This is a genomic window from Bradyrhizobium sp. CCGE-LA001 (assembly GCF_000296215.2).
Taxonomy (GTDB): domain Bacteria; phylum Pseudomonadota; class Alphaproteobacteria; order Rhizobiales; family Xanthobacteraceae; genus Bradyrhizobium.
The window spans coordinates 3,518,216-4,410,490 of the sequence record NZ_CP013949.1 but is presented as its reverse complement, the minus strand read 5'-3'; the positions used below and the strand labels follow the sequence as shown (position 1 = coordinate 4,410,490).

Annotated in this window: 871 protein-coding genes, 8 tRNA genes and 11 pseudogenes (2 of these 890 only partly in view); 444 read left to right on the top strand and 446 right to left on the bottom strand. The window is 64.2% G+C overall.

Translation table 11 applies throughout. The features are described from left to right. The 16 genes from eno to BCCGELA001_RS20335 all read left to right on the top strand — a co-directional run. Positions 1-500: the end of a phosphopyruvate hydratase gene (eno, locus tag BCCGELA001_RS20410; protein WP_008547341.1), read on the top strand. It extends 784 nt beyond the left edge of the window; the window shows 500 of its 1,284 coding nt (coding positions 785-1,284); the start codon falls outside the window, past its left edge; the stop codon is at positions 498-500. A gap of 41 nt (positions 501-541) precedes the next feature. Then, positions 542-1,675, top strand: coding sequence for a zinc-binding dehydrogenase (locus BCCGELA001_RS20405; protein ID WP_060736162.1), 1,134 nt, complete (start codon positions 542-544; stop codon positions 1,673-1,675). A gap of 115 nt (positions 1,676-1,790) precedes the next feature. Beyond that, positions 1,791-2,789: an MBL fold metallo-hydrolase gene (locus tag BCCGELA001_RS20400; protein WP_008547338.1), complete on the top strand. Its 999-nt coding sequence runs from the start codon at positions 1,791-1,793 to the stop codon at positions 2,787-2,789. A gap of 182 nt (positions 2,790-2,971) precedes the next feature. Continuing rightward, on the top strand, positions 2,972-3,523 hold the full coding sequence (locus tag BCCGELA001_RS20395; protein WP_060736161.1) for an NADPH-dependent FMN reductase: 552 nt from the start codon (positions 2,972-2,974) through the stop codon (positions 3,521-3,523). Between the two features lie 177 nt (positions 3,524-3,700). After that, positions 3,701-4,018: an FtsB family cell division protein gene (locus BCCGELA001_RS20390; RefSeq protein WP_008567889.1), complete on the top strand. Its 318-nt coding sequence runs from the start codon at positions 3,701-3,703 to the stop codon at positions 4,016-4,018. Between the two features lie 215 nt (positions 4,019-4,233). Next, positions 4,234-5,193: a helix-turn-helix domain-containing protein gene (locus BCCGELA001_RS20385; RefSeq protein WP_060736160.1), complete on the top strand. Its 960-nt coding sequence runs from the start codon at positions 4,234-4,236 to the stop codon at positions 5,191-5,193. Between the two features lie 295 nt (positions 5,194-5,488). Continuing rightward, positions 5,489-7,006 (top strand): aldehyde dehydrogenase, encoded by a 1,518-nt coding sequence (gene adh / locus BCCGELA001_RS20380; RefSeq protein ID WP_008547335.1) that lies wholly within the window; start codon positions 5,489-5,491, stop codon positions 7,004-7,006. A 285-nt stretch (positions 7,007-7,291) separates the two neighbouring features. After that, positions 7,292-8,314, top strand: coding sequence for a pyruvate dehydrogenase (acetyl-transferring) E1 component subunit alpha (gene pdhA / locus BCCGELA001_RS20375; RefSeq protein WP_008547334.1), 1,023 nt, complete (start codon positions 7,292-7,294; stop codon positions 8,312-8,314). A gap of 28 nt (positions 8,315-8,342) precedes the next feature. After that, the gene (locus tag BCCGELA001_RS20370) at positions 8,343-9,731 is read left to right on the top strand and encodes a pyruvate dehydrogenase complex E1 component subunit beta (protein WP_008547333.1); all 1,389 of its coding nucleotides are present in this window, start codon (positions 8,343-8,345) and stop codon (positions 9,729-9,731) included. 4 nt (positions 9,732-9,735) lie between these two features. After that, complete coding sequence (locus BCCGELA001_RS20365; RefSeq protein ID WP_008547332.1) at positions 9,736-10,038, top strand: DUF5076 domain-containing protein; 303 nt, start codon at positions 9,736-9,738, stop codon at positions 10,036-10,038. Positions 10,039-10,040: 2 nt separating this feature from the next. Then, positions 10,041-10,493, top strand: a complete 453-nt coding sequence (locus BCCGELA001_RS20360) for a nucleoside deaminase (RefSeq protein WP_008547331.1) — start codon at positions 10,041-10,043, stop codon at positions 10,491-10,493. Between the two features lie 62 nt (positions 10,494-10,555). Then, positions 10,556-11,926: a pyruvate dehydrogenase complex dihydrolipoamide acetyltransferase gene (locus BCCGELA001_RS20355; protein ID WP_060736159.1), complete on the top strand. Its 1,371-nt coding sequence runs from the start codon at positions 10,556-10,558 to the stop codon at positions 11,924-11,926. Positions 11,927-11,948: 22 nt separating this feature from the next. After that, positions 11,949-12,185, top strand: coding sequence for a hypothetical protein (locus tag BCCGELA001_RS20350; protein WP_008547324.1), 237 nt, complete (start codon positions 11,949-11,951; stop codon positions 12,183-12,185). Between the two features lie 17 nt (positions 12,186-12,202). Then, a complete protein-coding gene (gene lpdA / locus BCCGELA001_RS20345; protein ID WP_008547322.1) occupies positions 12,203-13,624 on the top strand; it encodes a dihydrolipoyl dehydrogenase in 1,422 nt (473 codons plus the stop codon). A 139-nt stretch (positions 13,625-13,763) separates the two neighbouring features. Then, a complete protein-coding gene (locus BCCGELA001_RS20340; protein ID WP_008547320.1) occupies positions 13,764-15,005 on the top strand; it encodes a threonine synthase in 1,242 nt (413 codons plus the stop codon). Between the two features lie 81 nt (positions 15,006-15,086). Continuing rightward, on the top strand, positions 15,087-16,058 hold the full coding sequence (locus BCCGELA001_RS20335; RefSeq protein ID WP_008547319.1) for a tripartite tricarboxylate transporter substrate binding protein BugD: 972 nt from the start codon (positions 15,087-15,089) through the stop codon (positions 16,056-16,058). 140 nt (positions 16,059-16,198) lie between these two features. On the opposite strand, the gene BCCGELA001_RS20330 is transcribed toward BCCGELA001_RS20335, so the two are convergent. The 3 genes from BCCGELA001_RS20330 to BCCGELA001_RS20320 form a co-directional block, all read right to left on the bottom strand. After that, positions 16,199-16,585, bottom strand: a complete 387-nt coding sequence (locus tag BCCGELA001_RS20330) for a response regulator transcription factor (protein ID WP_060737748.1) — start codon at positions 16,583-16,585, stop codon at positions 16,199-16,201. Positions 16,586-16,681: 96 nt separating this feature from the next. Further along, positions 16,682-17,353 carry a response regulator transcription factor gene (locus BCCGELA001_RS20325; RefSeq protein ID WP_008547314.1) on the bottom strand — a complete coding sequence of 224 codons (672 nt, stop codon included), beginning with the start codon at positions 17,351-17,353 and terminating at the stop codon, positions 16,682-16,684. After that, positions 17,350-19,335, bottom strand: a complete 1,986-nt coding sequence (locus BCCGELA001_RS20320) for a PAS domain S-box protein (protein WP_008547312.1) — start codon at positions 19,333-19,335, stop codon at positions 17,350-17,352. The genes BCCGELA001_RS20325 and BCCGELA001_RS20320 overlap by 4 nt, the downstream gene beginning before the upstream one ends. An 800-nt stretch (positions 19,336-20,135) precedes the next feature. Between BCCGELA001_RS20320 and BCCGELA001_RS36070 the strand changes: the two genes are divergently transcribed. Genes BCCGELA001_RS36070 through BCCGELA001_RS20305 form a run of 3 tightly spaced genes read left to right on the top strand, consistent with a single transcriptional unit; the run spans position 20,136 to position 21,072 of the window. Continuing rightward, positions 20,136-20,528, top strand: a complete 393-nt coding sequence (locus BCCGELA001_RS36070) for a hypothetical protein (RefSeq protein WP_083543370.1) — start codon at positions 20,136-20,138, stop codon at positions 20,526-20,528. Then, positions 20,525-20,713 (top strand): hypothetical protein, encoded by a 189-nt coding sequence (locus BCCGELA001_RS20310; protein ID WP_008547309.1) that lies wholly within the window; start codon positions 20,525-20,527, stop codon positions 20,711-20,713. Before BCCGELA001_RS36070 ends, BCCGELA001_RS20310 begins: the two co-directional genes overlap by 4 nt. Further along, positions 20,710-21,072 (top strand): hypothetical protein, encoded by a 363-nt coding sequence (locus BCCGELA001_RS20305; protein ID WP_008547307.1) that lies wholly within the window; start codon positions 20,710-20,712, stop codon positions 21,070-21,072. Before BCCGELA001_RS20310 ends, BCCGELA001_RS20305 begins: the two co-directional genes overlap by 4 nt. Positions 21,073-21,147: 75 nt before the next feature. Here BCCGELA001_RS20305 and BCCGELA001_RS20300 read toward each other — a convergent pair whose 3' ends face one another. Then, positions 21,148-23,337, bottom strand: coding sequence for a lytic transglycosylase domain-containing protein (locus BCCGELA001_RS20300; protein WP_060736158.1), 2,190 nt, complete (start codon positions 23,335-23,337; stop codon positions 21,148-21,150). Positions 23,338-23,660: 323 nt separating this feature from the next. Here BCCGELA001_RS20300 and BCCGELA001_RS20295 point away from each other — a divergent pair, with 323 nt between their 5' ends. The 7 genes from BCCGELA001_RS20295 (at position 23,661) to BCCGELA001_RS20270 (ending at position 31,031) form a co-directional block, all read left to right on the top strand. Further along, positions 23,661-25,397: an adenylate/guanylate cyclase domain-containing protein gene (locus BCCGELA001_RS20295; RefSeq protein WP_060736157.1), complete on the top strand. Its 1,737-nt coding sequence runs from the start codon at positions 23,661-23,663 to the stop codon at positions 25,395-25,397. 126 nt (positions 25,398-25,523) lie between these two features. Next, positions 25,524-25,700 (top strand): hypothetical protein, encoded by a 177-nt coding sequence (locus tag BCCGELA001_RS38435; protein ID WP_008547284.1) that lies wholly within the window; start codon positions 25,524-25,526, stop codon positions 25,698-25,700. A 148-nt stretch (positions 25,701-25,848) separates the two neighbouring features. Further along, a complete protein-coding gene (locus BCCGELA001_RS20290; RefSeq protein ID WP_008547283.1) occupies positions 25,849-26,070 on the top strand; it encodes a hypothetical protein in 222 nt (73 codons plus the stop codon). A gap of 115 nt (positions 26,071-26,185) precedes the next feature. Continuing rightward, on the top strand, positions 26,186-26,443 hold the full coding sequence (locus tag BCCGELA001_RS20285; RefSeq protein WP_060736156.1) for a hypothetical protein: 258 nt from the start codon (positions 26,186-26,188) through the stop codon (positions 26,441-26,443). A gap of 108 nt (positions 26,444-26,551) precedes the next feature. After that, positions 26,552-27,133 (top strand): hypothetical protein, encoded by a 582-nt coding sequence (locus BCCGELA001_RS20280; protein ID WP_008547278.1) that lies wholly within the window; start codon positions 26,552-26,554, stop codon positions 27,131-27,133. 1,365 nt (positions 27,134-28,498) lie between these two features. Then, complete coding sequence (gene ilvD / locus BCCGELA001_RS20275) at positions 28,499-30,220, top strand: dihydroxy-acid dehydratase (protein ID WP_060736155.1); 1,722 nt, start codon at positions 28,499-28,501, stop codon at positions 30,218-30,220. After that, positions 30,207-31,031, top strand: coding sequence for a tetratricopeptide repeat protein (locus tag BCCGELA001_RS20270; protein ID WP_060736154.1), 825 nt, complete (start codon positions 30,207-30,209; stop codon positions 31,029-31,031). Before ilvD (BCCGELA001_RS20275) ends, BCCGELA001_RS20270 begins: the two co-directional genes overlap by 14 nt. 146 nt (positions 31,032-31,177) lie before the next feature. Here BCCGELA001_RS20270 and xth read toward each other — a convergent pair whose 3' ends face one another. After that, positions 31,178-31,975 (bottom strand): exodeoxyribonuclease III, encoded by a 798-nt coding sequence (xth, locus tag BCCGELA001_RS20265; RefSeq protein WP_060736153.1) that lies wholly within the window; start codon positions 31,973-31,975, stop codon positions 31,178-31,180. Between the two features lie 155 nt (positions 31,976-32,130). On the opposite strand from xth, the gene BCCGELA001_RS20260 reads away from it, so the two are divergent. Continuing rightward, the gene (locus BCCGELA001_RS20260) at positions 32,131-34,440 is read left to right on the top strand and encodes a hybrid sensor histidine kinase/response regulator (RefSeq protein ID WP_060736152.1); all 2,310 of its coding nucleotides are present in this window, start codon (positions 32,131-32,133) and stop codon (positions 34,438-34,440) included. A 12-nt stretch (positions 34,441-34,452) separates the two neighbouring features. Here the strand turns inward: BCCGELA001_RS20260 and erpA are convergent, their stop codons facing one another. After that, positions 34,453-34,782: an iron-sulfur cluster insertion protein ErpA gene (gene erpA, locus BCCGELA001_RS20255; protein WP_008547246.1), complete on the bottom strand. Its 330-nt coding sequence runs from the start codon at positions 34,780-34,782 to the stop codon at positions 34,453-34,455. 110 nt (positions 34,783-34,892) lie between these two features. Here erpA and BCCGELA001_RS20250 point away from each other — a divergent pair, with 110 nt between their 5' ends. The 12 genes from BCCGELA001_RS20250 to surE all read left to right on the top strand — a co-directional run bounded on the left by BCCGELA001_RS20250 (position 34,893) and on the right by surE (position 46,954). Next, positions 34,893-36,101, top strand: a complete 1,209-nt coding sequence (locus tag BCCGELA001_RS20250; protein WP_144441385.1) for a deoxyguanosinetriphosphate triphosphohydrolase — start codon at positions 34,893-34,895, stop codon at positions 36,099-36,101. Positions 36,102-36,110: 9 nt separating this feature from the next. Continuing rightward, on the top strand, positions 36,111-37,901 hold the full coding sequence (gene argS / locus BCCGELA001_RS20245) for an arginine--tRNA ligase (RefSeq protein WP_060736150.1): 1,791 nt from the start codon (positions 36,111-36,113) through the stop codon (positions 37,899-37,901). 139 nt (positions 37,902-38,040) lie between these two features. Next, the gene (locus BCCGELA001_RS20240; RefSeq protein WP_060737746.1) at positions 38,041-39,603 is read left to right on the top strand and encodes an SPOR domain-containing protein; all 1,563 of its coding nucleotides are present in this window, start codon (positions 38,041-38,043) and stop codon (positions 39,601-39,603) included. Positions 39,604-39,649: 46 nt separating this feature from the next. Beyond that, positions 39,650-40,678 carry a beta-N-acetylhexosaminidase gene (gene nagZ / locus BCCGELA001_RS20235; RefSeq protein ID WP_008547225.1) on the top strand — a complete coding sequence of 343 codons (1,029 nt, stop codon included), beginning with the start codon at positions 39,650-39,652 and terminating at the stop codon, positions 40,676-40,678. Beyond that, the gene (locus BCCGELA001_RS20230; RefSeq protein WP_060736149.1) at positions 40,675-41,514 is read left to right on the top strand and encodes a segregation and condensation protein A; all 840 of its coding nucleotides are present in this window, start codon (positions 40,675-40,677) and stop codon (positions 41,512-41,514) included. The genes nagZ and BCCGELA001_RS20230 overlap by 4 nt, the downstream gene beginning before the upstream one ends. 20 nt (positions 41,515-41,534) lie before the next feature. Further along, the gene (gene scpB / locus BCCGELA001_RS20225; protein ID WP_008547212.1) at positions 41,535-42,290 is read left to right on the top strand and encodes an SMC-Scp complex subunit ScpB; all 756 of its coding nucleotides are present in this window, start codon (positions 41,535-41,537) and stop codon (positions 42,288-42,290) included. Positions 42,291-42,456: 166 nt separating this feature from the next. Further along, positions 42,457-42,693 (top strand): twin-arginine translocase TatA/TatE family subunit, encoded by a 237-nt coding sequence (locus tag BCCGELA001_RS20220; RefSeq protein WP_008547211.1) that lies wholly within the window; start codon positions 42,457-42,459, stop codon positions 42,691-42,693. Between the two features lie 89 nt (positions 42,694-42,782). After that, positions 42,783-43,277, top strand: a complete 495-nt coding sequence (gene tatB, locus BCCGELA001_RS20215) for a Sec-independent protein translocase protein TatB (RefSeq protein WP_008547209.1) — start codon at positions 42,783-42,785, stop codon at positions 43,275-43,277. Continuing rightward, positions 43,274-44,086: a twin-arginine translocase subunit TatC gene (tatC, locus tag BCCGELA001_RS20210; RefSeq protein WP_008547207.1), complete on the top strand. Its 813-nt coding sequence runs from the start codon at positions 43,274-43,276 to the stop codon at positions 44,084-44,086. The genes tatB and tatC overlap by 4 nt, the downstream gene beginning before the upstream one ends. A 198-nt stretch (positions 44,087-44,284) precedes the next feature. Continuing rightward, positions 44,285-45,616, top strand: coding sequence for a serine--tRNA ligase (serS, locus tag BCCGELA001_RS20205; RefSeq protein ID WP_060736148.1), 1,332 nt, complete (start codon positions 44,285-44,287; stop codon positions 45,614-45,616). 117 nt (positions 45,617-45,733) lie between these two features. Further along, entirely contained in the window at positions 45,734-46,096 is a 363-nt protein-coding gene (locus BCCGELA001_RS20200) for a hypothetical protein (RefSeq protein WP_060736147.1), read from the top strand. A gap of 90 nt (positions 46,097-46,186) precedes the next feature. After that, positions 46,187-46,954: a 5'/3'-nucleotidase SurE gene (surE, locus tag BCCGELA001_RS20195; RefSeq protein WP_060736146.1), complete on the top strand. Its 768-nt coding sequence runs from the start codon at positions 46,187-46,189 to the stop codon at positions 46,952-46,954. A 3-nt stretch (positions 46,955-46,957) separates the two neighbouring features. Here the strand turns inward: surE and BCCGELA001_RS20190 are convergent, their stop codons facing one another. Next, entirely contained in the window at positions 46,958-47,329 is a 372-nt protein-coding gene (locus tag BCCGELA001_RS20190; protein WP_008547195.1) for a response regulator, read from the bottom strand. A 229-nt stretch (positions 47,330-47,558) separates the two neighbouring features. Between BCCGELA001_RS20190 and BCCGELA001_RS20185 the strand changes: the two genes are divergently transcribed. Beyond that, positions 47,559-48,209, top strand: coding sequence for a protein-L-isoaspartate(D-aspartate) O-methyltransferase (locus BCCGELA001_RS20185; RefSeq protein ID WP_144441383.1), 651 nt, complete (start codon positions 47,559-47,561; stop codon positions 48,207-48,209). A 109-nt stretch (positions 48,210-48,318) separates the two neighbouring features. After that, positions 48,319-49,707, top strand: a complete 1,389-nt coding sequence (locus tag BCCGELA001_RS20180) for a LysM peptidoglycan-binding domain-containing M23 family metallopeptidase (protein ID WP_060736145.1) — start codon at positions 48,319-48,321, stop codon at positions 49,705-49,707. A gap of 82 nt (positions 49,708-49,789) precedes the next feature. Here the strand turns inward: BCCGELA001_RS20180 and BCCGELA001_RS20175 are convergent, their stop codons facing one another. Next, positions 49,790-50,782, bottom strand: coding sequence for an ATP-binding protein (locus tag BCCGELA001_RS20175; protein ID WP_008547184.1), 993 nt, complete (start codon positions 50,780-50,782; stop codon positions 49,790-49,792). Positions 50,783-50,963: 181 nt separating this feature from the next. Here BCCGELA001_RS20175 and yajC point away from each other — a divergent pair, with 181 nt between their 5' ends. From yajC to BCCGELA001_RS20145, 6 genes are read left to right on the top strand one after another with little or no spacing between them, the layout of a single operon-like run. After that, a complete protein-coding gene (yajC, locus tag BCCGELA001_RS20170; RefSeq protein WP_008547182.1) occupies positions 50,964-51,338 on the top strand; it encodes a preprotein translocase subunit YajC in 375 nt (124 codons plus the stop codon). Between the two features lie 47 nt (positions 51,339-51,385). Beyond that, the gene (secD, locus tag BCCGELA001_RS20165; protein ID WP_008547181.1) at positions 51,386-52,990 is read left to right on the top strand and encodes a protein translocase subunit SecD; all 1,605 of its coding nucleotides are present in this window, start codon (positions 51,386-51,388) and stop codon (positions 52,988-52,990) included. Positions 52,991-53,000: 10 nt separating this feature from the next. Continuing rightward, positions 53,001-54,020, top strand: coding sequence for a protein translocase subunit SecF (gene secF, locus BCCGELA001_RS20160; RefSeq protein WP_008547179.1), 1,020 nt, complete (start codon positions 53,001-53,003; stop codon positions 54,018-54,020). A gap of 60 nt (positions 54,021-54,080) precedes the next feature. Then, complete coding sequence (locus tag BCCGELA001_RS20155; protein ID WP_008547177.1) at positions 54,081-54,464, top strand: Mth938-like domain-containing protein; 384 nt, start codon at positions 54,081-54,083, stop codon at positions 54,462-54,464. Then, the gene (locus BCCGELA001_RS20150; RefSeq protein ID WP_060736144.1) at positions 54,461-55,324 is read left to right on the top strand and encodes a phytoene/squalene synthase family protein; all 864 of its coding nucleotides are present in this window, start codon (positions 54,461-54,463) and stop codon (positions 55,322-55,324) included. The genes BCCGELA001_RS20155 and BCCGELA001_RS20150 overlap by 4 nt, the downstream gene beginning before the upstream one ends. Before the next feature lie 45 nt (positions 55,325-55,369). Continuing rightward, positions 55,370-56,614: a threonine ammonia-lyase gene (locus tag BCCGELA001_RS20145; protein WP_008547165.1), complete on the top strand. Its 1,245-nt coding sequence runs from the start codon at positions 55,370-55,372 to the stop codon at positions 56,612-56,614. Between the two features lie 7 nt (positions 56,615-56,621). Here BCCGELA001_RS20145 and BCCGELA001_RS20140 read toward each other — a convergent pair whose 3' ends face one another. Continuing rightward, a complete protein-coding gene (locus BCCGELA001_RS20140) occupies positions 56,622-57,800 on the bottom strand; it encodes an aminotransferase class V-fold PLP-dependent enzyme (protein ID WP_060736143.1) in 1,179 nt (392 codons plus the stop codon). A gap of 148 nt (positions 57,801-57,948) precedes the next feature. On the opposite strand from BCCGELA001_RS20140, the gene BCCGELA001_RS20135 reads away from it, so the two are divergent. Further along, on the top strand, positions 57,949-58,422 hold the full coding sequence (locus tag BCCGELA001_RS20135; RefSeq protein ID WP_008547150.1) for a VOC family protein: 474 nt from the start codon (positions 57,949-57,951) through the stop codon (positions 58,420-58,422). Positions 58,423-58,434: 12 nt separating this feature from the next. Here BCCGELA001_RS20135 and BCCGELA001_RS20130 read toward each other — a convergent pair whose 3' ends face one another. The 4 genes from BCCGELA001_RS20130 to BCCGELA001_RS36060 all read right to left on the bottom strand — a co-directional run bounded on the left by BCCGELA001_RS20130 (position 58,435) and on the right by BCCGELA001_RS36060 (position 61,890). After that, on the bottom strand, positions 58,435-59,007 hold the full coding sequence (locus BCCGELA001_RS20130; protein WP_144441382.1) for a CAP domain-containing protein: 573 nt from the start codon (positions 59,005-59,007) through the stop codon (positions 58,435-58,437). Between the two features lie 73 nt (positions 59,008-59,080). Beyond that, a complete protein-coding gene (locus BCCGELA001_RS20125) occupies positions 59,081-60,175 on the bottom strand; it encodes a serine/threonine protein kinase (RefSeq protein WP_060737744.1) in 1,095 nt (364 codons plus the stop codon). 8 nt (positions 60,176-60,183) lie between these two features. Beyond that, the gene (gene trmFO, locus BCCGELA001_RS20120; protein WP_060736142.1) at positions 60,184-61,611 is read right to left on the bottom strand and encodes a methylenetetrahydrofolate--tRNA-(uracil(54)-C(5))-methyltransferase (FADH(2)-oxidizing) TrmFO; all 1,428 of its coding nucleotides are present in this window, start codon (positions 61,609-61,611) and stop codon (positions 60,184-60,186) included. Between the two features lie 126 nt (positions 61,612-61,737). Then, the gene (locus BCCGELA001_RS36060) at positions 61,738-61,890 is read right to left on the bottom strand and encodes a DUF1127 domain-containing protein (protein ID WP_007590701.1); all 153 of its coding nucleotides are present in this window, start codon (positions 61,888-61,890) and stop codon (positions 61,738-61,740) included. Positions 61,891-62,435: 545 nt separating this feature from the next. Between BCCGELA001_RS36060 and BCCGELA001_RS20115 the strand changes: the two genes are divergently transcribed. Further along, positions 62,436-62,699, top strand: a complete 264-nt coding sequence (locus tag BCCGELA001_RS20115) for a hypothetical protein (RefSeq protein WP_008547129.1) — start codon at positions 62,436-62,438, stop codon at positions 62,697-62,699. A 71-nt stretch (positions 62,700-62,770) separates the two neighbouring features. Here BCCGELA001_RS20115 and BCCGELA001_RS20110 read toward each other — a convergent pair whose 3' ends face one another. After that, positions 62,771-63,595, bottom strand: a complete 825-nt coding sequence (locus tag BCCGELA001_RS20110; RefSeq protein WP_060736141.1) for a lytic murein transglycosylase — start codon at positions 63,593-63,595, stop codon at positions 62,771-62,773. A gap of 119 nt (positions 63,596-63,714) precedes the next feature. Further along, positions 63,715-64,623: a DUF2189 domain-containing protein gene (locus BCCGELA001_RS20105; protein WP_008547114.1), complete on the bottom strand. Its 909-nt coding sequence runs from the start codon at positions 64,621-64,623 to the stop codon at positions 63,715-63,717. A gap of 336 nt (positions 64,624-64,959) precedes the next feature. Here BCCGELA001_RS20105 and BCCGELA001_RS20100 point away from each other — a divergent pair, with 336 nt between their 5' ends. Then, positions 64,960-65,346, top strand: coding sequence for a DUF3597 domain-containing protein (locus BCCGELA001_RS20100; protein ID WP_060736140.1), 387 nt, complete (start codon positions 64,960-64,962; stop codon positions 65,344-65,346). Positions 65,347-65,400: 54 nt separating this feature from the next. Here the strand turns inward: BCCGELA001_RS20100 and BCCGELA001_RS20095 are convergent, their stop codons facing one another. After that, positions 65,401-65,676, bottom strand: a complete 276-nt coding sequence (locus tag BCCGELA001_RS20095; RefSeq protein ID WP_060736139.1) for a GNAT family N-acetyltransferase — start codon at positions 65,674-65,676, stop codon at positions 65,401-65,403. A gap of 317 nt (positions 65,677-65,993) precedes the next feature. On the opposite strand from BCCGELA001_RS20095, the gene BCCGELA001_RS20090 reads away from it, so the two are divergent. After that, a complete protein-coding gene (locus BCCGELA001_RS20090; protein ID WP_060736138.1) occupies positions 65,994-66,389 on the top strand; it encodes an SPW repeat protein in 396 nt (131 codons plus the stop codon). 43 nt (positions 66,390-66,432) lie between these two features. On the opposite strand, the gene BCCGELA001_RS20085 is transcribed toward BCCGELA001_RS20090, so the two are convergent. Both BCCGELA001_RS20085 and BCCGELA001_RS20080 read right to left on the bottom strand, forming a co-directional pair. After that, a complete protein-coding gene (locus BCCGELA001_RS20085; protein WP_060736137.1) occupies positions 66,433-66,708 on the bottom strand; it encodes a GNAT family N-acetyltransferase in 276 nt (91 codons plus the stop codon). An 85-nt stretch (positions 66,709-66,793) separates the two neighbouring features. After that, entirely contained in the window at positions 66,794-67,153 is a 360-nt protein-coding gene (locus BCCGELA001_RS20080; RefSeq protein ID WP_008566875.1) for a hypothetical protein, read from the bottom strand. A 94-nt stretch (positions 67,154-67,247) separates the two neighbouring features. Here BCCGELA001_RS20080 and BCCGELA001_RS20075 point away from each other — a divergent pair, with 94 nt between their 5' ends. The 6 genes from BCCGELA001_RS20075 (at position 67,248) to BCCGELA001_RS20050 (ending at position 73,095) form a co-directional block, all read left to right on the top strand. Then, positions 67,248-67,745, top strand: coding sequence for a hypothetical protein (locus BCCGELA001_RS20075; RefSeq protein ID WP_060736136.1), 498 nt, complete (start codon positions 67,248-67,250; stop codon positions 67,743-67,745). Between the two features lie 105 nt (positions 67,746-67,850). Continuing rightward, positions 67,851-69,458, top strand: a complete 1,608-nt coding sequence (locus BCCGELA001_RS20070; RefSeq protein ID WP_060736135.1) for an acyl-CoA synthetase — start codon at positions 67,851-67,853, stop codon at positions 69,456-69,458. A gap of 9 nt (positions 69,459-69,467) precedes the next feature. Next, entirely contained in the window at positions 69,468-70,328 is an 861-nt protein-coding gene (locus BCCGELA001_RS20065) for a PCC domain-containing protein (RefSeq protein ID WP_008564001.1), read from the top strand. A 97-nt stretch (positions 70,329-70,425) separates the two neighbouring features. Then, entirely contained in the window at positions 70,426-71,178 is a 753-nt protein-coding gene (locus BCCGELA001_RS20060) for an AAA family ATPase (protein WP_008563998.1), read from the top strand. A 412-nt stretch (positions 71,179-71,590) separates the two neighbouring features. Next, positions 71,591-72,154 carry an SRPBCC family protein gene (locus BCCGELA001_RS20055; RefSeq protein WP_060737743.1) on the top strand — a complete coding sequence of 188 codons (564 nt, stop codon included), beginning with the start codon at positions 71,591-71,593 and terminating at the stop codon, positions 72,152-72,154. Positions 72,155-72,156: 2 nt separating this feature from the next. After that, on the top strand, positions 72,157-73,095 hold the full coding sequence (locus tag BCCGELA001_RS20050) for a YVTN family beta-propeller repeat protein (RefSeq protein ID WP_008563994.1): 939 nt from the start codon (positions 72,157-72,159) through the stop codon (positions 73,093-73,095). A 30-nt stretch (positions 73,096-73,125) separates the two neighbouring features. Here BCCGELA001_RS20050 and BCCGELA001_RS20045 read toward each other — a convergent pair whose 3' ends face one another. After that, a complete protein-coding gene (locus BCCGELA001_RS20045; protein ID WP_083543369.1) occupies positions 73,126-74,157 on the bottom strand; it encodes an alpha/beta hydrolase family protein in 1,032 nt (343 codons plus the stop codon). A gap of 337 nt (positions 74,158-74,494) precedes the next feature. Here BCCGELA001_RS20045 and BCCGELA001_RS20040 point away from each other — a divergent pair, with 337 nt between their 5' ends. Next, positions 74,495-74,722, top strand: a complete 228-nt coding sequence (locus BCCGELA001_RS20040) for a hypothetical protein (protein ID WP_060737742.1) — start codon at positions 74,495-74,497, stop codon at positions 74,720-74,722. A gap of 93 nt (positions 74,723-74,815) precedes the next feature. Here BCCGELA001_RS20040 and BCCGELA001_RS20035 read toward each other — a convergent pair whose 3' ends face one another. Next, positions 74,816-75,448 (bottom strand): HAD family hydrolase, encoded by a 633-nt coding sequence (locus BCCGELA001_RS20035; protein ID WP_008563989.1) that lies wholly within the window; start codon positions 75,446-75,448, stop codon positions 74,816-74,818. A gap of 67 nt (positions 75,449-75,515) precedes the next feature. On the opposite strand from BCCGELA001_RS20035, the gene BCCGELA001_RS20030 reads away from it, so the two are divergent. The 4 genes and pseudogenes from BCCGELA001_RS20030 (at position 75,516) to BCCGELA001_RS38875 (ending at position 76,425) form a co-directional block, all read left to right on the top strand. After that, entirely contained in the window at positions 75,516-75,737 is a 222-nt protein-coding gene (locus BCCGELA001_RS20030) for a DUF433 domain-containing protein (protein WP_008563987.1), read from the top strand. A gap of 3 nt (positions 75,738-75,740) precedes the next feature. Beyond that, positions 75,741-75,881 (top strand): annotated as a pseudogene (locus BCCGELA001_RS38880) (DUF5615 family PIN-like protein); the annotation flags it as partial. Between the two features lie 74 nt (positions 75,882-75,955). Then, entirely contained in the window at positions 75,956-76,090 is a 135-nt protein-coding gene (locus BCCGELA001_RS39315; protein ID WP_257721969.1) for a hypothetical protein, read from the top strand. A gap of 47 nt (positions 76,091-76,137) precedes the next feature. Further along, entirely contained in the window at positions 76,138-76,425 is a 288-nt protein-coding gene (locus tag BCCGELA001_RS38875) for a hypothetical protein (protein ID WP_236840921.1), read from the top strand. 72 nt (positions 76,426-76,497) lie between these two features. Here BCCGELA001_RS38875 and BCCGELA001_RS20020 read toward each other — a convergent pair whose 3' ends face one another. From BCCGELA001_RS20020 to BCCGELA001_RS20000, 5 genes are all read right to left on the bottom strand, one after another. Next, entirely contained in the window at positions 76,498-77,061 is a 564-nt protein-coding gene (locus tag BCCGELA001_RS20020; protein ID WP_060736134.1) for a DinB family protein, read from the bottom strand. Between the two features lie 49 nt (positions 77,062-77,110). After that, the gene (uvrA, locus tag BCCGELA001_RS20015) at positions 77,111-80,089 is read right to left on the bottom strand and encodes an excinuclease ABC subunit UvrA (RefSeq protein ID WP_060736133.1); all 2,979 of its coding nucleotides are present in this window, start codon (positions 80,087-80,089) and stop codon (positions 77,111-77,113) included. Positions 80,090-80,354: 265 nt separating this feature from the next. After that, complete coding sequence (locus tag BCCGELA001_RS20010; RefSeq protein WP_060736132.1) at positions 80,355-81,110, bottom strand: outer membrane protein; 756 nt, start codon at positions 81,108-81,110, stop codon at positions 80,355-80,357. Between the two features lie 259 nt (positions 81,111-81,369). Further along, positions 81,370-82,065: an outer membrane protein gene (locus BCCGELA001_RS20005; RefSeq protein WP_060736131.1), complete on the bottom strand. Its 696-nt coding sequence runs from the start codon at positions 82,063-82,065 to the stop codon at positions 81,370-81,372. A 234-nt stretch (positions 82,066-82,299) separates the two neighbouring features. Next, on the bottom strand, positions 82,300-83,070 hold the full coding sequence (locus BCCGELA001_RS20000; protein ID WP_060736130.1) for an outer membrane protein: 771 nt from the start codon (positions 83,068-83,070) through the stop codon (positions 82,300-82,302). 449 nt (positions 83,071-83,519) lie between these two features. Here BCCGELA001_RS20000 and BCCGELA001_RS19995 point away from each other — a divergent pair, with 449 nt between their 5' ends. Next, entirely contained in the window at positions 83,520-84,014 is a 495-nt protein-coding gene (locus tag BCCGELA001_RS19995) for a single-stranded DNA-binding protein (RefSeq protein ID WP_008563972.1), read from the top strand. Between the two features lie 16 nt (positions 84,015-84,030). Here the strand turns inward: BCCGELA001_RS19995 and BCCGELA001_RS19990 are convergent. Further along, positions 84,031-84,361, bottom strand: a pseudogene (locus BCCGELA001_RS19990) (low molecular weight protein tyrosine phosphatase family protein). Positions 84,362-84,519: 158 nt separating this feature from the next. On the opposite strand from BCCGELA001_RS19990, the gene BCCGELA001_RS19985 reads away from it, so the two are divergent. Both BCCGELA001_RS19985 and gyrA read left to right on the top strand, forming a co-directional pair. Further along, the gene (locus tag BCCGELA001_RS19985; protein WP_060736129.1) at positions 84,520-84,918 is read left to right on the top strand and encodes a DUF2306 domain-containing protein; all 399 of its coding nucleotides are present in this window, start codon (positions 84,520-84,522) and stop codon (positions 84,916-84,918) included. 192 nt (positions 84,919-85,110) lie between these two features. Continuing rightward, the gene (gene gyrA, locus BCCGELA001_RS19980) at positions 85,111-87,843 is read left to right on the top strand and encodes a DNA gyrase subunit A (protein ID WP_060736128.1); all 2,733 of its coding nucleotides are present in this window, start codon (positions 85,111-85,113) and stop codon (positions 87,841-87,843) included. Between the two features lie 110 nt (positions 87,844-87,953). On the opposite strand, the gene BCCGELA001_RS19975 is transcribed toward gyrA, so the two are convergent. Beyond that, positions 87,954-88,211 (bottom strand): hypothetical protein, encoded by a 258-nt coding sequence (locus tag BCCGELA001_RS19975; RefSeq protein WP_060736127.1) that lies wholly within the window; start codon positions 88,209-88,211, stop codon positions 87,954-87,956. Positions 88,212-88,459: 248 nt separating this feature from the next. Between BCCGELA001_RS19975 and coaD the strand changes: the two genes are divergently transcribed. From coaD to queA, 5 genes are all read left to right on the top strand, one after another. Next, on the top strand, positions 88,460-88,954 hold the full coding sequence (coaD, locus tag BCCGELA001_RS19970; protein ID WP_060736126.1) for a pantetheine-phosphate adenylyltransferase: 495 nt from the start codon (positions 88,460-88,462) through the stop codon (positions 88,952-88,954). Between the two features lie 38 nt (positions 88,955-88,992). Further along, a complete protein-coding gene (locus tag BCCGELA001_RS19965; protein WP_060736125.1) occupies positions 88,993-89,556 on the top strand; it encodes a peptidylprolyl isomerase in 564 nt (187 codons plus the stop codon). A gap of 10 nt (positions 89,557-89,566) precedes the next feature. Next, entirely contained in the window at positions 89,567-89,992 is a 426-nt protein-coding gene (locus tag BCCGELA001_RS19960; protein WP_008563934.1) for a hypothetical protein, read from the top strand. Then, the gene (locus tag BCCGELA001_RS19955) at positions 89,989-90,453 is read left to right on the top strand and encodes a peptidylprolyl isomerase (protein WP_008563933.1); all 465 of its coding nucleotides are present in this window, start codon (positions 89,989-89,991) and stop codon (positions 90,451-90,453) included. Before BCCGELA001_RS19960 ends, BCCGELA001_RS19955 begins: the two co-directional genes overlap by 4 nt. 120 nt (positions 90,454-90,573) lie before the next feature. Then, on the top strand, positions 90,574-91,647 hold the full coding sequence (queA, locus tag BCCGELA001_RS19950) for a tRNA preQ1(34) S-adenosylmethionine ribosyltransferase-isomerase QueA (protein WP_060736124.1): 1,074 nt from the start codon (positions 90,574-90,576) through the stop codon (positions 91,645-91,647). A 112-nt stretch (positions 91,648-91,759) separates the two neighbouring features. On the opposite strand, the gene BCCGELA001_RS19945 is transcribed toward queA, so the two are convergent. The 4 genes from BCCGELA001_RS19945 to BCCGELA001_RS19930 all read right to left on the bottom strand — a co-directional run bounded on the left by BCCGELA001_RS19945 (position 91,760) and on the right by BCCGELA001_RS19930 (position 95,921). Next, positions 91,760-92,797: an aspartate-semialdehyde dehydrogenase gene (locus BCCGELA001_RS19945; RefSeq protein WP_008563919.1), complete on the bottom strand. Its 1,038-nt coding sequence runs from the start codon at positions 92,795-92,797 to the stop codon at positions 91,760-91,762. Between the two features lie 235 nt (positions 92,798-93,032). Then, positions 93,033-93,635 (bottom strand): PepSY domain-containing protein, encoded by a 603-nt coding sequence (locus BCCGELA001_RS19940; protein WP_008563917.1) that lies wholly within the window; start codon positions 93,633-93,635, stop codon positions 93,033-93,035. Between the two features lie 248 nt (positions 93,636-93,883). Then, on the bottom strand, positions 93,884-94,627 hold the full coding sequence (locus tag BCCGELA001_RS19935; RefSeq protein WP_060737740.1) for a TetR/AcrR family transcriptional regulator: 744 nt from the start codon (positions 94,625-94,627) through the stop codon (positions 93,884-93,886). A gap of 136 nt (positions 94,628-94,763) precedes the next feature. After that, positions 94,764-95,921, bottom strand: coding sequence for a patatin-like phospholipase family protein (locus tag BCCGELA001_RS19930; protein WP_083543368.1), 1,158 nt, complete (start codon positions 95,919-95,921; stop codon positions 94,764-94,766). Positions 95,922-96,164: 243 nt separating this feature from the next. Here BCCGELA001_RS19930 and tgt point away from each other — a divergent pair, with 243 nt between their 5' ends. Beyond that, the gene (gene tgt, locus BCCGELA001_RS19925; protein ID WP_060736123.1) at positions 96,165-97,310 is read left to right on the top strand and encodes a tRNA guanosine(34) transglycosylase Tgt; all 1,146 of its coding nucleotides are present in this window, start codon (positions 96,165-96,167) and stop codon (positions 97,308-97,310) included. Positions 97,311-97,320: 10 nt separating this feature from the next. On the opposite strand, the gene BCCGELA001_RS19920 is transcribed toward tgt, so the two are convergent. Then, positions 97,321-97,539 (bottom strand): hypothetical protein, encoded by a 219-nt coding sequence (locus tag BCCGELA001_RS19920; RefSeq protein ID WP_008563902.1) that lies wholly within the window; start codon positions 97,537-97,539, stop codon positions 97,321-97,323. A gap of 220 nt (positions 97,540-97,759) precedes the next feature. On the opposite strand from BCCGELA001_RS19920, the gene cysK reads away from it, so the two are divergent. Continuing rightward, entirely contained in the window at positions 97,760-98,749 is a 990-nt protein-coding gene (gene cysK / locus BCCGELA001_RS19915; RefSeq protein ID WP_060736122.1) for a cysteine synthase A, read from the top strand. A gap of 3 nt (positions 98,750-98,752) precedes the next feature. After that, a complete protein-coding gene (locus BCCGELA001_RS19910) occupies positions 98,753-98,992 on the top strand; it encodes a BrnA antitoxin family protein (protein ID WP_008563889.1) in 240 nt (79 codons plus the stop codon). A 73-nt stretch (positions 98,993-99,065) separates the two neighbouring features. On the opposite strand, the gene BCCGELA001_RS19905 is transcribed toward BCCGELA001_RS19910, so the two are convergent. Together BCCGELA001_RS19905 and BCCGELA001_RS19900 are read right to left on the bottom strand one after the other, a co-directional pair. Continuing rightward, positions 99,066-100,496 (bottom strand): caspase family protein, encoded by a 1,431-nt coding sequence (locus BCCGELA001_RS19905; protein ID WP_060736121.1) that lies wholly within the window; start codon positions 100,494-100,496, stop codon positions 99,066-99,068. 203 nt (positions 100,497-100,699) lie between these two features. Then, positions 100,700-101,575: a DMT family transporter gene (locus BCCGELA001_RS19900; RefSeq protein WP_060736120.1), complete on the bottom strand. Its 876-nt coding sequence runs from the start codon at positions 101,573-101,575 to the stop codon at positions 100,700-100,702. 146 nt (positions 101,576-101,721) lie between these two features. On the opposite strand from BCCGELA001_RS19900, the gene BCCGELA001_RS19895 reads away from it, so the two are divergent. After that, on the top strand, positions 101,722-102,120 hold the full coding sequence (locus BCCGELA001_RS19895) for a RidA family protein (protein ID WP_008569699.1): 399 nt from the start codon (positions 101,722-101,724) through the stop codon (positions 102,118-102,120). Between the two features lie 54 nt (positions 102,121-102,174). On the opposite strand, the gene BCCGELA001_RS19890 is transcribed toward BCCGELA001_RS19895, so the two are convergent. From BCCGELA001_RS19890 to BCCGELA001_RS19885, 3 genes are all read right to left on the bottom strand, one after another. Beyond that, positions 102,175-102,720 carry a hypothetical protein gene (locus BCCGELA001_RS19890; protein WP_060736119.1) on the bottom strand — a complete coding sequence of 182 codons (546 nt, stop codon included), beginning with the start codon at positions 102,718-102,720 and terminating at the stop codon, positions 102,175-102,177. Continuing rightward, the gene (locus BCCGELA001_RS36055; protein ID WP_083543367.1) at positions 102,665-103,015 is read right to left on the bottom strand and encodes a hypothetical protein; all 351 of its coding nucleotides are present in this window, start codon (positions 103,013-103,015) and stop codon (positions 102,665-102,667) included. Before BCCGELA001_RS36055 ends, BCCGELA001_RS19890 begins: the two co-directional genes overlap by 56 nt. A gap of 173 nt (positions 103,016-103,188) precedes the next feature. Beyond that, complete coding sequence (locus tag BCCGELA001_RS19885; protein WP_008563869.1) at positions 103,189-103,776, bottom strand: formyltransferase family protein; 588 nt, start codon at positions 103,774-103,776, stop codon at positions 103,189-103,191. A 497-nt stretch (positions 103,777-104,273) separates the two neighbouring features. Between BCCGELA001_RS19885 and BCCGELA001_RS19880 the strand changes: the two genes are divergently transcribed. Together BCCGELA001_RS19880 and BCCGELA001_RS19875 are read left to right on the top strand one after the other, a co-directional pair. Next, entirely contained in the window at positions 104,274-104,492 is a 219-nt protein-coding gene (locus BCCGELA001_RS19880) for a hypothetical protein (protein WP_060737739.1), read from the top strand. A gap of 155 nt (positions 104,493-104,647) precedes the next feature. Further along, positions 104,648-105,079: a hypothetical protein gene (locus tag BCCGELA001_RS19875; protein ID WP_008563867.1), complete on the top strand. Its 432-nt coding sequence runs from the start codon at positions 104,648-104,650 to the stop codon at positions 105,077-105,079. Positions 105,080-105,092: 13 nt separating this feature from the next. Here BCCGELA001_RS19875 and BCCGELA001_RS19870 read toward each other — a convergent pair whose 3' ends face one another. The 3 genes from BCCGELA001_RS19870 to BCCGELA001_RS19855 all read right to left on the bottom strand — a co-directional run bounded on the left by BCCGELA001_RS19870 (position 105,093) and on the right by BCCGELA001_RS19855 (position 108,334). After that, the gene (locus BCCGELA001_RS19870) at positions 105,093-105,395 is read right to left on the bottom strand and encodes a hypothetical protein (RefSeq protein WP_008563866.1); all 303 of its coding nucleotides are present in this window, start codon (positions 105,393-105,395) and stop codon (positions 105,093-105,095) included. Positions 105,396-105,825: 430 nt separating this feature from the next. After that, positions 105,826-107,874, bottom strand: a complete 2,049-nt coding sequence (locus tag BCCGELA001_RS19860; protein ID WP_008563864.1) for an acetoacetate--CoA ligase — start codon at positions 107,872-107,874, stop codon at positions 105,826-105,828. Between the two features lie 232 nt (positions 107,875-108,106). After that, positions 108,107-108,334: a hypothetical protein gene (locus BCCGELA001_RS19855; protein WP_008563863.1), complete on the bottom strand. Its 228-nt coding sequence runs from the start codon at positions 108,332-108,334 to the stop codon at positions 108,107-108,109. Positions 108,335-108,864: 530 nt separating this feature from the next. On the opposite strand from BCCGELA001_RS19855, the gene BCCGELA001_RS19845 reads away from it, so the two are divergent. Together BCCGELA001_RS19845 and BCCGELA001_RS19840 are read left to right on the top strand one after the other, a co-directional pair. Continuing rightward, the gene (locus tag BCCGELA001_RS19845; protein WP_008563857.1) at positions 108,865-109,956 is read left to right on the top strand and encodes an AI-2E family transporter; all 1,092 of its coding nucleotides are present in this window, start codon (positions 108,865-108,867) and stop codon (positions 109,954-109,956) included. An 88-nt stretch (positions 109,957-110,044) separates the two neighbouring features. Continuing rightward, positions 110,045-110,437 carry an NUDIX hydrolase gene (locus BCCGELA001_RS19840; protein WP_008563855.1) on the top strand — a complete coding sequence of 131 codons (393 nt, stop codon included), beginning with the start codon at positions 110,045-110,047 and terminating at the stop codon, positions 110,435-110,437. A 138-nt stretch (positions 110,438-110,575) separates the two neighbouring features. Here BCCGELA001_RS19840 and BCCGELA001_RS39310 read toward each other — a convergent pair whose 3' ends face one another. Continuing rightward, positions 110,576-110,710, bottom strand: coding sequence for a hypothetical protein (locus BCCGELA001_RS39310; RefSeq protein ID WP_257721911.1), 135 nt, complete (start codon positions 110,708-110,710; stop codon positions 110,576-110,578). Between the two features lie 663 nt (positions 110,711-111,373). Here BCCGELA001_RS39310 and BCCGELA001_RS19835 point away from each other — a divergent pair. Both BCCGELA001_RS19835 and BCCGELA001_RS19830 read left to right on the top strand, forming a co-directional pair. Further along, positions 111,374-114,481, top strand: a complete 3,108-nt coding sequence (locus tag BCCGELA001_RS19835; protein WP_060736116.1) for a DEAD/DEAH box helicase — start codon at positions 111,374-111,376, stop codon at positions 114,479-114,481. Positions 114,482-114,810: 329 nt separating this feature from the next. Continuing rightward, complete coding sequence (locus BCCGELA001_RS19830) at positions 114,811-115,473, top strand: hypothetical protein (protein WP_060737738.1); 663 nt, start codon at positions 114,811-114,813, stop codon at positions 115,471-115,473. A 754-nt stretch (positions 115,474-116,227) separates the two neighbouring features. Here the strand turns inward: BCCGELA001_RS19830 and BCCGELA001_RS37985 are convergent. Beyond that, positions 116,228-116,380 carry a hypothetical protein gene (locus tag BCCGELA001_RS37985; protein WP_158511632.1) on the bottom strand — a complete coding sequence of 51 codons (153 nt, stop codon included), beginning with the start codon at positions 116,378-116,380 and terminating at the stop codon, positions 116,228-116,230. Positions 116,381-116,513: 133 nt separating this feature from the next. Between BCCGELA001_RS37985 and BCCGELA001_RS19820 the strand changes: the two genes are divergently transcribed. Beyond that, positions 116,514-116,726 carry a hypothetical protein gene (locus BCCGELA001_RS19820; RefSeq protein ID WP_008563829.1) on the top strand — a complete coding sequence of 71 codons (213 nt, stop codon included), beginning with the start codon at positions 116,514-116,516 and terminating at the stop codon, positions 116,724-116,726. Positions 116,727-116,779: 53 nt separating this feature from the next. On the opposite strand, the gene BCCGELA001_RS38430 is transcribed toward BCCGELA001_RS19820, so the two are convergent. Further along, a complete protein-coding gene (locus tag BCCGELA001_RS38430; protein ID WP_008563828.1) occupies positions 116,780-116,950 on the bottom strand; it encodes a hypothetical protein in 171 nt (56 codons plus the stop codon). Between the two features lie 442 nt (positions 116,951-117,392). Here BCCGELA001_RS38430 and BCCGELA001_RS19815 point away from each other — a divergent pair, with 442 nt between their 5' ends. Then, positions 117,393-117,626 carry a hypothetical protein gene (locus BCCGELA001_RS19815; RefSeq protein ID WP_008563826.1) on the top strand — a complete coding sequence of 78 codons (234 nt, stop codon included), beginning with the start codon at positions 117,393-117,395 and terminating at the stop codon, positions 117,624-117,626. 906 nt (positions 117,627-118,532) lie between these two features. Further along, positions 118,533-118,976: a hypothetical protein gene (locus BCCGELA001_RS39455; RefSeq protein ID WP_144441374.1), complete on the top strand. Its 444-nt coding sequence runs from the start codon at positions 118,533-118,535 to the stop codon at positions 118,974-118,976. A 59-nt stretch (positions 118,977-119,035) separates the two neighbouring features. Here the strand turns inward: BCCGELA001_RS39455 and BCCGELA001_RS19810 are convergent, their stop codons facing one another. From BCCGELA001_RS19810 to BCCGELA001_RS19795, 5 genes are all read right to left on the bottom strand, one after another. Continuing rightward, on the bottom strand, positions 119,036-119,251 hold the full coding sequence (locus BCCGELA001_RS19810; protein WP_008563824.1) for a hypothetical protein: 216 nt from the start codon (positions 119,249-119,251) through the stop codon (positions 119,036-119,038). 69 nt (positions 119,252-119,320) lie between these two features. Further along, positions 119,321-119,467 carry a hypothetical protein gene (locus BCCGELA001_RS38165; RefSeq protein WP_162492956.1) on the bottom strand — a complete coding sequence of 49 codons (147 nt, stop codon included), beginning with the start codon at positions 119,465-119,467 and terminating at the stop codon, positions 119,321-119,323. 91 nt (positions 119,468-119,558) lie between these two features. Continuing rightward, positions 119,559-119,634, bottom strand: a tRNA-Lys gene (locus BCCGELA001_RS19805). Positions 119,635-120,056: 422 nt separating this feature from the next. Continuing rightward, positions 120,057-122,723: a glycosyltransferase gene (locus tag BCCGELA001_RS19800; protein WP_060736115.1), complete on the bottom strand. Its 2,667-nt coding sequence runs from the start codon at positions 122,721-122,723 to the stop codon at positions 120,057-120,059. Positions 122,724-122,939: 216 nt separating this feature from the next. After that, entirely contained in the window at positions 122,940-123,533 is a 594-nt protein-coding gene (locus BCCGELA001_RS19795; RefSeq protein WP_060736114.1) for a hypothetical protein, read from the bottom strand. 340 nt (positions 123,534-123,873) lie between these two features. Here BCCGELA001_RS19795 and BCCGELA001_RS19790 point away from each other — a divergent pair, with 340 nt between their 5' ends. Continuing rightward, positions 123,874-125,433 (top strand): glycoside hydrolase family 17 protein, encoded by a 1,560-nt coding sequence (locus tag BCCGELA001_RS19790; RefSeq protein ID WP_060737737.1) that lies wholly within the window; start codon positions 123,874-123,876, stop codon positions 125,431-125,433. Here the strand turns inward: BCCGELA001_RS19790 and BCCGELA001_RS19785 are convergent. Next, positions 125,393-125,773: a hypothetical protein gene (locus BCCGELA001_RS19785; RefSeq protein WP_060736113.1), complete on the bottom strand. Its 381-nt coding sequence runs from the start codon at positions 125,771-125,773 to the stop codon at positions 125,393-125,395. The two genes, BCCGELA001_RS19790 and BCCGELA001_RS19785, sit on opposite strands and share 41 nt — an antisense overlap. A 153-nt stretch (positions 125,774-125,926) precedes the next feature. On the opposite strand from BCCGELA001_RS19785, the gene BCCGELA001_RS37980 reads away from it, so the two are divergent. Further along, on the top strand, positions 125,927-126,073 hold the full coding sequence (locus BCCGELA001_RS37980; protein ID WP_156489614.1) for a hypothetical protein: 147 nt from the start codon (positions 125,927-125,929) through the stop codon (positions 126,071-126,073). A 46-nt stretch (positions 126,074-126,119) separates the two neighbouring features. Here BCCGELA001_RS37980 and BCCGELA001_RS19780 read toward each other — a convergent pair whose 3' ends face one another. Next, a complete protein-coding gene (locus BCCGELA001_RS19780) occupies positions 126,120-126,560 on the bottom strand; it encodes an MgtC/SapB family protein (RefSeq protein ID WP_008563786.1) in 441 nt (146 codons plus the stop codon). Positions 126,561-126,692: 132 nt separating this feature from the next. Next, positions 126,693-128,081, bottom strand: coding sequence for a hypothetical protein (locus tag BCCGELA001_RS19775; RefSeq protein WP_060736112.1), 1,389 nt, complete (start codon positions 128,079-128,081; stop codon positions 126,693-126,695). A gap of 158 nt (positions 128,082-128,239) precedes the next feature. On the opposite strand from BCCGELA001_RS19775, the gene glmU reads away from it, so the two are divergent. Continuing rightward, positions 128,240-129,595, top strand: a complete 1,356-nt coding sequence (gene glmU / locus BCCGELA001_RS19770; protein ID WP_060736111.1) for a bifunctional UDP-N-acetylglucosamine diphosphorylase/glucosamine-1-phosphate N-acetyltransferase GlmU — start codon at positions 128,240-128,242, stop codon at positions 129,593-129,595. A gap of 6 nt (positions 129,596-129,601) precedes the next feature. Here glmU and BCCGELA001_RS19765 read toward each other — a convergent pair whose 3' ends face one another. Continuing rightward, the gene (locus tag BCCGELA001_RS19765) at positions 129,602-129,832 is read right to left on the bottom strand and encodes a hypothetical protein (RefSeq protein WP_060736110.1); all 231 of its coding nucleotides are present in this window, start codon (positions 129,830-129,832) and stop codon (positions 129,602-129,604) included. Between the two features lie 222 nt (positions 129,833-130,054). Between BCCGELA001_RS19765 and glmS the strand changes: the two genes are divergently transcribed. The 4 genes from glmS (at position 130,055) to panE (ending at position 134,861) form a co-directional block, all read left to right on the top strand. After that, entirely contained in the window at positions 130,055-131,881 is a 1,827-nt protein-coding gene (gene glmS / locus BCCGELA001_RS19760) for a glutamine--fructose-6-phosphate transaminase (isomerizing) (RefSeq protein WP_060736109.1), read from the top strand. Positions 131,882-131,965: 84 nt separating this feature from the next. Then, entirely contained in the window at positions 131,966-132,736 is a 771-nt protein-coding gene (locus BCCGELA001_RS19755) for a DUF502 domain-containing protein (protein ID WP_008563750.1), read from the top strand. A 104-nt stretch (positions 132,737-132,840) separates the two neighbouring features. Continuing rightward, on the top strand, positions 132,841-133,710 hold the full coding sequence (locus BCCGELA001_RS19750) for an NAD(P)-dependent oxidoreductase (protein WP_060736108.1): 870 nt from the start codon (positions 132,841-132,843) through the stop codon (positions 133,708-133,710). 221 nt (positions 133,711-133,931) lie between these two features. Then, entirely contained in the window at positions 133,932-134,861 is a 930-nt protein-coding gene (panE, locus tag BCCGELA001_RS19745) for a 2-dehydropantoate 2-reductase (RefSeq protein WP_060736107.1), read from the top strand. Here the strand turns inward: panE and recG are convergent. After that, positions 134,858-136,966, bottom strand: coding sequence for an ATP-dependent DNA helicase RecG (gene recG / locus BCCGELA001_RS19740; protein WP_060736106.1), 2,109 nt, complete (start codon positions 136,964-136,966; stop codon positions 134,858-134,860). The genes panE and recG overlap by 4 nt on opposite strands. Positions 136,967-137,221: 255 nt before the next feature. Here recG and BCCGELA001_RS19735 point away from each other — a divergent pair, with 255 nt between their 5' ends. Continuing rightward, positions 137,222-137,512 carry an FAD assembly factor SdhE gene (locus BCCGELA001_RS19735; protein WP_008563723.1) on the top strand — a complete coding sequence of 97 codons (291 nt, stop codon included), beginning with the start codon at positions 137,222-137,224 and terminating at the stop codon, positions 137,510-137,512. Further along, a complete protein-coding gene (gene mfd, locus BCCGELA001_RS19730) occupies positions 137,509-141,027 on the top strand; it encodes a transcription-repair coupling factor (RefSeq protein WP_060736105.1) in 3,519 nt (1,172 codons plus the stop codon). Before BCCGELA001_RS19735 ends, mfd begins: the two co-directional genes overlap by 4 nt. A gap of 131 nt (positions 141,028-141,158) precedes the next feature. On the opposite strand, the gene BCCGELA001_RS19725 is transcribed toward mfd, so the two are convergent. The 3 genes from BCCGELA001_RS19725 to BCCGELA001_RS19715 all read right to left on the bottom strand — a co-directional run bounded on the left by BCCGELA001_RS19725 (position 141,159) and on the right by BCCGELA001_RS19715 (position 145,831). Then, complete coding sequence (locus BCCGELA001_RS19725; RefSeq protein WP_060736104.1) at positions 141,159-142,382, bottom strand: hypothetical protein; 1,224 nt, start codon at positions 142,380-142,382, stop codon at positions 141,159-141,161. Between the two features lie 85 nt (positions 142,383-142,467). Further along, on the bottom strand, positions 142,468-143,970 hold the full coding sequence (locus BCCGELA001_RS19720; RefSeq protein WP_060736103.1) for a class I adenylate-forming enzyme family protein: 1,503 nt from the start codon (positions 143,968-143,970) through the stop codon (positions 142,468-142,470). A gap of 4 nt (positions 143,971-143,974) precedes the next feature. Further along, on the bottom strand, positions 143,975-145,831 hold the full coding sequence (locus BCCGELA001_RS19715) for an extracellular solute-binding protein (protein ID WP_060736102.1): 1,857 nt from the start codon (positions 145,829-145,831) through the stop codon (positions 143,975-143,977). Positions 145,832-146,091: 260 nt separating this feature from the next. Between BCCGELA001_RS19715 and BCCGELA001_RS19710 the strand changes: the two genes are divergently transcribed. After that, entirely contained in the window at positions 146,092-146,916 is an 825-nt protein-coding gene (locus tag BCCGELA001_RS19710) for an invasion associated locus B family protein (protein WP_060736101.1), read from the top strand. A 75-nt stretch (positions 146,917-146,991) separates the two neighbouring features. Here the strand turns inward: BCCGELA001_RS19710 and hspQ are convergent, their stop codons facing one another. After that, positions 146,992-147,324, bottom strand: a complete 333-nt coding sequence (hspQ, locus tag BCCGELA001_RS19705; protein ID WP_008564941.1) for a heat shock protein HspQ — start codon at positions 147,322-147,324, stop codon at positions 146,992-146,994. A gap of 106 nt (positions 147,325-147,430) precedes the next feature. Between hspQ and BCCGELA001_RS19700 the strand changes: the two genes are divergently transcribed. Next, entirely contained in the window at positions 147,431-148,384 is a 954-nt protein-coding gene (locus tag BCCGELA001_RS19700; RefSeq protein WP_060736100.1) for an AEC family transporter, read from the top strand. 7 nt (positions 148,385-148,391) lie between these two features. Here the strand turns inward: BCCGELA001_RS19700 and BCCGELA001_RS19695 are convergent, their stop codons facing one another. Continuing rightward, positions 148,392-149,576: a UbiH/UbiF family hydroxylase gene (locus BCCGELA001_RS19695; protein ID WP_060736099.1), complete on the bottom strand. Its 1,185-nt coding sequence runs from the start codon at positions 149,574-149,576 to the stop codon at positions 148,392-148,394. Between the two features lie 86 nt (positions 149,577-149,662). Here BCCGELA001_RS19695 and pcsA point away from each other — a divergent pair, with 86 nt between their 5' ends. The 3 genes from pcsA to BCCGELA001_RS19680 all read left to right on the top strand — a co-directional run bounded on the left by pcsA (position 149,663) and on the right by BCCGELA001_RS19680 (position 152,215). Further along, positions 149,663-150,430, top strand: coding sequence for a phosphatidylcholine synthase (pcsA, locus tag BCCGELA001_RS19690; protein ID WP_008564933.1), 768 nt, complete (start codon positions 149,663-149,665; stop codon positions 150,428-150,430). Next, entirely contained in the window at positions 150,427-151,161 is a 735-nt protein-coding gene (locus tag BCCGELA001_RS19685) for a TerC family protein (protein WP_060736098.1), read from the top strand. The genes pcsA and BCCGELA001_RS19685 overlap by 4 nt, the downstream gene beginning before the upstream one ends. A 79-nt stretch (positions 151,162-151,240) precedes the next feature. Beyond that, positions 151,241-152,215: a quinone oxidoreductase family protein gene (locus BCCGELA001_RS19680; RefSeq protein ID WP_060736097.1), complete on the top strand. Its 975-nt coding sequence runs from the start codon at positions 151,241-151,243 to the stop codon at positions 152,213-152,215. A gap of 164 nt (positions 152,216-152,379) precedes the next feature. Here the strand turns inward: BCCGELA001_RS19680 and BCCGELA001_RS19675 are convergent, their stop codons facing one another. Beyond that, positions 152,380-153,576 carry an acetylornithine transaminase gene (locus BCCGELA001_RS19675; RefSeq protein ID WP_060736096.1) on the bottom strand — a complete coding sequence of 399 codons (1,197 nt, stop codon included), beginning with the start codon at positions 153,574-153,576 and terminating at the stop codon, positions 152,380-152,382. Positions 153,577-153,996: 420 nt separating this feature from the next. On the opposite strand from BCCGELA001_RS19675, the gene BCCGELA001_RS19670 reads away from it, so the two are divergent. After that, positions 153,997-154,932 (top strand): hypothetical protein, encoded by a 936-nt coding sequence (locus tag BCCGELA001_RS19670; RefSeq protein WP_060737736.1) that lies wholly within the window; start codon positions 153,997-153,999, stop codon positions 154,930-154,932. Positions 154,933-155,069: 137 nt separating this feature from the next. Here BCCGELA001_RS19670 and rimO read toward each other — a convergent pair whose 3' ends face one another. After that, positions 155,070-156,395, bottom strand: a complete 1,326-nt coding sequence (gene rimO, locus BCCGELA001_RS19665) for a 30S ribosomal protein S12 methylthiotransferase RimO (protein WP_060736095.1) — start codon at positions 156,393-156,395, stop codon at positions 155,070-155,072. Between the two features lie 110 nt (positions 156,396-156,505). On the opposite strand from rimO, the gene BCCGELA001_RS19660 reads away from it, so the two are divergent. The 5 genes from BCCGELA001_RS19660 to BCCGELA001_RS38420 all read left to right on the top strand — a co-directional run bounded on the left by BCCGELA001_RS19660 (position 156,506) and on the right by BCCGELA001_RS38420 (position 162,373). Next, positions 156,506-157,096: an ANTAR domain-containing response regulator gene (locus BCCGELA001_RS19660; protein WP_008564898.1), complete on the top strand. Its 591-nt coding sequence runs from the start codon at positions 156,506-156,508 to the stop codon at positions 157,094-157,096. Continuing rightward, the gene (locus BCCGELA001_RS19655; protein ID WP_008564896.1) at positions 157,093-158,256 is read left to right on the top strand and encodes a CmpA/NrtA family ABC transporter substrate-binding protein; all 1,164 of its coding nucleotides are present in this window, start codon (positions 157,093-157,095) and stop codon (positions 158,254-158,256) included. Before BCCGELA001_RS19660 ends, BCCGELA001_RS19655 begins: the two co-directional genes overlap by 4 nt. A gap of 337 nt (positions 158,257-158,593) precedes the next feature. Next, on the top strand, positions 158,594-160,378 hold the full coding sequence (locus BCCGELA001_RS19650) for a NirA family protein (RefSeq protein WP_060736094.1): 1,785 nt from the start codon (positions 158,594-158,596) through the stop codon (positions 160,376-160,378). After that, complete coding sequence (locus tag BCCGELA001_RS19645; RefSeq protein ID WP_060736093.1) at positions 160,375-161,985, top strand: sulfite reductase subunit alpha; 1,611 nt, start codon at positions 160,375-160,377, stop codon at positions 161,983-161,985. The genes BCCGELA001_RS19650 and BCCGELA001_RS19645 overlap by 4 nt, the downstream gene beginning before the upstream one ends. Positions 161,986-162,220: 235 nt before the next feature. Further along, on the top strand, positions 162,221-162,373 hold the full coding sequence (locus BCCGELA001_RS38420; RefSeq protein ID WP_008564887.1) for a hypothetical protein: 153 nt from the start codon (positions 162,221-162,223) through the stop codon (positions 162,371-162,373). Positions 162,374-162,481: 108 nt separating this feature from the next. On the opposite strand, the gene BCCGELA001_RS19635 is transcribed toward BCCGELA001_RS38420, so the two are convergent. From BCCGELA001_RS19635 to pxpB, 3 genes are read right to left on the bottom strand one after another with little or no spacing between them, the layout of a single operon-like run. Next, complete coding sequence (locus tag BCCGELA001_RS19635; RefSeq protein ID WP_060736092.1) at positions 162,482-163,249, bottom strand: LamB/YcsF family protein; 768 nt, start codon at positions 163,247-163,249, stop codon at positions 162,482-162,484. 31 nt (positions 163,250-163,280) lie between these two features. After that, positions 163,281-164,318 carry a biotin-dependent carboxyltransferase family protein gene (locus BCCGELA001_RS19630; RefSeq protein WP_060736091.1) on the bottom strand — a complete coding sequence of 346 codons (1,038 nt, stop codon included), beginning with the start codon at positions 164,316-164,318 and terminating at the stop codon, positions 163,281-163,283. Further along, positions 164,315-165,046, bottom strand: coding sequence for a 5-oxoprolinase subunit PxpB (gene pxpB, locus BCCGELA001_RS19625; RefSeq protein WP_060736090.1), 732 nt, complete (start codon positions 165,044-165,046; stop codon positions 164,315-164,317). The genes BCCGELA001_RS19630 and pxpB overlap by 4 nt, the downstream gene beginning before the upstream one ends. Positions 165,047-165,304: 258 nt before the next feature. Here pxpB and BCCGELA001_RS19620 point away from each other — a divergent pair, with 258 nt between their 5' ends. Next, the gene (locus BCCGELA001_RS19620) at positions 165,305-166,003 is read left to right on the top strand and encodes a ribonuclease activity regulator RraA (RefSeq protein WP_008564879.1); all 699 of its coding nucleotides are present in this window, start codon (positions 165,305-165,307) and stop codon (positions 166,001-166,003) included. A 17-nt stretch (positions 166,004-166,020) separates the two neighbouring features. Next, positions 166,021-166,425, top strand: coding sequence for a (R)-mandelonitrile lyase (locus tag BCCGELA001_RS19615; protein ID WP_008564877.1), 405 nt, complete (start codon positions 166,021-166,023; stop codon positions 166,423-166,425). Between the two features lie 145 nt (positions 166,426-166,570). Here the strand turns inward: BCCGELA001_RS19615 and BCCGELA001_RS19610 are convergent, their stop codons facing one another. From BCCGELA001_RS19610 to BCCGELA001_RS19595, 4 genes are all read right to left on the bottom strand, one after another. After that, the gene (locus BCCGELA001_RS19610) at positions 166,571-166,927 is read right to left on the bottom strand and encodes a hypothetical protein (RefSeq protein ID WP_008569513.1); all 357 of its coding nucleotides are present in this window, start codon (positions 166,925-166,927) and stop codon (positions 166,571-166,573) included. A 177-nt stretch (positions 166,928-167,104) separates the two neighbouring features. Continuing rightward, a complete protein-coding gene (locus BCCGELA001_RS19605) occupies positions 167,105-167,953 on the bottom strand; it encodes a DUF2147 domain-containing protein (RefSeq protein ID WP_060736089.1) in 849 nt (282 codons plus the stop codon). Positions 167,954-168,157: 204 nt separating this feature from the next. After that, complete coding sequence (locus BCCGELA001_RS19600; RefSeq protein ID WP_008564873.1) at positions 168,158-168,658, bottom strand: hypothetical protein; 501 nt, start codon at positions 168,656-168,658, stop codon at positions 168,158-168,160. A gap of 1 nt (position 168,659) precedes the next feature. After that, positions 168,660-169,442, bottom strand: a complete 783-nt coding sequence (locus BCCGELA001_RS19595) for a transporter substrate-binding domain-containing protein (RefSeq protein WP_060736088.1) — start codon at positions 169,440-169,442, stop codon at positions 168,660-168,662. 113 nt (positions 169,443-169,555) lie between these two features. Between BCCGELA001_RS19595 and BCCGELA001_RS19590 the strand changes: the two genes are divergently transcribed. Further along, positions 169,556-170,053 carry a DUF1993 domain-containing protein gene (locus tag BCCGELA001_RS19590; protein WP_060737735.1) on the top strand — a complete coding sequence of 166 codons (498 nt, stop codon included), beginning with the start codon at positions 169,556-169,558 and terminating at the stop codon, positions 170,051-170,053. A 211-nt stretch (positions 170,054-170,264) separates the two neighbouring features. On the opposite strand, the gene BCCGELA001_RS38160 is transcribed toward BCCGELA001_RS19590, so the two are convergent. From BCCGELA001_RS38160 to BCCGELA001_RS19560, 6 genes are all read right to left on the bottom strand, one after another. Further along, complete coding sequence (locus BCCGELA001_RS38160; protein WP_008565333.1) at positions 170,265-170,804, bottom strand: hypothetical protein; 540 nt, start codon at positions 170,802-170,804, stop codon at positions 170,265-170,267. A 177-nt stretch (positions 170,805-170,981) separates the two neighbouring features. Beyond that, positions 170,982-171,971: a hydroxyacid dehydrogenase gene (locus BCCGELA001_RS19580; RefSeq protein WP_060736087.1), complete on the bottom strand. Its 990-nt coding sequence runs from the start codon at positions 171,969-171,971 to the stop codon at positions 170,982-170,984. 34 nt (positions 171,972-172,005) lie between these two features. Next, positions 172,006-173,106 carry an ABC transporter ATP-binding protein gene (locus tag BCCGELA001_RS19575; RefSeq protein WP_008564859.1) on the bottom strand — a complete coding sequence of 367 codons (1,101 nt, stop codon included), beginning with the start codon at positions 173,104-173,106 and terminating at the stop codon, positions 172,006-172,008. A 6-nt stretch (positions 173,107-173,112) separates the two neighbouring features. Next, complete coding sequence (locus tag BCCGELA001_RS19570; RefSeq protein ID WP_060736086.1) at positions 173,113-174,024, bottom strand: carbohydrate ABC transporter permease; 912 nt, start codon at positions 174,022-174,024, stop codon at positions 173,113-173,115. Then, complete coding sequence (locus BCCGELA001_RS19565; RefSeq protein ID WP_060736085.1) at positions 174,024-174,962, bottom strand: carbohydrate ABC transporter permease; 939 nt, start codon at positions 174,960-174,962, stop codon at positions 174,024-174,026. Before BCCGELA001_RS19565 ends, BCCGELA001_RS19570 begins: the two co-directional genes overlap by 1 nt. A gap of 129 nt (positions 174,963-175,091) precedes the next feature. Next, positions 175,092-176,432 carry an ABC transporter substrate-binding protein gene (locus tag BCCGELA001_RS19560; RefSeq protein WP_060736084.1) on the bottom strand — a complete coding sequence of 447 codons (1,341 nt, stop codon included), beginning with the start codon at positions 176,430-176,432 and terminating at the stop codon, positions 175,092-175,094. 501 nt (positions 176,433-176,933) lie between these two features. Between BCCGELA001_RS19560 and BCCGELA001_RS19555 the strand changes: the two genes are divergently transcribed. Beyond that, a complete protein-coding gene (locus tag BCCGELA001_RS19555) occupies positions 176,934-177,758 on the top strand; it encodes a Spy/CpxP family protein refolding chaperone (RefSeq protein ID WP_060736083.1) in 825 nt (274 codons plus the stop codon). Positions 177,759-177,870: 112 nt separating this feature from the next. Beyond that, entirely contained in the window at positions 177,871-178,248 is a 378-nt protein-coding gene (locus BCCGELA001_RS19550; protein ID WP_008564831.1) for a response regulator, read from the top strand. Between the two features lie 91 nt (positions 178,249-178,339). On the opposite strand, the pseudogene BCCGELA001_RS36040 reads toward BCCGELA001_RS19550, so the two are convergent. Beyond that, a pseudogene (locus BCCGELA001_RS36040) lies at positions 178,340-178,537 on the bottom strand (hypothetical protein); the annotation flags it as partial. A gap of 142 nt (positions 178,538-178,679) precedes the next feature. Continuing rightward, positions 178,680-179,666 carry a glucokinase gene (glk, locus tag BCCGELA001_RS19545; protein ID WP_008564830.1) on the bottom strand — a complete coding sequence of 329 codons (987 nt, stop codon included), beginning with the start codon at positions 179,664-179,666 and terminating at the stop codon, positions 178,680-178,682. A gap of 269 nt (positions 179,667-179,935) precedes the next feature. On the opposite strand from glk, the gene pncA reads away from it, so the two are divergent. The 15 genes from pncA to BCCGELA001_RS19470 all read left to right on the top strand — a co-directional run bounded on the left by pncA (position 179,936) and on the right by BCCGELA001_RS19470 (position 196,264). After that, positions 179,936-180,562 carry a bifunctional nicotinamidase/pyrazinamidase gene (pncA, locus tag BCCGELA001_RS19540; RefSeq protein WP_008564828.1) on the top strand — a complete coding sequence of 209 codons (627 nt, stop codon included), beginning with the start codon at positions 179,936-179,938 and terminating at the stop codon, positions 180,560-180,562. A gap of 16 nt (positions 180,563-180,578) precedes the next feature. Continuing rightward, the gene (locus BCCGELA001_RS19535; RefSeq protein WP_060736082.1) at positions 180,579-181,697 is read left to right on the top strand and encodes an alpha/beta fold hydrolase; all 1,119 of its coding nucleotides are present in this window, start codon (positions 180,579-180,581) and stop codon (positions 181,695-181,697) included. Between the two features lie 133 nt (positions 181,698-181,830). Then, positions 181,831-183,864 carry an NAD(+) synthase gene (locus BCCGELA001_RS19530; protein WP_060736081.1) on the top strand — a complete coding sequence of 678 codons (2,034 nt, stop codon included), beginning with the start codon at positions 181,831-181,833 and terminating at the stop codon, positions 183,862-183,864. Positions 183,865-183,896: 32 nt separating this feature from the next. Continuing rightward, positions 183,897-184,280 (top strand): GrlR family regulatory protein, encoded by a 384-nt coding sequence (locus BCCGELA001_RS19525; RefSeq protein ID WP_060736080.1) that lies wholly within the window; start codon positions 183,897-183,899, stop codon positions 184,278-184,280. Positions 184,281-184,369: 89 nt separating this feature from the next. Beyond that, positions 184,370-185,617, top strand: a complete 1,248-nt coding sequence (locus BCCGELA001_RS19520) for a DUF1236 domain-containing protein (protein WP_060736079.1) — start codon at positions 184,370-184,372, stop codon at positions 185,615-185,617. Positions 185,618-186,066: 449 nt separating this feature from the next. Then, positions 186,067-186,882: a sugar phosphate isomerase/epimerase family protein gene (locus BCCGELA001_RS19515; protein ID WP_008564802.1), complete on the top strand. Its 816-nt coding sequence runs from the start codon at positions 186,067-186,069 to the stop codon at positions 186,880-186,882. Positions 186,883-186,910: 28 nt separating this feature from the next. Further along, complete coding sequence (locus tag BCCGELA001_RS19510) at positions 186,911-188,548, top strand: ABC transporter substrate-binding protein (RefSeq protein ID WP_008564800.1); 1,638 nt, start codon at positions 186,911-186,913, stop codon at positions 188,546-188,548. Between the two features lie 3 nt (positions 188,549-188,551). Continuing rightward, on the top strand, positions 188,552-189,535 hold the full coding sequence (locus tag BCCGELA001_RS19505) for an ABC transporter ATP-binding protein (protein WP_060736078.1): 984 nt from the start codon (positions 188,552-188,554) through the stop codon (positions 189,533-189,535). Next, a complete protein-coding gene (locus BCCGELA001_RS19500; RefSeq protein ID WP_060736077.1) occupies positions 189,532-190,518 on the top strand; it encodes an ABC transporter ATP-binding protein in 987 nt (328 codons plus the stop codon). Before BCCGELA001_RS19505 ends, BCCGELA001_RS19500 begins: the two co-directional genes overlap by 4 nt. Further along, entirely contained in the window at positions 190,518-191,447 is a 930-nt protein-coding gene (locus BCCGELA001_RS19495) for an ABC transporter permease (RefSeq protein WP_060736076.1), read from the top strand. The genes BCCGELA001_RS19500 and BCCGELA001_RS19495 overlap by 1 nt, the downstream gene beginning before the upstream one ends. After that, positions 191,444-192,304, top strand: coding sequence for an ABC transporter permease (locus BCCGELA001_RS19490; RefSeq protein WP_060736075.1), 861 nt, complete (start codon positions 191,444-191,446; stop codon positions 192,302-192,304). The genes BCCGELA001_RS19495 and BCCGELA001_RS19490 overlap by 4 nt, the downstream gene beginning before the upstream one ends. A gap of 278 nt (positions 192,305-192,582) precedes the next feature. Then, on the top strand, positions 192,583-194,433 hold the full coding sequence (gene ilvD, locus BCCGELA001_RS19485; RefSeq protein ID WP_060736074.1) for a dihydroxy-acid dehydratase: 1,851 nt from the start codon (positions 192,583-192,585) through the stop codon (positions 194,431-194,433). Positions 194,434-194,827: 394 nt separating this feature from the next. Further along, positions 194,828-195,145 carry a hypothetical protein gene (locus BCCGELA001_RS19480; protein ID WP_060736073.1) on the top strand — a complete coding sequence of 106 codons (318 nt, stop codon included), beginning with the start codon at positions 194,828-194,830 and terminating at the stop codon, positions 195,143-195,145. A gap of 330 nt (positions 195,146-195,475) precedes the next feature. Continuing rightward, positions 195,476-195,799 carry a hypothetical protein gene (locus tag BCCGELA001_RS19475; protein ID WP_060736072.1) on the top strand — a complete coding sequence of 108 codons (324 nt, stop codon included), beginning with the start codon at positions 195,476-195,478 and terminating at the stop codon, positions 195,797-195,799. 120 nt (positions 195,800-195,919) lie between these two features. Then, complete coding sequence (locus BCCGELA001_RS19470) at positions 195,920-196,264, top strand: hypothetical protein (protein WP_008559645.1); 345 nt, start codon at positions 195,920-195,922, stop codon at positions 196,262-196,264. A gap of 117 nt (positions 196,265-196,381) precedes the next feature. Here the strand turns inward: BCCGELA001_RS19470 and BCCGELA001_RS38415 are convergent, their stop codons facing one another. Further along, positions 196,382-196,537, bottom strand: a complete 156-nt coding sequence (locus tag BCCGELA001_RS38415; protein WP_193409728.1) for a hypothetical protein — start codon at positions 196,535-196,537, stop codon at positions 196,382-196,384. A 681-nt stretch (positions 196,538-197,218) separates the two neighbouring features. Between BCCGELA001_RS38415 and BCCGELA001_RS19465 the strand changes: the two genes are divergently transcribed. From BCCGELA001_RS19465 to BCCGELA001_RS19455, 3 genes are all read left to right on the top strand, one after another. Next, positions 197,219-197,308: transfer RNA gene (locus tag BCCGELA001_RS19465), tRNA-Ser, on the top strand. Between the two features lie 161 nt (positions 197,309-197,469). Continuing rightward, positions 197,470-198,132: a tyrosine-type recombinase/integrase gene (locus BCCGELA001_RS19460; protein ID WP_008559642.1), complete on the top strand. Its 663-nt coding sequence runs from the start codon at positions 197,470-197,472 to the stop codon at positions 198,130-198,132. Between the two features lie 225 nt (positions 198,133-198,357). Next, a complete protein-coding gene (locus BCCGELA001_RS19455) occupies positions 198,358-200,151 on the top strand; it encodes an adenylate/guanylate cyclase domain-containing protein (protein ID WP_063921107.1) in 1,794 nt (597 codons plus the stop codon). A gap of 4 nt (positions 200,152-200,155) precedes the next feature. Here BCCGELA001_RS19455 and BCCGELA001_RS19450 read toward each other — a convergent pair whose 3' ends face one another. Further along, positions 200,156-200,767 carry a 2-hydroxychromene-2-carboxylate isomerase gene (locus BCCGELA001_RS19450; protein ID WP_236840719.1) on the bottom strand — a complete coding sequence of 204 codons (612 nt, stop codon included), beginning with the start codon at positions 200,765-200,767 and terminating at the stop codon, positions 200,156-200,158. A gap of 261 nt (positions 200,768-201,028) precedes the next feature. Between BCCGELA001_RS19450 and BCCGELA001_RS19445 the strand changes: the two genes are divergently transcribed. Continuing rightward, positions 201,029-204,418, top strand: a complete 3,390-nt coding sequence (locus tag BCCGELA001_RS19445; protein WP_236840718.1) for an ATP-binding protein — start codon at positions 201,029-201,031, stop codon at positions 204,416-204,418. Positions 204,419-205,238: 820 nt separating this feature from the next. Here BCCGELA001_RS19445 and BCCGELA001_RS19440 read toward each other — a convergent pair. The 4 genes from BCCGELA001_RS19440 to BCCGELA001_RS19425 form a co-directional block, all read right to left on the bottom strand. Next, a complete protein-coding gene (locus tag BCCGELA001_RS19440) occupies positions 205,239-205,493 on the bottom strand; it encodes a tautomerase family protein (RefSeq protein ID WP_008559616.1) in 255 nt (84 codons plus the stop codon). A 21-nt stretch (positions 205,494-205,514) separates the two neighbouring features. Then, the gene (locus BCCGELA001_RS19435) at positions 205,515-206,225 is read right to left on the bottom strand and encodes an SDR family NAD(P)-dependent oxidoreductase (RefSeq protein WP_008559614.1); all 711 of its coding nucleotides are present in this window, start codon (positions 206,223-206,225) and stop codon (positions 205,515-205,517) included. A 105-nt stretch (positions 206,226-206,330) separates the two neighbouring features. Further along, on the bottom strand, positions 206,331-206,990 hold the full coding sequence (locus tag BCCGELA001_RS19430; protein ID WP_008559613.1) for an isochorismatase family cysteine hydrolase: 660 nt from the start codon (positions 206,988-206,990) through the stop codon (positions 206,331-206,333). Positions 206,991-207,043: 53 nt separating this feature from the next. Continuing rightward, complete coding sequence (locus BCCGELA001_RS19425) at positions 207,044-207,571, bottom strand: hypothetical protein (RefSeq protein WP_008559611.1); 528 nt, start codon at positions 207,569-207,571, stop codon at positions 207,044-207,046. 373 nt (positions 207,572-207,944) lie between these two features. Here BCCGELA001_RS19425 and BCCGELA001_RS19420 point away from each other — a divergent pair, with 373 nt between their 5' ends. From BCCGELA001_RS19420 to BCCGELA001_RS19405, 4 genes are all read left to right on the top strand, one after another. Then, the gene (locus BCCGELA001_RS19420; RefSeq protein WP_008559610.1) at positions 207,945-208,178 is read left to right on the top strand and encodes a hypothetical protein; all 234 of its coding nucleotides are present in this window, start codon (positions 207,945-207,947) and stop codon (positions 208,176-208,178) included. Positions 208,179-208,229: 51 nt separating this feature from the next. After that, on the top strand, positions 208,230-208,700 hold the full coding sequence (locus BCCGELA001_RS19415) for a (2Fe-2S)-binding protein (RefSeq protein WP_008559609.1): 471 nt from the start codon (positions 208,230-208,232) through the stop codon (positions 208,698-208,700). A 1-nt stretch (position 208,701) separates the two neighbouring features. Beyond that, a complete protein-coding gene (locus BCCGELA001_RS19410; protein ID WP_008559608.1) occupies positions 208,702-210,879 on the top strand; it encodes a xanthine dehydrogenase family protein molybdopterin-binding subunit in 2,178 nt (725 codons plus the stop codon). A gap of 566 nt (positions 210,880-211,445) precedes the next feature. Further along, positions 211,446-214,319, top strand: a complete 2,874-nt coding sequence (locus BCCGELA001_RS19405; protein WP_060736070.1) for an ATP-binding protein — start codon at positions 211,446-211,448, stop codon at positions 214,317-214,319. Positions 214,320-214,325: 6 nt separating this feature from the next. Here the strand turns inward: BCCGELA001_RS19405 and BCCGELA001_RS19400 are convergent, their stop codons facing one another. From BCCGELA001_RS19400 to BCCGELA001_RS19385, 4 genes are all read right to left on the bottom strand, one after another. Continuing rightward, a complete protein-coding gene (locus BCCGELA001_RS19400) occupies positions 214,326-215,045 on the bottom strand; it encodes a hypothetical protein (protein ID WP_008559589.1) in 720 nt (239 codons plus the stop codon). A gap of 104 nt (positions 215,046-215,149) precedes the next feature. Continuing rightward, entirely contained in the window at positions 215,150-216,196 is a 1,047-nt protein-coding gene (locus BCCGELA001_RS19395) for an alpha/beta fold hydrolase (protein WP_008559588.1), read from the bottom strand. A 64-nt stretch (positions 216,197-216,260) separates the two neighbouring features. Further along, positions 216,261-217,217 (bottom strand): alpha/beta fold hydrolase, encoded by a 957-nt coding sequence (locus tag BCCGELA001_RS19390; protein ID WP_060736069.1) that lies wholly within the window; start codon positions 217,215-217,217, stop codon positions 216,261-216,263. A 143-nt stretch (positions 217,218-217,360) separates the two neighbouring features. Continuing rightward, a complete protein-coding gene (locus BCCGELA001_RS19385; protein ID WP_060736068.1) occupies positions 217,361-218,062 on the bottom strand; it encodes a type 1 glutamine amidotransferase domain-containing protein in 702 nt (233 codons plus the stop codon). Between the two features lie 982 nt (positions 218,063-219,044). Between BCCGELA001_RS19385 and BCCGELA001_RS19380 the strand changes: the two genes are divergently transcribed. The 5 genes and pseudogenes from BCCGELA001_RS19380 to BCCGELA001_RS19360 all read left to right on the top strand — a co-directional run bounded on the left by BCCGELA001_RS19380 (position 219,045) and on the right by BCCGELA001_RS19360 (position 223,221). Continuing rightward, positions 219,045-219,743, top strand: coding sequence for a VOC family protein (locus tag BCCGELA001_RS19380; RefSeq protein ID WP_060736067.1), 699 nt, complete (start codon positions 219,045-219,047; stop codon positions 219,741-219,743). 252 nt (positions 219,744-219,995) lie between these two features. Next, positions 219,996-221,309: an epoxide hydrolase family protein gene (locus BCCGELA001_RS19375; protein WP_008559572.1), complete on the top strand. Its 1,314-nt coding sequence runs from the start codon at positions 219,996-219,998 to the stop codon at positions 221,307-221,309. 60 nt (positions 221,310-221,369) lie between these two features. Continuing rightward, complete coding sequence (locus tag BCCGELA001_RS19370) at positions 221,370-222,218, top strand: enoyl-CoA hydratase/isomerase family protein (RefSeq protein ID WP_008559571.1); 849 nt, start codon at positions 221,370-221,372, stop codon at positions 222,216-222,218. 108 nt (positions 222,219-222,326) lie between these two features. Further along, a pseudogene (locus BCCGELA001_RS19365) lies at positions 222,327-222,750 on the top strand (OsmC family protein). A 21-nt stretch (positions 222,751-222,771) separates the two neighbouring features. Beyond that, positions 222,772-223,221 (top strand): cupin domain-containing protein, encoded by a 450-nt coding sequence (locus tag BCCGELA001_RS19360; protein WP_060736066.1) that lies wholly within the window; start codon positions 222,772-222,774, stop codon positions 223,219-223,221. Between the two features lie 1,285 nt (positions 223,222-224,506). Here BCCGELA001_RS19360 and BCCGELA001_RS19355 read toward each other — a convergent pair. Continuing rightward, positions 224,507-225,058, bottom strand: a complete 552-nt coding sequence (locus BCCGELA001_RS19355) for a GNAT family N-acetyltransferase (protein WP_008559568.1) — start codon at positions 225,056-225,058, stop codon at positions 224,507-224,509. 99 nt (positions 225,059-225,157) lie between these two features. On the opposite strand from BCCGELA001_RS19355, the pseudogene BCCGELA001_RS19350 reads away from it, so the two are divergent. From BCCGELA001_RS19350 to fabI, 5 genes and pseudogenes are all read left to right on the top strand, one after another. Beyond that, positions 225,158-226,259 (top strand): annotated as a pseudogene (locus BCCGELA001_RS19350) (AI-2E family transporter). 63 nt (positions 226,260-226,322) lie between these two features. Continuing rightward, entirely contained in the window at positions 226,323-228,548 is a 2,226-nt protein-coding gene (locus BCCGELA001_RS19345) for a DUF3141 domain-containing protein (RefSeq protein WP_060736065.1), read from the top strand. Positions 228,549-228,577: 29 nt separating this feature from the next. After that, positions 228,578-229,540 (top strand): phosphate acetyltransferase, encoded by a 963-nt coding sequence (locus tag BCCGELA001_RS19340; protein ID WP_060737732.1) that lies wholly within the window; start codon positions 228,578-228,580, stop codon positions 229,538-229,540. 5 nt (positions 229,541-229,545) lie between these two features. Then, a pseudogene (locus tag BCCGELA001_RS19335) lies at positions 229,546-230,761 on the top strand (acetate/propionate family kinase). After that, the gene (gene fabI, locus BCCGELA001_RS19330; protein WP_008559536.1) at positions 230,758-231,546 is read left to right on the top strand and encodes an enoyl-ACP reductase FabI; all 789 of its coding nucleotides are present in this window, start codon (positions 230,758-230,760) and stop codon (positions 231,544-231,546) included. Before BCCGELA001_RS19335 ends, fabI begins: the two are co-directional and overlap by 4 nt. 8 nt (positions 231,547-231,554) lie before the next feature. Here fabI and BCCGELA001_RS19325 read toward each other — a convergent pair whose 3' ends face one another. From BCCGELA001_RS19325 to BCCGELA001_RS19305, 5 genes are all read right to left on the bottom strand, one after another. Then, a complete protein-coding gene (locus tag BCCGELA001_RS19325) occupies positions 231,555-232,013 on the bottom strand; it encodes a MaoC family dehydratase (protein ID WP_008559535.1) in 459 nt (152 codons plus the stop codon). A 12-nt stretch (positions 232,014-232,025) separates the two neighbouring features. Beyond that, on the bottom strand, positions 232,026-232,676 hold the full coding sequence (locus tag BCCGELA001_RS19320) for a 3-oxoacid CoA-transferase subunit B (protein WP_008559533.1): 651 nt from the start codon (positions 232,674-232,676) through the stop codon (positions 232,026-232,028). Between the two features lie 4 nt (positions 232,677-232,680). Beyond that, positions 232,681-233,328, bottom strand: coding sequence for a CoA transferase subunit A (locus BCCGELA001_RS19315; protein WP_060736063.1), 648 nt, complete (start codon positions 233,326-233,328; stop codon positions 232,681-232,683). A gap of 90 nt (positions 233,329-233,418) precedes the next feature. Then, complete coding sequence (locus tag BCCGELA001_RS19310; protein WP_236840717.1) at positions 233,419-233,901, bottom strand: hypothetical protein; 483 nt, start codon at positions 233,899-233,901, stop codon at positions 233,419-233,421. A 116-nt stretch (positions 233,902-234,017) separates the two neighbouring features. Continuing rightward, positions 234,018-234,944 (bottom strand): alpha/beta fold hydrolase, encoded by a 927-nt coding sequence (locus BCCGELA001_RS19305; RefSeq protein WP_008559527.1) that lies wholly within the window; start codon positions 234,942-234,944, stop codon positions 234,018-234,020. A gap of 127 nt (positions 234,945-235,071) precedes the next feature. On the opposite strand from BCCGELA001_RS19305, the gene BCCGELA001_RS19300 reads away from it, so the two are divergent. From BCCGELA001_RS19300 to BCCGELA001_RS38410, 5 genes are all read left to right on the top strand, one after another. Continuing rightward, on the top strand, positions 235,072-237,579 hold the full coding sequence (locus tag BCCGELA001_RS19300) for an alpha/beta hydrolase (RefSeq protein WP_060736062.1): 2,508 nt from the start codon (positions 235,072-235,074) through the stop codon (positions 237,577-237,579). An 8-nt stretch (positions 237,580-237,587) separates the two neighbouring features. Next, positions 237,588-238,460 (top strand): alpha/beta fold hydrolase, encoded by an 873-nt coding sequence (locus BCCGELA001_RS19295; protein WP_008559519.1) that lies wholly within the window; start codon positions 237,588-237,590, stop codon positions 238,458-238,460. 10 nt (positions 238,461-238,470) lie between these two features. Further along, positions 238,471-238,821, top strand: coding sequence for a phasin (locus BCCGELA001_RS19290; RefSeq protein WP_008559510.1), 351 nt, complete (start codon positions 238,471-238,473; stop codon positions 238,819-238,821). Between the two features lie 48 nt (positions 238,822-238,869). Next, complete coding sequence (locus tag BCCGELA001_RS38870; protein WP_008559509.1) at positions 238,870-239,202, top strand: hypothetical protein; 333 nt, start codon at positions 238,870-238,872, stop codon at positions 239,200-239,202. A gap of 223 nt (positions 239,203-239,425) precedes the next feature. Continuing rightward, the gene (locus BCCGELA001_RS38410) at positions 239,426-239,596 is read left to right on the top strand and encodes a hypothetical protein (protein WP_008559501.1); all 171 of its coding nucleotides are present in this window, start codon (positions 239,426-239,428) and stop codon (positions 239,594-239,596) included. A 1,405-nt stretch (positions 239,597-241,001) separates the two neighbouring features. On the opposite strand, the gene BCCGELA001_RS19280 is transcribed toward BCCGELA001_RS38410, so the two are convergent. Next, positions 241,002-241,322: an H-NS histone family protein gene (locus BCCGELA001_RS19280; RefSeq protein ID WP_008566147.1), complete on the bottom strand. Its 321-nt coding sequence runs from the start codon at positions 241,320-241,322 to the stop codon at positions 241,002-241,004. 343 nt (positions 241,323-241,665) lie between these two features. Between BCCGELA001_RS19280 and BCCGELA001_RS19275 the strand changes: the two genes are divergently transcribed. Both BCCGELA001_RS19275 and BCCGELA001_RS19270 read left to right on the top strand, forming a co-directional pair. Next, positions 241,666-242,382 carry a hypothetical protein gene (locus tag BCCGELA001_RS19275; protein WP_060736061.1) on the top strand — a complete coding sequence of 239 codons (717 nt, stop codon included), beginning with the start codon at positions 241,666-241,668 and terminating at the stop codon, positions 242,380-242,382. A gap of 174 nt (positions 242,383-242,556) precedes the next feature. Beyond that, entirely contained in the window at positions 242,557-242,760 is a 204-nt protein-coding gene (locus tag BCCGELA001_RS19270) for a hypothetical protein (RefSeq protein WP_008559494.1), read from the top strand. A 702-nt stretch (positions 242,761-243,462) separates the two neighbouring features. On the opposite strand, the gene BCCGELA001_RS19265 is transcribed toward BCCGELA001_RS19270, so the two are convergent. Then, positions 243,463-244,251, bottom strand: a complete 789-nt coding sequence (locus tag BCCGELA001_RS19265) for a hypothetical protein (RefSeq protein ID WP_060737731.1) — start codon at positions 244,249-244,251, stop codon at positions 243,463-243,465. A 488-nt stretch (positions 244,252-244,739) separates the two neighbouring features. Beyond that, the gene (locus BCCGELA001_RS19260; protein ID WP_060736060.1) at positions 244,740-245,402 is read right to left on the bottom strand and encodes a glutathione S-transferase; all 663 of its coding nucleotides are present in this window, start codon (positions 245,400-245,402) and stop codon (positions 244,740-244,742) included. Positions 245,403-245,513: 111 nt separating this feature from the next. Between BCCGELA001_RS19260 and BCCGELA001_RS19255 the strand changes: the two genes are divergently transcribed. From BCCGELA001_RS19255 to BCCGELA001_RS19230, 6 genes are all read left to right on the top strand, one after another. Next, entirely contained in the window at positions 245,514-246,077 is a 564-nt protein-coding gene (locus tag BCCGELA001_RS19255) for a TetR/AcrR family transcriptional regulator (RefSeq protein ID WP_008559473.1), read from the top strand. A 127-nt stretch (positions 246,078-246,204) separates the two neighbouring features. After that, a complete protein-coding gene (locus BCCGELA001_RS19250; RefSeq protein WP_008559470.1) occupies positions 246,205-246,876 on the top strand; it encodes a hypothetical protein in 672 nt (223 codons plus the stop codon). A 368-nt stretch (positions 246,877-247,244) separates the two neighbouring features. Then, complete coding sequence (locus BCCGELA001_RS19245; protein ID WP_008559469.1) at positions 247,245-247,541, top strand: hypothetical protein; 297 nt, start codon at positions 247,245-247,247, stop codon at positions 247,539-247,541. A 150-nt stretch (positions 247,542-247,691) separates the two neighbouring features. Continuing rightward, the gene (locus BCCGELA001_RS19240; protein WP_236840716.1) at positions 247,692-249,770 is read left to right on the top strand and encodes a VTT domain-containing protein; all 2,079 of its coding nucleotides are present in this window, start codon (positions 247,692-247,694) and stop codon (positions 249,768-249,770) included. After that, positions 249,770-250,459 carry an endonuclease/exonuclease/phosphatase family protein gene (locus tag BCCGELA001_RS19235; RefSeq protein WP_008559455.1) on the top strand — a complete coding sequence of 230 codons (690 nt, stop codon included), beginning with the start codon at positions 249,770-249,772 and terminating at the stop codon, positions 250,457-250,459. The genes BCCGELA001_RS19240 and BCCGELA001_RS19235 overlap by 1 nt, the downstream gene beginning before the upstream one ends. Positions 250,460-250,699: 240 nt before the next feature. After that, complete coding sequence (locus BCCGELA001_RS19230; RefSeq protein WP_008559453.1) at positions 250,700-250,891, top strand: hypothetical protein; 192 nt, start codon at positions 250,700-250,702, stop codon at positions 250,889-250,891. Positions 250,892-250,935: 44 nt separating this feature from the next. On the opposite strand, the gene BCCGELA001_RS19225 is transcribed toward BCCGELA001_RS19230, so the two are convergent. Continuing rightward, complete coding sequence (locus BCCGELA001_RS19225; protein ID WP_008559451.1) at positions 250,936-251,520, bottom strand: TIGR00645 family protein; 585 nt, start codon at positions 251,518-251,520, stop codon at positions 250,936-250,938. 145 nt (positions 251,521-251,665) lie between these two features. Between BCCGELA001_RS19225 and BCCGELA001_RS19220 the strand changes: the two genes are divergently transcribed. After that, entirely contained in the window at positions 251,666-251,956 is a 291-nt protein-coding gene (locus tag BCCGELA001_RS19220; RefSeq protein ID WP_060736059.1) for a hypothetical protein, read from the top strand. A 34-nt stretch (positions 251,957-251,990) separates the two neighbouring features. Here BCCGELA001_RS19220 and BCCGELA001_RS39305 read toward each other — a convergent pair whose 3' ends face one another. Beyond that, positions 251,991-252,119 carry a hypothetical protein gene (locus tag BCCGELA001_RS39305; RefSeq protein WP_257721910.1) on the bottom strand — a complete coding sequence of 43 codons (129 nt, stop codon included), beginning with the start codon at positions 252,117-252,119 and terminating at the stop codon, positions 251,991-251,993. Between the two features lie 802 nt (positions 252,120-252,921). Here BCCGELA001_RS39305 and BCCGELA001_RS19210 point away from each other — a divergent pair. Beyond that, on the top strand, positions 252,922-253,857 hold the full coding sequence (locus BCCGELA001_RS19210) for a septal ring lytic transglycosylase RlpA family protein (RefSeq protein WP_060736058.1): 936 nt from the start codon (positions 252,922-252,924) through the stop codon (positions 253,855-253,857). Here the strand turns inward: BCCGELA001_RS19210 and BCCGELA001_RS19205 are convergent. Continuing rightward, complete coding sequence (locus BCCGELA001_RS19205) at positions 253,851-254,807, bottom strand: alpha/beta fold hydrolase (RefSeq protein ID WP_060736057.1); 957 nt, start codon at positions 254,805-254,807, stop codon at positions 253,851-253,853. The genes BCCGELA001_RS19210 and BCCGELA001_RS19205 overlap by 7 nt on opposite strands. 155 nt (positions 254,808-254,962) lie before the next feature. On the opposite strand from BCCGELA001_RS19205, the gene BCCGELA001_RS19200 reads away from it, so the two are divergent. From BCCGELA001_RS19200 to BCCGELA001_RS19160, 9 genes are all read left to right on the top strand, one after another. Beyond that, positions 254,963-256,225, top strand: coding sequence for a D-alanyl-D-alanine carboxypeptidase family protein (locus tag BCCGELA001_RS19200; protein WP_008559439.1), 1,263 nt, complete (start codon positions 254,963-254,965; stop codon positions 256,223-256,225). A 2-nt stretch (positions 256,226-256,227) separates the two neighbouring features. Beyond that, entirely contained in the window at positions 256,228-256,914 is a 687-nt protein-coding gene (gene tmk / locus BCCGELA001_RS19195) for a dTMP kinase (RefSeq protein WP_060736056.1), read from the top strand. Further along, on the top strand, positions 256,911-257,957 hold the full coding sequence (locus BCCGELA001_RS19190; protein ID WP_008559428.1) for a DNA polymerase III subunit delta': 1,047 nt from the start codon (positions 256,911-256,913) through the stop codon (positions 257,955-257,957). The genes tmk and BCCGELA001_RS19190 overlap by 4 nt, the downstream gene beginning before the upstream one ends. Positions 257,958-258,004: 47 nt before the next feature. After that, positions 258,005-259,996, top strand: a complete 1,992-nt coding sequence (metG, locus tag BCCGELA001_RS19185; RefSeq protein WP_083543366.1) for a methionine--tRNA ligase — start codon at positions 258,005-258,007, stop codon at positions 259,994-259,996. Positions 259,997-260,009: 13 nt separating this feature from the next. Next, positions 260,010-260,798 (top strand): TatD family hydrolase, encoded by a 789-nt coding sequence (locus tag BCCGELA001_RS19180; RefSeq protein ID WP_060736055.1) that lies wholly within the window; start codon positions 260,010-260,012, stop codon positions 260,796-260,798. Next, complete coding sequence (locus BCCGELA001_RS19175; protein ID WP_008559421.1) at positions 260,795-261,592, top strand: MBL fold metallo-hydrolase; 798 nt, start codon at positions 260,795-260,797, stop codon at positions 261,590-261,592. Before BCCGELA001_RS19180 ends, BCCGELA001_RS19175 begins: the two co-directional genes overlap by 4 nt. A 166-nt stretch (positions 261,593-261,758) precedes the next feature. Beyond that, positions 261,759-262,352, top strand: a complete 594-nt coding sequence (locus BCCGELA001_RS19170; RefSeq protein ID WP_060737728.1) for a TRAP transporter small permease — start codon at positions 261,759-261,761, stop codon at positions 262,350-262,352. 2 nt (positions 262,353-262,354) lie between these two features. Then, on the top strand, positions 262,355-263,668 hold the full coding sequence (locus BCCGELA001_RS19165) for a TRAP transporter large permease (protein WP_060736054.1): 1,314 nt from the start codon (positions 262,355-262,357) through the stop codon (positions 263,666-263,668). A gap of 38 nt (positions 263,669-263,706) precedes the next feature. Continuing rightward, positions 263,707-264,684: a TRAP transporter substrate-binding protein gene (locus BCCGELA001_RS19160; RefSeq protein WP_060736053.1), complete on the top strand. Its 978-nt coding sequence runs from the start codon at positions 263,707-263,709 to the stop codon at positions 264,682-264,684. Positions 264,685-264,784: 100 nt separating this feature from the next. On the opposite strand, the gene BCCGELA001_RS19155 is transcribed toward BCCGELA001_RS19160, so the two are convergent. The 6 genes from BCCGELA001_RS19155 to BCCGELA001_RS19130 form a co-directional block, all read right to left on the bottom strand. Further along, positions 264,785-266,434 (bottom strand): acyl-CoA synthetase, encoded by a 1,650-nt coding sequence (locus BCCGELA001_RS19155; RefSeq protein ID WP_008559400.1) that lies wholly within the window; start codon positions 266,432-266,434, stop codon positions 264,785-264,787. 20 nt (positions 266,435-266,454) lie between these two features. Further along, positions 266,455-268,344 (bottom strand): TRAP transporter large permease, encoded by a 1,890-nt coding sequence (locus BCCGELA001_RS19150; RefSeq protein WP_060736052.1) that lies wholly within the window; start codon positions 268,342-268,344, stop codon positions 266,455-266,457. A gap of 15 nt (positions 268,345-268,359) precedes the next feature. Beyond that, positions 268,360-269,391 carry a TRAP transporter substrate-binding protein gene (locus BCCGELA001_RS19145; protein ID WP_008559394.1) on the bottom strand — a complete coding sequence of 344 codons (1,032 nt, stop codon included), beginning with the start codon at positions 269,389-269,391 and terminating at the stop codon, positions 268,360-268,362. Positions 269,392-269,900: 509 nt separating this feature from the next. Next, positions 269,901-270,440, bottom strand: coding sequence for a 4-hydroxylaminobenzoate lyase (locus BCCGELA001_RS19140; RefSeq protein ID WP_008559393.1), 540 nt, complete (start codon positions 270,438-270,440; stop codon positions 269,901-269,903). Beyond that, positions 270,419-271,189 (bottom strand): nitroreductase, encoded by a 771-nt coding sequence (locus BCCGELA001_RS19135; RefSeq protein WP_060737727.1) that lies wholly within the window; start codon positions 271,187-271,189, stop codon positions 270,419-270,421. The genes BCCGELA001_RS19140 and BCCGELA001_RS19135 overlap by 22 nt, the downstream gene beginning before the upstream one ends. After that, positions 271,165-272,373, bottom strand: coding sequence for an ABC transporter substrate-binding protein (locus tag BCCGELA001_RS19130; protein ID WP_060736051.1), 1,209 nt, complete (start codon positions 272,371-272,373; stop codon positions 271,165-271,167). The genes BCCGELA001_RS19135 and BCCGELA001_RS19130 overlap by 25 nt, the downstream gene beginning before the upstream one ends. Before the next feature lie 229 nt (positions 272,374-272,602). Here BCCGELA001_RS19130 and BCCGELA001_RS19125 point away from each other — a divergent pair, with 229 nt between their 5' ends. Next, positions 272,603-273,580, top strand: coding sequence for a LysR family transcriptional regulator (locus tag BCCGELA001_RS19125; RefSeq protein WP_060737726.1), 978 nt, complete (start codon positions 272,603-272,605; stop codon positions 273,578-273,580). 16 nt (positions 273,581-273,596) lie between these two features. On the opposite strand, the gene BCCGELA001_RS19120 is transcribed toward BCCGELA001_RS19125, so the two are convergent. Further along, complete coding sequence (locus tag BCCGELA001_RS19120; protein WP_236840715.1) at positions 273,597-274,436, bottom strand: helix-turn-helix domain-containing protein; 840 nt, start codon at positions 274,434-274,436, stop codon at positions 273,597-273,599. Positions 274,437-274,718: 282 nt separating this feature from the next. On the opposite strand from BCCGELA001_RS19120, the gene BCCGELA001_RS19115 reads away from it, so the two are divergent. The 5 genes from BCCGELA001_RS19115 to BCCGELA001_RS19095 are packed head-to-tail and all read left to right on the top strand — an operon-like array spanning position 274,719 to position 280,741. Further along, entirely contained in the window at positions 274,719-275,939 is a 1,221-nt protein-coding gene (locus BCCGELA001_RS19115; protein WP_060736049.1) for an amino acid ABC transporter substrate-binding protein, read from the top strand. Between the two features lie 58 nt (positions 275,940-275,997). Next, complete coding sequence (locus BCCGELA001_RS19110; RefSeq protein ID WP_060736048.1) at positions 275,998-276,873, top strand: branched-chain amino acid ABC transporter permease; 876 nt, start codon at positions 275,998-276,000, stop codon at positions 276,871-276,873. Next, the gene (locus BCCGELA001_RS19105; RefSeq protein ID WP_008559353.1) at positions 276,870-278,540 is read left to right on the top strand and encodes a branched-chain amino acid ABC transporter ATP-binding protein/permease; all 1,671 of its coding nucleotides are present in this window, start codon (positions 276,870-276,872) and stop codon (positions 278,538-278,540) included. The genes BCCGELA001_RS19110 and BCCGELA001_RS19105 overlap by 4 nt, the downstream gene beginning before the upstream one ends. Beyond that, positions 278,533-279,264, top strand: a complete 732-nt coding sequence (locus BCCGELA001_RS19100) for an ABC transporter ATP-binding protein (RefSeq protein ID WP_008559351.1) — start codon at positions 278,533-278,535, stop codon at positions 279,262-279,264. Before BCCGELA001_RS19105 ends, BCCGELA001_RS19100 begins: the two co-directional genes overlap by 8 nt. Before the next feature lie 25 nt (positions 279,265-279,289). Continuing rightward, entirely contained in the window at positions 279,290-280,741 is a 1,452-nt protein-coding gene (locus BCCGELA001_RS19095; protein ID WP_060737725.1) for an aldehyde dehydrogenase, read from the top strand. 14 nt (positions 280,742-280,755) lie between these two features. On the opposite strand, the gene BCCGELA001_RS19090 is transcribed toward BCCGELA001_RS19095, so the two are convergent. The 5 genes from BCCGELA001_RS19090 to BCCGELA001_RS19070 form a co-directional block, all read right to left on the bottom strand. After that, positions 280,756-281,571 carry a hypothetical protein gene (locus BCCGELA001_RS19090; RefSeq protein ID WP_060736047.1) on the bottom strand — a complete coding sequence of 272 codons (816 nt, stop codon included), beginning with the start codon at positions 281,569-281,571 and terminating at the stop codon, positions 280,756-280,758. Positions 281,572-281,657: 86 nt separating this feature from the next. Then, positions 281,658-282,950 carry a siderophore utilization protein FsrB gene (gene fsrB, locus BCCGELA001_RS19085; RefSeq protein WP_060736046.1) on the bottom strand — a complete coding sequence of 431 codons (1,293 nt, stop codon included), beginning with the start codon at positions 282,948-282,950 and terminating at the stop codon, positions 281,658-281,660. 61 nt (positions 282,951-283,011) lie between these two features. Next, positions 283,012-285,006 carry a TonB-dependent siderophore receptor gene (locus tag BCCGELA001_RS19080; protein ID WP_060737724.1) on the bottom strand — a complete coding sequence of 665 codons (1,995 nt, stop codon included), beginning with the start codon at positions 285,004-285,006 and terminating at the stop codon, positions 283,012-283,014. Positions 285,007-285,610: 604 nt separating this feature from the next. Next, positions 285,611-287,608, bottom strand: coding sequence for a primary-amine oxidase (locus BCCGELA001_RS19075; RefSeq protein WP_008559322.1), 1,998 nt, complete (start codon positions 287,606-287,608; stop codon positions 285,611-285,613). An 11-nt stretch (positions 287,609-287,619) separates the two neighbouring features. Then, the gene (locus BCCGELA001_RS19070) at positions 287,620-288,588 is read right to left on the bottom strand and encodes a serine hydrolase (RefSeq protein WP_008559319.1); all 969 of its coding nucleotides are present in this window, start codon (positions 288,586-288,588) and stop codon (positions 287,620-287,622) included. A 181-nt stretch (positions 288,589-288,769) separates the two neighbouring features. Here BCCGELA001_RS19070 and BCCGELA001_RS19065 point away from each other — a divergent pair, with 181 nt between their 5' ends. Then, positions 288,770-289,756: a helix-turn-helix domain-containing protein gene (locus BCCGELA001_RS19065; RefSeq protein ID WP_060736045.1), complete on the top strand. Its 987-nt coding sequence runs from the start codon at positions 288,770-288,772 to the stop codon at positions 289,754-289,756. A gap of 16 nt (positions 289,757-289,772) precedes the next feature. Here BCCGELA001_RS19065 and BCCGELA001_RS19060 read toward each other — a convergent pair whose 3' ends face one another. The 4 genes from BCCGELA001_RS19060 to BCCGELA001_RS19045 all read right to left on the bottom strand — a co-directional run bounded on the left by BCCGELA001_RS19060 (position 289,773) and on the right by BCCGELA001_RS19045 (position 293,411). Continuing rightward, on the bottom strand, positions 289,773-290,546 hold the full coding sequence (locus BCCGELA001_RS19060) for a MetQ/NlpA family ABC transporter substrate-binding protein (protein ID WP_060736044.1): 774 nt from the start codon (positions 290,544-290,546) through the stop codon (positions 289,773-289,775). A gap of 28 nt (positions 290,547-290,574) precedes the next feature. Further along, the gene (locus tag BCCGELA001_RS19055) at positions 290,575-291,240 is read right to left on the bottom strand and encodes a methionine ABC transporter permease (protein ID WP_060736043.1); all 666 of its coding nucleotides are present in this window, start codon (positions 291,238-291,240) and stop codon (positions 290,575-290,577) included. Beyond that, positions 291,230-292,369, bottom strand: coding sequence for a methionine ABC transporter ATP-binding protein (locus tag BCCGELA001_RS19050; RefSeq protein ID WP_193409727.1), 1,140 nt, complete (start codon positions 292,367-292,369; stop codon positions 291,230-291,232). The genes BCCGELA001_RS19055 and BCCGELA001_RS19050 overlap by 11 nt, the downstream gene beginning before the upstream one ends. A gap of 235 nt (positions 292,370-292,604) precedes the next feature. After that, positions 292,605-293,411: an enoyl-CoA hydratase/isomerase family protein gene (locus tag BCCGELA001_RS19045; RefSeq protein ID WP_008559291.1), complete on the bottom strand. Its 807-nt coding sequence runs from the start codon at positions 293,409-293,411 to the stop codon at positions 292,605-292,607. Between the two features lie 121 nt (positions 293,412-293,532). Between BCCGELA001_RS19045 and nthA the strand changes: the two genes are divergently transcribed. From nthA to BCCGELA001_RS19030, 3 genes are read left to right on the top strand one after another with little or no spacing between them, the layout of a single operon-like run. Then, the gene (gene nthA / locus BCCGELA001_RS19040) at positions 293,533-294,168 is read left to right on the top strand and encodes a nitrile hydratase subunit alpha (protein WP_008559289.1); all 636 of its coding nucleotides are present in this window, start codon (positions 293,533-293,535) and stop codon (positions 294,166-294,168) included. After that, entirely contained in the window at positions 294,165-294,824 is a 660-nt protein-coding gene (gene nthB, locus BCCGELA001_RS19035; protein WP_008559287.1) for a nitrile hydratase subunit beta, read from the top strand. The genes nthA and nthB overlap by 4 nt, the downstream gene beginning before the upstream one ends. Then, complete coding sequence (locus BCCGELA001_RS19030; protein WP_008559285.1) at positions 294,824-295,201, top strand: nitrile hydratase accessory protein; 378 nt, start codon at positions 294,824-294,826, stop codon at positions 295,199-295,201. Before nthB ends, BCCGELA001_RS19030 begins: the two co-directional genes overlap by 1 nt. A gap of 159 nt (positions 295,202-295,360) precedes the next feature. Here the strand turns inward: BCCGELA001_RS19030 and queC are convergent, their stop codons facing one another. Continuing rightward, positions 295,361-296,077, bottom strand: coding sequence for a 7-cyano-7-deazaguanine synthase QueC (gene queC / locus BCCGELA001_RS19025; protein WP_060736042.1), 717 nt, complete (start codon positions 296,075-296,077; stop codon positions 295,361-295,363). Between the two features lie 135 nt (positions 296,078-296,212). Between queC and BCCGELA001_RS19020 the strand changes: the two genes are divergently transcribed. From BCCGELA001_RS19020 to mazG, 3 genes are all read left to right on the top strand, one after another. Then, positions 296,213-296,746, top strand: coding sequence for a hypothetical protein (locus tag BCCGELA001_RS19020; protein WP_008559273.1), 534 nt, complete (start codon positions 296,213-296,215; stop codon positions 296,744-296,746). A gap of 162 nt (positions 296,747-296,908) precedes the next feature. After that, the gene (locus BCCGELA001_RS19015; protein WP_144441364.1) at positions 296,909-297,367 is read left to right on the top strand and encodes a hypothetical protein; all 459 of its coding nucleotides are present in this window, start codon (positions 296,909-296,911) and stop codon (positions 297,365-297,367) included. A gap of 54 nt (positions 297,368-297,421) precedes the next feature. Next, positions 297,422-298,276, top strand: coding sequence for a nucleoside triphosphate pyrophosphohydrolase (mazG, locus tag BCCGELA001_RS19010; protein ID WP_060737722.1), 855 nt, complete (start codon positions 297,422-297,424; stop codon positions 298,274-298,276). A 55-nt stretch (positions 298,277-298,331) separates the two neighbouring features. Here mazG and hflX read toward each other — a convergent pair whose 3' ends face one another. The 4 genes from hflX to BCCGELA001_RS18990 form a co-directional block, all read right to left on the bottom strand. Further along, entirely contained in the window at positions 298,332-299,717 is a 1,386-nt protein-coding gene (gene hflX / locus BCCGELA001_RS19005; RefSeq protein WP_060736041.1) for a GTPase HflX, read from the bottom strand. Between the two features lie 11 nt (positions 299,718-299,728). Continuing rightward, positions 299,729-299,977: an RNA chaperone Hfq gene (hfq, locus tag BCCGELA001_RS19000; RefSeq protein WP_007591126.1), complete on the bottom strand. Its 249-nt coding sequence runs from the start codon at positions 299,975-299,977 to the stop codon at positions 299,729-299,731. Positions 299,978-300,289: 312 nt separating this feature from the next. Then, positions 300,290-301,660, bottom strand: coding sequence for a nitrogen assimilation response regulator NtrX (gene ntrX, locus BCCGELA001_RS18995; protein ID WP_060736040.1), 1,371 nt, complete (start codon positions 301,658-301,660; stop codon positions 300,290-300,292). Between the two features lie 17 nt (positions 301,661-301,677). Beyond that, positions 301,678-304,056, bottom strand: coding sequence for a sensor histidine kinase NtrY-like (locus BCCGELA001_RS18990; protein WP_060736039.1), 2,379 nt, complete (start codon positions 304,054-304,056; stop codon positions 301,678-301,680). Between the two features lie 199 nt (positions 304,057-304,255). Here BCCGELA001_RS18990 and BCCGELA001_RS39300 point away from each other — a divergent pair, with 199 nt between their 5' ends. Next, positions 304,256-304,378 carry a hypothetical protein gene (locus BCCGELA001_RS39300; protein ID WP_008559244.1) on the top strand — a complete coding sequence of 41 codons (123 nt, stop codon included), beginning with the start codon at positions 304,256-304,258 and terminating at the stop codon, positions 304,376-304,378. A gap of 220 nt (positions 304,379-304,598) precedes the next feature. On the opposite strand, the gene ntrC is transcribed toward BCCGELA001_RS39300, so the two are convergent. The 3 genes from ntrC to dusB are packed head-to-tail and all read right to left on the bottom strand — an operon-like array spanning position 304,599 to position 308,218. Beyond that, positions 304,599-306,041 carry a nitrogen regulation protein NR(I) gene (ntrC, locus tag BCCGELA001_RS18985; protein ID WP_060736038.1) on the bottom strand — a complete coding sequence of 481 codons (1,443 nt, stop codon included), beginning with the start codon at positions 306,039-306,041 and terminating at the stop codon, positions 304,599-304,601. 9 nt (positions 306,042-306,050) lie between these two features. Next, entirely contained in the window at positions 306,051-307,220 is a 1,170-nt protein-coding gene (locus BCCGELA001_RS18980; protein ID WP_008559229.1) for a two-component system sensor histidine kinase NtrB, read from the bottom strand. Then, positions 307,217-308,218, bottom strand: a complete 1,002-nt coding sequence (gene dusB, locus BCCGELA001_RS18975) for a tRNA dihydrouridine synthase DusB (protein WP_193409785.1) — start codon at positions 308,216-308,218, stop codon at positions 307,217-307,219. Before dusB ends, BCCGELA001_RS18980 begins: the two co-directional genes overlap by 4 nt. A 283-nt stretch (positions 308,219-308,501) precedes the next feature. Here dusB and BCCGELA001_RS18970 point away from each other — a divergent pair, with 283 nt between their 5' ends. Together BCCGELA001_RS18970 and BCCGELA001_RS18965 are read left to right on the top strand one after the other, a co-directional pair. Continuing rightward, positions 308,502-309,683: a bifunctional 2-C-methyl-D-erythritol 4-phosphate cytidylyltransferase/2-C-methyl-D-erythritol 2,4-cyclodiphosphate synthase gene (locus BCCGELA001_RS18970; RefSeq protein ID WP_060736036.1), complete on the top strand. Its 1,182-nt coding sequence runs from the start codon at positions 308,502-308,504 to the stop codon at positions 309,681-309,683. Between the two features lie 3 nt (positions 309,684-309,686). Next, positions 309,687-310,295, top strand: coding sequence for a CinA family protein (locus BCCGELA001_RS18965; RefSeq protein WP_060736035.1), 609 nt, complete (start codon positions 309,687-309,689; stop codon positions 310,293-310,295). Positions 310,296-310,301: 6 nt separating this feature from the next. On the opposite strand, the gene BCCGELA001_RS18960 is transcribed toward BCCGELA001_RS18965, so the two are convergent. Next, entirely contained in the window at positions 310,302-311,078 is a 777-nt protein-coding gene (locus BCCGELA001_RS18960) for a mechanosensitive ion channel family protein (protein ID WP_060736034.1), read from the bottom strand. Between the two features lie 940 nt (positions 311,079-312,018). Here BCCGELA001_RS18960 and BCCGELA001_RS18955 point away from each other — a divergent pair. From BCCGELA001_RS18955 to BCCGELA001_RS18935, 6 genes are read left to right on the top strand one after another with little or no spacing between them, the layout of a single operon-like run. Continuing rightward, on the top strand, positions 312,019-312,726 hold the full coding sequence (locus BCCGELA001_RS18955; protein WP_008559186.1) for a c-type cytochrome: 708 nt from the start codon (positions 312,019-312,021) through the stop codon (positions 312,724-312,726). Between the two features lie 8 nt (positions 312,727-312,734). After that, positions 312,735-313,976, top strand: coding sequence for a cytochrome c (locus BCCGELA001_RS18950; RefSeq protein WP_144441363.1), 1,242 nt, complete (start codon positions 312,735-312,737; stop codon positions 313,974-313,976). Positions 313,977-313,983: 7 nt separating this feature from the next. After that, positions 313,984-314,160, top strand: coding sequence for a hypothetical protein (locus tag BCCGELA001_RS38405; RefSeq protein WP_008559196.1), 177 nt, complete (start codon positions 313,984-313,986; stop codon positions 314,158-314,160). Then, the gene (locus BCCGELA001_RS18945; protein WP_060736033.1) at positions 314,157-314,720 is read left to right on the top strand and encodes a cytochrome C oxidase subunit II; all 564 of its coding nucleotides are present in this window, start codon (positions 314,157-314,159) and stop codon (positions 314,718-314,720) included. Before BCCGELA001_RS38405 ends, BCCGELA001_RS18945 begins: the two co-directional genes overlap by 4 nt. Then, the gene (locus tag BCCGELA001_RS18940; protein WP_008559170.1) at positions 314,707-316,329 is read left to right on the top strand and encodes a b(o/a)3-type cytochrome-c oxidase subunit 1; all 1,623 of its coding nucleotides are present in this window, start codon (positions 314,707-314,709) and stop codon (positions 316,327-316,329) included. The genes BCCGELA001_RS18945 and BCCGELA001_RS18940 overlap by 14 nt, the downstream gene beginning before the upstream one ends. Next, the gene (locus tag BCCGELA001_RS18935; RefSeq protein ID WP_060736032.1) at positions 316,329-317,144 is read left to right on the top strand and encodes a c-type cytochrome; all 816 of its coding nucleotides are present in this window, start codon (positions 316,329-316,331) and stop codon (positions 317,142-317,144) included. The genes BCCGELA001_RS18940 and BCCGELA001_RS18935 overlap by 1 nt, the downstream gene beginning before the upstream one ends. 133 nt (positions 317,145-317,277) lie before the next feature. Here the strand turns inward: BCCGELA001_RS18935 and BCCGELA001_RS18930 are convergent, their stop codons facing one another. Both BCCGELA001_RS18930 and lipA read right to left on the bottom strand, forming a co-directional pair. After that, positions 317,278-317,748 (bottom strand): type II toxin-antitoxin system RatA family toxin, encoded by a 471-nt coding sequence (locus tag BCCGELA001_RS18930; protein ID WP_008559155.1) that lies wholly within the window; start codon positions 317,746-317,748, stop codon positions 317,278-317,280. Between the two features lie 6 nt (positions 317,749-317,754). Next, positions 317,755-318,711 (bottom strand): lipoyl synthase, encoded by a 957-nt coding sequence (gene lipA, locus BCCGELA001_RS18925; protein WP_008559153.1) that lies wholly within the window; start codon positions 318,709-318,711, stop codon positions 317,755-317,757. Positions 318,712-318,841: 130 nt separating this feature from the next. Between lipA and BCCGELA001_RS18920 the strand changes: the two genes are divergently transcribed. Further along, positions 318,842-319,444: a DNA-3-methyladenine glycosylase gene (locus tag BCCGELA001_RS18920; protein ID WP_008559151.1), complete on the top strand. Its 603-nt coding sequence runs from the start codon at positions 318,842-318,844 to the stop codon at positions 319,442-319,444. Positions 319,445-319,446: 2 nt separating this feature from the next. Here BCCGELA001_RS18920 and BCCGELA001_RS18915 read toward each other — a convergent pair whose 3' ends face one another. From BCCGELA001_RS18915 to BCCGELA001_RS18895, 5 genes are all read right to left on the bottom strand, one after another. Further along, positions 319,447-322,323 (bottom strand): valine--tRNA ligase, encoded by a 2,877-nt coding sequence (locus tag BCCGELA001_RS18915; RefSeq protein WP_060736031.1) that lies wholly within the window; start codon positions 322,321-322,323, stop codon positions 319,447-319,449. A 125-nt stretch (positions 322,324-322,448) separates the two neighbouring features. Continuing rightward, positions 322,449-323,216, bottom strand: coding sequence for a PopZ family protein (locus BCCGELA001_RS18910; protein WP_060736030.1), 768 nt, complete (start codon positions 323,214-323,216; stop codon positions 322,449-322,451). Between the two features lie 303 nt (positions 323,217-323,519). After that, a complete protein-coding gene (locus BCCGELA001_RS18905) occupies positions 323,520-324,905 on the bottom strand; it encodes a TolC family outer membrane protein (protein WP_008559134.1) in 1,386 nt (461 codons plus the stop codon). Between the two features lie 204 nt (positions 324,906-325,109). Further along, entirely contained in the window at positions 325,110-325,772 is a 663-nt protein-coding gene (locus tag BCCGELA001_RS18900; protein ID WP_008559132.1) for a protein-L-isoaspartate O-methyltransferase family protein, read from the bottom strand. Between the two features lie 140 nt (positions 325,773-325,912). Further along, entirely contained in the window at positions 325,913-326,092 is a 180-nt protein-coding gene (locus tag BCCGELA001_RS18895; protein ID WP_060736029.1) for a hypothetical protein, read from the bottom strand. 245 nt (positions 326,093-326,337) lie between these two features. On the opposite strand from BCCGELA001_RS18895, the gene BCCGELA001_RS18890 reads away from it, so the two are divergent. Beyond that, complete coding sequence (locus tag BCCGELA001_RS18890; RefSeq protein ID WP_144441361.1) at positions 326,338-327,447, top strand: putative sugar O-methyltransferase; 1,110 nt, start codon at positions 326,338-326,340, stop codon at positions 327,445-327,447. A 219-nt stretch (positions 327,448-327,666) separates the two neighbouring features. On the opposite strand, the gene BCCGELA001_RS18885 is transcribed toward BCCGELA001_RS18890, so the two are convergent. The 6 genes from BCCGELA001_RS18885 to BCCGELA001_RS18860 form a co-directional block, all read right to left on the bottom strand. Beyond that, a tRNA-Asn gene (locus BCCGELA001_RS18885) sits at positions 327,667-327,741 on the bottom strand. Positions 327,742-327,879: 138 nt separating this feature from the next. Next, positions 327,880-328,248 (bottom strand): hypothetical protein, encoded by a 369-nt coding sequence (locus BCCGELA001_RS18880; protein WP_008559123.1) that lies wholly within the window; start codon positions 328,246-328,248, stop codon positions 327,880-327,882. A 209-nt stretch (positions 328,249-328,457) separates the two neighbouring features. Beyond that, positions 328,458-330,155 (bottom strand): flotillin family protein, encoded by a 1,698-nt coding sequence (locus BCCGELA001_RS18875; RefSeq protein ID WP_008559121.1) that lies wholly within the window; start codon positions 330,153-330,155, stop codon positions 328,458-328,460. Positions 330,156-330,178: 23 nt separating this feature from the next. After that, a complete protein-coding gene (locus tag BCCGELA001_RS18870) occupies positions 330,179-330,838 on the bottom strand; it encodes an OB-fold-containig protein (protein WP_008559118.1) in 660 nt (219 codons plus the stop codon). A gap of 10 nt (positions 330,839-330,848) precedes the next feature. Next, a complete protein-coding gene (locus BCCGELA001_RS18865; RefSeq protein WP_060736028.1) occupies positions 330,849-332,012 on the bottom strand; it encodes a PspA/IM30 family protein in 1,164 nt (387 codons plus the stop codon). 375 nt (positions 332,013-332,387) lie between these two features. Continuing rightward, positions 332,388-332,648 carry a hypothetical protein gene (locus BCCGELA001_RS18860; RefSeq protein WP_008559108.1) on the bottom strand — a complete coding sequence of 87 codons (261 nt, stop codon included), beginning with the start codon at positions 332,646-332,648 and terminating at the stop codon, positions 332,388-332,390. A gap of 255 nt (positions 332,649-332,903) precedes the next feature. Here BCCGELA001_RS18860 and BCCGELA001_RS18855 point away from each other — a divergent pair, with 255 nt between their 5' ends. Continuing rightward, positions 332,904-333,110, top strand: a complete 207-nt coding sequence (locus BCCGELA001_RS18855) for a hypothetical protein (RefSeq protein WP_008559106.1) — start codon at positions 332,904-332,906, stop codon at positions 333,108-333,110. A gap of 71 nt (positions 333,111-333,181) precedes the next feature. On the opposite strand, the gene BCCGELA001_RS38400 is transcribed toward BCCGELA001_RS18855, so the two are convergent. From BCCGELA001_RS38400 to BCCGELA001_RS18825, 7 genes are all read right to left on the bottom strand, one after another. Next, positions 333,182-333,328, bottom strand: coding sequence for a hypothetical protein (locus BCCGELA001_RS38400; protein ID WP_008559105.1), 147 nt, complete (start codon positions 333,326-333,328; stop codon positions 333,182-333,184). Positions 333,329-333,509: 181 nt separating this feature from the next. Continuing rightward, positions 333,510-333,583 (bottom strand) — tRNA-Cys (locus BCCGELA001_RS18850). A gap of 69 nt (positions 333,584-333,652) precedes the next feature. Next, complete coding sequence (locus BCCGELA001_RS18845) at positions 333,653-334,390, bottom strand: tRNA-uridine aminocarboxypropyltransferase (protein WP_060736027.1); 738 nt, start codon at positions 334,388-334,390, stop codon at positions 333,653-333,655. A gap of 36 nt (positions 334,391-334,426) precedes the next feature. Next, positions 334,427-337,531: an efflux RND transporter permease subunit gene (locus BCCGELA001_RS18840; RefSeq protein ID WP_008559092.1), complete on the bottom strand. Its 3,105-nt coding sequence runs from the start codon at positions 337,529-337,531 to the stop codon at positions 334,427-334,429. After that, on the bottom strand, positions 337,531-340,683 hold the full coding sequence (locus tag BCCGELA001_RS18835; RefSeq protein ID WP_060736026.1) for an efflux RND transporter permease subunit: 3,153 nt from the start codon (positions 340,681-340,683) through the stop codon (positions 337,531-337,533). The genes BCCGELA001_RS18840 and BCCGELA001_RS18835 overlap by 1 nt, the downstream gene beginning before the upstream one ends. Positions 340,684-340,720: 37 nt before the next feature. Further along, positions 340,721-342,124, bottom strand: a complete 1,404-nt coding sequence (locus BCCGELA001_RS18830; protein WP_060736025.1) for an efflux RND transporter periplasmic adaptor subunit — start codon at positions 342,122-342,124, stop codon at positions 340,721-340,723. Further along, a complete protein-coding gene (locus tag BCCGELA001_RS18825) occupies positions 342,114-343,565 on the bottom strand; it encodes an efflux transporter outer membrane subunit (protein ID WP_236840901.1) in 1,452 nt (483 codons plus the stop codon). Before BCCGELA001_RS18825 ends, BCCGELA001_RS18830 begins: the two co-directional genes overlap by 11 nt. A gap of 762 nt (positions 343,566-344,327) precedes the next feature. On the opposite strand from BCCGELA001_RS18825, the gene BCCGELA001_RS18820 reads away from it, so the two are divergent. After that, positions 344,328-345,362, top strand: a complete 1,035-nt coding sequence (locus tag BCCGELA001_RS18820; RefSeq protein ID WP_060736024.1) for a cysteine synthase A — start codon at positions 344,328-344,330, stop codon at positions 345,360-345,362. A gap of 44 nt (positions 345,363-345,406) precedes the next feature. Here BCCGELA001_RS18820 and BCCGELA001_RS18815 read toward each other — a convergent pair whose 3' ends face one another. The 6 genes from BCCGELA001_RS18815 to BCCGELA001_RS18790 form a co-directional block, all read right to left on the bottom strand. After that, positions 345,407-347,644 carry an O-linked N-acetylglucosamine transferase, SPINDLY family protein gene (locus tag BCCGELA001_RS18815; RefSeq protein WP_060736023.1) on the bottom strand — a complete coding sequence of 746 codons (2,238 nt, stop codon included), beginning with the start codon at positions 347,642-347,644 and terminating at the stop codon, positions 345,407-345,409. 107 nt (positions 347,645-347,751) lie between these two features. Next, complete coding sequence (locus BCCGELA001_RS18810) at positions 347,752-350,025, bottom strand: O-linked N-acetylglucosamine transferase, SPINDLY family protein (RefSeq protein WP_008559051.1); 2,274 nt, start codon at positions 350,023-350,025, stop codon at positions 347,752-347,754. A gap of 97 nt (positions 350,026-350,122) precedes the next feature. Then, positions 350,123-350,860 carry an amino acid ABC transporter ATP-binding protein gene (locus BCCGELA001_RS18805; protein WP_008559049.1) on the bottom strand — a complete coding sequence of 246 codons (738 nt, stop codon included), beginning with the start codon at positions 350,858-350,860 and terminating at the stop codon, positions 350,123-350,125. Positions 350,861-350,871: 11 nt separating this feature from the next. Continuing rightward, complete coding sequence (locus BCCGELA001_RS18800; RefSeq protein WP_008559046.1) at positions 350,872-352,392, bottom strand: amino acid ABC transporter permease; 1,521 nt, start codon at positions 352,390-352,392, stop codon at positions 350,872-350,874. After that, positions 352,389-353,594, bottom strand: a complete 1,206-nt coding sequence (locus BCCGELA001_RS18795) for an amino acid ABC transporter permease (protein ID WP_060736022.1) — start codon at positions 353,592-353,594, stop codon at positions 352,389-352,391. The genes BCCGELA001_RS18800 and BCCGELA001_RS18795 overlap by 4 nt, the downstream gene beginning before the upstream one ends. Before the next feature lie 25 nt (positions 353,595-353,619). Then, on the bottom strand, positions 353,620-354,636 hold the full coding sequence (locus BCCGELA001_RS18790) for an amino acid ABC transporter substrate-binding protein (protein WP_008559035.1): 1,017 nt from the start codon (positions 354,634-354,636) through the stop codon (positions 353,620-353,622). 382 nt (positions 354,637-355,018) lie between these two features. Between BCCGELA001_RS18790 and metC the strand changes: the two genes are divergently transcribed. Next, complete coding sequence (gene metC / locus BCCGELA001_RS18785; protein WP_008559033.1) at positions 355,019-356,203, top strand: cystathionine beta-lyase; 1,185 nt, start codon at positions 355,019-355,021, stop codon at positions 356,201-356,203. A 174-nt stretch (positions 356,204-356,377) separates the two neighbouring features. Then, positions 356,378-358,069, top strand: a complete 1,692-nt coding sequence (locus BCCGELA001_RS18780) for a Na/Pi cotransporter family protein (protein ID WP_008559032.1) — start codon at positions 356,378-356,380, stop codon at positions 358,067-358,069. Between the two features lie 9 nt (positions 358,070-358,078). Here the strand turns inward: BCCGELA001_RS18780 and BCCGELA001_RS18775 are convergent, their stop codons facing one another. From BCCGELA001_RS18775 to BCCGELA001_RS18750, 6 genes are all read right to left on the bottom strand, one after another. Further along, entirely contained in the window at positions 358,079-358,417 is a 339-nt protein-coding gene (locus tag BCCGELA001_RS18775; protein ID WP_008559030.1) for a lipid-A-disaccharide synthase N-terminal domain-containing protein, read from the bottom strand. After that, positions 358,414-359,151 (bottom strand): glycosyltransferase family 2 protein, encoded by a 738-nt coding sequence (locus BCCGELA001_RS18770; protein ID WP_060736021.1) that lies wholly within the window; start codon positions 359,149-359,151, stop codon positions 358,414-358,416. The genes BCCGELA001_RS18775 and BCCGELA001_RS18770 overlap by 4 nt, the downstream gene beginning before the upstream one ends. A 62-nt stretch (positions 359,152-359,213) precedes the next feature. Next, a complete protein-coding gene (locus tag BCCGELA001_RS18765) occupies positions 359,214-360,047 on the bottom strand; it encodes a phosphatase PAP2 family protein (protein ID WP_008559027.1) in 834 nt (277 codons plus the stop codon). 1 nt (position 360,048) lies between these two features. Next, positions 360,049-361,791 (bottom strand): ArnT family glycosyltransferase, encoded by a 1,743-nt coding sequence (locus BCCGELA001_RS18760; RefSeq protein ID WP_060736020.1) that lies wholly within the window; start codon positions 361,789-361,791, stop codon positions 360,049-360,051. Between the two features lie 50 nt (positions 361,792-361,841). Then, positions 361,842-363,953 (bottom strand): penicillin-binding protein 1C, encoded by a 2,112-nt coding sequence (gene pbpC, locus BCCGELA001_RS18755; RefSeq protein ID WP_060737718.1) that lies wholly within the window; start codon positions 363,951-363,953, stop codon positions 361,842-361,844. 85 nt (positions 363,954-364,038) lie between these two features. Next, positions 364,039-369,240: an alpha-2-macroglobulin family protein gene (locus BCCGELA001_RS18750; RefSeq protein WP_060736019.1), complete on the bottom strand. Its 5,202-nt coding sequence runs from the start codon at positions 369,238-369,240 to the stop codon at positions 364,039-364,041. Positions 369,241-369,642: 402 nt separating this feature from the next. Between BCCGELA001_RS18750 and BCCGELA001_RS18745 the strand changes: the two genes are divergently transcribed. After that, positions 369,643-369,719 (top strand) — tRNA-Arg (locus BCCGELA001_RS18745). Positions 369,720-369,739: 20 nt separating this feature from the next. On the opposite strand, the gene BCCGELA001_RS18740 is transcribed toward BCCGELA001_RS18745, so the two are convergent. Next, complete coding sequence (locus tag BCCGELA001_RS18740; protein ID WP_008558999.1) at positions 369,740-371,047, bottom strand: hypothetical protein; 1,308 nt, start codon at positions 371,045-371,047, stop codon at positions 369,740-369,742. Between the two features lie 111 nt (positions 371,048-371,158). Here BCCGELA001_RS18740 and BCCGELA001_RS18735 point away from each other — a divergent pair, with 111 nt between their 5' ends. Further along, positions 371,159-371,386 carry a DUF2171 domain-containing protein gene (locus BCCGELA001_RS18735; RefSeq protein ID WP_060736018.1) on the top strand — a complete coding sequence of 76 codons (228 nt, stop codon included), beginning with the start codon at positions 371,159-371,161 and terminating at the stop codon, positions 371,384-371,386. 391 nt (positions 371,387-371,777) lie between these two features. Here the strand turns inward: BCCGELA001_RS18735 and BCCGELA001_RS18730 are convergent, their stop codons facing one another. Further along, positions 371,778-371,996 (bottom strand): hypothetical protein, encoded by a 219-nt coding sequence (locus BCCGELA001_RS18730; RefSeq protein WP_008558995.1) that lies wholly within the window; start codon positions 371,994-371,996, stop codon positions 371,778-371,780. A 670-nt stretch (positions 371,997-372,666) separates the two neighbouring features. Between BCCGELA001_RS18730 and BCCGELA001_RS38395 the strand changes: the two genes are divergently transcribed. Further along, a complete protein-coding gene (locus BCCGELA001_RS38395) occupies positions 372,667-372,828 on the top strand; it encodes a hypothetical protein (protein WP_060736017.1) in 162 nt (53 codons plus the stop codon). Between the two features lie 280 nt (positions 372,829-373,108). On the opposite strand, the gene BCCGELA001_RS18720 is transcribed toward BCCGELA001_RS38395, so the two are convergent. The 3 genes from BCCGELA001_RS18720 to BCCGELA001_RS18710 form a co-directional block, all read right to left on the bottom strand. Then, a complete protein-coding gene (locus BCCGELA001_RS18720; protein WP_060736016.1) occupies positions 373,109-373,882 on the bottom strand; it encodes a hypothetical protein in 774 nt (257 codons plus the stop codon). A gap of 171 nt (positions 373,883-374,053) precedes the next feature. Continuing rightward, positions 374,054-374,278 (bottom strand): hypothetical protein, encoded by a 225-nt coding sequence (locus BCCGELA001_RS18715; RefSeq protein ID WP_060736015.1) that lies wholly within the window; start codon positions 374,276-374,278, stop codon positions 374,054-374,056. A 75-nt stretch (positions 374,279-374,353) separates the two neighbouring features. Continuing rightward, complete coding sequence (locus BCCGELA001_RS18710) at positions 374,354-374,581, bottom strand: hypothetical protein (RefSeq protein WP_060736014.1); 228 nt, start codon at positions 374,579-374,581, stop codon at positions 374,354-374,356. Between the two features lie 266 nt (positions 374,582-374,847). Here BCCGELA001_RS18710 and BCCGELA001_RS18705 point away from each other — a divergent pair, with 266 nt between their 5' ends. Beyond that, positions 374,848-375,195: a DUF6481 family protein gene (locus BCCGELA001_RS18705; RefSeq protein ID WP_060736013.1), complete on the top strand. Its 348-nt coding sequence runs from the start codon at positions 374,848-374,850 to the stop codon at positions 375,193-375,195. Between the two features lie 127 nt (positions 375,196-375,322). On the opposite strand, the gene BCCGELA001_RS18700 is transcribed toward BCCGELA001_RS18705, so the two are convergent. Next, positions 375,323-375,565: a pentapeptide MXKDX repeat protein gene (locus BCCGELA001_RS18700; protein ID WP_008558976.1), complete on the bottom strand. Its 243-nt coding sequence runs from the start codon at positions 375,563-375,565 to the stop codon at positions 375,323-375,325. A gap of 296 nt (positions 375,566-375,861) precedes the next feature. Here BCCGELA001_RS18700 and BCCGELA001_RS18695 point away from each other — a divergent pair, with 296 nt between their 5' ends. The 3 genes from BCCGELA001_RS18695 to BCCGELA001_RS18685 are packed head-to-tail and all read left to right on the top strand — an operon-like array spanning position 375,862 to position 378,790. Further along, a complete protein-coding gene (locus BCCGELA001_RS18695; protein ID WP_008558974.1) occupies positions 375,862-376,884 on the top strand; it encodes a TRAP transporter substrate-binding protein in 1,023 nt (340 codons plus the stop codon). Continuing rightward, entirely contained in the window at positions 376,881-377,435 is a 555-nt protein-coding gene (locus tag BCCGELA001_RS18690; RefSeq protein WP_008558972.1) for a TRAP transporter small permease, read from the top strand. The genes BCCGELA001_RS18695 and BCCGELA001_RS18690 overlap by 4 nt, the downstream gene beginning before the upstream one ends. Beyond that, positions 377,432-378,790 (top strand): TRAP transporter large permease, encoded by a 1,359-nt coding sequence (locus BCCGELA001_RS18685; protein WP_008558970.1) that lies wholly within the window; start codon positions 377,432-377,434, stop codon positions 378,788-378,790. The genes BCCGELA001_RS18690 and BCCGELA001_RS18685 overlap by 4 nt, the downstream gene beginning before the upstream one ends. 130 nt (positions 378,791-378,920) lie before the next feature. Here BCCGELA001_RS18685 and BCCGELA001_RS18680 read toward each other — a convergent pair whose 3' ends face one another. Genes BCCGELA001_RS18680 through BCCGELA001_RS18665 form a run of 4 tightly spaced genes read right to left on the bottom strand, consistent with a single transcriptional unit; the run spans position 378,921 to position 384,599 of the window. After that, positions 378,921-379,832: a hydroxymethylglutaryl-CoA lyase gene (locus BCCGELA001_RS18680; protein ID WP_008558968.1), complete on the bottom strand. Its 912-nt coding sequence runs from the start codon at positions 379,830-379,832 to the stop codon at positions 378,921-378,923. Between the two features lies 1 nt (position 379,833). After that, positions 379,834-381,837 carry an acetyl-CoA carboxylase biotin carboxylase subunit gene (locus BCCGELA001_RS18675; RefSeq protein WP_060736012.1) on the bottom strand — a complete coding sequence of 668 codons (2,004 nt, stop codon included), beginning with the start codon at positions 381,835-381,837 and terminating at the stop codon, positions 379,834-379,836. A 4-nt stretch (positions 381,838-381,841) separates the two neighbouring features. Beyond that, positions 381,842-383,446, bottom strand: a complete 1,605-nt coding sequence (locus tag BCCGELA001_RS18670) for a carboxyl transferase domain-containing protein (RefSeq protein ID WP_060736011.1) — start codon at positions 383,444-383,446, stop codon at positions 381,842-381,844. A gap of 25 nt (positions 383,447-383,471) precedes the next feature. Next, complete coding sequence (locus tag BCCGELA001_RS18665) at positions 383,472-384,599, bottom strand: isovaleryl-CoA dehydrogenase (RefSeq protein ID WP_144441733.1); 1,128 nt, start codon at positions 384,597-384,599, stop codon at positions 383,472-383,474. A gap of 156 nt (positions 384,600-384,755) precedes the next feature. Here BCCGELA001_RS18665 and BCCGELA001_RS18660 point away from each other — a divergent pair, with 156 nt between their 5' ends. Next, entirely contained in the window at positions 384,756-385,784 is a 1,029-nt protein-coding gene (locus BCCGELA001_RS18660) for an AraC family transcriptional regulator (RefSeq protein WP_060736010.1), read from the top strand. A gap of 92 nt (positions 385,785-385,876) precedes the next feature. Here the strand turns inward: BCCGELA001_RS18660 and BCCGELA001_RS18655 are convergent, their stop codons facing one another. From BCCGELA001_RS18655 to BCCGELA001_RS18645, 3 genes are all read right to left on the bottom strand, one after another. Beyond that, entirely contained in the window at positions 385,877-386,176 is a 300-nt protein-coding gene (locus BCCGELA001_RS18655) for a DUF3551 domain-containing protein (protein ID WP_008558945.1), read from the bottom strand. A 210-nt stretch (positions 386,177-386,386) separates the two neighbouring features. Beyond that, on the bottom strand, positions 386,387-386,881 hold the full coding sequence (locus BCCGELA001_RS18650) for an Lrp/AsnC family transcriptional regulator (protein ID WP_008558942.1): 495 nt from the start codon (positions 386,879-386,881) through the stop codon (positions 386,387-386,389). Between the two features lie 231 nt (positions 386,882-387,112). After that, entirely contained in the window at positions 387,113-387,418 is a 306-nt protein-coding gene (locus BCCGELA001_RS18645; RefSeq protein ID WP_008567648.1) for an ETC complex I subunit, read from the bottom strand. A gap of 256 nt (positions 387,419-387,674) precedes the next feature. On the opposite strand from BCCGELA001_RS18645, the gene BCCGELA001_RS18640 reads away from it, so the two are divergent. Then, positions 387,675-388,847 carry an OpgC domain-containing protein gene (locus BCCGELA001_RS18640; RefSeq protein WP_060736009.1) on the top strand — a complete coding sequence of 391 codons (1,173 nt, stop codon included), beginning with the start codon at positions 387,675-387,677 and terminating at the stop codon, positions 388,845-388,847. Between the two features lie 42 nt (positions 388,848-388,889). Here BCCGELA001_RS18640 and BCCGELA001_RS18635 read toward each other — a convergent pair whose 3' ends face one another. Further along, positions 388,890-389,096: a hypothetical protein gene (locus BCCGELA001_RS18635; protein ID WP_008558931.1), complete on the bottom strand. Its 207-nt coding sequence runs from the start codon at positions 389,094-389,096 to the stop codon at positions 388,890-388,892. 304 nt (positions 389,097-389,400) lie between these two features. On the opposite strand from BCCGELA001_RS18635, the gene BCCGELA001_RS38390 reads away from it, so the two are divergent. Continuing rightward, positions 389,401-389,559 carry a hypothetical protein gene (locus BCCGELA001_RS38390; protein ID WP_193409726.1) on the top strand — a complete coding sequence of 53 codons (159 nt, stop codon included), beginning with the start codon at positions 389,401-389,403 and terminating at the stop codon, positions 389,557-389,559. 387 nt (positions 389,560-389,946) lie between these two features. Continuing rightward, positions 389,947-390,198 (top strand): hypothetical protein, encoded by a 252-nt coding sequence (locus BCCGELA001_RS18630; protein ID WP_060737717.1) that lies wholly within the window; start codon positions 389,947-389,949, stop codon positions 390,196-390,198. 52 nt (positions 390,199-390,250) lie between these two features. Here BCCGELA001_RS18630 and BCCGELA001_RS18625 read toward each other — a convergent pair. From BCCGELA001_RS18625 to BCCGELA001_RS18610, 4 genes are all read right to left on the bottom strand, one after another. Next, positions 390,251-390,327, bottom strand: a tRNA-Pro gene (locus tag BCCGELA001_RS18625). Between the two features lie 96 nt (positions 390,328-390,423). Beyond that, positions 390,424-390,906, bottom strand: coding sequence for a DUF192 domain-containing protein (locus BCCGELA001_RS18620; protein ID WP_008558919.1), 483 nt, complete (start codon positions 390,904-390,906; stop codon positions 390,424-390,426). Between the two features lie 119 nt (positions 390,907-391,025). Continuing rightward, entirely contained in the window at positions 391,026-391,688 is a 663-nt protein-coding gene (locus BCCGELA001_RS18615; RefSeq protein ID WP_060736008.1) for a cold-shock protein, read from the bottom strand. 198 nt (positions 391,689-391,886) lie between these two features. Further along, a complete protein-coding gene (locus tag BCCGELA001_RS18610) occupies positions 391,887-392,648 on the bottom strand; it encodes an SIR2 family NAD-dependent protein deacylase (protein ID WP_008558909.1) in 762 nt (253 codons plus the stop codon). A 261-nt stretch (positions 392,649-392,909) separates the two neighbouring features. On the opposite strand from BCCGELA001_RS18610, the gene BCCGELA001_RS38385 reads away from it, so the two are divergent. Beyond that, entirely contained in the window at positions 392,910-393,074 is a 165-nt protein-coding gene (locus BCCGELA001_RS38385) for a hypothetical protein (RefSeq protein WP_008558907.1), read from the top strand. Positions 393,075-393,137: 63 nt separating this feature from the next. Here BCCGELA001_RS38385 and BCCGELA001_RS18605 read toward each other — a convergent pair whose 3' ends face one another. Beyond that, positions 393,138-393,422 (bottom strand): hypothetical protein, encoded by a 285-nt coding sequence (locus BCCGELA001_RS18605; RefSeq protein WP_060736007.1) that lies wholly within the window; start codon positions 393,420-393,422, stop codon positions 393,138-393,140. 298 nt (positions 393,423-393,720) lie between these two features. Here BCCGELA001_RS18605 and BCCGELA001_RS18600 point away from each other — a divergent pair, with 298 nt between their 5' ends. Continuing rightward, positions 393,721-393,936: a hypothetical protein gene (locus BCCGELA001_RS18600; protein WP_008558903.1), complete on the top strand. Its 216-nt coding sequence runs from the start codon at positions 393,721-393,723 to the stop codon at positions 393,934-393,936. A 208-nt stretch (positions 393,937-394,144) separates the two neighbouring features. On the opposite strand, the gene BCCGELA001_RS18595 is transcribed toward BCCGELA001_RS18600, so the two are convergent. From BCCGELA001_RS18595 to BCCGELA001_RS18590, 4 genes are all read right to left on the bottom strand, one after another. Continuing rightward, positions 394,145-394,342: a hypothetical protein gene (locus BCCGELA001_RS18595; RefSeq protein ID WP_060736005.1), complete on the bottom strand. Its 198-nt coding sequence runs from the start codon at positions 394,340-394,342 to the stop codon at positions 394,145-394,147. Between the two features lie 483 nt (positions 394,343-394,825). Beyond that, entirely contained in the window at positions 394,826-394,990 is a 165-nt protein-coding gene (locus BCCGELA001_RS37975; RefSeq protein ID WP_158511631.1) for a hypothetical protein, read from the bottom strand. 79 nt (positions 394,991-395,069) lie between these two features. Continuing rightward, positions 395,070-395,207 carry a hypothetical protein gene (locus BCCGELA001_RS38380; RefSeq protein ID WP_008558897.1) on the bottom strand — a complete coding sequence of 46 codons (138 nt, stop codon included), beginning with the start codon at positions 395,205-395,207 and terminating at the stop codon, positions 395,070-395,072. Between the two features lie 361 nt (positions 395,208-395,568). Continuing rightward, positions 395,569-395,865 (bottom strand): HU family DNA-binding protein, encoded by a 297-nt coding sequence (locus BCCGELA001_RS18590; protein WP_008558895.1) that lies wholly within the window; start codon positions 395,863-395,865, stop codon positions 395,569-395,571. A gap of 351 nt (positions 395,866-396,216) precedes the next feature. Here BCCGELA001_RS18590 and BCCGELA001_RS18585 point away from each other — a divergent pair, with 351 nt between their 5' ends. Together BCCGELA001_RS18585 and BCCGELA001_RS18580 are read left to right on the top strand one after the other, a co-directional pair. Continuing rightward, positions 396,217-396,708: a hypothetical protein gene (locus BCCGELA001_RS18585; RefSeq protein WP_060736004.1), complete on the top strand. Its 492-nt coding sequence runs from the start codon at positions 396,217-396,219 to the stop codon at positions 396,706-396,708. Between the two features lie 116 nt (positions 396,709-396,824). Then, positions 396,825-397,127: a hypothetical protein gene (locus BCCGELA001_RS18580; protein ID WP_008558881.1), complete on the top strand. Its 303-nt coding sequence runs from the start codon at positions 396,825-396,827 to the stop codon at positions 397,125-397,127. A gap of 36 nt (positions 397,128-397,163) precedes the next feature. Here the strand turns inward: BCCGELA001_RS18580 and BCCGELA001_RS18575 are convergent, their stop codons facing one another. Further along, a complete protein-coding gene (locus BCCGELA001_RS18575) occupies positions 397,164-397,370 on the bottom strand; it encodes a hypothetical protein (protein ID WP_008558878.1) in 207 nt (68 codons plus the stop codon). Positions 397,371-397,569: 199 nt separating this feature from the next. Further along, positions 397,570-398,139: a hypothetical protein gene (locus BCCGELA001_RS18570; RefSeq protein ID WP_144441356.1), complete on the bottom strand. Its 570-nt coding sequence runs from the start codon at positions 398,137-398,139 to the stop codon at positions 397,570-397,572. Positions 398,140-398,325: 186 nt separating this feature from the next. Between BCCGELA001_RS18570 and BCCGELA001_RS38375 the strand changes: the two genes are divergently transcribed. Then, positions 398,326-398,499, top strand: a complete 174-nt coding sequence (locus BCCGELA001_RS38375) for a hypothetical protein (RefSeq protein ID WP_008558867.1) — start codon at positions 398,326-398,328, stop codon at positions 398,497-398,499. 66 nt (positions 398,500-398,565) lie between these two features. Here BCCGELA001_RS38375 and BCCGELA001_RS37970 read toward each other — a convergent pair whose 3' ends face one another. Further along, positions 398,566-398,730 carry a hypothetical protein gene (locus BCCGELA001_RS37970; RefSeq protein ID WP_158511630.1) on the bottom strand — a complete coding sequence of 55 codons (165 nt, stop codon included), beginning with the start codon at positions 398,728-398,730 and terminating at the stop codon, positions 398,566-398,568. 266 nt (positions 398,731-398,996) lie between these two features. Here BCCGELA001_RS37970 and BCCGELA001_RS37160 point away from each other — a divergent pair, with 266 nt between their 5' ends. Next, a complete protein-coding gene (locus tag BCCGELA001_RS37160; protein ID WP_144441355.1) occupies positions 398,997-399,230 on the top strand; it encodes a hypothetical protein in 234 nt (77 codons plus the stop codon). Between the two features lie 17 nt (positions 399,231-399,247). Here BCCGELA001_RS37160 and BCCGELA001_RS36020 read toward each other — a convergent pair whose 3' ends face one another. From BCCGELA001_RS36020 to BCCGELA001_RS18560, 3 genes are all read right to left on the bottom strand, one after another. Next, positions 399,248-399,460 carry a DUF2934 domain-containing protein gene (locus tag BCCGELA001_RS36020; protein WP_008558864.1) on the bottom strand — a complete coding sequence of 71 codons (213 nt, stop codon included), beginning with the start codon at positions 399,458-399,460 and terminating at the stop codon, positions 399,248-399,250. A gap of 212 nt (positions 399,461-399,672) precedes the next feature. After that, a complete protein-coding gene (locus tag BCCGELA001_RS18565; protein ID WP_008558862.1) occupies positions 399,673-399,900 on the bottom strand; it encodes a hypothetical protein in 228 nt (75 codons plus the stop codon). Continuing rightward, positions 399,894-400,127: a hypothetical protein gene (locus BCCGELA001_RS18560; protein ID WP_008558859.1), complete on the bottom strand. Its 234-nt coding sequence runs from the start codon at positions 400,125-400,127 to the stop codon at positions 399,894-399,896. Before BCCGELA001_RS18560 ends, BCCGELA001_RS18565 begins: the two co-directional genes overlap by 7 nt. A 97-nt stretch (positions 400,128-400,224) precedes the next feature. Between BCCGELA001_RS18560 and BCCGELA001_RS18555 the strand changes: the two genes are divergently transcribed. Genes BCCGELA001_RS18555 through BCCGELA001_RS37960 form a run of 3 tightly spaced genes read left to right on the top strand, consistent with a single transcriptional unit; the run spans position 400,225 to position 400,807 of the window. Next, a complete protein-coding gene (locus tag BCCGELA001_RS18555; RefSeq protein ID WP_008558856.1) occupies positions 400,225-400,416 on the top strand; it encodes a DUF3072 domain-containing protein in 192 nt (63 codons plus the stop codon). A gap of 58 nt (positions 400,417-400,474) precedes the next feature. Further along, entirely contained in the window at positions 400,475-400,627 is a 153-nt protein-coding gene (locus BCCGELA001_RS37965) for a hypothetical protein (protein ID WP_156489629.1), read from the top strand. A gap of 33 nt (positions 400,628-400,660) precedes the next feature. Beyond that, positions 400,661-400,807: a hypothetical protein gene (locus BCCGELA001_RS37960; protein WP_158511629.1), complete on the top strand. Its 147-nt coding sequence runs from the start codon at positions 400,661-400,663 to the stop codon at positions 400,805-400,807. Between the two features lie 356 nt (positions 400,808-401,163). On the opposite strand, the gene BCCGELA001_RS39295 is transcribed toward BCCGELA001_RS37960, so the two are convergent. Next, a complete protein-coding gene (locus BCCGELA001_RS39295) occupies positions 401,164-401,295 on the bottom strand; it encodes a hypothetical protein (RefSeq protein WP_257721909.1) in 132 nt (43 codons plus the stop codon). A gap of 684 nt (positions 401,296-401,979) precedes the next feature. Between BCCGELA001_RS39295 and BCCGELA001_RS18550 the strand changes: the two genes are divergently transcribed. From BCCGELA001_RS18550 to BCCGELA001_RS18535, 4 genes are all read left to right on the top strand, one after another. Then, positions 401,980-402,300: a hypothetical protein gene (locus BCCGELA001_RS18550; protein ID WP_335339422.1), complete on the top strand. Its 321-nt coding sequence runs from the start codon at positions 401,980-401,982 to the stop codon at positions 402,298-402,300. Positions 402,301-402,492: 192 nt separating this feature from the next. Next, a complete protein-coding gene (locus BCCGELA001_RS18545; protein ID WP_060736002.1) occupies positions 402,493-403,152 on the top strand; it encodes an oxidoreductase in 660 nt (219 codons plus the stop codon). A gap of 136 nt (positions 403,153-403,288) precedes the next feature. Continuing rightward, positions 403,289-403,741: a VOC family protein gene (locus tag BCCGELA001_RS18540; protein WP_008558841.1), complete on the top strand. Its 453-nt coding sequence runs from the start codon at positions 403,289-403,291 to the stop codon at positions 403,739-403,741. Positions 403,742-404,122: 381 nt separating this feature from the next. Beyond that, positions 404,123-404,761: a glutathione S-transferase family protein gene (locus BCCGELA001_RS18535; protein WP_008558839.1), complete on the top strand. Its 639-nt coding sequence runs from the start codon at positions 404,123-404,125 to the stop codon at positions 404,759-404,761. A gap of 231 nt (positions 404,762-404,992) precedes the next feature. Here the strand turns inward: BCCGELA001_RS18535 and BCCGELA001_RS38370 are convergent, their stop codons facing one another. The 3 genes from BCCGELA001_RS38370 to BCCGELA001_RS18520 are packed head-to-tail and all read right to left on the bottom strand — an operon-like array spanning position 404,993 to position 405,733. Further along, entirely contained in the window at positions 404,993-405,160 is a 168-nt protein-coding gene (locus BCCGELA001_RS38370; protein WP_008558837.1) for a hypothetical protein, read from the bottom strand. A 6-nt stretch (positions 405,161-405,166) separates the two neighbouring features. Beyond that, entirely contained in the window at positions 405,167-405,421 is a 255-nt protein-coding gene (locus BCCGELA001_RS18525; protein ID WP_060737716.1) for a hypothetical protein, read from the bottom strand. A 57-nt stretch (positions 405,422-405,478) separates the two neighbouring features. Next, on the bottom strand, positions 405,479-405,733 hold the full coding sequence (locus BCCGELA001_RS18520) for a PilZ domain-containing protein (protein WP_008558833.1): 255 nt from the start codon (positions 405,731-405,733) through the stop codon (positions 405,479-405,481). Between the two features lie 224 nt (positions 405,734-405,957). Between BCCGELA001_RS18520 and BCCGELA001_RS18515 the strand changes: the two genes are divergently transcribed. Together BCCGELA001_RS18515 and BCCGELA001_RS18510 are read left to right on the top strand one after the other, a co-directional pair. Beyond that, positions 405,958-406,032, top strand: a tRNA-Glu gene (locus BCCGELA001_RS18515). Between the two features lie 228 nt (positions 406,033-406,260). Next, positions 406,261-406,622 (top strand): annotated as a pseudogene (locus BCCGELA001_RS18510) (hypothetical protein); the annotation flags it as partial. Here the strand turns inward: BCCGELA001_RS18510 and BCCGELA001_RS39290 are convergent. Both BCCGELA001_RS39290 and BCCGELA001_RS18505 read right to left on the bottom strand, forming a co-directional pair. Beyond that, positions 406,566-406,688: a hypothetical protein gene (locus BCCGELA001_RS39290; RefSeq protein WP_257721968.1), complete on the bottom strand. Its 123-nt coding sequence runs from the start codon at positions 406,686-406,688 to the stop codon at positions 406,566-406,568. The pseudogene BCCGELA001_RS18510 and the gene BCCGELA001_RS39290 overlap by 57 nt on opposite strands. Positions 406,689-406,771: 83 nt before the next feature. Beyond that, positions 406,772-407,152, bottom strand: coding sequence for a hypothetical protein (locus BCCGELA001_RS18505; protein ID WP_008558822.1), 381 nt, complete (start codon positions 407,150-407,152; stop codon positions 406,772-406,774). 188 nt (positions 407,153-407,340) lie between these two features. Here BCCGELA001_RS18505 and BCCGELA001_RS18500 point away from each other — a divergent pair, with 188 nt between their 5' ends. The 5 genes from BCCGELA001_RS18500 to BCCGELA001_RS18485 all read left to right on the top strand — a co-directional run bounded on the left by BCCGELA001_RS18500 (position 407,341) and on the right by BCCGELA001_RS18485 (position 411,270). Then, entirely contained in the window at positions 407,341-408,027 is a 687-nt protein-coding gene (locus BCCGELA001_RS18500; protein WP_008558820.1) for a hypothetical protein, read from the top strand. A gap of 114 nt (positions 408,028-408,141) precedes the next feature. Further along, positions 408,142-408,594 (top strand): hypothetical protein, encoded by a 453-nt coding sequence (locus BCCGELA001_RS37150; protein WP_144441354.1) that lies wholly within the window; start codon positions 408,142-408,144, stop codon positions 408,592-408,594. A 243-nt stretch (positions 408,595-408,837) separates the two neighbouring features. Continuing rightward, the gene (locus BCCGELA001_RS18495; protein WP_008558819.1) at positions 408,838-409,134 is read left to right on the top strand and encodes a hypothetical protein; all 297 of its coding nucleotides are present in this window, start codon (positions 408,838-408,840) and stop codon (positions 409,132-409,134) included. Between the two features lie 593 nt (positions 409,135-409,727). Beyond that, a complete protein-coding gene (locus BCCGELA001_RS38595; RefSeq protein WP_008558817.1) occupies positions 409,728-410,537 on the top strand; it encodes an SEC-C metal-binding domain-containing protein in 810 nt (269 codons plus the stop codon). 31 nt (positions 410,538-410,568) lie between these two features. After that, the gene (locus BCCGELA001_RS18485; RefSeq protein ID WP_008558815.1) at positions 410,569-411,270 is read left to right on the top strand and encodes a hypothetical protein; all 702 of its coding nucleotides are present in this window, start codon (positions 410,569-410,571) and stop codon (positions 411,268-411,270) included. A 318-nt stretch (positions 411,271-411,588) separates the two neighbouring features. Here BCCGELA001_RS18485 and BCCGELA001_RS18480 read toward each other — a convergent pair whose 3' ends face one another. The 5 genes from BCCGELA001_RS18480 to BCCGELA001_RS18460 all read right to left on the bottom strand — a co-directional run bounded on the left by BCCGELA001_RS18480 (position 411,589) and on the right by BCCGELA001_RS18460 (position 415,870). Then, positions 411,589-412,134 (bottom strand): DUF2806 domain-containing protein, encoded by a 546-nt coding sequence (locus tag BCCGELA001_RS18480; RefSeq protein ID WP_158511628.1) that lies wholly within the window; start codon positions 412,132-412,134, stop codon positions 411,589-411,591. Between the two features lie 422 nt (positions 412,135-412,556). After that, complete coding sequence (locus tag BCCGELA001_RS18475; protein ID WP_060736000.1) at positions 412,557-413,063, bottom strand: permease prefix domain 2-containing transporter; 507 nt, start codon at positions 413,061-413,063, stop codon at positions 412,557-412,559. Then, on the bottom strand, positions 413,060-413,386 hold the full coding sequence (locus tag BCCGELA001_RS18470) for a PadR family transcriptional regulator (protein WP_060735999.1): 327 nt from the start codon (positions 413,384-413,386) through the stop codon (positions 413,060-413,062). Before BCCGELA001_RS18470 ends, BCCGELA001_RS18475 begins: the two co-directional genes overlap by 4 nt. Before the next feature lie 147 nt (positions 413,387-413,533). After that, positions 413,534-413,818 (bottom strand): hypothetical protein, encoded by a 285-nt coding sequence (locus tag BCCGELA001_RS18465; protein WP_008558795.1) that lies wholly within the window; start codon positions 413,816-413,818, stop codon positions 413,534-413,536. Between the two features lie 219 nt (positions 413,819-414,037). Then, entirely contained in the window at positions 414,038-415,870 is a 1,833-nt protein-coding gene (locus BCCGELA001_RS18460) for an acyltransferase family protein (RefSeq protein WP_008558792.1), read from the bottom strand. Positions 415,871-416,000: 130 nt separating this feature from the next. Here BCCGELA001_RS18460 and BCCGELA001_RS18455 point away from each other — a divergent pair, with 130 nt between their 5' ends. The 6 genes from BCCGELA001_RS18455 (at position 416,001) to BCCGELA001_RS18425 (ending at position 421,365) form a co-directional block, all read left to right on the top strand. After that, positions 416,001-416,690, top strand: a complete 690-nt coding sequence (locus tag BCCGELA001_RS18455) for a hypothetical protein (protein ID WP_236840714.1) — start codon at positions 416,001-416,003, stop codon at positions 416,688-416,690. A 173-nt stretch (positions 416,691-416,863) separates the two neighbouring features. After that, positions 416,864-417,490, top strand: a complete 627-nt coding sequence (locus tag BCCGELA001_RS18450; RefSeq protein ID WP_060735997.1) for a PilZ domain-containing protein — start codon at positions 416,864-416,866, stop codon at positions 417,488-417,490. Between the two features lie 79 nt (positions 417,491-417,569). Beyond that, on the top strand, positions 417,570-417,824 hold the full coding sequence (locus BCCGELA001_RS38155) for a hypothetical protein (protein WP_008558775.1): 255 nt from the start codon (positions 417,570-417,572) through the stop codon (positions 417,822-417,824). 532 nt (positions 417,825-418,356) lie between these two features. Beyond that, on the top strand, positions 418,357-419,397 hold the full coding sequence (locus BCCGELA001_RS18435) for a PrsW family glutamic-type intramembrane protease (protein WP_060735996.1): 1,041 nt from the start codon (positions 418,357-418,359) through the stop codon (positions 419,395-419,397). A gap of 69 nt (positions 419,398-419,466) precedes the next feature. Then, a complete protein-coding gene (locus BCCGELA001_RS18430; protein WP_008558760.1) occupies positions 419,467-420,045 on the top strand; it encodes an HdeD family acid-resistance protein in 579 nt (192 codons plus the stop codon). Between the two features lie 234 nt (positions 420,046-420,279). Beyond that, positions 420,280-421,365, top strand: coding sequence for a 3-deoxy-7-phosphoheptulonate synthase (locus tag BCCGELA001_RS18425; RefSeq protein WP_008558759.1), 1,086 nt, complete (start codon positions 420,280-420,282; stop codon positions 421,363-421,365). A gap of 54 nt (positions 421,366-421,419) precedes the next feature. Here the strand turns inward: BCCGELA001_RS18425 and BCCGELA001_RS18420 are convergent, their stop codons facing one another. From BCCGELA001_RS18420 to epmA, 3 genes are read right to left on the bottom strand one after another with little or no spacing between them, the layout of a single operon-like run. Then, a complete protein-coding gene (locus tag BCCGELA001_RS18420; RefSeq protein ID WP_060735995.1) occupies positions 421,420-421,674 on the bottom strand; it encodes a hypothetical protein in 255 nt (84 codons plus the stop codon). Positions 421,675-421,717: 43 nt separating this feature from the next. Further along, positions 421,718-422,812, bottom strand: a complete 1,095-nt coding sequence (locus BCCGELA001_RS18415) for a lysine-2,3-aminomutase-like protein (RefSeq protein ID WP_008558748.1) — start codon at positions 422,810-422,812, stop codon at positions 421,718-421,720. Then, positions 422,809-423,861, bottom strand: a complete 1,053-nt coding sequence (gene epmA / locus BCCGELA001_RS18410; protein ID WP_060735994.1) for an EF-P lysine aminoacylase EpmA — start codon at positions 423,859-423,861, stop codon at positions 422,809-422,811. The genes BCCGELA001_RS18415 and epmA overlap by 4 nt, the downstream gene beginning before the upstream one ends. 162 nt (positions 423,862-424,023) lie before the next feature. On the opposite strand from epmA, the gene efp reads away from it, so the two are divergent. From efp to BCCGELA001_RS18395, 3 genes are all read left to right on the top strand, one after another. Continuing rightward, entirely contained in the window at positions 424,024-424,590 is a 567-nt protein-coding gene (gene efp / locus BCCGELA001_RS18405; protein WP_008558737.1) for an elongation factor P, read from the top strand. Positions 424,591-424,634: 44 nt separating this feature from the next. Next, complete coding sequence (locus tag BCCGELA001_RS18400) at positions 424,635-426,236, top strand: DUF4397 domain-containing protein (RefSeq protein WP_193409725.1); 1,602 nt, start codon at positions 424,635-424,637, stop codon at positions 426,234-426,236. Between the two features lie 81 nt (positions 426,237-426,317). Then, positions 426,318-427,304 carry a DUF808 domain-containing protein gene (locus BCCGELA001_RS18395; RefSeq protein WP_008558733.1) on the top strand — a complete coding sequence of 329 codons (987 nt, stop codon included), beginning with the start codon at positions 426,318-426,320 and terminating at the stop codon, positions 427,302-427,304. A gap of 24 nt (positions 427,305-427,328) precedes the next feature. Here the strand turns inward: BCCGELA001_RS18395 and BCCGELA001_RS18390 are convergent, their stop codons facing one another. Both BCCGELA001_RS18390 and BCCGELA001_RS18385 read right to left on the bottom strand, forming a co-directional pair. Further along, positions 427,329-427,829 (bottom strand): cupin domain-containing protein, encoded by a 501-nt coding sequence (locus BCCGELA001_RS18390; protein WP_060735992.1) that lies wholly within the window; start codon positions 427,827-427,829, stop codon positions 427,329-427,331. Between the two features lie 21 nt (positions 427,830-427,850). After that, positions 427,851-428,330: a carboxymuconolactone decarboxylase family protein gene (locus BCCGELA001_RS18385; RefSeq protein WP_008558728.1), complete on the bottom strand. Its 480-nt coding sequence runs from the start codon at positions 428,328-428,330 to the stop codon at positions 427,851-427,853. Positions 428,331-428,384: 54 nt separating this feature from the next. Here BCCGELA001_RS18385 and BCCGELA001_RS18380 point away from each other — a divergent pair, with 54 nt between their 5' ends. After that, complete coding sequence (locus BCCGELA001_RS18380) at positions 428,385-428,906, top strand: MarR family winged helix-turn-helix transcriptional regulator (RefSeq protein ID WP_060735991.1); 522 nt, start codon at positions 428,385-428,387, stop codon at positions 428,904-428,906. Between the two features lie 28 nt (positions 428,907-428,934). Here the strand turns inward: BCCGELA001_RS18380 and BCCGELA001_RS18375 are convergent, their stop codons facing one another. Both BCCGELA001_RS18375 and BCCGELA001_RS18370 read right to left on the bottom strand, forming a co-directional pair. Further along, positions 428,935-429,186, bottom strand: coding sequence for a hypothetical protein (locus tag BCCGELA001_RS18375; protein ID WP_008558713.1), 252 nt, complete (start codon positions 429,184-429,186; stop codon positions 428,935-428,937). A 68-nt stretch (positions 429,187-429,254) separates the two neighbouring features. After that, on the bottom strand, positions 429,255-429,515 hold the full coding sequence (locus tag BCCGELA001_RS18370; protein ID WP_060735990.1) for a hypothetical protein: 261 nt from the start codon (positions 429,513-429,515) through the stop codon (positions 429,255-429,257). A 144-nt stretch (positions 429,516-429,659) separates the two neighbouring features. Here BCCGELA001_RS18370 and BCCGELA001_RS18365 point away from each other — a divergent pair, with 144 nt between their 5' ends. Then, positions 429,660-430,889: a lytic murein transglycosylase gene (locus tag BCCGELA001_RS18365; RefSeq protein ID WP_060735989.1), complete on the top strand. Its 1,230-nt coding sequence runs from the start codon at positions 429,660-429,662 to the stop codon at positions 430,887-430,889. 113 nt (positions 430,890-431,002) lie between these two features. Here the strand turns inward: BCCGELA001_RS18365 and BCCGELA001_RS18360 are convergent, their stop codons facing one another. The 3 genes from BCCGELA001_RS18360 to recJ all read right to left on the bottom strand — a co-directional run bounded on the left by BCCGELA001_RS18360 (position 431,003) and on the right by recJ (position 434,580). Next, positions 431,003-431,794 carry an aldolase gene (locus BCCGELA001_RS18360; protein WP_060735988.1) on the bottom strand — a complete coding sequence of 264 codons (792 nt, stop codon included), beginning with the start codon at positions 431,792-431,794 and terminating at the stop codon, positions 431,003-431,005. A 96-nt stretch (positions 431,795-431,890) separates the two neighbouring features. Further along, positions 431,891-432,700 (bottom strand): SDR family NAD(P)-dependent oxidoreductase, encoded by an 810-nt coding sequence (locus tag BCCGELA001_RS18355; RefSeq protein ID WP_008558697.1) that lies wholly within the window; start codon positions 432,698-432,700, stop codon positions 431,891-431,893. Positions 432,701-432,738: 38 nt separating this feature from the next. Then, positions 432,739-434,580 (bottom strand): single-stranded-DNA-specific exonuclease RecJ, encoded by a 1,842-nt coding sequence (gene recJ, locus BCCGELA001_RS18350; protein WP_060735987.1) that lies wholly within the window; start codon positions 434,578-434,580, stop codon positions 432,739-432,741. 271 nt (positions 434,581-434,851) lie between these two features. Between recJ and BCCGELA001_RS18345 the strand changes: the two genes are divergently transcribed. From BCCGELA001_RS18345 to BCCGELA001_RS18335, 3 genes are all read left to right on the top strand, one after another. Continuing rightward, a complete protein-coding gene (locus tag BCCGELA001_RS18345) occupies positions 434,852-435,928 on the top strand; it encodes a methyl-accepting chemotaxis protein (protein ID WP_008558694.1) in 1,077 nt (358 codons plus the stop codon). 364 nt (positions 435,929-436,292) lie between these two features. Further along, positions 436,293-437,036, top strand: coding sequence for an SDR family oxidoreductase (locus tag BCCGELA001_RS18340; RefSeq protein WP_060735986.1), 744 nt, complete (start codon positions 436,293-436,295; stop codon positions 437,034-437,036). A gap of 43 nt (positions 437,037-437,079) precedes the next feature. Then, positions 437,080-437,496, top strand: coding sequence for a cupin domain-containing protein (locus tag BCCGELA001_RS18335; protein WP_060735985.1), 417 nt, complete (start codon positions 437,080-437,082; stop codon positions 437,494-437,496). Between the two features lie 17 nt (positions 437,497-437,513). Here the strand turns inward: BCCGELA001_RS18335 and BCCGELA001_RS18330 are convergent, their stop codons facing one another. The 6 genes from BCCGELA001_RS18330 to BCCGELA001_RS18305 all read right to left on the bottom strand — a co-directional run bounded on the left by BCCGELA001_RS18330 (position 437,514) and on the right by BCCGELA001_RS18305 (position 443,724). Next, positions 437,514-438,518 carry a 4-hydroxythreonine-4-phosphate dehydrogenase PdxA gene (locus BCCGELA001_RS18330; RefSeq protein ID WP_060735984.1) on the bottom strand — a complete coding sequence of 335 codons (1,005 nt, stop codon included), beginning with the start codon at positions 438,516-438,518 and terminating at the stop codon, positions 437,514-437,516. Then, complete coding sequence (locus BCCGELA001_RS18325; protein WP_060735983.1) at positions 438,515-440,053, bottom strand: tripartite tricarboxylate transporter permease; 1,539 nt, start codon at positions 440,051-440,053, stop codon at positions 438,515-438,517. The genes BCCGELA001_RS18330 and BCCGELA001_RS18325 overlap by 4 nt, the downstream gene beginning before the upstream one ends. Positions 440,054-440,064: 11 nt before the next feature. Beyond that, entirely contained in the window at positions 440,065-440,547 is a 483-nt protein-coding gene (locus BCCGELA001_RS18320) for a tripartite tricarboxylate transporter TctB family protein (protein ID WP_060735982.1), read from the bottom strand. A 76-nt stretch (positions 440,548-440,623) separates the two neighbouring features. Beyond that, positions 440,624-441,616 carry a Bug family tripartite tricarboxylate transporter substrate binding protein gene (locus tag BCCGELA001_RS18315; RefSeq protein ID WP_060735981.1) on the bottom strand — a complete coding sequence of 331 codons (993 nt, stop codon included), beginning with the start codon at positions 441,614-441,616 and terminating at the stop codon, positions 440,624-440,626. A 50-nt stretch (positions 441,617-441,666) separates the two neighbouring features. Beyond that, entirely contained in the window at positions 441,667-442,920 is a 1,254-nt protein-coding gene (locus BCCGELA001_RS18310) for a CaiB/BaiF CoA transferase family protein (protein WP_060735980.1), read from the bottom strand. A 9-nt stretch (positions 442,921-442,929) separates the two neighbouring features. Then, positions 442,930-443,724, bottom strand: coding sequence for an enoyl-CoA hydratase/isomerase family protein (locus tag BCCGELA001_RS18305; RefSeq protein WP_060735979.1), 795 nt, complete (start codon positions 443,722-443,724; stop codon positions 442,930-442,932). 116 nt (positions 443,725-443,840) lie between these two features. On the opposite strand from BCCGELA001_RS18305, the gene BCCGELA001_RS18300 reads away from it, so the two are divergent. Both BCCGELA001_RS18300 and BCCGELA001_RS18295 read left to right on the top strand, forming a co-directional pair. Continuing rightward, entirely contained in the window at positions 443,841-444,506 is a 666-nt protein-coding gene (locus BCCGELA001_RS18300; RefSeq protein WP_144441351.1) for a GntR family transcriptional regulator, read from the top strand. A gap of 153 nt (positions 444,507-444,659) precedes the next feature. Further along, on the top strand, positions 444,660-445,631 hold the full coding sequence (locus tag BCCGELA001_RS18295) for an MBL fold metallo-hydrolase (RefSeq protein WP_060735977.1): 972 nt from the start codon (positions 444,660-444,662) through the stop codon (positions 445,629-445,631). Positions 445,632-445,676: 45 nt separating this feature from the next. Here BCCGELA001_RS18295 and BCCGELA001_RS18290 read toward each other — a convergent pair whose 3' ends face one another. From BCCGELA001_RS18290 to BCCGELA001_RS18265, 6 genes are all read right to left on the bottom strand, one after another. Beyond that, positions 445,677-446,108, bottom strand: a complete 432-nt coding sequence (locus BCCGELA001_RS18290) for an ASCH domain-containing protein (protein ID WP_008558688.1) — start codon at positions 446,106-446,108, stop codon at positions 445,677-445,679. A gap of 27 nt (positions 446,109-446,135) precedes the next feature. Further along, complete coding sequence (locus BCCGELA001_RS18285; protein WP_060735976.1) at positions 446,136-446,855, bottom strand: haloacid dehalogenase type II; 720 nt, start codon at positions 446,853-446,855, stop codon at positions 446,136-446,138. 160 nt (positions 446,856-447,015) lie between these two features. After that, a complete protein-coding gene (gene glpX, locus BCCGELA001_RS18280) occupies positions 447,016-448,017 on the bottom strand; it encodes a class II fructose-bisphosphatase (RefSeq protein WP_008558686.1) in 1,002 nt (333 codons plus the stop codon). Between the two features lie 144 nt (positions 448,018-448,161). Continuing rightward, positions 448,162-449,478, bottom strand: coding sequence for a homoserine dehydrogenase (locus BCCGELA001_RS18275; RefSeq protein ID WP_060735975.1), 1,317 nt, complete (start codon positions 449,476-449,478; stop codon positions 448,162-448,164). A gap of 29 nt (positions 449,479-449,507) precedes the next feature. Beyond that, entirely contained in the window at positions 449,508-450,728 is a 1,221-nt protein-coding gene (locus BCCGELA001_RS18270; RefSeq protein ID WP_060735974.1) for an LL-diaminopimelate aminotransferase, read from the bottom strand. A gap of 249 nt (positions 450,729-450,977) precedes the next feature. Then, complete coding sequence (locus BCCGELA001_RS18265) at positions 450,978-451,253, bottom strand: hypothetical protein (protein WP_060735973.1); 276 nt, start codon at positions 451,251-451,253, stop codon at positions 450,978-450,980. Between the two features lie 253 nt (positions 451,254-451,506). Between BCCGELA001_RS18265 and BCCGELA001_RS18260 the strand changes: the two genes are divergently transcribed. Further along, positions 451,507-453,327, top strand: a complete 1,821-nt coding sequence (locus BCCGELA001_RS18260) for a PHA/PHB synthase family protein (RefSeq protein ID WP_060735972.1) — start codon at positions 451,507-451,509, stop codon at positions 453,325-453,327. Between the two features lie 67 nt (positions 453,328-453,394). After that, positions 453,395-453,793: an MAPEG family protein gene (locus BCCGELA001_RS18255; RefSeq protein ID WP_008558658.1), complete on the top strand. Its 399-nt coding sequence runs from the start codon at positions 453,395-453,397 to the stop codon at positions 453,791-453,793. 128 nt (positions 453,794-453,921) lie between these two features. On the opposite strand, the gene argC is transcribed toward BCCGELA001_RS18255, so the two are convergent. Together argC and BCCGELA001_RS18245 are read right to left on the bottom strand one after the other, a co-directional pair. Beyond that, positions 453,922-454,905 carry an N-acetyl-gamma-glutamyl-phosphate reductase gene (argC, locus tag BCCGELA001_RS18250; protein WP_008558655.1) on the bottom strand — a complete coding sequence of 328 codons (984 nt, stop codon included), beginning with the start codon at positions 454,903-454,905 and terminating at the stop codon, positions 453,922-453,924. After that, the gene (locus BCCGELA001_RS18245; protein ID WP_060735971.1) at positions 454,902-455,567 is read right to left on the bottom strand and encodes an FMN-binding negative transcriptional regulator; all 666 of its coding nucleotides are present in this window, start codon (positions 455,565-455,567) and stop codon (positions 454,902-454,904) included. Before BCCGELA001_RS18245 ends, argC begins: the two co-directional genes overlap by 4 nt. A gap of 412 nt (positions 455,568-455,979) precedes the next feature. On the opposite strand from BCCGELA001_RS18245, the gene BCCGELA001_RS18240 reads away from it, so the two are divergent. Further along, on the top strand, positions 455,980-456,975 hold the full coding sequence (locus BCCGELA001_RS18240; protein WP_060735970.1) for an MBL fold metallo-hydrolase: 996 nt from the start codon (positions 455,980-455,982) through the stop codon (positions 456,973-456,975). 39 nt (positions 456,976-457,014) lie between these two features. Here the strand turns inward: BCCGELA001_RS18240 and BCCGELA001_RS18235 are convergent, their stop codons facing one another. Further along, positions 457,015-457,545 carry a DedA family protein gene (locus tag BCCGELA001_RS18235; RefSeq protein ID WP_008558630.1) on the bottom strand — a complete coding sequence of 177 codons (531 nt, stop codon included), beginning with the start codon at positions 457,543-457,545 and terminating at the stop codon, positions 457,015-457,017. Positions 457,546-457,817: 272 nt separating this feature from the next. Here BCCGELA001_RS18235 and parE point away from each other — a divergent pair, with 272 nt between their 5' ends. The 4 genes from parE (at position 457,818) to BCCGELA001_RS18215 (ending at position 462,327) form a co-directional block, all read left to right on the top strand. Continuing rightward, positions 457,818-459,866: a DNA topoisomerase IV subunit B gene (gene parE, locus BCCGELA001_RS18230; RefSeq protein WP_060735969.1), complete on the top strand. Its 2,049-nt coding sequence runs from the start codon at positions 457,818-457,820 to the stop codon at positions 459,864-459,866. A gap of 472 nt (positions 459,867-460,338) precedes the next feature. After that, positions 460,339-461,121, top strand: a complete 783-nt coding sequence (locus tag BCCGELA001_RS18225) for an outer membrane protein (RefSeq protein ID WP_008558618.1) — start codon at positions 460,339-460,341, stop codon at positions 461,119-461,121. Between the two features lie 228 nt (positions 461,122-461,349). Beyond that, positions 461,350-461,535 carry a hypothetical protein gene (locus tag BCCGELA001_RS18220; RefSeq protein ID WP_008558617.1) on the top strand — a complete coding sequence of 62 codons (186 nt, stop codon included), beginning with the start codon at positions 461,350-461,352 and terminating at the stop codon, positions 461,533-461,535. 21 nt (positions 461,536-461,556) lie between these two features. Further along, positions 461,557-462,327: an SDR family NAD(P)-dependent oxidoreductase gene (locus tag BCCGELA001_RS18215; RefSeq protein ID WP_060735968.1), complete on the top strand. Its 771-nt coding sequence runs from the start codon at positions 461,557-461,559 to the stop codon at positions 462,325-462,327. 109 nt (positions 462,328-462,436) lie between these two features. Here the strand turns inward: BCCGELA001_RS18215 and BCCGELA001_RS18210 are convergent, their stop codons facing one another. The 4 genes from BCCGELA001_RS18210 to BCCGELA001_RS18195 form a co-directional block, all read right to left on the bottom strand. Further along, a complete protein-coding gene (locus tag BCCGELA001_RS18210; protein ID WP_008558611.1) occupies positions 462,437-463,204 on the bottom strand; it encodes an outer membrane protein in 768 nt (255 codons plus the stop codon). 178 nt (positions 463,205-463,382) lie between these two features. Beyond that, positions 463,383-464,627, bottom strand: coding sequence for an FAD-dependent oxidoreductase (locus BCCGELA001_RS18205; protein WP_083543363.1), 1,245 nt, complete (start codon positions 464,625-464,627; stop codon positions 463,383-463,385). A gap of 179 nt (positions 464,628-464,806) precedes the next feature. Further along, positions 464,807-465,256, bottom strand: coding sequence for a hypothetical protein (locus tag BCCGELA001_RS37955; protein WP_158511627.1), 450 nt, complete (start codon positions 465,254-465,256; stop codon positions 464,807-464,809). Between the two features lie 88 nt (positions 465,257-465,344). Further along, a complete protein-coding gene (locus BCCGELA001_RS18195; RefSeq protein WP_060737715.1) occupies positions 465,345-466,859 on the bottom strand; it encodes a caspase family protein in 1,515 nt (504 codons plus the stop codon). A gap of 196 nt (positions 466,860-467,055) precedes the next feature. Between BCCGELA001_RS18195 and BCCGELA001_RS18190 the strand changes: the two genes are divergently transcribed. The 3 genes from BCCGELA001_RS18190 (at position 467,056) to BCCGELA001_RS18180 (ending at position 471,089) form a co-directional block, all read left to right on the top strand. Next, positions 467,056-468,030, top strand: coding sequence for a helix-turn-helix domain-containing protein (locus tag BCCGELA001_RS18190; RefSeq protein ID WP_060735967.1), 975 nt, complete (start codon positions 467,056-467,058; stop codon positions 468,028-468,030). A gap of 299 nt (positions 468,031-468,329) precedes the next feature. After that, positions 468,330-469,856, top strand: a complete 1,527-nt coding sequence (locus BCCGELA001_RS18185; protein WP_060735966.1) for a DEAD/DEAH box helicase — start codon at positions 468,330-468,332, stop codon at positions 469,854-469,856. Between the two features lie 165 nt (positions 469,857-470,021). Then, complete coding sequence (locus tag BCCGELA001_RS18180; protein WP_060735965.1) at positions 470,022-471,089, top strand: GGDEF domain-containing protein; 1,068 nt, start codon at positions 470,022-470,024, stop codon at positions 471,087-471,089. A gap of 71 nt (positions 471,090-471,160) precedes the next feature. On the opposite strand, the pseudogene BCCGELA001_RS18175 reads toward BCCGELA001_RS18180, so the two are convergent. From BCCGELA001_RS18175 to BCCGELA001_RS18130, 10 genes and pseudogenes are all read right to left on the bottom strand, one after another. Next, positions 471,161-471,605 (bottom strand): annotated as a pseudogene (locus BCCGELA001_RS18175) (TfoX/Sxy family protein). A 138-nt stretch (positions 471,606-471,743) separates the two neighbouring features. Then, positions 471,744-472,142, bottom strand: coding sequence for a HesB/IscA family protein (locus BCCGELA001_RS18170; RefSeq protein ID WP_083543362.1), 399 nt, complete (start codon positions 472,140-472,142; stop codon positions 471,744-471,746). A gap of 49 nt (positions 472,143-472,191) precedes the next feature. Next, positions 472,192-472,563: an SUF system Fe-S cluster assembly protein gene (locus BCCGELA001_RS18165; RefSeq protein WP_008558582.1), complete on the bottom strand. Its 372-nt coding sequence runs from the start codon at positions 472,561-472,563 to the stop codon at positions 472,192-472,194. Next, positions 472,560-473,807, bottom strand: coding sequence for a cysteine desulfurase (locus tag BCCGELA001_RS18160; protein WP_008558580.1), 1,248 nt, complete (start codon positions 473,805-473,807; stop codon positions 472,560-472,562). The genes BCCGELA001_RS18165 and BCCGELA001_RS18160 overlap by 4 nt, the downstream gene beginning before the upstream one ends. Then, positions 473,804-475,108: a Fe-S cluster assembly protein SufD gene (gene sufD, locus BCCGELA001_RS18155; RefSeq protein ID WP_060735963.1), complete on the bottom strand. Its 1,305-nt coding sequence runs from the start codon at positions 475,106-475,108 to the stop codon at positions 473,804-473,806. The genes BCCGELA001_RS18160 and sufD overlap by 4 nt, the downstream gene beginning before the upstream one ends. Before the next feature lie 12 nt (positions 475,109-475,120). Continuing rightward, complete coding sequence (sufC, locus tag BCCGELA001_RS18150; RefSeq protein WP_060737714.1) at positions 475,121-475,873, bottom strand: Fe-S cluster assembly ATPase SufC; 753 nt, start codon at positions 475,871-475,873, stop codon at positions 475,121-475,123. Then, positions 475,873-476,157, bottom strand: a complete 285-nt coding sequence (locus BCCGELA001_RS18145) for a hypothetical protein (RefSeq protein ID WP_008558565.1) — start codon at positions 476,155-476,157, stop codon at positions 475,873-475,875. Before BCCGELA001_RS18145 ends, sufC begins: the two co-directional genes overlap by 1 nt. A 4-nt stretch (positions 476,158-476,161) precedes the next feature. Beyond that, positions 476,162-477,658 carry a Fe-S cluster assembly protein SufB gene (gene sufB, locus BCCGELA001_RS18140; protein ID WP_060735962.1) on the bottom strand — a complete coding sequence of 499 codons (1,497 nt, stop codon included), beginning with the start codon at positions 477,656-477,658 and terminating at the stop codon, positions 476,162-476,164. 113 nt (positions 477,659-477,771) lie between these two features. Then, positions 477,772-478,911 (bottom strand): cysteine desulfurase family protein, encoded by a 1,140-nt coding sequence (locus BCCGELA001_RS18135; protein WP_060735961.1) that lies wholly within the window; start codon positions 478,909-478,911, stop codon positions 477,772-477,774. Between the two features lie 52 nt (positions 478,912-478,963). Next, positions 478,964-480,157, bottom strand: coding sequence for an acyltransferase family protein (locus BCCGELA001_RS18130; protein ID WP_060735960.1), 1,194 nt, complete (start codon positions 480,155-480,157; stop codon positions 478,964-478,966). A gap of 176 nt (positions 480,158-480,333) precedes the next feature. Here BCCGELA001_RS18130 and BCCGELA001_RS18125 point away from each other — a divergent pair, with 176 nt between their 5' ends. Further along, positions 480,334-481,194 (top strand): LytTR family DNA-binding domain-containing protein, encoded by an 861-nt coding sequence (locus BCCGELA001_RS18125; protein ID WP_236840712.1) that lies wholly within the window; start codon positions 480,334-480,336, stop codon positions 481,192-481,194. A gap of 337 nt (positions 481,195-481,531) precedes the next feature. Next, positions 481,532-482,179: an alpha/beta hydrolase gene (locus BCCGELA001_RS18120; RefSeq protein WP_014495555.1), complete on the top strand. Its 648-nt coding sequence runs from the start codon at positions 481,532-481,534 to the stop codon at positions 482,177-482,179. Between the two features lie 9 nt (positions 482,180-482,188). Here BCCGELA001_RS18120 and BCCGELA001_RS18115 read toward each other — a convergent pair whose 3' ends face one another. The 3 genes from BCCGELA001_RS18115 to BCCGELA001_RS18105 form a co-directional block, all read right to left on the bottom strand. Further along, the gene (locus tag BCCGELA001_RS18115; protein ID WP_008564574.1) at positions 482,189-482,512 is read right to left on the bottom strand and encodes a DMT family transporter; all 324 of its coding nucleotides are present in this window, start codon (positions 482,510-482,512) and stop codon (positions 482,189-482,191) included. Between the two features lie 10 nt (positions 482,513-482,522). Further along, complete coding sequence (locus tag BCCGELA001_RS18110; protein ID WP_060735958.1) at positions 482,523-483,200, bottom strand: glutathione S-transferase family protein; 678 nt, start codon at positions 483,198-483,200, stop codon at positions 482,523-482,525. A 93-nt stretch (positions 483,201-483,293) separates the two neighbouring features. Beyond that, on the bottom strand, positions 483,294-484,397 hold the full coding sequence (locus BCCGELA001_RS18105; protein WP_060735957.1) for an anhydro-N-acetylmuramic acid kinase: 1,104 nt from the start codon (positions 484,395-484,397) through the stop codon (positions 483,294-483,296). 163 nt (positions 484,398-484,560) lie between these two features. Between BCCGELA001_RS18105 and tyrS the strand changes: the two genes are divergently transcribed. The 4 genes from tyrS to BCCGELA001_RS18085 all read left to right on the top strand — a co-directional run bounded on the left by tyrS (position 484,561) and on the right by BCCGELA001_RS18085 (position 489,865). Further along, on the top strand, positions 484,561-485,814 hold the full coding sequence (tyrS, locus tag BCCGELA001_RS18100) for a tyrosine--tRNA ligase (protein WP_008564553.1): 1,254 nt from the start codon (positions 484,561-484,563) through the stop codon (positions 485,812-485,814). 57 nt (positions 485,815-485,871) lie between these two features. Then, positions 485,872-487,131, top strand: a complete 1,260-nt coding sequence (locus BCCGELA001_RS18095) for an MFS transporter (RefSeq protein WP_060735956.1) — start codon at positions 485,872-485,874, stop codon at positions 487,129-487,131. Between the two features lie 220 nt (positions 487,132-487,351). Further along, a complete protein-coding gene (locus BCCGELA001_RS18090) occupies positions 487,352-487,795 on the top strand; it encodes a DoxX family protein (RefSeq protein WP_008564538.1) in 444 nt (147 codons plus the stop codon). Positions 487,796-488,170: 375 nt separating this feature from the next. Next, complete coding sequence (locus BCCGELA001_RS18085) at positions 488,171-489,865, top strand: methyl-accepting chemotaxis protein (RefSeq protein WP_060735955.1); 1,695 nt, start codon at positions 488,171-488,173, stop codon at positions 489,863-489,865. A gap of 133 nt (positions 489,866-489,998) precedes the next feature. On the opposite strand, the gene BCCGELA001_RS18080 is transcribed toward BCCGELA001_RS18085, so the two are convergent. Continuing rightward, complete coding sequence (locus BCCGELA001_RS18080) at positions 489,999-493,808, bottom strand: YhdP family protein (RefSeq protein WP_060735954.1); 3,810 nt, start codon at positions 493,806-493,808, stop codon at positions 489,999-490,001. A gap of 195 nt (positions 493,809-494,003) precedes the next feature. On the opposite strand from BCCGELA001_RS18080, the gene BCCGELA001_RS18075 reads away from it, so the two are divergent. Together BCCGELA001_RS18075 and BCCGELA001_RS18070 are read left to right on the top strand one after the other, a co-directional pair. Beyond that, a complete protein-coding gene (locus BCCGELA001_RS18075) occupies positions 494,004-494,684 on the top strand; it encodes a peroxiredoxin (protein WP_008564510.1) in 681 nt (226 codons plus the stop codon). 110 nt (positions 494,685-494,794) lie between these two features. Further along, entirely contained in the window at positions 494,795-496,153 is a 1,359-nt protein-coding gene (locus BCCGELA001_RS18070) for a M23 family metallopeptidase (protein ID WP_008564508.1), read from the top strand. 57 nt (positions 496,154-496,210) lie between these two features. On the opposite strand, the gene BCCGELA001_RS18065 is transcribed toward BCCGELA001_RS18070, so the two are convergent. Next, positions 496,211-496,513: an SDR family oxidoreductase gene (locus BCCGELA001_RS18065; protein ID WP_236840882.1), complete on the bottom strand. Its 303-nt coding sequence runs from the start codon at positions 496,511-496,513 to the stop codon at positions 496,211-496,213. A 58-nt stretch (positions 496,514-496,571) separates the two neighbouring features. Between BCCGELA001_RS18065 and BCCGELA001_RS18060 the strand changes: the two genes are divergently transcribed. The 4 genes from BCCGELA001_RS18060 to BCCGELA001_RS37950 all read left to right on the top strand — a co-directional run bounded on the left by BCCGELA001_RS18060 (position 496,572) and on the right by BCCGELA001_RS37950 (position 500,168). Then, positions 496,572-496,766, top strand: a complete 195-nt coding sequence (locus tag BCCGELA001_RS18060) for a helix-turn-helix domain-containing protein (RefSeq protein WP_144441349.1) — start codon at positions 496,572-496,574, stop codon at positions 496,764-496,766. Positions 496,767-497,007: 241 nt separating this feature from the next. After that, the gene (locus BCCGELA001_RS18055; protein WP_008564494.1) at positions 497,008-498,432 is read left to right on the top strand and encodes an APC family permease; all 1,425 of its coding nucleotides are present in this window, start codon (positions 497,008-497,010) and stop codon (positions 498,430-498,432) included. A 339-nt stretch (positions 498,433-498,771) separates the two neighbouring features. After that, positions 498,772-499,044: a hypothetical protein gene (locus BCCGELA001_RS18050; protein ID WP_008564492.1), complete on the top strand. Its 273-nt coding sequence runs from the start codon at positions 498,772-498,774 to the stop codon at positions 499,042-499,044. Between the two features lie 950 nt (positions 499,045-499,994). Further along, positions 499,995-500,168 carry a hypothetical protein gene (locus BCCGELA001_RS37950; RefSeq protein WP_158511626.1) on the top strand — a complete coding sequence of 58 codons (174 nt, stop codon included), beginning with the start codon at positions 499,995-499,997 and terminating at the stop codon, positions 500,166-500,168. Between the two features lie 139 nt (positions 500,169-500,307). Here BCCGELA001_RS37950 and BCCGELA001_RS18040 read toward each other — a convergent pair whose 3' ends face one another. The 7 genes from BCCGELA001_RS18040 to BCCGELA001_RS18010 all read right to left on the bottom strand — a co-directional run bounded on the left by BCCGELA001_RS18040 (position 500,308) and on the right by BCCGELA001_RS18010 (position 509,806). Continuing rightward, complete coding sequence (locus BCCGELA001_RS18040; RefSeq protein ID WP_060735951.1) at positions 500,308-501,189, bottom strand: ABC transporter substrate-binding protein; 882 nt, start codon at positions 501,187-501,189, stop codon at positions 500,308-500,310. Between the two features lie 223 nt (positions 501,190-501,412). Further along, positions 501,413-501,976, bottom strand: a complete 564-nt coding sequence (locus BCCGELA001_RS18035; RefSeq protein ID WP_008564486.1) for a DUF2380 domain-containing protein — start codon at positions 501,974-501,976, stop codon at positions 501,413-501,415. A gap of 724 nt (positions 501,977-502,700) precedes the next feature. Beyond that, a complete protein-coding gene (locus BCCGELA001_RS18030; protein WP_060735950.1) occupies positions 502,701-503,303 on the bottom strand; it encodes a DUF4337 domain-containing protein in 603 nt (200 codons plus the stop codon). Positions 503,304-503,507: 204 nt separating this feature from the next. Continuing rightward, on the bottom strand, positions 503,508-504,392 hold the full coding sequence (locus tag BCCGELA001_RS18025; protein ID WP_060735949.1) for an NAD(P)-dependent oxidoreductase: 885 nt from the start codon (positions 504,390-504,392) through the stop codon (positions 503,508-503,510). A 2-nt stretch (positions 504,393-504,394) separates the two neighbouring features. Further along, a protein-coding gene (prfB, locus tag BCCGELA001_RS18020) for a peptide chain release factor 2 (RefSeq protein WP_144441348.1) occupies positions 504,395-505,526 on the bottom strand; the annotation gives its coding sequence in 2 pieces (ribosomal slippage) (positions 504,395-505,456 and positions 505,458-505,526; 1,131 coding nt in all). Between the two features lie 209 nt (positions 505,527-505,735). Further along, a complete protein-coding gene (locus tag BCCGELA001_RS18015; RefSeq protein WP_060735948.1) occupies positions 505,736-508,237 on the bottom strand; it encodes a penicillin-binding protein 1A in 2,502 nt (833 codons plus the stop codon). Positions 508,238-508,513: 276 nt separating this feature from the next. Beyond that, the gene (locus BCCGELA001_RS18010; RefSeq protein ID WP_060735947.1) at positions 508,514-509,806 is read right to left on the bottom strand and encodes an N-acetylmuramoyl-L-alanine amidase; all 1,293 of its coding nucleotides are present in this window, start codon (positions 509,804-509,806) and stop codon (positions 508,514-508,516) included. A 209-nt stretch (positions 509,807-510,015) separates the two neighbouring features. Between BCCGELA001_RS18010 and BCCGELA001_RS37945 the strand changes: the two genes are divergently transcribed. Then, positions 510,016-510,177 (top strand): hypothetical protein, encoded by a 162-nt coding sequence (locus BCCGELA001_RS37945; protein WP_158511625.1) that lies wholly within the window; start codon positions 510,016-510,018, stop codon positions 510,175-510,177. Positions 510,178-510,421: 244 nt separating this feature from the next. On the opposite strand, the gene BCCGELA001_RS39355 is transcribed toward BCCGELA001_RS37945, so the two are convergent. After that, entirely contained in the window at positions 510,422-511,171 is a 750-nt protein-coding gene (locus tag BCCGELA001_RS39355) for a hypothetical protein (protein ID WP_269465440.1), read from the bottom strand. A 117-nt stretch (positions 511,172-511,288) separates the two neighbouring features. Between BCCGELA001_RS39355 and BCCGELA001_RS18005 the strand changes: the two genes are divergently transcribed. The 3 genes from BCCGELA001_RS18005 to BCCGELA001_RS17995 all read left to right on the top strand — a co-directional run bounded on the left by BCCGELA001_RS18005 (position 511,289) and on the right by BCCGELA001_RS17995 (position 516,526). Next, complete coding sequence (locus tag BCCGELA001_RS18005) at positions 511,289-513,622, top strand: Rne/Rng family ribonuclease (RefSeq protein ID WP_269465439.1); 2,334 nt, start codon at positions 511,289-511,291, stop codon at positions 513,620-513,622. A gap of 149 nt (positions 513,623-513,771) precedes the next feature. Then, a complete protein-coding gene (locus tag BCCGELA001_RS18000; RefSeq protein WP_060735945.1) occupies positions 513,772-515,268 on the top strand; it encodes an amidase in 1,497 nt (498 codons plus the stop codon). Between the two features lie 25 nt (positions 515,269-515,293). Next, complete coding sequence (locus BCCGELA001_RS17995) at positions 515,294-516,526, top strand: NAD(P)/FAD-dependent oxidoreductase (protein WP_060735944.1); 1,233 nt, start codon at positions 515,294-515,296, stop codon at positions 516,524-516,526. A gap of 43 nt (positions 516,527-516,569) precedes the next feature. Here the strand turns inward: BCCGELA001_RS17995 and BCCGELA001_RS17990 are convergent, their stop codons facing one another. The 3 genes from BCCGELA001_RS17990 to BCCGELA001_RS17980 all read right to left on the bottom strand — a co-directional run bounded on the left by BCCGELA001_RS17990 (position 516,570) and on the right by BCCGELA001_RS17980 (position 519,822). Beyond that, positions 516,570-517,904: a dicarboxylate/amino acid:cation symporter gene (locus tag BCCGELA001_RS17990; protein ID WP_060735943.1), complete on the bottom strand. Its 1,335-nt coding sequence runs from the start codon at positions 517,902-517,904 to the stop codon at positions 516,570-516,572. A gap of 83 nt (positions 517,905-517,987) precedes the next feature. Then, positions 517,988-518,545, bottom strand: a complete 558-nt coding sequence (locus tag BCCGELA001_RS17985; protein WP_008564301.1) for a biotin transporter BioY — start codon at positions 518,543-518,545, stop codon at positions 517,988-517,990. Positions 518,546-518,634: 89 nt separating this feature from the next. Continuing rightward, a complete protein-coding gene (locus tag BCCGELA001_RS17980; RefSeq protein ID WP_060735942.1) occupies positions 518,635-519,822 on the bottom strand; it encodes a pyridoxal phosphate-dependent aminotransferase in 1,188 nt (395 codons plus the stop codon). Between the two features lie 203 nt (positions 519,823-520,025). On the opposite strand from BCCGELA001_RS17980, the gene BCCGELA001_RS17975 reads away from it, so the two are divergent. From BCCGELA001_RS17975 to aat, 10 genes are all read left to right on the top strand, one after another. Continuing rightward, on the top strand, positions 520,026-521,426 hold the full coding sequence (locus BCCGELA001_RS17975; protein WP_060735941.1) for a M48 family metalloprotease: 1,401 nt from the start codon (positions 520,026-520,028) through the stop codon (positions 521,424-521,426). A 97-nt stretch (positions 521,427-521,523) separates the two neighbouring features. Further along, the gene (locus tag BCCGELA001_RS17970; protein ID WP_008564298.1) at positions 521,524-522,291 is read left to right on the top strand and encodes a DsbA family protein; all 768 of its coding nucleotides are present in this window, start codon (positions 521,524-521,526) and stop codon (positions 522,289-522,291) included. A 206-nt stretch (positions 522,292-522,497) separates the two neighbouring features. Beyond that, entirely contained in the window at positions 522,498-523,361 is an 864-nt protein-coding gene (locus tag BCCGELA001_RS17965; protein ID WP_060735940.1) for a DUF1236 domain-containing protein, read from the top strand. Positions 523,362-523,587: 226 nt separating this feature from the next. Then, positions 523,588-524,055 carry a type II 3-dehydroquinate dehydratase gene (gene aroQ, locus BCCGELA001_RS17960; protein ID WP_008564296.1) on the top strand — a complete coding sequence of 156 codons (468 nt, stop codon included), beginning with the start codon at positions 523,588-523,590 and terminating at the stop codon, positions 524,053-524,055. Between the two features lie 35 nt (positions 524,056-524,090). After that, positions 524,091-524,582, top strand: coding sequence for an acetyl-CoA carboxylase biotin carboxyl carrier protein (accB, locus tag BCCGELA001_RS17955; RefSeq protein WP_008564295.1), 492 nt, complete (start codon positions 524,091-524,093; stop codon positions 524,580-524,582). Positions 524,583-524,663: 81 nt separating this feature from the next. Then, positions 524,664-526,022 carry an acetyl-CoA carboxylase biotin carboxylase subunit gene (accC, locus tag BCCGELA001_RS17950; protein WP_060735939.1) on the top strand — a complete coding sequence of 453 codons (1,359 nt, stop codon included), beginning with the start codon at positions 524,664-524,666 and terminating at the stop codon, positions 526,020-526,022. Positions 526,023-526,126: 104 nt separating this feature from the next. Continuing rightward, a complete protein-coding gene (locus BCCGELA001_RS17945; RefSeq protein WP_008564286.1) occupies positions 526,127-527,653 on the top strand; it encodes a sensor histidine kinase in 1,527 nt (508 codons plus the stop codon). Then, on the top strand, positions 527,650-528,090 hold the full coding sequence (locus BCCGELA001_RS17940) for a response regulator (RefSeq protein WP_008564273.1): 441 nt from the start codon (positions 527,650-527,652) through the stop codon (positions 528,088-528,090). The genes BCCGELA001_RS17945 and BCCGELA001_RS17940 overlap by 4 nt, the downstream gene beginning before the upstream one ends. Beyond that, positions 528,087-529,190 carry a sensor histidine kinase gene (locus BCCGELA001_RS17935; protein ID WP_060735938.1) on the top strand — a complete coding sequence of 368 codons (1,104 nt, stop codon included), beginning with the start codon at positions 528,087-528,089 and terminating at the stop codon, positions 529,188-529,190. Before BCCGELA001_RS17940 ends, BCCGELA001_RS17935 begins: the two co-directional genes overlap by 4 nt. 60 nt (positions 529,191-529,250) lie before the next feature. Continuing rightward, positions 529,251-529,928 carry a leucyl/phenylalanyl-tRNA--protein transferase gene (aat, locus tag BCCGELA001_RS17930; protein WP_060735937.1) on the top strand — a complete coding sequence of 226 codons (678 nt, stop codon included), beginning with the start codon at positions 529,251-529,253 and terminating at the stop codon, positions 529,926-529,928. Positions 529,929-529,937: 9 nt separating this feature from the next. Here the strand turns inward: aat and BCCGELA001_RS17925 are convergent, their stop codons facing one another. Next, positions 529,938-530,963 (bottom strand): DUF2155 domain-containing protein, encoded by a 1,026-nt coding sequence (locus BCCGELA001_RS17925; RefSeq protein WP_060735936.1) that lies wholly within the window; start codon positions 530,961-530,963, stop codon positions 529,938-529,940. A gap of 191 nt (positions 530,964-531,154) precedes the next feature. On the opposite strand from BCCGELA001_RS17925, the gene BCCGELA001_RS17920 reads away from it, so the two are divergent. Both BCCGELA001_RS17920 and BCCGELA001_RS17915 read left to right on the top strand, forming a co-directional pair. Beyond that, positions 531,155-532,102: an alpha/beta hydrolase gene (locus BCCGELA001_RS17920; protein WP_060735935.1), complete on the top strand. Its 948-nt coding sequence runs from the start codon at positions 531,155-531,157 to the stop codon at positions 532,100-532,102. A gap of 11 nt (positions 532,103-532,113) precedes the next feature. Continuing rightward, positions 532,114-533,121 (top strand): hypothetical protein, encoded by a 1,008-nt coding sequence (locus BCCGELA001_RS17915; RefSeq protein ID WP_060735934.1) that lies wholly within the window; start codon positions 532,114-532,116, stop codon positions 533,119-533,121. Positions 533,122-533,665: 544 nt separating this feature from the next. Here BCCGELA001_RS17915 and BCCGELA001_RS17905 read toward each other — a convergent pair. Next, a complete protein-coding gene (locus tag BCCGELA001_RS17905; RefSeq protein ID WP_060735933.1) occupies positions 533,666-534,604 on the bottom strand; it encodes a GlxA family transcriptional regulator in 939 nt (312 codons plus the stop codon). Positions 534,605-534,713: 109 nt separating this feature from the next. Between BCCGELA001_RS17905 and BCCGELA001_RS17900 the strand changes: the two genes are divergently transcribed. After that, a complete protein-coding gene (locus BCCGELA001_RS17900; RefSeq protein ID WP_060735932.1) occupies positions 534,714-535,400 on the top strand; it encodes a DJ-1/PfpI family protein in 687 nt (228 codons plus the stop codon). A gap of 456 nt (positions 535,401-535,856) precedes the next feature. Here BCCGELA001_RS17900 and BCCGELA001_RS17895 read toward each other — a convergent pair whose 3' ends face one another. Beyond that, positions 535,857-536,267, bottom strand: a complete 411-nt coding sequence (locus BCCGELA001_RS17895) for an NADH:ubiquinone oxidoreductase subunit NDUFA12 (RefSeq protein WP_008566003.1) — start codon at positions 536,265-536,267, stop codon at positions 535,857-535,859. 244 nt (positions 536,268-536,511) lie between these two features. On the opposite strand from BCCGELA001_RS17895, the gene BCCGELA001_RS17890 reads away from it, so the two are divergent. Next, a complete protein-coding gene (locus BCCGELA001_RS17890) occupies positions 536,512-537,264 on the top strand; it encodes a BA14K family protein (protein ID WP_060735931.1) in 753 nt (250 codons plus the stop codon). 286 nt (positions 537,265-537,550) lie between these two features. On the opposite strand, the gene BCCGELA001_RS17885 is transcribed toward BCCGELA001_RS17890, so the two are convergent. Further along, positions 537,551-537,889 carry a helix-turn-helix transcriptional regulator gene (locus BCCGELA001_RS17885; protein WP_008563088.1) on the bottom strand — a complete coding sequence of 113 codons (339 nt, stop codon included), beginning with the start codon at positions 537,887-537,889 and terminating at the stop codon, positions 537,551-537,553. A gap of 312 nt (positions 537,890-538,201) precedes the next feature. Between BCCGELA001_RS17885 and BCCGELA001_RS17880 the strand changes: the two genes are divergently transcribed. Continuing rightward, positions 538,202-538,624, top strand: a complete 423-nt coding sequence (locus BCCGELA001_RS17880; RefSeq protein WP_060735930.1) for a response regulator — start codon at positions 538,202-538,204, stop codon at positions 538,622-538,624. After that, the gene (locus BCCGELA001_RS17875) at positions 538,621-540,861 is read left to right on the top strand and encodes a CHASE3 domain-containing protein (protein WP_060735929.1); all 2,241 of its coding nucleotides are present in this window, start codon (positions 538,621-538,623) and stop codon (positions 540,859-540,861) included. The genes BCCGELA001_RS17880 and BCCGELA001_RS17875 overlap by 4 nt, the downstream gene beginning before the upstream one ends. Here BCCGELA001_RS17875 and BCCGELA001_RS17870 read toward each other — a convergent pair. After that, the gene (locus BCCGELA001_RS17870) at positions 540,858-541,757 is read right to left on the bottom strand and encodes a DMT family transporter (RefSeq protein ID WP_008563105.1); all 900 of its coding nucleotides are present in this window, start codon (positions 541,755-541,757) and stop codon (positions 540,858-540,860) included. The genes BCCGELA001_RS17875 and BCCGELA001_RS17870 overlap by 4 nt on opposite strands. A gap of 770 nt (positions 541,758-542,527) precedes the next feature. On the opposite strand from BCCGELA001_RS17870, the gene BCCGELA001_RS17865 reads away from it, so the two are divergent. From BCCGELA001_RS17865 to BCCGELA001_RS17850, 6 genes and pseudogenes are all read left to right on the top strand, one after another. Further along, complete coding sequence (locus tag BCCGELA001_RS17865) at positions 542,528-546,298, top strand: vitamin B12-dependent ribonucleotide reductase (protein WP_060735928.1); 3,771 nt, start codon at positions 542,528-542,530, stop codon at positions 546,296-546,298. 146 nt (positions 546,299-546,444) lie between these two features. Beyond that, the gene (locus BCCGELA001_RS37135) at positions 546,445-547,278 is read left to right on the top strand and encodes a DUF7946 domain-containing protein (protein ID WP_144441344.1); all 834 of its coding nucleotides are present in this window, start codon (positions 546,445-546,447) and stop codon (positions 547,276-547,278) included. Positions 547,279-547,288: 10 nt separating this feature from the next. Then, a pseudogene (locus tag BCCGELA001_RS38865) lies at positions 547,289-547,411 on the top strand (hypothetical protein); the annotation flags it as partial. Between the two features lie 96 nt (positions 547,412-547,507). Continuing rightward, positions 547,508-548,266, top strand: a complete 759-nt coding sequence (locus tag BCCGELA001_RS36000; protein ID WP_236840922.1) for a hypothetical protein — start codon at positions 547,508-547,510, stop codon at positions 548,264-548,266. A 158-nt stretch (positions 548,267-548,424) separates the two neighbouring features. Further along, a complete protein-coding gene (locus BCCGELA001_RS17855; RefSeq protein WP_060735927.1) occupies positions 548,425-548,940 on the top strand; it encodes a ParB N-terminal domain-containing protein in 516 nt (171 codons plus the stop codon). A 66-nt stretch (positions 548,941-549,006) separates the two neighbouring features. Beyond that, entirely contained in the window at positions 549,007-549,738 is a 732-nt protein-coding gene (locus BCCGELA001_RS17850; RefSeq protein ID WP_236840881.1) for a phasin family protein, read from the top strand. Positions 549,739-549,948: 210 nt separating this feature from the next. Here the strand turns inward: BCCGELA001_RS17850 and BCCGELA001_RS17845 are convergent, their stop codons facing one another. Continuing rightward, positions 549,949-550,215: a DUF2312 domain-containing protein gene (locus tag BCCGELA001_RS17845; protein WP_025575662.1), complete on the bottom strand. Its 267-nt coding sequence runs from the start codon at positions 550,213-550,215 to the stop codon at positions 549,949-549,951. Between the two features lie 403 nt (positions 550,216-550,618). Here BCCGELA001_RS17845 and BCCGELA001_RS17840 point away from each other — a divergent pair, with 403 nt between their 5' ends. Then, a complete protein-coding gene (locus BCCGELA001_RS17840; protein ID WP_008563130.1) occupies positions 550,619-551,647 on the top strand; it encodes a hypothetical protein in 1,029 nt (342 codons plus the stop codon). Positions 551,648-551,734: 87 nt separating this feature from the next. Here the strand turns inward: BCCGELA001_RS17840 and BCCGELA001_RS17835 are convergent, their stop codons facing one another. Further along, positions 551,735-552,769 (bottom strand): acyl-CoA desaturase, encoded by a 1,035-nt coding sequence (locus tag BCCGELA001_RS17835; RefSeq protein ID WP_008563133.1) that lies wholly within the window; start codon positions 552,767-552,769, stop codon positions 551,735-551,737. Between the two features lie 267 nt (positions 552,770-553,036). Here BCCGELA001_RS17835 and BCCGELA001_RS17830 point away from each other — a divergent pair, with 267 nt between their 5' ends. Beyond that, the gene (locus tag BCCGELA001_RS17830; protein WP_442855170.1) at positions 553,037-553,771 is read left to right on the top strand and encodes a transglycosylase SLT domain-containing protein; all 735 of its coding nucleotides are present in this window, start codon (positions 553,037-553,039) and stop codon (positions 553,769-553,771) included. A gap of 149 nt (positions 553,772-553,920) precedes the next feature. Here the strand turns inward: BCCGELA001_RS17830 and BCCGELA001_RS17825 are convergent, their stop codons facing one another. The 8 genes from BCCGELA001_RS17825 to BCCGELA001_RS17790 form a co-directional block, all read right to left on the bottom strand. Beyond that, entirely contained in the window at positions 553,921-554,427 is a 507-nt protein-coding gene (locus BCCGELA001_RS17825; protein WP_008563144.1) for a hypothetical protein, read from the bottom strand. Between the two features lie 339 nt (positions 554,428-554,766). Beyond that, the gene (locus tag BCCGELA001_RS17820) at positions 554,767-555,045 is read right to left on the bottom strand and encodes a hypothetical protein (protein WP_060737711.1); all 279 of its coding nucleotides are present in this window, start codon (positions 555,043-555,045) and stop codon (positions 554,767-554,769) included. Between the two features lie 283 nt (positions 555,046-555,328). After that, positions 555,329-555,622 (bottom strand): hypothetical protein, encoded by a 294-nt coding sequence (locus BCCGELA001_RS17815; protein WP_236840880.1) that lies wholly within the window; start codon positions 555,620-555,622, stop codon positions 555,329-555,331. 145 nt (positions 555,623-555,767) lie between these two features. Further along, entirely contained in the window at positions 555,768-556,412 is a 645-nt protein-coding gene (locus BCCGELA001_RS17810; RefSeq protein ID WP_060735924.1) for a hypothetical protein, read from the bottom strand. A 229-nt stretch (positions 556,413-556,641) separates the two neighbouring features. After that, complete coding sequence (locus BCCGELA001_RS17805) at positions 556,642-557,052, bottom strand: VOC family protein (RefSeq protein ID WP_008563160.1); 411 nt, start codon at positions 557,050-557,052, stop codon at positions 556,642-556,644. Between the two features lie 295 nt (positions 557,053-557,347). Then, on the bottom strand, positions 557,348-558,268 hold the full coding sequence (locus BCCGELA001_RS17800) for a DMT family transporter (RefSeq protein WP_060735923.1): 921 nt from the start codon (positions 558,266-558,268) through the stop codon (positions 557,348-557,350). Positions 558,269-558,481: 213 nt separating this feature from the next. Next, positions 558,482-558,736 carry a hypothetical protein gene (locus tag BCCGELA001_RS17795; protein WP_008563166.1) on the bottom strand — a complete coding sequence of 85 codons (255 nt, stop codon included), beginning with the start codon at positions 558,734-558,736 and terminating at the stop codon, positions 558,482-558,484. Positions 558,737-558,902: 166 nt separating this feature from the next. After that, positions 558,903-559,109, bottom strand: a complete 207-nt coding sequence (locus tag BCCGELA001_RS17790; RefSeq protein WP_060735922.1) for a hypothetical protein — start codon at positions 559,107-559,109, stop codon at positions 558,903-558,905. 228 nt (positions 559,110-559,337) lie between these two features. On the opposite strand from BCCGELA001_RS17790, the gene BCCGELA001_RS17785 reads away from it, so the two are divergent. Then, complete coding sequence (locus BCCGELA001_RS17785) at positions 559,338-560,639, top strand: hypothetical protein (protein ID WP_060735921.1); 1,302 nt, start codon at positions 559,338-559,340, stop codon at positions 560,637-560,639. Positions 560,640-560,644: 5 nt separating this feature from the next. Here BCCGELA001_RS17785 and pdxY read toward each other — a convergent pair whose 3' ends face one another. Together pdxY and BCCGELA001_RS17775 are read right to left on the bottom strand one after the other, a co-directional pair. Continuing rightward, the gene (gene pdxY / locus BCCGELA001_RS17780) at positions 560,645-561,457 is read right to left on the bottom strand and encodes a pyridoxal kinase (protein WP_008563180.1); all 813 of its coding nucleotides are present in this window, start codon (positions 561,455-561,457) and stop codon (positions 560,645-560,647) included. 40 nt (positions 561,458-561,497) lie between these two features. Further along, positions 561,498-562,139: an FMN-binding negative transcriptional regulator gene (locus BCCGELA001_RS17775; RefSeq protein WP_008563183.1), complete on the bottom strand. Its 642-nt coding sequence runs from the start codon at positions 562,137-562,139 to the stop codon at positions 561,498-561,500. Between the two features lie 301 nt (positions 562,140-562,440). Between BCCGELA001_RS17775 and BCCGELA001_RS17770 the strand changes: the two genes are divergently transcribed. Together BCCGELA001_RS17770 and BCCGELA001_RS17765 are read left to right on the top strand one after the other, a co-directional pair. Further along, entirely contained in the window at positions 562,441-562,785 is a 345-nt protein-coding gene (locus BCCGELA001_RS17770) for a DMT family transporter (RefSeq protein WP_060737710.1), read from the top strand. Continuing rightward, entirely contained in the window at positions 562,785-563,354 is a 570-nt protein-coding gene (locus BCCGELA001_RS17765; protein ID WP_060735920.1) for a TetR/AcrR family transcriptional regulator, read from the top strand. The genes BCCGELA001_RS17770 and BCCGELA001_RS17765 overlap by 1 nt, the downstream gene beginning before the upstream one ends. 105 nt (positions 563,355-563,459) lie before the next feature. Here BCCGELA001_RS17765 and BCCGELA001_RS38365 read toward each other — a convergent pair whose 3' ends face one another. From BCCGELA001_RS38365 to BCCGELA001_RS17745, 4 genes are all read right to left on the bottom strand, one after another. Then, positions 563,460-563,639, bottom strand: coding sequence for a hypothetical protein (locus BCCGELA001_RS38365; protein ID WP_060735919.1), 180 nt, complete (start codon positions 563,637-563,639; stop codon positions 563,460-563,462). A gap of 211 nt (positions 563,640-563,850) precedes the next feature. After that, a complete protein-coding gene (locus BCCGELA001_RS17755; RefSeq protein ID WP_231088380.1) occupies positions 563,851-564,078 on the bottom strand; it encodes a hypothetical protein in 228 nt (75 codons plus the stop codon). A 208-nt stretch (positions 564,079-564,286) separates the two neighbouring features. Then, complete coding sequence (locus tag BCCGELA001_RS17750; protein WP_060735918.1) at positions 564,287-565,258, bottom strand: SH3 domain-containing protein; 972 nt, start codon at positions 565,256-565,258, stop codon at positions 564,287-564,289. 151 nt (positions 565,259-565,409) lie between these two features. Beyond that, positions 565,410-567,332 (bottom strand): FAD-binding monooxygenase, encoded by a 1,923-nt coding sequence (locus BCCGELA001_RS17745; protein WP_060735917.1) that lies wholly within the window; start codon positions 567,330-567,332, stop codon positions 565,410-565,412. Between the two features lie 102 nt (positions 567,333-567,434). Here BCCGELA001_RS17745 and BCCGELA001_RS17740 point away from each other — a divergent pair, with 102 nt between their 5' ends. After that, complete coding sequence (locus tag BCCGELA001_RS17740; RefSeq protein WP_060737708.1) at positions 567,435-567,899, top strand: MarR family winged helix-turn-helix transcriptional regulator; 465 nt, start codon at positions 567,435-567,437, stop codon at positions 567,897-567,899. 116 nt (positions 567,900-568,015) lie between these two features. Further along, on the top strand, positions 568,016-568,447 hold the full coding sequence (locus BCCGELA001_RS17735; protein WP_060735916.1) for a COG4315 family predicted lipoprotein: 432 nt from the start codon (positions 568,016-568,018) through the stop codon (positions 568,445-568,447). 37 nt (positions 568,448-568,484) lie between these two features. Here BCCGELA001_RS17735 and BCCGELA001_RS17730 read toward each other — a convergent pair whose 3' ends face one another. Beyond that, positions 568,485-569,081: a L,D-transpeptidase gene (locus BCCGELA001_RS17730; RefSeq protein ID WP_060737707.1), complete on the bottom strand. Its 597-nt coding sequence runs from the start codon at positions 569,079-569,081 to the stop codon at positions 568,485-568,487. Positions 569,082-569,419: 338 nt separating this feature from the next. Here BCCGELA001_RS17730 and BCCGELA001_RS17725 point away from each other — a divergent pair, with 338 nt between their 5' ends. Together BCCGELA001_RS17725 and BCCGELA001_RS17720 are read left to right on the top strand one after the other, a co-directional pair. Next, positions 569,420-570,439, top strand: a complete 1,020-nt coding sequence (locus tag BCCGELA001_RS17725) for a hypothetical protein (protein WP_060735915.1) — start codon at positions 569,420-569,422, stop codon at positions 570,437-570,439. Positions 570,440-570,822: 383 nt separating this feature from the next. Next, a complete protein-coding gene (locus BCCGELA001_RS17720) occupies positions 570,823-571,053 on the top strand; it encodes a DUF6894 family protein (RefSeq protein WP_008563227.1) in 231 nt (76 codons plus the stop codon). Here the strand turns inward: BCCGELA001_RS17720 and BCCGELA001_RS17715 are convergent. After that, positions 571,050-571,838: an SDR family NAD(P)-dependent oxidoreductase gene (locus BCCGELA001_RS17715; protein WP_060735914.1), complete on the bottom strand. Its 789-nt coding sequence runs from the start codon at positions 571,836-571,838 to the stop codon at positions 571,050-571,052. The two genes, BCCGELA001_RS17720 and BCCGELA001_RS17715, sit on opposite strands and share 4 nt — an antisense overlap. Before the next feature lie 129 nt (positions 571,839-571,967). Here BCCGELA001_RS17715 and BCCGELA001_RS17710 point away from each other — a divergent pair, with 129 nt between their 5' ends. Then, positions 571,968-572,360, top strand: coding sequence for a hypothetical protein (locus BCCGELA001_RS17710; protein WP_060735913.1), 393 nt, complete (start codon positions 571,968-571,970; stop codon positions 572,358-572,360). Between the two features lie 106 nt (positions 572,361-572,466). Further along, entirely contained in the window at positions 572,467-572,715 is a 249-nt protein-coding gene (locus tag BCCGELA001_RS17705; protein WP_060735912.1) for a hypothetical protein, read from the top strand. A gap of 21 nt (positions 572,716-572,736) precedes the next feature. Here the strand turns inward: BCCGELA001_RS17705 and BCCGELA001_RS17700 are convergent, their stop codons facing one another. The 5 genes from BCCGELA001_RS17700 to BCCGELA001_RS17680 form a co-directional block, all read right to left on the bottom strand. Beyond that, a complete protein-coding gene (locus BCCGELA001_RS17700) occupies positions 572,737-572,922 on the bottom strand; it encodes a hypothetical protein (protein ID WP_060735911.1) in 186 nt (61 codons plus the stop codon). Between the two features lie 211 nt (positions 572,923-573,133). Beyond that, positions 573,134-573,415 (bottom strand): cell division topological specificity factor MinE, encoded by a 282-nt coding sequence (gene minE / locus BCCGELA001_RS17695; RefSeq protein WP_060735910.1) that lies wholly within the window; start codon positions 573,413-573,415, stop codon positions 573,134-573,136. Further along, positions 573,412-574,227 carry a septum site-determining protein MinD gene (gene minD / locus BCCGELA001_RS17690; RefSeq protein WP_008563240.1) on the bottom strand — a complete coding sequence of 272 codons (816 nt, stop codon included), beginning with the start codon at positions 574,225-574,227 and terminating at the stop codon, positions 573,412-573,414. Before minD ends, minE begins: the two co-directional genes overlap by 4 nt. 21 nt (positions 574,228-574,248) lie before the next feature. Beyond that, complete coding sequence (gene minC, locus BCCGELA001_RS17685) at positions 574,249-574,947, bottom strand: septum site-determining protein MinC (RefSeq protein WP_060735909.1); 699 nt, start codon at positions 574,945-574,947, stop codon at positions 574,249-574,251. A 312-nt stretch (positions 574,948-575,259) separates the two neighbouring features. After that, complete coding sequence (locus BCCGELA001_RS17680; RefSeq protein ID WP_008563244.1) at positions 575,260-576,264, bottom strand: ABC transporter substrate-binding protein; 1,005 nt, start codon at positions 576,262-576,264, stop codon at positions 575,260-575,262. A gap of 100 nt (positions 576,265-576,364) precedes the next feature. Here BCCGELA001_RS17680 and BCCGELA001_RS17675 point away from each other — a divergent pair, with 100 nt between their 5' ends. The 6 genes from BCCGELA001_RS17675 (at position 576,365) to BCCGELA001_RS17650 (ending at position 581,560) form a co-directional block, all read left to right on the top strand. Then, positions 576,365-577,012, top strand: coding sequence for a TetR family transcriptional regulator (locus BCCGELA001_RS17675; protein ID WP_060735908.1), 648 nt, complete (start codon positions 576,365-576,367; stop codon positions 577,010-577,012). 82 nt (positions 577,013-577,094) lie between these two features. After that, the gene (locus BCCGELA001_RS17670) at positions 577,095-577,865 is read left to right on the top strand and encodes an ABC transporter permease (protein WP_060735907.1); all 771 of its coding nucleotides are present in this window, start codon (positions 577,095-577,097) and stop codon (positions 577,863-577,865) included. 17 nt (positions 577,866-577,882) lie between these two features. Further along, the gene (locus BCCGELA001_RS17665; RefSeq protein ID WP_060735906.1) at positions 577,883-578,920 is read left to right on the top strand and encodes an NAD-dependent epimerase/dehydratase family protein; all 1,038 of its coding nucleotides are present in this window, start codon (positions 577,883-577,885) and stop codon (positions 578,918-578,920) included. Further along, positions 578,907-579,728: a GNAT family N-acetyltransferase gene (locus BCCGELA001_RS17660; protein ID WP_060735905.1), complete on the top strand. Its 822-nt coding sequence runs from the start codon at positions 578,907-578,909 to the stop codon at positions 579,726-579,728. The genes BCCGELA001_RS17665 and BCCGELA001_RS17660 overlap by 14 nt, the downstream gene beginning before the upstream one ends. A gap of 6 nt (positions 579,729-579,734) precedes the next feature. Then, positions 579,735-580,790 carry a dihydrodipicolinate synthase family protein gene (locus BCCGELA001_RS17655; RefSeq protein ID WP_060735904.1) on the top strand — a complete coding sequence of 352 codons (1,056 nt, stop codon included), beginning with the start codon at positions 579,735-579,737 and terminating at the stop codon, positions 580,788-580,790. Beyond that, complete coding sequence (locus BCCGELA001_RS17650) at positions 580,778-581,560, top strand: ABC transporter ATP-binding protein (RefSeq protein ID WP_060735903.1); 783 nt, start codon at positions 580,778-580,780, stop codon at positions 581,558-581,560. The genes BCCGELA001_RS17655 and BCCGELA001_RS17650 overlap by 13 nt, the downstream gene beginning before the upstream one ends. A gap of 147 nt (positions 581,561-581,707) precedes the next feature. On the opposite strand, the gene BCCGELA001_RS17645 is transcribed toward BCCGELA001_RS17650, so the two are convergent. The 4 genes from BCCGELA001_RS17645 to BCCGELA001_RS17630 all read right to left on the bottom strand — a co-directional run bounded on the left by BCCGELA001_RS17645 (position 581,708) and on the right by BCCGELA001_RS17630 (position 584,853). Next, positions 581,708-582,799: a TRAP transporter substrate-binding protein gene (locus tag BCCGELA001_RS17645; protein ID WP_060735902.1), complete on the bottom strand. Its 1,092-nt coding sequence runs from the start codon at positions 582,797-582,799 to the stop codon at positions 581,708-581,710. Positions 582,800-582,985: 186 nt separating this feature from the next. After that, positions 582,986-583,483: an SMI1/KNR4 family protein gene (locus BCCGELA001_RS17640; RefSeq protein WP_008563291.1), complete on the bottom strand. Its 498-nt coding sequence runs from the start codon at positions 583,481-583,483 to the stop codon at positions 582,986-582,988. Between the two features lie 95 nt (positions 583,484-583,578). Continuing rightward, entirely contained in the window at positions 583,579-583,836 is a 258-nt protein-coding gene (locus tag BCCGELA001_RS17635; protein ID WP_008563293.1) for a hypothetical protein, read from the bottom strand. A gap of 66 nt (positions 583,837-583,902) precedes the next feature. After that, the gene (locus tag BCCGELA001_RS17630; protein WP_060737706.1) at positions 583,903-584,853 is read right to left on the bottom strand and encodes a DUF2778 domain-containing protein; all 951 of its coding nucleotides are present in this window, start codon (positions 584,851-584,853) and stop codon (positions 583,903-583,905) included. A 201-nt stretch (positions 584,854-585,054) separates the two neighbouring features. On the opposite strand from BCCGELA001_RS17630, the gene BCCGELA001_RS17625 reads away from it, so the two are divergent. Beyond that, positions 585,055-585,492 carry a DUF1810 domain-containing protein gene (locus BCCGELA001_RS17625; RefSeq protein WP_008563295.1) on the top strand — a complete coding sequence of 146 codons (438 nt, stop codon included), beginning with the start codon at positions 585,055-585,057 and terminating at the stop codon, positions 585,490-585,492. A 102-nt stretch (positions 585,493-585,594) separates the two neighbouring features. Beyond that, positions 585,595-587,676, top strand: a complete 2,082-nt coding sequence (locus BCCGELA001_RS17620) for a methyl-accepting chemotaxis protein (RefSeq protein WP_008563296.1) — start codon at positions 585,595-585,597, stop codon at positions 587,674-587,676. A 6-nt stretch (positions 587,677-587,682) separates the two neighbouring features. Here BCCGELA001_RS17620 and BCCGELA001_RS17615 read toward each other — a convergent pair whose 3' ends face one another. Continuing rightward, positions 587,683-588,273 (bottom strand): NADPH-dependent FMN reductase, encoded by a 591-nt coding sequence (locus BCCGELA001_RS17615; protein WP_008563297.1) that lies wholly within the window; start codon positions 588,271-588,273, stop codon positions 587,683-587,685. A 45-nt stretch (positions 588,274-588,318) separates the two neighbouring features. After that, positions 588,319-589,268: pseudogene (locus tag BCCGELA001_RS39350) on the bottom strand (helix-turn-helix domain-containing protein). Between the two features lie 298 nt (positions 589,269-589,566). Here BCCGELA001_RS39350 and BCCGELA001_RS17605 point away from each other — a divergent pair. The 3 genes from BCCGELA001_RS17605 to BCCGELA001_RS17595 are packed head-to-tail and all read left to right on the top strand — an operon-like array spanning position 589,567 to position 592,172. Further along, positions 589,567-590,673, top strand: coding sequence for a DUF2336 domain-containing protein (locus tag BCCGELA001_RS17605; protein ID WP_008563299.1), 1,107 nt, complete (start codon positions 589,567-589,569; stop codon positions 590,671-590,673). After that, positions 590,670-590,999 (top strand): PilZ domain-containing protein, encoded by a 330-nt coding sequence (locus tag BCCGELA001_RS17600; protein ID WP_008563300.1) that lies wholly within the window; start codon positions 590,670-590,672, stop codon positions 590,997-590,999. Before BCCGELA001_RS17605 ends, BCCGELA001_RS17600 begins: the two co-directional genes overlap by 4 nt. A gap of 51 nt (positions 591,000-591,050) precedes the next feature. Next, entirely contained in the window at positions 591,051-592,172 is a 1,122-nt protein-coding gene (locus BCCGELA001_RS17595; RefSeq protein WP_060735901.1) for an HD-GYP domain-containing protein, read from the top strand. Between the two features lie 27 nt (positions 592,173-592,199). Here the strand turns inward: BCCGELA001_RS17595 and BCCGELA001_RS17590 are convergent, their stop codons facing one another. Further along, positions 592,200-592,403, bottom strand: coding sequence for a hypothetical protein (locus tag BCCGELA001_RS17590; protein WP_060735900.1), 204 nt, complete (start codon positions 592,401-592,403; stop codon positions 592,200-592,202). A 372-nt stretch (positions 592,404-592,775) separates the two neighbouring features. Between BCCGELA001_RS17590 and BCCGELA001_RS17580 the strand changes: the two genes are divergently transcribed. Beyond that, positions 592,776-593,738, top strand: a complete 963-nt coding sequence (locus BCCGELA001_RS17580) for an alpha/beta hydrolase (RefSeq protein WP_060737705.1) — start codon at positions 592,776-592,778, stop codon at positions 593,736-593,738. A gap of 6 nt (positions 593,739-593,744) precedes the next feature. Here the strand turns inward: BCCGELA001_RS17580 and BCCGELA001_RS17575 are convergent, their stop codons facing one another. After that, complete coding sequence (locus tag BCCGELA001_RS17575; RefSeq protein WP_008566846.1) at positions 593,745-594,209, bottom strand: cupin domain-containing protein; 465 nt, start codon at positions 594,207-594,209, stop codon at positions 593,745-593,747. A gap of 196 nt (positions 594,210-594,405) precedes the next feature. Here BCCGELA001_RS17575 and BCCGELA001_RS17570 point away from each other — a divergent pair, with 196 nt between their 5' ends. Continuing rightward, a complete protein-coding gene (locus BCCGELA001_RS17570) occupies positions 594,406-594,654 on the top strand; it encodes a hypothetical protein (protein WP_060735899.1) in 249 nt (82 codons plus the stop codon). A gap of 137 nt (positions 594,655-594,791) precedes the next feature. Here the strand turns inward: BCCGELA001_RS17570 and BCCGELA001_RS17565 are convergent, their stop codons facing one another. Next, entirely contained in the window at positions 594,792-595,667 is an 876-nt protein-coding gene (locus tag BCCGELA001_RS17565) for an MBL fold metallo-hydrolase (RefSeq protein WP_008563304.1), read from the bottom strand. Between the two features lie 72 nt (positions 595,668-595,739). Then, complete coding sequence (locus BCCGELA001_RS17560; RefSeq protein ID WP_008563305.1) at positions 595,740-597,362, bottom strand: ABC-F family ATP-binding cassette domain-containing protein; 1,623 nt, start codon at positions 597,360-597,362, stop codon at positions 595,740-595,742. 350 nt (positions 597,363-597,712) lie between these two features. On the opposite strand from BCCGELA001_RS17560, the gene BCCGELA001_RS17555 reads away from it, so the two are divergent. The 5 genes from BCCGELA001_RS17555 (at position 597,713) to BCCGELA001_RS37940 (ending at position 602,504) form a co-directional block, all read left to right on the top strand. Then, complete coding sequence (locus BCCGELA001_RS17555) at positions 597,713-598,840, top strand: TRAP transporter substrate-binding protein (protein ID WP_060735898.1); 1,128 nt, start codon at positions 597,713-597,715, stop codon at positions 598,838-598,840. Positions 598,841-598,956: 116 nt separating this feature from the next. After that, positions 598,957-599,559 carry a TRAP transporter small permease subunit gene (locus BCCGELA001_RS17550; RefSeq protein ID WP_060735897.1) on the top strand — a complete coding sequence of 201 codons (603 nt, stop codon included), beginning with the start codon at positions 598,957-598,959 and terminating at the stop codon, positions 599,557-599,559. Next, positions 599,556-600,905, top strand: coding sequence for a TRAP transporter large permease (locus BCCGELA001_RS17545; RefSeq protein ID WP_008563309.1), 1,350 nt, complete (start codon positions 599,556-599,558; stop codon positions 600,903-600,905). The genes BCCGELA001_RS17550 and BCCGELA001_RS17545 overlap by 4 nt, the downstream gene beginning before the upstream one ends. After that, complete coding sequence (locus tag BCCGELA001_RS17540) at positions 600,892-602,337, top strand: amidase (RefSeq protein ID WP_236840878.1); 1,446 nt, start codon at positions 600,892-600,894, stop codon at positions 602,335-602,337. The genes BCCGELA001_RS17545 and BCCGELA001_RS17540 overlap by 14 nt, the downstream gene beginning before the upstream one ends. Continuing rightward, entirely contained in the window at positions 602,334-602,504 is a 171-nt protein-coding gene (locus tag BCCGELA001_RS37940; protein WP_156489644.1) for a hypothetical protein, read from the top strand. The genes BCCGELA001_RS17540 and BCCGELA001_RS37940 overlap by 4 nt, the downstream gene beginning before the upstream one ends. Before the next feature lie 312 nt (positions 602,505-602,816). On the opposite strand, the gene BCCGELA001_RS17535 is transcribed toward BCCGELA001_RS37940, so the two are convergent. Then, a complete protein-coding gene (locus BCCGELA001_RS17535; protein WP_060735896.1) occupies positions 602,817-603,161 on the bottom strand; it encodes a nuclear transport factor 2 family protein in 345 nt (114 codons plus the stop codon). Positions 603,162-603,465: 304 nt separating this feature from the next. Here BCCGELA001_RS17535 and BCCGELA001_RS17530 point away from each other — a divergent pair, with 304 nt between their 5' ends. From BCCGELA001_RS17530 to BCCGELA001_RS17505, 5 genes are all read left to right on the top strand, one after another. Next, positions 603,466-603,648, top strand: a complete 183-nt coding sequence (locus tag BCCGELA001_RS17530; protein ID WP_008563312.1) for a hypothetical protein — start codon at positions 603,466-603,468, stop codon at positions 603,646-603,648. Between the two features lie 856 nt (positions 603,649-604,504). After that, the gene (locus BCCGELA001_RS38850; RefSeq protein ID WP_083543512.1) at positions 604,505-604,717 is read left to right on the top strand and encodes a hypothetical protein; all 213 of its coding nucleotides are present in this window, start codon (positions 604,505-604,507) and stop codon (positions 604,715-604,717) included. A gap of 175 nt (positions 604,718-604,892) precedes the next feature. After that, on the top strand, positions 604,893-605,102 hold the full coding sequence (locus BCCGELA001_RS17515) for a hypothetical protein (protein WP_008563315.1): 210 nt from the start codon (positions 604,893-604,895) through the stop codon (positions 605,100-605,102). Between the two features lie 201 nt (positions 605,103-605,303). Then, entirely contained in the window at positions 605,304-605,513 is a 210-nt protein-coding gene (locus tag BCCGELA001_RS17510) for a hypothetical protein (RefSeq protein ID WP_008563316.1), read from the top strand. Between the two features lie 132 nt (positions 605,514-605,645). Continuing rightward, positions 605,646-606,686: a glycosyltransferase family 4 protein gene (locus BCCGELA001_RS17505; protein ID WP_008563317.1), complete on the top strand. Its 1,041-nt coding sequence runs from the start codon at positions 605,646-605,648 to the stop codon at positions 606,684-606,686. Between the two features lie 85 nt (positions 606,687-606,771). On the opposite strand, the gene BCCGELA001_RS17500 is transcribed toward BCCGELA001_RS17505, so the two are convergent. Beyond that, on the bottom strand, positions 606,772-607,476 hold the full coding sequence (locus tag BCCGELA001_RS17500) for a hypothetical protein (RefSeq protein WP_008563318.1): 705 nt from the start codon (positions 607,474-607,476) through the stop codon (positions 606,772-606,774). Positions 607,477-607,812: 336 nt separating this feature from the next. On the opposite strand from BCCGELA001_RS17500, the gene BCCGELA001_RS17495 reads away from it, so the two are divergent. Continuing rightward, positions 607,813-608,271, top strand: a complete 459-nt coding sequence (locus BCCGELA001_RS17495; RefSeq protein WP_060737704.1) for a hypothetical protein — start codon at positions 607,813-607,815, stop codon at positions 608,269-608,271. On the opposite strand, the gene BCCGELA001_RS17490 is transcribed toward BCCGELA001_RS17495, so the two are convergent. The 4 genes from BCCGELA001_RS17490 to BCCGELA001_RS17475 form a co-directional block, all read right to left on the bottom strand. Next, positions 608,272-609,093, bottom strand: coding sequence for a tetratricopeptide repeat protein (locus BCCGELA001_RS17490; RefSeq protein WP_060735894.1), 822 nt, complete (start codon positions 609,091-609,093; stop codon positions 608,272-608,274). Positions 609,094-609,125: 32 nt separating this feature from the next. Continuing rightward, positions 609,126-609,809, bottom strand: a complete 684-nt coding sequence (locus BCCGELA001_RS17485; RefSeq protein ID WP_008563322.1) for a substrate-binding domain-containing protein — start codon at positions 609,807-609,809, stop codon at positions 609,126-609,128. Between the two features lie 18 nt (positions 609,810-609,827). After that, positions 609,828-610,529 carry a GrlR family regulatory protein gene (locus BCCGELA001_RS17480; protein WP_060735893.1) on the bottom strand — a complete coding sequence of 234 codons (702 nt, stop codon included), beginning with the start codon at positions 610,527-610,529 and terminating at the stop codon, positions 609,828-609,830. Positions 610,530-610,721: 192 nt separating this feature from the next. Further along, a complete protein-coding gene (locus BCCGELA001_RS17475; RefSeq protein ID WP_060735892.1) occupies positions 610,722-611,756 on the bottom strand; it encodes a glutamine synthetase beta-grasp domain-containing protein in 1,035 nt (344 codons plus the stop codon). Positions 611,757-612,295: 539 nt separating this feature from the next. On the opposite strand from BCCGELA001_RS17475, the gene BCCGELA001_RS17470 reads away from it, so the two are divergent. Further along, a complete protein-coding gene (locus tag BCCGELA001_RS17470) occupies positions 612,296-612,499 on the top strand; it encodes a DUF2735 domain-containing protein (RefSeq protein WP_008563326.1) in 204 nt (67 codons plus the stop codon). Positions 612,500-612,602: 103 nt separating this feature from the next. On the opposite strand, the gene BCCGELA001_RS17465 is transcribed toward BCCGELA001_RS17470, so the two are convergent. Further along, a complete protein-coding gene (locus BCCGELA001_RS17465) occupies positions 612,603-612,929 on the bottom strand; it encodes an MliC family protein (protein WP_060737703.1) in 327 nt (108 codons plus the stop codon). 82 nt (positions 612,930-613,011) lie between these two features. Between BCCGELA001_RS17465 and BCCGELA001_RS17460 the strand changes: the two genes are divergently transcribed. Continuing rightward, complete coding sequence (locus BCCGELA001_RS17460; RefSeq protein ID WP_060735891.1) at positions 613,012-613,755, top strand: tyrosine-protein phosphatase; 744 nt, start codon at positions 613,012-613,014, stop codon at positions 613,753-613,755. Here the strand turns inward: BCCGELA001_RS17460 and BCCGELA001_RS17455 are convergent, their stop codons facing one another. Further along, positions 613,756-614,493, bottom strand: coding sequence for an SGNH/GDSL hydrolase family protein (locus tag BCCGELA001_RS17455; protein ID WP_060735890.1), 738 nt, complete (start codon positions 614,491-614,493; stop codon positions 613,756-613,758). Positions 614,494-614,611: 118 nt separating this feature from the next. On the opposite strand from BCCGELA001_RS17455, the gene BCCGELA001_RS17450 reads away from it, so the two are divergent. The 3 genes from BCCGELA001_RS17450 (at position 614,612) to BCCGELA001_RS17440 (ending at position 616,478) form a co-directional block, all read left to right on the top strand. Then, the gene (locus BCCGELA001_RS17450) at positions 614,612-615,292 is read left to right on the top strand and encodes an SDR family oxidoreductase (RefSeq protein WP_008563330.1); all 681 of its coding nucleotides are present in this window, start codon (positions 614,612-614,614) and stop codon (positions 615,290-615,292) included. 97 nt (positions 615,293-615,389) lie between these two features. Continuing rightward, on the top strand, positions 615,390-616,076 hold the full coding sequence (locus tag BCCGELA001_RS17445; RefSeq protein WP_060735889.1) for a DUF2161 domain-containing phosphodiesterase: 687 nt from the start codon (positions 615,390-615,392) through the stop codon (positions 616,074-616,076). A 96-nt stretch (positions 616,077-616,172) separates the two neighbouring features. Beyond that, the gene (locus tag BCCGELA001_RS17440; RefSeq protein WP_008129897.1) at positions 616,173-616,478 is read left to right on the top strand and encodes a hypothetical protein; all 306 of its coding nucleotides are present in this window, start codon (positions 616,173-616,175) and stop codon (positions 616,476-616,478) included. Positions 616,479-616,540: 62 nt separating this feature from the next. Here BCCGELA001_RS17440 and BCCGELA001_RS17435 read toward each other — a convergent pair whose 3' ends face one another. Further along, positions 616,541-617,146 carry a GNAT family N-acetyltransferase gene (locus BCCGELA001_RS17435; RefSeq protein WP_008563332.1) on the bottom strand — a complete coding sequence of 202 codons (606 nt, stop codon included), beginning with the start codon at positions 617,144-617,146 and terminating at the stop codon, positions 616,541-616,543. Positions 617,147-617,298: 152 nt separating this feature from the next. After that, entirely contained in the window at positions 617,299-617,697 is a 399-nt protein-coding gene (locus BCCGELA001_RS17430; RefSeq protein WP_008563333.1) for a PaaI family thioesterase, read from the bottom strand. Positions 617,698-617,817: 120 nt separating this feature from the next. Here BCCGELA001_RS17430 and BCCGELA001_RS17425 point away from each other — a divergent pair, with 120 nt between their 5' ends. Beyond that, positions 617,818-618,606 (top strand): cobalamin-binding protein, encoded by a 789-nt coding sequence (locus BCCGELA001_RS17425; RefSeq protein ID WP_060735888.1) that lies wholly within the window; start codon positions 617,818-617,820, stop codon positions 618,604-618,606. Between the two features lie 110 nt (positions 618,607-618,716). On the opposite strand, the gene kynU is transcribed toward BCCGELA001_RS17425, so the two are convergent. The 5 genes from kynU to BCCGELA001_RS17400 form a co-directional block, all read right to left on the bottom strand. Beyond that, complete coding sequence (gene kynU / locus BCCGELA001_RS17420; RefSeq protein ID WP_060735887.1) at positions 618,717-619,919, bottom strand: kynureninase; 1,203 nt, start codon at positions 619,917-619,919, stop codon at positions 618,717-618,719. Positions 619,920-619,928: 9 nt separating this feature from the next. Continuing rightward, complete coding sequence (gene kynA, locus BCCGELA001_RS17415) at positions 619,929-620,768, bottom strand: tryptophan 2,3-dioxygenase (RefSeq protein WP_060735886.1); 840 nt, start codon at positions 620,766-620,768, stop codon at positions 619,929-619,931. 33 nt (positions 620,769-620,801) lie between these two features. Beyond that, entirely contained in the window at positions 620,802-621,611 is an 810-nt protein-coding gene (locus BCCGELA001_RS17410) for an alpha/beta hydrolase (RefSeq protein WP_060737702.1), read from the bottom strand. Positions 621,612-621,884: 273 nt separating this feature from the next. Then, entirely contained in the window at positions 621,885-623,162 is a 1,278-nt protein-coding gene (locus BCCGELA001_RS17405) for an ArgE/DapE family deacylase (RefSeq protein WP_060735885.1), read from the bottom strand. A 52-nt stretch (positions 623,163-623,214) separates the two neighbouring features. Next, on the bottom strand, positions 623,215-623,940 hold the full coding sequence (locus BCCGELA001_RS17400; protein WP_008563336.1) for a pyridoxamine 5'-phosphate oxidase family protein: 726 nt from the start codon (positions 623,938-623,940) through the stop codon (positions 623,215-623,217). 73 nt (positions 623,941-624,013) lie between these two features. Here BCCGELA001_RS17400 and pdxR point away from each other — a divergent pair, with 73 nt between their 5' ends. Both pdxR and BCCGELA001_RS17390 read left to right on the top strand, forming a co-directional pair. Next, a complete protein-coding gene (gene pdxR / locus BCCGELA001_RS17395; RefSeq protein WP_060735884.1) occupies positions 624,014-625,501 on the top strand; it encodes a MocR-like pyridoxine biosynthesis transcription factor PdxR in 1,488 nt (495 codons plus the stop codon). Between the two features lie 67 nt (positions 625,502-625,568). Continuing rightward, positions 625,569-625,814, top strand: a complete 246-nt coding sequence (locus tag BCCGELA001_RS17390; protein WP_060735883.1) for a DUF6719 family protein — start codon at positions 625,569-625,571, stop codon at positions 625,812-625,814. Between the two features lie 11 nt (positions 625,815-625,825). Here BCCGELA001_RS17390 and BCCGELA001_RS17385 read toward each other — a convergent pair whose 3' ends face one another. Together BCCGELA001_RS17385 and BCCGELA001_RS38360 are read right to left on the bottom strand one after the other, a co-directional pair. Next, positions 625,826-626,188 carry a hypothetical protein gene (locus tag BCCGELA001_RS17385; protein ID WP_060735882.1) on the bottom strand — a complete coding sequence of 121 codons (363 nt, stop codon included), beginning with the start codon at positions 626,186-626,188 and terminating at the stop codon, positions 625,826-625,828. A gap of 34 nt (positions 626,189-626,222) precedes the next feature. Next, on the bottom strand, positions 626,223-626,387 hold the full coding sequence (locus tag BCCGELA001_RS38360) for a hypothetical protein (RefSeq protein ID WP_008569450.1): 165 nt from the start codon (positions 626,385-626,387) through the stop codon (positions 626,223-626,225). Between the two features lie 417 nt (positions 626,388-626,804). Here BCCGELA001_RS38360 and BCCGELA001_RS17375 point away from each other — a divergent pair, with 417 nt between their 5' ends. Beyond that, positions 626,805-627,014: a hypothetical protein gene (locus tag BCCGELA001_RS17375; protein WP_060737701.1), complete on the top strand. Its 210-nt coding sequence runs from the start codon at positions 626,805-626,807 to the stop codon at positions 627,012-627,014. Here the strand turns inward: BCCGELA001_RS17375 and BCCGELA001_RS17370 are convergent. Further along, positions 627,004-627,552, bottom strand: a complete 549-nt coding sequence (locus BCCGELA001_RS17370; RefSeq protein ID WP_060735880.1) for a CreA family protein — start codon at positions 627,550-627,552, stop codon at positions 627,004-627,006. The two genes, BCCGELA001_RS17375 and BCCGELA001_RS17370, sit on opposite strands and share 11 nt — an antisense overlap. A 209-nt stretch (positions 627,553-627,761) precedes the next feature. On the opposite strand from BCCGELA001_RS17370, the gene BCCGELA001_RS17365 reads away from it, so the two are divergent. The 4 genes from BCCGELA001_RS17365 to BCCGELA001_RS17350 all read left to right on the top strand — a co-directional run bounded on the left by BCCGELA001_RS17365 (position 627,762) and on the right by BCCGELA001_RS17350 (position 631,719). Further along, positions 627,762-629,324: a L,D-transpeptidase gene (locus BCCGELA001_RS17365; RefSeq protein ID WP_060735879.1), complete on the top strand. Its 1,563-nt coding sequence runs from the start codon at positions 627,762-627,764 to the stop codon at positions 629,322-629,324. Between the two features lie 90 nt (positions 629,325-629,414). Continuing rightward, positions 629,415-629,984 carry a glutathione peroxidase gene (locus BCCGELA001_RS17360; RefSeq protein WP_060735878.1) on the top strand — a complete coding sequence of 190 codons (570 nt, stop codon included), beginning with the start codon at positions 629,415-629,417 and terminating at the stop codon, positions 629,982-629,984. Between the two features lie 162 nt (positions 629,985-630,146). Beyond that, a complete protein-coding gene (locus BCCGELA001_RS17355) occupies positions 630,147-631,160 on the top strand; it encodes a polysaccharide deacetylase family protein (RefSeq protein WP_060735877.1) in 1,014 nt (337 codons plus the stop codon). 7 nt (positions 631,161-631,167) lie between these two features. After that, complete coding sequence (locus BCCGELA001_RS17350; protein WP_008563356.1) at positions 631,168-631,719, top strand: hypothetical protein; 552 nt, start codon at positions 631,168-631,170, stop codon at positions 631,717-631,719. Positions 631,720-631,894: 175 nt separating this feature from the next. On the opposite strand, the gene BCCGELA001_RS17345 is transcribed toward BCCGELA001_RS17350, so the two are convergent. Both BCCGELA001_RS17345 and BCCGELA001_RS17340 read right to left on the bottom strand, forming a co-directional pair. Then, positions 631,895-632,347, bottom strand: coding sequence for a DoxX family protein (locus BCCGELA001_RS17345; RefSeq protein ID WP_008563358.1), 453 nt, complete (start codon positions 632,345-632,347; stop codon positions 631,895-631,897). Between the two features lie 302 nt (positions 632,348-632,649). Beyond that, positions 632,650-634,959: an NADP-dependent malic enzyme gene (locus BCCGELA001_RS17340; RefSeq protein ID WP_060735876.1), complete on the bottom strand. Its 2,310-nt coding sequence runs from the start codon at positions 634,957-634,959 to the stop codon at positions 632,650-632,652. Between the two features lie 249 nt (positions 634,960-635,208). On the opposite strand from BCCGELA001_RS17340, the gene BCCGELA001_RS17335 reads away from it, so the two are divergent. Then, the gene (locus BCCGELA001_RS17335; RefSeq protein WP_060735875.1) at positions 635,209-637,179 is read left to right on the top strand and encodes a hypothetical protein; all 1,971 of its coding nucleotides are present in this window, start codon (positions 635,209-635,211) and stop codon (positions 637,177-637,179) included. 157 nt (positions 637,180-637,336) lie between these two features. Here the strand turns inward: BCCGELA001_RS17335 and aspS are convergent, their stop codons facing one another. Then, positions 637,337-639,109, bottom strand: coding sequence for an aspartate--tRNA ligase (aspS, locus tag BCCGELA001_RS17330; RefSeq protein ID WP_008551568.1), 1,773 nt, complete (start codon positions 639,107-639,109; stop codon positions 637,337-637,339). Between the two features lie 197 nt (positions 639,110-639,306). Between aspS and BCCGELA001_RS17325 the strand changes: the two genes are divergently transcribed. The 5 genes from BCCGELA001_RS17325 to BCCGELA001_RS17305 all read left to right on the top strand — a co-directional run bounded on the left by BCCGELA001_RS17325 (position 639,307) and on the right by BCCGELA001_RS17305 (position 644,975). Next, entirely contained in the window at positions 639,307-640,779 is a 1,473-nt protein-coding gene (locus BCCGELA001_RS17325) for a protein adenylyltransferase SelO (RefSeq protein WP_060735874.1), read from the top strand. 200 nt (positions 640,780-640,979) lie between these two features. Beyond that, a complete protein-coding gene (locus BCCGELA001_RS17320) occupies positions 640,980-641,831 on the top strand; it encodes a phosphodiesterase (protein WP_008551581.1) in 852 nt (283 codons plus the stop codon). Continuing rightward, a complete protein-coding gene (locus BCCGELA001_RS17315; protein WP_008551583.1) occupies positions 641,828-642,778 on the top strand; it encodes a carbohydrate ABC transporter permease in 951 nt (316 codons plus the stop codon). Before BCCGELA001_RS17320 ends, BCCGELA001_RS17315 begins: the two co-directional genes overlap by 4 nt. Continuing rightward, positions 642,775-643,644: a carbohydrate ABC transporter permease gene (locus BCCGELA001_RS17310; RefSeq protein ID WP_060735873.1), complete on the top strand. Its 870-nt coding sequence runs from the start codon at positions 642,775-642,777 to the stop codon at positions 643,642-643,644. Before BCCGELA001_RS17315 ends, BCCGELA001_RS17310 begins: the two co-directional genes overlap by 4 nt. Before the next feature lie 11 nt (positions 643,645-643,655). Next, complete coding sequence (locus BCCGELA001_RS17305; protein ID WP_008551594.1) at positions 643,656-644,975, top strand: ABC transporter substrate-binding protein; 1,320 nt, start codon at positions 643,656-643,658, stop codon at positions 644,973-644,975. 77 nt (positions 644,976-645,052) lie between these two features. Here the strand turns inward: BCCGELA001_RS17305 and BCCGELA001_RS17300 are convergent, their stop codons facing one another. Beyond that, positions 645,053-646,042, bottom strand: coding sequence for a zinc-dependent alcohol dehydrogenase family protein (locus tag BCCGELA001_RS17300; protein WP_008551596.1), 990 nt, complete (start codon positions 646,040-646,042; stop codon positions 645,053-645,055). Between the two features lie 104 nt (positions 646,043-646,146). On the opposite strand from BCCGELA001_RS17300, the gene BCCGELA001_RS17295 reads away from it, so the two are divergent. Together BCCGELA001_RS17295 and rnd are read left to right on the top strand one after the other, a co-directional pair. Continuing rightward, positions 646,147-647,046, top strand: coding sequence for a LysR family transcriptional regulator (locus tag BCCGELA001_RS17295; protein ID WP_060735872.1), 900 nt, complete (start codon positions 646,147-646,149; stop codon positions 647,044-647,046). Between the two features lie 356 nt (positions 647,047-647,402). Further along, positions 647,403-648,551 carry a ribonuclease D gene (gene rnd, locus BCCGELA001_RS17290; RefSeq protein ID WP_008551610.1) on the top strand — a complete coding sequence of 383 codons (1,149 nt, stop codon included), beginning with the start codon at positions 647,403-647,405 and terminating at the stop codon, positions 648,549-648,551. A 163-nt stretch (positions 648,552-648,714) separates the two neighbouring features. On the opposite strand, the gene BCCGELA001_RS17285 is transcribed toward rnd, so the two are convergent. The 5 genes from BCCGELA001_RS17285 to BCCGELA001_RS17270 all read right to left on the bottom strand — a co-directional run bounded on the left by BCCGELA001_RS17285 (position 648,715) and on the right by BCCGELA001_RS17270 (position 652,285). Then, complete coding sequence (locus tag BCCGELA001_RS17285; RefSeq protein WP_060735871.1) at positions 648,715-650,097, bottom strand: aspartate aminotransferase family protein; 1,383 nt, start codon at positions 650,095-650,097, stop codon at positions 648,715-648,717. Positions 650,098-650,278: 181 nt separating this feature from the next. Further along, positions 650,279-650,446: a hypothetical protein gene (locus BCCGELA001_RS38355; protein WP_008551614.1), complete on the bottom strand. Its 168-nt coding sequence runs from the start codon at positions 650,444-650,446 to the stop codon at positions 650,279-650,281. Positions 650,447-650,477: 31 nt separating this feature from the next. Beyond that, complete coding sequence (locus BCCGELA001_RS17280) at positions 650,478-651,041, bottom strand: isochorismatase family protein (RefSeq protein ID WP_060735870.1); 564 nt, start codon at positions 651,039-651,041, stop codon at positions 650,478-650,480. Positions 651,042-651,066: 25 nt separating this feature from the next. After that, positions 651,067-651,687: a GNAT family N-acetyltransferase gene (locus BCCGELA001_RS17275; RefSeq protein WP_008551627.1), complete on the bottom strand. Its 621-nt coding sequence runs from the start codon at positions 651,685-651,687 to the stop codon at positions 651,067-651,069. Continuing rightward, positions 651,674-652,285, bottom strand: a complete 612-nt coding sequence (locus BCCGELA001_RS17270) for a hypothetical protein (protein ID WP_008551629.1) — start codon at positions 652,283-652,285, stop codon at positions 651,674-651,676. The genes BCCGELA001_RS17275 and BCCGELA001_RS17270 overlap by 14 nt, the downstream gene beginning before the upstream one ends. 77 nt (positions 652,286-652,362) lie before the next feature. Between BCCGELA001_RS17270 and BCCGELA001_RS17265 the strand changes: the two genes are divergently transcribed. Continuing rightward, a complete protein-coding gene (locus tag BCCGELA001_RS17265) occupies positions 652,363-653,403 on the top strand; it encodes a LysR family transcriptional regulator (protein ID WP_060735869.1) in 1,041 nt (346 codons plus the stop codon). 1 nt (position 653,404) lies between these two features. On the opposite strand, the gene BCCGELA001_RS17260 is transcribed toward BCCGELA001_RS17265, so the two are convergent. Continuing rightward, positions 653,405-654,526 carry an autotransporter outer membrane beta-barrel domain-containing protein gene (locus BCCGELA001_RS17260; protein WP_060737700.1) on the bottom strand — a complete coding sequence of 374 codons (1,122 nt, stop codon included), beginning with the start codon at positions 654,524-654,526 and terminating at the stop codon, positions 653,405-653,407. Positions 654,527-654,885: 359 nt separating this feature from the next. On the opposite strand from BCCGELA001_RS17260, the gene BCCGELA001_RS17255 reads away from it, so the two are divergent. Next, positions 654,886-655,092, top strand: a complete 207-nt coding sequence (locus BCCGELA001_RS17255) for a cold-shock protein (RefSeq protein ID WP_008551638.1) — start codon at positions 654,886-654,888, stop codon at positions 655,090-655,092. Positions 655,093-655,284: 192 nt separating this feature from the next. Then, positions 655,285-655,512 carry a hypothetical protein gene (locus BCCGELA001_RS39450; RefSeq protein ID WP_442855169.1) on the top strand — a complete coding sequence of 76 codons (228 nt, stop codon included), beginning with the start codon at positions 655,285-655,287 and terminating at the stop codon, positions 655,510-655,512. A gap of 16 nt (positions 655,513-655,528) precedes the next feature. Here BCCGELA001_RS39450 and purN read toward each other — a convergent pair whose 3' ends face one another. Both purN and purM read right to left on the bottom strand, forming a co-directional pair. Continuing rightward, positions 655,529-656,182 (bottom strand): phosphoribosylglycinamide formyltransferase, encoded by a 654-nt coding sequence (purN, locus tag BCCGELA001_RS17250; RefSeq protein WP_008551640.1) that lies wholly within the window; start codon positions 656,180-656,182, stop codon positions 655,529-655,531. A gap of 14 nt (positions 656,183-656,196) precedes the next feature. After that, positions 656,197-657,270, bottom strand: coding sequence for a phosphoribosylformylglycinamidine cyclo-ligase (gene purM, locus BCCGELA001_RS17245; RefSeq protein WP_060735868.1), 1,074 nt, complete (start codon positions 657,268-657,270; stop codon positions 656,197-656,199). A 154-nt stretch (positions 657,271-657,424) separates the two neighbouring features. On the opposite strand from purM, the gene BCCGELA001_RS17240 reads away from it, so the two are divergent. The 4 genes from BCCGELA001_RS17240 to ppx all read left to right on the top strand — a co-directional run bounded on the left by BCCGELA001_RS17240 (position 657,425) and on the right by ppx (position 662,594). Beyond that, positions 657,425-657,967, top strand: a complete 543-nt coding sequence (locus BCCGELA001_RS17240) for a CDP-alcohol phosphatidyltransferase family protein (protein WP_008551651.1) — start codon at positions 657,425-657,427, stop codon at positions 657,965-657,967. 92 nt (positions 657,968-658,059) lie between these two features. After that, positions 658,060-658,737 (top strand): DnaA ATPase domain-containing protein, encoded by a 678-nt coding sequence (locus BCCGELA001_RS17235; protein ID WP_008551653.1) that lies wholly within the window; start codon positions 658,060-658,062, stop codon positions 658,735-658,737. Positions 658,738-658,883: 146 nt separating this feature from the next. After that, positions 658,884-661,076 carry an RNA degradosome polyphosphate kinase gene (locus BCCGELA001_RS17230; RefSeq protein ID WP_060735867.1) on the top strand — a complete coding sequence of 731 codons (2,193 nt, stop codon included), beginning with the start codon at positions 658,884-658,886 and terminating at the stop codon, positions 661,074-661,076. A 15-nt stretch (positions 661,077-661,091) separates the two neighbouring features. Next, positions 661,092-662,594: an exopolyphosphatase gene (gene ppx / locus BCCGELA001_RS17225; RefSeq protein ID WP_060735866.1), complete on the top strand. Its 1,503-nt coding sequence runs from the start codon at positions 661,092-661,094 to the stop codon at positions 662,592-662,594. Between the two features lie 4 nt (positions 662,595-662,598). Here ppx and BCCGELA001_RS17220 read toward each other — a convergent pair whose 3' ends face one another. From BCCGELA001_RS17220 to ndk, 4 genes are all read right to left on the bottom strand, one after another. Then, the gene (locus tag BCCGELA001_RS17220; protein WP_008551682.1) at positions 662,599-663,723 is read right to left on the bottom strand and encodes a PepSY-associated TM helix domain-containing protein; all 1,125 of its coding nucleotides are present in this window, start codon (positions 663,721-663,723) and stop codon (positions 662,599-662,601) included. 117 nt (positions 663,724-663,840) lie between these two features. Further along, positions 663,841-666,195, bottom strand: a complete 2,355-nt coding sequence (locus tag BCCGELA001_RS17215; protein WP_236840877.1) for a TonB-dependent receptor — start codon at positions 666,193-666,195, stop codon at positions 663,841-663,843. A gap of 341 nt (positions 666,196-666,536) precedes the next feature. Next, positions 666,537-667,397 (bottom strand): TerC family protein, encoded by an 861-nt coding sequence (locus BCCGELA001_RS17210; protein WP_060735865.1) that lies wholly within the window; start codon positions 667,395-667,397, stop codon positions 666,537-666,539. Between the two features lie 44 nt (positions 667,398-667,441). Continuing rightward, positions 667,442-667,864, bottom strand: coding sequence for a nucleoside-diphosphate kinase (ndk, locus tag BCCGELA001_RS17205; protein ID WP_008551705.1), 423 nt, complete (start codon positions 667,862-667,864; stop codon positions 667,442-667,444). 240 nt (positions 667,865-668,104) lie between these two features. Between ndk and BCCGELA001_RS17200 the strand changes: the two genes are divergently transcribed. The 3 genes from BCCGELA001_RS17200 (at position 668,105) to BCCGELA001_RS17195 (ending at position 670,690) form a co-directional block, all read left to right on the top strand. Continuing rightward, positions 668,105-668,365 (top strand): hypothetical protein, encoded by a 261-nt coding sequence (locus BCCGELA001_RS17200; protein ID WP_008551707.1) that lies wholly within the window; start codon positions 668,105-668,107, stop codon positions 668,363-668,365. Between the two features lie 225 nt (positions 668,366-668,590). Beyond that, positions 668,591-668,764 carry a hypothetical protein gene (locus BCCGELA001_RS38350; protein WP_008551709.1) on the top strand — a complete coding sequence of 58 codons (174 nt, stop codon included), beginning with the start codon at positions 668,591-668,593 and terminating at the stop codon, positions 668,762-668,764. Positions 668,765-668,830: 66 nt separating this feature from the next. Further along, positions 668,831-670,690, top strand: a complete 1,860-nt coding sequence (locus BCCGELA001_RS17195; protein WP_060735864.1) for an ABC-F family ATP-binding cassette domain-containing protein — start codon at positions 668,831-668,833, stop codon at positions 670,688-670,690. 84 nt (positions 670,691-670,774) lie between these two features. On the opposite strand, the gene BCCGELA001_RS17190 is transcribed toward BCCGELA001_RS17195, so the two are convergent. Continuing rightward, positions 670,775-671,743 (bottom strand): tripartite tricarboxylate transporter substrate-binding protein, encoded by a 969-nt coding sequence (locus BCCGELA001_RS17190; protein WP_060737697.1) that lies wholly within the window; start codon positions 671,741-671,743, stop codon positions 670,775-670,777. A gap of 260 nt (positions 671,744-672,003) precedes the next feature. Continuing rightward, a complete protein-coding gene (locus BCCGELA001_RS17185) occupies positions 672,004-672,474 on the bottom strand; it encodes a MarR family winged helix-turn-helix transcriptional regulator (RefSeq protein WP_008551718.1) in 471 nt (156 codons plus the stop codon). Positions 672,475-672,572: 98 nt separating this feature from the next. Here BCCGELA001_RS17185 and BCCGELA001_RS17180 point away from each other — a divergent pair, with 98 nt between their 5' ends. After that, positions 672,573-672,941, top strand: coding sequence for an antibiotic biosynthesis monooxygenase family protein (locus tag BCCGELA001_RS17180; protein WP_008551720.1), 369 nt, complete (start codon positions 672,573-672,575; stop codon positions 672,939-672,941). Between the two features lie 23 nt (positions 672,942-672,964). Beyond that, positions 672,965-673,438 carry a hypothetical protein gene (locus BCCGELA001_RS17175; RefSeq protein WP_008551721.1) on the top strand — a complete coding sequence of 158 codons (474 nt, stop codon included), beginning with the start codon at positions 672,965-672,967 and terminating at the stop codon, positions 673,436-673,438. Positions 673,439-673,531: 93 nt separating this feature from the next. Here BCCGELA001_RS17175 and BCCGELA001_RS17170 read toward each other — a convergent pair whose 3' ends face one another. From BCCGELA001_RS17170 to BCCGELA001_RS17160, 3 genes are all read right to left on the bottom strand, one after another. Further along, positions 673,532-674,029 carry a hypothetical protein gene (locus BCCGELA001_RS17170; RefSeq protein ID WP_082813743.1) on the bottom strand — a complete coding sequence of 166 codons (498 nt, stop codon included), beginning with the start codon at positions 674,027-674,029 and terminating at the stop codon, positions 673,532-673,534. Between the two features lie 156 nt (positions 674,030-674,185). Then, a complete protein-coding gene (locus tag BCCGELA001_RS17165) occupies positions 674,186-674,638 on the bottom strand; it encodes a DNA polymerase III subunit chi (RefSeq protein ID WP_008551734.1) in 453 nt (150 codons plus the stop codon). 30 nt (positions 674,639-674,668) lie between these two features. Next, entirely contained in the window at positions 674,669-676,168 is a 1,500-nt protein-coding gene (locus tag BCCGELA001_RS17160; protein ID WP_008551735.1) for a leucyl aminopeptidase, read from the bottom strand. Positions 676,169-676,508: 340 nt separating this feature from the next. Between BCCGELA001_RS17160 and lptF the strand changes: the two genes are divergently transcribed. From lptF to BCCGELA001_RS38345, 9 genes are all read left to right on the top strand, one after another. Then, positions 676,509-677,678, top strand: coding sequence for an LPS export ABC transporter permease LptF (lptF, locus tag BCCGELA001_RS17155; RefSeq protein WP_060735862.1), 1,170 nt, complete (start codon positions 676,509-676,511; stop codon positions 677,676-677,678). Next, positions 677,675-678,772, top strand: a complete 1,098-nt coding sequence (gene lptG / locus BCCGELA001_RS17150) for an LPS export ABC transporter permease LptG (RefSeq protein ID WP_060735861.1) — start codon at positions 677,675-677,677, stop codon at positions 678,770-678,772. The genes lptF and lptG overlap by 4 nt, the downstream gene beginning before the upstream one ends. Then, the gene (locus BCCGELA001_RS17145; protein ID WP_060735860.1) at positions 678,772-681,258 is read left to right on the top strand and encodes an LPS-assembly protein LptD; all 2,487 of its coding nucleotides are present in this window, start codon (positions 678,772-678,774) and stop codon (positions 681,256-681,258) included. Before lptG ends, BCCGELA001_RS17145 begins: the two co-directional genes overlap by 1 nt. Before the next feature lie 69 nt (positions 681,259-681,327). Beyond that, positions 681,328-682,263: a SurA N-terminal domain-containing protein gene (locus BCCGELA001_RS17140; RefSeq protein ID WP_060735859.1), complete on the top strand. Its 936-nt coding sequence runs from the start codon at positions 681,328-681,330 to the stop codon at positions 682,261-682,263. Continuing rightward, the gene (gene pdxA, locus BCCGELA001_RS17135; RefSeq protein ID WP_060735858.1) at positions 682,263-683,288 is read left to right on the top strand and encodes a 4-hydroxythreonine-4-phosphate dehydrogenase PdxA; all 1,026 of its coding nucleotides are present in this window, start codon (positions 682,263-682,265) and stop codon (positions 683,286-683,288) included. The genes BCCGELA001_RS17140 and pdxA (BCCGELA001_RS17135) overlap by 1 nt, the downstream gene beginning before the upstream one ends. Continuing rightward, the gene (gene rsmA, locus BCCGELA001_RS17130; RefSeq protein WP_008551745.1) at positions 683,288-684,145 is read left to right on the top strand and encodes a 16S rRNA (adenine(1518)-N(6)/adenine(1519)-N(6))-dimethyltransferase RsmA; all 858 of its coding nucleotides are present in this window, start codon (positions 683,288-683,290) and stop codon (positions 684,143-684,145) included. The genes pdxA (BCCGELA001_RS17135) and rsmA overlap by 1 nt, the downstream gene beginning before the upstream one ends. Before the next feature lie 22 nt (positions 684,146-684,167). After that, positions 684,168-685,226 (top strand): alcohol dehydrogenase, encoded by a 1,059-nt coding sequence (locus BCCGELA001_RS17125; protein ID WP_060735857.1) that lies wholly within the window; start codon positions 684,168-684,170, stop codon positions 685,224-685,226. Between the two features lie 74 nt (positions 685,227-685,300). Continuing rightward, positions 685,301-685,537 (top strand): hypothetical protein, encoded by a 237-nt coding sequence (locus BCCGELA001_RS17120; RefSeq protein ID WP_060735856.1) that lies wholly within the window; start codon positions 685,301-685,303, stop codon positions 685,535-685,537. A gap of 210 nt (positions 685,538-685,747) precedes the next feature. Beyond that, positions 685,748-685,918 (top strand): hypothetical protein, encoded by a 171-nt coding sequence (locus tag BCCGELA001_RS38345; RefSeq protein WP_008551746.1) that lies wholly within the window; start codon positions 685,748-685,750, stop codon positions 685,916-685,918. Between the two features lie 61 nt (positions 685,919-685,979). On the opposite strand, the gene BCCGELA001_RS17115 is transcribed toward BCCGELA001_RS38345, so the two are convergent. Continuing rightward, positions 685,980-686,207, bottom strand: coding sequence for a hypothetical protein (locus BCCGELA001_RS17115; protein ID WP_144441337.1), 228 nt, complete (start codon positions 686,205-686,207; stop codon positions 685,980-685,982). Between the two features lie 75 nt (positions 686,208-686,282). After that, on the bottom strand, positions 686,283-687,020 hold the full coding sequence (locus BCCGELA001_RS17110) for a Crp/Fnr family transcriptional regulator (protein WP_060735855.1): 738 nt from the start codon (positions 687,018-687,020) through the stop codon (positions 686,283-686,285). Positions 687,021-687,178: 158 nt separating this feature from the next. Here BCCGELA001_RS17110 and BCCGELA001_RS17105 point away from each other — a divergent pair, with 158 nt between their 5' ends. Both BCCGELA001_RS17105 and BCCGELA001_RS17100 read left to right on the top strand, forming a co-directional pair. After that, complete coding sequence (locus BCCGELA001_RS17105) at positions 687,179-687,409, top strand: hypothetical protein (protein WP_008551757.1); 231 nt, start codon at positions 687,179-687,181, stop codon at positions 687,407-687,409. 17 nt (positions 687,410-687,426) lie between these two features. Next, positions 687,427-688,128 carry a Crp/Fnr family transcriptional regulator gene (locus BCCGELA001_RS17100; protein ID WP_060735854.1) on the top strand — a complete coding sequence of 234 codons (702 nt, stop codon included), beginning with the start codon at positions 687,427-687,429 and terminating at the stop codon, positions 688,126-688,128. A gap of 36 nt (positions 688,129-688,164) precedes the next feature. Here the strand turns inward: BCCGELA001_RS17100 and BCCGELA001_RS17095 are convergent, their stop codons facing one another. The 4 genes from BCCGELA001_RS17095 to BCCGELA001_RS17080 form a co-directional block, all read right to left on the bottom strand. Continuing rightward, the gene (locus tag BCCGELA001_RS17095; RefSeq protein ID WP_008551761.1) at positions 688,165-688,485 is read right to left on the bottom strand and encodes a low affinity iron permease family protein; all 321 of its coding nucleotides are present in this window, start codon (positions 688,483-688,485) and stop codon (positions 688,165-688,167) included. A 74-nt stretch (positions 688,486-688,559) separates the two neighbouring features. After that, the gene (locus BCCGELA001_RS17090; protein WP_008551762.1) at positions 688,560-689,174 is read right to left on the bottom strand and encodes a Cupin 2 barrel domain-containing protein; all 615 of its coding nucleotides are present in this window, start codon (positions 689,172-689,174) and stop codon (positions 688,560-688,562) included. 106 nt (positions 689,175-689,280) lie between these two features. Next, positions 689,281-689,907: a pyridoxamine 5'-phosphate oxidase family protein gene (locus BCCGELA001_RS17085; RefSeq protein ID WP_008551764.1), complete on the bottom strand. Its 627-nt coding sequence runs from the start codon at positions 689,905-689,907 to the stop codon at positions 689,281-689,283. A 22-nt stretch (positions 689,908-689,929) separates the two neighbouring features. After that, positions 689,930-690,907 carry a Bug family tripartite tricarboxylate transporter substrate binding protein gene (locus BCCGELA001_RS17080; protein WP_008551765.1) on the bottom strand — a complete coding sequence of 326 codons (978 nt, stop codon included), beginning with the start codon at positions 690,905-690,907 and terminating at the stop codon, positions 689,930-689,932. Positions 690,908-691,048: 141 nt separating this feature from the next. Between BCCGELA001_RS17080 and BCCGELA001_RS17075 the strand changes: the two genes are divergently transcribed. The 3 genes from BCCGELA001_RS17075 to BCCGELA001_RS17065 all read left to right on the top strand — a co-directional run bounded on the left by BCCGELA001_RS17075 (position 691,049) and on the right by BCCGELA001_RS17065 (position 695,073). Next, entirely contained in the window at positions 691,049-692,608 is a 1,560-nt protein-coding gene (locus tag BCCGELA001_RS17075) for a winged helix-turn-helix domain-containing tetratricopeptide repeat protein (RefSeq protein ID WP_060735853.1), read from the top strand. 806 nt (positions 692,609-693,414) lie between these two features. After that, positions 693,415-693,549, top strand: coding sequence for a hypothetical protein (locus tag BCCGELA001_RS39285; RefSeq protein WP_257721964.1), 135 nt, complete (start codon positions 693,415-693,417; stop codon positions 693,547-693,549). A gap of 264 nt (positions 693,550-693,813) precedes the next feature. After that, positions 693,814-695,073, top strand: coding sequence for a hypothetical protein (locus BCCGELA001_RS17065; RefSeq protein WP_060735852.1), 1,260 nt, complete (start codon positions 693,814-693,816; stop codon positions 695,071-695,073). Here the strand turns inward: BCCGELA001_RS17065 and gmk are convergent. The 9 genes from gmk to BCCGELA001_RS17020 form a co-directional block, all read right to left on the bottom strand. Continuing rightward, positions 695,006-695,665 (bottom strand): guanylate kinase, encoded by a 660-nt coding sequence (gmk, locus tag BCCGELA001_RS17060; RefSeq protein WP_060735851.1) that lies wholly within the window; start codon positions 695,663-695,665, stop codon positions 695,006-695,008. The two genes, BCCGELA001_RS17065 and gmk, sit on opposite strands and share 68 nt — an antisense overlap. 3 nt (positions 695,666-695,668) lie before the next feature. Beyond that, on the bottom strand, positions 695,669-696,556 hold the full coding sequence (locus BCCGELA001_RS17055) for a YicC/YloC family endoribonuclease (RefSeq protein ID WP_008551785.1): 888 nt from the start codon (positions 696,554-696,556) through the stop codon (positions 695,669-695,671). Positions 696,557-696,769: 213 nt separating this feature from the next. Then, the gene (gene mltG, locus BCCGELA001_RS17050; protein ID WP_060735850.1) at positions 696,770-698,059 is read right to left on the bottom strand and encodes an endolytic transglycosylase MltG; all 1,290 of its coding nucleotides are present in this window, start codon (positions 698,057-698,059) and stop codon (positions 696,770-696,772) included. A 125-nt stretch (positions 698,060-698,184) separates the two neighbouring features. Further along, positions 698,185-699,450, bottom strand: a complete 1,266-nt coding sequence (gene fabF / locus BCCGELA001_RS17045) for a beta-ketoacyl-ACP synthase II (RefSeq protein ID WP_060735849.1) — start codon at positions 699,448-699,450, stop codon at positions 698,185-698,187. A 108-nt stretch (positions 699,451-699,558) separates the two neighbouring features. After that, a complete protein-coding gene (locus BCCGELA001_RS17040; RefSeq protein WP_008551805.1) occupies positions 699,559-699,798 on the bottom strand; it encodes an acyl carrier protein in 240 nt (79 codons plus the stop codon). Between the two features lie 313 nt (positions 699,799-700,111). Continuing rightward, on the bottom strand, positions 700,112-700,849 hold the full coding sequence (fabG, locus tag BCCGELA001_RS17035) for a 3-oxoacyl-[acyl-carrier-protein] reductase (protein WP_008551807.1): 738 nt from the start codon (positions 700,847-700,849) through the stop codon (positions 700,112-700,114). A 12-nt stretch (positions 700,850-700,861) separates the two neighbouring features. Then, positions 700,862-701,821: an ACP S-malonyltransferase gene (gene fabD, locus BCCGELA001_RS17030; RefSeq protein ID WP_060735848.1), complete on the bottom strand. Its 960-nt coding sequence runs from the start codon at positions 701,819-701,821 to the stop codon at positions 700,862-700,864. A gap of 172 nt (positions 701,822-701,993) precedes the next feature. Next, positions 701,994-703,019 (bottom strand): fatty acid desaturase family protein, encoded by a 1,026-nt coding sequence (locus BCCGELA001_RS17025; protein WP_060735847.1) that lies wholly within the window; start codon positions 703,017-703,019, stop codon positions 701,994-701,996. 3 nt (positions 703,020-703,022) lie between these two features. Further along, a complete protein-coding gene (locus BCCGELA001_RS17020) occupies positions 703,023-703,715 on the bottom strand; it encodes a TetR/AcrR family transcriptional regulator C-terminal domain-containing protein (protein ID WP_060735846.1) in 693 nt (230 codons plus the stop codon). 335 nt (positions 703,716-704,050) lie between these two features. On the opposite strand from BCCGELA001_RS17020, the gene rpsF reads away from it, so the two are divergent. The 4 genes from rpsF (at position 704,051) to rplI (ending at position 706,516) form a co-directional block, all read left to right on the top strand. Continuing rightward, positions 704,051-704,518, top strand: coding sequence for a 30S ribosomal protein S6 (gene rpsF / locus BCCGELA001_RS17015; RefSeq protein ID WP_025035823.1), 468 nt, complete (start codon positions 704,051-704,053; stop codon positions 704,516-704,518). Between the two features lie 5 nt (positions 704,519-704,523). After that, entirely contained in the window at positions 704,524-704,763 is a 240-nt protein-coding gene (gene rpsR / locus BCCGELA001_RS17010) for a 30S ribosomal protein S18 (RefSeq protein WP_007592020.1), read from the top strand. A 125-nt stretch (positions 704,764-704,888) separates the two neighbouring features. After that, on the top strand, positions 704,889-705,869 hold the full coding sequence (locus BCCGELA001_RS17005) for a hypothetical protein (RefSeq protein ID WP_008551833.1): 981 nt from the start codon (positions 704,889-704,891) through the stop codon (positions 705,867-705,869). A 47-nt stretch (positions 705,870-705,916) separates the two neighbouring features. Continuing rightward, positions 705,917-706,516 (top strand): 50S ribosomal protein L9, encoded by a 600-nt coding sequence (gene rplI / locus BCCGELA001_RS17000; protein ID WP_008551835.1) that lies wholly within the window; start codon positions 705,917-705,919, stop codon positions 706,514-706,516. 122 nt (positions 706,517-706,638) lie between these two features. Here rplI and BCCGELA001_RS16995 read toward each other — a convergent pair whose 3' ends face one another. From BCCGELA001_RS16995 to BCCGELA001_RS16985, 3 genes are all read right to left on the bottom strand, one after another. Then, complete coding sequence (locus BCCGELA001_RS16995) at positions 706,639-707,100, bottom strand: PaaI family thioesterase (RefSeq protein ID WP_008551837.1); 462 nt, start codon at positions 707,098-707,100, stop codon at positions 706,639-706,641. 11 nt (positions 707,101-707,111) lie between these two features. Continuing rightward, positions 707,112-707,708 (bottom strand): TetR/AcrR family transcriptional regulator, encoded by a 597-nt coding sequence (locus BCCGELA001_RS16990; protein ID WP_008551839.1) that lies wholly within the window; start codon positions 707,706-707,708, stop codon positions 707,112-707,114. A 110-nt stretch (positions 707,709-707,818) separates the two neighbouring features. Beyond that, on the bottom strand, positions 707,819-708,709 hold the full coding sequence (locus BCCGELA001_RS16985) for a hypothetical protein (protein ID WP_060737695.1): 891 nt from the start codon (positions 708,707-708,709) through the stop codon (positions 707,819-707,821). 275 nt (positions 708,710-708,984) lie between these two features. Between BCCGELA001_RS16985 and BCCGELA001_RS16980 the strand changes: the two genes are divergently transcribed. Then, positions 708,985-710,235, top strand: coding sequence for an SAM-dependent methyltransferase (locus BCCGELA001_RS16980; RefSeq protein ID WP_008551843.1), 1,251 nt, complete (start codon positions 708,985-708,987; stop codon positions 710,233-710,235). Positions 710,236-710,242: 7 nt separating this feature from the next. Here BCCGELA001_RS16980 and BCCGELA001_RS16975 read toward each other — a convergent pair whose 3' ends face one another. Beyond that, on the bottom strand, positions 710,243-710,443 hold the full coding sequence (locus BCCGELA001_RS16975) for a hypothetical protein (protein ID WP_060735845.1): 201 nt from the start codon (positions 710,441-710,443) through the stop codon (positions 710,243-710,245). Positions 710,444-710,990: 547 nt separating this feature from the next. On the opposite strand from BCCGELA001_RS16975, the gene BCCGELA001_RS16970 reads away from it, so the two are divergent. After that, a complete protein-coding gene (locus BCCGELA001_RS16970; protein WP_008551850.1) occupies positions 710,991-712,502 on the top strand; it encodes a replicative DNA helicase in 1,512 nt (503 codons plus the stop codon). Between the two features lie 40 nt (positions 712,503-712,542). Then, positions 712,543-713,826 carry an alanine racemase gene (alr, locus tag BCCGELA001_RS16965; RefSeq protein WP_144441334.1) on the top strand — a complete coding sequence of 428 codons (1,284 nt, stop codon included), beginning with the start codon at positions 712,543-712,545 and terminating at the stop codon, positions 713,824-713,826. 24 nt (positions 713,827-713,850) lie between these two features. On the opposite strand, the gene BCCGELA001_RS16960 is transcribed toward alr, so the two are convergent. After that, a complete protein-coding gene (locus BCCGELA001_RS16960; RefSeq protein ID WP_008551855.1) occupies positions 713,851-714,072 on the bottom strand; it encodes a cysteine rich repeat-containing protein in 222 nt (73 codons plus the stop codon). Between the two features lie 39 nt (positions 714,073-714,111). Here BCCGELA001_RS16960 and BCCGELA001_RS16955 point away from each other — a divergent pair, with 39 nt between their 5' ends. After that, entirely contained in the window at positions 714,112-714,882 is a 771-nt protein-coding gene (locus BCCGELA001_RS16955) for an exodeoxyribonuclease III (RefSeq protein ID WP_008551858.1), read from the top strand. Between the two features lie 3 nt (positions 714,883-714,885). On the opposite strand, the gene BCCGELA001_RS16950 is transcribed toward BCCGELA001_RS16955, so the two are convergent. The 3 genes from BCCGELA001_RS16950 to treZ form a co-directional block, all read right to left on the bottom strand. Then, positions 714,886-715,254, bottom strand: coding sequence for a GFA family protein (locus tag BCCGELA001_RS16950; protein WP_060737694.1), 369 nt, complete (start codon positions 715,252-715,254; stop codon positions 714,886-714,888). A 233-nt stretch (positions 715,255-715,487) separates the two neighbouring features. Next, positions 715,488-716,264 carry a potassium channel family protein gene (locus BCCGELA001_RS16945; protein ID WP_008551862.1) on the bottom strand — a complete coding sequence of 259 codons (777 nt, stop codon included), beginning with the start codon at positions 716,262-716,264 and terminating at the stop codon, positions 715,488-715,490. 55 nt (positions 716,265-716,319) lie between these two features. Next, positions 716,320-718,155: a malto-oligosyltrehalose trehalohydrolase gene (treZ, locus tag BCCGELA001_RS16940; protein ID WP_236840876.1), complete on the bottom strand. Its 1,836-nt coding sequence runs from the start codon at positions 718,153-718,155 to the stop codon at positions 716,320-716,322. 318 nt (positions 718,156-718,473) lie between these two features. On the opposite strand from treZ, the gene glgA reads away from it, so the two are divergent. From glgA to BCCGELA001_RS16840, 20 genes are all read left to right on the top strand, one after another. Continuing rightward, the gene (gene glgA, locus BCCGELA001_RS16935; protein ID WP_008551864.1) at positions 718,474-719,883 is read left to right on the top strand and encodes a glycogen synthase GlgA; all 1,410 of its coding nucleotides are present in this window, start codon (positions 718,474-718,476) and stop codon (positions 719,881-719,883) included. Between the two features lie 20 nt (positions 719,884-719,903). Next, entirely contained in the window at positions 719,904-721,040 is a 1,137-nt protein-coding gene (locus BCCGELA001_RS16930) for a glycosyltransferase family 4 protein (protein ID WP_060735844.1), read from the top strand. A gap of 69 nt (positions 721,041-721,109) precedes the next feature. Then, positions 721,110-721,391: a DUF3606 domain-containing protein gene (locus BCCGELA001_RS16925; protein WP_008551877.1), complete on the top strand. Its 282-nt coding sequence runs from the start codon at positions 721,110-721,112 to the stop codon at positions 721,389-721,391. A 23-nt stretch (positions 721,392-721,414) separates the two neighbouring features. Beyond that, positions 721,415-723,652 (top strand): glycogen debranching protein GlgX, encoded by a 2,238-nt coding sequence (gene glgX, locus BCCGELA001_RS16920; protein WP_060735843.1) that lies wholly within the window; start codon positions 721,415-721,417, stop codon positions 723,650-723,652. A gap of 270 nt (positions 723,653-723,922) precedes the next feature. Continuing rightward, a complete protein-coding gene (locus BCCGELA001_RS16915; protein ID WP_008551891.1) occupies positions 723,923-724,117 on the top strand; it encodes a hypothetical protein in 195 nt (64 codons plus the stop codon). A 176-nt stretch (positions 724,118-724,293) separates the two neighbouring features. Further along, on the top strand, positions 724,294-725,034 hold the full coding sequence (locus BCCGELA001_RS16910) for a FadR/GntR family transcriptional regulator (RefSeq protein ID WP_008551893.1): 741 nt from the start codon (positions 724,294-724,296) through the stop codon (positions 725,032-725,034). Positions 725,035-725,084: 50 nt separating this feature from the next. After that, complete coding sequence (locus BCCGELA001_RS16905) at positions 725,085-725,984, top strand: NAD(P)-dependent oxidoreductase (RefSeq protein ID WP_008551896.1); 900 nt, start codon at positions 725,085-725,087, stop codon at positions 725,982-725,984. A 10-nt stretch (positions 725,985-725,994) separates the two neighbouring features. Next, positions 725,995-726,678: an amino acid ABC transporter permease gene (locus BCCGELA001_RS16900; protein WP_008551898.1), complete on the top strand. Its 684-nt coding sequence runs from the start codon at positions 725,995-725,997 to the stop codon at positions 726,676-726,678. A 7-nt stretch (positions 726,679-726,685) separates the two neighbouring features. Beyond that, complete coding sequence (locus tag BCCGELA001_RS16895; RefSeq protein WP_060737692.1) at positions 726,686-727,354, top strand: amino acid ABC transporter permease; 669 nt, start codon at positions 726,686-726,688, stop codon at positions 727,352-727,354. Between the two features lies 1 nt (position 727,355). Then, positions 727,356-728,114 (top strand): amino acid ABC transporter ATP-binding protein, encoded by a 759-nt coding sequence (locus BCCGELA001_RS16890; RefSeq protein ID WP_008551904.1) that lies wholly within the window; start codon positions 727,356-727,358, stop codon positions 728,112-728,114. 21 nt (positions 728,115-728,135) lie between these two features. Next, positions 728,136-728,930: a transporter substrate-binding domain-containing protein gene (locus tag BCCGELA001_RS16885; RefSeq protein ID WP_060735842.1), complete on the top strand. Its 795-nt coding sequence runs from the start codon at positions 728,136-728,138 to the stop codon at positions 728,928-728,930. Positions 728,931-728,996: 66 nt separating this feature from the next. After that, positions 728,997-729,443, top strand: coding sequence for a ribose 5-phosphate isomerase B (gene rpiB, locus BCCGELA001_RS16880; RefSeq protein WP_008551908.1), 447 nt, complete (start codon positions 728,997-728,999; stop codon positions 729,441-729,443). Between the two features lie 13 nt (positions 729,444-729,456). Further along, entirely contained in the window at positions 729,457-730,374 is a 918-nt protein-coding gene (locus BCCGELA001_RS16875; RefSeq protein ID WP_060735841.1) for a ribokinase, read from the top strand. A 57-nt stretch (positions 730,375-730,431) separates the two neighbouring features. Next, on the top strand, positions 730,432-731,160 hold the full coding sequence (locus BCCGELA001_RS16870; RefSeq protein WP_060735840.1) for a sulfite exporter TauE/SafE family protein: 729 nt from the start codon (positions 730,432-730,434) through the stop codon (positions 731,158-731,160). Positions 731,161-731,176: 16 nt separating this feature from the next. Next, on the top strand, positions 731,177-732,622 hold the full coding sequence (gene radA, locus BCCGELA001_RS16865; protein WP_060735839.1) for a DNA repair protein RadA: 1,446 nt from the start codon (positions 731,177-731,179) through the stop codon (positions 732,620-732,622). A 167-nt stretch (positions 732,623-732,789) separates the two neighbouring features. Then, a complete protein-coding gene (locus BCCGELA001_RS16860) occupies positions 732,790-733,419 on the top strand; it encodes a CvpA family protein (protein WP_008551921.1) in 630 nt (209 codons plus the stop codon). A 28-nt stretch (positions 733,420-733,447) separates the two neighbouring features. After that, positions 733,448-734,971 carry an amidophosphoribosyltransferase gene (purF, locus tag BCCGELA001_RS16855; protein ID WP_060735838.1) on the top strand — a complete coding sequence of 508 codons (1,524 nt, stop codon included), beginning with the start codon at positions 733,448-733,450 and terminating at the stop codon, positions 734,969-734,971. Positions 734,972-735,147: 176 nt separating this feature from the next. Further along, positions 735,148-735,888, top strand: a complete 741-nt coding sequence (locus BCCGELA001_RS16850) for an SDR family NAD(P)-dependent oxidoreductase (RefSeq protein WP_060735837.1) — start codon at positions 735,148-735,150, stop codon at positions 735,886-735,888. 81 nt (positions 735,889-735,969) lie between these two features. After that, positions 735,970-737,118, top strand: a complete 1,149-nt coding sequence (locus tag BCCGELA001_RS16845) for a hypothetical protein (RefSeq protein ID WP_060735836.1) — start codon at positions 735,970-735,972, stop codon at positions 737,116-737,118. A 170-nt stretch (positions 737,119-737,288) separates the two neighbouring features. Next, the gene (locus tag BCCGELA001_RS16840) at positions 737,289-738,515 is read left to right on the top strand and encodes an ABC transporter substrate-binding protein (RefSeq protein WP_060735835.1); all 1,227 of its coding nucleotides are present in this window, start codon (positions 737,289-737,291) and stop codon (positions 738,513-738,515) included. 161 nt (positions 738,516-738,676) lie between these two features. Here the strand turns inward: BCCGELA001_RS16840 and BCCGELA001_RS16835 are convergent, their stop codons facing one another. From BCCGELA001_RS16835 to BCCGELA001_RS16795, 9 genes are all read right to left on the bottom strand, one after another. Then, positions 738,677-739,930, bottom strand: a complete 1,254-nt coding sequence (locus BCCGELA001_RS16835; protein WP_060735834.1) for a TCR/Tet family MFS transporter — start codon at positions 739,928-739,930, stop codon at positions 738,677-738,679. Further along, positions 739,927-741,303 (bottom strand): ribosome biogenesis GTPase Der, encoded by a 1,377-nt coding sequence (der, locus tag BCCGELA001_RS16830; protein ID WP_008551952.1) that lies wholly within the window; start codon positions 741,301-741,303, stop codon positions 739,927-739,929. Before der ends, BCCGELA001_RS16835 begins: the two co-directional genes overlap by 4 nt. A 124-nt stretch (positions 741,304-741,427) precedes the next feature. Beyond that, complete coding sequence (locus BCCGELA001_RS16825; RefSeq protein WP_008551953.1) at positions 741,428-741,976, bottom strand: hypothetical protein; 549 nt, start codon at positions 741,974-741,976, stop codon at positions 741,428-741,430. Between the two features lie 28 nt (positions 741,977-742,004). Further along, positions 742,005-742,658, bottom strand: a complete 654-nt coding sequence (locus tag BCCGELA001_RS16820) for a tetratricopeptide repeat protein (protein ID WP_008551955.1) — start codon at positions 742,656-742,658, stop codon at positions 742,005-742,007. Positions 742,659-742,827: 169 nt separating this feature from the next. Then, entirely contained in the window at positions 742,828-744,420 is a 1,593-nt protein-coding gene (locus tag BCCGELA001_RS16815; protein WP_008551957.1) for a class I adenylate-forming enzyme family protein, read from the bottom strand. A 67-nt stretch (positions 744,421-744,487) separates the two neighbouring features. Then, complete coding sequence (locus tag BCCGELA001_RS16810) at positions 744,488-745,072, bottom strand: NnrU family protein (protein WP_008551959.1); 585 nt, start codon at positions 745,070-745,072, stop codon at positions 744,488-744,490. 190 nt (positions 745,073-745,262) lie between these two features. Continuing rightward, positions 745,263-745,841, bottom strand: a complete 579-nt coding sequence (locus tag BCCGELA001_RS16805; protein WP_060735833.1) for a hypothetical protein — start codon at positions 745,839-745,841, stop codon at positions 745,263-745,265. Between the two features lie 151 nt (positions 745,842-745,992). After that, on the bottom strand, positions 745,993-746,970 hold the full coding sequence (locus BCCGELA001_RS16800; RefSeq protein WP_060735832.1) for an ABC transporter substrate-binding protein: 978 nt from the start codon (positions 746,968-746,970) through the stop codon (positions 745,993-745,995). A 57-nt stretch (positions 746,971-747,027) separates the two neighbouring features. Continuing rightward, complete coding sequence (locus tag BCCGELA001_RS16795; RefSeq protein WP_060735831.1) at positions 747,028-748,650, bottom strand: peptide chain release factor 3; 1,623 nt, start codon at positions 748,648-748,650, stop codon at positions 747,028-747,030. A 155-nt stretch (positions 748,651-748,805) separates the two neighbouring features. Between BCCGELA001_RS16795 and sugE the strand changes: the two genes are divergently transcribed. Further along, the gene (gene sugE / locus BCCGELA001_RS16790) at positions 748,806-749,120 is read left to right on the top strand and encodes a quaternary ammonium compound efflux SMR transporter SugE (RefSeq protein WP_060735830.1); all 315 of its coding nucleotides are present in this window, start codon (positions 748,806-748,808) and stop codon (positions 749,118-749,120) included. Here sugE and BCCGELA001_RS16785 read toward each other — a convergent pair. The 7 genes from BCCGELA001_RS16785 to BCCGELA001_RS16755 form a co-directional block, all read right to left on the bottom strand. Next, positions 749,113-750,117 carry an inorganic phosphate transporter gene (locus BCCGELA001_RS16785; RefSeq protein WP_008551977.1) on the bottom strand — a complete coding sequence of 335 codons (1,005 nt, stop codon included), beginning with the start codon at positions 750,115-750,117 and terminating at the stop codon, positions 749,113-749,115. The genes sugE and BCCGELA001_RS16785 overlap by 8 nt on opposite strands. A gap of 11 nt (positions 750,118-750,128) precedes the next feature. Further along, entirely contained in the window at positions 750,129-750,773 is a 645-nt protein-coding gene (locus BCCGELA001_RS16780; protein WP_008551979.1) for a DUF47 domain-containing protein, read from the bottom strand. 154 nt (positions 750,774-750,927) lie between these two features. Continuing rightward, on the bottom strand, positions 750,928-751,896 hold the full coding sequence (locus tag BCCGELA001_RS16775) for a branched-chain amino acid ABC transporter permease (protein WP_008551981.1): 969 nt from the start codon (positions 751,894-751,896) through the stop codon (positions 750,928-750,930). Between the two features lies 1 nt (position 751,897). Next, positions 751,898-752,761, bottom strand: coding sequence for a branched-chain amino acid ABC transporter permease (locus BCCGELA001_RS16770; protein WP_008551982.1), 864 nt, complete (start codon positions 752,759-752,761; stop codon positions 751,898-751,900). Positions 752,762-752,832: 71 nt separating this feature from the next. Further along, positions 752,833-754,056, bottom strand: a complete 1,224-nt coding sequence (locus BCCGELA001_RS16765; RefSeq protein ID WP_060735829.1) for an ABC transporter substrate-binding protein — start codon at positions 754,054-754,056, stop codon at positions 752,833-752,835. A 33-nt stretch (positions 754,057-754,089) separates the two neighbouring features. Then, complete coding sequence (locus tag BCCGELA001_RS16760) at positions 754,090-754,836, bottom strand: ABC transporter ATP-binding protein (RefSeq protein ID WP_008551996.1); 747 nt, start codon at positions 754,834-754,836, stop codon at positions 754,090-754,092. Then, complete coding sequence (locus BCCGELA001_RS16755) at positions 754,829-755,584, bottom strand: ABC transporter ATP-binding protein (RefSeq protein ID WP_008551999.1); 756 nt, start codon at positions 755,582-755,584, stop codon at positions 754,829-754,831. The genes BCCGELA001_RS16760 and BCCGELA001_RS16755 overlap by 8 nt, the downstream gene beginning before the upstream one ends. Positions 755,585-755,913: 329 nt before the next feature. Here BCCGELA001_RS16755 and BCCGELA001_RS16750 point away from each other — a divergent pair, with 329 nt between their 5' ends. After that, positions 755,914-756,594, top strand: coding sequence for a hypothetical protein (locus tag BCCGELA001_RS16750; protein ID WP_060735828.1), 681 nt, complete (start codon positions 755,914-755,916; stop codon positions 756,592-756,594). A 26-nt stretch (positions 756,595-756,620) separates the two neighbouring features. Here the strand turns inward: BCCGELA001_RS16750 and BCCGELA001_RS16745 are convergent, their stop codons facing one another. Then, the gene (locus tag BCCGELA001_RS16745; protein ID WP_060735827.1) at positions 756,621-756,974 is read right to left on the bottom strand and encodes an ArsC family reductase; all 354 of its coding nucleotides are present in this window, start codon (positions 756,972-756,974) and stop codon (positions 756,621-756,623) included. A gap of 103 nt (positions 756,975-757,077) precedes the next feature. Here BCCGELA001_RS16745 and BCCGELA001_RS16740 point away from each other — a divergent pair, with 103 nt between their 5' ends. Further along, positions 757,078-757,449 carry a tRNA-binding protein gene (locus BCCGELA001_RS16740; RefSeq protein WP_060735826.1) on the top strand — a complete coding sequence of 124 codons (372 nt, stop codon included), beginning with the start codon at positions 757,078-757,080 and terminating at the stop codon, positions 757,447-757,449. 2 nt (positions 757,450-757,451) lie between these two features. Here BCCGELA001_RS16740 and BCCGELA001_RS16735 read toward each other — a convergent pair whose 3' ends face one another. The 3 genes from BCCGELA001_RS16735 to BCCGELA001_RS16730 all read right to left on the bottom strand — a co-directional run bounded on the left by BCCGELA001_RS16735 (position 757,452) and on the right by BCCGELA001_RS16730 (position 759,435). Further along, the gene (locus tag BCCGELA001_RS16735; protein WP_008552016.1) at positions 757,452-758,156 is read right to left on the bottom strand and encodes a glutathione S-transferase family protein; all 705 of its coding nucleotides are present in this window, start codon (positions 758,154-758,156) and stop codon (positions 757,452-757,454) included. A gap of 415 nt (positions 758,157-758,571) precedes the next feature. Next, positions 758,572-758,712: a hypothetical protein gene (locus BCCGELA001_RS37935; RefSeq protein ID WP_158511624.1), complete on the bottom strand. Its 141-nt coding sequence runs from the start codon at positions 758,710-758,712 to the stop codon at positions 758,572-758,574. A 57-nt stretch (positions 758,713-758,769) separates the two neighbouring features. Further along, positions 758,770-759,435: a DUF429 domain-containing protein gene (locus BCCGELA001_RS16730; RefSeq protein ID WP_060737691.1), complete on the bottom strand. Its 666-nt coding sequence runs from the start codon at positions 759,433-759,435 to the stop codon at positions 758,770-758,772. 1,221 nt (positions 759,436-760,656) lie between these two features. On the opposite strand from BCCGELA001_RS16730, the gene BCCGELA001_RS16725 reads away from it, so the two are divergent. Next, entirely contained in the window at positions 760,657-761,982 is a 1,326-nt protein-coding gene (locus tag BCCGELA001_RS16725; RefSeq protein ID WP_060735825.1) for a TROVE domain-containing protein, read from the top strand. A 268-nt stretch (positions 761,983-762,250) separates the two neighbouring features. Continuing rightward, complete coding sequence (locus BCCGELA001_RS16720; protein WP_060735824.1) at positions 762,251-763,405, top strand: RtcB family protein; 1,155 nt, start codon at positions 762,251-762,253, stop codon at positions 763,403-763,405. Positions 763,406-763,480: 75 nt separating this feature from the next. On the opposite strand, the gene BCCGELA001_RS16715 is transcribed toward BCCGELA001_RS16720, so the two are convergent. The 4 genes from BCCGELA001_RS16715 to BCCGELA001_RS16700 form a co-directional block, all read right to left on the bottom strand. Next, positions 763,481-764,665, bottom strand: coding sequence for a serine hydrolase domain-containing protein (locus tag BCCGELA001_RS16715; protein WP_144441333.1), 1,185 nt, complete (start codon positions 764,663-764,665; stop codon positions 763,481-763,483). Between the two features lie 68 nt (positions 764,666-764,733). Continuing rightward, on the bottom strand, positions 764,734-765,426 hold the full coding sequence (locus tag BCCGELA001_RS16710) for a GNAT family N-acetyltransferase (protein ID WP_060735823.1): 693 nt from the start codon (positions 765,424-765,426) through the stop codon (positions 764,734-764,736). A gap of 4 nt (positions 765,427-765,430) precedes the next feature. Beyond that, positions 765,431-765,778 carry a Lin0512 family protein gene (locus BCCGELA001_RS16705; protein ID WP_018646107.1) on the bottom strand — a complete coding sequence of 116 codons (348 nt, stop codon included), beginning with the start codon at positions 765,776-765,778 and terminating at the stop codon, positions 765,431-765,433. Positions 765,779-765,960: 182 nt separating this feature from the next. Further along, complete coding sequence (locus BCCGELA001_RS16700; RefSeq protein WP_060735822.1) at positions 765,961-767,625, bottom strand: acetolactate synthase large subunit; 1,665 nt, start codon at positions 767,623-767,625, stop codon at positions 765,961-765,963. Between the two features lie 154 nt (positions 767,626-767,779). Here BCCGELA001_RS16700 and BCCGELA001_RS16695 point away from each other — a divergent pair, with 154 nt between their 5' ends. Both BCCGELA001_RS16695 and BCCGELA001_RS16690 read left to right on the top strand, forming a co-directional pair. After that, positions 767,780-768,652, top strand: coding sequence for a bifunctional helix-turn-helix transcriptional regulator/GNAT family N-acetyltransferase (locus tag BCCGELA001_RS16695; protein WP_008552066.1), 873 nt, complete (start codon positions 767,780-767,782; stop codon positions 768,650-768,652). A 57-nt stretch (positions 768,653-768,709) separates the two neighbouring features. Further along, positions 768,710-769,096, top strand: a complete 387-nt coding sequence (locus BCCGELA001_RS16690; RefSeq protein ID WP_008552068.1) for an ester cyclase — start codon at positions 768,710-768,712, stop codon at positions 769,094-769,096. Positions 769,097-769,117: 21 nt separating this feature from the next. Here the strand turns inward: BCCGELA001_RS16690 and BCCGELA001_RS16685 are convergent, their stop codons facing one another. The 3 genes from BCCGELA001_RS16685 to BCCGELA001_RS16675 form a co-directional block, all read right to left on the bottom strand. Continuing rightward, positions 769,118-770,338, bottom strand: coding sequence for an MFS transporter (locus tag BCCGELA001_RS16685; RefSeq protein ID WP_008552070.1), 1,221 nt, complete (start codon positions 770,336-770,338; stop codon positions 769,118-769,120). Positions 770,339-770,642: 304 nt separating this feature from the next. Then, positions 770,643-771,221: a DUF308 domain-containing protein gene (locus tag BCCGELA001_RS16680; RefSeq protein WP_008552071.1), complete on the bottom strand. Its 579-nt coding sequence runs from the start codon at positions 771,219-771,221 to the stop codon at positions 770,643-770,645. A gap of 80 nt (positions 771,222-771,301) precedes the next feature. Next, positions 771,302-771,886, bottom strand: coding sequence for a TetR/AcrR family transcriptional regulator (locus tag BCCGELA001_RS16675; protein ID WP_008552072.1), 585 nt, complete (start codon positions 771,884-771,886; stop codon positions 771,302-771,304). Between the two features lie 77 nt (positions 771,887-771,963). On the opposite strand from BCCGELA001_RS16675, the gene BCCGELA001_RS16670 reads away from it, so the two are divergent. After that, the gene (locus BCCGELA001_RS16670) at positions 771,964-772,461 is read left to right on the top strand and encodes a peptide deformylase (RefSeq protein ID WP_008552073.1); all 498 of its coding nucleotides are present in this window, start codon (positions 771,964-771,966) and stop codon (positions 772,459-772,461) included. 110 nt (positions 772,462-772,571) lie between these two features. Here the strand turns inward: BCCGELA001_RS16670 and BCCGELA001_RS16665 are convergent, their stop codons facing one another. After that, positions 772,572-773,216, bottom strand: a complete 645-nt coding sequence (locus BCCGELA001_RS16665; RefSeq protein WP_008552074.1) for a hydrolase — start codon at positions 773,214-773,216, stop codon at positions 772,572-772,574. 147 nt (positions 773,217-773,363) lie between these two features. On the opposite strand from BCCGELA001_RS16665, the gene BCCGELA001_RS16660 reads away from it, so the two are divergent. Then, entirely contained in the window at positions 773,364-774,245 is an 882-nt protein-coding gene (locus tag BCCGELA001_RS16660) for a LysR family transcriptional regulator (RefSeq protein WP_008552075.1), read from the top strand. 33 nt (positions 774,246-774,278) lie between these two features. Here BCCGELA001_RS16660 and BCCGELA001_RS16655 read toward each other — a convergent pair whose 3' ends face one another. Both BCCGELA001_RS16655 and BCCGELA001_RS16650 read right to left on the bottom strand, forming a co-directional pair. Next, positions 774,279-774,641 (bottom strand): ArsR/SmtB family transcription factor, encoded by a 363-nt coding sequence (locus BCCGELA001_RS16655; protein WP_008552076.1) that lies wholly within the window; start codon positions 774,639-774,641, stop codon positions 774,279-774,281. Further along, entirely contained in the window at positions 774,641-775,303 is a 663-nt protein-coding gene (locus BCCGELA001_RS16650; RefSeq protein ID WP_060735821.1) for an SRPBCC family protein, read from the bottom strand. Before BCCGELA001_RS16650 ends, BCCGELA001_RS16655 begins: the two co-directional genes overlap by 1 nt. A 187-nt stretch (positions 775,304-775,490) precedes the next feature. Between BCCGELA001_RS16650 and BCCGELA001_RS16645 the strand changes: the two genes are divergently transcribed. After that, positions 775,491-775,841: a cupin domain-containing protein gene (locus BCCGELA001_RS16645; protein WP_008552081.1), complete on the top strand. Its 351-nt coding sequence runs from the start codon at positions 775,491-775,493 to the stop codon at positions 775,839-775,841. Positions 775,842-776,022: 181 nt separating this feature from the next. Here BCCGELA001_RS16645 and BCCGELA001_RS38845 read toward each other — a convergent pair whose 3' ends face one another. The 4 genes and pseudogenes from BCCGELA001_RS38845 to guaA form a co-directional block, all read right to left on the bottom strand. Further along, complete coding sequence (locus BCCGELA001_RS38845; RefSeq protein ID WP_008552083.1) at positions 776,023-777,246, bottom strand: serine hydrolase domain-containing protein; 1,224 nt, start codon at positions 777,244-777,246, stop codon at positions 776,023-776,025. A 954-nt stretch (positions 777,247-778,200) separates the two neighbouring features. Further along, a pseudogene (locus BCCGELA001_RS39445) lies at positions 778,201-778,437 on the bottom strand (macro domain-containing protein); the annotation flags it as partial. An 81-nt stretch (positions 778,438-778,518) separates the two neighbouring features. Then, the gene (locus tag BCCGELA001_RS16635; protein ID WP_083543354.1) at positions 778,519-779,859 is read right to left on the bottom strand and encodes a DUF4433 domain-containing protein; all 1,341 of its coding nucleotides are present in this window, start codon (positions 779,857-779,859) and stop codon (positions 778,519-778,521) included. Between the two features lie 163 nt (positions 779,860-780,022). Further along, the gene (guaA, locus tag BCCGELA001_RS16630; protein WP_060737689.1) at positions 780,023-781,621 is read right to left on the bottom strand and encodes a glutamine-hydrolyzing GMP synthase; all 1,599 of its coding nucleotides are present in this window, start codon (positions 781,619-781,621) and stop codon (positions 780,023-780,025) included. Between the two features lie 208 nt (positions 781,622-781,829). On the opposite strand from guaA, the gene BCCGELA001_RS16625 reads away from it, so the two are divergent. Beyond that, the gene (locus BCCGELA001_RS16625) at positions 781,830-782,162 is read left to right on the top strand and encodes a DHCW motif cupin fold protein (protein ID WP_060735820.1); all 333 of its coding nucleotides are present in this window, start codon (positions 781,830-781,832) and stop codon (positions 782,160-782,162) included. Between the two features lie 265 nt (positions 782,163-782,427). Next, complete coding sequence (locus tag BCCGELA001_RS16620; RefSeq protein WP_008141931.1) at positions 782,428-782,637, top strand: cold-shock protein; 210 nt, start codon at positions 782,428-782,430, stop codon at positions 782,635-782,637. A gap of 106 nt (positions 782,638-782,743) precedes the next feature. Here BCCGELA001_RS16620 and BCCGELA001_RS16615 read toward each other — a convergent pair whose 3' ends face one another. Then, complete coding sequence (locus BCCGELA001_RS16615) at positions 782,744-784,045, bottom strand: RsmB/NOP family class I SAM-dependent RNA methyltransferase (protein ID WP_060735819.1); 1,302 nt, start codon at positions 784,043-784,045, stop codon at positions 782,744-782,746. A 57-nt stretch (positions 784,046-784,102) separates the two neighbouring features. Further along, positions 784,103-784,525 (bottom strand): MAPEG family protein, encoded by a 423-nt coding sequence (locus BCCGELA001_RS16610; protein WP_060735818.1) that lies wholly within the window; start codon positions 784,523-784,525, stop codon positions 784,103-784,105. A 153-nt stretch (positions 784,526-784,678) separates the two neighbouring features. Here BCCGELA001_RS16610 and BCCGELA001_RS16605 point away from each other — a divergent pair, with 153 nt between their 5' ends. Both BCCGELA001_RS16605 and BCCGELA001_RS16600 read left to right on the top strand, forming a co-directional pair. Beyond that, positions 784,679-785,290 carry a hypothetical protein gene (locus BCCGELA001_RS16605; RefSeq protein ID WP_060735817.1) on the top strand — a complete coding sequence of 204 codons (612 nt, stop codon included), beginning with the start codon at positions 784,679-784,681 and terminating at the stop codon, positions 785,288-785,290. Positions 785,291-785,358: 68 nt separating this feature from the next. Further along, positions 785,359-786,201: a metallophosphoesterase family protein gene (locus BCCGELA001_RS16600; RefSeq protein ID WP_060735816.1), complete on the top strand. Its 843-nt coding sequence runs from the start codon at positions 785,359-785,361 to the stop codon at positions 786,199-786,201. A gap of 104 nt (positions 786,202-786,305) precedes the next feature. Here BCCGELA001_RS16600 and BCCGELA001_RS16595 read toward each other — a convergent pair whose 3' ends face one another. The 3 genes from BCCGELA001_RS16595 to guaB form a co-directional block, all read right to left on the bottom strand. Then, the gene (locus BCCGELA001_RS16595) at positions 786,306-786,605 is read right to left on the bottom strand and encodes a hypothetical protein (protein ID WP_060735815.1); all 300 of its coding nucleotides are present in this window, start codon (positions 786,603-786,605) and stop codon (positions 786,306-786,308) included. Positions 786,606-786,774: 169 nt separating this feature from the next. Next, positions 786,775-787,797, bottom strand: coding sequence for an NADP-dependent oxidoreductase (locus tag BCCGELA001_RS16590; protein WP_008552146.1), 1,023 nt, complete (start codon positions 787,795-787,797; stop codon positions 786,775-786,777). 255 nt (positions 787,798-788,052) lie between these two features. After that, complete coding sequence (guaB, locus tag BCCGELA001_RS16585) at positions 788,053-789,546, bottom strand: IMP dehydrogenase (RefSeq protein ID WP_060735814.1); 1,494 nt, start codon at positions 789,544-789,546, stop codon at positions 788,053-788,055. A 493-nt stretch (positions 789,547-790,039) separates the two neighbouring features. On the opposite strand from guaB, the gene BCCGELA001_RS16580 reads away from it, so the two are divergent. Both BCCGELA001_RS16580 and BCCGELA001_RS16575 read left to right on the top strand, forming a co-directional pair. Next, complete coding sequence (locus tag BCCGELA001_RS16580) at positions 790,040-791,530, top strand: MDR family MFS transporter (RefSeq protein WP_060735813.1); 1,491 nt, start codon at positions 790,040-790,042, stop codon at positions 791,528-791,530. A 364-nt stretch (positions 791,531-791,894) separates the two neighbouring features. Next, complete coding sequence (locus BCCGELA001_RS16575) at positions 791,895-793,508, top strand: calcium-binding protein (protein ID WP_158511623.1); 1,614 nt, start codon at positions 791,895-791,897, stop codon at positions 793,506-793,508. Positions 793,509-793,789: 281 nt separating this feature from the next. On the opposite strand, the gene BCCGELA001_RS16570 is transcribed toward BCCGELA001_RS16575, so the two are convergent. Next, the gene (locus BCCGELA001_RS16570; protein WP_008552175.1) at positions 793,790-794,482 is read right to left on the bottom strand and encodes an RlmE family RNA methyltransferase; all 693 of its coding nucleotides are present in this window, start codon (positions 794,480-794,482) and stop codon (positions 793,790-793,792) included. Between the two features lies 1 nt (position 794,483). Beyond that, positions 794,484-795,557 (bottom strand): Ppx/GppA phosphatase family protein, encoded by a 1,074-nt coding sequence (locus BCCGELA001_RS16565; RefSeq protein ID WP_060735811.1) that lies wholly within the window; start codon positions 795,555-795,557, stop codon positions 794,484-794,486. A 208-nt stretch (positions 795,558-795,765) separates the two neighbouring features. Between BCCGELA001_RS16565 and BCCGELA001_RS16560 the strand changes: the two genes are divergently transcribed. Continuing rightward, entirely contained in the window at positions 795,766-798,138 is a 2,373-nt protein-coding gene (locus BCCGELA001_RS16560) for a xanthine dehydrogenase family protein molybdopterin-binding subunit (protein ID WP_060737688.1), read from the top strand. 147 nt (positions 798,139-798,285) lie between these two features. Here BCCGELA001_RS16560 and BCCGELA001_RS16555 read toward each other — a convergent pair whose 3' ends face one another. Further along, positions 798,286-799,086 (bottom strand): hypothetical protein, encoded by an 801-nt coding sequence (locus tag BCCGELA001_RS16555; RefSeq protein WP_008552200.1) that lies wholly within the window; start codon positions 799,084-799,086, stop codon positions 798,286-798,288. A 107-nt stretch (positions 799,087-799,193) separates the two neighbouring features. On the opposite strand from BCCGELA001_RS16555, the gene BCCGELA001_RS16550 reads away from it, so the two are divergent. From BCCGELA001_RS16550 to BCCGELA001_RS16540, 3 genes are read left to right on the top strand one after another with little or no spacing between them, the layout of a single operon-like run. Then, a complete protein-coding gene (locus BCCGELA001_RS16550) occupies positions 799,194-799,679 on the top strand; it encodes a YaiI/YqxD family protein (protein ID WP_008552202.1) in 486 nt (161 codons plus the stop codon). An 8-nt stretch (positions 799,680-799,687) separates the two neighbouring features. Beyond that, positions 799,688-801,502: an ABC-F family ATP-binding cassette domain-containing protein gene (locus BCCGELA001_RS16545; protein WP_060735810.1), complete on the top strand. Its 1,815-nt coding sequence runs from the start codon at positions 799,688-799,690 to the stop codon at positions 801,500-801,502. A 3-nt stretch (positions 801,503-801,505) separates the two neighbouring features. Further along, positions 801,506-802,585 carry a D-TA family PLP-dependent enzyme gene (locus BCCGELA001_RS16540; RefSeq protein ID WP_060735809.1) on the top strand — a complete coding sequence of 360 codons (1,080 nt, stop codon included), beginning with the start codon at positions 801,506-801,508 and terminating at the stop codon, positions 802,583-802,585. A 98-nt stretch (positions 802,586-802,683) separates the two neighbouring features. On the opposite strand, the gene BCCGELA001_RS16535 is transcribed toward BCCGELA001_RS16540, so the two are convergent. From BCCGELA001_RS16535 to BCCGELA001_RS16500, 8 genes are all read right to left on the bottom strand, one after another. After that, positions 802,684-803,871 carry a TIGR03862 family flavoprotein gene (locus BCCGELA001_RS16535; protein WP_060737687.1) on the bottom strand — a complete coding sequence of 396 codons (1,188 nt, stop codon included), beginning with the start codon at positions 803,869-803,871 and terminating at the stop codon, positions 802,684-802,686. A gap of 207 nt (positions 803,872-804,078) precedes the next feature. Further along, positions 804,079-804,996: an SDR family NAD(P)-dependent oxidoreductase gene (locus BCCGELA001_RS16530; protein ID WP_060735808.1), complete on the bottom strand. Its 918-nt coding sequence runs from the start codon at positions 804,994-804,996 to the stop codon at positions 804,079-804,081. Positions 804,997-805,222: 226 nt separating this feature from the next. Then, positions 805,223-805,702, bottom strand: a complete 480-nt coding sequence (locus BCCGELA001_RS16525; protein ID WP_060735807.1) for a MaoC family dehydratase — start codon at positions 805,700-805,702, stop codon at positions 805,223-805,225. Further along, positions 805,703-807,421, bottom strand: a complete 1,719-nt coding sequence (locus BCCGELA001_RS16520) for an AMP-binding protein (protein ID WP_060737686.1) — start codon at positions 807,419-807,421, stop codon at positions 805,703-805,705. Next, positions 807,421-808,311: a 3-hydroxyisobutyrate dehydrogenase gene (gene mmsB / locus BCCGELA001_RS16515; protein WP_060735806.1), complete on the bottom strand. Its 891-nt coding sequence runs from the start codon at positions 808,309-808,311 to the stop codon at positions 807,421-807,423. The genes BCCGELA001_RS16520 and mmsB overlap by 1 nt, the downstream gene beginning before the upstream one ends. 25 nt (positions 808,312-808,336) lie before the next feature. After that, positions 808,337-809,404, bottom strand: coding sequence for an enoyl-CoA hydratase/isomerase family protein (locus tag BCCGELA001_RS16510; RefSeq protein WP_060735805.1), 1,068 nt, complete (start codon positions 809,402-809,404; stop codon positions 808,337-808,339). Beyond that, positions 809,401-810,546 (bottom strand): isobutyryl-CoA dehydrogenase, encoded by a 1,146-nt coding sequence (locus BCCGELA001_RS16505; RefSeq protein WP_060735804.1) that lies wholly within the window; start codon positions 810,544-810,546, stop codon positions 809,401-809,403. The genes BCCGELA001_RS16510 and BCCGELA001_RS16505 overlap by 4 nt, the downstream gene beginning before the upstream one ends. 121 nt (positions 810,547-810,667) lie before the next feature. Then, on the bottom strand, positions 810,668-812,164 hold the full coding sequence (locus tag BCCGELA001_RS16500) for a CoA-acylating methylmalonate-semialdehyde dehydrogenase (RefSeq protein WP_008552277.1): 1,497 nt from the start codon (positions 812,162-812,164) through the stop codon (positions 810,668-810,670). Positions 812,165-812,266: 102 nt separating this feature from the next. Here BCCGELA001_RS16500 and BCCGELA001_RS16495 point away from each other — a divergent pair, with 102 nt between their 5' ends. Further along, the gene (locus BCCGELA001_RS16495; RefSeq protein WP_008552278.1) at positions 812,267-813,175 is read left to right on the top strand and encodes a LysR family transcriptional regulator; all 909 of its coding nucleotides are present in this window, start codon (positions 812,267-812,269) and stop codon (positions 813,173-813,175) included. Positions 813,176-813,209: 34 nt separating this feature from the next. On the opposite strand, the gene BCCGELA001_RS16490 is transcribed toward BCCGELA001_RS16495, so the two are convergent. After that, positions 813,210-813,824, bottom strand: a complete 615-nt coding sequence (locus BCCGELA001_RS16490; protein WP_008552279.1) for a TetR/AcrR family transcriptional regulator — start codon at positions 813,822-813,824, stop codon at positions 813,210-813,212. A gap of 69 nt (positions 813,825-813,893) precedes the next feature. Then, entirely contained in the window at positions 813,894-814,424 is a 531-nt protein-coding gene (locus BCCGELA001_RS16485) for a PaaI family thioesterase (protein WP_008552280.1), read from the bottom strand. A 152-nt stretch (positions 814,425-814,576) separates the two neighbouring features. Between BCCGELA001_RS16485 and BCCGELA001_RS16480 the strand changes: the two genes are divergently transcribed. The 4 genes from BCCGELA001_RS16480 to BCCGELA001_RS16465 all read left to right on the top strand — a co-directional run bounded on the left by BCCGELA001_RS16480 (position 814,577) and on the right by BCCGELA001_RS16465 (position 819,915). Continuing rightward, on the top strand, positions 814,577-815,347 hold the full coding sequence (locus BCCGELA001_RS16480; RefSeq protein WP_008552281.1) for an enoyl-CoA hydratase: 771 nt from the start codon (positions 814,577-814,579) through the stop codon (positions 815,345-815,347). A 321-nt stretch (positions 815,348-815,668) separates the two neighbouring features. Beyond that, positions 815,669-816,865, top strand: a complete 1,197-nt coding sequence (locus BCCGELA001_RS16475) for an acetyl-CoA C-acyltransferase (RefSeq protein ID WP_060735803.1) — start codon at positions 815,669-815,671, stop codon at positions 816,863-816,865. 111 nt (positions 816,866-816,976) lie between these two features. Further along, positions 816,977-818,266, top strand: coding sequence for an MFS transporter (locus BCCGELA001_RS16470; RefSeq protein WP_008552291.1), 1,290 nt, complete (start codon positions 816,977-816,979; stop codon positions 818,264-818,266). A 173-nt stretch (positions 818,267-818,439) separates the two neighbouring features. Beyond that, a complete protein-coding gene (locus BCCGELA001_RS16465) occupies positions 818,440-819,915 on the top strand; it encodes an FAD-binding oxidoreductase (protein ID WP_060735802.1) in 1,476 nt (491 codons plus the stop codon). 7 nt (positions 819,916-819,922) lie between these two features. Here BCCGELA001_RS16465 and BCCGELA001_RS16460 read toward each other — a convergent pair whose 3' ends face one another. The 6 genes from BCCGELA001_RS16460 to BCCGELA001_RS16435 form a co-directional block, all read right to left on the bottom strand. Further along, on the bottom strand, positions 819,923-820,576 hold the full coding sequence (locus BCCGELA001_RS16460) for a TadE/TadG family type IV pilus assembly protein (protein ID WP_082813918.1): 654 nt from the start codon (positions 820,574-820,576) through the stop codon (positions 819,923-819,925). Further along, positions 820,576-821,127 (bottom strand): TadE/TadG family type IV pilus assembly protein, encoded by a 552-nt coding sequence (locus BCCGELA001_RS16455; protein ID WP_008552296.1) that lies wholly within the window; start codon positions 821,125-821,127, stop codon positions 820,576-820,578. The genes BCCGELA001_RS16460 and BCCGELA001_RS16455 overlap by 1 nt, the downstream gene beginning before the upstream one ends. 12 nt (positions 821,128-821,139) lie before the next feature. Continuing rightward, positions 821,140-822,549, bottom strand: a complete 1,410-nt coding sequence (locus BCCGELA001_RS16450; RefSeq protein ID WP_060737684.1) for a TadE/TadG family type IV pilus assembly protein — start codon at positions 822,547-822,549, stop codon at positions 821,140-821,142. Positions 822,550-822,904: 355 nt separating this feature from the next. Next, on the bottom strand, positions 822,905-824,599 hold the full coding sequence (locus BCCGELA001_RS16445; RefSeq protein ID WP_008552311.1) for a GMC family oxidoreductase: 1,695 nt from the start codon (positions 824,597-824,599) through the stop codon (positions 822,905-822,907). Positions 824,600-824,708: 109 nt separating this feature from the next. Beyond that, the gene (locus BCCGELA001_RS16440; protein WP_060735801.1) at positions 824,709-826,268 is read right to left on the bottom strand and encodes an acyl-CoA carboxylase subunit beta; all 1,560 of its coding nucleotides are present in this window, start codon (positions 826,266-826,268) and stop codon (positions 824,709-824,711) included. Next, positions 826,198-827,172 (bottom strand): IclR family transcriptional regulator, encoded by a 975-nt coding sequence (locus tag BCCGELA001_RS16435; RefSeq protein ID WP_060735800.1) that lies wholly within the window; start codon positions 827,170-827,172, stop codon positions 826,198-826,200. The genes BCCGELA001_RS16440 and BCCGELA001_RS16435 overlap by 71 nt, the downstream gene beginning before the upstream one ends. A gap of 94 nt (positions 827,173-827,266) precedes the next feature. Here BCCGELA001_RS16435 and BCCGELA001_RS16430 point away from each other — a divergent pair, with 94 nt between their 5' ends. The 4 genes from BCCGELA001_RS16430 to glsA all read left to right on the top strand — a co-directional run bounded on the left by BCCGELA001_RS16430 (position 827,267) and on the right by glsA (position 832,903). After that, positions 827,267-827,488: an acetyl-CoA carboxylase biotin carboxyl carrier protein subunit gene (locus BCCGELA001_RS16430; protein ID WP_008552338.1), complete on the top strand. Its 222-nt coding sequence runs from the start codon at positions 827,267-827,269 to the stop codon at positions 827,486-827,488. Between the two features lie 167 nt (positions 827,489-827,655). Continuing rightward, positions 827,656-828,822, top strand: coding sequence for a TAXI family TRAP transporter solute-binding subunit (locus BCCGELA001_RS16425; RefSeq protein WP_060737683.1), 1,167 nt, complete (start codon positions 827,656-827,658; stop codon positions 828,820-828,822). Positions 828,823-828,961: 139 nt separating this feature from the next. After that, positions 828,962-831,034: a TRAP transporter permease gene (locus BCCGELA001_RS16420; protein ID WP_060735799.1), complete on the top strand. Its 2,073-nt coding sequence runs from the start codon at positions 828,962-828,964 to the stop codon at positions 831,032-831,034. Between the two features lie 21 nt (positions 831,035-831,055). Further along, the gene (gene glsA / locus BCCGELA001_RS16415) at positions 831,056-832,903 is read left to right on the top strand and encodes a glutaminase A (protein ID WP_008552343.1); all 1,848 of its coding nucleotides are present in this window, start codon (positions 831,056-831,058) and stop codon (positions 832,901-832,903) included. A gap of 157 nt (positions 832,904-833,060) precedes the next feature. Here glsA and BCCGELA001_RS16410 read toward each other — a convergent pair whose 3' ends face one another. The 14 genes from BCCGELA001_RS16410 to BCCGELA001_RS16345 form a co-directional block, all read right to left on the bottom strand. After that, positions 833,061-833,363, bottom strand: coding sequence for a nucleoside triphosphate pyrophosphohydrolase family protein (locus BCCGELA001_RS16410; RefSeq protein ID WP_008552344.1), 303 nt, complete (start codon positions 833,361-833,363; stop codon positions 833,061-833,063). Positions 833,364-833,388: 25 nt separating this feature from the next. Continuing rightward, a complete protein-coding gene (locus BCCGELA001_RS16405) occupies positions 833,389-833,916 on the bottom strand; it encodes a carboxymuconolactone decarboxylase family protein (RefSeq protein WP_008552346.1) in 528 nt (175 codons plus the stop codon). Between the two features lie 483 nt (positions 833,917-834,399). Beyond that, the gene (locus tag BCCGELA001_RS16400; protein ID WP_008552350.1) at positions 834,400-834,759 is read right to left on the bottom strand and encodes a Zn-ribbon domain-containing OB-fold protein; all 360 of its coding nucleotides are present in this window, start codon (positions 834,757-834,759) and stop codon (positions 834,400-834,402) included. Beyond that, entirely contained in the window at positions 834,756-835,892 is a 1,137-nt protein-coding gene (locus BCCGELA001_RS16395) for a thiolase family protein (RefSeq protein WP_008552352.1), read from the bottom strand. Before BCCGELA001_RS16395 ends, BCCGELA001_RS16400 begins: the two co-directional genes overlap by 4 nt. 151 nt (positions 835,893-836,043) lie before the next feature. Continuing rightward, complete coding sequence (locus BCCGELA001_RS16390; protein WP_008552362.1) at positions 836,044-837,243, bottom strand: CaiB/BaiF CoA transferase family protein; 1,200 nt, start codon at positions 837,241-837,243, stop codon at positions 836,044-836,046. A 125-nt stretch (positions 837,244-837,368) separates the two neighbouring features. Next, positions 837,369-837,575 (bottom strand): hypothetical protein, encoded by a 207-nt coding sequence (locus BCCGELA001_RS16385; protein WP_008552364.1) that lies wholly within the window; start codon positions 837,573-837,575, stop codon positions 837,369-837,371. Positions 837,576-837,716: 141 nt separating this feature from the next. Further along, complete coding sequence (locus BCCGELA001_RS16380; protein WP_008552366.1) at positions 837,717-838,886, bottom strand: acetyl-CoA acetyltransferase; 1,170 nt, start codon at positions 838,884-838,886, stop codon at positions 837,717-837,719. Between the two features lie 60 nt (positions 838,887-838,946). After that, complete coding sequence (eda, locus tag BCCGELA001_RS16375) at positions 838,947-839,597, bottom strand: bifunctional 4-hydroxy-2-oxoglutarate aldolase/2-dehydro-3-deoxy-phosphogluconate aldolase (protein ID WP_008552369.1); 651 nt, start codon at positions 839,595-839,597, stop codon at positions 838,947-838,949. 25 nt (positions 839,598-839,622) lie between these two features. Then, a complete protein-coding gene (locus BCCGELA001_RS16370; protein WP_008552371.1) occupies positions 839,623-840,609 on the bottom strand; it encodes a sugar kinase in 987 nt (328 codons plus the stop codon). Positions 840,610-840,632: 23 nt separating this feature from the next. Beyond that, positions 840,633-841,619 (bottom strand): D-erythronate dehydrogenase, encoded by a 987-nt coding sequence (gene denD / locus BCCGELA001_RS16365; protein ID WP_008552373.1) that lies wholly within the window; start codon positions 841,617-841,619, stop codon positions 840,633-840,635. A gap of 80 nt (positions 841,620-841,699) precedes the next feature. Then, a complete protein-coding gene (locus tag BCCGELA001_RS16360) occupies positions 841,700-842,623 on the bottom strand; it encodes a carbohydrate ABC transporter permease (RefSeq protein WP_060735798.1) in 924 nt (307 codons plus the stop codon). Next, on the bottom strand, positions 842,616-843,533 hold the full coding sequence (locus BCCGELA001_RS16355; RefSeq protein ID WP_404438523.1) for a carbohydrate ABC transporter permease: 918 nt from the start codon (positions 843,531-843,533) through the stop codon (positions 842,616-842,618). Before BCCGELA001_RS16355 ends, BCCGELA001_RS16360 begins: the two co-directional genes overlap by 8 nt. 101 nt (positions 843,534-843,634) lie before the next feature. Next, the gene (locus tag BCCGELA001_RS16350) at positions 843,635-844,954 is read right to left on the bottom strand and encodes an ABC transporter substrate-binding protein (protein ID WP_060735797.1); all 1,320 of its coding nucleotides are present in this window, start codon (positions 844,952-844,954) and stop codon (positions 843,635-843,637) included. 55 nt (positions 844,955-845,009) lie between these two features. Further along, positions 845,010-846,077 (bottom strand): ABC transporter ATP-binding protein, encoded by a 1,068-nt coding sequence (locus tag BCCGELA001_RS16345; RefSeq protein WP_060735796.1) that lies wholly within the window; start codon positions 846,075-846,077, stop codon positions 845,010-845,012. A gap of 203 nt (positions 846,078-846,280) precedes the next feature. Between BCCGELA001_RS16345 and BCCGELA001_RS16340 the strand changes: the two genes are divergently transcribed. The 7 genes from BCCGELA001_RS16340 to BCCGELA001_RS16310 all read left to right on the top strand — a co-directional run bounded on the left by BCCGELA001_RS16340 (position 846,281) and on the right by BCCGELA001_RS16310 (position 852,688). Continuing rightward, positions 846,281-847,378: a LacI family DNA-binding transcriptional regulator gene (locus tag BCCGELA001_RS16340; RefSeq protein WP_060735795.1), complete on the top strand. Its 1,098-nt coding sequence runs from the start codon at positions 846,281-846,283 to the stop codon at positions 847,376-847,378. Positions 847,379-847,514: 136 nt separating this feature from the next. Continuing rightward, positions 847,515-849,341, top strand: coding sequence for an IlvD/Edd family dehydratase (locus BCCGELA001_RS16335; RefSeq protein ID WP_060735794.1), 1,827 nt, complete (start codon positions 847,515-847,517; stop codon positions 849,339-849,341). 134 nt (positions 849,342-849,475) lie between these two features. Further along, entirely contained in the window at positions 849,476-850,207 is a 732-nt protein-coding gene (locus BCCGELA001_RS16330) for an SDR family oxidoreductase (protein WP_060735793.1), read from the top strand. Positions 850,208-850,224: 17 nt separating this feature from the next. Next, positions 850,225-850,971 (top strand): SDR family NAD(P)-dependent oxidoreductase, encoded by a 747-nt coding sequence (locus BCCGELA001_RS16325; protein WP_008552411.1) that lies wholly within the window; start codon positions 850,225-850,227, stop codon positions 850,969-850,971. Between the two features lie 7 nt (positions 850,972-850,978). Then, positions 850,979-851,371 (top strand): GFA family protein, encoded by a 393-nt coding sequence (locus BCCGELA001_RS16320; RefSeq protein ID WP_008552412.1) that lies wholly within the window; start codon positions 850,979-850,981, stop codon positions 851,369-851,371. Between the two features lie 151 nt (positions 851,372-851,522). Further along, entirely contained in the window at positions 851,523-852,203 is a 681-nt protein-coding gene (locus tag BCCGELA001_RS16315; RefSeq protein WP_060735792.1) for a site-2 protease family protein, read from the top strand. Positions 852,204-852,265: 62 nt separating this feature from the next. Continuing rightward, a complete protein-coding gene (locus BCCGELA001_RS16310; RefSeq protein WP_060735791.1) occupies positions 852,266-852,688 on the top strand; it encodes a hypothetical protein in 423 nt (140 codons plus the stop codon). Here BCCGELA001_RS16310 and BCCGELA001_RS16305 read toward each other — a convergent pair. From BCCGELA001_RS16305 to BCCGELA001_RS16280, 6 genes are all read right to left on the bottom strand, one after another. Next, entirely contained in the window at positions 852,676-853,491 is an 816-nt protein-coding gene (locus tag BCCGELA001_RS16305; RefSeq protein WP_060735790.1) for an energy transducer TonB, read from the bottom strand. The two genes, BCCGELA001_RS16310 and BCCGELA001_RS16305, sit on opposite strands and share 13 nt — an antisense overlap. A gap of 11 nt (positions 853,492-853,502) precedes the next feature. Beyond that, positions 853,503-853,961 carry a TonB system transport protein ExbD gene (gene exbD / locus BCCGELA001_RS16300; protein ID WP_008552434.1) on the bottom strand — a complete coding sequence of 153 codons (459 nt, stop codon included), beginning with the start codon at positions 853,959-853,961 and terminating at the stop codon, positions 853,503-853,505. A 3-nt stretch (positions 853,962-853,964) separates the two neighbouring features. Beyond that, entirely contained in the window at positions 853,965-854,924 is a 960-nt protein-coding gene (exbB, locus tag BCCGELA001_RS16295) for a tonB-system energizer ExbB (RefSeq protein ID WP_008552436.1), read from the bottom strand. Then, positions 854,921-855,610 (bottom strand): Fe2+-dependent dioxygenase, encoded by a 690-nt coding sequence (locus BCCGELA001_RS16290; RefSeq protein WP_008552439.1) that lies wholly within the window; start codon positions 855,608-855,610, stop codon positions 854,921-854,923. The genes exbB and BCCGELA001_RS16290 overlap by 4 nt, the downstream gene beginning before the upstream one ends. Positions 855,611-855,612: 2 nt before the next feature. Continuing rightward, complete coding sequence (locus BCCGELA001_RS16285) at positions 855,613-858,012, bottom strand: TonB-dependent receptor (protein WP_060735789.1); 2,400 nt, start codon at positions 858,010-858,012, stop codon at positions 855,613-855,615. Between the two features lie 386 nt (positions 858,013-858,398). Continuing rightward, positions 858,399-858,638, bottom strand: coding sequence for a hypothetical protein (locus tag BCCGELA001_RS16280; RefSeq protein WP_008552445.1), 240 nt, complete (start codon positions 858,636-858,638; stop codon positions 858,399-858,401). A gap of 357 nt (positions 858,639-858,995) precedes the next feature. On the opposite strand from BCCGELA001_RS16280, the gene BCCGELA001_RS16275 reads away from it, so the two are divergent. The 3 genes from BCCGELA001_RS16275 (at position 858,996) to BCCGELA001_RS16265 (ending at position 863,938) form a co-directional block, all read left to right on the top strand. Continuing rightward, the gene (locus BCCGELA001_RS16275; RefSeq protein WP_060735788.1) at positions 858,996-860,162 is read left to right on the top strand and encodes an efflux RND transporter periplasmic adaptor subunit; all 1,167 of its coding nucleotides are present in this window, start codon (positions 858,996-858,998) and stop codon (positions 860,160-860,162) included. Next, positions 860,159-863,305 (top strand): multidrug efflux RND transporter permease subunit, encoded by a 3,147-nt coding sequence (locus tag BCCGELA001_RS16270; RefSeq protein ID WP_008552461.1) that lies wholly within the window; start codon positions 860,159-860,161, stop codon positions 863,303-863,305. The genes BCCGELA001_RS16275 and BCCGELA001_RS16270 overlap by 4 nt, the downstream gene beginning before the upstream one ends. A gap of 63 nt (positions 863,306-863,368) precedes the next feature. Beyond that, on the top strand, positions 863,369-863,938 hold the full coding sequence (locus tag BCCGELA001_RS16265; RefSeq protein ID WP_060735787.1) for an invasion associated locus B family protein: 570 nt from the start codon (positions 863,369-863,371) through the stop codon (positions 863,936-863,938). 9 nt (positions 863,939-863,947) lie between these two features. On the opposite strand, the gene BCCGELA001_RS16260 is transcribed toward BCCGELA001_RS16265, so the two are convergent. From BCCGELA001_RS16260 to BCCGELA001_RS16225, 8 genes are all read right to left on the bottom strand, one after another. Beyond that, entirely contained in the window at positions 863,948-864,310 is a 363-nt protein-coding gene (locus tag BCCGELA001_RS16260; RefSeq protein ID WP_008552469.1) for a DUF1428 domain-containing protein, read from the bottom strand. A gap of 228 nt (positions 864,311-864,538) precedes the next feature. Then, positions 864,539-864,612, bottom strand: a tRNA-Gln gene (locus BCCGELA001_RS16255). 213 nt (positions 864,613-864,825) lie between these two features. Then, positions 864,826-865,797 carry a Bug family tripartite tricarboxylate transporter substrate binding protein gene (locus tag BCCGELA001_RS16250; protein WP_008552470.1) on the bottom strand — a complete coding sequence of 324 codons (972 nt, stop codon included), beginning with the start codon at positions 865,795-865,797 and terminating at the stop codon, positions 864,826-864,828. A gap of 64 nt (positions 865,798-865,861) precedes the next feature. After that, positions 865,862-866,992: an iron-containing alcohol dehydrogenase gene (locus BCCGELA001_RS16245; protein WP_008552471.1), complete on the bottom strand. Its 1,131-nt coding sequence runs from the start codon at positions 866,990-866,992 to the stop codon at positions 865,862-865,864. 13 nt (positions 866,993-867,005) lie between these two features. Then, positions 867,006-868,043 (bottom strand): 4-hydroxythreonine-4-phosphate dehydrogenase PdxA, encoded by a 1,038-nt coding sequence (pdxA, locus tag BCCGELA001_RS16240; RefSeq protein WP_008552472.1) that lies wholly within the window; start codon positions 868,041-868,043, stop codon positions 867,006-867,008. Beyond that, positions 868,040-869,146 (bottom strand): four-carbon acid sugar kinase family protein, encoded by a 1,107-nt coding sequence (locus BCCGELA001_RS16235; RefSeq protein ID WP_008552473.1) that lies wholly within the window; start codon positions 869,144-869,146, stop codon positions 868,040-868,042. The genes pdxA (BCCGELA001_RS16240) and BCCGELA001_RS16235 overlap by 4 nt, the downstream gene beginning before the upstream one ends. Continuing rightward, complete coding sequence (locus tag BCCGELA001_RS16230) at positions 869,143-870,588, bottom strand: FAD-binding oxidoreductase (protein WP_060735785.1); 1,446 nt, start codon at positions 870,586-870,588, stop codon at positions 869,143-869,145. The genes BCCGELA001_RS16235 and BCCGELA001_RS16230 overlap by 4 nt, the downstream gene beginning before the upstream one ends. 22 nt (positions 870,589-870,610) lie before the next feature. Further along, positions 870,611-871,531 carry a dihydrodipicolinate synthase family protein gene (locus BCCGELA001_RS16225; RefSeq protein ID WP_060735784.1) on the bottom strand — a complete coding sequence of 307 codons (921 nt, stop codon included), beginning with the start codon at positions 871,529-871,531 and terminating at the stop codon, positions 870,611-870,613. Positions 871,532-871,653: 122 nt separating this feature from the next. Here BCCGELA001_RS16225 and BCCGELA001_RS16220 point away from each other — a divergent pair, with 122 nt between their 5' ends. Beyond that, positions 871,654-872,487: an IclR family transcriptional regulator gene (locus tag BCCGELA001_RS16220; RefSeq protein ID WP_008552485.1), complete on the top strand. Its 834-nt coding sequence runs from the start codon at positions 871,654-871,656 to the stop codon at positions 872,485-872,487. 93 nt (positions 872,488-872,580) lie between these two features. Continuing rightward, positions 872,581-873,312: a DUF3750 domain-containing protein gene (locus tag BCCGELA001_RS16215; protein WP_060735783.1), complete on the top strand. Its 732-nt coding sequence runs from the start codon at positions 872,581-872,583 to the stop codon at positions 873,310-873,312. An 18-nt stretch (positions 873,313-873,330) separates the two neighbouring features. On the opposite strand, the gene rnz is transcribed toward BCCGELA001_RS16215, so the two are convergent. From rnz to BCCGELA001_RS16195, 4 genes are read right to left on the bottom strand one after another with little or no spacing between them, the layout of a single operon-like run. Then, positions 873,331-874,233 (bottom strand): ribonuclease Z, encoded by a 903-nt coding sequence (rnz, locus tag BCCGELA001_RS16210; protein WP_008552489.1) that lies wholly within the window; start codon positions 874,231-874,233, stop codon positions 873,331-873,333. A gap of 28 nt (positions 874,234-874,261) precedes the next feature. Further along, a complete protein-coding gene (locus BCCGELA001_RS16205; RefSeq protein WP_008552491.1) occupies positions 874,262-875,239 on the bottom strand; it encodes an antibiotic biosynthesis monooxygenase in 978 nt (325 codons plus the stop codon). A 15-nt stretch (positions 875,240-875,254) separates the two neighbouring features. Continuing rightward, a complete protein-coding gene (gene guaD, locus BCCGELA001_RS16200) occupies positions 875,255-876,652 on the bottom strand; it encodes a guanine deaminase (RefSeq protein WP_060735782.1) in 1,398 nt (465 codons plus the stop codon). A gap of 15 nt (positions 876,653-876,667) precedes the next feature. Next, positions 876,668-877,885, bottom strand: coding sequence for a multidrug effflux MFS transporter (locus BCCGELA001_RS16195; protein ID WP_008552499.1), 1,218 nt, complete (start codon positions 877,883-877,885; stop codon positions 876,668-876,670). Between the two features lie 506 nt (positions 877,886-878,391). Here BCCGELA001_RS16195 and BCCGELA001_RS16190 point away from each other — a divergent pair. Beyond that, positions 878,392-878,976 carry a DUF1349 domain-containing protein gene (locus BCCGELA001_RS16190; RefSeq protein ID WP_060735781.1) on the top strand — a complete coding sequence of 195 codons (585 nt, stop codon included), beginning with the start codon at positions 878,392-878,394 and terminating at the stop codon, positions 878,974-878,976. A 68-nt stretch (positions 878,977-879,044) separates the two neighbouring features. On the opposite strand, the gene BCCGELA001_RS16185 is transcribed toward BCCGELA001_RS16190, so the two are convergent. Beyond that, positions 879,045-879,647 (bottom strand): TetR/AcrR family transcriptional regulator, encoded by a 603-nt coding sequence (locus BCCGELA001_RS16185; protein ID WP_008552503.1) that lies wholly within the window; start codon positions 879,645-879,647, stop codon positions 879,045-879,047. A 198-nt stretch (positions 879,648-879,845) separates the two neighbouring features. Here BCCGELA001_RS16185 and BCCGELA001_RS16180 point away from each other — a divergent pair, with 198 nt between their 5' ends. Continuing rightward, the gene (locus BCCGELA001_RS16180) at positions 879,846-881,087 is read left to right on the top strand and encodes an efflux RND transporter periplasmic adaptor subunit (RefSeq protein ID WP_060735780.1); all 1,242 of its coding nucleotides are present in this window, start codon (positions 879,846-879,848) and stop codon (positions 881,085-881,087) included. A 157-nt stretch (positions 881,088-881,244) separates the two neighbouring features. After that, positions 881,245-884,433: an efflux RND transporter permease subunit gene (locus tag BCCGELA001_RS16175; protein ID WP_060735779.1), complete on the top strand. Its 3,189-nt coding sequence runs from the start codon at positions 881,245-881,247 to the stop codon at positions 884,431-884,433. Positions 884,434-884,491: 58 nt separating this feature from the next. Here the strand turns inward: BCCGELA001_RS16175 and BCCGELA001_RS16170 are convergent, their stop codons facing one another. The 6 genes from BCCGELA001_RS16170 to BCCGELA001_RS16145 all read right to left on the bottom strand — a co-directional run bounded on the left by BCCGELA001_RS16170 (position 884,492) and on the right by BCCGELA001_RS16145 (position 889,372). Next, the gene (locus tag BCCGELA001_RS16170) at positions 884,492-884,989 is read right to left on the bottom strand and encodes a hypothetical protein (protein ID WP_060735778.1); all 498 of its coding nucleotides are present in this window, start codon (positions 884,987-884,989) and stop codon (positions 884,492-884,494) included. A gap of 83 nt (positions 884,990-885,072) precedes the next feature. Further along, positions 885,073-885,519 carry a MaoC family dehydratase gene (locus BCCGELA001_RS16165; RefSeq protein ID WP_008552515.1) on the bottom strand — a complete coding sequence of 149 codons (447 nt, stop codon included), beginning with the start codon at positions 885,517-885,519 and terminating at the stop codon, positions 885,073-885,075. 381 nt (positions 885,520-885,900) lie between these two features. Beyond that, complete coding sequence (locus tag BCCGELA001_RS16160; protein WP_008552517.1) at positions 885,901-886,323, bottom strand: hypothetical protein; 423 nt, start codon at positions 886,321-886,323, stop codon at positions 885,901-885,903. A 12-nt stretch (positions 886,324-886,335) separates the two neighbouring features. Then, positions 886,336-886,557, bottom strand: coding sequence for a hypothetical protein (locus BCCGELA001_RS16155; RefSeq protein WP_007592399.1), 222 nt, complete (start codon positions 886,555-886,557; stop codon positions 886,336-886,338). Positions 886,558-886,664: 107 nt separating this feature from the next. Then, a complete protein-coding gene (locus tag BCCGELA001_RS16150) occupies positions 886,665-887,483 on the bottom strand; it encodes a lytic murein transglycosylase (protein ID WP_060735777.1) in 819 nt (272 codons plus the stop codon). Positions 887,484-887,518: 35 nt separating this feature from the next. Beyond that, positions 887,519-889,372 carry a flavin-containing monooxygenase gene (locus BCCGELA001_RS16145; RefSeq protein ID WP_060735776.1) on the bottom strand — a complete coding sequence of 618 codons (1,854 nt, stop codon included), beginning with the start codon at positions 889,370-889,372 and terminating at the stop codon, positions 887,519-887,521. Positions 889,373-889,547: 175 nt separating this feature from the next. Here BCCGELA001_RS16145 and BCCGELA001_RS16140 point away from each other — a divergent pair, with 175 nt between their 5' ends. Both BCCGELA001_RS16140 and BCCGELA001_RS16135 read left to right on the top strand, forming a co-directional pair. After that, on the top strand, positions 889,548-891,173 hold the full coding sequence (locus BCCGELA001_RS16140) for a long-chain fatty acid--CoA ligase (protein ID WP_060737682.1): 1,626 nt from the start codon (positions 889,548-889,550) through the stop codon (positions 891,171-891,173). Between the two features lie 103 nt (positions 891,174-891,276). Continuing rightward, on the top strand, positions 891,277-892,275 hold the 5' portion of the coding sequence (locus tag BCCGELA001_RS16135; RefSeq protein ID WP_008552541.1) for a glycoside hydrolase family 172 protein. Its footprint extends 111 nt past the window's final position; 999 of the gene's 1,110 nt are visible here — the first part of the coding sequence; it begins with the start codon at positions 891,277-891,279; its stop codon lies beyond the right edge, outside the window.

Below are 892,275 nucleotides of genomic sequence, written 5' to 3'. Positions count from 1 at the left end.
CCCGCTCGATCTCCGAGCAGGCCAAGTACCTCGCGGACCTCGTCGCGCGCTATCCGATCGTCACCATCGAGGACGGCATGTCGGAAGACGACATGGACGGCTGGAAGGAGCTCACCGACCTCATCGGCAAGAAGTGCCAGCTCGTCGGCGACGATCTCTTCGTCACCAACGTCAAGCGTCTCGCCGAAGGCATCAAGGCCGGCCGGGCCAACTCGATCCTGATCAAGGTCAACCAGATCGGCACGCTGACCGAGACGCTCGCCGCCGTCGAGATGGCGCACAAGGCCGGCTACACCTCGGTGATGTCGCACCGCTCGGGCGAGACCGAGGATTCCACCATCGCCGATCTTGCGGTTGCCACGAACTGCGGTCAGATCAAGACCGGCTCCCTTGCGCGGTCCGATCGCACCGCCAAATACAACCAGCTCCTGCGCATCGAGCAGCAACTCGGCAAGCAGGCGCTCTACGGCGGCAAGGCGGCACTGAAGGCGCTTGCGTAAGCCGGCGCCTCGACTGCGAAAGACGGACAGGGAGGATCGACATGAGCGACGGCAAGACCGGACTACAACTGCGTTCGCTGCTGAAGAAGAGCGGTGAGCTGGAACTGTCCCTCGTGAATGTCCCGACGCCAGAGCCGGCCGATGACGAGGTCGTGGTTCGCGTCGAGGCGACCCCGATCAACCCTTCCGACCTCGGGCTCCTGATTGGACCCGCCGACATGTCGGCGGCGAAGGCCTCCGGCACCAAGGAGATGCCGATCATCACCGCCCAGATGCCGGAGGCGGCGATGCGGATGATGGGGGCGCGGTTCGACCAGTCTCTGCCGGTCGGCAATGAGGGCGCCGGCACGGTGATCGGGGCCGGCTCGTCGGATTCGGCAAAGGCGCTGATGGGCAAGACGGTGTCGATGATCGGCGGGGCGATGTACACGCAATATCGCGTGCTGAAGGTCCGCGACGTCATGGAGCTGCCTGAGGGCACCACGGCCGCGGATGGCGCCTCCTGGTTCGTCAATCCGCTGACCGCGCTCGGCATGACCGAGACGATGCGGCGGGAGAACCACAAGGCTCTCGTGCACACCGCGGCTGCCTCCAATCTCGGCCAGATGCTGAACAAGATCTGCATCAAGGACGGGATCGCTCTCGTCAACATCGTCAGGAACAAGGAGCAGGCGGAGATCCTGCACAAGATCGGCGCCAGGCACGTTGTGGATTCCAGCGCGGCGAGCTTCATGGACGATCTCACCAATGCGCTGGTCGAGACCGGCGCCACGATTGCCTTCGACGCCATCGGCGGCGGCAAGTTGGCGAGCCAGATCCTGGCGGCCATGGAGATTGCGGCCAACAAGACCGCGAAGGAGTACAGTCGCTACGGCTCTAACGTGTACAAGCACGTCTACATCTATGGCAGCCTCGACACGCGCCCGACCGAGCTGAACCGCTCTTTCGGCCTCAGCTGGGGTGTCGGCGGCTGGCTGCTCACGCCGTTCCTCCAGAACATCGGCCCGGCCGAGATCGGTCGCCTGCGCCAGCGCGTCGCCTCCGAGCTCAAGACCACCTTCGCCAGTCACTACACCAAGGTGGTCTCGCTGCCCGAGGTGCTCGATCCCGCCAACATCGCGGTCTACGCCAAACGTGCCACCGGCGAAAAATTCCTCATCAACCCAAATAAATAATGGCGGCGTGCGACGGCACGTCACCCAAAGAAGGTCTTGCCTTCCGAGCGAAGCCGGGGATTATTCCCGCCGTCGTTGAAAGCGGAAAATCCGCAGGGGCTCAGAAGGGAATTCCATGACCGATCTCAATCGCCGTCACCTGCTCGCAGGCGCCGCCGCCATGGGCGCGGCTGCCGTTACCGGGCTTGGGACCATGACCGCCAATGCCGCAGCGCCCCAAGCCGGGGCGCAGGCGCCGGGCTTCTATCGCTACAAGGTGGGCAGCCTCGAATGCACCTCGGTCAATGACGGCGCGCGCACCTTTCCGATGCCGGACAAGTTCGTCGCCAATGTTCCGAAAGAGGAGGCGCTGGCTGCTGGCGAGGCGGCCTACATGCCCAAGGGCATGGTCACCGTCCCGTTCAACCCGCAACTCATCAACACCGGCTCCAAGCTGGTGCTGATCGATACCGGCAACGGCATCGCGAATTTCGAGGGGAGCAAGGGTGCCGTCGGCCGCTTGATGCAAAATCTGCAGGCTGCCGGGGTCGATCCCAAGACCATCGACGTCGTGCTGCTGTCGCATTTGCACCCTGATCACATCAACGGCATCCGTCTCGCCGACGGCGCGCTCGCCTTCCCGAACGCGGAGATCATGGTGCCGGGCAAGGATTGGGAGTTCTGGACCAGCGAGGACAACGCCGCCAAGGCCGAGTCCAATCCGATGATGAAGAACTATTTCGCCAGCGTGAAGAAGACCTTTTCCGGTCTCGAGTCCAAGGTCACCAAGTTCGAAGCGGGCAAGGAAGTTGCACCCGGCATCACCTCGATCGCGACGCCGGGCCACACGCCCGGCCATACCTCGTTCGCGGTCGCATCGGGCGATGCCAAGGTCCTGATCCAGTCCGACGTCACCAACATCCCGGAATTCTTCCTGCGCAATCCGGACTGGCACGTGATGTTCGACTACGACGCCGCGATGGCGCAGGCCACGCGCCACAAATTCTACGACATGGCGGCGGCCGAGAAGGCGACCGTGATCGGCTTCCACTTCACCTTCCCCTCGGTCGGTCATGTCGTAAAGGACGGCGCCAAATATCGCCTGATCCCGTCGGCATGGAATCCGACGATCTGATCTGGGTTAGACGTATGCGAAAGAGTTCGGGCCGCCGCTTGGCGGCCCGAATGTTTTAGGCAACATCCGCTTTCGCGAAACACAGCGTTTCCAAATCGATCCGGTTCATGCACTTGCATCGAATGCGCCGGATCGCTTAAGTGCCGCCCCGGCACTCCCGCTCCAGCCCCCGAGGACACCCCATGGCCTACAACATCGTCGTGATCGCCGGCAGCCTGCGCAAGGACAGCTTCTCGCTCAAGATCGCCAATGCGCTCGCCAAGCTCGCACCGGCCTCACTCAAGCTCGAGGTGATCACGCCGGCCGGCATCTCGTTCTTCAACCAGGACCTCGAGGGCGCGCCGCCTGCGGACTGGCTGGCCTTCCGCGAGAAGCTTCAGAAGTCGGACGGCGTCATCTTCGTCTCGCCGGAATACAATCGCTCGATTCCGGGTGTGCTCAAGAATGCCATCGACGTCGCCTCGCGGCCCTATGGCAAGAGCTCGTTGCTCGGCAAGCCGGTCGGCATCGTCTCGAACTCGCCGGGGCCGCTCGGCGGGGTCAGCGCGGCCAAGCATCTGCAGACGATCCTGCCGGGCATCTCCGGTCCGATCCTCCAGCAGCCCGAGACCTATCTGAACGCCGTCGGCGACGCTTTCGATGCGGAGGGCAATCTGACCAAGGAGTCGCTCAAGCCCGTGCTCCAGGCCTATGTCGACGCCTTCGCCGCGCACGTCGCGAAGCACCACGGCTGAGGCGTTTCCGCCGATACTTGCTCAACTGTTCGTCATGGCCGGGCTTGTCCCGGCCATCCACGTCTTGGCGTCAGCGACGAAGAACGTGGATGCCCGGGACGAGCCCGGGCATGACGAGGAGATATCCGGTCAGGGGTAATTAGCACTCCCTTAACCAACCTGCCGCATCTTCCCAGGATGGTCTCCCGCGCGCGCCTGAAATCGATCCTGACCGGCCTTGCCCTCTATGCCATGGCAGCGGCCATCGTCGGCTATTTCGGCGTCAACGCCTACACCGGCAAATATGGCCTCAATGCCCGCCAGGAGCTGGATCAGGAGATCATCGCGCTGACCAGCGAGTTGGCGCAGCTCAAGCGCGAGCGCGCCAGGAGCGAGCAGCGCGTCTCGTTGCTGCGCACGTCGCGGATCGATCCTGACATGCTGGACGAGCGGGCGCGCTATCAGCTGGACTATGTCAATCCGCATGATCTCGTTCGGATGATCCCGGCGAAATAGCGTTCTCGCTGCATTCGAAACCGCTATCGAAAGTGGCTGCGGATTGCCGCCGGCCGCGCACCGCACTGTTACCGAAAGTCGTAGGCCAAGAGGCTGCCGGCTGCCTTGACGGCGCCGCAGCAGGGGCTCATGGCTTCGGTCGCTGTCGCCCGGATTGACGCAGATCAACCGGGCCATGGCGGCATGGCTTAGGCTGCTTTCCGGAGGAAACAGTGATGAATGGGTCAATGCCCCCGCATCACGCGGCCCGCGTCGAGGCTGCCATCGCGTCCGGCCAAGCCGCCCGGTCCGCGCTCGTGGCTTCGTGGCGTCGTTCGTCCCGATTGCATCATCTCGATCCCGGAGGCCGCAGCTCGCCGATGCGGCTCACCGAAACAGAGCTCGGTCAAGCCCGCGAGCGCGTCGCGCCGCTGCTGGCGGCCGCGCAAGGTGCGATGGACCGGCTGTATCAGGCCGTCGGTGCCAGCGGCTGCTGCGTGCTCCTCGCGGACGGCGAGGGAGTGCCGGTCGATCGTCGCGGCACGCCTGCGGACGATGCGACGTTTCAATCCTGGGGCCTGTGGACCGGCGCGCTCTGGAGCGAGGAGCACGAAGGCACCAACGGCATCGGCACCTGTCTGGTCGAGCAGCGCCCGCTGACGATCGATCGTGACCAGCACTTCTTCACCCGCAACACGCTTTTGAGCTGCACGGCCGTTCCGGTCTACGACCATGAGGCGGCGCTCGCGGGCGTGCTCGATGTCTCCTCCTGCCGCGCGGACCGCACCGAAGGGTTCTCCAGCCTGATCGCGCTGGCGGCGGGCGAGGCGGCCAAGCGGATCGAGGCCGACCTGTTTCGCAGGGCCTTCGCCCATGCCCGCATCGTCTTGACGCGAGGTCCGGACGGAGGTTGCAGCGGCCTGCTCGCGGTGGACGCGGACGATCTCGTGATCGGCGCGACCCGCTCGGCCCGGATCGGACTCGGGATCGCACCCGGCAAGGCGTTGCAGCCGGTGCCCGCGGCCGATCTCCTCGGCGGCGAACCCGCGCATGACCATCTCGCCGGCGGTCAGCGCGCGGTGTTGCAGCGGGCGCTGCTCCGTGCCGACGGCAACGTGTCAGCGGCCGCCAAGGCCCTCGGCGTCAGCCGCGCTACGCTGCACCGGAAGTTGAAGCGGTTCGGGATCAAGCACTGAGCCGGCGCTGTTCCTCAACCGTCATTGCGAGGAGCGAAGCGACCAAGCAATCCAGAATCTTTCCGCGGAGGGACTCTGGATTGCTTCGCTGCGCTCGCAATGACGAGGTGGAAGCCGCCTGACACCCTAATTGTCCGTCGCCCGTAGCGGGCAAGTACGACTGTCGCAGAACTGCGACAGGTCCGCTCCGCCATCGCCCCCGGCCGGGCTGACAGAAAACGCCTCCCGCATCATCGTCTGCGCAAGTCGCGACCACGCGACGAATTGCGCAAACAGCAAACATCGGGAGTGAACAATGAACAAGGTGGAATTCCTCAGCGTCACCAAAGTTCCCTTCGCAGAGCGCTATGACAATTTCATCGGCGGCAAGTTCGTCGCGCCGATCTCGGGCAAGTATTTCGACAATGCCTCGCCGGTGACCGGCCAAATCGTCTGCAAGATCGCGCGGTCCGACGCGCAGGACGTCGAGGCGGCCCTCGACGCGGCGCATGCCGCCAAGGCGGCCTGGGGCCGCACCAGCGTCGCCGAGCGCGCCGCGGTCCTGAACCGGATCGCCGACCGCATGGAAGAGAACCTCGAGCGTCTCGCCATCGCCGAGACCTGGGACAACGGCAAGCCGATCCGCGAGACCCGCGCCGCCGACCTGCCGCTGGCCATCGACCATTTCCGTTATTTCGCCGGCGTGGTGCGCGCCCAGGAAGGCTCGATCGGTGAGATCGACCACGATACCATCGCCTATCATTTCCATGAGCCGCTCGGCGTGGTCGGCCAGATCATTCCCTGGAACTTCCCGCTGCTGATGGCCTGCTGGAAGCTCGCGCCTGCGCTCGCCGCCGGCAATTGCGTGGTGCTCAAGCCCGCCGAGCAGACTCCGGCCTCGATCATGGTATGGGCCGAGATCATTGCCGACATCCTGCCGCCGGGAGTCCTCAACATCGTCAACGGTTTCGGCGTCGAGGCCGGCAAGCCGCTCGCCTCGAGCCCGCGCATCGCCAAGATCGCCTTCACCGGCGAGACCTCGACGGGCCGGCTGATCATGCAATATGCCAGCCAGAACCTCATTCCCGTCACGCTGGAGCTCGGCGGCAAGTCGCCGAACATCTTCTTCAATGACGTCACCGCCGAAGACGACGATTTCTTCGACAAGGCGATCGAAGGTTTCGTCATGTTCGCGCTGAACCAGGGCGAGGTCTGCACCTGTCCGAGCCGGGCGCTGGTGCACGCCGATATCTATGACCGCTTCATGGAGCGTGCGCTGAAGCGCGTCGCCGCGATCAAGCAGGGCGATCCGCGCGACGCCACCACCATGATCGGCGCCCAGGCCTCTGGCGAGCAGCTCTCCAAGATTCTCTCCTATATCGACATCGGCAAGCAAGAGGGCGCCAAGGTCCTGGCCGGCGGCGGACGTGCCGAGCTCGCGGGTGATCTCGCCGGCGGCTTCTACGTGCAGCCGACCGTGTTCGAGGGCCACAACAAGATGCGGATCTTCCAGGAGGAGATCTTCGGTCCCGTCGTTTCGGTCACCACCTTCAAGACCGACGAGGAGGCGCTCGCGATCGCCAACGACACGCTCTACGGCCTGGGCGCCGGCGTCTGGAGCCGTGATGCCAATCGCTGCTACCGTTTCGGCCGGGAGATCCAGGCCGGCCGGGTCTGGACCAACTGTTATCATGCCTATCCCGCGCATGCTGCCTTCGGCGGCTACAAGCAGTCGGGCGTCGGTCGCGAGACCCACAAGATGATGCTCGATCACTACCAGCAGACCAAGAACCTCCTGGTCAGCTACAGCCCGAAGAAGCTCGGCTTCTTCTGATCGGGCACGTTCTGATCGGGCAAGAGGCATGGGCGGCGCCAGTTCGGCGCCGTCCGTTCCAATTGTCAGGACTGCGTTGGCCCAACGCTTCTTGACGCGATCACGAATCTGCGCGTCCGCCCGCCGGCCATCGATTTGTTGCCCGATCGGCGCCAAACATTTTGCAATATTTCGACCACGTTGCAGTGCGGCATAATGAAAGTCGTGCCATGTCGCCGCGGTGCTTTCCAAGGGCGTTTGACTTGGGTTAGAGAGGGCGAAAGTTTTCTCTGACCCGGAATTCCCATGGCCGCACCCAAGAAAGCCGCCGCGAGCACGCCACACGACAAGACCGATGGCGGGTCGCCCCCGGAATTCACGAAGGAGCAGGAGCTCAAGGCGCTGCGCGACATGCTCCTGATCCGGCGCTTCGAGGAGAAGGCCGGCCAGCTCTACGGCATGGGAGCAATCGGCGGTTTCTGCCATCTCTATATCGGCCAGGAGGCCGTGGTGGTCGGCATGCAGATGGCCCTGAAGGAGGGCGATCAGGTCATCACCGGCTATCGCGATCACGGTCACATGCTCGCCACCGGCATGGACGCCAACGGCGTCATGGCCGAGCTCACGGGCCGCCGCGGCGGTTATTCCAAGGGCAAGGGCGGCTCCATGCACATGTTCAGCAAGGAGAAGCACTTCTACGGCGGCCACGGCATCGTTGGCGCGCAGGTCTCGCTCGGCACGGGTCTCGCTTTCGCCAATCATTATCGCGACAACGACAATGTCAGCGTCACTTATTTCGGCGATGGCGCGGCCAACCAGGGCCAGGTCTATGAGAGCTTCAACATGGCGGAGCTCTGGAAGCTGCCGGTGATCTACGTCATCGAGAACAACCGCTACGCCATGGGCACCTCGGTCTCGCGCGCCTCGGCGCAGCAGGATTTCTCCAAGCGCGGCGCGTCATTCAACATTCCGGGCAAACAGGTCGACGGCATGGATGTCCGCGCCGTGAAGGCTGCGGGCGAGGAGGCGGCGGCCTGGTGCCGCGCCGGCAAGGGCCCCTACATCCTGGAGATGCAGACCTATCGCTACCGCGGTCACTCGATGTCCGATCCTGCAAAATATCGCACGCGCGAGGAGGTCGAGAAGGTCCGCCACGACCAGGATCCGATCGAGCAGGTGCGCAACCGCCTGCTCGCGGCCAAGGTCAGCGAGCAGGATTTGAAGGCGATCGATGCCGAGGTCCGCGACATTGTCAACGCGTCCGCCGATTTCGCCCAGCATGATCCCGAGCCGGATGCCGCCGAGCTCTGGACCGACGTTTACCGCTGAACGCGCGCAAGCTTTCCTTGGAGAAGATATGCCAATTCAAGTGCTGATGCCCGCGTTGTCGCCCACGATGGAGAAGGGCAACCTCGCCAAATGGCTGAAGAAAGAGGGCGAGCCGATCAAGTCGGGCGACGTGATCGCCGAGATCGAGACCGACAAGGCGACCATGGAGGTCGAGGCGACCGATGAGGGGACGCTCGGCAAGATCCTGATCCCCGAGGGCACCGCCGATGTGGCGGTGAACACGCCGATCGCGACCATTCTCGCCGATGGTGAGAGCGCCGCCGATCTCGCCAAGGCCAGCGCGCCGGCCAAGCAGGAGAAGGCTGCCGAGTCGGCGCCGCCTGCAGCGGCGAAGTCCGAAGCGCCAGCGCCGAAGGCTGCGCCCGCTCCGCAGGCCGTTGCCGAGCCGGATCCGGAAGTGCCTGAAGGCACCGAGATGGTGACGCAGACTATCCGCGAAGCCTTGCGCGATGCCATGGCGGAAGAGATGCGCCGCGATGCCGACGTCTTCGTCATGGGCGAAGAGGTCGCCGAATATCAGGGCGCCTACAAGGTCACGCAAGGGTTGCTCCAGGAGTTCGGCGCCAAGCGCGTGATCGACACGCCGATCACCGAGCACGGCTTTGCCGGCGTCGGTGTCGGCGCCGCGATGACGGGCCTCAAGCCGATCGTCGAGTTCATGACCTTCAACTTCGCCATGCAGGCGATCGATCAGATCATCAACTCCGCGGCCAAGACGCTCTACATGTCCGGCGGCCAGATGGGCTGCTCGATCGTGTTCCGTGGGCCCAATGGTGCCGCTGCGCGCGTTGCCGCCCAGCACAGCCAGGACTATTCGGCCTGGTACTCGCACATCCCCGGCCTCAAGGTGGTTGCGCCGTATTCGGCCGCCGACGCCAAGGGCCTGCTCAAGGCCGCGATCCGCGATCCCAATCCGGTGATCTTCCTCGAGAACGAGGTGCTGTACGGTCACACCGGCCAGGTGCCGAAGCTCGACGACTTCGTCATCCCGATCGGCAAGGCGCGCATCGTACGCGCTGGCAGCCACGTCACGATCATCTCCTGGTCGAATGGAATGACCTATGCGCTGAAGGCCGCCGATGAGCTCGCCAAGGACGGCATCGAGGCCGAGGTGATCGACCTGCGCACGCTGCGTCCGCTCGACACCGAGACCATCATCAACTCGGTCAAGAAGACCGGTCGCGCCGTCACCGTGGAAGAGGGTTGGGCGCAGAGCGGCGTCGGCGCCGAGATTGCCGCGCGGATCATGGAGAACGCCTTCGATTATCTCGATGCGCCCGTTGCGCGCGTCTCCGGCAAGGACGTACCGATGCCTTACGCCGCGAACCTGGAGAAGCTCGCGCTGCCCTCGGCGGTGGAAGTCGTCGAGGCCGCTAAAGCCGTCTGCTACAGGTAGATCCATGGCGGGCCCCAAGGAGCAGCCACTGCCGCCCGACGTCATGACCCGCGACGATGCGGTCGAGATCCTGCGCGTGTTCGTGCTGGACGGCGGGCTGTCGATGGCGTTTCAGCGCGCCTTCGAGGAGCCCGACATGTGGGGCCTGCTGCTCGTCGATCTCGCCCGCCATGCCGCACGCGCCTATGCGCGCGAGAGCGAATATACCGAGGAGGACGCCTTGAACCGCATCCTCGACATGTTCCAGGCCGAGATCGAGCGTCCGACCGACACCGGCACCACGACGCCGCGCGGCAAGGGACACTGACTGTGGCGATCGAATCCCTTCATTTCGATTTCATGCTGGAGGCGATCCGCGAGGCGGAAGCCTCGATCGCGCAAGGCGGCCTGCCGATCGGCGCCGTGCTGACGCGCGACAACAAGATCATCGCCCGCGGACACAACAACCGCGTGCAGGAGAACAATCCGATCCTTCATGGCGAGATGAGCTGCCTGCGCGAGGCCGGCGCGATCTCGTTCCACGACACGGTCATGTACACGACGTTGTCGCCATGCTCGATGTGCGCGGGCGCGCTCGGGCTGTTCAAGGTGAAGCTGGTGGTGATCGGCGAGTCCGTCACCTTCGAAGGATCCAAGGATATCCTCGACAAGTTCGGCATTCCCTGGATCGACCTTGCCGACGACCGCTCCATCACCATGATGAAGAATTGGCGTTCCATCCCTGCCAATGAGCGCCTGTGGCAGGGCGACATCGGCAACTAAACCCGGTCTGTTCGTCTTCACTTTCGGAGACGACGTTTTGCAAAGTTCTTCTTGAGGTCAGCATGCCCATCAACATCCTGATGCCCGCTCTCTCGCCGACGATGGAGAAGGGCAACCTCGCCAAGTGGCTGAAGAAGGAAGGCGACAAGGTCAAATCCGGCGACGTCATCGCCGAGATCGAGACCGACAAGGCGACTATGGAGGTCGAGGCGATCGACGAGGGCACGATCGCCAAGATCCTGGTTCCCGAGGGCACGCAGGACGTTCCGGTCAACGACGTGATCGCGGTGCTCGCCGGCGAGGGCGAGGACGTGAAGGCGGCAGGCAGCGCAAAGCCCACCGCCTCGGCCGCTCCGCCGAAAGCCGAGAAGGCCGCTGAGGCTCCCGCTGCTGCGCCGGCGCCCGCACCGGCCGCGCCCAAGGAAGCAACAAAGGCAGCACCGCCGCCGGCCGCGACACCCGCGCCGCAGGCCGCCGCACCGGCCGCGCAGGGCAACGGCCATGGCGGCCGCGTGTTTTCGTCGCCGCTGGCACGCCGTCTCGCCAAGGAAGCCGGCATCGATGTCGGCATGGTCACAGGCACCGGCCCGCACGGCCGCGTGGTCGCGCGCGACGTCGAGCAGGCCAAGTCCGGCAAGGGCCTCAAGGCACCGGCCGCTGCACCCTCGGGCGCGCCCGCGATCGCGCCGACCATGTCGGACAAGCAGATCCTGTCGCTGTTCGAGCCTGGCTCCTACGACATCGTCCCGCATGACGGCATGCGCCGCACCATCGCGCAGCGCCTGACCGCGTCGATCCAGAACGTCCCGCACTTCTACCTCACCATCGACTGCGACATCGGCAAGCTGCTCGCCGCGCGCGAGGAGATCAATGCGGCCGCGCCGAAGGACAAGGAGAAGAAGCCGCTCTACAAGATCTCGGTCAACGACTTCGTCATCAAGGCAATGGCGGTCGCGCTGAAGAAGATTCCGAACTGCAACGTCAGCTGGACCGAAAGCGGCATGGTCAAGCATCACCATTCCGACGTCGGCGTTGCCGTCGCGATGCCCGGCGGCCTGATCACGCCGATCATCCGCAAGGCGGAGACCAAGACGCTGTCCACCATCTCCAACGAGATGAAGGATTTCGCCGCGCGCGCCCGGTCCCGCAAATTGAAGCCCGAGGAATATCAGGGCGGCACCACCGCCGTTTCCAATCTCGGCATGTACGGCATCAGCCACTTCACCGCGGTGATCAACCCGCCGCACGCGACCATTCTGGCCGTTGGTACCAGCGAGGAGCGTCCGGTCGTGCGCGGCGGCAAGATCGAGATCGCGCACATGATGAGCGTGACCCTGTCTTGCGATCACCGTGCCATTGACGGTGCCCTCGGCGCGGAGCTGATCGGCGCGTTCAAGCAGCTGATCGAAAACCCCGTCATGATGATGGTCTGACGCGGCGGCGAAGGGGGCAACCTTGCATGTCCGGACCCGCTGGCCATGGATATCGCTGCTGCTCGGCGCCGTCGTCGCGCTCAATCCGATCGGGTTCGATTTTCTTCGGTCCGCCTTCCTGTCGGGAGAGCATTTGTCGCGGAACATCGCTCAACCCATCGTGTTGAGCGCGCTGGCCGTTCTGGTCTTGGTCGGGATCATCGAATGGCTGGTCAGGTTTGTTGTCTTCAAGCGCCGCGCCCGCGGCGTCACGTCTTGAGTTGAACGGGAGCCGCCATGGCCGATACATCCTTCGACGTCATCATCATCGGCTCCGGCCCCGGCGGCTACGTCACCGCGATCCGCGCCGCGCAGCTCGGCTTCAAGGTCGCGATCGTCGAGAAGTCCTATCTGGGCGGCATCTGCCTGAACTGGGGCTGCATCCCGACCAAGGCGCTGCTGCGCTCGGCCGAGATCTATCACTACATGCAGCATGCGAAAGACTACGGCCTGTCGGCGGAGAAGGTCTCGTTCGATCCGAAGGCGGTGGTGCAGCGCTCGCGCGGCGTCTCCAAGCGCCTGAATGACGGCGTCGGATTCCTGATGAAGAAGAACAAAGTCAGCGTGATCTGGGGCGCCGCCTCGATCGACGCACCCGGCAAGGTCACCGTCAAGAAATCCGACGTCGAGGGTCCGAAGGGCGCGCTGGGCGAGGGGACCTACCAGGCCAAGCACATCATCGTCGCGACCGGCGCGCGGCCGCGCGTGCTGCCGGGACTCGAGCCCGACAAGAAGCTGGTCTGGACCTATTTCGAGGCCATGGTGCCGGAGCGGATGCCGAAATCGCTGCTGGTCGTCGGCTCCGGCGCGATCGGCATCGAGTTCGCCTCCTTCTTCCACACCATGGGCTCCGACGTCACGGTCGTCGAGGTGCTGCCGCAGATCCTGCCCGTCGAGGACGCCGAGATCGCGGGCCTCGCCCGCAAGCGGCTGGAAAAGCAGGGCATCAAGATCATGTCCTCGACCAAGGTCACCAAGCTGGAGAGGAAGGCCGACAGCGTCGTCGCCACCATCGACGACGGCAAGGGCAAGCCCGTCACCACCGAATTCGAGCGGGTGATCTCGGCGGTCGGCGTGGTCGGCAATATCGAGAATCTCGGTCTGGAAAAGCTCGGCGTGAAGACCGACCGCGGCATCATCGTGGTCGACGGCTACGGCAAGACCAACATCCCCGGCATCTACGCCATCGGCGACGTCGCCGGTCCCCCCATGCTCGCGCACAAGGCCGAGCATGAGGGCGTGATTTGCGTCGAGGCGATCAAGGGCCTCCATCCGCATCCCATGGACAAGAACATGATCCCGGGCTGCACCTATTGCCACCCGCAGGTGGCATCAGTCGGCTTGACGGAAGCCAAGGCCAAGGAAAGCGGCCGCGAGATCCGCGTCGGTCGCTTCCCCTTCGTCGGTAACGGCAAGGCGATCGCGCTCGGCGAGGACCAGGGCCTGGTCAAGGTGATCTTCGACAAGAAGACCGGCCAGCTGCTGGGGGCCCACATGGTCGGCGCCGAGGTGACCGAACTGATCCAGGGCTACGTCGTCGCCATGAATCTGGAGACCACGGAAGAAGAGCTGATGCACACGGTCTTCCCGCATCCGACGTTGTCGGAGATGATGAAGGAAGCGGTGCTGGATGCTTATGGAAGGGTGCTGAATATCTAGCGTATCTCCGCTTGTCATGCGCGGGCTTGAGCCGCGCATCCATCAAGCGAAGCGCTCTTCAAGGATGGATTGCCGGGTCAAGCCCGGCAATGACGGATGCAAGAAACTGGCGACATAAGGAAGAAGAAAGAATCGAGCCATGCACGACAACGACAACCTCACCATCGAACGCCCGACTTTCGTCACCCATCTCGAATGCGCGATGGAGGGCGATCACTACGCCGCCGACCAGGTCCACAACCTGTCGAAGGCCGGCAAGCCGCTTCTCGTCCGCTACGACCTCGCTGGCGTGAAGAAGGCGCTGACCAAGGATGCCCTCGCGCAGCGGCCCGGCGACATGTGGCGCTACCGCGAGCTGCTGCCGGTGCGCAAATGCAAGGACATCGTCTCGCTCGGCGAAGTGACCACCCCGCTGATCCGGCTGCCCAAGCTCGGCAAGAAGCTCGGTGGTGGTGAGATCATCGTCAAGGACGAGGGACGCCTGCCGACCGGCTCGTTCAAGGCGCGCGGTCTCGTGATGGCGGTCTCGATGGGCAAGGCGCTCGGCATCAAGCACATGGCGATGCCGACCAACGGCAATGCCGGCGCGGCGCTCGCAGCCTATGCGACGTCCTGCGGCATCAAGACCACGATCTTCTGCCCGGCCGATACGCCGGAGGTGAACGTCAGCGAGATCGAGCTGCAGGGCGCCACCGTCTACCGCGTCAATGGTTATATCGACGATTGCGGCAAGATCGTCGGCGAGGGCAAGGCCAAGGTCGGCTGGTTCGACACCTCGACGCTGAAGGAGCCGTACCGCATCGAGGGCAAGAAGACGATGGGCCTCGAACTCGCCGAGCAGCTCGGCTGGGACGTGCCCGACGTGATCTTCTATCCGACCGGCGGTGGCACCGGCCTGATCGGCATGTGGAAGGCGTTCGACGAGCTGGAGAAGATCGGATTCATCGGCTCGAAGCGCCCGCGCATGGTCGCGGTGCAGGCCTCCGGCTGCGCGCCGATGGTGCGCGCCTATGACGCCGGCACCGAGCATGCGACGCGCTGGGAGGACGCCCACACCATCGCCTCAGGTATCCGCGTGCCGCAGGCCATCGGCGATTTCCTCATCCTGCGCGCGGTACGCGAGAGCAAGGGCTTTGCCATCGCCGTCGACGACGACAAGATCTCGGCGGCGCTGAATGAGGTCGCGCGCGAGGAGGGGCTCTTGCTCTGCCCCGAGGGCGCCGCCACCTACGCCGCCTACAAGGAAAGCCTCGCCGACGGCCGCGTCTCGAAGGGTGATCGCGTGATGCTGTTCAACTGCGCGACCGGTCTGAAATATCCGCTGCCGCCGGTCACCCGCACGCTCGATCGCCACAAGCCGATCGATTACGCCCAATTCTAGCGCGGCAATGCGCCACGAATGATCCCTCTTCCCGTACGCGGGAAGGGCAAGAACAATATCGACATCGCTGGGGAGAGGACAATGACGAAGGCCGTCTGGGCTGCGCTGATTGGTATTCTCGCTGTAACCGGCGCTGCGCGCGCCCAGGATTTTCCGACGCGTCCCATCACGATCATTGTGCCGTTCTCGGCCGGCGGGCCGTCCGATGCGATGGCGCGGGTGCTTGCGGAGCGGATGCGGGTGACGCTGGGGCAGCCCGTGGTGATCGAGAACGTCACCGGCGCCGGCGGCTCGATCGGCGTCGGCCGTGCGGTGCAGTCGCCGCCGGACGGCTACACCATTTCCTTCGGCCACCTCGGCACCCACGTGGCCAATGGCGCGGTCTACAAGCTCAGCTACGATCTCGTCGCCGATCTCGAGCCGGTGGTGCTGCTGCCGAGCAATCCGATGATCGTGGTCAGCAAGAATGCGGTGCCCGCGGCCTCGCTGAAGGAGCTGATCGAGTGGCTCAAGTCGCGGCCGTCGCCCCCGACCGCCGGCACGGCCGGTGCGGGATCCGGTAGCCACATCGCCGGCGTTTATTTCGAGAACGTCTCCGGCATCAAGCTGCAGTATGTGCCATATCGCGGCACCGCGCCCGCCCTAAACGATCTGATCGCGGGGCAGATCGACCTCATCGTCGACCAGACCTCCAACTCCATCAACCAGGTTCGCGCCGGCACCATCCGCGCCTACGCCATCACCGACGACAAGCGCCTGCCGTCGGCACCGGAGATTCCGACCGCGGAAGAGGCGGGCCTGAAAGGCTTCAACATGACGCTGTGGTCGGGCATGTGGGTGCCGAAGGGCACGCCGAAGGAGATCGTGACCAAGCTCAACGCCGCGGCCGTTGAAGCGCTGAACGATCCAGCGGTCAGGAAGCAGCTCGAAAGCCAGGGCCTGGAGATGACGCCCAAGGACCAGCTCACGCCCGAAGCGCTCGGCGCGCGCCAGAAGGCCGAGATCGCAAAATGGTGGCCGATGATCAAGGCGGCCAATATCAAGGTGGATTGAGCGGTGGGGCGCGCTTCGCGTAGGGCGCCAAATCATTCTCCCTCATCCCGAGGCGGCCGCGACCGCGGCCATCTCGGGCCTTCGCGCGAAACAGGATCGTCTCGGTTGCCGTCACCACAGGTTCGCGCGTCCCCGTACAATCACTCGATGGTTTCGTTACCCGCTGCCAGCGCTCGCTCCAGGCACGGCATCAGATCGGAGGCAGCGAACGGCTTGCCGAGGAAACAGATTGCACCGGCCTTGAGCGCGCGCACACGCACGCTCTCATCCGGGAAGGCGGTGATGAAGATGAACGGCGTAGCCGAACCCTGCGCGCGCATCTGCGTCAGCAGGTCGATGCCGGTGACCAATGGCATCTGCACGTCCGCGATCACGCATGAGGTGTCGCTCGAAACGGTCGATCGTAGAAACTCGTCGGCGGAGGCGAACGTGTGGACGATGTACCCGCGCGATTCCAACAGGTTGTGGAGCGCCGCCCGCACGTAAGGGTCATCGTCGAGCACCGAAATGACCGAAGCCATCGACAAGACGTCCGCTCCTCGCTCGGGATTACGCTTGCCGTCGCTGCGGCCGCACATAGGCTACGCAGGGTGGACCTCTCGGTCACCATTGGAAACTCATACTTAGGTTTGTATGTCGGGCTTGCCGGACCGAATCCCGAGCGCCTCGCTCATTCTCACCAGGTCGGCCAGCGACTTCGCACCCATTTTTCGCATGATCTGGCCGCGATAGATCTTGACGGTGATTTCCGCCAATCCGAGCTGGACGGCCACTTGCTTGTTCATCAGACCGGACGTCACCAGTGACAATACGTCTCTCTCCCGCGAGGACAGTGACTCGAACCGTGATCGGACGGTCGAGATTGTCCTGTTGAGGTCGCGGCGCTTGCGGTCCCTCTCGATCGCGGCCTGGACTGCGTCCAGGATGTCCTGGTCACGAACCGGCTTGGTCAGGAAGTCGATCGCGCCGCTCTTCATGGCCCGAACGGTCATGGGAATATCACCGTGACCGGTAATGAAGATGATGGGCGTGTGGATATTGGCCTTGGCAAGATCGGTCTGAAGGTCGAGGCCACTCGCTCCGGGCAGGCGGATGTCGAGCACGAGGCAACTGGGGACTTCCGGCGGCTTGGCCTGGAGGAGTTGCGGTGCCGAGCCGAATGCTTCAACCTTGAGGCCGACCGACTCGAACAGATTGGTGAGCGCACGTCGCATGGACGCGTCGTCATCGACGATGAAGACGATTGGTTCATCGCCGTCTTCCTGCGCCGGCGAAGGTCCTGCGCGTTCGGTCACGATGCTTCCTCTCGATGGACGGGCAGGGTGATCTGGAAAGTTGCGCCGTGCCCTCGGTTCGGAGCGGCAGAAAGTCGTCCGCCATGGGCCTCGACGATGGAGCGACAGATCGATAGCCCCATGCCCATGCCCGAGGACTTCGTGGTGAAGAACGGCGTGAACAGGCGGTCAATCGCCTGTTCGCAGATGCCGACGCCGGAGTCGGCGACGCTCACCAGCACCGCGCCGTCGCCGTCCGCCACTGAGCGGATTGCCAGCTCGCGTGGGCGATCTTCGACGCCTTCCATGGCCTCGATCCCGTTCATGATCAGGTTGATCAGGACTTGCTGCAACTGGATTCGGTCGCCAAAGATCTCGGGCAGTGCAGATGATAGCTCCATTCGCACCGACACGGCATGACTGGCCATTTCGCGCTGAACGAGCGCCACGGCCTCCCGCACCACCGCGCTTGCGTCGAGCGGCACCATCTCGATGTCGGTCCGCTTGGCGAGCGCCCGGACGTGGCGGATCACGTCGCTGGCACGCTTGCCGTCCTCGATGATCCAATCCACGGAGCGGCGCGCCGCGTTGAGATCTGGCGGACTGCGCTGCAGCCAGGAGAGACAGGCGTCGGCGTTCGCGATCACGGCGGCGAGCGGCTGGTTGATCTCGTGCGCGATTGAAGCTGTCAGCTCGCCCAGTGTCGTGACGCGCGTCACATGGGCAAGTTCGGTCTGGGCCTTGCGTAGCGCCTCTTCGGCCTGATCTGCCCGGATGGCCGCAGTCACGTCGGTGCAGACGCCGCGATAACCCAGAAAAGCGCCTTCCGCGTCGAAGAACGGCTTACCGCTGGTCCGGACATAGATCGCGTGACCGTTGCGGTCTCTGCTGCGATACACCAGGTCGCGGAACGGGACGTGGGCATCGAGCGCCTCCCGATGTTGTCGCCATTTTTCCGGTTCGAGATTCGCATCGGGCGCAATGTCCCAACGCGTGAGCCCGAGCAGGCCGGTGGGGGCCGCGACGGTATCGGAGTGTTCCGAAATCTGGGTCACGCGATGGTCTGGCCCCGTCTCCCAGAACCAGTCAGACGCCGTTTCGGCGTAGTCGCGAAAGCGCTGCTCGCTTTCACGAAGCCTTCGCTCCGCCTCTTTGGTCGCCGTGACGTCAGTTACCGACCCGACGAACTCCACGCGACCGTTGGAATCCCGCGTCGCCCGGGCCACGGCCCGGACATATTTGATGGAGCCGTCGGGCATCACGAGTCGGTATTCGTGATCGTAATCCTTGCCCTCTCGCGCAGCCCGAGCCGTGGTCTGTTGCACCGCGAGCCGATCGTCCGGATGAATACGCTGGAGCATGAAGGGGATTCTAGGCTTGGTCCCCTCGTCGCATTGGAATATGCGATAGGTCTCCTTGGACCAGCTAATCTCTCCGGTTGATGACTTCCAGCCGAAACTGCCGGTGTGGCTCAATTCCTGCGCCTGTGCGAGATAAGCCTCGCTCTGTCGCAGCGCATTCTCGGCTTCCTTGCGCTCGGTGATGTTCTCGCAGGCGACCAGCACGATCGGCCCGCCATCGGCCCGCAGCATGGTCTTGGCGTTCTCGCGCACCCATAGTACCGAGCCGTCCTTGCGAACCTTCCGGATTTCCCAGGTGTGGGACTGATCGACGGTCTCGAGGCACAGCGCGACACATGCGCGGACGAAGTCGCGGTCTTCCTCGAAGAAGACATCCAGCACTGATCGACCGATCAACTCAGTGGCCGTATAGCCGAGTTGCGCGGCCCCGAAAGTGTTCACGTTGATCACGGTTCCGACCGGGTCGACCATGAAGTACATGACGGGGTTGTGCTCGAAGACTTGCTGCCACTGCTTGACCGACTCGAGCAAACCGGCGTCACCAGGCTCGACGCGCTGCTTCGTATCAACAGTCTGCCTGACGCAGCCGGCGAGGAACTGCACGGCTGACTTCCCGAACGTCGCTGCACGGCCAGGCTTCATCGCAGACGCTCCCGGCGCTCTCTGCGTGTCTACGAGTAGAGCACGTTGCCGCAAGAGGAGCAATTCCGGCCAAAGTCGGATGGCCGTTACGAGATTCGCCTCGGACTGGCTGCTTTGCCGCTGTCATGCAGCGCATCGAGTGCGCCGCGCCGACCTCTTTTCGCGGCGACCGTGCAGCCGATGCATGGTGCGCCGTGTCGTTGAATGGAGTCAGCGCGAGAGAGGCTCAGCCGACGACCGGACAAACCTAGGTATAGCTCCTCCATTCCTAGTCATGTCGGCCGTTTACCTCCGTACAATTGAGCAACTCGTGGCGGGCGGACTAGGCTCATGACCATCGGGAGTGTCGACCAGTCAATCGCACCAATCGCACGAGAACTGGTCTGAAGCGAACGGCCAAGGCGCCTCACCGACCGGCACACGACCAGGGACGAGGCCACCGCATTTCTCGATACGTAGCCGCGTCGCGGCAATTCACGACCCGCGAGAGGTCGAAGGGAATGAACCGGCACAAGCGCAAGCAACAGGGTGAGACAACAATGTGCGATACATCGGAACGTCCTGAAGGTCGCCTACCCGGATCCGAACGTTGCTCTTCAGTCAACGGCTGCGCGATGTGCGGCGGCAAGTTTGGCCTGATCCGCTACTATTCCTGGCGCACGGCGCTCTGTTCCAAGAAGTGTGTTGACGGTTTCCGCACGCGCCGCGAACGCGACCGCCGGTGGTTGTTTCGGGCTCAGGTCGCGTGAGGCTGAGTTGGAGGGCTGACGTCGTTCAGCTCTGATACGGGAGCCCGTACGTTGAAACGCTCTCACAACCCCTTGTGCTGGATCATTCTCCTCGGCTCCATTGCGACGGTCCAGGCGCAGGAGACGGGACGGGGTGCCGTTCATCGCCAGCACCCGCCCCAGGATCAGGGGCTGCACGAAAAGTTCTATTCGACCTGGCACATGCCGGATAATCCCGGCATCAGTTGCTGCAACAGCTCTGACTGCTATCCGACCGACATCAAGTACATCGACGGCCAGATCTACGCACGGCGCAGGGAGGACGGGAGATACATTCTGATCCCGCCGCAGAAAGTGGAGCGAAACAGGGATAACCCGGACGGTCGAAATCATCTTTGCGCTCCACCACCCGCACTGTCTCCATTGGACAGCGTTTACTGCTTCGCTTTGGGAGGTGCCACATGAGATTCGCGTTCGTGCTGGTGAATGACCGGACGCCGTTCCGGCAGACCTGGTGCTTGCAGTGCTGCGAGCCGATCGAAGGCGGATATCTCCGCGAGATCACGACGCGTCTGCCTTACTGCGACTATCAGTGCTACGGGCTGTTCTGCGAGGCGCTTGCGAAAGATCGCATGAGGGCGGTGTCGTGAAATTCGTGGTGGTCAATCACGAGCCACCGTTGCACGCGGCGACGTGCAGCACATGCTCGCGGTCGATCCAGTCCGGCTACGTCCGCCATGCGCGGACCCAGCACCGTTACTGTGACTACGATTGCTATCGGCGGCGCGAAGTCGTGACGCTGTCGATGCAATGGCCGATACCTGGACGCGCAGGGCCGGCCGCCGGAAACGTCGAGGTCGCCGCCGGCAGCATGATCGAGATGTTGGCGGTCGTGGGTGCGGTCTCGTGCTGGAGCTATACGATCCAGACCTGGAGCTTCGCAAGAGCCTTGACCGCCGCATATTTGGACGGTCGCGATCTGATCAAGCTGGAAGGAGGTGACACCTAGCTACGCGACTGCACTCGCGTGGAAGCCGCAGCAACGTAACCTTGCAGTCGCCGCGTCCAGCCCCGGCGGCGTCGACTAGGGAGCGGGTGCTGCGGCCGCCACGGGTGCGGCGGCGCCGGCCTCCTTCGTCACCACGCGCTGGTCGCTCTTGCCGGCGATCATGCCGCTGTCTTCGAACCGGGCGCGGTAGACCAGCACGTTCTCCATCACCCGCTGGACGTAGTTGCGGGTCTCCGACAGTGGAATGCGCTCGACCCAGTCGACCGGGTCCACCTTCGGGTCTCTGGGGTCGCCGCGCGCCTGCACCCATTCGCGCACGCGGCCGCGGCCGGCATTGTAGCCGGCGAAGGTCATGATCTGGTTGCCGCGATATTCCGAGAACAGCGCGCTGAGCTCGGCGGCTCCCATCTGCGTGTTGTAGACGGGATCGGAGACCATCCTGCCCCAGTCATAGGTCAGGCCGAAGCGCTTGGCGGTATCGCGGCCCGCTTCCGGCGTCACCTGCATCAGGCCAACCGCGTTGGCGTGCGACTTGTCGCGCTGATCGAACGAGCTTTCGGTGCGTGCCACCGAATAGATCACGCTGGTCTCGATCGCAGGTGCGACCTGCTTGTGCTCGGGAATGCCGATGGTGGGGAAGGCGTAGTGGTCGAGCGCGAGCCCGCGCGCCAGGGCCGACTTGCCGACCTCCAGCATCACGCGCGCATCGTTGCGCTGCCTGGCGAGCTCGCCGAGCGCTTCCAGCGCCGCGGCGTCGGTGCTCTCCTTGGCGAAATCCTCGGCATAGTAGAACATGACATCGCGCTCACCGAGATCGTAGAGCATGTTGGCCGCGCGCACGCGCGCGTCCGCCGACGGCGTGTCGGCGGCGGCCAGCACGGGCGAGGGCGGACGCAGCTCGATGCCGTCGAGGCCGAGCTTGGCGCGGGCGAGCTGGCCGTAATAGGCGGTGTGGTAGCGGGCCGCCGCCCGATAGCTCATGCGCGCGTCGGCCGCCGCGCCCATCGCCTCGGCGGCGCGGCCGCGCCAATAATGGGCGCGCGACAGCGCAATCGGATTGGCCGAGCCTGCGTCGATCGATGCGAAGTGCACCATCGCCGCCTTGGGGTCGTCGAGATAGCGCAGCGCGATCCAGCCGCACATGAAATGGTAGTCGACGCGGTAGACTTCCTTTTCCGGTACCGCGGCCGTGCGCACCACGTCATAGGCCGTCTTGGATTTGCCTTGGTCGAGCAGCTTGCGCGCCAACATGCGGCGCTCGCGCCACCAGGCATCGGTGTCCTGCGCGGCCATCGTGTCGGGCAGGGCGGCGAGGATCAATTCGGCCGCGTCGTCGATACGATCGTTCTGAAGATGCCATTGGGCGCGGCACAGCACGTAGCCGAGATCGCGCCGCTCCTGGGCCAGGACGTCCTCGAGATAGTCCTTGGCCTTGCTCGACTTGCCGGTGACGGCCGCGCAGGCTTTCACGATCGCAAGCGCATCCTCGCCGAGCCGTTTGGCCGCGCGCCTTGCACCGTCATAGTCCTTGGCGCCCAGGCGCTTGTCCATGCGCGCGCGGTGATCGTCGGCGGACAGAAGATCGCGGAACGCGGCGTAGGAATCTTCCTCGCTCCGCTCAGACAGTTCGTCCGCGCGCCAGGCCTCGCGCACGAGACGGGCGGCCCTGTCGGTCTCGCCTTCCGTGAGCAGCACGCGGGCCAGCGCGAACTTGCCCTTGGCGCTGGTCGGCCGGTCCATGGTGAATTTGTGCACGGTGGCTGCGTCGCTCTTCTCCTGCCACAGCCGCGCCTCCGCGCGGCGGCGCAAGAGAGCGCTGCTCGGCCAGTCCGGATTGGCGGCAAGGAAGGCGGCATAGCGTTTGAAATTCGCCGTGCTCTCGGAGTGCCGCAGCATGTACCAGTCCGCGAGCTTCTGTCCGGCGGGATCCGTGATGCGGTCGCGCGCGGCGGTCGCGTCCTCCGTCTTGCCCCTGCGCGCGAGGTCGATCGCATCCCTCAGCGCGGCAAGATCGCCGGTCAGCGGCGGCGGTGCCGGCTTGGCCGAAGGCTCCTCGACCGCTTTCTTCGATTTACGTTTGGCCTCGGCATGCTTGCCGTGCCGCGCTTTGCCGGCGGCAGCGTGACGCTGCTTGCCGGCTTTCGCCTCATGCATCTTCTTCGGTGCAGATGATTTGTGACTGCTCTTCGCCACGAGCTCGGTGGGAAGAAAGGCCATCGCGGCCACGGTAACGACACACGCGAGCGAGCGTAGGCACTGGTTCATTCCATGGTCCCCCTGCGAAACCATTACAAACCAAGGTCCGCGACGACATGCGGCTTGAGAATCAAAGACGACAACCAAACGATGTCATGACATCGTTTCGCATTCCTCACGCTCCCGCAACAATGCGGCAAAATACGGATAGGAACTCGGGAACTTCCGAAATCGCGCAAAAGGCAGCGCCTTTAACCTTTGTTAACGATCCGGGCTCGCGCGACGGTTGCGCACGGTCCTGGGCGTCAGCCCTGCCAGATTGCGCGTGTTCCCGGCTCCGATTCCGGTGTATTGAGTTCCATCGTTCCTTCTTCAACCTTTGCCCTGCACCTATGCCGATTTTCAACCAGTCGATCCGGCGCAAGATTGTCGGCATCGCCCTCGGATTGATCGTCCTGATGCTGGTCACCTCGATCCTGTCGATGGTGATGTCGAGCCAGGTCGGCGTCCTGCTTGATGAGCTGACCAACCGCTATATCCCCGCTTACGGTAACCTGGCCCGCGCAAATATCCGCTCGCTGGAGCGGTCACTGGCGCTGCGTCGGATGGTGATGGTGAAGATGCAGGAGTCCTCCGACGAGGAGGCCTATGCCGTGCGCCTCAGAGAGTTCGAGCAAGCCGACCTCAGGATCGAGGAGGAGACCTCGAGCGCGCGAAAGCTCATCAACGAGATCCTCGACGATACGAGGACCCCATCCGACAACGCCGCGCTGGCGCGGATCGATACCCGCATCGAGACCGCCGTCTCCGAGCTGCGCCGCGGCATGACTGAGGACCATGCAAAGCTCCTCAAGCAGATCGATGCCAAGCAAATGCCGGACGCGCGCGGCACGCTGGAGCATCTCGACCTCTTGCGCGACCAGTTCAATCAGAAAATCGACGGCATTCGCGCCGATATGCTCAAGCAGGTGTTCGCCGCCACGTCGACGGTGATCGGCCGCCAACATCAGGCGATCATCATTTCGGGCGTTGTCACTGTCCTAGCTGCTGTGGTCGGCTTTGTCTTTGCACTGATGGTTTCCAGCGGCATCACCCGGCCGGTGCGGCTGCTCCTCGCCGGCACGCGCGAGGTCGAAGCGGGCCGGTTCGACAAGACCATTACCGTTTCCACGCAAGACGAGATCGGCGAGCTCGCGGCCGCCTTCAACCGCATGATCGAGCAGCTGCGTCATAACGAGCGCATCCGCGAGACGTTCGGCCGCTACATCGATCCCAAGGTCGTGCAGGGCCTGATCGACCGGCCAGAGGTCGCCATCGATGGCCAGCGCCGGGTGATGACCATCATGTTCTGCGACATGAGCGGTTTCACCTCCATGAGCGAGGGCATGACCCCGCGTGGCCTCGTCAAGGTGATGAACCACTACTTCACGGTGATGTCCGGCCCCATCCGGAGCCATCGTGGCGTCATCGACAAATACATCGGCGACGCCATCATGGCCTATTGGGGCCCGCCCTTTATCGAGGAGGACGAGCCGGCGCTGTTTGCCTGCTACGCGGCCATCGACATGGCGGATCAGGTGCCCGCGCTCCAGAAGCAATTGCCGGACCTGCTCGGGATCCGCGCCATGCCCGTGCCTTGCGACTTGCGCATCGGTATCGCGACCGGGGAAGTGCTGACCGGTAGCATCGGCTCCGAGCTGATGATGAGCTTCACCGTGATGGGCGATGCCGTGAACCTCGCCTCGCGCCTCGAGGTGGTCAACAAGGTCTACGGCACCCGCATCCTGATCTCGCAGGCCACGGCGGATGCGATTGGATCGAACCTTGAACTGCGCGAGATCGACCGTCTCGCGGTGGCCGGCCAGAGTGAGCCGCAGGCCATTTTCGAGGTGATGAGCAAGGCGCACGGGCTCAGCATTCCGCAGGAGAACCTGCGCACGCACTATGCCGAAGGTCTTGCCGCCTATCGTGCGCAGCGTTTCGACGACGCCCGCGTCGCCTTCAACGCAGCGCTTGAAGCGGTACCTGGTGACGGCCCTTCGCGTACGCTGCTCGGCCGCATCGCGCAGTTCGAAGTCAATTCGCCGGGCAATGGGTGGGACGGAGCTTGGCGGCTGGATCAGAAATAGCCGTCCTTATCGAGCTGGCATCGCTGAGTCGGGAAAAAACGGTTCTAGTCGATAACGATGTTCGCCGTGACCTATTTCCCGGGCTTACGTTAAGTGTCCCTTGTGGCGTTTGATGGGGACACGCCGATGACCGATCTTCATGACAGGCTGGAACGGTTCGAGACGCTCACCGCCGAATGCGAGCTGATCGCCAAGCTCGCCACCGACAGCACCAAGCGCGAATTCTACCTGAAGCTCGGCGAACAGTACCGCCAGCTGGCGGTGGATATGCGACAGGTGATTGCAGCCAGAGCTGCGGCCTGATCGGTGGCAATCCCTTCTTAACGTTTGGCGCGCATCCTCGGGTGCATGCGGGCGTCGCTGACCGGCGATACCCGTAGTGGGAAGGCCGGGGTTCGTTGCAATGCAGCGTTCCTCGCGAGTGTCGTTGTCGTGCTGACAGGGCAATCCCATGCGCCTCGTTGCAGTGATCATGCTTGCGCTCATGACGGCGGCCTGCGATCAAGGGCAGGACATCACTGGCTCGACCTCGGCCTCGGTCTCGTCCTGCCCGTTGCGAAACTACAGCTACAATCCGCGCGACATGAAGCAGTGCGTGGACGCCTGCAAAGCGTGCGATCGTGGCACCACGGTCACCTGCTCGACGTCCTGTACCCTCAAGGGGGCTCGCTGAGCGGACCGGCGGAACACAGGTTGGCAGCAGACATGGCGCTGCCGGTGCTGGGGCACCGGAACGATTCACATGGATTAATCATTGAAGAAGCGGGCAGGACGCGGAGTCCGATGGAATGGGTATGCTCGATCCCGGCCGGTTCTTGGTATCGTGCTCGCAATGCGATGCCTGGCCGATGGCCGCCAACGTGAAACGTTCAAGCTGGTCGGCATCCCCGCACGAGGTCCGTTTCGTGTGCCCGCGCTGCCGCCGCGAGGAGACTGCGATCGTCTCGCCCTCCGGCGAGTTGACACCGATCAAGCGGATCGACGTCCCACCGCGGGACGTCGCCGTCGCCTGGGCCCAGGCCCAGCGCCAAAGGGGCCGGACCTGAGCACCCGGTACGCAATCGGAACCTGCCGCTCTCAATGGTACGACGTGTCGTTTCTGAGACGGTTCATGTCTGGACGAGTGTGCTAGGATTGCGCTCAGGAGTTCAATCATGACCGCTCGCATCCTGCCATATCACGCCGACCGTTTGCGGCTTCATCCTGTGCCGCCACGCCTTGCGCCGCTGTTCTGCCTTGCGCTGCTGACGGCGTCGTGCGCGCTCGCGAGCTTCGCGTTGGCTTGCGCGACGCCCTTTGCGGCCTTCGCGGTTCTCGCGGCCGCGATGTTGCCGCTGCGTCCGGCACTGCTCGTCGTCATGGGCGCGTGGCTCGTGAATCAGAGCATCGGCTTCGGCGCGCTGCATTATCCCGTGGACGGCGGAACCATGGCCTGGGGTCTTGCGATGGGCGCGGCTGCACTGCTGGCGACTGCGGTGTCGTCCGCCGTGCTGCGGACGCTGCCGCAGGGCCGCACGGCGCTGACGCTGGCCGTCACGCTCGTTGCCGCCTATGCGACCTATGAGCTCGCGCTGCTTGCCGTGACGCCGTTGCTGGGCGGCGAGGGCGCCTTCACGGCGGCCATCGTGACCCGCATCGGGCTGACCAGTGCCGCCTGGCTCGCCGGCCTCGTCGCCGCCTGCGAGATCGTTCGTCTGGCCGATCCGCTCCGGCGCAAGGAAGCGATGTCGGCCTGAGTGGTCTTCCTGCCGCCGCGCCTGTGTCGCCCTCTGTCAATCCAGTTTGGGAAAAATATTCCGCTTTACCGAAATTCGGAATTGACGTATGTGTCGTTCATCCCGGCTCACCCTTGAGGGGCGGTCATGTTGTCGTGTGATCGCAGAGCCGGGCTTGCGGTGGACGCAGCAGCGTCGTGCGCGAAAGCTAGGGGCAGGGCGGATTGCTCTCCGTGAGCCCTTCGCATCGCGTGGACGAGCGGCGCTGTCAGGTTCGTCGCGTCATATTCCGAGGGCAAGGTGCACAACGCCGTCGGACCCTGTGGCGCCAACGAACCGTGCGTACGGCAAAACCGTGTGGTCCTGGCCGTCGTTGCTACGGTCAAGCTCTTGCGGATGCGGCACTAGCGTCAACCGGCGCGGGGACGGTGAATTCCGTGAGGGGGAGGGAGGCCAGAAGGAACTCGGCTCCCGGGAGAGCGCGGCATAAGCCGTCCGACCATCGCGCAGGGAAGGCCGTGTGTTGGGCTTCACCTGTATGCTGCTGTGCGGTTTTCTGCGTGTGCCTTTTGCGCAGCGGACCGCGGGTGCCGCCGGCACCCGGCCTTCCCTGCGCCCTCTTGGGTTTTGAGGGTGGAGCGATCAAGCAAAGCTCGGGCGAATTGAGCCGCGAGGCTGCGAAGCCGTGTCTTTAGCCATACACTCAGTGTCATCGTCCGCGAAGGCGGACGATCCAGTACTCCGAGACGTTCGTGATTGAATCGAGAAGCCGCGGCGTACTGGATTCCCCGCCTTCGCGGGGAATGACAGCGTTGATTGGGGGCCAACTCTGCCGCCTCATACTCCGTCGTTGCGAGGAGCGAAGCGACGAAGCAATCCAGAATCCCTCCGCGGAGAAAACTCTGGTTGCTTCGCGCGCTCGCAATGGCGAGGCGGAGATAGTGATGCGCCAGACTCCGACCTCGTGCCCGGGCCGCAGCGCAGCGTCACTTCGACGGTGCGCTTCTGAGCCGGGATACGAGGGTGCGGCAGATGCGCCGACTCGGCTCACGCGTGTAATCTGATCTCCGAGCAAGAACGGGTGCGCCTTCCGGTGTCATGAAATCAAAGATTGTGAACCGGCACTTGGTGGAGGTATCGAAGTAGCGAGGCCCGTGTCTTCCCGGTAACGATTGTGCTGTCTTCGCAACACTCATCCCAGATTTGTCCTTCATCACCGGCCGTTCGCATCACCGCCGCTTTTTGGCCACACCCGAACATGAATAAAATCGCTCTAATGTTTTAGGAGCAGCGGCAGTCCTCGACGCCACGGAAATCCCAAGGTCGATTCAAATCTTGGCTCTGATTTTTCGGGTCTGAAAGGGTTGGCCGGGGAAACTGGTTGCGATGGGCGCCAAGATTGACAAGCAGAGGCTACCGAGCCGTCACGTGACGGAAGGCCCTGCGCGCGCGCCGCATCGGTCCTACTTCTACGCGATGGGTCTGACCACCGAGCAGATCCACCAGCCGTTCGTCGGCGTCGCCTCCTGCTGGAATGAGGCGGCTCCCTGCAACATCGCCCTGATGCGCCAGGCGCAGGCCGTTAAGAAGGGCGTGGCGTCGGCCGGCGGCACGCCGCGCGAATTCTGCACCATCACCGTGACCGACGGCATCGCCATGGGCCATGACGGCATGCGCTCCTCGCTGCCGTCGCGCGAATGCATCGCCGACTCGGTCGAGCTGACCGTGCGCGGCCATGCCTATGACGCGCTGGTCGGCCTCGCCGGCTGCGACAAGTCGCTACCGGGCATGATGATGGCGATGGTCCGCCTCAACGTGCCCTCGATCTTCATCTATGGCGGCTCGATCCTGCCCGGCAATTTCCGCGGGCAGCAGGTCACCGTCCAGGACATGTTCGAGGCCGTCGGCAAGCACTCGGTCGGCGCCATGTCGGACGAGGATCTCGACGAGATCGAGCGCGTGGCCTGCCCATCGGCGGGCGCCTGCGGCGCGCAGTTCACCGCCAACACGATGGCGACCGTCTCCGAGGCCATCGGCCTTGCGCTACCGTACTCGGCGGGTGCCCCGGCACCGTACGAAATCCGCGATGCGTTTTGCATGACCGCGGGCGAGAAGGTCATGGACCTGATCGCTCAGAACCTTCGGCCGCGTGACATCGTCACGCGCAAGGCGCTGGAGAATGCGGCTGCCGTGGTGGCGGCCTCCGGCGGCTCGACCAATGCTGCACTGCACCTGCCGGCGATCGCGCATGAGGCCGGCATCAAGTTCGACCTGTTCGACGTCGCCGCAATCTTCAAAAAGACACCATATGTCGCGGATTTGAAGCCGGGCGGCCGTTATGTCGCCAAAGACATGTTTGAAGTAGGTGGCATACCGCTTCTGATGAAGACGCTGCTCGACAACGGATTTCTCCACGGCGACTGCATTACGGTCACCGGTCGAACGATCGCCGAAAACCTCAAAAGCGTGAAGTGGAATCCGCACCAAGACGTGGTGCACCCGGCAGACAAGCCGATCACCGTCACTGGCGGTGTGGTGGGTTTGAAGGGCAATTTGGCGCCAGAAGGTGCGATCGTGAAAGTCGCGGGAATGTCCAACCTCAGGTTTACCGGTCCGGCCAGGTGCTTCGACCGTGAGGAGGATGCTTTCGAGGCCGTCCAGAACCGCACCTACCGCGAAGGCGAAGTCATCGTGATCCGCTACGAGGGGCCCAAGGGCGGCCCCGGCATGCGGGAAATGCTCCAGACCACCGCAGCGCTGACCGGCCAGGGCATGGGCGGCAAGATCGCGCTCATCACCGACGGCCGCTTCTCCGGCGCTACCCGCGGCTTCTGTATCGGCCATGTCGGCCCCGAGGCCGCGATCGGCGGCCCGATCGGCCTGCTCGAGGATGGCGACATCATCGAGATCGACGCCGTCGCCGGTACCCTTAACGTAAAATTGAGCGACCAGGAGCTCGCCCAACGCAAGACCAAATGGAGCGCTCGCGCGACAAACCACACGTCAGGTGCGCTCTGGAAGTATGCTCAGCAGGTTGGACCAGCGGTCGGAGGGGCAGTAACCCATCCGGGCGGCGCGCACGAGAAACAGTGCTATGCGGACATCTAGGCGTACCACAGTTGCGTTTGTGTTGGGGGCTATAGCGCTGGCCGCGCCGGCGCTCGCCTTTGACGGTGCGCCGGTCAACAAGGACACCGCCATCCCCGTCGTGACCACCCTGCCTGGCGCCGCAGCCGCGGTTCGCACCAAGGTACCGCCGGCGGTCGCCACCCAGGAAACTTCGCTCACCGCGCTGCAATATGCCGCCGAGGGCGGTCACCCCATCGCGCAATGGAAGCTCGGCCGCATGTACGCCAATGGCGACGGCGTCGCCCAGGACGATCTGCGCGCCTTCGAATATTTCAGCCGCATCGCCAACGCGCATGCCGAGGACAGCCCGTCGGCGCCGCAGGCCCAGATCGTGGCCAACGCCTTCGTCGCGCTCGGCCGGTACTATCTGAGCGGCATCCCGAACTCGAAGGTCAAGTCGGATCCGGACCGGGCGCGGGAGATGTTCTCCTATGCCGCGTCCTATTTCGGCAACGCCGACGCGCAGTACGATCTGGCGCGGCTGTACCTGAAGACGCCGGACGCCTCGCGCGAGGATTTCCGCTACGGCGCACGCTGGCTTGGCCTTGCCGCCCAGAAGGGCCAACATCAGGCCCAGGCGCTGCTCGGGCAGATGCTGTTCAACGGCGACCGGCTGCCGCGGCAGGCCGCGCGCGGCCTGATGTGGCTGACCCTGGCGCGTGACAGCGCCGGTGCCGAAGAAGTCTGGATCAAGGAAAGCTACAACCGCGCCTTCGCCAAGGCCTCCGACGACGACCGCGCCATGGCTCTGCAAATGCTGGAGCAGTGGGTGCAGGGCCGCCGGGAGTAGAAGCGGCAATCTCAGTGCCGTAGGGTGGGCAAAGCGGAGCGTGCCCACCACCACTATCCCTCGCAGACAGATCGTGGGCACGGCGCTGTGCGCCTTTGCCCACCCTACGGCACTTGCGACTGCGGCCGGCTCCTGCGGGCGTTACGTTAGGCCGCCTCGAGATCGAGATCCGCCCACACCGGCACGTGGTCCGACGGCTTCTCCCAAGCCCGCACATAGCTGTCGATCCCGACATTGGCGAGCTTGTCGCTGGCTTGCGGCGACAGCAGCAGATGGTCGATCCGCAGGCCCTGGTTTTTCTGCCAGGCCCCGGCCTGGTAATCCCAGAACGTATAGAGGCCCGGCTCATCGGTGACCGCCCGCAAGGCATCGGTAAGGCCGAGGCCGAGCAGGGATTGAAAGCTCTCGCGCGTCTCGGCCTTGAACAGGGCGTCCTCGGTCCAGGCGGCGGGGTTGTGGACGTCACGGGCGTGCGGGATGACGTTGAAGTCGCCGGCAAGGATCAGCGGCTCCTCGGTCTTAAGGCGTTCCTTCGAGTACTCAAGAAGCCGCGACATCCATTTGAGCTTGTAGGGATATTTCTCCGTCCCGACCGGATTGCCGTTGGGCAGATAGAGGCAGGCGATGCGCAGTACGCCGGTCTTGAGCGTCACCACGCCTTCGAGGAAGCGGGCATGGGCATCCTCGTCGTCGCCGGCAAGGCCCGACTTGGTCTCGTCGAACCGGAGCTTGGAGAGCAGGGCGACGCCGTTGAAGGTCTTCTGCCCGTGCGTCACCACATTGTAGCCGAGCGCCTCGATCTCCAGCCGCGGGAAGGCCTCGTCGACGCATTTGATCTCCTGCAGGCAGACGATGTCCGGCTGGCACTCCTTTAGCCAGCTCAGGAGGAGGTCGATCCGCTGCCGGACCGAGTTCACGTTCCAGGTGGCTACTCTGATGGGCATGGTGGGGGGCTCCGGGCAGGGGCCATGGTTAGAACAAACTGCCAACGCGCCCGTCAAGGACGCCGCAAAATCTCCCACAAAATTAACCCGCCCTAAGCGCGCGCCGGGGCATTGATGGGCGAAAAGGTTCCACGGATGGATGGCCGGACAAATCCATGACGCGAACTAAGCCGCGCGACGGTCTGGTCGGCGCGTTCCTGTACTGGCTCGGCGGCTTCGAAATCGAGGACGGCTTGACCGCCGATCTCAGCGAGCGCGAGCTGCGCCGCATTCGCGCCAAGCAGATCGACGCGGTGACGCGGCTGATCCCGGTGACGATGGCCGTCACCATGCTCAATGTCGGCATCGTGCTGATCCTGTTCTGGGGCAAGGGCTGGAACGACTTTCTCGCGATCTGGGGCCTGACACTCGCCGCCACCGCCTCGCTCGCGGTGCGCTCGTGGCGGCGGTCGCATCGACATCCGCCGCAGGAGGCCTCGCCTCGCGCCGCGCGGCAGACGCTGCGACAGGCGTTCTTCCTCGCGGCGATCTGGGGCACGCTGCCGCTGGCCCTGTTCAGCCGCATCGAGCCGACCAACCAGCTCATCCTGGCCTGCCTGATGGTCGGCATGATGTCGGGCGGCGCGTTCACGCTGTCCACCTTTCCGCGTGCCGGCCTCGTCTATCTCGCCGCCATGACGTTCGCCTGCGCCGGCGCGCTGCTGCTGTGCGGCACGGGTCCCTATCTCGTCGCCGCGGTGTTCCTGCTGCTGTTCGCGTTCTTCATGGCGCGCAACATCGTCTCCCAGGGCAACCTCTTCCTTGGCAATCTCAAGGCCCAGCTCGAGCTCGAGCGGCAGACCGAGATCATCTCGCTGCTGCTGAAGGACTTTCAGGAGAATGCCAGCGACTGGCTGTGGCAGACCGATGCCGAGGGGCGTCTGGTCGAGGTGCCCGAACGCTTCGCCGCGGTCGCGCAGCTGCCGCTTCCGCTGCTCAAGGGATCGCATTTCGCCGACGTGTTGGACATGCTCTGCCCCGAGGACAAGACGGCCGCCTACAACATCGTCGGTCTGATGGAGCAGGCCGAGCCGCTGCACGAGATGAACCTCAAGGTCGTTGCCGGTGGCGAGGCGCGGTTGTGGTCGCTGACGGCGAAGCCGGCCCATGATCGCGACGGTCATTTTCTCGGCTATCGCGGCTTCGGCCGCGACGTCACCGAACGCTGGCGCGCGGAAAAGGCCGAGGCCGAGAGCCGTGCCAAGTCCGACTTCCTGGCGGTGATGAGCCACGAGATCCGCACGCCGATGAACGGCGTGCTCGGGCTCGCCAGCATGCTGCTGGAGACCAAGCTCGATCCGGAGCAACGCGAGGCCGTCACCACGATCCGCGAGTCCGGCGACAATCTCCAGCGCATCCTCAATGACATCCTCGACCTGTCCAAGCTCGAGGCCGGCCGCTTCCAATTCGAGGCGATCGATTTTGCCCCGCAGGCGCTGGTCGAAGCCGTCGCGGCCGTGGGGCGCGCGAGCGCCAAGAGCAAGGGGCTCACGGTCAAGGTCGCACTCGATCCGAACCTGCCGCCGACATTGCGCGGCGACGTCGCGCGCATCCGTCAGGTGCTGCTCAACCTCGTGTCCAATGCGGTGAAGTTCACCGACGAAGGCGAGGTGACGATCTCGGCGATCTGCCAGGCGCGGCGCGATCTGCTGGCGACCGTCGAATGGACGGTGACCGACAGCGGCATCGGCATCGCGCCCGAAAAGCTCGGTCTGCTATTCAGCGATTTCGCCCAGGCCGACGCCTCGATCAGCCGCCGCTTCGGCGGCACCGGCCTTGGCCTTGCGATCAGCAGGCGCATCATCGAGCAGATGGGCGGCACCATCGACGTGACCTCGACGCCGGGCGAGGGCTCGGCTTTCCGCTTTACGCTGGTGCTGCCTTGGAGCCAGGCCCAGGCGTCCGATCAGGACGCCGGCCGCGATGACGCCGAGGAGTTGAAGACCCGCATCGCCGACCTCGATCGGCCGCTAAGGGTGCTGGTCGCGGAGGACGACGCCGTCAACCGCATGGTCGTGAGCAAGATGTTAGGGGCCTTCGAGGTCGAGCTTCGCATCGTCACCGACGGCGTGCAGGCTGTCGCGGCGGCTTCCGATGGCGACTACGATGTCGTGCTGATGGATGTGCGCATGCCCGACATGGACGGATTAGCTGCGACCCGCGCGATCCGTGAGCAGGGCGGGAGCTACGAAACCTTGCCGATCGTTGCGCTCACCGCCAACGCGTTCTCCGAGGACGTCAGAATCTGCCGCCAAGCGGGCATGTCGGACTTCCTCGCCAAGCCGCTGCGCAAGCCGGCGCTGATCGCGGCCCTTCTGCGCGCGCTGGATGGCTACGTCATGTCGGAGGACGCACCGCTGCAGCCGGAATTGATGCCGGTCGAGGTCGAGTGGACAGACGAGGAGAGACAGGCAACAGGCGCGTGATTATTTCCGCGCTTAGACCGAGAAGCTAGTCCCGCAGCCGCAGGACGCCGTCGCGTTCGGATTGTTGACACGGAACGAGGCGCCGATCAGGTCGTCGACGAAATCGACCTGTGATCCCGCCAGGAACGGCTGCGAGGCGGAATCGACCAACACCACCGCGTTGTCCTGCTCGATCACGAGATCGTCGTCGGTGCGGGAACGGTCGATGTCGAACTTGTACTGAAAGCCCGAGCAGCCGCCGCCCTCGACCGAAATGCGCAGCATCGCACCCGAACCTTCGCCCTTGAGGATCTCCCCAATCCGGCGCGCGGCCCGGTCGCTGATGGTCACGGCAGTCGTCATCACTGGTCTCCGATAGTCCCGCAGTCATACCCAATTCATTTGGTATCCCGCGCCCGACATAGTTAAGTGCCACAATACGCAGAATCAAATGGATAGGGACTAAATTCGCCGTGTCCGTCGGAATGGCAGCCCCCCGTGCGCCCTATGCCTGCGACCCCGATCGCAGCCGCGGCCGGCTGGTCGCCGAGCCCCCGAGTCGGACCCGCAGCCCGTTCCGGCGGGATTGCGACCGGGTGATCCATTCCACCGCGTTCCGCCGCCTGAAGTACAAGACCCAGGTGTTCGTGTTCCATGAGGGCGACCACTATCGCACCCGGCTGACGCATTCGCTGGAGGTGGCGCAGATCGCCCGCGCGCTGGCCCGGCAACTCGGCCTGGACGAGGACCTCACCGAGACTCTGGCGCTGGCGCACGACCTCGGCCATCCGCCGTTCGGCCATGCCGGCGAACGGGCGCTGGACGCCTGCCTGAGGGCGTTCGGCGGCTTCGACCACAACGCCCAGACGCTCCGCGTCGTCGCCGCGCTGGAGCACCGTTACCCCGAGTTCGACGGTCTGAACCTGACCTGGGAATCGCTGGAGGGCATTGTCAAGCACAACGGCCCGCTGACTGATCGCAGCGGCGCCCCGACCGAGCGCTATCGTGAGTATGGCATTCCCGTCGGGATCGCTGACTACATCAAGACCTATGATCTCGAATTGTGGAGCTTCGCCTCGCTCGAGGCGCAGGTCGCCGCGATCGCCGACGACATTGCCTATGATGCCCACGACATCGACGACGGCCTGCGTGCCGGCCTGTTCCACCTCGACGATCTCAAGGTGATACCGCTGACCGCGGAGATCATCGCCGAGACCTCGGCGCATTATCCCGACCTCGAAGATGTCAGGCGCGGCGCCGAACTGGTCCGCGAGCTGATCTCGCACCTGATCGGTGCGGTGTTCGCCGAGGCCCAGAAGAACCTTGCGGCCGTCAAGCCGCAATCGGCCCAGGATGTCCGCCAGCAGAGCCGGGCTCTGGTCACGTTTCCTGCGGAGGTCGCTGAGGAGGAGGCCGCCATCAAGCGCTTCCTGTACCAGCACATGTACCGCCACAAGCGGGTGATGCGGGTGATGGCGGAGGCGGAGCAGATCCTGTTCGACCTGTTCGCGAGATACCTGAAGGAGCCATCTGAACTGCCGCCGGAATGGCTGCTCGGGGCGGAGGCGGACAATGAGGGCGACCGGGCGCGCCGGATCGGCAATTTCATTGCCGGAATGACCGACCGCTTCGCCCTGACCGAGCACCAGCGGCTTTTTGACTCGACCCCGGATTTGCGTTAGGCGGCGGCCATGCCCCAGACCTCCTCATCCCTGCATTTGTTCGCCGACGTGCTCGCGCGCGTGCACGCCGCCTGCCGTACGCTGGCCGTGGAGGCCAACTGGCCTGAGGGGGTCGATTTCGCGCGCGTGGTGGTCGAGCCGCCGCGCGATGCCTCCCATGGCGACATGGCGACGAATGCCGCCATGGTGCTTGCGAAAGAAGCCAAGGCTAAGCCGCGCGATCTCGCCGAGCAGATTGCCGAGCGGCTGCGCACTGATGCGCTGATCGCCAAGGTGGATGTCGCCGGCCCCGGCTTCATCAATCTGACCTTGAAGCCGGCCGCCTGGGCCGAGGCGCTGCGCACGGTGCTGCGCGAGGGCGCCGATTACGGCCGTGTCCACGGCGGCTCCAAGGTCAATGTTGAATATGTCTCGGCCAATCCCACGGGGCCGATGCATGTCGGCCACTGCCGCGGTGCGGTGTTCGGCGACGCGCTGGCGAGCCTGCTTCAGTTCGCAGGCCACGACGTCACGCGCGAATATTACATCAACGACGCCGGTGCCCAGGTCGACGTGCTCGCCCGCTCTGCGTTCCTCAGGTACCGCGAGGCGTTGGGACAGGACATCGGCGCGATCCCCGAAGGGCTCTATCCCGGCGATTACCTCAAACCCGTCGGCGCAGCGCTGGCGAAAGAGCACGGCGACAAGCTGCTCAGGATGAGCGAGGCCGAGTGGCTGCCGACGGTGCGCGCCAAGGCGATCGCGATGATGATGGACGAGATCAAGGACGATCTCGCTGCCCTCAACATCCGCCACGACGTGTTCTTCTCCGAGCGATCGCTGATCGAGACCGGCAACAACAAGGTCGCTGAGACCATCGATTTCCTGCGCGCCAAGGGCGACATCTATGAGGGCCGTCTGCCGCCGCCGAAGGGCGCGCCGGTGGAGGACTGGGAAGACCGCGAGCAGTTGCTTTTCAAGGCGACCGCCTATGGCGACGATGTCGATCGTCCGCTGATCAAGTCGGACAATTCCTACACCTACTTCGCCTCCGACATCGCCTACCACAAGAACAAGTTCGACCGCGGCTTTGCCGAGATGATCGACGTCTGGGGCGCCGACCATGGCGGCTACATCAAGCGCATGCAGGCGGCGGTGAAGGCGACGACCTCGGGTAAGGGCGCGCTCGACGTCAAGATCGTGCAGCTGGTGAAGTTGCTGCGCAACGGCGAGCCCGTGAAAATGTCCAAGCGGAGCGGGGACTTCGTCACCTTGCGTGAGGTGGTGGATGAGGTCGGCCAGGACGCGGTCCGCTTCATGATGCTTTACCGGAAGAACGACGCGGTGCTCGATTTCGACCTCGCCAAGGTTATGGAGCAGTCGCGCGACAATCCGGTGTTCTACGTCCAGTACGGTCACGCCCGCGGCCATTCGATCTTCCGCAACGCGCGCGCCGAGGTGTTCCCCGAACTGCCCGAAGATTCGGACAAGCGGATCGCCTGGCTAAGTGAGTCGGCTGTGGAACGGCTGTCGGACCCGGTCGAGCTTGAACTTCTCAAGCGGCTTGCAATATATCCTCGCATGCTGGAAGCCGCTGCCGCGGCCCATGAGCCGCACCGAATTGCCTTTTATCTCTATGATTTAGCCAGCGAATTTCATGCACTTTGGACGAAGGGGCGGGATTTGCCCTATTTACGCTTCATTATCAATAATGATGCAGTTCTAACGAAGGCGCGACTGGCGATGGTCCAGGGCGTCGTCTCGGTTCTGGCATCGGGCCTCGCCATCCTCGGCGTCCATGCCCCGAACGAGATGCGGTAGTTTGGGGCGAACTACTTAAGAGGAATTCGGGGGTACCGGCAGAAGCCGGATCGCTTAGACTTGGTTGAAAGCCTTGTGGGTCGAAAGCCGTGCCTTGGTCGAGGGGCGCGCGGCTTTCCCGAAGGGACGCATCATCACGATGGCCGAACGATATCAGGACAGACCGTTTCCTTCCGATGACTATGGTCGCGGTGGCGATCAGCATGGGAAGGCGGACAACGATCCCTTGGCCGAGCTCGCCCGTCTGATCGGACAGACCGATCCGTTTGCAGCGCAGTCGCGGCCATCCGCCCGCCCGCCGGCAGCGCCCGCCCCGAGCTATCAGGATCACGATGATCGCCAGGACGGTGATCAGCACGATTATGCCGAGCAGGCTCCGCCGCCCGGACCGCCCTCATGGATGCGTCGAGCAAATGTGCAGCCGCAGCCGGCACCCGAGCCTGACTATCCCGTCTCCGTGAGCCCGGTTCATCCGTTGCATCGCTATTCGGCCCAGCCGGCGGCGCCTGCGCCCGAGCCGGAGTTTCATCAGTCCCAAGCCTATCAGGATCAAGCCTATCAGGATCAGGCCTATCAAGCTCAGGGCTACCAGCAGCATGGCCAGGCCTATCAGGAGCAGATCCATCAGGAGCCGTATCCGCAGCCCGATCCGTCGCGCTACGACGATGCGCTCTATGGTCGGCTCGAGACAGGCGAGCAGGACTACCAGCGTGATCCGGCCTACCCGGATGATCCCTACGCCTACCAGAGCGACTATCCCGAGGCTGAGATCGAGGAGCCGAAGAAGCAGCGCGGCGGCATGATGACGGTCGCAGCCATCCTGGCCCTTGCCGTGGTCGGGACCGGCGCCGCCTTTGCCTACAAGACCTATGTGGGTTCGCCCCGCAGCGGTGAGCCGCCGATCATCAAGGCCGACAACACGCCGACCAAGATCGTGCCGGCGCCGACCGACACGGCGGCCAAGGTGCCGGATCGCATGGTGACGGGTGACGGCACCGAGAAGATCGTCCCGCGCGAAGAGGCGCCTGTCGACGTCAACGCCAGGGCAGGCGGCCCCCGGGTGGTGTTTCCGCCGTTGAACCAGAATGCGAACCCGCCGTCGGTGGCGAGCGTGTCGCCGTCTGCTGTGCCACCGCCGAGCACGGGGGCGAGCAATGGCACGCTGCCGAACAATTCGCCGCGCGCAATCAGGACTGTCGCCGTGAAGGGCGATCAGACCGACAGCGCCACGTCGCAATCGGCCGCTGCCGCCAGGTCGATTGCTGCGCCGAAGCCTGTTGCTGCTGCACCCGTTGCACCGATCGCGCCGCGCAACCCGCCGACTTCGGCCAACGCCAGCGCCAATCAGCCGATGTCGCTGGCGCCGCAATCGATGCCGGCGGCGGAGCCGCCGCAGCGGATGGCTGCGACCACTCCGACTCAGATCGCGCCCGCCAGCAGCGGTGGCGGCTACATCGTGCAGATTTCCTCGCAGCAGAGCGAGGACAGTGCCGTCGCATCCTACCGGGTGCTCCAGGGCAAGTATGGCAGCGTGCTCGGCTCCCGTTCGCCCGTCATCAAGCGTGTCGACCTCACCGACAAGGGCAAGGGCGTCGTCTACCGCGCCTTCGCCGGACCCTATGGTTCGGCCGAGGAAGCGACGCAGGCGTGCAACAGCCTGAAGTCCGCGGGCCTGTCTGCCTGCTTCGTCCAGAGGAATTAACGGCCGTTTCCTTGACCCTCTCGCGGGGCAGGGTTAATCGGCCGTTATGAGCACGCGGGCCTTCATTACCGGTGTATCCGGAACCGAACTGACCGCCACCGAGCGGGAGTTCATCCGTGCCGAACGTCCTTGGGGCTTCATCCTGTTCAAGCGCAATGTTGCCACACCGGCTCAAGTGGCTGCACTGGTTGCGGAATTGCGAGCGGTTACGGGTGTCGCCGACGCCCCTGTCCTGATCGATCAGGAGGGCGGCCGGGTGCAACGGCTCGGACCGCCGCACTGGCCGGTCTATCCGCCGGGGGCCGTATTCGCGAATTTGTACGACAGTGATTCGGCACTTGGGCTCACCGCGGCGCGCCTGAGCGCCCGCTTGATCGCGGCCGATCTCGCCGATCTCGGCATCACCGTGGATTGTCTGCCGCTGGCGGATGTGCCGGTGGCGGGTGCCGATGCCGTCATCGGGAACCGGGCCTACGGCACTGAGCCGGGCATAGTCGCGGCGATCGCGCGCGCTGTCACCGAGGGGCTGGAGCAGGGCGGCGTGTTGCCGGTTCTCAAGCACATTCCCGGCCATGGCCGGGCCACGGCCGACACCCATTTCAAGCTGCCGACGGTCGATACGGCGAGGGACGAGCTGGAACGCACTGATTTTGCCGCGTTCAAGCCTCTCGCCGACCTGCCGATGGCCATGACTGCACATGTTGTGTTTAGCGCGGTCGACCCCGCCCATCCGGCGACGACATCTGCGACAATGATTGCTGACGTGATTCGCGGCGCAATCGGGTTCCAGGGTTTGTTAATGAGTGATGACGTGTCGATGAACGCGCTGTCGGGGAATATCGCCGAGCGGACCCGCGCCATCTTCGCGGCCGCCTGCGATGTGGCCCTGCATTGCAACGGCAACATCGAGGAGATGCGCGAGGTCGCGGGACAGACACCCGAGCTGTCCGGCAGGTCACTGGAGCGGGCGAAGGCCGCGCTCGCCGCACGCAAGCCGCCGCAGCCGTTCGACCGGGCGGCCGCACGCGCGGAACTGGACGCATTGATCGCACGGGCAAACACGGCATCCGCATGACCGCAGAAATCCTATCGTTTGAAACCGGGCGGCCCGCAGAGCTCGCCGAGGGTGAGCCGGCGTTGGTCGTGGACGTCGAGGGCTATGAGGGCCCGCTCGACCTGTTGCTCGCGCTGGCGCGGCAGCAGAAGGTTGATCTCGCCAAGATTTCGATCTTGGCTCTGGCCGACCAGTACCTCCACTTCATCGAAGCTGCGCGAAAAATCCGGCTCGAGCTGGCCGCCGACTACCTCGTCATGGCGGCCTGGCTCGCCTTCCTGAAGTCGCGCCTGTTGCTGCCAGAGCCGCCGAGCGCGGAAGGCCTGAGCGCGGAGCAGATGGCGACGGCGCTGGCCAACCGCCTGCGCCGGCTGGAAGCCATTCGCGAAGCCGCCAACCGGCTGATGAACAGGCCGCAATTGCAGCGCGACATCTTCCCGCGTGGTGAGCCCGAGCAGATCGCCGAGATCAAGCATCCGAAATACACCGCGACGCTGTACGACCTGCTTACTGCCTATGCCGCGCAGCGCCAGTCGCGCGTGCTGGCGAGCGTACATCTGGCCAAGCGCACGGTGTGGTCGCTGGCTGAAGCGCGCGCCACGCTGGAGCGGCTGGTGGGCAGTATCACCGAGCAGGACGATTGGGGTGTTCTCGACGACTTCCTGATCCGCCACGTCGCCGATCCGACGCAGCGCGCGACGGTGTTCGCATCGAGCTTCGCAGCCGCGCTCGAACTCGTGCGCGAGGGGCAGCTCGAGCTGAACCAGAAAGAGGCATTTGCGCCCATCTATTTCCGGAAGGGGCGCCCAAAACCGGTCACGGACGCAGCTCCTGCGCCCGATGCGCCGGTCGCTTAGTGCAAGAAGGAGAATCTGCCATGGCAAGCCTGGCTGAAGTGCGGGTAGACGAGGCCGAGCCGATGGAGAACGAATCCCAGGCACGTCCCGAGGAATTGCGGCTGCTGGAAGCGCTGCTGTTCGCTTCGAGTGAACCGTTGGACACTGCGACGCTCGCCAAACGCATGCCCGATGGCGTCGATGTCAAGGCCGCGCTCGAGCAGTTGCAGGCGGACTATGCCTCGCGCGGGGTGAACCTCGTGCGCGTCGCCAACAAATGGACGTTCCGCACCGCCGGTGATCTCGCCTGGCTGATGACGCGGGAGACCCACGAGACGCGCCGCCTGTCGCGCGCCGCGATCGAGGTGCTGGCGATCATCGCCTATCACCAGCCCGTGACGCGTGCCGAGATCGAGGAGATCCGTGGTGTCGTCACGTCGAAGGGCACGCTGGACGTGCTGCTGGAGACCGGCTGGATCAAGCCGCGCGGCCGTCGCAAGACGCCGGGGCGCCCCCTGACTTTCGGAACCACCGAGGACTTCCTGTCGCAGTTCACCTTGGAACAGCTCGGCGATCTGCCGGGTCTCGAAGAGTTGAAGGGTACGGGCCTGCTGGATTCGCGTCTGCCGACCGGATTCAGCGTCCCGACGCCGTCCGACGACCCGGCGCTGCGTGAAGACGAGGATCCGCTGGAACCGGGCGAAGACCTCGATCTGGCGCTCGCGCCTGCGGTCGAACCCGAGACCCCGCCGGAAGGGGGCAATGAGGGTAGCGGCGAAGGTGGTGCCGAGAACTGACGCCCCGGCTCATTACGGCTTCCCTGCGACAGTTAACACTAGCAAGATTACGTAGTGCCGACAGCGAATTGGCACTGCCTTGGTCCTTGTTTTTGAGACCTGCCAAGCCTAGGTTTCGGGGAAGATCGGCCGGGTCTTCGGCCATGCGCGTTTGGAGGGTTGCAGGATGGGTTCACTCAGCATTTGGCACTGGATCTTGGTGATCGCAGTGGTCCTGCTGCTGTTCGGCCGCGGCAAGATTTCGGATCTGATGGGCGACGTGGCGCAGGGCATCAAGGCCTTCAAGAAGGGCATGCAGGACGACGACAAGCCCGCTGAAAAGCAGGAGCCGGCCAAGTCCATCGAGCACAACAATGCCGCGCCGACCGCGGCACGGTCCGACGTCGGCAGCAAGGCCGTCTGAGTCAGAGAGCACGCGAGACGCGGGTAGCGGCCCGATCCTGCGCGCAAGGGATTGGGGCCGGCTGCGGCTTCGCGTGAACGGAAGACCTCATGTTCGACATCGGGTGGAGTGAACTGGTCCTGATCGGGGTCGTGGCCCTGATCGCCATCGGCCCGAAGGAGCTGCCGGGCGTGCTGCGCATGGTCGGGCAGTGGATGGGCAAGGCCCGCAAGATGGCCGCCGAATTCCAGGGTCAATTCCAGGAAGCCATGCGCGAGGCCGAGATGGCCGACCTCAAGAAGAGTTTTGACGAGGTCAAGGAAGCCGCGACCGGCTTCAATCCGCTGACCTCGCTCCAGAAGGACGTCAGCGACGCGCTGCGCGTCGATGCACTGGACAAGCCCGCCGAGACGTCGACGACGACAGTTGCAGAACCACCTGTGAGCCCAACCACTCCGGAAGCGCCGACGCCCGCCACCTTCGTGGAAGCCGAGGCGCATGCGGCTGTCAACGAGCCGCTCGCCATCACCCGTGAGGTCGAGCAGGCACCGGTGGCGCAAGACACCGCGCCATCCGAAACGATCAAGGACGCCAAAGCGTCATGACCGACGCCGATATCGAGGCCAGCAAAGCCCCCTTGATGGACCATTTGATCGAGCTGCGGTCGCGGCTGATCAAGGCGCTGCTCGGCTTTGGCCTTGCCTTCATCTTCTGCTTCTTCTTCGCCAAGCAGATCTACAACGTGCTGGTCTGGCCGTTCGTGTGGATTGCGGGTCCCGAAAATTCCAAGTTCATCTACACGGCGCTGCTGGAATATTTCATCACCCAGCTCAAGCTCGCGCTGTTCGGCGCTGGCTTCATCTCGTTCCCGATCGTCGCGACGCAGATCTACAAGTTCGTCGCGCCCGGACTCTACAAGCACGAGAAGCAGGCGTTCCTGCCGTATCTGGTCGCGACCCCGTTCTTCTTCGTGCTGGGCGCAGCGCTCGTCTATTTCGTCGTGCTGCCGATGCTGGTGCGTTTCTCGCTCGGCATGCAGCAGGCTGGCGGCGACGAGACCGCGCAGATCCAGCTCCTGCCCAAGGTCGGCGAATATCTGTCGCTGATGATGTCGCTGATCTTCGCCTTCGGGATCGCCTTCCAGCTTCCGGTGATCCTGACGCTGCTCGGGCGCATCGGCATCGTCACCTCGAAGATGCTGCGGGAGAAGCGCCGCTATTTCATCGTGCTTGCCTTCGTCATCGCGGCCGTGCTGACGCCGCCCGACGTGCTCAGCCAGTGCTCCCTGGCGTTTCCGCTGATGGCGCTCTACGAGGGCTCGATCATCGCGGTGGGCATGGTGGAGCGGAAAGCCGCGGCCTCGCAGGCGGCCACCGCCACCGACGTGTCGACGCCGGCCAATCCGGCGGAGTAGGGCGGCTTAGCTTCGGTGTCATTCCCCGCGAAGGCGGGGAATCCAGTACGCCGGGGCACATCGTGGAATCACTGCCGTCTCTGGAATACTGGATCATCCGCCTTCGCGGATGATGACAGCTGTGCTAGGGGAGGCGCCGCCCATGTGAATTGTCGGCATAAACGTTGACTCTTTGCGCGCCGACTCAGGACCACAGCCATGCACGACATCAAATCGATCCGCGACAATCCGCAAGCTTTCGACGCCGGCCTCGCCCGGCGTGGCCTGAAGCCGATGTCGGCATCGCTGCTCGCGATCGACGAGAAGCGGCGTGCGGCGATCCTTGCTTCCGAGCAGGCGCAGGCGCGGCGCAATGCGGCGTCCAAGGAAATCGGTGATGCCAAGAAGGCCAAGAACGAGGCGCGCGCTGCCACGCTGATGGCCGAGGTCGCCGAGCTCAAGACCACGATGCCTCAGCTCGAAGCGGCTGCGAAGGCTGCCGACGACGAGTTGATGAAGGAGCTGTCGGCAATCCCGAACATTCCGTTCGACGAAGTGCCTGATGGCGTCGACGAACACGGCAACGTGCAGCACCACGTGTACGGCAACAAGCGCACTTACGCATTTGCGCCGAAGCTGCATGACGATCTCGGCACCGCGCTCGGCTATATGGACTTCGAGGCAGCGGCAAAACTCTCCGGCGCGCGCTTCGTCGTGCTGAAGAAAGGCCTGGCGCGGCTCGAGCGCGCAATCGGCCAGTTCATGCTCGACCTGCACACGACCGAGCACGGCTACACCGAGATCAATCCGCCGCTGCTCGTGCGCAACGAGGTGATGTTCGGCACCGGCCAATTGCCCAAATTCGAGGATGACCAGTTCTGGGCGATCAAGGGCGAGCTGCTCGCTGCGCCAGACCATGAGCGGCTGAAGACCGAGCGCCTCGGTCTGATCCCGACCGCAGAAGTCTCGCTGACCAACCTTGCGCGCGAATCCATCCTCGACGAGAAGCAATTGCCGATGCGGCTGACCGCGCTGACGCCGTGCTTCCGTGCCGAGGCGGGCGCCGCCGGGCGCGACACCCGCGGCATGATCCGCCAGCACCAGTTCACCAAGGTCGAGCTGGTCTCGATCACGACGCCTGAGACCAGCAAGGACGAGCTGGAGCGGATGCTGTCCTGCGCCGAGCAGGTGCTGCAAAAGCTCGACCTGCATTATCGCGTCATGACGCTTTGCGCAGGGGATATGGGTTTCTCGTCGCAAAAAACCTATGACATCGAGGTCTGGATGCCCGGGCAGGGCGAGGGCGGCATGTTCCGCGAGATCTCGAGCTGCTCGGTCTGCGGCGACTTCCAGGCGCGGCGCATGGATGCGCGCTCCCGCGGGCCGGACGGCAAGCCGCGCTTCGTGCACACGCTGAATGGCTCCGGCACCGCGGTCGGCCGCGCGCTGATCGCCGTGATGGAGACCTATCAGCAGGAGGACGGCTCGATCGCAGTCCCCGACGTGCTCCAGCCCTATATGGGCGGCGTGAAGGTGATCGCGCGCGACTAAAGCGTTTTCGAGCGAAGTGGCTGCCGGTTCGCGTCAAGAAAACGCGCCGGACAGAATCGCGTTGCGAAGATCGGGCGGCCGGTTATCCTGCCGGCCCGTCCACGCGAACCCAACTCCATGGCCTTGCACCGCGACATCTTCTGGGTCGGCCGACAATGGGCGGTGACGGGTGCCGGCATCCAGGCCGTCGACCAGCGCCTGCGCGGCGTGTTCGACATCGAGATCGCGCGGCTCTGGGACGACGATCTCGTGCAGAGCCGGCGGGCCAAGCCCGGCGTCAATGCTGCCGATTTCGACAAGGCGTTGGTGGTGGCGCGCGAGCGCTTTCCGCAGGCCTCCGGGCCAGATCCGCTCATCGCGCAATTGGAGGCGCTCGGCGTGGTCGAAACGCCCGTCGTGAGCCCGGTCGTGCCGGCGGTGCAGCTGCGCGCGGAGGGCCGGCTCGCGCGCTTCATGCCGCAATGGCGAGTCCGCCGGTAGCAGAGCCGGGAACCGGGCGCTCTCGGTTTGCCTGATCGGGCATAGCCGGATAAGACGGCTCAGACCCGCTTTCTGGAACAGACCTTTCGCATGCGCATCCTCTGCACCAATGACGACGGTATCCACGCCCCCGGCCTCAAGGTCGTGGAGGAGATTGCGCGCGCGCTGTCTGACGACGTCTGGGTGGTGGCACCGGAGCTCGATCAATCCGGCGTGTCGCATTCGCTGTCGCTGAACGATCCTCTGCGCCTGCGCGAGGTTGGCCCGCGCCACTTTGCCGTGCGCGGCACCCCGACCGACTGCGTCATCATGGGTGCGCGTCACATCCTCGGCACCAAGCCGCCGGACGTCGTGCTGTCCGGCGTCAACAAGGGGCGCAACGTCGCCGAGGACGTGGTCTATTCCGGCACCATCGCCGGTGCGCTGGAAGGCACCATCCTGGGGCTGCCGTCGTTCGCGCTGTCGCAGGAATTCAGTGTTGAGACTCGCGATCGCCCGCCGTGGGACACCGCGCGCAAATTTGGCCCCGACATCGTGCGGAAGGTGATTGCCGCGGGTGTCCCCAAGGACACGGTGATCAACGTCAATTTCCCGTCTTGCGCCCCCGAGGACGTGCTGGGTATCCGCGTCACGCGCCAGGGCAAGCGCAATCTCGGCTTCCTCAGGGTCGACGAGCGCAAGGACGGCCGCGGCAATCCCTATTTCTGGATCGGCTTCGAGCGCGCCGCGATGATGGACACGCCCGCCGACGGAACGGATCTCGCGGCGCTGCGCGAGCGCTACGTCTCGGTCACGCCGCTCAGGCTCGACCGCACCAATGAGGCGTTTTCGGCAGAATTGAGCGCGACGCTGAAGTAGCAGCTATCCGCCGCGAAGCGCGGCTTCGATGGTCTTGCCGAGGGCATCGAGCTGGAACGGCTTCTGGAGCGCCGGCCGGTCGCGGTACTGTTCGGGCAGGCCGGAGGAGCCGTAGCCGGTGGCGAAGATGAACGGGCAGCCCTTCGCCTTGATGACGTCGGCCACCGGAGAGATGACCTTGCCGTTGACGTTGACGTCGAGAATGGCGATGTCGAACTCGGTCGCCTGGGCGAGCCGCATGGCCTCGGTGATGTCGCCCGCCTCGGCTGCGACCTTGTAGCCGAGCTCTTCGAGCATGTCCGCGACCATCATCCTGATCATCACCTCGTCCTCGACGAGGAATACAGAGCGGCCGGAAAGCCCCGTCGCGGTCATCTTTGAGTCCTTGCCCATTCCCAAAAACGTTCGCAGATAACATGAATCGGCGCAATGCGCGTTTCGACGAACGGATGCCTGAAAATGGCCGTCGCGGCCCGCCCATGGCAAGCCAATTTATGGTCAAATGCGTGGCCCGAAGGATATCATGGGTTCCTGACCAGGAACAAGATTCTCAGCGGCCGGGCCTTGGCCATCGCCCGGCCCTGACGAGACAACATCGGCGGCAATGACCTCCCATCAGCACCCACCGGAAAAGATGATGTTTCAGCTCACGCTGAGGCGTCGAGGCATCAGCGATCAGGCGGTGCTGCGGACCATGGAGGAGGTGCCGCGCGAGCAGTTCGTCGACGAGGCCGATCGTGACGGCGCCTATCGCGACAGTGCGCTGCCGATCGCCTGCGGGCAGACCATCAGCCAGCCCTTCGTCGTCGCCTACATGACCGAGCAGCTCCAGCTCCAGAAGCACCACCGCGTGCTCGAGATCGGCGCCGGCTCCGGCTATCAGGCCGCAGTGCTGTCCCGGCTCGCCGGACAGGTGCTCACCGTCGAGCGCTACCGCAAGCTGGCGGACGCCGCACGCGCGAGGCTTGAAAAGCTCGACTGTCACAATGTCGAGGTGATGCTGGGCGACGGTCTCAACCTGCCTGCCAATATCGGCCCGTTCGACCGCATCATCGTCACCGCGGCGATGGAGCAGCTTCCCGAGAACCTGATCGAACGGCTCGAGATGGGGGGCATCCTGATCGCGCCGGTCGGCCCGCATCAGGGCGTGCAGACGCTGATCCGCCTCAGCCGCACCGAACGGGGGATCGTGCGCAAGGAACTCGTCGAGGTCCGCTTCGTGCCGGCGCTGCCCGGCGTGGCGCGGGAGCTGTAGAATTCCGGATCAGCTGTGCGGCCAACGTCTTATTGGAAGGGTTAAGCCGTTATTTACTCGGCGCGTGTTTACTTAAAAGACCAGTTCTGTTGCGTACGAGTGAGTAACCATGTCCATCGTCGCCGAGTTGCTTTACTCGCGCCGCGTGCCGCAGGTCGCGGTGCTGGCGCTGATCTCCTTCAGTTTTGCAGGGTGCAGCGCCGACATGTCGTCGCGGCTGTCTCAGTCGAACTTCTCCAATCCCTTTGCCTCTGATCAGACCGGATCGGTGCAGCAGGCCCCGCCGCCGCAGCAGCGCGAGCTGCCGCAATATGCCCGGCCGCAGACGCAACCCGGCCATTATCAGTCACAGCCCCTGCCGCCGCCGGCGGTATCGGCGCCGCAGTCCTACCCCGTCGCGGGTGGTGGCGGCGTGTCCGGAGGCGGCCGCGGCGTCAGCTCCTATGCGCCCCCGGCGCAGCCGCATCTGGAGACCACGGCCACCGTGCCGCCGCGCTCGGTCGCGGCTGCCCAGCCGACCGGCGGCACCAAGATCATCGTCGGCACCAGCGACACGCTCGACGTGCTCGCCAAGCGCTATCGCGTCACGCCGCAGGCGATCCTGGCCGCCAACGGTTACAAGGGGCCGCGCGCGCTCTCGCCCGGCCAGCAGCTGATCATTCCGCATCCGGCCACCGCTGCAGCGCCTGCGCCGGCAATGGCTCCCGTTGCGGCGGCAACTGCAGCCAAGCCCGTGGCCGCCATCGCTGCGCCGCCGAGCACGCACTTCGTCAACCGGGGTGACACGCTCGCCAGCATCGCGCGTAACAACCGCATCTCGGCGGCCGAGCTCGCACGTGCCAACGGCCTCGACCCGTCCGCCAAGCTCAAGCTCGGCACCAAGCTGACGGTGCCGGGAGCCAAGACTGCTGCTGTTGCAGCGCCCGTTGCTGCGGCTCCGGTCGCGGCTGCGCCGGTGGCCGGAACGCTCCAGCCCGTCGCGGCCGCTCCGGCGCCCGCCACCAAGGTGGCAACTGCCGCCGCGCCCGTGCAGAGCGCGCGTCTGGCCCAGGCCACGGCCAATGTCGAGGAGAAGCCCGCCGATGCGCCTGCGAAGGCAGCGGAGGCCACGGGCGCGCTGCCGACCTTCCGCTGGCCGGTGCGCGGCAAGGTGGTCACGAGCTACGGCGCCAAGACCAATGGCAAGTCCAACGACGGCATCAATCTCGCGGTGCCCGAGGGCACGCCGGTCAAGGCCGCCGAAGACGGCGTCGTCGCTTACTCCGGCAACGAGCTGAAGGGTTACGGCAATCTGGTCCTGGTTCGGCACTCCAACGGCTACGTCACCGCATATGCCCATGCGAGTGAGCTGTTGGTGAAGCGCGGCGATACCATCAAGCGCGGTCAGGTCATTGCCAAGTCGGGTCAATCCGGGGAAGTGGCGTCGCCGCAGCTTCACTTCGAGATCCGCAAGGGATCGAGCCCGGTTGACCCGCTTCAATTCCTGAACGGAGCGTGAGACGCCGTCGGGCTGCCGCTCTCATAAGAAACACAGGTTATCGCCCGCGAAAGCGGGCGATCTCGTTTTGGGCTAACAGCCGCTATTTCCCCGCGAGCTTCACGCCGAGCCGGCCCGCCAGCTCCTGCACGAACTGCCATGCTACGCGGCCCGAGCGCGAGCCGCGCGTGGTCGACCATTCCAGCGCCTCGCGCTCCAGCGCCTCGTCGTCGACCTCAATGCCGAAATGGCCGCAATAGCCGCGCACCATGGCGAGATATTCGTCTTGGCTGCAACGGTGGAAGCCGAGCCAGAGGCCGAAGCGATCCGACAGCGAGACCTTCTCTTCGACCGCTTCGCCGGGATTGATCGCGGTCGAACGCTCGTTCTCGATCATGTCGCGCGCCAGCAGATGGCGGCGGTTGGAGGTGGCATAGAGGATGACGTTCTCGGGCCGGCCCTCGATGCCGCCTTCGAGCACGGCTTTGAGCGACTTGTACGACGCATCGTTGCCGTCGAAGGAGAGGTCGTCGATGAACACGATGAAGTGGAAGCTGGCGTCGCGAAGCTTCTCCATCAGCATCGGAAGCGTTTCGATGTCCTCGCGGTGGATCTCGATCAACTTCAGCCTGTCGGCCGGCTTGCGCTGGGCGTTGATGCTGGCATGCGCGGCCTTCACCAGCGACGACTTGCCCATGCCGCGCGCACCCCAGAGCAGGGCGTTGTTGGCGGGCAAGCCATTGGCGAAGCGCTCGGTGTTCTCCATCAGGATGTCGCGCATCCGGTCGACGCCCTTCAGCAGGAACAACTCGACGCGGCTCACCCGCGGCACGGCGGCAAGGCGGCCGTCAGGGTGCCAGACATAGGCATCCGCCCGCTCGAACGACTCGGTCTCGACCGCCGGCTTGCCCCGAGCCGAGAGGTGCGCCGCGATGGTCTCCAGCGCGCGCACGATGCGCTCCTGCGAGAGGTTCGGGGCTGCCTCGAAGTTTGCCTTGGAGGCCATCGTGGGGCGTTTTGCCGCGACGCGGGCGGGCTTGCGGGCAGGGGTGCTGGGGCCTTTGCCGACCGGGCTTTTGCTTGCTTTTTTGGGCATGTCCGAAGTTCCTGAGAACGCAGCCTTATCGGGCCTGACGGCGCGCCGCAAGGTGGCCAAAAGGGCGGTCTGGCAGCGTTGCAATTGGGGCAATGGCCGCTATAGTCCGCGCGAATTTGACCGAACCGGTCGCCTTTGAAGGCCTGACCGGCTTCCCCCCGTTCTCACGAGGATCGTCCGAATGCTGATTACCCCTGCGTATGCCCAGGCTGCGGCCGCCGGCGACACCAACAGCATGTTGATGTCGCTGCTGCCGTTCGCCCTGATCTTCGTGATCATGTACTTCCTGATTCTGCGTCCGCAGCAGAAGAAGGTCCGCGATCACGCCGACCTCGTGAAGAACATCCGCCGCGGCGACACCGTCGTGACCTCGGGCGGCCTCGTCGGCAAGGTCACCAAGGTCGTCGACGACGATCAGATCGAGTTCGAGATTTCCGACGGCGTGCGCGTGCGGCAGATGCGCCAGATGATCTCCGGCGTGCGCGCCAAGGGCGAGCCGGCCAAGGAATCCAAGGATAGCAAGGAAAACACCAAGGACGACGCCGCGTCGAAGTGAGCGCTTCCGCGAGCATCTCCAATCTCCTGATCTGACAGGTCCAGTCGATGTTGTATTTCACGCGGTGGAAGGCGCTGGGGATCATCCTGACGGCGCTGATCGTGTGCCTCTGCGCGGTCCCCAATTTCTTCCCCGAGGCGCAGGTCAAGTCCTGGCCCGCCTGGGCGCAGCGCAGGCTGGTGCTCGGCCTCGATCTCCAGGGCGGCTCCTATCTGCTGCTCGAGGTCGATTCCAACTACGTGAAGAAGGAGAGGCTCGACCAGGTCCGCGACGACGTCCGCCGGACGCTGCGCGACGCCAAGATCGGCTTCACCGGCGGCGTGACCGTGCGCAACGACGCCGTCGAAGTCCGCATCACCAAGGAATCCGATGCGCAGTCCGCGCTCGCCAAGCTGCGGGAGCTGTCCCAGCCGCTGGGCGGCCTCATGGGATCCAGCGGTCAGCGCGACCTCGAGGTAACCGATGCCGGCGGCGGGGTGATCCGTCTGAGCGTCCCGCAGGCCGCGATACTCGATCGCCTGCGCAAGACCATCGAGCAATCGATCCAGATCGTCGAGCGCCGCGTCAACGAGCTCGGCACCGTCGAGCCGGTGATCCAGCGCCAGGGCAACGACCGCATCCTGGTGCAGGTGCCCGGTCTCCAGGACCCGACCCGGCTGAAGGAGCTGCTGGGCAAGACCGCGAAGATGGAATTCCGCATGGTCGACGCCTCCGTGCCGCCGGATCAGGCGCAGCAGGGCAGGGTGCCGCCGGAATCCGAGCTCTTGATGAGTGCCTCGCCACCGCCGACACCCTACGTGGTCAAGAAGCAGGTGCTGGTGGCCGGCGGTGATCTGACCGACGCCCAGGCAAGTTTCGACCAGCGCACGGGCGAGCCGGTCGTCAGCTTCAAGTTCAATACCTCGGGCGCCCGCAAATTCGCGCAGGCCACACAGGAGAACGTGGGACTGCCGTTCGCCATCGTGCTCGACAACAAGGTGATCTCGGCGCCCGTCATCCGGGAGCCCATCACAGGCGGCCAGGGTCAGATCTCCGGCAATTTCACTGTGCAATCGGCCAACGATCTCGCGATTCTTTTGCGCGCCGGCGCGCTGCCCGCGCCGCTGACCGTGGTCGAGGAGCGCACCGTCGGCCCGGGTCTCGGCCAGGACTCGATCGAGAAGGGCGAGCTTGCGGCTTACGTCGGCTCGATCCTGGTCATCATCTTCATGCTGGTGACCTATCGGCTCTTCGGCGTGTTCGCCAACATTGCCGTGGCCATCAACGTCGCCATGATCTTCGGCCTGTTGTCGCTGCTCAACGCCACGCTGACGCTGCCGGGCATCGCCGGCATCGTGCTCACCGTCGGCATCGCGGTCGATTCCAACGTGCTGATCTACGAGCGCATCCGCGAGGAATTGCGGGGCGGCCGCAACGCCATCTCGGCGATCGACGCCGGCTTCAAGCGGGCGCTCGCGACCATCCTCGATTCCAACATCACCACCTTCATCGCTGCCGCGGTGCTGTTCTACATCGGCACCGGCCCGGTGCGCGGTTTTGCCGTGACGCTCGGCATCGGCATCATCACCACGGTGTTCACCGCCTTCACCCTGACCCGGCTGATCGTCGCCTGGTGGGTGCGGTGGAAGCGGCCGCAGAGCGTGCCGATCTAGGAGCCTGATCGTGACTCAGACCGTTCTCATCGGGCTCGGCGTCCTCATTGCCATTCTCACCGTGGTCGCGGCGTTTGGCTGGCTGCCGTCGCTGCGCATCGTCCCCGACGATACGCATTTCGACTTCACGCGTTTCCGCCGCATCAGCTTTCCGATCTCGGCCGCGTTGTCGATCGTCGCAATCGTGCTGTTCTTCACCCATGGGCTGAATTTCGGCATCGATTTTCGCGGCGGCACGCTGCTGGAGGTCAGGTCGAAGTCGGGCCCCGCCGACATTGCGGTGATGCGCACGACGCTGGATGGCCTGCGCCTGGGCGAAGTCCAGATTCAGCAAATCGGCGATGCCGAGAACGTCCTGATCCGCGTCGCGGAGCAGCCGGGTGGCGACGCCGCCCAGCAGGAAGCCGTGCAGAAGGTTCGCACCGCGCTTGGCGATTCCGTCGAATATCGCCGCGTCGAGGTGGTCGGCCCGCGCGTCTCCGGCGAATTGCTGGCCTTCGGCATGCTCGGCCTGATGTTCGCGATCATCGGAATCCTGATCTATCTCTGGTTCCGGTTCGAATGGCAGTTCGCCCTGGGCGCCATGATCGCCAACGTGCACGACATCGTGTTGACCATCGGCTTCATGTCGATCAGCCAGGTCGATTTCGACCTGACCAGCATCGCCGCGCTTCTGACCATTCTCGGCTATTCGCTCAACGACACCGTCGTCATCTACGATCGCATCCGCGAAATGCTGCGGCGCTACAAGAAGATGCCGATGCCGCAGCTGCTCAACGAGTCCATCAACTCGACGCTGTCGCGCTCGATCATCACCCACGTCACGGTCACGCTGGCCCTGCTCGCGCTGCTGCTGTTCGGCGGTCACGCCATCCACAGCTTCACCGCGGTGATGATGTTCGGCGTGGTGCTGGTTGGCACCTATACCTCGATCTTCATTGCGGCGCCGATCCTGATCTATCTCGGCGTCGGCGAGCATCGCGAAGACGCGCCCGACACGGATACGCCGGCGAAGAAAAGCAAGGCATGATCCGAACCGCATGCCCTCGCAAACGTTTGCGAGGGCAGTAAGCCCATTCGGACGAAGCTCATGGCCGGCGATCCCAACGCACCGCATTTCCCGCGCTCGGCGCCGATCGAGGCCTATGGCAAAGGCGGCTTCGCCTTTGCCGGCATGTCGCATCGGGGATCGCTGTTGTGCTTGCCGGATGCGATCTGGGCCTGGGACGTGAACGATCCCGCGAAGATCGACCGCTACTCGCTGGACCGGGTGTTCGCGGCTGCCAACGGCATCGACACCCTTCTGGTCGGCACTGGAACCGGGCTCTGGCTGCCGCCGCCGGAGCTGCGCCAGGCTCTCAAGGCGGTGAGGGTGGTGCTGGACACGATGCAGACCGGCCCTGCCGTGCGCACCTATAACATCATGATCGGCGAGCGGCGGCGCGTCGCGGCTGCGCTGATCGCGGTACCATGAGCAGCACCGCGCAGGCGCCCGACTCGGCTGCTTTCTGCGCCGATCTGGTGCGCAGCCACGACTTCCCGCGCTATGTCGCGACACTGTTCGTGCCTGCCGCCGAGCGCCGCGCGCTACTGGCGCTCTATGCCTTCAATGTCGAGATCGTGCGCGTCCGCGACCAGGTGAGCCAGCCCTTGCCCGGCGAGATTCGCCTGCAATGGTGGACCGACATGCTGTCGGGGCAGGTTCACGGCAGCGCCGAGGGCAATCCGGTCGCGGCCGAGCTGCTTCGCGCCATCCGCGATTATGACCTGCCGGTCGAACCGCTGTCGCTGCTCGCCGACGAGCACCAGTTCGATCTCTACAACGATCCGATGCCGACCATGGCGGCGCTGGAGGGCTATCTGGCTGCGACTTCTTCGGCGCTGTTCGGTCTCGCGGCACAGGTCCTGGCACCGCCATCGGCAGCAGTCGAGCATCTCGCCCGCCATGCCGGACTGGCGCAGGGCATCGTTCAGGTCATCGCCAATCTGCCGCGCGATGCCGCGCACCGGCAATTGTTCGTGCCGCAGCAGGTGCTGGCGAACCACGACTGCAACATGGAGGATGTGTTCGTCGGCAAGGAGACGCCAGCCGTGCGTGCGGCGCTGGAACAGCTTGCGGCTGAGGCACAGCAGCATTTGACGACGGCGCTGTCGCTGCTGCCGGACGTGCCGCCCTCAATGCGCCCCGCGTTCCTGCCGCTGAGCCAGGTGCGGGCCGAACTCAAGCGCCTGTCGCGGGCGGGGCGCAATCCGTTTGCGCTGCTGCCGGCCTCGCGGCTGCGCACGCTGTGGACCCTTTGGCGGGCTTCACGTTCCCGGGAATTTACCAAATAGCGGTCGGCTGGTCGCCCGGGCCGTGCAAATGCTCTATGCTGTCCCATGGCCGACTTGTCCCAAATCACGTCCTGCGATCTCAGCGGCCTTGCGGTCGCTCCCGGCGACATTCACGCCGCCGCCAAGGTCATCCACGGTGCCGTTGTCGAGACGCCCTGCAGCTACAGCCGGACGCTGAGCAGCATCTGCGGCTGCGACATCTGGCTCAAATTCGAGAACCTGCAGTTCACCTCCTCGTTCAAGGAGCGCGGCGCCCTCAATCGGCTCACGGCGCTGACGTCCGAGGAGCGTGCGCGGGGCGTCATCGCGATGTCGGCGGGCAACCATGCGCAGGGTGTCGCCTATCACGCCAAGCGTCTCGGCATCCCCGCAACCATCGTCATGCCCGTGGGCACGCCCATGGTGAAGGTCGAGAACACCCGGCATCACGGCGCGGAGGTGGTGGTCACCGGTGCGACGCTGGAGGAGGCGGCCGCGTTCGCGCGCAGTCACGGCGAAGCCCGCGGCATGATCTTCGTCCATCCCTACGACGATCCGCTCGTCATCGCGGGGCAGGGCACCGTCGGGCTGGAGATGCTGAAGGCCGTGCCGGAGCTCGACACGCTGGTCGTGCCGATCGGCGGCGGTGGGCTGATCAGCGGCACCGCCATTGCGGCGAAGTCGATCAAGCCTTCGGTGCGGATATTGGGCGTCGAGGCCTGGCTCTATCCCTCGATGTACAACGCCATCCATGATGGCAACCTGCCGGCGCGCGGCGACACGCTTGCCGAAGGCATCGCGGTCAAATCTCCGGGCAAGATCACCACCGAAATCATCCGCCGTCTCGTCGACGACATCGCGCTCGTCAATGAAGCCGAGCTCGAGCGCGCGGTCGCGACCCTGATCTCGATCGAGAAGACGGTGGTCGAGGGCGCCGGCGCCGCGGGCCTTGCCGCGCTGATGTCGGATTCATCTCGCTTTGCCGGCCAGAAAGTGGGCCTGGTGCTGAGCGGCGGCAACATCGATACCAGGCTGATCGCCTCCGTCCTCACGCGCGAACTCGCGCGGGAGGGACGGCTGACCCAATTGTCGCTCGATATCCCCGACCGGCCCGGGCAGCTCGCCGCAGTGGCAGCGCTATTGGCCGAAGCCGGCGCCAACATCATCGAGGTCTCGCATCAGCGGACGTTCTCGGACCTGCCGGCGAAGGCGACGCTGCTGCAACTCGTCATCGAGACCCGCGATGCCGCGCATCTCGATGAGGTCATGGCAAAGCTCAGTGCGTCCGGATTGAGCGCGCGCTGCACCTGACGTGCCATCATCGCCGTGCGACGCTTGCGAGGTGGTCGATGAGGCGATCAATCTCGGCTTCGGTGTTGTAGTAATGCGGGGAGGCGCGGACGAGTGGCGGTAGCGAGCGCGTTTCGGCATCAATGCGGGTGCTCTCCGGATCTGACGCGCCGATCGTGATGCCGGCTGCAGCGGCACTGCTGACGATGGTGTCGGCCTCATGTCCGTCCACGGTGAAGCTGACGATAGCGCCCGGACGGCGTCCGAGATCACGAATGGTGATGCCGGGGATGGCGGCAAGGCCAGTGCGAAGACGCTCCGCGAGCCCACGGCAGCGCTGCTCGATCGAGGCCATTCCGATGTCGAGGGCATAGTCGACCGCCGCGCCTAGCCCCAGCCGGGCCGCGTAGTTGTTCTCCCAGGTCTCGAAGCGGCGTGCGTCGTCGCGCAGTTGATAGGAATCTCGCGAAACCCAGGGAGCCGCGAAATGATCGATCATGGGCGGCTCGAGCTGCTGCAATAGCGCGCGACGGACATAGAGAAAGCCCGTGCCGCGCGGCCCACGCAGGAATTTGCGTCCCGTGGCCGACAGCATGTCGCAACCGATCGTTTCGACATCGACCGCCATCTGGCCGACGGCCTGGCAGGCGTCGAGCAGGTAAGGAATGCCGTGCGCTCGCGCAATCCTGCCGACAGCCGCCGCGGGATTGACCAGCCCGCCATTGGTCGGAACCCAGGTGATGGCGATCAGCTTCACGCGCTCGTCGATCATGCGTTCGAGCGCGCCGACATCGAGTTCGCCCGTCGCGTCGCTCGGCACTACATCGATGACTGCGCCTGTGCGCTGGGCAACCTGAAGGAACGCAACATAGTTGGCGGCGTACTCCGCTTCGGCGGTCAGGATCCGGTCGCCCTCTCGAAATGGAAGCGAGTAGAACGCCATCTGCCAGGCAACCGTCGCGTTCTCCACCAGGGCAATCTCTTCGGGCGCGGCGTTCAGGAGCCGGGCCACTGAACCGTAAATTGCTTCGAGCCGATCGGACTCGTGATCGGCAGCGGCATAGCCGCCGATCTCGCTCTCGAGATCGATATGTCCCTTCATCGCCGCGACGACGGGTGCGGGCATCAGAGCCGCCCCGGCATTGTGGAGATACGCGAGCCGGGAGGCAGCAGGCGTGTCGGCACGCATTCGGTCGATGTCGATCACGTCAGAGCCTCCATCGTCAGGTTCCTCGTAGACACAATGACGCACGCGAGCAAGCTCGGGCAAATGACTGTTCCGGCTGGAGCATGCCGGTCGGGATGCCTATGCTGATCGGAAGCGCAATTTGGCACGGAACGACAGGGAATACCCAATGGCAAAGAACACGATCTGCCTCTGGTACGACAAGGATGCTGAAGCCGCGGCCCGCTTCTACGCCGAGACGTTTCCCGACAGCGCGGTGAGTGCGGTTCATCGCGCGCCCAGCGATTACCCGTCGGGCAAGGCGGGCGATGTCCTGACCGTCGAATTCACCGTGGCAGGCGTTGCCTGCCTCGGGCTCAACGGCGGACCCGTCTTCAAGCACAACGAAGCCTTCTCGTTCCAGATCGCGACCGACGACCAGGCGGAAACCGACCGCTACTGGAACGCCATCGTCGGAAATGGCGGGCAGGAGAGCGCCTGCGGCTGGTGCAAGGACAGGTGGGGCGTTTCCTGGCAGATCACGCCGCGGGTGCTGACCGAAGCGTTGGCCGCCGGTGGCACGGAGGCCAAGCGCGCCTTCGATGCGATGATGGGGATGACGAAGATCGACGTCGCCGCGATCGAAGCCGCGCGCCGCGGCTGAGACGGTCTCGCCTCAGATGCAGAGGCCGAGCAGCTTGACGTGACAATTGCTCGGTTTCGGCTTGCTTGTGGGCGCGACCTCCCGCTTCACGGCAACCAGCGGCTCCTTGTCCTTCTTCTTCTTGCCTTTCGGCTCGTAGTCGCCGGCGATCACCATCGCCCAATAGGTGCGCTTGCCGCTGGCCGTCTTGGCGCTTGCGATGCCGACGCGGGAGGCGTTGTGCAGCAACAGGTTCTTGCGGTGGCCGGACGAGTCGATCCACTGTCCCAGCGTCTTCTCGAAATTGTCGTAGCCGTAGGCGATGTTCTCGGCGGCGCGGCCCGCGCCGGCGGGCGCGACCCGGCGATTGAACGGGCCGAGCGCATCGTGGCTGAGATCGTCCTTGGCCGCCATCGCACGGGCTTGGTCCATGGCGATGCGGTCCAGCGTGGCGTCGCGCACGACGCGGACCTCACCATGCTTGAGACGGAAATTCGAGATCAGTTCGGCCGGAGTGTCAGCCATCGCGGGGGCGGCGGTCAGCAGCAGAAGGCCGGCGGTCAGAGCGCCAGCCAAGCAACGCATCACAGTCCCCCGAGTGCCCATGACCCCGCCAAGCCCGAATTATTTGACCGCTTCTCTATTGGCAATGTGGACGCTTCAAGGCACGGATCACGCTCTAGCCGGCCGGCAGGTCCGCCTCGAAATTGAAGCGGTCGCGCAGGTTCTTGCGCTGCTCGAGGATGTCCTTGAGGAAGGCGCGGTCCTGGTCGTTCTTCATCATCGGCTCGATCAGGTCGAGCTGGTTCATGGCGACCAGTTGCAGGATTTCGGTGCGCGGCTTGCCGCCTGAGTCGCGGGGCAGCGCGTGGACGACCTGGATGTGTTCCGGCGGCTTGGGGCCCTTGGCGGCCGCAAGCTCGTTGCGGAGCTCGCCTTCGAGCGTGACCTGATCGGCTTCGACGAAGGCATAGAGCCCGACACCCGAGCGGCGGTCGGCGAAGGCGACGATGGCGGTGTCGCGTACGGCCGGGTTCTTGCGGATCAGTTGCGCCAGCACCGGGGCATCATTCACCAGGCGGCGGCCGCCGCCTTCTCGGTCGGTGAAGTTGAACAGGCCGCGGGTGATGGCGCGGTAGACCTTCTTGCCCGTGGCGAGCCATAGGCTCGCGGCGAATGATTTCTTCGCCAGGATCTTTCGCTCGCGCGGCGTCAGCGCCTCGGGTGCATAGGAGCGCTTGTGCTTGAGCAGATGCCTGAGGTCTTCATAGGCCAGGATGCGGTAGAGCCGGCCGCGCCGCGCGAAGCAGGCAGCGAGCTGGAAGTCGGTGACGTAAGCGCGGCCGTCGCGGCCGACCAGCCAGTTCTGCTCCTTGGCGAGATCATTGTGGCAGATGCCGGCACGGCGCAGCCGCCGCAGCGCGGCCTTGGCCGAGCGGAAATAGGCGAGGTCGCCATGCGGCTTGGCCAGATGCAGCGCGACGCCGTCGACGAAGCCGCGCACCAGCGCGCGGCGGCCGGCCCATAGCAGCTCCGGACCGACATTGAGGCCTTTGGCGAGCGCGAGCGCATGCTTCTCGCGGGCGAACAGATGGCGCGCCAGCGCGAATGACCACCACGGCACTTCATCGAGCCGGCGCAGCACCGCATCGACTTCGCCTTTGCCGTTGCGGAAGCGGCCGCGCTCGACCGTCGAGAACACGTCGCGCTTGAGCAGCACGCCCTCGGTCCAGCGCGCCGAGAGTGCCGCGGCGTCGTCTTTGGGGAGGCTCATCGACAAACTCACGCAGCGGCGGCAATGCGCAGGTGATCGGCGATCCAGCGATCGAGATCGGCGAGCGCGCGTGCGCTCATCGCCTGCTTCTTAGCCACCGTCTTCTCGTTGCCGCGCAGCCGCGTGCCGTCGGGCTTCTTGGTCGGCACGGATGCGAGCGGCGGGAACAGGCCGAAATTGATGTTCATCGGTTGGAACGAGCGCGTGCCCGGCTCGATGGTCTCGATATGGCCGCCAGTGATGTGGCCGAGCAGGGATCCCAGCGCCGTTGTGCCCGGCGGACTCGCCAGCGTTTCGCCGCGCGCGTCGGCGGCTGCATAGAGCCCGGCAATCAGGCCGACGCTGGCGGATTCGACATAGCCTTCACAGCCCGTCATCTGGCCGGCAAAACGCAGCCGAGGCTGCGCGCGCAGGCGCAATTGGCCGTCGAGCAGCTTGGGCGAGTTGAGGAAGGTGTTGCGATGCAGACCGCCGAGGCGGGCGAACTCGGCCTTCTCGAGCCCGGGGATGGTGCGGAAGATGCGCTGCTGCTCGCCATATTTCAGCTTCGTCTGGAAGCCGACGATGTTGTAGAGCGTGCCGAGCTTGTTGTCCTGGCGCAGCTGCACGATCGCATAGGCTTTCGTGGTGGGATCGTGCGGATTGGTCAGGCCGACCGGCTTCATCGGGCCATGGCGCAGCGTCTCGGGGCCGCGCTCCGCCATCACCTCGATCGGCAGGCAGCCGTCGAAATAGGGCGTGTTGGTCTCCCACTCCTTGAACTCGGTCTTCTCGCCCGCGATCAGCGCGGCGACGAAGCCGTCATACTGCTCCTTGGTCATTGGGCAGTTGATGTAGTCGGCGCCGTTGCCGCCGGGGCCGACCTTGTCGTAGCGCGACTGGAACCAGGCGACCGACATGTCGATGGATTCGCGATGCACGATGGGTGCGATCGCGTCGAAGAAGGCGAGCGCGTTCTCGTCGGTCAGCTCGCGGATGGCATCGGCCAGCGGGGCTGAGGTGAGGGGGCCGGTCGCGACGATGACGTTGCGCCAGTCGGCCGGAGGCAGGCCGGCGACCTCGCCGCGGGCGATCTCGATCAAGGGATGGTCGTTGAGCGCCCTGGTGACGGCCGCCGAGAAGCCCTCGCGGTCGACGGCGAGGGCACCGCCGGCAGGCACCTGGTTGGCATCGGCGGCGCGCATGATGAGCGAGTCGAGCCGGCGCATCTCGGCATGGAGCAGGCCGACGGCATTGTTGGCGGCATCGTCCGAACGGAACGAATTGGAGCAAACGAGCTCGGCAAGGCCGTCGGTGCGATGCGCCTCGGTCATGCGGGTCGGCCGCATCTCGTGCAGCACCACGGGCACGCCGGCCTTGGCCACCTGCCAAGCGGCTTCGGAACCGGCAAGGCCGGCGCCGATCACGTGCACGATGTTGGATTGGGGTCCTGTCATGGGGCGGACAGGTAGCGCTTTTCGGCGACGAGTGGAATCGCCGAGATCGAGTTTTCTGCCGCTAGATGCGACAACGCCCGCACGAGGCGGGCGCTATCGGTTCGTCCGGTGAAGGGCTGAACGATATCAGCCCTGATACTGGCCGGCGGCAACGCGCGGGATGTCCGAGCGATCGAGGCCGATGTCGGCCAGTTCGCGATCGCTGAGCTGGGACAGCTCGGCAACATTGCGCTGATAGTCCCGGAAAGCCTGGATCATGCGGATGAGCGAGAGCAGCATTGGTAGTCTCCTGTAGTTCGATTCAGCCCTTGCTCGAGCCTCATCGTTGAAATGAATATAGGTGGGAGTGGTGCAGTGCGAAAGTTCCGATGTTGCGATGCAGCTAAGCGTTGCATGCATAGCGTCGGTAACGGACGCTTAACCCGAGGGCGCTCCTGCCCATGTAGCGGGCAATACGCCCCGGGTGGAGCATTAATTACCGTGAATACACGGACTTAGGCCAGGAAATGCGATTCTGGACTTTCCGGAAATATGGTGCGTTCACCTGTCCGCTAGGAATCCGGGCCAGCGTCTTGGCCCAAGTCACGCATGCGCGATTCGCATGTGACTCCGATTGTAAGAGTGAATATATGTTCACTTTCTGCGTGAGCATTACGGTGACGTAATGAAAACTGGAACCTGCGCATACGCCTCTGCGCCCGGCGCAAGTTCACGCAATTCTCGCGAGGAGTTTACTGCGACAAGTTGCCACGCCCAAGCAAAAGTCATGTCGCAGAATCCGGCAATGTCGCTGGTCTGCGAAGGACAAGAAGGAAGGTAACGTCATGACGAAGTTACTCGGGGCTGTCGCGATTGCCGCCGTCGTGTTTGCTCTCCCGCCGGCCGAGGCTGCCAAGCGGAGCGCGGGCGGCTGCAGCTCGGCCAATCTGGAGAAGACGGAAACCGCGATCGAGAACATGGCCGACGGTGACAGCAAGCTCGTCGCGCAGAAGGAGATCGCGGCTGCGCAGGACTCCCTGCTCAACGGCAAGATGGGTGCGTGCGGTGCGCATCTGAACAAGGCGATGCAGGCCTCCGCGGCCAAATAGAAGCGTTGAGACGTCAATTCAGAGAGGGCCGGTCGCTGGGCGATCGGCCCTCATTCAGTTGCCCGATCGGTTCAGGGAGCTCGCGCCAGCTGGGCGGCGAAATAGGCGACGGTCTTGGAATAGACCTCGCTCTTGTTCCACTGCTTGAGCACCTCGAAGTTGGGACTGCCCGGCTGCCAATCCTTGCCGCGCTGCCAGCCATAACCGGCGAGATAATTGGCGGTGGAGGCGAGCACGTCGGGCGCGTTGTGCAAGAGATCGCGCTTGCCGTTGCCATCGAAATCGACGGCGTATTTCATCCAGGACGACGGCATGAACTGGGTCTGGCCGAGCTCGCCGGCCCAGGCGCCCTTCATGTCGCCAGGCGCAAGGTCACTGCGCTGAACGATGCGCAGGGCATCCAAGAGCTCGGCCCGAAAGTACTCGGAGCGTCGGCAGTCGTAAGCCAGCGTTGCCAGTGAACGGATCGTTGCGAACGTGCCGGTGTTGACGCCGAAATCGGTCTCCAGACCCCAGATCGCGACCAAGATCTCGCCCGGGACGCCGTAGGTCTGCTCGATGCGCGACAAAACGGAGCCGTACTGCTTCATCCTGTTGGAGCCGCGCTGCAGGCGCGGCGGCACCATGCGGCCCGAAAACTCTTCGAAGCTCTGGCTGAAAACCTTCTGCGAGCGGTCGCGGTTGAGCACGTTCTGATCGAGCGTCACGCCGGCAAGCCCGGCGGTGATCGCCTGCTGCGAGATGCCTTTGGCAGCGGCGTCGGTTTTGAAGTCCGCAAGCCAGGCATCGAAATTGCCCGAGCCGCAGGCAACAGCGGCGAGCGCTGGCTGGGCTGACAGGATTGAAGCGGAAAGGGCGAAAGCTGCGAGAGCGAGACGAGAAATCGTCGGGGTCATCAGATGAAATGGATTCCGTGAAGTGATCTGACCGGCCTACGCAATCTCGGTTGTAACCGCGGCCAAAGCAAGGCGTGCGGCCCTGTCCGAATCGGGCAGGGCCGCACGTCACGACATTGTCAGGCGTCCGTGTTGTTTCGCCACGGGAAGAGGTTGGCGGGGAAGTCGGCCGCCGGCTTGCGCTGCCGATGCGGCGGAGGCGGCACCGGACGGGCACCCGGTTCGGAGACGATCACCTTGCGGTAGAGATGCCAGGTGGCGTGGCCGAGCAGGGGGATCACCACGGCAAGGCCGAGGAAGGCCGGGATCGTGCCGAGCGCCAGCAGCACCGCCACGATCAGGCCCCAGGCCGCCATCGGCACCGGGTTCGTCGCGACGACGCGCAGCGACGTCGTCATCGCTTCGAACGCGCCGGCACGACGGTCCAGCATCAGCGGGAACGACACGACGCTGATGCAGAGCGCGGCGAGCGCGAACAAGAAGCCAACGCCGCAGCCGACCACGATCAGCCACCAACCCTGCTCGGTGGTCAGAACGCGCGTCATGAAATCCGAGATCCCGGTCGCACCCTCATAACCGAACGCCGCGATGTAGATCGCCTGCGCGGTCGCAACCCAGGTCACGAACAGCGCGAGCAGCAGCGTGCCGAGGCCGAGCATCGCAGCAAACGACGGCGAGCGCAGCACCTCCATGGCATCCCAGGCGGTCGCCTCTTCGTGGCGTTCGCGCCGGCTGGAGAGTTCATACAGCCCAAGTGCCGCGAAGGGGCCGATCAGCGCGAAGCCCGCGGCCAGCGGAAACAGCAGCGGCAGCACCGAATAGCCCATCACCACGCGGGCGAGCACGAGGCCGAGCACCGGATAGATCACGCAGAGGATGATGGCGTGGCTCGGAACGGCCTTGAAATCCTCCCAGCCGCGCTTCAGCGCATCATGCAGGTCGGACAATTGGATGGTCCGGATCACCGGTCCAGCCGCTTCCGCGGGCTGGGCCACCGTGGGGACATCGCCCTGGTAGAGTGTGGCCATGGTCGCTAGCTCCCTTGCCGCGCGGTCGATCTCGCGCCGGCAACGGCGCAAGCGGCCGCTCTCTTCGAACTCTCGCGATTCCCGACCAGACGCGAATTCCGGAAAGGCAATCGCGAGCTGAAGGTTGAGCGTACTCCCAATTCCCAGTCCTGTCCCTCACGCTTGGGGGAAATTCGATGGCGCAGTGCAACCTCGGTGATGTCATTCGGCCGTCATTTCGCCGCAGATAAGCTGATGCTGCGTGCTGGTCCGCGGAACTTCGCGGGCGCCACGACGTAACTTCGTCTATAAGTGCCACTCAAGGCCCTTCCAACGGATCCTTTTTGGGGAGCAGACATGAGCATTTTCGGGAAAATCATGGGCGCGATCTTCGGTAGCCAGCCGGCCAGCGCCGCGCCTGCCGGCAGCGCGCCCGCTAGCAGCGCGCCCGGCACATCGGCGCCGGCCACCGCCCCGATGGCAGCGGTTGATGTTGCCGCGATCGTCGACAAGGCGGCGGCTGCGCACAAGGGCGAGAAGCTGGAGTGGCGCACCTCCATCGTCGACCTCATGAAGTCGCTCGATATCGATTCCAGCCTCGCCGCGCGCAAGGATCTCGCCAAGGAGCTGGGCTACACCGGCGACATGAATGACTCGGCGAGCATGAATGTCTGGCTGCACAAGCAGGTGATGTCCAAGCTCGCTGCCAATGGCGGCAAGCTGCCGCCGGAGATCAAGCACTGACCGGTCGCCCGGTCTTAACCGTAAGGGCCCGCCATCGCGCGGGCCCTTTTGCGATCAGGCCACAAGATCCGCATCCTCCGGATGCCTATCGAGATAATCGACGACGAAACCGCAGCCGGCAATCACCTTCCGGCCGTCGCGGCGGATCAGGTCCAGCGCGCCCTTGACCAACTCGGAGCCGATGCCGCGGCCGCGCAGCGCGCGCGGCGTCTCGGTGTGGGTGATGATCACGGCCGACGGCGTCAGCCGGTAATTGGCGAAGGCGACCTCGCTGCCAACATCGAGCTCGAAGCGGCTCCTGTCCTTGTTGTCGCGTACTGTAGCCGCCATGCGGGACCCTTCCGAACTGCAGATTGCTTCCTGATCTAAGAGGCGGAGCCGGCCCTTGCCAAGGTGGGACCAAGGGCGATTGCCGCAAGGGAGGCATCTGCAAACGCGCTGCTGCCGCCGCAGCGCAATATATAGGTCTCGCCATGCAGGCATGATGCGACGGCTGCAAATAATCCTCGCGGTCGCTCTTGCAAGGCGAACTTCGATTCCCACGTCCTCGAGAGGACATACGCCCGAATGCGGCCGGCAGGGTCGCTAGACGTTCGGAGTGTCATGATTGCCAGCCGCAGACGTATGCCTCTTCGAAGGAGGGTACGATGTCGGATTTTGGTTTCTTGAATACTCATCGAACATGGGAAGACTGGTGCGGGATGCTGCTCGGCGCGGTGATCGTGGCATCGCCGTGGTTTCCGATCCAGGATCCGATGATCACCGGACATCAGACGGTGATCCTGAACACGGTCGCAATCGGTCTGATCGTGTTTGGCATCAGCCAGCTCGAATATGTCGCCTTGCAGCGCTGGCAGGAGGTGACGACGATCCTGGCCGGACTGTGGCTCATCGCCTCGCCCTACGTGATCGGCTATTCCGGTGACGGCTTCCTCCGCGTCTATCACACCAGCCTCGGCGCGGCGGTGGTGCTGCTCGGTATACTCCAGCTGTGGCAGGACTGGGATATGAACGACCAGGACATGCTCAAGCATGGGCAATAGGTCAAGACATCGGCAGGTTCGCCGTCGCGGCGGTGGGCCTGTCTTATCGCGTCACGAGATCGGCATAGTCCGGGTGCTTCTCGATCCACGCCTTCACGAACGGGCACTGCGGGATCAGCTTCAATCCGTCGGCGCGGATCTGGTCGAGCGCGCCTTGCACCAGCTTCGAGCCGATGCCCTTGCCGCCAAGCTCCTTCGGCACGTCCGTATGCTCGAAGGTGATCACCTTGCCATCGAGCTTGTAGTGCTCTGTCGCAAGATGGCCGTCCACCGCGAGCTCGTAGCGGTGATGGTCTCTGTTGTTGACGACGTCGCTCATGTCTCGACCTCCAGCTGCCAGCGCCGCACACCAAGCCGTAACGCGCGGTCGGGTCGGCAGGTTTCCGATGTTGAGGTTGTTCGGTTCAATCGCCCGCTTTGGCCAGCCTGGAATCTTCGGGCTGCGGCTGCGGGCGCAGACAGCCCTGGCAGATGACCAGGGAGCGGTTGACCCTGGCGTCCTGGTCGGCCTCGATGCCGTCCTGTGCCTGCCACCATTCCTTCGAATAAGGGGCAAGCCCGGCCTGCGATCGGTTGCGCTCGGCTGCCGCAGCAGTGCGCGTCGCACGCGAGGTCGAACGGGGCTGATTGGGATTCTCGCCGGCGCCATCCCAGGCATAGCGCGCAGGCTTGAAGGCTGGATCGGACGTAAGCTGCGCTTGCGGGCCCACGGCACATCCGGCGAGCGCCAGCGACAATAGGAGAAGGGCCGGCGCTTTGACCATGATGGGGTACTCTGTACGCGACAACTGATGAACGTTGCGCCGATCATGTTTAAAATTCCCTGAACGATTGTGACCGCGCTGACGACAAACGCGCATGCGTTGTCTCATCATCATGCTGGCTCTGTTCGCCTCGGCCGCGCGCGCCGAAGACGCAAAGCCGTTCAATCCGGCCGACTATCCGCCTGGGGTGCAGAAAGCCGTGCGCTTTGCCAATGAGGAATGCGCGAGCCAGGACGGTGGCCCGGTGACATTTGCGCCTGATACGGTGCGAAAGGTCGACCTGACCGGTGACGGTCGCGAGGACTACATCGTCGATTTCCAGGACACCAAATGCGGTGATCGCGAGACGACGTATTGCGGAACCGGCGGCTGCGTCATGAAGATCCTGGTGACTCTGCCGGACGGCAGCATGCGCGAGGTGTTCGACGGCTACGTCCTCCGCTACAAGATCATGGCCCCATCGGTGAAGCGCGGCGCCGCGCGCACCGTCCGCTTCGATCTGCATGGCAGCTTCTGCGGCGGCTTTGGTCCGCAAGCCTGCTCGAAGACCAAGGCCATCACGGCGACGCCGTTTGCGTTCAAGCAGCCGTAGGGGAGCCGTGCACCCGGCGGCCTTGCAGGGGCGCTGGCGATGGCGATAAATGGGCGGCAATGAGCGGACGGCCGGCGTGCCGCCCGTCGTCGAAGAGGAAGCCCGATGCAGCCCCTGCGCATGTCCCGCCGCGTGATGAATCTCGCCTATATGCTGACCCAGAATGCGCGGCGGCATGGATCGCGCCCCGGCTTCGTCTGGGGGGACAAATCCTGGACCTGGCACCAGATCGATGCGCAGGTCTCGGCGCTGGCCGCAGCGCTCGCCGCGCGCGGCATTGCCAAGGGCGACCGCATCCTGGTCCATTCCAAGAATGGCGACGAGATGTTCTTCTCGATGTTCGCCGCGTTCCGGCTCGGCGCGGTCTGGGTGCCCACCAATTTCCGCCTGATGCCGGATGAGGTCAGCTATCTCGCGGAGGCCTCCGGCGCGAAGGCGTTCCTGTGCCACGTCGATTTCCCCGAACATGCCGCGGCGGTGAAGGGCGGCGCACTCGAGTTCACCTGGAGCGTCGACGGCAAGGCTGCGTTCGGTGAGCGCTCGGTGGCCGATGCCATCGCCTCGCAGGCCGGTGCTGCCGTGGAGAACGTCGCGGTCGAGCACGACGATCCCTGCTGGTTCTTCTTCACCTCCGGCACCACCGGCCGCTCCAAGGCGGCGGTGCTGACCCACGGCCAGATGGGCTTTGTGGTGACCAATCATCTTGCCGACCTGACGCCCGGCACGACCGAGCAGGATGCCTCGCTGGTGGTGGCACCATTGTCGCATGGCGCCGGCGTGCATCAGCTGATGCAGACCGCGCGCGGCGCGCGCACTGTGCTGCTGCCGACCGAGAAATTCGACATCAACGAGGCGTTCCGCTTGATCGAGACGCACCGCGTCAGCAATCTCTTCACGGTGCCGACGATCCTGAAGATGATGGTCGAGAATCCCGCTGCCGACAAATACGATCATTCCTCGCTGCGCCAGGTGATCTATGCGGGCGCACCGATGTATCGCGAGGACCAGAAGGCGGCGCTGAAGAAGCTCGGCAAGGTGATCGTGCAGTATTTCGGCCTTGGCGAGGTCACCGGCAACATCACCGTGCTGCCGGCGGCGCTGCACGATCCCGAAGACGGCCCGCACGCGAAGATCGGCACCTGCGGCTTCGAGCGCACCGGCATGCAGGTCTCGATCCAGGACGACGAGGGCCACGAGCTCAAAGCCAACCAGAGCGGCGAGATCTGCGTGATCGGGCCTGCGGTGTTCGCGGGCTATTACGACAACCCCGAAGCCAATGCGAAGGCGTTCCGCAACGGCTGGTTCCGCACCGGCGATCTCGGCCATATGGACGAGGAGGGGTTCGTCTACATCACCGGCCGGGCCTCCGACATGTACATCTCCGGCGGCTCCAACATCTATCCGCGCGAGATCGAGGAGAAGATCCTGACCCATCCCGCCGTCGGCGAGGTCGCGGTGCTGGGCGTGCCCGATGCGACCTGGGGCGAGGTCGGCGTCGCCGTCTGCGTCGCGCGCGAAGGCGCGCAGGCCGTGAGCGAGGCCGAGATGGCGGCGTTCCTCCTCCCGAAGGTGCCGCGCTACAAGATGCCGAAGCGGTTCTTTTTCTGGGAGGCGCTGCCGAAATCCGGCTACGGCAAGGTGCCGAAGCGCATGGTGCGCGACGAGCTCGAGGCGCGAGGCCTGCTCGACCTCGATAGCACGAAGGCAGGCTGAGCCGGGCCGATGCGGAGCATCAAGCAGCCGGGCTCGCCCGTTGCCGAACGCATTCAATGGGTGGAGGCGAGGGGACGTGCCTTCGCCTTCACGCTTCAAGCCGGTCTGCCGTTGCTGGACGCCGCGCGCCGCGGTTTTGCCGCGGAGGGGTTTGCCGGCGGCGTGCTCAACTTTGGCGCTGGCGCGCTGGGACCGTTCGCCTATGTGATGCCGGCCTTGTCGAAGACCGGCGAGAACGCCGCGTTCTACAGCGATACGTTCCGGCCCGAGGGCGTGACGCGCGTGAGGCTCGGCAGCATGACGCTCGGCACGCGCGACGGCGCGCCGTTCTTTCACTGCCACGGGCTGTGGACCGAGGCTGACGGCAAGGCGAGCGGCGGCCACATGCTGCCGGACGAGACTATGGTGGCCGAGCCGTTCGAGGTCGAAGCCTTCGGTCTCGATGGAGCGATGTTCACGGCCGAGCCTGATCCCGAGACCAATTTCAAGCTGTTCGGGCCGGTTGCCGCTGCGAGCACCGGCGCACGCACGACGCGCCGCGCTTTCGCGCTGCGGCTGCGGCCGAACCAGGACTTTGCGGGTTGCCTCGAAGCGTTTTGTCGCGCGCGTGGCATTGCGCGTGCGAAGCTCCACGGTGGCGTCGGCTCGACCATCGGGGCGCGCTTCACTCATGGCGGCATCACCGAGCCGTTCGCCACCGAGCTGGCGATAACGTCCGGCGCAATCGAGCCCGGTCCGTCAGAGGCGCTCGAAGCCGTGCTTGACGTTGCCCTGATCGACTACACCGGAGGTGTTGCGGAGGGCCGCCTGGTCCGCGGCGACAATCCCGTGCTGATGACCATGGAGCTGGTGCTGGAGGTGCTGGAGTAAACAAGTGAACCTTCTCCGGCGAACCACTTCCTCGCAATGATTGTTCCTGATATGTTCGCGTGACGGCAGTGTTCGGTTAGGGCAGGGAGGGGTTGTTATGCGAGGGCGACAGCGCGACATCAGGCTGCCTGCTCCCTATCTGCGGCGCGTCTGGCTCGACCGCACGCTGGTCTCCGACTGGACAGCATATCCATATTGTCTTCCAATCTTCAGCGAAGAATTCGACCTGAGCTTCGACACCGCGATCACCATCATTGTCGGCGAAAACGGCACCGGCAAATCGACCATCCTGGAGGGTATTGCAGCACTTGCCGGATATGACGACGCCGGCGGCGGCAAGGGATATCGCGCGGTCGATCATTCCAATGCACGCGAGATCATGGGTGGAGAGTTGTCGACCGCACTTCGCGCTGGCTGGGTGCCAAAGGTTACCAACGGCTGGTTCTTCCGAGCCGAGACCTTCTTCTCCGTTGCGAGATATCTCGACGAAGTCTCGGACATGCCGCCCGATTTTCTGTCGTACTCCCACGGCGAGGGCTTTCTGCGCTTCTTCGAGGAGCGATGCCAGAGACAGGGCATCTTCATCTTCGACGAACCGGAATCGGCGCTGTCTCCGGCCCGCCAGATGGAGTTCCTGAAGCTGATGCATCGCATGGATTCTTCACGCAACTGCCAGGTCATCATGGCGACGCATTCGCCGATGCTGATGGCATATCCCAACGCGCGCCTGCTGCGGCTGACGAAGTATGGCCTCGAGCCCGTGACAGTGGAGGAGACGGATCACTACCGCGTCATGCGTGAGTTTTGCGCTGATCCGCGCGGATTCGTGGAGGCGACGTTGGCAGAGTAATAGGCGCGGTCGGCGGTCGTTCTCTCCGCCGTCATTGCGAGGAGCTCTTGCGACGAAGCAATCCAGCGCTCAACCCTCGTGTTCCGGACAAGCGGCAACGCGTAAGCGTTGCGGCGCAGAGCCGGGACCCAGTGGGTCAACCGTAAGGTGCCGTGAGATGGGCCCCGGCTCTGCAGCGGATCACCTCGTGCTGCGCAGCGTCCGGGGCACGAGACTGTCGTCGAATGGCTGGGGCAGTTTCCGTTCTCGCGGCACGTCGTGCCAGAGCTTTGCGTTCGCACCGGATGGTGTAGATGCCCGGCAACCACACCGTCACAGCCGTGCCACGAACAGGTCTCCCCATGGTCCAAAAATGCGCTACGATGACCGCAGCGCGCCCGAAGTCGCGCAAATCGAGGAACGAGGAAACGACATGAGGATGATAAGCGGAACGGCGCTTGCCGGGGTGGCGGCGCTGGCTGTGGCGGGGATGGCTCTGGTGGCTGCTTTTGAGCCGGTGTGGGCTCATGGGCCGACCCGGCAGAAAGTGCGGGAATCCATCGAGATCAGTGCGCCGCCGGCCAAGGTCTGGGCCGCGATCTCCAATTTCCAGGACATGAGCTGGCTTCCGATCGTCACCAAGACCGAGGGCCAGAAGGGCAACGAGATCGGCGCGACGCGGACGCTGACCCTGACAGGCGGCCCCACGGTCGAGGAGGAGCTCTACAAATACGAACCCGACATGCAGAGCTATTCGTACCGGATCACCAAGGTCGACGTGAAGGTGCTGCCGGTGACGAACTATTCCTCGACACTGACGGTGTCACCGGCGCCTGATGGCAAGGCGAAGCTGGAATGGGCCGGCGCGTTCTATCGCGGCTATCCCAACAACGATCCGCCGCCGGAGCTGAGCGACGAAGCTGCAACAAAGGCCGTGAGCGGGCTGTACAAGGCCGGGCTCGAGGCGCTCAAGAAGAAGATCGAGAGCGGCAGCTGAGCGTGCGTATCCTGGTTCTGGCGGCGCTCGCCGCCAGCATCGCGCAAGCGTCCGCGGAAGAGGCGTTCGTCACCAACCAGCTCAGCGACGACCTGATGGTCGTGGACCTCGCCACCGCGCGCGGGGTTGCGACCATCCCGATCGGCGGCAAGCCGGCGGGCGTCGCCGTCAGTGCGGACGGGCGCTTGGCCTATGTGACCAGCCCCGACTCCAAGGCGGTGACGGTGATCGACGCGGCAACGCGGCAGATCGCCGGACGCATCGAGGTCGGCGGCGGGCCGCTCGGCATTGCCGTGACGCCCGATGGCAGGACGATCTATGTCGCCGACTGGTATGCGGCCGCAGTGCGGGTGATCGACGCGGCGAGCCGCAGCGTCACCGCCAGTATCGCGGTCGGGACTTCGCCGTCGGGCCTTGCGGTGACGCCGGATGGCAGGCTGCTGCTCTCGGCCGATCGCGACGACGACAGCGTCTCGGTGGTGGACACCGCCACGCGGCAGCGCAAGGCGGTCATCAAGGTCGGCACGCGTCCGTTCGGCGTCACCATCGATGCCGAGGGCAGGCGCGCCTACACCGCCAATGTCGGCTCCGACGATGTCTCCATCATCGACATCGCCGAAGGCCGCGAGATCGGCCGCGTGCCGGCGGGGATGCGGCCCTATGCGGTGGCGCTCACGCTGGGCCGCGGCTTCGTCACCGACCAATACGGGGGCACTGTCAGCGTGTTCGACCTGGCGAGCCTGAAGCCGATCAAGCGCATCAATGTCGGCGACTATCCCGAAGGGATCGCGGCGACCGCCGATGGCAAGCGCGTCATCGTCGCCTGCTGGGAGAGCAACACGTTGAGCGTCATCGACGCGACTGATCTGAAGGTGATCGGCGAGATCAAGACCGGCGACGGCCCGCGCGCGTTCGGGGCGTTCTTGCGGAAGACCGAGTAGCTCGCCAAGAGGCAGCTAAGGCAACCCAGCTCATGGCGCGGGAACGAGGCCGGCCGCCGCCCTCTTGGCCATGCGCGGGGACGGAGGAGCCGAAATCTGCGGAGGCGCAGCGTCGGGAGCCAAGGCCAGGATCGGCTGCCAGGCCGCATTCCAGCGCGTCAGCGCCTCCCGATTGCCATCGTAGGCCAAGTCGAGGAAAGCCAGCGTGAGCTCAGCCGTCGCAGCCTTTACCTTCGGGTTCAGGGCCGGACCGCCCGTGAACGAGCGATCCGTGAAGATGCTGTGCGAGCCGCCTTCGAACACGGCGAGCAGCTTGCGCGGCGTGGCCATGGCGTTGAAGACTGCCAATCGGTCGGTGGTAGGCGAGTGATATCCGGGGATTTGAATGACGTCGTTCGTCGCCGTCACGTGCAGGTTCGGAACGGTGATCTTGCCGAGGACCGAGGCGAGATCGGTTTCGCCATAGAACGGCGGCGCGGAGATGACGATCGCGGCCGTAAAACGCGGGTCGCGGGCCTCGACCCACCTTCCGTCGCGCATGACGCGGGCGCCCACGGCAACGAGAGCCGTGTTCGCGCCATAGGAATGCCCGGCCGCGACGATGCGCCGACGATCGATCCGGGCGCCATAGGGACTGGACAGCATGCGATCCAGGGCGAAGTGCAAGTCGAGCGCTCGCGCCAGCGCCTCGCTCTCATGAGCCGCTCGTTGCAAACGATCGACGACCCCGAGGGGATTGCCTGCCCAGAGCGAGGAATCGCTGCCAGTATGTTGAACATGCAGGCTCGCAACGCCATGGGCCGACCAATACCGGCCGAGATAGCTGTAGCCCCTGCGCGAGCCACCGAGGCCGTGGGAGAACACGATCAGCGGTACGCGCGATCCTGGCGCAACATCCGCTGGCCAGTGCAAGCGCGCCGGAACGGGCCGCGCACGCGCGGGATCGACCCAGTCGAAGTCGGTGTAAGCGGGCGGGGCGGACTGCGCTTGCACCGGATGCGCGGTGACTGCTGCTGTAACCGCAACCGCGAGCAGCATTGCACCGAGGCGGCGTCGCGTCATTTTCCCGGGGGCGGACGCGTCGCTGCCCAACTTGCATGCACGCTGCATAAATCGCACCAGATGTAATATTGAATTGCACTTAGTGTAATTTTGTAAGTTGGTCGATTTCGTGGCGGAGCGTCATCACGAGTTCGTTGGAAGGAAAGGGGGCGGCGCGAACGAAGCGGCGAACTGCCGCATCATAGGGCCGCAGCCCGATCGATGAGCTGTGCTGCGCCGGACGCCATGATGTCTATTGGAGCACCGCGTCGAACCGGATCTCCGGCTGAGCCGACAGATGATCTCCAACATCTTGGCGCCGGATCGCGCGCAACGCAGGAAGCGGAGACGTTTTGCGATGGATAAATGGGCCGAGCTCGGCGTGGCGTGGCTGCCGTTCCTGCTCTTGATCGGAGCGTGGCTCTGGTTCTCGCGCCGGAACGGCATGCAGGCGCGCGGATCGTCCGGCGCGACCTTGATCGAGCTCTACGAGCAGCAGGTCGCCGAGACGAGGCGGATGAACGGATTTCTCGAGCGGATCGCGACCTCGATGGAGAAGCGCGAGCCGCCGCGCGGCAGCGCGTAGCGAGCGCAGGTCGTAGCTCGCATGAGCGGAGCGACATGCGGGACAGTTTTGTCCTCAGCCACCGGCGCCCGGATGTCGCTCCGCTCATCCGGGCTACGCACTGGGGCACAGCGTTGGAATGATCTCGTCCATCCGCTCAAACACGTGGTCAGGCCCGAGCGCTCGCAGCGCCGCGGGCGCAGCGTAGCCCCAACACACGGCACCGCAGGCAATGCCAACGGCCCGCGCCGCGTCGATGTCACGGACCTCGTCGCCAATCGCAATCACCCGGTCAGGCGTGACGCCGGCCCGGCGGATGACCCGGCGGAATTTGGCGGGTTTGCCGAACAGCGACGCCGCGCAGTCGAAATGTGAAAACAGCGCCGCGGCCTCTCCGAGCTTCTCGCGCGCATTGGCTTCGCTGTCGGAGGTCACCAGCGCAAGCTGCACGCCGTTCTCAGCCAGCGTCCGCAGCATCGCCTCGACGCCCGCAAACAGCGGAATCTCGCTTGCTGCCTCCGCCTTCAGCCGCCGCGCATGCCGCGCAATCGCCGGCAGCTTCCACAAGGGCACTTCGAGCCGTGAAAGGATCTCGCGGCTCGATGCATGGCGGAGCTGTTCGATCTCCTCCTGCGCGACGCAGCGAAAATCGAATCGATCGGCGACGTCGTTGATGGTGCGCAGGAACCAGGGAAAGCTATCGGCGAGGGTGCCGTCGAGATCGAAGATGGCGAGGGAGTAGGGCATGTGCAGGTTTTGAGCTCGCTGACAAGCAGATGCGGCGTGCTAAGGTTCGTAGAGTTCGAGGACAGCCATGCGACAGGAGCGGATCGAAATCAACCCGGCGATCATGGACGGCAAGCCCGTGATACGCGGGACACGTGTACCGGTCGAACTGGTGTTGCGCGAACTGGGCGCTGGGATGACGACCGAAACCATCCTTTCGGAGCACCCGCGGCTTACGCCCGACGATATTCGAGCGGCCCAGGCGTTCGCGGCTGACTATCTGGCCGACGAAGACATCATTTATCGCTGATGTATGCTGTGGCTCGCCGAAGAGTGTATCGTCGCCTCGCTTGTGCGAGAGCTGCGCGGTGCCGGTCACGACGTGCTCTATGTCGCCGAATTTGCGGCAAGCTTGAGCGACGTGGAGGTCATCGCGCTCGCAGCCCGGGAAGGCCGGATTCTCCTCACGGCTGACATGGATTTCGGCGAACTGGTATTTCGACGCGGCCAAACCATCCTGGACTCGTCTTGCTGCGTATTGATCCGGAGCACGGTTCGCTGGTGCTGGCGCGGCTGCTGGAAGCCATCGACCAGTTCGGTCAGGGGCTTTTCAGGCGTTACGTCGTCATCGATGAGGTTCGTTTCCGATCTCGCTTCCTGTAGCTCCGGCAATAGCTGTTCCTCACCGCAACTTGCGGACATCGACATTGATGATCGAGATCGATATCGGTCACGCAGGTCTGGCTGGTTTTGTGCGAGTGCCCCTCATGCCAATGGCTGTCGCGCGCCCGGGCTCCGCTGACATTGCCAGCTTTAGGCATCGCCATTGCGGCAGTTGCCCACTGCTCTCGCCGGCAAATTTGCCAAGCCAAAACAGCCTCCTCGCCGCGCTTGTTGGTGCCGATGATGTGCGAGCAAAGCTCGCGGTACCTGCCCTCGTAAACGCAGGTCACCTGCTGCTCGCCGAGGATGGCCCTGCGAAAGAGCGCATAGGTTAGGCTCGGCATGGAGGCCACTCCAAGTCAACTTGATGCCGGAGGTCGCCGACAGCATCGTCGCCGGCTATTGAGCTAGGATTTCCAAACGGTGTCCTCGGTCCAGCCCAGATCGGCGAATTCGGCGGCTCGGAGCGGTGCCTCTCCCTCCGCGAAGAACTCGTCGAGCTGAGGCGGTGCGACGCTCGTTTCGGACAGCATGGCGTGCGCCTGCCCGCGATGATGAATCTGATGTTGGAACAGATGCATGAGCAGCCGGTCGTGCCGCTCGGTCTGCACGGCCGTGTCGCGATTGATCCGCACCACGCCGTCGAGACTCTGGGGCGTCAGTGCATCGCAGGCCGCAATCAAGCGCTTGTCGACCGAGGCTTGCGCGGACTTGAGTTCGGCAAGGGAAGGGTACGGCACCTGGTTCTTCCAGGCGGTCGGGCCCAACCAGCCGCCCTCCAACGCATCGACGTAGAAAAGGTCAACGACATGGATGTGGTTCAGCGTGCGCTGCAGGCTTGGAAAGAAGCCAGTCCGCTTGGCCTCGAAGTCGGGCTGAGACAGAGCGGCGCAAGCCGTGAGCAGCCGATGGTTCGCCCAGGCATTGTTATGGGCGAACGCGCGATAGGTCTGCACAAGTCCGGCAGGCAAAGCTCATTCTCCCTCAAACAAGTGCGTCGGCGCATTCCAGCCGTGTGAATTACTCCGCCGCCTCGCTCGCCGTTCGTCTCCGCTTGGGCTTCCGCGCCTTCTCCAACACGGGTGCCAAAAACTTCCCCGTATAGCTCCGCGGCGCTTTCGCGATGTCCTCCGGCGGGCCCCAGGCGACGATCTCGCCGCCGCCGTCGCCGCCTTCGGGGCCGAGGTCGATGACCCAGTCCGCGGTCTTGATGACTTCGAGATTGTGCTCGATGACGACGACCGTGTTGCCCTGTGCGACCAGCTCGTGCAGCACCTCCAGCAGCTTCTTGACGTCGTGGAAGTGCAGGCCGGTGGTCGGCTCGTCCAGGATGTAGAGCGTGCGGCCGGTGGCGCGCTTGGACAGCTCCTTAGCCAGCTTGACGCGCTGGGCTTCGCCGCCCGACAGCGTCGTGGCCTGCTGGCCGACATGGATGTAGTCGAGGCCGACGCGGTGCAGGGTATTGAAGGTCTCGCGCACGCGCGGCACAGCCTTGAAGAACTCGGCGGCCTCTTCCACGGTCATGTCGAGCACATCGGCGATGCTCTTGCCCTTGAACAGCACCTCGAGCGTCTCGCGGTTGTAGCGCTTGCCCTTGCAGACGTCGCAGGTGACGTAGACGTCGGGCAGGAAGTGCATCTCGATCTTGATGACGCCGTCGCCCTGGCAGGCCTCGCAGCGGCCGCCCTTGACGTTGAAGGAGAACCGGCCGGGCTCGTAGCCGCGGGCTTTCGCCTCCGGCAGCCCGGCGAACCATTCGCGGATCGGCGTGAAGGCGCCGGTGTAGGTCGCGGGGTTGGAGCGCGGGGTGCGGCCGATCGGCGACTGGTCGATGTCGATGATCTTGTCGATGTGCTCGAGGCCTTCGATGCGGTCGTGCGGGGCTGCGCCCTCGCTGGCATTGTTCAGCTTGCGGGCGATGGCGCGGTAGAGCGTGTCGATCAGGAGCGTCGACTTGCCGCCGCCGGAGACGCCGGTGACGCAGGTGAACAGGCCGAGCGGAATCTCCGCCGTGACGTTCTTGAGGTTATTGCCACGCGCGTTGACCACCTTGATGGTGCGGCGATGGTTCGGCGGACGCCGCTCGGGCACCTCGACCTCGAGCTCGCCGGTCAGGTACTTGCCCGTCAGCGATTTCGGGTTGCGCATGATCTCGGCGGGCGTGCCTTCGGCGACGATGTTGCCGCCATGCATGCCGGCGCCGGGGCCGATGTCGAGCACGTAGTCCGCGAGGCGGATCGCGTCCTCGTCATGCTCGACCACGACCACGGTGTTGCCGAGGTCGCGAAGCCGCTTCAGCGTATCGAGCAGGCGGGCGTTGTCGCGCTGGTGCAGGCCGATCGAGGGCTCGTCGAGCACGTAGAGCACGCCCGTCAGGCCCGAGCCGATCTGCGAGGCCAGACGAATGCGCTGGCTCTCGCCGCCGGACAGCGTGCCGGAGGAGCGGGACAGGGTGAGATAATTGAGACCGACGTCGAGCAGGAAGGTGAGGCGCTCGCGGATCTCCTTCAGGATGCGGCCGGCGATCTCGTTCTGCTGTGTGTTGAGCGCATCGGGCACGGTCTCGAACCATTCGCCGGCCTTCTTGACCGACAGCTCCGAGATTTCGCCGATATGCTTGCCGCCGATCTTGACGCAGAGCGCCTCGGGCTTGAGACGGAAGCCCTTGCAGCCCTCGCAGGGCACGTCGTGGAAATACTTCGCCAGCTCCTCGCGCGCCCATTCGCTCTCGGTCTCGCGATAGCGGCGGTTGATGTTGGTGATGACGCCCTCGAACGGCTTCTTGGTGTCGTAGGAGCGCACGCCGTCCTGGTAGGAGAATTTGATCTCGTCCTCGCCGGAGCCGTAGAGGAGCGCATCCTTGGTCTTCTTGGCGAGATCCTTCCACTTGGTGTCGAGCGTGAACTTGTAGTGCTTGCCGAGCGCCGTCAGCGTCTGCTCGTAATAAGGCGAGGAGGATTTGGCCCAGGGCGCGATCGCGCCCTTGCGCAGCGACAACTCCTTGTCGGGGATGACGAGGTCCTCGTCGACATGCTGCTCGACGCCGAGACCGCCGCAGGCGGGGCACGCGCCGTAGGGATTGTTGAACGAGAACAGGCGCGGCTCGATCTCGGGGATGGTGAAGCCGGAGACCGGGCAGGCGAACTTTTCCGAGAACAGGATGCGCTCGGGGCCGCTCTTGTCGTGGATCTTCGCGGTCTTCTTTTTCTCTTCCGCGGGCGCGGCCGCCGGCGCATCGGCGAACTCGACGACAGCGAGGCCCTCGGCGAGCTTCAGCGCGGTCTCGAAGCTCTCGGCGAGGCGCTGGCCGATGTCGGCCCGCACCACGATGCGGTCGACCACGACGTCGATGTCGTGCGGGAATTTCTTGTCGAGCGTCGGTGCTTCCGCGAGCTCATGGAAGGTGCCGTCGATCTTGACGCGCTGAAAGCCCTTCTTGAGCCATTCGGCGAGCTCCTTACGGTACTCGCCCTTGCGGCCGCGCACGACCGGGGCGAGCAGATAGAGGCGGGTGCCCTCGGGCAGCGCCAGCACGCGGTCGACCATCTGCGAGACGGTCTGGCTCTCGATCGGCAGGCCCGTGGCCGGCGAATAGGGCACGCCGACGCGCGCCCAGAGCAGGCGCATGTAGTCGTAGATCTCGGTGACGGTGCCGACGGTGGAGCGCGGATTCTTCGACGTCGTCTTCTGCTCGATCGAGATCGCTGGCGACAGGCCGTCGATCTGGTCGACGTCGGGCTTCTGCATCATCTCCAGGAACTGGCGGGCATAGGCCGACAGCGATTCGACGTAGCGGCGCTGGCCTTCGGCGTAGATGGTGTCGAAGGCGAGCGAGGATTTGCCGGAGCCGGAGAGGCCGGTGAACACCACCAGCTTGTCGCGGGGAATCTCGACGTCGATGTTCTTGAGGTTGTGCTCGCGCGCACCGCGGATCGTAATTGCGCGCAGGCTCGAGCCCGCGTTCTGTTGTTGGCGCTTCGCCTTGATCACTTCGTCCATCCCGGTGGTCCCTTGGGAATCCCAAAGACGCGCGATCGCGCCAATGGTGAAGGCGCGCTTCGCCCGGAACCGGGATCGGCGCCGATGGGTATGTCAGCGAACGTAGGAAGAACGGGAGCAGATTTCCAGTGGCGTTTGCGAATCGTCAACGGAATGTTGGCGCGCTGGCGGCATCTGGCAGCAGGAGCTGCGGAACTGGGCTGCGAAAACAAAAAGGCCGGCGCAAGGCCGGCCTTTCGTGACGATGTGACGTCGGCGGCGAGGATCAGTACCTCGCAACCACCGGACCGCCGAAGGTGTAGTTGAGGCGAACCGTGGCCATGTCCACGTCCTGCTTGATGCTGTCGGTGCGGGTGGTCACGCCGAGGAAGGTAAAGGTCTCGTTGTGCCTGCCCATGAACAGGTGGTTGTATTCGACGCCGACCGACCAGTTCGGGGCGAAGCCGAATTCGATGCCGGTTCCGACGGAGCCGCCCCAACGCGTTTCGTTCGCGTTGTCGAGGGTGACGCCTGCAAAAGTGCCGCTGTACTTGCTGTGAGTGACGGCAGCGCCGCCCTTCACGTACCAGAGCACGTTGTTCCAGGCATAGCCGACCTGGCCGGTAAAGAGGCCAATGGCATCGATCTTGGTGTTGTTCACCAACGGGGAGAGCGCGGCCGGGGAGCTCGTGTTCGAACCCTTCAGGTCAGCCCAGTCGCCCTGAGCTTCGAGGCCGAACACCCAGTTGGCGGACTGCCAGCGATAACCGATCTGACCACCGACGATTGCGCCGGTCGCATTGTGACAACCTTCGGCCACGGCCGGGACGACGGCGATGAGGCCGACACCGGTAAGATCCCAGCAATTGCGGCTCGAGGCACCGCCGGCATTGGCGCCAATGTAAAAACCGCTCCAGTTGTAAATGGCCACCGGAGCAACCGGAGCCTTGGTGTAGGGGCGCGCCGCGAGATCGGCGGCCATGGCCGGAGCGAATGAGCTCAGTACAAGTAGGCTGGTCGAAGCGAAAAGAAGCTGTCTCATATCAACTCAATCCCCATTTTCTGCGTTGCCTTCCGTGCGGAGGGAAGGATTCGGACGCTAAGATCCGACAGATCGTACCTCAATTAAGCCGGAGGTTGTGTGCCCGAGAAGTCACAACATAAAGGGAAAGCGCGTCCTGATTTGGCAGTCTTGTGCGTTAGGCCGGCACGCCAACAAACAAAAAGGCCGGCGCGAGGCCGGCCTTTCGTGACGATGTGAAGTCAATCGTCTGATCAGTACTTCAGCTCAGTACTTCAGCTCAGTACTTGGCGACGACCGGGCCGCCGAAGTGATAGTTCACGCCGACCTGGACGGTGTGGAGGTTGAGGGTGCCGGTGTTCACCGGAGCGCCCAGACCCGAGAAGTAGGTCTCGCCGCCGAGGCTGCGATAGAGATACTCGCCCTTGATCGACCACTGCGGAGCGAAGAAGGCCTCGACGCCGGCGCCAACGGTCCAGCCCGAATGCCACTTGCTGTCCGAGACGGTCACGCCAAGTGTGCTGACGCTGATCTTGTTGTCGATCCAGGCGTAACCGCCGGTGCCGTAGAACAGCACGTTGTTGACGGCCCAGCCGAGACGGCCGCGCACGGTGCCGAGCGCATCGATGCGAGAGCTCGTGGTCACGGGAACGAGCGCGCCGCCGATGAGGAAGGGAGTGGTGACCGAGGCACTGACGTCAGCCCAGGAACCGTCAGCCTCGACGCCGAACACGACGTTGCCGGTCTGCCAATTGTAGCCGGCGGTGCCGCCGACGAAGCCACCCTTCATGCGCGGGTCGCCAGAGCCGCTTTCCCAAGCGCCGCCACCGACGATACCGAGGTAGAAGCCGGTCCAGTTGTAGACAGCGGCCGGAGCGATCGGAGCCTTGGTGTAGGGGCGGGCTGCCAGGTCAGCGGCTGACGCGGGAGCGGCGAGAGCGAACAAACAGGCCGAAGCCAACAAAACCTTTTTCATTTTCAACTTAATCCCAGTCCCAGTTTCTGTTGTTGCCTTCCGCGGTCGGAAGGGCAGCGGACTCGATGGCCCAACTAACGCCGTGCTTACACCATTGAAGCCGCAAGTTGTGTCACTCAAAAGCCACAAGAGTCACAAAACGTCACAATGCTGGCTCATTGTGCCCGGACGGGCCGGCCCAGCAAAAAGGCCGGCGCGAGGCCGGCCTTTGATTTCCGAATAGTATCAAGGGTACTAGTACCTCGCGACGAGCGGGCCTCCCCAGCGATAGTTCACGCGGATGAGGGCGATGTCGACGTCCTGGCTGATGCGCTCGGAGCGAGTGACGACACCAAGCGGAGCGATCAGGAAATTGCCGGACCCAGTGAAGTTGAGGGTGCGGTCGCCGAGGAAGATGTGATTGTACTCAACGCCGAGCGACCAGTTCGGCGCAAATCCGAACTCGACGCCTGCGCCCACGGTGGCGCCCCAACGAGTCTCGCTGGCCCGGTCGAATTCGAGGCCGGTGACGACATCGTAGCTCCGGTAGCGATCACCGACGACGGCGCCGCCGCCCTTCACATACAGCAGGACGTTGTTCCAGGCGTAGCCGACCTGGCCGGTGATCAGTCCGAAGGCGTTGATCTTGGAGCGATCACGCAGGCCCGTTAGCCCGCTGATATTGTCGCCGGAGAAGTCGGCCCAGTTGCCCTGGCCTTCGAGGCCGAACACCCAGTTCGTCGATTGCCAGCGATAGCCGACCTGGCCACCGACCGTGCCACCGACAGCGTTATGGCAGCCTTCGCCAACCAGAACGCCCGTCACCGGTGTCACGAAGTCCCAGCACTTGTGGCTGGTGCCGCCGCCGCCGTTGATGCCGATGTAGAAACCGCTCCAATCGTAGATGGCGGCGACCATCGGCGCCGGAGCCTTCGTGTAAGGACGCGCGGCCATGTCCGCCGCGCTTACGGGGGCCGACAGGCCCAACGCCACTGCACCGATTGCACTAAACAGGATCTTATTCATTGCAGTCTCCCCAGTTTCGTCCGCTTCTTGAAACGTCCCCGAAGCGGTTGATCAGGCGCGACGCCCATATGAATCCAAGTCCAAGGCAACCGTAGCCCAAGAACTAGGCAGAGTCCGTCTCCGAAATGCCACAGTCACGCCCCGTTTGATCGGATGTAACTCAATGAATGTTAAATGGTTTTTGCTGTTCACGGGAACCGGAAAAAGTTCCATCCGGCGCGACGCTCTCTTGCTCGGCACACCGGTCCGTATCGGCCCTCTCTTTGAGAGAACAAATCTGGAACGAACGGAAGGTCGATGCTATATGTGGGGATAACCTGAGGCGTGACGGGCTGATCGGCGCCCGCAAGCGGGCGGCGAGCGTATAGGCTCGCCTCAACACAGGTTGCAGGCCGCCACGGGGCGGGCTGGCCTTTGAGAATTCAGTGGCTTCGGAGTGGAGAACGGCGATGGCGGGAAGCGTCAACAAGGTCATTCTGGTTGGAAATCTCGGCAAGGATCCGGAAATCCGCCGCACCCAGGACGGGCGGCCGATCGCGAATTTGAGCATCGCGACCTCGGAGACCTGGCGCGACAAGAATAGCGGCGAGCGCAAGGAGAAGACCGAGTGGCATCGCGTCGTGATCTTCTCTGAGCCGCTTTGCAAGATCGTCGAACAGTATCTGAAGAAGGGCGCGAAGGTTTACATCGAGGGCGCGCTCCAGACCCGCAAGTACACCGACCAGAGCGGCGTCGAGAAGTATTCGACCGAGGTCGTGCTCCAGGGCTTCAACTCGACGCTGACGATGCTGGACGGCCGCGGCGGCGGCGGAGGCGGCAGCTTCGGCGACGAGCAGGGCGGCGATTTCGGCTCCTCCGGTCCGGTCAGTAGCGCGCCGCGCCGTCCCGTTGCCGCCGGCGGTGGCGGCCGCAACAGCGACATGGACGACGATATCCCGTTCTGAGGCTGGGGAGAGCCGGCTAGTCCCGGCGCAGATAGCGGCCAACTCTGTTTTCAAGGATCTGCACCAAGACAGGATCCATGAATTCAAAGTCGTCTGGAATGTCGAGGCAGATCACCCGCTTTTTTGCTCAAGCTGGCGCGGAATTTCCGGTTCAACTTGTTTCGGTAGGTCTTCTCCATGACGAAGATGAGATCGGCCCACTCGATCTGTTCGGCGGACAGCAAGACGTCCGCGCCGTTCGAAATGCCGGCCGAGTCGGTCTCGATGCCCTGCCACGTCGAGAACACCTGTTCGGCTGTAGGGCTGCGGAGGCGATTGGCGCTGCAGACGAAAAGGATGTTGGTCACTTTACCGCTCTCGTCGATGATCGATCAGGCGTTCGTGGGAACGATCGGTTGATGCTTCTCAAGAAGGCTTCCCAAGGTTCTTGCTACATAAATACCGTTCGTTGGTCGATGGAATCGACCACGTTCCCGTCTGACGCTGGATGGCGGGAAGCTGCTGCATGAGTCTTGCGCCGTTGCTTGATGCTGCTCCGGCGATCCCGCTGCATGCCTTCGCCGCGATGGGTGCGTTCGTCCTCGGGATCATCCAGCTCGCCGCCCCCAAGGGCACGCTGCCGCATCGGGTTCTGGGCTGGGTCTGGGTGGTGCTGATGCTTGTCGTGGCGCTCAGCTCGTTCTGGATCCACGAGATCCGTCTGGTTGGTCCGTGGAGCCCGATCCATCTGCTCTCGATCTTCGCATTGGTGATGCTGGTATCGGGTGTGACGGCTGCGAGAGCTCACAATGTTCGTCGTCACAAGATCACGATGACTTCGATCTTTTTCGGCGCACTCGTCATTGCCGGGCTGTTCACATTCATACCCGGCCGGATCATGCACGCCGTGGTTTTCGGGCCTTGAGCAGGGGCGAAATTCATCTCCCCGTTCAAGGGCCCCCCGCGCACCAAAGCGGCCTGGGAACAGGCTGCCGCCAAGTCCGGTAAGTGCATGAAAAAACGAACGGAAAAAGCGCGTCCAGAGACCCGCCAAGGGTGGTTATCGGGGGTGTGATGCGCTATATGATTCCCAGATAAAACCTCACCGGATTTCCCCTTGGCTGACGACGACAACAAGCCCGGCGACCAGCCGGCGCAACCCTCGGACATTCGCCCCGTCTCCATCCTCGACGAGATGAAGAAGTCCTACCTCGATTACGCCATGAGCGTGATCGTGTCGCGTGCGCTGCCCGATGCCCGCGACGGCCTGAAGCCGGTGCATCGGCGCATCCTGTTCTCGATGAACGAGCAGGGCTTCACGCCCGACAAGAAGCACAAGAAGTCCGCCGGTATCGTCGGTGACGTCATGGGTAAGTACCACCCGCATGGCGACCAGGCGATCTACGACGCGCTGGTGCGCATGGCGCAGGACTTCTCGATGCGCGCGCTGCTGGTAGACGGGCAGGGCAATTTCGGCTCGGTCGACGGCGATCCGGCGGCGGCCATGCGCTACACCGAATCCCGCCTGACCAAGATCGCGCTGAAGCTGCTCGAGGACATCGACAGCGACACCGTCGACTTCCAGGACAATTACGACGGTTCGGAGAAGGAGCCGGTGGTCCTGCCGGCGCGGTTCCCGAACCTGCTGGTCAACGGCGCCGGCGGCATCGCCGTCGGTATGGCGACCAACATCCCGCCGCACAATCTCGGCGAGGTGATCGACGCCTGTGTCGCGCTGATCGACAACCCGTCCCTGACCATCGACGAGCTCATCAACATCATCCCGGGTCCGGATTTCCCGACCGGCGGCATCATCCTCGGACGCCAGGGCATCCGCAGCGCCTATCACCTCGGCCGCGGCTCCATCGTGATGCGCGGCAAGGTCACGTTCGAGACGATCCGCAAGGAGCGCGAAGCGATCGTCATCACCGAGATCCCGTATCAGGTGAACAAGGCCACGATGGTCGAGCGCATCGCCGAGCTCTACAAGGAAAAGAAGATCGAAGGCATCTCCGATCTGCGCGACGAATCCGACCGCGACGGCTACCGCGTCGTCGTCGAGCTCAAGCGTGACGCCGTGCCCGACGTTGTGCTGAACCAGCTCTACAAGTTCACACCGCTGCAGACGAGCTTCGGCGTCAACGCGGTCGCGCTCGACAGCGGGCGGCCGCAGACGATGAACCTGAAGGACATGCTGACGATCTTCGTCGGCTTCCGCGAGCAGGTCGTCACGCGCCGGACCAAGTACAAGCTGCGCAAGGCGCGCGAGCGCGCGCATGAGCAGGTCGGTCTCGCCATTGCGGTCGCCAATATCGACGAGATCATCAAGGTGATCCGCACCTCGCCGACACCGGCCGCGGCGCGCGACACCCTGATGACGCGCGACTGGCCGGCGCGCGACGTCGAGGATATCATCACGCTGATCGACGATCCGCGCCACCGCATCAACGAGGACGGCACGATCCGCCTGTCGCTGGACCAGGCCAGGGCGATCCTCGAGCTGCGCCTTGCACGCCTCACCGCGCTCGGCCGTGACGAGATTGGCGGCGAGCTGTCGAAGCTCGCCGGCGAGATCGGCGAGTATCTCGAGATCCTGCGCTCGCGTGCCCGCATCCTCGACATCATCAAGACCGAGCTTGCCGAGGTGAAGGCCGAGTTCGCCACCCCGCGCCGCACCGTGATCATGGAGCAGGAAGGCGAGGTCGAGGACGAGGACCTGATCCAGCGCGAGGACATGGTCGTCACCGTCTCCCATGCCGGCTACGTCAAGCGCGTGCCGCTGTCGGCCTACCGGGCGCAGCGCCGCGGCGGCAAGGGCCGCGCCGGCATGCAGACCCGCGACGAGGATTTCGTCAGCCGGCTGTTCGTGGCCTCCACGCACACGCCGGTGCTGTTCTTCTCCTCGCGCGGCCAGGTCTACAAGGAAAAGGTCTGGCGTCTGCCGATGGCCGCGCCGAATGCGCGCGGCAAGGCGCTGATCAACATCCTGCCGCTGGAGCAGGGCGAGCGCATCACCACGATCATGCCGCTGCCGGAGGATGAATCGACCTGGGGCGAACTCGACGTGATGTTCGCCACCACAGGCGGCAACGTCCGGCGCAACAAGCTGTCCGACTTCGTCGACGTCCGCCGCTCCGGCATCATCGCGATGAAGCTCGACGACGGCGAGTCGATCGTCGACGTGCAGATCTGCACCGAGCGCGACGACGTGCTGCTGACCGCTGCCGGCGGCCAGTGCATCCGTTTCCCGGTCCCCGACGTCCGCGTGTTCACCGGGCGCACTTCGATGGGCGTGCGCGGCATCGCGCTCGGCGAGGGTGACAAGGTGATTTCGCTGGCGATCCTGCGCCATGTCGAGACCACCTCGGACGAACGCTCGGCCTATCTGAAGATGCGCCGTGCGGTGGCGGGCGAAGCTGCGACCGAGGAGAGCGCCGCGGACGGCGAGACCGAGGAGACCTCCGGCAGCTTCCAGCTCCCGCAGGAGCGCTACGTCGAGATGTCGGCGCAGGAGCAGGTCGTTCTGACCGTCTCGGTCAACGGCTACGGCAAGCGGACCTCGTCCTACGAGTACCGCACCACCGGCCGCGGCGGCAAAGGCATCGTCGCCATGAGCGTCAACAACCGCAACGGCAACCTGGTTGCTTCTTTCCCCGTGGAAGATGCCGATCAGATCATGCTGGTCACCGACAAGGGCCAGTTGATCCGCTGCCCGGTCGAAGGCATCCGCATCGCCGGTCGCTCGACGCAAGGCGTGATCGTGTTCGACACCGCTGAGGATGAGCACGTGGTGTCGGTCGAGCACATCACGGACGAGGCGGAGAGTGGGAATGGTGCGAATGGTGAGTAGCGAATAGAACAGTGTCTATTCGCTACGCCTATTCGCCATTCGCTAGCAAATTTCCATCGGATTGTATGAGGTCCGGATCAGGCTCGCTGACGTGAAGCCGACAGGTTCGACTACGGGGTGCGGTCGGCGGTCACGAGGCGAGCCTCACGGACATTGGCCTTGGTGCCGGCGCGGCGCAGGCAGGAGGCTTCGAAGTTCGGCCAGGCCTGCTGCGAGCAATCCTTGCCGATGCTGCGGATGTCGAGGCGGTCGCTCTTGGCCAGCGGCTGCGGCACGCTGGCTTCGACCTTCGGGGCAAAGCCGGGCAGGAGGGTGAGGGCCGCGGCAACACACGCAGACAGAGCGATCGCTGAAAGAGCCTTGATCATTGACAGTCCCCTGTGATGCGGCCGCCTACGCCCAGTGTGCGGCCCGTCCTTCGTTGGCTGGATTAGTAACCATGGCCAGTTTCCGGATGTCTTCGCCGATGCGGGAAATGGTTTCGTTCGCGGTCCGTTTTGTTTCGTGGCTGCCCTGAGGACGAAACAATTCGGGCGATTCCGACATGCTCTTGCGGAAAAGCAGGCAGGGAACCCGCCTGGCTTGCCGGGCCGGGCCGGGCGCGGTAGGAGGGGGCATGCCGCGCATTGCCTTCTACCCCGGTTCCTTCGACCCCATCACCAACGGCCATCTGGACGTGGTCCGGCACAGCGTGTCGCTGTGCGACAGGCTGGTCGTCGCGATCGGGGTCCACCCCGGCAAGAAGCCGCTGTTCTCGACCGAGGAGCGGCTGAAGATGCTCCATGACGTCTGCGGGCCGGTAGCGGCGCAGGCCGGCTGCACGCTCGAAGCCGTGACGTTCGACGATCTGTCGGTCACCGCGGCGCGCAAGCACGGCGCGACCATCATGATCCGGGGCCTGCGCGACGGCACCGACCTTGATTACGAGATGCAGCTCGCCGGCATGAACGAGGCCATGGCGCCAGAGGTCCACACGGTCTTCCTGCCAGCCTCTCCCATGGTCCGCCCGATCACCGCCACTTTGGTGCGCCAGATCGCCGGCATGGGCGGAGACGTCTCGGCCTTCGTTCCGCCGCAAGTCGCGGCACAGCTCAAGGCCAAATTCGCCTGATAAGGGCGCGCTTCTTCCTCATCTGATCCGGAGTTGTCATGATCCGAATTCTCGCAGTTCTTGCCGCGCTTCTGTTCGCGGCGCCCGCGGTGGCGCAGCAATTGCCGGCGAATCTCGACAAGGCCAACGCCATCGTCATCGACAGCACCAAGGGCCGCATCGTCATCAAGCTCAGGACCGACATCGCGCCCCAGCACGCCGAACGCATCAAGCAGCTCGCGCGCGAGGGCTTCTACAACAACGTGCCGTTTCACCGCGTCATGGACGGCTTCATGGCCCAGACCGGCGACGGCCAGAACGGCAACGGCACCGGCGGCTCGAAATATCCGAACCTGAAGCAGGAATTCTCCAAGGTGCATTTTGCCCGCGGCATCGTCGGCATGGCCCGGCGCGGCGACAGCGTCGACAGCGCCAATTCGCAATTCTTCATCATGTTCGCCGACGGCGGCAGCCTCGATGGCCAGTACACGGTGATCGGTGAGGTCGTTCAGGGCATGGACGTCGTCGACAAGCTGAAGAAGGCGTCGCCCGGCTCGGCCGGCGGGTCGGTCACCGACCCCGACAAGATGGTGAAAGTGCAGGTCGCATCCGACGTCAAATAGGAGCGGGCCAATGGTGCGTCGCGGCGGCAGGCTTCTCCTGGTTGCCGCGATGTTGCTGCTCGGCGTCCCCGGCGCGGCCGCCCAGGGCGCGCAGGTCAACACCATCCAGGACATCTTCCGCCATCTGCGCACCTGCTGGAGACCGCCGCCCCCGGCCATGGCCCGCCCACTCGACATCACCGTCGTCGTGAGCTTTAACCGGGCCGGAAACATTCTGGGCCATCCGAGGATTACCTATGAATCCGCGGAGGCCTCCGACAATGACCGGCTGCAATACCGGATCGCGGTGATTGAGGCGTTGCAACGCTGCACGCCGGTGCCATTTACCGATGCAATGGCCGGCGCCGCCGCGGGACGTCCATTCGCGATCCAGTTCCGCAACCGCAAAACGTCACCCGAAAAGACTTCACCCCCAACGCAAGAGAGACGAGCATGAGCGTCACCGAAAACACCCTGATCCTCGAGACCACGCAAGGCCCCGTCACGATCGAGATGCGGCCTGACCTCGCGCCCGGTCATGTCGCCCGCATCAAGGAGCTGGTCCGCGAGGGCTTTTACGACGGCATCGTCTTCCATCGCGTGATCGACGGCTTCATGGCGCAGACCGGCTGCCCGCAGGGCACCGGCACCGGCGGCTCCGGCAAGAAGCTGAAGGCCGAGTTCAACAAGGAGCCGCATGTGCGCGGCACCGCCTCGATGGCCCGCGCCGCCAATCCGGATTCCGGCGACAGCCAGTTCTTCATCTGCTTCGACGACGCCCGCTTCCTCGACAACCAGTACACGGTGTGGGGCAAGGTCACTGAGGGCATGGAGAACGTCGACAAGATCAAGCGCGGCGAGCCGGTGCAGAACCCCGACAAGATCGTCAAGGCGCGAATGGCGGCGGACAAGGAATAAGCAATATTGCCGGTGTCATGCCCCGCGCAGGCGGGGCATCCAGTAATCACCGGCGGCGGCGACGACTACGATCGTGAGTACTGGATCGCCCGCCTGCGCGGGCGATGACAAGTTCTGGGCATGCGCACCGACCTCTTCGACTTCGATCTGCCGCCCGAGCGCATCGCGTTGCGCCCGGCGAGCCCGCGCGACTCGGCGAAAATGCTTGTGGTCGAGAACGGCGCGTTGCGCGACCAGGTCATTTCCGACCTGCCGCAATGGCTGAGGCCGGGCGACCAGCTCGTCGTCAACGACACCAAGGTGATCGCGGCGCAATTGAAGGGCCGCCGCATCGGCCGCGAGACCGAGCCGAAGATCGAGGCGACGCTGATCAAGCGCCTCGACGGTTCGCGCTGGCAGGCGCTGGTGAAGCCGGCGAAGAAGCTCACCGCCGGCGACCGCATCCGCTTCGGCAACGAGGGCAAGGTCTGCCTGCTCGGCCATCTCGACGCCGAGGTCGAAGCCAAGGGCAGCGAAGGCGAGGTGACGCTGTCGTTCTCGTTCCATGGCCCCACGCTCGATCAGGCCATCGCCGATCTCGGCAGCCCGCCGCTGCCGCCCTACATCGCCTCCAAGCGCACGCCAGACGACCAGGATCTCGCCGATTACCAGACCATGTTCGCGGCCAACGAAGGCGCTGTCGCCGCGCCCACGGCCGGCCTGCATTTCACGCCCGCACTGGAGCGTGCGCTCCAGGAGCGCGACGTCGGCGTCAACCGCGTCACGCTGCATGTCGGGGCAGGGACCTTCCTGCCGGTGAAGGTGGACGACACCGACGGCCACAAGATGCATGCGGAGTGGGGCACCATCTCGGCGAAGACAGCGGAGCGGCTCAACACGGCGCGAAAGAGCGGCGGCCGTATCATCGCGGTCGGCACCACGTCACTGCGGCTGCTGGAAAGTGCTGCGAGCGAGGATGGCACGATCCAGCCGTTCGCGGCGGAGACCTCGATCTTCATCACCCCCGGCTATCGCTTCCGCGCCGTCGATATCCTGATGACGAATTTCCATCTACCGAAGTCGACGCTGTTCATGCTGGTCTCGGCGTTCTCGGGGCTCGAGACCATGACGCAGGCCTACGCGCATGCGATCGCGAATGGCTACCGGTTCTATTCGTATGGCGATGCGTGTTTGCTGTTTCGGGGCGTGCCGTAGGGTGGGTTAGCCGTAAGGCGTAACCCACCATCGTTCATCTCCGCGGAAGCTAGAAGAGGTGGATTACGCCTACGGCTAATCCACCCTACTACACGGGCTCCTACGGCACCGGTTACGCCATCACGCGCTGCGGCAGGAGCTCGGCGATCTGCACCGCGTTGAGCGCTGCGCCCTTCAAGAGCTGATCAGCCGCCACGAACATCGAGATCGAGTGTCCGGACGGATCGCTGAGATCCGTGCGGATGCGGCCGACCAGGACGTCGTCCTGGCCCGAGGCGTCGATCGGCATCGGGAAGTAGTTCCTGGCGCGGTCGTCGACCACCTTCACGCCCGGCGCCTGCGCCATGATGGCGCGGACCTGGTCCTCGTTGATCGGCTTCTCGCATTCGAAGGTGATGGCCTCGCAATGGGCGCGCAGCACAGGCACGCGCACGCAGGTGACGCCGATGGCGATCTTCTCGTCCTCGAAGATCTTGCGGGTCTCCTTGATGACCTTGGTCTCTTCGTCGTTGTAGCCGGTCTCGGGGTCGACGGCCGTGTTGTGATTGAAAAGATTGAAAGCGTAGGGGTGCGGCATCACCTTGGGCGTATAGACCTGCCCGTCGAGATTGGCGCGGGTGGATTCGACCAGCTCCTCCATCGCCGCGGCCCCGGCGCCGCTCGCCGCCTGATAGGTCGAGATGATCACGCGCTTAATGCAGTTCTTTTGGTGGATCGGCCACAGCGGCACCAAGGCGGTGATAGCGGCGCAGTTCGGGTTGGCGATGATACCCTTGTGATCCCGGATGCGGTGCGCGTTGATCTCGGGGATCACCAGCGGCACGTTCGGATCCATGCGGAAGGCGGAGGAATTATCGACCACGACGGCGCCGGCCTTGACCGCGATGGGTGCGAACTTCTTCGAGATGCTGCCGCCGGCCGAGAACAGGGCGATGTCGACGCCCTCGAAGGCGCGCTCGGTCAGCTCTTCGATGACGACGTCCTGGCCGCGGAACGACACCGTCTTGCCGGCCGAGCGGGCGCTGGCCAGCGCCTTAAGCTTGCCGACGCGGAAGCCGCGCTTGTCCATGGTGGCGATGAATTCGGCGCCCACTGCACCGGTGACGCCGACAATCGCGACGACGGGATCGTTACTCACTTTGTCCTCCATTGAATTGAGAATTCAAACAACAAAAAAGCCCCGGACCATCGAGGGCGGGGCTTGCCGTAGAGCTGATGCGTTTAAGTCGACGACCTACGCGCGCACGCCTCCCCGGGCCCCTGGGGCCGTGGTGGTTTTGGTCGTGCGTTTGGTAGTCGTGAACATGGCGGCGACTTATGCGGGAGAGTCTTGCCCCCGTCAATGGCTTTTCGCCCGGGCCGAGCCCGCCGCTATTTGGCAGTCGCTATTTCGTCCTGGCGCCCGGCGGCTCCAGGATGACCTCCTTGAGGTCGTCGCCGCTGATCACGACGATCGCGAAATTGAGCCGGCCGCGTTCGCGCACCAGTCCGCCGCTGATCGCCTTGCCCGAGGCCGCGCGTTCGGCGACGCGCACGGCATCGGCAAGGCGGTGCCTGATCGCGCCGAGCGCTGCGAGATTGCTGCGATCGTCGTGGTCGAGTTCGGCGAGGGGGAGGGCGGCTTCACCGCCGACGAGCTCTCCGGTCGAAGCATTGATGGTGTGGCGCCAGATCCGGTCGTTGTGCAGGGTCTTCACGCGGTAGACCGGGACACCCGAGCCTCCGTCGAAACTCACATCCGCCGTCGTGGCGCCGGCGTGTCGGCCTTCGGCAATCGCCATGGCCTGGCTGATCGAGATCGACGAGCTCCGGAAGCGCTCGACCTCGCGGCTCACCGCTTGGCGATCGGCCTCGGCGTTGCCATCTGTCTCGCTGTGAAGGGCGGTGGGTGTGCTTCCGGCCGAGACGATCGCCTGCGCCGGCGCTGCGATGAGCACGGCCGACAGGGTGGCGGCAAGAAACGTCCAGGGATGTCGTCGTGCCTTCATGCTCGAACCTTCCGCCAGCAAATGTGCCGGATGATCGTAAAGAATTCGCGGCCGACCTTGGGCAAAGGCCGGCCGCGGAGCGTCGTAGCAGGTTGTGCCCGCCGCGGCGTTCGAAACAGCACGAACCTCTTTGGGGCTGGTGAAAAAGCGGTCAGTGCTGTTATAACAAAACCATACCGTATCGTTTTATTTCGGTCAATGGCGCAGCCATGGCCCCCGGAGGATAAGGTCGCGCGCTCACGGAATTGTCAGCGGGACGAGCACCGCTGCGTGCCCTTGGCGGAGTTCTGGACGCGGTCGGCAGGCCCCAGCGCGCCAGCCAGGAATAGCTTGATCGCCGCCCGCATGCGCTTCTCCGCGGCCTTCATCTCCAGCGCCGTTCCAAACGTGGCCATGCGGTGGGTGTGACCGACGACGACGTCGAGAAACACCTCGGCGGCAATGGTGGTGTCTTCGACATCGAGCGCGCCTTGCGCCACGAGGTGGTCGAAGAAGCGCGCCGTGGTGGCGACGGCCTTGAGCCAGCCCTCCTCCTTGCCGAGCTTGGCGACGTCAGGAAAGTTGATGGCCTGTGACGTCATCATGCGGCTGAAGGCGACGGCGTCGGGGCCGCAGGTGAATGTGAGCATCTCGCGCCCGATCTCGATCAGCCGCTGCTCGACCGGGATGTTCGAGCCGCTCGAGAGCTGTGTCTCCGCCGCCGCGGAGAGCGGCGCAAGCCAGCGCGCGATCTCGCGCCTCAGAACGGCCGCAAACAGCCCGCGCTTGTTGCCGTAGCGGGAATAGACGGTGGGCTTGCTGACCCGGGCCGCTTCCGCGACCGCATCAAGCGAGGTCGCGTCGAAGCCGCGATCCAGGAACAGGCGGGTGGCGACCTCGATCAGCCGCTGGTCGCGCTCGATGGCGGCTGACTTCGTAGGCCGGCCACCGCGTGATTTCGTCACCTCGCGCCGCGGCGCTGCCGGTCTGGTCTTGGTCGCAGTCAATCCCATGCCCAATGATTCCTGCGCGGTCGTGATATCGGTCATTCGCTCTATATCGCGCAGGAGCGGAGGCGTCATCGCGAATCTGGCCGAATTGGCCGTATCGTCAACGGTTTCGGTATGGCCTCGTTCCCTCACGAGGGGATCACGGAAGCGACGAGGTCCAGGCTTGGCCGGCGGCGGCCTTGTCGTATCCGTACTGATACAGCGCCCGCATATAGGCGGTGTCGAACCCTTCCGAGGGCGCCGCCGGATAGTCGCGTGCGATGTAGGAGAGATGGAAGCCGAGGCGGTTACGTCTGGCAAAATCATAAGTCGAAAAGATGATCGAGCGCGTCTGCGACTGGGTGATCGCAGACAGGCTGCGCGAGGCGACGTCGATGGTGCTGTTGGAGACCAGCTCGAAATCGCGTTCGATCTTCTTGTTGACGAGGATGTAGATGTCCAGCTTCGCGCTGCCGGGCAGGCGGCTGCCCTGGAACAGCAGGGCATCCGGCAGCGTCAGCACCGGTGCCGTCACGCCACCGTCGACATGCATTTCCTGGAAGCGCCGGCCCTGGCCTTCGGCGTCGATCATGATCGGCGGAAACACCAGCGGAATGCTGGCGGAGGCCGCCATCACGTCGCGAAACAGTTTCAGCGCTTCGGGCGTTCCGACCGCGGCGATCTTGCCCATGTCCCAGATCGCTGTGCGCTGGGTGTCGAGATCGGTCGTCACGATCAGCAGCCGGCGTCCCCTGGCATTCTCGCGCGCGACCTGCGCCATGATCTCGGGCCCGACATAGCGGGCGACGAGCTCGCGCAGCCTCGTATTGCCGAACAGGCCAGATCCGAACAGCACGCGCATGATGCTGGGATCGTTCAAAAGGCTCTCTGCGATGCCGCTGGTGTAGACCTCCCTCAGCGTGTCGTCATATTGCGAGCCGAGGAAGGCAAAAGGCGCGATCAGGCCGCCGGTGCTCACGCCCGAGACGACAGAGAAGGTCGGACGGGTTCTGGCCGCCGTCCAGCCGTTGAGCACGCCGACGCCGTAAGCGCCATCGGCACCGCCGCCCGACAGCGCCAGATACGACTTCGTCGCCGTGCTGTTGTCCTTCTCGAAGCTGAACTTCGTGACGGGCTCGTCGGCGTAGCGCCTGAGGCCATCGATATCGAGCACGCGCGATGTGCTGGCTTCCGCGGCCGTATAGGGCGTGCGGGGCAGGGACGTGCAGGCGCCGAGCGCCAGGCTGCATACCAGGGCCAGGACGCCGCTCAGGCGGGCGCCTGTCCGCCTGATCCAGCCGTGCGGGTGGCTGGACATTTCGGTCGATCGTGAAGGGAGGGGCATCGTCGATGGCTGGCGATCACGCTTTTACCGCCGCCGGCAATTCTGCCGCGGCATTCTCGTCCAGCCCCAGGATAAAACTACACTGTATCGTTTTGTTTAACAAGGGCGGCAGGCGCCGACATAGGCCCGATTGTGTCCCAGTCTGAGCCATTGGCGGGCCGTGGCATGGTCCCGAGCGGGTTGATCGGCCTCGTCCGACACGCAATAAGCACCGCCATGAATCCCGACGATGACCTTCCCAATCACTTTGAGTTGCTCGCCACCGATGGCGCCGCGCGCACCGGACGCCTGACCACGCCGCACGGCGTGGTGCGGACGCCGGCCTTCATGCCGGTCGGCACCGCGGGTGCCATGAAGGGCATGCACTGGCGCGAGGTGCGTGACGCCGGCGCCGACATCGTGCTCGGCAACACCTATCATCTGATGCTGCGCCCCGGCGCCGAGCGGATCGCGGCGCTTGGCGGCTTGCAGACATTCACGGGGTGGAACGGGCCGATGCTGACGGATTCCGGCGGTTTCCAGGTGATGTCGCTGGCGGACTTGCGCAAGGTCAGCGAGCACGCCGTCACCTTCCGTTCGCATATCGACGGCGCCAAGGTCGAGCTGTCGCCGGAGCGCTCGATCGAGGTGCAGCGCCTCCTCGGCTCCGACATCGCCATGCAGATGGACGAATGCGTGCGGCTGCCCGCCGAGCGCGCCGACATCGAGCGCGCGATGCAATTATCGCTCCGCTGGGCCGAGCGCAGCAAGCGCGCCTTCGCGAGCGCGTCCGAGGGCTACATGCTGTTCGGCATCGTCCAGGGCGGCGACGTGCCGCAGCTTCGCCATGCAAGCGCGCAAGGCCTGGTCGAGATCGGCTTCCACGGCTATGCGATCGGCGGCCTCGCCGTCGGCGAGCCGCAGGCGGTGATGCTGGCGATGATCGACGAGACCGCACCGTTGCTTCCGAAACAGCGGCCGCGTTACCTCATGGGTGTCGGCACGCCCGATGACATCCTCGAGGCGGTGAAGCGCGGCGTCGACATGTTCGATTGCGTGATGCCGACCCGCAATGGCCGGCATGGCGTTGCCTTCACGCGCTTCGGCCAGGTCAATCTGCGCAATGCGCGCCACGCCGACGATCCGCGACCGCTCGACGAGGAGAGCTCATGGCCGTCGACGCGCAGCTGCGCGCGCGCCTATTTGCATCATCTCGTCAAGGCGGGCGAGACACTGGGGGCGATGCTGCTGTCCGAGATCAACGTCGCTTACTATCAGTCCCTGATGCAGGGCATCCGGGACGCGATCGCACAGGGCAAGTTCGAGGAGTTCTACCAGCGTACGCGCGAGGACTGGGCGAGGGGCGATATCGCCCCGCGCTAGCTTGCAGAGATCAGTTGCATACGAAACGCGTCTTGACAGCGTGCTTGGTCACGAAGCCGTACCCGCAATTGTCGCAGGTCCAGAGATAGCTGATCATGTGGTCCGAGACGTAGGCGGATGCTTCGGCGGCGACCATCGAGTCGGCGCAGACCGGACAGGTGGGCAACTCGCTGCAACGCGGATCGCGGTTCAGCGCGACGGTCGACATCACTTCAGCAACTGCTGACATCGTGGTGACCTCCCTGCTTTAAGACGTAAGTCTAACATAAGCAGAAGAGGTTGACGAGGTCGCAACACAAATGCGTTGGTTTTCTGATATTTGCAGCTCACGTGATTTTGCGATGCAGCGTATTTAACATGTGCCGCATTGCCGCTTGCGTGTCGCCGCGAGCTGTCCGTAACTGCGTAGGGCCACGACAGAAGCGCATTGTTGCCACAGGGAGCTCATCATGGACGCATCGTTGGAGAAGGCTGCGAAAACGGGTGCAGCGCACCAACCCGGCCGCGGCCGGATCTATGACTCGATCGTCGACACCTTCGGCAACACGCCGATCGTGCGCTTGCGCCGGCTGCCCGCCATGCACGGCGTGAACGCGACGATTTTGGCAAAACTGGAATATTTCAATCCGGCCGCGAGCGTGAAGGACCGCATCGGTGCGGCCATGATCATCGCCATGGAGAAGGCCGGCATCATCAAGCCGGACACCGTGCTGATCGAGCCGACCTCCGGCAATACCGGTATCGCGCTCGCCTTCGTCGCGGCCTCGCGCGGCTACCGCCTCAAGCTGGTGATGCCGGAATCGATGTCGATCGAGCGGCGCAAGATGCTGGCCTTTCTCGGCGCGGAGCTCGTGTTGACGCCGGCAGCCCAGGGCATGAAGGGCGCCATCGCAGTCGCAGAAGAATTGTTGAAGACGACGCCGAACTCGGTGATGCCGCAGCAGTTCAAGAACCTCGCCAATCCCGAGGTGCATCGCCGCACCACGGCGGAGGAGATCTGGAACGATACGGCCGGCAACATCGATGTCTTCGTTGCCGGTGTCGGCACCGGAGGCACCATCACCGGCGTCGGCCAGGTGTTGAAGCCGCGCAAGCCGTCCTTGCGGGTGGTGGCGGTCGAGCCGGAGGAGAGCCCGGTGCTCTCGGGCGGCCAGCACACCCCGCACAAGATCCAGGGCATCGGCGCCGGCTTCGTGCCTGACATTCTCGACCGCTCTGTGATTGACGAGATCGTGAAGGTCAACTCGATGACGGCGATCGAGACCTCGCGCGCGCTGGCGCGGCATGAAGGCATTCCGGGCGGCATCTCATCGGGCGCTGCGATCGCGGCCGCGCTCGAGATCGGCAAGCGTCCGGAAGCTTCCGGGAAAACCATCCTCGCGATCGTGCCGTCCTTCTCCGAGCGGTATCTTTCGACGGCTCTGTTTGAGGGAATCTAGCGCATGGCGGATCAACCGAGACGGCCGCGGACACTTGGCGATGCCAGGACGGAAGCCGAGGCGGCGTTCAAGAAGGTGACGGCCAAGGTCGCTGCGGCGCCGCCCAAGCAAAACGCCGTTCCTGGTATCAAGGAGCAGGTCACGCTGCGCATCGACCAGGACGTGTTGGCGTTCTTCCAGGAGGGCGGGCCGGGCTGGCAGGACCGCATCAACGAGGCACTGCGGAAGGCCGCGGGGAAGTAGGCGCCGCGCGATCAGCGTCCGCAAAGAAAAAGCCCGGCGCGAGCCGGGCTTTGTCTTGAGAGTGCTTGGCGCCTCAGCGGCGGAACATGCCGCCCATCATGCCGCCGACGACGCCGCCGACGAAGGCCGCACCGGCAGCATCGCCGGGATTGCTGCGATGCTGCGCTGGTGCCGGCGCGCTGCTCTGGGCCGGGGCGCTGGCCGCGCGCTTGGCTGGCTTCTGGCTGGTGTCGCTCGCCGTCGCCGGGGCAGCCACGATCTCCGAGAGCAGGGCTTTGTGCTGGAGCTTGTTCAGGTAGCCCGATGTAGGATAGCCGCGCGCTGTCTGCCAGCGCTTGAGCACGGATCGCGTCTCGTCGTCGAACACGCCGGTCAGCTTGGTGTCGAAGCCGAGCGCTGTCAGTCGACGCTGCACATCGCGGCGCTTGTTCTTGTCGAGGCCGATCTGATCCTCGGTGACCTGGGTGGACTCGTCGGTAAAGGTCGCGGGATCGACGCCGGCGTTCAGCGTGCGGGTCGCGGTCGAGGGGCCGCTCTTGATCGCCGCGAGACGGGCCAGCGCCAGCGCCTTGAACTGACCGTTCGGATAGGCCGTGAGATAGGCGTTGAGCTCCTCCGGCTTGTTGGATTCCTTCACCGAGCGCCAGTACTCGAGCTCGACACCGTCCGAGCTGCCGGCTGCGGCTGGCAGGATGCCGGTCGCGGTCGGCGCCGCGGTGGCGACCTGGGTGGTCGGCGCCTGATTGAGGTAGACGCTGCCAGTCAGGTTGGTATGGCCCCAGGGCAGCTGGCCCTTGCGGGTCTCTTCGTTGACCTGGGCGCGCACCGACGTCATCGCCTGCTGGATCTCGACGCCCGGCCTGGTGATGTTGTCGATCAGCGCGCGGGTGAACGGGCTGTTGTTGCCCTCCTGGCCGTCGAGCGCGGTCTGGCCGGGGCCGGTGGCGAACGCGATCAGCGTGCCTTCACCGGACTTCATCTCGGCAAGGCCGCTCTGCACGTTGACGCTGCGGGTGGCGGCATTCGACTTGATCTTGGCGGCAAACGGATTGTCGCGGCAGGCGTCGAGGAAGACCAGCTTGACCTTGGCATCGCCCATGGTCTGCTCGAGCGTCAGGTCGATGTTGATGGCGGCGCCCAGCTTGACGTCCATCTCCGATTTGATGTCGGCGTCGACCGGCAGCAAATAGTTTGTGCCGCTGACGGCGATGCCGTGCCCGGCATAGTAGAACAGCGCGATGTCGGAACCCTGCGCCTTGCGGCCGAAGTCGAGCAGCTTCTCCGTCATCTGGTCGCGGCTGAGATTGGATCCCTCGATTACCTCGAAGCCGACATTGCGCAGCGTCGCCGCCATCGCCTTGGCGTCGATCGGCGGGTTCGGCAATTGCGCGACGTTCTTGTAGTTGCCGTTGCCAACGACGAAAGCGACGCGGCGGTCGGCCTTCGCGGCACTGACCGACAGAGCCATGCACATCAGCGAAGCGAGGAGGGTGAGATAGCGCATCTGAGATCCCCAACAGAATCGAATTGCAGGCAGCAACGAATTGAAAACGAACCTACACGAAGTGCCCGACTTCGTGCCACCAAAACGGCAGTATGTCGCATCCAAACCGCTGCTGTGTGGCCGAATGTGCACGATGGGCAGCTTCCCCAACGTGATCCAAATCACACGGCTACTTTGTTTTGTCGCGTGAGGCGGCGGCAGGTTCACTGTGCGCGAGCGGGAACCACGGACGCCGGTTTCAGATTTAGAAGATTGCCGCAGAGGATTAGCGCCGCGCCGAGCACGGTCCAGGCGTCGAGGCGCTCGGAATACAGCAGCCAGCCGGCCGTCGCCGTGAGTGGAACCCGCAGGAAGTCCATGGGAACCACGATGGTCGCATCGGCATACCGGAGCGCGCTGGCAAGGCAATAGTGCGAGAACGTGCCGCAGACCCCGATGACGAAGAGCCAACCCCACATGTGGGCCGATGGCCAAGTCCAGACATAGAGTGTCGGCAGCAGGCCGACGACCATCTGGACGATGATCATCCAGAACAGGATCGACAAGGCGCTCTCGGTTCGGGTCAGCGACTTCGCCAATATCATGGAGATGCTGAAGCCAATCGCAGCTCCCAGCGCGATCAACTGACCCGGATTGATCTCGCCGGTGGCGGGCCGCACGATCATGACAACGCCGATGACGCCGAGCACGACCGCGGCGATCTTCCAGACCGTCATGCGCTCGGACAGGAATGTTGCCGCCAGCAGCGCCGTCCAGATCGGCATGGTGAATTCGATCGCGACGACCTGGCCGATCCCGATCAGCGTCAGCGCGTAGAACCAGCCGAGCTGTGCGAAATAATGGACACCATTGCGCGCGAGGTGCTGGGGCAGGCGTTGGGTCGCGACCGCCTTGAAGCCGCCGGCGCGGAAAATGAATGGCAGAAGCAGGAAGAACCCGATCACCGATCGGACTTCCATGATCTGGAAAACGCTCAGCTCACGCGTGGTCTCGCGCCCGGCGACCGCCATGACCAGCATCAGCGCCAGCCAGCCCGCCATCCACAGTGCAGCCATCGTTTTGGACGGTGTCGCAGTCATGAGTGTGGGTGCGGAAAATCGTGCCTGAGGGGAGGCCGGTATCGGCGACATCGCTGCCGTTTGCAACGGCCAAATCTGCGGATGCAGCGATGCAGGAGGACGTGCTAAGGCAGCATTGAACAACAAGACAAGGGAGAGCTTCGCTCATGCAAATCTTGCAACCGGCCGAATGGAAGAAACCGCGCGGCTTTTCCCACGGCGTCGTGGTCCAGGGGCCCGGCCGCTGGGTGGTTCTCGCCGGGCAGACCGGCGGCGATGAGACCGGCAACTACGCGCCCGACATGGCGGCACAGGTTGCGACCGCGCTGAAGCGGATCATCAAGCTCTTGGCGGAGGCCGGCGCGGGCCCCGAGCACATCGTTCGTTTGACCTGGTACCTGACCAGCCGCAGCGAATATGAGGCCGCGGGCCCGGGCATCGGCGCGGCCTGGAAGGAGACGCTGGGGCGCAATTTCCCGCCCTCGACGCTGCTTTACATCGGTGGCCTGGTAGACGAGCGGGCCAAGGTCGAGATCGAGGTCACAGCGTTTGTGCCGAACGCATAAAAAATCGACCCGGCGCGGACGCCGGGTCGATCGTTGGGTCACGGCGCTGTCGTCTTACTTCGACAGCGAGATGTTGGCGCCGCGGAACTGGCTGTCCGCGCGCATCGAGACGTTCTGCTTGTTGCCGCTCGTCTTCAGCGAGATGTTGGCGTTAAAGCCGGCGGTGGAGGCAACCAGCTCGTAATTGCCGCCGGCGCCGCGGCCCTGGAGCGAGCCGGAGATGTTGCGGCTGGCTTCGGACCAGCTGCCGGCGATGGCGCCGCCCTCAGCCCTGACATTGGCGCCGAGGTTGAACTTGTAGGCATCGCTGGCGCAGGTCAGCGACATCTCCATGGTCGGTCCGATCGGGGCGTACTTGGCCCGGCAGCGGATGCGTTCGGTCGAGCCGTCGTCCAGTGTGACGGTGCCGCTGCCGCTCCAGCTGCCCGCGAGCGAGGCAAACGGGCCGGACTGGGCGTTGCTTTCCGTGTTGGCGAGACCCGCCGCAAACAAAACGGCGGCCGCGATCAGCAGCCGCCGGCCTTTGGCGCGAGCCTCAATTGGTTTATTGGCGCGATGCTTCCCACCGCCCGCTGCACGGTATGCCTGCAGATGCTCCATTCCACTTCCCCGATCCGGCGTTGCCGTTGAGTTGACCGTTGGCATATGCACCATTGATCGAAACTTTCACAAGTCCCCCGCTGCCGATGGTGCCGGAAACGTTAGCGCCCGGCGCGGAGATCTTGCCGTCGGCAACCGTCAGCATGGAGCTTGCGGTCGGCTCGCAGGAGCCGCTCTTGGTCACGATCGTGACCTGCCAATTGCCGTCATAGGGGCTCTGGGCAAAGGCGGGAGACGCTAGGGTGGCGGAGAAAACTGAGGCGGCACAGAGCACCGCAATGCGACCAAAACGCATGAATTCCGTCCTTGAATCTGTCTGATATGCTGTCGCTTATTCGGACGAAATGTGACGGAAATTTGTTGCGACGCCAAACCGAAAATTGTTCCTGTGGGAGCAATGGTTTATTTGGGTTTTTGCCTCCGATTTTTGAAGCAGAATCAATGCGACTTCACGTTAAGGGTAAAACATCACGAGAGACTCGGGGCCGAGGTTGCGAACTGCTCGTCCTGAACCTTGGCCGGAAGCGCCTTGTGGACTTTGGCGTAGTCGATCACGTCGGCCAGCAGCTTGAGGCCGAGGGGCGCCAGCGCGCGCTCCCAGAGCTCCCGCGCCGTCTCGCCCTTCCTGACGAAGCACCAGTCCTGGGCGGCGATGGCGCCTGCGTCCATGCGGTCGGCGAGGTGGTAGATCGTGCCGCCGGCGATCGGGTCGCCTTCCTTGATGGTCCATTCCACGGCTGCCTTGCCGCGATGGCGCGGCAATAGCGAGGGATGATAGCCGATTCCACCCAGCTTGGCCGCGGCGAGCGCGTCCTTGCCGATCCGGGCGTGGCTGTGCGCCGTGATGATCAGGTCAGTATCGGGCGCGATCTCGGAGGCCACCACCAGCTTCGGATTGGCCTGGACCACCACCTCGATGCCGGCCGCCTTGGCGGCCGCGGCGAGACGATCGTCGGCATCCGCCACCACGACCCGAACGATCGTGACGCTGTGCTCCCGGAGCATGTTCAGGGTGGTCACGCCGAAATGTCGGGAGCCGACCAGGGTAATGCGCATGGGTGTCCGATCTGTCTCGCAGTTGCGTCATCTCCCGATAACACGTCCGGACGCCCTGTCACCATCCGCGCCGCGTTTGGGTGGGTTATCAACAATGCACCAGCCGCCGGACGAATTCCGCGGCTGGCGGCTCGGCCCGGCGCTGCATGTGCGCATGACCAGCGTCGCGGACTGGCCACGGTCGAGCCGGCAAGTGATGCGTGCCTCGGTTCCTGTGTTTCTTTCTAGACAGAAGAGATGCTCGCTCTGCCGTAAGAATGACGGACCGGGGCTGGCGACATTTCAACCCGCATCCGTTTTCGAACCCGGCTTGGCCGCTGGCATGGTTGCCAGCGGCTTTTTCATGTCGCCATGACGAAATCACCCCGCGGTAACATGTTCTCAACCAGCTTGGCGTATCGACGAATCCGTCGCGGATTTGTATTGCGTACCGCGACACCGAAAATGTCCCGCCGGCGTGGGTGCGTCGCGCGGGCTTTTTCGCCGGGACCGATTTCATGCCGAGCGCGATTGAGCAGATCGTCGACATTTATGTCCGGCTGAAGAACCGGCGCGGCCTCGACGAGCTGATGATGCACAGACAGCGGCTCGCGGTCGATCTGAAGAGCAGGTCGGGCTATGATTTCAGTCTGCCCATCGGCAAGATCGACGAGGAGATCGCGATCATCGAGGCAGGCCTCGGCAGACTGAAGGCGGAGCAATCCACGACCTTGTAGCGGGATCCGGCACTTGCGACCTCCTGCGGTACGACGCATCGCCGCATTTCGATCCTGGTTCATGTAAGGTTCAGCGCGGCCGGGGCTCAATCGGCAGGTCGTTTCGTGGGACACGAATCCTGCTAGGCTTGTCCCGGTCATTTGGAGGAGAGGTCATGATCGTGCTTGCGCTGGCTGGCTTGATTGCATTTGCAAACGTGCCCGCGGCACCGCCGGAGCCGATGATGGAGCAGGTTCAGTTCAGGGGTGGTCCAACCGGGCAATGTCCTCATGGGTATGATTACAACCACTCGAACGGCCGCTGCTATCCCAACAACGCTCATGCGCCAGGCGTCTACAACAGGGGCTACGGACCGGGCTATGGAGGTGGCGGCTATGCAGGCGGCGGCCTCTGTCCGCACGGGTATGACTACAATTATTCGGATGGCAGCTGCTATCCGCACGGCGCGCGTGCCCCCGGCACCTATGGGCGTTCCCAAGCCTATGGACGTCGTGGCGGGCTCTGCCCCGACGGTTTCGCGTACAATTATTCGGACGGCCAATGCTACCGCAACGGCATGCAGCCGCGAGGATACTACGGGCGCTAGTTGATCGGATCGCTCAGTCGCGCCGGCCGCCGTCGATGACCGTGAACAACGGCCGCGCCTGAGTCGGCTCGACCAGCAGCTCTTCCACCAGCGCGGTTGCCGCATCCACATATTTGCGCGTCGGCTTGTCGAGCGGCCGCCTGGCCTCGTCGTCGAGCGCGACTTTCGCGGCCTCGACCAGCTTGCGCATGCGCGCCGCATGGTCATCACCCGCTGTCAGCGTGGCGCGTGCCAGCGAGCGCAGCACGAACAGCTCGCCTTCGAGGCGCAGCAGACGGTCGTTGAGCCTGGTGAGGACGGCGTTGAGGTCGGCCATGGCCTGATGTTCGGCGCGGGAGGATTCGTCCTGATCTAGCGGCGATCGGTGAACGGAGTCCAAACGCCATAGGCGCAATTGGGTCGATCGTCCGGTCCAAGTCGGGGACCCGCGCGATCCCATCGATGTGAGCGATTGTGACGCGAAGATGAATGGTGCGGGCGGTTCCGTGAACCACATGATGGGCGGGGACGTCTGGAGACCGTGCGATGCGTGCTGTCCTGGTTTTACTTCTCCTGATGTCAACGTGCGCGTCGGCCGCGGCAGCGCCGAGGCATCACGCACGTCCGCGGAACCACGTCATGGTCCATTCCGACGCGCGTGTGGCCGTTCCGCCCGGCTGGTACAAGTTTCCCGGCTATCCGCCGATCCCGCCGTCCGAAAACAGGAATCTCGATCCCTCCAATTTCGGCGGCGGGTGATCGCGGCTTCACGCTGCCGTTCTGGCCAGGTAGTCGCGCGCGAAGGCGAGATACCAGCCGAGACAGCCGGGATTGGCCATCGCCTCCTTGTTGATGACCTTTTCGACCGCCTGGCCAAGCAGGAGCTTCTTAATAGGCAGCTCCTGCTTCTTGCCGGAGAGCGTGCGCGGGATCTCGGCGACGGCGAAAATTTCGTTCGGCAGGAAACGCCGGGATAGACCGATCTCGATCGCCTTGTTGATCTTGGCCTGCATCGTATCGTCGAGCGCGACGCCGTCGCGCAGCACCACGAACAGCGGCATGTAGCTGTCGCGGCCGAGATACTCGAGATCCACAACGAGGGAGTCCAGCACCTCCGGCAGAGCCTCGATCGCGGAATAGAGCTCGCTCGTGCCCATGCGCAGGCCGTGCCGGTTGATCGTCGCATCGCTGCGGCCATAGATGACGCAGGAGCCGTCCGCATTGACCTTGAGCCAGTCGCCGTGCCGCCACACGGGCCCGCGACCGCTGTCGTCGAAATTGTCCGGATAGGTCTCGAAATAGCTGGCCCGATAGCGCGCGCCGTCCTTGTCGTTCCAGAAATACAGCGGCATCGACGGCATCGGCTCGGTGCAGACGAGCTCGCCGACCTCGCCCGTGACGGCGCGACCCTGGTCATTGAACGCCTCGACTGCGGCGCCGAGCAGGCGGCACTGCATCGCACCGGGTGTCTGCGGCAGCTCGCGATTACCGCCAATGAAGGCGCCGGCGAAGTCGGTGCCGCCGGAGATGTTGGCCCACCAGATGTCCGCCTGCGCCTTGCTGCCGTTGGTCGCCGACAACGTCGCAAAGCGCGCATTGAACCAGCCCTGCGTGTCGGCGCTGAGCGGCGAGCCGGTCGAGCCGAGACACCGCAGTCGCGTCAGATCGCCGGCGGCCGCCAGATCGACCTCGGCCTTGGCGCAATTCGCGAAGAATGCCGCCCCCGCGCCGAAGAAGGTCGCCTTCGATTGCGCGACGAAACGCCACAATGTGGTCCAGTCCGGATTGTCCTTGGTGCCGCCGGGGCTGCCGTCGAAAATGCAGCAGGTGGTGCCGCCGAGCAGGCCACCGACCTGCGAATTCCACATGATCCAGCCGGTCGAAGAGTACCAGTGATAGCGCTCGCCGAACGAGTTCTGGTGATAGGAGCAGCCGATATCATTGTGCAGGCCCAGCAGCGCCAGTACCACGATGACGATGCCGCCATGACCGTGGACGATCGGCTTCGGTAGGCCGGTGGTGCCGCTGGAATAAACGATCCAGAGCGGGTGATCGAATGGCAGCCAGGTTGGCTCGAAGGCGTCGATGGCAGCGCCCGTCATGGCGACGACGTCGGAGAGCAGGGCGTCCGGAGCAGCGGGCGGGGCGACCTCGCTGTGCAGGATAACGTGCTCGACCGTAGGCAGCGAACGCCGCAGCTCGGCAACGACATCCTTGCGGTCGTGGTGTCGGCCGGCATAGCGAACGGCGTCGCAGGCGATCAGCACTTTCGGCTCGATCTGCTTGAAGCGGTCGATCACAGCCGGTGCAGCCATATCGGGCGCGCAGACGCTCCAGACGGCGCCGATGCTGGCGGCTGCAAGGAATGCGATGATGGTCTCGGGGATGTTGGGCAGATAGGCCGCAACACGGTCGCCGGGCTTGATGCCTTTGTCCTTCAGATGCAGCGCGAGTGCAGCGGCCTTGCGCCGCAGCTCGGGCCAGCTCGTCTCCGTCAGCCTGCCGTCCTCACCGGCGCTGACGATCGCAGGCAGGCCTGCGGCATCGGCGGCCTCGACATGGCGGAACACCTGCCGCGCATAATTGACCTGTGCACCGGGAAACCACACCGCACCGGGCATCTTGCGCTCGGCGATTACGGTCGCGAATGGCGTCGGTGATTGCAGGTCGTAATAGTCCCAGATGCTGCGCCAGAAGCCGTCGAGATCGCGAACCGACCACTGCCGCATGTCCTCGTAGCTCGAGAATGTGAGGCCACGCTTCTCGGCAAGCCAGGTGCGGTAGAGAGCGATCTGCGGAACGAAGGGGGCGGTCATCACGTATCGACTTCACTGAGGCAGGAAAGGTAGAGAAGTGTGAACTTAGCGTGTCCCTGACCCGCTGCAACGCCCCAGGCGCGTCGGGGACGCGCGAAAATCGCCCGCGACGCTGCGGCGCCGGGGCGGGTCTCAGCATGTGCTACCATGTGGGGCGGCTCGTCAGCGCGGCCACTCTTGCACAGGGACGATCTCGCTGATGCGATCCGGCTGCCACGATGGGCGGCGAGATCTAATAGCCCGCGTCCGCCCAGCGCCGTCCGAACACGGGCGGCCTCGTCTTCACCGCTTCCCAGCGGAAGAAGTGATGCCCGCCGGACCAGCTATGCACCACGCTGCTGCAGATGCTGCATTTGAAACAGCCGGAATGCGTATCGGCATGTTCCTCCCTGGTCGCGGTGTAGCTCATGCTGCAACCCGCACAGGTGAATTGTTCGATCGTCCAGATGCTGTTGGCCATTGCACTGAATGTTTCTTGGGACCTCGCCGACGGTAGCCGGGCGGCTTTTGCAGCGGCGTAAACCGGCCCAGAAAAATCCGGTTAATCGACGTTAGCCAAGCCGGGCTGCTTGTTGCGGCCGACGGGCAAACTCTTGCCAGCTGCGCATCAATCGTTCGCCGGGCCCGTCCGCATGTCACGATCGATGCGCATTTTCACGCGCCGGATGGCGAGCTGCGGCAATCTGCCTTGCACTCGGCCGGAGCGCACCTTCTCGCCGATGGAATAGGCGTACCGCCAATAGCCGGGCGCACTGTTGCGCGTCAGCGAGAAATGGATGCTGCGGTGAATTCCCGCGTGGGAATCTGGCTCCGTGGGGCGACCCGCCATCGTCCTGGAATGCGCTTTTTGCCGAAGCGTTCCTAATTCCGGAAGGGGCCTTCCGGCGGCTGGGCAGGCGCTCGTCTTGACGGCGGTTCCGCAGCTGGCATAACGGATTGGCCTCGCAAGTTGCCGGAAGTTGCGTTCATGTCGCAGGGAAAGCAGTCGCCGTGAAAAGTCTCCGTCAGCTCCTGACGGGAGAGGATATCATCCAGCTCGTGATCCGGCTCGGCCTGCTCGCCCTGCTGATCATCTGGACCTTCCTGATCATCCGCCCGTTTGTGCCGATCCTGGCCTGGAGCGGCGTGCTCGCGGTTGCGTTCTACCCGGCCTTCAGCTGGCTGGCCAAGATCCTCGGCGGCCGGCCGAAGACCGCGGCTGCGCTCCTGACCCTGATCACGCTGGGCATCGTCATCGGCCCTGCGACCTGGCTCGGTCTCAGTGCGGTCGATGGCGTGCGGGAGCTGGCGCACCAGCTCGGCACCGGCGATCTCGCGCTCCAGTCGGCGCCGGAGCAGCTCAAATCGTGGCCGCTGGTCGGCCCGTGGCTCTATGAGCTCTGGGACCAGACCTACACCAACATCCGAGCGGTGTTGCGCGAGGTGGCGCCATATCTCCAGCCGCTGGCGGGACCGCTGTTGTCGCTCGCGGGCGATGCCGGCCTCGGCACTGTCCAGTTCCTGCTTTCGGTGTTCGTTGCCGGCTTCCTGTTTCCGCACGGACCGCGGCTGGTTGCGGCCGGCCGCAACTTCCTGTTTCGCATCGTGCCCGAGCAGAGCGAGCATTTCCTGGGGCTCGCGGGTGCGACCATCCGCGCCGTGGCGCAAGGGGTGATCGGCGTCGCGGTGGTGCAGGCGTTGCTCGCCGGTTTCGGCTTCAAGCTTGCTGCCGTGCCGAGCGCTGGCCTTCTCGCCTTCATCGTGCTGCTGCTCTCGATCGTGCAGATCGGCGCCTTTCTCGTGCTGCTGCCGGTGATCATCTGGATCTGGACCGCCAAGGACGTTACCACCGCGCTGCTGCTCACCGTGTTTCTCGTCCTGGTCGGCTTCATCGACACCATGCTGAAGCCGCTCGTCATGGGGCGCGGCCTGACCACGCCGACCATCGTGATCTTTGCCGGCGTGATCGGTGGCACGCTCGCCCACGGCATCGTCGGCCTGTTCATCGGGCCGATCATCCTGTCGGTGGCTTGGGAGCTGATGATGGCCTGGATCCGGACGGAGGACCGGGTGGAGGGGGCAAAGGCCGAGCCGACGCCCTGACGGCCTGTGGTCAAGCCGCGCCCTCAACTTGTCTATACGACTAGACAAGTTACGATCGGGACGATTCTGGTTTCGATTTTCGGCAGTGATGGCGAAGTCTTCCAAGCTGGTTGCCGCCAGGCGCGGCAAGGTGTTGTTGGTCAGACGCCGATCCGACGGTCTCTGGATGTTCCCGGGCGGCCGCAAGCGGGCGCGCGAGTCCGAGAAGGACTGCCTGCGACGCGAGATCAAGGAGGAGCTGCCCAAGCTGAAGCTCGGCCGGATCAGTCTCTGGAAGGAAGTGACGGCCAGGAATAAGCGCTCCGGCCGCAAGATGAGCGATGCCATCTTCATCGCCAAGGGCGCCAAGGGCAGGCTGACGATCGGCGACAAGAAAGAGATCGACCGCGCTGCCTGGCAGCGGCCCCGCGGCATCCGCCTGACGCCGACCTCGCGCTACATCCGCGACCGCCTGTTTCCGAGGAAGCCGCGGCGGGGGTGAGCTAATCCTCGCGTCCCGCCGATCGCGTCCGCCCGGCGAACGATCGCGAGCGAGCCGCTGTTCGCAGAACACGCGCAACAGTCATTGCTCCGCCGCGACGGGCGGCAATCTCGCCTCATCAAGCAGCCTGATCAGCCATTATTGCCTGGCCGCCATCGTCTCCAGGCAATGATGATATTCCGGGGCAACCTTGCTGGGATCGACCAGCGCCTGCGAACGGGCGGGCGCGGCTGCGAGCAATGCAACGGCCGCGATGAAAATCAATGGTTTCAAAGGAGCCTCCGTAAAAGGGAACATGCTAGCGCACGGCGTATGCACGCTCAAACCGGAAGAGATGCGGTACCCTGTTCCGGCGGGATCGGATCGTCGGTGCAGCAGATGTGCTTTGGAACGAGTCCGCTCCGCGCGCGTAGACTCCTGGCTCCCGGCCCATCCCCAAGCCCCAAAACCCCCGGGCCGCGAGAAAACCTTCCCCACAAGGTTGGCGACCTCAGGGCCTTCGCGCTGAGGTCGTTTGGCAAGGCGTGTGAACCAGTTCACAAACGCCCGGCGGAATCGCTGCTATGAAGATGTCATTGCTTAACTGATTTATTTCGAACGAAACGCCCCAGCGTGGCTCCAAGCGCTGGGGTTTTTCGTGCTTGCATGTGCACCAAGCGCCAGTTCCGATCTGTGGGGCAATCGCCGGTCAAACTATCGGGATCGCGATGGCACCTCTGGACGTTGCCCACCGCGTGCGTTCGCAAGCCAAATCCCATATGCATGGCGCCGGGCAGCCGAATCGGGACGAGAGCGGCTCGCGTTCGGCTGCCGACGGTTTACGACCAGAGACGGGTTCAAGTGAGGCTTTCCAAAAAAACACGGGCGACCAAAAAATCGCCCAAGAAGAGCAAGGGGTCGCACCGCGCATCGATCTCGTCTTCGTCGCCACTCGGAATGATGGCTCTGCATCTGCTTGCACAATGGAGGCAGTCCGGCAGTAGCGGTCTCGTCTTTCTGGCCGAGAGCGAGAACAGGGCAGAGCGGCTGGGCAGCGTCATTCACGCGCTCGATCCGTCCTGCGAGGTCCTGGTGTTTCCGCGATTGAACACGTTGCCGTTCGATCAGCTGGAGCCGTCCCACGAGCTCGCGGGGCGTAGAGCGTCGGTGCTGCGACGCCTCGCCAAATCCAGGAAGCCGTTGTTTCTGGTTTCGACGGCGGAGGCCGTGATGGAGCGCCTGCCGCCGCCGGCGAGCCTGTCGCGCCTGAGCGTGAGCCTGAAGGTGGGCGGCGCGTTCTCCGAGCAGGACCTCGAGACGCGCCTGCAATCCCTGGGTTACGATCTCGACGACGAGCCGGACTATCCGGGCGGAGCGCTGTTTCACGGCCAGACCTTCGAGATATTTCCCGCGGGCGCGCTGGGCCCATTTCGGATCGAGCATTCGGAGCGCGCGATCAGACGGATCGTGGCGTTCGATCCGCAAGAGCACGACATCATCTTCGAGACGAACGAGCTTGTGGTCGATCCCATGTCGGAGCGGCTCGGCTTCGCCGGCAAGCGAGGTCAGCGCGCCAGCTTGTTCGACTATTGCGGACGCGCAAAATGGGTCGCCGACGCCGGCGTTCCCTCGCACGTTGATGCCTGGCTCGGCACGATCGAGGAGGCCGCGCCGCGTGCGGAGCGGGAGCGTGAATATCTCGGACGCGCTGACTGGAAGCGGCTGTCCAAGGGCATGAAGGTGCTGCCGCGAACGGCATCGTTGCAGACCACGCCGGAGTTCTCGAAGCTGACCTCCGCACGGAAGGCGCTGCGGGCGTTCGTCGATGAGACGCGCCGGGCCGGTGCACGTTTGGTCCTCGTCGCAGCGATCGAGGACGATCTGCGCGTGATGGAGCGGATGGGCGGCGTCAAGGCGCAGCGCTGCGACGACTGGGCGGAGGCGACGAGCGGGCGGAACGGCGAGATGGCGCTGCTGGCCGATCTCGATGCGGGCTTCGTCCTGCCCGGCAAGAAGCCTCTGGTCGTCGTCACGGCGTCCGACGTGCTCGGCAGCCGCGCGCATCACCCGCAGCCGATGGCGCGGGCCTGGAGTGCGGCCTTCGATCATGCCGATGTGCCCGAGCAGGGCACGGTGGTCATCCATCTCCAGCGCGGGCTTGCCGTGCTCGACGGCTTGCAGACCGTGAACACGGGCGGTGGCGCGATGCGCGAGATGATCCGCCTGAAGTTCGCCGGCGACAATGCGGTGCTGGTGCCGCCGCCCGATCTCGCCTTGATGTGGCCTTACGCAACCGAGCTCGGCAAGCTCGCGCTCGACAAGGCGGATGGCAGCACATGGTGGGCGCGCCGTAGCGAAGCCGAGCGCGAAATCCAGGCTGCGGGCAAGGTGCTGGCCAAGCACATCAGCCAGCGCCGGCGGCGGCGCGGCGAAAAGCTGGTGCCGCCCGGATCTGCCTATGAGAAGTTCGTGGCGCGCTTTCCCTATTTCACCACGAGCGATCAGGCCAAGGCCATTGCCGACGTGCTTGATGACCTCGCCTCCGGTCACCCGATGGACCGCGTGATCTGCGGCGACGTCGGTTTCGGCAAGACCGAGGTGGCGCTGCGTGCGGCGGCCGCCGTCGTGCTGTCGGGCAAGCAGGTCGCGGTCGCGGTGCCGACGACGGTGCTGGCGCGCCAGCACGTCGCAACGTTCCAGAAGCGCTTTGCGCCGTTCGGCATCGAGGTGGGTAACCTGTCGCGGGCCACCTCGGGCGCGGAGCTGCGCGAGACCAGGGAGGGACTGCGCAGCGGCCGGATCAAGGTCGTGATCGGCACCCAGGCGCTCACGGGCAAGGACGTCAAGTTTAGCGATCTCGGCCTCGTCATCATCGACGAGGAACAGCATTTCGGCGCGGCCGAGAAGGCGAAGCTCTCGGGCCTCGCCAAGAACGTCCACGTGCTCATGATGAGCGCGACGCCGATCCCGCGGACGCTGGCTGCCGGCCTTGCCGGCTTCCGCGACCTCAGCGTGATCGCGTCGCCCCCGGTGCACCGGCTGCCGGTCGCAACGCGGATCGCGCCGCTGTCGGATGCGGCCATCGCTTCTGCGCTGCTGCGCGAGCAGCGCCGCCACGGGCAGAGCTTCCTGATCTGTCCGCGCATCCAGGACCTCGATCCCATGCTGGCGCGGGTGCAGGCGGTGGCGCCCGAGCTTCGCATCGTCTGCCTGCACGGACGATTGGGCGCCGACGAGATCGACGACCGCATGATGAGCTTCGTCGAGGGCAGGGCCGACGTGCTGCTCGCCACCAATATCGTGGAGAGCGGCCTCGACATTCCCCGCGCCAACACCATCGTGGTGTGCTGGCCCGAGAAGTTCGGCCTCGCCCAGCTGCACCAGCTCCGCGGCCGCGTCGGCCGCAGCGGCATCCGCGCCTTCGCTCATTTGTTGACCGAGGGCGCGTCCGGACAATCGGAGAAGCGGCTCGCCGTGCTCGAGGAGTTCAGCCGGCCGGGCGCCGGCTTTGCCATCAGCGAACGCGACCTCGATCTGCGCGGCGCCGGCGACCTGTTCTCCGAGCAGCAATCCGGCCATGTCCAGGTGTTCGGGCCGGTGCTCTACAGCCATCTCTTGAAGATGGCCTCGGAGAAGGCCGGCGAGGAGCGCGCCGCGGTGTGGGTGCCCGATTTGAACCTGCCGGTCCCGGACATGCTGCCCGAGACCTATGTGCAGTCCGAGCCCGTGCGGCTCGAGCTCTATGCGCGCGCCGCGAGATGCAATGACGAGGACGACCTCGACGACCTCGAGGAGGAGACCTCCCGCCGCTTCGGGCCCTTGCCGCAGGGCGCGGGTGACTTCTTCGCCGCAGCAAAGCTGCGGATCGAGTGCAAGCGGCGCGGCATCATCCGCCTCGACGTCGGCCCTGAGGCTGCCGCCGCAACGTTCCTGCCGGGCCGCTTACGGAAGTCGCGGGGCAAGTCGCTTCAACGCGATGGCGACCGCGTCGTCTATCACAGCCCGATGCGGGACGCGCCGTTCGAGCGGGTGGAGGAGCTGTTCGAGCTGCTGGACGAGGGGTGAGCTGCAAGGTGCGAAAACAACCCCATGCACAGTAGCGAAGTGCTTGTGCCACAACGTCTTTCCTATCGAGCGCAAAAGAGAACTTGCGGCGTCGGGCAAAACAGTGGCATTCTGCCAACTTCGGAAAATCCGTCACGCCTCCGGCGGGTTGGGCTGGGCGCATCGACCCGTACTCGACCGGGGTCGCTCGGCCGTCAGCCAGCCGCGCCGCTAACGTGGAATTAATCCAAAAAGCTCACAATTTTAGACAGTTGTGTATGGGTGCTGCGTAAAGGCGTCGTTGCGACGACGTTCCGTGGGCGGCCGCCTTTTGCTCGCTCATGGGGTCGATAGACGTGACCACGACTTACGAAACGCAAGGCTTCGCCGAAGAGTTCGACCCGGCCGCGCTCGCGGCCGCCGCAGCAACCCACGAACTCGCTGCCCCGGAAGTTCCTGCACAGATCACGCAGTCCAGCCGGAAATCGCTGCTGGCGCTGTCGCTGTGTGCCATCGCCATCAATGGCGCGGCAGCCATCTACACGTTGCCGTCCGATTTCCCTGCGCTCAATGTCGCGAGTTTCGCTCAACTGCTTCCGCGCCAGGAAGCGGCTGCGCCGAAACCGGATCCGGTCGTCACTGCCTTGAAAGAGATTCAGGCGGCCCAGCAGCAACACACCGCTTTGCTGCAGCAGAACAACCACGCGTCGCAGCAAAATACCGATTTGCTGCAGCAGGATTCGATGGTGCTGCTGTCATTGCGGCAGAGCATCACGGACGAACGGGCCGATGTGAAGAAGATCTCATCGCAGCTGTCGACACTGATCGCCAAGGTCGACTCGCTGCAAAACAGGATGATGTCGGACGTCACGTCGTCCGTCCGCAAAGCGAATGCCCGCTACGGACTGGCGATGCGCAAACGGATCGTGCCGGAAAATCAGCCCTTGGGACCGGTTTCGGTTGGTGGAGCACCGCTGGGCGTACCGGCACCCGTTTCAGCGCCGGAGAGCTGAGATCATACCGACGCCTGCAGATCGCGATCAGCGAATGGAGCTGCGCGTCGTTCCGTCATGACCGTCCGGTCGTGCGTTTCAGGAATTTGTGACTTGCTGCGGCGATGTCCGCATCCCAATTCCGGAATGTGCGATCAGATAGGCGGAGCAGGAACAATGCGTATATTGTTGGTGACGTTGCTCACGGCGGCTTCGATTGCCCAGGCCCATGCAGAGGCGAGGACGAACGTCCCGGATGCCTCGTGCAGCTATACGTTGTCGAGCGGGGAGACGTACAAGATCCCAGCGGGACAGAATCTCTGCTGGCGCGTCCCACCGCCGTCTTACAAGGTGTACACGCTGCTGCGTTGTGATCCTCCATTCCAGGAGCTCACCCGGGTGCGCCTGGGCGATGGCCAATGCAACAGGTACGAGGACCGCCAGTAGCGCGGCCGGGGAAGAGCCGCGAAGGTGGCTCTCTCTCGGAGAGCCTCTTCCGTGATGGAATAGAAGCTGGCCGCTGGACTGAGCAGAAGGACCGTGACCCAGAGCTTCGCGGCGCAAGAACGGCCCCTGTCGCCCTTGCAGGCCGAGCACTCCCGGCGCTCTTATCCCCAATTGGATCGGCAGCCGGGAGCATTGGGGGGCTGGAAAGCAAGCCGTCCCATGTTCGTCCGTCAACGACAATAGGGAGGACGCAGGAATCCCGTAGTTTGACGGAGTCCATTTTCGGAACGGGGTGTTCTACTGTGAGAACACCGGCGAGATTTGAGTATCAAGCAAATTTCAAGTTGCCCGGGATATGGCCGCAGTGGGGGCTGGAACCACGCTGCGGCTTTTCCCTGTCTGGCTCGAGCATGCCGCTGTCGAGCTGCAAAGCCGAAGCCGCTGCAAGCGATTCCTCCACCAACATGACAGCAAACAGCATGGCGAGCTGACCATCGCACGCGACAGCGGGACAGCTCGCGATTCTTTGTCCTGCTTGTGAAATCCCTGTCGTTGTGGCGAACCGATCTGCGCATCAGGTAACAGCCAGCGATTGCTCAATTGGAGCTGGTGCGATGCGTTCCCTGCTTGCGACGGGTCTATTGCTCGTCTTCTGCACCTCGGCAATTGCCGGACCGGTGCATCACGCCCGCGCACGCCATCCGGCGATGGACCGGACCCGCGCGAACACCAGTCCGCCCGTGCGCTTCGCGGTTCCAGGTTGGAGCGACGAGGCAACGGAACGCTGGCTCGACAACGCCTCGTCAAACGTCGGGCGGGGCGGATAGAGGCGGAAATCGGCGCCGGCAACCGGGGGGATGGCCCGGAAAGGACTCGGCGGCTAGGCCGCCTGCTCCTCGAACGAGGTGTAGACCCGGCCGTTGGGATCGACGACCTGAACGTCCCAGCACGCGTCCTCGACCAGCTCCCTGGCTTTCTTGAGGGCGGCAGCGAGCGAAGGTCGCTTGAGGCTGACGACGCCCGCCGTATCGAAACCGTTGATTTCAAACATGCCGTTCCTCCGGTTTTGGTGAAGCGTACACGTTTCTGAACGGATGTCAGCGGGTTTTGTGGGCGGGCGAGGAAGGGCACGCTCAGAGCGCCGTCTCATTGCGAGGAGGAGGGTATTTAATGCGAGGACGAAGGCTGAGCGCGATGGCCGCGAGCCTGACATCGACGAGCCAATCTCACGCGGGGCGCCGTCACGCCCGGCGACGGGCGCGACCTCGAAGCGGCTTGGCTCGCTCGATCGCCAAGTTGATCCGCGGCGCTCGCTCGCACGGCTCGCGATTGGTGAGCAGTGACGCACCGGGCCTGCCAGTGCACGCTGGCGGGCCTTCTTCACGAAGCTCTGATGACCGAACAAATCATTAACGAAGACCCCATAGTATATTTGGCCGTTGACCTGCATCCCGTCACCGCAGACGAGGTGGGTCTAGACGTAGGCCGACAACATGGCGGACCTCAGGGAGAAGTTGGACAAACTCCGTGCCGATGCCGCGGATTTGGTTCTAATGAGCAGGCGAACGAGCGACCCGCAAAAGCGCGAACTCTTCCAACGGTTGGCAGATGAGCTCGCGATAGAAGCTCTGGAACTCGAGCAGGTGGTGAAGGCTCAAAGCCGGCGTTCGGGTCCCAGCGACTTGGATAAAGTCGTGCCCCTCAAGGCGCGCCCGGCTCGTCGCTGACGCAGTCTCCATTTCCTTTGTGGGCCACCACTTAGATTGGCGGTCCTCGCTCAGGCTTGCGGTCCGTTCTGATCTGCCACGGCGCCGTTTCACCCGCTCTCTTCAACAGATGCGACGAAGGGGTTGGCGACCCACACGCGACCGGCAGCGTACGCGGCTGCATCACCGCCCTCCCGTGTGCATGGTGTGGGCATCAGAAGAATCGTGACCAAGCGCTTGATTTGTTGTGGTGAGCGCGCTGGGGCTCGAACCCAGGACCCCGCCTCAGAGCGAAGCTCCGATGCCTGGAGATCGCTGGCGAGGGCTTTGACGGCGTTGATGGAAGCGATCCCGAGCCTGTGTTGCTTCACTTCTACGGGATGTTCAGCTGGACGGACCCTCCGCCTAGTCAATCGGGCCGCCGGTTCACGTTGGCGGCTGTCCCACCTATCTCAAAACAGAACGCTGCCGGGCACGAAATACGTGTCCCGGCAGCGTCTCATTCTCAAACTGAGCGCTGAAATCCCAGTTGGCTTTGATCGTGCAGCGGCCATGCCACGGGCTTGTGACAATAGCAAAACGGCCTCAAGCAGGTCCGGGGCTGGCACGGACGCTGAGGCCGTTCGGCGCAACCCACGAACAGGCGCGCGTTGCATGATTTTCCCGATCGCGGCAGGATTTGCAAGGAATACTTGGACCAGCTGTACATTAATCAGCTCGAATGGAAACGTCGCGATCGAAAGCCTTCTGACAACAGAACCCGCCGGTTCACGCTGGCGGCGCTTCAGGTGGCTAGTAGTAAACTGATGCACCGCGGCAGGATCTTCGCGACGAGCGAAGTAAGAATTCGTGGAACCAATTAACAAATTTAAATTTATTTAAAGCGGTTTAATTTTAATCTGCTCTTGCCCTTGAAGGGGAAGCAACATGTCTAAGTTAGAAGAGAAAGACGATCGCCGGGAGTTCTTGAAGACGTGCGGCAGGTTTGCTGCGGTAACCCCGCCAGCGATGACCCTGCTTTTATCGACATCATTGACATCAACAGCCATCGCACATTCCGGCGGACGCGCCGTCGGAGGGAGCGGCGGCGGTGGCGGGCGCAATGGTTCGTTCTTCGACAATGATCGGGATGGCTCGGAGCACTCGAACAAAGAGCATTCCTCAGGCGGAGGAAAAGAGCATTCGTCAGGAGGAGGAGGGGGCGGCTCCGGTGGAGGTGGCCCGGGCGCGGCCGGCGGAAAGGGGTCGAAGGTCGCACATTCCGGCAATGGCGGCTCGCGATCTGGACAGGGCAGCGGCAACAAGATCTCGTCGGGCCTTGGCGGCGGCGGAGATGAGAAGGAAAAGAATGAAACGAGGGGGCGCGACTAAAAATCCCGCGCTCTCTCCACACAGACCTGGGGAAGTGATGACTCAGTTTCGGCCTTCCTTCACTTCCAAACCGGCGCACCTGTGCGAGCTCGTTCGCTGCGCGCGATCTCCTTGGCGATCTCCTCCGCTTCCATCTTGCTCGGGAGGCCGGTGATCGAGCGCCGGCCCGGGTTCTCGTCGAACTGCACGAAGGTGGAGACGCGGATCTCGTAGCGGTGGTTCAGGTCGCCATCGTCACAGCAGATGAGACGGACGTGCGTGTAGGGCTTGGACATGCCGCTATCGAGACGCGCCGCGCTCCAGAGTCAAATTATCGATCCTTAGCGGCGCGGAACGCGCGCGAGCTACTGCCCGTCGTGGGTGTGGATAGACGCTTCGTCCGGATCGGGAATCTTGCGCCGCTTCACGCGCTCTCGCCACCAGATGAAAACGAACAGCACAGCGCCGATCATGGCTTGGCCGGCGAACGCGACCAGCATTGAGCGCAGCATCACCGCTCTCCCGTGTGCATGACGTGTGCACGAGAGATTTTGCGGACTGAATTGGAAGACTTAGATCTGCGTCTAAGCGCTTGATTTGTTGTGGTGAGCGCGCTGGGGCTCGAACCCAGGACCCCGTGATTAAAAGTCACGTGCTCTACCGGCTGAGCTACGCGCTCCCATGGCCGCTGATGGCTTGACGTGGTCGCCATCCTGTCCGGACATTCGAGAAGCATGTCTTGCCGCGACGTTCGATTTGCGTCGCGAGGAAAACCGGCTGTTTCCGGATCATGCTCTCGGCCCGCGCTGTGTAGGGGGAGTGGCCGCGGAGGTCAATAGTGCGAGATGCTGCCGAAAGCGGAGGCAGGAGCGGGGATTCGCTCGCTGCGTCTACTGGTTAGGCCGACAATTTCAACCTGATTGGCCAGTCGTCATCCACGCGAACTCGATCGGGGCGCCGATCGAGCTGGGCCTGCATGGTTCGAGACGCCCGCTTTGGCGGCTCCTCACCATGAGGGCATTCCATCTCGCCGCAAAACGCGACCGCATCTGGGCCCGCCGGAGGCGGGCGTCTCGAAGGATGCGTCGCGGCCAGCTCCCGTCAGTTCGTCTCCCGCGGTACCTCGGTCGGCACGGCTTGCGGCGCGCCCACGGGAGGCAGCGCCACCGGGCGCAGGCCGATCAGCTCGGCGGAGCGGATCGCGCTGTCGCGCCAGAACTGGAACGAGTTGATGCGGCTGAGCTCGAGGATCGCGATCGCGACTGCGGCGAGGAATGGCAGGCTCTGCAGCACCAGCACGCCGGCGAAGATGTAGATCTCGGTGATCTGGCGGTAGCTGTTGGAGGCGATCAGGACCCCAGCGCCGATGATGAGGAGGGCGCCGATCACGGCCTCCCAGAACGCCTGGAACTCGATCGACATGCGGGACAGGCCGCCCTTGGAGGTGCGGGCGAAGGCGATGTGCTCGGTGATCAGGCCCTGCGCCACGGCGCGCGACACCGTCCATTGCACGCTCATCGCCGCGATCATCGCGCCCAGCATCTGGCCGGGCTTGATCGCGACGCGGGCGCGGTACATCGACAGGAAGTGCACCAGCGAGACGACGAAGGCGCCGATGATCGGCAGCGTCAGGATCTTGTCGGGAATGGCGATGTCGGCGAAGGCGACGATCGGCACCCAGACGAGGTTGAGCAGGGCCACGACCACGCCGAGGCTTTCGGCGCCCAGCCAGTTCAGCCAGCCGAGGCCGTATTCGCGTTTCTGGTCGGGCGTCAGCCGGCTCTTGCCGGGCAGGAACTGGCGCCAGTGCTTCTTGACGATCTGGAGGCCGCCATAGGCCCAGCGGTGACGCTGCTTCTTGAAGGCCTCGTAGGTGTCGGGGAGCAGGCCCTGGCCGTAACGCGTGTTAGTGTAATGGGTGACCCAGCCGAGCTCCTGGATGGCTAGGCCGAGATCGGAATCCTCGCAGATCGTGTCCGACGACCAGCCGCCGGCCATGTCCATCGCGGCGCGGCGGATCAGGCACATCGTGCCGTGCACGATCACGGCGTTGAGCTCGTTGCGCTGGACCATGCCGATATCGAAGAAGCCGGCATATTCGCCGTTCATGATGTAATGCATGATCGACAGGTCGCCGTCGCGATGCTCCTGCGGCGCCTGCACGAGGCCGACGCGCGGATCGGCGAACGCCGGCACGAGGTCCTTCAACCAGTCGGGCTCGACGACATAGTCGGCGTCGAGGATGCCGATGATCTCGGCGTCCACCGCGGTGCGATCCATTGCGATCCGCAAGGCGCCGGCCTTGAAGCCCTGCACCTTCTCGGCGTTGATGAACTTGAAGCGTTCACCGAGCGCGCGGCAATGGTCCTGGATCGGCTGCCAGAAGGCCGGATCAGGCGTGTTGTTGATGATGACCACGCATTCGTAGTTCGGATAGTTCAGCCGCGACAGCGCATCGAGCGTCTGCTTGAGCATGTCGACCGGCTCGAAATAAGCGGGGATGTGGATCGAGACCTTCGGGTAGTAATTCTCGGGCACGTTCTCGACCGGCTTGTCCTTCGTGATCAGCCGCTGCGGCGGCCGGCCGAAGGCGACCGCGGCGATCTCGTCGATGCGCGCCATCGCAATGAGAACGAGAGGAACAAGGAGGATCATGCCCAGTGTCAGCGCGAAGGCCGAGCCGAAGATGAAGTAGTGCGTGTTCCAGAACGCGAACACGGTGGCCGCCCAGGCGCCGACGCCATTGGCCGTCGCCGACAGCAGGAAGGCTTGCCTCGCAGTTGGCTTTTCGATGCGCAGGATCGGCAGCGACAAGAGGATGCCGACCAGCAGGGCGATGCCCATCAGCTTCCAGTAATCGGGGTTCTCGACAGGGCCGGTCCAGGCGAATTTCGGCTCGCGGCTGGCGTTGAGGATGCCCCAATACGGACCGACGCCGCCTTCGAAGAATTTCCAGGGCTGATCGATCGCTTCGACGATGTTGTATTCCATGCCGATGGCTTCGGCGCGGGTGACGAAATTGCGCAGGATCACCGCCTGCTGGAACGCGCCGGGATCGGCGTTGCGTAAGTTGTAGCCCTGGCTCGGCCAGCCGAACTCGGCGATCACGATGCGCTTGCCGGGGAACAGGTTGCGCAGGAGATTGTAGCGGTCGACGGCCTGATCGACGGCCTGGTCCGAGCGGAAGTTTTCCCAATAGGGCAGCACGTGGGCGGCGATGAAATCGACGTTGGAGCCGAGATCGGGATTGTCGCGCCAGATGTTCCAGATCTCGCCGGTCGTGACGGGCACGCGGACCGCGCCCTTGACCTTCTTGATCATGCCGATGAGGTCTTCGACCTTCTGCTCGCCGCGGTAGATCACCTCGTTGCCGACCACGACGCCGACGACGTTGCTGTTCTTGCGGGCGAGCTCGATCGCAGCCTTGATCTCGCGCTCGTTGCGGTCCTTGTCCTTGTCGATCCAGGCGCCGACGGTGACCTTGAGGCCGAACTCGGCGGCGATCGGCGGCACCAGTTCCACGCCGCCCGTGGATGAATAGAGGCGGATCGCGCGCGTCATGGTCGACAGCGTCTTCAGGTCGGCGCGGATTTTCTCGACGGTCGGGATGTTGTCGATGTCGGGGTGGGCGGAGCCCTCGAACGGCGCATAGGAGACGCTGGGCAACAGGCCCTTGAAGTCGGGCGCGGGTACCTTTTCGTGCATGACTCCCCAGACGCCGGCGTGGAGCGCAGACACGAGCAACAGAACGGCGGCGACAACGCGCATCGCGGCTAAACCAATAGGGGCTGAGGTGGCAGGGCAGCGGATCCGACCCCGAGATCCGACCAAGTCCGCGGCAAAGGGAGCATACCTCTGCCGCGCGGTTTCTCAACTGTCATGGCCTCATGTCCTTCTGAGGGCATGGCCTTTGTCGAACGACGCGCGGCAGTGCCAACCGTGTCTATGACCGATCGTTCCTGAACGACAGCTGAAACGATCGCGCTATTTCTGGGGCGCGGGTGTCGGGCTTGCCGCAGGCGAGGGGCTGGCGGCCGGCTGCGGCTGCGCATTGTTGGCCGCGGGCGCGGCCGGCGGGGAGGTGCTCGCCGCCGCCTGCTGCGGCTGGGCGGCCGGATTGATCCAGCAGGCGTGCACGCGGCTGTCCAGGGTCTCGGCGACCTTGGGGTCGATCTGCCCGCCGAAGCGAGTCAGGCAACGGAACGCAGCCTGGATGTGGCCGCCCGGGCAGCCGAAACGGTCGTAGAGGTCGAGATGACGGAACGCGGTATCGAGGTCGTCCCGCCACATCAGCCGCACCACGCGGCGGCCGAGCCAGACGCATTCGGGATTGCCGGCGGGGCCATTGATGACCTGGGCCGCTTCCGCGAATTCATCGGTGCGGCGCTGGTTCTGGGCGGCGTCCTTGGCGGCGGCGTCGGCGGGCTGGGCGGCAGCCTTGCCCTGATCGGGGGTGGGAGTGCCGCTCTGGGCGGAGGCGCCACCGAGACCGGCGAGAACGAGGAGAGAGGAGACGGCCAAGGTGGCGGCGAACTGCCGCAGGACCGCATTTCGTGACTCGAACACCCGTTGCCGCATGAATTCCCCAATGTATCCGCTGGCCGCCCGCGTCAGGATCCCGCGGACATGCCGGTGATGGCGTCCAAATGGGTCTCCAATGCGGCGGAAAAGTCTTTCGGAGTCCATGACCTGTATTTGGAATTTTGTCCAGCAAAGTCACGATGCTAGGCCCCGGTCGAACGGCCGCAGCCGGTTTGGCCGGGAGAGGCGCGGATCCGCAGGCGGATCGGCATTTGGACACCCCCTTGGCAGACGGCGTGCAAGCAGGTAATCGACGGACCCTTCGCGGAGGACGGAACCGATTTCTCTTCGTACGCCACTGGCGCTTCTGCTCGTTTCATTGGGTGCGATTGCTGCCGTGTGGTGGTGGTTGGCGACGCCGATCACGCTCGCGCGCGCCCCGATCGATCCCGCCGATAAAGTCCAGTGCGTCTCCTATGCACCGTTCCGCGGCGAGCAGACGCCGCTGGAGCCGTGGACCCATATCGACGCCGAGCAGATCGAGCAGGATCTGCGCCAGCTCAAGGAGATCACCGACTGCGTCCGCACCTATTCGATGGAGAACGGGCTCGACCAGGTGCCGGCGATCGCCGCCAAGGTCGGCGGCCTGAAGGTGCTGCAGGGCATCTGGCTCTCCAGCAACCGCACCAAGAACTACGAGCAGGCCGGACTTGCGATCCGCCTCACCAAGCAATTTCCTGAGATCATCACCGCGGTCATTGTCGGCAACGAGGTGCTGCTGCGCGGCGAAATGACGACGGCGGACCTCGTCTCCCTCATCCGCCTGGTGAAGTCCCAGGTCAGCGTTCCCGTCACTTACGCCGATGTCTGGGAGTTCTGGCTGAAGAACCGCGAGGTCTATGATTCCGTCGACTTCGTCACGATCCACATCCTGCCCTATTGGGAGGACATCCCGGTGAGGGCGAAATTCGCCAGCGCCCATGTGGAGACGATCCGCGAGCGCATGGCGGTGGCGTTTCCGGGCAAGGAGATCCTGATCGGCGAGACTGGCTGGCCGAGCGCGGGACGCATGCGCGAGGGCGCGCTGCCGTCGCGCACCAACCAAGCGCGGGTGGTGTCCGAGATCCTTGCCCTTGCGAAGGCCCAGAAATTCCGCGTCAACCTGATCGAGTCCTACGACCAGCCGTGGAAGCGCAAGCTGGAAGGCACGGTCGGCGGCTATTGGGGCCTCTATGATTCCGTGGGACGGAATCTGAAATATCCGCCGGGCGAGCCGATCAGCAATTTCCCATACTGGAAATGGTACATGGGCGCCGGCATGGGGCTCAGCGTGCTGGTGTTCGCGGTTGCGCTGATCACGCTGCGCCGGCGGCCCTGGACGCCGCGTTTCTCGGCCTGGCTCGGCGTCGGTATCTCGGCGACGACGGCAGGTATCCTGCTCGGGGTGGGCGCCGACAAGATGTATTACGAGAGCTACGGCATCGGCGGCTGGCTGCTCTGGGGCGCGCTGCTGCTCGCCGGCATCCTGTCGCCGATCTTCTGCGCGCAGGCGATGGTGATCGGCCGCAGTCTTCCGACCTTCCTCGACCTGCTCGGCCCGCGCGAGGGCCGCAAATGGTCGAAGCTCACGGCGGTTCTCGGCCTGACGCTGGCGGTGACGGCGGTGATCGCGGCCGCGACGGCGCTCGGCTTCGTGTTCGACCCGCGCTACAAGGATTTCCCCTACGCGTCGCTGACGATGGCGGTGGTGCCGTTTGCGCTTTTGATGCTGAACCGGCCGCAGATCGGCCAGCGTCCGATTGCGGAGGCGGTGTTCGCAGGGCTGCTGGGGCTGTCGGCCGTCTTCGTGCTCTTCAACGAAGGCCGCGACAACTGGCAGTCGCTGTGGACCTGCGCGATCTATCTGTTGTTCGCGCTCACGCTGTGGCGGGCGCGGGCCGAGCAAATCCAAGAATGAACAGGCCGATCGCAAGGCCCGACAGCACGACGTTGTAGAGCACGATGCCGAGGCCCGCGGCGATGACGCCGACGGTGAGCAGCACGATCGATGGCCGCATCAGGTTCAATGTCGCCACCACCAGCGCCACGATCCCGAACACCGAGTTCTTGAACAGCACGGTCGCGACCGAGCGCGCCTTGCAGGTCATGGTCTGAAGCCCGGCGTCGCAGGCGAGCGCAACTTGGGACAATTCGATCGCGAGGTAGCGCAGATAGAACGCAATGCCGACGCTGGCAAAGCCGACGACGATCAGGAACTGCACCTGGTAGGGCGTGAGGCGGAAAGGCTTTTTGGTCATGCGGGCAATATGGTCGGGATGGCGCGGGCAGGCAACAGGGCAGCATGATGTTTCTGTTCCATCCGGCCGGCCATGCATCCTCCAGGAACACGCGCCGGGCTGGCCGGTTCTGGATGTCGTGACGTCTAACGCAGGTGTCTTCGAGGAGCGAGCATGGACAAGCCAACCCAGGAGCAGCTGGACGAGCTCAAGAAGCTGAGCAAGGAAGCGCGGGTCGAGGACTGGTCGGAAATCGTGCAGTCCAAGGACGAAGCGGAGATGCGCATTCGCGATCTGAAGGAGAAGGCGCGCATGGAATAGTGACAGCGCGTCCAGATGTTCGTCGAGGTCGACTTTCCGTCCGAAACTATTTCAATCCGAGGCGGCGTTCGAGCCAGCTGAGCGCGAACAGCACGAATAATGTGACTGCGATGGCGGCGCCGACCAGCAGCCAGGCGCCCAACGCGCAGGCTATGCCAAGACCGGCAGCGATCCAGACCGTCGCCGCCGTGGTGAGGCCATGAACCGTCTTGGCCTTGACGTCGTGCAGGATGACGCCCGCACCAATGAAGCCGACGCCGCTCAGCACGCCGGTAACGACGCCCTGGATCACCCTCGAGATCGCATCCGGATGGTCGCGGAGATTCTGAAACTCGATCACGGAAATCGAGATCAGCGCAGAGCCGAGGGCCACCAGGGCCAGGGTGCGCATGCCCACGGGCTTGTCGTTCATGTCGCGATCGATGCCGATCACTAGCCCTGTCGCCGCGGCAACGAGAAGTCTCAGCACATCATCCAGTTCGTTCATCGGGCACGCATGTCTTGGGGAGGGCGACGATGGGGCGCGTCGGGGGATGCGCGAACTTGCGCGGAAAGCGCGGCTCACGTCCAAGCGTCCGATGGTCGCATGCTCGCAGCGCTGCCTGTGGCGGTCGCAACACTACCGCCTGAAGAAAGAGGACAAGGTCGATGTCGCAGATGCAGAGGCCTCCGGCTTCGCTGGCGCGGGCTGAGGCGCCGCAGGGGCGGCGGGCGCGGGCTCCTCACGCTTCGACGAGCGCTTCGAGGAGTAGCTGCGGCGGCGTTTGTCCGGCTTGGCGCTGGGCGCTGGCGCGGTTTCGGCTTGCGGGACGGCGTCCTGATTCTTCTCGGCGTTCTTGTCCTGGACGCGGTCCTGACTCTTCTCCGGCTTCTCTGGCCCGCCGCGCATCGACAGGCGCTGGCCGTCGAACACGGTGGTCTCGCAATGGCGCTCGTTCACGGTCAGGCCCGCGCAGAGCTTTGCCGCGGCGGCAGCGTTGATCAGGGGGCCGGCCCCGAGCCGGAGCTGCATGCCGAGGCCGGTGGCGCCTTCCTTGATCATGATGATCGGCCGCAATGCGCCAACTTCCGGATTGGATTTGGTCACGCCGCGCCACAGCGCGCGCAGTCCGTCGATCGAATTGGCACCGCCGAGGTCGAGCGCAAAGCGCGTCTGCTGGACCGCGATCGCTGGAGATTCGGTTTCGGCTGCTTCAGGCGGCTTGGTTGCGGCCGCAGCAACCTCGGTCGGGGCAGCCGCGGGCTCGGCCTTCTTCTCCGCGGCCTTGTCAGCTGGCTTCTCCGCGGTCTTCTCAGTCGATTCGGGCTGAATCAGTTTCGACGCGGCGGCATCCGGCGGCGCCATGATCGACTTGGAGGGCACCAGCGGAATGGTCGGCAGCGCCGAATTCAGGGCCGACTGCTGCTGCATGAGCGAGGCGGCGGCCGCAGTCTGCAGCGGCGGGGTCGGCGCCTCCTTCAAAACTTCTTTCGGCGCATCCTTCGAGGCGTTGGCCTCGATGCGCGGTTTCTCGCTGGCCGGCGCCGGCGTCGAGGTCACCGGCGCGACGCTGGGAGCTGCGGGCGCCGGCGCTGCATCCTGCGGCTTCACTGTCGTAGCGGCCTGCGGCGGGGTGGCCGCCTGCTTGGCGATGGCACCGGTGACGGAATCGATGCCCTGCTCCAGCACCGTGACGCGCGAATAGAGCCGGTCGCGGTCGCTGTTCAGCGTCTCGATGGCAGCGGCGAGCCGGCGTGCTTCGTTCTGGCTCTCCTTGGTCAGCAACTGGAGCCGGTCGGCCTGGCGCGCGAGATCGGCGGAGGCAACCTGGTCGCGCCGCCAGCCGAGATGAGCCTGATTGGCCATCACGGCGACGACGACGGCTGCCACGGCTGCCACGCCCCACGAGCCCAGTCGCCACATCATGCGGCGGTCGAACGCGCTTTCCTCGGCCAAAAGTCCGGAGAACAGCCCGCCGGTCTCCTTGGTGTCGAAGGCATCCGCCAGTGGGTCGGAATCCTTTGCCATGAACGTTAAGTGCCCAGCCCCGAATCAATCAGGGAACATTAACAGGAAAACCCCGACGCACTTGAATTCCGGGCGTTTGCGGGGGTAGCTAAGACGTTAGCATCAGGGCGGCTTGCCGTCCGCCGCACCATTGATTCGGCTTATCTGACAGGATTTCGATGACCGCCCGCTCCAGCCTCACGATCGTGCTCGCCGCCGGCGAAGGCACGCGCATGCGATCGAGCCTGCCGAAAGTGCTGCATCCCGTCGCACATCAGAGCCTGCTCGCCCATGTGCTCGCCGCCGCACCGACGGGAACCGGCACCGCGCTCGCCGTCGTGATCGGCCCCGACCATCAGGCCGTGGCGGACGAGGCGCGGCGGATCCGTCCCGACGCGCTCACCTTCGTGCAGGCCGAGCGGCTCGGCACAGCACATGCGGTGCTGGCCGCGCGCGAGGCGATCGCGCGGGGCGTGGACGATCTCCTGATCGCGTTCGGTGACACGCCGCTGATCTCGGCCGAAACCTTCGCGCGGCTGCGCGCACCGCTGGCCAAGGGCGCCGCGATCGCGGCGCTCGGTTTTCGCGCCGCCGATCCCACCGGCTATGGCCGCTTCATCGTCGAGGGCGACCGCCTGGTCGCGATCCGCGAGCAGGCCGATGCCAGTGAAGCCGAGCGCAAGATCGATCTGTGCAATGCCGGCGTGATGGCGATCGATGGCCGCCGCGCGCTCGAGATCCTTGGACAAATCGGCAATGCCAATTCCAAGGGCGAATACTATCTGACGGACGCAGTCGGTATCGTCCGCGACAAGGGATGGGAGGCCGTGGTGATCGAGACCAGCGAGGACGAGGTGCGCGGCATCAACACCAAGGCGCAGCTCGCGGAAGCAGAAGGCGTGATGCAGGCGCGCCTGCGCAAAGCGGCGATGGAGGCCGGCGTCACGCTGATCGCGCCGGAGACGGTGTATCTGTCCGCCGACACCGTGTTCGGCAAGGACGTCACCATCGAGCCGTTCGTGGTGATCGGACCCGGCGTGTCGATTGCCGACGGCACGGTCATCCACTCGTTCTCGCATATCGTCGAGACCACGCTCGGCAAGAAGGTTTCGATCGGCCCCTATGCGCGACTGCGTCCGGGCACGTCGCTGGGCGATGGCGCACGGATCGGCAATTTCGTGGAGACCAAGGCGGCAACGCTGGAGGCTGGCGTCAAGGTCAACCATCTCTCCTATATCGGTGACGCCACCGTCGGCGCCAATTCCAACATCGGCGCCGGAACCATCACCTGCAACTACGACGGCTTCAAGAAGCACAAGACGATCATCGGGCAGGGCGCCTTCGTCGGCACCAATTCCTCGCTGGTCGCGCCGGTGAAGATCGGCAACGGCGCCTATATCGGCTCGGGCTCGGTGATCACGAAGGACGTGCCCGACGACGCCATGGCGCTCGAGCGCAACCAGCAGACCATCCGGGACGGCGGCGCGGTGCGCTATCGCGAGCTGAAGACAGGGGGCAAGAAGCCGGAGAAGTGAGGGGCGCTAGTCGTCTTCGTCGACCTTCGAGAACATCGCGCGCTGCAAGCGCCATCCGCGCGGCCCGGCGCGCTTTGCCGGCTCGCTGGCGGTCTGACTGACGAGGACAGGCTTGGATTCCTTGCCCCGCTCCTTGGCACGCAGGGGCGGCGGCCAGTGCGACAGATGCGTACCTGTGGTCTCGCTGGCGTGCAGGTAGATCGGCGACAGCCCTTTGCGGTCGGACGAGTCCTTCATGATCTTCCACTCCCGGGTGGAAGCGTTGGTCAAATTCATTGACAATGAGTTAACGCGTGCGGTTTAAGGCCGGCCAATCCGAGGCAGGCGAAGCAGAAATCGTGGGGCCCATGCTGTCTCAATCAGCAATAATTATTGAGTATCTGGTTCCCTCGGAATCTCGCTAAAAACCGAGCGTGTCGTTTAGTCGATTTTTCGACGATTTGGGGGATATTGATCCGCATGTGCGGAATTGTCGGCATTCTCGGGCGCGGGCCGGTTGCAGAGCAATTGGTGGATTCGCTCAAACGTCTCGAATATCGCGGCTATGATTCCGCGGGCGTCGCCACGCTCGAAGGCAAGCAGCTGGAGCGCCGCCGCGCCGAAGGCAAGCTGAAGAATTTGGAGAGGCGGCTCGAAGCTGAGCCTCTGAAGGGCACCACCGGTATCGGTCACACCCGCTGGGCGACCCACGGCAGGCCGACCGTCAACAACGCTCATCCGCACGCGACCGAACGCGTCGCCGTGGTCCACAACGGCATCATCGAGAATTTCCGCGAGCTGCGCGAGGAGCTCGAGAAGAAGGGCACGGTGTTCCACACCGAGACCGACACCGAGATCGTGCTGCACCTCGTCGACGATCTGCTCGCGCGCGGCAACAAGCCGGTCGAGGCGGTGAAGCTGACGCTGGCGCGCTTGCGCGGCGCCTTCGCGCTCGGCTTCATCTTCGCCGGCGACGACGACCTCATGATCGGCGCACGCAACGGTCCACCGCTGGCCATCGGCTATGGCGACGGCGAGATGTATCTCGGTTCGGATGCGATCGCGCTCGGACCGTTCACCGACACGATCAGCTACCTCGAGGATGGCGATTGGGTCGTGCTGACCCGCAAGGGTGCGACGATCTTCGACAAGGACGGCAGCGCCGTCCAGCGCGACAAGATCCGGCACGCCGCCTCGACCTCGCTGGTCGACAAGGCCAATTACCGCCACTTCATGGCCAAGGAGATCCACGAGCAGCCGGAGGTGGTGGGCCACACCCTGGCGCGCTATGTCGACATGGCGACCGAGCGCGTCGCGCTGCCGGTGAAGCTGCCGTTCGACTTCAAGTCCATCCAGCGCATCAACATCACGGCGTGCGGCACCGCGAGCTATGCCGGCTTCGTCGCAAAATACTGGTTCGAGCGCTTTGCGCGCCTGCCGGTCGAGGTCGATGTCGCCTCCGAATTCCGCTACCGCGAGGCGCCCCTGCGCAAGGGCGATCTCGCCATCTTCATCTCGCAGTCCGGCGAGACTGCCGACACGCTGGCGGCGTTGCGTTACGCCAAGGCCGAGGGCGCGCACACGGTCGCCGTGGTCAACGTGCCGACCTCGACGATCGCGCGCGAGAGCGAGACCGTGCTGCAAACGCTCGCAGGACCCGAGATCGGCGTCGCCTCGACCAAGGCTTTCACCTGCCAGCTCATGGTGCTGGCAAACCTTGCGATCGCGGCCGGCAAGGCGCGCGGTGAGCTGTCCGACGAGGACGAGACCAAGCTCGTCCACGGCCTCGTCGAGGTTCCCCGCCTGATGGCGGATGCACTCACCACCGAGCTGCAGATCGAGAAGCTCGCGCACAGGATCGCCAAGTCGCGCGATGTGCTCTATCTCGGCCGCGGCACCAGCTTCCCGCTCGCGCTCGAAGGCGCGCTGAAGCTGAAGGAGATCTCCTACATCCACGCCGAAGGCTATGCCGCCGGCGAGCTCAAGCACGGGCCGATCGCTCTGATCGACGAGACCATGCCGGTGGTCGTCATTGCGCCCCACGATCGCGTGTTCGAGAAGACGGTATCCAACATGCAGGAGGTCGCCGCCCGCGGCGGCAACATCATCCTGATGACCGATGCCAAGGGCGCCGAAGAGGCGACGGTCGAGTCCCTCGTCACCATCGTCATGCCCGACATGGCGGCAGCCTTCACGCCGATGGTCTATGCCGTCCCCGTGCAATTGCTCGCCTATCACACTGCTGTCGTCATGGGCACCGACGTCGACCAGCCGCGCAACCTCGCGAAATCGGTGACCGTGGAATAGGCAGAAGGGATAACGGTCGGCCGCAGTCTTCCAAAACCTGCTAGAAGCCCCTAGCTTGTGTGCTGCGACCGACTTGGAACCCGAATGACCACCCGCGACGACGCGCCTGCGCCCCTCGATCCCCTCCCGGAACCGCATACCGGCCTGATGGGCCGTTTCCGCAATTATTTCCTGACCGGCCTCGTGGTGACGGGGCCGATCGCGATTACCCTTTATCTCGTGTGGTGGTTCGTCACCTGGGTCGACGGCGTGGTGCGACCGTTCGTGCCGCTCGCCTACCGGCCCGAGACCTATATGCCCTACGTCATTCCCGGCTGGGGACTGGTCGTCGCATTCTTCACGTTGACCCTGGTCGGCTTCCTCGCCGCCAATTTGATCGGACGGACGCTGGTCGACGTCGGTGAAACGTTCCTCGGCCGCATCCCCGCGGTGCGCGCGATCTATCGTGGCTTGAAGCAGGTGTTCGAGACGTTGTTCTCGGGCAAGGGGTCGAGCTTCCGGAAAGTGGGCCTGGTCGAGTTTCCTTCCCCCGGCATGTGGTCGATCGTGCTGATCTCGCAATCGCCGAACGAGGACATCGCGCGCAGCCTGCCTGGACAGGAAGAGCACGTCTCGGTGTTCCTGCCGTGCTCGCCCAACCCGACCACCGGTTTCTTCTTCTATGTCCCGAAGAGCAGGATCATCGAGGTCGACCTCACCGCCGAGGATGCCGCGACGCTGATCATGTCGGCCGGCGTGGTGCAGCCGGGCTCGGCGCCGGATCCGAAGAAGGCTGCCGCGCTCGCGGGCGTGGCCAACGCGGCGCGCATCGCCAACGCGTCGGCGCTCAAGGCTCAGCCTGCGAAAGTGGAGTAGGGCCATTCCCGCGCGGGATGGCCGCATTCACGCAGGCGTTGGTAGCCTCTGCTAATCTCCGATCGAACTGAGCGCCTCGCTCGGAATTCGATTTGGAGTGCAAGATGTCCAAGACGACGTCGAAGACCATCGCGATCCTCGCGCCCGGCGCCATGGGCAGTGCCGTGGCCCGCCGCCTCAGCGAAAACGGCGCGCGCGTGCTGACGTCCCTGAAAGGACGTAGCGAGGCGACGTTGAAACGCGCAGCGGATGCCGGGATGATCGGCGCCGCGGACGAAGCGATCGCGGACGCCGACATCATTCTTTCGATCGTGCCGCCGGGCGAAGCCGTGGCACTCGCCGAACGGCTCGCGGCGCTGATCGTCCGCTGCGAGAAGAAGCCGGTCGTGGTGGACTGCAACGCCGTCAACGTCGACACGGTGCGAGGGATCGAGGAGATCATCGGCTCGGCGCAGGCGCCGTTCGTCGATGGCGGCATCATCGGTTTTCCGCCGCAGCCCGGTGGCAAGAGCCCGGCCTTCTACATGTCGGGCGAGCACGCCAAGGACGTCGCCGTGCTCGGGAATCTCGGCCTCGACGTGCGGATCGTCGAAGGCCCGGTCGGCGCGGCCTCCGCGCTCAAAATGTCCTACGCCGGCATCGTCAAGGGTCTCGCCGGCATCGGCTCGGCCATGGTGGTCGCGGCAACGAAAGCGGGCGCGGCGGATGCGCTGTGTGACGAGCTTGCGCTGAGCCAGTCCGCGGTCCTGGCGCGGCTCGAGGTCGCGCTGCCCGACATGATTCCGAAAGCCTATCGCTGGGTCGCGGAGATGCGGGAGATTTCCGGATTCCTCGGGCCCGACCATCCGGCCAGCCAGATCTACGAGGGCTTTGCGCGATGGTTCGAGCATCTGGCGGAGGATGCGAAGGGCGAAGCGATGGATGCGGAGCTGATGAAGGCGTTTGCTGCGCGCATCGCGCAGAAGAAGGCCTAGTCTTCCGAATTGGCTGAAACCGACTTCAGAGAACCCTGGATGTTCCGGTCGCGTCTCAAGCGCACGACGGGAAAATCGGTGCCATATTGCAGGCGTTCAGCCTCGATGACAGGCTCGGTAGCGCCACGCCTTCGCTTCGCTCGCAATGACGGGCAGGAGACGGTGCGAGGCCCATCTGGTATCGTCTCTGCGGGCGCAGTTCCTCCGCAAAAGGAGTTCGAATGAGAGTCTTGATCGTCGGCGCGGGCGCTCTCGGCGGTTATTACGGAGCCTGTCTGGTTCGCGCGGGCGGTGACGTGACCTTTCTGGTGCGTCCCGTGCGGGCGGAGCAATTGCGACGGGACGGATTGCAGGTCGTGAGCCCGCACGGCGACTTTGCCGTGCAGCCGAAGCTTCTTCTGGCGCGCGATCTCAAGGAGCCGTTCGACGTCGTGCTCGTCGGCGTGAAGGCCTACTCGCTCGACGACGCGATGGACCAGTTTGCGCCGGCCGTCGGTGCCCACACGATGGTCCTGCCCATTCTCAACGGGTTGAAGCATATCGACGCTCTGACCGCCCGGTTCGGCGCCGCGCGCGTCCTCGGCGGGCTCGCGAACGTCAGTGCCGGGCTCGATGCGGACGGTCGTGTCGTTCAGTTCATGGCCAATCAGACGGTTGTTCTTGGCGAGATCGAGGGGATGTTGAGCGAGCGTGCGCTCGCGCTGGAGACGCTGCTTCAGGTTCCCGGCATCGACGTGCGCGCCAGCGAAACGATCATGCACGATATGTGGGAGAAATTCGTCCAGCTCAGCACGGTCGCCGGCATCACCTGCCTGATGCGCGCGAGTATCGGCGACATCCTGGCTGTGCCCAATGGCGAGCAGTTTATTTTCCGTCTGTTTGCGGAATGCTGTGCTGTCGCGACGGTTTCAGGTTTTGAGCCACGCGCTCCGTTCATCGAGTTCGACCGGAAGCTGTTCACCACCCAGGGTTCGCCGCTGAAGGCCTCGATGCTGCGCGATATCGAGCGCGGTTCGATCACCGAGGCGGAGCATATCCTGGGCGATATGGCCAATCGGGCCCTTACGCTCGGCATCGATACGTCGCTCTTGGATCTGGCCCGCGCGCATGTGGCGGCGTACGAAATCGGGCGGCGAAGGGCGGAGGGCTAACCCGCACCGATCAGCGGAATTGCCTCGTCCCGCTCGTACAAATACAGCAGGCAGCGCAGCGCTTCGCCACGTTCGCCCTTCAGCTTCGGATCGTCCTTCAGAATGCGCAGGGCCTCGTCACGGGCCTGCGCGATCAGCTGGCCGTGGACCTCCGGGCGCGCGATGCGATAGCCGGGCAGGCCGCTCTGACGTACCCCCAACACATCGCCTTCGCCGCGCAGCTTCAGGTCTTCCTCGGCGATGCGGAAGCCGTCGGTGGTCTCGCGGATCACCTTCAGGCGCGCCTTCGACATCTCGCCGAGCGGCTCGGCGTAGAGCAGGATGCAGGTCGAGGCCTCCGAGCCGCGCCCGATGCGGCCGCGCAGCTGGTGCAGCTGGGCAAGCCCGAAGCGCTCGGCATTCTCGATCACCATGATGGTGGCGGCGGGCACGTCGACGCCGACCTCGACGACGGTGGTCGCGACCAGCAGGCCGATCTCGTGGGCGGCGAACTGCCCCATCACGCGGTCCTTCTCGGTGCCCTTCATCTGGCCGTGGACAAGACCGACGCGCTCGCCGAAACGCTTTTGCAGGCTCTCGAAACGTTTGGTCGCGTTGGTGAGATGCTCGGTGCCCTCAGCCTCGGATTCTTCCACCAGCGGGCAGATCCAGTAGACCAGCTTGCCGGCTTCGAGCGCACGGCCGACGCCGTCCATCACCTCGCTGAGCCGGCTCATGGCGACGGCGCGGGTGTCGATCGGTTGCCGGCCGGCGGGCTTCTCGCGCAGCTCGGAGATATCCATGTCGCCGAAATAGGTCAGCACCAGCGTGCGCGGGATTGGGGTTGCGCTGAGCACCAGAACGTCGACGGCCTCGCCCTTCGAGGTCAGCGCGAGGCGCTCGCGCACGCCGAAACGGTGCTGCTCATCGACGATCGCGAGCGCGAGATCCTTGAAGATCACGTCGTCCTGGATCAGCGCATGGGTACCGACGAGCAAGTCGATCTCGCCGGCTTCGAGCCGCGGGATGAGCTCGCGTCGCTCCTTGCCTTTTTCGCGGCCGGTGAGGATCGCAACGCGCATACCGGCGCGCTCGGCGAGCGGGGCAATGGTCTTGATGTGCTGGCGCGCCAAAATCTCAGTCGGCGCCATTAGCGCAGCCTGCTTGCCGACCTCGGCGACCGCCGCGGCCGCCAGCAGCGCCACGACGGTCTTGCCGGAGCCGACGTCGCCCTGGAGCAGGCGGAGCATGCGCACCGGCTGTTTCAGATCGTCGGCAATGGCTGCGGCAGCGCTGCGTTGGGACGGCGTGAGCGCATAGGGCAGGGCGTCGATGATCTTGTTGCGCAGATGTCCGTCGCCGGCGTTGCGAACGCCGGCGGGGCGGCGCAACTGCGCGCGGATCAGCCCCAGCGCGAGCTGGCCGGCCAGAAGCTCGTCGAAGGCGAGGCGAGACCAGAACGGCTGGTCCGGCAGGATGTCCGTGAGCTCGACCGGCAGGTGCACGCGATTGAGCGCCTCCGCGACCGGCGGAAAACTACAGCGGCGCATCACCTCTGGACTGATCCATTCCGGCAGGGCCGGCAGCTTCTGCAGCGCCTGCGCGATCGCTCGCCGCAGCGATCCCAGCGCGAGCCCTTCGGTGAGCGGATAGATGGGGTCGATGCCGGAGACCTTTGCTATCGCCTCCTCGTCGAGCACGCGATCGGGATGCACGATCTGGGGGATGCCGTCATACATCTGCAGCGTGCCCGAGACGTAACGCTTCTCGCCGACCGGCAGCAGCTTCTCGACATAGCCCGGCTTGGCGCGGAAGAATGTCAGGACGACGTCGCCGGTATCGTCGCTGGCGTAGACGAGATATGGCGCGCGCGCGTTGCGCGGCGGGGGCGGGCGGTGGCGATCGACGGTGACCTCGAGCGTCACCATGGTTCCCTGCACCGCGTCGCGGATCTTCGGCCGGGCCCGGCGGTCGATGACCTGGCTCGGCAGATGCAGCAGCAAATCGACCAGCCGCGGCGTCTCGCTCCGGCTGAGCAGGTATCGCAGCAGCTTGTCCTGCTTCGGACCGACGCCGGACAGGCTGGTCACGGGAGCAAACAGCGGATTGAGCAGGCTGGGGCGCATCGGTGCAACAATCGTCATGCGCGGGCTCGACCGGCGCACCCATCTATTCAAGAGGATGGATTGCCGGGTCCCGGCTCCGCAAGGGGCTTCGCCGGGCTCCCGATAGCAGGCCGGCGAAGCTTTGCGAAGACGGCAAGCCCGGCAACAACGACCATAAATAATTGCCACAACAAAGGGCTGACATGACCTCTTCGAGTGGCTATATCAGCCCCGCCCGGCACGTCCGGGCTTTCTGCGTTTGACTGGATTTGAGACATGACGGGAACGACACGATCGAGCAGCGGGCTGGACGACCGCCGCAAGCGGCTTCTGTTCCGCTGCTGGCACCGCGGCACGCGCGAGATGGACCTGATCCTCGGCCGCTTCGCCGATGCCGAGATCGGCAATCTGTCGGATGTCGAGCTCGGCGAGCTCGAACGCCTGCTCGAGGTCAACGATCCCGATCTCTATGCCGCCATCACGGGCGACAAGGTGCTGCCGGCCGACGTCACCGGCGCGCTGTTCGCGCGCATCAAGGCGTTCCCGATCGCGGAACGCGACGCATGAAGCAGGGCATGAAATCTCCGGCCGAGCTGCTGACGCCCGGCCGTGCGCTGACGCTTGCCAATGTCGCCGAGGGCGCAGAGGGCCTCGTCGTCTCCGATCTCGCCCGCGCCATCGCGGCGCGGCCGAAGAAGCCCGCGGTCAGTCTTGCCGTGGTCTGCCGCGATGGTTCGCGGATGCAATCGCTCGAACGCGCCTTGCGCTTCTTCGCGCCCGATCTGCCGGTGCTGACCTTCCCGGCGTGGGATTGCCAGCCCTATGACCGCGTCTCGCCGCATGGCGGCATCCTGGCCCAGCGCCTGACCACGCTGGCGCGGCTGGCCTCGCTCACCGGCAGCGACAAGCCGCTGATCGTGCTGACCACGGTGAATGCCGTGGTGCAACGCGTGCCCGCGCGCGAGCTCGTCGCGGCGCAGGCGCTGTCGGTCGCGCCGGGCAATGTGGTGCCGATGGACACCGTTGTCGCCTGGCTCGAGCACAACGGCTACAACCGCTCCTCGACTGTGCGCGAGCCCGGCGAATACGCGGTGCGCGGCGGCATTTTGGATCTGTTTCCGGCCGGCCTCGAGCAGCCCGTGCGGTTCGACTTCTTCGGCGACAGCCTGGAATCGATCCGCTCGTTCGACGCGGAGACGCAGCGCACGCTGCTCGACATGCGCTCGCTCGATCTCGTGCCGGTCTCCGAATTCCAATTGGTGACCGACACCATCCGCCGTTTCCGCATGGGCTATGTCGCCGAGTTCGGCGCGCCCGAGCGCGACGATGCGCTGTACGAGGCTGTCAGCGAAGGCCGCCGCCATCCCGGCATGGAGCACTGGTTGCCGCTGTTCCAGGACCGAATGGACACGCTGTTCGACTATCTGCAAGGCGCAGTGGTCGCGATCGAGCCGCAGGCCGAGGACGCCGTGCGCGAGCGCTTCAAGCAGATCCTCGACTATTACCAGGCGCGCCGCGAGGCGATGGAGCATCCCGGTGGCGGCGCGATCTACAAGCCGCTGCCGCCCGATCGGCTTTATCTGACCGAGGAGGAGTGGGGCAGGCGCCTCGGCGATATCCCGCTGGCGCGGCTGACGCCGTTCTCGGTGCCGACCGATGGCACCAGCGTCGTCGATGCCGGTGCGCGCAAGGGCCGCGACTTTGCGCCGGAGCGCAACGACACCACGGTCAACGTGTTCGAATCCGTCGTTGCACATGTGATGGGCCTGCAGGCCCAGCGCAAGAAAGTCGTGATCGCGCTGTGGACCGAAGGCTCGCGCGACCGCATGACTTCGATGCTGCGCGACCACAAGCTGGCCCACACCACCAGCGTCAACAGCTGGCGGACGGTGCAGGCGACGCCCCGCAACGAGACCATGCTCGCCGTGCTCGGCCTCGAAAGCGGCTTCGAGACCGACGAGATCGCGCTCATCAGCGAGCAGGACATTCTCGGCGACCGCCTCGTGCGGCCGCGCAAGGCCAGCCGCAAGCTCGACAATTTCATCTCGGAGGTGACGAGCCTTACGGCCGGCGACATCGTCGTCCACGTCGATCACGGTATCGGCCGCTTCATCGGCCTGCAAACGCTCGACGTCGCCGGCGCACCGCATGACTGCCTCGAGCTGCATTACGCCGCCGAGACGAAGCTGTTCCTGCCCGTCGAGAACATCGAGCTGCTGTCCCGCTACGGTTCCGACCAGACCACGGTGGAGCTCGATCGTCTCGGCGGCAGCGGCTGGCAGACCCGCAAGGCGAAGCTGAAGAACCGCATCCGCGAGATCGCGGGCGAGCTGATCAAGATCGCTGCCGCGCGCCATTTGCACGAGGCACCCAAGCTGCCGGTGCAGCAAGGCCTCTATGACGAGTTCTGCGCACGTTTCCCCTATGACGAGACCGAGGATCAGTTAGGGGCCATCGAATCCACCCTGAAAGACCTCGAGCTCGGCCGTCCGATGGACCGCCTGATCTGCGGCGACGTCGGCTTCGGCAAGACCGAGGTTGCTCTCCGCGCGGCTTTTGCCGTTGCGCTCGAAGGCAAGCAGGTTGCGGTCGTGGTGCCGACCACGCTGCTCGCGCGCCAGCACGCGAAAACCTTCACCGAGCGCTTCAAGGGATTTCCGGTGAATGTGGCCCAGGCCTCGCGGCTGATCGCGACCAAGGAGCTGAACCAGGTCAAGAAGGGCATCGCCGACGGCTCGGTCGATATCGTCGTCGGCACCCACGCGCTGCTCGGCAAGGCCATCAAATTCCGTGATCTCGGCCTCGTCATCGTCGACGAGGAGCAACATTTCGGCGTCACCCACAAGGAGCGGTTGAAGGCGCTACGCTCCGAGGTGCACGTGCTGACGCTGTCGGCGACGCCGATCCCGCGCACGCTGCAATTGGCGCTGACCGGCGTGCGCGAGCTCTCGATCATCGCCTCGCCGCCGGTCGACCGCCTCGCGGTGCGCACCTTCGTCGCCCCGCATGATCCCCTAATGATCCGCGAGGCGCTCTTGCGCGAGCGCTATCGCGGTGGCCAGGCGTTCTACGTGGTGCCGCGCATCGACGACCTCGCCGAGGTCAAGGACTTCCTCGACAAGAACGTGCCGGAGATGAAGGTCGCGGTCGCGCACGGGCAGATGCCGCCTGCGGTGATCGAGGACATCATGACGGCGTTCTACGACGGCAAGTTCGACATCCTGCTGTCGACCACAATTGTCGAGTCCGGCCTCGACATCCCCAACGCCAACACGCTGATCGTGCACCGTGCCGACATGTTCGGCCTCGCGCAGCTCTATCAGCTCCGCGGCCGCGTCGGCCGCTCCAAGCTGCGCGCCTATGCGCTGTTCACGCTGCCGGCGCAGCAGAAGATCACGGCGCAGGCCGAGCGCCGGCTCATGGTGCTGCAATCGCTGGAGACGCTGGGCGCCGGCTTCCAGCTCGCCTCGCACGACCTCGACATCCGCGGCGCCGGCAATCTGCTCGGCGAGGAGCAGTCCGGCCACATCAAGGAAGTCGGCTTCGAGCTCTATCAATCGATGCTGGAGGAGGCGATCGTCAACCTCAAGGCTGGCGTGTCCGAGCCCGCCGCCGACCGCTGGTCGCCGCAGATCACTATCGGCATGCCGGTGCTCATCCCCGAGGATTACGTCAGCGACCTCTCGGTGCGGCTGTCGCTGTACCGGCGCCTCGCCGATCTCGACACCGAGGAGGAGATCGAGAACTTTGGCGCCGAGATGCGCGACCGGTTCGGCGTGCTGCCCGACGAGGTGCGCTATCTCTTCAAGGTCGCCGCGATCAAGGCGTTCTGCCGCCGGGCCAATGTCGAGAAGATCGACGCCGGCCCGAAGGGCGCCGTCATCGTCTTCCGCGACAATTCCTTCGCCTATCCCGATCGCCTCGTGACTTTCATCCGCAGCCACGGCCAGGCTGCCAAGGTGCGGCCCGACATGAAGGTGGTGTTCCTGCAGGACTGGGAAACGCCGGAAGAGCGGCTCGCGGGCACGACCGAGATCATGCGTCAGCTGGCGCAGCTCGCCGAGAGCAAGAAGGCGGCGTAGGCCCCCGTTCTCACCGCGTCATTGCGAGGAGCTCTCGCGACGAAGCAATCCAGAATCTTTCCGTTGAGGCAGTCTGGATTGCTTCGCTTCGCTCGCAATGACGGTGTTTGTTGCAGCCGTGTGCAAGAAAACTACGACGCCGCCCTCGAGGCGTCCGCCGACAGGCGCGCAAGCAGCGACCTCGCCGTATCCGACGGCGACAGCGAGTCCACGCTGACGACGGGATCGCTGCGCATCTCGTGCTTGCCGTTCGAGGTGTGCCGCATCACAGCGGAGAGGCGGCGGGCGATCATGTGGGCCGTGCGGAAGTCGGTCTCCGCGAACACCACGATCACCGAGCCATCCTTCTGCGCCGTGCCGAAATCCATTTGACGCATCAGGCGGCTGAGGATGCGCGCGGCATCGAGCTGGGCGCGGGGATTGTTGGGATCGAAGGCGAAGCGGGCGACGGAGAGGCCGCCGCCGCGGGCGAGCGTCTGCTCGACCGCCTTGGCGAAATCGCGGGCGAAGGCTTCCACCGTGAGCAGGCCGCTGCGCGGGTCGAGCCAGCCGCCGGCATCGATTGAGCGCAGCGTGCGGCTCAGCTGCGCTTCCATCGCATGCTGGCGGATCAGCGGCAGGGCATTGGCGGCGATCTTTGCCGGCTCGCCCGCGATCAGTTCGAGATTGGGCAGATCGTAGCTCTGCGCGAGCTGGTGCGCGGTGACGACGACGGGCAGGTTGCGGAAGCGGGTGTCCTCGGCGAGCACGGTCAGGAAAGCGTCGGTAACGCGCGCCGTGAAACCTTCGGCGAGCACGACGCCGTCGAGGTCGCGGGTGTTGAGATGCTTTGCGGCGGCCTCGATCGAGAGTGCGCCGATGACGCCGACGCGTTCGCCGAGCGCCACCGAGAGCGCAGGATAGGCCGCGCCGCGGCCGATCAGCAGCACGGTGGCATCGCGCGCGGGATCGGCCTGCGGCAGCGTGACAGTCACTTCAGGCAGCCGGCGCAGCACAGTGGCATGAAGGGTGCGCACGCGCAGCGCGGCGCGCAGCCGCGCGACCAGGCGATCGGGCGTGCCGCCGCGTGTGGCGAAGGGCAGGGCGTTGGGAGGCAGCGGCACCGCAGCATCCATCGCGACGAAGGGAAGATAGGGCGACTGGCCGGCGATCTTCTTGGCGAAGACGGCGATGTGCGGCTCGTGCCCGCCGGACATCGCGGCGAGAACGGCTGCCGGCTGCACTTGCTCGACGGCGCGCGCGGCGCTGGCCCAGTCGGTGTCGACCACGGGAAAGAGCCGGGCCTCGTCCAGCGCCGCGATGAAGGCGGGGCGCTCGGTATTGGACACAAACAGGATCGGACCCGCCTGGGACATTAAGAAGCTCTGATCACGCAACAGGTTCCGCGCAATCTAGATCGACCGCCTTAATGCGGCGTCAACGTATCCCTCGAAACTGCGGTCAGGCAGGGCCGGAGCGGTCGCGAAAGGCCTCGACCATCAGGGGGTTAAGCCCAAGCTCGCTCAGCGCTTCGCGGGCGCGGGCATTGTCCTGGGCCCGTCCCGCCAGCCGGTGGCCGGAGAGGCGGTCGGGCAGGGCGGTGAGCAGCGCACCCTGGCCGAGCCGGCGAGCCCATTCCTGGAGATCGTTGGACAGGAAGCGATAGCCGCCGACGGCCATGATGCCGGAAGGCGGCGCAGTGATGCAGATCGCCCCGCTCGGACGATCGATCCGGGCGGCATAGCCGGTGTCGACACAGTCGCGCGGCGGCTGCGCGATCAGGGCCTCGCCGATCGGCTGCGGCGGCGCGTAGGCCGCGATCGGCGCCATCGGCCCGCGCAGGCCAAGCGTGCCCTTCGGCGTCAGCAGGATCTCGCCGGCGATCGAGGACCCGGACTGCTCGCGCGGCGCGCCGTGCGGCCCCGGCATCACCGCAACCGGCATGCCGTCCTCGCCGCGGCGGGCGCCGAACAGGCCAGCCTCACCGAACAGATAGACGTCGGTCAGCGGCGCGTGCGGGGCGATCCAGGCATCGCTTGCGGCGACCTGCTCGGGCGCACGCCACAGCCCGATGACGTTGCGCAAGGTCGGCATCCGGGCGGCGAGGTCGGCATCGCCGAGCCGCAGTGCGAGCTGCGCGGGTGCGATCAGCACGTCGCATTCGTGCTCGGTGATCTGCTGCTCCAGCACCTCGCTCTCGAACGGATGATGCAGCGCCAGCGTGCCGCCCGAGAGCAGCCACACCGCGAGCGAGGAGGCCAGCCCCGCGAACGACATCGGCGCGAACGCGGCCATCACGGTCGCGCCCTGCTTGACGTCGGCTTCCAGCGACATCGCCAGGCCACCCGCGATCAGGCTGAAATGCGGCCGCGGCACCGGACGAAAACCTTCGGCCGTGACGTCGAAGGAGATCATCGCCGCCTTGCGGCCGTCCTGGATCACGGCGCGCGTGGCCCCGGGCGGGCACGCCAGCACGTCGTCGAGCGATGCCATGCCCTCCGGCAGATCTCTGCCGAAGCCGCAGACGTGACGGATCGAGAAGGCCTCGGCGGCCGCATGCATGGCAAGATCGGCATAGCTGACGCCGTCGACCGTGCTCGTGGTGACGATGGCGCGCGCGGCGGTGCGGTTGAGCGCGGCGGTCAGTTCCGCATGCCGCCACAGCAGCGGCAGCACGGCGACGACGAGGCCGGCGCGATGGGCGGCGAGCACGGTCAGCACGAACTCGACCGTATTGGGCAGCTGGATCGCGATGACAGAATTGGCCGGCAGGCCCGATTCGACGAAATGCGCCGACAGCGCCTCGATGGCCGTATCCGCCTCGGCATAAGTCATGCGCCGTGGCTGGTGCCCGGTCACGCGCGCCTTGTTGAGCGGATCGAGCAGAGCCGGCGCGTGCGGCTGCCGGGTCAGCGTGCGCTGAAACAGCGTGTCGAGCGTCGGCGATACGGCTGGCTGGTTCACGGCGTCACTTTGCTTGATGAGCTTGCGGCGGCTCCTTCGACCACCAGGTCTCCGGCAAATAGCCGGACAACGAAGTGGCCTTGGGCCGTTCTATCCGATTCCAGCGCGCGATCCATTGCTCGGATACGTTAAACAGGGGGATTGTGTAGAAGCCGGCGATCAAGGCGCGGTCGAGCGCCCGCACCGCCGAGACGAAATCCGTATGTTCACGGGCCTCCAAGAGCGCGGCGATCATGGCATCGACCGCGCCATCCCTGGCGCCCATGTAGTTGCGGGTGCCCGGATTGTCGGCGGCGGCGCTGCCCCAATAGAAAGACTGCTCGTTGCCGGGCGACAGCGACTGGTCCCAGCGGTTCTGGATCATGTCGAACTCGTAGGCGAGCCGGCGTTGGTCGAACTGCACGGGATCGACCGAGCGCACGGCCAGCTCGATGCCGGCGCGCTTGAGGTCGCGCTGGAAGGCGAGCGCGATGCGCTCCTGGTCGCGCGTCGTGACCATGATCTCGAAGGTGAAGGGCGCCTTGGTCGCGCGATTGCGCAGCACGGTTCCATCGAGATCGTAGCCAGCCTCCGACAACAGTTTCAGCGCGGCGCGCAGCGTGGTGCGGTCACGCCCCGAGCCGTCGGTGACCGGCAGGCGGTAGCTGCCGTCCATGATGTCGGGCGGCATTTGCGCGGCGAAGGGCTTCAGCAGCTCGCGCTCGCGCGCATCCGCAGGGCGGCCATAGGCCGACAGCTCCGAGCCGGCGAAATAGCCGGCGACGCGCGAATAGAGACCGAAGAAATAGTTGCGGTTGACCAGCTCGAAATCGAACAACAGCGTCAGCGCCTTGCGCACGCGGATGTCGGCGAAGATCGGACGGCGGGTGTTGAACACCAGGAATTCGGACGGCTGCGGCACGCCGGGCTTGACGGTGTCGCGGATCACCTCGCCGCTTCGCGCGGCTGGAAAATCATAGCCGTCGTGCCAGCGTAGCGGCTCATACTCGACACGGAAATCATAGAGGCCGCGCTTGAACGCTTCGAACTGACCATTGGCCTCGCGAAAATAATCGAGCCTGATCTCGTCGAAATTGTAGAGCCCGCGATTGATCGGCAGATCGAGGCCCCAATAGTCCGGATTGCGCATGAGCGTCACGCTGGCGCCAGCCTTCACGGCCGTGACACGATAGGGGCCCGAGCCGACCGGGGCCGCCAACGTCGTCTCCTCGAATGTCGCGATGTCGATCGCGTGCTTCGGCAGAATCGGCATCAGGCCGAGGATCAGCGGCAGCTCGCGGTCATTGGCGCCGGTGAGGTCGAAGCGGACGGTGAGGGGATCGGTTGCCTCGGCCTTTGCGATCTTGGCGTAGTATTGGCGGTGATTGGGGCGGCCGTGGTCGCGCAGGAGCTGCCAGGAGAACAGCACGTCCTGGGCCAGCACAGGCTTGCCATCGGAGAAGCGGGCGCGGGGATCGAGGCGGAAGGTGACGAAGGTGCGGTCGTCGTCGGTTTCGACGGTCCTGGCGAGCAGGCCGTAGAGCGTGAACGGCTCGTCCTGGCCGCGCGCGAGCAGGCTCTCGAACACGTAGCTCCGCATCTGCTGCACCGCCAATCCCCTGACGATGAAGGGGTTGAGGCTGTCGAAGGTGCCGAGAATGCCCCAGGTCATGCGGCCGCCCTTCGGGGCTTGCGGATTGGCGTAGGGCATGTGGGTGAAATCGGCCGGCATCGCCGGCTTGCCGTGCATGGCAATGGCGTGGGCTTGCGCGGCCCGCGCGCCGTCTGCCGAAAGCCCGACGACGAGAGCCAGAACGAGGGTCGGGACGAGACGACAAAGGCGTAATCCGGGGCCCTCGACGAGGCGCTGGAACATGAACATCGGCACACGCTGATTCGAGGACCGGCGGGGCCTAAATCCTATCACAGGGAATTTCCCTGGGCGCAGCGCAGGATGTGGCCAAAGGCGCCTGTCGGCATTGATCTTTTCGTCGGCCACGCTAAGAAGGCACCCAATCGCGCAAGAGCGCCGAGCCCGTCACTTATCCGCCTCAATTGACGGGGAGAGAGCCGCGCCCAGGCGGCTCGGTTCGGCGCTTCGGAGCGGTTCGGGCACTTCCCGTTCAGAAAGGGTTTTCCGCAATGAATTTCCGTTATTTGGCCGCGTCCGTCCGGCCGCGCGGGCGACTTCTCGCCCTGTTGACGGCGACGGCGTTGGTCGTCCCGTTTGCCGCTGAAGCCCAAGCTCCCGCACCGGCTCCCGGCGCGCCTGCGCCCAAGGCGACTCCGGCCCCGAAAGCTGCGCCGCCGAAGGCCGCTCCCAAGGCTCCGGCGCCCGCCGCGTCTCCGCAGGCCCAGCCGGCTCCGGCCCAGGGCGGCCAGCAGCAGGGCGCAGCCCAGCCGGCCGATCAGCAGATCCAGCTGATCTACGCCCCCTGGACCAAGTTCTGCCTGAAGGGTCAGGACGCCAACGCCAAGCAGGTCTGCTTCACCGGCAAGGACGGCCGCATCGAATCGGGCCAGCCGGTCATCGCCGCCGTGATCATCGAGCCCGAAGGCGAGCCCAAGAAGATTCTGCGCGTGACGCTGCCGCTCGGCATGCAGCTCGTGCACGGCACCCGCATCATCGTGGACAGCAATGCGCCGCTGCAGCAGCCTTATGTGATCTGCTTCCAGAACGGCTGTATGTCGGACTACGAGGCCACGCCCGAGCTCATCAACAACATGAAGAAGGGTCAGAATCTCGTTGTCCAGGCGATCAATGCCAACGGCGCGCCGCTGACCCTGCCGCTGCCGCTCGCCGGTGAATTCCAGAAGGCCTATGACGGTCCGCCGACCGATCCGAAGGTGTTCGAGGAAACCCAGAAGAAGCTCCAGGAAGAGCTTCAGAAGAAGGCCGACGAGCAGCGCAAGAAGCTCGAGCAGCAGGGTGGCGCGCCTGGCGCACCTCCGACCGCTCAGAAGTGATCGGGGCCAAAGTCCCGAACAAGAAAAAGGCGCTCTGTTCGAGCGCCTTTTTTGCTGGCCGATGATCGGCGACGATCAGTTCAGCGACGGATTGCGCGGGCGATAGCCGCCGGCCTTGTCCTTGATGAAGATCTCGGCAACCTGGGAATGCCGGACCGGCTCGCCGGAATCGTCGGGCAACAGGTTCTGCTCGGAGACATAGGCGACGTATTCGGACTCAGCGTTCTCCGCGAGCAGGTGGTAGAACGGCTGGTCCTTGTGGGGCCGCACCTCCTCGGGAATCGACAGCCACCACTCCTCGGTGTTGTTGAATTCCGGATCGATGTCGAAAATCACGCCCCGGAACGAAAAGATCCGGTGGCGCACGACCTGTCCGATCTGAAATTTGGCGGTCCGCGCTTTGATCATTCCCCGTCGATAGACCAGGATTGTGGCCGATGCTAGTGCCCTTAGCGGGAATTAACCTTCGTGTCCGGGGCGGATAGCCCCCAATTTCTCAGAAAACACTTCAACAATGGTCGACATCCTCAATCTGGCTCTACCTTATTTCGGCTTGATCTTCGTCGGTTTTGCCTGCGGCAAGGTCAAGGCCCTGCCGGAATCGGGCCTCGCCTGGATGAACTTCTTCCTGCTCTACGTGTCGCTGCCGGCGCTGCTGTTCGCGATCATGTCGAAGACGCCGTTTTCGGAATTGAACAACCCGCCGTTCCTGATTGCGACGACGCTGTCCACGATTGTCGCGTTCACGCTGGCGCTGGTAGTCGGCAAGCTGCTCGGACGGTTGACCCTGCGCGAGGCGACGCTCGCAGGCCTTTCCGGCGGCTACGGCAATATCGGCTATATGGGGCCGGGTCTCGCGCTCGCGGTGCTCGGGCCGAAAGCGGCGGCGCCGACCGCGCTGATCTTCTGCTGCGACAGCATCTTCCTGTTCACGATCGTGCCGCTCTTGATCGAACTCTCCGATCGCGACCATCCCTCGCTCGTGCACGCCTTCGGTGTCGTACTGAAACAGATCGTGCTCAATCCGCTGATCATGGCTGCCTGCTTCGGCGCGGCGGTCGCGGCGCTGCATATCGAGATGCCGGTCGCGCTCGACCGCACCATCACCTTCCTGCAGAACGCCGCCGCGCCGACCGCGCTGTTCGTGCTCGGCGTGACCGTGGCGCTGCGCCCGTTCGAGCGCGTGCCGTGGGAAGTGCCGGGCGTGATCGCGGTCAAGCTGTTGATCCATCCGCTCGCGGCGTTCGGTCTGATGCTGGCATTCGGCCCGTTCGCGCAGCCATGGGCCGCGACGGCAGTTCTGATGGCCTCATTGCCGCCGGCACTAAACGTGTTCGTGATCGCCCGGCAGAACGAGGCCTGGATCGAATCCGCCTCCGTCGCGGTTCTGCTCGGTACCTTCGCCTCGGTGGTCACGCTGACCAGCGTGATGTGGGCGATCCAGAGCGGGCGGCTGGTGTTTCCGTGAGTTGGACTTACCTGCGCCAAGTCGGCGTCAGGCCCTCGCGCATGGCGAAGCGCCGGAGCGGGCCGATGGCGCCGAGCAGGTGCATGCCGACGGCGCGGACCGGCTGGAGCGGCAGGAAGTCATTGAGCAGGGAGCGGTTGGCCATGTCGATCGCAAAGGTCCGGCTCAGAATGTCCGGACGCCGCGTCCGGTCGTAGCGCTTGAGCACGTCGGATGCCCCGGGATCCTGGCCTGCAGCGATCGCTTCACCTGCGAACCGAGCGATGTCGGCGGCATCGCGCAGGCCAAGATTGAGGCCTTGCGCGCCGATCGGCGGAACCACATGGGCGGCTTCGCCGACCAGTGCGACGCGGTCGCGGCCGAAGGAGTTTGGACGCTCGATTGCCAGCGGGAAAAGGTGGCGCCCGGGCTCGACCGTCATGCGGCCGAGGATCGAATGCGACTGCTTCTCGATCGCGGCCGACAGCTCTTCGTCGCTGAGGCCGCGCAGCCGTTCGGCCTCTGCGGGCGCCGCGACCCAGACGATGCTGGAACGGTCGCCGGGGAGGGGCACGAACACGCAGGGACCCTGCGGCGTGTGGAACTCGGTCGAGACGTTGCGATGCGGCCGCGCGTGGGCGACGTTGAAGGTGAGCGCGGTCTGCGTCAGCTCGCGCCGCGTCACGGCGATGCCGGCGGCGTCGCGGCACAATGAATGCCGGCCGTCGGCGCCGACCACGAGCCGGGCGGAAAGAAATTGCGCCGAGGCCGTGCGGATGGCGACGTCGCCGGCTTTGATCACGACGCTTTCGGCTTCGTCGTCGAAGCGGACCAGGTTGGCAAACTCAGCCGCGCGCGCTTCGAGCGCTAGCATCAGCGAACGGTTGTCGATGTTATAACCGAACGCGTCGAGACCGATTTCGTGGCAGGAGAACCGGACCTCGGGCGCGCGGAACAGCCGGCCGGTGTCGTCGACGAGCCGCATGACCTCCAGCGCCGCCGCCTTGTCCTTGCAGCGCGGCCAAACATCGAGGCTCTGCAGCAGATCAATGGAGGCCCCGAGCAGCGCGGTGGTGCGGTTGTCGGCATAGGGCACGCGTCGCGCCACCAGCACGGTCCGTGCACCCGCCTGTGCCAATGCGATCGCCGCTGCGAGGCCCGCCGGTCCGCCGCCGATCACGGCGGCGTCATGGAGTGTCGATGCGTCTGTCATGGAACGACATTTGACACGGCCGGCGACAAATTCAAGCCCACCTATTTTGCCTGATTTTATCACGAATTGTAGGACGGCGCGCCGCAATGGCTTATGTGCAAAGCGGCCTCATTCTGATAGCAGAGGCCATGGATACCCAAGAGGATTCCCTCAAGCCAACCCCCGCGGTCCGTGCCGCGGCGCTCTCGGTGCACGTCTTCACCGCGTTCGGCGCGGCGCTCGCGCTGCTTGCGATGCTGGAGGCCGTGCGCGAGCACTGGGCGGCGATGTTTCAGTGGCTGGGCATCGCCCTCGTCATCGACGCGATCGACGGGCCGATCGCGCGGCGGCTCGACGTCAAGAACGTGCAGCCGAACTGGTCGGGCGACGTGCTCGATCTCGTGGTTGACTTCGTCACCTACGTCTTTGTGCCGGCCTATGCGATCGTGGCCAGCGGGTTGCTGCTGCCGGTCGCGGCGCCCTTGCTCGGCATCGCCATCATCGTCACCAGCGCATTATATTTCGCCGATCTGCGCATGAAGGCCGACGACAATCATTTCCGCGGTTTCCCGGCGCTGTGGAATGCGGCGGCGTTCTATTTGTTCCTGCTGCACTGGCCGCCGCTGTGGTCGACGCTGCTGGTCGCCGCGCTCGTCGTGCTGACCTTCGTGCCGTTCCACGTGCTGCATCCGGTCCGGGTCGTGCGGCTGCGCTGGCTGACGTTGTCGCTGATGGCGATCTGGGCGGTGCTCGGCCTCTACGTGCTGGCGATGGATTTTCGCGTCGGCACGGGCGTGACCGTGGTGCTCTGCGCCATCGCGCTCTGGATCACCTTCAGCGACGCTCTGATACGATTGGTGCGATCCTTCGCATGATGCAGCTCATCACCAGCCCCGAAGCCTGGGCCGCGCTCTTGACATTGACGGCGCTCGAGATCGTGCTCGGCATCGACAACGTCATCTTCATCTCGGTGCTGGTCTCCCGCCTTCCCGAGAAGCAGGCGCACCGCGCCCGGCAGATCGGGCTTGGCCTGGCGCTCATCTTTCGCCTCATCCTGCTCAGTCTCCTGGTCTGGCTGATCGGCCTCACCGCGCCGGTGTTCTCGATGAACGGCTACGCCTTTTCCTGGCGCGATCTCATCCTGATCGGCGGCGGCCTGTTCTTGATCGCGAAGGCCACGCATGAAATTCACGGCGAGGTCGAATCCGATCACGGCGGGAGCGAGAAGCAATCGACGGGCAGCGCCTTCGCCTGGGTGATCGCCCAGATCATCGTCGTGGATCTCGTGTTTTCTCTGGATTCGATCATCACCGCGATCGGCATGGCGGAGGACATCCGGATCATGGTCGCTGCGGTCGTGATTGCCTGCGCGGTCATGTACGTTTCGGCGGGCCCGGTATCGCGCTTCGTCGCGGAGCATCCGACCACCAAGATGCTGGCATTGGCCTTCCTCGTGCTGATCGGCGTCGCGCTGGTTGCGGACGGATTCCAGTCCCACATCCCGCGCGGCTATATCTACTTCGCGATTGCGTTCTCGGCGGCAGTCGAGTTCTTCAACGTGCTCGCCAGACGCAATCGTAGCAAAGTCGGCAAGCCGCCGGACTGAACGATCCAGCCTGGTCGAGTTGACAAGGCGGGCGCGATGTCTTTCGTTGGCCGTCAGGAAGATCAGAGGAGGTCAGGTGATGACCAAAGCCGTCCGTGTGCACAAGGTCGGAGGCCCAGAAGCCCTGGTCTATGAGAGCGTCGACGTGCCGGCGCCCGGGCCCGGCGAGGTGCGCATCCGCCAGCACGCGGTCGGCCTGAACTTCATCGACGTCTATTACCGCACCGGCCTCTACAAGGCGCCGGGTCTGCCCTTCATTGCCGGCAACGAAGCCTCGGGCGAGGTCACAGCCGTCGGGCCCGGCGTGACGCATTTCCATCCCGGCGACCGCGTCGCCTACTATCACAATCTCGGCGCCTATACCGGCGAGCGCAACATCCCCTGGGAAAAGCTGGTCAAGCTGCCCGACCACATCACCCACGAACAGGGCGCCGTGCTGATGCTGAAGGGGCTGACCGTCTGGTACCTCCTGCACAAGACCTTCAAGGTCGAGCCGCATCATCGCGTGCTGATCCACGCCGCCGCCGGCGGCATCGGCTTGCTCGCCTGCCAATGGGCGAGGGCGCTCGGGGCCCACGTCATCGGCACGGTCGGCTCGCGCGAGAAGGCCGAGCTTGCGGAAGCCAATGGCTGCGACCACGTCATCCTCTACAACGAGGAAGACTTCGTCGCGCGCGTCAAGCAGATCAGCCGCAACGAGGGCTGCGACGTCGTCTATGACGGCGTCGGCAAGGCGACGTTCCCGGGCTCGCTATCCTGCCTGAAGCCACGCGGCATGTTCGTCTCGTTTGGCAATGCGTCGGGCCCGGTGCCGCCGTTCGCGATCGCCGAGCTCAACAATCACGGCTCGCTGTTTGCGACGCGGCCGAAGCTCAACGACTATGTCGGCACGCGCAAGGACCTGCTGGAGGGCGCTGACACGCTGTTCGCCGCCGTCATCAACGGCAAGCTGCACGTGCCGATCAACCACGCCTATGCGCTCAAGGATGCCGCCAAGGCGCATATCGATCTCGAAAGCCGCAAGACCACGGGCGCGTCGATCTTGAAGCCGTAGGTCTGCAGTCATCATCCGCACTCGTGTCCCGGACAAGCTGCAACGCGTAAGCGTTGCGGCGCAGAGCCGGGACCTAGAAAGCGACAGGGACCCTGCGGAGAGATGGGCCCCGGCTCTGCAGCGCACCGCCGAAGAGGCGCTGCGCTGCGTCCGGGGCACAGGCCTTACGCCACCCTTCGTGCCGCGCCGGCCTTGCTCAAAACTCCGTCGAGACAATCGATCATCTCGGCGATCTCGCCTCGCGTGACGTTCAGCGCGGGCATGAAGCGCAGCGTATCGACCTGCGGCGCGTTCAGCAGCACGCCTTCTTCGAACGCCTGCGCAACGATGCCGGCCGCGATTGGCAGCTTGAGATCGAGCGCGAGCAGCAGGCCGCGGCCTCGCACCCCGCCGAGCCCGTGCCGGGCCGAGACCTTCTGCAGCTCGCTTTCGAGCAGCAGGCCGGCCTCGGTGACTGACTTCAAGAACTCCGGCTTCTTGACCTCGTCGAGCACCGCAAGCCCCGCCGCGCACATGATCGGATTGCCGTTGAACGTGCCGCCCTGATCGCCGTGGGCGAAGCAGGAGGCGCGTTCGGTCGCAAGCAGCGCTGCGAGCGGCACGCCACCGCCGATGCCCTTGCCGAGCGTCATGATGTCGGGCGCAATCCCGGTGTGCTCGTAGTGGAAGAGCTTTCCGGTCCGGCCCATGCCGGTCTGGATCTCGTCGAAGATCAGCAGCAGGCCGTGCGCCTCGGTAAGCGCCCGCAGCTCCTGGAGGAACTGGTCGCTCGCCGGCCATACGCCCGATTCACCCTGGATCGGCTCGAGCATCACCGCAACGGTGTTGTCGTTGATCAGCTTCTCGACCGAGGCGATGTCGTTGAGCTTCGCTTTCTTGAATCCGGCGACCTTCGGTTCGAACAAGGGCTCGAATGCCTTCTTGCCCGAGGCCGACATCGTCGCCAGCGTCCGTCCGTGGAAGCCGCCTTCGAAGCTGATGATTTCGAATGCACCGCCCTTGTGCAGGCTGCCATATTTGCGCGCGAGCTTGATCGCGCCTTCGTTGGCTTCTGCACCGGAATTGGCGAAGAACACCTGATCGAAGACGCTGCTGTCGACCAGCGACTGCGCGAGCTTCAGGCTCGGCTCGTTGTAGAAGGCCGGGCTCGGCGTCAGCAGCCGCTTGGCCTGCGCGGTGAGCGCCTCAGCAATCGCCGGCGGCGAGTGCCCGAGACAATTCACGGCCCAGCCCTGCACGAAATCGAGATAACGCTTGCGGCCGTCATCCCAGAGGTAGGAGCCGGCGCCGCGGACGAAGACGGCCTTGGGCCGTGCGGTGATGTCCATCAGCGCGTCATACGGATGGGTGGCGGTCGTCATGTCGAGCTCCTCTGGAGGCGGGTGGAAAAGCGGCGCAAAAGCAGAAAGGCCGCACCTTGCGGGTGCGGCCTTCTCGAAGACTTAGGCTGAAATCAGTGGTTCAGCGGCGTCGTCGGACATGGCGCACCCTCTCGTCGTCGCGGGAGCGACGGCGGAGCATTTCGGTGCGCTGATGGGTCCGAGCGTTGATCATGGGGCGCGTCCCTACAGCCGAATGTCGGGACTTGTCAAGCGGGCAGTTTGCAAAACGCGCGTCCGCGTGTGCCGCGAAAGGCCGATGTCATTCGTCGATTCATCGATCGTCCGGTCCGAAACCATCGCGCCTCTGGCGCGTTTGTGATCGCAGGACGCGAATTGGTTCGAACCTGGCGCACCGTAATGCAGACCAAGAGGGACGGGACCAACAGACAGTTTTCAGCCTTGCCCGATACGACGTACCCGATCGACCTCGACAGCATTTGTGGCGCATTTCCGCCGGGCATCGAGGCGCCGCGACTATTGGTCGACTTTGCCGGCTGGCTCGAGGGACGTCCCTGGGGCAGCGTCGGCTGCTTTTCGCTGCAAGGCCAGTTTTCCGACTCCGCGCCGATCGTCGACGGCAGTCCGTTGCGCGACCGCTTTTCGTTGTTCATGCGGCTGCCTGATGGATCAGCCGTGGGCGGCTGGTATGGCGCGGGTCTCGACCGGGATAATCCGCCGATCGTGGGGCTGGGCTCCGAGGGCGACTACGAGCTGTTGGCGCCGAGCCTCGATGCGATGCTGGCAAAGCTGACGTCGCAGCAATTCGACAACGCCTGGAGCGACCTGAAACCGCACGAGGAGGTCGAGTGCCAGACGGTCGAGCTCGCACAATGGCTCGCCGGCCAGCCCGCCGGCGACGCGCCCGACGATACGTCCTCTGAGCTGCCCGACTTTCGCGGCTTTGTGGAGAAGTGGAGCCGCGATCGCGAGGACTATTGGGCCAATCATCGACTAATGGCCGAGCTCGGCTGGCGGCTGGCGGCCCATCTTCCCAAGGGCAAGAAACCCTGGGACCAGACGCGCTTCGAGATCGCGATCGTCGGTGCGCAATACCAGGCGTGCGTGCTCTCGCAAGGGCCGCAGCCGTTCGAAGAGGCCGCTTCGATCGAGTCCCTGCTGCGTGATCTGCGCGAGGAGATGCGCCGTGCGCAGCCCGAGCTGGGCCTGTGGTACGCGATGAATTTCGGGCTGCATGCCGACGGCCGAATCATGCCGAGCTTCGCGTACGATCTGCGCCCGACCATTGACGGTGCGCCGGCGCTGCTATCCGAAGCAAAGGCCGATCTTGCACGGGCGCCCAGGCCAGAGCGCTGGGTGCCAAAATGGCTGGCGTGATTGCTTTCACTCCGTCATTGCGAGCGTAGCGACTTGTCCGCCGAAGCCTTGGCGAAGGCGGAAGCAATCCAGACTGCTTTCGCGGAGGGATTCTGGATTGCTTCGTCGCAAGGGCTCCTCGCAACGACGGAAGGACGTCAAAACCCCGCGACGCTGCCGTGCAGATCGTATGCGTCGGCGCGCTCGATCTTGGCGGTGACGATCTCACCGACGCGCAGAGGCCGGCGGCTCGTCAGGTACGCCGCGCCGTCGATCTCCGGAGCATCGGCCTTTGAGCGACCCTTCGCCACCGTCGGGCCGACCTCGTCGATGATGATCTGCTGGCGCGTGCCGACCTTGCGCTTCAGCCGTCGCGCCGAGATCTTCTGCTGGCGGGCCATCAGCGCATTGTAGCGCTCCTGCTTGACCTCTTCCGGTACAGGGTTCTCGATCGTGTTCGAGGTGGCGCCGGCGACCGGCTCGTATTTGAAGCAGCCGAGACGATCGATCTCGGCCTCATCCAGCCAGTCGAGCAGATAGGCGAAATCGGCATCGGTCTCGCCGGGGAAGCCGACGATGAAAGTCGAGCGCAAAGCGAGATCAGGGCATTCCTCGCGCCAGCGCTTGATCCGCGCCAGCGTCTTGTCCTGCGCCGCCGGGCGCTTCATCGCCTTCAAGACGTCGGGACTCGCATGCTGGAACGGGATGTCGAGATAGGGCAGCACCTTGCCCTCGTTCATCAGCGCGATGACCTCGTCGACATGCGGGTAGGGGTAGACATATTGCAGCCGGACCCAGGCCCCGAGCTCACCGAGCTCGCGCGCGAGATCGAGGAATTTGGCGCGGACCTGGCGGTCCTTCCAGGGGCTCTCGGCATATTTGAGATCGACGCCGTAAGCCGAGGTGTCCTGCGAGATCACCAGCAGCTCTTTCACGCCGGCGCCGACGAGGCGCTCGGCCTCGCGCAGCACGTCGTTGGCCGGACGCGAGACGAGGTCACCGCGCAGCTTCGGGATGATGCAGAAGGTGCAGCGGTTGTTGCAGCCCTCGGAGATCTTCAAATAGGCGTAGTGCCGCGGCGTCAGCTTGATGCCCTGCGGCGGCACCAAATCGAGATGCGGATTGTGCGCTGGCGGCAGCGCGCGGTGCACGGCGTCCAGCACGCTCTCATATTGCTGCGGGCCGGTGATGGAGAGCACGCCCGGATAGGCCTGCTCGATCGCTTCCGGTTCCGCGCCCATGCAGCCCGTCACGATCACCTTGCCGTTCTCGGCCATGGCCTCGCCGATGGCCGAGAGCGATTCCTGCTTGGCGCTGTCGAGGAAGCCGCAGGTGTTGACGATGACGATGTCGGCCCCGTCATGCTTGCGGGCGAGCTCGTAGCCCTCCGCGCGCAGGCGCGTGATGATGCGCTCGGAATCCACCAATGCCTTGGGACACCCGAGCGACACGAAGCTGACCTTGGGCGCAGCCGTCTGATCCATATCTGAACTGCCTGATTGACGGGCCTGAGCTAGTCCCAATTGCCCACAATTACAACCCTTTGCAGGGCGTTCGGGCGTGCTATGGATGAATCACCTGCCGTGAGTGAGCCATGAGCGCCGAACAGTCGCCCAAAATCGTGATCGTCGACGAAAGCCCGATCCGGGCCGCGATCCTGGAGGAGGGGTTGCGGGAGGCTGGATTCACGCAGGTCGTCCATATCCGTGAGATGCAGAGCCTGCTTGCCCGTATTTATGCGGTGGATCCCGACATCATCCTGATCGATCTGGAGAACCCCAGCCGCGACGTGCTGGAGGCGATGTTCCAGGTCAGCCGCGCCGTGAAGCGGCCGATCGCCATGTTCGTCGACCAGAGCGATTCCGCCTCGATCCAGGCCTCGGTCGAGGCTGGGGTATCCGCCTACATCGTCGACGGGCTGAAGAAGGAGCGCATCAAGCCGATCCTCGACCTCTGCGTGTCCCGCTTCAACGCCTTCGCCAAGCTCCAGGAAGAGCTGGAGCGCACCAAGTCGCAGCTGGAGGACCGCAAGATCATCGAGCGTGCCAAGGGCATCCTGATGAAGGTGAAAGGCCTGACCGAGGACGAGGCATATGTGCTGCTGCGCTCCACGGCGATGCGCGAGAAGAAGAAAATCGGTGAGATCGCGCAGTCGATCATCACCGCCTCGGAGATGCTGAAATGACCGCTCCCCTCCGCATCGGGTTCATTCCGCTGGTCGATGCCGCAGCCCTGATCGTCGCCGTCGACAAGGGGTTCACCGCCGCCGAAGGACTCGAAGTCGAGCTGGTGCGTGAAGTCTCCTGGTCCAACGTTCGCGACAAGCTCAATATCGGCCTGTTCGACGCCGCGCATCTGCTTGCGCCGGTCGCGATCGCGTCCTCGCTCGGGCTCGGCCACGTCAAGGTCCCGATCGCCGCGCCGTTCAATCTCGGCATCAACGGCAACGCGATCACGGTCTCGCCCGCGCTCCATGCCGCGCTGATGGAAGAGATCGACGGCGACCGTTTCGATCCGCTCGTCACGGCGAAAGCGCTGGCGCGCGTGGTGACCAAGCGCCGCAAGGCGGGCGCCGATCCGCTCACCTTCGGCATGACCTTTCCGTTCTCGACCCACAATTACCAGCTGCGGTTCTGGATGGCCGCGGCCGGCGTCGATCCCGACGAGGACGTGCGGCTGGTGGTGCTGCCGCCGCCCTACATGGTCGACAGTCTCGCCAACGGCCATGTCGATGCATTCTGCGTCGGCGCGCCCTGGAATTCGGTCGCGGTCGATCTCGGCATCGGCCACATCCTGCATTTCGTGTCCGACATTCTGGTTCGCGCGGCGGAGAAGGTGCTGGCGGTCCGTCAGGTCTGGGCCGACAAGCATCCGGACGTGGTCGCCGCCCTCGTGCGCGCGGCGGTGAAGGGGGCCGAGTTCATCGAAGAGCCGGCAAACCTCGCCGAGGCGGCGCAGATCCTGGCGCAGCCCGAGCGGATCGGCGTCGATGCCGAAGTCATCCAGCGCACCCTGACGGGACGGCTGAAGATCTCGCCCGACGGCACCTTCCGCGAAAGTGGCCGCTATTTGCTGGTCGGACGCGAGGAGGCCGGACGTCCCGATCCGGTCCAGGCCGCGTGGCTCTATGCGCAGATGGTGCGTTGGGGGCAGACGGGCTTGAGCCCGGACGGCGCCAAGACCGCCGTGGCGGTGTTCAGGCCTGATCTCTATGACGCGGCCCTCGGCCGCCGGCGGTCCGACGAGGCTCCCGCGGCCATCGGGGCCTTTGCCGGTCCTGCCTTCGATGCCGACAATATCCGCGGGCACCTCGAGGCGTTCGAGGTCGGGCGCTGGAAGGCCTGATTCGCATCTGCATAGATTGTGAGCAGTCTGGTTTATCGACCAAATTTTGAGCGGCGTGCTCGAATTTCATGAGCGCATCCGGCACCGGAGTTTCCGGTAGCCTCGCTAGTCCATTGAAATCGCAAAATCTTTCTTTTCATCAAAGCTGGCACGCAACTTGAATGTTGCAGTGCGGCCAGCTTGTCACAGGTGCCTGCTGAGCCGAGTCCCGCAGCAACGAAGCTGATCGGACCGTTGGGTGGCCAAGCCGGCTCTCGTGCCAGCAGAGGTTCCCTTTCGGGTCGCGCCAATTTCCGTCGATGCCACTCTGGTGGCCGCAGGAGCTTCGTTACCGACCATGAAAATCGATACGCTCGCAGTCGACTTCACCGACGAGCAGAAACGCTATCTCGAAGGCTTCACGACCGGCTTGCAGATCAGTCGGGTCGGGCGCGGTCTGGGCGGTAACGGCGCCGGCAAGGCCAGCGCCGAGCCCACCGGTCCTGATGCCGTGCACATCAAGGCGCAGGACAAGATCATCGCCGCGGGCAAGAAGCTCGCCGACCAGGAGAAGTTCAAGCGCGACGAACATCCCTTCGACGCCTATCCGCGGCTGCGCCAGCAGGCGCTCGACAACGCGCCGCCGAGCCCGGCGGACAATTTCCGCTGGCGCTATTACGGCATCTTCTACGTCGCGCCGACGCAGGACTCCTACATGAGCCGCCTGCGGATTCCCAACGGCATCATGAAGCACTGGCAGCTGTCCGGCCTTGCCGATCTCGCCGACGAGCTCTGCGGACCCTATAGCCACGTTACCACGCGCGCCAATCTTCAGCTGCGCGAGATCCCGCCGAAGCACGCGATCAAGCTGCTCGAGGGCATCCAGGAGCTCGGCCTGTGCTCGCGTGGCTCCGGCGCCGACAATATCCGCAACGTGACGGGAACGCCGACCGCCGGTATCGATCCGCAGGAGATCATCGACACGCGGCCCTATGCGCGCGAATGGCACTATCACATCCTCAACGACCGCTCGCTCTACGGCCTGCCGCGCAAGTTCAATGTCGCCTTCGACGGCGCCGGCAGGATCGCCGTGCTCGAAGAGACCAACGACATTGCGTTCACGGCGTATGAGGTGAAGGACGGCTTCGGCGTCGAGCCCGGAGTGTGGTTCCGTCTCGGCCTCGGCGGCATCACCGGCCACAAAGACTTTGCGAAATATTCCGGCATCATCGTCAAGCCGGAGCAGGCCACCGCCGTCGCCGACGCCATCGTGCGCGTGTTCATCGACCATGGCGATCGCACCAACCGCAACAAGGCGCGGCTGAAATACGTGCTCGACGCTATGGGCCATGACGGCTTTCTCAAATTCGTCGAGGAGCGGTTAAAGACGCCGTTCACGCGCGTGCCGGAAGAGGCGTTCGCGCCGCGGCTCGCCGCCGACCGCATGGCGCATGTCGGCGTGCACAAGCAGAAGCAGGATGGTCTGAACTGGATCGGCGTGTCGCTGACGCTCGGCAAGCTCACCTCTGAGCAGATGCGGGGTCTTGCCAAGGTCTCGCGCGATCTCGGCGACGGCGAAATCCGCCTGACGGTCTGGCAGAACCTGCTGATCTCGGGCGTGCGCGACGAGAATGTCGAGCTAGCCATTGCCGCGATCGAGCAGATCGGGCTCGCGGTCGAAGCTTCGCACATCAAGGCCGGCCTGATCGCCTGCACCGGCAATGCCGGCTGCCGCTTCGCCGCCGCCAACACCAAGCGCCATGCCGCGGAGATCGGCGACTGGTGCGAGCCGCGCGTCGCGATGGATAAGCCCGTCAACATCCACGTCACCGGCTGCCACCATTCCTGCGCGCAGCACTACATCAGCGACATCGGCCTGATCGGGGCGCGCGTGCCTGTTGGCGAGGAGGACACGGTCGAGGGCTATCACCTCTTCACCGGCGGCGGGTTCGGCCCCGACGCCGACGTCGGGCAGGAGGTCTATCACGACCTCAAGGCCGAGGACGCGCCGAAGACGGTCGAGGCGCTGCTCAAGGCCTATATCGCCCATCGCTCGTCTGCCGACGAAAGCTTCCTCTCCTTTGCGCGCCGCCACGACGGCGAAACGCTGCGCAAGCTTGCCGATGCACAGGTGTCCGCATGAACCAGATCACGCCTCCGCCGAAGCTCGACATCATTCCCGCCAGCGCGCCGTTCTCCGATGCGCAGCGCTCCTGGCTGAACGGCTTCTTTGCCGGACTGCTCTCGCCTGATCTCGCCGCGCCGCTGTCGGCGGAGCAGGGCGCCGCCGTCATGCAAGGCGCGGCCGGCGACGGGGATGATGGCGAAGCGCCGTGGCACGACCAGACCATGCCGATCGCCGATCGCATGAAGCTCGCCGAGGGCCGTCCCGTGCGCCGCAAGATGATGGCGGCGATGGCGCAGCAGGATTGCGGCCAGTGCGGCTACAATTGCCACGACTATTCGGAAGCGATCGCGAGCCGCAGCGAAGCGCGGCTCAATCTGTGTGTTCCCGGCGGCAAGGACACCGCGCGGATGCTGAAGTCGCTGTACGAGGAGCTCGACAAGGCACCTGCGACCAAGACGGCGGACAAGGCCGATGCTCCGGCGCCGGCCGTGACCGTCACGATCGCAGAGCCGGGCCGCTCGCGGGACAACCCCATTGCCGCGACCTTCCTGTCGCGCCGGCTGCTCAACAAGGGGAAATCGGAGAAGGAGACCTATCACGTCGAGTTCGATCTCTCCGAGAGCAAGCTCGACTACGTGGTCGGTGATTCCTTCGGCGTGTTCGCGCGCAACGATGTCGGGCTCGTCGACCAGATCATCGCGCTGCTCGGCGCCTCCCACACCACCAAGGTCAACGGCAGGACGCTGCGCGAGGTGCTGATCGACGACGTCTCGCTGTCGCCCGCGCCCGACTCGCTGTTCGAGCTGATCTCCTTCATCACCGGCGGCGCGGCGCGCGAGAAGGCGCGGGCGCTGGCGCAGGGCGAGGATCCCGATGGCGATGCCGCGACCCTCGACGTCATGGCGGCGTTGCAGAAGTTTTCCGGCACGCGGCCGCATCCGGAAGCCTTCGTCGAGGCGCTGGAGCCGCTGCAGCCGCGGCTCTACTCGATCTCGTCGTCGCACAATGCGACGCCGGGAAAGCTGTCGCTGACGGTCGATTCCGTGCGCTACCTCGTCGGCAAGCGCAAGCGTCTCGGCGTTGCCTCGACCTTCCTCGGCGAACGTATTGCCGAAGGTGAGAAGCTCAAGGTCTACGTGCAGAAGGCGCATGCCTTCGGCCTGCCACAGGATGCGAAGACGCCTGTCATCATGATCGGCCCCGGCACCGGCATCGCGCCGTTCCGTGCCTTCCTGCTCGATCGCAAGGCCACCGGTGCGCCCGGCAAGAACTGGCTGTTCTTCGGCCATCAGCGCAGCGATTGCGACTTCTTCTACCAGGAAGAGCTCAATGCGATGAAGACATCAGGACTTCTCACACGCATGTCGCTGGCCTGGTCGCGCGACGGCGAGAAGAAGTTCTATGTGCAGGACCGCATGCGCGAGGTCGGACGGGAGTTGTGGACATGGCTTGCCGAAGGTGCGCATCTCTACATCTGCGGCGATGCCAAGCGCATGGCCAAGGACGTCGAGCGTGCGCTCGTCGACATCGTCGCCCAGTTCGGCGCACGTTCGACGGATGAAGCCGTCAGCTTCGTCGCCGAGCTCAAGAAGTCCGGTCGCTTCCAGGCTGACGTCTACTAGGTGCCAGCTAAATCGGATGACTCGCCCTTGGGCGACCGTCATCCGACTGTCATCCGTGCGGGTTCCCGCCAGCTTGGATTTTAACGAATAAGATTCTCGGAACCGGGGACCGTAGAGAATTTGTACCCGCGATGGGGCGGCTTCAGAGAATCCCCATCGCTATTTTCGCTACCGTCTTGCCTCCCGCCCTGGTTGATCCTTCATAATCCCGCAAATGGGGCGTTGGAGATCGACCATGCGCGAACTATCGGCGGAAGCCAGGCTGCACTTTTACGCGCGCTCGCTCTCGCGGCGGACCGGGGCGAGCATGCACCATATCGCGATGTATAGCGCCTTCGCCGTCATCGCGGCGATCGTGTTCGGCACGCTGTCGGTGCATCCGTTTTGATGGTCTCGTAGGGTGGGTTAGCCGAAGGCGTAACCCACCAACTACGTTTCCGCATTTGCTGAAGCATGGTGGATTACGCTTCGCTAATCCACCCTACAAACAAAGCTTTCACCCGCGCTTGAACGGCGCCACATCGATCCCTGCATCCTTCAACGCCTGACGCACGCCGCGCGCGATATCCACCGCGCCGGGCGTGTCGCCGTGGATGCAGACCGTATCCGTGCGCATCTTGATGACCTTGCCGGTGACCGACACCACCGCGCCGTCCTGCACCATGCGCACCACGCGATCGGCAATCGCCTTGGCATCGTGCAGCACCGCGCCCGGTTTCTTGCGCGAGACCAGATTGCCGTCGTCCTCATAGGCGCGGTCGGCAAACACCTCGTTCACCATCGGCAGATTGGCCGCTTCACCCGCTTTCACCAGCTTCGAATTGGCGAGCACGACGAAGATCAGGTTCGGGTCGACCGCCCTGATGCCGGCGGCAATCGCCTTCGCCGTCATGTCGTCCTCGCAGGCGACATTGGAGAGCGCGCCATGCGCCTTCACATGCGTGACCTTGTAGCCGGCCGCCGTCGCGATCGCCTGCAGCGCGCCAATCTGGTAGGCGACGAGGTTCTCGATCTCGGAGGCCTTCAGCCCCGCGATGGGATGCCGGCCGAAGCCGTGCAGGTCGCGATATCCGGGATGCGCGCCGACCGAGACGCCGCGCGCCTTTGCCAGCTCCACGGTCCGGCGCATGATGTCGGGGTCCCCGGCATGGAAGCCGCAGGCGACGTTGACCGAGCTCGCCAGCTCGATCATCGCCGCGTCGTTGCCCATCTCCCACGCGCCAAATCCTTCGCCGAGATCGCAATTGAGATCGACTGTCTTCATGGGTGCTCTCCGCCTCTGGTCTTGTTGCCGTTTACGGTTCTGCCGCAACCTGCCACGTCCCGGCATCGACGGCGCTCACGGCATAGCCCGCAACATTGGCATCACTGAGCGCTTCGACGTTGAGCGCAACAGTATCGGACGAGCGCAGGCGATCGGGCAGGCTGCGGATCGTTTGCGCGAACTTGCGCGCCTCGTCCTGCGCCTCGGCCATGCTGATGGCCTTGAAGCGGAACGCCGTTCCCGCCGAGGTCTGCGCGAGACGGCCGACATCGGCCGTGATCACGGTTGCGATCTTAGGATAGCCGCCGGAGGTGCCGCGATCCATCATCAGCGCGATCGGGGCGCCGTTGCCGGGCACCTGGATGCTGCCGTTGACGGTGCCGTCGGAGACGATGTTGTGGCCGTGCAGATGCTTGATCGCGGGGCCTTCGAGCCGGTAGCCCATGCGGTCGGAGGTCGCCGAGATCTTCCACTCGCTATCCAGGAACAGCGCCTTGTTCGCGTCGTCGAACTCGTCGTCCTGCGGCCCCAGCAGCACACGGATCGGCCCGCTCACGGGCTTGGGCAGCTCGATCCGCAGCTCGCTCGCGCCGCTCGCGGCATCGACGCTGAACTCGTCGCCGGCCTGGAGCGGGCGCGGGTAGGGGCTGCCAAGCCCCGCGCGCGCATTGACCGCAAGGCTGCCGAACACCGGCTCGCCCTTGATGGCGCCTTCGATCGCGAGATAGGTGAAGGCGCCGCCGCGGGCAAAGCCCAGCGTCAGCGTCTCGCCGTCCTTCAGCGTCACCGAGGAGTCCATGGCAACCGGGCTGCCGGCGATGTCCGCATTGCGCGGCGCGCCTGAGATCGCGACGCGCACGGCGCCGTCGCGCGCGGTGAAGGAGGCACCGAACGGGCCGATCTCGACGGCGGCCGCGAATGGTGCGTTGCCGACCAGCGTGTTCGCCGCCGCCAGCGACAACCGGTCCATCGCCCCGCTCACCGTCAGGCCATAGCGTTGCGCGCCGAAGCGGCCGCCATCCTGGACGGAGCTTGCAGGACCGATGCTGGCGATGACGAGCCGGCTCATGCGTCCACCTGCTCGGCGACGATCTCGCCGGCCTCCGCTGCGCGGTCCAGTTCGGCGAATGTCTTGTGATCGATGGCAAAGAACGTCACGCGGTCACCGGGCTCGGTGAGGAAGGTCGGATTACGATGGAGCTGATAGGTTCTGACCGGCGTGCGGCCCAGTAGGTGCCAGCCGCTCGGCGCGGCCAGGCATTGGATGCCGGCCTGGACGCCGCCGACCGAGATCGTGCCGGCGGGCGTCAGCAGCCGCGGGTTTTGTCGCCGCGACATGTGCAGGAATTTGTCGAGGCCGCTGAGATAGGACCAGCCAGGCGTGAAGCCGATCATGGCGACCTTGTAGTCGCCGCCGGCATGCCGGGCGACGATGTCGTCGGGCGTTGTGTTCAGTGCCTTGGCGACATCCTCGAGGTCGATGCCGTGCTCACCGCCATAGGCAACGGGAATGCGCCAGCGGCGCGCCTTGGTGGCCGGCGGCAGCGGCTGGCTGGCCAGCGCGAGCAGCTTATCGCCGAGCGCATCGAATCCGATCTCGCCGGGATCGTAATGCACCAGCAGCGAACGATAGGTCGGCACGGTCTCGGTGATGCCGTCGATGAGCGCCGCGGCAAGCGCCTTGTCGAGCGCCAGCACGCGCTGGTTGGCCTCGTCATCGATGGTGCGGCTGAACTCGACCGTGACGGCGCTATCGCCACTGGGCAGAAGGCGGGGCGGGGGAAGCGTCGCGGCCATGGACTGTCGAGGAGCTGTCGAAATCGGGCTTCGGAGGAATGCGGCCCTCAGCGTGCGAGTTCCGCCTCGTCCTGCTTCGCGTAAATGCGCCCGCAAGTCCAATAAATTAATGCAAGGGGAAGCGATAAAGCCTTGTTATCGCGTCGCATAATAGCCCGGCGGCCCTGCGTTATTGGCAGCCTCTTGGCTCTTGACGCAAGGGCTGCGGCTCGCAAGATGCGCGCGTTCTTTCCCACACCTCGGAGCTCGTCCGTTTCCATGTCGCTGTCCCCCGAAGCCCGCAAGACCCTCGCCGGCATCACCACCGCCACCATCACCACGGTCCTGTTGAAGAAGGGCCTGCGCAACGTGTGGATGCGCGGTGCGCGGCCGTTGCGTCCGGGGCTGCCGCGTCTGGTGGGACCTGCCTTCACGCTGCGCTTCGTGCCGGCCCGCGAGGATCTGGCGACGCCGGAATCCTGGTCGTCACCGATTTCGACCCGCACCGCGATCGAGGCAATGCCCGATGGCTGCATCGCCGTGGTTGACGCCATGGGCATCACCGATGCCGGCATCTTCGGCGACATTCTCTGCGCGCGCATGGTCAAGCGCGGCGTGACCGCGCTCGTCACCGACGGCGTCGTGCGTGACGTCGAGGGCGTGCTCGGCACCAATCTGCCGGTCTGGTGCGACGGTTATGCCGCGCCGCCGTCGGTCGCGGGCCTCACCTTCGTCGGCTGGGGCGAGCCGATCGGCTGCGGCGGCGTCGCGGTGTTCCCGAACGATATCGTCGTCGCCGATCAGGATGGTTGCGTGCTGATCCCGCAGGCGATGCTCGATCACGTGCTCAACGAAGGCGTCGAGCAGGAGCGCATGGAGGCCTGGATCGTCAACGAGGTCAACAACGGCGCGGTGCTGCCGGGCCTCTATCCCATGAACGCCGAAACCAAGGCGCGCTACGCGGCCAGCAAGAAGTAACGAAAAGCGAGGACCCCATGGAGATCACTGTTGCAGGCACGCGCCCGACCCGCCGCGCGCCCAAGGAAAACTTCACCGGCACGGTGTGGCAGGACCCCGTCATCATGGCGCCCGCGCCGGCACGGTTGAACTGCTCGCGCGTTGCGTTCGAGCCGGGCGCGCGCACCAACTGGCATCACCATCCGCTCGGGCAGACGCTCTACGTCATCTCCGGCGTCGGGCGTGTCCAGTCCAAGGGCGGTCCTGTCAGGGAGATCCGTCCCGGCGACACCGTCTGGATTCCGCCCGGCGAATTGCACTGGCACGGCGCATCGCCCACCAACGGCATGTGCCACATCGCCATGCAGGAAGCACTTGATGGCGTCTACTCGACCTGGCTGGAGCCGGTGACCGACGCGGAATACGGGGCTGCAGTCGGCTGAAGCTCTCGCGTCCCGGACAAGACGCATCGCCACACGGCGATGCGGCGCAGAGCCGGGACCCAGAGATTTGGGACACACGAAGAATGCTGGGTCCCGGCTCAGCGGCGCAGCGTTACACGCTGCACCGCGTCCGGGACACGGACGCTCACATCCTTTCCGCCGTCCATGTCCCCGTGCACATGGCGCCGCGCCAGGTGCCGGAGCCGGACGCACCGCTGAGCCGGCCGAAGCCGACCGCGCGCTTGATGCCGGTGCTCAGGGTGACGTTAATGCGGCCGGCTTCGGCGACGCGGCCCGACGCCGTCACGGCGGCGCTGCTCGACGCAATCTGACCGTTGTTGATGCCAATCGAGACGGTCGCGCCGTTGCCGCAGGCCTGGCTCGATGAGGCGATGCGGACGTTCCACGCGCCGTCGAAACTGCTTGTCGCAGCATTCGCTTGCGCGAACGGGACAGCGACGACGACGGCGGTGGCGAAGAGAGCCTTGCGAAACGCGTTCATGACACGCCCCTGTGGTTGACCATGCGGGGACGGTGACATGCGTGCGGAACCGGCGGTGTGAGGGCTGTCACGTGCACAGGAGGCTGTGTGACGTTACGCACCCCGCAACGGCACGGCGCGCAAAAAAGGGGCCCGCATCATGGGCCCCTTGTCTTCGTAAGAGCGATCAGCCCGTGCTCAGTTCACCCGCGTCCAGGTCTGGCCGCCGCAGAACATGCCGCCGAAGGCGCAGCCTTGCACGCGTAGGCGGTCGGTGCCCTTCATCGCGATGGTCGAATCGTAGGTCGAACCGGAATTTGGATCGAGGATGCGGCCCGACCATTTTTGGTCCTTGTCGGGCTTCATGTTGATCAGGACCTGCTCGCCGTTCTGGTTGGATTTGGAATCGACCGAATAGCCGCAGAGATTGCTGCCGCATTGCTCGATGCGGACCTTGCCTTCCTTCTCCTCTGTGAGCCAGACGCCGAGCGGCGAGCTGAGATCGCGCGTGGGCGCTGTTGCCGGAGCAGCCGGTGCTGCGGCTGCCTGAACGGGGGCAGGCGCCGGGGCGGGTGGCAGAGGCGGTGCCGGTGGCGCAGTCGCCACGGTCGGAGCGGGGGGCGGCGCCACGGCGGGCGCGGCCTGCTGCTCGGCCGGCGCAGCGGCCGGAGGCGGGGCGGGCGGCGGCGGCAGCACGGCCGTAGCGGCCGGTGTGTTGGTGGCAGTCGTCGTCGGCGGCGGAGCCGGCGGGGGCGGTGCGACGGCCGCAGCTGCGGGGGCTTGCACCGCGGCAGGCGGCGGGGCGGCGGGCGCGGGAGCCGGTGCGGCAGGCGCCTGCGGATCGACCGTGGCCTGCTGCGGCGTCTGCTCGTTCTTCTTGGCCTTCTTGGCCTTGCCTTGGCCGGTGTTGTCGTACACGCCGGGAATCTGCACCGTGCCGCGGTCCGGATCGATGCGGATGGTGCGCCCGCCATATTCGAAAGTGTACTGGGCTTGAGCAGCTGTGCTCGCCAAAAGGAATGCGGCCGCGGCCAACAGCTTCCTCATTTCCATCTCCTGAGCAGATAGTCCCCGGACCGACGCTTTACGCCCCGGCTCGATCGCAAAAAGTGATCTAGATCACTGTTCTCGGTATGAGTCGTGCTCGCGCCGACCTTGGTTCAATAACGCCGAACTCTGCCCGGAGTTGGGCGGGGCGGCGCCCGGTCCGATGTGACGCACCTGACCGGGCGAAAATTCAGTGCGCCGCGTCTACTTCCGCGGACACCCTGCATCGGCCGCCTGTTGGGCGCGGGCCAGCGCTGCGTCGTTCGCCTTATCGGTGTGAACATCGACCGAACCAACGAGGCAGGCCTTTGCGCCACTGATCGCGAACACGGAGAGCTCCTGGAGCTCCTTCTCATCCTCGTCGACCGTTCGCCAGGTACGGATCACCGCGGCCCTTGGGACACCGCCTCGCATGATCCATTGGACCTTTTCGCCAAACGACTTGCCGGCACCGCGCCATTGCGCAGTCGGTCCGGACACCTTCTCGATCGCGCTCCGAGGCGCAATCGTGATCGATACGATGTTGCCTTCGTCGGCAAAGCTCACCACGTAGCCGGCCGGACCCGGACAGGTCCACAGACCGAGCTGTTCTGTCGACTCGTCCTTGCAGAGCGGCCCGGTCGCGGGTGTGAACTTGGACTGCGCGAGCGCACCGTGGACCCCGCCGATCCCGAGCACGATTGCGAGCGCTAATTCTCTTCGCATGTCAGTCGAACCACGCCGCGAAGATTTTCCTGTAGCTGCCGTCTTCCATGGAAATGTGCAGCCACTGGTCGATGAAGGCCTTCAGCGCCATGTCGCGCTGGAGCCAGTAGGCCTTCTCGGAGAAATCGAACGGCTTTTCGGGATGCACCGCGCAGAGCACGCCGGCGTGCTGCTTCTGCTGGTAGCGCGTCTCCGAGGCGTCCGTCATCATCAGATCGGCGTTGCCCTTGGCGATTTCGTCGAAGATCACGGTGTTGTCGGCGAAGACCGTGATCTCGGCATCCCTGATGTTGGCACGCGCGAAGCGCTCGTTGGTGCCGCCGGGATTGACGATGATCCGGGTGCCCTTCTTGTCGATGTCGGAGATGCTCTGGTACTTGCCGACGTCGGCGCAGCGCGCGATCGGCGTCTTGCCCTCGCGCATGATCGGCGTGGAGAAAAAGCCCTTCTTCTGCCTATCGAGCGTGACCGAGATGCCGCCCATGGCGATGTCGAACTGGTCGGCCTCGAAATCCTTCATCAGCTTCGGCCAGGCCGTCGGCACGAATTCGACCTTGACGCCGAGCGCCTTGCCGAGCGACTGCGCCATGTCGACGTCGAAGCCGCTGAACTGCTGCGTGGTCTTGTCCAGATAGGTGAAGGGCTTGTAGTCGCCGGTCATGCCGACGCGCAAGGTGCCGCGCTTGACGATCTCGTCGAGGCGCGAGGGCGATGCCTGCTGCGCCAGCGCCGAGACACTCACCAGCAACACCACGGCCAAAGCGGTGCAGATTCGAACGATCATCTCTTTTCCACCCATGCCCGAGCTGTCATTGTGCAGCTCTTGAGTGTGGATTTAGACCAGATGCTCGTCGCTGGCGAGGTGGAAGTGAAGGAAATTCAGAGATGACGATTTCGATGTACGAGGCTTCGGTGGGCCTCTTCGTGCCGTACTTGCGAAATCTGTCGGCGCTACTCGACAAGGGCGTCGCCTATGCCGAGACCCGTAAGTTCAACCCGGCGGTCCTGCTCGGCATGCGCATGGCGCCGAACATGTACGATCTGGCGCAGCAGGTCGGCGAGGCCTGCCGCCATGCCACGGTCGCTCCGGCCTTGCTGGCCGAGCGCGAGCCGGTGGTGCTGCCGGTGCTCGAGCACGACATGGCCGGACTTCAGGCGCGCATCGCGACGTCGATCGAGTTCATCGAGAGCCTGCCGCGCGCCGAGATCGACGCGTCGGCCGAACGCAATGTTTTCTTCAGGCTGAAGAACGGCACCGAGCTGCCCTTCACCGGGCGGACGCTGCTGCTGACCTTCAGCGTCCCCCAGTTCTTCTTTCACGTGACGACGGCCTACGACCTCTTGCGGCACGCTGGCGTCGAGCTGGTGAAGAAGGACTTTTTGGGAAAGAAGTAGCGGCGGGTTCGATGTTCACTCGCCCCAGTGGGCAGGGCGATCGCATGTCGAGGGGATCTGCCTGCGGCCATCCTTCGAGACGCCCGCCGTTGGCGGGCCCTCAGGATGAGGACCCAGTGTGCGCTAGTTCCAACGAGCACCGAGGCTGCTTAGCCTCATCCTGAGGAGACCGCGAAGCGGTCGTCTCGAAGGACGAGGCGTGCGCTCAGGCCTACGCTTCGCCCTTGCGCTCGTAATCGGCGAGCGAGCTGCGGCCGGCGATCTCGCTGCGCAGCTCTTCGAAGCGACGGTGTGCCTCGTCCTCGCGCTCGTCGACGAAGCGCACGGCGGCCTCGCTCGTCATCGGGCCGCTGATCACAGGGGCGGATTGCTCGCCGATGGTCTCGTGGACGTAGAACTGGTCGTCGTCGCCGCGATGGACCGTCCATTTCAGCCGGATCGCCACCATCGGGCCGGGGCCGACCTTGCTGTAGCCGTCGGCGTCGGTGTGCTCCGGCACCAGCGGCTGCTCCTCGACCAGTGGATGCTCGTCGACCAATGGATGCTCGTCGACTGATGCATGCTCTTCGACCGACGGATGCTCTTCAGCCACCGCGTCGACGACCTGCCGATCGTCTGCGTCCGTGTGCTCGCGCTCTCCGGCGACCACGATCTCGGTCTCGGTCTTGCGAATGACGAGGACGGGCTCGGGGTTCTCCAGGATGCTGGCGATGGTCGCCAGCGTTTGGTCGGTCGGATCGATCTCTGACAAGGTTCATCCTCCAGCTCGACGCGCCGGCCAGTCTGTCCCCCTGCCGCCGCGTTTCCGACACCATTACGCGCGCTTGATTAAGGCTGAGTTGGGGCCCGATCTGCACCAAAATGGGACGCTTTCTGGCCTTCCGAAGGCGTGGATACTCATTGAGCCTCGGCCGCCGGCCCTGGCTCGTCAGCCCAGCACGTCCTGATTGATGATGTTCTGCCGGATCGGATCGCCGTCCAGCACACTGAGGATGTTGCGCGCGGTCTGCTCGCTCATGCGGCTCACTGCCTCGACGGTGACGCCGGCGACATGCGGAGCCATGATGACGTTGGGCAGCGCGAACAGTGCGTTGCTGATTGGCGGCGGCTCGACCTCGAACACGTCGATACCGGCGCCGGCGAGCTTTCCGGAGGTGAGGGCGTCGTACAGCGCAGCTTCCTTCACGATGCCGCCGCGCGCGGTGTTGATGAGATAGGACCCCGGCTTCATCCGGCCGATACGCGCCGCATCGAACAGGCCGACGGTTTCCGGCGTCTTCGGGCAGTGGATGGTGACGAAATCGGCATTCGGCAACGCGGCGTCGAGATCGGCGACGGGCTCGCAGCCGGCCGCCTTGATGTCGGCGGTGGGTTTGTAGGGATCGTAGACCTGGACGTTCATTTCCATCGCCAGGCACCGCTTGGCGGTACGGCTGCCGATGCGGCCGAAGCCGATGATCAGCACGGTCTTGCCGTAGAGATCGAACGGCAGCATGCCGAGGCGATTGGCCCACTGGCCGTCCTTGACGCAGGCGTGCATCTCGTTGGCGCGCTTGGCCAGCGTCAGCATCATGAACAGCGCCTGCTCGGCGACCGAGGGCGAGTTGGCGCTGCCCGCGACCATCAGCGGCACCTTGCGGCGGGACAGGGCAGGCACGTCGACGGCGTCGTAGCCGACGCCGATGCGGGTCACCACCTTCATGTCTCTTGAAGCTTCGAGCTCGGTCTCGCCGAAGGCCGTGGCACCCAGCGCCACGCCATGGACGGGAGCGTGGCTCTTCAGCAGGGCCTCGAAATCCTTGGCCGAGATCAGGTTCGGAAATTCGACGAGCTCGATATCGTCCCGCTGGGTGAGGAGGGCGCGCGCCCCTTGCGACAAAGTTTGCGTAACGAAAATCTTCTTCTTGTTGGTCGCCATCGTCCCCTGCCTGCGCGAGTTTCTTGTCCGGCCCTCATAACACGAGGCCGGACGCCTCGTTTAGCAGGTGCATGTTGTTGAGGTCCATCGCCAAACGCATGGGTGCTCCGTCCTTGGCGCCGGCGTTGGGATTGACGCGGCCGCAGATCGGCGTGCCCTCGAGCCCGAAATAGACCAGCGTCTCCATTCCCATCGGCTCGGTGACGTCGAGCACGGTCTCGAAGGTCTCGACGCCGGGTTCGAGATGCGCATGCGCCTCGGTGAGATGCTCGGGACGAAGGCCCAGCAGCAGCTTCTCGGTGCACGGCAGCGCGTTGTAGCGCGCGGCGCGGGCCGGCGGCAGCGGAAAGGCGATGCGGTCGGTCAGGCGGATCTGGAGCGTGCCGCCGACATCTTCGAGCCGGCACGGGATGAAGTTCATCGCGGGCGAGCCGATGAAGCCCGCGACGAAACGCGTCGCAGGCTTGTGGTAGAGCTCGTTCGGCGTGCCGATCTGCTCGATCTTGCCCTTGTTCATGACCACGACGCGGTCGGCCAAGGTCATGGCCTCGACCTGGTCGTGGGTGACGTAGACCGTGGTGGTGCGCACCTTCTGGTGCACCTTCTTGATCTCGATCCGCATCTGCACGCGGAGTTTCGCGTCGAGATTGGACAGCGGCTCGTCGAACAGGAAGACCTTTGGATTGCGCACGATGGCCCGGCCCATGGCGACGCGCTGGCGCTGGCCGCCGGAGAGCTGCTTCGGCTTGCGGTCGATCAGGTCGGTGATGTCGAGGAGGCGGGCGGCCTCGGTCACCCGCGCCTTGATCTCGGCCTTGGGATAGTGCTTCAGGCGCAGGCCGAACGACATGTTCTCCGCGACCGTCATGTGCGGATAGAGCGCGTAGTTCTGGAACACCATCGCGATGTCGCGGTCCTTCGGCGGTACGTCGTTGACGATGTCGCCGCCGATCATGATGTCGCCGTCGCTGATGTCCTCGAGGCCGGCGATCATGCGCAGCGTCGTCGACTTGCCGCACCCGGAGGGGCCGACCAGTACGATGAACTCATGGTCGGCGATGTCGAGGTCGATGCCGCGCACGGCTTCGACATCGTCGTAACGCTTAACTACCTTCCGCAAAGCAACGTCAGCCATGAGACATCAACCCTTTGTCGCACCGGCGGTCAGGCCGGCAATGTAGTAGTCCATCAGGAACGCGTAGATGATCAGCGGCGGCGCGGCGCCGAGCAATGCGCCGGTCATGATCTGCCCCCAGTTAAAGACGTCGCCCTTGATCAGGGTGGTGGTGATGCCGACCGGCAGCACCAGCTGATCTACCGACGTCGTGAACACCAGGGGATAGAGGAACTGCGCCCAGGAGACGGTGAAGGCGAAGATGGTCGCGGCGATCAGCCCGGGCAGGGCGACGGGGATGAAGATCCGCGTCAGCGTCTGCAGCCAGGAGGCGCCGTCGATGAGAGCGGCCTCGTCGAGCTCTTTCGGGATCGAGGCGAAATAGCCGATCATGATCCAGGTGCAGAACGGCACCGTCAGCGTCGGATAGATGAACAGCAGCACGTACCATTTGTTGAGCAGCGTGATGCCAGTCACGTCCTGGACAACCGCCAGCATCTTGAACAGCGGAATGAACAGCAGACTGTCGGGGACCAAATAGGTCAGGAAGACGCCGGTCGCGAGCGTCGTCGAGCCCCAGAACTTCATCCGCGCCAGCGCGAACGCCGCGGGAATGCTGATCAACATCGTCACGATCACGACGACGATGGAGACGATGGCGGAATTCCAGAAGAAGCGCAGAAACTGGTTCGAGGTCAAAAGCTCGACGTAGTTCGACAGGGTGGGATTGAACACCCACCAGGGATTGGTCGCCGCCGAAATCTCCGCGCTGCTCTTGAGCGAGGTGATCAGCATGTAGATCGGCGGGGTCAGCGAGAAGATCGCGAACAGCACCAGGAAGAAGTAGGACCAGCGCAGCGCCCAGGCGCGATCCCGGCTCATGCTGCGGTATTTGACCTTCCGCGTGGGGCCGCTTTTGTCGATTGCGAGCGTGCTCATCAGGCTTCGTTCCCACGTTTGCTGACATCGCGCAGAATGAAGATTGCCGCGACTGCGAGGATTGGCACCATGAACAGCGAGACGCAGGCGCCGAGTGGAATGTCGCTGCTTTGAATGCCGACCTGGAACGCCCAGGTGGCGAATATGTGCGTGGAGTCCAGCGGGCCGCCCGAGGTCAGGATTCGCACGATGTCGAAATTGGCGAAGGTGACGATCAGCGAGAACAGCGTGGTGATGGCAATGATGTTGCGCATCATCGGCAGCGTAACGTACCAGATCCGCTGCCACCAATTGGCGCCGTCGATGGCGGCCGCCTCATAGAGCTGGTCCGGCACCGATTTCAGCGCCGCCAGATACATGATCATGAAGAAGGGTGCGCCGTACCAGACGTTGACGAGGATGACCGAGAAGCGCGCCCAGAAGGTGTCGCCGAGCCAGGGAATCGGGCCGATGCCGAAGAACGACAGCGTGTAGTTGAAGGCGCTGTAGGAGGGGTCGAACAGCCACAGCCAGGCCAAAGTGCTCATCGCGGGCGGGATCACCCACGGCACCAGCAGCATGCCGCGCCATTTGCGTTGGCCCTTGGCCGGCAAATTGTGCACGAAATGAGCGACGATGAAGCCCAGCAGCGCTTTGAAGAACACCGCGGTGATGGCGAAGATGCAGGACTGCCTCACGACCATCCAGAACGTGTCGCGCTTGAAAAGGAAGGTGAAATTGCTCAAGCCGACGAACTTCTGCATCGACTTGTTCAGCGTCGCCAGGTGCACGGAGTAGAACGCCGGATAGAGCACGAGCGAGGCGATCAGCAAAATCAGCGGCAGCGTCAGCAGGAACGCCACCGTCGATTTCCGCCCGAGAACATTGCGAAGGCTGGTTCGTTTGCGCGAGCTTGCGGCGCGGACGGAGCGAGCTTGCTCAACGACGACATCGGCCATGGTCAGACTTTCCTGCGGAAGGTTCAATGCAAGCCGGCCATATCGGTCGGCTTCTCTCGAAAGAGGATGGAACGGTCGGATGGTCGGCGGCTCACGCGCAAGCGCGCGAGCCGCCGTGGTCCACCGGCATCAGCTCCGCATGAAGCCTTCGCACTCGCCCTCGGCCCAGGCGAGCGCCTGCTCCATCGTCTCGCCGCGCGCATACCGTAGCGCCAGCTTGGTCAGCGTCGCCTGGCTGTAGATCTGCTGTGCGATCTTCGGCGGAGCCGGCGAGGCCGCGATCGACATCGTCTGCCGGCCATGCGGGTCGGGATAGCTGTAGAGCGTGCCCTTCGGCGGCCCTTCCTCCGCCCACGTCTTCAGCTTCGTCATGTTCGCGAAAGCCGGGAGGTCGTAGCCGCCGCTCGCCGCGACGAACTTTTCGATCGACGACGGTTGCGACAGATGGGTCAGCAGGCTCTTGGCGGCTTCCTTGTTCTTGCCGAAGGCCCAGACGCCCCAGAAATACGGCAGGAACGGTGCGAAGCGGCCCTTCGGACCGGCCGGCATGCCGTGGGTCCAGCATTGCTCGGCGACTTGTGGTGCGTCGCGTTTGGCAACCGCCCACGAGCTCGGCGGATTTAGGATCAGTGCGCCGCGGCCGGAGATCAGCCATTTGTTGTTGGATGCATCATCCCAGGAGGCAGCGTCCGCCGGAAGCACAGCGATCAGCTTCTTGTAGAACTCGAGCGCCTGACGCACGGCGTCGGTCTTCACGGTGATGTCGCCCTTGGCGTTCACGAGCTCGGCGCCGAATGACTGGAAGATCGCGCCGGCGGTGTCGACGCTATCGGTGGTCTCGCCGAGGCCGATCCCGAACGGGACGCCGGCCTTGTTGCAGGCTTCGGCGGCCTTGAGGAAGGTGTCCATCGTCCAGTTCTCGTCCTTGGGCGTGCTGCCCGCCGGATACATCTCCTGGACGTCGATGCCGGCATGCTTCTTCATCAGGTCGATGCGCGAGCAGGGGCCCTTGATCTGGCTGCCGACGGTGGCAGGAACCGCAAGCCATTTGCCGCCGGCCTGGCCGAGATATTTGGTGGTGCCGTTCACCTCGCCGTTCTGCTTGATGATCGGCCCCATGATGTCGGTGACCGGCTCGAGCTGATCTGCATAGGCGTGCGGCCACCAGGTCGGCATCTGGAGAATGTCGTGACCGGATTTCGCCTGCGCTTCGGCGGCGACGGTCAGCTCGAGCTTCTTGTTGTTGCTGGTGATGTAGTCGATGGAGACTTCGACCTTCTCCTTGGCGGCCCATTCGTTGACGAGGTCGGTGGAGGCCTTGTTCGCGCCGGGGACCCAATGGTCCCAGAAGCCTATCGAGAGCTTGCCGGCGGCGTAGGCGCCCCGGACATAGGGCGCTGAGATCAGCGCCGCGGAGGACATTGCAGTGGCAGCCACAAATTGACGTCGAGTCAGTGTCTTGCGTGACATCTCATTTCCTCGCCTGGGTGCTTGTTGTTGGAGTTTCCTCTGAGACTTTCTTTTCGAGTTTTTATTGTTCGATTTTCTTATTGGTGCCGCCGGCCTGCGAGGGCAATTCACGCAAGCGGCAGCAAATTGGTAGCGCGATCAGATCATGATTGATCGCATCTGTCGAGAAAGCCGAACGGCTTCTTTCTCAAACTAATGTCGTGCTCGGCCCCGTCACGATCGCATGTCCGGATCATCCGTTGCACGTCGATGCGAGGTTCATTTTGCGATGCACACCTTGCGCAAACGAGTCCGCGAGCGATCCGTGCGCAATTACGCCGCAGTTTCAAATAAGCCTGCATAACCGCTTCGCGTGAAAGAGTTTTCGGGCGTGGACGGCAATCGGCTGCGTCTGGACCTCGGCGCGGCCGAAACGGTAGAATTGAACTCGAGAGTTGTACTCGAGAGTTGTACTTGGGCGGGCTCGCCCGTCAGACACGCTGATCGACGATGGAGACGAGAATGATCAAACCGGCGCTGCGAGCGCGGCTTCACCTGCGACGATGGTTTGCGCTGGGATCGGTGCTCGCGCTGCTGCTCGGCACGGCCGCGGTGGCGAATGCCCAAGGTCTCGTCAAAGGCGTTCAGGAGGGGGCGGCGGCAGGAAACAAGGCGGCAGGTCCGGTCGGCGGCGTGCTCGGTGGCGCCATCGGCGGCGTGGTCGGCGTTTTCACCGGCGTGCTGGGCGTTGGCAACAATCCCAACCAGGCACCGCCGCCCAAGGAGCCCAACAGGGAGGCCAGCAAGGACGCGAAGGACTCCAAGCAGCCTGGCGGCAAGGACAAGGATGCCAAGAGCGCCAAGGCAAGCAAGGGCACCAAAGCGACCAAGGAAGCCAAGAACGCCCCGGGCGGCAAAGACAATAAGGACAGCAAGGACAATAAGGATAATCAGGGTGTCACGGTCCTGACCCAGCCCGGCGCACCGCAGCAGACCGCGGAGCAGATCGTCGCCAACAGCGATGCCTATATCGAGAGGATCAAGACCGAGCTGAACCTCACGCCCGATCAGGAGAAGCACTGGTACGGCTTCTCAAGCGCGATGCACTACCTGGGACACAATGGTGCGGAGCGGCTCAACCTGCGGGTTGCCCGCGCCAAGCGCGATCCGCCCGACGACATCATCGAGCAGATGCGCAATGAGTCGCAGTTCCTGATTGACCGGGCTGCAGACCAGCGCAACGTCGCCGACGCGGCCGAGCCGCTCTTTTCGAGCCTCGACGACAAGCAGAAGCAGGTCTTCATCCAGGAGATGGTGCGGCTGAGCCACGAGCGCGGGTTGGATTGATCAAGTTGAATCGGATCGGCCGCGTCTGAATTAACGGAGCTCGCCACGAAATCGTGTATCCTCTCCGCAATTCGGTTATGGTTAGCTTGGTAAGGCTGACTGTGGGGTTGATATGGCGGACGGACTCTCCGTTTTCCTGGTCGAAGACGAGGCGTTGATCCGGATGATGATTGCCGACATGGTGGAGGAACTCGGCCACCACGTCGTCGCGGAAGCGGACAATGTGCGCGACGCGAGCGCCTTCGCCATGACCGCGCAATACGATCTGGCCATCCTCGACATCAATCTGATGGGCGTCTATGTCGACCCTGTCGCCGACCTGATCGAGCGCCGCGGCAAGCCGTTCCTATTCGCCACGGGCTACGGCCCGGAGTTGCTGCCGTCCTTGCTGCGGCGCAGGCCGATCCTGCGCAAGCCGATCGCCATGGATCAGCTCAAGGCAATGATCGATTCGATGTTTCCGGAAGCACCGGTGAAGACCCCGCACTGAGCGACGGCGAAGATGCTGTACTGCGCGACGGTAAAGATGCCGTACTGAGTGCATCGATTGGACCACGCGTGATGAGCGCGAGGTCGCGGTATCGGCCGTTCTTCAACACTGTAGCAATGGTCTGTGCCGTCATGGCGGCGCGATCCGAGGCGCGCTGGGCCGCCAGCCGGTCCTTCGCCTTCTCCTCGATCAAGAGCTCGATCAAGGCCAGTCGCTTGTCGTCGTTATCCGCCTCGGTCAGCAGGCGGTGATAGCGGTGATAGTCGAAACCCAGATCCTGCTTACGCATGTCACGCCCCCCGCAACTACGCCACACACAGAGCAGGATTGTTTCGCATCGGGAACAACCAGGCAAGCAGATCCTGCGTGGAACCGCGCGAACACCTTAATCAGTTGTGAATCATGGAACCGGTAGGAACCGACGCCGTCGCTCAAGTCGCATTGTGCTCGGCGAACATGTTGAGCCCGACGAAGCTCGCATCCGGCTTGATGACCAGCCGGGTTGGAATGTTGCGCAAGTAATCCTGGAAGCGTCCCTTGGCCTCGAAGCGTACGCGGAAGGCGGAGGCCGCGAGGAATTCCGGAAAGCGCGGCGCGATTCCACCGGCAATATAGACACCGCCGCGGGCGCCAAAGGTCACCGCGAGATTGCCGGCGACCGAGCCGAGGATGGCGCAGAACATGTCGAGCGTCGCGCGGCTGATCGGGCAGCTGCCCTCCAGCGCGGCTTTGGTGATGGCGGCGGGATCGCGATGCGGCACCTGGGCGCCGTCGACCTCGGCCAGAGCCTCGTAGAGACTTTGCAGGCCGGAACCCGAGAGCGCGCCGCGTTCGATCGAGACATGGCCGAGCCGCTTGCGCAGACAGGCGATCACGCGTTCTTCGCGCTCGTTCTCGGCCGGCAGGGTCGCGTGACCGGCCTCCGTCACCACCGCCAGCCGCGCGCCATGGCGCTCGACCAGACAGGACACGCCAAAGCCGGTTCCCGGACCGACCACCAGCAAGGGTTCGCCGGGCAGGCCATCCTGTCCACCGAGCGGGATCAGGTCGGCAGGCTGCAAGGCGGGAAGGGACCAGGCCACCACCTCGAAATCGTTGAGCACGTGGACGCTGTCGAAGCCGAGGGCGGGTTGCAGCTCGTTGCCGTCGATGACCCAGGGACTGTTGGTCATGACGCAGCGGTTGTTGGTCACGGGCCCCGCCACTGCCAGCACGGCTCGTCGAGGCGTCTGGCCACCGGAGCGGCGTGCGAGGACATCGACGATGGCTTCCCGGACGGTTGGGAAGTCGGCGACCTTCACATAGTCGATTGGTCCGGCTGGATCGCGGCCGCTGGAATCGACCTGGCTCAGCGCGAAGCGCGCATTGGTGCCGCCGATATCGGCGAGAAGAATCTGTCCTGTCTTGCCGATGGTCATGGCGATATGGCTGCCACAGCTTTGCCGGCTGCGGGAACCGCTTCCTCCGCTTTCTCCGATCGCAAATTGCGAACGGCTTCCAGAATCCGTCCTTGGGTGCGGCTAGTCAACACGGACGACATCAAACCGTTGCATCCCGACAGCCCCTCCGGTGACCAATTCGCGCAGCCTTTCGCACCGGCCAGCGGTTGCGCGACAGCGCGGGAAGGCCGACAGTGAGGGAGCGCGCGCGGGACTAGCGCATCGCGCCGCAGATGGAATGAGAAACGATGAAGATTTCCGACCGCGACGTGCTGCTGGTGATCGACGTGCAGAACGATTTCTGCACCGGTGGAGCGCTCGCCGTTCCCGGCGGCGAGAAGGTCGTCCCCGCCATCAACCGAATCGCCCAAAAATTCGCCAATGTGGTGCTGACCCAGGACTGGCATCCGAGTGACCACGTGTCGTTCGCGCCGAACCATGCGGACAAGCAGCCGTTCCAGACCATCGAGCTCGACTACGGCACCCAGGTGCTGTGGCCGACGCATTGCGTGCAGGGCACGGCGGGCGCCGAATTCCACCCGGAGATCGACGTCGACAGGGCGAACCTCGTGGTCCGCAAGGGCTTTCGCCGCGGCATCGATTCCTATTCGGCATTGTTCGAGAACGACAAGAGAACGCCGACGGGCCTGCTCGGATATTTGCGCGAGCGCGAGCTGAAGACCGTCTTCGTCGCCGGCCTGGCGCTGGATTTCTGCGTCCGCTTCTCGGCGGAGGACGCCCGCAAGGCAGGCTTCGAGGTTGCCGTCGTCGAGGATGCCTGCCGCGGCATTGACCTCGATGGCTCCGTGGCCGCGGCTCATGGCAGTTTCAGGGAGCTCGGCATTTCGGTGATCGGCCTCGAAGCGTTCCTGTGAGGAGATCGAGATAGCCATGGCGGACAAGACCAGCAAACAGCCGCGCGGACCCGGGCGGGCCCCGGATGACCCACTGCTGTGGCCGTTTGCAGCAGCGCAGCTTGCCATGGACGCCTGCTTCTGGTGGCTCGATCGCGATGCACCAGTGGAGCAGGATGAGAGCAATCTGCCCTGGACCACGCCGAACACGGTGGCGTTGGAGCTTGCGACCGTGCGCCTGCGCGATTGCACGCGGACGCGCTCCGGCCAGCCGGCTCTGGTCTGTGCACCTTATGCGCTGCACCGGGCCCTGATCGCCGACTTCGCGCCCGGCCACAGTGTGGTGCAGTCCCTTCAGACCAGCGGCATCGACCGGGTCTATCTCACGGAGTGGCGGTCAGCTTCGCCCGACATGCGCTATCTCTCGATCGACAATTACCTCTCCGATCTCAACGTCGCCATCGACGAGATCGGTGCGCCAGTCGATCTCGTCGGCCTGTGCCAGGGCGGCTGGCTGTCGCTGCTCTACGCGGCGCGCTTTCCGGCCAAGGTGCGGCGTCTGGTCTTGGTCGGGGCCCCGGTCGACCTCTCGATCGAGTCGTCATTGGCGCGGCTCACCCGCAACGCCCCCGAGCTGGTTTATGACCAGCTCGTCGCGCGCGGCGGTGGCAATGTCAGCGGCGAGGAGATGCTGCGCCTGTGGTCGAAGGCGCCAAGCCGCGACGACACCGAGGCGGCGTTGCAGAGGGATCTTTCGGACGAGGAGGGCGCAGCCCTGCTCGCCCGTTTCGATCGCTGGAATACGGAGACGCTGGATCTGCCGGGCACCTATTATCTTCAGATCGTCAACTGGATCTTCCGGGAGAACCGGATTGCCGGCGGCAAATTCGTCGCGCTCGGCCGCACCATCGATCTCAAGGGCGTCAACGTGCCGATCTTCGTGCTGGCCGGACTCGACGACGACGTCGTGCCGGCCGCGCAGGCGCTCGCCACCGCCGGTCTCGTCGGCACGCCGCCGCCCTTCATTGCGGCGGCGTCCGAGCCGACCAATCACCTCGGCCTGTTCATGGGAGCGCGGACCAACGCCCATGCCTGGCCCCGGATCGCCGAATGGCTGCGCGACGACCTGTCTGGAGTTTTGGCCCGCAGTGCCTGACGTGCGGGCGCCGGCCCCCATGCAAGTCCGTTATGCATGACGGCGGATGGCCTGCACGGGACCCGGTCGATGGGTTACATATGACGTCGAATTGGCGGCTGCGGCCGCGACAAGATCAAGGGTACTGCGCTCGATGAGTTTCCATTCGATCTACGCCCACGGATTTGCACGCGTGGCCGCCTGCGTCACCACCTCCCATGTGGCAGATCCTTCGGCCAATGCGGAGGCTATCCTGGCCGCGGCGAATGCCTGCCACGAACAATCGGTGGCGGTCGCCGTGTTTCCCGAGCTGTGCCTGTCCGGCTATGCGATCGAGGACCTCGTCAAGCAGGATCCGCTGCTCGATGCGGCCGAGCGCGGGCTCGTGGCGATCATCGAGGCCTCCTCGCCGCTGATGACGGTCCTGATCGTCGGCGCGCCGCTGCGCTTTGGCAATCGCATCTACAATTGCGCCGTCGTCATCCATCGCGGCAACATCCTCGGTGTGGTGCCCAAGAGCTATCTGCCGACCTATCGCGAATTCTACGAGGGACGGCACTTCGCCTCGGGCGCCGGCATCGCCGGAGAGACGATCTCGTTTGGTGGCTTGCACGCGCCGTTCGGTATCGATCTGTTGTTTTCGGCCGAGGACGTTCCGGGCCTCACCATCGGCGTCGAGATCTGCGAGGACATGTGGATCCCGGTGACACCCGCCTCGGAGCTCGCGCTTGCGGGCGCCAGCGTGCTCATCAACCTCTCGGGCAGCCCGATCACGATCGGCCGGGCGCGTTCGCGCGCGCTGCTGTGCCAATCGACATCGGCGCGCTGCCTTGCGGCCTACGTCTATTCCGCTGCGGGGGCAGGGGAATCCACCACCGATCTCGCCTGGGACGGTCAGACCTCGATCTACGAGAACGGCGTGCTCTTGGCCGAGGGCGAGCGGTTCCGCCAGGGCGGCCAGATCACCTATGCCGACATCGATCTCGACCTGCTCAGGCAGGAGCGCGCGTTGATGGGCACCTTCGACGACAACCGTCGCCAGCGCGAGGCGTTTTTCCGCAAGGTGACATTCGCCCTGAAGCCGCCGGCTGATGACATCGGCTTCCTGCGCAAGATCGAGCGCTTCCCGTTCGTTCCGAGCGATGAGAGCCTGCTCGAGCAGGACTGCTATGAGGCCTACAACATCCAGGTCGCCGGCCTCGTGCAGCGCATGCGCGCGACCGGCACCAAGCGCGTCGTGATCGGCGTTTCGGGCGGTCTCGATTCCACCCATGCTCTGATCGTCGCCGCCAAGGCGGTCGACCTGCTCGACCTGCCGCGCGAGAACATTCTGGCCTATACCATGCCGGGCTTCGCCACCGGCAGCGAGAGCAAGACCCATGCGCTGGCGTTGATGAAGGCCTTGCAGACGAGCTGGCAGGAGCTCGACATCCGCACCACCGCGACGCAGATGCTCAAGGACATCGGCCACCCCTTCGGCAAGGGCGAGAAGGTCTACGACGTCACCTTCGAGAACGTTCAAGCGGGCCTGCGCACGGATTATCTGTTCCGGCTCGCCAACCATCATGGTGGCATCGTCATCGGAACCGGTGATCTCTCCGAGCTCGCGCTCGGCTGGTGCACCTATGGCGTCGGCGACCAGATGGCGCATTACCACGTCAATGCCGGCGTGCCGAAGACGCTGATCCAGCACCTGATCCGCTGGGTGATCTCTTCGAAACAGTTCAGTGACGACGTCAACCGCACGCTCGGCGCGATCCTGACGGCGGAGATCTCGCCGGAGCTCGTGCCGGTGGAGGCCGGCGAGAAGCCGCAGAGCACGGAAGCGGCCGTTGGGCCCTACGAGCTGCAGGATTTCAACCTGTTCTATACGCTGCGCTTCGGCATGCGTCCGTCCAAGATCGCCTTCATGGCGCAGCATGCCTGGAAGGACGCCGCCAAAGGGGAGTGGCCGCCGGCCTTCCCGACCGATCGGCGCAAAGCCTACGAGCTAGCCGAGATCCGGCGCTGGCTCGAAGTGTTCCTGCGCCGCTTCTTCGCCTTCAGCCAGTTCAAACGCTCGGCGATGCCGAACGGGCCGAAAGTCTCGGCCGGCGGCTCGCTGTCGCCGCGCGGCGACTGGCGCGCGCCGTCGGATGCGAGCGCCGCGGCGTGGCTCGAGGATCTCGAACGGAACGTGCCGACCTGATCGGGACGGCGGATCGACATGGGAGATGAGCGATGTCGGCCGGGGATGGAGCAGAGGCGGGTGCGGACGCCGGGGTCGTCAACGGCCTCTACATCTTCGACATCGAGATGCGTGACGGCAAGCGCGGACAAGCCAGGGGCGTGGTCATGCTCTGCGACGGGCGCATCATGGGTGGGGACAGCTATTTCTACTACACCGGCAGCTACACGTTCCGGAACGGCAAGTGGCGCGGCGACATGATCGTCAATCAGCATACTGAAGCCGTCGGCAGGACGCTCGCATTCGCCGGCCGCGAGGTCACCTGCGGCTTTTCGGGGCACTATTCCGCCGGTGGCGCCGAGGTCGAAGGCATGGCGCTGGTCGGCAAGACCAGCGTGACCTTCACCGCCCGTCTCACGCTGAAGGATGCGATGTGAACCCGGCCTGATACCTCCTCGTTCCTGCTCAGGAACCTTCGCACCCACAGAACGTTCGCGTCTGTTGTTGTGATTTTGAGGAGAGGGACATGCGCAGGCACTTGATGTTATCGACCGCAGCTATCGGACTGATGCTTGCTTCCGGCGTCGCTTACGCCCAGGCACCCGGTGAGCGCAGGGACGAACCGAGACGAACCGAGGAACCGGCAAAGGGCGCCGGGCCGCAGCGCGGCGGAGCCCAGGAACGTGTTCAAGAGCGCGCGCAGGGCGCTCAAGACCGACTCCAGGGTGCAGGCCGCGAAGACAAGGGCGGCGCTGCCAAGCAGGAGGCGAGTGACGACAAGCGCCAGTCACCGAGTTCTGCCGAGCGCAACCAACCAAAAACGAGGGATCAGGCACAAGACTCCCGCGAGCCTTCGCGCGATCGCAACCGTGAGGCGGAGAGCACGAAGCAGGGACGCGACAGCAAGAGCAGTGCTGAGACGAAGCAGGACAAATCGGCGCCACAGAAATCAACGGCCGAGTCCGAGAAGTCCAAGACTGGCCAGCAGAACGAGCGGACTGGCGCTACAGCCAACCAGAACGAGCGCAACCAGGCCCAGCCGCCGCGCAACGCGGCCGAGCAACAGCCACCGGCGCAACAGAATAGCAGGCCGGCCACCGCCACGGATACGAACCGGACAGCTCCCACCAACAACGCGCAGACCGCGCCCGGCACATCCAGCACACAGACCAACCAGGCCAATCAGACCACGCAGACCAACACGCAGGTCAATCAGCAGGCCCAGGTGACGACCGAGCGGCAGGTGCGGATCTCCGAAACGGTCAGTCGCGCACGGTTGGCGCAGCCGGAGCGCAATCTGAACATCTCAATCCGGGTCGGCGAGACGATTCCCTCGCGCGTGCGGCTGCATCGGCTTCCGCCCGAGATCGTCTCGATCGAGCCTGCCTATCGGGACTACGAATATTTCGCGACGGAGGACGAGGTCGTCATCGTGGAGCCGCGCTCCCATCGCATCGTCAGCCAGGTGCCTCGCGATCCCTCACGGGCCCGCGCCCAAATGGGCGGCAGCACCTCGTCATCAAGCATGGCAGCGGCTGGCGGAAACATGGTGAACTGCCAGATCATGCGGCGTGACGCCTCCGGCAATGTGGCCCAGGCCGAGCCGACCACCGTGGGTTCGACAGCGCGCACGGATTCCCTGAGCGTGATCGTCCAGATGCCCGGCGGCGGCTCGTCTGCGCCGATCGCCCTCGGCGCTCCCGCGGGCAATATCGTGGTCGCGACGCAAGGGCAGGGCGATTGCACGGTGACGCTGGAGCCGCAGACGCGCTAACCCAAAGACCACGCTGAAACGACAACGCGCCGCCCGGATGCCCCACCCGGACGGCGCGTTGCTGCGTTCAATCTAAAAAGTTTCGAGGTCCGGAGTGCCTAGGAGTCCGGACCTCGTCACCTTGCCCCAGCCTTCAATCCCCCGCCCCATGTGGTCCCCCAACCCCATGTCGCGCGATCAGAGGGTGATGCCCGTGGAAGTGGCCGCCGATCGATGTCCCGCGATGTACGCGAAGGTTAATTAGGATTCCATTCCGGATCACTACGGACATCGATACTGCTTGCCCTGTGTTCGTTCGGCATCGGTTGCGCGCATCGTTGCCCAATCGGAAAGCGACGGCCGACAAGATGTCCACATCTCACCGGCACCTCGCAACCTGCATTTCACCAGCCTGTCATTGAACTGGTCTAGCGCTGCTCCCGTCATCGCTGACGGCCAAGGAGCAAGCCATGTCGAAGCCGGTGCTGGGCGCCGCATTGTCCATCAAATCGATCCCCGCGCATCGCGACTGGCTTCTGGAACGGCAGCGCGATCTCGAGGTCCAGGATTTCTTCCGCGCCGATCTGCTCGATAGCGACTGGCGCAGCGCGGCCAGCGACATCAAGCAGATGCTCGCGGGCCACACCGGCCGGCTCGGCATTCACGGCCCGTTCTGGGGCTTCAAGATCGACAGCCACGATCCCATGATCCGTCAGGCCGTGACCAAGCGCCTGCTCCAGGGGCTGGATGCCGCCGAGTTCCTCGGTGCGACGCAGATGGTGATCCATTCGCCGTTCACGACCTGGGACCACAACAATCTCGATCTCTATCCCGATAACCGCGGCAATCTCGTCGAACGCGTCAAGGCGACGCTCGCCGAAGTCATTGCGCGCGCCGAGACGATCGGCTGCGAGATCGTCATCGAAAATATCGAGGACAAGGATCCGCGTGACCGCGTGCGCCTCGCCAAGGCGCTCGAAAGCAGCAAGGTCCGCGTCTCGCTCGATACCGGGCACGCCAATTACGCCCATATCTCCATCGGGGCACCGCCGGTCGATTACTACGTCGAAACCGCTGGTGACATGCTGACCCATGTGCACCTCCAGGACACCGACGGCTTTGCCGACCGGCACTGGGCGCCGGGCGAGGGCAACATCCCGTGGGTCGCGGTGTTCCGCGCGCTGGGACGGGTCAATTCCAACCCGCGGCTCATCCTCGAACTCCGCAACCATGACGACGTCCGTGCCGGCGCAGCCCATCTCGCCGCGCTCGGGCTTGCCGAATAACCGACATCACAAAGGCAGGGTCACCATCATGAGCAAGCTCACCCGTCGCACCATCCTGAAATCCGGCGGCGCTGCCGCAGGCACGCTCCTCCTGCCGCGCTTTGCGATCGGGCAGGCCGACAATCGTCCGTCGGTGACGATCGCCGTGCAGAAGGTGACGAATGCCAACGTGCTCGACGTGCTGCGCGAGCAGTCCAACGTCGGCGAGCGCGTGTTCTTTTCCTCGATCTGGGAAGGCCTGATTTCCAAGAACTGGCGCGGCAATCTCGAGGCCGTACCGGGTCTCGCCACCGAGTGGCGCCGCATCGACGACCAGACCGTCGAGCTGAAGCTGCGGCAGGGCGTCAAATTCCACAATGGTGACGAGCTCACGGCGGAGGACGTCGTCTTCACCTTCAGCCGCCAGCGCATGTTCGGCGAGACCGAGGCCAAGAGCCGCTCCACCATCCAGGCCTTCGAGAAGATCCCGACGCCGCGTCCCGGCAAGGAGCTGCCGCCGGATGTGCCCGCGGTCGCGCGCCGCATCTGGCCCGACCTCGTCCGCGTCGACGCCGTCGACAAGTACACGGTGCGCTTCTACAACGCGACGCCCGATGTCACGATCGAGGGCCGTCTGATGCGCTACGGCTCCGACATCATGAACCGTCGCGCCTGGGAAGAGTCCGCGAGCTATCTCGATTGGGCGCGCAAGCCCGTCACGACCGGTCCCTACAAGGTCGTTGAGCTCAAGCCCGACGTCTCGCTGACGCTCGAAGCGCACGACGAATATTGGGGCGGCCGCCCGCCGCTCAAGCGCATCCGCTTCCTCGAAGTGCCGGAGGTCGCTAGCCGCATCAACGGGCTCTTGTCGGGTGAATATCAGTTCGCCTGCGACATCCCGCCGGACCAGATCGCCGGCATCGAGAAGAACGCGGCGTTCGAAGTGCAGGGCGGCACCATTCTCAATCACCGCCTGACCGTGTTCGACAAGAACCACGCCGTGCTCGCCAATCCGCTGGTGCGGCGCGCCTTCACCCATGCGATCGACCGCCAGGCGATCGTCGACAGCCTGTGGGCCGGCCGCACCCGCGTGCCGAAGGGCCTGCAATGGGAATTCTACGGCGACATGTTCAACGCCGATTGGAGCGTGCCGGCTTACGATCCCAAGCTCGCGCAGGATCTGTTGAAGCAGGCCAATTACAAGGGCGATCCGATCCCGTACCGGCTGCTCAACAATTACTACACCAATCAGGTCGCGACCGCGCAGGTGCTGGTCGAGATGTGGAAGTCGGTCGGCCTCAACATCCAGATCGAGACCAAGGAGAACTGGTCGCAGATCATGGAGCGTGCGCCCACGCGCGCCGTGCGCGACTGGTCGAACTCGGCTGCCTTCAACGATCCGGTGTCTTCGCTCGTCGCCCAGCATGGCCCGAACGGCCAGCAGCAGCAAATCGGCGAATGGACCAATGTCGAGCTGAACAAGCTGTCGGAGTTCCTGGAGACGTCGACCGATCGCGCCGCGCGCAAGAAAGCGTTCCGCCGCATGCTGGAAATCGCCGAGCGCGAGGACCCCGCCTATACGGTGCTGCACCAGAACGCGACCTTCACGGCCAAGCCGAAATCGATCAAATGGAAGGCCGCGCCCGCCTTCGCGATGGACTTCCGCGCCGGCAATTTCGAGGCCTGAGCGGTGCCGCCGCTGGTCAGCATCAAGGACTTGCGCGTCGCCTTTGGCGGCGTGCCGGTCCTGCGTGGCGTCGACATCAGCTTGCAGAAGGGCGAGGCCCTCGGCCTCGTCGGCGAGTCCGGCTCGGGCAAGTCGGTGACGTGGCTTGCCGCCCTCGGCCTGCTGCCGCGTCACGCCTCGGTCTCTGGCTCGGTGCTGCTCGACAGCTGCGAGATCCTCGGCGCGCCCGCCGCCGCGCTCGACCAGGTCAGGGGCGGGCGCGTCGCCATGATCTTCCAGGATCCGGCCAGCGCCCTCAACCCGGTGCTGACCATCCGCAGGCAGCTCTGCGAAGCGCTGGCGCTGCATCGCGATCTCTCGGGTGAGGCGCTGAAGGCGGAAGCCCGGCGGCTGCTCGATCTCGTCGGAATTCCCGATGCAGCGAGGCGGCTGTCCGCCTATCCGCACGAATTCTCCGGCGGCCAGGTCCAGCGCATCATGATCGCGATGGCGCTCGCCGGAAATCCCGACCTGCTTGTTGCGGACGAGCCGACCACCGCGCTCGACGCCACCATTCAAGCCCAGATCCTGGAGCTGCTCTCCACGGTTCGCCGCGAAATGCACATGGCGATGGTGCTCATCAGCCACGATCTCGGCGTCGTCGCCGAGAACTGCGACCGCGTCGCGGTGATGTATGCCGGCCGCATCGTCGAGCAGGCGCCCAGCAACCAGCTCTTCGCCGATCCCGTGCACCCTTATGCGCAAGGCTTGATCGGCGCGCTGCCGCCGCTGGATGGACCGCGGCGGCGCCTCACCGCCATTCCCGGCACGGTGCCCGATCCCGCGCACATGCCCAGCGGTTGCGCCTTCGCGCCGCGCTGCATGCTGGCGGCCGAGCCGTGCGGCCATGCCGCGCCGAGCCTGGCGCCGATCGCAGATGACCGCAGCGTTGCCTGCATCCGCGCCGAGGCCTCGCGCCGCGCGCTGCTCGGGATCGCCGCCGAATGAGCCTGCCGCTTGTCGAGGTGTCCGCGATCTCGCGCAGCTATGCGATGCGTTCCGGAATGTTCGGCCGCGCGACGGCGGTTCATGCCGTCGACGGCGTGTCGCTGACGATCGCCAAGGGTGAGACGCTCGGCCTGGTCGGCGAGTCCGGCTCGGGCAAATCGACGACGGGCCGCATCGTGCTCGGCCTTGAGCCGCCCGACAGCGGCAAGGTGAAGTTCGACGGCAAGCCGATGGCTGCGCCGGGAACGGCCGCCTGGCGTGCACAGCGCGGGCGCATGCAGATGATCTTCCAAGATCCCCTCGGCGCGCTGGACCGGCGGCTGCCGGTCGCCACGCAAATCCGCGAGCCGCTCGACATCCACGATCTCGGCACGCCGGCCGAGCGTGAGCACCGCGTCCGCGAGCTGCTGCGTGCCGTCGAGCTCACACCGGCGCATGGTGCGCGCTATCCCGGCGCGCTCTCCGGCGGCCAGCGTCAGCGCATCGTGCTGGCGCGGGCGCTGGCCACGAAGCCCGATTTCCTGGTCTGCGACGAGCCGGTCAGCGCACTCGACGTCTCGATCCAGGCGCAGGTGGTGAACCTGCTTTGCGATCTCCAGGCGCAACTGTCGCTGACGCTGCTGTTCATCAGCCACGATCTGCGCGTCGTCCGGCAGATCAGCAATGTCGTCGCCGTGATGTATCTCGGCCGCATCGTCGAGATCGGCAGCGCCGATGATCTGTTTGCGCGACCCGAGCATCCCTATACCCAGGCGCTGGTCTCGGCCTCGCCCGCGCCGGGCCGCCGCAGCGCGGGCCGTATCGTGCTTTCGGGCGATCCGCCGAACCCGGCTGCGCGGCCGCAAGGCTGCGCCTTCCATCCGCGTTGCCCGCGCGCCATCGCGCGCTGCAAGAGCGAGGTGCCTGTTCTCGCGGCCGTGGGCGGCGACAGGCAAGTCGCCTGCCATCTCGTCACGGGCGCCGAGACGCGGGATGCAGCCTGATGGGACGCTATTTCGCCATCCGCATCGGACGCGCGGCGCTCACGATCGTGCTCGTGGTCACCTTCGCCTTCATCGTGCTGCGTCTCTCCGGTGATCCCGCGCTGATGATCCTGGGACCTGAGGCGCCGCCCGAGGTGCTCGCAGCATTCCGCAAGGCCTGGGGCCTCGATGATCCGATCTGGGCGCAATATTTCGACTATTTCGGCGCCATTGCCAAAGGCGAGCTCGGCCGCTCCATGCGCGACGGCCGTCCCGCGATCGAACTCGTGCTGGAGCGCATCCCCGCGACCTTGGCGCTGACCTTGCCGGCGTTCTTTTTCAAGGTCGCGCTGGGCATCCCCGCCGGCATCTACGCCGCGCTGCATCGGGGCTCTGCGATCGACCGCGCCGTGATGATGACGGCGGTCGCCGGCTTCACGGTGCCGAGCTTCGTGCTCGCGCTGCTGCTGGTCCTCGTCTTCGCCGTGCAGCTCGGCTGGCTTCCCTCGGGCGGACAGGACAGCTGGCGCCACGCCATCTTGCCGATCACGACGCTCAGCCTCGGCGGTGCGGCCGTGCTGGCGCGCTTCACCCGCAGCGCGATGCTGGAGGTTCTCGGCCAGCCCTATATCCGCACCGCCTCGGCTAAGGGCGTGCCCTGGCGCAAGGTCGTGACCTCGCATGCGCTGCCGAACGCCGCGATTCCGACCGTCACCATCCTCGGCTTCATGGTGGGGACGCTGATCGCCGGCGCGGTCGTGGTGGAGAGCGTGTTCGCCTGGCCGGGCGTAGGGCGCCTGCTGGTCGTCGCCGTCGCCAACCGCGACCTCGCTGTCGTGCAATGCATCCTGCTGCTGGTCGCGATGACCATGGTGACGTCGAACCTGATCGTCGATTTCCTCTACGGCTTCCTCGACCCGCGCCTGCGCACCAAGGGAGCGCATGCATGACCGACGCGACGCTGAAGGATACCGCCACACGCCGGCGCATCAGCCTTCCGGCAATCCCGGTGTCGGTCGCGCTTGCGATCACCTGGATCGTCGCGGTGCTTGTCATCGCGGCGTTCGCCGAAAAAATTGCGCCCTACGGCTTCAGCCAGCTCGATCTGCGCAACCGCCTGGCCGCGCCCGGCAATGCCGCGCACTGGCTCGGCACCGACGAGCTCGGCCGCGACGTGCTATCGCGTCTTCTGGTCTCGATCCGCATCTCGCTCCTGATCGCGTTCGGCGCGACCGCGATCTCGGCCTTGGTCGGCACCACGCTCGGCTTTCTCGCCGCGCATTTTCGCGGGTTCGTCGAGCAGCTCGTGCTGATGCTGACCGACTTCCAGGCCAGCATGCCCTTCCTGATCATGGCGCTGGCTGTGCTCGCCTTCTTCGGCAATTCGCTGCCGCTCCTGATCGGCCTGATGGGCCTGTTCGGCTGGGAGCGCTACGCCCGCATCGCGCGCGGCCTTGCCATCTCCGCCAACGCGCAAGGCTATGCCGCCGCCGTGCGCCAGTTGGGCGCGACGCCGTCGCGGATCTACCTCCGCCACATCCTGCCCAACATCGCCTCGACGCTGATCGTCTCGACCACGCTGGTATTCCCCGAGGTGATCCTGATGGAATCAGGCCTGTCCTTCCTCGGCCTCGGCGTGCAGCCGCCGATGACCAGCCTCGGCAACATGGTCGGCTACGGCCGGGAATATTTGACCCGGGCGCCCTGGATCATGCTGGCCCCGGCCGCCACCATCGTGGTCACCACGCTAGCCGTCTCCGTAATCGGCGACTGGCTGCGCGACCGGCTCGATCCGACGTTGCAATAGGGGCGGCGGTCTCGTGTCCCGGACGCGCAAAGCGCGAGCCGGGACCCAGAGGCCACGGCCACCCGTTGCCAGATGGGCCCCGGCTCTGCAGCGCATCGTCGAAGTGACGCTGCGCTGCGTCCGGGGCACGGCAAGACCCCCCGCGCCGGGAGCAGGGGAGCTCTGTCAGCCCCAAGTTCCCGTTGCGCGCGTTCCCCGCCTGCGCTATCCGGCCGGAAAGGCCTGAGGCGGCTCCATATTTTCCCGCCCCGGCTGCCAAACCCGAGGACGGAACCGCCATGCCAGCCTATCGCTCCCGCACCACCACCCACGGCCGCAACATGGCGGGTGCCCGCGGCCTCTGGCGCGCGACGGGCATGAAGGACGGCGATTTCGGCAAGCCGATCATCGCGGTCGTCAACTCCTTCACCCAGTTCGTGCCCGGCCACGTCCATCTGAAGGACCTCGGCCAGCTCGTGGCGCGCGAGATCGAGCAGGCCGGCGGCGTCGCCAAGGAGTTCAACACCATCGCGGTCGACGACGGCATCGCCATGGGCCATGACGGCATGCTCTACAGCCTGCCGTCGCGCGAGCTGATCGCCGACAGCGTCGAGTACATGGCCAACGCCCATTGCGCCGACGGCCTCGTCTGCATCTCCAACTGCGACAAGATCACCCCCGGCATGCTGATGGCCGCGCTGCGGCTCAACATCCCCGCGGTCTTCGTTTCGGGCGGCCCGATGGAGGCCGGCAAGGTCAAGCTGCAGGGCAAGACCAAGGCCGTCGACCTCATCGACGCCATGGTGGCCGCGGCCGACAGCAAGGTCAGCGACGAAGACGTCAAGGTGATCGAGCGCTCGGCGTGCCCGACCTGCGGCTCCTGCTCGGGCATGTTCACCGCCAACTCCATGAACTGCCTGACCGAGGCACTCGGCCTCGCGCTGCCCGGCAACGGCTCGGTGGTCGCAACCCATGCCGACCGCAAGCGCCTGTTCGTCGAGGCCGGCCACACCATCGTCGATCTCGTCCGCCGCTATTACGAGCAGGACGATGCATCCGTGCTGCCGCGCAACGTCGCCAACTTCAAGGCGTTCGAGAACGCGATGACGCTCGACATCGCCATGGGCGGCTCGACCAACACCGTGCTGCATCTGCTCGCCGCCGCCCATGAAGGGCAGGTGGCGTTCACCATGAAGGACATCGACCGTCTCTCGCGCCGCGTGCCCGTGCTGTGCAAGGTGGCGCCGTCCGTCGCTGACGTGCATGTCGAGGACGTGCATCGCGCTGGCGGCATCATGGGCATCCTTGGCGAGCTCGACCGCGCCGGGCTGATCGACACTTCGGTCTCGACCGTGCACGCACCGACCATGAACGACGCGCTGGAGCGCTGGGACATCAAGCGCACCAAGAGCGAGGCGGTGCGCACCTTCTATCGCGCCTCGCCCGGCGGCATCCCCACCCAAGTCGCCTTCAGCCAGGAGCGCCGCTACGACGAGCTCGAGGCCGACCGTGAGAAGGGCGTCGTGCGCGACCTCGAGCACGCCTTCAGCAAGGATGGCGGCCTTGCCGTGCTCTACGGCAACCTCGCGCAGGACGGCTGTATCGTGAAGACCGCCGGCGTCGACGCCTCGATCCTGAAATTCTCCGGCCCCGCGCGCGTGTTCGAGAGCCAGGACGCCGCCGTCGAAGGCATCCTGGGCGGCAAGGTCGTCGCCGGCGAGGTCGTGGTCATCATTTATGAAGGCCCGCGCGGCGGCCCCGGCATGCAGGAGATGCTGTATCCGACCAGCTATTTGAAATCGATGGGCCTCGGCAAAGCCTGCGCGCTCGTCACTGACGGTCGCTTCTCCGGCGGCTCCTCCGGCCTGTCGATCGGCCATTTGTCGCCGGAAGCGGCCGAAGGCGGCAACATCGGTCTGGTGCGAACCGGCGACATCATCGCCATCGACATCCCCAACCGCAGCATCAACCTCGAGGTCTCCGACGAGGAGCTCGCCCGCCGCCGCGCGGCGGAAGAGGCAAAGGGCGATGCCGCTTGGCAGGCGCAAGGCCGCAAGCGCAACGTCTCGACCGCGTTGCAGGCTTACGCCGCGCTCACCACCAGCGCCGCGCGCGGCGCTGTGCGCGAGGTGAAGCGGCGCCCGAGATAGTTGCCTGATCGGTAGCGCCAATCCCGATTCATTGCTCCGGAACGACGCGCGATCGCCTATCCGGAGCGCGCGCCGATGCGCGGTTGCAGGCCGTGTAGCCGGAATGGAGTTTGGAAAGAAACGGCCCTCGCCTCTGGGGGGCTAGTTGGGGGTGAGGCGAGGGCCGTTTGCGAAGTGGGCACCCGACGTGCGGGCTTGCCCGCCAGGCAGCTATGACCATAATGCTTTTATCCCCAATCTGCTATTTAATTCTTATTTATTTCGTTTTTGTTTATAATCTAATTGTGCCATCCTATGAAAACTGCGGAAATTCATTTTCCGGATCTCGCCGGAGGCGGCCGCCTTATTCAGCTCCGTCCGCAACGGTCCCGGATTGCCAGTAGCGGAGTAAGCTATGAGTCACGCTCCATCACTCGTGCCGCAGATGACCACAGACCAGGACGTCTATCTCGTGCTCGATGATTTCGGCCGGCGATTGGGCCGCGCCTGGTGCGAAACAGCGGAAGAGGACGCCAATCGCGCGACCCTGCTCAGGCATCTCGTCGACGGACAATATCTGCATCCCGCCCGTGTCGTGGCCTTCAATACCGCGGAAGGATGGTCGCGAGATTGCACCGCGGAGATTGCCGACGAGTTGCGTCGCCGCTTTGTCGAATTCGAGGAGACGGATCCCTCGCTGCTGGAGTTCTTGGAACGAGCGGCGAGGCGCTGAAGCTCGCCCTCGCAGAGGTGGGTAACGCTTAGGAGGCGGCGCTCGAACGGAGCACTGGCGATATCCAATCGCCGGCTAGCGCTCCCAGACGTCACGCGGACTTCGATGCGAACCCACGTCGCGCGCGTTAATGCGCGTGGTCAATGAGTTCTTACCGTTCGACCGCAAAGGGCCGTTCGCATTAAGGATGCCCGGACGAAGTTCGGCAGCTCTGGATTTTACCGCGTATACTGCGCCGACCTTCGCACATCCATTTCGGGCAACTGGGGCACCACCGCAATGTCTCGTACTCTCGCCGTTGTTTTCTCCACCGCCGTCGCCGCGATTTCCATGACGGGCGCAGCCTCTGCCGGTTGCTACAATTGCTACACGCCGCCGCCCTGCACGACCTGCTATCAGCAGCAATACGTCGCGCCGCAATACCGCACGGTCGACGAGACCGTGATGGTCTCGCCGGGCTCCGTCGTCGCGCACCGCACGCCGGCGCAGTACCGCACCGTGATGGTGCCGCAGACCGTGATGGTGGCGCCGCCCAGCGTCCAGTACGAGCGCATCCCGCCGCAATACGCCACGCGTCAGCGCGTCGAGATGGTCTCGCCCGGCTATTCCTATTACGCCCCGGTGCAGATGAACTGCGCGTCCTGCGGCTACTGAGCTGAACCCGGTCACGACGAATAGTCGCGCGGCGCTCCTTGCGGGGCGCCGCGCTTTCTTTTGCGCGAGCCAAAGGTGAGGGAGCTTTGAACCGCCGAGCGCGGAACGACACGAAACGAGATGAGCTTGTTTCTCGCCTCCCTCGAGCGACCGCAACTCGGACTGGTCGCCGCTCTCGCTGTTTCGTTGATCTGCGTCATTGCGATCGTCTGGTCGGTCGGCTCCACCGACCGCGTCACCTATCTCGGCCCGGACCACGGCCAGGAACAGACGATCGCGCAGGTCCGCCTCAAGACGCTCCCGCAAGGGAGTTACGTGATCGAGCGGGGCGCGATCTACAAGGCCATGCGGGCAGGATGCCGCTACGACCTCAATTACAGCCCGCAATTTGGCCGCTACGTCAACGCTCATCAGAGGACCAAATATATCCGGAGCGCCGTGCTGGTTGATTGCCCGTCCAGCTAGGGGTGGCTGATGGCGGCCAGTTCGACGAAGGAGCGAGCCGAGTGGCTGCTACATCTTCCTACGACCTCGCGCGTCGGACCGCCGCATTCTCCAAACGACAAAGGCCCGCCAGCGGCGTCAATGACGAGGCTTGCCCTCTCGCTTGAGTAGCTCCAGTCGTCGTTCTAGCTGGTCCTTCTTCGCCAGAAGCCTGGCGGCGAGAATATCGTTGACGAGGCTGTGGAGTTGCCACAGCTCTTCAAGAGGCATGCTCTCAAGCGGCTTCCGCTCCATGGATCCCCCCGACTCACACGGGGCGAAAGCTTGAAGTTAACAGACTGAACCGGCAATCAGTCGCCGGTCGAGCGCGAAGGTTATCTACACCTTGCTTCTGGACCTCGGCTTTCGGGATGTTGGCGATCCGGAATTGAGAGCAACCCAAAATGCCGTCGACCTGGAGCCGGCAGGTTCTCAATCGCGATGTCTTAAGTGAAAATATCAGCCGTTGACCTTGAGTGGCTCGCCTAGCGTGAGCCGGCGGGCCTTCATTTACGTTAAAAATAGACCCCTTCACGGGGGCGGCACGCTCCTTGCCATGTGGATCTCCACAGCATGGAGGCGTGCACCGATGGGACAGCGTATTCGTATCTCGCGACGTCCAAAGCCCAGATTGGCACATATGACCCGCGAACTGGTGAGGTTGCTGAATGCGATCGAAGAGCTCGAAGAGTTGAGAGAAAGAGTCCGGCTCGCCGAAGCGAGCCGGGTGCTGCACTAGCCGCTCTCCTCGATGGCGAGCACCAGGGATATCTGGCGTCCCTTGATGCCAAACATGCACGGGGAGGCCGCCGCGGCGGTTGACGTCGCCACGCGCGCCGCCATAAACAAAGCGAGCCGATGTTGGGTAGCAAAGCGGTCGCAGAGTCCTCGAAACGTTTCTGCGAAGCGATGAAAAGCTAAACAATTTCAAGGCTTGGAAGGGTGGCCGAGTGGTTTAAGGCACCGGTCTTGAAAACCGGCGTGCCCGCAAGGGTACCGTGGGTTCGAATCCCACCCCTTCCGCCAGTATATTGTTCTCCACTGTTCGCAGTCGTTCGAACTCCACAGCAACATCAGTGACTTGCGCCGAAGTGCTGTACTTTGCAGTTCGCCGGTGTTCCTCCTAATCGGGGCACTGACCGTAGCATTAGCCCGTGGGTTCGGAGGACGGTTTTCCCGGAGGAACAATGGCTGGAAGGCTCAAACCCCTCGACGTAGAGCGCCAAACCAAGCCCGGCAAATACGCCGATGGTGATGGGCTCTACTTGATCATCACCGGACCAACGTCGAAGAGCTGGTCATACAGATATTGGAAAGATGGCAAGGAGCGCTGGCACGGCCTCGGTTCCTTGAAAGAAGTGTCGCTAAAAGATGCGCGGCTGGCACGGGATGCGGCGCGGCTGCGCGTGAAAGGCGATCGCAGCACCGCCGGCGTGGACATAGTGCAGGAGAGGCGAAAGGCGCGCGAAGAATCGAAAGCCATCGAGGCCAAGGTTGGGTTGCCAACGTTCGAGGAATGCGCGGAAGTCTACATCCGGACGAATTGGTCGACCTGGAGCGTGAAGCATCGCGATCAGTGGCCCTCGTCCCTCAAGCGGTACGCCTATCCCACAATCGGCAAGCTGACCATCCCGGAGATCAAGCCGAGCCACATGTACGATCTGCTCAAGCCGATCTGGGTGGAGAAGCGCGAGACTGCAAACCGGGTTCGCGGCCGGATTGAAACGATCATTGCGAAGAACGTTGATATTGACGATCCAGACTTCCGCAATCCGGCCGAGCTTACGAGGCAGTTGCGCGAAAAGCTCCCAAAGCGCCCCAAGCGGATGATGATGCTGAAACTGCAATGACGTACAAAGGTTCCTTGGACGGTGGGCGCCTTTTTGAAGTGAGGACGTCTCAGTTCGCGGCCTCTTTCATTTCGGCCTACGTTGACTTCTGCTATTGGCCGTAGCTGACCTTCACGCCGAAGCCCGTTCGGGGCCGATTCTGACCCATATCGGACATTGGGAGTCGGACAACGCCCCGTTAAATTGCTATACTGTCCGTCCAATCTCCCGAGCTGGGAGGCACTTGTGAGCAGCGAGCGCGTGGAGCGGCGGCTGGCGGCTGTGTTAGCGGCGGATGTCGCCGGCTATAGCCGCTTGATGGGCCGCGAAGAGGAAGGCACGCTGGCGCAGCTCAAGTCGTTGCGGAAGACGCTCATCGATCCCGCTATGGCCGAGTATCGTGGCCGCATTGTAAAGACGACCGGCGATGGCATGCTGGTCGAGTTCGCTAGTGCCGTGGACGCAGGTCACTGGGCCGTTGAAGTTCAGCGTAGCATGGCCGACCGGAATACGGGCCTGCCACAGGATCAAAGGATAGAGTTTCGGATCGGAGTTCATGTCGGCGATATAATCATTGATGAAGACGATATTTTTGGCGATGCCGTCAACATAGCCGCCCGTCTGGAGGGGATTGCAGAGCCAGGAGGGATATGCATCTCCGATGACGCTCAGCGCCAACTCCGCGGCAAGCTTGACATTTGCTTTGACGATCTGGGTTTTCAGTCGCTGAAGAATATCGCTGAGCCAATGCGTGCCTGGCGAATGCGTGTGGATAAGATCTCGGCTGCGGCGGGTTCAAAGAGTGTTTCTGCCGCGCCGAGCCAACTCTTCGCGCTTCCTGATAAGCCCTCGATTGCCGCGCTTCCGTTCCGAAACTTGAGTGGTGAGTTAGAGCAGGACTACTTCACCGACGGCATCACCGAAGATATCATCACGGCATTGTCAAAGTGGCGCTGGTTCTTCGTGATTGCTCGCAATTCAAGCTTTTCCTACAAGGGCCGCCAAGTCGACATAAGAGATGTTGGTCGGCAATTGGGTGTACATTACGTCCTCGACGGAAGCGTTCGAAGGGCTGGCAGTCGGGTGCGCGTGACGGCGCAGCTGGTAGACACCACCACTGGCACGAGCATCTGGGCAGACAGGTATGATCGTGATCTCACCGATGGGTTTGTGATTCAGGATGAGGTGGCGCAAGATGTCGCTACTGCGATAGAGCCGGCGGTCTCGAAAGCCGAAATCGAACGCGCCCGCCGCAAGACGCCGGAGCAAATGGTGGCGAGAGACCACTATTTTCGTGGAATGTGGCACTTCCATCAGTTTAGCAAGGAGGATGCACAGAAGGCCATTGTCTGTTTCAATCTCGCGATTGAGCTAGATCACACGCTTGCCGACGCCTACGTCGGGATTGCTCGGACTTTATTCAGCACTCGTGCCTATCGGCTCAGCCCAGGGCGCGATGTCAATGCTCATAAAGTCAACGCTCAAATTGCTTCTGCTGCTAAGAGTGCTCTTGCACTTGACCCTAGCAGCGCTTCTGCCTGCTATATTTTAGCACTCAATCTGGCGCATAACGACGATTGCGAAACCGCAGTCAAATTCGCCAGGCGAGCAATTGAGCTGAATGAAAATTTTGCTCTCGGCTATTTTGCGTTAGCGGTGGCAAGCAATTTTCTCGGCCTGCCGCGCGAGGCCCTGACGGCGATCGATCGGGCGCTACGGCTTAGTCCCAATGATCCGCAAATCTTCGCTTGGCTCGCCCAACGGGCGTCGGCCTTGTATCTGCTCAGACGTTACGCCGAAGCCGCTGAGACGGCGAGGCAAAGCCTTGGACAGCGCTGGTTCCACACCGCGTGCCGCGTACTGGCGGCGAGCTACGCCCACCTCGACATGATCGACTCCGCAAGAAGGACACTGAGTGATCTGTTAGCAAGCGAGCACTCGGAGAAAACGATTGCGGAAGTGATCCGTCCCTTCAAACGTGAAGATGATCGCAACAATTACAGGGAAGGGTTGCTCAAGGCAGGAATGCCGCAACAATGATCAATCAGCCATGTCGGACGCGGCCGGAACGACACCAGCTAATTGCGTCGTTCAGTCGGTCGTCGCCCCAAAATAGTTCGCCGTCCACGACGAACGTCGGTGATCCGAATATACCTAGATCTCGCGCTGCGCTCGTCTCCGCCCCAAGTTCGGCCTTCGCCGTCTCTGCATAAGCCAACGTGAGCACACGGTCCGGGTTTTGCCCAATGTCCCGTAAACTCTCCGATACATTGGGCTCGTCGCCAGTTTCCTGTCTTAGCGTGAACCAGCGGCGGTACGCGGCGCAAACAAATTCCGGCCCCCAACCTTCGCGCATGCCAACAGTTGCGATGAGATTTGCGACTATTGACTGCTTGGCGGGGTAGGGCACAGGGAGATTGGCTGGATAGCCGTACATCGCGGCGCGGCGTCCGATATCCCGCCACATATAAGTCAGTTTAGCTGGCTTATCGGCGAACGGGACGTGCCTCATTTCTTGCAAGATGATGAGCAGATGAAACGGGCGCCAACGGAAGGAAATTCCCGTAGATCGCTCAACATCGGAGAGCCTCAACACGCTCAAGTAGGAATACGTGCTGCCCATAGTGAACCAGAAATCAATCTGCGATGGGGCCACTCTAGATCTCCCCTCGTCAGGCCTGACACGCTTACTGTCGACCATCTCAACGCGCCGTTCAAGAGGGGGAACAACGTGTCCTGCGATCGCAAGCAGCAGCGATTTCCGTCTCTGGCCCGAACGCGAAGTCTAGGCAGCGTCCCGGGTGGTCGGCTCATAGGGGTAGATCGGAAGCAGGCAGCCTGCACTCCGAAGTGCGGTCATGACCCAAACCGGTCCTCCAAGAGGGCGCTCTAGACAGGCTGTCTCAACTGCGGGATCATGCAGCGCAAGGCGAACCGGGGCGCCATGATGGACGTCGGAGTTTGGCTGCGGAGGCTTGGCCTCGAACAATATGAGGCGGCATTCCGCGAAAATGAGATCAGTGAGAAGGTCCTGCCCAATCTGACGGCGGAGGACTTGAAAGACTTGGGCGTCGCCATGGTTGGGCACCGCCGCACGCTTCTAGATGCAATTGCGGTTCTGCGCGCGGAAAAGAGCGCAACCACGCCAGCATGCGACGTTTCTCTGGCAATCCACGAAGAGGAGGACACCGCCGAGCGTCGCCAAGTGACCGTAATGTTCTCGGATCTCGTCGGCTCGACGGCGCTCTCGGTCCGGATGGACCCAGAGGATTTGCGCGAGGTCATCACGGCCTATCAGAAGTGTGTTGCCGAGACCGTCCGCAGCTTCGGCGGGTTCGTGGCAAAATACATGGGCGACGGCGTTCTCGTCTACTTCGGTTATCCTCAGGCGCATGAGGATGACGCCGAGCGAGCTGTTCGTGCCGGCCTCGCCCTGATCGACGCGGTTGCTGCGCTCCCAGCTCGCGAGCCCCTGCAGATGCGGGTTGGGGTTGCCACCGGGCTGGTGGTCGTCGGAGATCTCGTCGGCTCCGGCGAAGCGCAGGAGCGCGGGATTGTCGGCGAGACGCCGAACCTTGCGGCCCGTCTGCAAGGCATCGCGGAACCGAACACAGTCGTCATTGCCGAGGCCACGCGCAAACTGCTGGGCAATCTCTTCGAGCTGCGGGACCTCGGGCCAACGGAGCTTAAGGGGATCACAGGTCTAGCGCGAGCTTTCGCGGTGCTGCGGGCCAGTTCTGTCGAGAGCCGTTTCGACGCAATGCATCCCGGCGGCCTGACCGCACTCGTCGGCCGCGAAGAAGAGCTTGAGCTCCTGTTACGGCGCTGGGCAAAAGCCAAGGCCGGCGAAGGCCAGGTGGTGCTGCTGTCCGGTGAGGCCGGGATCGGCAAATCCAGGCTCTCCACTGCACTCATGGAGCGCCTGACGGCCGAACCCCACACACGGCTTCGTTATTTCTGCTCGCCCCAACACATCGACAGCGTTCTTTATCCGATCATCGGGCAGTTCGAACGGGCTGCCGGACTTGTGCACGGCGACATATCGCAAGCCAAGCTCGACAAGCTCGATGCGCTCCTGGCGCAGACTTCGACGTCCCGCCAGGACGCGGCGCTGTTGGCCGAGATGTTGTCGCTTCCTAACGACGGACGCTATCCCGCTCTGGAGTTTGTTCCCGAACAGCGCCGGCAGAAAACGCTGGCGGCACTCGGCGTCCAATTGGAAGCCCTCGCGCGGTCCAGCCCGGTGCTCATGATCGTCGAGGATGCGCACTGGGGAGATCCCACGAGCCTGGAAGTGTTCGGTCGCTCGGTGAACCGGATCGCGAGCCTTCGCGTGCTCTTGATCGTGACGTTTCGGCCTGAGTTCGACGCGCCCTGGGTCGGACAATCGCATGTGACAACGCTTGCCCTCAATCGGCTGGGACATCGCGAGGTCGAGACCGTCATCGAGTGCGTCGTCGGCAATAAGCTGCTGCCGGCGAAGGTCAGAAAGGACATTGTCGAGCGCACCGACGGCATCCCGTTGTTCGTCGAGGAGATGACGAAGGCGGTGCTGGAGGCTGGGGGCGAGCGCGGAGCGATGCAGACTGCGGCCGCGATTCCCTCTCCAGCGCTGGCGGTCCCCGCGAGCCTGTATGCTTCTCTGATGGCGCGGCTCGACCGGCTTGGCCGGGCCAAGGAGGTAGCACAAATCGGAGCGGTCATAGGTCGTGAGTTCTCTCATGTGCTATTAGCCGCCGTGCTGCGGCAGTCAGAGCCGGAACTGGTCTCGGCGCTCGACCGCCTGATGCAAGCCGGGTTGCTGTTCCGAAACGGCATCCCGCCGCACGCGACCTATTTGTTCAAGCACGCCCTCGTTCAGGACACCGCCTATGGCACATTGCTGCGCAATAGGCGGCACGCGCTGCACGCGCGCATTGCCCGGGCGCTCGAAGAGACGTTTCCGGACATCGCGGCAACCCAGCCGGAAGTGCTCGCGCACCACTTCACCGAAGCTGACCTTGCGGAAAACGCCATTGCCTACTGGCAGGCGGCCGGCCAGCGCGCGGCTGAGCGCTCGGCGCATGCCGAGTGCCTTGCCCATCTCTACAAGGGGCTGGCGCTCGTCAGGCGGGTCGCCGATCCGGCGGAGCGTGCCCGCCGCGAACTCGCCCTGCAGCTCGTGCTTGCGCCGGTGCTGATCGCCACCAAGAGCTATTCGGCGGCGGAGGTGGAACAAGCTTATCTGCACGCACGCGATCTGTGTCAGCAAGCCGGCGATGTAGCGCAGCTCTATGCCGTGAACTGGGGGCTGTGGCTTGTTTACCAGCAGCGCTGCGAGTTCAAGGCGGCTCGCGGCCTATTGGACGGGCTGTTCGCGGTCGCTCGGCAGAGCGCCGACCCGGCGTTGCTCCTGCAGGCGCATCATGCCGCATGGACGACACTCCTTCATCTCCCGGAACTGACCGCGTGTCGGACGCATCTCGAAGCCGGATGGGCGCTGTATCGGCCGGACGCGCACCGTGGCCATACGTTCCTGTATGGCGGCCACGACGCAGCCGTCTGCAATCGATACACCGCGGCCCTCACGCTGTGGCCGCTTGGCTTCCCCGAGCAGGCGCTTGCCACGGCGCGCGAGGCGGTGAGGATGGCGCGGGGGCTGTCGCACCCCTTCAGCGTTGTTCTCGCCCTGGTGTTCGCGGCAATGATCTACCACCATCGGCGGGAAGCGGAGCCGGCCCAGGAGCATGCGGAGACCGCAATCGCGGTGTGCGCTGAGCATGGGATCGCACCGCACCTGGCGGCGGCTGGGAGCATCTTGCGGGGGTGGGCGATCGCGGCACGCGGGCAGGCGGTGGAAGGGATCGCGGAGATTCGCGGCGGTCTCGCGGCCGTCGAGCCGACGGGCGTGCGCATCCGTCGGCCCTATTATCTCGCGTCGCTGGCTGAAGCATCGGCGTGGGCCGGAGAAATCGAGCAAGGATTAACTGCGCTGGTCGAGGCTGCGCGCATTGTCGAGGAAACCGGCGAGCGGCGATGGGAGGCGGAAATCTGCCGGTTAACTGGGGAGCTGACGCTTGCCAGGCGGAGCGGCGACGGGACCGAAGCAGAAGGGTGGTTTCGGCGTGCGCTAGACGTGGCGGGTTGCCAGAGCGCCAAATGCCTGGAGCTGCGCGCTGCCACCAGCTTGGCCCGGATCTGGCGCGACCGTGGCAAGCGCAGAGAATCCCGCGATCTCCTCGCGCCTATCTACGGCTGGTTCACCGAGGGCTTCGACACGTCGGATTTGAAGCAGGCCAAGTCCTTACTCGACGAACTGGCGCAATGAAGGTGCTTTTGGTCGCAGGAGGCCACATGGAAGGTCAGGTTATGGCCCTTAGCTGAACAACGGTGAGCCAATTCGGATGTCGGCTATCGGCCGCGAACCTGACGCGGGGCCGCCTTTGCCTCGACTGCCGCTTATGACCCCCAAACGGACTTCCCTAAAGCGCCGGCCAAACTCGCGAGAGGACAAGGAAAGTTGCGGCTGGAAATTCCTGATCGGAAGCACATATCACCAGCATGGTGACAGTTGTGCAATGCACTTGCGGTGCTGAGTACAGACGCACCGAAGAGAAGTTCTTGGTACCGCATCCAGGTGACGTGGTCTGCGCAATCTGCGGAGCTGCTCTGGACTCACGGCAGGAAAGCACCCGCGTTCCCAGTTACGAACTTATTGAACGCCCGAAGACGAGGCTTTCAAGGTCCGTCTGATTCCGAAAGCAGCGGATCACCGCTCCTCTGCACTCAGCGTTGGAAGTTGTTAGAATGGCACAGATTTTTAGCTGAGTGTCTCAGAGCCCACATGAAATGCTACGGGGACTTTCTACGGCTAAGTTCTACGGAAGCTTAGCTTCTTGAATTGGTCATGGCCAGGCCGGCAGCGGCGGTCGTGAGTTGTTGAATGCTGCCGTTGCTGACCTGCTACATTGCTGGAGAGGGCCGACAGCGGCTTTCGCAATGAGGAAACGCGGGATACAGCCACAGTCGCGGCTCCGGCACTCCTCTGCGCTCTCGGCGAGATACGATCCCATCCGACTCGGCTTGTGCAGCGGGTCCATCTTGGCCAGTACGGCCGAGGCATCGCGAAAGGCGAGGTGTTGCTTCGATCAGCCGGTGCTGTCCTGACGGGCAGACTGGGCCGCAAGCTGCTTTCGGTAGTCAGGGACGGGAAGTCCACCCCATCCCCAATTTTCCAGCTCAACTTCGTCGATCACGACGAATGTCGAGTCTTGCGGTTTGCCCAGAATCTGGAACAGCAGGTCGCTGACGCCCTTGATAAGCGCCGCCTTCTGTTCGGGCGTGGTGGCCGTCGCGCCGGGTGATGTACCTTCGCGTGTGACCTTGATGTTGACGTAAGGCATGGTCCTTGTCTCCTCGGTTGTTTACCGGCCGGCGTGCTGGCCGCCGTCGACGTGCAGCGTTTCACCGGTGACGAAGCCCGCGCTTTCCAGGTAGAGGACCGCATCGACAACGTCCGCGATCTCGCCCATATGTCCCATGGGGTGCAGATTGCCGAGAAACTGGTGCGTTTCGGGCTGATGCATGGGCGTCTTAATGATGCCAGGGGCAACGGCATTCACGCGAACACCCTGTCTGGCGTACTCCATTGCGAGACCACGGGTGACCGCGTCCAGCCCGCCTTTGGTGAGCGATGCGAGCCCGGCGGGCACTGCCGAGCTTGGTTGGCCGACAAGCGCGGTCGTTATTTGCACGATATGCCCATGTCGCTGCTTCAACATGTGCGGAAGAGCAAGTTGTGTCACATGGAAGAAGCCGGCGAGATTGACGTCGAGAACGTCGCGAAAGTCGTTTGCCGTATAATCGGTGAACGGCTTGCTTATGAAGATTCCGGCGTTGTTGATGAGGGTGTCAATCCGTCCAAACCGTTCGATGGCCATATCGACGACCCGGCTCGCGACCCCGCGGTCGCCGATATGGCCGGCGACGGCGACCACATCGCCGTCGTTCCCTTGCTTCATGTCCCGTGAATTCGCGACCACCGCGTATCCGAGCTTCCGGTAAGCGTCCACGATACCGGCCCCGATGCCCCGCGAGGCACCTGTGACGACCGCGACTTTTTCGATTTTACTCATTCTCGTTCTCCATTGATCAGGGATGAAGCTTTGCTGTCCTCACGGGCCAAGTCGGCTGCGAGGCTTTGTTCGAAGTTGCTATAAGTTTCAGGCGCTCATAGCCGCTTAGTCGGCTGCGGATGGATCCAGCGCCGGCGCATGCGCGGTGGAGAGTGCTTCCACGATCTCCTTCGTGGTCACAATCGCGCTCGCATAATTCGGCAGGTTGATTTCCAGTGCGGCGTGCATCATCTCGTCCGAGTAGTCGGCAACCGCATCCTTGACGACGGTGACGTCATACCCTAGCTCCGCGGCGAAGCGCACGGTCGCTTCCACGCACGTGTGCGCCACCAATCCGATGACGATCAGTTGTTGGATGCCGTGCCTCTTGAGCTGCAGATCCAAATCGGTGTTGGCAAAGCCGCTGGAGCACCAGTGTTCGTCGGCAACGATCTCGCCTGGAGCCGGAACGAATTCAGCGCGGAACTCACCGCCCCAGGTGCCGAATTCAAAACTACGGCGTTTCCACGCAGCTCGCTGGATGGGGGCGATGTACTTCCAAGAGGCATAATCCCCGGCGCGGTACCGGTGATGCATGGCATAGAAAACCCGGACCTTTGCATCGCGTGCCGCATGCAAGACTTTCTGCATGTGCGGAACACAGTTGTTCGCTTCGGCGACGGCCTTGATCCGTGGCCAGATCTTGCCGCCCTCGGAAATGAAGTCGTTGTAAGGGTCGATAACTAGCAGTCCGGTGACGTTCTTGTCGAAGGAAGCGTGAGGCATGGGAAGTCTCCATAGCAGGCGCGCCGTTGCCACGGCGCGGTCCCGGTTGGTGTTCAGTTCTTCTTGAGGGCTGCCCGTTCGATGCTGGCCGCAAAAAGAGGCGTTTCGCTCTGATTGTGAGCAATCGAAGCAGGCTGGCGCTGGGCGCGGAACAGGTCGAACGGAATTCCCTGCTTGCCAATGAACGTCATGAACTCGTCCGTCGCGTTTGACCGTACCCTGTTGGTGAATTCGCACTTCCCGGGCTCGATTTCCCTGGCGCTCAATTCCCAGGTGACATGGATGGTGGTCCGCCCGGTCGGCGTGAAGACGTCCGAGGTCGAATCGAGGATCAGGTGGTTCTTCTCGCCCAACGTCTCGACATAGTGCTGAACCATCAAGCTTCCGCCGATGATTTCTACGTTGATGGACATCCTCCGCCCGTCGGGTGCGGTGGTGAAGCCAGCAGCGATGTGTGCCGGCGAACAGCCCTGATAATCGGCCTCGGAGAGGTTGAAGCACCAGGAGGGAATATCGATCTTCTCGATCGGTGCGTTGATGATGGCCGTGAAGCTTGAATCGACGATTTGGTTGGTGATCATTTTCGTCTCCAGGTTGCTCTGCGAGTTTATAGGCTTGTCTTGTTCGAGGGCCTGACGCCCCATTCGGCTACCCGCGGTGAGGCTTTCACGGGTCGGTCGTCGGGGGCGCTGTCGACTTGTCTCAAACCGACAAGTGTCCGCGGTTCACAGAGTGCAGCGGGCGGATGGATTTGGCTCGTTAGAGGTTGTTATGGATCGTTAGCCCTTGCGTCGCTGGGGCCGCAGGTGGCGGCATGTGTCGCCGTCGGCCAGGAAGCAGCCGGCAACAGCTAACAGCGTCTAACAACCCCTAACGAGCTAATTCCCTGCGGCTGCGCGAGGGTCATGACGCAGCAATCGGCCGATTTCGAACTCGGGTCGGCAGAGCGCGAACATGGAGAAGATCGTCATGACCATGCCGGAAGTACCCGGGAACACGACGATGGTTGTGCCTTCGCGGACGATAGATCTTGTGAAGACGCTAAGATCTTTGACGACGGCCGTACTGATCGTCGGAAGCACTTATGTGCACTACGTGGCGAACGCCCAACCGCACAGAAGCTGGGAAGCCGTGCCGCATCGTATCAGCAGTCTTGGCAGCGAGTTTGGTCGGCCAGCGGCTGAGTAGCCGCAATCGGCAACAGCATTCGAGAACACATCGCAGAAATGAGAGGACACCATGGCCTTTACCATCAGCATCAATGGAAGCAGGCATAGCGTCGATGTAGACGGCGACACGCCGCTACTGTGGGTCTTGCGTGACGTGCTCGGTATGACCGGCACGAAATTCGGCTGTGGCGAAGCGCTATGTGGCGCCTGTACGGTGCATATCGATGGCCTCGCGACAAGGTCATGCGTCACTCCGATCGATAGCATCGGAAAGTCCACTGTCACGACGATTGAGGCCGTCGGGGCGACGGCGCCTGGCGCAAGCATTCAGAAGGCCTGGCTCGACCACGAGGTCGTCCAGTGCGGCTACTGCCAATCAGGGCAGATCATGTCGGCTTCGGCGTTACTCGCCAGTAATCCGCATCCCACCGATGCTGACATCGACGAAGCCATGAGTGGAAACATCTGCCGATGCGGGACCTATGTGCGCATCCGTGAGGCGATCAAGCTTGCCGCGCAAGCGAACGCAAAGGGAGACTGACATGATCTTTGATGGCATTGCATCGCGTTCCAACGACACCAAGCTGTCGCGTCGCAGCTTCCTCTACAGTGGCGCCGCGGCTGGCGGTGGTCTGTTATTAAGTCTGAGCTTGCCATTCGGCCAAACCAAGGCTGCGGCTCTGGAAGACTTCACGCCGAACGCATTCATCCGTATCGCCGGCGATGGTCGGGTCGTCCTGACGATGCCTTATGTCGAAATGGGGCAGGGCACCTACACCTCAATCCCGATGCTGCTCGCCGAAGAACTCGAGGTGAGCCTGTCCCAAGTGCATCTGGAGCACGCGCCGCCGAATGAAAAACTCTATGCCAATCCGATGTTGGGCGTGCAGGCCACGGGAAACTCAAATGCCATCCGCGGGGGGTGGCAACCGCTGCGAGAGGCCGGCGCAACTGCGCGGGTCATGCTGGTCGCCGCGGCCGCGCGGCGTTGGGCCGTTGACCCGACTGCCTGCCGCGCGCGCGACGGCGAGGTGATCCATGAGCCGACAGGTCGCCGACTGAAATATGGGGAGCTTGTCGCTGATGCGGCGCTACTGCCTTTCCCGGAAAAGGTGACGCTGAAGCGGCCAGAAGACTTCCAGCTGATCGGCACGTCGGCCAAGCGGCTCGACGCGCCTGGTAAGGTCAACGGGACGGCCCGCTACGGCATCGACGGGCGCCCGCCAAACGTGAAGATAGCGACGCTGGCGCAATCACCGGTGTTTGGCGGCCGATTGAGGAGTCTGGACGATAGCGCCGCAAGAGCCGTCCGCGGCGTCCGCCAGATCGTCCGGCTCGACGATGCCGTCGCTGTCGTGGCCGATCATATGTGGGCGGCCAAGAAGGGTCTGAAGGCCCTCGTTATAGAATGGGACGATGGTCCTCACTCTGGGTTGGACACGACGCAGATCGCTCGCGAGCTGGAGCAGGCTACCCTTGGTTCTGGCGCGGTCGCCCAGAACGTTGGTGACGTGGACAAGGCGCTGGCGGGTGCAGTCACCAAGGTGGACGCGATGTACCAGGTTCCGTTCCTGGCGCACGCGACGATGGAACCCATGAATTGCACGGTGCACCTTCGCAAAGACGGGTGCGAGATCTGGATCGGCAGCCAAGCTGTGGCGCGCGTGCAGGGGATGGCGGCGAAGGCCGCAGGTCTTCCGCCCGAGAAGGTCATTGTCCATAATCATCTAATCGGCGGCGGGTTTGGCCGGCGGCTGGAAGCCGATGGTGCGGTCCGCGCTGTCGAGATCGCAAAGCATGTCGATGGTCCCGTGAAGGTCGTGTGGACGCGCGAGGAAGACATTCAGCATGACATGTATCGGCCGTATTGGTTCGACCGAATTTCCGCCGGGCTCGACAAGCAGGGTAAGCCCGTGGCTTGGAAGAACCGCTTCGCCGGCCCTTCGGTGATTGCGCGTTGGCTACCTCCCGCCTTCAAGAACGGCCTTGATCCCGACTCGACCGAAGGCGCGATCGATCTCGTGTACGAGCTGCCGAACTTCCATGTAGAGTTCGTGCGCGTGGAACCTCCTGGTATTCCGACGGCGTTCTGGCGCAGCGTCGGCCCGTCGCACAATGTTTTTGTGACTGAAAGCTTCGTCGACGAGCTTGCATCGGCAGCACGGCAGGACCCTGTTGCGTACCGGCGGATGCTCCTGGATCGCAATCCGCGCGCCAAGGCCGTGCTCGATCTGGCCGCGGAAAAGTCCAGCTGGGGAGATCCTTTGCCCACAGGCCGGGGCCGAGGCGTTGCATTGCAATTTGTATTCGGCAGCTACATGGCACAGGTTGTCGAGGTCGAGGTGTCCAAAGACGGAAATGTGCGGGTTGTGCGGGTGGTGTGCGCGATCGATTGCGGCACGGTCGTTAACCCCGACACGGTGCAGGCGCAAGTCCAGAGTGGCATCGTTTTCGGAGCGACAGCAGCGCTTTATGGTGAGATCACGTTGAAGAACGGGCGCGTCGAACAGACGAACTTTGACACGTACCAAATGATGCGCATGAACGAAGTGCCGGCCATCGATGTCCATATCGTCAAGAGCACCGCGGCTCCAGGTGGGATGGGAGAAACCGGGACGTCGTTAATCGTACCGGCCATTGCCAACGCGATCTTCGCTGCCACTGGCAAGCGCCTGCGCAAGATGCCGGTGGACAGCAACATCCTAAAGCGGTCGGTGTAACCGGACTTCCAAGATTCAAGATCGGAAATTTTCTACTCATCCGGGAGGCAAGGTTCCCGCCTGGCGACCGCGGGCCGTGCCTGTCTCGCCGGCGGGGCTGAGAACAATTATCCGGTGGTTCACCGGTTTGACGCAGCAAATACCCCCGCGCGCCTGCAGTTCCAGAGCTTGCTGGCAGAAGGGCTACGGGGCGAGCATATCGGCGCACGCCCTTTCGCTCTTTGGGCAGCATGCTGGGAGATTGGCCTCTGACGCGCTTTAAGACGGTGGAGATTTCACGCGTCCACCAAAATCAAGGCAAATCCTTCCGTGCTCTGGAAACAGCCGACAGCCGGACAAAAAGCCCCTGTGTGATGTTTTGGACGGGGCAGACGGTGTGCAAGCTCAAAATGAGCGCCGCGCGTCGCAGAGATTTGATTTTCTCCAGCTTTTCAATTATTTGCGTAGAACGGTAGCATATGAGGAGAGGGGTTCGATCGCTTTTCGATCGATAAGCTTTGTATGCTGCGGGCGTAGAGAATGGGCGCCTCGCATTGGGATGCAGTGGTCGCCAAGATGGGGCAGATGTGAACGAGCTCTCGGCTGCAAATAGCTCCTCCGGCAAGGGCGCCCCACTGAATCTAGATCTTCACGCCGTTTCGTTCGGACCGTTTTCGCTGAGGTCTCGGTTGCTCGAGAGAGATGGCGCCCCGGTCAAGCTCGGCAGCCGCGCGATGGATATTTTGCGCCTGCTCGTCAGCCGTGCCGGCGAAGTGGTGCCCAAGAACGAGATTTTGGCCTACGCTTGGGCGGGCCTGGCGGTCGAGGAGATCAGCCTGCGGGTGCATGTCGCTGAACTGCGCAAGGTTCTCGGCGACGGCAAGGACGGTGCCCGCTTCATCACCAACATTCCGAGTCGGGGTTATTGCTTCGTCGCTCCCGTGCAGCGCCGCGAACCCAACGTTGATCCGGTGCCCGCATCGCGTGCCCCCGAGGGAGCGCCCCCGCCCCCCTTGCCGCGTCGGCTGGACCGGATGATCGGGCGCGACGACGTCGTGGCCGAACTGTCCGCCCGTCTGCTCCGCGATCGCTTCGTCACGCTTCGAGGGCCGGGCGGCATCGGCAAGACCACGGTCGCGACCGCGCTCGCCCATGACATGTGGCGAACGTTCGAAGGCCGCGTCCATTTTCTCGAGTTCGGTCCGTTGAAGGACGCCGCGCTGGTCTCGAGCACCGTCGCGGCCGCATTGGGACTTGTGGTGCATCACGATGATCCCTCGGACAGCATCATCAATTCCCTGCGGGGACGGCGGCTGCTTCTGATCCTTGACAGTTGTGAGCACGTGATCGACGAGGTCGCGCGCCTGGCGGAAAACATCTACCGCGAGGCGCCCGACATCGCAATTCTCGCCACCAGTCGCGAGTCGCTGCTGGTCGAAGGCGAGCAGATCTTCGAACTCGTTCCGCTGCCGGGGCCGCCGCAAGGCGTTAGCCTCAGCGCCGGTGAAGTGCTGGACTATCCTGCCGCGCGGTTGTTCGTCGACCGTGCTGCCGCGGCGGGGCATCGGGCAAATATCACGGATGAGGACGCGGAGGTGCTTGCTGAAGTCTGCGGCAAGCTCGACGGAATCGCGCTGGCGATCGAGCTGGCTGCCGCGCGCCTCGGCGTCCACGGATTGCGCGAGCTGGCCGCGCTGCTGGACAGCCGGCTCAAGCTCGAATGGCGCGGACGGCGAACGGCGCCGCCCCGGCAACAGACGCTCGGTGCAACGCTTGACTGGAGCTTCGGCTTGATCCGCGAAAGCGAGCGCATCGTGTTTCAGCGGCTTGCCATTTTCGCAGGCCCCTTCACGCTCAAGGCTGCGATGGCGGTCGCGACCGAGGAGGGCGCGCCGGGCGATCGTGTGGTCGACGCACTGGAGCAACTCGTCGCCAAGTCGCTGGTGTCGGCGCAGCCGGACGGTGCCTCGCGGCGCTATCGCCTGCTCGATGCCACGCGCGCCTACGCGATGCAGAAGCTGGCCGACGGCGGCGAGGCGGACGTGATTGCGCGCCGTCACGCCTTCTATGTCCAGCGGACGCTCGAAGCCGGCATGGCGGAGCAGGGCCGGGACCAGGGCTCCCGCCTCCAGGAGCGCGCCAGCCTGCTCGCCGATGCCCGCGCGGCGCTGCAATGGAGCTATGCCAACGATGAAGGCGCCGCCTTGCGCGTGCCGCTTGCCGGCAGCTGCGCCAGGCTGTTCATCGAGCTCAATCTGCTGAACGAGGCGCGCATCTGGTCGGGCCGCGCGCTCGCAACGCTTGATGACGCCGATAAGGGCGGGAAATGGGAGCTCGAGCTCCAGTCGACGCTCGGTCATGCCTTCATGTTCACCGAGCGCAACAGCGAGCAGGCCGAGGGGGCGCTCCGGCGCGGGTTGGAGATCGCTGAAGCGATGGACGACCACGCAAACGGGTTCAGACTGCTGTCGCGACTGAACATGTTCTATCGCCGTACGGGAGACTACCGGCATCTGGTGCCGACCGCACTCCACGCCGAGCGGATTGCCCGGCTGATCGGCGACAGCGCGGGCCTCGCCGGCAGCAAGGCGCTTCTTGGAGTGTCCCATCATCTTGCCGGGAATCAGGCCGAGGCACAGGCCCATCTCGAGGAAGGCGTGCGGGATGATGCCGCGCTGCGCGGAACGCAGCCCGGGCATTTCGCCTATTCACGCACCCCGCAGATTCCGCTCGCGCGGGTGTTGTGGCTCCGCGGCTTTCCCGATCGGGCGCTCGACTGCGTCCGCCCGCTCGTCGGCGCGGCGGTGCCGCGCGACGTAGTGATGCATTGCATCGCGCTGTGCTGGTCGGCTTCCGTGTTCGGTTGGGTCGGGGACTGGGCCTCCGTCGAGACGATGACGGGGCGCCTGGCAACGCATGCGAATGTGCACGGGCTCGCGCCCTATGAAGCCGTAGCCTCGGGATTTCGCGCCCAGACCATGATCGCCCGCGGCGACGTGACTGGCGGCGTCGATTTGATGCGGGCTGCGCTTCTGCGCCTGCATGCAGATCGTTACGAGCTCTACGCCTCGGCGTTCGCTGCCGACCTGTCGCAAGGATTGGCGGCCCTCGGCCGGGCGACGGAAGGGCTGCAAGTTCTGCGCGAGACAATCGCCCGGGTTGAACAGGGCGGCGGAGGTTTTGACATGCCGGAACTGCTGCGGCGGCGCGGCGACCTTGAAGCGCGTACCGGTGCTGTCGATGCTGCAGAAGCCAGCCTGGTCGCGTCGCTCGCACTGGCGGAGCAACAGGGCGCGTTGTCTTGGCGATTGCGAACGGAAATGTCGCTGGTACGGTTTGCGCAGCAACGCGGCGGCAAGAAGTCGCTTCGCGATCTCGCGGCAACCCACGCCCGGTTCTCGGAAGGGTTTGAGACCGCCGATCTCAAGGCGGCGCGGCTCATGCTGGACGAGGCTTCCTGAGAACGCTCAGTCAAATCGCAATTCCGAGAGGTCGATGGACACCATCAGCTCGTCGCGCATCGGCGCCAAATCCTCGCCGCGCAGATAGGCGCGCCGCCGGGTCGGGATCATGATGCCGTCGATGCTGACGGGATCCGATACGTAATGAGCCGCCGGGAAATTGCCGGCGATCTCGACTCGGTAGTCATGCCGACGGATCAGCATATCAGGACCGAAATAGAAGTCCTGCTCGTCGCTATGGCTGGCGATAGCCGCCGGAAAAGTGGCTCGCAATCCGCGCCAGACTTCAGGGCCCTCGCGCCACGGTTCGATCTCGCGCACCTCGAATCCGTCCATCGCGAGCAGAAAAGGCGCGGTCATGTAGGTCCAGAGCGCGTAGCCGTTGAAATAGGCGCGATGCAGCGGATCCCAGTGCGTCCGCATGTCGTGTCCCGCGAACGCAGCGCGCGGGTTGTTGCGCTCTGCCACGATTCGTCCTCCCGCAGCGACAATGGCGATCCGTTCCGGGCTGAAGTCGGTGCGCTGACCGGGCTTGCCGAATGGCTCGACCGACGCGCGCTCGCGATGCAGCTCGATGCGCATCGTTCGCGGCGCCTGGTCCTGGTCGAGACCCTTCAAGGCCCAGAAATCGCCGCCCGTCACGATCGTGGCGGTGAGAAGACTGTGGGCATTCCATCGATCGAGGCCGCCATGGGCCTCGATCGCATTCGCCAGCAGCGGAATCATCCGACTCTCCCTCTCACATCCGCGGTGTTGCCGAATGGAGATAGCCCGGCGCGCACCAGCCCGCCCGTTAAGCGTTGTTAAGTGCCGTTGTCGAAGCGCGGCGCCTAGGCTTCCGCCATGATGTCCAGCACCGCATCGGCAAAGGCCTTCGGCGCCTCCTGCGGCAGATTGTGCCCGATACCACCCTTGATGGTCCGGTGCGAATAGCGTCCGGAGAACTTTTTGGCGTAGGCCGACGGCTCCGGATGCGGCGCGCCGTTGGCGTCGCCCTCCATGGTGATGGTGGGTACGGCGATCACGGGCGCCTGCGCCAGTCGCGCCTCGTACGCGTTGTATTTCGCCTCGCCATCGGCAAGACCGAGCCGCCAGCGGTAATTGTGAATCACGATCGCCACATGATCCGGATTGTCGAAGGCCTGGGCGCTGCGCTCGAAGGTGGCATCGTCGAAGTGCCACTGGGGCGATGCGAGTTGCCAGATCAGCTTGGAGAAATCGTGGCGATACTTGTCGTACCCTTCGCGGCCGCGCTCCGTTGCGAAATAGAACTGATACCACCATTGCAGCTCGGCCTTGGGAGGCAGCGGCATCTTGCCGGCCTGCTGGCTGCCGATCAGATACCCGCTCACGGAGACCATCGCCTTGACCCGCTCCGGCCACAAGGCGGCGATGATGTTGGCTGTGCGCGCACCCCAGTCGAAGCCGGCAATGGTCGCCTTGTCGATTTTGAGCGCGTCCATCAGCGCAACGATGTCGGCCGCGATGGCTGACGGCTGCCCGTTCCGCACCGTCGCCTCCGCCAAGAAGCGCGTGGTGCCGTAGCCACGCAGGTAGGGAACGATCACGCGGTGCCCGGCAGCAGCGAGCAGCGGGGCAACATCGACGAAAGCGTAGATATCGTAGGGCCAGCCGTGCAGCAGGATCACGGGCTGACCATCGGCCGGGCCAGCCTCGGCATACCCGATGCTGAGCAGGCCGGCCTCGATCTGCTTTAGGGGCGCAAACGAGGTGTTGGACCCGGTCTTGACAGACGGCCCGGCAGACTTCGCCGGCTTGGCCGCGGCCCTCGCACTCAACGGAAGCTGGGCTGCCGCAAGGGTCATGGCGGCGCCTCCGAAGAAACGGCGGCGTTCACGATTGATGTTGTCGGACATGTGTTTTGCTCCTTTTGCCGTCGTGCGGTGGGGGGTGTGCGGACGGGCGCCGCTCTGTCGCCGTTCAGCGTGTGTGCCCGTCGATCCGAGCAAGGAAGCCACGGACGAGCGAGGCGATCTCGTCTGTCGCCTCGTCCAGTGCGAAATGGCCGGCCTCCAGGAGGTGAACCTCGGCGGCGGGCACATCGTCGCGGTAGGCTGCAGCGCCGGCGACGGCGAAGGATGGATCGTATTTGCCCCAGACCACCAGCGTTGGCGGACGCATCCTGCGCAGCCACGCCTGCCACTTCGGATACGACGCGACATTGGTGCGGTAATCCAGGAACAGGGTGGTTTGAATCTCGGGCTGCCCAGGACGCGTCAAAAACGCGTACTCATCCGTCCATGTATCAGGGGCGTATCGCTCCGGATGCGGGCTGGTGCCGAGGTGCCGTTGGCGTGTCGCCTCCAAGGAGGTGAAGTTGGCCTTGAGTGCCTCGAGCTCGTGCGTTGGGTCGGCCCAATACTTCCGCCGTGCCGCCCAGAGTGGACCCAGTCCCTGCTCATGCGAAACAGCGTTCTGAACGATGATGCCGCGAACGCGCTCGGGATGCGCGAGTGCCATGCGGAAGCCAACAGGGCCGCCGTAGTCTTGCATCAGTAGGACGTAGCTGGTGAAGCCAAGCTTATTCGTAAGATCGCCCATCACGCTGGCGATATTGTCAAATGTATAATTGAAATCGGACGGCGTCGGTGCGCTGCTGTTGCCGAAACCGGGATAGTCCGGCGCGATCAGGTGATACTTGTCCGCGAGCAGGGGCAGCAGCGGCTCCCACATCCTCGACGAGGACGGGAAGCCGTGAAGCAGGATCACGGTGGGGGCGTCGGCGGGTCCGGCCTCACGATAGAAGATCTTGAGACCTTGGATATCGACGCTGTGATAGCTGATCGAGCGTCGGCTCGACGGTAAAGTTTCCGCCGACGCCTGCATTGTCGTGCAGGCCAGGGCGGCCGAGAGGGCTACGGTGGCTGGGAAGTTCATGTGATCGCTCCTGTTTTAGGCCGCTGTCAGATCATCCGATCCGGCGCCTTCACGGGCGGCAGCTGCCGCACGGCAGACAACGTTCGTAAGCTGCACTGAAAGGCGCAATCACGAGCGCCTCTCAGGTGAAAGCGTGTCCGAATCTACGAAGCGCGCGCCAGCGGCTTGCCCTTCAGGCTGGCGAGCAGCGTCTCCGCGGCCGCGCCCGACGAATGCGGGTTCTGCCCGGAGATGAGCGGACCATCGCTGACGACGTGCACGCCCCAATTTGCGGTCTTCGAAAAGACGGCCCCGAGCTTGAGCATCTCGTCCTCGACCAGGAACGGCACCACCTTGGTGAGGCCGACGGCCTCTTCCTCGCCGTTGGTGAAGCCGGTGACTTCCTTGCCCTGAACAAGAGGCTTGCCATCGGGCGTCTTGACGTGACGCAGCGCCCCGGTCGAATGGCACACCACGGCAATGGTCTTGCCGGCGGCGAGGAAGGATTCGATCAGGTTGACCGAAACCTTATCCTCGGCCAGGTCCCACATGGGGCCATGACCACCGGGATAGAAGACCGTGTCGAAATCCTCCTGCTTGAGGCTGTCGAGGCGAACCGTCTCGTTCAGCTGGGTTTGCGCGGCGGCATCCGCTTCAAAGCGCAGCGTGAGGTCAGTGCGGAATTCGGGTTCGTTGCTCTTGGGGTCCAAGGGCGGACGGCCGCCCTTCGGCGAGGCGAGCGTGATTTCCGCGCCCGCATCCTTGAAGACGAAATAGGGGGCCGCAAGCTCTTCGAGCCAAAAGCCCGTTTTGCGTCCGGTGTTGCCGAGTCGGTCGTGCGAGGTAATGACCATCAAAATTTTCAAGACACGGGTTCCCTTGATTGCATGTGCTGGATGACGCGCGAGGGGCGTCGATCTAACTCTCCTTCGAGCACGTGACGTCGTCCGCCGCTCGTGAGTGCAATCTGGACTGAAGCGGGCCTATTAGCTCGTTATGTAGTGTTAGGCGTTGGGAGAGAATGTTATCCAACTCTCGGAAGTCTCCAGGCGCTCCACGAAGAAGGCGTCGAAGACTTAGACTCCACCAACAAGTGCTTTGCGATCACCCCTCCCGTCAGATGCCACCGAGGTTGTCATGGGCCGATGCGAAGTTAGCGACCTTCATTCGGAAGAGATCGTGATCGGTCCGCCTCTGCAAAGTGTTGAGATCTGCTCGGATGCCAACTTGATCAGCTGAGGGGAACTGCGTCCGCAGCCGTGATCGCATTAGGCGCAAAAGGCTTTTTCACGGCTGATACCCGTAAAGCGGATCAACTGTGTCAGGGTTGAACCTGCCGCGGTTACATCCTGAAACACCCGGGCTCCCCCTGCTGGAGAACGAAGTTCCGCCGAGGAAAAGGTGGGCATGAACGGCCTCAAGTTATTTCAGTGGGCCAACCGCCGCCGGCCTCGTTCACATCGTCAAGAAGGGCCATGTTCCGCCTGATCCGCCTTGAAGCGCCAACATCAATGGCGGGGAAGTGCGGCCTGGCCTGTTAATAGCTGTTATGCGTCGGGAGTGTGCAGGATCGTGATATCCCGTTCAAGATGCTCTCAAATCAAGGCATCCAGCAGTCCCCTTGCAGCGACCGGGTCGCGGGGTCTGCGATCCTCTTGGTAGCGCTCTACGAGGGGCAAGCAATGCGCGCGCGTCGGCTGGTTGCCTGCGGTCGCTGAAGATCGCCTCAACGCGATCGGCGGCGAGCCATAACATCTCATAACTTCCAACGGTCCCCGGTCCGCGCAAGGTTGATCCTGCAAACGGCGGGATCGGTCCGAACCCGCGTCTCACATCAGGGAGTTCAAGATGGCCAGTACAGAAATTGACCGCAAGGCCGCCAAATCTTCGAATAGTCCTCCACCATCGCGCAGCAATGATATGAAGTTCGAAGTCGTCGTCATCCCTGTGGCGGATGTCGATCGCGCCAAGGAATTCTACTCGCGCCTCGGCTGGCGATTGGACGCGGATTTTGCCTCCGGCGACGACTGGCGCGTCGTCCAATACACGCCCCCGGGCTCCGCCTGCTCGGTGATCTTCGGCAGGAATGTGACGGCCGCAGCGCCCGGTTCGGCTCGAGGTCTGTACCTGATCGTCTCCGATTTGGAGGCTGCACGAAAAGAACTGGTCGATCGTGGCATAACGGTGAGCGAACCATTCCATGGTGGCGGCGACGTTCATGCCGGGCCCGACGAGCCGTATCTTTCGGGCACCGTTCGGGTCAGCGGCGTTGACCCCAAGCGCGGCAGCTATGGTTCGTTTGCCGCGTTCAGCGATCCCGACGGCAATGGCTGGTTTTTCCAAGAGGTCACTGCGCGGCTGCCCGGACGCATCACGGGCGGGGGCACGAACTTCGCTTCGCAGACAGAACTCGCAGCCGCAGTGCGGCGCGCGGCGGCGGCACATGGTGAGCACGAGAAGCGGATCGGCGGACATGACGAGAACTGGGCCGATTGGTACGCCGACTACATTGTCCGCGAGCAGGCCGGCCAGCCTCTGCCGTCCTGAGTACATCTCCAGACTTGGGTCGAGACGGCGCGCGAAGACTCGGTCATCGCGCGCCGTGTCGCATCGTATCTCGTGAAATGTCATCGTTTGCCGCACTCTTCCTCATCGCTCAGACCCGCAACTGCTAACGCAGCCTAACAACCCATAACGAGCAAATGGTCGGCACCTGCGCCAATCTCTGCGCATGACGAACCCCAGCACGTTGATTTCGAAGCCGGCGGTGTCACCGACAAAAAGCAGAGGAGATCCACAATGACCACGCAAGCACAAACCGGCATCCTCAACCCGGACCGGCGTCAACTGCTGAGCCAGGCCGCGATGACCGCCGTTGCGGCGAGCGTCGCGAACTTGCTGCCGCTGCGCGGCGCAAAAGCCACTGCCACCGGCGCGATCCGCCCGTTCAACGTGAACGTGCCCGAGCAGGATCTGCTCGACCTCCGTCGCCGCCTCGCCGCGACGCGATGGCCGGATCGCGAGATTGTCGCGGATCAGTCGCAGGGTGTGCAGCTGGCGACGGTGCAGCAGCTCGTCCACTACTGGCAGCACGACTACGACTGGCGCAAGATGGAAGCGCGGCTGAATGCGCTTCCGCAATTCGTCACCGAGATCGATGGCGTCGACATCCACTTCATTCATGTCCGTTCACGGCATGAGAACGCGCTGCCGATGATCGTCACGCATGGTTGGCCCGGCTCGATCATCGAGCAGCTGAAGATCATCGGCCCGCTGACCGATCCCACCGCCCACGGAGCTAAGGCGACGGATGCGTTCGATCTCGTGATCCCCTCGCTCCCCGGCCATGGCTTCTCCGGCAAGCCGAGGGCATTGGGCTGGGATCCGCAGCGTATCGCGCGTGCCTGGATCGTGCTGATGAAGCGGCTCGGATACAGCCGCTATGTCGCGCAAGGCGGTGATTGGGGCAATGCCGTTACCGAGCAGATGGCGGTGATCGCGCCGCCGGAGCTGCTCGGCATTCACACCAACATGCCGGCTACCGTCCCCGACGATATCGCCAAGGCGCTCCAGCCCAGCGGGTCGGGTCCGTCAGGCCTCTCGGCGGACGAGCGCACCGCCTTCGACCAGCTTGACGATTTCTACAAGCACGGCCTCGGCTACGCGATTGAGATGTCCAACCGGCCCCAGACGCTCTATGGCCTCGTGGATTCGCCGGCGGGGCTCGCGTCCTGGATGCTCGACCATGATGCACGCAGCGCTGCGATGATCGCTCGGGTGTTCGACGGCAAGACGGAAGGGCTGTCGCGAGACGACGTGATCGATAACATCACGCTCTACTGGCTCACCAATACCGCGGTGTCGTCCGCGCGGCTGTACTGGGAGAACAAGCTCGTGTTCTTCGAGCCCAAGCACATCAAGATCCCGGTCGCTGTCAGCGTGTTTCCCGACGAAATCTACGCCGCGCCGCGAAGCTGGGCCGAAAAAGCATATCCGAAGTTGTTGCACTACAACCGGCTGGACAAGGGTGGCCACTTTGCGGCGTGGGAGCAGCCAGCACTGTTCTCTGCGGAAGTGCGTACCGCGTTCCGGCCGCTGCGCCAATCGATCTGAACCTAGAGGAGACGATCGCTTCAGCACGTCCCTGTTCCTTCAAGCATCAGGAGTCCGATCATGAGCCGCCCCGAACGTACGTTCACGACCGACCAAATTCGCCTTGAACGCCGCCTGCCGACTTACTGGCGTGTCACATTCGACATGCCGCCGGTCAACATCTTTGGCCCAAAACAGCTTCCGCTGCTGGGTGACATCGTCACGGCGATCGAAACGGATCCCGACGTGAAGGTCGTGGTGTTCGACAGCGCGGTCGAAGGCTTCTTCATCACGCATTACGACTTCCTCGCTCCGCTTGAGGAGTCCCTGAGCATCCCGCCTGGGGCGACCGGGCTCCAAGCGCTGCCGGATATGCTGGTGCGTCTCAGCCGCGCGCCGGTCGTGTCGATTGCCTCGATCCGCGGCCGTGCGACGGGTGTTGGCAGTGAGCTCGCGCTGGCGAGCGATATGCGCTTTGCCAGCCGCGAGAAGACGATTCTATCGCAATGGGAAGTCGGGGCGGGCCTCGTGCCCGGCGGCGGGCCGATGGCGCGATTGCCGCGCCTGATGGGCCGCGGACGCGCGCTCGAAGTGTTGATCGGTGCCGATGACATCCGAGGCGATCTCGCCGAACGCTACGGCTACGTGAACCGGTCGTTTCCGGATGCCGAGCTCGACGGCTTTGTGGAGGCGCTCGCCATGCGCATTGCGTCGTTCGACAAGGAGGCCATCGCGGAGACGAAGCGTCTTGTCGACGTCGCGAGCCTGCCGCCTGATGACGAGATCAAGCCGGAGTGGGACGCGTTCCTGGCCGCACTCGGCCGTCCCGCCAGCCAGACCCGCATCAAGGAGCTGATGGCGCGCGGCTTCCACCGCGCCGGCGATGTCGAGAACCGGCTGGGCTTCCACGTCGGGCAGATCGGTGGCTAACGGAAACGGTGCGGCGCAACCGGTTGGAAAGGGGCACAGGCGGTCGCGCCAATGTCGCTTTCTTTCGGTACCTAGCGCCGGTGTCGAAATCAAACATGGAGAACTGAGATGATCCGCAAGGCAACAGCAGTCTGGAAGGGAACTGGCCGCGATGGCACCGGTCAGCTATCGAGCGAATCCGGCGTGCTCGCCGCGACGCCTTATTCATTCAAGACGCGCTTCGAGAACGAGAAGGGTACCAACCCCGAGGAGTTGATCGCTGCGGCACATGCCGGCTGCTTCACGATGGCGCTGGCGTTTGGCCTTCAGCTTGCTGGCTTCACGCCGGACGAGCTCTCGACCGAGAGCGGCCGTCACGCTCGAGCCCGAAGGCAAAGGCTTTAAGATCAGCAAGTCGGCCCTGACGCTGCGCGCGAAAGTGCCGAACCTCGGCGAGGCCGACTTCGCCCGCATCGCTGGTGAGGCCGAGAAGAATTGTCCGGTCTCGAAGGTGCTCAACGCCGCCATCGCGCTCGACGCCAAGCTGACCTAACCGAGCACAGGGAGTGTTGCCGTGACCCGTCAAGATCTGCCTCGCCAACATCAGCCTGATGAAGAGAAGTTTCGGGCGATCCTTCCCGAGGATATCGCATGGCAGCCGTTCCCCGCGTTTCCACCAGGCGCGAAGCTCGCCGTGATGGTCGGTCACCCCAGTGAACCCGGACCCTACTTGGTTCGGGTGAAGGTCCCCGGTGGCACCAAGCTGATGCCGCACAAGCATCCGGAAGACCGCATCTACACGGTCATGTCAGGTGTATTCTACATCGGGCTTGGCGAGAGTTTCGATGGCGACAAGGTGAAGGCCTATCCGCCTGGTAGCGTCGTGGTGCTGCCCGGCGAGACCTGGCATTTTCATTGGGCCAAGTCGGGCGAATACGTCACGCAGGTTTCCGCCATCGGCCCCTTGGGCCTGGAGTATCACGACGATAATGATGACCCGCGCCTGCATGCCACGATGCCGTAGGATCTCGCGCATATAAATGGAGGCTTTGTTTCTCACGGAGAAGTTCTTTGACGGTGGCCGCGGAGGATGGGTGGTGCTGTAAAGCCTTGTTGGCGGCCTTCTGAAGCGTGCGACAGCATCCCGCCTACCTGCCGTCCCCAATCTGGTCCGCAGGCTTTTCGGCCCGAAGCGAGACAACCTCTTGAACGCGAGCTTGCACGCTTGTTCCCGCGGAGTCGAGTTCTGTTACGTGAAGTTTTGCGCTGACAAGCCCTCAGGTCAGCAATCCGGTTCATCAAGCGATTATTCTTTCCAATTTTTGGTGTGGTGGCTAGGCGATCCGGCGGGCTCCAGACTTGCAACCCAAGGGGAAGCCCGAAAAGGGGCGGATATCCACTCCTCCAAACGACGACAATCAAGGGATTGAACCGTCTACAATTTTCGGAGGGCGACCTAGGAGCCGCGCGCAGTAGCTACGGTGACAAGCTACGAGCTCTGTCACCGGGCGGAAGCTGGCAGGGACCTCGCGTTCTTTAATTCGCAGCTGGGTCTCGGTGTGAGTTGTAGGACTGCTGCTGTGATGCGGACGCTGGTCTGGCTGCTCGCATAACTTAGAGCGGGCTGGACATATCTACTCCGCACCCGATAGCCGACATGGCAAATGGCTCTGTTCGATTCCGCAATGGGCCGGCCAGAAGCGGACGTACGTAGGGGATAACCAGTCACCGACTGGGCTCGTTCTGGTCTCGGATTAGGGCTGGCGGACAGTGAAGCGGTGACTCATGCGCGCGCCTACCATCTCGGTCCAGAGCCGCCCCGCGTTATCCCCTGCTTCAGTAGTCCGTTTGAGGAATCAAGTCATTCGGACCGCGGCCGTTACTCCCTTCCCCCTCGCCAAATAGAGACAGCGGGCACCCTCGAACCCTTCGCGCTCCGGTTTCGAGCGCGAGCAACGGCCCGCTTGTCAATTCTTCAAAGGCAGAGAGTTACTGCGACTATTAAGCCAGGAAATGACGTCGAACGCCGCAACGTCGCAGATCTCGATCGATCGCAGGTCGTCTCTGTTCGTCATGTTTTGAGTGCTGGAGGCGACACCACGCGAACTAACGACCTCAGGCTCGGGCTTGGGTGTCGCATTTGTCTTAGCCACAGGAAACTCCTTGGGTCCCGCCTCGACTTGCACCTGCAGTGTTTTTAAAGATTGGGGAGAGTGTATGCTGTGCGGCTGCCGTCAGGCTACTTGTACCAAAGGACGGAGTGCTTGTGGGCGCTTGGCAGCAGAGCCGACCATAGTGAGTGACCGGGATTAGGTCAGGTCCAATACCCAATGAGCTACGTCGGCGCCAGGTCCGGCGGTGGTACCAAAACCATGTTCCTTGAGAACGTTAGACATAGCGACATTCTCCGGTAAGACTTCTGCGCGGAGCTGGGACAATCTGGCGGCGCGAGCGATGCCGATCAAATGACTGGTCAACAACCCGCCAAGGCCACGTCCCTGCCATGCGTCGACCACAAAGAAGGCCAGCTCAGCCCGGCTGGCCTCAAATACGATATAGCGGCCGCCGCCGATGATCATGTCTGCGTCCTTGGTGCATGCGACAAGCGCCACGTGGTTTTTGAAATCCGCATTCATGAAGAATGACCGCTCGCGATCTGAAAAGTGCCGCTTCGGCGCGAAGAAACGGCGCTGTAGCGATTGCTTGCTCGCCTGCTCTAACGCGGCCAGCATGCCGGTCTCATCGTCCGGCCGAAGCGAGCGGATGACGGTCCTCGTCCCGTCGCGCAGGGTTTCGTCGCGGGCATAGTTTGCTGCGTCTAGCATGGCTTGGTCATCACCATCGATAGGAGGCATCTGCATGCCATCTGCGATGAAGCCGTGCCCGCCCGCCCGCCCGTTTGATCTGCATCAAGCTCGCGGACCAGGGGCGGCCTCAAGTCCAGGATGGCGTCACCCCACATGATCGGGCCCCACACCTTGGAAACGCTTCGTCACCTTTTCCTCAGCGACGACGTCGTGCAACTCGTGATCAGGCTTGGACTGCTGGCGCTATTGATTCTGTGGACCTTCTTCATCATCAAGCCATTCGTGCCGATCCTGACCTGGAGCGCGGTGCTTGCGGTGGCGTTTTATCCCGCTTTCAGTTGGCTGGCGAGGCGCCTCGGCGGCCGCCCGAGGACGGCGGCGAGCATCCTGACATTGACCATGCTCGGAATTGTCATCGGTCCCGCGGCCTTGCTCGGCATCAACGCCGTCGAGGGGATCAAGGACATTAGCAGCCAGATCGGCATCGGTGACGTCGCGCTTCCAGCCGCGCCTGAGCAGATCAAGGGGTGGCCGTTGATCGGCCCGCAGCTTCATGACCTCTGGAATCTCGCCTACACCAACGTTCGGGCCGTGCTGCGCGAAATCACGCCCTATCTGAAACCGGTTGCGGGCGTCCTGTTGTCCCTTGCCGGCAGCGCAGGGGTTGGCACGCTGCAATTCCTGCTGTCGGTGCTAGTGGCCGGCTTCCTGCTTCCCATGGCCCGCAGCTTGCCGGCGCGATCGTGGCTTTTGTTCCGGATTGTGCCGAGCCAAAGCGAGCATTTCCTGGAGCTCTCCGGCGCGACCATCCGCGCGGTGTCGCAAGGCGTGATCGGTGTTGCGATCATCCAGGCCCTGTTGGCTGGCGTCGGGTGCAAGCTCGCCGCGATCCCGAGCGCGGGGCTGCTCGCGATTATCGTGATGCTGCTCTCGATCGTGCAGATCGGCGCGGCCATTCCTCCCCGTCGTGATCTGGATCTGGATGAGCAAGGACGTTATGCCGGCGCTGCTGTTCACGATCTTCTTCGTTATCGTCGGTTTGCTCGATAACATCCTGAAACCGCTGGTGATGGGGCGCGGACTGACGACGCCGACGCTGGTCATACTCGTCGGAGTGGTCGGCGGAACGATCGCCCATGGGATCATCGGCCTCTTCATTGGACCGATCATTCTCGCCGTGGCTTGGGCGCTCGTGGCAGCCTGGATCCGCATCGAGCGCCCTGTCGAGGTGCCACACGTCGCCATCGACCGTTGACCTAAATCAACATTGCCGATCGCCGGGCTCGTTGAATGATCGTGCACTGCGGCGAGGTCGGTCATGACAATGGAAAGTGCGAAACTGCCGGATGGTCCCATGTCGGGCCTGGTTGCGTCCGCCGTGGAATACATGGTCGATGCCGGACAGCGCAATGTGCTGTTCCTCGACATCATGCGCAAGCGTGGCGACCAATATCGCGAGCATGTCGCGCAGACCGCGCCGCATGTGCTGCAATATGCCGCCGAATTAGTCATCGATGGCCGCAAACTCGCCGAGCCCGTCAATTACGCGCTGGTGCGCATTGTTCCTCCCGAGGGCGTCGAGATCGACAAGAACCGGCGGCCCTTCGTCGTGGTCGATCCACGGGCGGGCCACGGCCCCGGAATCGGAGGATTCAAGGCCGACAGCGAGATCGGGGTCGCGATGAAAGCCGGTCATCCCTGCTATTTCATCGGCTTTTTGCCCGATCCGATGCCGGGCCAGACGATCGAGCGCATCGCGCGAGCCGAAGCCATCTTTATCGAAAAGGTGATCAGCCTTCACCCGGATGCCGACGGCAAACCGTGCGTGATCGGCAATTGCCAGGCGGGATGGGCCGTCATGATCCTGGCATCCCTCCGCCCCGAATTGTTCGGGCCGCTCATCATCGCTGGGGCGCCCCTGGCCTATTGGGCCGGTGTGCACGGAAAATACCCGATGCGGTACTCCGGAGGTCTCCTGGGCGGTAGCTGGCTAACCGCCCTGACCAGCGATCTCGGCGCGGGCAAATTCGACGGGGCCTGGCTTGTCCAGAACTTCGAGAACCAGAACCCGTCCAACACGCTCTGGACCAAGCAATACAACGTCTATTCCAAGGTCGACACCGAGGCGGACCGCTATCTGGAGTTCGAGCGCTGGTGGGGTGGCCACGTCAATCTCAATGCCGAGGAAATCCAGTTCATCGTCGATGAGCTGTTCGTCGGCAACAATCTCGCTGCCGGCAAGATCGAGATGTCGGATGGCCGAAAGGTCGACCTCCGTAACATCAGGTCCCCAATCGTCGTGTTTTGCTCCGAAGGCGACAACATTACCCCACCGCAGCAGGCGCTGCATTGGATTCCGGAATGCTATGCCGACGTCGATGAGATCAGGGCCTACGGGCAGACCATCGTCTACACGGTGCACCAGACCGTCGGCCATCTCGGCATTTTCGTGTCCGGTGGCGTCGCGAAGAAAGAGCATGCGGAATTTTCGAGTAACATTGACCTGATCGACATCCTGCCACCCGGCCTCTACGAAGCCACATTTGAGGCCAAGGGCGAGGAGACCGCGAGCTCGGACCTTGTCGTCGGTCATTGGGTGATGCGATGCGAGGCGCGGACCCTCGACGATATCCGTGCCATGGGCGGCAACTCGCCCGAAGACGAGCGCCGCTTCGCCACCGCCAAGCGGGTTTCCGAGATCAATCTGACCGCGTATCAGAAATTAGTTCAGCCATGGGTCAAGGCTATGGCGACGCCGCAAATGGCCGAATGGGCTCACAAGATGCATCCGCTGCGGCTGCAATATGAGCTGTTCAGCAGCGAAAACCCCTATATGGCGACGGTGAAGTCGCTGGCGGAGAAGGCCGCGGAAGAGCGCAAGCCAGTCTCGCAGGACAATCCTTTCCTGGCGTTTCAGGAGCAGATGTCGAAGCAGATCGTGCATGCCCTCGACAGCTGGCGGGACTCGCAGGAAGCGATGAGCGAGGCGCTGTTCCTCGGCATTTATGGCTCTCCGGCACTGCAAGCGGCGGTCGGGATCGACCCCAAGTCCACACCTTCGGCGCGGCGCGAGATGCCCCCGGAGCACCGCGCGATGCTCGAGAAGCGGATTTCAGAGCTAAGGTCGCGGATCGAGGATGGAGGGCTGCGGGAGGCGGCGTTGCGCGCCTTGCTCTATATCGGATCAGCTCGCGGCATGGTCGACGAACGAAGCATCGAGGCCCTGCGTCAGATTCGCGACGAGCAGGGCGGCGCACGGATGACGCTGCCCGAGTTCAAGATGCTGGTCCGGGAGCAATTCTTCATACTGCTCCTGGATCAGGGCGCGGCGCTCGCGGCCATTCCGAACATGCTGCCGGACGATCTGAACGTTCGGCGTGAAGCGTTCAGGGCCATGCGCCGGGTGCTGTCTGCGAGCGAGGACATCACTGGTGAGCGCGAGAAGCGCCTGAGGCAGATTGCCGGCATGTTCGGCGATGCGGTGGAGGAGGGCGACAGAGAGTCGAATGTCGCCCCTTTCGATTCGAAGGCCAAGGCATCGTGACGAGGGCGGCAGGAAGCGGGACTGAGATGATGTCAGCAGATGCGACCGCAACGCAGTCTCCCGGCAAGTACGATCGACTTATTGCCGCGGCGAGGGCCATTCCCGCGGCGCCGACCATCGTGGTGCATCCTTGCGACGAGACATCGCTGAGGGGCGCGGTCGACAGCGCACTGGCCGGCATCATCCGGCCTGTGTTGGTCGGGCCCGAGCGCAAGATCCGGGACACCGCTGCCAAGTTCGGTCTCGATATCTCCGGCTACGATCTGATCGACGCAGCGCACAGCGACGACGCCGCAGCGAAAGGTGTCGAGCTGATCCATGCGGCCAAAGGCGAACTGCTGATGAAGGGCAGCCTCCACACCGATGAGCTGATGCGCGCCGTTACGGCGAAGGTGGGGGGCTTGCGGACCGATCGGCGCATCAGCCACGTCTTCGTCATGGACGTGCCGGCCTATGCCGACACGATTTTCGTGACCGATGCCGCCATCAACATCTTTCCGGATCTAGATGCCAAGCGCGATATCATCCAGAACGCAATCGATCTCTACAACCAGGCCGGGTTCGGCAAGTCCCCGCGCGTCGCGATCTTGTCCGCGGTCGAGACCGTCACGTCCAAGATTCCTTCGACAATCGAGGCTGCAGCGTTGTGCAAGATGGCCGACCGCGGGCAGATCACGGGCGGCGTGCTCGACGGTCCGCTGGCTTTCGACAATGCCATTGACGTGGAATCCGCGCGTATCAAGGGCATTAGGTCCGAGGTTGCCGGACGCGCACAGATCCTGGTCGTGCCTGACCTTGAATCCGGCAACATGCTTGCCAAGAATCTCGCTTATTTCGCCAAAGCCGACGGCGCCGGCATTGTGCTCGGCGCGCGCGTGCCTGTTATCCTGACATCGCGTGCCGACAGCCCGAGGGCGCGGATGGCATCTTGCGCGGTCGCGGCGCTTTATGCTCACGCGCGGCGCCAGAAGGCGCCGACAGTCGCCGCGTGACCGCCATGGACAGCATCCTCGTCGTCAATGCGGGTTCATCGAGCGTCAAGTTCCAGGTGTTCGCGGTGGAGGGCGAGGGCACCCTGCGCCGCCTGATCAAGGGACAGGTGGACGGCATCGGCAGCCGCCCGCGCTTGCGGGCCACCAGGGCAAGCAACGATCCCATGGCGGACCGGGCCTATCCAATCGAAGCTATCCCCGACGTTCCGGCAGCGATGGATGTCGCAGGCACATGGCTGCGGAATGAGGCTCGCATCAGTCCGCTGGCGGTCGGGCATCGTGTCGTCCATGGCGGGCCGGACTTCGAGCGGCCGGTTCTCGTCGACCATGGCGTCGTGGCGCGACTGGAGCGTTTCATCGCGCTGGCGCCGTTGCATCAACCCCACAATCTGGCGCCGATCCGCTCGATTCTGACCAATTTTCCGACGATGCCGCAGGTGGCCTGTTTCGATACGGCGTTTCATCGCACGCACGGCCCCATGGCCGATCATTACGCCATCCCATATCAGCTTCATGCCGAAGGCGTCCGCCGCTACGGGTTCCACGGACTGTCTTATGAGTACATTTCCAGGACGCTGACCATGATCGCGCCGGAGATCGCGAAGCGCCGCGTCATTGTTGCTCACCTTGGCAGCGGCGCATCGATGTGCGCCATGAAGGACGGACTAAGCGTAGAGAGCACAATGGGCTTCACCGCTCTCGATGGCCTGCCGATGGGCACGCGTCCGGGCCAACTCGATCCGGGCGTGGTGCTCTATCTGCTCTCAGAGAAGGGCATGAGCGCGTCGAAGGTGCAGGATTTCCTTTATCGCGAATGCGGTCTGAAAGGTCTTTCCGGCATCAGCAACGACATGCGCGAGCTGGAAGCGAGCACCGATCCGCAGGCAAAGCTTGCGGTCGATTATTTCGCCTATCGCATCGGCCTCAACACCGGCATGCTGGCAGCCGCGCTCCAGGGCATCGATGCCTTCGTCTTTACCGCCGGCATCGGCGAGAACTCGAGCGGCATCCGCGCACGCGTGGCGGAGCGGCTCGGCTGGCTCGGGGTGACGCTCGATGGCCCGGAAAACGCGCGCCATGCGCGGTTGATCTCGACAAAGATGAGCCTCGTCCCCGTTTACGTCGTGCCGACAGACGAGGAACTGATGATCGCGCAGCACACGTTGTCGCTGTTGTTGAAATGGCCAATCGTCCAACGTCAGACATGAGAGGGTGTCATGATCCCAGTATTTCCGGACAGCAAGGTCGCCCTGAAGGGAAAGAAGGGCCTCGTCGTCGGCATCGCCAACGACCAGTCGATTGCCTGGGGTTGCGCCAGGGCGTTCCGCGCCCTGGGCGCCGATCTCGCCGTCACCTATCTGAACGACCGGGCCAAGAAGCATGTCGAGCCGCTCGCGCAGGCATTGGAGGCGCCGATCTTCATGCCGCTCGACGTCATGGCTGAAGGGCAGACCGAGGCGGTCTTCGAAAGCATCAAGTCGGAATGGGGCGAGCTCGATTTCCTGCTTCACTCGATCGCCTTTTCGCCGAAGGAAGCATTGCACGGCCGCGTCGTCGATGTCGGTCGGGAAGGCTTCCTGAAGACCATGGATGTCTCCTGCTGGTCATTTCTGCGGATGGCGCATCTTGCCGAGCCCCTGATGAAGAACGGCGGCACGATGTTCACGATGACCTACTACGGCAGCCAGATGGTGGTGGAGAACTACAACATCATGGGTGTCGCGAAGGCCGCCCTGGAAGCCTCCGTCCGTTACGCCGCCGCCGAGTTGGGCCCGAAGGGCATCCGGGTCCATGCGATCTCGCCGGGACCTCTTGCTACGCGCGCGGCGTCAGGCATTCCCGAGTTCGACGAACTCATGGACAAGGCGCAATCCAAGGCGCCCGCACGCAGTCTCGTCAGCATCGACGATGTGGGCAATGCAACCGCGTTCCTGGCGCTCGACGGCGCCAAGCTGATCACCGGCGGCGTGCTCTACATCGACGGCGGCTATCACATCATCGACTGAGCTCCAGCTCAGCGATAGTGCAGCGCGATCAATTCGGCGATGCAGGCCGGCTTCTTGCCGCCCTCGATTTCGATCACCAGGTGATAGTTGACGCGAAGCCCTTCCGGCGGAACATCCTCGGTCTCGGCGATCGTAACCCGCCCACGCAGTTTCGATCCTGCTGGCACCGGCGCGAGATATCGGATGCGGTCCGCGCCGTAATTGAGCGTATTGCGCAGGCCTTTAAGACCGATGACCGAGCGGATGAACATGGGGGCCAACGCCAGTGACAGCAGACCATGCGCAATGGTCTTGCCGCCGGGCATCTCCTGCTTGGCGCGCTCTTGATCGATATGGATCCATTGCTCGTCACAAGTCGCTTCGGCGAACTGATTGATGCGGTCTTGCGTGATCTCGATCCAGTCGCTGGCACCGATCTCGGTACCGACTGCCGATTTGAACTCGCTGAAGTCGCTGAATATGCGCATGGGTCGACCTGCTCAGAGCTTCATTTCCTGGATGTTGTCGGGAAGTACGAGCTCGGCATCGGTCAGCGCGAGGATCTCGCCGACACTCAGGCCGGGCGCGGTTTCCAGCAGCGTTGCCTTCCCCTCGGGGAAGCCGATCACGGCGAGGTCCGTCACGACCAGATTGACAGGGCGGGCTGAGGTCAGCGGCAATGAGCACTTTGCGACGATCTTCGATTTGCCCTTCCCTGCGTGCTGCATGGCGACGATCACGCGTTTGGCGCCACTGACGAGATCCATAGCGCCGCCCATGCCCGGCACCATCTTGCCCGGGATCATCCAGTTGGCGAGATGGCCGTGTGCGTCGACCTGGAGCCCGCCGAGCACGGTGACATCGACATGGCCGCCACGGATCAGTCCGAACGACATCGCGCTGTCGAAGGTCGAGGCGCCCGGCAGCGCGCTGATAGGGCGTCCCCCGGCATCGGTGAGGGTCGGATGAGCCATGCCCTGCTCTGGGATTGGTCCCGTACCGATCAACCCATTCTCCGACTGGAAAAACACCTTCAGATCGGACGGGACGTAGTTAGCCACGAGCGTCGGGATGCCGATGCCGAGATTGACTAGATTGCCGCTCTTGAGCTCCTTGGCGACGCGCCGGGCGATGATGATCTGGGGATCCATGATGTCACCCGTTGGTGATGAGGTAGTCGACGAGCGGCGCGGGAGTGACGACGTGGTCCGGCGCGATCACGCCAACGGGAACGATATGCTCGGCGGTCACGATGACGGTATCGGCAGCCATCGCCATCACCGGATTGAAATTTCGAGAGGTGAGAGCGTAGGCGAGGTTGCCGAGATAGTCGGCAAGAAAGGCGTGAACGAGGGCGAACTGGGCGCGCAGCGCCGTTTCCAGTAGAAAGGGCTTGCCGTCGACTTCGATCTGACGCTTGCCCTCGGCGACGAGCGTCCCGACACCGGTCGGCGTCAGCACGCCGCCAAGCCCGCATCCGCCGGCGCGGATGCGCTCCACGAAGGTGCCCTGTGGAACAAGATCGACGGCGATCTGGTTCGCCAGCATCTGCTGCTGAGCCTTCGGATTCAAACCGATATGCGTTGCAGTCAACTTTGAGACCAAGGCCCGATCGAACAGCTTGCCAACGCCCTTGCCCGGGGTCGCGGCGTCGTTCGAGATCAGGTTCAAGCCTGTCTTGTTCTGCCGCACAACCTCGTCAAGCAGGCGCTCCGGCGTTCCGACACCCATGAAGCCGCCCACCATGACACTGGCGCCCGCCGGAATCATTGCAACGGCTTCTTCCACGGAAACGGCCTTCATGATTCAGACCCTGGGTTTTTTCGTCAATCAAAGCAGGCGGATGATGGCGGTCGACGGACCTCCTCCTTTGATCTGCGTCAAAACTTCCGGTCATTCTGTTCTGGAGGCATCGATACCGATGCTCGTTTGTAGTTCGTGCCAAAGCTTGCGAACGCCGGCGTGACGCTGCTCGAGCGCGGCACTTACCGCGTCCCGATACGCGACAAGCTCCGTGCCCTTGAGGAACAGCGTCTGGGCCAGCAGCAGCCGGCCGCTCTCTACCTCGATTCGTCGGAGCGCCATGACGAAGCGGTCCTGAGCATTGGCCTCGATCGGAAGCAGTGCAGCCGGCCGGATGCCGGCATGTACGGCATGGGCAAGCGTTGCAAGATGAACCGCTGGAGCAAGGCGGGGATCTGCAATCCCTTCGATCGGCGCCGGCAGCCAGGCGGTCTCCCAGGACACGAGCATGTATCCCAGCGCCAAATCCGGCATCCAGGACGTTGCGCGCATCAGCAGCGAGACGATCTCAGTCTCGCGGTAGAACTGCGCGTTCAGTTCGGTCTGCCACGCCGCGTCGAAGCTCGCCGACAATGTGCAGGCGAACAGCCGGGCGAGGGCGCCATGTGCCGAGACGAGGAAAGCTGCGATCCGCGTTTGCTGACCCGGCGGAACGCGGCCGTGGGGGTCAAGCGGACCTAGAAATCGGCTCATGGCAGGTCTCGCTTGACCGGGATGGCACGCAAATGATCATAACCGGCAGGAAACGGCGTCAACTCGCCGCCGGGCTCCTCGGGTGCGATCCGAACGCTTTGATTGCCTTGCCAGCGATTGGCCCGTACGTCCTCGGCAAAGCGCGCGAGAAGGTCGGCCGTCAACGCGCCTTTCTCCAGCGTGAAGGCATGATACGCCTTCGGGATGATGACCAGCGAGCTGTTTGGTATTTCGACGCGCAAAGTCTCGTGCAGATGACGCGGGGTCAGGAAATCGAACTCGCCATTGAGGATCATGGTCGGGACTGAGATCGCCGAAAGCCGGGGCGTAAGCGGTTGGAAGTCTAGAAATGACTCCATCAGATTCTGGAGGGCGTAGACGTCGTTCACTAGCCAACCCTGGCGCTTGACCTCGTCGAGCTTGTCGAGCAATGGCAGCAGCCACTGGTCCGACAGGTTCATCGGCAGCAGCAGATCCTGGAGATACCCCGTTCCTCCCAGGATCAGGCCGGTTCGCAGAGCGTTGCCCAGCAGCAAGAGCTGCGGCGTGAGCTCGGCGAAGCAGCTCATCGGCACTAGTCCGGACAGTCGCTGCCCGTGCTCAATGGCATAGCGAAGCGCGATCAGGCCGCCAAAGCTGATACCGCCCAGGAACACTGGGCCCTCGCCAAGCTCTTCAATTATGAGGCTCAGCGCTTTGACCTGATCGTCTTGGCTGATGAACAGCTTGGGCTTGTCGGACGCCCCTTGGCCAAGCAGGTCGAACGTCGCAACTCGAAAGCCGCGCGCCAGCAGCGCCTCGCGATAGGCACCCCAGAGCTCGGAATATTGGGTCAATCCGTTCACGAGCACATAGGCAGGTGCGCCCGCCGGTCCGTCGAGCTCATAGCGTATCCGATACGAGCCGTGACTGAGAAATGGCATCGCAAAAAATTACCGACATCGATACGCGTGATCCTCGATCGTCGCGAGCGGATTCCGTTGAGCTAAATCAAAGCTTCCCTGGCGCCGCTTCCTAGCCTTTCCAAAATTGCCTAGGGAGGAATCCGTCATGAGCGCGACCGATTTCCTGAAACGCGGCTTCGTCAGCTTGATCGTATTTCTGGTCGGCACTACTCTCGCAGTCGCACAACCCTATACCCGTCGCTCATCGCAAATGCAGCATGACGGGCTGAAGAAGACCTACGAGATTGCCGACTTCCGCCTTGGCGGCAAGTACGACCTGTCCGATCCATCGAAGTGGGAAAACGGCGGCGAGGGCGGCGTCACGCTGGAGTCACTCGGCGCCGGCAAGCTGCGGACCGCTTATATCGCGACCGGCAATGCCCGCCGTAATGCTGCTGGCGAGATCACCAATGCCGTCGTGATCAATTCCTACTATTCCGGCGATTCCACTGATATGTACGAGCAGTGGGTCAAGGGGGCTGCCTTATCCGGTGGAGTGCCGATCATTGGCCCGGGCCGCCCGATCGACACCGACCGTTACTACGTCATCATGGTTGATCCGCTCGGCACCTGGGGGGCCAGCAAGCCTTCCGACGGCCTCGGCGTCAAGTTTCCGCAGTACAGCTATTACGACATGGTGCAGGCGAATTACCGCCTGCTTCGCGACGAGTTGAAGGTCGCCCGCGTCGCGCTGGTCACCGGCGTCTCCATGGGCGGCACGCAGACCTATGTCTGGGGCGTCATGCACCCGGAATATATCGGCGGCCTGATGCCGATCGGCGGCACTACGCAGTCGGACGGCGAGGATCCCGTCGGCAACTGGACGTTCCAGATGATGACGGCCGCGATCGAATCCGATCCGGTATGGCAACAGACCATGGGCGACTATTACAAGCTGCCCAAAGAGAAACATCCCATGCCGGGGGTGGCGTTCGGCTGGTCAATCCTTGGCATGACCGGCTACGACTTTGCCTTCCGCACCGGACAGAACTGGGGCGCAGTTCAACCCGAAATCTTCTATTGGGATCCGCCGAATGAAAAGGCAGCCCTGAACGTCATCAACCGCGCCAAGCTATACGATGCGGTAGATCTGGTCTGGCGCAACCGGGTCGGCGAGACGCACAACATCAATCCCTATCTCGGCCGGATCCAGGCGCGCACGCTGGTGATGCACATCACGAACGACCTGTGGCTCAACTTCAAGCTGGCGCAGAAGGCCGTCGACCGTGTACCCGGCGCGGACCTCATCGCGCAGGAGAGCCCGGTCGCCCATTATGGCGTGTTCCCGATCATCAACCAGCGCAAGAACGATCCGAAATTCGTCGCCTTCATGGACGACATCGCCAGCCTCGATCGCGCGCAGAAATTCGTTGACAAGAACTATCGCGTCCCCGGGGTTGCCGAAAAGATCGACCCTCAAAAGTCCTTCTGGAAGGACTTCGTGACGTATCCCTATCCGATCAAGTTCGCCAATGCCAAGGACAAGAGCGGCAACTCATGGCAGATCGGTTACATGGACGAGTACAACGGCACCGATAGGAATCCGAAGGTGCTCGTCATCATCCATGGCAAGGGCGCGTTCGGCGGCCACTACGGCAACATCATGCAATATGCGCTGCGAAGCGGATTGCGCGTGATCGTGCCCGACCTGCCGCATTACGGCATGTCCGGACCCGGCAATCTCGACAAGAACCCGGCGCGGAGCATGCAGGACATGCGGGAGGTCATCTACGATGTCGTGGTCAACCAACTCGGTGTCAAGAAGGCTTATTATCACGGCCATTCGCTCGGCGGCCAGTTCGTGATGGGCTATGCGCTGACCTGGCCGGACGCGGTGCAGGGACTGGCGCTGGAAGCGCCCTCGGGCCTCGAGGAATATCCACGCGAGATCGCGATTTCAAAGGACAAGAAGGTCAAGCTGTTCGATCCGGCCTTCGACCGCGACTTCGACAAGTGGAAAGCGGCGTGGGACCAGACCGGCATTCTCGCCGCGGAGAAGGCGCGCGACGAGCAGAACATCCGCGACTTCTTCTACTTCAAGAAGAGAGATCCCAATACGGGTGCAGTGTCAGCGGCCAAGAGCGGCTACTTCTTCAACGACAGCGAGTATGCCCGCTTCCATACCGAGCAACGCGTCGGGATGACCAAGGGCAACCCGAAGGAGCTCGAGCAATGGTGCAACGTCTTCATCTATGACATCCACACCATTGGAGCCGAGGTTCAGCAGGACGATCCCAAGAACCTCTATGAACGCCTTACCGAAATCAAGACGCCGATCTTCATCGCCTTCGGTGACAAGGAGCCGTACATCCCGACGCCAGCGTTCAACGGGCTGACGGATCTCGGCCGCGACGTCATCTCGCCGTTCATGACGCGCATGACCAACGCGGGCAACCGGCCGATCCTGAAGATCTATCCGGAGACGGGACATTTCATCCACACCGACAATCCCGTCGAGTACTCAGTCGATGTCGTGGACTTCGTTGGCAAGGGCAGCGTCGATACGTCCTCGCCCCTCGGCATCGATCGCATGATCAAGGGAGCCGTGGTCTCGGCGCTGCCGGTCGCGCCTACGCCTCCGGGCGCGGCGCCCACGGCCGGCTTGAACAAATAGGACTGCGCATGGCGAGGGTGCAGGCAGGCGAGGTTCAGCTTGGCTGGCGGGAATGGGGACGAGGCGACGTCACTGTCGTCTTCATCCACGGCAATCTCGCCAGCAAAGATTGGATCGAGTTGGCCGCGCCCTTGTTTCCGACGGGCCTGCGCGTAATCGCGATCGATTGGCGCGGTTGCGGCGACAGCGATCGGCCAAGGCCGGTCGCGGATTATTCCAACTACTCGATGCAGCAGCATGCCGAGGACATGCTGGCGGCGATGGATAGTCTCGAGGTTAGCTACTGTCATCTCGCGACGCATTCGACGGGCGGCATCATCGCCGCGCGCATGCTCCTGAAGCAACCGCAGCGCTTCGGCCGTGTGTTCGCGCTGGATCCGGTCACGCCGCTCGGGATGACGTTCAACAATGATCAGATTGGCCTGTTCCGCTCCATGATGACGAGCAAAGATCTGACGCGGTCGATCATGGCGACTGCGGCATCATCGCTGTTCGTGCCCGAGAGCATGGCTCCCAATGCCGTCCCGCGCTTCCGCGAGGGGCTGGGTGACATTCAGGCATTGTTTGACCGCATCATCGATCAGACCTTTGGTGTCTCGGAGGGGATCTGGATCGGGACCCCTGTCAACCTGACGCGGGAAAAGGAAAGCCGCGAGCTGGAGCGTCGCATGGCGGAGCTGCGGCACCCGCACCTTGTGCTGTGGGGTGAATGGGATGGCTGGATTCCACCGGCCGATCTTCGCGTTATGGCCGACGCGATGCCGGATTGCCGTCTCGTGATCGTGCCCGGCGTGGGGCACTCGATGAACCTGGAGCGGCCCGCGCTCTATGCGGGTTATTTCGGCGCATGGTTTGGAGGACTTCCCGCGACCAACCGGTAGGAGCAATGTTATGGCAGAAATCGATGCATCCGCTGAAGGTGTCCGCACAGCGCTGAGTGAGGCTCTTGGGCGCCTTCGGAAGGCAAATGCGGATTACTTCGCGCTTCTGGAAAAAGGGCTCGGCTCGTCGCCGCTGCCGCTTGCAAGCCAGGCAAAGGAGTTCTGCGACTTCATGCAGCGCAACGTCAGCGCGACCTTCGATCTCGGCGAGAGGCTGATCCACGCCAAGGACGTTCAGGACGCTCTCAAGCTCCAGTCCGATTTCTTCCAGGAGCAGATGCGCACGCTGACCGATCAGACCAAGACGCTGGGTGAGTCCGCAATGAAGGCGGCAGGCGGGTTGTTCAACCCGAAGAGCTGACGCGGCCGACGACGGGGCAAGACAATTGTTCCGGCAGGAGGACCCATCATGTTGAAGTCTACAACAGCTGTCTTCGCCATTCTCGTACTTCTCGGCAGCACGCTCATGCCGGACGACGCTGATGCCCGCAGGGGTGGTGGCGGTCGCGGTGGTGGAGGATTCCATGCTGCGGCGGAGGCCGCGCTCACTTTGCGGGCGGCGGCGGACGCGCTCATTTTGCCGGAGGGGGTGGACGCTATCATGGCGGCGGTCGCTTTGCCGGACGCCCGCATCCAAGCCATCCGATCGCGGGGCGTCCCGGAGGCCGACCAATTGCCGGACGCCCGGGACGTCCGACCCATCCAATTGCGGGACGCCCAGGACGCCCTGGCTATCCGATAGCAGGCCGGCCCGGTTATCCCGGCTACGGCGGCCGTTACCCCTATTATCCGGGGCGGGGACTTGCCTACGGCGCCACTGCCGGCGCCGTAGCGGCGGGTGCCTATTACGGCAGCGGCTACTACAACCAGGGTTGCTACTACGACACCTACGGCAAATGGATTTGCCCGCAGCAGAATCCCTACTAACCCTATTGACGGGCATGGACCCCACGGCGAGGTGAGCTATGGCTAGAACCAACAAGCTCTCGGTCGAGAAGGCTTTGGAAAAGCTGCGCAAAGATGATCAGCCGAAATCGAGCGGCGAACGACGCGACGAGAAGAGTGAAGAGCTCGATCGGGAGATCAAGCGCATGAGGGCACAGCGATTGCGGCTCGACCGCAAGTCCTCGTCGTAAGTCAGAGCAGGGCCGCAACCCGCAAGATGTATCTAGGATCAATTCCCAGACAGCAGGACCGGGCGGGCAAATGCTGGAGGAAGTCGATGTGGGTACTGATGTACGTCTTCTCCTACTCCGTCAGCCCCGCCGCGACGAATGACAAGGCAGAGTGGCGACTGCTTCCGACAGTCGCTTTCCAGGAATTTTCCAATGAAGAACGATGCAGAAGAGCCAAAGCCACAATCGCAGGAAGCCTGAGCGAGGCGGGAGCCAAGCTTAGGAGGGGTTTGGAGGACCTTACGAGCCTTGGGAAAGCCGATCCGGCTCAGGTCATCATGCATACAACGTCGAGTGCCTGTCTAAATAGACACATTCAGCGGTTCGGCCCGGTGCCCTGTCTGAGTCGTTGCTTGCAAAGCGCGCGCACCCGATGAATGATCGTATCTCACCGCCCGATAAAGGTTGGTGCTTCGGCCTTTCGCTGGCCAACGTGCTCCATACTTCGAAAGCATGAAGAACGGGGAGGTCTGCCGCAATGTCATTTCTTCGCTTGGTGTGACGAGCGGAAAACGGAACGGCGCCTCACGCTGATCAAGCCGGCACATCCCTTCTTAAAAGCAAATGATCGCTCTGCGTCACATACATCAGAAGGTCCGCTTTGGGTCAAACCGCGAAGAACTCAGGTTGTGCAAATCTGGTCCGCCCTGCAGCCTGAGCCGACTTCCGTGAAGCGCCGCGCAAGGTGCCCGTCACCCGCGTCATCGCGATGCCTATGGTTCTTCGTATTTTGGACGGCCCGGCGGCGTTGCATCGGTCTCGGCGCTTCAGCCTAAAACCGCCCGGCAAACCGCCCAAAGAGGTCCAGGACCGATCTTACCACCTTGAACGGAGTGACAGCGTCTTCGTTTCGAAAAGCCTCATCGTAAAAGTCCAGGCAAACTTCGGTGGGGCGAAGCCTTTCGAGCCATAAAAGTCCGGCCGCGGATGCTGTCCACTTTGGGAAGAAGACTGGCGGGGGAGGGGGGAAGTAGCGATGGAAACTACGGTGGGAACGTCGCAGCGATGACCGTTGCAAGCACCGTAGATATTCTTGCGAATAGCCGCAAAACGCCCATCTAATCAAAGAGGTTGACAGGACACCCCTTCCGCCAAGACGTCAGTTAAATCAGTTACTTAGAATTGATGATGCTGGCCAAAACACAAGCGAACGTTCAACGATCGCGTAGCTGCCACGCTCATTCGAGCGCTGTTGGTCGCGTTCGCAGGCTAGGCCAGCCGCTGTTTTTGTGGCGGCCAGGACCACCTCTACAACCAAAACGCCTCGCCACCCTCTCGCTCTTCCGGGTGCACGGGTCCCCTCGTGTTCGTTCAGTCCATTGGTCAACTCCATCGCACGAGCAGCGCTCAATTTGTCTGCCGCCGTTCAACGGGAAGCGTGGTTGATTAGGAAGTCGTCCAGCTTCCGGCCGCCTCGAAGCTGCGGCCGCAGCCATCGAGGCAGCCTACCGCGACCTGACCAGGTCTCTGCCGGGTTCTTCGGATTGCAATATTTGGGACGAACCGGCGGATATGGACGACGTTTACGATCGAACTGTTTGGCCTCGTCGGCCAGTCCAATTTTGACGAGCCGTTCCTCCAACCGAGCTTTCTGCAACAGGAGCTTCTGAGCGAGGCTGGCGGCCACCTGTTGGTGAAGCGTCCAGAGCTCGTCGAGGGAGAGCGAATTTAAATGCTCGGTGTTCATGGTTCGATCCAAACTCTTGGGTGAGGCCCAGGCAGACAAGTCGGGAATGAAGAAGCACACAAGCGGTCAGTCGGAGATTGCCGTACAATCCACATTTAATTGAGGGAGGTTGCAGGGAGAAAGGCACGACAGCGGTAATATCGTGGCGAAGCATTTAATTTGATGCGAGTGCGAAACGCAGATGGCCCGATTGCGCGTGCCGCGTGTTGCGACCCAAAGGTGCTGGATGGATTGATTAATTCGGCGAGGAGCACAATTAATCCATCTCGCTGTCAGATTTGGGCCGCACGTTGCCGCGAAGGCTTATGCCCGGTTGGGGGGCGCAACATCGGGAGAGTTTTCGATGTCCGGTCATTTGCGATCCTATTTCCCGTGTTTGGTGCTGGTTGGAACTCTTTCGGCGGCGCCTGCATGCGCGAACCCTTTCGCCGACTTGTTCAACAACGCTCCTCGCGAGCCCGCAGCAACCTCGTCGGCGCAGCCGGAATGCATGCCGAGGCCCGGCAATTCGCCTGGTGTAGGACAGCGCTGGGTGTATCGGCGCGACGGTCACCGCAAATGCTGGTTCCTAGCTGAGGGCATCGCAACGGTAAGAAAGCCGGTTCATGGTCGTGCGACCAACCGCGCCGCCAGTTTAGACGACGAGGCCGCGCGGCGAGGGCGGAGCCCCATGATCGATGCGCGCGCGGAGTTGCCGAGCTCTTCGCCGGCTGAGAGGGCTCCGACGCCGCCGGCAGGCGAAGTCAAGGTGGCTGACGCCGCTTCTGTCTTCGATGCTGGCACGCCGGCCTTGATGCCGGCGGCACCCGTCACGGATCTTCCCAGCGGCGAGCTCACGCCCGAGCGCCCGGTGCCGCCCCGTGTGGAGGTGGAGAAGCTCCCTGAGTCCGCGACAGCAAACTCACCAGCTATGCCAATGGATGCGCGCGATGAAGAGGTGCGTGACGACGCGCGCAACACGGTGACAACCTGGCTAGGTGTGCTGCTGATGACGCTCGGGGGCTTCTCGATGTTGAGCTCGAGCCGCGCACTTCGGCACGCAGTGAGATTGCGGCACTGACGCGCGCTTGCGTGGGCAGGTTGCGTGACACGCTCAGCGCGCGACCGATGAGCTCACGCTGGTATAGCCGAATTGCCACACGTACAATGGTTCCGCCAGCCTGCACTCACTTAGGCAATGCCTGAGACAGACATTCGATTATGATGATGGTCCCCTTTGGGTGGGACGGCTATCATGCGGTACAAAGTGTTCGTGGTGGACAGCAACCGGCGAGTGATCTGCGCCGCGAAGCTTGACTGCATTGACGAAGAGGCGGCGAGACGTCGAGCCGAGCAAATGCAGGGCGAGCACGACGTGGAGCTTTGGGCAGGTGATCGGCTCATTGCGGTTTTTCAAGGTGCAACGTCGAACGGAAATCGGTGCAACCGCCTGTCCTGAGCAGGCGGCCGGTCTCGCTGCCGCGTTAGTTCACCGCTCTAGCTCTGCTGCCCGGATTGGTAAGCCGTCTTCTGCCGATTGTTCTCTCTTCTGCACGTCGGAGCTTACTTCGAAGCTTCTTCACCTCAATCAGCTCCGCCACAAGCGCTTGGCGTCGTTCACTCAGAACAGCATGAGCATAGATCTGACGCTTATCGGTCATGACCGATCTCGATTGACTTAGAAGTCGATAACAAGAAGGGGGAAGATAAATCGCTCGGCCGAACCTCAGTGATCTGAGGCTGCAGCCGCCAGATGCTCCCAATACTCTGCCTCAGCGAGCAGTTTCCAGCTTCTCTCCGGTTGGAGCGCGGCAGTCTGTCGGCAAAGCAGCGCCATCGCGCGAAAGCGGCGGGCAATTTCCATTCTAGCCTCCCATGTTTTGCCCAGCATATTTTTTAATTCTGTGGTTGAGTCATCATGATTATCCCCCATAATCAAAATTATAATCGAAGGGGCAATTAATCAGCCTTTCGTTCGACGAGGCTGCAAATAACTCTTTCAGTTTGACCCTTGTCTCGAATGCTGCCTTACAAGGAGCTGTTGCGTTTCCAAACGCGTTTTCACGCAATCGCCTCGTGTCGAGTGCGCGCGAGGCAGCAACACGATTGTGCGAAGCTATGAAGGTGAGAGCCTTGTCCGCGGGCGTCGGTCCGTCGCGGCTTAGCGCGACCATGGCCATGCGAACGACGGCTGCGGTTTTGTAGCTTGTGGCTTGGCAATTGGCGCAGGCTTTGGCGCCTGGGCGACATTGGCCGACTGCCGCGGACGCGGCAATGGTATTTCAGGCATGACCCTTGGCTTTTCTGGGATCGCGTTCGTAACCTCAGGCATCATCTCCTTTGGCGCTGAGGCATTGGCCGTGACGCGGTCGAGTTGCTCTTGGTTTGCGTCGAGGCGATCGGTGAGCGTTTGGCTTTCGCGTGCCATTTGGGTCTGGATCGCTCTGACCTCGTCGATGACACGGCCGCTGCCTGCGATTTCTTCCTGGCTCGCCTTGAGTTGGCGCGCGACATTTTCATTGTCGTGGGCCAATTTCTCTTGCGCCACCTTCAGCTGTTCGACCGCTGTCCTCAAGGCAGCGAGATCGCGCGTCATCGACTGAAGCTGCTGTGCCAAGTCGGAAACCAAGGCGATTGCAGACGGCGCCGCGTCATTCAGCGCCGCGGCTTCTCCGGGGCCCCGCGTCAGAGGTGCAGCGTCCGAGGATGCCGTCATCGCCGGATGAACGGAGGACGACCACCACCACCAAGCAGCAATGGATGCCGCCAGCAGAGAGCACACGAAAGCCACGTGGGGCTTTTTCGTCGATTGATGGTTCGTTGTCGGCTGGGCGCGAGACGTCTCCATGGGCGGCCGGACCAAGGGACCGTCTTCCGCTTTGCGCGCCAAGTGCGAAAGCTCCTCCGCGATCTGCCGTTCCGCGACGCTGTCGTCCCGCGTGGAAGCCATTTGGTGCTCCATGTCAATCCTTGACGACGGTGCTGAGCTTTATTTTTTAACACAATTTTAATCGCCGCGCTCGGGCTAGGCGTCGTCGGCAAATGGGGCCGATCGCCGAAAATTCGAGGCTGATCGAGGGAAAAGCGCCTAAACTGGCTGAGAATTCATTTGCGTTTGATTGCCCCACGGACGAAGACGCCGAGGTTCGAGCCGAGAAGCTTTTAAGTGCAGTTCCTGCTGTTGAGGTCTAGGCGGGATCTCGAAGGGTCATCTGCGTAGGCTTACGACTTGTGGCGGAGGAACTGGCTTGAGAGCAGGCCACTACGTTTGGGGTGCAGCGGAGAGTCCCACACCTCACGTCGGTCAAGCGACTGAGACACCCCTTCCGCCGCGACTTGGAATGTCCAGCCCGGACACCGGTTCCTCGATCGTCACGATGCTCCGGTGAAGCAGCCCGATTGCAAACCAGCGAGACCGCGCGTCCGCAGCCGTTGACTCTAGGCAGCCGGCTCCCGGGGCGGGGGCACCATGGCGAGCTGGTTTCTCACGCTCGGCCGCTGCTGCATTCTCGCGTACCAGGCTGCGAGCGCCTCGCACTCGACAGGGACCGGCAGCTTCACAAGGCTCGCAAAAATCAAGCCGCCGACGACGGTGATGTCGGCCATCGAGAAAGCCTCGCCGGCGACGAAGGGCTGTTGCCGCAGGACGGAATCGAAGTAGCGCATCCCCCTCACGGCCTTGTCGCGCTGACGCAGTCCCCATTCCTCGTTTTGATAGATCTCGACCTTGGGGCCGAGCCCCGGCGTGGCGTGGTGGAAGTAGACGCTGATGGCATCCAGCAGCTCCAGCTCGGCCCGCTTGTTCATCATGTGGATCACGCCCCTGTCACGCGGCGTAGTACCCGTGAGGGTCTGGGCCGCATCGAGCGCGTCCAGATATTCGGTGATCGCCGTGCACTCGGCAATCAGCGTGCCGTCGTCAAGCTCCAGCACCGGAAGCGTGCCGGAGTAGTTTTTGGTGGCGAGGAAGTCGGCGGTCTTGTGCTCGCCTTTCCGCAGATCGACCGTCACGAACTTGACGGCCGATTGCAGGTTCTTCTCGGCCAGAGCAATGCGCACGCGAGCCGGATAGGGACCGGTGGGCCAATCGTAGATCTTCATCAGGCTTCCTTTGTCTACCTGTCACTTGGTAGGCTACAGATACCTCTTGGATTCGAGAGGTCAACCTCTATCTGTCGGTAGGTAGGGTGTTTCAAGCGGATGTGAGGAGACATGAGTTCAAGTGCGAAGGAGGCCATCCTCGCAGCGGCCAAGCGGACCGCGCAGGCGCACGGCTATGGCGGCCTGAGTTTCCGCGATCTCGCTGAGGAAGTCGGCATCAAGGCCGCGAGCATCTACCATCACTTTCCGAGCAAGGCCGAACTCGGCGCAGCGGTGGCAAAACGCTATTGGGAAGACACCGCGGCTCAACTCGAAGCGATGCTGAGTGACAATCCGGATCCGCTACGCTGCCTCAGCCAATATCCGGGCCTGTTTCGCACGGCGCTGACGCGGAGCAATCGCATTTGCCTGTGCAGCTTCATGGCGGCCGAATACGACGACCTGCCGGCCGCAGTGAGAAAAGAGGTGCAGGCATTCGCCGAAGTCAACGTGGCGTGGCTCGTCAAGGTTCTGTCCGCTGCGGCCGTGGTTGGTCCGGAGCATATCCAGGCGCGCGCTCGCGCCATCTTCGCAGCCGTGGCCGGCGCGCAACTCATGGCCCGAAGTCGCTCGGATATCGCGCTGTTCGATACCGTGATCGAAAGCTATCGCGCCGCCGGCTTGTTGCCAGCATAGTCCCAGGCAGCAGGGTGAGCCATGCGATGCGTCCGCCGCGACAATCGGCCATATCGCGATTGTTTCCGAATGTTTCGCGATCGTGCTAGCCAACGTGCACAATCTAAAATGTGCCGGGCCCACCCGCATGAAATTCGTCAAGAGAGTAGGGCGCAAGCTGTTCAAGCCTCGCGACGTCATCGTGGGGTATGAAAACCCGGAACTGGTCGAAACGATCTTTCTCAAGACGGTCAATCACAAGCCGAGCAGCCACGCCTGGCCGCTCGTCGTCGGCGCAAAGACGGTTCTCGATTTCGGAGGGGGTGCCGGTCTGCATTACAAGCTCGCGTGCCGGCAGTCACAGGACATTCGATGGGCCGTGGTCGAAACTCCAGCCATGGTGCGGCGTGCGAGGGAGCTTGCCACCGACAGGCTGATGTTTTTCGACCGCATCGAGGAAGCGGCGGACTGGTTGGGCGGTGTCGACCTCGTGCATTCGAACGGGGCCATACAATATGTCCCGGACCCGCTGGAAACCGTCAAAGCGCTCTGCTCCGTCCGGCCGGCGATGTTGGCTTGGCATCGCGTCCCGATCAGCGACCAGATCAGGCACGAGGTCCAGACATCGTATCTGAGCGACAACGGTCCGGGAGAGTCAGTCGCGTCAAAAGAGAAGCTTGTCAGATACGAGCGGACTTGGATCTCGGAGCAGGCGTTCATCGGAGCTCATGACGGCTTTCGTCTCACCGAGCAGAGTTCGGATCCCATGGAGCGGGGCACTCAGCAATTCAAGTTTGCGCGTCACGTACGTGCGGAATGACTTCCTCGTAGTGCCTTGCGCAGCGATCTGGCCCGAAAGATCGCTTCCTGGCCACGCGTCCGGACACGCCGATAACATTCCAGGCGCATCAGGAACGCAAGCGGACCAGAAAACTTAGCCCGCCACGAAGCTTCAGAGCGGGCGGCGCATGTTCTTCCTCTTCTCGAATCGTCTGGGATGTCTTGGCTCGCTGCTGATCTCCGGATTGATCACCGTCGCGCTTCTTTTCCTGTTCGGGATCGTTCGGTTCTAAGCGTCAGCGCGTGGGTCCATGGACCCTGCGCGCCTTTGGGAACACTTCCGAAGCTTCAGGAACTTGACCCTTTCTCGCCTGTTGTTCGCATTCTCGTCCATCCAGGGAGGGCGCTTTGGAAAGTACGATCATCGGAGAATTCGACACGCGCCGCGGTGCCGAGCTTGCGGTTGAGCATGTCGTGCAGGAATGCGGCGTGCCGCGAGGCGACGTCTTCGTCCAGCCCGTCGGCAACGCGAATACAGTGGGAACGCAGCCGTCAGGCAGCGACGTCAAGGCTGCGCCGGCGCCGGAGGGGCGGCAGAAGCTGGAAGGTCCGATTGAGGTCTCCGTAGATTTTCACGGCGATGCTCCTGAGAAAATCGCGGATGCGTTGAGGAGTGCCGGCGCGAAGACCGTCCGCACTAAATGATGCCGATGCATCATGTGCCGAGAATCGGCAAACCTCTCGCATTCGACCCCATTGAACCGCAGCTTTGAACGCGGGGAACCCCTTGAGCCTCCAGCGCGTTTAGACGCAAACGCGAATTGCGAGGTCATCCTGCTTCAGAGTTCATCGACCTTGATCCCCGGCGACACCGTCTGGCGGCGGTGCAGGGCGCAGCGCGTGGCGGTTCTGAACGATGCAGCTGCCTATTTTGCAGCCCTGCGGGAGGCGCTGCTGGAGGCGCAGGATATCGTCTACATCGTCGGATGGGACATCCACAGCAAGACCCGGCTGGTCGGAGCTTCCGGACATGCGGATGACGGCTTGCCTGTGGAGCTCGGTCCATTCCTGCACGCGCTGGTTCAGCGCCGTCCCGCCTTGCGCGTCAACATTCTCGTCTGGGACTTCGTCTCCTTTTACGCCTCCGAGAGGGAGTGGAATTCGGCGGCGAAATTCACTGCCGGCACGGATGGCCGCGTGCGCTTTCATCTGGACGCCTCGCTTCCGTTTGGTTCGGCTCAACACCAGAAGATCGTCTGTGTCGACGGTTCAGTGGCGTTCGTCGGCGGCCTTGATCTGACGATCAGACGCTGGGACACGAGTGACCATCGCGCTGACAACCCAATGCGCTGCGATCCCCAGCGCAAGCCATATCCGCCGTTTCATGACGTTCAATGCCTGGTCGACGGGGATGCCGCGGAGCAGCTGTTCGAGCTCGTGGAGCAACGCTGGCGTGCGGCGGGCCAACAGGTTGATGATCGGCGCACCGTAACGGGCGATCGCTGGCCGGCGAATGTGCCTGTTGAGGCCGAACATATGCCGGTGGGGATCGCCAGAACCGAAGTGGTCTGTCCTGCAGGCTCGACCATCAGGGAGGTCGAGCGCTCGTTGATCGCCGCGATCCGGTCGGCGACGAGCTTCGTGTACATCGAAAACCAGTTCACCAGCGCGACCCGGATGGCGCGCGAATTGGCGGAACAGATGTGTCGCGTGCCGTCGCTTCGGGCCCTGATCGTCGCGCCGAAACTGCATTCCTCGTGGCTGGAATCCCAGGCCATGCAGAACGGCCGGGGTGCCTTCATCGACTGCTTCAGCACGGCCGGCGTCGCCGATCGCATCCGCTTCGTCTACCCTGTCGCGCGCAGCGGGCATAAGGAAGCCGCGGTGATGGTGCACAGCAAGCTCATGGTCGTCGACGACCGGATCTTGCGGATCGGCTCGGCCAATTTGAACAATCGCTCGATGGGCGCCGACAGCGAATGCGATCTGATTTTCGAAGCTGAATCCGAGGAGCATCGGGATTTCATCAAATCGGTCCGCCGTCGCCTGATCGCGCATTTCTGCGGTCTCGACGAACAGGTCGTCACGCAGAACGAGCATCGGCTGTTCGCTTTGCTGGACGAGGCGTCGAAAACCGGTGGGACGAAGACGCTGCGGAAGGTGGAAGCTTCGGTCCTGACCAGCACGCTGGCCAGCATGGTTCAGCCGGTGGCGGATCCCGAGCTGCCGCTTCATCTGGAGCGCGCGGCATCCCGCATGTGGAATACGAAGACGTTGATCGGGGTGGCCTCGATCGCCTTGGCGCTCTTTGGCCTGGCGCTGGCCTGGTCGTACACCTCCTTGAGCGATTACGCCGACACGGGCCACATTTCGGCGCTGCTGTCGGCCTATTCGCAGTCCGTTTGGGGACCGCCATTTGCGATCGCTGCCTTTGTCCTTGGCGGGCTGGTCATCTTTCCGGTTCTCGTGCTCATCGCCGCAACGGCCGCCGCACTCGGGCCGTGGCTGGGCTTCATCACCGCCATGGTGGGCGTCCTGCTCAGCGCCCTTACCCTGTTTGCGATCGGTCGTTTCCTCGGCCGCGAACGCCTTCAGCGTTTGCTCGGGAGACGTGCCGCACGCATCCAGGAACGCGTCGTCGGCAAGGGAATTTTGGCGGTCGTCGTCATCCGTATGATCCCCATCGCACCCTTCTCGCTGGTGAACGTCGTGGCGGGTGCGAGCACGCTGCCGCTGCGTGACTTCATGGTTGGGACGCTGCTGGGCATGATGCCCGGCATTCTCGCCATGGCCGTCCTGGGCGCCCAGATCGCGGACCTCGCCAGGAATGCGTCCTGGACCAACATAGCGCTGCTCGTGCTGGCGTTCCTGGGCTGGCTCGGGATCTGCGCCGCCGCACAATTCGTCGCGACCTGGCTCGCCGGGAGACGCTGATGGCGCCGGTGCGCTTCATGACGTGGAATGTGCATGGCACCTTCAATCTCAATCCGAAGTTCGATCTGGAGGGAGTCTGCTCCATCCTGCGCAAATGGACTCCTGATGTCGTTGCGCTTCAGGAGGTGGATTCGCGGTCGCGGTCGGACGATCCGTTTGCGAAGCTGGCGAGCGTCATCGGCGATCACCGCGTGCACGCCAAGTCGATCGTCACCGAGGATGGTGATTACGGTCAGATGCTGCTGAGCCGCTTTCCGTTCTCCAGCGTGCCCGAGATCGTCGATGTGTCGTATCAGGAGCGGGAGCCACGCCGGGCGATCGCCACGGATTTGCTGACGCCTGCCGGCGATGTTCGCGTGGTCGCCACGCATCTCGGCTTGAGCATTCACGAGCGCTATGCCCAAGCGCGGGCCCTGGTAAGCCTGGTGAAACCGGCAAGGACCGTCGTTCTCGGCGATTTCAACGATTGGTTCTGGGTCAAATCGGTGCGGCGGGTGCTCGCTCAGGTCTGTCCAAGCCGGACGCGGCTGCGGACGTTCCCATCGCGCCTACCGCTCATGCGGCTCGACCGGATCTATGCAACGTCCGACAGCTCGATCGCGAAGGTTTGGACCGACACCGAGGCGAGGGCCTATTCAGACCATTTGCCCGTGATTGCGGATATCGAGATCTCCGCCGAGGGGACATGATCGTCGTGCGTGCCCCTTGTGCCGATGGTCGAGAACTGAACTTAGGATTGTCCGAAGATCGCAGAATGCCACTATTTTGCCCGACGGGTCAAGCGCGCTCGTCGGCTCAATAAAAAAGCTCTTGTGTTAGAATGGCTTGGCTACTGTGCATGGGGTTGTTTTCGCACAACGATCAAGGTGAGCCTTTGACGCCCAATGAGACCGTGCGGAACCTTTTCCTCGCCGCCAAGTTGTCTCGACATGACTGAAGACCTTTCATTCCGACGCAAACCCCTGACCCCCGAGCAGCGCCAGGCGCGCGATGCGGCACGCCGGATCGAGGCCGAGAAGGCCATGCGCGATCATGAAGAGGCGCAGAAGGCGTTCTACGCCAATAAGGAGCGGCTGAGAGCCGAGCGCCTCGCGCGCGAAGCGGCCGCACCCAAAGGCTGACGCGGCCGCTAATCTAATCTCTCGAAGAAGTCAGTTCTTGCGCCTCACTCGGCGTGCTTGCGCGTCCCGGAATCGCCGAGCTTGTCGACATAGGCGATGCCGATCGCCGAGACGACGAAGGTGAGATGGATCAGCACCTGCCACATCACGCCGTTCTCGGTGTAGCCGGCACGGTCGGAGCCGAGATTGCCGGCCTCGATGAAGGTGCGCAGCAGCGCGATCGAGGAGATGCCGATGATGGCCATGGCGAGCTTGATCTTGAGCACGCTCGCGTTGACGTGGCCGAGCCATTCCGGCTCGTCTGGATGGCCTTGTAGCTCGAGCCGCGAGACGAAGGTCTCGTAGCCGCCGACGATCACCATCACCAGCAGGTTGGAGATCATCACGACGTCGATCAGCGCCAGCACGCTCATCATGATCCGCTGCTCGGTGAAGTCGAGCGCGTGCCAGGACAGGTGCCAGAGCTCCTTGAGAAATAGCGCGATGTAGACGCACTGCGCCACGATCAGCCCGAGATACAGCGGCAGCTGCAGCCAGCGCGAGCCGAAGATGATCATCGGCAGCAGGCGCAGGCGCAGGCGCGGCGAGGGCGGACGGGGTTCGGTGCGGGCCTCTGGCTCAACCGACATTCGGGCAGCATCCTCGAAGCGAGATGATCTCGCCGTCCTGTAACCCGGCAAGATGGCCGGCGGAAGACGCAGCGCGCTCCTCTCCTGATAGGCATGGTGTCGTTTCATGCTACCGTGCCGCGCGGCCGGAAGCGGGAGGTGGGGAGTGTCTTGGAGCGGCTTTGGCAAACGAGGCGGCGCAATCGCGCTCGCCGTTACGGTCGTGACCAGCTTCGCCAGCGCAGGGGCATCGGCAACCCCGCTGACGCCGTTTCGCTACGAGGCGCAGGCGCAGCGTCATTGCCCGCACGATCAGGTGGTCTGGCTCGATTTCAGGAAGGGCATCTACTACACGAGGAGCCAGAGGCGATATCGCCAGGGCCTCGACGGCAGCTTCGTCTGTCTGAGCGAAGCGCGCGACGCCCGCTATCGCCGCTCACTGCTTGGCCTGCGCTGAGCGGCGCGTGACCGGGGCGCGAAGGCGAGCCGGGCTATTTGCGACTCGGCAGCTTCACCGGCACGTGCGGCGAGGTGCTGATGACCCGAAGGCTTCCATCCGGGTAGGTGCGATCGCCGCGGATCAGGGATTCCAGAGCCAGGAAAAACTTCTCGGCAAGCATGGTAAGTCACCTTCGTTGGTGATGGCCTTGAAATGTAGGTCGAGGCGCCGAACGCGGAAATTCAATCAACTAAACGGGAGCCGGACAACTCCGGGCAAACACCTGCTTGCAGTGCAATGGTCGTCGTCGGGGAAGACGAGGAGATCTGTCTGAGGTTAGCCGAACGCCAGCGCCACGAGGCTCGAGCAGAGCAGGACGAAGCCGCCTGCGGTCAACACCAGGAAGCCGTCGGATACGAGGTCATGATTGCGCATGGGACACCTGCCGCTCTCGTCTTCGATGCTCGATCGGATCGACTAAATTGTCCGAACGTGTCGCCTTGAAAGAGGTGATGCTTGCCGTCCGCGCGAGTGCCGTCAGGCCCTCGTGCGGTAACCTTCGAACGCATGGGCCAGGAAGATCCCCGCGCTTACCAGACCCATCAGTGCCGAAACCGTCTCGATCATCGTTAACTTCCAAATCCCGCCCTTGCATCCGAGAGAACGCGTGCGGCCTTGCACAGTCAAAAGAATTTCGGTGAGCGGCGCGACAATGGGGGTGGGGTGAGGCTTCGGCGCAACAGAATGTCCAGCCTTGGTACAGAGCAGGGCGCTGCGCTCCGTAGACCGACGGGGAGACGCGAACGTCCCGTTTACCATCCCGGCGGGATCGCTGCCGGCTCCCCATTTCCGCCGTGTTCGGGTTGCGTTATCGTTACCGCTTCCGATGCGGTGGTGGGCCGCCTCGGATCACAGGACCGGACGGCGCTCCCGTAGCCAAAAGCGGGTTGGGCATGCCGCCGGCGGAATGGTATTTGGGGCGAATGGGGATCCGACGGTCAGATTCGGTTTTGCGGGCCGCGCGTGGTGTTGCGGCGGTCGCGACCTGCCTTGCGCTTGCCAATTGCGCCTCCTCGAACAAGTTCGCCAGCCGGGTTGATCCCAAGTACGGCGTGTCCTCGAGCCCCCGGGTGGTGGCCTTCGGCGATCCGGTCCCGAAGGGCGGCGGCACCTACCGTGTCGGCAAGCCCTATGTCGTGGCGGGCAAGACCTACGTGCCCGAGGAGGACGTCAATTACCGCGCCGAGGGCATGGCGTCCTGGTACGGCGATGATTTCCACGGCCGCCTGACCGCCAATGGCGAGGTGTTCGACATGACCTCGCTGACGGCGGCGCATCCGACCCTGCCGATGCCATCCTATGCGCGGGTGACCAATGTCTCGAACGGCAAGTCGCTGATCGTCCGCGTCAATGACCGCGGGCCCTATCACGGCAACCGGCTAATCGACGTCTCGAACAAGGCCGCCGAACTGCTTGAATTCAAAGGCAATGGTGTCGCCAAGGTGCGGGTCGAATATGTCGGCCGGGCACCGCTCGAAGGCTCCGACGACCGCCAGCTGATGGCGACCCTGCGCACCGGCGTTCCGGCGCCGACACCCTCCATGGTCCGGGTCGCCTCGGCCAAACCCTTCGTGCCGGAATTGGCCTCGTCGAACCGCGGTGCCATTCGCGGCGAGGTGCCGATGCCGGAGGGACGACCCTACAACCTCGGCAACAGCTCGGCCGATATGGCCTCGCTCAACGCGACCTCGGAAATGTCGGCCTCGAGCCGCGGCCGGGGCCGGGCGCTCCAGAACGCCCGCGCGGTGTCCTACGACGAGAGCGGCCGCTACGCGAGCGAAGGCGCGCCGTCCGCCGCCTACGGCTCCGACGGTGCGGCCGAGGCTCGCAGCATCCTGAGCGGCCGCGGGCTCTACTGAGCCGCGCTCTCCTTTACAAACGTCACCAGGGCCGCGTTCACCTCCTCGGGACGCTCCTGCTGGACCCAATGGCCGGCACCGTCGAGGATCAGCTTGCACTTGAGGTTGGGTAGCACGCGCTCGAGCTCGTTGACGCGCTTGGCCCCGATCAGGCCCGTGATGACGGCGTCCTTCGAGCCGGCGATGAACAGCGAGGGCTGGTGAATCTGGGCATCCTGCCAAGGCGCCGTCAGCTCCCAATTGCGGTCGATGTTGCGGTACCAGTTCAGCCCGCCGCGGAAGCCGGACTTGCGGAAGCTTTCGGTGAAATAGGCGAGGTCAGCCTCGCTCAGCCAGCCGGGCAGCGGCTCCTCGGCGCCGGCATGGCCGAGAAAGCCCCTGCCTTCCTGCACGAACATCGCCGCTGAGGGATCGGCCAAGCCGCGCCCGCCGAGCACGATGCGCATGGTGCGGGCGACGTCACGCTCAAGCTCGGCCTCGGCGACGCCCGGCGTCTGGAAATACTGCCAATAGAAGTTCGTGATGCCACCCTGGCGCAGCAGGTCGAGCGGCCTGCCGCGGCCGCGGAAGGGTGGCGGCACGCTCAGGCCGGCGACCGCCGTGAAGATGTCAGGGCGGAACAGCGCCGCGTGCCAGGCCACCGGTGCGCCCCAGTCGTGCCCGACCACCATCGCCTTGCTCTCACCCAGGGCCTGGACCAGGCCGACGATGTCGCCGACGGTATCGAAAATGGAATAGGCGGCCACGTCGGGCGGCGCTGCGCTCTGGCCGTAGCCGCGCATGTCGGGGGCGACAACACGAAAGCCGGCCGCCGCCAGAGCCGGGATCTGATGGCGCCAGGAATAGGACAGTTCGGGCCAGCCATGACACAGCACCACGAGCGGCCCCTGGCCCTGCTCGCGGATGAAGAGGTCGATCCCGTTGGCCTTGATCATCCGGGTTGAGGACATTCGCTTTTCGGCCTTGTTTCAGGGGTTTGGTCGGGAAATGTGATGTGCCACGATAGGGGCGCGACGAGAATCGTGCAATCTCTGGATCGCGTGTCCAACCCTGTGTTGTTCGCGCCTATTCCAACTGTTAGAACGCCGCTCTCAGGGCTTGAGCCATGGCATTTCTTCTTTCCCAGCTTCGTCGCCCCCGGCTCACCGCCGGTGCGCTGGCGCGCGGGCTGATCGCGGCGGTTCTGGTCATGGGCATCGGCTGGGGCGGGGCGATCTACGCCGCCAACCAGAGCGTCCAGGGCGCGAAGAAAGCAGAAGACACGGGTTTCGACGGCGATGCCCCGACTGCGATCCTGATCGAGGCCTCCTCGGGCAGCGTGCTGTTCGAGAAGAACGCTGACGAGTTGCGCGCGCCCTCCAGCATGATGAAGCTGATGACCGCAGAGGTCGTCTTCAACGCCGTCAAGAAGGGCGACATCAAGCTGACCGACGAGTACCGGATCAGCGAGAATGCCTGGCGCAGGGGCGGGGCGCCCTCGGGCGGCTCGACCATGTTCGCCGCGATCAACAGCAAGGTCTCGGTCGACGATCTCCTGCATGGGGCGATCATCCAGAGCGGCAACGATGCCTGCATCGCGCTCGCCGAGGCCATGGCGGGCAACGAGCGGATCTTCGCGGCCGATTTCATGACCAAGCGCGCGCGCGAGCTCGGCCTTACCCGATCGACCTTCGCCAACGCGAGTGGCTTGCCTGATCCCGGCAACAAGATGACGGTGCGCGAGCTCGGCATGCTCGCCCGGCATATCATCCTGGATTTCCCCGAGTTCTACAAACTGTTCGGCGAGAAGGAGTTCACCTGGAACAAGATCCGCCAGCCCAACCGCAATCCGCTGCTCAATTCGATGGAAGGCGCCGACGGCCTCAAGACCGGCTTCACCAAGGAGGGCGGCTACGGCATGGTCGGCTCGGCCGTGCAGAACGGCACGCGGCTGATCGTGGTGGTCAACGGATTGGACGATCCTGATGACCGTGCCACGGAAGCCAAGAAGATGCTGGAATGGGGCTTTCGCAATTTCGAGACCCGCACGCTGATCGCGGCCGAGCAGCCCGTCGGCTATGCCAAGGTGTTCGGCGGCGAGAGCCGTTCGGTCAAGCTCGTCGCCAAGACGCCCGTGAAGGTGATGGTGCACAGGAACGGCAGCGACAAGCTGATCGCCCGCGTCGTCTACAGCGGCCCGGTGCGGGCGCCGGTCGAGGCCGGCCAGAAGATCGGCGTGGTGAAAGTCTGGCGCAGCGGTAACATTGCGGTGGAAACGCCGGTCTATGCCGCCGATGCTGTTGGCACCGGCTCGACCATGCGCCGCGCGATCGACGGTGCCAGCGAGCTCGTGATCGGCATGTTCCGCGCAGGCGCCGAGAAGCTCTGACCATGAGTGAAAGTGCGGTACGCTGGCCGTCTGGACGCGGACGCTTCATCACCTTTGAAGGTGGTGAGGGGACAGGCAAGTCGACCCAGATCAAGAAGCTTGCCGATCGCCTCAAGGCGGCAAGGATGCGCATCCTGGTCACGCGCGAGCCGGGCGGCTCCCCGGGCGCAGAGATCATGCGCCATCTGGTACTGTCGGGAATGGGCAAGCTGCTCGGGCCCGAGGCCGAGACGCTGCTGTTCGCCGCAGCCCGCGACGACCATGTCCGCAGCGTGATTCAGCCCGCGCTCAACCAGGGCGCCTGGGTGCTTTGCGACCGTTTCGCCGACTCGACGCGGGCCTACCAGGGCAGCCTCGGCCGCGTGCCGGCTGGCCTGATCAATGCCATGCAGCGTGTCACGATCGGCGATCTCAAGCCGGACCTCACCATCATCCTCGACCTGCCGGTCGAGATCGGCCTGCAGCGCGCCGCCGCGCGCCGCGGCAGCGCCACGCCCGACCGCTTCGAGGGCGAGAACCTCAAGTTCCACCAAGATCTCCGCGATGCCTATCGGAAGATCGCTGCGGAAGAGCCCGCGCGTTGTGTGATGATCGACGCAAATTCCGATCCCGATACGGTTGCCGGGCGCATCTGGACGGCGCTGCGCGAACGTCTCCTTCCCACCCCAGCATCGGTGCTATCGCGATGAGCCCGCGCCAGACCGAGCGCGAAACCGCGATTGCGCATCCGCGCGAAACGTCGAGGCTGTTCGGCCATCGCGAGGCCGAGGCGGCGCTGCTCGCAGCCTATCGCAGCGGGCGCATCCCGCATGCCTGGCTGATCGGCGGACCGCAGGGGATCGGCAAGGCAACGCTGGCCTATCGCATGGCGCGCTTCGTGCTCGCCCATGGTCAGCCGATGGCGCCCTCGGTGCAGCACGCCGAGGACCTTGCGATCGGTCCCGATGATTCCGTGGCTCGACAGGTCGCGGCGAGTTCGCATGGTGGCCTGCTGACGCTGGAGCGCACCGCCAACGACCGAGGCGTGATGCGCACTGTCATCACGGTCGATGAGACGCGCGAGACGATCGGCTTCTTCGGCTCCACGGCCGCCGCCGAAGGCTGGCGCGTCTGCATCGTCGACACCGTCGACGAGCTGAACCCCAATGCAGCTAACGCGCTGCTGAAGATCCTCGAAGAGCCCCCGCAGCGATCGCTCTTCCTGCTGGTCAGCCACGCGCCCGCACGCGTGCTCGCCACGATCCAGTCGCGCTGCCGCAAGCTGCGGCTTCGCCCGCTCGCCACGGACGATGTGATCGGCGCTGCAGCCTCGGCGGCCGATCTCGATCCGAGCGATCCGGCGCTGCGCGAGGCGGCCGAAGCCTCGGAGGGCAGTGTTGCACGGGCGCTGACGCTGCTCGGCGGCGATGCGCTCAAGCTCCAGCAGCGCACGGCGGCGCTGCTCGCGCGTCTGCCGCAGGTCGATCCGCGCGAATTGCACACGCTCGGAGATTCGCTCGGCAGCAGCGACCGCGTCGCGCTCGCGGCCTTCTTCGACGGCATCGACCGCTGGATCGCGGAGCGCCTGCATGCGGACGAAGCCAATGCCAACCAGAACCTGCCGCGCCTTGCGCGACTAGCTGAGGTATGGGAAAAGATCGTCCGCGCTGCGCGCGACACCGAAACCTACAATCTGGAGCGCAAGCCCTTGGTTTTCTCGGTGTTCGGCTGGCTGGCGGACGCAACGCGCTAGGCGCAGAGCCGTTTCCAAATTTCGAGAAGCCGGTAAAGGAATTCGTGGTGGCATCGCGAGCTAAGAAAACCGTCAAACGCAAGAGCGGCAAGAAGGCTGCGAAGAAGACCGTCAAGAAAACCGCGAAGAAGGCTGTGAAGGCGCTCGCGCGCAAAGCTGTGAAAAAGGCCAAGAAGACTGCTGCCAAGAGGGGCCTGAAGAAGGGCACTGCGAAGACGTCCAAGAAGGCGGCTAAGAAGCAGCCTGCCGCCAAGAAGGCGGTAAAGAAGGCTGCCAAGACACCGGCCAAGACACCGGCCAAGACTTCGGCGAAGCAGGTGGCCAAGAAGGCAAGGGCGGCTGCGTCCGCCGTGACGTCCGCTCCGGCTGCCGTCGCTACGCCGCCGGAGACGTTGAAGTCCCAGGTGTCCAAGCCAAAAGTGTCCAAGCCTAAGGCACCGCGTGCGCCAAAGCCCGCTGCGGCTTCGCAGGTCGCAGCGCCCGTCGCCGCTCCCGCTCGCGATAACGTCTTCTACATCACGACGGCGATCGCCTATCCCAATGGCAGCCCGCATATCGGTCACGCCTATGAGGCGATCTCGACCGACGTGCTGGCGCGCTTTGCCCGGCTCGACGGCAAGGACGTGTTCTTCCTGACTGGCACCGACGAGCATGGTCAGAAAATGGTTCAGACGGCGGCCGGCGAGAACATGTCCGTCTCCGCGCTCGCGGCCCGCAATGCCGGCCGCTTCAAGGAAATGGACCAGCGTCTGAACGTGTCGTTCGACCGCTTCATCCGCACCACCGAGGAGCAGCATCATCGCTCCAGCCAGGAGATCTGGCGGCGCATGGAAGCAAACGGCGACATCTATGCCGACACTTATGCCGGTTGGTACTCCGTGCGGGACGAGGCGTATTACGCCGAGGACGAAACGCGCGTAAACGGCGACGGGGTCCGGCTCGGCCCGCAGGGCACGCCGGTCGAATGGGTTGAGGAGAAGAGCTATTTCTTCCGCCTGTCGGCGTACCAGGACAAGCTACTCAGGCTTTATGCAGACCACCCCGAATTCGTCGGGCCTGACTCGCGCAAGAACGAGGTGGTGAGCTTCGTCAAAGGTGGCCTGCGCGATCTCTCGATCTCGCGGACGACGTTCGATTGGGGCGTGAAGGTGCCAGGCGACGAAGAGCACGTGATGTATGTCTGGGTCGACGCGCTGACCAACTACATCACCGGCGTCGGCTTCCCCGACGAGCAGGACGCGAATTGGCGCTATTGGCCGGCCGACGTGCACATCATCGGCAAGGACATCATCCGTTTCCACGCCGTGTATTGGCCGGCGTTCCTGATGTCTGCGGGGATTCCGCTGCCGAAGCGGGTCTATGCCCACGGCTTCCTGTTCAACAGGGGCGAGAAGATGTCGAAGTCGGTCGGCAACACTGTCGATCCATTCAACCTCGCCGACCAGTACGGCGTCGACCAGTTGCGATACTTCTTTCTGCGCGAGGTGCCGTTCGGCCAAGACGGCAATTACAACCACGAGGCCATCGTTGCGCGGATCAATGCGGATCTCGCCAACGACCTCGGCAACCTTGCGCAACGCTCATTGTCGATGATCGCCAAGCAACTCGGCGGCGTGCTGCCGGAGCCGGGCGAGTTCAGCGACAATGACAAGGCCATCCTGGCGATGGCCGACGGCATGATCGCCGCATCGCGCGAAGCCATGGCGACGCAGCAGATCCATCACTGGCTCAATGCCGTGTGGGCGGTGGTGGCGGAAGCCAATCGCTATTTCGCGGGCGAGGCGCCATGGGCGCTCGCCAAGACCGACCCTATCAGGCAGAAGACGGTGCTCTATGTCACCGCCGAGGTCGTGCGCCAGATCGCGATCCTGGCCCAGCCGGCGATGCCGACAGCCTCGGGATTGCTGCTCGACAGTCTCGGCATCCCCGCGGAGGAGCGCAATTTCATGATGCTCGGCGGCGCCACGCGGATCGCGCCCGGCTCGACCTTGCCGGCGCCGACGCCGGCGTTCCCGCGCTACATCGAGCCGGCGGCCTGAAGGCGTTCGCGTGATGCTGGTCGACAGCCATTGTCATCTGGATTTTCCCGACTTTGCGGATGATCTCGACGGGATCGTGTCGCGGGCGCGCGCAGCCGGCATCGCACGTATGGTCACGATCTCGACGCGGGTGAGGAAGCTGAACCAGCTTCTGGCCATCGTCGCGCGTTATGACGACGTCTATTGCTCGGTCGGCACCCATCCGCACAATGCGGACGAGGAGGACGGCATCGCGGCGGACGAGCTGGTCGCGCTGACGGAGCATCCCAAGGTCGTCGCGCTCGGTGAAGCCGGGCTCGATTATTTCTACGACAACGGCTCGCCAGAGGCGCAGGCGAGGGGCTTTCGCGCCCACATCGCCGCGGCCCGCGCGACCGGCCTGCCGCTGGTGATCCACACCCGCGAGGCGGACGAGGACTGCGCGCGTATCCTCGAGGAGGAGGCGGGGCGAGGATCGTTTCGCGGCGTGCTGCATTGTTACACGGGCGGGCGCGAGCTTGCACTGAAGGCGGTGGCGCTGGGGCTCTATATCGGTTTCACGGGAATCCTCACTTTCAAGAAATCGGAGGCCCTGCGTGCGCTGGCGGCCGAACTGCCGTCCGACCGTATTCTGGTTGAAACAGACTCGCCCTATCTTGCGCCCGGGAAGTTCCGGGGCAAACGCAACGAGCCGGCTTATGTCGTCGAGGTCGCCAAAGTGCTTGCTGAGACGCGCGGCGTGTCGCTGGAAGATATCTCGCGTCAGACCACCGAGAACTTCTTCCGTCTGTTCTCCAAGGTGAAGGTTCCGGAAGGCGCATGACGCTGACGCTGACGATCCTGGGATGCGGCTCCTCCGCCGGCGTGCCGCGCCCGGCGCTCGGCTGGGGCGCCTGCGATCCCAACAATCCCAAGAACCGCCGTCGTCGCTGTTCGCTGCTGGTCGAACGCACCTCCGAGCACGGCACCACGCGCATCGTGATCGACACGTCCCCCGACCTGCGCGAGCAATTGCTGTCGGCCGATGTCGACCACATCGACGCCGTGTTCCTGACCCACGAGCACGCCGACCAGACCCATGGCATGGACGATCTGCGCTCGGTCGTCATGAAGATGCGTCAGCGCATCCCAACCTACCTCAATCAGTCGACCGCCAAGGATATCATGTCGCGGTTCTCCTATTGCTTCATCTCGCCGGAAGGGAGCGATTATCCGCCGATCCTGACGCAGCATTCGATCGAGGCGGGCGAGAGCCAGACGATCGTGGGGAAGGGTGGTGCGGTGACGATGACCGCCTTTCTGGTGCAGCACGGCAAGATTCCCGCGCTCGGCTACCGCATCGGGGATGCCGCCTATACGCCCGATCTCCATGACATCCCGCGTGAGAGCTGGGGCGCACTCGAAAACCTCGATCTCTGGATCGTCGATGGTTTGCGTTACACCACCCATTCCAGTCATTTCAGCGTCAACGACGCGCTGTCATGGATCGAGCGATTCAAGCCGAAACGCGCGGTCATCACCAACATGGCCTACGAGGTCGATTACGAGGTCCTCCGGCTGTCGCTGCCCGCCGGCGTGGTGCCGGCCTATGACGGGCTGCGCTTGGAAACGCGCTAAACCCGCGGTGGAAACTCCTCTGCCTGCCGGCATAGACCTTGCTTCCGTCTACACCATCATGTTGATCTAACGTCTGAAAGACAGGCGCTGGGCAGAGAGCGATATTGAGGCAACACCGGCACTGACGTGCACGCGCCGGTGTCCGTTTGAATCGCCTCGTATGACGATGGGGATCGTGTTGGCAGGAGACGATGTAGCGGCTCGGGGACTGGTGCGACGCGCTCTGGATCTCCTTTATCTCGGTGCAGGCTACGCCGCGGGCGTCTTCCTGTTTGCGATCTTCGCAATCATGATGGTCATGTCGGTCGGGCGTCAGTTTGCGATCAACATCCCCGCCGGCGATGATTTCGCGTCCTGGTGCATGGCCGCGATGGCCTTCCTCGGCCTCGCTCACACCTTCAAGCGCGGAGAGATGATCCGCGTCGGCCTGCTGCTCGAGCGTCTGCACGGGCGGACCAAGCAGATCGCGGAGATCGTGGCGCTCGGCATTGCCACCGCCTTCATCCTCTATTTCACGCGCCACGCGGTGCAGATGACCTACGATTCCTGGCGCTTCAACGACGTTGCGCAGGGCGTCGTCGCCCTTCCGCTCTGGATTCCGCAGCTTGGCTTTGCCGGCGGCCTTGCGATCCTGTCGATCGCGCTGATCGATGAGATGGTCAACGTCATTGGCGGCAATCGTCCCAGTTACGAGAAGGGGTCGCCGGACGAGACGCCGGAGGAGTTCGTCGAGCGTATCTCGCAGGGCGGCGGAGGTTGAGGATGACCAATCTCGGCATGATCGAGCTGTCGTTCATTCTGCTCGGCGTCATGATCCTGCTGCTCGGGAGCGGCGTCTGGATCGCGGTCTCGCTCGGGCTGGTCGGCTTCGTGGCGATGGCGCTGACCACGAGCCTGCCGCTCGGCTCCGTGCTAGCGACCACCACCTGGAGCGCGAGCGCGTCCTGGACGCTGGCGGCGCTGCCGTTGTTCATCTGGATGGGCGAGATTCTGTTCCGCACCAAATTGTCGGAGGAAATGTTCCGCGGCCTGTCGCCCTGGGTGCAGTGGCTGCCGGGACGGCTGACGCATGTGAACGTGATCGGCTGCGGCATCTTTGCGGCGGTGTCCGGCTCGTCGGCCGCGACCTGCGCGACGATCGGCAAAATCGCGCTGCCCGAGCTCGACAAGCGTGGCTACGACAAGAGCCTGAGCCTCGGATCGCTCGCGGGCTCCGGCACGCTCGGCCTCCTGATCCCGCCTTCGATCCCGATGGTGGTCTATGCGGTCACGGCGAATGTCTCGGTGCTTCAGGTGTTCCTCGGGGGCTTCCTGCCGGGATTGCTCGTGATCGCGCTCTATTCCGGCTACATCATCATCTGGTCGCTGCTCAACCCGACGAAAATTCCGCCGCGCGATCCACCGATGCCATTCCGGCAGAAGCTACGCGAGTCGGCCAAGCTCGCACCCTGCCTGCTGCTGATCCTGGCGGTGTTCCTGTCGCTCGTTCTCGGCTTTGCGACAGCGACGGAATGCGCGGCGTGGGGCGTGTCGGGCGCGCTGCTGCTGGCGTGGTGGAGCGGCACGCTCACGCGCAAGAATTTCCTCGAGAGCATCATGAGTGCGACGCGGCTGACCTGCATGATCATGCTGATCCTCGCAGGCGCGGCCTACACCACGGCGGCGATGGCCTATACGGGCATTCCGGCCGCGCTCGCCACCTGGGTCCAGGGGCAGGAGCTGACACCCAGCATGCTGGCGCTGTATCTGAGCATCATGTACATCATCCTGGGCTGCCTGATCGACGGCATCTCGATGATCGTCCTGACCGCCGTCATCGTGCTGCCGATGGTGAGGCAGGCCGGTCTCGACCTGGTCTGGTTCGGCGTCTACCTCATCATCCACGTCGAGATGGCGCAGATCACGCCACCGGTCGGCTTCAACCTGTTCGTGCTGCAGAACATGAGCGGCCGCGACACGTTCACCGTGGCGCGAGCGGCCTTTCCGTTCTTCGTGCTTTTGCTGGTCGCCGTGTTCATCATCACCGAGTATCCGCAGATCGTGATGTTCTTGCCCAAGCTTGCTTTCCCAGATTGAGCGTATCCGTTCCAGAAATGACCGTGAGGAGAAGCCCCATGATGTCTCGTTTAGTCCGCGCATCCCTGATCGCCGGCCTCGTGATGGCCGCGACGCCAGCCTTGGCCCAGACCAAATGGAATTTGCCGGCGGCATATCCTGCCGACAATCCGCACTCCGAAAATCTGGCGGCCTTCGCCAAGGACGTCGAGGCCGCGACAACAGGCAAGCTAATGATCACGGTTCATCCCGGCGCCTCGCTGTTCAAGGCGCCCGACATCAAGCGCGCGGTGGTGACAGGGCAGGCGCAGATGGGCGAAGTGCTGCTCTCGATCCACGAGAACGAGGATCCGCTTTTCGGGGTCGACGTCGTGCCGTTCCTCGCGACCAGCTTTCCCGACGCCATGAAACTGTACCAGGCCTCCAAGCCGGCGATTACCAAGAAGCTCGATGCGCAAGGTCTCAAGCTGCTGTTCGTCGTGCCGTGGGCGCCGCAGGGCGTCTACGTCAACAAGCCTCTGGCGACGATCGAAGATATGAAGGGCTTGAAGTGGCGCGCCTACAATGTCGGGACAGCGCGTATCGGCGAATTGGTTGGCGCGCAATCGGTCACGATCCAGGCGGCCGAGCTGCCGCAAGCGCTTGCGACCGGCGTCGTGAACTCCTTCATGTCGTCGGGCGGCACCGGCTACGATGCGAAGGCGTGGGAGTCGCTGAAATATTTCTATGACGTGCAGGCCTGGATTCCGAAGAACTACACCTTCGTCAACAAAGCCGCGTTCGAGGCGCTGGACAAGCCGACCCAGGAGGCAATCCTGAAGGCGGCGGCGACAGCGGAAACGCGTGGCTGGAAGGCCTGGCAGGACAAGAGCACCTGGTATCTCGATCAGCTCAAGGCGAAAGGGATGAACGTCGAGCCGCCGAGCCCGGCCCTCAAGGCCGGATTCCAGAAGATCGGCGAGCAGCTCACCGCCGACTGGCTCAAGAAGGCGGGGGGAGACGGCCAGGCGGCGGTCGACGCCTACAAGAAGATGTGAGACCGGCGAGGCCTTCCGCTCGCCGCTCTCGGGCGTGTGGGCGGAGGGCTCGTTCGGTATCGAGACAGACTCCGTAAGCGCTGCTGATCTAAATGGCGCTTTAGGCCGAGATCGCCTTCGCCGATCCGACTTCGTTGCGCAAAAGGAATTTCTGGATCTTGCCCGTGGACGTCTTCGGGATCGGCCCGAACACGATCGCCTTCGGGGTCTTGAATCCGCTCAAATGCGATCGGCAGAACGCGATGATGTCGGCTTCGCTGGCGCTGGCGCCGTCCTTGAGCTCGACGAAGGCGCAGGGCACCTCGCCCCATTTCGCATCGGGCTTGGCAACCACGGCCGCGAACAGCACGGCTGGGTGCTTGTAGAGGATGTCCTCGACCTCGACGGACGAGATGTTCTCGCCGCCGGAGATGATGATGTCCTTGGAGCGGTCCTTGATGATGACGTACCCATGCTCGTCGAGCACGCCGAGATCGCCGGTGTGAAACCAGCCGCCTTCGAACGCTTCCCGGGTCGCCTTCTCGTTCTTGAGATAGCCCTTCATCACGATGTTGCCGCGGAACATGACCTCGCCGATGGTCTCGCCGTCACGTGGCACCTCCCGCATCGTTTGCGGGTTGATGACGGTGACGGCTTCCTCGAGCGGGTAGGGCACGCCCTGCCGGCGCTTCATGCGCGCGCGCTCGGCGGCGGGCAGGTCGTCCCAGCCAGGCTGCTCGGCGCAGACGGAGGCGGGGCCGTAGACCTCGGTCAGGCCGTAGACATGTGTCAGCTTGATGCCGATGCTTTCGGCGCCTTCGAGCACGGCGACCGGCGGCGCGGCGCCAGCGATCAGGCCGACGACCCGGCGCGCGGCGTTGCCTTTGGGCGCATCGGGCGCGTTGATCAGAGTGTTGTAAACGATCGGCGCGCCGCACATATGGGTGACGCCATGCTGCTTGATCAGCTCGAAGATCTTGCTCGGCTCGACCTTGCGCAGGCAGACATTGATGCCCGCGGCCGCCGCAATGGTCCACGGGAAGCACCAGCCGTTGCAGTGGAACATCGGCAGCGTCCACAGATAGACCGGATGCTGGCCGAGATTGCCGGCGAGAATGTTGCTGACGGCGTTGAGATACGCACCGCGATGATGGGTGACGACGCCCTTGGGATTGCCCGTGGTGCCCGAGGTGTAGCTCAGTGCGATCGCGTCCCATTCGTCGGTCGGCAGGATCGCGGCGAAGTTCGGGTCTCCCAGCCCGAGCGCCGCCTCATATTCGATCTCGCCGATGCGTTTGCCGCCCTTGAAGGCGGTATCGTCGACGTCGATCACGAACGGCTTTGGCCCGGTCATCTGCGCCAGCGCGTCGCTGATGACGCTGGAGAATTCCGGGTCGACCAGGATGACCTTGGCGCCGCCATGATCGAGTTGGAACGCGATGGAAGGCGCATCGAGGCGGATATTGAGGGCGTTCAGCACGGCACCCGTCATCGGGACGGCGAAGTGCGCCTCGTTCATCGCCGGGATGTTCGGCAGCATCGCGGCCACGGTGTCGCCGACGCCGATGCCCTTGCCGGCGAGATAGGACGCGAAGCGCTTGCAACGCTCGTGGGTCTGCGCCCAGGTGAAGCTGCGGCCCTCATAGACGGTGCTGACGTGATCGGGAAAGATCGCGGCGCTGCGCGCGAGGAAGCTCAGCGGGCTCAGGGGCACATAGTTGGCGGGGGTCTTGTCGAGGCCGATATTGTACTGGTTCTGCCGCTCACTCATCGACACCTCCTGAAAACGCCTCAAAGGAATCCGATCGAGATCCAGGGGAAGATCGCGACGATGATCAATCCCACCAGCAGCGCCAGCAGATAACCCCAGATCGGCCTGATGCCCTCGGCCGGATCGACGCGTCCGATGGCGCAGGCAGCATAATAGCCGACGCCGAACGGCGGGGCGAATAGCCCGATACCCATGGCCAAAATGATCACCATGGCATAGTGCACCTCGTGCACGCCGACGGCGCGGGCAATCGGGAACAGCAGCGGCCCGAACAGCACGATCGCCGGGATGCCCTCCAGCACGCTGCCGAGAATGACGAAGGCCAGGATCGAGACGGCGATGAAGGTCGCCTGTCCCCCGGGCAATCCCGTCATGGCTGCTGCGAGCGAGCGCGAGAAGCCCGATTGGGTGAGGCCCCAGGCCATGCCGGTGGCGGTGCCGATGATCAGCAGGATCGCGCCCGACAGCGCCGCGGTCTCGACCAGCATCGGGAACAGCCGCCGCCAGTCGAAGCGGCGGTAGACGAGGAGGCCGACCACGGCGCCATAGACGATGCCGATGGTGGAGACTTCGGTGGCGGTCGCGATGCCCTCGACGACGGCGTAACGGATCACGAAGGGCAGCGCGAGCGCGGGAAGGGCGATGACGAAGGTCCGGCCGATCTCGGAAGCCGAGGCACGGCGGACGTGGCTCATGTCCTCATGGCGGTAGCGCCACCACACCAGCATGCACAGCGTGATCGCGAGCACGACTCCGGGCAACAGACCGCCAGTGAAGAGGGCGGCGATCGACACGCCGGTGACCGAGCCGATGGTGATCAGCACGAGGCTCGGCGGGATGGTCTCGGTCTGGGCGCCGGTTGCCGAAAGCAGCGCGACGAGGTCGCCGGGCTTGGCGCCGCGCTGTTTCATCTCCGGGAAAAGCACGGGCGCGACCGCGGCCATGTCGGCGGCCTTGGCGCCGGAGATGCCGGAGACCAGGTACATGGCACCGACCAGCACATAGTGCAGGCCGCCCCTGATATGGCCGAGCAGGCTCGCCAGGAATGCCACCATGGCGCGCGCCATGCCGGTCATCTCGATCAGCAGCCCCAGGAACACGAACAGCGGTACCGAGAGCAGGATGAGGTGGCTCATGCCTTCGTCCATCCGCCCGACCAGCACCATGACCGGCGTCCGCGTGGTCAGCGCCAGATAGCCGAAGATCGCAAGACCAAAGCCGAACGCAATGGGAACGCCGGCAAAGACGCAGAAGCCGGCGACGCCGACGAAGAAGATGACGAGGTTGAGATTGCCGAGCGGCCGCAGCAACGGCTCCGCCAGCCAGAACAGTCCGACCAGGACGGCGACCGACAGCACGGCGGCGGCGACCATGCGATAGTCGGCCGCACGCAGCAGGCGCAGCAAGGCAAAGGCCACCATCAGGCCGATGCCGGCCGGCAGCGCGGCGGCGCGCCACATGTTGGAGATCTGCAGCGCCGGCGTGGTGATGTAGCTTTCCTCATAGGCATAGTCGCAGGACGGCCAGACGATCAGCGCCAGGAACGCCAGCGCCGCCGACGTCGCGACCAGATCGAGATAGACTCGCATTGCCGGCCTCGCACTGGCGACGACCGCGGTCATGCGCATGTGCTCGGAGCGGCGGAACGCCACTGCCGCACCCAGCATCGCCAGCCACAGGAACAGGATCGAGGCCAGCTCGTCCGACCAGATCAGCGGCCGGTGAAAGCCGTACCGCGCGACCACGCCGGCAAACAGAATCACGATCTCGGCGACGACCAGGGCCGCCGCCGGGATCTCCACGAGAAGACCGAGTGCGCGCTCCAGCGAGCCCAGCAATGAAGGTCGGCGAGGGGACCGAGCAGTCGCCTCGCCCGTCATTTCGATCACCTCGGCCTCGATATGAGCCATGACGGCCCCGACGCGCTACGACAGCTTGCCCACGGCCTTTTCCAGGTGGTCCCAGGCCTGGTCGCCATATTTGCCCTTCCACTCGGCATAGAAGCCGGCGGTGCGCAGCTTGTCGCGGAACGGCGCCACGGCCGGCTGGTTGAAGGCCAAGCCCTTGCCGGCGAGCTCCTGCTGGAGGTTGGCGTTGAGCTTGGCGGTATCCTCGCGCTCCTTGACCGCGGCGGCGTTGATGTTCTTGGCGACGACGGTGCGCACGTCCTGCGGCAGCTTCTCCCAGGCTCTGCGGTTGGCCAGGAACCAGAAGCCGTCCCACATGTGGTTGGTCAGCGAGCAATACTTCTGCACCTCGTAGAGCTTGGCGGTCGAGATGATCGCCAGCGGGTTCTCCTGGCCCTCGACGATCCTGGTCTGGAGTGCCGAATAGACCTCGCTGAAATTGATCGAGGCGGGCGCCGCATCGAACGCCTTGAACATCGAGGTCCACAGCGGCGAGACCGGCACGCGGATCTTGAAGCCCTTGAGGTCGTCGGGCCCGGTGATCGGCTTGCTCGACGACGTGGTCTGGCGGAAGCCGTTGTCCCAGATCTTGTCCATGACCTCGAGGCCGGCCTTCTTGATCTCGCCGCGGACATGGGCGCCGAGATCGCCGTCCATGGCCTTCCAGACCGTGTCGTAGTCCGGGAACGCGAAGCCGATGCCGTTGATGGACGCCGCCGGCACCAGGGTCGACAGGATCAGGCCCGACAGCGTGAAGAACTCGACGCCGCCGGAGCGGATCTGGCTCAGCATGTCGGTGTCGGAACCGAGCTGGTTGTTCGGGAAGATCTGGAGGTCGAACTTGCCGTTCGTCTCGGTCTTGATCGCCGCCGCCATCTCCTTGGCGCGCACGTTCAGCGGATGGGTGTCCGGCAGGTTGTTGGCATATTTGTAGGTGAACTCGGCGCTCTGGGCGCGGGCCACATGGGGCGCACCGATGCCGCCCAGGACCGCAGTCGCGGCGGAGGCCTTGAGAAGCGTGCGTCGGGAAAAGCGCGTTGAAAACACCATGGGTCTGCTTCCTCGGAAGTTTGTTGTTGTTCTGAGATGCAAACCTATACGGACGTCAGGTCAGAAGGTCATCTGCGATCTCGCGAGGCCTCGCTTATTGCAGCCGGGCAAGGTCACGGCAACATCGGCTTTCGCAAACTCGGGGTGGATTCGAAACCTGAAAAACAACCCCATGCACAGTAGCCGTCAAGACCGCAGGCGACGATCGTCGCGCGAACGCAGCCTTGAGCGCAGAGCGAACGTTCGATGGCAAGAGCTTCGTCTAAATAATTGATCTGATGGTAGATAAATATATTCCATAATATACCTTATGCGAATTCCTAATGTGGCTGTCCGGATCTGGGTCCACTTGTGGTCCGGTCGCCCGAATCCCTCTCCACCCGTACCGACAGTTCGAATCCCAGCCGCGGCTATCGGGCCTCATCGAAGCTGAGCGGCTCTTGGGTTGGGCCGTGGTCGTCTCGGGTGACGCTCGTGAGCCGGAGCTACCCGAGACGGCGGGTGGCCGATCAGGCCGGCGCGGCGAAGTCGTAGGAGATGCGTCCGGCGGGCAGATAGAACAGCGCGATGACGGCGCCGCCGCGGACTTCGGGGTAATGACGGCTGCCGGGATCGGGCGCGGTCCAGCCGGGGCCCTGCCAGCCCTGAAGCCCCCTCAGCTCGGCGCCCTTGTCCAACGGCACGACCAGGTTCAGCTCCCCGTATGGGTGACCGTGATATTGCCCACGCAGCACGTCGTGGTCGTCCTCATCCTTGAAGCGGCGCGGATCGGCGCTGTTCATGTAGACGGCGGTGATGCTGAACTGGAACGTTTCAGGCAGGGGCTCCAGGATGCGGCTGCGCCGGTAGTTGGGGCCTTCGACCTCCTGGTTGGCGGCCCAGCCTTCCGCAACCCCGCGCTTAATCAGCCGCGCCAGGTCCTGGTAGAGTGGGCTGCCCTCGCCGTATTTTTGATTGAGCCACCGCTCCATCTCCGCGCCCGGTGTCATGTCCTTGACCTCGCGCAGAAATGGAATGCTGCACTGAATCAGCTCGTCTCGGCTTCCCATGGCCTCGTCCTTTCCATTTGCGTTTCACTTTGTTCTTCGAAGCCCGCGAAAGATGCGAACTCCGCTAGGTCGGCGCGTGGCATTAGTCTGCCCCGGGTTCCGTCCCTGGCGCGGCCAATCGAGATTCCGCACACCACCATTTGTTCTGGCGGGATGGACAGCAACGAGCGCAGGGTCCGGTGATATTTCGAGAACGTCTCCTGCGGACAGGACTGGAGCCCATGGCCTGCCGCGGCCAGCAGCACGTTCTGAACGAACATGCCGAGATCGAGCCAGCTTCCGACCTGCAAACGCCGATCGATCGTGATGATGAGCCCAACGGGCGCGCCGAAGAACGCGTAGTTCTTGGCGGTCTGGCCGCTTCTGGCTTGGAGATCGGTCTGGGCGATGCCGAGCGAGCCGTAGAACAGGCGGCCAAACTCCTGGCGTCGTTGCAGGTAGGGTTCGGGCAGGTCGCTGGCGTAGTAGCTGTATTCCGACACGTGCGCGTCGCGGGCGGTGTCGTGCGCCTCACGGAGGGCCGCCGACACCCTGTCCTTGGCGGCGCCCGCCAGCACGTAAACGTGCCAGGGCTGGATATTGGCGCCGCTCGGCGCAAACCGCGCCACACGCAGGATCTGCTCGATGGTCCCTCGCCCGACCGGTGCGTCCGAGAAATCGCGGCACGCAAAGCGGCCCGCAATGATCTCGTCCATCGGGCTTCGCGCAGCTGCGCCCGCGGCCGTCATGGCTTCTTCAGGAGCGGACATCCACCCTGCTCCATCGGCCGGAACGCCTCGTCACCCGGTATCGTTGCGAGCAACTCGTAATAGTCGAACTTGTATTTCGACTGCTCGGGCGACTTGACACGAAACAGATACATGTCGCGGACCAGCCGGCCGTCCTCGCGGATCCGGCCATTCTTTGTCATGAAATCATTCACGGGCATGTCGCGCATCCTGGCGGCGACGGTCGGCCCGTCCAGCGTACCAGCTGCCTGGACGGCCTTGAGATAGTGCATCACCGCGCCGTAGGTGCCGGCGTGGATCATGGTCGGGACCTTCTGGGTCTTGGCAATGAAACGCTTCGACCACGCCCGCGTGTCCTCGTTGAGGTCCCAGTAGAACGCCGAGCTCAGCATCAGGCCCTGCGCACTCTGCAGGCCGAGGCTGTGAATGTCGGCAATGAAGACGAGCAGCCCGACCAGCTTCTGCCGCTGTGTGACGCCGAATTCACCGGCCTGCTTGACGGCGTTGATGAAGTCACCGCCGGAGTCAGCCAGTGCGATCACATCCGCCTTCGACGACTGTGCCTGAAGCAGAAAGGACGAGAAATCCGGCGTGTTGATCGGATGTTTCACCGCGCCGCGGATCTTGCCGCCCATGGCATCGATGACCTGACGGCTCTCGGCCTCGAGTTGGGCCCCAAGAGAATAGTCGACTGAAATGAAGTACCAGGAGTTTGCGCCGAGACGCGACATCGCGCGCGTCGTTCCCTGCGACAGCGCATAGGTGTCGTAGGTCCAGTGTATCCCGGTCGGCGAGCATTCATCGCCTGTCAGGCGCGACGTCGCGGCGCCCGTGGCGAGGAACAGCTTCTTCTTGTCGCGCGTGATGCCCTGTACCGCCAGCGCAACCGCAGAATTCGGCACGTCGAGAATGACCTCGACGTTTTCATTTTCGAGCCAGCGCCGCGCGATGGTCGATCCCACATCGGCCTTGTTCTGATGATCTCCCGCGACGATCTGGATGCTGCGCCCCAGCACCCGGCTCCCGAAATCATCGACGGCCATTTGCGCCGCAACCACCGAACCCTGGCCGCCATTGTCGGCATAGAGTGAGGACATATCGGTGAGGACGCCGAGCTTCACGGGGCCATCCTCCGCAATGGCCGGCGCCGCGAACAGCGCCAGTGCTAGTCCGAAAGCTCCGATCGAGACCACGCAGAATTTCATCACCCATCTCCTCCAAACCCGGCGCCGGGATCATGGCCGGATCGCGAGATTGCGGAAGTGAAACTCTCGCAGAGTGATCCTGAACCGCCTTCAGTTTGGTGCGGCGAACGGCCGGGCGTCGCGCTCCGGGCGCCCTGCTCGGTTGCGTCGGCTGCGTGGTTGGCCTTAACTGCATGCGATCGCAGGCATACAACGGGCGCGCGATCCGCCTTGAGACGGTGTGCTGCGCGTGGCTGTTTCCTTCAAGACGCTTGACCTGAACCTGCTCAAGGTCTTCGACGCCGTGATGGAGGAGCGCAGCGTATTGCGGGCAAGCCAGCGGGTCGCTCTCAGTCAATCCGCCGTGAGCCATTCCCTCGCCCGTCTGCGCGAGATGCTCGAAGACGATTTGTTCGTGCGCACGGCGGCCGGCATGCAGCCGACGGCGCGCGCACTGACGATGGCTCCGCAGGTTCGCGAGGCCCTGCGAACGCTCGAGGCGGCGGTCGAAGTGCCGGGCTTCATTCCGACCGCCGCCACCAGGCAGTTCACCCTCGCCGCCAACGACTTCACCACGATGGTGCTGGCCTCACCGCTCCTGAAGATTCTCAAGGCCGAAGCGCCGGCGATCGACCTGGCGATCAAGCCCGTGACCCGGATTGACCTTGCTGAGCAGATCGATCTCGGCCGCATCGACGTTGCCGTGGGCGTCTTCTCGGATCCGCCGAGCCGCTTCCGCACTGCGCTGCTGTTCGAATATGACGACGTGCTGATCGTAGGCGGCAAGCGCAAGCTCGGCCGGATCACCAACACGACGCTGGCGCGCATGCCGCTGGTCGTCGTCTCCTTCGGCGGCGAGCAGGAGGGAGCGATCGGAGGCTTCATCTCCGAGCGCGGGCTCGCAAGGCGATCGGAAATGTATGACCGCGCCGCGCTCGAACGTGCCCTGTCCGAAAGCGATCGGCCGCCGCGAATAGCCGTGTCGTTGCCGCATTTTCTTGCCCTGCCCGCCCTGCTCGCCGACTCCGAATTTGCAGCCATCGTCCCGCGTCCATTGGCCCGCGCATTCGGACGCGCGCATGCGGTCACCACGTACGAACTGCCTTACGCCACGTCTCCGGTCGAAGTCCGGCTGTTGTGGCACGAACGTGTCGAGGGCGAGCCGGCACACGATTGGCTTCACGATATCCTCAGGCGCGCGACCGAGGATCTCCGGCGCGGACGCTAGCTATGTGGACCGGCGCTCACGGCCAGTCGGCAAAATTCAGCGTCGGTCTCGACCGTCCGGCGCGCGCGCGCGCGGCGACGCGCCGGCGCCAGACGCCCGGCGCCTCACCGGTGTGCTTGCGGAAGAAGCGGCTGAAGTAGGCAGTGTCCTTGAAGCCGAGCGCAAACGCGATCTGCTTGACGGCGGCGGTGCCGGTCTCCAGCCGCGTCGCGGCTTCCTTGACCACGCGCTGCTGGATCAGCTCGCTCGGCGAGCGCTTCAGCTCGCGGCTGCAGAGGGCGTGCAGGCGGTCCGGGGTCATGCCGAGGAGGTTGGCGTAATCGCTGACGCGCAGATGCTGATGATAGCGCTCCTCGAGCAGCCTGCGGAAGCGGCTCAGGATCTCGGTGCTGGTGCCCTCCTCGACCCGGTCGCCGTCGCCGGCGAACAGGCGCCAGAAGCGCAGGATGCACAGAGTCAGCTCGGCCGATACAATCGACGCCGCGCCGCTGCGCGCGGGTGATGCGATCTCATCTGCGATCGCCGCAATCGAACGGGCCATGGTCGTCACAAGTTCAGGATCGACCGGCAGTGCCATAATGCCGGCAGCGCCTTCGAGGGCGAGGTAGGCAGGCTCGGCCGACGGCGGCAGGTATCGATGCCACACGCCCGTGCGGAGATACAGCAGTTCGGCGGTGGCTCCCGCCGACACCTCCAGAAATTCGGCCGATCCCGCCGGCAGCCAGACGATCGCGGGTCCGACCAATTTCATCGACTTGCCGGTCCGGCCGATCTCCGCGGTGCCGCCGCCGTGCAGGCAAAGCAGATGGGTGAAGGGTCGGGACGCCCTGGACATCGGTGTCCAGCGCCGGGCCACGTAATGCGATCTGATCAGCTCGGCGCCAACGGGCGCGGCTCCGCCCGCTATGGACGCCTGCGCGCGAGGAGCCTCCGCGACGCCTCGACGCACTTGCCCGTCACGACCAGAAACGTCCAATCTTTCACCGGATTTGTCCATTGTGCGAACAAACCGCGCGGTGCTTGCTAGGTCAAGTCCTGGTCGCGGCCGGCTCAGCGAAGCCGCGCCGAAGAAATCAGGCCAAGAGGAACGACCACTCACGCGAACAATCGCTTGCGTGAAACACGAGGGAGGATCGACATGTTTTTGGCGAACCGTCGAACGTTGCTGCGCGTCACTGGGCTGATGGCCGCTGCGACAGTGCTGGGAGCCTTTGCGTCCACGGCAGAGGCGCAGGAGAAGATCCGGATCGGCTATGCCATTTCCAAGACCGGTCCCTATGCCGGCGGCGCCGGCATCACCACCCTGCCCAATTACGAGCTGTGGGTGAAGGACGTGAATGCCGCGGGCGGCATCAAAGTCGGCGACAAGAAGCTGCCGATCGAGGTGGTTGAATACGACGACCGCAGCAGCTCGGAGGAAGCCGTCAAGGCGATCGAGCGTCTTGCCAACCAGGACAAGGTCGACTTCATTCTGTCGCCCTGGGGCACGGGCCTGAACCTTGCGGTCGGCCCGACGCTGAACCGCCTCGGCTATCCTCATCTCGCGGTCACCTCGGTGACCGACAAGGCGCCGGAGCTCGCCAAGCGCTGGTCGAACGCGACCTTCTGGCTCGGCACCTCCGCGCAGATCTCCGAGGCGCTGGCGGACCTGCTCGGCAAGCTCAAAAGCGAAGGCAAGATCGGGCCGAACATCGCCATGGTGAGCATCGCCGATCAGTTCGGCATCGAGCTCTCGGCTGCGGGCCGCGCAGCCTTCAAGAAGCACGGCTTCACGCTCGCCTATGACAAGACCTATCCAATGGGGACCCAGGATCTCCAGCCGCTGCTGAAGGATGCCATCGCGGCCAATCCGGATGCGTTCATCGCCTTCAGCTATCCTCCGGATACGATCGCGCTGACCGAGCAGGCGCAGCTGCTCAAATTCAACCCGAAGATCTTCTATGTCGGCGTCGGCACCGCCTTCCCGCTCTATAAGGGCAAGTTCGCCGCCAACAGCGACGGCGTGATGGGGATCGGCGGCTGGAACGCGGACTCGCCACAGCTGAAGGATTATCTCGCGCGCCACAAGGCCGCGACCGGCAAGGAGCCCGATCGCTGGGCGAGCTCGATCACCTATGCGAGCCTCCAGGTTCTCCAGCAGGCGATCGAGAAGGTCGGTAAGCTCGATCGCGCCGCAGTCGCAGCGGAGATCCGTTCGGGCACGTTCGACACCATCATCGGCAAGGTCAAGTTGAAGGACGGCCTGCTCCAGGATATCTGGGGCGTCGGCCAGTGGCAGAACGGCGAATTCTACGCCGTCGCGCCCGCCTCGCTTCCGGGCGCGCGTGCGCCGGTCGTGCCGAAGGCGCAGTGGCAGTAAGGCTGGCGGGCAGGCCTTGCGCGGCGAGGCCTGCCTCCGTCCACCAGGGACCCGTTTCATGTTGCTTGTCGACATCGTCCTGCCGGGCCTCGTGCTCGGCGGCATGTATGCGCTGATCGCGCTCGGGCTCACGCTGCAATATGGCGTGGCGCGGATCATGAACCTCTCTTATGGGGAGTCTCTGGTCGCGGCTGCCTTCGGCGCGTTCTCGCTCTACAGCGGTCTTGGCCTCAGCCCGCTGGCCGCGCTGCTCTTGGCCGTCCCGGTCGCGATGCTGCTGAACTGGCTGCTCTATCGCTTCCTGCTGGAGCGCCTGATGCGGCGGAGCAAGGACAGAGGCGCGCAGGAGATCGACAGCATTCTCGTCACCTTCGGCGTCTTGTTCGTGATCCAGGGCGCCATGCTGGTCGCCTTCGGCGGCCAGTATTACAGCTACAGCTATCTCTCCATTCCGCTGACGATCATGGGCTCAACGCTCGCGGTCAATCGCCTGGTCGCGCTGCTGTTTGCGGCGCTGGTCGGCGGCGCGGTGTATCTTGCCCTGACCCGCACGCGGATCGGCACCGCCGTGCGCGCCATCGCGGTCGATGCCAACGCCGCGCGCCTTGTCGGGATCGACGTGGCCGCCTTGTCGGGGCTGGCCTTTGCCTTCGGCGGCGGCCTGGTCGCCGTCGGCGGCGTGCTCGTCAGCATGTTCCTCACCTTCAATGCCGCCATGGGCGTGGTCTTCACCATGAAGGCGCTGGTCGTCGTCATCATGGGCGGCGTCGGCAATGTGATGGGCGCCTTAGTCGCAGGGTTGTTGCTCGGTGTCGTCGAGACCGCGGTGGCGCGGCTGGTCGATCCGGGCCTGACGCTGGCCGCGACCTACGCGCTGTTCCTGGGCGTGCTGCTGATCAGGCCGACCGGCCTGTTCGGAAGGGCCGTGTCATGACCGGGCCCATGCGTGCATTGCTGTGGGGTACCGTCCCTGCCCTGGCTGTGGCCATCGTCACCTATCCGCTCTACGCCAACGGCTATTATCTCGCGCTCGGCATCAGCGTTCTCTATTTCACGATTCTGGCGACGGCCTGGGCGATGTTCTCAGGTCCCACCCGCTACATCTCGCTTGCGACGGTCGCCTTCTTCGGCCTCGGCGCCTACACCGCCGCAGTGCTCGGCGAGACCATGCCTTGGCCGGTCGTGCTGCTGGCCGCGGCCGGCGTGGGCGCACTCACCGCCGCGATTACCGGCCTCTCGACGCTGCGGCTATCAGGCATCTATTTCGTAATCTTCTCCTTCGGGCTTGCCGAGCTGATCCGGCAGCTGGTGATCTGGTACGAGGTCAACATCCACAAATCGGTCGGCCGCTATCTGTTCAGCGCGGTGACGCAGGACATCCTCTATTGGCAGCTTCTTGGTCTGACGGCGCTCGTCTTCCTCGTGGGTTGGCTGCTCGGGCGCTCGCGCTACGGGCTGGCCCTGCGCGCCATCGGCGCCGACGAGACCGCGGCCAGCCACTCTGGCATCGACGCGACGCGGGTCAAGCTCAGCGTCTTCATTCTGAGCGCGACATTCATGGCGGTCACAGGCGCGGTGATGGCGCCGCGCTGGACCTATATCGATCCCGCCATCGCGTTCAATCCGACCATCTCGTTCCAGGTCGTGATCATGGCCTTGCTGGGCGGCGCCGGCTCGCTGTTCGGACCTGTACTCGGCGTCATTCCGCTGGTCCTGCTGTTCGAGGTGCTGACCGCGACGCTGCCCAATCATTTCAGCATCGTGCTCGGCGTCATCTTCGTGCTCATCGTCATGGTGCTGCCGAACGGCGTGATCGGCCTGTTCGGGGCAGGCCGCTGGCGCGTCCCGGCTGGGCGGCCTGCGGCTGCTTCCGCCCGCACCATGGCGGCACCGCTGCTCGCGGTCGAGGGCGTCAGCAAATCGTTCAGCGGGTTGGTTGCCGTCAATGACGTCAGCTTCAAGGTCGCGCCGGGCGAGATCATCGGCATCATCGGCCCGAACGGCTCCGGCAAGACGACGCTGCTCAATACGCTGTCCGGCGCCTTGAAGCCTTCGTCGGGGACGATCCGGTTCGGTGGCACCCTCCTCAATGGCCTGCGCGCGCACCAGATCGCGCGCCTGGGCCTCGCCCGCACGTTCCAGCTGGTGCGCGTGATGCCGGATCTGACCGTGGCCGAGAACGTCGCGGCGGCGCGGCTGTTCTCCACGTCGGACGGCGCGGACGCAACGGCGAGCGAGCTGCTCGATCTGGTCGGGCTCGGCAGCATGAGCGAAACGCCAGCGCGCGATCTCACCTATATCGACCAGAAGCGTCTGGAGCTCGCCCGCGCGCTGGCGCTGCAGCCGCGCCTCGTGCTGCTCGACGAATGGCTGGCGGGCCTCAATCCAAGCGAGCTCGAAACAGGCATCGCCCTGATCGCAAAACTGCGGGACCGCGGCCTCACCATCATCATGGTCGAGCATGTCATGGATGCGATCCGCGCGCTGTGCAGCCATTGCATCGTCATGAATGCCGGCAGCGTGATCGCACGCGGCGGACCGGACGAGGTGTTGTCCGATCCTAAGGTCGTCGCCGCCTATCTCGGAGGTGACGATGCTTGAGATCTCCGCCCTCTCCCACTTCTATGGCAAGCACCAGGCCCTTGCCGACATTGCGCTTGGCATCAATCAGGGCGAGATCGTCGCGATCCTTGGCGCAAACGGCGCCGGCAAGTCGACCTTGCTCAAGAGCATCGCCGGGCTGGTCAAGCCTGCGCCGGGCGCAACGATCCGGTTCGAGGGACAGAGCATCGTCGAACTGCCAGCCCATCTGATCGTGGAGCGCGGCATTGCCTTGGTGCCCGAAGGCCGCGGCGTGTTCGGCGATCTGACGGTCGCCGAGAATCTGCAGCTCGGTGCTTATCCCGCACGCGCCCGCGCCGGCGAAGCGGACCGGCTCGCAAGGATCCTGCAGCTGTTCCCGCGGCTTGCCGAGCGCATGCCCCAGGCCGTCCGCACCATGAGCGGCGGCGAGCAGCAGATGGTGGCGATCGGCCGCGCGCTGATGTCGAACCCGCTGCTGCTCCTGCTCGATGAGCCCTCGCTCGGCCTGTCGCCCCTGCTCAGCCGCGAGGTCTTCCGCGCGCTGACGCAGATCCGCAGCACCGGTCTCGGCGTGCTGCTGGTCGAGCAGAACGCGCGGGCGAGCCTCGACATCGCCGATCGCGTCTACCTGATCGAGTCCGGCCGCAACGCCGGCAGCGGCCCTGCGGCTGCGATGAGGAACGATCCCGAGATCCAGCGCGCCTATCTCGGCAAGGCGCGCGTCTCTTCGAAACCAACGTAATCACCCACACCCCATGGAGAGCGCCATGAACGCAATCGACCTTCTCATCGGCGGCAAGGACCAGTCGGCCAGCAATCAGCGCACCTTCCAGCGCCGCAATCCGATCTCCGGCGAGACCGCGACCGTCGTAGCCGCGGCCTCGATCGACGATGCGATGCGCGCCGCCGACGCGGCTGCCGCCGCCTTTCCGGCCTGGTCGCAGCTCGGTCCCTCCGAGCGCCGCAAGCGGCTGAGCGCCGCCGCCGACATCCTCGCGCGCCGAGCGGCGGAGTTCACCGCACTGATGGTCGCCGAGACCGGCGCCACCGCGGGCTGGGCCGGCTTCAACGTGCATCTCGCCGAAGGCATGCTGCGCGAGGCCGCCGCCATGACGACGCAGATCTCGGGCGAGGTCATCCCGACCGACAAGCCCGACAATCTCGCGATGGCGTTCCGTCAGCCGGTCGGCGTCGTGCTCGGCATCGCGCCGTGGAATGCGCCGGTGATCCTGGGTGTGCGCTCCGTCGCGATGCCGCTTGCCTGCGGCAACACGGTGGTGCTGAAGGCCTCCGAGATGAGCCCCGGCGTGCACCGCCTGATCGGAAGCTGTCTGGCGGAGGCCGGGCTCGGCGACGGCGTCGTCAATGTCGTGACCAATGCGCCGGAGGATGCGCAGGCGGTCGTCGAAGCGCTGATCGCCCATCCCGCGATCCGCCGCGTCAACTTCACCGGCTCGACCCGGGTCGGCCGTCTCATCGCGCTCGCTTGCGCCAAGCATCTCAAGCGCGCGCTGCTGGAGCTCGGCGGCAAGGCCCCGCTCGTCATTCTCGACGATGCCGACCTCGATGCCGCCGTCAACGCCGCGGCCTTCGGCGCCTTCATGAACCAGGGCCAGATCTGCATGTCGACGGAGCGGATCGTCGTCGACGACAAGGTGGCGGACGCCTTCATCGCCAAGTTCAGCGCCAAGGCGAAGAGCCTGCCCCATGGCGATCCCGGCAAGGGCAATGTGGTGCTCGGCTCGCTGATCAGCAATGCTGCCTGCGACCGCGTCCGCGGCCTGATCGACGACGCCGTCGCCAAGGGCGCGGTGGTGACGGCAGGCGGGCACGGCAACGGCACGATCATGCCGGCCACCATCGTCGATCATGTCACGCCGGCGATGCGCATCTATGGTGAGGAAAGCTTCGGTCCGGTCGTGACCGTAGTGCGCGTCAGCGGCGTGGACGAGGCGGTCCGCGTCGCCAACGACACCGAATACGGCCTCTCCTCCGCCGTGTTCGGCCGCGACATCGCGCGCGCCCTTGGCATTGCCAAGCGGATCGAGGCCGGCATCTGCCACGTCAACGCGCCGACCGTGCACGACGAGCCCCAGATGCCGTTCGGTGGCACCAAGGCGTCAGGCTACGGCCGCTTCGGCGGCAAGGCGGCCATCGACGAGTTCACCGAGCTGCGCTGGATCACCGTGCAGACGGGGCCGCGGCACTATCCGTTCTGAGCGGTCGCCCGCGTTTAGCGCAGCGGCAACAGCTCCAGCTGTCCCTGCGCCTTCTTGACGATGGTGGCGTACCAGCTCTGGCTCGGCGCTTCCTTGGCGAAACATTTGGTATAGGCGTCCATGGCCTTGTCTTCGCGGGCCATGGCGTCCTGCGGGACCTTCCTAGCCATCATCTGGTTCCAGACCTTTTCGCAGGCCGGAATCTCCGTCGTCTTCACGCCGTCGGACGTAGCGATGAAGTAGACCTTGTCGCCCTGGATCGCGACCACGTCGATTTCATCCGGCGGCCCCTTCAGGCCGCCATTGCCGCGCAAGCCGAGTACGGCCGCTGCAACGGTTACACCCGCGGGCTTGGTGATCGGCAGCTCGGCATAGATGGCGAAGGCGGCATCCTGGATCGCATTGTAGTAGAACCGGTCCGACTTGAAGGCGGCGCCGATCTCCTGCGGCATGCCGTCCTCGCGACGCTCGCGCAGCCAGTGCTTGAGCAGCGTCGTCGTGGTCACGACGGCCTGCGTCTTGTAGCCTTCCGACGCGAAGCTGAGCCCGTCGAGATGGCCGAAGCCGATGTCGCCCTTGAACAGCGTGTCGACGTTCGATTTCCCCTCGGCCGGCAGCCCCTTGATCGTGACCGCACCCACCACGCCGCGCAGCATCTCTGCCAGCTCCTTCAGCGCGGCGTCATGCTGCTTGTAGATGGCGTCGCTCTCCTTGGCTTTGGAGAACTTTGCGATGTTGCGGTCGCGCAGCTCGAGATAGGGCTGCTCGGGCGTGGCCGCATGTGCGGGCGCGGCCAAGACGAGCAGGCAGAGCAAGGCAAGCGATCTCATTGCGATTTCCGGAAAGACTGGAAGCGATCTCCAGTCTTTGTGGCGGCGCCTCGCCGGAAGGTTCACCTGCAACGGCCGGGCGAGCCCTACTCCGCCGGCGTGAGCTGCTGCTGGCTGAGCCGCACCGCCGCGGTCTCGCGCACGCGGACACGGGCGCGGCGCTTGCGCCACCAGATCACGACGCCGGTCACCGAGAGCGCCGCCACCACCAGCCCCATGATCGAGATCAGGATGCGGCCGAACAGCCCGACGATGCGGCCCGAATGCAGCGGGAACTGCGCCTGCACGAAGATGTCGGCAGCGGTGCCGACCCAGGGCAGCCGCTCGCCGATCGGGCGGCCGTCCTCGCTGTCGTAGTAAAGCTGCGCCGGGCCGACACCGCCGGCGCCGTGATCGTCGCCGGGATGGAAGAAGGCAGCGGCATAGACACCATGGGCAGGCCCGTAGCTGATCGCGCCGACCGGAATGGTCCAGCCACGAGCTTTGCCGTCGGCGGCTGCGCGGGCGGCGATCTCGGCGAACGTCATTTTCGGCTCGATGGGGTCGTCGAGGCCGCGATAGGGCCGCTGCTCATAGGGCGTCGGGGTGTAGTTCGACACCATCTTCATCAGCGGCGAGAACACCTCGAAATACAGGTTCAGCGAGAACGCCGTGAAGGCGATGACGAACAGCAGGCTCCAGGTCCACAGGCTGAAGGCGCGGTGGATGTCGAAATTGATCCGGTACGCGCTGCCCGAGGTCTTGATGGTCCAGGCCGGCGCCCAGCGCGCCCAGAATCCGCGCTCGAGCTGCCGCGCGACTTCAGGCGCCCGCGCCGCCTTGGCGCGCCGCCGCGAGGGCAGCGTCAGATAGAAGCCGACGAAGCAATCGATGGTCCAGATGATGGCGATGATGCCGAGCACGCGCATGCCCCAGCGGTCGCTGCCCCAGAACTCCGGGATGTGCATCGTGTAGTGCAGCTTGTAGAGGAACGAGACGAAGTTCTCTCGCGTGACCGGCCAGACCGCGCCCCAATAGCGCCGGCCGAGCTCCGCGCCGGTGTTGGGATCGAGGAAGACCTGGTTATAGTCGAGCGGATAACGCTTGCCGGTCGCGGGATCGATCCGCGGCATCACGAAGAACCACAGCGAGTGGCCCTCCTCCGGAGTCATGAAGAGATAGACGACGCGCGCGCGAGGATCGCGCTGCTCGATCATCTTGGCGAGCTCAATCGAGGGAATCGCCGGGCCCTTGCTGCTGACGTCGAACAAGTGGCTGTTCAGGACATCGTCGAGCTCGTGATCCCACGAGATGATCGCGCCGGTGATGCCCGAGAAGAACAGGAAGCCGGCCGTCAAAAGTCCCGCCCAGCGATGCAGCCGACCGAATATCGCTCTCATCGTCTTCCACTCTCATCCGTCAGGTCCGGCTCCCCATTGCCGGACCATCCTCAGTTCGAACTCACCAGCGGTAGGTCAGCTTGCCGATGGCCTTGCGCCCTTCCGCGTAGAAGCAGCCTGACAGGCTGTAACAGGCAGCGACATAGCGCGTATCGGCAAGGTTGGTCACGTTCAAAGACAGGCGCCAATTGTCACGGGTGTAGGCGAGCAGCGCGTCCAGCACGGTCGCCGATCCCACCTTGAAGGTGTTGGCATCATCGCCCCAGGTCGCGCCGACATAGCGGATGCCGCCGCCGAACTGCAAGCCGGCGAGCACCCCGTTCTGGAGCGTGTAGTCGCTCCACAGCGAGGCACGGTTGAGCGGCACGACGACCGGCGCCTTGCCGACATTGACCGGATCCTGCGTGACCACGGCATCAACATAGGCATAGGCCGCGCGCAGGTTCCAGCCGTCGGCGAGCGACATAGTGCCTTCGAGCTCGATGCCGCGCGATTTCACCTGCCCGGTCTGTTCCGCGATATAGGTCGGCGGCGCGTAGGTGACGACGTTGTCGCGCGTCAGGTCGAAGGCGGCGAAGGTGAACAGCGCATTCCAGCCGATCGGCTGGTACTTGACGCCGACCTCGTACTGGACTCCCGTCTCGGGATTGAGCAGCTGGCCGGCCGGTCCCCTGGCGAGCACCGGCAGGAACGATTCCGAGTAGCTGAAATACGGCGCGATGCCATTGTCGAAATTGTACATGACGGCGGCGCGGCCGGTGAAGGCCGACGCATCCTTCGAGACCGACGTACTGGCGGCGGGCAGATCGCTGTCGAGTTGCGTCGTCACGAAGTCCTGGCGGCCGCCGAGCTGGAACGACAGCCGGCCGAGCTTGATCTGGTCCTGTGCGTAGAGGCCGACCTGCGACTGCTTGACGCCGGTGTTGTCGCTCATCGCGCCAATGGCCCAGTCGTAGCTGTAAACCGGGTTGAACACGTTGATCTCGGGAGCCGAGGTGGTGACGCCAAAGGCGGTGTCGCGGAACGCAGTGTTGCGATAATCGACCCCGACCAGGGTGGTGTGGCTGAAGATGCCGGTGACGAACTTGCCTTGCAGTTGATTGTCCACCGCGAAGGAGTTGATGTACGAGTTGCTGTAGCTGCCCGCGCGCGCGAGTTGCCCGGCCGCCTCATCCGTATAGCCTGCCCCGTAGAACACCTTCTCTTCGTTATGTTGATAGGCGTAGCGCAGGTTCTGCCGGAACGTGATGTTGTCGGTGAAGTTGTGCGAGAGCTGGTAGCCGGCGGTCGCGATCTCGGTATTGAACGCGTTGAAGCCCGGCACGCCCGCGAAGAACGAGACCGGAATGGTGCGGCCATTGTTCGGCCAGACCGTGCCAGAGGCCGGCAGGAACTGGAGGCCCCACCCTGCCCGGTCCCTCTGGTAGTTGGCGAGCAGGGTGATGGTGGTGTCCTCGTTCGGCTTGAAGGTGACGGCCGGTGCGATGAAGACACGGTTGTCCTTGGTGAAGTCGACCTGGGTCTGGCCGTCGCGGACGACGCCCGTGAGGCGCCACAGCACGGTGCCTTCCTTGTTGGCGGGGCCACCCATGTCGAACTGGCCCTGGTAGCGGTAGAAGCTGCCGCCGGAGATTGAGGCCTCGCCGAACTGCTGCGCGGTCGGTAGCTTGGTCACGTAGTTGAGGATGCCGCCGGTGCCGCTGCCGCCATACATCGCCGAGGACGGCCCTTTCAGCACTTCGAGGCGCTCGGCGCCGTAGGGATCGAGGCCGTTGAAATGCACGTAGTTGCTTGACGGAATCCGCAGGCCGTCAATGTAGAGGCCCGTCATGGTCGTATCGAAGCCGCGGATCTGCAGGGCGCCGAAGCGGGTATCGGAGCCGCCATTGACGTCGCCGCTGACGCCGGCGGTGTAGCGCAGCGCCTCGCCGATCGAGACCGCGCCCTGGTTCCTGACTTGGTCAGTGGTCACGACCGACACGGACTGCGGAGTTTCGATCAGCGGCGTATCAGTCTTGGTGGCGGTGCCGCTCCGCGTGGCGACGAACCCGCGCACCGGCCCGTTGGCGCGTTCACCTGTTGCGCCGTTCGATGATGCCGACGGGGTCGGTGCCGCCTGCTGCGCCGGCGCGCGACGATTGGCGCGAGCAGCGCGTGCTGCAGCCGACCCTCGCGACGAGGCGATTGCCGCCGGACGGGCACGTTGCGCCGGCGCTTCCACGGTGACGGCAGGAATCTGGGTCTGGGCTTGCACGGAGCCGACGGGCACGGCGAGAGCGAACGTGCTGACCGCACCGAAGAAGATCACCTGAATTCGTTGACGACGCGCGTCAAAGCGCGAAGGAAGTTGGAAGTCTGTCACGTTTCGTAAAGCCCCACGCCTCGCCGGCTTCGCCGGTACCATTCTTGATGCCCCGCCCTAACTCAGGCGGCTTCGCAGGGCGATAGGAACAAGGTTAGAATTTCTCCAGAGATGTGCGCAGCATGCGCGACCAATGCACTCATGGCGAACGGATGCGTACGGCTGCTGCGCAGCCGACATGTCAGCGAGCAGCGATCTCGAACATTGCGATGACGAACATCTAGAACGCTTCTAGATAGACACGATCGCTCATTGTCCGGCAATGACCGGAAATGATCGGCTTGTTACAGCGCGGACTCTATGGCCTGACGGCGCCACAGCACGACTCGCCGGCGCTGTTACTCGCGCCCGCCAGCACGCTGTGGCTGTTGCGGTCGGGCGGGATGTCGCCGGCCGCGTTGGCGGCAAAGAAGCCGGTCGGCTTCAGCACGAAGCCGGCATATTCGACCGGCATGATCGGAAAGTCCTCGGGCTTGCAGAGGTGAGTATGGCCGAAAGAGTGCCACACCACGATATCGGCATTCTCGATGTTGCGGTCCTGCGCGGCATAACGTGGCAGGCCGTCGCCGCCGGCATGGACGTTCGGGTAATCGCCGCTCGCGTATTTCTCGGCGGGATCGAATGCCGTCACCCAGACATGCTTGGTCGCGAAGCCGCCGCGCTTGCGCACATAGCTGCCCTCCTGCGCCAGCATCAGGGGAGACGGATTGATGACGAGCTTGTAGGCCGGCGCGTTGCCGACCGAGTTGGTCTCGTTGGGATTGCTGATCTTCCAGAACCGGCCGGTTTCGCCGTTGGCGATCCCCGCCGCGTCGCGCTCGCGCGACAACACCCGCGTCGTGGTGTCGAACACGTTGCCGTGCGGATTGCCCTCGCCCCAGGGCCGCGGCACGAAATCGTGCTCGGTGACGGTGTTGCCGCCGTCATCGAGATCCATGTGCAGGCGGACGTTGAAGAAATGCTGGTGCGTCGGTCCGCCCAGATTGTCGTCGACCATGCCGCCCCATTTGTATGTTTCGCCTAATGGCACGGCGGCGGTCTGGATGATGCCGGTGAGCTTGGTCTCCAGCTGGATCGTGCCATCCTGGTAGAGGTACCAGTAGAAGCCGTAGTCGTAATTGCCGACGGTCGCGAAGAACGAGATCACCAGCCGCCGCGAACGGCGGACCTCGAACAGGCCGTTGCGAAACTCGTAGTGCTTCCAGGCGATGCCGTAGTCTTCCTCGTGCATGCAGATGGCGTTCTGCATGACGAAGGGCTCGCCCTTGCTGTCCGTGGCAGGTACATCGAAATAGTGGATGTTGCCGAGACAGTCGCAGCCGAGCTCTAGCGCGTTGGCGAGCATGCCAAGGCCGTATTCGCCGGCATCGAAGGCCGACTTCCAGAAATGGTTCGCGGTGGGATCGGCGTAGGGCACCACCATTTCCGTGACGCTGGCGCGATGGATCAGCGAGCGTTTGCGCGGGCCGTCCTGATAGGCGAGCTGATGCAGCACGAGGCCTTCGCGCGGCGTAAAGCCGATGCGGAAGCTCCATTTCTGCCAGTCGACCTGCCAGCCCTCGACACGAAAGCTCGCGCCGTCGGGCTGCTCGATGTGTAGCGGCTTGATGTCGGTGCGCGGATTCGCAACCTCATGCGCGCCGTAGTTCCGCTTCTTGCGTGGGATCGGCACGATCGGGTCTTCGTCGGTGAGGTCGATGACCTTGCCGCCGATCAGATCGACGACGGCGACGACGCCCTCGATCGGGTGGGCGTAGCCGTTGTCCTGGGGATGCTCGCGGAAATAGCTGACCGCGCGCACGATACGTGCGCCGCGCTCGAACTCCTTGTCGAAGAAGCCCGAGGAGAACGGGTCGACCTGAACGAGCTCGATGTCCCTATCGCTGAGCCCGCGGCGGCGCATTGCCGCGCGCCAGCCGGCATCGGCCTTCACCACGGCCTCGCACTTGAAGAACTCCTCCAGCATCACCGGCGGCTGGCCATAGGGCGCTTCGCGGTTCGGGAGGAGTTTCCGCGTCACGATCTCGCTACGGCCGAGATCGACGACGTGCTCGATAGCTTCGCCCGTCGTTACATCCAGTGTCAGCACGAAGGCACGGCGCCCCGCCACACCTGCGGCCAGTTGCTGCTTGGTCGGCTCCTCCAGCCTCACCACCGGGAAGCGGCAGTTCTCCGGCGCGGCTGCCGCTGCACGCACCAATGTGCAGGCTGCGCGGATTTCCTCGATCGTCAGGGGATCGAGCGGATGTGGTCGGGCGGCTTGATCCGTTGATCGGGCTTTGGCGGTGTCGAGCATGGGAGGTCCGTTCAGCGCGGGGCGAGATGCGCGGTGATGGCGCGGAAGGCGGCGAGCCAGCGATGGTCGAGCGGCACGTCCATCGCCTTCGGCTGCGTGGCGAGCTTGACGATGACCGTGTCGGAGGCGGCATCGATATAGAGCCACTGGCCGTGGATGCCGATCCCTGCGAGATCGTTGCGCGAGGCGTCGATCGTATACCATTTGCTGCGGTAGCGCGCGCCCGGAAAGATCTCGGCGAGGTCGCCATCGGCCCAGGCCTTGGGATCGCCGTTCTCGTGGATGTCGTCGATCCACCAGCCCGGCATGGTCGAGACGTAGTGGAACACCTTGCCGTGCGGCTTGCCTGTCCCGCGCAGCGTCGTCAGATAGGCCCGCTGGTGACTGGCCTCGACACCCGGAGGCGGCACGTCCCAGCCCGAGGAGAAACGGTAGCGCGCGACGTCGCCGGCGGGATCCTCGTAGTCCTCCTCGAACTTGATGGCGACCGCCATGTCCAGAACGTTGCGGACCGTGCAGCCGCCATAGACCGAACTCTCCAGTTCCGGCACGTAACGCACCACCCTCGCCTCGGGATCGAGCAAGCCGCGTGCGGCCAGAATGCCGCCGAGCGTTCCGGCGATCGACTTGCTGATGGAGCAGATGAGGTGCGGCGTGGTCACGCTCATGCCGTCGCCGTACCATTCGTGGATCAGCGTGCCCCGGTGCATGACGAGCAGCGCATCGCCGAAGGTCTCGCGCAGCGTGGCCTCGACTGTCGTCGGCTGGCCGTCCGGCGCCGTGAAGCCGAGCCTGGACAATTCGCGCGGCGCGCTGCGCACCGGCGTCGGACTAGCCGAGCGGCGGACCTCCGCAGTCGGCAGCATCTCCCGGGTGTGGGTAAAGCCCCAGCGGATCGCGGGGAAGCTGCGCCAGTTCGCGCGCGTCACCTGCGCCTCGGGCGCGGGCGGGCTGCCCCGCATGATCTCGGTCGGTCGCATCTCGATCCCTCCGCCAAGCGGCCTCGACACCAATGTCGGGAGCGCCGGGGCGGAAGACTGCATTGAAGGCTCCGGCCGGCGTTATCGAGATCCGGCAATATTTTGCTGGACAGCGCCGGTGGCCGTGCCAGTCTGGCGTGGTTCTTGCTGGCTGCTCGAACGGGGAATTTGACGTATCGTCATGACCTTAAGTGAAGTTCTTCCGACTCTGGACTCAGCTCACAATCTGCTTCAGGCGACCAGTTGCGACGTCGACGAGCACTGCGCTTCGCTCGGGCGCTGGCGGCTGAGCTACGACCAGATCAGCGCCGGAGCCTTCAGCGGCAGTTTCACGCAACTCTCCCTGCCCCGGCTCGAAATCTTCCGCGAGATCACCAGCCAGCAGGTCCGCCAATACGGTCAGTTGGGAGCCGACAGCTTCGGCATTGCTCTGCCCTGGCACGGTGAGGGCGAGATCAATTGCAACGGCGCCAGCGTTGCAGGCGCCCAGGTCATTGCCTGCATCGACGCCGAGGTCGACATGTGCACACCGCGATCGTTCGAGCTGCGCGGCGTCATCGCCAGTTCGGCGCTGATCGAGGAGCTCGCTGCTCGGCTCGATATCGAGCTGCCGCGCGCGGTCTGGCATCAGTTGCGCGTGATCGAGATGGCGCAGGCGCCGGTCTTGCGATTGCGAGCTCATCTTGCCGCGATCCACGAGACCATCGCGACCGCGCCCGAACGATTCGACGATCCCGCCGTCCGGCAGGCGCTCGAAGACGCCCTGCTCGTCGATATCATGGACATGTTGCCGACGGCACGCCCAAGCGATCCCGGCCGCAGCGCTGCGGGGCGCAAGCGCACCGTCGATCGCGCGCGGGAGCTGATGCATGGCAGCGGCGAGCGGATGCTCTCGCTGCTGGAGGTCTGCCAGGCGGTCGGCGCCAGCCCGCGCAAGCTCGGCTACTGCTTCCAGGAGGTGCTCGGCACGAGCCCGATGCATTACTGGCGCGCGATGCGGCTCAACCGTGTGCGCCGCGATCTGAAGCGCGCCGGCGGCACGAATGCCTCCGTCTACGACGTCGCCGTGCAGCACGGCTTCTGGCACTTCAGCCAGTTCTCGTTCGACTACAAGCGCCACTTCTCCGAGCTGCCCTCGCAGACGCTGCGGCGCGCCAGGTGTGCCTGACGCGCGCCGCTCGCCTTTACCAGGTCGGCAGGTAGGTCCCCTTGAAGCGCGTCTGCAGAAACGCCTTCACCGGATCGGAGTGGTAGACCTCGATCAGCTGCTTCACCCACGGCTTGTCCTTGTCCTCTTCGCGGACAGCGAGGATGTTGACCCAGGGGCCGTCGGGGTTTTCGCGCGCGATCGCGTCGGTCGCCGGATTGAGACCGGCCTGCACGGCGTAGTTGTTGTTGATCGACACGAGGTCGACATCCTGCAGCGCGCGCGGAAGCTGGGCGGCATCGAGCTCGACGAAGCGCAGCTTCTTCGGGTTCTCGGTGATGTCGGCGATGGTCGAGGAGACGTTGTTCGGGTCCTTCAGCTTGATGACCCCGTGCAGCGCCAGGATCATCAGGCCACGCGCGCCGTTCGACGGGTCGTTGGCGATGGCGACGCGGGCGCCTTCGGGCAGGTCCGCGAGCTTCTTGTATTTCTGCGAATAGACCCCCTGCGGCGAGCCGATCGTGTTGGCGACCTTGACGATCTTCCAGCCGGTCTTGGAGATCTGGTTCTTCAGATACGGCTCGTGCTGGAACGAGTTGGCCTCGAGATCCCTAAGCGCCAGCGCCTGGTTCGGGATCACGTAGTCGGTGAATTCGACCACCTTGATGTCGATGCCGCGCTCGGCGCCGACCTTCTTTACGACGTCCAGGATCTCGGCATGTGGGCCGGCGCTCACGCCGACACGGATGGTTTCGGCGTGGGCATTGGCCGCAAGCAAGGCTGCAGCCGCAAGGGTTGCGAGAAAACGCATTGATGTCTCCAGTTTCGAAAAGTTTGGTTCAGCGATGCCGCAGCCGGCGGTTGACCCGGCGCGCCAGATAATCGCCCGCGCTCTGGACGATCTGCACCAGCGCGATCAGCACGACCACGACGGCCAGCATCATCTCCGGCATGAAGCGCTGATAGCCGTAGCGGATGCCGAGGTCGCCGAGCCCGCCGCCTCCGACGGCGCCCACCATCGCGGAATAGCCGAGCAGGCTGACCACGGCGAGCGTCAATGCGAGTAGCAGGCCGGGCAGCGCCTCCGGGATCAACACTTTGAGCACGATCTGGATCGGTGAGGCGCCGAATGAGGACGCGGTCTCGATCAGCCCGCCATCGACCTCGCGGATCGCCGCCTCGACCAGGCGCGCGATGAACGGCGTCGATGCAATGACCAGGGGTACGATCGCCGCCGTTGATCCGATCGAGGTGCCGGCGATCAGCCGCGTGAACGGGATGATGGCGACGACCAGGATGATGAAGGGCGTGGACCGCGTGGCATTGACGATGATGCCCAGCACGCGATTGACGACGGGAGCCGAGAATAGCTCGCCCTTGCGGCTGGTGGCGAGAAAGACGCCGAGCGGCAGGCCGAAGGTGGTGCCGAGCAGCGCCGCGATACCGACCATGTACAGGCTTTCGCCGGTGGCCTGGACGATCAAATTGATGAGTTCAGGCGACATGGCCGAGACGCTCCGCCGAGAATTGATATTGAGAGAGCCAGGCGAGCGTGCGCGTCACCGCGTCTTCGCCGCCGGGAATGCCGAGAACGAGCGAGCCGACGTGCTGGCCGCCGATCTCGTCGATGCGCGCCGCGAGCAGCGCAACGTCGAGGCCAAGCTCACGGGCGAGCCGCGCCACCACCGTGTCGCCGGCCCCTGCCCCGCGCACCTGAATGCGGATCACGGTCTGCCCGCCCACGACGGGCTCCGGCACGATTCGGCTTGCCAGCGAGACCGGCAGGCTGTCGCCAATCACTTCGGCGAGGAAAGACTGGGTGATCGGGTGGTTCGGATGGGTGAAGATGTCGGCGACATGGCCGCTCTCGACCACACGGCCGGCATCGAGCACCACGACCTCCTTCGCGAGCTGGCGCACCACGGACATTTCGTGGGTGATCAGCACGATGGTCACCCCGAGCTCACGGTTGATGTTCGCGAGCAGATCGAGGATCGCGCGCGTAGTCTGCGGATCGAGCGCCGAGGTCGCCTCGTCCGACAGCAGCACGCTCGGCCGCGTCGCCAGTGCCCGCGCGATGCCCACGCGCTGCTTCTGGCCGCCCGAGAGTTCCGAGGGATAACGATCATGCTTGTCGGCGATGCCGACCAGCGCGAGCAGCTCGGCGACGCGCGTCTTGATGTCGGCTCTGGACCAGCCGGCGATCTCGAGCGGCAGCGCGATGTTGTCGGCGGCGGTGCGCGACGACAGCAGGTTGAAATGCTGGAAGATCATGCCGATCGAGCGCTGCGCCAGGCGCAGCTCGCGGCCGGCCAGAGCCGAGATATCGCGGCCGTCGACGATGACGCGGCCCGTGGTCGGCTTCTCCAGCCCGTTGATCAACCGGACCAGGCTCGATTTGCCTGCGCCCGAGCGGCCGATCACGCCGGTGATGGAACCGCGCGGTATGGCGAAGTCGATATTCTGCAGCGCGTTGACGCCGGGCTTGCCGCGGTAGGCGGGATAGGTCTTTGAGATCCCGTCGAAACGGACCATCGCGTCCGGTTCCGGCGCGACAGGTGAAATCGGTTCAGGGGGCGCAATCGGCTGTCCGACGGCAAGCGATTGGTGAGCGTTCATGGAGACGGCCTTCATGCACAATAGTTCTCTCGGCTGCCCGGAAGGCAAACCAGAGCCGGTCGCATCGGCGACTGGGAAGTGGAACAGCAGCAAACCGCCTCAAGAGAACGACGCGCTGCACCGCAGCACGCACCATCGCCTTTTCCAGTCTTCCTTGCAATTTCAGATATTTGCAGGGAGATGGACGAAGTTTTCCCAATCGCCCCCAGCTCAAGAAAATTCATCTGCCCGACATCGACAGCGCCGTGGGCTACCGCCCCTTGAACCGCGGCTTGCGGCGCGTCAGGAAAGCCTCGACGCCCTCCTTGTGGTCCTCGCTGAAGCCAGCGAGCGCGAACTGGTCGACGTCCATGTGGCTGGCGAGATCGTCAAGCGCATGCGCCAGCCGGTTGACGGTGAGCTTGGTCATGGCCACCGAGAGCGGCGGCTGCGCGGCGACCTTGCGCGCGAGATCCATCGCGGCCTCGAAGGCATGGCCGGGATCGACCACCTGCTCCACCAGCCGCCATTCGTAGGCTTCATCCGCGCTGATGCGCTGATCGGCCAGGATCACCGCCTGCTTGGTGCGCGCCGGACCCATCAGATGCATCATGCGTGGGATGCTCTGCCAGCTCATGTTCATGCCGAGCCCGATCTCGGGCACGCGCAGATGCGCATCGCGCCCCATGACGCGGAAGTCGAGCGCCACGGCCAGCGCGACGCCGCCGCCGACGCAAAAGCCCTCGATCGCCGCGATCGTGATCTGCTCCATCTCTTGCCAGGCGTGCGTCAGGCGCGGCCCAAGCTTGAGATGCCGCCGCAGCGCGCCGAGATCCATCTCCTTGCGCGAGCGCCCCTCGGCGTCCTTGAGGTCGAAGCCGGCGCTGAATGCGCCCGAGCTGCCGGTCAGGACCACGACCGACGTCGCGGCGTCGTCCTCGAAGCTGCGCGCCGCTGCGGTCAGCTGCCGCATTGCCTCGGGTGACAGCGCGTTGATGCCGTCGCCGCGATCGAACCGCACCACCGCAATCCGTCCCTCGGGCCCGAGGCCTTTCTCGATCTTCACATAGTCCGTCACCAGCGTCTCCTCATCGCTTTTGCGGCGATGCTATCCTACAACCGCCCTCACGAATATGGGACCCGGACGCACCGCAACGCATACTCGACAGGCCCAGGTCATTGCGCCTATCTTCGCCGTCATGAGCCACGATCACGACCATCATCATCACCACGATCACGATCATTCCGAGCTCTCGGAGACCGAGCTGCGCGTGCGCGCGCTCGAGACGATCCTGACCGAAAAAGGCTATGTCGAGCCGGCCGCGCTCGACGCCATCATCCAGGCCTACGAGACCAAGATCGGCCCGCACAATGGCGCGCGCGTCGTCGCGAAAGCGTGGACCGATCCGGCGTTCAAGCAGGCGCTGCTGGAGGACGGCAGCAAGGCGATCGGCACGCTCGGCCATGTCAGCCGCGTCGGCGACCACCTCGTCGTGGTCGAGAATACGCCCGAGCGCCACAACATGGTCGTGTGCACGCTGTGCTCCTGTTACCCCTGGGAAATGCTCGGGCTGCCGCCGGTCTGGTACAAGGCCGCACCCTACCGCTCGCGTGCGGTGAAGGACCCGCGCGGCGTGCTCGCCGATTTCGGCGTCACGGTCCCCAAGGACATCGAGATCCGAGTGTGGGATTCCACGGCCGAGACGCGCTTCCTGGTGCTGCCGATGCGGCCCGCAGGCACGGAGGGCTGGAGCGAGGAGCAGCTCGCCGAACTGGTCACGCGCGATTCCATGATCGGCACCGGTTTTCCGAAAACGCCGGGAGCGCCGTCGTGAACGGCGTGCACGACATGGGCGGCATGGACGGGTTCGGCAAGGTCGAGCCCGAGCCGAACGAGCCGATGTTCCACGAGGAGTGGGAGTCCCGCGTTCTGGCCATGGTGCGTGCGATGGGCGCGGCCGGCGCCTTCAACATCGACACCTCGCGCTTCTACCGCGAGACGCTGCCGCCGCACGTCTACCTCTCGAGCTCCTATTACAAGAAATGGTTCCTCGGGCTTGAGGAGATGCTGATCGAGAAGGGTTATCTCACCCGGGAAGAAGTTGCGGCCGGCCACGCGATGAAGCCTGCAAAGGCGCTCAAGCACGGCAAGTTCGATCTTGCCAATGTCGAGCGCATCATGGTGCGCGGCCAGTTCGCCCGCCCTGCCCCGGCCGCGGCGAAATTCAACATCGGCGATCGCGTTCGCGCTAAGAACATCCATCCGGCCACGCATACGCGCCTGCCGCGCTATGTCCGCGGCCATGTCGGCGTGGTCGAGCTCAACCATGGCTGCCACGTGTTTCCGGATTCGGCGGCGATGGAGCTCGGCGAGAACCCGCAATGGCTCTACACCGTCGTGTTCGAGGGCCGCGATCTCTGGGGTGAGGATGGTGATCCAACCTTGAAGGTCTCGATCGACGCGTTCGAGCCTTATCTGGACCCGGCGTGATGAATAGTAGTGCTGCCGCGGCTGCGACCGCCGCCATTCCCAGCATTCCGCGCGATGACGACGGCCCCGTGTTCCGCGCGCCCTGGGAGGCGCATGCGTTCGCGATGGCCTTGAGCCTGCACGAACGCGGCGTCTTCACCTGGCCCGAATGGGCCGCCGCCCTCGCCTCCGAGATCAAGCGCGCGCAGGCCGCCGGCGACCCCGACACGGGCGAGACCTACTATTTGCACTGGCTCGCCACGCTGGAAGGCCTCGTCGCACGCAAGGGTGTCGCCTCCAAGGAGACGCTGCATCGCTACCGCGACGCCTGGGACCACGCGGCGGATCGCACGCCCCACGGCAAGCCGATCGAGCTGCGGGAAGAGGATTTTGCTTGATAACCACCTGCGCGTTGCGGGCACCGTTTCCCCAAATACAGCTGTCATCACTCGCGAAGGCGGGTGATCCAGTATTCCAGAGACGTTTGTAGGATACGGAGAAGCCGCGGCGTACTGGATTCCCCGCCTTCGCGGGGAATGACAGCGGAGATCGGAGCGCTATCTGCGTCCCGCCACGAACTCCCGCCATCCCTTCGCCCGCAGGCTGCAGGCCGGGCACTCGCCGCAGCCATAGCCCCAGTCATGCTGCGCGCCGCGTTCGCCGAGATAGCAGGTGTGCGACTGCTCGCGGATGAGGTCGACCAGACCGTCGCCGCCGAGGTCATGCGCCAGCTTCCAGGTCGCGGCCTTGTCGATCCACATCAAGGGCGTATGCAGCTCGAACTTCCGCGCCATCCCCAGCGAGAGCGCCGCCTGCATCGCGCGGATGGTGTCGTCGCGGCAATCGGGATAGCCGGAATAGTCGGTCTCGCACATGCCGCCAACGATGTGGGTGATGCCGCGCCGGTAGGCCAGCGCTGCGGCGAAGGTCAGGAATACGAGGTTGCGGCCAGGCACGAAGGTGTTGGGCAGACCGTCGGCGCCCATAGCGATCGCGACGTCGCGCGTCAGCGCGGTCTCGGAGACGGCGGCGAGCGTTGGGATCGACAGCGTATGGCTCTCGCCGAGCTTTGCAGCCCAATCCTCGCGTAGGCTCTTGATGCCGTCGACAAGGCGGTCGCGGCAGGCGAGCTCGATGGCATGGCGCTGGCCGTACTCGAATCCCAGCGTCTCCACTCGCGCGAAGCGGCTGAGCGCCCAGGCGAGGCAGGTGGTGGAATCCTGGCCGCCGGAGAACAGCACCAGCGCGGTGTCGGAGGAAATTGAGTCACTCATGGGCCTCAGGTAGTCCAGTTCGTCGACGCCATCAATGCTAGATCACACAACGACGCGCGCTCCGAAGAGCTTCCACTCAATTGCAGCCGCATGCTCGCGCTGGTAGTCTAGCGCAACTGCCACACAATGTAATGGATGGGCGGCGACATGGGCTATTTTGAAGGGCTGACCAGCAGCAGTTTCAAGACCACTGAGGACGGACGCCGGCTGTTCTTTCCATGGGGCGTCCTCGGCCGCGGCTACATGGTTGGCTCAGAGGAGAATTATCGGCGGCTCCGAAAGCAGATGAAGGCCTATATCGTAGTTTCAGCCCTGCTGATCATCGTCGCATCAACCTTCTTTCGAGGATACAACCTCGGCGTCTCCGTGGTGCTGGCCGGCGTCTTCTTGGCGTTTTATCTCGCTTGGATGTGCATTCTGCTCCCTAGACTGAACGCCGCGGACGAGGGGCTGTCTTTGAAGGAGAGCATGACGTCCCAGGCACGCGCACACGGCCCGATCGTGCTCTGGCTCCTGACAATCGTGTCTTTGGTGCTCGTCGCCGGCGGACTCGTGATGTTTGTTGCCCAGCCAGGCAGCAGATTGATTGCGCTCGCGCCAATCCTGTTCTTTGGATTTTGCGCTGCGATGTTCATTCGCATGCTCCTGCTTCGGCGAACGGCGGTCTGATCCCGATCAGTCGGTCGGCCGGTGGAAACCAGTCTGATTTCGGCCTGTTCCGCTGGGATTGATGCAGAGCTTTTGGCATAAAGCCGGAAGCATGTAGCTCCGGTGCCCAATGAGACATCGGCTTCCGGATGCGGAGCAAACCTCATACCGCGTGGAGGCGGCTTGTTCCCTGATCCCACTCTTAGATGGCGGCCATACGAGTCGATTATCGACGGCATCGAACGCCCGCCCTATGTTTTCGACCAAGGACTTTGGCGTCGCGTGCTCTACCTAATTGTCATTGCGCCAAATCCCAGTCGTCGCGCTTATGGCATCGAAATGCCCTGCGAGATTTATGCGGGTTTTGATGAGATGATTTACTCGGTGGCCGATCATGGAGACAGCGCGGGAGTTTACGATGGAGGTATTTACATTAAGGAGGCCGAAAGCTCCGCGCTGCTCAGCGCATATACCGCTACCGATCCAATCGGCCGGAAGCCACGACATTTCTCCTTCGTCGGCAGCGATTACTGCTATGAGGTGCTCGGCTTCGAGGAGCCGATGATCCGACCGTTCGACAGCCCGGAAGAAGCGTATGCGTGGGGACCTTCGAGACAGAGTTCGCCGTCGGATTTCCATTAGTTGTCTCTTCCGAAGCGTATAACGCCGGTGTTTGATTCTATGGAATTTCATGACATGAAGCCCTCCCGCGACATCTCCCGCCTGATCGAGATCATGGCGGCGCTGCGCACGCCGGTGACCGGCTGCCCCTGGGACCTCGAACAGAACTTCGCGACCATCGCGCCCTACACGATCGAGGAAGCCTATGAGGTGGTGGACGCGATCGCTCGCGGCGATCTCGACGATCTCAGAGAGGAGCTCGGCGACCTCCTGCTTCAGGTCGTGTACCACGCTCAGATGGCCTCCGAGCAGAACGCGTTTTCGTTTGGAGATGTCGTCGAGGCTATCACGCGCAAGATGATCCGGCGTCATCCCCACGTCTTCGCCGACAAGGACGGCAACCTCGCCCCGCACCACGTCAAGGAGGTCTGGGACCGCATCAAGGCTGAGGAAAAGGCCGAGCGCGCCGCGCGCCGTCCGACGGAGCAAACGCCGGCGCACAAGTCATTGCTGTCAGGCGTGAAGGCCGGCCAGCCCGCGCTGACGCGGGCCATGGAGCTGCAGCGCAAGGCCTCCACCGTCGGCTTCGACTGGAACGACCCGCGCGCCGTGCTGGCAAAGATCCGCGAGGAAGCCGACGAGATCGAGGCGGCATTGGACCGCAACGACAGCGCTGGCCTGGCGGAAGAGACCGGCGACCTCATGTTCGCGCTCGTCAACCTCGCCCGCCATGTCGACGCCGATCCGGAAGCCGCATTGCGCGCTACGAATGCGAAATTCGAGCGTCGTTTTGCCTATATCGAGCGGGCTTTGGAGGCGCAGGGCCGGACGCTTGAGCAGGCGTCGCTCGCGGAGATGGACGCATTGTGGAATGCGGCAAAGGATGAAGACAAGCCGGCGGCAGAGGGGCGCAAGGAAGCTCGCCGATAGCTAAGTGCCGTGCTGGCCTAGCGCGCAATTGCGCGCGGGGCCAGGACGACAGCCGTTATGTGGCCGACAGGTGCGGCACCGCATCAAACCTCGACACCACGATATCCCGCTTGGTCTCGTCTACCCGCACGGTCATGTCGAAGCGGCCGTCGTGCAGCTCTTTCGCCAGCACCTCGGCATTGCGGTGCAGCCAGGAGATGCCGGCGCCGTCGGCGGCGTCGATGGAGAGATCGAGCGTGGTGCGCTTGGCTGCTAACCGCTCCTCGATCGCGGCGAGCAGTGCGTCGATCCCCTCGCCCGTCGCTGCCGAGACCAGCATCGCCGGGTGATCTTCCGGCCGGCGCGCGGCGATGTTCAAGAGCTCTTCGCGCTGTTCGGCATCATAACGGTCGATCTTGTTCCAGACCTCGATGATGCGGCCGGAATCATCGGGGTTGATGCCGAGCTGGCGCAGCACGGCGTCGACGTCGCTTTGCTGCGCCTCGGCATCCTCATGGGAGATGTCGCGCACATGCAGGATGACGTCGGCCTCCAGCACCTCCTCCAGCGTGGCGCGGAAGGCGGCGACGAGCTGCGTCGGCAGGTTAGAGATGAAGCCGACGGTGTCCGACAGCATCGCCTTGCCGCCATGAGGTAGAGTGAGCGCGCGCAGCGTCGGGTCGAGGGTGGCGAACAGCATGTCGGCGGCCTGCACGTCGGCGCGGGTCAGGCGGTTGAACAGGGTCGACTTGCCGGCATTGGTGTAGCCGACGAGTGCGACGACGCGATACGGCACGCGCTGGCGCCCGGCGCGATGCAACCGCCGCGTCGCCTGCACTTTCTTCAGCTCGCTCTCGAGCTTGGAGATGCGCTCCTGGATCAGGCGACGGTCGGCCTCGATCTGCGTCTCGCCGGGACCACCCATGAAACCGAAGCCGCCGCGCTGGCGTTCGAGATGGGTCCATGAACGCACCAGGCGCGAGCGCTGGTAGTTGAGATGAGCGAGCTCGACCTGGAGCGAGCCTTCCCTGGTCTTGGCGCGACGGCCGAAGATTTCCAGAATGAGCCCAGTGCGATCGAGCACCTTGGCATGCAATTCCTTCTCGAGATTGCGCTGCTGGATCGGCGCCAGCGCGCAATCCATCACGACGAGCTCGACCTCGAGGCTCTTGATGAGCCCGGCGATCTCCTCGACCTTGCCCTTGCCGATGTAGGTGGCGGGTCGGATCTGGCTGATTGGTGCGATGATCGCGTCCGCAACGACGAGATCGATCGCGCGCGCGAGACCTGCGGCTTCATCGAGCCGGGCCTCGGCGTCGCGCAAGACGTAACTTTCCGATTGCGCATCGGAACTTCCCGCGCGCACTCGCAAGTAGGGGCCGATGACCAGCACCCGCCCCGTCTGCTTAGCCCCTGCCGACCGCGGACGGTCGGCATCCCCGTCGAAATTCCGGGGTTCCAATCAGATCACTCTCAAGCCGGCTGATCCTCGCCGCCTTCGAACAACTGGATCGGTGCGCCCGGCATGATGGTCGATATCGCATGCTTGTAGACGAGCTGCGAATGACCGTCGCGTCGAAGCAGCAAACAGAAATTGTCGAACCAGGTCACGATGCCCTGGAGCTTCACTCCGTTGACCAGAAAGATCGTCAGTGGCGTCTTGGTTTTGCGAACGTGATTAAGGAAGGTGTCCTGTAGGTTTTGTGCGCGGTCTGCCGCCATTTTTTTTCTCGCTTTGAGTTTCTTGTTATTGCACCGGTTGCGCCCCCTGTTTTGGTTGTGTGGGGCCATTCCCGGTTGCTGTTCCTCATGAGATCCCCCTCGGAAGGAACAGCAGAATGATTAGAGGACAGGTGAGCTTATTAGGCAAGCCGCTTCACGCGGCAGCCCACGCCGTATTGCCCCGAAAGACTACGGAAATCGATGATTTCCCTCACTTATCTCGGTGGTCTGGCCCGGAATGTCGCGGCGCCGGCGTCTCGTCGCCATGCGTTCGCTGTATGCGGGCCGGTATCCAACCCGCTCGGAATTGCGTCAGCCGACACCGAGCGCTTTCAGCTTCCGGTGCAGCGCCGAACGTTCCATGCCAACAAACTCGGCCGTGCGAGAAATATTTCCTGAGAACCGGCTGATTTGTGCAATCAAATAGTCGCGCTCGAACACTTCGCGCGCTTCGCGCAGCGGCAGGCCCATGATGTGCTCGCCATTGTTGCTGGTCGGCATTGCCGGCACCATGGATCCGACGTCCTGCGGCAACATGTCGGCGGTGATGATGACCTCAGGCCCGCCTGCAGCCAGAATCATGACTCTTTCAACGTTGTTTCGGAGCTGGCGCACATTGCCCGGCCAGACATGCGATTGCAGCACCGCCATCGCGTCCTGTCCGATCTGGCGCTTCGGCAGGCCGCTGCCGGCCGAGATCTGCTCCATGAAGTAGTCGATCAGTTCCGGAATGTCCTCGCGCCGCTCGGAGAGCGCGGGCACGCGGATCGGCACCACTGAAAGGCGATGATAGAGATCCTCGCGGAAATGGCCGGCGGCGATCTCCTCTTCGAGGTTGCGCGCGGTGGAGGAGATGATGCGGACGTCGACCTGCACCTTGGAGGTGCCGCCGACGCGCTGGAACGACTGCTCGACCAGCACGCGCAGGATCTTGTTCTGGGTTTCGCGCGGCATGTCAGCGATCTCGTCGATGAACAGCGTGCCGCCATGGGCTTCCTCAAGTGCGCCCGGCTTGCGCGGCTGTTCGCCGTTGGACTGCTCGACGCCGAACAGCTCGTGCTCCATCCGCTCCGGCGTGATCGCAGCGGCGTTGATGACGACGAAGGGGCCGTCGGCGCGGCCCGAGGCCGTATGCAGCGTGCGCGCGGTCAGCTCCTTGCCGGCGCCGGCGGGGCCGACGATCAGGATGCGGCTGTTGGCCTTGGCTGCGCGCTCGATGGTCTGGCGCAGCTGGTTCATGCTGGGCGAACGGCCGACGAGCTGGCTGGCGCTCGGCGCGAGCTGCTTCAGCTCCTTGACCTCGCGCTTGAGGCGCGAGTTCTCCAGCGCTCTCGTCGCGACCAGGATCAGCCGGTCGGCCTTGAACGGCTTCTCGATGAAGTCGTAGGCGCCGCGCTTGATCGCGGCGACCGCGGTCTCGATGTTGCCGTGGCCGGAGATCATCACGACCGGCAGATCCGCATTGTCCTTCTTGACCTGTTCCAGCAGCTGCAAGCCATCGAGCTTGGAGCCCTGGAGCCAGATGTCGAGGAACACCAGATGCGGCCTGCGGTTGGCGATCTCGGCGAGTGCCGAATCGCTGTCGCGTGCGGTCCTTGTGACGAACCCCTCGTCTTCGAGAATGCCCGCAACGAGATCCCGAATATCGGCCTCATCATCGACAATCAAAATTTCACTTGCCATCGGTTGCGCCCGCCTTGTCAGCTGCCTGTTGAGGCTTCGATTTTCGTTAAATCATTGGTCTTTTCAGCCGGCTCTTTGGTTTCGGCGGCCGGCTCTTTTGTTGCCAGATCCTGACCGGATTCCTTGAGGCCCGGCCTGGCCGCGTCGTGGGCCACCGGCACCGCTCCGTCGGATTTTGCGGGTTGCCCGGAGATCGCAAAGCGCATCCGCATCCAGGCGCCGCGCTGGCCTTCGCGGAAGTCGGCGGCGTCCTTCAGCTCGATGCGTCCGCCATGGTCTTCCAGCACGCGGCCGACGATGGCGAGCCCGAGGCCGGTCCCCTTGGCGCGCGTCGTGACGTAGGGCTCGAGGAGACGCGAGCGTGCGACCTTGGGCAGGCCGATGCCGTTGTCGATGACGTCGATCAGCACGTCATCGTCCTCGCGCGACACCACCACATCGATCCGGCCCTTGCCAAGTTCTTCGGGCGGAACCTGCTCGATCGCCTCGGTGGCGTTCTTGACGATGTTGGTGACGGCCTGAGAGATCAGCCGCCGGTCGAACTGCGCCCGCAGCGGGTCCTGCTTGAACTCCGCCTCGATGTCGATCTCGGGGTGGGCGACCTTCATCAGGAATACCGCCTGCCGCACCGTGTCGGCGACGTCCTCGCCCTCCATCACCGGCTTCGGCATCCGCGCGAAACGCGAGAATTCGTCGACCATGCGCCTGATGTCGTCGACCTGGCGCACGATGGTGTCGGTGCACTGGTCGAAGATCTGCTTGTCCTTGTCCTCGGTGATGGTCTTGCCGAACTTGCGGCGGATGCGCTCGGCCGAGAGCTGGATCGGCGTCAGCGGATTCTTGATCTCGTGGGCGATGCGCCGTGCCACGTCGCCCCAGGCCGAGGTGCGCTGCGCCGAGACGAGCTCGGTGATGTCGTCGAGCGTGATGATGTAGCTGTCGTGCGGCTGGTTCTTCTCGGCGCTGACGCGGACGGACAGATTGCGCTCCTGCCCGTCGCGGGTGATCGTGATCTGGCCCTGCACCAGCCGCTGCGTCCCTTCCCGCGCGGTCTTCATCATCTCGTCGAGCTCGGGCAAGACGTCGGAGAGCGGGTGGCCGAGCGTCTCCGCTTCGGAGTGTCCGATCAGCTTCTCGGCGGAGCGGTTGAGGATGCCGACGCTGCCCGACGCGTCGACGCCGATGATGCCGGCACTCGCCGAGGACAGCACGGCCTCGATGAAGCGGCGGCGGCTGTCGATGAGATCGCTGGCGTTGACGAGCTCGTCGCGCTGGCTGCGCAATTCCTGCGTCATCTTGTTGAAGGTCTCGCCGAGTTGGGCGAGGTCGCCTTCCGACTGATACACGGGCACCTGGACGTGCAGGTCGCCGGTCGAGACCGTGTGGGCCGCGTTCATCAGCCGCCGGATCGGCGAGACCAGCGAGTTGGCGAAGTTGAGGCCGATCAACACCGAGGCCATCAGGATGGTCAGCGCGATGACTGCGAACATCAGCGCGAACGCGACCTGGATGCCGAGCCGGCGCGACTCGATCTGGGCGTATTCGGCGACGCTGACCTCGGTCTGCTTGAGCTGGTTGACGACGTTCGGATCAAGCGGCCGCGCGACATAAAGGAACGTGTCGTTGAAGGCGCGCAGCCGGATCACCGCGGCGACGAAGCTTGCGTCCGGCAGCACCGCGATCTCGGGCTCGTTCTCGTTGACGTTGCTGAGAAAGTCCGGCGCCGGCGGCGAATAAGCGAGCCGCATGCCGGTGTCGGCGGACTCCAGGATGTTGGTGTTCTTGTCGATGATCATCGCGCCGGGCAGATTGCGCGAGCCGGCACTGGCGGTCAGCATCTCCCGGAACGAGCGGCGGTCCTGGTCGTAGAGCGGCCGGGCGTGCGCGATGTCGTTGGCCATGCCGAGAATGTCGCCGCGGATCAACTGCGCATGGTCCTGCATATAGGCCCGCGCGATCGTCAGCGAGTTCTGGATCACCTCCCTGGTCGGCCCGGAGAACAGCCGGTCGAGGCCGCGCTCGATGGTGACGTTGGCGACGACCGACACCAGCACGGCCGGCAGCACCGCCACGATCGAGAACAGGCTGACGATCTGGACATGGAGCCGGGCCGCCGCCCTGCCCCGGCGCCGCGCCAGGATCAGCTGCCAGAGCTCCCGGACAATGATCCCGACCAGGAGCAGGATGGTCGCGGCGTTGATTAGATAGAACGAGCGCACCACCTCCGGCGTCGGCTCGATCTTGGTGAGGCCGGTCAGGACCAGGAAGGTCACGAAAGCCGACCCCAGTGCCAAGGCCACGGCAACGGGCGCCAGCCAGCGCCTCAGCGACCAGCGCCTGGGTTCGTCGGCTGGGGCCGTGTCAAAGGATGCGGCCGAGGTATCTGCGCTGGTCATTCCGGCAATGGGGTGCTGAAAACGGGTCCGCGAACGCGCGGATACTGATGTATTCGTACCACATTGTTGCCGAATTGCGACAATTCCGCGGCGTCTGTCCCGCGGCGGGGCGCGCAATCCACAGGCACGGCCGGTCGGACGGGAACGGATTCCCGTCATCCCGGCTTGACCCGGCATGGATAGGATTTGTCTCGCAACGATGGTTTCAGCCGTTCTGCTGCTGATCGTGGCCGCCGACCTCCTGGTCAACGGCCTCGGCGTTCAGCCGCCGCTGGTGAATGTCGCCAGCGTGACGCCGGCATCGGGCGGACTGGTCAGATAGACGTGATGCCGCACGTTGCGGCCGAATGAACGATTTTGAAGGTGCGCGCGGAACATTTCGGTCCTGTCCGGACTTCTGCTCACCGCGTCAGCCACAACGGCCAGCGCGATCCGGACAGGCTCAGCTCTGCCTTGGTAGGGGGAGCTGAGCCACCTCCGCGCAAACGCGCTTTAGCGTTTGTCGCGTCCGCGCAAACGCGCTTGGCGCTTGTTGCGAGAAATCAGCCCCCGCTCCGATACACCTGGATGTCGAGATCCCGGATCTTCTTCCGCAGCGTGTTGCGGTTGAGGCCGAGCAGGTCAGCGGCGCGGATCTGGTTGCCGCGGGTGGCCGCGAGAGCCGCCGTGAGCAGCGGCACCTCGATCTCCTTGAGGATGCGGTGATAGAGGCCCGGCGGCGGCATGCCGTTCGGGAAGCCCTGGAAGTGCGTGGACAGATAGGCCTCCACCGCGCCGCCGAGATTGTCGACGCCCTGCTGGACCGCCGCGCCCGGACTGACCGAGGGCGGCGCCAACTCGCCGTCGATCACCGAGGACGTGATCACGTCCTGCGGATAGAGCGCTGCGAGACGCCGGGCGAGGTTTTCGAGCTCGCGCACGTTGCCCGGCCAGCGATGCTGCTTCATGCGCTCCAGCGCCAGCGTGTCCAGCTTCTTCGGCGGCAAGCCGTCCTTCTCGGCCAGCGTGAAGAAGTGCCGCACGAGGTCCGGCAGGTCCTCGATGCGCTCGCGAAGCGGCGGCAGCCGCAACGGCACCACGTTGAGGCGGAAGAACAGATCTTCGCGGAACAGACCCTGCTGGATCAGGACGCGCAGATCCTTGTTGGAGGCCGCGACGATCCGCACATCGGTCTTGATCGGGGTGCGGCCGCCGACGGTGGTGTATTCGCCCTGCTGCAAGACGCGCAGCAGGCGGGTCTGCGCCTCCATCGGCATGTCGCCGATCTCGTCGAGGAACAGCGTGCCGCCCTCGGCCTGCTCGAACCGGCCGGAGGCGCGAGTGTTGGCGCCGGTGAAGGCACCGCGCTCGTGGCCGAACAATTCGGATTCGATCAGGTCGCGCGGGATCGCCGCCATGTTGACCGCGACGAACGGGCCGTTGCGGCGCTTGCCGTAATCATGCAGCGCTCGCGCCACCAGCTCCTTGCCGGTGCCGGACTCGCCCGTGATCATCACGGTGAGATCGGTCTGCATGAGACGCGCCAGCACGCGGTAGATTTCCTGCATCGCCGGCGAGCGGCCGACCAGCGGGATGGCCTCCATCTCGGCGTCCTCGTCGGGCGTCGACGTCCGCTCCTTCGGCTCGGCGAGCGCGCGGCCGACGATGGCGATCAGCTCCTTCAGGTCGAAGGGCTTCGGCAGATATTCGTAGGCGCCGCGCTCGGAGGCGCGGATCGCGGTCATGAACGTGTTCTGCGCGCTCATGACGATGACGGGCAGATTCGGCCGCATCTTCTTGATCCGCGGCAGGAGGTCGAACGCGTTCTCGTCGGGCATCACCACGTCGGTGATGACGAGATCGCCTTCCCCCTGGCTGACCCAACGCCACAGCGTTGCGGCATTGCCGGTCAGCCGCACTTCATAGCCGGCGCGGGAAAGTGCCTGATTGAGAACGGTGCGGATGGCGGTGTCGTCATCCGCTACGAGAATGCTACCTGCGGGCATCGCTAATCCTCATTTTGCCCCCTGTGACGCAGGCGACGGCTTCCCGGCAGAGTCGGCGCGGCTGCTTTGATCGGCATGTTTCACCGATGTGGAATACATCGGCATCAGCACGCGGAAGGTGGTCTTCCGCGGCTGAGATTCGCATTCGATGATGCCCCCGTGATCGCCGACGATCTTGGCGACCAGCGCAAGGCCCAGGCCGGAGCCGGTCTGCTTGGTGGTCACGAAGGGATCGAACAGGTTGGGCAGAAGGTCGTCCGGCACGCCTGGTCCGTTGTCTTTCACGCAGAACTCGAGCGGCAGGGATACCCGGGATTTTTGACCGGGTACTGACAGGCGCACGCCGGGGCGGAACGCGGTGGTGAGCTGGATCTCGGCGTCGGGAACGTCGATCAGGGCTTCGGCGGCGTTCTTCACGAGATTGAGGAACACCTGGATCAGCTGGTCCTGGTTCGCCAGCACCGGCGGCAGCGAGGGATCGTAATCCTCTATGAAGCGGATGTTGCGGGCAAAGCCCGACTGCGCCAGCCGCTTCACGTGATCGAGCACCGAGTGGATGTTGACGGGCCCGCGCACGACGGGGCGTTCGTCGCCGAACACCTCCATGCGGTCGACCAGCGTCACGATGCGATCGGCCTCGTCGCAGATCAGCCGCGTCAGCATGCGGTCTTCGGACGACGCCTGCTGCTCCAGCAGCTGCGCCGCGCCGCGGATGCCGGAGAGCGGGTTCTTGATCTCATGCGCGAGCATCGCGGCGAGCGCGATCACCGAGCGCGCGGCGCTGCGATGGGTGAGCTGGCGGTCCATCTTGTCGGCGATGGACCGCTCCTGCAGCATCACCACGATATGGCCGGGCCGCTCCGTCAGCGGGGCGACATGCAGGTCGACCTGACGGTCCCCGCCCATGCGCGGGGTGCCGAGATCGACCTTGTACTCGTTGACCGGCGAGTTGGACGAGCGCACCTGGTCGATCAGCGCCAGCAGCGGGCTGCCGAACGGCACCAGCTCCTTCAGCGACTGCCGCTTCAGGAATTGCGTCGAGATCTCGAAGAAGGCTTCGGTCGCGATATTGGCGGCGACGATCTTGCCGTCCGGCCCGATCATCAGCACGGGATTGGGAAGCGCATCCAGAATCGCGTCGCTGTCGGCGGGCTGGCGATGGTCAGCGGCTGAAGTCATGCAGCAGCCCTCCATGCGAAATCGTCGAAGGCGTCTTGCAGCGATTGATGGACGAGGCGCGGATCCTCGGAGGTCAGGATCTTCTGACGCCAGGCTTTCAGCGTCTCGACCGGCGCCCCGCTCGCTTCCGCTGCGACGTCGAGCCCCCAGCCCAGATGCTTGCGCGCATGTCTGAGCCCGACGCGCAGGCCGTAAAGCGCGCAGACACCCTCATAGAGCGTGCGGACATAGTGCAGCTGCGCCTGGAGCGAGGGCGTTGCTTCCGCCGCTCCGCCCTTCAGGCGGCGGCCGATCTGGCCGGGCAGCCAGGGCTGGCCCTGCGCGCCGCGGCCGATCATCACGGCGTCGGCGCCCGAGGCCTCCAGCGCCGCGAGCGCCTTGTCATAGCTGGTGATGTCGCCATTGACGACGAGCGGAATTGAGATGGCCCCGCGCACGGCGCGGATCGCGTCCCAATCGGCCTCGCCCTTGTAGAACTGGCAGCGGGTGCGGCCATGCACGGTGACGAGCTTGATGCCTGAAGCCTCGGCACGACGCGCCAACTCCGGCGCATTGCGGCTGCGGTCGTCCCAGCCGAGCCGCATCTTCAGCGTCACCGGCACCTTCACCGCCGCGATGGTCGCATCGATCAGGCTGACGGCGTGATCGAGATCGCGCATCAGGGCCGAGCCGGATTGGCCGCCGGTGACGTGGCGCGCCGGGCAGCCCATGTTGATATCGATGATGTCGGCGCCTTCGGCCTCGGCGATCCTGGCTCCTTCGGCCATCCAATGCGCCTCGCAGCCGGCGAGCTGGACCACGTGCGGGCCGACTCCGGTGGCTTCGCAGCGCAACCGCGACATCCGATGTCCGTTGGCGAGCTCGTCGCTGGCGGTCATCTCGGAGACGACGAGACCTGCCCCAAGCTCGGCAGCCAGCCGACGGACGGGCGAGTCAGTCACCCCCGACATCGGTGCCAGGAAGACCGGGGTGGCGACTTCAATATCGCCTATTTTCAACGGCTTAGAGCCTGATACTGCCGAGCCGGTCACGGGGGTCTCGTTGACTGCGCAGGGCTTCATCGCGCCTGCCATGACCTATCTTGCGCACAATTCTTGTGCAGTCAAGCGTCATGCCTACAGTTTAGACAATTCTGCAGATCTTTCAAGTGCAGTGCAACAAAATGCTGTTTCCCACAATCCGGGGAAACCCCCTTTTTTTGCGGGCCTGCCGTGCTAGAGGCATGCCGTCAAATCACCCCGCTCCCCGGCTCCTTCATCACCAACTGAATATTTGAGTCCTATGGCGAAATCACAACGCACCGCGGTCGTCCTCGTCGCAGCCGGGCGTGGCTTGCGCGCCGGTGCCGGTGGTCCCAAGCAATATCGCGAGATCGGCGGCGTGCCCGTGATCTATCGCGCCATGGAAGCCTTCAGCCGCCACCCTGAAGTATCCGTGGTGCAGCCGGTGGTGAACCCCGACGACAGCGCCGTGTTCACGGCCGCGGTCGCAGGGCTCAAGCACGAGCCGCCTACCAATGGCGGCGCCACCCGCCAGGCCTCGGTGCTGGCCGGCCTCGAAGCGCTCGCCAAGCACAAGCCCGACATCGTGCTGATCCACGACGCCGCCCGGCCCTTCGTATCTGAAGGCGTGATCTCCCGCGCGATCGAGGCGGCGAGCCAGACCGGTGCCGCCATTCCCGCCATTGCCGTCACCGACACGATCAAGCTCACCGGCGAGAACGGCCATGTCGAGGGCACGCCGGACCGCGCGCGGCTGCGAATCGCGCAGACGCCGCAATCCTTTCGTTTCGACGTCATCCTCGAGGCGCATCGTCGTGCGGCGAAGGACGGGCGCTCGGATTTCACCGACGATGCCGCCATTGCCGAATGGGCAGGATTGACGGTTGCAACTTTTGAAGGCGATGTTGCCAATATGAAGCTCACCACTCCCGAGGATTTCGTGCGCGAGGAAGCCCGCCTGGCTGCCCAGCTCGGCGACATCAGGACCGGCACCGGCTATGACGTGCACGCTTTCGGCGAAGGCGACCACGTCATGATCTGCGGCGTGCGTGTCCCGCACAACAAAGGCTTCCTCGCCCATTCCGATGGCGATGTCGGCCTGCATGCTCTGGTCGACGCCATTCTCGGCGCGCTCGCCGACGGCGACATCGGCTCGCACTTTCCGCCGAGCGATGCGAAGTGGAAGGGTGCCTCCTCCGACCAGTTCCTGAAATACGCCATCGAGCGCGTCACGGCGCGCGGCGGTCGTGTCGCCAATCTCGAGGTGACGCTGATCTGCGAGCGGCCGAAGATCGGACCGTTGCGCGACACCCTGCGCGCCCGCGTCGCCGAGATCTCCGGCGTCGACATCTCGCGCGTCGCGGTGAAGGCGACCACCAGCGAGCGGCTCGGCTTCACCGGCCGCGAGGAAGGCATTGCGGCCACCGCGAGCGCCACCATTCGCCTTCCCTGGGGCGTCTAGGCCATGGGCGGCAGCGACGCACGCGCCCTCTCCCGCTCGCTGCTCGATCTGTGCCGGATGCGCAAGCTGACGATCGCCACGGCGGAGTCCTGCACCGGCGGTCTCGTCGCGGGCGCGCTGACCGACATTCCCGGCTCTTCGGATGTGATCGATCGCGGCTTCGTCACCTATTCCAACGATGCCAAGCGCGCGATGCTCGGGGTCGAGGCCAGCACGCTCACAAATTTCGGCGCTGTCAGCAAGGAGACCGCCACCGCGATGGCGATCGGCGCGCTGGAGCGCGCCGATGTCGATCTTGCCGTCGCCATCACCGGCATTGCCGGCCCCGGCGGCGCCACGCCCGGCAAGCCGGTCGGCCTCGTGCATTTCGCCGCAGCCGCGCGCGATGGCCGCATCATCCATCGCGAGCAGCGGTTCGGCGCGATCGGCCGCAGCGCCGTGCGCGCCCGCTCCGTGGTCGAGGCGCTGCGCATGCTGCTGGACCTGGCCCGCGGCCCGCAAGCCCAGGCCAAGCCGCGCCCCGCCGCCGCAAGCCGCCTGCGCCCCCGCGTCACCCGCTCGCCGCGCCGGCACGCCGTGAAGCGCCGGCCGCCGCGTTCGCCGCGGGGGTGAATCGTCTCACGCCGCCGCGAGCAGTGCGCTCGCATGATCGAGCACACGCTGCTTGACGGCATCGGCGTCGGACGGCTTCACCTTCGCGCTCACCGTCAACTCAACGACAGGGGTTGCGGGATCAGTAGCAATCACCTTCGACACATTGACCGAAGGCGTGCCTCCCTCGGCGATGCGAGGATCATCGCGCAGCTCTTTCAGGATTTGGCCAGCCAACGCATTGGCCGCGCCGGCCCTGACCGGAAACGTCACCTTGACCTCGCCCGTGCCGGGATAGGCGCTGCGGTTGATGATCGCGGCACCCCACACCTGTCCGTTCGGCAACAGGATCTGCGTGTTGTCGGGCGCCACCAGCTCGGTCATGAACAGCGAGAGCGACCTGACCTTCCCCGCCTTGCCGGCGACCTCGACCTCGTCCCCGATATGGAAGGGCCGGAACAGCAGTAGCATCACGCCGGCGGCGAGATTGGAGAGCGTGCCCTGGAGCGCGAGGCCAATGGCGAGTGACGTCGCGCCGAGCACGGCGACAAGGCTTGCCGTTTGAATGCCGAACAGCTGAAGCACGGCGATGCCGACCACGGCAAGGACGCCGTAGCGCGCGAGGCTGCCCACGAACAGCGTCACGAGCGGGTCGACGCGGTGCGTGACGCTTAGCAGGCGCGTGACGAAACGCTGCATCGCGCCGGACAGATACCAGCCGATTGCAAGCAGGAGGATCGCATAGATCGCGTTCAGGCCATACAGGACCAGCGATGCTTTCAGCGTGTCGAAATTGATGGTCATGGCAGCTCCCGCGCGGACAATCCGGAGAGAACCCGCAACGAAGCAAAATGATCCCGGTGCCGACCGCTGTGGAACCGGTCGCGTAGCCCGGGTAAGCGCAGCGAGACCCGGGACCATTGCGGAATCCCAGGATGTCGCTGCCCGCTCGTCCGGGCTACAGCCTACAAGCCCTTGTATTTTCCGTCGGGCAAAACACGCTAGGCACGGGTCAACCGGACCGGAACAAAATATTCGGCTTTACAGAATTTCTGGTTTGTCGCATTCTTGCGCCACCTCATCCCAGTCAGAGGGGCGTATCGCGATCGTCACGAACGCGGGATGGGCCGTGGTGGGCGCTGGCAGCACCGGCGCGATCGCAATTGCAGGGCGGGGCAACCGTGAGCGATCGCGTCGCGCCAACGACAGGTGCTATCGGCGTACGGCAAAACCGTGTCGTCCTGACGCCCGGGGCCTGTGCGTCAAGTCTTGCGGTGATGTATCGTGCCCAACCGGGCGCGCACATCGATCATCCGCAAGACGACGGGGGCAATAGTGCATCGCTCCCCGGGGAGAGCTCGGCATAAGCCGTCAAACCACTGCGCAGGGAAGGCCGGTCGCTTGGCTTCACCTGTATGCCGCTGTGCAATCTTGTAAAGCACACGCTTTCGCACAGTGGACCGTGGGTGCCCAGCCGGCACCCGGTCTTCCCTGCGCCCTCTGACAAGGAGGGTGAGATGACGAAGCAAAGCTCGGGCAGGTCCTGTCGCGAGGCTGCAGCGTTTTGCTCGGTTTTCAGAAAGCACCCAAGTTTTGTCGAATTCGATCGGAAGCGCGGATGCGGATACCGCGACCAAACGTCCTCGCGCGTGACCGATCTTGCGCGGGACCATATTGGCGCAATAATGCCGCCTTACGTTGCGCTCTGGAATCAACTGGACCAACATTGTGGAGGGCGACGAAATTGTTCGCTCGCGCCGCGGCGTCAGTCGCCGTGATCATCACCTTGGCTGCCATTGAGGGTGCGGCCGCTCAAACAGCCAACCAGCCACCGGATACGATGGCGGCGCGGGTCGAGGCCTGTACGCCCTGTCACGGCAACAAGGGCGAAGGCACCAGTGACGTTTATTTTCCGCGGCTGGCCGGCAAGCCGGCCGGCTATCTCTATAACCAGCTCCTGGCCTTCCGCAGCGGCCGGCGGAAATATCCGCCGATGAATTATCTGCTGGAGTTTCTGCCCGATCCCTATCTGGAGGCGATGGCGGAATATTTCGCCAGCGAGCATCCGCCGCTGCCGCCACCGGCGCCGAGCGAGGTCAGCAAGGACGTGCTCGCGCTGGGAGAGTCGCTCGCCACCAGCGGCGATGCCAACCGCAACATTCCGGCGTGCGTGAGTTGCCATGGGCCTGCGCTTACCGGGATGCAGCCGGGCATCCCAGGCCTGCTCGGCCTCCGCGCCGCCTATGTCAGCGCGCAGCTTGGCGCCTGGCGCTACGGTACCCGCACCGCGAAGTCGCCCGACTGCATGCAGCTCGTCGCCGGTCATCTGACCGAGGCCGATGTCACTGCTGTTTCGGCTTGGCTTGCGACACGGCCGGCGCCGGCCAATCCGGCCCCCGTCCCGAAAGGCACTTACGCGCTGCCGTTCGGCTGCGGTAGCCAGCCCAACTGACGAGGCGGATGATGGGCTCGAAACTGCCGTTTGCACTCCTTGCTCTCGCCGCACTCACGACGACGACTCATGCGCAGGACAGAAGCAGCGATGTCATCGCACGCGGCGAATATCTCGCGCGCGCTGGCGACTGCACCGCCTGCCATACCGCGCCGGAAGGCCGCCTGTTCGCGGGCGGCCGCGCTATGCCGACGCCGTTCGGCACGCTCTACACGTCCAACATCACGCCAGATCCGGATACCGGCATCGGCAGATGGAGCGCGGACGATTTCTACAAGACCATGCACAGCGGCCGCTTCCCCGACGGCGGGCTGATCTATCCGGCGATGCCGTTCGCGTCCTACACCAAGGTCACGCGCGCCGACAGCGATGCGATCTACGCCTATTTGCGCTCGATCCCGCCTGTGAACCAGAAGAACAAGCCGCACGAGCTGCGCTTTCCCTATGACAACCGCCAACTCATCCTCGGCTGGCGCACGCTGTTTTTCACCGAGGGCGAGTTCAAGCCGGATCCGAAAAAATCGGAGGAATGGAATCGCGGCGCCTATCTAGTCGAGGGTCTCGGCCATTGCGGCATGTGCCATTCGCCGATCAACGCGCTCGGCGGCACCTCGCAATCGGAGGCCTTCAAGGGCGGCCTGATCCCGATGCAGAACTGGTACGCGCCCTCGCTGACGTCTAATCGTGAAGCCGGGCTCGGCGACTGGAGCATCAAGGACATCACCGACCTGCTCCAGACCGGCGTTTCCATGCGGGGCGTGGTCTATGGTCCGATGGCGGAGGTCGTGCACAACAGCCTGCAATATCTCACTGACGAGGACACCCGGGCGATGGCCGTGTACCTCAAGAGCATCTCGGAGCCCTCGCCTCCGCCGCCGGCGCGGACGACGCTGCCGACCACCGAGAGCAGTCTGCTGATCAGCCTCGGCAAGGCCGTTTATGACAAGCAGTGCGCCAGCTGCCATGGCGCGCAAGGCGAAGGCAAGCCGCCGCACTGGCCGCCCCTTGCCAACAACCAGTCGATCGAGATGCAGTCCGCGGTCAATCCGATCCGCATGGTGCTCAATGGCGGCTATCCGCCGGGCACCAAGGGCAATCCGATGCCGTACGGCATGCCGCCCTTCGCAGGCCTCCTCTCCGACAACGAGGTCGCTGCCGTCGTCTCCTATATCCGAACCGCCTGGGGCAATCGCGGCACGCCGGTTTCGGCGCGCGAAGCCAACGAACTGCGCGCCGCTCCGCTGAAATGAGGCTGCCATGATCAATTCCGATCCGCCGACCAGCCCGGCTGCCGCCGACCAGGCCGTCGAGGAAGTCGTCGCGCAAGGCCCGTCTGGGGCGGTCGTGCTCGCCGGCATTGCCACGGCCTGCGTGGTCGCAATGTGGTTTGCGTTCTACCTGTTCGTCTTCCTGCCGCGCGGATCGCTGCAATGAGTGCCGAGGAGACCCATGGCAGCGCCGAGGTCGCGGCTCGCGTCGAACGCCGCTGGGCCACCATTGCCGTGATCATCATCGTGATGATGGCCCTGCTCGCCGCATTTGCGGGCATCCATCGTGCGACCATGCCGCAGCCGCGCGTCGAGACCATCGATCCATCGCGCCTGCATCTGTCCGGCGAATTCGTCGAGAGCAATCTCGGAAGCGTGCTGGAAGCCAACGGCAATGTGACGGTGCGCGCGATCGGCCAGCAATATTCCTTCACGCCCGCCTGCATCCTGGTGCCGAACGACACGCCGATCACGTTGCGCGCCACCAGCGCCGACGTCGTGCACGGCATCCTGATCCAGGGGACCAACGTCAACACCATGCTGGTGCCGGGCTATATCTCCGAGCAGCCCATGCGCTTTGCGAAGGCTGGCGACTATCTGATGCCCTGCCAGGAGTTTTGCTCCTTCGGCCACGAGGGCATGTGGGGCAAGGTCAAGGTGATCGACAAGACCGAATTCGCGGGACGTGCGAAGGGTGGCGGGAGGCTGAGCTGTGTTGGTCAATAGGAAGCTCATCCTCGCCCATTTCTGGCTGGCCTTCGCGGTGTTCGGCATCGCCCTCGCGCTCGGCGCCTGGCAGATGTTCATCCGAAGCCCGATCGGCATCTGGCTCTCAAACCCCGAGCTCTATTACCGCTCGCTCACCGCGCACGGCACGGTGATGGGCTATGTCTTCCCGACGCTCGTCGCGATGGGCTTTGGCTACGCCATCAGCGAATCCGCGCTGCAGCAGCGCCTGGTCGGCGTGCGCTGGGCCTGGGCCGGATTCTGGCTGATCGTCGCCGGCAGCGTCATGGCGGTGATTCCGATCGCGCTTGGCCGCGCCTCGGTGCTCTACACCTTCTATCCGCCGCTGATCGGCAATGTGTTCTACTATGTCGGCGTCGTGCTGGTCGTCGTCGGCTCGTGGATCTGGGTCGCGCTGATGTCAGTCAATCTGCGCGTCTGGCGCAAGGCAAATCCCGGCGCGCCGGTGCCGCTCGCCATGTTCGCCAATGTCGCGGGCTCGTATTTGTGGGCCTGGACTGCGGTCGGCGCCGCGCTCGAGCTGCTGCTCCAGATCATTCCGGTCGCTGCGGGGCTAAAGAGCACGATCGACGCCGGTCTTGCCCGCGTGTTCTTCTCCTGGACGCTGCACGCCATCGTCTATTTCTGGCTGATGCCGACCTACATCGCTTATTACACAATCGTGCCACGCGCGATCGGCGGCCGGGTTTATTCCGACAGCATGGCGCGGATCTCCTTCATCCTGTTCCTGGTGGTCGCGATGCCGATCGGCATGCACCACACCTTCGCCGATCCGCAGGTCGGCGCCGGCTTCAAGTTCATCCATTCGGCCTTCACGGCGCTGGTGGCCTTGCCGACGCTGCTGACCGTGTTCACGATCTGCGCCTCGGTCGAGATCGCCGCGCGCCTGCGCGGCGGGCGCGGCATGTTCGGCTGGATCAGGGCCCTGCCCTGGGACAATCCGATGATGCTGGCACTGGCGTTCTCGTTCGTCATGCTCGGCTTCGGTGGCGCCGGCGGGCTCATCAACATGAGCTACCAGCTCGATGCGTCGATCCACAACACGCAGTGGATCACCGGCCATTTCCACCTCATCTTCGGCGGCGCCATCGTCATCATGTATTTTGCGATCGCCTATGATCTATGGCCGCATCTGACGGGCCGCGAGCTGATCGATCTCCGCTTGATCCGCACACAGCTCTGGCTCTGGTTCGTCGGCATGATCGTCACCACCTTCCCGTGGCACTGGGTCGGCATCCTCGGCATGCCGCGCCGCATGGCCTATTTCGATTTCGGCGATCCTGCCATCGCGCCGCAGGCGCTCTCGGTCACGCTCTCGGCCATCGGCGGCTTCATCCTGCTCGCCTCCGGAATCATGTTCATCGTCATCCTGGCGCGCGGCATGCGTGCGCCTCAGGCCGATGCAGGTCCCTACCAGTTTGCGCTCGCCGTGCACCAGCCCGCAACCGTGCCGGTCGCGCTCAACACCCACGGGCTCTGGGTAGCCCTGATGATCGCGCTCACGCTCACCAATTACGGCTATCCAATCCTGACTCTGGCCCTCAGCGAAGGCACGTCGGTGCCGGCCGTCTATGTGGGGGCGCAGTGATGAGCACGCCCGACCTTTTCACCTTCCGTAACAGGCATTTCACGCTCAGTATCGGTATCACCGCCGCGATCCTGGTCGTGACGGCGATTGCCGGCTTCATCGTATTGCCTCTTGCGCAGCCCTGGGTTCAGTTCGCCAATCTGTGGGATGTCATCTGCAGCGCCGCCGGCGTGCCGCAGCGCGCGCCGAACGTGACGGCACCCGAGCAGAGCAAGCGCCTGTCGGAGGTCGTGCTGACCTCGTCCACATTGTCACGTCCAAGCCAGGAGGCGATCGGCCGTGGCGCCACGCTGGCGCAGCGCTGTGCGATCTGCCACGGCCCGACCGGCGTCAGCCGGGCGGATTCGCCGAATCTCGCCGGCCAGTATGCCGCGGTGATCTACAAGCAACTGCTCGACTTCCGCTCGGGTGCGCGCACCAATGCCGTGATGTCGCCGTTTGCGGTCAATCTGACCGACCAGGAGATCGCCGATCTCTCCCAATATTACGCCTATCTGCCGCGGCTGCCGGCCTACCATCCGACGCCGCAGCTGCCGAAGCCCAACATCGTCATCTTCGGCGCACCGATCCGCGGCATCGCGCCCTGCGGCTCCTGCCATGGCAGCCTCGACAACAAGACCGGCAGTCCGTGGCTCGAAGGTCAATCGGAGGCCTATATGAAGGCCCAGCTCCAGGCCTTCGCCTCCGGCGAGCGCCGGAACGACATCAGCCAGCAGATGCGAAACATCGCCCGTGCGATGACGCCGCAGGAGATCGATCAGGCCGCGGCATACTACGCCTCGCAGCCGCCGGATGTGGTGAAGGCGGTGGATTGAGGGGCGCGTTTGTCCCTCCAGCGTGATTGCGAGGAGCCCTAGCGACGAAGCAATCCAGAATCCCTCTGTGGAAAGACTCTGGATTGCTTCGCTGCGCTCGCAATGACGGCGGAAAGAGTGGTGCCTGCGGCAGCTACGTCTGCGCCAGCTTCGGCCGGCCGTAGATCGCATCCGCGCGCTTTTCGAACGCAGTGGAAAACCGCGCGAAGGCGGCGTCGAACATCGAGCCCATCAGCATCGCCAGCATGCGGCTCCTGAACTCGTAGGAGAGGAAGAACCCGACGTCGCAGACGCCCTCCCCCTTGGGCTCGAACGTCCAGCGGTTTTCGAGATTACTGAAAGGACCTTGCAGATATTCGACCAGGATCTTCAGATTGGCGCGATCCAGCGTCACCCGGCTGGTGAAGGATTCCTTGACCAGCTTGAACGACACCGTCATGTCGGCGACCAGCACCTCGGTGCCGTCGGGTTTCGTCATCCGCTGGCGCACCTTCAGCGCGCTGCACAGCGGAACGAATTCCGGGTAGCGCTCGACATCGGCGACCAGATCAAACATCTCGGATGCGCTGTGATTGACACGGCGCTTGCTCGAAAATTTGGGCATGGCGATTCAGCGGACGCTAGCGGCCCGCGCGGCCTTCAGTCTCGCGAAATCCTCGCCGGCATGATGCGAGGAACGGGTCAGCGGGCTCGCCGACACCATCAGGAATCCCTTGGTGTAGGCGACCTTCTCGTAGGAGGCGAACTCGTCGGGCGGAACGAAGCGCATCACGGCGTGGTGCTTGCGGGTCGGCTGGAGATACTGGCCGATGGTCAGGAAATCGACCTCGGCCGAGCGCAGATCGTCCATCACCTGGAGCACCTCATGGCGCTCCTCACCGAGGCCGACCATGATGCCGGACTTGGTGAAAATGGTGGGATCGAGCTCTCTCACCCGCTGCAGCAGCCGGATCGAGTGGAAATAGCGCGCGCCGGGACGCACCGTCAGATAGCGCGACGGCACGGTCTCGAGATTGTGGTTGAACACATCGGGCTTGGCCGCGACGACGATTTCGAGCGCGCCCTCCTTGCGCAGGAAGTCCGGCGTCAGGATCTCGATCGTGGTCGAGGGGCACGCGGTCCGGATGGCGCGGATCGTCTCCGCGAAATGCTGGGCGCCACCATCGGGAAGGTCGTCGCGGTCGACCGAGGTGATCACGACATGGGCGAGGCCCAGCTTCGCGACCGCCTCCGCTACGTTCTGCGGCTCGGCTGCATCGAGTGCATTGGGCAGCCCGGTCTTGACGTTGCAGAAGGCGCAGGCGCGGGTGCAGGTGTCCCCCATGATCATGAAGGTCGCGTGCTTTTTGTCCCAGCACTCGCCGATGTTCGGGCAGCCCGCCTCCTCGCACACCGTGTGCAGGCCGTTCGCCCGCACGATGTTGCGGGTATCGGCATAGCCGCGGGTGTTGGGCGCGCGCACGCGGATCCAGTCCGGCTTCGGTGGCGAAGCGGAATCGGGCCGGTTCACCTTTTCGGGGTGACGCGGGCGCAGCGGGTTCGAGATGGTATCGACAATAACGACCATGGGGTGTCCGGTCTGTTCAGGTCCTACCTAGTCGGTCTGGCCAGGCATCGCAACCCGGCTCGCCCCGCTTCAGGGAACATGGCAGATATGGGCAATATCCTGCTCTGTTGTCTGGCGATTCTCACCTCGAATGGCTCCAATCAAGAAGACTTCACCACCCCGGCTCGGCAAAGCCTTGAAGCGCGCCTTTTTCGACCGCAGCGTGCACGAGGTCGCGCCCGATTTGATCGGTGCCACCATGCTGGTCGACGGCGTCGGCGGGATCATCGTCGAGGTCGAGGCCTATCATCATACCGACCCCGCCGCGCACTCCTACAACGGGCCGACGCCGCGAAATCAGGTGATGTTCGGCCCACCCGGCGTTGCCTATGTCTACCGCTCCTATGGCATCCACTGGTGCGTGAACTTCGTCTGCGAGGAGGAAGGTTCGGCCAGCGCCGTGCTGATCCGCGCGCTGGAGCCGACGCACGGCCTAGCTGCGATGCGCCGCCGCCGTCATCTCCAGGACATGCACGCGCTGTGCTCGGGCCCGGGCAAGCTGACCGAGGCGCTCGGCATCACCATCGCGCACAACGCCCTGCCGCTGGACCGCCCGCCGATCGCACTGCATGCGCGGACGGAGGACGTCGAGGTCGCGACCGGCATCCGGATCGGCATCACCAAGGCCGTCGAGCTGCCCTGGCGCTACGGCGTCAGGGGCTCGAAATTCCTCAGCAAGCCGTTTCCGAAGTAGGCCTACGACGCCTGCTTCAACCGCTCCAGCGCCTCGAGCAGCTTGGCCTTGCGGGCCAGGGCCGCCTCGCGCTTTTCGCGCTCCTCCTCGACGACCTCTTCGGCCGCGTTGGCGACGAATTTCTCGTTGGCGAGCTTCGACTCGGCGCGCTTGATGTCGGCCTCGGCCTTGCCGATCTCCTTGTCGAGGCGCGTGCGCTCGGCAGCGACATCGATCACGCCCTTCAGCGGCAGCGCGGCCACCTCGCCGCGCACCAGCAGCTGAACCGCGCCGTCTGGCGCGCGCTCGGCGAAGGAGATGTCCGACAAGCGCGCCATGCGCTTGATGACGTCGGTCCAGCGCGGCGCGCGCTCCCTCGTCTCGGCCGAGGCGCCGGCGAGCACCAAGGCCGTCAGCGTCGCCGGTGGGATATTCATCTCGGCCCGCACCGAGCGGATCTGGGTGACGAGGTCGATCACCCAGCCGATCTCGGCTTCCGCCTTGGGATCGCTGAAGTCGGCATGGTCGAAGATCGGCAGCACCCAGGCCGGCGCGGCGAGCGGATCGGTCGGCCCCGTCGTTGCCGCCAGCATCGCAAGCTGCTCCGGCGTCGGCCCGGCGGGCTTCAGCGGCCACGGCGCCAAGGCGAGCAGGCCGTCGCGCTTGGCCGTCACCTCCCACAGCTCTTCGGTGATGAAGGGCATGAAGGGGTGCAGCAGCTTGAGGATCTCGTCGCGCGCCCAGGCGACCATGGCGCGGGTCTCGTCCTTGGCGGGACTGTCTGGACCAAGCAGCACGGGCTTTGCGAGCTCGAGATACCAGTCGCAATAGACGTTCCAGACGAACCGATAAATCGCGCCGGCGGCATCGTTGAAGCGATAGGCCTCGATCGCCTCGGTCACCTCGCGCGTGGTGTGCGCGCTCTCATGCGCGATCCAGCGATTCAGCGTCTCCGTCGCCTTCGCCGGCTCGAATCCTTTGGGCACGGCGCAGTGGTTCATCTCGGCGAAGCGGCACGCATTCCAGAGCTTGGTCGCGAAATTGCGGTAGCCCTCGACGCGGCTGGTGGCGAGCTTGATGTCGCGGCCCTGTGCCGCCATTGCAGCCAGCGTGAAGCGCAGTGCGTCCGCGCCGTATTCGTCGATCAGGTTCAGGGGATCGATGACGTTGCCCTTCGACTTCGACATCTTGGCCCCCTTCTCGTCGCGAACGAGGGCGTGGATGTAGATGGTCGAGAACGGCACCTCCTTCATGAAGTGCAGGCCCATCATCATCATGCGGGCGACCCAGAAGAAGATGATGTCGAATCCGGTCACCAGCGCATTGGTTGGATAATAGCGCTGCACCTCGGGCGCATCTTCGGGCCAGCCGAGCGTCGAGAATGGCCACAGCGCCGAGGAGAACCAGGTGTCGAGCACGTCCTCGTCGCGGGAAATGAAGCCTTCGCGCTTGTTGCGGTCGAGCGCCATCTCGCGCCCCTGCTCCGGCGTGATGACCTCCTGCTCGACGTAATAGCCGAGCGCGTGGCTGACGGCCTCCTCCTCGGTCTCGGCGACGAACACCTTGCCATCGGGTCCGTACCAGGCCGGGATCTGGTGACCCCACCAGAGCTGGCGCGAGATGCACCAGGGCTGGATGTTCTCCATCCAGTCGAAATAGGTCTTTTCCCAGTTTTTCGGCACGAACGAGGTTTCGCCCGAACGCACCGCCGCGATCGCGGGCCTCGCCATCGTCTTGGCGTCGACGTACCACTGATCGGTCAGATACGGCTCGATCACGCTGTTGGAGCGATCGCCGTGCGGCACCATGTGGGTGTGCGGCTCGATCCGCTCGACGAAGCCGAAGCTCTCCAGTCGTTCGACGATGCGCTTGCGCGCAGCGAAGCGATCGACCTTGTGGAACTCCTCCGCAAACTGCCCGGCGCCCTCCGGCAGGTCGCGCAGATAATCCTCGTTGTCGACGAGGTCGAGGCAGCCTTCCCGGTCGATCACGCTGATGCGGCGCAGGCCGTGGCGATTGCCGACCTCGAAGTCGTTGAAGTCGTGCGCCGGCGTGATCTTCACCGCGCCCGAGCCCTTCTCGGGATCGGAATAATCGTCGGCGACGATTTTGATCTTGCGGCCGACCAGCGGCAGCATCACGTTCCTCCCGACCAGCTTTTGATAGCGCTCATCATCGGGATGCACGGCCACGCCGGTGTCGCCGAGCATGGTCTCGGGACGGGTCGTGGCGACGACGATGAAGGTCGAGGGATCCTCGGGATTGAAATTCTTGCCCTCGATCGGATAGCGCAGATACCAGAGACTGCCCTTGACCTCGGTCTGCTGCACCTCAAGATCGGAGATCGCGGTCAAGAGCTTGGTGTCCCAGTTCACCAGGCGCTTGTCCTTGTAGATCAGCCCCTCGCGGTGCAGCTCGACGAACACCTTGACGACGGCCTTCGACAAGCCCTCGTCCATGGTGAAGCGTTCGCGCGACCAGTCGCAGGACGCGCCCAGGCGCTTGAGCTGGTTGATGATGGTGTCGCCGCTCTCGGCCTTCCACTGCCAGACGCGCTCCAGGAACTTCTCGCGGCCCATCTCGCGACGGCCGGGCTGCTGACGCTCCATCAGCTGGCGCTCGACCACCATCTGGGTGGCGATGCCGGCATGGTCGGTGCCGGGCTGCCACAGCACGTCGCGGCCGCGCATGCGCTCGAACCTGCACAGGATGTCCTGGAGCGTGTTGTTGAGGGCGTGGCCCATGTGCAGCGAGCCCGTCACGTTCGGTGGCGGGATCACGATGGTGAAAGGCACCGCGTCGCGGCGGTCGGGGCGACCGGCCTTGAAGGCGAGGCTGTCCTCCCACACCACGGACATGCGGGCTTCGATATCGGCGGGCTGGTAATTTTTCTCGATCATGGGGCTGCTAGAAAGCCGCGCGCGCGGTTCAAGTCAACGGGAAGCTCGACGGCAGGCGGCTCCGGCCGGGCCACAGGCCGAATATGACGCAGGAGCAGGGCTTTATCGGGGCCGCACGGCCCCTCTCAACGGCCGCCGCGCGAGACCCGCTCGATTTCCGCCTTCACGATGCGTTCAACCAGGCCCGGCAGATTGTCATCGAGCCAGGACTTCAGCATCGGACGCAGCATCTCCTTGACCAGATCCTCCAGCGTCCGCGCATTGCTGCTCAGCACCGTATGGGCCAGCGAGTTGAAGGCGGATTCGACCGCGGAGACCGTCGATTGCGCGAGCATCGGCTGTTGCGGCGGCAGCGGCGGCGCATCGAAGTCCACGGGTGCGTAAGACGGCTGCGGCGCGGGGCGTGGCGGCGGCTGTTCGGCGAATTCCAGATCGTCGCGCGGCTCGACCTTGCGGAAGCTCGGTGGCGGCGGAGGCGGAGTTGGGTCGACCGCCATCTCGTCGGTCAATTCGAGCACGTCGGGCTCCGGCTCCGGCTCTGGCTCCGGGTCGGGCGCACGGACCTCCGGCGCAGGCGTGGCCGCATCGAGACCGGCCAGGAGCGCGTCGATATCGTCCTGGCTGTTGGATGCGTCCGCTGCGGGTGGTGGCGGCGCCGGCTTTGCGGCCGGCGGCGCTGCAGGCTTCTCGGCGGCGGGCTTGGGCGGGGCGACCTTGGATGGCGGAATGTCGTTCATCGCCTGTGGCTTCGGCGGCGCGGCAGGCGCCGCAGCCTTCTCAGGTTTGGCGGTCTCTGTCGGCGGTGGCTTGGCCTCGTCGTCGGCAATGATGCGCCGGATCGAGGCCAGAATCTCCTCCATCGAGGGTTCTGTGACCTTTGCAGGCTGCGTCATCTCCGACTCCACATCATCAACGCCCTCGCATGCGTTGTTTTACACCAAGCACGACAGGATTGGCCGGTTCCGGATCGACGGCCCGCCATTTTCGTTGCGACAGCCCGACTTGTCCCCAGATCACGGCTCAATGTGCGGCGGTGCGCCCCTGCCCGCGGCACTCAAGCTTTACGCACACGGCATCAATACGGGCCGAATCGACCCGCATCTTCTTGGCAAGGCTATGTCAGGGATTTTGGGGATTGCAAGCAAAGCACCGATCGGCCGCAGCTGTTTGCGAGGCCGATCGGATACTTGCGGGAATCAACGCCCGTCGGGCGTGCGCACGCCGGCCCAGCTGTCGCGGACCTGATGGTAGTGCACGCTGGGATCATAGACCGTGGTCCCTAGGCCGAGCACCTGCGGCGACAGACGGCCGACGGCCGCGAGGACGTTATAGGATGCGACCACGCGATCGTGCTGCGCGGTGACCAGCGCGACACGCGCATTGACCAGGGCCTGCTGGGCGTTGAGGACGTCGAGCGTGGTGCGCTGGCCCGCCTTGGCTTCCTCGCGCACGCCGTTCAGCGCGATCTCGGACGCCGCCACTTGCGCCTGTGCGGACTGGACCTGCGCCTTGCCGGCCTGCAACGACCCCCACCACTGCACGACGGTCGCACGCGCCTGGTCGCGCGTGGTTTCGAGATTGAGACGCTGCTGCGCCAGGTTCTCCTTGGATTGGCGGATCAGGGAATATTCGCCACCTCCCTGATAGATCGGCACCGAGATCTGCGCGATCGCCGATGCGGTGAACGAGCGCATCTGAATCAACGACTGTTCATTGGCCTGCTGGGCCGATGCCTGAATCGTAACCGTCGGCAACAACGCACCTTCAGCGACCTTGACCTGCAAGAAATTGACGTCAATGCCGTACATGGCCGCCGTCACGTTGGGATGCTCGACGAGGCCGAGCTCGACCGCTGCGGCAAGCGTTGCTGGCAGGAAACGATCGACAGGCGAGCCGGGTGCAAGGTTTGCCGGATCGTTGCCGATGATACGGCGGAAGTTGGCGCGCGTTGTGGTGAGATTCGCTTCTGCAGTCAGGGCCTGCGTCCTGCCCGCCGCCAGCTGAGCTTCCGATTGCGCAACGTCGGTGCGCGTCACTTCACCGACGTTGAAACGATCACGCGTCTGCTTCAGCGTCTGCTCGAGCACGCGCACGTTGCTGCGCTGGACTTCGAGCGTGGCAGCGTCGCGCAGGTAGTCCATGTAGGTCGTGGCGGCCTGAAGCAACACGCTCTGATCGAGGCTGCGCAGCGCTTCGCGGGCACCGGACACCTGACTCTCCGCCGCCCGCGTTCTGTTGGCGGTCTGATTGCCATTGTAGAGCGTCTGGGAAGCCGTAATCCCGGCGCTGCGAGGTAACCTCGTTCCGTTGATGGAATCAGTCCCCGGGCCACTCTGCAAATCCTGGTACTGATAACCGCCGCTCGCCGTCAGTGAGACCCTCGGGCGATAGCCAGACAAAGCTTGAGGCACGTTCTCGTCAGTCGAGCGCACCTGGGCACGTTGCGCGTTGAGCTGCGGATTGTTCTGATAGGCGCGCACCAGCGCGGACTCGATTGTGTCCGCCAAGGCTGGCACTGGCCCGGCTAGCGACAGCAGCAGGACCGAAACTGCAGCTCCGGTGAAGAGCTTCACCCCATGCATCCCTGAAATTCCGTTCATTGTAACGCCCACCTCGTGCCCGCGAGCTGGGTTACCGTCTACCGAGTGGAGTCGTTGCCCCGCCGCAACATAGGATGAGGATTAACGCGACGGAACTACCTCAGGGTAGTTCTCGGTGGAAACTCTTCACGTGCAGCATCCCGGCCACACTTCTGATTTGGAACGGGATTTTATGGCGGTTGTGCGTCAGAACACGAAGGCGGCGGCCCGTTCCAGCCCGGGAAGGACCGGGGCGGCGGCGTCAAACAGCGCCCGATGGCCGAATTCGCCGTGGGTACGGGTCACGATCATGGCCCGCGGAGGCCTAGATTCGGCCGAAACCCCCACCAGGCGCCCGCCCTCCTTGAGCTGCCCAAACAGCCCCTCCGGCGTCACCTCGGTGGCACCATTGAGGATGATCACATCGTAGGGCGCTGCGGACGCATCGCCCTCGGCGCAGGAGGCAGCCTTGCAGCTGACATTGGCGAGCCCCAGGGCGGCGACGACGTCCTTGGCCTTCGCGGCCAGCGCCGAATCGCATTCGGTCGCGGTGACTTGGCGCGCGAGCTTGGCCGTCAGCGCGGCGAGATAGCCGGTGGCGCAACCGACGACCAGAACGTCGTCCCCCTCGCCGATTTCGGCGGCCTGGAGCAGCTTGCCGGTCAACTGCGGCTTGATCAGGAACCGCTTGGCGCCCGCCTCGCTGACATCAAGGTCCAGGTCGAGATAGGCCAAAGCCTGCCTGCTGACGGGCACGAAAGCCTCGCGCGGAACGGTGAGCATGGCATCGAGAATACGACGGTCGGTGACGTCACTGGTGCGCACCTGGCCATCGACCATTTTTTGGCGCGCGGTCGAGAAACCGGACATTTGCGGACCCTGAAATGCGGACTATGCCGCTGAGATGAGCTGGCGGCATCTTTGGTACATGCCCGGCCAAAACGCAACATGGCGTTGGCCCGGACGGCCCGCCGGGGGCGCAACTCACCGCATCAGGAGACGAGCAGCCTCTATTCGATCGCGACTGCGAGACGGCCGATCAGCGCTGCAACTTCGTCCAGCCGCGCCGAGTCGGGCGCCTCCACGGCGCGCGCGAGGCAGGCCAGGCATTCGTCGTCGCTCAGTTCGGGAACATCTGCCGGCAGAACCGAGGGGGCCATTTCGGAACGGTCAACCTGGACGTCTCGCATTGGATCATGCTCCGTAAAATTCCGGCAGCTACGAAGCTCGACATGAATTGGGTCGATTTGGTGCCGCCCGCGCGGCGCGATAGCGCCAACACACACATTTGTTTGGGCGCGATTCTGTGCAGGCGGACGGATAAACTTGGGCTGTCGACCAACGGTCAACGTTCGCCGAGTAACGTGCTAGCCTACCATGAGTTGATCGATTCCAGCTTGTAGGTTAGCTTTCCTGCCCTTGATGGGAGCGGGCTTTGAGCGTTTTTGAGATGGTGGGTCGTCTAATTCGATCACAGCCGAGACTTCCGAAAGATCGGCAAATCGCTCCGCACCTTGAAAATCAAAAGCTGTCAGGAGCAAGCATTCTCCGGGCCCAGCGTCTTGGCGCCGCGATCACAGATTCCGTTCGAATTCGGCGTGAACTCATCGCAAGCAAACCGGAGATCGACGAGAGTTTTGCGATGCCTGCGGCTAATTGGGATGCCGACATCTCGAATGATTACCTCCGATGCTACAAGTTGCTCGCAACACTGACACCACAGGAAATCGAGCTGCTGCGCTTCCGCTCGCAGAATTTCAGCGGAAATAATCTTACAAAAATGGCACCCGGCGTAGGCACCAGCGGGACAGATCCGGTCGCCGATGATCTGGAGACGAGATGGACCAATCAAACACGGGATCAGCTCATAACGCACTGGGAAGCGTTGACGAACAACATCCCGTCGCAATTCGTTCTGAACGCGCCCAACATTCTGGGCGAATGCGGCTGGTGGTGGAAGGGCCGCATCGTGAACTCCGACGTTGTCAACTATCAAGAACGCATGAGCCTGATGGCCCTCTCCGACATACTGAACCGGTTCAGTGGCCGCTCACCTCGCATCCTCGAAATCGGCGGCGGCTACGGCGCGCTCTGCTTAGGCCTGCTGAACGCACTCAAGCCAAGCCAATACGTGATTTGCGACCTTCCCGAGTCTCTCCTGTTCTCCGGCCTGTACTTGTCGACGGCCCTTGATCGCGAAACTCGTCTTGTGGATGCAGATAACAGCATCGCTCAAGGATCGAGCGGAGAAGTGTGTCTTCTCCCGAATTATTTGGCTCAAACGCACATTCCCCGGCAGCAATTCGACCTTGTCATCAATACGCTCTCGATGAGCGAGATGAGCCCTCATCAGGTAAAAACATATGCTGAGCTCATATCGACGTCGATTGGCTCCACTGGTGTGTTCTTTGAGCAGAACCACGACAATAAGCCGGTCGGCCTGATTGACTGCAAAGATTACCTTGGCGCTTTCTTCAGCAAGGTCGCTTTCATTGAAGCGCCAATTCCGGTTGTGCGCGGCAAAGCTGCGGTTTGGTCGAATTAGCAAGCCAGCCGACCTGTCGGGGTCTATCGCCCTGCGATAGTGAACGAACGGACGGCCCGCCGGATCGCCTTCGCCGACATCGGAAGGTAGCACCCGACCGCCCCTGATCAGGAACCGATGATTCCTGGACGAAAAAGGGGATCTGCTTCCGAGAGCATCTCCGTGGAGCGCAACACGTCAGCCTGGCGGCTTAAATCTATTTGATTCTATTGAAGAATTTGGCTCCCCGGGCTGGATTCGAACCAGCGACCATCCGATTAACAGTCGGATGCTCTACCGCTGAGCTACCGAGGAAAAGGGCGAACCAGTCGTTCGCGCGCGGCTGCGTATAACAAAGCCGGTTGCGCTTGCAAAGACGAATTCGTCATTTTCCGCAAGGCGCCTGAGGACGGGCCGTGACGCGGCCCTCCCCCCTTGCCATGTCGGCCGGGGCTACTCGGCGAGGAAGGAGGTGGTCTTGGTGCCGGGGTCGTAGCGCAGCCGCAGCGCCGTCATCTTGCAGAGGTTGACGTTCTTCCAGAGCACCGCCTCGTCATAGTTCTGCCAGTCGACGCGGATGTTCCAGACACAGCCCTCGTCGTCCTCGTCGAATTCGACATAGGTGCTGGCCTGATTCTGCAAAACCTTCTCGAGCTCGTTCTCCCATTCATCCAGACCATCGTCCGGGGCGTTGAAGCCAAGGAACTTGATGCCATAGCCGGTCTCGTTGACGACGGTGACGTTGCGGGCGTCAGCCGCAAAAGACGGCGCGGCAGCGATCGCGATTCCGATCGCGATCAGCCCAGACAGAAAATGCTTCATTGAAAATCTCCCGATCGAAACAGGCTTCGGCGCCCGGCGTCGATCGGCGCAGGCGCCGTTGCAACAAATGGCGTTGCCTCGAAAGCTTCCTCCGAAGCGCGATCGACAGTTTCAACGCGCCGTCGACCCGCACTCGGAAGTCATGCGCGACGCGAGACGCGCATGGCCTGTTCTATCGTTCCGAATTCTCCGCAGCAATGAATGGGCATTCATAGATCGGCGGCGTTTGTTTTCTCCGGCAAGGGCGCAGGCACGGCGGCGCCGTTGCTCTTTCCCGTCACCGCGCCGACCAGCGCCTTTACGGGATCGTCGTCCGGCGTGAAGCCGCTCTGGCGCAGGATCTCGTCGATCATCGGGCGCAGCGCGTGCACCTTCAGAAGCTCGCCGGCAAGGCCTTCGCCGAAGCCCACATTGCCGCCGGCACCATTGCCGTTGCCGCCGAACGCCCCTCCGGTGTGCAGGATGCGGACGTCCTTGAGGTTGGCTATCGGCTTCACCATCTCGGCCAGCGCCGAGGGCATGGTCTCGATCCGCTTCTTGGCGATCTCGAAATCGATGACGTTGCTGCCTAGCTTGTTCTGGGCCTCGTTCTTCATGGTGATCACGGCGGCCTCGGCCTCACCGATGTTGCGGACGCCGACGGCCTTGATCTTGTTGGACTCGGCTTCCGCGGTGGCCAGCGTCTTCACGGCCTCGGCGCGATCGAGCGAGGCCTTCTTCTCGGCCTCGGCGGCGACGATCAGCTCGGTCGATTTGCGTTCGGCCTCGGTCCGTGCGGCCAGCACCTGGGTCAGACGGGCGCGATCGGCGATCTCGACGGCACGCGCGGTGACGACCTTTTCCTCCGCGGAGACGGCGAGCGCCTCCGCCGTCTTGGCTTCGGTGACCGCTTCCGACGTCTCCTTGCTCTTGGCGGCGATCTGGATCTCGTTCTCCTGGGTCGCGATCTGGATCTCGCGCTGGGCGTCGGTCTTGCGCTTGTTGATGGCGAGATCGGATTCGATCACCGCGGTTTCCTTGACCTGCTTGGCGCCCGCCTCCTTCTCGGCAACGGCACGGTCGGTGTCGATGCGGGCATTTTCCTCGGTCAGGCGCGCAGTTTGTGTGGCAGTCGCGACCTCGGCGCGGGTGCTCGCGGTCTTGTTGGCGATGTCGCGCTCCTGGGAGAGCTCGGCCTCCTTCTTGGTCCGCTCGATCCCGAGGGTCTGCTGCCGCGCTTCGAGGTCCTTTTGCGCGATCGCCACCTCGTTGTCGCGGACGATGGCGTTTCGATCGCGCCGCCGGGTCTCGGTGACGGTCTTCAATTGGGTGAGACCTTCCGCGTCGAAGAAATTCTCCGGGTTGAAGAACTTGACGTCGGTCTGGTCGAGCTTGGTCAGCGACACCGATTCAAGCTCGAGACCGTTCGATTTCACGTCGGACTCGACGGTGGACTGCACGTGCTTGACGAAGTCGGAGCGCTTCTCCTGGAGCTCGAGGATGCTCATGGTCGCGGCCACCGAGCGCAGGCCGTCGACGAATTTCGCCTCGACCTGGTTGCGCAGCGCCTCGGCATCATTGGTCAGCGCGCCCAGCGTCTGGCTCGCGAGCGCGATGCTCTCCTCGTCGGGGCGGACGCGGACGTAGAATTCGGCGACGATGTCGACCCGCAGGCGGTCCTTGGTGATCAGGGATTCCCGCTCCTTGCGCTCGACGGTGAGCCGCAGCGTCTTCAGATTGACGCTGGCATAGGAATGGAAGATCGGCAGGATCATGGCGCCGCCGTCGAGCACGACCTTCTTGCCGCCGAGCCCGGTGCGCACGAACGCTTCGTCACGCGTGGCGCGCTTGTATAGAATGGTGAAGACGATCCCCAGGACGACGATCAGCGCGACGCCGATCACGGCCGGGACTGCGATGTCGAACATGATTCTCTCCGATAATGGACGTGCTAGCTGCTTAGACTGGGCTTGGAAGGTTTGAGTTCATCGTCGGCCTTCACCGCCACGAAGCGGGTGCCGTCGCGATCGACCAGGAGAACCAGCGTTCCCTGCGGCAAAGGCGATGATGAAGGTGCTGCGACTGCCGAGACGAAGTGACGGTTGCCGTGGATGTCGGCGACGCTGACGCGTCCCGGCGGCCCCTGATCGAGCGGACCAATGACGACCTCACCGATCCGGCCGACGAGATCGCCGAGGCCGACCGCGTAGCTCTCGTCCTTGGGAATGACCCGCGCGATGGCACGGCTGGCAAAGCGAACCAGCGGAACCGATGCGGCGACCGCCCCGACCGAGGCGACCGTCGCCGGCAAGGGACCTGCCACCAACCGCGCGACGTCCTGGATCAGGAAGCCGGTGATGGAAAAGGCGCCGAGCAGCAACAGCAGGAAGATCAAGAGCGGTACACCGCCGACATTGATCCACGAGATCGCATTGATCGCCCCATTGTCGCTGGGGTGAGCGAAATCGATGTTGGTGCCCAGCATCTCGCTGAGCGAAGCCCCCACCAGCATCGAGACCACCTCGATCGTGCCAACGATGACGATCATGGCCGCTGCGATCGCGAACGGCCTGACCTCCGGCGACATGACGTGTTCGAGCAGAGCGCTCATGACACGGCACTCAGGAGCCCGACTTCAACCGGGCCAGCCGCGCTGCAATTTCCTTGTCGCGATGCAACGTGCTGAGCTCGTCGATGTCGCTCGAATAAGGGATGCCCGGCGGCACGCCGGTCGCCCGCGCCACCGCCCTGCCCGCACGCAGCGCCTTCGCCGCCGCAGAGCTGCCGCCCTGCTTCTTGGGCGATGTCGAGGCCTGCTGGCTTGCGACAGCCTCGCTCTTTTCGAGATCGGCGCGGCGCTGCTCGGCGTCCTGAAGCGCCGACAGCACGGCACGCAGCGAAGTCACGCATTGCTCGATCTTCTCGTTGTTCTCGTCGATGGCCCGCGAGAGCACTTCGAATTGCGCTTCCAGATCCATCTGTCGCGCGATGCCGGCGCGGGCGAGATCGTCGCGGCCATCGGCGATCGCGCCCTCGATCTTGGCGGTCAGATCGGCCATCGCACGCTCGATTTCGCTGCGGCGCGCGTTGAGACGGTATTCCTCGGCCCGGGCTGCGGCGAGCGCATCGCGCGCCTCGCTCTCGGCGCGCTCGATCTCGCGGATGGCCTGTCCAACCACCTTGAGCTTGTTCTTGCCTTCCGCCTGCTCGATCGCGTCATAGGCGATTCCGGCGATCAGGCGCCCGACACGGGACAGGAAATTGTCGGGAGCGGCAGCGATGTTATCCATAGCGTTCTCCTCCTCTGGTAGACTGTTCGGCGTGACGCCGTAGTGAACTTCGAAACCGTCGTCGGTCCGGATGAGGTGTGCGGGCACGCTCTGCCCCCAGCCCTCGGCATAGCCCGCATAGTCGAAGGGCACGCTGAAGCGGCCTTCTACGGTCGCAATCGAGATGGTGGCAGGCCCCTTGATCTTGGCGAGCTTGTCGTCGAGCGGCAGGCGGCGGCCTTGGGCCGCGCGATAATCGGCACGGTCACGCAAGCCCAGGGTCACCAGACGCGACGGCAGCGCGGTCTCCTTACGGATCGGCTCATAGGCATGGGCGTGGAGCAGGACCACGTTGGAGCCCAAATTGTGGGTCCGCGCGACCTCGTCGAGAATCTCCATCATGCGGTCATAGGCCCGGAATGTCGCCTCAAGCGCGGCCTTGGCGGCGGGGTCAGGGGCAAGCCGATAACGCAGCGCGGACGGGGCATTTCGGGGCGACGGGCTCATGAAAAGCACTAAAGCACCATTTTAGTGCTTTCGGAAGGGCAGTTTCGATCACGTTCCACTGATCCCTATGCACTCTGTCGGTTAGTCGACGCGGTCCCGGCGTGCGTTCAAGCCGGCCGATCACCTCTAGATCACAGCCGATCAAGATCTTCTGCACGCGAAGGTTGCAATTTTACGCACTGGGTCGAGGGCGCGTGGAGCCCGATCCAGATTGCGCCGCTCCGCTTGCAATGGCGGAGCAGGCTACTTGCGCAGGGTGCCCTCTCACTCACGAGCGCCACGCAAACCAATCGTTCAACAGCTTGTCCGCAGCATATTCACAGACGCAGATCGACAGATTTTGCATGGTGCGCCCTCCACTTGCTGCGCACAAATCCACAGGCTCTATCCTCCGGCCTGGTCGAACACGCTTCTGCAAGCGTCGCTTTGGCTTGAGCGATTACGCCGCAGGCACGCGGTGATGGCTCGGACGTTGGGAATTTCGCCGGCGCAGAGGCGATAAACGTCGGGCGTGCAGGCCCGGCGCTGCTCCGGCGTCCCCTGCGCATGGCCCGCGGACGTAAACAACGTGAGAAACAGCCCGAGCGTCGAGGCCCGGCGCGCCCGGCTCTTCACTGCTGCGAACCGCAAGAACCTCGCCTTCATGACCGTTCTCCCGTTCTGCGCTGTCCGGCTGCGCTTGGCCGTCGTCGGACGCGAGGTTGCCAAAATAAACCTCCGGGGATGTGATTTCTTTCACACTGTCGGCCGAACTGAGGAACCTAGAATTCGCGAGGGGATTTTCATCACTCGCTAACCAATCGGGCCCTGATCGCCGGATCGTTAAAATGCGAACGATCGGGTCAATCGGACAACAAACCGGCTTTGCGACATTGCGCCATCCGCGTTCCGGAGGGTGCGATGAGCGAAGCCGAATTCAACTTGCTGCTGGATGCCGTCCGGGACGTCATGACTCACGAAGATTTCGCGCCGATGCCGGAGCATGATTTCGCGCCCCGCTCCTCGCCATACGCGGCCTTGCCCCAGACCACCCCAGTGGCCGCCAACGACAACGAGGGCGCCTGGCCCCTGCTGCCCTTTCCGGAAGGCTGGTACGCGGCCTGCTGAGGCCATCGTCGTTGCGAATGGACACGCCCGCTTCGCGGGCGTTTTGTCGTGGGCGAGCGCCCAAGCGGCGGTCAGGTTTTGACGTGATCCTCGCTATCCTGCGGCACCCGGTCGGGGGCCGCCGGCGGAAAGATGCTGTCATAGATCGCGCGCGCCTCGCGAATGAGACGGGCACGCTCCAATTCGGTTTTCGGAACAAATCGGACGATTTCGCCCACGGGTGCTCCAGCGCTCGGTGATAGGGCATTTCGCCCAGCCGATGCGAACTCTGTGCCACCGAGGTGAATCGCGGGCTTCACTAGGCCCCAGGCGAACCCGGACTCACCCGGTCGCCTGCCAAGCGGATCGGCGCGAGGCCTGCGCTACAGCCAATTACTTTTCAAAATCAGGTGCTTGTAATGGAGGCCACGACCAGAATTGAACTGGTGTACACGGTTTTGCAGACCGTTGCGTAACCACTCCGCCACGTGGCCCCACGGCGGAATGCCTTAGACATTTCCGGCGCTTGTCGCAAGTCCAACGGCGGATGATATGGGCCGAAGTCAGTCCCGCTTGCTGCGCCTGAAATCGCGTCGGCGGCCCTTCGGGGCCGGCTTTGGCGCCAATTCCGGCATTTCGACCTGAACTTCGCGGTAGCGAGTCAGCAGTCGCTCAAAACTGGCGTGCAGGATCTCGGTGATATCAGGGCGCCGTTCAAGGCCGGCGAGAATCGTCGCCGCGGCCTCAATGGTCGAGAGGCCGTCGCGGCGCGGCTCCTTGCGCAGGCGCCCGTAGCGCGAGGGGTGCGCGGGGTTGAGGATCACGCGCTGGCATTTCAGCATCCAGGGATTGCGCCACCATAGCGCCTTGGCCTGGCTCCAGGTGCCGTCGAGCAGCACCACGCCTTCGAGCTTGCCGAGGATCGCGCGCTGGTTCTCCGCGACCTCGCCTTTGCGGTTGAGCGCGACGATCTCGCCCTCGACGTCGAGGTCTGCAGCGCGGGCCGAGCCGAGATAGAGCACGGCCCAGCGCGCGGCGTTCTCGACCGGCCGTCCGAGCGCCTTGGACAGGCTCGGCCACGACAAGCCGACGCGTACAGTGGCATCTTCGAAATGCTTCGCAAGCAGCCGCGCCGTGCCGAGTGCCCTGTCCTGCTCCTGCGGATGCTGCAGAATCAGGAGCGACAGACGATTTTCAATGGGCGTGACGCTGTCGCAGATGCACAGCGGCATCGGCTTCTGACAGTGCGGGCATTCGGGGACCGGCTCGGGCGCAGCGGCGATGTCGGGCGGATTGGACATCGCGCCGCTATACGCTTTGCACCGCGCTTCAACAACCTATTCCGCAGGCGCAGCCAGCGGACGCGGCGCAGATCGCCGCCGCAGGCGGTCGATCAGGAGGTAGATCACCGGCGTCGTGTACAGCGTCAGGATCTGCGAGACGAACAGGCCGCCGATGATGGTGATGCCGAGCGGCCGGCGCAGCTCCGTGCCGGGGCCGGTCGCGATGACGAGCGGAATGCCGGCGAACAAAGCCGCCATCGTCGTCATCAGGATCGGGCGGAAGCGCGCCTGACAGGCCTCGAAGATCGCTTCCGCCGAGGACAGGCCGCGCTGACGCTCGGCATCGAGCGCGAAGTCGACCATCATGATGCCGTTCTTCTTGACGATGCCGATCAGGAGGATGATGCCGACGAACGCGATCACCGTCAGCGGCGTGTTGGTGAGCTGGAGCGCAAGCAGCGCGCCGAGGCCGGCCGAGGGCAGCGTCGAGATGATCGTGAGCGGATGGGCGAGGCTCTCGTAGAGCACCCCCAGCACGATATACATCGCAACCAGCGCGCCGAGGATCAGGAGCGGCTGACGGCTGCTGGTCTTGGCGAAATCGCCGGCATTGCCGTCGAAGCTGCCGCGGATACCCTCGGGCATGTGCAATTCCTCGACCGCGCGCTGGATATTTTGCGTCGCATCCTGCAGCTGCACGTCGGGCAAGAGGTTGAACGACACCGTGGTCGAGGGGAAAGACTGCGAGTGATAGACCGCGAGCGCGGCGAGCCCGCGCGTCGCGTGCACCACGGCCGAGAGCGGCACCTGCACGTCATTGGCGCCCGCGACATAGATGCGATCCAGATTGGAGGGATCGACCTGGAATTTCGGGTCGATTTCCAGCACCGTCATGTACTGGTTGCGCTGGGTATAGATGATCCCGATCTGCCGCTGCGAGAACGCATTGTTCAGCGCATTGTCGATGTCCTGAACGTTGACGCCCAGCGCCGAGGCTTTCTGGCGGTCGATCGACAGGGTCAGCTGAAGCCCGCCGGGATCGCGGTCGCTGGAGATGTCGGTAATGCCTTCGATGCTTTCCATCCGCTTGGCGACGATCGGCGCCCATTTCTGCAGCAGGCTGAGATCGGTGCTGGTCAGCGTGTACTGGTAGTCGGAATCGCTCTGCCGTCCGCCGGCGCGCACGTCCTGGGCGGCGAACATGAAGAGGCGAATGCCGGGCACGGGATAGAGCGCGCGTCTGAGACGATCGATGACGACCTGTGTGGAGACGTGGTCGCGCTCCTCCGGCGGCTTCAGGCTGATGAACATGGAGCCGCGATTGGAGGTCGCCGCCCCCGGCCCGCCTCCGCCGCCGACGGTCGATCCGATGCCGGCCACAGCAGGATCCTGCATCACGATGTCGGCAAGCCGCTGCTGGAGGCCCAGCATCGATTGGAACGAGATGTCGGCCGAGGCACGCGTCGCCCCGATGATGAAACCGGAATCGTCGGTCGGGAAATAGCCCTTGGGCACCTTGATGTAGAGCGTCACCGTGAGGCCGATGGTCGCGAAGAACACCAGCAGCGTCAGCAGCGGATATTCCAGCACGGTGCGCAAGGTGCGGGTGTAGAAGGCGACGACGCGCGAGAGCGAGCCTTCGATCAGTCGATCGAACAAGGTCGCGGTGCCCGAGGTGGTTTGCCGGATGTAATGGGCGCAGATCATCGGCGTGACCGTCAGCGACACCAGCGTCGAGACCAGGATCGCGAAGGTCAGCGTCAGCGAGAATTCGCGCAGCAGGCGGCCGACGACGCCGTCCATGAAGATCAGCGGCGTGAAGGCCGCGATCAGCGACAGGCTGATCGAGACCACGGTGAACCCGATCTGCCTGGCGCCCTCCTGCGCCGCCCGGAACGGCCGCATGCCGTGCTCGAGATTGCGGTACATGTTCTCGATCATGACGATGGCGTCGTCGACCACGAAACCGACCGAGATCGCCAGCGCCATCAGCGACAGATTGTCGATCGAGAAGCCCGCGACCCACATGCCGGCGCAGGTTCCTGCCAGCGCCAGCGGCACCGAGATGCCCGCCGCGATCGTCGGCGTCAGTCGCCGCAGGAACACGAACACCACGACCATGACGAGGAGCGCGGTCGCCAGCAAGGTCCATTGCATGTCCAGCACGCTGGCGCGGATCGTGCCGGTACGATCGACCAGGGTGGAGATCTCGACGCCGGCCGGGATCCACTGCTTCAACACGGGGATCAGGGCCTTGACCCGGTCGACCGTGTCGATGACGTTGGCGTCGCCCTGCTTGGTGATCTGGATCAGCACCGCCGGCTGCTTGTTGAACCAGGCGAAGGAGCGCGCATTGCGGACGGAATCCTCGATGTCTGCGACGTCGGAGAGCCGAACGAAATTGCCGTTCGAGCTCTTGATGATGATGTCGCGGAACTCCTTCGCCGTGCGCATCTGCTTGTTGAGCGCCAGCGTCTCGCTCTGACGCTCGCCGTTGAAGATGCCGACGGGACCGAGCGGGTTGGCGTTGATGATAGCGGTCCGGACGTCGTCGGTGGCGATGCCCGCATTCGACAGCGCGACTGGGTTGAGCTGCACCCGCACCGCCGGCTGGTCGGCGCCGGAGACCGTGACGTCGCCCACTCCAGGCACCTGCGAGATGCGCTGCGCGATGACCGTATCGGCGACGTCGTAGATCGCGCTGGCCGACAGCGTCTTCGAGGTCAACGCCAGCACGAAGACCGGCGCGCCGGCCGTATTCGCCTTGCGGAAGCGCGGCAGCGTCGGCAGGTCGGTCGGCAGATCGACCATCGAGGCGTTGATCGCCGCCTGCACGTCGCGGGCGGCCTTGTCGATGTTGCGGCCGATGTCGAACTGGAGCTGGATGCTGGTGGTACCGAGCGAGCTCGTGGAGGTGATCTGGTTGATGCCGGCGATCTCGCCAAGCCGCCGCTCCAGGGGCGAGGCTACCGTCGCGGCCATCACGGACGGATCGGCGCCGGGACGGCTGGCCGAGACGAAGATGGCAGGGAAGTCGACGTTCGGGACCGAGGCGACGGGAAGGAACTCGTAGGCCACGACACCCAGCAGGAACAACCCGATCGACAGCAGCGTGGTCGCGACCGGGCGGCGGATGAAGGGCTCCGAGATCGAGACCATCACTGCATCCCCTCGGTCGCGCCCGCGACCGGCGGGCCGCCGGATTCGGCCGGCGGCAGCGCCTGCTCGAGGCGGCGGTTGATGCGGTCGAGCGCGAGGTAGATCACCGGCGTGGTGTAGAGCGTGAGCAGCTGGCTCAGCAGCAGGCCGCCAATGATGGAGACGCCAAGCGGGAAGCGCAGCTCGGCGCCGGTGCCGCTCTCGATCGCCAGCGGAAGCGCACCAAACAGCGCCGCCAGCGTCGTCATCATGATCGGGCGGAAGCGCAACAGACAGGCCTGCACGATCGCCTCCTGCGGCGACATGCCCTGCCCGCGCTCGGCGTCCAGCGCGAAGTCGATCATCATGATCGCGTTCTTCTTGACGATGCCCATCAGGAGGATGATGCCGATCAGGCCGATGACCGAGAGATCCTGCCCGCACAGGATCAGCGCCAGGATCGCGCCGACGCCGGCCGAGGGCAGCGTCGACAGGATCGTGATCGGGTGGATGTAGCTTTCATAGAGCACGCCGAGCACGATGTAGATCGTGATCACGGCCGCGAGCAGCAGCCAGGGCTGGCCGGCGAGCGCCTTGGCGAATTCGGCGGCATCGCCGGCATAGACGCCGACGATGCTGTTGGGCATGCCGATGCGGGTCTCGATCGTCTTGACCGCTTCGACGGCATCGCCGAGCGCGGCGCCCGGCGCCAGGTTGAAGCTGAGCGACACGGACGGGAATTGCGCCTGGTGCGAGATCGCCAGCGGCGCAGTGGTGCGCTTCAGGGTCGCTACGGCCGACAGCGGCACCTGGGCGCTCGGCGCGCCGACGGTCGTGCTGCTGGCGGCACCCGGCAGATAGAGCTTCGACAGGACCGAAGGATCGCGCTGATACATCGGCAGTGCCTCCAGCACGACGCGGTACTGGTTGGCCTGGCCGTAGATGGTCGAGATCTGCCGCTGCGCGAAGGCGTCGTTGAGCGTATCGGTGATGGCCTGGAGGCTGACGCCGAGCTGGCCGGCCCGCGTGCGGTCGACGTCGAGCTGCGCCCGCAGGCCGCCTTCCTGCGCCTCCGAGGAAACGTCGCGGAACAGCGGATCACGCCGCATCTCCGCCACCAGCTTGCCGGCCCATTCCGACACCAGCGCCGCGTCGGTACCCGTCAGCGTGTACTGGTACTGCGAGCGGCTCGACTGGGTCGAGATCTGCACGTCCTGCACCGGCTGGAAATAGACGGTCATGCCGGGAATGCCCGCCACCCTCTCCTTCAGCCGGATCACGACCGCTGCGACATCGTCACGCCGTTCGCCGCGCGGCTTCAGATTCATGACGAGGCGCCCGACATTGGTGGTCGGGTTGACCGAGCCGGCGCCGATCACGGAGACGACGCCGACGACGTCGGGATCGGCCTTGATGGCGTCGGCCACCTCGGCCTGCCGCTTCTGCATCTCCGCGAACGACACGTCGGGGCCAGCCTCCGTCACCGCCGTGATCGAGGCGGTGTCCTGAAGCGGCAGGAAGCCCTTTGGCGCGACGACATAGAGGACGAGTGTCGCAATCAGCGTGACGAAGGTTACGACCAAGGTCGCGCGCTGACGCTCCAGCACCCACAGCAGCGTCCTGTGATAGGCCTCGACGGTACGGTCGATGAAGCGGCTAATCGCGGCCAGGCCCGGCACCGCCAGCTCCTCATGGGCATGCTTGAGCAGGCGCGAGCACATCATCGGCGTCAGCGTCAGCGAGACCACCGCGGAGGTCACGACCGCGATGGTTAGCGTCAACGCGAATTCGCGGAACATGCGCCCGACGAGGCCCGACATGAACAGCAGCGGGATGAACACCGCGATCAACGAGACCGTCAGCGAGATCACGGTGAAGCCGATCTCGCTGGCGCCCTTGAGCGAGGCCTCCATGGCGCTGTCGCCGTTCTCCATGTGGCGGACGATGTTCTCGATCATGACGATGGCATCGTCCACCACGAAGCCGGTGCCGATCGTGAGCGCCATCAGCGACAGATTGTCGAGGCTGAAGCCGGCAAAATACATGATGCCGAAGCTCGTGATCAGCGACAGCGGCAGCGCCACGCCCGCGATCACGGTCGCACGCAGCGAACGCAGGAACAGCAGCACGACCAGCGTCACCAGCACGACGGCAAGGACCAGCGTAAACTGCACGTCACGCACCGAGGCACGGATGGTCACGGTGCGGTCGGAGACGATGGTCAGGTTCACGCCGGCCGGGATCGCGCGCTGCACCTTGGGGATTTCGGCACGGATCTGGCTGACGACGTCGATGACGTTGGCGCCGGGCTGGCGCTGGATGTCGATGATGACGGCCGGCGTGCCCTGGTACCAGCCGCCGGTGCGGTCATTCTCGAGGCCGTCGACGATCTGCGCGACGTCGCCGATGGTGACGGGCGAGCCGTTGCGGTAGGCGATGATGATCGGCCTGTAGGCGTCGGCTGCGGCGATCTGGTCGTTGGCGGCGATGATGTAGGCTTGCTGCGCGCCGTCGAGAGAGCCCTTGGGCCCCGAGACGTTGGCATTGGCGATCGCGGTGCGCAGATCCTCCATGGCGATGCCATAGGCGGCGAGTCGCGCAAGGTCCGCCTGGATACGCACGGCCGGCTTCAGTCCGCCGAGCACGGATACGCGGCCGACGCCGGAGATCTGGCTCAGCCGTTGCGCCAGAATGGTGTCGGCGATGTCGCTCATCGCCCGCAGCGAGATCGTGTCCGAACGCAGCGCCAGCGTCATCACCGGTGCATCCGCCGGGTTCACCTTGGCGTAGGTCGGCGGGTAAGGCAGCGTCTTGGGCAGCACGCCCGCTGCGGCATTGATCGCAGCCTGGACGTCCTGGGTGGCGCCGTCGATGTCGCGGTTGAGGTCGAACTGGAGCGAGATCTGGCTGACCCCGAACGAGCTCGTCGAGTTCATCGCCGATAGCGACGGGATCTGGCCGAGCTGCCGCTCCAGCGGTGCGGTGATCAGCGAGGCGACCACGTCGGGGCTGGCGCCGGGCAGCTGCGTCGTCACCTGCACGGTCGGGAAATCGACCTGCGGCAGCGCCGAGACCGGCAGCGCGAAATAGCCCAGCAGCCCGCCGATCAAGAGCGCAATGCCGAGCAGCGAGGTCGCGATCGGACGGCGGATGAAGGGTTCGGAGACACCCATGGGTTACGCCTGCCGCATCACGCGGCTGTTGTCGGGATCATGGCTGCTTGGCTCCACTTCCCGCTGCCCCCGGCCCGGGAGCCGGCCCGGTCTGCCCCTTCTGGTCGCCCTCGCTGCTCTTGCGCTTGGCGCGGAGCTCGCCGTCCTTGCCCTGTCCGTCCTTCTGGTGCTCCTTCTGCCCTTCCTTGGCGCCATCCTTCTTCTGAGCGTCCGGCCCGCGCGAACGCTTACGCGGCGCCAGATCGGCCGAGGGGGTCTGGTCGTCGCGGCCGATGATCACCTTGGAGCCGTCGGACAGATTGGCAAAGCCCGTGGTGACGACCTTGTCGTTCGGCGACAGGCCGCTCGCGATGACGGCGTCATGCTCGTTCTGCTGGGTCACCGTCACGGGCTTGGCCGAGACGACGTTGTCTTCGCCGATGACGTAGCTGAAGGTCCCGATCGGACCACGCTGCACCGCGGAGGTCGGCACCACCAGCGCCTGCGTCAAGGTCTCGACCTTGAGGCGGACGTTCACGAACTGGCCCGGCCAGAGCTGGTAATTGGCGTTGGGGAATTCGGCCTTGAGCTTGAGCGTGCCGGTGGTCTGGTCGACCTGGTTGTCGATGCCGGTGAGCTTGCCCGTGTCGATGACCGTGACGCCGTCATTGCCGAACACGTCGACGGGGAGCGTTCCCTTCGCCGCCGCGGCGTTGACGCGCATGATCTGCTGTTGCGGCAGGCTGAACCACAGCGCGATCGGCTGCAATTGCGTGATGACGACGAGGCCGGTGGTATCGGAAGCGTGGATGATGTTGCCCTGGTCGACCTGGCGCAGGCCGGCGCGGCCTGAGATCGGCGCCACGATCTTGGTGTAGCTGAGCGTTGCTGCGGCGTTGTCGATCGCGGCCTGGTCCGCCTTCACCAGCGCCTCGGTCTGCGCCACCAGCGCGCGCTGGGTGTCCGCCTGCTGCTTAGAGCCGGCGTTTGACGCCGCGAGCTGCTCGTACCGTGCAAGGTCGATGCGCTGGTTGGCGAGCTGCGCCTGGTCCTGCGCCTTCTTGGCCACAGCCTGGTCGTACTGCGCCTGGTAGATCGCGGGATCGATCTCGCCGAGCACGTCGCCCTTCTTGACGTCCTGGCCTTCCGTGAAGTTGACCGCGATCAGCTTGCCGTCGACCTGCGAGCGCACGGTCACGGTGTTGAGCGCGCGGATTGCTCCGACGCCGTCGAGATAGACCGGAACGTCCTGGATGCGCGGCGTTGCGGCCAGCACGGGCACCGGCAGATCGGGGCGCTGGTTGCGGTTGTTGGCCTGCTGCTGTTGCGTGACGGTCCAGCCGAGATAACCGAGCCCGCCGAGAATCGCGAGCGTGATCAGGGTCATGACGAATCCGCGGCCGCGCGACTTCTTCGCCGTCGCCTCCTGTGCGCCCTGCTTTGTATCGGGCTTAAAGAGCATTGACCGGTTTCTCCATCCTCGGCTCCCAACCGCCGCCGAGTGCCTGGTACAGGCTGACGATGGCGAGAAGCCGTGCGAGTTGGGCCTGCCACAGCGCGTCTTCCGCCTGGAACAGGGTCAGTTGGGTGTTGAGCACGGTCACGATGTCGGCAGTGCCGGCGCGCAATTGCTGCTCGGAGAGATCGAAGGCGCGGCGCGAGGCGGCAACGACGTCGCGCTGCAATTGCAGCCTGATCGTGGTCTGCTTGATCGAGAACAGCGCGTTGTCGACGTCGGCAAAGGCCTGGATGATCGTCTTGCGGTAGGTCTGGAGCAACTCGTCCTGCCGCGCCTTGGCGAACTCGAAATTGCCGAGGATCCTGCCGCCATCGAAGATCGGCTGCGTGGCGCTGCCGACGAGCTGGAAGAAGGCGGCATGCGGCTGGAACAGCGAGACCAGCGCCGAGCTCTGATAGCCGCCATTGCCGGTGAGCTGGATCGTCGGAAAGAACTGCGCGCGGGCATTGCCGATGTTCGCGGTGGCCGACGCAAGCTGCGCCTCCTGCCGGCGGATGTCGGGCCGCTGCGTCAGGATCTCCGACGGCAGGCCGGGCGTCACGCGCGGGATCGCGATCCGGTCCAGCGAGCCGCCGAGCACTCGCACGCTCTCCGGCGGCCGCGACACCAACACGGCGAGCGCGTTGACGTTCTGGTCGAGCGTCTGGCGCAGCGGCGGCACCAGGGCCTTCTGGTTCGCCAGCACGCTTTCCTGCTGGGCGACGTCGAGATCGGTACCGGTGCCGGCCTTGCGGCGATCTCTGACGGCGTCGAGGATGCGTTGCGCGCTGGCGATGTTGCGCTGTGAGGTCCTGATGCGGTCCTGCGAGGCTAGCACCTGGAAATAGGCGTTAGCGACTGACGCCAGCGTCGTCAGCGCGACCGTGTCGCGATCGAAGCGGTTGGCGTGGGCCGTCTCCTCCGCCGTCTGCAGCGCGGCGCGATTCTGGCCCCAGAAATCGAGCTGATAGCTCGCGCTCAGCGAGGCCGAATAGTTGACGACCTCGCGTCCGCCGATGGACAGACCCGAGGCGCTCGAGCCCGAGGTACGCGAATAGGTTTCCGATCCGGCCGTCGACACGCTGGGCAACAGCGCCGCGCCCGCCTGCCGCGCCTGGGCGTCGGCCTGGACGATGCGTGCAACGGCAGCGGCAATATCGAGATTGACGGTCTGCGCCTCCTCCATCAGCTGGGTCAGCTCGGCTGAGCGGAAGCCGCGCCACCAATCCAGCGACGGCGGCGTATCTCCCTTCCCCGCGTATTTGTACTGCGCGGGAACGTCGAGCGCGGGATCGGGAAGATCCTGCGTCAGCAGGCACCCACCGGAACTCGCCGCAAGGCACAGCGCCGCAAGCCAGCGCGCCGCAAGGCGCGTCCGGGACGGCGAAGCAGGAGACCGCCGCATGGCGATCGCTGGAACATCCCGTGTCACATCCACCCCCCGCCGGGCAGATCGAGCCGCCACCGCGAAGCCGGATTAGCCGATTCGCGGCGGCACAGGCGGGGGACGTTGGACAACTCGTTCACAGCTGCGATGCTTTCTCGGAACCTTGAGACCCATACTAGCCGGGCGCGGAACTGCGGGACAGTCCCGCAGGTGCGAGAAGCACGCCGGAACAGGCGAAAGTCAGGACCACACAAATGAGAAATATCCCTGTCTCGCAGGGACTTCTTTCATTGTTGTGCAGTCCTGCCACGCGTTCAAGCTTACTAAGATTTCATGTGATATTGCCGCAACAACCGCGCGGTCACGCTGCTTAACGGCATTAACGCGACTTCAGCTTCGATCTCGCGCTCAGACGGGCGCTCTCACGAGATCGTCAATTGCCGAAATTGCGAATGCGTCTCACTCACGCAGATCTCCGTCCAGCAGCCATGCCACCGAGCACCCCGGCGTCGACCTCATCGGTCGGAGGCGAGACGATTGTCAGAGCGGCCCAAGACGATCGCCAGCTTCCGTGCTCCGAGGAGGATCGCGGATGTTCCTCTCCGATTATCCCGCCTGGCGGTCGGGCACATCCTTGCTGAAGTCTGCGGGCTCAAAATAACCCTGCTGCCGCGGCAACTTCGGCCGGTTTCGCCGCAGTGCAAAAGCCTTTCCCTTTTGCCGTGCAAGCACTAGGTTCTGGCCAGCCTGATCAACCCTTTGCCAGTGATTTCCCCCGATATGACCTTCACGAATGACGTTGTCGAAGCCATCGGCAACACCCCGCTCATCAAGCTCAAGCGCGCCTCGGAATTGACCGGCTGCACCATCCTGGGCAAGGCCGAGTTCATGAATCCCGGCCAGTCGGTGAAGGATCGCGCCGGCAAATGGATGATCCTGGAGGCTGAGAAGCGCGGCGAGCTGAAGCCCGGGGGGCTGGTGGTGGAGGCGACCGCCGGCAATACCGGCATTGGCCTTGCCGTCGTTGCCAGCGCGCGCGGCTACCGCACGCTGATCGTGATCCCGGAGACGCAGAGTCAGGAGAAGAAGGATTTCCTGAAGCTGTGCGGCGCCGAGCTGATCGAGGTGCCGGCGCTGCCCTATGCCAATCCCAACAACTACCAGCATGTCGGCCGCCGGCTCGCCGACGAGCTGCGCAAGACCGAGCCCAATGGCGTGCTGTTCGCCGACCAGTGGAACAACCTCGACAATGCCAAGGCGCATTACGAATCCACCGGACCCGAGATCTGGGAGCAGACCGGCGGCAAGGTCGACGGCTTCGTCTGCTCGGTCGGCAGCGGCGGCACCCTCGCCGGCACCAGTCGCTACCTGAAAGAGAAGAACAACAGCATCCGCATCGCCTGCGCCGATCCGCACGGCGCCGGCATGTACGAATATTTCAGGACCGGCGATGCCAAGGCGACGCCGGGCGGCTCGATCACCGAGGGCATCGGCCTCAACCGCGCCACCGCAATCGTCGAGACGGCCAAGGTCGACGACGCCTATCTCATTCCCGACGCCGAAGCGGTCAGCGCGATCTACGAGCTGCTCCAGCACGAAGGCCTGTGCCTCGGCGGCTCGACCGGCATCAACATCGTCGGCGCGATGCGGCTGGCCAAGCAGCTCGGACCGGGCAAGACGATCGTCACCGTGCTCTGCGATTCCGGCAGCCGCTATCAGTCCAAGCTGTTCAACGCGGACTTCATGCGCGCCAAGAACCTGCCCGTGCCCGAGTGGCTGGAGAAGCGCAGCAACATCAAGCCGCCCTTCGTCTGATAGCCATAGCGAGCGCGCGTCGGACGCGCGCTCAGGCCGGCGCTTTAGGCGCCCTCGCCGTTCGCCGAGGCCGCGGCACAATAGTCGCGCCAGAACTGGCGATAGCCGGCCTCGACCTGGCGCGTATAGATCTCGACATTGCCGGCCGGCGAGGCAGCGATCCGAGCCGGCAGCTCCGCGCGCAGCTTCGCCAGGTAAGCAGGCTGCGCCGCGTGCTTGCATGCGATCGCCGCGTAGCCCTCGTCGTCTTCTGCGACCCAGTCATCGAGCCCGACTGCCGTCACGATGGAGCCGCCGGCCCGCGAGGATGCACCATGGCCGAGCTTGGCGACGACGGGAACGCCCGCATAGAGAGATTCCCAGGTGCTGACGCCGCCGTTCTGCGGGAATGGATCGAGCGAGATGTCGACATTCGCGAAGGCCCGCAGATGCTCGGTGCGATCGGACGAGCCGAGGCAGGTGATGTTGCCTTCCGCAATCCCCTGCGCCACAAATCGAGCGAGCAGGCCGTCACGCACCAGGGGATCGTCAAGCAGGGTGTGCTTGATGATGATCTTCGATCCCGGCACCTCGCGCATCACCTTCGCCCAGACGCGGATGGCCTCGTCCGAGATCTTGTTGACGCGGTTGAACACGCCGAAAGTAACGTGGCCGTTGCGGAGCATGGGAAGCTCCGAAGGCGGCACATCCAGGATGGGATCGGTCGTGATCAGGCACGGCAGGTCGAAGACCTTTTCGGCCAGCAGATGCCGCGCCGATTGCGGAATGAAGACCGGATCGGCGAGCACGTAATCCATCGTTGGAAGACCCGTGCCGGTCGCGTGTCCGAAGCCCGTGACCTGAATGGGGACCGGCTTGCGGGCGAAGACCTGGAGCCTGTTGCCCGACGAATGCCCGGACACGTCGATCAGGATATCGACCTTGTCGGCCTGGATACGGTCAGCCAATTGGTCGTCAAACATCTGCCAGGCATCGACCCAGACGTCTGCAGACGACTGGAATTCGGCTGTCACCTCGTCTCGTATCGGCGAACACGAATAGCAAGCGACGTCGAAGTTGGCATGGTCATGATGGCGCAGTACCGGCAGCAGGCCGAACGCCGCCGAGTGATACCGAAATTCGGCGGAGACATAGCCGATCACGATCCGCCTGTCGGGGTCGAGCTGCCTGGGCGCGAGCGTGCGTTGCGGCACTCTTGCGCCGATCGCCTGCCCCCAAGACTTCCGCGTGGCCTGCTGGATCGTGAAATCGGCCTCGGGAAGAAAGTCCAGAAAGTAAATCTTCCGCGCGATCAGGTCCGGATCCGGCGAGATCGCCAGCGCCGCATCGAGATGTTCGATGGCGGACGCGATCTCTCCCTGGTTTGCAAAACAGGAGCTCAGCAGCGCCATCGCGATGGTGGAGTGTGGATTTTGCTCCAGCAAGGTCGTGCAGGCCAGGATCGCCTGTGCAGTATTTCCTAGGCTGAGCGAGACCTCTGCCTTTCCACGCAAGGCAACTTCAAGCCGGGGCGACAATGCAAGTGCCGCATCGAAGTCCGCTGCCGCCTGTTCAAGCCGCAACAGTTCGGCATTGAGGCGTCCGCGCTGCGCCCAAATCTTCGCGGAATCGGGTTTGACCGCGAGCGCCGCTGAGAGCGCGGCTTCCGCCTCGTCGTAACGCCTGAGCTCGATGCCGACCATGCCTTTACCCGCGAGCGCTTCGACGTGGCGCGGCTGAAACAACAGCGCACGATCAAAGCTCTGTTTGGCGCGGTCAAATCTATACAGCGCCATCTCCGCAACGCCACGATTGCAAAGCGCGTCGGCATAGTCAGGCTTCAGTTTGATCGCCCGGTCGTACATCTCGATGGCCTGTTCGGGCAGGTTCATCTGAAGCAAGACGCTGCCCAGGCCGGCCAAAGCCGGCGTGAAATTCGGCTTCAGCGCGATCGCCTTCTCCTGGCAGGCCCGGGCCGCCTCTGGTTTCTGAAGGACGAAGTACACGGACGCGAGATTGCTATGAGCCTCGTGCGAACGCGGATCGATCGCGACCGCGCGTTCGAGCAGCTGCTGCGCCTCTTCAGGGCGCCCGCGCTGTTGCGCGCACAAGCCGAGTAGGTGCGTGGCGTCGAAATGATCCGGAATGGCCTGCACGATCTGGCGGCAGATCGCATCGGTCTCTGCATACCTGCCCTGGCCATAAGCGCTCGCTGCAGCGGCGATGGCAGCATCGGCCTGCTTCTTCAACTTCTTCTGCAACCGCGCATTCTGGAATGCGCGCGCGCCGGCGCTGCTCTGCAAGGTGTCTCTCCGGAAGATGGCCCGCCGCGAGTCTAGCTGATTCGCACAAACGGGCCGGAGGGGATGAAATCGGCCCGGGTTATCCCGGGGCTCGCTGCTGATCCGGCTCAGGAACCGGTCGGTGCGTCGGCCATAATTGTCGCAGCGTCGCCGCCATCAGAGGCCGCGGCGCAATAGTCGCGCCAGAACTGCCGATATCCCGCTTCGAGCTCACGCGTGTAGATCTCGACGTTGCCGGCGGGCGAGGCTGCGATCCGAGCCGGCAACTCAGCGCGCAGCTTTGCGAGATGACCGGGCTGCGTTGCGAATTTGCGGGCGATCTCGACATAGCCGTCGTCATCCTCCGCGACCCAGTCGCCGAGACCGACGGCGGCCACGATGGAGCCGCCGGCACGCGAGGAGGCTCCATTGCCGAGCTTGGCGACCACGGGAACGCCCTTGTAGAGGGACTCCCAAGTGCTGATGCCGCCGTTTTGCGGGAACGTGTCGAGCGAAATATCGATCTGGTCGAACGCGATGAGGTGGTCGTCGCGCGAGGTCGTGCCGAGGCAGGTGATGTTCTCCTCCGCAATGCCCTGCGCCACGAACCGTGCGACCAGGCTGTCGCGCAGCAGGGTATCGTCCAGCAGACCATGCTTGAGAACGATCTTCGATCCAGGCACCTCCCGCATGATGCGCGACCACACCCGGATCGCGTCATCCGAGATCTTGTAAATGCGGTTGAATACCCCGAACGTGACGTAGCCGTTGCGCAGCATCGGCAGCTCCGAGGGCTGCAGATTGGTGACGGGCTCCATCGTGATCAGGCACGGCAGATCGAAGATCTTTTCCGGAAACAGATGCCGGACCGAAGGCGGAATGAAGATGGGATCCGCCAGCACATAGTCCATCGTCGGCATGCCCGTGCCCGTCGCATGACCGAAGCCGGTGGCCTGGATCGGCGCCGGCTTCCGCGCGAAGCATTGCAGCCTGTTCCCGGTGGTGTGGCCCGAAACGTCGATCAGGATATCGACCTGGTCGGCCTCAATGCGATCGGCGAGTTCGTCGTCTGAAAGACCCCAGGCATCAACCCAGACGTCCGCCAATGACTTGAACATGGCGGTGTACTCGTCCGCGCCCGGCCAGGAATAGTAGCAGATGATCTCAAACTTGGCGTGATCATGGTTGCGCAGCACCGGCAGCAGGGTAAGGCCTGCCGAGTGCTGCCGGAATTCGGCGGCGACATAGCCGACCACGATTCGCTTCTCCGGGTCCAGCGGCCGCTTCGGCAGCGTCCTTTGCGGTATCCTCGAGCCGATCGCGTCCCACCAGGATTTTCGCACCGCCTGCTGGACCACGAAATCGGCCTCGGCGCGGTAGTCCTGCAGGAAGATCTTGCCCCTGATTGCATCCCCATAGTCCGGGCGCAAATCTAGCGCGCGATCGAGATATTCGATCGCGGTGTCCATGTCGCCCTGGTTCGAATAAGCGAAGCCCATCAGCGCCATTCCCATCTCGGAGCGCGGATTTCGCTCGATCAAGGTCGCCGCCGCGGCCATCGCCTGCGCGGTCTTTCCCATGACGAGGCAGGTCTGAGCCTTACCCCGGAGCGCCAGTTCGAGCTTCGGCGAGATTGCAAGCGCCGCCTCGAAATCTGCAAGTGCGGGCTCCAGGCGCTGCAGCTCGTAACTGAGCCGCCCACGCTGGGCCAGGATCCTCGGCGCGCCCGGCTTGATGGCCAGCGCCGTAACGAATTTGGCGGCCGCCTCTTCGTAGTGTCGCAGTTCCATGCTGACCATGCCGCTGCCGACGATGGCCTCGGCGTGACGCGGCTGAAACAGCAGGGCGCGATCGAAACTCTCCTTGGCGCGCATGATCTGCCCAAGCACGATCTCGACCATGCCACGGTTGCACAGCGCATCGGCATAATCCGGCTTCAGCTTGATGGCACGCTCGTGCATCTCGAGCGCCTGTTCGTACCGCCCCATATGCATCAGCGTGTTGCCGAGATTGGTCAACGCCACCGCGAAATTCGGCTTCAGGGCGATTGCCTTCTCCTGGCACCGCCGCGCGTCCTCGTAATTGCCGAGGTCGAAATGCACGGTCGCCAGATTGTTGTGAGCATCGTGCAGACGTGGATCGAGCTCGATCACGCGCTCGAGCAGCTGTTGCGCCTCCTCCAGGCGCCGACCGTCATGGGCGCACATGCCGAGCAGATGCATGGCGTCGACATGATTGGGGATCGCCTTCAATATCTCACGGCAGAGCGCTTCGGTTTCGGTATATCTGCCCCGGCCATAGGCGGCGGCCGCTGTGGAGAGGATAGCGTCCGCCTGCTTCATCAATTTCTTCTGCAATCGCGCATTCTGGAATGCGCGCGCGCCGCCGCCGCTGCTCTGCAAGGTGTCTCTCCGGAGGGTAGTCCGGCAGGAGTCTAGCTGATTCGCGGCGGCAGCCAGCCGATCAGCTGGGCGAGACACCCCCGGGATTTCCCGGGGCTCAGCGCAGGATCTGGCTCAGGAACAGCTTCGTGCGGGCGTGCTGCGGGGCTGCGAAGAACTCGTTCGGCGTGTTGGCCTCGATGATCTGACCGGCGTCCATGAACACGACGCGGTTGGCGACTTCGCGGGCAAAGCCCATCTCGTGAGTGACGACCAGCATAGTCATGCCTTCCCCGGCGAGGTCGACCATGGTGTCGAGCACCTCCTTGACCATCTCGGGGTCGAGCGCGGAGGTCGGCTCGTCGAACAGCATCACCTTCGGGTTCATGGTCAGCGCGCGGGCGATCGCGACGCGCTGCTGCTGGCCGCCGGACATCTGGCCCGGAAACTTGTTGGCCTGATGCGGGATCTTGACCCGCTCCAGGAATTTCATGGCGGTCGCCTCGGCGTCCTTCTTGGGGATGTTGCGCACCCAGATCGGCGCCAGCGTGCAATTGTCCAGGACCGTCAGATGCGGAAACAGGTTGAAGCTCTGAAACACCATGCCGACTTCGCGGCGCACCGCATCGACATGCTTGAGGTTCGGCCCGAGCTCGATGCCGTCGACGACGATCTCACCCTCCTGGAATTCCTCCAGCGCGTTGACGCAGCGGATCAGCGTCGATTTGCCCGAGCCCGAGGGGCCGCAGATCACGATGCGCTCACCCTTGCCGACCTCGAGGTCGATGTCGCGCAACACGTGAAACTCGCCGTACCATTTGTTGAGCCCGGAAATCTTGACGATGGGATCGGACATGGCGCGCTCCATCAGTTGCGGCGGTGAGCGTTGAGGCGATGCTCGACGAAGAGCGAGTAGCGCGACATTCCAAAGCAGAAGATGAAGTAGACGATGCCGGCGAAGGCAAAGCCGGTGAACAAGGTCGACGGCGTCGACCATTTTGGGTCCGAGAACGAGGCGCGCAGAGAGCCGAGGAGATCGAACAGCGCCACGATCGAGACCAGCGAGGTATCCTTGAACAGCGAGATGAAGCTGTTGACGAGGTTCGGAATGACGTGACGCAGCGCCTGCGGCAGCACGATCAGCGAGGTCGTCTTCCACCAGGACAGCCCCAGCGCCGCCGCCGCCTCGCTTTGCCCGCGCGGGATCGCGGCGAGACCGCCGCGGACGTTCTCGGCCTGATAGGCCCCCGTGAACAGCGCGATGCCGATCAGCGCGCGAACCAGGCCATCGACCGTGAAATTGCCCGGCAGGAACAGCGGCAGCATGTAGGTGGCGAAGAACAGCACGGTGATCAGCGGCACACCGCGCCAGAACTCGATGAAGGCGATCGAGAAGATCCGGATCAGCGGAATGGTGGAGCGGCGGCCGAGCGCTAGCGCAATGCCGATCGGCAGCGAGGTGACGATGCCGGTGACGGAGACGACCAGCGTCACCAGAAGCCCGCCCCACAGATTGGTCGACACAACCGGCAGTCCCCCGCGGTCAAGCCCCATCAGCTTCATGACGATCGCGATGGCAACGAAGGTGACGATACTCCACACGAGGGCTCGCCATCCGGTACGAATGCCGCCACCGAGCACGAAGGCGATCAGGCAGACGATCGCGGCCGTGACGGCGAAATCGGCCCAGACCGGCTGCCCCATCGTCTGGATGTGATCGCGCAGCCAGGTGAGCGGAAAGATCAGCCAGGAGATCGCCGTGCCGACCAGCACGATCAGGTTTCCGAGACCCCACAGCAGCGGGGCGATGGCGGAGGTCTTGCTGAGATTGAGCAGCGCCTGCCCGGCCCCGACGATGCTCTCTTCGAACAGTTGCAGGAGGCTGGCCGTCCAGCTCAGGCCGAAGCCCTTGATGCCGCCGCCGTGCAGCAGGAAGAATGCGACCACCGGAAAGGCGACGAAGAACAGGCCGGCATTGAGATTCTTCGCCGGCAGCCGCGGCACGAGCATCGGCACCAGCAGGACCACGGCCAGGACGAAAGTGAGATCGACCCGCCAGCGCTCGGCCTCGGGATAGAATCCGTAGATCAGCTGCGGCAGCTTGGCCTGGATGTAGGGCCAGCACGCGCCAACGACAAAACCGGCGTTTTCGCTGAGGCACGCTGCGCGATCCTTGCCGGTCCAGACCGCATCGATCACCAGGAACTTGACGGAAGGGACAATCGTGAACCAGAGCAGCAGCGCGCCCACGATCGTGAGCAGGATGTTGGTTGGTGAACTGAACAGGCGAGTGCGCAGCACGCCGATCAAGCCCGTGGTCTTGACCGGTGCCGGACGCTCGGCAACCAAATCCTGACGGACGAAGGCGGAGGTGGTGACATCGCTCATGCGCCGAGACTCCGGCTGACGCGCCACCCATAGACGCTCATGATCGCGCTGGTGAGGAGCGAGATCAAGAGGTAGACGCCCATCGTCATGGCGATGATCTCGATCGCCTGCCCGGTCTGGCTCAGCGAGGTGCCGGCGAACACCGACACGAGGTCGGGATAGCCAATCGCGACCGCCAGCGAGGAGTTCTTGGTCAGGTTGAGATACTGGTTGGTCAGCGGCGGCACGATCACACGCATGGCCTGCGGCACGACGATCAGGCGGAGCGTGGTGCCGCGGCTCAGGCCCAGGGAGGACCCCGCCTCCATCTGCCCCTTGTGCACGGACAGGATGCCGGCGCGGACGATCTCGGCGATGAAGGCGGCGGTGTAGGTCGCCAGCGCCAGCGTGAGCGCCACGAACTCCGGAATGATGCGCGCGCCGCCGGCGAAATTGAACCCCTTGAGCTGCGGCAGCTCGAAGGTAAAGGGCAGACCAAACACCAGCACGGTCGCGAGCGGCAGCCCGACCAAGAGGCCCAGCACGTAAGGCCAGATCCGGATCACCTCCCCCCGCTGAAACAGCGCGCGCCTTGCATGGATGCGCAGGGCCAGCGATGCCACGATGCCGAGCGCCAGCATCGCCAGGAACGGCACGAAGCCGCTGCCGCCAATCGGCGATGGAATGACGAGGCCGCGATTGCTGAGGAAGCTGATGCCGAGCAGCGAGATGCTCTGCCGCGGATTGGGCAGTGCCGCCAGCACCGCGAGGTACCAGAACAGGATCTGGAACAAGAGCGGCAGATTGCGGATGACCTCGACGTAGATCTCGCCGACCCGGGACAGCAGCCAGTTCGGCGAGAGCCGGCAGAGCGCGACGATGAAGCCGATCACGGTGGCGAGGACGATTCCGACCACCGAGACCACGAGCGTGTTGAGCAGGCCGACCACGAACACGCGCAGGAACGTGTCTGAGCCGGTGTAGGAGATCAGGGTCTGGTTGACGTCGAAGCCGGCATTGTTCCTGAGGAAGCCGAAGCCCGCGGCAATGTGCTGGTTCGCCAGATTGGCGCGGGCGTTGGAGACGATCTCATAGCCGATCCAGCCCAGGATCGCCGCGAAGGCAAACTGGACGGCGACGCCGTTCCAGCCTGTCTTGCCGCCCAGCATGCGCCTGATCTTCAGCGCAATCTGGGGCGGCGGTTTACGGGCCTCGGTGCTCATCGCCGCGAGCCGCGGATCGGGGCGATCAGCGGATCGGCGGCGCGTACTGGAGACCGCCCTTGTTCCAGAGATTGTTCAGACCGCGGTTGATCGCGAGCGGCGAGCCGGCGCCGACGTTGCGGTCGAACACCTCACCGTAATTGCCGACCGTCTTGACGATCCGTACCACCCAATCCTTGGTCAGGCCGAGCTGTTCGCCGAAATTGCCGTCGCTGCCGAGCACGCGCTTCAGCTCCGGGTTTTCCAGCTTCGCCTTCTCGTCGACGTTCTTCGAGGTCACGCCGAGCTCTTCGGCGGTGATCATCGCGAACAGCGTCCATTTCACGATGTCGAACCACTGATCGTCGCCGTGGCGCACCATCGGCCCGAGCGGTTCCTTGGAGATGATTTCGGGGAGCACCATGTGGTCGTTGGGATTGGCGAGCTTGAGGCGGTTGGCGTACAGGCCCGACTGGTCGGTGGTGAACACGTCGCAGCGGCCGGCTTCATAGGCCTTGACCGTTTCGTCATTGGTGCCGAACGCGATCACCTCGTACTTCATGTTGTTGGCCTTGAAGTAGTCGGCGAGATTCTGCTCGGTGGTCGTGCCGGTCTGCACGCAGACAGATGCGCTGTTGAGCTCGAGCGCCGAGTTCACCTTGAGCGACTTCTTCACCATGAAGCCCTGCCCGTCGTAATAGGTCACGCCGGTGAAGTTGGCGCCGAGCGAGGTGTCGCGCGAGATGGTCCAGGTGGTGTTGCGCGAGAGCACGTCGACCTCGCCGGATTGCAGCGCCGTGAAGCGGTCCTTGGCGGACAGCGGCACGTACTTGACCTTGGTGGGATCGTTGAAGACCGCCCCGGCGATGGCGCGGCAGAGGTCGACGTCGAGGCCGGTCCAGTTGCCCTTGTCGTCGGGCGACGAGAAGCCCGGCAGGCCCTGGCTGACGCCGCAGGACAGCATGCCGCGGTCCTTGACGGTCTTGAGCGTTTGCGCATCGGCGGCTTGGGTGGACAGGCCGGCGACGAGAGCAAGTGTGAGAGCCAGGGTTACGCGTTTCATGGGCTGAAGGCCTTTCAAGGTCGTCTCAAGGTCAGGAATGTTGTCTTTGGAATCGTCTCTGCCGGGATGAGCCCTGCAAGAGTCATGCTGGAAAACCTTACCGAACACTCGCCGATGTCGGGAGGCCTTACCCTTAATCCCCACCGCTGGCGCCCGCCATTTTTGGCTGTGGCACAAGTCCGGTCAGACGATGGGATCGAAGGTCGCGGCTGCCCCTCAACATGCGGCGACTGAATAGCACCTGCGCATCACAGAACGACTGGCCTGCCGGGTCAAGGGGTTGACGGGACTCTTCTGTGTTCTGTTATTAACGACAGCGGCCTTTGGGCCAGCCCGGCAGGCGCGGCGCGCCCGCGGGAAACGCGGTTTTGAAAGCAGACGCATGGATTCCTCACACCCCTCCCAGCAGCACGCCGAGACCCGGCTGGTCACCTCCGGCCGCGACACCAAGGCGCAGAAGGGGTTCGTCAATCCGCCGGTCTTCCACGGCTCGACCGTGCTCTATCCGACCGCCGAGGACCTGCACGCCCATCGCGGCGAGTTCACCTATGGCCGCCACGGTTCCCCCACCACCAAGGCGTTCCAGGAGACGCTGATGGCGCTGGAGGGGCCGCAATGCGCCGGCGTCGGCATCGTCCCGTCGGGGCTGTCGGCGATCTCCACCACCCTGCTCTCGGTGCTCAAGGCCGGCGACCATCTCCTAGTCTGCGACAACGTCTATCGGCCCTCGCGCAATTTCTGCAACGGCATGCTCGTCCGCTATGGCGTCGAGACCACCTATTTCGATCCGCTGATCGGCGCCGGCATCGACAAGCTGTTCAAGCCCAATACCCGCGCCGTGCTGGTCGAGGCACCGGGCTCGCAGTCGTTCGAGATGCCTGACATCCGTGCCATCGCCGAGGTCGCGCATGGCCGCGGCGCGCTCGTCATCGACGACAACACCTGGGCGACCCCGCTCTATCACCGCTCGCTCGACCAGGGCGTCGACATCAGCATGCAGGCCGCGACCAAATATATCGGCGGCCATTCCGACATCATGTTCGGCACCATCTCGGCCAACGCCAAGGCCTGGCCGCAGATTGCCGAGGGCATTCGCCTGCTCGGCGTCTGCGCCGGACCCGACGACGTCTTCCTCGCGCTGCGCGGTTTGCGCACGCTCTCGGTGCGCCTCGCGCAGCATCATCGCTCGGGGCTCGACATGGCGCGCTGGCTCGCCAGCCGGTCCGAGGTTGCGCGCGTGCTGCATCCGGGTCTCGAGAGCGATCCAGGTCACGCGATCTGGAAGCGCGACTTCACCGGCGCTTCGGGCCTGTTCAGCATCGTGCTGAAGCCGGCGCCGCAGAAGGCGGTCGACACCATGCTCAACACACTCAAACTGTTCGGCATGGGCTTTTCCTGGGGCGGCTTCGAGAGCCTCGCGATTCCCTTCGACTGCGACGCCTATCGCACCGCGACCAAATGGGCGCCGGGCGGCCCGACGCTGCGCCTGCACATCGGGCTCGAGAACGTCGACGATCTCAAGGCCGATCTTGACCGCGGCTTCGCTGCCCTCAAAGCGGCAATGTGAGCCCGCTCGCAAGGCATCGCGCCTGAGAACGCGGCATCACACTGCGGGCGCGTGGTCGCGCCTTGGAGGAACGTGCACCTGTCGTAAACGTTAACGCCGATGCGCCAACAAATGGTTTGATCCTCAAGCGTTTGGCGCTAGCCTCACCAATCGACTCCAATCCGGACACGGAGCATGGGAACGTTGGTTCTGCTCGACCTGATGGGCGGCGTTGCGTTGCTGTTGTGGGGCCTGCACATGGTCCACAGCGGGATCCTGCGTGCCTTCGGTCCCGACCTCAGGCGCCTGCTCGGCAAGGCACTCGGCAACCGCTTCAACGCATTTGCCGCCGGCCTCGGTCTCACCGCCCTGCTCCAGAGCAGCACGGCCACCGCGCTGATCACGAGTTCGTTCGCCGCCGAAGGCCTCGTCAGCCTCGCCGCCGCGCTCGCCATCATGCTGGGAGCCAATGTCGGCACGACGCTGATCGTGCAGGTACTGTCGTTCAACATCGCAGCCATCGCGCCGGTGTTGTTCGTGATCGGGCTCGTCGCCTTCCGTTCCGGCCCGCGCTCGCGGATCAAGGACATCGGCCGCGTCTGCATCGGCCTCGGCCTGATGCTGCTCGCGCTCCACATTCTGCTCGACACGCTGGCGCCGGCCGAGAACGCGCCCGGCGTGCGCGTCGTGATGTCGGCGATCACGGGCGATCCCATCCTGTGCATCGTCGTCGCCGCGCTCATCACCTGGGCGGTGCATTCGAGCGTTGCCAGCGTGCTACTGATCATGTCGCTGGCCTATTCGCAGTTCATTACGCCGGAAGCCGCTCTCGCATTGGTGCTCGGGGCCAATCTCGGCAGCGCCATCAATCCGGTGTTCGAGGGCGCCAGGCGCGACGATCCCGCAAGCTATCGCCTGCCGGTCGGCAATCTCGTCAACCGCGTGGTCGGGACTGCCCTCGTCCTGCCCTTCCTGAGCGTGATCGCCGGACACATGCACGCCTGGCAGCCCGATCTCGCCAAGATGACCGCGGCCTTTCATATCGCTTTCAACGTCGGCACGGCCGTTCTCTTCATCGGCCTGCTCGATGCCATGTCGCGCCTGCTGACCCGGCTGCTGCCGGATCGCATCCGGGAGGCCGATCCGGCGCGCCCGCGCTATCTCGACGAGACCGCGCTGGAGACGCCGTCACTGGCACTCGCGGACGCCGCCCGCGAGACCCTGCGCATGGGCGATCTCGTCGAGGTCATGCTGCGCAAGGTGATGGCTGCGATGATGACGGGGGACCGTGCGCTGGTCGACCAGGTCTCGAAGACGGACAATCTCGTTGACGGCCTCGACGAGGCCATCAAGCTCTACGTGACGAAGCTGATGCGGGGCAGCCTCGACGAGAGCGAAGGACGCCGCGCGATGGAGATCATCTCCTTCGCCATCAACCTGGAGCATATCGGCGACATCATCGACAAGAGCCTCAGCGAGCTCGCCACCAAGAAGATCAAGCACCGCTTCCAGTTCTCGGCCGAGGGCGCCGAGGAGCTCGCGGCCTTCCACAAGCGCACGATGGATTCGCTGCGGATCGCCTTCGGCGTCTTCATGTCGGGCGACGCCAACGAGGCGCGTAAGCTGCTGGTGGAGAAGACGGCGCTGCGCAACACCGAGCTCGCTGCCGTCGAGCGCCATCTGGACCGGCTGCGCGAGGGGCGTCCCGAGACTATCGAGACCACGTCGCTGCATCTGGACGTGCTGCGCGATCTGCGCCGCATCCACTCGCATATCTGCTCGGTGGCCTATCCCGTGCTGGATGCGGCCGGCGAGCCCTATCGCCGGCACGAGGCCGATCGCGCCGCCCTGCCCGCCTCAGGCGCGGCATCGGCGTTACCGCGATAGGTCTCGGGATCAACGGTCCAGCGTCTTCGAGGCGGTGCCGCGGTTCTTCCAGATCAGCATGATGTTTCTGATGTAGATGACGGTCGCGAGCGACTGTCCGAGAATGATGACCGGCTCGCGTTTCACGACGCCATAGACCAGCGTCATCAGCCCGCCGCCCATCGAGCAGAACCAGAACGCCATCGGCACCACGCTGTTGCCGGCGCGCTCGCTGGCGATCCACTGCACCAGGAAGCGCGCGGTGAAGAACAATTGCGCGACGAGGCCGAACGCGAGCCAGAAATCGAACTTGGCGACGAAGACGTCGTAGAGATAGTTGCTCAGCGCCTGACCGTATTGAATGATCATGCGTTCACCTCGGTCACGTCAGGAGTCGGCTTCTTGCGGCGGATCAGCCACCACACACCGGCGAGATCCATGATGCCGATCCACAGCCGGTCGAAGAAGCCGTAGTTGGATACACCGGAGTGGCGCGGCCGGTCGATCACATCGACATAGGCGATGTCGTAGCCTTCGCGGCGGACGAGCGCCGGCAGGAAGCGATGCAGCCCGTCGAAATAGGGCAGCATCAGGAAAACGTCGCGCCGGAACGCCTTCAACCCGCAGCCGGTATCGCGCGTGCCGTCCTTCAGGATCGCGTTGCGAACCCCGTTCGCCACGCGCGACTGAAGCTTCTTGAAGCCGGTGTCCTTGCGCCCGATCCGCTGGCCGGCGGCGAGCCCGACGCGCCCCGCGCCCTTCTCGACCGCCGCGATCAGGTCCGGCAGGAACGCCGGATTGTTCTGGCCGTCACCGTCGAGCGTGGCCACGATGACCCCGCGCGCCGCACGCACGCCGCTACGCACGGCCGCCGATTGACCGCCCGATCGCGCATGGCGCAGCTGACGCAGGTTGCTCCGCTGCTTCATGATGGCGGCAAGCCGCTCGCCGGTCGCATCGGTCGAGCCGTCGTTGACGTAGATGATCTCATAGTCCCAGCGGCCATCGAGTGCCGCCGTGATCTCCTCGACCAGCGGCACGATGTTGTCGGCTTCGTTGCGCACGGGAACGACGATGGAAACCGAAGGCTGGGACGTCGACAAATCGAGGCTCGTGGTTGGAATTGGCCTGCCCCGGGAACCGGCGTCCCGGCAGGCAGCCGCTTTTATGGGGCGGATGCCCCGCGGGCAACCCTTTTGAAAGGGCCCGGGATGGCCACGATGGCGCCGTCGGAGCGGATGGCAAAACCCAGCCTTCGGGCCGCAAACCAGTAGCGCACGGCCATGGCGCCGACCGTTCCCACCAGGGCACCGGCCACGACGTCGCTTGGATGATGCGCGAGCAGCACGAGGCGCGTCAGCAGGATCACGATTGCGTAAGTGAACATGAACACGCGCAAACGCGGCCACAAGGCCGAGACTGCAAACGCCAGGGCGAACGCGGCCACGGCATGCCCCGAGGGCAGACTCGCATAGGCCCCCGTCCCTTCGAACGGGACGAAGTTGAATGCATTCGCCGTACCGCCGACGAAGGGCCGTCCGCGGCCGATGACATATTTCAAAATCTCGGCGGCGAACGCCGACACGGCAACCGACAGAAACAGGAATTGCAGCCGCGTGCCGAAGCCGAGCAGCAGCGCGCGGCGCCTCCCATGCAGCCCTGCCGCAACCAACGCCAGAACCACCAGCCCGGCACCCATCACCGACAGCAGATACTCGTCCTTGCCGAAATCGGTGAGGATGCGGATCGGCCATAGGCCCGGCGTTCCGCGCGCCGGCATCAGCTGGATCTCGGTCTGGTCGAACGCGACCATCAGCACGATGGCCAGGGCTGCGCCCACTGCGCTGAGCCACAGCGAGTGCCGCGCCAGCTTTCGGGCGGCTTCGGCGCGGCGCGAATGCGAGGGCGAGCGCACGAGTTGGGCCAGCGCGCGCCAGGACACGGCGAGCAAGTGCGCGGGATAGCCTGCACGCGGCGCGATATCGGTCGGGCCCCGCATCCTATTCGGTGCCTTCCGAGCGGAAGATCGAGATCGAGATCGCACGCCCTTGCGAGAAATTATAGCCGTCGATGCGCGTGCCGACCTTGTAGCGCAATCCGATCGCCTCGGCGCGCTGCACGAAGCTGCGTTCCGAGCGCTGCTCGATCAGGGCGAAGCGGCAGCTGCCTTGCCCGAGGAAGTCCGCCGCACCCGAGCCGTCGGTCAGCAGCGTCTTCGTGCCCGTCAGGAAGACCAGGCTCGGCTCGTGATAGCCGGCAGAAGCCGCCTTCGGCCCGACGCAGGTGACGTTGCGCAGCGCGCGCGCGATCTCGATGCTCGGAAACAGTGGGGTCAGCGACGGCAGCACGATGCCGTAGACAACCACCGCCAGCATCAAAGCGGCGACCAGCGCGTTGAGCAGCGAGCGCTCGGCCCGGTTGTTGTCGTAGAGCCACCAGGCGAACAGGCCGAAGATCAGCGCGGCCGCGATGAACGGCCAGGCCACGAAGGCCGGCTGCCGCGTCAGGATCACCGCGCCGACCACCGCGATGATCGAGGCGGCCGCGGGGATCGCGAACCACCAGGCCGCGCCGCGCATCAGCCAGGACCGCGACAGCACACGCCGCTCCACCGCGCCGGCGGTGAGGATCGCAATCGCGGGGTACAGCGGCAGCACGTAATGCGGCAGCTTGGTCAGCACCGCCTCGAACACGATCCAGGACGGGATCAGCCAGGCCAGCAGGAACTGCGCGCCAGGCTCGCGCCGCGCCCGCCAGACCGCGGGCGCCGCCATCGCCGCGAGCGGCGCGCCGGGCCAGAAAGTGATCCAGAACAGTGCCAGGTACAGCCCGGGCGGCGCGCCGTGGGATTCCTGGGCCCCCAGCTTGCTCAGCATGTCGCCGCCGACGGAATCGGTGAAGAAGGTCTCGCCCGCGCGCCAGAAGATCGCGACGAACCAGGGCAGCACCAGTACCAGCGTCCACATCAGGCCCCAGACCGGGCGCAGCTTCCAGAGCCAAGACGAGTCACGGTCCTGGATCGCGAGCGCGACGATGGTCAGGCCCGCGAACATCAGGATCAGTGGCCCCTTGATCAGGATGCCGACGGCGAGCGCGGTCCAGAAGATAGCCGGCCAGCTCCAGGGCGGACGGGCCTCGTCCTCGGCGCGCTGCCAGGACAGATAGGCCCGCGCCATTGCTCCCATCGTCGCGACCACACAGAGCAGCAGCATCGCGTCGGTTTTGGCGAGCCGCGCCTCGACGCCGAGCAGCACGGAGGCGCACATCATGAGGGCCGCCAACACTGCGGCACGCCGCGTGATGAAGCCCAGCGCGGCCCAATAGGTCATGAGCACCGCGCCGATCGCTCCCAGCAGCGACGGCAGGCGATAGACCCAGATGCGCAATTCGGCCTTCGGCAGCTTGAGCGCCGCGGCAGCTTCCACGGCAGCCGATTGCAGCCAATAGATGCCGACCGGCTTCTTGTAGCGGACATCCTCCTGGAAGCGGATGTCGACATAGTCGCCGCTCTCCACCATCTGCTTGGTGGCCTGGGCGAAGCGTGCTTCGTCGCGGTCGATCGGCGGAATAGTGAAGAAGCCGGGCAGGAAGAGCAGCAGCGCACACAGCACCAGGAAGCCGACCGCGCGGGCATGGCTGGCCGTGGCGATATCGAGCATGCGCACGAGCCCGCTGCCCGGATTGACGGGCGATTTCGGCTCGCGGGGCGCTCCAAAACGGGGAGTTGGGTAGGTCTCGACCATTGGTTCCGCTTACGCTGAAACCGCCATCGCCACAACCGCTTGAGCCGGGCTCACTGAATTCGAATGACGACTGTGTCCGCGGCGCCCGTGGCGTCGATCACGGTGAGGCGGGCAAAGCCCGGACCGGGCGGATCGATCAGGCGCTGGCGACGGCCGTCGATCTCGCCGAGCGCAGTCCCGTTAACCATGATGGTCATGGGCAGCACGCCGCCAGCGACCTTGACCGGCATGGCTGCGCTCTCCCGGCCAAGGGAACGATCGACGTCGATCCGCGAGCCATTGAGCGGAAACTGGATGTGCAGGGCCTGCTCGCCTCCCGTGCGCACCAACTCGCCGACCGGACGGAACCGCTTCAAGGGCAGCGGCAGCTTGGTGTTGCTAGCCACCAGAGTTCCCTTGGGCGGCTTCGGCAAGGGCGCCAGCGTCTTGCCGGTTCGGGCGAAGGCGTCGAACAGGATCGGAGCGGCAGCGACGCGCCCGATCAGGCCCGGAACTGGCGCACCGTCGGGCCGGCCGACCCAGACGCCGATGGTCATGCGGCCATCGAAGCCGACCGACCAGGCATCGCGATAGCCATAGGATGTGCCGGTCTTGAAGGCGATACGGTTATGGGCAGCGTTCTCCGGCGGAGGCGTGCCCAACAGCACGTTGCCCACTTGCCAAGCCGCGACCTGATCCAAGAGCCGCAGCGGCTCGCGGTCATCGCTGTCGGCCATGATCTCGCGCAGCGGCTTGGTCGTGCCGAGTCGCGCGAAACCCGTATAGAGCTGAACGAGATCCTGGAGCGTCACGCCAACGCCGCCGAGACCCATGGCGAGGCCCGGCGCCTCGTCCTTGGGCAGCACGAGATTGCCGCCGGCCTGCCGCAGCCGCGAGGTCAGCCGGCTGGAGCCGACGCGATCGAGCAGCACGATGGCCGGTACGTTCAGCGACAATTGCAGCGCCTTCCGCACCGGCACCGTGCCCTGGAACGTCATGTCGAAATTTTCCGGCGCGTAGGAGCCGAAGCGGACCGGCCGGTCGTCGATCAGGCTCTCGGGATGAACGAAGCCGTCCTCGAAGGCGAGTCCATAGATGAAAGGTTTCAGCGTCGATCCCGGCGAACGGACCGCGCGGGTCATGTCGACCTGCCCTGCCCGGCTCTCGTCGAAATAATCGGCCGAGCCGACGCGGGCGAGCACGTCGCCGCTCTCGTTGTCGACGACGATGATGCCGACCGAGATGTTCGGCCCAAGCGCAATCGCGCGGTCGCGCGCCAGCGGCTCCAGCACCTTCTGCAAATTCGCATCCAGCGTCAGCTTGATGACCGGCTTGTCCTTGACGATCGACAGCGCGCTGTCGGAGGCATGCGGCGCGAGGATCGGCATCGGCCTGCGCAGCTTCGGGATGGGAACGGCCTTGGCCTGCTTCGCATCCTCAGCGCTGACCTGATGCTCGCCGACCATGCGGTCGAGCACGCGGTCGCGCGCGATGCGGGCTGCCTCGGGATGGCGATCGAGCCGGCGCGTCTCCGGCGATTGCGGCAGCGCCACCAGCAGCGCAGCCTCGGCCAGCGACAATCGCTTCGGCTCCTTGCCAAGATATGCGATCGAAGCCGCACGGATGCCTTCGAGATTGCCGCCGTAAGGCGCGAGCGCGAGATAGAGGTCGAGGATCTCTTCCTTGCTGAGGGTCCGCTCGATCTCGATGGCTCGCACCGTCTGCCGCAGCTTGGCATAGAGCGAGCGCTGCCGCCGCGGCTCCATTAGGCGCGCGAGCTGCATGGTGATGGTCGAGCCGCCGGACACGATGTGGCCCCGTGTCGTCAGTTGCAATGCGGCGCGGCCCAGCGCCAGCGGGTCGATTCCGTCATGGGCATAGAAACGCTGGTCCTCATAGGCCAACAGCAGCTTCAGATAGATCGGATCGACATTCGTTTTTGCGTCGACCGGCAGCCGCCAGCGTCCGTCGGCCATGGCATAGGCGCGCAGCAGCTTGCCGTTGCGATCGACGATGGTGGTGGAGACCTGCCGCGCCTCGTCGAGCGGCAAAGGGCCGAGCGAGTAGACCCAGCCGACGAAGCCGATGATGGCGAGGATGAAGGTAAGCGCGAGGGCTGAGAGAAGTCGAAAGACGAGCTGCCCTCTCCGCCCGTCATGGCCGGGCTTGTCCCGGCCATCCACGTCCTTCGCCGCGGCAGCAAAGTTCGTGGATGCCCGGGACAAGCCCGGGCATGACGACTGCGTGTGCGGCGTCACTTCCTTCATCTCACTTCGCTGCTCGCACCTCGACGGACCCCGTACCGGTGCGGCCGTAGCGCGAGGGATTATACATGTCCTCGACATAGGCCTGCGGCAGCACGTATTTGCCCGGCGAGACCGCGCGCACGATATAGGCGACGGTGAATACCGACTTTGAATCCGAGGCCCGATCGATGGCCGCAGTGAAGCGGTCGTCGCGAAACTCGGTATTCTCGGGCTCCTCGCCGTCCTCGATCCAGTCCAGCGTGCCGCTGTCCCCGGAGGACACAAGCTTCGGATTGTCGATCTCCAGGCCCGCCGGCAGATAATCCGCCACCATGATGTGGCCGTACTCCGGCTTGGCCTCGGTGATCTTCAGCACCACCGCAAAGCGCTGGTTCTGCTTGACCTTGCTGATGTCGGCTGGCTTGCCGTCGAGCGTGAAGTAATTGCGCTCGATCTTGAAGCCGTTCGACGCGGCCGGCTCCGGCGTCACCGGCGAGCCCGACACCGAGACCACCGCCTGCACCGGTGCATCGCCGGTATTGGTGATCTTCAGCGGCTTGCCGCTCAGCGTGTCCGGCTTATAGCTGCGATAGAGCGCGGACTTGACCGGCTGGCCGTCCACCTCCATCGACAGGTTCTCCTTGGCCAGCGCCCGCGCCGCCAGCACCAGCCAAGCATTCTCCTGCGTGGAGGTGTAGGGCGTGAGGCCGCGGGCGGTCTCGACCCGAGCGACAGCCTGAGTCAGCGTCGCCTTCGGCGCATTGCCTTCGCTGGCGAGCGACACCAGAGCTGCGGCATCGCGAAGCTGCGAGCCGTAATCGGTGCGGCCGAATTCCAGCGCGGGCTTCGGCGCGAGGCTGTCGAGCGCAGCGCCGTACACACGCTCGGCTCGGTTGCGATCGCCGACCAGCGCCAGCGCCGCCGCAAGCTGCGATTTCGCGATCGGCGTTGCGAGGTTGGCAAGCTTGGTGTCGGCGAGATAGCGGAGGTCGCCGATCGGCGCCGCGCCATTGCGCGCGAGCACGTAGAGGCCGTAGGCGAGCTCGCGCCCACCGTCCTTTTCCGGCTCGTCGGCATTGACGACGGAATTGCGGATGCGGTCGAGCGCGTTCTTGAACAGCACGTCCGGCACCGCAAAACCCTTCTCGCGGGCGCGGGTCAGGAAGTCCGTCACATAGGCGTCCAGCCATTCATCATCGCCGCCCGCCGACCACAGTCCGAACGAGCCGTTGGAACCCTGGCGCGCCAGGAGCCGCTCGATCGCGTCGCGGATGCGCTGGTCGACCTCGGTGTCCATCGCCAGATGCGCCCCCGCGGCGAGATCGTTGACGTAGAGCAGCGGCATGGCACGGCTCGTGATCTGCTCCGAGCAGCCATAGGGATAGCGGTCGAGTGCCTTGAGGATCGTCGCCGCATCGAGCGCGGTCGACAGGCTTGCCGAGACCGAGACGCTGCCGGTGCCCGGCACGAGGTCCGAGAACATGTCCGGGGTCAGCGTCAGGCTCTCGCCCTTCGCCAGCGTGCGGATCGAGCGGCGCGCCAGCACCTGGGTCGCCGCCTTGACGTCGAGCGCATAGTGGCGCGCGAGCGTAAGGCCGTTCGGCCCCGTGATGTCAACGTCGAACGTCGCCTGCCCCGCCGCCGTCGCATCGATCGCCAGCGCGAACGAGTTGCGCTGCTTGGCGGCGAGCTTGACGGTGGTGGCGGGATTACCCGTCATCTTCACCGGGCCGGCCGTTTTCACGTTGATGACGTAGTCGCCGGCCTGGCCCTCGACATTGTCGATCTCGAGATTGACCGTGCCGCGGTCGCCGTTGAGCAGGAAGCGCGGCAGCGTCGTCGTCAGCACCACGGGATCGCGGATCACGACGTCGGTGTTGGCACGGCCGAGCTTGGTCGCGGTCCACGCCACCGCCATCACGCGCGCGGTGCCGGCAAACTCCGGAACATCGAAGCTCACCTCAGCCGAGCCGTCGGCGGCGACCGTGACGATGCCTGAATACAGCGCCAACGGCTTTTGCGTGGGGGGCGAACCCTGGAGCTCGCCACCAGCGTCGCCGCCGGACTTGATCTGGCCGCGCGTGCCCGACATGCCGTCGATCAACTGCCCGTAGAGATCGCGGATCTCGGCGGTCAGGCTGCGCTGGCCGAGATAATAATCGTCCGGCGCCGGCGGCTTGTAATTGGTGAGATTGAGGATGCCGATATCGACCGCGGCGATGACGACCTTCGCGTCCTCGCCCGGATTGAGCCCGTCGAGCTTGACCGGGATCTTCAACGTCGAATTCGGGCGGATCAGCGCCGGCGGCGTCAGCTTGACCTGCAACGTGCGGGCCTGCTTGTCGATGCCGAACCATTTCAGGCCGATCGCCCGTCCCGGCATGCGCTGGGCGGCCGCGTCGAGCGGACGGCGCAGCGTCGCCACGACATAGGCGCCGGTACCCCAGTCTTTGCCGATCGGAAGCTTCACCTGCGCGGTGCCTTCCTTGACGTCGACAGTCTGGGTCGTCAGCAGGCGGTCGCCGAACACGTTGATGGTCAGCTTGCCGGCGCTGCGCACATTGACCGACACGGTCATGGTGTCGCCGGAGGCGTATTGCGGCTTGTCGATCGAGGTCTCCAGCAGGTCCGGCGTATCGGCGCTGCCGTCCGAATACCAGCCGACATCGAACTGTATTGAGGTCACCGGGCCGTCGGCATCATTCGACTTCACGTCGAGCCGGTAGCGGCCGGACTGGGGGTTCAACGAAATCCGCGACGGTTTATCGGCGGCGACCACGACGTCGCCGTCAGCAACGCGCGAGGTCGACTTGACCGGCTCGTACTCCCAGTAATTGTTCTGGCGATACCATTGGTAGCGCGACTCCATCTTCAGGAGCTCGTAGCGCAGACCGTCGCGCGGCAGCGTCTTGCCCTCTGGCGAGACGAACACGACGTCGAATTCCGCCTTGTCGCCCTCGGCGACGTTCTTGTCGCCGAACAGCGGCTTGATGCCGATCATGGCGCTCGCTGGCGCGATCGGCAGCACGAGCTTGCGCTCGACGGCGCGGCCGCCGGTCTCGACCATGCGGACGAATATCTGCGCCTCCTGCGGTCGGGTCGAGGCCGGCTGCTTGTCCAGGGTCACCGGAAAGGTCGCAACGCCGTTGGCGTCCGCCTCGGGCAGGTTCTCGAGCGCCGTGCGCTCGTTCGAGGTGGTCTCCTCGTCGTCGACGCCGAACTGGTAGCCGGCAAAGCCCGGCCGCTCCTTCGCAGGTGCCACCAGCATATCGCCTTCGAGCTGGAGGCCCGAGGCCGGCGCGCCATAGAGGAAATGACCGTCCGCCTTCAGTTCCACTGGAGCATTAGCTGTGATCACCTTGTCCTTGGCGGACAAGTCGAATTCGATCCGGTCCGGGACATAATCCTCGACCATGAAGGTGGTCTCGCCGACGGCCGATCCCTTCGGGTCGGTAAAGGCGCGCGCCCGCCACGTCCCGGTCGGGACGGCCGAATTGAGCGGCACGGCCAGCGTGCGTCCGCCGGCGCCCTGGTCGGCCAGCACGGCACGCCGATATTCGACGCCGTCTGGGCGCTCGATCACCATCGTGAGCGGGCCGCCGGTGACGGCATTGCCCTGTCCGTCCCGCAACAGCGCGGTGAGATAGACCGTCTCGCTGGAGCGGTAGACGCCGCGCTCGGCATAAACGAACGCGTCGGCGCCTGCAGGCACCGCACGGCCGGACACGCCGCGGTCGGACAAATCGAAGGCGGAGGACTTCAGGCTGAGGAAGGCATAGTCGGCCTTCTCGCCGCTGACAGTGAGCATCGCCGGCGATAAGCCACCCTCGCCGCGCGCTAGCCCCGCCTCGAACAGCACATGGCCGGCATCGTCGGTCTTGCGGGTCGCCAGGATCTCGTTGTTGCGGGCAACTAGCCGCACCTCGGCCTTGCCGATCGGATCGGTCGACGCCAGCGAATTCACGAACACATGGATGCCGTCATTGCCGGAATAGGCGGTGATGCCGAGGTCGGAAACGATGAACCATTGCGTGGCGAGCTGGTACTCGTCGTCCGAGCCCGGGCTCTTGGCGGCGGCGGTCATCACGTACACGCCGGGCTGCAACTCGCCGAGCGCCTGGTCGACCGGGAATGCCGTCGTGACGTCCTGGTTCAGCGTCATCGCGGTCGCGAGCTCGCCGGACCAGACCTTGACGCCGCGCTCGCCGCCGAGATCCGAGAGCTGATATTTGGTCAGCGTCTTCTGGAAATCGCTGTCGACCACCGTGTTGATCAGGTTGCGGTCGCCGATCCGGAACACGTCGATATTGACCGCGGGCGTGTTGACGCTGACCACGGGAATGCCGCGCTGGCCGGTCTTCGGCAGCACGTAGGCGCGGCTGGTGAAGCGCACGAACGGCTTGCGGTCGCGCACATAGATGTTGAACTCGGCCGATTTCGGCAGGCCCTCCTTCACCGTCGATGGCAGGCCGGCGCGCAAATTGATATTATAGCGTTCGCCGTGCTTCAGCCCGTCGACGCAGAGCTGCTTGCCTTCGGCCGACAGCGCCGGCTTGTCCTGTCCCGCCAGCGCCAGGAACGGCGCGAAGTCGGTACGCTTGGCAAGCTCCTCCGAGAACTGGAAGCAGGCCCGCGGGCTCGCCGAATCCGAGTCCACGGTGTAGTCGAGCAGCCGGAAACCGTGCTCGTTGCGCAGCTTCTCATATTGTCCGCGGACCTCGGCGACTTCGCGCGTGTCCAACGACAGCCGCATCGCGTCCAGTGCCGGCCGCCACAGCTTGCGCTCGGCCAGCGCCTTGCCGAGCACGGCGAGCGCGTCGGCCTCCTCGCCCGGATTGCCGGCGCGCTGATAGGCGATGTAGGCGGCCGTCGAGGCGCGCTCCAGCAGGAAGGTCTGCTCGCTCGAGCTCTTCGGCGAGATCTGGAAGATGACCTTGGCGAGCCGCAGCCAGTTGGCGGTGTCCTCGGGCGTGGTCGCCGCGATCTGGCCGAGCACCGACAGGCCGCTGCGATAGTCGTTGCGTCGGAATGCGGCGTCCGCGTCGGTGCGCAGCGTCGCGCTCGATTTGGCGACGGGTCCTGCCTCGCTCTTGATCTGGGCCTCGAGCTTGATTGCGGAATCGGCGAGATCGTCGCGCTTGAATGCCTTGTCGGCTCCGTGCGCTGCGCTGAGGCCGAGCGCCAGCGTGGCGCAGAGTGTGACGGCGCGGATCAGACCGATCATGAAGGACTCCCGGAAAGCGCGGACGAACGCCGCGACGGCAAATGAAATGCGCGGAAAGGTGACGGACTCATGGCGGTGGAACCAAAGCTGCAGATCGTCGCAATCGCCATGACAAGGCCAGCCCAGAGGAGACCGATCAAGGTACCGCCGCGCACGCCGTCCTAATGGCGCAGCAATCCCAGACCAGTCGACCAGCAGCCGCGTCCCGGAAGCTGTTCAGCGGTCCCGGCGATGTGATCCATCGTCCAGTCCGCTGCCGCTCGACCCGGCACCCTGACACGCCACCGTTCCGCTTTGTCGCGGCATTGAGGAAAACGGTTCGGTTCAGACTTGGCGAAAGGCGAGATTTTTCATATTGGCATGGTAGATGAACAGTCGCCCCACCCGGGGCGGCCTAAGAACGGTCCCGTAGCTCAACTGGATAGAGTAGCGGATTTCTACTCCGCGGGTTGCAGGTTCGAGTCCTGCCGGGATCGCCACGCATTGCATGCCTCGACGTTCAATGCGTCAAATCCTTGTCAAATTGGCTGGCTGGGGTTGGGACAACGACGCTCCCTTGGTGCACCTGCCACCACCGCGCAATCGCCGCCGTCAGGTCATCCCAAACCTCCGTCGACAGATCCGGCACGGCCACGCGGACGCTGTAGCGATCCGTGGTGGCGTCGTGAAACCACTCGGTGGCCGCGAAGTCGAAGCCGAAGCTGCCGGCGTGGCGGATCGGCAAGCCTGCTTCCGTCAGATCACGGCTCATCAACTCGGCGGCCTGCCGAGCGCTGGCCTCATCGAGCGGCCGGCTGCTGCGCAGCGTGACATAGAGGCCGTGGGCGAAGTGCAGCTCGGCCGTCAAAGGCGCCAGCGCCGCGGCAAAATATCGGCTCGTGCGCCGGCCGTTGCGCAGGATCGCGGCGATGCGCCGCCTCGTCAGCGTCCAATAGGCCGGCGTGCCCACATAGGGCGGGAAGTGCGCCGGCAGCGCTGCGCCGCCGAACAGACGGACCGCATCGCGCATGTCCTGCGCCAGGCGATCACAGGTCGAAGGGCCCTGCCCATCCGCGTCCGGACCGACGAAGACCGCAGACCCGAGTCGGCCGTATTCCGCCCCGAGCGAATCCAGCTTGGTGTGGCTTCGCACCATCACGACGGGTAGCCGGCACCGCCGCGCCCAGCTGAGCACGCGGCGGATGCGACCCGATCCGCCGGCAAAGCACGTCGTGTCGAAGATCAGCAGATCGAGCCCAGCTCCATCAGTGCGAAGCGCAGCTGCAAACGCGCCGGCCGGCGCGCATGAATCCAGCAGCAGGATGTTTCGTGAGCCGGCGCGGGCCAACGCGTCGCCCAGCGGCAGCTGCAGCCTGACCAGCCGCAAATGCGGGGCGAAGCGCTCGATCAGCTCGATGGTCTCGCCGTAACAGCCCGGCATCACCAGGATGTCGGCCCCGTCGAACACGCGCGCCGAGGCGAACAGCAGCGCCGAGATCGCCGCCATGCCCGACGCCGTGTAGATCGTGCGGCCGGTCTCGTGCTGATAAAACGACGGACCGCGCACCTCGAGGTCCGCCCGCTGGTAGTCGTAGCTGAACTCGAAGGGGCCGCTTGCGGGCGAGGCCGTCGCCGACCACGCCGTCTCCGTCGCCTTCCAATCGCGCAGCTCATGATCGGCCCGCAGCGCGGCCGTGATCTGGAACTTCGACTTGACGACCTCGTCGACCGATCGCGGACGAGGCAAGCACAGCGGGTTTCTCAGGCAACTATTCAGCAGCCCGAGTTCGTCATGCTTGCGTTCCAGGTAGGCCTGAATGGTCTCCATGCGCCTCTACAGATCCAACATGGATGGAACGTCCAGAAAGTGCCTTGGGTCCAAAACTGTGACTGAAACGAACGTCGGCCTCGACCGTTGAGACTGCGCAAGGAGGACCATATGTCGGAAATCAGAGAGCACATGAAGATCATCGGCAGGGACGGCGCGCATGTCGGCACCGTCGACCGCCTCGAGGGCAACCGGATCAAGCTGACCCGGAAGGACAGCCCCGAAGGTCACAAGGACCATCATCACTATATCGATACCAAATATGTCGGCGCCGTCGAGGGTGACACCGTCAAGCTGTCGGTGAATGCCGACGCCGTGCCCAAGCAGGAAGCGGCATAAGAAGATCAAGCCCCTTCGGGGGCTTTTTCTTTGTTCGCGGAGCGCGACAGCCAAGCTCCCCAAATCTCGTCCTTCAACAAAATGTGCGCAGACCTGTCAGGCGAACGGGAGCGCCCTATCTATGCGCCATGCCAGGAAGCTGTCGCAGGATATACTGATGCCGCCGTCTGATTGGACACGGATGGCCATCGCATCGGGGGTTGCCGCCACCGCCATCGCATTTTTGGCGATAGATGCTGCCGTGGACGTGAGCCCGAGGGGCATCGCAAGGCGACTCGAAGTGGTGCAAGCGTCCCTGACGCACGCCGCGGCGGGTCACCATCAATTGGCCTTTGCCGTTCGTGCCTGGGCGCGTGGGAGTGACCAGACGCACCATCCGGCCGGCTATCAATCATGCATCGAGCGTGACGAGCAAAGGCCGCAGCCGGTAGGCGTCGATCGCGGCGTTTGACAGCAGCAGTCTGCGCCGCTCCCCACGCAGCATCATGCGGTCGATCCGGTTCAGGATGAAGCGGGCCGAGTCCTTGCGCTCGCCAGTGAGCAGGCCGGATTGGTCGAGATATCTCCAGGCGATCTCAAAGGATTGTGCGCGCAGCTCGGGATCGGTCATGGCCGGCCAACGCTGCCACGGATCGAATGTTCCCGCCTGAGACCTGAGCCGGGCGGATCGACCGCGGTCCCGATCGGTTGGGCGGCCGCGCGACAAAATTCTGCGCGTCGTGGAACGAGATCACAACCGGCACGTTGCATCGACGAAACAGAGTGGTGCCGACCCGCCAGCCCCGGTCGGCCTTGAAGGACCTCGTGCTTGTCCCCCAAGCACGGGGTTTTTCTGTTTTCGGACTAGCCGGTGAGACAAGACCGTTACTCGCTCGGCTCCTCACGCCGTTCGCGAGCGAGCTGGTGCCAAGCCAGGGCGAGCTCGATCAGGCGTTGCCGATCAGCGCCTTCGGACGCTGCGGCCCGCTTCATTGCGGCCTCTGCCTCGTGCTGTGGATCGTACTGGCTACACATGACGCTGACATCTTAACCGGACGATCTGGACAAGCGCGTGGCATTTTCGTCCGTATGATTGCGGGGTAATGTCGCGACCGGAGTTGTGGCGTGCGAACTGACAACCGCGCGATGCATGCGCTGATCGCAAAGCCGGACCTTCATTCAGACCGATCTGTGAATTGCATCACATCCGGCGGACGACATCTTCGCTAAACATCGAGGCAACGCTTCGCTGAAGCGCCAGCGCTTACACGAGCGCAGAGGATATGATGGTCGCTCCTGTCATGACACACAAAGCAGCAGCCGACGTGGTCGTCCCGACGCCACGACAGAGACCCGACCTGCTCGGCATCGCCTATCTCGGCACCATCACCATCGTGATGCTGGCCTGGATCGGCGGCCTGGTCTGGGCCGCGATCGCGTTCTTCAACTGGCTGGTATCTTGATGGGCGGAGCGATCCGGGGTGCAACACCAATCCTGCTCTAGAACAGGTAGTGCAGCACCTGCGAGAGTTTGATCCCGCCGCATACGATCATGGCCCACAACGCCATGCTGATCTGGATGGCATCCAGCATGTCCCACATCCCCGCGAATCATCCCGACGTTTTTCTTTGAGACTTGCGTGGGGCGACACCGAGCGCCAGCGCTAATTCGAAGCCATCGCGGGCGCCAAACGAAAGAGGCGGGCCTGAGCCCGCCTCCGTTTCAAATCCGATTTGGCAAGCTCAGTAGCACGCGCGCGGATCGGCCTGCACATATTGACCGTTGGGATAGCGGTAATAGCAAACGCCCTGAGCCAGATAGTAGCCCGGCTGCGAGGCGGCCGTGGCGCCGGCAATCGCCCCCGTCGCTCCGCCGAGGACCGCGCCTGCGGCGGCTCCCGTCGCGTTACCCGAGAGCAGCCCGCCCAGCACGCCACCGACAATGGCGCCACCGAGCGCGCTTGCACCGGGATCGGCCGGCGGCGGCGGCGGAGGCGCGTAGGCCACCGGAGGCGGCGCCGGGGCATAGGCCACCGGCACGTCGTCGTAATACTCCTCCGAGATATAGGCCGGCGGACCTGCCATGCGCTGCGGATAATAATACCAGACGCCGCCGACATCCCACCACCAGCCGGAGCGGCCGTTGCGGACCTCGTGGCGCCAGCGGCCGCCATCCCAAGAGCGGTTGCCGCGATAGGCGTGGCCGCCCCAGTCGCGCTCCCGCACAGCCCCGCGGGCGTAATGGCGTCCAGGCGGTGGGCCGCCCGCGTTGTGCGGACCGCGACCGCCGGCATGAGGCTGTGCACCGGGCTGCGGCGCGGGCCGAGCCGCCTGCTGCGGCGGCCGATCCTTGCGCATGTTCTGATTGTTTGGGGGCGGCGCGGCAGCGGCTGGGCCGGCCGGCGGTTGGCCGGCTTCCCTCGGCGGTCTGGCCTCCTGCGCCTGCGCGGACAGCGCGAGCAGCGACATGGCCGAAACCAAGGGAATGAAGATCTTCATATGTTTGGAAGCACTCATGCGTGCTCGCCCCCTACTCTTTGACCGCCGTGATTTCCGAGCGCATAGACGATTCGTCTCGCGCCGGGCTGATGCCGGCTGATATAACTGACCTGCTTGATGGGCTAAGTCCCGTTACAAATGATTAAGATCACGGCAATTTTCGGCTCGACCGGTCGGGCCGGATCGCTTCTAGCGGGCCGGCTCGATCACGTTGCAATTTGTCCGCCCGGACATCAGGCAGTCCTGCATCTTGCTGGCCGAGGTCAGGTCGCGGGCAAGCCACCAGCCGATGCCGAGGATCAGAAGCGCGATGATCAGGCCGGCGACCGCGCCGCGGCGATTATCGCCGGATGGGGTCTTTCGAGAGGGTTTGGGCTTGAGGCCCGGCTCGGGCTTGGACTCGGGCTTGGACATGACTACCTGGTCGTCGGGTCGGACGCCTTTACCACCTCTGCGGCGTGGCGTCACATCCCGATCGCCGGGCCGGGTTCAGCCGCGGGTCGGGCGGATTGCATCCTTGCGCGAGGTCTCGACCGCCGGGGTCGCTCGCGGCGCGCAGGTTGTCAGCACGAAGGCGGTCTGGGTGCACTCCCAATCGGCACCCAGAACGGCACTGTCGACGGGTTGCGGACGTGCGAACAGGAGCGTGGCACCGACCAGCGCCGCCACCACCAGCGTGAGCGCCAGCGCCTTGAGGCTTAGTCTTGAGATGGTCATGCCCGTGCTCCGTCTCGTCGTCGGGCGGACGCTAGGCGCCGCTCCGCGTGCTCCCTTATGAGGGACATCACAATTCGGCAGTTTTTTCGGGCTACGAGAGATCGTCGGGAGGCGATTTTTCGTTGACCTGATCGGCTGCGATTATGGGTGGCGTCGCGACGCGCGCCGATGTACAGGCTTCTACGTCGCGTGGCGCCTGCTATGCCCAGCCGACGTACCAACTGCCAGTGATGTAGGATCGAAAGCGAGGAAGACAAGGCTCGTCGATGAGTGGATTCAGGGAACCCGGGTTTGCAGACCGGCAAAAGGCGGCACAAGACGCCCGCAAAAATCTTTTGAACAAGTTCAAGTCGCAGCCGGGTCCTGATGATCCCGCAGTTGCGGCGAAGCGTGCCGAACGCGAGGCCCTTGCGGCCAAGCGCGCCGAAGCCAAGGCCGCGCGCGAAGCCGAGAAGGTCGAGCAGAAGCGCCTTGAGGACGAGGCCAAGGCCGCCGAGGCCGCACGGATTGCACGCGAAGCCGAGGAAGCCGCAGAACGACAGGCTGCGCTCGAAGCCGAGCAAAAGGCCAAGCGCGACGCCCGTTATGCGGCCCGCAAGTCCAAGCGCAAGTAACGCTCGAAATTTACGTTCAATTGAAATTGAACTGAAGTGCCATTCCGGGGCCGTCCATGGGACCGCGCCCGGAATTCGAGATCGCGCGCCCGGTCGAGAGCCGGCATGGCGCGACGCGGACGGAAAATCAGTTCTTCTTCATCATGCCGTCGTCTTTCTTCATCCCGTCCTTCGACATGTGATCCTTCTTCATGCCGTCGTCCTTGGACATGGTGTCCTTCTTCATGGCGTCCTTGGACATCGTGTCTTTCTTCATCATGCCGCCGTCCTTGCCCATCTTGTCCTGAGCAAAAGCGGCCGGCGACAGCGCGAGGCCAAGCGACAGAGCGGCAGCGGAAACGCCGAACACGATGCGGGTGCGAATGGTCATGAGCAGTCTTCCCTTCGAGATGGTGTTGTCAGCGACGGATGCCGCTATCCTGTTTCGACGGATGGGCGCACGGCGGTGTTACGCGCTCCGCTGAGAAATTTCGCCGGAGCCATGCGGATCGGAAGTGTGCAGCGCAGCACGTCCGGCACTTGCCGGAGCATTCGGTCTCGCACTATCAGATGAGAGATCATCGGGTGAAAGACCGGCAGATGGGCCTACGCACCGGTCTCGACAGCCCAGACCCAAATCGCGCCAAACAAGAACCAATCCAAAGTACCGCCCAAGGGGATCACACCATGCTCACGCGCCGCCACCTGCTCGCGACCGCCGTCGCCGCGCCCGCCATTCTCCGCCTCGGCACCGGTACCGCGCAGGCCGCCACCACGCTGAAGATCTCGCACCAATTCCCGGGCGGCACCATCGACAAGGGCGACTTCCGCGACCGGCTCTGCCGCATGTTCGCTGCAGAGATTGCCAAGCGCAGCAACGGCGACATCGCTGCCGAGATCTATCCGAACTCCTCTCTGATCAAGACCAACGCGCAGTTCTCCGCGATGCGCAAAGGCGCGCTCGACATCAGCCTCTATCCGATGCCCTATGCCGGCGGCGAAGTGCCGGAAACCAATATCGGCCTGATGCCGGGTCTGGTAACCACCTACGACCAGGGCCTGCGCTGGAAGAAGGAGCCGGTCGGCAAGGCGCTGACCGACTTCCTCGCCGACAAGGGCATCATCCTGCTCACCTGGGTCTGGCAGGCCGGCGGCGTCGCCAGCCGGTCCAAGCCGATCGTCGCGCCTGAGGACGCCAAGGGCCTGAAGGTGCGCGGCGGCTCGCGCGAGATGGACATGGTGCTCCAGACCGCCGGCGCCTCGGTGCTGTCGGTGCCCTCGAACGAAATCTACGCTGCGATGCAGACCGGCGCCTGCGATGCCGGCATCACCTCCTCGACCAGCCTGATCTCGTTCCGCCTCGAAGAGGTCGCGAAGTCGCTGACATCAGGGGCCGGCGCCTCATATTGGTTCATGCTCGAGCCGCTGATGATGTCGAAAGCGATCTTCGACAAGCTGCCGAAGAACCATCAGGACATCCTGCTCGCAGTCGGCACCGAGCTCGAGTCCTTCGGCCGCAAGGGCGCGCAGGACGACGACGTCGAGGTCGCCAAGGTCTACGAGAAGGCTGGCGCCAAGGTCTCGGCGCTCGACGCTGCGACCGTCGGCAAGTGGCGCGACATCGCCCGCGACACGGCCTGGAAGGACTACGCCGCCAAGACCGCGACCGCTGCGAACCTGCTCAAGCTCGCCACCGACGTCGCCGCATGAGTCACGGTCCGCTTCCGGATCGTGATGACCAGGCGAACGCTGCCGCAAGCACCGGCCTTGCGGCGGCGATCGATCGCGGTCTCGCCATCCTCAACAGCATCATCGTCGTGTTCGCGGCGATCGCACTGGTCGCAGCCTGTGCGATTCTGAGCTACAGCGTGCTCAGCCGCGCGCTGTACAAGGCGGCGAACTACTGGCAGGACGAGGCCGCCGTGTTCCTGCTGGTCGGCGCGACCTTCATGACGGCAGCCTATGTGCAGCAGCACCGCGGGCACATCGGCATCGAGGCCTTCGTCGGCCTGCTCTCGCCGCTCGCGAACAGGGTCCGGCTCTGGCTGGTCGATGCCGCCACCTTCCTGTTCTGCGCCTTCTTCACCTGGAAATCCTGGACGCTGGCGCACGAAGCCTATGTCGACGGCCAGGTCTCCAACTCGATGTGGTCGCCGCCGCTCGCCATTCCCTACACCCTGATGGCGCTCGGGATGAGCCTGCTCTGCATCCAGATCCTCGTGCAGCTTGCGCTGCCTTTCGCCGGAGCCAAGCGGCCATGAGCGTTTTCGGTATCGGTCTCTCTTACGGGATCGCGACGCTGCTCGTGATGTTTTCGGGCATGCCGATTGCGTTCGCACTCGGCGCGGTCGCGGTCGTCTTCATGGCCATCTACATGCCCACCGCGTCGCTCGATACGGTCACGCAGAATGTCTACGAGGAAATGGCCTCGATCACGCTGTTGTCGATCCCGCTGTTCATTTTGAAGGGCGCTGCGATCGGCAAGTCGCGCGCCGGCCAGGATCTCTATTCGGCGCTGCATGCCTGGCTGCATCGCGTGCCCGGTGGCCTCGGCGTTGCCAACGTGTTCGCCTGCGCGCTGTTTGCGGCGATGGCGGGGTCTTCGCCCGCAACCTGCTCGGCGATCGGCTCGGCCGGCATCCCCGAGATGCGCAAGCGCGGCTACTCCGGCGGCTTCGCCGCCGGCATCATCGCAGCGGGCGGCACGCTCGGCATCCTGCTGCCGCCCTCGATCACCATGATCCTGTTTGCTGTCGCGGCCGAAAAGTCACTCGGGCGGCTGTTCCTCGCCGGCATCGGGCCCGGCCTGCTGCTTGTCTTCCTGTTCGGCGCCTATGCCGTCATCCGCTTCCGTCAGGAATATGCCGCCGCCGAACTGGCCTACAAGAACGGCGGACCGGAGGCGCCTATCCTGCATCGCGACGAGTACACGCTCGCCGAACGCTTCAGCGTGCTGCCGCGCGTGATCCCGTTCGTGCTGCTGCTCACCGGTGTCATGGTCGCGCTCTATGGCGGCTACGCCACGCCGTCGGAGACCGCCGGCCTCGGCGGCCTGCTCGCGCTGGCGCTGATCGCGGCGATCTACAGCGTGTGGCGGCCCAGCGACCTCGCCCCGATCATAAGGTCGACGATCCGGGAATCGACCATGCTGATGATGATCATCGGCATGTCGCTGCTCTATTCCTACGTGATGAGCTATCTGCACATCTCGCAATCGGTCGCCGAAGCCATCGTCGCGATGCACCTGCCGCGCTGGGAGCTGCTGTTTGCGATCCTCGTCATGGTCGTCGTGCTCGGCTTCTTCCTGCCGCCGGTCTCGATCATCCTGATGACGGCGCCGATCATCCTGCCGCCGCTCCGCGCCGCCAATTTCGACATCATCTGGTTCGGCGTGGTCATGACCATCGTGATGGAGATGGGGCTGATCCATCCGCCGGTCGGCCTCAACATCTTCGTCATCCGCAACGTCGCGCCGGATATCCCCTTGCGCGAGGTGATCTGGGGTACCCTGCCCTTCGTGCTGCTGATGATGCTGGCGGTGCTGCTGCTGTGCCTGGTGCCGGGGATCTCGACTTGGCTGCCGGACCTCGTGATGGGGCCGGACGGGAGCAGGTAGAGGCACTCGCAGTTGCCGTGGGGTGGGTTAGCCGAAGGCGTAACCCACCTTCTTTTGTCGCTGAAAAGAACAGTGGTGGGTTACGCCAAGCAGACGCGCTTCGCGCATCTCCTCGGCCAAACCACCCTAGCTACGAAGTTGCCCGCTTCCTCTTCGCATTCAGCGCGGACGCCACGCGGCTCACGGGCGGCTTGCCCAAAACGCCGCTCATCTCGTTGGTGGCCGCCAGCAGCTTATCCATGTCGACGCCGGTCCTGATGCCCATGCCTTCGAGCATGTAGACGACGTCTTCGGTCGCGACATTGCCGGTCGCGCCCGGTGCATAGGGACAGCCGCCGAGGCCGCCGGCGGCCGCGTCGATGACGCGCACGCCCTCCTCCATCCCTGCATAGAGATTGGAGAGCGCCTGGCCGTAGGTGTCATGGAAATGCATCGCAAGCTTGGCTGCGGGAATGTTGGCGCTGACCGCGCGTAGCATCTCCTTCGCCTTGGCAGGTGTGCCGACCCCAATGGTATCGCCGAGGGAGATCTCGTAGCAGCCGAGCCCGAACAGCGTATCCGCGAGATCGGCCACCGCCTTCGGCTTGATCTCGCCGTCGAAGGGGCAGCCGAGCACGCAGGAGATATATCCGCGCACTGGAATGCCGTCGGCTTTGGCGCGCGCCAGCACCGGCTTGAACCGCTCGATGGATTCCGCGACCGTGCAGTTGATGTTCGCCCGCGAAAAGCCTTCGGAAGCGGCGGCAAACACCGAGACGACTTTCGCGCCCGCTGCGCGCGCGGCGTCGTAGCCCTTTTCGTTCGGCACCAGCACGTGGAATTCGGCGTTGGTCACGTGGCTGACGCCACGCAGCACGGCATCCGAGCTGGCCATCTGCGGGATCGCCTTGGGCGAGACGAACGCGCCGACCTCGACGGTGTTAAGGCCAGCCGCGACCAGCGCCTCGATGAAGGCGATGCGGGCCTCGACGCTGACCGGCGTCTTCTCGTTCTGAAGGCCGTCGCGCGGCCCCATTTCGATGATGCGGACGGAATCGCTCATGTCACTCTCCGGACGGCTCGACCACGGCGAGCTCGATACCTTCCTGCACGATGTCGCCGACCTTGCACCTGACGGATTTCAGCACGCCTGCATAGGGCGCGCGCAGCGTCTGCTCCATCTTCATGACTTCCAGGGTGAGAATTGGCGCGCCCTTCTCAAGCTTGGCGCCCTCCTCGGCCAGCACGGCGACGACGGTGCCCGGCAAGGGCGCCGCGATCTTGTCCTCGCCGGTCTGCTCCTCGCTCTCACCGCCGAACGGATCGACCCAGTGCAGCTCGAAGCGGCTGTTGCGCGTGCGCAAATACAGCTCATGACCGTCGATCACCGCCGCGACGGACGATTTGACGCCGTCCAGCGTCAGGTCGAAGCCGGCTTCCTTCTCTGAAAACGTGAAGGCGAGTTCGCGCTCGCCGATCACCAGCGTGGAGGGACCGCTGCCGTAGTTCAGCGCGATCTTCTGCTCGGCCCCGTGCCCGACCCGGAACGCAAAGCTGCGCTGACGGCGCCCGACCGGCTGCCATCCGAAGGTCTGCCAGGGCGAGTTCGCCTGGCTACGCGCCGCCTGCTGCTCCGCGTTGATGATTGCGGCGACCGCGGCACAGAGCTCGAGCTCTCCAGGCGCCGGCGAGGCGGAGGTCAGCACCGCCAGCTCGCGCTCGATGAAGCCGGTGTCGATCGCGTTGGTCCGCACCTTCGGATGCGTCATCAGCGCCGACAGGAACGGGATGTTGGTGACGATCCCGCGAACGTCGGACTCCTCCAGCCCGCGGTTCAGCCGCTCGATCGCGACATCCCGCGTCGGCGCCCACGCGATCATTTTTGCCAGCATCGCGTCATAATACGGCGAGACCGTATCCCCCTCGCGATAGCCGGCGTCGATGCGCAAGCCACCCGCCTCCGCCGGCAGCTGCCAGGTCGAAATTTTCCCAACCGACGGCATGAAATTCTTGGTCGGGTTCTCGGCATAGACGCGCGCCTCGACGGCGTGGCCGTCGAGCTTGATCTCGTCCTGCTTCAACGGCAGCGCCTCGCCGAAGGCGACGCGCAGCTGCCATTCGACCAGGTCGATGCCTGTGATCAGCTCGGTCACGGGATGCTCGACCTGGAGGCGCGTGTTCATCTCGATGAAGAACACGTCCTTGCCGTCGGAGACGAACTCGATGGTGCCGGCGCCGACATAGTTCACCGCGCCCGCCGCCTTGCGCGCGGCGGCACAGACGGTCTCGCGCTGGGCCGCGTTGAGCGTCGGCGACGGCGCTTCCTCGATCACCTTCTGGTGCCGGCGCTGCAGCGTGCATTCGCGCTCGAACAGCGAAAGCAGATTGCCGTGGCTGTCGCCGATGATCTGCACCTCGATATGCCTGGGATTGTCGACATATTTCTCGATCAACATGCGGTCGTCGCCAAACGCAGCCTTGGCCTCGCGCTTGGCGCTGACGATCGCGGCCGCAAGCTCGTCCGCCGAGCGCACGATACGCATGCCGCGCCCGCCGCCGCCAGCGGAGGCCTTGACCAGGATCGGGAAGCCGATCTTGTCCGCGGCTTTCGAGAGCGTCGTCTCGTCCTGGGCCTCGCCGTGATAGCCAGGCACCAGCGGCACGCCGGCCTTCTCCATCAGCGCCTTCGAGCCGGACTTCGAGCCCATCGCAGTCATCATCTCGGCGGTCGGGCCGACGAAGACCAGCCCTGCTTCAAAGCAGGCCTGCGCGAACTCGGCATTCTCCGACAGGAAGCCGTAGCCGGGATGCACGGCCTCCGCCCCCGTCTTCCGCGCAGCCTCGATCAGCCGCTCGATGTTGAGATAGCTGTCGCGCGCCCGCGCGGGCCCGAGCAGCACGGCTTCATCCGCCAGCGCGACATGCATCGCATCGCGGTCGGCCTCGGAATAGACCGCGACCGTGCGCAGCCCCATGGCGCGCGCGGTGCGGATGACGCGGCAGGCGATCTCGCCGCGGTTGGCGATCAGGAGCGTGCGGAAACGCCGGTAGAGCTTTGAGCGGTCCATCGCATCACATCCTGAACAGGCCGAATTTCGTCGGTTCGATCGGCGCATTCGACGCCGCCGAGAGGCCGAGGCCGAGCACGAGGCGCGTGTCGGCGGGGTCGATCACGCCGTCGTCCCAGAGACGCGCGGTGGCGTAATATGGATGCCCCTGGCTCTCATATTGCGCGCGGATCGGCTCGCGGAATTTGTCTTCGTCTTCCCTGGACCAGCTATCGCCCTTGGCTTCGATATTGTCTCGGCGGACCTGGCTCAACACCATCGAGGCCTGCTCGCCGCCCATCACGGAGATGCGCGCATTCGGCCACATCCAGAGGAAGCGCGGTGAATAAGCACGACCGCACATGCCGTAATTGCCTGCGCCGTAGGAGCCGCCGATCACGACGGTGAATTTCGGCACCGAGGCGGTCGCGACCGCCGTCACCAGCTTGGCGCCGTCGCGCGCGATGCCGCCGGCCTCGTATTTCTTGCCGACCATGAATCCGGTGATGTTCTGCAGGAACACCAGGGGAATGCCGCGCTGGCAGCACAGCTCGATGAAATGCGCGCCCTTCAGCGAGCTCTCGCTGAAAAGAATGCCGTTGTTGGCGATGATGCCGACCGGATAGCCCCAGATATGGGCGAAGCCGCACACCAGCGTCGTGCCGTAGAGCTTCTTGAACTCGTCGAATTCCGAGCCGTCGACGATGCGCGCGATGATGTCGCGCACGTCGAATGGCTTGCGGCCGTCGACGGGCACCACGCCATAGATCTCCTCCGCGGCAAACAGCGGATCGCGCGGCTTGTGCATGTTGAGGTTCGGCCGCACCGGCGGCTTCAGCGTGCCGACGATGCGCCGGGCGATGCCGATCGCATGCGCATCGTTCTGGGCGTAATGATCGGTCACGCCTGATTGCCGCGAATGCACGTCGGCGCCGCCGAGCTCCTCCGCGGTGACGACTTCGCCGGTCGCCGCCTTCACCAGCGGCGGACCGCCGAGGAAGATGGTGCCCTGGTTGCGCACGATGATGCTCTCGTCCGACATCGCGGGCACATAGGCGCCGCCGGCGGTGCAGGAGCCCATCACGATCGCGATCTGGGGAATGCCTTGGGAGGACATCTGCGCCTGGTTGTAGAAGATGCGGCCGAAATGCCGCTCGTCCGGAAAGATCTCGTCCTGCAGCGGCAGGAAGGCGCCGCCGGAATCGACCATGTAGACGCAGGGCAGATTGTTCTGCCGTGCGATGTCCTGCGCGCGCAGATGCTTCTTCACGGTCATGGGATAGTACGTGCCGCCCTTGATCGTGGCGTCATTGGCGACGATCACGCATTCGCGGCCCGCGACACGCCCCACCCCCGTGACGACGCTCGCCGAATGCACGTCGCCGCCATAGAGGCCATAGGCCGCGAGCGGCGACAGCTCGAGGAAAGAAGTGCCGGGATCGACCAGGAGGTCGACGCGCTGGCGCGCCAGCATCTTGCCGCGCGCGGTGTGGCGGTTGCGCGAGGCCTCGCCGCCGCCGCCGGCGACCTGACTGAGTTTTTCGCGCAAGTCCGCGACTAGCCCGCGCATGGCCTCGGAATTGCGCCCGAAATCGGATGACGACGGATCGATGCTGGAATGGAGCGGCATGATGATTCCAATGAAGATGAACGTATCAGGCCGTCTCGGCCATCAGCTCGCGGCCGATCAGCATGCGGCGAACCTCCGAGGTGCCGGCGCCGATCTCGTAGAGTTTGGCGTCACGCCAGAGACGCCCCACAGGGAATTCGCTGGTGTAGCCGACCCCGCCGAGCGCCTGGATCGCCTCGCCCGCCATCCACGTCGCCTTCTCCGCGGAATAAAGGATCGCAGCCGCCGCATCCTTGCGCAAGCTGCGGGCATGGTCAGCCCGGTCGCAGGCGCGCCCCACCGCATAGACATAGGCGCGCGTGGCCTGCCAGGTCGAATACATGTCGGCAAGCTTGCCCTGCATCAGCTGGAAATCGCCGATCGGCTGGCCAAACTGCTTGCGTTCGTGCATGTAGGGCACCACCGCGTCCATGCACGCCGCCATGATCCCGAGCGGACCGCCCGAGAGCACCGCGCGCTCATAGTCGAGGCCGGACATCAGCACCTTGACGCCCTCGCCTACATTGCCGAGCACGTTCTCCTCAGGCACCTCGCACTCGTCGAAGAACAAGGGATAGGTGTTGGAGCCGCGCATGCCGAGCTTGTCGAGGTGCTGGCCGTGGGTGAATCCCTTGAAGCCCTTCTCGATCAGGAAGGCCGTCATGCCGCGCGGCCCGGCCTCCGGATCGGTCTTGGCGTAGACCACGAGCACGTCGGCATCGCCGCCATTGGTGATCCACATCTTCGAGCCGTTGAGCACGTAGCGGTCGCCGCGCTTGTCGGCGCGCAGCTTCATCGAGACCACGTCGGAGCCGGCCCCGGGCTCGGACATCGCGAGCGCGCCGACATATTCGCCCGAGATCAGCTTGGGCAGATAGCGCTGGCGCTGCGCGTCGTTGCCGTTGCGGCGGATCTGATTGACGCAAAGGTTGGAATGGGCGCCGTAGGACAGTCCCACGGCCGCGGAGCCGCGCGAAATCTCCTCCATGGCGACGATATGGGCGAGGTAGCCCATGTTGGAGCCGCCATATTGCTCCGGCGCAGTCATGCCGAGCAGGCCGAGGTCGCCAAAGCGCTTCCAGAGGTCCGCGGGGAACAGGTTGGCCTTCTCGATGTCGGCCGCGCGCGGGGTGATCTCCGCCTCAACGAAGGCGCGAAGCGTGTCGCGCAGCATGCCGACCTCTTCGCCCAGATCGAAATCGATGCTCGGGATATTCAAGGCGATTCCTCCGTATTTTGCCCTCCGAACCTAGCGGTATCGCAGCCCTCTGGCGGTCGAAAAGGTTGCATTTTCCGCCAAACTTGGCGAGGGTTTTCCCGAGGAATTCCGATGCCTTTTCAAGCCACCACCGCAACCTCGCGCCGCGCCGTGACCCCCGCCGCCTTCGTCCGCGGCGTGATCGCCGCTTACGAGCGCTACGGCCGCGATCCCGCGGAGGCGCTGGGCCGCGGTCAGGTAGCCCCCGACCTTGTCAATTCTCCGGACGGGCGGGTCACGGCGGCCCAGTTCGAGGCCCTGGCCGGCCACGCCATGCGCGAGCTCGACGACGAGGCGCTCGGCTGGTTCTCGCGGCGGCTGGCATGGGGCACCTACGGCATGCTGTGCCGTGCCTCGATCACGGCGCCGACACTGGAGGTCGCGCTCAAGCGCTGGTGCCGGCATCACCGCCTGATCACCGAGGACGTGCTGCTCGATCTGGAACTGAACGAGGAGACCGCAATCGTCTCGATCCGGGAGCTGCGCGATCTCGGGCCCTTGCGTGAATTCTGCCTCGTCACCCTGCTCCGCTACGTGCTCGGCTTCTCCTGCTGGGCGGTCGATTCCGGGATCGCGCTACGGGCAGCGGAATTCCCTTATTCCGAGCCCGGCCATGTCTCGGTCTATCCGACCATCTTCTGCAAGAACGTGCGCTTCGATGCGGACTGCGCGCGCATCGTCTTCGACAAGCATTATCTCTCGCTACCGCTGACGCGCAGCCCGAGCGATCTCGACAACATGCTCAAGGGCGCGCTGCGGCTGACGGTGCTGCCCTATCGGCGCGACCGGTTGCTGATCGAGCGCGTCCGCCGCGTGCTTCGCCGTGCGCGCGGACGCAGTCTCGGCGCCGAGGACGTTGCCAGCGAGCTGGCGCTCTCCACCCGCACCATGCATCGGCGTCTCCGCGAGGAGGCCACCTCGCTGCGCGATCTCAAAGAAGAGGCGAAGTTCGAACTGGCAAAACAGGAGCTTCTGCGCGGCCGCACTCCGATCAAGCGGATCGCGGAAATCGCCGGCTTCCGCAACGAGAAGAGTTTTTCCCGTGCCTTCCGGACCTGGACCGGTGCGAGCCCGCGCGAATTCCGCGGCCGTTATCGCTGAGGCGCCAGCCGTCGCCTGCGCGAGAAAAACGAACGGCCTCCGGGATGAATCCCGAAGGCCGCAACGTCGCGAAACCGATGTCGATTTCAACTTCAGTTCGAGTTGGTCTGACCGCCCGAGCGAAGCTTGGCGCGCGGCTGTGTGTGCTTCGGCTGATAGGCCATCGCGTCGTTTGAGGTCTTCGCGCCGCCGCTCTGCGAGCAGGTGCCGCCGATCCCGCCGGCCGCCGCCCGGCAGGCTTCCATCGTCGGGTAGCCGCAGCCATGAGCGGCCTGGGCGCCGTTGGTGATGCAGTAGTCTTCCGCCTGCGCGGCGGGCGCGGTCATCATGAGAAACGCGGAGGCGAACAGCGTCGCAGCGGATGCGACGAACGTCTTCGAGGTCGAGGTCATGGTGTCTCTTCCAGCTTCAAGGGTCCCACAAAACAGGCCTCAGGATGCGACGCAGGCTGAGGTTCACCCCTTGCATCTAGGCGGGGCGGCTGAACCGACAATCACGTCTTGGCGCATCGCAGGGCTTCCGAAATCACATGTCACAGTTAGGTGAGTGAGTCATGCAAATGATTTGATTAGTTGATATCCCGGTTGTCTCTTTCAGGACCCCTATCCGGCCGACGCCGCGACGGCGACCTCCTGCAACGGCAGCGGCACGTCTTTGGCGACGCCCAGCACGGGGAAGCTGCGAACGTTTTTCACATCAGGCATCGCGGCAAAATGCAGGAGCTGCTGGCGCATGCTCTCGACGCTCGGCGCCACGCATTTGAGGAGATAGTCGGTGTCGCCAGAAATGCGCCAGCACTGCTGGATGCGCGGGATCGCTGATATCGAGCTCTCGAACGCCTCCAGCACCGGCTGAGCCTGGCTGCCGAGCTGGATCGAAACGAACGACACCACCTCATAGCCAAGCAGCCGCTCGTCGATGACGGCGCGCACCGCCCGGATCACGCCCCGGCTGAACAGCGATTTCAGTCGCCGCAGGCAGTTCGGCGCGGACACCCCGACACGCAGCGCCAGCTCGTTGTTGCGAACCCGCCCGTCCTGCTGCAGCTCGGACAATATCTTCAGATCAATGCCGTCGAGCTGGTCACGCCCCGCCATACCCCTATCCTCGCCGTGATCGTGTCATGACGGCAAGCGAAGCACGCAGCGAAATGGCTGCCAAGAGTTCTTCGGTTCAAGCGACTAACCGCTCCCGGCGTCGGCCGTAACCGTCCGAAGGACGGCTCCCGCTCGCCTATGTCCCGGCCATCCCCGTTCTTCACGCTGCCGCCGAAACGCGGATGCCCGGGACAAGCCCGGGCATCACGTACCGATCGAGCTTGCCGAGGATCAATGCGTCCAGGGCTCGCCGCGGCGAAACGAGAAATTATCGGCATAGGCAACCGGGCGGCGGATCGATTCCTGCGGCTCGATCACCTGGTAGGCGATGCCCTTGCGCTCGCAATAGGCGACCGCCTCTTCCTTGCTGTGGAAGCGCAGCGTGATCTGCTGCTTCATGTCTCCGGACGAGGTCCAGCCCATCAGCGGCTCCACCGAACGCGGCTGCTCCGGCTCGTAATCGAGCTGCCATTCCTTCGTCTTGGACCGGCCGGATTGCATCGCGTTCTTGGCGGGTTTGAAAATGCGTGCGGTCATGGATGGTCCGGGCCTCTTCGTCTTTTTCGTTCGATTCCGATGCGTCACGGTGGCAGTTGGTGGAAACTGCAGCATAGTATAGAGACACCGTTCGGGACATGCGCGGTGATTCCGGCTCCCGGGGTGCCTTGCCTATGGGTATAGTCATTATGCTGCACCGTGACAATTGCGTACCTGCCTTCCGCGCCGGGATCCCGTCCGACGGCCCGGCCTCACCGATATCAGCGCTTCCGTCCTCTCCGAGAGCTCCCGACGCATGGCCTTCCTGAACGTCAGCGCAACGCTTCCCGACAAGGGTCGCGACCTTCGGCTCGACCTATTTCGCGGCGTTGCGAACTGGGCGATCTTCCTCGACCACATCCCCGACAACGTGGTGAATTGGATCACGACGCGCAATTACGGCTTCTCCGACGCGGCCGATCTGTTCGTCTTCATCTCAGGCTACACGGCATCCTTCGTCTATGCGCGGATGATGCTGGAGCGCGGCTTCATCGTCGGCGCCACCCGGCTCACCAAGCGGGTCTGGCAGCTCTATGTCGCCCACATCATCCTGTTCGTGATCTACATTGCCTCGATCAGCTATCTCGCGCTGCGCTTCGGCGATTCCGAGATGATCAACGAGTTCAACGTCGCCGGCCTCGTCGACAACGCCACCGAGACGCTGCGCCAAGGCCTGTTCCTGCGCTTCAAGCCGCTCAATCTGGACGTGCTGCCGCTCTACATCGTGCTGATGGGACTGTTTCCGCCGGTGCTGTGGTTCATGCTGCGCAAGCCGGACCTGACGATGGCGCTGTCCATCGTGCTGTGGCTCGCAGCCCGCCATTTCGGCTGGAATCTGACGGCCTATCCGGCCGGCCAGTGGTACTTCAACCCCTATTGCTGGCAGGTTCTGTTCGTTTTCGGCGCCTGGTGCGCCATGGGCGGCGCGCGGCGCTCGGCGGCGCTGATCAATGCGCCGGTCACGCTCTACCTCTGCCTCGCCTATCTGGCCTTCGCGCTGGTCATGACCATGGCCGGCCGCTTCCCGACCTTTGGCGGCATGTTCCCGGAGTGGCTGTTCTCGGCCTTCAATCCCAACGACAAGACCAACCTTGCACCTTATCGCTTCATGCACTTCGTCGTGATCGTGATCCTGGTGATCCGTTTCGTGCCCAAGGAATGGCCGGGCCTGGAATGGAAGGTGTTCGATCCGCTGATCGTCTGCGGCCAGCAGTCGCTCGCGGTGTTCTGCGTCGGCGTATTCCTGTCCTTCGTCGGCCATTTCGAGCTGTCGATGAGCTCGGGCTCGCTGCTGGCGCAAATATTCGTCAGCATCGCAGGCATCGCGATCATGACGACCGTGGCCTATTACATCTCGTGGTCGAAGAAGCAGGACAAGCCGCTGAAGCCGCCGCCGGCCAAACCGGCTGCTGCGGCGAAAGCCGGCTGAGACGGGGCGCAGCGATTTCGGCCTGACGACGGTAATGCCGGCTCAGGCCGCCGCTTCGCCGTCGAACTCGGTGAACTTCTTGTAGATCCAGTCGCGCCCGTCGTGGCGGCGCCAGACCCTGCCGTAAACGAGCTGCCCATTGATCGAGCGGCGTGGGACGATCACGGTCCAGAGATGCCAGATTTCGGTCCAGTTCGATTGCGGACCGGATTGTGGACCGGCGGTTGTGAAGTCGCGGTCGAAAGACATGACGCAGAACTCGACTGATACACGCGCCGCGACGAACTGTGACCCTGTGTGAGCACGGATTGCAGGCAGTCCATCGCGAGTTGGTGTCCATCTGATAACGATCACCAGGGCGGCTGCAACCACTGCTCGCGCTTAACCTAACCGATCAACCTTACTTCTCGTGCGCAAGCGGCGAGATTGGTTGAAAGCCGGCCTCGACTTTCCTAGAATGCGTGCGTGATTTGAGAGCGCGCCGTTTTTGGAACGCGCGGTGATTTTGAACCGACACGTATTTTGAAAAGTTTCGACGGGCGGGGCGACCACGATGAACTTGCAATGCGCATCTCTGCGCTTGGCGCTGCGATCGACGACGCCCGACCCGATCGCAAGGACGCCCGCCCATGATCCGCCGAAGGCCGCCAACGACAACCAGACGGCCTGGCCATTGGTGCCGTTTCCGTCCGGCTGGTACGCCGCGAACTGACGGATCAGACCTGAGAAACAACGGCTGAAAAAGCGCAACGCCGCGCAAGCGGAATATCATCGCTTGGCGGCGTCCGTTTAGACATTGGGCGCTGAAATCCCCAATACGGATATGTCTATGGCGACGAACGGAAGGTTCGATGAACCCCGGCGATTCTGTGCCGCCGCGAAGGGCGCAGCGGCTTGAACGTCGCGCTGAGGTCGCCGCCCTGAGCGGCTGAGGTCGCTGCCCTGAGCGTAAGTGCCAAGGCCTCCACAGTGCCTTTTCAGCTCTGATGGCCGCAACCAATCACCGCGCCAGACGTTGCAGCTTTTTCCCAATCAGGGGCATAAGGCGTCCACCGCGTGCGCCCGCTTGCCCCCACTCCATGTGAGGTGGAGCGTGCCGGTGAACATCCGCGAACGAGCCGAGGTGAAGGACGAGCAGGCAGCAGGGCAAGGCGACGGAACGAGCCAGGTCGATGCACCCAAAGCACTTGCCGACAAGACGCTTGCCGACGAGACGCTTGCCGAGCCGCCGGAGACCGGAAGCTCGCTGGTCGCGCTCTGCGGTCTCGGCCTCGCCGTCGTCGCGATGTTTGGCTGGATATGCGCCCTCGCCTGGATCGGCTGGCGCCTCATCAACTGGCTACTGTTCTGAGCCCGCGAGGGTCGGCATCGCCTCAGGACGCCCCGCTGGGGATCCCCGGGACTGGTCGGGGCAGCTGGATTCGAACCAACGACCTGCAGTACCCAAAACTGCCGCGCTACCAGGCTGCGCTATACCCCGAATGTCCTGCGAGCCCCGTCGATACACGCTTCCCAATGCGCCAGCAAGCTTCCTGGAAGCTGCCGGCGACCCCGGAAACGCCCTCGCTTGCCCGGCCTATTTGCTGCCGAACAGCGGATGGCCGACGCGGTCGCCGGGGCGGATGCCGTATTTCTGCGCCGTTCCCGCCACCACCTCCAACACGGCCCGGGCGGGCCCCTTGGACGAGATGATCTTGGTCGACATCGGCTCGGTATTCTCGGCGATGCGCAAGATGCGGCCATCGGCGCGGATGAAGATCATGTCGAGCGAGACGTAGGTGTTCTTCATCCACATCGAGATTTCCTGCTCGGGATTGAAGTCGAACAGCATGCCTTTGCCATCAGGCAGTTCCTTGCGGTACATCAGGCCGGTCTGCTTCTCCTCCTCGGTCGTCGCCATCTCGACCGAGAACACCTGCACGCCGTTTTTGGTGACGATCTCGAGCGGCTGGAAGCTCGCAGCGTAGACAGACCCGGTGGCCGCGGTGACGCCGGCAACGAGGATGGCGACGAGCCACCCCTTCAGAGCGGACCAGACGGCCTTTCGATCAGAATTCATGGGAATACTCGAGGCGTGGGACTGGAGCAGTCCTTACGCGGCGGTCGCCGGAAAAGCCAGAGGCGCCCCGGCCAGCCGGCGCGCCTCTGCTCACGATTGCGGGAACGGACCCGTCTAAATTAGTGCGACTGCAGGCCCGGCGATCCGGTCTCGGGATGGATCTCGGCCGCCATCATGCCCTTGGAGCCAGGCCCGAAGCGGACCAGCACGTATTGCCCGGGCCGCAGCTCCGTCATGCCGAAGCGGCGCAGCGTCTCCATGTGCACGAAGATGTCGGGCGTGCCCTCCCCGCAGGTCAGGAAGCCGAAGCCGCGCAGCCGATTGAACCATTTGACCTGGGCCCGCTCCAGGCCGCTGGTCGGGGTGACCGTGACATGGGTGCGCGGCGGCAGCATCTGCGCCGGATGGATCGCGGTGGACTCGTCCATCGAGACCACGCGGAAGGCCTGATAGCCCTTGGCGCGCTGGATGCACTCGACGACGATACGGGCGCCCTCGTAAGCAGTCTGGAAGCCGTCGCGCCGGAGCACGGTCACGTGCAGGAGCACGTCGGGCCAGCCATTGTCGGGAACGATGAAGCCGTAACCCTTGGAGGCGTCGAACCATTTGATGACGCCGGTCACCTCGACGAGGTTGGCGCTGGTCTCACCGAGACCGGTGAAGGGACTGAGCGCGGTGTCACGGCCCGCGCCACCATGCTCACCCGGCGCCAATCGCCCCGGCGAAGCGCTCTGTCCGGGAACTCCAAGCTTCTTGGACTCAAATCCGTCCGACGACCCCATAACCCCGGACCCCACACTGCCATGCAACCCGCCACATTGGCGGCTCTCGAATCACGCGTCTTAAGAGAATGTTCTCAATTGGACGCGACGCGAATCTTTCGACTCAAAAGATAACACTCCCGGTTGCGAGGCATAGACAAAAAAGAGATTCGCCGGAACCTATGAACAGCTTGCACGGCCGCGAATCAAATTGATGCCTCAATTTCCGACAAAGGGCCCGAGAGTCTCACCGATGTCGTGGCGGATGACGAGATCGGCGATGTCGTCCTGCTCGGTCGGCTCGCGGTTGATGATCACCAGACGTGCACCAGCGTTCTTCGCCATCATCGGAAAGCCCGCCGCCGGCCACACCACCAGCGAGGAACCGATGGCGATGAAGAGATCGCAGGCCTGCGACAACGCGGTCGCGCGCTGCATCTCGTCCTCGGGCATCATCTGGCCGAACGAAATCGTGGCGGTCTTCACCGGCTCATCGCAACTCGTGCAGGTGGGCGCGGCGCCGTCGGCATCGAACCTCTGCTTCACCCAGTCGAGCGAAAAGACCTGCCCGCATCCGATGCATCGCGCATAAGTAGTATTTCCGTGAAGTTCAACCACGTGCTCGGGCGCCAGCCCCGAGGCCTGGTGCAGATTGTCGATGTTCTGGGTGATCACGGCGGGAACCTTGCCGGCGCGGTACAACGAGGCCAGTGCGCGATGACCGCGGCCCGGCTTTGCCGCGGCGAACACCGCCTCCATCGCAAAGCGCCGGCGCCAGGATTCGTCACGCGCCTCCTGGCTCGCCACGAACTCGTCGAACGGGATCGGACGATAGCGCGTCCAAATTCCGCCCGGCGAGCGGAAGTCGGGGATGCCGCATTCGGTCGAGATGCCCGCGCCGGTGAACGGCACGATCCTCTTCGCTTCGGCGATCATGTCGCCGAGCCGTTCGACGCCGCTGCGAAGATCCGATGCAATCACGCGCTGCTCCCGATGTGTTTGCGCTCCCAGGGCGGGCAAGCGGCAAGATTGTTGACGCTCTTATCCACCGTGAAAGAAAAGAGCGAAGACAAACAGAGTAGGCAATTCCTTCCGCCCTTCCCATATCACAATCCTGCAATGCCTCCTCCCCATTGACGCCCCATTCCGAAGCACCAATGGATGCGTTGACGCGACTCAACGTGATTGCGGCGGCAGCGCTTGAGTTCAGGTGCACATACTCAGGTGTAGAGGGGATTTGACATGACCGAAGACGAACAACGCAAAGAGCGCGAACGCGAAGAGATTGCCGCCCGTGTCGCCGCCTTCCGTGCCACCCAGGAAAAATTCAAGCGCGAGCGCGAGGAATATTTCGTGTCGACGCTGGAGAATGCCCGCAAGGTCGAACGTCCTTCGCTCTGGCCGTAGACGCCAATGTCGCGTGCACGAAAAAGCCCGGAGCATCGCTCCGGGCTTTTCGTTTCTCGGTCGCTACCAGTGGCGCCAATGATGGTGCCGGTAGTACGGTCCGCCACCGTAATAGGCGTAGGGGCCCGGCTCGTAATAGCGGGGGCCGCTATAATAGCCGTATCTCGGGCCGTAATAGCCGTACGGCTGCGATGCGGCGACCGCGCCCGCGGTGATCGCGCCGGCGGCCAAACCGAATGCCAGGCCCGGCCCGATGCCGCGACCGCGTGCCTCGGCAGGCGCAGGCGCCGCGACCGCGGTCACGCCGACCGCTGCGACGGTGGCCAGAACTGCCAGTGTCTTCTTCATCATCTTCCTCCTTCGCGCGTCTCGCCGAGATAACGGCGGCCGCCTGCGATGGTTGCGCGCAGCTGGGAACCCGGAGCCACCAAAAAACAGTGAACCCGCGGGAACGATCGCGCGGCGGGCGGATTGACCTTGCAAGTGCGGAAGCCTCCGCCATCCGGTTGGGGCGACAGCACGAAGACCCCGTCAGCATCCTCCGCGGTGCTGGCGGGGTTTTTAGTTTCACGGGAGAAATGGCAGCAGACGCGTGTGGTTGCCAGCGGGGCGGACGTGTTAGGAGGAGAGATTGCCGATATCCGCTTTGCTGGCCCGTATCCGCCGGCTCGTGCCCAAATCCGACGATCAGCACTACGAGGAAATCGTCCGCAACTTTGGTGTCGGCGCGCTGCGCCCGCCGCCGACGCCGATGAGCGACCGCGAATTGGCGCAGGCCATCGCCGAGTTCCTGAGAGAACAGCCGTCGAGCGAATCCGTCGCGGCCTTGGGCCGCAAGCTCGATCCCTCCTCACCGCTTTGAGCAGTTCTGATGTGAGCACGGAACAAGGAGTTCGCGCACACGTTGAGATCGGCCTCAGGAAGGAGAGACCCGATATGCCTGCGTGGCTCGAAGTCCTGCTCAACTTGTCCGGCTATGCCGGCTTTGTCGCCCTCGCCTCGCGCGGCGGCACCTTTACGAACGCGTCTGCTGACGACCGGACCAGCGGCGGGAGAAACTAGCGCGCTTCCTAGTTCGTGCGCGGCGGCTGTCCTGCCGTGCGTACCAGGCGGTCGGCCTTGACCGCCACACGCGTGTCCTCGGCCTGCGGCCGCACCGAAAAGCTGATCAGCACGAAAGCGAGACAAAAGAGCGTGCCGACGACGGCGACGCGCCGATAGGTGTGGCGATCGCCTTGATGAAAGGACGGCTCCGAAAATGGCGTCATGGCAAATTGCTTCTTGGCAAAGGTCGTTTCTTGATTCTCTTGCCAAACACCTATCCCAAGCAGCGGCAAGCGCAACGCCATTGGGCTTTTAACCTAACCGAATAGGGTTATCGGCTTTCGCACAAGCTTTCGTTAGGAGTTGCGCAGCCGGCTCTCGCATCGCGGTGCGCGGCTTCCGACATCGCACGGCTCGCGCCCTCCGTTTTGTTCCAGCTTCGACTCCTTTTCGTTCGCGAAGAACGAATCGGAATCGAAGAAATCGGCGCGGAGCAACTCTTAACAAGCGGTATGCGCGCGCACGGCGAACGTCCGATCACGTGACGCCCATCGCGACGCTACCGACAACCACGTAAGCCTCTCGCGAAAGCTGGCCGCCACGCGCATGTCCCGCATCGATACAGAAGCCCCGGCTTGTTCTGCATCCGACTCCATTCCGTTCGCAAAGAACGAATCGGAGTCGAAAGAATCAGTGAGACGCAAATCCTAACGATCGGTGAAAGCCTGCATCGTCACGTGCTCGGCGCAAGACTCGACGGCAAAATCTTCGGCGGCAAGAACTTCGAGACGACGGCGAACACGATGACGATCTCGCGGCACGGCTCGCAGCGAAAGCTGTTGGGCGCGATCGTCGTCATCGGCTTGGCGCATTGTGGGCATGTCATCCTGCGCGAACGCAGGCGTCCCACGTTCGTTCCAATGATATCGGCAACGCGTTTCGCCCGCCCGATCACGCCGCCCGCTTCGCTTTGCCCTTCTCCGAAAAGCATTCCAGTATCTGGATGCGGAGCTCTTCTGCGGCCGGACCTTCGAGCTTCCTGAGCTCGTTCCAGAGCCTGATCACTTCGCGCTGTTTCTCGACGGTCATGAATCACCTCCCAGAAGAAGATGCCTCACTAGAACAAACCGAGAACAAAAAGTCCAGACCTCTCCCCGAAAAACCCGGGCACGACGCGTTGAACCTTTCCCCTGCTGCGCGGACCCATGGAAAGCTGGGGATTTCAGCGCCCAGTCATACGGCAGCGCCGCCTGACGAACATATTCCGTCATCGCGGCGCTGTTGCTTTTTGGATTTTCAACCTTAAGTGTAGTGCACGGCTGGCGGCCAGGCGCTGAAATCCCAACGCCGCCGGCCGAGAGAGCCCCGTGCGCAAGCGCGGGGTTTTTCTTTGGAGCATGATCCGGAAAAGTGCGCGGTTTTCCGAAAAGATCATGCTCAAACAACGTCTTTAGACCGCGTCCTTGGCCACCTTCAGCGGCGAGGCCTTGACCGACTTGCTGGCGGGCTTGGCGGCGAACTGCATCGGCTCCTTGGTGAAGGGATTGATGCCCATCCGGGCTTCGGTCGCCGGCTTGTTCACGACCGACATCTTCACGAAGCCGGGAATGACGAACTCGCCGGACTCGTTGAGCTCCTTGTAGCCGACCGTGGCCATGTACTCGATCACCGACTTCACGTCGTTCTTCGACAGCTGCGTACCTTCGGCAATTGCATCGATCAATTGGGTCTTCGTCATCTTCGCCATGTTCTGAATTCCTTTGAAGGGATGCGCACGTAAACTCTGTGGGACGCGGGGGAAGACCCGCGGAGGCGCGCTTTGGATTCATGCCAGAGGTCATGAAGTGACCGGGCTTAGAGCCCATCGAGGCCCAAAACGCAAGCAGCGGTTCTCTGGGGTTCCAGACTACCTGTGAACGATGCGGCAGCTCGTGTGGATTCTTTTTGAACCATTTTCCGGCTGGCGCGTCCCATTCATGAAGTCCCCAAGCTTCACCCCACCAGAGAGCCCCGCTTCCCCCAGGCGGGGTTTTCGCTTTTCGGTGCCCGGCAGTCTGCCGGCTGCTATATGGTCGAGCAGTTTTCTCGTGGGGGACTCATGAAGGTCGCCATCGTTCTCGCCGGCTTGGTCGTTGTTGCAGTCGCAGCCATCGTCGCGATCCAGCCGCGCTTCCTGAAGCCCGCGTCCCTCGCCGGCGTGAAGAAGTCGGACATGTTCGGCTTCTCGCCCGGAATGACATCCGACGAAACGACCAAGCTCGTGACTCAGCGTCACTATCTCTGCCGTCATGGCCGCGGCTCGCTAACCCTCGAATGCGAGATCAACGGCGCCAAGGTCACGGTCTACAGCGACGATGCGGACGCCAGGCGTCCGATCTGGCGCGTCCACGCGGAGCTGAACAATCCGGGCCCGCAGGAGGCCGCCGTCAAATCGATCTCCGACCAGTTCAACGCCGAGGCCGTCAAGGATCAGGACGGATGGACATGGATCGTCGGCCGCGGATTCAAGCTCAGCTATGACGGTACCGCCTTGAACCTCGTCGACGCGGCGGCGGAGGCGCGGCTTCGCAAGACCGACGCCAAGCGCTAGCGAGCCCAGCCGGTCACCTCGTCGTGAAACTTGTGGCGGGGCACGCCTTGTTGAGACTTCGGTAACCTAACGCCGCCAATCTCGCATCAGTAAGGTTGCGTTGGAGTATCCCCGAAATGCTGGATTTTAACGAGCTGCGCGAACTCGCGGCAGATGTGCGCATTTTCGTCGATGTCGCCGAAGACAAGGCCGAGGCGCTGCGCGCCGTCATCGCAGCCTATGACGTGGTGCTTGCGATCTTCCCGTCCGGCGACGGCATGGGCCTGCACGTCGTCAAGGGCAAGGAGATCCTGGACAGGATCGCAAGCTCGGGGAGCCACGCGATGTACAGCCACACGGCGATCGCAGTTCCCGACCTCGAGCATGCCGAAGTGCTGAAATATCTGACGGCGCCGGTCGAGCAACGGATTGCAGCCTGATCGCCGAAGCCGCGGGGCGACGACCGGCGAGCCGGTCTAGCCAGCGTGGCTCTTCCGTCGCAGACCGATGCGCGTGCCCGGCAGATTGAGGCCGAGTTCGATCGCGCGCGATCTGATCGAGGCGATCGGACGCTTGAGCTTCACGATCATCAAGGTGAGGCTCTTGCCGGTTTCACACATGGACCGAAGCAGGCGATCGTCATCTTCCGACCAGCGTTCGTGGTTGTATGTGCGGGCAGCCATGGGCGTTTGCCTCTGAGGCCATTGAGGCGGGGCCAGTCGCGGGAAATTCAAAGGACCCAGCTTCGCCTTTACTGAGCGCGGCGGCTGGGTGTCAGTTGAGGAGCGGCTTGTTACGCTGCCGCCTGACGCAGAGATAATTCCAAGGCGCTGCTTTTCAACCGACTTACGGATTTGTAATCGGACGGGATCGCGTCCGCCCTCAGCGCACGTTGGCAATGATCGCAGCCACGCGTCGTGAGTGTTGATCCACGATGACGAGGTTGGTGCCCGCGATCAGATACTGGTCTCCCCAAAATCCATTCAGCACTTGCGTTGCTTCCGGCGGCAGATCGGCGACGCCGGTCTGCCGGGGGACCGATGTGCCGATCATCATCTCGAAATTCGGGCGGTCCATGGCCGGTCCTTGCGCCGACGAGAAGATCGCCCGGAGCTGGTCGCGTTGTCCGTCGCTGAGGTTCGCTGGACCGGCAGTTTCCTTGATTTCGCGGGCCCGGCGTCCTGTCGAATCTTCGTTTCGGGCGGGATCTTCCTTCGCAGCCGTGCTGATCGCTTCCCGTTGGCTCGGAACTCCGGTCCCAACCGTGGTGGCGGGCGCGCTATTGTCGGCGCCGGTGGACGAACGTCCCGCATGGTCGGTGGCCTTGAAGGTATGGGGCACGACAAACCACAATGCAAACCCCACGAAGAGGACGGCGGCGAGCGCGAATCCCCACATCATCAGCTTGCGGGTACCTTCTCTCTCTTCATTCCGGGACAGATTTGGGACCATGGTGAGCCTCTCCGATGTTTCGGGCCAACCCGAGCATCGAGCGACCGTTCCTAAGTCGCCGCCGTCGGCGCGGTGCGCGTTTGCAAGACTTCCCGGGGGGCGCGCTGGAATGGAACGTTCAGCTCCCGCGCGCGCTGATCGAGGGCATTCGGAGCGGCCTGCCAAGGCCAACCAGGGAGAAATGCCATGCCGAACGATTCAGAACAGAAGCTGCAATCGATTCCGAAAGAGCGTTCCGGGCCGCCCAGCCAACATCCCGCCGGACCACACGCGAGGCCGGAGCTGACCGATCCGGACAAGACGCCCGGATGCGGCGTTCTGCCCGACCCGGATGATCCGAACATCAGTCCGACGGGCTAGAAGAATGGTGGAGCGGCCTTCCGAACGTTGCCACAGCATCAGCCGGATTGCCTCCCGCGGGCGTCGTCAGTAGCCCAGCATGTACACCGTGAAGCCGATCACGATACAGCTGAGCCCGACGATTGCCGTCACGATCTCGACGAGGTTTTCCAAGCCTAGCGATCGCACGATGGTGTCCCATAAGGCGGACAGAAGGATCTCCAGGATCTCAGTGAGCAGGCTTTGACGCATGAAAATTGGTCACGCCCGGCTCTGCCGTGGTTCACGCGTCCTGCTCCTGGGATGATCCGCGCTTTTCATTTGAACTTTTCGCCGGCGCGAACGTCTTACAGTTGAAGCGTCCCTAAGCTTCACTTTGACAGAGAACCCCGCTTTCCCCGGCGGGGTTTTCGCTTTTGCGCGCTGCATCAGCTCACCTGCAATTTCAAGCCCCTCTTTGCCGTTGACCCGACGATCCCTTCCACGCACTTTTCCGGCGGGCAGGGTTTTGAGGAAAAATGATGCCGAAAACCCTAGTGGAATTCAGAGCGCAGAACCTTCGTTTGCTTGAGCAGCTTTGTCCCGACGATCCCGCCTACATTAAAGCCTGGCTGAAGCAATTCGATGAGCAGAACGGAATTCTGGCCGAGCTTCATGCGAAGCCCGGCAAGACACGAGGTGCTTCCGCCCGGAAGGCTGCATCTTCCGGTCGGGCCGGATCATCTCGCGCTTCGGTCCACTCGGTTTCGTGAAGCAAGCGCCGCGTATGTCAGGCAGCGCGGCGCTTCTTCCGCGAACCTGCAGACTTCGCTTTCGGTTTGTCGGAGCTCGCCTTCGAGACGCGCGCCACCGCGCCGAGTGACGCTGCGAGGATCTCGCGCTGGGCTTCGAGCCAGTGCCTTTCGGCGTGGCCATGCTCGGCACCGCCGTCCATCCAAAGCTGGTAAGCACGTTCGCGGATTGCTTGTTGCAGATCTGACATCGCTGTCCCCTCCAATTTGGAGCGGCATCGTGAGCGCGGTCGGTTAACAAGCTCTCAAGCGAGCGGCGTTCCGTCTAGGGAACACGCATCGCGTCACCTCGCGAGCCAACACCACACAGCGAGCCGATTGGCGATACGCACGATCATGGCAGCTCGAGCGTGAACGTCACGACGAGCGACGCTCCTCGACGCAAATCACGGCACCAAAGCGCTCACCGAACGTCCGCGGCTTTTCTGGTCTCGCCAATCGAGACTGGCTTGTTGAGAAAATACTCGCGGTTGCCGGTCGCCGCTTCCGCATATTGGTCGATCGCCACGATGATCGCCTGGACATGCGCATAGCACCAGCCTTCCCGCGTCGCCTTGCGGCGAACGTCCTCGAGCGCGGCCAGGAAGGGCGACAGCTCTCTCTCGTCGTCGAACCAGCGCCTGCTCACCATGTCCTCCCCCCGAGCACCCTGCCCTTGGTCTGGCGCGGCTGCGCCGCCTTCAGCGCGTCGCGCTGCGTGCAGAGACCTTCGACCTTCGCCTCCATCCGCGACAGCAGCGCTTCGGCCGAGGCCGTGCCCAGACCTGCGCGCTGGAGCTGGAGGATCTCCTTTCTCTGCCGTCCTATCTGGATGCGCATCCGTTCGATCTCCCGCCTGAGATAGTCCAGGTCCGGCATGTTCCCGCCTCGCGATTTTGAATATGCGGCATGAGAACAAAAAAGGAACGAAGAGTCGAGTCCGACGTTGGACGGACGACGGAATAGGAGATGTGCAATGGCCGACAACACGCAGAAGGACCCGAAAGACTGGGTTTCCGGCGACGATCCGATGACCGGAGCCCAGGAGTCCTACCTTAAGACCCTCGCCGAGCAGGCCGACGAGCAGCCGCCCGAGGCCGAGCTGACCAAGGCGGAAGCCTCCGAGCTGATCGACAAGATGCGGCAAAAGGCCGGGCTGGAGAAGTGAGCTGTAGAATTGCGGGAACCCGACTCCGTGTGTATGCAAACGAAATTGGGAATCGGAAATGCCATATTTCGTTTGCGCCCGCGACGGAGCGGGCCAGGTCATTCTGAAAAGAGACACCAAGGAAGCGGCCGAGAAGAAGGCCGCCGAACTCCGCGACATGGGCTATTTCGAAGTCGAGATCATCGCCAAGGGTGTCGAGAAGGCGGCGTAGGAACGCGCGCGCCGCCGGCCGCGTTGGCCATGCATGACAAAAGCATCGCTCCAGCACCAGGCCGACCGCGCCGAAGCCCTCGCCGCTCAGACGGCGGATGGCGAAATCAGAGAAGCTCTATTGAAGGCTGCGGAGGAATATCGAGCGCAATTGAAGAACGAAGACGACGAGGCGGAGTGAGGCGGCTCCGAGGATAGGTACCGCTGATGCATACGATTTCGACAACACCATGAGCGCACGCCTCGCCCTTCGAGACGACCGCTTCGCGGTCTCCTCAGGGTGAGGCTGATCGGGCATCAGGGCCCGTTGATACTGCCGCCACGCACTCGGCCGTCATCCTGAGGAGCCCGCCCATGGCGGGCGTCTCGAAGGATGGCCGCAGCGGGACCTTCGCTGCTTTCTCCGATTTCATCCGCCCGCCTGCAAGCGCATGGCGCCCTGCCCCGCACTGGCAGCTCAGCCTTTCGCTCCAGGCGCGACCAGGATGATTTCGCAGACGAAGCCGATGCCGAAACAGAGGGGGCAATCCGGCGTCATCAAAACAGGTCGCCGATGAACTTCATGATACTGACGATCAGGCCGGAAAGACATGCCGCGGTGCCGAGATCGGCCAGATACAGCAACGCATGACGTTCATCCTCACTCAGTTCTGCCAGCGCCTTGCGCATCGTCCCCTCCACATGGCCTCGATGAGTTCTTCGTCATCGAGAACATTCAGCAGATTGTTGATCGTCTCGTTGCAATCGCGCGATGCTGGCTCGACGTAACTTGCGAGAATGACCCGCGCCCTGTTCGACGGCTTCTCTCACGCGATCCGGCACGCCGGTACGCCACTCACTCCGTAAAGCAGAACGCGATCAGGAACGGCGCGTTCCTTCTCAACCGCCTTGAATAGCCTGCGCGCAACAACCGTTCGGAAGCGATGTCGCGACGCTCAACGTCAGGGTAGTCGGTTGCCCAGGTCGCGTTCGACTTCCTGGCGAAGCTACTCTGCGCAAAGCAGCACGAATGAGACCGGGGCGACAGCCTTGCCGATAAGGTCTCGCCGAACCTGACGTAGAGGAACGAGTCCGCCCCACCGGAATTCACCCGGCGGCCCCGGCATTCTCCCCTGCATGCCGACGTCGACAGCCCTGTGGCCGCCGCTGCGGGGCTCTCCTTTCGGAGGCCATCATGAGTGACCGCACAGGCAACGAACCCGCACCCCTCGTGCTTTTCGGCTTAGCCATCCTCCCGATCATGGCGGTGCTGGCCTGGTTCGCGTTCTGACGATAGTGACGATTCCGACGCACGCTTCGGCTCGGTAAGGTCGCAAACAATTACGGTGGCAGCGCCATATCCATCGCACCTGCTTGCTGCACGGGACGTCCGCGTTTGCATCTTGTTTTCAAGCACATCGTCTCTATCTGTCTCGCATGGAATTATCCGACATTCAGGACTTTGCGATCCAGGCCCGCATCGCGGCGGTCCTCGGCGCAACCGAGTTCGACCGCGTTTTCACCGGGGTTCATTTTGCCGAGGTCGAGGGGCCGCTGCTGTACGTTTACGCCAAAGACGAAGCCGCCGCTGCCGCGATCGAGGAAGACTTCGCCCTGCTCATTGCAGACATTGCCGGCCGCATCTTGAAGCAGGACATCGAAGTGGTGGTCGTGCTGCCGAAGGTCTTGCAGTAGCGTTTTGGTTCGGCGATGGTGGCACGAGTTCGCTAGCCAGGTCTCCGATATTATTCCGCTTCTGTAGGTTGCCGCTCAGCCCTCCACGCCAAACGCGAGACGGTGGATGGCGGATGGAAAAGCCTGGCCTCCTTTCCATGGAAGCCGTGGCTCATCTCCTCGTCAAGCTCGCCTCGCAAACCGGTGGCTTGAATGAAAACCGCACTTGTCTTCGGCGCAACCGGCTTCATCGGCTCGCATTTGCTGCGCGACCTCTTGGACAGTCCCGACTATTCGAGGGTTGTGGCGGTGACCCGCAAGCCGCTGGCGGTGAGCCATCCGAAGCTCACGGTGTTGATCGGCGCTCTCGCGTCCCTGCCCACACTCAAGCCGCAATTGGTCGCCGACGAGATCTTCATCGCGCTCGGAACGACGCGCAAGCACACCCCTGACGAGGCCGAGTACTACAAGATCGACCATGATTATCCCCTGTTGGCGGCCGAGATCGCCAGGGCGAACGGCGCACGGTCGGTGTTTCTGGTCACGGCCGTTGGCGCCAACGCCGGCTCCGGCGTGTTTTATCTCAGAACCAAGGGCGAGGTGGAGCGGGACATTCTCTCGCTCGATTTCGAGCACACGCATATTTTCCGCCCGTCGATGATCCTCGGCGCGCGCGACGAGGACCGGCCGCGTGAACGCCTCATCATCGCGATATGGAGCGTACTCAATCCGCTGCTCGTTGGCCCAGCGGAGCGGTATCGCGGGCTCGCCGGCAACGACATCGCGCACGCCATCGCCAAAGCCGCGCGGCATCAAACCGAGAAGGTGCGCATCTATCATTGGAAGGAGATGGCGGCACTGCTTCGAACGTGATGCAGCGCGAGCCGAACCGGCACGCTTCACGCACATTTGCCCCCGCCCCCTGCCCCTCCCCCCACTTTCCTGCTATCTCTCCCCCGCCGTCCCGGCCCAAGACAAAACCCTCCGTCCGTTCCAGGGAGCAAGAACCATGCGATACCTCCACACCATGCTGCGCGTGCGCAATCTCGATGCCGCGCTGAAGTTTTACCAGGATGCGCTGGGCTTGAAGGAGGTGCGGCGGATCGAGAACGACAAGGGGCGCTTCACGCTGGTGTTCCTGTGCTCGGCGGACGATCTCGAGGCGCTGAAGAAGCAGCCGCAAACCCGTGGAGCGCCGCTGGTCGAGCTCACCTACAACTGGGACGAGGAGAAGTACGGCGAGGATCGCTTCTTCGGCCATCTCGCCTATGAGGTCGACGACATCTACGCCACCTGCGAGAAGCTGCAAAAGGCCGGCGTCACCATCAACCGTCCCCCGCGCGACGGCAACATGGCCTTCGTGCGCTCGCCCGATCTGCACTCGATCGAGCTGTTGCAGAAGGGCGATCCGAAGCCGCCGCAGGAGCCCTGGACGTCGATGCCAAACACCGGCCATTGGTAGGCCAACAGGCAGGAACAACGCCCCTCGCCCGACGTTCTCCTTTCACGAAGCCGATTGGAGGAGGATGCGATGGCAAGAGGAATGTTGCTGTGGATGCTTGGCGTGCCGATCCCCGTGATCATCCTGTTGTGGCTGTTCTTCGGCCGCTGAGCGCTAGGTACGATTTTGCAATGAAAGCTCCGCCCATGGCGGAGCTTTTTGCATGAGGGGCGCGCGGCAATCGCGCATCGCCGATCCCGCGAAATTCCGCTATCACCCGCGCCAGACGGACGCGTAGCCCGGATGGAGCGAAGCGCAATCCGGGGTGCTTCGGCTGCGGCGCTCCCAGGTTACGCTTCGCTCCATCAGGGCTACGGCACCGAAACACCGGGGAGACGCTTCATGCCTGACACCAAGCTGACGATCTGGGGCCGCGCCAATTCGGTCAACGTGCAGAAAGTGCTGTGGTGCCTCACCGAGCTCGGCCTCGCCTACGAGCGCGTCGACGCCGGCATGCAATACGGCAAGACCCGCGAGGCCGACTATCTCGCGATGAACCCCAATGCGCGGATCCCGACGCTGGTCGAGGGCGACTTCGTGCTGTGGGAGTCCAATTCGATCATGCGCTATCTCTGTCTCGCCCATGGAAGCGGCACGCCGATCTATCCGGAGGCGCCGAAACTGCGCGCTAGCGTCGACCGCTGGCTCGACTGGACGCTGTCGGCGGTGCAGCCGGTCGATCGCCCGGTGTTCTGGGGCATCGTGCGCACCGCGCCCGCCGAGCGCGACATGCTTCAGGTGCAGCGCGATGCCGATGCCGCCGCAGAGGTCTGGGCCATCGCCGACCGCCTGCTCTCCTCGCGCCGCTTCATCGATGGCGATGCGTTCACGCTCGCCGATATCGCGATCGGCTCCTATGCGCGGCGCTGGCTCGGCGTCGAGGGCATCAGCCGGCCGGCGCAGCCGCACCTCACGCGCTGGCTCGCCGAGCTCGGCAAACGGCCGGGATTTGCAGAGTTCGTCGCACCGCCGATGTCGTGACCCGGCCATCAGGCCGACCACTCGGCTGCCTCTTTCGACGATGCCATCATACCCCTGTTTTGCCCGACGCCTCAAGATTTGCTTCGCCGAATCCTAAGCATGTAAATCCTCAGCGTTTGCCGTGACTTGGCTACTGTGCATGGGGTTGTTTTCGCGGTCTTGTTCTGGTTGGCAGGATCTTTTCGGAAATCCGCTTTGCACGAAGCCCGGCCCTGCGGATCCGCCTCCCGCCTAGCGCCAGCCGCGCTCGACCAGCAGCACCACCATGATCAGCACCAGCGTCACCGCGGCCGTGGCGAGCCGCGCAGGCCAGCTCAGGCTGCGGCCAATCCACCACAGCAGCGCGCAATACATCAGCACGGGAACGAGGATATCGAGCCGCAAGAGGTCCTGCGTCATGAGCCCTCAACGCCGGATGGCGGTGTCGACGCTGATCGAGCCGCCGACCTTGACGCAGGTCCCGGTGCCCTCGACCATGACGAAGCGCGGTCCATAGGAGGCGCAGGACCCTGCCCTGGCCGTCCCGGCCGTCCCCTTCAGCGGCAGCGCCTTTCCGAGGTCCTTGCCTCCCTGCGGCCGCTCGGCGGGCAGCCGCAGGCTCTCGGCCGCGGTCGCGGACGTCGCCATGAGCGAGAGCAGGATCAGGAGCGGCATGCGCATCGCCGCCTTGTAACCCGGACGCGCCTCACGCGCCATCGGATGCGCTGCGGCGCGATGTCAGAGGAACTTGATGCCGGCGGACTTGCCGCGGCGCCAGACCACCTGGCAGCTCCGTCCGGTCCGGGCATCGCGGGCGAAGGCCAGGCGGATCACGCCGGGAAGCTGGCTCGCATCCTCGTCCATCGTGATCTTGGCGCCCGAATCCGAGATGTCCTGGACCAGGCAATGCCGCGCCGCGAATCCGCCGTCGAGCGTGATCCAGGCGTGCTGCGACAGCAACTTGCGCGCTGCGCGCTTCTTTGGCGGTGGCATCGGAATATCTCCCACTCCAGCGCTACCCAGGGAACCCTAACAAACCGTTGAATTCGCCGCCCGATCGTCCCCGGCTCCGATGCTATCCACCGGAGCCAAAAGTCCGTTCCCGAACGGCTTGCCCGGGAGCGCAAAGGCCACTATACGTTCGCCCGCTGCAAGCTGCCGGGCCCTGTTCGGCCGGCCAGCGGCCGTGCCGCGGAGAGCGGTCTGGCCCTGCGTTTGCTCCCTTCGTCTATCGGTTAGGACGCCACCCTTTCACGGTGGAGAGAGCGGTTCGATTCCGCTAGGGAGCGCCACTGATCAAAATCCCTATTGATTTTGCTGCATAAGAACTGCCTGGGCGACCCACTGTCTGGAACGTCTGTTCCGGTGGGCCACATTGGCCTTTGAGCTTCGGGCTGACTGTTTCAAGACTCGAGCGCCTCGCCAAAAATCTCGCTTGACGAACCGATAGGACGCCCTCCCCTGCGGACTACAAATCCTAGCGGCTTGCCTCTCGGGCCCTCATCGCGGAATCCTTCGCCATGGGCACCAAGTCGCGAGAGGTCATATGGGGCGGCCGGATCATGGGCGCGAAGATCCACGCCGAGGGAGCCCGCGAGCGCGCCAATCAGGCCATCCGCGAAGCGGACCGAGCCGAGGCCGCGGACTGGTCGGTCCGGATGGAAGGCTACGGCGGACCTGCCCAGCCGTCCCCGACCATCGGGCAATGCCTCAACGGCGGCCTCGCCTGTTAGAAGTCGAGTGCGCCCGCTGCAAGACGCGCGCGAGCCTGCCGCTCGACGCGATCCGCCGGCCTGAGGATACGCCGCTCTGGAAGCTGGAAGCTTCACTGAAATGCCGGTCGTGCCGTACGCCGCGCTACGCGCCGCCAGCGCGCATGATCATCCGGCGCCACCTCGTTGGGATCGACCACGCGGCCGTCTTCGAGCACATACCAGGTTTCGCGCATCGTGCTGTCTCCCTTACATTTACGGACTTGCAGGCCCCCTCGCCGGCGCAGGCGATGCAAACGCCGGCGAGAATTGTTCGACGTCAGTTTTCGGTGACGATGTGGAAGGCGCCCGCCTTCGCGGCGCCGCCCTGCGCAATCGCGATCTTGACGCGATCGCGGCCAAACCGGATGAGATCGCCGACAGCAGTGCCGCCGGAGGCGTACAGCGCCGCAACGCCGGCATTGGAGTGGGTCGGGCTGCGGGGATAGCAGGACTTCGAAGCGTTGACGTCCGCCTCGGTCCAGATGCCCTCGCCGGTAGCCTCGCCGGTGATGGTGAAATCGACCCCGGCCGCAAAGGCGTTGGATCCATCCTTGATGTAGTGGATCGCGGTGATCCTGCCGGAAATATAGGGCGTGTAGGCGGTGGCGACGCCACTGCCATCGGTCAGGACATTCACGGTGAATCTGCGGGTCGGCATGGCTTTGAGCCTTTCGTGCTGGAGATCTGAGGACAACCCTCTACCCCTGCAAAGAAAAGCCCGGCGCACGAGGCACCGGGCTTTCACGTCAACCAGCCGGCGCCCTGAAGGGATTGCCCGACATCCCCCGAGGGAATGGACGGGAGCCATACGGAACGCCTATATGGTCCCAAATAAGGGGGACTAGAATGTTCGATCCCAACCTGAAGCGTACGGAAGAGGAAAAGATCGCCGCACTCGCGGAGCAAATGGAAATGCTCAAGGCGTCTTCAGAGAACTATGATCGCGGAAATTGCTGGGAAGCGAAGCGTCTCGCCACAACCGTGGCAACTCTCCTGTTGGACGGCCGCGGCAAAATCCGCCCTCTCCTTGTCCAGCTTGGCTTGCGAAGCACCTTGCAATTCATAAGCACGGCGAGGAGCTTGGAGACGATGCGACCTCGGCTAGCCTTGGTCGCGATCTTATTGGACGGAGGCCCGGTCCGCTATTCGCCCTATTGCGACACCGAGGATTTTAAACTTCCGTGGACACATGAGATGAAGTTCCAGGAGTGGTGGGAAGAGCCTGTCTTCGGTGCTGCCGACGGGCGCACCTTGTCGCGGAAGAATGTGGTCTTCTCTTTGCGCAGTCAGGACGGCGGCGCGCATTTTGATGAGAACTGGGGAAACGATCTTAGCAAGATGATCGCGACCACAAACGACGAACAACTGACAACAGGCGATGGAAAGCCGATCGCCAACGCTCACCTCGGCACTATGCGTCAGATTGCATGGGAGCTGACGGAGACATTGAAGCCAGTGCTTGGCAATCAGAAGCTCTTCTTGGAAGCCCGGGAACAGCTGCGAACCAAACCTTCGCGAGATCCGCACCCCTGAAGCGAGTGGACTGTTCGCTGGCGGCACCAGCGACATTTTGACCTATCAAAGTGGTTCACCAGAGCCTTTCCCATCTGTGTACGGTTGATCCGTTGCAACCTATGGGAGTGGCAGATGAAGCCAATACGTTTTGTTATTATTCTTATTGCGATTTTTGCAGCAGGCACACCGGCTATCGCGCAGACTGCAAAGGACAAGGCACCGCCGTCAGCTGAGAAGGCCGGAGACCTCAGTGCCTCCGCCATTTTTGGCTGGTTTAGGGAGGTCGTGGAACTCTTGCGAAAGATCGAGAGCAATACCGCCACAACCAACGCCATACTTCTGCGTATCGAACAGAAGACTGGCTCGGCGGCTCCGTTGCCTCCGACAACTGTCAGCTTCGACCCTGCGCGGGTTTGCGGCAAAGCCCCGATTGGCTGCGGCAACACTGCGGCACAATATTGCAAAGGCTTGGGATACTCGAAAGGTCATTCTACCGGCACAAAACAAGAAGATCGCGAACATATCGAATTCGGACAACGGTTCACAAGGGTCGACGTACTTACGCAAGTGACCTGCTCCAACTAAGCATTCTCCCGGAGTCCAAAAGGCATAACGCTTAGCGGACTCCGGGATCATTCCGCGCGCCGACGGAGGATGCCAGCCGCTCGACTGCACTGAAGGGAGCGCGCGGCAGTTTCAAGGACATGGTGCGGCTTTCGGACAGGTTCTACTTAAGGAGGACACGCAGTGCCGCCCCGCCTCTTGACAACCTCACGGGGTACCGGGCGCAATGGGCGGCTTTCGACCAAAGACATTTCACGAGGAAAAATGATCAGATACCTGAAGTGCCTGCCCATCATCGCGTTGGCTTCAAGCCCGACATTTGCTCTCGACAATTGCGACAGTCTCGCAGCGACGAAGCAGATCGAAGAGAGACCGCAGTGCCTGCAGAAGAACAACGCCGAGCTTCAGGCAGCGATTCAATCCATCAACGCGATCCGCGCAAATCAGGACATTGTCATCCAGACAGGCGAGTATTGCCTCAACGGAGATCACGGAGCTCCAAACCATCTCACCAGATGTACCGGCGGCACCCCGACGCGCTTCAAACTCGTTCTGCCTTAGTTGCCTCCGATCGAATGCGGGATGCCGAAAGCTGCTTTGTGCTTGCGGCACCCGCCACCTTTAGCCTAGGCGCCGTGGCTGCTGCCCTGAACGTAGTGGATGACACCAATGCCGGCTGCAGCAGGCTTGAGCTAGATCAAAGCTTCACAACAGGCAGGTAAGCACCGTTGGGGCATGCCTGATCCCGACAAGAAGACAGAGGGCAACGAAGCCAGGCCGTCTCGGCTGGATTTGGCGCGAGCCGCCGAATTACGTGAGATCATTGGGAAGCCTCGGGACAAGCTGAACTGAGGCGAGGTCTCAGTCGCTGTCTTAAGGGAGTGGACCAATCAGTGTCTTGCAAAGTCCTGAATTAGACGACAATCATCCGCCTTTGTCGGGGACTCGCGTATGACGCTGTATGTCGGCCTTATCAGCCCCAGTATTACTGTTGTTTGCTCTGATCGCCGACTAACCGTAGACGGTCGAGTCGTGAAGGAAGGCACGATAAAGCCTTCGTTCTGTTCACCCAGGACGGACAAGCCGTCATAACGTTTTCGGGCATTGCCAAAGCGGGGAGCTTCGATACTCACAAGTGGCTCATTGAAACCATCATGACGCTGGGCCCCCCTGATTTCAACCTTGGTGGAATCATTGAAAGGCTGACGCTCAAGCTGACTGAAAAATTCAAAACGCACTACGTTTTGCGCAGCTTAACTCGTTCACAGCTCCTCCTGAGCCTGATGATAGTCGGCTACATCTATAGACGAAATGAGTACATTGGCGCGTACGGCCTGATCTCTAACTTCGAGCGGCCTGACCTGCAGGTCCCACCAACGTCCGAAGCAGCCGATGAATTTCACTTGATGCAGGGAGCTATCGACTCTGTCACGCCCATCGTAACGCACACGGTTGGAACGTCCAGCGCGCTGCACGTTGATGACTTTTTCGCGTTGAGACAATTTGCAAAGCAAGGCGCAGATGGCAAGGCGATCGCACTTCGGATCGTCGACATCATTCGCAAGGCCGCCTCACACAGTAACAGTGGAAACGTCATCGGTAGCCAAATCAGCAGTGTCATCCTGCCAGCGAACCGGAACTCGAGCCCTACCAGCAACTACCACAGCGCCATCGTTCGGAACGCGTTTGAGATCCCCGCAATCGTTTGGGTGCTGCCAGATTACGTGGGCAGCGTCACAAAAATCAAAGTTGACCCTACCGATCCCTCAGCGCCACCCTTGGCAGTACCCAAAGTGGGGAGAAACAAGCGTTGCCCATGTAACAGCGGCAAAAAGTACAAGCACTGCCACGGGAATGCGGGAGAGCGGCTCATCAGAAGGGCTCACCCACCTGAAGGGATCAAACCAACATTTCCGAAGAGTGAACTAAAGTCGTATCTCCACTTGAGATTGCGTAGGCGATAATCGGCTAAATGCCCATATTTTGGAGTGCAGAATGACCAGCAGGATCGAAGCCAAAATTGGCCGGGTTCACGGCGATAGATACCTACCAGTCAGCAAGGCGCTCGAAGGATTTGTTGGTCATCCATTGGAGGTTGAGAACCTGCAGGGCTGGGCCGGCCCGAACGATTTTATGCAGATCATCATGGATTGGGCCTCATGGTACACCCTCGCAAAGCTGGGAGTAGGCGTCTTTGGCACCGGCATGCTTGCTAAATTCGGCCAGCTGGCCGCTGAAGGAAGTCATGGAGCGCTCAAACGCTTACTCACTAAGGCGCCGCCGCCGACGTCTGAAGAGAGCAACCCGGATCAAGCAAAGTTCGACGCTCTGACGCGCGCGATTACCGGTGCAATTGATGACGGATACGCGGTGACATTCAGTATCCCCACCCAAGGCCAATTTCGCAATCACATGGGCGTTCAATTGACCACCGGCGACCCGGTCGAACTGATATCCGTGGCAGCTTCGTTGGGAGAGATCGGAAACGACCTATGTCAGGTCCTTGAATCTCAACAGCAATCCGGCAAGACGCTATACGGGGAAGGTCACAACCGCGACGGGGGCCCGAAAATTGAGCAGCAAAACGATGGCTCCGTTATCATACGATTGTCCGTCTCGAAAGACGGACAGTCAGGGCCTCTCGTCATCCACTTCGACAAAGATGGGAAGCTTGATCGAGTGGAAACCAGCGTTTGATGCGCGGAGTCCCTTGACCTTCACCGGTCGATACTATCTCCGGGCGAACAGCCGAACAACCGCGAGAAACGCAGCAGCTACCTTGACGGGAGTGGACACGGTCCTAGGGACGCAGCCACCGTGCTTTAATTGGCCCCCAACAGGCGATCGGCTTCCTTAGTGCTGAGGATCTCAAACTCAAGGTGATTGCGATGCCGCTGAGCAGACCAATCCTGCAGCTTTTCGACGTACCGACTAAGGGCATCGTTCTGATGGTCCGGAAGAATTTGAGAGATAGAGAGCCCGTCGGCCGTCAACAGATAGACAGGGATCCAAACCTCACCCCCGTTCGACGGCGGGGATGGAAATGGCATTCGTTTCAAATCGGAACAAGCGAATTCGATTGCTGCCATCGTCGATGATTTTGCCTTCATTGGCATGGCCGAAGGTGCCCGGATCAACAAGTAAGCCCGCCTCTACAAGCGCTTTGCGCACAGGAAATTTAAGCTCGCCTGTCAAGCAGGTGGGCACCGTGTCTGCAAGTCGGTTCACACATAGCTCTTCGAACAACATGGCCGCAGCAGGGTCAAGTTCGTCGATCAGACGCATCGCGCGGGCAGTTATGCTTCCGGGCTTACGGACCTCGGCCGCCACAACGCGCCCCCATTTCTCGCGAGCCTCCTCAGTTGCGGCGTCTTGAGCATGACGCTCAAGTCTATGCAGAAAATCAGGACTAAGAGCCTTGTCGTTTGCATCTGCGCGAGGGTCGCGCCGAAGATCCTCAAGGGCGTGCCGCGCGACGCTATCTTTGTTTTCCTGCTGAAGTCCAATAGACCGAAGATAAGCGTCTACAGCACGATCAGCAAAAGCCCGATCGGTCTTCATTCGCCCTATCGCGTGATCGCGCATAGCTTCCATGAGCTTGCGCTCCCCTTCGATTTTCGCTCTCGATCTAACAGTGCTGTCTTCGAAAGGGATACGCCCCGCGCGGCCTGCGCCGTGCCGCCGCGGCCGACTGGGTCGGGATGTCGCCCAGCAAGTTCGACGAGTTGGTGCGGGAGGGCTTAATGCCCCGCGGAAAGCTTGTGCGAGGCTGCAGGGTCTGGGACCGCTAGGCGGGATCTTGTGGCATGGATTGATGAGGATTCATGAGACTTGCGCATCCCACACGCGCACGAAAGCGCTCTGAAGCGATGCCGCAGAAAAGCCGCTCTTGAAGGTCCGAGAGACACTGGGTCGGCCCAAGCGCACGCGCGAAATGTTCAGCAGGGGCCAAAAACGCGCGCCCCGCCGAATTTCGAAGGTCTTCAAAGCCCAAACTTGGTACGAATATAGTCGATGAAAAGTCCGAAAAGCCCTGCCCTTTTCGCCAAGCGGTACACGGCTGGCGCCACGGCCCGGGCGACCTCTAGCCAGTAAAGCCAGCGCGCCCGCTTAGCGCCGTGGCGTTCGACGTTCTTGGCGTGGAGCTCGCTCAAATCGCCGAGTTGCGCGTCGACAGTAGCTTTAGGTGCCAGCAAGGCGAAGGCAGCTTCGGCCAACCGCGGAGGTGTCGCCCTTTCCGATTCCTTCGCTGACAACTTTCTCATCGTCGCCCAATAGTCCAGAGCCTGGACGCCGCGGAATAGGCGCCTGTGTTTCTCCGCCTCCGCAGCTTTCACGCGCGAGAGCATCAGACCATGAATGAACTCGCGCTCCTCTTGCTGAGACATCCCCTCCGGAACCCGAAACACTTCGCCTTCCGCGTCGTCCCCCAAATAGATGACGTAACTGCCGTCATCTATCGGGTGTACCCTGCAGCTAATGCGCTTCACCCCATCGCTCCTTTCCATTCCAACCCTTCGGTCAGACGGAAGAAGCCGTTGAGCGAAGCATTGAGGGCCTTCTGCCCTTTGCCGGTAATTTCGAAGTACATCTTTGCGCGACCGCCGCGTTCTGCGGTGGCCTCGCCTTGCCGCGACCGGACAAACCCCTTGTCCTGCAGCTTCTCTAGCGTGGCGTAGATTGTCGCCATCGGCACTTCCTTCTGCAGTCGCTTGGCTAGCTCTTCATGGATAGAAACGCCGTAAGCGTCTCCGTTCTTCCTCAAGATCGCGAGCATAACCACCTGCTCGGTCTGTTTGAGACTGGTGTCCATTTCTCTTCAACCCTTGTTGTGCCTCGCGTTTATTCGCGAGATTCTTGGCTTCCTTCCGATGAGTATCTTCCAATCTATAGAATATATTGTCGAAGTCAATGTTCCAGAAACTAGAAAAAATACCGCGCGGGATGAGACCGGCCAGTCCTACGTTCTTGCATTGACCCACTTAACGACCGTATCCGAAACATAACCCTCGCATTGCCCGCGAATGAGCAACGTGACGAAAAGACGGTCACTCGGGTGAAGATGCTGCTCGATTTTGGTCACCATATCTGCCGCGGTGGTGTGGGCCTCGATGAACCACACAGAATTTAGGCCTGGATCTTTGATGTGAGAAAAATTTGAAAGATAGCTGATAAGGTTGTTTCGGGCCGGCGTGTAGTTGGCACGCTGCTTGTTCAGGTCCCATGTCACCAAAAAAAGGGCCATATCCGAATCTCCTGATTCTAGTAGGCGACCAGGATGGACCCTCGGCGCTGCGTCGCAACCCTGGGTTTGGAATGTCCTTGGTATTCACAAGCGAGGTAAGCCGCCGTGCGAGACGCCGAAGGAGTGGGCCACAGGCAGGAGAAAGTCCTGAAACTTCATGGGGAAGCCGTGAGACCCACACTCCACCAACATTCTGAAGCAGCTCGAAAATCTGCTCCGCTAGGGAGCGCCACCCGCCCGAAACAGTTCCCCGCCGATGACCCCGAGCACTAGCCTTGCACCACCCGGCGACAGGTGGATCGTATCGGTGGCAATCACCTCCCGCTCCGGCGTACGCACCAAACATTCTTGCCTGATGTCGCAGAGAACCTTGCGCAGCGAGACGTAGCCGATCCCGGCCGATCTAGCGAAGCCGGACATCAGCTCGTCCTCGGCCGGACCGGAGACGCCGGAGCCGAGCCGGTCCGGGAGTTCATGCGAGAAGCGGTAGTGGTTGATGATCGCGTGCGGCAGCGTGCGCTTCCAGACCGGCGGCGGCCCGACGATCACCACGCGCAAGACGCCGGCGTTTCGCAGCGCGGTGACGGTGCCGCCGAGTTTCTCCAGGTCGTTGTCGAAGCCCCACATCGCATGCAGCACGACGATGTCGGGTCGGGCCGCTGCGATCAGGCCAAAGGCCTTGCCGTTGCTGGCGGTGCAGCCGGCGTTCGGTCCGGCATCGAGAATTGGCGCACAGCCGGGCGCGGTGAAGCGGCCGACACGGAACGAGGCGTGTTGTGCGGCTTGCGCGAGCGCCGGATAGAGCGCTGCCGCATTCGAATCGCCCCACAGCACCAGCAGTGGCCCGCCGCCGGGCCCGATGCAGCCCGCGTCGAAACCGCTGCCGGGCGCTTCGAGAAAGCAGCGATCCCGGAAGGCGGGGTTGTCGTCCGTGCTCACGCGCGCGATCGCCTGCAGTTCTTGCGGGAAGCGCCAGGGAACACCCGCCGTGATGACGATGGCCGCGCCGATCACGCCGGCCGTGCCGAGTGCGATCGACAGGGACGGCGCCAAATTGCCACGATTGCGCATCGGCCATTCGATGAAGTGGAAGGTCAGGATCGACAGCACAGTTGCCACGAGGATCGCGCCCCAGATCTCGAGGAAGTTCGGCACCCCATGCCTGATGATCCCGAGATAGGTCAGGAGCGGCCAGTGCCAGAGATAGAGCGGATAGCTGATCAGACCGAGCAGCACGGCGGGCCGGCTCGACAGCAGCAGGCGGTTCGTCACGGCGTTCGGCGATACGATCACGAGCGCGGCGCCGACGACCGGTACGAGCGCCAGCAACCCGGGAAACGGCATCGCGCGGTCGAACAGCAGCGCGGACGCTGCGATAGCGGCAAGGCCGATCCCGCCGAGAAGATGGCTGCCGCACTTCCTGACCAGATTGGCCTCCGCCAGCAGCCCACCGATCAACAGCTCCCAGGCGCGCGGCACCGGCGCGTAGAAGGCCCAGTCCGAATGCGTCACCACCAGCACCGCACTGGCGGCGAGCGACAGCGCAAGCGCGCCGAGAATGTACAGCCGACGCCGGGGCGAACGCGCCAGCAGGCCAAGCGCCAACGGCCAGAAAATATAGAACTGCTCCTCGACGCCGAGCGACCAGAGATGCAGCAGCGGATTTTCCGCGGCCAGCGGCGCGAAATAGCCGAGCTGCCCGAGCTGGAACAGATTCGAGGCGAACAGCACGCTGGCGACGATGTTCTCGCCCAGCAGCCGAAACTGCGGCGGCAGCAGGATGACCCAGCCGATCGCAGCGGTGACCAGCAGAACCGCGATCAGGGCCGGAAAGATGCGCCTGATCCGGCGGGCATAGAAGGTCGAGATCGGCATCCCGCCAGGGCTCAGCAGGATGCGGGTGATCAGGAAGCCGGAGATGACGAAGAAGACGTCGACGCCGACGAACCCGCCGGGAAGCAGCCAGGGGTGCGCGTGATACAAGACCACCAGCAGGATCGAGACGGCCCGGAGTCCATCGATGTCCGGCCGGTAATTCTCGGAGGGCGTCATTGGACGTGACGTAGCGGCATTCGCCCTGCGACACAATCGGATGCAGACCGGCAATGTCCTGAAATGGAGCCGTCAGGAACGGCCGATTTCGCCGGCCAGCTTGAACCTCCCCGCACCCGGACGCCGACCAATGTTCGATCGGAACCGGTGCAGGTCGATGGAGCCGCGCGAGACCATTTCGGAAGAGCCGTCCGGCGTTGCCTTGCCGACGCTACCGCCATGGATGCGGCCCGTGATGCCCTACGCGCCGGACCGTCGTGCGAGGATGCTGGAGCATATGGCGCGCACCCGCTCGCAGCCCCAAGCCAGCGCGGCACATCCGCCGGCCCAGTCGCCATTCGCTTCGGTCACGGCCATCCTGGGTGATGCCTTCGGTTACGCGATCCTGTTCGGCATCGTCGCGCTGCTCTTCCGGTCCCGCGTTCCCCTCTACGTCGGCGCGTTTGTTTTCCTGGCCGACGGCCCGCGCATCGAAAGCGCGCTTGGCGCGATCGGCATCAGGTTCGAGCCCGATACGATCGGGCCCGATATCATCAAGAGCTCCGTGTTCTGGTTCGGCTGGATCGCGCTGCTCGTGTCCATCAGAGACGCCGTCCCCGCTTGGCTCGCGCCATGGATGCCCCCGACCTTGTCATGGTCGGCCATCGGCGGCATCGCCCTCGCGCTCGCCATCTTCGATGCGCTCGCAGCCTTGACGGTGCGGCGCACGGGTCCGTGGTTCGGATTGACGATCAGCCCGGACGGCCTGATCTGGACGACGGTCAAGTTCGTGATCCTCGTGGGTCTTCTGGCGCTGCTGGTGCTGCTCGGGACGGCCTGACCCTCGCCGTCCGCGCGATGACGACGTTGTGACCTTGCGCCACGAGTGGTTTCGTCACATCCCGCCCGCGTATTTACCGGAAATTTACCCCTGCTCGGAAGCGACGGTATCGTTTGCTTAGAATTTGACGGCTACCGTGGAATTACGGAATTCACCCAAACCGGTTGGCGTTCATGTCTGTTGCGGAGTTCCTCAGGCAGCGTGCAGTGGAAGTGACCGTGAGCGGCAGCTACTCGCTGCCGCGCTGGTACGATTGCGAGGGCAAGCTCCGCAGCTTCGCCTGCCGCACCAAGCGGGTCTCGCCCTTCCGCATGATCGTGGACGTGCCCGTCGTCGGCAGGGTCGGCGAGCGCCTCACCTCTTACTTCCAGGATTTCGGCGAATTCCAGTGCACGATCAGCGCGACGCTGAAATCGGGCTTCCTGATGGAGCTCGACATGACGCGGGCGCGGCGCGCCTGGATGTCGGAAAAGCTGACCTGGCTCGAGAAGAAGCAGAAGGACGCCAGCGTCCAGGAATTGCGGAACGACGCGCGTTTCGTACCGCAGGTCTCGCACACATTCCTGACGCTCGCCGACGGCAGCACCCATCCGTGCTTCATCATCGACGTCTCTACCGCCGGCGTCGCGATCTCCTGCGAATACGATCCGCCGGTCGGAACCCCGCTTGCGGTCGGCGCCTGCGTCGGTCGCGTGATCCGCAAGTTCGACCATGGCTTCGCGGTGAAATTCGCCGAAAAGCAGTCCCGGGACGATCTCATCCGTCTGGTCGTCCGGCCACCCATGCTTCAGTCGGCCTGACCCTTCCGCATCGCTGCCCTATAGCGGCCCCATTGCCGGGTCAGCTTTTGCCCCTGCAGACTTGCGATCGGGGGACCGAATGGCAGTCGACAAGACCACAGTTGATAAGATCACTTGGGACAGGGTCGGCCGGGTCACCGAGCCCGGACGCTACATCTACACCTTCGGCTGGCTCACCATCACCGCCGACGACCTCGAGATCTGGAAGCAATATCCGCAGGCCGCGTTCACGCTCCTGCAGGATCCCGAACCGCACGAGGCCGTCGGCGAGGAATTCCATCTCGGAGCCTTCGATATCGCCCCCGGCGGGCCATCGCCGTTCACCACCCACTGAACGCACCATCGCCGGGAACGTGTGGCATGGGCTGTGCTTTATCACCGCCATGATGCACATCCCCGCCGTCGACCAAGCCGTACTGCTACTGCTCATCGTGCTGTGCCTGGGCACGTGCCTCGTACGCGTCTTCTGGCAGATGGAGCAGGCGCGGAGCCGCCGGACCGCATCCACTCGCACACGGTCCACAACGAAGCGTGATTAGGCCGTTCGAGGTAGCTGCTGGCCGTCCGGGCCGTAAGTCCCGGTTCTGGCCCCATCTGGGCCAGCCGACTGCACCGAGACTCAAGAAACTCCGTACATTCTATTGATGCGGCTAATGAAACGCGCTTCGAACGAAGCAGCGGATGACTCCTGCCATCGAAGGCGAATTGGTGATGGCATGCAATTGATTGCGCTCTTGTTCTACATTTGGCAGCCCTGATGAATGCCGGCTGTCGCGCCCATTAAGCGAGGCGACAGCATCCGCATGACACATGGTCGCATCGGTAGACGTAGATTAGCGGATCAAGGGAACCTATTTTCGGCGCCGATGTACCTGATTGAAGCGTTACCCACCGTCATCGGAACTGCCGCCATCGCCCCGGCGCTGCTGATATTGTGGCTCGTCATCGCCGCCGAGGAGCGCCCTGGCCCGCCCGCACAGGTCTGGACCGCCTTCCTGCTTGGAGCTGCCAGCATTTCGCTTCTGGGCATCGCCCGCGCCCCCTTCGCCAAGATGGTTGCAGCGCCCGACGACCCCTGGGCGGCGCTCGCCATGCATTCGGTCTTCGGCGTCGCCCTTCCGGAGGAAGCCGTCAAGGTGATCGCCATCGTGCTGATCTCCTCGACCAAGCGGCGGACCTTTGCCAATCCGATGGACACCGTGGTCTATGGCGCGGCCGTCGGCCTCGGCTTCGCCGCCTACGAAAACCTCGCTTACCTCGTGCATCATGCCGACATGTGGCGCTCGCTGGCGGCCCTGCGCAGCGTGCTGACGGTGCCGTTCCACGGCGCGCTCGGCATCATCGCCGGCGCCTACCTCACCATTGCCCGGGCCGGCACCGCGCTGGGCGCCAACCGCCACAATCGCGATTGGGCCCGCCTGTCCAGCCGCCTGCTGATCTTCGCAGGCCCGCTCGCCCTACATTCGGCGTTCGACTTCCCGCTGCTGACGCTTCAGCGCATGCCGGATCTCGACCCGACGCTCCGGATGTGGCTGGGCGCGGCGAGCCTGTTGATCGGCTTCAGCTCGATCGCCTTCGCCATTCGCCTGGTCCGGCGCGTCGCACGGCATCACGCGCCCCGGACCGACGTCGCCCGCGAGCGGCTCAGCCAGCTGCGCCGGATGTGGGCGCTGCTGCTCGCCGGCGGCGGCGTCGGCTTTCTCGGCCTCGCCTTCGTGCTGACCTCGATCCATCACTGGCTGATCAATCCCGAGCGCAACCTCACGCTGGCGCTGATCCCGATCGGCTTCGTCTCGATCCTGCTCGGCCTTGCGCTTCTTATTGTCACGACGGCGATCTATATTCTGGGCCGCAACCGCATTCGCACCAGTGCCGAAGGTTTTTCGTCGGCGCCCGGCAGCCGTTGATCCTCCGCATGGCAAGCGCGCCATGGACCGACTAGATTGGACGTAGTCTTCTCGTTCCGGAGCCAGACCATGACATCGCCCGAGGAGTTTTCCCGCCTGCAATCCAAGATGAGCCAGGCGGTCAAGGCGCATTGGAAGGCCTTTCTGTTCGAAGGCATCCTGCTCGCTGTCCTCGGCATTGCCGCGCTGATCCTGCCGCCGCTCGCAAGCCTGGCAACGGCGATCTTCCTCGGCTGGATGTTCCTGATCAGCGGCATCGGTGGACTGATCGTGACCTATTGGGCGCGCAGCACGCCGGGCTTCTGGTGGTCGCTGATCTCCGCTGCGCTCGCAGTGCTCGCCGGCGGAATTCTGCTGGCCCGACCGATACAGGCGGTGCTGACGCTGACCATCGTGCTCGCCGCCTATTTCCTTGCCGAAGGCGTCGCCACCATCATGTACGCGCTGGAGCATCGTCGTGATTTGAGCAGCCGATGGTCGTGGCTCCTGATCTCGGGCCTCGTCGACATCGCGATCTCGTTCATGGTGATCACGGGACTGCCGAGCTCGGCGGAATGGGCAATCGGCGTCCTCGTCGGTATCAACCTGCTGTTCGGCGGCGCCACCCTGATCGGCATGGCTTTGGCGGCGCGCAAAAGCAACACCTGAGACGGGCTCGTCGCCTCTAAAGCGGTTTGGGGGGTGACAAGGCGTCAGCGGCACGCTATATGCGCTACCATGATCACCGTCGCCACCAGCTATTTTTGGTACTTTAGCTACGACAGCTTGCTGGCGGCAGGAGGATCACGCTCAATCTGAATATTGAAGCAGACGTCCGAACAAGCCGCCAGACCTGGCGGCTTTTTTATTGGCCGGCAGGTTCGAAACAAACAGGAGCCCGCCGTGCTGAGCACGACAGACGATCTTCGTATCCGCGAACTGAAAGAGCTGAGCACGCCGGAAGAGGTGATGTGCGAAGTCCCCCGCACGCTCACCGCGACACGCGTGGTGATGGCGGCGCGCAACGCCATCCACGCCATCCTCACCGGCCAGGACGACCGCCTGCTGGTCGTGGTCGGCCCGTGCTCGGTGCACGATCCCAAGGCCGCGCTCGACTACGCCGAGCGCCTGGCAAAACTGCGCGAGGACCTTGCCGACCAGCTCGAGATCGTGATGCGGGTCTATTTCGAGAAGCCGCGCACGACGGTCGGCTGGAAGGGCCTAATCAACGATCCCGATCTCGACGGCAGCTTCGACATCAACAAGGGCTTGCGGCTCGCGCGCAACGTGCTCTCGGCCGTGAACAATCTCGGCCTGCCCGCCGGCACCGAATTCCTTGATATGACCACGCCGCAATACATCGCGGACCTCGTGTCATGGGCAGCGATCGGCGCGCGCACGACCGAGAGCCAGATCCATCGCGAGCTGGCATCGGGGCTGTCCTGCCCGGTTGGCTTCAAGAACGGCACCGACGGCAATGTGCGGATCGCAGCGGACGCCGTGAAGTCGGCCTCGCATCCGCATCATTTCATGGCGGTGACCAAGCTTGGCCGTTCAGCGATTGCGTCCACCGCGGGCAACGAGGACTGCCACGTCATCCTGCGCGGCGGCAGCGAGCCGAACTACGATGCAGCGAGCGTTGCGGCGGCGTGCAACGAGCTCACCAAGTCCGGCGTCGCGCCGCTCGTGATGGTCGATGCAAGCCACGCCAATTCGACCAAGAAGCCGGAGAACCAGCCGAAGGTGATGACCGACATTGCCGGTCAGATCGCCGGAGGCGAGAGCCGCATCATGGGCGTGATGATCGAGAGCAATCTCATCGCCGGCAGGCAGGACGTGGTGCCGGGCAAGCCGCTCACCTACGGGCAGAGCATCACCGACGGCTGCATCGACTGGGCAACGACGGCGACAACGCTCGAGCAGCTCGCCGACGCGGTCGAGATCCGCCGCAACAGCCAGCGCGCAGGGCTGCACGAGCGATCGGCCTAGCTGAAATCATTGCGGGCGGGGCGAAGCTGTCGCGCCCGCCCGCAATGTCACCGCCTAGCAGCCGCGGCAGATGCTCTTGATCTTGCGATCGAGCTCCGCGTCTTCCTTGTTCGCAGGCGTGTTCGGATTGCTCAGATTCTTCTCGCTCGGCACGTCGGCCGCGCGCGGCTGGCGGTGACCGACGGGCGCCGGCCAGGCCGTCCCGGAGCTCGCGCCGCCCGACGTCGATCCCTTGGAGCCGCCGGTCTGTGCAGAAGCCGCGCCGCCGAGCAAGATCACGAGCGATGCTGCCACCATGATTTTTTTCATGTTCGCTTCTCCATTCTCAAACCCACGCCCCGCTCCAGCACCGTCAGGTTTCGGGCGGATAGAGATGAACGTCGCCGCAATAATCCACGATACGATACCGCGTTTCGGCTCCCGCTTCACGCGCGTCGGCTGCGGTATTTTGTGTCACTGACACATAATTCGGCCCGACCGGCGACTTGCCGGCGCCGCCGGGAATATCGATGACATAGTCAGGCTGACACAGCCCCGATACCCGCCCGCGCAACTGCCGCATCAAATCCTGTCCTTCGGCCAGCGTCGTTCGCAAATGCACGGTGCCCGGCGCGAGATCGCCGTGATGCAGGTAATAAGGCTTGATCCGGCATTCGACGAAAGCTCGCATCAAATCCGACAGAGCGGCGACATTGTCATTGACGCCGCGCAAAAGCACGGACTGGCTCACCATGGGAATGCCGGCGTCCACCAGCCGCGCGCAGGCGGCGCGCGCTGCTCCGGTCAGCTCCCGCGCATGGTTGGCGTGTAGTGCGACCCAAGTGGTGGCGCCCTCGACCTTGAGCGCGGCGACCATCTCGTCGCTGACGCGGGCGGGATCTGCCACGGGAACGCGGGTATGAAGGCGGATGATCTTGACGTGGCCGATTCCGGCAAGATCGGCCATGATCTCGCTCATGCGTCGCGGCGAGAGCATCAGCGGATCGCCGCCGGTGAGGATGACTTCCCAGATTTCGTCGTGGGCGCGGATGTAGTCGATCGCCGCGCGATAGGCGCTGTCCGAGAGCGCGTTGTCCTTGCCAGGCCCGACCATCTCGCGGCGGAAGCAGAAGCGGCAATAGACGGCGCAGACGTGAACGAGCTTGAACAGCACGCGATCGGGATAGCGATGCACGATACCGGGAACCGGCGAGTGCGGATGATCGCCGATCGGATCAGCGCTCTCGCCCGGCTGCACATCCAGCTCGGCCGCTGTGGGAACGAACTGCCGCGCGATGGGATCCTCGGGATCGGTCGCATCGATCAGCTCGACGAGATGAGGCGTGATCGCCACTGCATAGCGCGCGGCAACGCGTTCGAGCGCGGGCAGCGCAGCGGCGGGCGCCAGGCCTTCCGCCACGAGCTCGGCCGGCTCGCGCAATGTCCGTACAAGGCAGGTCTTCGTCATCTCTCACCTGCAGGCGGCGTCCACACCACCTGATCAATTCGCGCTGCGCCGCTCGCCAGCATCACCAGCCGGTCGAAGCCGAGCGCGACGCCGCTCGCCTCCGGCATGGCGGCAACGGCGGCGAGAAAATCCTCGTCGAGTGGATAGGCCTCGCCGTAGCGGCGCTGCTTTTCCGCCATCGATTCCGTGAAGCGCTTGCGCTGCTCCTCGGCATCGGTGAGCTCGCCAAAGCCGTTGGCGAGCTCGACGCCACAGGCATAGACCTCGAACCGTTCCGCAACCCGCGGATCGTCCGCCTTGACCCGCGCCAGCGCCGCCTCTGGAGATGGGTATTCGAACAGAATGGTCAAACGCCCCTGCCCCAGATGCGGCTCGACATGCTCGACCAGGACCTTGCTGAAGATGTCCGACCAGGTGTCGTCCTCGGTCACACGGACCTTCCCGCCGGCCGCCTCGGCAAGCGCGGCACGGTTACCCTCGCCGCCCGAGATTGTCGACAAGAGATCGATGCAGGCGAACTGCTCGAAGGCGCCCGCGACCGTGACAAGCTCCGGCTCGGCAAAGGGGTCGGCGGTCCGGCCTCGGAACGAGAAAGCCGGGATTCCGGTCGCCTGCGCAGCCCGGACGATCACCGCCACGGTGTCGTTCATGATGTCGTCATAGGGAGCGCCGGCCCGGTACCATTCCAGCATGGTGAATTCAGGCAGATGCAGGTCGCCCCGCTCACGGTCCCGGAACACCCGGGCGAACTCGAAAATCCGCTTCTCACCCGCCGCCAGCAGCTTCTTGCAGGCAAATTCCGGGGAGGTTCGCAAATATCGGCTGGCGCGGCTGCCATCCGGCCGCATGATGTCGGTCCTTGGGGCGTGCAGATGGGTCTCATTGCCCGGGGAGACCTGGAGGACCGAGGTTTCGACCTCGACGAAGCCCTGCTCGGTAAAAAAGCCCCGCAAGGCCGCGTTAATGGCCCCCCTGGCCTGGAGGAAGGGCCGCCGGTCGAGGTGCCGCTCGGGCGACCAGAACGGCGACATCGGCTTGTCCCCAGCCATTACCCGACCGCCCCTTGGGACAGCAAAACGCTGGCATCCAACGGCAAAATCAGTATGTTGCGGCCCGAAACGGGCGCCGAGGTCCGATTTGAGGCCCCAAGTCCCCCATCGATTTGACCATGTCCTGGCCGGTGCCGGGCCAAGCAAGCAGGAAATACAGCTTTGAGAGTCATCGCCAGTTCTATTCGCAAGGGCAACGTGATCGAGCAAGACGGCAAGCTTTATGTCGTCGTGAGCGCCGAGAACATCCATCCCGGCAAGGGCACCCCGGTCAGCCAGATCGAAATGCGCCGAATCTCGGACGGGGTAAAGATCTCCGAACGCTACAAGACCACCGACCAGGTCGAAAAGGCCACGATCGAAGAGCGCAACTACACCTTCCTGTATGAAGATGGCGACGGCTACCACTTCATGAACCCAGAGACCTACGACCAGGTCCAGGTTCCCAAGGACGTCGTCGGCGACGCGGCCGCGTATCTTCAGCCGGACATGACAGTCAAGCTGTCCATGCACGACACCAACCCGGTGTCGATCGCACTGCCGCAGCGCGTGACGCTGGAAGTGGTCGAGACCGAGCCAGTGACCAAGGGCCAGACCGCCTCCTCCTCCTACAAGCCCGCGGTGCTCTCCAACGGCGTGCGCACCACCGTGCCGCCGCACATCTCGGTCGGCACCCGCATCGTGGTGATGACCGAAGACGGTTCCTACTCCGAGCGCGCCAAAGACTGACGGGGAGCAGAGCGATCGCAACAGGTGCCGCGGGGGGCGAGACAGTGGTTGGGAAAGGTTTCCGCTTCGTCTCGCACCTTCTGGCGTTGCTTTCGCTCCTCATTGCCACCCCGCTTGCTGCGGACGAATTTCGCAGCCCTTCACTCACTGCCCTGCGCGTCGATTGGCGCGCAGCGCTCGACCAGCTCCGCACTGAGATCAACAGCCGTCCCCGGATCGCAGGCGACTTCATCTTCGTGCCCCGCCGTTCGGTACCGCGTTACGATCCGCGCGCAGTGCCTGCGCTGGTGCAGCTCAACGCGGTCTCCTCGCAATTCTTCACCGGCATCGCCCGCAGCCCCGTGCCCGTGCTGCTGCCGTTCGACGCCGCCGCGTATCTCGAGGCGCAACGCAATGGCGCACCAGCGACCCTCGCGCTGTCGCGCTACCAAGCCGACTTCAATTCCGTCGACATGTTCGATGCCGGCCCGGCCGGTTATAGCGCGACCTTCTCGCTCGAGCCCGGTGCCGGCGACGGGATGCCGAGCCGCGTCTTCACAAGGCCCGTCGAGGTGCAGATCACGGGCTCGGCGCTCGTCTATGACATCGCCGACCCCTCGGGGGGCAAGGGCGAGCCGGTCAAACCTCTCGCCGCAACTTATCCAGACCTGCGCAGGTTCATCCGCGAAGGCTATGTACGCTACGCCTTCACCCGTTTCGGCGTAGCCTATGTTGTGTCAGTTCAGTGCCTCGACAGCGTCGCAAAGCCGCGGCGGCTCGCCTGCAAGGAAGCCTATCCGGTGGCCGAGCGCTTCCTGAAGGCGCTGCGGGTCGCCGGCGGGCAACGGATGCGGCCGCTGATGGACGTTGCCTCGAGCGTCATCGATCGCCCCACGGCGCGTTCGCCGGATTTCAGCTATCGTCCGAGCGGCGACATCATCCCGAACACCGGCTATCGCAAGCAGGGCGGCCATCCCGACGCCATGGCCTATGCGCAGATCCGCTTCCCGCTGGAGAAGGCGCCGGCCTTCGTCCGCTCGCAATCCTACGGCAAGCGCGACAAGAACGACGGCCCAACGTCTTATCCCTGGCGCGACAATTTCTGCGAATCCCGCAGCTTCGAGGTGTGGCAGTGCGCCGGCGGCTACGGCCACCAAGGCGAGGACATCCGCGCCGCCGCTTGCCCGCCGGCCGGCGAGGGCCGCGAGCCCTGCGATCCCAAACAGCGCGGCGTCGTTGCCGTGCGCGACGCAATCGTGATCCGCGCCGCCAAGGACCAGGCCGCGACGCTGCAAGTCAACAGCCGCACCGAGCACATCCGTTTCCGCTACATGCACATGAACCCGCACGCGATGAACGGCGACGGCCTTGTCAACGGCCGCCTCGTCACCGAAGGCGAGAAGATCGGCGTCGTCTCGAATTATCTCGACCGTCCCGCCGGAACCTCGCTGCACCTGCATTTCGACGTGCAGGTGTTCACCCGCGACGGCTGGATCTGGGTCAGCCCCTACGTCACGCTGGTCTCGTCCTATGAGCGCCTGATCCGCGCCCGCGGCCGCGAGGTCGGTCCGGAGATTGCCGTCACGGCGCAGCCTGTGGCACATGCGCTGCCTGACGATGTTATCAAGCCGGACCTGCGCGAGGGATCGAGCGGCGAAGATAATTGACGGCTTGCTCGTTCCAATGCCGGGCAGAAGTGTGTCGTCGTTCACACCGCCGGCTTGGAGCGAAGAAGGAACAGGGTTGATATGAGTGTCGGACTGATCGGTCTTCTCGACGACATCGCGGCGATTGCAAAGGTGGCGGCAGCCTCGCTCGACGATGTGGCAAGCCAGGCTGCGAAGGCGGGTGCAAAGGCGGCTGGCGTCGTCATCGATGACGCGGCCGTCACGCCGAACTACGTCATCGGCTTTGCCTCCAAACGCGAACTGCCGATCGTCGGCAAGATTGCGCTCGGATCGCTCCGCAATAAATTGCTGATCCTGCTTCCGGCTGCCCTGTTGCTTGGTTATTTCCTGCCTGCCGCAGTCACGCCGCTGCTGATGCTGGGCGGAGCCTTCCTCTGCTACGAGGGTGCCGAGAAGGTGCTCGAAGCGGTGCTGCCGCATCATGCGCATCAGCACGAAGCGCAGCTTCAGCCGATTGCGTTGAATGCCCGCTCCGTCGAGGACGAGAAGGTCGCGAGCGCCATCAAGACGGATTTCATCCTGTCGGCGGAGATCATGGCGATCACGCTGGCGGCCCTACCGGCGGGCAGCATCTGGACGCAGGCCTTCGTCCTTGCGCTGGTCGGCCTGTGCATCACTGTCGGGGTCTACGGCGTGGTGGCCCTGATCGTGAAGGCGGACGATATGGGCTTGGCCCTTGCGCGCTATGACGGCGCCTCTGTCATTGGCGGTGCGATCCGCGCGCTCGGTCGCGCGGTCGTCCGCGGCATGCCCGTCTTCCTGGCGGTGCTGAGCACGATCGGCACTGCCGCCATGATCTGGGTCGGCGGCGGCATCATCCTGCACGGCATCGAAAAATACGGCCCGCCCGCGATCGGCCACGCGGTCCATGCTGCAACCGAGGCTGCCGCACACCTCCTTCCCTCAGTTGGCGGCATCATCGAATGGTCGGTCGAGGCGGCCATCTCGGGCGTGCTTGGGCTGCTTGTCGGCGCGATCGCCATTCCGATGGTCGAATACGGTCTCTCACCGGCATGGAAACTGTTGCGGCGATCGCAGCCGACCTGACCAGCGGTCGCGGACGAGCGCGACCTACTCCAGGAACGTCGTGAGCTGCGCGCCCTCGTCCGCAACGAACACAGCGATCAATTCCGCCGGCTCCGTCATGCTGGCATTGGCCGAGACCAGATGCGTCGAGCCGGGCGGCTCGAAGAACGACTGCCCGACGCCGAAGGTCTCGACGGGGCCGCCGCCGAGTTGAGAACGGATCTCGCCCTTGGTGATATAGGCGGTGACGGATCCCGCGTGACGATGCGGCCGCGAAAACCCGCCCGGACCGTAGGACACGCGCACGATGGTGACGCGCTTGCCGGGCACGTTCGGCAGCGCGTAGGAGCCGATCGGCTCGACCTTGTCGAGCGGCGAGCCCTCCGCAGCCGTGGCGCACAGCGGCGCCAATGCGCCTGACACGCTGTCGATCGTGACAGGCAGCACCTTGCCGATCACAAGCGCACAGGCGAGCCCTCCGATCGCTGCGATCGCCATCGACCGTGATGGCATCGGGCGCTGCGCGGCCAAACTCATTGCTGTCATGTTGACCTCCCCATTCTGCGATTACGATGCAGCGGCATTCGCCGTCATCGGCCGCTTCGCCGGTGTCCAGCGATAGGCCGCACCAAACCGGTTCCAGACGTTGATCGAGGCGATCGCCGAGGTCAGGTAGGTCAGCTCGCTCTCGGAGAACTCGCGACTTGCCTCCGAATAGACCTCGTCGCTGACGCCATCTGGCAGCAACGTCAACGCCTCCGCCCAAGCCAGCGCCGCGCGCTCGCGCGCGGAAAAGATCGGCGCCTCGCGCCAGACCGCGACCAGATGGAGCTTGTCGACGGGGACGCCGATCCGTTCCGACAGCAGGACGTGGTGCTGCACGCAGAAGGCGCAGCCGTTGATCTGCGAGGCGCGCAGCTTGACGAGCTCGATGAGTTGCTTGTCGAGACCGGCCTTGGTCGCAAGCTGACCGAGCGCCAGCACCACATCGAAAACGTCCGGCGCGATCGTCTTGAAATCCTCGTATTCGCTGCGGGCGTGTGACATTGCGGCTCACCTCGTCTTATTGTAAGTGTGCTTACACCTTATAAGAGCTCTTACATGTCACGCAAGACCGCAGCCGTCACGAGATCGAAAATTCCCCACCACGCCCCCGACGCCGGCCCTGTGCACGTACCCGCCCCCGGCGAAGGCAAGCGTGGCGAGCAAGGCTATATCGGCTATCTCCTGCGCCAGGCGCATGCCGCCGTCCGGCTGAAGATGGAGCGCACCCTCGCCGATCTCGGGGTGACGTCGCCGCAATTCGCGGTGCTGACCATGCTCAACGCCTATCCGGGCCTGTCGGGGGCCGATGTCGCGCGCCTCACCTTCCTGACGCCCCAGACCGTCGGCGTCATCATTCGCAATCTCGAACGTGACGGTGCCATCACGATGACGCCTCATCCGGTCCACGGCCGTATCCAGCAGTGGACGCTGACGCCGCGCGGCGCGACGCTTTTGAAGGCGTGCCGACAGCGGGTGCTCGAATTGGAGAAGCGCCTCGCCCGGGGCCTGGATGACAAGACGGAGGCTGCGATCCGGCGCTGGCTCACCGGTATCGCGACCGAGTTACAGGAGGATTAGGCGCCCTGCCGGTCGCGACTGAAGCGTGCTACCCGCCCTTCAGTGCATTCTTGACCTCGCCATCGGGCCAGCCTTCGCCTGCTGCGATCACCCGCACGCGGGTTCGATCCGCGGCATTGACCAGCACATGCGAACTCACGTGGTCGCGGCTCGGCTCCAGGTGCAGATCGGTTTCGGGTTTCCAGCTCAACGTGGTCGCGAGATCGCCGGGAAAGATCTGCCATTGCGATCCGTCGTCGAGCTCGACGACACGACTTTCCGCATGCGCGTGTATCTTCATTCGACCCCGAATCGATTTGTCCAGCGCTCGAAAGGAAGGCCCCGGCATCGAACCGGGGCCCTGCTTCGTCAGTCGTTGTCGTGATGAATCACCGTCTTCTCGCGATTGCCGAATTCATCTTCCTTCTTGATCACCGTGGTCCGGTCGGCGGGCTCGCGCTCCTTGATTACAGTGGTGCGGTCGCGATCGCGATCTCGCTCCCGATACTCATGGGACTGACCAACCGTCACGCCGGCGCCGACCGGGCCGACGTGAACGCCGACTTCATCAGCGAATGCAGGCGTCGCAATGGCCGTGACCATCGCGGCGGCAAATAAATATTTCCTCATCTTGTTCTCCTCGTGTGATGCGGGAGGAATGCTGGACTGCGACAGTTTGTTCCGATGAAATGGCACGTCCGACCCTGCGGATTACGCCGCTTCCTGTTCCAGGAACCCGCACACACGCGCCATGTTTCAGGCTAGAATGCGCCCATGAAACACGCTGATTCCTCACCTCGTCCGACGCGCCGCAACCTGCTTCAATCAACGCTGGGTGCAGCTGCCTTGCTGACGCTTTCGACACGCGCCTTGGCCGCGCCTCCGGGCTTCGACGAATGGCGCGAAGCCTTCCGCGCGCGTGCGATGGCGAAGGGCATTTCTGCCGCGACCTGGCAACGCGCGATGGCGCGGGTCGAGCCTGATATGAGCGTGTTCAAGCAGATGCGCAATCAGCCGGAATTCAAGGAGCAGGTGTGGCAGTACATCAACCGCCGCGTTTCCGACTGGCGCATCATCAACGGCAAGATCGCGTTGAAGAACAACGAGGCGCTGCTCGCGCGCGTCGAACGCGATTACGGCGTCGAACGCGGCACGCTGCTGGCGCTGTGGGGCGTCGAGTCCGCCTATGGCGATCCGCTGGTGCAGCAGAACCACATGCGGCCGGTATTTCCCTCGCTCGCCGCGCTCGCCTGGAACGAGCCGCGCCGCAAGACCTATTGGGAGACCGAGCTGATCAACGCACTGCGCATCGTCGACAAGGGCTGGAGCACGCCGGAGCAGATGCAGGGGTCCTGGGCCGGCGCGATGGGGCATTCGCAATGGATGCCGGAAGTCTGGCTCAATGTCGGCATCGACTATGACGGCGATGGCAAGGTCTCGCCCTTCGGCAAGCCGGACGATGCGCTGGGCTCGACCGCCAAGTACCTCGTCAATCGCGGCAAGTGGCATCGCGGCGAGCATTGGGGCTACGAGGTGCGCGCGCCCGGCAGCATGAGCGGGAGCCGCACCTACGCCGCCTGGGCCTCGGCCGGCGTCATTCGCGCCGACGGGCAGTCGTTCCCGCAGCCGAACGCATCCGCGCAACTATGGACGCCGGTCGCGGGCGGGCCGACCTTCCTGCTGGGGCCGAACTTCTATTCGGTGAAGAGCTACAATCCGTCGATGAACTATGCGCTGGCAATTTGCCATCTCGGCGACCGCTGCCTGGGTGCGCCACCGTTCATCCAGCCCTTCCCGGGTTCCGAGCGCGCGCTGACGCTCGCGGAGGTGCAGGAGATGCAGACTCGCCTCACCAAGGCCGGCTTCGACACCGGTGGTACCGACGGCCGCGTCGGCAACGACACGATGAAGGCGGTGAAGGATTTCCAGCAGCGCGTCGGGATTGCGCCGGCGGACGGCTATGGCGGGCTGAAGGTGCTGGCGAAGCTGCGGCAGGGCTCGTAGGGCTTACTTTGGCCCGTACCCGGATGGAGCGCAGGGTAATCGGGGGGCGTCAATCGCAGATCTAATCCCGGATTGCGCTGCGCTCCATCCGGGCTACGACGGCCGTCGCAAGACTAGTGCCGGTACTGCGGCTCCTCGGCGTCCAGCTGCCTGCGGATTGCGGCCAGATGCAGCCGTGCGGATTCGGAATCGCCTTCGCGCATCTGCCGGTAGGTTTCGGCCGCAACAGCGGGATCGACAGGCAGGACTTTCCGCCCCGTCGACATCGCGAGCACCTGCACCTCGGCGGCGCGCTCAAGATAATAGAGATCGTCCCAGGCTTCCGCAATGGTCGGGGCCAGCACCATCACGCCGTGATGCTTCATGAAGACGATGTCGGCATCGCCGACGGCGGACGCAATGCGCGCACCTTCGCGGTTGTCGAGTGCGAGGCCGTTATAGTCGCGGTCGACGGCGGTGCGGCCATAGAATTTCAGCGCGGTCTGGCCGGCCCAGATCAGCGGCTCGCCCTCCGTCATCGACAGCGCCGTGGCGTAGGGCATGTGGGTGTGGAAGGCGACCTTGGCGCGCGGCAGGCGCTTGTGCATCTCGGCGTGGATGTAGAAGGCGGTCGCTTCGGGCACGCCCTCGCCGTCGAGCACGTTGCCGTGGAAATCGCAGATCAGAAGCTTCGAGGCGGACAGCTCGCGGAAGGCGTAGCCGTAGGGGTTGACCAGGAAGAGATCGTCATGCCCGGGCACCACGGCCGAGAAGTGATTGCAGATGCCTTCCTCGAAGCCGTTGCGCGCGGCCATGCGGAAGCAGGCGGCAAGATCCTCGCGCGCGGTACGGATCGCGTCAGTGGCGAGATCCGGCCGGTTCGAACGATGCGGCGCGGGCGAGGACGCGTGAAGGCTGTGCGCCATGGCGAAGGACACCTCTGTCGGAAGGAAGCTGCCCGTGTTGTACAGGGCTGGCGCAGGCGCGTCAGCCCCTGCGGCCGCCACCCTGCCCTGCGCAGCTCATGCGCGCCGCGGCACGCCCCCGGCGTTCATGCCGCCGTCGATGACGAGCTCGCTGCCGGTGACGTAACGCGAGGCATCGGAGGCCAGATACAGCACGCCGGAGGCGATCTCCGCAGCCTGACCGGCGCGGCCGAGCGGCGTGGCGATCTTGGCGCGCTCCTCGGGATCGATCGGGGCGTTCTGGCCCGCACCGGTCGCGCCGGTCGGGATCTTGCCCCAGATCGGCGTGTCGATGATGCCGGGATGCACGGAGTTGACGCGGATGCCGTCGCCGGCGGCCGCGCATTCCATCGCGATCGATTTGGCGAACAGCCGCACGCCACCCTTGGTCAGCGAATAGGCCGACAGCCCGGGGGCGCCGCGCAAGCCCGCCAGCGAGGACATCATCACGATCGAGCCGCCGCCGGTCTTGCGCATCAGGGGCAGGCAATGCTTGACCGAGAGGAACACGCCGTCGAGGTTGATCGCATTCTGCTTGCGCCAATCAGAGAGCGTCATGTCGACGATCGAGGGCACGGCAATACCAATGCCGGCGTTGGAGACCATGATGTCGAGCCGGCCGTAGCGCTTGGCGATCTCGGCGACGATTTCGATCCAGCGCTCCTCGCTGGTGACGTCCTGCTCCAGGAAGATCGCTTTGCCGCCGGCCTTGGTAATGCGCTGGGCCAATTCTGGGCCGCGCAGCTCGTCGATGTCGGTGGCAATGACGGTCGCGCCCTCGCGCGCGAACAGCTCGACGATGGCCTCGCCAATGCCAGAAGCGCCGCCCGTCACCAGCGCGACCTTGCCCTCAACCTGCCCTGCCATGTTCACTCCCTTTTTTGTTATTTGAGCGGTCTCACGCTTTATCTAATCACGGATGGCCCCTGGTCCGGTAGCGCGATGTCGACGACACGAAATTGTACACGCTCGACGCCCTGGTAGCGATCGACCGACAACGATCCCGCGACATGCAATTGCTGACCGCGATTGGCCAGCAGCGCATTGCCGAGCTTCTGGCCGACGGAGCGGAAGGCAATGCCGTTGACGATGGCGCCATCGCCCGACTTGAAGCGCAGGCGCAGATGCGCCTGCCCGACCTCGTCAGCATAGACGAGCTGATGCGCCGGCAAGGCCAGCACCGGCTCGGGATTGCCGCTGCCGAACGGACCGGCGCGGTTAAGGGTGGTCGCAAGCTCCGGCGTCACGGCGCGCGCAGAAACCGCGCCATCGACATAGAGCTCGTTGACGTGGCGGGCTTCCGCGACGTCGCGTGCCAGTGCCTGCTCCATATAGGCGCGGAATTCAGCGAGCTTCTCTTTCCGCAATGTCACGCCCGCGGCCATCGCGTGGCCGCCGCCTTTGAGCAGGATGCCGTCGGCGACCGCCTGCCGCACCGCCTTGCCGAGATCGACGCCGGCAATCGAGCGGCCCGATCCGGTGCCGATGCCGCCAGGCTCCAGCGCGATGGCAAAAGCCGGCCGCGAAAACTTCTCCTTTAGGCGGGAGGCGACGAGGCCGACCACGCCGGGATGCCAGCCCTCGGAGGCCGTGACGATGACGCCGAGCTTGTCCTCGAGCCCGATCGAGGCAAGCGCCTCGGCTTCGGCCTGGGCTTCCGCCGCCTGCTCGATGACGCGGCGCTCGCTGTTGAGGCGGTCGAGCTCGGCGGCGATCCGCGCCGCCTCGACGCTGTCGCCCTCGAGCAGCAGCCGCACGCCGAGATCGGCGCGGCCGATACGGCCGCCAGCATTAACGCGCGGCCCCAGCATGAAGCCGAGATGCCAAGCCTCCGGCGGGCCGTTGAGCCGCGCCACGTCCATCAGCGCGGTATGGCCGACATGGTCTCGCCGCCGCATCGCGATCAGGCCCTTGGCGACGAAGGCGCGGTTGAGACCGATCAACGGGGCGACATCGGCGACGGTGCCGAGCGCGACGTGGTGCAGCATGCCGAGCAGATCCGGCTCGGGCATCTCGCTGCTCCAGAAGCCGCGCTGGCGCAGCTCGCGGTTGACGGCAACCAGCGTCACCAGCACGAGGCCGACGGCGGCGAGATGGCCGAGGCCGGAGAGATCGTCGGAGCGGTTCGGATTGACCAGCGCATCGACCTCGGGGAGATCGAGGCCGCATTGGTGGTGGTCGATCACGACCACGGACATGCCGAGCCGCTTGGACTCGGCCAGCGGCTCGATGCTGGTGGTGCCGCAATCGACGGTGATCAGCAGCGTGGCGCCCTTCGCCGCCAGCGCGCGCACAGCCTCGGTGTTGGGGCCGTAACCCTCGAAGATCCGGTCCGGGATGTGGATCAGCGGATCGAGGCCGCAATGGCGCAGATGCCAGGCGAGCAGCGCCGCCGACGTCGCGCCGTCGACGTCGTAATCGCCGAAGATCGCAACCTTCTCGCCCTTGCTGGCGGCATCCGCGATTCGCCGGGCAGCGGCCTCCATCTCCGTCACCGTGAACGGATCCGGCAGCAGCTTCCGGATGGTCGGATCGAGAAAGTCCGGCACGGTGTCGATATCGACGCCGCGGCCCGCAAGCACCCGCGCCAGCAGTTCCGGCAATTGGTGCCGCTGCACGATGGCGAGCGCCTTGGCCGCTCCGCGCCCGTCCAGCCGGTCACGCCACAGCTTGTCGGTGAGCGAGCGTGCCACCCCCAGGAACGCCTGGGGCGCTTCGACAGGCAATGCGGTGGCGGAGGGCGTCATGAAAGGCGAATGGCTCGAGGAACCCGGAAAGGTGACGGCGGTCGGCCGTCCGAGTGATTGACCCGGAATCCCCCGAGATAAGCAATGTCCGCGCGGCATAAAGCGGTGGATTGCCGCTTTGCTGCGCGGAGTGACTATCATTTGGGCATTCGGCCGAACAGCAAATTAAGCGGGCGTTAGGCGGAATCTTCGAAAACGTCTCGTATTCGATCTGTAATTTGTTGTTCCGGGTTCGTTGCAGATCAGACCTCATTGCCAAGGGAAATCCCCGATGTCTGCTGCGCTGGGTCTGAAAGCCAAGCCGATTGCCACCGAACCCGCCGATGACGATTCCGACATCTCCGCGCTGATCAACCGCCTCACGGCAGAGGTCAACCAGATCGCGGTCGACAAGACCAAGGCGATCCAGCAGATCACCAACCAGATGAAGATGCTGGCGCTGAACGCGCTGATCGAGAGCTCGCGCGCCGGCGCGCAGGGCGCGGGCTTCGCGGTGGTGGCGCAGGAGGTCCGCGGCGTCGGCCAGCAGGTCGAGACCATCGCCCGCGAGCTCGAGACCCAGCTGACGAAGCGCACCGGCGATCTCGTTGCCTCGATCGATCGCATGAGCCAACGCTCGCGCGGCGAGCGCATGGTCGATCTGTCGCTCAACGCCATCGAGTTGATCGACCGCAACCTCTATGAGCGAACCTGCGACGTGCGCTGGTGGGCGACCGATTCCGCCGTGGTCGATTGCGCGGCCTCTCCGGGCGCTGCGGCCGTCAACCACGCCTCGCAGCGTCTCGGCGTGATCCTCGGGGCCTACACCGTCTATCTCGACCTCTGGCTCTGCGACCTCGACGGCAACGTCATCGCCAATGGCCGCGCCGACCGCTTCCGCGTCGTCGGCCAGAACGTCGCCCACACCAAATGGTTTCGCGAGGCTCATTCCTTGCGCTCCGGCGACGATTATGTCGCCGGCGACGTCGAGAACCAGCCCCTGCTCGGCAATGCGCAGGTCGCGACCTATTGCGCCAGCGTCCGCGCCGGCGGCCAGGCTAACGGCGCGCCGATCGGCGTGCTCGCCATCCATTTCGATTGGGAGCCGCAGGCCCGCGCCATCGTGCAAGGCGTGCGCGTCGGCGACAACGACAAGGCTCGTGTCCTGCTGGTCGATTCGAATTTTCGCGTCATTGCGGCGTCCGACGGCCAGGGCATTCTCAGCGAGCGCATCTCGATCTCGCTGAACGGCCAGCGCTCCGGCTTCTACCCCGATCGTACCGGCACGTTGGTCGCCTTCCATGCCACCCCCGGCTATGAGACCTATCGCGGGCTCGGCTGGTACGGCGTGATCGTCTGCGGGGCGTGAGGCGCCCCGCAAGATCGGGCAAACAGCCCCCGCCTCATCAAGTCGCGAAAACAACCCCATGCACAGTAGCCAAGCGGTTGGTTTGATTGGTTATTTTTGAAGGGCTGCTTGACCCGAAACAACCCTTGACGCGTCGGGCAAAACACACTGGCGATCTGTAACGCAAGAGGGAATGATCCCTTGGCGACCTTGTGATATCGTCCCCCGGCTTCTTGAGCATTTTCCGACAAGCTGCGCCCATTCCAGGCAAGAGCCTGCCCCATGCGACGGATAGAGTCGCTTTGCATCATGTTCATTGACGTGAGTGCGCGAGTTCGCGCCGCCTTTGATCATCTCGCGCCCCAGACACAGTAGGAGACGTGTCATGAAGATCGTCGTGATTGGTGGAACCGGGTTGATCGGATCCAAGCTCGTGACGAAGCTCAAGCAGCAGGGCCACGAGGCGGTGGCGGCCTCGCCGAAATCGGGCGTGAACGCCGTGACCGGCGAAGGTCTCGCTGCCGTGCTGGCCGGTGCGGACGTGATCATCGACGTCGCCAATGCGCCGTCCTGGGAGCCGGCCGCAGTGCTCGATTTCTTCCAGCGTTCGAGCAAAAATCTCGTCGCAGCAGAGGCGGCGGCGGCCGTGAAGCATCATGTGGCGCTCTCGATCGTCGGCACCGACCGGTCGCCAGACAACGGCTATTTCCGTGCCAAACTCGCCCAAGAGGCCGTCATCAAGTCCGCCTCGATCCCCTATTCGATCGTGCGCGCCACTCAGTTCTTCGAATTCCTCGGCGCCATCGCCGAGACCGGAGCGCGCGAGGGCAAGATTGTCGTTCCCTCCGCATTGTTTCAGCCGATCGCGGCGGACGACGTCGTCGAGCGCCTGGCGGAGGTCGCAACGGGGCAGCCGATCAACGGCACGATCGACATCGCCGGCCCCGAGAAGGCTCCCTTCAACGAATTCATCGCGCGGCGCCTGAAGGCGTCCGGCGACGCACGGCCTGTGATCGGAGACCCGCAGACACCCTATTACGGCGCTCCAATTGACGACACGTCGCTGAACCCGCTCGGCGAGGCGCGGCTCGGGACAACGCCGCTCGCAGAATGGCTCGCGACGGCCTGACGATTTCCGCCTCGGTATTCAGATTCGCAGGAAAGGAATCCTCATGCGCACAATCTTCATCGCCACGGCAATCTATGCGTCATTCTTCGCGACGGCACGGGCCGACGAACCAACAGCAGCATCAGCCAAGGTGACCGTCGTGTTCGACCAGGCGCTGCCGAATGTCCCCGGCAAGAGCATGAAGGGTGTTCTGGTCGAGTACGGCCCAGGAGGCTCCTCGCCGGCCCACATTCACGCGCCGTCCGCCTTCATCTATGCCACCGTCCTGGAAGGGGCGATCCGCAGCCAGGTCAATGACGGTCCGGCAAAGGTCTTCCGTAAGGGAGAGAATTTCGCCGAAAGGCCCGGCGATCGCCACGCCGTCAGCGCCAATGCCAGCGATACCGAACCTGCGAAGCTGCTCGCCGTGTTCGTGGTGGATACGGCCGACAAGGAGCTGACGACGCCAATCGCGAAGTAGCGCCGGATGGCCTGCCGTCAGGCGGCCTGGCGCGCGGCCATCTCCGCGGCCAGCAGCAGCGCGGCGCGGCTGGCGCCGATCGATGCAATGCCCTGCCCCGCGATGTCGTAGGCCGTGCCGTGCGCGGGCGTGCAGATCGGGAATGGAAAGCCGCCGAGCAAGGTCACGCCGCGATCGAAGCCCATCAGCTTCATCGCGATCTGGCCCTGGTCGTGATACATCGTCAGCACCGCATCGAAGGCGCCGGCCTTGGCACGCAGGAACACGGTGTCGGCGGGGAATGGTCCTTCTGCGGCGATGCCCTCGTGCTGGCCGGTCGCGACCACCGGCGCGATGATGTCGATTTCCTCGCGGCCGAAATTGCCGCCGTCGCCGGCGTGGGGATTGAGCCCCGCGACCGCGATGCGAGGGCGCGCGAAACCGGCATTTCGCATGCAGGCATCGGTCAGCTGGAGCGCACGGTGGATGCGTTCGCTGGATAACCTGGCTGCAACGTCCCTAAGCGGGATGTGCGAGGTCACCCGTGCATTCCAGAGCCGGTCCAGCACGTTGAACTCGCTCGCCGCAGTCTTCAGACCGACCACCTCGGCCGAAAAGGCGATCTCGTCGTCATATTCGGCGCGGGCGAGCCGCATCGCCTGCTTGTTGAACGGCGTGAAGCAGACGGCATCGACGTGCCCGTCGCGGCCGAGTTCGAGCGCGCGCCGGTAGTTCGCGAGCGCGAACTTGCCGCCGGCGAGCGTCGCGGTCTTCGGCTCGACTTCTTTCAGATCAAGATGACCGAGATCGAGGAACAGCGCATCGCCCTGCCCTGCGCGGAGGTCGGTCCCCTGCTCCACCATCGTCAAGTCCGGCTTGACGCCGGCGACGCGCGCGCCCTCGTCGAAGATGCGGCGGTCACCAATGACGACCAGCCGGCAATTCGCGCGGATGTCGTCCTGGACCGCGAGCTTCGCCGTCAGCTCCGGACTGATGCCGGCGGGATCTCCCACTGCCAATGCAATGAGCGGCTTTGCGGTCATATGATCACCTTTTCCTGGGCTGTCGCGTCGGCGGCCGGGGATGCAGGCTTGCGCCAGAGCCGCGCGAGCTGCAGCACGAGCGGAAGCAGCAACAGCGCGATGCCGGCCACGATCAGGCAGGACACCAGCTTGTTGGCAAAGAAGATCCCCAGTGATCCCTTCGAGATCAGCATCGACTGCCGGAACGCGTCCTCGGCCTTGTCGCCGATGACGATCGCGAGGACGAGCGGCGCCAGCGGATAGAACAGCTTCTTGAAGAGATAGCCCACGACGCCGAAGCCGAGCATCATGACCACGTCGAGATAGGAGTTGGACACCGAATAGGCGCCGACGACGCAGATGATCACGATCAGCGGGGCGATCACAACGAAGGGTATCCGCATCAGGGCGGCGAAGACCGGCACGGTGAGCAGCACCAGCACCACGGCGACGATGTTGCCGACATACATCGAGGCGATCAGGCCCCAGACGAAATCCTTTTGGTCGACGAACAGCATCGGTCCGGGATTGAGACCCCAGATCATCAGCCCCCCCATCATGACCGCTGCGGTGGCCGATCCGGGAATGCCGAGCGAGAGCATCGGCAACAGCGCGCTGGTGCCGGCGGCATGGTCGGCCGTCTCCGGCGAGACGATGCCTTCGACCTCGCCGGTGCCGAAATATCGGCCGCGGCGCGAGAAGCGACGCGCGATGCCGTAGCTCATGAAGGAAGCCGCGGTCGGGCCTCCCGGCGTGATCCCCATCCAACATCCAATCGCGGCACTGCGCAGCAGAGCCACGCCATGCCGGGGCAGCTGACCGACCGCGCGGAACACCTCGCGCCAATCGATCTTCGAGGAGACCGCGCGAGCGTGAAACTCCTCTTCGACCGCAACCAGCAGCTCGCCGATGCCGAACAGGCCCATGACGGCGACGACGAAGCTCACGCCCTTCACCAGCTCATCGACTCCCATGGTGAGGCGGACGCTGCCGGACACCGTGTCGATGCCGATGGCCGCGATCGCAAAGCCGATGGCCAGCGCCACGACCGTCTTGATCGGCGCCGAGCCGCCCATGCCGACGAAGCTGGCAAAGGCGAGGAAATAGACAGCAAAATACTCGGCCGGCCCGAAGGCCAGCGCAACCTGTGCCACCCAGGACGCGAGGAAGGTGATCAGGATGACGCCGATCAGCGCGCCGATCGCTGCCGAGCCGAAGGCGGTCGCGAGCGCCGTGGTCGGCCGGCCATCGCGCGCCATCGGATAGCCGTCGAAGGTGGTCGCGACCGAGGACGGCTCGCCCGGAATGTTGAACAGGATCGAGGTGACGGAGCCGCCGAACAACGCGCCCCAATACATGCTGGAGAGCAGGATGATCGCCGACACCGGCTGCATGCCGAAGGTCAGCGGCAGCAGCAGCGACACCCCGTTCGGCGCGCCCAGCCCGGGCAGCACGCCGACGAGAATGCCGAGCAGCACACCGATCGCCATCAGGGCCAGATGCGGCACGGTGACCGCGATGGTGAAGCCGTGCAGGAGCTCTGAGAGATTATCCATCGGCCTCTCCGTCAGAACCCGAACGCGGCGGCGAGAGCGCCGTGCGGCAAGCTGACTTGGAACATGCGCTCGAACACGACGTAGAGCGCAAGCGCCGTCGCGCCCGCCATGGCGAGCGCGCGGGGGACGGATTGATGCCGCGGGATGACGAGCACTGCAAAGACGTAGAGCGCTGATGCAACGTACATCCCGGCCAGCGGGATCGCCGCCACGAAGAGCGCAGCCGGCACGAACAGACCCGCAAGCCGGCGCAGCTCGATCGACGTGATGGCGATCGGGACGTTGGCCAATGTCGCCGCCGGCATCGCGCCGCGCACCAGATTGTAGAGGCTCCCGACCACGACGATGATCCCGGTCAGGAACGGAAACGTACCGGCCTCCACGCCGGCGCTCGACCAGCCGATGCCGTTGTCGAGACTGGAGACGATGACGGCGACACCGAAGCTGCCGGTGAGGATGGCGGTGGCGAGTTCGAGGGCGCGACGGGAGATCATGGGGGACTCCGTTCGGGCACAGACAATCGCCGGTTATGACGCACGCATTCTCCCAGCGGTCGATGTCGCCCCGGCCTCACTTGACGAGCCACCCTTGCTCGCCCGCGACCTGCCTGATGTGCTCGAGGTCCTCCTTGATGAACTTGTCGAGCTCGGCGCCGGTCAGGAAGGTGTCGACCTGGGAGGTCCTCTCGATGTAGTCCTTCCACTCGGGCGTGGCCTGCACCTTCTTCATCAGCTCGACATAGAACGCGGCTTGATCCGGCGTGACCTTGCCGGGCAGCCATACCGTGCGCGGCTGCTCATATTGCTTGATGTCGAGGCCCTGCTCGACGCAGGTCGGAACGTCGCTCCAGCCTTCGGTCGCGGTGACCTTTGGCCCCTGCGGCAGACGCTTCGGGTTGAAGACACAGAGCGGGCGCTGCGTGCCGCCGCGCCATTGCCCGAGGCTCTCGCTGGGATTGTTGACGTGGGAATCGAGGTGTCCGCCGGCGAGCTGCACGGCGGTCTCGGCGCCACTCTTGAACGGGATATAGGTCAGCTTGATCTTGCCGGCTTTCTCGATCATGCGCGTCAGGACCTCGTCGGTGTCCTTCGACTGCGCACCGCCCATCTTGAACTCGCCCGCGGCGGCGGCTTTCAGATAGTCGCCCGCCGTCTTGTAGGGCGAGTCCTGCTTGACCCAGAGCAGGAACTCGTCCTGCGCCATTGCCGCGATCGGGGTGAGATCGGTGTAGTTGAAGGCGACCTTGGAGACGAGCGGCTGCTGCCAGGCGTTCGAGGTGCCGAAGATCACCTTGTAGGGATCGCCGGCGGAAGCCTTGCCGTAGACATAGCCTTCCGCGCCGCTGCCGCCGCCCTTGTTGACGACGACGATCGGCTGCTCGGTCAGCTTGTGCTTGGTAATGATGTTCTGCACGGCGCGGGCGAGATTGTCGGTGCCGCCGCCCGGCCCGGCCGTGGCCACGAACTCGATCGGCTTTTGCGGCTGCCAGGCACTGAGCGCCGGACCCGTGCCGGCGAGCACGGTTACGGCTGCGGAAAGCAGAAGTGTTGACGTCCGACCCATGATTTCCTCCAGCTGATTTTGTCTTTTATCGTTGTCGTGTCGAAATCCATTCAGGCGACGCGTTCCTCGCGCCTGCCTGATGCCCGCACGATCGCGCCTTCTTTCTCGAGCGCTTCAATTCGCGATGGCTCGAACCCGTGCTCGGCCAGCACCTCGTCGGTGTGCTCACCATAGACCGGAGCGCCCGATCGCACTTTGCCTGGGGTCTCCGAAAACTTGATGGGAAGGCCGATCGTCTTGACGGGGCCGAGCGTGGAGTGCTCGACCTCGACCACCATCTCGCGCGCCAGCGTCTGGGGATCGCCGAGGGCCTCCAGCATGTCGTGCACGGGGCCGCACGGAACCCCCTTCTCGTCCAATGCCGCGAGCCAGTGCGCGCGTGATTTGGTGCGGAAGCGTTCGCTCAGGACCGCTTCGAGCTCCTTCAAATTCGCCATGCGGTCGGCCCCGGTGACGAAGCGCGGATCCGCGGCGAGCTCGCTGGCGCCGAGCGCTTCCAGCATCAGCAGCCAGTGCTTCTTGTTGGCACCGCCGACCACGAGCCAGCCGTCGGAGGCCTCGAAGGCCTGGTACGGCGCGTTGAGCGGATGCGCCGACCCCATCGCGCGCGGCGCGGTGCCGGCGGCGAGCGCGATGGTCGACTGCCAATAGGTCTGCACCAGTGCAGCCTCGTAAAGCGAGGTTTCCACCCACTGCCCTTCGCCGGTCTTGAGGCGATGCGTGTAGGCGGCGAGGATGCCCATGCTGGCGAGCAGCCCGGCGGTGATGTCGGACAGCGGGGGACCGCATTTGACGGGTGGGCCGTCAGGACGTTCGCCGGTGAAGCTCATGATGCCGCTCATGGCCTGCGCGACCAGATCGAAGCCGCGGCGATGCTTGTAAGGGCCGGTGCGACCAAAGCCGGACAGGGAGCAGTAGATCAGCGCCGGGAATTCGGCGTGCAGCGCCTCGTAGCCGAAACCAAGACGTTCCATCGCGCCGGGCGCAAAGTTCTCGACCAGCACGTCGGCGCTTGCGATCAGGCGCCGCAGCACTTCCTTGCCGCCGCCGGTCTTCAGGTCGAGCACGATGCCGCGCTTGTTGCGGTTCATCATCAGAAAGGACGCGGCTTCATCACCGATCTTCGGCGGCACCGAATGACGGGTGTCGTCGCCGTTCGGCCATTTCTCGATCTTGATGACGTCGGCGCCCATGTCGGCGAGCATCAGGGTGCAGGTCGGCCCGGCCATGACATGGGTGAGATCGATGACCTTGAGGCCGGCGAGCGGTCCGGAACGGCGGGAGGTGGATTGCGAACTTTGCATCGGCCCATCCTATTGGCCGCGCCATTGCGGCGCGCGCTTGTTGAGGAAAGCATCGAGCCCTTCGCGAAAATCCTGGCTCGTGTAGCACATCAGGATGAGGTCTTCGCCCTCGTCCTGCGTCAGCCGCCGTTGCAGGCGGGCGACCGCCTGCTTGGTCGCATTCAGCGTCAGCGGGGCATGATTAGCGAGCAGCCGGGCGACCTCGTCGGCCCGCTTGTCCAGCGCGGCGATATCCTCGACGACCTCGCCGAGTAGCCCGACGCTCGTGGCCTCCGCGGCGTCGACGAGGCGCGCGGTGAAGATCAGATCCTTAACGCGCGCAGCGCCAATGAGCGCCGTGAGACGGCCGACATTGGACATCGACAGGCAATTGCCGAGTGTTCTGGCGATGGGAAAGCCAATCTTCGCGCTACGCGTGCCGATACGGAGATCGCAGGCCGCGGCGATGCCCGCCCCGCCGCCGGTGCAGAACCCGTTGATTGCCGCGATCGTCGGCACCCGGCACTGCTCCAGCGTGGTCAGCACCCGATCGATGCGGTTCTCATAGTCGATGGCGTCCTGCGGCGTCTTGAACTCGCGGAACTGGTTGATGTCGGTGCCCGAGGCGAACGCCTTGTCGCCGGCCCCGCGCAGCACCAGCACCTTGATCGCATGGTCGCCGTTGGCCTCCTCGCAGATCGCAGCGAGCCGTTCGTACATCGTGAAGGTGAAGGCGTTGCGCGCCTGCGGGCGGTTGAACGTGATCCGCCCGATGCCATCCGTGCATTCAAAAACGAGGTCTTCTGCCTCGACTTGCAGGTCCATTTCCTCGCGCCTTTCTGTTTTTTACATTTTTGAATGCAAAATGTGGAATTATCAAGCTGGAACTTACGATTTCTCCCCTGTAAGCTGATTTTTGCATTCAAATCGAGTTTGAACCCATGCTTCATGAAGAAGTCGTCGGGCGCATCCGCGCCATCCTGCTCGACGGCGAGATCCCGCCGGGCGCGCGGATTCCCGAGCGCGAGCTGTGCGAACGGCTTGAGATCTCGCGCACGCCGCTGCGCGAAGCGCTCAAGGTGCTGGCCGCCGAGGGCCTCGTGCAGCTGCTGCCGCACCGCGGGTCACGCGCGGCGAAGCTGACCGACAAGGACATGCGCGATCTGTTCGAGGTCTGCCAGGGCCTGGAGGCCCTTGCCGGCGAGCTCGCCTGCGAGCGCATCACCGATGCCGAGATCGATGCGATCGCCGCCGCGCATGCGGAGATGGTGCAGCATTATCGCGAGAGTGATCTGATCCAATACTATCGCGGCAATCGCGCCATTCACGAAGCCATCGTGAACGCCGCCGGAAACCCGGTGCTCGCAGCGTTGTACACATCCGTCACTGCGCGCATCCGGCGCGCGCGTTATGTCACGCCGATGACGCCGCAGCGCTGGGAGCTCGCCGTAAGAGAGCACGAAGCAATCCTCAATGCGCTCCAGCGCCGCGACGGCGCCGGCCTCTCCCACATCCTGCGGGCGCATCTGCGCCATAAGCGCGAAGAGGTCTTGCAGGCAGGCTTTGCCGAGACGGAAGGCAATGATGTCGCGCTGAGAATTGCGTAAAGCGCAATTCCGCGGTCGCACATCTGCGAACCAATTCTACTTGCTAGCTAGTCGTAACCGGCGCAGCATGGAATCTGCCGACCTCCGGCCGCGTGCCGACGGCCGGCCGCAACGCGCGAACAATTGAGATAAAAGACAAAAGCGAGGAAACGCATGACAATCGATGTCTCTCGTCGGTCCCTGCTCGCACTCGGGGCGGGCCTTGGTGCCAGCGCCATGCTCGGCAGCAGCGCAATGGCGCGGGCTCCCAAGCTCGGCACGCAGACGCCCTATTGGCACCGCTTCATTCTCGGCGACGCCGAGGTGACCGTCGTCTCCGACGGACCGCTGCCGCTCGGCGATCCCTCCGGAACGTTCACCGGCGTTCCCAAGGAAGAAGTCAAGAAGATGCTGGCGGACAATTTCCTGTCGCCGGACAACGTCGTGCTCGAACAGAATTCTCCGATCGTGAACACCGGCGACAAGCTCATCCTGTTCGATACCGGCATGGGCAGCTCGAAAATGTTCGGCGCCAGCACCGGGCGGCAACAGAAGAGCATGACCGAGGCCGGCATCAAGCCGGGGGACATCGACGCCGTCGTCTGCTCGCACGCCCATATCGACCACATCGGCGGCATCGTGGACGAAGGCGGCAAGCCGCTATTTCCGAACGCACAGGTCTACATCTCCCAGACCGATTTCGACTTCTGGACCGATGAAGGCAAGCTCGGCAGCGCCGCCAAGGACTTCGTCGTGCACGCCCGCAAGAACCTGCTGCCGGTCCGCGACCGCATCGTGTTCTTCAAGGACGGCCAGGAGTTCCTTCCAGGCGTACAGGCGATCGCTGCGCCGGGCCACACCGTGGGCCACACCATCTTCACGGTCTCATCGGCGGGCAAATCCTTCGCCTTCCTCGGCGACCTCTCGCACCATTCGGTGCTGCTGCTGGAGCGGCCACGGATGGAGTTCTCCTACGACACCGATCCGAAGCAGGCGGCCGAATCGCGCGTCAAGCTCTTGACCATGCTCGCGGCGAACAAGATTCCGGTGATGTCCTATCATTTCGCCTGGCCGGGCTATGGCCACATCGCCAAGAGCGGCGAAGGCTTCCGCTACTATCCCGAACCGATGCAGATGACGTTGTAGACCGGCCAGAACAGCTCCGGGCGGCACGAGCCGCCTGGAGCTGCGTCACGCGAGAGGCTTGCGCTCGGGATCAGCCCGGGCGTCGTCGAGAACCTCGATCAGGCGAAAACGCTCGCACATCAGCAGCATGTCGTCGCTATATCGGCCAAGCCTACCGAAATAGGACTGATGGGCGCCCCGCCAATAGGCGAGGCTCCGGTCGCCTTCCCCCTCGTCATGCGCAAAGGCGGCGTCGACCTCATTGAAGCGCCGGTATGTCACCTCGGTGGTTTCGATGACGCAGCGCGGCTCTGCCCGCCCATCGAGCACGACCCAGCGCTCACCTGGCGCGGACGTGTTCGGCTCGTCCTCGGTGCTGCAGGTCGCGATCTTGATGCCCCTGACGACGAGCTCGACCAATTCGTCCGCCAGCGCAGGGCTGTCGCCGAATGCGAAGCGTCGCAGATGTTGATAGCGCTCGGGGACCGGCTTGCTCATCGCCTCCCATCCCTCGCGAAGTGCGGCCTAGCAGCCGAGCTTGTCCGCGATGCCGCCAAAGTCCCTGGCGACGATGTCCCAATTGCCGGTGGCTTCGAAATCAACCTTCTGAAGCGGCCCGTACTCGGTCGGTCGCGCCACGAACGCGGTCCTGAGCCCGTTCTTCTGCGCGGCGGCGAGATCGCCATTGTGGGCGGCGACCATCATCACCTCTTCCGGCTCGAGGCAAAGCAGGCGCGCGGCGCCGAGATAGGTTTCCGGATCTGGCTTGTAGTGCTCGAACAGCTCGGCCGACAGGATGAGGTCCCAAGGCAGCCCAGCGAACTTCGCCATGTTGGTGAGCAGCGCGACATTGCCGTTCGACAGCGGCGAGATCACGAACTTTGATTTCAGCCGCGTGAGGCCGGCGACGCTGTCGGGCCAGGGATGCAGGCGGTGCCAGCCCTTGGTGAGATAATCGAGATCGGCTTCGGTCAGGCCCTTGATCGCGAATTGATCGACGAGCTTTTCGAGCGAGCGGCGATGCAGATCATCCAGCATGACATAGCCGCGCTCCGGATGTTTGCGCACGTCGTCCATCGAGGCCATGTACATGCCGCGCCAGCCGTCGACGAGCGCGGGCCAATCAGCGGTGATGCCGCGCTGCTTGCCCCACCACATGAAGTCGGTGATGAGACTCGTGCGCCAATCAACGACGGTGCCGAACACGTCGAAGACGAGGGCTTTGACGGCGGAGAGATCGGACATGGGCGCTTCCCTCGATGTTATTCTTGGTCATTTCGGGTTACGCCGTGAGGCGCAGGCACGGAATCCATACTCCCAATCGTGGCTATGGATTCCGGGCTCTCCGGGCCGCGCGTTGCGCGGTCCCGTCGCCCCGGAAATGACGGCAGCTGCTATTCCGTACTCAGTCCAGGTGGAACTTGGCCAGCTCGCGATGCTCGGCCTTGATGTAGCGCACAGTGCCGGTGACGGAGCGCATCACGACCGTCTCGGTCTCGATCACGCCGTCCTTGCGGAATTTGACGCCCGACAGCAGCGAGCCCGTGGTGACGCCGGTGGCGGCGAACAGGCAGTCGCCGCGCGCCATGTCCTCGATGCCGTAGATCATCTTCGGATCGTTGACGCCCATCTTGGCAGCACGCTCGCGCTTCTCGTCGGAATCGAGGATGAGGCGGCACTGCATCTGGCCGCCGATGCAGCGCAGCGCCACAGCCGCGAGCACGCCTTCCGGCGCGCCGCCGGTGCCGAGATACATGTCGACGCCGGTGTTGTCGGGATCGGCGCAATGGATCACGCCGGCGACGTCGCCGTCAGTGATCAGGCGCACGGCTGCACCGGTCGAGCGCACGCTGGCGATGATGTCGGCGTGGCGCGGACGGTCGAGCACGAGAACGGTGATGCCTTCCGGCTTGACGCCCTTGGCCTTGGCGAGGCGTCGGACATTGTCGGCCGGCGAGGCATCGAGATCGACAACGCCCTTGTCATAGCCGGGGCCGATCGCGAGCTTCTGCATGTAGACGTCGGGGGCGTGCAGCAGCGTGCCGCCGTCGGCCATCGCCATCGTGGCGATCGAGCCCGGCATGTTCTTGGCGCACAGCGTGGTGCCCTCGAGCGGGTCAACCGCGATATCGACCTCGGGGCCCGCCTTGAGGCCGACCTGCTCGCCGATATAGAGCATCGGCGCCTCGTCGCGCTCGCCCTCGCCGATCACGATGGTGCCCTGGATCGGCAGCTTGTTGAGCTCGCGCCGCATGGCGTCCACGGCGGCCTGGTCGGCGGCCTTCTCGTTGCCGTGACCACGCAGCCGCGCCGACGACACCGCCGCCCGCTCCGTCACCCGCACGATCTCCAGCGTGAGGATGCGCTCGAGCAACGCTTGCGGCGGCACTGAAATATGGGTCGACATCGGCTCACTCCTTCGAAACGGTTCTGGACAGGAATCCTGCCCACATCAACTCTCAACGCCCGGTGTTCGTTCGAACGAACAACCGCATCATGGTTTGAGCATGACCTTTCCGGAAAACCGCTCAACACTTTTCGGGGTCATGCTCTAGTTCTTCTCGATCCGGATCACCTGCGGCCGTCCGCTGATCACCTTGTCCTTCTGTACGGCGGCGAGCGCGCGGCGCACGGCGTCCTCGTGCGTCGCATAGGTAATCAGGATGACGGGCACGGGGACCGCCTTGCCGTCGGCCGGCGCAGCGCCGCCATTGGGATGACGCTGCACGATCGACTCGATCGAAATCTTCTGCTCGGCAAGCCGCGTCGCGATCGCGGCCGCCGTGCCGGGGAAGTCGCGCGCGAGCAGGCGGATGTAGTAGCCGCCTTCATGCCGCTCCATCGGTGCCTTCTGGGTGTCGCGCAGCTGCGAGATCGGCCGGCCGAACGGATTGGCGCGGATGCCGCGCGCGACGTCGGCGATGTCGGCGACCACAGCGGATGCGGTCGCCGCTCCCCCCGCACCGGGGCCGACCAGCGTGATCGGCGGAATCCCCTCGCCGTCGATCGTGACCGCATTGGTGACACCCATCACCTGCGCGATCGAGGAGGATTTCGGCACCATGGTCGGGTGCACGCGCTGCTCGATGCCCTTGGCGGTGCGAACCGCAACGCCGAGCAGTTTGAGCCTGTAACCGAGATCGTCGGCGGCGCGCAGATCTTCCGGCGCGATGGATGAGATGCCTTCCACATACACCGCGCTTTGAGCAACTTTCGTGCCGAACGCGAGGCTGGCGAGAATGGCGAGTTTCTGCGCGGTGTCGTGGCCGTCGACATCGAAGGACGGATTGGCCTCGGCATAGCCAAGCCGCTGCGCGTCTTTGAGGCATTCGGCGAAGGACAGCCCCTCCTGCTCCATCCGGGTCAGGATGTAATTGCAGGTGCCGTTGAGGATGCCGTAGACGCGGTTGATGCCGGTTCCGGCAAGACCTTCGCGCAACGTCTTGATGACGGGGATCGCGGCGCCGACAGCTGCCTCAAAATTCAGCGCGCCGCCGTTCTTCTCAGCTGCCTTGGCGAGCTTGAGGCCGTGCTTGGCGAGCAGCGCCTTGTTGGCGGTGACGACCGACTTGCCGGCGGTGAGCGCGGCGTCCACCGCGGACAACGCGGGATCGCCGGCGCCGCCCATCAGTTCGACGAAGCAATCGACCTCGGGGTGGGTCGCAAGCGCCATCGGATCCTTCGCCCAGTCGATGCCGCGCAGGTCGACGCCGCGCTTCTTCGCCTTCGAGCGCGCCGTGACGGCGACGACGCGGATGCCGCGGCCGCTGCGGCCCGCGAGCACGCGCGCCTGCGTTTCGATCAAACGGACGACTTCGGCACCCACGGTGCCGAGCCCCGCTATGCCCACTTTCAGGGGTGCAACCATGATGCTTTTCGAAAACCCGTCGAAGAGAATTAGCGCCGATTGGCGAGCGGAACGACGTTGTGCAACGTTTCGATGCCGCTTTCAAGGAAGCGGCGCACGCCGCGCGCGGCCTGCCTGATCCGTTGCTCGTTTTCCACCATGGCGATACGGACATATCCTTCGCCATGCTCGCCGAAGCCGACGCCGGGCGAGACCGCGACGCCGGACTTTTCCACCATCAGCGTTGCGAACTGCATGCTGCCGACGCTGCGGAAAGCTTCCGGCAGCGGCACCCAGGCGAACATCGAGGCCTCCGGCGGCGGGATCTCCCAGCCGGCACGGCCGAACGATTCCACCAGCGCGTCGCGGCGCTTGCGGTAGGTGTCGCGCATCTCCTTGATGCAATCATCCGGGCCGTTCAGCGCCGCGGTCGCGGCGACCTGAACCGGCGTGAAGGCGCCGTAGTCGAGATAGGATTTGACGCGGGCGAGGGCCGCGATCACGCGCTCATTGCCGACCGCGAAGCCCATGCGCCAGCCCGCCATTGAATAGGTCTTCGACATCGAGGTGAACTCGATGGTGACGTCCATCGCGCCCGGCACCTGAAGCACCGAGGGCGGCGGATTGCTCTCGTCGAAATAGACCTCGGCATAGGCGAGATCGGACAGGATCAGGATCTCGTGCTTCTTTGCGAACGCGACGAGGTCCTTGTAGAAATCGAGGCTCGCGACATAGGCGGTCGGGTTCGAGGGGTAGCAGACGACGAGCGCCAGCGGCTTGGGGATCGAATGGATGATCGCCCGCTCCGCCGCCTCGAAGAATTGCGGCGTCGGCTCGGAGGGTACGGAGCGGATCACACCGCCTGCCATCAGGAAGCCGAAGGCGTGAATCGGATAGCTCGGGTTCGGACAGAGGATGACATCGCCGGGCGCGGTGATGGCCTGCGCCACATTGGCAAAGCCCTCCTTGGAGCCGAGCGTCGCCACGACCTCGGTGTCGGGATTGAGCTTCACGCCGAAGCGGCGGGCATAATAGGCGGCCTGGGCCCTGCGCAGCCCCGGGATGCCGCGGGAGGCCGAGTAGCGATCGGTGCGCGGCTTGCCGAGTGTCTCCTTCAGCTTCTCGAGCACATGCGGCGGGGCCGGCAGGTCCGGATTGCCCATGCCGAGGTCGATGATGTCGGCGCCGGCATTCCGCGCGGCCGCCTTGGCCCGGTTGACCTGTTCGAACACGTAAGGCGGCAGGCGGCGGATGCGGTAAAAATCTTCCATGGCTCTCTGGGCTCCGGGCAACCGGTCAGGACAGAATCGACAGGCCACGACGGCCGCTCGGGAAAGGCGCTCATTCCTTCGTGAAACTTACTCAAATTCAAAGACTTAGAGCAACATTCAACGACGAGGACTGAAGTCGTTCGCCCTGACTCTCGGCTGAACTGAGGTCTTTTAGCACGGCAAGACGGGGGCGCCAGCGATTACCTTGCACCGTCACACGTACTCGCGCCCACTCGCCTTACGCTCCGCTTACTTGGCGTCCTTGGTAGCGACGGCCTGGCGATCGCGCGCAGCGGCGAGCTCGGCTTCTATCTTGGCGCGCTGATCAGGCGGGATGACCGCCTGATCGCGATCCGGCGGCAGATCATGCACGGGCAGATAGCTGCCCGGCTCCCGGGGATGCGCCTGCGCATCCCCAGGCGTCATGTCGGCAAGCTGGCTCGAGCAGCCGCCCAGAACAAGCGCCATGATCAACAGCGCGCCGCGGATCGGCAGCGCCTTTTGCAGGTCCCATAACGCGAACACTTGGGAAATCCCCTACTCGTCCCAAAGCACGGCCCCGGGCAACCTTACCCAAGACCGCACTCAAGCTCAAACCATTGCTGCCCAAATGGCATGAGCGACAAAATAGCCCGGCACCACCAAGCCGAGCGGTGCGGCCCGATTGTGACGGAACCAGGAATTTTTGTCGCACTGCAACACATCTTCGAGAGTGTTTAACGCCAAACATGCGAGCTTCGCGGTGACGAATACGGAATGAATCGTTACTGTTCTGCGCATGAGTACTGTCACAACCGACACGCCCAAATCCGGCAGCAAGTTCGAGACGAAGTTCGATGCCGAAGCTTTCGCGATGAATGTCGCGCGGGCGATGGAGAGCGGCGGCAAAGCGCTCGCCGCCTACCTCAAGCCGCGCGAGAGCGGCGAGGTGCAGGATCGCCCGCCGGCCGAGCTTACGGAGATCGTCAAGACCTTCACCTCGGTCGCCGAGTACTGGCTGTCGGATGCGTCCCGCTCCTCCGATCTGCAGACCAAGCTCGCCAAGGACTATCTCGACCTCTGGGGCTCGGCGGTGCGCCGCATGGCCGGCCAGGACGTGGAGCCCGCGATCGCGCCCTCGCCGCGCGACAAGCGCTTTGCCGATCCGGAATGGAAGTCGAACCAGTTCTTCGATTTCGTGCTGCAGCTCTATCTGCTCACGACCAAATGGGCGCAGGAGCTGGTGCGCGACGCCGAAGGCCTCGATCCGCACACGCGCCGCAAGGCCGAGTTCTACGTGCAGCAGGTCACCAATGCGCTCTCGCCATCGAACTTCGTGCTGACCAATCCGGAGGTGCTGCGCGAGACGATGGCGTCCAGCGGCGAGAACCTCGCGCGCGGCCTGACGATGCTGGCCGAGGACATCGCGGCCGGCAAAGGCATGCTGAAGATCCGCCAGTCCAATCCGGACAATCTCGTCGTCGGCGTCAACATGGCGACGACGCCGGGCAAGGTGATCTATCAGAACGAGATGATGCAGCTGATCCAGTATTCGCCGACCACGGAGACAGTGCTGCGCACCCCGCTCCTGATCCTGCCGCCCTGGATCAACAAGTTCTACATTCTCGATCTCAAGCCGGAGAAATCCTACATCAAGTGGTGCGTCGACCAGGGCATCACCGTGTTCGTGATCTCATGGGTCAATCCCGACAAGCGGCTCGGCAACAAGAGCTGGGAAGACTACATGAAGCAGGGCCCGCTCACGGCGATGGACGTGATCGAGAAGATCACCGGCGAGATGAAGGTGCACACCGCCGGCTATTGCGTCGGCGGCACGATGCTCGCAACCACCCTGGCCTGGCTCGCCGAGAAGCGCCGCCAGCGCGTGGCGTCTGCGACGTTCTTCGCGGCGCAGGTCGACTTCACCCATGCCGGCGATCTCCTGGTGTTCGTCGACGAGGAGCAGATCGCAGCGCTCGAGCAGGACATGAAGACGGCCGGCGTGCTCGAAGGCTCGAAGATGGCGATGGCCTTCAACATGCTGCGCTCCAACGATCTGATCTGGTCCTATGTCGTCAGCAACTATCTGAAGGGCCAGCAGCCGAGCGCCTTCGACCTGTTGCACTGGAATTCCGATGCGACGCGGATGACCCACGCGAACCATTCCTACTACCTGCGCAACTGCTATCTGGAGAACCGGCTCTCCACCGGCACGATGGTGCTGGACAACACGCTGCTCGATCTCTCCAAGGTGAAGGTGCCCGTCTACAACCTCGCCACCCGCGAGGATCACATCGCCCCGGCGGAATCGGTGCTATACGGCTCGCAGTTCTTCGGCGGTCCGGTGAAATACGTGCTGTCGGGTTCGGGCCACATCGCCGGCGTCGTCAATCCGCCGGCCTCGAACAAGTATCAGTACTGGACCAACGACAACGTCAAGGACGCCAACGTCGCGCAGTGGATGAACGGCGCCGTCGAGCACAAGGGCTCGTGGTGGCCGGACTGGCGCCAATGGCTCGGCGAACTCGATCCTGAAGAGGTTCCGGCGCGCGCCGTCGGCAACGACGCCTTCCCGCCGATCGAGGACGCGCCAGGCAGCTATGTCAGGGTTCGCGCATAGCGGACTCTGACACGCTCTTGTATAGACTCGCTCTCAACGCAGCTGCGACGACAGAGGGGACCGGACTATGACGCGCGAATTGTTCTGGCTGACACTGACGGTGATCCTGACCGGAATCCTCTGGATCCCCTACATCATCAACCGCTGCCAGGTTCGCGGCCTCACCGGCGCCATGGCCAACCCCTCACGTGGCGACAAGCCGCAGGCGGAGTGGGCCAACCGCCTGATGTTCGCGCACGACAATGCGGTCGAGAATCTCGTGATCTTCGCGCCGCTGGTGCTGATCCTGAATGCGATCGACTATTCCACGAAATGGACCGTGCTCGCCTGCGCCGTCTATTTCTGGTCCCGCGTCGCGCATCTCATCGTCTATGCGATCGGCATCCCGGTGTTCCGCACGCTCGCCTTCACCGTCGGCTTCCTCGCCCAGGCCGTGCTGGCGCTGGCGATCTTCAGGGTGTTTTGAGTTCGTGTCCCGGACGCGCAAAGCGCGAGCCGGGACCCAGAACGCCGCATACGATGCAGCAGCCTTGGGCCCCGGCTCTGCAGTGCATCGCTAAGTGGCGCTGCGCTGCGTCCGGGCACAAACCTGCCCTACTCCTCCGGCAATCCCAGCATCAGCCGCATGTTCTGCACGGCTGCGCCCGAGGCGCCCTTGCCGAGATTGTCGAGGCGCGCGACCAGCAAGGCCTGATGATATTTGTCGCTGGCGAAGACGTAGAGCTCGAGCATGTTGGTCTCGTTCAGCGCCTCCGGCTCGAGCCGGCCGCCCTTGGCCGCCTCGTTCTGGAGCGGCATCACCTTGACGTATTTCGAGCCGGCGTAGCGCTTGGCGAGCGCCGCTTGGAGATCGGCACCGCCAGGCTTGCCCGGCAACGTGTCGAGCTGGAGCGGCACCGAGACCAGCATGCCCTGGCGGTAGTTGCCGACCGAGGGAATGAAGATCGGCCGCCGCGTCAGGTTCGAATAGAGCTGCATCTCCGGCAGATGCTTGTGCTCGAAGCCCAGGCCGTAGAGCTCGAAGGACGGCGCGCTGCCGTCTTCGAAGCTCGCGATCATCGACTTGCCGCCGCCGGAATAGCCGCTCACCGCGTTGACGGTGACGGGATGGTCAGGCGGCAGCAGACCGGCATCGACGATCGGCCGCAACAGCGCGATCGCGCCGGTCGGATAGCAGCCGGGATTGGAGACCTTCTTCGCGGCCTTGATCTTTCCGGCTTGGTCGGCCGTCAGCTCGGGAAAGCCGTAGGCCCAGTCGGGCGCGACCCGATAGGCGGTCGAGGCGTCGAGCACTTTCGGCGCGGACGCGCCCATGCTGTCGACCAGCGCGACGGTTTCCTTTGCGGCATCGTCGGGTAGACAGAGGATGACGAGATCCACCTCCTGCATCAGCGCCTTCTTGGCCGCAGGATCCTTGCGCTTGTCGTCGGCAATCGTCTTCACGACGACGTCGTTCTGGAGCTTCAGCCGCTCGTTGATGCCGAGCCCGGTGGTGCCGGAGCCGCCGTCGACGAAGACGGTCGCGGGCTTCTTGGCCACGCTGGTGGTCGGGGCTTTCGTGGTGTCAGCGAGGCTCATGGTGCGCTCCCTTCGAGCATGTTCGTGTCGTCTGCGAAAACCTGCGGCCTTGCCTGCCGCATCAATTGTGAGATCTGCTTGGCGTCGGCATCACCGCCGCCAAGCGCGTTCGCGATCGCCGCATAGTCGGCGTCCGACTTGTGCTGGTTCAGCTTGAAGCTGCCTTCGACCTCCTCGACAGTCATGACCAGCCCAACGATCCCCTTCTTCATCGCTTCGAGCCGGCCTGCCGTCATCTTGGCCGATGTCCACGGCTTTTTCGGCAAGAGCCAGTTCTCGAACTTGTCGCTGAGCGTGTCGATCTGCAGCGCCAGCTCATCGTCCGACAAGAGCCGCACTGGGCCGCTGAGATGCACGGACTGGTAGAGCCAGGTCGGAACCTGGTCCGGCGAGACGTACCAGTCCGGCGATACATAGGCATCGGGGCCGTTGACCGCGAGCAGCCAGGACGCATCGCCACCCGCAAGCTTTAGCAGCGGATTGTGACGGGCGACATGAAAGGCGGCCTGCGGCGTGCCGTCCGCGGCGTAAGTCAGATAGAACGGCAGAGGGGACGCGACCGGCTTGTGGCCGTCGAAGGCACACATGGTGCCGAAGCCGCGCTCCTCGGCGAATTTCAGGCTCGCGGCGCGGTCCTGCTTGAAAAAGGGTGGCGTGTACATCGTGGTCTCCTGCTGGGCCTCCTCGGGGGAGCCGCCGGATCAGATCGCGCTGACAGGAGAGAGAATGCCGCGGATCGGATCCAGCGGCAAAGACGATGATCTCAAACGCGATCGACCGCCCAAACCGCTAAGCTGCGGCGGCGGCGACGGGCGAACAGAATGGTCGCGGCGTTGATCATGGCGCGCGGCTATAAGGCCACGGGGTTCCATGGTCAAGAGCAAATCGGTCCGGCGGGACGGCAGGATGCCGCACCGCGCGATGGCAGAGTGATACACGCGTGACGGCAGAGTGCCGCACGGATGTCATCGGCCTGCCTCGGAATTTCCAGTAGTAATGGGGGTTCCAGAGAAGGACCGACGCGCCACAACCCCGCCGGTCCAAGCCTGTCATAACCAGCCCCAGGACATCGCCATGACCGAGATTACCCGTCGCGCAACGCTAGCCGGCGCCGCCGCCTCGGCGCTCCTGCCTTTCGTCAAGACTTCGCCCGTGGAGGCCGCCGCGCCCTTGTCCGACAAGCAGAATGCGAGCTTTTATCGCTACAATGTCGGCACCCATCAGGTCACGGTGGTCTGCGACGGCGTTGCCACCGTCAATCTGACCGACAATTACGCAGCGGGCGCCAGCAAGGACGACATCAACAAGGTCTTCGCCGAACATCACCTGCCGACCGACAAGGTCACCCATACGTTCAACCCCGTGGTCGTCAACACCGGACCGAAGCTCGTCGTCATCGATACCGGTCTGGGGCCCGACCAGTTCACGCAGAGCAAGGGCAAGGTCGGCCAGTTCCAGAACAACCTTACGGCGGCCGCCATCGACCGGGCAGCGGTGGACACCGTCGTCATCTCTCATTTCCACGGCGACCACATCAATGGCCTGCTGGCAGCCGAAAACAAGCCCGCGTTTCCCAATGCCGAGATCATGGTGCCGGCGGTGGAATGGAAGTTCTGGATGGACGACGGCGAGATGAGCAAGGGGATGGGCAATCCGATCCTCGAAAACAATTTCAAGAATATCCGCCGCGTGTTCGACGCGCTCGGCCGCAAGGTCACGCAATACGAAGCCGGCAAGGAGGTGGCGCCGGGCATCACCTCGATCGCGAGCCCCGGCCACACGCCGGGCCACAATTCCTTCATCGTCGCCTCGGGCAACGAGAAGGTGCTGGTGCAGGTCGACATCACCGCCGGTGCGGCCTTCCTGTTCGTCAAGCATCCCGAATGGAACATCGCCTCGGACGTCGACAAGCCGTTGGCACAGCAGACGCGGCGCAAGCTCTACGACATGGCCATTGCCGAGAAGATGCCGATCCAGGCCTTCCACGCCGCCTTCCCGGGTCTCGTCCGCGTCGAGAAGGAAAAGGACGGATTTCGCTGGATTCCCTCGATCTGGAACGCCTCGCTTTAGGCGCGTTTGACGCGCTGACCGGGCGGCCCCGCTGCCCGGTCAGATCAGACGCCAGATCCATTCCATCAGCCTCGCGATCACGTCGCCGAACAGCAGCAGCGCCGCCGACCAGATCAACGCCGAGACGAAATTGGCGATCTGGAAGCTCCAGTAGGGCATCTCGAAGATGCCCGCCGCGAGCGGCACCGAGGCGCGCAAGGGGCCGAAGAAGCGGCCGATGAAGATGCTGGGCACGCCCCAGCTCCGCACGAAGGCCTCGCCCTTGGGCAGGAGTTCCGGATAGCGCGAGAGCGGCCACATCTGGGCGACCCGTTCCTTGTAGCGGAAGCCGAACCAGTAGGAGACCCAATCGCCCAGCGCCGCGCCGAGGCCGCCCGCAATCCAGACCGGATAAAAGCTGATACCGCTCGCCCCGATCAATGCGCCGATCCCCACCAGCGCGCCCCAGGCCGGCACCAGTAGCGAGATGAAGGCCAGCGACTCCCCGAAGGCGAGCAGGAACACGATCGGGGCCGCCCAAGCCTGGTGAGCGCGCACGAATTCGGCCAAGGCGTGCGCGTACTGCTCCATTCCAGATTGGCCTTCCGCCCTGTCTCAAGGTGCTGCCCGATGAAAGGACTGGTAAGCCAAGGGCTTGTGTGACATCAAGTCACAAAGCTCGGCCCTGTGTGGGCTGAGACGTCAAATTGCCGGGAATTGGCGGGCCTGCGGCGTAAAATCGCCGGGATTGGCTCTCAACCACGCCGCTCGCCGGCGCCTGCGATAACCTTTCCAAGCCAGAAGTGGCATAGTCGCCCTGACCGATTCGCCGCTGCGGCGGCCCTCAAAACGCATCAAGATATATGTCCAAGCAGTTGAAAACCAAAGCGAAAGACGACCTGTTCGGCGCCGACGAGCCGAAGTCCCGCGCGCCTGCCGCCAAGACGGCCGCGCGTGGAAGCGGCGGAGAAGCCGACTACACGGCGGCCGACATCGAGGTGCTCGAAGGCCTGGAACCGGTGCGGCGCCGGCCCGGCATGTATATCGGCGGCACCGACGAGAAGGCGCTGCATCACCTCTTCGCCGAGGTCATCGACAACTCCATGGACGAGGCGCTGGCCGGGCACGCGACCTTCATCGGCGTCGAACTCAGCGCGGACGGATTTCTCACCGTGACCGACAACGGCCGCGGCATCCCGATCGATCCGCATCCGAAATTCCCGAAGAAGTCGGCGCTCGAAGTCATCATGTGCACGCTGCATTCGGGCGGCAAGTTCGACAGCAAGGTCTACGAGACCTCGGGCGGCCTGCACGGCGTCGGCATCTCCGTGGTGAACGCCCTCTCCTCGCGTCTCGAGGTCGAGGTCGCGCGCGGCCAGAAGCTGCATCGGATGATCTTCGAGCGCGGCCATCCCAAGGGCAAGCTCGAGGATCTCGGCAAGGTCAACAACCGCCGCGGCACGCGCGTGCGCTTCAAGCCCGACACCGACATCTTCGGCGCCAAGGCCGCGTTCAAGCCGCAGCGCCTGTTCAAAATGACGCGTTCGAAGGCCTATCTGTTCGGCGGCGTCGAGATCCGCTGGAATTGCGCGCCCGAGCTGCTCAAGGGCGTCGAGGACGTGCCGGCGGAGGCGACGTTCCACTTCCCCGGCGGCCTCAAGGACTATCTCGCCGCGGCGATCCATGCCGACACGCTGGTGCATCCCGACATCTTCTCGGGCAAGTCGGGGCGCAACGGCGCGCACGGCGCCTGCGAATGGGCAGTGGCCTGGACCGCGGATGCCGACGGCTTCCTGTCGTCCTACACCAACACCGTGCCGACGCCCGACGGCGGCACGCACGAATCCGGCTTGCGTAGCGCGCTGCTGCGCGGCCTCAAGGATCACGCCGAGCGCGTCGGCCAGGGCAAGCGCGCAGCTTCCGTCACCTCCGAGGACGTGATGGTGGGCGCGGCCGTCATGCTCTCGGTGTTCGTGCGCGAGCCTGAATTCCAGGGCCAGACCAAGGATCGTCTCGCGACCGCCGAAGCGCAGCGCATCGTCGAGCAGGCGATGAAGGATCCGTTCGACCATTGGCTCTCGGGCAATCCGAACATGGCCAACCGGCTGCTCGATTTCGTGATCGACCGCGCCGAGGAGCGGCTGCGCCGCCGCCAGGAAAAAGAGACCGCGCGGAAAACCGCGGGCAAGAAGTTGCGCCTGCCCGGCAAGCTCGCCGATTGCACCGACGCGGGCACGGAAGGCTCCGAGCTCTTCATCGTCGAGGGCGACTCGGCCGGCGGCAGCGCCAAGCAGGCGCGCGACCGCAAGACCCAGGCCGTGCTGCCGCTGCGCGGCAAGATTCTCAACGTCGCCTCCGCCGGCAAGGACAAGCTGACGGCGAATGCCCAGCTCTCCGATCTCGTGCAGGCGATCGGCTGCGGCACGCTCGCGCATTATCGCGAAGAGGATCTGCGCTATCAGCGCATCATCATCATGACGGACGCCGACGTCGACGGCGCTCACATCGCCTCGCTCCTGATCACCTTCTTCTACCGGCAGATGCCGCGGCTGATCGACGAGGGCCACCTCTTCCTCGCGGTGCCCCCGCTCTACAAGCTCACGCACGGCACCAAATCAGTCTACGCGCGCGACGACAACCACAAGGAAGAGCTGATCAAGAGCGCGTTCAACGCCAACGCCAAGGTCGAGGTAAACCGCTTCAAAGGCCTCGGCGAGATGATGCCGGCCCAGCTCAAGGAAACCACCATGGATCCGAGCAAGCGGACGCTGCTCAAGGTGGTGCTGCTCGCCGACGATCGTGACACCACCGCGGATTCGGTGGAGCGCCTGATGGGCACCAAGGCCGAGGCTCGGTTCGCCTTCATCTCGGACAAGGCCGAATTTGCCAGCGAGGAGCTGCTGGACGTCTGACCTGCCAGACCTTTGACGCGTGCACGCAGCCGCGCGTCATCAAGAGCCCCGGCCTCACCGCCGGGGCTTCTTCATTTGCGGGCACGGGGCGACCTGGCGCGGTGATCCTGCCAATGCATCGGCCCGCATGTCATTGATTCCCGCCGTAACACGGCGACTCGGCCAGCGACTCACGAGGCAAAAGGAGGGGCACGGCTGAGGCAGGATTGCCTCCATTTCGGACAAAGCCGAATTTGCTAATGAGAAGTTACCAAAAACAACCTTCGCGATAAAGCCAACAACAGGTTGAAATATCTTAGCTATTTTTGATTTGCACGGCAGCGACCCCAATCCCCGCATACCGGCGTTTTCCGGCGACTGTGCCTGCCCTGCAACAGCATTTCGGCGAGAACCGGCTATAGTCCGGACATCAGATGAAACGAACTTCAGTGCGCTCGCGCTGCTACGACAGACCAAGGTTGGGGATTTTGACATGAAGAAGACTTTGCTCGCTCTGACCGCCGTTGCGGCGATGACCGGTTCGGCCTCGGCCGCTGACCTTGGCGCCCGCCCCTACGTGAAGGCCCCGGCGCCCGCGCCGGTCGCCAACTGGACCGGCTTCTACATCTTCGGCGGTGGCGGCGGCGGCCTCTCGAACCAGGATCAGCACGTGCAGACCACGGTCGGCGCGATCCCGCTGACGATCGACCAGCGCCAGGGCGGCTCCGGCTGGTTCGGCACGGTCGGCGCCGGTTACGACTGGCAGTTCAGCGGCACCTGGGTTGCCGGTGTGTTCGCCGACGGCCAGTTCGGCAGCATCCGCGGCACCGTGCAGGATCCGATCTTCGGCCTGACTGGCAACCAGAAGCTGGAAACCTCTTGGGCTGCTGGTATCCGCCTCGGCTGGCTCGCCGCCCCGAACGTCCTCACCTACGTCAACGGCGGTTACTCCGGCGCCCACTTCGGTCGCACCAACTTCACGGACCTGGCCGGCGTTCCCGCTGGTGTCCATCTCGACGGCTATGATCGTCATGGCTGGTTCATCGGCGGCGGCGTCGAGAACAGCCTGAACTTCTTCGGCATCAGCTCGCCCGGCTGGTTCATGAAGACCGAGTATCGTTCGGCTTTCTACAACGCCACCACCCGCGACGAGCTGTTTGATGTCGGCAACATTCCGACCGGCAACAGCATCCGCACCAACCATTGGAACCAGACGATCTCGACCTCGCTGGTCTACCGCTTCAACTGGACCGGTCCGGTCGTCGCGAAGTACTGATCTGATCTGAAGATCAAGCGTCAAAGCCCCGGCATCGCCGGGGCTTTTTCGTTATGGGAGCTAGCGGAGCTCCCGAACAGGCACAATCCCTCCCCGCTGACTCCCTGAGCCGGCGCGCCGCCATTGTGTCCGAACGGCACCTACGGTTACTGTGCTGCTAGGTTTTCGCGGATCCGCCGCAGTCGTTGATGCCGCGTCGCGACAGAAGCCGGCCGATGGGAGGAATGCATGCGCAGATTTCTGCTTGTGGCAGGCCTGCTTGCGACTGCCGTCGGACTGCTCTGGATCGGACAGGGCACGGGCACTGTGCCGTGGCCGCGATCAAGCTTCATGGTCAACCAGCTGCAATGGGCCGGCTATGGCGCAGCCATGGCAGGCTTCGGGCTGGTGCTGATCTGGCAAAGCAACCAATAGAAGAAACCAGGGAATAGAAGCATGACATCCAGCCGGTTCGATCTTCGCGGCAAAGTCGCGATCGTCACGGGAGGCAATGGCGGCATTGGACTCGGCATGGCCCGCGGCCTTGCCGACGCGGGCGCCGACATCGCCGTGGTCGGACGCAACGAGAGCAAGTCCGCCGCCGCCATCGCCGATCTCAAGCAGCGCGGGGTGAAGGCTATCGCCATCACCACCGACGTCACCGACAAGGCCGCCGTCGCAGCCATGATCGACCGCGTCGTGAGCGATCTCGGCCGCATCGACATCCTCATCAACAATGCCGGCATGAGCATCCGCAAGCCCCCGCACGAGCTCGAGCTCGACGAGTGGAACAAGGTGATCGACACCAACCTCACCAGCGCCTTCGTGTGCTCCAAGCTGGCCTATCCGGCGCTGAAGGCGTCGGGCAACGGCAAGGTGATCAATATCGGCTCGATGATGTCGATCTTCGGCGCGAGCTTCGCGACGGCCTATGCCGCGAGCAAGGGCGGCATCGTGCAGTACACGCGCGCCTGCGCCAACGCCTGGGCGCCCGACAACATTCAGGTCAACGCCATCCTGCCGGGCTGGATCGACACCGATCTCACCCGCGGCGCGCGGCAGCAGGTGTCAGGGCTGCACGAGCGCGTGCTGGCGCGTACGCCCGCGGGACGCTGGGGCCACATCGACGACTTCGCCGGAATCGCCGTGTTCCTCGCCTCGCCCGCCTCGAACTTCGTCACGGGCACCGCGATCCCCGTCGATGGCGGCTTCTCGGTGATGGCCTGAGGCCGGATCCGCACCACGAGACCGCACGCAAAAAAGAAGCCCCGGTGGAAGCCGGGGCTTCGAATTTGGCAGTGACGGTTTTTTAGATGCTTGGTCGCTCGTTGATCGCTCAGTAGCGGCCGATAGTCGGCGCGTCGAACTTGTAGCTCGCGCGCACGACCGCCCACTGAAGATCGCGCGGCTTGGCATCGAACGTGTAGTTGGTCGTGGTGCCGCCAAGCTGATAGGTCTGGCTGGCGAAGGCCGCGTAATTGTATTCGAGTCCGACGATCCAGTTGCGAGTGATGCCGTACTCCCAGCCGGCGCCGACGGTCCAGCCGTTGGCCCAATGGGTCTGACCGCCCGAGCCCGTCGCCGGGCCGACCGTATCGCTGACGGAGAGACGGTTGTTCACGCCGGCGTAGCCGCCCTTGACGTAGAACAGGTTGTTCTGAACCGCGAAGCCGGCGCGGCCGACGACGGTCGCAAGGACATTGGCGCGCCAGGAGAACACGTCGTCACCGGCACCGAACGCGGTGTTCAGGAACGAGCCCTTGTTGTCGAGGCCGGAGATCGTGCCTTCCACACCGAACACGTAATTGTTGGCCTGCCAGTTGTAGCCGATCTGCGCGCCGCCCAAGATGCCGGAGTTGCGCTGACGATAACCCTCGCCCGGAAGCAGATCACCGAAGCCGCCGCTGTTGCCGTTGTTGATGAACTGCTCGTTGGTCCATGCGCCACCGATATGGCCGCCGACGTAAAAACCGGTCCAGTTGAACAGCGGCTCGACATAGGCAGGTGCCTTCGTGTAGCGCGCACCGAGATCGGCGGCGGAAGCAGCGCCGGTCGAAACCAGAGCGGTCGTGCAGGCGAAGGCGGCAATCAATTTGTTACGCATGGTACACCCCGAGTCCTTTGATGGGCGCACGGTCACAGACGGCCCTTACTAAAATTGAAATCAACACGGTTAACGCCGCGGATGAGCACGTCCCGTGCCGTGAATCGGTTGGTGCTGTTGCAGGAGCGCAACGCATCGCGGACGCTTTTACGCGGCGTTATCCCTATCGAGACTTGCCCTACGAAGACGACGCCGCTTTCGAATGGACGTGCTCGGGCCGCACGCCGAGCGCAAGCAGGCGCGCCGGAATGCCCTGGAGCCATGGCAGCGCGGTGATGAGGCGCACGATCAGCGGCACCTTCAACGGCCGGTCGCCGCTCTGCAAGGCGCCGCTGATGATGTTATTCTGCACGACGACCTGCATGCGCTGCGTCATCTTCACCGGAAACTCGCGCCGGCGCCTGACGGCATCGAGCTCGTCCTCCGAGGGGCAGCCGCGCTGCAGCTTGTCCGCCAGCAGGTTCGCGGTCGCGACCGCGTCCTGCACGGCGAGGTTGACGCCGACGCCGCCGATCGGCGACATCGCGTGCGCGGCATCGCCGATGCACAACAGGCCGGGCCGCGTCCAGCGCGTCAGGCGGTTGATCGCGACCGTGAGCAGCTTGATGTCGTCGAAACTCTTCACCTCTGCGATGCCGGATCGAAGGACCGGCGCCATGCGCACGACATCGTCGAGCAGAGCGGCAAGTCCCCTCGCCTTCACAGCCTCATGCTGTCCCTTGGCGATGACATAGGCGCATTGCCAGTAATCACCGCGGTCGAAGGTGATCATCATCTTGCCGGGCTCGACCCGCGCGAACACGTTCTCGGTCTCGCCGGGCCTGCGGCCGGCCCGGAACCAGAGCACGTCCATGGGCGCGCCGATCTCCTCGACCGCGAGCCCGGCGCGCTCGCGCACGGTCGAATGGCGGCCGTCACAGGCAATCGTGAGATCAGCCTCGATGTCGATGATGCCGTCAGGCGTCTTCGCCCGCACACCGGCGATCGTCTCGCCGCGGCGGATCAGATCGACCGCCTCGGTGCTCATCATCACCTCGAGCGAGGCAAAACGCCGGCCGGCTTCGCGCAGGAAATTCAGGAAATCCCATTGCGGCATGAAGGCGATGAAGGGGTATTTGGTATGGAGCCGGCTGAGATCCGCGATGCGCACCGGCGTGCCGCCGAACAGTCCGTCCATCTTCTGCAGGCGCTGATGCGGCAGCTTCAGGAATCCGTCGATCAGGCCGAGCTCGTCCATTACCTCGAGCGTAGAGGGATGCACGGTGTCGCCGCGGAAGTCGCGAAAGAAATCCGCATGCTTCTCTAGCACCACGACTTCGATGCCGGCGCGGCCCAGGAGATAGCCGAGCATCATGCCGGCCGGCCCACCGCCGACGATGCAGCAGCGGACTTTGGTCCGGCTTGGTTGTTGGTCAGATGTCACTGCAGACGCGATCCGCGCTGAGAGTATCGATCGATTGATGCTCGCCGATACTAGCGCGATTCAGGTCGAAGGCAGTCTCAATTCGCAGGGCGCAGGTGAATCATGCCGGTTGGGATCAGCAAACCGGCGCCAAACGCAAGGCCCACTTCACGCGGGCCTTCCCTGACAATCGCGTTCGGCTATTTCTGATCCTCGTTGCTGGTTCCCGAGCCCGGACTGCCGATCGGCACCCCATTGGCAGCACGCCCGACGCCCATGTTTCGCTCGGCTTGCGCAGCTGACGGCGACTTGCCGGCGGCGGTTGGCGCTTGGACATTCGGATTGTTCGGCCCGGTATTGGTGTTCACGTTGGCGCCTGTCGTCGTGCCATGGACCCCCATGCCCGAGGGAGCCGACGGCCCGGAATTGGCGCTGCTGGACGACGTGCCCATTCCGGCCCCCGATGAGGCCGCGGATCCCCCGCTGCCGCCCCCGGTCCCCGTTCCTGCACCCGCCGCTGCACCTGCACCTGCACCTGCACCACCACCGCCTCCGGCGCCACCACCACCACCACCCCCGCCCCCCTGGGCGAAGGCAGCAGTCGAAAGAGCCGCACAAGCGATCGTCACGAGGATGGATTTGCGAAGCATGGATCGTCTCCCTTGTTTGGTGGACAATCCAAGTCAGGAAGAGTTGTTCCTTTGCCGCTCCTCACGCTGCAGACGGCAACGAAACCCCTCAATTATTGCTCCGGTTCGCGCTGCGGAAGCTCTTGATCTCGGACACGCTGCCGTCGCGATAGGTCAGCTCCACCGAGACGGTCTGCGTGCTCGGCGCAAGTTTCATGTAGAGCGGCATGCCGGCGCTGACGGCGCTGGGGTCACGCATGTCGCAAGGCGGCATCTTGAGCACCTGGTTGGGCACGGCGCTGTCGATGCCGATGCGCACTTCGCGGATGGCGCAGCGGTAGGACACGAGATGGGTGTAGTAGACCAACAGGCCGTTGAATTCACGGAACGACAGCCAGCTCGTCGAGGTCATGTCGAGGATCTTGCGCTGGTCGCGGATCAGCGCGGCCTCAGGATCGAACCTGATCGGGAACGGCCCTTGCAAATCACCGGACTGGTCGACATAGCGGACCTCTATGGTGCCGGCTGAAGCATCCGGCGGCAACTCGATCGACGGATTCGGCATCCGCTTGCGCGTGCGCGGATCGAGCGTGTCGATGAAACCGGTCTCGCGGAAATCGCCCTTGCCGGCCATGCGCCAGGAGATGCCGAGCGTCGGATCAGCAAAGGAGAACACCACGCTCCAGCCGCCATTGTGCCGCGAGAAGCTCGCGATCGGCGCGTTGGTGGCTTCCTCCTTCGGCAGCTGCGGCACCGAGACCGGCGGCAGCGCCGCAAGCTTCGTAGGCGGCGGATCGTCGGAACGCGCGATGGCATCCTTGGCAAGGCCGCTGAGGAACACGTCGTCGACCATCTGGTCGAAATAGACGGGCACCTGCCTGTGTTTCACGGTGTCGGCGAGCTCGCTGACGGCACGGCGGGTGCGCTGCGCCACCTGCACGAGGTTCTCGCCGGGCTTGAGCAGCTCCTTGGCGAAGGTGCGCGTGAACACGGAATTGGGGTTGGCATCGTCGTTGGACAGGCGATCGAGCGCGGTCTGCCGGGGTCCCGCGGAGAACACCGAGAACACGCCTTCCGGCAGTTGCGTCATCGGCGCAAGCCCGCCCGCGCCGGCGACCGCGCGGGTGCCCTTGCGCTCGAACGGATTGTTGCGGCAGGCATCGAACACCAGGATCGAGGTCCGCGCCTTCTTGTTCTGGAGACGCTCGACGATACGGTCGGCCAGGATCGAGGCGTCGCGCACCAGCTCTTCCTGTCCTTCGGTCGCCGCCGGCACGTCGGTCGGCAGCAGATAGTTTTGCCCTGCGATCTCGAATCCGTGGCCGGCATAGAAGAAAAACGCGGTGTCGCCCGGCTCGATCGCCTTGTCGAAGGCGAGCAGCGTCTCGGAGAATTGCTGCTGGCTCTGGTTCTCGGCGACCATCACCGAGAAGCCGAGCTGCTTGAGCGTATCGCCCATGGTGCGGGCGTCGTTGACCGCCTTGAGCAGCTTCGGCACGTTCCTGTAGTCGTTGTTGCCGACGACGAGCGCGACGCGCTTTTCGGCGTAAGCGGGAAACGCGAATCCGCTCAGGCCCGCCGCAAGGCCAAGAGCGGCCAGAATTCTGAAAAGCCGACGCGTCATCGTCATGTTCCCGTTGTGGAGCGGCCCATGCTGGTTTCCCTTGAAAGGTCGTTCGTGGGACCCCCTGCCGCTGTGTGATAGTCGGGCCAAGCGCGATGACGGTTCAAGGCTGCTGATCCGCCGATTCCATCATTGGCCTATGGCAGATTCGAGCGGAATCTGCTTTTTCTTGGGCATTCCGTTGAAAGGGGCTGCCGTGTATCGCTGGTGCACCGACGAGGTCGAGCCGCACGACCGCTTCGACTATTGGCGCGAGGTCCGCGCCAAGGGCCTGTTCGGCGTCACGGCCGAGCTCGAGCGCGAACGCCGCGCCGATTTCTACGGCGAGTTCTCGCTGCGCCAGCTTGGCGGAGCCGGCCTCGTCGAGCTGAAGGCCTCAGCCTACACGGTCGAGCGCAGCGCATCCGACATCGCCTACGCGCCGGGCGATGCCATCTGCGTCTACCAGCAGCTCGGCAGCGGCGGCTGGTTTGGCGGGATGCGCGCAAGCGATTTTTCGATCGCCAATGGCAGCTTCGCGACCAGCCATACGGACCTGCCCTACCGCACCGTGCCGCTCGGCGCAGGCGGCTTCCACTTGCGGATCCTGAAGATTCCGGTGAGCAGCATCCCGGGACAGGACAAGCGCATGCGCGAGCTTGCCCCACGGACCTTCGACGATGCCGGCCTGGCGCCCCTGCTCGGCGCCTGCTTTGCCGATCTCGGCGAAGCTGCCGCGGACGATGAAGGCGCCGCCGGGAGCGCTTCGCAGGCCTCCCTCGTCGAGGCTCTGGCTCATCTGGCGCTGATCGAACGCGGTATCCTGAGGCCCGGCAGCCGGCGGGGACAGGCCGCACTGCGGACCGGCCGTCTCTCGCAGGCCCGGCGCCTGATCGCGCGTCACCTGCAAGACCCCAATCTCGCACCGAACATGGTCGCCGATCTGCTCGGCGTGTCGGTGCGCCACCTGCACATGCTGTTCGAGACCGCTGAGAAGAGCTTCTCGCAGACCGTGACCGACGAGCGCCTGAAACAGAGCCGCCGCCTGATGCGCGAGGCGCCGGACCGGCTGATCGCTGATATCGCGACCTCCTGCGGCTTCGAGAGCCTGGCGACCTACTACCGGGTCTTCAACGCCGCCTATGGCATGGCCCCCGGTGATTTCCGGGCCCAGGGCCCCGAGGGGCACTAGCGGCCGCTTGGCCGACCTCCGGCCGAACCCGGAGGTGAGGCGAAAATCCCAGCCGCGCCCGTGATTTGGGCAAAAACCTCAGGTTTTTTAGGGTCTTCCCGCGCCCGCTCCATTGACTTTGGCCGATTCCTGCCTATGTTCCGGGGCGACGCGGCTCAGATCGAAGAGCGATTCCTGAGCCTTGCGCTTTGTTCGCGTGAGTCAGCACCCCCAGCTTCCTAGAGAGCCCGCCGTTTCGGGGTGGAACGCGACAGCCTTATTACCCTCGATTCCGAACGGCGGTTTCGACCAGAGGCTCAATGTCCTTTTCAGATCTCGGACTGTCCGAAAAAGTCCTCGCCGCAGTGGCGGCCACCGGTTACACCACCCCCACCCCCATCCAGGAACAGGCGATTCCCCACGTCCTCGCACGCAAGGACGTGCTCGGCATCGCCCAGACCGGCACCGGCAAGACCGCGGCCTTCGTGCTGCCGATGCTCACCATCCTCGAAAAGGGTCGCGCCCGCGCACGCATGCCGCGCACGCTGATCCTCGAGCCGACCCGCGAGCTCGCGGCCCAGGTCAAGGAAAACTTCGACCGCTACGGCGCAGGCCAGAAGCTCAACGTCGCGCTTCTGATCGGCGGCGTCTCCTTCGGCGACCAGGATGCCAAGCTGATGCGCGGCGTCGACGTGCTGATCGCAACGCCCGGCCGCCTGCTCGACCACACCGAGCGCGGCGGTCTCCTGCTCACCGGCGTCGAGTTGCTCGTCATCGACGAAGCCGACCGCATGCTGGACATGGGCTTCATCCCCGACATCGAGCGCATCTGCAAGCTCGTCCCGTTCACGCGGCAGACCCTATTCTTCACCGCGACCATGCCGCCGGAGATCCGGCGCATCACCGAGGCCTTCCTGCACAATCCGCAGAAGGTTGAAGTCTCCCGCCCCGCCACCACCGCCGTGACCGTGACGCAGGCCCAGGTGCCCGCCGGACGCGAGGCGCATGAGAAGCGCGAGCTGCTTCGCCGCCTGCTGCGCGATGCCAAGGACCTCAAGAACGCGATCATCTTCTGCAATCGCAAGCGCGAAGTCGCCATCGTTCACAAGTCGCTCCAGAAGCACGGCTTCAGCGTCGGGGCGTTGCACGGCGACATGGACCAGCCGGCCCGCATGGCGGCGCTGGATCAGTTCCGCAAGGGGGAGCTGCCGCTGCTGGTGGCCTCCGACGTCGCGGCGCGCGGCCTCGACATTCCCGAGGTCAGCCACGTCTTCAATTTCGACGTCCCCCATCACGCCGACGACTACGTTCATCGCATCGGACGCACCGGCCGCGCCGGCCGCACCGGCACCGCGATCTCCATCGTGACGCCGCTCGACCAGAAGTCGATGGTGGCGATCGAGAAGCTGATCGGCCAGAGCATTCCGCGCGCCGAGGGCGATTACGAGGTCAACGCCGAGGCTGCCGAAGGGGACGAGCGTCCCCGCGAGCAGCGCGGCCGTGAGCGTTCGCGCGGCGGACGCGGTAAAACGCAGCGCGGCGAGCGACGCGGTCACGACCGCGAGCGCAGCCACGAGCCGCGCGAGGCGCGTGGCGAGGAACGGCCTTCAGCCGAAACAAGGCCCGCTCCCGAGGCGAAGCCTGCACGCGAGCCGAGGTCTCCGCGTGAAGGCAGGCAATCATCCGAGCCGCGTCGCGGCGCCCGTCAGCAGGCCACTGCCTCGCATGTGCCGTCGATCGGCCGTCCCGAGCCGCGCCGGCAACGTGAGGCCGATACCGAGCCGGGCGATCATTCGCATCTGCCGGCATTCCTGCTGCGGCCGGTCCGCTCCCCCGCCGGGGCTTGAAGCGCGAGGCGCTCCGGGTTTCGGTTGAGCAAACCCGCAGCGCAACTTTTTAGGCGTAATCGGGAACGTATATTTACGGGGTGTTCACGAACGTCCGTTAGCCTACGAACATAATTTAAGCATTGCTGCGGTCGAGGGCGCGCCGACCGTTGTGGGGTATGTTCCGTGGTCAAGGTACTCGATGAACACGAACGCACGATGGCGTTCGCCGAGGTTGCGCTCGGACAAATCCGATCGCTTCGGCAAACGGCAATTCCCCGAAATTACGAGATCTGGTACGTCTATGCGACGGGCTACAACGCCCCGCTCAACAAGATCATCAACGAGACGCTGGCGCGCAACGGCAAGCTGACCGAAGCCGATCTCGAACAGATCTACGAGACCTATCTCTCCCACATCAAGACCACCGACCGCATCGACAAGGTCGGCGCGCGCGTCATCGGCGAGATCGACGACGTGATGAAGGTTCTCGGCGATGCGCTCGGGATCAGCGGCTCCTACGACGCCAGCCTGTCGGGTGCAACCGCGAAGCTGTCGTCAGCCAAGAGCCGCGACCAGGTCAAGGCGATCGTGGAAACGCTGCTCCGTTCGACCAGCGAGATGCGCGAGGCCAACAAGGCCCTGGAAGACCGCCTCACGCTGTCCAAGAACGAGATCAGCAATCTGCAGCAGAGCCTGGAGGCGATCCGCGCCGAGAGCTTGACCGATCCCCTCACCGGCCTCGGCAACCGCAAATATTTCGACCGCATGATCGGCATGGCCGTGCAGAACGCGCTCGCCTCCGGCGAGCCGCTGTCGCTGCTGCTGTTCGACATCGATCATTTCAAGTCGTTCAACGATTCCTACGGCCACCTCACCGGCGACCAGGTGCTGCGGCTCGTCGGCCTTTCCCTGAAGCAGACCATCAAGGGCCAGGACATCACCGCGCGCTATGGCGGCGAGGAGTTCGCCGTCGTGCTGCCCAACACTGCGCTGCGCCAGGCGCTCACGGTCGCCGATCACATCCGCCGCGCCGTAATGGCGAAGGAATTGAAGAAGAAATCCACCGGCGAGATCCTAGGCCGCGTCACCATCTCCGTCGGCGTCTCCATGCTCAAGCCGGGCGACGACCCCGACGCGCTGATCGAGCGTGCAGATGCCTGCCTCTACGCCGCCAAGCGCAACGGGCGCAACCGTGTGATCTGCGAAGTCGATCCGGAATTCGCGGTCGAGACGCACAACCGCGTGGCGTAAGGTTTTCACGAGCCGCTGTAGGGTAGGCAAAGGCGCGCAGCGCCGTGCCACCAGCACTCTCTGCGACGGAACTATGCCTGTTGGTGGGCACGCTTCGCTTTGCCCACCCTACCGCACCCGTCTCTTGGTTACTTTCTTGGTCACGGCCTTCTTCCCCGACTTCTTCTTCACCGCCTTCTTCGCCTTCGGCCGCTTCTTCACCTTGGCGCGCTGTGCGGCGGCGAGCGCGGCTCTCGCCCACTGCGCCAGCTCCTCGGAATCGTCAAACAGACGCGCGGGCAATTGCCAGTAGGAGTTCACCGTGACGGTCTTGGCGCGCGTGGAATATTGAAACGGCTTGGAGCCTTCCGCTTCGAAGTCCGGGATCGTCGCCTCATCGGCGCGGAAGAACAGGCCGGCGCGCAAGGACAGCGCGAAATTGACGCCGTCGGCGGAGATGCCGTAGCCGGAGAACATCTTACGGATGGTAACGGGGCCAAAATCGGCGAACAGGTCGATCAGGAATTCGCGGTCCATGAAGAGCGTCCCTGGCGAGAAGGCCAGCTTTCATAGCACCGGCGTCATTGCGAGCGAAGCGAAGCAATCCAGGCTGCCTCGGCAGAGGCAGTCGGGATTGCTTCGTCGCAAGGGCTCCCCGCGATGACGGAGAGAGAACTACCCCTCGACCTTCGCCGGCCGCAGCTCGACCGACTCGCCGCAGCCGCAGGCGGAGATCTGGTTGGGGTTGTTGAAGACGAACTGGGCCTGCATCTTGTCGGCCTTGTAGTCCATCTCGGTGCCGAGCAGGAACAGCACGGCCTTGGGATCGACCAGGATCTTGACGCCCTTGTCCTCGACGACCTCGTCGGTCGGGCGGACATCATGGGCGTATTCGACCGTGTAGGACTGGCCGGCGCAGCCGCCGTTCTTTACGCCGACGCGCAGGCCCACGATCTCGGAATCGGCGCGCTGGGTCAGCTCGGTAATGCGCTGGGCAGCAGCATCCGTCAGCCGCATCACCTGCGGGCGTGGCCGCCGCGGCTTCGGAGTAGGTGCTGGTGTCGCCTGGGTCATCTTATCTATCTGGTCCGTTGCAGAGCGAATTCAATGCCGGGGATACGCGTCACCACATGTTGAGCACGAGGCGGGCCTCGTCGCTCATGCGCTCGGGCGACCACGGCGGCTCCCAGACGACCTTGACGTCGACCACGCCGACACCGGGCACGCTGGCAACCGCGTTCTCGACCATGGTCGGCAGCTCGCCGGCGGCCGGGCAGTTCGGCGTCGTCAGCGTCATCTGGACGTCGACCGAACGGTCGTCCTTGATCTCGACCTTGTAGATCAGGCCAAGCTCGTAGATGTCGGCGGGGATCTCCGGATCGAACACGGTCTTGAGGCCGGCGATGATTTCGGTGGTCAGCCGTTCGGTCTCCTCCGGCGGCAGCGCCGATTGAGTCTCCATCGGATTGGCTTTGATTTCGGCCGTGTCACTCATGCGAACAAATCCCGCGCCTTCAGCAGCGCCTGTGCCAGATGATCGACTTCTTCCCGCGTATTATACATGCCGAACGAGGCCCGGCACGTCGCGGTCACGTTGAACCGCTCTAAAAGCGGCATCACGCAATGGGTGCCGGCGCGCACCGCGATGCCCTGGCGGTCGATCACGGTGGCGACATCATGGGCGTGCGCGCCTTTGAGCTCGAAGGAGATCACCGGCCCCTTGCCCCTCGCCATGCCGATCAGCCGCAGCGAGTTGATCTCGCGCAGCTTCTCCTGCGCGTAGGCCGTCAGATCGGCCTCATGTGCGGCGATGCGCTCCTTGCCGATCGAGTTGACGTAGTCGATGGCAGCACCAAGCCCGACGGCCTCCACGATCGCGGGCGTTCCCGCCTCGAACTTGTGCGGGGGATCGCCGTAGCTGATGAAATCCCGCGAGACCTCGCGGATCATCTCGCCGCCGCCGTTGAATGGGCGCATCGCGACGAGGTGGTCGTATTTGGCCCAGAGCACACCGATGCCGGTCGGCCCGTACACCTTGTGGCCGGTGAAGACGTAGAAATCGCAGCCGAGGTCCTGGACGTCGACGGGCAGATGCACCGCGCCCTGGCTGCCGTCGACCAGCACCGGAATGCCGCGGGCATGGGCGATTTTCACGACCTCCTTGATCGGCACGATGGTGCCGAGCGCGTTCGACATCTGCGTGATCGCGACCAGCTTGGTCTTGGCGGTCAGCAACTTCTCGAACTCGTCGACGAGGAAATTGCCCTCGTCGTCGACCGGCGCCCACTTGATCACCGCACCCTGACGCTCCCTGAGGAAATGCCAGGGCACGATGTTGGAGTGGTGCTCCATGATCGAGATGACGATCTCGTCGCCCTCTTTGACGTTCGGCTCACCCCACGAAGACGCGACCAGATTGATGGCCTCGGTCGCGTTGCGGGTGAAGATCACTTCTTCGGTGCGGGCCGCATTGATGAACTGCGCCACCTTGGTGCGGCCGCCCTCATAGGCTTCCGTCGCGGCATTGGCGAGGTAATGCAGGCCGCGATGCACGTTGGCGTATTCGCTAGTGTACGCCTGCGTCATGCGGTCGAGCACGGCGCTCGGCTTCTGCGCCGAGGCGGCGTTATCGAGATACACCAGGTTCTTGCCGTAGACCTGCATTGCGAGCGCCGGGAAGTCCTGGCGCACGCGCGCGACGTCATAGGTGCCGTTCTTGACTGCCGGATGTGTGCTCATTGGCGCCGCTCCAGCCAGCGCTCGGCGATGCCGATCACGTGCTCGCGCAAGCCGTCATCGGCGATCTGCTCGATCGCCTCGCCGACGAAGGCCTGGATCAGCAACGCCTGGGCCTGCTTCTCCGGCAGGCCGCGCGCCTTCAGATAGAACAAGAGGCTGTCGTCGAGTGCGCCGGCGGTAGCGCCGTGGCCGCACGAGACGTCGTCGGCGAAGATCTCCAGCTCCGGCTTGTTGTCGGCCTCGGCTTCGTCGGAGAGCAAGAGCGCCCGCGTCATCATCTTGCCATCGGTCTTCTGCGCGTCGGGACGGACGATGATGCGGCCTTGGAACACGGAATGGGCGCGATCGTCGATCACGGCGCGGAACGTCTCGCGGCTGACGCAGTTCGGCACGGCGTGGTCGACCACCAGCGTGGTGTCGCCATGCTCGGTCTTCTGCAGCAGGTTGACGCCATTGGCCGAGAGCTCACTGCCCTCGCCCGCGAGCGTGATGAAGCCCTGCAGGCGGCTGACCGCGGCACCGGTGGTCATGTTGAAGAAATTGAGCTTCACGCTGGCGCCGACGGTGACGAAGTGCGACGAGATGTTCACCGCGTCGGGCGCATCGTCCATCAGGCGGATATGCGCGACGTCGGCGTCATCGCCGACCGTCACGAGCACGGCGTCGTTGACCTGGTAGGCCGCAGCGCCGGCGGCAACGAAGCTCTCGACGATGGTGGCGCGAGCGCCCCTCCCAACCGCGACCTGCGAGCGGGTGAAAGCCGACGCCGAGGCGGCAGTCGCGATGTGGATGATCTGGATCGGGGCGCTCAGCTGTGCGCCGTCGGCGATCGACAGCACGACGCCGTCGGTTGCCATCGCAGCATTCAGCGCGATCACGGCATCGGTGGCCGTGGTCTTCAGCAGGCCTGCGTCCTTCTGCAGCGTTTCACGCAGGGTCCTCAAGCCTACCTCGGCGGTGAGCGCCTTCACGTCGGAAAGATCGGCCGCGAACACGCCGTCGACCAGCACCAGCTTGCGGGCGCCCGCAATCCCATGCGCCTTCACCGCCTCCGCGGCGCGCTTCAGCGCCGCCGCATCGGGTGTGACGGCCAGCGGCAGCACCTCACCGACCAGCGCGCGCAGATCGGTGTATTTCCATTCCTCGATCCGGCGATGCGGCAGGCCGAGACGCTCATAGGTCTCGAATGCCTCGCGGCGAGTCGCGATCACTTCGGGCGACCCCGGCAGCCGGCCTTCGGCGCTGGCGAAGAGATCGCTCACCGCGCGGCCGTTCCCGGTCTTTGCCACAGCAACGTTCATTGCAACCAATCCTTACGCGGCCTCGAATTGCGCGTAGCCGGACGCTTCCAGCTCCAGCGCCAATTCCTTGCCGCCGCTCTTCACGACGCGGCCTCTCGACATCACGTGCACGACGTCGGGCACGATGTAGTTCAGCAGCCGCTGATAATGGGTGATGACGACCATCGCGCGGCCCGGCGAGCGCAGCGCGTTGACGCCGTCGGCCGCGATGCGCAGCGCGTCGATGTCGAGGCCGGAATCCATCTCGTCGAGAATGCACAGGCTGGGCTCGAACAGCGCCATCTGCAGCACCTCGTTGCGCTTCTTCTCGCCGCCGGAGAAGCCGACATTGACGCCCCGCTTGAGCATGTCCTGCGGGATGTTCAGCGACTTCGAAACCTCGCGGACCTTCTTGAGGAAGTCCGGCGTCGAATATTCATCCTCGCCGCGCGCCTTGCGCTGCGCGTTCAGCGCGGTGCGCAGGAAGTTCATGGTGGCGACGCCGGGAATCTCGACCGGATACTGAAATGCCAGGAACACGCCCTTGGCGGCGCGCTCGTCCGGGCTCATCTCCAGGAGATCCTCGCCTTTGAACAGGATCTGGCCGTCAGTGACCTCGTAGCCGGGCTTGCCGGCGATGACGTGCGAGAGCGTCGACTTGCCGGAGCCGTTCGGCCCCATGATCGCGTGCACCTCGCCTTCGTTCACGGTCAACGTCAGCCCGTGGAGGATCTCACGCTCCTCGACACGAACCTTGAGGTCTTTCACTTCAAGCAAAGCAGTCATCATTCTTCCTTTTCATCGGGCGGCAGCCAATTCGGCCGGGGCGGTATCCGTACTGCGGTGAAGATCGTCGCAAGACCGAGCAATTCGGTCGCTTGGCCGATCCCCCACAACACGGTCACCAAGGCGCAGACGACGCTCCCTACCACCGCGCTGACATATCCAATCGAAAGTCCCGAGAGGTGTTCGAGCAGTACGGCCAGGCCCCATCCGATTCCGGCGCCAATTGGCAGCAGAACCACGATGAACAGTCCAACCAGCACGGGCCTCGGGACATTTTCGAACATCGAGCTAGCCTACGCTGCCCTCCAACGAGATCGAGATCAGCTTCTGCGCTTCCACCGCGAACTCCATCGGCAGTTGCTGCAGCACGTCCTTGACGAAGCCGTTGACGACGAGGCCGACGGCCTCTTCCTGGCTGAGACCGCGCTGGATACAGTAGAACAGCACGTCCTCGGATATTTTCGAGGTGGTCGCCTCGTGCTCGAAGGTCGCCGACGAGTTCTTGGCTTCGATGTACGGCACGGTGTGCGCGCCGCATTTGTCGCCGATCAGCAGCGAGTCGCAGGCGGTGAAGTTGCGCGCGCCAGTCGCTTTCCGGTGCGCGGTGACGAGACCACGATAGGTGTTCTGCGACTTGCCGGCGGCGATGCCCTTGGAGATGATGCGGCTCGACGTGTTCTTGCCGAGGTGGATCATCTTGGTGCCCGAGTCGACCTGCTGGAAGCCGTTCGAGATCGCGATCGAGTAGAACTCGCCGCGGGAGTTGTCGCCGCGCAGGATGCAGCTCGGATATTTCCAGGTGATCGCCGATCCCGTCTCGACCTGGGTCCAGGAGATCTTGGAATTGGCGCCGCGGCAATCGCCACGCTTGGTGACGAAATTGTAGATGCCGCCCTTGCCTTCCGAATTGCCGGGATACCAGTTCTGCACGGTCGAGTATTTGATCTCGGCATCGTCGAGCGCGACGAGCTCGACCACGGCCGCATGCAACTGGTTCTCGTCACGCTGCGGCGCGGTGCAGCCTTCGAGATAGGAGACGTAGGAGCCCTTGTCGGCGATGATCAGGGTGCGCTCGAACTGGCCGGTGTTGCGCTCGTTGATGCGGAAATAGGTCGACAGCTCCATCGGGCAGCGCACGCCCGGCGGCACATAGACGAACGAGCCGTCGGAGAACACCGCCGAGTTCAGCGTCGCGTAGAAATTGTCCGAGGTCGGGACCACCGAGCCCAGATATTTCTGCACCAGCTCGGGATGCTCGCGGATCGCCTCCGAGATCGGCATGAAGATCACGCCGGCCTTCTTCAGCTCGGCCTTGAAGGTGGTCGCAACCGAGACCGAATCGAAGACGGCATCGACCGCAATCTTGCGGCGGGCCGGATCTTCCTCGCCCACCTTGGGCTCGACGCCCTCGAGCATGGCGACTTCCCGCAGGGGAATGCCGAGCTTCTCGTAGGTCTTGAGGATCTCCGGATCGATCTCATCCAGTGACGAGACCGTCTTCTTCGGCTTCGGCGCCGCGTAGTAATAGAGGTCCTGGAAGTCGATCTTGGGATAGTCGACGCGCGCCCAGGTCGGCTCCTGCATGGTCAGCCAGCGCCGATAGGCCTCGAGCCGCCACTGGAGCATCCAGGCGGGTTCGTTCTTTTTCTGCGAGATGAACTTTACGATCTCTTCCGACAGCCCCTTGGGGGCCTTCTCGGTGTCGATCAGGGTCTCAAACCCATAACGATACTGGTCGACGTCGATGCGCTTCACGCGCTCGACCGTCTCTTGTACGGCTGGCATTCCATCCTCCGCTCGCGGTTTCAAGGACCGCGGTGGATCAAACTCGGACGAGTATTACGATGTTTTTGCGCGGAAAGCACGGGCTTAGAACCGTTCAAGCCCTGTTTCATCGCTTAGTGCTTAAGTAGGCTATTACCGAGCCTTTTCCAAGCCTCTAACGCCGTATTGATGTCATCTGGCTCCGTGGACCAGCCCAGACTGAGACGCACCGCTCCCTGGGCCACGGCGGGGTCATAGCCCATCGCCGAGAGCACGTGCGACGGCTGGACTTTTCCCGAGGAACAGGCCGAACCTGACGATACGGCGACCCCAGCAAGGTCGAAGCCGATCACCGCCGTCTCCGCCTTCAGACCCGGCGCGGTGAAAAGGACGGTATTGGGCAACCGCTCCACGTCCTCTGCAAAGATCGTTGCCCCGGCAATGGCCTGCAGGCCATTTTCCAAATGATCTCTGAGGGTTGCCATCCGCTTCATATCTTCCGGAAGAGTCTGAAGCGCCATTTTGACTGCCGCGCCAAAGCCGGCGATCCCCGCGACGTTCTCGGTACCGGCCCTCCGGTTGAGCTCCTGCCCGCCGCCTCGCAGGACGGGTTCCAACCCGGCGACTCCTTCCGCTACCGCCAGCGCACCAACGCCCTTGGGGCCGCCGATCTTGTGCGCAGAAAAGGTCGCAAGGTCTGCGCCTACAGCATTGATGCTGAACGGAATTTTTCCGAGTGCCTGGATCGCATCGACATGCAGGAGGCCACCGGCCTCATGAACGATCCGCGCGGCCTCCGCGACCGGCTGGAGCGCCCCCGTCTCGTTATTGGCCGCCATGATCGACACCAGCGCCGGCGCACCGCCGTCGAGTTCGGCCCTCAGACGCTCAAGATCGACCACACCGGAACGCGTGACGGGAATCAGCCTGATCCTCTCTGCGGGGAACCGTCCGCCCGCCAGCACCGAGGCATGCTCGAACGCGGAGACCAGGAGTCGCTCGACTGGCCCTCCGGACGGACTGCGCAGCCCACGCGCCAGCGCCAGCGCATTGGCTTCGGTTCCGGCGGAAGTGAAGACGACGTTCCGCGGCAGCGCGCCAACCGCCGTGGCCAGCGCGGTCCGGGCATCCTCGACCAGCCTCCGCGCCTCGCGCCCCTCGGCATGGACCGAGGACGGATTACCGACCAGATCGAACGCCGCAACCATCGCGTCCCGCGCCTCAGGGCGCAGCGGCGTGGTCGCGTTCCAGTCGAGATAGACACGGTTCGACATTTCGCTCTCTTAGCACCTTTTGTCGTCCGGCCAATCGGACGGCGGGCACTCGTCAGGCCGGCTGATGCTGCTCCATCCTCGCAAGCCTTCGCGGCGCCGTCCGCAATCCGAACAGAGGCCGCAGCCAGGACATGCGTCGAACGATCTCGTAGGTCGCCACACATGTGAGTGCGGTCCCCATGATGACAGTGCACGCCTCGATTCCAGCCGGGAGACCGCGGTCGCGCAATTGATGCGCGATCACGATGATCGCGGTCTGATGCACGATGTAGTACGGGAAGATCGCATCTGTCAGGTAGCGCCGCGCGAGGCCGTCGGTGGTGAAATGGCGTCGCGCAAAGCCCAGCACGGCGGCGATCGCGAGCCATTGATAGCAACCATAGGCCGAGGCCGCGGCCCATTTCAGCGCGGGCGACGGCGCGAACAGGCCGGCGCGAACCAGGATGAAGGCAGAGAAGCAGGCCGCTGCGGCCAGCAGGGCCACCCAGCGCCGGCGCTCGAGTTCGCGCCAGATCCCCTCCTGCCTGGCCAGCAGGAAACCGGTCAGGAAAGCCGTCGCATGGTCCGCGTGGTTGTACCAGTCGCCGAACAGCGCATGCGTCGACGGAAAAGCCGGAAACAGCACCAAGCGCCAGGCCGCAAACAGCAGGCACGGCATGATCAGCAGCCATGGCCCGGCGAGCATTCCAGCCAGCTTCCGTCCGAGCCAGTCAGCCCCGGCCGGCCAAAGCGCAAGCAGGCCGATCAAGGCCATCGTGTAGACCCACAGATAGACCACGAACCAGAGATGGTTCCAAGTCGGCAGCACGATGCAGGGATTCGGGCAGAACTGCGCGCCGAAGGCTAAGTAGTGCTTGACGTAGAAGTCGAAGAAGCCGGCGGGATAGCCGAGGCTTTCGACGATCTGGAGATAGGACTGCGGCGGCACGATCACGAGCATGCCGAAGATCAGCGGGATCAAGAGCCGTGCCGACCGCGCCCCGGCGAGCGAGGCCAGGCTGGACTTGCCGAGCATGAAGCGCGTGCCAACCCCGGACACCAGGAACAGCAGCGAAAGGCGCCAGGGGTTGAGGAACAGCATCACAGGTTCCAGCCAGGTCAGCCGGTGCTCGCTCTTGATGTGAAATCCCCAGGACACGTAGAGCATGCCGACGTGGTAGAAGATCAGCAACCCGAAGGCTAAAATCCGCACCCAGTCGAGGTCGATACGCCTGTCCGAGCTCTGGAATTGCTGTGGTGTTGTCATGGTTTTCTGCTCCTTGACGGGACGACGAACGCGGTTTCGGGGCCATGGCTGACACCGAAAATGCTCCGCCTGCGGCGCGCGTCGAGCCGGTTTGGGATCAGACTGGGACGCGAGGGGACGAGCCGCCGGCGGCTGGGACGAGTCGTGGGTCCTTTGGGATCAGCGGCAGCGACCGGATGATGTTCGCTGCGATCGCGGCCGTCGCGCTCGCGATCGGGATCGTCAATGCGTTTTCGGGCGCTCAGGACGCGGCCTGGCGCGGCGGCAGCTACGACATCGGGCGGCGGTTGTTTTGGGAGATGTCGAGCATCGCCGTCATCCTGCTGTTGCTGCCGATCCTGGTCTTGGCCGTCCGCCGAATGCGCCGGACACCCGGCCTCGCCTCGCAGGCGGCAATCGGGGTGATCGCCCTGCTCGGCTTCTCCGCCCTTCACATCACCGGCATGGTTTGGGTGCGCAAGCTCGTGCTCTGGCTCGCCGGCGACGCCTACGACTTCCGTTTCTCGCTCGCGACCGTCCTGTACGAATTCCGGAAAGACGCCGTGGCCGTTGTCCTGATCGCCGCCACGATCTGGCTGCTCGAAAGCCGGCGTGAACTGAAACGCGCCGCAGCCGCTCTGTCGGCGCCGGCGGCCCCGCCCCAGCCGTCGTCACCCGATCTGATCTGGCTGCGCGACGGCACGAGCCGCATTCGCGTGGTCCCGCGCGACATCCTTTGGGTCGCGTCCGCCGGCAACTACATCGAATACAGCCTCGCCGACGGCACCCGGCATCTGATCCGCGGCACGCTGGCGGCGGCGGAAAGCGAGCTGGTGCGCTTTTCCATCGTTCGCGTCCACCGGACCAAGCTTGCCAATCTCTATCGGGTGCGCGGCGTCGACCTCAAGCCATCGGGAGATTTCGAACTCGCCTTCGATACCGGCCAGACGCTCGGCGGCAGCCGGCGTTACCGGCCGGCGGTCGCCTCGCTCGGAAGCCGAAGCTCCCCAGCGGGAAGCGCCACGGTCGATCCACCAGCGATTCACAAACCGTCGTGATTCCAATTGGTTGAGCGTTGTCCTCCGACAGCGCGGCCGGCTCTCGCCGTGCTCCGGTCGATTCAGGCAAGTCCCGGTCCTCGGAGGCAAGGCAGAGATGACACTGCAATGACCGGCTAAGCTCTTGAGCTGATTGAGAGATGTCGAAGAAGCTTGCTTTTTGACCCTGGCCTCGTGTTAGAAGCGCGCGTCAGTTCACCTGCGCGCCACTCGCGCATCATCCGAGGGCGCGCCTCGCCACCCTTCATCCGTGCTCTTGTCTGCGGCGACGCTAGGGAAAGCCATAATCGGACGATTGCGCAGGGATCACCTCAAGGGACTCAATCAGAGATCATCGATGCCTGAAGTTATTTTCACCGGCCCCGCGGGCCGTCTCGAAGGCCGCTACCATCCGGCCAAGCAGAAGAACGCGCCGATCGCGATGATCCTGCATCCGCATCCGCAGTTCCATGGCACGATGAACCATCAGATCGTGTACCAGTGCTACTACGCCTTCGCGCATCGCGGCTTCTCCGTGCTGCGCTTCAATTTCCGGGGCGTCGGCCGCAGCCAGGGCTCGTTCGACCACGGCACCGGCGAATTGTCGGATGCGGCAGCTGCGCTAGACTGGGCCCAGACCATCAATCCCGAGGCGCGCGCATGCTGGGTCGCCGGGTTCTCCTTCGGCGCCTGGATCGGCATGCAGCTCCTGATGCGCCGCCCCGAGGTCGAGGGCTTCATCTCGATCGCGCCGCCGGCCAATCTCTATGACTTCTCCTTCCTCGCGCCCTGCCCGTCCTCGGGCCTGATCGTCCACGGCGAGAAGGACGCGGTGGTGCCGCCGAAGGACGTCAACACCCTGGTTGAGAAGCTGAAGACGCAGAAGGGCATCGTGATCGACCAGCAGGTCATCCCCGGCGCCAACCACTTCTTCGACGCCAAGCTCGAGCCGCTGATGGAAACCATCACGGCGTACCTCGACATGCGCCTCGCCAACGTGCGCTGAGGCTGCCGCTCAAGCCAGCTTGAGCGCGACGATGCCCATTAAGACGAGCGCGATGCCCGCAAGCTTCATCGCGCTCAGGGTCTCACCGAACAGCGTCACGCCCATGATGAAGGTGCCGGCAGCCCCGATGCCGGTCCATACCGAATAGGCGACGCCGACCTCGAGCACCTTCAAGGCGCGCCCCAGCAGGAAGACGAAAGCGGCGAGGAGCACCAGCGAGACGATGCTCCAGCCTGCTCGCGTGTAGCCGTCCGCATATTTCATCGCGATGGCCCAGCCGACGTCGAGCAGGCCTGCGATCACCAGCATGAGCCAACCCACGGACTGCGACATCGACCTGGCCTCAGGCCGCTAGCTTTAGGAGATGCGCGTCGTGCCGGACGAGGAAGGCGCGCAGCAATTGCGGATAGTCCTCGCCGACCGCGGTGCGAACGCTGGGGCGCTTCGCCAGCGCTGCGCGCCAGGCCCGGACCTTCGGCAGATCGCTGAGGATCCCGAGTTCGGTTAGTTCATCGAATACATCGAAATAGCGGAAGATCGGGGCGAATACGGCATCGACCAGGCTGAAGGCATCGCCTGCAAAATAAGGCCCCGCGCCAAGCGCTGCTTCCACGCGCGCGAATTTGGCCGCGAGCGCCTGACGCTTGCTCTCGAACGTCGCCGCATCCGTCGTGGTCTCCAAACCCCAGAGATCGCCAAGGATGGCAGAGCCAAACTCCATCCAGGCGCGGTGCTCGGCGCGCTTCAACGCATCTGCCGGATGCAGCTTCGCACCGACTTGGGTTTCCTCGATGTATTCGCAGATGACGTTGCTCTCGAACAACGCGACCTCGCCGCGGTCGGTCGTCACCACCAGCACCGGCACCTTGCCGAGCGGCGACAGCTTCAGAAACCAATCCGGCTTGTTGGCGAGATCGATATCGATCCGCTCGAACGGCACGCCTTTCTCCTGCAGCGCGATCACGGCACGCTGAACATAGGGGCAAAGCTTGTGGCTAATCAGTTTGAGGGTGGCAGTCATGATGTCCCGGCGGTTATATGCAACTGCATCTAGATAAATGCATTTGCATTCACTCGTCAAGATCGATGCATCTGCATCAACTGCCTGTGATCCTCAGGGCCGCGCGATCACCCCGCCCGTCATCGGCATCGGCACGCCCGTCGTCGCCGGATAGGACAGCGGCAAGCCCTTCAAGCCGCGCGCTGCGAGGAAGCCGAAGGCCTGCGCCTCGATGGCGTCGGAAGCCCAGCCCAACGTCTCGGCAGCCTCGACGGTGGCCGACCCCACCCGCTCGCGCAGCATGCGCAGCATGGTGAGGTTGCGCGCCCCGCCGCCGCAGACGATCCAGCTGCGCGGCCGCCGCGGCAACAGCGGAATGATGCGGGCGATCGCAGCGGCGGTGAAGGCGGTAAGCGTAGCGGCGCCGTCGGCCGGCTGGACGTCGCCGAGCTTCAAGCCGGCAAAATCGTTGCGGTCGAGCGACTTCGGCGGAGGGCTTGCAAAGAACGGCAGCTCCAGCGCCCGCGAGATCCAGCCCTCGTCCACTTTGCCGAGCGCCGCGAATTTACCTTCCGCATCGAAGGCCTGGTTCATGGTGCGGTACATGAAATCGTCGAGCAGCGCGTTGCCGGGACCGGTATCGCAGGCGATCAGCGTGTCGTTGCCGTCGATGTAAGTGATGTTGGAGACGCCGCCGATATTGACCACGACGATGGGCCCTTCGCGATCCAGCGAATTGGCAAGCGCACGATGATAGACCGGCACGAGTGGCGCGCCCTGCCCGCCGGCTTCGACGTCGGCCGCGCGGAAATCATACATGACCGGGATATGGATCGCCTTGGCCAGTGCCGGCCCATCGCCGATCTGCACCGTCAGCCGCTTCTCGGGCCGGTGCAGCACGGTCTGGCCATGGAAGCCGACGATGTCGATGTCCTCCGGCCTCATGCGGTTCTGGGCGACGAAGGCGGCCACTGCCTCGGCATGGGCCTGCGTCACCGCGCGCTCGGCCTCGGCCAGAACGCCGGGCCGGGCATCGCGCTGCGGCAAGTGCACAGCTTCGCTCAGGGCCTGGCGCAGCAGGTTGCGCTCGGCCGGGCCGTAGGGCCGGTAACCGGACGGTCCGAACGCCTTCACCTGCTTTCCGTCGGTTTCGATCAGCGCGACATCCACCCCGTCCAGCGAGGTGCCGCTCATCAAACCGAGTGCCGTCAACATCATGGATCAGCGTCCTCGAAAGACCCTCCGGCATGCCGATCTTGTGCCAGAGGGACACATCTTATAATGCCACAGCGCCAAGTGGCGGGCGGCCAGCGGGTTCCCACGCAAGACCCTTAAATTGCCCCCAAAACAGTAAACCAAGAATTGTTGGGCATGCCGACAGATGACTGCATTTAAATCGGAATTCCTCAATACCCTGCAGGAACGTGGTTTCATCCACCAGTGCTCCGATTTCGAGGGGCTGGACGCACTCGCCGCCAAGGGCGAAGCGACAGCCTATGTCGGCTACGATTGCACCGCCCGCTCGCTGCACATCGGCAATTACCTGACCATGATGATGCTGTACTGGCTCCAGCAGTCCGGCAACAAGCCGATCACGCTGATGGGCGGCGGCACCACCATGGTGGGTGATCCCTCCGGCAAGGACGAGACGCGTGCGATGCGCACTGTCGCCGAGATCGAGGCCAACAAGGACTCGATCCGCGGCGTGTTCGCGAAGGTGCTGCGCTACGGCGATGGCAAGAGCGACGCCGTCATGCTCGACAATGCGGAATGGCTGACCAAGCTGAACTGGATCGAGATGCTGCGCGACGTCGGCCGGCATTTCTCGGTCAACCGCATGCTGACCATGGACTCCGTGCGGCTGCGCCTCGAGCGCGAGCAGGAGATGAGCTTCATCGAGTTCAACTACATGGTCTGTCAGGCCTACGACTTCGTCGAGCTCGCCAAGCGCACCGGTTGCCGTCTCCAGATGGGCGGCTCGGACCAGTGGGGCAATATCATCATGGGCGTCGATCTCGGCCGCCGCATGGGCACGCACCAGCTGTTCGCGCTGACGACGCCGCTGCTGACGACGGCGTCCGGCGCCAAGATGGGCAAGACCGCACAGGGCGCGGTGTGGCTCAATGCCGATCAGTTCTCGCCATATGATTTCTGGCAGTACTGGCGCAACACCGAGGATGCCGACGTCGGCAAGTTCCTGAAGCTGTTCACGACGCTGCCGATGGCCGAGATCAGGAAGCTCGAAGCCCTTGGCGGCTCCGAGATCAACGAGGCCAAGAAGGTGCTCGCCACCGAGGCGACCGCGCTGCTGCACGGCCGCGATGCCGCGAACGAAGCCGCCGAGACCGCGCGGCGCACCTTCGAGGAAGGCGCGCTCGCCGAAAGTCTGCCGACCGTGGAAATTCCGCGCGGCGAACTCGACGCCGGCCTCAGCGTGCTCAACGCCTTCGTTAGGGCGGGCCTGGTTGCGTCCAACGGCGAAGCCAGGCGTCAGATCAAGGGCGGCGGCCTGCGCGTCAACGATGCGTCCGTCACCGACGAAAAGATGGCGCTCTCCGCCGCGAACCTGACGCCGGAAGGCGTGATCAAGCTGTCCTTCGGCAAGAAGAAACATGTGCTGATCCGGCCTGCATAGGCGTATGAGCTTTTCGCTGCTTGTCAGGGCGCGCCGATGCGCGCTCCCTGACGGGCAATGGATCAGAACACGCCCAGGGAAACGACCAAGGAACAGGTCGGACGCGCCAGGCACGATGCGGTGCGCACCGCGCTCGTGATCCTCTGCCTGTGCTTCACGCTTGCTGTTCTTGGCCGCGGCCTCAGTGAGAGCTTCACCGTCTTCCTCAAGCCGATCTCCGAAAATTTCGGCTGGGATCGCGCCGACGTCGTCTCGATCTATTCCCTCACCTGGCTCATCAGCGGCCTGACCGCACCGCTGGTCGGTCGCCTGTTCGATCATTCCGGTCCGCGCATCGTCTACGCGCTGGGGCTATTCCTTCTCGGCTCGGCCTTCCTGATCGCAAGCCAGGCGCAGGCACTCTGGCAATTCCAGCTCTCGATCGGATTGTGCGTCGGCATCGGCGTCGCCTTCATCGGCAACGTGCCGAACTCGATCCTGCTCGGCCGCTGGTTCGGGCCGCGGCTGCCGACCGCAATGGCGGTGGTCTATTCCGCGATGGGCGGCGGCGTGCTGGCGCTGCTTCCGGCCTCGCAGCTGCTGATCGATCATCTCGGCTGGCGCGAGACGTATCAGCTGTTCGGCCTTGCCGCGCTCGGCTTGCTCGTGCCGCTGCTGCTCCTGCCCTGGCGCCTGTTCGCAGCCGGCTCACCGCACGTCGCCAAGAAAAGCGATCCGGATTTCATCGACAACGGCTGGACGCTTGTCAGCGCGATGCGCCACCACGCCTTCTGGGCGCTGTTCTCGACCTTCTTCTTCACAGCCGTCGGCATGTACGCGATCGCCGCGCAGATCGTGGCCTACCTGATCGACGCCGGCTTTGCCCCGCTCCAGGCCGCTACCGCCTGGGGCTTCTCCGGCGTCGTTCTCGTGTTCGGTATGCTTGGGGTCTCCGCGCTCGACGGGCTGATCGGGCGCCGGCCCTCGGTACTGCTGAGCTACGCGATCTCGATCCTCGGCATCGTCCTGCTCTGGCTCTTGCAGTATTATCCGAACATCATCCTGCTCACCGGTTTCGTCGTTTGCTTCGGCAGCATGATGGGCTCGCGCGGTCCGCTGATCACCGCCACCGCGATGAAGATCTTTCGAGGGAAGCGCGTCGGCACCATCTTCGGCACCATCTCGATCGGCAGCGGGTTGGGATCGGCCTTCGGCTCATGGAGCGGCGGCCTCATCCACGACTTCACCCACGGCTACGACCTCCTGCTCCTCTTCGCACTTGCGAGCGTGATCCTCGGAATGATTCCATTCCTGGTCGTCCCCGCATTGCGTGAATAGGTTTCCCAGAAGTAACTTGAGCGCATACGGATCACCGGGAAATTACGGATGGGCACTGCATGAGGGATGCACGAAACCCGCTTCGCAACCGGCTGAAACCGGGGGCGTGCGGTGTTTTGTCCTACATGACGAAAATGTCAGAACGCAGTTGATCCCGGATGGCTTGCGGGACAGAACTGAATGCGATCCAAGTCGCTCATTGGATGGAGGGCACAAACCAATGAACTTTCCTTATCTCACTCGCTTTCAACCGGTTCTCTTGAGCCTGTTTCGCTTCATCACCGGCCTGTTGCTGTTCCAGTATGGCGTCGCCAAGCTGTTCAAGTTTCCGGCCGTTCCGATGTTCGCAAAAGTCGAACTGATGTCGCTGTACGGCGCGGCCGGCACGCTTGAACTGGTGCTCGGCGGGCTGTTGATGATCGGCCTGTTCTCGCGGCTTGCAGCCTTCATCCTGTCCGGTGAGATGGCGTTCGCCTACTTCCTCGGCCACATGTTCAGGGGCGAATCTCCGGTGTTCCTGCCGCTGCTCAACGGCGGCACCTCGGCCATCCTGTTCTGCTTCGCCTGCCTCTATCTGTCGGCGGCCGGCGCCGGCCCGATCAGCGTCGACGCGGCGATGGGCAATGAACGCGAATCGACCGGCGGCGCATTCGCGCGGCGCTGACGCGCGAATGTGACGCGCAAATAAAAGATGGCACCGGCGGCTTCGCCGGTGTCGTCTACCGCGAGCCCAGCACGTTCCAGATCAGGACGAGGGCAGCCACGAGCAGCACGGACATGATGATGCGGTGAGCGAATCGGTTCATCGCCATCCCGATCGGTTCATCGCCGCCCCGGCTCGGCTCCCACCAATATCCAGCATCATTCCTCTCCGCGACCTGGCCCGCCATATGCGCGCAAGGCGCGCTCTGCCTGCACATTTGCGCATGCGGCTGCGAACGCTGCGCGCTCGGCAGCGGGCCGCACACGTCCGTTCATGAATGGTAAGAACTTCATGCTACCGACGCGAGTAATAACAACCATTTCGCAAGGGGCTGCGATGAAGCTGCTGAGTCATTTCAAGATCCGCACCAAGCTCGCCAGCATGGTCTGTCTCGCCGCGCTCACGGTCACGGCCATCATCGGCGTATCGGCCGTGCTCAGCAAGAGCCGCATGATGGAGGATCGCGTCCAGCAGATGCGGACCGCGGTGGAGCTGCTCTATAACTACGCTCAATCGCTCCAGGACGAGGTGACCGCCGGCAAGCTCACGCAAGCCGAGGCCAAGAGCCTGTTCCACCAGCGCGGCCGCCGCATGAGCTTCAACGGGAGCCAGGGCTATCCGGTGGTCTACAATCAGGACAGCTCCCTGGTCGTGAACGGCGCCAATCAGCAGCTCGAAGGCAAGATCACCGGCGCCAAGGATTCCAACGGCGTGCTGATCGCCGACGCCATCATCAAGGCCGGCGCTGAGACTCCGCAGGGCGGCGTGACCTCCTATCTCTATCCCCGCCCTGGTCAGACCGAGCCGGTCCGCAAGACCGTGTATGCGCGCAAATTCGCGCCATGGAACGTGACGATCAGCTACGGCCTCTATGTCGACGACATCGATGCCGACGTGCGCGCGCTGACGTTGGAGCTGGCTGCGATCGGCTTCGGCCTGATGCTGCTGATGGCGGCGCTGTCCTGGCTGATCGCCCGCGACGTGCTCGGTGCGCTCGACCGCCAGAAGAGCCGCATGCAGGCGATTGCCGAGGGCGCCATCGACAAGCCGGTCGAGGAGACCGGCCGCGGCGACGAGATCGGCCGCATGGCCGAGACGCTGGAAGTGCTCCGGCGAACCGCACAGACGGCGCGCGCGCTGGAAGCCGAACAGGTCGCCGCCAAGACGCGCACCGAGCAGGAGAAGCGCGACGCCCTGATCGCGCTTGCGGACCGCTTCGACGCCTCCGTCGGCCAGCTCGTCGGCCAGATGGCGTCCGGCTCCGGCGAACTCGAGAGCACCGCCAAGTCGATGTCGTCCACCGCCGAGGGCACCAACCGCCGCGCTGCCGTGGTCGGCTCGGCCGCCACCGAGGCCAGCCAGCGCGTCCAGACTGTGGCGGCCGCCGCCGAAGAACTCTCCTCCTCCATCACCGAGATCAGCCGTCAGGTTGCGCAATCCGCCGAAGTCACGGGACGCGCGGTGGACAGTGCCCGCCGCACCGACACGATCGTGCGCGCGCTGTCCGACGGCGCCCAGCAGATCGAGCATGTCGCCGAGTTGATCTCCAGCATCGCGGCGCAGACCAATCTGCTCGCGCTCAACGCCACCATCGAGGCCGCACGCGCGGGCGAAGCCGGTCGCGGCTTTGCCGTCGTCGCCTCCGAGGTGAAGTCGCTGGCGAGCCAGACTGCGGAAGCCACCCGCGAGATCGGCGACAAGATCGCGCAGATCCAGGGCGCGACCAAGGAGGCCGTGGACGCGATCGGCGGCATCACCGCCACCATCGAGGAGGTCAGCCGCATCGCCACCTCGATCGGCGCCGCCATCGAGGAGCAAGGCGCCGCCACCGCCGAGATCGCCCGCAGCGTGTCGCAGACCGCGGAGGCGACCAAGGAGGTCACGACCAATATCGGCGCTGTCGGCACCGCCGCGAACGAGACCGGCAATGCCGCCGGCATGGTGCTCGCGGCGGCTTCCAGCCTCTCCAAGCAGGCCGAGCAGCTCTCCGGCGAGGTCGGCACGTTCCTCGCAGGCGTCCGCGCGGCGTAAGGCACTCGCTATCTCATCTGAAGAGGTCGTCATGGCCGGGCTTGTCCCGGCCATCCACGCGTTGGCCACGCGGCACGAAGAACGTGGATGCCCGGGACAAGCCCGGGCATGACGGCCTGGTTGATATCCGCCTCTATCGCCGTGCGAGCGTACAGCCGCTCGACAGCTGGCGCGTCGATCCAGTCGAGCCGTCGTTCGACTGCGAGGGGAATTCCTCCCAGGGCGAATTCTGCTTGCCGGTGTTGAATTCGAAGATCTTGCGGAACAGGCCCGGCGCCATCGCCGAGATCGGATTGACGCGCATCACGGGCGCAGCCGGCGTGCCGACCACCTCGTAGGTCACGCCGATCAATCCCTCATTGTTGCCGCCGCCGAGGAAGATGCCGAACAACGGGATCTGGCCGAAGATGTTGTTGACGCCATACATCGGCACGAAGGTGCCGCTCATGCAGACCTGGTTGCCGGGATAGTCGATCGAGCCCTCGATGGTGGCGCCGATCATGGGGCCCTTGACCACGCCGTCGCGGATCGTGAGCGCGCCGTTCTGCCGGGTGAACTCGGCCCGTAGCGCGCTGAAGGAGACGCCGTTGCCGGTGCCGTTGGGCGCGCCGGCCGCGACGCGATCGAGCTGCGCCTCACCCTTGACCGTGAAGTCGCGCACGTTGATGAGGCCCTCACGCGCCGTGTTCGGTTCGGAGGTCGGCGGCTCCATCGCCACCACCATCTGGCCGCCGACCGCCTTGGTGTAGGTGTCGGTGAAACGCAGCAGCGCGCCGGCATCATTGGTCTGGAGATAGATCACTTCGCGATTGCCCTGCGCGCGGCCGCCGCGCAGATCGGCCGCAATTGGCGTGTCGCGGCCGATCTTTCCGCTCAGCGTCAAGGCTTTGATCGCGCCGTTGCGCTTCGACATCTTGGCATCGAGGCTACGCATCGCCTCGCCATTGGCGCCCATGACGGTGCCGAGCTTCACGTCGATGTCGAAATCGACGTTCTTCATCTTGTTCTTGTCATCCTTGGAGTTTCCTGAGATCGCCGACTTCAGGAAGCCGCGGCCGTCGAACACGTCGCCGCGCATCGTGCCTTTGAGCATACCGTCCTGGCCGCGCTCGACCTTCAGCGACGTCTTGTCGCCGTCAGACGGTGAATAGACCGGGAAACTCGCATTCATCAGGTCGCCGTTCGCATCGATTTCCAGCGAGCCCTTGATCGAGGCGCCGCCGCCCTCGATGACGATGTCCTCGAAACGCGTTGATTGCGCCGTCGGCACGACCTTGAAGGTGGCCTTGCCCGACCGGCCCGGCAGCTTGACCCATCCGGGCAGGATGTTGTCGAGCCTGACCGAGGTCAGGTCGGCCTCGACGCCGAGCTTCGTCGTCTGGTCCGGGCCGCTCGCGATCTTGCCCGACAGCTTGATCGGCAACGATCCGCTGACGGCGGGGCTGAGATCGAATCCCAGGCGCGCGCGGCTGGCGTCGTCCAGCGTCGCCTGCAATCTGACGTCGGCATCGCCCTCGGCCGGCTTGCGATAGTCGAGCGAGGCCGCCTGCCCGTTGATCTTGACGTCGCCCTTGACCTGATAGCCCTGGTTGCTCGCGGCGATCTTGAGGTTGTTGGCCTCCAGCTTCTGGTTCATCACCAGCTTGTCGGCGGAGAAACCGTTGAGGTCGGCGTTGACGGAATAGGTGGTGTCGGCCTTTGTCAGCTCGCCCTTGACCGGCATGGCGAGCTGGATGTTCGCCGAGAACGTCCCCTTGCTGGTGTTGGGGTCGACGACGGTCGACGACAAATCGCTCAGCCGATCATTGGCGAGCATTTCGGCGGCCGCGGGCACCGGTCCCTCGACGCGAAAGCGCGTGCGCGACGGCGACGGCTTCGGCGCCATGTCCGGCACCTCGAAGGTGAAGTCGGAGATCGTGATCTTGCGGCCGGCGGGCGTATCGGCAATGCCTTGCGCGATGTTCACGGTCGCGGTGCGGCCGGTCACGCGCGCCTTCAAATCGGCATCATGCACCACAGGCATGCCGTCCACGGGGCGGACCGCGACGCCGCTCGCCACGATGTTAACCGACAGGCCGTCGTCAGGGATCGGCGGCCCCTTGCGCGGCAGGTTCTTCGTCGGCGAGTTGACGCCGATCTCGATGCGCTGGAGCGTGCCGCGCTCGATCCGCTCGATCACCCATTCGCGCAGCTCGGGAACGACGAGCGTCGGCCACATCCGCTTCAGTGCCGACGCCGACATCGGCGTACCGGCAAAACCCAGCGTCAGCCGAGGCTCGCCCGAATAGTCGATGGCCCCGGTGCCGGCGACGCCGATCTCGCCGTTGCTGATATCGGCCTGCGTCAGCAGCAGGCGCTTGTGGTCGGTGTCGAAGCGGAAGCCGATCGCAATGCGGTTGAAGACGAGCGGCGGCTCGTTGTCGATGCCGCCGAGCAAGATCGAGCCGCCGCTGAAGCCGAGCTGCCAATCGTTGATGTTGCCGTTCGGGGGTTCGAGATGGGCCAGCAGCGTCAGCCGGTTCGCGCCGGAGATGATCTTGAAGGGTGCGACCAGCACGCGCCGGTTGGCGTCCCACTCGACGTTGATCTCGGCCTGGTCGATCGCCATTGGATAGTCGGGCGTGTCGGTATCGATGATGTTGCCCGCACCGACCGCTATCTTGCCGCGGAAGAAGGTCGGCACGCCGTCACGGCCGAGCTCGCCCTTGAGCTCGCCGGTCAGCGGCAGGTCGGCGGTATAGGTGAGATCCTTGACCCGCAACGCCAGCAGGATGTTGGAGGTCGAGACCTTGTCGGCCTTGATGTCGACCGAGCGCACGCCGTTCTCGGCCGGCCCGATCGTGGCGCGCAGCATCCAGGGACGCGCGCCCTCCTCGCCGAGGCTGAGCGCGACGCCGCCGCGGCTCGGCCGGCGCAGGCTGAGCGTGATGTTCTCGAACGACCATTTGCTGCCGCGCTGCTGATCGTCGACGATCAGATTGCCGTTCTTCAGGCCAATCTCGTTGAGGTTCTGGCCGTCGAGGCCGGTCATGCTCAGGCTGTCGAGCCAGTCGAGGCCCTGAAGAATGCCGCTCTGCGCGGTCGCCTGAGGCGCCGCCTGCGACGCGTCCGGGCTCGTGGGCTGCTGCGTGGCGAAGGGCGGCGGCGGAACGCCGGCGCGCGGGAATGTCGGCGGCAGGCCCGCCTCTTTCTTGGAGGCCACGCCCGTTGCCAGCGGCTTCGCCGTGTCGCCCGCCGAGACCGTGACGGTGCCGTCGGGTGCGATGCGGATCGCAAGCTCGGCGTCGACGAGGTTGAGGCTTTCGGCGCGCAGGTGCCCCATCAGGAGAGCCGCGCCCGACAGCTTCACCTCGGCCTTCGGCGCGCTGGCGACGACGGCGTGATCGCGGTCGCGGACGATGATGTCGCGGATACGGACCGCGATACGGATCCGCCCCGCCCGCTCGATCTGGGTGCCGCCGATCTCCACGGTATTGCCGTGGCCGATGTTCTCCTCGATCGCGGCAGCGAGCCACGGCGTTGCGATATCGAGATTGATCGGACCGGCGCCGAGCCGCCACCACAGTGCAGCAAAACAACCGACGAAGATGACGACCACGGCCCCGACCACCATGGTGAAGCGCTTCAACCAGCGATCTGCGGCCAGCCAGCGGTGCAGCGCCCGAAACCCGTCACCGAAGCGATGGAAGCCCGAATTGGAACGCGACAGCAGCCGGCGCGCGCGATAGCCCGCCGCCTCCTCCTGATCCGGATCCCAATCGGCGTTGTCCCATTCCTGCGGCTCTGGTTGACCGCCGCGCCGATCGAAGTCCCGCGTGTAATCCTGGGGCGACTTATTCCTTGCCATTGCCTCTCGATACAGGCGCCCATCGTGGGATTGAGCGCCGCCGGGACCGCAGCCGACGACGGGGAGCGAAGCCCCCTGCGCCGGCACTGCCGCCATACCTCGAATATTCCTGCTGTTCGTCATTTCGCCCCGGGAGCGCGTTCAACGAGCAGTTGGGTGGTGCGTGGAATTCCTTGTAACCATACTCCGGCGTCGTCAGACTTGCCCAGCCGAGGGCGCGAGTCCGTCACACCGGACGAGAGCTGCAATACCGCTTTGGTTGACCTGCCGAAAGCGACGAAAGGAAGGCGTATGTCCAAGAAATCCCGAAAGAAATCGTCCAAAACGCCCTCCGGCAGTCCGACGGCTAAGAAGAAGGCCGGGAAAACCCGGGCAGCGACTCAAACACGGTCCGCGAAAACACAGCGGACGCCGGCAAGCAAATCAACCGCGACGATAGCAAAAGCAGGATCACATAAGGCCGCATCGAAACAGTTAAATCCTTCCAAATCGCCTGCGGCGGCAAAGCCTACCCTGACGGAGGGCCAGAGGGCGCCCGCCTTCCGCCTGCCCCGCGACGGCGGCAGCGTAGTCACGCTGGCGGACCTTGCCGGACAGAAGCTGGTCCTGTTCTTCTATCCCCGCGCCGACACACCCGGCTGCACCAGGGAAGCCATCGACTTCACCCGCCTGGCAGACGCCTTCGCTGCCGCCGGCACCAAAGTGCTCGGCATCTCCGCTGATCCGTTAAAGGCCCAGGAGAAGTTCCGCGACAAGCACAAGCTCGGCATTCCCCTCGTCTCGGATGAGACCCATGCGATGCTGGAGGCCTATGGCGCCTGGGGCGAAAAGTCCATGTACGGCAAGAGCTTCCTTGGCATTCTTCGCACTACGGTGCTGGTTGGAAGCGATGGCAAGGTGGCCAGGATCTGGCGCAATGTGCGGGTCGACGGACACGCCGAAGAGGTGCTGGAAGCGGCAAGAAGCCTTTAACCAATCCCTCGAATTCGGCCGTTCCCGTTTCCGGAAAATTAACCATGAGCGGCCCAGATTGCTGCGGCAATTAGGCCGTCCGGACTGATCCGACCGGCGCGGGAGTGCCGATGTCGAAAAGTTCTGCCCAATACTCGCAGTACCCCCAACATCATCCTCACGACCACGGACGGGCCTTCCAACGCCGCGCTGCCGCCCCAGCGCCGGTCGCAATTCCCCTTCCCGCAGCCGACGACGCCTACACCATCGTCCATGCCGGCAAGCAGGTCCGCTTCGGGCCTGTGGTGTTCTGGATCGTGGTCGGCACGGTCGTGCTGCTCGGGCTGTGGTCGATCGCGACGGCCACCTATTTCGCCTTCCGCGACGACGTCCTGACCCGCCTGGTGGCCCGTCAGGCCGAGATGCAATACGCCTATGAAGACCGCATCGCCGAGCTGCGCGCCCGGGTCGACCGCGCCACCAGCCGGCAGCTGCTCGACCAGGAACAGTTCGACCAGAAGCTCGATCAGATCATGAAGCGCCAGACGGCGCTGGAGTCCCGGGCCACGGCGCTCGGCGCCATGCCTGACGTGACCGGATCAATCCCGCGCGCGGCACAGCAGCGCGGCGACGCTGGCCAGACGCAGGGCATACCGAAGCCGTCGCCGATCAGCGACACCGTGATCTTCGTGGCGCCGCCGGATCGCGAAGCGCGGCTCGAATCGCGCGCGCCGACCGTCGCAGCGCCCCCGACCAGCCAATCTGCCAAGAACCAGGGCTTCGACAATGTCCTGGTGCGGCTCACGACGTCGCTCGACCAGGTCGAGCGGCGCCAGATGGCAGCGCTCAACGCCGTCGAGGAAGGCATGGATTCGCGCATGCGCCGGATGCGCGGCGTCGTCAGCGATCTCGGCCTCAACCTCGCCCATCTCGAATCCGCCGTTCCGCGCAGCGCGATGGGCGGGCCCTTCGTTCCCGTCAAGCTGACGGCCAATGCCGGCCCCTTCGAGAAGCAGCTCAATCGCATCAACGTCACCCGCGCCGAGCTCGACCGTCTCAATCGCACGCTGGCGCTGGTGCCCTATCGCAAGCCGGTCATCGGCGAGGTCGAGTTCACGTCCGGGTTCGGCGTGCGCAGCGATCCCTTCCTCGGCCGGCCCGCGATGCATACCGGGCTCGACTTCCGCGCCGCCACCGGCGATCCCGTCCGCGTCACGGCCTACGGCAAGGTGGTCTCGGCCGGCTGGTCCGGCGGCTACGGCCGCTTGGTCGAGGTCGATCACGGCAATGGGCTTTCGACCCGCTACGGCCATCTCTCCGAGATCAACGTCAAGGTCGGCGAGGTCGTGAAGATCGGCCAGGTGATCGGTCTCGTCGGTTCGACCGGCCGCTCCACGGGCCCGCATCTGCACTACGAGACGCGCATCGAGGGCGAAGCCGTCGATCCGCAGAAATTCCTGCGCGCCGGCGTGCGACTGAGCGCAGGCTAGCGCATTGCTAGCGCCCAAGCGGCCCGCGCTAAGCCCATCCGCGTACAATGCCTCTGTTCACGCCAGGCCAGCTCGGCCAAGCGTGAACTGGTCCCTTTGATCAGACGGCGGGACGATGCCGCCGTCGATGACAAACTCAGCGCCGTGGATCGAGGCGGCGCGATCCGAAGCCAGGTAGGCGATGACGTCGGCGACCTCATAAGGTTCGGCCGCACGCCCGATGGAAATCCCGCCCAGACTGTCGAGGACGACTTGCCGCGCCTCTTTGATCGTGCCGCCGTTGGCGGCCTGCAGACGTTTCAACAGGTCGACGGAGGACTCGGTCATGATCCAGCCGGGGGAGACGACGTTGACCCGCACGCCCTTCGGTCCGAGCTCCTTGGAGATCGATTTGCTGTAGCCGATGGCCGATGGCTACATGAGCGAACGGACCTTGCAGCGCCGGATCACCGTGGAGGGCCATAGCTTCCGCGCTCTCCCGGTTGCCGCCAGACGGGAGCTGTGTGAGCAGCTGCCTGCCAAAAGCGAGATTGGGATCGACGAGATCGCCTTCCTGCTCGGTTATCAGGACACAACCTCCTTCCACCGTGCCTTCCCGAATGGGGAGGCGTGAGGCCCGGACGTTGGCGAGCTCCGCGCGCAGGGAGCAGCCATCCACTGACCCTGCACCTGCCAGCGAGATAACCGCTTTGGCCGCCTTGCCCCTGGGCATCGTAGATCGATCATCTCCACAATAAGTGTTGGCCGCGCGGCGTGAAAGCCAATACGCTGTGTGGTGGCAATGACGCCAGACGAACTCGTGAGTCGCAACAGCGGGTACCAGCATTGCGGCGAGATCGTTGAGAGGCTGCGCGATGACCGATCTTTCCTTGAATGCCGCGAAACCTGCTCCACCTGCCACCGATGCCGAGCCGAGCCTGCACCGGGTCATGGGTCCGTGGCTCCTCCTGCTGTTCATCGTCGGCGACATTCTCGGCACCGGAATCTATGCGCTCACCGGCCAGGTGGCCAACCAGGTGGGAGGCGTCGTCTGGCTGCCGTTCCTCGTCGCCTTCGTCGTGGCGCTGATTACTGCGCTGAGCTATCTCGAACTCGTCACCAAGTATCCGAAGGCCGCAGGCGCCGCGCTCTACACCCACAAGGCGTTCGGCATCCATTTTTTAACGTTCATCGTTGCGTTTGCGGTGATGTGCTCGGGGATTACATCCGCTTCCACTGCCTCTCGAGCTTTCTCTGCAAACATGTCGAACGCGCTTGGCTTGGGCTTGTCGGGGTTCGGCATCACCATGACTGGTCTCGTCTTCATGGCGGTTGTTGCCGCGGTCAATTTTCGCGGCGTCGGCGAAAGTGTAAAAGCGAACGTTGTTCTGACTTGCGTCGAGCTAACCGGTCTGCTGATCATCATCTTGATCGGTCTGTGGGCGATCGGCCTTGGCCAGGGTGACGTCTCGCGTGTCATGCAGTTTAAGGCGAGCGATACCGGTCTGGTCTGGCCGGTGATTGCCGCGACCACGCTCGCCTTCTTCGCCATGGTCGGCTTCGAAGATTCCGTTAACATGGCCGAGGAATGCAAGGAACCGACACGGGATTTTCCAAAAGTGCTGCTCGCCGGCCTATTCATCACGGGCGTAATCTACGTGCTGGTCTCAATCTCGGCGATTACGCTGGTTCCGCCGGAGCAGCTCGGCGAAGGAGAGACGCCGCTGTTGAAAGTGGTGCAGGCCGGCGCGCCGAACTTTCCGGTCTGGATCTTCGGCTTCATCACCATGTTTGCGGTCGCCAACTCCGCGCTGATCAACATGCTGATGGCGAGCCGACTCGTCTACGGCATGAGCCGCGAGCATGTGTTGCCGCCGGTGCTTGGCAAGGTGCATGCGGGTCGCCGCACGCCCTATATCGCGATCGGCTTCACCACGCTGCTGGCGTTCGCACTGATCACCTTCGTCGGCGAAGTGCCTGCGCTCGGTGGAACGACCGCGCTGCTGCTGCTCTGCGTGTTCACGGTGGTCAATATCGCGGTTTTGGTGCTGCGCAAGGATAGCGTCGCGCACGGCCATTTTCGCACGCCGACGATCCTGCCGGTATTGGGGGCAATCTCCTGCGCATTCCTGGCCGGGCCATGGACCGGACGGGCGATGGTTCAGTACCGCGTCGCGGGGGTCTTGATCGCCATCGGTGTCGTGCTCTGGGTGATCACGACGGTGGTCAACCGCGCCCAAGGCGTCAGGCCAGAGGAGCCAGACATGGAGACGATCGGCGGCCGAGGACCTGTGAACTAGCTGCAGCCGGGTGGTGCGATCCTGGCGACGCGGTGGGATCGGCTAGGGGTCCAAAAGCGGCCCTGAGCAGTCGTCGCCGTGAAGGTCAGCTACGGGCCAACAGCGGAAGTCAACGTGGGCTGAAAGAGGCGTCTAAGTGAGCCGGCCTTTGATTCATCTTGCGGCCGAGCTTCTGGATGATCTCGCGCAGCTCGGCGACATACTCCTCGATGATACGCCGGGCCTCGTCAAGCCGTGATGGCTTGGCTTCCTCACCCCCCGGTCTGTTTGACAGGTTCGGGCATGACCCGATGGTCCGGCGTGGGGGCGTGCACCGCTTGATATAGATCAAGGAAGGCGATGCACATTCCGAAGCTCTCTGCGGATTGTATCCCAGTGCTCAACATGCGAAGCCCGGAGCAGCCGGTAAGTGGCAAGAATGTCAAGGGCGAGGTCGGTCGAGCAGCCCGCACGTTCGAGCCTGTCGATGATTTCAATTTGCCGGGCAATATGCTTGTCGCTCAGCGCAAGATGGCGCTCAGCCTCAGCGAGGTGTGCCCGAATGAGCCGAAGGTCCACCCAGGCAGCATACGCCTAATCAGGCCAGTCGAAAGAAGAAAACAGGCCGAATGAGAGCGGCCAAAGTCCGCTCAACCGTCTCTGAACGTCTTTACTTGGCTCTCTTGTTCCGAGCCAAGTCGTCCTGGCCTTCTGCCAACATGTCATAAGCGGCCGCCATCCGGCTGTATTGGGCGCTCGTCTCCGGGTCTTTCATCAGATCACTCTTAGCTCGAAATTCTTCGGCTTGGTCGCGGTATCGCTTCGCGTTCGCTGAGTGATCCATCTATTCCCGATCTTCCCGGTATGCCTTCGCTTCCGTTCGGCACATTGCGCTCTCAACTATGGCTAAACGCAGTGCTTCGCGACTACGCAGCTGCTCGGATTGCAAGACATGCTTTGCTCGTTGAAGGGCTTTACTCTCTTCAATGGCAAGATGAGCGCGAGCAAGCAGTGAATCATCCATCAGTTGACGATGGGGGCAATGGCGTTTCGTTACAATAGCCTATGTTACTCTCTGGATCATTCTTCGGGAAAGGACTGTAAGTCTCGCGTCCAAGGAACGTGTCAGGCGGCGGCCGCTTCAGCAACTCGCGCGTCTGCTTCACGACATCGAGCATCTGCTCGATTTGTTGATCCATAGGAATAGGACGATAGACCCGCATGGCCGCGCTCCATTTTTTGACGGGAGCGCAAACGGGCGTTCTCACGCAGATAAATGCCAAGGTCCGCTCTGCGATACGGAACTGTGCGCCTTAAATGTGCAAAGCGCGAGTCATTTTACTAACCGAACCTATAGGAACGAAAAGAGCCGCTGCAAAAACCGTTTACCAATATATCGGAAGCCGGCGTGCGCTGGTCCTTGGACGGAATAACAGCGTCCTAGTACGGAGTGAGAAAGCTCTGGGTCCGCTTTGGGTCAATCGTGACGATATGCCCCGGTTTAAGTTAGGCCCGGTCTACCGCTGACCGCCGACATGTCACGGGGGGCACTTTAAGTTATTATGTCCAGCATGTTGGAGGGTATGAAGCAGACGCTGCTGGTGATGGGGTCGATCTTGGCCCTGATGGTTGTCGGCTGGGAAATTCATCTTCTTGTTGCTTACGCGGGGCCGTATACTTTCATCCTTTCGGGGCGACCGTGCCAGCGTTCGTCATCGTTGGTTTGGGATTTTTCAAGCTGGCCCGCAGTCGCGTAGCCAAATAGGCGTTTTCGACCTCATGGCTGCTTTAAGTCAATCGCGTCAGTTTGGCATGATCCGGGTTAGGTCCGGTCTGCCCCTCACAGCAGCCATTTTCGGTCGCGCGTAATCGGCCGCGATGGGCCAGGAGCAGTCATTATTCAATCACCTTGTCGGCTCGGCCGATGACCTCGGCCGGAATTTTCAATCCTAGCGCCGCAGCCGTCTTGAGGTTCAGGGCAAGCTCGAAGGCTACAGGTTGCTGGACCGGAAGCTCTGCCGGTTTGGCTCCCTGAAATATCTTGGCTGTATATTGTGCTGTTTGCTTGCCCATCACTGCGAGGCTTGCCCCGTAGCTTGCGAGGCCACCCAAATCCACGAAGGCGCTGATCTGGTAAACCGCTGGAATCTTCGTACGAGCGGCCAGTAAAACAATTTGCGGCTCGATCGGAGCAGCAAGTACGAGAAGTGCATCGCACTTTTCCTGCACCATTCTTTCGAAAGCTTGGCCGAGATCATTCCGGGAGAAAGTAAAGATGGGGATGGTCTCCAGACCCAATATCTTTGCAGCGGCCTCCGTCTCTTCAAACTGTCGTTTGCGGGCGGGGATAGGCGAGCCCAGCACGGCCACTCGCGTTGCTGCGGGAAGGATACTGTGCAGAAGCTCGAGTGACTTGCCGGTCGTGTCGGAGAACATCGTGGCTACACCGGTAAGGTTTCCTCCGGGATGCGCCAAGCTATTGATAAGGCCCAAAGCAACCGCATCCCCGGCTCCCCACATCACAATAGGAATGGTTGCGGTTGCTCGTCGCGCGGCCGCTATCGCAGGTGTCGCAACTGCGACCACTACGTCTGGCTTTTCGGCGATCAACTCGTTCGCGAGCTGATCGAGCCGCTCTATACGGCCCTCTGCCGCTCTGCGCTCGATGACGAGGTTTTTGCCGTCCGTGTAGCCGAGCTTCTGCAGTTCGTTCCTGAAAACCTCGAACAGGGCGCGCTGGACTTCACTTTCCCACGAGTCGGTGTTCAGGAAAGCCAACCGCCAGACCTTCGAGCGGACTGCTGCGCTCGTGCATTTGGCGGTCCCGCCAAAATCGCGCCCATCGCCAGCGTGATCACATCGCGCCGTCTCATTGCCAGACCTCCGGACGCGCATAAGAGGACAAGCATAGCACATTGAGATATGTCCGCTTAGGGCTTAGGGTCATGAGCGGTCCTTAGCGGCCGACACGCGAGAGGCGGGCTAAGGGCCATAACCGGACTCAGGCGCCATGCACATGCGTCGCGCGTAGCCTATTGCCGCGATCTGCTTTCCAGCAACGGTCGCGGAGCTCTCCCGATACAAAAGGCTCCGCCCGCTGCCATGCCTCGTCATTGTCGTCGCGGAACTGGAAGTACTTCCGGAACACGATACGCTGGGAGGCTGTATCGATGGCAACAGTCTGCGCAAACTGTACAAGGGTGCTCATCTTATGAAAGCCGCCGATGATCAGGATCTGCGCGCCGGCTAGGGACGCCGCGCGCAGCCGATCGCGTAATGCCGGTCCATCCGTCGGACAACTTGTTCCGCAGGAGGACGGTACGAGCTGAAAACGGCGGTCTGCAGTGACGTCATCTCGCAGCGCGGTCATGAAAGCCCGCAATCGTTTCTCATGCACTGCCGTCTGATCGGTGGGCTCGTTCGACGTGTCTCTATATTTGAAATCGTCGATCGAGACAGCCATGGCGTGGCCGGCGTTCTCGGCGGATGCACCTGAGATGAGGCTGGATGATCCCAGCAACAGACCGGCTGCGGTAACAGCGTGCAGGATTGAGCTGTGGCGCATGGCGACTCGATCTCCTCCGCTAAGTCCATCTTAGAAGATCGACTCTTTCCGTCTCCTGTCGAAGGAATTAATCCTTGGTAATGCTACGCAGGCCGCCCATGGCAGCGCAGCGCTATTGTGTGCAGTGGATCAAAATCCGAGAACTCAGGTTGAGTAAATCTGGTCCGCTCCAGCCCGGTGAGCGGACCTCTGTCGGATGCGGCGCAACTTCGCAAATGGGCCAAACGCAGACCCGTCAAGTTCGCTCCCTTCAGGGGCGGGAACGCAGGCGACGCGGGTTGGGAGGTGTCGCGTGCGCTGCGGGCTTGCCGCGAGCGCGTCGCTCCGCTTCTTCGACCTGAAGTCGGAGATCTTCCAATTCTGAGAGCTGAGCAGCAAGTTCGCTCAACCGTTTCGCAAACGGGATTCCCGGAAACTTGCGCATGAAAGCCCCCAATACAAAAGCATACTAAAATATCACTTCGAATTAACGAGAGCCCGGCCGGAGCCGCATTAAAGCAAGTGAATCTCGCTAAACTTATGAACCGGCGCACATTTCCGTTCGCTCCCTTCAAGGGGGCTCAGCCAGCCTGAGAGTCCGCTTAGGGTCAAAAGCGGCGCTCCGCAGTCATCGCCGCGAGGTCGCTACGGGCACGCGGACCCATTCAATGGCCAGAGCCTTTGCCCCGCTTTCCGAATAACCAGCGCGCCAACAGCACTTGCACCGCCAACCCCGCGCGGATCTCTATGCTGCCAGAAACGGTATCTGGATCGCCAGTGTGTAGCCGTTGACCATCAGCAGGCCTCCCGCAGCACCGATGATGCCGCCGAAGATCGCAAGCCACGGGAGCGTCGCGACAATCGAGACCGAGATCAGCACGATGGCGATCTGCAGAAGAGCTTCAGCATAGTCGAAGTAGGGATCCTGCTTGAGGGCATGGTCGCGCTTGCTCTCGTAGTCCTTGGCCTGCACCATCAATTCCTTCTTGCCTTCTTGCGTTTCGGGCTCGGACTCGTAGCGTGAGGCCGCCTTGCGATAGGCCTCCGCTTTTTCCTTCAGGGCCGCCCTGGCCTCGGCGCTGAGGCTTCCGTCCTGCAGGAATCCCAATTCGATCGCGTCGGCCGCGAGGTTGTAGTCGGTCTGGCGGATGGTCTTGGCCTGGTAGAAGGCATAGTGGTTCGCGGCATAGATGTTGTTGTTGGTCGCCTCCTTGCCGGCGTTGGCGCCGCCAAGCCCGGTGATGGCCAGCAGCATCGCCAGAATCGCGATGCCGACCGCCGCGCGCTGCTTGAAGCGGTCGTTCTCCCTCTCCTGATCCATCATGTCCGCGGCATCTTCGGCTTTCATCGATCGGCTCCTCCTCGCTCCCAAAGGGCAGGCACGATAAACAACTGCGTTATGTCACTATCGCGACGCACGAGCGCGTTGATTTTGCGCAGAATGCGGCAGGCGCGATTGGTCATACGAAAGGATTTGCACTTCCCGCGCATCGATCAAGGCTTACGCAAACGTTCGGATGCTTCTCTTCAGCTTTGCGTTGCTGGACCGAAGTTAGGAGGCAGGCTTCTTCGGTCGCGACACCAGCTCGATCATCCTGCCTTCATCGTCGTCGGGCATCGCCGCCTTCGCCTGCGCGTAGGCCTCGACGGCGGCGCGCGCGACCAGCGGCTTGCCGGCGAGCAAGCTCTCGGCGAGCTTCACCGCATAGGCGGCATCCTTGTGCCGGAGCGCTGCCGTGAAGGTCGCGCCGCTGAAATCGCGAGCGACCATGCGCTTGGAGTGCCGCTGTACCTGAGGACTCGCGGCAACGCCCGCCTGGACCGACTCCAGCACCAGCTTCATGTCGAGCCCGGCCTGCTCGGCGATCGCGAGCCCCTCGGCAAGGCCCGCGATCTGGATCGCGCCCATCAGATTGTTGATGAGCTTGTAGACCGTGCCGGCCCCGACCGGGCCGAAATGGCGGATGGTCGAGCCGATCGGTTCGAGAAAGGGCCGCGCGCGTTCGAGGTCGGCAGCATCGGCGCCGGCAAGCAGCGTCAACTTCCCGGCCGCGGCCGCATCGGGCAGTCCGGTGACGGGGCAATCGATGTAGATCAGCCCGCGCGCGTTGAGCTCGCGGCCCATCTCGCGGGCGTGGTCATAGGAGACGGTGGAGCATTCGATCGCGATGGTGCCAGCCTTGGCAGTCTTGGCCGCACCGTTCAGCCCGAGCCAGACCGCGCGCGAGGCCTCGTCGTCGGCGACCATGGTCACGACCGCGTCGGCATCGATCGCGGCATCCTCCGGCGAGGTCGCCCACAGCGCGCCACGCGCGATCAGATCTTTCGCCTTGGTCTTGCTGCGATTCCAGACCGTCACCGTGAAGCCGGCATCGAGATAGCGACCGGCCATCCCGTGGCCCATCCGCCCAAGCCCGATGAAGGCGACGCGGGGCATGATCAGTCCACGTCCTCGATATCGCCGGTCGTGGTGCCAAAGGCGCGCTGCGCCAGGGTCGCGGCCATGAAGTCGTCGAGATCGCCGCCAAGCACGCCCGAGGTGTCGGAGGTCTGCACGCCCGTGCGCAGATCCTTCACCATCTGATAGGGCTGCAGCACATAGGAGCGGATCTGGTGGCCCCAGCCGATATCGGTCTTGGCGGCCTGGTCGGCGGCGGCCTTCTCCTCGCGCTTCTTCAGCTCGATCTCGTAGAGGCGCGCACGGAGCATGTCCCAGGCCTGCGCCCGGTTCTTGTGCTGGGAGCGGCCGGCCTGGCAGACCACGGCAACGCCGGTCGGAATATGCGTCAGGCGCACCGCGGATTCGGTCTTATTGACGTGCTGGCCGCCGGCACCGCCCGAGCGCATGGTGTCGACGCGAACGTCGGATTCCTTGATGTCGATCTTGATGCTGTCGTCGATGACGGGGAATACCTGCACGCTCGAAAACGAGGTGTGCCGCCGCGCGTTGGAATCGAACGGCGAGATGCGCACGAGGCGATGCACGCCGGCTTCGGTCTTCAGCCAGCCATAGGCGTTGTGCCCGGAGACCTGGATCGTTGCCGACTTGATGCCGGCTTCTTCGCCCTCGGACTCTTCGAGGTACTCGACCTTGAAGCCATGCGTCTCGGCCCAGCGCGTGTACATGCGCAGCAGCATCTGCGCCCAGTCCTGGCTCTCGGTGCCGCCGGCGCCGGCATGGACTTCGAGATAGGAATCGAAGCGATCGGCCTCGCCCGACAGCAGCGCCTCCAGCTCGCGCCGCGCCACTTCCTTCTTCAGGTTCTTCAGCGCAGCTTCGGCCTCGGCGACGACACCTTCATCGCCCTCGGCCTCGCCGAGTTCGATCATGCCGATGTCGTCTTCGAGCTCCTGCTCGACCTTGCCGATGCCCGACAGCGAATCCTCGAGCGAGGTGCGCTCCTGCATCAGCTTCTGAGCTTTCTGGGGATCGTTCCAGAGGTTGGGATCTTCTGCGAGCTTGTTCAGCTCCGCGAGGCGCGCCGTCGATTTCTCGACGTCAAAGATGCCTCCTCAGCAGCCCGACTGACTGCTTGATCTCTTCTACCAACCGTTCGATTTCGGCGCGCATGTCGTTCTCTGATCTCGCGGAATCCCGCGTGCAATTCGAGATGGGGATGTAGCGGCGGCGGCTGCAAAGCGCAACCGCCGGAACTGCGATCGTTTGCCTTATCCGTGGCCTAAAGCATGATCCGGAAAAGTGTGCAGCGGTTTTCCGAAAAGATCATGCGCAAACAACTACCTAAAGCGCGATGATGATTCATCTGATCTCATCGCGCTTTAGTACAGCCCGCCGGTGCCCGGCCGCATGAAGAAGCCGGAATCCGGCTGCTGCTGCTGCGAGGCCGGCATGCGGCCGTCGGCATCGGCAACGCCGATCACCGAATAATTATCCGGCGGCGCCGTGCCCGGCTTGAAGGCTTCGAGGATGGTTCCGCCGGTTTCGCCGGGGCCTGCGCGCATGCCGGTCTTGGCGGCGACGCGGACGAGCTTGATGCCGGCCGGCACCTTGAACGGAACCGCGGGCTTGTCGGCGAGCGCGAGCTTGAGGAAGTCACGCACGATCGGCGCAGCGAGATGGCCGCCGGTCGCGGCATTGCCCTTGCCGAGCGGGCGCGGCTTGTCATAGCCCATGTAGACCGCGACCGCGATATCAGGGGAGAAGCCGACGAACCAGGCGTCCTTGGCCTCGTTGGTGGTGCCGGTCTTGCCGGCGACGGGCTTGCCGACCTCCTTGATCACCGTGGCCGTACCGGACTGCACCACGCCTTCCATCAGCTCGGTAATCTGATAGGCGGTCATGGGATCGAGCACCTGCTCGCGGCGGTCGATCAGCTGCGGCTCGGGCTGGTTCTTCCAGCCGCCCGGCGCGTCGCAGCCGCGGCATTCGCGCTGGTCGTGCTTGAAGATGGTGTGGCCGTAGCGGTCCTGGATGCGATCGATCAAGGTCGGCTTCACGCGGCGCCCGCCATTGGCGAGCATCGAGTAAGCCGTGACCATGCGCATCGCCGTCGTCTCGCCGGCGCCGAGCGCGTAGGAGAGATAATTCGGCAGCTCATCATAGACGCCGAACCGGCGTGAATATTCGCCGATCAGCGGCATGCCGATGTCCTGCGCGAGGCGCACCGTCACGGTGTTCAGCGATTGCCGCAGTGCGTTGCGCAGCGTCACCGGTCCCTGGAACTTGCCCGAGGAGAAGTTTTCAGGCCGCCACACGCCGGCGCCCTGGCCCTGGTCGATTTCGATCGGCGCGTCGAGCACGACGGTCGACGGCGTATAGCCATTGTCGAGCGCGGCCGAATAGACGATCGGCTTGAACGACGAACCCGGCTGACGATAGGCCTGCGTGGCGCGATTGAACTGGCTCTGGTCGAAGGAGAAACCGCCGACCATGGCGAGCACGCGGCCGGTCCAGGGATCCATCGCCACCATCGCTCCGGAGACTTCCGGGATCTGGCGAAGCCTGTACTGGCCTTCGACGGGATGACCGTCCTTGTAGAGCGGGTCGGCATAGATGACGTCGCCAGGCTGCAGTACCTGCGATACCGCCCCCGGCGTCTTGCCCCTCGTGCCGCCCTGCAGGGCCCGCGCCCAGCGCACGCCGTCGACCGTGACAATGCCGGTCTCGCGCTGCTTGCTCACCGCGCCGCCGAGCTCGCGGCCCGGCTGGAAGCCGATGCGCGCGGACTGGTCGCTGGTCTCCAGCACCACCGCCATGCGCCATGGCGAGATGTCGGAGAGCGACTTGATCTCGGCGAGCCTCACACCCCAATCGCCCGAAATATCGAGCTTGCTGATGGCGCCGCGATAGCCCTGCTGCTCGTCGTAATTCACGAGGCCGGCGACCATCGCCTTGCGCGCCATGACCTGGATCTTGGGATCGAGCGTGGTTCGGACGGACAGGCCGCCTTCATACAGCTTCTTCTCGCCATAGCGTTCGAAGATGTCGCGGCGGACCTCCTCGGCGAAATATTCGCCGGCGAAGGTGTGGGCGCCGTTGGAACGGCTGGTGACGGCGAGCGGCTCCTTGCGCGCCTTGTCGGCGTCCGCCTGCTTGACCCAGCCGTTCTCCACCAGACGATCGATCACGTAATTGCGGCGCTCGATGGCGCGGTCGCGGTTGCGCACCGGATGCAGGGTCGCGGGCATCTTCGGCAGCGCGGCCAGATAGGACGCTTCCGCCACGGTCAGCTCGTTCACCGACTTGTCGAAATAGACCAGCGACGCCGCCGCGATGCCGTAGGCGCCGAGGCCGAGATAGATCTCGTTCAGATAGAGCTCGAGGATCTTGTCCTTCGAATAGGTCTTCTCGATGCGCATCGCCAGCAAGGCTTCCTTGATCTTGCGCGCGAAGGAGACCTCGTTGGTCAGGAGAAAGTTCTTGGCGACCTGCTGGGTGATGGTGGAGGCGCCCTGCGGACGCCGGTTCGAGCCGTAGTTCTGGATGTAGACCAGACCTGCGCGGGCCATGCCGGTGTAGTCGATGCCGCCATGCTCGTAGAAATTCTTGTCCTCGGCCGCCAGGAAGGCGTTGATCACGAGTTTGGGCACGGCCTGGATCGGCAGATACAGCCGCCGCTCCTTGGCGTATTCGCCGACCAGCGATCCATCGACCGCGTGCACGCGCGTCATCACCGGCGGCTCGTAATCCTGAAGCTGAGAGTAGTCGGGCAAGTCCTTGGAGAAATGCCAGATCAGGCCTGCCACGGCCCCGACACCGACAAGGAACACCACCGTTCCCGCGGCGAACAGGAAGCCCATGAACCGCACCAGCAAGCGCATTATGTGTTTATCCGTTCAAACTCTGGATCAGCCCAGTATTTTGGCCCCTTGGCACCCAAAAGGGGCCAACCTTCGTCGTGAATGCACCGGCCCACGCAATCACATCAGGGCCGGAGTTTAGACGTTTGCCGAGCGGGATTCTCGATCGATTCCGGAACCCCCTGCGACATTTTTATAGAGCGCCCGCTGTGGCCAAACTAGGGCTTTTGCGGCAGCACGGAAAAACCCTTTTAGTTCGAAGATTCCCGGGTCGCCCAATTTATCGATCCCGGGTCGTCAATTTGACGATCCCGCCGTGGCCATCCTCTTGGTCAGAAACGCGTCGATGGCCTGGGCCATCGAGCCGACGGCGCGTGACCGCCACCCCTCGGAAACCAGGTGCTCGAGGTCTGCCTTGTTGGAGACGTAGCCGATCTCGACCAGGACCGAAGGCACGTCGGGCGCCTTCAGCACCCGGAAGCCGGCCGACTTCAGGGGATGCTTGTGCATCCGCACCGTCGACTTCATTTCTCCCATCAGGAGCCGGGCGAAACGGTTTGAAAAGGTGCGGGTTTCCCGCTGCGTGAGGTCGATCAGGATGTCGGCGACGTCGGTCGGCTCCTCCGCGAGATTGAAGCCGGCGATCGCATCCGCCCGGTTTTCCGCATCCGCCAGCCGCTGGGCCTCGGCGTCGGACGCCTTGTCGGAGAGCGTGTAGATGGTGGCGCCCTGCGCGTCGCCCTCGGCCCGCGGCAGCGCATCGGCATGAATCGAGACGAACAAGGCGGCGTTGAGGTTGCGCGCGATCTTGGTGCGGTCATTGAGGGGGATGAAGGTGTCATCATCCCGCGTCATGACCACGCGGAACTTGCCGCCCTTCTCCAGCCTGTCGCGGAGCGCCAGCCCAAAGGCCAGCACAAGGTTCTTCTCGCTCTCGCCGCTCGACTGCGTGCCGTTATCGATACCGCCATGGCCGGGATCGATGACCACCACCGGGCGGCCATCGCCCTTCTGCTGCGGGGTGTCAGGGGTTGCCGCAGCGGGAACCGTGGCAGGACCCACGGCGACCGCGGGCCGCAGCTCCGGACGATTCTCAGGGGCGAGCGATGGCGCGAAGGCGCTGCGGTCGACCTCTTCCAGTTCGAGCACGAGCCGGGCCGGTTGGCCATTGGCGGCCTCGACCACGTACGACTTGGCGATCTTCGCCGGCCCCGTCAGGTCGAATACGATTCGCGAGCCGCCGGGCATGACGAGGCCGTAGCGGAAGGCCTTGACCAGGCCCCGCCCCGCGCTCCCGGTCCCGGTGGGCAGCTGAAAATTGACCTGCGGCACGTCCACGACCACGCGATAGGGGTCGGCGAGCGTGATCGCGCGGAAGGTGACCGTCTGGTCGATGTCGAGGATGAAGCGGGTCTGCTTGCCGTCACCGGCCAGACGGGCCGCCGAGGCGATCGGAAAATTCGTTGTCGCAACAGATGGTTGCGGCTGGGTCTCGGCCGCGCTCAGGCGAGACGCGTCGGCGCACGTCAATGCTGCAGCGCACAGCAGCACGCATCCCAGCAAGACCCTTTGATTTGTGCGGCTCGCCACCGATTCCGTGCCTCCGAGCAGCCCTTTTTAACGCAATAGAACCACAGGGTTAAACGATCCTTAATGGCAGATGCGCGAAACTCGCTGACTGTGACCGCCGTGCGACGCTCCCTTGCACGGTTGGCTCATTCCTCGTATGTACGGATTGCTGACGGCCGATATTCCCGGTTGTGTCGCATTCAGCCTCCCGGTGCATCGCCGGAGCTCCCATGGTTTGGGAATTCCAGCGTTTTCCGTTCCTCTCCAAGACCAGCGCGGTGCGCGGCAACGAGATGGAGCGGGTCAAGCTCCGGCGGCGGACGGTCCTGGGTTACCAATCACGTTACCCGGGCGGTTCTGACAGCGACGTAACCCAATACCCGGCCCCTTGATCCCAAGGGGGCGGTTCGTGACCCCAAGGCGAGCGCGCTCGCGCCATGCCTGGCCAGCAGCAACTGATTGAGGGGCGGCCTCGCCGCCCAATGTTTCATACGGGCCGACGCTTGATGCGCCAGACTGTGCCGACGAATTCTGAAGGATCATTCGCGACGCTGCGGAGTGAAAATCCCGCGCGCCGCCATGGTCCTGAAGCTTCCGGTTCGGCAAGGCGCGAGAGACGGCGTTTCGGCCTTCCCCTCACCCCCGAATCAGGTGGACCGTCGCGTCACCCGGCGGCGCGATACGCGCCCACGGTGAATCGCGCCCGCCGCCGCCAAGAGTTAAGACATGCCCAACAAGATGTTGATCGATGCCACCCACCCGGAAGAGACCCGGGTCGTCGTGGTCCGCGGCAATCGCGTCGAAGAGTTTGATTTCGAGACCGCGCAACGCAAGCAACTGCGCGGGAATATCTACCTCGCCAAGGTCACGAGGGTCGAACCCTCGCTCCAGGCCGCTTTCGTCGAATATGGCGGCAACCGCCACGGCTTCCTCGCCTTCAGCGAAATCCATCCCGACTACTACCAGATCCCCGTCGCCGACCGGCAGGCGCTGATCGAGGCCGAGGAACAGGCCCATCGCGAGGCCGAGGAAGAGAGCGAGAACCGCTCCCACGGCCGCCGCCGCTCGCGCCACCGCAACGCCCGCCGCCGCGGCCATGGCGAGCGCGTCCGCAGCGACATCGTCGAGGGCCTCGACGCCGGTGCCGATCCCGCGGCCCAGCCGGTCGAGGGCGAGGCCCTGGCGGCACAGGCCGAGGGTGCTTTGCACGAAGGCGAGCACTTGCACGCCGATGCCGAGCATCACGGCGAGCATGAGGGCCACGATCACCACGACCATGGTGATCATGATCACGGCGATCGTCAGCCCGATGGTGAGGTTCACCATCACGCCCACGATCACCATGATGATCACGATCACCATGGCGAGCACGATCATCACGACCATGATCGTGCCGATGAGACGCCCGCGCCTGTCGCGGCCGTCGGCGCCGAGCCCGTGGTCGCGACCGAGTCCGCTTCAGAGCCGCAGCAGAGCGTCGCCTCCGAAGAGCATGCGGAGCCCTTGGCTGAGGCCGTAACCTCTGCCGCCGAGCCGGCCGATGCCGTTTACGCCGACGCCGGGTACAGCGCCGAAGCGCCGCTTGCCGAAACCGCGGAAGCGGGAGGCGAAGACGAGGAAGAGGATGACGAGGACGGCGAGGACGCCGAAGAGGAACTCGTCGAATCCGTCGGTGGCGACGACGTGCTAGAGGAAGTGCCCGAGCGCACCTTCCGCCCCCGCCGCCAGTACAAGATCCAGGAAGTCATCAAGCGCCGCCAGGTGATGCTGGTGCAGGTCGTCAAGGAAGAGCGCGGCAACAAGGGCGCCGCGCTGACGACTTATCTGTCGCTCGCCGGCCGCTATGCCGTCCTGATGCCCAACACCGCCCGCGGCGGCGGCATCAGCCGCAAGATCACCAGCGCGCAGGACCGTTCGCGCCTGAAGGAAGTGGTGCAGGATCTCGACGTGCCCGAGGGCATGGGCATCATCCTGCGCACCGCCGGCGCCTCCCGCACCAAGCCCGAGATCAAGCGCGACTTCGAATATCTGATCCGGATGTGGGAGACGGTGCGCGACCTCACACTGAAATCGCAGGCCCCGACCCTCGTCTACGAGGAAGGCTCGCTGATCAAGCGCTCGCTGCGCGACCTCTACAACAAGGAGATCGACGAGATCCAGGTGGCCGGCGAAGCCGGCTACCGCGAAGCACGCGACTTCATGAAGATGCTGATGCCCGCCAATGTCAGCGCGGTGAAGCAGTATCGCGACGGCCAGCCGCTGTTCTCACGCATGGGCGTCGAGAGCCAGCTGGACGCGATGTTCTCGCCGACGGTGCAGCTGCGTTCAGGCGGCTATGTCGTGATCAACCAGACCGAGGCGCTGGTCTCCATTGACGTCAACTCGGGACGATCGACCCGCGAGCACCATATCGAGGACACCGCGCTCAAGACCAATCTGGAGGCCGCCGAAGAGGTCGCCCGCCAGCTCCGCTTGCGCGACCTCGCCGGCCTGATCGTCATCGATTTCATCGACATGGACGAGAAGCGCAACAACCGCGCGGTCGAGCGCAAGCTGTCCGATTGCCTGAGGCAGGATCGCGCGCGCATCCAGGTCGGCCGCATCTCGCATTTCGGCCTGCTCGAGATGTCGCGCCAGCGCATCCGCGCCAGCGTGCTGGAGTCCTCGACCGATCCCTGCCCGCATTGCGGCGGCACCGGCCACGTCCGTTCCGTCTCCTCGGTGGCGCTCCAACTGCTGCGCGGCCTCGAAGAGATCCTGATGAAGGGCGCGACCCACAATCTCGTGGTCCGCACCCGCACTGACGTCGCGCTCTACGTGCTGAACCACAAGCGCGGTCATCTGCGCGACCTCGAGAACAGCTTCAAGGTCACGCTGTCGGTCATCGCCGATGCCAGCGTCAGCGGACCGCAGGCCTATGTGATCGACCGCGGCGAGCAGGTGCATACGCTGGAAGCTGCCAAGGCGTTGCTCGTGGCGCAGGCGGCCGCGAGCCCGCCGCCGATCGTTGAAGAAGCTTACGAGGACGAGGAATTCGATTCCGAGCTCGAATCCGAGGTCGAGACGGAGGAGACCGAAGGTCTCACTGAGGACCAGGCCGCTGGCGAAGCCGGTCCCGAGCAGGACGGCCAGCGCCGCAAGCGTCGCCGCCGCCGGCGCGGCCGCGGTGGCCAACGCGATGGCGAGTTGCGCGAGGACAGCGCGCCGACGCTGCCCGAGGCCGCTGTCGCCGCCGGCGAAAGCGAAGAGGAAGCAGAAGCCGAACAGGACGGCGAGGAGGGCGAAGACCAGGCCGCCCGTGGCGAGCAGCAGGGCAGCGGTGACCGCCGCCGCCGGCGCGGTCGCCGCGGCGGGCGCCGTCGGCGCGGTGGCGCAGAGGAAGGTCTTGCCGGCTCCATCGGCGACGAGCTCGGCGCCAATCAGCCCTCGGAAGCTGCCGAGGCGGTTGCCGATTTCGACAGCCCCGGCAACGAGGCAGCGCCCTCGATTGCGCAGGCCGAGCACACCTCCGAGCCGCAGGCCGCGCAGCCTGAACCGCGCACCGACTCGCCGGCCGAGGTGCTGGCCCAGCCGGAGCCGGCTCCTGTCGCTACGACCGTGGCGCCGGAAGAGGAGCCCGCCGACGACAAGTCAGCACGCCGCCGCTCCACGGTCCGGGAAAAGGTGAGCTTCCTGCTCAACAGCCAGCCCGAGCCCGTGACGCCGGTTGCGCAGGCGACCGAACCGGTTGCGGCGCCCGCGCCGGCAGCTGAGCCCGCACCGGAAGCGGCCGAGGAAAGGCCGCCCGCCCCGCGCCGTGCCGGCTGGTGGTCGCGCCGCTTCGGCGGCGGCGAATAACGCAGAACATCCAACGCAGAACGCCCGGCACAGCCGGGCGTTTTTGTTTCGGCGCGATCCTTGCTCGCACGACAGCTGCATCAGTCCGCTGTCGAGACAGACGCCGTCGGTGTGCTAAGTCGTTTTCACGATTTGAAAGGGGACCGGCAGTGTCAGAGCTTTGCGATTCCAGCGCCGTTGAATTGCGCCGCCTGCTCGCCAGCCGGGCGATCTCGCCTGTCGAACTGCTCGACGCCTGCCTGTCCCGCATCGCCACCATCAATCCCGCCGTCAACGCCGTCGTGACGCTGGACGAACCGGGCGCGCGCGCCGCCGCCAAGGAAGCCGAGGCGGCGATCCTGCGCGGCGAGGATCGCGGCGCCCTGCATGGGCTCCCGGTTCTCATCAAGGACACCCAGGACACCGCGGGGATGCGTTCCACCTATGGCAGCCCGTTGCTCAAGGACAACGTTCCGGCCGCCGACCAGGGCTCGGTGGCGCGGCTCCGTGCGGCCGGCGCCATCATCTTCGGCAAGACCAACACGCCGGAATGGGCAGCGGGCGGCAACACCCGCAATCCCGTGTTCGGCGCGACCGGCAATCCCTTCGATCCCATGCGCTCGGCGGCCGGCTCCTCCGGCGGTTCGGCGGTGGCGCTCGCCTGCGGCATGGCTCCGCTCGCCTCCGGCTCGGACACCGGCGGCTCCCTGCGCAATCCGGCAGGCTTCGCCGGCATCGTCGGCATGCGTCCGTCCTACGGTCTGGTACCGAGCGAAAAGCGCATCTTCGGATGGTCGAACCTGTCGACCGATGGACCGATGGCGCGCAACGTCGCCGACACCGCGCTGATGCTGTCGGTGATGGCGAGCGACGATGCGCGCGATCCGCTCGCCTATACGCTGCCGGGCGAGGCCTTGCGCGGCCGCGCGGAGCGTTGGGCCGCGCCGCGCCCCGCCGAGCTCGGCAAGCTGCGCCTCGCCTTCACCGAGGATTTCGGCTTCGCGCCGACCGAGCAGGCCATTCGCCGCGTGTTCCGCGATCGCGTCTCGCGGCTTGCGCCGCTGTTCGCCGCATCCCGCGAGGCGACGCCGGACTGCTCCGGCGCCGACGATGCGTTCGCCGTGTTACGCGCGGGCATGTTCCTGGCGACGCACGGCAAGAATTATAAAGCACGTCCCGAGATGCTCGGTCCCAACGTCCGCGCCAATGTCGAGGAAGGGCTCGGCTACACGCTCGAGGACCATGCAAGGGCCGCAACGATACAGACGCGGATCTATCGCGCCTGGCAGAGCTTCTTCGAAACCTGCGACGTGCTGATCAGCCCGGCCATCACGCTGAGCCCGCGCCCCTGGTCGGAGCTCTATCCCGCCGAGATCGACGGCGTGCCGACCAAGTCGTACTTCCACTGGCTCGCGCTCGCCTATGCGGTCACCCTGACCGGCCATCCCGCCGTCAGCATTCCGCTCGGCCTCGACGAAGCCGGCCTGCCCTTCGGCCTGCAGATCGTCGGCCCGCGCGGCGGCGACGCCATCGTGCTCTCGGTGGCCGCCAGCATCGAGGCGGCATTCGCGAACGATGCACAGCTGTGCCGGCCCGTGCCCGACCTGGCACGGCTCGCCGCAGCACCGCCTCTATCGTCCGCTCCCGGCTTCCTGATTTGGGAATGACCCGGTCCGACAGGAGATTCTGCCAATGCAAAGCGTGATCGTTCTCGGCGGCGGCATGATCGGCGTCAGCGCGGCGCTGCACCTGCGCAAGCGCGGCTGGTCCGTCACGCTCGTCGATCGCAGGGAGCCGGGCCGCGAGACCAGCTACGGCAATGCCGGCATGATCCAGGCGGAAGCGGTCCGCCCCTACCCGATGCCGCGCGACCTCGCCACGCTCCTGAAGATCGCGACCGGCCGCACCAACGACGTGCGCTACAGCCTGTCGTCGCTTCATCGCCATATCGAGCCGTTGCTGCGCTATTGGTGGCATTCGGCGCCGAAGCGCCATCGCGAGGCGAGCGAGGCCTGGGCGCGGCTGATCGCCTACGCGACGGCGGAGCACGACATTCTCATTCGTGAAGCCCATGCCGACAATCTCATCCGCCGCGCGGGATACCGGCATTTGCATCGCGACGCCGCCTCCCTCGATCTCGCCATCAAGGCGGCGGAACAAGACCAGCGCGAGTTCGGGGTGAAGTTTCGCACGCTCACGGGGGCCGAGCTCGCCAAGGCCGAGCCGATCCTGCGCGACGATCTTCCCGGCGCGATCCATTGGCTCGACACCTGGACCGTGTCCGATCCCGGCGCCCTGGTCACGGCCTATGCCGAGCTGTTCGAGCGCCTCGGCGGCACCATCGTTCTCGGTGATGCGCAGAGCCTACGGCAGACCGCGACCGGCTGGTCGGTCGACACGGACCAGGGGCGTCTCGACGCGCCCCACGCCGTCGTGACGCTCGGGCCGTGGTCGCCCGATCTGCTGCACAGGTTCGGCTATCGCATTCCGCTGGTGCGCAAGCGCGGCTACCACATGCACTACAGCGGCGGCGCCTCGCTCGACCTGCCTCTCGTCGACAAGGGCGGCGGCTACGCCATGGGTCCGATGGCCAAGGGCATCCGCATCACCACCGGCGCGGAATTGACCGGCATGGACGCGCTGGCGACACCGGTGCAGCTCGCCAGCGCCGAAGCCTCCGCGCGCGAACTGATCGACCTCGGCAAGCGGGTCGAGCCCGATCCGTGGTTCGGCACCCGCCCCTGCACGCCCGACATGCTGCCGGTGCTCGGCCAGGCTCCGCGACATCAGGGCCTTTGGATGAATTTCGGCCACGGCCACCAGGGCTTTACGCTGGGACCCGCGACCGGACGCCTGCTCGCCGAGATCATGAGCGGCGAGACGCCGGCGATCGATCCGGCGCCGTACAGGCCGGAGCGGTTTTAGCTCTCGGCCTGCGCTGTTGCTGGACAACGCCGCCTTGCGCCGATCAGTCCGTCGTGATCGCCGTCTCCATGTCGGTCGGATCGATCTCCTTGGCGAGGTTGGCGTTGAGCTTGTCGCGGTCGAGCTCGCCCTCCCACCAGGCGACGATCACGCAGGCGACGCCGTTGCCGCACAGATTGGTCAGCGCGCGACACTCGCTCATGAACTTGTCGATGCCGAGCACGATCGCCATGCCCGGCACGAGCCGCGGATCGACCACGGCGAGCGTCGCCGCCAGCGTGATGAAGCCCGCACCGGTGATGCCGGAAGCGCCCTTCGAGGTCAGCATCGCCACGACCAGGATCGTGGCCTGCTGGCTGAAGCTCAGATCGTAGCCGAGCGCCTGGGCGATGAAGAGCGTAGCAAGCGTCATGTAGATGTTGGTGCCGTCGAGATTGAACGAGTACCCGGTTGGCACCACGAGACCGACCACCGATTTGGAGCAGCCGAGCCGCTCCAGCTTCTCCATCAAGGATGGCAGCGCGCTTTCCGAGGACGACGTGCCGAGCACGATCAGCAGTTCGTCCTTGATGTAGGCCAGGAACTTGAAGATCGAGAACCCGGCCATGCGCGCGATGAGGCCGAGCACGACGAAAACGAACAGCGCCGCGGTGACGTAGAAGGTCGCGATCAGGCCGACGAGGTTGAGGATCGCGCCAGTGCCGAACTTGCCGATCGTGTAGGCCATCGCGCCGAATGCGCCGATCGGCGCTGCGCGCATCACGATCGAGATGACGCCGAACACGGCATGGGCGGCGTCGTCGATGAAGCTGCGGATGGTGTGGCCGCGCTCGCCGAGGCTCATGAGCGCGAAGCCGAACAGCACCGAGAACAGCAATACCTGCAGGATCTCGCCTTGCGCGAAGGCGCCGACCACGGTGTCCGGAATGATGTGCAGCACGAAGTCGACGGACTTCTGGCCGGCGGCCTGCTTGGCGTAATTGGCGACGGCCGCCTCGTTTGCTGCGCCGCTGCCGAAGCCCGCGCCCGGCTTCACCAGATTGCCGATGACAAGTCCGATCACCAGCGCGAAGGTCGAGACGACCTCGAAATAGACCAGCGCCTTGACGCCGATGCGGCCGACCTTCTTGGCGTCTTGGATGTGAGCGATGCCCGAGACCACGGTGCAGAAGATGATCGGGGCGATCACCATCTTGATCAGCTTGATGAAGCCGTCGCCCATCGCCTTGATCCAGTCGTTGGTCGCGAACGACGGCCACAACCAGCCGACGATGGCGCCGAGCACGATGGCGATCAGCACCTGCACGTAGAGGACCTTGTACCACGGCTTGGCGGCGGGCGGCGCGACCGGCGCCCCCGTCATCGTTGTCGTCGTCATGGTTTCACTCCCCTCAAAGACTCGGGCCAGCCAAGATCAACTTGGCCGGCCCTGTCAATTCAAACTGCTGGTTGTATCGCTCTTTACCCGCGGCGATCGACGATGCGGCGTGCTGCCGGCATCAACGCCGCGCCGAGCGCGTTCTTGACCAGCGAACCCGCGATGAACGGAGCGATGCCGACCTGCCAGGCCTTCGCGGCGCCGAGACCGAGACCAAAGGCCAGCCAGCCAAACCCGGCAGCGAGAATGACGGCATGGCCCACGGCCATTGCCGCAAACAGCAGCACCACGCTGCGATCCCAGCCGCGTTCGGCGAGCCAACCGGTCACGAAGGCTGCCACAACGAAACCGAACAGATAGCCCGCGGTCGGCCCGACCAGCGGCGCGATCCCACCCACCGGGCCGGCAAACACCGGCAGCCCGAGCGCGCCCTCCGCGAGGTAGGCAATCATGGTTGCGCTGCCAAGGCGCCAGCCATAGGCGGCACCGATCATCAGCACCACCAGCGTCTGCAACGTCATGGGCACGTAAGGCAGCGGCAGGTTCACCTTGGCCGATAGCGTCATCAGCGCGGTGCCGAGTGCGATCAGCACGATCGCGCGCAGCGCACCAACGGTTTCGCCCGGTCGGGTCGGCCACATCAAGGCGGCGAGAGGTGAATGCGAAGCGGCGGCAGACGGGGCAGATCGGTCGGACAAGTTGAACTCCGGAGGCTGTCGAAAGCTGGCGGCTATTTAAGCCAGTGAGCGATCCGGTCAACTGCCTCCCGCATCTCTTCAGGCGAACGTGCGTAGGAAAATCGGACGAAGGAGCGTCCATGGATCGGGTCGAAATCGAGGCCCGGCGTCGCCGCGACATGGGCCTCTTCCAGCATCTGCTTGGCGAATTCGAAACTGTCGGAGGTAAAGTCCGAGACGTCGGCATAGAGATAGAATGCACCATCCGCCGGCAGGAACTTGCTGAGCCCGGCCTTCGGCAATCCCTCGATCAAAATGCGCCGGTTTTCCTGATAGCCGTGCTTGATCTCCTCCATCTCGGCCGCGCCGTCGAAAGCCGCCTCTGCCGCGATTTGCGACAGTGACGGCACCGAGATCGAAAGGTTCTGCTGGAGCCGCTCGATCGGCCGCACCAGGATTTCGGGCACGATCATCCAGCCGACGCGCCAGCCCGTCATGCAAAAATATTTCGAGAAGGAATTGATCACGAGTGCGTGGTCCGACAGCGCGGCTGCCGTCACCGCCGGAAACGCGTAGTCGAGCCCGTGATAGATCTCGTCCGAGATGAAACGGATGCCGGCGTCCTCCGCCGCGGTGATGAGTCCCGCGAGCGCCTCGCGGGACATCATGGTCCCCGTCGGATTGGCGGGGCTGCCGACCAGCACGCCCTTCAGCGGCGCCTTGCGATGGGCTGCGAGCAGCGCCTCGCCGGTCAGCGCATGGCGCGTCTCGTGCATGGTCTCGATCAGCACCGGCTCGCAGCCGAGCGCGGTGAGGATATGGCGGTATGGCGGATAGCCGGGCACCGTCACGGCGACGCGATCGCCCGGCTCGAACATCGACAGGAACGCCAGGATGAATCCGCCGGACGACCCGGTGGTCACCACGATCCGCTCGGGATTGACCTCGCAGCCATGGACCGCGCGATAATGCCGGGCGATGCGCTGGCGCAGCGAGGGGATGCCGAGCGCCGAGGTATAATCAATCCGCCCCGCCTCGAGCGCGGCATGGGCGGCCGCGATCGCGGTCCTGGGCGCGCCGGCCGCGGGCTGGCCGACCTCCATGTGGATGACATGGCCGCCGGCGGCCTCGATTCGGGCCGCCGCGGCCATCACGTCCATCACCATGAACGGGGGAACATCGCTGCGGCGGGAGGGATCGAGCCACTGCCCCAACCGGTTCCTCAATGTCGCATCGTGCATCGATATCTGCTATTTGGCTGGCGAAACGTCCGGCCGGCCGGGAAAACGGGGGCCCTTGCGCCCCAGACTAGCCGCATTGTACGGCTCTTAAGGGGTACGGCGCATAGGGGGCCCCAAGGGCATATCGCGTATCCGGTCCGCCGCCAATCGCCAAAACCGATCACTGAACTGCTCGACCAAGACCGTTTGACCCAGACCGTTTGATGTTGCTCCAGACCGCATTGCGCAAGAAGGCCTCTGTCCTTACCGCCCTCGTCACGGCTGCGGCGATCGTGCTGACGCCGTTCTCGGCCGTGCGCGCGCAAGCCAAGGGGCCGCCGGTCCTGCGCGACACCGAAACCGAGCAGCTGCTGCGCGACTATACCCGCCCCATCCTGCGCGTCGCCGGCCTGGAGAAGCACAACATCCAGATGGTGATCATCAACGACGGCTCGTTCAACGCGTTCGTCGCGGACGGCCGTCGCATCTTCGTCAATTGGGGCGCGCTGCTACAGTCTGAGACGCCGAACCAGATCATCGGCGTCCTCGCGCACGAGACCGGGCATCTGGCGGGCGGCCATCTGTCCAAGCTGCGCGAGCAGCTCGCCACCGCCCAGACCCAGATGATCATCGCGATGCTGCTCGGCGCCGGCGCGATCGCAGCCGGCAGCACCCAGCGCAGCAGCGCCGGCAACAACGGCCTTGCCAATGCCGGCGCGGCCGCGCTCTCGGCTCCGCAGGAAGTGATCCGCCGTACGCTGTTGTCCTATCAGCGCCAGCAGGAGGAGAACGCCGACCGTGCTGGCGTGAAATTCCTGACCGCGACGGCACAATCGCCCAAGGGCATGTACGAGACCTTCAAGCGCTTCACCAGCGAGAGCCTGTTCGCTGCGCGCGGCGCCGATCCCTACCTCCAGTCGCACCCGATGCCGGCCGAGCGCGTCGCCGCGCTTCAGGAGTTCGCGAGCTCCAGCCCCTATTGGGACAAAAAGGACGATCCCGCGCTCCAGCTCCGCCACGACATGGTGCGCGCCAAGATCTCCGCCTTCATGGAGCGGCCGGAGACGGTGTATCGCCGCTATCCTCAGACCAACGACAGCACGCCGGCGCGCTATGCCCGCGCCATCAGCACCTATCTGCACGGAGACTTGCGCAGCGCCCTCGCCCAGATCGACGCGCTGATCCAGGTCCAGCCGAACAACCCGTACTTCTATGAGGTGCGCGGCCAGGCCTTGCTGGAGAGCGGCAAGGCGGCCGAGGCCATCGCTCCCCTGCGCAAGGCGGCTCAGCTGTCGAACAATGCCCCCCTCATCGAGATGTTACTTGGGCAGGCTCTGGTTGGAACCGATAATAAGGCCTACACCGACGACGCCGTTCGGATTCTCCGCGCCGCGGTGGCACGAGAGCCCGAGGCCGTGCTCGGCTATACCCAGCTCGCGATGGCCTATGGCCGGAAGGGAGACTATGCCGAGGCGGATCTCGCATCCGCGCAGGCCGCCTATTTGCGCGGCGACAACAAGACCGCCCGCGAGCTCGCCACGCGCGCGAAAACCCGTTTCGCCGTCGGCACGCCCGGATGGGTCAAGGCCGACGACATCGTGGCATCCAAGCCGCCACGCAACTGACGCAACGCAAACGACGCCCGACCCACGACGTCACGACATCGCGCTTTGAGTCCGGGACGTTTCATCGAAACCTGCTTTGGATAAGAGGATTTTGCCCATGCCTTCGCTGCGCCTGCTTGCTCCCGCGCTGTTCGCGCTCGCCATGTTCGGCGTACCCGCGCCTGCGTCGGCCGACAGCTTCTCCGACACGCAGCGCACCGAGATCGAGAAGATCATCAAGAACTATATCGTCAGCCATCCCGAGGTGCTTGAGGAAGCGATGGCCGAGCTTAGCAAGCGCCAGGCCGCGGCCGAGACGCAGAAGCACGAGGCCAGCATCGCGCAGAATGCCGACGCGATCTTCAACTCGCCGCGCCAGGTCGTGCTCGGCAACAAGGACGGCGACGTCACCTTCGTCGAGTTCTTCGACTACAATTGCGGCTACTGCAAGCGCGCGATGGACGACATGCTCACCATCATGAAGGGCGACCCGAAGCTGAAGGTCGTGCTCAAGGAGTTTCCGGTGCTGAGCCAAGGCTCGGTCGAAGCGGCGCAGGTCGCGGTTGCCGTGCGCATGCAGGATCCCACCGGCAAGAAATATCTCGACTTCCATCAGAAGCTGCTCAGCGGTCGCGGCGCCGCGGACAAGGCGCGCGCGATTCAGGCAGCCAAGGAGGCCGGCCTCGACACCGCCAAGATCGAAAAGGACATCGCCAGCCCTGAAGTGCGCGCCACGATCGAGGAGAACTTCAAGCTCGCCGAAGCGATGGGCATGAACGGCACGCCGAGCTACGTGATCGGCAAGCAGATCGTGATCGGTGCCGTCGGCGTCGAAGCCCTCAAGGAAAAGATCGGCATGGCCCGCTGCGGCAAAGCGGCCTGCTGATCGCACATTTTACGAGATTGGAGACGCGAGAAGGCCGGCTGAAAAGCCGGCCTTTTTTGCGCTAGACGTTGGCGTCATCGTGCAAAGTCATTCATCTGGCATTCAACAAACAAATGCCGCGGAACAGGCGAAGTTCCGGAACAACTGAAATCTCCTTTCGTTGTTGGCGCGGGCAATGACGCGATAAACACGTGAGGAGAATTTCGATGTTGAACCGCTTTATGATCTCGGTTGCCGCAGTCGCACTCGTCGCGGGCACCGGTCTGGCGAACGCACAGGGCACCATGGGCCGCGACAGCGGCGGCGCCGGTGGCGCACAGACGCAGCACTCGCAGCCTTCCGGCGGCGCCGCCGAGCGCGGCGGCTCGATGGGCCGCGATTCCATGAGTAAGGACAAGGGCACCGTCGGCCAGGCCGGCGGCTCCAGCCGCACGTCCGAAGACAAGTCCGGCGCGATGAAGGATGAGCGATCCTCCGGCGGCGCGATGAACAAGAACGCCGACGACAAGGCCGGCACCAAGGGCCAGCGCACCGACGACCGCGCGCAGGGCCAGATGGACAAGTCCCAACAAGACAAGTCCAAGAGCATGAGCCAGGACACCAGCAAGGACTCGACGAAGTCCGGCAAGGACCAGAAGGACATGAAGGCTGAGGGCAGCAAGAGCGGCACCTCGACCAACAATGCCGAGACCCGACAGGGCACCGGCACGAGCACCAACCAGAATGCTCAGGGCCAGACCGGCACCGGTACGAACCAGAACGCGCAGGGTCAGAGCTCGACCTCGACCACGGTCGGCCAGGCCGGCGCCGCTGGCAAGCTCTCGACCGAGCAGCGGACGCAGATCACGTCAGTGATCCGCGAGGAGCGCGTGGCCCCAGTGACCAACGTGAACTTCTCGATCTCGGTCGGCACCCGCGTGCCGCGCGAGGGCATTACCTTCCACACCTTGCCGTCGCGGGTCGTGTCGATCTATCCGGAGTGGCGAACCTACAAGTACATCCTGGTCAAGGAAGAGATCGTGATCATCAATCCGGACACCTACGAGATCGTGGCAGTCCTGAACGTCTAAGGCCGGATCACCGGCACCGCATGGGGCGGGCAGCGATGCCCGCCCCTTTGCGTTCGGCCGGCAGCCACGCTTTGCGCTGGTTAACAAGCAATTTCCGTAGCTTCCGCACAGGTTTTTGCGCACTGGATGAGGCCCTTGAAGTCCTCCGGGAGGTCCTTCAAGGCTTCCCCTCACGCGGTTTGTTACCTATAACCCGCCACGCCGAAGCACCTCTTCCGGGATTGGAATGGCTGAACCTGCAACCGACACGATCCTCGTCCTGAACGGGCCGAACCTCAACATGCTGGGGACGCGCGAGCCCGAGAAATATGGCCATGCGACGTTGGCCGATGTCGAGACGCTATGCCGCGAGAGCGCGGCGACCTTCGGCCTCAAGGCCGACTGCCGCCAGTCCAACCGCGAAGGCGAGCTGATCGATTTCATCCACGAGGCGCATGCGCGCAAGATGAAGGGCATCATCATCAATGCCGGCGGTTATTCCCACACCTCGATCGCGCTCCATGATGCGCTGCTCGCGGTGCAGATACCCACCGTCGAAGTCCACGTGACCAACATCCACGCCCGCGAGAGCTTCCGTCATCATTCCTACACCGCGCGCGCGGCCTTCGCCTCCTTGTGTGGCTTCGGCATCGAGGGCTACCGCCTCGCCATCCAGGGCCTTGCCGCCAAGCTCGGCATCAAGCCCAAAGCCTGACGCTCCCCTCCAACAGAACATTCGGATCAAACAACATGGCGCGCCAGCCAGACGACAAAGCAGCCGCAAAGTTCTCCAGCGAGGATTCCGCGCTTGTCCGCGAGCTCGCACTGCTGCTCGATGAAACCAGCCTCACCGAGATCGAGATCGAACGGGCGGGCCTGCGCCTGCGCGTCGCCCGCAACATCAGCGTGGCCGCGACCATGCCGATGCCGATGGCGGCCGCTTCCGCCGCCTTGCCGGTGGCAGCAAGCCCCGCCGCGCCCGCAGCGGCGGCCGATCTGTCGAAGCATCCCGGCGCCGTGACCTCGCCGATGGTCGGCACCGCCTATTGGGCGCCGGAGCCGGGCGCAAAACCGTTCATCGATGTCGGAGCCAAGGTCTCGGTCGGCCAGACGCTGCTGATCATCGAGGCCATGAAGACGATGAACCAGATTCCGTCGCCGCGCGCCGGCACGGTGACGCAGATCCTGGTCGAGGACGGCCAGCCGGTCGAGTACGGCGAGCCGCTGGTGATTATTGAGTAAGCGCATGGGGAACAGCGAATAGCGAATGGTCCACCCCTTCCCTACTCGCCATTCGCCACTCGCCATTCGCGACAGGACACCATGTTCGACAAGATCCTCATAGCCAATCGCGGCGAGATCGCCCTTCGCATCCTCCGGGCCTGCAAGGAGCTCGGGATCGCGACGGTCGCCGTGCACTCCACCGCCGACGCCGACGCCATGCATGTGCGTCTGTCGGATGAGAGCGTCTGCATCGGGCCGCCGCCGTCCAAGGACAGCTATCTCAACGTGCCCGCGCTGCTCGCGGCCTGCGAGATCACGGGCGCGGATGCGGTCCATCCCGGCTACGGCTTCCTGTCCGAAAACGCACGCTTTGCCGAGATTCTCGGGGAGCACAATCTGCATTTCATCGGCCCGAAGGCCGAGCACATCCGCCTGATGGGCGACAAGATCGAGGCCAAGAAGACCGCCAAGCGCCTTGGTATCCCCGTCGTGCCCGGCTCCGACGGCGCCGTCGGCCCCGATGACGACGCGATGACGATCGCGAAGAAGATCGGCTTCCCCGTGCTGGTGAAGGCGGCGGCCGGCGGCGGTGGCCGCGGCATGAAGGTCGCCCACAGCGAGGCGGACCTGCAGGTGGCGCTGTCGACGGCGGCCAACGAGGCCAAATCCGCCTTCGGCGATGCCTCGGTCTACCTCGAAAAATACCTCCAGAAGCCGCGCCACATCGAGATCCAGATCCTCGGTGACGGCCGCGGCGGCGCCATCCATCTCGGCGAGCGCGACTGCTCGCTGCAACGCCGCCACCAGAAGGTCTGGGAAGAAGGCCCCTCGCCCGTCCTCGCCGCCGCCGCGCGCGCGAGGATCGGCGAGACCTGCGCCAAGGCGATGCGCGAGATGAAATATCTCGGCGTCGGCACCATCGAATTCCTGTTCGAGGACGGCGAGTTCTACTTCATCGAGATGAACACGCGCATCCAGGTCGAGCATCCCGTCACCGAGAGCATCACCGACATCGACCTCGTGCTAGAGCAGATCCGCATCGCCGCCGGCGGCGATCTGCCGGCGAAACAGGAAGAAGTTCAGATTATCGGCCACGCCATCGAGTGCCGCATCAACGCCGAGAATCCGCAAACCTTCCGGCCCTCGCCGGGTCGCATCACGCAGTACCATCCGCCCGGCGGCCTCGGCGTCCGCATCGATTCCGCAGTCTATCAGGGCTACACGATCCCGCCCTATTACGACTCGCTGGTCGGCAAGCTGATCGTCCACGGCAAGACCCGGACCGAATGCCTGATGCGGCTGCGCCGGGCGCTGGACGAGATGGTGGTGGACGGCATCGAAACCACGCTGCCGCTGTTCCGCGACCTGGTACGGCAAGACGACATCATCAACGGCGACTATCACATCCACTGGCTGGAACAGTACTTGGCCGGCAAGACGGAACCCGCCCCGAGATAATCTCCTGCCTTCCGTGGAACCCTTTGGCTTCAATCGCGTTCTGGACGGTTGGGGCCAGTTCCAAGGGGGCGTTTTGAATTCCGCTGAACGTAGACAGGTTCGTCGTGACCGCTGAAAGCCATCGGCGGCGCAGATTCTGGCAAATCCTGCTGCTTTCAGCGGGCCTTTTGGTGCTGACCGTGATCAGCGCTGGCTCCGTCTACCTCGTCAACAAGGCGCGGGAGGACAACAAATGGGTGGTTCACACCATCGAGGTGGAAAACCAGATTCACGCGCTGCTCCTCGAGGTTCGCCGCGCGGAAAGCGCCGCGCGCGGCTATCTCCTGACGCAGGGAGCGGATTTCAAGGTCGATCATGAGAAGGCCGTGACGGCCATCATCCCGGCACTTGATCGGCTGACGCGTCTGTCCGGCGACAATCCGGGGCAGCGTGCAAATATCGAGAAGTTAAGCGCCTCGATCGAAACCCGGCTCGGTCAGTTTGCGCAGGAAATGGATTTCATCGCCAAGGGTCAGCCGGAAAAGGCCACAGCGCTGGTCCGCGAGGTCGCCTCCACCGACGCCACCGCCGCGATCGCCAGGGTCGCGACCGCAATGCTCCAGGAGGAGGAGCGCCTATTCCGCCTCCGCACGGCCAATGCTGACCGCAGCCAGACCTTTGCCGCCTCGATGACGGGCATCGGCTCCGGCCTCGTTGTGGTATTGGCGCTGATCTCGATCTGGCTGGTGCGGCGCTCGGCCCGCGCTCGCGACGAGGCCGAAACGCGCCTGCGCGAAGCCTATGCCAACCTCGAGTCCGTCGTCGATGAGCGCACGGCGGACCTGCGCGAGGCCAATGACGAGATTCAGCGCTTTGCCTATATCGTCAGCCACGACCTGCGCTCGCCGCTCGTCAACATCATGGGCTTCACCAGCGAACTCGATGAGCTCAGGGGCGATATCTTTCGCCGCATCGGCAACCTCGCCCACGTCCCTGCGGACGGTGCGCCGCTGGCACCCGCAGCGCCTGGCGAGATCGCGCTCGAAGGCGCGGACAAGCAGCTCCAGGAAGATTTCTCCGAAGCGCTCGGCTTTATCAAATCATCCATCGCCAAGATGGATCGGCTGATATCGGCCATCCTCAACCTCACCCGAGAGGGCCGCCGCGAATTCCAGCCGGCGAAGATCGACACGACCGAGCTGATCGAGGCGATCGTGTCGACGGTGGCGCACCAGGCCGCCGAGGCGCAGGCCGAGATTCACCTCGAACCCCTGCCGAACCTCGTGAGCGACCGCCTCGCCCTCGAGCAGATCTTCTCCAACCTGATCGACAACGCGATCAAGTATTTGAAGAGCGGCGTGCCCGGCGAGATCAGAATCCGCGGGCGCACCAAGCTTGGTTATGCCATCTTCGAGATCAGCGATAATGGCCGCGGCATCGACCCGAAGGACCACCAGCGGATATTCGACCTGTTCCGCCGCGCGGGAACCCAGGATAAGCCCGGTCAGGGCATCGGTCTTGCGCATGTTCGTGCACTTGTGCGTCGCCTCGGCGGCACCATGTCGGTATCATCGGAACTGAACGCAGGCAGCACCTTCACCATCACGCTGCCGATCGCCTGGAACGCGAGCAACCGGAATAGAGAGCGATGACCCAGCCTGTCAGCATCATCATGATCGAGGACGACGAGGGCCATGCCCGCCTGATCGAGCGCAACATCCGGCGGTCCGGCGTCAACAACGAGATCGTCTCCTTCAAGAACGGCACCGATGCGATGACGCACCTGTTCGGGGCCGACGGCTCCGGGCTCGTGCAAAAGGGCAATGCGCTCCTGATCCTGCTTGACCTCAACCTCCCCGACATGACCGGGATCGACATCCTGAAGCAGATCAAGGAGAACAAATATCTGAAGGCCTCGCCCGTGGTGGTGCTGACCACCACAGACGATTCCCAGGAGATCAAGCGCTGCTACGAGCTCGGCTGTAACGTCTACATCACAAAGCCGGTCAACTACGAGAATTTCGCCAATGCCATCCGGCAGCTCGGCCTGTTCTTCTCGGTCATCCAGGTTCCGCCCGCCGCCACATGAACCAGCACATCCCGACACTGCTCTACATCGACGACGACGACGCGCTTGCGCGCCTAGTCGATCGCGGCCTGACGCGGCGCGGTTACCGGGTCGTCCATGCCGCGAGCGGTGAGGAAGGTCTCGAGCGCATCCGCCGCGCCGGTGCCGAAGGCGGCATCGATGTCGTGGCGCTCGATCAGTACATGCCGGGCCTCGACGGACTGGAGACGCTCGAGCAGATCATGGCGATCCCGGACGCTCCGCCGGTCGTGTTCGTCACGGCGTCGCAGGATTCCAGCATCGCCGTCACCGCACTGAAGGCCGGAGCGGCCGATTATCTGGTCAAGGACGTCCAGGGCGATTTCATCCCGCTGCTCCACGTCGCCGCCGAAGGCGCGCTGCGCCAGGCGGAGTTGCAGAGGGCGCGCGAGGAAGCCGAAGCCGAGATCCACGCCTCGCGCGACCGCTACGCGGCGCTTGCCGCCGAGCGCGAGCTCCTGCTGCGCGAGGTCAATCACCGCGTCGGCAATTCGCTCCAGATCATCGCCTCGCTGCTGCACCTTCAGGCGAGCTCCGCCGCGCAGGACGAGGTCAAGGCGGCGCTGACCAATGCGATGGGGCGCGTCGCTGCGGTCGCGCAGGTGCACCGCCGCCTCTATACCTCGCAGGACCTGAAGAGCGTGGTCCTGAACCAGTATCTGGACTCCCTGCTCGAGGATCTCCGTCGCTCGGCGGAAGGCAACCGGATGTCGCGCCTGACGCTGAAGGCCGAGCCGATCGAGATCGATCCGGACCGCGCCGTTGCCGTCGGCATCATCGTCAACGAACTGGTGATGAACGCGGTGAAATACGCCTATCCCGATGGCGCCGGCCCGATCCATGTCGAGCTGATCTCGCGGGGCGACGATCTCCTGCTGTCGATCACCGACGACGGCGTGGGCGACAACGTCAAGGCCGATCCGCGCTCCACCGGCATGGGCCAGCGTATCGTCGCGGCGATGGCCTCAAAGCTCGACGCCTCCGTCGAGCGCGACTCCGCCCACAGCGGAACCCGCATCGTGCTGAAGTTCCAGCGCGTGCCGCCGGCGCCCGGCAAGAGCAACCACGCGGCCGCAGGCTGACGCCGTCTCCGCCGCACCACCCATCGCAACGGCCTCGCGATCCTGCTATGGTCGCATGTCATGAATTCGCGCGACTCTGCTTCGTCTGAAATCACGCCGGCCGTGCTGCTGCGCGCCTATGCCTGCGGCATCTTCCCGATGGCGGAGAGCGCCGACGATCCGACCCTGTTCTGGGTCGAGCCGGAGCTGCGCGGCGTCATCCCGCTGGACGGCTTTCGCATCGCCTCGCGGCTCGCCCGCACGGTGCGCTCGGATACCTTCCGCATCACCGTCAACCAAGCGTTCAAGGCGACGATCGCTGGCTGCGCCATGCCGCAGGCCGGGCGCGAGGACACCTGGATCAACAAGCGCATCCGCGACCTCTATGGCGGCCTGTTCGAGCTCGGCCATTGCCACAGCGTCGAGGTCTGGCAGGGTGACGACCTCGTCGGCGGGCTCTACGGAGTCAGCCTCGGGCGCGCCTTCTTCGGCGAGAGCATGTTCCACACCGCGCGCGATGCCTCGAAGGTCGCGCTGGTGCATCTGGTCGCGCGGCTCATTGGGGGCGGCTTCGAACTGCTCGACACGCAATACGTCACCGAGCATCTGAAGAGTTTTGGCGCGGTCGAGATTTCGCGGCGCTACACAGCTCTGCTGGACAAGGCGCTCGCGGGCGAGCCCGGCGATTTCCTGAGGCTCTCCGCCGGTGACGCGATCCCGGGCGCGCGTGCGCTCGAGATCATCGCCTCCCAACAATGATCACTGATCTTACCGGCTGAAGCCGGGGAAATTGAACAGGCCCGGCTGCTGCTGTGGCGGCGGCGGTGGCGGAGCCGGTTGCTGCTGCGGCGGTGGCGGCAAAGGCTGCGGCGGACGCTGCTGTGTAGCCTGCTTGGGCGCGGCTTTCTTTTGCGCGGGCGGCGGCGGAGCCGGCTTGGCCGCGGGATCCGGCGCTGCGGTCGCAACGGTCTGCTGCGGCTCTTTGCAGTCGGTGAGCCAGATGTCGTAGATCGGATGCTCGACGCCGTGCAAGCCGGGGCTCGCGGCATACATCCAGCCCGAGAAGATGCGCTTCACCTCGCCTTGCAAGGTGATCTCGTCGACCTCGACGAACGCGTCGGTGTTGGCGGCCTCCGTGGCCGGCCGCGTATAGCAGGCGTTGGTCTTGACCCTGAGCGCGCCGAACTGGACGGTCTCGCCGATCTCCTCGTCGAAATTGATGATGCGCCCGGTGATCTTGTCGAGACCTGAGAAGGTCGCCTTCTTGTTCACGATTTTCTGGGCCGGCGGCTCGGTCACGACCTCGTCGCCCGGCTGCAGGCTCGCCGGCGCCTGCGGCACCGTGCCTGGCGCCCCCTTCTGCTGGGGCTGGCGCTGACCGGGCGCACCTTGTGGGCTGGGAGGCGCGATCGCCGCGGAGGGCGGCTGGTTCGGCGGCGCGACGCTCGAGCCCGGCGGCGGCGCCAGGGGCTGGCTCTCGACCGGCCCCGGCATCACGTTACCTTGGCGGCCCGGAGGCGGCGGCACGGGGCGCGAGGGCAGCACGCGGCCCTGCGGCGGCAGCTCCGGCACCTCTTCGTCGTCCTCGGGCATCTGCTGCGGCTGCGGCTGACCGCGTGGAATGTTTCCGGGCGGCCGCAGCGGTGGCGGATCGGAGAAGATCGTGCCGATCTGCGCCCGGGCCGGCGTCGCAACCGTCAGCGCGGTGGCGGCCAGCAATGCCGCAAGGCCTGTCAGGGAAAAGGTTTTGAACATCTCGCGCGGCTTCAACAGCGAATCGGGCTCGTTGGACATTCTATAGAGGATACCGCCGCTCGCAGGCCCTCCGGTTAACACGCCGAATACGGCGGGGGAAGGGCGGCATCCCTGCCCCGCCCGGCCCCGGCTGGCCAGACCGGCGCCCGGATGAGATAGTCCCAATGCCCTCCGCGCCGAGTGGGCCTCCCCCGCAAACGACGTTCCAACCACCCCGGAATCCCCGCCTCATGCCCGTTGTGCTCGATCCCGATGCCGCCGCCGTCTACAAGGCCTTCCAGGAGGCTGGCCGCCCCGCCTACGAGACCCTGACCGCGCCGGAGGCGCGCGCCTATTATGCGCAGGCGCGCTTTGCCACCAATCCTGAGGCGCCGGAGCTCGCCCGCGTCGAAGAACTCGCCGTCCCGGCGCCGCACGGGACGATCCCCGCCCGCCTCTACGTTCCCAGGCAGCCGCGCCAGCACGACGGCCTTTCGCCGGCGCTGGTGTTCTTCCATGGCGGCGGCTGGGTGATCGGCGATCTCGACAGCCACGACGTCGTCTGCCGCCAGCTCGCGGTCGAAGGCGCGCTGATCGTGATCTCGGTCGATTATCGCCTCGCGCCCGAACACAAATTTCCCGCCGCGACCGAGGACGCCATCGCCGCGACCAAATGGATCGCTGCGAACGCAAGCGAGCTCGGCATCGATGCCGCTCGCCTTGCCATCGGCGGTGACAGCGCCGGCGGCAATCTCGCGGCGGTCGTGGCTCTCGCCGCGCGCGACGCCGGCGGTCCCGCGATCGCGGGTCAGCTGTTGATTTATCCCGCCACTGATTTCGCCATGACGCACGGCTCGCACAGCGAGCCTGAGACCAGCGTGCTCTTGACCCATTCGGTGATCCGCTGGTTCCGCGACCATTATCTCAATGGCACCACCGACATCCACGACTGGCGCGCCTCGCCGGCGCGCGCGACAAACTTCGTCGGGCTGCCCACGGCCTATGTGCTCACCGCTGGCGCCGATCCGCTGCGCGACGAAGGCAACGAATATGCCGAGCGTTTGAAGCAGGCTGGCGTGCCCGTGACGAGCAAGCACTATCCCGGCCAATTCCACGGTTTCTTCACGATGGGCAAGCTGTTGCAACAGGCCAATGTCGCCGTGGGCGAGATCGGCGCGTGGTTGAAGGGGCTGGGCTGACGGCGATCCGCATGTCGTCCGTTCTTCGAAACGCCCTCGCCCTGCCCCTACGCGGACTGACATGGCTCGGCGGTCAGGGCACCCGCGCGGTGGCGGCCATCGCCTTCGTCGCGGTCGCGGTGCCGCCGCTCGGCGCGTTGCTGCGCCCCTATGTCACCGAGGCGATCTTCCTTCTGCTCTGCATCTCCTTCATGCGCGTCGATCTCGTGGCGCTTTACGGGCACCTGCGCCGGCCGGGGCTGATCGCGGCCGCCACGGCCTGGACCACGATCGGCGTGCCGCTGATCGTCGCCCTCGCCGCCTACGCGACGAGGCTGACCACGAGTTCACCGGGCCTTGCGCTTGCGCTGATGCTCCAGGGCATGGCCTCGCCGATGATGGCTGCACCGGCCCTTGCCGCGCTGATGGGTCTCGATGCAACGCTCGTGCTGGTCACGCTGGTCACCTCGACCGCGCTGGTGCCCTTCACGGCCTCGCTGTTCGCGAGTCTGTTTCTCGGCGGCATGCTCAGCATCTCGCCGGCCACGCTCGGCCTCAAGCTGCTCGGCATCCTCGCCGCGTCGCTGCTGACCGCGACCGTCATCCGCCGCATGTTCGGCACTGCGGCGATCCAGCGCCACAAGCAGCCGATCGACGGCCTCAACATCATCATCCTTCTGGTGTTCGCCTCCGCGGTGATGGGCGACGTCGCAACCAACTTCATCGCCGCTCCCCTGTTCGCGATCGCCGTCGCATTGCTCGCCTTTGCGGTCTACTTCGTGCTGCTCGCGGTCACGACGCTGCTGTTCCGCCGCATCGGCACCGAGCGCGCCTTCGCGCTCGGCCTGATGGTGTCACAGCGCAATCTGGGCCTGATGCTGGCGGCAACCGCGGGCGCGTTGCCTCAGGCGACCTGGCTCTATTTCGCGCTGACGCAGTTCCCGATTCACCTCGCGCCCTATCTGCTGATGCCGATCGCGCGGCGGCTGATTGCGCAGGCGGATACGTCGCGCGGGGCGGCGGCAAATAGCACCACCTGAGCTAGTCCTGATGAACCGGATATCTCGTTTCGAAGGAAACTCGGACAGGCGGTCCCCTCGCAATGCCGCTGACCGCCAATTTCGTGTCTGCCCCGCCCAAAAAGGGTAGAGTGCCCCAGTTCTCGGCGCAGCAACCTATCGGCGTTCGCGGCTAGAGGAGGTCAGCATGGCTCTCATATGGCTAGGTGTGCTCCTTGTTTTTGTCGGCGTACTCCAAATGGCGTTCCAGCCCATCTGGCGAAGCCGATTCAGCGGTGGAAAGTGGCTTCGCTCCGGGCGTGACACTCTGGAGCCTGAAAGGCCAGGCAGCGGCTTCGACATCAAATCGAACTGGCCTGGACTTGTGATGGTCGCGCTCGGAGGCGCTTTCTTGCTGGCCGGAGCTGCCATCTGAGTTGAAGCGCATGTCTCGGGCGTTGCCCGTTATCTGCCGCGCGCCTCCTTTGTCTGCTGCGCAATTTGTCTGCGCCAATGTACCAGAGCCCTGTCTCTTCCAGTGGCAAACGCGGCTTGCTCTCGCGCTCCGGATTGACGAGCACACGCCCTACCTCGTCCGCGCCGCGCGCCGTAGCGCCTGCGGCGGCTGGCCGAAGGCGCGGATGAAGGCGCGCCGCATTCGCTCGGGATCGCCGAAGCCCGTCACCTCCGCAACGCGCTCGATTGCCTCGCGCGAGGACTGCACACGCTCGCGCGCGACCTCGATCCGCAGGCGCTCGATCGCCTTGGATGGCGTCGTGCCGGTCTCGGCGGCAAAGGCGCGGGCAAAGTGCCGGGCGCTCATGCCGGCGCGGTCGGCGAGGTCCTCCACCGTCAGCGGTGCATCGAGATGTTCGCGTGCCCAGGACAACAACGCGCCGAAGCGCCCGTTCGGCGTCTTCAGCTCCAGCAGCGAGGAGAATTGCGACTGGCCGCCGCTGCGGCGGTGATAGAGCACGAGATGGCGCGCGGTCTGTCGCGCGATCTCCTCACCGTGATCCTCGGTGACCATCGCGAGCGCGAGATCGATGCCAGCCGTGATGCCCGCCGAGGTCCAGACATTGCCGTCGCGGGTGAAGATCTGGTCCGGCTCGAACTTCACCTTCGGATAGCGCGCGACGAAATCGCGCGTGCGGCCCCAATGCGTGGTGGCGCGGCGGCCGTCGAGCAGGCCGGCTTCAGCCAGCACATAGGCGCCCGAGCAGACGCTCGCGACCCGCACACCCCGCTTTGCCAGCCGCTGCACGAAGGCGCGCGTGACTTCGCAGCGCGCCGCATCCGCGACCCCCGCGCCGCCGGCCACGACCAGCGTCGTGATCGCGTTCGCCGACTTGAAATCGCGCGCCATCATCTCGACGCCAGACGAGCTGCGTACCAATCCCGCCTTCGCCGCAAGCACGCGGATGTTGGGCGGCTTGCCGAGGCAGCGCGCGGCGACCTCGAAGGCCGAGATCGGCCCCGCCGCGTCGAGCAATTGGAAGTCCGGGAAGATCAGGATGCCGATCATGGGTCATGTCCGAAAGCAACTGATGTCCGAAAGTGAGGGAATTATGCCATTTCGGACAGGAGGGCACCATGCCATCCTGCTCCCGTCAAGCTCAATCTCGGAGGCCGCCATGTCGTCACCGCTTCAGATCGGAATCCTGGTGTTTCCGCGCGTCACCCAGCTCGACTTCACCGGCCCCTTGCAGGTGTTCGCCATGCTTCCGGGCGCGAAGCTGCACCTGATCTGGAAGCGGATCGAACCGGTGCCGAGCGATTCCGTGATGACGCTGACGCCGACCACGACCTTTGTGGATTGCCCCCAGCTCGACGTGATCTGCGTGCCCGGCGGCCAAGGCACCAACGACCTGCTCAACGACGCGGAGGTGCTCGATTTCCTGCGCAGGCAGGCCGAAGGCGCCAGATATGTCACGTCGGTCTGCACGGGATCGCTGGCGCTCGGCGCCGCCGGACTCTTGAGGGGCTACCGTGCTGCCACGCACTGGAGCGCGATGGAGATGCTCAGCCAGTTCGGCGCGATGCCGACCAAGACGCGCGTCTGCGTCGACCGCAACCGCATCACCGGCGGCGGTGTTACGGCCGGCATCGACTTCGCGCTGACGCTGGTGTCGATCATGGCCGATCGCACCACGGCGGAAGCGATCCAGCTCCAGATGGAATACAACCCCGCCCCGCCGTTCAATTCGGGCTCACCCGACACGGCGCCCGCTGAGGTGTTGGCCCTGCTGAAGGAGCGCGGCGCGCAGAACCACGCCCGCCGCCTCGAGGCGGTGAAGCGCGCGGCGGCGCGGGTGACGTAGCCTCCGCTCTCGTGTCCCGGACGCGCGGCAGCGCGTAGCGCTGCTGCGCAGAGCCGGGACCCGGGAAACATGGTCGCTGCAGCATGAACCCGGCTCTACAGCACGGGACCTTGTGCACCCCAAAAGAAAAAGGCCGCTCGGTTTCCCAAGCGGCCTTTCCTGTCTTACGGCGGCTGCACATTCCATCGGGCGATTTCGGAGCTTCCAGACCGGGGGCCTATCTCCCGATCGAGTCCTTCCTCGGCAGCTGCTGCATTTCGGGACAGTCGCGAACTGTTGCCCGAACCGAACGCGATGGTCTCCCATCTCCGTAAGATGGGATGATTGAGCCGCATCGCTCGTGTGAGCGCAACGGCCGCGCAGGCGGCATCCCCGCTGTTCCCGTTGTCCACAGCGTTACGAGACGGATGCGCGTGCATCCAGTGCCGCGACGACGATTTGCGTCCGGGCAAATGCTTAGTTGGCGGGCGTCCAGGGCTGATAATCGCCGGTCGCCTTCGGCCGCCGGCCACTGGCGAGCGTCGAACCGGAGGGACGGTAGGCCTTCGCCGTGCCGGTGAGATTCGGCTGGTGCGGCTTTTCCCACTCGCGCGGCTGGTAATTGGCCTCGGTCGGCGGCACGTCGATGACGTGGTGGATCCAGCCGTGCCAGGACGGCGGGATGCGGCTCGCTTCGGCATAGCCGTTATAGACCACCCAGCGCCGCTCGAAGCCGAGCGTCGGATCGATCGCCCCGCCGCGGGTGCGATAATAGAGGTTGCCCTGCTCGTCCTGGCCAACCAGCTCCCCGTACCGCCTGGTCCAGAGTTGCGTGCCAAACGTCTGGCCATTCCACCAGGTGAAGAACTTGAGGAAGAACTGTTTCATGCGGCAAGGGCCCTGCTTCGTGGGGTCCTGATGCCATCCGGGGACCGAAATGTCCAGTTCGGCGGCGCGGCCTTTCCGTTCGCAAATCGGGCATCTGGGCACGGAAAGCTGCCGCAAAACCGGCGCGATCCGTTCATGCAAGATACAGCGGTCGGGTGCGACGTTCCTGTTGTACGCAAACTGGCGTGATCCAAGGAACCACCGGCTTTTCGTAGGGTTGGCTTGCGGGAAAAGGAGTTTGATCATGAACAGTCTGAAAGTTTTGAGTGCCGCCGCGGCCGTGGCGCTGGTCCTTCCGCTGGCGAGCCAGAGCTTTGCTCAAGGTCGTCCTGGCATTGGCGGCGGCGCCCATGTCGGCGGCGGGGGCGGCGGTGCTAATTTCGGCGGAGGCGGCGCCCGCATGGGCGGCGGCGGTTTCGGTGGCGGGATGGGCGGCGGCGCCGCGTTCCGTGGAGGTGGTGGCAATTTCGGAGGCGGCGCAGCGGTTCGTCCGAGCGGCGGTGGTTTTGCAGCCGGCGCTGCAGTCCGTCCGAGCGGCGGTGGATTCGCAGCGGCGTCGGCCCGTCCGGGCGTCGGCAGTTTCGCAGCACGCCCGACCGGTGGCAGTTTCGTAGGAGCAGCGGCTGCCCGTCCTGGCATTTCGCCGTCCTTCAGCGGGACGCGCGGCGTCGCAACCGCGGGCAACTGGCAGACCGGCAGCAACTGGGGCGGCCGCCACTGGCATCACCATCATCGTCGCGGCGGCTTCTGGCCTGGTTTCGCAACGGGTGTGGCATTCGGGGGCCTCGGCTCGTACGCCTATTACGGCGGCGGCTATGGCTATGGCGGCTATTACGACGATCCCTACTACTACGGCAGCTACTATGACGAGCCGTCGGTGGCGGTGGTGCAGGACGGCGGCGGTGACTCCGCCTATTGCGCGCAGCGCTACAAGTCCTACGACCCGGCTTCGGGCACCTATCTTGGCTACGACGGCCGGCGTCATCCCTGCCCGTAACGCGGTCTGACGGATCGATGCACAAACAATTCGTGAGCGGCGCCGGCGACTCCCGGCGCCGCTCACGCTTTTTGGCGAACCGCGTGGGGCTTTCCAGCTTGCGAGAACTCCAGCCTAAGCTGCTCGCACGCCGTCAGCGGCCTACCCTCGACGAGCATGCCGGACACCTTCTTTGAGCGGTGCAATAGCCTCGAACCTTTCGAACTCCACGAGTTCGTCCCGCGTCCTGCAACCCGGGCGCCATGAAAAAATGACGATCGGCGCATGATCGCTGCCTCGTGATGGATTAATCTCGCGGACCCATGTCTCCGATCCGAACGGTGACGAGGGCGGCGATGAGCTCGGCGAGTTCGGCTTGGCGTCCGGTCGCCGTCTTCGCGAAGACGCGGCGCAGATGAGTCTTGATGGTGTTGGACGAGAGTCCGAGCGACTGCGCGGTCCCAATGGTCGTGTTGCCGGACGACGAGGCGAGCGCGACTCGCGCCTCGGCGTGGGTCCGACCGTAGGCATCCATGATCTGCTCGAGCGGGATCGATCGCTGGTTGGAGGGATCGACGACGAACAACAGCACCGCCGCAACCTTCACGCCGGCATCCAGTCGGGTGAGACCGTGCGCATTGATCACGGACTCAGATCTCACGCCCGAGCGCGTTCTGGACGCGCGCCGAGCGACATGGAGTCCGTGAGTTTTCACCGGGCGCCGGACCGCAGCGGGTTCGCCCCCGGTCGACGACTTCGCAGCGCGGATCGCTCGGTCTGCCTCGATTTTCATCGAAATGTCGCGATTGATGGGCGTTCGTACCAGGCTCGAGGAACCCGCAGGTCGGCCTCCTATGCACCACGCCGTGCATATCCTCATTGATCCAATCCAAAATTGACCGGGCATGCGATTCGCGGATATCACCCTTTCGGGGACTTCGATTTGCTGGGAAGAGTCATGCCGCGTATCCTCGTGGTTGATGACGATCCGATGGTCGGCGCGACCATCGAGGTCCTCCTCCAACGTCAGGGCTTCGACGTCACGTTGACGGACGGCGGAGAAACGGGACTGGCTGCGCTCGAAACACGGGTTTTCGACGTGATGCTGGTCGACATCTTCATGCCGCATATGCGCGGCTTCGAATCCATCCGCATCTTTCACGAGCGCGCGCCGGCCACGCCGCTGATCGCGATGTCCGGCTACGCCTTCGCCTCGTCGGCATCGCCCTCGCCCGACTTTCTCCGCATGGCGCTGGAGCTCGGCGCGACCCGATGCTTGCGCAAGCCGTTCACGCCGGACGCGCTGCTGACCACGATCCGGGAATGCCTCACCGGTATGGGCGAGAGCGCACAGCCGAAGGACAAGAAAGAAGCCCCTTGATCCCAACGCAGCGCGTCATTCTCGGTGCTGGACTTGCCATCCTCCTGATCATCACCGCAGCCTCGATCGCCCTCGACGTCAAGTCGCGGTCCGATGCGGCATGGGTCAATCACGCCGTGCAGGTGCAGAAGAAGATTTCCGACCTGCGGGTGCTGATGCGCCGCGCCGAGAGCGCTGCGCGCGGCTATGAGCTCTATCGCAGCGCAGGCTTCAACGACGAGTTCCAGGCGGTGCGTGCCCAGATCGCGCCGGCGCTCGCCGATCTCAAGCGGAGCGTGCGCGACATTCCCGATCAGGTCGCGCTGATGGAGGGCACCGAGCCGCTGGCGCTGCGCCGGATCGAGATCGCCGCAGAAGCCATGCGCATGCGCGCCGCGAACGACCTCGCCGGCATCGCTGCGCTCCAAGGCAGGGCCGAGGGCCGCGGCCTGATGGATACGGTGATGGGCAATCTGGATAAATTGAGCGCCGCTGAGGAACGCCTGCTCAGCGAGCGCTCTCAGGATTCGCGCCGCACCGGCATCGTGCTGCTGGGCATCGACGTGGCTGGCGCGCTGGTGATCCTGCTGCTGGTCGTGATGGTGATGCGCGAAAGCCGGCGCACCGAATTCGCGCTCAAGAGCACGCTGATGGAGACCACGGCCGCCAAGGAGGCACTTGCCGCGGCGGTGGCCGAGCGCACCGAGCATCTGGTCACCGCGCATGACGAGCTGCGCCTCTCCGTCAACGTGCTGCAAAGCACGTTCCACAGCATGGCGGAGGCCGTGCTGGTCATCGATGCCGAGGGCAATGTTCTTTTGTCCAATCCGGCCGCCGAGCGCATGCTGCTGCATCGCGCCGGCATGAACTTGAAGAATCTGCGTGCGCTGTCCGACGTCTTCCATGGCGACGGCGTCACGCCGCTGGCGGCCGACGAGCTGCCGTCGACGCGCGTGCTGCGCGGCGAGCAGTTCGAAGAACTCGAGATGATCGTCCGCCCGCATGGCGGCAATCCTCCGCGGCATCTGATGATCAGCGGCCGGCCGATGCTGGACGCACAAGGCAATGTCTCCGGCGCCGTGCTGGTCTATCACGACGCAACGACCTCGCGCGAAACCGAACGGCAGCTGTATCAGTCGCAAAAGCTCGATGCGATCGGCAAGCTGACCGGGGGGGTCGCGCATGACTTCAACAACATGCTGACGGTCATCTCCGGCAACACCGAGACGCTGGTGGAGAGCCTGAAGAGCCAGCCCGAGCTCCAGCGCACCGCACGCCTGATCGACGATGCCGCCGAGCGCTGCGCCGAGCTGATCCAGCATTTGCTCGCCTTTGCGCGCCGGCAGCCGCTCCAGCCGCGCAACGTCGAGATCAACGCCGCCGTCGCGGACATCGCAAAACTCCTGCGCCCCACCCTCGGCGAGCAGATCCAGATCGAGACCGTGCTCGAACAGGGACGGATGACCAGCCACATCGATCCGTCCCGGCTCACCAATGCCGTGCTCAACATGGCCATCAACGCCCGCGACGCCATGCCGAACGGCGGCAAGCTGCTGCTGGAGACCCACCGCGTCGTGCTGGACGAAGCCTATGCGCAGGCCAATGCGGACGTGACGCCGGGTCCCTACGTGATGCTCGCGGTCAGTGACACCGGCACCGGCATGTCGACGGAAACCCAGCAGAAGGCGTTCGAGCCGTTCTTCACCACCAAGGAGGTCGGCAAGGGGTCGGGCCTCGGCCTGTCCATGGTCTACGGCTTCGTCAAGCAATCCGGCGGCCACATCAAGATCTACAGCGAGGAAGACCACGGCACCACGATCAAGCTCTATCTGCCGCCGGGCGAAGCCACGGCGGACGTGGCCGCTCCTGTCGCGCCGCAGGCCGAAGGCGGCGCCGAGACCATCTTCGTAGTCGAAGACGATAGCCTGGTGCGCAACTTCGTCACCGCACAGCTCCAGAGTCTCGGCTACAAGACGGTGGCCGCATCCGACGGCCGAAGCGCGCTGGAGTTGATCGACGCCGGTCAGAAGTTCGACCTGCTCTTCACCGACGTCGTCATCCCCGGCGGCATGAGCGGACGCGACCTCGCCGACGAGGTGGCCAGGCGCCGGCCGGGGCTGAAGGTGCTCTACACCTCCGGCTACACCGACAACGCCATCGTCCATCACGGCAAGCTGGACGACGGCGTGATGCTGCTGACGAAGCCCTATCGCCGCAACCAGCTCGCCGAGATGATCCGGAAGGCGCTGGGCAACTAACCCCGCGTCGCCAGCACCACCGCGGCCAGCGTGAAGATCAGCGCTGCGATCTGCCCTGCCCCGAGCGGCTCACCGAGCGCGATCGCGGACGTGAGGACGCCGATCACCGGCACCGCCATGGTACCGATCGCGGCGACCGAAGCCGGCAGGCGCGCGAGCGCTGCGAACCAGCTGACATAGGCGATGCAGAATTGCACCACGGTCGAATAGACCAAGAGCCACCAGCCGAGCGGCGTCACGTTTGACAAATGCGTGGTCTCGACCAGGAGGCCGATGATCGAGATCGGCAGGCAGCCGATGCCGATCTGCCAGGCCGCGGCCGTGAGCGGCGGCAAGTGGATCGGGTACTTCTTCGAGAACACCGTACCGACGGCGAAGCCGAACGCGCCGCACAGCGCCATGATGATCCCAGGCGCCTTCTCGACGCTGGCGGCAATGCCGTTGCCGCCCATGATCGAGGCAAGGCCGGCAAAGGCCATCACCAGCCCCAGCGTGCGCAGCACCGTCGGCCGCTCCCCCAGCACCGGCCAGGCGATGATCGAGGCCCAGACCGGCATGGTGTAGGCGATCAGCGCCGCCTCGCTGGCCGGCAGCCAGAGCAGCGCCAGCCCCATCAGCACCATCCAGCCGGTGACGTTGAGCACGGCAGCGGTGAGGAGGCGCGGCCAGATCGCTGGGTCGACCTTCAGGCTCTGCCGGCGCATGACGGCAAGCAGCGCCAGCAGCACGGCGCCGAGCACGCCGGTGACCCCGCGCAGGGTCAGCGGCGGCAGCTCGGCGAGCAGGAATTTGGTCACCGGCCAATTGAAGCCCCAGCCGATCGAGGTGATCGCGAGGAACATCAGGCCGGCCGGGGCGATGCGCGCGCGCGCATCCCGGTGGGTCGAATCAAGCATTGGGGCAGTCCGGCAAAAATCTTGCGGTCAGCTTGGCGCGGATTCGCCGCGCAAACCACCACCCCGGCGGGCATGCCTGCCCTCACCTTCCGTAGGGCTACGTGAGTCCTGCTGACGCAATCCCATGGCTCAAAAATATACCTGCCCTGTGAACAGCGGGATGAAGGCTCCGCATCATCGCGGGGCGCAAATTTTTTCGGTTGGGAATCTCTGAGGACTCACTGATACTTGCCTCCACAACAGGCGCGGCCCGGACCCCTGTTATCCCCCGCAATCCACCATATTTAGTATTTGATTCAGGAACTCGCACTAGTTCTTGACGGGCGCAACGGAGAGTCCTAGCTTTCGGTCCGTTCGGCGCGAGTGAGTTTGCGTCCCGCCGGCACTCCCCCAAAGGGTCTCGCAAATTTCAGCTCCGCCCAGCCAGCCAAAGGCAGCGGATGAGGGCTTGTCTGCCCTCGGAATGCGGACTTTTCGGGCGCCAAACGGGCCGGCAACAGGCTCGCATGGCATCGGTAGAAGTTGTGACGTTGTGGGGCGTTGAACGCATGTCGGACCCATCCCCTTGGGGGCGGACGGGTCTGGACATGCCGGCGGATGCAAGGTGCTCGCACCGGGCCGTCGCCGGGAGAAAGTGAGCCGGATCCACCGGCCAGAACTGCGAAACCTCTGGGGGCTATGAGGCCCTTCAAGGGTTCGCCAAACGAATTGTCGACCGGACGCCTGAACGGAGGCGGTTCGGTCAAGAGATCAAAGGACGGGGCAAGACCATGCGGATTGAGCGGCGCCACACCACGGTAGGACAGTCACCTTACGCGGGAATCGATTTCCGCCTGACCACGTCGGAGATTCGCAATCCCGACGGCTCGGTCGTGTTCAAGCTGGAGAATGTCGAGATCCCGACCGAGTGGTCGCAGGTCGCCTCCGACGTGCTCGCCCAGAAATACTTCCGCAAAGCGGGTGTTGCCGCGCGCCTGAAGAAGGTCGAGGAGGAATCCGTCCCCTCCTTCCTGTGGCGCTCCGTGCCCGATACCGACGCCCTCGCTGCTCTCCCTGAGAACGAGCGCTATGTCAGCGAGCTCTCGGCCAAGCAGGTGTTCGACCGCCTCGCCGGCTGCTGGACCTATTGGGGCTGGAAGGGCGGCTATTTCTCCACCGACGAGGACGCCCAGGCCTTCTACGACGAGCTCCGCTACATGCTCGCCATGCAGATGGTCGCGCCGAATTCGCCGCAATGGTTCAACACCGGTCTTCACTGGGCCTACGGCATCGACGGCCCCGGCCAGGGCCATTATTACGTCGACCCCTTCACCGGCAAGCTGACCAAGTCCAAGTCGGCCTATGAGCATCCGCAGCCGCATGCCTGCTTCATCCAGGGCGTCGGCGACGATCTCGTCAACGAGGGCGGCATCATGGACCTCTGGGTCCGCGAGGCCCGCCTGTTCAAATACGGCTCCGGCACCGGCTCCAACTTCTCGCGCCTGCGCGGCGAAGGCGAGAAGCTCTCCGGCGGCGGCCGCTCGAGCGGCCTGATGAGCTTCCTCAAGATCGGCGACCGCGCAGCGGGCGCGATCAAGTCGGGCGGCACCACGCGCCGCGCCGCCAAGATGGTCGTCGTCGACGTCGATCACCCCGACATCGAGACCTATATCGACTGGAAGGTGAAGGAGGAGCAGAAGGTCGCCGCCCTCGTCACGGGCTCCAAGATCAACCAGAAGCACCTCAAGGCGGTGCTGAAGGCCTGCGTCAACTGCGAAGGCTCGGGCGACGATTGCTTCGACCCCGAGAAGAACCCGGCACTGCGACGCGAGATCAAGCTCGCGCGCCGCAGCCTCGTGCCCGACAATTACATCAAGCGCGTCATCCAGTTCGCCAAGCAGGGCTACAAGGACATCGCGTTCGACACCTACGACACCGACTGGGATAGCGAAGCCTATCTCACGGTTTCGGGCCAGAACTCCAACAACTCGGTCTCGCTGAAGGACGACTTCCTGCGCGCGGTCGAGACCGACGGCGACTGGAATCTGAACGCCCGCACCTCCAAGAAGGTGACGAAGACGCTGAAGGCGCGCGACCTCTGGGAAAAGATCGGTTACGCCGCCTGGGCCTCGGCCGACCCCGGCCTGCACTTCAACACCACGATGAACGACTGGCACACCTGCAAGGCGTCCGGCGACATCCGCGCGTCCAATCCGTGCTCGGAATACATGTTCCTGGACGACACGGCGTGCAACCTCGCCTCCGCCAATCTGCTGACGTTCTACAACACCACGACGAAGCTGTTCGACGTCGAGGGCTATGAGCATCTCTGCCGCTTGTGGACCCTCGTGCTCGAAATCTCCGTGATGATGGCGCAGTTCCCGTCCAAGGCGATCGCCGAGCTCTCCTACGAGTTCCGCACGCTCGGCCTCGGCTACGCCAATATTGGCGGCCTGCTCATGACCATGGGCCTGCCCTATGACAGCAAGGAAGGCCGCGCGCTCTGCGGCGCGCTGACCGCCGTGATGACCGGCATCACCTACAAGACCTCGGCGGAGATCGCCGCCGAGCTCGGCACCTTCCCCGGCTACAAGAAGAACGCCGCGCACATGCTGCGCGTCATCCGCAACCACCGCCGCGCCGCGCACGGCGAGGCCTCCGGCTACGAGGCACTCAGCGTCAACCCGGTGCCGCTCGACCACGCCTCCTGCCCGCAGGCCGACATCGTCACCCATGCCAAGGCGGCCTGGGATGCGGCGCTCGAGCTCGGCGAGAAGCACGGCTATCGCAACGCCCAGACCACGGTGATCGCGCCCACAGGCACGATCGGCCTGGTCATGGATTGCGACACCACCGGCATCGAGCCCGACTTCGCGCTTGTAAAATTCAAGAAGCTCGCCGGCGGCGGCTACTTCAAGATCATCAACCGCGCGGTCCCCGCAGCGCTGCGCGCGCTCGGCTATCGCGAGAGCGAGATCGCGGAGATCGAAGCCTATGCCGTCGGCCACGGCTCGCTCTCCAACGCGCCCGGCATCAACGCCTCGACCCTCAAGGCAAAAGGCTTCACCGACGAAGCCATCGCCAAGGTCGAGAAGGCCCTGCCGACCGCCTTCGACATCAAGTTCGCCTTTAACAAGTGGACCTTCGGCGAGGACTTCATCCGCGACCAGCTCGGCATCGGCGCCGAGGCGATCGCCGCCCCCGGCTTCGACCTGCTCCAAGCCGTCGGCTTCACCAAGCGCGAGATCGAGGCGGCCAACGTCCACATCTGCGGCGCGATGACGGTGGAAGGTGCCCCGCACCTCAAGGCCGAGCACTATCCGGTGTTCGACTGCGCCAATCCCTGCGGCAAGATCGGCAAGCGCTATCTGTCGGTCGAGAGCCACATCCGCATGATGGCGGCGGCGCAGCCCTTCATCTCGGGCGCGATCTCCAAGACCATCAACATGCCGAACGACGCCACGGTGGAGGACTGCAAGTCCGCCTACATGCTGTCGTGGAAGCTCGCGCTGAAGGCCAACGCGCTCTATCGCGACGGCTCGAAACTTTCCCAGCCGCTCAACTCGCAGCTCATCAGCGACGATGAGGACGAGGACGATGCGGTCGAGACCCTCTACGAGAAGCCGATGGCGGCGCGTGCCGCCCAGGTCTCGGAGAAGATCGTCGAGAAGCTGGTCGAGCGCATCATCGTGATGCGCGAGCGCGAGAAGATGCCTGACCGACGCAAGGGCTACACCCAGAAGGCGGTCGTCGGCGGCCACAAGGTGTACTTGCGCACCGGCGAATATGACGACGGCCGTCTCGGCGAGATCTTCATCGACATGCACAAGGAAGGCGCGGCGCTCCGCTCCTTCATCAACAACTTCGCCATCGCGGTGTCTCTCGGCCTGCAATACGGCGTGCCGCTGGACGAATATGTCGACGCCTTCACCTTCACCCGCTTCGAGCCGGCGGGCCCCGTGCAGGGCAACGACAGCATCAAGTACGCGACCTCGATCCTCGACTACGTCTTCCGCGAACTCGCGGTGAGCTACCTGTCGCGCTTCGACCTCGCCCATGTCGATCCCAACGAGACGGGCTTCGACGCGCTCGGCAAGGGCGTCGAGGAAGGCAAGGAGCCGGACGAGGACGGCGGCCACCACGCCACCAAGCTGGTCTCGCGCGGCCTCACCCGCTCGCGCACGGACAATCTGGTCGTGATGCGCGGCGGCACCACCGCGATCAGCCAGGGCAACGACAGCGCGCCCTCCGGCGGCAGCAAGGTCACGGCGCTGGCGCACGGCGCGTCAGCCCGCGCCGGCGATGCCATCGAAGGCGCCGTTGCCCTGAAGCAGGAAGTCCAGCACGACCTCTCCCCCACGGAGAAGCTGGAGCAGTTGCAGTGGAGCAAGGCCGGCAGCGCCGCGACGGTCGCGGCTCCGACCAAGGCCGAGCGCCGCGCGGAAGCCAAGGCCAAGGGCTATGAGGGTGAGATGTGCAGCGAGTGCGGCAACTTCACGCTGGTGCGGAATGGGACCTGCATGAAGTGCGATACTTGCGGGAGCACGACGGGGTGTTCGTGAGGGGGTAGGCGCCGACCGTCGTAAGTTAGGCCCCGGCGTAACCGGGGGATTCCATGAAGGGCGGCCTTTGGCCGCCCTTCCTATTTGGTTGTTCTCTTGCGCCTACGCTCCCCTTGCGCGAAGATTGAGTCCGGGGGGACGCGAAAATGGCTGATCGAGAATTGGTAATTAAGTTCACAGGGGATACTGCCGAAAGCCATGTGCTCCCTGCGTATGAAGGGAGCGTATCGCTAAGAGGCTTGGCCAGATCGATCGTCGTTATCGGAAATTATCTTGCGGAAGGCGAAATTCGTAAACGAGCGCCCTTCTCAGACAACATACGATTCTACCTTCACCCGCCTAGACCGGGAAGTTTCGAAAGTCTCATCACCTTCGCAACCACGAACCCTGAGATGCTCGCCATTTCGGGACTAGTCGGTGCTGTTACATTGAACGTATTTTCAAACTTCATTTGGGACGGAATCAAATACTGCTTCAATCGAGTAGTCGGAAAGGACGCGCAGCCTGAAACACCTCAGCTAGCTCGCTTGAGCGAGATTCGCGGCGGCGACCTCGACGCATTAGTTGATGCAATTGAATCGCCGGCGCGGGAGGCTCACACAGCCATCGGCCAGGGCGCGCATCAGATCTTTCTCATCACGGGCAGCCACAATATCGTAAATCTCGATCAGAATACAAAGCGTTATATTACTACCACGATCAGCGATGAACTTCCGAACACGAAGCTGGTTAGCGTCGGAATGTTCAACGTAAACACGCGCTACGGCCGCGTATTCGACTACGAATTTGGAAAGACCGTGCCGTTCGTTGTTCACCGCCACGCAGAACCTCACACGATCGGCAACATCTCGACGAGCCTTGATCGATATGCGCGCAAGGCACTCAACAAGGACGTGATGATCAAATTCATTGCCGATAGAGACATTGATGATCGAGTGAAACGCTACGTCGTGCTCGACGCCTGGTTCGTTGAACAATAAGAGCCATCTCATGTGTCGAATGCTTCTTACCATCAAGCAAACAAGAAGCCCGATACGATGCCACGAACGCAAGAGAGTAACAAAGATTCTCCGCGGCCTTGGGCTCGGCAAAGTCGGCCGAATAGTAGACGTCCCCGATACGACGGCAACCAGAGGATCCCTTCGAAGGATATCACACCTAGTTGAGGTTGTTTTTATTCAGATTGACATCGCATGGCTGGCCGAACGGGTGCGCAACAACTATCGAGATTTAATAGCCGGACCAGACACACGCGTTGCCAACGGTCAAATTCTTTGGGACCAATTTGAATCTGCAGTCGCGTCATGTCTTGCCGATCCAAGACGGGACGATAGGCAACTGACAGAGAAGATAAATGAAGTAGCAGTCGCATCGGTACTGCTCGACGATGAGGCTCTCGCAGGGCGAACGATACAATATGAACCAGATCTTCTCGCAGACGGACGCAAAATCGACTTCGTCGTAGATCGCGGAAATGACAATCTCTACGTTGAGGTCAAAACCGTGCGACCAAAGTCCGACGTCTCAGACATTGCATGGGATGATTTTCTTCGACGCAGGCAGTTTCATCCGGCGAATTTTGAGTACATGGTGACAAAAGAAGGCATGGGCGGAATGATCTACTCGAATGAGTTTAAGTCTCGCGCCCATTTTCTAGAATACACGCTGGCATTCGAGGAGCGCCTAGCTGCAGCGAAAGGCGTTAGAAATGGTCCGGGAGTACTCGTCTTTTGCGGCAACGGCTTCGCTTGGCGGAAATCTAACCTGGAAGATTTTGCAGATTTCTATCGGACCGGACGACCGCGAGCGGACGACCCGTTTGGGCCCATGCAGAGGGACTATGTAGAAAAAAGGAAGCTCAATCTTCTTCGGAACGTAGACGGATTTGCATTCTTAGATCGGCCAATTGAGAGTGCAACTAAACGAGCATTTCACTTTCCCATAAAAGGACCAAGGTTCGGCGCATAATGCTCTGTCGAACACGTCCGCAAGATGGTTGAGCATTGCCAAACCTAACAAGGCGCGGCGTGCCTCGGAAATTGCCTTTGCAGTCGAGCCCTCCCCTCCTAAACTCCCACCCTCACCGGCATGGGTTCCGACGGGCCCGGTAGAAGCGGAGTCAGATTATGCCCAAACCGGAAAGCTTCCCGATCGAGAACATCTTCGTTCCCACGAAGCAGAAGAAGGCCCTCAGGCCCGATACCGTCGCGGAGATCGCGGAAAGTATTCTGGACATCGGACAACAGTCCCCCATTTTCGTTTGGCGCGACGGAGACCGCCTCGTTCTGGTCGAGGGACTGCATCGGCTGGAGGCCTGCAAGGCGCTCGGCGAGACGACCATTCTCGGCGTCCTGGTGTCGGCGGAGCTTGCTCAGCACAAGCCGCAGCTCGCCGAACGGCCCGAAGTCGAGGCCGAGCGCCTCAAGATGGCGCGATTGAGACAGTTGCGCCTGGAGAAGGAAGCCGCGGAGGCTGCGAGTGCTGGCTCGAAGAGGGTCAGCGCAACGGACGTGTCGCGCACTCGTCCGGCGAACGGCGTCCGCGACAATGCGAAGGCATCGGCGAGTCGGATTGCGAAATCGAAACCGAAATCATTGTCGGACTGGATCACGCAGCAGAAGGGCAGCGGCGGCCGCTATTGATAGCCGGCTCCGGTTCGTAGGATGGGTAGAGCCCTTGCGAAACCCATCATTCCGCGACGGCTGTTGATGGGTTTCGCTTCGCTCTACCCATCCTACGAGCTTGCCGGATGCATCGAAGATGCAGCGGCCAAATCTCACCACATGGCCGCCACGCAAGCGACAGCCTGCAATCGCGATTTCAGCGCAAACGCGACGGAGGCTCGCGGCTTCATCGATATTCAGGAGCCATTTGCAATGTTGAGTGCGGTGGGAAACAAGCCAACGGGAAAATCCGGCCGGCGCGGCGGCAAGAAGAAGGCGGGACAACGCGCCGTGGCCGGCGAGCAACCCGCAAGTGCAGCGCATCGATTGCCGGATGCCTCGGCGGAGAACAGGCAAGAGACCGAGCAAAAGATCGAGCAAGAGCCGAGCCCACAGATCAGTGCGGAGATACCTTCGGCTGCAGCCTTGCCGGACGAGGCTTCCGGGATGCAGATCGCTGCAAGCCCGCCCGTCGCACCGGTCGAACCCTTGGAGGCCAGCACGCAGGCGATTGCCGATGCCTATAGGGACTCCATCAGGACGTCGCTCGAGCAAGCCTGGAGCTTCCTTGGAAAGCTCGCGATGGCGCGTTCACCCGTCGAAGCCTTTGAGCTTCAGATGGAGTACGCGAAACAGGCGTGCGACTCGTTTGTCGCCGAATCCCTGAAGATCGCCGAGTTGCACGAGCAATTGACCAGACAAAGGGTCATGCATGTTGAGGGGTTCGTGGCCAAGCTCACCCAAACGACGCTCGAAATCCGCGCGCTAGGTCACTAACGGCAGCGGCCTATTCCGGCACCAGGGGGCGGAAGCCCCTGGGATGGGCAATATCCTTGCGAAGCCCATCATTCGTTGATGGGCTTCGTTCCGCTCGACCATCCTACGAGCTGGTCGCTCGATGCGACTGCTGGAGCGGTCGCAAGGATCAAGGCCGGTAGCCGCAATCCCTGGACTGCGGCCACCTCTCCTCACAGATCAGCGCTCCCCTCACGCCGCCTTCGCCTGCTCCGGCGAGGCCGTCTCCATCGCGCGCATGTAGAGGTCGAGCAGGCTTTCGCGCTCGTCGCGCTCGTTCTTGTCTTCCTTGCGCAGCTTGATGATCTCCTTGAGGATCTTCACGTCGAAGCCCTCGCCCTTGGCTTCCGCGAAGACTTCCTTCTTCTGTTCGCTCAACTCCTGCATTTCGCTGTCGAGGTTCTCGATCCGCTCGACGAAGGAACGGATCTTGCCGCCGGGAATGGTGATGTCGGACATGGTGCCTCTTTGCTGACTGAGGTCGCGAAAATGACCGCAAAGAAATGACCAATGTCTTAACCTCGCAAGCCGCGTGTTGCCCGTCGATGAACGGGGAGAGAGCCGTTCCATCCCCGAGCTTCGCTTCGATGACGGTGCCGCCTTAAGCAAGTGAGCGAGTCTCAATCCGTTCGCTCGGCGAAGTCTTCCTCGACTGGCTCTCGCCTGCACACGGGTTGCGCTGCATCGATTTCGGCTGCGGCAACGGCGCGGCGAGAGATTGCGCCTCGTCCAGTCGCGCCACTAACGCCCCGCCCCACTCCCTCGCTCGCCATAATTTTTCCTCGCCATACGCGTTGTGTCTGACAGCGGCGAGACCTATCCTTTCCGGAGATCGGACTGCCTCCCATTGACGCCCGACCGGATGGAGAGCGCATCGGTGCCTGACACGAACGACCCCAAACCTGATACCGGCAAGCCTGATACCGGCAAGACCGATAACGCGGCCAAGCCTGACACCGCCAAGCCGGACGAGGCGCGCGCCGATAGCGGGCTGACTCGGGCCTATGACCGGATCAAGAGCGCAGAGGAGGACCTTGCGCGGCTGGACCGGCTGGTTTCCGGAATGGAACGCAGCAGCGAAGCTCCGCGGACCTCGTACGCCAGCGCCGCCGCGACGGCAGCTGCCACTTCCGGAGACAAGACGCCGCCGCCGGACGCCAAAGTTCTAAACACCAAGCCTCGCGATCAGGGCCTGAGGGGAGACCGGGCCATGATGCGCGCCTTGATCATTCTCGTGCTGGCCATCGGCCTGCTCGGTGCCGCCGTCGCTTCGCAGTATGGCGACGAGGCCACATCGATCGGCAAGTCGATCATGGCGCTATGGGCTCCGCCGGCCGCGAGCGTGCCCCCGCAGGCGTCAGCGCCGGACAATCCGGCGCAGCCGCCGGTCGTGCTGCTGGCTGCTGCAGGCGACTCGAGCCCGGTGCCCGCCCCGCCTGATGCCAAGGACATCGAAAGCGCGCCAAAGCCTGCCGCCGCGGCGCCCGAGGCGTCATCATCCGAGCTCGCACAATCGCTCAAGGCCATCACGAGCGAGCTTGGAAGCATCAGCGGCAAGCTCGAGCAGCTGAAGAGCAGCAACGAGCAGACCCTGCGCGAGCAGGCGGCCACCATCCAACAGCTCAAGGCGGCGCAGGAGAAGGATGCGGCGGACATTGCGCGCCTCGCCGCGCAGGTCCAGGCGCTGCAATCGCAACTGGGCGCGTCATCGGCGGCTTCCGCCCCTGCAGCCCCCAAGCCGGTCGTGCGCAGCGCGGTGAACAATGATGCGGCTGCGCATCCCCGCCCGCGCGTACCGGCGGCCGAACCCCGACGGCCCAGACCGCCGCCGCGAGGCCCTTGGATGCCGCCCTATATGGCCGATCCCTATTACGGCGATCCGGATTGGTGAGCCGACAAGGCGCCGGCTAGTTTTCCCAACGCACGATTGATCGAGGCCGAACTGCGGCTCCAGTCCGCGGGTGTTAATTGCGCAAGTCTACCGTCCGGCCGAGCGAAGGTCTTCTGCAGCGCCGTCGAATGCATTCTGACTCTCGGCGGCTCCGCCCTGCTCCGCATCCGCAGCCAGCTGTCGCTTGCCGACACCGACGATGTCGTGCACCAGGCCGAGCTTCCCCAGCCCCAGGATGATCAGCCCGTTGATGTCGATCTCGTACCAGGCATGCGAGAGATAGGCGTCGCGCGGAAAGCGGTGATGGTTGTTGTGCAGGCCTTCGCCGAAGGTGAGCAGCGAGGTCACGAGCTCGTTGGTGGTGCCGTCATGGGTCTCGAAGCGGCGGTAGCCCCAGCGGCCGTCGCTGTGGCAGACCGAGTTCACCAGCGAGGTCGCCATGGTCATGAGATAGCTGCGGAACAGGCCGGAGAACAGCACGCAGCCGATCATCGTGTGCACGCCACCGAAGGCATAGCCGATCGCGCCCGGAATGATCACGGCCGACAGCGCGACCCAGTACCAGCGCGTCCTGGTGAAGAACATGGCGATCGGGTCGGCCAAGATGTCCCTGGCGTAATAGGAGCCGTCGGTGGTCTCGCGGTCCCAGACCCAGCCGCCATGCGCATGCATCATGCCCTTGCGGAAGCTGACATGGCTGTTGCCGCTGCCGTCATAGTAAGGGCTGTGGACGTCGCCGGGCTTGTCGGAGTGAAGATGGTGGCGGCGATGGTTGCTCACCCATTTCAGGATCGACCCCTGCACCGTCATGGTGGCGATGGCGGCGAGGATCGTCCGCATCACCGGCCCGCAGCGAAAGCTGCGGTGCACGAAATAGCGATGCATGAAGCCGATGCCGACGGTGGTCAGCGCGAACATGCCGAGAAAGACCGAAATCTCCACCCAGCCGATCCCTTGCGTGAACACCCAGATCAGCGCCGCGATCGAGCCGCCGACCAGGAAGCCGAACCCGATATAGGAATCGAGAAACTTGGCATCGACCAGCGGTCCCTCGACGACCACGCCCGGTGGCAGTTTCGCCGCCGCAGCCTGCTCCGGCGCGACGCTTTCGATGACGGTCATTCCAGCCAGTCCATTGACGCAAAATTAACGCTTCTGCAGCGCAGCGTACAGCCACGGGTTGTCACTCGCAAGGACGCGATCGGCCGTAGAAGTGCGGAGCTGCGGGCTGGACGCGGGCAGTCAAAGCGAAAGAGCCTGATTTCCAGGCGTCGCTGATCGCGTTAACCAAGGCCAACTCTGCGTGGATCGCACGTTCGAAACGGCATGGCAAAGACAAGCAGACGCCTCCGCTCTCGCCTTCGCAAGCTCCGGCGCGGCGTCCGGTGGATGCGCAAGATCGTCAAGCGATCACCGCGGATGGTCCGGATCGCGGGCGGCACCGCCATACTGCTCGCGGCCGTCATGCTCATCAACATCGTCACTCAGATCATCCGCAAGCCGACCGAACTGTTCGCCGTCGTCGGCCACGCGCTCGACAAGGAGCCGGAGGAGACCTGGGCGAGCTACGGGCCGCTGTTCCGCAAGCATTCGACCGCTGCGATCGCGCCGGAATTGCTGGCCGCGCTGGCGCAGGTCGAGAGCTCGGGCAATCCGGTGGCGCGCACCTATTGGCGCTGGCGCTGGAGCCTCAATCCGCTCGCGATCTACCGCCCCGCCTCAAGCGCCGTCGGCCTCTTCCAGATGACGGGTCCCGCCTTTGCCGAAGCCGCGCGATTCTGTATTCGCGGCAACGCCGTCACGAATACCGGATGCGGCTTCACGGGATTCTATATTCGCACGATCCCGAGCCATGCCATCGAGCTGGCATCGGTGTATCTCGACCGGCAAAGCGCGATGGTTCTCGGCCTCGCTGGCGATGCCAAGCCAGGTGCGCAGCAGAAGCAGGATCTGGCCGCCTTCATTCATCTCTGCGGCGCCGGCCCGGCCACAGCGTACGCGCGCCGCAAGTTCCAGATGATACCAGGCGAGCGCTGCGGCGATCATCTGGTTGCGGGCTACATCGCCCGCGTCAACGCAATGAAGCGGCGGTTTCAACGGCTTGCTGCGGATGACAGCGATTAGGCCATGGGTGTCGCAGGGCGTAGGATGAGTGGAGCGACCTGTCCGCCCTGGCTCACCGAGCAAAGGCGGAAGCGAACCCATCGACGCTGCGCGCGACGACGGGTTTCGCAGGCGCTCTACCCATCCTACGAACTCCCCCTACGCCCACTTCACCGTATTTCGTTCAACGACACGTGGGCTGCGATCCCGCTCAACTTGGGCTCTTCGGGCTCGCGCTCGTCATCTGAAAACGGGCCTACCGAGCCTTCAGTCATTCTGCGCTTGACCTGTTCGCATGTCTTGCGGACGTCTTCGGTGAACATCGCGCATTCTTCGATGCGCTTGAAGATCTTGCGTCCCTCTTCACGATAGCCCGCCGCCGTTTCCCGCATGAAGGCGATGGCGTCATGGACCTGGGCTGTCAGCGCCTCGCACTTCCGCGCGGCGTCGATCAACTCCGCGCCCATGGCCTCGATCTCTTTCGCTGCGAACTCATAGTCGCGAATGACTGCCTCTGCGCTGAGCGCGCCGACGCGAGACACCCCCTCGGTATGTTCGACATAATCGGGCAGAGAAAGGGAAGCGATCGGGTTTTCCGTACGTCCCGAAGCAATGTCCGCCTCCAGTTGAAGGAGGTTCACGCCTTCGCGTCTGTGCAATACTTCAACACTTGCCATGGATTGATCCTCTCAATACGCGCCCCGGACCCCCAAACACTTTTGTTTATTACGGGGACAACCGACGTTCTACTCCGATCTATCCTTGACAGTCTTAGGTTTGCCATTTTCTCCCGTCGCCGAGCGACGCACGCAAAGATGGTTGAATGACTGGTTTCAACCTGCGCGAAGACTGGCGTTTCTCGAAAGAATCCACCCGGTAAGCGGGACACAAGCCCGATCGATCGGCGGCATGATCGGGCTCAGATCGAGCCAACGGCCGGAGCTTGACGCCGCGTGCGAGCTCAACTCGGCGTCCGTCGCCGGCCGATCACCATTTGCCGCAGAACGCGATGCTATTCACCACCAATACGGCCAACGCCATCCCTCATAGCGAACATAAGACGGCACCAGCGGCGGGCCGTAGGGATCGACCTTGTCGTCTTCCGGGCGATAACGATAGCGCGGAACGATGTTGTAATCCCACGGCGTCGGCCGCAGGACGGGCGCCGTGACGATCAGCCTCTCCTGCGGTGCGCGAACCACTTGCTTCCGAGGCTTTGCCTCGACAGCCGATGTCGCAAGGCTCCCCGCCACCAGAGCCGTCCCGAGCGCATAGGCGATGGTCATTTTCTTCATTGCATTGGTCTCCTTGCCGCCAGAGTGCAAAACGACGCAAGCCAAGGCAAGCGGATTTGCGCGCGAACTTTGCGGAAACGACCGATGCCGGCCCTTGACCTCTCCACAGTCATTGCGAGGAGCGAAGCGACGACGCAATCCAGAATCCCTCTCCGGCCGGACGCTGGATAGCTCCGCGTCGCCCGTCATCGGGCCGCACTTCGCGCGGACCCGCTGGCCTGCAATGCCGAGGAAGCGCTTCGCTGCATCCGGGGCACGGACCGTTTGCTCGCCTGCTGCGCCCTCACTCGCAGCGCTTGCCGCCGAGCAGCGCGAGCGCCCGCGGCACCTCCCCGCGGCCCGTAACCAGCACATATTCCTGCCGTGCCAGGCTGGCGCCGCTCGCGATCACGATGGCCTTTTTCGGACATAGGCCGAAGCATCCGGTCACGATCAGCTTGGCCGGCTTGATGCCGTCGCGCTTATTCGCCTTCAGTTCGGATTTCAGTGCACGCCCGACGTCGCACCCCTCGTCGCTGCGCTTGAGGCATTTGCGGCACACCAGGACGGGCGGCGCGCGGCGCGCGCGCACGATCATCGGAGTCTTGGATTTCGAGAACTTTTCAGACATCGCAGACCTATATGGGACTTCAGCTCATATAGGGATGGAACCGCGATCTCGCGCCGACCCGTTGGCTCGTCCGGGCTGCTTGCTGCCTACATCATCCGATCGCCCTGCCCGCCTATGTCCGCGCGCGGCGCACCGCTTCCTCCAGCTTCATTCGCTGCTTGTCCCAGCGGCCCAGCTCGGCCTCCGCCCGCTCATCCAGCGCGGCGCGCTCGGCCTCGATCGCCTCCGCGCGCGCGTCGTGCTCCCGCCTCGCTTTCTCCAGCGCGGCTTGCGCACTCGCAACGGCCTTCTCCCGGCGCGCGCGCTCCCTGGCGCGGACGGCCTCCTCTTTCCTGCGCTCGGCTTCGCGCCGCCGCTCCTCCTTCTCGAACGCCGCGGCGGCCTTGCGTGCGGCCTGATCGTCGCTCTTGCGCGGCGGCGTCTTCGCCGGCGATTTCTTCGGCGCCTTCGCAGCGTGCTTCTTCGGCTTGCGCTTGGGGCCCGCGCCATCCTCGGCGAGATCGGTCGGCAGCTCCGCGCTTTCGGTGAACGCGCCGTTCGATCCGACCGGGCGCCTCAGCACCACGCCGGGCTTCTCCATGGTCGCAGCGACGATGTCGGGGTCGTCGGTCTCCTTCGCAACGCCCTGATGGAACAGATTGGAGCTGGCGCCCCAGGCCTCGAGCGCCGCCTTCATCGAGGGCGCGGCGATCGCCTGATCGTAGAAGCCGAGCGAGGTCTGGTAGGTCTTCAGTTTTCGCTTGAGTGCTTTCGGCATGTCGCTCCGGGGCCTTTCGACGCACAAGCCCGCTGTCGCACCGGCGCCACCATGCCAATATGCCCCATGTTTGCCCGACGAGTCAAACGCGATTCGGGATCACCGAAGTCGATCCGAGCTGCAAAAAAGCCGCTCCTCCATTTCTGAATTTAAGAATACTAGAATATCAACGAGTTCCCTACTGTGCATGGGGTTGTTTTCGACCCAGCATGTTTTTGGCCCGCAAAGCTCAAGCACCATCCGGCCCGAGCAACGCGTCATAACCGCGCTCGCTGAATGCCAGCAAACAAAACCCGTGGCCGAACGGATCGGCGAGCATGGCGATCCGCCCATAAGGCGCATCGCTTGCGGCGACCTCCAGGATCGCGCCGGCGCGCAGCGCGCGCTCGACGGCGGCGTCGACGTCATCGACGACGATGTCGATATGCACCGGCGTCCAGTGCCGTTCGTAGCGGCGGTGGTCGCCGCCGGCGCCCACCGTGCCGGCCTGCTTGGTCAGAAGATACACCGGCGCCGGCCATCCCTTCAGCTCGACGAAGCCGCTGTCGAAGCGACGGCCGACGGTGAGGCCGAACGCTTCCGTGTAGAACGTCGTGGCAGCAGTGACGTCGGGAACGTCGATGTTGAGCAGGAAGGTCATGGGCGTAGCCTAGTCCGGATGGAGCACAGCGCAATCCGGGATGGTGCCGCACCTGGCGGTCGAGGCTTCGGTAACGCTAACGCCCGTTCCGTTTTCGGAACAAACTATTTTCTTATCACTGTCGCAAATCTGTGTAAGCTGGCGGTTGCCGGGCAGGCGTTTTGAGTGCGCATCGATTTTCTCGCCCCGGGGCTGGCTTGCAGGGTTACCTGTTCGATTGCATCACAGCTTTGAGACTTCAGCGGCCGCCCACGGGGCGGCCCTCTTGTTTGAGCGCGCCGCGATGCATCGGCGTCTATCGCTGCCGCTGCGCCAAATAGAACCCGCACAGCACCGTCACGAGGCCCGCCGTCTGCAGTGTCGTCGGCGGCTCGCCGAGGAGGATCCAGCCGACCAGCAGCGTCAGCGCCGGCACGATCGCAGGAAACACCGCGGCGCGGGCGACGCCAAGGCGCTGCACCGAAACGGCGAACAGATAGAGCGCGGCGGGCCCTGCGAGCACGCCCTGCGCCAGCGCCTGGATCGCGTTCTCGCTGACGCCGATCGCCGCGATGCGGGCGGGCCCCTCGGTTGCGAGATAGATCGGCAGGAGCAGCAGCGACAGCACGTTGATGACGAGCGCGGCCGACACGGCGGAGACGCGCCAATGGCGCAGCAGCGTGCCGAAGCCGGCGAACATGAATCCGGTGAGCACGAAGATGAGGTCGCCCAACACGCCGTCGGCGCCGATATGGCCGATCGATTCTGCGCCGATCACGCCGAGGCCGCCGACGATGACGAGCGCGCCGGCAAGGCGCGATGCGGAGATCTTCTCCTTCAGGAACAGGGCTGCGAGCAGCAGGCCGCCGAGCGTCGCGCTGGAGGGTTGGATCACGCTGCCATGGCCGAGCGGCACGAACAGGAATCCGGTGTAGGAGATCAGCGCCATCACCGGACCGCCCAGCACCATCAGCGCAAGGCCCCTGCCCCAGCCGATGCCGCAGAGATCGGAGATGCCGGTGCGAAAGACCAGCGGCAGGAAGGCGATGCCCGACCAGACATAGCGATGCACGAGCAGATCGACCGGCGTGAAGCCGAGCTTCAGCCCGTGCCGCGTAGCCGCAAAGCCGAGCGCCCAGAACAGCGCCGCTGCCAGCCCGCAGACGACGCCGAGCAGCGCCGGGCTTGCGTCGTTCTTCTCGATGAGAGCGTCAGCGCCGCTCGTCCGCTGATCCATGGAAGAAGCGTTATGTCAGCGTGCGAGAGGCCTCAACCCACATCGCTGCAACGCTGGCACGCAGCGAAAAAGGCGCAACTTCTGGGATGAGCGCAGCGACATCCGTGCATGACCGGCACTTTCACACAAAGAGATCGAGCGTCGATTTCGAAGATCGCGTGAGGCGGCGGATCACGCGTTGCGCGACCCGCCTGCCCGTCATGCGATGTCAGTTCAGCGGGTGGCGCCCGTCGTGACGTCGGCAGTCTTGACCTTGCGGGAGCCCAGCACCTTCAACTGGTGCACGGACGCGACTGTCGTGGGCGCAGCGACCTGCTGCTGGACATGGCTGGCTCCGAGAACGTGAACCTGCAGGGGAGAGACCGGAAATCCATTGGCCTCGTAGGTCGGCAGCTCCGCGGCGAAAGCCGAGGTAGCGCCCGCGATCGTCAGGATGGTGGCGGCGATCGTCAAAGTCTTCTTGTTCATTGTGATGCTCCTGATGGAAGATGCGGAGCACATTTAAGCGCGCTTTGCTGCATTGCGACATGTACTGTTGCATTGCAATAACGCGCCTGACGCATGGCGATATGTTTAATGCGTACAGAGCCTTGACCGAATCGCGTCGGCCGCAACATGGCGTTTTTAGCGGTGGTCAGCCGCCGAGCACATTGCCCCAGCCATCGAACAGGTAGGCCTTCCAAGCCACGGTTCCATCTCCGCGCGGCCGGCTGGCCTGCCGGTAGTCATCGGCCTGATCGGCGGTCCAGGTGATGATCGTGTCGGACACACGATCATGCAGAATGGCGGGCTCGGCGGGGTCGAAGGCGTCCATGGGACGAAGCGAGGGATGCGTGCTCATGGGCCGCTCAACGCTCAGCCCCGTGCAAAGTTGCAGCCGCGGAACTCGCGTTGCAACTTCGCAACACCGCTCCGAAAAGCCCGATTTTGCGAAATTGCGCCATTGCGCCGCCACACCGTCCCCCGAACAATCAACGCGCTGCGTGCCTTTCCGTGCAAGTCTTGGTTGTTTGCATCACCACTGCTCGAACCGGACTGGTTTGGACGGTACCGTTTGGAGGCAGGGATCATGAACGATCGGCGGTCTCTTCTGGTGGCGATCTCCTGCCCCTCGGCCGTTCTCGCCGGCTGGCTGGTGCTCTCATTGTCGGCCTACGCGCCTGCGCTCATCGAAAATAGCGGTGCGAATGCAGCCGCTGCCACGCGCGCGAAGGATCTCAGCCGCCTCGACCTGGCCGACGTCCCCCGCGCCGCGACCATCGAAGACGGTGTCGCCCTGACCGCCGATATCGCTGCTACGGCGGCGATCCCGCCAGCGGTTGAAGCGGCAGCCGCGCCGGAGCTGCCCACCTCCACCCTCAAGCTGGCGTCGGCCGATGCCGGGGTGATTTTGCCGGCGGAGCCGCCGCCCGCGCCTCAGATTTCAGTGGAACCAACTCCCGTCGTCACCGAGGCTCCGTCAGCGCCGGCACCAGAGCCCGTCAAGCTCGCATCCGCCGATCCCACCGAGATCGTGACCACGGACGCATTGTCGCCTGCGACGATCGCGAGCGGATCCGCCCCGGTTACAGCGAGCAAGCCATCGCCGCCTGCCGACACCGTTGCCGTGCTCGACGAATGCTTCGTGATGGATGCCTGCATCGACCGCTACCTTTGGGCGCTCTATCAGCGCACCGCCAAGGAAGACACGATGAAGGTGGTGGAGCGCCGCCCCGTCACCGTCAAGCGCAAGGGCAAGACGGTGACCGTGATGCGCAGCTTCACCAAGCTCGTCGACCAGGATTTCACCTGGAAGGACCCGAAGGCGGCCGAGCGCACCGGCATGTCGATGATGGACTACGTCATCGGCGGCATGGACAAGAGCTTCAAGCGAAAGCTGTTTCGCACGCTGCTCGCCGCCGAGGCCGCCGGCCTTTCACCCGGCATCACCAGCGCGTTCCGCGACGACTATCGTCAGTCGATTGCGAGCGGCCTGAAGGCTGCCTCCAACCGCTCCTATCACGGCGGCAGCACGCGCGGCGGCTATGGCCACGGCATGGCCGCCGACATCGTCAGCACCCAGGGCAACAACCGGGCGCAACGCTGGGTTTCGACCGAGATCCTGTGGAAGTGGGTCGACGCCAACGGCAAGGCCTACGGCATCGGCCGGCCCTATCTCGGGCGCGATCCGCCGCATGTCGGCCCGATCGACGGTCAGGAATACGTCTCGCGCCGGGGCACGGCCGATCGCAAGGAAGCTAGCGTCAAGCCGAAGAAGACGCATGCTATAGCCCACGCAAAGCCGCCCAAGGCCCAGGCCGCGCGCGGCGAGCAGAAGAGCCCGGCAAAACCGCAGAAGGCGGCACAATCGGCCGGCAAGCGCGCGACCTGACGCTGTTAAGGCTTGCGGCCCGGCAGCGGCACGAGGCGCATCTCGGCCGTGCCGGCCTCCTGCGTGCGCACCAGCACGGCAAAGATCGTCTCTACCGCGAGCTGCACGGCCACGTCCGTCACTTCGCCCTTGGCCAGATGCGCTGCGATCAGGCCGGTGAGAAGGTCGCCGGTGCCATAGGGCCGGATCGGCAGGCGCGGCGTCGCAAACCGCGACAAATGGCCGTCGGCGCAGAGGATCGTTTCCAGCTGGCCTTCCGCCGTGTCCGCGAGCGTGCAGCCGGTGGCAACGACGTCGATACGACGCCCTTTCGCTAACGCCGCGCAGGCGGCGCGCAGGTCCTGCGCATCGGCGATCGAGAGGCCCGCAAGCAGCTCGAGCTCGAAGCGGTTCGGTGTGGTCAGGTTCGCAGCCGGCAGGAGCCGGTGCCGAACCACGTCCAGAATTCCGTCGGCGACATAGACGTGGCCGTCATCACCGATCACGGGATCGCAGAGATAGACGAGCTTCGGATTGTGCACCAAGGCCCGCTCGACAAAGTCAGCGACGACGGCGGCATTACCGGGCGAGCCGAGATAGCCGGTGACGACCACGGCAGCTTCGTCGACAAGGCCGCGCTCCTCGACACCCCTCAGGAGATCGGCGACCAGCTCAGTCTCGAGCACCCGCCCGCGCAGGCTGGGATAGCGCGGATGGTTCGACAGCAGCGTCGTCGGCACCGCCGCGACGTTCACGCCCTCCGCTTGCACGGCATAAGCCGCCGCGCTGTTGCCGACGTGGCCGTGGACCACCTGGCTTTGAATGGAAATGACGAGCATGAAGGAGGTCCGTAAGGTCAAACGTCAGAGGAGGCAAGCGTTACGGCATCTCGTATTCGAGTCCCGGCCGCAGGGTCTGCATCTGGCGCGCCAGCCGCCGGTGGCCTGTCTCCTCCGACTGTGCCAATCGATTGACGACCGCGACATGGTCCGCATCGCTCTTATGCTGGTTGAGCTTGGCCTGTCCTTCGATCTGATCCACCACGAGATCGACGACGCGGATCGCAGCCAGCATGCTCTCGCGCTTGCCCGGCTCCATCTGCGCGAGATCCCAGGGCTGTTTCGGCAAGCGCGCTTCGGAAACCGCAAGCAGCGCATCGCCGTGTCCGCGGTTCTCGTCGAGCCCGCGCAGATGCGCCACGCCCGACAGGTGCACCGCTTCATAGAGCCAGGTCGAGACGTTGTCGCGCGAGGCATACCAGTCATTGGAGACATAAGCGTCATCGCCGGAGACGATCAGCAGAAATCGTCTGCTGCCGTCGGCCAGAGGCACAAGTGGATTTTTGGCGGTGAAGTGAATCTGCACGATGGTGCGGTCGCCGCGCTCGGCCAGCACGAACGGCACGTGCGAGGCCCGCGGCCCGCCCTCGTCCGCGGCTACGATCACGCCGAAGCCGCGAGATGCGGCAAATTCCAGCGCGCGCTGCTCCTCGATGCGGAATTGGGGGCGGAGGACGTGCATGGTGCGGCTGCTCGATCGGTGGACGGACGAGACGAGGCTAACCCATGACCCCGTGAAATCTGAAGAACAATCGGCCTTGAAGCGGCGACAATGCCCTCGCCCTCGCCGAATGAAGGCGTGCACCAGCGCGCCAGCGGAGGTCTCGCCCGGTCTGCCTTGGCGACCCAGCGGAACCTCTGGGCCTGTCGCAGGCTCGTCACTCACTCGTGATATCTGCTCCTGGCAAAGGCCATGCTCCGTGTGCTAAAACAAACCTACCGCGCGGTATCTTTCGACTTTCCGCGCCATGCCCGAGCTCGTCATGACATCCGCCTTCAATGCCTATGCGGCACTCGCTATCGCCATCATCTTCGAGGTCACCGCCTCGGCCTTCCTGCAGCAGTCGGCGCAGTTCACCCGGCCGTGGCCGACGCTGGCGATGGTGTTGCTCTACGTCGCCTCCTTCTACGCACTGTCGGTCGCGATCCGCGTCATTCCCCTCAGCATCGCCTATGCGATCTGGGGCGGGGTCGGAATCATCCTGACCGCAACGGTCTCCTTCGTTCTGTTCCGCCAGATGCTGGATGCCGCCGCCTTTGTCGGCATCGCGCTGATCGTATCAGGGGTCGTGGTCATCAACCTGTTCTCGGAGACCGCGGTGCATTGATGCCGGAAAGCCGCTACACCCGCGCCAAGCAGCCTGAGCAGGTGCGGCGCGCTTTGCTCGATCACGCTGCTGCCATCGCACTGGACCATGGCGTTTCCGGCGTGACGGTGCAGGCGGTCGCGGCGGCGGCCGGCGTCACCAAGGGCGGACTGTTTCATCATTTCGGCAGCAAGCAGGCGCTGATCGAGGGCCTGTTCGCCGATCTCCTCGCCCGTGTCGATGCCGAGATCGACGCGACCATCGAAGCCGATCCCAAGCCGCGCGGCAGATTCACGCGGGCCTATGTGAATGCGGTGTTCACCGGCAAGGCCTTCGGCTTTGCCTCGCCCTGGGCGGCGCTGAGCATGGTGGTCGTCACCGATCCCTCGCTGCGCCGGCTTTGGAACGACTGGATCAAGGCCCGGCTCAAGCGCCATCGCGCCACCGACAGCGCGCCCGATCTTCACGTCGTGCGCCTCGCCGCCGACGGCGCGTGGCTGTCCTATGTCACGACGGGACAGACGCGCATGAGCGCGGACCTGCGTGCCGTGCACGACCGGCTGATCGCGCAGACCTATCGGCGCGGCTAATGAGACCCGGGACGTCGGCTAGTTTACGCCGGCCGAAGACTCATCGAGGGCGCGATCAAGCCGCGCCCTGTTCAAAACAAAAAAAACAAGCTTGCTCCTCAGCGGTCACGCCGCCGATGGCTGCTCGAATTCGGGCGGCGCGTAGGCCTTGCCGTCCTGATCGGTGATGACGACCCGCCACCCCTCGCTGGCCCACACCTTCGCCTTGGCCACGATGAGCAACCGACTCTCGCGGGCGAAACTGTATTTCTCATTGTCGCGTTCTGCGACCATTTTGTAGGCCAATGCGCATCCCCTTGCGTTGCCCTGCCCCCGCTCCTCTCGTGGCAGCGTGCTTTGGCGGCAATTCGCCGGGAGCGTGGCAATTTGGTGCCCTCCGCAGGCCGCATGGCGCTGGCCCGCTAACAGCCGGGTGACCCGGGGTGAGCGCGCCGCATCAGGAACGCGCTTCTGATTGCCGTCGGTGCTCGACCGAGACCCGGCCTGCCCGGCTCCGCTAGTGGACGCGGATCACGTGCGGGCGGCCGAGATCAATCAATCCCTGCACTGCCGAGAGGCGGTCGTCGAGGGCCGCAATGGTGAGCAGCAGATTGTTACGGCGCTCGTCGAGCATGCCCATCTCGGCGCCGGTGAGCTTCGTGCCCGACCGCTCCTTGTGGATTTCTTCGAGAGATTTGCGCAGCCCGGCAATCAGGCCGGACAGCTGCTTGGCCTCCTTGGTCATCGACCGCTTCGCAACGTTGTGGCGGCGCGCCTCCGCCTGGCTCTGTCTCATCATCATCCTCCCGTGCCCCGCTGCCCCGAGTGGAATGCTTACAGCTTTGAGTACACATATTACGATCGATGAAATCTGCCCGCGAAGAACTGACTTAAATTGTAAAGGCCTCTCGCAAGAAAAAGCCCGGCGCAATGACCGGGCTTTCTCTTGAACGTTACTTCTTTTGATGGCCGCCGCCTGGACCACCGGCCGGCGCGCCGCCGCCACGTGGGCCGGCGCTGATGTGCGGAGCGCCCCCACCGCCCGTATGCGGCGCAGGCGCGGCCGCGCGTGACGTCGGCATCTGCGCACGGGCATTCATCGGCGAGCCATGGCTGACGTTCGGCCGGGCGACCTGCGGCGTTGCGGGCCGTGCAACCGGTGCGGTCGACACGCGTGGTGCTTCATGCGTACGCGTCATCGGTTGCGCGCGCACGGCGGCGCGGCCTGCAGCATTGTCGCGCATTACGCGCGCCTGCGCATCGCGCGGGCCGCGGTTCTGCACGGCAGTGCGCTCATTGAGGACGCGCTCGCTCCGTCCGGCGCGGGTCCGGTCGGCCGTAACCGCATCACGCTTGGTGATGGCGGCATCGGGCCGGGCCGTCGTGGCGGCGTCACGCCGAGAGATTGCAGCCTCTCTTTTGCCACGCAAGCCGCTGCGTTCGAGTGCGATCGCTCCGTCACGCGTCGCAGCGCGACCGATGCGAGCCGCCCGTGGATCAAGGGTCATCCGCGTCGCAAGGCGTTGATGCGAGCTCCAGTAATTATTCCAATGAGCGTGGCGGCGATACCAGGGACGTCCGCCATAGTGGCTCGACCAATACGACGTCAGCACGAAGGGAACGATGGGAACGTCAATCACGTCGACATAGTCGGGGAGATAGACGTAATGATTGCGGTAGAGGTACTGGAGATATTGCGACGATACCCAGCCGCGATCGTCGGAGAAGCTCACGTCGCACCAGGCGTTGCCACGCAGGCAGCCATGGATGTTGACGCGGGCGCCGCCGGGGACGCGATCGACGAGGGGTAAGCCCGTGCCCGGTCCGGCGCGCAGGCCGGTCGAGACGGTGACGATGCCCGGTGCGGCCAGCGCGGCCGTCGGGGCGAGCAGCAATGCGGCAAGTAAAACGCTCTTGAGTCTCATGGCGTGTTCCTCCTCTGCCAGTCGGAACGCGCTGGCGGAACGGGCGTTCCGCCTGAGGTCATCGCATGCGTCGAAAGATCGAGACGTAGGCCGCGTGCGGTTCAATATTCATTCGCCGTTCATCGGCACAGCGCGCAAACGTGCCAGGCCGTCAGTTTGCTCGCAGCATGAAGGCGTCGAAGTACGACGCAAGCGCAGCAAAATCATCGAGCGGCAGAACGTTCGCGACATACTGGTCCGGCCGCACCACGATCAGGCAGCCGGCCTTGCGGTCGATGCCGCGCATTGCAAACACGTCGTTGCCGCTCTTGAGATCCGGACAGAACATCTTCTCGTAATCGATCAGACCATAGCGGCCCTTGCGCGGAAGCAGCAGCGGCGGCATCGCTTCCACGGCGAGCTCACGATGATCCTGCTGGAAGACCGCACGCAGGTCGATCACGCTGTCGATGTCGGCCCCCGAAGGCGTATGGCGCCTGATCGGCGACTCCCTGGATTCGCCGAGGAAATTGCAGAGAGCGCGCACGGCCGAGCCGGCGGCGGCAGGATCTTCCGCAGGCGAGAACGCGTAGATGCGGAAGCGACCATCAGCCTGCGCCGCGTGGCCGAGATGCACCGGCTTCGCATCTGCCAGCCGGATCACCGGCGCGGAATGGAAGCGCTTGCCGATGACGAGGCCTTCTGCGAGATGCTGATGCGAGGCCGCACCCGTGAGAACCGACGGACGGTAATGCGTCGCGGTCCCTGCCGTGTAGCGGCCGTGCCGGACGAAATAGTCCTGCGTCTTTGCCGCATCGGCACCGCCGGCCTTGGCGGCCGAGGCGAGAATCCCGGCCCATTCACGATCGAAGTCGATCAGCTCCTTGGCAACCGCCTGACGTTCGGCCGAATAGGAATGCAGCAAAGCCGGTGCGCACTGCTTGCGCAGGACTGCCGCGAGCTTCCAGCCGAGATTGAAGGCATCCTGCATGGAGACGTTCATACCCTGCCCCGCCTTCGGGCTATGGGTATGGCAGGCATCGCCGGCGATGAAGATGCGCGGCAGTCGCCCATCGACCTCGGTCTCCGGCACGTCGTCGAACTTGTCGGTGAGACGCTGGCCGATCTCGTAGACCGACCACCAGGCGATCTCCTTCACGTCCAACCTATGCGGCTTCAGGATCCGCTGCGCCTTCGCGATCACGTCGTCGGCGGTGATGTTGCGATTGGCGACGCGCTCACCGATGTCGAGCTTGGCGAGCTCGACATAGATGCGGACCATGTAACCGCCCTCGCGCGGAATGATCAGCAGGCTGCCGTCTTTCGCCGACTGGATCAGCGACTTGAAGCGGATGTCCGGGAAGTCCGTCACCGCCAGCACGTCCATCACGCCCCAGGCATGGTTGGCGGAATCGCCGTGCAGCTCGCGGCCGATCGACTTGCGAACCATGCTGCGCGCGCCGTCGCAACCGACGACATAGCGCGCCCGGATTGTCTCGACCTTGCTCCCCCCAGCGGCATCGACGCATTCGAGATGCACCGTCACCCCGTGAGCGGCGGCATCAACAGCGGGATCGACCTCGAGATCGAGTACGCGCCGGCTGTAATACGGCGCGAGCTTGGCCGGCGATTTGCGCATGACATCGAGAAATGCGTCGTGGATGCGCGCCTGGTTGAGGATGACATGCGGGAATTCCGACAGCCCGTCCTCGACGTCCTGCACCCGTCCGCTGCGCACGATGGCCTCAGGCCGCCGCGCGTCCGGCTTCCAGAACGTCGTCTCGTTGATCCAGCATGCCTCCTTTTGCACGCGCTCGCTGAAGCCGAAAGCGTGAAACATCTCCAAGGTGCGGCAGGCGATGCCGTCGGCCTGCCCGACCAGCAGGCGGCCGGGCTTCTGCTCGACGATGCAGGTCTTGATGTCGGGGAATTGCGCGAGCTGGGCGGCGAGCGTCAGGCCGGCCGGGCCGCAGCCGACGATGAGGACGTCGACCTCTTCGGGCACGGTGCCCGCCGCATCCGGGGCCTGAACGCGTGCTGCAGGATCCGCGATCTCGGGATCGCCCGGCTGAAATCCATTCAGATGGAATTGCATGAGCACCTCCCCGCCAAATCTCCGTTTGGATATTGCTCAGTATGCTGACGATCAGTATACTTGTCAACGATCCGCGCCGTCCCTGCCCCAATGGAGAATTCGGTGAAAGACAACAACGACATGCCTGGACATCTGGCGCGCCGGTTCCAGCAGATCGCGGTCGCGGTGTTCCTGGCCGAGGTCGGAGATGCGGGCTTCGATCTCACGCCGGTGCAATACGCTGCGCTCGCGACCATCAAGGCTAATCCGGGGCTCGACCAGGTGACGCTGGCAGGGTTGATCGCCTATGACCGCACCACCATCACAGGCGTGATCGATCGCTTGGTGCAAAAGGGCCTCATCGAGCGTCGCGCCTCCAGCCGCGACCGCCGCGCACGGGAGCTCGCGATCACGGACGAAGGACGGCGCGCGCTGCGCAGGATCACGCCGGCTGTCGAATCGGCTCAGCGCGTCCTCTTGCGCGGACTGAGCGCGAAGGAAGGCGAAGAATTGATACGGTTGTTGCGCAAGGCGATCGCCGCCGGCAATGAGCTCAGCCGCGCACCGCTGCGCGAGATGCAGGCATAGGGCCGTTTCTCCGCAATTGTCGTAGGACTGCGAAACCAGGAACTAACCTTCGGCTGCTAACGTCGACCGCATTGGACGCTTAACGCGCGATTAACTTTGCGGGATGGGGTTTCGGAATGTTCAGGTTACTCGTTGTGGCGGCAGCCATGACGCTCTCGACCGGTCATGCGCTCGCGGGCGGCCATGGCGGAGGCGACCCTCCTCCGCCAAAGGTCGAGGCGCCGACGGCTCCAGCAAAGGTGATCCTTACCAAGCAGGGCTCCAAGCTGGTCGATCTCAACGGCATGACGCTCTATACTTACGAGCGCGACACCACCGGCAAGACCTCGAACTGCAACGACAAGTGCACCGAGAGCTGGGTTCCGCTCGCCGCCACGGCCGACGCCAGAGCCGTCGGCGACTTCACCGTGATCAGCCGCAACGATGGCACCAGGATGTGGGCCTACCGCTATCGCCCGCTCTACACCTCGCCCGCCGACAAGGCGCCGGGCGATGCCAACGGCAATGCCATGACGCTGCAATGGCGGATCGCGCGGCCCGAAAACTAGGCCATGCAGCTGCCGGAACTAAACTGAGGCGCAGCCCTCAGCCGCGCCAGCGCGCGCCGCTCTCGGCTTGCGCGTTCTGCCCGGGCGGCAGCACCACGACCATCGAATTGAGCTTCACCCGGCTGTAGAGGTCGATGACATCCTCGTTGCGCATCCGGATGCAGCCCGACGAGATCGCCTGCCCGATATATTCGGGCTGGTTGGTGCCGTGGATGCGGTAGAGCGTGTCCTTGTTGCCGGCATAGAGATAGATGCCACGCGCGCCCAGCGGGTTGGCCGGCCCGCCCGCAACGCGCGGCGGATAGGGCCCGAGCCGCGCCTGGATGTCGGCGGTCGGAACCCAATCCGGCCATTCCGCCAGCCGGCCGACGCGCGCGACGCCCGAGAACGCCATGGCTTCCTCGCCGACCGCGACGCCGTAGCGAATCGCCTTGCCCTCGGGCAGCACGAAATAGAGATAGCGCGCATCGGTATCGACCAGGATCGTGCCCGGCTGCTCCTTGCGCTGGTAATCGACGATGTGACGCAGATACTGCTCAGGCACGTTGGCCTTCGCATAGGGCGCGTGGGCCAACAACTGCCGGTCGCGCGGCGTCATGCTCGCATCGGTCGTTGGCGAAAGTGTCGTCTGCATGCAGCCGCCCAGTGGCAGCAAGGCAACAACGAACAAAGCAAATAAAGATCTTGGCACCGCCGACCCCCGTTAGCGGACAGCAACGCCCCCGCGTCGCCACATACTGTCAAAATCGTGCTGAAAACAAGGCAGCCTGAAACACGTGCGCGTGTTTGGGAAAACGGGTTCCATCACCACAAACGGCAGAAGAGCGTCGCAGCATCTCCTTCCCGTCGCCTTGCTTTGGTCAAACCCGGCTGGACTCGTGGGCCCAAGGCTTGGGGATGGGCCGCCCCCTCTCGGCTCGCGCCAATGCGAACAGCCACTTACGTCAAACACCAGGCTTCAAAGGAGTTGCGATGCTCGCGACGCTGAACGCCAAGCAAATCGTCGATGAGATCGTGAAGGACACGGTCAGGGACAACGATCCGCACGATGCGGTTCAGATTTCTCCCGACATCGTGCTGGCCTCGCGCCCGGGGACCACGGCGCCCGCGCTGGCGCCGGAGATCACGCCCCGTCCAGAGCCGAGGTTCGCTCCAGCTGCAGCGCGTGCACCGGAGCCCACGATCAACGTCGTCTACGGAAAACCAGCTGCGGCGGAAGGACCGCGCCCCGACACGGCCGTTCGCATCACGGCCAACGATGGCCCCCGCCAGCCGAAGCGATCCGCGGTCGGCAAGTGGCTGCGCGGTGCGTTCCTCGCGTTCCTGTTCGCCGGCGCCAGCGTCGCGGCCTCGATCGCCTGGGAGCAGCATGGCGACACCGCAAAGAATGCGCTCGCCGAATGGACGCCCGTGGCGGCGTCGTTGATGAATTCGTTCATGCCTTCGGCCTCGCAGACCGCGCCTGTCCCCGCCGCGCAGGCCGCTCCGCCTCCGGCGCAAGCGGCAACAGCCGATCAAGCCGCCGCGCCATCTGCGCCGCCGCCACCGGCCCAAGCCGCCGTCGCGCCGGCTTCAATGCAACCGGACCCGGCGCAAGCGGTACAGGCGATGACCAACGATCTTGCCGCGATGACCCAGCAGATCGAGCAGCTGAAGGCCAACATCGCCGAGCTGAAGGCCGGACAGGAGCAGATGGCGCGCGAGATGGCGAAGGCGACTGCGCCGAGGCCGGTGGCTGCCGAGACGCGGCCGGTCGATCCACGCGCGCGTGCTGCTGCGCTCCCGGCACCGCCTGCGGCAGCGCCAGTTCGCAAGCCGAAGCCGCCCGTGACGCGGACCTACATGCCGGCCTCTTCGCCCGCGCCGCTCGCCCCTCTGCCGCCGCCTTCGCAGACGGCCGCCGTGCCACCATCGCCTGCGCCGGTGACGACCACGCAAGCCGTTGCCGATGACGATGGACCGATCGTGCGTCCGCCGATGCCGCTGCGATAACGCAACGCCAGGCGACTGCGACGTCGCCTACGCTGTCCGAGCCGAAATGATGCGTTGAGTCCGGACAATTACGGGAAACGCTATGCAGCTCATCTTCCGCTCATGAGAAAAGGCCGTCGGGATCTATGCCGGCGGCCTTCTCTTGCAACTGCCGGTTCCCGGAGCCCGGTTCTGTTGCAATTCCGTACATTGATGATCGCGCCGCGTATTTAATAAACTCTTAATGACCCCAGATGCTGCACATGATTTCTGCGCCATAAGCACAGAGATTGCGCGGCCTGTTCATTCGATAGATATCGACTCAGTGGTATCATCCCGGACGTGTCGAGACTTTCCATTGAAGACTTGTTTTCAGATTTGGGTCCTCACACCGGGGAATTCGGATGCCTTACTACTCCTTCGATCTCGTGGTTGGTGAAGAGTTCAAGAACCAGGGCGGAATCATCCTCGAAGACATCGAGGTCGCTTCCGATCGCGCCGATCAATTGGCATGCGAGCTGTCGCAGGTGAAGCCGGAGCTCCAGCACAAGGGTTGCGCGGTGCGTGTTACCGATCTCGATCACAACGAGGTCTATCGCACGCCGCTCGACCCCGTGCCGGCTTGGCAGCGCTAGCTACCATCGAGCACCGGCGGTTCGAACCAGTTCGTCAGCGACAATCCGCCGTCGACGACGAAGGCTGCGCCGGTGACATACGCGGACAGCTTGTTCGACAAGACCGTGAGCGCCATCGGCGCAAGGTCATTGGCATCACCGAGACGCCCGAGCGGAATGTGCCGCGCCAGCGCGGGGTCCGCGACGAACCCGCCGGCTGCGATCGCGCCGGGCACCAGTGCGTTGACGCGGATACCGTGACGGCCGAACGTCTTGGCGAGCTCCTTCACCAGCATCGCCATGGCCGCCTTCGCCGTCGAATAATGCGGCAGGTTGCGCGGCGTGCCAGCATGCAGCGAGGTGAGAAACAGGAACGAGCCCGGCCGCTTCGCCGCGATCAGATTCGTGGCGATCGCGCGCGCCAGATGAAAACCGGCATCGAGATTGACGGCGTGCATCTCCTGCCAGGTCCTGCGGTCGACCGCGAGCGCATGGTCTGCCTCCCGCCGCGGCGGCGATGCGCTGTGGACGAAATGCGTGACCTCGCCGAGCGACGCCTGTGCCGCAGCCAGCAGCTCGTCACAGGAATTTAACCTCGCGAGATCGCCGATCCATGGCACCGCCAGCTCAGGCCTCCTGCTCGCGCCGATCGCGGTCTCCAGGCGTTCGGCACTGACATCGGCGAACACGGTCCGCACGCCCTCGCCGACCAGGGCCTGCGCGATGGCCCGGCCGATGCCGTTGCCCGCGCCGGTGACGAGCGCGGTGTCGCGTGCGGGATCGAACGGCGTGCTGAACAGGCTCATGTCGCGCTCCGGGGCCGGGAAAGGCCTCAGGTTAGCGCACTGCACGGCGGGGCGACAATTGCACTCCGATCCCATTGCGGAGCGGCGCGGCGGACGCTAGCCTCCCAAAAAACGGAGGAGATACTGAGGATGCGCACCGGTTTTCTGATGGCGGGCCTGCTGCTGCTGACCACGCCGGCCCTGGCGGGCGACGCGCCGCCGCGCTCGACCTATGTGACCATGGTCCTGCAGGCCTTTGCCGCCAAGGTCGAGTGCCCCAACACGGATCTCGCCTATCAGGACCTCGTGCAGAGGGCGCAACAAATGCACCTGCCCGACGGCACCACCGAGAAGGTACGCAAGGCGATCGCCTGGATGCACACCGGCGGCAAGATGGGCGAGAAGCAGGACGACGACTTGATGAGAGAGGTCGCCGTCGCGACCCAGGCGACCGACATGGACCAGCGCCGCCTCGGCATGTCCGGCTGGTGCGAGGCCCAGAAGACCAATCTCGCCGGCCTGATCCGCGCCAAGGGCGGCTGACGGGACAGCGCCGGCCGCGTTAAGCACGCCGCGACGGAACGGCCGCGGCGGCAAATATTCGTCACAATTTTCGCAAGCATGCGGCGTCTTCGAACAGGAGAAGCCCATGCGCATTGTTCATTTCGTCTTGGCCGCTGCGCTGGTGAGCGCAACTCTCGCCGCCCCAGCCTTCGCGAGGAATTCCGACGCCCAGAAGGGCGAGGAAAAATCCGCGGCGTCGTCATCCTGTAGCGCCTATCAGCAGACGCCGGATGGATCGTGGGAGCCGCTCCCCTGCAAGGAAACGGGCGAGCGCGGCCAGCCGCAGACGCAGAACCGCACCTCGCAGCAAGGCTCCGAGCGCGGGGAACGTTGAAGTCCCTCGGACTTACGACCGTCAGCTCTGGTGCGGACCGCGCATGATTTTCATGGCGTCGGCGATGTGGCGCCACTCCTTGGCCTCGTCGGCCTCGCCACGTCCCTCGCATGCCTGCGCCTGTTCGGCGGCCTTCGCGATCGCCGCAAAACCATGCTGCTCCAGCATCTGCCGCGCGACGGTGTGGACCTGGACCTCGGACATCATGGGCGCTCTCCCGTCATGAGGAAACCGCGGCGCCCGGCTCGGCGCTCCGCGGGTCCGAGACAACGATCTCGCAGCGACCCCCGTTCCGGCCGAGGCCGATCACATCAGCAGATCTGGAACTCGAACCGTCCGAAACGACGAAGGCGGCCCGCCATGCCCGGCGGACCGCCTTCTCACCCACCCCGAAATGGGCCGTCGTCAGTCGCGTCCCCTACGCGACCGCCACGCGCTTGCGCTCGAAATCGTTGGGCACCTCGATATCGACCTCGAGGGTCGATACATCGTCACCCCGTTCGAGCCGCACGATCACCTTGGTCGGGTCCAGCGTGACGTGCTTGGACACGACGGCGAGGATTTCCTCACGCAGCACAGCGAGCAGATCGGGTTGGCCGCGCTGTCCGCGTTCATGGGCAAGCAGTATCTGCAGCCGTTCGCGTGCGACAGGTGCCGAAGCCTTCTTGCCGCGGAGAAGTCGAAGCAGACCCATGCTCATGCAGCCCTCCGTCGCAGCAGGCGGTCCATGAAACCCCTGCGCTCGGCAGGAACATGCATCGTCACGTTCTCGCCGCAGAGGCGCTTGGCAGCGTCCATATAGGCCCGCGCCGGCGCTCCATCTGCGTTCGACAGCGTCACCGGCGTGCCGACGTTGGAGGCCTTCAACACGTCCTGGCTCTCGGGAATGATGCCGAGCAAGGGCGTTGCGAGGATTTCGAGGATGTCGTCGATGGTCAGCATCTCGCCGCGGGCGGCGCGCGATGCATCGTAGCGGGTGATGAGAATGTGCTTCTCGACCCGTTCGCCCTTCTCGGCCCGTACGGTCTTGGAATCCAGCATGCCGATGATGCGATCTGAATCGCGCACCGACGACACTTCCGGATTGGTGACGATCACGGCCTCGTCGGCAAAACGCATCGCCATGGAGGCGCCGCGCTCGATGCCGGCCGGGCTGTCGCAGATCACCCAGTCGAACCGGCCGCGCAGGTCGTCGATCACCTTGCCGACCCCCTCTTCCGTCAGCGCGTCCTTGTCGCGGGTCTGAGAGGCCGGCAGCAGCCAGAGATTCTCCAGCCGCTTGTCCTTGATCAGCGCCTGCGGGAGTTTTGCAACGCCCTGCACCACGTTGATGAGGTCGAACACGACGCGCCGCTCGGCCCCCATCACGAGGTCGAGGTTGCGCAGGCCGACGTCGAAATCGACGACGACGACCTTGTCGCCGCGTTGCGCGAGCGCGGCTCCGAGCGCGGCGGTCGTCGTGGTCTTGCCGACCCCGCCCTTGCCTGATGTCACGACCAGTACCTTACTCATCTGAAATGTCTCCTTTGCTGGTCAGTTCAGTGCTGTAATTCGCATGGTATTCCCCTGCAGCCAGGCCTGCGCCGGCTTGCCGCGCAAGGCGGCGTCGATGTCGTCCGCAGTCTGGTAAAACCCATCGATTGCAAGCAGTTCGGCCTCGATCTTCTGGCAGTAGATGCGCGCGCTCGTGTGTCCGTTGACCCCGGCCATGGCGCGGCCGCGCAGCGCGCCATAGACGTGGATGGAGCCGCCGGCGACGACTTCGGCGCCGGAGCCGACCGAGCCGAGAATAGTGACGTCCCCCTCCGGAAAGATCACGGTCTGGCCCGAGCGCACGGGGCTATCGAGCAGCAGGGAGGTCGGCTTGCTCTCCGCCTTCGTCTCGGCCTTCTTGGGTGCGTTCGACTCAACCACGCAGCTGCGCCCGCCCGACAACAGCGGCGGCATCATCGGGGTCAGCCTCGCCTCCTCCACGCCCTCGATGCCGAGCACGCGGATGTTGCGGTCCTGAAGGCTGGTGAGCAGATGACCGATGCCGGCCTGGCTGAGATCGACCGAGGACAGGTCGATCACCACGGGCCGACCGGCAAAGAACCCCGGCGAGCGTGCGATCGTCGCGTCGATCTCCTGGAGCCAGTCCTGGACCGGGACCGTCGGCACGAAGACGAAGGCCACGTAGGAGCGCCCGCGCAGGCGCACCATCTGTCGTTGAGGTTTGGCTACAGCCTCCATGGCGGCCGACTCGTTCCCAGTTATTGAATGGTTAACGATGCGGCGGATATGGTTAACGGCCGGTTAATTTCTCCGCGTGGTGACGTGGGATACTGGCCGGAGGCCGATTGGCGCCGCTCTGGTGTCCCGGACGCGCTGCGGCGTGCAACGCTGCTGCGCGGAGCCGGGACCCAGACCCGCCCGGATCATGCTCTCGGCGAGATGGGCCCCGGCCCTGCAGCGCACCGTCAAGGGAAGCTGCGCTGCGTCCGGGGCACGAGCGGAGAAGCACACTCTCTCCACACAGTCAGTGCGAGGACGGAGCGAGCCGACCTACTTCTTCACCTTGCTCGCGTCCATCTTGATGCTCGGATCCAGCATCTTCGTCGTGAACGCGGTCGTCACGTCGAACGGCTTCTCCATGCCGAGATAGGTATGGACCAGTTCGTAGTCCTTCTTCATCCGCTCGCCGTCGATCCAGCCGAGCGATTTGGTCGTCGTGAATTCGTCGGTCATCAGGAACTTGATGCGCTCCCACTGGCGCTCCTGGTTCGCCTTGTCGAGACCGGAGACCTGGTCGAGCAGCGCCTTCAGGCATGGCGTGACGTCGGCGACGCACGCCGCAAAGGCCTTCTGCGTGACGCGTACGAAGTCTTCGACGACCTTCGGGTTCTTTTGCATGTAGGCGCCGTTGACGATCAGCGAATTGCCGTAGGGGTTGAGCCCGATATCCTTCCAGTTGACGTAGCCGAGATCGCCTCCGAACTCGATTACCTTGAGGTCGTGCTCGTTGTAGAAGTCGCTGATGATGTCCACGGTGTGGCTCTTCAGCGCCGCGATCTTCGCGGTCGGTCCGACATTGACGAAGCCGACGGAGTCGGGCGCGATGCCGGCAGCCTTGGCAAAGGCCGGCCACATCACGCGCGAGGCATCGCCCGGTGGATTGCCGATCTTGTGATTCGGAAAATCCTTTACGCCGTTCACACCGTAGCTCTTCAGCCAGTAGAAGGTCTGGCCGGTATTGGCATAGACGCTCATCACGGCAACGGTGTCCGCGCCCTTGCTCTTGGCGACCAGCATGGTGGCGAGGTCGGCGACGCCGAACGGCGAGCCCCCGGAGCCGACTTTGGCGGCAGACACGCCGGAGCCCTTGCCGGTTTCGATGGTGAGGTCGATGCCGGCCTTCTCGTACCAGCCCTGCGCCTTGGCGTAGTAATACGGCGAGTGGTCGGCCGTCGGCGTCCAGTTCAGGATCAGGTTCACCGCCTCGCCCGCGCTCGCGGGCACCGCCGGCAAGCCCAGCGCCAGAGCCACAATAGCCGCCTGCAAATGCTTCATCGCATCTCTCCTCTTTGCCGCGACCCGGCTTGTCGCTCTCCCCTTGTGAGGATACCAATGCAACAAGCCCGCCCTCAACTTGTCAACTGTTTGGTTGGAAATGCCTGCAAAACGATCTGGCGACACCGTGCCGCAGCGCCGCGACCCCGTCGCGACCCGCAAGAAGCTGCTGACCGCGGCCCGCCTGGAATTCGCCCGGCACGGCCTTGCGGGGGCCCGGGTCGACGAGATCGCCGAGCGCGCGGGCGTCAACAAGCAGCTCGTCTATCATTACTTCGGGGACAAGGACACGCTCTACCTCGCCGTGCTCGAATGGGTTTATGAGGACATCCGCGAGCAGGAGCGCAGGCTCAAGCTCGAAGGCCTCCCGCCGGAAAAGGCGATCCGCAGGCTGATCGAAGCCTCGTTCGACCACCTCGCGGCAAACCCTGATTTCATCGTGCTCTTGAACGACGAGAACCGTGGCGGCGCCCGCCACGTCCGCGGTTCGACGCGGCTCGAGGCGATGCATTCTCCCTTGGTCAAAAGCGTGTCCCACATCCTCAACGAAGGGGTGCGCGCGGGCGTGTTCCGCAAAGGGATCGATCCCGTCCAGCTCTATATCTCCATTGCAGGCCTCAGCTATTTCTTCTTCTCCAACACGCCGACGCTGTCGGCCATCTTCGGCAAGGACCTGTCGAGCCGCGCCCAGCGCCGCGCCCGCCGCCGGCATGTCGCCGATCTCGTGCTCCATTCGCTCCGACCCTAATCAACCAGATGGTTGAAACTTGTCCCGAGGGGAGCTAGGCTGACACCGCGGCAGCGAGGCCGCGGGCAATAGGGAGCGACACTTGGCAGCCGACCGGGCGCGCACTGCACGCAGCTTTGCGATCATCCTGATCGTGCACCTTGCCGTGCTCGTGCTCTGGCAGGTGGCGGTCGACGCCTTCCAGGTGCCGAAATTCATCCTGCCCTCGCCGCTCGCCACCGTGCAGACGCTGGGAACCGCAGGCTACGCCTGGGGCGCCAATACGCTGGTGACGGCGATCGAGATCCTCGGCGGCTTTGCGCTCGGCGCCTTCGTCGGCGTCGCGCTGGCGGTGATCTTCAGCTGGGCGCCGCTGCTGAGCCTTGTGCTGTTGCCGCTGTTCGTGACGCTGAACATGATTCCGAAGGTCGCGCTTGGCCCGCTCTTCATCGTCTGGTTCTCCTACGGCATCGTGCCGAACATCCTGATCGCCTTCAGCATCTGCTTCTTCCCGATCCTGCTCACCACTGCACGGGGCCTGCGCGAGGTCGAGCCGGACCTGCTCGATCTCGTCAAATCGCTGCGCGGCTCGCGCTGGACGTTGTTTCGCAAGATCCAGCTGCCGGGATCGCTGCCTTACATCTTTTCCGGCATGAAGGTCGGCGCCATCCTCGCAGTCGCCGGCGCCATCGTCGGCGAGTTCATCGCCTCCGAGCGCGGGCTCGGCTACCTCATGATCCAGGTGCAATCCTCGCTCGACACGCCCGCGATGGTGATGGCGGTCGTGCTGCTGACACTGCTCGGGGTCGCCCTCTACGGCCTGGTGCTCGCGCTCGAACGCATGTTCGTGGTCGGCGATGCCAGGCAGAACTAGGACCAGGAACCAAATCCATGCTGCTCACCCGCCAGACGCTGCCAAAGACCATCCCCGACATTCAGGCGCTCGACGAGCTCCTGTGCCGGCCGACGCAGTCCCTGATCGACGACCTCAGGAAGGTCGAGGACGACATCATGATCCTCGGCGTCGCCGGCAAGATGGGCCCGACGCTGGCGGGACTCGCGAAAGCTGCCGCGCCGGATCGCCGCGTCATCGGCGTCGCGCGCTTCAGCGAACCCGGCGTGAAGGAGTGGCTGCAGGCACGCGGCGTCGAGACCATCAATTGCGACCTGATGGACGAGCGCGCCATTCAAGCGCTGCCCAAAGCGCCGAACATCGTCTTCATGGCCGGGAGAAAATTCGGCGCAGAGGGCGATCTGTCGCTGACCTGGGCGATGAACGCCCATGTGCCGGCGCTGGTCGGGCAGGCCTTCCCTTCCTCACGCATCGTGGCGTTCTCGACCGGCTGCATCTATCCGTTCGTGCCGGTCGACGGCAAAGGCTCGACCGAAGACATGGCGCCGAACCCGCCTGGTGAATACGCGCAGTCTTGCGTCGGCCGCGAGCGCATGTTCGAATATTTCTCGCGCAAGTTCGGCACGCCCGGCCGGCTGTTCCGCCTCAATTACGCGATCGACATGCGCTATGGCGTGCTGCACGACATCGCAACCAAAGTGCTGATGGGCACGCCGATCGACGTCAGCCTCGGCCATGTCAACTTCATTTGGCAGGGCGATGCGTCCGCGCAGGCGCTGCGCTGCCTCGCCCATTGCACGACGCCGACCTCGCCGATCAATGTCAGCGGCCACGAGATTTTGGCCGTGCGCGATCTCGCCCAGAAATTCGGCGCAAGGTTTGGCCGCGCGCCCGTGCTGACGGGCCAGGAGGAGCCGACCGCGTGGCTCACCGACACGTCGAAGGCGGTCGAATTGTTCGGCCCGCCCGTGGTCGACACCGAGCAGTTGATCGCCTGGACCGCAGATTGGGTTTCGCGCGCCATGCCGAGCCTCGGCAAGCCCACCAAATACGAGGTGCGCGATGGACGCTACTGAGGCTCCGCTCGTCCTCAAGCTCGGCGTGCAGGATGCGATCGCGGGGCTGGCGCTTTCGACGGAAGCGCACTGGAATCAGACCGAGGAAGACTGGCGCATCTTCCTCCGCGACGGCATCGTGTTCGGCATCCGCGACGGCGCGCGACTGGTCGCGACCGCGGCGCTGCTGCCCTATTCCGGCAACAACGCCTGGATCAGCATGGTGCTGGTATCAGGCACACACCGCCGCCGCGGTCTAGCAACCCGCCTTATCGATGCGTGCCTGGAGACCGCGCGCAAGAATGGCCTGACGAGCTGGCTCGACGCCACGCCCGACGGTGCCGCCGTCTACGGGCCCCTCGGCTTCACGCCGACCCTGGAATTGCGCCGGCTGAAACTGGCGAGTGCCGAGCCGTCCCTCGGTCCTGCGCCGGCGGCCGCAACGCTCGAGTCGCTTCGTGCCCGCGATCTTCGTGCTACCGGCCTCGACCGAACTGCCCTGCTCACTGCCTTCGCGCAGCGCTCCGGGTCTCGCATTGTTACAGCCAATGGTGCCATTGCCCTGGTCCGCGGCGGCAGAACTGCGCGTCATATCGGCCCCTTGTTCGCTGATCATGCCGCTGATGCCTTGGCTCTGGTTGATGCGATCGCGCGGTCCGAGACCCGCCCGCTCCTGCTCGACGCCGTCGCATCGCAACGCACGTTCCTGGATGGATTGCTTGCGGCCGGCTGGACCATCGAGCGGCCGTTCCAGCGCATGCGGTTCGGCCCCGTCACCATCGCCGCCGAAGAAACGCCCTTCGCCGTCGCCGGCCCTGAATTCGGATAGGACATCATGCATCACAGCCAGATCAATGCCGAGATCCGCAAGCTGATTGCCGACGGCACCGTGCTGCCGGCGCATCCCCTCGCCCTCACCGCCGCGCGTCAGCTCGACAAAAAGCATCAGCGCGCCCTGACGCGCTATTACATCGATGCCGGCTCAGGCGGGCTCGCCGTCGGCGTGCACACCACACAGTTCGCGATCCGCGACGTCGACCTCTACCGTCCCGTGCTCGAGCTCGCTGCCGAGACCGCCGCAAGCTGGACCAAGCGTCCGCTGGCACTGGTCGCGGGCCTTGCCGGGCCGACCCGGCAAGCCGTCGCGGAGGCCCGCACCGCGCGCGATATCGGCTATCACGCCGGCCTGCTCAGCCTCGCGGCGATGAAGACCGCCTCCGAGGACGAGATCATCGCGCATTGCACATCCGTTGCCGCCGAGATTCCGCTGGTCGGCTTCTATCTCCAGCCGGCTGTCGGCGGCGTCATCCTGTCCAGCCGCTTCTGGCAGCGCTTCGCCTCGATCGACAATGTCATCGCCATCAAGATCGCGCCCTTCAACCGCTACCGTACGCTCGATGTGCTCCGCGGCGTGGCGGCCGCCGGCGCGCTCGACCGCGTGGCGCTCTACACCGGCAATGACGACCACATCCTGCTCGACCTGGTGCTGCCGTTCGACCTGCGCGACAAGGGCGTCACGACGCGAACCTATTTCAAAGGCGGCCTGCTCGGCCATTGGTCGGTGTGGACCGCCAGCGCCATCAAGCAGTTCGAGCGCTGCAAGGCCGCGCGGCACAAGGACAATGTGCCCGCGGACCTGCTCGCGCTCGATGCCCGCGTCACCGACTGCAACAGCGCCTTCTTCGACGTCGCCAACAATTTCCACGGCTGCATCGCCGGCTGCCACGAGGTGCTGCGGCGCCAGGGCCTGCTGCAGGGCCTGTGGTGCCTGGATCCGAACGAGGGCCTAAGCCCCGGCCAGAAGGAAGAGATCGACCGCGTCACGCGCGAGCACGCCGACCTCAGCGACGATGCCTTCGTCGCCGCGAACCTGGACAAATGGCTGGCATGAGCTCGGCCCCCTTCATCAGCCTGCAAGGCGTCCGCAAGGTCTATCGCAGCGGCGGCGCCGAGTTTCTCGCGGTGTCCGACGTCACCATGGACGTGCAGGAAGGTGAGCTGGTCTCGCTGGTCGGCCCCTCCGGCTGCGGCAAGACCACGGTGATGAAGATCCTAGCCGGCCTGCACGGCGCCGACGGCGGCACCGTCAATATCGGCAATGCGAAGAGCCCGTTCGATCCGACCCGCGACATCGGCATGGTGTTCCAGCAGGCATTGCTCCTGAAGTGGCGCACCATCCTGGACAACGTGCTGCTCCCGGCCGAGATCGTCGGCCTGCCGATGAAGGCCGCGCGCGAGCGGGCGCGCGATCTGCTCAACCTCGTCGGGCTTGCCGGCTACGAGCAGAAATATCCGCAGCAGCTTTCCGGCGGCATGCAGCAGCGCACCGCGATCGCGCGCGCCTTCATCCACGATCCAAAGCTGATTCTGATGGACGAGCCCTTCGGCGCGCTGGACGCCTTGACGCGCGAGCAGATGAATCTGGAGATGCTGCGGATCTGGCGCGAGAGCGGCAAGACCATCGTCTTCGTCACGCATTCGATCCAGGAAGCCGTATTTCTATCCTCGCATTGCGCGGTGCTGACCGCGGGACCTGCGAAGATGGCCGACTATTTCCCGATCGATCTGCCCTTCCCGCGCGATCTTCCGCTGAAGACCACGGATGCGTTTGGTGCCTATGCGAGAAGGATCTATGCGAAGCTGGGACTGGCAACGGCGTAAGCCGCCACACGACAGGTCCTGTAGGGTGGGCAAAGCGAAGCGTGCCCACCATCGCACGTGAGGAAAAAGAACGTGGGCACGGCGCAAGAGCGCCTTGCCCACCCTACGAGAGCCGGGCGCGGCGTGAACACCGCGCCCTCCTCGTCGTCAGCTCCTGTTGCGCGTCTTGCTGAGCAGATAGTTGTCGTAAAAATTCTCCGCGATCTGCGTGTAGAAGAGCAGCTCCTTCATATAGGCGTCGTGGCTCTCCTTGGTGCGCTTGAACAGATCGCTCTTGGCGGCGAGCTCGTTCAGATGCTCCTGGGTCGCGTTGTAGCAGGCCTCGAGCACCGGCTGCGGGAATGCCTTCAGCTCCGCGCCGTTGGCGATCAGCCGCTTCAGCGCCGCCGGATTCACGCTGTCGTATTTCTCCAGCATCCAGGCGCCGGCCGCCGCGCCGGCCTGGTTGACGATCGCCTGGTAACGCTTGGGCAGCGATGCCCATTTCTCGTCGTTGACGATCATGTGCAGCATGGCGCCGCCTTCCCACCAGCCGGGGAAGTAATAGTACTTGGCGACCTTCTGGAAGCCGAGCTTCTCGTCGTCATAGGGACCGACGAATTCCGCGGCATCGATCGTCCCCTTCTCGAGGGCCGGATACACGTCGCCGCCGGCGATCTGCTGCGGGACGACGCCGAGTCGCGCCAGCACATGGCCGCCCATGCCGGCGATACGGAATTTCAGACCCTTGAGGTCGTCGACCGTCTTGATCTCCTTGCGGAACCAGCCGCCCATCTGAGTGCCGGAATTGCCGCAGAGGATGGCGTGCGCTCTGAAGGGCTTGAGCGCTTCGTTGGTGAGGTCGGCGCCGCCGCCGAAGTGCCACCAGGACTCCTGATGGCGATGGTTCATTCCGAAGGGCGCGCCGGTCGCATAGGCCAGCGCCGGCTCCTTGCCGATGTAGAAATAGAGCGGCGTCTGAGCCATCTCCACCGAGGACGTGCTCACCGCATCGAGCGCCTGCAGGCCGGGCACGAGCTCGCCGGCCGCGAAGGTCTGGATCTGGAATTTGTTGTCGGTGGCTTCGGCGACGTATTTCGCGAAGGTCTGCGCCGTGCCGTAGATGGTATCGAGCGATTTGGGGAAGCTCGACGTCAGGCGCCATTTGATCTCGGGCATGCTCTGCGCGATCGCAGGGGCCGCGATGAGCGTGGACGCGCCGGCGACCGCGCCGCCTTGGAGAAATGCACGGCGTTTCATGATGGTGTCTCCCTTGAACTCAGCGTCGAATGGATGGCCTGGGCCACGGTTTCTTGGCGAACCGTTTGCCCGTTCCTGGAGCGGAGTTCAAGCGACGGAAAAGACAGGTCGGGCTTGCACCGGATACCTTGGACCAGCTGGACCCAGCATATGTCCGCGGGCCCTGCCGCTCGGCCCGGCCTCGCCTCAGGGCGCTGCTTCCTCGTAGAGTCCGGCGATGAAATCGCTGAACGTCGGTGCAAGCGGCAGGACATAGCCCCATTGATCGGACATCGCCTGCGCCAGTGTCCAGGGCTTTTCGTATTCGGCCATCTCGTGGTCCATGAACCAGATCTTGCCGAAATGGGCCTTGTCGATCGTCATGCAAATCGGATTGCCGCCGTGGTCGCTCATGATCCACAACAACTCATCGACGGTCGGCCATTGCGGCGTCTGGCGCGTCTGCACCAGCGAGCACTCGTCGGACCGCAATCCTAGTACCTCCTGCACCGAACCCGCCCAGTCCCCATGCGGCCAATTGAACACTGCGCCCCCCTGATGATAGCCGCCCGCGCAGGCCAGCAGGAAGCGACGATAATCATCCGGCAATCGGCAGCTGATGGAGGTCTCGAAGGCTGTCAGCGCCGCCTCAGTCGGCTGCTCCGCGCCAACGTCGATGCCTGCGATGAATTCTGCTAATTCCATACACCTCTCCCTGGCGCGGACACGCGCAAGGCTTCGTCGCACCCGCCTTGCAGCGGGTTCGAGGGCGACGGATCAGGCCAGAGGGAGAGCTTCTCTCAGAGCAGCTTTGCGCTGACGAACAGCGCGCGCACGGCGTTGGTCGCCTGCACTGCGAGCATGGCGTTCTCGGCGGCGCCTTCCAGGGCGACGACCGCGTCCTCGTGCAGGGAGCGGAATTCCATCCATTCCACCGACTTGAAATTGGTCAGGAACTGATAGGCCTGGCCGACGGTCGCAATCGCCAACGTGTCACCGTTCAGCTTGATCTTGAACGTCGTGCGCAGCGGGGTCTCGGAGCTTGATGGATCACTCATGGGCTGCTTCTGGACGAGGACGACTTAACGAAGGGGAAAGGGCAGCCCTGCCACGGCAGGCAAATATCAGGAATCGGTACTGGCGCGCTGCGAGGCGGTTGCCGATCCGCGCAGGCTCGGCACGACGACCAGACGATTGAACTCGCCATTGTCGTAGGCCTTGAGGAAGCGATCATAGTCCTTGATCGAGACGCAGCCGTTGGAATCGCCGCGCGGCCCAAGCAGGTAGTTGTGCGTCAAGAGACCGACGCGGCCAAGCGCACTGGTGCCTTCGACCGGGGTCATGCGCAGCGCCCGGACGCCGTGGAACAGCTTTTCGCGCGGCTTCAGATCATAGATCGCCGGCGGCGTCGCGCCGACCATCCGCCGGTCGACATGGTCGGGATTGTCCATCAGGGCGCCCAGGCCGGAATGGGCTTCCAGCGCCACGCCGCTCGGCAGATAGACCGCCTTGGCCGAGATGTCATAGACCGCGGTGCGCGAATCGTAGCCGAGCGCGGCGAGATCTGGCCCCCTGCCCAGCAAGCCGTCGCCTGGCGTCAGCGAGGCCAGCTTGATCTTGTCGGTGAACTTCTCGAAGAAGTTGCGGTTGTCGACCCTGGGACCGGTATCGGCATAGGCTTGGCTGGAGGCGATCTGTGCAGCCAAATCCGCCTGGACCGGACGCGAGCGCGGCATCGGGATGCCGTCGGCGCGCTGCGAGGGCCTTGTCTCCTCGGCCGCCTGCCGGTCGTCCTCGGTGAGGGTCGAACGCCAATCGTCACCTTGGAGCTTCTGGGCAAGCATCGCCTTGGCATCGCGAAGCTTGAGCTGGACCGCATTCACGGCGGAGCGCTCCAATGTTCGCAGGCCGAGCTCGCGGGCGGGCGGATTGCTGGAGGCCGAAGCGAAACGGTCCTCGAATGACAGGGTATTGGCCGGCGGCAACGCGGCGGAGACCAGCGGGGTCGAATCGCCCATATCCGTAACCCACGCGGCAGCGCCAACCGCCAGCGCGATCGCTGCCAGAGACAGCAGAACAGTTTCGGCTCGCCTGACACGGCGGCGCGACAACAGCCTCTCGGCATGTGCTGCGTCGGAAACCATCAGATCCCCAAAATCGACCCCCGGGGGCACCCAACCCCACCCGGAGACTCTATACCAGCTACCACATTGGGAGCCAAAAGTTAGGCATAATCGCGGCCGGCAAGGGCTTGGCAAGGCCTCTTAAGGTATCCAATGACCGATCCTTTCGATCTAGATCGCTTTGTTCGGGCGCAGGACCCCGTCTATCGGGACGTCCAGGACGAGCTCGCCCGGGGACGGAAGCAGACTCACTGGATGTGGTTCATCTTCCCGCAGGTCGCCGGCCTCGGCCTCAGCGTCATGTCGCAACGCTACGCCATCGGCTCCCGCGCGGAGGCCCGGGCCTATCTCGCCCACCCTGTCCTCGGGGGGCGCCTGACCGAATGCACCAGGCTCGTGCTCGCCGTTCAGGGGCGGACCATCAACGCGATCCTCGGCGCTCCGGACGATGCCAAATTCCGCTCGTCCATGACGCTGTTCGGCGCGGTGTCCGACGAGCCCCTCTTCGATCAGGCGCTCGCTCGCTATTTCGCCGGCGAGCGCGACGCCGCCACGCTGGATATCCTGGCTAAGCTCGATCGAAAGGCATAGCGCCGCATCGGCGAAGCGCCCAGCGTAAACCCGGGATTAATCCGGCGCGCCTACTTTTCCGAGAAATATCTTTCTCCTCCCGCGCCAATTGCCGGATAGATCATGAAAATCGGTACGCTCTTGACCACCGCCATCGTCTCGCTGTCGACCGTGGGCGGCGGCCTCGCCGTCTATGTCGCGGTGACGAAATACCAGACGATGGAACGGATCAGCGAGGCGCAAGGCCGCCTGGCGATCGTCCGCGCTGCCAGCGACATCCCGCGCTACCTCAACCCCGAGCGTGGCTTCGCCACCAACATCCTCTACGGGCCTGCCACCGTCGATCCCGCGCAGCTTTCCGAGCACGACAAGCTGCGCAAGCAGACCGATGCCGCCCGCGACAGGATGAATGCACTACGCAAGGAGCTGCCCGGCGCGTTCGACGACGGTAATGCCATCGGGACCGAGATCGACGCCATCAATTCGAAATTCACGGCTCTGCGCGAAGCCATCGACAAGGCCATTGCGGGACCCGCGGAGGCGCGCAAGGACGCGGCCAGGAAGGTCGTCGCCGACAACGCTCTGCTCAACGCCGGCGTCACCGCTTTGCTCAATGAGCAGGTGCGCCGCATGGCGATCCTCAATGGCGATGCCTTCCGTCAGGCCAACTATGCCAACATCGCCATGACGCTGCGCGACATCGGCGGCCTCAATGCCAGCGTCCACAAGAACCTTGTTGGCGGCAAGAAGGTCGCAACCGACGCCGAGAAGGCCGACGTCGCCCGGATGCAGGGCCGAAGCGATCAGATCGTGATGGCGCTGATGGAGCTGCGCGGCCACCCGGCAACCCCGGCCAATGTCGGCGCCGCGCTGGAGACGATGAATTCGCGTTACGTCGAGGAATTCGGCCGCGAGCTCAAGATGGTCAAGGAGGGCGCCGTCAGCGGCAAGTACGAGCACGACGTCGACACCTATTATGCGGCCTCGCAAAAGGGCCTCGGCTCCATCATCGGCGTTCGCGATGCGCTCTATGACAACGCCGAACACATCCTTGCCGGCGCTTCCTCGGCCGCACGCACAAGCTTTGCCATCGCGCTCGCCGGCCTTCTCGCCGTGCTGGTCGCCAGCGCCGGCCTGATCGTGATGGTCCGCCGCCGTGTCTGCGCGCCGATCGTCGGCTTGACCAGTCGGATGTCGCGCCTTGCCGACGGTGACCTTGCCGCAGAGATCCCCGGTGCCGAGCGCTCCGACGAGATCGGCGCGATGGCCGCGGCGGTGCAGGTGTTCAAGGACAACATGATCCGGGCCGACCGGCTCGCCGCCGAGAAGCAGGCCGAGAACGACGGCAAGATGCGCCGCGCCCAGGCGCTCGACGACCTCACGCGCGCCTTCGAGGCCAAGGTCACCGAGCTCGTCGGCGGCCTGTCCCGCGCCTCCTCCACGATGGAAGGCACGGCGCAGTCGATGACCTCGACCGCGGCCCAGACCAACAGCCAGGCGGCAGTCGTCGCCGCCGCCTCCGAACAGACCTCGACCAACGTGCAGACCGTCGCCAGCGCCACCGAGGAGCTGACCTCATCGATCGCCGAGATCGGCCGTCAGGTCGCGCAATCGACCGAAATCGCGGCCCGCGCCGTCGACAATGCCCGCCGCACCGGCGATACCGCGCGCACGCTCGCCGAGGGTGCCCAGAAGATCGGCGACGTCGTGACACTGATCCAGAGCATCGCCGAGCAGACCAACCTCTTGGCGCTGAACGCGACCATCGAGGCCGCCCGCGCCGGCGAAGCCGGCCGCGGCTTTGCCGTGGTTGCTTCCGAAGTGAAGTCGTTGGCCGGCCAGACCGCCAAGGCCACCACCGAGATCTCCGAGCAGATCACCGCGATTCAGACTGCGAGTGACGAGACCGTGGCCGCGATCCGCAACGTCGCCGAGGTCATCGGCGAGATCGACCAGATCGGCACCGCGATTGCCGCCGCGATCGAGGAACAGGGCTCGGCGACCAAGGAGATCGCCCGCAGCGTCCAGGAGGCCGCCCGCGGCACCCAGGAGGTCAACAGCAATATCTCCGGCGTGCAGCGCGCCGCCGACGACACGGGCGCTGCCGCCAGGGAGGTGCTGGGCGCCGCCCAGCAGCTCTCCACCCAGTCGCGCGATCTCGCCGGACAGGTCGACCGCTTCCTCGGCGAGGTCAGGGCCGCCTAAAGCGAGTCAATAAGGCGGCGCCTTGCGTGCGCGCTGGGCCTTGGCCGCCTCGATCCACCAATTGAGATCGTCGGCGAAGCGCGGGAACGCGCGCTCCAGCGCCTTGCCGCCATCGCCGATCGGCTCGCCGGCTTCAGACAGCGTCTGCGCGATCGGGCCGACGCCGATGGTGCTCGACACCACCACCATGCCCATCTCCGACAGCGTCCCGTGCCAGGCGGTCGCCGCGCGCGCGCCCGAGAGCCGGCCGGCCGAGTAGCTGACGATCGCGGCCGGGCGCCAGAACCATTCTTCGAGGAAATGGTCGGTGAGATTCTTCAGGCCGGGCTGCATGCCCCAATTGTATTCGCCGGTGACGAACACGAAACCGTCGGCTCCGCGGATCTGTCCGGCCAGCTTCTCCAGCGCCTCCGGCGCCGAGCCCTTGAGATACTCCTTGTACATGCGGTCGAGCATCGGCAGGCCGACCGCCTTGGCGTCGATGAACTCGACGTCCTCGCCGCGGCTGCGCAGACCATTGATAACGAAATTCGCAAGGCGGATGCCCATGCGGTCGGAACGGTAAGAACCGTAAAGGACGAGAATGCGGTTGCTCATGGCCGGACGGTAGCACAAAACCGGCGAGAAGCCCTACGCGATATGTCACTGTCGTCCGCGACTGCGGTCCAGCGTCTGCGAAGGCGTCTCGCCGAACTGGTCGCGGTAGCTTCTGGAGAAGTCGCTGAGATGCCAAAAGCCATAGGCCAGCGCGACCGTCTTGACTCTGTCAGCCCCGGCAAGGAGCTGCCGCCGCACCAGCCACAGCCGGCGCAGGCGCAAATAGCGGTGCAGGCTCATGCCACGATAGCGGCGGACGACGTCGTGCATGGTGCGCACGGACAGCCCGAGCTTGCGCGCGATCTCGTCGCTGTAGATCGGCTGTGACAGGTCGTCGGTGAGTAGCGCATTAATATCTCGAAATACCCTGAAACTCCGTCCGTCATTGGGACGCAGGGTCCAGCGGGACGAAACGGCGCTTTCGAAGGCGTCGTCAACGGCTCCGAGCAGCGACTCCTTCATGGCCGCGCCCCTTAACGGAAGCTCCGAGGCCGCGATGGGATTGGCCGCCTCGGACAGCACCTCACGAACCACGCTGCGCAGCCGGTGCAAGCCAGCCGCGGAGATCTCGAAAATCTTGAAGCTTGTGTGCGTGGGAGGCCAGCCGCGATCCCTCACCTCCGGCCGGAAGATCACTGAGGCGATTTGCCGCTGCACTTCCTCAATGGTGGTATAGGCCGCCCCCCGCTGCCAATGACCACCACCGGTCGCGCACGTTGCGAGCCATTGAAGCGAATAGGAACATTGAGGTCGTCCATCGTGATGCCGATCGCGGTGCAATCCCCGACGAGCTGTGCATCGACGACCCGAGGAAATGCGCGCGTCAAATTCACGTCGCAGCCGGGCAACGACAGGATCGTCTGTTCAGCCGAAATCTTCCGTACGAAAGGCGTAAATTCGAAATTCAGCCCGCGTATGGCGCTTCGAAACTCGTCGACGTCCGAAAAACGAAATGTGTTGAGTGCCGACCTGGGCACATCATCAATGCTGTTCATGAAAATATAGAACGCGGCGTAGCGTTAAACTTGCGTCCGGCCTCAGCGCCGATCGCTTCCCCCCTCGGCGTTGTCTCGCACCGATAGAATCAATTCTCGTGTGTCCCGATCAATTGGCGAGCGTCCCGCCGAAAGAACAAGCCTGGACGCTCTGCCCCGCCGAATTTCGATAACGTTTCTCACCCGGTCGGCGGTGCGAGAATACCCGAAACGCCAAAACCTAAAAGCGAAATTAACGTCCTTGAGGCGGAATAGCGACGTTTAATCGTCAGATTTATTTTATTTTCAGGCTCCTGCCATGAAGGCACATTCGCCTGCTGATATTCTGGTCGAATTGGAAGACGCGGTTGCGATCTGCCCGCTGGATCGCTGCACTCGCATCCTCTCCGGCATTTTGCAACTGCTCACAAGCAATCGGGACCGGCCTCAGGACTTGCTTGCCCATGTGACCGACGGCGTTCTGCTGCGCCTGATGGAGCGCGTCCAGGCCGACGCGCTGATTCAACTCAGCACGGCGCTGGCCGATCTCGAAATTGCTCCACCCAAGACTGTGCGACGCCTCGCCACACACCGCAATCCGGCTGTGGCGTGCCCTGTCTTGCTCCGATCACGGTCACTCTCGACCCACGACCTCCAGCGGATCGTGGCTTCGAGCGGTGAACGGCAGCAAGATGCGATCGCCGCCCGCGCGCCTATCGATCCACCGGTCATCGAGGCGCTGATCAAGGACGGCGGCCGCAGCGCTTGTCTCGTGCTGATCGGGAATACAGCGGCGCACTTCTCTGATGCCGCCTTCTTTGCGCTCGCTGAAAAGTGGCTCACCGATGATGAACTCACCAAGGCGCTGGCGCTCCGGCAGGACACGCCCGACGTCGTCATGCGCAAATTGCTGTCGGCCGCCCCGGCGCCGGGATCCGGCGTAGCGTCGAAGCCCACTAGCTCGCATCCAGTTGCAACGGCCGCTCCAATGGCCCCCAAGCTTCCGTGCGCGGCGGCCTATGCGAGCGCACGGCCGGAGATCGTTGCGCTCAACCGCACCGGCAAGCTCAACGATTCCACGATGAACCGCTTCGCCATCCGCGGCGAGACCGCCAATCTCCTCACCGCGCTGTCGGTGCTTTCGGGGGCCCCCATCGAAGTCGTCGAGCGCGTCATGACCGACGACGATTGCGAAGGTCTCGTCATGGCATGCCGTGCCTCGCGGCTGAACTGGCAGACCACGTTTGCCATCTTGAGCAACCGCAGCGGCGCGAGGCTTTCCTTCGCCGAACGCGAACGCGCGCAGCACATTTTCGAGACGCTCCTTCTGTCGACCAGTCAGTGGACGGTGCGTTGGGGAGAAATTGCCGCGAACAAGGAGAGCAGTCGGGGAAGCAGCGGCGCAAAGATGGGGGTTAACCGATGAAGTTCGACGGTCGCAAAGCGTCTCGCGTGAAAATGGACCACAGGCAGCCGGTCAACCTCATGGGTTCTGACGGTACGTGGCGACGCAGTTGCGTCCTGCTGGACGTGTCGCAAAGCGGCGCCAAAATCGAGGTCGAGGGCACGCTGGATGTGCTCCAGGCCAAGGAGTTCTTCATGCTGTTGTCGTCGACTGGCCTCGCCTATCGGCGCTGCGAACTGGTCTGGATCGACGGCACCATGGCCGGCGTTCATTTCATCACCGCGGAAGGCAAGAAGAAATCCGCAAGCGCTCCGGCGCCAACGCAGAACGCAGTCCAGAGCAAGTAGATTCCAACACCTCTGTTTGAAATCCCTTGAATCGTAACGTTGGATTAAACCGTGCAGCACGCGCGAAGCAAATCTGGTCCCATCGATGGTGACGGCGGCATCACAGAGATAGCGGCGGATCGTCCCTTCCTGCATGTGCTGGCTGACAGGTCCGACAAGCTCGCGGGAATCTGTTCGATCCTCCAAGAGAAATTTACCATTTCAGGGGAGCGATTGGATGCCGATTCCAGGCTGTCGCAAGCGCCAGTCGCCATCGTCATCCGCGCGGAGCTGCGCGACGTCGACAATATCGCCGCCATCAAGAAACGGGCGAGCAAGCTGGCGAAGGCCAGCAAGCGCATCTTCCTGCTCGACCACACCTCCCACGTCTGCATTTCGCAAGCCTATGCGCTCGGGGCGACGCTGGTGCTTCCCGGCACGGTCGGCCGGGCCAAACTGCTGGCGGCATTGATCGATCGGGCTGACGAGGCCCCAGCTTCATCAAGCGACGCGCGGCAATCGGACAATGCCGTGGAGACCGCGGCGACCGCCATTGCATCGATGTTCACGGCGGTGACCCTGGGCCAACCCCTTGACGTCGACGGGACTAAGAAAGCTGGTCGCCAGATTGCCGATCGTATTACCCGGCACGGCCTCACCGAGTGGCTCACGACGGTTCGGCGCCATCACGAGGGAACCTATCAGCACTGCCTGCTCGTGACCGGGGTCGCCATCGACTTCGGACTGAGCCTCGGGGTCGGCAAGGCCGACCTGGAACGTCTCTACTCGGCCGCCATGTTCCACGATATCGGCAAGGCGCAGATTCCACTCGCCATCCTCGACAAGCCGGGCCGCCTTGATGCGGCGGAACGCGCTTTGATCGAGACGCATCCCACAGCCGGTTACGACTTTCTCAAGGGACAGGACGGGGTATCACCCGAGGTACTCGATGCGGTCCGTCATCATCACGAGTATCTCGACGGCAGCGGCTATCCCGATGCGCTTTGCGCGGAGAGCATCGGCGATATCGTACGGATCCTGACGATCTCGGACATTTTCGCAGCGCTGATCGAGCACCGGCACTACAAGCCGACGATGCCGCGCGCCGAGGCCTACAACATACTTTGCGGGATGGACGGGAAGCTGGAAAAGGCTCTGGTTCGCTCGTTCAAGCAGGTCGCGCTTACGCGGTGAGCGTAGCAGACAACAATTCGATCACCCCTAATGCGTCGCGCGAAATCTGGCGCGGCGCGGAATGGAGCGACAGGCCAACCCTTCGGCCAGCAGCTTCATGTCCTCGCGCCTGCCGCTGCGGATCAGCCGGCCGAACTCCTCGGGTGTGAATGGAAGACTTGGATCATCATCGATCGGGCGCCGCATCCGCGGGCCGAAGAACCGCCGAACCAGGCTAGCCAGCCGCCGCATGTCAATTCCCTCGCGCCAGCAACAAACCTCTTAGTCTGCATATTGTTCCTCCTGCATGTTCGAGATTGCAAGAGGCCACGGACGACTCGGCACCAAAAAAATTCCGCAGAGAATAATCTCCTTCGTCGTGCTCATCGGCAAAGCCGACGTAGGGTACAAACTCCTGATTGTGCTCGCGGCCCGAGCGCACCGCATTGGCGGCAAGCCATCGTCCGGATAGCCCATCGTGACACAAGTCATCATGACCTCGTCCGCCGGAATCGTGGCGACCTCGCGCACGATGTGGAGCGCATGATCACGCGGTTGCCGATGCGCCGCTCAAAATCTATGCTAACCCGCAACAAGACCAAGAACCTCGCGAGGAGACACGCCATGGCCGCGCCGCTCGATCCCGTCATCGCCCAGATCATTCCGCTGATGCCGATGCGTGATCCCACGGTCATGACGCCACAGAGCGCCCGCGATTCCTTGCGCGCACTGGCTGCCTCGCGCGCCGCCATCCCGCCTCCGCGCGTCGATAGCGTGCAGGATATCAAGGTGAAAGGTGGCGCCGGCCCGCTCGATGCGCGCGTCTACCGGGTCGGCCCCACGCCGGCACCGACCGTGGTGTTCTTCCATGGCGGCGGCTGGGTTGCGGGCGATCTCGAAACCCACGACCGGCAGGCGCGCAACCTTGCGATCGAGACCGGCGCGGTCGTCATCTCCGTCGATTATCGCCGCCCGCCCGAGACGCCCTTTCCCGGCGCCTTCGAGGACGCCTTCGCCGCGGTGAGCGACATCTTCAACCGCGTCGCGGAATTTGGCGGCGACGCAAAGCGCATTGGTGTTGCCGGCGATAGCGCCGGTGGCAATCTCGCGGCGACAACCGCGATCGCCTGCCGCGATGCCGGCATCAAGCTCGCCGCGCAATTGCTGGTCTATCCCGTGACCGACGTTCTCGGCGGTTATGCCGATGCGCGCGAGAACGCGCGCTATCCCTCACGCGCCGAGAATGCCGACGGCTACTTCCTGACGCGTGCCACGATGGAATGGTTCTGCGGTCATTACCTCGCCGATCCCGGCCATGCTTCCGACTGGCGCGTCTCACCACTGCGCGCGGCATCGCTCGCCGGGGTCGCGCCCGCTATCGTCACCACCGCCTGGTTCGACCCGCTGCGCGATGAAGGCGCCGCCTATGCGCGGGCGCTGGAAGCTGCCGGCGTCCGGGTCAAGCACCACGAGGGCCCCGGCCTGATCCACGGCTATTTCGGCATGGGTGATGCCTCGGACGTCGCGCGCGCCGAGGCGCAGCGCGCACGCGCCGACTTCAAGGCCCTGCTGATGCGCGGCGTTTGACGCCGGTCAATTGCTCCGCGCCCGCTGCGCGTCCGTGTGCCCCCAGGTCTCATCCCAGTCCTGGCCGGCGGCATCGACCACGCGGCCGTCAGCCTCAAAGAACTTGTTCGGCACCTGGAAGATCGCCAGGATCAAGGCGCCCTCCGGGCACCAGGCGGCATGCCGGCTGCCGGCCTCGCGCCAGATGAATTCGCCGGCCTTGCAGGCGATCCCCTTGGCCGGCCCCTCCTTGTCGACGAGCGCGCCTTCGATGACGTAGCTCTGCTCGATGCCGACATGCTCGTGATCGGGCAGCACGGATCCCGGCGCAAAGCGCATCAAGGCGGTCATCAGGCCCGTGCGGCGATCGAACAGCAACGTCTTGGCCTCGCAGCCGGGAAAGCGCGTCTTCTGCCATTCCATGCTTTGCGGCTGAACCAGGTGAGAATGCCGGTCAGTGACTTCCTCGGTCTTCGGGATCGCGGCGTCCATCACGATACTCCCTCCATGTCGATGGCATGACGCTAGCAGGATCGCGCAGCCGGGTCAGCGAGCGGTGCAACAGAGGATTGCCGATCGCGCGCGAAAAATCGGCCGGCAACCGGGGGGCACGACCTCGATCCTGCTTGATTGCGCCATGATTGCCGGTTCCAATCCACCGCGCCATTTCTGGTTTAGGGAGACACCCATGATGAAGCGGATTTTCCTCGCTGCGATCGTTGCCACCTTCGCGGCGGGCTCGGCCTTCGCGCAAGAGACCTGCGAGAGCAAGGCCGTCGGGAAGGACGGCAAGCCGCTGGCCGGCGCCGCCAAGACCTCGTTCCTGAAGAAGTGCAAGGCGGATGCCTGCACACCCAAGGCCGTCAGCGCCGACGGCAAGCCGCTCGCCGGCGCAGCCAAGAACAGCTTCATGAAGAAGTGCGAGACCGGCGCGTAAGGCGCCGCGTATTTGGCGGCCGATCGCCAAACGAACTCCGTCATGGCCGGGCTTGTCCCGGCCATCCACGTTCTGCGCACTCAGAAGCAAGAGCGTGGATGCCCGGGACAAGCCCGGGCATGACGATGAGGCGCCCCTTACTCCCGTTTGAACCTGTAATCGAACGCATCGCCCAACGGCTTGATCAGCCCCACCGTGGGCGTCGGGAAATGCACCGGCAGGATCAGCGTGTCCGTATCCGCAACTGACGCGAAGAATTTTCGTCGCGATACCGCCGACTGCTGCGGATCCCAATCCGGCTTCGCCGACCAGTCCGGCTCGCGGCACTGGATCTGGTGATGCATGAGATCGCCGGCCACCACCGCGCGCTGGCCTTTGGAGACGATATTCACGCAGCAATGGCAGGGCGAATGCCCCGGCGTGGGCGTCAGCGTCACGGTATCGTCGAGCGCATAGTTGTCATCCACCAATAGCGCCTGGCCCGCTTCGACGATCGGCAGGCAATTGTCGCGAAACACCGTCCCCGGCGGATTGTTGCCCTTGGCATGCTCGGCCTCCCAGGCCGCATACTCGCCCTTGTGAAAAACATACTTCGCGTTCGGGAATGTCGGCACCCAGCGCCCGTCGCGCAGCGTCGTATTCCAGCCGGTATGGTCGATGTGCAGATGCGTGCAGAACACGTAATCGATCTGCTCGAAAGAGATGCCGAGCGCGAACAATTCGTTGCGCCAACGCGCCTTGCCGGGGAAATCGAACGGCGGTGGATGGCCCTTGTCCTCGCCGGTGCAGGTGTCGACCAGGATGGTGTAGCGCGGCGTCCGCACCACGAAGGTCTGGTAGGTGATCACCATCATGCCGCGCGCGGCGTCGAACACCTCCGGCTCCATTGTCGGCAGATGGCGCTTGAAGATCCCCTCATCATAGGTTGGGAAAAAGTCCTGCGGCCGCCGCCACGGCCCTTCCCGCTCGATCACCGCATCGATGGTGATGTCGCCGATCCGCAGTTGCTTCATGGCTGTTCACTCCCGTTTTTGGAGGGAGCGTAGCGCGAGGCATCAACGCGTCAAGGCAGAGGGACTGGAACGCTAGCTCCGCAGCCCCGGCGCCTCCTGGCCAGTTCGTGCCACATATTCCGTGTAGCCGCCGCCATACTGATGGATGCCGTCCGGCGTCAGCTCCAGCACGCGGTTCGACAGGACGCTGAGGAAATGCCGGTCGTGCGAGACGAACAGCATAGTGCCCTCGAAATCCGACAGCGCGGTGATCAGCATCTCCTTGGTGGCGAGGTCGAGATGGTTGGTCGGCTCGTCCAGCACCAAAAAGTTCGGCGGATCGAACAGCATCTTGGCCATCACGAGCCGCGCCTTCTCGCCGCCCGAGAGCACGCGGCAGCGCTTCTCGACATCGTCGCCGGAGAAGCCGAAGCAGCCGGCGAGCGCGCGCAGGCTGCCCTGCCCCGCGGTCGGAAACGCGTCCTCCAGCGACTGGAACACGGTGCGCTCGCCGTCGAGCAGGTCCATCGCGTGCTGGGCGAAATAGCCCATCTTGACGCTGCCTCCGACCGCCACGGTGCCCTCGTCGGGCTCGCTCGCACCGGCGACGAGCTTGAGCAGCGTCGATTTGCCGGCGCCGTTGACGCCCATCACGCACCAGCGCTCCCTCCGGCGGATCATGAAGTCGAGCCCGTCATAGATGCGCTTTGAGCCGTAACCCTTGTGCACGTTCTTCAGCGAGACGACATCCTCGCCCGAGCGCGGCGCCGGCGGGAAGTCGAACGCGACGCTCTGGCGCCGGCGCGGCGGCTCGACCCGCTCGATCTTGTCCAGCTTCTTGACCCGGCTCTGCACCTGCGCCGCGTGCGAGGCGCGCGCCTTGAAGCGCTCGATGAACTTGATCTCCTTGGCCAGCATGGCCTGCTGCCGCTCGAACTGCGCCTGCTGCTGCTTCTCGTTCTGCGCCCGCTGCTGCTCGTAGAACTCGTAATCGCCCGTGTAGGTGGTGAGCGAACCGGAATCGATCTCGATCACCTTGGAGATCACGCGGTTGATGAACTCGCGGTCGTGCGAGGTCATCAAGAGCGTGCCTTCGTAATCGTGCAGGAACTTTTCCAGCCAGATCAGGCTTTCGAGATCGAGATGGTTGCTCGGCTCGTCGAGCAGCATCACGTCGGGACGCATCAGGAGAATGCGCGCCAGCGCCACGCGCATCTTCCAGCCGCCGGAGAGTTTGCCGACGTCGCCGTCCATCATCTCCTGGCTGAAGCCGAGGCCGGACAGTGCCTCGCGCGCCCGGCCGTCGAGCGCGTAGCCGTCGAGCTCCTCGAAGCGGTGCTGCACCTCGCCATAGCGGGCAATGATCTCGTCCATTTCATCGGCCTTGTCAGGGTCCGCCATGGCGGCCTCGAGCTCGCGCAGCTCGGCGGCGACCTCGCTGACGGGCCCCGCGCCGTTCATCACCTCGGCCACGGCGCTGTGGCCGGACATCTCGCCGACGTCCTGGTTGAAATAGCCGATGGTGATGCCGCGATCGGTCGAGACCTGCCCCTCGTCGGGCAGCTCCTCGCCGGCGATCATCCGGAACAGAGTGGTCTTGCCGGCGCCGTTCGGGCCGACGAGGCCGATCTTCTCGCCCTTGTTGAGGGCCGCGGAGGCTTCGATGAACAGGATCTGGTGGCCGGCTTGCTTGCTGACGTTGTCGAGGCGGATCATGAGGTCATTTTGGGGGGTTTTTGCGTTGCAGCGTCATAGGCCATGCGGGCCCCCAGGGGAAGCCCGGCGGGACACGGATTTCCGGATCGTCATCGCGCGACGATCACGGCACAGCCGCCCAGAGAGATGCTCGCATCTTTGCTGCGCCGCGACAGCGCATGAATATGCGGCTGCGCGGAGCCCGAGCGGGATCGCGAAGACCAACAATGCGACACCGGGGCCGCTTGCCGGATGGCGGCAATGTGTCCAAACTGCGATCAAAGTCGCTGGAATGCGGCCTACCTCCAGCGGTTATCAACGAAAAACGCAGCGAAACGCGTTCCAACAACAAAGCCGCCAGGAGGACGTCCATGACTGCGAAGTCTGAAAAGACCAGAACCACGCGTCGCAAATTCTTGCTGACCGCCGGTGCGGCCGGCGCTGCCACCATCGCCATGCCGCAAGTCAGCCGGGCGCAAACGGTAGCCCTGAGGATGCAGGGCTCATGGGGCAAGGCCGATGTCTTCAACGAGATGGCCGAAGATTATGTGAAGCGCGTCAACGATATGGCCGGAGGCCGGTTGCGCATCGACTATCTCGTCGGCGGCTCGGTCGTGCATCCCTTCCAGGTGTTCGATGGCGTTCATGGCGGCCAGCTCGACGCAGCACACACGGTCACCGTCTACTGGTACGGCAAGCACAAGGCCGCATCGCTGTTCGGTACGGGCCCGGTGTTCGGATTCAACGCCAACGAAGGCCTCGGCTGGATCCACAATGGCGGCGGCAAGGAGCTGTTCGAGGAGCTCCAGACCAAGATCATGAACGTCAACATCAAGAGCTTCTTCGCCATGCCGATGCCGACCCAGCCGCTCGGCTGGTTCAAGAAGCCGATCACCAGTGACGCCGATCTCAAGGGCCTGAAGTATCGCACGGTGGGTCTGGCCGCCGATCTCTTCCAGGCGATGGGCGCATCCGTCGCACAGCTGCCCGGCGGCGAGATCGTGCCCGCGATGGAGCGCGGCGTGATCGACGGATTCGAGTTCAACAATCCGACCTCGGACCGGCGCTTCGGCGCGCAGGATGTCGCCAAGAACTACATGATGGGCAGCCATCATCAGGCGACGGAATATTTCGAGATCATGTTCAACCGGACCAAATTCAACGCGCTGCCGAAGGAACAGCAGGCAATCCTGCAATACGCCGCCGAAGCCGTGTCCTCCGCCAACGAATGGAAGGCCATGGATTATTATTCGAAGGACCTGCAGGAGCTGATCGAAAAGAACAAGGTCAACGTCGTGCGGACGCCGAAATCGGTGTTCGACGCGCAGATCAAGGCCTGGGACGGCCTGATCGCCCAGCTCGGCTCGGATCCGTTCATGAAGAAGGTCATGGACTCCCAGAAGGAATGGGTGCGCCGCGTGGTTTACTACAACATGAACAACGCGACGGACTACCGCGGCGCCTTCGAGCATCACTTTCCGGGCGTGCTCAAGGTGTGACGGCCATCGCCGCGGACCGCGGAAGACGACATCGGGAAGGGCGGCGCAATTGAAGCGCCGTCCACGAATTAAGAGGGGGACATCCACATGTGCTGCTCGCAGCGGGCTCAGCTCGCATGACGAAATTCCTGTTCTTCATCGATGAGCTCAGCACGTGGGTCGGCAAGGCGTTCGCCTGGTTGATTCTCGTCCTCACACTGGGTGTCAGCTACGAGGTATTCGTGCGCTACGTGCTGCGAGCGCCGACCACCTGGGCTTTCGACATCAGCTACATCACCTATGGCGCGATGTTCCTGATGGCCGGCGCGTATACGCTCTCGCGCAATGGCCATGTGCGCGCTGACGTGGTTTACCGCCTCTGGTCGCCGCGCACCCAGGCGACGATGGACCTCGTCCTGTACATCCTGTTCTTCCTGCCGGCGATCGCGGCGCTGATGTATTCGGGCTGGAACTACGCACAGATGTCGATTCGATTCCGCGAAGTCAGCATCTTCAGTCCGGCCGGCGTGCCGGTGTTTCCGCTGAAGGCGCTGATCCCGCTCACCGGCTTCCTTCTGTTTCTGCAAGGGATCGCGGAAATCATTCGTTGTGTGCTGTGCATCCGCACCGGCCAATGGCCGCAGCGCCTCCACGACGTGGAGGAGACCGAGAGCGTCGTCATCCGCGAACATCAGCAACACGCGGCTGAGCTGCACAACGAGAAAGGACCAGGCGCATGACCGATCCTCAAATCGGCATGCTGATGCTGGGCCTCTTCATCTTCATCATCATGCTCGGCTTCCCGATCGCCTTCACGCTGATGGCGATGGGCGTCTCGTTCGGCTACTACGCCTACTACACCCCCGGTCAGGACTTCTTCCAGAACCGCATCTTCACTCTGCTGGTGCAGAAGACGTTCGAGGTCACATCCAGTGACGTGCTGGTCGCGGTCCCGCTCTTCCTGTTCATGGGCTATTTGGTCGAGCGCGCGAACATTCTCGACCGACTGTTCTACTCGCTGCAATTGTCGATGAAAAACGTGCCGGGCGCGCTCGCGGTGGCCACGCTGATCACCTGCGCGATGTTCGCGACCGCCACCGGCATCGTCGGCGCCGTTGTCACGCTGATGGGGCTGTTGGCATTGCCCGCGATGCTGCGAGCCGGCTACGACACCAAGCTGTCGGCGGGCGTTGTCTGTGCCGGTGGCTGCCTCGGCATTCTGATTCCGCCGAGCATTCTCCTGATCGTCTATGCGGCGACCGCCGGCGTTTCGGCGGTCAAGCTTTATGCGGCCGCATTCTTCCCGGGATTCATGCTGGCTGGCCTCTACGTCCTCTATGCAATGACACGCGCGATCATCAATCCCGCGCTGGCGCCGAAGCTGCCGCGCGAGCAGACCGACGTGCCGATCTCCACGGTCGTCTGGGCGGTTGCCACGTCATTCCTGCCACTTGCGCTGCTTATCGTTTCGGTGCTCGGCGCGATCCTGTTTGGCCTGGCAACGCCATCCGAGGCGGCCGCGGTGGGTGCCCTCATGAGCATGGTTCTGGCCGCCGCCTATCGCTCGCTCAACTACGAGATGCTGCGCGAATCGGTCTATCTGACCGTGCGCGCCACCGCGATGGTTTGCTACCTGTTCATCGGGTCGTGGACGTTTTCAGCGGTGTTTGCAGTGCTTGGCGGACAGTCGGTGGTGGAGCAGTTCTTCACCTCGATGGACCTTTCGCCGATCCAATTCCTGCTGCTGACGCAGGTGATCATCTTCCTGCTCGGCTGGCCGCTGGAATGGACCGAGATCATCATCATCTTCGTGCCGATCTTCCTGCCGCTGCTTCCCCAGTACGGCATCGATCCGATCTTCTTCGGCATCCTGGTGGCGCTGAACACGCAGACGGCGTTCAATACGCCGCCGGTCGCGATGGCGGCCTTCTATCTGAAGGGCGTGGCGCCGCCTCAGGTGAAGCTGACCGACATCTTCTCAGGCGCGCTTCCCTTTGTCGGCCTGGTCTTCCTCACCATGGGGCTGGTCTACATCTTCCCGGAGATCGCATTGTGGCTGCCCACCTATCTCTATGGATCGCGATGAGCGAACCCGACAAACCGCAGAAAGTCGGCGAATGAGTCTCAACGCGCTCGGCCTCACGGAAGCCGCGACCAGCATCCGCGACGGCCGCCTCAGTTCGACCGAACTTGTCGCCGACTGCCTCAGGCGCATTGACGAGGTCGATCCCGATATCCAGGCGTGGGCGTTCCTCGACCGCGACCACGCGATGCGGCAGGCCGAGGCCGCCGACGATCATCGCAAGCATGGCAAGGCTGTGGGCCCGCTGCATGGCGTGCCCGTGGGCATCAAGGATATCTTCGACACCGGCGACATGCCGACGGAATTCGGATCAGACCTCTGGGCCGGACGCACGCCGCGGCGCGATGCGGCGGCCGTGGCGCGTCTGCGGACGGCGGGCGCGGTGATCCTCGGCAAGACGGTGACCACCGAGTACGCGTACTACAATCCCGGGAAGACCCGAAATCCGCACGACACGGCTCGCACGCCCGGCGGATCGTCCTCGGGCTCCGCTGCGGCGGTTGCGGCGCTGATGGTGCCGGGTGCCATCGGCTCGCAGACCAACGGCTCGGTGATCCGTCCCGCCGCCTTCTGCGGCGTGGTCGGCTTCAAGCCCACGCATGGCCTCATTCCGCGCAGCGGGGCGCTCGAATTGTCCCGCACGCTCGATCATGTCGGCATGTTCGGGCGCAGCGTCGAGGACGTGGCCCTGCTCGCCGAGATCCTGGTCGGCTTCGACGACGATGATCCGGACACAAGGCCCGTTGCGTGTCCGCCTTTCACCGCCGTAGCGGGGAGCGAGCCGCCGTTGCCACCGCGATTTGCCTTCGTGCGCTCTCCTGTCTGGGATCAGGCCGAGCCGGTGACGCGTGATGCCTTTGCCGAGCTCGTCGATGTTCTGGGTGACGCGCCGAGCGAAGTCGAGCTCGGGGCCCGGTTCGACAAAGCCGTCGATATGCACCGCATCATCATGGAAGTTGATATGGCGCACAATCTGCGCCGCGATTACGAACGAGGCGGCGACAGACTGAGCACACCGCTGCGGCAGGCGATCGAGCGCGGCCGAACGCATCTCGCCCTGGACTATCGCAACGCACTGTCCGGGATTGAGCCGCTCAACCAGGCGCTGGACCATATCTTCGACGAATACGACGCCATCCTGACGCCCGCAGCGCCGGGCGAGGCGCCCGGAATCGAGACAACCGGCAACCCGGTTTTCTGCACGCTTTGGACCTATCTCGGCGTACCCGCCATCAGCCTGCCCTTGATGAGCTCCGAAACGGGCCTTCCGCTGGGCGTTCAGCTTGTCGGTCGCCGCGGCAACGATGCCCGCCTGTTGCGCACGGCGCACTGGCTTGTCAGGACGATCGGCCGCACCGGTCGTGGCACCCGGCGCAAAGTCCCGAGTGCCGGGCCGAAATCGGCTCCCGGTGCGGAGAAAAGGAACCTGCGATGACCAATGTGATCACCGGACTCATCGGCCTCGCGCTCGTGCTGACATTTCTCGGAATCCTGGTGGTTTGGATCAAGGCCATCCCGCTCATCATCATTGTTGTGAGCGTCATGATGCTGGCCGTGATCGATTTCGTGCGATCGCTGCGGACGAACGGCGGGCTCCGCTGACTGCCGGGCACCGCCCCGGCCTTCTCAATATCGGCAATGCCTCAGCGCCGGTGTCCCTCTGGTGCGAACGAAAAGACCTCAGCTCTCGGGGCAATGGGAACGAGCTGAGGTCTTCCTGCGTCAAAAATGGCCCCAGCTCTCAGGGGGGCGGTGAGCTGGGGCCTCACTTGGGGTACCCTTTGGGGAAGGGTACCGGGACAACGTGGCAATCGCGCTAACGTTCCAAACATTCTCGAGATATTCGGAAGACGCACCGACACTGCTCGATGCACCGGTACAGCGTTCTGGATCAGTTGGCAGAGCCCAATTGAATTAGCAGGAGCTGGACGAGACCTGCTGCAGCGGACCGCAGCTCAGGGACTTGATTTTTCCGGCAGAATCGAACGCCAAGACCGCGTTCACGACATTGTTCCCGGTGATGTACGAGATCATTGTCCCGCCTTGCGAAGGCTGCAGATCATCCAGCTCGGTAGCGGGTTTTTTACGCAGACGATCAGCCCAGTAGGCTCGGAGGCCTTCCCTGCCGGTGATCGTCAGATCGTCACAACCGCAGTGAACCACTGCATCTTCGGCGTACATTGCGAGTATCGCTTCGATATCGCAGGCACGGTAGGCGTCGAGCCAGTCGACGGCAACGGCCATCGGATCAAAGGACATACAAGCACCTCCATGCGCCAAGAAACCGAGATTTGGCCGGGGTACCAGCTAAGTCTCTTCGCCAACCGATCCTTGAAGTTTGATGTTCTCGCTCGGCTACGGCCATATGTCGAAAGTCATAGGGCGGATGCTTGCCGGCGGGTCTGTGACGTTGCCCTACCCCGGAACCAGCATGGTGGTTTAATTTGTCCCGGACAGGCTCGGCTGTTCTGCTCTTCGCGCATGAGCCAACCTCGACGCCGTAGCGCGGCAGGGAAAAACATGCAAAATTTTAGACCTCGCTGACGCTAAACCGGGAAACGTCATGAAGGACATGCAAGCGCAGGCGGAAAAGCTGAGGACGGAGGCCGCCGAGTGCGCGCTCATCCGGGATCTTGCTACCGCCCCTCACAAGCGCGAGCTATTCAACCGATTGGCCGAACACCTCAATACTCTCGCCGGGGAAGTTGAGAAGGCGATTGCGAATGGAACCGAAACGCGTGCTTGAGATGATCTTGTTGATGGCAGTCATTGGTTGCGCGATAATCGGAGCAGTGATTTTTCTCTTTGAGCTCAAGGCGGCGAAGCGCCGCACGCAGACGCCTCAATCGTAAGTGGCCGCCACCCCGTGTCGGACGGCGCCGAGGCCTGCCTCCAGCAGCACGTAGCTTTGCCACGCTCCCAGGGCGCACGCAAGGCGACGGCCGAGGCCGGCAGCCGCCCCGAAGAGATCGCTACGGCGCTCAGACGTAGCGAAGCAGCCGTCCGTGTCCGCGCTCGGCAACATGGCATCACGCTGTGGCCAACGACGAAAACGAAACAGATCGCCCGCCGACCGGAGGATCGTGGCTCCCTGCAAAATCCTCTCCAGCATGTGGAAAAGCGCCATCTCGCGAGTCAAAGTCGAGAGCGACCAAGTCCGCTCAATTGTAGCGTCGGATAGCGCCGGTGGCCGCCCCGTGCCACTCGCGGTCAGCGGTCCTTAGCCGCTTCGCCATACCGTCTGCTCTGGTGCTCTTCATGAATTGCTCAGCTATACGCACTCGCATCCTCAATTCTTCCAGCTCAGCGAGTTGAGAGGTGAGCACTTCGAATCGTTCATGGAGGAGTGCAACGTCATGTGCGCAGCGGAAGGCATACATCATCGGCCCCGTTTTTATTTTTGAAGATGGCCCGGCTCTAGACTACCGGGATATTTTGGCAAATCCGGCAGGAGTACGCACTTACATTCAGCACGTTGCGCCGCACTAATTGATGATAATTGGCGACAATGGAACCAAATAATATTAATTGATTTGATTCCGATCGCGGAGTTAAATGCCCAGGGCCAGCAGTTAAATACCTCAAAACCGGGAGTAGGTGCGATGCAGAGATCGACAGATGATGATCGCCGCGAGTTCTTGAAGACTTGCGGACGGTTCGCCGCTGTGACGCCTCCAGCCATGACGCTCCTGCTATCGACGTCCCTCACGTCAGATGCGATTGCGAAGTCGGGCGGCGGACCAGCCGGCAACAACGGCAAGGGCAATGGCGGCGGCGACGGCACCCCCAATGGGAAGACAGATATAGGCCGCTGAGCGCTGTAGCGCGAAAAGCGTGGAACGCTTGCCGTATCTCCAAGTTTCTCCGTTGCCCTGTCTCCTGGGCCAATAGTTGCCTTCCCCCCAAGGCAGCTTGAACGGGCCCCAGCTTCGCCGCCACGTGAAGCTGGGGCCTTTTTGCTGCAACCGCTGACTTGCTTTGAGATCAGCCATGACAGAGACGATTGCGAAAAAGGTCATTTATGCCTGCGCGAAGTGCGGTGAGGCCTACGTAGCCCTTCAATCTCGAGCTTTCGTCAAACAGGCAAAATCATTTCGTTGCAGCCTGTGCGACGACATCGTGCTGCGTTGGATTGGCGACTACGACTTCAGCGATTGGGAGCGAGCTCGGAGCCGGCAACACACGAACGCACAGACCTGAATGGAATGAGCAGACGTCAATTTGACGACGTCATCATTTCAGCCCCACCGTTACCTCTAGAGATTTCACAACCGCTCGCGTCACGCGGCCCTGCGAACGTTGCGAGCAGATCTCCTCTCTTCGTCTAAGATCGGGAAAAACCGGAAACTTTCGGGAGCGCCATGAGTTGGCAGCAACTGAGTTCGTCCCCGGAGAGTGAGCATGGTCGATGAAGCCGTCTTGAAGAACGCCACGGAGACCGCGTGGACGGTGTATCGGGCATGGCACCCCGATGTCGATGCTCATGACAGCCGGCGCGGCCTGCTGGAGTGGCATCTGCAGAGGAGATGCGAAGAGCGCGAGAGCGATACCGAAGAGCTCGCCAGCTTCGGGATTGCTTACTTGAAGCGGCTTCCCCGCGACGAATGCTGACGAGCATGAAATCGCTCGTCGCACGCGTAGCCAGCCAAAGCACAAGGCCGAGTTGGACGCTGCTCGCGATTTCTTTTCTCATCTCCGCGGTCATCGTGATCAGCTTGCGCATCGCATTCGGGGCCTAGTTCGATGCGGATTGCCCAGCTTGCTCCGTTGGCCGAATGCGTTCCCCCAAAGCTCTACGGCGGAACGGAACGGGTGATTGCCTGGCTGGTGGACGAGCTGGTCGACCTCGGACACGACGTTACCCTGTTCGCAAGCGGCGACTCAAGCACGAGGGCCAAGCTTCACGCGGTGTGGCCGCGCGCACTGCGGCTGGGACGGAGGGGCGTCGATCCGAACGCCGCCAGCGCAATGATGATCGAGGCCATTGCCCAGCGCGCGCACGACTTCGACGTCATTCATTCCCATGTCGACTGGTTGCCACTGCCGGTGCTGAGCCGGACCGGCGTGCCGTTTCTAACGACCATGCACGGCCGCCTCGACCTTCAAGGCTTGTCCGACGTGATCGGGACTTTCGCCCAGGCCCCTTTCGTCTCCATCTCCGCCAACCAGCGCCGTCCGCTTCCCGATGCGAACTGGATCGCGACCATTCCGCACGGGCTGCCAAAGGACCTGTTTCGCCCCTCTTACGAAAACGGTTCGTACCTGGCGTTCCTCGGCCGGCTCACCGCTGAGAAAGGGCCGGAAGCAGCGATACGCATCGCGCGCGCCGTCCAAATGCCGTTGCGGATCGCGGCCAAGATACCTCGCGGGGAGACAGCGTACTTCAAGAAGAAGCTCGAGCCGGAGATCGACGGCGACAGGATCCAGCTCGTCGGCGAGGTAGACGAGGTCCAGAAGCAGCCTTTCCTCGACGGTGCCGCCGCCTTGCTGTTTCCGATCGATTGGCCCGAGCCCTTTGGTCTCGTCATGATCGAGGCGATGGCGTGCGGGACGCCTGTGATCGCCTACCGCTCCGGATCAGTGCCGGAAGTCATCGAGGACGACGTCACGGGCTTCATCGTTGACGGCGAGGAGCAGGCGATCGAAGCAGTCAAGGAAGTGGTCCGGCTGGATAGAAGAAAGGTGCGCGCCCGTTTCGAGGAGCGCTTCCTCGCGAGTCGGATGGCAACGCAGTATGAAAGCCAGTATCGCGAGCTGGTCGTTCGCGGCGGGCGTTGCCCGTGAGGGACTTCAAGAATTGCCGTTATGAATGCCGAGATGCAATCGGAGGTCCACGTTCAAAGGAATAGTGACTTCGAATTTTCAGTAGCTACGCCCGTCGCATCAGCTTGAGCGACGCCGCGAGCCGTAAGCTCCGCTTGCCGGCGAGCGCGATGCCTTCGAGCTCGCCGCTATCGGCCGTGCAGGTCCCGGAGAAGCCGATTCCGACCTCGAAGCCGCCGAACACGGGGTTCTCGCCTTTCGCAGGCGTGTGCTCCTGATTCAGCATCTCGCCCTTCCAGCGGCCGTCCGCGGAGGAGTACGAGCCGAGATAATAGAAGAACGCATCGCCGCCGAGAATGCGGCCATCGATCAGCAGCATGACGCCGGAGAGGCCGGCATCGACGCCATCGAGCGCGCGCAGGCCCATTCCGTAAAGTCCGTTGGCGATGCCGCCCTGCCCGATCGTGCCGCGTGGCGGCAGCGCTCCGTCATCGAGCCGCGTGAAATTGGCCCAGAAAGGCGCGCCCGGCATCGTGTTCGCGCCGCCCTGGAGACGTATCTCGTTGCCCACCAGCCGGCCGCGCGCCCCGATCGTGGCGACGTCCGCCCCCATCAGCGGCTTGTAGTTGGGGTCGAGGTTGTGCCGCTCGGTGATCACCTCGGCGACGACCTCGCCGTCACGTTCGACATAGGTGCCAAGGTGGGCAAAACCCGAATTGCCGCCGAGCATCTTGCCGTCATGCAGGCACATGATGCTGCGGCCGACCGCATCGTTGACGCCGTATTCAACCTTGTAGAGCCCGTCCAGCAACGTCTTGAACCCGCAAAACCGAAAACTATCGCGGGCTACCTAGCATCGCCGCCGCATGGACACCACCGGCTTTTCAGCGCAGGACGGCTCGCGCGACGCTTGCCGCGATGATGCCACTCTACCCCCGTTTTGCCCGACGGATCAAGTCAATTTCGTAAAATCAGCATTTTCTGGAAGGTTTGCGAGCGGCAAGAATTCACGCTCGGCACCCTAGGTATTTCAAGCACTTGGCTACTGTGCATGGGGTTGTTTTCGACCTTCGCGTCCAGCTCGCACAAGAGGCCTGCCCCGATCGGCCTGCTCGAACCCGCCTGCGCGGGGGCGCGACCAAGCAGCATGGACAAGCCGCAACCATCAGCCGAAGACGAGGTCAGCGCGATCATCGCAAAGGCCGCCAAGCAGCCGCTGCTCGATGCCGCCTACGAGCTGTGGCGTCAGCGCTACCGCCTCGAGACGATCGCGGGCCGCCCCACCGCCGAAGAGGTCCGCGTCAACCGCACCTTCTCGCCGGAGCAGTTCGCCATCCAGTATCGCTACGAACGTGACCACGCCCATGAAGGGCCGATGTTCGGCTATCTAAAGCGCGCCCATCCACGCGCCGATGATCAGGCGATCAGCGAGGCCATCATCACCGCCGTCAAATTCGAGGATGCCTACAACAAGCACTTCGACTGGAACGGCGATTTCTGGGATTGCGTGGTGCGCGCGGTGGCGCAGGCTGCGCGGAAGTATCCGCACTATCTCGAGACCACCTATCGCGACGCCCGCAACGATCTCGCCTACTACATGAAGTGATCAGAAGCACAGCGTGGTGACGAGCTTGCCCTGCTTGTCCTTGATCGCATAGGGACAGCGAATGCGCTCCAGTGCCTTCTTGGCGTCGTCGTCGCCGAGCGCCGCGGCGCGCTCGTAATAGGCCTTCGCCGCGTCCTTGTCCTTCGGCCCGCCGCGGCCTTCTTGCGCGAAGGCGCCCATGCGCTCCAGCGCTCCGGGATGGTTTTGCGCCGCCGCCTTCTCGAACACCGCGCGCGCCGCGGCATCGTCCTTTGCGCCGCCCGTGCCCTCGGAGAGCATCAGCCCGAGCTGATACTGCGCCTCCGCATTGGTTTCAGCTGCCTTGCCGAGCAACGCGCGCGCCTGGGCGGGATCGGCGGGCGCGCTGCCGCCTGCGCTGCCGAGAGCCGCGAGATTGCTGACGCCGCGGGGATTGCCGGCCTGCGCCGCCTTCTCGAACAGCTTTCGCGCCTGCGCGTCGTCCTTGGCGACACCCGCGCCTGTGGCGTAGGCAACGCCGAGCTCGACCATCGCCGCGCTCGACCCCTTGTCGGCCGCCTTGCGCCATGCCGCCATCGCCTCGCCTGTTTGCCGGTTGGCCGCATAGGCGCGGCCGAGCGCGAACATCGCCCGCCGCGAGGACGCTCCGGCCTGCTTGCAGAACTTGATCGCCGTCGCAACGTCGGAGGAAGCGATGTCGGTCACGCCCTTCACGTCCGCCGGCTTGTCGGGATCGCTGGGGTCGGCCGCCACCCGGTCGCACAGGACGAGGTCGGCCGATTGCGCCCGTGCAGCCAGCGGCGCGGCAAGCGCGAAGACGATGACGAGAAGATAAGTCCACATGGGTGCCACGTTGCGTCGTCGCCCCGGCAAATTCAAGGCTCGAGTCCCGATTGGCGCAGCACGGGCACGACATCAGGCGATGCCAGATAGCGCAGCAGCCGCTCGGCGGCTTCGGGGTGTTTCGCATTTGCCATGCGGCCGGCGGAGAACACGGCCGGTGTCTGCAGATCGTGCGGGATCGGGCCGACCACCTCGATGCTGCCGACCTGCTTCAGCTCGCTGATCTGCTGCACGGCGAGATCGGCCTCGCCGCTCACCAGCCGCTCCGCCGTGAAGCCCTGCTCCACGATGGTGGCCTTAGCATTGACCTCGGCCGCAATCCCCATCCGCACGATCAACTGGGCGAAGTAGACGCCGCTGGCGCCGAGCCGCGAATAGGCGACCGACCGCGCCGCGAGCAGCGTCTTGCGCAGCGCGGCTTCGCTGGCGATATCAGGGTTCGCCTGCCCCGCCCGCACGGCGATGCCGACATAGGAGCGCGCGAGGTCAGCCGCACCGTCGGCGACAACACGACCCTCTCCAAGCATCTCGTCGAGCCCCTCGCGCGTGAGGATCACGAGATCGGCGGCCTCACCGTCGCGCAGCCGCTTGAGCAGCGCCAGGGTAGGCGCGAAATCGGCCTCGACACGGATGCCGCTCCTGGCCTCGAAGGCCAAGGACAGGCTGCGCATCGCGCCCATCAGGCCGAGCGTCGAGAGCATGCGCACGCTTTCCATTTCCGATTCCTGTCGCGATCAGGCGCGGTGCATCAGCTTGAGCGCGGCGGTCAGGCGCAGGCTGCGCTTGCCGGTGAACGCCGCCGCCTCCAGCACCGCCTGTTCGCTGTCATAGCTGCCGGAGAAGCCGATGCCGACCTCGTGGCCGCCGAAGATCGGATCGTCCTTGGCCGGCGTGTGCTCCAGATTGAGGATCTGTCCTTTCCAGCGTCCCTTCGCGGCGGTGTAGCTGCCGAGATAATAGAACGCGGCATCGCCGCCGAGGATGCGGCCTTGATTGAGCAGCATCACGCCGGTGAGCCCGCCGTCGAGGCCGTCGAGCATACGCAGATGAATCGAGTAAAGACCGTCGACGATTCCGGCCTCGCCGACGCCGCCGGCGATCGCCACTTCATCCTCCGTGATCCGAGTCATGAGCGATTGAAACGGCACCCCGGGCAGCTCCTTGAGCTCACCTTTGAAGCGATAGAGATCGCCGTCGGGCCAGCCCTTCGCGATCAAGGTCGCATCGTCGGTGCCGGCCATGGCGCGGTAGTTCGGATCGGGGTTGTGGCGGACGGTCTTGATCACGACGTCGACGCCGCTGTCGGTCTTCTCGTAGGTACCGATATGGGCGAAGGCCGAATTGCCGCCGAGCAGCTTGCCGTTGCCGGCATGCATCACGGCCCGGCCGACAGTGTCGCCGAGCTGAAATCTCACCTTGTAGAAGCCTTCAATCACCAGCCGTGTCCCCGGCCCGCGCGCATCCGGCTACAGTCTATCCCGCATTCGGCGGCAATGGACAAGTTTCGCGCGCCCCGCCGACAGGCCGCAGGGTAGCCGTCATCAGAATGCAAAAAATCCGCCGGAGCGTTGCCGCTCCGGCGGATTGAGACAACCCGGGCCAGCCCCCCAGCCCGGGCCGGGAGGATCTTAAGCCGCGGCCTTCTTGTCGGTCGGCACGGACGAGATCGTCTTCAGGATCTGCGAAGCGATCTGGTAGGGGTCGCCTTGCGAGTTCGGACGACGGTCTTCCAGATAGCCCTTGTAGCCGTTGTTGACGAAGGAGTGCGGAACGCGGATCGAAGCGCCGCGGTCGGCAACGCCGTAGCTGAACTTGTTCCAGGGCGCGGTCTCGTGCTTGCCGGTCAGACGCTTGTCGTTGTCCGGGCCGTAGACGGCGATGTGGTCCATCAGGTTCTTCTCGAAGGCACCCATCAGCGCCTCGAAATACTCCTTGCCGCCGACTTCGCGCATATAGGCGGTCGAGAAGTTGGCGTGCATGCCGGAGCCGTTCCAGTCGGTGTCGCCGAGCGGCTTGCAGTGGAACTCGATGTCGATGCCGTACTTTTCGGTGAGGCGCAGCATCAAATAGCGGGCCATCCACATCTGGTCGGCAGCGGTCTTGGAGCCCTTCCCGAAGATCTGGAATTCCCACTGGCCCTTGGCGACTTCCGCGTTGATGCCTTCATGGTTGATGCCGGCGGCGAGGCAGAGGTCGAGATGCTCTTCGACGATCTTGCGGGCGACGTCGCCGACGTTCGAATAGCCGACGCCGGTGTAGTACGGGCCCTGCGGCGCAGGATAACCGGCGGTCGGGAAGCCGAGCGGACGGCCGTCCTTGTAGAAGAAGTACTCCTGCTCGAAGCCGAACCAGGCGCCGGAATCGTCGAGGATGGTGGCGCGCTTGTTGGACGGATGCGGGGTCTTGCCATCGGGCATCATGACTTCGCACATCACCAGCACGCCGTTGGTGCGGGCGGCGTCCGGGAACACGGCGACCGGCTTCAGCACGCAATCGGAGCTGTGACCTTCGGCCTGCTGGGTGGAGGAGCCATCGAAGCCCCAGAGCGGAAGCTGCTCGAGCGTCGGGAACGACGCGAATTCCTTGATCTGAGTTTTGCCGCGCAAGTTCGGAGTCGGCGTATATCCGTCGAGCCAGATGTACTCGAGCTTATACTTGGTCATTGAGCCTCTCTGTAGATGATGCGAAAGGTTGGAGGCTTGGGAGCCCCCGAACGTTTTGTACCCGGCCATCATCGGCCGGCGCTCTACAAGCATTTGTCGTGCCAAAGGGCCGCAGTGCGGGCGGTTTTCCACCACGGTCGGTCGCTCCGCGCTGGTGGCGTGTCGCCTGAACCGGCGTGCGTCATAGCCGCGCACCTTCGTGTGAAGCTGCACCGCAAAAATCCCGGGGAAACCGCTCGATTCTGAAGCAGATGGCGCAGTGCGGGAAGTTGCCGATGAAACGCGCATCAACGTCCAGCAATTTTCGCAAAGCCAGGTGCCCCTGCCTAGCAACCTTTGGAATAGCCCAAGCGTTGGTCACTGACAAGGTGCCTTGAGAGATGCAGCAGGCGTGCTGCCTACAAATTGAGCGGCAACTGATCTCCTTTTCAGCACTTTTCAAATCGGGGGGCGCGGCCGATATGGGGATTCCAGTAACCACAATCGAACGAGTCGGGCGCACCATGGAGGCCAAGGCGCTTCGACCAAGGAGAATCGCAATGATGAACAATGGTCTGAGTCACGGATCTGCGAAGATCTACCAATTCCCCGTCGGGGGCCGCGCGGCTCTCGCCGGACGCCGCGATGGCGAGACCCGTCTTCCTGCTGATCACGGCTCGCTTCCCGCGAACGTCTCGATCTGCAGCGAAAGCTGGTATCACCAGGAAGCAATCGACGAAGCCAAGCCGAAATGGGATCGCTGATGCCTATGGTCGGTTTGAAACCGCCGCGGGCAACAGGCGGCAGCTCGAAAAAGGGTCGAAACAACGGTGTTTCGGCCCTTTTTGATTCCAGCAGTCGTCCCGGCTAGATCGCGGGCTTTTCGATCACCGCGCACGCGGTGACCGGCCGCTTTAGATGTTTCACCGTGGTGGGGCCGGTCTTGGGAATCTTCAGTGTGACCCCCGCCCCCGAATAGCGCGCCCCCGAAACCGCCAGCCGCTTGGCCAGCGTTACCGGTTCGCCGTCGATCTGGAGGAAGGCGCGCTTGTCGCCGTCATAAAACCCGACGATGAACTGCGTACCATCGGCGCAGCGATAGGTCTGGAACGTCTGTGCATCGGCCGGCGGGGTCTCCAAAATTCCGGCCAACAGCATGGCGACGGCCAAAACAATGGCCTTGTGTCGGTCCACGATCACCCCCTGTAATGGACTCTAAGGACGCCGCAGCGCATCCAGTGGAACCATAACCCAAGCCGATCCCAAGTTCATTCCCATGTCCGACTCCCCCGCCCGCCATCTCGCTCTGCAAGGCGCCAGCAATTTTCGCGATCTCGGCGGCTATCCGACCGTCGACGGCCGTACCACACGCTGGCGGCACATCTTCCGCTCCAACCACCTCGGCCAGCTCACCGCAGCCGATATCGAGATCGTCCGAGCGCTGGGAGTGCGAAGCGCGTTCGACTTTCGTGGACGCGAGGAGCGCGCGGCCGGCATCTGCGTCGTCAACGAGATCACGGTTCACTCGCTGCCGATCGAGCCGACCGTGGTCGCCGCGCTACGCGCCGAGCTCGCGAAGGGTACGCTGACGGCGCCGGTCGCGCTGGAGCTGATGCGCGAATCCTATCGCAACTACGTTCGCCACAATACGGACAGCTTTCGCAGCCTGTTCGGCCACCTCCTGGAAGATCACGCGCCGCTCGTGATCCATTGTACGGCAGGCAAGGACCGCACCGGCTTTGCCAGCGCGCTGATCCTGCATGCGCTCGGCGTGCCCGACGATGTCATCGCCGAGGACTACCTGCTCACCAACCAGCACTATAAGCGCGATGCGACGGCGGCCATCGATCTGCCGGAGGACGTCCGCAATGCCATCGGCAGCGTCGAGGCCTCTTACCTCGCAGCTGCATTCGAAGCCGTCGGCCAGGACTATGGCGATATCGAAACCTATTTGCGTGACGCTCTCAAGCTCGGCACGGTCGAGCGGACCGCGCTGAAGGAGCGCTATCTGCAGGCGTGATCAGGATTTCCATTCGGCGGGTAACCAGCTCGCCGCTACACTGGCATCAACAATCGAATTGCACAGCGCCTTGGAGATCTGGAGCGTGCTCCAGTCGCTTTGATGGAGCTTGTCGCCATCCGTGGGATCGAGCAATTGCTCAAATGAGACGCCGTTGCTCACGTGCCAATGTCGCATCAGAGCCCAGCGCTGAAACACATTTATCTTCGCATCAGCGGCGATCCTGCGGATCTCCGAAACCATCTTCTCTGAAAGCTCCGCCTTGTCGTCGCGAAGCATGGCTGTGACATATTGCGGGTCGATCAACACGACGTCCATCGGATGCTTGCCGAGTAGACACACGCCCTCGGCAATCTTGTCGACGACCCCATTGAAGTCGAAGTCCTGCTTGCGAAAGACGGCGTTGGTGCCGATCTGCCAAAGCACCACGGTCGGCTCGTCTTTGAAAATGTCTGCATCAAAGCGCTTGAGCTCTTTCGGCGCTTCTTCTCCGCCTTTGCCTCTATTCAAAACGTCGATCCGAACTTTCGGCAGGTGGTCGGAGTAGTTCTGCCGCAGATACATCTCCAACCGAGAGGGATAGGGTACGACGTCTGCGCGACCGGCGGTCGAAGATGACCCCATCGCGACGATACGAACCGGACCTTCCCCGCGCAGCGCTTCGACGAAATTTCGTAGTGGGTATTGCAGTTTGATGATGTCTCGGGGGAAGTCGACCGCAGGCAGACTCTCGGACATATCAATCCCCTCCCGCCATCCAAGGTTGTAGCATCCATTCAGCCTTGAAGCCGCCGCCATTGCAAGTCCAATTCAAGCGGAGCAATAGTCCGCGCGAACTGAAACGACGGAGAGTTTCGTGCAGGGAAAAGTCATTGTCGTCACCGGTGCGCTCGGCGCGCTTGGCAAGGTCGTCGCCGAGACCGCGCAGTCACGCGGCGCGCGCGTGGCCGGCATCGATCATGTCCCCTCGCAAGTTCCCCCAACCGCTGACAGCATCGAGATCGGCGGCGTCGACCTCTCCGACGCGGCGCAGGCGAAGGCCGCGGTCGAGGCGGCGGCAAAGCACTTTGGCAAGCTCGATGCGCTGATCAACATCGCGGGCGGCTTCGCCTTCGAGACCGTTGGCGAGGGCGACATCGCGACGTGGCAGCGCATGCATGCGCTGAACGTCCTGACCGCGCTCAACACCTCGCGCGCGGCGCTGCCGCACCTCGCCGCGTCCAAGGCCGGCCGCATCGTCAATATCGGCGCCATGGGCGCGCTGCAGGCCGGCAGCGGCATGGGAGCCTATGCAGCCTCGAAGGCAGGTGTGCATCGCCTCACCGAGGCACTCGCCAATGAGTGGAAAGGCAAGGTGACCGTGAACGCGGTGCTGCCCTCGATCATCGACACCAAGGCCAACCGCGCGGACATGCCCAAAGCCGACGTCTCCAAATGGGTGACGCCGCAGGAGCTCGCCGACGTCATCCTGTTCCTCGCCAGCGACGCCGCAAGCGGCGTCACCGGCGCGCTGATTCCAGTGGGCGGACGGGTGTAGATAAGCTGGGCCGGCAGCACCGCGCGGCGGCTCCGATTCAATCTGAGCCGAGAAGGCTCTAGACTGCTCCCAACTGATTCTCCGACCGGATATTTCCTTGGAAACTGCGCTTTACCTGCCCGTCAAACGCTTCCTCGAAGAGCTCGGCTTCACGGTCAAGGGGGAGATCGGCGGCTGCGATCTCGTCGGCCTCAGCGCCGGCGACCCACCTGTCGTGGTGATCGGCGAGCTCAAGCTCGCCTTCAATCTCGAGCTGATCCTGCAGGCGGTTGACCGCGCGCCGGCCGGCGACGAGGTCTGGATCGCCGCGAAGATGTCGGCCCGCGGCAAGGGGCGCGAGAGCGATGCACGCTACCGCAATCTCTGCCGCCGCCTCGGCTTCGGCATGCTCGGGGTCACCGATCGCGGCCAGGTCGAGGTGCTGGTGAAACCGCCGACGGCGGCGCCCCGCCGCGAGCCGAAGGTGCGCTCGCGCCTCGTCGCCGAACACCAAAGGCGTCAGGGGGATCCCGTGCTCGGCGGCAGCACCCGCTCGCCGATCATGACGGCCTATCGGCAGCAGGCGCTAACCTGTGCCTCGGCACTCGCCGACGGCCCGAGGCGCGTGAGCGAGCTGCGCGAGCGCTGCCCCGATGCAGGCAAGATCTTGCTTAATAATGTGTATGGCTGGTTCGCGCGGGCCGAACGGGGAATCTACGGCCTGACCGAGGCGGGACAGGCGGCTTTGAAACGCTGGCCGCAGCAACGGGTTGAGGCCGGTGCAGGTGTCGCGTCACCGCCGTGACACTTGACCGGTGCATAGCTGAGATGCCACACCGATTTCATATTGCAATGCACCATTCGCGGCACTAGGTATCCCGGCATCGAAACGAGGCCGTCTATGAACGCAGACTGGAATACCAAATATGGCACGCGGCGCGTGCGCCACGATCCGCCCACCCTGGACGAGGCGATCTTCGCGGCCGTCGGCATCACCGACGATCAGGAGCAGCAGGCCGAGATCGCCGCCGCCTTGATGGGGATGCCGCTCGATGTCGTCCAGGCCGAAGTGAAGAAGCAGGCGCGTACCAACAGCCGCATCACCGCGACCCGCGTGATCGCCGGCGAACAGGGCGCGCAGCGCTCCGTGGTCGTCGAGCGCCGTGTCGTCCGCCGCTTCGGCAACGACAAGCGCACTGGGACCTGAGCGGTCCCTTATCATTACCTGAAATACGAAAGCGGACCGGCCTTGCCGGTCCGCTTTTTGATTCACGCGGCGCGCTTGCCATACATGCTGGAGATGATCTTCCAGCAGGTCGAATTGAGGCTGAGCAAGGCCCGGCCCGCCGTGAACGGCGAGGCCGCGAGATCGGCGAGCTCTGCCTCGGGCGTCTTGGCGAGATCGATCGTGCCGGTCGATTCGCCATGGCGGAATTGCAGATGCGCACCGAACTTCCTGGCGAGCGCCCGCATGGCGTGATTCTCCGCGCCCGTGGTGATGCGCAGGCGCTTATAGCCCTTCCAGCGCGCCTCCGCGATCAGGCGGCGGAACAGCACGGTGCCGACGCCCTGGCGGCGCGCGGAGGCCTCGACGCTGAAGGCGACCTCGGGCAGCGAATCGTCCTCCGGCGGATGCAGCTCAGCGGCACCGCGGACCACACCATCGACTATGTAGGCGACGATCACGGTGCCATCTTCGGCGCAGCGGGCGGCGTAACGCTCGATGAAGCTGTCGTCGAGGAAACCGTTGAAACGGTCGTGCCGGCTGCCGGCATCGAGCCTCAGCAGGTGATCGCGCAAAAGCGGCAATTCTTCCTGCTGGCTCAGGGTCCGCACATAGCCGGGGGCGGTGCGGACGGTCTCTTCAAGTACCACGTCAAAACTCCTCTTGGTGTCCCTCGAGGAGGCGTTCGAATCCCTAGGCCCCCAATATTGTGCATCGCACCATCATTTTCAAGACGGGAACCTGCCCAACTTCGCGGCAGCGTGAACGACTAATTAGGTAACGATTTCAAACTCCCGTAGCATTACAGGACCAGTTGGGTCTGGGTGACCAATGCGACCAGCTTGCCGTCCTCAGTTTCCAGCCGGGTGGTCCAGACTTGGGTCCGCCGACCCCGGTGGACCGGGGTCGCAGTGGCAATGATGATGGTTCCTTCCTTGGCCCCGCCGATGAAGTTGGTCTTGCTCTCCAGCGTCGTGGTGCCCTTGGCGTCCTCAGGCAGATTGAGCACGGTCGCAGCCGCCCCGACGGAATCGGCCAGTGCCATCACCGCGCCGCCATGGATGGTGTGATGAAGCGTGCAGAGGTCCGGCCGGACCGTCATCCGTGCCACCACACGGTCCTTCCCGGCCTCCACGAACTCGACGCCCTTGAGCTCGGCGAACGGCATCTTCATCGCTTGAAGTTTTTCGAGCGGCGTCATCGGATCTCCTCCCAATTCGTTGTTGTCTCAGCGTGAATTGCTTCGCGCGGCAAAGCAATGACGTCCGAGGTAATGGACGGGCTGACATCGGCGCTCCCACGGCGCATATGCTGCTCTCCCATGCGCCACTTCCCGCCCCGCCGCATCGTTTGCCTGACCGAAGAGACGGTCGAGACGCTCTATCTGCTCGGCGAGCAGGACCGTATCGTCGGCGTCTCCGGCTACGCCGTCCGGCCGCCCCAGGTGCGGCGGGAGAAACCGCGGGTGTCGGCCTTCGTCTCGGCGGACATCCCGAGGATCCTGGCGCTGGAACCTGAGCTGGTGCTGGCCTTTTCCGACCTTCAGGCCGGCATCGTCGCCGACCTCGTCCGTGCCGGCATTGATGTTCACGTCTTCAATCAGCGCGACCTCGCCGGAATCATGGCCATGATCCGCACGCTCGGTGCGCTGGTCGGCGCGGCTCAGCGCGCGGAGGACCTCGCTCGGAGTCTCGAGCAGCGCCTCGCCGCGATCACTGCAACGCCCCGCCCCTCGCCGCGCCCAAGAGTCTATTTCGAGGAATGGGACGATCCGTTGATCTCGGGCATCGGCTGGGTGTCCGAGCTGATCGAGATCGCCGGCGGCACGGATGTGTTTCCGGAGCTGCGATCACGACAGGCCGCGAAAGACCGCATCGTCTCGGAGAACGCTGTGCGCGAGGCCGCGCCCGATGTGATCCTCGCGTCATGGTGCGGCAAGAAGGTCGTCCCAGTCCGCATCAAGCAGCGCGATGGCTGGAGCGACATTCCGGCCGTACGCGACGATCGTATCGTCGAGATCAAGTCGCCGATCATCCTGCAGCCAGGACCGGCGGCGCTCACGGACGGGCTCGACGCGATCGTGAGGGCGTTGTGGGGTGAGCATCCCTGATCTCTCCGCCGTCATTGCGAGCGAAGCGAAGCAATCCAGAGCACCTCTGCGGAGAGATTCTGGATTGCTTCGTCGCAAGGGCTCCTCGCAATGACGTGGAAAGGCCTTCCTCACGTCACCGCGTGCACGACCTGATATTCCGGCCGTCGCCACACTTCGCCCGTGATCACCTCCTCGATGATCTCGGCGGCGCGGACGATCTCGTCCTCGCCGACATACAGCGGCGTGATTCCGAACCGCATGATGTCCGGTGCGCGAAAGTCGCCGATGACGCCGCGGGCGATCAGGGCCTGCATGGCGGCGTAGCCGCCGTCGAAGGCGAAGGAAACCTGCGAGCCGCGACATTCATGCGCGCGCGGCGTCACCAGCCTCAGAGCTGGACAACGGCGCTCGACCTCGGCGATCAGGAGATCGCCGAGCGCTAGCGAACGCGCACGGACCTCGGCAATATCAACCCTGTCCCAGATGTCGAGCGAGGCCTCCAGCGCCGCCATCGCCAACACCGGCGGCGTGCCGACACGCATGCGCTCGACGCCGCCGGCCGCCGCATAAGCGAGCTCGAATGCGAACGGCTTTGCGTGCCCCATCCAACCGGACAGAGCGGCACGCGCGCTGTCGGCATGGCGGGGCGCGACGTAGAGGAACGCCGGCGCGCCGGGACCGGCGTTGAGATATTTGTAGGTGCACCCGGCGGCGAAATCGGCGCCGCAGCCGGAGAGATCGACGGGCAGAGCGCCGGCGGAGTGCGCGAGATCCCAGAGCGTGACGATGCCGAGTGTGTGCGCTTTGGCGGTGAGCTTCGCCATGTCGTGGCGGCGGCCGGTGCGATAGTCGACCTCGGTGATGTACAGGACGGCGATCTCCTCCGAGAGCGCGACCTCGATCTCCTCCGGCGCCACCAGGCGCAATTGATGGCCGCGCCCGAGCGTTTGAATCAGGCCTTCGGCCATGTAGAGGTCCGTCGGAAAATTGCCGGTGTCTGACAGGATCGCCTTCCGCGACGCATTCATGTCGAGCGCGGCCGCGAGCGCCTGATAGACCTTGAGCGACAGTGTGTCCCCGACCATCACGGAGCCGGATTCCGCGCCGATCAGCCGCGCGATGCGATCGCCGACATGGCGCGGCTGGGCATACCAGCCCGCGGTGTTCCAGGCGCGGATCAGCTCATTGCCCCATTCGTCGGTGATGACGCGGCTAACGCGCTCGCCCACGCCTGATGGCAGCGCACCGAGCGAATTGCCGTCGAGATAGATCACGCCGTCGGGCAGATGGAACAACGCCCTGGTGTCGTCATAGACGCGAAGCTGGGGCATGAAGATCTCTCAGAGAATGGTGCGCACGCGCCAGAGCTCGGGAAACAGCTCGACCTCCAGCATCCGCTTGAGATAGCTGACGCCGCCAGTGCCGCCGGTGCCGCGCTTGAAGCCGATCACGCGCTCGACCGTCGTCACATGGTTGAAGCGCCAGCGCCGGAAATAGTCCTCGAAATCGACCAGCTTCTCGGCAAGCTCATAGAGCATCCAATGCGTCTCCGGCGCCTCGTAGACGATACGCCAGGCCTGCAGCACACCCTCGTTGAAGCCATGGGTCTCGCGGACGTCGCGCGACAGCACGGCCGCAGGCATCTTGAGCCCATGGCGGTCCGCGAGCCGCAGCACCTCGTCATAGAGGCTGGGCGTCGCGAGCTCGGCTTCGAGCAATTTTGTCGTCTCCACATCGTGGGCGTGCGGCTTGAGCATGGCATGGTTGCGGTTGCCGAGCAGAAATTCGATCAGCCGGTACTGGCGCGACTGGAAGCCCGACGACTGGCCGAGTTGCGAACGAAAGCGGGTATATTCGCTCGGCGTCATAGTGCGCAGCACGTCCCAAGCGCCGTTGAGCTGCTCGAAGATGCGCGAGACCCGCGCCAGCATCTTCATCGCGGGCTGCACTTCGTCACGTGCGATGGCGCGGCGCGCGGCGCTGAGCTCGTGGATGGCAAGGCGCATCCACAGCTCCGTGGTCTGATGCTGGATGATGAACAGCATCTCGTCATGGGCTTCCGAGAGCGGATGCTGCGCCCCGAGGATCGCATCCAATGCCAGATAGTCGCCATAGGACATGCGCCGGGCGAAATCCGTCTCGGCACCTTCTCTTGCAGGATCGTAATCGCTGGACGTCATGACGGGTCCTTTCGATCGATCATCCCTGCCGCGTCAATCGAGGCCGATCAGGCGCGCAGTGATCGGCGACGATGGGTCCTTGAGCCCATCGATCACCGTAAAATGGTTGAGCCCGGGATCGACGACGAGGCGCGTCGGCACGTCGAAACCGGTCCAGATATTGGCCATCAGGTCGGACTGGCGGATGAACTCCGGACGCTCGCTGCCGCCGACCCAGGCGGTCACAGGCGCATGTCCGCGCGGCAGATGCAGCGCCGCGCTCTCCAGCGTCGCCTCCTCAATGGTCATGCGCAGCGTCTCGTTCATTTTGGTCTTGAGCAGCGGCCGCAGATCATGCAGGCCGCTGATCGAGAGCGTGCCGGCGATGCGATTGTAGACGGCAGGATCGAGCCGGCTGTCGTCGCACAGCATACGCGTGACGAGATGGCCGCCGGCGGAGTGGCCGGCGAGCCGGATCGGCCCCGCGACCAGCGAAGCCGCTTTCGCGATCGCGGCCCTGATCTCGGCAGTGATGTCGGAGATGCGCGCGGCCGGGGTCAACGTGTAGCTCGGCAGCGCCACCGTCCAGCCATGGTGACGCGCGCCTTCGGCGAGATCTGTCCAGGTCGATTTGTCGAAGCGCATCCAATAGCCGCCATGCACGAAGACGACGAGGCCCTTGCTGTCACCGTCCGGCAGGACCAGGTCGATGTGCTGGCGCTCGCCGGTGCCATAGGCGATGTCCGCACGAAAATCCTTGAGCCCGGCACGATAGGCCGCCGCCCGCTCCGCCCACAGCGCCGGCATCTTGTCCGAGCCCGGGATATGGGCCGAATTGGCATAAGCATCATCCCAATCGCGCATGGTCACTCCCTGGGACTTGTTCAGCGAACTGAACACCAGTCTGCCACCGGACAGACCACCATCCTAGTCTTTCTTTTAAGCTTAAAGGAATTTGACAGCCCGTGTTTCGGGCACACGGCGCTGCCGCCGAGGCCGCATGGCGCAGGAGCGCCTTTGCCCACCCTGCCCACCCTCCAGAACTATCATCCGTCATTGCGAGCGCAGCGAAGCAATCCAGCCTGCCTCCGCGGCAACAGCCTGGATTGCTTCGTCGCAATGACCGCGGAGAGAGGCCTACGCCTTCTCCACGCCGCACCATTCCGCGATGAACAGCGCCATCGCCTTGGTCGTCTTCTTCAGCGAATCTAGGTCGACATATTCGTTGAAGCCATGCATCTCGCCGCCGCTGGCGCCGAAGCACAGGCTTGGGATGCCGTGGTTGAGGCCGTAGAACCGGGTGTCGGTGAGCGCGGTGAAGACGAGGTCTTCGACCGCGCCACCATAGACGGTGTTGAAGGCCTTGCCGAAGGCAGCCTCGGGCGCGGCGGCGTCAGTCAGTTCGTAGCCCTCCGATAGGAAGCCCGACCATTCGACTTCCGGCGGGTTATTGGCGAGGAAGCGGTGATTACGCGCAGCAGCCGCAACGCACGCCATGATCTCCTTCTGGTGATCCGCAATCGACCAGCCTGGCAACACGGCAATCCGGCAATCGACGTCGCACCAGGCCGGGACGCTGGAGGCCCAGTCGCCGCCCTTGATGATGCCGGGATTGAAGTTGATGGGATGGTTGAGCGTCTTGAAGTGCCGATCGGCTTTCGCGCGCTCGTTCCATTCGATCTCGAGCTTTTGCAGGGCCTGGATCAGGTGATAGGCCGCCATGATCGCATTCGCGCCTGAACCTGCGAAGGCCACGTGGGTCGGGTGTCCCTTCACGCGCAGGCGGAACCAGATCACCCCGACCTGCGATCGCACCATCTTGCCGCCGGTCGGCTCGGGAATGAAGCAGGCGTCGGCGCGATAACCGCGCTGTAGCGTCGAGAGTGCGCCGACGCCGGTGCTCTCCTCCTCGATCACGGATTGGAAGTGGATCCGCGCCGTCGGCTTCAAGCCCGCCGCCTTGATCGCATCGAGCGCATAAAGCGCGCCGATCGTGCCCGACTTCATGTCGCAGGCGCCGCGACCGAACATCTTGCCGTTCTTGATCACGGGCGAGAACGGTGGCGTCTCCCACAAATCCAGCGGACCTGCCGGCACCACGTCGCAGTGGCCCTGGAGGATCAGCGATTTGCCGGCGCTGGTTTGCGGACGGTAGGTCCCCACCACGGAACGCGCCTTGGAGAAATCGTGCTCGATCGGGCCAAAGCCGCGCAGGTCCTTGAGGTCGTCGACATTGATGTGCCAGTCGTCGACCTCATAGCCGCGCTCGCGCAGGAGGTCGCCGATCATGTCCTGGCACGGTCCCTCGGCGCCGCGGGTCGAGGGGATCGCGACGAAATCGCGCGTGGTCGCCAGTTGGGCTTCGAAGCCGGCATCGACGGCATCGAGGATCCTCTGCTGCATTTCGGCATTCATCAGGCAACTCCAGGCATTCGCATCGTTCGAGGGATGCGCAAGCTAGCCGATTTCAGCCGTTCGGGTACTCCACAAAATACGCATCCCGCAATGCATCTTCGAGCAGCCGGCCTTCCGAATAGCCATCCAGCGTCGCAGGACGGCTGACGCCGTCGAGCAGGCGCGGACACGGCTCGGGCGCGCCGAGCACGGTGCGCACCGGAATGCGCTCGGCGTAAACAGGCAATTCGTAGTCCTCGTCGTCGTCGGCCACGCCCTTGGCACGGACCTTGGCCGAGGCCTCCTCGATCTCCATCGCAATGAATGAGGTCGCCTTGATCTCCTGCGTGTTGCTTTGGCGCAGGCTGGCGGTGCGGCCCGGGAAAAAGCGGTCGACCATCGCGATCACCGCACGCTCCTTCTCGGCGGGATCGGTGACGAGATAGGCGGTGCCGAACGCCATCACCGCGCGGTAGTCGGCGGAATGGTTGAAGCCACAGCGGGCCAGCACGAGACTGTCGAGATGGGCGACGGTCAGGCAGACGCGCTCGCCTCTGGTCTGGTTGCGCAGCATGCGGCTGGCGCTACTCCCGTGCCAATACAGCTTCGTGCCTTCGCGCCAGAAGAATGTCGGCGTGCAATAGGGCTGGCCGTCGATCACGTAGGACACATGGCACAGCATCGAGGAATCCAGGATGCGGTGAACGGTCGCGTGATCGTAGAAGCCGCGGTCGTGACGGCGCTTCACCTGGTTGCGCGCTGACGTCGGATAGGAATTCGAAATCTCAACCTGGCTCACGGCCGGCTCCTCGGAAATGAAACAATCCCGGAGAGTTGTAGCCGCGGATTTGGTCTGCGATAGTGCCAATTCCATGCAAAAAATTCCGACCAATTCGTCCGCGGCGGCCAAGGCCCCTGCTCTGTCAAAGCCCGAGCTGCCGCTCAACCTTACTGGTCCGCACATCACGGCGGGCGCATCCGCCGCGCACCGGCTCTACCAGGCGCTGTGCGAGATGATCGTCGCGGGTCTCGTCAGGCCCGGCGAGCCGCTTCCGCCGTCGCGGACGCTGGCCAAGCAGACGGGCTTTCGCCGCAACGCCGTCGTCGCCGCCTATGAGCGGCTGATTGCGGACGGCTTTGCCGAGGCGACCGTCGGCTCCGGCACCTTCGTCGCAGCCCGGATTCCGGCGCGCGCCGCCGAGGCGAAGACGCCCAAGGCCGTGATCGAAGCACCGCGGCAGGGCGCATTCGCGCTCGGCTGCACCCATATCGACGAGCGCGCCGTGCAGCGGTTCCGCGCTTTCGTCGGCCGCCGCATGCGCGCATTCGGACCCGAGCATCTGCACTATGGCGATCCCCGCGGCAGCCGCGAGCTGCGCGCGGCGATCGCCGATCACCTGCTGTCGGCGCGAGGCCTGCGCTGCGACCCCGATCAGATCATGCTCACATCAGGCACGCTGCACGCGCTGCGCATCGTGCTGAGCGCGATCCTGAAAGCCGGCGACCGTATCTGGTGCGAGGACCCCGGTTATCCCATCGTGCGCCGGACGATCGCCCAATGCGGATATCGCATCGTGCCCATCCCCGTCGACGCGGACGGCTTACAGGTAGCCAAAGGTCGCGCGGCGGCGCCGTCTGCACGTGCCGCCTATGTCACGCCGTCGCACCAGTTTCCGCTGGGCGTCCAGATGTCGATGCCGCGGCGGCTCGTACTGCTGGAATGGGCCAAGCAGGCCGGCGCCTTCGTGCTCGAAGACGATTACGACAGCGAGTTCCGTTATGACGGCGCGCCCCTGATGTCGCTCGCCGGCATCGATCACCTCCAGCGCGTGATCTACATGGGCACCTTCGCCAAGACGCTGTTTCCGGGCCTGCGCATCGGCTATTGCGCCCTGCCCGAGCGGCTGATCGCGGACGTGACCGCGGCCCGCGCCACGCTCGACCGCTTTCCCGGCACGCTGATGGAAGGTGCCGTGGCCGACATGCTCAATTCCGGCGCCTTCGCTGCGAACCTCAAGCGCATGCGCAAGCTCTATCGCGAGGCGCGTGATGCCCTGGCCGCGACGCTGGAGACCAGATCCGACGGCGCACTATCCGTGCCGGTGCCGTCGCAAGGGTTGCACCTCGTCGCCCGGTTCGATCCCGCAGTCGATCCGCGGGTGGCGGCAGAGGCGAAGCAGGCGGCTGGTGCAGAGGGCTGGCTGCTGGCCGACACCTATTCACGCGCACGCCCCCTGCCCGGATTCGTGCTGGGATTTTCGGGGCACGCGGTTCCGCAATTGATCGCCTCGGCTGAACAGCTGGCGCGGGAATCGCGCTCGGCCCTGCGCGCCCGCAGCAAATCGCTTCGACGGGCGTGACGAAGCTTCACTATGAGAATCGGCTGCCACTTCCTAGATTGCGGCTATCGATCCGGGATCTCATATCATGCAGCTGCGCCGCGCGACTTGCCTGTCTCTCCTGATATCCCTCGCGCTCGCCTCGACGGCGCACGCAACAACGGTCGGCCGCGAACAGGACATCGTCGACCTCAAGCTTGGCCAGCGCGTGCTCGTAGATGACGGAACCTGCCCCGCAGGTCAGGTCAAGGAAGTGCGCGGCGCGAAGATGACCGACAAGGGCGTGTCGCGGACCAGCGCCTGCGTGCCGCGCTACGGTCCAAAAATCAAATGAAGACCTGAGAGCTACTTCGCCGGGTCGAACATGCACTGCAGGGTCGGCTTGGCGATCCTGGTGAAGGTCGGGCCGATTTCGCCCTGCTTGGACGTCGGTACCCAATCGGTCTCGATCGTCGGCACGCCGGTTTCGCTGATGCCCCGCAGCAGGGCCTCGCGCAAATCGCGATCCTCGACCATGGCAGCCGCATGGTCGTGGAGGCAGGTGCAAACCGCCTCGGGATGCTCCCAGCGCCCGAGCATACGTGGCGCACACTGACGCACGAATTCGCCGCGCGGATCCGGCAGCCTTGAGGGAGCGCGGACCTGCGCCTGAGCGGCAATGATCGTCAGGACGGAGATGAATGCTGCGGCGCAGAAACGAACGAGCATGATGGCCCTTGCCGGCTGATTTGCGTGTTGGCGATCAGAGGCGCGCGGCGAGCACGATCGGCTGCGGTGCGGTGATCGTCAGCGGCGGGCCGCTGTACTGGAAGGTGCCGACACCGGGCAGGCTGCCATCGGGCGTGCCTGCGAAGGAGGAGCCAGCGAGCACGAAACCGAAGGCAAGGATGAAGCTGAGCGCGCGCATGATCTTGTCTCCCAATTCGTGGCCGGCGGAGTGCCGTCGTCGTTGTGAAGCTGATAACCATGGGCGGTTTCCCCCGTGATGCGCCAAAAGCGGAAAATGGTTTCATCTTTCGCGCAAATTGTTTCGTCGCCTCCGGGACGACGAAACATTGAGCGTGAAATCCCAATCATTTCAGATGGGTCGCGCCAAGCCCCCAAGCCGCCCGGCAAGTTCCCATTCGAGCCCAAGCGAATCCGGAAGGCCGGCATCGTCACGCCCCAGCCTTACGCGCTTCACATGCGTTTTACGTTTTTCTGCTGAAGAGAAGCCGAACGAAGGCTGGGCCCTGTCGAACCGGGGGCGCTTCGGCTGCGACCCAAGCCATCGAAACCGAGACGCCCGGAATCACCGGACGCGTTCATTTGAGGGATGGCCATCATGATGGCGACAGATCGCGCAACGACGCGCGAGGCGGACCAACGGACGGGCCGCGGATATCGAGGAGCCGATTGCGGCCGCGCCAAATCCGCGGGGGAAATGGCGCTGCAATCGAGCCGCGGCTTTGAAGCCGCGCCGCAGACATTCGTGCGGCTGACCGGTTCGCATCTTGCGAGGCCGCGCGCCAGCCGCGCCGTCGTCAGTGAGTGAAGAACTCGCCGCACTTCTGCACGTTTGCGTCCGAAGGTCCCCACGGCATGATCGGTACCGTCGAGGTCGAGTTCTTCGGCGAGCCCTCGATCAGCCTGTCCGAATAGACCATGTAGACCAGCACGTTGCGCTTGGTGTCGCAGCCGCGCACGATCTGCATCTTCTTGAAGAACAGCGAGCGGCGCTGGCGGAACATGTCGTCGCCCTGCTCCATCTTGTTCTTGAACTTGATCGGGCCGACCTGGCGACAGGCGAGCGAGATGTCGGAGACCTCCTCGGCAAGGCCCAGCCAGCCCTTGAAGCCGCCCTTCTCCGGGACCGTGAAATGACAGGCCACGCCCTCGACCTCGGGATCGTCGAGACCATAGGTCGCGAGCTTGTCATTCGGGCTCATCCATTTGAACACGGTCGAGCGGCGGAAGATCAGATCCGGCTCGTCGGCAGCTTGGGCGGATGCCGCCGGCGCAGCCAGGGCCAAAAGCAATAAGGCGAGGCGTTTCAAGCGGATGCCGGCAAGACCAGGGAAACGAGATGACATGAAGTTCTCCGGTAACAAGTCCCCGCAATGTAGGAGCGCGACAGCCCGACAGGAAGACGACGCGCCAACGGACGCGGCCGCCGTTTACCGCTCCGTGAGGCTTTTTTGCTACGCCTTGGACAAATTGTAGCTGACGGCAGAACCGCGCTGCTGGTGAACGCGTATCCCCTTTGCGAGACTAACGTCTGATTTGGATGATGGATTCGAGGATGAATAGCGTGAACGGGGCCGCTTCTTCTACCAAGCCGGCGCGGCTATGGCAGGTCGCCTTGCTGACGGCGGCAGGTGCGATCGGTACGGCAAGCCAGGCGGACGCAGCGTATTATTATTGGACGGATTATTCCGACGGATCCTATTACGCCCGGCAGGATCGGCGCCTCGAGATACCGACCCAGAAGCCTCAGAAGCGCGCCACCGCGGCCAAGAAGGACAGCGTCGTCCAAAAGGAAGCAGGCACCAAGCCGCAAGGAGCGCTGGTCGTCGTCGTCTCGATCGAGCGGCAGAAGGTCGCGGTCTACGACAGCAACGGCCTGTTCGCGGAATCTCCGGTGTCGACGGGCATGAGGGGCCATTCGACGCCGATGGGTGTGTTCAGCATCATCCAGAAGCACAAATTCCACCACTCCAACATCTATAGCGGCGCGCCGATGCCGTACATGCAGCGGATCACCTGGTCCGGCGTTGCCATGCATGCCGGGGCGCTGCCGGGCTATCCGGCCTCGCACGGCTGTATCCGCATGCCGATGGCGTTCGCGATGAAGATGTGGAACTGGACCCGGATGGGCGCGCGGGTGATCGTGGCGCCCGGCCAGATGTCGCCGCAAAACTTCTCGCATCCTCTGCTCGCCGCGGTGCGCGTGCCGCCACAGCCCGCCGTCAGCCTCGCGCCGCAGATCAATGGCGACGACAAGGCCGATAAGGGTGCGGCGCAAACCAAGGCTGCTGAAGCCAAGCTCGCTGAAGCCAAGCCGGTCGAAACGAAGACCGCCAGTGCGGACAGCGTGCTCGACTTGCGCACCTCGGTCGGCCACACCGTGATGTCGGATGTGACGACCGGCAATGCGCCCGCCCGCGAGGACGCAGCGGCTCCAGCCGACAAGGTCGAAACCAAAACCGCCGAGGCATCCGACGCGGCCAAACCAGCAGCCACGGACGCGAAGGCCGTTGACGCCGCGGAAGCGCCGAAGGCTTCAACGACGACCGACAAGCCGGACGCCGCCAAGACCGACGCGCCGCCGCTTGCTGCCTCGCCCGACGTGAAGAAGGACGAGACGCGCATGGCCGACCCCGCGCCTGCGGCAAAGCCGGACGCGCCGAAGCGCGCCGGCCAGATTGCCGTCTTCATCAGCCGCAAGGATTCCAAGCTCTACGTGCGGCAGAATTTTGCGCCGCTGTTCGAGGTGCCCGTCACCATCGCCCCGAGCGACCGGCCGCTCGGCACGCACGTGTTCACGGCCGAAGTCGACAAGGCCGATTCAAATTCGCTGCGCTGGTCGGTGGTGTCGCTGCCGGTCTCCGTCCGCGCGGCTGCGCGCGATGACGGACGCGTGTCGCGCCGCAAGGGTGACGCTGCCGTGATCCCCGTTGCCGCAAAGCCGGTGGCCGCGCCGGACAGCCCGGCCGAAGCCCTCGACCGCATCACGATCCCTGCGGACACTATGGCCAAGATCAACGAGATGCTGACCACGGGTGGCTCGATCATCGTCTCCGACCAGGGCATCAACCAGGGCGAAACGGGCGAAGGCACCGACTTCATCGTCCGCCTGTACTGAGCTTTCATCGCTCCCGATAACGCGGTGTTGACGCGCGAGGTCGCGGCGGCGGAGTAACATCCGCCCCGGGTCATTTTGGGGGACGCCGTCATGATGAATCGCAGGACCTTGCTCACCGTGGCGATTGCCGGCACCATCGTGCCAGCGACGCGCACACTTGCCGATGGCGGCATGAGCCGGATTTCGGCCTATGCCTTCTCCTTCCGAGCATTGTCCGGCGACGACATCCGCCTTGCCGCTTTCACCGGCAAGCCGCTGCTGGTCGTGAACACCGCTTCGCTCTGCGGCTACACCCCGCAATATGCAGGCCTTCAAGAGCTTTGGGGCGAGTTTCGCGAGCGCGGGCTGACCGTCATCGGCGTGCCCTCCAACGATTTCGGCGCCCAAGAGCCCGGCGGCACCAGCGAGATTTCAGAGACCGCGCACCACCAATATGGCGTTACCTTCCCGGTCACGGCCAAGTCGGCCGTGATCGGATCGAAGGCGCACCCATTTTACAAATGGGCTGCCGACGCACGGCCAAGGGAGGTTCCAAAGTGGAACTTCCACAAATACCTGATCGGCCGTGACGGCTATATCGCGGAGGTCTTTCCGTCCGCTGTCGCACCGACCGATACGCGGGTCAAAACGGCCATCGCCAAGGCGTTGGCCGACAGCTGACGCCAGTTGGGCCCATCCGGCTGGGCACAATTGTGGCGCGGCATCAAACAGCCGTTGCAATGACGCGGGCCCACCATCTAGGCTAGGATCGTTTGGGCAGGACGTTTTGCCGCGAGCGAAAAGCCGCGGCGGAACAACGGGATCAATCTCGAGGACAACACAATGCGCGTGGCAGCAGGACTGATTTTGGCAGGCGCGATGTCTCTGGCCATGACGGGCGCGGCATGGTCGCAAGCCCCGGCCGCCAAGCCCGCGGCCGCGACGCAAGCCGCCCCAGTGGCACCGCCGGCCGCTGCGGCGCCTCCTGCGGCTCCAGCAGCTGCCGCCGCGCCAGCCGGCTTCGTCAATCCGCCGCCGCCGAAACAGGCGCCACAGCCGGCGCGCGCGGCTTGCAACACCCCCGGCGCGCTCGGCGTCGCCCGCACCGTCGAGATCGACACCACGGGTGGTCCCGGCTTCGGCTTCGAGCATTTCAAGGAGCTCGACTTCCTGCGCGACAAGGAGGTGGTGCTGACCTTCGATGACGGCCCCTGGCCGCGCAACACGCCCGCGGTGCTCAAGGCGCTCGCGGACGAATGCACCACCGGCATCTTCTTCATCATCGGCAAGCACGCGACTTATGAGCCGGAAATCCTGAAGCAGGTCCATGCGGCGGGCCACACGATCGGCGCGCACACCTGGTCCCACGCCAACCTCAACAACAAGAAGTTCACCGAGGCGCAGCGCAAGGACGAGATCGAGAAGGGCTTTGCGGCGGTGAAGTGGGCACTCGGCGGCGTCTCGCCGGCGCCGTTCTTCCGCTTCCCGGCGCTCCAGCATCCGCCGGAGATGGTCACCTATCTCGGCAACCGCAACGTCGGGATCTTCTCCTGCGACATCGACTCCTTCGACTTCAAGGCGTCCAAGCCCGAGAAGATTGTCGAGACCGTGATGAAGAAGCTCGACACCAGAGGTAAGGGCATCATCCTGATGCACGACTTCCAGAAGCACACGGCCGAGGCTTTGCCCGAGTTGCTGAAGCGCCTGAAGGCCGGCGGCTACAAGGTAGTGGCGATGCGTGCGAAATTCCCGGCTTCGACGTTGCCCGAATACGAGCAGGAGCTGGTCAAGGACCTCAAGCTCCCGACGGTGAGCCAGCGCCCGGTCAATTCCGTGGTGACGACCGTTTCCGAATAGACAGCAATTGTCTTTCCGGTTCGAAGGCTACGTCATCGTATCCGCGGACGGCATGCTCGCCGACGCTGGTCATGTGATGCCCGATAGCCTGAAGTTCGAAGGCGACAAGCTGTTCTTCGAGCAGTCGCTCGACCGCGCCGCGCTGATCGTGCACGGCCGCAATTCGCACGAGCAGCAGCCGAATTCACCCCAGCGCAAACGCCTGATCCTGACCCGCAAAATCAAGGCGCTGACCGTCGACCCCGAAATGCCGAACGCGACATTGTGGAACCCGGAGCATGCCAGCGTCGAGGAAGCCTGCGCCTTCGCCGATGTCGCCTCCGGCATGGTCGCGATCATCGGTGGCCCCGTCGTGTTCGACATGTTCATGGACCGCTACGACACGTTCTGGCTGTCGGAGGCCCCGCATGTGCGATTGCCCGGCGGCGAAGGCTGCTTTGTCGGCGTGCCCGAGCGGACACCGCATGACGTTCTCACGTCGCACGGAATGAAGCCCGCCACGCCGTATTTGCTCGACGCGGCGCACGAGGTGACCGTGACCCCGTGGCAGCGGAAATAGCCGTCTCACGACGCCGCTCAAATCCAAATGGGCAAAACAACCCCATGCACAGTACCGGCATGCAGATACCGCGCCGTATGTTGCTTATTAGTCTGCCAAAAATTGGTGCCCCCGCCGGCCGACGCAAAGCTGGCTAGCGCATCTGCGAAGAACCGCTCCCAGGGCGGATTGACGGCTACACGTCCCCGTAGGCCGCCTCGGCCGGACGCGTCGTGCGTCCGTAGCCGATGATCATGCAGAGCGCGCCGATGATCGACAGGTTCTTGAGCGCGTCGACCAGCATCTTGGCGTTCTCGGGCGCTGCCATGTTCCAGAAGTCGTAGAACAGCACGGTGGCGACCGCGACATAGATGATCAGCAACATCGCGAAGAAGCGCGCACCGAAATTCAGCGCGATCATGAGGCCGGCGATGACCTCGAGTCCTCCGACGGCGATCGCGAGCAGCTGCGGCGTAGTCATGGCGGTCGCGGTCTCGACCTGCTTGGCGTAAGGCACGATCACCTCGGGCACCACGACCTTGGTAACGATGAAGTCTGCGGTCGCCTGGATAGCGAACAGCTTGGTCGCGCCCGTGTAGACGAACAGGACGGCGAACAGGATTCGCCCGAAAGTCACGAACGCTGGCATGATCGGCCTCTTGGCAAAGCGCTAAGCAGGGAACGTGAGTGGATTATGAAGAGTCGTGCGCCGGTTTACAAATAGGGAAGTGAAGACCTGAAAGTATTTCAAATTAGCGGTCTCTTCCCTTCTCCCCTTGTGGGAGAAGGTGGCTCGCCGCGAAGCGGGGAGCCGGATGAGGGGTATCTATCAGCGAAAGGAAAGCGCGCCAGATATCAACTAGCGGAAGCAACCCCTCGTCCGGCGCTTCGCGCCACCTTCTCCCACAAGGGGAGAAGGGGTCGCACCTTCTATGGCGCGACACCTCGCCCCTACGTGAATAACGTCGGCTGCTGCCGGGCCGCGCGCTCCTGCGCTTCGACCACCGCCACCGCGGTCATGTTGAGGATGCCGCGCGCCGTCACCGATGGCGTGAGGATGTGGGCCGGGCGCGCCGGACCGATCAGGATCGGGCCCACGGGGAGCGCGTCCGCCAGCGACTTGATCATCTGATAGCCGACGTTGGCGGTATCGAGGGTCGGCATGATCAGGATGTTGGCCTCGCCCTCGAGCTTGGAGTGCGGCAGCACCATTCTCCGCGCCGCAGCTGAAAGAGCCGTATCGCCCTGCATCTCGCCGTCGGCCTCGATCTCCGGATGCTTTTCTTTCAGCAACTGGGTCGCCCGGCGCATCTTGCGCGAGGAATCCGTATCGTAGCTGCCGAAATCGGAGTGCGAGACGAAGGCGATCTTCGGCTTGATGTTGAAACGCTGCACATGAACGGCCGCGAGCGAGGCGATCTCGGCGAGCTCCTCGGCACTCGGATTGGGGCGCACCTGCGTGTCGGCGATGAAGAAGGCGCCCTTGCTGGTGATCAGCAGTGCCAGCGCGGCGTAGTCGCTGACACCGGGCGAGAAGCCGACGATCTCGCGGACATGGCGCAGGTGGCTCATATAGCGGCCCTCGACGCCGCAGAGCATCGCATCGGCCTCTCCGCGCGTCACCGCGAGCGCTGCGATAACGGTGTTGTTGGTGCGCACCACCGTGCGTGCCGCGTCCGGCGTCACGCCGCGACGGCCGGCGACCTCGACATAGGACTGCACATAGGAGCGATAGCGCGGATCGTCCTCGGGATTGACGAGATCGAAATCCTTGCCCGCCTTGATCGACAGGCCGAAGCGCTTGATGCGCGCCTCGACCACCGAGGGACGACCGACCAGGATCGGGCGCGCCACCTTTTCCTCCAGCACAACTTGCGTGGCGCGGAGCACGCGCTCGTCCTCGCCTTCCGCGTAGATCACGCGCACCGGCTGGGTCTTGGCCTTGGCGAACATCGGCTTCATGACGAGGCCGGAGCGGAACGCGAAGCGCTCGAGCAATGCGGTGTATTCGTCGAAATTGGTGATGGGCCGCGTCGCCACGCCCGATTCCATCGCCGCCTTGGCGACGGCGGGCGCGATGCGCAGGATTAGACGCGGATCGAACGGGCTCGGGATCAGCGATCCCGGACCGAAGCCTTGCGTCTCGCCGGTGTCAAAGCCTTGCGCCACCGCATCCGACGGCGCTTCGCGCGCGAGCTGGGCGATGGCCTCGACGGCGGCGAGCTTCATCTCCTCGTTGATGGCGCTAGCGCCGACATCGAGCGCGCCGCGGAAGATGAAGGGAAAGCAGAGGACGTTGTTGACCTGGTTCGGATAGTCGGAACGGCCGGTGCAGATCATGGCGTCGGGGCGCACCTTGCGGGCCTCCTCCGGCATAATCTCCGGTACGGGATTGGCGAGCGCCATGATGAGCGGCTTGTCGCCCATCGCCTTCGCCATCTCGGGCTTGAGTACGCCGGGCGCCGAGAGGCCGACGAAGATGTCGGCGCCGCCGATCACGTCGGCCAGCGTGCGCTTGTCGGTCTTCTGGGCGTAGACCGCCTTCCAACGGTCCATCGAGGTGTTGCGGCCCTCATGCACGAGGCCGTCGATGTCGCAGACCCAGATGTTCTTGCGCTGCGCGCCCATCGACACCAGGAGATTCAGCGTTGCGATGGCCGCGGCCCCTGCCCCCGACGCCACGATCTTGACGTCGGACAGCTTCTTGCCGTTCAGCCGAAGGCCGTTGGTGATGGCGGCGGCGACGATGATCGCAGTGCCGTGCTGGTCGTCATGAAAGACCGGGATCTTCATGCGCTCTTTCAGGCGCGCCTCGATCTCGAAGCACTCCGGTCCGCGGATGTCTTCCAGATTGATGCCGCCGAAGGTCGGTTCGAGCGCCGCGACGGTTTCGACCACGCGGTCGATGGTGTCGGCGGCGATCTCGATGTCGAACACGTCGATGCCGGCGAATTTCTTGAACAGGACCGCCTTGCCCTCCATCACGGGCTTGGACGCCAGCGGGCCGATATTGCCGAGACCGAGCACGGCGGTGCCGTTCGAAACCACGGCAACCAGATTGGCGCGGGTGGTCAGCGAGGCGGCCTCTGCGGGGTTCTTGGCGATCTCGGTGCAGGCGGCGGCGACACCCGGAGAATAGGCGAGCGCGAGGTCGCGCTGGTTGGCGAGCGGCTTGCTCGCCTGGATCTCGAGCTTTCCCGGGCGCGGCAGGCGGTGATAGGCGAGCGCCGCCTGGTGGAGATCATCAGAATAGGACGACATGCGGTGTCTCGCTTCGCGTTACCGGCCTCAAAATGCCCGATCCGGAGCCACCGCCCAAGATGAACGGTTATTTCCGGGTCATGGAAACGGGATGAAGCACGCCGGCCGCCCCGGTGGCAACATCCGATTGCGCGCCCATCAACAAGACGCGTTGTCAAATATTTGAAAACCATAGCTTTCCCTGGACCGCCCGCCGTTTCGCGAATATGCCAGGTTGCGCGATCAAAAACGGGCAACTGGGGCAGCGGAATGAAGCGAATCCTGATCGGGCTGGTGGCACTCTTCGTGCTCGCCGCGGGCGGATGGTTCGGCCTCGACCTCTACGCCAGGCATCGCGCCACGGCCGAGGTCGAAGCCACCTTCGACAGGATCCGTTCGAGCGGCGGCAAGGCAAGCTACGGCAAGCTTGGATTCGATCTGCCCGCGCGCATCCTGACGATCGAGGACATCGCGATCACGCCCGGCGACAAGCCGCAGGCGCAGATCAAGATCGCCGGCATCAAGGGCACCGGCGTTCGCCTGATCGACGATACCACCTTCTCGGCTGACAGCATCGACGTCGCCGGATTCGAGGTCGCCCTGGACCAGGTCGGCGCCGCGAAGCTGAAGGCATCCTACAAGATCCCGCAACTCACCTTGCGGGACTATGCCGGCCCCGTTCGCGTCGGCGATCCGCCGACGAGCGGCTCCCTGATCGACCTTTACCGCTATGTACTCGAACGGTACGCAAGCATCACGGCATCGTCGGTCACGGCTCCGACGCTGACGATGACCTTCGACGCGAGCGGCAGCGCCGCCGGCAATGGCGAGATCGCCTATTCCGGGCTGGCGATCCAGAACCTCAAGCGCGGCAAGGTCGAGGCGATGAAAGCCGACCGCGCCGTCTTCACCATCGACGTGCCGCAGCCGGGCAAGCCGGACAAGCTGACCGGCGATCTCTCCAACATGATCGTCAACGATTTCGACGCGACCGCAATCGCTGCGGCGCTCGATCCGCAGAAGACCGGCGACGACAACTATCATCGCGTTTACCGGCAGATCTCGGCCGGTCCTTATGTGCTCAAATCGACCCAGGGCATGCGGATGGAGATCGAGGGGATCAATTTCGAGGACATCGCGGTGCAGCCATCGAAATTTCGTCCGGCCGATATCCTGGCGCTGATGCCGACGGACCGATCGATCGTCCCGACCGCCGCGCAATCGCGCGAGATGATGGAGAAGGTCGCCGGATTCTATGAAGGCCTTCGCATCGGCAGGATCGAGATCGGCAAGACGTCGATGGGCACGCCGCAAGGGACGGCCAGGATCAATGCCGTCAGATATCGCGAGGGCGAATTCGCGGTCGAAGGCGTCGATACACCGTCCCCGCAAGGCCAGTTCAAGATGGAGCGTTTCGCGCTGAAATCGTTCAGCGCGGCAAACCTGATGCGCTGGGCTGCAGGGCTCGGCGCTCAAGGCAAAGTGCCCTCGCCCGATCAGATGCTGGGCCTGTTCCGCGTGCTGGAAGGCGCCGAGATCAAGGGCGTGGTGGCGCCCTACAAGAGCGCGCGCCAGTTCGTTACCATCGACACGCTCAGCCTGAACTGGGGGCAGCTGGTCGGATCGATCCCGAGCAAGGCCAATCTGGTGGTGAAGATGGTCGCGCCGACCGATCCCGCCAGCCCGGCACAGCGGCCGCTGATCATGGCGGGTGTCGACAAGCTCGCGATCGACCTCGATCTCGGTGCGGCCTGGACGGAGTCGTCGGGGGCGTTCGCGCTTGCGCCCGCAACGATCGATCTCGGCAATCTCGCCAAGGCGCAGGCCCGCTTCGCGCTCGCCAACGTGCCGCGCGGCGTGTTCACGACCGATCCGGCGCAGGCCATGAGCGATGCCGGGCGGATCGAGGCCGGCGCGATCGAGCTTTCCTTGCGCGACAGCGGCGCCGTCGATCTGGTCGTGGCGCAATTCTCGCGCATCCAGAACGTCAGCCGCGACGCCGCGCGCAGCGCCATCGTCGAGATGATCCAGGCGCAGGGCGAGAAGCTCGCGGCATCAAATCCCGATGCCAAGGCGGCGGCAGATGCGCTCGCCGACTTCGTCGCGACCTCGGGCCAGACGCTCTCCCTCAAGCTGACGCCGCGCGGGAAGGTGCCGGTGGTTCAATTCATGGATGTCATGAACCGCGAGCCGATCGTCGCGCTCGGACAGTTCAAGATCGAGGCGTCGACGGGGCTCTAATTGATCTCGTGTACCGGACGCGGCGCGGCATGAAATGACGCGGCGCAGAGCCGGGACCCAGAATACTCACCCTTCGCCGAGACATGGGCCCCGGCTCTGCAGCGCACCGCTGAAGAAGCGCTGCGCTGCGTCCGGGGCACGAGAGCAATCGAAGCCCTCACTTTTGCGGCAGGTTCACCCGCACATGCAGCTCGCGGAGCTGCTTCGTGGTGGCCTCCGACGGCGCGCCCATCAGGAGGTCCATGGCCTGCTGGTTCATCGGGAACAGCGAGATCTCGCGCAGATTGGTGGTGCCGCACAGGAGCATCACGATGCGGTCAACGCCGGCAGCCATGCCGCCATGCGGCGGAGCGCCGTACTGGAAGGCGCGGTACATGCCGCCGAAGCGGTCGACCACTTCCTGCTCGCCGTAACCGGCGATCTCGAACGCCTTGACCATCGCTTCCGGCACGTGGTTGCGAATGCCGCCCGAGGCGATCTCGTAACCGTTGCATGTGATGTCGTACTGGAACGCCTTGATGGTCAGCGGGTCCTGGCCCTTCAGCGCCTCCAGGCCGCCCTGCGGCATCGAGAACGGATTGTGCGAGAAGTCGACCTTCTTGTCGTCCTCGTTGTACTCGTACATCGGGAAGTCGACGATCCAGGCGAGCTCGAACCGCTCCTTGTCGGTGAGGTTCAATTCCTCGCCGACCTTGTTACGGGCGAGCCCTGAGAACTTCCAGAACTTGTCGGGATCGCCGGCGACGAAGAAGGCGGCATCGCCTTCCTTGACGCCGAGCTGCGCGCGGATCGCAGCGGTGCGCTCGGGCCCGATGTTGTTCGCAAGGGGCCCAGCGCCCTCACCGCCCTCGCGCCACATGATGTAGCCGAGACCGGGCTGGCCCTCGCCCTGCGCCCACGAATTCATGCGGTCGCAGAACGCGCGGCTGCCACCGCCCGCAGCGGGAATGGCCCAGACCTGGTTCTTGGGGTCCTCGAGCATGCGCGCGAAAACCTTGAAGCCGGAGCCGCGGAAATGCTCGGAGACGTCCTGCATCTCGATGGGGTTGCGCAGGTCCGGCTTGTCGCTGCCGTATTTGCGCAAGGCTTCGGCGAACGGAATCCGGCGCCAGCCCTTGGTCACCGGCTTGCCTTTGGCGAACTCCTCGAACACGCCGGTGATCACGGGCTCCATCGCCGCGAAGACGTCGTCCTGCGTGACGAAGCTCATCTCGACGTCGAGCTGGTAGAACTCGCCCGGCAGACGGTCGGCGCGCGGGTCCTCGTCGCGGAAGCAGGGTGCGATCTGGAAGTAGCGGTCGAAGCCCGACATCATCAGGAGCTGCTTGTACTGCTGCGGCGCCTGCGGCAGCGCGTAGAACTTGCCGGGATGGATGCGCGAGGGCACCAGGAAGTCGCGCGCGCCTTCCGGCGAGGACGCGGTCAGGATCGGGGTGTTGAACTCGAAGAAGCCCTGCCCCTCCATCCGCCGGCGCATCGACTTGATGATCTCGACGCGCGTCATGATGTTCTGGTGCAGCTTCTCGCGGCGCAAATCGAGGAAGCGGTACTTCAGGCGGATGTCTTCCGGGTATTCCTGGTCGCCGAACACCGGCAACGGCAGGTCGCCCGCGGGGCCCAACACCTCCATCTCGCTGATATAGACCTCGACCTTCCCGGTGGGCAGATCGTCATTGTCGGTGCCCTCGGGGCGGCGGCGTGCCTTGCCGTCCATCCGCACCACGAATTCCGAGCGCAGCTTCTCGGCCAGCGAGAATGCCGGCGAGTCCGGATCGACCACGCACTGGGTCAGGCCGTAATGGTCGCGCAGGTCGATGAACAGCACGCCGCCATGGTCGCGAACGCGATGGACCCAGCCTGACAGGCGGACCGTCTCGCCGATGTTGCTCTCGCGGAGCGCGCCGCATGTGTGTGACCGGTAGCGATGCATGGTCGTCCCAAAATCAATGTCGGAGGAAGCGAATCGAACGGCCTGAAACGACCGGTCCGAAGTTGCGGCAGGGTTTACCCGACGAGGACCAAGGCGGCAACCAAGGGAACGCCCCGTTTTGGACCCGAAAGGCCCCTTTTTGGCTTATCGAAAGACCGAGCCTTTGCCATCAGGCGTTCCAGCCCTATCTTGAGCCCATGACCGTCCATTTCCCCTTCCAGAACTCCTATTCGGCGCTGCCGGACAGCTTCTTCGCCCGCGTCGCGCCGACCCCCGTGGCCGCGCCCCGGCTGATCAAGCTGAACCGGCCGCTGGCGCTCCAGCTCGGGCTCGATCCCGACCTTTTGGAGACCCCGGAAGGCGCCGAGATCCTGGCCGGCAAGACGGTTCCCGCCGGAGCCGATCCCATCGCCATGGCCTATGCCGGCCACCAGTTCGGGCATTTCGTGCCCCAGCTCGGCGACGGCCGCGCCATCCTGCTCGGCGAGGTCATCGACCGGAACGGCGTTCGCCGCGACATCCAGCTCAAGGGAAGCGGCCCCACCCCGTTCTCCCGCCGCGGCGACGGCCGCGCGGCGCTCGGGCCGGTCCTGCGCGAATACATCGTCAGCGAAGCGATGTTCGCGCTCGGCATCCCGACCACCCGCTCGCTCGCCGCCGTCGTCACCGGCGAGCACGTCATCCGCGAGACCGCGTTGCCCGGGGCGGTGCTGACCCGCGTCGCCTCCAGCCACATCCGTGTCGGCACCTTCCAGTTCTTCGCCGTCCGCCGCGACACCGAGGCGATCCGCCGGCTCGCCGACCACGTCATCACGCGTCATTACCCTGACCTGCTTCAGGCGAAGCGGCCCTATCATGACCTGCTCGCCGCTATCGTTGCGCGCCAGGCCGAGCTCATCGCACGCTGGCTGCTGGTCGGCTTCATCCACGGCGTGATGAACACCGACAACACCTCCATCTCCGGCGAGACCATCGATTACGGCCCCTGCGCCTTCATAGATGCCTACAATCCCGCGCAGGTGTTCTCGTCGATCGACGAGATGGGCCGCTACGCCTATGCCAACCAGCCGCGCATCGGCTTGTGGAATCTGACGCGCCTCGCCGAATGCCTGCTGCCGCTGTTCTCCGACGACCAGGAGAAGGCAATCGCGGAAGCCCAGGACATTCTCGGCGCCTTCTCGGACCAGTTCAGCGCCGCCTATCAGTCCGGCCTGCGCAGGAAGGTCGGCCTGTTCACCGAGCGCGACGGCGACGAGGCGCTGATCCAGGACCTGCTCGACGCCATGGCCAAGAACCAGGCCGACTTCACCCTCACCTTCCGCAAGCTCGGTGAGGCCGCGGCCGATGACGGCGCCGACGTGCGCGCCCAGTTCATGGAGCCCGCGGCCTTCGACGAATGGGCCGGCCGCTGGCGGGCGCGCATCGCGCTGGAGCCGCAGAGCGCCGCTGAGCGACAGGCCGCCATGCACGCCGTCAATCCTCTGTTCATTCCGCGCAACCACCGCGTCGAGGCCGTGATCCAGGCCGCGGTCAACGAGGACGATTTCGCGCCGTTCGAGGAGCTGGTGCAGGTGCTGGCGAAACCGTTCGAGGACCAGCCGGAGTATGCGGCCTACGCCGATCCGCCGCTGCCGGACCAGCGGGTGTTGCAGACGTTCTGCGGGACGTGAACCTGGCTTAATCGGCATCGCGCTCTGATTGATTCATGAGATTGATGCGCGGTGCGCTATGCAACTCCTGTTCGGCGGCTCCTGTGAACACGACCCGTCCGCGGAACCGCTGTCATCAAACTGAAACACACGCGCTCTAACCGCCTGTCAGGTCGTCTTGCCGGAGACGTCCCTCCTCCAGACAGTCCCGATGCAGCGCCATGCCCTTCAAATTCATCCACCTCACCGACACGCATCTCGCAAATCCCGGCTCGATGCTCTACGGCCTTGACCCGCGCGCCCAGCTCGACGCGGCGATTGCCGACATCAACCAGCACCAGTCCGATGCCGCCTTCGCCGTCGTGACCGGCGACCTCACTCATTGGGGCGAGCCGGAGTCCTATGCCAACTTTGCCGAAGCGATGGCCGCGCTGAAGATTCCCTACATCGCCATGGTCGGCAATCACGATCGCCGCGTTACCTGCCTCGACAGCCTGAAGGCTGCGCCGCGCGATGCCAACGGCTTCGTGCAGGGCACGCGCACCACCGAGCACGGGCTGTTCGTCTTCCTGGACACGCTGGACGAGACCAGCCACGCCGGCGAGATGTGCGCAAAGCGTCTCGGCTGGCTCGCGAGCACGCTCGCGGCAGCCCCCGCCGACACGCCGTTCGTCGTCTTCATGCATCATCCGCCCTTCCCAGTCGGCGTGCTCGCGATGGACGAGATCGCGCTGAAGCAGAGCGCGGAGTTCGCCGAGGTGATCGCGCCCTATCGCAGCCGCATCCGTCATCTCTTCTTCGGCCACGTGCATCGGCCGATCTTCGGCAGCTACGGCAAAATCCCTTTCTCGACGCTGAAGGGCACCAACCACCAGGTCTGGTTCGATCTCGACCCCACAGCTCCGCATCTGGCCAGCCACGAGCCGCCCTCCTACGGCGTGGCACTGATCGACGATGAGAGCCTGATCGTGCACAGCCACGACTTCCTCGACACCAGTCTGCGCTTCCCGTTCGAGCCGCCCGCGGGAATGGACGGCCGCGACTATGCGCTCAAATTCGCGGCGGTGAGATGAGCCTTGCTGAACCCGCGGCTCTCCCGGTCGCGACCTCGGCGGCACCGCGTCTGCACGTTCTCAAGCGCTTCTCCAGCGGTTTCAAGGCTTCGCTGCCGGCCTATCTGCTGTTGCTGCCATCGCTGATCTTCCTCGCGCTGTTCACCTACGGCGCGATGGGCCGCGTGCTCATCGATGCGCTCTACCAGCGCACCACGCCGAAGGCCCCGGTCCGCTTCGTCGGGCTCGACAACATCAGTGCGGTGCTCGCCGATCCCGCCTTCACCGGAGCGGTCGTCAACAATCTCATCTATGCCGTCGGCACCGCGATCCCGAGCATCGGCCTGGCGCTCTTGTTTGCGCTCGCGCTCACACGCACCAATGCGGTGACCAGTGCGCTTCGCGCCGCGCTGTTCCTGCCGGTGCTGATTCCGATGGTCGCGGCCGCCGCGCTGTTCCTGTTCATCTTCCTGCCGAATGTCGGCCTGCTCGACTATTACATCGGCCGGCTGCTTCCGGTGCTGCCGAACTGGCTCGGCGACCCCGATATCGCGCTGTCAGTGATCATGGTGATCACGATCTGGAAGAATGCCGGCTATTACATGCTGTTCTTCCTCGCCGGCCTCCAGGCCGTGCCGGAGGACGTGATGGAGGCGGCGCATCTCGACGGTGCCGGCCCGTTCCAGCGCCTGCGCTACATCATCCTGCCGGAGCTCAAGCCTACCTTCCTGTTCGTCATCGTGATCGCCACGCTCAATGCGGTGACGCAGGTCGACCACGTCTTCGTCATGACCAAGGGCGGCCCCGCGAATTCGACCAATCTCGTGCTGTTCTACATCTACCAGCAAGCGGTCGAGCACTACGACATCGGCAAGGCCTCGGCGGCGACGCTGTTGACGCTCGCCGCGCTGATGGGCCTCACCGCGCTGTCTTTCCGCACGCTGGCGAACCGCGAGGGCGGGCCATGACGCTGATCGACAGGCTGTGGAAGGACGCGCCGCTCGCCACGCGAAACGAGATCACCCCGAAGCTCGGCTTCGTGCTGACCGTGCTGCTCGCGCTGGTCTGGCTGATCCCGTTCCTGTGGATGGGCGTGGCGACGCTGCGCCCGCCCTCCGACGGCATCAACCTCATGGCGGAGCTGATGCCGAGCCTGACGCCGACGCTCGACAACATCAGGGACGCCTGGGAGATCGGCGATTTCCCGCGCTACACGCTCAACACCACGATCATCTGCGCCGGCATCCTCTTGGTGCAGTTCGTCACCATCACGCTGGCGGGCTTTGCCTTTGCGCGCCTCGCATTCGCCGGCAAGACGCTGATCTTCTACCTGTTCCTGATGCAGCTGATGCTGGTGCCGGTGCTGCTGATCGTGCCCAACCTGACCCTGGTGGCACAGCTCGGCCTCTATGACACGCTCACCGGCGTGATGATGCCGTTCTTCGCGTCCGCCTTCGGCACCTTCCTGATACGGCAGGCCTTCGAAGCCATTCCGACCGAGCTCGAAGATGCCGCGCTGATCGACGGTGCCGGCCTGTTCCAGCGCATCCGCCACATCTACGTGCCGCTGTCGATGCCGAGCTTCTCGGCGTTCGCCATCATCTCCGTCACCAGCCACTGGAATGACTTCCTATGGCCGCTGATGGTGATCAATTCGCCGGACAAGCGGCCGCTCACGGTTGGCCTGTCGGTCTTCACCGCGACCGCCGAAGGCACGCAGGCCTGGGGCACCATCGCCGCCGGCACGCTCATGGTCATCGCGCCGCTGCTCATCACTTTCCTGATCTTCCAAAAGCGCTTCATCAGCTCTTTCGTCACCTCAGGCATCAAATAGGAGATTTTCCGATGCTGTTCTCCCGCAGGCTCATGCTGGGTCTTGCCATGGTAAGCGCCCTCGCCGTCCCGGCGATGGCCGAAGGTCCGACCGAGATCGACCTGTTCTTCCCCGTTCCCGTCGACGGCAAGCTCGCCCGCGACATGGGCACCATGATCAAGGAGTTCAACGAGACCCATTCCGCCATCAAGGCGACTGCCGTCTACACCGGCTCCTACGACGACACGCTGATCAAGACGCGTGCCGCGATCAAGGCCGGCAAGCCGCCGGCCGCCGTGATCATGTCGGCGAATTTCCTGCTCGACATGCAGATCGAGAACGAGCTCACCAATCTCGATGCCCTGATCAAGGCCGACGGCACCACCAAGGAGCAATTCCTCGGCCAGTTCTTCCCCGCGCTGCAGGGCAATGCGGTGATCAACCGCTCGGTCTACGGCGTGCCCTTCCACAATTCGACGCCGCTGCTCTACATCAACGCCGACAAGGCCAAGGAAGCCGGTCTCGATCCGAACAAGCCGCCGCAGACTTGGGCCGAGCTCACCGACTGGGCCAAGAAGCTGACCAAGCGCGACGGCGACAAGGTGACCCAATGGGGCATCGCGATCCCCTGCGCCTATGACTATTGCGGCTGGATGATGGAAACGCTCACCATGAGCAATGGGGGGCGCTACTACAACGAGGAGTTCGGCGGCGAAGTGTATTACGACACGCCCTCGATGCTCGGCGCGCTCACCTGGTGGAACGACCTCGTCTACAAGCACAAGGTGCATGCGCCCGGCGCGACGCCCGGACCTGCCGTCAGCACCTCCTTCATCTCCGGCAATGCCGCGATGATGATGCTCTCGACGGGCTCGCTCACCTATGTGCGCGACAACGCCAAGTTCAACTACAGGGTCGCCTTCATCCCGCGCAACGTCCGCAACGCGGTGCCGATCGGCGGCGCCTCGCTGATCGTCCCGGCCGGGCTCGAGGCCGACAAGCAGAAGGCGGCGTGGACGCTGATCAAGTGGATGACCTCGCCCGAGAAGAGCGGCTGGTGGAGCCGCGCCACCGGCTATTTCGCGCCCAACATGGCCGCCTACAAGACGCCCGAGATGCTGGACTTCCTGAACAAGAACCCGGACGCCAAGACCGCCGTGGAGCAGCTCGATGTCGCAAAGCCCTGGTTTGCGACCTACAAGACCGTCCCCGTCCGCAAGAACCTCGAGGACGAGGTGATGCTGGTCCTCAACGGCAAGAAGCAGCCGAAGGAAGCGCTCATCGCCGCCCAGAAGGCTGCGGACGAGACGCTCAAGCCGTACAACGCGGAGACATCGCTGAAGCTGCCGTAAGGCCGGCGGCTTATCGCGCAATCGAACTTCGGCGCTCCGTCATGCGGGGCGCCGAATGCGTTTCGGGGATGCGCGCGCTAGATCGTCACGACGATCTTGCCGAACTGCGTGTTCGACTCCAGGAAGCGATGCGCTTCGACGATCTCTTCGAACCGGAACGTCCTGGCGATGATCGGCTTCAACGAACCGTCCGACAACCCGCCGAGAATGAACGCCTTCGCATCCGCAAGACGCGCGGGATCGCGGATGACCTCGTGCACGAGGTAGCCCCGCAGCGTCAGGCTCTTTCCGAGCACGTTGACCAGCGGGAACGGCGTCGGCATGGGGCTCAGGCCCCCGTATTCAATCAGGACGCCGCCCGGCGCCATCGCCGCGGTCAGCGGTTCTAATGCAGGGCCTCCGACTGCGTCAAACACCACGCGGACACCGTTTGAACCGGCGATCTTCGCCAGCCGCGCTCCGATATCCTCCTCGTCCGAGGCGATCACGTGGGCGGCACCGGCATCGCGCAAGGCGCGCCGCTTGGCCGAGGTCCGCGTCAACGCGACCGGGACCGCGCCGATCCGGTTTGCGATCTGGATGGCGGCAAGCCCGACACTGCTCGACGCGGCCGTGATGGCGACGACATCCCCTCGCCCGAGTCCAGCGATGTCGACCAGCGCGCCATAGGCCGTCAGATACTGCATCCAGACCGCAGCCGCGGCCTCGAATCCCAGCTCGGGCGGATGCTTCACGACGAGCTCAGCCGGAAACGTCGCGAGCTCGGCATAGGCCGGCCATCGCACTATCGACAGCGGCGGCACGATACTGACGGCGTCGCCCGGGACAAAGTCGGCGACGCCTTCGCCAACAGCCGCAACGATGCCTGCCGCCTCGAGGCCCAGGCCGGACGGAAATGCCGCGGTCTCGATATAGGTGCCTCTGCGCAGCAGCGCTTCCGCACGGTTGAGACCAAGCGCCTTGACCCGGATCTGAACCTCGCCTTTTCCCGGCGACGATACGTCGACGGTCTCGATGCAGAGCACTTCGGGACCACCATGCCGGTGAAAGCGAACGGCGCGCGCCATGGATTACACTCCAAAACAGTTGAACTGAATGAAGCTATACTGGCCCCGCTGGAGCGGATAAATCGCCTGAATAGGCCAACAGTCGAAACCAGGAGTTTTCAATCATGGACCGCTTGACCAGCATGGCCGTGTTCGTCAGGGCCGTCGATCTCGGCTCGTTCACGGCAGCGGCCGACGCGCTGGAGATGTCGGGGCCGATGGTCGGCAAACATGTGCGCTTCCTCGAAGAGCGCCTCGGCGTCCGCCTTCTTAACCGCACCACGCGGCGTCAGGGCCTCACCGAGGCTGGCCAAGCCTACTACGAGCGCTGCCGCGCGGTGCTCAACGAGGCCGAAGCCGCCGACGCCATCGTGGCCGACGGGCTGTCCGAGCCGCGCGGCAGGCTGCGCGTGACCATGCCTGCGCTGCTGGGACGGCATTGCATCGCGCCCTTGCTGGTGAAGCTCGCTCGCAAATATCCGCATCTCGATCTCGACCTCTCCTTCGGCGACCCGATCGCCGACATCGTCGAGGCCGGCTATGATCTTGCGATCCGGACCGGCGATCTCGATGACCAGTCCGGCCTGATCACAAGGCGCATCGCGAGCCAGCGCATGGTGGTGTGCGGCGCGCGCTCGTATCTGCGCGCCAACGGCAAGCCAAAGTCGATCGACGATCTCGCCGCGCATCAGGCAATCATCTATCGCCGCTCGGGCCGTGTCCGGCCGTGGCTGTTTCCGCAAGAAAGCCAGCCTCCACGCGAGATCATGCCGTCAGGCCGGCTGAGGCTCGACGATCTCGAGGCGATCGCGGACGCCGCCGCGCAAGGTATGGGCCTCGCCTGGCTGCCCTATTGGCTGGTCCGCGAGCGCCTTAAGACCGGCGCACTGGTCGGTCTGTTCGCGGAGCAGCCCGAATTCCTGTACGACTGCCACGCATTGTGGCCCCGCTCACCCCGCTTGCCGCCAAAAGTCCGCGCCGCCGTGGACGCTCTCACCGCAGCCCTGCCGAAGCTGATGACGTGACGCAGGCCCCGCGAGAGCCATTAACCTCTCGTCCACCATTCGTGGCCGGCCCGCGGCCGGTAACCACGGGAATTAACAGACCCTCAACACAGCCCCGACAAATCTGTCAATGTTTCTGGAGATTTCGCCGTGGATCTGTTGGTTATCGAGTTCCTGGGACTGGCTCTGGTCGCCATGTGCGTCCTGGTGGTGGCGCTGCCCTGCGCCCGCAAATCCTCGCAGCGGGTCCGCTACGAATAGGAATTTTGTCGGAAAGATCCGATTCCGGCCCAAATGCAAGGGTCGAATTCGCATCGAGCCCCTTGACATCACTGCGCTTTCGGCAGAACGGCTGATGGTCTCGTCATGGGCCGTTCATGGATTTGATTACCACCACTGCTGACCTCGCGGCTGCCTGCAGCCGGCTGGCCAAGCATCCCGTCATCACCGTCGATACCGAGTTTCTCCGCGAAACCACCTATTACCCGCTGCTATGCGTGGTGCAGATGGCCAGCCCCGAGGAAGCCGTGGTCATCGACACCCTGGCCGAGGGCATCGACCTCAAGCCGTTCTTTGAGCTGATGGGCAACGAGGGGGTGCTGAAGGTCTTCCACGCCGCCCGCCAGGACATCGAGATCATCTGGCACCAGGCCAATATCATCCCGCATCCGGTGTTCGACACCCAGGTCGCCGCGATGGTGCTCGGTTATGGCGATAGCATCGCCTACGACCAGCTGGTGGAGAAGGTCACCGGACACCGGCCGGACAAGACCCATCGCTTCACCGACTGGTCGCGCCGGCCGCTGACCAAGGAGCAGATGCATTACGCGGTGTCCGACGTCACCCATTTGCGCGACGTATTTGCAGCGCTCGACGCCGACCTCAAGAAACGCCGTCGCAGCGAATGGGTCTCCATCGAGATGGAGGTCCTGACCTCCCCCAGGACCTACGATTTCCACCCCGAGCGCGCCTGGGAGCGGCTGAAGACGCGGGTGCGCAAGCCCAAGGACCTCGCGGTGCTGATGGAGGTCGCGGCCTGGCGCGAGCAGGAGGCGCAGAGCCGTGACGTGCCGCGCGGCCGGGTGCTACGGGACGAGGCGATCACTGATATCGCGACCCATGCGCCGAACACGCTGGAGAAGCTCGCGAACTTGCGCTCCGTGCCGAAGGGATTTGAGAAATCCAAATGGGGCGCGGACATCGTCGCCGCGGTCGCGCGCGGGCTAGCGCGAGATTTCTCCACGCTGCCGAAGCTGGAGAAGCCGCGCAACAACAACAATGGCGCGGCGATCGTCGAGCTGTTGAAGGTGCTGCTGCGCATGACCGCGGAGCGCCATGCCGTTGCGAGCAAGGTGATCGCCACCGTCGACGACCTCGAAGAGATCGCAGCCGACGACGAGGCCGACGTGCCGGCGCTGCGCGGCTGGCGCCGCGAGCTGTTCGGCGATGCCGCGCTGAAACTGAAGCGCGGCGAGCTGGCGCTCGCGATCGAGAAAGGCCGCGTGATCGGGGTGCAGCGGGCCTAGCGGACCGCTCCGCTCCCTCCATCGTCGTTGCGAGGAGCTCTTGCGACGAAGCAATCCAGACCATTTCCGAGGAGGAATTCTGGATTGCTTCGCGGAGCCTGTCATCGGGCCGCGCGCGGACCCGTTGGCTCGCAATGACGAAATTTCGACGCAGCAGCGCGGCCTACGCCGGCGTGAGCTTCGCCACCTCGCCCTTCATGTCGTTCAGCACGCCCAAGATCGCGGCGACCAACTCGTCGATCTGGGCCTTGGTTGAAATCAGCGGCGGGCAAATGGCGATAGCATCGAGCATGTTGCGGGAGATCACGCCGCGTTCCTGGAGCATGCGGCTGGCAATGCCGCCGACCGCGCCGGGCGTTGCGGCTGCCGTCTTGCGGCCCTTGTCGAGCACGAGCTCGATCGCTGCGATCATGCCGACGCCGCGGACCTCGCCGACCAGCGGATGGCTGGTGAGCTCGCGGAGCTTGGCCTGCATGTACCCGCCAAGCTCAGCGGCATGCGCGACAAGGCCCCGTTCCTCGATGATCTTCAGGTTCTCCAGCGCAATGGCCGAGCCGACGGGATGGCCGCCCGCGGTGAAGCCGTGGCCGAGCACGCCGATCTTGTTGCTCTCGTCCGCGATCGGCTCGAACATGCGATCGTTCAGGATGATCGCCGACAGCGGGAAATAGCTCGAGGTGATCTGCTTGGAGACCACGATCGCGTCGGGCTTGATGCCATAGGTCTCGCAACCGAACATCTTGCCGGTGCGGCCGAACCCGCAGATCACCTCGTCGGCGACCAGCAGGATGTCGTACTTCTTCAAGACCTGCTGGATCTTGTCCCAATAGGTCGCCGGCGGCACGATGACGCCGCCCGCCCCCATCACGGGCTCGCCGAAGAAGGCCGCGATCGTATCCGGTCCCTCCTTCTGGATCAGCGCGTCGAGTTCCTCAGCCCGGCGCGTCGCAAACGCCTCCTCGCTCTCACCGGGCGCGCCGTCCTTGTAGAAATGCGGCGAGCCGGTGTGCAGAATGTTCGGCAGCGGCAGGTCGAACGAGCGGTGATTGTTCGGCAGGCCGGTGAGGCTGGCCGAGGCAATGGTCACGCCGTGATAGGCACGCATCCGGCTGATGACCTTCTTGCGCTGCGGCTGGCCGAGCGCATTCGAACGATAGGCGATCAGCTTCAGGACCGTGTCGTTCGCTTCGGAGCCGGAATTGGTGAAGAATACCTTGCTCATCGGCACAGGCGCGAGCGCGACCAGCTTCTCGGCGAGGTCGATCGAGGGCCCATGCGATTTGGCCGAGAACGTGTGATAGAACGGCAGTGCCTGCATCTGCTTGTGCGCGGCCTCGACGAGACGCTTCTCGTTGAAGCCGAGCCCGACGCTCCATAGGCCTGCCATCGCCTCGAAATAGCGTTTGCCCGACGCATCGAACACGTACGGCCCCTCGCCGCGCTCGATCACGAGCGGGCCGGCCTGCTGATGGGTGCGTGCGTTGGTGTAGGGATGGAGCTGGTAAGCCACATCCCGGGCCTCTTGCGAATTGGGCAGCATGGACATTGCAGGAATCCTTACGGTCGTGACGTCACCGGCATGGCCGGCGTCATCACTTGATGGTCAAGTGACTTGGAAGACCAAGCTACTTGGCTATTGCGGTGAAACGAAGCTTGCAACGCCAATTCGCCGGCAGCAAGCGCTCAGCAGCGTTGCACAAAGCCGCATGTCGGGATTCCAACGGCTCTCAGGCCGCATCATCGTGATGCCCATCGTCGTCGGCGACGGCCTCCCTCACCTCGACCAGCGCCATCGAGAGCAGATAGACCGTTGTGGGCAAGCCGACCCGGCGCGCCGCTTCGACGGCACGCGACAGATCGCTTGCCAGCTCCTTGAGCTGTTCTCCCCGTGACAATGTCGCAACCCCATCCGCCGATCGCGGCCGCCTACACCGCAACGGCGCCGCTGGTTCTGATCAGTTCGGCGCTGGATTGGATCGTAGCAAAATTCCCGACGACATTCACTACTGCACGCTTGTAGGCGGCGGCATCGCCACTGCCCGGCTGACGGCAAGCCACGGCGTCGGTGACCACCTCGTAGCGATGGCTGCGGTGAAACCCGTCCACGGCGGTGGCCAGGATCGTCTCGTCGAGGGAAAAACCGGCCAGAACGCAGCGCACATTGCGGATATTGGACATGTAGTCCACAAACCGCGACGAGCTGTAGGCCGACGGCAGCGGATGCTCGAACGTCATTTCGCCAGGACGCGGCTTTGCCTCTGCGATCCAATCGGTCAGCCTGGATGCCGGATTGAACCAGGCCGCCTGCGCGATGCGCTTCAGATGCATTACCGGCCAGAGATTGCTGCGCCACAGCGTCAGCAATTCCAGGCAGCGCGCGGTGGCGGCTTCGCCGTCGAGAATGACGTGGCGACGCCCGGGGGTGAGATATTCGATCTGGAGATCCGCGCAGACCAGGATCGGCGGATCGTCGTGGATGGAAACCGGCATTGTCCTGCGCTTGGCTGCACCTGTTTCAGCGGTCGGCGAGCGCGAGGTCCCGCAGCGGCGAGGTCACCGCCCGTCCCGCGGAGGCGTCGAGCACGCCCGGCCGATCCCAATCGCCTTCGGGCCGGATGATCACATAGGGATCGCTGTCCAGCGTGATGGCGTCCGGTCCCGGCTCGATCTCCAGCAGCATCTCCGTATAGGAGAAGTCGGAAAAAGTGATCTTGCGGTTGTGGCCGAGCGGCTTGGCGCCGAAATGGGCCCAGAAATCGACCAGCCGGTCCTGCGCCTGGCCGTAGATCTTGCGAAAGCCTTTGCGCTTGACGTAGTCGACGCTCGCCTGCACCAGCTTGAACGAGACGCGCGAGCGGCGGTGCTGGTGACGCACTGCAAGGCGCTCCACCTTGGCAAAATCGCCGAAGAAACGGACCCGCAGGCAGCCCGCGGGCTCGCTGCCGACGAAGCCAATGAAATGCGCGGCGACCATGTCGTTGCCGTCGAACTCCTCCTCGAACGGACAATCCTGCTCGGCGAGATAGACCGCAGAACGGATGGCGGTGACGAGCATGAGATCGCTGGGGTCGCGCGCAAGGCGGATCGAGATGGCGCGGGAGTCGGGCTTGGCGAGAGGAATTCTAGTACCGTGCATCTGCAAAGCTCCTTGCTTGGATGATCGCACCCGGCATGTGCATCGGCTGGCGGTGCCAGGGGCGCTCGTAGCACCATAGGTCGGGCTGGAAGCTCGGGACCGGGGCAAAGCCCGTCGCCCTCATGATGTCGCGTCCGGCCACGGTTGACGGCTGCGCATAGCAATCGGCGCCGCGAAACCTTAGCTGTCGCAGATGAGCCGCCGCCTTGCCGAGGCCGGCGATGCCGCGCCCCGTCGTCGCGATCGCCCAGATGTAGATGGCCGCAACGTCGTCCTTCGCCGAGGCGAGATAGTGCGTTTCGGGCGCTGTAAGACAGATCTCATCGAGCAGCAGCGCATCGTGCCCGCGCTCGTTGAGGAACAAGAAGGCCATGCCACCGAGCAGTTGGCCGTTCCGGCTGAAGGTCAGGATGCTCTCGGGATCGAACGTGAAATATCTTGCAAGCTCCGCCGAGCCGATCTGCACCCCCGGCACCAGGCGATGCGCCATCTCCGAAAGCGCGGCGATTTCGGAAAAATGCGCGCAACGGACATCGACGTCCGCGCTCAGCGGCAGCGCGTCGAAATCATGCCTTGCGGCAAACGAGCCCCTTTCCATACCGGTATCGTCCCTCTATCGTTTGCGGCTTTCGTACCCCGCTACGAGGACGACCTTAGCGGTTGGGGATCAGGAGTATGCAGCAGTTATTGCACCGGGGTGCTGCGATGATGCAGCACCGTGAAGAAGCCCTGGGTGCGTCCTGGGACGATTTGAAGCTGTTTTTAGCGTGCGCAAAATATAAAAGTTTTCGCAATGCGGCCGAAGAGCTCGGGCTCACCTCCACCACCCTGATGCGCAGGATCGACCGGCTCGAAGAGAACATCGGCTGCAAGCTGTTCCTGCGCGACCAGAGCGGACTCACGCTCAGCGACGAAGGCACCGCCATGATCGCTGACGTCGCGCATATGGAGCGTCATGCCTTCAACGTCTTCCGCCGCGCCTCGCGCTCGTCGAGCGACGCCGCCGGCACCGTGCGCGTCGCGGTGACAGAGGGGCCCGGCAATTTCTGGATCCTGCCGCGCCTGATCGATTTCCAGAAGACCTATCGCAAGATCACCGTCGACCTGCGCTGCGCGATGGAACAGGCCGACGTCGCGCGGCTGGAATCCGACATCGCTATACAGCTCGAGCCGCCGACCAATCCGGATCTGATCGTCGCGAAGCTCGGCCGTCTCCACATCTATCCGTTCGTCTCCAAGGAATACGAGAACCTCTACGGCGTGCCGGCGACGCTGGCCGAACTGAAGAACCATCGCATCATCAAGCAGAGCGCGCCGCAGGTCGACGACGGCGCCTATGCCCGCGTGCTCGGGCTGCAATCGCTGGAGGGCATCGTCGGGATCAAGACCAACTCTTCGGTCGGCGTGCTCTATGCCGTGGAGCGCGGCGCCGGCATCGGCTTCCTGCCGACGGTGTCGATCGCGCTCGGCGCACCGCTCGTTGCCGTCGATCTCGGCGTCAGCCACCATGCCGATCTCTGGCTCACCTATCACAAGGAGTTCCGCAGCTCCGAACGGCACAAGATCGTCGTCGACTGGCTGAAGAAGATCTTCGATCCCAGAACCTATCCCTGCTTCCGCGACGAGTTCATCCATCCGAACGCGCTGGTGCCGATGATGACGGCCGCCCGCGAAGGTTTTGGGCTGACGGGGTATGTGGCGGCGACGCCGGCGTGAGCTACCATTTGTATTCGAAGCCGACCGTGCCCTGGTGCGAGGTGAGCTCCCTGCGGAACTTGCCGTCGTAATTGACATAGAGCCGCGCCACGTTGGTCAGACTGAGCGAGGCTAAGGCGCCGGCATCCGCGCCGTAACGGCTCTCGCCGATGCCGGGAACGACGATGCTCTGGGCTCCCAGGCTGACCTGGATCGATCCGAGATCCTGGTGGAAATTGTCGACGAACTTGCCGTAGGCAGACAGGTCCAGGATCCTCTGGTCGATGATGAAGTAGCGGCCGATCTCGGCCCCGATCATGACCCGCGCGCGGGACAGCGCAGTCGCGCCGACGTTGAGCGGATCGAGGCCGCCGGCCTCCTGGAACGCGGCGCTGGTGGCGCGCACATATTCGAGCGCCCCCTTGGGCACGATGCGCATCTGGTCCTTGGTCCAGTAGTAGCTGATCTCGGTCAGCGCGCCGTCCACCGCCGCGCGATAGCCCGCCGTCGCAAGGCCGAGGCCGGTGTCGCGGCTGGAGCGGACCTTGCCGAAGCCATGCACCACCGCAAATGCCCAGGTCCAGGGGCCTTTGTCGACCGAGCCGCTAAAACCGACTTGGGTCAGGTCGAGCGTCGCCGACTGCAGCGCCAGCGGCACGTCGATGTCGGTGTGGCTCTGATCGACCGAAAAGCCGAGATTGACACCGGGCGCAACGCGCGCGCCAAAACCGGCGACGCCACCAAAGGTCTTGCGCTTGTCGCCGACGAAGTCTCCTTGCGCGTCCGTTCGCACCGAGATGCCGTAGCCCTCGAACCAGGTGCGGTAGCGCGGATCTTCGGTGGCCGCCGACGCGCCGCCGCCGCCGGGATTGCTGCGGAACGCCCGGTTGACGCCGCCGGATGCCTGGTTGCCGAGGCGCTCCAGGAAATTCGAGCCGAGATTGAGCGCACTGTTGCCGGCCGACTGATCGTCATTGGCCGAATTGGCCGACGGGGTGGGAGGCGGCGGCGGGACGAGTTGGGCATAAGCGGGCGTCGTCACCAGGATTAACACGACGATGCTCGCGACCTTGGCCGTCGTCCGGCGAGTCCGGGCTCCTCCAATCACCTGCCGTGTCCCGGAGAGCTGCGACGTGCAGCACATGACGATCAATCCCAAAGCAAATGGCGGCGCGAAAATGCAACACGGTCTGCGCCGATTTGCGCCGAACTGCCGCGGAGGGTCAACCGCTCGGCGCGCCAAGATCGAGCCTATTGGCTCGATTGTGGTTCCGCTGCCACAGGTCGCAAATTGCAGACGGAGAAGCCTGGTCCGATCTTGAAATTCGCGCTCTGCTTGCTAACGCGCGATTTTCATGTTGCAATATTGGTCACAATCGGAATTGACCGCGCGGCTGTGCGTTTCGCGACGATGAGACTCGACAGACTTCCGGAAGCCCGTTTGTGGCGTGGCACGCGAAAAAGCGGCCGCGTCGTTTTTCTATCTAGTGGAGGAGACTAGCGATGCCGCAAAAAGGCACCGTCAAATGGTTCAACCCGACCAAGGGTTATGGGTTCATCAAGCCGAACGGCGGCGACAAGGACGTGTTCGTCCATATCTCGGCCGTCGAACGCGCCGGGCTCTCGACCCTCAACGAAAACCAGGTGGTTGAATACGACCTCGTGGAGAACCGCGGGAAATCATCCGCGGAGAACCTCAAGGTCTCCTGATTTTTCTCAGGGCTGAACCGCGAGAGATCATGACGTTGCCCCCGGCTCTGCCGGGGGATTTTGTTTGGGGTGGGCATATGGCTCGGCAGTCCGACTACTATTCGGTCGCCAACGACACAAAATGGCGCGAGTTGCGGGAGGCGGTGCTAACGCTTACCCCCCTCCGACCAACCTCGATTTCGCTGCAAGAACTTGGAAACGGGAAACCTAAGCCAGTGGGACGGCGAATGGTTCTATCACTGGAGCAGCAGCGGGTGGGATTGGATGGAATGGGCTGAACTATCGGTCGAGACGGCGCATCAACGTGAACTTGTCCGCGCAGTCTTATGCCGCATCCGCTTTGCCGGAGAGCAAACGACTGCGGGTTTCGGAATCTACGGATATGTCCGCAATGGCGAGGCGACAGGTTACATCGAGTAAGCCTGAGGTACCCCGCTCAGCCCACCACCGGTGCAACCAAAAAATTCTCCGACGCAGAGCTCCCCGCCGTCCTGCACACATCGCCTTCAATCCGGACCTTGCCCATAGCCAGCAGCCGCAGTGCCTCGGGATAGATGCGATGCTCGACTTCGAGGATGCGCTCCGAGAGCGTCTCGCCCGTGTCGTGATCGCTGACGGGAACCGCGCCCTGCATCACGATCGGGCCGGCATCGGTCTCGGGGATCACGAAATGCACCGTCGCGCCTGACAGCTTGACGCCGGCGCGCAGGGCCTGGCCATGCGGGTCGAGGCCGGGGAAGGACGGCAGCAGCGAGGGATGGATGTTGAGCATCCTGCCGTACCACGCCTTGGTGAACTCGGCCGTGAACAGGCGCATGAAGCCGCCGAGGCAAATCAGCTCGATGCCGTGCCGGTCGAGGGCTGCCTGCAGCACTTTCTCGAAGCCGGCGCGGTCCTTGCCGAACGGCTTGCTCTCGATCACCTCGGTGGTGACGCCGCTCGCCCTCGCCCGTTCCAGCCCGAGCGCATCGGCCTTGTTCGAGATGACGAGCGAAATCTCCGCCGGGAAATCGGCCGAGCCTGCTGCCTTGATCAGCGCGGCCATGTTGGAGCCGCGCCCGGAGATCAGGATGGCGACGCGGCGCTTCATCACAGCGCCAGTCATCACAGTGCCATGTCGAGGTGGCCGTTATAGACGACGCGGTGCTCGCCCTCGGCCGGGATCACGGTGCCGAGCTGCGCCACCGTCTCACCGGCATCGGTGAAGACCTCAATCACCTTGTCGACCTTGTCAGGCTCGACGATCGCGATCATGCCAATGCCGCAATTGAAAGTGCGCAGCATTTCCAGCTCGGCAATACCGGCCTGCGCCGCCAGCCATTTGAACACGGGGAGTACCGGCAGGCGCGCGAGGTCGATGCCGACGCCGAGGTGCTTCGGCAGGACGCGCGGAATGTTGTCGGTGAAGCCGCCGCCGGTGATGTGGGCGAGCCCCTTCACCGCGCCGGTTTCGCGAATCGCGCGCAGGCAGGATTTGACGTAGAGCCTGGTCGGCGTCAGCAGCGCGCCGCCGAGCGTCATCACGGGCGCGAACGGCGCCTGCGCCTCGAAGCTGAGACCGGACTGCTCGACGATCTTGCGCACCAGCGAAAAACCGTTGGAATGCACGCCCGACGAGGCGAGGCCGATCACGGCGTCGCCCGCCGCGATGTCCTTGCGCGGCAACAGCGTACCGCGCTCGGCGGCGCCGACGGCAAAGCCGCCGAGGTCGTAATCTCCGTCCTTGTAGAGCCCGGGCATCTCGGCGGTCTCGCCGCCGATCAGGGCGCAGCCGGATTCCCGGCAGCCTTCTGCGACGCCTGCGACGATCGCGGCGGTGGCCTCCGGATCGAGCTTGCCACAGGCAAAATAGTCCAGGAAGAACAGTGGCTCGGCGCCCTGCACCACGAGGTCGTTGACGCTCATGGCGACGAGATCGATGCCGATGCCACCATGCAGGCCGGTATCGATCGCAATCTTGACCTTGGTGCCGACGCCGTCGGTCGCGGCGACCAGGACCGGGTCCTTGAAGCCGGCCGCCTTGAGGTCGAACAAACCCCCGAAACCGCCGATTTCGGCGTCGGCGCCGGGGCGTGCGGTGGCGCGCACCATCGGCTTGATCAGGTCGACGAGGCGGTTGCCCGCGTCGATATCGACGCCTGAATCGGCGTAAGTGAGGCCGTTTTTGCGGTCGGTCATGCCCGATTTCCAGTGGGTTTGCGGCTGGTTACGTCGAATTCCGTGGACGCGCAATGGCTCGCATGGCGCCCCGCCCTATACTATGTAGACATATCAACCGGTTCAGCCTGTAACGGGCCGGATTCGAGGTCAGACCGGTGCCGGGAAGCGCTGCGTGAGTATTCCGAATATCATTACCCTAGGCCGCATCATGCTGGTCCCGATCATCGTCTGGGCCATCGTGTCGAGCCAAATGGAGGTGGCGTTCGCCGTCTTCCTGGTTGCCGGCATCAGCGATGCCGTCGACGGCTTCCTGGCCAAGCGCTTCAACATGACGAGCGAACTCGGCGCCCTGCTTGATCCGCTCGCGGACAAGGCGCTGCTGGTCTCGATCTACATGGCGCTCGGCATCTGGGGCGCGATCCCGCGCTGGATCGTGATCCTGGTGGTCTCGCGCGACATCATGATCGTCGCTGCCGTGATCGTGTCCTGGTTGTTCGACCGGCCGGTCGAGATGAAGCCGTCCAAAGTGTCCAAGCTCAACACCGTCGCTCAGGTGGCGTTCGCGGCCCTGGTGCTGGCGGCGCTTGCTTTCGGCTTCAAGCCGGCCCCCTATGATATGATCCTGATGGGGCTCGTCACGATCTTCACGCTCTCCTCCGTGTCGCTCTATCTTGTCGAGTGGCTGCGGCACATGAGCACGATCGAGGCCAAATGAGCTGCGAAGCGGCCCCGCAAAAGGCCAACTCGCGCCGGATAGGATCGAATCTTCAAGCTGAAGCCGGCGCGCCGGCACGGAGCAAAGCAAGCGTGGCAGGCCGCGTTCACCCCCGACAATTGGCGTTTTCGCTTCCGCACGCGGAAAGCCTCAGCCGGGACAATTTCCTGGAAGGCCCGGCCAACGCGGCCGGGCTGGGCCTGATCGACAGCTGGCCGGAATGGCCGAACCGGATCATGTGGCTGGCCGGACCCGAGGGAAGCGGCAAGAGCCACCTTGCCGCGATTTGGGCCGAAGAGGCCGGCGCCCGCTCGACCATCGCCAATGCGCTGACTGCTGCGGCTGTCCCGGGTGCGCTCGCCACCGGAGCGCTGGTGGTCGAGGACCTCAAGGCGAAGGCGTTCGACGAGCGCGCCCTTTTCCACCTGATGAATCTCGCCCGCGAGGACGGTGCCTACGTCCTCTTCACCGGGCGCGAGGTGCCGGCCTCGCTCGAGATCGAGCTGCGCGACCTGCGTTCGCGTCTGCGCGCCGTGCCTGTTGTCGCGCTGCTGCCGCCCGACGACCAGCTGTTCCGTGGCCTGATCGTCAAATTCTGCGCCGACCGGCAGCTCACCGTGGATGAGAGCGTGGTCGGCTATCTCGCCACCCGGCTGGAGCGATCGTCGGCGGCCGCCCGCCGGGCCGTGGAGCTGCTCGACAGCGAGGCCCTGCGGCTCGGCCGCCCAGTCACCCGGGCGCTGGCGGCTGAGCTGCTCCGCGACGCCTGACCGGCCTGCGCTGGGCCACCAAGGCCGCTTGACGCGGCGGAGCGGCGGAACATCAATGTCATCGAAACGTCATCGCTCTAACACATGCTCCGGCCGGTTTTGCGCATAAGTCGCAAAGTGAGGCGAACTGGATGGACCGACTTCTGATGGATTCCGCGCAAGCTGTTGAGACAAAAGAAAAAGCCCAGGAACCTGAGGGCCTGCCGGCGATCGCCTCCAGCCCCGAGCGATTCATCAACCGCGAGCTCTCCTGGCTGCATTTCAACCGCCGCGTCCTGGAGGAATCGGTCAATCCTAGCCACCCCCTGCTGGAACGGGTGCGATTCCTGTCGATTTCGGCGAATAACCTCGACGAATTCTTCATGGTCCGCGTCGCCGGCATCAAGGCCCAGGTGCGCGAGGGCATTGCTGAACGCAGCCCCGACGGCCTGACGCCCTCCGAACAGCTCGCTCTGATCAATCGCACCGTCTCCGAGCTTGCCTCCGACCAGCAGGCGATCTGGCGCGATCTGCGCGGCACGCTCGCCGAGGTCGGCATCGTGCTGGTCGAAGGCAAGGAGGTCACCAAGGCGGAACGGACCTGGATCGAGGATTATTTCCTCAACAACGTGTTCCCGCTGCTGACGCCACTCGCAATCGATCCGGCCCACCCTTTCCCGTTCATTCCGAGCCTCGGCTTCACCATCGCGCTCCAGCTCACCCGTGCCGCCGACGGCAGGCAGATGAACGCGCTGATCCGCATGCCCGGCAAGATCGACCGCTTCATCCGCCTGCCCGCCGAGGGCAAGGCCGTCCGGCTGATCTCGCTGGAGCAGGCGACCGCCCTGTTCATCAACCGCCTGTTCCCCGGCTACAATCTGCACGGCCAGGGTGCCTTCCGCATCATCCGCGACTCCGAGCTCGAAATCGAGGAAGAGGCGGAAGACCTCGTCCGCTTGTTCGAGACAGCACTGAAGCGGCGGCGCCGCGGGTCGGTGATCCGGCTCGAGATCGACGCCAAGATGCCGGAGGAGCTACGCAGCTTCGTCCAGCATGCCCTGTCGGCCGCCGACGACGAGGTATTCCTGGTCGACGGCGTGCAGGCGATGAACGAGCTCTCGCAACTGACGCGCCTCGACCGTCCAGACCTCGAATTCACGCCTTATGTGCCGCGTCACCCCGAGCGCGTGCGCGAGCATGGCGGCGACATCTTCGCCGCGATCCGGCAGAAGGACCTCGTCGTCCATCACCCCTACGAGTCCTTCGACGTGGTGGTGCAGTTCCTGCAACAGGCCGCGCGCGACCCCGACGTGGTCGCGATCAAGCAGACGCTCTATCGCACTTCCAACAATTCGCCGATCGTGCGCACGCTTGCGGAGGCCGCCGAAGCCGGCAAGTCCGTCACCGCGCTGATCGAGCTGAAGGCGCGCTTCGACGAAGAAGCCAACATCCGCTGGGCGCGCGACCTCGAACGTGCCGGCGTACAGGTCGTCTACGGCTTCCTCGAGCTGAAGACGCACGCCAAGCTCTCGATGGTGGTACGCCGTGAAGGCGGAAACCTCACGACCTACGTGCATACCGGCACCGGCAACTATCACCCGGTCACCGCACGCATCTACACCGACCTCTCTTACTTCACCTCGGATCCGACCATCGGCCGCGACGCGGCGCGCGTGTTCAACTTCATCACCGGCTATGCCGCGCCGAGCGATCTGGAGAAGATGGCGGTATCGCCATTGACCTTGCGCAAGCGCATCATCGAGCACATCCAGGGCGAGACCGCGCATGCGCGGCACGGCCGTCCCGGCGCGGTCTGGATGAAGATGAATGCGCTGGTCGACCCCGACATTATCGACGCGCTCTACGAGGCCTCGCAGGCCGGCGTTCAGGTCGAACTCGTGGTACGCGGGATCTGCTGCCTCAGGCCGGGAATTCCCGGCCTGTCGGAGAACATCCGCGTCAAATCGATCATCGGACGCTTCCTGGAACACGGCCGAATCTATTGCTTCGGCATGGGTCAGGGCCTGCCGAGCGCAAAAGCGGCTGTGTATATCTCCTCGGCCGACATGATGCCGCGCAACCTCGACCGCCGCGTCGAGGTGTTGTGTCCGCTGCAAAATCCCACGGTGCATCAGCAGGTTCTCGAACAGATCATGGTCGCGAACCTGAAGGACAACGAGCAGAGCTGGCAATTGTTGCCGGACGGGTCCTCAACGCGTATGAAGGCCGCGAAGGGCGACGAGCCTTTCAACGTCCACAACTACTTCATGACGAATCCGAGTCTGTCTGGCCGTGGAAAGTCGCTCAAGGAATCCTCGCCGCGCCGTCTCACGCGCCGTAATGAACGTCATCAATCCTGATCCCGGATCTGCGACGTGAAGCGGCCGCGCAAGCGCGGCGCGAGCGTCGCGGTCATCGACATCGGCTCCAACTCGGTCCGTCTCGTCGTCTACGAGGCGCTGGCGCGCAGCCTCATTCCGGTCTTCAACGAAAAGACGCTGTGCGGACTCGGCCGTGAGGTGCAGAGCACGGGCTTGCTCGCGCCCGACGCCGTCGACAAGGCGCTCACCTCGCTGAAGCGTTTTCGCGCGCTATGCCGCGTGATGCAGGTCGGGCGCGTGTTCGCGATTGCGACGGCCGCCTGCCGCGACGCCTCCAACGGCCCTGACTTCATCGCCAAGGCCGAGCGCATCTGCGCCGTGAAGATCGAGATCCTGTCGGGCCCGCGCGAGGCACGGCTGTCGGCGCTCGGCGTGATCTCCGGTATCCATCATCCCGACGGCATCGTCGGCGATCTCGGCGGCGGCTCGCTCGAGCTGATCGACGTGCGCAGGAACAGCGTACGCAGCGGCGTGACGTTGCCGCTCGGCGGGCTCGCGCTCCAGGACCTCGCGCACAAATCGCTCAAGCGCGCCGACCGCATCGTCCGCGAGGCGATCGACGGGGTGCCGCAGCTCGCCGCGGGCGGCGGCCGTATCTTCTACGCCGTCGGCGGCACCTGGCGCGCGCTCGCGCGCATCCACATCATCCAGAGCGGCTATCCGCTCCAGGTCATGCACGGCTACTCCATTCCCGCGGCTGAAGCGCTGGACTTTTCGCGCCGTCTCCGCCGCCTCGCGGCCGCCGACATGTTGGCCGACATCGAGATCGTCGCCGATGCGCGCCGCCCGCTCCTCACCTATGCCGCCCTAGTTCTCGAGCACATCATCCGCGTGGCGAAGCCGAAGACCATCGTGTTCTCCACCTTCGGCGTGCGCGAAGGCTTGTTGCACGAGAAGCTGTCGGAAACCGAACGCAACAAGGACGGGTTGATCTGCGCCGCAGAGGAGCTCAACCAATTGCTGTCGCGCTCGGCCAAGCATGCCCGCGAGCTGATCGCCTGGACCGATCGCCTCGCGCGCGTCGTGAAGCTGCGCGAAACCGAAGAGGACCGCCGCCTGCGTCACGCCGCATGCCTGCTCTCCGACATCGGCTGGCGCGTGCACCCCGACCACCGCGGCGAGCAGACGCTGAGCCTTGTCGTCAACGGCAATTTCGGCGCGATCACCCACACCGAGCGCGCCTTCGTCGGCCTGTCCGTGTTCTATCGCTATGCCGGCCTGAGCGAGGAGAACCAGCCGCCGGCCACCATGCAGGGCCTGCTGACGCCTGCACAGCTCGAGCGCGCCCGCCTCCTGGGAGCAGCGTTCCGCGTCGCGCACCTGGTCTCGGCGGCGCGCCCTGGCGTTCTGCCGGCCACGCATTTCCGCAGCCAGGGCCGTAAGCTGATGCTGGTGTTCGAGCATCGCCTCGGCGATCTCGTCGCCGACCGCGTCGGCAGCCGCTTCCGCCAGCTCGCGCGCCTGATTGGCCGCGCCGGTTCGATCGTGAGGCGGTGACCCCTCAGCCGGGCCGCAATTTCCCGGGCCGTCTCTTGAGCCACATCATCGCGCCGCTGACGAAGAGGACGAGCGGCGCGAACCCGGCTGCGAACACCAGCAGGCGCCCTGCAAATCCGAACGTCGCGCCGTTGTGCAGCCAGAGCTGCTCGGCCAGATAGCGCTCCCCCATCGACATGGTACCCGGCGTGCGGTCGTGCACCACCGCACCGCTCCACGGATCGAGCCAGATCGCCCCACGCGACCGTACGGCAGGATCAGCCCCATCAGGACGGAACTGCACCCGCCACGTGTTGCGCGTTTCGGTCGGCGGATTGAGCATGGCGATGGTCGCACGGGGCTTGGCCTCCTGCGCGCGTCGCATGATCGCATCAGGTGAGAGCAGCGGCGTCCCTGCCGGAGGCGGCATTTCGACCTTTGGCAAGCGATCAGGCGTCGGCTGCGACACAAGGCCGACGATGGGACGCACGACGTCGGGAAAAACGATGCCGATGCCGGTGATCGAGATCAGCAAGAGCAGGGACAGCGCCCAAAAGCCGGCCGCACTGTGAAGGTCCAGAACAAATCGAAGCAGCGAGACGTTCTTGCGCACCGAGACCGATCGCCAGAATCGTCGCGGCTTCGGCCACCACAGGAAGAGGCCTGAGACCGCCAAACCGAGCAGCACGAATCCGGCGACGCCGACCAGCTCCTTGCCCCAGAACTCATAGAGCAACAGCGTGAAGTGGAGACGATAGATCTTGAGCGCGAATGCGTTGGCGTAGTCACGCCGCCCGAGCACCTTCCCGTTCGAAGGATCGACCATGGTGGTCCACCGGTTCGGGTAGCTGCCTGGCGCGGTCTCGTGCGAATGAATCACGATCCAGACCGGCCAGGTCCGGTCCGGCGCCAGGATGGTGGCAATCGGCGCGGGATCCGCTGTCGCTGCGGCGCGCATCACCTCCGATAATGTCACGCTTTGCTCCGGACCGGCGGGAGCATAGAGCGACGGATTCAGGGCGACATCGATCTCACGGTAGAAGACGATGAAGCTTCCGGTCAGACCGATCAGCACCACGACGATGCCGCCGATCAATCCGAACCAACGGTGCGCCCACAGCAGCGCGCGCCGTGCGCGTCCGGGCATCATCCTGGATCGGTCAGCCGCCGAGCCGTCTCGGCCTGGCGCCCTGATTGTTTGGTCCATTCAGAGCACCTGTCGTCAGCGCCTGATCCAGCCCCGCAGCCGGCTCGAAGAGGCCATGGCTCAGAAATCGGTCGACATCGACAAGAGCAGGGTGCGCGGCGAGCCTTGCGCCAGCGCGGAGAAGCTTGCGACGCCAGCCCAGTAATTGGTGTCGAACACGTTCTGGACCAGTGCGCGAACCGTGACGGGCCGGTTGTTGATGCGCGTGTTGTAGCGCGCGCCAAGATCGAGCCTCGTCCAGGCCGGGACAACCTGCGTGTTTGCCCCATTCAAGTACTGGTGCCCGGTATAGATGGTGTTTGCAACCAGTGTCAGTCCGGGTGCGAACGGGGTGTCCCATTCGGCGGACAGATTGGCCTGCACCTCGGGCACGCCGATCGGGGTCTTGCCCAAATTGGCCAGTGTGCTCGTCTTCGTCAGCTCTGCGTCGATCAACGTCACGCCGCCAATAACGCGAATGCCCGGCTGCACTTCTCCGAACACGGTGAATTCCAGGCCGCGATTGCGCTGCTCCTGATCAGCCCGGAAGACGTTGCCGGCGCCCAGCTGCCCGGACGGCTTGGTGATTTCGAACAGGCTGATCGTGGTCGCGAGCGCGCCGAAATCGACCTTGATGCCTGCCTCCTTCTGCTTGCTCAAATACGGCGCAAGGACCTCGCCTTGATTGGCCGCCGTCGTCGGTGCGGTATCGCCTTTGCTGAGCCCTTCGATGTAGTTGGCGTAGAGCGAAACGTTGCTCAAGGGTTTGACGACCACGCCGACCATCGGCGTGAACGCCGTTTGGTCGTAGGCCGACATCACGGCGCCCGTGGTGGTGTTGTAGTTGTTCGACCTGACGCCCTGCTGCCGGACGCCGACCGTCAGCTGAAGCCGCTCCTGGAGAACCGACATCGTGTCGGCCAGCGCAATGCCGGTCAGCTCGGTGTCCGACAGCCTCGGCACGGTCGCCGGAGCCGGAACGAGCTGCTGCGGACGAGCAATCGGCGCATAAATGTTGGATAGCACGGGCGTGCCGTTCACCGACCCCCGCGAGATCTCGTCCATGTAGTAGCTGCCCTGGAAGCTCACGGCATGACTGATGGCGCCGGTCTCGATCCGGGCCCGCACGCCGGCGTCGGCCACGTTCCTGTCGATGTCGAATTTGAAGCGTCCAGGGGTGGAAGTGGTGTTGCCCGCCGCATTCAGGATCGTCGGCGTGCCAAATAGACGGTCGACCTGGGTCCTGCCACCACCTGCGTCAGCAAATACCGTCACGGCGTCAGTCACATCGTATTCGGCGCGGGCCAGCAGCGAGTTGTCGTGAACCTTGGCAAATTCCCAGGATTGCGTGACGTTGCGCCGTCCGACCGGCGCTGTCGGGACGGCGACGCCGGTTGCGACCAGGAACGGCCTCGAGGGCGCGTCGAACTTTTCCTCCTGCTCGATGAAATCGAGCGAGGCTCTGAACTTCTCGCCGCGGTAATCGAACGCCGCGGAGCCGACATGCGCCTCGCGGGTCTGGTTGTCGAGCGGCGTATCGCCGTTGTGATAGCTGCCATTGACGCGAATGCCGAATTCGCGGTTCTCGCCGAACCGGCGGCTTACATCGAGGTGGGTGCCGAGCTGGGTGTTGGTCGCGTAACTGGTCGTGACCCGCGTGAGATCGACGTCCCCTGCTCGCTTTGGAACGATGTTGATGGTGCCGCCGACACTGCTGTTCGGCGCCATGCCGTAGAGCAGCGCGGTCGGGCCTTTGAGAATCTCGATGCGTTCGACGTAGTCGGTGAACACACGATAGTTCGGCGCGACGCCATAGACGCCGTTGAAGGCGATTTCTCCGACATTGCCCTCCCCGATCGGAAAGCCGCGGATGAAGAAAGAATCGAAAATGCCGCCAGGCTGGCTCCCTAAGCGGACCGAGGGATCGTTGGTGACGACGTCGGCTACCGTGACGGCCTGTTGATCTTCGATTTTCTTCGCCGTGTAGCTCGTGATGTTGAACGGCGTATCCATGAAATCCTTGTTGCCGAGCAGGCCAACCTGGCCTCCGCGTGCCACCTGCCCGCCTGCGTAGGTCGGCGGCAGTGCACCGGGCCTCGCGGCCGTCGGGGTCGCTTCCGCCCGCAACTTGGCCCGCTCGTTCGCGGGCGCGCTGCGGCCGGCCCTTCGGACTGGATTGGCTCGCGGACGCGCGCGCGGCTTCGGCGCGTCTGCGGTGACGGTCACCGCCGGCAACGTGCCTGCCCCCGCCTGGGGCGCAGCGCTCTGCGCGCTGGTGCCGTGCAAGACGCCGTCGCTGCACAAGGCAATGGAAACCACGGAGACCGCGAAGGCTCTCGGGCTGACGCACGACAGAAGCGTCTTGATGCGAGGGGCAAGAACGGCAACAGGATGGTAAAACACTTTCGACGACATCGCACCAGCTTCCGAATTCATGAACATGAACGTCGGAGCGACGTGCCGTGGGCACGTCCGTCGAGTCAACGAAAGCACCCTTGAATCTCAGCAGTTTATAATAAGACAAGGTCTAAATCGCGCGGTGGTTGCGAGAACAGACCGATCGCACAATCCCCACGCGCGCTGCGTGACAAAGCGCGGCGGTGCCTCTGCCCTCGAGCGCAATGCGCGCCGGTTGTACGAACGCGATGATCGGAACTTCGGCTCGTGGACTGAGCCCATAACGGATGATCGCTCGCCTCCCGCTGCCAATGCGGGAGCATACGATTGACGTGCCGCCTCTCATCGCTGGAGAGAGGCAAGGCATCAAGGGCTCGAAGCTACTCGGCCGAGGCCTTGGCGTGCCGCTCGGACGATTCGAGTGCCGCCGCGGTCAGGCTGCGCCTGCGCCAGATGCTGCCGACGATCAGCACGACGAGGATGCCGAGGACCGCGCAGAAATATTCGCCGCCTGCACCGCCATGGGCAAATTGCGGCGGGATGCGGAAGGCTCCGAGCACGCCATCCAGCGCAGCGCCGAGCCGGCCGTCGAACAGCGTATGCAGCTTCGGCGCGACGGCAGGATCGGTCGCGATCACCTCGCCCGAGATCCAGCCGAGCAGCGCCGCACCAGCCCAGACCAGCACCGGCAGCTTCGTGAGCAGTGCCATGATCAGCGCGGCACCGGCGACGATCAGCGGAACGCTGACGGCCAGGCCGAGGACCAGCAGCGGCACGCTGCCATTGGCAGCGGCGGCCACCGCGATGACATTGTCGAGACTCATGACGATGTCGGCGACCACGACGATCTGGATGGCCTGCCACAGATGCGAGGCGGCATCGACGTCGTCCTCGTCCTCGTTTTCCGGCACCAGGAGCTTTGCGGCGATCACGATCAGCGCGAGGCCGCCGATCAGCTTGAGATAGGGCAGCTCCATCAGAGTTGCGACGATGCCGGTGAAGATGATCCGCAGCATCACGGCTGCGCCGGCACCGAAGATCATGCCCCAGAGCCGGTGCCGCGGCGACAGACCGCGGCAGGCAAGCGCGATCACCAGCGCATTGTCGCCGGAGAGCAGGATGTTGATCCAGATGATCTTGCCGACCGCGAGCCAGAAGGTCGGCGCTGCCATCTCGTTGCGAAACTGGGTGAAGAATGCCCCGATCGTAGCGGGATCGAAGATCTGCCAGAGCCAGTCCACGAGTAAGTCCTTTCGCCCGTCGTTCTAACCTGTCGGCTGGTTGATCAGCCGACGATCTCGTTGCCCGAGAAGAACTGAGCGATCTCGATCGCGGCCGTCTCCGGCGCATCCGAGCCGTGCACCGAATTCTCGCCGATCGACTTGGCGTAGAGCTTGCGGACGGTGCCCTCGGCGGCCTTGGCCGGATCGGTCGCGCCCATCACCTCACGATATTTGGCAATGGCGCCCTCGCCTTCCAGCACCTGCACCACGACCGGGCCGGAGATCATGAAGTCGACGAGCTCGCCGAAGAACGGGCGCGCCTTGTGGACGGCATAGAAGGTCTCTGCCTGGTCCTTGGTCATGCGGATGCGCTTCTGCGCGACGATGCGCAGGCCCGCCTTCTCGATCACGGCGTTGACCGCGCCGGTCAGATTACGCTCGGTCGCGTCGGGCTTGATGATCGAAAAGGTGCGTTCGATGGCCATAAGTCTTGTCCCTGGGAAGAATGCGGTGGTTCGGAGTTTGCGGGGCTTATATCGGCGCCTTTGCCGGACGGCAAGCGGCGGCACTGGCGCTTCGGCGCAGAGGAGCTTGGGTGGATTACAACATTTTCACCCAGATGAACCCAATCTGCAGCACCCGTCAGGGCTCCGTTCAGCTTCGCCGGCGTAAGGTCGGCCCATCGACGCGACAGGCCCGCGCCGGCCGTTTTTGAGGAGATCACCATGTTGAGGAAACTTTCGCTTGCCGCCGTTGCCGCGCTGGCGCTCGGTGCCGCGCTGGCGCCGACCTCCGCCTCCGCTCACTGGCATGGCGGCTGGCACGGCGGAGGCTGGCATGGCGGCGGCTGGCACCGCGGCTGGGGCGGTGGACCACGCTTCTATGCCGGCGGCCCCGTCTCCTACGGCTATGGCGGCTGCTATGTGCGCCGGCTGGTCCCAACCCCTTGGGGACCCCGCTGGCGAATGATCAACCGTTGCTACTGAGCCCGACAGCACCTTCCTGCAAAGAAGGGTACCCTACGCCCCCCAAGGTATCCCTTCGCAGGACAGGCCCCGGCGTTCCCCGCCGGGGCTTTTTTTATTTGGACGGACTTGGGAGGGTTCATACAATTTTGACGAGAATGCCGGCATTCCCCGCCGGACGGCGAAACCATTTTCGGGCCAGAGACTTGGTACCGTGTCCATACTTTGAGAACACGGAACCCCGCGATGGCTGGCCTTTCTGCCAATGACAGCGAACAGATCGACCGGCGCACCAGCCGCTCGATTTGTGACGCCGTGGGCGAACGGCTTCAGCAGAGCCTGCGGCCCGAGCCCCGGCTCCCAACGCATCTCGAGCAGCTGCTCAACGAATTACGACGCCGCGAGCGCGACGCGTACTGACCTGCTGCACGGACCTATCACTGAAAAACGGGTTGCGTTCGACGCGCCTTGCGGTGACAAGGCCGCATGCTTGCCATCGCAGACCTCTCCGTCCGGCTTGCCGGACGCCTTCTGATTGACCAGAGTTCCGTGCAGATCACGCCCGGGTCGCGCGTCGGCCTGGTCGGGCGCAACGGCACCGGCAAGTCGACCCTGTTCAAGGTGATCCGCGGCGAGCTTGCGGCCGAGCACGGCACGGTGACCCTGCCGCCGCGCTGGCGCATTGGCAGTCTCGCGCAGGAAGCCCCGAACGGCCCCGAAAGCCTGATCTCCGTCGTGCTCAAGGCCGACCTCGAACGCGACGCGCTGCTCACTGAAGCCGAGCGCGCAACCGATCCACACCGCATCGCGGAAATCCAGACCCGCCTCGTCGACATCGACGCGCATTCGGCGCCGAGCCGTGCCGCCGCGATCCTCTCCGGCCTCGGCTTCTCCGCTGCCGATCAGCTCCGTCCCTGCGCCGAATTCTCCGGCGGCTGGCGCATGCGCGTCGCGCTGGCCGCGACGCTGTTCGCGGCGCCCGACCTGTTGTTGCTCGACGAGCCCACCAACTATCTCGACCTCGAAGGCACGCTCTGGCTGGAGGACCACCTTGCGCATTACCCACGCACGGTGATCGTGATCAGCCACGACCGCGACCTGCTGGACAGCTCGGTCGACCAGATCCTGCATCTGGAGCGCGGCAAGCTCACGCTCTACAAGGGCACCTACTCCTCCTTCGAGGAGCAGCGCGCCGCGCGCGAGTTGCTCGATGCCAAGCAGGTCAAGCGTCAGGAGGCCGAACGCGCGCGGCTGCAGGCCTTCGTCGACCGCTTCAAGGCCAAGGCGTCGAAAGCAAGGCAAGCGCAGTCTCGCGTGAAAATGCTGGAGCGGCTGAAGCCGATCACGGCACTGGTCACCGAGGACGTGCGCGAGATCAGCTTTCCCGCGCCGGAGAAGATCCTGTCGCCGCCGATCATCGCGGCGGACAACGTGTCGGTCGGCTACGACCCCGCGAGCCCCGTGCTCAATCGCGTCACCCTGCGCATCGACAATGACGACCGCATCGCGCTTCTCGGGGCCAACGGCAACGGCAAGTCGACGCTGGTCAAGCTGCTCGCCGGACGGCTCGCGCCGTTCTCTGGAAGAGTCACGCGCGCGGACAAGCTGTCGATCGCCTATTTCGCCCAGCACCAGCTCGATGAGCTGAATGAGGACGCCTCCGCCTACGACCACGTGCGCAAGCTGATGGGCGATGCGCCCGAGGCCAAGGTGCGTGCGCGGGCCGGCGCGATCGGCTTCTCCGGCAAGGCCGCCGACACCAAGGCCGGCAAGCTCTCCGGCGGCGAGAAGGCGCGGCTGCTGCTGGGCCTTGCCACCTTCTTCGGCCCCAACATGATCATCCTGGACGAGCCGACCAACCATCTCGATATCGACAGCCGCGCCGCGCTCGCGGAAGCCATCAACGAATTCCCGGGCGCCGTCATCATGGTCTCGCACGACCGCTATCTGATCGAGGCCTGTGCCGAGCGGCTCTGGATCGTCGCCGACCGCACCGTGACCAATTACGACGGCGATCTCGACGAATACCGCCGCCTGGTGCTGTCCGCGCGCAACGCCGAAGCCCCGCGCGAGCGCAGCGCCGCGAGCGAGAAGCCGCAGCGAGCGAAGTCCGACAATCGCGGCTCGCTGAAGAAGCGCATCGCGGAAGCCGAGGCCGAGATCGCACGTGTCAGCGAGATCATCAGCAAGATCGACACGGCGCTCGCTTTGCCCGACATCTTCACGCGCGATCCCAAGCAGGCCGCGCAACTGTCGAAGGCGCGCGCCAATGCCGCCGACGCGCTGGCGCGCGCCGAGGAGCAATGGCTTGAGGCCAGCACGCAGTTCGACGAGGCGGCCGGGTAACGCAGAGTCAGCGGGGCCGGGTCATCTAAGCGTGCAAAACAACCCCATGCACAGTACCGGGTGGCAATATTGCGGCAGAGGCGCTCAGTCCGCGTACTGCCCGGCAGCCTTGATGATCGGCGCCCAGCGGTCGATCTCGCTCGTCAGGACGGCGCCGAGCGCCTCGGGCGTCGCCTTGTCCTGCGGGACCGGCTCGGTGTTGATGTCATTGAACCGCGCGATCAGCGTCGGATCCTTCAGCGCCGTCTGCAGCGCCGCCGTCAGCTTCTGAACGACCGCGGGCGGCGTGCCCTTCGGCGCATAGATGCCGTGCCAGACGCCGAGCTCGAATCCCTTGAGGCCGGCCTCGTCCGCCGTCGGCAGATCAGGCAGGCTCTTCAGCCGCTCCTTGGTGGTGATGGCATAGGCCTTGACCTGCTTGGCGCTGATCGGCCCGGTGGTGTTGGTCGCCTGATCGCAGGTGAGATCGATCTGCTTGCCGAGCAGATCGTTCATGATGGGGCCGTTGCCTTTGTAGGGCACCGTGGTGAGCTGCTTCTGGATCGCCGTCATGAACAGCATGCCGCACAGATGCGAGGCGGCGCCGAGCCCGGCATTGGCATAGGTCAGCTTGTCGCCCTGCTGCTGGGCGTAAGCAACCAGCTCCTTGAGCGTGTTGGGCGGGAAATCGGGGCGCGCGATGATCGTCATCGGCGCATTGGTCACGAGCCCGATCGGCGCAAACGCCGTCTTCGTGTCATAGCTGAGATTGCGGTACAGCGTCGCCGCGGTCGAGATGCCGACGTGATGGATCAGCAGCGTGTAGCCGTCCGGCTGGGCGCGCGCGGCGCGGGTCGTGCCGATGGTGCCGCCGGCGCCGGTCGCGTTCTCGACGATGACCTGCTGTCCCAGGGCTTTCCCCATACCCGCCGCGGTCAGCCGAGCGATGGTGTCGGTCGGCCCGCCCGCGGCGAACGGCACCAGCATGGTGATCGGCCTGGTCGGATAGTCCTGGGCGACGGCCGCACCGAGCGGCAGCAGCAGAGCCGATACGAGGGCAGTGAAGAACCGCATAGTCTCCTCCGGATTGTTGTTGGCGCCATCAAAGCGCATTCCGGGGCGCGCGGCCACCACGAAAGCGACGTCGCCTAGAGCGTCGCGATCACATCATCGTCGCGAAGCCGTCGCTCGGTTGCCGGCAAGCAGCCGGGTCTGTTCGCTGCCGCGATGAACTCGTGCCGCCCATTGATCTCCGTCGCACGGTCTCCGGCCTCAAGGCGTCCTGGCAACATGCCGCAAGAAGCGGCGGTCAACTCTCTCCCGCGCGCCGCGCGCTAAGTCTGGCTCTCTGTCTCGCTTTCCAGCTTCGCACGTAGGGCGCCGACAATGCGATGAACGGTCTGCAGGTCTTTGACTGAAAGCCCTTCCGAAAGGCCGTTGACCCACGGCGTCTGCAAGGCCATGGCGGCATCGAAAGCACGCCGGCCCTTGTCAGTCAGGACGACGAGCTGCGCTCGGCGGTGATGCGGGTTGGCCTCGAAAGCAACAAGGCCTTCCGCGTGCAGGTCATTGACGATCCGCTGCACATTTTGGCGATTGGCACCGAGATCGCGGGCCAGCCAGGCCACCGGCTGGGGACGCTCCGCATCTACGATGGCGCCGAGAATCTGCCAGCGGGCGCTCGTGAGCCCAAGCTTGGCCACCAGGTGGTCCCCTGCCGTCAAGAGCAGACTATTCAGCCGGAACAAGTCGAGCAGGAGGTTGGTCAGAGCATCGCCGGCCGGCGTTCGTTGGGATTTCGGCATTCGTCACCATAAACCGTTATTGACACCATGATGTCAAATTACTATACCGTCCATAATGTCATATTGACACCATAATACCAAATTGAACAGAGCCCGTCATGGCACACCTACGCCCACTGGACCCTCATTTTCCTATCGAACGTCAACTCGGCATCGAGACCGGCCCCGTGGTGCTGGTGAATCTGTTCACGCTCGATCAGGCCGACGAACAAAGCTTCCTCCAGGTTTGGCAAGACGATGCCGCCTTCATGAAGCGGCAACCAGGCTTCATCTCCACCCAGCTTCACCGCGCGGTTGGCGATGGCCCGACATATCTGAACTATGCCGTTTGGGAATCGACCGCCGACTTCCGGGCTGCGTTCACGCACCCCGAGTTCAGATCGAAGATCTCGGCCTATCCCTCATCCGCCGTCGCCTCCCCGCATCTGTTCGAGAAGATTGCGGTGTCCGGCATCTGTGTCGCGTAGTCGCATCGAAGCGGCAGGACCCGATGACCAAGATCATCCACCCAGTAGCAGGAGCGGTCGCACTGACGATTATTGCGACCTTCTGGCTTTCCACGGCTCTCACCGAACTGTTTGCTTCGCACCAGAGCATCGCCATGGTGAAGACGGCCATACCGTGGGGCTTCCTGTTGCTGGTTCCGGCGCTGGCGATGACGGGAGGTTCGGGGTTCTTCCTGGCAAAGGAGCGGCGCGCCGGCCTGATCGGTGCGAAGATCAAACGTATGCCGTTCATCGCCGGCAACGGCATCCTGGTTCTGATTCCCGCCGCGTTGTTTCTTGCCTCCAAGGCGAAGGCCGCGGAGTTCGACACCACGTTCTACGCCGTGCAGGCTCTCGAATTGTTCGCCGGAGCAACGAACATCGTTCTTCTCGGCCTGAACATGCGCGACGGCTTCAAGATGAAGGGCCGCTTCCGCGCTCGCCGCGCTGCTCGCTTCAACACCAAGCCGATCCTCTGAGCGCGCCGCGAACCCGGCTTTCCGTCGGCACCGGCCCGCTCACGTCCTGAGTCGAGGACATCTCCGTTTCGCTGGAGCCGAGGCGATCCCCGCTTAGGCGTGCTTCTTCTTCGACTTGGTCGCCTTCGGCACCGGCTGCGGGTCCGGATTGCCTTCGATCGAGGACAGACGGCCTGCGGTGAAGGTGTAGATGCCGGCCCGCGGGCCGGTCGTCCAGGTCACCACGGCGACGCGCCGACCGGCGGCATCGTTGGAGAGGTTGACGGTCGAGGGCGCACCGATGCCGCGGACCACGTCGCATTCGGTGTGGCCGAGCGCGACTGTGCCGCCCGCCGGCGCGGATGGCGTCGTCGATGCATTGGCGTCGGCCGGTCCGGGAGGCGGCGCCATGCCGGGACAGCCGCCGTCGGCGCTGACGAGGTCTTCGGCACCCACCGGCTTGTCAGGCGTGAGCGGCGGCGATTCGATCGAGATGTTCTTGATGAAGAGACGGCCGGGCTTCTGGAACCATTCGGCATCCTTCGACAGCAGATCGCTGGCGCCGCCCGAGCAGCCCGCAACCAGCGGTGCTACGGCAACGAGCGCAATCATGAGCGAGCCGGGAAGCTTTTGATGTCGCACGATAAACTAATTCCCCGCGTGAAGGACCAGCCCTAAACGATTGTCCCAACATCCCTTTGCGGCACGAAGGTGGCCAAGGCCAGCATCGTTCGAAAAGTGCAAATTATCATTAATTGCGGATGGCCGCTAATTCCGCTTCTGCCACCTGCCCCGCTCGTCGGCCTGCCAATAGGTGACATCAAATCCCCGCGCCTTGCAATCCGTCCAGGCACTGCGGGCCAGCGCCAGCGCGTCCGGATCGTCGCCGTCGAACAGCAGCACCATGCGCTCATAGGCCTGCGCATCCTGCGGCAGCGCGGCGCTGTCGACCAGGAAGCGGACATTGGCGCCGTTCGGATTGCCCTCCTCGATCGCGAGCACGATCGGCTGGTCGGCAGCATCGTTCACGCGCCATGTCGCATGCGGCAGGAAGGAATCGTCGCGATAGGTCCATAAGTGCGCATCCAGCGCATCGGCGCGCTCCTCCGACGTCGACTGCACCACGACGCGCCAGCCGCGCTCGAGCGATTTCTCGAGAAGCGGCGGCAATACGTTCTCCACCGTCATGTTTTGCAGATGATAGAACAGCACTTCAGTCATTGCAGTTCATCTGGCAGTTCATTCGGCAGTTCATTTGCGCTCGTAGTGGTCGGCGACCAGACGATCCAGCAGACGGACGCCATAGCCGCTTCCCCAGCTCTGGTTGATGTCGGTCTTCGGCGCGCCCATGGCGGTGCCGGCGATGTCGAGATGGGCCCAGGGCACGCCGTCGACGAAGCGCTGGAGGAACTGCGCGGCGGTGACCGAGCCGCCGTGACGGCCGCCGGTGTTCTTCATGTCGGCGAATTGGGAATCGATCAGCTTGTCGTATTCGGGGCCGAGCGGCATACGCCAGACCTTTTCCCCGCTCTCGATGCCGGCCGCGAGCAGCCGGTCGGCGAGTTCGTCATTGTTGGAGAACATGCCGGCATGCTCGGTGCCGAGCGCGACCACGATGGCGCCGGTCAGCGTCGCCAGATCCACCATGAATTTCGGTTTCATCTTCTTGGCGACGTACCAGAGCACGTCGGCGAGGACGAGGCGGCCTTCCGCGTCGGTGTTGATGATCTCGATGGTCTGGCCCGACATCGAGGTGACGATGTCGCCCGGCCGCTGCGCATTGCCGTCGGGCATGTTCTCGACGAGGCCGATGGCGCCGACCACGTTGGCCCTGGCCTTGCGCGCGGCGAGCGCGTGCATCAGGCCGACGACGCAGGCCGCGCCCCCCATGTCACCCTTCATGTCCTCCATGCTGCCGGCGGGCTTGATCGAGATGCCGCCGGTATCGAAGCAGACGCCCTTGCCGACGAAGGCGACCGGCGCCTCCCCCTTCTTGCCGCCGTCCCAGCGCATGATCACGGTGCGGCTCGGCCGCGCCGAGCCCTGGCCGACGCCGAGCAGCGCGCCCATGCCAAGCTTCTCCATCGCCTTGACGTCGAGCACCTCGACCTTGACGCCGAGCTTGCGGAGCTGGCTGGCTCTGCGGGCGAATTCCTCGGGGAAAAGCACGTTCGGCGGCTCGTTGACGAGGTCGCGCGCGATCACCACGCCGTCGACGACCTGGGCGGCGGCGGCGAACGCCTTCTTCGCAGCGGCGACATCGCCGACTGCCAGCGAGATGTCGGCCCGCGAAGCACCCTCCTCGCCGTCCTTCTTCCTGGTCTTGTAGCGGTCGAACTTGTAGGCGCGTAAGCGAAGGCCCGAGGCGATCGCGACCGCCTGCTCGCTGGACATGGCACCATCCGGCAATTCGGCGATGATGGTCATGGCGGCGGTCCCGGCCGGAAGCTTGCTCGCCGCCACGCCGCCGAATTTGAGGAAATCGTTCGCCTTCAGATTGGCCGCCTTGCCCGCGCCGATCACCAGCAGCCGGGTGGCCTTCACCCCCTCGGGCGCCAGGATGTCCAGCGCGGCGCCGGTCTTGCCCTTGAAGGCCGCGGCGGAGGCCGCCCGTTTCACAAGGTCGGCACCGCCGCCGAGCGCCTTGGCCGTCGCCGGCCCCAGCTTCAGGCCATCGTCGCAGAACACGACCAGGATGCCACGGGGGGCGGCAGACAATGGGACAATGCCGACCTTGATGGCATCGGACATGGGTAACTCCTCCAAAACATGGGGCTTTTTGCCGCTCTGCGGTCCCGGCCACGGGCCCGAGCTGAACGGCGATTCACTGAGGCACCCTACTATGGGCCAGCCGCCCCGCCGATGCCAAGCACCCCCGTGGCTGAGGGGCCACAACGAGCGAAATATTAACCATATGTTGAGGGTGCCACGGCGCAGCCATTTTGTTGACGGATCAAAGGGATGGTAGTGAGAGAGTAAGCCGGCAGAACAGATGGGCTGGCCGTCCCTTGGGGATCCCATTGCGGGATTGGGGCGGGCAGCCGGTTTCGGGCCGGCGTTGGGGTCTTGGTGGGGATTCGTGCGGTAGCGCATGGGGTCGATCGATAGGTATATCTTCCGCACGACGCTGGCGTCGTTTGCGCTGGTCCTGGTCAGCCTCACCGGCGTGATCTGGATTACGCAGGCGTTGCGCGGCATCGACCTGATGACGAGCCAGGGTCAGACCATCCTCACCTTCCTCGGCATCACCAGCCTCGTCATTCCCGCCCTCATCCTGATCATCTCGCCGATCGCCCTGATGATCGCGATCTCGCACACGCTGAACAAGCTGGCGACCGATTCCGAGATCATCGTGATGAATGCGGCGGGCTTCTCGCCGTTCCGGCTGTTCTATCCGTTCTTCTACGCCACCTGCGTGGTCGCACTGCTGGTCGCCTTCATCGCGGCCTATCTCGCCCCCGACGGCATGCGGCGGATCAAGCAGTGGGACGCCGAGATCACTGCCGACGTGCTCACCAACATCCTGCAACCGGGCCGCTTCGCCCAGCTCGACAAGAACCTGACGATCCGAATCCGCGAACGCCTGCCCGGTGGCATCCTCGCCGGCATCTTCATCGACGACCGCCGCGATCCGAACGAGCGCATCTCCATCGTCGCCGAGCACGGTGAGGTCGTGAAGAACGGGACCGGATCGTTCCTGGTGCTGGAAAGGGGTAATCTCCAGCGCTTCGAGGCCGGCAAGCGCGATCCCGCGCTGGTGGCGTTCGGCCGCTACGGCTTCGACATGTCGAAATTCTCGGGCCAGGGCCGCGACGTCACACTCGGCATCCGCGAGCGCTATCTATGGGAGCTGCTCTCCCCCTCCGAGGACGATCCCGTCTACAAGCAGATTCCCGGCCAGTTCCGCTCGGCCCTGCACGATGGCATCCTGGCGCCGATCTATCCATTCGCCTTCGCCGTGCTGACCTTCGCGTTCCTGGGGGCCCCCCGCACCACCCGCCAGAGCCGCAACTTCTCGATCGCCTCCTCGATCATCGCGGTGTTCGGCCTGCGCATGGCCGGCTTCGCCTGCTCGGTGATGGCCGTGAAGTCGCCGGGCGCCGTGCTGGTGCAATATGCGATGGTCTTCGGCGCCATCGGCCTCGGGCTCGCGATGATCGTCGGCGGCCTCGTGGTCGAGCCGCCGCCCCGCCTGATGGAGGCCATCAACAGATCGAACGCGCGGATCGCGCGGCTGTTCGGACGGCCGGCCACCGCATGAGCATGCTCACCAACACACTCGGGCGCTATTTCGCCGGCCGCTTCGTGGTCGCCGCGCTCGGCGTGTTCGGCGGCATCTTCCTGCTGCTCGTGCTGGTCGACTACATCGAGATGGTGCGCAAGACCTCGGGCCTTGCCTCGGCATCGGCACTCATGGTGGCCGAGACCTCGCTGTTTCGGGTGCCGCAGCTGCTGGAGAAGCTGACGCCGTTCTGCATGCTGATCGGCGCCATGACCTGCTATCTCGCCCTCTCCCGCCGGCTCGAGCTCGTGGTCGCGCGCGCCGCCGGCATCTCGGCCTGGCAGTTCATCTCGCCGGCGCTCGGCAGCGCGCTGCTGATCGGCGTGATCGCCACGGTCGCCTACAATCCGATGTCGGCCAATTTGCGCGAGCTGTCCAAGCGCATGGAGGCGGAGCTGTTCGGCTCGGCGCCCGGCGGCGGCATCCAGGATGCCTCCGGCTTCTGGCTCAACCAGGTCACTAGCGACGGCCAGACCATCATCAATGCGGCGCGCAGCGAGAAGCAGGGCGTCCGGCTCACCGGTCTCACGCTGTTCCGGTTTGACACAGAGCAGCACTTCAAGGAGCGGATCGAGGCGCGCGAGGCAACGCTCGAGGCAGGCCATTGGCTGTTCAAGGGCGTTCGCCGCTTCTCGCTGGACTCGCCGCCGGCCGACCAGGCGACCCTCGAGATTCCGACGACGCTGACCGAGGCGCAGGTCCGCAACAGCTTTTCCACACCGGAGACTGTGTCCTTTTGGCAACTACCGAGCTACATCCGCTCCTCCGAAAGCTCGGGCTTCGCGACAGCAGGCTACCGACTCCAGTATCAGAAGCTTCTGGCGCAGCCGTTTTTGCTGGCAGCCATGGTGATGTTGGCGGCTTCCGTATCGCTGCGCTTCTTCCGGATGGGCGGCGTGCAGAAGATGGTTTTGAGTGGCGTGGGCGCAGGCTTTCTGCTCTACGTTCTGTCGAAAGTAACTGAGGACTTGAGCAAGGCTGAGTTGATGCATCCGATCGCTGCGGCGTGGTTGCCCGTTGTGGTGGGCGGCCTCACCGGCTTTTTGGCCTTGCTCTATCAGGAGGACGGATAGTGAGTGCCGTCCACCGAGGGCTCGTGTCTCGTTCGACGCGGCGCACATCGGTGCGGCCGAACGGGTGCGGCTTGTCCGTCCGCAGGCTGCTGCTCGCCGTCGTCACCGCCGCCTCGCTCGGCGGGTTGATCGACGTCGCCGCCGTGGCGCCGGCCTCCGCCCAGACCTTCACCTACAATCCGCTGCCTCCGCGCCCGAAGCCGGCGCCTGCGCCCCACGACAACCAGATGCTGGTGCAGGCGACCGAGGTCGACTACGACTACAACAACTCGCGCGTCTCGGCAGTCGGCAACGTCCAGCTGTTCTACAACGGCACCAGCGTCGAGGCCGACCGGGTCATCTACGACCAAAAGACCAAGCGACTTCATGCCGAAGGCAACATCCGCATGACGGATGCCGACGGCAAGATCACCTATGCCGAGATCATGGATCTCTCCGACGATTACCGCGATGGTTTCGTCGATTCGCTGCGCGTGGACACTGCCGATCAGACCCGCATGGCCGCCAGCCGCGCCGACCGCTCCAGCGGCAATTACACGGTGTTCGAGAACGGCGTCTACACGGCCTGCGCGCCGTGTAAGGACGATCCGAAGAAGCCGCCGCTGTGGCAGGTCAAGGGTGCTCGCATCATCCACGACCAGCAGGAGAAGATGCTGTATTTCGAGACGGCACAGCTCGAATTCTTCGGCGTGCCGCTCGCCTACATGCCCTATTTCTCGACGCCCGACCCGACCGTGAAGCGCAAGTCGGGCTTCCTGATGCCCGGCTACTTCCCGGGCACGACGAACACCGGCCTCGGCGCCGAAGTTCCCTATTATTGGGCGATCGCGCCCGACATGGACGCGACCTTCACCCCCCGCTTCATGTCGCGGCAGGGCGTAATGCTGCAGGGTGAATTCCGTCAGCGCCTGATCGACGGCGCCTACCAGATCCGCGCTTACGGCATCAACCAGCTCGATCCCGGAGCGTTTGCCGGGCAGCCCGGTGACCGCGACTTCCGCGGCGCCATCGACACCAAGGGTCAGTTCGCGCTGAACGACAAATGGGTCTGGGGCTGGGACGGCGTCCTGATGTCCGACTATTATTTCTTCTCGGACTACCGCCTCTACCAGTACCGCGATCCGCTCGGCTCGTTCCTGCTGCTGCCGACGGAAGCGCTGTCGCAGCTCTATCTGACCGGCGTCGGCAATCGCAGCTTCTTCGATGCGCGCACGATGTACTGGCTGAGCTATTCGGGCAACCAGAGCCAGGTGCCGATCGTTCATCCGGTGATCGACTACTCGAACGTGCTGAACTATCCCGTCTTCGGCGGCGAGTTCAGCTACAAGACCAATTTCATCAACCTGTCGCGTGACGAGGCGGTGTTCGATCCGATCACGACGATCGCCAACACCAACAGCCTGTGCGCGACGGCGTCGGCCGATCCGCTGGCTCGGACGCCCTCGCAGTGCCTGCTGCGCGGCTTCCCCGGCACCTACACCCGCTTCACCGCGGAAGCACAGTGGCGCAAGTCCTTCACCGACCCGTTCGGCCAGATCTGGACGCCGTTTGCCAGCCTGCGCGGCGACGCGATCAATTCCTCGATCTCCAACCAGCCGGGCGTGTCGAACTACCTGCCCGTCGGCGACACCCAGGCGTTCCGCCTGATGCCGACCGTGGGCCTGGAATACCGCTACCCCTTCATCAACATTCAGCCCTGGGGCTCGACCACGGTCGAACCGATCGCGCAGATCATCATCCGGCCGAACGAGACCTATGCCGGCAAGCTGCCGAACGAGGACGCCCAGAGCATGGTGTTCGACGCCTCGAACCTGTTCAGCGTCGACAAGTTCTCCGGCTACGACCGCGTCGAAGGTGGCGGCCGGGCCAATGTCGGCGTGCAATCCACCACGCAGTTCGACAAGGGCGGCGCGGTCAAGGTGCTGTTCGGCCAGTCCTACCAGCTGTTCGGCATGAACTCCTTCGCGGTCCGGGACAGCATCAACACCGGCATCGATTCCGGCCTCGACAAGCCGCGCTCCGATTACGTCGCGAGCGCCAGCTATTCGCCCAACCGCACCTACACGTTCAGCGTCCGCTCCCGCATGGACGAGCAGACCTGGAACGTGCAGCGCTTCGAGGCGGAAGGCCGCGCCAATTTCGATCGCTGGTCGGTCGCCGTGCTGTACGGCAATTACGCGCCGCAGCCGGAACTCGGCTATCTCACCCGCCGCGAGGGCATCCTGACCTCGGGCTCGATCAAGGTCGCCGCCAATTGGGTGGTGCAGGGTTCGGCGCGCTGGGATCTCGAGGCCAACAAGATCAACCAGTATGTGGTCGGCGCCGGCTATGTCGACGATTGCTTCGTGCTGGCGGCCAACTATGTAACTTCGTATAGCTATTCCGCGGGCACCGCCCCGCCCGTGCTGAGCCATGCGTTCATGTTCCAGATCGGCCTGCGCACGCTGGCGACCTCGTCGACGAGCAGCAGTTCCGGCCTCCAGTGAGCTGTTTGAATTGCCGGCCGCGTTCGCCCCGATCGCAGACTCAACGCGGCTGACATGCGAGCGACAACCATGACGATCCCATTGCCTGTGTTCCGCCTCCTGCTCGTCCTCGGTGTGGGACTGATCATGACGGGCCTGCCCTCGCCGTCGCGCGCACAGAACATCGTGCTCATGGTCAACGGCGAACCGATCACCGATTTCGACATCGAGCAGCGCTCCAAGCTCGATCAGCTGACGACCCAGAAGGTTCCGACGCGGGAGCAGGTGATCAATGAACTGATCGACGACAAGGTGAAGATGAGGGAGGGCAAGAAGTACGGGGTCGATCCCGGCGTCTCCGACATCAACCAGTCCTACGAAGGCATGGCGCAGCGCATGCGCATCACGCCGGATCAGCTCACCAAGTCGCTCGAATCCAAGGGCGTGCGCCCCGAGACGCTGAAGGCCCGCATGAAGTCCGAGATGGTCTGGACCAGCCTCGTGCGCGGCCGCTACAAGGAGAAGCTGATGGTCGGCGAGCGCGACGTCGCGCAGGCCGTCCAGGCCCAGACCGGCGAGAAACTCCAGATCGAGGGCACCGAATACAAGATGCAGCCGATCGTGCTGATCGTGCCCCGCGGCTCGTCTCCGGCATTCCTGGAAACGCGCAAGAAGGAAGCCGAGACCTATCGCTCGCGCGTCGCAAGCTGCGCGGAAGCCAACTCGCTGTTCCGCTCGACCCCGAACGCCACCATCCGCGACACCGTGACCAAGACCACGGCGGAACTGCCCGAGCCGCTGCGCAAGGTGCTCGACGACACGCCGATCGGCCGTCTGACCGCGCCCGAGATGACCAAGAACGGCATCGAGATGGTGGTGCTGTGCTCACGCAAGCCGACCATGATCGACACGCCGAAGAAGCGTGAGGTCCGCGAGAAGATGTATCAGGAGAAGTACGAGAAGACCCAGAAGGCCTATCTCGACGAGCTCCGCAAGGCGGCGATGATCGAATATCGCAACCGCTGATGGCCGAGTCCTCTTCAGAGCGCCCGGCAAGGCCCCTCGCCCTGACCCTGGGAGAGCCCGCCGGCATCGGTCCCGACATCACCATCGCGGCCTGGCTCAGGCGCCGCGAGTTGGACCTGCCCGCCTTCTATCTGCTCGGCGACGAGGCGCTGATCGCAAGGCGCGCCAAGGCGATCGGCGCCGACATCAGCATCGCCGCGGTCAATGCCGGCAATGCCGAGGCTGCCTTTGCCGACGCCCTTCCCGTGGTTGCCACCGGCGAGCGCGTCACCGCCGAGCCCGGCAAGCCCGACGCATCGAGCGCGCCGGCCGCGCTCGCCTCGATTCGCCAGGCGGTCACCGACGTCCGCGAAGGACGCGCCGCCGCCGTCGTCACCAATCCGATCGCCAAGAGCGTGCTCTATCGCGCGGGCTTCCGCCATCCCGGCCACACCGAATACCTCGCCGAGCTCGCAGCCGTGGACGGCCGCGTGCCGCAGCCGGTGATGATGCTGTGGTCGCCGCGGCTCGCCGTGGTGCCCGTGACCATCCACGTCTCGCTGCGCGAGGCGCTGGCCCAGCTCACGAGCGAGCTGATCGTCTCGACCGTCCGCATCGTCGCGACCGAGCTCCAATCCCGCTTCGGCATCACGAAGCCGCGCATTGCGGTCTCCGGCCTCAATCCGCACGCCGGCGAGGACGGCTCGCTCGGCCATGAGGAGCAGACCATCATCGCGCCGGCGCTGAAGCTGCTGCGCAACGACGGCATCGAGGCCCGGGGCCCGCTGCCCGCCGACACCATGTTCCACGAAGCCGCGCGCAACACCTATGACTGCGCGGTCTGCATGTATCACGACCAGGCGCTGATCCCGATCAAGACGGTGGCCTTCGACGATGCCGTCAACGTCACGCTCGGCCTGCCCTTCATCCGCACCTCGCCCGATCACGGCACCGCCTTCGACATCGCCGGCACCGGCAAAGCCAATCCGGCCAGCCTGATCGCGGCGCTTCGCCTGGCGAGCCGCATGGCGGCGGCGACGCTCTGATGAGCGCGATCGACGACCTCCCGCCGCTGCGCGAGGTCATCCGCCAGCATGCGCTGTCGGCCCGAAAATCGCTGGGGCAGAACTTCCTGCTCGACCTCAATCTGACCGCGCGCATCGCACGTGCGGCGGCGCCGCTCGAAGACTGCACCATCGTCGAGATCGGCCCCGGCCCGGGCGGGCTGACGCGCGCCTTGCTCGCGCTCGGCGCGCGGCGCGTCATCGCTATCGAGCATGACGAGCGCGCGATACCGGCGCTGCAGGATATTTCCGCGCGCTACCCTGATAGACTCGAGATCGTGCATGGCGATGCCATGACCTTCGACCCGCGTCCGCTGCTCGATGGCGAACGCGCAAAAATCGTCGCCAACCTGCCCTACAACATTGCGACCCAGCTCCTGATCAACTGGCTCACGATCGAGCCCTGGCCGCCCTGGTATGAGATGATGGTGCTGATGTTCCAGCGCGAGGTCGGTGAGCGCATCGTCGCCCGCGAGGACGAGGAGGCCTACGGCCGTCTCGGCGTGCTCGCCAATTGGCGCTGTGAGACCAAGATCCTGTTCGACATCGCGCCGTCCGCCTTCGTGCCGCCGCCGAAGGTCACCTCCTCCGTCGTGCGCCTCACACCGCGTGCAGAACCTTTGCCCTGCGATCGCAGACTGCTCGAACAGGTCGCCGCCGCGGCCTTCGGCCAGCGCCGCAAGATGCTGCGGCAAAGCCTGAAATCGCTCGGCGCCGATCCCGCGCGGCTCGCGCAAGCGGCCGGCGTCGATGCGACGCGGCGCGCCGAGACCATTCCGATTTCCGGCTTTGTTGCCATGGCCTGCGAATTGGCGGATATACGAAAGCAGGCTGAATAACAGGAATTTCGGAGGAAGGAATATGGCGCTGATGCGCAGGCAGTCCCTGGTCAAGTTCGACGCGCCCTTGTGCGAGACCATCGTCGACACGCCCAAGCCGCAAGGCCGCGAAGTTTTGGTGCGCATCGAGCGCTGCGGCCTCTGCCACTCCGATCTCCACATCCAGGACGGCTATGCCGATCTCGGCGGCGGCAAGAAGCTGGACACCACGCGCGGCATGACGCTGCCCTTCACGCTCGGCCACGAGATCGCCGGCGTCGTCGACGAGGTCGGCCCGGATGTCGAAGCCGGTCTCGTCGGCACGAAGAAGGCGGTGTTTCCGTGGATCGGCTGCGGCCAGTGCCGCGACTGCCAGAACGGCGACGAGAACCTCTGCGTCAAGCAGCGCTTCCTCGGCGTCTCCATCGACGGCGGCTTCGCCACCCACGTGCTGGTGCCCGACGCGAAATATCTGCTCGACTATGATCCCCTGCCCGTCAACCAGGCCGCGACCCTGATGTGCTCGGGCGTGACCGCTTACGGCGCGCTCAAGCGCCTGGTCGACCGTCCGCGCCAGCGCAATTTGCTGCTGATCGGCCTCGGCGGCGTCGGCATGATGGGCCTGTCGTTCGCGCAGGCGATGTTCAAGCAGCCGATCACGGTCGCCGACCTCTCGCCGGCAGCGCGCGACACCGCGCTGAAGAACGGCGCGGCTGTTGCCTACGATCCGGCCGAGCCAGACGTGATCAAGCGCATCCTCAAGGAGACCGATGGCGGCTTCGACGAGATCGTCGATTTCGCCGGCAACGAGAAGTCGATGGCCTTCGCCGTCGCGGTCGCCGCGCGCGGCGGCAAGATCGTGGTCTCCGGCCTGATGGGCGGCCAGTTCACGCTGCCGATGGTGCAATGGGTCTACAAGCGCATGACCATCGAGGGCTTCATGGTCGGCACGCTCACTGAGGCCCACGAGCTGATGGCGCTGGCCCGCGCCGGCAAGATCAAGCCGACGCCGATGCGCGAGGAGCCGATGGGCGACGTCCAGAAATGGATCGACGAACTGCGTGCCGGCAAGGTCGTCGGCCGCATCGTGCTGAAGAACTGACAGCCCTGCGGCGGGCCCGACGCAAGTCTCGCCCGCCGCAGGGAACGCCTGCGGCCGGCCTGCGTTGGCTGCGCATGTCGATCCGATGCACAGTCGAAAGCGCATTCTTCATTGCCTGGAGCTGTCTGGAGAAGAGCGGCGAGCTCGGTTCTCCGGACGAGAGCGCCAACGTCATTCTCGACGCCATCGAAGCGCAGCTTCGGACCGGCGAACGCCGGCAGCTGATGCTCGCCAACAGGGCGATCGACATCTACCGCGCGCATGCGGCCAAGAGCGACAACGCCGGGAAACGTGAAGCGCGCCTTGGCTGATCGTCCTTCGCGACGCGGTTGATGGCCGCAAGCCTTCGTATGTTCACCGCTACCCCCAGCCGGGCGCGGGCCGTAGGGGGCCGGATTCCCGTAGTTCTCCGGCCGAGAACAAAGTTTCATTGAGCCTCGAATAGATGACGTCGAATAAGGAACGTCGCGAACGTTGATCGCGTTGGTCTCCCGTCACGCAATGAAGGAGCGACTGACGTGATGACCCTCGGCCGATGGTACGATCCCATCTCGGAGCGCTGGATCGAGCCGCGCGACAGGCGCACCGCGACGTCGCCGCGTGCGGAAGACGATGCCGCCTTCGAATCTCGCAGGACCCCGCAGGTCGACCGCATCTGGCGCGCGCTGGTCGATTGCTGCGCGCGCGATTGAGGCGGTCGCAAGTCGGAACGAGAGCGCCGCCGTAGATAGCGGCGACCACCCCGCTGGCGCTTTACTTCTTCTTGCCGTCGGTCCGGTTCTCTCTCTTGGACATATCCTTCATGCCGGACCGATTGGCCCGGTTCGCATTCATGCCGGTGGTGTCCATCGCGCCTCTTTCGGTGGCGCCGTTGGTGTTCTCCGGCCTTTCCATGCCGCTCTGCGGCACGGGTCCGGTGTTCTGGGCGATGGCAGGCCCGGTCATGGCGGCAAACGTGACCGCAGCGATGAGCGCTTTCATGAGCATCTCCCTCGTCCCAGAAATGACGTGCCGAGGAGGAAGTTGTTCCCCCTCAAGCTGGGTGCCGGCCGCGGCTCAGGGCGGCGGCGAGGACTGACGCTTCAGGTGCAGATAGGCCGGACTGAAATCGCCGAGCCGCTGCAACTCGCGCCATTTCAGCACGATCAGCTCGCCCTCGCGAAGATCCATCGCCCCACTCCGCCGGAGGTCGGCGAGTGTCCGGTTCACGGTTGCGATCGCCATGCCCAGCGTCTCGCCAAGCTGGGCGAGACTGATCGGCATGCGGCAGCGATTGGCGCGGACGAGTTGCGCGGCGCGGGCGCGGTAGAACAGCTCGCAGAACAGATGTGCCATGCGCGTCTGCATTGGCCGCGCGCTGTTGTTGGTGATGGCCTCGCGGAAGATCGCTGCATCGAGCAAGGTTTCGCGCCAAACCGCCATCCCGAAAACCGGCCGCCGCCGGAACGCGGCGAACAATTCGCGATGCGGGATGAAGGCGACCGACGCCGGTCCCAGCGCACTCAGCCCATGGTCCATCTCATCGATGAACAGGCCCTGTGCGTCCGGCAGGTCGCCGGTGAAATGAAACGCGAGATATTGCCGGCGACCACTGCCGAGCAGATGGTAGCGAGCGACGGCGCCCGAGACGACCAGCACCGAATGCTCGGGCTTATCGCCCTGGCGGATGAAATCCTCGTTGGGCTCCAGATCACGAAGGTTGAAGGTCAGTTCCCGGATTTCGGCGATATCGTCCTCGACCAATGGGGTGTGCTCGCACAGGTTCCGGATCAGCACATCGTGGGCTTTGTCCATGAGACCGCCAAAAATCCCGCCGGTTCTATCAAATGATACATCCGGCCTACGTACAGCGGACTAGAACGCTTATCGGAAGCACAGGTTGCTAATCGATTTGCGACATCGCCGAGTCGCATCCGTCCCATCCTCCGAAAGCGGGCTTCGCAGCTCTTCTCATGACACCACCGACCATCCTGGAGCGCATTCGCTACCTCTTTGCATCGGAACAAAATCAGCATCTGGACCGCATCAGCGATGCCTTCCGGAACGGCACCCTGCAAGAGCCGGCAAATCCGATGTCCGATCAGGAACTCGCCCGCGCCATCCGCGAGTTCCGCGCTAAGCCCGTCTCCGATTGGACGATCGCAAAACTCTCGCGTCGCTTCGTCGAAGTGCCCGATCGCTGAGGCGCATATCCGGTCTCATGCCGCATCCGAAGTTCATCACGCGTCTCCAGGCGATCGAAGGCCTTTCCGACGAGGAACGCCGGCAGATCGCCGGCCTGCCCTCAACGCTGCGCCCAGTCGCGGACGGTGAGATCGTTCTGCGCCAGGGCGAAGGCGCCTCGCGCAGCGTCTTCGTCGTCAGCGGCTTCCTCTACCAGGCGCGCATCGTCGGCGACCGAAGCCAGATCCTCGCCTTCCACGTGCCCGGCGACATGCCTTGCCTGCACACGTTGCTGGTCTCGCCGATGGATGCAGATCTCGTCAGCCTCGGGCCTTCCATCGTCGGCTATGTCGCGCACGGCGTGCTCCGGCAGCTTCTCGATGGCTCCATCCACCTGACCCGCGCGTTCTGGCGCGAGACGCTGATCGATGCGGCGATCTCGCGGCAATGGATCGCCCGCCTCGGCGCGCAGGCGGCGCTGCCCAAGGTGGCGCATCTGATCTGCGAGCTCGCCGCGCGGCTGGAGATCGTCGGTCTCGTCGCCGACGGCTGCTTCCAGATGCCGATGACGCAACGGCACGTCGCCGACGCCTGCGGATTATCGATCGTCCACGTCAACCGGACCATCCAGGAGCTCAGGCATCGCGGGTTGATCGCGTGGGAGGGCAGCGAGATCGAACTGCTGCAGCCCGATGAACTGCGCAAGCTCGCCGATTTTAGGCCTGACTATCTGCGCTGAACGAGGCGTATGATGGCGGTCTGGGTGCGCGACGCATCATCCAGAACGCCGAATCTCCTCCCGCTGAGACTCGACCTCTTCGGCGTCCTCATCGTCGACCGTCATCACATGCTCACGGCCGGCGACCTTGAGCAATTCATCGAGCTTGGCATGGATCGCCTGGGTGTCGCGGTGCTCGGCGCGTTGGATTACCAGCGTCATGCCCCATGTCGCCAGGGTGGCGAAGGAATGCCATTCGAGCCCGTTGCCGACCGCGATCCAGGCAATGCCGTAGATGAGGAACACCGCAAACGCGGCCGGTCGCGCTGTGGCAACGCCAATCTCGGTGAGCCAGCCTCTTGATTTCGGAAGGGACATGCACGGCAACTCGCGGAGAGCACCCGTGTTCCCGGGTGGCTTCCGCGATGCGCGGGCGCGAGCAGTCGGCATCCCTACGAGCGTACGGCCTCTCTCCGCCACGATTTCAGCAGCGGGCCGCGGGGGCCCAGCACGGGATCGGTCTTCGGCTTGCGGACCTTGGCAATGCGCTTGATGGCGTCGGGACGCTCGCGCGTGTCGGTACACTCGTCATATGTCCCGGCTTGCGGATAGGCTCCGACGACCAAGAAGTCGCGGCTGGACTCGATCAGCCGATGTCCGGTGCCTGCCGGTAGCACCAGGACGTCGCCGGCCTTCACGCGCAAGATGCGGCCCTTGACCCCACCGCACTCGATCCGCGCGGTGCCACGAGCTACGCCCATCACTTCGTGGATTTGCGAATGATAGTGGACGAAATCGTAAACCGTATCGCGCCATGACCGACCCCAGCCATTCGAATCGAACAGCGTGTCGATGACGACCTCGGGAGGAAAGCGCCGGGACTTGAGATTCACCGCGCCGCGATAGAGCAGCATGGGAAGATGAGGGTTGTTCGGCACGATCCCGTCGTCCCGGAAATGGATGGCCGCTGGCTTGCGAGCCGACACCAGGGCTCGTAGCATGGAGGGATCGGGATGCTCCTCCACCAACTTCTTCGCGAAATTCTTGATCTGGTCCTTGATCGGCATGACCTCTCCTCAGCCGCGATTCAACGGCGGCGGAGGAGAGAAGTTTCGCGGGTGGAACGGGCTGCATCGAGCGCACGAACTCGCTCTATCGATGAGCGATCGCGGTTTAGTAGAGATTGGCGATCCCGTGGTCGATGACTGCCTGAACCTCCGCTTCCGTTTCGCCGGATCGCGCGTGCGTCACGATCGCGTGGGCCAGCGACGGCAGGCTCGAGCGGTTTGGCCAGTGTTCCGGGCTCCACAGCTTCGAGCGGACCACACACTTCGGACAGTGTAAAAAGACCTCGTTTATCTCAATCACCAGGATCAAATTTGGCGGCTTGCCTTCGACGGCCAAACGCGCTTGCAGCGCGCCGTCACGAACGATTGTTCCGGTGCCGCTGATGCGCAGCGTATCGCCGTGGCCCGGAATCATGAAGAGCAGTCCGATCTCGGGATGCACGAGCAGATTTTCAAAGGTGTCGAGACGATTGTTTCCCCGACGATCGGGGATCGCCAAGGTCCTGTCGTCGAGAACCGCAACGAAGCCGGCCGGATCTCCCTTAGGCGAGACGTCGATATGGCCATCAGCGCCGCGCGAAGCGACGAGGACGAAGGGACAGGCCGCGATGAAGCGGCGGCATATCTCGTCGACATGGTCGATGACTTTGTTGCGAGCGCGGAAGCTTGGCAAATCAGAGAGCTCGCGCAGGCGCTCCTGCGTGGCGATCACCTCGTCGAAGCGCATGGACATGGCCGACTCCGATATCTCAAGGTCATTCGGCTCTGATCTGCGCCGTGCGGATCACCTTTCCCCATCGCTCGGTCTGCTCGGCAATGAGCCTGCCTAATTCGTCCGGCGAGCCCGGCAGCGGCGCGCCGCCGAGTTCCGTCAGCCGCGCCTTGATGGCAGCATCCGCGAGACCCGCATTGATCTCTGCGTTGAGCTTGTCGACGATTTGCGCGGGCGTATCCCGGGGTACTCCGATGCCCACCCATCCGACGGACTCGTAGCCGGGCACGACCTCCCCTACCGCAGGGATGTCCGGCAAGGCGGGAGCGCGCGTCGCCGTCGTGACCGCGAGCGCGCGCAGCGTCCCGGACTTCACATGTTCGAGCGACGAAAAGATTGGATCGAACGCGAGCTGGATCTCGCCGCGCACAAGATCGGTCAACAAAGCCGCCGAGCCGCGATACCGTACGTGCATCATCTCGATGCCAGTCATCATCTTGAATAGCTCGGCCGCCATGTGCTGGGGACTGCCATTGCCGGCGGACCCGAAATTCAGCTTGCCCGGATTGGCCTTGGCGTAAGCGATCAGCTCGGGAACGGTCCGCGCGCTCAAGGAAGGATGCACGGCCATGACAAGCGGGTTTCGCATGACACCGCCGACGGGTGCGATATCACGGATGAAATTGAAGCTGAGCTTATCGTAAAGCGTCGCGTTGATCGTGTTGAACGATCCGACCAGAAGCAGCGTATAGCCGTCCGGCGCTGCCGTCACCACCGCTTCGGTCCCGATGTTGCCGCCCGCGCCCGGCCGGTTTTCGATCAAGCAGGGCTGTCCGAGACGGTCCGACAGCCATTGGCCGATCAGTCGAGCGCTGATGTCGGAAGCGCCTCCCGCCGCTTGCGGAACGATCAGGCGGATCGGCCGCGCCGGGTAGGTTTCCGCTCGCACGGGCGAAACCACGAGCGGCAGAGCGGCAACGCTCGCGGCAAGCTGAAGCAGTCTACGACGCGCAATGGTCATGACCGATGCCCTTTTTGCTGCACCTGATGGCTGCGACCATGGCATATCGCCGCCGTGCTCGCTTTGCGAGTGGCTTACTTTATCCTTACCGTGGCCTTTATTTCAGCCTGGCGATCGTCGCCTGCCGTTTTGGAGTGCAAGTTGCTGTACTGCTTCGGAAATCATGCGCTCGACACCGACCGGCGGGAGCTTCGCCGCGACGGCGAGCTGGTGGCCATCGCGCCGCAAGTGTTCGATATCCTCGCTTTTCTGATCCGTAATCGCGAGCGCGTCATCACCAAGGACGACCTGATCGCCGGCATATGGGGCGGACGCATCGTGTCGGAATCCGCTTTGACGACGCGGCTGAACGGCGCCCGAAAGGCGATTGGCGACAACGGCGAGGAACAGCGGCTGATCAAGACGCTTCCCCGCAAGGGGTTACGTTTTGTCGGCCATGTTCGTGAGGAAGCACCCGCAACGAGTTCGCCATCCAGGGACACGATGGCTGCCAACCTCGGTCTAGGCGACCAGCCCTCGATCGTCGTGCTCCCGTTCGCGAATTTGAGCGGAGATCCGCTGCAGGATTACTTCACCGACGGTATCGTCGAGGACATCACCACCGAATTGTCCCGATTCTCCGAACTGTTCGTCATCGCCCGCAATACGAGCTTCACCTACAAGGGACGGGCGGTCGATGTTCGGACCGTGGGACGCGACCTCGGCGTGCGCTATGCGCTGGAAGGCAGTGTGCGCAAGGTCAACAAGCGCGTGCGGATCAGTGGCCAGCTGATCGACGCGGAAACCGGAAAGCACATTTGGGCGGATCGCTTCGAGAGTTCGCTCGATGACATCTTCGAGCTGCAGGATCAGATGGCACACAGCGTGGTCGGCGCCATTGCCCCCAAGCTGGAACAGGCGGAAATCGAGCGAGCGAAACGCAAGCCGACGGAAAGTCTGAGCGCCTATGATTGCTTCCTGCGCGGCATGGCCGGCTGGCATGCCTGGACGAGAGCAGGTCACGATGCCGCGCTAAAGCATTTCTATCGCTCGATCGAGCTCGATCCGACGTTTGCGAGACCCTACGCGCTCGCCGCGGGCTGCTTTCTCATGCGCAAGTCAACGGGTTGGGTCGTTGACCGCGCAACGGAGACGGCCGAGACCGACCGGCTGGCGAGGTTAGGCGCAGACCTCGGCCGGAGCGATGCCGTCGCACTGGCGTGGAGTGCGCATGCGGTCGCTCATGTCGTCGGCGACATCAAGGCGGGCGTCGCGCTGATCGATCATGCGCTGCGATTGAACCCTAATCTGGCGGCCGCCTGGCAGCGCAGTGGCTGGATTCGCGTCTATGCAGGAGAGTGCGAACTGGCCATCGAACACCTGCGCACAGCCATGCGCCTTAGCCCGCTCGACCCGCAGATGCACCTCGCCTACAGCGCGATGGCCTTTGCCTATTTCCTTCTTGGCGACCTCGACCAGTCTTCGACCTGGTCCGACCGCGCGCTGCAGCTGCGGCCTGGCTGGCCCGTTGCATTGCGGGTCTCGGCAATGAGCCATGCTCTTGCCGGCCGCGAACGGCCGAAGCAGGAGGCGATGGCACGGCTGCGCATGCTGCAACCGAACCTGCGATTATCAAACCTCCACGAGCAAATATTCCTGCATCGGCCGGAACACATGGCAAGGTTCGTCGAGGGTATGCGGACGGCGGGGTTGCCCGAGTAGCCGCACGCCACGCCGCCTACTTCTTCAGGACGCCTGGGTTGGTGTCGCCAAGTTGCCGGACGGCGGCGTCTGCAATTGGCGTGTTGTAGGTGGGCCGAGATCCACCGCCATTCTGATCAGGTGCCGCTACGCCGAGTCTGTCACCCGTCGCGCCGCGGCGCAGGGCATTGGAGGTGTTAGGGCCCGGCGCACCACCCGTTCCGCTCAGCGTGGTCCCATTCGACAGCGTCGAACCGCTGGTCCCGCTCGTCCCGGCTGCACTCGCGCCGCCAGAGGATGACGAACCACCCGCACCGCCTCCCGAACTCTGCGCCATGGCGAACGAGATAGTACCTGCCAGGATAGTCGCCGCGATTGCCAAACGCTTCATTCTTCCCTCCATCTGTCCCTGACAGGTTCGAAATTCATCAAGCTTCTCGGCTCGAAGAGGCAACCTAGCGCCGGCGTACGAACCAGGCTCCAAGAAGAAATGCGACAAGAAGCGAGCGCAAAGGTGCTCTCACGGTTGTCTCGCGCAGCTGGTCGGCCATTTTCATCACGAGCTCGGGAGACGGCGACGGCGGCCGACGGCTTGCTCGCTCCGGCCGCGCGTCGGGCTGCTGGCTGGACGTCTGCCGGTGCTCGTCCGTCAGCCCGGACGCTTCCGTCATAGCTGAGGCATCCCTCATATCCATCGCGTCCTCCTCTGTCGGCGACGAAGTAACCTGCGCCGTTCCATCCGGTTCCTGCATGAAGTGTCCCGGGCGGCGGGTTCCTGAGCTCATCGAGGAGAGCAACCTTGTCGGGTCATTCGGCATTTGGATCCGATGCAGCGGATCGCCATCATTGCGTTCATGTTTGCCTTGGCCGTCATGCTCGCGCGCTGGGTCGGTGACGGCGACGTGCAAACCGCCAATCGTGGCGAACCAGACAGAACAGCGACCGTCGGACAGGCGCGTTGAGCGCCGTACAGCGGACGATGACCACCGTCCTGAGACCGCAAGCGCGGCGAGGGCAGCCCTGGAACGTCCAGCGGAGCGACGGCTGCGGCAGAACCTGGACCTCAGCCAGCAGTAAGCCCGAAAAGGCCCGATTTCCCCCCGGAACGAGCGCGCGGCGAGCCCGATTCAAGCCACATCCTCTCCGGATTTGCGGCTCATTGCCACCCAAGTCTTTGACGACAAAGGGGTGGTTAGAGTTGCGTCACGCGTAACCGGGAGACCAGGATGGGCAACCGCACCGCAAAATTCGTATCCGCGCTCGTCGGCAGCATCATCGCCGGCGCGCCCCTGGCCGCCGTGTCGCAGAATGCGCCAACCGCGCCGGCCACTTCGAGCACTGCCAACGCCGCCGGCGACTGCCTCGCATCGCCGAAGGGCGCCGCGCCGCAGGGACAGCACTGGTACTATCGCCTCGAACGCTCGACCAAGCAGAAGTGCTGGTATCTGCGCGCCGCAGGCAGCAAGGCCTCCCAGACCGCGCAGGCAACGCCCGACGCGCAAGCCGCCCAAGAAACGGATTCAGCCTCACCACAATCCGTGCAGAACGCGCGCGCCGAACTCGCCGCGCCGCGTAGCGGTGTGGCCCCGGCCCTGCCGAACATGACCGCGCCTGCGCCGGCGGCAGCCAGTGCGCCGCCGGTGGCGCAACAGTCGCCAACTCCGCTCGCCGAGACCGCGCAGCAGCCTGCCGTCGCCACGCCTTGGCCCGACGCCAGCACCGCAGCGACTTCGCCTGCACCGCAGCCGACGCAAGCGGTCCCCTCGCCGCAGCCGGCCCCTGCCGTGGTCGCGGCAGCCGCCCAGCCAGGCGCAAAGCCCGCAAAATCCCCTGCTCCGGTCGCCCTCGCTGCGGCGGACAGCAGTGCCGACAGGCCGCACGGCTCGCTCCCGATGCTGCTGCTCGTGATTGGTGGCGCGCTGGCACTCGCTGGCGTGCTCGCCAGCCTCATCTACCGCTTTGCCGGCGCGCGCGTCCGCGTCCAGTCCGCTGATCGTCACGGCTATTGGGACGATTGGCAGGCACACGACCAGGACGCAGGCCGCGCGCCGTGGGTCGGTGCGATAGCAGCCAACGCGCAGCCGCCGCAGCCCGTCGACTTCGATGCCGCACGTCCGCAACCGGTAAAGCAAGTGACCAAGCTTGCCGCGATCGGCCGCGAGATCGAGTTGATCGACGCGCGCAAGCGGCGTGAAGCGGCATCGGCTGCCGAGCCCGCCGAGATCAAACGCGACGAGGTCGAGATCAAGAGGTTCGACCGAAAATTCCAGATCGAGGCTGCCGCGCCCAAGCTCGCCAACGAGAACGGCAAGGATCGCGATCAAGCGCCGGCGGCTCGCGACCAGGATGCGGTCGACGTCGACGTGATCACGACGATGCTGGAGCAGATGGCGAAGGATGGCCCGCGCCTGTCGCGGCCTAACCTTGAAGCTGAGCTTGCAAGCTTCGAACGAAGCCTACGAGGCCGATCCGCCGCTCGCGCTTGAGGCGCTCGGCCTTCAGGATCGACTGCACTTCGGCGAAGGCTTCGTCGACGTCGTGGTTGATCACGATGTAATCGTACTCGGCCCAGTGGCTCATCTCGTCGCTGGCGCGGCTCATGCGCTTGCGGATCACATCGTCGGAATCCTGCGCGCGCGAGTGCAGGCGCTTCTCGAGATCGGCCGCCGAGGGCGGCAGGATGAAGACGCTGACGACGTCGGCGCGCGCCTTCTGTTTTAGTTGCTGAGTGCCCTGCCAGTCGATGTCGAACAGCACATCCTGCCCCGCCGACAGCGCCGCATCGACGGGACCACGCGGTGTACCATAGCTGTTGTCGAACACCGTCGCCCATTCCAGAAGTTCGTCGGCTTTCACCATCGCATCGAACGTCGTCTTGTCGACGAACGTGTAGTCCTTGCCGTTGACCTCACCCGGCCGCATCGCGCGCGTCGTCGCGGAGACCGACATTTTCAGGCCTGGCATCCGCTCGATCAAGAGACGTGACAGCGTCGTCTTGCCCGCGCCCGAAGGCGAGGACAGCACGAACATCAAGCCGCGCCGCTCGACACCGTCAGTTCCGTGGCCGCCCGTCGTCATCGATCACTCCAGATTCTGGACCTGCTCGCGGAACTGCTCGACCACATTCTTCATGGCGAGGCCGGTATTGGTGAGCTCGATGTCGTTCGACTTCGAGCAGCAGGTGTTGACCTCGCGGTGAAACTCCTGCGCTAAAAAATCCAGCTTGCGGCCGATCGGGCCGCCCTTGCCGATCAGCTCGCGCGCCTGCGCGACGTGCGAAGCGATGCGATCGAGCTCCTCGCGGATGTCGGCCTTGGTCGCGATCAGGATCGCCTCCTGCATCAGGCGGTCGGCATCGAAACGATCGGACGTGTCGAGCAGAGCCGCGATCTGTTCGGCGAGCTTGGCCTTGATCGCCTCCGGCTTGCGGCCGGGCGAGCCTTCCGCCTTCTTCGCCAACTGCTCGATCTCATCGACGCGCTGGGTCAGGATCTGCCCGAGCGAAGTACCCTCGCGCTTGCGCATCTCGACGAGATCGTCGAGCGCCTTGTCGAAGGCCTCGGCGGCGGCGGCACGCGCGGCCTTGTCCTCCTCCTCGTCGCCCTCTGGCTCGGCGACCTCGACCACGCCCTTGATGGCGAGCAGGCCGTCGATGCTCGGCGCAACCGCGTCGACCTTGCCGGCGATCAGCGCAGCCGCCTTCAGGACGGCGTTGAGCACGTCCTCGTTGACGCGAACCGTGGCGGCGGCGTTGGCGCGCTTGACGTTGAGATTGGCGTAGACGGTGCCGCGCGACAACAGCTCGCCGGCGCGTTTCTTGGCGTGAGCCTCGACCTCGTCGAACCCCTGCGGCAGCCGCACGCGCAGGTCAAAGCCCTTGGCATTGACCGACTTCAATTCCCATTCGAACGTGTACAGCCCGCTCGCGCCGTGGCTTCGGGCAAAGCCGGTCATGGACGACAGCGCCATCGATTGAAATTCTCCAGGAACACGGGATTCGCGAGGCATCAAGCCACGCGAATCTTAAGACTATTTTGCCGGAAAGTGGAATCCGCAATGCCGTGGGCAGGTCTGCGTCAGCCTCAAGCGCGATGGGAGCTGGATGAATCGTCATCGCGCTTTAGGTTGTTGTTTACGCGTGATCTTTCCGGAAAACCGCTTCGCACTTTTCCGGATCATGCATTAGCGCTGCACCACCGGCGGCGAGGACTGTACCGCGCCCTGCCGGGCCGGCGCGGGATTGGCGGGGGCAGCAGGATTGGCAGGCCGTGACGGTTGCTTCTTCTGCTGATTGGGCCGCACCGGCGTGGTCGCTGTCGGCGTATCGCCGGTCGCGGGCGCTGCGGCGGCCGGCGGCTGCGCATCCTCGGGCGGCTCGACCGTGTCGTTCTGGATCTGCTTCTCCATCGCGCGGAGCTTTGCGACGTTCTTCTGATGCGCGTCGTAGGTTTCGGTGAAGGCGTGGCCGCCGGTGCCGTCGGCCACGAAGAACAGGTCGCGGGTGCGCGCCGGATTGGCGGCAGCCTCAAGCGAGGCGCGGCCGGGGTTGGCGATCGGGCCCGGCGGCAGGCCTTCGATCACATAGGTGTTGTAGGGCGAGGGCTGCGTGATCTCGCTGCGCTTGATCGGACGGCCCAGCGTGCCTTTGCCGCCGACGAGCCCGTAGATGATCGTCGGATCGGACTGCAGCTTGATCCTCTGCTTCAGGCGGTTGACGAACACGGCGGCGACGCGGCTGCGCTCATCCGGCCTGCCCGTCTCCTTCTCGATGATGGACGCGAGCGTGACGAGTTGCTCCGGCGTCTTCACCGGAATGTCCTGATTGCGGCGATCCCAGATCTCTCCGAGCACGCGCTTGTGCGCCTGCTGCATGCGCTGGATCACCTGCTCGCGCGTGGTGCCGCGCGGGAACTTGTAGGTCTCCGGCAACAACGTGCCCTCGCGCGGCAGCTCACGCACGCTGCCGGTGAAGATGTCGTTGTCGGACAGCCGTGCCACGATCTGCTCGGAGGTCAGGCCCTCGGGAATCGTGACGGAATGCTGCACCACCTTGCCCTCGACGATGGTGGCGATGACGTCGCGCAAGGATGCGTTCTTCTGGAACGAATATTCGCCGGGCTTGAGATCGGAGCTCGCCTTCAACGCGGCGACGCTGGCGATGAACACCCAGGGATTGATATCGGTGACGCCTTCCCTGTTCAGCGTCTCGGCGATGTCGCGTTTGCCCGCGCGCTGCGGGATGTTGACGATCTTGTCTTCCTTCAGCGGGCCTGGCGCCTCCAGCACCTGCCGGCCGTAATAATAGACGCCGCCGGCGCCGAGCATGGCGATCAGCAGCAGCGTGATGATGGCATTGCCGACCACCACGAACGGATTGCGCGCACGGTCCGATCGCTTCGGCGGCGGTGGGACCTGCTCGGGCTCCAGCGCTGCCCGCGGACTCCGGGGCGAAATGGGCGGCCTTTCACTCATCGAAGCAACCTGAATCCTGCCGGTTCAATCGCGGCCTGACAATCACTTGCCGAGCCAAATGCACGCGCCCACTTCTATGACTATCGCCGAATACGGCAAAACGGTGGATTCGTCTCAAATACAAACTAACTGGTCAGACGCCGCACGATCACCGACGCGTTGGTGCCGCCAAAACCGAAAGAGTTCGACAACGCGACGTTGACCTCACGCTTCTTCGCGGTGTGCGGCACGAGATCGATCGCGGTCTCGACCGAGGGATTGTCGAGGTTGATGGTCGGCGGCACGACATTATCGCGAATCGCGAGAATGGCGAAGATCGCTTCGATCGCACCGGCCGCGCCGAGGAGATGACCGGTCGACGACTTGGTCGAGGACATCGCGACCTTGGAGGCGGCATTGCCGAGCAGGCGCTCGACCGCACCGAGCTCGATCTCGTCGCCGAGCGGTGTCGAGGTGCCGTGCGCGTTGATGTAGTCGAGATCGGCGGCCGTGAGGCCGGCGCGCTTGAGCGCCGCCGACATGCTGCGGAAGCCGCCATCGCCGTCGGGGGACGGCGAGGTGATGTGATAGGCATCGCCGGAAAGGCCGTAGCCGATCACCTCGGCGTAGATCTTCGCGCCGCGCCGCCTGGCGTGGTCGAGCTCCTCGAGCACCAGGACGCCGGCGCCCTCACCCATCACGAAGCCGTCGCGGTCCTTGTCGTAGGGACGCGAGGCTTTCTCGGGCGTCTCATTGAAGCCGGTCGACAGCGCGCGCGCAGCATTGAAGCCGGCAATGCCGATGCGGCTGATCGGCGACTCAGCTCCGCCGGCCACCATGACGTCGGCATCGCCGAGCGCGATCAGGCGGGCGGCATCGCCGACCGCATGCGCGCCGGTCGAGCAGGCCGTGACCACCGAATGGTTCGGTCCCTTCAGCCCGTGCGCGATCGAGACGTAGCCGGAGGCGAGATTGATCAGGCGGCCCGGAATGAAGAACGGCGACACCCGGCGCGGCCCGCGCTCCTTGAGCAGGATCGCGGTGTCGGCGATGCCGTTGAGGCCGCCAATGCCGGATCCGATCATGGTTCCGGTCGCGCACTTGTCCTCCTCGGTCTCGGGATGCCAATTGGCATCGTCGAGCGCCTGGCCGGCTGCGGCCATGCCGAAGATGATGAAGTCGTCGACCTTGCGCTGGTCCTTCGGCTCCATCCAGATATCGGGATTGAAAGTGTCGTTGGTGCCGTCGCCGCGCACGACGGTGCAGGCGTATTTGGTCTGCAGATCGGAGACATCGAAGCTCTCGATCGGGCGCGCACCGCTTTCGCCGTTCAGGATGCGTTTCCAGGTCGGCTCGACGCCACAGCCGAGTGGCGACACCATGCCAAGACCCGTGACGACGACCCGCCTCATATCCGAAAACTCCGTATCGAAAGATTCACGGCCAATAACAAGAAACCGGCTGACCGCTGGGAAGCGGCCCGTCCGGTTTCAAATGTTGTCCCCGCGAAATGAAGAGCCTTAGCTCTTCGCGTTCTTCTCGAGAAACTTCGTGGCGTCGCCGACGGTGAGAATCGTTTCCGCGGCGTCGTCCGGAATCTCGCAACCGAATTCCTCTTCGAACGCCATCACCAGTTCGACGGTGTCCAGACTGTCGGCGCCGAGGTCGTCGATGAAGCTCGCGTTGTCGACAACCTTCTCGGGTTCAACACCAAGGTGTTCGACCACGATCTTCTTAACCCGCTCGCCAATGTCACTCATTGCTTAACCTCGTGTTGTTCCCTGTAGACCCGACCCCCCGGGACGATACGAGCCGTCGTGGTCGTTTGACTGCCTTCGCTTACGAACTTTGATTTGGCCCCATCCTAACCGATGCAAGGCCCGGCGAACGACGGCCAAGGCTCCGCATCGCCAATATACAGGGTTTCAAAAACCTGCAATGGCGTTCTTTGCCCATCCGTTGAAGGTCCGGTTATCACACTTCAATTGCCTTGACTACAAGCCTCATTTCACACCGAAAACGGCCGTTTGCCGCATCCAGCGCCAGCTCCGTTGGGCGGTGCGGAATGAAGCGTCAGATCATGGCCATGCCGCCGTTGACGTGAATGGTCTGCCCGGTGACGTAAGCCGCTTCGTTCGAACTCAAGTAGACTGCGGCTGCCGCGATGTCCTCGGGCGTCCCCAGGCGGGCGGCCGGAACCTTGGTCAGAATCGTTTCGCGCTGCTTGTCGTTGAGCGCATCCGTCATCGGCGTCTTGATGAAGCCGGGCGCGATGCAATTGGCCGTGACGCCGCGCTTGGCGTATTCGGCGCCCAGCGTCTTGATCATGCCGATCAGGCCGGCCTTGGACGCGGTGTAGTTGCCCTGCCCGGGGTTGCCGGTGACGCCGACCACCGAGGTGATGGCGATGATGCGGCCGAAGCGCTTGCGCATCATCAATTTGGTCGCGGCACGCGCCAGGCGGAAGGTCGCGGTCAGGTTGACGTTGATGACCTCCTCCCAGTCCTCGTCGCGCAGCTGCACGAAGAGATTGTCCCGGGTGATGCCGGCATTGGCGATGAGGATGTCGACCTGGCCCATGGCAGCTTCCGCTGCGGGCACCAGCGCCTCGACCTCGTCGGCCTTGGAAAGATTGCAGGGCAGCACGAAGGTGCGCTCGCCGAGCTTGCCGGCAAGCTCATCCAGCACCTCCCTGCGCGTTCCGGAGATCGCGACGGTCGCGCCCTGCGCGTGCAGCGCCTGCGCGATCGCGCCGCCGATGCCGCCGGTCGCGCCGGTGACGAGCGCCTTCTTGCCAGTCAGATCGAACATCGAAGAACTCCTCTAGCCCTGCTTGGCAGCGGCCAATGCATCCTTGGCGGCGGCAATGTCGTTGGGACCGCCGACCGCAACGCCGACGGCACCGTCCGCGATGCGCTTGACGAGGCCCGTGAGCACCTTGCCGGCGCCGATCTCGAAGAACCGAGTGACACCCTGCCCTGCCATATAGGCAACCGACTCGCGCCAGCGCACCGTACCGGTGACCTGCTCAACCAGGCGGCGGCGGATCTCGTCGGGATCGGTGATGGCGCTCGCCAGCACGTTCGAGACCAGCGGCGCCGCCGGCGCCTTGATCGTGACATTCGCGAGCGCCTCCGCCATGGCATCGGCTGCAGGCTGCATCAGCTTGCAATGGAACGGTGCGGACACCGGCAGCAGCATCGCGCGCTTGGCGCCCTTGGTCTTGGCGATCTCGACAGCGCGATCGACCGCGGCCTTGTCGCCGGAGACCACCACCTGTCCGCCGCCATTGTCGTTGGCAGCCTGGCAGACCTGCCCCTGCGCCGCCTCGCCTGCGACCTCCATGGCGGCCTCATAATCGAGGCCGAGCAGCGCGGCCATTGCGCCGGCCCCGACCGGCACGGCCTTTTGCATTGCGAGACCGCGGGTGCGAAGCAACCGCGCGGTGTCCGAAATCGTCAGGCTGCCGGCCGCCGCTAGCGCCGAATATTCACCGAGGGAGTGCCCGGCGACGAAGGCCGCGTCCCGTCCGACGGAAAAACCGGCCTCGGCCTCGAGCACGCGCAGGGTGGCGATAGACACCGCCATCAGCGCCGGCTGGGCATTTTCGGTGAGCTGGAGGGTTTCGGCCGGGCCATCCCAGATGGTCGCCGTCAGCTTCTCACCGAGGGCGGTATCGACCTCGTCGAATACGGCGCGCGCCACCGGAAAGGCGTCGGCCAGCGCCTTGCCCATGCCGACCGCCTGGGACCCCTGCCCCGGAAATGTGAATGCTGCCGTCATCGGCGCTCCCTCTCGTCGGGCGTGATCCTCATGAGAACCGGCAGCCGATTACGCGCGGCCTCAGGCCAAGGTTCCGGATCACGCTCCAAAGGGGGCCGTAGACACTGTCCGGGGTCGGACTGTCAAGCCAGGGATGGGAACCCACAGGCATTCAACCGGGGATGAGGTACCGCTAGAATCCGCCGGCCGTCTGGTTGGCGTCGACCTCTGCCCCCGCCCGCGCGCGGCGTGCACTGTTGACCACTTGCCCCGGCCGATCGTCCTGGTTCGGCTTTGCCGTCGCGAGCCGCAGCACCGCGGCGTAGCCCGGCTGCACCTCCATGCGCCCCGCGTGCCGGCTGGCGCTCAGCAGGCGATGCACCTTCGGCAGGTTGTAGCAGGGCACGTAGAACAGCAGGTGATGCTCGAGGTGATAGTTCACGTAATACGGCGCGATGAACAACCGCTCGAGGAAATTGGCATGCGTCGTGCGGGTGTTGCGCAAGGGATCATTGCTGTCGGGGACGACGGCATGCTCGGCGATGTTGCGGATACGGGTGATGACCATCATCCAGGTCAGCAGCGGCACCAGCCAGAGCAGCGGATAAGCCCACCACACGCCGGCCGCAGCGAGCGCCGCAAACATGATCGCATTGACCACGCATTGCGGGCCGAGCTTCTCCCAGAAATGCACCGCCCGCTGCCGCCACGGCCAGTCCTTCGGCCCGAGCGCATTGAGCAATTGCGCTTTGCGCTGCTGGTAGCCGGTCTGCCCGGTGATATCGCGAATGAACTTGCGGCGGTAGCTCAGCCCGGTGATCGGAAACGGCGCCGACAGCACGAGATCGGGATCGTCCTCCTGCTGGGTGCGCGCGTGATGCTGCAAGTGATAGCGCCGGTAGCTGCGCGTCTCCGCAAACAGCGGATAGGCGCAGAACCACTGGCTCAGCGTCAGGTTGGTTTTCTCGTCGGCGGACAGGCAGCCATGGGCGCCGTCATGCATGAGGATAGCGAGCCCGAGCTGGCGCGAGCCGATGATGGCGACGGCGAGAATATAGGTGATCGGATTGGGCCACCACGCCACCAGTGCGATCGCGCCTGCGATCAGCGCCCAGGCATGAGCGATCAGCGCAAAGCCTTTCCAGGTCGCGCGCCGACGCACGTCAGCCAGTTGATCGTCGGTCAGGAAATCACGGGCACGCATACGAAGCGCGGTCATGGCCTAACTCCCCTCATTCGGACTTGACCCGTCATCGACGAGCCGCAGGCGTGCCGTGTCGGATTTCATCTGCTCGCCGAGCACACGCAGCATCTCGGCGCAGAGCTCCTCCGGCGAACGTCCCATGGCGTAGCCTTCGAGGATGACGCCGATGGCGACGGCCCAGAATCGCCGCGAGCTTTCGTCGGGCGCCCGCAGGGAACGCCAGCCGTGCCGCTCGACCTGGCTCGCATAGGCGCGCGCGCCTTCGCCGTGCAGGCGCTCGACGGTGCGCTCGACCAACGGCGCGAGATCCTGGCGCCGCCGCGTCAGCGTCAAAGCTTCAGCGAAGAAAGCGACCGAATCGCTCGCCGTGACCGTCTCGGCCAGCGCGTGGGTGTATTCCCGCGGCGTGCGCGCGCTCAGCGCTGCCTGCTCAGTCGCACGCGCGAGATACAAGAGCTCGCGGCAGGCGCATTCCACGAACAGCGCCTCCTTGGTGCGGAAGTAATAGGTGATCTGGCTCGGGAACGCGTCAGCCGCGGCTGCGATGTCGGTGATCGAGGCGCCCGCAAGTCCCCGCTCGCGGAACAGCGGGCTCGCCGCGTCCAGCAGCAGCGAGCGCATCTTGCGGCCCGCCGAGCGCGTGGCGCGCGCCGCGTGCTTGGGGTCACCGGCGCCCGCTTCGAATGGCACTTGAGCAGAATTGTCCGCCATTGCTCCTCCCGCTGATTTGTTTGTATGCTATACAAACAAATAAATCAAGCCGCTAGGATCTGCGGGCCCGTCCCGGCTCGCATCCAGCCGTCCAGGCCGAAACTTGGCTCCCAATCTTGCAAAGCCGGCCAAAATCCGTATAAGGCGCCCATCCGCAGACCCCGGCCGGGAGCTGAACGGACGGTCTCAGCAAATCATTCGTGATTTTGGTGTGGCAGGGCCAGTCGGCCCGTCGTCCCGTGTTTCCGCCTTCTGAGCTTGATCCCAGAGTCCTTTCCGAAGGCCTCTTAAGGGTTTGACGCCGGGCGATGCGCCAACATGAGGAAAGGACTTCCATGCCTCTTTACGAGCATGTGTTTCTCGCGCGTCAGGACGCGAGCCCGCAGCAGGTCGAAGAGCTGACTGCGCAGATGACCGGTATCGTCGAAGGTCTCGGCGGCAAGATCACCAAGACCGAGAATTGGGGCGTTCGCTCCCTCACCTACCGCATGAACAAGAACCGCAAGGCGCACTTCGTGCTGCTCAACATCGACGCGCCGTCCGCGGCGATCGCCGAGATCGAGCGCCAGGAGCGTATCAGCGAGGACGTGATCCGCTATCTCAGCGTCCGTGTCGAGGAGCTCGAGGAGGGCCCGTCCGCGATGATGCGCAAGGCCGACCGTGATCGCGAGCGTGACGACCGCGGCGGCGGCTTCCGCGGCGAGCGTGAAGGCGGCTTCCGTGGCGACCGCGAGGGCGGTTTCCGAGGTGATCGCGGTCCGCGCCGTCCGCGCGATGAAGCTGAAACCACGGATGGGGAGTAAGACCAATGGCTGAAGCTGGTGCACGCCGCCCGTTTTTCCGTCGTCGCAAGAGCTGCCCGTTCACGGGCGCCAATGCTCCGAAGATCGACTACAAGGACTCCAAGCTGCTGATGCGTTACGTCTCCGAGCGCGGCAAGATCGTGCCGAGCCGCATCACCGCAGTGTCCGCGAAGAAGCAGCGTGAGCTCGCCCGCGCCATCAAGCGCGCGCGCTTCCTGGGCCTGTTGCCCTACGTTATTCGCTAAGACGAATTCGGCCGGCGGCGAAATCGCCGCCGGTCGCCAATTGAACTCATAAGGCTTCCGGGTCGTCCGGTCGCCGATGGTTGGGGCGAAATGCCTCTAACCGCTCGAAGGGAGCGGGACAGCTGATGATGGCCTTTGTGCTGATAGCCCTGATCGCCGGCGCTGCGTCGGCGCTGATGTTCGCCTCGATCATCTCGGGCGCGCTGATCTCGCTCGTCCTGTTCTATCTCGCATCGCTGCCGCTGATGGTCGCCTCGATCGGCTGGGGACCGCTTTGCGCAAGCCTCGGCGGCATTGCCGCCGCGATCGGCCTCGGCGCCCTGTTCGGCCTGCCCTACTGCATCGCCTTCGCCGTCACGGTCGCCTTGCCGGCCTGGTGGCTCGGCCATCTCGTCCTGCTCGGTCGGCAGGTCGGCCCCCTCGCGCCTGACGCCACCGCGACCGCTCCGTCGGCTGAGCCCGTCATCGAATGGTACCCGGTCGGCCGCATCCTGCTCTGGATCGCGGGCTTCGCCGCGCTGACCACGATCGCAGCCCTGCTCACGCTCGGTACCGACGCAGAGACCATCACTGGTTCGCTCCGGCGGGGACTGATGCGTCTTCTGCGCGCCACCGACCCGCAAACCTCTAGCGAAGCCGGCCGGTTCGTCGACGTGCTGGTGCGCATCGCACCGGCGACTGCCACCCTCATCGCGATGTTGACGCTGACGCTCAACCTCTGGCTCAGTGCCAAAGTGACCGCGACATCGGGTCGGCTGCGCCGTCCATGGCCGGACATCAAATCGGCGGAGCTGCCGCCGATGACGCTGGTCGCGCTCTGCATCGCCCTCGCCTTCTCCTTTACCAGCGGCCTGCTCGCGATCGCCGCGCAGATCGCCGCGGCGGCGCTGATGATGGGCTATGCGATGACCGGCTTCGCCGTGCTGCACACGCTGACGCTGGCGCTCAAGAGCCGCACGTTCTGGCTCGGCTCGTTCTACGTCGTCGTCGTCGTGTTCGGCTGGCCCCTGATCGCGGTGGTGATTCTCGGTCTTGCGGACGCCGTGTTCGGCTTCCGCGAGCGCTTTTTGCGCAGCCGGCAGCCGCCGCCGCTGCCAACCCCTTAAGTCCAACCCGAAAACTGCAACTCAGACCACTTCAAAGGAGAACGAATATGGAAGTCATTTTGCTGGAACGCGTCAACAAGCTCGGACAGATGGGCGAGGTCGTGAAGGTTCGCGATGGCTATGCGCGCAACTTCCTGCTCAAGCGCGGCAAGGCGCTGCGCGCCACCGCCGACAACCGCGCCAAGTATGACGGCATGAAGGCCGATCTCGAGGCCCGCAACCTTGCGTCCAAGGCAGAAGCATCCAAGGTCGCCGAGAAGATCGAGGGCAAGAACATCATCGTGATCCGTCAGGCTTCGGAGGCCGGCCAGCTGTTCGGCTCGGTCAACGTGCGTGACATCGTCATCGCGTTCGAAGCCGATGGCGTTTCGCTGGCTCGCCCGCAGATCCAGCTCGACGCACCGATCAAGACCATCGGCAAGCACTCGATCACCGTTGCCGTCCACCCCGAGGTCGAGGTCGAGATCACCGTCACGGTCGCGCGCAGCCAGGACGAGGCCGAGCGCATCAACCGCGGCGAGGACATCTCCACCCGCAACGAGGACCGCGACGCGGCCGCCGAGGCGATCGCAGCCGCCGGCGAGTTCTTCGATCCGGAAGCCCAGCACGACGACGTCGCGCCGGCGCCAGCTGAGGAAGAGAAGTAAGCCACAAGCTCAACTCGTCATGCGCGGGCTCGACCCGCGCATCCATCCAGACTCTGCGCAAGAAGATGGATTGCCGGGTCAAGCCCGGCAATGACTACAGAGGGCCAATCAGCCCGGCTGCTTCACGCAGCCGGGCTTTTTGTCTTGACCTCCTCGCTCAGCATCGCGATCGAGGCCAGTGCGGTAGCCGTATGTTTCTCGACGCCGTCGCTGACGCAGAACACATCGGCCGCGACCACCGCGACCTGCCGGCCCGGCTTGATCACCTTTGCCCGACAGATCAGCTTTTCTCCGACCGCAGGCGACAACAAATTGAGCTTGTATTCCGCCGTCAGCGCCGGCTGGCCGCGCGAGGTGGCTGCCGCGATCGTCGTGGCGTTGTCGACCAGGAAGGCGGTGACGCCCCCATGGAAGAAGCCGTGCTGTTGAAGCAGCTCCGGCCGGCGCTCAACGGCGATGGTGCAGGTGCCCCGCGACAATTCAGACAGCTCGGCGCCGACCAGGTTCATGAAACCCTGCCGACCGACATTGGCATGGATGCGCTCGGCAATGGGCGCGAATTCCGGATCAGCTTCGGCTCGCATGCGATCTCTCCTTATTGCTTGTTGATGCGATCGAACGGCCGTAGCGCACGGATGGCGCAGGCAATCAGCGTGTCGGCCTCGAGGCGCGGATCGGTGCGGTCGCGACCCGACAGGAAGGCGCGGCAGAAGATCTGCGCCGGACCGATCAGCTGGCTGACGAACATCACCGGCGTCATCGGCAGAAGCTCGCCGCCTGCAACCAGCGGCCCGCGCCAGCGCTCGATGCCTTCGGCGAGGCGCGCATTCTGCATGCGCTGGGCCTCGCGCACGTCCTCGCCCCATTCGCTGCGCGAGATCTCGAAGAGATAGCGCGCCTCGCGCCGGCTGGTGACGACCCAGTCGAGATGCGCCCGGATCAGGCGGCCGATGCCCTGCTCCGCATCGGGCAGGGGATCGAGCGCTGCCAACACCGCTGCATGATAGTGCCGGAGCACTTCCAGGAAGAGCGCACCGGCGAGCTCCTTCTTCGAGCCGAAGGCGTGAAAGAAACTGCCATTGGAGGCGCGCGCCCGGGCGCGGATCGCGGCCACCGTTGCGGCCTCGAAGCCGACGCGGTCGAACACGACCAGCCCCGCCGCCAACAGGTCGTCACGCACGCTCGCGGTCATCGAAGTCTCCTTGGAGCAGCACTCTAGAGCATTACTCTAATTATGGTCAAGACGAAGCGGAGGCCGCGATGAACGCGACCTCCGCCACAATTGGAATGGGCGTGAGCCGGCTAGCGCGAGATCGGCGGCGCCGGCGGTCCGGAGGAGTCTGGCGCTGCGCGCGGGGCTGCGGCGGTCGGGGGCGGCGATGATTCCTGCGGTCTGACGGCAGGTGCCGATTCGGAGCTCGCGGCAGGGGCGGCCGGCTTGGGCGCAGTCTCTTCCGCCGGCTTCGGTGTGGTCGGCTCGGCCGGTTTGACGGCAGCTGGTGCAGCAGGCGTGACCTGCGAGGCCGGATCGGGGCGCGCCGCCGGCGCTTCGCTGCCGCGCGGCTCGGCCTTCGCGCTGTCAGGCTTGGCCTCGGGCTCGGACTTTGCGCTATCAGGCTTTGACTCGGCCTTCGGCTTGTCGTTGGCCGGCGGGGCGGCATCGACCTTCGGTGCATCCTCGGGCTTGGCGCGGCGCTTGGCCTTGCGTCCCTCGGGCGCTGCCTCGCCCTCGGGCCTGACGCCTTCCTCGGCCGGTCGCGCGCTGCGCTTCTGACGTGTGCCCTCTGCAGCTGGAGCTGCGCCTTCGGCTTCCGGCCTGGCGGCGTCTTGCGCGCGCTGGCGACGGCCCTGATGTTCAGGCGACTGGCCCGGAGCGGTGTTGGCGTCCTTCTTGCCCTCCTTGGCCTGGTAGCGGGTATCGGTCGCACCATTGGAGATGAGATAGGAGGCGAGCACGCCCGCCATGTCCGAGCTCGTGGTGTAGTGCTGACGCAGGAAGCCCGGCAGCGAGCCCGGCGCCACCGACTTCAACAATCCGCGCGGGCTCTTGTGGCAGACGTTGCAGGTCTGGGCAAAAAGCTGGGACGGGGTCTTGCCGGCCTCGAGGTTCGTCGCCTGCGCAAGAACGGTGTCGGCTGCGCCGAAGCCGATCAGAAGCAATACCGTCGCGAGGCTGAGCGCTCGGCTCGACATTCCCATCATCTCCATGAATTCCGTGAATGCAGCCGGCAGGCGGCGCGGCGGCGGTCACCTTTTAGCGGATTGAGCCGCGAATGGAAGGCTTCCCGCGCGCGAGGATGTGATTAAGCGATTTTGGAATATCGGCTGTGAACACAGTGCAATAGCGGAGTCGCAGCCTGCGCCCTAGATTGGATGCAAACGCATAGGAACCGGAGCGGGACCTGGGCGTCAGATGTGAAAGCCGGGTTAGTCGCATCTCTTCGGGTTCGCTCGAGAGGTAGGTGGCGATGGACCGTTTGTTGCGTAAATTCCTGTCTCAATTCGTCCGCCGCGGATCGCTGACGGTGACCGGCGCAAGCGGGGTGAAGTTCACCGTCGGCGAAGGCTCTGGCGAGCCCGTGGCGGTGCGCTTTGTCACCGCCGACGCGGAACGGAAGGTCCTCATCAATCCCGAGCTCGGGCTTGGCGAGGCCTATATGGACGGCGAGTTCGTCGTCGAGCGCGGCACCATAGCTGATGCCCTCGCGATCCTGCTCGATCAACCCGACCTATTGCCGCAGTGGGCAAAACCCTGGTGGCACCTGCGCTATCTGACCCGGCATCTGAAGCAGTTCAATCCACGCTCGCGCTCGCGCAGCAACGTGGCGCACCATTATGATCTCGACGCCCGCCTCTATTCGCTCTTCCTCGATGCCGACAAGCAATATAGCTGCGCCTATTTCGAGACGCCGGAAACAACGCTCGACGATGCGCAGCTCGCGAAGAAGCGGCACATCGCCGCCAAGCTGCTCGTCAAGAGCGGCCAGCGCGTGCTCGACATCGGCTCCGGCTGGGGCGGGCTTGGGCTCTATCTTGCCGAGATTGCCGGCGCCGACGTCACCGGCATCACGCTCTCGACCGAGCAATTGCAGATCGCCAATGCGCGCGCCGCCGAAAAAGGCCTGACCGGCTCCGCCAGATTCCTGCTTCAGGACTATCGCGACATCGCTGGCCCGTTTGATCGCATCGTCTCGGTTGGCATGTTCGAGCATGTCGGCGCCCGCTTCTACGACACCTATTTCCAGCGCTGTGCCGAGCTTCTGAGCAAGGACGGTGTCATGCTGCTGCATTCAATCGGCCGTTCGCAGGGACCGGACTCCACCAATCCCTGGATCGCCAAATACATCTTCCCCGGCGGCTATATCCCCGCTTTGTCGGAGGTGCTGCCGGCGATCGAGCGCGCGGGCCTTCTGGTCTGCGACATCGAGATTCTGCGCCTGCACTACGCCGAGACGCTGAAGGCTTGGCGGGAGCGCTTCATGGCGCGGCGCGAGGAGGCCGTGCAGCTCTATGACGAGCGCTTCGCCCTGATGTGGGAGTTTTACCTGGCGGCCTGCGAGATGACGTTCCGCAAGCAGGACATGATGAATTTTCAGATCCAGCTCACAAGGCGTCAGGGCGTGGTGCCGATCACACGCGAATACATTGCACGCGAGGAAGGCCGGCTGCGGGCGATCGAAGGCGGCGCTAAGCCCAGATTGAAGCTGGCAGGCGAATGAATCGGTTCTAGTGGCGCAGGGTCGAGATCTGCCGGAAAGAGGCGGTTAGCGCCAGTTGTGCCCTGAGTTCCACGAGAAGTTCGGGGGCGACCGGCTGACTCCGCACCTCGGGGCGCTCGGCGTACTCCATGGCCGCGATCAGGCCTGCCAGCCACAGCCGGCTGCCGGCCTCGCTTCGCCACGTCTGGTGCTGCCGTTCTGGCCGCATCGCCTCGTCTCCCTGCTGGCGGGACGGAGACAACCCCCTGCCCGCCGGCCTGTTCCGCCTCTAGCCGAAAGAATCCGGGGAGATGTGATCTGGTTCACATAAGTCTCGTCGGACCTGGCTTAGATCGTCGCCATGAGCAAAGAGACCCAAACCTCATTCGACGTGCAGGACGACCTCCGCACCGATTACGCCCTGATCGTCACGGGCGTTGGGGCGGCCCTGGTCGCGCTGGTCTACCTCCTGCTGGTCTGAATCCGAGCCGAAAGCTCCCAGCGCGCGTCAATTCGCGCGCCCTCCCGGTTAGGTCTGCGCGCCAATCCATTGGGTTCACGGGTTTAGGATTTTTCATGGCACGGTCGCGGCCGCTTCCAGCGGCAACCCCGGTTCCGTGAAAATCCGTCAAGCGCGGCAGTTGCCGCAGCTGGCAATCATCCACCATTTTAACTGAGCGGTTGATAGCGGTCAGCTTTCGCTTCCGCTTTGGCGTGAGGCGGCGCTTTATCCCGGCCCCGCATCCGCCTAAGAAAATTGTTAAGCACGTCCGACCATGGCCCTGACTGATTCGAACGTCCTCAAACTCGCGCCCGACGCCGGAACTCCTGCCTATCGGAGCGCACCGCACAATATCGAGGCGGAACAGAGCCTCCTCGGCGCGATCCTGGTCAACAACGACGCCTTCTATCGCGTGTCGGACTTTCTGGAGGCGAAGCATTTCTTCGAACCGCTGCACCAGACCATCTTCGAGACCGCCGGCAGCCTGATCCGGATGGGCAAGATCGCGACGCCCGTCACGCTCAAGACCTTCCTGCCCGCCGACACCGATGTCGGCGGCATGACCATTGGGCAATATCTGGCGCGGCTCGCGGCCGAAGCGACCACCATCATCAACGCCCAGGATTACGGCCGGACCGTCTACGACCTGTCGCTGCGGCGCGACCTGATCGGAATCGGCGAGGACATGGTCAACGTCGCCTATGACGCGCCGGTCGACTTCCAGCCGCGGGCGCAGATCGAGGACGCCGAGCGCAAGCTTTACGAACTGGCGGAATCCGGCCGCTATGACGGCGGCTTCCAGAAATTCTCGCAGGCGCTGGCGGTCGCGGTCGATCTCGCGGCCAAGGCGTTCCAGCGCGACGGCAAGCTGTCGGGCATCTCGACCGGCATGCGCGACCTCGACACCAAGATGGGCGGACTGCAGCACTCCGATCTCATCATCGTCGCGGGCCGTCCCGGCATGGGCAAGACCTCGCTTGCGACCAACATCGCCTACAATGTCGCGCGCGCCTACGTTCCGGAAGTCCAGGCCGACGGCACCACGAAGGCCGCCAATGGCGGCGTGATCGGCTTCTTCTCCTGCGAAATGTCGGCCGACCAGCTCGCCACGCGTATCGTCGCCGAGCGCACCGGTGTTCCCTCCTCCCACATCCGCCGCGGCGGCATCTCGGAAGCCGATTTCGAGAAGATCCGGGAGGTCTCGATCGAGCTGCAATCGCTGCCGTTCTATGTCGATGCCACCGGCGGCCTGTCGATTGCGCAGCTGATGGCGCGCGCGCGCCGGCTAAAGCGCCAGAAGGGGCTCGACCTGCTGGTGATCGACTACATCCAGCTGTTGTCCGGCTCGAGCAAGCGCGCCAGCGACAGCCGCGTGCAGGAAATCACGGAGATCACGACCAGCCTGAAGGCATTGGCGAAAGAGCTCAACGTGCCCGTGATCGCGCTGTCCCAGCTCTCGCGTCAGGTGGAATCGCGCGACGACAAGCGGCCGCAGCTCTCCGACTTGCGTGAATCCGGATCGATCGAGCAGGACGCCGACGTCGTGCTGTTCGTCTATCGCGAGGAATATTACCTCGCGATGAAGGAGCCCCGCCCGGGCACGCCTGAACACGAGAAGTGGCAGCTCGACATGAGTCTTGCCCATGGAAAGGCCGAGGTCATCATCGGCAAGCAGCGCCACGGCCCAACCGGCACCGTCGATCTGGCGTTCGAAGCCTCGGTCACGCGGTTCGGCGACCTTGCGCCTGACAGTCAGCTGCCGGCTCGCAGCGACAACGACTACTGAGTTCCTTGAACCGGACAGGCCTCTTGCGTAAAACGGCGCCATGACAATGGTGTCCGACCCGAAAATGCATCCGCAATCCGGCCCTCTCTCCGCGGAGGCCAACCAGGCCGCCGCGCTCGCCGCCTATGGCGGCGTGCTCACGGTCGATCTCGATGCCATCATCGCCAATTGGCGCAAGCTCGAGAAGACGGCGATACCGGCCGAGTGCGCGGCGGTGATCAAGGCCGATGCCTATGGCTGCGGCGGCGCGGAGGTCGCGCGCGCGCTGAGCAAGGCCGGCTGCAAGACGTTTTTCGTCGCCACCATCGAGGAGGCGCGCAAGGTGCGCGCGGCGGTGCCGGAACCCACGATCTATGTGCTCGGCGGCTACTTCCAGAACACCGGCGAGCACTACGCCAAGATCAATTGCCGTCCGGTGATCGGCGATCTCAACGAGCTCGCCGAATGGGACGTGTTCTGCCGCCGCACCGGATGGACCGGCGGCGCTGCCGTTCACATCGACACCGGCATGAACCGGCTGGGCCTGACGTTGTCCGAGGCGCAGGCCATCATCCCCCGCATCAATGCCGGCGATCACGGCATCACGCTGGTGATGAGCCATCTGGTCGCGGCCGAGCAGCTCAATAGCCCGGTCAATGCCAGACAGCTCGCGGCCTTTCGCGGCATCGCCAGCGAGTTCACCGGCGTGCCCGCCGCGCTCGCCAATTCCTCCGGCATCTTCCTGGGCGCGCCGTTCCAGTTCGACATGGTGCGTCCGGGGGCCGCGCTCTACGGCGTCAACCCGACGCCGGAGGCCGACAATCCCATGCAGCAGGTGGTCGACCTCAAGGCGCGCATCGTGCAGATCCGCACTATCGAGCGCGGCGAGACGGTCGGCTATGGCGGCACCTGGAGCGCGCGGCGGCCGACCAAGCTCGCGATCATCGCGGTCGGTTATGCCGACGGCTATTTCCGCGCCGCCAGCTCCAATGACGGCACTCGCGGCGCCGAGGTGATCGTGGCCGGCAAGCGCTGTCCGGTCGCAGGCCGCATCTCCATGGACCTGATTGCCATCGACATCACCGACCTGCCGCCGAACGCGGTGCGGCGCGGCCACCTGGTGACGCTGCTCGGCGAGGGCATCACCGTCGACGAGCTCGCGCATCATTTCGGCACGATCGGCTATGAGGTGCTGACCAGCCTCGGCCACCGCTATGCCCGCGTCTACAAGGGCGGCAATGTGGAGGAGCCGCTGGCGAGGCCCGCTCCCGCACAGGCGGCCGAGCAGCCGCCGTCGCCGCCGCCGGTCGAACAGCCCTCCGCTCCGCCGCCACTCCCGGGTTAGACCCGCGCGTCCGGGACACCAGGGCTATTTCTTCTTCCTGTTGTCCAGCGCCGCCTTGCAGGTCGCGCTGAGCTGATCGCGCTTGCCGTCGAGACAGGCGACGACGCGGCCGCCGCCCGGCGCGATGCCGGCGCAGAATTTGTCATAGTCCGTCTTGCACGCGCCGCGCGGATCGGACGATTGTGCCGATGCGCCTCCGGAGAACGCGAGGGCGAGTGCGATGGCAACAAAGCTCAGCTTGGACATTGTATCTCCGGTGACGGAAGGCAGGAGCCGCAGCTCTACATGAAGATCGCGACGTTCAACATCAACAACATCAATCGCCGCCTGCCCAATCTGTTGGCATGGATGCGCGTGGCGAAGCCCGATGTCGTCGCGCTTCAGGAATTGAAGGCAAGTGATGGCGAATTTCCGGCGGCCGCCATTGAAAAGGCCGGCTACGGCGCGGTGTGGTGTGGACAAAAGACCTGGAACGGCGTTGCCATCCTCGCCCGCAATGCCGAGCCCGTGCTGACGCGCGACCGATTGCCTGGCAAACCCTCCGATCACGAAGCCCGCTACATCGAGGCCGCCATACGCGGGATCATCGTCACCAGCATCTATCTGCCGAACGGCAATCCGCAGCCGGGGCCGAAATTCGACTACAAGCTCGACTGGTTCGCGCGGCTCAAGCGCCACGCCAAGACCTTCATCAAGCAGGACCTGCCCGTCGTTCTCGCCGGCGATTACAACGTCGCGCCAACCGGGATCGACATCTATCCGACGCGCTCATGGGACAAGGATGCGCTGATCCAGCCGAAGAGCCGCGCGGCATTTGCCGCGCTGGTCGCACAAGGCTGGTGCGACGCGATCCGGGAGCTGCATCCGGAGAAGCGCATCTACACCTTCTGGGACTACAAGCGGAACCGCTGGCCGCGCGATGCGGGCCTGCGGCTCGATCATCTCCTGCTCAGCCCCGCCCTCGCCCCGCGTCTTGCCAAGGCCGGCGTCGACAAGAAGATCCGCGGTGAGGACGGCGCGAGCGATCACGCGCCGGCCTGGGTGGTGTTGCGATGACGCTCACCACAAATTCCTGCCGTCGATGACGTTCACCGGCACGGCCTCCAGGTCGAAATCGTCGAACAGGCGCGCATTGACCGCAACCTTGGGATTGTCGAAGTCGGGCTTGCCGGCCGACCAGTCCGGCGACTCCGAATAAGTGCCGCAGCCGCAGCTCGCGCAGAAATGATGTTTGACGGTGCGACTGCCCCAGAGATAGGTCGCAACGTTGTCCGCGGGCGACAGCAGGCGGAACTGGGCCGGCTTGTAATAGGCCCACAGTGCGCCGCGCTTGGCGCACAGCGTGCAGGTGCAACGCGTCACGCTTGAAGGCGCCTCGGTTACCTCGAACACCGTCTCACCGCAATGACAGCTTGCCTCGATCGGCATCACCCGCTCCCCTTTTGTCAGGAGCCGGTCGTAGCCGGCCCCTGCTGCCAACATGCTGTCAGCAGTGGGACGGTCAAAGCAAAGCCGCGAAAACAACCCCATGCACAGTAGGAGACCCCTGTCCGATCTGTGACTTACGTTATTCCGAAACCAAACTTGATCCGTCGGGCAAAACCCTGGCATGATGTCACCATCGAGGGTCGTCCAACCGGGTCGCGGGTCGCCGAACTTCTTCAAACGGCGCCCTCATCGGGAATATTGAGGACGGTGCCGCAGGCCTTGCAATGCACGGCGTCGGCATCGTGCCTCTGGAGCCCGCAGGTCGGGCAGGCAAACCGCACCTTGTGCGGACTGAGCAGCGCGCGGGCCAGATTGAAGAACAGCGTGACACCGAAAATCATGATCACGACGGTGATCAGACGACCGAACGTACCCGCCAGGGTAATGTCGCCAAAGCCCGTCGTCGTCAGTGCCGTGACAGTGAAATACAACGCATCGGCATAGTTCCGGATCTCGTCGTTACGAAACTTCTGGGTCTCGTAGACGATCCCGGTCATGACGAAGATGAACACGGCCAGGTTCGTGACGGCGAAGATGACCTCTTCGTTGCGCCGAAAGAACGGAGAATCGATGCGCAACCTCACCAGCATCTGGTAGTCGCGGAGCAGCCCCAGCGTTCGCAGGATCCGGAGAAAGCCCCCCGCCTCGCCGGCAAGCGGCGCCAGGAAGGATACGATGGCGACCATGTCAGCCCACGTCGCGAGCTGAGTAAACTTCCGAAACGGATGTCGATCCACGAGGAGCCGTGCCGAAAAATCGGCCAGCAGCAGGATGCCGAAGAGAACATCGAGCGTTTCGACGATCTCGCTGGGAGGCAGGAACGACGTTCCGATGATGAACAGCACGGTCACGATATCGAAGGCGAGCAGCGCATAACGGAAGCCCACGCCGGTCGGCGTTGCGCCCTCGTAAAGGCTGCGGACGTTGCTTCTGAGGGACGTCAGGGTCACTGCATCATGATCCGGTTTGCACCAATGATCGCAGTTGGCAGCGCGCGCCGCAAGCTCAGGCGGGTCGGACCTGCCCCAGTCGCACGATGATGTCGCCCGGCAGGAGGTGTTGTTCTTCAGCCGGCCCTCCCCGCCAAAGGCACTCGCCTTCCACCAGTTGCGGCATGGGCAGTCGCTCGCCCGCAAAGTTGGCCACGATCTGCAGAACCTCTCCCCGCTTTGTCTGCCAGCGCACGTGCACTCCGCCCTGACGAGGATCATCGCCGAGCAGTTCACGCTGCGCCGAAACAAAACCTCGTTCGATCAACGGCACGATCTTCTCGCGCCGGATCTGCAGCAACTGCGCCGTCAAAGCCCGGAAGCGCGCACAGCCGGGAGAACGGTCAATGCTGCTCCAATCAAGCTTCGAGGCTTGAAACGTCCTCTCATCGCAAGGGTCCGGAATTCTGGCGCGCATTTCGGGCGTCGAGAATGACTTGAAATGCGCAAACTCCTTGCGCCGCCCTTCCCGCGTCAACTCGGCAGCTTCTCCGGTCCAGTCCGCGAAGAACAGGAACGGCGTTTCGACCGCCGCTTCCTCGCCCATGAACAGCATCGGGATATGCGGATTGAGCAGGACCAGCGCCATCGTCTGGCGCAGCTTTTCCGGGCTCACCAGTTTCGACAGCCGCTCCCCCAGAGCCCGGTTGCCGATCTGATCATGGTTCTGCGCGAAGAAGATCGTGGCTTCTGGCGGCAGATGGGCACTCGGCTCGCCCCGGGGTTCATCGTGAAGCGCGAAGACTTCACCCTGGTAGGCGAAGCCCTCCGCAAGAGATCGCGCAAGATGTTCGAGCGGCTTGTCCGCGAACGCGCGGTAATATCCCTCGTCTTCTCCCGTCAGCAGGACATGAAGCGCATTGTGGAAATCATCACCCCATTGGGCGTCGTAATATCTTGGGCGTCCTTCCACGCGATCCAGAAGATGCGCCTGATTGGCCTCGTTCTCGAGCATCAGATGCACGCGCCGGCCCGGTAATTCCTGGCGGACGGTCTCGGCAAGCTCGACAAGGAAATGCCATTCGGAATCGTCCTTCAGGGCGTGAACGGCATCGAAGCGCAGCCCGTCGAAGCCGTAGTCGCGCAGCCACATTAGTGCGTTTTCGATCAGGAACTCGCGCACGAAAGCGCCATCGCGTGCTTCCAGGTTGACGGCGGGCCCCCAGCCGGTGCTGTGGCGTTTGTTGAAGAAATTCTCCGCGTAGCTGTGCAGATAATTCAACTGGGGCCCGAAGTGGTTATAGACCACGTCGAGATAGACCATGATGTCGAGGTCGTGAGCTGCCCTCAACAGCCGCTTGAGATCCTGCGGCCTGCCGTAGCGCGCGTTCGGCGCATTCAAAAGCACACCGTCATAGCCCCAATTGTGCCGGCCCGGGACATCGTTGATCGGCATCAGCTCAATGGCAGTGATGCCGAGGTCACGCAGATAGTGCAACCGCTTCTCGACACCCGCATAGGTCCCCTCTTCGCTGAAGGTGCCGACGTGCAGCTCATAGATCACGGTCTCCGCCCAGGGACGCCCTGCATAGGGACTCGCCTCCCGGAGCGTCAATAGATCCAGCACCTCGCTTGGCGCGCCGACGTCGTCGGGCTGGAAAAGCGAGGCAGGATCAGGAACAACCAGATCCTGGTTGATCCTGAACTGATATCGTGTGCCGGCGCGAGCGGTCGGTGACATCAGCTGGTACCAGCCGTCGGCGTCGCGCGTCATGCGGCATGGCGGCCGGCCGATCTCGAGCAGTTCGACGGATTCCGCGGTCGGCGCCCAGAGATTGAAACACACCCCGCCTTCGATGATCCGGGGACCGTGGCACCGGTTGTGCCCGGCAATTCCCAACTGCTGATTCAATTTCGTTCGCCTTTCGCGTCCCCCTCGATCGGGCACCCCTGAGATCGCCCGAGCATGCGTGAAGACGGAAAGCTGACAGGTGCGCATTCGTTCCTGGTGAGATGCCTACGGTCAGCAGCCTAAGCGTGGCAACGCTGCAGACTCTCGTGTGTACACTTTTGCACCAAATGCAAAAAAGAACAGCGCGCGGCCGTTGGGTAGGAACCTTTGCTGCGGCGCAGAATTGAGGGGTGTCGCTTCGCTGGGGGAGCGCGTTGGAATGCAAAAAAGATGGCTGGCAAAGACCACTGTCGCTCTTGTGGCTGGCGGGCGTAGCAGATGCGGATCCTGTTCGCGACGCCCGAAGTATCGGACTTCATTCAAGTTGGCGGCCTTGCCGCCGTCTCCGCGGCTCTGCCGCGAGCCTTACGGGAATTCGCTGACGTACGCGTCATCATTCCAGGCTATCCGTCCGTGCTGCGAGGTCTGCAAGACCTCAAGCCGGTGGGACGGTGCCAGCCTTTCGCGGCTCTACCGGCTTTCGAGATCGATCTCGGCCATACCGCCGACGGCCTGAGCTTCTACGTCGTCCGCTGTCGCGAGCTCTACGAGCGCGACGGCACGCCCTATTCCGATCGCAGCGGGTCGGATTGGGGTGACAACAACATCCGGTTCGCGACCTTTTCCTACGCTGCCGCGCAGCTTGCCAGGGGGCTGGTGGACAAGCATTGGTCTGCCGACCTGGTTCATGCCAACGACTGGCAATGCGCGCTCATTCCCGGATATCTGGAATGGCACTACGCGCACATTCCGACGGTCTTCACGATCCATAATCTGGCCTATCAGGGCGTCTTCGACCGCAGCACGCTCGGCCAGCTCGGGATTCCCGAGGCAAGCTTCAACATCGACGGCGTGGAGTTCTACAACCGCCTGTCCTTCATCAAAGCCGGGCTGGTCTATGCCTCGCATCTGACCACCGTCAGCCAGACCTATGCCCGGGAGATCACGACCGCTGAGTTCGGATGCGGTCTCGAAGGCCTCTTGAGGCAGCGGGCCGACCGCAATCAGCTGTCCGGTATCCTCAACGGCATCGACGAAAGCTGGGATCCGCGAACGTGCGCGTCGCTGCTCCAGCCTTTCGGTGCCGGGGACTGGACCGAACGCGCCCTGAACGCCGACGATGTCAGGGATCAGTTCGGTCTTGCGGTCTCGCGAGGTCCGCTGTTCGCGCTCGTGGCGCGCCTGGTGCACCAGAAGGGCGTCGATCTCGTGATCGAGAGCGCGCAGGCGATCGTCGACGCTGGCGGCCAGATCGTCGTGACCGGCAAGGGCGAGCCGCGATTCGAGGAGGCGCTGCTGAACGCGCAGACCCGCGCGCCCCGGTCAATCGCCGTGAAGATCGGCTTCGACGACGCCGAGGCGCGCAAAATCTTCGCAGGCAGTGACTTCACCTTGATGCCCTCGCGCTTCGAGCCTTGCGGGCTGAGCCAGATGTACGCCCAGCGGTTCGGTTCGTTGCCGATTGGGCATCGCACTGGCGGTCTGGCCGAGACCATCGTCGATGGCGAGACCGGCTTCCTGTTCGATCGCCCGTCGGCGCCCGGCTTCCTCGGAAGCCTGTGCCGAGCCTTCTCGACCTTCGGCATGAAAGACCGGCTCGATCATATGCGCCGTGCAGCGATGGCACAGGCCTTCAGCTGGACGGATTCGGCGAAGTCATACGCGGCTCTCTACAGATCATCGCTCTAGAAAGCATTTGGGGGCAGGCAATGAAGATCGCGCAAATCGCGCCTCTCGCGGAGAGTTGCCCGCCGCGGCTCTATGGCGGCACCGAGCGGATCGTCTCATACCTCACCGAGGAGCTGGTGCGGCAAGGCCACGAGGTCACGCTGTTCGCAAGCGGTGATTCGATCACCTCGGCCGAGCTGGTGCCGTGCTCGAAGATGGCTCTGCGTCTCGATCCCGCGGTCAAGGACATGACGCCCCATCACGTCATGATGCTGGATCAGGTTGCGCGGCGTGCAGACGAGTTCGACGTCCTTCATTTCCACATCGATCACCTGCACTATCCTTTGATGCGGCCCTACCGGGATCGGATTCTCACGACATTGCATGGGCGGCTGGATCTCCCCGATCTGTTGCAGTTCTACTCTGCCTTCCCCGAGCCCCCGCTGGTCTCGATTTCGAATGCGCAGCGACGTCCGATGCCGCCAGTCAATTGGCTCGGCACCGTACTTCACGGATTGCCCGAGAACGTTCTGCCCTATAGGCATGTGCCTTGCGGAGACTATTTTGCTTTCCTGGGGCGGATCTCGCCTGAAAAGGGCCCGGACAAGGCCATCGAGATTGCGGCCAGGGCCGGTGTTCGGCTCAAGATGGCGGCCAAGATCGACGCTGCCGATCAACGCTATTGGGATCAGGTCATCGCGCCGATGGTCGCAGCCCATCCGAATGTCGAATTCATCGGTGAGATCAACGAATTCCAGAAGGCCGACTTCCTCGGCAACGCCCGTGCGCTTCTATTTCCAATCTGCTGGCCGGAGCCGTTCGGCCTGGTCATGATCGAAGCGATGGCTTGCGGCACGCCCGTGATTGCACTTGCCCATGGCTCCGTGGAGGAGGTCATCGATCACGGCGTGAGCGGGTTTGTGGTCAGCTCCGTGGACGAGGCGGTCGCGGCAGCCAAGTCGGTCGGCACTCTCGAGCGCCAGGCGATCCGCGCCCGGTTCGAGCAACGCTTCACGGCCGAGCGGATGGCGCGGGATTATCTCGCGGCTTACCGCCGCTTGCCGGCGCTCCAGCAAGCACCGCAGTTAGACATGCTCGCAATCCCCGCAAGCGAAGACGCCATCCGGATGCCGATACCTTCCGCGAGCCTGGAGGTGCGCGCGGTGAGCGCGGCCTGACCACCATTTGCCGGCTGCTGGAACGGAATCACCGAGCGACGGTTACGACACACACAAGGAGTTGCCGCTATGCGTCGCTCGACATTGAAACCAATCCGCAACAAGCTCGACCTGACCGACCGCACTCAAATGCGCCTCGTGAGAAAACGTTTGGGTCTGTCCGATAGCGAGCTGACTGCGATCGCCGAGCGTATCGGCAATTCGATCTCCGCGATCAGCAAGGAAGTCTCCAAGCAGCGCGCCAACGCGCTGCCCAAGCCGGCCGACGTGCCTCCCGCGGCAGTGATCGCCGCGGCTGGGGCCACTGAGCAGGACGCGACCGAGGTACCCGCAACAGCGCCGACATCCTGACCGGATTGTCATCGGGGGCAGACATGGACCAAAAAACGCAATCAGACGACGCCCTGACGCGGGCGGCGTCGAGCCTGCGCCGATCCCGGATCACCGAGGGCAAACCGTTTCCGCTCGGGGCCACCTGGGATGGTCTCGGCGTCAATTTCGCGCTGTTCTCGGCCCACGCCACCAAGGTCGAGCTCTGCCTGTTCGACGACGATGGCAAAACCGAACTCGAACGGATCGAGCTTCCTGAATATACCGATGAGGTCTGGCACGGCTATTTGCCCTCGGCCCGGCCCGGCACCGTCTACGGCTATCGCGTCCATGGGCCTTACGAACCTGACGCCGGACACCGCTTCAATCCCAACAAGCTCCTGCTCGATCCCTATGCCAAGCAACTGGTCGGGCAACTGCGCTGGGGGCCCGAGCTGTTTGGCTACCAGCTCGATCACGCCGACAAGGACCTCTCCTATGACGAGCGCGATAGTGCGCCACTGATGCAGAAGTGCCGCATCATCGACCCCGCGTTCACCTGGGGCGCGGCGCGCAAGCCCGAAGTGCCGTGGGAGCGGACGATCCTCTATGAGATGCACGTCAAGGGTTTCACGCAGCTGCATCCGCTGGTGCCCGAAGCTGACCGCGGCACATTTTCGGGCCTCGCGCATTCGGAAATCCCCGCCTATCTGCGCTCGCTCGGGATCACCAGCGCGGAGCTGCTGCCGATCCACGCCTTCGTTGATGACAGCTACTTGGTCGACAAAGGCCTGCGCAATTATTGGGGCTACAACTCCATCGCCTTCTTTGCGCCGGAGCCGCGTTACCTGAAGACGCCGTTTGCGAACGAATTCAAGGAAATGGTCAACCAGTTCCACGCCCATGGCATCGAGGTCATCCTGGACGTCGTCTACAATCACACCGCGGAGGGCAACGAACTCGGCCCGACGTTGTCGTTCAAAGGCATCGACAACGCCAGCTATTACCGCTTGCTGCCGGACCAGAAGCGCTATTACATCAACGATACCGGCACCGGAAACACGGTGAACCTGTCGCACCCGCGGGTGCTTCAGCTGGTCGCGGATTCCCTGCGCTATTGGGCAACGGAGATGCGGGTCGATGGCTTCCGCTTCGACCTCGCCACGATACTGGCGCGCGAGCCCTACGGCTTCGACGAAGGCGGCGGCTTCCTCGATGCCTGCCGTCAGGATCCGGTGCTTTCCAGCGTCAAGCTGATTGCTGAGCCCTGGGACATCGGTCCCGGCGGCTATCAGGTCGGCCAGTTTCCGCCTGGATGGGCCGAGTGGAATGACAAGTTCAGAGATACCGTTCGCGCCTTCTGGAAAGGTGATGAAGGTACGCTGGCGGATCTCGCAAAGCGTGTGTCGGGGTCCGGCGATCTCTTCAACAAGCGCGGACGGCGGCCCTGGGCCAGCGTCAACTTCGTCACCGCACATGACGGCTTCAACCTCAACGACCTCGTCTCGTACAACGACAAGCACAATGAGGCGAACGGGGAAGACAATCGCGACGGTCACAGCAACAATCATTCCTGGAATTGCGGGGTGGAAGGACCGACGGACGATCCCGAAATCACCGGGCTGCGCGAACGCCAGAAGCGGAACCTGCTCGCGACAATGCTGCTGTCCCATGGCACGCCGATGCTGCTTGCGGGGGATGAATTTGGGCACACGCAGAACGGCAATAACAATGCCTACGCCCAGGACAACGAGACCACCTGGCTCGGCTGGATGGGCATCACCGCGAACGGCCGCAACTTGCGTGAATTCACGCGCAAACTGATTGCGACGCGCAAGGCTTTCCCGATCCTCTATCGCAGCCGATTCCTGGTCGGCTCCCATAACGAAGAGCTCGACGTCAAGGATGTGGCCTGGCTGTCGCCTACCGGCGACGAGATGACCGACGAGCAATGGCAGGACGGCAACGCCAAGTGCTTCGGCATGCTGCTCGACGGACGCGCCCAGGAGACCGGCATCAAACGCCGCGGCTCGGACGCCACCATGCTGCTGGTCTACAACGCCCATTACGACGTCGTGAATTTCACCTTGCCGCCCGTTACCGATGGAAGCCGCTGGTTGGGGCTGATCGATACCAATCAGCCGGATGCCCAAATGCCCGCGTTCGAATTCGGGCACGCTTACGCGGTGACAGGACGATCGCTCGTTGTTTTCGGCCTCGCCACCGAGAACGCGGCCACGCGTCGCCTTCGACAAGGTCTCGGGGCGCTGCTCGATATCGCGGAAGCGCCGCTGCCCGGCTAGCGTTCAAGCCTCCGCTCAGTCGGCATCGCCTCAGGAGACTGAAGAGCAACAGCGGAGGCGTGGAAAATTCCTAGACCCACCTCCGGATAGACGAGCGCCCGCATCGGGTTCAGGTCAAGGAAAGTTCAAGCCGATCGCAAGGATGGTGAAGCCAACGATCACCGCGTAGAACTTCGGCGCTTCCGCACAACACGATACCTGCGCGAAGCGGACGGGATGATTTTAGGAACAGGGAAAGCGACGTCGCGTTCAATTTCCTTTGGGGTTTGAATGCTCAAAGCCGAGGAATGCCGGACGCTCGCCGCGCAATATCGCGCGCGTGCCAACGATCGAAAATCGGCGAAGCGCCTCGCCAATGTCCTTCTGAGTGTTTCCAACGCCTACCTCGCTCTGGCGAGCCAACTGGACCTCCTTGCGTCGGTCGAACACCAGGAGAGCGCGAGGACGACCGGTCGGGACGTCTAAGCTGAGCCGTCGCAGACGAAGCTGACACGGAGCCGGCGGCGGCGCCGTGAAGCCGTACCACTGCCGCGCCCCGCGACGCCTGCTGAGCCCTGCCGATCTCTCCGGGATGAAGCCTCTTGACCTCCGCGTTCTGGTAAGCATACTGGTCTTACCAAGATCAGACCAAAGAGACAGGGATGGAGCTCAAGCGGGCCACCGAGGGCGAAAAGGGGTTCGAGAAGGTGTTCGCCTTCTTGCGCGAACGCCTCCTCGCGGGCTCGCTCAGGCCGGGCGACCGCCTGATCTCGGAGCGCGAGCTCGCTACCCTGCTCGGCGTCAGCCGGCCGATCGTGCGCGAGGCGCTGCGCGCCCTCACCGTGCTCGGGATCGTCGAGATCCGCGACCGCATCGGCACCGTGGTGACGCGGCCGGATGTCTCGGTGTTGAACGACTTCTTCACCTTCGCGCTCGCCCAGCAGGCCGACATGCTCGACGACGTCATGCAGGCGCGCGTCGCGATCGAATGCCAGGCGATCCGGCTTGCCTGCGAGCGCGCCAACATCGCCGATTTCGAACGGCTGCAGCGTGCACTGGCAAAGATCGGCGAGACGATCGACGAAGCGGATGCCGGCGGCATGGCCGATTTCGACTTCCACCGCGCCATCGTCGTCGCCTCGCATTCGGAGACGCTGAGCGTGCTACACGCCTCGATGGCGGGCCTGTTGACGCATTCGCACCGCAACCGCCGCAAGCTGGTGCAGGCCTTCCCGTCGATGAAGACCTACCTCGTCGACGATCACCGCCGCATCTTCGACGCGCTCATCGCGCGCGACCCGGAGCGCGCGGATGCGACGCTGCGCAAGCATTTCGCCATCGGTGACGAATACCGCAGACGCGCCATCGTCGGCGACATCGACAAGACCAGTGCCTCGGGCTGATCGCGCAAGCTTCGACCGAGACGTCTATCAACAAGAAACGGAAAGACGACATGGGACGGAACGACAAGGGCAATGTCGGCTTCATCGGCATCGGCACGATGGGCCGGGAGATGGTGCGCAACCTGCTGGTGGCAGGCCACGCGGTCCGCGTCTTCGATCTGAACGAAGCTGCGGTGTCGGACAGCGTCCAGCAAGGCGCGACCCGCGCGAGCAGCCCCGCCGATGCGGCGCAAGGCGCCGATATCGTCATCACCATGCTGCCCGACACACCGCATGTCGAGGCGACGATCTACGGCGAGCAGGGCCTCTTGAAGTCTCCTCCGCGCGGCAAGCTGATCGTCGACATGAGCACGATCTCGCCGGTTGCCGTCCGCCGCATCCATGCCGACCTGCAACAGACGGGCGTCAGCTTCATCGACGCGCCGGTCTCGGGCGGACCGGTGGGCGCCAAGAACGCTGCGCTTTCGATCATGGCCGGCGGCGATGCCGACGCCTTTGCCAAGGCCGAGCCGTTCTTCCGTGCGATGGGCACGACCATCACCCATGTCGGCGCATCCGGCGCCGGACAGACCGTCAAGCTGTGCAATCAGCTGATCTGCGGCATCAACATCCAGGCGATCTGCGAGGCGCTCGCGCTCGGCCGCGCTTCGGGCATCGATCTCAATCTGCTGCGCCGGGTGCTGCTCGGCGGCTCCGCCGCGTCCTGGATGCTGGACAAGCTCGGCCCCGCGATGATCGCGGGCGACGCATCCGCCGGCTTCCGCATCGATCTGCAGCTCAAGGACCTTCGCCTGGTGCAGGAGCATGCCCAGGCGCTCAACGTGCCGCTGCCCGGCACGGCGCTCGTCACCAGCCAATATGTCGATGCTCGCGCCCATGGCGAAGGCAGCAACGGCAACCAGGCGCTGTTCCGCGTCTATGACCGCATGACAAACCAGACAACCGGCTGACCCTGACACGATGAGCCTCCAACTCGACTTTCCCGCAGTGCTGGAGCGTTGGCCAAGCTTTCTGGCCGGTGCGGTGCTGACGCTGGAGTTGGCATTCTTCGCGACCGTGCTCGGCGCCCTGCTTGGCACGCTGGCGGCAGTCGGGCGCGGTGCGCACAATTCGCTGATATCAGGCGCCTGCAAGGTCTATGTCGAGACCATCCGCAACACGCCGCTGCTGGTGCAGATCTTTCTGGTCTATTTCGGCCTCGCCAGCCTCGGCCTGAAATACTCCGCCTTCACCGTGGCGGTCGCGGCGCTGACCATCAATGTCGGCGCCTATACCGCCGAGATCATGCGGGCCGGCTTCGAAGCGATCCCGCGCGGGCAGATCGAGGCCGCCGAAGGGCTGGCGCTGTCGCGCTTCCAGATCTACTGGCACATCATCCTGCTGCCGGCGGTCGAGAAGGTCTATCCGGCACTCACCAGCCAGTTCGTGCTGTTGATGTTGGCCTCCTCGGTCTGCTCGCAGATCTCCGCCGAGGAGCTCACCGCGGTCGCCAACTACATCCAGTCGGACACCTATCGCGCCTTCGAGACCTACATCATCGTCGCCGTGCTCTATGTCATCCTGTCGCTGGTGATGCGAGCCGGCTTCTGGGGCCTCGGCCTCGTCCTTTTCCCGCGCCGGCGCCGGCTCGGCACGCCATTGTGAGATGACCATGGGCGGACATCTCAACATCAACCATCTCATGTTCCTCGGCCAGGGCGCGCTCTGGACCATTGGTCTGTCGCTGATCGCGCTGATCGGCGGCGGCATCGTCGGCTTTGTGATCGCGCTGGCGCGGATCTCGCCGCTGAAGTCGGTGCGGATCGCGAGTGCCGTCTATGTCCAATTGATCCAGGGCACACCGCTGCTCGTCATCCTGTTCCTGGGGTATTTCGGCCTCGCTGCCATCGGCCTCAAGGTCTCGCCGCTGGTCGCCGCCGGCGCCTCGCTCACGCTCTATGTCGCCGCCTATCTCGGCGAGATCTGGCGCGGCTGCATCCAGTCCGTGCCGAAGCCGCAATGGGAGGCCGCGGAAGGCTTGGCGCTGAGCCGGACCCAACGCATGGTCAAGGTGATCCTGCCGCAGGCGATCCGCATCGCCACGCCGCCGACCGTCGGCTTCATGGTGCAGATCATCAAGAACACCTCGCTCGCCTCCGTGGTCGGCTTCGTCGAGCTGATGCGCTCGGGACAGATCGTCAACAACTCGCTGTTCGAGCCGTTCGCCATCTACGCCATCATCGCCGTCACGTACTTCGCCATGTGCTACCCCCTGTCGCTGTTCAGCCAGAGGCTGGAGCGGCGGATGGGGCGTGGCAGGTCCAACCTCGCAACAGCCTGACATGCAGCAAAACGCCCCCTCCTCCGAATCGATCGTGTCGCTCCACAACGTGCAAAAGAGCTTTGGCGCGCTCCGCGTGCTCGACGGCGTCTCCTTTGCCGTCGCGCGCGGCGAGGTGCTCGCCCTGATCGGCCGCTCCGGCTCCGGCAAGAGCACGGCGCTGCGCTGCATCGACCGCTTCGAGAAGGTCGACGGCGGCGAGATCGTGGTCTGCGGGCATCGCGTCGACCGCCCCGATGTGAACTTGCGCGCGCTGCGCCAGGACGTCGGGATCGTGTTCCAGAGCTACAATCTGTTTCCGCACCTCACCATCGAGCAGAACATCACGCTTGCGCCCTGCGCGGTGAAGGGCATGGCGACGGGCGAGGCCAAGGACCTCGCGCGAAAAGTGCTGGCGCAGGTCGGGCTCGAGGAGAAGCTGCACGCCTATCCCGAGCAGCTCTCAGGCGGCCAGCAACAGCGTGCCGCGATCGCCCGCTCGCTCGCCATGCAGCCGAAGGTGATGCTGTTCGACGAGGTCACCTCCGCACTCGATCCCGAGCTCACCGGCGAAGTGCTCAAGGTGATCGAGCAACTCGCGGCCGACGGCATGACCATGGTGATGGTCACCCACGAGATGGGTTTCGCCAAGGGCATCGCCGACCGGATCGTGTTCATGCATCGCGGCAAGGTCCACGAGACCGGACCTGCCTCGATCCTGACGTCGCCGACCACGCCCGAACTCACGCAATTCGTGGGGACGGGAAACCTAAAATCATAACAGGGAGAGGAGAACCAAGGGATGACCAACAAGATAGTGCTAAGGACGGCAGCCGCGTTGTGCGGCCTCATCATGATGGCGGCGACGCCCGCGTCGGCCGATCTGCTCGACGACATCATGAAGGCGAAGAAGATCCGCATCTCCACCGACCTCGCCATCCCGCCCTCGGGCATGATGGACAGCACCATGAAGGCCACCGGCTCCGACGTCGAAGTGGCGCAACTGCTCGCCAAGGACTGGGGGCTCGAGCTGGAATTCATCCAGACCACCGGCGCGACCCGCATCCCCAACGTGCTCACCGGCAAGGCCGACATCATCATCTCGACCCTGTCGGTGACGGCCGAGCGCGCCAAGGTGATCGATTTCACCAAGCGCTATGCGACGCTGCAATCCGACGTCGGCTGCCTGAAATCGTCGACCGTGAAGGACTGGCCGGACCTGAAGGACAAGTCGATCGGCGTCTCGCGCGGCACGACGCAGGACACCACTCTGTCCAACATGAAGGACAAGGACCTCAAGATCGCGCGCTATGACGACGACGCCACTATGGTGACGGCGGCGGTGTCGGGCCAGGTCGACTGCGTCGGCTCGTCCGCGACGATCATCAATCAGATCGGCGTGAAGAACCCCTCGCGCGTGTTCGAATCCCGGATCCCGCTGGCGACCTTCGACCTCGCCATCGGCCTGAAGAAGGGCGAGCAGCCGCTGATGGACAAGCTCAACGCCTGGATCACCGAGAACGTCAAGAACGGCAAGCTCAACGCCATCTACAAGAAATTCCACGGCGTCGACCTGCCGCCGGATATGCGCAGCTGAACGGAAGAACGCCGTGGCAGTCGCACGCGACTGTCACGGCTATTTCAAGATCAAGAAGGACATCACATGCGTCTCGTCATCGGATCCGACCACGCCGGCTGGCCACTGAAGCAGACCGTCATCGACTACATCCGCAAGCTCGGCCACGAAATCATCGACGTCGGCTCCTATGACGACAAGCCGGTGGATTTTCCCGACATCGCCCGCGCCGTTGCGGCGAAGGTGACGTCGGGCGAAGCCGCGCGCGGCATTATGGTGTGCGGCACCGGCGTCGGCGCCTCCATCGCTGCCAACAAGATGAAGGGCATCCGCGCCGCGGTCTGCCACGACGTCCATTCCGCGCATCAGAGCGTCGAGCATGACGACGTCAACGTCATGTGCATCGGCGCGCAGATCGTCGGCGCCTGGCTCGCCGTCGATCTCGTGTCGTCGTACCTGTCCGCCGAATTCTCCACCGACGAGGATTTCCGCCGCCGCGTCGAGAAGCTACGCGTCATGGACGAGCAAGGCTGACGGGCTCTCCGCCATGATCCTGGTGTTCGGGTCGCTCAACATCGATCTGGTCGCGCAGGTCCCGGTGATTCCGGGTCCCGGCCGGACGGTGCTGGCGCCGTCCTACCGGACCCATTTCGGCGGCAAGGGCGCCAACCAGGCCGTTGCCGCCGCACGGATCGCCGGACCTGGACGCGTGCGCATGGCCGGCCGTGTCGGCCGGGACGGATTTGGCGACAGCGCGATCGAGAACCTCAGGGCCAACGGCGTCGACGCCGATCTCGTCGCTAGGGCCGACGAGCCGACCGGCTGCGCCTTCATCACGGTGGATCAGGCCGGCGAGAACGCGATCACGGTGGCGAGCGGCGCCAATATCACTGCGAGCGCCGGAGATCTTCCTGCCGAGCTGTTCGATTCCGACACTGTGCTCGTGCTTCAGATGGAAGTGCCCTTCGCGCAGGCGCTGGAAGTCGCGCGCAGGACGACATTGGCCGCTGGCACCGTCGTCTGGAATCTCGCGCCCGTCCCGGAGAGGATGACCCGTGAGATGGTGACGGAGCTTCTCGCCGTGACCGACCATCTCCTCGTCAACGAGCACGAGGCGCTGGACGCCGCCGACGCCATCGGCCTCGCTCCGCCCAGTTACGAGGCCGCCGCCGCGGACCTCGCCAGGGCCGGCGATCTCACGTGCATCGTGACCGCCGGTGCGCAAGGCGCGCTGGCCGTGACGGCAGAGGGCACCCGCCTGCGTGCGGCCGCCCCGCGCATCACGCCGGTGGACACGACCGGCGCCGGCGACACCTTCGTCGGCGCGTTCGCGGCGATGATCAGCGAAGGCGTATCGCTGCAACGCGCGCTCGAAGTCAGTTGCGAAGCCGCCGCCTTGAAATGCCTCAAGGCCGGCGCCCAGACCGGCATGCCCATGCGCAGCGCGATGGGCTCCCTCGCCTAGCACGGATCGCCGATATCCCTGCCCGCGGCTAAACTCTCCCGATTCGTGGAGGCTGTTTTGGCCTTTCTCTTCGTCCTTATTGTCGGCCTCATCGCCGGCACCATTTCCGGCATCGTCGGCACCGGCTCGTCGATCATGCTGATGCCGGTGCTGGTCTATGCCTATGGGCCGAAGGAAGCGGTGCCGATCATGGCGGTGGCCTCCGTCATGGCCAATTTTTCGCGGATCCTGGCGTGGTGGCGCGAGGTCGACTGGCGGGCCTGCGTGGCCTATTCGGTGACGGGCATTCCGGCCGCAGCGCTCGGCGCACGAACGCTGCTGGCACTGCCCGCGCACGCGGTCGATCTCACCATCGGCGTGTTCCTGATCGCGATGGTGCCGGTGCGGCACTGGCTGGCGCGGCATGATCTCAAGGCCAATCTCTGGCACCTCGCCATCGGCGGCGCCATCATCGGCTATCTCACCGGCATCGTGGTCTCGACAGGCCCTCTCAGCGTGCCGCTGTTCCTGTTCTACGGCCTGTCCAGGGGTGCCTTCCTCGCCACCGAGGCGGCCTCCTCGCTCGGCCTCTATTTCGCGAAGTCCGTGACCTTCGAGCGTTTTGGCGCGCTGACCATGGATGTCTTCGTCAAAGGCCTGATTGCCGGTTCCTCGTTGATGTCGGGCGCCTTCATCGCAAAGCGCTTCGTGATGCATCTCAAGCCGGAAACCTTTCGCCTGGTGATGGACGCGATCATGGTCGCCGCCGGTCTCTCCATGCTATGGAACGCGACGCACGCCACCTGAGCACGATTGACGTCCCATGGCCAAGAACACGCTTTCCTTTGTCTGCCAGAACTGCGGCGCGGCCTATAACCGCTGGCAGGGCAAGTGCGAGTCCTGCGGCGAGTGGAACACGCTCGCCGAGGAAGACACCAGCGGCAGCGTGCCGGTATCGATCCGCTCCAAGCGCAAGGGCCGCACATTCGCGCTGGAGAGCCTCGCCGGAAAGAGCCCGGATGCGCCGCGCCTGTCCTCGGGGTTGAGCGAGCTCGACCGCGTCACCGGCGGCGGTTTCGTGCGCGGCTCGGTGCTGCTGGTCGGCGGCGATCCCGGCATCGGCAAATCGACGCTGCTGACGCAAGCCACCAGCATGCTGGCGCGCGCCGGCCACCGCATCGTCTACATCTCAGGCGAAGAGGCGGTCGCGCAGGTGCGCCTGCGCGCCGAGCGGCTCGGGCTGTCGGATGCGCCGGTGCAGCTCGCTGCCGAGACCTCGGTCGAGGACATCGTCTCGACGCTGTCGGAGGGCGCGGTGCCCCGGCTGATCGTGATCGATTCGATCCAGACCATGTGGACCGACACCGTGGAATCGGCGCCCGGCACGGTGACGCAAGTGCGTGCTTCGGCGCAGGCGCTGATCCGCTTTGCCAAGAAGACGGGCGCGGCCATCATCCTGGTCGGCCATGTCACCAAGGACGGCCAGATTGCCGGCCCTCGCGTGGTCGAGCATATGGTTGACGCCGTGCTGTCGTTCGAGGGCGAAGGCTCGCAGCAATTCCGCATCCTGCGCGCCGTGAAGAACCGGTTCGGCCCAACCGACGAGATCGGCGTGTTCGAGATGACGGGTCTGGGCCTGCGCGAGGTCACCAACCCCTCCGAGCTGTTCCTGTCCGAGCGCGATCTCGGCACGCCCGGCACCGCCGTCTTTGCGGGCATCGAAGGCACGCGGCCCGTCCTGGTCGAATTGCAGGCGCTGGTGGCGCCGACCTCGCTCGGCACCCCGCGCCGGGCCGTGGTCGGTTGGGATCCGAGCCGGCTCTCGATGGTGCTGGCGGTGCTGGAAGCCCATTGCGGGGTCAAGCTGTCCGGCCACGACGTCTATCTGAACGTCGCGGGCGGCCTGCGCATCCACGAGCCTGCGGCGGACCTTGCCGCTGCCGCGGCGCTGGTGTCGTCGCTGGTTAATGCGCAGTTACCGACGGATGCGGTCTATTTCGGCGAGATCTCGCTCTCCGGCGTGGTCCGCCCGGTGGCGCAGACCCCGGCACGGCTGAAGGAAGCGGCCAAACTCGGCTTCCAGCGCGCCGTGCTGCCCGAATCGGCCCGCGGCGAGACCGGCGGCGATGCCGGATTGTCGCTGAACGCGGTCAACAGCCTGACGACGCTAGTCGCCGAAATCGCCGCCCGCGGCTCCCGTCGGGGCGAATCGAACGGGCCGGCCGAAAAAAATGCCACACCGGCAAGATTCCGCCGCGGAGATGGTTAGCCGGAGGTGACGCCGGAGGCCTCCGCCGCTATACAGCCGTCACAAAGCAGCATGGGATTGCGTGGTTGCGGCCTTGCCGGGAACGCCGTCTGCCCCTCTTTTAAGGCAGCGGCCAAGCACCGATTCGCTAGAGCACCTTTGAGAGTACGAGCGGACCAGACCAGCCGATGCCAGTAACCATCCTCGACCTGATCCTGCTCGGTGTGATGCTGATCTCGGGCCTGCTCGCCATGGTCCGCGGCTTCATGCGGGAAATCCTGTCGATCGCCGCCTGGGGCGCCGCCGCGATCGTGACGCTGTACTCGTTCTCGAAGCTGCTGCCGACCGCCAAGACCTATTTCAACAACGACACGGTCGCGAGCGTGGTCGTGGTCGCCGGCGTGTTCGTGGGCACACTGGTCGTGGTTTCCGTGATCACGGTCCGCATCTCCGACATGATCCTGGATTCGCGCATCGGCGCGCTGGACCGCACCCTCGGCTTCCTGTTCGGCCTTGCTCGCGGGCTTTTGATCGTCGTGGTCGCCTTCCTGTTCTTCACCTGGCTGGTTCCGGACAAGCAGCGGCCCGACTGGGTCACCGGGGCCAAGTCCCGCGTGGTGCTCCAGGGAACCGGGGATTGGCTGATGGCCCTCTTGCCCGACGACCCCGAGAACACCATCTTGAAGAGATTCAAGAAAAACAAACCAGATGATGAACAAGCTGAATCCGAGCAGCAGCCTTCGGGCAGTGGCGACGGGTACAGTAAATCGGCTCGTGACGGCATGAAGAAGCTGATCGAGAAACCTGCGGCGCGTTGATTGGCCCCTAAAGAAAGGCGCGGACGAGATGCGACACCCTGACCAGGACGCCCAGCTTGATCTCGATCCAAGGGCCGGTTCGGGCCCGGCCGCGCTCGAGCTACAGGACGATCTGGAGGGGGATACGCTGCGCGAGGAATGCGGCGTGTTCGGCATCTACGGTCATCCCGATGCCGCCGCGATCACCGCGCTCGGTCTCCACGCTCTCCAGCACCGCGGTCAGGAAGCCGCCGGCATCGTCTCCTACGACGGCAGCCGCTTCCACTCGGAACGCCGCCTCGGCCTCGTCGGCGACACCTTCTCCCGCCGCGAGGTGATCGACCGCCTGCCCGGTAATGTCGCGGTCGGCCATGTCCGCTATTCCACCACCGGCGCCACCATCCTGCGCAATGTGCAGCCGCTGTTCGCCGAGCTCAATGCCGGGGGCCTTGCCGTCGCGCATAACGGCAACCTCACCAACGGCCTGACGCTGCGCCGCGAGCTGGTCAGGCACGGCGCGATGATGCAGTCGACCACCGACACCGAGGTGATCCTGCATCTGGTCGCGCGCTCCAAGCGCAGCCGCTTCATCGAGCGCTATATCGACGCGCTGCGCGAGATCGAAGGCGCATATGCGCTTGTCTCGCTGACCAACAAGAAGCTGGTCGGCGCACGCGATCCGCGCGGCATCCGTCCGCTCGTGCTCGGCGAGCTCGACGGCTGCCCGATCCTGACCTCGGAGACCTGCGCGCTCGACATCATCGGCGCGCGCTTCGTGCGCGACATCGAGCCCGGCGAGGTCATCGTGTTCGACGAGAACGGCCAGGACATCCACAAGCCGTTCCCGCCGATGGCGCCGCGTCCCTGCATCTTCGAATACATCTACTTCTCCCGCCCGGATTCCATCGTGCACGGCCGCTCGGTCTACGAGGTGCGCAAGAACTTCGGCGCGCAGCTCGCCCGCGAGAGCCACGTGCCGGTCGACGTCGTGGTGCCGGTGCCGGATTCCGGCGTGCCCGCCGCGGTCGGCTACAGCCAGTTCTCCGGCGTGCCGTTCGAGCTCGGGATCATCCGCAATCACTATGTCGGCCGCACCTTCATCCAGCCGACGCAGGCGATCCGCGAATCCGGCGTACGCATGAAGCATTCGGCCAATCGCGCCGCGATCGAAGGCAAGCGCATCATCTTGATCGACGATTCGCTGGTGCGCGGCACCACTTCGAAGAAGATCGTGCGCATGATGCGCGATGCCGGCGCGACGGAGGTGCACTTCCGCCTCGCCTCGCCCCCGATCCTCTACCCTGACTATTACGGCATCGACCTGCCCGACCGCGGCGGCCTTCTGGCGGCGACGCATTCGCTGGAGGAGATGCGCGAGATCATCGGCGCCGACTCGCTCGCCTTCCTGTCGATCGACGGCATGTACCGCGCCATGGGCGAGCCCGGCCGCGACCCCGCCAATCCGAAATTTTCGGATCACTGCTTCACCGGGGCGTATCCGACGCATCTCACCGACCAGACCCAGACCGAGCAGCAGCCGCGGCAATTGTCGCTGCTGGCGGAGGCGAGCTGACGCCTGTCGCCTTGGGGCGCGCATTAGAGGCCCTTTTTTCGTCATGGCCGGGCTTGTCCCGGCCATCCACGTCTGTAATACCCGCCGCAAAGAACGTGGATGCCCGGGACGTAGGCGAGCGGAAGCGACGCCCTCCTTCAGACGGCTACGCCCGGGCATGACGGAAGTATTCGACGATGACAAAACCCCTCACCGACCGCATCGCTCTCGTCACCGGCGCCTCGCGCGGCATCGGCTATGCCACGGCCATCGCTCTGGCAAAGGCCGGCGCGCATATCGTTGCGGTGGCGCGGACGCAGGGCGGGCTGGAAGAGCTCGACGACGAGATCCGCAAGGACGGCGGCAGCGCCACCCTGGTGCCGCTCAACCTCACCGATTCCGACGGCATCGCGCGGCTGGGTGCCGGCCTGCATGAGCGCTACGGCAAGCTCGACATCCTCGTCGGCAATGCCGGCGTGCTCGGCCCCTCCTCGCCGGTCGGCCATATCGAGCTGAAGGCCTTCAACGACGTGATGGCGGTGAACGTCTCCGCGAACTTCCAGCTGATCCGCTGCATGGAGCCGCTGCTGAAGCAGTCCGATGCGGGCCGCGCCGTCTTCATCACCTCGGGCGCCGCCAACAAGGCCACCGCCTATGTCAGCCCCTACGCAGCGTCGAAGGCCGCGCTGGAAACCCTTGCGCGCGCCTGGGCGCAGGAGACCGCGAACACGAAGCTGCGCGTCAATCTGTTCAATCCCGGCCCGGTCCGCACCCGCATGCGCGCGACCCTGATGCCGGGCGAAGACCCCGAGACGCTCGATACGCCCGAGCAGGTTGCCGAATTCATCCTGCCGATGTGCGCGCCCGACTGGACCGAGACCGGCAAGTTCTACGACTACAAGACGCGCAGCCTGATGAGCTTCCGCTCGCCGGCCTGATTGACTCCATGACCTCCCCGCGATTGACTGCGCGCGCCTAAGCGGCAGTAAGCCGCAAGGCCAACAATAAGGGAGGTCGCCATGGCACCACGGCATGATCGCGCAAGCCTTGCGCGGGCGCTCGCGAACGTTTCTCACGCAATTTCGCTTCTGATCGCAGCCGTCGCCTTCACGCTTCCGGGCATGGCGAGCGCAGGCGACATCCCGACCTTCGCGGTCGATCCCTCCTGGCCGAAGCAGCTGCCGAACAATTGGATCCTCGGCCAGGTCGGCGGCATTACTGTCGACTCGCAGGGCCACATCTGGGTGATCCATCGCCCGCGCTCGCTCACCGACGACGAGAAAGGCGCAAGTCTCAACCCGCCGCGCTCCAAGTGCTGCGTGTCGGCGCCGCCCGTGCTCGAATTCGACAGCGACGGGAACCTGCTGCGCTCATGGGGCGGCCCAGGCCAGGGCTATGAATGGGTCGGCCGCGAGCACGGCATCGAGGTCGACGAGCGCGGCTTCGTCTGGGTCGGCGGCAATGCCGACAACGACAACGCGATCCTCAAGTTCACGCTCGACGGCAAGTTCGTCGCCCAGATCGGCAAGTTCGCGCCGAGCCTCGGCAGCAACGACACGACGCAGCTCGGCAAACCCGCCGAGACCGCGATCGACAAGGAAGCGAACGAGATCTACATCGCCGACGGCTATGGCAACCGCCGCGTCATCGTGTTCGATGCGACGACGCTGGCCTACAAGCGGCATTGGGGCGCCTACGGCAACAAGCCGAACGATGACAAGCAGGCGCCCTATGATCCCAAGGCCCCGGTTGCCCAGCAATTCGGCAATCCCGTCCACTGCGTGAAGCTCGCCAATGACGGGCTGGTCTACGTCTGCGATCGAATTAACAACCGCATCCAGGTGTTCAGGAAGGACGGCACCTTCGTGAAAGAATTCTTCTACGAGAAGAACACGCTCGGCAACGGCGCCGTGTGGGATATCGCGATCTGGCCGGATGCGATGCAGACCTATCTGCTCAGCGCCGACGGCGAGAACAACGAGATCCGGGTGATCAAGCGCGAGGACGGCAGCGTCGTCGGCAGCTTCGGCCATAATGGCCGCAATGCCGGGCAATTCCACTGGGTGCATGCCATGGCGATCGATGCCAAGGGTAACGTCTATACCGCCGAGGTCGACACCGGAAAGCGCATCCAGAAGTTCAAGCTGACATCGGACGCGCTCAAATAGCGCCTTAACGCATTTTGACCAAAAGTTAACCGACGGATGACGCTTCGACGCAGCGTCATCCGGCTTTAGGCGGATTGCCGCCGCCCGTGGGACAGGCTAGAGCCATCAGCCGGAACAAAGGCTCCACCCAAGAGAGCCGTCCGCATATTTGACAATGGAGGAAGTCTTTCATGATGACGACGTTCGCACGCCACACCGCCGCCTTTCTGGCCTGCGCCGCTTTCGGTTTTGCCACATCCGCCCAGGCCCAGGACAAGACCGTCAAGATCGGCGTGCTCAACGACATGTCCAGCCTCTATGCCGACATCGGCGGACCGAACTCTGTGGTCGCGATCAAGATGGCGGTCGAGGATTCCGGCCTGCTCAAGAAGGGCTGGAAGATCGAAGTCCTGAGCGGCGACCACCAGAACAAGCCTGACGTCGGCGTCAACATCGCCCGGCAGTGGATCGACAACGAAAAGGTCGACGCGATCGCGGACACGCCAAGTTCCGGCGTGGCGCTCGCGGTGAGCAACCTCGTCAAGGAGAAGAATGCGGTGCTGCTCAATTCGGGCGCGGCCACCGCGGACCTCACCGGCAAGGCCTGCACGCCGAACACGGTCTCCTACACCTACGACACCTACATGCTCGCCAATGGCACCGGCAAGGCGCTGACCAAGGCCGGCGGCGACAGCTGGTTCTTCCTGACTGCCGACTACGCCTTCGGTCATGCGCTGGAGCGCGACACCGGCGCGGTCGTCACTGCCAATGGCGGCAAGCTGCTCGGTGGTGTCAAGCACCCGCTCAACACCGCGGACTTCTCGTCCTTCCTGCTTCAGGCGCAATCGTCGAAAGCCAAGATCATCGGCCTCGCCAATGCCGGCGGCGACACCACCAACGCCATCAAGCAGGCCGCCGAGTTCGGCATCGTCCAGGGCGGCCAGAAGCTCGCGGCGCTGCTGCTGTTCATCAACGACGTGCACTCGCTGGGCCTCAAGACTGCGCAGGGCCTGACCTTCACCGAGTCGTTCTACTGGGACCTGAATGACAAGACCCGCGAATGGTCCAAGCGCTTCGCGGCACAGGCCAGCAAGAACGCGATGCCCTCGATGACCCAGGCCGGCAATTACGCCATGGTGCTGCATTATCTGAAAGCGATGGAAGCGCTCGGCGGCAATCCGCGTGATGGCGCCAAGGTCGTCGCCAAGATGAAGGAGCTGCCGACCGACGATCCGCTGTTCGGCAACGGACCTCTGCGCCAGGACGGACGCCGCCTCATCCCGGCCTATCTGTTCGAGGTGAAGAAACCCGAGGAGTCGAAGGGTCCGTGGGACTATTACAAGCAGATCGCCACGATCGCCCCGGAAGACGCGGCCAAGCCGCTCAAGGACAGCGATTGTCCGCTGGTGAAGAAGTGACCGCGTAGCGGTCATCGCAAAGGTCTTGACGGCGTCATGCCCGGGCTTGTCCCGCCTGCGCGGCCGAAGCCGCTTCGGCGAGGCGAAGGCCCGGGCATCCACGTTTGAGGCCAGAGAGACAGAACGTGGATGGCCGGGACAAGCCCGGTCATGACGGACAATCAGCTTTCCTTCGCCCCGCCCAACGTCCGCACCGCGATCGCGACGCACACCACCATAAGCACCGCAGCGAGCAGGAAGGGCGCGCCGGGTAGATGCAGCGGCGCGCTGGCGCCGATGAAATAGGAGAATGTCAGCGTGAACAGGAACGGGCCGATGAGCTGCGATACGCTCTGCACGCTCGCGGTCGCGCCCTGCAACTGGCCCTGCTGATCGGGCGCGACCAGCCGCGTCATCAGCGCTTGCGAGGCGGCGCCGGAGATGCCCCATAGCGCTAGAATGGGAATGCCGAGCCAGGACAGCGGTCCCGTCGGCGCAGCGCCCAGGACGACGAAGCCGAGCGCGCCAGCGCACAGACCGAGCAGCAGCGCGTTCCGCTCGCCGAGCGCGCGCACGATCGGGCCGATCGCAAGCCCCTGCACCACCATGGCGCAGATACCGACCATGGCGAGCGTCAGTCCTACGGTCTTGGAGTCCCAGCCGTAGCGATAGGTCGCATAGAGCACGAAGGTCGAGGGCAGGACGACATGCGCGACCTGCGCGATGAAGTTGACGACCGACAAGGCGGCCAGCACGGCATTGGACCGCAACAAATTCAGTGCCCCGACCGGACTGGCGCTGCGCCAACGGAACGGTGCACGTTTGTCGGGCGCCAGCGATTCCGGCAGCACGAAGAGCCCATAGAGCGCATTGGCGAAGCTTAAGACTGCCGAGGCCCAGAACGGCAGGCGCGGATCGACATCGCCGAGCAGGCCGCCGAGCGCCGGCCCCAGGATGAATCCGGCGCCGAAGGCCGCACCGATCCTGCCGAAGACCGCGGCACGCCGTTCCGGCGGGGTGACGTCGGCGATATAGGCGAACGCTGTCGAGATGCTCGCCGAGGTGATGCCGGAGATCACCCGGCCGATGAACAGCCAGAGCAGCGACGGCGCCAGCGCCATCAGCACGTAGTCGGCTGCGAGCCCGAAATTCGACAGCAGCACCACCGGCCGGCGGCCGAAGCGATCGGAGAGCGCGCCGAGCAGCGGCGAGAACACGAATTGCATCAGCGCCCAGGCGGTGCCGAACAGGCCGAAGATGCGCGCCGCATGCGCAGTGTCGTTGTCGACGAAGCTTTCGATCAGCTTGGGCAGGATCGGCATGATCACGCCGAGCGCGAGCATGTCGAGCAGGATGGTGACGAAGATGAAGGCGACCGCGCCGCGCCGGATCGGCGCCGCGCCTTGCGCTGTCGCCTCGCCGGAGCCGTCGCTCACGACGGCCGCTTGCGCTTGTGCGCGAAGGGATTGGCCTTTTCGCGAAGCGTGATGCGTATCGGCGTGCCCGGCAGTTCGAACGTCTCGCGCATCGAGTTGGTGAGATAGCGCAAATAGGATTGCGGCACCGCGTCGGCACGCGAGCAGAACAGCACGAAGCTCGGCGGGCGCGCCTTGGTCTGGGTGATGTAGTTCAGCTTCAGCCTGCGCCCGGAGACGGCCGGCGGCGGATTGGCCTGGATCGCCTGCTCGAACCAGCGATTGAGCGCAGCCGTCGGCACGCGCCTGTTCCAGATCGCATAGGCGTCCTGGATCGCCTGCATCAGGCGATCGATGCCCTCGCCCATCAGACCCGAGACGGCGACGATCGGCACGCCCTTGAGCTGCGGCAGCCAATGGTCGGCGTCGCGGCGCAGGCCCGAGATCGCGCCGCCGCCCTTGGTCTCCATCAGGTCCCATTTGTTGACGGCGAGCACGACCGCCCTGCCCTCGCGCTCGATCAAATCGGCGATGCGCAGATCCTGCTCCTCGAAGCGGTTCTGCGTGTCCATCATCAGCACCACGACTTCGGCAAAGCGCACCGCGCGCAGCGCGTCCGCAACCGAGAGCTTCTCCAGCTTCTCCTCGATGCGCGAGCGCCGGCGCAGGCCCGCGGTGTCGAACACACGGAAATCGCGGCCCTTCCAGTTGATCTCGACCGCGATGGAATCGCGCGTGGTGCCAGCCTCCGGGCTGGTCAACAGGCGCTCCTCGCCGAGCAGATGGTTGATCAGCGTCGACTTGCCGGCATTAGGCCGGCCGACGATGGCGACCCGGATCGGACGCGTCGCGACCTCTTCCTCCGAGATCGGCGCGTCGTCCTCATCCTCATCGACCGGCTCGGGCATCAGCCTGGCCAGCGCGTCATAAAGCTCGCCCATGCCCTCGCCATGCTCGGCCGAGATCTGGATGGGATCGCCGAGGCCGAGCGCAAAGGCTTCCATCGCGCCGGCGTCGCCATGCTTGCCTTCGCTCTTGTTGGCGACCAGCAGCACCGGCTTGTTGGCCTTGCGGGCGAAATCGGCGAAGGCGCGATCGGTGGGCGTCAGGCCGACGCGGGCATCGATGACGAAGAACAGCGCGTCGGCCTGCGCAATCGCGGTCTCGGTCTGCTCCTGCATGCGCGCGGTCAGCGAGCCCTTGGCCCCCTCGTCGAGGCCGGCGGTATCGATGATGGTGAACTCGAGATCGCCGAGCCTGGCCTCACCCTCGCGGCGGTCGCGGGTGACGCCCGGCAGGTCATCGACCAGCGCGAGCTTCTGCCCGACCAGACGGTTGAACAGCGTCGATTTGCCGACATTGGGCCGGCCGATGATGGCGATCGTGAAGGACATCGGTCATTCGTGCGCTGCCGGGGCTGCGCCTGTCAATGCAGCGAGACTAATTGTTTGCGCATGATCTTTTCGGAAAACCGCTTCACACTTTGCGCTGCGCGGCCCTCCGGGTCCGGATCATGCTCTATCGCGAGAAGCTGCCGCTGGGCAGCGGCGCCGGGAAGGCGCTCTGCGACTGCTGCTGCGGTGCCTGGGCCGGTTGCGCCTGCTGGACGGGCTGATCCGGCGGCGGCGCGGTGGTGCGCCTGCGGACGATCTTGTGCTTGGGCGGGGGAGCGGCCGTCGCCGGTGCGGCCTCCGGCTGGGCCTCGCCATCGACTTCGCCGGCGGGCGCTTCAGCCGGTGCGGCCGCCGTGGCGGGCTGCCTGGACTTCGCTGCCTTGGTCCCCTTCCCCGGCCTGGCCGGTTCGGGCGGAGGCTCTGCAGGCAGCGCCGCAACGGCCGGCGCGTTCGGATCGGGCTGCTGCTGCGCGCCCTTGTACAGATCCTTCGGCACGCCCTGCTCGAGGCCCGGCACGCCCTCGGGAAACACCGGCTTGCGGTCGCCCGGCAGCTTCTTCTTGGTGTCAAGGAAGTCGAGCATGTCGCTTGGATCGAAGCTGGAGCAGCCGCCCAGGACGCCAGTGAAGGCGATCAGGACAGCGGCTGCGATCAAGCGGGGCGTGCGGCGCATCTTGTGTGTTTCCGTCAGGGATCCGTCGTCAGCTTTTGGCGACGGGTGGCAGCAGAGCCTGAAGCGCCTCGGCGCGCGAGCGCAGGCCGGGCGGTGTTTCGTTATCCTCGGAGATCGCGTCGAGCCATTTGCGGGCCGCGGTCATATCGTTGTTGCGCCAAGCCGAGAGCGCCAACATTTCGCGGGCGCTGTGGCGGAAGGTCGATTTCGGCGCGGCGGAGGCCTCCAGCCGCTGCTGCATGTCGGCATAGCTCGCGCTATCGAGCACGAGACCGGCGGCCCGGAGCTTGGCCAGATCCTGCCACTCGCCGCCGACGCTGCGATCGGCGGCGATGTCATCATACATTTTTGTCGCGGCCTTGGGATCGCGGCTGGCGGCCTCGCCCGCAGCGCGGAGCCGCGCCAGGGTGCGATAGCCCGACGGGGCTTTGGCGGCGAGCTCGGTGAAGGCCTTCTCCGCGTCCGCGTGCTTGTCCTGCTCGGACAGCTCGACGGCCTTCTCGAAGGCCGCGCCGGCCTCGGCGGCTTTCTTGGACTCCAGATACTGATAGCCGCGCCAGCCGGCGACGCCGGCGACGATCAGCACCATCAGGACGATGAAGTAGATCGAATACTTGTCCCACAGCTTCTTGAGCTGTTCGCGACGCATTTCCTCGTCGACTTCGCCAAATAAATCAGACACTTATGCCAATCCCATGCCCATTCGGGTGCGCGCGCCAAAGCGTTCGCGTCAGGAATCCCGTTCCCCACGTGGCGGCGAGGTACCCTAACGATATGGCGGTGGCAAGGCAAAGCGAGCCCGATCAAGGCGTTAACCACCCCGGAAAGGCCCGGAGAACCGCCTGCCCGGCTCAGCTTCCGAGCAGCTCCCGCAGCTGCCGCTTCAGCACCTTACCATTGGCATTGCGCGGCAGCGCCTCGGTCGTGATTACCATGGTTTCGGGGACCTTGTAGTCGGACAGCCGCTCCGCGCACCAGGCCCGCAGATCGGTGTCGGCGACCGGGCTGCGGGTCACCACGACGGCGTGGACGCGCTCGCCCAGCACCGGGCAGGCCTTGGCGATGATCGCGCTCTCGACCACGGCGGGGTGGCCGGCCAGCACGGATTCGACCTCGGCCGAATAGATCTTCAGGCCGCCGCGGTTGATCATGTCCTTCTGCCGGTCGAACACGCGGACGAAGCCATCGGCGTCGACCGAGCCGAGATCGCCGGAGTGCCAGAATCCGCTGGTGAAGCTTTCAGCAGTGGCCTTCGGGTTGTTCCAATAGCCCTTGATGACGGAGGCGCTCTGGATCCAGAGCTCGCCGATCTCGCCAGGGGGCAGCTCGCGCCCGTCCGCCCCCATCGCGACGATGCGCGCGCCGGGGCACGGCAGGCCGACGCTGTCGATATGGCTCTCGGTCAGCTCGCCCGGCATGATCGTCGAGGGCGACGTCGTCTCGGTCGCGCCGTAGCAGTTCATCAGCTTCAGGCCGGGAATCTTCGCCTTGAGCTTCTCGATGGTCGCAACCGGCATCGGCGCGCCGCCGAAGCCGCCGATGCGCCAGCTCGACAGGTCATAGCCGTGGAAATCGGGCTGGAGCAGGCAGAGATTGTACATCGCCGGCACCATCACGGTGTAGGTGACGCGCTCGCGCGCGGCGAGCTTGAGGTAATCGGCCGCCTTGAACTCCGGCATGATGATCAGCGCGCCACCGCAGCGGATCATGGTCGTGATGTTGGCGACGACGCCGGTGACATGGCCGAGCGGCACCGCGGCGATCGAGCGATCCGCTGCGGTCAATTGCAGGCAGGACACGAACACCATGGAGGAGTGGACGATGTTGCAATGGGCCAGCATCGCGCCCTTCGGCTTTCCGGTCGTGCCCGAGGTGTAGAGGATCATCGCGGTGTCCTCTTCGCTCACCTCGACCGGCGCAGGCGCCGGCGCGTTGTCAGAAAGCGAGGCGAAGCGGGACCGGGCCGGATCGTCGTCGATGGCGATGCGATGGATCAGATCGGGCGTATCCTGCGCATCGGGCAACCGCTCGGCGTGCGAGGCCTCGTGGATCAGGATCCTGGCGCCGCAATCGGCGAGCACATAGGCGATCTCCGGCTTTTGCTGGCGCGTGCTGAGCAGCACGGTGACCAGCCCCTCATGGGCGGCGGCGAACAGCAGCAGCGGAAATTCGATGCGGTTGCCGAGCAAAATAGCGACGCGGTCGCCGCGCTGCAGGCCGAGCTTGCGAAAGCCAGCCGCGATCCGCGCGGCCTGCTCCACCGCCTGCCGCCAGCTCAGGCGGACATTGCCGCAGATCAGCGCTTCGCCATCGGCATTGCGGTCGCGGGCGTCGGCGATCATCGCCCAAAGACTCGCGGGCCGATCCGCAAATGCCGGCACCACCCGATCGCCGAAGCGCGCCTCGAGCCGCATCGGCTGAATCTGAGAATGCGACCAATCCATCGAAGAACCTCGGCTTGTTGCTCTTGTCAGCTTCCGCGCATGAACGTCCGGGTCTTGTGCTGACCGGCTAGACCCCGATCACGGGGACGCCGATCACGACCGGATGGAACGCGAAGGCCAGCGCCAGGTAAGCGACGACGCCGACCGCGACCGCGATCAGATCGTTGCTGACGCCGCCGACCGGGATCGGCGGTGCGCCGCCGTCGGTGCGACGCTTCAGCGTGATGCGATCATACACCGCCCAGCCGAGGAACGAGCCGAACAGGATGATCGAGCCGAGATCGCCATTGGCGAGCAGATGCGCGGCGGCCCACAACTTGATACCAGCCAGCATCGGATGCTTCAGCGTCGCATAGATGCGGCCGCGCAAGTAAGAGGCCACCACCAGGATGACGGCGGGCAGCATAAGTGCGAGCGTGATGTGCTTCATCGCTTTCGGCGGATACCAGACCTCGATCCAGCCGGTGCTGCGGTAATGGGCATAACCCCAGATGATCAGCGCGAGCCCCGCCAGCGAAACCAGCGAATAGAGGATCTTGTAGGTCCCCTCGCCCAATTTCGCGATCGCCTGCGCGCGCGCCTTGCGTTTCGTCGTGAAGACATGGGCTGCGAAAAACAACACCAGCCCCAGGACCATCACCAGCAGACCCACGACATCCTCCCCTTCAGCAAGCGCCCCCGCCTCTGAGGTATCATCGATTGCCCGCGGGTCGCAACTCGTGTCCCTCCTGGTGAGGAGGTGCGAAAGCGACGTCTCGAACCATGCAGGCCCGGGTCTTGCAGCTCGGCCTTTCATCCTTCGAGACGCGCGCGAGCGCGCTCCTTAGGATGAGGGGATAGAGCTATTTGCCGAGCTCGCGATTGTCGACATAGCGGATAGCGATCGGCCGTCCCGCGAGCGCGCCGCCGAGTCCGCTGGTGAACTTCAACGGCAGGCAGGCCTTCAGGGATGAATTGATAGCGCTGAGATAGGTGGTTCTGATCTCGGCGGGCACGCCCGCGGTCGCGTATGTGAGACGCGGCGGGCCGATCAGGCCGCCTGCCTTGTTGAAGCTGAAGCGCACCGACATCTGCATGCCTGCACGCGCATTGTCCGATGGCGGCGACCAGCAGCTGCGCAGCTCGGCGAAGAGGTCGCCGATGGTGTCGAGATCGTGATCGGGCCTTTGGTATTTGGCGCGGTCGGCCTCGGACGGCACGCTCTGGATCGTGAGCTGGAGGTTCTGGCCATAGGGGTAGTCGATCTCGGGAATGCAGGGGCCGGGCTCGAGCGGACTGCAATAAGACGGTGTGCAGGGCCGGCCGTCGAGCACGCTGCACGGCTCGTGCGCGAACGGAATCGGATTGATCTGCCGCGGCCGCGCGTCGGCCGCGGCCGAAATTGGTGGCAGCAGCAGAAGAACAAGAATGCAACGCCACATGTGCCGAGACCGCAATGGCATGTGCAAGAGGTGGCGACGGTTGTGAACGGTTCAAGGCTGGCCGCGATACGACGATGGCCTTGCTGTCAGAATTTCGAAAACAATCCCGTGCAAGCAGCCGCTCCAAGCAGAAGTAGGCCAGTCGGCAGATTCACTCGATAATCCGATCCGCTTGGGCCACCAGCGTGGGCGGCAAACTCAGCCCGAACGCATTGGCTGTCTCGAGATTGAGCAGGAACTGGAATTCATTCGGCTGCTGGACCGGCAAATCCGCAGGACGCACCCCTCTCAAGACGCGGTCGACATAGTCCGCCGAGCGACCGACGAGATGAGGAATCGAAACACCGTACGACATCAGCCCGCCCTCCGTGACGAAAAATGGGAACGGATACATCCCCGGCAGACGGTGGGTGGCCGCCAAGTCGAGAATCAATCGCCGGTGAACGATTGGGAACGCGTCGGGAAAGATCAGCAGCCCGCCGTGCGGCTGCTCTGCAAAGCGGGAGATCGCCTGTTCGAGCTCGGCGGCGTTGTGGGCGGGCGCCGGAACAAGCTGGAGCTGGACTGCCGGAATGACCGCCTCCACGGACGGCATCAAGATCATGGGAGCCGTTCGCGGATTGAAGACCGCGGCGACCCTTCGCATTTCGGGTGCGGCCTGCTTGAGCAGTTGCAGCCACTTGCCGGCCATTTCAGGCTCGAAAGTCGTGAAGCCCGTAATATTTCCACCGGGCTTGCCCAGACTTTGAACGAAACCGGCACCCACTGGATCGGCAACGACCGTGAAGACGATCGGCAACGCCGGCGCGCGTCGCCTCAAGGCTTCCACGGACGGCGTGCTGATTGCCAGAAGCACGTCCGGCCGCATCTCCACCAGCTCAGCCGCCTGAGCATCCGCCAGGTTCGGATCGCCGGCCCACCAGCGATAGTCGATATGGATGTTGCGTCCCTGCTCCCAACCGAGCTCACCTAGACGCTGTCGCAGTTTCTGGTAGCTGGCTTGGCTCTCGGGATCGCTGGCCTTGCCTCCCGCCAGCGCACCGATTCGCCGCACATTGCCTTGCGCGGATGCGCCAAACGGGTACGCCGCCGCGCCCGCAGCGAGCATGATGAATTCGCGCCGCCTCATGACCGTCGACCTCGCTATGCGTTGCCGTCCTGCATCACGGAGAACGTCCGGGAAACGCTACCCCTTTTTCTTGACGTCCTTGACGTTGGTGAACTCGATGCCCTCGGCCCGTTCCCTTGTGTAGCCGAGATAGAACTCGTTCCGGGCCAGATAGACGGGATCGCCGTCGACGTCGTCGGCGATGCTCGACGTATTAGCGGCGATGAAGGTGTCGAGCTTCTTGCGGTCCTCCGAAGAGACCCAGCGCGCCAGCTGAAACTCGCTGACCTCGAACTCGACCGGCAGCGAATATTCCGCTTCCAGCCGCGCCTTGAGCACGTCGAGCTGCAGCGCGCCGACGACGCCGACCAGCGCCGGCGCACCGTCGCGCGGCCGGAACACCTGCACCACGCCCTCTTCCGACATCTGCTGCAGCGCTTCCTTCAGCTTCTTCGCCTTCATCGCGTCGGTGAGACGGACGCGGCGGACGATTTCCGGCGCGAAGCTCGGCACGCCGACGAAGTTGAAATCCTCGCCCTCGGTCAGCGTGTCGCCGATGCGCAAGGTGCCGTGATTGGGAATGCCGACGACATCGCCGGCGAAGGCCTCGTCCGCGACCGAGCGATCCTGCGCGAAGAAGAATTGCGGGCTCGACAGCGGCATGCTCTTGCCGGTGCGCACGAGTTTCGCCTTCATGCCGCGGCTGAGCTTGCCCGAGCAGAGCCGCGCAAACGCGATGCGGTCGCGGTGGTTCGGATCCATGTTGGCCTGGATCTTGAACACGAAGGCGCTCATGCGGGGATCGGTGGCCTCGACCTTGCGCTGGTCGCTGTCCTGCGCGCGCGGCTCGGGCGCGAACCTGCCAAGGCCCTCCAGGAGGTCGCCGACGCCGAAATTGCGCAGCGCGCTGCCGAAATAGACCGGCGTCAGATGGCCTTCGCGGAACGCTTCGAGCTCGAACGGCTTCGACGCCTCCGTGACGAGCTCGAGCTCGTCCTTCACCGCGGAGACGTCGAGATTGGCGTTGAGCTTTGCGAGCTCTTCGATCTCGATCTGCTGCGCCGCGCCGGTCTTGGCGCCGCCGCCTTCGAGCAGGCGCACGCCGCCGTTGACGACGTCATAGGTACCGAGGAAGTCGCGGCCGCGGCCGACCGGCCAGGTCATCGGCGTGGTGTCGAGCGCCAGAGTCTTCTCGATCTCGTCGAGCAGCTCGAAGACGTCGCGGCTCTCGCGGTCCATCTTGTTGATGAAGGTGATGATCGGGATGTCGCGCAGGCGGCACACCTCGAACAGCTTCCGGGTCCGCGCCTCGATGCCCTTGGCGGCGTCGATGACCATGACCGCGGAATCGACCGCGGTGAGCGTGCGATAGGTGTCTTCCGAAAAGTCCTCATGGCCCGGCGTGTCCAGGAGGTTGAAGACGAGACCTTCGAACTCGAAGGTCATCACCGAGGTCACGACCGAGATGCCGCGCTCGCGCTCGATCTTCATCCAGTCCGAGCGCGTGTTGCGCCGCTCGCCCTTGGCCTTGACCTGGCCGGCGAGGTTGATGGCGCCGCCGAACAGCAGCAGCTTCTCGGTCAGCGTGGTTTTGCCGGCGTCGGGATGGGAGATGATCGCAAAGGTCCGCCGCCGCGCCACTTCAGCAGCAAGCGGGGAACGGGCCGGCGATTCGGCTGCGGTGGTGGCGATGTCGGACATGGCGGGAGCGTTTGGCAGGGAAAATGGGCCTGATCAAGCCTCATTTGGTGATTGCGGGGGCCTCCGGCCAGCCCCATATCGGCCCTCGGGAGGGACGACCTTCCCGTTTCTCAGCACCTCAGCGGGGACGACCCTGCCTTGAATGGAGGGTCGTCATGGCCTGGAGCATCCTGTTCGTCGCCGGTCTTCTCGAAATCACCTGGGCGATCGGGTTGAAATACACTGAGGGCTTTAGCCGGCTTGTTCCGTCCGTCGTCACGCTCGCGGCCATGGCCGGCAGCGTCATCCTGCTCGGGCTCGCGCTCAAATCACTGCCCGTGGGAACCGCCTACGCGGTCTGGACCGGGATCGGCGCGGTCGGCACCGCGACGCTCGGGATTTTTCTGTTCGGCGAGCCGGCGACCGCCCTCCGGCTTGCCAGCATCGGGCTGATCGTTGCCGGCATCATCGGGCTGAAGCTCGTCACTTGACGAGCTGGACCACCCACCAGGTCAGCGCGGCGACGATTGCCGAGGCCGGGATCGTGATCACCCAGGCATAGACGATGGAACTGGCGACGTTCCAGCGCACCGCCGAGACGCGGCGGGCGGCGCCGACGCCGACGATGGCACCGGTGATGGTGTGGGTGGTCGAGACGGGAACGCCGAGGAACGTCGCCATGAACAGGGTCACGGCGCCGCCGGTTTCGGCGCAGAACCCCTGCATCGGCGTCAGCTTGGTGATGCGCAGGCCCATGGTGCGCACGATGCGCCAGCCGCCCATCAGCGTGCCCAGCGCCATCGCGGCCTGGCAGGACAGCACCACCCAGAACGGCACTGAAAATTCGCTGCCGAGATGGCCCTGCGAGTAGAGCAGCACGGCGATGATGCCCATGGTCTTCTGCGCGTCGTTGCCGCCATGGCCGAGCGAATAGAGCGAGGCGGAGGCGAATTGCAGGATGCGGAAGGCGCGATCCACCGCGAACGGCGTCGAGCGCACCGAGGCCCAGGATACGATCGCCACCAGCAGCATCGCGAGCAGGAAGCCCACGAGGGGCGACAGCACGATGGCCAGCACCGTCTTGGACAATCCGCTCCACACCGCCGCCGAAATGCCCGCCTTGGCGAGACCGCCGCCGACGAGCCCGCCGATCAGCGCATGCGACGACGAGGACGGGATGCCCAGTGCCCAGGTCACGAGGTTCCAGACGATGGCGCCGACGAGTGCTGCAAAGATCACCTGGGCATCGACCACAGCGGGATCGATGATGCCGGTGCCGATGGTCTGGGCGACGTGCAGCCCGAACACCAGGAAGGCGATGAAATTGAAGAACGCAGCCCAGAACACCGCGAATTGCGGCCGCAGCACACGGGTCGAGACGATGGTCGCGATCGAATTGGCGGCGTCATGCAGGCCGTTCAGGAAGTCGAACAGCAACGCGACGGCGATCAAGCCGACCAGGATGGGGAGACCCAACGCAGCATCCACGGCGGCCCGCCCTACACTTGCTCGATGACGATGCTGTTGATCTCATTGGCCACGTCGTCGAAGCGGTCGGCCACCTTTTCGAGATGGTCATAGATCTCGACCCCGACGATGAAATCCATCGCATTGCCGTCGCGATGCTTGAGGAACAGCTCCTTCAGGCCGATGTCGTGGAGATCGTCGACGCGCCCCTCCAACTTGCCCAGCTCTTCCGTGATCGCGGTCAGCATGGCGACGTTCGGGCCGATCGACTGCATCAAAGGCAGCGCGCGTCCGACCAGATTGGCGCATTCGATCAGGAGCCCACCGATCTCGCGCATCGGCGGCTCAAAGGTGCGGACTTCGAACAGCATCACCGCCTTGGCGGTCTGCTGCATCTGGTCGATGGCATCGTCCAGCGACGTGATCAGGTTCTTGATGTCGCCGCGGTCGAACGGGGTGATGAAGGTGCGGCGCACCGCCGTCAGCACCTCACGGGTGATGTTGTCGGCATCGTTCTCGAACTGGTTGACCCTCTGGCAATAGACCGGCGTCTCCTCGCCTCCGTTCAGCATGCCCTGGAGCGCGATCGCGCCCTGGATCACGGTCTGGGCATGACGGTCGAACAGGTCGAAGAAGCGTTCTTCCTTGGGCAGGAAAGCACGAAACCATCGCATCATGGGGATAGGCTACCGGCTGGAAATGGTCAGGCCCGAACGGGCTGTCATGAAACTGTCATAGACCATTTTCGATCCGCGCGCGTGTCATCTCGCGCGCGGAGCCGGATCATCCACCGCTTTCCAGCGGCGAGTAAATCGACGGTAGATCAATTACTTAGAGCGATCGTCGGAAGTAATGCGCAATTTCGCCGATGACACCGCGGCGGAAGGTGAGCACGCAGACCACGAAGATCGCGCCCTGGATCACTGTCACCCATTGGCCAAACCCCGCCAGATATTGCTGCATGGCGATGATCACGAAGGCGCCGACCACGGGACCAAAGATGGTGCCGAGACCGCCAACCAGCGTCATCAGCACGACCTCGCCCGACATCGACCAGTGCACGTCGGTGAGTGAGGCGTTCTGTGCCACGAACACCTTCAGCGCACCGGCAAAGCCGGCCAGCGTGCCCGACAGGACGAAGGCCAGGAACTTGTACTGATCGGTGCGATAGCCCAGCGAGATCGCGCGCTGCTCGTTCTCGCGGATCGACTTCAGCACCTCGCCGAACGGGGAGTTGATGATGCGGAAGATCAGGAGGAAGCCGGCGAGGAAACTGACCAGCACCACGTAATAGAGCACCGTCGGCTTGGAGAGGTCGAGCACGCCGAACATGCGCCCCTGCGGAATGCCCTGGATGCCGTCCTCACCATGGGTGAACGGAGCCTGGAGATAGATGAAGTACAGGAGCTGCGACAGCGCCAGCGTGATCATCGAGAAATAGATGCCCTGGCGGCGGATCGAGATGTAGCCAGTGATGATCGACAGCGCGAACGCCGCGACGACGCCAACGAGGATGCCGAGCTCGGGTGGCAGCGCCCACACTTTCAGCGCATGCGCGCTGCAATAGCCCGCCGTTCCCAGGAACATCGCGTGGCCGAACGACAGCAGGCCGCCATAGCCGACCAGTAGGTTGAAGGCACAGGCGAGCAGCGCGAAGCACAGCGCCTGCATCACGAAGAACGGGTAGACTCCCGTGAACGGCACCGCCGCCAGCAGCAGCGCCATCACCACGAAAACGATCATCTCGTCGCGCATGGCGCGAGGACTTACCGGCAGCGTGTCGTCCGTCAGGGTCGTCATATCAGGCTGCCCTTCCCGTCAATCCCGTTGGCTTCACCAAGAGCACCAGCACCATCAGCACGAACACGACGGTGTTGGAGGCCTCGGGATAGAAATATTTGGTCAGGCCCTCGATCACGCCGAGCGCAAAGCCGGTGATGATGGAGCCCATGATCGATCCCATGCCGCCGATGACGACCACCGCGAACACGACGATGATGAGGTCGGCGCCCATCAGCGGCCGCACCTGGTTGATCGGTGCCGAGAGCACGCCGGCGAGCGCGGCAAGGCCGACGCCGAGACCGTAAGTCAGCGTGATCATGCGCGGCACGTTGATGCCGAAGGCGCGCACCAGCGTCGGATTTTCAGTGGCGGCGCGCAGGTAAGCGCCGAGCTGCGTCTTCTCGATCAGGAACCAGGTCGCAAGGCACACCACCAGCGAGAACACGACGACCCAGCCGCGATAGATCGGCAGGAACATGAAGCCGAGATTCATGCCGCCCTTGAGCTGGTCCGGAATGGCGTAAGGCAGGCCCGAGGAGCCGAAATAGTTCTGGAAGACGCCCTGCACGATCAGCGCGATGCCGAAGGTCAGCAGCAGGCCGTAGAGGTGATCGAGCCCGGTCAGCCATTGCAGCATGGTCCGTTCCAGGATCATGCCGAAGATGCCGACGATAATCGGCGCCAGCAGCAACGCCCACCAATAATTGATGCCGCCGAGGTTCAACAGGAAATAGGCGACGAACGCGCCCATCATGTAGAGCGCACCGTGGGCGAAGTTGATGATGTTGAGCATGCCGAAGATCACGGCAAGTCCGAGACTGAGCAGCGCGTAGAACGAGCCGTTGATCAGTCCCACCAGTAGCTGAGCGTAAAGAGCCTGCATCGATCCCGCACCCGGTCCCTTCGGCGTTCCCTAGAGCTGCCCGCCGGCTCGCAGCCGGCGGGCTGTTGGTCTTACTTCTTGAGCAGCGCGCACTTGCTCTCGGACAGCGGCGTGAACGCCTGGTCGCCCGGCACCGTGCCGACGAGCTTGTAGAAATCCCACGGCCCCTTGGACTCCGAGGGCTTCTTGACCTCGAAGAGGTAGGCGCTGTGGATGGTGCGGCCGTTGGGCTGAATCTCGCCCTTGCCGAACAGGTCGTCCTCGGTCGGCATCGACTTCATCTTCTCGACGATCTTGACGCCGTCATGCGGGTTGCCGCCCAGCGCTTCCAGTGCCTTGAGGTAATGACGAACACCCGAATAAACGCCGGCCTGCACCATGGTCGGCGGCGCATTGTTCTTCATCTTCTCCGCGAAACGCTTGGAGAACGCCCGGGTCTGATCGTTCATGTCCCAATAGAACGTCTCTGTGAAGTTGAGGCCCTGTGCCGTCTCCAGACCGATGGCCTTGACGTCGGTGAGGAACAGCAGCAGTGCCGCGAGCTTCTGACCGCCCTTGACGATGCCGAACTCGGCCGCCTGCTTGATCGTGTTCGTGGTGTCGCCGCCGGCATTGGCAAGACCGATGATCTTGGCCTTGGAGGCCTGCGCCTGAAGCAGGAACGAGGAGAAATCCGGCGTGTTCAGCGGATGCTTGACGCCACCCACCACTTTGCCGCCATTCGCAGTGATGACAGCCGTGGTGTCGCGCTCGAGCGCGGCGCCGAAGGCGTAGTCGGCTGTCAGGAAGAACCAGGTGTCACCGCCGGCCTTCACCAGCGCCTGGCCGGTGGTATGGGCCAGCATGTAGGTGTCGTAGGTCCAGTGCACCGTGTTGGGCGAGCACTGTGCGTTGGTGAGGTCGGAGGTCGCCGCACCCGAATTGATGTAGACGCCGTTCTTTTCCTTGACGACGTTGTTGACGGCCAGCGCGACGCCCGAGTTCGGCACGTCGACGACGATGTCGACCTTGTCGACGTCGAACCATTGCCGCGCGATCGTGGTCCCGATGTCGGGCTTGTTCTGGTGGTCACCCGAGATGATGTCGATCTTCCAGCCCTTCGCCGCCAAGCCGGAATCCTCGACGGCCATTCGTGCCGCCAGCGTCGAGCCCGGTCCGCCGAGGTCCGCGTAGAGCCCGGACTGATCCGACAGCGCGCCGATCTTGACGGTCTTGTCCTGCGCGGATGCAACGCCTGCCGCGGCGAAGGTCAGCGCGGTAGTCAGCAGCAATGACGCAATCGACCTGGTGTTCATGCAACTTTCCTTTTTCAATTCTTCTTTGGCGTTCTAGACGCCGAGATAGGTGTGGAGCTTGTCCATGTTGGCGGCAAGCTCGGCGTTGGAAAACCCGTCAATGATCTTGCCGTGCTCGACCACATAGTAACGGTCGGCGACGGTCGATGCGAAGCGGAAGTTCTGCTCGACCAGGAGGATGGTGAAGCCCTCCTTCTTGAGCCGCGCAATGGTGTGGCCGATCTGCTGGATGATGACGGGCGCAAGGCCCTCGGTCGGTTCGTCCAGCATCAGGAAGCTCGCGCCGGTGCGCAGAATGCGCGCGATCGCCAGCATCTGCTGCTCGCCGCCCGACAGCTTGGTGCCCTGGCTCTTGAGCCGCTCCTTCAGGTTCGGGAACAGATCGAAGATCTGATCGAGCGGGAGTCCGCCTTCCCGGACCACCGGCGGCAGCATCAGATTCTCCCGCACGTCGAGGCTGGAGAATATCCCCCGCTCCTCCGGGCAAAACGCGATGCCCATCCGCGCGATCCTGTCGGAGGTCGCGCGGATGATGTCCTGGTTGTTGAATTTCACCGAGCCGGTACGCTTGCCGATGATGCCCATGATCGACTTCAGCGTGGTCGTCTTGCCGGCGCCGTTGCGCCCGAGCAGGGTGACGACCTCGCCCGCATTCACGTCGAAGTTGATCCCGTGCAGGATGTGGGACTCGCCGTACCAGGCTTCCAGGTTGCGGACTTGAAGGATGTTTCCACCGGTCGCAGCCTTTACCGGAGCCTCGGCGATCGCAGTGTCAGGCATGACCGGCTCCCAGATAGGCTTCCTTGACGCGCTCGTCCTTGGTGAGCTCCGAGTAATGGCCCTGCGCGAGCACCTGCCCGCGCGTCAGCACGGTGATGATGTCGGAGAGATTGGCCACGACGCTCAGATTATGCTCGACCATCAGGATGGTGTATTTCGCGGAGATGCGCTTGATCAGCGCCGCGATCTTGTCGATGTCCTCGTGGCCCATGCCGGCCATCGGCTCGTCCAGCAGCATCATCTCAGGGTCGAGTGCCAGCGTCGTTGCGATCTCCAGTGCGCGCTTGCGCCCGTAGGGCATCTCGACTGCGGGCGTGTTGGCAAACTCGCTGAGGCCGACATCGTTCAACAGCTCGCGCGCGCGGTCGTTGAAGCGGTTGAGCACGGATTTCGAACGCCAGAAGTCGAACGAGGAGCCGTGCTGGCGCTGAAGCGCAACGCGGACGTTCTCCAGCGCGGTGAGATGCGGAAATACCGCCGAAATCTGGAACGAACGAACCAGACCCATGCGGGCCACGTCGGCCGGCGCCATCGCCGTGATGTCCTGCCCCTTGTACAGAATCTTCCCGGCAGACGGTTTGAGGAACTTGGTCAGAAGGTTGAAGCAGGTCGTCTTGCCGGCCCCGTTCGGGCCGATCAACGCATGGATGCTCCCACGGCGAACCTTGAGCGCAACGTCGCGTACGGCGAAGAAGCCCGCGAACTCCTTGGTCAAGCCTTCCGTTTCGAGAATGAACTCATCAGCCAAACAGATTTCCCCCTGCCCGCGCAACGCGCTGGCCGCGCGTGGCTGTCCTTGTTTACTTCGGCTTTCCGGAGGTCTTGGAGCCTATCCTTGGAGCCCATCCGGAACGCCGCCTCCGGGCGCGGAATATGCCGGAGGTGACGGGGGTTAGGCAAGGCGGAAAGCTGAGCAGATCAGGCCTCCGACTGGGATACAAATGCTCCCTTAGTCGGAGATGTTTGATGCGCCTGCCCGGCCTCCCGGTTCGCAAAAGCACCGGTCGTCAAGTCGTCGTTAACGGTCTTTCGTCCCGCGCGCCAGCCTTCATAGAAAATTTTCCCGCGGCGAGGATCATGTGCGGGCTTTTGAATGCCGGGAATATTGTTTTGGATTTCGCAAGCGCCGCGCCCTCCGTCGTCAAGTCGATCAGGCAGCGTGATCTCCTGAACACGTGGCTGCGACTTTATGCGCGCCAGCAGGTCGCACCGGCGATCTGGGAGTACCAGCCCGCGCGCCTCGAGGAAGAGCTGTCCGATCTCATCTATTACACGGTGGATGGCTCGGGGCCGACACCGCACCTGATCATCCAGAGCGAAAACACGCGCATCTCGCGCGCCTATGGGCACACCGGCAAAGGCATCCTGCTGCACGACTATGTCGGACCGCGGCTCGCCCCCTTCGTAATGCCCGCCTATCATGAATGCGTCGCGCGCGGGCTTCCGATCTACAGCGTTGCCGATGTCGACGATAGCTCCGGACGCATCGTCGCCTATGAGCGGCTGCTGTTGCCGTTCCTGACCGAGGACAAGGTCAGCCATATCATCGCGTCGGTGAAGACCTTCTGCGAGGACGGCGGCTTCGAGATCAAGAACCTGATGCGCGGAAATGACGCGCCACCGCGTCCCCGGCTACGCGCCGTGATCGATCGCGACCTGTTTCATCGCGCCCCTGGCCGCATCGCGGCGGCGGACGTGGTCGAGCTTGCCGACCAGTCCAGCTCAAGCGTTCCCGCCGAGATTATCGAACTGAACTAACGGTCGGCGCGGCCCGGCACCGAAGTTTATTTGGTCCTGACTTCCTTGGCGTAGATGTTCGGCTTGAAGCCGACCAGCAGCTTGCCGCCGATTTCCAACACCGGCCGCTTGATCATCGATGGTTGCGCTAGCATCAACGCCAGCGCCTTCTTCTCGCTGAGGCCTTCCTTGTCGGAATCGGGCAGCTTCTTGAAGGTCGTGCCGGCGCGATTGAGCAACGTCTCCCAGCCGACCTTGTCGCTCCACTGCTTGAGCTTGTCCTTCTCCACTCCCGCCGTCTTGTAGTCGTGAAACTCGTAAGCGACGCCATGGCTGTCGAGCCATGCGCGCGCCTTCTTCATGGTGTCGCAGTTCTTGATGCCGTAGATGATGTTGGGCAAATCGTTCCTCGCGCATGCGTGATGCTTCGGCTGCGGCGTTGTACGAAACTCCGGTTCGCGCGACAATATTGCGAACCACGCCAGACCTCCAAACGGACAGATCATGCACGTCACCCACGATCCTGCAGCCGCCACATCGCCGACCATCGATTTCAACAGCTTCCTCGCGGTCGATATCCGCGTCGGCACCATCGTCGATGCAAAACCGTTTCCGGAGGCGCGCAAGCCGGCCTGGCGATTGTGGATCGACTTCGGCCCTGCGATCGGCGTGCGCAAGAGCTCGGCGCAGATCACCGAAAATCATCCGCTGGAGACGCTGGTCGGGCAACAGGTCGCCGCCGTCGTCAACTTCCCGCCACGCCAGATCGGCCCCGTCGTCTCCGAGGTGCTGACGCTCGGCTTTCCCGATGCCGACGGAAAGGTGGTGCTGGTGCAGCCGAGCAAGCCCGTGCCGAACGGCGGACGGCTGTTCTAGCCTCAGGGCCGCTGCGGAATGTTCAGCCCGCGCTGCACGGCCGGACGCGCAAGGCCGCGTTCGAGCCAGGCACCGACCGACTTGAACTGGGTGAATTCGACCAGATCGCCCGCGCCGTAGAAGCCGATGAGATTGCGCACCCAGCCGAGCATGGAGATGTCGGCGATGGTGTAGTCGTCATCCATGAACCATTGCCGGCCGGCGAGATGCGTCTCCATCACGCCGAGCAGGCGCCTGGCTTCATCGACGTAGCGGTCACGGGGCCGCTTGTCCTCGAAATCCTTGCCGGCGAATTTGTGGAAGAAGCCGACCTGGCCGAACATCGGCCCGATGCCGCCCATCTGGAAGTGCACCCATTGGATGGTCTGGTAGCGACGCGCGGCGTCCACCGGCAGCAGCTTGCCCGTCTTCTCTGCGAGGTATTGCAGGATCGCGCCGGACTCGAACAGCGGCAACGGCCTGCCGCCGGGGCCGTTGGGATCGAGGATCGCCGGGATCTTGCCGTTGGGATTGAGCGAGAGGAACTCGGCCGTCTTCTGGTCGTCCTTGCCGAAATCGACGAGATGGACCTCGTAAGGCAATCCGATCTCTTCCAGCATGATCGAGACCTTGACGCCGTTGGGTGTCGGCAAGGAGTAGAGCTGAAGCAGCTCGGGATGCTTGGCCGGCCAGCGCTTGGTGATGGGAAAGGCGAACAGATCGGACATCGGGACCTTGGGAGCATGGACTGAGGCGCGCCCAATCTAGGCAAGACGCCGCACGGCGCAAGTCGCTCTTCGTCCCGTGGAAGGCTTAAGGCGGCAGCGTTGCCAACGCCACGATCGGGATCCTCACTTGATACTGCAGTCGATACTCAGTGAACCGCTGGCCCGTGATCAAAAGCAGAGCCGTAAAGGCAATCGCGAGCATCGCGGTTGCCCATTGGCAGACGTCGTACATGGTCTTTGTCCCTCAGCAGCCTTAGCCTAAACGTCGGCTGAAATGCCATGTTCCTGATCCGACCGAAAATATTGCTACTTTTTCCCGCATCGTGGAAGAAGCCAGCGCACTGTTCCGCTGCTGCGCGAGGGGACCATTGCGCCTTCCATGCGTTGTCAGCGGATGAGCATCGAGAAGCGCGCCCTACTTGACCATGCCGAGCGTTGTCGCCGTGTCGCCGGTGAGCTTGCGCATCGCGACGCCGCGCAGCGATTGCAGGCGATGGCCGAGGAGTACGAAAAAAGAGCAGCAAGCCTCGATGAGGACGATGTTCGTCTGCAGCATGCTCATCATCGTCGCGGCTACAATGGAAGCGGAAGCGATCGCGAGGGATAAGCCGCTTCAATAGTTGATCTCCATCCGCAAGCCGCGCGGATCGGTCTTGCCGTCGCCGACGGAGTGCGTGCTGTCGCGTGCCGCGACCGCGCACGCGCAGGCATCGATGAGATCGTCGCGGCCGATGCCGGTGCCATGGCGCAGCGTCAGCCATCTTTCGATACTGGTGAAGCCCCGATCTCTCAGCAGGGCAATGCGCTGCTCGCTCCCGCGCGCCGACGTCTTCGGCTCGAGCCGAACGCGGCCGGCCAGATTCCAGAAGATCATTTCGGGATGCGCTTCGCCGACCGTCGCCTGCCGCGCGGGCGTCATGACGTCGTCGACTTCCTTGAGCTTGTCCCTGATGTTCCAGAGCTGCGCCGACACGCCCCTGCCCCTGCCTTCCTGCTTCCAATAATGGCGATTGGCCGCGGCCATGTCGGCAAACGTCCAGAGGTCGCGGCGCGCGCCGAGAAATACGGAGGCGCCGATCAGCTCACGCGCCCGCCAATCGCAGGCGCGATAGCCGCTCCACTCCAGACCGATCGGCATGTCGATCATCGCGCGTGCATGCGGCATCGCGAGCAGGCGCGTCAGGCCCGGCGAATAATCGAAGCCGTGATCGCCGCGCGCGTCGATCCAGGCTGCGACCCAGCCGAAGCGAAATCCATCGAGCCCAAGATAGTTCGGCACGACAGGTGTCTTGTCGTCGGTGTCCTGCAATTTTCACACGCGCTTCGCTCGACATCCGCAAGTTGCAGGCGTATGTCCCGCGGCCTCGCGAATACTTCCGTTCGCGACAGACCATGAACCGAGCGATGTCGAACCGCTACGAAAGAATTGTCCGCATGCCGAATAGCCCCAAGCTATTCGATGTCGCATGCCCGGCTCATGGGAGCGATCTTGCCTGACCGCAAGATCGACCGTCCGCTTCTCACGGACCCTCCCGAGCCTGCCGCTCCGGAGGGTTTTTTGTTGCCCGCCGCGCGGCCCAACCGAACATCCCGGCATTGGCCGGAACGGGAGACCCGGATCCCGGGGCTCGCGCTGAGAAGGCGCGTGCCCAAGTGCGCGGGGCCTGCCGGAGGGAACGAGGCGATGAGCCGGACACCGATGGCAGAGCGAACCCAGAGGGTTCGCAAATTGCGGCGCGTCGATAGCGCCGCGATAGAATTTTCTTGAAATCGGTTGGCCGCAATGATCGCGGCTCAACCGATGCTGGTGGTGAATATCTCGGATACTTCTCCGCAAGGCAAAGCGGGTATGCCTCCCGCCTTTGACACACGCACCGGGATGCGGCCTCGGAAAAGGTACGCACGCGGCCCGGCGCAGGATCTGTCCGCAAGGACAGCTTCTGCGTTGTCGTCACTGAAAGCCGATATCGCCCGTTCCCCAGCAACCCATCAACGGCCGGTGTGAAAGCACCGGCCTGGCGGTGGTGAAGATGACTGTTACTTCGGTTAGAGCGCCGTGCTGGCTTGCCAGAACGGAGGTCGCGGGTTCGTCTCCCGCCGGCTGAAATGCCGTAGCTCAGTTTGCCCGACAGGGCAGCAACAGCATCGTCCGTTCCCCGCCAACCTCATCACGGTCCGTGGTGAAGATGTCTGTTACTTCGACTGATAATCGAGAGGTCGCGGGTTCGAATCCCGCCCGGTGTACTATGCACCGGTAGCTCAGAGGATAGAGCGCTACCTGGCCTGCAGGGTAAGCTGCAGGCCGGGGTCTCAGCATCGCCTGTTCCCGGATCGTGTCTTTCTCGTCTCCACCGCCGGTGGTGAAGAGCGCTGTTACTTCGGTGTCGGAGGTTCGAATCCTCCCGGACGTCAGTCCGTAGCTCAGCGGATAGAGCACGAACAGCCTCGTTTGTTCCCCGGCACCCGTTTCATTCCCCCATCAACCCGAGAGGAGGCCGTCATGGTCAGGCTCAACAAGATCGTTCGCGCCTTCACGCGTGAGGGCGCCCGCGCCATTCGCTTCACGCCCGAGATGGAGCTGAAGCGGGCGCTGATGAACTGCCTCCTGTGGGAGGACCAGTTCTACGAGGACGGCGTTGCGATCGCCGACCGCATCAAGACGCTGGTGCCGAAGGTCGCGCCTGCGCGCGTCGCGCAGCTTGCGATCGAGGCGCGCGACGTGATGAAGCTGCGGCATGCGCCGCTGCTCGTCGTCCGCGAGATGGCGCGCAACGAAAAGCACCGCGCCCTCGTTGCCGACACGCTTGCCCAGGTGATCCAGCGTCCCGACGAGATGACGGAGATGCTGGCGATCTACTGGGCGGATGCGCTCGGCCCTCAGCAGCAGCGCAAGCGTCAGCCGGTCTCCGCGCAGGTCAAGAAGGGCCTTGCCCGCGCGCTGACCAAGTTCGACGCCTACCAGCTCGCCAAATGGGACCGCGACGGCGCGGTGCGGATCAGGGACGTGCTGTTCCTGGTACACGCCAAGCCGAAGGACGCCGAGCAGGAGAAGGTGTGGAAGCAGCTCGTCGATGGCGAACTCGCTTCCCCCGACACCTGGGAGGTCTCGCTCTCGGCCGGCAAGAGCAAGCGCGAGACCTTCGAGCGGCTGATCGCCGAGAAGAAGCTCGGCGGCCTGGCGCTGCTGCGCAATCTGCGCCTGATGCAGACGGCGCAGGTCCCGCGCGAGACCATCGCACGCGCGATCGAGGCGATGCGGACGGATCGTATCCTTCCCTACCGCTTCATCACGGCGGCGCGTTATGCGCCGGACTTCGAGCCCGAGCTCGAAGCTGCGATGCTCAAGTCGGTCAAGGACCATGTCCGGCTCCCCGGCCGCACCCGGCTCCTGATCGACGTATCGGGCTCGATGTTCGCGACGCTCTCCGCGCAGTCGGAAATGACACGCGCGGAGGCGGCGTGTGGCCTTGCCATCCTTGCCCGCGAAATCTGCGACGAGGTCGAGATCTTCACCTTCAGCAATGAGGTCGTGAAGGTCCCGCCCCGCCGCGGCTTCGCACTGCGGGACGCGATCATCAACTCGCAAGCGCATGGCGGGACCTATCTCGGCAAGGCCGTCACGGAGATCGACCGCAAGGGCGATCGCCTGATCGTCTTCACCGACGAGCAGAGCCACGACCAGGTGCCCGAGCCCAAAGCACGCGGCACCATGGTCAACGTGGCCTCGTATCAGCACGGTGTCGGCCACGGTGCCTGGACCCGCGTCAACGGCTTCTCCGAGGCCGTGGTCGCGTGGATCGCAGCATCCGAGACGGCGTTGAACTGATACGCGACGACAACGGCCCTGGACGCGGGACACCGCGCCCGGGGCCAGCGAATTCTCCAGGATGTGAAGCAGGAATGAAGACCATGCGACGACCCGATCCCTACATGGAACGAGCCCGCGAGCTCTGCCTCGCCGCCGGCATCGATCCCGACTCGCGCGTCGGTGAAGGACGCGGCCACCGGCCTGGTGCCTGTACAAGGACGCCGCGCGCAAGGAGCATCTGGCGCGCGAGGCCAACGCCACCGCGAGCTCGATCGCCGAGTTCCGGATGCAGGACGCCCGCTTCGAGAATGCGCCGCTGAAGGTCTTCGGCCCGCACGAGGACGCGACCATCGCGCAGATGCGCAACTGCATGGCGGTCGGCAATGTCGTGTCCGGCGTGATCTGCGCCGACGGCCATCTCGGCTATGCGCAGCCGGTCGGCGGGGTCATCGCCTATGAGAAGCAGATCAGCATCTCCGGCGTCGGCTTCGATATCGGCTGCGGCAACATGGCGGCTCGGCTCGACACGCGCTTCGACGACATCGCAGGTCTCGTCCCGACGATCATCCGCGACGTCGCCAGGACCATCTCGTTCGGCGTGGGCCGCGCCAACGCCGAGCGGGCCGAGCACGATCTGTTCGACGACGGCAATGCCTGGCGCGAGAGCGACATGGAGTCCTACCGCCAGAAAGCGGTGAGCCAGCTCGGCACGGTCGGATCGGGCAACCACTATGTCGACCTCATGCGCGACGAAGAAGGCTTCGTCTGGATCGGCGTCCATTTCGGCAGCCGCGGTCTCGGACATACCTCCGCAACGCGCTACCTCAAGGCCGCCGGCGGCAAGGACGGCATGAACGTTCCGCCCGCGGTGGTCGACGAGGATAGCGAGCTCGGCCGCCGCTACATCGCGGCGATGCAGCTCGCCGGGCGCTATGCCTATGCGGGCCGCGAGTGGGTGGTCGAACGCGTCCGCCAGATCATCGGCGGCAGCGTGACCGAGAGCGTGCACAACCACCACAATTATGCCTGGCGTGAGACCCACGACGGGCGTGATCTTTGGGTGGTGCGCAAGGGTGCGACGCCGGCGTTTCCCGGCCAGAAGGGATTCGTCGGCGGCTCCATGGGCGACGACGCCGTCATCCTCGAAGGCGTCGATAGTCCGGAAGCCAAGGCCTCGCTCTACTCGACCGTGCACGGCGCTGGCCGCCTGTTCGGGCGGAGAGAGGCGAAGCGGCGCTTCTCGCGTGCGGAGATGGACCAGTGGCTCAACGAACGCGGCGTCACCTTGATCGGTGCCGACCTCGACGAGAGCCCGATGGCCTATCGCCGCCTGCCCGACGTGCTGGCGCAGCACGCCGGCACCGTGCGCGTGCTGCATACGCTGCGGCCGTTCGCCGTCGCCATGGCCGGCGAAGGCGAGTTCGATCCGTGGAAGGACTGACGCGAAAAAGGCGGGAGGCGATCGCCTCCCGCTGGTGTCGCGGCACGGATCGGCGAGCCAAGTCTCCCCTTCGCGTCAAGCTCCAACGGCCTGATAGGCCAGGCGCTTGAACTCGAAGAAGAACGGATTCCAAAAACCCATGTAGCGCTGCGTCATCAGCACGCCTGCGGTATTGGCCTCGGGGCAGATCCACCAATGGGTGCCGGCAAGGCCGCCCCATTGGAATTCACCGGTGGAGTTCGGGGGATCGAACGGCGTCGGCGCGAAGGTGACGGCGCCGCCGAGACCAAAGCCCTTGCCGGGGATCGGCCCGAGATTGGCAAAGCGAATCGTCCGGCCTGCCGGCAGCTGGTTCGTCATCATCAGCCGCAGCGTTTCCGGCTTCAGCAGCGCGTCGGAACCGGGCAGCAGCGCGCGCACCAGCGCGAGCATGTCGGGCAAGGTCGAGACCAGCCCGCCGCCGCCCGACAGCCGCGGCAGCGGCCTCCGATAGGCCTGCGGATAAGGCAGATGGTCGGCCCGGGTCAGGCCGGGCTTCATGGGATCGAGCACGTCGGCGCCATTATAGAGTGCGACCAGCCTGCCCTGCTGCTGTTCAGGGACGTAAAAGCCGGTATCGGTCATGCCGAGCGGATCGAAGATCCGCGCTTTGAAGAAGGCGTCGAGCGGCTGGCCGGAGACGACTTCGACGACACGGCCGAGCACATCCGTTGCCACCGAATATTCCCAGGCCTCGCCGGGATGGTAGGACAGCGGCAGATCGGCGAGCTTGTCGATCATGTCGGAGAGCGGCGTCAGCGGATTGAGCACGCGCGCCTCGTTATAGCCCTTGAACAGAACCGTGCCGGGATCGAAGATGCCGTAGCTGAGACCGGATGTGTGGGTCAGAAGTTGACGGATCGTGATCGAGCCCTTCGCCGGCTCGACATCGGCAAGGCTCGAAGCGCCCTGCCTCAGCACCTTGCGATTGCCGAGCTGCGGCAGGAATGTCTCGACGGCATCGTCGAGCCCGATGCGGCCTTCCTCGACGAGCAGCATGATCGCGCACGTGACGAAGATCTTTGTGTTCGAGAATGCGCGGAAGATATGGTCGGGCCGCAGCGGTGTCTTCGCTTCGCGATCGGCAAAGCCGACGTATTGCTGGTCGACCACCTCGCGCCCACGCAGCACCGCCCAGGATGCGCCCGGTATGATCTCCTGATCGACGTAGCGCTGCATCGCCGTCCGTGCGGCGGAAAAATCGGGTGTCCTGGCGTCCATGCGTTTCCCCAATGATGGTTCGGATGGATATAGCGCGAATTCACCGGAGATGAAGCCCGCGGCGCAGCTTATTCCTGCTTCATCAGCACGGTGACGTATAGCCGGCGCCGGATCCGCATTCCCTGCCGCTGGTAGAGCGCGATGGCGGACGTGTTGTGGGAGAATACGTGCAGGAATGGAAACTCGCCGCGCGCCTCGATCTGGCGCGCGACCGCCGCGAGCAGCGCCTGCGCATAGCCGCGGCCGCGATAGTCGGGATGGACGCAGACGGCCGTCATCTCGGTGAACTTGCCCGGCTTCATCCGTTCGCCGGTCATCGCAACCAGCTCACCGCCGATGCGGATCCCGAGGAACGTACCGAGCTGGTGCGTCCTCGCCGCGAACGGCCCGGGCTTGGTCAGCTCCGTCAGCGCCATCATGGCCGGCACGTCGGCGGCGCCCAACGTGACGATCTCGGCGTCGCGCAGCGGGCTATCGGCCGGCGAGCCGATCATCTGCTCGCCGGTCTCGGCGAGCACGACCTTGAAGGCGGCGGGCACGTCGACCGGCTCAGGCGTGAACAGCACGGCGACCTGCGAGCCCGACATCAGATCGCCGAGTGCGGCAAAGCTCGCCGCGGACATGTCGATCATGTCGGCAAACGGCGTCATGTCGACGGGATAGCGCAGCGCGCGCGGGCCGCCCTCGGCCAGATGCTTGTGGCTGGTCGTCAGCGCGCTCCAGATCGGACGATCCAGCAGCGCCTCATCGCTGTCGTGCACCGACCTAGTCCTTGTCGAAGCTGACGATGACGGCGGCGTTGGCGATGAGGATGGGATCGTTCGCCACTTCCGTGGCCGAAGGAATCTCCAGCCCGCCCTTGACGGCAGTGACGGTCACGGTGCCATAGGGCAGCTCCTTCGCAACGGCTTCCTTGTCCACCGCTTCGGGGTTGGGCACGCCGATCGTGACGTCGACGAACATGTCGTTCGCGGTCTTGCCGATCATCCGGAAGAAGCCGAGGCTCGAATGCCTGATGGCATCCGACACTGCACGCTTCGCCGCCTTGGTGGCATCCCTGCCGTGGACGTCGACGCCCATGCCCATCTCGGTGACACAACGAACGCGGGTCATTTCATGTTCCTGTGATTGGTTGAACTACGTTGATGCAGGTTGTTATCGCATTTTGACCGATCGACAAACTCCGTCATTGCGAGGAGCGAAGCGACGAAGCAATCCAGAGCGCCTCTGCGGAAAACGCTGGATTGCTTCGCTGCGCTCGCAATGACGGACAGGGCCGAGAGTCACGAACAAAATCACCTCTTCGCCTTCTCGTGCGCGCGCAATTCGTCGACCAGCACCCGCACGTTCTCGGAATAGTCGATCGGGATCGAGACGAGGTGCACGCCGCCCTCCCTGAAGGCCGCGTCGAGCGTCGGGCCGAAACTGTCGATGCTCGTGATGCGATGCCCCTTGGCGCCATAGGCCTTCGCGTAGAGGACGAAGTCCGGATTGCCAAAGGTCATGCCGTAATCGGCGAAATGATCGACCGCCTGCTTCCAGCGGATCATGCCGTAGGCATTGTCCTCCAGCACCAGCACGACGAGATTGAGCTTGAGGCGGACGGCCGTCTCCATCTCCTGGCTGTTCATCATGAAGCCGCCGTCGCCGGCGACCGCGAGCACACGACGGTCCGGATAGAGCATCGCGGCCATCATGGCCGAGGGCAGGCCCGCACCCATCGTTGCCAGCGCATTGTCGAGCAGCAGCGTGTTGGCGACGCGGGTGCGGTAGTTGCGCGCGAACCAGATCTTGTACATGCCGTTGTCGAGCGCGACGATGCCGTTCTCCGGCATCACCTGGCGGGTGTCGTGCACGATCCGCTGCGGCGTCGGTGGCCAGCGCGCTTCGGTGGCACGATCGGCGATGTGAGCTAAAATCTCTTCGCGGAGCGGCAACAGCGCCGCCGCCTGCGGCAGCTTGCCTTCGAGCCGGTCCGCGAGCAGCTCCAGGCTCGGACCGACGTCACCGACGACCTCGGCGTCGGGGAAATAGACCAGCTCGACGCTCGCCGGCGTATAGCTCACGTGAATCACCTTCGGGCCCGACGGCCCCATGATGAAAGGCGGCTTCTCGATCGGATCGTGGCCGATCGCGACGATAAGGTCGGCAGCATCGATCGCGTCATGAACGTAGTCGCGCTCGGACAGGGCGGCGGTCCCCATATAGAGATTGGTGCCGCCCGGCACGGTGCCCTTCCCCATCTGCGTGGTGAAGAAGGGAATGCCGGTCCGCCGCACGAAGCTTGCGATGCCATGCGTCGACCGCGGCCGGCTTGTCGCAGCGCCCATCATCACCAACGGACGTTTCGCAGCCAGGATCATCTCGGCGGCGCGGTCAAGCGCCGCACGATGGGCGACCGGGATTTCGATCGGATGAACCGGAATCACAGGGACGGGCGCCACTTCATCGCCGGCGATGTCCTCGGGCAGTTCGAGATGCACCGGTCCCGGCCGCTCCTCCATTGCCACGCGAAAGGCGTCGCGTACCACGGTCGGGATGCTGGAGGCGCTGACGATCTGCCGCGACAGCTTGGTCAGCGGCTTCATGGTCGCGACCACGTCGACGATCTGAAAGCGCGCCTGCCGGCTGCTCATGATCGGCTTCTGGCCGGTGATCAGGATCATCGGCATCGCACCGAGATGCGCATAGGCTGCACCGGTGGACAGATTGAGCGCGCCTGGTCCCAGCGTCGACAGACAGACACCGGGCTTGCCCGTCAGTCGCCCATACGTGGCTGCCATGAAGGCGGCGGCTTGCTCGTGGCGGGTCAGGACCAGCTCGATCCTGGAGGTGCGCAGCGATTCGACCAGATCGAGATTCTCCTCCCCGGGCACGCCGAAGATGCGGTCGACGCCTTCATTCTCGAGCGCGGCGACAAACAGGTCCGATCCCTTCACTCTGTGGTCCTGCCCGCTCATGTCGCCTCCGCTTGCTGTGCTGTTTATCGAGTTTCGGGGAGCCGGCGCATGGTAGCGGCTCACGGCTAGGGCACAACTCACAAAGAGGCGCTCGATTGCGGCCCGGTCAGTCACTCAGTTGACAGGCGGCGATATCTGACTAAAGTCAGACATCATGCTCGACCCGGTCTCCCGCGTCCGTCGCTTCAATCGCGCCGTCACCTCCGCCGTCGGCGCGCTCGATACCTCGTTCCTGGGGCGCGGCCGGCCGCTCGGCGCGGCGCGCGTGCTCAACGCGATCGGGCACGGGCGTTCGGACGTGGCCGAAATCCGCGACTATCTCGGCCTGGATTCCGGACTGATGAGCCGGCTGCTCCGCAGCCTCGAGGACGAAGGGCTGATCGAGACCGCCGCGCGTGAGGACGATGCGCGCCGGCGCACGGCCAAGCTCACGCGCGCGGGCCGGCGCGAATTCGCAGCGTATGAAGCGCTGTCGAATGCACAAGCCGACGGTATCCTGGCGCAACATTCGCAAGCCGAGGCGCTGCTGGCAGCGATGGATCTGATCGCCTCCGCGCTGACGCGCGAGCGCGTCACGCTGGACGAAATGGACCCGCAAAGCGAGGAGGCCCGTTATTGCCTCGGCGAGTACTATGCCGAGCTCGGCCGCCGCTTTAAACAGGGCTTCGACGTGTCGTTGTCGCGCGATCCTGATGCCAAGGACATGCGTCGTCCGCGCGGCACGTTCCTCGTTGCGGTGTCGGACACGCTGCCGATCGGCTGCGTCGGGCTGAAAGGCACCGATCACGGCTATGCCGAGATCAAGCGGCTGTGGGTCGCACCCGCCGCGCGCGGATTGCGGCTCGGCTGGCGCCTGATGGACGCAACCGAGCAGGCTGCGCACGGCCTCGGCATCAAGCTGCTGCGGCTCGACACCAACAGCGCCCTGCCCGAGGCCGCCCAGCTCTACCGCAACACCGGCTGGCGCGAGATTCCGCGCTTCAACGACGACCCCTATCCCGATATGTTTTTTGAGAAGCGGCTGTGACGCCGTGAGACAAATTTGCCTCCTGCTGCGTTGTGCTTGCAGCATGGGAGCCTCACGATGGACAGGGCCGATCTCGCCGACCACTACCGCAACTACATCGCCTGTTTGAACCGGCAGGACTGGCCGGCCCTCGGCCGGTTCGTGCATGACGATGTCGTCCACAACGGCCGGCCGCTCGGGCTAGCGGGCTATCGCGCGATGCTGGAGCAGGATTTTCGCGAGATACCGGATCTGCGTTTCAACATCGCGCTGCTGGTCTCAGAGCCGCCGAGAATTGCGACGCGCCTGCAGTTCGATTGCGCGCCAGTCGGAACGTTCCTGGGGCTTCCCGTGAACGGCAAGCGCGTGTCCTTCTGGGAGAATGTGTTCTACGAATTCGGCGACGACAAGATCCGGCAGGTCTGGTCGGTGATCGACAAGGCCGCCATCGAGGCGCAGCTCTGACGGTGCGCCTCGATCGCAAATTCACGCCGGCGCCGGTGCTGCCTCGCCTTGCGGCTTGGCGAATGGGCGGAACGTCATCGCCATCAGGAAGGCACCAAGGCCCATTGCCCAGGACGCAATGTAGAGCCAAGCATAGCTGGAGAACGCGTCGTAGATCAGGCCGCCGGCGAGCGGGCCGGTGGCCATGCCGAGGCTGCCGGCCATCGCCGTGCCGCCGATCACCGTGCCCATCATCTTGAGCGGAAAGTTCTCGCGGATGAGCACGGCGTAGAGCGGCATGGTGCCGGCATAGATGAAGCCGAAGATTGCCCCGACCACATAGAACGTCGCGAGCTGATGCGCGAAGACGTAAGCGAGCGCGCCGAAGGCCTGGAGCAGCAGGCCCGAGACCAGCACGCGCTTGGCGCCGAAACGGTCGCCGAGCAGGCCGAAGGCGATGCGGCCGCCGAGGCCGGCAAAGCCCTCGATGCTGTAGATCGTCACGGCCGCGACCAGCGGAATGCCGCAGCTCACGGCATAGCTGACGGTGTGGATGATCGGGCCGGAATGGGTGGCGCAGCAGAAGAAATTGGTCGCGAGCAGGATGATGAATTGCGGCGAGCGTAGCGCCTCGCCCATCGTCAGCTCGCTCTGCGCCGCCTCCTCCCCCGATGGCGCGGCCGTGGCCTGCGCCAGGGCGGGCGGACGGCGCACCAGGAACGAGACCGGGATCATGATGGCGCCAACCACCAGTGCGACGATCTGCATCGAGGTGCGCCAGTCGTGGCCGGAGACGAGCCAGGCCGCGAACGGCGCCATCGTCATCGGCGCCATGCCCATGCCGGCGGAGACCAGCGACACCGCGAGGCTGCGTTGGGTCTCAAACCAGCCGGTCACGGCCGCCATCATCGGCGCGAAGATCGCGGCGCACGCAGCCCCGGTCAAAAGGCCGAACACGATCTGGAACACGATCAGCGAGGTCGCCTGGCTCGCGGCGAACAGGCTCAGCGTCAGCACGATCGATCCCGTCAGCACCACCGGAAGCGGCCCGAACCGGTCGGACAGCGTGCCCCAGACCATGCTGGTGAAGGCCATGGCCAGAAATCCGATCGTCATTGCGCTGGATATGCCGGTCACGGACCAGCCGGTGTCCTTCGCGATCGGCTGCAGGAACACCGGCAGCGAAAACATGCCGCCGATGGCGACGCAGCCGAGCAAGCCGCCTGCGGCGACGATCACCCAGCGATAGGGGGATTGGGTCATTTGGGTCTCCCGTCAGATCTGTCTGGCTGGAAGACGAACAGGAACTGCGCCGGCCGACACTGCGACGTCAGTTTCGTAGCACGTTACCGCGAGCCGCCAACCCAAGTGCGAAAACAACCCCATGCACAGTAGCCGGCCCCTGCGGGATCAATGACTTAGCGAGCAGCCTTTGGCACCCGGCGACTCACGCTTTCCATGTCGGACATGTCACAGACAGTTTGACACGTCGGGCAAAACACCTCCACGATTGGCGTAATCCCATAGGACGTCACGCCGCATCCGGCGTGACGTCCGTTGCGTGACTTCAGGCGGCCGCGCCGCGACGCCACCCGGTAACGGTCAGCCAGACCGCCGAGACCAGGAAGTAGAGCGCGCCGACCGCGGCATAGCCCGCGACGTTCGCGATCGACGGGATTGCGGACATCGTGGCCTGGAAGATGAAGAAGCCGCCTGCGAGAGCCGACTGGCCACCGCTGAGCACCATCGCCCACTGCGCGCCAAAACTCTTCCAGCGCCGCACGGCCGTGCCGAGCTGGAGCAACCCGGACAGAATCGCCCAGGCCCCGAAGATTCCGACCACCCAGTTCATGCTGACCTGCAAGGCCAGGATGACCGCGATGGTGGTCGCGAGGCTGACCAGCACGTTGAAGCCTTGTGTGCGGTTCTGGTTCAGCCCGCCGCTTCGAAGCGCGTCGAGGTAGTTGGCCGCGGCGTCCCAGGCGGGATAAGCGACGAGCAACGCCGCTGCCACCGCAGCCGATGACGGCGCGATGGCGATGGCCGCAACGACCCAGGCGACGGAAAACGCGCCACGAAGGAAATAATACTGTTTCAGCCAGTGCGTATCTTCAGCGGTCTCCAAAGCGACGTCATAAGGTTTCATTGCAGTCTCCTTACCTACTAGTTGGTAGTTTACGCGACAAGCGTCATCACCAAAACGGCTTACAGCGCGTGTCGATCTCGTCAGTGCCTGGTGGAAAGCCGTTCCAGCAGCGGCCGGGTGATGGTGCCGAACATCTTGGGATCACCATAGGCGCGCGCCGACAACATCGCGCCGTGAACGGTCGCCATGAATCCTTCGGCTTCGACCCGCGCCGTGCTCGAGAGATGCAGCCGCCCTTGCCGCTTGCCGCGCTCCAACACCGAAGCCAGCCACGCCCCGAGGAAACGGAAATGCGCGCGGACTTCGAGAGCCACTTCCTCCGGCAAAATCGGAAGCTCGCTGGCCAGCAGCGCACAGACGCAGAACGGAGCCGTCGCATCCTTGATGCACGCCTCCCAATAAGCCATGTAGCTTTTGAGCTGCTCGGCGGGGTCGGCGACGTTGCGTTCCAGTGTCGACAGTCCCGCTTGCGCCTCCTCGCGATAGCGCGACACCAAGGTGCGGACCAGATCGACCTTGCTGGCGAAATGGTGGTGGATGCTCGGCTTGCGGACGCCAACGACATCGGCGATGTCGGCGTAGCTGAAGCCGTTGTAGCCGCCCGCGATGATCAGCGTGCGCGCGCAGGCGAGAATGTCGTCGGCGGTGGAGGAAACATTGCTCATACGGGACCATCTACCTTCTAGTCGGTAGACTATCAAGAGAGGGGTGCTTCAACGATCCGTGAGTGGTAGGAGCGAGCATGACCATCCGCCCCATCCTCCGCTATCCCGACCGCCGGCTCGCGAGCCCTGCCCGTCCCGTCACCGCGTTCGACGACGCCTTGCGCGCGCTCGCGCAGGATCTGCTCGACACCATGCGCGCCGCGCCCGGCATCGGCATCACCGCGCCGCATATCGGCGTGCCCTTGCGGGTCGTGGTGCTGGAGCTCGAGGCCAAGGACGGCGCGCAAACTTACGTCAATCCTCAGATCGAGTGGGCTTCGCCCGAGATGATCCTGCATCGCGAGGGCAGCGTCTCGATGCCTGGAGTCAACGACGAGGTGCAGCGCCACGGCCGCGTGCGGGTCAGCTATCAGGATCTCGACGGCGACGTGCACAGCGAGGAGTCGGAAGGTTTGCGCGCCGTGTGCCATCAGCACGAGATCGACCAGCTCGACGGCCTATTCTGGATCCAGCGGCTGTCGCGGCTGAAGCGCGAGCGGCTGGTGAAGAAGTTCGAGAAGATGGCGAGACCCTGACGGGATCAGTGAATTCGCTATGCGCCAGCGCCGGAGGCCAGGTGGATGGACTGTGCCAGCGGCCCACGCTTTGCGGCCGCTGGCTCCTTACACGGTCAGATCATCTTGCGTCAGCGCGGCACGGGCGTGTTGAGCAGCTGCTGCTCCCACAGATACGCGATGCCGCTTCCGCCGGCATGTTCGGTGATCACCTTCGTGAGCGCGACAGCTTGATCGATCCGCGCCCAGTCGCGCTGCCATTCGGCCGCGACCGCCAGCCAGGTCATCATATTCACGCCGCCCGCGATCATGCGCTGGATTGCGACCTGATGGGCCTCCACCGAAACGGCGCCAGAGGCGTCAGTGACCACCGTGACATCCCAGCCTTCGCCGCGCGCCTGGATCGCCGGCATCGCGACGCAGATCTCGGTCCACAGGCCCGCGATGATGAGCTGCTTGCGGCCCGTGGCCTTGACTGCGTCCACCACCTTTCGATCCTCCCAGGTGTTGATGAACGTCCGATCGATCACCTCCTGGCCGGGGAAAACCTCCGTGATCTGAGGGAAAAGAAGGCCACCGCGTTCAGCGATCACCGTGGTCAGGATGGTGGGGACGCCGAAGGCTTTGGCGGCCTTGGCGAGACCGGCCGTATTGTTGATCACCATCTGCGGTTCATGGCTGTTCACGTTGGCAAGCTGGTAAGGCTGGTGGTCAATCAAGACGAGCACCGAATCTTCGGGGCGAAGAAGCGAAGCAAGGCCGTTACGAAAAGTCATCGTTGCATCCTTTACTGCCGTCGTGAGCGGCATTGGTTCGGAGGCGCACGTCAGCAGCGACGTCGCCCGACACCGACATTGGCGTTCCCCGATGCGATACGATAGTGTGCCGCCGCGGAACGCTGTGTCGCCGAACGGGGAACGCTGTTGGATATCGAAGAGATACGGACATTCGTCGAAGTTGCCGACGCCGGAGGAATTTCGTCCGCTGCGGCCCGGCTGGGGGTCGCGAAATCGATCGTCAGTCGTCGGCTTCTCCGGCTCGAAGCTGAACTTGGCGTCCAACTTCTTGCAAGAACCACCCGCGGAGCTGCGCTCACGGAGGCCGGCGTCACGTTCCGAGACTATGCAGCCAGGGTCCGCGCCGAGATCGACGCAGCGAGGGAAGCGATCCTGCCCGCCGGAGACCTGCGCGGCCGCTTGCGGGTCGCAGTGCCGCTTTCATTCGGCCCGACGCACTTTGCTCCCATCCTTGCAGAAATGGCGCGCCGCCATCCCCATCTCCAGCTCCACACCTGCTACAGCGATCGCTTCGTCGATCTCGTCGCCGACGGCTATGATTGCGCGATACGGATCGGCTATCTTCAGGACTCCAATCTGATTGCGAGACGCATCGGCCCAATCCATGGGAAGCTTCTCGCGAGCCCTGACTACATCAACGCCAACGGATCGCCGGAGTCGCCGGAGGAGCTCGTCGCCCATGAGGCGCTGATGCAAGGCACCGAAGCGTGGCAACTCATGGATGGCGACAAGATCATCACGGTTCGTCCGCAGGGGCGCTTCAAGGCCGACAACGGCACAGCGCTCCTTGCCGCCGCAACGGCAGGACTCGGGATCGCCTACCTTCCCGATCGCCTCACCCATGCACATCTCGCGTCCGGCGCGCTTGTCCCGGTGATGACACGGTATCCTCCGCCTCCCGCGGGTGCCTATGTGATCCGCCCTCCGGGCCAGCATCCGGCACGAAAGATACGGGTTCTCACCGAACTGCTGATCGAGTATTGCGAGCCGGGTCCGCATCCTGCGTGACCCGGCTTCTTCACCACCAGGTTTGCAGCACCCTCAAGCCCTCTTTCCGCTCCGCTTGGTGATCGGCGCATTGCGGCGCTCGCGCTTGCCGCGCGCGATCTCGGTTGCCAGCGCGTCCAGCTTCGGCTCCCAGAAAGTCCTGAACTGGCCGATCCACGCATCGACAGCGCGCAGCCCTGCAACGTCGACCGAATAAAGGCGCCGTTGCGCCTCGGCGCGGACGACGGCAAAGCCGCTCTCTCGCAGTACCTTGAGGTGCTGCGAGACCGCGGCCTGCGTGATGCCGAATTCGGCCCCGATCACATCGACGACCTCGCCGGAGGCCATTTCGTTTTGGCCGAGCAGCTCGAGGATGCGACGGCGCACGGGATCGGCGAGGACCTCGAAGACGTGCATCAGCTTCCTGTGCCGGGATGGGCGATGTCGGACGGCATCTCGCCGCGATAGAACGCGATGGTGCGGTCCGAGCGCTCTTTCGCCGCGGCCGGATCGACGCCGCTTGCGACGTGCGCCGCGCGCCAATATTCGCCACTGGTCGTCATGAACTCCTTGCCTTCAGGCGAGCCCATCCATGCCTCGGCCGTCTCATGGTCCACCGATGCCCCCGTCGCAAGATAGCGCTCGAGTCCCGCGAGCGCGAGGTCCCAGCCGATGCCCACCGCACCGGGCCCGAACTGATTCCAATGATCCTCGATGATCGCGGTGTGCTCAAGCGTCAAACGCGCCTGGCTTCGTTCAGCAGCCAGGCTGACGTCGATCCAGCTCACCGCGCCGCCGAATTCCCACGTCGCTGCGAAATGGGTCGGCGGCGTACAGGCGGTGATGGTGCCGCCGGCATTGCCCTTGAGCTGATACTTCCCGCCGATCTGAAGGTCGCCCTCGACCGGCAGGAACCAGCGCGGGATACGCTCCCTGCTGGTCACGGCGTCCCAGAGATCGTCGACGCTGGTGTCGTAAAGCCGCGTCAGCGTCACGGCACTCGCCGCTTTCCCGTCTTTGTCAAAATTCTTCACTGAACGCGTGACGAGCCCGAGGACCCTGGCGACGTCGATCTCCATCTGCGCTTCTCCCTGTCGCTTTCGTGCGAGGCACGGAATATCGATCAGCGCTAATATAAGTCAATCCTTATATTGCCAGATGTTGCTGCGTCAAACCGCCTCGCGTGCCCTTGCGAACCAAATACCCGGCCAGACGTCTATCGGTGCCCTCCCCGCCAAACCAGCCTGCACAAGACGGAAGGAACTCATGAAAGTTCGCAAATTCGCCATCACCGACGCTTCGCTCGAACGCTCGCCGGGACAGGATGGCGATATCTTCGCCGGCAATGTGATCGACCAGCGCCACGGCGGCCCGATCACCATCGGCTTCGGCCGCTACGCGCCGAACCAGAATCTCGACGAGAAGCTCACGGTCGACGATGTCATGCTCGTCCTCGAAGGAAAGCTCTCGGTCACCAGCAACGGCAGCACCGTGACCGCGGGCCCCGGCGAGATCGTCCATATGCCGAAGGGCGAGACGGTCACGATCCGCTCGCATGAGCAAGGCGCGGTGACCGCCTACGTCACCTATCCGCATTGGCAGGAGGCGCGCGAGTGAGGCGAGAGTTCGCCCGCGGCGCTCTGATCTTGCGGTTTTGGCACACTGTCGTCGCCCGGCTTGACCGGGCGACCCAGTACGCCGCGCCCTATCGGCTCAATCACAAGCGACTCTGGAATACTGGATCGCCCGATCAAGTCGGGCGATGACACCGAATGTGAGGCGCGGCCGTGCGCCTACCCTACCCGCCCGCCATCAGCGCCTTCGCCAGCGCCATGTAGGCCGGCAGCGTGACGGGATCATTGGCGGCATTGCCGGCCATGGGATGCGAGGCGTAGCGCGCGATCACCATCTCGGCCTTTGGATCGATGTAGATGCCCTGGCCGTGAACGCCGCGCGCCATGTAGGCGCCGTGCGCGTTGTGCGTGATCCACCATTGGTTTCGGTACGAGGCGCCCGGCAGCGTGGTGTAGCCTGCCGGCTTAAACTTCTCGGAGTCGCCGCCGCGCGCGATGTCTTCGACCACGGATGATGGCACGATCTGGCGGCCATTGAAGCGGCCGTGATTGCGCATGGTCTCGCCGAAGCGGGCGAGATCGCGCAACGTCGTGGAGAGCCCACCGCCGCCGCTCTCGGTGCCGATGCGGTCGACGTGATAATGCGCGTCCTCCTCCGCCCCCATCGGCTGCCAGATGCGCTCGGACAGCAGGTCGGACAGCGTCATGCCGCTGGCGCGCCTGACGATCCAGGCCAGCACGTCGGTGTTGACGGTCTTGTAGGTAAAGGCCTTGCCGTGCTCGCCCTGCTTCTTCTGCGCGATCAGGAAATCGAAGATGGTGGTCGCGCCTTCGTAGCCCGGCGGGATCGGCGCCATGCCGTTGGCGCGTCGCAGGCCCCACACGTCCGAATTCTTGTCGGTATAGACCTCGGTGTAGAGCAGCCCCGTGGTCATATCCATGACCTCGTGCACGCGCGCATCCCCAAACGCGCTCGCCTTCAGCTCCGGCACATAGTCCGTCACCGGCGCTTGCGGATCGATCCTACCTTCGGCGACCAGCATGCCCGCGAGCACGCCGGTGAACGACTTCGTCACCGACATCGCGATATGCGGCTTGTGCGGCTTCAACGCGCCGAAATAGCGCTCATAGATCAGCCGGCCACGATGCAGCACCGCGATGCCGTCGGTGTAGGTCTCCTCCAACATCTTGTCGAACGTCATGGGCCGCCCGTCCATCGTGGTCGATGCGACCGCGCCGATGTCGTGGTCGGCGCGCGGCAGCCCCGATACCGGCCCCGCTCCGCGCCAGACGTTCACGGTGGGGACGAGCTGACGTATGTTGGACCACGCCCAGCGCAGTTCGGGAAAGTTGCGGAAGGAGCCGTCCTGGAAGGTGATGGTGCGGTCGAGCGGCGCCGGGAAGCCGCGCATCCAGCCAAGGGTTTCGGGGTCGGATTCGGTAGCCATTGCGGTTACGGGTGCAGGCGGTGGGGTGGACGGATTGAGAGACACAGAAGCAACGAGTGTATCGGACGTAACCTCCAACGTTTCCCGCTGAAACCCGCCATCTGAATTGGCGACATCCAACCGCGGTTCGTAACTTATTCTGCTGCTCAAATAGTCAATATTAGGAGAGCCATTCTCACCGCGACGACCGATGGGCATTGCCCCAGCGCTTTCGAGCGCCTCAAGCAAATGGAGGGGCATCGTGCCATAGCGAATAAAGGAGATTGGCGTTTGTCCCCATTTGCCAATCCCCCTATTCATCAGCCAGTCAGGCTCAGGGTCCGATAGTAGCATTGCGGCTGCTTTAGCGCGGAGCATCTCCATTGCTTGCGCGAAAAGCGATCGAGACCACTTGGCATTAGCAGGCGCAAACGATACCAATGTCAGAGCATTGGAAGCAATTTGCAGCTTGGAAACCGACTTTCGGGTGAGAATTCCAAACGGAAGAAATAGAACTGTGTCGATACCCTTGCTGGTGAATAGCTGAGCAACCTCTTCACTTGCTTGGGAGCTATGGACGAGAGCGACAGTGGTACGATTTGCCGATCGAGCAAGCTCAGACGCAATCGCAGTCAGTGCCGCAATCTCTCGATCGGCTGGCGCGCGCGACGGGACCAAGATGATCCAAGACCGCGATAGCAAATCTTGATTTCCGCGTAGATAAATTGGCGTCGATCTCTCGGTCGAGAGAAAGTTCTTAAGCTTGAGGAATCGGTACCCAAGTCTCTCAGCTGCTTTGAGCTCATCGCTCGTGGGATCCTCGACCGCCGTGCGTCCGGCTTGGTGCGATGCGGCAGGCTCAAAAACCAACACATGCGCATCGACATCATCGAGCTTCTCTCGGATCATGCCCGACACCCGCCCCCAGTCGAGCCCCCCGTTACCACATCCAAGCGCCGGCAGCGCGACCGTAACCGACCCCACCGTGTGAAGGTACTTGCGCAGATCATCCAAACCCGTCTCGATATCCTCATACCGCGACGGTTCGCGCCAATCCCGCTTAGTCGGAAAATTAACTATCCAATCGCCGGAAAGCGATTTCCAGACGTGCATCCTTCCGGGCTTCACAAGGCCCTTTCTGCAGTCGCGCTGATAGTCCTTGAACATTGCTGGATAGCGCTGCTTGAATGCCAGAGCGACACCGGCACCCATCACGCCAACACAATTCACAGTGTTGACGCGGATATCGGCCTGAGAATCGAATATGTCGCCTTGCGTAAATTCGAGCATGACTTAAGTTTCCGATGCCTCCTCAATCGCTGCTAGGCAGCGATCATATAAAGCCTTGGCTTTTGACTCATTCCACCAATGCTCAGCAAGCGAAGTAGCATCAGCCTTACCGAGCATAAACAGCATGTCGAGCTCGTCTTTGTCGTTGGCAACATCAACGATTTGTTGTTCGTCACGCCCCTTCCCGAGTACATCACCAACAAGATCGTGATAACATACTAACTTCATCAACATCTCAGCCGAAGCTTCGCTGACCGTTTCAACATGCTCGGTCAAAATTTCCACCATCATCGGCATAGCGCCAACAGGATGATTGGGATCAACCTTTTGAACACCACCGTTTCCGTCCCAACGCGACTTCGTCCCCTTACCTATGTCGTGCAGATAGGCAGCAATCTCACCAACGATCTGCGCTTTGCTTTCCAACGCCTGATACTCAGGGAATGAGAGCAGTTTCGTGACCACCTCTTTTGTGTGAACGTCAACCGTTTGCTTGTGCATCCCGTTTTCAGATTTGAGCTCTACCAACTCAGAGGTGTGCGGCAGACAACCAAAATCCGCTCTCAGACCATCGCGCAAGCTCTTCAGATTTTTGAACCTGAATGGTTGACTTGGTTCATCTGCGTATTCCCTTACTTGCTTACAGGCTTTCGCGAAGTTTATCCCGATTTCGCGGGGTCCTTGCACGACGCTGCAATTACTTTTGTTCACAAAATCATTGAACCAGTGGCGCCTAGACGAACTCTCATAGGCAATAGGTGGAAACGCAGCGCCATTAACAATTTTCTCTACCCGCTTCTTGACCGATTCATTCCAGACTACGCATCTTGAAGCCGACGTCACAGGCAGCTGACCGTGGACGAGCAACTCTGCCATGCGACGATGGCGATAGTTCTCGTCGGCATTGCCCCATTTGAGGCTGTCAATCGCAGCCCAATCGAGCTGAGCAAGATCGGTCGGATCGGTGTAAAAATTGGGCGGCACGACCGTGTTGGCCGATGCGCCCGTAAAAACGACATCGTTCCGATCCGCCAACTCTATAGGAAACTCGAAATAGAGTATATCAAACTGATCAATATTCTTGGCATTGACGACGCCAAGCAACATCGGGCTGATCGAGCCGAAATACAGGGGTACATAGTCGTGGACACAGCCACCTGGTCCACAAGGCACCACCATTTGAGCGCGGCGCTCTTGAATGCCTGCAGCGGCAATTGAGCGGTGCTTCTTAGGGAATTTCGAATGATTGTTCGACAGAAAGCCGTTTTTCAGTAGTCCAGGCAAATTGTCGATATGCGAAAAGTGATAAACGTATCGATGCCTATGATCGGCCGGAATTGGCATACGGGGACCTCCTCCCTGATACTGCCTCGCTCTTTTCTATCAGTCAGGCGAGCCATTGCAGCTAGAAGTGGTGGTAACGGCGTGCATATTCCAGACCGATTTAGTTAAGTTGGCCAAAATTTATATCCGCCTACAGCCACCTTGGTCTTGGCAAGACTGCCCCCTACTCCCACTCAATCGTCCCCGGCGGCTTGCTGGTCACATCGTACACCACCCGGTTCACGCCCTTCACCTCGTTGATGATGCGCGTGGCCGTCTCCCCTAAGAACTTCATATCGAACTGGTAGAAGTCCGCGGTCATGCCGTCGGTGGAGGTGACGGCGCGCAGGCCGACGACATAATCATAGGTGCGGCCGTCGCCCATGACGCCGACGGTCTTCACCGGGAGCAGCACGGCGAAGGCCTGCCAGATCTCGTCGTAGAGGCCGTGCTTGCGGATCTGGTCGATGTAGACGGCGTCTGCTTTCCGCAGGATGTCGAGCTTGTCGCGGGTGATCTCGCCGGGGCAGCGGATGGCGAGGCCCGGGCCCGGGAACGGGTGGCGGCCGACGAAGATTTCGGGCAGGCCAAGCTCGCGGCCTAGCTTGCGCACCTCGTCCTTGAACAGCTCGCGCAGGGGCTCCACGAGCTTCATGTTCATGCGCTCGGGGAGACCGCCGACATTGTGGTGCGACTTGATGGTGACCGAGGGACCGCCGGTGAAGGAGACGCTCTCGATCACGTCGGGGTAGAGCGTGCCCTGTGCGAGGAAGTCGGCGCCGCCGATCTTCTTGGCCTCCTGCTCGAACACCTCAATGAAGAGGCGGCCGATGGTCTTGCGTTTCACCTCGGGGTCAGTGACGCCTTCGAGCTCGCCCAAGAACTGTTTCGAGGCGTCCACGTGCACGAGCGGGATGTTGTAGTGGTGGCGGAACAGGTCGACGACGGTCTTGGCTTCGTCGAGGCGCAGCAAGCCGTGATCGACGAACACGCAGGTGAGCTGGTCGCCGATGGCCTCGTGGATCAGCACGGCCGCGACGGCGGAATCGACGCCGCCGGAGAGGCCGCAGATCACCTTGCCCTTGCCGACCTGCGCGCGGATCTTGGCGATCTCCTCCTCGCGGAAGGCGCGCATGGTCCAGTCGCCGGACAGACCTGCGATCTTGCGGACGAAGTTGCGGATGAGCTTGGCGCCGTCGGGCGTGTGCACCACTTCGGGGTGGAACATCAGGCCGTAATATTTGCGCTTTTCGTCCTGGATGATCGCGAACGGCGCGTTCGGCGAGGTGCCGGCGACTGAGAAGCCCGGCGGCATCTTCGTGATGCGGTCGCCATGGCTCATCCAGACCTGGTTCTTGCTGCCCGACGACCAGACGTCCGCGAATAGCTTGCTGTCGGCCTTGACCTCGACATCGGCGCGGCCGAACTCGCGGTGATGGCCGCCCTCGACCTCGCCGCCGAGCTGCGCCGCCATGGTCATCTGGCCGTAGCAGATGCCCATCACGGGCACACCGGAATCGAAGATCGCTTGCGGGGCGCGGGGCGAGCCGGCCTCGTGGACCGATTCAGGGCCGCCGGAGAGAATCACCGCTTTCGGCTTCATCTCGTCGAAGGCAGCTTCCGCGTTGTTGAACGGGACGATCTCGCAATAGACGCCGTCCTCGCGCACGCGGCGCGCGATCAGCTGCGTCACCTGGCTGCCGAAGTCGACGATGAGAATCTTGTCGTGCGCCGAGGCCACCGAGGGCGTCGACGCGGAGCGGTCGTTCTGTGCTGCTGTCATGGCCAGCAAATACGCTGGCGCCGCCCGCGCCGCAACCGCGGCAGCGGCGCGCCCACATGCTTCTTTGGGCATGGACAGGCGGTACATGGGTAAGTATTATTGACCTAATTGCGCCCACCTCTGAAAGAGGGCCGATCGCAACGACGGAGACTGCGCCAGCGGCGTGCGCTAACAGAAGCGCCGCCGGCTCTGAAACAGGACCCCCCCCATGCAACTCCCCGCCTCGCCCTTCACCGTCACTGATTGGAGCAAGGTCGAGCCGACCACGCATCCCGGCGAGCGCGGCGAGGCCAAGTGGCGGACGCTCGAGATCGGCGATCTCCGGGTGCGGATGGTCGAGTATTCGCCCGGCTATCTCGCCGACCATTGGTGCGATCGCGGGCACGTGCTCTACGTGCTGAAGGGCGAGCTCGACAGCGAGCTGCGCGACGGGCGTACATTCAAGCTGACGGCGGGAATGAGCTACCAGGTCTCGGATTTCGGCGACGCCGCCCATCGGTCCTCGACGGCCACCGGCGCGACCCTCTTCATCGTCGACTAGGACGCGAGAGCGCGGTTAATTTGCACCGCAAAATAGCAAAGTCGCGCGAGGCGCCGAGTCACGGGTGGTGCCTTGAAGTGGCCCCAAATTCTCGCTATATTGTGATCATCGATACTTGGCCGAACGACTGGGCCGCTTCGCTTCGTTGATTACGGGCGCGCACGCTTCAGATGAATTCTCCAAACATCGACTCATCAGGACCATGGGCGCAATGCTGCGTACCGGTCTGCGTGCGTACCTCTCTAACTAACTAAAGGAAATTCCCATGGCTATGGGCACCGTGAAGTGGTTCAACACCCAAAAGGGTTATGGTTTCATCCAGCCGGACGACGGCCAGAAGGACGTGTTCGTGCACATCAGCGCCGTCGAGCGCGCTGGCCTCTCCTCCCTCAACGAGGGTCAGAAGGTCTCGTTCGACATCGTCGCCGATCGTCGCAGCGGCAAGTCCTCGGCTGACAATCTCCGCGTCGGCTAACGCCCACGCAACGTTCTGACCGCGGACGTACCGGCAGAACGCTAAAAAAGAAAGCCCCGCGACCGGGATCCGGTCTGCGGGGCTTTTGTTTTTGGGCGGAGTGAGATCAGGCGCTCTTTCGCAGCACCGACACGAAGAATCCGTCCGTGCCGGTCCGCCGCGGCGTCATCAGCCAGCCTTCGTCGGATTGCAGCGCGGCCTCGCCGAAGGCCTCCGCCTTGTCCCAAAGCACGCTCGCGGTCTGCTCCGGCGGGACCACCGCGAACTCGGGATGGCGGGCGACGAAGGCCCTCACCTGCTCGCCGTTCTCCTCGGACAGCACCGAGCAGGTGATGTAGGCGATCCGGCCGCCCGGCTTCACCAGGGGAACCGCTCGCTCCAGCACCTCGGCCTGGTCGCGCAGGCGAATCTCCAGCGCGCCCGGCCGCATCCGCCATTTGGCATCGGGGTTGCGGCGCCAGGTGCCGGTTCCCGTGCAGGGCGCGTCGATCACGACGAGATCGGCCGAGGCGCGGATGTCGGAGAGCGGATCGGCCTCGCCCTTGGGGGTGCGGATATCCGCATTGTGGACGCCCGCGCGCGACAGGCGTTCGTGAATGGGCGCGAGCTGGCGCTTGTCGCGGTCAGTCGCGATCAGCCGGCCCTTGCCCTGCATCAGGGCTGCGAGCGCCAGCGTCTTGCCGCCGGCACCGGCGCAGAGATCGATCACCTGCTCGCCGGGTTTTGCCGCGGTGAATTGGGCCGCAAGCTGCGATCCCTCATCCTGCACTTCAATTCCGCCCTTGATGAAATCCTCCTCAGCCTGGATGCCGGGGTTGCGCGCATCGGCCGAAAGCTCGATGCGCAGGCCGGTTGCGGACCATTGCGCCGGTTTCGCATGAAGATGAGCAAGCGCCTTCAGCACCTTGTCCCGATTGGATTTTAGCGTGTTGACGCGCAGGTCGAGCGGAGCCCGGCTCGCCATCGCGGCGGCTTCAAGAGCGCGGTCCTCGCCGAACACTTTTGCAAGGTGCGAATCGAGCCATTCGGGATAATCGCCCGCAACCGCGGCCGGGGCATCGGCGAGCGAGCGCGAGGCGAGCGCGGCCTGCTCGGCCTCGGTGAGCGGCGCAGGCGCGAACCGGCTGCCGTCGCACAGCGCGGTCATGGTGGCCGTGTCCATGCCGCGCTCGAGGCGCAGCATGCCGATCAGGCGGGCCCGCGCGGTGTCTGCGTCCATGAGCCAGGCGCTGGAGGCGTAGCGCCGCAGCACGTCCCAGACCAGGCCGGCGATGGCGGCACGGTCCCCAGAACCGGCGAAGCGGTGCGCGGTGCCCCACTCCTTCAGCGCCTTGGCCGCGGGCACGCGGTCCTTCTCGATTGTGTCGATCAATTCGATGGCTGCGGACAGCCGGGCAGCGGGCGTCATTTGAATGCCTTTAGACGAGACGTTTCTGTTTTGCGCGTGATGCGCCGGCGCAGGCCGTCAGATCAGCAGGAGCAGCTTCAGCGCGAAGTAGATCCACATCGCCAGCAGCACCAGCACACTGGCGAGCCAGACCGTGGAGCGGCGGCCGAGATCGTTCGAGGTGACGAAGACGCCGGCATGGGCAAAGCGCGTCACCACGAACACCCAGGACATCAGCACAATGAAGAGATCGGCCCGGCGCAGCGGCAAGGCCAGCGCGATCAGGACGTAGAACAGCACCGGCAGCTCGAACTGGTTACGGTAGCAATTGGCGATTTGCGTGGCGCCCTTGGGCCAGTTCGGCTCGCCCAGCGCAATGTCGCGGATCTTGGTTTCGCCGGAGACCAGCGTCTTGCGGCGCGCCAGCACCATGCCGATCAACAGCGCGAAGGTGAGAGCAACCTGCACGAAGACCGGCAGCAGGACCATTTGAACGGACATCGGAACTTTCCCGGAAGGCGAAATGCCGCCGACGTCATTAGCGGCGCGTTTTGGCCCTGACAATGAACGACTTGAACCGGCGTTCCCGGTGCGGCGACCAAACGTCGATCATCACAGCGATTTTGGTCCTTTTGGACCGAGGCGAGCGCCGCCATGAACATCCTGTCCAGCCTTTTCGCCCAATCCGCCGACGGCCGGCACGGCGTTCTGATGTCGGCGCTGGCGGGCATCGCTGCCGCGCTCGCGGTGGCACTGGCGATGACGGTGTATTTTCGCCTGAGCTACCGGACCTGGCGCGACGTCGCCAGGCATGGCTTGGCCACCCTGGCCGCGATCCTCCTGTTCGGCTTCGCCGCCTACGACATGCGCCACGCGGCGCTGGCCTATCTTGGCCTCAACCCGTCCAAGCCCGCGGTCGAGTTCGAGATCCGTATGCCCCGGGAGATGCTGACGGCGGTCACCGACACCCAGATCGAGCTGCACACCGACCGCAACCAGACGCTGGCGCTAGTCGACGGCGTGCGCGACCTCGCCGATGGCCGCGCGCTGCTGCGCGGCGCGGTAGCGCTCAACCATCGCACTGCGGATCGCGTGCTGGTGGTGAACCTGCCGGGCAAAGGCACGTTCGAATTCCGCCTCCGCCTGCCCGCCGAGCCGCATCGCAGCGAGTTCGGCCCCTGGCACCTCGCCGACCGCATAGCCTCGCCACTGGCCGGGCCGATCGCGCCGCAGGACGGCTACACGATCCGCTACCGCGTGCTTTAAACTTTGTTCGCTGCGAACGATGCGCGCAGCGTCATCGTTCCGACGTTCGGCCGGGCCTATGATCGGCCATGTTCGAATTTCGTCTCACACAGATCTCCGACACCCATCTCGGCCAGCGCTTCCCCGGCCTGATCGAAAACTTCCATCGTGTCTGCGAGCACATCGATGCCGACAGGCCCGACCTCGTCATTAATACCGGCGACGTCTCCTTCGACGGGCCGACCAGCCGCGACGACGTCGCATTCGCCAAAAGCCTGCATGACGCCCTGCCGGTCGCCTGCCGCTACCTGCCCGGCAATCACGACATCGGCGACAATCCGACCGCGATCGGGCCGGCGCCGAAGCCGCCGGTGAGTGAGGCGCACCGCCGGCAATTCTGCGAGATCATCGGCGAGGACCATTGGTCGTTCGAGGCCGCCGGCTGGTACTTCATCGGCCTCAATTCGCTGGTGATGAATTCAGGGCTCGCCTTCGAGGCTGAGCAGTTCGACTGGCTCGCCTCGGAAATCTCGCGCGTGAACGGCATGCCGGTTGCGCTGTTTCTGCACAAGCCGGTATTCCTCAACCTCCCCGACGACCCTGAAGCGCCGGAGACCTCGATCCGTTACGTGCCGCAGCCGACGCGCGCGCGGCTGATCGAGATCTTCGCGCATGTCGACCTGCGCCTCATCGCCAGTGGGCACGTGCACCAGCGGCGCGACTTCACCTTCCGCCACACGCGGCACGTCTGGGCGCCATCAGCGGGCTTCGTCATCAACGATCAGCGACAGGACCGGATCGCAATCAAGGAAGTCGGCTTGGTTGAGTATCGCTTCCGGCCCGACAGTCTCGAAGTCCGTCACGCGAGAGCAGCGGGCCAGCGCGATGTCGACATCGAAGAGCTGCTCGCCCAGATGGGCGGCGAGCACTAGAGCATTATCGGTTCTGATTAAATCAGAACCGTAGCTCTAGATTCTTGTTTGACGCGTTTTCTTCACGCGAACCGGTGCCCACTCCGCTCGAAAACGCTGTATCCCTACGCGACGCTCTTGAGATCCTGCTGGATCGCGGCCAGCAGGGATTGCAGCGCCGCGCTGTTCACCGGCTTTGCCGCAAGATTATCGGCAGGCGGCTGACTGGCCGGCTGCGCAGCCTTGACCGGCCGCTTCGGGAACGGCGGCGGAGGTGCCGGCATCGAAGGTCGGGCAAAATCGTCCACCTCCTCGTCGTGAACGAACTTGCCGTGGATGACGTCGTCGTGGCGGCCCATGACGAACATCGCCACCCAATAGCCGGCGGCCAGCAGAATGACGCAGAAAACACTGAGCTCTAACATCGCTACACCTAAAATATGCGCGATGATTCAATGCCTTCGAGTTGGCGTCAATGAACCGGCGGTCACACCCGCGGCTTTTGCCGACAGGTGTGACCATTTGGTGACTCTTTGTTAACCATCCTCGCCCGGCCTGTGGCTCAGGCGCCACGGGAGTCCCAATGCCGTCGTCCTAGGCCTTATCGGGCCCAACCCGCACCAGCTGCTTGCCGAAATTGGCGCCCTTCAACAGGCCCATGAAGGCCCCGGGTGCACTCTCCAGGCCCTCGGTGACGAACTCCTTGTACTTGACCTTGCCCTCACGGACCCAGCCGGACATGTCGCGCAGAAAATCGCCATGGCGGGATGCGAAGTCGGAGACGATGAAGCCGCGGAAGGTCAGCCGCTTGGTCAGGGTCGCCCGCATCATGGATGCGGCCCATTTCGGCGGCTTGGCCTCGGTGTCGTTGTAATGGGCGATCAGGCCGCAGACCGGCACGCGGGCGAACGGATTGAGCAGGGGGAACACCGCCTCGAATACGGCGCCGCCGACATTCTCGAAATAGACGTCGATGCCCTTGGGGCAGGCATCCTTCAGCTTCGCCGCCAGATCAGGATCGCGGTGATCGATGCAGGCATCGAAGCCGAGTTCCTTCACGACGTAGTCGCACTTGTCCTTGCCGCCGGCGATGCCGACCGCGCGCGCCCCTTTGATCTTGGCGATTTGGCCGACGGCTGAGCCGACCGCGCCGGAGGCACCGGCGACGACGACGGTCTCGCCTTCTTGCGGCTTGCCGATGTCGAGCAGGCCCGTATACGCCGTCATGCCGGGCATGCCGAGCACACCAATGGAGGTCGAGACCGGACCGAGCTTCGGATCGACCTTGATCAGGCCCTTTCCGTTGGAGATGGCGTGCGTCTGCCAGCCGGACCGGATGCGCACGATGTCGCCGACTGCGAAATCAGGGTTGTTGGAGGCCGCGACCTCGCTGACCCCCTCGCCCTCCATCACGCCGCCGATCGGCACCGGTGCGGCATAGGACGGGCCATCGCTCATGCGGCCGCGCATATAGGGATCGAGCGAGAGCCAGATCGTGCGCAGCAGCACCTCGCCTGCTCCAGGCGTCGGCACCGCGAATTCCTCCAGACGAAAATCCGACGGCTTGGGCTCGCCAACAGGACGCGCGGCGAGAACGATGCGTTTTGCTTGGGACATGATGGCTTCCTCACTGTTGTGTTCGTGATCGCGAGCGAAGCGAAGCAATTTAGTCGCGTCAACACAAAAGCGGCGGAGCCGCACCCTAACTGTCATCGTCCGCGAAGGCGGACGATCCCGTACTCCGAGAACGTTGTGATCAATCGACAGGCCGCGGCGTACTGGATGCCCCGCCTTCGCGGGGCATGACACCGAAACTGCGGCAAGCGCGCCGAGACCCATGCTCGCGCGCTGCCGAAGACGGGGCCGAGCGAACTAACCCCCGCCCGGATAGTTCGGCGCCTCGCGCGTGATGGTGACGTCGTGGACGTGGCTTTCGCGCAAGCCCGCGCCGGTGATGCGGACGAACTGCGCCTTGCTGTGCAGCTCCTTCATGTCGCGCGCGCCGACATAACCCATCGCGGCGCGAAGGCCGCCCGCGAGCTGGTGCATGACGTTGCCGACCGGGCCCTTGTACGGCACCTGGCCCTCGATGCCTTCAGGGACCAGCTTGAGCGTGTCCTTGATGTCCTGCTGGAAATAGCGATCGGCGGAGCCGCGCGCCATCGCGCCGACCGAGCCCATGCCGCGATAGGCCTTGTAGGAACGGCCCTGCCACAAGAACACTTCGCCAGGCGTCTCGTCGGTGCCGGCGAGCAGCGACCCGACCATGGCGATATCCGCGCCGGCGGCAAGCGCCTTGGCGAGGTCGCCGGAGAACTTGATGCCGCCGTCGGCGATGACGGGAACGTCGGCCTTCTTCGCCGCTTCCACCGCATCCATGATCGCGGTGAGTTGGGGAACGCCGACGCCGGCGACGATGCGCGTGGTGCAGATCGAGCCCGGCCCGATGCCGACCTTGATGCAATCTGCGCCGGAATCGATCAGCGCCTGCGCGCCTTCGGTGGTAGCGACGTTGCCGGCAACGACCTGCACCGAATTGGACAGGCGCTTGATGCGGTTCACCGCATGCAGCACGTGGCGGGAGTGGCCGTGTGCGGTGTCGACGACGACGAGATCGACGCCGGCATCAATCAGCCGCTCGGTGCGCTCGAAGCCGCTGTCACCCACCGTGGTGGCGGCGGCGACGCGGAGGCGCCCCTGCGCGTCCTTGCAGGCGAGCGGATGGGCGACCGCCTTCTCCATGTCCTTGACGGTGATGAGGCCGACGCAGCGATATTGATCGTCGACGACGAGCAGCTTCTCGATGCGATGCTGGTGCAGCATCCGCCGGGCCTCGTCCTGGCTGACATTCTCGCGCACCGTGACGAGGCCTTCATGCGTCATCAGCTCGGAGACTTTTTGCCGGCGGTCGGTGGCAAAGCGGACGTCGCGGTTGGTGAGGATGCCGACCAGCTTGCCGGGGATGTTCTTGCCGGCGCCGGTGACGACGGGAATGCCGGAGATGCCGTGATCGCTCATCAGCTTGAGCGCATCGTCGAGCGTGGCATCGGGGCTGATGGTGAGCGGGTTCACCACCATGCCCGACTCGTAGCGCTTGACCTGCCGGACCTGGGCGGCCTGCCCCTCGGGATCGAAATTGCGATGGATGACGCCGAGGCCGCCGGCCTGCGCCATGGCGATCGCCATGCGTGCCTCGGTGACGGTGTCCATGGCGGAGGCCATGATCGGGATGTTGAGCGGAATGGCGCGGGTGACGCGGGAGCGAATGTCGACCTCGCCCGGCATGACGTCCGACAGGCCCGGCTTCAACAGCACGTCGTCGAACGTGAAGGCCTCGCGAATGCCCTGAAGTTGCACCGTGGCCATCTGCCAACTCCTTCCTGCGGCCCTGCCGCAAATGCTTATGGATGAGCGCCGCCCTCGGCGTACCTTGCGGCAACGCCTTGAGAATCGGAGCCCATCGGTGGGGTTGACGCGGGTCGATAGCACGGCTGCGTGACGAATCAAAGCAATTCGGACCGCCGGCCAGCCATGCACAGGCTTTTTGAGTAAATTCAGCGTGGATGGCCGGTTCAACGTAGATGGCTGGGCGACCCCACCCACCTTCATTCCGGGGCGCGACGAAGTCGCGGGCCCGGAATCCATCCGGCAGCGGTCTCTGCGGCCCAATGGATTCCGGGCTCGCGCCAAGGGGCGCGCCCCGGAATGACGAGAGAATGTCGATGGGTCCGACCGCGGGAGGCACACCGTCGTCACGCAGGATTTAGGTGCCATGCGCCGATCCGCAATAGTCGTCGCCGGACGGCGGTGATAAGCCGCAAGTCCACCCGTCCTTTCCGATTTTCATTACCAATCCGTCATGGTCGACAAGCAACGCGTCATCCCGCTGATCGTGGCCACTGCGCTCTTCATGGAGAACATGGACTCCACGGTGATCGCCACCTCGCTGCCGGCGATCGCGGCCGATATCGGCACCAGCCCGCTGACGCTGAAGCTCGCGATCACCTCCTACCTGTTGTCGCTCGCGGTGTTCATCCCGGCGAGCGGCTGGACTGCCGACCGCTTCGGTGCGCGCATGGTGTTCGCGATCGCGGTCGGCGTGTTCATGGTCGGCTCAGTCGGCTGCGCGCTGTCGACGTCGGTTACCGATTTCGTGTTCGCGCGCATCCTGCAAGGCATGGGCGGGGCGATGATGACCCCGGTCGGGCGTCTCGTGCTGCTGCGCTCGGTCGACAAGAGCGCGCTGGTCAATGCGATGGCCTGGGTGACGGTCCCTGCCCTGATCGGTCCCGTGATCGGGCCACCGCTCGGCGGCTTCATCACCACCTACGCCTCCTGGCACTGGATCTTCCTGATCAACATCCCGATCGGGCTGCTCGGCATCTTCATGGCGCTGCGCTACATAGATCCCATCAAGAGCGAGACGCAGGAGCCGTTCGATCTCTACGGCATGGTGCTCGCGGGGATTGGGCTTGCCGGCATCGCATTCGGCCTGTCGGTGGCCGGGCTCAATTTGCTGCCCTGGAGCACGGTGGCCGCGCTGGTCGTGGGCGGCGCGATCTCGATGACGCTCTACGTCCTGCATGCGCGGCGCACGGGATCGCCGGTCCTGGACTTTTCGCTGCTGAAGCTGCCGACGCTGCGCGCGGCCGTGATCGGCGGCTTCCTGTTCCGGCTCGGCATCGGCGCGCTGCCCTTCCTGCTGCCGCTTCTGATGCAGATGGGTTTCGGCCTGTCGCCCTTCCATTCGGGTCTGGTGACCTTCGCCTCCTCGCTGGGCGCCATGGGCATGAAGACGCTGGCGGCGCGCCTGATCCGCACCTTCGGTTTCCGCAACCTCATGACGGTGAACGCGATCGTCAGCGCGTTCTTCCTCGGAATCTGTGCGCTGTTCACGGTGACGACGCCGCTGCTCATCATCATGGTGATCCTGGTGGTCGGCGGCTTCTTCCGCTCGCTTGAGTTCACCGCGATCAACACGGTGGCCTATGCCGAGGTCGAGACCGCGCAGATGAGCCGCGCCACCACCCTCGTCAGCGTCAACCAGCAGCTCGCAGTCTCGGCCGGCGTCGCCGTCGGCGCAGCCTGCGTCGAGACCACGATGTGGTTCAGCCAGGTCAATGAGCTCAATGCCACCGTGTTCGCGCCCGCTTTCGTCGTGGTCGCGCTGACCTCGGCGGCCTCGAGCTGGTTCTTCTGGCAGATGCCTGTTGATGCCGGCCACGAGATCTCCGGCCGCAAGGCGGTGGAGATCGCAAGCCGCAAGGGCGCGGGCAAGGGCGCCGAAAAGGCGGCGGTCAAGGCGGCGAGCGAGGATACGCAGGACGTGCGGGATCAGCGGCTGGGGTAGGCCTCTGCAGCGTTCGTAGACGGGCAAGCACAGGTTCCCTGCCGATGCGGGCTTTCGCGGGGCCCACTATTTGAATGCGCTCCTATTAAATTGGTTCAATTAATTTGGCTCGATTAAATTTGATTAGACATTAATACAACTTTTGATTTAATGCCGCCCGCCTGCAGAAGTTCGCGGTGCTGCGGCAACGGAAGCCTACCGAAGAATGATGCAGATCGGCGCCGATGAGGCCCGATGGCGCGCCGACACGCTGAACGCGTGAGGCGGCAGCGCGAGGCGCTTATCCGCAGTTGGGCGCGCTTCGCGGAAGTCAATCCGGGCGCCGCGTTATTGACTTCATTATATGATGTCCAAGGAGGAAAATATGGCGAATACCATTCAAACAAAAAGCCAAGCCGCTCAACAATTGCTTCGAACCGACGGAACTCTCGCAGCAGATTCTCGCCTGTTCGACTGGATCTCCCTCCTAGACCCCGTCAGCAGTTTGATCATCGGCAGCAGACGCGACGATGTCCTGAGCGCGCATGCCGAGGGCGACATTGTCTTGGGACTTGCCGGCAATGATCATTTGGACAGCGCATCGAACCGGACAGCGTTGTTCGGCGGCAGCGGCAACGACGATTTGACGACCAATGTCGTCGTGCTGCAGGGCGATACGCCCCGGCATGGACTCGCCATTCAGTTCGGCGGAACAGGCAATGACGACCTCAGCGCGACCGTTACTCTTCAAGGCGGGAACGCGCCTCAGAGCCCGGAACGGGTAGCGGATGTGCTGCTCGATGGCGGCAGCGGAGACGACACCATCAGTGCCACCGCAAATGTGGCGCTTCCTGTGCTCGCAGATGTAACGGTGAGGACCGATTTGTTCGGCGGAAGCGGCAACGATACCATTCACGCCGTTGCCGACGGTCGCAACACCGTCGGAAACAGTATCGCCTTGAATACCATCGACGGCGGCGCGGGCGATGACCGGGTCACCGCTCATGCCGAAACGGCATTCTTCGCGCTCCACGGCACAGCCAGCAACCTACTCTTCGGCGGAGCCGGCAACGATGAATTGAATGCACGCGCCGAGGGCGTTTCCAATCAGACCGATTTTGTCAGCAATGAGCTGCATGGGGGCCAGGGCGACGACGTCTTGCGCGCCTTCAACCTGACCGACTCCAATACCAGGACTCCGGTGGGTATCAACCAGCTCTGGGGCGATGACGGCAACGACACCCTTGAGGCGACCCACTCCACTGATGGGGAGAACGTCGTCACAGATGTCACGAATTATCTGGATGGCGGGAACGGCAATGACAGTCTGCTCGCAGACTCCACCGCGCTCGGCGGGTATGTTCACGCACTCAATCAGCTCGAGGGAGGTATTGGACGAGACAATCTGACGGCGCATCTCGACGCTGTAGCCCACGGTGGATTTGGTCTGGAGCAGGCTCTATACGATGTCGCGAATGTCCTGAATGGCGGCGCCGGAGATGACCAGCTCACTGCGTTTCTCTCAGCAACTCCTGATCCTACGGTGACAGACGATTCGATTGCCGAGAACCGTCTGAATGGCGGCGCTGGAAACGATGTTCTGGCCGCAACCGTTGCGCCAGGTTCACTCGGATCGAGCTTCCTTGCTGGCGGTACAGGCAATGATCAACTCACAGTGTTTGGTGGGTCGGGAAATATCCTCAATGGAGGCGATGGCAACGATACCCTCGTGAGCGGCATCGGAAACGATAGCATGTTTGGCGAATCCGGCGCGGATAGGTTCGTCTTCGCCGCCCAGAACGGGCATGACACGGCCATTTTTGAACAGGGCCAAGATAAGATCGATCTCATGGGCCTCGCGGGGAATGACATCCACGATTTTGACGACTTGAATATCGAGGTGACTGGGGGAGAGACCATCATCCACTTCGATGCAAATAACGACCTCACGATCGCAGGCGTTGTGAATCTGAGCGCGAATGATTTTCTGTTCGCCTAGCCGGCCCGGAGAGACCCACAAGACCTCTGTGAAGATGACCTACGCAAGGGCGCCTCGTGGAGAACCGCAGGTCTCTTCGGCTCCCGACCGACGGCACGCCAGGCGCGCCATCGATCTCCACGAGGGCGACAAGAGCTAAGGGAGAGGGATTGCTCATTCGCGACGTGGGCGGCACTGCGTACATCCGCGCCAGTGGCTGTTCGTCCGCCCGCTCTCAGGCCGAAGCGCGTTGCATCATGAGAGCGGCCGGCGCGATCGCTCTACCCTGATCGAAAGAGAACCTACGGCTGGCTCATGGCAGCGCCCCGAAACCCGGTCGCCAGCACATAGCGCTCCGAGGAATCCTGGCGGCTCGCGGCGGGCTTGACGTGCCGCACCGTCGCGAAGTCGCGCTTGAGCTGGGCCAGCAGCTCGGCGTCGGCGCCGCTCTGGAACGTCTTTGCCAGGAAACTGCCGCCGGGCTCGAGCACGTCGCAGGCGAACGCGGCCGCGGTCTCGACCAGGCCGACGATGCGAAGCTGGTCGGTCTTGCGATGGCCGGTGGTGTTGGCGGCCATATCGGACATCACGACGTCGGCCTTGCCGCCGAGCATCGCGGTCAGCTTCTCGGGAGCGTCATTGTCCATGAAGTCGAGCTGCGCGAAATCGACGCCGGGAATTTCCGGCATCTCCAGCAAGTCGATCGCGACGACCTTGCCCTTGCCTTCCGTGGAGCCGACGCGCTTGGCCGCGATCTGGCTCCAGCCGCCGGGCGCCGCGCCGAGGTCGACCACGGCCATGCCCGGTTTCAGCAGACGAAACTTGTCGTCGATCTCCAGCAGCTTGAACGCCGCGCGCGAGCGATAGCCGGCCGCCTTGGCCTTGGCGACATAGGGATCGTTGAGCTGCCGCTCCAGCCACAGCTTCGACGAGAGCTTGCGCTTGCCGCCGGTCTTGACCTGGACGTGCAAGCGGCCGGTGGTGTCCTTGGCCATCTCACCAGCTCCTGAGCGCGCCGTCCTCGCGCATCATCTCGACCAGCATGCCCTCGCGCAGGCCCCGATCGGCGACGCGCAGCCGCGGCAGCGGGAAGGCATGCCTGATGGCATCGAGGATGGCGCAGCCGGCCAGCACGAGATCGGCGCGCTCGACGCTGATGCAATTGTTGGCCGCGCGCTCCACGTAGCTCATGCCGAGCAGCTTGTTGATGGTTGCGGTGACGTCGGCATCGTTCATCCAGATGCTGTCGATACGGCGGCGGTCGTAGCGCGCGAGGTTGAGATGGATGCCGGCGAGCGTCGTCACCGTGCCCGACGTGCCCAGCAGGTGCATGTCGGCGAGGTCGCGGCCGTGCTCCGCCGCAAACGGCGCGACGTGATTGGCGACCTCGCGCTCCATCGCGGCATAGATCTCCGGGGTGACGTCGCGGCCGCCGAACTGCTCGGCGAGCGTGACCACGCCGAACGGGATCGACATCCAGGCCCGGATCCGCGGCTCGGGATTTTCCGGATCGCGCTCGATCCGCACCAGCTCGGTCGAGCCGCCGCCGATGTCGAACAGGATCGCCCCCCTGCCCCTGGGATCGACCAGCGGCGAGCAACCGAGCACGGCGAGCGCCGCCTCGGTCTCGCGGTCGATCACCTCGAGCTCGATGCCGGTCTCGGCCGCGACGCGGCTGCGGAAACCTTCCGCATTCGACGCTGCGCGGCAAGCTTCGGTCGCGATCAGCCGGAGCCGGCGCGCCTTGCGCAGATTGATCTTGTCGCGGCAGATGCTGAGCGCGGCGATGGCACGCTCGATCGCGGCCTCGCTGATGCAGCCCGTGGCCGAGACGCCCTCGCCGAGCCGGATGATGCGCGAGAAGGAATCGACCACGCGAAAGCCGTCCTGGGTCGGACAGGCGATCAGCAGTCTGCAATTGTTGGTGCCGAGGTCCAGCGCCGCATAGACGCCGGTTCCCGGCGCCTGCACGGGGACGGCCGGCCCAGTGGCCAACGCCACCGCGGCCATCGACCTCTCCAGCTCACCGTGCAGCCCGTGGCCGTCGCGGAGCCGCGTGTGGTCATTCATACAAACTGTCTTTCCGCGGCCCAATGGGCCGATCTGGAATTGCTTTTTCGCCTGAAACATTAGCAGCGCGGTCGGCCTGCGCAACAACGCATCACATGGGACCATGCCCATTCGTGCGTTGTCGTGAACGGGGTGGTGGGTTATCTCAAGGAGACCGGTCCCCCGCTGCCGCGAAAATGCGCAAATGCCGGCTTTTCAGGTCATTCCCATGCAAGAACACACCAAATCGTCCACGCTCGAAAACGCTATTGCACTGCAAAAATATGGCGTCGGGCAGCCCGTCCGCCGCAAGGAGGACGACACGCTGGTTCGCGGCAAGGGCCGCTATACCGATGATTTCAACCTGCCGGGCCAAGCCTATGCCGTGGTCGTCCGTTCCACCCATGCCCATGGCATCATCCGCGGCATCGGCATCGATACCGCCAAGGCGATGCCAGGCGTGCTGGGTGTGTGGACCGGCAAGGATCTCGATGCCGCCGGCTACGGCCCCTTCACCTGTGGCCTGCCGCTGAAGAGCCGCGACGGCTCGCCCCTGCTCCAGACCAACCGCCAGCCGCTGGCGACCGACAAGGTCCGCTTCGTCGGCGATCCCGTCGCCTTCGTGGTGGCCGAGACGCTGGCTCAGGCGCGCGATGCGGCTGAAGCGGTCGAACTCGACATCGAGCCGCTGCCGGCGGTGACGGACCCCGAGGAAGCCGCCAGGCCCGGCGCGCCGCAGCTCTATGACCATATCCCGAACAATGTCGCGCTCGATTATCACTATGGCGACATGGACAAGGTCAACGCCGCCTTCGCCAGCGCTGCCCATGTCACCAAGATCGATATCGAGAACACGCGCGTCGCGGTGGTCTCGATGGAGCCGCGCGTCGGGCTCGCCTCCTACGACAAGAAGGCCGAACGCTACACGCTTCAGGTGCCGACCCAGGGCGTTGCCGGCAACCGCGCCAATCTCGCCAAGAACCTGAAAGTGCCGAACGAGAAGGTGCGCATCCTCACCGCCAATGTCGGCGGCTCCTTCGGAATGAAGAACATCAACTATCCCGAATATATGTGCATCCTGTATGCGGCGAAGGCGCTCGGCCGTCCCGTGAAGTGGCTGGACGAACGCTCCACCAGCTTCCTCTCCGACAGCCACGGCCGCGCGCAGAAGATCCACGGCGAGCTGGCGCTCGATGCCGAGGGTCATTTCCTCGCGGCCAAGCTCGAAGGCTACGGCAATCTCGGCGCCTACATCACCGGCGTTGCGCCCGGCCCACTCTCGCTCAACACCGGCAAGAATTTTTCCAGTGTCTATCGTACGCCGCTGATGGGCGTCGACATCAAGGTGGTGCTGACCAACACCACGCTGATGGGCGCCTATCGCGGCGCCGGCCGGCCCGAAGCGAACTATTACATGGAGCGGCTGATCGACCGCGCCGCCGACGAGATGGGCATCAACCGGCTGACCTTGCGCAAGCGCAACTTCATCAAGCCGAACCAGATCCCGTTCCAGGCGTCCTCCGGCGTCACCTATGACAGCGGTGACTTCCAGGCGGTGTTCAACAAGGCACTGGAGATCTCCGACCACGAGAATTTCGCCAAGCGCAAGAAGGAGAGCAAGAAGGCCGGCAAGCTGCGCGGCATTGCGGTCGGCTCCTATCTCGAGGTCACGGCACCGCCGAGCCCCGAGCTCGGCAAGATCGTGTTCGACTCTGACGGCACGGTGCAGCTCGTCACCGGCACGCTCGATTACGGCCAGGGTCATGCAACGCCATTCGCGCAGGTGCTGTGCGAGCAGCTCGGCGTCCCCTTCGAGAGCGTGAAGCTCGTGCAGGGCGACAGCGACATCGTGCACACCGGCAACGGCACCGGCGGCTCGCGTTCGATCACCGCGAGCGGCCAGGCCATCGTGGGGGCTGCAAAGCTCGTCATCGAGAAGGGCAAGCGGGTTGCGGCGCATCTGCTGGAAGCGTCGGAGGCCGACATCGAGTTCGAAGGCGGCAGCTTCACGATCGCCGGCACCGATCGCAGCATCGACATCATGGAGCTCGCCAGGAAGCTGCATGACGGCAAGGTGCCTGACGGCGTGCCCGATAGCCTCGATGTCGACCACACCAGCGAGCCGGTCGCCTCGGCATTCCCGAACGGCTGCCACGTCGCCGAGGTCGAGATCGACCCGGAGACTGGCGTGGTGCAGATCGTTCGCTACAGCGCGGTGAACGATTTCGGCACGGTGATCAACCCGCTGTTGGTCGAAGGCCAGCTCCATGGCGGCGTCGTCCAGGGCATCGGCCAGGCGCTGATGGAGCACATCCGCTACGACGAGAGCGGCCAGCCGATCACGGGCTCGCTGATGGACTATGCCCTGCCCCGCGCCGAGGACGTGCCGAACATGACTGTCGGCGATCACCCGGTGCCGGCGACCACCAATCCGCTTGGCAGCAAGGGCTGCGGCGAAGCCGGCTGCGCCGGCAGCCTGTCGACGGTCGTGAACGCGGTGCTGGACGCGCTCTCCGACTACGGCATCAAGCACATCGACATGCCGCTGACCCCGGAGCGGGTTTGGCGCGCGATCCAGGAGGCGAAGGCGAAGGCGGCGTAGACGCGCGCTCCCCAGCTTCCGCTGTCATCGCCCGCGAAGGCGGGCGATCCAGTATTCCAGAGACAGCGCGGTAGAACCGAGACGATGCGGCGTGCTGGATTCCCCGCCTTCGCGGGGAATGACAGTCAATGCGAGGAATCACCAGCCCTAAGCTGCCGCCTGTTCGCGCGGCTGATAGATCGCGGTGTGCTGGCAATGCGCCAGCGGCGTCGTACCGTTGGCGACGACGAGAGCGTCGAGCTCGACGAAGCGGTGGCCTTTCTTCTCGTAGTTCGCGGTGACCTTCGCCCGCGCGGTGATCTCGTCGCCAGTGCGCGCGGCTGACAGCAGCTGCATGCGGCTGCCGACGTGAATCCACGGACCCAGGATGGTGTTGTCCACCAGTACGCGGTTCATGACGCGCTGGATCAGGCCGGGATGGCCGAGCCCCTCACGGGCGAAGATCGGGTCGGCCTCCCTGACATCCGCGAGATAGTCGGCCGCATCCTGTCCCGCCCAGCGGCGCGGCGTCGTCCCGAGCCACTTGCCGGTCTCGAACGTTGCAGGGCTGACCGGTTTGCGCTCGGCGACAGCGGGCACCTCGACATAGTCGCTCAATGCGACCGCAGGTGCGGCGGCCGGCAGCGCGGCCGTGCCCGTGGCGCACAGCTCAGTGCGGCTGAACACCTCGATCGTGAGCAGCTCGTTGTGTTCGGTGGCGTCGACATCGGCGGTCTCGCCATCATACACCGGCTTGATGAAGCGGGCCTCGACCAGCCCGCGGCGGAGGAAATCGCGGCCCCAGCGGGCAATCGGCACGTGCATCATGTAGGCGAAGACATCGACGCCCGGGACGAGCCCGCCGGAAAAGCCGAAGCGGCGCGCCACATTGTCGTCATGCATCTTGTTTTCGGATTGCTTGGCGGTGTTGTAGGCCTCGACGCGGTAGGTTTCGAGCCGGTTCGGCATGACGGGCGTTCCCTCGAATTCTTGTTGGTTGAGGGCCGATCGTAGAGCCCTGGGAACACCGGTCAATCCCCTCGCCTTTGCGGCCCGAATGGGGTACCACGCGGCGAATGAATGACACCCCCACCCGCATCTATGTCGACGCCGACGCCTGTCCGGTGAAGGACGAGATTTACCGCGTCGCGCTCCGGCATGGCGTGCCCGTGAGCGTCGTCGCCGGCAATTTCATCCGCGTGCCGCAGGATCCGCTGATCGAGCGCATCGCTGCCGGCGCCGGCATGGACGCCGCCGACGACTGGATCGCCGAGCGTGCCCGGCACGGCGACGTCGTCGTGACATCGGACATTCCGCTGGCGAGCCGCTGCGTCAAGGCCGGCGCGGACGTGATCGCGCCGAACGGAAAGCCGTTCACGGAAGAATCGATCGGGATGACGCTGGCGGTGCGAAATCTCATGACGGATTTGCGCTCGGCCGGCGAAGTCACTGGTGGTCCACGCTCGTTCGCGCCCCGCGATCGCTCCGCCTTCCTTTCGGCGCTCGACCAGACGCTGCGCCGGATCCAGCGCCGCCGTGCCGATCAGGCCGCAACGAGCTAAGGCTGACCATGGCGCCGCCGCTGATCCAACTGAAAGATATCAGGCTGACCTTTGGTGGCACGCCGCTGCTGTCGGGCGTCGAGCTCAACGTCGCGCCAAGCGAGCGCGTCTGCCTGATCGGCCGCAACGGTTCGGGCAAGTCGACGCTGCTGAGGATCGCGGCCGGCCTGGTCGAGCCCGATGGCGGCACGCGCTTCGTGCAGCCCGGCGCCACGGTCCGCTACCTCCCGCAGGAGCCGGATTTTGGCGAGCACAAGACGACGCTCGCCTATGTCGAGGCCGGGCTCGCGCCCGGTGACGACCCATACCAGGCGCGCTACCTGGTCGAGCAGCTCGGCCTCACCGGCAACGAGAATCCGGCCAACGTATCCGGCGGCGAGGCCCGTCGTGCCGCGCTCGCCCGCGTGCTGGCGCCCTCGCCGGACATCTTGCTGCTGGACGAGCCGACCAACCATCTCGATCTCTCCACCATCGAGTGGCTCGAAAAGGAGCTCGACAGCCGCCGCAGCGCGCTGGTGCTGATCAGCCACGACCGCCGCTTCCTCACCAATCTGTCGCGTTCGACCGCCTGGCTCGATCGCGGCCGGATCAAGCAGATCGACCGCGGCTTTGCCTCCTTCGAGAGCTGGCGCGACGAGGTGCTGGCGGAGGAAGAGCGTGACCAGCACAAGCTCGACCGCAAGATCGTGGACGAGGAGCACTGGCTGCGTCACGGCGTCTCCGGCCGGCGCAAGCGCAACGTCAAGCGGCTCGCCAATCTGCATGCGCTGCGCGACCAGCGCCGCAACCATCGCGGCACCGCTGGCACCGCCAGTCTCGCCGCGGCCGAGGCCGAGCAATCCGGCAAGCTCGTGATCGAGGCGAAGGGCATCAACAAGGCCTATGGCGATCGTAAGATCGTCGAGAATTTCTCCACCCGCATCCAGCGTGGCGATCGGCTCGGCATCATCGGCCCCAACGGCGCCGGCAAGACCACGCTGGTCAATCTGCTCACCGGCGGCATGCAGCCGGACACCGGCACCGTCCGGCTCGGGGCCAATCTGGAGATCGCGACCCTCGACCAGCACCGTGAAAGCCTCGATCCCAAATCGACGCTGGCCGAAGCCCTAACCGGCGGCCGTGGCGACCAGATCATGGTCGGCGGCAAGCCGAAGCATGTCGTGGGCTACATGAAGGACTTCCTGTTCGCGCAGGAGCAGCGCGGCACGCCGGTAGAAGTGCTGTCGGGCGGCGAGCGTGGCCGGCTGATGCTGGCACGCGCGCTGGCGAAACCTTCGAACCTGCTGGTGCTGGACGAGCCGACCAACGATCTCGATCTCGAAACGCTCGACGTGCTCGAGGAGATGCTCGGCGACTACGAGGGCACGGTCATCCTGATCAGCCACGACCGCGACTTCCTCGACCGCGTCGTCACCTCCGTGATCGCACCTGAGGGCAACGGCAAATGGATCGAATATGCCGGCGGCTATAGCGACATGCTGGCACAGCGCGGCGCCGACCTGAAGCGCGAGACGGCGAAGGCGCAAGCCCCGGCCGAAAAGAAAGAGGAGCGCTCCGCCGCTCCGGCCGCATCAGTGCCGAAGCGGAAGCTGAGCTTCAACGAGAAGCACGCGCTGGAAACTCTGCCGAAGAAGATGGAAACGCTGCAAGCCGACATCGCCAGGCTACAGCGCGTGCTCGACGATCCCAATCTCTACACCAAGGATCGCAAGAAATTCGACGAGACCTCGGCCGCCATCGCCAAGGCGCACGAAGAACTGTCCGCCGCTGAAGAGCGCTGGCTCGAACTGGAAATGCTTCGCGAAGAAATAGAGCAGGCTTAAAAAATGACCACTCCCCTCGCCGCCAAGATCGCCCGCGAATATGGAACGCCCTGTGCCGTCATCGACATGGATCGGGTCGAGCGCAACATCGCGCGGATCCAGAAGGCCTGCGACGACGCCGGCGTCTCCAACAGGCCCCACATCAAGACGCACAAGAACCCGACCATAGCCAAGATGCAGGTCGCCGCGGGCGCGAAGGGCATCACGTGCCAGAAGCTCGGCGAAGCCGAGATCATGGCCAATGCCGGCATCGACGACATCCTGATCAGCTTCAATCTGCTCGGCGAGGAGAAGATGGCCCGGCTCGGCGCGCTCCAGGCGAAGGCCAACATGACGGTCGCCGCCGACAATTCGACCGTCGTCGCAGGGCTGCCCAAGGCGGCCGCCGCATCGGGGCGTCCGCTCTCGGTCGTGGTCGAGTGCGACACGGGGCGCAAGCGCGCGGGCGTCGAGACGCCGGCCGAAGCGATCGCGCTGGCGCGCGAGATCGCCGGGTCCAAGGGACTCGAATTCGCGGGCTTCATGATGTACCCGACCGAGACCGGCTGGGCAGACGCGCAGAAGTTCTATGACGAGGCACTGGCGGGCGTACGCGCGCACGGCCTCGATGCAAAGATCGTCTCCACCGGCGGCACGCCGAACCTGAAGAATCTTGGCAAGCTCAAGGGCGGCACCGAGCATCGCTTCGGAACGTATATCTATAACGACCGCATGCAGGTCGCCGCCGGCGTCGCCACCTGGGACGATTGCGCGCTGCACATCTATTCGACGGTGGTGAGCCGCGCCGCGCCCGAGCGCGGCATCCTCGACGCCGGCTCGAAGACGCTGACCTCGGACACCGGTGGGCTCGAGGGTCACGGCCTAATTCTCGAGCATCCCGAGGCCAGAATCGCTAAATTCGCCGAGGAGCACGGCTTCCTCGACCTCTCCCGCAGCAACACGCGGCCGAATGTCGGCGATATCGTCCGCATCGTGCCCAACCACGTCTGCGTCGTCGTCAACATGATGGACGAGGTGGTGATGGTGCGCGGCGAGGAGATCATCGGCACGCTGCCGGTCGCGGCGCGGGGCAAGCTCAGGTAGGGGCAGGCCACCGTAGGGTGGCAAAGCGAAGCGTGCCCACGAGTTCTCGCCGTAATTGCGAAAGATGGTGGGCACGGCGCTTCGCGCCTTTGCCCACCCTACGATTTCTGCGATTGGGCGAGCCACTCCAGCAGGCCCCTGCCCGCGGCAGCGCCCGTCGCAAACGACGCCTGCAGCAGATAGCCGCCGGTCGGCGCCTCCCAGTCCAGCATCTCGCCGGCGGCGAATACGCCCGGCAGCTTGCGGATCATATAATGCGTATCGAGTTCGTCGAACGAGATGCCTCCGGCACTCGAGATCGCGCGCGCGATAGGCGCCACGCCCGTGAGCTTGATCGGTACGCTATTGATGAGCTCGGCCAATCGCTCCGGCGACATCGCCGATAGCGACTGACCTGCGCTGATCGCGGCTTCCTGAAGCAGGCCAACTGCGACGGGCGAAAGCTGCGCTGCCTTCCGAAGGAAATTCGAGAATGACTGTTTGCCGCGCGATGCGGACAGGCGCCTGACCAGTTCGACCTGATCGACGTCCGGACGGAGGGCGATCTGCAGCACCGCCTCGCCCTTCGCGCCAACCGCCTCGCGCAGTTCGGCCGAAAGGGCATAGATCGCACCTCCCTCGATCCCGGCTTGCGTGACGATCGCTTCGCCGCGAAGGCTGTGCGGGCCGAAGCTCAGCGCAATCGCCTTGAGCGGCTGGCCCTCGAAACGCGCGCGGAAGACATCCGACCAGCTAACCGTGAAGCCGCAATTCGCCGGACGCAGCGGGGAGATCGCGATGCCCTTGTCGGCGAGGATTGTCGTCCAATGGCCGTCCGATCCCAAGCGCGGCCAGCTTGCACCGCCCAGCGCCAGCACGGTGGCGTCCGCGGCGACGGCAAGCATGCCGTCGAGCGTCTGAAACCGCAGCCGCCCCTCGCCGTCCCAACCGATCCAGCGATGACGAAATGCGAACCGCACGCCGCTGGCATCGAGCCGCCGCAGCCAGGCGCGCAGCAAGGGCGAGGCCTTGAATGCCTTCGGAAACACGCGGCCGCTGGTGCCGACGAAGGTCGGCTCGCCCAGCGCCTCGCTCCAGGCGCGCAGCGCATCCGGCGGAAGCGGCTCGATCGCCGCTCGCAGCTTCGGCGCCGCCTCGCGATAGCGCGCCATGAACTGGACGAGCGGTTCGCTGTGGGTGAGATTGAGCCCGCCGCGCCCCGCCATCAGGAACTTGCGGCCCGCGGACGGCATCGCGTCGTAGACGGTGACGCGGGCGCCGCCCTGCGCCAGCACCTCCGCCGCCATCAGCCCGGCGGGTCCGGCGCCGATGACGGCGATTTGTGAGTCCGTTTTGGTCATAGCGGGAGTTTAGGCCAAGATCGGCGGCTTATAACAGGTCGTCATGCCCGGGCTTGTCCCGGCATTCACGAGAGCCACGCGCGAGGTGCTCAAGAACGTGGATGGCCGGATCAAGCCCGGCCATGACGGCTGAGAGTGCCCTTATGCTCTCGCTTACAGCTTGATCCCAGCTCGCGCCGCGGCTTGAGCCACGTATTTCTGCGTCTGCTCGAACGCACCTGTCAGCGCCTTGGCCTTCGACATGTCGCTGATCTCGGCGAAGTGCGCGGCGACCGCGTCCGGGGTCCATTCGGACTCCGGCAGGTTGATGCCTTCGCTCTCCAAAATCTTGATCACGGCGAAAGAGCCGGCGCCGGCTCCCATGATGGTGCGGGTCGGCGCGTCCTCGCTCAGCATGTACTCGACTGCCGGCGTGATGGCGTTCGGCTTCATCAGCTGTAGCGCCTGCGGCGGCAGCAGCTCTTCGGTCATGCGGGTCGCCGCCGTCGGCGAGATGATGTTGACGCGGATATCGTTCTTGCGGCCTTCCTCGGCCAGCACGTTCATCAAGCCGACCATGCCCGACTTCGCCGCGCCGTAATTGGCCTGGCCGAAATTGCCGTAGAGGCCGGAGGACGAGGTGGTCAGCACGATGCGGCCGTAATTGCGGTCGCGCATGCCGGCCCAGGCCGCCTTGCAGCAATAGAAGGTGCCGACGAGGTGCACGTCGAGCACCTTCTGGAAATCGGCGGCTTCCATCTTGCCGAATGATTTGTCGCGCAGGATGCCGGCATTGGCACACAAGAGATCGACGCTGCCCCATTCCTTGGTGGCGCGCTCGACCATGGCGGTGACCTGCTCGAAATTCGAGACGTCGGCGCCGTCGGCCATCGCGGTGCCGCCGGCCTTGCGGATCTCCTCGACCACCGCTTCCGCCGGCGACAAGGAGCCGCCAGTGCCGTCACGCGCGCCGCCGAAATCGTTGACGACGACCTTGGCGCCGCGGCTGGCCAATCCCAGCGCATGCGCCTTGCCGAGACCATTGCCCGCGCCGGTAACGATGGCGACGCGTCCGTCGAACCTGATTGCCATTGTGCAGTTCCTGCTTCTTCTTCCTTCTCCCCTTGTGGGAGAAGGTGGCGCGAAGCGCCGGATGAGGGGTTGTCTTTACAAGCGAGTCCGCGGAGAGAGACCCCTCACCCGGCTTCGCTCCGCGAAGCCACCCTCTCCCACAAGGGGAGAGGGCGAAAACGCGCGATTTGACAGCTTTTTGAGCAGCGATGGGTTGCCGGGTCAAGCCCGGCAACAACGGCGGAGTCTACGCGAAATAGATCAAACCCAGCCATTCCGCGACCAGCGCGGGCTTGTCCTCGCCTTCGATCTCGACGGTGACATTGGTGCGGGACTGCAATTCGTTCGGCTTGCGCAGCTTGGCTTCGGCCAGCGCGAAGCGGCCGCGCACGCGCTTGCCGGAGCGGACCGGCGAGATGAAGCGCAGCTTGTCGAAGCCGTAGTTCACACCCATCGTGGTGCCCGCGATCACGGGCATCACCTCGTAGGACATGATCGACATCAGCGACATCGTGAGGAAGCCGTGCGCGATGGTGGTGCCGAACGCGGTCTCCTTTTTCGCCCGTTCCGGATCGACGTGGATGAACTGGTGATCCTCGATCACGTCGGCATAAGTATCGATGCGGGGCTGGTCAATCAGGTGCCACGACGACACGCCGATCTCCTTGCCGACCATGGCCTGATAGGCATCGAGCGTGATCGGCGGCTTCTTCCAGACTTCGTTCACTTAGGCCTCACCTCGTGTCTTCGCCAGCTCCGGGAAATCCTCCTCACGGAATTCCCGGCCGCGCAGCGGATCATTGCGATCATCGTCGCGTTCCAGCCTGCGTAGCTGAACGCGGCGGATCTTTCCAGAAATCGTCTTCGGCAGCTCCGTGACGATTTCGAGGCGGCGGATGCGCTTGAACGGCGCAAGGCGCGTGTGCAGGTGCTTGAAGATGGAGAGAGCGGTCTCCGGCGAGCGCTCCGCACCTGAGGTCAGCAGCACGAAGGCCTTGGGAATGGCGAGCCGGATCGGATCGGGGCTCGGCACCACCGCGGCTTCCGCTACCAGCTCATGCTCGAGCAGCACGCTCTCCAGCTCGAAAGGGCTGATGCGGTAGTCGGAGGATTTGAACACGTCGTCGGAACGGCCGACGAAGGTGAGATAGCCGTCCTCGTCCGCGAACACGACGTCGCCGCTGCGATAGAGCTGGCCTTCCGCACCGGAGAGCTTGCCGTCATCGCCCTGATAGCCTTGCATCAAACCGGCGGGACGATCGGCGCCCAGCAACAATGCCACCTCGCCTTCCCTAACCGGATGGCCGTCGGCATCGCTGACCTGCACGCGATAGCCCGGCAGCGGCCGCCCCATCGAGCCGACCTTGATCGGCTGGCCCGGTGAGTTGCCTGCAAGCGCGGTGGTCTCGGTCTGGCCGTAGCCGTCACGAATGGTCAGGTCCCACGCGGCCTGCACCTGGTCGATCACTTCGGGATTGAGCGGCTCGCCGGCGCCGCAGACCTCGCGAAGCGCGACCTTGAACGAGGCCAGGTTCTCCTGGATGAACAACCGCCACACCGTCGGCGGCGCGCACAGCGTGGTGACGCCGCAACGGCCGATGGTAGTGAGCAGAGCTTTTGCGTCGAAGCGCGGCTGGTTGACCACGAACACAGTCGCCCCTGCATTCCACGGAGCAAAAAAACAGCTCCAGGCGTGCTTGGCCCAGCCGGGCGACGAGATGTTGAGATGGACGTCACCGGGCTGCAGCCCGATCCAGTACATGGTTGAGAGATGACCGACCGGGTAGCTGCGCTGGCTGTGCCGAACCAGCTTTGGTTTCGCCGTCGTGCCCGAGGTGAAATAGAGCAGCATCGGGTCATCGGCGTTGGTCGGACCGTCGGCTGAAAAACTGTCCGAGGCGTTCGCCGCCTCGTCATAGGACAGCCAGCCATCGGATGCCGTGCCGACCACGATGCGAGCGATGTTCTCGGCGCCAAGGCTGGCGAATTTCGCGACCTGGTCCTCGGCCGCCACCACCGCCTTCGCCCTGCCGCGACCGAGCCGGTCGCGAAGTTCTTCGGCGGTCAGCAGCGTCGTCGCGGGGATCACGACAACGCCAAGCTTCATCGCCGCCAGCATCGTCTCCCATAGCGGAACCACATTGCCGAGGAGCAGCAGAAGGTGATCGCCGCGATTCAAGCCCTGCGCGCGCAGGAAGTTGGCGATCTGGTTCGAACGCTTCGAGAGTGCCGCGAAAGACAGCTTGGTCTGCTTGTCCTGGGCAGCATCGACGATCCAGAGCGCGGGGCGATCCTTGCTGTCCGCATTCGCCGCCAGCTCGGCGTCGAACCAGTCGAGCGCCCAGTTGAAGGGAACCGGATCGGGCCAGCGAAAACCTTCGACCGCTGTCTCGTAATCCGTGCGGTGCTTTAGCAGAAACGCGCGCGCTTCCTGGAATGTCGTCATCAAGCTTTCCCGGCTAGACTCCTAACGTGCTTGATAATTCCGGAAAAATCCACCCCGCCCTGGCCTGCTGCGTCGAAAGACTGATAGATCTCCTGCGCATGCTTGCCGAGCGGCGTTGCCGCGCCCGCAGCCTTGGCCGCGTCCTGCGCCAGGGTCAGATCCTTCACCATCAGGGCCGAGGCAAAGCCCGGCTTGTAATCGTTATTGGCCGGCGAGGTCGGCACCGGACCCGGAACCGGACAATAGGTCGTCAGCGACCAGCACTGGCCCGACGAGGTCGAGGCGACGTCGAACAGCGCCTGATGTGAGAGTCCGAGCTTCTCACCGAGTGCAAAGGCCTCGCTCACCGCGATCATGGAAATGCCGAGGATCATGTTGTTGCAGATCTTGGCCGCCTGCCCCGCGCCGCCGCCGCCGCAATGGACGATCTTCTTGCCCATCTTCTCCAGCACGGGCTTGGCCGCCGCGAACGCACTCTCCTCGCCGCCGCACATGAAGGTCAGCGTTGCGCCCTTGGCGCCACCGGTGCCGCCGGAGACCGGCGCGTCGACCGAGAGCACGCCGTGCTTGGCGGCGAGCGCATGGGCCTGACGCGCGCTTTCGACGTCGATGGTGGAGCTATCGATGATCAGCGCGCCCTTGGTCATGGCGGGAACGACCTCGCTCCAGACGCCGAGCACGTGCTTGCCGGCCGGCAGCATGGTGACGACGACATCGGCGCCCTTCACTGCGCCCGCGGCGCTGTCGGCGATGCCGGCGCCATCGGCCTTGGCTTGCGCGCGCGAAGCCTCGACCAGGTCGAAGGCGACGACCTTATGGCCGGCCTTGACGAGATTAGCCGCCATCGGGCCGCCCATATTGCCGAGACCGATGAATGCGATCGTGGCCATTATCGTTTCCTCCGCTGTCGCGTTGTCAGTTGAACTTCAGTTCATCAACGCCGATCTCGGCGAGATACGGCGCAAGCATCTCAGGCGTCACATCCTCGATCCGCGGCGGCGACCAGGTCGGATTGCGGTCCTTGTCGATCACGGCCGCACGCACGCCCTCGCGGAAATCGTCGCTGCGGAACACCTCCAGCGCCGCGCGATATTCTCGCACCAGACACTCTTCCAGGCTCGAAGATTTGCGCGCGAGCCGCAGCAGCTTCAGCGTCACCACCATGCCACGCGGCGATTTTTCGTTGAGCGTCTTCAGCGTGGCCATTGCGAATTCGGAGCCGTCGCGCGCAAGCGCAGCGAAGATGTCCTCCATCCGGTCAAACCCGAACAGCGCATCGATCGCCGCCTGTTTGGCGGCGACCGGTCCGGCCGTCTCGCCCGTCGCGAAGCCATCGATGAGCTTGCTGACATCGGCCGCGGTCGCGCCGTGACGAACCCTGGTCAGCGCCTCGCGCAACTCCGGCCATTTCGCCGCCGGCACCACGGCGTTCGCGAACCTGGCGTGGATCGCATCCGGCCCGTTCATGGTCTGGCCGGTCAGGCCGAAATAGGTGCCGATCTCGCCGGGCGAGCGCGAGAGCAGCCAGGTGCCGCCGACATCCGGGAAGAAGCCGAGCCCGACCTCGGGCATCGCAAGCTTGGTGCGATCGGTGACGACACGATGGCTGGCATGGCCGGATAGGCCGACGCCGCCGCCCATCACGAGGCCGTCCATGAATGCGACATAAGGCTTCGGATATTTCGCGATCCGTGCGTTCATGACGTATTCCTGGCGCCAGAACCGCGCGCCGAGGTCGCCGCCTGCGTGCGAACTCTCCCAGAGGCCCCTGATATCGCCGCCGGCGCAAAGGCCGCGCTCGCCCGCGCCCTCCAGCACGATCACGGCGACGTCCGGATCGGCCTCGAAACGATCCAGTGCCCCGTCGATGCCGATGGACATCTCCAAGGTCATGGCATTGAGCGCCTTCGGCCTGTTGAGCCGGATCACGCCCGCCGCGCCCTCGCGGCGGACGATGAGATCGCCCTCTTCCACTGAACTCATCGCGCGCCCTCGATCAGTTTGCGCGCCACGATGAGCCGCATGATTTCGTTGGTGCCTTCGAGGATCTGGTGCACGCGCAGATCGCGTACGATCTTCTCGATGCCGTATTCGCTGAGATAGCCGTAGCCGCCGTGAAGCTGCAGCGCGTGGTTGGCGACCTCGAAGCCGACATCGGTCCCGAAGCGTTTTGCCATGGCGCACAGCATGGTGGCATCGGGGTCCTTGCGGTCGAGCGCCGCTGCCGCCCGCCACAAAAAGGTGCGCGCGGCCTCGAGCTCGATCGCCATGTCGGCGAGGCGGAATTGCAGCGCCTGGAATTCGTCGAGCCGCTTTCCGAACGCCTTGCGCTCCTTCATGTAGCTGCGCGCCTTGTCGAGCGCGGTCTGCGCGCCGCCGAGCGAACAGGCTGTGATGTTGAGGCGGCCGCCGTCGAGGCCAGCCATCGCGATCTTGAAGCCGACGCCCTCCTCGCTCAAGCGATTGGCCACCGGCACGCGGGCGTTCTCGAACATCACGGCGCGGGTCGGCTGCGCGTTCCAGCCCATCTTGCGCTCGTTGGCGCCGAAGGAGACGCCCGGTGTCTTGCCGTCGATCACGAGGGTCGAGATGCCGCCGGGACCGTCACCGCCGGTCCTGACCATCGCGACTAGGAGATCGGTACCGCCGGCGCCCGAAATGAACTGCTTCTGGCCATTCAGGACGTAATGATCGCCTTCGCGCACCGCGCGGGTGCGGAGCGCCGCCGCGTCGGAGCCCGCGCCCGGCTCGGTCAGGCAGTAGCTCGCGATCAGCTCCATCGAGCAGAGCTTCGGCAACCACGTCTGGCGCTGGGTGTCGCTGCCGAAGGCATCGATCATCCAGCTCGCCATGTTGTGGATGGAGATGAAGGCTGAGGTGGTCGGACAGCCCGTCGCCAGCGCCTCGAAGATCAGCGCCGCGTCGAACCGCGACATGGCGGAGCCGCCGACGTCGTCGCGGATGTAGATGCCGCCCATGCCGAGGCTTGCGGCCTCGCGCATCACCTCGACGGGGAAATGCTTCTCCTCGTCCCATCGCAGCGCGTGTGGCGCGATCTTCTCGGCGGCAAACGCGAGCGCCATGTCGCGAACCGCGATCTGATCCTCGTTCAGAGCGAACTGCATGCTGGGCTCCTCACCATCCTCGTCATTGCGAGGAGCGAAGCGACGAAGCAATCCAGACCGTCTCTGCGGAAAGATTCTGGACTGCTTCGCTGCGCTCGCAATGACGGGCTGGGCTACAGCCTTACTTCATCAGCGGGATCGAGAACTCCGCGCCTTCCTTGACGCCGGACGGCCAGCGCGAGGTCACCGTCTTGGTCTTGGTGTAGAAGCGGACCGAATCCGGGCCGTGCTGGTTGAGATCGCCGAAGCCCGACTTCTTCCAGCCGCCGAAGGTGTAGTACGCGATCGGCACGGGGATCGGCACATTGATGCCGACCATGCCGACATTGACCTTGGCCGCGAAGTCGCGGGCGGCGTCGCCGTCACGGGTGAAGATGGCAACGCCGTTGCCGTAGTCGTGATCCGACGGCAGCGCCAGCGCCTCCTTGTAGTCATGCGCACGGACGACCGAGAGCACGGGGCCGAAGATCTCTTCCTTGTAGATCCGCATGTCCTTGGTGACGTTGTCGAACAGCGAACCGCCGAGATAGAAGCCGTTCTCGTAGCCCTGCATCTTGAAGCCGCGGCCGTCGACGGCGAGCGTCGCGCCTTCCTTGATGCCGATGTCGATGTAGCTCTTGACCTTCTCGACTGCCTCGCGCGTGACCAGCGGACCGTAATCGGCCGACGGATCGATCGAGGTGCCGATCTTGAGGCTCTCGACGCGCGGGATCAGCTTCTCCATCAGGCGGTCGGCGGTGGACTTGCCGACGGGAACGGCGACCGAGACCGCCATGCAGCGCTCGCCGGCCGAGCCGTAGCCGGCGCCAATCAGCGCGTCGACGGCCTGGTCCATATCCGCGTCGGGCATGATGATGGCGTGGTTCTTGGCGCCGCCGAAGCACTGGCAGCGCTTGCCGGTTTGCGCGGCGCGCTCATAGATGTACTGCGCGATCGGCGTGGAGCCGACGAAGCCCACTGCCTTGATGTCGGGATCGTCGAGGATGGCATCGACTGCCTCCTTGTCGCCGTTGACGACGTTGAGGATGCCGGCCGGCAGACCCGCTTCCATCATGAGCTCGGCCAGGAGCATCGGCACGCCGGGGTCGCGCTCGGACGGCTTCAGGATGAAGGCGTTGCCGCAGGCGATCGCGGGCGCGAATTTCCACATCGGAATCATCGCCGGGAAATTGAACGGCGTGATGCCGGCGACGACGCCGAGCGGCTGGCGCAGCGAATAGATGTCGATGCCGGGGCCGGCGCCTTCGGTGTATTCGCCCTTCATCAGATGCGGGATGCCGCAGGCGAATTCGGCGACTTCGAGGCCGCGCTGGATGTCGCCCTTGGCGTCGGGAACGGTCTTGCCGTGCTCGCGGGCGAGCAGCTCGGCAAGCTTGTCGTAGTCGCGCTGCACCAGCTCGACGAATTTCATCATGACGCGGGCGCGGCGCTGCGGATTGGTCGCGGCCCATTCCGGCTGCGCGGCGCGCGCGTTTTCGACGGCGGCGCGGACCTCGGCCTTGGACGCCAGCGCGACCTTGGCCTGGACGTCACCGGTCATCGGCTCAAAGACGTCTGCCGTCCGGCCGGACGTGCCCTTCACTTCCTTGCCACCGATGAAATGTCCGACTGAACGCATCAAATGATCTCCTTGAGGCCGAGCGTGAACGCTTTGACAAATCCTATCGACCTGCATTTATTGGGATTCAAGTCTGAGATATTGCACCATAGATGTGCGAAAATGCTAGATCAAGGTAGCATCGACTGGGACGACTTTCGCTTCGTGCTGGCCATCGTGCGGGGCGGGTCGGTGTCGGCTGCGGCAAAACAGCTCGGCGTGGACCATGCCACGGTGATCCGCCGCGTCGATCGGCTGGAGAAGCACCTGTCTGCCAAGCTGTTTGACCGGCGCAAGACCGGCTATCTCCTCACCGAGGCCGGGCAGCGGGTCGCCGACAGCGCGGAAGCGATGGAATCGACCATCGTCGCCAACCAGGAGCAGGTCGGCGGCTCCGTGGCGCGGTTGACCGGGACGGTGCGGATCGGCGCACCCGACGGGTTCGGCACTGCCTTCCTGGCGCCACGGCTCGCTCCCTTCGCCGACCGCTATCCCGATCTCGACCTGCAACTCGTGGCGACCGCGCGGCTGTTCAGCCTCTCCAAGCGCGAGGCCGACATCGCGATCAGCCTGACCATGCCGAAGGAAGGCCGTATCGTTGGCCGCAAGCTGCTCGACTACCGCCTCGGGCTGTACGCCGCTCCCACCTATCTCGACCGCTTTCCAAAAATCGCGTCCCGGCAGGACCTGCCGCAGCACCGCTTCGTCGGTTATATCGAGGAGCTGCTGTTCACGCCGGAGCTCGACTATCTGCCGCAGGTGTCGCCGAAGATCTCCGCGCGCTTCCGCAGCGCCAATTTGATCGCGCAGCTCAATGCCACGCTCTCCGGCTTCGGCATTGCGGTGCTGCCGCATTTCATGGCGAGCGACTATCCGCAGCTCGTGGCGGTGCTGCCGGAGGAGATCTCGATCACGCGGACGTTCTGGATGCTGATGCACGCCGACAGCAAGGATCTCGCGCGGATCCGGGCGGTGGCAGATTATATCGGCGAGATTGTGGACCGCGAACGGGCGCTGTTTGCGGGGCGGTAAACCGCTCCGCTTTGCCCACCCGACGGCATCTCGCCTAGGTCTTCGTCTTCTTCGCTGCAACCTTCGGCTCGCGCTTCGCACCCTCGAGCGCACTGTCCCGGCCGGCCTTCAGCACCTCGTCCGACAGCTCGCTGGAGCCGGCGATGCGCGCCAGCAGCATGGTGCCGGCCATCGTCGCCAATGTCGCGATCGCCTGCTTGCGTGCCGCCTTGCGCGGCAGGTTGGGAATGTAGTCGGTCATCATCTCGATCATCTCGTCGAGCTTGCCGGCAAAGGCCTTGCGCGTCTTCGGGCTTTCGCGCGCGATCTCCGCGCCGAGAGCGGGAATCGAGCAACCATGGCCGGGATTGTCGCGATGGAGCGCGGAGAGATAGCTCTCCGCGACCAGGGCCAGCCGCTTTTCGGGCGCGGCCTCACCGGTGAGCTTGCGCCAATGGTCCATGGAGCGATCCATGGCGTAGGCGAAAGCCTCGATCACCAGCGCCTCGCGGGAATCGAAATGCGCGTAGAAGCCGCCATGGGTCAGGCCCGCCTCCTTCATGAGGTCGGCGACGCCGATGCCGTGGGCGCCCTTTTCGCGCAACCGCACTGAGGCCTTCTTCACGATGCGGTCGTGGGTTTCCTGCTTGTGTTCCCGGGAATAGCGCATACGGATCTCATTGGATGTCGGAGATCATCTCATAACACAGAAATGGACCAGACGGTGAATTAAATCATGTCAAGTTGTTGCGCCGATCATCGAGAAGGTTGCAGTTGCATGGACCGCGAGCGCGCCTTTGCCGTCGCGCACAAAGCCTTCGGTATAGCTGGTCTGGCGTCCCAGCTTGATCACCTTGCCCTCGGCCGAGATCAACCCCGAGCGGACCGAGAGCGGACGCAGGAAGGTCATCTTCAGGTCGAGCGTCACGGACGATTGCCCTGCTTCCAACCGGGTCGAGATAGCGCATCCCATCGCGGTATCGATCAGCGCCGCCGCCGTCGCCCCGTGCAGGAGGCCGATGGTGTTCTCGAGATCCTCGCGCGGCTCCAGTTCCATGACAATCCGGCCCGGCTCGACCACGGCCATGGTGAACCCGATCACCTTCGCGAAAGGGGGCGGCGGCAGCCGGCCGTCGCGAATGCCCAGCATGGCGTCCATGCCCGACAGGCCCATCGCCACTTTCGCGACCGGCGCGGGCACCTGCCAGTCCACCACGCGCTCGCGGCGCTGTTCGGGCGAAAACAGATTCAGTCGATCGGATCCGGTCATGGCGGCCTCTTTGTATGATATACATCATACTATGTCACGGATTTCAGGCTGGCAACTCCGTCGCCGCCCGCTTGACAAGCGGCCCGTTCAGACCGGAAGTGATCCGGACATCCATAGGCGTCCCGAAACCACCAATCTTTCGAGATCAAACGATGGAAATGCTCAATCAACACTGCGGCATCACGCGTGATGACCGCGGCGTCGTTCATGTCGCGATCTGCAATGCCGGCTCGCTCAACATTCTCGGCTCGCCCGTCACCGATGCAGTGCGCGAAGGCCTCGAGCAGCTCGCATCTGACCGAAGCATCCGCATCGTCGTGCTGCGCGGCCAGAGCGAGAAGAGCATGATCGGCGGTGCCGATATCAAGGAGATGGCCAAGCTCGACCAAAGATCAGCCGAGGCCTTCATCAGCCGCCTGCGCGATCTCTGCGAAGCCGTGCGCCAATTCCCCGCCCCCGTCATCGCCCGCATGCCGGGCTGGTGCCTCGGCGGCGGCCTGGAGGTCGCCGCCGCCTGCGACTTCCGCATTGCCGCACACGATGCGCATTTCGGCATGCCGGAGGTCCGGGTCGGCATCCCCTCGGTGATCCACGCCGCGCTCTTGCCGCGCCTGATCGGCTGGGCCCGTGCCCGCTGGCTGGTGATGACCGCGGAGAACATCGATGCACCGACGGCGCTGGCCTGGGGACTGGTCGACAAGGTCGCGCCGGAAGGCGGACTCGATGCCGAGGTCGAGCATGTCGTGAACGCGCTGCTCGCATGCGGGCCCGAGGCGCTGCGCTCGCAGAAAGCGCTGCTGCGGCAATGGGAGGAATTGCCGCTGACGGAGTCGGTGAATTTGAGCGTCAAGGTATTCGGCGAGTCGTTCCTGACGGACGAGCCGACACGGCTGATGCAGGCGTTCGTGAACAGGAAACGGTAGGCCTATCGCCTCTGCGCCAATGGGGCGCCCTCCGAGCGAAAGGTGTCATGCCCCGGCTTGACCGGGGCATCCAGTACGCCGCGGCTTCTCGGCTTAAACACGACGGCCTCTGGAATCCTGGATTGCCCGCCTCGCGGGCAATGACAGGGTCGTGTGGGACGACGGTTGTACCCACAGGAGCGGCCCATTTGCCCACCTCCTCAATAGAACGAACAAATCTCATCCGACCCACGACATTTTCTCATCCCGAGCGTGGTTGCATTTTTTGCGCCGCATCATATGATGACCATAATCTTATTCGTTACCGCACGGAGTCCCGTCATGGCCGAAACCGCCGATCCCGTCGTCATCGTCTCCGCAGCCCGCACCCCGCTCGGCCGCTTCATGGGCGAGCTGTCGCCGCTCCCCGCGCACAAGCTCGGCTCTCACGTGATCAGCGCGGCGCTGGAGCGCGCCAAGCTTGCGCCAGAGAAAATCGACGAGGTCTTCATGGGCTGCGTGCTGCCGGCCGGCCAGGGCCAGGCACCGGCGCGCCAGGCGGCGCGCGCGGCGGGCCTGCCCGATGCCACGGGTGCGACCACCGTCAACAAGGTCTGCGGCTCCGGCATGAAGGCGACTATGCTGGCGCACGACATCATTCGCGCGGGATCTGCACAGATCGTCGTGTCCGGCGGCATGGAGAGCATGAGCAACGCGCCCTACCTGCTCGCGAAGGCACGCGGCGGCTATCGCGCCGGCCACGACCGCATCATCGACCACATGATGATGGACGGGCTGGAGGACGCCTACGAGACCGGGCGCTCGATGGGCGATTTCGGCGAGGCGACCGCGGAAGCCTACCAGTTCACGCGCAAGGACCAGGACGCCTATGCGATGGAGACACTCAGCCGCGCGCGCAAGGCCGTCGAGGACGGCGTGTTCAAGGCCGAGATCGCCCCGATCACGCTGACGGAGAAAGCAGGTCCCCGCGTCATCACCAATGACGAGCATCCCTTCAAGGTCGAGCCGGCGAAGATTCCCGGTCTCAAGCCGGCATTCCGTGCCAATGGCACCATCACGCCGGCCGCCTCCTCCGCCAATGCCGACGGCGCCGCGGCGCTGGTGCTGACCAGACGCTCGCTCGCCGACCGCGGCGGGCTGCCGGTTCTGGCCGAGATCAAGGGCCACTCCACGCACAGCCAGGAGCCGCAATGGTTCACCACGGCGCCGATTCCGGCGATCCGCAAGCTGCTCGACAAGGTCGGCTGGGCTGCCTCCGATGTTGACCTGTTCGAGATCAACGAGGCCTTCGCCGTCGTGGCGATGGCGGCGCAGCGTGACCTCGGCATCCCCCGCGAAAAGCTGAACGTCAATGGCGGCGCCTGCGCGCTCGGCCATCCCATCGGCGCGACCGGCGCACGACTGATCGTGACGCTGCTGCATGCGCTCGAGGCGCAGAACCTCAGGCGTGGCGTCGCGGCGCTCTGCATCGGTGGCGGCGAAGCCACCGCCATCGCGGTGGAGCGGCCGGCGCACTGACGCGAGAAAGTCCGTAAACGAGGGAACTCTGTCATTTGCGACAGACACGTCCCGTGTCATCTTGCAAACTGAGGCGGGTCTCTTGCGACCTGCCATCGATACCGAGGCCCAATGATCTCGAACTGGCTCGCGGCAGCGCTTTCCCGCCGCAACATCCACTACGGCTGGGTGATGGTCGGCGTCACCTTCCTCGCCGCGCTGATCAGCGCCGGCACGGTCGGTGCGCCCGGCGTATTCATCGTTCCCCTCCAAAAGGAATTCGGCTGGAGCACGGCGGAGATCTCGTCCGCGCTGTCGATCCGCTTCATCCTGTTCGGGCTGATGGCGCCGTTCGCGGCCGCCCTGCTCAACCGCTATGGCCTGCGCAACGTCACGTTGGCCGCCCAGCTCATCGTGGTCTCGGCGCTCGTGCTCTCGCTCGGCATGACCGAGGTCTGGCAGCTCATCGCCCTCTGGGGTGTGGTGATCGGCATCGGCACCGGCATGACCGCGCTCGTGCTCGGCGCGACCATTGCCACGCGCTGGTTCGCGGCCAGGCGCGGTCTCGTGGTCGGCATCATGACCGCGAGCGTCGCCACCGGCCAGCTCGTGTTCCTGCCGCTCTTGGCGAGCCTTACCGAACGCTATGGCTGGCGCCTCGCGCTCGGCCTGGTCTGCATCATGCTCGTGATCTCGTCGCTGGCGGTGGTGCTCGCGATGTGTGACCGACCGAGCGATGTCGGCCTGCGGCCGTTCGGTGACGAGGGCACCGCGCCCCTGCCCGCCCCGCCCGCCAGCCACGGCTCAATCACGGGCGTGGCGCTCGGCACGTTGCGCGATGCCTCGAAGTCGACCGCGTTCTGGATCCTGTTTGCGACCTTCTTCGTCTGCGGCGCTTCGACCAACGGCCTCGTCCAGGTGCACTTGATCCCGATGTGTCTCGATTTCGGCATTCCGCAGGTGCAGGCGGCGAGCCTGCTGGCGGCAATGGGCATCTTCGACTTCTTCGGCACGATCATGTCGGGCTGGCTGTCGGACCGCTACGACAATCGCTGGCTGCTGTTCTGGTACTACGGCCTGCGCGGGCTCTCGCTGATCTTCCTGCCCTTCAGCGACTTTTCGTTCTACGGTCTCTCGCTCTTCGCGATGTTCTACGGGCTCGACTGGATCGCCACGGTGCCGCCGACGGTGCGGCTCACGGCCCAGAAGTTCGGACCCGAGCGCGCCAATCTGGTGTTCGGCTGGATCTTTGCCGGCCACCAGCTCGGTGCCGGGGCGGCCGCCTTCGGCGCCGGCTTCTCGCGGACGGTCTATCAGAGCTATCTGCCCGCCTTCTTCATCGCCGGTGCGCTGTGCGTGTTCGCCGCGCTGATCGTGCTGGCATTGTCAAGGCAACCCAAACTACAGACGGCTGCGGCGTGAGGCCGGATTAGTATCCGATCGTGCGCGACGCCGAGCCCGGCGGCGTCGCCATCCACTAGATGCAGTGGAGCCTTTGCGCGCCACATTCCCGTTAGACTCCTCCCCGCAAACGTGGACAATGTCCTGAGCACGTCACGTGCGCAGTGCACACCAAGATGCGCCAGAGGAAACACATGCCGGCTGCCCTCCCGTCCTCAGCCCCCCTCATCCCGACCGTTCCCTTGACCGCCGAGTTGCGCGATGCGTTGCGCGCGATCGTGGGCGAGAAGGGCATTATCGAGGACGAGCACGGCAAGCAGCCGTTCGTGACGGATTGGCGGGGATTGCTGGTCGGCGGTGCCGGAGCTGTCGTGCGTCCTGGCAGCACGGAAGAAGCGTCGAGAGTAGTCCGGCTTTGCCATGAGCACGGCATCGCCATCGTGCCGCAGGGCGGCAACACCGGCCTGATGGGAGGGGCAACGCCCTGGCCCGCGCATACCGGCATCGTGTTGTCGCTGGGCCGCATGAATCGCGTGCTGGAGGTCGATCCCGTCGGCTATTCGATGACGGTCGAGGCCGGCTGCGTGCTGCAGACCCTCCAGGAGACGGCGGCGGGGCACGACAGGTTCCTGCCGCTCAGCCTGGGCGCGCAAGGCTCCTGCATGATCGGGGGCAATCTGTCGACCAACGCTGGCGGCGTGCAGGTGCTGCGTTATGGCAATGCGCGCAACCTCGTCCTGGGGCTCGAGGTCGTCCTGCCCAATGGCGATGTCTGGGACGGGTTGCGTGCGCTCAAGAAGGACAACACCGGCTACGACCTCAAGCACCTCTTCATGGGCGCCGAAGGCACGCTGGGCGTCATCACCAAGGCCGTGCTCAAGCTATGGCCGGCGCCGAAGGATGTCAGCACCGCGTGGCTGGCGATCCGTGATCCCCGCGCGGCCCTGGAGATCCTGTCCGAAGCGCATGCGGCGTCCGAGGACAATGTCGGCTCCTGCGAGCTGATGAGCCGCGCTGCCATCGACATGGTGCTGCGCCACATTCCCGGCACCCAGGATCCGCTGACAGCGGACACGCCATGGTATCTCCTGCTGGAATGGTCGTCTGCGCGGCCACGCCGGGATGGGGCCGAGGGCATGTCCGAGAAGCTGGAGCAGTTCCTCGCCGATCAGCTCGAGGCCGGCCGCGTGCTCGATGCCGCGATCGCACAAACGGTCAGCCAGTCGCGCAACATGTGGCGCATCCGCGAAGGCGTCGCCGAGGCCTCGCGGGCCGAGGGGCCGGGACTGAGCTACGATGTCTCGGTCGCGATCTCCAAAATACCTGCCTTCATCGACAAGGGGCTTGAGGCCGTACTCGACATTCTCCCGACCATCCGCCCCTACCCCCTTGGACACATCGGCGACGGCAATCTGCATTTCTCGTTCATGGGACCGGTAGGCATGGATCAGCAGACGTTGACCCAATACAAGGGCGCCATCACGCGGGCCGTGAACGACCTCATCACCTCCATGGGCGGCTCGATCTCGGCGGAGCACGGCATCGGCATCGACAAGCTCGACGAGCTCAGCCACTATCGGTCGAGGACGGAACTCGACATCATGCGCACCATCAAGCGCGCGCTCGATCCGCAGAACATCATGAATCCCGGCAAGGTGTTGCGGCTGTAACCTGGGATCAACAGGTCTTCTGCTGCAAGTGCTGGACGCAGGTGCAGGTGGAGGTCGCCGGATACTTCACGTCGTAATAGGGAAAGCTCGAGGTAGCCGGTCCGTTCGTCGAGCAGCGCGGGAATAAATAGTAACTGTCCGACAGCTTTACGGTCCCGGCGATGGTGAAGCCCAGATTTGGCGTATAGTCGTAGGACACCTCGCTCAGAACCAGTGAGATATTGGCGTTGCTGGTGCCGCTTGGCCCGGTGAAGTTCGACAAGGTCATCTGTTGACCGACGGCTCGCGCCCCGGAGGAGCTTGTGGATTTGCTCCATTGCACGGTTGCTTTGCCGCTGCTGTCGGTCGACACGCCCGAGACCGTGATCGTCATCAAGGAGGTGCTACCGCTCTTGATCGGATAGGGAGCCATGATGGCGCTCGACGCCGCGAGAATGCCTTCCATCTGAGACGTGGTGACAGCCGTGTTCTGCGTGATCATGTCGGCGACGCTGTGCGCGGTCGAGCTGACCTTGACGTTCATGGCCAGGCCGTTGCCGAGCTCGACGCCACCGACATAGAGCACCAGCATGAACGGCACCACCATGGCGAACTCCGTCGCTGCGACGGCGCGGTTATCGGCGAACAAGTGCCGGGCGCGAGACGATAGGGCGGACATCATCATGATGGCTCGTTCTGGAACGCGGCGGTCGACATGATCAGCCGATTGCCATTGCTGAGGTTCGAGAGGTTAAAACCGAGCGGCCCGAGGACGACCGGCCACTCATACATGACGCGGAGCACAACGATATCGCCGCGATCGCCGTAGTTGTACTGCCAGGTATTACTGACCTTGCCCGAGCCGTCGTAGGTCAGGCTGGGGATTCCCGTGTTCGCCGAGGTCCATGAAGTCGCAACCTGCATATCGACCATCAAGCCGTTGCAATTGAACAGGATCACGATCTGGTCGCAAACCTTCTGCTTGAAAACTGCCTGACTCATCTGCGCAGATCGAACCTGCCCTGTCATGACGAGGCGACCCGACTGGCGCACGACGGATTCGAGCATCTGCTGGGCAAAGAAGACCAGGAACGTCTGGATCAGCGCGATGATGAGCGCGAGGAACGGCGCAGCGACCAGCGCGAACTCCACGGCCGTCGCGCCCCTGCTGTCCCGCGTAAAGGCGGCGCAGCGGTCGCGGCGTCTCTTGGTCGTTGCGGCGTGGCCGATCATGTCGCGTGTTCTCTACTTCACAAGGCTGGCCGTGCTGGATGCGACCTTGAGGAACAGGTCCGTCAGCGCCGCGGAGATGTCGCCGCCGGTCTGGACGCTCTTGTACAGACCCGGCGAAGCACATGATTGCAGCCGTTGCGCGATCTGGCCCGTGGATGAGGACGGATTGTTGAACTGCGCGATACGGCTGTTGTACCAGCCATCGGTCGGCAACTGCAGATACTCGGTGTAGAGCACCGCGATGCGAATGCCCCGGTTCTTGATCGTCGTGCAGGCCGCTGCATTGAGCGGCTGCTGGCATCGCACTTGCGTGCTGCCGACCGTCGGAAGTGGATAGGTGGCGTTCGGATCGCAGCTTGCCGACTTCAGGATCAGCTTGTCTTCGACCCCGTCGGTTACAAGGAACACCACCTCCTGCGGCGTGTCGCCAGACTGATTTGTGCCGCCGCCTGGCGCGGGCATGATGTTGTTCACGCTCGTCAGCCCGCCGGCAATGTCCGAGCCGTAGTCGGTAGAACATTGGTTGATGATCACGCAGTTCTGGTGATCCACCGGCATGAGCTTAATGTTGCCGATCTGCGTGCCCGCGGTCGTCGGTGTCGTCAGCGTCTGGACCGTGTTCAATTTATAATCGAAAGTGTAGATGGCGGCCTTGTATGTCGTGTTGTTGAGCGCGGCCATGCATTGCATGACACCGCCCGAAACACCCGACTGGGGACACGTCCAGGGCCCCACGATCAACTGCTTGACGGCATTGGTCACGAGATCGATGCGCAGCGTGATGTTGTTGGCGCGCGCGACGGTGAGATTGTCCTTGTTCGATGAGCTCGGGTTCTGGTTGTTGGGATGAACCTCATGGCAGGCGAACGCACAGTTCCTCGCGTAAGCCGGCTGACTGCTCGTCGCCGTGATCATGCTGTTGATGTCGGCCTGCGTTGCCCCAAGCGCCATCGACGGAGACACGTCCAACAGCAAATAGAAGTTCATGTTGGGCGCGCTGGACGCCTGCGCCGTGGCGGAGCCGTTGACTTGCCAGGTCTGCTTGCCGAGAACGCCGGGAAAATTGTTGATAGACTGCGCGGTGTAGGCAACCGTGATCGTCCGTGCGAGACCGGAATCGGTGACCGTGACCGTGGGCGTTGGCACCGACGACAGGCCGGGAAGGTTCGCCTTCGTGGCAAAGACGGCTTCCGCGGTCGCCTTGACGACGGCCGTGTCGGTCTGCGTCAGCATCGAGGGCCGCACGGCTGCGATTGCGGCGGCATCAGCGGCGGCGTCTAATTGCTCGCGCTTGCGCAAGGCAAGCGTGTAGTCGAGCGTCATACCCAGAAGAAAGATGATCGGCACCATCATGAGCGCGAAGATAATGGCGACGTTGGCCTTCCGATCTCTCGCGAAATGACGCACTACGCGGCGGAGCATGACCTTCATCCTGATTGCCGGCTTTGCGGCAAAAACACTTCCTGAAATCTCAAGACGCTAAGGGGGCGCAGCTGTCCCGCTGCCGATCCTCCGCGCATCGCAAACCGGAATATGGATATGGCCTTCTTAATCAACGCTTACGGCCACCAGACAAACATGGACCGCAGCGAGGTGCGATCTATCGTATTGAGAAGGCATCATTAACGTCGCCTAAAGGCGATCGCAGAGACTCCGGTAAGGACGAACCCGTCACAGGCCGGGATGCCTGGCTGCCTGTCCTAACTTGAGACACCATGGCTCGAGCTACGGAGGCCCGCAGCTGCGCTCGATACCGGAGGTTTACCCCGCTTGCGCCTTACTGCATCGCAGCCGCGATCTTTTCCGCTGACATCAGGACCGGGAAGTTGGTGTTGGCGCAGGGCACCACCGGGAAGATCGAGGCATCGACGACACGCAGGCCCTGCACACCCTTGACGCGGCCCTGGCTATCGACCACCGCCATGGGATCGTCGGCCCGGCCCATGCGGCACGAGCACGAGGCATGCCACACGCCGATGGTCGCCTTGCGCACGAAGGCCTCCAGCGCCTCGTCGTCGTTCAGCACCTGATCGAAGGTGAAGCCTTCGACCACGAAATTGTCGATCATGTAGTGACGCAGCGCTGCCGGTCCGTCCATCAACGTTGCGGCGATCTTGGTCAGGATCTTGTTCCTGGTGTTGACGACGCCGATCTTGCGGACGCGATCGGTATAGGCGGCCGGAAACGGCTTGTCCGTCACCTTCCTGACGACCTCACTCATCTGCACGGCCGCCATCTTGCGGAAGCCGCTCATCAGCCGATCGAGGTCGCGGCGGTCGGACAGCAGGTTGAACTCGACGATCGGCTCGGCTGCGGGATCGCGCGAGGCGAGCTTGACCTGCCCGGTCTCGGAATAAGTCTTGTTGACGAAGGTCAGGAGCGAGCCGATCTGCGCGCCGACCGCGTGCCAGGCCGATTTGCTGATGACGACGACGAACATGTCGCCCTTCGGTACATCAGGCAGCCCGGAGGAATAACGCAGGCCGAGTTGCATGTGACGCCTGGTGTGCTCGTTCATGCGCGCGTCGCGTCGGACGAAGGACGACAGCGAGATCGAGGGATGATCCATCAGGCGCTGGCCGACGCCCGGAAGCCCCATCAGCACGGGAATGCCGAGATCCTTGAGATGACCGACCGGCCCGATGCCGGCCCGCAAGAGATGCGCCGGCGAATGGATCGCGCCGCTCGAGAGGATGATCTCGCGGCCGCGGAATTCCTGCTCGCGCCCGTCGACCATTGCCTTCACGCCGACGCATTGCGTGCCCTCGAACAGCAGCTCGCGGACTTGCGTGTTGGTGGAGATCGTGAGGTTGGCCCGCTTGCGGGTGTCGCGGTCGAGATAGCCCATCGCGGCCGAGACGCGCTGTTCGGCCTGGTTGGAATGCGTCACCGGGAAATAGCCGTCGACGAACTCGCCGTTCTGGTCGGGCACGAACTGGTGGCCGGCCTGCTGGAAGGCTTGCGCGAACGCTTCCGAATGCCGCGTCCAGTGCTCCCGCGGGATGCGGCGGACCGGGATCCGGCCGTCCTTGCCGTGGTACGGCCCGTCGAAATCGAGATCGCGCTCGACCTTCTTGAAGAAGGGCAGCACGTCGGCCCAACTCCAGCCCTCGGCGCCGCGCGCCTGCCACTCGTCGTAATCGGTCGGCGCGCCGCGATTGGCCATCTGGCCGTTGATCGAGGAGCCGCCGCCGAGCACCCGCGCCTGCTCGTATTTGCGCAAGGGCGGACGTCCCTCGTTCGGATTGTTGTGGCTGACGATCTGGGTGGTGACCTTGAGCTCGGTCCAGTGGAAGCGCGGATCGAAATAGGCCGTGCCCGGATAGCTGTCCCTGATCTCGGCCGGCTCGTTGCCGGGTGGCGTGTCCTGTCCGGCTTCGCACAGCAGGACCTTGTTGGTGCTCTTTGCAGAGAGCCTGTGGGCCAGCACGGACCCTGCCGAGCCGCCGCCCACGATGATGAAGTCAAACACGATTGGCGCGTCCTCTTGTTCTTATCCGGGGAACGTAGCGCGTTCTTGTTTCGCGGTCACGCCATCGCGGCCGCGACAAGATCGTCGCAGCCGCGATGATGGCTGAACATCACGGCCTGATGGAAAAATTCTCGGGCGGGCCGGCCTTGCGCAGCGGCTCGGCGAGGCGCGCGAACTCGCACAACAGCGACCGCGTCTTCCTGGGGTCGATGATCTCTTCGACCCAGAATTTTTCGGCCGAGCGGAACGGCGAGCGCAGCTTGTTGAGGCGCTCCTCGATCTCCCTGAGCTTGGCAGCCTTGTCCTCGGCCGCGTCGATGTCGGCGCGGTAGGCAGCTTCAATGCCGCCTTCCAGCGGCAGCGAGCCCCAATAGGCGGACGGCCAGGCGTAGCGGATCGAGAAGCGGTCGGCCGGCTGATGCACGACGCCGGCGACGCCGAAGGCGTTGCGCAGGATCACTGTGCACCAGGGCACGGTGGTCTGGTTCACCGCGGCCATGGCACGGACGCCGTGGCGGATGGTGGCGGCTTTCTCCGCATCGAGGCCGATCATGAAGCCGGGGCAGTCCATGAGATAGACGACCGGCAGATGGAAGGTTTCGGCGAAATCGACCCAGCGCACCACCTTCTGGCACGCATCGGCCGTCCAGGACCCGCCGTAGTGGAAGCTGTCGCTGGCGAGCACCATCACCGCCCTGCCCTCGAGCCGCGCGAGGCCGACGATGATCGGCTTGCCGAAGTTCTTGGCGACCTCGAAGAACGAGCCCTTGTCGACGACGGACTCGATGATGGGCCGCATCTTGTAGACCTGCTTGCGGTTACGCGGCACCGCGCTCAACAGTGCTTCGTCACCGCGCTCCGGATCGTCCCTGCACGGCAGGGTCGGCGGCAGCTCGTAGACTGACGACGGCAGATAAGACAGGAAACGCCGCGCGCAGGCGAACGCTTCTTCTTCCGTGTCGACGGCATGATCGACCGCGCCGGCGCGGGTCTGGATGTCGGCGCCGCCGAGCTCTTCCTTCGAAAGATCTTGCCCCAGCGCCTTCACCACTGGAGGCCCCGCGACGAACATCGCGGACTTCCTCGTCATGATGGAATAGTGGCTGGCGGCCAGACGCGCGGCACCCAAGCCCGCCACCGAGCCGAGGCCGAGTGCCACGACCGGCACGCGCGACAAATTCTCCGTCGTGAAGCGATACCAGCGCGTGCCGCCGATGCCGCCGGGCAGGTTCGCCGCGCCCTTGGTCTCGATGGTCTTGACCGAGCCGCCGCCGCCGGAGCCTTCGATGATGCGGACGATGGGCAGGCGGAAGTCGTGCGCCATCTCCTCCGCCATCAGCGGCTTTGCGGAAATGGATGCATCGGCCGAGCCGCCGCGCACGGTAAAATCATCGCCGACCACGACAATCGTGCGGCCGTCGACGCGCGCCCGGCCGAACACGCAGTTGGCCGGTGTCAGCTTCTTCAGCTCGCCGCTGGAATCGTACTCACCGATGCCGGAGACGGCACCGATCTCGTGAAAGCTTCCCTTGTCGATCAGTCCGTCGATGCGCTCCCGAACAGTCAGCCGGCCCTGGTCATGTTGTCGCTTGACCTTGTCAACGCCGCCCATCTCCCGCGCGAAGGCTTCGCGCCGGGCGAGCTCGTCGAGTTCCGGCTTCCAGTTCATTCACTCCCTCCGAATTGATCGGCTTGTTATTGTTGTGCACGGCCATTGCGACCGGCTTACGCGAGATACGGTTGTTGAAGACGTCGCCCTCGGCGCCTTCCATCAGACTGCCGAGCGAGCGGCCGAGCGTGAGCATCAGCGGCGCGACTTCGTCATGCAGGCGCTGTTCGTCATACATCGCCGAGAGCAGGCCGATCGTGATGACCACGAAGGTCTGATATTGCGGCGACCAGATCGGCACCGCGAGCCCGTTGATGTGCGGGCTCCACAAGCCGCAGGCTACGACATAGCCGCGCTCGCGCAGCGACTGCCGGTTGGCCTCGATGCGGGGCTTGAGAATCTTCGCAGCATCGGGGGCTTCCCTCTCCATGTCGGCGATGAATGCATCGCCGATCTCAGGCGCCAGCGCGGCGGTGTAGGCTGCGCCTGCCGCGGTCGAGGCCATCGAGATGCGGCTGCCTGTGCCCTCGTGCAGGCCGAGCGCGCTCGCCGAGCGCGCAAACTGGAGATAGACGAGATGGAAACGGTCGGGCACGACGAAGCCGACCGTGCCGGGAAGCTGGTCGGCGACCTCCTGCAGCCGCTGGCGGATCATGCTGCGCAGCTGCGCGCCCTTCATCATCGAGGCGCTCATTGCCACCGCGCTCGGGCCGATACGATATTTTTGATCGCGCGGCAGATAGACGAGCTGGCCCATGCGGGTCAGCGTGTGCGTGAGCCGCGACACCGTCGAGCGCGGCAGACCGCAGCGATTTGAGATCTCGAGATTGCCGAGTCGCGCCTCGTGGCCCTCGAAACATCGCAACACGTCGAACGCGCGCGACACCACCTGAATGACATCACCCTCACCGGCATCGCCAGCGAGCGCGCCTTGCCTACTCAACCGCTCCGATCGTCGTCCCATGTTCCCTACCGTTTGTTCCGCTCTGCGGAATTAAATTCCACTTGCAGACGACGCTACCTCAGGCATTTTGCGACGACAACAAAAAGGCGATGGCATGCCAGAAATTAAGATCGTCACGGAGATCGCGGGCCGGATCTGCGCAACTCCCGTGCAAGTTGGAGGAACCGTCGCGGATGGCGATGAGATTGTGGTAGTCGAAGCGATGAAGATGGAGATACCGGTGCCCTCGCCCGCGAGCGGCACGATCACATCGCTTCTGGTGAAGCTCGACGACGTCGTTGCGGAGGGACAGACCATCGCGATCGTCGCGAGTTGACTGCATGATCCGCTGATTCCGCGACATTCTGTCAGCGCCGTTTCTGCACTCGCGGTCCGGCGTTGCCATCGCTCGATCGCAGTGACATGATCTGCTGCAAACAAAACGTTGTTTCAAACAAAGAACGAAATTCTTCGCGGCAAACGCGAGGATTGATGGAGGGAAACATGCTTCGTGGGCTGCTCGTGCTCGCGCCTGCCTTGGTGGCGGGCATTTCTTTTGTGTCTACTCGCTACGCGTCCGCCGAGGATCTCAAGTTGCCGGCGACGTTGACGTTCACCGCTTATGACACCGGCACCGCCGGCTTCAACATCGCGGTCGGCGTCGGCAAGATGATGAAGGACAAATACGGCACCGATGTGCGCGTGCTCCCCGCGGGCAACGACGTCGCACGCCTCGCGCCGCTGCGTGCCAAGCGCGCGGTCTCGTCCGCGATGGGATCAGGCACCTATTTCGCGCAGGAGGGCGTGTTCGAGTTCGGATCGAAGGAATGGGGACCGCAGCCGCTCCAGATCCTGCTCTCGTCCGTCGACTGCAATTGCGGCTCGCTCGGCGTTGCCGCCGACACCGGAGTGAAGGAGCTGAAAGACCTCAAGGGCAAGCGCGTCGGCTTCGTGGTCGGCTCGCCTGCGCTGAACCAGAACTCGCTCGCGGTGCTGGCTTTCGCAGGCCTCACGCAGAAGGACGTCAAGGCCGTCGAGTTCGCCAGTTACGGCGCGATGTGGAAAGGGCTGATCAACAACGATGTCGACGCCGCCTTCGGCACCACCATCACCGGCCCGGCCAAGGAAGCGGAGACCTCGCCGCGCGGCCTGATCTGGCCGCCGCTGCCCGCCAAGGACAAGGAAGGCTGGGCGCGGATGCAGAAGGTCGGCTCGTTCTTCTTCCCGCAGCTTGCGACCTGCGGCGCCGGCATCACACCGCAGAAGCCGGTGGAGCTCGGCAACTACCCCTACCCGATCTTCGTCACCTATGCATCGCAACCGGCTGACCAGATCTATGCGATCACCAAGTCGATGATCGTGAACTACGATGCCTACAAGGACTCAGCGCCCGGCGCCGGCGGCCTCGGCGCCGACCGCCAGACCAAGAACTGGGTGGTGCCGGTGCATCCCGGCGCGGTGAAGGCGCTGAAGGAAGCCGGCCATTGGAGCGACGCGCAGGAGGCGCACAACAACAAACTGATCAAGCGCCAGGAGGTGCTCGGCGCGGCGTGGACGGACTATGGCAAGTCGAATCCGCCGTCCGACGACAAGGCGTTCGTCGACGGGTGGATGAAGGCGCGCGCCGCGGCGCTTGCCAAGGCCGACATGCCTAACGGGTTCGAGGAATAGACGAATGGCGTCACGCTCGGCGCTAAGAGGCAAGTGCGCAACCTCTCCCGCACGCGGGAGAGGTTGAGCCCGCGGCGCGAGCGTTCGACCAATAGTCATTAGCCTAATCTGCTTTCAGTAGCCCACCAGCGGGGTCGCTATGTCTTCTTCCACTTCCACCGCCCCGCAAGACGCGACCAAGCGAGTCGTGTTCGACGATCCTCACGGCGCCGCCGGCAACATGCAGGAGGCGGAAGTCACGCGCGTGCGCACGTTGCGCGGCACCTGGCGCTGGACGCTTGTGGTCGCGACGGCCGCGACCATCCTGCTCTGCATCAACCAGCAATTCTCGCTGCGCTTCTTCGTCGGCTACACCCAGCTCAACACGGAGTATTTCTATCTCCTGATCGCGTTGATGCTGCCCTTCACCTTCCTGATCTTTCCTGGCGCTGAACGCGCCCCGCTCGACCGGATTCCCTGGTACGACCTCGTCCTGTTCGTGGCGACATTCGCTGCGGCCATCATGCTGATGTCGAACGTGCGCAAGGCCGCTGAGGCCGGCTGGGAATTCGGCGGCGCGCCGCCCCCCGTGATCGCCGCGGGCCTCGTGATGTGGGCGATGCTGATGGAGGCGCTGCGCCGCACCGGCGGCTGGAGCCTGCTCCTGAGCGTGATGCCCTTCACCGTCTATCCGCTGTTCGCCGAGGCCAGCTGGCTCGGGCCGTTCCGCGGCACGCAATCGACGCTGGAGCAGGCGACCGCCTATCACGTGCTTTCCGGCGAAAGCCTGCTCGGCATTCCCATCCAGGCCTTTGCCGACACCGTGATCGGCTTCCTGGTGTTCGGAACCGCACTGATGATGACGGGCGCCGGCAAATTCTTCATCAACCTCTCCTTCGCGATGTGCGGCACCTTCCGCGGCGGTGCCGCGAAGGTCTGCATCTTTGCCAGCGGTCTGCTCGGCATGATGTCAGGTTCGATCATCTCCAACGTGCTCACCGCGGGCACCATGACCATCCCCGTGATGAAGAAGAGCGGCTTCCGCGCCTCCTATGCCGCCGCGATCGAGGCCTGCGCCTCTACAGGCGCGGTGCTGGCGCCGCCGGTGATGGGCGCGACCGCCTTCGTGATCGCACAGTTCCTCAACGTCAGCTACGCGGAAGTCGCGCTCGCCGCCATCATCCCGGCCGCGCTCTACTACGTCGGCCTGTTCATGCAGGTCGACACCTACGCCGCGCGTCATGGGCTGAAGGGCATCCCGCGCGCCGACCTGCCGCGGGTCATGGATACGATCAAGGACGGCTGGTACTACGTATTCGTCATCGCGCTCCTGATCGTGATGCTGCTTTATTTCAAACGCGAGAGCCACGCGCCGTTCTACGCCACCGCCCTGCTGCTGATCCTCAACCAGCTCTTCTCCAAGGACACGCGGTGGACGTTCGCGACCATCGGCAAATTCCTGGAGGTCAACGGCCGCACCTTCGTCGAGTTGGTCGGCATCCTCGCCGGCTGCGGCCTTCTGATCGGCGCGTTCTCGATGACCGGCGTGGTCTCGAGCCTTGCCAATGACCTGCTGCACATCGCGGGCGACAATGCCTTCCTGCTGCTCGGCATGTGCGCCCTCACCAGCCTCATTCTCGGCCTCGGGTTGACGACGACGGCCTGCTACATCTTCCTCGCCATCCTGGTCGCTCCCGCGCTGGAGAAGCTCGGGCTCAACCGCATGGCCGTGCACATGTTCATCTTCTATTGGGGCATGCTGTCGTCGATCACGCCGCCGGTCGCGATCGCCTCGTTCGCCGCAGCAGGCATCGCCGGCTCGCCGGCGATGAAGACCGGCTGGGAATCGATGTGGGTCGGCAGCATCATCTATTTCATCCCGTTCTTCTTCGTGCTCAATCCGGCGCTGGTGCTGCAGGGGCCGAGCCCCTACCTTGCCGGCCTCGGCCTGATGGGCCTTGCTGCGTTCGGCACGCTGTTCATCTGCGGCGGCATCCAGGGCTACCAGCCTTTCGTCGGCGATTTGCGCGGCACCGGTGCGCTGGAATGGCCGATCCGCGTGCTCCTGGTGATCGGCGGCTTCGTGGTGGCGACGCCGGGGGGCGGGATCATGCCGCTGTCGCAGCTGCAGGTCACGCTGCTCGGCCTTGCGATCCTCCTGCCCACGGTCTTGCTCGCCCTGCTCCTGGTTCGCCGGCAGAGCATAGTTCCGGACGGGTTGCGCGCACCCTGATTGCGTTGCACAAGTGGGGCGATGAAGCCGTTATCGCCCGCCACCTCCGCCTGGACCCGCTCGAGACCGCCTTTGCTGCGGTTTCTGGACAATTGCCTCAATGAATTCTCGGCCGAGATCTCGGGCAGCGTCGCCGACTACATTCCCGAGCTGAGCAAGGCGGACCCTGCCTATTTCGGCATCAGCCTCGCGACGCTCGACGGCCATGTCTACGAAGTCGGCGACAGCCGAGTGCCCTTCACCATCCAGTCGATGTCCAAACCCTTCGTGTTCGGGCTGGCGCTGGACCTTTTGGGTGCAGGGAAGGTCGAAAGCGCCATCGGCGTCGAGCCCTCCGGCGATCCCTTCAACTCGATCCGGCTCAATTCCGACAACCATCCGTTCAACCCAATGGTCAATGCCGGCGCGATCGCCTGCACCGGGCTGATCTATGACAGCAAAGGCGCGGACGCTTTCGAGCAGATCCGTCTCGCGCTCAGCCGCTTTGCCGGACGCGACCTCGCCGTCGACGAGGCCGTCTACACATCCGAAAGCCAGACCGGCGACCGCAACCGTGCGATCGGCTATCTGCTCAAGACCAATGCCGTGATATCCGACAATGTCGCCGGCGTCCTCGACGTCTATTTCCGGCAATGCGCCGTGCTGGTCACCGCACGCGACATCGCGGTGATGGCGGCGACGCTCGCCAATCGCGGCATCAATCCGGTGACGGGCGAGCAGGTGCTGACGCCTTACGCGATCTCGCGCACGCTTTCGGTGATGACCTCGTCCGGCATGTATGATTATGCCGGCGAATGGATCTACCGGATCGGCCTTCCCGCCAAGAGCGGCGTCGGCGGCGGCATCCTCGCCGCGCTCCCTGCCAGGCTCGGGCTCGGCAGCTACTCGCCGAGGCTGGACAAGCACGGCAACAGCGTGCGCGGCATCAAGGTCTGCGAGGCACTGTCCTCGCACTACGATCTGCACATGCTCAACCGCAGCGACGACGCGCGCAACGCGGTTATAGCGGACTATGACATCGGCAAGAGCCCGTCCCGCCGCGTGCGCCGGCCACAAGAGCGCGAGATCCTGGCCGCGCACGAGCAGGAGGTGCGGATCATCGAGCTGGTCGGCACGCTGTCGCTTTCCGCCGTCGACTATGTCTCACGACGGCTCGCGGGCCGGCCGCGCCCGCAATTCGTGATCTTCGATCTGCACCGCGTCACCTCGACCACGCGCGCCGGCGCGCGGCTCGTCGCCGAGGCCTTCGAGGAGCTGGCGGCGCTGAACGTCACCGTCGTGATCTCAGGCATCCGGCGCGCCTCCAAGGAATGGGACAGCTTGCGGGAATGGACAGCGGAGCTGAAGAACGTCCGCGATTTCTACCTGCTGGATACCGCGATCGAATGGGCGGAGGACCAGATCGTCTACCGCTATGGCGGCTCGATCGACTTCCACGAGACCACCGAGCTTGCCGAGCAGCCGCTGCTCGCCGGGCTGAGCGAGGACGAGCTGTCCGATCTCGCAGCGCTCTGCACGATCAGCAGCTATCCCTCCGGCGCGAAGATCGTGACGACTGGCGATGCCGCCGATACCGTGTTCTTCCTCCGAAGCGGCGCGGTCCATGTCACGCTGCCCGACGGCGTCAGGCTGGCAACGCTCACCGCCGGCATGGCCTTCGGTGAGATGGCACTGCTGGAGGCAACGCGCTCCGCCGACGTGTTTGCCGACATGGCGGCGACCGTGTTCGAGGTGCCGCTCAAGGACTTCGAGCGCTTCCGCGAACAGCACCCGCGCGCCAGCGAGCGCATCATGCGCAATCTGGCGCAGCTGTTGGCCGACCGCCTGATCGTCGCCAACGCAAAGGTGGATATTCTGACGTCGACCTGAACGCACGCCTCGTCCTTCGAGACGACCGCTGCGCGGTCTCCTCAGGATGAGGCTAAGCGGCACTGCGGCTGGTTGAAAACTGTTGCCGCGCACTCGGTCCTCATCCTGAGGGCCCGCCAACGGCGGGCGTCTCGAAGGATGGCTACACAGAAATGCATCAGCGGCTCGCGGCCTCGCCCAACCGTCGCTTGATCTTGGCCGCGCTGGCCTCGAGCAGTTCGGACGGCTTCCGGCCGGTCGCGGCGCACAGGCAGGCCCAGTAGTAGATGACGTCGCCGAGCTCATCGACCAGACCTGCCTTGTCGAGCCAATCATCGCGCAGCAGTTTCTTGATGTGATCGGCGACCTCGCCGGCTTCGCTGGCGAGGCCGAGCCCGAGATAGGACAGCCGCTCGTTGGACGGATGCTCTTCGACTTTCGCAATGGTTGCGGCCCAGGCCGCGTAGTCATCGATCGTCATCGGCCTCCCTCGCCGCTCTTGTCGATCAGCCCACCACTTCCGTGACCGGCTGAAGATCGATCTCGAAGGTTTCCAGGAATTTCGACGTCATGATGTAGAAGCCGACCGAGAGCTGAAGCTCGACCAGCGCGGCCGGCGTCAGCTTCGATGCGATCGCCTTGAAGGTGGCGTCCGTCGGCTTGTTCAATTTGACGATCTCGTCGGTGAAGGCGAGCGCGGCGCGCTGCGTCTCGTCAAAACACTTGGCAGCTTGCCAATTTTCGAGCGCCTCGTTCTGCTCGTCGGTGACGCCGACATTCTTGCCGATGCGCTTGTGCGCCACGATCTCGTACGGCGCCTCACACAAGATCCCCGTACGGGTAATCGCGAGCTCCCGCACGATCGGATCGAGCTCGCCCTTATGGCGGATGGCGCCGCCCAGGCGGCAATACTGCTCGAAGTAACTCGGCGAGTGCGCCATCATGCGGAAAATGTTGGCATTGCGGTTCTTGTCGAGGATTTCGCGGGTGCGGTCGGAGGCCTTGGACGGGTCGCTGTACTGAATGCGGGCCATGATTTTCCTGAAGTTTTCCCTGAATTTTTGACGCTTTTTGTCGCGATCGGCGAGGGTTCTCTGAAACTCTATTCTTGCGCCGACGCAGGAGCAACATCATCGAGTCAAATTGCCGCCGCATTGCTGATCGACCCTGACACAGTCGATATTCGCCGCGTGGGGACAATTCGCGGTGAGTACTCGCAAGTGGGGTGTTCCGAGTAAAAACAATTGACCGTCTTTGCGCTTGACCGCGCAACGATGAGTCACGCCCAAGTCTAGGGAGAAAACGGCATGAAGGAAGCCATCAAGGGGGCGGCCTCGGGAGCGCTCGCGCACATGCTGGCGGTGACGGCGATGCTCGTCATCGCCAGCATCTTGTTCTACGGGCGTTAGTAAGCGTTCTCAGAGTTTTCGTCATTCCGGGGTGGCTCTCGCACAAGCCAGGCCCAGAATACCCGTTCCAGGTTCGGTCGTAAGACCGCCCCCGAATGACGAATCCCTTTACGTGCCCTTCGCGAAGAACGGCACGAGCTTCCCGGCAAACGGCTTGAAGCTCGCACTGACCGAATCGCCGATGGCGAGGTCATTCGCGCCGTGGGCCATCATGCGAAACCCCTCGGCACAATCGACCAGCAGGATGTTGTAGGGCACGTGCGCACGCGTCTCCGGCGTGGCGGCGCGGCAGACAAGCGACGTCGCGTACACCCTGCCCTTGCCGCTGGCGCGAGCTTCGGACAGATCGGACGCGCCGCAGGCAGAGCAGAAGGCGCGGTGAATATACTGCACATGGCCGCAGGCGGCGCAGGTCTGATAGGTGATGGCCGGCTCGCCCTTGGTCCAGTCCGCCAGTCGCTCGCTCATCGCACCCGCTCCAGGAACATACTGACATGCGACGACAGCACACCGCCGTCGCCGTGCAGCAGTGCGATCGAGGCGTCGCGCACCTGTCGATTCGCAGCCCGCCCCGTCATCTGCAAATGCGCCTCAACCAGATGCGCCATGGCGCCGCCGACGCCGCAATGGCCGTAGCTGAGCAGGCCGCCATGGGTGTTGAGCGGCATCGCGCCGTCACGGCTGAAATGGCCCGATCGGACGCGGGCTGCGGCCTCGCCGCGGCCGGCAAGGCCCAGGTCTTCCAGCAGCATCGCCAGGGTGATGGTGAAACTGTCGTAGATCGCGGCATAGCGCACGTCGGAGATCGCAAGGCCGGAGGATTCCTTTGCGCGCGCAACGGAGATTTCGGCGCCGAGCTCGCTTAAGCTTGGTGCCGCCGTGACGTGTTGATGGGTGTGGGCCTGGGCGCAGCCGCGGATGCGCACGCCCGTCTCGCCGGTCCGCTCACGGCTGATGACGAATGCCGCGCCGCCGTCGGACACCGGGCAGCAGTCGAGCAATTTCAGCGGCATCGCCACCGGCTTCGAGGCCATGACGTCGGCCACCGTGATGGGTTCGTGGAATTGCGCGCCGGGATGGGTGCAGGCGTGCGCGCGCATCAGCACCGCGAATTCAGCGAGGTCTTCTTGGGTCACCCCATATTCGTGCATGTACCTGTTGGCAACGAGCCCGTAATAGGCGGGAATGGTCGGTCCGAGCGGCACCTCGTAATCGGGATGGCCGACCTGCGCCAGCGCCTGGATCGAGGCATCGCGGCTCTGCCCGGTGAGACGGTTCTCGCCGGCGACGACGAGCACGTTGCGCGCGACGCCTGTATGGACGAGGTGATGGGCAAGCATGGTCATCGCGAGACCCGTCGCACCGCCGACCTGCACCGCGTGGGCGTAGGCGGGACGGATGCCGAAATGCTCGGCGAAGACGGTGGCCAGCATGATGTGCGGCGAGACGGTGGAGTAGCCGCAGAGGATGCCGTCGATGTCCGAGCGTTTCAGCCCGGCATCGTCGAGCGCGGCTTGGGCGGCCTTGCTCATCAGGTCGAGCGAGGATGAGCCTTCGTGCTTGCCGAACGGCGTGAGGCCGACGCCGGTGATGAAGCTCATCTCTTTACCTCTCCGCTGTCATTCCGGGGCGCGACGAAGTCGCGAGCCCGGAATCCATAACCACCATCGGGAGTATGGATTCCGGGCTCGCGCCCCAAGAGGGCGCGCCCCGGAATGACGGATGAGAGAATCTTTGCCATTGCTCTTTCCCCTACTCCGGCGCGGCACGCGTGACACCGTCGCGGACCATGGCGGCGATTTCGTCGGCCGAGTATCCGATCTGGCGCAAGATCTCCGCGCCGTGCTCGTTGAGGCGCGGCGCCAGCCGCACCGGCTCGGCTTCGGTCTCCGACCAGGTCGCCGTCACCTTCATGCTGCGGATCGGCCCTTCCGTCGGATGGTTCACCACCGGGAAGAAGCCAGTCGCCTCGAGATGCTCATCGTGCAGGATCGTTTGCAGATCGTGCATCGGCATGACCGGCACGTCGGCCTTGGTCAGAAGATCGATCCACTCCGCCGTCGTGCGCGTCTCGAAGATGCGCGCGAGCTCGGCATAGACGACATCGATATTCGCCGCCCGGCCCGCGAAGGTCGCGAATTTGGGATCGGCGCGCAGATCATCGCGTGCCGTGGCCTTGAAGAAATTCTCCCACTGCTTGTCGTTATAGACGATGACGCTGAGATAACCGTCCCAGGTCTTGTAGGGGCGGCGGTCGCGCGAGAGATGGCGGGCATAGCCGCCCTTGTCGAGCGGCGGCTCATAGGTGAGCCCGCCCATGTGGTCGCCCATGACGAAGCCGGCCATGGTCTCGAACATCGGGATGTCCACACGCTGGCCGCGCCCGGTGCGGTCGCGGTGCACGAGGCTGGCGCAGATCGCGCCGACCGCAGTGAGGCCGACGATGCGGTCGACCAGCGCGTTCGGCACATAGCGCGGCACACCGTCGCCGGTCTGCGCCATCAGTGCCGGCAACGCGGTGGCGCCCTGGATCAGGTCGTCATAGGCGGGCTTTGCAGCGTACGGCCCGTCTTGGCCGAAGCCGAACACGCCGGCATAGACCAGGCGGGAATTGATCGCGGAGACGACGTCATAGCCGAGTTGAAGTCGCGCCATCGCCTGCGGGCGGACGTTGTAGACGAGCACGTCGGCGTCCTTCAGCAGCCGCAGCACGGCCTCGCGTCCCGCGGGCTTCTTCAGGTCGAGGCAGATCGAGCGCTTGCTGCGGTTGGTGTTGAGGAACACCGGGCCCATGCCGGCATGCCGCGTCGGGCCGATCAGCCGGGTGACGTCGCCGTCCAGCGATTCCACCTTGATGATGTCGGCGCCGTAATCGCCGAGCATCTGGGTCGCATAGGGTCCCATCAGCACGGTGGTCATGTCGACGACCTTGATGCCTTTCAGCGGCCCCATCGTTCGCTCCCGATTGCGCAGGGCCGAAGCGCCCTCGCGGTTTCGATCCAGCTAACGGCAGCGCCGCCGCCCGCGCAAGGGCGAGCGGCGTATGGCGGCATGCGTCGCTCGGCGATATCGCGGCGCTATTTCTTCTGGCGGGATTCCCGGATCTTGATGAGACGGTCGAGCTCGTCGTTCTGCTGGCTGATGCGGTCTGCGATCCGCGACTCGTTCTGCTCGCCGGACGCGGCCGCGGCCTGCTCGATGAGCTGGCGGATATTGTCCTCGAGGATCGCGATGCGATCGTTGAGGGCGTCCATCGACAGCGAGGCTTCGTAGTCAGTGCTCATGATGCAGTTCCCGCAAATCAATCAGGAGCGTCAAGGTGGGCAAAACGAACCATGTCCACCTTGATCTAGCGCAAAAGCCGCGGGGTGGATTTGCCGAAGGCGTCGTCCACCGCGTCTATCTCCCGCGGAGACAGACCAAGCCTATTTCAACGGCTCCAGCACGGAGACATAGTTGGCGACCGCCGCGCCGCCCATGTTGAAGATGCCGCCGAGCTTTGCGTTCTTGAGCTGCATTCCCTCGGGGGCCTGCCCGGCAAGCTGCATCGCGGTCATCACATGCATGGAGACGCCGGTAGCGCCGATCGGATGGCCCTTGGCCTTCAGGCCGCCCGACGGATTGACCGGCAGCTTGCCGTCCTTGAGCGTCCAGCCCTCCTTGATGGCGCGGGCGCCCTGCCCCTTCGGCGTCAGGCCCATGGCTTCGTACTCGATCAGCTCGGCGACCGTGAAGCAGTCATGGGTCTCGACGAAGGAGAGATCGGACAGGGTGACACCCGCCTGCTCCAGCGCGCGCTGCCAGGCAACCGTGCAGCCCTCGAACTGGAGGATGTCGCGCTTGCTCATCGGCAGGAAGTCCTGGGCGTGCGCGGTGGCGCGGAAGCCGATCGACTTGCTCATGCTCTTGGCAGTCTCGGCATCGGCCAGCACCAGCGCCGCGGCGCCGTCGGAGACCAGGGAGCAGTCAGTTCGCTTCAGGGGACCGGCGACGAAGGGGTTCTTCTCGCTCTCGGCGCGGCAGAAGTCGAAGCCGAAATCCTTGCGCATCTGAGCGAAGGGATTGGCGACGCCGTTCTTATGGTTCTTGGCCGCGATCAGCGCCAGCGCGTCGGATTGGTCGCCGTATTTCTGGAAATAAGAGCTGGCGATCTTGCCGAACACGCCAGCGAAGCCGCCGACCGTGTCGCCGTCCTCGGGCAGGTAGGACGCCTTGAGCAGGTTTTTGCCGATCTCCGGACCGGGGGTGCGCGTCATCTGCTCGACGCCGACGACCAGCACGATTTTCGCAGCGCCTGCGGCAATCGCGCGCAGGCCCTGGTGCACGGCGGCAGAGCCCGTGGCGCAGGCGTTCTCGACGCGGGTCGCCGGCTTGAAGCGCAGCTTCGGGTCGGCCTGGAGCACCAGCGACGCCGTGAAATCCTGGGGCGAGAAGCCGGCGTTGAAATGGCCGAGCACGATCTCGTCGACGTCGGAGGCGGAAATGCCGGCGTCGGCCAGCGCCTCGTTGGCGACGCGGGTGACGAGGCTTTCGACGGTTTCGGTGTCGAACTTGCCGAACGGCGTATGCGCCCATCCGACGATGCTGGCGGTCATGGTCTTTTCTCCCTGGCGGTCTCTTCCTGACCTAAGTCTTAGCCCAGGGATGGCAAGACTTCACGCGGCTTTCAGCGCCTTGAGGGCCCGCTCGCAGATGGCAGTTATGCCGGCCCAGTTCCCGGCCCTGATCTCGGCCGTCGGGCACAGCCAGGAACCGCCGACCGCAACCACATTTGGCTCGGCGAGCCAGCTCGCTGCATTGGTCTCTCCGACCCCGCCGGTCGGGCAGAACCGCACATGGGGGAACGGGCCACCAAGGGAGCGCAAGCCCTTGATGCCGCCGGCCTGCTCGGCCGGGAAGAATTTTGCGACGTCGAAACCGTGCGACAGCGCCAGCATCAGCTCGGAGGCGGTCGCGATGCCAGGCGCAAACGGCAGGGAGCTGTGGGCGGCGGCCTTGAGGAGGTCGGGGGTGAGGCCGGGGCTGATCCCAAAGGCAACGCCGAGCTTCTCGACGCGGGTGAAGTCGGCCGGATTGAGGATCGTGCCGATACCGACGACCGCCTCGGGCACCTCGGCCATCATCGCCCTCGCCGCCTCGATCGCGACGGGGGTGCGCATCGTCACCTCCAGCGTGCGGACGCCGCCGGCGACCAGCGCACGTGCCAGCGGCACGGCATCCTGGATCCGCTCGATGGTGAGAACGGGAATGACGGTCGCGGCTTTGAACAGCGCGACTAGGTGGTTTTGTTGGGCAGCCGTTGGCATAGATCTCTATTTCAGTTGGTCTCGTTTACTTGGTGGCCTGGCGAGAGGCCGCCGGCCGATGCCGCTTCTTCGGCGGCATGGCATAGCCCGGAATAATGGCGCCGGGATAGCAGATCACGAGGCTGGCGAGGCGATGCCCGGCCTGGGCCGCCTCGACCGGCTCGGCGCCGCCGAGCCGAGCCGCGATATAGGCCGCGGCAAAGCTGTCGCCGGCCGCTGTGGTATCCACCACCGGCTTGGTCATGGGCTCGGCGCGAACTTCGCTAGTGCCGCCGGGGAAGCGCAAGAGGCTTACCGGTTCAGTGAGGCGGAACACCAGCTCAGGCGTGGGGATGCGCCCCATCAACTGCTCGTGGCTCTCGCCGGGATAGAGCGCGAGCAGATCCTCGGTCGAAGTCAGCACGATATCGGCAGCCGCGAAGGCCGCAGCGAACACCTCGCGCGCGATATCGCGGTCCGGCCAGCCGCGTGCGCGGAAATTGGTGTCGAACACGAAGCGGGTGCCGAGCAGGCGCGCGCGCTTGATCGCCGCGAACAGACGCTCGCGTCCGGGCGCATCGTAGATCGAGAGCGTGATCGCGGATAGATAGACGATGTCGTAGCTCATCAGCGAATTGAGGAGCTCATCCGTCTCGGGCAGGCTCATCAGCTGCCGCGCCGCAGCGCTGTCGCGCCAGTGGAAGAACTGGCGCTCGCCCTTGGCATCCGTCTGGATCATGTAGAGACCGGGCAGCTTGCCCGGCAGGCGTACAACGCGCCGCGTGCCGACACCCTCGGCATTCCAGGCCGCGATCATCTCATCGCTGAGGGCATCGTCGCCGAGCGCGGTGAGATAATCAACCTTGACCTCGAGCCGCGCCAGATAGACGGCGGTGTTGAGGGTGTCGCCGCCGAAGCCGCGCGAGTACAGGCCGCCGCCCTGCCCCTGCCCGGCAGACGCGCCGGAGGAATGTCCCCCTTGGGCCTGCCGGAGCTCGACCATGCATTCGCCGATGCAAGCAACGCTCGCCATCACTTGGCTCGCTCAGTCAGAGATCAGGCGACGAAATTGCCGCCGAGCTCGTCTTCGATGTGAATGCGGATGATGTCGTCAAAATTCTTCTCGGCCGTGGTGAAACCGAGCTCGAGCGACCGCTTGGCGTTGAAATTGCGCGGCCAGCCGCCGACGATGCCGACGATGAAGGGATCCGGCTCGCGCTTGATGCGGGCGGCGACCTTTTCGCCGGCAACGCGCTTCAAGGCCGCGATCTGCTCGCCGACCGTCGCCGACAGGCCCGGCATGGTCAGGTTACGGCGCGGACCGACGGTCGCGAGGTCCATGGTGCCGGCATGGAGCAGGAAGCCGACGGCCGAGCGCGGCGTCGCGTGCCAGTGGCGGACGTCCTCGGACACCGGGAGGATCGCCTCCTTGCCGGCCAGCGGCTCGCGCAGGATGTTGGAGAAGAAGCCCGATGCCGCCTTGTTGGGCAAGCCGGGCCGGATGCAGATCGTCGGCAGGCGGATGCCGATGCCGTCGAGGAAGCCGCGGCGGGAATAGTCGGCGAGCAGGAGTTCGCCGATCGCCTTCTGGGTGCCGTAGCTGAGCAGCGGGGTGTGGAAGAACTCGTCGCCGATCGCATCGGGGAACGGTGCGCCGAACACCGCGATCGAGGACGTGAACACCACGCGCGGCTTGTAGCCGCCACCGACGAGCCTGATCGCGTCGAGCAGCATCCGGGTGCCGTCGAGGTTGATGCGATAGCCCTTGTCGAAATCGAGCTCGGCTTCGCCCGAGACGATCGCGGCGAGATGGAAGATCACGTCGGGGCGGCCGGCGATCAACTTTTCGGCCGCGCCCGGCACTGCGAAATCGCCCGACATGGTCTCGACCGGGAAGCCGGCCTTCTCCGGCTTCTTCGGCTCGACCACGTCATGCATGGTCACTTTCGTGATGTCGCTCTTGCCGAGCCGGCCATCGCGCAACAGCCGTTCACAGAGTTTGCGGCCGACCATGCCGGCGGCGCCGAGAACCAGAATGTGCAAGAGCTCAACTCCTTCTTATCGACCGGGCGCCTATTGACCGGAGCGCGCCGCTCCGGACGCGCCCTCGGCAAGCCCCGCGATCATTCCTTCACGGCGCCCGTCATCGCCGACACATAATGCTCGACGAAGAAGGCGTAAAGGATGACGAGCGGCAGCGAACCGGCCAGCGCCCCTGCCATCAGCGATCCCCAACGGTAGATGTCGCCATCCACGAACTCGTTGACGATCGCGACCGGCACGGTCTTGTTGCTGGTCGACTGCAGGAACGTCAGCGCGTAGATGAACTCGTTCCAGCACAGCGTGAAGCAGAAGATGAAGGCCGAGATGAGGCCGGGGATCGCGAGCGGCACCACGATTTTGATGAGGATCTGCCACCGGCTCGCGCCGTCGATCAGCGCACATTCCTCGAGCTCGAAGGGAATGGTCTTGAAATAGCCCATCAACAACCAGGTCGAGAACGGAATCAGGATCGTCGGATAGGTCAGGATCAGCGCCAGCGGCGAGTCGAACAGGCCGTACTGGTAGACGACGGTGGCGAGCGGAATGAACAGGATCGAGGGCGGCACCAGATAGGCGAGGAAGATCAGCCCGCCGACGAGATTGGCGCCCTTGTAACGCAACCGCACGATGGCGTAGGCCGCGAACACCGAGGCCACGATCGACAGCACCGTAGCGCAGATCGCCACGTACATCGTGTTCCAGAGCCAGTACGGATAGTAGCTCTCGAACAGCAGCTTGTGGAAGTGCTTGAACGTCGGATTCCAGGTCCAGAACGGATTGTACTTGTCGAGATCGAGCAGCTGCTCGTCCGGCTTCACCGACGTCAACGCCATCCAATAGAACGGGAACAGCAGCACGACGACGATGATCGCGAGCGGCAGATAGAGCGTCACGAGCCGGCGCGGCACGGACTGCAAATAGCTCATGCCCTCGCTGTTATCGACGCGCGCCGGCGACGATATCACGGACTTGAGATCCACTTTCGCGGCAGGAAGATCAGTCATTGCTCTCTCCCTGTTGCCACTTGCGGCGCTGCAGGCCGAACCAGGACACCATGATCGCAGCGAGCAGGAACGGAATCATGGCGCTGGAGATCGCGGCGCCCTCGCCGAGCTGCCCGGCGATGATCGCGCGCTGGTAGGACAGCGTCGCCATCAGGTGGGTGGCGTTGACCGGGCCGCCGCGCGTCATCGCCCAGATCAGCTGGAAGTCCGTGAATGTGAAGAGCACGGAGAAGGTCATCACGACGGCGATGATCGGCGTCAGCAGCGGATAGGTGATGAAGCGGAAATTCTGCCACCGCGTGGCGCCGTCGAGCGTTGCCGCTTCATAGAGCGACGGCGAGACAGTCTGCAGGCCTGCGAGCAGCGTGATCGCCACGAACGGCACACCGCGCCAGATATTGGCGAAGATCACGCAAATCCGCGCCCAGGTGGTGTCACCGAGGAAGTTGATGTTCTGGTTGATGATCCCGAGATGCTTCAGCGACCAGGAGATGATCGAGAATTGCGAATCGAAAATCCACCAGAAGGCCAGTGCCGAGAGCACCGTCGGAACGATGAACGGGATGAGCACCATCGCGCGCAGCATCGCCTTGAACGGCATGTGCTCGTTGAGCAGCAGCGCGAGATAGAGCCCGATCGCGAATTTGAGGGCGCTAGCGACGAAGGTATAGAGCAGCGTGTTGAACACCGACAGCCAGAAGATTGAATCGTCCCAGAGCCATTCGTAGTTCTCGGTGGCGACGAACTGCCCCACCCTGCCGATGCGGGTGTCGGTGAAGGACAGCCAGATGCCGAGCCCGAGCGGATAGGCCAGGAAGAAGATCAGGAACGCCATGGCCGGCACCATGAACCAGAAGCCGAGCCAGTTGCGATTGTGTTTGAGCTGGGTCCAGGCGCTCGCCTCGCTCATCTGAGGCTTGGCCCGGGAAATTGCGACATCAGCCATGCCCGATATCCCTGATCGAAAATGTTGACGAGCGGGCGGCCGGATGGCCGCCCGCCCCGTGATTATCAGCGATAGATGCGCTTCAGCTGGCGCTCGGCTTCAGCCATCGCGCCCTTCGCATCCTTGGCGCCGGTGCAGTAATTGGCGAACATGTCGACGACGATGAAGTCGGCGATTGCGGTCGCCGCCTTTTCGCCGACCGTGCCGATGCCGGCCGCCGGCAGCGTGCGCTTGGAGGCCTGCGAGAACACCTCGTTCTTGGGATCGGCCTTCCAGATCGGGGCGGACTCATAGGCGTTCAAGGTCTGCGTCAGATAGCCTTGCGCGCCGGACAGCCACTTCTCGTAGTTCTCCTTCTCCAGCATGAAAGCGACGAAAGCCTTTGCGGCGTTCGGATATTTGGTGAAGTTGAAGGCGAGAATCGGCAGCGCCAGTTGCAGCTCGGTCGGCTTGCCGACCGGGCCAACCGGCCAGAGCGCGTGGTAGGTATCCTCCGCCAACTCCTTCTTGCTGGCATCAGTCTTGGCGGCGACGTAGATCGAGATGCCGTTCGCCGTGCAATAGAGCTCCCCGGCGAGGTACGCCTTGTTGTTGGAGGAATCGTTCCAGGACGCCGTGCCCGGAATGAAGCTGTCGTAGAGCGCCTTGCAATATTCCAGCGCCTTCGCCGTCTCCGGCGAGTTGATGACGATCTTGTCGTTCTGGTCGACCGTGTAGGCGCCGTGCCCCCACAGCACCCAGTGCAGCCACGCATTGCCGTCGCCCGAGGCGTGGCCGAGTGCGAAGCCGGCGGGCGTGTTGTTGGCCTTGAGCGCCTTGCACATTTCGAGGAAGCTGGGGAAGTCCTTCGGGAATTCCTTGAACCCTGCTTTGTCGAGCGCCGACTTGCGGTAGGTCAGGTAACCGCCGTTGGTCGCCACGGGAATGCCGAGCCAGTCGTTGCCGAGCTTGCAGGTCTTGGCCGCTGCATCGGTCCATCCGCCATATTTGCCGCCGAGGTAATCGGCGACGTCGTTCATCTTCAGAACCTTGGTCGGGAACAGCTGGGGCAGCGTGTGCAGGCCCCAGGCGAGATCGAGTCCTGAGCCGGTGTTCGCCGCAACCGATGCCTTCGGCTGCACGTCCTCGAAGGACTCGCTGAACACGTTCATCTCGGTGCCCGTTGCAGCCTTGAACGCCGCAACCATCGCGTTGAACGCATCGTCCTCCGCCGGCACGAAGCGCTTCCAGCGCATCACGGTCAGCTTGGCGCCAGGCTCCGCCTTCCAAGGCGCGCTCTGCGCCCAGGCCTTGGCGAAGTCGAACAATGCCGGCCCGGTCAGCATGCCGGTCGCAGCCAGTGCCGTTCCGCCTTGAAGCAGAGTTCGGCGGGTAAAGTCCTTCATGTCGTCCTCCCTGTGATGCTTTTTCTTGTCTTACGTCTTGCTCTCGCCTGCCGCGTTAGGCGTTCATGCGCTTGCCCGTCGCCTCGTCGAACAGATGCACCAGCGACGGATCGGGCTTCAGCCGCACCTTGTCGCCCGGGTTGAACTGGTGGCGCTCGCGGAAGACCGCGACGACCTGCTCGCCGCCGACCTTGGCGAACACCTGCGTCTCTGAGCCGGTCGGCTCGACTACGATGATCTCGGCCTCGGCGCCGTCATCGGCGATGGTGAAATGCTCGGGCCGCACGCCGTAGACGGCGGGACGGCCGTCGGAGTTGGCGGGCGCCGTCTTGAGCGGCAACTTGACGCCGTTCGGCCCCTCGAAGGTGGCAACGCCGTTGACGCGCACATGGCCCTTGAGGAAGTTCATCGCGGGCGAGCCGATGAAGCCGGCGACGAACTGATTGTCGGGCTTGTCGTAGAGCTCGAGCGGCGTGCCCATCTGCTCGACGATGCCGTCATGCATGACGACGATCTTGTCGGCCATGGTCATGGCCTCGATCTGATCGTGGGTGACGTAGACCGTCGTCGTCTTCAGCCGCTGGTGCAGCTCCTTGATCTCAGTGCGCATGGCGACGCGCAGCTTGGCATCGAGGTTCGACAGCGGCTCGTCGAACAGGAACACCTGCGGATCGCGCACGATAGCACGGCCCATGGCGACGCGCTGGCGCTGGCCGCCCGAGAGCTGGCGCGGATAGCGATCGAGCAGCGGCGACAGAGCCAAAATCTCGGCAGCACGCTTGACGCGCTTGTTGATCTCGTCGGAGCTGGCGTTCCGCAGCTTGAGCGAGAAGCCCATGTTGTCGGCCACCGTCATGTGCGGATAGAGCGCGTAGTTCTGGAAGACCATGGCAATGTCCCGCTCCTTGGGCTGGACATTGTTGACGACGCGGTCGCCGATAGAGATCGTGCCGGAGGTGATGTTCTCGAGGCCGGCGAGCATGCGCAAAAGCGTCGACTTGCCGCAGCCTGAAGGGCCAACCAGGACGACGAACTGGCCGTCCTCGATCGGAATCGTCACGCCGTGCAGGACTTCAAAATTGCCGAACGATTTCCGCACGTCGCGGATTTGCACAGACGACATCTAGCTCCCTCCTCGAAAGTCCACGACGACTCCAGCGCCGCGACCGTCTTGTTCTTTTTGGACTTCACCGAACGAAGCCCGATCATAGCGGGCGACATTGTCGGTAGTTTGTGCGGTTTTGGCAATTTGTCTTTGGTTAGTCGTTGCTGGTAGCGCTGTCAACGATCCTTTGTTTGCGTCAGTGGCTATGCTATGAGCAGCAAATGGGTCGAAAACGCACCAAGTCCGGCAAAATCCGGTTGGCTGAAGTGGCCGAGCTTGCCGGCGTCAGCCCGATCACGGCGTCGCGGTTCTTCCGCAATCCGGAAGCGCTGTCGGTTGCCAAGCGGACCCGGGTCGAGAGCGCCGCCAAGGAGCTCGGCTATGTGCCCAACCTTGCGGCGCGGGCGCTGGCCTCGCAACGTACCGAGGTGATCGGTGTATTGATCCCCTCCCTCACCAATAACGTGTTCTCGGATGTGCTGCGCGGCATCTATGACGCCTCCGAAGGCAGCCGCTACTCGATCCAATTGTCCAACACACGCTACAGTATTCTCCAGGAGGAGAAGCTGCTGCGCCTGTTCCTGGCGCAGAAGCCGGCCGGACTGATCGTTACCGGCATCGACCAGACCACGGAGTCCCGCGCTATGCTGGAGGCCGCGGACTGCCCGATCGTGCAGATCATGGAGATTGGCCCCGATCCAGTCGACATGATGATTGGCTTTTCGCACTATGATGCAGCCCGCGCAGCGGTTGCCCACCTGTTCGAGCAAGGCCACAGCAAGATCGGCTTCGTCGGCGCACGCATGGATCCGCGGGTGCAGCGGCGCCTCGACGGATATGTCTCGGCCATGAAAGATGCAGGACTATTCGACCAGCGCCTCGTCGTCACGACGGCGACGCCGACTTCGGTGACGCTCGGCGGCGCCCTGTTCACCGATCTGCTGGCGCGGGAGCCCCTCGATGCCGTGTTCTGCGCCAATGACGATCTCGCGCTCGGCGTGCTATTCGAATGCCGGCGGCGGGAGATCGCCGTCCCCGAACAGATCGCGATCGTCGGATTCAACGACCTCGAATTCATGGCGTCAGCCGTCCCCACCCTCACCAGCGTGCGCACCAATCGCTATGAGATGGGGAAGACGGCTGCAACCATGTTGATCGAGGCGATCGACGGGCGTCGCCCGGAGCAGCCGGTGCTCGATCTCGGCTTTAAGGTGATCGAGCGGCAAAGCTCGTCGGCGCGGCGTTCGGACAGCAGGCCGGTCGCTTCCAGTGCCAGTACGGTGAACAAAATGGTAGCGTTACCAAGTAGCCATGACTAGTATCGCACTTGTGAGGAAATGACCCGCCAGCGGGCCGGCAGACCGGCGCTCGCGCCGCTGGGCATCGCACAAGCCGACACTTGAAGCGGACGCGAGTGAAACGGACGCAAGTGCGTTTGCATTGCAGGAGAGACCAATGACAAAAAAACCAACCAATGGGCACGCTGCCGGCAACGGCGCTCGCCGCCACCTCCGCTCGCAGGAATGGTTCAACAACCCGCATAATCCGGGCATGACCGCGCTCTATATGGAGCGCTATCTGAACTACGGCCTCACCCGCGCCGAGCTTCAATCGGGCAAGCCGATCATCGGCATCGCCCAGACCGGCAACGACCTCTCCCCCTGCAACCGCCACCATATCGAGCTCGCCCATCGCGTCCGCGAGGGCATCCGCGAGGCCGGCGGCATTGCGATGGAATTCCCGACCCACCCCATCCAGGAGACCGGCAAGCGCCCGACCGCGGCGCTCGACCGCAATCTCGCCTATCTGGGCCTCGTCGAAATTCTCTACGGCTATCCGCTCGACGGCGTGGTGCTGACCACCGGCTGCGACAAGACCACGCCGGCCTGCATGATGGCGGCGGCGACCGTCAACCTGCCGGCCATCGTGCTGTCGGGCGGCCCGATGCTCAACGGCTGGCACGCCGGCGAGCGCACAGGCTCCGGTACCATCGTCTGGAAGTCGCGCGAGCGGCTTGCTGCCGGCGAGATCGACTATGAGGAGTTCATGGAGATCGTGGCCTCCTCGGCCCCGTCGGTCGGCCATTGCAACACCATGGGGACCGCATCGACCATGAACGGGCTCGCCGAAGCGCTGGGCTTCTCGCTGCCGGGCTGTGCCGCGATCCCTGCGCCTTATCGCGAGCGCGGCCAGATCGCATACGAGACCGGCAAGCGCATCGTCGAGATGGTCTGGGAGGATCTGAAGCCATCTGACATCCTGACCCGCAAGGCGTTCGAGAATTGCATCGTGATCAATTCGGCGATCGGCGGCTCCACCAACGCGCCGATCCACATCAACGCACTGGCCCGCCACATCGGCGTCGAGCTCTCGATCGAGGATTGGCAGAAATTCGGCCATGACGTGCCGCTGCTGGTCAACATGCAGCCGGCCGGCTTCTATCTCGGCGAGGAATTCCACCGCGCCGGCGGCGTGCCGGCCGTGGTGCGCGAGCTGATGAAGCACAAGCGCATCCATGAGGATGCGGTCACGGTCAATGGCCGCGGCATCGGCGAGAACTGCAAGAATGCGCTGGCGCCCGACAACGACGTGATCTGGGCTTACGACAAGCCGCTGGTGAAGGACGCCGGCTTCCTGGTGCTGAAGGGCAATCTGTTCGATTCCGCGATCATGAAAACCAGCGTGATCTCGAAGGAATTCCGCGACCGCTATCTCAGCAACTCCAAGGATCTCAACGCCTTCGAAGGCCGTGCCATCGTGTTCGAGGGGCCGGAGGACTATCACGAGCGGATCGACGATCCCTCACTCGACATCGACGAGCGCTGCGTGCTGTTCATCCGCGGCACCGGGCCGATCGGCTATCCGGGCGGCGCCGAGGTCGTGAACATGCAGCCGCCGGCGGCGCTGATCAAACGCGGCATCCTGTCCCTGCCCTGCATCGGCGATGGCCGCCAGTCCGGCACCTCGGGCTCGCCCTCGATCCTGAACGCCTCGCCGGAAGCCGCCGCCAATGGCGGACTCGCGATCCTGCGGACCGGCGACAAGGTGCGCATCGACCTCAACAAGGGCAGCGCCAACATCCTGATTTCGGACGACGAGGTGAAGAAGCGCCATGCCGAGCTGATGGCCAGCGGCGGTTTCAAACATCCGGCGAACCAGACGCCTTGGCAGGAGATCTATCGCAATACCGTCGGCCAGCAATCCACCGGCGCCTGCATGGAGCTCGCCACGCGGTATCAGAACGTCGCCGGCACGTTCGGCGTGGCGCGGGATAATCACTAGCAGCCAAACCGTCATTGCGAGCGAAGCGAAGCAATCCAGAGATATCCCCGCGGCGACAGTCCTGGATTGCTTCGTCGCTTCGCTCCTCGCAATGACGCGGGGTTGGCATTCGAATGAATACAAGGGAGAACAAAATGGCAGACCGCCTCAAGGGAAAGCGCGCCGTTGTCACGGCGGCTGCGGCAGGCATCGGGCGCGCATGCGCGATTGCATTCGCGCGTGAGGGCGCAACCGTCATCGCGACCGACATCAACGAAGCCGGCATCGCGAGCCTGACCAAGGAAGGCGTGGCCGAGGTCGCGAAGCTCGACGTCCGCAATACCGCCGACGTCAACGCCTTCGCCAAGCGCGTCGGCAAGATCGACATCCTGCTCAATGCTGCGGGCTTCGTGCATCACGGCACCATCCTGGAATGCTCGGAAGAGGATTTCGACTTCTCGTTCGACCTCAACGTCAAATCGATGCACCGGACCATCAAGGCATTCCTGCCCGACATGATCGCGGGTGGCGGCGGCAGCATCGTGAACATCTCGTCCTGCGCCGCGCTGCGGCCGCCGGCGAACCGCTATGTTTACAGCTCGTCGAAGGCCGCGGTGTCGCTGCTGTCGCGCGCGGTCGCGCTCGACTTCATCACCAAGGGCATCCGCTGCAACTCGATCTGCCCCGGCACCGTCGAGACGCCATCGATGCTCGACCGCGCCGCCGCGCAAGGGCCGCAGGGGAAGGAGATGTTCATCTCTCGCCAGAAGATGGGTCGGCTCGGCACCGCCGAGGAGATCGCATCCATGGCGGTCTATCTCGGTAGCGACGAGAGCGCCTTCACCACCGGCGTCGACCTCGTGGTCGACGGCGGCTACATGCTCTGACGCTTGGGGCACCCGGCATGAACAAGATCGATCTCAATGGGCGCGTTGCCGTCGTCACCGGCGGCGCACAGGGCTTTGGCCGCGCCATCACCGAGCGCTTCGTCGCCTCCGGCGCCAAGGTCGCGATCTGGGATTTCGATGCGACGCTCGCTGAGAAGACCGCGAAAGAAATCGGCGACAGCGCCCGCGTGTTCAAGGTCGACGTCACCGACACCGCTGCGGTCGAGCAGGCTCGCGACGCCACGCTGGCCGCGTTCGGCAAGATCGACATCCTCGTCAACAATGCCGGCATCGCCGGCGTCAACAAGCCGGTCTGGGAGACTGACCTCGAGGAATGGCGGAAAGTTCTGCGCATCAACCTCGATGGTCCCTTCATCGTCTGCAAGGCGATCGTGCCCGTGATGCTCAAGCAGAAGTACGGGAGGATCGTGAACATCGCCTCGATCGCCGGCAAGGAAGGCAATCCGAACGCCTCGCATTATTCGGCGTCCAAGGCCGGCCTGATCGCGCTGACGAAGTCACTCGGCAAGGAGCTCGCCGCTCACGACATCCTCGTCAACGCAGTGACGCCGGCAGCGGCAAAGACCGCGATCTTCGACCAGATGACGCAGCAGCATATCGACTTCATGCTGTCGAAGATCCCGAAGGCGCGCTTCGTGTTGGTGGAGGAGCTCGCCGCGATGGTGAGCTGGCTTGCATCGGAGGACTGCGCGTTCTCGACCGGCGCCGTCTTCGACATCTCGGGCGGACGCGCAACCTATTGAGGTCATCATGATCCGGGAGGGCGGATGCCTGTGCGGCGCGGTGCGGTTCAAGGCGGAGGGCGAGCCGCTCAACGTCCGCATCTGCCATTGCCGCATCTGTCAGAAGGCGATGGGCTCGCCCTACTTCGCCCGCGCCCAGTTCGACCAGCGTGCGCTCAGCGTTGACGGCGAGACTGCCCGCTACGCGTCCTCCGAGAACATCGACCGCGTGTTCTGCAAACAGTGCGGCACGCGGCTGTTCGCCTGGCGTCGCAACGGAACGCTCGCCGGCGTCGCGCTGGCCACCTTCGACGATCGCAACGCCTTCGCGCCGACCGAGCACATCTGGGTCTCGGAAAAGCTCGCCTGGGTGAAGATTGACGACGCACTGACGCAGTATCAGACGACGATTCCGGCGTGAATTTGCGCGACCGCACGGCGGCGCACCGGGGCAGTGATTTTGCAGCGTGGCATTTCGGAACCGGCCACCCTATCTTGAGCTGGAGCGCTGCTGCACCGCCGGTTCGGCTGGAACGGCTGCGAAGCAGCGAGCCAACCGGGACCAACGAGCCGTGAACATTTCCTTTTATGATCTTTCCGTCTGGGTGCTGCCGCTGGTGCTCGCCATCACCTTCCACGAGGCCGCGCACGCCTTCGTCGCGGACCGGCTCGGCGACAACACGGCCTCGCAGCTCGGCCGGGTCAGCTTCAATCCGCTCAGGCATATCGACCCGTTCGGCACCGTGATCCTGCCGGCGATGCTGCTATTCGCGCATTCGCCGTTTCTGTTTGGCTACGCCAAGCCGGTGCCGGTGAACTTCCGCAAGCTGAACAACCCCCGGCTCGACATGGTCTGGGTGGCGCTGGCCGGGCCCGCCACCAACATCCTGCTGGCACTCGCCACCGCCCTCGCCTTCCATGCCCTGCCCCTGGTGCCCGCGAGCGCGGCGAAATGGGTTGCCGACAACCTCAAGAATGCGCTCATCATCAACGCGGTGCTCGCCGTCTTCAACATGATGCCGATTCCGCCGCTCGACGGCGGCCGGGTCGCGGTCGGACTGCTGCCGCGGCCGCTCGCCGTGCCCCTGGCCCGGCTCGAGCCGTTTGGGATGCTGATCCTAATCGGCCTGTTGATCCTGCTGCCGCTGGCGGGTTCGCAGTTCGGTCTAAATCTTGATGTTATTTCAGCAATACTGCGGACGTTGACCGGTTATGTGATTCAGGCTGTTCTCTTCCTGACCGGCAATACGTAGTTGACGGCGACACCCGAACACAAGCCGAAGGGCCCGAGGCCGACTTGGTCAAAGCTGCCGATATGCTGATCGCGCGACGCGCCGATACCCGCGCCCGCGCGGATTTTGCCACCTGGAAGATGATGGCCAAGCTCAATGGGTCGTCCGCGCTCCCTCCGGAGGCCCAGGAGTTCCTCGCAAGCTATAAGAACCTCTTGGCACAGATGGGCGAGGGCGAGGCCACTGAGGCTACCATCGGCGCGATCTACAAGGCCTATTATGCCGAGATGGGCGGCGCTGGAACCCCGCCTGACGTCCGCCCCCGTCCGCCTGAAACCGCGCAAGACAATGTTACCGCCTTCCGCCGCCCGGCACCGAGGCCGAAGACCACCAGCTTTTTCGGGGCGGGCACAGCCGCTGGAACCCAGAAGCGGCCGCTGCCAGTGGCGCTGATCTTCGCCTGCCTGGTCGTGGTCTATGTCGGCATCCGCCTCTACTGGCGCTGAGCCGTATTCTTCTTTTTCTTGGCGTCCGGCGGCGTGAAGATGATGTCGACGGTGCGCTCGAAGCGGTCGTCGGTCAGCCCGGCGGGCGGCTGGGGAATGGGATCGGACTTGCGGACGATCGAGACCGCGGCCGCATCGTAAGCGGCGTCTCCGGACGACTCCACGACGTCGACCGACAGCACGTTGCCTCTGCGGTTGATCGCAAAGCTCACCTTGACCTTCTGGTTATTGGGCTGCTTGCCCTCCGGATTGACCTTGTGAGCCGTCAGATGCGCACTGATCTTGCGATTCCAGTCGGCCGTGATCTTGAGGATGTCCTTGCCGAGGCCAAGCACCGGCGCCAGCGCCTTCTCGGCCTCCCGCGCGTCTTCATCGAGCGTCTGCCGTGCCGTCGCAACCGATTGCGGCGATGCCTCGGCGGCGGGAGTCTCGACCGCCGCGATCTTCGGATCCTCGTCCTGCGGCTTCTTCGAGATGGTCTCGGTGACGACGCGATCGGGATCCTCGACCTCTTGCGACTGATCCTTCGGCAGCTCGGTTTCCTTGGTCTCGGCCTTTTGCTCGGGGAGCGCCTGCTGCTCCTGCATCGCTTCGCTGTCAGGCCCCGGCGGAAGGTCGGTCTCGGGCGCCTTTGGCGAAGCCATCTCGACGGCGAACTCGGCGCCGGCCGCGCCAAGGCCATCGCCGTCGTCGTCGGCCTGCAGATGCGCCAGCGCGAGCGCGGCGCCACCGAGATGAAGCCCCAGCGCAGCCACGGCTGCAAAGATCCAAAGCTTCCGGGATGGTCCAGCTTCGTTCGGCATCGCGCGTCTTCTCAAGGCTGACCAGCGCCGGCCGCAGGTGCCCCCGGGGCGCCTTCCAGCGCCACCAGCTTCACCCGCGTATAGCCGCCTGAGCGCAGGAGCTCCATGACCCCCATCAACTCCCCATACGGCACCGACTTGTCGGCGCGCAGGAAGACATATTTGTCCTTGCTCATGTCGGACAGCCCATCAAGCGTGCCGATCAACTCAGCCCGATGGACCGGGTTCTCTCCGATCGCAAGCGTCAGATCCGGCTTGATGCTGAGATAGGTCGGCTTGTCCGGCTTCTTCTGCTGCGTCGCGCTCGACGTCGGCAGATCGATCGGCAAATCGACGGTGGAAAGCGGAGCTGCGACCATGAAGATGATCAGCAGCACCAGGATGACGTCGATGAACGGCGTGACGTTGATGTCGTGCGTTTCCGAGAAATCGTCGTCTTCACCGTCGTTGTCTGCGAGTGAAACGCCCATGGCTCACTCCGCTGCGCGTGAATGCACGCTGCCGTGACTGCGGTCGAGATCGCGCGAGAGCAGCCGACCCGCTGCGCCCGAGGCGCGGCTGACGAGCTCGAGATAGCCTTTCGTCACGCGTGCGAAATGATTGTAGATGATGACGGCGGGGATGGCGGCGACGAGGCCGATCGCGGTGGCGAGCAGCGCCTCGGCGATGCCGGGCGCAACCACGGCGAGGTTCGTCGTCTGCGATTTCGAGATGCCGATGAAACTGTTCATGATGCCCCAGACCGTGCCGAACAAGCCGACGAAGGGCGACGTGGAGCCGATGGTCGCGAGCACGCCCATGCCGATGCGGATGCGCCGCTGCTCCGCACGCACGATCTCCTGGAAGCTCGAGGCCGCACGCTCCTTGATGCCGGCATCGCTGGAGAGGCCGGCCGACATACGCGCCTCGCGCAGCGCGGCGGCGAGGAAGGACGGCAGGATTCCCTCCTTGGCTCCGAGGGCCATCTGAGCTTCCGCGAGCGAGCGCGCTTCTGCGGTCTTCTTCAGTGCCGAACGAAGCTTGCTGGAGGCGACCGACAGCTCGAGCGACTTGGCGATGAAGACGGTCCAGGTCATCAACGAGGCGAAGGCGAGCCCGACCATCACCGCCTTCACGACGATGTCCGCCGACATGAACATCACCCAGGGCGACAATTCCTTCATGGCCGGGGCGGCAGCCGCTGCATCGAGCTTGGCGGTCGTCGACGCCGTAGCCGCGGGGGACGCCGTTGGAGCAGCGGACACGGTTGCCGTCGAAGAAGGCGCCGGGGCATTGGGTGCGGTGGCTGCCGGCGCCGTCGGAGCCGGACCGGCCGGTGCCGATTGCGCCGGTGCCGGCGGAGCTTGTGTCTGGGCGGAAACAGGAGAAACCAGCCAGGCGGCCGCCAGCATCGCGGCGGCGGCAAGGCTTGCTTGGAAGGTCATGCTCTTCATAGTTCGGCCCAGTAGCGAATGAGGTTGTGATAGATACCCGTCAATTTGACCGTTTCGGGATCGTCACGCCCGAGCCGTTCCACCAGCGCCTGAATCGCGGTGTCGAGGTCAAAGATCATGCTGCGAGCTTGATCGTCCCGTATCATGCTCTGAAGCCAGAAGAAAGACGCAACCCGCGTTCCGCGCGTCACCGGCGTGACGAGATGCAGGCTGGTCGAGGGATAGAGCACGCAGTCGCCGGCCGGCAACTTGACTTCGTGCGAACCGTAGGTGTCCTCGATCACAAGTTCGCCACCGTCATACTCGTCCGGCTCGGCGAGGAACAGCGTGACCGACAGGTCCGTGCGGATGCGAAGGCCGGTCAAGCGGTCGCCGCGGATCGCATTGTCGACATGCAGGCCGAAATGGTGGCCGCTGCTCGCCGCATAGCGGTTGAACAGCGGCGGGAATATCTGGAGTGGGATTGCCGCCGCGACGAAGCGCGGGTTCGACGTCAACGCCGAGATGATGCGGTTGCCGAGTTTGCGCGCGACCTCGCCGTCCGGCGGCAATTGCTCGTTACGCTTGACCATGGCCGACTGCGCACCCGCAGTCGAGCGGCCGTCCTCCCATGCGCTGGCATCCATGATGCGGCGAAAATCCGCCACATCATGCTTGCTGAGAATGCCAGGCAGGCAGGTCAACATGATCAGAACTTCGCTGTCGTGACGACGTAGAAGGCCCGCCCCGGCGCAACCGCCACGAACGGCACGTTGCTGCGATAGAACGAGTCGTAATAGAGCTTGTTGGTGAGGTTCTGCGCGTAGAACTTCATGGTCCAATTCTGGTCGATCTTCTTCTCGACGAAGGCGTCGAAACGCCAGTAGCTCGGCAGCTCGTTGGTGTTGGCCGCGAAGGTACCGCCATAGACCTTGGAGCGGTACACCGCCTGCCCGCCCAACTCCCACCCGCCGTCGAACTTGTACTTGGTCAGCATGCTGAACGACTGGTGCGCGATGTTGGCGAGCTGGAGGCCGATGTTGGTGGGAATGTTGCTCTGCGTGACCTTCGACTGCATCAGGACCAGGCCACCGAAGATGCTCCAGCGATCGGTGATCTTGCCTTCGGCTTCGATGTCAATGCCCTGGATACGGTAGGCCGCGTTGGCGGTGAGCAGACCAGCGGCGTTGGTCTCGCGCGCATTGTCCTTGGTGGTCTGGAAAAGCGCACCGGTCACCAGCAGGTGGCGATCGGCAAGCTCCCATTTGGTGCCGAGCTCGATCGCCTTGTTGCGCTCGGGCCCGAGCAAGAGCGTCGCGTTGGGAGGAACACCGCCGTAATCGGTGGCCGTCGCGTCAAGCTCCGAACCGAACGGGTTGGCCGAGGTCGCGTAGGCCGCATAGATGCTGCCAATCGACATCGGCTTGTAAACCAGGCCGACGTTGTAGTTCACCAGGTCGGCGTTCTGCTTCACATAGCTCGCATTGTTCGACGCGCTCTGGCTATAGCCGTCATAGCGGACGCCGCCATTGACGATGATCGTGTCCTGCCAGTTCGCAGTGTCCATGACATAGACGCTGCTGGTGTTAACGCCATAGCGCGTCGGATTGCCGACCAGCGACGGTATGCCGAAGGGAATGTAGGTGAACTGCGGAGAGTAGAGATTGACGTTCTGGACGGCGCCATTGCTCGTGAAGCCGGCGCCGTTGAGCTCCGATGCAAGGCCGGCATAACGGTCGATTGAGATGTTCTCGTTCGAGTATTCGACGCCGAACACCGCGGTATGCTTGACCCCGCCGGTGTCGAGCTTGAACGTGGCCTCGTTCTGGTTGGCCCAGACGTCAACGTTCTGGTAGCGGCTCTGCGCGCTCGCCGTCGTGGTCCAGAGCAGCGGATTGGGGCTGGTCGTGTTCGGGTTCTGCGGCAGCGTACCGATGTAGTTGAGCACCGAGTGCTCGCCGCGCACCTTGCTCGTGAGCGTGATGGCTTCATTGACCCGGTACTCGATCGTGCCGGTGCCGAAATCCTGCCGCGCGGTCTGGAAGTCGCGGTTGAGGAAGCCGTACCAGTTGCCGCGCGGAATGCCGGCCGAAGTCACCGGCACGTTGCCCTGCTTGTAATAGGGCACGCCGAAATCGGGCAGACCGCTGAGATCGGTGTGGACGTAGTTCGTCGTGATCTTGATGTCGCTCGTTGGGGTGTACTTGGTCGAGATGAAGCTGCCCCAGCGATTGTCGGTCACGTAGTTGCGACCGGCGACGTTGGCGTCCTGGAACAGGCCGCCGGTGCGCACAGAGAAGGTCGGATCGATGACCTGGTTGACGTCGAGTGTGACGCGCTTAGTCATGTCGGTGCCGAACTCGGAATCCACGCGCTGGAAGTTGCGATCACCCGCCTGCTTGGTGACGATGTTGATGGCGCCGCCGGCGGTGCCGCGGCCGGCATAGGAGGATGCCGGTCCACGCAGGATCTCGATCTGCTCGGTGAAGAAGTTCTCGCGGATCGAGACGGCGGGATCGCGGATCCCGTCGATGAAGACGTCGTTGCGTGCGTCGAAACCGCGAATGAAGAAGCGGTCGCCGAACGCGTTGCCGCCCTCGCCCGAGCCCAGCGTGACGCCCGCGGTCGATCGCCCGATCTCCTTCAGCGTCGTCGCGTTCTTGTCCTCGAGCACTTCCTTGCTGAGCACCGTGATGGACTTCGGCGTGTTCAGCATCTTCTCGGGAAACTTGCCCGAGGCCTGGACGTGGTCGACCTTGTAGGGCGCGGCAGGATCGGCATAGGGATTGCCATCGGGCGGTCCGGACGGCGTGGTGGGTGCCGTCTGACGGGCCTGCTGTCGCTGCGCGGCACGGCGCAGCGCGTTGCGGGCGCGGACCTGCTCCGGCGAAGGCTTCGAGGTCACCGGACGCGGACGCTGCACAGGAGCATCGACCGTCACCGGGGGCAGGCTCGACTGCTGCGCCTCAGCGCCGCTCGACACCGTCGCGACGGCGAGCAAGCTTGCAACGGCGGAGACTGTCTTGCCCGCGGCAGCATCGAAGTTCTTGTCGATAGACTTTCTTGACGCAGCCGAACGCAACGACCGCGGTGACCTCATATTCCCCATTTCACGCCCCACTATTGCACGACGATTGGTCGCATTGCGACAACTCGACGCAACGGTGCTATCGGGCGTGTGAACAGGGGTCAACGCGATCAGGGCAACATTCCGACTGAATCCGTCCATTTCAAAACGATTCTAATCTCGACGGGCGCCGCAGCTTCAAACGGTTCTAAAGTTGAAGCGTTCTAATCTGCATTTCGATTGCCGCGCTCCGCAGCGCTTCCATCAGCGCACGGAGTGATGCGCGTGATCGAAACGGAGATGCCGACAACAATGCGGTCCTATCGGTCGAGCAAAATCAGGTCAATGCAACTCGCCCGTCCGCAGATTTGAATTTGTCCAGATCGGCCGTGCTGAGATTTCAAACAGTCGAGGTGCCCGAACCCCACTCAGTCGCTGCTCGGCGGCTTCATCAGCGAGAACAACTCGTCGACAGTCTTCTGCGCGACCGCACGCACGCGATCGGTGCTGTCCATGCCCGCGATGTTGACGCCGTTGACGACGGCTTTGATCTCGTCGCGAAAGTCGGTGAGGAAGCGCAAGGGATCGTGCTGCTCGTTGGCGACGCGCGCGATCAGCCCCGTGATCAGGATCTGACACGCGATCAACTTGCCGTTCAGTTCGTCCATTCCTTGCGCTCCCTTCGTGGCGGCGCCGATATGGACGATGCCGAATTTCCTGACAACCGAAACCGCGTGCGCGCGATTTAGAACCGTTCTCGCAATGCTTCGACCTGCACGGTACACACCGTCAGCGTGCATTGTTCGGCAAAGACACGCCGCATCGGCGGACGGATGGAAATCGCAATACTGCGCACGCCCGCGCCAGCGACTGCTCCAAGCGGTGCAAAGCTTTCCAATTGTTTAGGATTCTCGACCGATAGTGCTGTTTACACTGGAACTTGGCGTGTATTATACAAGCCCGCTGGAACCGTATGATTGCCCCATAATTCGTAAGTTAGGGCACAAGAGCCGACACGAGACAATATGAAAAAGTCCCGGCCGATCCTCTGGATTCTGATCATCGCGGCCGTGGCCTCCGCAGGTTACTATGGGTGGGAGAAATTCCGCTCGGCCGGAACGACCCGGACAGCACAGAAGGCGCCGCCTCGCCCGTCCGCCATTCCCGTCAGCGTTGCGCCGGTCCAGAAGACCGATTTTCCGGTCTACCTGACCGGTCTCGGCACGGTTCAGGGCTTCAATACCGTCCAGGTCCGCAGCCGGGTGGATGGGCAGATCACCAGGCTTGAGTTTAAAGAGGGCCAGATCGTCCAGCAGGGCGAGCTGCTGGTCTCGATTGATCCCCGCCCCTATCAGGCCGCGCTCGACCAGGCCAAGGCCAAGAAGGCGCAGGACGAGGCGAACCTCGCCAACGCCAATCTCGAGCTCCAGCGCGCCATGAAGCTTGGCGAATTCTCCACCGCACAGCGGGTCGACACCCAGCGCTCCACCGTCGCTCAGCTCACCGCCCAGATCGCCGGCGACGAAGCCGCGATCGTCAACGCCCAGACCCAGCTCGACTACACGCAGATCAAGGCGCCGATCACGGGCGTCGCTGGGCTCCGCCAAGTGGACGTCGGCAACATCGTCAACGCCTCGACGCAGACGGGCATCGTCACGATCTCACAGGTCGAGCCGATCTCAGTGATCTTCACGGCGCCAGAGGACCAGCTCCCCTATATCAGCGAAGGCCAGAAGGCCGGCGCGCTCAAGGTCATCGCCTTCACGACGGACGGCAAGAAGACGCTGGCCGAGGGCAAGCTCGCCGTCATCAACAACCAGGTCGACACCACCAGCGGGACGATCCGGCTCAAAGCGGTGTTCGAGAACAAGGACCACGCGCTGTGGCCGGGGCAGTCCGTTTCGACGCGGCTTCTGGTGCGGACGCTGAAGGATGCCACGGTGGTTCCCGATGATGCGGTCCAGCATTCGACGAATGGTCTTTACGCTTATACCGTCAATCAGGACAACAAGGCCGAGCTGCACAAGATCAAGGTCCGTTATGCCATCGATGGACGTTCCGTCGTCGATGAAGGCCTGACCCCCGGGCAGCAGGTCATCACCGGCGGTCAGTTCAAGGTCCAGCCCGGAAGCGTCGTCTCGACAGCGGTGGCGAGTTCGGATCCGGCCCAGAAAAAGGTTCGACAGGAATGATCGGCGGCGGGATTTCGGCACCTTTCATCCGTTATCCCATCGGCACCTCGCTGCTGATGGCCGGCATTCTGTTCGTCGGCCTCGTCGCCTACCCTCTGCTGCCGGTCGCGCCGCTGCCGCAGGTGGACTTCCCGACCATCCAGATCACCGCCAATTTGCCGGGCGGCAGCCCCGAGACGATGGCCTCGTCGGTGGCACAGCCGCTCGAGCGGCAATTCGCCCAGATTCCAGGCATCGCACAGATGACCTCGACGAGCTATCTGGGCACGGCGTCGATCACCATCCAGTTCGACCTCAATCGCAGCATCGACGGCGCCGCCAACGACGTCCAGGGCGCCATCAACGCGGCCAGCGGCCAATTGCCGAAGAACCTGCCCTCGCCGCCGACCTATCGCAAGGTCAACCCGGCGGACGCCCCGATCCTGCTGCTGTCGGCAACGTCCGACACGCTGCCCTTGACCAGCGTCAGCGACGCCGTCGACGCCCAGCTCGCCCAGCAGATCAGCCAGCTCTCCGGCGTCGCGCAAGTGTTCATCGGCGGCCAGCAGAAACCGTCGATCCGCATTCAGATCGACCCGGCGAAACTCGTCGCCAAAGGCCTCTCGATGGAGGACGTGCGCAGCCAGATCGCCATCACCACGGTCGATAGCCCCAAGGGCAATATCGACGGCCCCAAACGCGCGTACACGATTTACGCCAACGATCAGCTCACCGACGCCAAGGACTGGAACGACGTCATCATCGCCTATCGCAATGGCGGCCCGCTCCGAATCCGCGACATTGGCCAGGCGGTCAGAGCCGCCGAAGACGCCAAGCAGGCGGCCTGGGCCAATGGCAAGCGCGGCGTATTCCTTGTCATCTTCAAGCAGCCCGGCGCAAACGTCATCGAGACGGTCGACCGCATCAAGGCCACCCTGCCCCGGCTGGTGGCCGCCATTCCGCCCGCCATCAAAATCGAGCTGATCAGCGACCGCACCGCGACGATCCGCGCCGCGGTCGAAGACGTCCAGTTCACGCTGCTGTTGACCATCGCCCTCGTGGTCATGGTCATCTTCATCTTCCTGCGTAGCTTCTGGGCCACCGTCATTCCCACCGTGACGGTGCCATTGGCGCTATTGGGCGCGTGCGCCCTGATGTGGCCGGTCGGCTATTCGCTCGACAATTTGTCGCTGATGGCACTCACCATCGCAGTCGGTTTCGTCGTCGACGACGCCATCGTGATGCTCGAGAACATCACCCGCTACATCGAAGAAGGCTACTCGCCGATGGAGGCCGCCTTCAAGGGCTCCAAGGAAATCGGCTTCACCATCGTCTCGATCAGCATCTCGCTGGTCGCGGTGCTGATCCCCCTTTTGCTGATGGGCGGTATCATCGGGCGCCTGTTCCGCGAGTTCGCCGTGGTGCTGGCGATGACCATCTTCGTCTCGATGTTCGTGTCGCTGACGCTGACGCCGATGATGGCTTCGCGCTTCCTGCGCGCTCACGGCGAAGTCACCCACGGCAAGTTCTACCAATGGAGCGAGCGCGCCTTCGACGGCTTGCTGCGCGGCTATGAGTATGTTCTGGACCACGCCCTCGCCTGGCGCCGCACCACGCTGGCAATCTTCTTCGCGACGCTCGGATTGTCGATCTACCTGTTCGTTTTGATCCCAAAGGGCTTCTTCCCGCAGCAAGACGTCGGCCTGATCACGGCGACTTCCGAAGCCTCGCAGGACATTTCGTTCAAGGAGATGGTCAGACGCCAGGAGCAGCTTGGCAAAATCATCCTGGCCGATCCCGACGTCGCCAGTGTTGCCATGTCGATCGGCGGCAGCGGCCGCGCCGGCAACAACGGCAATCTGTACATCACGCTGAAGCCCCGCGAACAGCGCGACGCCTCGGCGCAGCAGATCATCGCACGGCTGCGCCCGCAATTCGACAAGGTCGAGGGCGCCCGCCTCTACATGCAGGCGGCCCAGGACGTCCGGCTCGGCGGCCGCCCGACCCGCACCCAGTTCGAGTTCACGCTGCAGGACGCCAATCTCGACGAGCTCAACGAATGGGCGCCGAAGATCCTCGCCAAGATGCAAACGCTGCCGCAGCTGCGTGACGTAGCGACCGACCAGCAGACGCAGGGCACCACCGTCCAGCTCAAGATCAACCGCGACACTGCCTCGCGCTACGGCATCCAGCCGCAGTTAATCGATGACACGCTGTACGACTCCTTCGGACAGCGGCAGGTGACGCAGTATTTCACGCAGCTCAACACCTACAAGGTCATCCTGGAAGTCCTGCCAGAATTGCAGGGCGATCTCGAAACCTTGAACAAGCTCTATCTGAAATCGCCCCTGACCGGCGAGCAGGTGCCGCTGTCGACCTTCGCGACCTGGAGCACCGATCCGGTCCGTCCGCTGTCGATCAGCCATCAGGGCCAGTTCCCGTCGATCACGATCAGCTTCAACCTGGCTCAAGGCATCGCGCTCGGCCAGGCGACCGAAGCCGTGCAGCGGGCGATGGCCGAGCTCGGCACGCCGCCGACGCTCAATTCCAGCTTTCAGGGCACCGCGCAGGCGTTCCAGCAATCGCTCGGCACCGTGCCGCTGTTGATCCTGGCGGCTCTCGTCGTGGTCTATCTGATCCTTGGCATCCTCTACGAGAGCTACATCCATCCGCTCACGATCCTGTCGACTCTGCCCTCGGCCGGCGTCGGCGCGCTCGCGATCCTCATGGCGGCGGGCTTCGATTTCAGCCTCATTGCATTGATCGGAATCATTCTGCTGATCGGCATCGTGAAGAAGAACGGCATCATGATGGTCGACTTCGCGATCGCGGCCGAGCGCGACGAGCACAAGACGCCGGAAGAATCGATCCGCCAGGCGGCGCTGCTGCGCTTCCGGCCGATCATGATGACGACGATGGCCGCGCTGCTGGGCGGCGTGCCGCTGATGCTCGGTCACGGCACCGGCGCGGAGATCCGCCAGCCGCTCGGCTACGCCATGGTCGGCGGCCTGATCGTCAGCCAGGCGCTGACGCTGTTCACGACGCCGGTCGTCTATCTCTATCTCGACAAGCTCAACAACTGGTTCTCGACCTGGGGCCGCTCGGGTGACGGCGAAGGCGACGAGACGCCCGCGCACGGCACGGTCAAGGAAGCCGCCGAGTAAGCTTGCGCCGCGCCTCCCGCGACGCTACAGCGGGACTTTCGGTTCACGCCAACGCGGTTCGCCATGCTCATGCAATCCAGACTTGCCGCCCTCGCCGCCGCCGTCCTGTTGTCGACCGGCGTCGCGTTTGCCCAGCAGGGCGCCAAGAAGAACGCCGCTCCTGCTGCACCGGCCGCGCAGCCCGCGGCTGCCCCGACGCAAGCGCCGGCGGACGGCACACCGGGACAGCCCGGCTGGATCGTGCGCTGTACCAGCCCGAGCCGCGAGGCGCCGCTCGAATGCGCGATGGAGCAGAACGCGGTGCTGACCAAGACCGGCCAGACCGTCATCCTGATCAACATCCGCATCGCGCCCGACACACGCACGCCGATCGCGCTGCTTCAGTTGCCGCTCGGCCTCAACCTGCCCATCGGCGCCAAGCTCCAGGTCGACGAGGGCAAGACGTTCGATCTCCAGATCCAGACCTGCGAGAACCGAGGCTGCTACGCCTCCACACCGGTCGCGCCCGACCTGCTCGCCGCCCTGCGGTCGGGCAAGCAGCTCAGGGTCTCCTTTCAGAATATGGCCAAGGAGACGATCGCGATCCCGATGCCGCTGAACGATTTCGCGGCGGCCTACGACAAGATCAAGTAAGGGGTATCATCAGGTCACGATTTCGCTCGCCCGGAGCAGCGTCGTGAAGCCGCCGTAGATCATGCGCTTGCCGTCGAACGGCATGCCGTCCATCTTCAGCCGCGGGTCCTCCATCACCTTCTTGTTGATGGCGTCGCGGCTCTCCCGATCACGATAGACGATCCAGGCGAAGATGACGACCTCGTCTTCCTTCGCAATCACCGCGCGTGGGAACGAGGTGAGTTCGCCATAGGGAACGTCGTCACCTATGCATTCGACATAGTCGAGCGCGCCGTGCTCCATCCAGATCGCGCAGGCTGTCGTCGCCATAGCCTTGTAGGCTTTGATGTTGTCCTTGGGCACGGCGAGCACGAAACCATCGATATAGGGCATCACGGATCTCCTTGGGTTATGTGCCTCAAGGACGATGGAGTACGCGGCGATCCGACACGAAAATGCGATCTTCTGATGAGGCAAACGGTCGCGACCGGCGGCACGGCCAATCGCACGCCCCGGCCGCGGCTTCTTTGCGCTCACCCGCTGGTGCGGGACGCCAAGCGTGCATGGGGACGACATTCCACGCGGACTCGCAGAATGCTCGGACGGCTATCGTCGGGGAGCTGGCTGGGGAACCTGGATTCGAACCAAGACAAACAGAGTCAGAGTCTGTTGTGCTACCGTTACACCATTCCCCAAGGAATAGTCGAACAAATTCAATAACTTGCTGATTTGCCCGACTGTCGCCGGAAGCGCGTTTGGCGCAAATCACGGCTCAGGCGTGGCAGCGTTCTACCTGCTCGGCCCTGGGCTGGCAAGCGCTCCGGTGAATGGGTCGTGTCTCCTCAACAGCTGCAGGAGACCCAACCCTTCAGACGCCCCGCTGGCGAGTTGGCGCAGGGACTCGGGACCTAATCCAGCTTGATGTTCGCGGCCTCGATCACTTTCTTCCATCGCGCCGTCTCCGTTGCGATGTAGGCCGCGAACGGCTCGGAATCCAGCGCGACCGCGGTGGCACCGAGCTCGGCCATCTTCTGCACCGTCTCCGGCTGCTGCATGAAGGCACGGATCTCGGCCGAGACCTTCTCGACGATCGGCTTCGGCGTTCCCGACGGCACGAAGAAGCCGTGCCAGGCGACGGCTTCGAAGCCCGGCAGAAATTCGGCAACGGCTGGAACTGCCGGATCGAAGTTGGCGCGTTTCGGAGTTGCGGTCGCGAGCATCGCGAGCTGCCCGGTCTTCACTTGCGGCAGCAGCAGCGGCACGTTGTCGAAAGCGAGGTCGATCTGGCCGCTGAGCAGGTCGGTCAGCATCTGGCTCGAGCCCTTGTAAGGCACGTGCACCATCTTGGTGCCGGTCATCTGCTGGAACAGTTCGGCGGCAAGATGCTGCGACGTGCCGACCCCGGCCGAGCCGAACGAGATCTTGTCCGGGTTTGCCTTGAGATAGGCGATCAGCTCCGGCACCGTGCGCGCCTTGATCTTGTTGGGGTTCACGACGAGGACGTTGGGCACGACGCTGATCTGGGCGACCGGCACCAGGTCCTTGTCCGGCTGGTAGCTGAGCTTCGGCCCATAAAGCGACGGGTTGATCGCGAGCGCGGACGTGCTGGCAACGCCGATCGTGATGCCATCAGGCGCCGACTTCGCCAGCCGCGTCACGCCGAGGATGGAGCCGGCGCCGCCGACATTCTCGACCACGAACGGCTTGCCGAGCTTCGCCTGCAAATGGTTCGAGACCATGCGGGCGAGGATGTCGGCGGTGCCACCGGCGGCGAAGGGAACGATCACCGTCACCTGCTTAGAGGGATAACCGTCCTGGGCCTTTGCCGGCGAGGCCGCCAGCAGCACGAGTGAGGCAAGAACAAGCCACGTCGATCTCATCGAAGTTTCCTCTGTTTTCAATGTTGTTGATTGGTAGCCGCGCGCGAGCGAGCGGCGAAGAAGGCTAGAACGCGACCTCGTACATGTTCAGGATCGCATCCCGGTCGAGGTCGCGCGGATTGTTGTCGAGCAGGCGGCGAATGGCGTGGGCCTCATCCGCCATCACCGCGAGATCGGCGCGGGGCACGCCGAGCGCCGACAACCGCATCTCGATGCCGAGATCGGCGCAGAACTTGTAGGTTGCTTCGAACGCCAGCTTTGCATCGCCCCGCTCCGGCAACCCGAGCGCCCGGATCACTGCGACGGTCTTCGCCTCCACCGCCGGCATGTTGAAGGCCAGCGTGTGCGGAAAGATCACGGCGCAGGCGAGGCCATGGGCGATATGATGGCGCGTGCCGAGCGGATAGGCGACCGCGTGACCGGCAGTGGTATTCACCGGTCCGAGGCAATAGCCGCCATAGAGCGAGGCCAGTGCCAGGCCCGCACGCGCCTCACGATCGCCGCCATCGGCCACTGCCCGCTCGAGATACTGCCCGACCAGCCGCGCACCTTCGAGCGCGTAGAGGTCGATCGTCGGATGCGCCTTGCGGCTGGTATAGGCCTCGACACAATGCGCCAGCGCGTCGACACCGGTCGCCGCCGTGACTTCTTTCGGCACTGTCATCGTCAGATCGGGATCGACGATCGCGATGTCGGCCAGCATGAAGCGGCTCTGCACCGCCTGCTTGTTCTGGCTGACCGGATCAGTGACGAGCGCGCGGGTGCCCGCCTCACTGCCGGTCCCCGACGTGGTCGGGATCTGCATCAGCGCTACGCTGCGACCGGCCACCTTCTCCGGCCCGACGATGTCCGCGAAGGCCACATCGCTCGTGCACATCACCGCGACCAGCTTGGCCAGATCCATCGCGCTGCCGCCGCCGAAGCCGACGACGAGATCGGGCTTGAGATCCTTCGCCATCGCCACTGCCTTTTGGAGGTTGGGCAGGTCCGGCTCCGGCTTCACGTCGCCGAACACTTTCACCGTGCCCGGCAGCGCCAGCGTGTCGACACGGCGGGCGTTGAAAGCGTCGGAAATCACCAATGGCCGTCTTGCGCCAATCCGTTCGGCGAAGCGTGCCGCAGCGGCAATCGTGCCGCAGCCGAATTCGAGGACGGTCGGACGAAGGATCTCGATGGGCGTGAAGGCATTGGTCATCGTGCGCTCGGTCTCATGACTTGGATGCGGAGGCGCCAGCGGCCAGACGTTCGGCATAGTCGATGGCCTCGATCAGGCTGTGCTCGTTGGCGAGGCCCTTGCCGGCGATGTCGAAAGCGGTGCCGTGATCGACGGAGGTACGGATGATCGGCAAACCCAGCGTGATGTTCACGCCGGAGAGCTCCTGCCAGCGACCGGTGGCGGGATCGACCTGGAAGCCGAGCAGCTTGACGGGGATGTGACCCTGATCGTGATACATCGCGACCGCGGCATCGTACTGGCCGGCGCGCAGCTTGACGAAGATGGTGTCGCCGGGCACCGGGCCGACGACGTCGAGACCGTCGGCGACCGCCTTGGCGATCGTCGGTGCCGACACATCGATATCCTGCCGGCCAAACAGGCCGCCCTCACCGGCATGCGGATTGAGCGCGGCAATCGCGATCTTCGGCCTGGCAATGCCGAGCCGCCGCAACGCGTCGTTGGTGAGGTCGATCACCATGCGCAGGCGCTCCGGCGTCAGGCGTTTCGGCACATCCTCCAGGGCGACATGGGTCGATACATGGCTGACGCGCATGTTGCCATGAGCAAGCAGCATCACCGAGCCGCGCACGCCGGTGAGATGCGCAAGCATCTCGGTATGTCCGGGGAAATGATAGCCGGCCTTGTTGAGCGCCTCCTTGTTGAGCGGTGCCGTGACGATGGCGGAGGTCCGTCCCGCCTGCGTCAGGCGCACGCCCTGCTCGATCGCCTTGTAGGCAAAGCGGCCGCCGTCGGCGCTGAGCACGCCGGGCTTGATCGGCTCGCCTTCGGCGTCGGCCTGGAGGAAGCACAGATTGGGCCAGTCACGATCTTGGTTGCTGACCTCGGGAATGGCGATGTCGGCGCCGAGTGCCGCTCTTGCACCCTCGAGCGCCGCGCCGCTGCCGATGATCAGCAGACGCAAATCGCTCTTTGCGATCCGGTCCTTCAGTCCGACGCAGGCCTTGACGATGATCTCCGGCCCGATCCCGGCGGGATCGCCCATGGTGATGGCAAGATGCCGAGAGGTCATATCGGGCTCTCCATGTTGAGCAAATGATTGTCCCGGAGCAGATCGCGCCAGAGCGCGCTCGGCCCGAATGCACCGGACTTCGAGACCACGTCCACGCCGGACCACCGGCCTCCCTGCAGAATCGAGCGCGGCAAGCCCGGCACGATACGTCCCGTCACCTGGAGCGCATGCGCACCGAGGGCAACGCACGCGGCCTTCAGCGTCTCGCCACCGGCAACGATCAACGTGCCCGGCGGTTCGAGCGCCGAGATCAGCGTCGTCATTTCGCGCGCGATCCGCCGCGCCGCCTCGGCGCGACTGAGACCTTCCGCGAGTGAGAATTTGACCAGCGCCACGCCGTCCTCGGACAGCTTGCGCCGGACGGGCGCAGCGCCCTCGCCTTCCGCAAGCGCGATGGTCGCCGCGCCGCATGCCGTCAGCTGAGACGCAGTCGCAGGCTGGTCCGACCCGAACAACCCCAGTACCGGCAGCTTCAATTGGCCTGGCGCATCGGCGCGATGGCTGCGGGCGAGTGCGCCGGCGAGTCCGCCACTGCCGCACCATAGCACAGGCCCCGGCATGCGCTGTCCCATCGCGACGATCCGATCGAGATCGATGTCACTCTCGGCATCGAACACCTGGACGCCGCCCTGCGACAAGGTATCGGCCCCGCCCTGCTGCGCCGCGATGCCGTCCTGCCGCAATTGAGACAGCAGATTGTCACCGACCCGGTGCCAATCGCCTTGCACGGTGCGCGCGAATTGCTGGCCCCCGACGGTACGGCGCCCCTGATAGTCGAAGGCGGGCGCGACTACGCAGGACGCCCAATCGCCGCCGCGCAGGCAAGCGCCGAATTCGGCCGCCCACGCGCCACGAAGAAGACTATCGACCTTCTTGTAGGCGATCGTCGCTCCGCGAAGCTGCGGCGCCAGCCGCGCTACGATCTCAATGCTCTCGGCCTTCGATCGCTCGCGCGTCCCGCTATCGATCGCAAGGCTCGGAGAGGACGATACGACGGCCGCATCCGGCCATGTAACGTCGAACGGTCCGCACAGGCCGACGAACTCCGCCGCGGTGTCGAGCGCCCCGGTGAGATCGTCGGCAAGCAGGCGAACGCTCGTCATCGTCGCACACCTCCGGCCGCGAAAATCTTGCCCGGATTCATCAGGCCGTTTGGGTCGAGCAATTGCTTGATGCCCCGCATCAGCTCGATGTCGAGCGGATCGGTGACGCGGGCGAGCCGGCTGCGATTGGTGATGCCGATACCGTGCTCGGCACTGATTGCTCCGCCCTGCGCTGCGGTCTCGTCGTCGACGATCTCGTTGATCTCGGCCACCAAAGCGGCCGTTGCAGCGGACTCCTGGCAATGCGCGCGGTCGATCAGGGCGATCACGTGGATGTTTCCGTCGCCGATATAGCCGTGCATCACCACGTTCGCATGCGGAACCGCGGCCTTGATGCGGGCTTCGACATTGGTCACGAAGTCGGCCTGCCGCTCCAGCGGCACCACGCTGTCGTGCGACACGACATAGCCGCTGCGTTTGTTGCCCTCGGACACGCTGTGTCTGACAGCCCAGATCGCCTTGGCCAGCGCGAGGTTGGAGGCGAGGATGACGTCATCGGCGAGCCCAGCCTCCATCGCCTCCGCGAGCACCGTGGCAAGCGGCTCATTAAGGTCGATTCCTGCGAGTGTATCGGTCAGTTCGACGATCAGATACCACGGAGTCGTCAGCTCGAATGGAATGGTCACATGCGGCACGGTTGCGACGATGGCTGCGATCTGCGAGCGCGACATGATTTCGAGGCTGCCGAGCCGGTCACCTACCGCGCCGCGAAGACGCTGCATGATGTCGAGCGCCTGCTCGACGCCTTGCAATTTCAGCAGCGCCAGCGCCGAGCTGCGCGGCGGTGCGAACAACTTTAGCACAGCCGCGGTGACGATGCCGAGCGTGCCCTCCGCGCCGATGAAGAGCTGCTTCAGGGCATAACCGGTGTTGTCCTTGCGCAGCGCCCGCAGGCCGTTGAACACACGGCCATCGGGCAACACGACCTCGAGCCCGAGCACGAGATCGCGCGTCGGCCCATAACGCAGCACGGCCGTGCCGCCTGCGTTGGTAGAGACGTTGCCGCCGATCTGGCAGGAGCCCTCGGCGCCCAGGCTCAGGGGAAAGTAACGATCGACGTTGCGCGCTGCATTCTGCACCTCGGCAAGAATGCAGCCGGCTTCGACCGTGATCGTGTTGGCGAGCGGGCTGATGTCGCGCACGGCCCGCATGCGGTCGAGCCGGATGACGACACTGCCCGCCCGATCGTCCGGCGTCGCGGCCCCGCACATGCCGGTATTGCCGCCTTGCGGCACGATCGCGAGGTGCCTGTCGGCGCAGTATTTGACGACGGAAGCGACTTCGGAGGTGGAGCCGGGCTTCACCACCGCAACCGCTCGGCCGTGATAGCGTCCGCGCCAGTCCACCACGTAAGGCTCCTGGTCGGCTCCGGACGCGATGACATGCTTGTCGCCGACGATTGCGGCGAGATTGGTCAGCGCATCCTGGAAGGAGTCGGACATCGGATCGCCTCGCCGGCCGCGCCTAGAAAGCGGCAGCGAACGCGGTGGCATTCGCCAGCAGCGTTTTCAGCTGGTCGGGCTGCAAGGACTCTAGTGGCGGCCGCAGGCGCTGCCATCCGGCGTGCTTGGTGCGGTCGGCCGCCAGCGCCTTCAGCGAAGCCATCTGCGGAAACTGCGAGACCAGCTCGCGGGCTTTTACGATGCGCTCCTGCGCCGCCTTGAGGGCGGGATCGTCGTCGCTGTCGCGAAAATGCTTGTAGACATAGGCAAGACTACGCGCGACGAGATTGGAGGTCGCGGTGATGCATCCCGCGCCGCCCTTGCGCAGTAGCGGCAGCATCAGCGGATCGGCGCCGCCCAGGACGGCGAACCCGGGGAAACGCTCCACCATCGCCGTCATGTTGGCGAAATCGCCGGACGAATCCTTGATGCCGGTGAACGTCGCCGGATAGGTCTTGCGCAACCGCTCGATCAGCGCATGCGAGATCGGCTGCGCCGACATCTGCGGATAGTGATAGAGGACGACCTTGAGCCTTGCATCGCCGATGCGCTGCACGATCTCGCTATAGGCGGCATAGATGCCGTCATCGCTGACGTTCTTGTAGTAGAACGGCGGCAGCATCACCACGGTGTCGACGCCGACCGAAAGGGCATGACGCGTCAGTGCGATGGTGTCGGTGAGCGCGGCAACGCCGGTGCCCGGCAGTAACTGGTTCGGCTTGATGCCGCCGGCGATCGCGGCCTCCAACAGCGCCGTGCGTTCGGCGATCGAGAAAGAGTTCGCCTCCCCCGTCGTGCCCAGCATCGCGATGCCGTCGCAGCCTTCGTCCAGGAGATAGCGGCAGTGTTCGACGAAACGCTGATGATCGGGAACGAGCTCGGCATCGAGCGGCGTCAGCGCGGCAGAGAACACGCCATGAGGGTGCAGCGATGATGTCGACAATACTTCCTCCGATGGCGGATCGATGTTGTTCGGAATGCGAACATTTGTTATTGAGTTGACCTGTCGTAAAATCAGCGCGTCCCCGCGTCAAGGGCGATGGCTGTCCTGACGGGACACTCGGCATGACCAAGGTCGAAACCAAGGCCGCACGGCGCAAACCTGAAGCTGGCGCGCAGAATCCCAAGAATTACGTTGCTTCCGTCGGCAAGGCCTTCGCCGTGCTCAGGAGTTTCAGTAGCGAGGCCTTCGAACTCACGCTGAGTGAGATTGCCGCACGCGCCGACCTCGATCGCGGAACGGCATTCCGGCTAATCCAGACGCTGGTCGAGCTCGGCTACGTCCAGGCGGTGCCGCAAAGCCGCCGGTTCCGCCTTGGCATGGCCTGCCTCGACATCGGCTACACCGTGCTGTCGCATGGATCGCTGCGCACGATCGTCGAGCCGCTGTTGCGGGAGCTCGTGCCTGGTGTGGGCGACGCGGCCTCGCTCGGTATCCTCGACGGGGGCGATGTGGTCTATCTCGCGCGCGTCGGCGTCGGCCTCGACCGTCACAAGATGGACCGCCGGCCAGGCACGCGCATTCCCGCCTACAGCGCTGCCCTCGGGCACGTCTTGCTGGCCCATCTGGGGCGCGATGAGCAGATCTCGCGCCTGGAGTCACGGCCGCGCGTCAAATTGTCGGAGCGGACGCTCACCGATCTCGATGCCCTGCTCGCCCGGCTCGATCAGGTGAAGAAGAAAGGCCATGCCGTCTCGGACGGCGAGAACGCCTACGGCCTACGCACGCTGGCAACGCCGATCTTCGATGCGCAGGGCCTGGTGGTCGGCGGATTGAGCGTCACCATCGATGCGATGCGCATGGACATGCCCGCTTTTCGCGATGCGGCGCTGCCGAAGCTGACGCAGGTGACGCGGCAGGTGCAGGACGTCGCAATCAAATCGGGATTGACGCGATGAACGCGGGGACTTTTCGAACATCATTGTGAAAGCGCGAGCAGAACCTATATCGTCGAGGTGTCCCGCCGAACCTGATTTCCCTTGAGAAAATCCGTGCTCATATTTCTGCTGCTGGTCTTCGTGCCGATCGGGATTTCGGCCGCGCGCTATTTCTGGGTCGGGGATGGCCGCGGCAATTGGCAGACCGCGGACCGTTCCAGCGCCGGCCTGCTGCCGCCCGCCGCCTCGCATCCGGAAGCCCTGATCCGAGTCTACGCTGCCCGAACGGTGCGGTGGCGCAGCATCTTTGCGGTCCACACCTGGATTGTCGTCAAGGAGAAGGACGCGGCCAGCTATAGCCGCTACGACTATACGGCCTGGGGGGAACCGATCCGGAGCAATGGTTTCGTCCCCGATGGACGTTGGTTCGGCGCCATGCCGGAGGCCGTCGTCGCCATCGACGGCGCCAAGGCTGAAACGCTGATCCCCAAGATCCGAGACGTCGTCGAGAACTACAGATTTCGAGCCTTTGGCGATTACAGCGCCTGGCCCGGTCCGAATTCGAACACCTTCGTGCAGGCCGCTTTGGATGCCGTGCCGGAACTTCACGCGGTTCTGCCCCCGACAGCCATCGGCAAGGATTATCCCTATTCCGGGCGATGGATCGGATTGACCGCCTCTGGCACCGGCTTCTATGCCTCGCTCTCGGGCTATCTCGGCCTGACGCTCGGCTGGGTCGAAGGTCTCGAGATCAACTTCTTCGGCGCCGTGCTTGGCTTCGACATTCGGCGCCCCGCGATCAAGCTGCCAGGCATCGGCCGCCTCGGTGTTGCCGCCGGCCTGTAAGGCCAGCCAAACGTCTCGCTAGACGACGATGCGATCGAAGTCGGCCGCGATCCGGGTGTTCGGAAAGATCGCGGCTGCTTCCGCAAGGACCTCGTCGTCCTCATAGCGGCCCGACTGATGCGTGAGCACGAGCTGGCCGATATTGTTTGCCGCGGCAAAGACGGCTGCATCGCGCGCAGTGAGGTGGCCGTAGTCGCGCGCGGTCGAGGCGTCGCGATCGAGGAAGGTCGCCTCGATCACCAGCAAATCAGCGTCAGCCGCATATTGTGCCAGACCCTCGGTGGTCTCGGTGTCGCCGATCACGACGAACTTGCTGCCGTCGCTCGGTGGCCCCAGGACCTCTTCCGGGTTGATCGTTCGATCACCGATCACGACCGGTCGTCCGGCAGCCAATTCTCCGCGCAAGGGACCGTCGGGAACGCCGAGTGCTGCGAGGCGATCGGGAAAAAGATGGCGGCGCGCGGGACTCCTGAAGGCGAAGCCAAAACTGTCGGTGTCGCGATGGCGGACCGGAAAGCAGTCGATGGTGAAGTCGCCGGCGTCGATGACCTGTCCTTCCGTCAGCGGCGCGAACGCGACTGCGATCGGCGCCCTGCCCGCACCCCACAGGCCCGCGAGCATGCTGATGACGAGGTCGAGCGTGCCCTGCCCTCCATGGACGATCATCGTGTCGGCGGTCCGGCGCAAGCCGAGCGTCGAGAAGAGGCCGGGGATGCCGAGCACGTGGTCGAGATGAGCATGCGTCAGCAGGATGCGGTCGAGCCTCCGGAAGCCGGCGCCACTGCGCAGCAGCTGGCGCTGGGTGCCCTCGCCGCAATCGACAAGGATACGCTTGCCCGCGGCCTCCACGAGCAGCGCCGGATGGTTGCGCTCCACCGAGGGAACGCTGGCCGAGGTTCCGAGAAATGTCAGGGCGAACATGGTCGTCGCGTGCCGGCTGTGGACAGTCTCACCGTCCCCAATGCCACGCGAGCAGCAGCGCGTACAGGCCCATCGACGCGCCGTAGAGCGCGGCAAGGAGTGCGTATCCCGCAATCTGGCGACTGATCGTCGCTTTCGGCGTGACCCACCAGCCGAGTGCCCTGAAGGCGGCCGGCACCAACCACCAGCCGAGCAGCTGGGTGCTAACGAAATTGCCGACGAAGAGCGACAGCCAGACCGGCACGCCATGACTGTCGATCAGGGGGGCGCTGATGAAAGTGCCCCAGAGATAGACCACGGGATAGAGCACCAGGAGCACGATGAGGTTGCTCTTCCAGATCAGGCTTCGGCTCTGCTCCGGCACCTGCGCCTTGCCGGAAGGGAACCAGAAATTGAAGCCGTAGCTCGCACGCTTCACGTTCATCCCGGCATTGAATCGCTCACCCTCCTTCAGCAGCGTCTGTCGCAGAGGTGAGTCCAGCCAAGCATTGAGGTTGGCATCGCTATCGAACGACAGGATGATAATCCATTCGTCGTGCAGGCCGGGAATCGGCCGTTCGATCTTGTGACGCAGGAATCCTTTGAACTCGGCTTCGGCGGCCTGGATGCGCAGCTGCCATCTGAGGAAGGCGTCCTCCAGTCCGTCGGGCACCCTAAACGAGATCACTGCGGAAACCGCGTTGTCGCGCTGAACGCCGGTGTCGGGCAGGATATGAACGTCTTCCGAACCGACGAAGAAGCGCTGCACCTCTGCGATGAGCCGCGCCCGCACGTCGCTCTGGAGCCAGGCGCGTGCTGCGGCTGCATTGGCAAAACGCAGGATCGTCACCCAGTCCACATGCGCCGGCGGCTGTGGCGGTACCACCTCCTGGCTGAGGAAGCCGGGCCATGCCTTGAGCGCCTCACCGACCTCGCCGTTCCAACGTGCGAACGCAGCAAAGCCGTCATCAGCGATGCGGCGCTGGATGACGAGGGCGACCGGCTGGCCGTCGGGAGTTACGCTCATGGACAGACGTCCGCCTCAGCTGTTCTTGTAGAGACGCTTGCCCATCACCCAGGTCTCGTCGACGCAGCGATCGTCACCCACCATCATGACGGCGAACAGCATGCTCGCGGCCTCGTCCATGGTGCGTGGGCCGGCGCCGTCGGCGATCAGCGACTGGTGCCAGGCTTGTGCGATCTGCCCGCCGTTCGGATCGAGCGCGACGAAATCGGCCTCCTTGCCGGGCTCGAAATTGCCGAGCTTGTCGTCGATATAGAGGCCTTCGGCGCCGCCGAGCGTGATCGACCAGAAACCGCGATAGGGCGAGAGCTTGTTGCGCTCGGCTTCGGCGAGATCCTTACGCGTGGGATCGATGCTGCCGTCGAGCAGCGTGTTGTTGCACATGCCGACCTTGTAGGCGTCGTCGAGCACGGAGATCATCGAGAAGCGGTTACCGCCGCCGACGTCGGTGCCGAACGACATCTTGACGCGATGCTCGGGATCGGTGGCGCGGCCGAGCCGGAACAGGCCGCTGCCGAGGAACAGGTTCGAGCACGGGCAGAACACCACCGCCGCGCCCTTCTTCGACATGCGGCGGAACTCGCTGTTCGAGAGATAGACGCCGTGACCGCCGGAGAATTTCGGGCCGACCAGGTCGAACTTCTCGTAGACGCCGAGATAGTCCTGGCAGTCGGGATGCTCGACCAGCACGCCGCTGCATTCGGCCGGGTTCTCGGAGATGTGGGTGTTGACCCAGCAGTCCGGATGCTCGTGCTTGAGGCGCTGACACGCCTTCAGCAGTTCCGGCGAGGCGCCGAAGGCGAAGCGCGGCGTGATGGCGTAGAGGTTGCGGCCCTTGTTGTGGTACTGCGCAATCAACCGCTTGCTGTCGCGATAGAAATTCTCGGGCGTATCGATGAAATCGGCCGGCGCGTTGCGATCGATGCCGGTGAGGCCCGCGATGACGCGCATGTTGCGGCGGGCCGCTTCCTCGAACAGCTCTTCGGTCGAGACCGGAGAGGAGCTGGTGAAGGCCTGGCAGGTGGTGGTGCCGGAGGCGAGCAGCGCGTCGAGGAAGCGCTTGACGCCCTCGCGCGCGTAATTGCGATCCCGGTATTTGAGCTCTTCCGGATAGACCCACTTCTGGAGCCACGGCAGGAGCTGCTCGCCGTATGCACCGAGAACGCGGGTCTGCGGCAGATGGATGTGACCGTCGATAAAGCCCGGGACGATGATGCGATCCTTGATGTGGGTGATCTCTAAGTCCGGATGCGCAGCGGAAATCTTGTCATAAGGACCGAACGCCTTGATGACACCGTCCGTGACGACCATGAGGCCGTCCTGGTGAAAGCGCGCAGCCGCCTGCTCGTTGCCGACGTGCTTCCAGGGGTCGTCGACGAAGTCGAAGAACGTGCCGCGAATACCAACGGTGGTCATGATTTAGGTCCTTCCTTAATTCTGTGTGGCTTGGCGCGCCGAAGGCAGCGAGATCGTGAGCAGCGTGCCGGCAACAATGCAGAGACCGAGATAGAGCCATCCGAGCGGCGCCTGCGTCGCCTCGGGCAGCACTGCCGCGATCACCATGGCGCCGCTCACCGCGAGATAGCAGAGCGCGCTGATGAGGCCACCGATCAGGCCGTGGTCGCGTTCGAACAGGCCGAGCGCCATGCCGTACATCATCGGGCACAGCACGCCGCAGCCGCCGAGCACCAGCGCGCCGCCAAGCGTGATCGACACGAAATCGAGGCCCAGCGTCAGGCCTGTTACGGTCAAGACCGCAGCGCCGGCGAGGAATAGTGCGAAGGCGCCGAAGCCCATCATGCGAGCCGGCATGAAGCGCGCGAAATGCGCGCAGCCGAGCTCGCCGGCGAGATTCACTCCGCCAAGTCCGAGCGCGACGAGGCCGTAGATGGCCGCGGAATAACCAAGCCCGGTCTGGTAGAAGAACGGCGCGACGACGCCGAACGCCAGCTGCGCGCTGGCGGCCGCGGCAAATACCAGTACGAAAGCCAGGAAGCCCGGACGGACCAGGGCCTCGCGTAAAATGCCGGCGGTGCGACGCGGATCGAACGGCGCGCGCCGCTCTGCCGGCAACGTTTCGGGCAGGAACAGCACGACGACCGCGGCGACAAGCGCAGCTGCGATGGCAATGACGACGAACACGCCGCGCCAGGACGTCAGCTCGACAATGAAGCCGCCGGCAGCCGGTGCCAGCACGGGCGCAAGACCCCAGGCCGCACCAAGCAGGCCGGAAATCGCCGTGAGCTCGCGTCCACGATAACAGTCGGCTCCGACCGCATAGGCAACGACGAGACAGGTGCAGCCACCAATGCCTTGCAGGAAGCGCAGCGCAAGCAGCAGCGAGGCGCTGGTGGCCAGCGCACAGGCAATGCTCATCGCGATCAGCACCAACAGACCCGCGAGCAGGACGTTGCGGCGGCCGAGCGTGTCAGAGGCAATGCCGACCGGCACCAGCGCCAGAGACATGCCGAGCATATAGGCGGTGACAGTATTCTGCATCGAGGCCGCGTCAGTGGCGAGATCGACCACCATCTGCGGCAGGCCGGGCGTATAGGCGTCGAGTGGAATCTGGCTGAACGGCACGACGCACAAAAGGATCGGCACGATCCCCCGCTTCGCGCGATCGGCGTCCGACGCAATTGCAGTCATGGCTCACGCCCCCTCGATGCCCGCGGACCCCGTCTTTTCGTGCACGCAATGAGACACGATGCAGGTTGCAGGTTTTGTCGCGCGGAACGTGCCAGAACTGTGTGTAGAAACTCTTAGGGGGTTCCGTATCGATACGGCTTCGGGCGCTGGATGCTCAGGCTCCGGCACGCTCAAACAAGAATGCGAAAACAACCCCATGCACAGTAGAAATCATTGAAGAATTTCGCACCGCATGGTGCGGGTCCTGCCGGCCAGGGCCGTTTGACACGTCGGGCAGAACAGGCGCAAACTTGCATGATCGCCGATCGTGAATCCGCAACGCGCGCCGACGCTGTTAACCGCTCGGAAGCCATGGCTGCTACGAACGGGATCCGGCCTCGACATCGGCACCACTGTCGATGGCGCGAGGCTGAACTCTATGCACGCGCCCGATCGCAGTCTGCACGAGGCCATGCTTGTCCGGCAGATGGACCGAGCCCGGCAGACATCGGCAATCGAGGTTGGAAATGACTCTTCGCAGAAGTGACGGCGTGTGGTTGAACGAGCCGGAACGATGGACGGCAGAGGGCGATAACCTCCGGATCGTGACGGACAAGGGCACCGACTTCTGGCGCGAGACCCACTACGGCTTTGTTCGCGACAACGGGCATTTCCTGGGATTTCCAACCGGCGAGGCATTCACCGCCAGCTTACGCGTCCAGGGCGACTTCCAGGCGCTCTACGATCAGGCAGGCATCATGGTGCGCGTCGATGCGCAACATTGGGTCAAGGCCGGGATCGAACTGTCGGACGGCCGCGCCATGCTCGCAAGCGTGCTGACCAACGGGCGATCGGACTGGGCAACGGCGCCCTATGAGCATGATGCCGGAGACTTCTGGGTCCGCGCAACCGTCGCCGACGGCGTCCTTCGCCTGCAAGTTTCGGCCGACGGCAAGTCCTGGCCTCTCATGCGGCTGGCGCCGTTTCCGGCAGCAAGCTCCTACCTTGTGGGGCCGATGGCCTGCACACCGGAGCGGGCGGGGCTGGACGTCGTGTTCTCGAACTTTCGTCTGACACCGCCGCTGGGAAAGGACCTTCACGACCTGAGCTAAACGGCGGTCTTGCGATCTCTCCCGAGCGGATAGATCGTCGTTCACCCGCGGCGTCTTGCCACTCGCCTCTACTCCGTCGCCGACTGCGCTTCCACCGCCTGCACAGCCACACTCGCCACTTGCCGAAGCGCCTCGCGATCCGCGCCTGACGACGCCATCACACCCATGCCGACTGCGACGGCGGACACGTAGCGCGCGAGCGCGGCGGGATCGGAGCTCGGCTTCAGATCGCCCTCCGCCTTCGCACGAACGAAACGATCGCGGAGCTGGTCTTCATTCTGGGCACGGCGGGCGGCGAGCTCGAACGGGACGTTCTCGGAGCCGGAGCCGCAAGCGATCCCACCTTGCACGAGCAGGCAGCCGGGCGGATTGGCGGGATCGGTCTGCTTGTCGGCGATGCCCATCAGCATCCGCTCGGCGACGGCGCGGGCGGTGGGAGCTGCGACCACCTCGTCCATCCAGACCCCGCGGAGCTTGGTGTAGCGATCGAGCGCCGCCTTGAGCAGACCTTCCTTGTTGCCGAAGCACGCGTAGAGACTCGGAGGGTTGATGCCCATGGCTTCGGTGAGTTGGGCAATGGTTGCGCCCTCATAGCCATGGCGCCAAAACACTTCCATCGCCTGGTCCAACGCCGTTTCGGCGTCGAATTCGCGGGGGCGTCCCATGCCCATGTGCCTGCTCTCCTCGGAATCGGCGTCCTGTCAGCCTAACGCCTGATCCTATCTAATTGTTCTAGCTTTCTTTTTCTTGTGTCTTCCAATCGTCGCGGTATCGGCGTACAATTTTCTTAGTGAATGGTACATAAGTATCTTGCACTGCGGCATCCAGCTCCACATCTGTAGTGAACACTACATATCTGGAGCGCGCAAATGCATCCCTCCCAAAATACCGCCCGCACCGGCCGTTTCCGCCGCCTTCACGGCGGCGTCGCCATCGTGGGCGCCCTCGCCGTCGCCGGCTCGATCGCGACGGGCCGCTACTTTCACCCGGCGCAAGCGACCGCACCGGCGGCCGCGGCGGAACAAGCCGTTTCCGTCACCGTCGCGATGATCGAGCCGCGGCCGACCGTGCTGTGGGACGATTTCTCCGGCCGGCTCGAGGCCATCAACCGGGTCGAGCTGCGCCCGCGCGTGGCGGGTGCGATCCTGTCGACCAATTTCACCGAGGGCGCCCTGGTGAAGGCCGGCGACGTGCTGTTCAAGATCGATCCGGCGCCCTATGCGGCGGAGGTCGACAAGGCCAATGCCCAGCTCGAGGCCGCCAAGGCGCGTGTCGTCTTCACCCAGAGCGAGCTCGAGCGCGGCGCGCAGCTGGTCGGCAACGCCGTCGTCACCCGCCGCGACTATGACCAGCGCGACAATGCCCATCGCGAAGCGATCGCCAACGTGAAAGCCGCCGAGGCAACGCTCCAGACCGCGAAGCTCAATCTCGACTATACCGAAGTGCGGGCGCCCGTGGACGGTCGCGTCGGCAAGATCGAGATCACGGTCGGCAATCTCGTTGCCGCCGGCACCGCCTCCCCGGTGCTGACCTCGCTGGTCTCGGTCAATCCGATCTACGCCTCGTTCGATGCGGATGAAGAGGTCGTGCTGCGCGCGCTGAACTCGATCGCGGATTCCTCCGGCCGGCGCGGTAAGCTCGACCAGATTCCGGTGGAGATGACGACCTCCGGCGGGCTCTCGGCCAAGGGCCACATCCAGCTGATCGATAACCAGGTCAACGGCCAGAGCGGCACCATCCGAGTCCGTGCGGTGTTCCGCAACGAGGACGGACGTCTGATCCCCGGCCAGTTCGCCCGCGTGCGCATGGGGCAGCCGAAGCAGCAGTCGCTGGTGATGATCGACGAGCGCGCGATCGGCACGGACCAGGACAAGAAATTCGTGATGGCAGTCGGCGACGACAGCCGCGCCGTCTACCGAACCGTCACCCTCGGCGGCGCCATTGACGGGCTTCGCATCGTCACGTCCGGCCTCAAGTCCGGCGACCGCATCGTCGTCAACGGTCTGCAGCGGGTGCGTCCCGGCGCCCTCCTCAAGACCGAGGTGGCAGCGATGGGCGCGCGCGGGCAGCAGGCCTCCAACCACAGCAACCAGGACGTGGTGCAACGCTGACACCCTTCGTCATTCCGGGGGCTCGCGTAGCGAGAACCCGGAATCTGGAGATTTTGATACTCCGACTACATCACCTCTGGATTCCGGGTTCGCGCGCATGGCGCGCGCCACGGGGGGTTGGCGGAGACACGCACGATAATTGCCCAGGGGCAAGGCCATGAATCTCTCAAAGTTCTTCATCGATCGTCCGATCTTTGCCGGCGTTCTCTCCGTCCTGATTTTCCTCGCAGGGCTCATCTCGCTGTTCGCGATGCCGATCTCGGAATATCCCGATGTCGTGCCGCCGTCCGTCGTGGTGCGCGCGACCTATCCCGGCGCCAACCCCAAGGTGATCGCGGAGACGGTGGCAACGCCGATCGAAGAGCAGATCAACGGCGTCGAGAACATGCTGTACATGTCGAGCCAGGCGACCACCGACGGCGCGATGACGCTGACGGTGACGTTCCGCCTGGGTACCGACCCCGACAAGGCGACGCAGCTGGTGCAGAACCGCGTGCAGCAGGCCGAGCCGCGCCTGCCCGCCGTGGTGCGCCAGCTCGGCATCATCACCAAGAAGTCGTCGCCCGACCTGACCATGGTCGTGCATTTGCTGTCGCCGAACGGCCGGTACGACATGACGTATCTGCGCAACTATGCCGTGCTCAACGTCAAGGATCGTCTCGCGCGCATCGACGGCGTCGGCGACGTGCAGCTCTATGGCGCCGGTGACTATTCGATGCGGGTCTGGGTCGATCCGCAGAAGGCTGCCGAGCATGGTCTGACCGCGAGCGACATCGTGAGGGCGATTCAGGCGCAGAACGTCGAGGCCGCCGCCGGCGTGGTCGGGTCCTCCCCGAACGTCAAGGGGATCGACCTGCAGCTTTCCGTCAATGCCGAAGGCCGGCTCGCCAACGAGGAGCAGTTCGGCGACATCGTGGTCAAGACCGGTAGCCGAGGCGAGGTGGTGCGCCTGCGCGACGTCGCGCGCGTCGAGCTCGGTGCCTCCGAATACGGCCTGCGCTCGCTACTGGACAACAAGCAGGCGGTGGCGATCCCGATCTTCCAGGCGCCCGGCTCCAACGCGCTGCAGATTTCCGACAACGTCCGCGCCACCATGGCGGAGATCAAGAAGAACATGCCGGAGGGCGTGTCCTACCAGATCGTTTACGACCCCACCCAGTTCGTGCGCTCCTCAATCGAGGCCGTCATCCACACGTTGCTGGAGGCGATCGCGCTGGTGGTTTTGGTCGTGATCCTGTTCCTGCAGACCTGGCGGGCCTCGATCATCCCCCTGCTCGCCGTGCCGGTGTCGATCGTCGGCACCTTCGCGGTAATGCATGTGTTCGGCTTCTCCATCAACGCGCTCAGCTTGTTCGGCCTCGTGCTCGCCATCGGCATCGTCGTCGACGACGCCATCGTCGTGGTCGAGAACGTCGAACGCAACATCGAGTCCGGATTGTCGCCGCGCGATGCCACCTATCAGGCCATGCGCGAGGTGTCGGGCCCAATCATCGCGATCGCCTTGGTGCTGGTCGCGGTGTTCGTGCCGCTCGCCTTCATCTCCGGCCTCACCGGGCAATTCTACAAGCAGTTCGCGCTGACGATCGCGATCTCGACCGTGATCTCCGCCGTCAACTCGCTGACGCTGTCGCCGGCACTGTCGGCGCTGCTGCTCAAGGGTCATAACGAGCCGAAGGATAGGCTGACGCTGATCATGGAAAAAAGCCTCGGCTGGTTCTTCCGCGGCTTCAACAAGGCGTTTACGCGCTCCTCGGAGAATTATAGCGGCAGCGTCAGCAAGGTGATCTCGGGCAAGGCCGCGGTGATGGGCCTTTACGTGGTTCTCGTCGGCATCACTGCGCTCCTGTTCCAGCAGGTGCCGGGCGGCTTCGTGCCGGGCCAGGACAAACAGTATCTGGTCGGCTTCGCCCGCCTGCCCGACGGCGCCGCGCTCGATCGCAGCGAAGAGGTGATCCGCAAGATGAGCGACATCGCGCTCACTCAGCCCGGCGTCGAAAGCTCGGTGGCGTTCCCTGGCCTGTCGATCTCCGGCTTCACCAACTCATCCAATGCCGGCATCGTGTTCTCGACGCTCAAGCCGTTCGACGAGCGCAAGGATCCTTCGCTCAGCGGCCCTGCGATTGCCGCCGAGCTGAACAAAAAATATGCCGGGATCCAGGAAGCCTTCATCGCCATGTTCCCGCCGCCGCCGGTCAACGGCCTCGGCACCATCGGCGGCTTCAAGCTGCAGATCGAAGATCGCGCCGGCCTCGGCTATGAGGCGCTGAACGAAGCGACCAACGCCTTCATGGCGGCGATGCAGAAGGCGCCGGAGATCGCCGGCGTATTCTCGAGCTTCCAGGTCAACGTGCCCCAGCTCTACGCCGACATCGACCGCACCAAGGCGCTGCAGTTGGGCGTTCCCGTGACGGAGGTGTTCAACACGCTCCAGATCTACCTGGGTTCCTACTACGTCAATGACTTCAACAAGTTCGGCCGCACCTATTCCGTGCGCGTCCAGGCCGACGCGCCGTTCCGCGCGCGGGCCGACGACATCCGACAGCTGAAGGTACGCTCGTCCTCTGGCGACATGGTGCCGCTATCGGCGCTGCTCACGATCCGCCAGAGCGCGGGGCCGGAGCGCGCGATCCGCTACAACGGCTTCCTGTCCTCGGACATCAACGCGGCGGCTGCGCCCGGCTTCTCATCGGGACAGGCGCAGGAGGCGGCGACGCGGATCGCGGCAGAGGTGCTGCCGCCGGGCTTTGCCTTCGAATGGACCGACCTGACCTATCAGGAGTTCATCGCCGGCAATTCTGGAATCTGGGTCTTCCCGCTGGCGATCCTGCTGGTGTTCCTGGTGCTGGCCGCGCTTTATGAGAGCCTGACCCTGCCGCTTTCGATCATCATGATCGTGCCGATGGGGCTGCTCGCCGCGATGTTCGGCGTCTGGATCTCCAAGGGCGACAACAACGTCTTCACCCAGATCGGCTTGATCGTGCTCGTCGGCCTCTCCGCCAAGAACGCGATCCTGATCGTCGAATTCGCGCGCGAGCTCGAATTCGCCGGGCGCACGCCGATCCGAGCCGCGATCGAGGCGAGCCGGCTGCGGCTGCGTCCGATCCTGATGACATCGATGGCCTTCATCATGGGTGTGCTGCCGCTGGTGCTTTCGACCGGCGCCGGCTCGGAGATGCGGCGCGCCATGGGCGTTGCCGTGTTCTCGGGGATGATCGGCGTCACCGTGTTCGGCCTATTCCTGACGCCGGTGTTCTATGTGCTGCTGCGGACCGTCACCGGCATGAAGCCGCTGACCCATCACGGCAGCGACATCAGCGCGGCGCCGGTTCAGGGCGCAGGGCATTGATCATGCCCTCGCCGGGCGAGCAGGCCAAATGGGATCTCAGCAGCGGGTACCCGTGCGTTTACTTCCTGTTCTCCTCGCAGAACTTCAGAGCCGCTAGCGCCTCGCCGGCGCGCGGGATCTGCATCTCGATGCTGTCGTCCTCATCGTCTTCGAAATCGAGCGTAAGACGCTTGGCCTTGGCCAGCCGATCCATGATCGACTGATCGTATTCGAAGATGCCGCGCACGGTGGTCTTGTCCATGACCTCCCACTTCGCCTTCTTCATGATGTCGGCATCGTCAGTGCCGACGTCGGCGCGGAGGATCTCGCCGGTCTTGTCCCATTCCCAACCACCATAGATCATGACGATCACGATGGCCTTGTCGGAATAGGTGACTACGATGACGTAGTCGCGGTTCTCGTCTTCCTTGTCCTTGTAGCCGCGGCTCGCGTTGCAATGAGTGTCCTGCATACGCTTCTCGATGGTCCAGTCGCCGACCTTGGATTGTTGCGCGAGCGACGACCCGGCGCTCAAGGCACCGGCGAGCAGGCCGGCTGTGAAAAGGAATCGTTTCATGTCAGCCTCCAGCGTCTTCCCCGGAGCTGAGATGACCACCTCTGCCGGACACCTGCAAGGCTCAAGCCAACGTCGGGCCGACCTTAGCTCCGCCGCGGCACGATCGCGATCGGAGTGAAGGTGTAAACCTCCTCGCCGTTCTGGTTGAACATCGTCCACTTCACCAGCGCGATGCCCTGCGGCTTCGACTTCGATGGCGTCAGGCTCATAACCTCGCCGACCAGATGCAGGCGGTCATTGGGCCGCACCGGCATGGTCCAGCGCAGTCCATCGACGCCGGCGCCGATGAGTGGGTGCGGGCCGAAAGGACGGGTCTGGATCGCAAGGTTCATGGCAATGGCGGCGGTGTGCCATCCTGATGCAGCGAGCCCCTTGAACAGGGTCAGCTTGGCGGCGTCGTGGTCGAGATGCATCGGCTGCGGATCGAACTCGGCGGCAAAGCGCTTGATGTCGACCTCGGTGATCTCGACCTCGGGAGATCTGAACCGCATTCCGACGGTGAGATCGTCAAACCATTCGACCTGCGCCATGATTTTGCCTCGCAATCCGATGCGCCACCCTCGAAAAAGCGGCAAATGAAGCTTGAAGCAATAGCGGGACCGCAGCGCACAAACCAGCCCCGGGTTCCCGGCGAAACCCCTTTCCGGATGTGACGAAACACGCCTGAAACAGATCGCCGGTTAAGTGGTTGTCAAAATAAATACAGGGACGGCCACCATGCAATTCATCCTCGACCTGCTCTACGAATATTCCTGCTGTCAGAACCTCGTTGCCCAGCCGATGCGGGAGGATGAGCTATGATCGAGCTGATCTCCGGCCTGCTCGCCCTTTGCAGCGTAGGCGTCTTCACGGCGCACGCGGTCGACGCCTATCGCACCACGCACCACTGATCACTCCGGCGGTTTCCGCCGCTAGAACGGCCGCCGGTAAAAGTGGTCCGAATGCGTTGCCGGCGGAAACCGGTTGGCGAGTGCAAGTGCGCCACTCTCGTCGGTCTCGAGCGCGATCTTCTGCGCCAGCATCACGTCGCCCGGCACCAGGAAGCCCGACGGAACGAAGCACCATCCCATCGTCGCCCGCCCTTCACCGTCGATCTCGTGGACATTGGCGGCCGTGCCGTAGTGAATGCGATAGACCTTGCCGGTGTCGCAGCCGACGACGTCGAAATACCGACGCTCCTCGAATTGCACGCGCTGTGCGGGCGAGAGCCATTCGAAGAGCAGCCGGCGACCGCGAGCATCCGGCGTGTTCTCGCCGAAGAAGCGCCGATAGAGTTCGCGCAACGCATGCAGGCGCGCACGCGCGGGGGCGCGGAGCCAAACTGCCGCGATCATGGGCAGCTCAGATCAACCGCCGACCAGGCGGGGATAGAACAGCGTTTCCTGCGCGGTCGGATCGAACGATCGGATCCGGGTGACCTCGCCCGGTCCAGTCCGCAGCGCGGCGGTGAAGCCCGCTCCGGTGAGCTCCCGAAAGCGCCGCTCGGCTCGCGCCAGCGCTTCGGCATTGCCAGGATCAAACTCGTGGCGCGTATCGCCCGTCTGATCCATCACGATCTGGGTCGCCATGGTGAGTCTCCTCATGCCTAGCCCCGAACTTGATCAAAGCAAACCTCGTGCCGTCGGTTCCTGATGGCAAGAACTTTCTCGGTGCCGGCGCATCACGGCTTGCTGAACTAACGCGATGCCGCGGCGCCGCCGCCTTCATCGATCTGACGTCCCATCAGCGCGATTGCCTTCTGGTAGACACCGGCCGCATTCCAGGCCTCGATCGCGGCGAAATTCGGCTCGCCCGGCTGGTAGCCGGCTCCTGCTTTCCAGCCGTGGGCTCTAAGGAAATTCGCCGTCGAATTCAGCGCATTGGCAGCCACTTCGAGGTTGCCGGTGCCATAGGCCAGGATGCTCTTGGGCATGAACTGGGTCTGGCCGACCTCGCCATGCATCGAGCCGCGGGTCGATCCCGACAGCGTGCCGCGGTCGATCAGCTTCAAGGCGGCATAGAGCTGGTCGGTGAAGAATTCGGGACGACGGCAGTCATAGGCCAGCGTCGCGATCGACGACAGCATATTCTGATTGCCGCGCTGGCTGCCGAAGCCGGTCTCCATGCCCCAGATCGCGATCAGCGGCCCGGGCGGGACGCCGTAGCGCTGCTGGATCGAGGCGAACAACGCAGCTTGGGACTGCTTGAGCTGGCGGCCCTTGGCGACGATGGTGGTGGCGCCGCGCTTGGCAAGGAACTGGTCGAGCGTCAGCGAGAAGCTGCGCTGGCCACGGTCGGCTGCAATGGTGGCGCTGGCATAATTGGTCTGCATCAGGGCCGAGAGCGCGGTGGGGCCGATGCCCTTTCCTTGCGCCTCCGCACTGAACTCGCGCTTCCAGGCCTCGAAGCCGGCCGGCGAGCTGCCGCATTGCGCGGCCTTGGCTGTGGGCGCGAGGCAACCAAGCAGCGCCACCGCGCCAAAAACCGCCCCCGCAACAGCCCTGCCCCTGATCATACCCGCTATCTCCCGTACTGTATCGATGACCAATCTTAGCTGCTCGAAGGCGCCGACTCCATGGCGCGATCATAGGACAGTTCGAGGCCTTCCAGATTGCCCTCCTTGCGCCATTTTCCCAGCAGCCGCAGGAATGCCACGGGCCCGCGCCAATACTGGCTGTTCCTGGCCGCGATCGGATCGAACACGCCTTCATTGTTGTAGTAACCGGGCGTGCATTCGGCGAGATAGGTCTGGCGGCCGAGCGCGGCCCTGACGACCTCGTCGACCCACGCGTTCTCGGCGGCCAGCGTCGGCTCCAGGGTTCGCGCTCTGCGCTTGCGGGCCTCAGCGATCACATAGGCAATGTGCTGCGACTGCTCGTCGATGATGTGCGGGAAGTTGGCGCTCTGGCCGGCCTGCACCGTGACGATCAGGAAGCAGTTCGGAAAGCCGCGGCTGTAGAAGCCATGTAGCGTCTTGACGCCATCGCGCCAGCGCTCGGACAAGCTGACGCCATCGCGGCCGTACACCTCAAATCCCATGCGGCGGGCGTAATCGGTGCCGACCTCGAAGCCGCTCGCATAGATCAGGCAATCGAGCTCATAGGCCTTGCCGTCGACCACGACCGCATTCTCCGTGATGCGCTCGACGCCTTGCCCTTTGGTGTCGACGAGATGCACGTTCGGGCGATTGAAGGTGTCGAGATATTCGTCGTGGAAGCATGGCCGCTTGCAGAACGCCTTGTACCAAGGCTTGAGAGCGGCAGCGGCCGCCTCATCCTTGACGATCGCATCGACGCGCGCGCGGATCTCCTCCATCTTGCGGTAGTCGGCCTGCTCGATCACCTTGAGCGCCTCCTCCATCGACGTGACCGGCTGAGGCTGGCGGCGCGGCGCCAGCAATATCTCGCCGAGCAGGCCAGTCCAGCCGTCCCGCACCAGATCCTGCTCGAACGGCTCGCCCGAAATCACGGCGGTGAAATTGTCCATGCGTTCGCGCTGCCAGCCCGGCTTGAGGCTTTGCGTCCAGGCCTGATCAGTCGGCCGGTCGTCGCGCACGCCGATTGCCGACGGCGTGCGCTGGAAGACGTAGAGCTCCTTCGCGGACCGGCCGAGATGCGGCACGCATTGCACGGCGGTGGCGCCGGTGCCGATGATGCCGACGCGCTTGTCGGCAAGCCCGGTGAGACCACCTTCCGCCGTGCCGCCGGTATAGGCATAATCCCAACGGCTGGTGTGAAAGCTGTGGCCCCTGAACGTCTCGATGCCGGGAATGCCTGGCAGCTTCGGCCGGCTCAGCGGCCCGCCGGCAAGGATGACGAAGCGAGCGCGGATGCGATCGCCGCGGTCGGTCTTGACCAGCCAGCGTGCGTCATCTTCCAGCCATTGCATGCGTGAGATGATCGTCTGAAACAGCGTCCGCGCGTAGAGATCGAAATGTCGGCCGATGCGGCGGGAGTGCTCGTAGATCTCCGGCGCCCGCGCGTATTTGCGCACTGGCATGTAGCCGGTCTCTTCGAGGAGCGGCAGATAGATGTAGCTCTCGGTATCGCAGGCAGCGCCCGGATAACGATTCCAATACCAGGTGCCGCCGAAATCGGCCGCCTTCTCCACGATGCGGAAATCGTCGATACCGGCCTCGCGCAGGCGCGCACCGCACAACAGCCCACCGAAGCCACCGCCGACGATGAGCACTTCGGTCTCTTCACTGACGGCTTGGCGCGTGAACGCACGATCGGCCCAGGGATCGTCGAGATAGCGGGCGAAATCGCCTGATACCTCGACATATTGCGCCTTGCCTTCGCTGCGCAAACGGCGGTCACGCTCGTCGCGATAGCGCGCGCGAAGGGCGGAGATATCGACCGTAGTGTCGCCGGCTGCACCGGTCTTGTGTTTTTCCGCTGACATTCGTCTCCTCCACGGCCGACATCGCTTCGCCGGCTGTTCTAACAAAGTTAGCCCTGAAAAAGCGCCGCACGCAATCACGCTGCTGCTTTTTTGCGTGAACGTCGGAGGACCTTCCGCTAGCGTATCCGCAAATCACAAGCGTATGCCGCGCAACGACGTGGCGGTGGAGGAGACCATGCAGGGATTGATGATGGACATGCCGCTCCTGATCAGCGGCCTGATCCAATATGCCGCCGACTATCACGGCGAGGCCGAGATCGTCGCGCGCGAGATCGAGGGCAACATCCACCGCTACACCTATGCCGACGCTCATCCGCGTATCAAGCGCATGGCGCTGGCCCTGAAGCGGCTTGGCATGAACAAAGGCGACCGCGTCGGCACGCTGGCCTGGAATACCCACCGTCATTTCGAGATGTTCTATGCGGCGCCCGGCATGGGCTACGTGCTGCACACCGTCAATCCGCGGCTGTTTCCGGAACAGCTCGTCTACATCATCAACCATGCCGAAGACCGTCTGCTGTTCATCGACCGCGCCACCTTGCCGATCGTCGAGGCGATCGCGCCACAGTTGACGACGATCGAAGCCTACGTGGTGATGTCCTCGCGCGAACGGATGCCGGAGACCAAGCTGACGAACGTCCATTGCTACGAGGAGCTTCTGGAAAAAGAGAGCGAGGCCGGCTTCGCCTGGCCGGAGTTCGACGAGAAATCCGCCTCCACGATCTGCTACACCTCGGGCACCACCGGCAACCCGAAGGGCGTGATCTATTCGCACCGCGCCGCGATCCTGCAGACCATGACCTGCTGCAATTTCGACTTCCTGCCGGGCCATGTCGAAGGCGTGCGCGAGGTGATGATGCCGATGGCGCCGCTGTTCCACGGCAATGGCTGGAACATGCCGTTCACCGCGCCCTATACTGGCTCGAAGCTGGTGCTGCCCGGCCGCAACTACGAGCCCGACAAGCTCTACGAATTGCTCGAAGGCGAGAAGGTGACGCTGTCGGCGGGCGTGCCGAGCTTCTGGCTGATCCTGCTCGATTGGCTCGGCCGCACCGGCAACAAATTCTCAACGCTGCGCGCGACGTTGTCGTCGGGCTCGGCCCCGCCGCGCGTCATGGTCGAGAAGCTCAAGCGCGACTACGACATCGACTACATCCAGGCCTGGGGCATGACCGAGGCTTTGGGCTGCTCGATGCCGGGCCTGCGGCCGGGCTCGGAGCATCTCAGCGAGAAGGAGAAGTTCGACCGGCGGCAGATCTCAGGCCGCGCCTGTTTCGGCACGGCCTTGCGCATCGTCGACGACGCCGGCAACGAGTTGCCCCGAGACGGCAAGAGCGTCGGCCATCTGCGCGCCCGCGGCCCCTGGGTCGCGTCCGGCTACATGAAGTTGGATGAGGGCCTCGACCGCGACGGCTGGCTGATCACAGGCGACATGGCGGTGATCGATGCCCAAGGCCACGTCACGCTGACCGACCGCTCCAAAGACGTCATCAAGTCCGGTGGCGAATGGATCTCCTCGATCCAGCTCGAGGACGTCGCCTTGTCGCATCCCGATGTGCTTCAGGCCGCCGTGGTCGCGATCTCACACGACAAATGGCAGGAGCGTCCCCTGCTCCTCGTCGTCCGCAAGAAGGGCGCGACCGTCGACGGCAAGACACTGCTCGAGCACATGCGCCCGAAGATCGCGAGTTGGTGGATGCCCGACGCTGTCGAATTCATGGACGAATTCCCCATGACCGGCACCGGCAAGGTGCTGAAATCGGCGCTGCGCGAGAAGTTCAGGGAATACCGCGTCGCTTGAACGACGCGCGATCGCTCGCGGGGTCTTTGCTCGTCCAGCTTCATCTTTTGGTAGATTTGCAGGCGATATACCGAGACGTCGCTTACCCCTTATCGAGGATCCCATGGCGTTTTCCGGATTGGGCCTGCATCTCGGCAATCTCTCGCGCCTGTCTAACGCGCAGACGCGCTCGATCAGCCCCGAGAATTTCACCGGCGAAAAGGGCAAGGGCGGCATGTCCGTCGACGGTCCCGCGGCGCGTCAGGCCCGCGATCTCGGCCAGGGCTGGAAGGTCTCGCCCTATATCGTCATCGAACCCGGCGCGACATTCACGCTGGCCGACATTGAAGGCCAGGGCGCGATCCAGCAAATCTGGACGACGCTGGCGCGGGGCCGCTTGCGCCATTCGATCCTGCGCGTCTACTGGGATGACCAGGAACAGCCTAGCGTCGAATGCCCCGCGGGTGATTTCTTCGCCTGCGGATGGGAGGAATACGCGCAGGTGTCCTCGCTTGCGGTCTGCGTCAATCCCGGCCGCGCCTTCAACTGCTACTGGGAGATGCCGTTCCGCAAGCGCGCCCGCTTCACGCTGGAGAACCGCAGCGAAGAGCAGCTCACGGTCTACTACCAGATCAACTACACCCTGACCGACGTCCCGGAAGATTGCGCCTATTTCCATGCGCAGTTCAGGCGCACCAATCCGCTGCCGTATAAGGACGTCTATACCATCCTCGACGGCATCAGCGGCGCCGGCCATTACGTCGGCACCTACATGGCCTGGGGCGTCAACAACAACGGCTGGTGGGGCGAAGGCGAGATCAAGTTCTACATCGACGGCGACGGCGACTTCCCGACCATCTGCGGCACCGGCACCGAGGACTATTTCTGCGGCGCCTACAATTTCGATCCCCATGTTGCGCATGCCGGCCAGGGTCAGTCGCGCTACGTGGAGTTTACCACGCCCTATGCCGGCCTGCCGCAGGTGATCCGCCCGGACGGCGTCTACAAATCGCAACAGCGCTTCGGCCTGTACCGCTGGCACATTCCCGATCCCGTGCGCTTCCGCTCCGATCTGCGGGTGACCATCCAGGCGCTGGGCTGGCTGCCCGGCGTCAAGGAGTCA

Bases quoted from the DNA above. Each gene is read 5' to 3' on its own strand.
- ilvD (WP_060736074.1), top strand. From the start codon at position 192,583: ATGCCAGCCTATCGCTCCCGCACCACCACCCACGGCCGCAACATGGCG.
- der (WP_008551952.1), bottom strand. From the start codon at position 741,303: ATGTCCTTCACGATCGCCATCATCGGCCGGCCCAATGTCGGCAAATCG.
- BCCGELA001_RS17895 (WP_008566003.1), bottom strand. From the start codon at position 536,267: ATGAAACAGTTCTTCCTCAAGTTCTTCACCTGGTGGAATGGCCAGACG.
- BCCGELA001_RS16925 (WP_008551877.1), top strand. From the start codon at position 721,110: ATGCGTCGCTCGACATTGAAACCAATCCGCAACAAGCTCGACCTGACC.
- glmU (WP_060736111.1), top strand. From the start codon at position 128,240: ATGACCGCCCGCTCCAGCCTCACGATCGTGCTCGCCGCCGGCGAAGGC.
- BCCGELA001_RS17730 (WP_060737707.1), bottom strand. From the start codon at position 569,081: ATGCAGACGACACTTTCGCCAACGACCGATGCGAGCATGACGCCGCGC.
- BCCGELA001_RS16465 (WP_060735802.1), top strand. From the start codon at position 818,440: ATGCCGGCTGCCCTCCCGTCCTCAGCCCCCCTCATCCCGACCGTTCCC.
- BCCGELA001_RS20340 (WP_008547320.1), top strand. From the start codon at position 13,764: ATGCACGACAACGACAACCTCACCATCGAACGCCCGACTTTCGTCACC.
- BCCGELA001_RS38415 (WP_193409728.1), bottom strand. From the start codon at position 196,537: ATGGAGCGGAAGCCGCTTGAGAGCATGCCTCTTGAAGAGCTGTGGCAA.
- BCCGELA001_RS18500 (WP_008558820.1), top strand. From the start codon at position 407,341: ATGTTCGATCCCAACCTGAAGCGTACGGAAGAGGAAAAGATCGCCGCA.
- BCCGELA001_RS19755 (WP_008563750.1), top strand. From the start codon at position 131,966: ATGACCACCCGCGACGACGCGCCTGCGCCCCTCGATCCCCTCCCGGAA.
- BCCGELA001_RS20200 (WP_060736147.1), top strand. From the start codon at position 45,734: ATGGCCTTGCACCGCGACATCTTCTGGGTCGGCCGACAATGGGCGGTG.
- rnd (WP_008551610.1), top strand. From the start codon at position 647,403: ATGGATTTGATTACCACCACTGCTGACCTCGCGGCTGCCTGCAGCCGG.
- BCCGELA001_RS19430 (WP_008559613.1), bottom strand. From the start codon at position 206,990: ATGCCTCACGCTTCCTTCGACAAGAACGTCACCGGACTGCTAGTTATC.
- BCCGELA001_RS19410 (WP_008559608.1), top strand. From the start codon at position 208,702: ATGATCTTTGATGGCATTGCATCGCGTTCCAACGACACCAAGCTGTCG.
- BCCGELA001_RS16700 (WP_060735822.1), bottom strand. From the start codon at position 767,625: ATGAGCGGGCAGGACCACAGAGTGAAGGGATCGGACCTGTTTGTCGCC.
- BCCGELA001_RS19155 (WP_008559400.1), bottom strand. From the start codon at position 266,434: ATGAGTGAGCGGCAGAACCAGTACAATATCGGCCTCGACAAGACCCCC.
- BCCGELA001_RS17170 (WP_082813743.1), bottom strand. From the start codon at position 674,029: ATGATTGCGCTCGTTGCCGTAGCACCGCTGGTTGCGGGCTGCTCGGGC.
- BCCGELA001_RS17625 (WP_008563295.1), top strand. From the start codon at position 585,055: ATGACCGATCCTTTCGATCTAGATCGCTTTGTTCGGGCGCAGGACCCC.
- ntrC (WP_060736038.1), bottom strand. From the start codon at position 306,041: ATGCCCGCAGGTAGCATTCTCGTAGCGGATGACGACACCGCCATCCGC.
- BCCGELA001_RS19030 (WP_008559285.1), top strand. From the start codon at position 294,824: ATGAATAGTAGTGCTGCCGCGGCTGCGACCGCCGCCATTCCCAGCATT.
- BCCGELA001_RS18615 (WP_060736008.1), bottom strand. From the start codon at position 391,688: ATGGGGTCGTCGGACGGATTTGAGTCCAAGAAGCTTGGAGTTCCCGGA.
- BCCGELA001_RS19315 (WP_060736063.1), bottom strand. From the start codon at position 233,328: ATGAAGGCCGTTTCCGTGGAAGAAGCCGTTGCAATGATTCCGGCGGGC.
- BCCGELA001_RS18390 (WP_060735992.1), bottom strand. From the start codon at position 427,829: ATGACAGCAATGAGTTTGGCCGCGCAGCGCCCGATGCCATCACGGTCG.
- BCCGELA001_RS19725 (WP_060736104.1), bottom strand. From the start codon at position 142,382: ATGTCCCAGGCGGGTCCGATCCTGTTTGTGTCCAATACCGAGCGCCCC.
- BCCGELA001_RS38410 (WP_008559501.1), top strand. From the start codon at position 239,426: ATGGCTAGAACCAACAAGCTCTCGGTCGAGAAGGCTTTGGAAAAGCTG.
- BCCGELA001_RS18330 (WP_060735984.1), bottom strand. From the start codon at position 438,518: ATGACCGCAAAGCCGCTCATTGCATTGGCAGTGGGAGATCCCGCCGGC.
- parE (WP_060735969.1), top strand. From the start codon at position 457,818: ATGTCCAAGCAGTTGAAAACCAAAGCGAAAGACGACCTGTTCGGCGCC.
- BCCGELA001_RS16805 (WP_060735833.1), bottom strand. From the start codon at position 745,841: ATGTGGCGTTGCATTCTTGTTCTTCTGCTGCTGCCACCAATTTCGGCC.
- BCCGELA001_RS17065 (WP_060735852.1), top strand. From the start codon at position 693,814: ATGGGCAACCGCACCGCAAAATTCGTATCCGCGCTCGTCGGCAGCATC.
- nthA (WP_008559289.1), top strand. From the start codon at position 293,533: ATGAGCCACGATCACGACCATCATCATCACCACGATCACGATCATTCC.
- BCCGELA001_RS17570 (WP_060735899.1), top strand. From the start codon at position 594,406: ATGATGAAGCGGATTTTCCTCGCTGCGATCGTTGCCACCTTCGCGGCG.
- BCCGELA001_RS18185 (WP_060735966.1), top strand. From the start codon at position 468,330: ATGTCCTTTTCAGATCTCGGACTGTCCGAAAAAGTCCTCGCCGCAGTG.
- BCCGELA001_RS18575 (WP_008558878.1), bottom strand. From the start codon at position 397,370: ATGGCTGCCCGCACATACAACCACGAACGCTGGTCGGAAGATGACGAT.
- alr (WP_144441334.1), top strand. From the start codon at position 712,543: ATGACAATGGTGTCCGACCCGAAAATGCATCCGCAATCCGGCCCTCTC.
- fsrB (WP_060736046.1), bottom strand. From the start codon at position 282,950: ATGAGAGCGATATTCGGTCGGCTGCATCGCTGGGCGGGACTTTTGACG.
- tgt (WP_060736123.1), top strand. From the start codon at position 96,165: ATGAATCCCGACGATGACCTTCCCAATCACTTTGAGTTGCTCGCCACC.
- BCCGELA001_RS17315 (WP_008551583.1), top strand. From the start codon at position 641,828: ATGAGCCTTGCTGAACCCGCGGCTCTCCCGGTCGCGACCTCGGCGGCA.
- BCCGELA001_RS19905 (WP_060736121.1), bottom strand. From the start codon at position 100,496: ATGCGCTATCTCACCCTCCTCGCTTCGCTGATGTGCATGGCTCTGTCG.
- BCCGELA001_RS19685 (WP_060736098.1), top strand. From the start codon at position 150,427: ATGATGCAGCTCATCACCAGCCCCGAAGCCTGGGCCGCGCTCTTGACA.
- BCCGELA001_RS18775 (WP_008559030.1), bottom strand. From the start codon at position 358,417: ATGATCATTCAATACGGTCAGGCGCTGAGCAACTATCTCTACGACGTC.
- BCCGELA001_RS37970 (WP_158511630.1), bottom strand. From the start codon at position 398,730: ATGCGTCAAAGCCTGCTCACTGAGATCCTGGAGATCCTTCTGTCCGCC.
- BCCGELA001_RS19750 (WP_060736108.1), top strand. From the start codon at position 132,841: ATGTCCAAGACGACGTCGAAGACCATCGCGATCCTCGCGCCCGGCGCC.
- BCCGELA001_RS16610 (WP_060735818.1), bottom strand. From the start codon at position 784,525: ATGTCCGTTCAAATGGTCCTGCTGCCGGTCTTCGTGCAGGTTGCTCTC.
- BCCGELA001_RS18375 (WP_008558713.1), bottom strand. From the start codon at position 429,186: ATGAAGATACACGCGCATGCGGAAAGTCGTGTCGTCGAGCTCGACGAC.
- BCCGELA001_RS20280 (WP_008547278.1), top strand. From the start codon at position 26,552: ATGACCGCTCGCATCCTGCCATATCACGCCGACCGTTTGCGGCTTCAT.
- BCCGELA001_RS19500 (WP_060736077.1), top strand. From the start codon at position 189,532: ATGAGCCTGCCGCTTGTCGAGGTGTCCGCGATCTCGCGCAGCTATGCG.
- BCCGELA001_RS18695 (WP_008558974.1), top strand. From the start codon at position 375,862: ATGCTCACGCGCCGCCACCTGCTCGCGACCGCCGTCGCCGCGCCCGCC.
- BCCGELA001_RS19870 (WP_008563866.1), bottom strand. From the start codon at position 105,395: ATGGCCGACCTCAACGCCGTCCTCACCAGGCTCAACGACCGTCTGCTG.
- surE (WP_060736146.1), top strand. From the start codon at position 46,187: ATGCGCATCCTCTGCACCAATGACGACGGTATCCACGCCCCCGGCCTC.
- BCCGELA001_RS19065 (WP_060736045.1), top strand. From the start codon at position 288,770: ATGACCTTAAGTGAAGTTCTTCCGACTCTGGACTCAGCTCACAATCTG.
- BCCGELA001_RS18165 (WP_008558582.1), bottom strand. From the start codon at position 472,563: ATGAGTGACACGGCCGAAATCAAAGCCAATCCGATGGAGACTCAATCG.
- BCCGELA001_RS19070 (WP_008559319.1), bottom strand. From the start codon at position 288,588: ATGCGACCGACCGAGATCATGCGGGGCAGCCCGCCCGCGCCCGAGGCG.
- BCCGELA001_RS18380 (WP_060735991.1), top strand. From the start codon at position 428,385: ATGTCACGCAAGACCGCAGCCGTCACGAGATCGAAAATTCCCCACCAC.
- BCCGELA001_RS16405 (WP_008552346.1), bottom strand. From the start codon at position 833,916: ATGGCCCGCATTCAGTACAGCGACCCGTCCAAGGCCTCCGACCGCACC.
- BCCGELA001_RS16975 (WP_060735845.1), bottom strand. From the start codon at position 710,443: ATGCGGCCAGAACGGCAGCACCAGACGTGGCGAAGCGAGGCCGGCAGC.
- BCCGELA001_RS19355 (WP_008559568.1), bottom strand. From the start codon at position 225,058: ATGCAGATGCCTCCTATCGATGGTGATGACCAAGCCATGCTAGACGCA.
- BCCGELA001_RS16140 (WP_060737682.1), top strand. From the start codon at position 889,548: ATGCAGGGATTGATGATGGACATGCCGCTCCTGATCAGCGGCCTGATC.
- BCCGELA001_RS16905 (WP_008551896.1), top strand. From the start codon at position 725,085: ATGGGACGGAACGACAAGGGCAATGTCGGCTTCATCGGCATCGGCACG.
- BCCGELA001_RS18780 (WP_008559032.1), top strand. From the start codon at position 356,378: ATGGGAACGTTGGTTCTGCTCGACCTGATGGGCGGCGTTGCGTTGCTG.
- BCCGELA001_RS16605 (WP_060735817.1), top strand. From the start codon at position 784,679: ATGAACATCCTGTCCAGCCTTTTCGCCCAATCCGCCGACGGCCGGCAC.
- BCCGELA001_RS38390 (WP_193409726.1), top strand. From the start codon at position 389,401: ATGAACTTGCAATGCGCATCTCTGCGCTTGGCGCTGCGATCGACGACG.
- BCCGELA001_RS18290 (WP_008558688.1), bottom strand. From the start codon at position 446,108: ATGAGCAAGCCGGTCCCCGAGCGCTATCAACATCTGCGACGCTTCGCA.
- BCCGELA001_RS17105 (WP_008551757.1), top strand. From the start codon at position 687,179: ATGACACCACCGACCATCCTGGAGCGCATTCGCTACCTCTTTGCATCG.
- BCCGELA001_RS20090 (WP_060736138.1), top strand. From the start codon at position 65,994: ATGTCGGATTTTGGTTTCTTGAATACTCATCGAACATGGGAAGACTGG.
- BCCGELA001_RS19590 (WP_060737735.1), top strand. From the start codon at position 169,556: ATGTACGAGGCTTCGGTGGGCCTCTTCGTGCCGTACTTGCGAAATCTG.
- BCCGELA001_RS18585 (WP_060736004.1), top strand. From the start codon at position 396,217: ATGAAGGTCGCCATCGTTCTCGCCGGCTTGGTCGTTGTTGCAGTCGCA.
- BCCGELA001_RS18240 (WP_060735970.1), top strand. From the start codon at position 455,980: ATGACCGAGATTACCCGTCGCGCAACGCTAGCCGGCGCCGCCGCCTCG.
- secD (WP_008547181.1), top strand. From the start codon at position 51,386: ATGTTGTATTTCACGCGGTGGAAGGCGCTGGGGATCATCCTGACGGCG.
- BCCGELA001_RS17095 (WP_008551761.1), bottom strand. From the start codon at position 688,485: ATGTCCCTTCCGAAATCAAGAGGCTGGCTCACCGAGATTGGCGTTGCC.
- BCCGELA001_RS17080 (WP_008551765.1), bottom strand. From the start codon at position 690,907: ATGACCATTGCGCGTCGTAGACTGCTTCAGCTTGCCGCGAGCGTTGCC.
- mltG (WP_060735850.1), bottom strand. From the start codon at position 698,059: ATGAGTGAAAGGCCGCCCATTTCGCCCCGGAGTCCGCGGGCAGCGCTG.
- purN (WP_008551640.1), bottom strand. From the start codon at position 656,182: ATGAAGCGCCGCGTCGCCATCCTGATCTCCGGGCGCGGCTCCAACATG.
- BCCGELA001_RS37160 (WP_144441355.1), top strand. From the start codon at position 398,997: ATGATGCCGAAAACCCTAGTGGAATTCAGAGCGCAGAACCTTCGTTTG.
- BCCGELA001_RS20310 (WP_008547309.1), top strand. From the start codon at position 20,525: ATGAGATTCGCGTTCGTGCTGGTGAATGACCGGACGCCGTTCCGGCAG.
- BCCGELA001_RS19135 (WP_060737727.1), bottom strand. From the start codon at position 271,189: ATGTCCGCTCCTGAAGAAGCCATGACGGCCGCGGGCGCAGCTGCGCGA.
- BCCGELA001_RS18835 (WP_060736026.1), bottom strand. From the start codon at position 340,683: ATGGGTGTCTCCGAACCCTTCATCCGCCGTCCGATCGCGACCTCGCTG.
- xth (WP_060736153.1), bottom strand. From the start codon at position 31,975: ATGCCCATCAGAGTAGCCACCTGGAACGTGAACTCGGTCCGGCAGCGG.
- BCCGELA001_RS38360 (WP_008569450.1), bottom strand. From the start codon at position 626,387: ATGCGCGCGCTCAGCTTCATCCTTGCCTTCGGTTTCGTGCTCGCTGGC.
- BCCGELA001_RS18115 (WP_008564574.1), bottom strand. From the start codon at position 482,512: ATGTCGCAGTCCGTGGGTTGGCTCATGCTGGTGATCGCAGGCCTGCTC.
- BCCGELA001_RS16770 (WP_008551982.1), bottom strand. From the start codon at position 752,761: ATGCAGGCTCTTTACGCTCAGCTACTGGTGGGACTGATCAACGGCTCG.
- BCCGELA001_RS17410 (WP_060737702.1), bottom strand. From the start codon at position 621,611: ATGCGCGATTGGGATGATGCTTATGCCAATTCGGCCCATATCCCGGGC.
- fabD (WP_060735848.1), bottom strand. From the start codon at position 701,821: ATGACGGCAGCATTCACATTTCCGGGGCAGGGGTCCCAGGCGGTCGGC.
- BCCGELA001_RS19570 (WP_060736086.1), bottom strand. From the start codon at position 174,024: ATGAGCACGCTCGCAATCGACAAAAGCGGCCCCACGCGGAAGGTCAAA.
- BCCGELA001_RS19260 (WP_060736060.1), bottom strand. From the start codon at position 245,402: ATGAAGATCTACGATTGGCCCACCGGTCCCTATCCGGCTCGCGTGCGC.
- BCCGELA001_RS18965 (WP_060736035.1), top strand. From the start codon at position 309,687: ATGGGCGGCAGCGACGCACGCGCCCTCTCCCGCTCGCTGCTCGATCTG.
- BCCGELA001_RS17490 (WP_060735894.1), bottom strand. From the start codon at position 609,093: ATGTGGACTTATCTTCTCGTCATCGTCTTCGCGCTTGCCGCGCCGCTG.
- BCCGELA001_RS38155 (WP_008558775.1), top strand. From the start codon at position 417,570: ATGGCAGTCGACAAGACCACAGTTGATAAGATCACTTGGGACAGGGTC.
- BCCGELA001_RS17470 (WP_008563326.1), top strand. From the start codon at position 612,296: ATGATGAACAATGGTCTGAGTCACGGATCTGCGAAGATCTACCAATTC.
- BCCGELA001_RS18295 (WP_060735977.1), top strand. From the start codon at position 444,660: ATGACAATCGATGTCTCTCGTCGGTCCCTGCTCGCACTCGGGGCGGGC.
- BCCGELA001_RS20365 (WP_008547332.1), top strand. From the start codon at position 9,736: ATGGCGGGCCCCAAGGAGCAGCCACTGCCGCCCGACGTCATGACCCGC.
- BCCGELA001_RS18275 (WP_060735975.1), bottom strand. From the start codon at position 449,478: ATGGTTGCACCCCTGAAAGTGGGCATAGCGGGGCTCGGCACCGTGGGT.
- BCCGELA001_RS16150 (WP_060735777.1), bottom strand. From the start codon at position 887,483: ATGATCAGGGGCAGGGCTGTTGCGGGGGCGGTTTTTGGCGCGGTGGCG.
- BCCGELA001_RS17310 (WP_060735873.1), top strand. From the start codon at position 642,775: ATGACGCTGATCGACAGGCTGTGGAAGGACGCGCCGCTCGCCACGCGA.
- ilvD (WP_060736155.1), top strand. From the start codon at position 28,499: ATGGGCGCCAAGATTGACAAGCAGAGGCTACCGAGCCGTCACGTGACG.
- BCCGELA001_RS18235 (WP_008558630.1), bottom strand. From the start codon at position 457,545: ATGGAGCAGTACGCGCACGCCTTGGCCGAATTCGTGCGCGCTCACCAG.
- BCCGELA001_RS17365 (WP_060735879.1), top strand. From the start codon at position 627,762: ATGAATAGCGTGAACGGGGCCGCTTCTTCTACCAAGCCGGCGCGGCTA.
- pdxA (WP_008552472.1), bottom strand. From the start codon at position 868,043: ATGACCTCTCGGCATCTTGCCATCACCATGGGCGATCCCGCCGGGATC.
- BCCGELA001_RS18875 (WP_008559121.1), bottom strand. From the start codon at position 330,155: ATGTTCGACATCGCAGTCCCGGCCGTGATCGGCGTCGCGCTGATCGTC.
- BCCGELA001_RS18325 (WP_060735983.1), bottom strand. From the start codon at position 440,053: ATGGATAATCTCTCAGAGCTCCTGCACGGCTTCACCATCGCGGTCACC.
- BCCGELA001_RS16535 (WP_060737687.1), bottom strand. From the start codon at position 803,871: ATGGCGGCGGAGGTGCTGGCGCAGGGCGGCGCCCGCGTCACCGTCTAC.
- BCCGELA001_RS18930 (WP_008559155.1), bottom strand. From the start codon at position 317,748: ATGCCCAAATTTTCGAGCAAGCGCCGTGTCAATCACAGCGCATCCGAG.
- BCCGELA001_RS38380 (WP_008558897.1), bottom strand. From the start codon at position 395,207: ATGACCGTCGAGAAACAGCGCGAAGTGATCAGGCTCTGGAACGAGCTC.
- BCCGELA001_RS17805 (WP_008563160.1), bottom strand. From the start codon at position 557,052: ATGACCTTCCTGCTCAACATCGACGTTCCCGACGTCACTGCTGCCACG.
- BCCGELA001_RS18220 (WP_008558617.1), top strand. From the start codon at position 461,350: ATGCGCAGATTTCTGCTTGTGGCAGGCCTGCTTGCGACTGCCGTCGGA.
- BCCGELA001_RS17555 (WP_060735898.1), top strand. From the start codon at position 597,713: ATGACTGCGAAGTCTGAAAAGACCAGAACCACGCGTCGCAAATTCTTG.
- metC (WP_008559033.1), top strand. From the start codon at position 355,019: ATGGATTCCTCACACCCCTCCCAGCAGCACGCCGAGACCCGGCTGGTC.
- BCCGELA001_RS16655 (WP_008552076.1), bottom strand. From the start codon at position 774,641: ATGCACGTCTTCGAGGTCCTCGCCGATCCCGTGCGCCGTCGCATCCTC.
- BCCGELA001_RS19695 (WP_060736099.1), bottom strand. From the start codon at position 149,576: ATGACAGACGCATCGACACTCCATGACGCCGCCGTGATCGGCGGCGGA.
- yajC (WP_008547182.1), top strand. From the start codon at position 50,964: ATGCTGATTACCCCTGCGTATGCCCAGGCTGCGGCCGCCGGCGACACC.
- BCCGELA001_RS17425 (WP_060735888.1), top strand. From the start codon at position 617,818: ATGCGCCACTTCCCGCCCCGCCGCATCGTTTGCCTGACCGAAGAGACG.
- BCCGELA001_RS17810 (WP_060735924.1), bottom strand. From the start codon at position 556,412: ATGCCGAAAGCACTCAAGCGAAAACTGAAGACCTACCAGACCTCGCTC.
- BCCGELA001_RS20130 (WP_144441382.1), bottom strand. From the start codon at position 59,007: ATGGGCACTCGGGGGACTGTGATGCGTTGCTTGGCTGGCGCTCTGACC.
- BCCGELA001_RS17545 (WP_008563309.1), top strand. From the start codon at position 599,556: ATGACCGATCCTCAAATCGGCATGCTGATGCTGGGCCTCTTCATCTTC.
- BCCGELA001_RS17220 (WP_008551682.1), bottom strand. From the start codon at position 663,723: ATGATGCCCGGACGCGCACGGCGCGCGCTGCTGTGGGCGCACCGTTGG.
- BCCGELA001_RS19885 (WP_008563869.1), bottom strand. From the start codon at position 103,776: ATGCGCATTACCCTGGTCGGCTCCCGACATTTCGGCGTGACCACCCTG.
- BCCGELA001_RS20075 (WP_060736136.1), top strand. From the start codon at position 67,248: ATGCGTTGTCTCATCATCATGCTGGCTCTGTTCGCCTCGGCCGCGCGC.
- BCCGELA001_RS17720 (WP_008563227.1), top strand. From the start codon at position 570,823: ATGCCTTACTACTCCTTCGATCTCGTGGTTGGTGAAGAGTTCAAGAAC.
- guaD (WP_060735782.1), bottom strand. From the start codon at position 876,652: ATGACCACCGTTGGTATTCGCGGCACGTTCTTCGACTTCGTCGACGAC.
- BCCGELA001_RS17970 (WP_008564298.1), top strand. From the start codon at position 521,524: ATGCCTTCGCTGCGCCTGCTTGCTCCCGCGCTGTTCGCGCTCGCCATG.
- BCCGELA001_RS16320 (WP_008552412.1), top strand. From the start codon at position 850,979: ATGATCCGGGAGGGCGGATGCCTGTGCGGCGCGGTGCGGTTCAAGGCG.
- BCCGELA001_RS19375 (WP_008559572.1), top strand. From the start codon at position 219,996: ATGACCACGCAAGCACAAACCGGCATCCTCAACCCGGACCGGCGTCAA.
- BCCGELA001_RS17300 (WP_008551596.1), bottom strand. From the start codon at position 646,042: ATGGCGCGCGCCGTTCGCTTTCACCGGCATGGTGGTCCCGAAGTGCTC.
- BCCGELA001_RS18465 (WP_008558795.1), bottom strand. From the start codon at position 413,818: ATGGCCCTTTTTTTGGTGACATGGGACCTGAACAAGCAGCGTGCCAAC.
- BCCGELA001_RS17355 (WP_060735877.1), top strand. From the start codon at position 630,147: ATGCGCGTGGCAGCAGGACTGATTTTGGCAGGCGCGATGTCTCTGGCC.
- BCCGELA001_RS17190 (WP_060737697.1), bottom strand. From the start codon at position 671,743: ATGCGGTTCTTCACTGCCCTCGTATCGGCTCTGCTGCTGCCGCTCGGT.
- kynA (WP_060735886.1), bottom strand. From the start codon at position 620,768: ATGACGTCCAGCGATTACGATCCTGCAAGAGAAGGTGCCGAGACGGAT.
- BCCGELA001_RS20105 (WP_008547114.1), bottom strand. From the start codon at position 64,623: ATGGCCACACTCTACCAGGGCGATGTCCCCACGGTGGCCCAGCCCGCG.
- BCCGELA001_RS17085 (WP_008551764.1), bottom strand. From the start codon at position 689,907: ATGTCCATGCGCTTCGACGAGGTGATCGCCACGCAGGAGCGCCTGCGC.
- BCCGELA001_RS16930 (WP_060735844.1), top strand. From the start codon at position 719,904: ATGAAGATCGCGCAAATCGCGCCTCTCGCGGAGAGTTGCCCGCCGCGG.
- BCCGELA001_RS17825 (WP_008563144.1), bottom strand. From the start codon at position 554,427: ATGGCAAGTGTTGAAGTATTGCACAGACGCGAAGGCGTGAACCTCCTT.
- BCCGELA001_RS20110 (WP_060736141.1), bottom strand. From the start codon at position 63,595: ATGACCCCGACGATTTCTCGTCTCGCTCTCGCAGCTTTCGCCCTTTCC.
- BCCGELA001_RS18210 (WP_008558611.1), bottom strand. From the start codon at position 463,204: ATGCGTAACAAATTGATTGCCGCCTTCGCCTGCACGACCGCTCTGGTT.
- BCCGELA001_RS38385 (WP_008558907.1), top strand. From the start codon at position 392,910: ATGACCGAAGACGAACAACGCAAAGAGCGCGAACGCGAAGAGATTGCC.
- BCCGELA001_RS17845 (WP_025575662.1), bottom strand. From the start codon at position 550,215: ATGTCCGACATCACCATTCCCGGCGGCAAGATCCGTTCCTTCGTCGAG.
- BCCGELA001_RS17715 (WP_060735914.1), bottom strand. From the start codon at position 571,838: ATGAGCCTGTTCAGCACGCCGTTCGATCCCGCACGCGACACCGCGCTC.
- BCCGELA001_RS19300 (WP_060736062.1), top strand. From the start codon at position 235,072: ATGAGCGCGACCGATTTCCTGAAACGCGGCTTCGTCAGCTTGATCGTA.
- BCCGELA001_RS19340 (WP_060737732.1), top strand. From the start codon at position 228,578: ATGTCAGCAGATGCGACCGCAACGCAGTCTCCCGGCAAGTACGATCGA.
- BCCGELA001_RS17515 (WP_008563315.1), top strand. From the start codon at position 604,893: ATGACAGAGACGATTGCGAAAAAGGTCATTTATGCCTGCGCGAAGTGC.
- BCCGELA001_RS16275 (WP_060735788.1), top strand. From the start codon at position 858,996: ATGAAAAAGTCCCGGCCGATCCTCTGGATTCTGATCATCGCGGCCGTG.
- BCCGELA001_RS16635 (WP_083543354.1), bottom strand. From the start codon at position 779,859: ATGCCAATTCCGGCCGATCATAGGCATCGATACGTTTATCACTTTTCG.
- BCCGELA001_RS17770 (WP_060737710.1), top strand. From the start codon at position 562,441: ATGACATCCGCCTTCAATGCCTATGCGGCACTCGCTATCGCCATCATC.
- BCCGELA001_RS16765 (WP_060735829.1), bottom strand. From the start codon at position 754,056: ATGAACACCAGGTCGATTGCGTCATTGCTGCTGACTACCGCGCTGACC.
- BCCGELA001_RS20270 (WP_060736154.1), top strand. From the start codon at position 30,207: ATGCGGACATCTAGGCGTACCACAGTTGCGTTTGTGTTGGGGGCTATA.
- BCCGELA001_RS17270 (WP_008551629.1), bottom strand. From the start codon at position 652,285: ATGGAAAGGGGCTCGTTTGCCGCAAGGCATGATTTCGACGCGCTGCCG.
- BCCGELA001_RS18455 (WP_236840714.1), top strand. From the start codon at position 416,001: ATGTTCGATCGGAACCGGTGCAGGTCGATGGAGCCGCGCGAGACCATT.
- BCCGELA001_RS17200 (WP_008551707.1), top strand. From the start codon at position 668,105: ATGTTGAGGAAACTTTCGCTTGCCGCCGTTGCCGCGCTGGCGCTCGGT.
- BCCGELA001_RS17790 (WP_060735922.1), bottom strand. From the start codon at position 559,109: ATGAGCACGCATCCCTCGCTTCGTCCCATGGACGCCTTCGACCCCGCC.
- BCCGELA001_RS17765 (WP_060735920.1), top strand. From the start codon at position 562,785: ATGCCGGAAAGCCGCTACACCCGCGCCAAGCAGCCTGAGCAGGTGCGG.
- BCCGELA001_RS16960 (WP_008551855.1), bottom strand. From the start codon at position 714,072: ATGTCCAAGCTGAGCTTTGTTGCCATCGCACTCGCCCTCGCGTTCTCC.
- BCCGELA001_RS17025 (WP_060735847.1), bottom strand. From the start codon at position 703,019: ATGACCGCGCTTCGTATGCGTGCCCGTGATTTCCTGACCGACGATCAA.
- BCCGELA001_RS16600 (WP_060735816.1), top strand. From the start codon at position 785,359: ATGTTCGAATTTCGTCTCACACAGATCTCCGACACCCATCTCGGCCAG.
- BCCGELA001_RS18435 (WP_060735996.1), top strand. From the start codon at position 418,357: ATGTACCTGATTGAAGCGTTACCCACCGTCATCGGAACTGCCGCCATC.
- BCCGELA001_RS18820 (WP_060736024.1), top strand. From the start codon at position 344,328: ATGACCTTCACGAATGACGTTGTCGAAGCCATCGGCAACACCCCGCTC.
- gmk (WP_060735851.1), bottom strand. From the start codon at position 695,665: ATGACGACGGGCGGCCACGGAACTGACGGTGTCGAGCGGCGCGGCTTG.
- BCCGELA001_RS16725 (WP_060735825.1), top strand. From the start codon at position 760,657: ATGGTCAGGCTCAACAAGATCGTTCGCGCCTTCACGCGTGAGGGCGCC.
- BCCGELA001_RS20395 (WP_060736161.1), top strand. From the start codon at position 2,972: ATGGCCTACAACATCGTCGTGATCGCCGGCAGCCTGCGCAAGGACAGC.
- BCCGELA001_RS19575 (WP_008564859.1), bottom strand. From the start codon at position 173,106: ATGGCTGACGTTGCTTTGCGGAAGGTAGTTAAGCGTTACGACGATGTC.
- BCCGELA001_RS17455 (WP_060735890.1), bottom strand. From the start codon at position 614,493: ATGTCCGAGAGTCTGCCTGCGGTCGACTTCCCCCGAGACATCATCAAA.
- BCCGELA001_RS19965 (WP_060736125.1), top strand. From the start codon at position 88,993: ATGATCCGAATTCTCGCAGTTCTTGCCGCGCTTCTGTTCGCGGCGCCC.
- BCCGELA001_RS16980 (WP_008551843.1), top strand. From the start codon at position 708,985: ATGGACCGTTTGTTGCGTAAATTCCTGTCTCAATTCGTCCGCCGCGGA.
- BCCGELA001_RS16450 (WP_060737684.1), bottom strand. From the start codon at position 822,549: ATGCTCCGCCGCGTAGTGCGTCATTTCGCGAGAGATCGGAAGGCCAAC.
- BCCGELA001_RS17755 (WP_231088380.1), bottom strand. From the start codon at position 564,078: ATGACCAAGGAGGCCAAGCAGCTGTCCGGCCTGATTGCCGGGCTGCGC.
- BCCGELA001_RS16900 (WP_008551898.1), top strand. From the start codon at position 725,995: ATGAGCCTCCAACTCGACTTTCCCGCAGTGCTGGAGCGTTGGCCAAGC.
- BCCGELA001_RS16435 (WP_060735800.1), bottom strand. From the start codon at position 827,172: ATGGGACGACGATCGGAGCGGTTGAGTAGGCAAGGCGCGCTCGCTGGC.
- BCCGELA001_RS16290 (WP_008552439.1), bottom strand. From the start codon at position 855,610: ATGTTGACCTGCCTGCCTGGCATTCTCAGCAAGCATGATGTGGCGGAT.
- BCCGELA001_RS39290 (WP_257721968.1), bottom strand. From the start codon at position 406,688: ATGCGCGAAACCTGGTATGTGCTCGAAGACGGCCGCGTGGTCGATCCC.
- BCCGELA001_RS18285 (WP_060735976.1), bottom strand. From the start codon at position 446,855: ATGTCCGATCTCTCCGCCGTCAAAGCCCTCGTCTTCGACGTGTTCGGC.
- BCCGELA001_RS18565 (WP_008558862.1), bottom strand. From the start codon at position 399,900: ATGGTGAGCAGGCGCTGGTTCGACGACGAGAGAGAGCTGTCGCCCTTC.
- BCCGELA001_RS18595 (WP_060736005.1), bottom strand. From the start codon at position 394,342: ATGACGCCATTTTCGGAGCCGTCCTTTCATCAAGGCGATCGCCACACC.
- BCCGELA001_RS18915 (WP_060736031.1), bottom strand. From the start codon at position 322,323: ATGATCGAGAAAAATTACCAGCCCGCCGATATCGAAGCCCGCATGTCC.
- BCCGELA001_RS19050 (WP_193409727.1), bottom strand. From the start codon at position 292,369: ATGAAGGCCGTCTCCATGAACGCTCACCAATCGCTTGCCGTCGGACAG.
- erpA (WP_008547246.1), bottom strand. From the start codon at position 34,782: ATGACGACTGCCGTGACCATCAGCGACCGGGCCGCGCGCCGGATTGGG.
- BCCGELA001_RS18740 (WP_008558999.1), bottom strand. From the start codon at position 371,047: ATGGAGACCATTCAGGCCTACCTGGAACGCAAGCATGACGAACTCGGG.
- BCCGELA001_RS17680 (WP_008563244.1), bottom strand. From the start codon at position 576,264: ATGAAGCATTTGCAGGCGGCTATTGTGGCTCTGGCGCTGGGCTTGCCG.
- BCCGELA001_RS19305 (WP_008559527.1), bottom strand. From the start codon at position 234,944: ATGCCATTTCTCAGTCACGGCTCGTATCGGATACGCTATGAGCTCGAC.
- BCCGELA001_RS16850 (WP_060735837.1), top strand. From the start codon at position 735,148: ATGACAAAACCCCTCACCGACCGCATCGCTCTCGTCACCGGCGCCTCG.
- BCCGELA001_RS16440 (WP_060735801.1), bottom strand. From the start codon at position 826,268: ATGAACTGGAAGCCGGAACTCGACGAGCTCGCCCGGCGCGAAGCCTTC.
- BCCGELA001_RS18715 (WP_060736015.1), bottom strand. From the start codon at position 374,278: ATGTCCAAGCCCGAGTCCAAGCCCGAGCCGGGCCTCAAGCCCAAACCC.
- BCCGELA001_RS19105 (WP_008559353.1), top strand. From the start codon at position 276,870: ATGACCGGGCCCATGCGTGCATTGCTGTGGGGTACCGTCCCTGCCCTG.
- BCCGELA001_RS20240 (WP_060737746.1), top strand. From the start codon at position 38,041: ATGGCCGAACGATATCAGGACAGACCGTTTCCTTCCGATGACTATGGT.
- BCCGELA001_RS19345 (WP_060736065.1), top strand. From the start codon at position 226,323: ATGACAATGGAAAGTGCGAAACTGCCGGATGGTCCCATGTCGGGCCTG.
- BCCGELA001_RS19650 (WP_060736094.1), top strand. From the start codon at position 158,594: ATGAAAATCGATACGCTCGCAGTCGACTTCACCGACGAGCAGAAACGC.
- BCCGELA001_RS38375 (WP_008558867.1), top strand. From the start codon at position 398,326: ATGCCGAACGATTCAGAACAGAAGCTGCAATCGATTCCGAAAGAGCGT.
- BCCGELA001_RS37150 (WP_144441354.1), top strand. From the start codon at position 408,142: ATGAAGCCAATACGTTTTGTTATTATTCTTATTGCGATTTTTGCAGCA.
- BCCGELA001_RS20220 (WP_008547211.1), top strand. From the start codon at position 42,457: ATGGGTTCACTCAGCATTTGGCACTGGATCTTGGTGATCGCAGTGGTC.
- BCCGELA001_RS16500 (WP_008552277.1), bottom strand. From the start codon at position 812,164: ATGCGTTCAGTCGGACATTTCATCGGTGGCAAGGAAGTGAAGGGCACG.
- BCCGELA001_RS17295 (WP_060735872.1), top strand. From the start codon at position 646,147: ATGGACCGCTTGACCAGCATGGCCGTGTTCGTCAGGGCCGTCGATCTC.
- BCCGELA001_RS18110 (WP_060735958.1), bottom strand. From the start codon at position 483,200: ATGACTGCCACCCTCAAACTGATTAGCCACAAGCTTTGCCCCTATGTT.
- BCCGELA001_RS17340 (WP_060735876.1), bottom strand. From the start codon at position 634,959: ATGTCGTCCTATTCTGATGATCTCCACCAGGCGGCGCTCGCCTATCAC.
- BCCGELA001_RS18460 (WP_008558792.1), bottom strand. From the start codon at position 415,870: ATGACGCCCTCCGAGAATTACCGGCCGGACATCGATGGACTCCGGGCC.
- sufD (WP_060735963.1), bottom strand. From the start codon at position 475,108: ATGAACGTTGCTGTGGCAAAGACCGGGAACGGCCGCGCGGTGAGCGAT.
- BCCGELA001_RS37975 (WP_158511631.1), bottom strand. From the start codon at position 394,990: ATGCGCCAAGCCGATGACGACGATCGCGCCCAACAGCTTTCGCTGCGA.
- ntrX (WP_060736040.1), bottom strand. From the start codon at position 301,660: ATGGCAAGTGAAATTTTGATTGTCGATGATGAGGCCGATATTCGGGAT.
- BCCGELA001_RS18525 (WP_060737716.1), bottom strand. From the start codon at position 405,421: ATGCGCATGCCGCTCCTGATCCTGCTCTCGCTCATGGCGACGTCCGCG.
- BCCGELA001_RS18160 (WP_008558580.1), bottom strand. From the start codon at position 473,807: ATGAGCACACATCCGGCAGTCAAGAACGGCACCTATGACGTCGCGCGC.
- BCCGELA001_RS18570 (WP_144441356.1), bottom strand. From the start codon at position 398,139: ATGGTCCCAAATCTGTCCCGGAATGAAGAGAGAGAAGGTACCCGCAAG.
- BCCGELA001_RS16990 (WP_008551839.1), bottom strand. From the start codon at position 707,708: ATGACCGCGAGCGTGCGTGACGACCTGTTGGCGGCGGGGCTGGTCGTG.
- BCCGELA001_RS17385 (WP_060735882.1), bottom strand. From the start codon at position 626,188: ATGCTCGTTCGTTTCTGCGCCGCAGCATTCATCTCCGTCCTGACGATC.
- BCCGELA001_RS19200 (WP_008559439.1), top strand. From the start codon at position 254,963: ATGGCATTTCTTCTTTCCCAGCTTCGTCGCCCCCGGCTCACCGCCGGT.
- BCCGELA001_RS18365 (WP_060735989.1), top strand. From the start codon at position 429,660: ATGAAACACGCTGATTCCTCACCTCGTCCGACGCGCCGCAACCTGCTT.
- radA (WP_060735839.1), top strand. From the start codon at position 731,177: ATGGCCAAGAACACGCTTTCCTTTGTCTGCCAGAACTGCGGCGCGGCC.
- BCCGELA001_RS16280 (WP_008552445.1), bottom strand. From the start codon at position 858,638: ATGGACGAACTGAACGGCAAGTTGATCGCGTGTCAGATCCTGATCACG.
- BCCGELA001_RS17285 (WP_060735871.1), bottom strand. From the start codon at position 650,097: ATGTCCATGCTGCCCAATTCGCAAGAGGCCCGGGATGTGGCTTACCAG.
- BCCGELA001_RS18700 (WP_008558976.1), bottom strand. From the start codon at position 375,565: ATGACCATTCGCACCCGCATCGTGTTCGGCGTTTCCGCTGCCGCTCTG.
- hfq (WP_007591126.1), bottom strand. From the start codon at position 299,977: ATGGCGGCAGACCGCGCACAAAACCTACAGGACACCTTCCTTAATCAC.
- BCCGELA001_RS16270 (WP_008552461.1), top strand. From the start codon at position 860,159: ATGATCGGCGGCGGGATTTCGGCACCTTTCATCCGTTATCCCATCGGC.
- BCCGELA001_RS19390 (WP_060736069.1), bottom strand. From the start codon at position 217,217: ATGAACTTCCCAGCCACCGTAGCCCTCTCGGCCGCCCTGGCCTGCACG.
- BCCGELA001_RS20030 (WP_008563987.1), top strand. From the start codon at position 75,516: ATGCGACAGGAGCGGATCGAAATCAACCCGGCGATCATGGACGGCAAG.
- BCCGELA001_RS18535 (WP_008558839.1), top strand. From the start codon at position 404,123: ATGCCTGACACCAAGCTGACGATCTGGGGCCGCGCCAATTCGGTCAAC.
- BCCGELA001_RS16325 (WP_008552411.1), top strand. From the start codon at position 850,225: ATGAACAAGATCGATCTCAATGGGCGCGTTGCCGTCGTCACCGGCGGC.
- BCCGELA001_RS20055 (WP_060737743.1), top strand. From the start codon at position 71,591: ATGAGGATGATAAGCGGAACGGCGCTTGCCGGGGTGGCGGCGCTGGCT.
- BCCGELA001_RS16460 (WP_082813918.1), bottom strand. From the start codon at position 820,576: ATGATGTCCGCCCTATCGTCTCGCGCCCGGCACTTGTTCGCCGATAAC.
- BCCGELA001_RS17600 (WP_008563300.1), top strand. From the start codon at position 590,670: ATGAAGTTCGACGGTCGCAAAGCGTCTCGCGTGAAAATGGACCACAGG.
- BCCGELA001_RS17140 (WP_060735859.1), top strand. From the start codon at position 681,328: ATGACGATCCCATTGCCTGTGTTCCGCCTCCTGCTCGTCCTCGGTGTG.
- BCCGELA001_RS17750 (WP_060735918.1), bottom strand. From the start codon at position 565,258: ATGAGACTCAAGAGCGTTTTACTTGCCGCATTGCTGCTCGCCCCGACG.
- eda (WP_008552369.1), bottom strand. From the start codon at position 839,597: ATGCCAACGGCTGCCCAACAAAACCACCTAGTCGCGCTGTTCAAAGCC.
- BCCGELA001_RS18130 (WP_060735960.1), bottom strand. From the start codon at position 480,157: ATGACAACACCACAGCAATTCCAGAGCTCGGACAGGCGTATCGACCTC.
- aat (WP_060735937.1), top strand. From the start codon at position 529,251: ATGAATTCGCGCGACTCTGCTTCGTCTGAAATCACGCCGGCCGTGCTG.
- BCCGELA001_RS17120 (WP_060735856.1), top strand. From the start codon at position 685,301: ATGTCGATCCGATGCACAGTCGAAAGCGCATTCTTCATTGCCTGGAGC.
- BCCGELA001_RS16495 (WP_008552278.1), top strand. From the start codon at position 812,267: ATGCTAGATCAAGGTAGCATCGACTGGGACGACTTTCGCTTCGTGCTG.
- BCCGELA001_RS20180 (WP_060736145.1), top strand. From the start codon at position 48,319: ATGTCCATCGTCGCCGAGTTGCTTTACTCGCGCCGCGTGCCGCAGGTC.
- BCCGELA001_RS16285 (WP_060735789.1), bottom strand. From the start codon at position 858,012: ATGGGGAATATGAGGTCACCGCGGTCGTTGCGTTCGGCTGCGTCAAGA.
- minE (WP_060735910.1), bottom strand. From the start codon at position 573,415: ATGAGCATGGGTCTGCTTCGACTTCTCCGCGGCAAGAAGGCTTCGGCA.
- BCCGELA001_RS17040 (WP_008551805.1), bottom strand. From the start codon at position 699,798: ATGAGTGACATTGGCGAGCGGGTTAAGAAGATCGTGGTCGAACACCTT.
- rplI (WP_008551835.1), top strand. From the start codon at position 705,917: ATGGAAGTCATTTTGCTGGAACGCGTCAACAAGCTCGGACAGATGGGC.
- BCCGELA001_RS19525 (WP_060736080.1), top strand. From the start codon at position 183,897: ATGTCGGCCGGGGATGGAGCAGAGGCGGGTGCGGACGCCGGGGTCGTC.
- BCCGELA001_RS18385 (WP_008558728.1), bottom strand. From the start codon at position 428,330: ATGTCACACGCCCGCAGCGAATACGAGGATTTCAAGACGATCGCGCCG.
- BCCGELA001_RS16155 (WP_007592399.1), bottom strand. From the start codon at position 886,557: ATGGCGACCCAGATCGTGATGGATCAGACGGGCGATACGCGCCACGAG.
- BCCGELA001_RS17090 (WP_008551762.1), bottom strand. From the start codon at position 689,174: ATGCCGATCAAGGACCAGATCAAGAATTTCGCGAAGAAGTTGGTGGAG.
- BCCGELA001_RS18305 (WP_060735979.1), bottom strand. From the start codon at position 443,724: ATGGACCTGCAAGTCGAGGCAGAAGACCTCGTTTTTGAATGCACGGAT.
- BCCGELA001_RS18360 (WP_060735988.1), bottom strand. From the start codon at position 431,794: ATGGCGCACAGCCTTCACGCGTCCTCGCCCGCGCCGCATCGTTCGAAC.
- lpdA (WP_008547322.1), top strand. From the start codon at position 12,203: ATGGCCGATACATCCTTCGACGTCATCATCATCGGCTCCGGCCCCGGC.
- BCCGELA001_RS19895 (WP_008569699.1), top strand. From the start codon at position 101,722: ATGCAAATCTTGCAACCGGCCGAATGGAAGAAACCGCGCGGCTTTTCC.
- BCCGELA001_RS17535 (WP_060735896.1), bottom strand. From the start codon at position 603,161: ATGTCCTTTGATCCGATGGCCGTTGCCGTCGACTGGCTCGACGCCTAC.
- BCCGELA001_RS16970 (WP_008551850.1), top strand. From the start codon at position 710,991: ATGGCCCTGACTGATTCGAACGTCCTCAAACTCGCGCCCGACGCCGGA.
- BCCGELA001_RS17115 (WP_144441337.1), bottom strand. From the start codon at position 686,207: ATGAAAGCGCTCATCGCTGCGGTCACGTTTGCCGCCATGACCGGGCCT.
- fabI (WP_008559536.1), top strand. From the start codon at position 230,758: ATGATCCCAGTATTTCCGGACAGCAAGGTCGCCCTGAAGGGAAAGAAG.
- BCCGELA001_RS16620 (WP_008141931.1), top strand. From the start codon at position 782,428: ATGGCTATGGGCACCGTGAAGTGGTTCAACACCCAAAAGGGTTATGGT.
- BCCGELA001_RS39285 (WP_257721964.1), top strand. From the start codon at position 693,415: ATGCAGCGGATCGCCATCATTGCGTTCATGTTTGCCTTGGCCGTCATG.
- BCCGELA001_RS19190 (WP_008559428.1), top strand. From the start codon at position 256,911: ATGAGCCCGCGCCAGACCGAGCGCGAAACCGCGATTGCGCATCCGCGC.
- BCCGELA001_RS17180 (WP_008551720.1), top strand. From the start codon at position 672,573: ATGGCACACCTACGCCCACTGGACCCTCATTTTCCTATCGAACGTCAA.
- BCCGELA001_RS19560 (WP_060736084.1), bottom strand. From the start codon at position 176,432: ATGTCACGCAAGACACTGACTCGACGTCAATTTGTGGCTGCCACTGCA.
- BCCGELA001_RS38430 (WP_008563828.1), bottom strand. From the start codon at position 116,950: ATGTTTGAAATCAACGGTTTCGATACGGCGGGCGTCGTCAGCCTCAAG.
- BCCGELA001_RS18795 (WP_060736022.1), bottom strand. From the start codon at position 353,594: ATGAGCACCGAGGCCCGTAAACCGCCGCCCCAGATTGCGCTGAAGATC.
- BCCGELA001_RS16690 (WP_008552068.1), top strand. From the start codon at position 768,710: ATGGACAGGGCCGATCTCGCCGACCACTACCGCAACTACATCGCCTGT.
- BCCGELA001_RS17055 (WP_008551785.1), bottom strand. From the start codon at position 696,556: ATGGCGCTGTCGTCCATGACCGGCTTTGCCCGAAGCCACGGCGCGAGC.
- BCCGELA001_RS18665 (WP_144441733.1), bottom strand. From the start codon at position 384,599: ATGCTGCGCGACACGCTTCGCGCCTTCGTTGAGGCGGAGATCACCCCG.
- BCCGELA001_RS39300 (WP_008559244.1), top strand. From the start codon at position 304,256: ATGGTTTCAGCCGTTCTGCTGCTGATCGTGGCCGCCGACCTCCTGGTC.
- epmA (WP_060735994.1), bottom strand. From the start codon at position 423,861: ATGGCTGGGGACAAGCCGATGTCGCCGTTCTGGTCGCCCGAGCGGCAC.
- BCCGELA001_RS16480 (WP_008552281.1), top strand. From the start codon at position 814,577: ATGGAAATGCTCAATCAACACTGCGGCATCACGCGTGATGACCGCGGC.
- BCCGELA001_RS17345 (WP_008563358.1), bottom strand. From the start codon at position 632,347: ATGCCAGCGTTCGTGACTTTCGGGCGAATCCTGTTCGCCGTCCTGTTC.
- BCCGELA001_RS37955 (WP_158511627.1), bottom strand. From the start codon at position 465,256: ATGCTTCGCAAATCCATCCTCGTGACGATCGCTTGTGCGGCTCTTTCG.
- BCCGELA001_RS16565 (WP_060735811.1), bottom strand. From the start codon at position 795,557: ATGAATGACCACACGCGGCTCCGCGACGGCCACGGGCTGCACGGTGAG.
- BCCGELA001_RS16195 (WP_008552499.1), bottom strand. From the start codon at position 877,885: ATGACTGCAATTGCGTCGGACGCCGATCGCGCGAAGCGGGGGATCGTG.
- BCCGELA001_RS19075 (WP_008559322.1), bottom strand. From the start codon at position 287,608: ATGCTCGACACCGCCAAAGCCCGATCAACGGATCAAGCCGCCCGACCA.
- aroQ (WP_008564296.1), top strand. From the start codon at position 523,588: ATGGCTGAACCTGCAACCGACACGATCCTCGTCCTGAACGGGCCGAAC.
- BCCGELA001_RS18720 (WP_060736016.1), bottom strand. From the start codon at position 373,882: ATGAGTGCTTCCAAACATATGAAGATCTTCATTCCCTTGGTTTCGGCC.
- BCCGELA001_RS17275 (WP_008551627.1), bottom strand. From the start codon at position 651,687: ATGCACGGTACTAGAATTCCTCTCGCCAAGCCCGACTCCCGCGCCATC.
- argC (WP_008558655.1), bottom strand. From the start codon at position 454,905: ATGAGCCTCGCTGACACCACGAAAGCCCCGACCACCAGCGTGGCCAAG.
- BCCGELA001_RS17550 (WP_060735897.1), top strand. From the start codon at position 598,957: ATGACGAAATTCCTGTTCTTCATCGATGAGCTCAGCACGTGGGTCGGC.
- BCCGELA001_RS16595 (WP_060735815.1), bottom strand. From the start codon at position 786,605: ATGTTAGAGCTCAGTGTTTTCTGCGTCATTCTGCTGGCCGCCGGCTAT.
- BCCGELA001_RS17230 (WP_060735867.1), top strand. From the start codon at position 658,884: ATGGATTCCGCGCAAGCTGTTGAGACAAAAGAAAAAGCCCAGGAACCT.
- BCCGELA001_RS37945 (WP_158511625.1), top strand. From the start codon at position 510,016: ATGGTTTGGGAATTCCAGCGTTTTCCGTTCCTCTCCAAGACCAGCGCG.
- BCCGELA001_RS18260 (WP_060735972.1), top strand. From the start codon at position 451,507: ATGAGTACTGTCACAACCGACACGCCCAAATCCGGCAGCAAGTTCGAG.
- BCCGELA001_RS18055 (WP_008564494.1), top strand. From the start codon at position 497,008: ATGACCGATCTTTCCTTGAATGCCGCGAAACCTGCTCCACCTGCCACC.
- BCCGELA001_RS18170 (WP_083543362.1), bottom strand. From the start codon at position 472,142: ATGACCCAGGCGACACCAGCACCTACTCCGAAGCCGCGGCGGCCACGC.
- BCCGELA001_RS17710 (WP_060735913.1), top strand. From the start codon at position 571,968: ATGCGCACCGGTTTTCTGATGGCGGGCCTGCTGCTGCTGACCACGCCG.
- BCCGELA001_RS18345 (WP_008558694.1), top strand. From the start codon at position 434,852: ATGTCTGCTGCGCTGGGTCTGAAAGCCAAGCCGATTGCCACCGAACCC.
- BCCGELA001_RS17980 (WP_060735942.1), bottom strand. From the start codon at position 519,822: ATGCACGATGCGACATTGAGGAACCGGTTGGGGCAGTGGCTCGATCCC.
- BCCGELA001_RS17975 (WP_060735941.1), top strand. From the start codon at position 520,026: ATGTTGCTCCAGACCGCATTGCGCAAGAAGGCCTCTGTCCTTACCGCC.
- BCCGELA001_RS18920 (WP_008559151.1), top strand. From the start codon at position 318,842: ATGGCTCCAATCAAGAAGACTTCACCACCCCGGCTCGGCAAAGCCTTG.
- BCCGELA001_RS20040 (WP_060737742.1), top strand. From the start codon at position 74,495: ATGGATAAATGGGCCGAGCTCGGCGTGGCGTGGCTGCCGTTCCTGCTC.
- BCCGELA001_RS18710 (WP_060736014.1), bottom strand. From the start codon at position 374,581: ATGACCATCTCAAGACTAAGCCTCAAGGCGCTGGCGCTCACGCTGGTG.
- BCCGELA001_RS19320 (WP_008559533.1), bottom strand. From the start codon at position 232,676: ATGGATCCCCAGATCATCATCGCCCGGCGCGTCGCCAAGGAGCTCAAG.
- BCCGELA001_RS37960 (WP_158511629.1), top strand. From the start codon at position 400,661: ATGACAAAAGCATCGCTCCAGCACCAGGCCGACCGCGCCGAAGCCCTC.
- BCCGELA001_RS17460 (WP_060735891.1), top strand. From the start codon at position 613,012: ATGTCCGACTCCCCCGCCCGCCATCTCGCTCTGCAAGGCGCCAGCAAT.
- BCCGELA001_RS19460 (WP_008559642.1), top strand. From the start codon at position 197,470: ATGGCTGGAAGGCTCAAACCCCTCGACGTAGAGCGCCAAACCAAGCCC.
- BCCGELA001_RS16170 (WP_060735778.1), bottom strand. From the start codon at position 884,989: ATGAAACGATTCCTTTTCACAGCCGGCCTGCTCGCCGGTGCCTTGAGC.
- BCCGELA001_RS16505 (WP_060735804.1), bottom strand. From the start codon at position 810,546: ATGCAGTTCGCTCTGAACGAGGATCAGATCGCGGTTCGCGACATGGCG.
- BCCGELA001_RS16370 (WP_008552371.1), bottom strand. From the start codon at position 840,609: ATGGCGAGCGTTGCTTGCATCGGCGAATGCATGGTCGAGCTCCGGCAG.
- BCCGELA001_RS19835 (WP_060736116.1), top strand. From the start codon at position 111,374: ATGATGGCTCTGCATCTGCTTGCACAATGGAGGCAGTCCGGCAGTAGC.
- BCCGELA001_RS17580 (WP_060737705.1), top strand. From the start codon at position 592,776: ATGGCCGCGCCGCTCGATCCCGTCATCGCCCAGATCATTCCGCTGATG.
- BCCGELA001_RS18705 (WP_060736013.1), top strand. From the start codon at position 374,848: ATGAGTGGATTCAGGGAACCCGGGTTTGCAGACCGGCAAAAGGCGGCA.
- BCCGELA001_RS17510 (WP_008563316.1), top strand. From the start codon at position 605,304: ATGGTCGATGAAGCCGTCTTGAAGAACGCCACGGAGACCGCGTGGACG.
- BCCGELA001_RS18085 (WP_060735955.1), top strand. From the start codon at position 488,171: ATGAAGCTGCTGAGTCATTTCAAGATCCGCACCAAGCTCGCCAGCATG.
- BCCGELA001_RS16355 (WP_404438523.1), bottom strand. From the start codon at position 843,533: ATGAGCGAGGCGAGCGCCTGGACCCAGCTCAAACACAATCGCAACTGG.
- minD (WP_008563240.1), bottom strand. From the start codon at position 574,227: ATGAGTAAGGTACTGGTCGTGACATCAGGCAAGGGCGGGGTCGGCAAG.
- BCCGELA001_RS18880 (WP_008559123.1), bottom strand. From the start codon at position 328,248: ATGAAGCATTTTCTGTCTGGGCTGATCGCGATCGGAATCGCGATCGCT.
- BCCGELA001_RS20045 (WP_083543369.1), bottom strand. From the start codon at position 74,157: ATGACGCGACGCCGCCTCGGTGCAATGCTGCTCGCGGTTGCGGTTACA.
- minC (WP_060735909.1), bottom strand. From the start codon at position 574,947: ATGGAGGCTGTAGCCAAACCTCAACGACAGATGGTGCGCCTGCGCGGG.
- uvrA (WP_060736133.1), bottom strand. From the start codon at position 80,089: ATGGACGAAGTGATCAAGGCGAAGCGCCAACAACAGAACGCGGGCTCG.
- BCCGELA001_RS18900 (WP_008559132.1), bottom strand. From the start codon at position 325,772: ATGTCCGGTTTCTCGACCGCGCGCCAAAAAATGGTCGATGGCCAGGTG.
- BCCGELA001_RS16230 (WP_060735785.1), bottom strand. From the start codon at position 870,588: ATGTCCGACTCCTTCCAGGATGCGCTGACCAATCTCGCCGCAATCGTC.
- BCCGELA001_RS18910 (WP_060736030.1), bottom strand. From the start codon at position 323,216: ATGACGCAGCCTGCAAAGGTCACAGAACCCTCGATGGAGGAGATTCTG.
- BCCGELA001_RS16145 (WP_060735776.1), bottom strand. From the start codon at position 889,372: ATGTCAGCGGAAAAACACAAGACCGGTGCAGCCGGCGACACTACGGTC.
- BCCGELA001_RS17640 (WP_008563291.1), bottom strand. From the start codon at position 583,483: ATGGAATTAGCAGAATTCATCGCAGGCATCGACGTTGGCGCGGAGCAG.
- BCCGELA001_RS18805 (WP_008559049.1), bottom strand. From the start codon at position 350,860: ATGTCCGATCCCATCGTCAAGATTTCCGGGCTCAACAAATGGTACGGC.
- BCCGELA001_RS19095 (WP_060737725.1), top strand. From the start codon at position 279,290: ATGAACGCAATCGACCTTCTCATCGGCGGCAAGGACCAGTCGGCCAGC.
- BCCGELA001_RS18070 (WP_008564508.1), top strand. From the start codon at position 494,795: ATGTCGAAAAGTTCTGCCCAATACTCGCAGTACCCCCAACATCATCCT.
- BCCGELA001_RS16680 (WP_008552071.1), bottom strand. From the start codon at position 771,221: ATGAAACCTTATGACGTCGCTTTGGAGACCGCTGAAGATACGCACTGG.
- BCCGELA001_RS18640 (WP_060736009.1), top strand. From the start codon at position 387,675: ATGGCCTTCCTGAACGTCAGCGCAACGCTTCCCGACAAGGGTCGCGAC.
- pdxA (WP_060735858.1), top strand. From the start codon at position 682,263: ATGGCCGAGTCCTCTTCAGAGCGCCCGGCAAGGCCCCTCGCCCTGACC.
- BCCGELA001_RS16205 (WP_008552491.1), bottom strand. From the start codon at position 875,239: ATGAGCGTAACTCCCGACGGCCAGCCGGTCGCCCTCGTCATCCAGCGC.
- BCCGELA001_RS38845 (WP_008552083.1), bottom strand. From the start codon at position 777,246: ATGGCTACCGAATCCGACCCCGAAACCCTTGGCTGGATGCGCGGCTTC.
- BCCGELA001_RS16750 (WP_060735828.1), top strand. From the start codon at position 755,914: ATGTGCGGGCTTTTGAATGCCGGGAATATTGTTTTGGATTTCGCAAGC.
- BCCGELA001_RS18485 (WP_008558815.1), top strand. From the start codon at position 410,569: ATGACCAGCAGGATCGAAGCCAAAATTGGCCGGGTTCACGGCGATAGA.
- BCCGELA001_RS19935 (WP_060737740.1), bottom strand. From the start codon at position 94,627: ATGGGATTGACTGCGACCAAGACCAGACCGGCAGCGCCGCGGCGCGAG.
- BCCGELA001_RS19520 (WP_060736079.1), top strand. From the start codon at position 184,370: ATGCGCAGGCACTTGATGTTATCGACCGCAGCTATCGGACTGATGCTT.
- BCCGELA001_RS19975 (WP_060736127.1), bottom strand. From the start codon at position 88,211: ATGATCAAGGCTCTTTCAGCGATCGCTCTGTCTGCGTGTGTTGCCGCG.
- BCCGELA001_RS39295 (WP_257721909.1), bottom strand. From the start codon at position 401,295: ATGCGCAAGGCGCTGGCAGAACTGAGTGAGGATGAACGTCATGCGTTG.
- BCCGELA001_RS18620 (WP_008558919.1), bottom strand. From the start codon at position 390,906: ATGAATTCTGATCGAAAGGCCGTCTGGTCCGCTCTGAAGGGGTGGCTC.
- BCCGELA001_RS17985 (WP_008564301.1), bottom strand. From the start codon at position 518,545: ATGTGGCCGACCCGACCGGGCGAAACCGTTGGTGCGCTGCGCGCGATC.
- BCCGELA001_RS18905 (WP_008559134.1), bottom strand. From the start codon at position 324,905: ATGCATGGGGTGAAGCTCTTCACCGGAGCTGCAGTTTCGGTCCTGCTG.
- BCCGELA001_RS17705 (WP_060735912.1), top strand. From the start codon at position 572,467: ATGCGCATTGTTCATTTCGTCTTGGCCGCTGCGCTGGTGAGCGCAACT.
- BCCGELA001_RS16860 (WP_008551921.1), top strand. From the start codon at position 732,790: ATGCCAGTAACCATCCTCGACCTGATCCTGCTCGGTGTGATGCTGATC.
- BCCGELA001_RS16985 (WP_060737695.1), bottom strand. From the start codon at position 708,709: ATGTCGAGCCGAGCGCTCAGCCTCGCGACGGTATTGCTTCTGATCGGC.
- recJ (WP_060735987.1), bottom strand. From the start codon at position 434,580: ATGACGCCCTCCGCCACCGCATTGCCTGTCGAAGCGCCCCAGGCGTTC.
- BCCGELA001_RS19765 (WP_060736110.1), bottom strand. From the start codon at position 129,832: ATGAAGGACTCGTCCGACCGCAAAGGGCTGTCGCCGATCTACCTGCAC.
- rimO (WP_060736095.1), bottom strand. From the start codon at position 156,395: ATGGATCAGACGGCTGCGCCCAAGGTCAGCTTCGTGTCGCTCGGGTGT.
- BCCGELA001_RS18520 (WP_008558833.1), bottom strand. From the start codon at position 405,733: ATGCCACCGCCAAAGAAGCGCGCAGCGCGCAAGTTGCTGTCGCAGCAC.
- BCCGELA001_RS18125 (WP_236840712.1), top strand. From the start codon at position 480,334: ATGATGTTCGCTGCGATCGCGGCCGTCGCGCTCGCGATCGGGATCGTC.
- BCCGELA001_RS38435 (WP_008547284.1), top strand. From the start codon at position 25,524: ATGACCGATCTTCATGACAGGCTGGAACGGTTCGAGACGCTCACCGCC.
- BCCGELA001_RS19440 (WP_008559616.1), bottom strand. From the start codon at position 205,493: ATGCCTTACGTCAACATCAAGGTCACACGCGAAGGTACATCACCCGGC.
- BCCGELA001_RS16185 (WP_008552503.1), bottom strand. From the start codon at position 879,647: ATGGGCATGGGACGCCCCCGCGAATTCGACGCCGAAACGGCGTTGGAC.
- BCCGELA001_RS19210 (WP_060736058.1), top strand. From the start codon at position 252,922: ATGGGGATCCGACGGTCAGATTCGGTTTTGCGGGCCGCGCGTGGTGTT.
- BCCGELA001_RS16775 (WP_008551981.1), bottom strand. From the start codon at position 751,896: ATGACGACCCTGACGGACGACACGCTGCCGGTAAGTCCTCGCGCCATG.
- BCCGELA001_RS17185 (WP_008551718.1), bottom strand. From the start codon at position 672,474: ATGCCGAAATCCCAACGAACGCCGGCCGGCGATGCTCTGACCAACCTC.
- BCCGELA001_RS16895 (WP_060737692.1), top strand. From the start codon at position 726,686: ATGGGCGGACATCTCAACATCAACCATCTCATGTTCCTCGGCCAGGGC.
- tatB (WP_008547209.1), top strand. From the start codon at position 42,783: ATGTTCGACATCGGGTGGAGTGAACTGGTCCTGATCGGGGTCGTGGCC.
- BCCGELA001_RS18090 (WP_008564538.1), top strand. From the start codon at position 487,352: ATGAACTTTCCTTATCTCACTCGCTTTCAACCGGTTCTCTTGAGCCTG.
- BCCGELA001_RS17605 (WP_008563299.1), top strand. From the start codon at position 589,567: ATGAAGGCACATTCGCCTGCTGATATTCTGGTCGAATTGGAAGACGCG.
- BCCGELA001_RS16175 (WP_060735779.1), top strand. From the start codon at position 881,245: ATGAATCTCTCAAAGTTCTTCATCGATCGTCCGATCTTTGCCGGCGTT.
- BCCGELA001_RS20145 (WP_008547165.1), top strand. From the start codon at position 55,370: ATGGCCGACTTGTCCCAAATCACGTCCTGCGATCTCAGCGGCCTTGCG.
- BCCGELA001_RS20285 (WP_060736156.1), top strand. From the start codon at position 26,186: ATGGGTATGCTCGATCCCGGCCGGTTCTTGGTATCGTGCTCGCAATGC.
- BCCGELA001_RS19055 (WP_060736043.1), bottom strand. From the start codon at position 291,240: ATGTCGCCTGAACTCATCAATTTGATCGTCCAGGCCACCGGCGAAAGC.
- BCCGELA001_RS19580 (WP_060736087.1), bottom strand. From the start codon at position 171,971: ATGGCGACCAACAAGAAGAAGATTTTCGTTACGCAAACTTTGTCGCAA.
- BCCGELA001_RS18645 (WP_008567648.1), bottom strand. From the start codon at position 387,418: ATGACCGCACGCATTTTCAAACCCGCCAAGAACGCGATGCAATCCGGC.
- guaB (WP_060735814.1), bottom strand. From the start codon at position 789,546: ATGGCCACGGTGCAACTTCAGGGCATTCGCGAGGCCTTCACGTTCGAC.
- BCCGELA001_RS16540 (WP_060735809.1), top strand. From the start codon at position 801,506: ATGACCACTCCCCTCGCCGCCAAGATCGCCCGCGAATATGGAACGCCC.
- BCCGELA001_RS16410 (WP_008552344.1), bottom strand. From the start codon at position 833,363: ATGACGATCGATGACTACGCGGCCTGGGCCGCAACCATTGCGAAAGTC.
- BCCGELA001_RS19615 (WP_008564877.1), top strand. From the start codon at position 166,021: ATGGAGATCACTGTTGCAGGCACGCGCCCGACCCGCCGCGCGCCCAAG.
- BCCGELA001_RS18840 (WP_008559092.1), bottom strand. From the start codon at position 337,531: ATGGTCTCGATCTCGGAGCCCTTCATCCGCCGCCCGGTCGCGACCACG.
- BCCGELA001_RS19265 (WP_060737731.1), bottom strand. From the start codon at position 244,251: ATGGCTTCCACGCGGGACGACAGCGTCGCGGAACGGCAGATCGCGGAG.
- BCCGELA001_RS18590 (WP_008558895.1), bottom strand. From the start codon at position 395,865: ATGGCGAAGATGACGAAGACCCAATTGATCGATGCAATTGCCGAAGGT.
- BCCGELA001_RS17665 (WP_060735906.1), top strand. From the start codon at position 577,883: ATGCTGCTCACCCGCCAGACGCTGCCAAAGACCATCCCCGACATTCAG.
- BCCGELA001_RS16425 (WP_060737683.1), top strand. From the start codon at position 827,656: ATGCTTCGTGGGCTGCTCGTGCTCGCGCCTGCCTTGGTGGCGGGCATT.
- BCCGELA001_RS19960 (WP_008563934.1), top strand. From the start codon at position 89,567: ATGGTGCGTCGCGGCGGCAGGCTTCTCCTGGTTGCCGCGATGTTGCTG.
- BCCGELA001_RS18430 (WP_008558760.1), top strand. From the start codon at position 419,467: ATGACATCGCCCGAGGAGTTTTCCCGCCTGCAATCCAAGATGAGCCAG.
- BCCGELA001_RS38595 (WP_008558817.1), top strand. From the start codon at position 409,728: ATGACGCTGGGCCCCCCTGATTTCAACCTTGGTGGAATCATTGAAAGG.
- BCCGELA001_RS38405 (WP_008559196.1), top strand. From the start codon at position 313,984: ATGATCAATTCCGATCCGCCGACCAGCCCGGCTGCCGCCGACCAGGCC.
- BCCGELA001_RS17650 (WP_060735903.1), top strand. From the start codon at position 580,778: ATGGCTGGCATGAGCTCGGCCCCCTTCATCAGCCTGCAAGGCGTCCGC.
- BCCGELA001_RS20290 (WP_008547283.1), top strand. From the start codon at position 25,849: ATGCGCCTCGTTGCAGTGATCATGCTTGCGCTCATGACGGCGGCCTGC.
- BCCGELA001_RS20065 (WP_008564001.1), top strand. From the start codon at position 69,468: ATGCGGAGCATCAAGCAGCCGGGCTCGCCCGTTGCCGAACGCATTCAA.
- sufC (WP_060737714.1), bottom strand. From the start codon at position 475,873: ATGACTGCTTTGCTTGAAGTGAAAGACCTCAAGGTTCGTGTCGAGGAG.
- BCCGELA001_RS17660 (WP_060735905.1), top strand. From the start codon at position 578,907: ATGGACGCTACTGAGGCTCCGCTCGTCCTCAAGCTCGGCGTGCAGGAT.
- BCCGELA001_RS19530 (WP_060736081.1), top strand. From the start codon at position 181,831: ATGAGTTTCCATTCGATCTACGCCCACGGATTTGCACGCGTGGCCGCC.
- BCCGELA001_RS17995 (WP_060735944.1), top strand. From the start codon at position 515,294: ATGCAAAGCGTGATCGTTCTCGGCGGCGGCATGATCGGCGTCAGCGCG.
- BCCGELA001_RS18105 (WP_060735957.1), bottom strand. From the start codon at position 484,397: ATGATGTTGACGGCACTCGGTTTGATGAGCGGCACCTCGCTGGACGGG.
- BCCGELA001_RS16575 (WP_158511623.1), top strand. From the start codon at position 791,895: ATGGCGAATACCATTCAAACAAAAAGCCAAGCCGCTCAACAATTGCTT.
- pncA (WP_008564828.1), top strand. From the start codon at position 179,936: ATGAAGATTTCCGACCGCGACGTGCTGCTGGTGATCGACGTGCAGAAC.
- BCCGELA001_RS16780 (WP_008551979.1), bottom strand. From the start codon at position 750,773: ATGATGCGATGGTTTCGTGCTTTCCTGCCCAAGGAAGAACGCTTCTTC.
- BCCGELA001_RS19550 (WP_008564831.1), top strand. From the start codon at position 177,871: ATGGCGGACGGACTCTCCGTTTTCCTGGTCGAAGACGAGGCGTTGATC.
- BCCGELA001_RS18960 (WP_060736034.1), bottom strand. From the start codon at position 311,078: ATGACCATCAATTTCGACACGCTGAAAGCATCGCTGGTCCTGTATGGC.
- BCCGELA001_RS18315 (WP_060735981.1), bottom strand. From the start codon at position 441,616: ATGGGTCGGACGTCAACACTTCTGCTTTCCGCAGCCGTAACCGTGCTC.
- BCCGELA001_RS19435 (WP_008559614.1), bottom strand. From the start codon at position 206,225: ATGAGTAAAATCGAAAAAGTCGCGGTCGTCACAGGTGCCTCGCGGGGC.
- BCCGELA001_RS38345 (WP_008551746.1), top strand. From the start codon at position 685,748: ATGACCCTCGGCCGATGGTACGATCCCATCTCGGAGCGCTGGATCGAG.
- BCCGELA001_RS20150 (WP_060736144.1), top strand. From the start codon at position 54,461: ATGAGCAGCACCGCGCAGGCGCCCGACTCGGCTGCTTTCTGCGCCGAT.
- hspQ (WP_008564941.1), bottom strand. From the start codon at position 147,324: ATGATCAAAGCGCGGACCGCCAAATTTCAGATCGGACAGGTCGTGCGC.
- BCCGELA001_RS19535 (WP_060736082.1), top strand. From the start codon at position 180,579: ATGGCGGACAAGACCAGCAAACAGCCGCGCGGACCCGGGCGGGCCCCG.
- BCCGELA001_RS17915 (WP_060735934.1), top strand. From the start codon at position 532,114: ATGTCGTCCGTTCTTCGAAACGCCCTCGCCCTGCCCCTACGCGGACTG.
- BCCGELA001_RS20185 (WP_144441383.1), top strand. From the start codon at position 47,559: ATGACCTCCCATCAGCACCCACCGGAAAAGATGATGTTTCAGCTCACG.
- BCCGELA001_RS16740 (WP_060735826.1), top strand. From the start codon at position 757,078: ATGCACGTCACCCACGATCCTGCAGCCGCCACATCGCCGACCATCGAT.
- BCCGELA001_RS18750 (WP_060736019.1), bottom strand. From the start codon at position 369,240: ATGATCGGTCTGATCCGCGCCGTCACACTCTGCGCCACGCTGGCGCTC.
- BCCGELA001_RS19815 (WP_008563826.1), top strand. From the start codon at position 117,393: ATGGCGGACCTCAGGGAGAAGTTGGACAAACTCCGTGCCGATGCCGCG.
- BCCGELA001_RS16350 (WP_060735797.1), bottom strand. From the start codon at position 844,954: ATGAAGGACTTTACCCGCCGAACTCTGCTTCAAGGCGGAACGGCACTG.
- BCCGELA001_RS16675 (WP_008552072.1), bottom strand. From the start codon at position 771,886: ATGAGCAATGTTTCCTCCACCGCCGACGACATTCTCGCCTGCGCGCGC.
- BCCGELA001_RS17390 (WP_060735883.1), top strand. From the start codon at position 625,569: ATGCAGCTGCGCCGCGCGACTTGCCTGTCTCTCCTGATATCCCTCGCG.
- tatC (WP_008547207.1), top strand. From the start codon at position 43,274: ATGACCGACGCCGATATCGAGGCCAGCAAAGCCCCCTTGATGGACCAT.
- BCCGELA001_RS20095 (WP_060736139.1), bottom strand. From the start codon at position 65,676: ATGGCGGCTACAGTACGCGACAACAAGGACAGGAGCCGCTTCGAGCTC.
- BCCGELA001_RS17785 (WP_060735921.1), top strand. From the start codon at position 559,338: ATGAACGATCGGCGGTCTCTTCTGGTGGCGATCTCCTGCCCCTCGGCC.
- BCCGELA001_RS20400 (WP_008547338.1), top strand. From the start codon at position 1,791: ATGACCGATCTCAATCGCCGTCACCTGCTCGCAGGCGCCGCCGCCATG.
- BCCGELA001_RS16250 (WP_008552470.1), bottom strand. From the start codon at position 865,797: ATGAGATCGACGTGGCTTGTTCTTGCCTCACTCGTGCTGCTGGCGGCC.
- BCCGELA001_RS17645 (WP_060735902.1), bottom strand. From the start codon at position 582,799: ATGAAACGCCGTGCATTTCTCCAAGGCGGCGCGGTCGCCGGCGCGTCC.
- BCCGELA001_RS18080 (WP_060735954.1), bottom strand. From the start codon at position 493,808: ATGGCGGCAGTGCCGGCGCAGGGGGCTTCGCTCCCCGTCGTCGGCTGC.
- BCCGELA001_RS17855 (WP_060735927.1), top strand. From the start codon at position 548,425: ATGCCCAAACCGGAAAGCTTCCCGATCGAGAACATCTTCGTTCCCACG.
- BCCGELA001_RS16825 (WP_008551953.1), bottom strand. From the start codon at position 741,976: ATGCGCCGCACGCCCCGCTTGATCGCAGCCGCTGTCCTGATCGCCTTC.
- BCCGELA001_RS19165 (WP_060736054.1), top strand. From the start codon at position 262,355: ATGACCAATCTCGGCATGATCGAGCTGTCGTTCATTCTGCTCGGCGTC.
- BCCGELA001_RS18120 (WP_014495555.1), top strand. From the start codon at position 481,532: ATGCCTGAAGTTATTTTCACCGGCCCCGCGGGCCGTCTCGAAGGCCGC.
- BCCGELA001_RS19515 (WP_008564802.1), top strand. From the start codon at position 186,067: ATGTCGAAGCCGGTGCTGGGCGCCGCATTGTCCATCAAATCGATCCCC.
- BCCGELA001_RS16625 (WP_060735820.1), top strand. From the start codon at position 781,830: ATGCAACTCCCCGCCTCGCCCTTCACCGTCACTGATTGGAGCAAGGTC.
- BCCGELA001_RS37965 (WP_156489629.1), top strand. From the start codon at position 400,475: ATGCCATATTTCGTTTGCGCCCGCGACGGAGCGGGCCAGGTCATTCTG.
- BCCGELA001_RS16720 (WP_060735824.1), top strand. From the start codon at position 762,251: ATGCAGGACGCCCGCTTCGAGAATGCGCCGCTGAAGGTCTTCGGCCCG.
- BCCGELA001_RS20370 (WP_008547333.1), top strand. From the start codon at position 8,343: ATGCCAATTCAAGTGCTGATGCCCGCGTTGTCGCCCACGATGGAGAAG.
- BCCGELA001_RS17935 (WP_060735938.1), top strand. From the start codon at position 528,087: ATGAACCAGCACATCCCGACACTGCTCTACATCGACGACGACGACGCG.
- BCCGELA001_RS19775 (WP_060736112.1), bottom strand. From the start codon at position 128,081: ATGGCAAAGGATTCCGACCCACTGGCGGATGCCTTCGACACCAAGGAG.
- BCCGELA001_RS17375 (WP_060737701.1), top strand. From the start codon at position 626,805: ATGATGGCGACAGATCGCGCAACGACGCGCGAGGCGGACCAACGGACG.
- BCCGELA001_RS19735 (WP_008563723.1), top strand. From the start codon at position 137,222: ATGACGGGAACGACACGATCGAGCAGCGGGCTGGACGACCGCCGCAAG.
- BCCGELA001_RS37950 (WP_158511626.1), top strand. From the start codon at position 499,995: ATGAAGCAGACGCTGCTGGTGATGGGGTCGATCTTGGCCCTGATGGTT.
- BCCGELA001_RS17620 (WP_008563296.1), top strand. From the start codon at position 585,595: ATGAAAATCGGTACGCTCTTGACCACCGCCATCGTCTCGCTGTCGACC.
- queC (WP_060736042.1), bottom strand. From the start codon at position 296,077: ATGAGTGACTCAATTTCCTCCGACACCGCGCTGGTGCTGTTCTCCGGC.
- BCCGELA001_RS16455 (WP_008552296.1), bottom strand. From the start codon at position 821,127: ATGATCGGCCACGCCGCAACGACCAAGAGACGCCGCGACCGCTGCGCC.
- BCCGELA001_RS20155 (WP_008547177.1), top strand. From the start codon at position 54,081: ATGGCCGGCGATCCCAACGCACCGCATTTCCCGCGCTCGGCGCCGATC.
- BCCGELA001_RS17820 (WP_060737711.1), bottom strand. From the start codon at position 555,045: ATGAAGAAAATGACCATCGCCTATGCGCTCGGGACGGCTCTGGTGGCG.
- BCCGELA001_RS19660 (WP_008564898.1), top strand. From the start codon at position 156,506: ATGAGCGCCGAACAGTCGCCCAAAATCGTGATCGTCGACGAAAGCCCG.
- glpX (WP_008558686.1), bottom strand. From the start codon at position 448,017: ATGTCGACCCATATTTCAGTGCCGCCGCAAGCGTTGCTCGAGCGCATC.
- BCCGELA001_RS20010 (WP_060736132.1), bottom strand. From the start codon at position 81,110: ATGAGACAGCTTCTTTTCGCTTCGACCAGCCTACTTGTACTGAGCTCA.
- kynU (WP_060735887.1), bottom strand. From the start codon at position 619,919: ATGCCCCAGCTTCGCGTCTATGACGACACCAGGGCGTTGTTCCATCTG.
- BCCGELA001_RS17260 (WP_060737700.1), bottom strand. From the start codon at position 654,526: ATGTGCTGCACGTCGCAGCTCTCCGGGACACGGCAGGTGATTGGAGGA.
- fabF (WP_060735849.1), bottom strand. From the start codon at position 699,450: ATGAGGCGGGTCGTCGTCACGGGTCTTGGCATGGTGTCGCCACTCGGC.
- BCCGELA001_RS18980 (WP_008559229.1), bottom strand. From the start codon at position 307,220: ATGACTTCAGCCGCTGACCATCGCCAGCCCGCCGACAGCGACGCGATT.
- BCCGELA001_RS20335 (WP_008547319.1), top strand. From the start codon at position 15,087: ATGACGAAGGCCGTCTGGGCTGCGCTGATTGGTATTCTCGCTGTAACC.
- BCCGELA001_RS19795 (WP_060736114.1), bottom strand. From the start codon at position 123,533: ATGCGGCAACGGGTGTTCGAGTCACGAAATGCGGTCCTGCGGCAGTTC.
- BCCGELA001_RS17905 (WP_060735933.1), bottom strand. From the start codon at position 534,604: ATGATCGGCATCCTGATCTTCCCGGACTTCCAATTGCTCGACGCGGCG.
- BCCGELA001_RS36055 (WP_083543367.1), bottom strand. From the start codon at position 103,015: ATGCGTTTTGGTCGCATTGCGGTGCTCTGTGCCGCCTCAGTTTTCTCC.
- BCCGELA001_RS18675 (WP_060736012.1), bottom strand. From the start codon at position 381,837: ATGGACCGCTCAAAGCTCTACCGGCGTTTCCGCACGCTCCTGATCGCC.
- BCCGELA001_RS18320 (WP_060735982.1), bottom strand. From the start codon at position 440,547: ATGATCTCCCGTCGCGCCCTCGAACTCGCCACCGCCATCCTCACCGGC.
- BCCGELA001_RS19415 (WP_008559609.1), top strand. From the start codon at position 208,230: ATGGCCTTTACCATCAGCATCAATGGAAGCAGGCATAGCGTCGATGTA.
- glgX (WP_060735843.1), top strand. From the start codon at position 721,415: ATGGACCAAAAAACGCAATCAGACGACGCCCTGACGCGGGCGGCGTCG.
- BCCGELA001_RS38875 (WP_236840921.1), top strand. From the start codon at position 76,138: ATGATCGAGATCGATATCGGTCACGCAGGTCTGGCTGGTTTTGTGCGA.
- BCCGELA001_RS20175 (WP_008547184.1), bottom strand. From the start codon at position 50,782: ATGCCCAAAAAAGCAAGCAAAAGCCCGGTCGGCAAAGGCCCCAGCACC.
- BCCGELA001_RS19995 (WP_008563972.1), top strand. From the start codon at position 83,520: ATGGCGGGAAGCGTCAACAAGGTCATTCTGGTTGGAAATCTCGGCAAG.
- BCCGELA001_RS19890 (WP_060736119.1), bottom strand. From the start codon at position 102,720: ATGGAGCATCTGCAGGCATACCGTGCAGCGGGCGGTGGGAAGCATCGC.
- BCCGELA001_RS16390 (WP_008552362.1), bottom strand. From the start codon at position 837,243: ATGGGGCCGCTGAAAGGCATCAAGGTCGTCGACATGACCACCGTGCTG.
- BCCGELA001_RS19370 (WP_008559571.1), top strand. From the start codon at position 221,370: ATGAGCCGCCCCGAACGTACGTTCACGACCGACCAAATTCGCCTTGAA.
- BCCGELA001_RS16665 (WP_008552074.1), bottom strand. From the start codon at position 773,216: ATGACTTTTCGTAACGGCCTTGCTTCGCTTCTTCGCCCCGAAGATTCG.
- BCCGELA001_RS19675 (WP_060736096.1), bottom strand. From the start codon at position 153,576: ATGACGACCGCCACCCATCCGTATGACGCGCTGATGGACATCACCGCA.
- BCCGELA001_RS17870 (WP_008563105.1), bottom strand. From the start codon at position 541,757: ATGCTTGATTCGACCCACCGGGATGCGCGCGCGCGCATCGCCCCGGCC.
- BCCGELA001_RS19630 (WP_060736091.1), bottom strand. From the start codon at position 164,318: ATGAGCCGGCTCGTCATCGCCAGCATCGGTCCTGCAAGCTCCGTCCAG.
- BCCGELA001_RS19110 (WP_060736048.1), top strand. From the start codon at position 275,998: ATGTTGCTTGTCGACATCGTCCTGCCGGGCCTCGTGCTCGGCGGCATG.
- tmk (WP_060736056.1), top strand. From the start codon at position 256,228: ATGAGTGAAAGTGCGGTACGCTGGCCGTCTGGACGCGGACGCTTCATC.
- BCCGELA001_RS17540 (WP_236840878.1), top strand. From the start codon at position 600,892: ATGGATCGCGATGAGCGAACCCGACAAACCGCAGAAAGTCGGCGAATG.
- BCCGELA001_RS19860 (WP_008563864.1), bottom strand. From the start codon at position 107,874: ATGACCGCCCCCTTCGTTCCGCAGATCGCTCTCTACCGCACCTGGCTT.
- BCCGELA001_RS18635 (WP_008558931.1), bottom strand. From the start codon at position 389,096: ATGTCTTTCGACCGCGACTTCACAACCGCCGGTCCACAATCCGGTCCG.
- BCCGELA001_RS17835 (WP_008563133.1), bottom strand. From the start codon at position 552,769: ATGACCGTCATCGAAAGCGTCGCGCCGGAGCAGGCTGCGGCGGCGAAA.
- BCCGELA001_RS18060 (WP_144441349.1), top strand. From the start codon at position 496,572: ATGAGCGAACGGACCTTGCAGCGCCGGATCACCGTGGAGGGCCATAGC.
- BCCGELA001_RS17505 (WP_008563317.1), top strand. From the start codon at position 605,646: ATGCGGATTGCCCAGCTTGCTCCGTTGGCCGAATGCGTTCCCCCAAAG.
- BCCGELA001_RS19600 (WP_008564873.1), bottom strand. From the start codon at position 168,658: ATGCGAAGAGAATTAGCGCTCGCAATCGTGCTCGGGATCGGCGGGGTC.
- BCCGELA001_RS17305 (WP_008551594.1), top strand. From the start codon at position 643,656: ATGCTGTTCTCCCGCAGGCTCATGCTGGGTCTTGCCATGGTAAGCGCC.
- BCCGELA001_RS16490 (WP_008552279.1), bottom strand. From the start codon at position 813,824: ATGCGCTATTCCCGGGAACACAAGCAGGAAACCCACGACCGCATCGTG.
- BCCGELA001_RS16310 (WP_060735791.1), top strand. From the start codon at position 852,266: ATGCTGATCGCGCGACGCGCCGATACCCGCGCCCGCGCGGATTTTGCC.
- BCCGELA001_RS17865 (WP_060735928.1), top strand. From the start codon at position 542,528: ATGCGGATTGAGCGGCGCCACACCACGGTAGGACAGTCACCTTACGCG.
- BCCGELA001_RS18050 (WP_008564492.1), top strand. From the start codon at position 498,772: ATGCACATTCCGAAGCTCTCTGCGGATTGTATCCCAGTGCTCAACATG.
- BCCGELA001_RS16260 (WP_008552469.1), bottom strand. From the start codon at position 864,310: ATGCCCTATATCGATGGTTTCGTGCTCGCCGTGCCCAAGGACAACATC.
- BCCGELA001_RS17430 (WP_008563333.1), bottom strand. From the start codon at position 617,697: ATGACGCCGCTCGAAAAACTTCAAGCGATGAAGATGCCGTTCGCCGAG.
- BCCGELA001_RS18075 (WP_008564510.1), top strand. From the start codon at position 494,004: ATGTCCAAGAAATCCCGAAAGAAATCGTCCAAAACGCCCTCCGGCAGT.
- BCCGELA001_RS18025 (WP_060735949.1), bottom strand. From the start codon at position 504,392: ATGCCCCGCGTCGCCTTCATCGGGCTTGGGCGGATGGGCCACGGGATG.
- BCCGELA001_RS36060 (WP_007590701.1), bottom strand. From the start codon at position 61,890: ATGCTGCTCTCGCTCATCCGCATGATCCAGGCTTTCCGGGACTATCAG.
- BCCGELA001_RS16580 (WP_060735813.1), top strand. From the start codon at position 790,040: ATGGTCGACAAGCAACGCGTCATCCCGCTGATCGTGGCCACTGCGCTC.
- BCCGELA001_RS17700 (WP_060735911.1), bottom strand. From the start codon at position 572,922: ATGATGTCCGAGGTCCAGGTCCACACCGTCGCGCGGCAGATGCTGGAG.
- BCCGELA001_RS18655 (WP_008558945.1), bottom strand. From the start codon at position 386,176: ATGACCTCGACCTCGAAGACGTTCGTCGCATCCGCTGCGACGCTGTTC.
- BCCGELA001_RS17165 (WP_008551734.1), bottom strand. From the start codon at position 674,638: ATGACTGAAGTGCTGTTCTATCATCTGCAAAACATGACGGTGGAGAAC.
- rnz (WP_008552489.1), bottom strand. From the start codon at position 874,233: ATGTTCGCCCTGACATTTCTCGGAACCTCGGCCAGCGTTCCCTCGGTG.
- BCCGELA001_RS19060 (WP_060736044.1), bottom strand. From the start codon at position 290,546: ATGCGTTTTCTCGCAACCCTTGCGGCTGCAGCCTTGCTTGCGGCCAAT.
- BCCGELA001_RS17530 (WP_008563312.1), top strand. From the start codon at position 603,466: ATGAAGGACATGCAAGCGCAGGCGGAAAAGCTGAGGACGGAGGCCGCC.
- BCCGELA001_RS16520 (WP_060737686.1), bottom strand. From the start codon at position 807,421: ATGACGACATTCCAGGAAGCGCGCGCGTTTCTGCTAAAGCACCGCACG.
- BCCGELA001_RS18730 (WP_008558995.1), bottom strand. From the start codon at position 371,996: ATGACCGATCCCGAGCTGCGCGCACAATCCTTTGAGATCGCCTGGAGA.
- BCCGELA001_RS16590 (WP_008552146.1), bottom strand. From the start codon at position 787,797: ATGTCCCAAGCAAAACGCATCGTTCTCGCCGCGCGTCCTGTTGGCGAG.
- BCCGELA001_RS18870 (WP_008559118.1), bottom strand. From the start codon at position 330,838: ATGAGCGCTCTGCTCGAACACGTCATGTCGCCGGAGGTCAGGCCGTTC.
- BCCGELA001_RS18580 (WP_008558881.1), top strand. From the start codon at position 396,825: ATGCTGGATTTTAACGAGCTGCGCGAACTCGCGGCAGATGTGCGCATT.
- glmS (WP_060736109.1), top strand. From the start codon at position 130,055: ATGTGCGGAATTGTCGGCATTCTCGGGCGCGGGCCGGTTGCAGAGCAA.
- BCCGELA001_RS16180 (WP_060735780.1), top strand. From the start codon at position 879,846: ATGCATCCCTCCCAAAATACCGCCCGCACCGGCCGTTTCCGCCGCCTT.
- BCCGELA001_RS17635 (WP_008563293.1), bottom strand. From the start codon at position 583,836: ATGAGTGATCCATCAAGCTCCGAGACCCCGCTGCGCACGACGTTCAAG.
- glsA (WP_008552343.1), top strand. From the start codon at position 831,056: ATGAAGCCGTTATCGCCCGCCACCTCCGCCTGGACCCGCTCGAGACCG.
- BCCGELA001_RS18950 (WP_144441363.1), top strand. From the start codon at position 312,735: ATGATGGGCTCGAAACTGCCGTTTGCACTCCTTGCTCTCGCCGCACTC.
- BCCGELA001_RS16695 (WP_008552066.1), top strand. From the start codon at position 767,780: ATGCTCGACCCGGTCTCCCGCGTCCGTCGCTTCAATCGCGCCGTCACC.
- BCCGELA001_RS18800 (WP_008559046.1), bottom strand. From the start codon at position 352,392: ATGAGCGATGTCACCACCTCCGCCTTCGTCCGTCAGGATTTGGTTGCC.
- BCCGELA001_RS18450 (WP_060735997.1), top strand. From the start codon at position 416,864: ATGTCTGTTGCGGAGTTCCTCAGGCAGCGTGCAGTGGAAGTGACCGTG.
- BCCGELA001_RS18270 (WP_060735974.1), bottom strand. From the start codon at position 450,728: ATGGAAGATTTTTACCGCATCCGCCGCCTGCCGCCTTACGTGTTCGAA.
- BCCGELA001_RS38370 (WP_008558837.1), bottom strand. From the start codon at position 405,160: ATGACGCAGGACCTCTTGCGGCTCGATATCCTCGTTCCCGTGCTGATG.
- exbD (WP_008552434.1), bottom strand. From the start codon at position 853,961: ATGGGCGTTTCACTCGCAGACAACGACGGTGAAGACGACGATTTCTCG.
- BCCGELA001_RS19275 (WP_060736061.1), top strand. From the start codon at position 241,666: ATGTCCGGTCATTTGCGATCCTATTTCCCGTGTTTGGTGCTGGTTGGA.
- BCCGELA001_RS19680 (WP_060736097.1), top strand. From the start codon at position 151,241: ATGACCAAAGCCGTCCGTGTGCACAAGGTCGGAGGCCCAGAAGCCCTG.
- BCCGELA001_RS17005 (WP_008551833.1), top strand. From the start codon at position 704,889: ATGATGGCCTTTGTGCTGATAGCCCTGATCGCCGGCGCTGCGTCGGCG.
- BCCGELA001_RS20260 (WP_060736152.1), top strand. From the start codon at position 32,131: ATGACGCGAACTAAGCCGCGCGACGGTCTGGTCGGCGCGTTCCTGTAC.
- BCCGELA001_RS18310 (WP_060735980.1), bottom strand. From the start codon at position 442,920: ATGCAAAGTTCGCAATCCACCTCCCGCCGTTCCGGACCGCTCGCCGGC.
- BCCGELA001_RS16670 (WP_008552073.1), top strand. From the start codon at position 771,964: ATGACCATCCGCCCCATCCTCCGCTATCCCGACCGCCGGCTCGCGAGC.
- BCCGELA001_RS16685 (WP_008552070.1), bottom strand. From the start codon at position 770,338: ATGACCCAATCCCCCTATCGCTGGGTGATCGTCGCCGCAGGCGGCTTG.
- BCCGELA001_RS18670 (WP_060736011.1), bottom strand. From the start codon at position 383,446: ATGCCGCTCCATTCCAGCATCGATCCGTCGTCATCCGATTTCGGGCGC.
- pdxY (WP_008563180.1), bottom strand. From the start codon at position 561,457: ATGCTCGTCATTTCCATTCAAAGCCAGGTGGTCCACGGCCACGTCGGC.
- BCCGELA001_RS18555 (WP_008558856.1), top strand. From the start codon at position 400,225: ATGGCCGACAACACGCAGAAGGACCCGAAAGACTGGGTTTCCGGCGAC.
- accC (WP_060735939.1), top strand. From the start codon at position 524,664: ATGTTCGACAAGATCCTCATAGCCAATCGCGGCGAGATCGCCCTTCGC.
- BCCGELA001_RS19985 (WP_060736129.1), top strand. From the start codon at position 84,520: ATGAGTCTTGCGCCGTTGCTTGATGCTGCTCCGGCGATCCCGCTGCAT.
- BCCGELA001_RS18225 (WP_008558618.1), top strand. From the start codon at position 460,339: ATGAAGAAGACTTTGCTCGCTCTGACCGCCGTTGCGGCGATGACCGGT.
- BCCGELA001_RS19295 (WP_008559519.1), top strand. From the start codon at position 237,588: ATGGCGAGGGTGCAGGCAGGCGAGGTTCAGCTTGGCTGGCGGGAATGG.
- BCCGELA001_RS19255 (WP_008559473.1), top strand. From the start codon at position 245,514: ATGAGTTCAAGTGCGAAGGAGGCCATCCTCGCAGCGGCCAAGCGGACC.
- BCCGELA001_RS18935 (WP_060736032.1), top strand. From the start codon at position 316,329: ATGAGCACGCCCGACCTTTTCACCTTCCGTAACAGGCATTTCACGCTC.
- BCCGELA001_RS19810 (WP_008563824.1), bottom strand. From the start codon at position 119,251: ATGTCCAAGCCCTACACGCACGTCCGTCTCATCTGCTGTGACGATGGC.
- sugE (WP_060735830.1), top strand. From the start codon at position 748,806: ATGGCCTGGAGCATCCTGTTCGTCGCCGGTCTTCTCGAAATCACCTGG.
- BCCGELA001_RS16530 (WP_060735808.1), bottom strand. From the start codon at position 804,996: ATGGCAATCAGGTTCGACGGACGCGTCGCCATCGTTACCGGCGCGGGC.
- BCCGELA001_RS19620 (WP_008564879.1), top strand. From the start codon at position 165,305: ATGTCGCTGTCCCCCGAAGCCCGCAAGACCCTCGCCGGCATCACCACC.
- lipA (WP_008559153.1), bottom strand. From the start codon at position 318,711: ATGGTCGTTATTGTCGATACCATCTCGAACCCGCTGCGCCCGCGTCAC.
- tyrS (WP_008564553.1), top strand. From the start codon at position 484,561: ATGACTGCATTTAAATCGGAATTCCTCAATACCCTGCAGGAACGTGGT.
- BCCGELA001_RS17925 (WP_060735936.1), bottom strand. From the start codon at position 530,963: ATGTCCAACGAGCCCGATTCGCTGTTGAAGCCGCGCGAGATGTTCAAA.
- BCCGELA001_RS18145 (WP_008558565.1), bottom strand. From the start codon at position 476,157: ATGTTCGAAAATGTCCCGAGGCCCGTGCTGGTTGGACTGTTCATCGTG.
- BCCGELA001_RS18340 (WP_060735986.1), top strand. From the start codon at position 436,293: ATGAAGATCGTCGTGATTGGTGGAACCGGGTTGATCGGATCCAAGCTC.
- BCCGELA001_RS17775 (WP_008563183.1), bottom strand. From the start codon at position 562,139: ATGCACGTCCTCCGCCCCCAATTCCGCATCGAGGAGCAGCGCGCGCTG.
- BCCGELA001_RS17320 (WP_008551581.1), top strand. From the start codon at position 640,980: ATGCCCTTCAAATTCATCCACCTCACCGACACGCATCTCGCAAATCCC.
- BCCGELA001_RS19160 (WP_060736053.1), top strand. From the start codon at position 263,707: ATGATGTCTCGTTTAGTCCGCGCATCCCTGATCGCCGGCCTCGTGATG.
- BCCGELA001_RS16715 (WP_144441333.1), bottom strand. From the start codon at position 764,665: ATGGACGCCAGGACACCCGATTTTTCCGCCGCACGGACGGCGATGCAG.
- BCCGELA001_RS18560 (WP_008558859.1), bottom strand. From the start codon at position 400,127: ATGCCGGACCTGGACTATCTCAGGCGGGAGATCGAACGGATGCGCATC.
- BCCGELA001_RS39455 (WP_144441374.1), top strand. From the start codon at position 118,533: ATGTCTAAGTTAGAAGAGAAAGACGATCGCCGGGAGTTCTTGAAGACG.
- BCCGELA001_RS19875 (WP_008563867.1), top strand. From the start codon at position 104,648: ATGATCGTGCTTGCGCTGGCTGGCTTGATTGCATTTGCAAACGTGCCC.
- BCCGELA001_RS18860 (WP_008559108.1), bottom strand. From the start codon at position 332,648: ATGAAGGCGAGGTTCTTGCGGTTCGCAGCAGTGAAGAGCCGGGCGCGC.
- BCCGELA001_RS18830 (WP_060736025.1), bottom strand. From the start codon at position 342,124: ATGCTCTTTAAGCCCGATACAAAGCAGGGCGCACAGGAGGCGACGGCG.
- BCCGELA001_RS16890 (WP_008551904.1), top strand. From the start codon at position 727,356: ATGCAGCAAAACGCCCCCTCCTCCGAATCGATCGTGTCGCTCCACAAC.
- BCCGELA001_RS17840 (WP_008563130.1), top strand. From the start codon at position 550,619: ATGGAGAGCGCATCGGTGCCTGACACGAACGACCCCAAACCTGATACC.
- BCCGELA001_RS18470 (WP_060735999.1), bottom strand. From the start codon at position 413,386: ATGGACACCAGTCTCAAACAGACCGAGCAGGTGGTTATGCTCGCGATC.
- BCCGELA001_RS19655 (WP_008564896.1), top strand. From the start codon at position 157,093: ATGACCGCTCCCCTCCGCATCGGGTTCATTCCGCTGGTCGATGCCGCA.
- pxpB (WP_060736090.1), bottom strand. From the start codon at position 165,046: ATGGCCGCGACGCTTCCCCCGCCCCGCCTTCTGCCCAGTGGCGATAGC.
- BCCGELA001_RS18685 (WP_008558970.1), top strand. From the start codon at position 377,432: ATGAGCGTTTTCGGTATCGGTCTCTCTTACGGGATCGCGACGCTGCTC.
- lptG (WP_060735861.1), top strand. From the start codon at position 677,675: ATGAGCATGCTCACCAACACACTCGGGCGCTATTTCGCCGGCCGCTTC.
- BCCGELA001_RS17990 (WP_060735943.1), bottom strand. From the start codon at position 517,904: ATGACGACGACAACGATGACGGGGGCGCCGGTCGCGCCGCCCGCCGCC.
- BCCGELA001_RS37940 (WP_156489644.1), top strand. From the start codon at position 602,334: ATGACCAATGTGATCACCGGACTCATCGGCCTCGCGCTCGTGCTGACA.
- BCCGELA001_RS19470 (WP_008559645.1), top strand. From the start codon at position 195,920: ATGAGCTTGTTTCTCGCCTCCCTCGAGCGACCGCAACTCGGACTGGTC.
- purF (WP_060735838.1), top strand. From the start codon at position 733,448: ATGCGACACCCTGACCAGGACGCCCAGCTTGATCTCGATCCAAGGGCC.
- BCCGELA001_RS18660 (WP_060736010.1), top strand. From the start codon at position 384,756: ATGCCTTTTCAAGCCACCACCGCAACCTCGCGCCGCGCCGTGACCCCC.
- BCCGELA001_RS18540 (WP_008558841.1), top strand. From the start codon at position 403,289: ATGCGATACCTCCACACCATGCTGCGCGTGCGCAATCTCGATGCCGCG.
- BCCGELA001_RS17615 (WP_008563297.1), bottom strand. From the start codon at position 588,273: ATGAGCAACCGCATTCTCGTCCTTTACGGTTCTTACCGTTCCGACCGC.
- BCCGELA001_RS16345 (WP_060735796.1), bottom strand. From the start codon at position 846,077: ATGTCGTCTGTGCAAATCCGCGACGTGCGGAAATCGTTCGGCAATTTT.
- BCCGELA001_RS20230 (WP_060736149.1), top strand. From the start codon at position 40,675: ATGACCGCAGAAATCCTATCGTTTGAAACCGGGCGGCCCGCAGAGCTC.
- BCCGELA001_RS17495 (WP_060737704.1), top strand. From the start codon at position 607,813: ATGGACAAGCCGCAACCATCAGCCGAAGACGAGGTCAGCGCGATCATC.
- BCCGELA001_RS19910 (WP_008563889.1), top strand. From the start codon at position 98,753: ATGGCGGATCAACCGAGACGGCCGCGGACACTTGGCGATGCCAGGACG.
- BCCGELA001_RS19205 (WP_060736057.1), bottom strand. From the start codon at position 254,807: ATGTCCTCAACCCGGATGATCAAGGCCAACGGGATCGACCTCTTCATC.
- BCCGELA001_RS18035 (WP_008564486.1), bottom strand. From the start codon at position 501,976: ATGCGCCACAGCTCAATCCTGCACGCTGTTACCGCAGCCGGTCTGTTG.
- BCCGELA001_RS17795 (WP_008563166.1), bottom strand. From the start codon at position 558,736: ATGAACAAGAAGACTTTGACGATCGCCGCCACCATCCTGACGATCGCG.
- BCCGELA001_RS20070 (WP_060736135.1), top strand. From the start codon at position 67,851: ATGCAGCCCCTGCGCATGTCCCGCCGCGTGATGAATCTCGCCTATATG.
- BCCGELA001_RS19325 (WP_008559535.1), bottom strand. From the start codon at position 232,013: ATGCGCATATTCAGCGACTTCAGCGAGTTCAAATCGGCAGTCGGTACC.
- BCCGELA001_RS37135 (WP_144441344.1), top strand. From the start codon at position 546,445: ATGGCTGATCGAGAATTGGTAATTAAGTTCACAGGGGATACTGCCGAA.
- BCCGELA001_RS19800 (WP_060736115.1), bottom strand. From the start codon at position 122,723: ATGCGCGTTGTCGCCGCCGTTCTGTTGCTCGTGTCTGCGCTCCACGCC.
- BCCGELA001_RS19400 (WP_008559589.1), bottom strand. From the start codon at position 215,045: ATGATTCCGCTGCTGGCGAATGCGATCGAGGCCCATGGCGGCCTCGAT.
- BCCGELA001_RS17965 (WP_060735940.1), top strand. From the start codon at position 522,498: ATGTTGAACCGCTTTATGATCTCGGTTGCCGCAGTCGCACTCGTCGCG.
- BCCGELA001_RS16265 (WP_060735787.1), top strand. From the start codon at position 863,369: ATGCTCATGCAATCCAGACTTGCCGCCCTCGCCGCCGCCGTCCTGTTG.
- BCCGELA001_RS18545 (WP_060736002.1), top strand. From the start codon at position 402,493: ATGAAAACCGCACTTGTCTTCGGCGCAACCGGCTTCATCGGCTCGCAT.
- BCCGELA001_RS19700 (WP_060736100.1), top strand. From the start codon at position 147,431: ATGGTCGACATCCTCAATCTGGCTCTACCTTATTTCGGCTTGATCTTC.
- BCCGELA001_RS20320 (WP_008547312.1), bottom strand. From the start codon at position 19,335: ATGAAGCCTGGCCGTGCAGCGACGTTCGGGAAGTCAGCCGTGCAGTTC.
- BCCGELA001_RS17725 (WP_060735915.1), top strand. From the start codon at position 569,420: ATGCTCGCGACGCTGAACGCCAAGCAAATCGTCGATGAGATCGTGAAG.
- BCCGELA001_RS20035 (WP_008563989.1), bottom strand. From the start codon at position 75,448: ATGCCCTACTCCCTCGCCATCTTCGATCTCGACGGCACCCTCGCCGAT.
- rpiB (WP_008551908.1), top strand. From the start codon at position 728,997: ATGCGTCTCGTCATCGGATCCGACCACGCCGGCTGGCCACTGAAGCAG.
- BCCGELA001_RS19820 (WP_008563829.1), top strand. From the start codon at position 116,514: ATGCGTTCCCTGCTTGCGACGGGTCTATTGCTCGTCTTCTGCACCTCG.
- BCCGELA001_RS16470 (WP_008552291.1), top strand. From the start codon at position 816,977: ATGATCTCGAACTGGCTCGCGGCAGCGCTTTCCCGCCGCAACATCCAC.
- BCCGELA001_RS20385 (WP_060736160.1), top strand. From the start codon at position 4,234: ATGAATGGGTCAATGCCCCCGCATCACGCGGCCCGCGTCGAGGCTGCC.
- BCCGELA001_RS18790 (WP_008559035.1), bottom strand. From the start codon at position 354,636: ATGAAACGCGTAACCCTGGCTCTCACACTTGCTCTCGTCGCCGGCCTG.
- scpB (WP_008547212.1), top strand. From the start codon at position 41,535: ATGGCAAGCCTGGCTGAAGTGCGGGTAGACGAGGCCGAGCCGATGGAG.
- BCCGELA001_RS19840 (WP_008563855.1), top strand. From the start codon at position 110,045: ATGGCGAAGTCTTCCAAGCTGGTTGCCGCCAGGCGCGGCAAGGTGTTG.
- coaD (WP_060736126.1), top strand. From the start codon at position 88,460: ATGCCGCGCATTGCCTTCTACCCCGGTTCCTTCGACCCCATCACCAAC.
- BCCGELA001_RS18135 (WP_060735961.1), bottom strand. From the start codon at position 478,911: ATGTCGAACCGTGTCTATCTCGACTGGAACGCGACCACGCCGCTGCGC.
- queA (WP_060736124.1), top strand. From the start codon at position 90,574: ATGCGCACCGACCTCTTCGACTTCGATCTGCCGCCCGAGCGCATCGCG.
- BCCGELA001_RS18760 (WP_060736020.1), bottom strand. From the start codon at position 361,791: ATGGTCGAGACCTACCCAACTCCCCGTTTTGGAGCGCCCCGCGAGCCG.
- BCCGELA001_RS16220 (WP_008552485.1), top strand. From the start codon at position 871,654: ATGACCAAGGTCGAAACCAAGGCCGCACGGCGCAAACCTGAAGCTGGC.
- BCCGELA001_RS20135 (WP_008547150.1), top strand. From the start codon at position 57,949: ATGGCAAAGAACACGATCTGCCTCTGGTACGACAAGGATGCTGAAGCC.
- pdxR (WP_060735884.1), top strand. From the start codon at position 624,014: ATGCAAAAAATTCCGACCAATTCGTCCGCGGCGGCCAAGGCCCCTGCT.
- BCCGELA001_RS19150 (WP_060736052.1), bottom strand. From the start codon at position 268,344: ATGGCTCATATCGAGGCCGAGGTGATCGAAATGACGGGCGAGGCGACT.
- glgA (WP_008551864.1), top strand. From the start codon at position 718,474: ATGCGGATCCTGTTCGCGACGCCCGAAGTATCGGACTTCATTCAAGTT.
- BCCGELA001_RS16510 (WP_060735805.1), bottom strand. From the start codon at position 809,404: ATGAGTTCAGTGGAAGAGGGCGATCTCATCGTCCGCCGCGAGGGCGCG.
- BCCGELA001_RS17280 (WP_060735870.1), bottom strand. From the start codon at position 651,041: ATGCCGGTTTCCATCCACGACGATCCGCCGATCCTGGTCTGCGCGGAT.
- BCCGELA001_RS17195 (WP_060735864.1), top strand. From the start codon at position 668,831: ATGCTTGCCATCGCAGACCTCTCCGTCCGGCTTGCCGGACGCCTTCTG.
- BCCGELA001_RS18990 (WP_060736039.1), bottom strand. From the start codon at position 304,056: ATGACCAGCGCAGATACCTCGGCCGCATCCTTTGACACGGCCCCAGCC.
- BCCGELA001_RS16430 (WP_008552338.1), top strand. From the start codon at position 827,267: ATGCCAGAAATTAAGATCGTCACGGAGATCGCGGGCCGGATCTGCGCA.
- BCCGELA001_RS20115 (WP_008547129.1), top strand. From the start codon at position 62,436: ATGACGAAGTTACTCGGGGCTGTCGCGATTGCCGCCGTCGTGTTTGCT.
- lptF (WP_060735862.1), top strand. From the start codon at position 676,509: ATGGGGTCGATCGATAGGTATATCTTCCGCACGACGCTGGCGTCGTTT.
- BCCGELA001_RS16910 (WP_008551893.1), top strand. From the start codon at position 724,294: ATGGAGCTCAAGCGGGCCACCGAGGGCGAAAAGGGGTTCGAGAAGGTG.
- BCCGELA001_RS16800 (WP_060735832.1), bottom strand. From the start codon at position 746,970: ATGAGGCGGCGCGAATTCATCATGCTCGCTGCGGGCGCGGCGGCGTAC.
- BCCGELA001_RS16330 (WP_060735793.1), top strand. From the start codon at position 849,476: ATGGCAGACCGCCTCAAGGGAAAGCGCGCCGTTGTCACGGCGGCTGCG.
- BCCGELA001_RS16555 (WP_008552200.1), bottom strand. From the start codon at position 799,086: ATGCCGAACCGGCTCGAAACCTACCGCGTCGAGGCCTACAACACCGCC.
- BCCGELA001_RS16475 (WP_060735803.1), top strand. From the start codon at position 815,669: ATGGCCGAAACCGCCGATCCCGTCGTCATCGTCTCCGCAGCCCGCACC.
- BCCGELA001_RS16400 (WP_008552350.1), bottom strand. From the start codon at position 834,759: ATGAGCGAGCGACTGGCGGACTGGACCAAGGGCGAGCCGGCCATCACC.
- BCCGELA001_RS16955 (WP_008551858.1), top strand. From the start codon at position 714,112: ATGAAGATCGCGACGTTCAACATCAACAACATCAATCGCCGCCTGCCC.
- BCCGELA001_RS16760 (WP_008551996.1), bottom strand. From the start codon at position 754,836: ATGCCTGACACTGCGATCGCCGAGGCTCCGGTAAAGGCTGCGACCGGT.
- BCCGELA001_RS17255 (WP_008551638.1), top strand. From the start codon at position 654,886: ATGCCGCAAAAAGGCACCGTCAAATGGTTCAACCCGACCAAGGGTTAT.
- BCCGELA001_RS18495 (WP_008558819.1), top strand. From the start codon at position 408,838: ATGATCAGATACCTGAAGTGCCTGCCCATCATCGCGTTGGCTTCAAGC.
- BCCGELA001_RS18300 (WP_144441351.1), top strand. From the start codon at position 443,841: ATGCTTCATGAAGAAGTCGTCGGGCGCATCCGCGCCATCCTGCTCGAC.
- BCCGELA001_RS17405 (WP_060735885.1), bottom strand. From the start codon at position 623,162: ATGAATGCCGAAATGCAGCAGAGGATCCTCGATGCCGTCGATGCCGGC.
- trmFO (WP_060736142.1), bottom strand. From the start codon at position 61,611: ATGACAGGACCCCAATCCAACATCGTGCACGTGATCGGCGCCGGCCTT.
- BCCGELA001_RS16165 (WP_008552515.1), bottom strand. From the start codon at position 885,519: ATGGCGCAGGTCGAATGGTTTGACGATCTCACCGTCGGAATGCGGTTC.
- BCCGELA001_RS38850 (WP_083543512.1), top strand. From the start codon at position 604,505: ATGCAGAGATCGACAGATGATGATCGCCGCGAGTTCTTGAAGACTTGC.
- BCCGELA001_RS19145 (WP_008559394.1), bottom strand. From the start codon at position 269,391: ATGGTGTTTTCAACGCGCTTTTCCCGACGCACGCTTCTCAAGGCCTCC.
- BCCGELA001_RS20295 (WP_060736157.1), top strand. From the start codon at position 23,661: ATGCCGATTTTCAACCAGTCGATCCGGCGCAAGATTGTCGGCATCGCC.
- BCCGELA001_RS16545 (WP_060735810.1), top strand. From the start codon at position 799,688: ATGGCGCCGCCGCTGATCCAACTGAAAGATATCAGGCTGACCTTTGGT.
- BCCGELA001_RS20355 (WP_060736159.1), top strand. From the start codon at position 10,556: ATGCCCATCAACATCCTGATGCCCGCTCTCTCGCCGACGATGGAGAAG.
- BCCGELA001_RS20125 (WP_060737744.1), bottom strand. From the start codon at position 60,175: ATGAGCCTCCCCAAAGACGACGCCGCGGCACTCTCGGCGCGCTGGACC.
- BCCGELA001_RS17880 (WP_060735930.1), top strand. From the start codon at position 538,202: ATGCCGCGTATCCTCGTGGTTGATGACGATCCGATGGTCGGCGCGACC.
- BCCGELA001_RS16735 (WP_008552016.1), bottom strand. From the start codon at position 758,156: ATGTCCGATCTGTTCGCCTTTCCCATCACCAAGCGCTGGCCGGCCAAG.
- serS (WP_060736148.1), top strand. From the start codon at position 44,285: ATGCACGACATCAAATCGATCCGCGACAATCCGCAAGCTTTCGACGCC.
- BCCGELA001_RS17440 (WP_008129897.1), top strand. From the start codon at position 616,173: ATGAACGCAGACTGGAATACCAAATATGGCACGCGGCGCGTGCGCCAC.
- BCCGELA001_RS18245 (WP_060735971.1), bottom strand. From the start codon at position 455,567: ATGTACACGCCACCCTTTTTCAAGCAGGACCGCGCCGCGAGCCTGAAA.
- BCCGELA001_RS20190 (WP_008547195.1), bottom strand. From the start codon at position 47,329: ATGACCGCGACGGGGCTTTCCGGCCGCTCTGTATTCCTCGTCGAGGAC.
- BCCGELA001_RS20005 (WP_060736131.1), bottom strand. From the start codon at position 82,065: ATGAAAAAGGTTTTGTTGGCTTCGGCCTGTTTGTTCGCTCTCGCCGCT.
- BCCGELA001_RS17125 (WP_060735857.1), top strand. From the start codon at position 684,168: ATGGCGCTGATGCGCAGGCAGTCCCTGGTCAAGTTCGACGCGCCCTTG.
- fabG (WP_008551807.1), bottom strand. From the start codon at position 700,849: ATGTTCGATCTGACTGGCAAGAAGGCGCTCGTCACCGGCGCGACCGGC.
- sufB (WP_060735962.1), bottom strand. From the start codon at position 477,658: ATGCCAGCCGTACAAGAGACGGTCGAGCGCGTGAAGCGCATCGACGTC.
- BCCGELA001_RS17800 (WP_060735923.1), bottom strand. From the start codon at position 558,268: ATGGATCAGCGGACGAGCGGCGCTGACGCTCTCATCGAGAAGAACGAC.
- BCCGELA001_RS18845 (WP_060736027.1), bottom strand. From the start codon at position 334,390: ATGTCCAATCCGCCCGACATCGCCGCTGCGCCCGAGCCGGTCCCCGAA.
- BCCGELA001_RS18195 (WP_060737715.1), bottom strand. From the start codon at position 466,859: ATGACGCGTCGGCTTTTCAGAATTCTGGCCGCTCTTGGCCTTGCGGCG.
- BCCGELA001_RS19480 (WP_060736073.1), top strand. From the start codon at position 194,828: ATGAGTCACGCTCCATCACTCGTGCCGCAGATGACCACAGACCAGGAC.
- aspS (WP_008551568.1), bottom strand. From the start codon at position 639,109: ATGCATCGCTACCGGTCACACACATGCGGCGCGCTCCGCGAGAGCAAC.
- BCCGELA001_RS17265 (WP_060735869.1), top strand. From the start codon at position 652,363: ATGCAGCAGTTATTGCACCGGGGTGCTGCGATGATGCAGCACCGTGAA.
- BCCGELA001_RS17215 (WP_236840877.1), bottom strand. From the start codon at position 666,195: ATGAATTCGGAAGCTGGTGCGATGTCGTCGAAAGTGTTTTACCATCCT.
- accB (WP_008564295.1), top strand. From the start codon at position 524,091: ATGGCGCGCCAGCCAGACGACAAAGCAGCCGCAAAGTTCTCCAGCGAG.
- BCCGELA001_RS16645 (WP_008552081.1), top strand. From the start codon at position 775,491: ATGAAAGTTCGCAAATTCGCCATCACCGACGCTTCGCTCGAACGCTCG.
- BCCGELA001_RS16950 (WP_060737694.1), bottom strand. From the start codon at position 715,254: ATGCCGATCGAGGCAAGCTGTCATTGCGGTGAGACGGTGTTCGAGGTA.
- BCCGELA001_RS19780 (WP_008563786.1), bottom strand. From the start codon at position 126,560: ATGAACGAACTGGATGATGTGCTGAGACTTCTCGTTGCCGCGGCGACA.
- BCCGELA001_RS17735 (WP_060735916.1), top strand. From the start codon at position 568,016: ATGTTCAGGTTACTCGTTGTGGCGGCAGCCATGACGCTCTCGACCGGT.
- BCCGELA001_RS18355 (WP_008558697.1), bottom strand. From the start codon at position 432,700: ATGGCAGGGCAGGTTGAGGGCAAGGTCGCGCTGGTGACGGGCGGCGCT.
- nagZ (WP_008547225.1), top strand. From the start codon at position 39,650: ATGAGCACGCGGGCCTTCATTACCGGTGTATCCGGAACCGAACTGACC.
- BCCGELA001_RS16420 (WP_060735799.1), top strand. From the start codon at position 828,962: ATGTCTTCTTCCACTTCCACCGCCCCGCAAGACGCGACCAAGCGAGTC.
- BCCGELA001_RS19605 (WP_060736089.1), bottom strand. From the start codon at position 167,953: ATGAGGAAGCTGTTGGCCGCGGCCGCATTCCTTTTGGCGAGCACAGCT.
- BCCGELA001_RS37980 (WP_156489614.1), top strand. From the start codon at position 125,927: ATGGACAAGCCAACCCAGGAGCAGCTGGACGAGCTCAAGAAGCTGAGC.
- mazG (WP_060737722.1), top strand. From the start codon at position 297,422: ATGAAGCCCTCCCGCGACATCTCCCGCCTGATCGAGATCATGGCGGCG.
- BCCGELA001_RS17920 (WP_060735935.1), top strand. From the start codon at position 531,155: ATGCCCGTTGTGCTCGATCCCGATGCCGCCGCCGTCTACAAGGCCTTC.
- BCCGELA001_RS18855 (WP_008559106.1), top strand. From the start codon at position 332,904: ATGAGCGAAGCCGAATTCAACTTGCTGCTGGATGCCGTCCGGGACGTC.
- BCCGELA001_RS19290 (WP_008559510.1), top strand. From the start codon at position 238,471: ATGGCAGAAATCGATGCATCCGCTGAAGGTGTCCGCACAGCGCTGAGT.
- pcsA (WP_008564933.1), top strand. From the start codon at position 149,663: ATGGCTTATGTGCAAAGCGGCCTCATTCTGATAGCAGAGGCCATGGAT.
- BCCGELA001_RS19090 (WP_060736047.1), bottom strand. From the start codon at position 281,571: ATGAGATCGCTTGCCTTGCTCTGCCTGCTCGTCTTGGCCGCGCCCGCA.
- BCCGELA001_RS18690 (WP_008558972.1), top strand. From the start codon at position 376,881: ATGAGTCACGGTCCGCTTCCGGATCGTGATGACCAGGCGAACGCTGCC.
- BCCGELA001_RS18650 (WP_008558942.1), bottom strand. From the start codon at position 386,881: ATGGCGGGGCGTGACCAGCTCGACGGCATTGATCTGAAGATATTGTCC.
- BCCGELA001_RS19930 (WP_083543368.1), bottom strand. From the start codon at position 95,921: ATGTCCAGCCACCCGCACGGCTGGATCAGGCGGACAGGCGCCCGCCTG.
- BCCGELA001_RS17900 (WP_060735932.1), top strand. From the start codon at position 534,714: ATGTCGTCACCGCTTCAGATCGGAATCCTGGTGTTTCCGCGCGTCACC.
- BCCGELA001_RS16395 (WP_008552352.1), bottom strand. From the start codon at position 835,892: ATGAGCTTCATCACCGGCGTCGGCCTCACGCCGTTCGGCAAGCACGAA.
- BCCGELA001_RS19715 (WP_060736102.1), bottom strand. From the start codon at position 145,831: ATGTTCATGTTCCAGCGCCTCGTCGAGGGCCCCGGATTACGCCTTTGT.
- BCCGELA001_RS19495 (WP_060736076.1), top strand. From the start codon at position 190,518: ATGGGACGCTATTTCGCCATCCGCATCGGACGCGCGGCGCTCACGATC.
- BCCGELA001_RS19855 (WP_008563863.1), bottom strand. From the start codon at position 108,334: ATGGCCAACAGCATCTGGACGATCGAACAATTCACCTGTGCGGGTTGC.
- BCCGELA001_RS16340 (WP_060735795.1), top strand. From the start codon at position 846,281: ATGGGTCGAAAACGCACCAAGTCCGGCAAAATCCGGTTGGCTGAAGTG.
- BCCGELA001_RS18095 (WP_060735956.1), top strand. From the start codon at position 485,872: ATGGATCAGAACACGCCCAGGGAAACGACCAAGGAACAGGTCGGACGC.
- BCCGELA001_RS16305 (WP_060735790.1), bottom strand. From the start codon at position 853,491: ATGCCGAACGAAGCTGGACCATCCCGGAAGCTTTGGATCTTTGCAGCC.
- BCCGELA001_RS19490 (WP_060736075.1), top strand. From the start codon at position 191,444: ATGACCGACGCGACGCTGAAGGATACCGCCACACGCCGGCGCATCAGC.
- BCCGELA001_RS19880 (WP_060737739.1), top strand. From the start codon at position 104,274: ATGCCGAGCGCGATTGAGCAGATCGTCGACATTTATGTCCGGCTGAAG.
- BCCGELA001_RS16245 (WP_008552471.1), bottom strand. From the start codon at position 866,992: ATGACCAATGCCTTCACGCCCATCGAGATCCTTCGTCCGACCGTCCTC.
- BCCGELA001_RS17815 (WP_236840880.1), bottom strand. From the start codon at position 555,622: ATGATCGTGCGCGCGCGCCGCGCGCCGCCCGTCCTGGTGTGCCGCAAA.
- BCCGELA001_RS18370 (WP_060735990.1), bottom strand. From the start codon at position 429,515: ATGAGGAAATATTTATTTGCCGCCGCGATGGTCACGGCCATTGCGACG.
- BCCGELA001_RS17475 (WP_060735892.1), bottom strand. From the start codon at position 611,756: ATGACCAAGTATAAGCTCGAGTACATCTGGCTCGACGGATATACGCCG.
- BCCGELA001_RS19425 (WP_008559611.1), bottom strand. From the start codon at position 207,571: ATGATCACCAACCAAATCGTCGATTCAAGCTTCACGGCCATCATCAAC.
- BCCGELA001_RS19235 (WP_008559455.1), top strand. From the start codon at position 249,770: ATGGCGCCGGTGCGCTTCATGACGTGGAATGTGCATGGCACCTTCAAT.
- BCCGELA001_RS19900 (WP_060736120.1), bottom strand. From the start codon at position 101,575: ATGACTGCGACACCGTCCAAAACGATGGCTGCACTGTGGATGGCGGGC.
- BCCGELA001_RS16995 (WP_008551837.1), bottom strand. From the start codon at position 707,100: ATGCGAGCCGAAGCTGATCCGGAATTCGCGCCCATTGCCGAGCGCATC.
- BCCGELA001_RS16650 (WP_060735821.1), bottom strand. From the start codon at position 775,303: ATGGAGATCGACGTCGCCAGGGTCCTCGGGCTCGTCACGCGTTCAGTG.
- BCCGELA001_RS19555 (WP_060736083.1), top strand. From the start codon at position 176,934: ATGATCAAACCGGCGCTGCGAGCGCGGCTTCACCTGCGACGATGGTTT.
- BCCGELA001_RS17175 (WP_008551721.1), top strand. From the start codon at position 672,965: ATGACCAAGATCATCCACCCAGTAGCAGGAGCGGTCGCACTGACGATT.
- BCCGELA001_RS19945 (WP_008563919.1), bottom strand. From the start codon at position 92,797: ATGGAGGACAAAGTGAGTAACGATCCCGTCGTCGCGATTGTCGGCGTC.
- BCCGELA001_RS20405 (WP_060736162.1), top strand. From the start codon at position 542: ATGAGCGACGGCAAGACCGGACTACAACTGCGTTCGCTGCTGAAGAAG.
- recG (WP_060736106.1), bottom strand. From the start codon at position 136,966: ATGCGCCCCAGCCTGCTCAATCCGCTGTTTGCTCCCGTGACCAGCCTG.
- argS (WP_060736150.1), top strand. From the start codon at position 36,111: ATGCCCCAGACCTCCTCATCCCTGCATTTGTTCGCCGACGTGCTCGCG.
- BCCGELA001_RS19280 (WP_008566147.1), bottom strand. From the start codon at position 241,322: ATGAACACCGAGCATTTAAATTCGCTCTCCCTCGACGAGCTCTGGACG.
- BCCGELA001_RS19595 (WP_060736088.1), bottom strand. From the start codon at position 169,442: ATGATCGTTCGAATCTGCACCGCTTTGGCCGTGGTGTTGCTGGTGAGT.
- BCCGELA001_RS16840 (WP_060735835.1), top strand. From the start codon at position 737,289: ATGATGACGACGTTCGCACGCCACACCGCCGCCTTTCTGGCCTGCGCC.
- BCCGELA001_RS19920 (WP_008563902.1), bottom strand. From the start codon at position 97,539: ATGTCAGCAGTTGCTGAAGTGATGTCGACCGTCGCGCTGAACCGCGAT.
- BCCGELA001_RS17020 (WP_060735846.1), bottom strand. From the start codon at position 703,715: ATGGCGGACAATTCTGCTCAAGTGCCATTCGAAGCGGGCGCCGGTGAC.
- BCCGELA001_RS19130 (WP_060736051.1), bottom strand. From the start codon at position 272,373: ATGAAATTCTGCGTGGTCTCGATCGGAGCTTTCGGACTAGCACTGGCG.
- BCCGELA001_RS17360 (WP_060735878.1), top strand. From the start codon at position 629,415: ATGATGAATCGCAGGACCTTGCTCACCGTGGCGATTGCCGGCACCATC.
- cysK (WP_060736122.1), top strand. From the start codon at position 97,760: ATGGACGCATCGTTGGAGAAGGCTGCGAAAACGGGTGCAGCGCACCAA.
- BCCGELA001_RS36020 (WP_008558864.1), bottom strand. From the start codon at position 399,460: ATGTCAGATCTGCAACAAGCAATCCGCGAACGTGCTTACCAGCTTTGG.
- BCCGELA001_RS39355 (WP_269465440.1), bottom strand. From the start codon at position 511,171: ATGGTCGTGATGATCGTGCTCGCCATGGTGATCGTGATCATCATGGTG.
- BCCGELA001_RS19225 (WP_008559451.1), bottom strand. From the start codon at position 251,520: ATGTCGGTTGAGCCAGAGGCCCGCACCGAACCCCGTCCGCCCTCGCCG.
- BCCGELA001_RS17890 (WP_060735931.1), top strand. From the start codon at position 536,512: ATGAACAGTCTGAAAGTTTTGAGTGCCGCCGCGGCCGTGGCGCTGGTC.
- BCCGELA001_RS16705 (WP_018646107.1), bottom strand. From the start codon at position 765,778: ATGACCCGCGTTCGTTGTGTCACCGAGATGGGCATGGGCGTCGACGTC.
- BCCGELA001_RS16875 (WP_060735841.1), top strand. From the start codon at position 729,457: ATGATCCTGGTGTTCGGGTCGCTCAACATCGATCTGGTCGCGCAGGTC.
- BCCGELA001_RS16190 (WP_060735781.1), top strand. From the start codon at position 878,392: ATGACTCTTCGCAGAAGTGACGGCGTGTGGTTGAACGAGCCGGAACGA.
- rpsF (WP_025035823.1), top strand. From the start codon at position 704,051: ATGCCTCTTTACGAGCATGTGTTTCTCGCGCGTCAGGACGCGAGCCCG.
- BCCGELA001_RS19140 (WP_008559393.1), bottom strand. From the start codon at position 270,440: ATGGGAAGCCGAGACGAGCTGATTCAGTGCAGCATTCCATTTCTGCGC.
- BCCGELA001_RS18735 (WP_060736018.1), top strand. From the start codon at position 371,159: ATGTCGGAAATCAGAGAGCACATGAAGATCATCGGCAGGGACGGCGCG.
- BCCGELA001_RS18415 (WP_008558748.1), bottom strand. From the start codon at position 422,812: ATGACGAAGACCTGCCTTGTACGGACATTGCGCGAGCCGGCCGAGCTC.
- BCCGELA001_RS19445 (WP_236840718.1), top strand. From the start codon at position 201,029: ATGCAGCGCAAGGCGAACCGGGGCGCCATGATGGACGTCGGAGTTTGG.
- BCCGELA001_RS18395 (WP_008558733.1), top strand. From the start codon at position 426,318: ATGAGTGTCGGACTGATCGGTCTTCTCGACGACATCGCGGCGATTGCA.
- BCCGELA001_RS38420 (WP_008564887.1), top strand. From the start codon at position 162,221: ATGCGCGAACTATCGGCGGAAGCCAGGCTGCACTTTTACGCGCGCTCG.
- BCCGELA001_RS18030 (WP_060735950.1), bottom strand. From the start codon at position 503,303: ATGAAAGCCGAAGATGCCGCGGACATGATGGATCAGGAGAGGGAGAAC.
- BCCGELA001_RS16615 (WP_060735819.1), bottom strand. From the start codon at position 784,045: ATGACGCCCGCTGCCCGGCTGTCCGCAGCCATCGAATTGATCGACACA.
- mfd (WP_060736105.1), top strand. From the start codon at position 137,509: ATGAAGCAGGGCATGAAATCTCCGGCCGAGCTGCTGACGCCCGGCCGT.
- BCCGELA001_RS17745 (WP_060735917.1), bottom strand. From the start codon at position 567,332: ATGCAATTCCATCTGAATGGATTTCAGCCGGGCGATCCCGAGATCGCG.
- BCCGELA001_RS19395 (WP_008559588.1), bottom strand. From the start codon at position 216,196: ATGTCCGACAACATCAATCGTGAACGCCGCCGTTTCTTCGGAGGCGCC.
- BCCGELA001_RS16160 (WP_008552517.1), bottom strand. From the start codon at position 886,323: ATGATCGCGGCAGTTTGGCTCCGCGCCCCCGCGCGTGCGCGCCTGCAT.
- BCCGELA001_RS18420 (WP_060735995.1), bottom strand. From the start codon at position 421,674: ATGAAAAAAATCATGGTGGCAGCATCGCTCGTGATCTTGCTCGGCGGC.
- BCCGELA001_RS19180 (WP_060736055.1), top strand. From the start codon at position 260,010: ATGCTGGTCGACAGCCATTGTCATCTGGATTTTCCCGACTTTGCGGAT.
- BCCGELA001_RS16235 (WP_008552473.1), bottom strand. From the start codon at position 869,146: ATGACGAGCGTTCGCCTGCTTGCCGACGATCTCACCGGGGCGCTCGAC.
- BCCGELA001_RS38165 (WP_162492956.1), bottom strand. From the start codon at position 119,467: ATGCTGCGCTCAATGCTGGTCGCGTTCGCCGGCCAAGCCATGATCGGC.
- BCCGELA001_RS20080 (WP_008566875.1), bottom strand. From the start codon at position 67,153: ATGGTCAAAGCGCCGGCCCTTCTCCTATTGTCGCTGGCGCTCGCCGGA.
- BCCGELA001_RS20000 (WP_060736130.1), bottom strand. From the start codon at position 83,070: ATGAATAAGATCCTGTTTAGTGCAATCGGTGCAGTGGCGTTGGGCCTG.
- BCCGELA001_RS18825 (WP_236840901.1), bottom strand. From the start codon at position 343,565: ATGCGGCGGTCTCCTGCTTCGCCGTCCCGGACGCGCCTTGCGGCGCGC.
- BCCGELA001_RS17940 (WP_008564273.1), top strand. From the start codon at position 527,650: ATGACCCAGCCTGTCAGCATCATCATGATCGAGGACGACGAGGGCCAT.
- BCCGELA001_RS18505 (WP_008558822.1), bottom strand. From the start codon at position 407,152: ATGCCGACCCGCAGATTCACCGTGAATGTCCTGACCGATGGCAGTGGC.
- guaA (WP_060737689.1), bottom strand. From the start codon at position 781,621: ATGACAGCAGCACAGAACGACCGCTCCGCGTCGACGCCCTCGGTGGCC.
- BCCGELA001_RS19100 (WP_008559351.1), top strand. From the start codon at position 278,533: ATGCTTGAGATCTCCGCCCTCTCCCACTTCTATGGCAAGCACCAGGCC.
- BCCGELA001_RS19270 (WP_008559494.1), top strand. From the start codon at position 242,557: ATGCGGTACAAAGTGTTCGTGGTGGACAGCAACCGGCGAGTGATCTGC.
- BCCGELA001_RS16385 (WP_008552364.1), bottom strand. From the start codon at position 837,575: ATGAGCACTGACTACGAAGCCTCGCTGTCGATGGACGCCCTCAACGAT.
- BCCGELA001_RS18680 (WP_008558968.1), bottom strand. From the start codon at position 379,832: ATGAGCGATTCCGTCCGCATCATCGAAATGGGGCCGCGCGACGGCCTT.
- BCCGELA001_RS16815 (WP_008551957.1), bottom strand. From the start codon at position 744,420: ATGGATTGGTCGCATTCTCAGATTCAGCCGATGCGGCTCGAGGCGCGC.
- BCCGELA001_RS19940 (WP_008563917.1), bottom strand. From the start codon at position 93,635: ATGAAGGCACGACGACATCCCTGGACGTTTCTTGCCGCCACCCTGTCG.
- BCCGELA001_RS18970 (WP_060736036.1), top strand. From the start codon at position 308,502: ATGGCGAAATCACAACGCACCGCGGTCGTCCTCGTCGCAGCCGGGCGT.
- BCCGELA001_RS18335 (WP_060735985.1), top strand. From the start codon at position 437,080: ATGCGCACAATCTTCATCGCCACGGCAATCTATGCGTCATTCTTCGCG.
- BCCGELA001_RS17850 (WP_236840881.1), top strand. From the start codon at position 549,007: ATGGGTTTCGCTTCGCTCTACCCATCCTACGAGCTTGCCGGATGCATC.
- BCCGELA001_RS20100 (WP_060736140.1), top strand. From the start codon at position 64,960: ATGAGCATTTTCGGGAAAATCATGGGCGCGATCTTCGGTAGCCAGCCG.
- BCCGELA001_RS19250 (WP_008559470.1), top strand. From the start codon at position 246,205: ATGAAATTCGTCAAGAGAGTAGGGCGCAAGCTGTTCAAGCCTCGCGAC.
- BCCGELA001_RS19635 (WP_060736092.1), bottom strand. From the start codon at position 163,249: ATGAAGACAGTCGATCTCAATTGCGATCTCGGCGAAGGATTTGGCGCG.
- BCCGELA001_RS17485 (WP_008563322.1), bottom strand. From the start codon at position 609,809: ATGGAAAGCGTGCGCATGCTCTCGACGCTCGGCCTGATGGGCGCGATG.
- BCCGELA001_RS17655 (WP_060735904.1), top strand. From the start codon at position 579,735: ATGCATCACAGCCAGATCAATGCCGAGATCCGCAAGCTGATTGCCGAC.
- BCCGELA001_RS19475 (WP_060736072.1), top strand. From the start codon at position 195,476: ATGACGGGCGCAGCCTCTGCCGGTTGCTACAATTGCTACACGCCGCCG.
- BCCGELA001_RS17325 (WP_060735874.1), top strand. From the start codon at position 639,307: ATGACCGTCCATTTCCCCTTCCAGAACTCCTATTCGGCGCTGCCGGAC.
- BCCGELA001_RS20300 (WP_060736158.1), bottom strand. From the start codon at position 23,337: ATGAACCAGTGCCTACGCTCGCTCGCGTGTGTCGTTACCGTGGCCGCG.
- BCCGELA001_RS19565 (WP_060736085.1), bottom strand. From the start codon at position 174,962: ATGGCCGATGTCGTCGTTGAGCAAGCTCGCTCCGTCCGCGCCGCAAGC.
- BCCGELA001_RS18255 (WP_008558658.1), top strand. From the start codon at position 453,395: ATGACGCGCGAATTGTTCTGGCTGACACTGACGGTGATCCTGACCGGA.
- BCCGELA001_RS16915 (WP_008551891.1), top strand. From the start codon at position 723,923: ATGCTCAAAGCCGAGGAATGCCGGACGCTCGCCGCGCAATATCGCGCG.
- BCCGELA001_RS18605 (WP_060736007.1), bottom strand. From the start codon at position 393,422: ATGAAGAAGACACTGGCAGTTCTGGCCACCGTCGCAGCGGTCGGCGTG.
- BCCGELA001_RS16550 (WP_008552202.1), top strand. From the start codon at position 799,194: ATGAATGACACCCCCACCCGCATCTATGTCGACGCCGACGCCTGTCCG.
- BCCGELA001_RS19710 (WP_060736101.1), top strand. From the start codon at position 146,092: ATGAATTTCCGTTATTTGGCCGCGTCCGTCCGGCCGCGCGGGCGACTT.
- BCCGELA001_RS19955 (WP_008563933.1), top strand. From the start codon at position 89,989: ATGAGCGTCACCGAAAACACCCTGATCCTCGAGACCACGCAAGGCCCC.
- BCCGELA001_RS19380 (WP_060736067.1), top strand. From the start codon at position 219,045: ATGGCCAGTACAGAAATTGACCGCAAGGCCGCCAAATCTTCGAATAGT.
- BCCGELA001_RS38870 (WP_008559509.1), top strand. From the start codon at position 238,870: ATGTTGAAGTCTACAACAGCTGTCTTCGCCATTCTCGTACTTCTCGGC.
- BCCGELA001_RS19175 (WP_008559421.1), top strand. From the start codon at position 260,795: ATGACGCTGACGCTGACGATCCTGGGATGCGGCTCCTCCGCCGGCGTG.
- BCCGELA001_RS20060 (WP_008563998.1), top strand. From the start codon at position 70,426: ATGCGAGGGCGACAGCGCGACATCAGGCTGCCTGCTCCCTATCTGCGG.
- panE (WP_060736107.1), top strand. From the start codon at position 133,932: ATGAGAGTCTTGATCGTCGGCGCGGGCGCTCTCGGCGGTTATTACGGA.
- BCCGELA001_RS19510 (WP_008564800.1), top strand. From the start codon at position 186,911: ATGAGCAAGCTCACCCGTCGCACCATCCTGAAATCCGGCGGCGCTGCC.
- glk (WP_008564830.1), bottom strand. From the start codon at position 179,666: ATGACCATCGGCAAGACAGGACAGATTCTTCTCGCCGATATCGGCGGC.
- BCCGELA001_RS17110 (WP_060735855.1), bottom strand. From the start codon at position 687,020: ATGGACAAAGCCCACGATGTGCTGATCCGGAACCTGTGCGAGCACACC.
- BCCGELA001_RS37985 (WP_158511632.1), bottom strand. From the start codon at position 116,380: ATGCTGTTTGCTGTCATGTTGGTGGAGGAATCGCTTGCAGCGGCTTCG.
- exbB (WP_008552436.1), bottom strand. From the start codon at position 854,924: ATGAAGAGCATGACCTTCCAAGCAAGCCTTGCCGCCGCCGCGATGCTG.
- rsmA (WP_008551745.1), top strand. From the start codon at position 683,288: ATGAGCGCGATCGACGACCTCCCGCCGCTGCGCGAGGTCATCCGCCAG.
- ndk (WP_008551705.1), bottom strand. From the start codon at position 667,864: ATGGCCATCGAACGCACCTTTTCGATCATCAAGCCCGACGCGACCGAG.
- BCCGELA001_RS17575 (WP_008566846.1), bottom strand. From the start codon at position 594,209: ATGGACGCCGCGATCCCGAAGACCGAGGAAGTCACTGACCGGCATTCT.
- BCCGELA001_RS37935 (WP_158511624.1), bottom strand. From the start codon at position 758,712: ATGCTGCAGACGAACATCGTCCTCATCGAGGCTTGCTGCTCTTTTTTC.
- BCCGELA001_RS17560 (WP_008563305.1), bottom strand. From the start codon at position 597,362: ATGATCCGCCTCGACAACGTCAGCAAGCAAGCCGGCCACCAGATCCTG.
- BCCGELA001_RS17335 (WP_060735875.1), top strand. From the start codon at position 635,209: ATGAAGCGAATCCTGATCGGGCTGGTGGCACTCTTCGTGCTCGCCGCG.
- BCCGELA001_RS19230 (WP_008559453.1), top strand. From the start codon at position 250,700: ATGACTGAAGACCTTTCATTCCGACGCAAACCCCTGACCCCCGAGCAG.
- BCCGELA001_RS39305 (WP_257721910.1), bottom strand. From the start codon at position 252,119: ATGCTTGCCGAGAAGTTTTTCCTGGCTCTGGAATCCCTGATCCGCGGC.
- BCCGELA001_RS18765 (WP_008559027.1), bottom strand. From the start codon at position 360,047: ATGCGGGGCCCGACCGATATCGCGCCGCGTGCAGGCTATCCCGCGCAC.
- adh (WP_008547335.1), top strand. From the start codon at position 5,489: ATGAACAAGGTGGAATTCCTCAGCGTCACCAAAGTTCCCTTCGCAGAG.
- mmsB (WP_060735806.1), bottom strand. From the start codon at position 808,311: ATGGCCACGATCGCATTCATCGGTCTCGGCAATATGGGCGGCCCGATG.
- BCCGELA001_RS17830 (WP_442855170.1), top strand. From the start codon at position 553,037: ATGCGCAAGATCGTCAAGCGATCACCGCGGATGGTCCGGATCGCGGGC.
- BCCGELA001_RS16845 (WP_060735836.1), top strand. From the start codon at position 735,970: ATGGCACCACGGCATGATCGCGCAAGCCTTGCGCGGGCGCTCGCGAAC.
- BCCGELA001_RS16380 (WP_008552366.1), bottom strand. From the start codon at position 838,886: ATGACCGCCAGCATCGTCGGATGGGCGCATACGCCGTTCGGCAAGTTC.
- BCCGELA001_RS17565 (WP_008563304.1), bottom strand. From the start codon at position 595,667: ATGAAGCAACTGCGGATCGGCGACATCACCATCGATGCGGTGATCGAG.
- BCCGELA001_RS16795 (WP_060735831.1), bottom strand. From the start codon at position 748,650: ATGTCCGACATCGCCACCACCGCAGCCGAATCGCCGGCCCGTTCCCCG.
- BCCGELA001_RS18215 (WP_060735968.1), top strand. From the start codon at position 461,557: ATGACATCCAGCCGGTTCGATCTTCGCGGCAAAGTCGCGATCGTCACG.
- BCCGELA001_RS19170 (WP_060737728.1), top strand. From the start codon at position 261,759: ATGGGGATCGTGTTGGCAGGAGACGATGTAGCGGCTCGGGGACTGGTG.
- BCCGELA001_RS19115 (WP_060736049.1), top strand. From the start codon at position 274,719: ATGTTTTTGGCGAACCGTCGAACGTTGCTGCGCGTCACTGGGCTGATG.
- BCCGELA001_RS18895 (WP_060736029.1), bottom strand. From the start codon at position 326,092: ATGCGAGACGTCCAGGTTGACCGTTCCGAAATGGCCCCCTCGGTTCTG.
- BCCGELA001_RS19645 (WP_060736093.1), top strand. From the start codon at position 160,375: ATGAACCAGATCACGCCTCCGCCGAAGCTCGACATCATTCCCGCCAGC.
- BCCGELA001_RS19420 (WP_008559610.1), top strand. From the start codon at position 207,945: ATGGAGAAGATCGTCATGACCATGCCGGAAGTACCCGGGAACACGACG.
- BCCGELA001_RS18945 (WP_060736033.1), top strand. From the start codon at position 314,157: ATGAGTGCCGAGGAGACCCATGGCAGCGCCGAGGTCGCGGCTCGCGTC.
- BCCGELA001_RS19020 (WP_008559273.1), top strand. From the start codon at position 296,213: ATGGGCGGCGACATGGGCTATTTTGAAGGGCTGACCAGCAGCAGTTTC.
- BCCGELA001_RS17590 (WP_060735900.1), bottom strand. From the start codon at position 592,403: ATGCGGCGGCTGGCTAGCCTGGTTCGGCGGTTCTTCGGCCCGCGGATG.
- BCCGELA001_RS16560 (WP_060737688.1), top strand. From the start codon at position 795,766: ATGCAAGAACACACCAAATCGTCCACGCTCGAAAACGCTATTGCACTG.
- BCCGELA001_RS17675 (WP_060735908.1), top strand. From the start codon at position 576,365: ATGCCTGCAAAACGATCTGGCGACACCGTGCCGCAGCGCCGCGACCCC.
- BCCGELA001_RS17100 (WP_060735854.1), top strand. From the start codon at position 687,427: ATGCCGCATCCGAAGTTCATCACGCGTCTCCAGGCGATCGAAGGCCTT.
- BCCGELA001_RS19785 (WP_060736113.1), bottom strand. From the start codon at position 125,773: ATGACCAAAAAGCCTTTCCGCCTCACGCCCTACCAGGTGCAGTTCCTG.
- BCCGELA001_RS20390 (WP_008567889.1), top strand. From the start codon at position 3,701: ATGGTCTCCCGCGCGCGCCTGAAATCGATCCTGACCGGCCTTGCCCTC.
- BCCGELA001_RS18480 (WP_158511628.1), bottom strand. From the start codon at position 412,134: ATGAAGACCGATCGGGCTTTTGCTGATCGTGCTGTAGACGCTTATCTT.
- pdhA (WP_008547334.1), top strand. From the start codon at position 7,292: ATGGCCGCACCCAAGAAAGCCGCCGCGAGCACGCCACACGACAAGACC.
- BCCGELA001_RS16335 (WP_060735794.1), top strand. From the start codon at position 847,515: ATGACAAAAAAACCAACCAATGGGCACGCTGCCGGCAACGGCGCTCGC.
- BCCGELA001_RS20085 (WP_060736137.1), bottom strand. From the start codon at position 66,708: ATGAGCGACGTCGTCAACAACAGAGACCATCACCGCTACGAGCTCGCG.
- BCCGELA001_RS16485 (WP_008552280.1), bottom strand. From the start codon at position 814,424: ATGACCGGATCCGATCGACTGAATCTGTTTTCGCCCGAACAGCGCCGC.
- rpsR (WP_007592020.1), top strand. From the start codon at position 704,524: ATGGCTGAAGCTGGTGCACGCCGCCCGTTTTTCCGTCGTCGCAAGAGC.
- BCCGELA001_RS38395 (WP_060736017.1), top strand. From the start codon at position 372,667: ATGACACACAAAGCAGCAGCCGACGTGGTCGTCCCGACGCCACGACAG.
- BCCGELA001_RS16360 (WP_060735798.1), bottom strand. From the start codon at position 842,623: ATGACTGATCTTCCTGCCGCGAAAGTGGATCTCAAGTCCGTGATATCG.
- purM (WP_060735868.1), bottom strand. From the start codon at position 657,270: ATGACCGACCGCAAAAACGGCCTCACTTACGCCGATTCAGGCGTCGAT.
- BCCGELA001_RS18015 (WP_060735948.1), bottom strand. From the start codon at position 508,237: ATGCGCTTGCTGGTGCGGTTCATGGGCTTCCTGTTCGCCGCGGGAACG.
- BCCGELA001_RS17160 (WP_008551735.1), bottom strand. From the start codon at position 676,168: ATGTCCGATGCCATCAAGGTCGGCATTGTCCCATTGTCTGCCGCCCCC.
- BCCGELA001_RS38350 (WP_008551709.1), top strand. From the start codon at position 668,591: ATGGCTGGCCTTTCTGCCAATGACAGCGAACAGATCGACCGGCGCACC.
- BCCGELA001_RS19610 (WP_008569513.1), bottom strand. From the start codon at position 166,927: ATGAACGCGTTTCGCAAGGCTCTCTTCGCCACCGCCGTCGTCGTCGCT.
- BCCGELA001_RS16570 (WP_008552175.1), bottom strand. From the start codon at position 794,482: ATGGCCAAGGACACCACCGGCCGCTTGCACGTCCAGGTCAAGACCGGC.
- BCCGELA001_RS17370 (WP_060735880.1), bottom strand. From the start codon at position 627,552: ATGTCATCTCGTTTCCCTGGTCTTGCCGGCATCCGCTTGAAACGCCTC.
- BCCGELA001_RS16885 (WP_060735842.1), top strand. From the start codon at position 728,136: ATGACCAACAAGATAGTGCTAAGGACGGCAGCCGCGTTGTGCGGCCTC.